The 906,868-nt window shown below is 63.2% G+C and carries 835 protein-coding genes, 14 tRNA genes, 3 rRNA genes, 1 other RNA gene, 11 pseudogenes and 1 riboswitch (2 of these 865 cut by a window edge); of the genes and pseudogenes, 428 read left to right on the top strand and 436 right to left on the bottom strand.

What is annotated here, in order from left to right:
* The 3 genes from N4T19_RS05825 to N4T19_RS05815 all read right to left on the bottom strand — a co-directional run.
* Positions 1-1,106 carry the 5' portion of an ATP-grasp domain-containing protein gene (locus N4T19_RS05825; protein ID WP_260719673.1) on the bottom strand. The gene continues 160 nt to the left of window position 1, outside the view, so 1,106 of the gene's 1,266 nt are visible here — the first part of the coding sequence; it begins with the start codon at positions 1,104-1,106; its stop codon lies beyond the left edge, outside the window.
* Positions 1,107-1,110: 4 nt separating this feature from the next.
* Positions 1,111-3,813 (bottom strand): PEP/pyruvate-binding domain-containing protein, encoded by a 2,703-nt coding sequence (locus N4T19_RS05820; protein ID WP_260719672.1) that lies wholly within the window; start codon positions 3,811-3,813, stop codon positions 1,111-1,113.
* A gap of 70 nt (positions 3,814-3,883) precedes the next feature.
* Positions 3,884-4,819, bottom strand: coding sequence for a class I SAM-dependent methyltransferase (locus N4T19_RS05815; RefSeq protein ID WP_260719671.1), 936 nt, complete (start codon positions 4,817-4,819; stop codon positions 3,884-3,886).
* A gap of 151 nt (positions 4,820-4,970) precedes the next feature.
* On the opposite strand from N4T19_RS05815, the gene N4T19_RS05810 reads away from it, so the two are divergent.
* The 6 genes and pseudogenes from N4T19_RS05810 (at position 4,971) to imm9 (ending at position 9,999) form a co-directional block, all read left to right on the top strand.
* On the top strand, positions 4,971-6,065 hold the full coding sequence (locus N4T19_RS05810; RefSeq protein WP_260719670.1) for an aminotransferase class I/II-fold pyridoxal phosphate-dependent enzyme: 1,095 nt from the start codon (positions 4,971-4,973) through the stop codon (positions 6,063-6,065).
* 7 nt (positions 6,066-6,072) lie between these two features.
* Positions 6,073-6,828 (top strand): TSUP family transporter, encoded by a 756-nt coding sequence (locus N4T19_RS05805; RefSeq protein WP_260719669.1) that lies wholly within the window; start codon positions 6,073-6,075, stop codon positions 6,826-6,828.
* A complete protein-coding gene (locus N4T19_RS23330; RefSeq protein WP_409935160.1) occupies positions 6,825-8,069 on the top strand; it encodes an aspartate aminotransferase family protein in 1,245 nt (414 codons plus the stop codon). The genes N4T19_RS05805 and N4T19_RS23330 overlap by 4 nt, the downstream gene beginning before the upstream one ends.
* Positions 8,070-8,236: 167 nt before the next feature.
* Positions 8,237-8,776 carry a L,D-transpeptidase gene (locus N4T19_RS05800; protein ID WP_260719668.1) on the top strand — a complete coding sequence of 180 codons (540 nt, stop codon included), beginning with the start codon at positions 8,237-8,239 and terminating at the stop codon, positions 8,774-8,776.
* 332 nt (positions 8,777-9,108) lie between these two features.
* A pseudogene (locus N4T19_RS05795) lies at positions 9,109-9,473 on the top strand (DDE-type integrase/transposase/recombinase); the annotation flags it as partial.
* A 262-nt stretch (positions 9,474-9,735) separates the two neighbouring features.
* Positions 9,736-9,999 (top strand): Imm9 family immunity protein, encoded by a 264-nt coding sequence (imm9, locus tag N4T19_RS23325; RefSeq protein WP_409935159.1) that lies wholly within the window; start codon positions 9,736-9,738, stop codon positions 9,997-9,999.
* 389 nt (positions 10,000-10,388) lie between these two features.
* Here imm9 and N4T19_RS05790 read toward each other — a convergent pair whose 3' ends face one another.
* Complete coding sequence (locus N4T19_RS05790; RefSeq protein ID WP_260719667.1) at positions 10,389-11,390, bottom strand: IS30 family transposase; 1,002 nt, start codon at positions 11,388-11,390, stop codon at positions 10,389-10,391.
* Between the two features lie 144 nt (positions 11,391-11,534).
* Between N4T19_RS05790 and N4T19_RS05785 the strand changes: the two genes are divergently transcribed.
* Positions 11,535-11,987 (top strand): hypothetical protein, encoded by a 453-nt coding sequence (locus tag N4T19_RS05785; protein WP_260719666.1) that lies wholly within the window; start codon positions 11,535-11,537, stop codon positions 11,985-11,987.
* A gap of 44 nt (positions 11,988-12,031) precedes the next feature.
* Here the strand turns inward: N4T19_RS05785 and N4T19_RS05780 are convergent, their stop codons facing one another.
* From N4T19_RS05780 to kdgT, 6 genes are all read right to left on the bottom strand, one after another.
* Positions 12,032-13,429 carry a TAXI family TRAP transporter solute-binding subunit gene (locus N4T19_RS05780; RefSeq protein WP_409935158.1) on the bottom strand — a complete coding sequence of 466 codons (1,398 nt, stop codon included), beginning with the start codon at positions 13,427-13,429 and terminating at the stop codon, positions 12,032-12,034.
* Between the two features lie 42 nt (positions 13,430-13,471).
* The gene (locus N4T19_RS05775) at positions 13,472-14,494 is read right to left on the bottom strand and encodes a P1 family peptidase (RefSeq protein ID WP_260719665.1); all 1,023 of its coding nucleotides are present in this window, start codon (positions 14,492-14,494) and stop codon (positions 13,472-13,474) included.
* A gap of 114 nt (positions 14,495-14,608) precedes the next feature.
* On the bottom strand, positions 14,609-14,920 hold the full coding sequence (locus N4T19_RS05770; RefSeq protein ID WP_182341756.1) for a hypothetical protein: 312 nt from the start codon (positions 14,918-14,920) through the stop codon (positions 14,609-14,611).
* A gap of 189 nt (positions 14,921-15,109) precedes the next feature.
* Positions 15,110-15,955 (bottom strand): ureidoglycolate lyase, encoded by an 846-nt coding sequence (locus N4T19_RS05765; RefSeq protein ID WP_182341753.1) that lies wholly within the window; start codon positions 15,953-15,955, stop codon positions 15,110-15,112.
* Between the two features lie 97 nt (positions 15,956-16,052).
* On the bottom strand, positions 16,053-16,814 hold the full coding sequence (locus tag N4T19_RS05760) for an SDR family oxidoreductase (protein ID WP_021025908.1): 762 nt from the start codon (positions 16,812-16,814) through the stop codon (positions 16,053-16,055).
* A gap of 75 nt (positions 16,815-16,889) precedes the next feature.
* On the bottom strand, positions 16,890-17,921 hold the full coding sequence (gene kdgT / locus N4T19_RS05755) for a 2-keto-3-deoxygluconate transporter (protein ID WP_116924035.1): 1,032 nt from the start codon (positions 17,919-17,921) through the stop codon (positions 16,890-16,892).
* A 256-nt stretch (positions 17,922-18,177) separates the two neighbouring features.
* Between kdgT and kduD the strand changes: the two genes are divergently transcribed.
* Together kduD and kdgR are read left to right on the top strand one after the other, a co-directional pair.
* Complete coding sequence (kduD, locus tag N4T19_RS05750) at positions 18,178-19,005, top strand: 2-dehydro-3-deoxy-D-gluconate 5-dehydrogenase KduD (protein ID WP_182341749.1); 828 nt, start codon at positions 18,178-18,180, stop codon at positions 19,003-19,005.
* A 40-nt stretch (positions 19,006-19,045) separates the two neighbouring features.
* Positions 19,046-19,897 carry a DNA-binding transcriptional regulator KdgR gene (kdgR, locus tag N4T19_RS05745; RefSeq protein ID WP_232539359.1) on the top strand — a complete coding sequence of 284 codons (852 nt, stop codon included), beginning with the start codon at positions 19,046-19,048 and terminating at the stop codon, positions 19,895-19,897.
* A 54-nt stretch (positions 19,898-19,951) separates the two neighbouring features.
* Here kdgR and N4T19_RS05740 read toward each other — a convergent pair whose 3' ends face one another.
* Both N4T19_RS05740 and N4T19_RS05735 read right to left on the bottom strand, forming a co-directional pair.
* The gene (locus N4T19_RS05740) at positions 19,952-20,626 is read right to left on the bottom strand and encodes a phytanoyl-CoA dioxygenase family protein (protein WP_182341746.1); all 675 of its coding nucleotides are present in this window, start codon (positions 20,624-20,626) and stop codon (positions 19,952-19,954) included.
* Positions 20,627-20,636: 10 nt separating this feature from the next.
* A complete protein-coding gene (locus N4T19_RS05735; protein ID WP_260720273.1) occupies positions 20,637-21,602 on the bottom strand; it encodes a LysR family transcriptional regulator in 966 nt (321 codons plus the stop codon).
* A 180-nt stretch (positions 21,603-21,782) separates the two neighbouring features.
* Here N4T19_RS05735 and N4T19_RS05730 point away from each other — a divergent pair, with 180 nt between their 5' ends.
* Positions 21,783-23,000: an MFS transporter gene (locus N4T19_RS05730; RefSeq protein ID WP_182341741.1), complete on the top strand. Its 1,218-nt coding sequence runs from the start codon at positions 21,783-21,785 to the stop codon at positions 22,998-23,000.
* A gap of 75 nt (positions 23,001-23,075) precedes the next feature.
* On the opposite strand, the gene N4T19_RS05725 is transcribed toward N4T19_RS05730, so the two are convergent.
* From N4T19_RS05725 to arfB, 5 genes are all read right to left on the bottom strand, one after another.
* A complete protein-coding gene (locus tag N4T19_RS05725; RefSeq protein WP_260719664.1) occupies positions 23,076-25,211 on the bottom strand; it encodes a TonB-dependent receptor domain-containing protein in 2,136 nt (711 codons plus the stop codon).
* A gap of 330 nt (positions 25,212-25,541) precedes the next feature.
* Complete coding sequence (locus N4T19_RS05720) at positions 25,542-26,810, bottom strand: DUF11 domain-containing protein (RefSeq protein ID WP_260719663.1); 1,269 nt, start codon at positions 26,808-26,810, stop codon at positions 25,542-25,544.
* 441 nt (positions 26,811-27,251) lie between these two features.
* On the bottom strand, positions 27,252-28,670 hold the full coding sequence (locus tag N4T19_RS05715) for an ATP-binding protein (protein ID WP_260719662.1): 1,419 nt from the start codon (positions 28,668-28,670) through the stop codon (positions 27,252-27,254).
* Positions 28,667-29,416, bottom strand: a complete 750-nt coding sequence (locus N4T19_RS05710) for a response regulator (RefSeq protein ID WP_116924025.1) — start codon at positions 29,414-29,416, stop codon at positions 28,667-28,669. Before N4T19_RS05710 ends, N4T19_RS05715 begins: the two co-directional genes overlap by 4 nt.
* Positions 29,417-29,489: 73 nt before the next feature.
* Positions 29,490-29,906 (bottom strand): alternative ribosome rescue aminoacyl-tRNA hydrolase ArfB, encoded by a 417-nt coding sequence (arfB, locus tag N4T19_RS05705; RefSeq protein WP_116924024.1) that lies wholly within the window; start codon positions 29,904-29,906, stop codon positions 29,490-29,492.
* Between the two features lie 350 nt (positions 29,907-30,256).
* Between arfB and N4T19_RS05700 the strand changes: the two genes are divergently transcribed.
* The 15 genes from N4T19_RS05700 (at position 30,257) to N4T19_RS05630 (ending at position 46,437) form a co-directional block, all read left to right on the top strand.
* The gene (locus N4T19_RS05700) at positions 30,257-32,491 is read left to right on the top strand and encodes an NADP-dependent isocitrate dehydrogenase (protein ID WP_116924459.1); all 2,235 of its coding nucleotides are present in this window, start codon (positions 30,257-30,259) and stop codon (positions 32,489-32,491) included.
* Between the two features lie 511 nt (positions 32,492-33,002).
* Positions 33,003-33,368: a hypothetical protein gene (locus N4T19_RS05695; protein ID WP_260719661.1), complete on the top strand. Its 366-nt coding sequence runs from the start codon at positions 33,003-33,005 to the stop codon at positions 33,366-33,368.
* A gap of 128 nt (positions 33,369-33,496) precedes the next feature.
* Complete coding sequence (locus tag N4T19_RS05690; RefSeq protein WP_198424322.1) at positions 33,497-33,826, top strand: hypothetical protein; 330 nt, start codon at positions 33,497-33,499, stop codon at positions 33,824-33,826.
* Complete coding sequence (locus N4T19_RS05685; RefSeq protein ID WP_243419198.1) at positions 33,823-34,773, top strand: CorA family divalent cation transporter; 951 nt, start codon at positions 33,823-33,825, stop codon at positions 34,771-34,773. The genes N4T19_RS05690 and N4T19_RS05685 overlap by 4 nt, the downstream gene beginning before the upstream one ends.
* Before the next feature lie 87 nt (positions 34,774-34,860).
* Complete coding sequence (locus tag N4T19_RS05680) at positions 34,861-35,187, top strand: hypothetical protein (RefSeq protein WP_182341726.1); 327 nt, start codon at positions 34,861-34,863, stop codon at positions 35,185-35,187.
* Positions 35,184-36,137, top strand: a complete 954-nt coding sequence (locus tag N4T19_RS05675; protein ID WP_260719660.1) for a CorA family divalent cation transporter — start codon at positions 35,184-35,186, stop codon at positions 36,135-36,137. The genes N4T19_RS05680 and N4T19_RS05675 overlap by 4 nt, the downstream gene beginning before the upstream one ends.
* Entirely contained in the window at positions 36,134-37,042 is a 909-nt protein-coding gene (locus tag N4T19_RS05670) for a CorA family divalent cation transporter (protein ID WP_260719659.1), read from the top strand. Before N4T19_RS05675 ends, N4T19_RS05670 begins: the two co-directional genes overlap by 4 nt.
* A gap of 152 nt (positions 37,043-37,194) precedes the next feature.
* Positions 37,195-38,388: a porin gene (locus tag N4T19_RS05665; RefSeq protein WP_260719658.1), complete on the top strand. Its 1,194-nt coding sequence runs from the start codon at positions 37,195-37,197 to the stop codon at positions 38,386-38,388.
* 89 nt (positions 38,389-38,477) lie between these two features.
* Complete coding sequence (locus tag N4T19_RS05660) at positions 38,478-39,551, top strand: sensor histidine kinase (RefSeq protein WP_182341718.1); 1,074 nt, start codon at positions 38,478-38,480, stop codon at positions 39,549-39,551.
* Entirely contained in the window at positions 39,548-40,222 is a 675-nt protein-coding gene (locus tag N4T19_RS05655) for a response regulator transcription factor (RefSeq protein WP_260719657.1), read from the top strand. Before N4T19_RS05660 ends, N4T19_RS05655 begins: the two co-directional genes overlap by 4 nt.
* Positions 40,223-40,531: 309 nt before the next feature.
* A complete protein-coding gene (gene efeU, locus N4T19_RS05650; RefSeq protein ID WP_260719656.1) occupies positions 40,532-42,640 on the top strand; it encodes an iron uptake transporter permease EfeU in 2,109 nt (702 codons plus the stop codon).
* Between the two features lie 45 nt (positions 42,641-42,685).
* Positions 42,686-44,029, top strand: a complete 1,344-nt coding sequence (efeB, locus tag N4T19_RS05645; protein ID WP_260719655.1) for an iron uptake transporter deferrochelatase/peroxidase subunit — start codon at positions 42,686-42,688, stop codon at positions 44,027-44,029.
* Positions 44,030-44,169: 140 nt separating this feature from the next.
* Positions 44,170-45,009: an iron uptake system protein EfeO gene (gene efeO, locus N4T19_RS05640; RefSeq protein ID WP_198424321.1), complete on the top strand. Its 840-nt coding sequence runs from the start codon at positions 44,170-44,172 to the stop codon at positions 45,007-45,009.
* Between the two features lie 123 nt (positions 45,010-45,132).
* Complete coding sequence (locus N4T19_RS05635) at positions 45,133-45,720, top strand: L,D-transpeptidase (protein WP_260719654.1); 588 nt, start codon at positions 45,133-45,135, stop codon at positions 45,718-45,720.
* A 210-nt stretch (positions 45,721-45,930) separates the two neighbouring features.
* Positions 45,931-46,437: a DUF6882 domain-containing protein gene (locus tag N4T19_RS05630; RefSeq protein ID WP_260719653.1), complete on the top strand. Its 507-nt coding sequence runs from the start codon at positions 45,931-45,933 to the stop codon at positions 46,435-46,437.
* A gap of 17 nt (positions 46,438-46,454) precedes the next feature.
* Here N4T19_RS05630 and N4T19_RS05625 read toward each other — a convergent pair whose 3' ends face one another.
* The 4 genes from N4T19_RS05625 to N4T19_RS05610 form a co-directional block, all read right to left on the bottom strand.
* Positions 46,455-46,811 (bottom strand): VOC family protein, encoded by a 357-nt coding sequence (locus tag N4T19_RS05625; protein WP_260719652.1) that lies wholly within the window; start codon positions 46,809-46,811, stop codon positions 46,455-46,457.
* A gap of 407 nt (positions 46,812-47,218) precedes the next feature.
* Entirely contained in the window at positions 47,219-48,214 is a 996-nt protein-coding gene (locus N4T19_RS05620) for a Bug family tripartite tricarboxylate transporter substrate binding protein (protein WP_260719651.1), read from the bottom strand.
* A 65-nt stretch (positions 48,215-48,279) separates the two neighbouring features.
* Positions 48,280-49,485 carry a CaiB/BaiF CoA transferase family protein gene (locus N4T19_RS05615; protein ID WP_260719650.1) on the bottom strand — a complete coding sequence of 402 codons (1,206 nt, stop codon included), beginning with the start codon at positions 49,483-49,485 and terminating at the stop codon, positions 48,280-48,282.
* Between the two features lie 58 nt (positions 49,486-49,543).
* On the bottom strand, positions 49,544-50,497 hold the full coding sequence (locus N4T19_RS05610) for a hydroxymethylglutaryl-CoA lyase (RefSeq protein WP_182341703.1): 954 nt from the start codon (positions 50,495-50,497) through the stop codon (positions 49,544-49,546).
* Between the two features lie 98 nt (positions 50,498-50,595).
* On the opposite strand from N4T19_RS05610, the gene N4T19_RS05605 reads away from it, so the two are divergent.
* From N4T19_RS05605 to N4T19_RS05590, 4 genes are all read left to right on the top strand, one after another.
* Positions 50,596-51,498 carry a LysR family transcriptional regulator gene (locus N4T19_RS05605; protein ID WP_021025885.1) on the top strand — a complete coding sequence of 301 codons (903 nt, stop codon included), beginning with the start codon at positions 50,596-50,598 and terminating at the stop codon, positions 51,496-51,498.
* Positions 51,499-51,612: 114 nt separating this feature from the next.
* Positions 51,613-51,786 (top strand): hypothetical protein, encoded by a 174-nt coding sequence (locus N4T19_RS05600; RefSeq protein WP_182341697.1) that lies wholly within the window; start codon positions 51,613-51,615, stop codon positions 51,784-51,786.
* Between the two features lie 513 nt (positions 51,787-52,299).
* The gene (locus tag N4T19_RS05595; RefSeq protein WP_260719649.1) at positions 52,300-52,785 is read left to right on the top strand and encodes an Rrf2 family transcriptional regulator; all 486 of its coding nucleotides are present in this window, start codon (positions 52,300-52,302) and stop codon (positions 52,783-52,785) included.
* A complete protein-coding gene (locus tag N4T19_RS05590; RefSeq protein WP_260720272.1) occupies positions 52,775-53,668 on the top strand; it encodes an NAD(P)/FAD-dependent oxidoreductase in 894 nt (297 codons plus the stop codon). The genes N4T19_RS05595 and N4T19_RS05590 overlap by 11 nt, the downstream gene beginning before the upstream one ends.
* Positions 53,669-53,738: 70 nt before the next feature.
* On the opposite strand, the gene N4T19_RS05585 is transcribed toward N4T19_RS05590, so the two are convergent.
* From N4T19_RS05585 to N4T19_RS05560, 6 genes are all read right to left on the bottom strand, one after another.
* On the bottom strand, positions 53,739-54,653 hold the full coding sequence (locus N4T19_RS05585) for an NAD(P)-dependent oxidoreductase (RefSeq protein WP_260719648.1): 915 nt from the start codon (positions 54,651-54,653) through the stop codon (positions 53,739-53,741).
* Positions 54,654-54,706: 53 nt separating this feature from the next.
* Entirely contained in the window at positions 54,707-56,131 is a 1,425-nt protein-coding gene (locus tag N4T19_RS05580) for an aldehyde dehydrogenase family protein (RefSeq protein WP_260719647.1), read from the bottom strand.
* Positions 56,132-56,211: 80 nt separating this feature from the next.
* Positions 56,212-57,423, bottom strand: coding sequence for an ABC transporter substrate-binding protein (locus tag N4T19_RS05575; protein WP_116924005.1), 1,212 nt, complete (start codon positions 57,421-57,423; stop codon positions 56,212-56,214).
* A 67-nt stretch (positions 57,424-57,490) separates the two neighbouring features.
* A complete protein-coding gene (locus N4T19_RS05570) occupies positions 57,491-58,969 on the bottom strand; it encodes an aldehyde dehydrogenase (protein ID WP_260719646.1) in 1,479 nt (492 codons plus the stop codon).
* A 106-nt stretch (positions 58,970-59,075) separates the two neighbouring features.
* A complete protein-coding gene (locus N4T19_RS05565) occupies positions 59,076-59,672 on the bottom strand; it encodes a thiamine pyrophosphate-dependent enzyme (protein WP_260719645.1) in 597 nt (198 codons plus the stop codon).
* A complete protein-coding gene (locus N4T19_RS05560; protein WP_116924003.1) occupies positions 59,672-60,205 on the bottom strand; it encodes a thiamine pyrophosphate-binding protein in 534 nt (177 codons plus the stop codon). The genes N4T19_RS05565 and N4T19_RS05560 overlap by 1 nt, the downstream gene beginning before the upstream one ends.
* A gap of 108 nt (positions 60,206-60,313) precedes the next feature.
* Here N4T19_RS05560 and N4T19_RS05555 point away from each other — a divergent pair, with 108 nt between their 5' ends.
* Positions 60,314-61,270, top strand: coding sequence for a LysR family transcriptional regulator (locus N4T19_RS05555; protein WP_116924002.1), 957 nt, complete (start codon positions 60,314-60,316; stop codon positions 61,268-61,270).
* Positions 61,271-61,326: 56 nt separating this feature from the next.
* Here the strand turns inward: N4T19_RS05555 and katG are convergent, their stop codons facing one another.
* The 3 genes from katG to N4T19_RS05540 all read right to left on the bottom strand — a co-directional run bounded on the left by katG (position 61,327) and on the right by N4T19_RS05540 (position 65,909).
* Positions 61,327-63,534 (bottom strand): catalase/peroxidase HPI, encoded by a 2,208-nt coding sequence (gene katG, locus N4T19_RS05550; protein ID WP_182341682.1) that lies wholly within the window; start codon positions 63,532-63,534, stop codon positions 61,327-61,329.
* Positions 63,535-63,859: 325 nt separating this feature from the next.
* Complete coding sequence (rocF, locus tag N4T19_RS05545) at positions 63,860-64,834, bottom strand: arginase (protein ID WP_116924000.1); 975 nt, start codon at positions 64,832-64,834, stop codon at positions 63,860-63,862.
* On the bottom strand, positions 64,818-65,909 hold the full coding sequence (locus N4T19_RS05540) for an ornithine cyclodeaminase (protein WP_260719644.1): 1,092 nt from the start codon (positions 65,907-65,909) through the stop codon (positions 64,818-64,820). Before N4T19_RS05540 ends, rocF begins: the two co-directional genes overlap by 17 nt.
* 164 nt (positions 65,910-66,073) lie before the next feature.
* Between N4T19_RS05540 and N4T19_RS05535 the strand changes: the two genes are divergently transcribed.
* Positions 66,074-66,499: an Lrp/AsnC family transcriptional regulator gene (locus N4T19_RS05535; RefSeq protein WP_116924455.1), complete on the top strand. Its 426-nt coding sequence runs from the start codon at positions 66,074-66,076 to the stop codon at positions 66,497-66,499.
* A 12-nt stretch (positions 66,500-66,511) separates the two neighbouring features.
* Here the strand turns inward: N4T19_RS05535 and N4T19_RS05530 are convergent, their stop codons facing one another.
* Together N4T19_RS05530 and N4T19_RS23320 are read right to left on the bottom strand one after the other, a co-directional pair.
* Positions 66,512-66,976, bottom strand: a complete 465-nt coding sequence (locus N4T19_RS05530; RefSeq protein ID WP_260719643.1) for a hypothetical protein — start codon at positions 66,974-66,976, stop codon at positions 66,512-66,514.
* Between the two features lie 26 nt (positions 66,977-67,002).
* Positions 67,003-67,122, bottom strand: a pseudogene (locus N4T19_RS23320) (DUF4336 domain-containing protein); the annotation flags it as partial.
* Between the two features lie 195 nt (positions 67,123-67,317).
* Here N4T19_RS23320 and N4T19_RS05525 point away from each other — a divergent pair.
* The gene (locus N4T19_RS05525; RefSeq protein ID WP_116923997.1) at positions 67,318-68,598 is read left to right on the top strand and encodes an NAD(P)/FAD-dependent oxidoreductase; all 1,281 of its coding nucleotides are present in this window, start codon (positions 67,318-67,320) and stop codon (positions 68,596-68,598) included.
* A gap of 43 nt (positions 68,599-68,641) precedes the next feature.
* Here N4T19_RS05525 and N4T19_RS05520 read toward each other — a convergent pair whose 3' ends face one another.
* On the bottom strand, positions 68,642-69,232 hold the full coding sequence (locus N4T19_RS05520; RefSeq protein ID WP_116923996.1) for a PAS and helix-turn-helix domain-containing protein: 591 nt from the start codon (positions 69,230-69,232) through the stop codon (positions 68,642-68,644).
* A gap of 91 nt (positions 69,233-69,323) precedes the next feature.
* Between N4T19_RS05520 and N4T19_RS05515 the strand changes: the two genes are divergently transcribed.
* From N4T19_RS05515 to mnmH, 6 genes are all read left to right on the top strand, one after another.
* A complete protein-coding gene (locus N4T19_RS05515) occupies positions 69,324-70,025 on the top strand; it encodes a CoA transferase subunit A (protein ID WP_021025867.1) in 702 nt (233 codons plus the stop codon).
* Between the two features lie 10 nt (positions 70,026-70,035).
* On the top strand, positions 70,036-70,674 hold the full coding sequence (locus N4T19_RS05510; RefSeq protein ID WP_116923995.1) for a 3-oxoacid CoA-transferase subunit B: 639 nt from the start codon (positions 70,036-70,038) through the stop codon (positions 70,672-70,674).
* A 228-nt stretch (positions 70,675-70,902) separates the two neighbouring features.
* Positions 70,903-71,583: an aldolase gene (locus N4T19_RS05505; RefSeq protein WP_232539680.1), complete on the top strand. Its 681-nt coding sequence runs from the start codon at positions 70,903-70,905 to the stop codon at positions 71,581-71,583.
* Positions 71,584-71,993: 410 nt separating this feature from the next.
* Entirely contained in the window at positions 71,994-72,608 is a 615-nt protein-coding gene (locus tag N4T19_RS05500; RefSeq protein ID WP_182341670.1) for a helix-turn-helix domain-containing protein, read from the top strand.
* Positions 72,601-73,131 carry a GNAT family N-acetyltransferase gene (locus N4T19_RS05495; protein ID WP_260719642.1) on the top strand — a complete coding sequence of 177 codons (531 nt, stop codon included), beginning with the start codon at positions 72,601-72,603 and terminating at the stop codon, positions 73,129-73,131. The genes N4T19_RS05500 and N4T19_RS05495 overlap by 8 nt, the downstream gene beginning before the upstream one ends.
* 272 nt (positions 73,132-73,403) lie before the next feature.
* Entirely contained in the window at positions 73,404-74,456 is a 1,053-nt protein-coding gene (gene mnmH, locus N4T19_RS05490) for a tRNA 2-selenouridine(34) synthase MnmH (RefSeq protein WP_260719641.1), read from the top strand.
* 13 nt (positions 74,457-74,469) lie between these two features.
* Here the strand turns inward: mnmH and N4T19_RS05485 are convergent, their stop codons facing one another.
* From N4T19_RS05485 to N4T19_RS05470, 4 genes are read right to left on the bottom strand one after another with little or no spacing between them, the layout of a single operon-like run.
* A complete protein-coding gene (locus N4T19_RS05485) occupies positions 74,470-75,153 on the bottom strand; it encodes a DUF1294 domain-containing protein (RefSeq protein WP_260719640.1) in 684 nt (227 codons plus the stop codon).
* Positions 75,143-75,649: a 2-thiouracil desulfurase family protein gene (locus N4T19_RS05480; protein WP_116923989.1), complete on the bottom strand. Its 507-nt coding sequence runs from the start codon at positions 75,647-75,649 to the stop codon at positions 75,143-75,145. The genes N4T19_RS05485 and N4T19_RS05480 overlap by 11 nt, the downstream gene beginning before the upstream one ends.
* Positions 75,643-76,032: a hypothetical protein gene (locus N4T19_RS05475; protein WP_260719639.1), complete on the bottom strand. Its 390-nt coding sequence runs from the start codon at positions 76,030-76,032 to the stop codon at positions 75,643-75,645. Before N4T19_RS05475 ends, N4T19_RS05480 begins: the two co-directional genes overlap by 7 nt.
* 50 nt (positions 76,033-76,082) lie before the next feature.
* Entirely contained in the window at positions 76,083-76,475 is a 393-nt protein-coding gene (locus N4T19_RS05470; RefSeq protein ID WP_260719638.1) for a GFA family protein, read from the bottom strand.
* Positions 76,476-76,894: 419 nt separating this feature from the next.
* Here N4T19_RS05470 and N4T19_RS05465 point away from each other — a divergent pair, with 419 nt between their 5' ends.
* The gene (locus N4T19_RS05465; RefSeq protein ID WP_116923986.1) at positions 76,895-77,533 is read left to right on the top strand and encodes a C40 family peptidase; all 639 of its coding nucleotides are present in this window, start codon (positions 76,895-76,897) and stop codon (positions 77,531-77,533) included.
* Between the two features lie 224 nt (positions 77,534-77,757).
* Here the strand turns inward: N4T19_RS05465 and N4T19_RS05460 are convergent, their stop codons facing one another.
* The 4 genes from N4T19_RS05460 to N4T19_RS05445 form a co-directional block, all read right to left on the bottom strand.
* Entirely contained in the window at positions 77,758-78,360 is a 603-nt protein-coding gene (locus tag N4T19_RS05460; RefSeq protein ID WP_116923985.1) for an isochorismatase family protein, read from the bottom strand.
* A 114-nt stretch (positions 78,361-78,474) separates the two neighbouring features.
* Positions 78,475-79,026 carry a hypothetical protein gene (locus N4T19_RS05455; RefSeq protein ID WP_116923984.1) on the bottom strand — a complete coding sequence of 184 codons (552 nt, stop codon included), beginning with the start codon at positions 79,024-79,026 and terminating at the stop codon, positions 78,475-78,477.
* Between the two features lie 79 nt (positions 79,027-79,105).
* Complete coding sequence (locus N4T19_RS05450) at positions 79,106-79,351, bottom strand: GlsB/YeaQ/YmgE family stress response membrane protein (RefSeq protein WP_116923983.1); 246 nt, start codon at positions 79,349-79,351, stop codon at positions 79,106-79,108.
* Positions 79,352-79,916: 565 nt separating this feature from the next.
* Positions 79,917-81,116, bottom strand: a complete 1,200-nt coding sequence (locus N4T19_RS05445) for an amino acid aminotransferase (RefSeq protein WP_021025853.1) — start codon at positions 81,114-81,116, stop codon at positions 79,917-79,919.
* A 144-nt stretch (positions 81,117-81,260) separates the two neighbouring features.
* On the opposite strand from N4T19_RS05445, the gene uvrB reads away from it, so the two are divergent.
* From uvrB to N4T19_RS05380, 13 genes are all read left to right on the top strand, one after another.
* Entirely contained in the window at positions 81,261-83,354 is a 2,094-nt protein-coding gene (gene uvrB / locus N4T19_RS05440; RefSeq protein ID WP_260719637.1) for an excinuclease ABC subunit UvrB, read from the top strand.
* A gap of 219 nt (positions 83,355-83,573) precedes the next feature.
* Positions 83,574-84,110, top strand: coding sequence for a Fe-S cluster assembly transcriptional regulator IscR (gene iscR / locus N4T19_RS05435; RefSeq protein ID WP_021025851.1), 537 nt, complete (start codon positions 83,574-83,576; stop codon positions 84,108-84,110).
* 152 nt (positions 84,111-84,262) lie between these two features.
* Positions 84,263-85,483 (top strand): IscS subfamily cysteine desulfurase, encoded by a 1,221-nt coding sequence (locus N4T19_RS05430; RefSeq protein WP_260719636.1) that lies wholly within the window; start codon positions 84,263-84,265, stop codon positions 85,481-85,483.
* A gap of 35 nt (positions 85,484-85,518) precedes the next feature.
* Positions 85,519-85,917, top strand: a complete 399-nt coding sequence (iscU, locus tag N4T19_RS05425) for a Fe-S cluster assembly scaffold IscU (protein WP_021025849.1) — start codon at positions 85,519-85,521, stop codon at positions 85,915-85,917.
* A gap of 6 nt (positions 85,918-85,923) precedes the next feature.
* Positions 85,924-86,247, top strand: a complete 324-nt coding sequence (gene iscA, locus N4T19_RS05420; protein WP_021025848.1) for an iron-sulfur cluster assembly protein IscA — start codon at positions 85,924-85,926, stop codon at positions 86,245-86,247.
* Positions 86,248-86,362: 115 nt separating this feature from the next.
* Positions 86,363-86,881 carry a Fe-S protein assembly co-chaperone HscB gene (hscB, locus tag N4T19_RS05415; RefSeq protein ID WP_116924454.1) on the top strand — a complete coding sequence of 173 codons (519 nt, stop codon included), beginning with the start codon at positions 86,363-86,365 and terminating at the stop codon, positions 86,879-86,881.
* 125 nt (positions 86,882-87,006) lie between these two features.
* Positions 87,007-88,872, top strand: coding sequence for a Fe-S protein assembly chaperone HscA (gene hscA / locus N4T19_RS05410; RefSeq protein ID WP_260719635.1), 1,866 nt, complete (start codon positions 87,007-87,009; stop codon positions 88,870-88,872).
* Between the two features lie 29 nt (positions 88,873-88,901).
* Positions 88,902-89,240, top strand: a complete 339-nt coding sequence (gene fdx / locus N4T19_RS05405; RefSeq protein WP_021025845.1) for an ISC system 2Fe-2S type ferredoxin — start codon at positions 88,902-88,904, stop codon at positions 89,238-89,240.
* A gap of 71 nt (positions 89,241-89,311) precedes the next feature.
* A complete protein-coding gene (gene dnaQ, locus N4T19_RS05400; RefSeq protein ID WP_021025844.1) occupies positions 89,312-90,028 on the top strand; it encodes a DNA polymerase III subunit epsilon in 717 nt (238 codons plus the stop codon).
* A 58-nt stretch (positions 90,029-90,086) separates the two neighbouring features.
* Positions 90,087-90,161 (top strand) — tRNA-Val (locus N4T19_RS05395).
* Positions 90,162-90,200: 39 nt separating this feature from the next.
* A tRNA-Val gene (locus N4T19_RS05390) sits at positions 90,201-90,275 on the top strand.
* Positions 90,276-90,312: 37 nt separating this feature from the next.
* A tRNA-Val gene (locus tag N4T19_RS05385) sits at positions 90,313-90,387 on the top strand.
* 205 nt (positions 90,388-90,592) lie between these two features.
* Positions 90,593-91,741 carry a hypothetical protein gene (locus N4T19_RS05380; protein WP_260719634.1) on the top strand — a complete coding sequence of 383 codons (1,149 nt, stop codon included), beginning with the start codon at positions 90,593-90,595 and terminating at the stop codon, positions 91,739-91,741.
* A 39-nt stretch (positions 91,742-91,780) separates the two neighbouring features.
* Here the strand turns inward: N4T19_RS05380 and N4T19_RS05375 are convergent, their stop codons facing one another.
* The 6 genes from N4T19_RS05375 to N4T19_RS05350 form a co-directional block, all read right to left on the bottom strand.
* A complete protein-coding gene (locus tag N4T19_RS05375) occupies positions 91,781-93,187 on the bottom strand; it encodes a TolC family outer membrane protein (protein WP_260719633.1) in 1,407 nt (468 codons plus the stop codon).
* Between the two features lie 82 nt (positions 93,188-93,269).
* Entirely contained in the window at positions 93,270-93,605 is a 336-nt protein-coding gene (locus tag N4T19_RS05370; RefSeq protein ID WP_260719632.1) for a rhodanese-like domain-containing protein, read from the bottom strand.
* A 53-nt stretch (positions 93,606-93,658) separates the two neighbouring features.
* Positions 93,659-94,372, bottom strand: coding sequence for a protein-L-isoaspartate O-methyltransferase family protein (locus tag N4T19_RS05365; protein ID WP_021025840.1), 714 nt, complete (start codon positions 94,370-94,372; stop codon positions 93,659-93,661).
* Positions 94,373-94,432: 60 nt separating this feature from the next.
* The gene (locus tag N4T19_RS05360; protein WP_260719631.1) at positions 94,433-97,597 is read right to left on the bottom strand and encodes an efflux RND transporter permease subunit; all 3,165 of its coding nucleotides are present in this window, start codon (positions 97,595-97,597) and stop codon (positions 94,433-94,435) included.
* A 3-nt stretch (positions 97,598-97,600) separates the two neighbouring features.
* On the bottom strand, positions 97,601-98,848 hold the full coding sequence (locus N4T19_RS05355; protein WP_260719630.1) for an efflux RND transporter periplasmic adaptor subunit: 1,248 nt from the start codon (positions 98,846-98,848) through the stop codon (positions 97,601-97,603).
* Entirely contained in the window at positions 98,845-99,519 is a 675-nt protein-coding gene (locus N4T19_RS05350) for a TetR/AcrR family transcriptional regulator (RefSeq protein ID WP_232539355.1), read from the bottom strand. Before N4T19_RS05350 ends, N4T19_RS05355 begins: the two co-directional genes overlap by 4 nt.
* A gap of 205 nt (positions 99,520-99,724) precedes the next feature.
* Here N4T19_RS05350 and msrA point away from each other — a divergent pair, with 205 nt between their 5' ends.
* Both msrA and N4T19_RS05340 read left to right on the top strand, forming a co-directional pair.
* Positions 99,725-100,276, top strand: a complete 552-nt coding sequence (msrA, locus tag N4T19_RS05345; RefSeq protein ID WP_116924453.1) for a peptide-methionine (S)-S-oxide reductase MsrA — start codon at positions 99,725-99,727, stop codon at positions 100,274-100,276.
* 76 nt (positions 100,277-100,352) lie between these two features.
* On the top strand, positions 100,353-100,850 hold the full coding sequence (locus N4T19_RS05340; protein WP_260719629.1) for a transcriptional repressor: 498 nt from the start codon (positions 100,353-100,355) through the stop codon (positions 100,848-100,850).
* A 7-nt stretch (positions 100,851-100,857) separates the two neighbouring features.
* Here N4T19_RS05340 and N4T19_RS05335 read toward each other — a convergent pair whose 3' ends face one another.
* On the bottom strand, positions 100,858-101,808 hold the full coding sequence (locus N4T19_RS05335) for a DMT family transporter (protein WP_182341632.1): 951 nt from the start codon (positions 101,806-101,808) through the stop codon (positions 100,858-100,860).
* A gap of 298 nt (positions 101,809-102,106) precedes the next feature.
* Here N4T19_RS05335 and N4T19_RS05330 point away from each other — a divergent pair, with 298 nt between their 5' ends.
* Together N4T19_RS05330 and N4T19_RS05325 are read left to right on the top strand one after the other, a co-directional pair.
* The gene (locus tag N4T19_RS05330) at positions 102,107-103,495 is read left to right on the top strand and encodes a phosphomannomutase/phosphoglucomutase (RefSeq protein WP_260719628.1); all 1,389 of its coding nucleotides are present in this window, start codon (positions 102,107-102,109) and stop codon (positions 103,493-103,495) included.
* 15 nt (positions 103,496-103,510) lie between these two features.
* Entirely contained in the window at positions 103,511-104,860 is a 1,350-nt protein-coding gene (locus N4T19_RS05325; protein ID WP_260719627.1) for a 3-deoxy-D-manno-octulosonic acid transferase, read from the top strand.
* Between the two features lie 19 nt (positions 104,861-104,879).
* On the opposite strand, the gene N4T19_RS05320 is transcribed toward N4T19_RS05325, so the two are convergent.
* Positions 104,880-106,148, bottom strand: coding sequence for a purine-cytosine permease family protein (locus N4T19_RS05320; protein ID WP_116923969.1), 1,269 nt, complete (start codon positions 106,146-106,148; stop codon positions 104,880-104,882).
* A gap of 102 nt (positions 106,149-106,250) precedes the next feature.
* Here N4T19_RS05320 and N4T19_RS05315 point away from each other — a divergent pair, with 102 nt between their 5' ends.
* On the top strand, positions 106,251-107,183 hold the full coding sequence (locus N4T19_RS05315; protein ID WP_243419196.1) for a pseudouridine synthase: 933 nt from the start codon (positions 106,251-106,253) through the stop codon (positions 107,181-107,183).
* A gap of 55 nt (positions 107,184-107,238) precedes the next feature.
* Here the strand turns inward: N4T19_RS05315 and asd are convergent, their stop codons facing one another.
* Positions 107,239-108,087, bottom strand: a complete 849-nt coding sequence (gene asd / locus N4T19_RS05310; protein WP_116923967.1) for an archaetidylserine decarboxylase — start codon at positions 108,085-108,087, stop codon at positions 107,239-107,241.
* A gap of 230 nt (positions 108,088-108,317) precedes the next feature.
* On the opposite strand from asd, the gene N4T19_RS05305 reads away from it, so the two are divergent.
* The gene (locus tag N4T19_RS05305; RefSeq protein WP_260719626.1) at positions 108,318-109,517 is read left to right on the top strand and encodes an HPP family protein; all 1,200 of its coding nucleotides are present in this window, start codon (positions 108,318-108,320) and stop codon (positions 109,515-109,517) included.
* 111 nt (positions 109,518-109,628) lie between these two features.
* Here the strand turns inward: N4T19_RS05305 and lptG are convergent, their stop codons facing one another.
* Together lptG and lptF are read right to left on the bottom strand one after the other, a co-directional pair.
* Positions 109,629-110,723, bottom strand: a complete 1,095-nt coding sequence (lptG, locus tag N4T19_RS05300) for an LPS export ABC transporter permease LptG (RefSeq protein ID WP_116924452.1) — start codon at positions 110,721-110,723, stop codon at positions 109,629-109,631.
* On the bottom strand, positions 110,720-111,820 hold the full coding sequence (gene lptF, locus N4T19_RS05295) for an LPS export ABC transporter permease LptF (RefSeq protein ID WP_116923965.1): 1,101 nt from the start codon (positions 111,818-111,820) through the stop codon (positions 110,720-110,722). Before lptF ends, lptG begins: the two co-directional genes overlap by 4 nt.
* A 23-nt stretch (positions 111,821-111,843) precedes the next feature.
* Here lptF and N4T19_RS05290 point away from each other — a divergent pair, with 23 nt between their 5' ends.
* The 7 genes from N4T19_RS05290 to N4T19_RS05260 all read left to right on the top strand — a co-directional run bounded on the left by N4T19_RS05290 (position 111,844) and on the right by N4T19_RS05260 (position 118,706).
* Positions 111,844-113,418 (top strand): leucyl aminopeptidase, encoded by a 1,575-nt coding sequence (locus N4T19_RS05290; RefSeq protein WP_116923964.1) that lies wholly within the window; start codon positions 111,844-111,846, stop codon positions 113,416-113,418.
* 14 nt (positions 113,419-113,432) lie between these two features.
* Complete coding sequence (locus tag N4T19_RS05285) at positions 113,433-113,885, top strand: DNA polymerase III subunit chi (protein ID WP_116923963.1); 453 nt, start codon at positions 113,433-113,435, stop codon at positions 113,883-113,885.
* Positions 113,886-113,888: 3 nt separating this feature from the next.
* Entirely contained in the window at positions 113,889-114,608 is a 720-nt protein-coding gene (locus N4T19_RS05280; protein ID WP_116923962.1) for a hypothetical protein, read from the top strand.
* A gap of 172 nt (positions 114,609-114,780) precedes the next feature.
* On the top strand, positions 114,781-115,833 hold the full coding sequence (locus N4T19_RS05275; protein WP_116923961.1) for a methionine ABC transporter ATP-binding protein: 1,053 nt from the start codon (positions 114,781-114,783) through the stop codon (positions 115,831-115,833).
* 20 nt (positions 115,834-115,853) lie between these two features.
* Positions 115,854-116,519, top strand: a complete 666-nt coding sequence (locus tag N4T19_RS05270) for a methionine ABC transporter permease (protein ID WP_021025822.1) — start codon at positions 115,854-115,856, stop codon at positions 116,517-116,519.
* Positions 116,520-116,667: 148 nt separating this feature from the next.
* Positions 116,668-117,798, top strand: coding sequence for a DUF6817 domain-containing protein (locus N4T19_RS05265; protein ID WP_260719625.1), 1,131 nt, complete (start codon positions 116,668-116,670; stop codon positions 117,796-117,798).
* A gap of 110 nt (positions 117,799-117,908) precedes the next feature.
* A complete protein-coding gene (locus N4T19_RS05260; RefSeq protein ID WP_027010639.1) occupies positions 117,909-118,706 on the top strand; it encodes a MetQ/NlpA family ABC transporter substrate-binding protein in 798 nt (265 codons plus the stop codon).
* Between the two features lie 78 nt (positions 118,707-118,784).
* On the opposite strand, the gene N4T19_RS05255 is transcribed toward N4T19_RS05260, so the two are convergent.
* Positions 118,785-119,609, bottom strand: a complete 825-nt coding sequence (locus N4T19_RS05255) for a PP2C family protein-serine/threonine phosphatase (RefSeq protein ID WP_260719624.1) — start codon at positions 119,607-119,609, stop codon at positions 118,785-118,787.
* 197 nt (positions 119,610-119,806) lie between these two features.
* On the opposite strand from N4T19_RS05255, the gene N4T19_RS05250 reads away from it, so the two are divergent.
* The gene (locus N4T19_RS05250; protein WP_260719623.1) at positions 119,807-121,855 is read left to right on the top strand and encodes an ATP-dependent DNA helicase; all 2,049 of its coding nucleotides are present in this window, start codon (positions 119,807-119,809) and stop codon (positions 121,853-121,855) included.
* Positions 121,856-121,928: 73 nt separating this feature from the next.
* Here N4T19_RS05250 and N4T19_RS05245 read toward each other — a convergent pair whose 3' ends face one another.
* Positions 121,929-122,738, bottom strand: coding sequence for an outer membrane protein assembly factor BamD (locus N4T19_RS05245; RefSeq protein WP_116924449.1), 810 nt, complete (start codon positions 122,736-122,738; stop codon positions 121,929-121,931).
* A 228-nt stretch (positions 122,739-122,966) separates the two neighbouring features.
* Here N4T19_RS05245 and dnaE point away from each other — a divergent pair, with 228 nt between their 5' ends.
* From dnaE to sbcB, 5 genes are all read left to right on the top strand, one after another.
* Positions 122,967-126,512: a DNA polymerase III subunit alpha gene (dnaE, locus tag N4T19_RS05240; protein ID WP_116923958.1), complete on the top strand. Its 3,546-nt coding sequence runs from the start codon at positions 122,967-122,969 to the stop codon at positions 126,510-126,512.
* A gap of 113 nt (positions 126,513-126,625) precedes the next feature.
* Positions 126,626-127,000, top strand: a complete 375-nt coding sequence (gene clpS, locus N4T19_RS05235) for an ATP-dependent Clp protease adapter ClpS (RefSeq protein ID WP_021025816.1) — start codon at positions 126,626-126,628, stop codon at positions 126,998-127,000.
* Positions 127,001-127,063: 63 nt separating this feature from the next.
* Complete coding sequence (gene clpA / locus N4T19_RS05230; protein WP_260719621.1) at positions 127,064-129,406, top strand: ATP-dependent Clp protease ATP-binding subunit ClpA; 2,343 nt, start codon at positions 127,064-127,066, stop codon at positions 129,404-129,406.
* A 112-nt stretch (positions 129,407-129,518) separates the two neighbouring features.
* Positions 129,519-130,973 (top strand): cardiolipin synthase, encoded by a 1,455-nt coding sequence (gene cls, locus N4T19_RS05225; RefSeq protein WP_260719620.1) that lies wholly within the window; start codon positions 129,519-129,521, stop codon positions 130,971-130,973.
* 53 nt (positions 130,974-131,026) lie between these two features.
* On the top strand, positions 131,027-132,484 hold the full coding sequence (gene sbcB, locus N4T19_RS05220) for an exodeoxyribonuclease I (protein WP_260719619.1): 1,458 nt from the start codon (positions 131,027-131,029) through the stop codon (positions 132,482-132,484).
* 11 nt (positions 132,485-132,495) lie between these two features.
* Here sbcB and N4T19_RS05215 read toward each other — a convergent pair whose 3' ends face one another.
* The 3 genes from N4T19_RS05215 to N4T19_RS05205 are packed head-to-tail and all read right to left on the bottom strand — an operon-like array spanning position 132,496 to position 134,404.
* Positions 132,496-132,978: an HD domain-containing protein gene (locus N4T19_RS05215; RefSeq protein WP_232539353.1), complete on the bottom strand. Its 483-nt coding sequence runs from the start codon at positions 132,976-132,978 to the stop codon at positions 132,496-132,498.
* Positions 132,951-133,145, bottom strand: coding sequence for a hypothetical protein (locus N4T19_RS05210; protein ID WP_232539352.1), 195 nt, complete (start codon positions 133,143-133,145; stop codon positions 132,951-132,953). The genes N4T19_RS05215 and N4T19_RS05210 overlap by 28 nt, the downstream gene beginning before the upstream one ends.
* A gap of 29 nt (positions 133,146-133,174) precedes the next feature.
* Positions 133,175-134,404 carry a nucleoside recognition domain-containing protein gene (locus tag N4T19_RS05205; protein ID WP_116923953.1) on the bottom strand — a complete coding sequence of 410 codons (1,230 nt, stop codon included), beginning with the start codon at positions 134,402-134,404 and terminating at the stop codon, positions 133,175-133,177.
* Positions 134,405-134,658: 254 nt separating this feature from the next.
* On the opposite strand from N4T19_RS05205, the gene N4T19_RS05200 reads away from it, so the two are divergent.
* Positions 134,659-136,563, top strand: coding sequence for a propionate--CoA ligase (locus N4T19_RS05200; protein WP_260719618.1), 1,905 nt, complete (start codon positions 134,659-134,661; stop codon positions 136,561-136,563).
* A 68-nt stretch (positions 136,564-136,631) separates the two neighbouring features.
* Entirely contained in the window at positions 136,632-137,300 is a 669-nt protein-coding gene (locus N4T19_RS05195) for a pyridoxamine 5'-phosphate oxidase family protein (RefSeq protein ID WP_313900083.1), read from the top strand.
* Positions 137,301-137,365: 65 nt separating this feature from the next.
* On the opposite strand, the gene N4T19_RS05190 is transcribed toward N4T19_RS05195, so the two are convergent.
* The 8 genes from N4T19_RS05190 to mnmC all read right to left on the bottom strand — a co-directional run bounded on the left by N4T19_RS05190 (position 137,366) and on the right by mnmC (position 145,833).
* On the bottom strand, positions 137,366-137,758 hold the full coding sequence (locus tag N4T19_RS05190) for an antibiotic biosynthesis monooxygenase family protein (protein WP_232539351.1): 393 nt from the start codon (positions 137,756-137,758) through the stop codon (positions 137,366-137,368).
* 63 nt (positions 137,759-137,821) lie between these two features.
* A complete protein-coding gene (gene fdxA, locus N4T19_RS05185) occupies positions 137,822-138,151 on the bottom strand; it encodes a ferredoxin FdxA (protein ID WP_021025807.1) in 330 nt (109 codons plus the stop codon).
* A 117-nt stretch (positions 138,152-138,268) separates the two neighbouring features.
* Positions 138,269-139,630, bottom strand: a complete 1,362-nt coding sequence (locus tag N4T19_RS05180) for a sulfate adenylyltransferase subunit 1 (protein WP_182341599.1) — start codon at positions 139,628-139,630, stop codon at positions 138,269-138,271.
* Positions 139,630-140,562 (bottom strand): sulfate adenylyltransferase subunit CysD, encoded by a 933-nt coding sequence (gene cysD / locus N4T19_RS05175; protein WP_116923949.1) that lies wholly within the window; start codon positions 140,560-140,562, stop codon positions 139,630-139,632. Before cysD ends, N4T19_RS05180 begins: the two co-directional genes overlap by 1 nt.
* Positions 140,563-140,612: 50 nt before the next feature.
* Positions 140,613-141,251, bottom strand: a complete 639-nt coding sequence (locus N4T19_RS05170; protein ID WP_260719617.1) for a phosphoadenosine phosphosulfate reductase domain-containing protein — start codon at positions 141,249-141,251, stop codon at positions 140,613-140,615.
* Positions 141,248-141,649, bottom strand: coding sequence for a DUF934 domain-containing protein (locus tag N4T19_RS05165; RefSeq protein ID WP_116923947.1), 402 nt, complete (start codon positions 141,647-141,649; stop codon positions 141,248-141,250). The genes N4T19_RS05170 and N4T19_RS05165 overlap by 4 nt, the downstream gene beginning before the upstream one ends.
* Positions 141,650-141,667: 18 nt before the next feature.
* The gene (locus N4T19_RS05160) at positions 141,668-143,467 is read right to left on the bottom strand and encodes a nitrite/sulfite reductase (protein WP_260719616.1); all 1,800 of its coding nucleotides are present in this window, start codon (positions 143,465-143,467) and stop codon (positions 141,668-141,670) included.
* Positions 143,468-143,802: 335 nt separating this feature from the next.
* Complete coding sequence (gene mnmC, locus N4T19_RS05155; protein WP_260719615.1) at positions 143,803-145,833, bottom strand: FAD-dependent 5-carboxymethylaminomethyl-2-thiouridine(34) oxidoreductase MnmC; 2,031 nt, start codon at positions 145,831-145,833, stop codon at positions 143,803-143,805.
* 125 nt (positions 145,834-145,958) lie between these two features.
* Here mnmC and N4T19_RS05150 point away from each other — a divergent pair, with 125 nt between their 5' ends.
* Positions 145,959-147,272, top strand: coding sequence for a glutamate carboxypeptidase (locus N4T19_RS05150; RefSeq protein WP_260719614.1), 1,314 nt, complete (start codon positions 145,959-145,961; stop codon positions 147,270-147,272).
* 27 nt (positions 147,273-147,299) lie between these two features.
* Here N4T19_RS05150 and mmsB read toward each other — a convergent pair whose 3' ends face one another.
* The 5 genes from mmsB to N4T19_RS05125 form a co-directional block, all read right to left on the bottom strand.
* Positions 147,300-148,229, bottom strand: coding sequence for a 3-hydroxyisobutyrate dehydrogenase (gene mmsB, locus N4T19_RS05145; RefSeq protein ID WP_260720271.1), 930 nt, complete (start codon positions 148,227-148,229; stop codon positions 147,300-147,302).
* A 41-nt stretch (positions 148,230-148,270) separates the two neighbouring features.
* The gene (locus tag N4T19_RS05140; RefSeq protein ID WP_182341592.1) at positions 148,271-148,771 is read right to left on the bottom strand and encodes a TfoX/Sxy family protein; all 501 of its coding nucleotides are present in this window, start codon (positions 148,769-148,771) and stop codon (positions 148,271-148,273) included.
* 42 nt (positions 148,772-148,813) lie between these two features.
* Positions 148,814-149,980, bottom strand: a complete 1,167-nt coding sequence (locus tag N4T19_RS05135; protein ID WP_182341590.1) for an acyl-CoA dehydrogenase family protein — start codon at positions 149,978-149,980, stop codon at positions 148,814-148,816.
* Positions 149,981-150,060: 80 nt separating this feature from the next.
* Positions 150,061-150,486 (bottom strand): lysozyme inhibitor LprI family protein, encoded by a 426-nt coding sequence (locus N4T19_RS05130; protein WP_182341588.1) that lies wholly within the window; start codon positions 150,484-150,486, stop codon positions 150,061-150,063.
* Between the two features lie 60 nt (positions 150,487-150,546).
* Positions 150,547-152,070: a CoA-acylating methylmalonate-semialdehyde dehydrogenase gene (locus N4T19_RS05125; protein ID WP_133856063.1), complete on the bottom strand. Its 1,524-nt coding sequence runs from the start codon at positions 152,068-152,070 to the stop codon at positions 150,547-150,549.
* 196 nt (positions 152,071-152,266) lie between these two features.
* Between N4T19_RS05125 and N4T19_RS05120 the strand changes: the two genes are divergently transcribed.
* From N4T19_RS05120 to N4T19_RS05110, 3 genes are all read left to right on the top strand, one after another.
* The gene (locus tag N4T19_RS05120) at positions 152,267-152,878 is read left to right on the top strand and encodes a DUF6630 family protein (protein WP_182341586.1); all 612 of its coding nucleotides are present in this window, start codon (positions 152,267-152,269) and stop codon (positions 152,876-152,878) included.
* Between the two features lie 132 nt (positions 152,879-153,010).
* A complete protein-coding gene (gene cycA / locus N4T19_RS05115) occupies positions 153,011-154,414 on the top strand; it encodes a D-serine/D-alanine/glycine transporter (protein WP_182341584.1) in 1,404 nt (467 codons plus the stop codon).
* An 82-nt stretch (positions 154,415-154,496) separates the two neighbouring features.
* Complete coding sequence (locus N4T19_RS05110; RefSeq protein ID WP_021025105.1) at positions 154,497-155,387, top strand: LysR family transcriptional regulator; 891 nt, start codon at positions 154,497-154,499, stop codon at positions 155,385-155,387.
* 63 nt (positions 155,388-155,450) lie between these two features.
* Here the strand turns inward: N4T19_RS05110 and N4T19_RS05105 are convergent, their stop codons facing one another.
* The 5 genes from N4T19_RS05105 to N4T19_RS05085 all read right to left on the bottom strand — a co-directional run bounded on the left by N4T19_RS05105 (position 155,451) and on the right by N4T19_RS05085 (position 161,073).
* Positions 155,451-156,746, bottom strand: coding sequence for a TRAP transporter large permease (locus tag N4T19_RS05105; RefSeq protein ID WP_182341582.1), 1,296 nt, complete (start codon positions 156,744-156,746; stop codon positions 155,451-155,453).
* Positions 156,739-157,245 carry a TRAP transporter small permease gene (locus N4T19_RS05100; RefSeq protein ID WP_182341580.1) on the bottom strand — a complete coding sequence of 169 codons (507 nt, stop codon included), beginning with the start codon at positions 157,243-157,245 and terminating at the stop codon, positions 156,739-156,741. The genes N4T19_RS05105 and N4T19_RS05100 overlap by 8 nt, the downstream gene beginning before the upstream one ends.
* 85 nt (positions 157,246-157,330) lie before the next feature.
* Positions 157,331-158,314: a TRAP transporter substrate-binding protein gene (locus tag N4T19_RS05095; RefSeq protein WP_116927684.1), complete on the bottom strand. Its 984-nt coding sequence runs from the start codon at positions 158,312-158,314 to the stop codon at positions 157,331-157,333.
* 444 nt (positions 158,315-158,758) lie between these two features.
* Positions 158,759-159,388, bottom strand: coding sequence for a DUF2889 domain-containing protein (locus tag N4T19_RS05090; protein WP_182341577.1), 630 nt, complete (start codon positions 159,386-159,388; stop codon positions 158,759-158,761).
* A 251-nt stretch (positions 159,389-159,639) separates the two neighbouring features.
* On the bottom strand, positions 159,640-161,073 hold the full coding sequence (locus tag N4T19_RS05085) for an aldehyde dehydrogenase family protein (protein WP_116927686.1): 1,434 nt from the start codon (positions 161,071-161,073) through the stop codon (positions 159,640-159,642).
* A gap of 262 nt (positions 161,074-161,335) precedes the next feature.
* Here N4T19_RS05085 and ppa point away from each other — a divergent pair, with 262 nt between their 5' ends.
* From ppa to N4T19_RS05035, 10 genes are all read left to right on the top strand, one after another.
* Positions 161,336-161,863, top strand: coding sequence for an inorganic diphosphatase (ppa, locus tag N4T19_RS05080; protein WP_116927687.1), 528 nt, complete (start codon positions 161,336-161,338; stop codon positions 161,861-161,863).
* 136 nt (positions 161,864-161,999) lie between these two features.
* On the top strand, positions 162,000-163,112 hold the full coding sequence (locus N4T19_RS05075) for an NAD(P)/FAD-dependent oxidoreductase (RefSeq protein ID WP_260719613.1): 1,113 nt from the start codon (positions 162,000-162,002) through the stop codon (positions 163,110-163,112).
* Positions 163,113-163,347: 235 nt separating this feature from the next.
* A complete protein-coding gene (locus N4T19_RS05070) occupies positions 163,348-163,665 on the top strand; it encodes a DUF883 family protein (protein ID WP_043338381.1) in 318 nt (105 codons plus the stop codon).
* 107 nt (positions 163,666-163,772) lie between these two features.
* On the top strand, positions 163,773-164,171 hold the full coding sequence (locus N4T19_RS05065) for a phage holin family protein (RefSeq protein WP_021025096.1): 399 nt from the start codon (positions 163,773-163,775) through the stop codon (positions 164,169-164,171).
* Positions 164,172-164,188: 17 nt separating this feature from the next.
* The gene (locus N4T19_RS05060) at positions 164,189-164,527 is read left to right on the top strand and encodes a hypothetical protein (RefSeq protein WP_133248230.1); all 339 of its coding nucleotides are present in this window, start codon (positions 164,189-164,191) and stop codon (positions 164,525-164,527) included.
* A gap of 424 nt (positions 164,528-164,951) precedes the next feature.
* On the top strand, positions 164,952-165,956 hold the full coding sequence (locus N4T19_RS05055) for a BMP family protein (RefSeq protein ID WP_260719612.1): 1,005 nt from the start codon (positions 164,952-164,954) through the stop codon (positions 165,954-165,956).
* Positions 165,957-166,094: 138 nt separating this feature from the next.
* Positions 166,095-167,669 carry an ABC transporter ATP-binding protein gene (locus N4T19_RS05050; RefSeq protein ID WP_260719611.1) on the top strand — a complete coding sequence of 525 codons (1,575 nt, stop codon included), beginning with the start codon at positions 166,095-166,097 and terminating at the stop codon, positions 167,667-167,669.
* Positions 167,670-167,678: 9 nt separating this feature from the next.
* Positions 167,679-168,740, top strand: coding sequence for an ABC transporter permease (locus tag N4T19_RS05045; protein WP_260719610.1), 1,062 nt, complete (start codon positions 167,679-167,681; stop codon positions 168,738-168,740).
* A gap of 49 nt (positions 168,741-168,789) precedes the next feature.
* Positions 168,790-169,713 (top strand): ABC transporter permease, encoded by a 924-nt coding sequence (locus N4T19_RS05040; protein WP_021025091.1) that lies wholly within the window; start codon positions 168,790-168,792, stop codon positions 169,711-169,713.
* A gap of 53 nt (positions 169,714-169,766) precedes the next feature.
* Positions 169,767-171,044 carry an amidohydrolase family protein gene (locus tag N4T19_RS05035; RefSeq protein ID WP_260719609.1) on the top strand — a complete coding sequence of 426 codons (1,278 nt, stop codon included), beginning with the start codon at positions 169,767-169,769 and terminating at the stop codon, positions 171,042-171,044.
* A gap of 10 nt (positions 171,045-171,054) precedes the next feature.
* On the opposite strand, the gene N4T19_RS05030 is transcribed toward N4T19_RS05035, so the two are convergent.
* Both N4T19_RS05030 and N4T19_RS05025 read right to left on the bottom strand, forming a co-directional pair.
* Positions 171,055-172,236 carry a glycoside hydrolase family 5 protein gene (locus N4T19_RS05030; RefSeq protein WP_260719608.1) on the bottom strand — a complete coding sequence of 394 codons (1,182 nt, stop codon included), beginning with the start codon at positions 172,234-172,236 and terminating at the stop codon, positions 171,055-171,057.
* A 408-nt stretch (positions 172,237-172,644) separates the two neighbouring features.
* A complete protein-coding gene (locus N4T19_RS05025; protein WP_027010457.1) occupies positions 172,645-172,920 on the bottom strand; it encodes an oxidative damage protection protein in 276 nt (91 codons plus the stop codon).
* Between the two features lie 308 nt (positions 172,921-173,228).
* On the opposite strand from N4T19_RS05025, the gene N4T19_RS05020 reads away from it, so the two are divergent.
* From N4T19_RS05020 to pepE, 4 genes are all read left to right on the top strand, one after another.
* Positions 173,229-174,275: a sulfate ABC transporter substrate-binding protein gene (locus tag N4T19_RS05020; RefSeq protein WP_116927695.1), complete on the top strand. Its 1,047-nt coding sequence runs from the start codon at positions 173,229-173,231 to the stop codon at positions 174,273-174,275.
* A 61-nt stretch (positions 174,276-174,336) separates the two neighbouring features.
* Positions 174,337-175,317 (top strand): CysB family HTH-type transcriptional regulator, encoded by a 981-nt coding sequence (locus N4T19_RS05015; RefSeq protein ID WP_260719607.1) that lies wholly within the window; start codon positions 174,337-174,339, stop codon positions 175,315-175,317.
* 84 nt (positions 175,318-175,401) lie between these two features.
* Positions 175,402-176,166 carry a M48 family metallopeptidase gene (locus tag N4T19_RS05010; RefSeq protein ID WP_232539349.1) on the top strand — a complete coding sequence of 255 codons (765 nt, stop codon included), beginning with the start codon at positions 175,402-175,404 and terminating at the stop codon, positions 176,164-176,166.
* A gap of 156 nt (positions 176,167-176,322) precedes the next feature.
* Positions 176,323-177,024, top strand: a complete 702-nt coding sequence (pepE, locus tag N4T19_RS05005; protein WP_182341558.1) for a dipeptidase PepE — start codon at positions 176,323-176,325, stop codon at positions 177,022-177,024.
* A 7-nt stretch (positions 177,025-177,031) separates the two neighbouring features.
* Here the strand turns inward: pepE and bktB are convergent, their stop codons facing one another.
* Both bktB and N4T19_RS04995 read right to left on the bottom strand, forming a co-directional pair.
* Positions 177,032-178,216 (bottom strand): beta-ketothiolase BktB, encoded by a 1,185-nt coding sequence (gene bktB, locus N4T19_RS05000; RefSeq protein WP_260719606.1) that lies wholly within the window; start codon positions 178,214-178,216, stop codon positions 177,032-177,034.
* Between the two features lie 153 nt (positions 178,217-178,369).
* Positions 178,370-179,128: an SDR family NAD(P)-dependent oxidoreductase gene (locus N4T19_RS04995; RefSeq protein ID WP_260719605.1), complete on the bottom strand. Its 759-nt coding sequence runs from the start codon at positions 179,126-179,128 to the stop codon at positions 178,370-178,372.
* Positions 179,129-179,251: 123 nt separating this feature from the next.
* On the opposite strand from N4T19_RS04995, the gene N4T19_RS04990 reads away from it, so the two are divergent.
* Positions 179,252-179,956, top strand: coding sequence for an SDR family oxidoreductase (locus N4T19_RS04990; protein WP_182341549.1), 705 nt, complete (start codon positions 179,252-179,254; stop codon positions 179,954-179,956).
* 27 nt (positions 179,957-179,983) lie between these two features.
* Here N4T19_RS04990 and N4T19_RS04985 read toward each other — a convergent pair whose 3' ends face one another.
* Positions 179,984-180,685, bottom strand: coding sequence for a pseudouridine synthase (locus N4T19_RS04985; protein ID WP_260719604.1), 702 nt, complete (start codon positions 180,683-180,685; stop codon positions 179,984-179,986).
* Between the two features lie 259 nt (positions 180,686-180,944).
* Here N4T19_RS04985 and N4T19_RS04980 point away from each other — a divergent pair, with 259 nt between their 5' ends.
* Together N4T19_RS04980 and N4T19_RS04975 are read left to right on the top strand one after the other, a co-directional pair.
* Positions 180,945-182,585, top strand: a complete 1,641-nt coding sequence (locus N4T19_RS04980) for a 3-(methylthio)propionyl-CoA ligase (protein WP_260719603.1) — start codon at positions 180,945-180,947, stop codon at positions 182,583-182,585.
* A 58-nt stretch (positions 182,586-182,643) separates the two neighbouring features.
* On the top strand, positions 182,644-183,435 hold the full coding sequence (locus N4T19_RS04975) for an SDR family oxidoreductase (protein WP_182341540.1): 792 nt from the start codon (positions 182,644-182,646) through the stop codon (positions 183,433-183,435).
* A gap of 72 nt (positions 183,436-183,507) precedes the next feature.
* On the opposite strand, the gene N4T19_RS04970 is transcribed toward N4T19_RS04975, so the two are convergent.
* Together N4T19_RS04970 and trmB are read right to left on the bottom strand one after the other, a co-directional pair.
* Entirely contained in the window at positions 183,508-184,482 is a 975-nt protein-coding gene (locus tag N4T19_RS04970) for a succinylglutamate desuccinylase/aspartoacylase family protein (protein WP_182341537.1), read from the bottom strand.
* A 325-nt stretch (positions 184,483-184,807) separates the two neighbouring features.
* A complete protein-coding gene (trmB, locus tag N4T19_RS04965) occupies positions 184,808-185,581 on the bottom strand; it encodes a tRNA (guanosine(46)-N7)-methyltransferase TrmB (protein ID WP_409935157.1) in 774 nt (257 codons plus the stop codon).
* A gap of 323 nt (positions 185,582-185,904) precedes the next feature.
* Here trmB and N4T19_RS04960 point away from each other — a divergent pair, with 323 nt between their 5' ends.
* The 3 genes from N4T19_RS04960 to N4T19_RS04950 all read left to right on the top strand — a co-directional run bounded on the left by N4T19_RS04960 (position 185,905) and on the right by N4T19_RS04950 (position 189,198).
* Positions 185,905-187,017, top strand: coding sequence for an acyl-CoA dehydrogenase family protein (locus N4T19_RS04960; RefSeq protein WP_182341531.1), 1,113 nt, complete (start codon positions 185,905-185,907; stop codon positions 187,015-187,017).
* Positions 187,018-187,054: 37 nt separating this feature from the next.
* The gene (locus tag N4T19_RS04955) at positions 187,055-187,921 is read left to right on the top strand and encodes a phosphate/phosphite/phosphonate ABC transporter substrate-binding protein (RefSeq protein ID WP_260719602.1); all 867 of its coding nucleotides are present in this window, start codon (positions 187,055-187,057) and stop codon (positions 187,919-187,921) included.
* Positions 187,922-187,995: 74 nt separating this feature from the next.
* Complete coding sequence (locus tag N4T19_RS04950) at positions 187,996-189,198, top strand: ferritin-like domain-containing protein (protein WP_260719601.1); 1,203 nt, start codon at positions 187,996-187,998, stop codon at positions 189,196-189,198.
* Here the strand turns inward: N4T19_RS04950 and gluQRS are convergent.
* From gluQRS to N4T19_RS04935, 3 genes are all read right to left on the bottom strand, one after another.
* Positions 189,191-190,165, bottom strand: a complete 975-nt coding sequence (gene gluQRS / locus N4T19_RS04945) for a tRNA glutamyl-Q(34) synthetase GluQRS (protein ID WP_260719600.1) — start codon at positions 190,163-190,165, stop codon at positions 189,191-189,193. The genes N4T19_RS04950 and gluQRS overlap by 8 nt on opposite strands.
* Positions 190,166-190,281: 116 nt before the next feature.
* Positions 190,282-191,397 (bottom strand): NAD(P)/FAD-dependent oxidoreductase, encoded by a 1,116-nt coding sequence (locus N4T19_RS04940; protein WP_116925746.1) that lies wholly within the window; start codon positions 191,395-191,397, stop codon positions 190,282-190,284.
* Positions 191,398-191,509: 112 nt separating this feature from the next.
* Complete coding sequence (locus N4T19_RS04935) at positions 191,510-192,442, bottom strand: LysR family transcriptional regulator (RefSeq protein ID WP_116925781.1); 933 nt, start codon at positions 192,440-192,442, stop codon at positions 191,510-191,512.
* Positions 192,443-192,710: 268 nt separating this feature from the next.
* Here N4T19_RS04935 and N4T19_RS04930 point away from each other — a divergent pair, with 268 nt between their 5' ends.
* Both N4T19_RS04930 and N4T19_RS04925 read left to right on the top strand, forming a co-directional pair.
* The gene (locus tag N4T19_RS04930) at positions 192,711-193,412 is read left to right on the top strand and encodes a pirin family protein (RefSeq protein WP_116925745.1); all 702 of its coding nucleotides are present in this window, start codon (positions 192,711-192,713) and stop codon (positions 193,410-193,412) included.
* 83 nt (positions 193,413-193,495) lie between these two features.
* Positions 193,496-193,906, top strand: a complete 411-nt coding sequence (locus tag N4T19_RS04925) for a DoxX family protein (RefSeq protein WP_116925744.1) — start codon at positions 193,496-193,498, stop codon at positions 193,904-193,906.
* 34 nt (positions 193,907-193,940) lie between these two features.
* Here the strand turns inward: N4T19_RS04925 and N4T19_RS04920 are convergent, their stop codons facing one another.
* Both N4T19_RS04920 and N4T19_RS04915 read right to left on the bottom strand, forming a co-directional pair.
* Complete coding sequence (locus N4T19_RS04920; protein WP_182341522.1) at positions 193,941-194,690, bottom strand: sulfurtransferase; 750 nt, start codon at positions 194,688-194,690, stop codon at positions 193,941-193,943.
* A 126-nt stretch (positions 194,691-194,816) separates the two neighbouring features.
* Positions 194,817-196,511, bottom strand: a complete 1,695-nt coding sequence (locus tag N4T19_RS04915; RefSeq protein ID WP_116925743.1) for a SulP family inorganic anion transporter — start codon at positions 196,509-196,511, stop codon at positions 194,817-194,819.
* Positions 196,512-196,768: 257 nt separating this feature from the next.
* Here N4T19_RS04915 and N4T19_RS04910 point away from each other — a divergent pair, with 257 nt between their 5' ends.
* The 3 genes from N4T19_RS04910 (at position 196,769) to N4T19_RS04900 (ending at position 199,547) form a co-directional block, all read left to right on the top strand.
* Positions 196,769-197,206 carry a BON domain-containing protein gene (locus N4T19_RS04910; protein WP_116925742.1) on the top strand — a complete coding sequence of 146 codons (438 nt, stop codon included), beginning with the start codon at positions 196,769-196,771 and terminating at the stop codon, positions 197,204-197,206.
* A 185-nt stretch (positions 197,207-197,391) separates the two neighbouring features.
* Entirely contained in the window at positions 197,392-198,405 is a 1,014-nt protein-coding gene (locus N4T19_RS04905; RefSeq protein WP_260719599.1) for an LD-carboxypeptidase, read from the top strand.
* Positions 198,406-198,641: 236 nt separating this feature from the next.
* Entirely contained in the window at positions 198,642-199,547 is a 906-nt protein-coding gene (locus tag N4T19_RS04900) for an adenylate/guanylate cyclase domain-containing protein (protein ID WP_021026052.1), read from the top strand.
* Positions 199,548-199,591: 44 nt separating this feature from the next.
* Here N4T19_RS04900 and N4T19_RS04895 read toward each other — a convergent pair whose 3' ends face one another.
* From N4T19_RS04895 to moaA, 3 genes are all read right to left on the bottom strand, one after another.
* Positions 199,592-199,921: a thioredoxin family protein gene (locus N4T19_RS04895; protein ID WP_116925741.1), complete on the bottom strand. Its 330-nt coding sequence runs from the start codon at positions 199,919-199,921 to the stop codon at positions 199,592-199,594.
* 73 nt (positions 199,922-199,994) lie between these two features.
* Positions 199,995-200,648 (bottom strand): molybdenum cofactor guanylyltransferase MobA, encoded by a 654-nt coding sequence (gene mobA / locus N4T19_RS04890; RefSeq protein WP_116925740.1) that lies wholly within the window; start codon positions 200,646-200,648, stop codon positions 199,995-199,997.
* Positions 200,649-200,714: 66 nt separating this feature from the next.
* On the bottom strand, positions 200,715-201,857 hold the full coding sequence (gene moaA, locus N4T19_RS04885) for a GTP 3',8-cyclase MoaA (RefSeq protein WP_182341510.1): 1,143 nt from the start codon (positions 201,855-201,857) through the stop codon (positions 200,715-200,717).
* Positions 201,858-202,005: 148 nt separating this feature from the next.
* Between moaA and N4T19_RS04880 the strand changes: the two genes are divergently transcribed.
* On the top strand, positions 202,006-203,298 hold the full coding sequence (locus N4T19_RS04880; protein WP_116925738.1) for a TIGR03862 family flavoprotein: 1,293 nt from the start codon (positions 202,006-202,008) through the stop codon (positions 203,296-203,298).
* A gap of 165 nt (positions 203,299-203,463) precedes the next feature.
* Here N4T19_RS04880 and N4T19_RS04875 read toward each other — a convergent pair whose 3' ends face one another.
* Positions 203,464-204,099, bottom strand: coding sequence for a GntR family transcriptional regulator (locus tag N4T19_RS04875; RefSeq protein WP_116925737.1), 636 nt, complete (start codon positions 204,097-204,099; stop codon positions 203,464-203,466).
* A 131-nt stretch (positions 204,100-204,230) separates the two neighbouring features.
* Here N4T19_RS04875 and scpA point away from each other — a divergent pair, with 131 nt between their 5' ends.
* The 8 genes from scpA (at position 204,231) to N4T19_RS04835 (ending at position 213,981) form a co-directional block, all read left to right on the top strand.
* Entirely contained in the window at positions 204,231-206,405 is a 2,175-nt protein-coding gene (gene scpA / locus N4T19_RS04870) for a methylmalonyl-CoA mutase (RefSeq protein WP_260719598.1), read from the top strand.
* A 6-nt stretch (positions 206,406-206,411) separates the two neighbouring features.
* Positions 206,412-206,636 (top strand): hypothetical protein, encoded by a 225-nt coding sequence (locus tag N4T19_RS04865; protein ID WP_116925735.1) that lies wholly within the window; start codon positions 206,412-206,414, stop codon positions 206,634-206,636.
* Positions 206,633-207,085, top strand: coding sequence for a GNAT family N-acetyltransferase (locus tag N4T19_RS04860; RefSeq protein ID WP_116925734.1), 453 nt, complete (start codon positions 206,633-206,635; stop codon positions 207,083-207,085). The genes N4T19_RS04865 and N4T19_RS04860 overlap by 4 nt, the downstream gene beginning before the upstream one ends.
* A gap of 91 nt (positions 207,086-207,176) precedes the next feature.
* Complete coding sequence (meaB, locus tag N4T19_RS04855) at positions 207,177-208,214, top strand: methylmalonyl Co-A mutase-associated GTPase MeaB (protein WP_116925733.1); 1,038 nt, start codon at positions 207,177-207,179, stop codon at positions 208,212-208,214.
* A 60-nt stretch (positions 208,215-208,274) separates the two neighbouring features.
* The gene (locus N4T19_RS04850; RefSeq protein WP_021026063.1) at positions 208,275-209,807 is read left to right on the top strand and encodes an acyl-CoA carboxylase subunit beta; all 1,533 of its coding nucleotides are present in this window, start codon (positions 208,275-208,277) and stop codon (positions 209,805-209,807) included.
* 42 nt (positions 209,808-209,849) lie between these two features.
* Entirely contained in the window at positions 209,850-211,028 is a 1,179-nt protein-coding gene (locus N4T19_RS04845) for a hypothetical protein (RefSeq protein ID WP_260719597.1), read from the top strand.
* 50 nt (positions 211,029-211,078) lie between these two features.
* Positions 211,079-213,127, top strand: coding sequence for an acetyl-CoA carboxylase biotin carboxylase subunit (accC, locus tag N4T19_RS04840; protein ID WP_260719596.1), 2,049 nt, complete (start codon positions 211,079-211,081; stop codon positions 213,125-213,127).
* Positions 213,128-213,210: 83 nt separating this feature from the next.
* Entirely contained in the window at positions 213,211-213,981 is a 771-nt protein-coding gene (locus tag N4T19_RS04835; protein WP_260719595.1) for a YdcF family protein, read from the top strand.
* Positions 213,982-213,999: 18 nt separating this feature from the next.
* Here the strand turns inward: N4T19_RS04835 and gntR are convergent, their stop codons facing one another.
* The gene (gene gntR, locus N4T19_RS04830; RefSeq protein WP_409935156.1) at positions 214,000-215,079 is read right to left on the bottom strand and encodes an HTH-type transcriptional regulator GntR; all 1,080 of its coding nucleotides are present in this window, start codon (positions 215,077-215,079) and stop codon (positions 214,000-214,002) included.
* 180 nt (positions 215,080-215,259) lie between these two features.
* Here gntR and N4T19_RS04825 point away from each other — a divergent pair, with 180 nt between their 5' ends.
* From N4T19_RS04825 to eda, 3 genes are all read left to right on the top strand, one after another.
* Complete coding sequence (locus N4T19_RS04825) at positions 215,260-215,799, top strand: gluconokinase (RefSeq protein ID WP_232539347.1); 540 nt, start codon at positions 215,260-215,262, stop codon at positions 215,797-215,799.
* 113 nt (positions 215,800-215,912) lie between these two features.
* Positions 215,913-217,760, top strand: coding sequence for a phosphogluconate dehydratase (edd, locus tag N4T19_RS04820; RefSeq protein WP_182345695.1), 1,848 nt, complete (start codon positions 215,913-215,915; stop codon positions 217,758-217,760).
* A complete protein-coding gene (eda, locus tag N4T19_RS04815; protein ID WP_182341486.1) occupies positions 217,745-218,386 on the top strand; it encodes a bifunctional 4-hydroxy-2-oxoglutarate aldolase/2-dehydro-3-deoxy-phosphogluconate aldolase in 642 nt (213 codons plus the stop codon). The genes edd and eda overlap by 16 nt, the downstream gene beginning before the upstream one ends.
* A 281-nt stretch (positions 218,387-218,667) precedes the next feature.
* On the opposite strand, the gene N4T19_RS04810 is transcribed toward eda, so the two are convergent.
* Positions 218,668-218,937, bottom strand: a complete 270-nt coding sequence (locus tag N4T19_RS04810; RefSeq protein WP_260719594.1) for a DNA-directed RNA polymerase subunit alpha C-terminal domain-containing protein — start codon at positions 218,935-218,937, stop codon at positions 218,668-218,670.
* Between the two features lie 572 nt (positions 218,938-219,509).
* On the opposite strand from N4T19_RS04810, the gene N4T19_RS04805 reads away from it, so the two are divergent.
* Positions 219,510-221,234, top strand: coding sequence for a diguanylate cyclase domain-containing protein (locus N4T19_RS04805; RefSeq protein WP_260719593.1), 1,725 nt, complete (start codon positions 219,510-219,512; stop codon positions 221,232-221,234).
* 101 nt (positions 221,235-221,335) lie between these two features.
* Here the strand turns inward: N4T19_RS04805 and gloA are convergent, their stop codons facing one another.
* From gloA to N4T19_RS04775, 6 genes are all read right to left on the bottom strand, one after another.
* Positions 221,336-221,749 (bottom strand): lactoylglutathione lyase, encoded by a 414-nt coding sequence (gloA, locus tag N4T19_RS04800; protein ID WP_116925725.1) that lies wholly within the window; start codon positions 221,747-221,749, stop codon positions 221,336-221,338.
* 177 nt (positions 221,750-221,926) lie between these two features.
* On the bottom strand, positions 221,927-222,712 hold the full coding sequence (locus N4T19_RS04795) for a peptidylprolyl isomerase (RefSeq protein ID WP_116925724.1): 786 nt from the start codon (positions 222,710-222,712) through the stop codon (positions 221,927-221,929).
* 47 nt (positions 222,713-222,759) lie between these two features.
* A complete protein-coding gene (locus tag N4T19_RS04790) occupies positions 222,760-223,044 on the bottom strand; it encodes a BolA family protein (protein WP_021028111.1) in 285 nt (94 codons plus the stop codon).
* Between the two features lie 75 nt (positions 223,045-223,119).
* Positions 223,120-223,665 carry a septation protein A gene (locus N4T19_RS04785; RefSeq protein WP_182341477.1) on the bottom strand — a complete coding sequence of 182 codons (546 nt, stop codon included), beginning with the start codon at positions 223,663-223,665 and terminating at the stop codon, positions 223,120-223,122.
* Positions 223,666-223,937: 272 nt separating this feature from the next.
* Entirely contained in the window at positions 223,938-224,348 is a 411-nt protein-coding gene (gene msrB / locus N4T19_RS04780; RefSeq protein WP_021028109.1) for a peptide-methionine (R)-S-oxide reductase MsrB, read from the bottom strand.
* Positions 224,345-225,886: a protein adenylyltransferase SelO gene (locus N4T19_RS04775; protein ID WP_260719592.1), complete on the bottom strand. Its 1,542-nt coding sequence runs from the start codon at positions 225,884-225,886 to the stop codon at positions 224,345-224,347. The genes msrB and N4T19_RS04775 overlap by 4 nt, the downstream gene beginning before the upstream one ends.
* A gap of 342 nt (positions 225,887-226,228) precedes the next feature.
* Here N4T19_RS04775 and smc point away from each other — a divergent pair, with 342 nt between their 5' ends.
* The 4 genes from smc (at position 226,229) to N4T19_RS04755 (ending at position 234,128) form a co-directional block, all read left to right on the top strand.
* A complete protein-coding gene (gene smc / locus N4T19_RS04770; RefSeq protein ID WP_182341471.1) occupies positions 226,229-229,756 on the top strand; it encodes a chromosome segregation protein SMC in 3,528 nt (1,175 codons plus the stop codon).
* Positions 229,757-229,779: 23 nt separating this feature from the next.
* Positions 229,780-230,913, top strand: coding sequence for a cell division protein ZipA C-terminal FtsZ-binding domain-containing protein (locus tag N4T19_RS04765; protein ID WP_116925720.1), 1,134 nt, complete (start codon positions 229,780-229,782; stop codon positions 230,911-230,913).
* A gap of 153 nt (positions 230,914-231,066) precedes the next feature.
* Positions 231,067-233,160, top strand: a complete 2,094-nt coding sequence (gene ligA, locus N4T19_RS04760; protein ID WP_260719591.1) for an NAD-dependent DNA ligase LigA — start codon at positions 231,067-231,069, stop codon at positions 233,158-233,160.
* Positions 233,161-233,321: 161 nt separating this feature from the next.
* A complete protein-coding gene (locus N4T19_RS04755; RefSeq protein ID WP_260719590.1) occupies positions 233,322-234,128 on the top strand; it encodes a hypothetical protein in 807 nt (268 codons plus the stop codon).
* Between the two features lie 107 nt (positions 234,129-234,235).
* On the opposite strand, the gene N4T19_RS04750 is transcribed toward N4T19_RS04755, so the two are convergent.
* The 3 genes from N4T19_RS04750 to N4T19_RS04740 all read right to left on the bottom strand — a co-directional run bounded on the left by N4T19_RS04750 (position 234,236) and on the right by N4T19_RS04740 (position 236,195).
* Positions 234,236-234,784 carry a hypothetical protein gene (locus N4T19_RS04750; RefSeq protein ID WP_182341458.1) on the bottom strand — a complete coding sequence of 183 codons (549 nt, stop codon included), beginning with the start codon at positions 234,782-234,784 and terminating at the stop codon, positions 234,236-234,238.
* 14 nt (positions 234,785-234,798) lie between these two features.
* Positions 234,799-235,410, bottom strand: a complete 612-nt coding sequence (locus tag N4T19_RS04745; RefSeq protein WP_182341455.1) for an NUDIX hydrolase — start codon at positions 235,408-235,410, stop codon at positions 234,799-234,801.
* Between the two features lie 86 nt (positions 235,411-235,496).
* Positions 235,497-236,195 (bottom strand): fumarylacetoacetate hydrolase family protein, encoded by a 699-nt coding sequence (locus N4T19_RS04740; RefSeq protein WP_116925715.1) that lies wholly within the window; start codon positions 236,193-236,195, stop codon positions 235,497-235,499.
* A gap of 191 nt (positions 236,196-236,386) precedes the next feature.
* Here N4T19_RS04740 and maiA point away from each other — a divergent pair, with 191 nt between their 5' ends.
* The 7 genes from maiA to N4T19_RS04705 all read left to right on the top strand — a co-directional run bounded on the left by maiA (position 236,387) and on the right by N4T19_RS04705 (position 242,320).
* Positions 236,387-237,058: a maleylacetoacetate isomerase gene (maiA, locus tag N4T19_RS04735; protein WP_116925714.1), complete on the top strand. Its 672-nt coding sequence runs from the start codon at positions 236,387-236,389 to the stop codon at positions 237,056-237,058.
* Positions 237,055-237,936 carry a polyphenol oxidase family protein gene (locus N4T19_RS04730; protein ID WP_260719589.1) on the top strand — a complete coding sequence of 294 codons (882 nt, stop codon included), beginning with the start codon at positions 237,055-237,057 and terminating at the stop codon, positions 237,934-237,936. Before maiA ends, N4T19_RS04730 begins: the two co-directional genes overlap by 4 nt.
* 133 nt (positions 237,937-238,069) lie before the next feature.
* Positions 238,070-238,381 (top strand): helix-turn-helix transcriptional regulator, encoded by a 312-nt coding sequence (locus tag N4T19_RS04725; RefSeq protein WP_182341446.1) that lies wholly within the window; start codon positions 238,070-238,072, stop codon positions 238,379-238,381.
* A 29-nt stretch (positions 238,382-238,410) separates the two neighbouring features.
* A complete protein-coding gene (locus N4T19_RS04720; RefSeq protein ID WP_260719588.1) occupies positions 238,411-239,724 on the top strand; it encodes a type II toxin-antitoxin system HipA family toxin in 1,314 nt (437 codons plus the stop codon).
* A 126-nt stretch (positions 239,725-239,850) separates the two neighbouring features.
* A complete protein-coding gene (locus N4T19_RS04715; protein ID WP_116925711.1) occupies positions 239,851-240,279 on the top strand; it encodes a PaaI family thioesterase in 429 nt (142 codons plus the stop codon).
* Between the two features lie 82 nt (positions 240,280-240,361).
* Entirely contained in the window at positions 240,362-240,865 is a 504-nt protein-coding gene (locus N4T19_RS04710) for a GNAT family N-acetyltransferase (RefSeq protein ID WP_260719587.1), read from the top strand.
* Between the two features lie 48 nt (positions 240,866-240,913).
* Complete coding sequence (locus tag N4T19_RS04705) at positions 240,914-242,320, top strand: MFS transporter (RefSeq protein ID WP_260720269.1); 1,407 nt, start codon at positions 240,914-240,916, stop codon at positions 242,318-242,320.
* Here N4T19_RS04705 and N4T19_RS04700 read toward each other — a convergent pair.
* The gene (locus N4T19_RS04700; protein ID WP_232539346.1) at positions 242,317-242,598 is read right to left on the bottom strand and encodes a hypothetical protein; all 282 of its coding nucleotides are present in this window, start codon (positions 242,596-242,598) and stop codon (positions 242,317-242,319) included. The two genes, N4T19_RS04705 and N4T19_RS04700, sit on opposite strands and share 4 nt — an antisense overlap.
* A 62-nt stretch (positions 242,599-242,660) precedes the next feature.
* Here N4T19_RS04700 and N4T19_RS04695 point away from each other — a divergent pair, with 62 nt between their 5' ends.
* From N4T19_RS04695 to phbB, 3 genes are all read left to right on the top strand, one after another.
* Positions 242,661-244,418, top strand: coding sequence for a PHA/PHB synthase family protein (locus N4T19_RS04695; RefSeq protein ID WP_182341433.1), 1,758 nt, complete (start codon positions 242,661-242,663; stop codon positions 244,416-244,418).
* 138 nt (positions 244,419-244,556) lie between these two features.
* Complete coding sequence (locus N4T19_RS04690) at positions 244,557-245,738, top strand: acetyl-CoA C-acetyltransferase (RefSeq protein ID WP_260719586.1); 1,182 nt, start codon at positions 244,557-244,559, stop codon at positions 245,736-245,738.
* Positions 245,739-246,109: 371 nt separating this feature from the next.
* Positions 246,110-246,847 carry an acetoacetyl-CoA reductase gene (gene phbB / locus N4T19_RS04685; RefSeq protein WP_182341426.1) on the top strand — a complete coding sequence of 246 codons (738 nt, stop codon included), beginning with the start codon at positions 246,110-246,112 and terminating at the stop codon, positions 246,845-246,847.
* Positions 246,848-246,902: 55 nt separating this feature from the next.
* Here the strand turns inward: phbB and N4T19_RS04680 are convergent.
* From N4T19_RS04680 to N4T19_RS04670, 3 genes are all read right to left on the bottom strand, one after another.
* A tRNA-Gly gene (locus tag N4T19_RS04680) sits at positions 246,903-246,976 on the bottom strand.
* Between the two features lie 76 nt (positions 246,977-247,052).
* Positions 247,053-247,619: a GAF domain-containing protein gene (locus N4T19_RS04675; protein WP_232539345.1), complete on the bottom strand. Its 567-nt coding sequence runs from the start codon at positions 247,617-247,619 to the stop codon at positions 247,053-247,055.
* A 198-nt stretch (positions 247,620-247,817) separates the two neighbouring features.
* Entirely contained in the window at positions 247,818-248,411 is a 594-nt protein-coding gene (locus N4T19_RS04670; protein ID WP_260719585.1) for an IMPACT family protein, read from the bottom strand.
* 216 nt (positions 248,412-248,627) lie between these two features.
* Here N4T19_RS04670 and N4T19_RS04665 point away from each other — a divergent pair, with 216 nt between their 5' ends.
* Together N4T19_RS04665 and N4T19_RS04660 are read left to right on the top strand one after the other, a co-directional pair.
* Positions 248,628-248,810, top strand: coding sequence for a hypothetical protein (locus N4T19_RS04665; protein ID WP_021028080.1), 183 nt, complete (start codon positions 248,628-248,630; stop codon positions 248,808-248,810).
* A 403-nt stretch (positions 248,811-249,213) separates the two neighbouring features.
* A complete protein-coding gene (locus N4T19_RS04660) occupies positions 249,214-251,727 on the top strand; it encodes a YgiQ family radical SAM protein (RefSeq protein WP_260719584.1) in 2,514 nt (837 codons plus the stop codon).
* 172 nt (positions 251,728-251,899) lie between these two features.
* Here the strand turns inward: N4T19_RS04660 and N4T19_RS04655 are convergent, their stop codons facing one another.
* Both N4T19_RS04655 and N4T19_RS04650 read right to left on the bottom strand, forming a co-directional pair.
* A complete protein-coding gene (locus N4T19_RS04655; RefSeq protein ID WP_260719583.1) occupies positions 251,900-253,054 on the bottom strand; it encodes a YncE family protein in 1,155 nt (384 codons plus the stop codon).
* 291 nt (positions 253,055-253,345) lie between these two features.
* A complete protein-coding gene (locus N4T19_RS04650) occupies positions 253,346-255,874 on the bottom strand; it encodes an EAL domain-containing protein (protein ID WP_260719582.1) in 2,529 nt (842 codons plus the stop codon).
* A 386-nt stretch (positions 255,875-256,260) separates the two neighbouring features.
* On the opposite strand from N4T19_RS04650, the gene N4T19_RS04645 reads away from it, so the two are divergent.
* The 3 genes from N4T19_RS04645 to bioB all read left to right on the top strand — a co-directional run bounded on the left by N4T19_RS04645 (position 256,261) and on the right by bioB (position 258,676).
* The gene (locus tag N4T19_RS04645) at positions 256,261-256,728 is read left to right on the top strand and encodes a VOC family protein (protein WP_260719581.1); all 468 of its coding nucleotides are present in this window, start codon (positions 256,261-256,263) and stop codon (positions 256,726-256,728) included.
* Positions 256,729-256,742: 14 nt separating this feature from the next.
* A complete protein-coding gene (locus N4T19_RS04640) occupies positions 256,743-257,162 on the top strand; it encodes a glyoxalase superfamily protein (protein ID WP_116925701.1) in 420 nt (139 codons plus the stop codon).
* A 479-nt stretch (positions 257,163-257,641) separates the two neighbouring features.
* Positions 257,642-258,676: a biotin synthase BioB gene (gene bioB, locus N4T19_RS04635; protein ID WP_260719580.1), complete on the top strand. Its 1,035-nt coding sequence runs from the start codon at positions 257,642-257,644 to the stop codon at positions 258,674-258,676.
* Between the two features lie 87 nt (positions 258,677-258,763).
* Here the strand turns inward: bioB and N4T19_RS04630 are convergent, their stop codons facing one another.
* Positions 258,764-259,819 carry a quinone-dependent dihydroorotate dehydrogenase gene (locus tag N4T19_RS04630; RefSeq protein ID WP_182341413.1) on the bottom strand — a complete coding sequence of 352 codons (1,056 nt, stop codon included), beginning with the start codon at positions 259,817-259,819 and terminating at the stop codon, positions 258,764-258,766.
* A 54-nt stretch (positions 259,820-259,873) separates the two neighbouring features.
* On the opposite strand from N4T19_RS04630, the gene rpiA reads away from it, so the two are divergent.
* Positions 259,874-260,545 (top strand): ribose-5-phosphate isomerase RpiA, encoded by a 672-nt coding sequence (gene rpiA / locus N4T19_RS04625; RefSeq protein ID WP_260719579.1) that lies wholly within the window; start codon positions 259,874-259,876, stop codon positions 260,543-260,545.
* An 89-nt stretch (positions 260,546-260,634) separates the two neighbouring features.
* Here the strand turns inward: rpiA and N4T19_RS04620 are convergent, their stop codons facing one another.
* From N4T19_RS04620 to N4T19_RS04600, 5 genes are all read right to left on the bottom strand, one after another.
* Entirely contained in the window at positions 260,635-261,294 is a 660-nt protein-coding gene (locus tag N4T19_RS04620; protein WP_260719578.1) for a glutaredoxin family protein, read from the bottom strand.
* A 104-nt stretch (positions 261,295-261,398) separates the two neighbouring features.
* Entirely contained in the window at positions 261,399-263,456 is a 2,058-nt protein-coding gene (locus N4T19_RS04615; protein ID WP_116925697.1) for a M3 family metallopeptidase, read from the bottom strand.
* A gap of 200 nt (positions 263,457-263,656) precedes the next feature.
* Positions 263,657-264,505, bottom strand: coding sequence for a bifunctional methylenetetrahydrofolate dehydrogenase/methenyltetrahydrofolate cyclohydrolase FolD (gene folD, locus N4T19_RS04610; protein WP_116925696.1), 849 nt, complete (start codon positions 264,503-264,505; stop codon positions 263,657-263,659).
* Positions 264,506-264,667: 162 nt separating this feature from the next.
* Positions 264,668-265,300, bottom strand: coding sequence for a response regulator transcription factor (locus tag N4T19_RS04605; RefSeq protein ID WP_021028067.1), 633 nt, complete (start codon positions 265,298-265,300; stop codon positions 264,668-264,670).
* A gap of 36 nt (positions 265,301-265,336) precedes the next feature.
* On the bottom strand, positions 265,337-267,856 hold the full coding sequence (locus N4T19_RS04600; protein ID WP_260719577.1) for a PAS domain S-box protein: 2,520 nt from the start codon (positions 267,854-267,856) through the stop codon (positions 265,337-265,339).
* 216 nt (positions 267,857-268,072) lie between these two features.
* Here N4T19_RS04600 and aceE point away from each other — a divergent pair, with 216 nt between their 5' ends.
* The 3 genes from aceE to lpdA (N4T19_RS04585) are packed head-to-tail and all read left to right on the top strand — an operon-like array spanning position 268,073 to position 274,360.
* Complete coding sequence (gene aceE, locus N4T19_RS04595) at positions 268,073-270,778, top strand: pyruvate dehydrogenase (acetyl-transferring), homodimeric type (protein WP_116925693.1); 2,706 nt, start codon at positions 268,073-268,075, stop codon at positions 270,776-270,778.
* A gap of 21 nt (positions 270,779-270,799) precedes the next feature.
* A complete protein-coding gene (aceF, locus tag N4T19_RS04590; protein WP_260719576.1) occupies positions 270,800-272,479 on the top strand; it encodes a dihydrolipoyllysine-residue acetyltransferase in 1,680 nt (559 codons plus the stop codon).
* A gap of 15 nt (positions 272,480-272,494) precedes the next feature.
* Positions 272,495-274,360 (top strand): dihydrolipoyl dehydrogenase, encoded by a 1,866-nt coding sequence (gene lpdA / locus N4T19_RS04585; protein ID WP_260719575.1) that lies wholly within the window; start codon positions 272,495-272,497, stop codon positions 274,358-274,360.
* Between the two features lie 100 nt (positions 274,361-274,460).
* Here lpdA (N4T19_RS04585) and N4T19_RS04580 read toward each other — a convergent pair whose 3' ends face one another.
* The gene (locus tag N4T19_RS04580) at positions 274,461-275,102 is read right to left on the bottom strand and encodes a VOC family protein (protein ID WP_182341396.1); all 642 of its coding nucleotides are present in this window, start codon (positions 275,100-275,102) and stop codon (positions 274,461-274,463) included.
* A gap of 295 nt (positions 275,103-275,397) precedes the next feature.
* On the opposite strand from N4T19_RS04580, the gene N4T19_RS04575 reads away from it, so the two are divergent.
* The 4 genes from N4T19_RS04575 to N4T19_RS04560 all read left to right on the top strand — a co-directional run bounded on the left by N4T19_RS04575 (position 275,398) and on the right by N4T19_RS04560 (position 279,898).
* Complete coding sequence (locus N4T19_RS04575; protein ID WP_243419313.1) at positions 275,398-276,318, top strand: tripartite tricarboxylate transporter substrate binding protein; 921 nt, start codon at positions 275,398-275,400, stop codon at positions 276,316-276,318.
* A 148-nt stretch (positions 276,319-276,466) separates the two neighbouring features.
* Positions 276,467-277,447 carry a tripartite tricarboxylate transporter substrate binding protein gene (locus N4T19_RS04570; RefSeq protein WP_313900082.1) on the top strand — a complete coding sequence of 327 codons (981 nt, stop codon included), beginning with the start codon at positions 276,467-276,469 and terminating at the stop codon, positions 277,445-277,447.
* A 190-nt stretch (positions 277,448-277,637) separates the two neighbouring features.
* On the top strand, positions 277,638-278,966 hold the full coding sequence (locus tag N4T19_RS04565; RefSeq protein ID WP_260719574.1) for a putative DNA modification/repair radical SAM protein: 1,329 nt from the start codon (positions 277,638-277,640) through the stop codon (positions 278,964-278,966).
* Positions 278,967-278,977: 11 nt separating this feature from the next.
* Positions 278,978-279,898, top strand: a complete 921-nt coding sequence (locus tag N4T19_RS04560; protein WP_260719573.1) for a TIGR03915 family putative DNA repair protein — start codon at positions 278,978-278,980, stop codon at positions 279,896-279,898.
* A 22-nt stretch (positions 279,899-279,920) separates the two neighbouring features.
* Here the strand turns inward: N4T19_RS04560 and panS are convergent, their stop codons facing one another.
* Positions 279,921-280,874, bottom strand: coding sequence for a ketopantoate/pantoate/pantothenate transporter PanS (panS, locus tag N4T19_RS04555; protein ID WP_116925686.1), 954 nt, complete (start codon positions 280,872-280,874; stop codon positions 279,921-279,923).
* A 794-nt stretch (positions 280,875-281,668) separates the two neighbouring features.
* Here panS and N4T19_RS04550 point away from each other — a divergent pair.
* The 3 genes from N4T19_RS04550 (at position 281,669) to N4T19_RS04540 (ending at position 284,931) form a co-directional block, all read left to right on the top strand.
* Complete coding sequence (locus tag N4T19_RS04550) at positions 281,669-282,952, top strand: cation:proton antiporter (RefSeq protein ID WP_116925685.1); 1,284 nt, start codon at positions 281,669-281,671, stop codon at positions 282,950-282,952.
* On the top strand, positions 282,942-284,054 hold the full coding sequence (locus N4T19_RS04545) for a YbdK family carboxylate-amine ligase (RefSeq protein WP_116925684.1): 1,113 nt from the start codon (positions 282,942-282,944) through the stop codon (positions 284,052-284,054). The genes N4T19_RS04550 and N4T19_RS04545 overlap by 11 nt, the downstream gene beginning before the upstream one ends.
* 94 nt (positions 284,055-284,148) lie before the next feature.
* Complete coding sequence (locus N4T19_RS04540; protein ID WP_243419307.1) at positions 284,149-284,931, top strand: glutamine amidotransferase; 783 nt, start codon at positions 284,149-284,151, stop codon at positions 284,929-284,931.
* Here the strand turns inward: N4T19_RS04540 and N4T19_RS04535 are convergent.
* Positions 284,904-285,218, bottom strand: a complete 315-nt coding sequence (locus N4T19_RS04535) for a DUF2322 family protein (RefSeq protein WP_116925682.1) — start codon at positions 285,216-285,218, stop codon at positions 284,904-284,906. The genes N4T19_RS04540 and N4T19_RS04535 overlap by 28 nt on opposite strands.
* Positions 285,219-285,348: 130 nt before the next feature.
* Positions 285,349-285,861: an EVE domain-containing protein gene (locus tag N4T19_RS04530; RefSeq protein ID WP_409935155.1), complete on the bottom strand. Its 513-nt coding sequence runs from the start codon at positions 285,859-285,861 to the stop codon at positions 285,349-285,351.
* Between the two features lie 424 nt (positions 285,862-286,285).
* Here N4T19_RS04530 and infA (N4T19_RS04525) point away from each other — a divergent pair, with 424 nt between their 5' ends.
* The 3 genes from infA (N4T19_RS04525) to N4T19_RS04515 all read left to right on the top strand — a co-directional run bounded on the left by infA (N4T19_RS04525) (position 286,286) and on the right by N4T19_RS04515 (position 287,045).
* A complete protein-coding gene (gene infA / locus N4T19_RS04525) occupies positions 286,286-286,537 on the top strand; it encodes a translation initiation factor IF-1 (protein WP_021028051.1) in 252 nt (83 codons plus the stop codon).
* An 81-nt stretch (positions 286,538-286,618) separates the two neighbouring features.
* Positions 286,619-286,695: transfer RNA gene (locus N4T19_RS04520), tRNA-Pro, on the top strand.
* A 273-nt stretch (positions 286,696-286,968) separates the two neighbouring features.
* Positions 286,969-287,045 (top strand) — tRNA-Pro (locus tag N4T19_RS04515).
* Between the two features lie 93 nt (positions 287,046-287,138).
* Here N4T19_RS04515 and N4T19_RS04510 read toward each other — a convergent pair.
* Entirely contained in the window at positions 287,139-287,333 is a 195-nt protein-coding gene (locus N4T19_RS04510) for a hypothetical protein (RefSeq protein WP_133248128.1), read from the bottom strand.
* Positions 287,334-287,542: 209 nt separating this feature from the next.
* On the opposite strand from N4T19_RS04510, the gene nrdA reads away from it, so the two are divergent.
* The 12 genes from nrdA to N4T19_RS04450 all read left to right on the top strand — a co-directional run bounded on the left by nrdA (position 287,543) and on the right by N4T19_RS04450 (position 304,488).
* Positions 287,543-289,804 (top strand): class 1a ribonucleoside-diphosphate reductase subunit alpha, encoded by a 2,262-nt coding sequence (nrdA, locus tag N4T19_RS04505; protein ID WP_409515714.1) that lies wholly within the window; start codon positions 287,543-287,545, stop codon positions 289,802-289,804.
* A gap of 14 nt (positions 289,805-289,818) precedes the next feature.
* Positions 289,819-290,952 carry a class Ia ribonucleoside-diphosphate reductase subunit beta gene (gene nrdB / locus N4T19_RS04500; RefSeq protein ID WP_260719571.1) on the top strand — a complete coding sequence of 378 codons (1,134 nt, stop codon included), beginning with the start codon at positions 289,819-289,821 and terminating at the stop codon, positions 290,950-290,952.
* A complete protein-coding gene (gene yfaE, locus N4T19_RS04495) occupies positions 290,949-291,251 on the top strand; it encodes a class I ribonucleotide reductase maintenance protein YfaE (RefSeq protein ID WP_116925678.1) in 303 nt (100 codons plus the stop codon). The genes nrdB and yfaE overlap by 4 nt, the downstream gene beginning before the upstream one ends.
* A 429-nt stretch (positions 291,252-291,680) precedes the next feature.
* On the top strand, positions 291,681-293,783 hold the full coding sequence (locus N4T19_RS04490; RefSeq protein ID WP_260719570.1) for a hydantoinase/oxoprolinase family protein: 2,103 nt from the start codon (positions 291,681-291,683) through the stop codon (positions 293,781-293,783).
* A gap of 2 nt (positions 293,784-293,785) precedes the next feature.
* Entirely contained in the window at positions 293,786-295,462 is a 1,677-nt protein-coding gene (locus N4T19_RS04485; RefSeq protein WP_182341369.1) for a hydantoinase B/oxoprolinase family protein, read from the top strand.
* 78 nt (positions 295,463-295,540) lie between these two features.
* Entirely contained in the window at positions 295,541-296,923 is a 1,383-nt protein-coding gene (locus N4T19_RS04480) for an MFS transporter (RefSeq protein ID WP_182341366.1), read from the top strand.
* A gap of 182 nt (positions 296,924-297,105) precedes the next feature.
* Positions 297,106-298,050: a LysR substrate-binding domain-containing protein gene (locus N4T19_RS04475; protein ID WP_182341363.1), complete on the top strand. Its 945-nt coding sequence runs from the start codon at positions 297,106-297,108 to the stop codon at positions 298,048-298,050.
* A gap of 96 nt (positions 298,051-298,146) precedes the next feature.
* Positions 298,147-298,417: riboswitch (cobalamin riboswitch) on the top strand.
* 240 nt (positions 298,418-298,657) lie between these two features.
* Entirely contained in the window at positions 298,658-300,694 is a 2,037-nt protein-coding gene (locus N4T19_RS04470; protein ID WP_260719569.1) for a TonB-dependent receptor, read from the top strand.
* 12 nt (positions 300,695-300,706) lie between these two features.
* A complete protein-coding gene (locus N4T19_RS04465; RefSeq protein WP_182341357.1) occupies positions 300,707-301,807 on the top strand; it encodes an ABC transporter substrate-binding protein in 1,101 nt (366 codons plus the stop codon).
* Positions 301,804-302,910, top strand: a complete 1,107-nt coding sequence (locus tag N4T19_RS04460; protein WP_232539341.1) for a FecCD family ABC transporter permease — start codon at positions 301,804-301,806, stop codon at positions 302,908-302,910. The genes N4T19_RS04465 and N4T19_RS04460 overlap by 4 nt, the downstream gene beginning before the upstream one ends.
* Positions 302,907-303,698 carry an ABC transporter ATP-binding protein gene (locus N4T19_RS04455; RefSeq protein ID WP_260719568.1) on the top strand — a complete coding sequence of 264 codons (792 nt, stop codon included), beginning with the start codon at positions 302,907-302,909 and terminating at the stop codon, positions 303,696-303,698. Before N4T19_RS04460 ends, N4T19_RS04455 begins: the two co-directional genes overlap by 4 nt.
* Entirely contained in the window at positions 303,691-304,488 is a 798-nt protein-coding gene (locus N4T19_RS04450; RefSeq protein ID WP_260719567.1) for a (2Fe-2S) ferredoxin domain-containing protein, read from the top strand. Before N4T19_RS04455 ends, N4T19_RS04450 begins: the two co-directional genes overlap by 8 nt.
* A gap of 10 nt (positions 304,489-304,498) precedes the next feature.
* Here the strand turns inward: N4T19_RS04450 and N4T19_RS04445 are convergent, their stop codons facing one another.
* Positions 304,499-305,413 (bottom strand): LysR family transcriptional regulator, encoded by a 915-nt coding sequence (locus N4T19_RS04445; RefSeq protein ID WP_260719566.1) that lies wholly within the window; start codon positions 305,411-305,413, stop codon positions 304,499-304,501.
* A 184-nt stretch (positions 305,414-305,597) separates the two neighbouring features.
* Between N4T19_RS04445 and N4T19_RS04440 the strand changes: the two genes are divergently transcribed.
* The 6 genes from N4T19_RS04440 (at position 305,598) to N4T19_RS04415 (ending at position 313,945) form a co-directional block, all read left to right on the top strand.
* The gene (locus N4T19_RS04440) at positions 305,598-306,449 is read left to right on the top strand and encodes an alpha/beta hydrolase (protein ID WP_021028037.1); all 852 of its coding nucleotides are present in this window, start codon (positions 305,598-305,600) and stop codon (positions 306,447-306,449) included.
* 221 nt (positions 306,450-306,670) lie between these two features.
* Positions 306,671-307,921, top strand: a complete 1,251-nt coding sequence (locus N4T19_RS04435) for an efflux RND transporter periplasmic adaptor subunit (protein ID WP_260719565.1) — start codon at positions 306,671-306,673, stop codon at positions 307,919-307,921.
* Between the two features lie 24 nt (positions 307,922-307,945).
* Entirely contained in the window at positions 307,946-311,191 is a 3,246-nt protein-coding gene (locus N4T19_RS04430; protein WP_182341347.1) for an efflux RND transporter permease subunit, read from the top strand.
* 12 nt (positions 311,192-311,203) lie between these two features.
* Positions 311,204-312,733, top strand: a complete 1,530-nt coding sequence (locus N4T19_RS04425) for an efflux transporter outer membrane subunit (RefSeq protein ID WP_409935154.1) — start codon at positions 311,204-311,206, stop codon at positions 312,731-312,733.
* A 164-nt stretch (positions 312,734-312,897) separates the two neighbouring features.
* Positions 312,898-312,974 (top strand) — tRNA-Pro (locus tag N4T19_RS04420).
* Positions 312,975-313,123: 149 nt separating this feature from the next.
* The gene (locus N4T19_RS04415; protein ID WP_260719564.1) at positions 313,124-313,945 is read left to right on the top strand and encodes a heparan-alpha-glucosaminide N-acetyltransferase; all 822 of its coding nucleotides are present in this window, start codon (positions 313,124-313,126) and stop codon (positions 313,943-313,945) included.
* Between the two features lie 22 nt (positions 313,946-313,967).
* On the opposite strand, the gene N4T19_RS04410 is transcribed toward N4T19_RS04415, so the two are convergent.
* Positions 313,968-315,089 carry a site-specific integrase gene (locus tag N4T19_RS04410; RefSeq protein ID WP_260719563.1) on the bottom strand — a complete coding sequence of 374 codons (1,122 nt, stop codon included), beginning with the start codon at positions 315,087-315,089 and terminating at the stop codon, positions 313,968-313,970.
* Positions 315,090-315,192: 103 nt separating this feature from the next.
* Here N4T19_RS04410 and N4T19_RS04405 point away from each other — a divergent pair, with 103 nt between their 5' ends.
* Positions 315,193-316,278: a DNA-binding protein gene (locus N4T19_RS04405; protein ID WP_260719562.1), complete on the top strand. Its 1,086-nt coding sequence runs from the start codon at positions 315,193-315,195 to the stop codon at positions 316,276-316,278.
* A 360-nt stretch (positions 316,279-316,638) separates the two neighbouring features.
* Here the strand turns inward: N4T19_RS04405 and N4T19_RS04400 are convergent, their stop codons facing one another.
* Positions 316,639-317,085 carry a ribonuclease HI family protein gene (locus tag N4T19_RS04400; RefSeq protein WP_182341332.1) on the bottom strand — a complete coding sequence of 149 codons (447 nt, stop codon included), beginning with the start codon at positions 317,083-317,085 and terminating at the stop codon, positions 316,639-316,641.
* 221 nt (positions 317,086-317,306) lie between these two features.
* On the opposite strand from N4T19_RS04400, the gene N4T19_RS04395 reads away from it, so the two are divergent.
* The 5 genes from N4T19_RS04395 (at position 317,307) to phnX (ending at position 323,492) form a co-directional block, all read left to right on the top strand.
* On the top strand, positions 317,307-318,341 hold the full coding sequence (locus tag N4T19_RS04395) for a putative 2-aminoethylphosphonate ABC transporter substrate-binding protein (RefSeq protein ID WP_116925662.1): 1,035 nt from the start codon (positions 317,307-317,309) through the stop codon (positions 318,339-318,341).
* Between the two features lie 101 nt (positions 318,342-318,442).
* The gene (locus N4T19_RS04390; RefSeq protein ID WP_116925769.1) at positions 318,443-319,573 is read left to right on the top strand and encodes a putative 2-aminoethylphosphonate ABC transporter ATP-binding protein; all 1,131 of its coding nucleotides are present in this window, start codon (positions 318,443-318,445) and stop codon (positions 319,571-319,573) included.
* Between the two features lie 81 nt (positions 319,574-319,654).
* The gene (locus N4T19_RS04385) at positions 319,655-321,376 is read left to right on the top strand and encodes a putative 2-aminoethylphosphonate ABC transporter permease subunit (protein WP_260719561.1); all 1,722 of its coding nucleotides are present in this window, start codon (positions 319,655-319,657) and stop codon (positions 321,374-321,376) included.
* 53 nt (positions 321,377-321,429) lie between these two features.
* Positions 321,430-322,563, top strand: coding sequence for a TIGR03364 family FAD-dependent oxidoreductase (locus N4T19_RS04380; protein WP_260719560.1), 1,134 nt, complete (start codon positions 321,430-321,432; stop codon positions 322,561-322,563).
* 92 nt (positions 322,564-322,655) lie between these two features.
* Positions 322,656-323,492 carry a phosphonoacetaldehyde hydrolase gene (gene phnX / locus N4T19_RS04375; RefSeq protein WP_260719559.1) on the top strand — a complete coding sequence of 279 codons (837 nt, stop codon included), beginning with the start codon at positions 322,656-322,658 and terminating at the stop codon, positions 323,490-323,492.
* A 102-nt stretch (positions 323,493-323,594) separates the two neighbouring features.
* Here phnX and ggt read toward each other — a convergent pair whose 3' ends face one another.
* From ggt to N4T19_RS04305, 14 genes and pseudogenes are all read right to left on the bottom strand, one after another.
* Entirely contained in the window at positions 323,595-325,595 is a 2,001-nt protein-coding gene (gene ggt / locus N4T19_RS04370) for a gamma-glutamyltransferase (protein ID WP_260719558.1), read from the bottom strand.
* A gap of 284 nt (positions 325,596-325,879) precedes the next feature.
* Complete coding sequence (locus N4T19_RS04365; RefSeq protein WP_182341298.1) at positions 325,880-326,140, bottom strand: hypothetical protein; 261 nt, start codon at positions 326,138-326,140, stop codon at positions 325,880-325,882.
* Between the two features lie 79 nt (positions 326,141-326,219).
* On the bottom strand, positions 326,220-326,744 hold the full coding sequence (locus N4T19_RS04360; protein ID WP_260719557.1) for a hypothetical protein: 525 nt from the start codon (positions 326,742-326,744) through the stop codon (positions 326,220-326,222).
* A 340-nt stretch (positions 326,745-327,084) separates the two neighbouring features.
* A pseudogene (locus tag N4T19_RS23315) lies at positions 327,085-327,171 on the bottom strand (tripartite tricarboxylate transporter substrate-binding protein); the annotation flags it as partial.
* A 49-nt stretch (positions 327,172-327,220) separates the two neighbouring features.
* Entirely contained in the window at positions 327,221-328,171 is a 951-nt protein-coding gene (locus N4T19_RS04350; RefSeq protein WP_260719556.1) for a 2-hydroxyacid dehydrogenase, read from the bottom strand.
* Positions 328,172-328,245: 74 nt separating this feature from the next.
* Complete coding sequence (locus tag N4T19_RS04345; RefSeq protein WP_116925643.1) at positions 328,246-328,926, bottom strand: amino acid ABC transporter permease; 681 nt, start codon at positions 328,924-328,926, stop codon at positions 328,246-328,248.
* A 10-nt stretch (positions 328,927-328,936) separates the two neighbouring features.
* Positions 328,937-329,620, bottom strand: coding sequence for an amino acid ABC transporter permease (locus N4T19_RS04340; RefSeq protein WP_116925642.1), 684 nt, complete (start codon positions 329,618-329,620; stop codon positions 328,937-328,939).
* Complete coding sequence (locus tag N4T19_RS04335; protein ID WP_116925641.1) at positions 329,617-330,414, bottom strand: amino acid ABC transporter ATP-binding protein; 798 nt, start codon at positions 330,412-330,414, stop codon at positions 329,617-329,619. The genes N4T19_RS04340 and N4T19_RS04335 overlap by 4 nt, the downstream gene beginning before the upstream one ends.
* 40 nt (positions 330,415-330,454) lie before the next feature.
* Positions 330,455-331,309 (bottom strand): transporter substrate-binding domain-containing protein, encoded by an 855-nt coding sequence (locus tag N4T19_RS04330; protein WP_116925640.1) that lies wholly within the window; start codon positions 331,307-331,309, stop codon positions 330,455-330,457.
* A 197-nt stretch (positions 331,310-331,506) separates the two neighbouring features.
* The gene (gene hydA / locus N4T19_RS04325) at positions 331,507-332,979 is read right to left on the bottom strand and encodes a dihydropyrimidinase (protein ID WP_260719555.1); all 1,473 of its coding nucleotides are present in this window, start codon (positions 332,977-332,979) and stop codon (positions 331,507-331,509) included.
* Positions 332,980-333,128: 149 nt separating this feature from the next.
* On the bottom strand, positions 333,129-333,548 hold the full coding sequence (locus tag N4T19_RS04320; RefSeq protein ID WP_239812032.1) for a VOC family protein: 420 nt from the start codon (positions 333,546-333,548) through the stop codon (positions 333,129-333,131).
* Positions 333,549-333,639: 91 nt separating this feature from the next.
* Entirely contained in the window at positions 333,640-334,674 is a 1,035-nt protein-coding gene (locus N4T19_RS04315; protein WP_243419303.1) for a threonine ammonia-lyase, read from the bottom strand.
* Complete coding sequence (locus N4T19_RS04310) at positions 334,674-335,687, bottom strand: N-carbamoyl-D-amino-acid hydrolase (RefSeq protein WP_260719554.1); 1,014 nt, start codon at positions 335,685-335,687, stop codon at positions 334,674-334,676. The genes N4T19_RS04315 and N4T19_RS04310 overlap by 1 nt, the downstream gene beginning before the upstream one ends.
* 148 nt (positions 335,688-335,835) lie before the next feature.
* Complete coding sequence (locus N4T19_RS04305) at positions 335,836-336,504, bottom strand: aspartate/glutamate racemase family protein (RefSeq protein WP_116925636.1); 669 nt, start codon at positions 336,502-336,504, stop codon at positions 335,836-335,838.
* Between the two features lie 178 nt (positions 336,505-336,682).
* On the opposite strand from N4T19_RS04305, the gene N4T19_RS04300 reads away from it, so the two are divergent.
* The gene (locus tag N4T19_RS04300) at positions 336,683-337,627 is read left to right on the top strand and encodes a LysR family transcriptional regulator (protein ID WP_116925635.1); all 945 of its coding nucleotides are present in this window, start codon (positions 336,683-336,685) and stop codon (positions 337,625-337,627) included.
* A 93-nt stretch (positions 337,628-337,720) separates the two neighbouring features.
* Here N4T19_RS04300 and dkgB read toward each other — a convergent pair whose 3' ends face one another.
* Positions 337,721-338,524: a 2,5-didehydrogluconate reductase DkgB gene (dkgB, locus tag N4T19_RS04295; RefSeq protein WP_116925634.1), complete on the bottom strand. Its 804-nt coding sequence runs from the start codon at positions 338,522-338,524 to the stop codon at positions 337,721-337,723.
* Here dkgB and N4T19_RS04290 point away from each other — a divergent pair.
* On the top strand, positions 338,523-338,726 hold the full coding sequence (locus N4T19_RS04290; RefSeq protein ID WP_260719553.1) for a hypothetical protein: 204 nt from the start codon (positions 338,523-338,525) through the stop codon (positions 338,724-338,726). The two genes, dkgB and N4T19_RS04290, sit on opposite strands and share 2 nt — an antisense overlap.
* Before the next feature lie 66 nt (positions 338,727-338,792).
* On the opposite strand, the gene N4T19_RS04285 is transcribed toward N4T19_RS04290, so the two are convergent.
* On the bottom strand, positions 338,793-339,974 hold the full coding sequence (locus N4T19_RS04285; RefSeq protein WP_260719552.1) for an MFS transporter: 1,182 nt from the start codon (positions 339,972-339,974) through the stop codon (positions 338,793-338,795).
* A gap of 75 nt (positions 339,975-340,049) precedes the next feature.
* Here N4T19_RS04285 and N4T19_RS04280 point away from each other — a divergent pair, with 75 nt between their 5' ends.
* Positions 340,050-340,952, top strand: coding sequence for a LysR family transcriptional regulator (locus N4T19_RS04280; RefSeq protein ID WP_260719551.1), 903 nt, complete (start codon positions 340,050-340,052; stop codon positions 340,950-340,952).
* A gap of 85 nt (positions 340,953-341,037) precedes the next feature.
* Here N4T19_RS04280 and N4T19_RS04275 read toward each other — a convergent pair whose 3' ends face one another.
* Both N4T19_RS04275 and N4T19_RS04270 read right to left on the bottom strand, forming a co-directional pair.
* Positions 341,038-343,005: an AI-2E family transporter gene (locus N4T19_RS04275; protein ID WP_260719550.1), complete on the bottom strand. Its 1,968-nt coding sequence runs from the start codon at positions 343,003-343,005 to the stop codon at positions 341,038-341,040.
* A 163-nt stretch (positions 343,006-343,168) separates the two neighbouring features.
* A complete protein-coding gene (locus tag N4T19_RS04270) occupies positions 343,169-345,559 on the bottom strand; it encodes a Tex family protein (protein ID WP_182341267.1) in 2,391 nt (796 codons plus the stop codon).
* A 223-nt stretch (positions 345,560-345,782) separates the two neighbouring features.
* Between N4T19_RS04270 and N4T19_RS04265 the strand changes: the two genes are divergently transcribed.
* Together N4T19_RS04265 and N4T19_RS04260 are read left to right on the top strand one after the other, a co-directional pair.
* Complete coding sequence (locus tag N4T19_RS04265) at positions 345,783-346,949, top strand: DUF72 domain-containing protein (RefSeq protein WP_260719549.1); 1,167 nt, start codon at positions 345,783-345,785, stop codon at positions 346,947-346,949.
* A 160-nt stretch (positions 346,950-347,109) separates the two neighbouring features.
* A complete protein-coding gene (locus N4T19_RS04260; RefSeq protein ID WP_260719548.1) occupies positions 347,110-347,592 on the top strand; it encodes a hypothetical protein in 483 nt (160 codons plus the stop codon).
* A gap of 53 nt (positions 347,593-347,645) precedes the next feature.
* Here N4T19_RS04260 and N4T19_RS04255 read toward each other — a convergent pair whose 3' ends face one another.
* A complete protein-coding gene (locus N4T19_RS04255) occupies positions 347,646-348,656 on the bottom strand; it encodes a bile acid:sodium symporter family protein (RefSeq protein WP_260719547.1) in 1,011 nt (336 codons plus the stop codon).
* Between the two features lie 88 nt (positions 348,657-348,744).
* Between N4T19_RS04255 and N4T19_RS04250 the strand changes: the two genes are divergently transcribed.
* From N4T19_RS04250 to N4T19_RS04235, 4 genes are all read left to right on the top strand, one after another.
* Positions 348,745-349,665 (top strand): LysR family transcriptional regulator, encoded by a 921-nt coding sequence (locus tag N4T19_RS04250; RefSeq protein WP_260719546.1) that lies wholly within the window; start codon positions 348,745-348,747, stop codon positions 349,663-349,665.
* 108 nt (positions 349,666-349,773) lie between these two features.
* A complete protein-coding gene (locus tag N4T19_RS04245) occupies positions 349,774-350,310 on the top strand; it encodes a superoxide dismutase family protein (RefSeq protein ID WP_116925626.1) in 537 nt (178 codons plus the stop codon).
* Between the two features lie 74 nt (positions 350,311-350,384).
* Entirely contained in the window at positions 350,385-351,056 is a 672-nt protein-coding gene (gene pdxH, locus N4T19_RS04240; RefSeq protein WP_182341255.1) for a pyridoxamine 5'-phosphate oxidase, read from the top strand.
* The gene (locus tag N4T19_RS04235) at positions 351,056-351,601 is read left to right on the top strand and encodes a GNAT family N-acetyltransferase (protein ID WP_232539338.1); all 546 of its coding nucleotides are present in this window, start codon (positions 351,056-351,058) and stop codon (positions 351,599-351,601) included. Before pdxH ends, N4T19_RS04235 begins: the two co-directional genes overlap by 1 nt.
* A 307-nt stretch (positions 351,602-351,908) precedes the next feature.
* Here the strand turns inward: N4T19_RS04235 and N4T19_RS04230 are convergent, their stop codons facing one another.
* The 6 genes from N4T19_RS04230 to N4T19_RS04205 form a co-directional block, all read right to left on the bottom strand.
* The gene (locus N4T19_RS04230; RefSeq protein ID WP_409935153.1) at positions 351,909-352,859 is read right to left on the bottom strand and encodes an AEC family transporter; all 951 of its coding nucleotides are present in this window, start codon (positions 352,857-352,859) and stop codon (positions 351,909-351,911) included.
* Positions 352,860-353,008: 149 nt separating this feature from the next.
* On the bottom strand, positions 353,009-353,479 hold the full coding sequence (locus tag N4T19_RS04225) for a GNAT family N-acetyltransferase (RefSeq protein WP_116925624.1): 471 nt from the start codon (positions 353,477-353,479) through the stop codon (positions 353,009-353,011).
* A gap of 29 nt (positions 353,480-353,508) precedes the next feature.
* Positions 353,509-354,645, bottom strand: coding sequence for an NAD(P)/FAD-dependent oxidoreductase (locus tag N4T19_RS04220; protein WP_260719544.1), 1,137 nt, complete (start codon positions 354,643-354,645; stop codon positions 353,509-353,511).
* 90 nt (positions 354,646-354,735) lie between these two features.
* The gene (locus N4T19_RS04215; RefSeq protein ID WP_260719543.1) at positions 354,736-356,256 is read right to left on the bottom strand and encodes an efflux transporter outer membrane subunit; all 1,521 of its coding nucleotides are present in this window, start codon (positions 356,254-356,256) and stop codon (positions 354,736-354,738) included.
* A 20-nt stretch (positions 356,257-356,276) separates the two neighbouring features.
* Positions 356,277-359,447 carry an efflux RND transporter permease subunit gene (locus tag N4T19_RS04210; protein WP_182341244.1) on the bottom strand — a complete coding sequence of 1,057 codons (3,171 nt, stop codon included), beginning with the start codon at positions 359,445-359,447 and terminating at the stop codon, positions 356,277-356,279.
* Positions 359,448-359,473: 26 nt separating this feature from the next.
* Positions 359,474-360,715 carry an efflux RND transporter periplasmic adaptor subunit gene (locus tag N4T19_RS04205; protein WP_260719542.1) on the bottom strand — a complete coding sequence of 414 codons (1,242 nt, stop codon included), beginning with the start codon at positions 360,713-360,715 and terminating at the stop codon, positions 359,474-359,476.
* Between the two features lie 292 nt (positions 360,716-361,007).
* On the opposite strand from N4T19_RS04205, the gene N4T19_RS04200 reads away from it, so the two are divergent.
* The 3 genes from N4T19_RS04200 to N4T19_RS04190 all read left to right on the top strand — a co-directional run bounded on the left by N4T19_RS04200 (position 361,008) and on the right by N4T19_RS04190 (position 363,781).
* Positions 361,008-361,412 (top strand): sirohydrochlorin chelatase, encoded by a 405-nt coding sequence (locus N4T19_RS04200; protein WP_116925621.1) that lies wholly within the window; start codon positions 361,008-361,010, stop codon positions 361,410-361,412.
* 170 nt (positions 361,413-361,582) lie between these two features.
* Positions 361,583-362,524 (top strand): CysB family HTH-type transcriptional regulator, encoded by a 942-nt coding sequence (locus tag N4T19_RS04195; RefSeq protein WP_116925620.1) that lies wholly within the window; start codon positions 361,583-361,585, stop codon positions 362,522-362,524.
* A gap of 93 nt (positions 362,525-362,617) precedes the next feature.
* Positions 362,618-363,781, top strand: coding sequence for a pyridoxal phosphate-dependent aminotransferase (locus N4T19_RS04190; protein WP_116925619.1), 1,164 nt, complete (start codon positions 362,618-362,620; stop codon positions 363,779-363,781).
* A gap of 78 nt (positions 363,782-363,859) precedes the next feature.
* Here the strand turns inward: N4T19_RS04190 and rng are convergent, their stop codons facing one another.
* The 7 genes from rng to N4T19_RS04155 all read right to left on the bottom strand — a co-directional run bounded on the left by rng (position 363,860) and on the right by N4T19_RS04155 (position 370,639).
* Positions 363,860-365,347 carry a ribonuclease G gene (gene rng, locus N4T19_RS04185; RefSeq protein ID WP_182341233.1) on the bottom strand — a complete coding sequence of 496 codons (1,488 nt, stop codon included), beginning with the start codon at positions 365,345-365,347 and terminating at the stop codon, positions 363,860-363,862.
* 21 nt (positions 365,348-365,368) lie between these two features.
* A complete protein-coding gene (locus N4T19_RS04180) occupies positions 365,369-365,983 on the bottom strand; it encodes a Maf family protein (RefSeq protein ID WP_116925762.1) in 615 nt (204 codons plus the stop codon).
* A gap of 153 nt (positions 365,984-366,136) precedes the next feature.
* Positions 366,137-366,604, bottom strand: coding sequence for a 23S rRNA (pseudouridine(1915)-N(3))-methyltransferase RlmH (gene rlmH / locus N4T19_RS04175; protein WP_116925617.1), 468 nt, complete (start codon positions 366,602-366,604; stop codon positions 366,137-366,139).
* Between the two features lie 73 nt (positions 366,605-366,677).
* A complete protein-coding gene (rsfS, locus tag N4T19_RS04170; RefSeq protein WP_116925616.1) occupies positions 366,678-367,397 on the bottom strand; it encodes a ribosome silencing factor in 720 nt (239 codons plus the stop codon).
* A 258-nt stretch (positions 367,398-367,655) separates the two neighbouring features.
* Complete coding sequence (gene hemF / locus N4T19_RS04165) at positions 367,656-368,591, bottom strand: oxygen-dependent coproporphyrinogen oxidase (protein WP_116925615.1); 936 nt, start codon at positions 368,589-368,591, stop codon at positions 367,656-367,658.
* Between the two features lie 54 nt (positions 368,592-368,645).
* Positions 368,646-369,923, bottom strand: coding sequence for a phosphoribosylamine--glycine ligase (gene purD / locus N4T19_RS04160; RefSeq protein ID WP_116925614.1), 1,278 nt, complete (start codon positions 369,921-369,923; stop codon positions 368,646-368,648).
* Positions 369,920-370,639 carry a YebC/PmpR family DNA-binding transcriptional regulator gene (locus N4T19_RS04155; RefSeq protein WP_116925613.1) on the bottom strand — a complete coding sequence of 240 codons (720 nt, stop codon included), beginning with the start codon at positions 370,637-370,639 and terminating at the stop codon, positions 369,920-369,922. Before N4T19_RS04155 ends, purD begins: the two co-directional genes overlap by 4 nt.
* Positions 370,640-370,717: 78 nt before the next feature.
* Between N4T19_RS04155 and N4T19_RS04150 the strand changes: the two genes are divergently transcribed.
* Positions 370,718-372,238, top strand: coding sequence for a helicase HerA-like C-terminal domain-containing protein (locus N4T19_RS04150; protein WP_260719541.1), 1,521 nt, complete (start codon positions 370,718-370,720; stop codon positions 372,236-372,238).
* Between the two features lie 104 nt (positions 372,239-372,342).
* Here N4T19_RS04150 and N4T19_RS04145 read toward each other — a convergent pair.
* From N4T19_RS04145 to N4T19_RS04135, 3 genes are all read right to left on the bottom strand, one after another.
* Positions 372,343-373,718 (bottom strand): IS3 family transposase gene (locus N4T19_RS04145; protein WP_260718296.1). Its coding sequence is split into 2 segments (ribosomal slippage): positions 372,343-373,229 and positions 373,229-373,718, totalling 1,377 coding nucleotides; the frame shifts between segments, so codons are not numbered across the junction.
* 86 nt (positions 373,719-373,804) lie between these two features.
* Entirely contained in the window at positions 373,805-374,581 is a 777-nt protein-coding gene (locus N4T19_RS04140) for an amino acid ABC transporter permease (RefSeq protein ID WP_116925610.1), read from the bottom strand.
* A 65-nt stretch (positions 374,582-374,646) separates the two neighbouring features.
* Complete coding sequence (locus N4T19_RS04135; RefSeq protein ID WP_021028432.1) at positions 374,647-375,411, bottom strand: basic amino acid ABC transporter substrate-binding protein; 765 nt, start codon at positions 375,409-375,411, stop codon at positions 374,647-374,649.
* Between the two features lie 260 nt (positions 375,412-375,671).
* Here N4T19_RS04135 and N4T19_RS04130 point away from each other — a divergent pair, with 260 nt between their 5' ends.
* The 3 genes from N4T19_RS04130 (at position 375,672) to N4T19_RS04120 (ending at position 378,000) form a co-directional block, all read left to right on the top strand.
* Entirely contained in the window at positions 375,672-376,649 is a 978-nt protein-coding gene (locus tag N4T19_RS04130) for a threo-3-hydroxy-L-aspartate ammonia-lyase (RefSeq protein WP_260719540.1), read from the top strand.
* A gap of 132 nt (positions 376,650-376,781) precedes the next feature.
* Positions 376,782-377,414, top strand: coding sequence for a uracil phosphoribosyltransferase (gene upp / locus N4T19_RS04125; protein WP_021028434.1), 633 nt, complete (start codon positions 376,782-376,784; stop codon positions 377,412-377,414).
* A gap of 154 nt (positions 377,415-377,568) precedes the next feature.
* Positions 377,569-378,000, top strand: coding sequence for a hypothetical protein (locus N4T19_RS04120; protein WP_116925608.1), 432 nt, complete (start codon positions 377,569-377,571; stop codon positions 377,998-378,000).
* A gap of 14 nt (positions 378,001-378,014) precedes the next feature.
* Here N4T19_RS04120 and N4T19_RS04115 read toward each other — a convergent pair whose 3' ends face one another.
* Positions 378,015-378,641 carry a retropepsin-like aspartic protease family protein gene (locus N4T19_RS04115; RefSeq protein ID WP_243419301.1) on the bottom strand — a complete coding sequence of 209 codons (627 nt, stop codon included), beginning with the start codon at positions 378,639-378,641 and terminating at the stop codon, positions 378,015-378,017.
* Positions 378,642-378,860: 219 nt separating this feature from the next.
* Here N4T19_RS04115 and N4T19_RS04110 point away from each other — a divergent pair, with 219 nt between their 5' ends.
* Positions 378,861-379,853, top strand: coding sequence for a Bug family tripartite tricarboxylate transporter substrate binding protein (locus tag N4T19_RS04110; protein ID WP_260719539.1), 993 nt, complete (start codon positions 378,861-378,863; stop codon positions 379,851-379,853).
* Positions 379,854-379,915: 62 nt separating this feature from the next.
* On the opposite strand, the gene N4T19_RS04105 is transcribed toward N4T19_RS04110, so the two are convergent.
* On the bottom strand, positions 379,916-380,923 hold the full coding sequence (locus N4T19_RS04105) for a D-2-hydroxyacid dehydrogenase family protein (protein WP_116925606.1): 1,008 nt from the start codon (positions 380,921-380,923) through the stop codon (positions 379,916-379,918).
* A 435-nt stretch (positions 380,924-381,358) separates the two neighbouring features.
* Between N4T19_RS04105 and N4T19_RS04100 the strand changes: the two genes are divergently transcribed.
* On the top strand, positions 381,359-382,024 hold the full coding sequence (locus N4T19_RS04100; protein WP_116925605.1) for a gamma-glutamylcyclotransferase: 666 nt from the start codon (positions 381,359-381,361) through the stop codon (positions 382,022-382,024).
* 746 nt (positions 382,025-382,770) lie between these two features.
* On the opposite strand, the gene thiD is transcribed toward N4T19_RS04100, so the two are convergent.
* Positions 382,771-383,625, bottom strand: a complete 855-nt coding sequence (thiD, locus tag N4T19_RS04095; RefSeq protein ID WP_182341214.1) for a bifunctional hydroxymethylpyrimidine kinase/phosphomethylpyrimidine kinase — start codon at positions 383,623-383,625, stop codon at positions 382,771-382,773.
* Between the two features lie 289 nt (positions 383,626-383,914).
* On the opposite strand from thiD, the gene N4T19_RS04090 reads away from it, so the two are divergent.
* The 4 genes from N4T19_RS04090 (at position 383,915) to N4T19_RS04075 (ending at position 387,068) form a co-directional block, all read left to right on the top strand.
* On the top strand, positions 383,915-385,027 hold the full coding sequence (locus N4T19_RS04090) for an FAD-dependent oxidoreductase (RefSeq protein ID WP_260719538.1): 1,113 nt from the start codon (positions 383,915-383,917) through the stop codon (positions 385,025-385,027).
* A gap of 38 nt (positions 385,028-385,065) precedes the next feature.
* A complete protein-coding gene (thiS, locus tag N4T19_RS04085) occupies positions 385,066-385,263 on the top strand; it encodes a sulfur carrier protein ThiS (RefSeq protein ID WP_260720267.1) in 198 nt (65 codons plus the stop codon).
* Positions 385,264-385,331: 68 nt separating this feature from the next.
* Positions 385,332-386,141 (top strand): thiazole synthase, encoded by an 810-nt coding sequence (locus N4T19_RS04080; RefSeq protein WP_182341208.1) that lies wholly within the window; start codon positions 385,332-385,334, stop codon positions 386,139-386,141.
* Positions 386,142-386,153: 12 nt separating this feature from the next.
* The gene (locus tag N4T19_RS04075) at positions 386,154-387,068 is read left to right on the top strand and encodes a thiamine phosphate synthase (protein ID WP_409935152.1); all 915 of its coding nucleotides are present in this window, start codon (positions 386,154-386,156) and stop codon (positions 387,066-387,068) included.
* Between the two features lie 12 nt (positions 387,069-387,080).
* Here the strand turns inward: N4T19_RS04075 and N4T19_RS04070 are convergent, their stop codons facing one another.
* From N4T19_RS04070 to dusA, 3 genes are all read right to left on the bottom strand, one after another.
* The gene (locus N4T19_RS04070) at positions 387,081-387,518 is read right to left on the bottom strand and encodes a YfbM family protein (RefSeq protein WP_260719536.1); all 438 of its coding nucleotides are present in this window, start codon (positions 387,516-387,518) and stop codon (positions 387,081-387,083) included.
* Entirely contained in the window at positions 387,515-389,152 is a 1,638-nt protein-coding gene (locus N4T19_RS04065) for a TM2 domain-containing protein (RefSeq protein WP_260720266.1), read from the bottom strand. The genes N4T19_RS04070 and N4T19_RS04065 overlap by 4 nt, the downstream gene beginning before the upstream one ends.
* A 242-nt stretch (positions 389,153-389,394) precedes the next feature.
* On the bottom strand, positions 389,395-390,453 hold the full coding sequence (gene dusA / locus N4T19_RS04060) for a tRNA dihydrouridine(20/20a) synthase DusA (RefSeq protein WP_260719535.1): 1,059 nt from the start codon (positions 390,451-390,453) through the stop codon (positions 389,395-389,397).
* A 116-nt stretch (positions 390,454-390,569) separates the two neighbouring features.
* Here dusA and N4T19_RS04055 point away from each other — a divergent pair, with 116 nt between their 5' ends.
* Positions 390,570-391,595, top strand: a complete 1,026-nt coding sequence (locus tag N4T19_RS04055; RefSeq protein WP_260719534.1) for a site-specific integrase — start codon at positions 390,570-390,572, stop codon at positions 391,593-391,595.
* A gap of 4 nt (positions 391,596-391,599) precedes the next feature.
* On the opposite strand, the gene N4T19_RS04050 is transcribed toward N4T19_RS04055, so the two are convergent.
* The gene (locus N4T19_RS04050; RefSeq protein ID WP_260719533.1) at positions 391,600-392,094 is read right to left on the bottom strand and encodes a hypothetical protein; all 495 of its coding nucleotides are present in this window, start codon (positions 392,092-392,094) and stop codon (positions 391,600-391,602) included.
* A 237-nt stretch (positions 392,095-392,331) separates the two neighbouring features.
* Here N4T19_RS04050 and N4T19_RS04045 point away from each other — a divergent pair, with 237 nt between their 5' ends.
* Complete coding sequence (locus tag N4T19_RS04045; RefSeq protein ID WP_260719532.1) at positions 392,332-392,553, top strand: hypothetical protein; 222 nt, start codon at positions 392,332-392,334, stop codon at positions 392,551-392,553.
* Here N4T19_RS04045 and N4T19_RS04040 read toward each other — a convergent pair.
* Positions 392,550-393,149 carry an SOS response-associated peptidase gene (locus N4T19_RS04040; protein ID WP_260719531.1) on the bottom strand — a complete coding sequence of 200 codons (600 nt, stop codon included), beginning with the start codon at positions 393,147-393,149 and terminating at the stop codon, positions 392,550-392,552. The two genes, N4T19_RS04045 and N4T19_RS04040, sit on opposite strands and share 4 nt — an antisense overlap.
* Before the next feature lie 464 nt (positions 393,150-393,613).
* Between N4T19_RS04040 and N4T19_RS04035 the strand changes: the two genes are divergently transcribed.
* Positions 393,614-394,153 (top strand): hypothetical protein, encoded by a 540-nt coding sequence (locus N4T19_RS04035; protein ID WP_260719530.1) that lies wholly within the window; start codon positions 393,614-393,616, stop codon positions 394,151-394,153.
* Positions 394,154-394,326: 173 nt separating this feature from the next.
* Here the strand turns inward: N4T19_RS04035 and N4T19_RS04030 are convergent, their stop codons facing one another.
* The 3 genes from N4T19_RS04030 to N4T19_RS04020 form a co-directional block, all read right to left on the bottom strand.
* The gene (locus N4T19_RS04030) at positions 394,327-395,598 is read right to left on the bottom strand and encodes a fibronectin type III domain-containing protein (RefSeq protein WP_260719529.1); all 1,272 of its coding nucleotides are present in this window, start codon (positions 395,596-395,598) and stop codon (positions 394,327-394,329) included.
* Between the two features lie 160 nt (positions 395,599-395,758).
* Positions 395,759-396,292: a hypothetical protein gene (locus N4T19_RS04025; protein ID WP_260719528.1), complete on the bottom strand. Its 534-nt coding sequence runs from the start codon at positions 396,290-396,292 to the stop codon at positions 395,759-395,761.
* 2 nt (positions 396,293-396,294) lie between these two features.
* Positions 396,295-396,576 carry a glycoside hydrolase family protein gene (locus tag N4T19_RS04020; RefSeq protein WP_182341193.1) on the bottom strand — a complete coding sequence of 94 codons (282 nt, stop codon included), beginning with the start codon at positions 396,574-396,576 and terminating at the stop codon, positions 396,295-396,297.
* A gap of 22 nt (positions 396,577-396,598) precedes the next feature.
* Between N4T19_RS04020 and N4T19_RS04015 the strand changes: the two are divergent.
* Together N4T19_RS04015 and N4T19_RS04010 are read left to right on the top strand one after the other, a co-directional pair.
* Positions 396,599-397,423, top strand: a pseudogene (locus tag N4T19_RS04015) (DNA cytosine methyltransferase); the annotation flags it as partial.
* Between the two features lie 61 nt (positions 397,424-397,484).
* Positions 397,485-397,946, top strand: coding sequence for a hypothetical protein (locus N4T19_RS04010; protein WP_260719527.1), 462 nt, complete (start codon positions 397,485-397,487; stop codon positions 397,944-397,946).
* A 13-nt stretch (positions 397,947-397,959) separates the two neighbouring features.
* Here the strand turns inward: N4T19_RS04010 and N4T19_RS04005 are convergent, their stop codons facing one another.
* Entirely contained in the window at positions 397,960-398,361 is a 402-nt protein-coding gene (locus N4T19_RS04005; RefSeq protein ID WP_116925760.1) for a BLUF domain-containing protein, read from the bottom strand.
* Between the two features lie 106 nt (positions 398,362-398,467).
* On the opposite strand from N4T19_RS04005, the gene N4T19_RS04000 reads away from it, so the two are divergent.
* Together N4T19_RS04000 and N4T19_RS03995 are read left to right on the top strand one after the other, a co-directional pair.
* Positions 398,468-398,749 carry an ASCH domain-containing protein gene (locus N4T19_RS04000; protein WP_260719526.1) on the top strand — a complete coding sequence of 94 codons (282 nt, stop codon included), beginning with the start codon at positions 398,468-398,470 and terminating at the stop codon, positions 398,747-398,749.
* A gap of 63 nt (positions 398,750-398,812) precedes the next feature.
* A complete protein-coding gene (locus N4T19_RS03995) occupies positions 398,813-399,592 on the top strand; it encodes a YoaK family protein (RefSeq protein WP_260719525.1) in 780 nt (259 codons plus the stop codon).
* Positions 399,593-399,665: 73 nt separating this feature from the next.
* Here the strand turns inward: N4T19_RS03995 and N4T19_RS03990 are convergent.
* A pseudogene (locus N4T19_RS03990) lies at positions 399,666-400,019 on the bottom strand (IS3 family transposase); the annotation flags it as partial.
* Between N4T19_RS03990 and N4T19_RS03985 the strand changes: the two are divergent.
* On the top strand, positions 399,962-400,297 hold the full coding sequence (locus tag N4T19_RS03985; protein WP_116925759.1) for a pyocin activator PrtN family protein: 336 nt from the start codon (positions 399,962-399,964) through the stop codon (positions 400,295-400,297). The pseudogene N4T19_RS03990 and the gene N4T19_RS03985 sit on opposite strands and share 58 nt — an antisense overlap.
* 296 nt (positions 400,298-400,593) lie before the next feature.
* Here the strand turns inward: N4T19_RS03985 and N4T19_RS03980 are convergent, their stop codons facing one another.
* The gene (locus N4T19_RS03980; RefSeq protein WP_116925758.1) at positions 400,594-401,409 is read right to left on the bottom strand and encodes an MlaE family ABC transporter permease; all 816 of its coding nucleotides are present in this window, start codon (positions 401,407-401,409) and stop codon (positions 400,594-400,596) included.
* Positions 401,410-401,502: 93 nt separating this feature from the next.
* Positions 401,503-402,060, bottom strand: a complete 558-nt coding sequence (locus N4T19_RS03975; protein ID WP_116925587.1) for a peroxiredoxin — start codon at positions 402,058-402,060, stop codon at positions 401,503-401,505.
* A 220-nt stretch (positions 402,061-402,280) separates the two neighbouring features.
* On the opposite strand from N4T19_RS03975, the gene N4T19_RS03970 reads away from it, so the two are divergent.
* Positions 402,281-403,267 carry a Bug family tripartite tricarboxylate transporter substrate binding protein gene (locus tag N4T19_RS03970; RefSeq protein WP_116925586.1) on the top strand — a complete coding sequence of 329 codons (987 nt, stop codon included), beginning with the start codon at positions 402,281-402,283 and terminating at the stop codon, positions 403,265-403,267.
* A 95-nt stretch (positions 403,268-403,362) separates the two neighbouring features.
* Here the strand turns inward: N4T19_RS03970 and N4T19_RS03965 are convergent, their stop codons facing one another.
* Both N4T19_RS03965 and N4T19_RS03960 read right to left on the bottom strand, forming a co-directional pair.
* On the bottom strand, positions 403,363-404,112 hold the full coding sequence (locus N4T19_RS03965; protein ID WP_182341177.1) for a 2OG-Fe dioxygenase family protein: 750 nt from the start codon (positions 404,110-404,112) through the stop codon (positions 403,363-403,365).
* Between the two features lie 138 nt (positions 404,113-404,250).
* Complete coding sequence (locus N4T19_RS03960; protein ID WP_021028467.1) at positions 404,251-404,688, bottom strand: universal stress protein; 438 nt, start codon at positions 404,686-404,688, stop codon at positions 404,251-404,253.
* A 195-nt stretch (positions 404,689-404,883) separates the two neighbouring features.
* Between N4T19_RS03960 and N4T19_RS03955 the strand changes: the two genes are divergently transcribed.
* Positions 404,884-405,846, top strand: coding sequence for an aldo/keto reductase (locus N4T19_RS03955; protein WP_260719524.1), 963 nt, complete (start codon positions 404,884-404,886; stop codon positions 405,844-405,846).
* A 19-nt stretch (positions 405,847-405,865) separates the two neighbouring features.
* Here N4T19_RS03955 and N4T19_RS03950 read toward each other — a convergent pair whose 3' ends face one another.
* Positions 405,866-406,639 (bottom strand): SIR2 family NAD-dependent protein deacylase, encoded by a 774-nt coding sequence (locus N4T19_RS03950; protein WP_260719523.1) that lies wholly within the window; start codon positions 406,637-406,639, stop codon positions 405,866-405,868.
* 185 nt (positions 406,640-406,824) lie between these two features.
* Here N4T19_RS03950 and N4T19_RS03945 point away from each other — a divergent pair, with 185 nt between their 5' ends.
* The 3 genes from N4T19_RS03945 (at position 406,825) to N4T19_RS03935 (ending at position 408,235) form a co-directional block, all read left to right on the top strand.
* Entirely contained in the window at positions 406,825-407,283 is a 459-nt protein-coding gene (locus N4T19_RS03945; protein WP_182341171.1) for a VOC family protein, read from the top strand.
* A 54-nt stretch (positions 407,284-407,337) separates the two neighbouring features.
* Entirely contained in the window at positions 407,338-407,805 is a 468-nt protein-coding gene (locus N4T19_RS03940; RefSeq protein ID WP_116925583.1) for an SRPBCC family protein, read from the top strand.
* Positions 407,806-407,872: 67 nt separating this feature from the next.
* On the top strand, positions 407,873-408,235 hold the full coding sequence (locus N4T19_RS03935; protein ID WP_116925582.1) for a DUF1428 domain-containing protein: 363 nt from the start codon (positions 407,873-407,875) through the stop codon (positions 408,233-408,235).
* 37 nt (positions 408,236-408,272) lie between these two features.
* Here N4T19_RS03935 and N4T19_RS03930 read toward each other — a convergent pair whose 3' ends face one another.
* The 3 genes from N4T19_RS03930 to N4T19_RS03920 are packed head-to-tail and all read right to left on the bottom strand — an operon-like array spanning position 408,273 to position 411,173.
* Positions 408,273-409,736 carry a sensor histidine kinase gene (locus N4T19_RS03930; protein WP_260719522.1) on the bottom strand — a complete coding sequence of 488 codons (1,464 nt, stop codon included), beginning with the start codon at positions 409,734-409,736 and terminating at the stop codon, positions 408,273-408,275.
* Between the two features lie 24 nt (positions 409,737-409,760).
* Positions 409,761-410,426, bottom strand: coding sequence for a response regulator transcription factor (locus N4T19_RS03925; RefSeq protein WP_182341163.1), 666 nt, complete (start codon positions 410,424-410,426; stop codon positions 409,761-409,763).
* A 6-nt stretch (positions 410,427-410,432) separates the two neighbouring features.
* A complete protein-coding gene (locus tag N4T19_RS03920) occupies positions 410,433-411,173 on the bottom strand; it encodes a PepSY domain-containing protein (RefSeq protein WP_260719521.1) in 741 nt (246 codons plus the stop codon).
* Positions 411,174-411,314: 141 nt separating this feature from the next.
* Here N4T19_RS03920 and N4T19_RS03915 point away from each other — a divergent pair, with 141 nt between their 5' ends.
* The gene (locus N4T19_RS03915; RefSeq protein ID WP_260719520.1) at positions 411,315-411,965 is read left to right on the top strand and encodes a PepSY domain-containing protein; all 651 of its coding nucleotides are present in this window, start codon (positions 411,315-411,317) and stop codon (positions 411,963-411,965) included.
* Positions 411,966-412,089: 124 nt separating this feature from the next.
* Here the strand turns inward: N4T19_RS03915 and rlmB are convergent, their stop codons facing one another.
* Positions 412,090-412,851 carry a 23S rRNA (guanosine(2251)-2'-O)-methyltransferase RlmB gene (gene rlmB / locus N4T19_RS03910; protein WP_260719519.1) on the bottom strand — a complete coding sequence of 254 codons (762 nt, stop codon included), beginning with the start codon at positions 412,849-412,851 and terminating at the stop codon, positions 412,090-412,092.
* A 132-nt stretch (positions 412,852-412,983) separates the two neighbouring features.
* On the opposite strand from rlmB, the gene N4T19_RS03905 reads away from it, so the two are divergent.
* Positions 412,984-414,402, top strand: a complete 1,419-nt coding sequence (locus N4T19_RS03905; RefSeq protein WP_116925576.1) for a glycerate kinase type-2 family protein — start codon at positions 412,984-412,986, stop codon at positions 414,400-414,402.
* Between the two features lie 30 nt (positions 414,403-414,432).
* Here N4T19_RS03905 and N4T19_RS03900 read toward each other — a convergent pair whose 3' ends face one another.
* The 9 genes from N4T19_RS03900 to N4T19_RS03860 all read right to left on the bottom strand — a co-directional run bounded on the left by N4T19_RS03900 (position 414,433) and on the right by N4T19_RS03860 (position 427,751).
* Positions 414,433-415,179 (bottom strand): DUF3011 domain-containing protein, encoded by a 747-nt coding sequence (locus tag N4T19_RS03900; protein ID WP_182341159.1) that lies wholly within the window; start codon positions 415,177-415,179, stop codon positions 414,433-414,435.
* 132 nt (positions 415,180-415,311) lie between these two features.
* The gene (locus tag N4T19_RS03895) at positions 415,312-416,730 is read right to left on the bottom strand and encodes a short-chain fatty acid transporter (RefSeq protein WP_116925575.1); all 1,419 of its coding nucleotides are present in this window, start codon (positions 416,728-416,730) and stop codon (positions 415,312-415,314) included.
* Between the two features lie 195 nt (positions 416,731-416,925).
* The gene (gene alaS, locus N4T19_RS03890; protein ID WP_260719518.1) at positions 416,926-419,550 is read right to left on the bottom strand and encodes an alanine--tRNA ligase; all 2,625 of its coding nucleotides are present in this window, start codon (positions 419,548-419,550) and stop codon (positions 416,926-416,928) included.
* 143 nt (positions 419,551-419,693) lie between these two features.
* Entirely contained in the window at positions 419,694-420,401 is a 708-nt protein-coding gene (locus tag N4T19_RS03885) for a hypothetical protein (RefSeq protein WP_260719517.1), read from the bottom strand.
* Between the two features lie 15 nt (positions 420,402-420,416).
* Positions 420,417-421,520: a cell division protein ZapE gene (gene zapE / locus N4T19_RS03880; protein ID WP_260719516.1), complete on the bottom strand. Its 1,104-nt coding sequence runs from the start codon at positions 421,518-421,520 to the stop codon at positions 420,417-420,419.
* Positions 421,521-421,611: 91 nt separating this feature from the next.
* Positions 421,612-423,039 (bottom strand): dihydrolipoyl dehydrogenase, encoded by a 1,428-nt coding sequence (gene lpdA / locus N4T19_RS03875; protein WP_116925571.1) that lies wholly within the window; start codon positions 423,037-423,039, stop codon positions 421,612-421,614.
* Between the two features lie 2 nt (positions 423,040-423,041).
* Positions 423,042-423,494, bottom strand: a complete 453-nt coding sequence (locus tag N4T19_RS03870) for a hypothetical protein (protein ID WP_260719515.1) — start codon at positions 423,492-423,494, stop codon at positions 423,042-423,044.
* A 75-nt stretch (positions 423,495-423,569) separates the two neighbouring features.
* Positions 423,570-424,832, bottom strand: coding sequence for a 2-oxoglutarate dehydrogenase complex dihydrolipoyllysine-residue succinyltransferase (gene odhB, locus N4T19_RS03865; protein ID WP_116925569.1), 1,263 nt, complete (start codon positions 424,830-424,832; stop codon positions 423,570-423,572).
* A 39-nt stretch (positions 424,833-424,871) separates the two neighbouring features.
* Positions 424,872-427,751, bottom strand: a complete 2,880-nt coding sequence (locus N4T19_RS03860) for a 2-oxoglutarate dehydrogenase E1 component (protein ID WP_116925568.1) — start codon at positions 427,749-427,751, stop codon at positions 424,872-424,874.
* A gap of 248 nt (positions 427,752-427,999) precedes the next feature.
* Between N4T19_RS03860 and N4T19_RS03855 the strand changes: the two genes are divergently transcribed.
* The 9 genes from N4T19_RS03855 (at position 428,000) to prmB (ending at position 438,542) form a co-directional block, all read left to right on the top strand.
* Positions 428,000-429,085 (top strand): AI-2E family transporter, encoded by a 1,086-nt coding sequence (locus N4T19_RS03855; RefSeq protein ID WP_116925754.1) that lies wholly within the window; start codon positions 428,000-428,002, stop codon positions 429,083-429,085.
* A gap of 53 nt (positions 429,086-429,138) precedes the next feature.
* Positions 429,139-430,209, top strand: coding sequence for a GTP pyrophosphokinase (locus N4T19_RS03850; protein ID WP_260719514.1), 1,071 nt, complete (start codon positions 429,139-429,141; stop codon positions 430,207-430,209).
* Between the two features lie 298 nt (positions 430,210-430,507).
* Positions 430,508-431,839 (top strand): polyhydroxyalkanoate depolymerase, encoded by a 1,332-nt coding sequence (locus N4T19_RS03845; RefSeq protein ID WP_116925567.1) that lies wholly within the window; start codon positions 430,508-430,510, stop codon positions 431,837-431,839.
* A gap of 5 nt (positions 431,840-431,844) precedes the next feature.
* Positions 431,845-432,609 carry an RnfABCDGE type electron transport complex subunit B gene (locus N4T19_RS03840; protein ID WP_409935196.1) on the top strand — a complete coding sequence of 255 codons (765 nt, stop codon included), beginning with the start codon at positions 431,845-431,847 and terminating at the stop codon, positions 432,607-432,609.
* Positions 432,610-432,712: 103 nt separating this feature from the next.
* Positions 432,713-433,921 (top strand): succinyldiaminopimelate transaminase, encoded by a 1,209-nt coding sequence (gene dapC, locus N4T19_RS03835; protein ID WP_260719513.1) that lies wholly within the window; start codon positions 432,713-432,715, stop codon positions 433,919-433,921.
* A gap of 3 nt (positions 433,922-433,924) precedes the next feature.
* On the top strand, positions 433,925-434,749 hold the full coding sequence (dapD, locus tag N4T19_RS03830) for a 2,3,4,5-tetrahydropyridine-2,6-dicarboxylate N-succinyltransferase (RefSeq protein ID WP_116925564.1): 825 nt from the start codon (positions 433,925-433,927) through the stop codon (positions 434,747-434,749).
* Between the two features lie 184 nt (positions 434,750-434,933).
* On the top strand, positions 434,934-436,094 hold the full coding sequence (locus N4T19_RS03825; protein ID WP_021028493.1) for a PilT/PilU family type 4a pilus ATPase: 1,161 nt from the start codon (positions 434,934-434,936) through the stop codon (positions 436,092-436,094).
* A gap of 276 nt (positions 436,095-436,370) precedes the next feature.
* Positions 436,371-437,519: a succinyl-diaminopimelate desuccinylase gene (gene dapE / locus N4T19_RS03820; RefSeq protein ID WP_116925563.1), complete on the top strand. Its 1,149-nt coding sequence runs from the start codon at positions 436,371-436,373 to the stop codon at positions 437,517-437,519.
* 111 nt (positions 437,520-437,630) lie between these two features.
* On the top strand, positions 437,631-438,542 hold the full coding sequence (prmB, locus tag N4T19_RS03815) for a 50S ribosomal protein L3 N(5)-glutamine methyltransferase (RefSeq protein ID WP_182341142.1): 912 nt from the start codon (positions 437,631-437,633) through the stop codon (positions 438,540-438,542).
* A 19-nt stretch (positions 438,543-438,561) separates the two neighbouring features.
* Here prmB and N4T19_RS03810 read toward each other — a convergent pair whose 3' ends face one another.
* The gene (locus N4T19_RS03810; RefSeq protein ID WP_243419299.1) at positions 438,562-439,449 is read right to left on the bottom strand and encodes a ferritin-like domain-containing protein; all 888 of its coding nucleotides are present in this window, start codon (positions 439,447-439,449) and stop codon (positions 438,562-438,564) included.
* Between the two features lie 264 nt (positions 439,450-439,713).
* On the opposite strand from N4T19_RS03810, the gene N4T19_RS03805 reads away from it, so the two are divergent.
* From N4T19_RS03805 to N4T19_RS03795, 3 genes are all read left to right on the top strand, one after another.
* Positions 439,714-441,762, top strand: a complete 2,049-nt coding sequence (locus N4T19_RS03805; protein WP_260719512.1) for an ABC-F family ATP-binding cassette domain-containing protein — start codon at positions 439,714-439,716, stop codon at positions 441,760-441,762.
* A 22-nt stretch (positions 441,763-441,784) separates the two neighbouring features.
* A complete protein-coding gene (locus N4T19_RS03800; RefSeq protein ID WP_116925560.1) occupies positions 441,785-442,099 on the top strand; it encodes a cupin domain-containing protein in 315 nt (104 codons plus the stop codon).
* Between the two features lie 78 nt (positions 442,100-442,177).
* On the top strand, positions 442,178-442,402 hold the full coding sequence (locus N4T19_RS03795; protein ID WP_116925559.1) for a hypothetical protein: 225 nt from the start codon (positions 442,178-442,180) through the stop codon (positions 442,400-442,402).
* Positions 442,403-442,447: 45 nt separating this feature from the next.
* Here the strand turns inward: N4T19_RS03795 and N4T19_RS03790 are convergent, their stop codons facing one another.
* On the bottom strand, positions 442,448-444,190 hold the full coding sequence (locus tag N4T19_RS03790) for a long-chain fatty acid--CoA ligase (RefSeq protein WP_260719511.1): 1,743 nt from the start codon (positions 444,188-444,190) through the stop codon (positions 442,448-442,450).
* 69 nt (positions 444,191-444,259) lie between these two features.
* Entirely contained in the window at positions 444,260-444,877 is a 618-nt protein-coding gene (locus N4T19_RS03785; RefSeq protein ID WP_260719510.1) for a hypothetical protein, read from the bottom strand.
* Positions 444,878-445,108: 231 nt separating this feature from the next.
* Between N4T19_RS03785 and N4T19_RS03780 the strand changes: the two genes are divergently transcribed.
* The 4 genes from N4T19_RS03780 to N4T19_RS03765 are packed head-to-tail and all read left to right on the top strand — an operon-like array spanning position 445,109 to position 448,460.
* Positions 445,109-446,116, top strand: a complete 1,008-nt coding sequence (locus N4T19_RS03780; protein WP_260719509.1) for an ABC transporter substrate-binding protein — start codon at positions 445,109-445,111, stop codon at positions 446,114-446,116.
* A gap of 9 nt (positions 446,117-446,125) precedes the next feature.
* Positions 446,126-446,914, top strand: a complete 789-nt coding sequence (locus tag N4T19_RS03775; protein ID WP_021024935.1) for an ABC transporter ATP-binding protein — start codon at positions 446,126-446,128, stop codon at positions 446,912-446,914.
* Between the two features lie 2 nt (positions 446,915-446,916).
* The gene (locus N4T19_RS03770) at positions 446,917-447,759 is read left to right on the top strand and encodes an ABC transporter permease (protein WP_243419297.1); all 843 of its coding nucleotides are present in this window, start codon (positions 446,917-446,919) and stop codon (positions 447,757-447,759) included.
* 35 nt (positions 447,760-447,794) lie between these two features.
* Entirely contained in the window at positions 447,795-448,460 is a 666-nt protein-coding gene (locus N4T19_RS03765; protein ID WP_260719508.1) for a cysteine hydrolase family protein, read from the top strand.
* Positions 448,461-448,515: 55 nt separating this feature from the next.
* Here N4T19_RS03765 and hrpA read toward each other — a convergent pair whose 3' ends face one another.
* The 4 genes from hrpA to N4T19_RS03745 all read right to left on the bottom strand — a co-directional run bounded on the left by hrpA (position 448,516) and on the right by N4T19_RS03745 (position 455,152).
* Entirely contained in the window at positions 448,516-452,589 is a 4,074-nt protein-coding gene (hrpA, locus tag N4T19_RS03760; RefSeq protein WP_260719507.1) for an ATP-dependent RNA helicase HrpA, read from the bottom strand.
* A gap of 81 nt (positions 452,590-452,670) precedes the next feature.
* Positions 452,671-453,423 (bottom strand): glycine-rich domain-containing protein, encoded by a 753-nt coding sequence (locus N4T19_RS03755; protein ID WP_260719506.1) that lies wholly within the window; start codon positions 453,421-453,423, stop codon positions 452,671-452,673.
* Between the two features lie 48 nt (positions 453,424-453,471).
* Positions 453,472-454,077: a flavin reductase family protein gene (locus tag N4T19_RS03750; protein ID WP_116925751.1), complete on the bottom strand. Its 606-nt coding sequence runs from the start codon at positions 454,075-454,077 to the stop codon at positions 453,472-453,474.
* Between the two features lie 79 nt (positions 454,078-454,156).
* Positions 454,157-455,152, bottom strand: coding sequence for a tripartite tricarboxylate transporter substrate binding protein (locus N4T19_RS03745; protein WP_116925552.1), 996 nt, complete (start codon positions 455,150-455,152; stop codon positions 454,157-454,159).
* A gap of 262 nt (positions 455,153-455,414) precedes the next feature.
* On the opposite strand from N4T19_RS03745, the gene argA reads away from it, so the two are divergent.
* The gene (argA, locus tag N4T19_RS03740) at positions 455,415-456,761 is read left to right on the top strand and encodes an amino-acid N-acetyltransferase (RefSeq protein WP_116925551.1); all 1,347 of its coding nucleotides are present in this window, start codon (positions 455,415-455,417) and stop codon (positions 456,759-456,761) included.
* Positions 456,762-456,894: 133 nt separating this feature from the next.
* Here the strand turns inward: argA and bla are convergent, their stop codons facing one another.
* Complete coding sequence (gene bla, locus N4T19_RS03735) at positions 456,895-457,785, bottom strand: class A beta-lactamase (protein WP_260719505.1); 891 nt, start codon at positions 457,783-457,785, stop codon at positions 456,895-456,897.
* Between the two features lie 116 nt (positions 457,786-457,901).
* Between bla and N4T19_RS03730 the strand changes: the two genes are divergently transcribed.
* The 7 genes and pseudogenes from N4T19_RS03730 to N4T19_RS03700 all read left to right on the top strand — a co-directional run bounded on the left by N4T19_RS03730 (position 457,902) and on the right by N4T19_RS03700 (position 464,331).
* A complete protein-coding gene (locus tag N4T19_RS03730; RefSeq protein ID WP_260719504.1) occupies positions 457,902-458,798 on the top strand; it encodes a LysR substrate-binding domain-containing protein in 897 nt (298 codons plus the stop codon).
* 147 nt (positions 458,799-458,945) lie between these two features.
* Positions 458,946-459,476 (top strand): DUF3617 domain-containing protein, encoded by a 531-nt coding sequence (locus tag N4T19_RS03725; protein WP_260719503.1) that lies wholly within the window; start codon positions 458,946-458,948, stop codon positions 459,474-459,476.
* Positions 459,477-459,569: 93 nt separating this feature from the next.
* Positions 459,570-460,439, top strand: a pseudogene (gene trhO / locus N4T19_RS03720) (oxygen-dependent tRNA uridine(34) hydroxylase TrhO); the annotation flags it as partial.
* A 321-nt stretch (positions 460,440-460,760) separates the two neighbouring features.
* Complete coding sequence (locus N4T19_RS03715) at positions 460,761-461,408, top strand: glutathione S-transferase (protein WP_255343168.1); 648 nt, start codon at positions 460,761-460,763, stop codon at positions 461,406-461,408.
* 112 nt (positions 461,409-461,520) lie between these two features.
* Positions 461,521-462,600, top strand: a complete 1,080-nt coding sequence (locus tag N4T19_RS03710) for an acyltransferase family protein (RefSeq protein ID WP_182341106.1) — start codon at positions 461,521-461,523, stop codon at positions 462,598-462,600.
* On the top strand, positions 462,597-463,112 hold the full coding sequence (locus tag N4T19_RS03705) for a dihydrofolate reductase (RefSeq protein WP_116925546.1): 516 nt from the start codon (positions 462,597-462,599) through the stop codon (positions 463,110-463,112). The genes N4T19_RS03710 and N4T19_RS03705 overlap by 4 nt, the downstream gene beginning before the upstream one ends.
* A 133-nt stretch (positions 463,113-463,245) precedes the next feature.
* Positions 463,246-464,331, top strand: coding sequence for a metallophosphoesterase (locus tag N4T19_RS03700; RefSeq protein WP_260719502.1), 1,086 nt, complete (start codon positions 463,246-463,248; stop codon positions 464,329-464,331).
* A 101-nt stretch (positions 464,332-464,432) separates the two neighbouring features.
* Here the strand turns inward: N4T19_RS03700 and N4T19_RS03695 are convergent, their stop codons facing one another.
* The 9 genes from N4T19_RS03695 to ettA form a co-directional block, all read right to left on the bottom strand.
* Positions 464,433-464,840: a GlcG/HbpS family heme-binding protein gene (locus tag N4T19_RS03695; RefSeq protein ID WP_116925544.1), complete on the bottom strand. Its 408-nt coding sequence runs from the start codon at positions 464,838-464,840 to the stop codon at positions 464,433-464,435.
* 129 nt (positions 464,841-464,969) lie between these two features.
* A complete protein-coding gene (rlmD, locus tag N4T19_RS03690; protein WP_260719501.1) occupies positions 464,970-466,544 on the bottom strand; it encodes a 23S rRNA (uracil(1939)-C(5))-methyltransferase RlmD in 1,575 nt (524 codons plus the stop codon).
* A 133-nt stretch (positions 466,545-466,677) separates the two neighbouring features.
* Positions 466,678-467,007, bottom strand: coding sequence for a hypothetical protein (locus N4T19_RS03685; RefSeq protein WP_182341100.1), 330 nt, complete (start codon positions 467,005-467,007; stop codon positions 466,678-466,680).
* A gap of 471 nt (positions 467,008-467,478) precedes the next feature.
* Positions 467,479-469,698 carry an exodeoxyribonuclease V subunit alpha gene (recD, locus tag N4T19_RS03680; RefSeq protein ID WP_260719500.1) on the bottom strand — a complete coding sequence of 740 codons (2,220 nt, stop codon included), beginning with the start codon at positions 469,696-469,698 and terminating at the stop codon, positions 467,479-467,481.
* A gap of 11 nt (positions 469,699-469,709) precedes the next feature.
* On the bottom strand, positions 469,710-473,555 hold the full coding sequence (recB, locus tag N4T19_RS03675) for an exodeoxyribonuclease V subunit beta (protein WP_260719499.1): 3,846 nt from the start codon (positions 473,553-473,555) through the stop codon (positions 469,710-469,712).
* Complete coding sequence (gene recC / locus N4T19_RS03670) at positions 473,552-477,169, bottom strand: exodeoxyribonuclease V subunit gamma (RefSeq protein WP_260719498.1); 3,618 nt, start codon at positions 477,167-477,169, stop codon at positions 473,552-473,554. The genes recB and recC overlap by 4 nt, the downstream gene beginning before the upstream one ends.
* Before the next feature lie 136 nt (positions 477,170-477,305).
* The gene (locus N4T19_RS03665; RefSeq protein ID WP_260719497.1) at positions 477,306-478,328 is read right to left on the bottom strand and encodes a tripartite tricarboxylate transporter substrate binding protein; all 1,023 of its coding nucleotides are present in this window, start codon (positions 478,326-478,328) and stop codon (positions 477,306-477,308) included.
* 208 nt (positions 478,329-478,536) lie between these two features.
* Positions 478,537-480,570, bottom strand: coding sequence for a DUF1631 domain-containing protein (locus N4T19_RS03660; protein WP_260719496.1), 2,034 nt, complete (start codon positions 480,568-480,570; stop codon positions 478,537-478,539).
* A 62-nt stretch (positions 480,571-480,632) separates the two neighbouring features.
* Positions 480,633-482,294: an energy-dependent translational throttle protein EttA gene (ettA, locus tag N4T19_RS03655; RefSeq protein WP_027010548.1), complete on the bottom strand. Its 1,662-nt coding sequence runs from the start codon at positions 482,292-482,294 to the stop codon at positions 480,633-480,635.
* Positions 482,295-482,548: 254 nt separating this feature from the next.
* On the opposite strand from ettA, the gene N4T19_RS03650 reads away from it, so the two are divergent.
* The 3 genes from N4T19_RS03650 to N4T19_RS03640 all read left to right on the top strand — a co-directional run bounded on the left by N4T19_RS03650 (position 482,549) and on the right by N4T19_RS03640 (position 487,595).
* Positions 482,549-484,330 carry a DEAD/DEAH box helicase gene (locus tag N4T19_RS03650; protein ID WP_182341092.1) on the top strand — a complete coding sequence of 594 codons (1,782 nt, stop codon included), beginning with the start codon at positions 482,549-482,551 and terminating at the stop codon, positions 484,328-484,330.
* 125 nt (positions 484,331-484,455) lie between these two features.
* Positions 484,456-485,568 (top strand): endonuclease/exonuclease/phosphatase family protein, encoded by a 1,113-nt coding sequence (locus tag N4T19_RS03645; RefSeq protein ID WP_260719495.1) that lies wholly within the window; start codon positions 484,456-484,458, stop codon positions 485,566-485,568.
* 212 nt (positions 485,569-485,780) lie between these two features.
* Positions 485,781-487,595, top strand: a complete 1,815-nt coding sequence (locus N4T19_RS03640) for a M14 family metallopeptidase (protein WP_260719494.1) — start codon at positions 485,781-485,783, stop codon at positions 487,593-487,595.
* A gap of 196 nt (positions 487,596-487,791) precedes the next feature.
* Here N4T19_RS03640 and N4T19_RS03635 read toward each other — a convergent pair.
* The 3 genes from N4T19_RS03635 to N4T19_RS03625 all read right to left on the bottom strand — a co-directional run bounded on the left by N4T19_RS03635 (position 487,792) and on the right by N4T19_RS03625 (position 488,744).
* A tRNA-Arg gene (locus N4T19_RS03635) sits at positions 487,792-487,868 on the bottom strand.
* A gap of 275 nt (positions 487,869-488,143) precedes the next feature.
* On the bottom strand, positions 488,144-488,530 hold the full coding sequence (locus tag N4T19_RS03630) for a PRC-barrel domain-containing protein (protein WP_409935195.1): 387 nt from the start codon (positions 488,528-488,530) through the stop codon (positions 488,144-488,146).
* 31 nt (positions 488,531-488,561) lie between these two features.
* Positions 488,562-488,744: a CsbD family protein gene (locus N4T19_RS03625; protein WP_021028228.1), complete on the bottom strand. Its 183-nt coding sequence runs from the start codon at positions 488,742-488,744 to the stop codon at positions 488,562-488,564.
* Between the two features lie 489 nt (positions 488,745-489,233).
* On the opposite strand from N4T19_RS03625, the gene N4T19_RS03620 reads away from it, so the two are divergent.
* Positions 489,234-489,554 (top strand): FHA domain-containing protein, encoded by a 321-nt coding sequence (locus N4T19_RS03620; protein WP_260719493.1) that lies wholly within the window; start codon positions 489,234-489,236, stop codon positions 489,552-489,554.
* 91 nt (positions 489,555-489,645) lie between these two features.
* On the opposite strand, the gene N4T19_RS03615 is transcribed toward N4T19_RS03620, so the two are convergent.
* The 9 genes from N4T19_RS03615 to icd form a co-directional block, all read right to left on the bottom strand.
* On the bottom strand, positions 489,646-490,719 hold the full coding sequence (locus tag N4T19_RS03615) for an alcohol dehydrogenase (protein ID WP_182341083.1): 1,074 nt from the start codon (positions 490,717-490,719) through the stop codon (positions 489,646-489,648).
* 219 nt (positions 490,720-490,938) lie between these two features.
* Positions 490,939-491,436 carry a disulfide bond formation protein B gene (locus N4T19_RS03610; protein WP_232539330.1) on the bottom strand — a complete coding sequence of 166 codons (498 nt, stop codon included), beginning with the start codon at positions 491,434-491,436 and terminating at the stop codon, positions 490,939-490,941.
* Between the two features lie 134 nt (positions 491,437-491,570).
* Positions 491,571-492,704 (bottom strand): sulfate/molybdate ABC transporter ATP-binding protein, encoded by a 1,134-nt coding sequence (locus tag N4T19_RS03605; protein ID WP_182341080.1) that lies wholly within the window; start codon positions 492,702-492,704, stop codon positions 491,571-491,573.
* A 23-nt stretch (positions 492,705-492,727) separates the two neighbouring features.
* Positions 492,728-493,693: a sulfate ABC transporter permease subunit CysW gene (gene cysW, locus N4T19_RS03600; protein ID WP_165841235.1), complete on the bottom strand. Its 966-nt coding sequence runs from the start codon at positions 493,691-493,693 to the stop codon at positions 492,728-492,730.
* Positions 493,694-493,705: 12 nt separating this feature from the next.
* Positions 493,706-494,578 (bottom strand): sulfate ABC transporter permease subunit CysT, encoded by an 873-nt coding sequence (gene cysT / locus N4T19_RS03595; protein WP_260719492.1) that lies wholly within the window; start codon positions 494,576-494,578, stop codon positions 493,706-493,708.
* Positions 494,579-494,650: 72 nt separating this feature from the next.
* Complete coding sequence (locus N4T19_RS03590) at positions 494,651-495,655, bottom strand: sulfate ABC transporter substrate-binding protein (protein ID WP_116927330.1); 1,005 nt, start codon at positions 495,653-495,655, stop codon at positions 494,651-494,653.
* A gap of 119 nt (positions 495,656-495,774) precedes the next feature.
* Positions 495,775-496,326, bottom strand: a complete 552-nt coding sequence (locus N4T19_RS03585; RefSeq protein WP_260719491.1) for a DUF1439 domain-containing protein — start codon at positions 496,324-496,326, stop codon at positions 495,775-495,777.
* A 31-nt stretch (positions 496,327-496,357) separates the two neighbouring features.
* Positions 496,358-497,002 carry a trimeric intracellular cation channel family protein gene (locus N4T19_RS03580; RefSeq protein WP_232539329.1) on the bottom strand — a complete coding sequence of 215 codons (645 nt, stop codon included), beginning with the start codon at positions 497,000-497,002 and terminating at the stop codon, positions 496,358-496,360.
* A gap of 56 nt (positions 497,003-497,058) precedes the next feature.
* Positions 497,059-498,324, bottom strand: a complete 1,266-nt coding sequence (gene icd / locus N4T19_RS03575; RefSeq protein WP_116927332.1) for an NADP-dependent isocitrate dehydrogenase — start codon at positions 498,322-498,324, stop codon at positions 497,059-497,061.
* 315 nt (positions 498,325-498,639) lie between these two features.
* On the opposite strand from icd, the gene N4T19_RS03570 reads away from it, so the two are divergent.
* The 3 genes from N4T19_RS03570 (at position 498,640) to N4T19_RS03560 (ending at position 500,795) form a co-directional block, all read left to right on the top strand.
* Positions 498,640-499,083, top strand: a complete 444-nt coding sequence (locus N4T19_RS03570) for a DUF192 domain-containing protein (protein WP_116927333.1) — start codon at positions 498,640-498,642, stop codon at positions 499,081-499,083.
* A gap of 89 nt (positions 499,084-499,172) precedes the next feature.
* Positions 499,173-499,757 (top strand): peroxidase-related enzyme, encoded by a 585-nt coding sequence (locus N4T19_RS03565; protein WP_116927334.1) that lies wholly within the window; start codon positions 499,173-499,175, stop codon positions 499,755-499,757.
* A gap of 12 nt (positions 499,758-499,769) precedes the next feature.
* Positions 499,770-500,795 carry an Ldh family oxidoreductase gene (locus N4T19_RS03560; RefSeq protein WP_116927335.1) on the top strand — a complete coding sequence of 342 codons (1,026 nt, stop codon included), beginning with the start codon at positions 499,770-499,772 and terminating at the stop codon, positions 500,793-500,795.
* A gap of 57 nt (positions 500,796-500,852) precedes the next feature.
* Here N4T19_RS03560 and coaBC read toward each other — a convergent pair whose 3' ends face one another.
* Positions 500,853-502,067, bottom strand: a complete 1,215-nt coding sequence (gene coaBC, locus N4T19_RS03555) for a bifunctional phosphopantothenoylcysteine decarboxylase/phosphopantothenate--cysteine ligase CoaBC (RefSeq protein WP_260719490.1) — start codon at positions 502,065-502,067, stop codon at positions 500,853-500,855.
* Positions 502,068-502,256: 189 nt separating this feature from the next.
* Between coaBC and N4T19_RS03550 the strand changes: the two genes are divergently transcribed.
* The 6 genes from N4T19_RS03550 to N4T19_RS03525 all read left to right on the top strand — a co-directional run bounded on the left by N4T19_RS03550 (position 502,257) and on the right by N4T19_RS03525 (position 507,543).
* Positions 502,257-503,912: a CTP synthase gene (locus N4T19_RS03550; protein WP_116927337.1), complete on the top strand. Its 1,656-nt coding sequence runs from the start codon at positions 502,257-502,259 to the stop codon at positions 503,910-503,912.
* 111 nt (positions 503,913-504,023) lie between these two features.
* Positions 504,024-504,881, top strand: a complete 858-nt coding sequence (kdsA, locus tag N4T19_RS03545) for a 3-deoxy-8-phosphooctulonate synthase (protein ID WP_021028243.1) — start codon at positions 504,024-504,026, stop codon at positions 504,879-504,881.
* Positions 504,882-505,172, top strand: coding sequence for a DUF1330 domain-containing protein (locus tag N4T19_RS03540; protein ID WP_021028244.1), 291 nt, complete (start codon positions 504,882-504,884; stop codon positions 505,170-505,172).
* A 97-nt stretch (positions 505,173-505,269) separates the two neighbouring features.
* Positions 505,270-506,556: a phosphopyruvate hydratase gene (gene eno / locus N4T19_RS03535; RefSeq protein WP_021028245.1), complete on the top strand. Its 1,287-nt coding sequence runs from the start codon at positions 505,270-505,272 to the stop codon at positions 506,554-506,556.
* Positions 506,557-506,616: 60 nt separating this feature from the next.
* Positions 506,617-506,895 carry an FtsB family cell division protein gene (locus N4T19_RS03530; protein ID WP_021028246.1) on the top strand — a complete coding sequence of 93 codons (279 nt, stop codon included), beginning with the start codon at positions 506,617-506,619 and terminating at the stop codon, positions 506,893-506,895.
* A 111-nt stretch (positions 506,896-507,006) separates the two neighbouring features.
* Entirely contained in the window at positions 507,007-507,543 is a 537-nt protein-coding gene (locus tag N4T19_RS03525) for a hypothetical protein (protein ID WP_133248207.1), read from the top strand.
* Between the two features lie 24 nt (positions 507,544-507,567).
* Here N4T19_RS03525 and hslO read toward each other — a convergent pair whose 3' ends face one another.
* A complete protein-coding gene (hslO, locus tag N4T19_RS03520) occupies positions 507,568-508,557 on the bottom strand; it encodes an Hsp33 family molecular chaperone HslO (protein ID WP_116927339.1) in 990 nt (329 codons plus the stop codon).
* Positions 508,558-508,625: 68 nt separating this feature from the next.
* Entirely contained in the window at positions 508,626-509,153 is a 528-nt protein-coding gene (locus N4T19_RS03515; protein WP_116927421.1) for a gamma carbonic anhydrase family protein, read from the bottom strand.
* Between the two features lie 112 nt (positions 509,154-509,265).
* Between N4T19_RS03515 and N4T19_RS03510 the strand changes: the two genes are divergently transcribed.
* A complete protein-coding gene (locus N4T19_RS03510; RefSeq protein ID WP_116927340.1) occupies positions 509,266-510,072 on the top strand; it encodes a ferritin-like domain-containing protein in 807 nt (268 codons plus the stop codon).
* 232 nt (positions 510,073-510,304) lie between these two features.
* Entirely contained in the window at positions 510,305-511,426 is a 1,122-nt protein-coding gene (locus N4T19_RS03505) for a YuxH family protein (RefSeq protein ID WP_182341064.1), read from the top strand.
* A 98-nt stretch (positions 511,427-511,524) separates the two neighbouring features.
* Here the strand turns inward: N4T19_RS03505 and N4T19_RS03500 are convergent, their stop codons facing one another.
* From N4T19_RS03500 to dnaX, 4 genes are all read right to left on the bottom strand, one after another.
* A complete protein-coding gene (locus N4T19_RS03500) occupies positions 511,525-512,838 on the bottom strand; it encodes an MFS transporter (RefSeq protein ID WP_182341061.1) in 1,314 nt (437 codons plus the stop codon).
* Positions 512,839-513,204: 366 nt separating this feature from the next.
* Entirely contained in the window at positions 513,205-513,795 is a 591-nt protein-coding gene (recR, locus tag N4T19_RS03495) for a recombination mediator RecR (protein WP_260719489.1), read from the bottom strand.
* A 105-nt stretch (positions 513,796-513,900) separates the two neighbouring features.
* Positions 513,901-514,233: a YbaB/EbfC family nucleoid-associated protein gene (locus N4T19_RS03490; RefSeq protein WP_021028254.1), complete on the bottom strand. Its 333-nt coding sequence runs from the start codon at positions 514,231-514,233 to the stop codon at positions 513,901-513,903.
* Positions 514,234-514,297: 64 nt separating this feature from the next.
* Positions 514,298-516,559, bottom strand: coding sequence for a DNA polymerase III subunit gamma/tau (dnaX, locus tag N4T19_RS03485; protein ID WP_182341058.1), 2,262 nt, complete (start codon positions 516,557-516,559; stop codon positions 514,298-514,300).
* A 156-nt stretch (positions 516,560-516,715) separates the two neighbouring features.
* On the opposite strand from dnaX, the gene ffs reads away from it, so the two are divergent.
* The 12 genes from ffs to N4T19_RS03425 all read left to right on the top strand — a co-directional run bounded on the left by ffs (position 516,716) and on the right by N4T19_RS03425 (position 528,482).
* Positions 516,716-516,811: signal recognition particle sRNA small type (ffs, locus tag N4T19_RS03480), an RNA gene on the top strand.
* 98 nt (positions 516,812-516,909) lie between these two features.
* Positions 516,910-517,221, top strand: a complete 312-nt coding sequence (locus tag N4T19_RS03475; protein ID WP_260719488.1) for a LapA family protein — start codon at positions 516,910-516,912, stop codon at positions 517,219-517,221.
* Positions 517,211-518,377, top strand: coding sequence for a lipopolysaccharide assembly protein LapB (gene lapB, locus N4T19_RS03470; protein ID WP_260719487.1), 1,167 nt, complete (start codon positions 517,211-517,213; stop codon positions 518,375-518,377). Before N4T19_RS03475 ends, lapB begins: the two co-directional genes overlap by 11 nt.
* Before the next feature lie 469 nt (positions 518,378-518,846).
* Positions 518,847-521,771 carry a monovalent cation/H+ antiporter subunit A gene (locus N4T19_RS03465; protein WP_116927347.1) on the top strand — a complete coding sequence of 975 codons (2,925 nt, stop codon included), beginning with the start codon at positions 518,847-518,849 and terminating at the stop codon, positions 521,769-521,771.
* A 12-nt stretch (positions 521,772-521,783) separates the two neighbouring features.
* Complete coding sequence (locus N4T19_RS03460) at positions 521,784-522,149, top strand: Na+/H+ antiporter subunit C (RefSeq protein ID WP_021028259.1); 366 nt, start codon at positions 521,784-521,786, stop codon at positions 522,147-522,149.
* On the top strand, positions 522,149-523,921 hold the full coding sequence (locus tag N4T19_RS03455; RefSeq protein ID WP_116927348.1) for a monovalent cation/H+ antiporter subunit D: 1,773 nt from the start codon (positions 522,149-522,151) through the stop codon (positions 523,919-523,921). The genes N4T19_RS03460 and N4T19_RS03455 overlap by 1 nt, the downstream gene beginning before the upstream one ends.
* Positions 523,918-524,406 (top strand): Na+/H+ antiporter subunit E, encoded by a 489-nt coding sequence (locus N4T19_RS03450; protein ID WP_260719486.1) that lies wholly within the window; start codon positions 523,918-523,920, stop codon positions 524,404-524,406. The genes N4T19_RS03455 and N4T19_RS03450 overlap by 4 nt, the downstream gene beginning before the upstream one ends.
* On the top strand, positions 524,403-524,681 hold the full coding sequence (locus tag N4T19_RS03445) for a K+/H+ antiporter subunit F (RefSeq protein ID WP_021028262.1): 279 nt from the start codon (positions 524,403-524,405) through the stop codon (positions 524,679-524,681). The genes N4T19_RS03450 and N4T19_RS03445 overlap by 4 nt, the downstream gene beginning before the upstream one ends.
* Complete coding sequence (gene mnhG / locus N4T19_RS03440) at positions 524,678-525,055, top strand: monovalent cation/H(+) antiporter subunit G (RefSeq protein ID WP_116927350.1); 378 nt, start codon at positions 524,678-524,680, stop codon at positions 525,053-525,055. The genes N4T19_RS03445 and mnhG overlap by 4 nt, the downstream gene beginning before the upstream one ends.
* Before the next feature lie 134 nt (positions 525,056-525,189).
* Entirely contained in the window at positions 525,190-527,010 is a 1,821-nt protein-coding gene (locus tag N4T19_RS03435) for a M14 family metallopeptidase (RefSeq protein WP_260719485.1), read from the top strand.
* 70 nt (positions 527,011-527,080) lie between these two features.
* Positions 527,081-527,464, top strand: a complete 384-nt coding sequence (gene crcB, locus N4T19_RS03430; protein ID WP_260719484.1) for a fluoride efflux transporter CrcB — start codon at positions 527,081-527,083, stop codon at positions 527,462-527,464.
* Positions 527,465-527,618: 154 nt separating this feature from the next.
* Positions 527,619-528,482, top strand: coding sequence for an LOG family protein (locus tag N4T19_RS03425; RefSeq protein ID WP_116927352.1), 864 nt, complete (start codon positions 527,619-527,621; stop codon positions 528,480-528,482).
* Between the two features lie 90 nt (positions 528,483-528,572).
* Here the strand turns inward: N4T19_RS03425 and N4T19_RS03420 are convergent, their stop codons facing one another.
* The 5 genes from N4T19_RS03420 to N4T19_RS03400 all read right to left on the bottom strand — a co-directional run bounded on the left by N4T19_RS03420 (position 528,573) and on the right by N4T19_RS03400 (position 533,454).
* Positions 528,573-529,274, bottom strand: a complete 702-nt coding sequence (locus N4T19_RS03420; RefSeq protein WP_116927423.1) for an ABC transporter ATP-binding protein — start codon at positions 529,272-529,274, stop codon at positions 528,573-528,575.
* An 8-nt stretch (positions 529,275-529,282) separates the two neighbouring features.
* The gene (livG, locus tag N4T19_RS03415; protein WP_260719483.1) at positions 529,283-530,050 is read right to left on the bottom strand and encodes a high-affinity branched-chain amino acid ABC transporter ATP-binding protein LivG; all 768 of its coding nucleotides are present in this window, start codon (positions 530,048-530,050) and stop codon (positions 529,283-529,285) included.
* 37 nt (positions 530,051-530,087) lie between these two features.
* A complete protein-coding gene (locus N4T19_RS03410; protein ID WP_409935194.1) occupies positions 530,088-531,320 on the bottom strand; it encodes a high-affinity branched-chain amino acid ABC transporter permease LivM in 1,233 nt (410 codons plus the stop codon).
* Positions 531,317-532,240: a high-affinity branched-chain amino acid ABC transporter permease LivH gene (gene livH, locus N4T19_RS03405; protein WP_116927424.1), complete on the bottom strand. Its 924-nt coding sequence runs from the start codon at positions 532,238-532,240 to the stop codon at positions 531,317-531,319. Before livH ends, N4T19_RS03410 begins: the two co-directional genes overlap by 4 nt.
* An 89-nt stretch (positions 532,241-532,329) precedes the next feature.
* A complete protein-coding gene (locus tag N4T19_RS03400; RefSeq protein ID WP_116927355.1) occupies positions 532,330-533,454 on the bottom strand; it encodes a branched-chain amino acid ABC transporter substrate-binding protein in 1,125 nt (374 codons plus the stop codon).
* Between the two features lie 705 nt (positions 533,455-534,159).
* Between N4T19_RS03400 and N4T19_RS03395 the strand changes: the two genes are divergently transcribed.
* Entirely contained in the window at positions 534,160-534,384 is a 225-nt protein-coding gene (locus N4T19_RS03395) for a hypothetical protein (protein WP_260719482.1), read from the top strand.
* A 163-nt stretch (positions 534,385-534,547) separates the two neighbouring features.
* Here the strand turns inward: N4T19_RS03395 and N4T19_RS03390 are convergent, their stop codons facing one another.
* Positions 534,548-534,757 (bottom strand): hypothetical protein, encoded by a 210-nt coding sequence (locus N4T19_RS03390; protein ID WP_260719481.1) that lies wholly within the window; start codon positions 534,755-534,757, stop codon positions 534,548-534,550.
* A 398-nt stretch (positions 534,758-535,155) separates the two neighbouring features.
* Between N4T19_RS03390 and N4T19_RS03385 the strand changes: the two genes are divergently transcribed.
* The gene (locus N4T19_RS03385; RefSeq protein ID WP_116927358.1) at positions 535,156-535,374 is read left to right on the top strand and encodes a hypothetical protein; all 219 of its coding nucleotides are present in this window, start codon (positions 535,156-535,158) and stop codon (positions 535,372-535,374) included.
* 500 nt (positions 535,375-535,874) lie between these two features.
* Here the strand turns inward: N4T19_RS03385 and N4T19_RS03380 are convergent, their stop codons facing one another.
* Positions 535,875-536,261 carry a hypothetical protein gene (locus N4T19_RS03380; RefSeq protein WP_260719480.1) on the bottom strand — a complete coding sequence of 129 codons (387 nt, stop codon included), beginning with the start codon at positions 536,259-536,261 and terminating at the stop codon, positions 535,875-535,877.
* Between N4T19_RS03380 and N4T19_RS03375 the strand changes: the two genes are divergently transcribed.
* From N4T19_RS03375 to N4T19_RS03365, 3 genes are all read left to right on the top strand, one after another.
* Positions 536,245-536,583, top strand: a complete 339-nt coding sequence (locus N4T19_RS03375; protein ID WP_133248210.1) for a hypothetical protein — start codon at positions 536,245-536,247, stop codon at positions 536,581-536,583. The genes N4T19_RS03380 and N4T19_RS03375 overlap by 17 nt on opposite strands.
* Positions 536,584-536,675: 92 nt before the next feature.
* Positions 536,676-537,221, top strand: a complete 546-nt coding sequence (locus N4T19_RS03370) for an endonuclease V (protein WP_116927362.1) — start codon at positions 536,676-536,678, stop codon at positions 537,219-537,221.
* 313 nt (positions 537,222-537,534) lie between these two features.
* A complete protein-coding gene (locus tag N4T19_RS03365; protein ID WP_133248211.1) occupies positions 537,535-537,858 on the top strand; it encodes a helix-hairpin-helix domain-containing protein in 324 nt (107 codons plus the stop codon).
* Between the two features lie 838 nt (positions 537,859-538,696).
* Here the strand turns inward: N4T19_RS03365 and N4T19_RS03360 are convergent.
* A complete protein-coding gene (locus tag N4T19_RS03360) occupies positions 538,697-539,536 on the bottom strand; it encodes an alpha/beta fold hydrolase (RefSeq protein WP_260719479.1) in 840 nt (279 codons plus the stop codon).
* A 907-nt stretch (positions 539,537-540,443) separates the two neighbouring features.
* Between N4T19_RS03360 and N4T19_RS03355 the strand changes: the two genes are divergently transcribed.
* The 3 genes from N4T19_RS03355 (at position 540,444) to N4T19_RS03345 (ending at position 542,569) form a co-directional block, all read left to right on the top strand.
* The gene (locus N4T19_RS03355; protein ID WP_182341036.1) at positions 540,444-540,881 is read left to right on the top strand and encodes a LexA family protein; all 438 of its coding nucleotides are present in this window, start codon (positions 540,444-540,446) and stop codon (positions 540,879-540,881) included.
* Between the two features lie 6 nt (positions 540,882-540,887).
* The gene (locus N4T19_RS03350) at positions 540,888-542,189 is read left to right on the top strand and encodes a Y-family DNA polymerase (protein ID WP_260719478.1); all 1,302 of its coding nucleotides are present in this window, start codon (positions 540,888-540,890) and stop codon (positions 542,187-542,189) included.
* A 155-nt stretch (positions 542,190-542,344) separates the two neighbouring features.
* Positions 542,345-542,569 carry a hypothetical protein gene (locus N4T19_RS03345; RefSeq protein ID WP_260719477.1) on the top strand — a complete coding sequence of 75 codons (225 nt, stop codon included), beginning with the start codon at positions 542,345-542,347 and terminating at the stop codon, positions 542,567-542,569.
* Positions 542,570-542,805: 236 nt separating this feature from the next.
* On the opposite strand, the gene N4T19_RS03340 is transcribed toward N4T19_RS03345, so the two are convergent.
* The 17 genes from N4T19_RS03340 to N4T19_RS03260 form a co-directional block, all read right to left on the bottom strand.
* Complete coding sequence (locus N4T19_RS03340) at positions 542,806-543,342, bottom strand: hypothetical protein (RefSeq protein ID WP_260719476.1); 537 nt, start codon at positions 543,340-543,342, stop codon at positions 542,806-542,808.
* Positions 543,339-543,977 carry a lysozyme gene (locus tag N4T19_RS03335; protein WP_260719475.1) on the bottom strand — a complete coding sequence of 213 codons (639 nt, stop codon included), beginning with the start codon at positions 543,975-543,977 and terminating at the stop codon, positions 543,339-543,341. Before N4T19_RS03335 ends, N4T19_RS03340 begins: the two co-directional genes overlap by 4 nt.
* Positions 543,974-544,270: a phage holin family protein gene (locus N4T19_RS03330; protein WP_260719474.1), complete on the bottom strand. Its 297-nt coding sequence runs from the start codon at positions 544,268-544,270 to the stop codon at positions 543,974-543,976. Before N4T19_RS03330 ends, N4T19_RS03335 begins: the two co-directional genes overlap by 4 nt.
* A 53-nt stretch (positions 544,271-544,323) precedes the next feature.
* Positions 544,324-544,644, bottom strand: a complete 321-nt coding sequence (locus N4T19_RS03325; RefSeq protein ID WP_260719473.1) for a hypothetical protein — start codon at positions 544,642-544,644, stop codon at positions 544,324-544,326.
* Entirely contained in the window at positions 544,637-544,945 is a 309-nt protein-coding gene (locus N4T19_RS03320) for a hypothetical protein (protein ID WP_260719472.1), read from the bottom strand. Before N4T19_RS03320 ends, N4T19_RS03325 begins: the two co-directional genes overlap by 8 nt.
* The gene (locus tag N4T19_RS03315; protein WP_260719471.1) at positions 544,945-545,502 is read right to left on the bottom strand and encodes a hypothetical protein; all 558 of its coding nucleotides are present in this window, start codon (positions 545,500-545,502) and stop codon (positions 544,945-544,947) included. Before N4T19_RS03315 ends, N4T19_RS03320 begins: the two co-directional genes overlap by 1 nt.
* Before the next feature lie 3 nt (positions 545,503-545,505).
* Entirely contained in the window at positions 545,506-546,135 is a 630-nt protein-coding gene (locus N4T19_RS03310; protein ID WP_260719470.1) for a hypothetical protein, read from the bottom strand.
* Positions 546,136-546,239: 104 nt separating this feature from the next.
* The gene (locus tag N4T19_RS03305; RefSeq protein WP_260719469.1) at positions 546,240-546,758 is read right to left on the bottom strand and encodes a hypothetical protein; all 519 of its coding nucleotides are present in this window, start codon (positions 546,756-546,758) and stop codon (positions 546,240-546,242) included.
* Between the two features lies 1 nt (position 546,759).
* Positions 546,760-547,266, bottom strand: coding sequence for a hypothetical protein (locus N4T19_RS03300; RefSeq protein WP_260719468.1), 507 nt, complete (start codon positions 547,264-547,266; stop codon positions 546,760-546,762).
* The gene (locus tag N4T19_RS03295) at positions 547,263-547,598 is read right to left on the bottom strand and encodes a hypothetical protein (RefSeq protein ID WP_260719467.1); all 336 of its coding nucleotides are present in this window, start codon (positions 547,596-547,598) and stop codon (positions 547,263-547,265) included. The genes N4T19_RS03300 and N4T19_RS03295 overlap by 4 nt, the downstream gene beginning before the upstream one ends.
* Positions 547,599-547,761: 163 nt before the next feature.
* The gene (locus N4T19_RS03290; protein ID WP_260719466.1) at positions 547,762-549,573 is read right to left on the bottom strand and encodes a hypothetical protein; all 1,812 of its coding nucleotides are present in this window, start codon (positions 549,571-549,573) and stop codon (positions 547,762-547,764) included.
* Position 549,574: 1 nt separating this feature from the next.
* Complete coding sequence (locus N4T19_RS03285; RefSeq protein ID WP_260719465.1) at positions 549,575-550,015, bottom strand: hypothetical protein; 441 nt, start codon at positions 550,013-550,015, stop codon at positions 549,575-549,577.
* Complete coding sequence (locus N4T19_RS03280; RefSeq protein WP_260719464.1) at positions 550,012-552,399, bottom strand: hypothetical protein; 2,388 nt, start codon at positions 552,397-552,399, stop codon at positions 550,012-550,014. Before N4T19_RS03280 ends, N4T19_RS03285 begins: the two co-directional genes overlap by 4 nt.
* Positions 552,396-553,562 carry a hypothetical protein gene (locus tag N4T19_RS03275; RefSeq protein WP_260719463.1) on the bottom strand — a complete coding sequence of 389 codons (1,167 nt, stop codon included), beginning with the start codon at positions 553,560-553,562 and terminating at the stop codon, positions 552,396-552,398. Before N4T19_RS03275 ends, N4T19_RS03280 begins: the two co-directional genes overlap by 4 nt.
* Entirely contained in the window at positions 553,556-554,242 is a 687-nt protein-coding gene (locus tag N4T19_RS03270; protein ID WP_260719462.1) for a hypothetical protein, read from the bottom strand. Before N4T19_RS03270 ends, N4T19_RS03275 begins: the two co-directional genes overlap by 7 nt.
* A gap of 7 nt (positions 554,243-554,249) precedes the next feature.
* The gene (locus tag N4T19_RS03265) at positions 554,250-555,341 is read right to left on the bottom strand and encodes a hypothetical protein (protein ID WP_260719461.1); all 1,092 of its coding nucleotides are present in this window, start codon (positions 555,339-555,341) and stop codon (positions 554,250-554,252) included.
* Between the two features lie 9 nt (positions 555,342-555,350).
* Positions 555,351-556,148 carry a hypothetical protein gene (locus N4T19_RS03260; protein ID WP_260719460.1) on the bottom strand — a complete coding sequence of 266 codons (798 nt, stop codon included), beginning with the start codon at positions 556,146-556,148 and terminating at the stop codon, positions 555,351-555,353.
* 752 nt (positions 556,149-556,900) lie between these two features.
* Here N4T19_RS03260 and N4T19_RS03255 point away from each other — a divergent pair.
* Positions 556,901-557,071 carry a hypothetical protein gene (locus tag N4T19_RS03255; protein ID WP_182340967.1) on the top strand — a complete coding sequence of 57 codons (171 nt, stop codon included), beginning with the start codon at positions 556,901-556,903 and terminating at the stop codon, positions 557,069-557,071.
* Here N4T19_RS03255 and N4T19_RS03250 read toward each other — a convergent pair.
* The 3 genes from N4T19_RS03250 to N4T19_RS03240 all read right to left on the bottom strand — a co-directional run bounded on the left by N4T19_RS03250 (position 557,066) and on the right by N4T19_RS03240 (position 564,535).
* On the bottom strand, positions 557,066-563,842 hold the full coding sequence (locus tag N4T19_RS03250; RefSeq protein ID WP_260719459.1) for an LPD38 domain-containing protein: 6,777 nt from the start codon (positions 563,840-563,842) through the stop codon (positions 557,066-557,068). The genes N4T19_RS03255 and N4T19_RS03250 overlap by 6 nt on opposite strands.
* Before the next feature lie 92 nt (positions 563,843-563,934).
* A complete protein-coding gene (locus tag N4T19_RS03245) occupies positions 563,935-564,339 on the bottom strand; it encodes a hypothetical protein (protein ID WP_182340961.1) in 405 nt (134 codons plus the stop codon).
* Positions 564,332-564,535 carry a hypothetical protein gene (locus tag N4T19_RS03240; RefSeq protein WP_182340958.1) on the bottom strand — a complete coding sequence of 68 codons (204 nt, stop codon included), beginning with the start codon at positions 564,533-564,535 and terminating at the stop codon, positions 564,332-564,334. Before N4T19_RS03240 ends, N4T19_RS03245 begins: the two co-directional genes overlap by 8 nt.
* Before the next feature lie 189 nt (positions 564,536-564,724).
* On the opposite strand from N4T19_RS03240, the gene N4T19_RS03235 reads away from it, so the two are divergent.
* A complete protein-coding gene (locus N4T19_RS03235; protein WP_260719458.1) occupies positions 564,725-565,111 on the top strand; it encodes a hypothetical protein in 387 nt (128 codons plus the stop codon).
* On the opposite strand, the gene N4T19_RS03230 is transcribed toward N4T19_RS03235, so the two are convergent.
* From N4T19_RS03230 to N4T19_RS03125, 22 genes are all read right to left on the bottom strand, one after another.
* A complete protein-coding gene (locus N4T19_RS03230) occupies positions 565,108-565,995 on the bottom strand; it encodes a hypothetical protein (RefSeq protein WP_260719457.1) in 888 nt (295 codons plus the stop codon). The genes N4T19_RS03235 and N4T19_RS03230 overlap by 4 nt on opposite strands.
* A gap of 510 nt (positions 565,996-566,505) precedes the next feature.
* Positions 566,506-567,177: a phage adaptor protein gene (locus tag N4T19_RS03225; protein ID WP_260719456.1), complete on the bottom strand. Its 672-nt coding sequence runs from the start codon at positions 567,175-567,177 to the stop codon at positions 566,506-566,508.
* A 9-nt stretch (positions 567,178-567,186) separates the two neighbouring features.
* The gene (locus tag N4T19_RS03220; RefSeq protein WP_260719455.1) at positions 567,187-567,573 is read right to left on the bottom strand and encodes a hypothetical protein; all 387 of its coding nucleotides are present in this window, start codon (positions 567,571-567,573) and stop codon (positions 567,187-567,189) included.
* Positions 567,574-567,653: 80 nt separating this feature from the next.
* Positions 567,654-568,055: a hypothetical protein gene (locus N4T19_RS03215; RefSeq protein ID WP_260719454.1), complete on the bottom strand. Its 402-nt coding sequence runs from the start codon at positions 568,053-568,055 to the stop codon at positions 567,654-567,656.
* A gap of 67 nt (positions 568,056-568,122) precedes the next feature.
* Complete coding sequence (locus N4T19_RS03210) at positions 568,123-569,223, bottom strand: N4-gp56 family major capsid protein (RefSeq protein ID WP_260719453.1); 1,101 nt, start codon at positions 569,221-569,223, stop codon at positions 568,123-568,125.
* Positions 569,224-569,386: 163 nt separating this feature from the next.
* Positions 569,387-570,442: a hypothetical protein gene (locus N4T19_RS03205; RefSeq protein ID WP_260719452.1), complete on the bottom strand. Its 1,056-nt coding sequence runs from the start codon at positions 570,440-570,442 to the stop codon at positions 569,387-569,389.
* 36 nt (positions 570,443-570,478) lie between these two features.
* Positions 570,479-570,670: a hypothetical protein gene (locus N4T19_RS03200; RefSeq protein WP_260719451.1), complete on the bottom strand. Its 192-nt coding sequence runs from the start codon at positions 570,668-570,670 to the stop codon at positions 570,479-570,481.
* Between the two features lie 10 nt (positions 570,671-570,680).
* Entirely contained in the window at positions 570,681-572,828 is a 2,148-nt protein-coding gene (locus tag N4T19_RS03195) for a portal protein (RefSeq protein WP_260719450.1), read from the bottom strand.
* 5 nt (positions 572,829-572,833) lie between these two features.
* Complete coding sequence (locus tag N4T19_RS03190; protein ID WP_260719449.1) at positions 572,834-574,402, bottom strand: terminase; 1,569 nt, start codon at positions 574,400-574,402, stop codon at positions 572,834-572,836.
* Complete coding sequence (locus N4T19_RS03185; RefSeq protein ID WP_260719448.1) at positions 574,399-575,142, bottom strand: hypothetical protein; 744 nt, start codon at positions 575,140-575,142, stop codon at positions 574,399-574,401. The genes N4T19_RS03190 and N4T19_RS03185 overlap by 4 nt, the downstream gene beginning before the upstream one ends.
* Positions 575,143-575,216: 74 nt before the next feature.
* Entirely contained in the window at positions 575,217-575,732 is a 516-nt protein-coding gene (locus N4T19_RS03180) for a hypothetical protein (RefSeq protein ID WP_260719447.1), read from the bottom strand.
* Between the two features lie 73 nt (positions 575,733-575,805).
* On the bottom strand, positions 575,806-576,066 hold the full coding sequence (locus N4T19_RS03175; RefSeq protein WP_260719446.1) for a hypothetical protein: 261 nt from the start codon (positions 576,064-576,066) through the stop codon (positions 575,806-575,808).
* Positions 576,060-576,434, bottom strand: a complete 375-nt coding sequence (locus tag N4T19_RS03170; RefSeq protein ID WP_260719445.1) for a hypothetical protein — start codon at positions 576,432-576,434, stop codon at positions 576,060-576,062. The genes N4T19_RS03175 and N4T19_RS03170 overlap by 7 nt, the downstream gene beginning before the upstream one ends.
* On the bottom strand, positions 576,431-576,904 hold the full coding sequence (locus tag N4T19_RS03165; RefSeq protein ID WP_260719444.1) for a DUF1367 family protein: 474 nt from the start codon (positions 576,902-576,904) through the stop codon (positions 576,431-576,433). The genes N4T19_RS03170 and N4T19_RS03165 overlap by 4 nt, the downstream gene beginning before the upstream one ends.
* The gene (locus N4T19_RS03160; protein ID WP_260719443.1) at positions 576,901-577,401 is read right to left on the bottom strand and encodes a RuvC family protein; all 501 of its coding nucleotides are present in this window, start codon (positions 577,399-577,401) and stop codon (positions 576,901-576,903) included. Before N4T19_RS03160 ends, N4T19_RS03165 begins: the two co-directional genes overlap by 4 nt.
* A gap of 18 nt (positions 577,402-577,419) precedes the next feature.
* Positions 577,420-578,799 carry a replicative DNA helicase gene (locus N4T19_RS03155; protein WP_260719442.1) on the bottom strand — a complete coding sequence of 460 codons (1,380 nt, stop codon included), beginning with the start codon at positions 578,797-578,799 and terminating at the stop codon, positions 577,420-577,422.
* A complete protein-coding gene (locus N4T19_RS03150) occupies positions 578,786-579,715 on the bottom strand; it encodes a hypothetical protein (RefSeq protein ID WP_260719441.1) in 930 nt (309 codons plus the stop codon). The genes N4T19_RS03155 and N4T19_RS03150 overlap by 14 nt, the downstream gene beginning before the upstream one ends.
* On the bottom strand, positions 579,708-580,013 hold the full coding sequence (locus tag N4T19_RS03145) for a hypothetical protein (protein ID WP_260719440.1): 306 nt from the start codon (positions 580,011-580,013) through the stop codon (positions 579,708-579,710). The genes N4T19_RS03150 and N4T19_RS03145 overlap by 8 nt, the downstream gene beginning before the upstream one ends.
* Positions 580,010-580,165: a hypothetical protein gene (locus tag N4T19_RS03140; RefSeq protein ID WP_260719439.1), complete on the bottom strand. Its 156-nt coding sequence runs from the start codon at positions 580,163-580,165 to the stop codon at positions 580,010-580,012. Before N4T19_RS03140 ends, N4T19_RS03145 begins: the two co-directional genes overlap by 4 nt.
* Positions 580,158-580,691, bottom strand: coding sequence for a hypothetical protein (locus tag N4T19_RS03135; protein WP_260719438.1), 534 nt, complete (start codon positions 580,689-580,691; stop codon positions 580,158-580,160). Before N4T19_RS03135 ends, N4T19_RS03140 begins: the two co-directional genes overlap by 8 nt.
* 159 nt (positions 580,692-580,850) lie before the next feature.
* Positions 580,851-581,138, bottom strand: a complete 288-nt coding sequence (locus tag N4T19_RS03130) for a hypothetical protein (RefSeq protein ID WP_260719437.1) — start codon at positions 581,136-581,138, stop codon at positions 580,851-580,853.
* Complete coding sequence (locus tag N4T19_RS03125) at positions 581,131-581,343, bottom strand: Cro/CI family transcriptional regulator (RefSeq protein ID WP_182340893.1); 213 nt, start codon at positions 581,341-581,343, stop codon at positions 581,131-581,133. The genes N4T19_RS03130 and N4T19_RS03125 overlap by 8 nt, the downstream gene beginning before the upstream one ends.
* Positions 581,344-581,369: 26 nt before the next feature.
* Here N4T19_RS03125 and N4T19_RS03120 point away from each other — a divergent pair, with 26 nt between their 5' ends.
* Together N4T19_RS03120 and N4T19_RS03115 are read left to right on the top strand one after the other, a co-directional pair.
* Positions 581,370-582,089, top strand: coding sequence for a LexA family transcriptional regulator (locus N4T19_RS03120; RefSeq protein ID WP_260719436.1), 720 nt, complete (start codon positions 581,370-581,372; stop codon positions 582,087-582,089).
* A 24-nt stretch (positions 582,090-582,113) separates the two neighbouring features.
* The gene (locus N4T19_RS03115; RefSeq protein WP_260719435.1) at positions 582,114-582,491 is read left to right on the top strand and encodes a hypothetical protein; all 378 of its coding nucleotides are present in this window, start codon (positions 582,114-582,116) and stop codon (positions 582,489-582,491) included.
* Between the two features lie 427 nt (positions 582,492-582,918).
* On the opposite strand, the gene N4T19_RS03110 is transcribed toward N4T19_RS03115, so the two are convergent.
* Positions 582,919-583,212 (bottom strand): hypothetical protein, encoded by a 294-nt coding sequence (locus tag N4T19_RS03110; RefSeq protein ID WP_260719434.1) that lies wholly within the window; start codon positions 583,210-583,212, stop codon positions 582,919-582,921.
* A gap of 532 nt (positions 583,213-583,744) precedes the next feature.
* Between N4T19_RS03110 and N4T19_RS03105 the strand changes: the two genes are divergently transcribed.
* The 7 genes from N4T19_RS03105 to N4T19_RS03075 all read left to right on the top strand — a co-directional run bounded on the left by N4T19_RS03105 (position 583,745) and on the right by N4T19_RS03075 (position 589,173).
* Positions 583,745-584,035, top strand: a complete 291-nt coding sequence (locus N4T19_RS03105; RefSeq protein WP_260719433.1) for a hypothetical protein — start codon at positions 583,745-583,747, stop codon at positions 584,033-584,035.
* A complete protein-coding gene (locus N4T19_RS03100) occupies positions 584,032-584,391 on the top strand; it encodes a hypothetical protein (protein ID WP_260719432.1) in 360 nt (119 codons plus the stop codon). Before N4T19_RS03105 ends, N4T19_RS03100 begins: the two co-directional genes overlap by 4 nt.
* A gap of 130 nt (positions 584,392-584,521) precedes the next feature.
* A complete protein-coding gene (locus N4T19_RS03095; RefSeq protein ID WP_260719431.1) occupies positions 584,522-585,511 on the top strand; it encodes a recombinase RecT in 990 nt (329 codons plus the stop codon).
* Positions 585,512-587,422 carry a YqaJ viral recombinase family protein gene (locus tag N4T19_RS03090; RefSeq protein ID WP_260719430.1) on the top strand — a complete coding sequence of 637 codons (1,911 nt, stop codon included), beginning with the start codon at positions 585,512-585,514 and terminating at the stop codon, positions 587,420-587,422. It abuts the gene before it with no gap.
* 48 nt (positions 587,423-587,470) lie between these two features.
* Complete coding sequence (locus tag N4T19_RS03085) at positions 587,471-587,776, top strand: HU family DNA-binding protein (protein WP_182345669.1); 306 nt, start codon at positions 587,471-587,473, stop codon at positions 587,774-587,776.
* A gap of 67 nt (positions 587,777-587,843) precedes the next feature.
* Positions 587,844-588,464 carry a 3'-5' exonuclease gene (locus N4T19_RS03080; protein ID WP_260719429.1) on the top strand — a complete coding sequence of 207 codons (621 nt, stop codon included), beginning with the start codon at positions 587,844-587,846 and terminating at the stop codon, positions 588,462-588,464.
* Positions 588,465-588,489: 25 nt separating this feature from the next.
* Positions 588,490-589,173, top strand: a complete 684-nt coding sequence (locus N4T19_RS03075) for a hypothetical protein (RefSeq protein WP_232539323.1) — start codon at positions 588,490-588,492, stop codon at positions 589,171-589,173.
* A 61-nt stretch (positions 589,174-589,234) separates the two neighbouring features.
* On the opposite strand, the gene N4T19_RS03070 is transcribed toward N4T19_RS03075, so the two are convergent.
* Complete coding sequence (locus tag N4T19_RS03070) at positions 589,235-589,537, bottom strand: hypothetical protein (RefSeq protein WP_182340866.1); 303 nt, start codon at positions 589,535-589,537, stop codon at positions 589,235-589,237.
* A gap of 166 nt (positions 589,538-589,703) precedes the next feature.
* Here N4T19_RS03070 and N4T19_RS03065 point away from each other — a divergent pair, with 166 nt between their 5' ends.
* The 10 genes from N4T19_RS03065 to N4T19_RS03025 all read left to right on the top strand — a co-directional run bounded on the left by N4T19_RS03065 (position 589,704) and on the right by N4T19_RS03025 (position 596,425).
* On the top strand, positions 589,704-590,774 hold the full coding sequence (locus N4T19_RS03065) for a DNA cytosine methyltransferase (protein ID WP_260719428.1): 1,071 nt from the start codon (positions 589,704-589,706) through the stop codon (positions 590,772-590,774).
* A gap of 46 nt (positions 590,775-590,820) precedes the next feature.
* The gene (locus N4T19_RS03060) at positions 590,821-591,933 is read left to right on the top strand and encodes a hypothetical protein (protein WP_260719427.1); all 1,113 of its coding nucleotides are present in this window, start codon (positions 590,821-590,823) and stop codon (positions 591,931-591,933) included.
* Complete coding sequence (locus N4T19_RS23310; RefSeq protein WP_409935151.1) at positions 591,933-592,409, top strand: XF1762 family protein; 477 nt, start codon at positions 591,933-591,935, stop codon at positions 592,407-592,409. The genes N4T19_RS03060 and N4T19_RS23310 overlap by 1 nt, the downstream gene beginning before the upstream one ends.
* Before the next feature lie 459 nt (positions 592,410-592,868).
* On the top strand, positions 592,869-593,516 hold the full coding sequence (locus N4T19_RS03055; RefSeq protein ID WP_182340860.1) for an ASCH domain-containing protein: 648 nt from the start codon (positions 592,869-592,871) through the stop codon (positions 593,514-593,516).
* Positions 593,513-593,740 (top strand): hypothetical protein, encoded by a 228-nt coding sequence (locus N4T19_RS03050; RefSeq protein ID WP_260719426.1) that lies wholly within the window; start codon positions 593,513-593,515, stop codon positions 593,738-593,740. Before N4T19_RS03055 ends, N4T19_RS03050 begins: the two co-directional genes overlap by 4 nt.
* 7 nt (positions 593,741-593,747) lie before the next feature.
* Complete coding sequence (locus N4T19_RS03045) at positions 593,748-593,966, top strand: hypothetical protein (protein WP_260719425.1); 219 nt, start codon at positions 593,748-593,750, stop codon at positions 593,964-593,966.
* Positions 593,963-594,478 carry a hypothetical protein gene (locus tag N4T19_RS03040; RefSeq protein WP_260719424.1) on the top strand — a complete coding sequence of 172 codons (516 nt, stop codon included), beginning with the start codon at positions 593,963-593,965 and terminating at the stop codon, positions 594,476-594,478. The genes N4T19_RS03045 and N4T19_RS03040 overlap by 4 nt, the downstream gene beginning before the upstream one ends.
* Positions 594,471-594,977 carry a hypothetical protein gene (locus N4T19_RS03035; RefSeq protein ID WP_260719423.1) on the top strand — a complete coding sequence of 169 codons (507 nt, stop codon included), beginning with the start codon at positions 594,471-594,473 and terminating at the stop codon, positions 594,975-594,977. The genes N4T19_RS03040 and N4T19_RS03035 overlap by 8 nt, the downstream gene beginning before the upstream one ends.
* Positions 594,978-595,098: 121 nt before the next feature.
* Positions 595,099-595,323, top strand: coding sequence for a DUF4224 domain-containing protein (locus N4T19_RS03030; protein ID WP_260719422.1), 225 nt, complete (start codon positions 595,099-595,101; stop codon positions 595,321-595,323).
* A gap of 70 nt (positions 595,324-595,393) precedes the next feature.
* Positions 595,394-596,425, top strand: coding sequence for a tyrosine-type recombinase/integrase (locus N4T19_RS03025; protein WP_260719421.1), 1,032 nt, complete (start codon positions 595,394-595,396; stop codon positions 596,423-596,425).
* A gap of 91 nt (positions 596,426-596,516) precedes the next feature.
* On the opposite strand, the gene N4T19_RS03020 is transcribed toward N4T19_RS03025, so the two are convergent.
* The 5 genes from N4T19_RS03020 to tolB all read right to left on the bottom strand — a co-directional run bounded on the left by N4T19_RS03020 (position 596,517) and on the right by tolB (position 600,152).
* Positions 596,517-596,592 (bottom strand) — tRNA-Lys (locus N4T19_RS03020).
* 74 nt (positions 596,593-596,666) lie between these two features.
* Positions 596,667-597,470, bottom strand: coding sequence for a tRNA threonylcarbamoyladenosine dehydratase (locus N4T19_RS03015; protein ID WP_260719420.1), 804 nt, complete (start codon positions 597,468-597,470; stop codon positions 596,667-596,669).
* 1 nt (position 597,471) lies between these two features.
* Entirely contained in the window at positions 597,472-598,233 is a 762-nt protein-coding gene (gene ybgF / locus N4T19_RS03010) for a tol-pal system protein YbgF (RefSeq protein WP_027011353.1), read from the bottom strand.
* Positions 598,234-598,242: 9 nt separating this feature from the next.
* On the bottom strand, positions 598,243-598,779 hold the full coding sequence (gene pal, locus N4T19_RS03005; protein ID WP_116927366.1) for a peptidoglycan-associated lipoprotein Pal: 537 nt from the start codon (positions 598,777-598,779) through the stop codon (positions 598,243-598,245).
* A gap of 59 nt (positions 598,780-598,838) precedes the next feature.
* Entirely contained in the window at positions 598,839-600,152 is a 1,314-nt protein-coding gene (gene tolB / locus N4T19_RS03000) for a Tol-Pal system beta propeller repeat protein TolB (RefSeq protein WP_116927367.1), read from the bottom strand.
* Positions 600,153-600,273: 121 nt separating this feature from the next.
* Here tolB and msbA point away from each other — a divergent pair, with 121 nt between their 5' ends.
* Complete coding sequence (gene msbA / locus N4T19_RS02995) at positions 600,274-602,094, top strand: lipid A export permease/ATP-binding protein MsbA (protein WP_409935150.1); 1,821 nt, start codon at positions 600,274-600,276, stop codon at positions 602,092-602,094.
* 131 nt (positions 602,095-602,225) lie between these two features.
* On the top strand, positions 602,226-603,122 hold the full coding sequence (locus N4T19_RS02990; RefSeq protein WP_243419428.1) for a DNA ligase: 897 nt from the start codon (positions 602,226-602,228) through the stop codon (positions 603,120-603,122).
* A 111-nt stretch (positions 603,123-603,233) separates the two neighbouring features.
* Here the strand turns inward: N4T19_RS02990 and N4T19_RS02985 are convergent, their stop codons facing one another.
* Positions 603,234-605,792, bottom strand: a complete 2,559-nt coding sequence (locus N4T19_RS02985; protein WP_260719419.1) for an arginine/lysine/ornithine decarboxylase — start codon at positions 605,790-605,792, stop codon at positions 603,234-603,236.
* 159 nt (positions 605,793-605,951) lie between these two features.
* Here N4T19_RS02985 and N4T19_RS02980 point away from each other — a divergent pair, with 159 nt between their 5' ends.
* From N4T19_RS02980 to N4T19_RS02965, 4 genes are all read left to right on the top strand, one after another.
* The gene (locus N4T19_RS02980; RefSeq protein WP_116927369.1) at positions 605,952-606,392 is read left to right on the top strand and encodes an NfeD family protein; all 441 of its coding nucleotides are present in this window, start codon (positions 605,952-605,954) and stop codon (positions 606,390-606,392) included.
* A 189-nt stretch (positions 606,393-606,581) separates the two neighbouring features.
* On the top strand, positions 606,582-607,496 hold the full coding sequence (locus N4T19_RS02975) for an SPFH domain-containing protein (protein WP_021028801.1): 915 nt from the start codon (positions 606,582-606,584) through the stop codon (positions 607,494-607,496).
* A 121-nt stretch (positions 607,497-607,617) separates the two neighbouring features.
* Positions 607,618-607,708 (top strand) — tRNA-Ser (locus N4T19_RS02970).
* Positions 607,709-607,795: 87 nt separating this feature from the next.
* Positions 607,796-607,886 (top strand) — tRNA-Ser (locus N4T19_RS02965).
* 123 nt (positions 607,887-608,009) lie between these two features.
* Here N4T19_RS02965 and N4T19_RS02960 read toward each other — a convergent pair.
* From N4T19_RS02960 to xseA, 10 genes are all read right to left on the bottom strand, one after another.
* Positions 608,010-609,494, bottom strand: coding sequence for a sensor histidine kinase (locus tag N4T19_RS02960; RefSeq protein ID WP_260719418.1), 1,485 nt, complete (start codon positions 609,492-609,494; stop codon positions 608,010-608,012).
* Positions 609,491-610,201, bottom strand: a complete 711-nt coding sequence (locus N4T19_RS02955) for a response regulator transcription factor (RefSeq protein ID WP_260719417.1) — start codon at positions 610,199-610,201, stop codon at positions 609,491-609,493. Before N4T19_RS02955 ends, N4T19_RS02960 begins: the two co-directional genes overlap by 4 nt.
* Positions 610,202-610,313: 112 nt before the next feature.
* Positions 610,314-610,952 (bottom strand): protein-methionine-sulfoxide reductase heme-binding subunit MsrQ, encoded by a 639-nt coding sequence (locus N4T19_RS02950; protein ID WP_182340837.1) that lies wholly within the window; start codon positions 610,950-610,952, stop codon positions 610,314-610,316.
* 15 nt (positions 610,953-610,967) lie between these two features.
* On the bottom strand, positions 610,968-611,948 hold the full coding sequence (msrP, locus tag N4T19_RS02945; RefSeq protein ID WP_182340834.1) for a protein-methionine-sulfoxide reductase catalytic subunit MsrP: 981 nt from the start codon (positions 611,946-611,948) through the stop codon (positions 610,968-610,970).
* 1,106 nt (positions 611,949-613,054) lie between these two features.
* A complete protein-coding gene (locus N4T19_RS02940) occupies positions 613,055-615,532 on the bottom strand; it encodes a TonB-dependent siderophore receptor (RefSeq protein ID WP_260719416.1) in 2,478 nt (825 codons plus the stop codon).
* A 153-nt stretch (positions 615,533-615,685) separates the two neighbouring features.
* Positions 615,686-616,675, bottom strand: a complete 990-nt coding sequence (locus N4T19_RS02935) for a FecR domain-containing protein (RefSeq protein ID WP_182340831.1) — start codon at positions 616,673-616,675, stop codon at positions 615,686-615,688.
* A 10-nt stretch (positions 616,676-616,685) separates the two neighbouring features.
* The gene (locus tag N4T19_RS02930) at positions 616,686-617,216 is read right to left on the bottom strand and encodes a sigma-70 family RNA polymerase sigma factor (RefSeq protein WP_260719415.1); all 531 of its coding nucleotides are present in this window, start codon (positions 617,214-617,216) and stop codon (positions 616,686-616,688) included.
* Between the two features lie 29 nt (positions 617,217-617,245).
* Positions 617,246-619,492, bottom strand: coding sequence for a TonB-dependent receptor (locus N4T19_RS02925; protein ID WP_260719414.1), 2,247 nt, complete (start codon positions 619,490-619,492; stop codon positions 617,246-617,248).
* Between the two features lie 239 nt (positions 619,493-619,731).
* Positions 619,732-620,313 carry a superoxide dismutase gene (locus N4T19_RS02920; protein ID WP_021026539.1) on the bottom strand — a complete coding sequence of 194 codons (582 nt, stop codon included), beginning with the start codon at positions 620,311-620,313 and terminating at the stop codon, positions 619,732-619,734.
* Positions 620,314-620,586: 273 nt separating this feature from the next.
* Positions 620,587-621,942: an exodeoxyribonuclease VII large subunit gene (gene xseA, locus N4T19_RS02915; protein WP_260719413.1), complete on the bottom strand. Its 1,356-nt coding sequence runs from the start codon at positions 621,940-621,942 to the stop codon at positions 620,587-620,589.
* Positions 621,943-622,557: 615 nt separating this feature from the next.
* Here xseA and N4T19_RS02910 point away from each other — a divergent pair.
* From N4T19_RS02910 to adk, 7 genes are all read left to right on the top strand, one after another.
* The gene (locus N4T19_RS02910) at positions 622,558-623,178 is read left to right on the top strand and encodes a MotA/TolQ/ExbB proton channel family protein (RefSeq protein WP_021026538.1); all 621 of its coding nucleotides are present in this window, start codon (positions 622,558-622,560) and stop codon (positions 623,176-623,178) included.
* Between the two features lie 19 nt (positions 623,179-623,197).
* Positions 623,198-623,614 carry an ExbD/TolR family protein gene (locus N4T19_RS02905; protein ID WP_021026537.1) on the top strand — a complete coding sequence of 139 codons (417 nt, stop codon included), beginning with the start codon at positions 623,198-623,200 and terminating at the stop codon, positions 623,612-623,614.
* A 42-nt stretch (positions 623,615-623,656) separates the two neighbouring features.
* Entirely contained in the window at positions 623,657-624,784 is a 1,128-nt protein-coding gene (gene lpxK, locus N4T19_RS02900) for a tetraacyldisaccharide 4'-kinase (RefSeq protein WP_182340822.1), read from the top strand.
* Between the two features lie 8 nt (positions 624,785-624,792).
* Positions 624,793-624,990 carry a Trm112 family protein gene (locus N4T19_RS02895; protein WP_027010813.1) on the top strand — a complete coding sequence of 66 codons (198 nt, stop codon included), beginning with the start codon at positions 624,793-624,795 and terminating at the stop codon, positions 624,988-624,990.
* A 161-nt stretch (positions 624,991-625,151) separates the two neighbouring features.
* Positions 625,152-625,748: a hypothetical protein gene (locus N4T19_RS02890; protein ID WP_133248185.1), complete on the top strand. Its 597-nt coding sequence runs from the start codon at positions 625,152-625,154 to the stop codon at positions 625,746-625,748.
* A 215-nt stretch (positions 625,749-625,963) separates the two neighbouring features.
* Entirely contained in the window at positions 625,964-626,758 is a 795-nt protein-coding gene (gene kdsB, locus N4T19_RS02885; RefSeq protein ID WP_116926870.1) for a 3-deoxy-manno-octulosonate cytidylyltransferase, read from the top strand.
* A 217-nt stretch (positions 626,759-626,975) separates the two neighbouring features.
* A complete protein-coding gene (gene adk, locus N4T19_RS02880) occupies positions 626,976-627,632 on the top strand; it encodes an adenylate kinase (RefSeq protein WP_116926871.1) in 657 nt (218 codons plus the stop codon).
* 97 nt (positions 627,633-627,729) lie between these two features.
* Here adk and N4T19_RS02875 read toward each other — a convergent pair whose 3' ends face one another.
* On the bottom strand, positions 627,730-628,755 hold the full coding sequence (locus N4T19_RS02875) for an asparaginase (RefSeq protein WP_260719412.1): 1,026 nt from the start codon (positions 628,753-628,755) through the stop codon (positions 627,730-627,732).
* 113 nt (positions 628,756-628,868) lie between these two features.
* Here N4T19_RS02875 and lexA point away from each other — a divergent pair, with 113 nt between their 5' ends.
* Entirely contained in the window at positions 628,869-629,585 is a 717-nt protein-coding gene (lexA, locus tag N4T19_RS02870; protein ID WP_021024923.1) for a transcriptional repressor LexA, read from the top strand.
* 135 nt (positions 629,586-629,720) lie between these two features.
* Positions 629,721-630,308: a hypothetical protein gene (locus N4T19_RS02865; protein ID WP_133248186.1), complete on the top strand. Its 588-nt coding sequence runs from the start codon at positions 629,721-629,723 to the stop codon at positions 630,306-630,308.
* Between the two features lie 435 nt (positions 630,309-630,743).
* Here N4T19_RS02865 and N4T19_RS02860 read toward each other — a convergent pair whose 3' ends face one another.
* Genes N4T19_RS02860 through N4T19_RS02850 form a run of 3 tightly spaced genes read right to left on the bottom strand, consistent with a single transcriptional unit; the run spans position 630,744 to position 632,634 of the window.
* Positions 630,744-631,379, bottom strand: coding sequence for an FMN-dependent NADH-azoreductase (locus N4T19_RS02860; RefSeq protein WP_116926873.1), 636 nt, complete (start codon positions 631,377-631,379; stop codon positions 630,744-630,746).
* A 58-nt stretch (positions 631,380-631,437) separates the two neighbouring features.
* Positions 631,438-632,163: an SDR family oxidoreductase gene (locus N4T19_RS02855; RefSeq protein WP_260719411.1), complete on the bottom strand. Its 726-nt coding sequence runs from the start codon at positions 632,161-632,163 to the stop codon at positions 631,438-631,440.
* A 33-nt stretch (positions 632,164-632,196) separates the two neighbouring features.
* Positions 632,197-632,634: a carboxymuconolactone decarboxylase family protein gene (locus N4T19_RS02850; RefSeq protein ID WP_182340814.1), complete on the bottom strand. Its 438-nt coding sequence runs from the start codon at positions 632,632-632,634 to the stop codon at positions 632,197-632,199.
* 107 nt (positions 632,635-632,741) lie between these two features.
* Here N4T19_RS02850 and pdxR point away from each other — a divergent pair, with 107 nt between their 5' ends.
* Entirely contained in the window at positions 632,742-634,187 is a 1,446-nt protein-coding gene (pdxR, locus tag N4T19_RS02845) for a MocR-like pyridoxine biosynthesis transcription factor PdxR (protein WP_260719410.1), read from the top strand.
* A gap of 28 nt (positions 634,188-634,215) precedes the next feature.
* Here pdxR and N4T19_RS02840 read toward each other — a convergent pair whose 3' ends face one another.
* The gene (locus N4T19_RS02840; RefSeq protein WP_260719409.1) at positions 634,216-635,010 is read right to left on the bottom strand and encodes a crotonase/enoyl-CoA hydratase family protein; all 795 of its coding nucleotides are present in this window, start codon (positions 635,008-635,010) and stop codon (positions 634,216-634,218) included.
* 212 nt (positions 635,011-635,222) lie between these two features.
* Between N4T19_RS02840 and N4T19_RS02835 the strand changes: the two genes are divergently transcribed.
* Both N4T19_RS02835 and N4T19_RS02830 read left to right on the top strand, forming a co-directional pair.
* The gene (locus N4T19_RS02835) at positions 635,223-636,212 is read left to right on the top strand and encodes a Bug family tripartite tricarboxylate transporter substrate binding protein (protein ID WP_116926878.1); all 990 of its coding nucleotides are present in this window, start codon (positions 635,223-635,225) and stop codon (positions 636,210-636,212) included.
* Positions 636,213-636,267: 55 nt separating this feature from the next.
* Positions 636,268-637,056, top strand: coding sequence for an enoyl-CoA hydratase/isomerase family protein (locus N4T19_RS02830; RefSeq protein ID WP_116926879.1), 789 nt, complete (start codon positions 636,268-636,270; stop codon positions 637,054-637,056).
* Positions 637,057-637,112: 56 nt separating this feature from the next.
* Here the strand turns inward: N4T19_RS02830 and N4T19_RS02825 are convergent, their stop codons facing one another.
* Positions 637,113-637,538 (bottom strand): PaaI family thioesterase, encoded by a 426-nt coding sequence (locus N4T19_RS02825; RefSeq protein ID WP_116926880.1) that lies wholly within the window; start codon positions 637,536-637,538, stop codon positions 637,113-637,115.
* A gap of 120 nt (positions 637,539-637,658) precedes the next feature.
* On the opposite strand from N4T19_RS02825, the gene N4T19_RS02820 reads away from it, so the two are divergent.
* Positions 637,659-638,156 (top strand): flavodoxin family protein, encoded by a 498-nt coding sequence (locus N4T19_RS02820; protein ID WP_116926985.1) that lies wholly within the window; start codon positions 637,659-637,661, stop codon positions 638,154-638,156.
* A gap of 203 nt (positions 638,157-638,359) precedes the next feature.
* On the top strand, positions 638,360-638,830 hold the full coding sequence (locus N4T19_RS02815) for a CopD family protein (protein WP_260719408.1): 471 nt from the start codon (positions 638,360-638,362) through the stop codon (positions 638,828-638,830).
* A gap of 70 nt (positions 638,831-638,900) precedes the next feature.
* On the opposite strand, the gene N4T19_RS02810 is transcribed toward N4T19_RS02815, so the two are convergent.
* From N4T19_RS02810 to N4T19_RS02800, 3 genes are all read right to left on the bottom strand, one after another.
* The gene (locus tag N4T19_RS02810) at positions 638,901-641,075 is read right to left on the bottom strand and encodes a TonB-dependent copper receptor (RefSeq protein WP_260719407.1); all 2,175 of its coding nucleotides are present in this window, start codon (positions 641,073-641,075) and stop codon (positions 638,901-638,903) included.
* A gap of 206 nt (positions 641,076-641,281) precedes the next feature.
* Positions 641,282-641,710, bottom strand: a complete 429-nt coding sequence (locus N4T19_RS02805) for a DUF2946 family protein (RefSeq protein ID WP_260719406.1) — start codon at positions 641,708-641,710, stop codon at positions 641,282-641,284.
* A gap of 49 nt (positions 641,711-641,759) precedes the next feature.
* On the bottom strand, positions 641,760-643,304 hold the full coding sequence (locus N4T19_RS02800) for an acetolactate synthase large subunit (RefSeq protein ID WP_260719405.1): 1,545 nt from the start codon (positions 643,302-643,304) through the stop codon (positions 641,760-641,762).
* A 415-nt stretch (positions 643,305-643,719) separates the two neighbouring features.
* Here N4T19_RS02800 and N4T19_RS02795 point away from each other — a divergent pair, with 415 nt between their 5' ends.
* The 6 genes from N4T19_RS02795 (at position 643,720) to N4T19_RS02770 (ending at position 649,036) form a co-directional block, all read left to right on the top strand.
* Positions 643,720-644,199 (top strand): hypothetical protein, encoded by a 480-nt coding sequence (locus N4T19_RS02795; protein WP_260719404.1) that lies wholly within the window; start codon positions 643,720-643,722, stop codon positions 644,197-644,199.
* A gap of 281 nt (positions 644,200-644,480) precedes the next feature.
* A complete protein-coding gene (locus N4T19_RS02790) occupies positions 644,481-645,242 on the top strand; it encodes a transporter substrate-binding domain-containing protein (protein WP_116926885.1) in 762 nt (253 codons plus the stop codon).
* A gap of 212 nt (positions 645,243-645,454) precedes the next feature.
* Positions 645,455-646,141, top strand: a complete 687-nt coding sequence (locus N4T19_RS02785) for an ABC transporter permease (protein WP_260719403.1) — start codon at positions 645,455-645,457, stop codon at positions 646,139-646,141.
* On the top strand, positions 646,138-646,851 hold the full coding sequence (locus N4T19_RS02780) for an ABC transporter permease (RefSeq protein ID WP_021026756.1): 714 nt from the start codon (positions 646,138-646,140) through the stop codon (positions 646,849-646,851). The genes N4T19_RS02785 and N4T19_RS02780 overlap by 4 nt, the downstream gene beginning before the upstream one ends.
* Before the next feature lie 19 nt (positions 646,852-646,870).
* Positions 646,871-647,647, top strand: coding sequence for an ABC transporter ATP-binding protein (locus N4T19_RS02775; protein ID WP_260719402.1), 777 nt, complete (start codon positions 646,871-646,873; stop codon positions 647,645-647,647).
* A gap of 159 nt (positions 647,648-647,806) precedes the next feature.
* A complete protein-coding gene (locus N4T19_RS02770; RefSeq protein WP_260719401.1) occupies positions 647,807-649,036 on the top strand; it encodes an MFS transporter in 1,230 nt (409 codons plus the stop codon).
* Positions 649,037-649,060: 24 nt separating this feature from the next.
* Here N4T19_RS02770 and murB read toward each other — a convergent pair whose 3' ends face one another.
* Positions 649,061-650,161, bottom strand: coding sequence for a UDP-N-acetylmuramate dehydrogenase (gene murB / locus N4T19_RS02765; protein ID WP_133857172.1), 1,101 nt, complete (start codon positions 650,159-650,161; stop codon positions 649,061-649,063).
* Between the two features lie 65 nt (positions 650,162-650,226).
* Between murB and N4T19_RS02760 the strand changes: the two genes are divergently transcribed.
* Positions 650,227-650,712 (top strand): YajQ family cyclic di-GMP-binding protein, encoded by a 486-nt coding sequence (locus N4T19_RS02760; protein WP_021026760.1) that lies wholly within the window; start codon positions 650,227-650,229, stop codon positions 650,710-650,712.
* Between the two features lie 225 nt (positions 650,713-650,937).
* Here N4T19_RS02760 and N4T19_RS02755 read toward each other — a convergent pair whose 3' ends face one another.
* Entirely contained in the window at positions 650,938-653,079 is a 2,142-nt protein-coding gene (locus N4T19_RS02755; protein ID WP_260719400.1) for a TonB-dependent receptor, read from the bottom strand.
* A gap of 274 nt (positions 653,080-653,353) precedes the next feature.
* On the opposite strand from N4T19_RS02755, the gene N4T19_RS02750 reads away from it, so the two are divergent.
* Entirely contained in the window at positions 653,354-654,064 is a 711-nt protein-coding gene (locus tag N4T19_RS02750) for a retropepsin-like aspartic protease family protein (protein WP_260719399.1), read from the top strand.
* Positions 654,065-654,162: 98 nt separating this feature from the next.
* Here the strand turns inward: N4T19_RS02750 and plsY are convergent, their stop codons facing one another.
* From plsY to N4T19_RS02735, 3 genes are all read right to left on the bottom strand, one after another.
* Positions 654,163-654,795 (bottom strand): glycerol-3-phosphate 1-O-acyltransferase PlsY, encoded by a 633-nt coding sequence (gene plsY / locus N4T19_RS02745; protein ID WP_182340780.1) that lies wholly within the window; start codon positions 654,793-654,795, stop codon positions 654,163-654,165.
* 67 nt (positions 654,796-654,862) lie between these two features.
* On the bottom strand, positions 654,863-655,354 hold the full coding sequence (locus tag N4T19_RS02740; protein ID WP_116926894.1) for an aminoacyl-tRNA deacylase: 492 nt from the start codon (positions 655,352-655,354) through the stop codon (positions 654,863-654,865).
* A gap of 330 nt (positions 655,355-655,684) precedes the next feature.
* Positions 655,685-656,746, bottom strand: coding sequence for an aldo/keto reductase (locus N4T19_RS02735; RefSeq protein ID WP_260719398.1), 1,062 nt, complete (start codon positions 656,744-656,746; stop codon positions 655,685-655,687).
* Positions 656,747-657,295: 549 nt separating this feature from the next.
* Between N4T19_RS02735 and N4T19_RS02730 the strand changes: the two genes are divergently transcribed.
* The 8 genes from N4T19_RS02730 to N4T19_RS02695 all read left to right on the top strand — a co-directional run bounded on the left by N4T19_RS02730 (position 657,296) and on the right by N4T19_RS02695 (position 665,365).
* The gene (locus N4T19_RS02730) at positions 657,296-657,574 is read left to right on the top strand and encodes a hypothetical protein (protein WP_260719397.1); all 279 of its coding nucleotides are present in this window, start codon (positions 657,296-657,298) and stop codon (positions 657,572-657,574) included.
* Between the two features lie 81 nt (positions 657,575-657,655).
* A complete protein-coding gene (locus N4T19_RS02725) occupies positions 657,656-658,327 on the top strand; it encodes an NUDIX hydrolase (RefSeq protein ID WP_260719396.1) in 672 nt (223 codons plus the stop codon).
* Positions 658,328-658,475: 148 nt separating this feature from the next.
* Positions 658,476-659,580, top strand: a protein-coding gene (gene prfB / locus N4T19_RS02720) for a peptide chain release factor 2 (RefSeq protein WP_133857164.1) whose coding sequence is annotated in 2 segments (ribosomal slippage) — positions 658,476-658,556 and positions 658,558-659,580 — 1,104 coding nt in all. Because the reading frame shifts where the segments join, the coding sequence is not laid out codon by codon here.
* Between the two features lie 101 nt (positions 659,581-659,681).
* Entirely contained in the window at positions 659,682-660,353 is a 672-nt protein-coding gene (locus N4T19_RS02715) for an HAD family hydrolase (protein ID WP_260719395.1), read from the top strand.
* Entirely contained in the window at positions 660,343-663,081 is a 2,739-nt protein-coding gene (gene pepN, locus N4T19_RS02710) for an aminopeptidase N (protein WP_260719394.1), read from the top strand. The genes N4T19_RS02715 and pepN overlap by 11 nt, the downstream gene beginning before the upstream one ends.
* Positions 663,081-664,190 (top strand): tetratricopeptide repeat protein, encoded by a 1,110-nt coding sequence (locus N4T19_RS02705; RefSeq protein ID WP_260719393.1) that lies wholly within the window; start codon positions 663,081-663,083, stop codon positions 664,188-664,190. The genes pepN and N4T19_RS02705 overlap by 1 nt, the downstream gene beginning before the upstream one ends.
* A gap of 38 nt (positions 664,191-664,228) precedes the next feature.
* Positions 664,229-665,236: a class 1 fructose-bisphosphatase gene (locus tag N4T19_RS02700; protein ID WP_260719392.1), complete on the top strand. Its 1,008-nt coding sequence runs from the start codon at positions 664,229-664,231 to the stop codon at positions 665,234-665,236.
* 53 nt (positions 665,237-665,289) lie between these two features.
* A tRNA-Thr gene (locus tag N4T19_RS02695) sits at positions 665,290-665,365 on the top strand.
* 279 nt (positions 665,366-665,644) lie between these two features.
* On the opposite strand, the gene N4T19_RS23305 is transcribed toward N4T19_RS02695, so the two are convergent.
* The 11 genes from N4T19_RS23305 to N4T19_RS02645 form a co-directional block, all read right to left on the bottom strand.
* Positions 665,645-665,752, bottom strand: a complete 108-nt coding sequence (locus tag N4T19_RS23305; protein ID WP_409935149.1) for a transposase — start codon at positions 665,750-665,752, stop codon at positions 665,645-665,647.
* Positions 665,753-665,991: 239 nt separating this feature from the next.
* Positions 665,992-666,954 carry a PD-(D/E)XK motif protein gene (locus N4T19_RS02690; protein ID WP_260719391.1) on the bottom strand — a complete coding sequence of 321 codons (963 nt, stop codon included), beginning with the start codon at positions 666,952-666,954 and terminating at the stop codon, positions 665,992-665,994.
* A gap of 1 nt (position 666,955) precedes the next feature.
* The gene (locus N4T19_RS02685; RefSeq protein ID WP_260719390.1) at positions 666,956-669,214 is read right to left on the bottom strand and encodes a Z1 domain-containing protein; all 2,259 of its coding nucleotides are present in this window, start codon (positions 669,212-669,214) and stop codon (positions 666,956-666,958) included.
* 3 nt (positions 669,215-669,217) lie between these two features.
* Positions 669,218-670,816 carry an ATP-binding protein gene (locus tag N4T19_RS02680; protein ID WP_260719389.1) on the bottom strand — a complete coding sequence of 533 codons (1,599 nt, stop codon included), beginning with the start codon at positions 670,814-670,816 and terminating at the stop codon, positions 669,218-669,220.
* Positions 670,813-672,174, bottom strand: a complete 1,362-nt coding sequence (locus tag N4T19_RS02675) for a DNA cytosine methyltransferase (protein ID WP_260719388.1) — start codon at positions 672,172-672,174, stop codon at positions 670,813-670,815. Before N4T19_RS02675 ends, N4T19_RS02680 begins: the two co-directional genes overlap by 4 nt.
* Positions 672,175-672,443: 269 nt before the next feature.
* Positions 672,444-672,860: a hypothetical protein gene (locus N4T19_RS02670; protein WP_260719387.1), complete on the bottom strand. Its 417-nt coding sequence runs from the start codon at positions 672,858-672,860 to the stop codon at positions 672,444-672,446.
* Positions 672,861-673,296: 436 nt separating this feature from the next.
* Positions 673,297-673,551 carry a hypothetical protein gene (locus N4T19_RS02665; protein WP_260719386.1) on the bottom strand — a complete coding sequence of 85 codons (255 nt, stop codon included), beginning with the start codon at positions 673,549-673,551 and terminating at the stop codon, positions 673,297-673,299.
* A 49-nt stretch (positions 673,552-673,600) separates the two neighbouring features.
* Positions 673,601-675,559 (bottom strand): ABC transporter permease, encoded by a 1,959-nt coding sequence (locus tag N4T19_RS02660; RefSeq protein ID WP_260720264.1) that lies wholly within the window; start codon positions 675,557-675,559, stop codon positions 673,601-673,603.
* 69 nt (positions 675,560-675,628) lie between these two features.
* Positions 675,629-678,037, bottom strand: a complete 2,409-nt coding sequence (locus N4T19_RS02655) for a TonB-dependent siderophore receptor (protein ID WP_260719385.1) — start codon at positions 678,035-678,037, stop codon at positions 675,629-675,631.
* Between the two features lie 166 nt (positions 678,038-678,203).
* Positions 678,204-679,415, bottom strand: coding sequence for a FecR family protein (locus N4T19_RS02650; protein WP_260719384.1), 1,212 nt, complete (start codon positions 679,413-679,415; stop codon positions 678,204-678,206).
* On the bottom strand, positions 679,412-679,963 hold the full coding sequence (locus N4T19_RS02645; protein ID WP_260719383.1) for a sigma-70 family RNA polymerase sigma factor: 552 nt from the start codon (positions 679,961-679,963) through the stop codon (positions 679,412-679,414). The genes N4T19_RS02650 and N4T19_RS02645 overlap by 4 nt, the downstream gene beginning before the upstream one ends.
* A 398-nt stretch (positions 679,964-680,361) precedes the next feature.
* Here N4T19_RS02645 and N4T19_RS02640 point away from each other — a divergent pair, with 398 nt between their 5' ends.
* The 7 genes from N4T19_RS02640 (at position 680,362) to N4T19_RS02610 (ending at position 687,442) form a co-directional block, all read left to right on the top strand.
* Complete coding sequence (locus N4T19_RS02640; RefSeq protein WP_260719382.1) at positions 680,362-680,781, top strand: Ohr family peroxiredoxin; 420 nt, start codon at positions 680,362-680,364, stop codon at positions 680,779-680,781.
* A 33-nt stretch (positions 680,782-680,814) separates the two neighbouring features.
* Positions 680,815-682,128, top strand: a complete 1,314-nt coding sequence (locus N4T19_RS02635) for an ATP-binding protein (protein ID WP_260719381.1) — start codon at positions 680,815-680,817, stop codon at positions 682,126-682,128.
* 49 nt (positions 682,129-682,177) lie between these two features.
* Positions 682,178-682,927 (top strand): response regulator, encoded by a 750-nt coding sequence (locus tag N4T19_RS02630; protein WP_260719380.1) that lies wholly within the window; start codon positions 682,178-682,180, stop codon positions 682,925-682,927.
* Between the two features lie 379 nt (positions 682,928-683,306).
* Positions 683,307-684,329, top strand: coding sequence for an alpha/beta fold hydrolase (locus N4T19_RS02625; RefSeq protein WP_260719379.1), 1,023 nt, complete (start codon positions 683,307-683,309; stop codon positions 684,327-684,329).
* 50 nt (positions 684,330-684,379) lie between these two features.
* Complete coding sequence (locus N4T19_RS02620) at positions 684,380-686,149, top strand: cytochrome c biogenesis protein DipZ (protein WP_260719378.1); 1,770 nt, start codon at positions 684,380-684,382, stop codon at positions 686,147-686,149.
* A gap of 125 nt (positions 686,150-686,274) precedes the next feature.
* Complete coding sequence (locus N4T19_RS02615; RefSeq protein WP_260719377.1) at positions 686,275-686,652, top strand: nuclear transport factor 2 family protein; 378 nt, start codon at positions 686,275-686,277, stop codon at positions 686,650-686,652.
* 163 nt (positions 686,653-686,815) lie between these two features.
* Complete coding sequence (locus N4T19_RS02610) at positions 686,816-687,442, top strand: LysE family translocator (RefSeq protein ID WP_260719376.1); 627 nt, start codon at positions 686,816-686,818, stop codon at positions 687,440-687,442.
* Between the two features lie 81 nt (positions 687,443-687,523).
* On the opposite strand, the gene N4T19_RS02605 is transcribed toward N4T19_RS02610, so the two are convergent.
* On the bottom strand, positions 687,524-688,432 hold the full coding sequence (locus tag N4T19_RS02605; RefSeq protein ID WP_116926917.1) for a LysR family transcriptional regulator: 909 nt from the start codon (positions 688,430-688,432) through the stop codon (positions 687,524-687,526).
* 128 nt (positions 688,433-688,560) lie between these two features.
* Here N4T19_RS02605 and N4T19_RS02600 point away from each other — a divergent pair, with 128 nt between their 5' ends.
* Positions 688,561-689,742, top strand: a complete 1,182-nt coding sequence (locus N4T19_RS02600; RefSeq protein ID WP_116926918.1) for a M20 aminoacylase family protein — start codon at positions 688,561-688,563, stop codon at positions 689,740-689,742.
* A 20-nt stretch (positions 689,743-689,762) separates the two neighbouring features.
* On the top strand, positions 689,763-690,770 hold the full coding sequence (locus N4T19_RS02595; protein ID WP_260719375.1) for a Bug family tripartite tricarboxylate transporter substrate binding protein: 1,008 nt from the start codon (positions 689,763-689,765) through the stop codon (positions 690,768-690,770).
* A 786-nt stretch (positions 690,771-691,556) separates the two neighbouring features.
* Here the strand turns inward: N4T19_RS02595 and N4T19_RS02590 are convergent.
* Entirely contained in the window at positions 691,557-692,420 is an 864-nt protein-coding gene (locus N4T19_RS02590) for a transglutaminase-like domain-containing protein (protein ID WP_260719374.1), read from the bottom strand.
* Between the two features lie 298 nt (positions 692,421-692,718).
* On the opposite strand from N4T19_RS02590, the gene N4T19_RS02585 reads away from it, so the two are divergent.
* A complete protein-coding gene (locus N4T19_RS02585; RefSeq protein ID WP_116926920.1) occupies positions 692,719-693,207 on the top strand; it encodes a hypothetical protein in 489 nt (162 codons plus the stop codon).
* A gap of 62 nt (positions 693,208-693,269) precedes the next feature.
* Here the strand turns inward: N4T19_RS02585 and N4T19_RS02580 are convergent, their stop codons facing one another.
* The 6 genes from N4T19_RS02580 to N4T19_RS02555 form a co-directional block, all read right to left on the bottom strand.
* Entirely contained in the window at positions 693,270-693,602 is a 333-nt protein-coding gene (locus tag N4T19_RS02580; protein WP_260719373.1) for a DUF3325 domain-containing protein, read from the bottom strand.
* Complete coding sequence (locus N4T19_RS02575; protein ID WP_260719372.1) at positions 693,599-695,338, bottom strand: PepSY-associated TM helix domain-containing protein; 1,740 nt, start codon at positions 695,336-695,338, stop codon at positions 693,599-693,601. Before N4T19_RS02575 ends, N4T19_RS02580 begins: the two co-directional genes overlap by 4 nt.
* A complete protein-coding gene (locus N4T19_RS02570; RefSeq protein WP_232539315.1) occupies positions 695,335-695,661 on the bottom strand; it encodes a DUF3649 domain-containing protein in 327 nt (108 codons plus the stop codon). Before N4T19_RS02570 ends, N4T19_RS02575 begins: the two co-directional genes overlap by 4 nt.
* 230 nt (positions 695,662-695,891) lie before the next feature.
* Positions 695,892-697,115 (bottom strand): MFS transporter, encoded by a 1,224-nt coding sequence (locus tag N4T19_RS02565; protein WP_260719371.1) that lies wholly within the window; start codon positions 697,113-697,115, stop codon positions 695,892-695,894.
* Positions 697,099-697,641, bottom strand: a complete 543-nt coding sequence (locus N4T19_RS02560) for a Chromate resistance protein ChrB (protein ID WP_116926924.1) — start codon at positions 697,639-697,641, stop codon at positions 697,099-697,101. Before N4T19_RS02560 ends, N4T19_RS02565 begins: the two co-directional genes overlap by 17 nt.
* A gap of 162 nt (positions 697,642-697,803) precedes the next feature.
* Positions 697,804-698,058: a hypothetical protein gene (locus tag N4T19_RS02555; RefSeq protein WP_133248188.1), complete on the bottom strand. Its 255-nt coding sequence runs from the start codon at positions 698,056-698,058 to the stop codon at positions 697,804-697,806.
* 366 nt (positions 698,059-698,424) lie between these two features.
* Between N4T19_RS02555 and N4T19_RS02550 the strand changes: the two genes are divergently transcribed.
* The 3 genes from N4T19_RS02550 to N4T19_RS02540 are packed head-to-tail and all read left to right on the top strand — an operon-like array spanning position 698,425 to position 700,744.
* On the top strand, positions 698,425-699,078 hold the full coding sequence (locus N4T19_RS02550) for a TetR/AcrR family transcriptional regulator (protein WP_260719370.1): 654 nt from the start codon (positions 698,425-698,427) through the stop codon (positions 699,076-699,078).
* A complete protein-coding gene (locus N4T19_RS02545; protein WP_116926927.1) occupies positions 699,075-699,755 on the top strand; it encodes a type 1 glutamine amidotransferase domain-containing protein in 681 nt (226 codons plus the stop codon). Before N4T19_RS02550 ends, N4T19_RS02545 begins: the two co-directional genes overlap by 4 nt.
* Positions 699,756-699,766: 11 nt before the next feature.
* Entirely contained in the window at positions 699,767-700,744 is a 978-nt protein-coding gene (locus N4T19_RS02540) for a zinc-binding dehydrogenase (protein WP_260719369.1), read from the top strand.
* Positions 700,745-700,759: 15 nt separating this feature from the next.
* Here the strand turns inward: N4T19_RS02540 and N4T19_RS02535 are convergent, their stop codons facing one another.
* The 6 genes from N4T19_RS02535 to N4T19_RS02510 form a co-directional block, all read right to left on the bottom strand.
* Positions 700,760-701,524, bottom strand: coding sequence for a DeoR/GlpR family DNA-binding transcription regulator (locus N4T19_RS02535; protein ID WP_260719368.1), 765 nt, complete (start codon positions 701,522-701,524; stop codon positions 700,760-700,762).
* 66 nt (positions 701,525-701,590) lie between these two features.
* Positions 701,591-702,487: a dihydrodipicolinate synthase family protein gene (locus N4T19_RS02530; protein WP_260719367.1), complete on the bottom strand. Its 897-nt coding sequence runs from the start codon at positions 702,485-702,487 to the stop codon at positions 701,591-701,593.
* A 9-nt stretch (positions 702,488-702,496) separates the two neighbouring features.
* The gene (locus N4T19_RS02525; RefSeq protein ID WP_260719366.1) at positions 702,497-703,633 is read right to left on the bottom strand and encodes an iron-containing alcohol dehydrogenase; all 1,137 of its coding nucleotides are present in this window, start codon (positions 703,631-703,633) and stop codon (positions 702,497-702,499) included.
* Positions 703,634-703,653: 20 nt separating this feature from the next.
* The gene (pdxA, locus tag N4T19_RS02520; RefSeq protein ID WP_260719365.1) at positions 703,654-704,652 is read right to left on the bottom strand and encodes a 4-hydroxythreonine-4-phosphate dehydrogenase PdxA; all 999 of its coding nucleotides are present in this window, start codon (positions 704,650-704,652) and stop codon (positions 703,654-703,656) included.
* Positions 704,649-706,031, bottom strand: a complete 1,383-nt coding sequence (locus tag N4T19_RS02515) for a four-carbon acid sugar kinase family protein (RefSeq protein WP_260719364.1) — start codon at positions 706,029-706,031, stop codon at positions 704,649-704,651. Before N4T19_RS02515 ends, pdxA begins: the two co-directional genes overlap by 4 nt.
* 75 nt (positions 706,032-706,106) lie before the next feature.
* Positions 706,107-706,391: a hypothetical protein gene (locus tag N4T19_RS02510; protein WP_260719363.1), complete on the bottom strand. Its 285-nt coding sequence runs from the start codon at positions 706,389-706,391 to the stop codon at positions 706,107-706,109.
* On the opposite strand from N4T19_RS02510, the gene N4T19_RS02505 reads away from it, so the two are divergent.
* Both N4T19_RS02505 and N4T19_RS02500 read left to right on the top strand, forming a co-directional pair.
* Entirely contained in the window at positions 706,390-707,394 is a 1,005-nt protein-coding gene (locus tag N4T19_RS02505; protein ID WP_260719362.1) for a Bug family tripartite tricarboxylate transporter substrate binding protein, read from the top strand. The genes N4T19_RS02510 and N4T19_RS02505 overlap by 2 nt on opposite strands.
* A 179-nt stretch (positions 707,395-707,573) precedes the next feature.
* Positions 707,574-708,098, top strand: a complete 525-nt coding sequence (locus tag N4T19_RS02500; RefSeq protein ID WP_260719361.1) for a GNAT family N-acetyltransferase — start codon at positions 707,574-707,576, stop codon at positions 708,096-708,098.
* A 59-nt stretch (positions 708,099-708,157) separates the two neighbouring features.
* Here the strand turns inward: N4T19_RS02500 and N4T19_RS02495 are convergent, their stop codons facing one another.
* The 3 genes from N4T19_RS02495 to N4T19_RS02485 form a co-directional block, all read right to left on the bottom strand.
* Complete coding sequence (locus tag N4T19_RS02495; protein WP_260719360.1) at positions 708,158-709,615, bottom strand: cryptochrome/photolyase family protein; 1,458 nt, start codon at positions 709,613-709,615, stop codon at positions 708,158-708,160.
* Positions 709,616-709,794: 179 nt separating this feature from the next.
* Positions 709,795-710,106, bottom strand: coding sequence for a hypothetical protein (locus tag N4T19_RS02490; RefSeq protein ID WP_116926937.1), 312 nt, complete (start codon positions 710,104-710,106; stop codon positions 709,795-709,797).
* A gap of 52 nt (positions 710,107-710,158) precedes the next feature.
* Positions 710,159-710,419 (bottom strand): hypothetical protein, encoded by a 261-nt coding sequence (locus tag N4T19_RS02485; RefSeq protein ID WP_182340668.1) that lies wholly within the window; start codon positions 710,417-710,419, stop codon positions 710,159-710,161.
* 95 nt (positions 710,420-710,514) lie between these two features.
* On the opposite strand from N4T19_RS02485, the gene N4T19_RS02480 reads away from it, so the two are divergent.
* Positions 710,515-710,823 carry a hypothetical protein gene (locus N4T19_RS02480; RefSeq protein WP_260719359.1) on the top strand — a complete coding sequence of 103 codons (309 nt, stop codon included), beginning with the start codon at positions 710,515-710,517 and terminating at the stop codon, positions 710,821-710,823.
* 24 nt (positions 710,824-710,847) lie between these two features.
* Here N4T19_RS02480 and N4T19_RS02475 read toward each other — a convergent pair whose 3' ends face one another.
* From N4T19_RS02475 to N4T19_RS02450, 6 genes are read right to left on the bottom strand one after another with little or no spacing between them, the layout of a single operon-like run.
* Positions 710,848-711,633: an SDR family oxidoreductase gene (locus tag N4T19_RS02475; RefSeq protein WP_260719358.1), complete on the bottom strand. Its 786-nt coding sequence runs from the start codon at positions 711,631-711,633 to the stop codon at positions 710,848-710,850.
* A 1-nt stretch (position 711,634) separates the two neighbouring features.
* The gene (locus N4T19_RS02470; protein WP_260719357.1) at positions 711,635-712,672 is read right to left on the bottom strand and encodes an ABC transporter substrate-binding protein; all 1,038 of its coding nucleotides are present in this window, start codon (positions 712,670-712,672) and stop codon (positions 711,635-711,637) included.
* Positions 712,673-712,712: 40 nt separating this feature from the next.
* A complete protein-coding gene (locus N4T19_RS02465; protein ID WP_116926941.1) occupies positions 712,713-713,498 on the bottom strand; it encodes an ABC transporter permease in 786 nt (261 codons plus the stop codon).
* Positions 713,495-714,241 carry an ABC transporter ATP-binding protein gene (locus tag N4T19_RS02460; RefSeq protein WP_116926942.1) on the bottom strand — a complete coding sequence of 249 codons (747 nt, stop codon included), beginning with the start codon at positions 714,239-714,241 and terminating at the stop codon, positions 713,495-713,497. The genes N4T19_RS02465 and N4T19_RS02460 overlap by 4 nt, the downstream gene beginning before the upstream one ends.
* Positions 714,242-714,252: 11 nt before the next feature.
* Entirely contained in the window at positions 714,253-715,755 is a 1,503-nt protein-coding gene (locus N4T19_RS02455) for an acyl-CoA reductase (protein ID WP_409935193.1), read from the bottom strand.
* On the bottom strand, positions 715,755-716,837 hold the full coding sequence (locus N4T19_RS02450) for a LuxE/PaaK family acyltransferase (RefSeq protein WP_116926943.1): 1,083 nt from the start codon (positions 716,835-716,837) through the stop codon (positions 715,755-715,757). Before N4T19_RS02450 ends, N4T19_RS02455 begins: the two co-directional genes overlap by 1 nt.
* A gap of 531 nt (positions 716,838-717,368) precedes the next feature.
* Here N4T19_RS02450 and N4T19_RS02445 point away from each other — a divergent pair.
* From N4T19_RS02445 to chrA, 12 genes are all read left to right on the top strand, one after another.
* Positions 717,369-718,181 (top strand): class II aldolase/adducin family protein, encoded by an 813-nt coding sequence (locus N4T19_RS02445; protein WP_260719356.1) that lies wholly within the window; start codon positions 717,369-717,371, stop codon positions 718,179-718,181.
* A gap of 99 nt (positions 718,182-718,280) precedes the next feature.
* Entirely contained in the window at positions 718,281-719,843 is a 1,563-nt protein-coding gene (locus tag N4T19_RS02440) for an ABC transporter substrate-binding protein (protein ID WP_409935192.1), read from the top strand.
* A 122-nt stretch (positions 719,844-719,965) separates the two neighbouring features.
* On the top strand, positions 719,966-720,940 hold the full coding sequence (locus tag N4T19_RS02435; protein WP_260719355.1) for an ABC transporter permease: 975 nt from the start codon (positions 719,966-719,968) through the stop codon (positions 720,938-720,940).
* Positions 720,941-720,954: 14 nt separating this feature from the next.
* Positions 720,955-721,854, top strand: a complete 900-nt coding sequence (locus N4T19_RS02430) for an ABC transporter permease (protein WP_116926946.1) — start codon at positions 720,955-720,957, stop codon at positions 721,852-721,854.
* Between the two features lie 38 nt (positions 721,855-721,892).
* The gene (locus N4T19_RS02425; RefSeq protein WP_409935191.1) at positions 721,893-723,557 is read left to right on the top strand and encodes an ABC transporter ATP-binding protein; all 1,665 of its coding nucleotides are present in this window, start codon (positions 721,893-721,895) and stop codon (positions 723,555-723,557) included.
* Positions 723,554-724,603 (top strand): 2-hydroxyacid dehydrogenase, encoded by a 1,050-nt coding sequence (locus N4T19_RS02420; RefSeq protein WP_313900081.1) that lies wholly within the window; start codon positions 723,554-723,556, stop codon positions 724,601-724,603. Before N4T19_RS02425 ends, N4T19_RS02420 begins: the two co-directional genes overlap by 4 nt.
* A gap of 54 nt (positions 724,604-724,657) precedes the next feature.
* Positions 724,658-726,040, top strand: coding sequence for an aspartate aminotransferase family protein (locus tag N4T19_RS02415; protein ID WP_260719354.1), 1,383 nt, complete (start codon positions 724,658-724,660; stop codon positions 726,038-726,040).
* An 8-nt stretch (positions 726,041-726,048) separates the two neighbouring features.
* The gene (locus N4T19_RS02410; RefSeq protein WP_260720261.1) at positions 726,049-727,101 is read left to right on the top strand and encodes a histone deacetylase family protein; all 1,053 of its coding nucleotides are present in this window, start codon (positions 726,049-726,051) and stop codon (positions 727,099-727,101) included.
* Entirely contained in the window at positions 727,094-728,053 is a 960-nt protein-coding gene (locus N4T19_RS02405; protein WP_116926948.1) for a DMT family transporter, read from the top strand. Before N4T19_RS02410 ends, N4T19_RS02405 begins: the two co-directional genes overlap by 8 nt.
* A complete protein-coding gene (locus N4T19_RS02400; protein ID WP_116926949.1) occupies positions 728,043-728,876 on the top strand; it encodes a GntR family transcriptional regulator in 834 nt (277 codons plus the stop codon). Before N4T19_RS02405 ends, N4T19_RS02400 begins: the two co-directional genes overlap by 11 nt.
* The gene (locus N4T19_RS02395) at positions 728,873-729,910 is read left to right on the top strand and encodes a histone deacetylase family protein (RefSeq protein WP_260719353.1); all 1,038 of its coding nucleotides are present in this window, start codon (positions 728,873-728,875) and stop codon (positions 729,908-729,910) included. Before N4T19_RS02400 ends, N4T19_RS02395 begins: the two co-directional genes overlap by 4 nt.
* Positions 729,911-730,001: 91 nt before the next feature.
* The gene (gene chrA / locus N4T19_RS02390) at positions 730,002-731,360 is read left to right on the top strand and encodes a chromate efflux transporter (RefSeq protein ID WP_260719352.1); all 1,359 of its coding nucleotides are present in this window, start codon (positions 730,002-730,004) and stop codon (positions 731,358-731,360) included.
* 91 nt (positions 731,361-731,451) lie between these two features.
* On the opposite strand, the gene N4T19_RS02385 is transcribed toward chrA, so the two are convergent.
* Entirely contained in the window at positions 731,452-732,795 is a 1,344-nt protein-coding gene (locus tag N4T19_RS02385) for an SGNH/GDSL hydrolase family protein (RefSeq protein ID WP_260719351.1), read from the bottom strand.
* Between the two features lie 111 nt (positions 732,796-732,906).
* On the opposite strand from N4T19_RS02385, the gene N4T19_RS02380 reads away from it, so the two are divergent.
* From N4T19_RS02380 to N4T19_RS23300, 7 genes are all read left to right on the top strand, one after another.
* Entirely contained in the window at positions 732,907-733,818 is a 912-nt protein-coding gene (locus N4T19_RS02380; protein WP_260719350.1) for a LysR substrate-binding domain-containing protein, read from the top strand.
* Positions 733,819-734,240: 422 nt separating this feature from the next.
* Entirely contained in the window at positions 734,241-735,212 is a 972-nt protein-coding gene (locus tag N4T19_RS02375) for a ferritin-like domain-containing protein (RefSeq protein WP_116926954.1), read from the top strand.
* 84 nt (positions 735,213-735,296) lie between these two features.
* Positions 735,297-735,512 (top strand): hypothetical protein, encoded by a 216-nt coding sequence (locus N4T19_RS02370; RefSeq protein ID WP_260719349.1) that lies wholly within the window; start codon positions 735,297-735,299, stop codon positions 735,510-735,512.
* 8 nt (positions 735,513-735,520) lie between these two features.
* Positions 735,521-736,933 (top strand): Nramp family divalent metal transporter, encoded by a 1,413-nt coding sequence (locus tag N4T19_RS02365; protein WP_260719348.1) that lies wholly within the window; start codon positions 735,521-735,523, stop codon positions 736,931-736,933.
* A gap of 223 nt (positions 736,934-737,156) precedes the next feature.
* Positions 737,157-737,453 (top strand): cupin domain-containing protein, encoded by a 297-nt coding sequence (locus N4T19_RS02360; protein WP_260719347.1) that lies wholly within the window; start codon positions 737,157-737,159, stop codon positions 737,451-737,453.
* A 106-nt stretch (positions 737,454-737,559) separates the two neighbouring features.
* A complete protein-coding gene (locus N4T19_RS02355; protein WP_260719346.1) occupies positions 737,560-737,967 on the top strand; it encodes a GFA family protein in 408 nt (135 codons plus the stop codon).
* Positions 737,968-738,259: 292 nt separating this feature from the next.
* A complete protein-coding gene (locus N4T19_RS23300; RefSeq protein ID WP_409935148.1) occupies positions 738,260-738,478 on the top strand; it encodes a GNAT family N-acetyltransferase in 219 nt (72 codons plus the stop codon).
* Between the two features lie 98 nt (positions 738,479-738,576).
* Here the strand turns inward: N4T19_RS23300 and N4T19_RS02350 are convergent, their stop codons facing one another.
* The gene (locus N4T19_RS02350) at positions 738,577-739,785 is read right to left on the bottom strand and encodes a serine hydrolase domain-containing protein (protein WP_260719345.1); all 1,209 of its coding nucleotides are present in this window, start codon (positions 739,783-739,785) and stop codon (positions 738,577-738,579) included.
* A 144-nt stretch (positions 739,786-739,929) separates the two neighbouring features.
* Between N4T19_RS02350 and N4T19_RS02345 the strand changes: the two genes are divergently transcribed.
* A complete protein-coding gene (locus tag N4T19_RS02345) occupies positions 739,930-740,862 on the top strand; it encodes a LysR family transcriptional regulator (RefSeq protein WP_116926961.1) in 933 nt (310 codons plus the stop codon).
* An 86-nt stretch (positions 740,863-740,948) separates the two neighbouring features.
* Here the strand turns inward: N4T19_RS02345 and N4T19_RS02340 are convergent, their stop codons facing one another.
* Positions 740,949-741,896, bottom strand: a complete 948-nt coding sequence (locus N4T19_RS02340) for a LysR family transcriptional regulator (RefSeq protein WP_260719344.1) — start codon at positions 741,894-741,896, stop codon at positions 740,949-740,951.
* 109 nt (positions 741,897-742,005) lie between these two features.
* Here N4T19_RS02340 and N4T19_RS02335 point away from each other — a divergent pair, with 109 nt between their 5' ends.
* Positions 742,006-742,968, top strand: a complete 963-nt coding sequence (locus N4T19_RS02335) for a DMT family transporter (protein WP_260719343.1) — start codon at positions 742,006-742,008, stop codon at positions 742,966-742,968.
* A 209-nt stretch (positions 742,969-743,177) separates the two neighbouring features.
* On the opposite strand, the gene N4T19_RS02330 is transcribed toward N4T19_RS02335, so the two are convergent.
* A complete protein-coding gene (locus N4T19_RS02330) occupies positions 743,178-743,378 on the bottom strand; it encodes a hypothetical protein (protein WP_133248190.1) in 201 nt (66 codons plus the stop codon).
* Positions 743,379-743,445: 67 nt separating this feature from the next.
* Positions 743,446-743,619, bottom strand: coding sequence for a hypothetical protein (locus tag N4T19_RS02325; RefSeq protein WP_165841217.1), 174 nt, complete (start codon positions 743,617-743,619; stop codon positions 743,446-743,448).
* Positions 743,620-744,294: 675 nt separating this feature from the next.
* On the opposite strand from N4T19_RS02325, the gene N4T19_RS02320 reads away from it, so the two are divergent.
* Positions 744,295-744,681, top strand: a complete 387-nt coding sequence (locus N4T19_RS02320; protein ID WP_260719342.1) for a hypothetical protein — start codon at positions 744,295-744,297, stop codon at positions 744,679-744,681.
* A gap of 173 nt (positions 744,682-744,854) precedes the next feature.
* Here N4T19_RS02320 and N4T19_RS02315 read toward each other — a convergent pair whose 3' ends face one another.
* Entirely contained in the window at positions 744,855-745,082 is a 228-nt protein-coding gene (locus N4T19_RS02315) for a hypothetical protein (RefSeq protein ID WP_116926964.1), read from the bottom strand.
* 313 nt (positions 745,083-745,395) lie between these two features.
* On the opposite strand from N4T19_RS02315, the gene N4T19_RS02310 reads away from it, so the two are divergent.
* Complete coding sequence (locus N4T19_RS02310) at positions 745,396-745,848, top strand: hypothetical protein (RefSeq protein WP_133248192.1); 453 nt, start codon at positions 745,396-745,398, stop codon at positions 745,846-745,848.
* An 11-nt stretch (positions 745,849-745,859) separates the two neighbouring features.
* Here N4T19_RS02310 and N4T19_RS02305 read toward each other — a convergent pair whose 3' ends face one another.
* On the bottom strand, positions 745,860-746,798 hold the full coding sequence (locus N4T19_RS02305) for a DMT family transporter (protein ID WP_260719341.1): 939 nt from the start codon (positions 746,796-746,798) through the stop codon (positions 745,860-745,862).
* 131 nt (positions 746,799-746,929) lie between these two features.
* Between N4T19_RS02305 and N4T19_RS02300 the strand changes: the two genes are divergently transcribed.
* Together N4T19_RS02300 and N4T19_RS02295 are read left to right on the top strand one after the other, a co-directional pair.
* Entirely contained in the window at positions 746,930-747,781 is an 852-nt protein-coding gene (locus N4T19_RS02300; protein ID WP_232539616.1) for a LysR family transcriptional regulator, read from the top strand.
* 74 nt (positions 747,782-747,855) lie between these two features.
* Complete coding sequence (locus N4T19_RS02295; RefSeq protein ID WP_260719340.1) at positions 747,856-749,223, top strand: HipA domain-containing protein; 1,368 nt, start codon at positions 747,856-747,858, stop codon at positions 749,221-749,223.
* Positions 749,224-749,269: 46 nt separating this feature from the next.
* Here N4T19_RS02295 and N4T19_RS02290 read toward each other — a convergent pair whose 3' ends face one another.
* Entirely contained in the window at positions 749,270-749,950 is a 681-nt protein-coding gene (locus N4T19_RS02290; protein ID WP_260719339.1) for a GntR family transcriptional regulator, read from the bottom strand.
* A gap of 331 nt (positions 749,951-750,281) precedes the next feature.
* On the opposite strand from N4T19_RS02290, the gene N4T19_RS02285 reads away from it, so the two are divergent.
* The 11 genes from N4T19_RS02285 (at position 750,282) to N4T19_RS02235 (ending at position 759,953) form a co-directional block, all read left to right on the top strand.
* Entirely contained in the window at positions 750,282-751,403 is a 1,122-nt protein-coding gene (locus N4T19_RS02285) for a phosphotransferase (protein ID WP_260719338.1), read from the top strand.
* Between the two features lie 21 nt (positions 751,404-751,424).
* The gene (locus tag N4T19_RS02280; RefSeq protein WP_260719337.1) at positions 751,425-752,675 is read left to right on the top strand and encodes an aspartate aminotransferase family protein; all 1,251 of its coding nucleotides are present in this window, start codon (positions 751,425-751,427) and stop codon (positions 752,673-752,675) included.
* Positions 752,676-752,686: 11 nt separating this feature from the next.
* Positions 752,687-753,409: an SDR family NAD(P)-dependent oxidoreductase gene (locus tag N4T19_RS02275; protein ID WP_260719336.1), complete on the top strand. Its 723-nt coding sequence runs from the start codon at positions 752,687-752,689 to the stop codon at positions 753,407-753,409.
* A gap of 80 nt (positions 753,410-753,489) precedes the next feature.
* Complete coding sequence (locus N4T19_RS02270) at positions 753,490-753,894, top strand: hypothetical protein (RefSeq protein WP_260719335.1); 405 nt, start codon at positions 753,490-753,492, stop codon at positions 753,892-753,894.
* Between the two features lie 75 nt (positions 753,895-753,969).
* Positions 753,970-754,335, top strand: coding sequence for a hypothetical protein (locus N4T19_RS02265; RefSeq protein WP_182345483.1), 366 nt, complete (start codon positions 753,970-753,972; stop codon positions 754,333-754,335).
* The gene (locus N4T19_RS02260) at positions 754,332-755,786 is read left to right on the top strand and encodes a TolC family protein (RefSeq protein ID WP_260719334.1); all 1,455 of its coding nucleotides are present in this window, start codon (positions 754,332-754,334) and stop codon (positions 755,784-755,786) included. Before N4T19_RS02265 ends, N4T19_RS02260 begins: the two co-directional genes overlap by 4 nt.
* A gap of 1 nt (position 755,787) precedes the next feature.
* Positions 755,788-757,173 (top strand): multicopper oxidase family protein, encoded by a 1,386-nt coding sequence (locus N4T19_RS02255; RefSeq protein WP_260719333.1) that lies wholly within the window; start codon positions 755,788-755,790, stop codon positions 757,171-757,173.
* A gap of 16 nt (positions 757,174-757,189) precedes the next feature.
* Positions 757,190-757,696 (top strand): cupredoxin domain-containing protein, encoded by a 507-nt coding sequence (locus tag N4T19_RS02250; protein ID WP_260719332.1) that lies wholly within the window; start codon positions 757,190-757,192, stop codon positions 757,694-757,696.
* Positions 757,697-757,722: 26 nt separating this feature from the next.
* Complete coding sequence (locus tag N4T19_RS02245) at positions 757,723-758,214, top strand: DUF411 domain-containing protein (RefSeq protein ID WP_182345481.1); 492 nt, start codon at positions 757,723-757,725, stop codon at positions 758,212-758,214.
* A 37-nt stretch (positions 758,215-758,251) separates the two neighbouring features.
* On the top strand, positions 758,252-758,620 hold the full coding sequence (locus tag N4T19_RS02240; protein ID WP_116926977.1) for a copper-binding protein: 369 nt from the start codon (positions 758,252-758,254) through the stop codon (positions 758,618-758,620).
* 109 nt (positions 758,621-758,729) lie between these two features.
* Positions 758,730-759,953: a leucine-rich repeat-containing protein kinase family protein gene (locus N4T19_RS02235; RefSeq protein ID WP_260719331.1), complete on the top strand. Its 1,224-nt coding sequence runs from the start codon at positions 758,730-758,732 to the stop codon at positions 759,951-759,953.
* A 28-nt stretch (positions 759,954-759,981) separates the two neighbouring features.
* On the opposite strand, the gene N4T19_RS02230 is transcribed toward N4T19_RS02235, so the two are convergent.
* Positions 759,982-760,818, bottom strand: a complete 837-nt coding sequence (locus tag N4T19_RS02230; protein WP_116926979.1) for a MetQ/NlpA family ABC transporter substrate-binding protein — start codon at positions 760,816-760,818, stop codon at positions 759,982-759,984.
* Between the two features lie 258 nt (positions 760,819-761,076).
* Entirely contained in the window at positions 761,077-761,244 is a 168-nt protein-coding gene (locus tag N4T19_RS02225; protein ID WP_165841219.1) for a hypothetical protein, read from the bottom strand.
* A gap of 684 nt (positions 761,245-761,928) precedes the next feature.
* On the opposite strand from N4T19_RS02225, the gene N4T19_RS02220 reads away from it, so the two are divergent.
* The 6 genes from N4T19_RS02220 to N4T19_RS02195 are packed head-to-tail and all read left to right on the top strand — an operon-like array spanning position 761,929 to position 767,825.
* Positions 761,929-762,699, top strand: a complete 771-nt coding sequence (locus N4T19_RS02220) for an energy-coupling factor ABC transporter ATP-binding protein (protein WP_116926980.1) — start codon at positions 761,929-761,931, stop codon at positions 762,697-762,699.
* Positions 762,699-763,292 (top strand): energy-coupling factor transporter transmembrane component T, encoded by a 594-nt coding sequence (locus N4T19_RS02215; protein ID WP_260719330.1) that lies wholly within the window; start codon positions 762,699-762,701, stop codon positions 763,290-763,292. The genes N4T19_RS02220 and N4T19_RS02215 overlap by 1 nt, the downstream gene beginning before the upstream one ends.
* 45 nt (positions 763,293-763,337) lie before the next feature.
* Complete coding sequence (locus N4T19_RS02210) at positions 763,338-763,934, top strand: biotin transporter BioY (RefSeq protein ID WP_260720260.1); 597 nt, start codon at positions 763,338-763,340, stop codon at positions 763,932-763,934.
* A complete protein-coding gene (locus tag N4T19_RS02205) occupies positions 763,931-765,415 on the top strand; it encodes an AMP-binding protein (RefSeq protein ID WP_260719329.1) in 1,485 nt (494 codons plus the stop codon). The genes N4T19_RS02210 and N4T19_RS02205 overlap by 4 nt, the downstream gene beginning before the upstream one ends.
* 15 nt (positions 765,416-765,430) lie before the next feature.
* The gene (locus tag N4T19_RS02200) at positions 765,431-766,627 is read left to right on the top strand and encodes a thiolase family protein (protein ID WP_260719328.1); all 1,197 of its coding nucleotides are present in this window, start codon (positions 765,431-765,433) and stop codon (positions 766,625-766,627) included.
* Between the two features lie 4 nt (positions 766,628-766,631).
* On the top strand, positions 766,632-767,825 hold the full coding sequence (locus N4T19_RS02195; protein ID WP_260719327.1) for an AAA family ATPase: 1,194 nt from the start codon (positions 766,632-766,634) through the stop codon (positions 767,823-767,825).
* Between the two features lie 14 nt (positions 767,826-767,839).
* Here N4T19_RS02195 and N4T19_RS02190 read toward each other — a convergent pair whose 3' ends face one another.
* Positions 767,840-768,544: a nitroreductase gene (locus tag N4T19_RS02190; RefSeq protein ID WP_116927842.1), complete on the bottom strand. Its 705-nt coding sequence runs from the start codon at positions 768,542-768,544 to the stop codon at positions 767,840-767,842.
* Positions 768,545-768,697: 153 nt separating this feature from the next.
* On the opposite strand from N4T19_RS02190, the gene N4T19_RS02185 reads away from it, so the two are divergent.
* On the top strand, positions 768,698-769,822 hold the full coding sequence (locus tag N4T19_RS02185; RefSeq protein WP_260719326.1) for an SLC13 family permease: 1,125 nt from the start codon (positions 768,698-768,700) through the stop codon (positions 769,820-769,822).
* 58 nt (positions 769,823-769,880) lie between these two features.
* Complete coding sequence (gene xth / locus N4T19_RS02180; protein ID WP_116927839.1) at positions 769,881-770,657, top strand: exodeoxyribonuclease III; 777 nt, start codon at positions 769,881-769,883, stop codon at positions 770,655-770,657.
* Positions 770,658-770,744: 87 nt separating this feature from the next.
* Here xth and N4T19_RS02175 read toward each other — a convergent pair whose 3' ends face one another.
* From N4T19_RS02175 to N4T19_RS01985, 39 genes are all read right to left on the bottom strand, one after another.
* Positions 770,745-772,076 (bottom strand): dicarboxylate/amino acid:cation symporter, encoded by a 1,332-nt coding sequence (locus N4T19_RS02175; protein ID WP_116927838.1) that lies wholly within the window; start codon positions 772,074-772,076, stop codon positions 770,745-770,747.
* 404 nt (positions 772,077-772,480) lie between these two features.
* Positions 772,481-773,407: a hypothetical protein gene (locus N4T19_RS02170; RefSeq protein WP_260719325.1), complete on the bottom strand. Its 927-nt coding sequence runs from the start codon at positions 773,405-773,407 to the stop codon at positions 772,481-772,483.
* A gap of 131 nt (positions 773,408-773,538) precedes the next feature.
* The gene (ntrC, locus tag N4T19_RS02165; RefSeq protein ID WP_313900080.1) at positions 773,539-775,095 is read right to left on the bottom strand and encodes a nitrogen regulation protein NR(I); all 1,557 of its coding nucleotides are present in this window, start codon (positions 775,093-775,095) and stop codon (positions 773,539-773,541) included.
* Positions 775,096-775,163: 68 nt separating this feature from the next.
* Positions 775,164-776,237 carry a nitrogen regulation protein NR(II) gene (gene glnL, locus N4T19_RS02160; protein WP_116927834.1) on the bottom strand — a complete coding sequence of 358 codons (1,074 nt, stop codon included), beginning with the start codon at positions 776,235-776,237 and terminating at the stop codon, positions 775,164-775,166.
* 30 nt (positions 776,238-776,267) lie between these two features.
* Positions 776,268-776,795, bottom strand: coding sequence for a hypothetical protein (locus tag N4T19_RS02155; protein ID WP_116927833.1), 528 nt, complete (start codon positions 776,793-776,795; stop codon positions 776,268-776,270).
* A 267-nt stretch (positions 776,796-777,062) separates the two neighbouring features.
* Entirely contained in the window at positions 777,063-778,478 is a 1,416-nt protein-coding gene (glnA, locus tag N4T19_RS02150; protein WP_116927832.1) for a type I glutamate--ammonia ligase, read from the bottom strand.
* A gap of 400 nt (positions 778,479-778,878) precedes the next feature.
* The gene (locus N4T19_RS02145; RefSeq protein WP_116927831.1) at positions 778,879-779,787 is read right to left on the bottom strand and encodes an EI24 domain-containing protein; all 909 of its coding nucleotides are present in this window, start codon (positions 779,785-779,787) and stop codon (positions 778,879-778,881) included.
* Positions 779,788-779,869: 82 nt separating this feature from the next.
* Positions 779,870-780,889, bottom strand: a complete 1,020-nt coding sequence (locus tag N4T19_RS02140; RefSeq protein ID WP_260719324.1) for a sterol desaturase family protein — start codon at positions 780,887-780,889, stop codon at positions 779,870-779,872.
* 67 nt (positions 780,890-780,956) lie between these two features.
* A complete protein-coding gene (locus N4T19_RS02135) occupies positions 780,957-781,793 on the bottom strand; it encodes a polysaccharide deacetylase family protein (protein WP_409935147.1) in 837 nt (278 codons plus the stop codon).
* 49 nt (positions 781,794-781,842) lie between these two features.
* Positions 781,843-782,778, bottom strand: a complete 936-nt coding sequence (locus tag N4T19_RS02130; RefSeq protein ID WP_116927828.1) for a YncE family protein — start codon at positions 782,776-782,778, stop codon at positions 781,843-781,845.
* A 164-nt stretch (positions 782,779-782,942) separates the two neighbouring features.
* A complete protein-coding gene (locus N4T19_RS02125; protein WP_116927827.1) occupies positions 782,943-783,683 on the bottom strand; it encodes a 16S rRNA pseudouridine(516) synthase in 741 nt (246 codons plus the stop codon).
* 97 nt (positions 783,684-783,780) lie between these two features.
* Positions 783,781-783,893 (bottom strand): 5S ribosomal RNA (gene rrf, locus N4T19_RS02120).
* A gap of 257 nt (positions 783,894-784,150) precedes the next feature.
* A 23S ribosomal RNA gene (locus N4T19_RS02115) occupies positions 784,151-787,029 on the bottom strand.
* 387 nt (positions 787,030-787,416) lie between these two features.
* A tRNA-Ala gene (locus N4T19_RS02110) sits at positions 787,417-787,492 on the bottom strand.
* A gap of 159 nt (positions 787,493-787,651) precedes the next feature.
* A tRNA-Ile gene (locus N4T19_RS02105) sits at positions 787,652-787,728 on the bottom strand.
* 167 nt (positions 787,729-787,895) lie between these two features.
* Positions 787,896-789,424: ribosomal RNA gene (locus tag N4T19_RS02100) — 16S ribosomal RNA — on the bottom strand.
* Together the 16S, 23S and 5S rRNA genes with 2 tRNA genes alongside form the textbook arrangement of a ribosomal RNA operon.
* A 428-nt stretch (positions 789,425-789,852) precedes the next feature.
* Positions 789,853-790,377, bottom strand: a complete 525-nt coding sequence (locus tag N4T19_RS02095; protein ID WP_021027527.1) for a phosphoribosyltransferase — start codon at positions 790,375-790,377, stop codon at positions 789,853-789,855.
* A gap of 32 nt (positions 790,378-790,409) precedes the next feature.
* Positions 790,410-791,783: an adenylosuccinate synthase gene (locus N4T19_RS02090; protein ID WP_260719323.1), complete on the bottom strand. Its 1,374-nt coding sequence runs from the start codon at positions 791,781-791,783 to the stop codon at positions 790,410-790,412.
* A 29-nt stretch (positions 791,784-791,812) separates the two neighbouring features.
* Complete coding sequence (locus N4T19_RS02085) at positions 791,813-792,961, bottom strand: ATP phosphoribosyltransferase regulatory subunit (protein ID WP_260719322.1); 1,149 nt, start codon at positions 792,959-792,961, stop codon at positions 791,813-791,815.
* Between the two features lie 189 nt (positions 792,962-793,150).
* Complete coding sequence (gene hflC / locus N4T19_RS02080; protein ID WP_021027524.1) at positions 793,151-794,035, bottom strand: protease modulator HflC; 885 nt, start codon at positions 794,033-794,035, stop codon at positions 793,151-793,153.
* A gap of 9 nt (positions 794,036-794,044) precedes the next feature.
* Positions 794,045-795,409, bottom strand: a complete 1,365-nt coding sequence (gene hflK, locus N4T19_RS02075) for an FtsH protease activity modulator HflK (RefSeq protein WP_116925230.1) — start codon at positions 795,407-795,409, stop codon at positions 794,045-794,047.
* 58 nt (positions 795,410-795,467) lie between these two features.
* The gene (gene hflX, locus N4T19_RS02070) at positions 795,468-796,625 is read right to left on the bottom strand and encodes a GTPase HflX (RefSeq protein ID WP_021027522.1); all 1,158 of its coding nucleotides are present in this window, start codon (positions 796,623-796,625) and stop codon (positions 795,468-795,470) included.
* A gap of 98 nt (positions 796,626-796,723) precedes the next feature.
* Positions 796,724-796,975: an RNA chaperone Hfq gene (gene hfq / locus N4T19_RS02065; protein WP_116925229.1), complete on the bottom strand. Its 252-nt coding sequence runs from the start codon at positions 796,973-796,975 to the stop codon at positions 796,724-796,726.
* Between the two features lie 129 nt (positions 796,976-797,104).
* Positions 797,105-798,445, bottom strand: coding sequence for a ribosome biogenesis GTPase Der (gene der, locus N4T19_RS02060; RefSeq protein WP_260719321.1), 1,341 nt, complete (start codon positions 798,443-798,445; stop codon positions 797,105-797,107).
* 21 nt (positions 798,446-798,466) lie between these two features.
* Complete coding sequence (bamB, locus tag N4T19_RS02055; RefSeq protein ID WP_260719320.1) at positions 798,467-799,618, bottom strand: outer membrane protein assembly factor BamB; 1,152 nt, start codon at positions 799,616-799,618, stop codon at positions 798,467-798,469.
* 22 nt (positions 799,619-799,640) lie between these two features.
* A complete protein-coding gene (locus tag N4T19_RS02050; protein WP_116925226.1) occupies positions 799,641-800,285 on the bottom strand; it encodes a YfgM family protein in 645 nt (214 codons plus the stop codon).
* A 68-nt stretch (positions 800,286-800,353) separates the two neighbouring features.
* Positions 800,354-801,658 (bottom strand): histidine--tRNA ligase, encoded by a 1,305-nt coding sequence (gene hisS / locus N4T19_RS02045; protein ID WP_260719319.1) that lies wholly within the window; start codon positions 801,656-801,658, stop codon positions 800,354-800,356.
* 61 nt (positions 801,659-801,719) lie between these two features.
* Positions 801,720-802,964, bottom strand: a complete 1,245-nt coding sequence (gene ispG / locus N4T19_RS02040) for a flavodoxin-dependent (E)-4-hydroxy-3-methylbut-2-enyl-diphosphate synthase (RefSeq protein ID WP_116925289.1) — start codon at positions 802,962-802,964, stop codon at positions 801,720-801,722.
* A gap of 33 nt (positions 802,965-802,997) precedes the next feature.
* Positions 802,998-803,906 carry a RodZ domain-containing protein gene (locus N4T19_RS02035; RefSeq protein ID WP_260719318.1) on the bottom strand — a complete coding sequence of 303 codons (909 nt, stop codon included), beginning with the start codon at positions 803,904-803,906 and terminating at the stop codon, positions 802,998-803,000.
* Positions 803,903-804,673 carry a type IV pilus biogenesis/stability protein PilW gene (gene pilW, locus N4T19_RS02030; protein WP_260719317.1) on the bottom strand — a complete coding sequence of 257 codons (771 nt, stop codon included), beginning with the start codon at positions 804,671-804,673 and terminating at the stop codon, positions 803,903-803,905. The genes N4T19_RS02035 and pilW overlap by 4 nt, the downstream gene beginning before the upstream one ends.
* An 88-nt stretch (positions 804,674-804,761) precedes the next feature.
* On the bottom strand, positions 804,762-805,883 hold the full coding sequence (gene rlmN, locus N4T19_RS02025; RefSeq protein ID WP_021027514.1) for a 23S rRNA (adenine(2503)-C(2))-methyltransferase RlmN: 1,122 nt from the start codon (positions 805,881-805,883) through the stop codon (positions 804,762-804,764).
* Positions 805,884-805,942: 59 nt separating this feature from the next.
* Positions 805,943-806,368, bottom strand: a complete 426-nt coding sequence (ndk, locus tag N4T19_RS02020; protein ID WP_021027513.1) for a nucleoside-diphosphate kinase — start codon at positions 806,366-806,368, stop codon at positions 805,943-805,945.
* 79 nt (positions 806,369-806,447) lie between these two features.
* Positions 806,448-807,908, bottom strand: a complete 1,461-nt coding sequence (locus N4T19_RS02015) for a pseudouridine synthase (protein ID WP_409935146.1) — start codon at positions 807,906-807,908, stop codon at positions 806,448-806,450.
* Positions 807,901-808,806: an SMC-Scp complex subunit ScpB gene (scpB, locus tag N4T19_RS02010; RefSeq protein ID WP_116925221.1), complete on the bottom strand. Its 906-nt coding sequence runs from the start codon at positions 808,804-808,806 to the stop codon at positions 807,901-807,903. Before scpB ends, N4T19_RS02015 begins: the two co-directional genes overlap by 8 nt.
* Before the next feature lie 198 nt (positions 808,807-809,004).
* Positions 809,005-810,072 (bottom strand): RluA family pseudouridine synthase, encoded by a 1,068-nt coding sequence (locus N4T19_RS02005; RefSeq protein WP_116925220.1) that lies wholly within the window; start codon positions 810,070-810,072, stop codon positions 809,005-809,007.
* Positions 810,072-810,917, bottom strand: a complete 846-nt coding sequence (locus tag N4T19_RS02000; RefSeq protein WP_260719315.1) for a peptidoglycan DD-metalloendopeptidase family protein — start codon at positions 810,915-810,917, stop codon at positions 810,072-810,074. Before N4T19_RS02000 ends, N4T19_RS02005 begins: the two co-directional genes overlap by 1 nt.
* 11 nt (positions 810,918-810,928) lie before the next feature.
* Complete coding sequence (locus N4T19_RS01995) at positions 810,929-811,729, bottom strand: protein-L-isoaspartate(D-aspartate) O-methyltransferase (protein WP_409935145.1); 801 nt, start codon at positions 811,727-811,729, stop codon at positions 810,929-810,931.
* Positions 811,726-812,505 (bottom strand): 5'/3'-nucleotidase SurE, encoded by a 780-nt coding sequence (gene surE, locus N4T19_RS01990; RefSeq protein ID WP_116925287.1) that lies wholly within the window; start codon positions 812,503-812,505, stop codon positions 811,726-811,728. The genes N4T19_RS01995 and surE overlap by 4 nt, the downstream gene beginning before the upstream one ends.
* Before the next feature lie 180 nt (positions 812,506-812,685).
* The gene (locus N4T19_RS01985) at positions 812,686-813,636 is read right to left on the bottom strand and encodes a LysR family transcriptional regulator (RefSeq protein WP_116925218.1); all 951 of its coding nucleotides are present in this window, start codon (positions 813,634-813,636) and stop codon (positions 812,686-812,688) included.
* A 431-nt stretch (positions 813,637-814,067) separates the two neighbouring features.
* On the opposite strand from N4T19_RS01985, the gene N4T19_RS01980 reads away from it, so the two are divergent.
* The 5 genes from N4T19_RS01980 (at position 814,068) to N4T19_RS01960 (ending at position 818,727) form a co-directional block, all read left to right on the top strand.
* Entirely contained in the window at positions 814,068-814,601 is a 534-nt protein-coding gene (locus N4T19_RS01980; protein ID WP_116925217.1) for a 2,4'-dihydroxyacetophenone dioxygenase family protein, read from the top strand.
* Positions 814,602-814,625: 24 nt separating this feature from the next.
* On the top strand, positions 814,626-815,876 hold the full coding sequence (locus tag N4T19_RS01975) for an MFS transporter (RefSeq protein WP_260719314.1): 1,251 nt from the start codon (positions 814,626-814,628) through the stop codon (positions 815,874-815,876).
* Positions 815,876-816,955 (top strand): 2,3-butanediol dehydrogenase, encoded by a 1,080-nt coding sequence (locus N4T19_RS01970; protein ID WP_260720257.1) that lies wholly within the window; start codon positions 815,876-815,878, stop codon positions 816,953-816,955. The genes N4T19_RS01975 and N4T19_RS01970 overlap by 1 nt, the downstream gene beginning before the upstream one ends.
* 12 nt (positions 816,956-816,967) lie before the next feature.
* Positions 816,968-817,681 carry an SDR family NAD(P)-dependent oxidoreductase gene (locus N4T19_RS01965; protein ID WP_260719313.1) on the top strand — a complete coding sequence of 238 codons (714 nt, stop codon included), beginning with the start codon at positions 816,968-816,970 and terminating at the stop codon, positions 817,679-817,681.
* A gap of 98 nt (positions 817,682-817,779) precedes the next feature.
* On the top strand, positions 817,780-818,727 hold the full coding sequence (locus N4T19_RS01960) for an IS481 family transposase (protein ID WP_260719312.1): 948 nt from the start codon (positions 817,780-817,782) through the stop codon (positions 818,725-818,727).
* Positions 818,728-818,831: 104 nt separating this feature from the next.
* On the opposite strand, the gene N4T19_RS01955 is transcribed toward N4T19_RS01960, so the two are convergent.
* From N4T19_RS01955 to N4T19_RS01920, 8 genes are all read right to left on the bottom strand, one after another.
* Entirely contained in the window at positions 818,832-819,848 is a 1,017-nt protein-coding gene (locus N4T19_RS01955) for an aldo/keto reductase (RefSeq protein WP_260719311.1), read from the bottom strand.
* A gap of 70 nt (positions 819,849-819,918) precedes the next feature.
* Complete coding sequence (locus tag N4T19_RS01950; protein WP_116925214.1) at positions 819,919-820,875, bottom strand: Gfo/Idh/MocA family oxidoreductase; 957 nt, start codon at positions 820,873-820,875, stop codon at positions 819,919-819,921.
* A 77-nt stretch (positions 820,876-820,952) separates the two neighbouring features.
* On the bottom strand, positions 820,953-821,822 hold the full coding sequence (locus N4T19_RS01945) for a class III extradiol dioxygenase subunit beta (protein WP_116925213.1): 870 nt from the start codon (positions 821,820-821,822) through the stop codon (positions 820,953-820,955).
* A gap of 1 nt (position 821,823) precedes the next feature.
* The gene (ligA, locus tag N4T19_RS01940) at positions 821,824-822,261 is read right to left on the bottom strand and encodes a protocatechuate 4,5-dioxygenase subunit alpha (RefSeq protein ID WP_260720256.1); all 438 of its coding nucleotides are present in this window, start codon (positions 822,259-822,261) and stop codon (positions 821,824-821,826) included.
* A 77-nt stretch (positions 822,262-822,338) separates the two neighbouring features.
* Entirely contained in the window at positions 822,339-823,256 is a 918-nt protein-coding gene (locus N4T19_RS01935) for an amidohydrolase family protein (RefSeq protein WP_116925211.1), read from the bottom strand.
* 12 nt (positions 823,257-823,268) lie between these two features.
* Complete coding sequence (gene ligK / locus N4T19_RS01930; protein WP_260719310.1) at positions 823,269-823,952, bottom strand: 4-carboxy-4-hydroxy-2-oxoadipate aldolase/oxaloacetate decarboxylase; 684 nt, start codon at positions 823,950-823,952, stop codon at positions 823,269-823,271.
* Between the two features lie 32 nt (positions 823,953-823,984).
* Entirely contained in the window at positions 823,985-825,013 is a 1,029-nt protein-coding gene (locus N4T19_RS01925) for an amidohydrolase family protein (RefSeq protein WP_260719309.1), read from the bottom strand.
* 69 nt (positions 825,014-825,082) lie between these two features.
* Positions 825,083-826,201: a 4-oxalomesaconate tautomerase gene (locus N4T19_RS01920; protein ID WP_116925209.1), complete on the bottom strand. Its 1,119-nt coding sequence runs from the start codon at positions 826,199-826,201 to the stop codon at positions 825,083-825,085.
* Positions 826,202-826,445: 244 nt separating this feature from the next.
* Between N4T19_RS01920 and N4T19_RS01915 the strand changes: the two genes are divergently transcribed.
* The gene (locus N4T19_RS01915; protein ID WP_260719308.1) at positions 826,446-826,904 is read left to right on the top strand and encodes a hypothetical protein; all 459 of its coding nucleotides are present in this window, start codon (positions 826,446-826,448) and stop codon (positions 826,902-826,904) included.
* A gap of 120 nt (positions 826,905-827,024) precedes the next feature.
* Here N4T19_RS01915 and N4T19_RS01910 read toward each other — a convergent pair whose 3' ends face one another.
* Positions 827,025-827,327 (bottom strand): DUF883 family protein, encoded by a 303-nt coding sequence (locus N4T19_RS01910; protein ID WP_116925207.1) that lies wholly within the window; start codon positions 827,325-827,327, stop codon positions 827,025-827,027.
* 233 nt (positions 827,328-827,560) lie between these two features.
* Between N4T19_RS01910 and N4T19_RS01905 the strand changes: the two genes are divergently transcribed.
* The gene (locus N4T19_RS01905) at positions 827,561-827,821 is read left to right on the top strand and encodes a hypothetical protein (RefSeq protein ID WP_232539609.1); all 261 of its coding nucleotides are present in this window, start codon (positions 827,561-827,563) and stop codon (positions 827,819-827,821) included.
* 176 nt (positions 827,822-827,997) lie between these two features.
* Positions 827,998-828,192 carry a hypothetical protein gene (locus N4T19_RS01900; RefSeq protein WP_133248088.1) on the top strand — a complete coding sequence of 65 codons (195 nt, stop codon included), beginning with the start codon at positions 827,998-828,000 and terminating at the stop codon, positions 828,190-828,192.
* A 212-nt stretch (positions 828,193-828,404) separates the two neighbouring features.
* Here the strand turns inward: N4T19_RS01900 and N4T19_RS01895 are convergent, their stop codons facing one another.
* The 12 genes from N4T19_RS01895 to N4T19_RS01840 form a co-directional block, all read right to left on the bottom strand.
* Complete coding sequence (locus N4T19_RS01895) at positions 828,405-831,488, bottom strand: efflux RND transporter permease subunit (RefSeq protein ID WP_260719307.1); 3,084 nt, start codon at positions 831,486-831,488, stop codon at positions 828,405-828,407.
* On the bottom strand, positions 831,485-832,663 hold the full coding sequence (locus tag N4T19_RS01890; RefSeq protein WP_260719306.1) for an efflux RND transporter periplasmic adaptor subunit: 1,179 nt from the start codon (positions 832,661-832,663) through the stop codon (positions 831,485-831,487). The genes N4T19_RS01895 and N4T19_RS01890 overlap by 4 nt, the downstream gene beginning before the upstream one ends.
* A 22-nt stretch (positions 832,664-832,685) precedes the next feature.
* Positions 832,686-834,128, bottom strand: coding sequence for an efflux transporter outer membrane subunit (locus N4T19_RS01885; protein ID WP_260719305.1), 1,443 nt, complete (start codon positions 834,126-834,128; stop codon positions 832,686-832,688).
* Positions 834,129-834,139: 11 nt separating this feature from the next.
* On the bottom strand, positions 834,140-834,793 hold the full coding sequence (locus tag N4T19_RS01880) for a GbsR/MarR family transcriptional regulator (RefSeq protein ID WP_116925201.1): 654 nt from the start codon (positions 834,791-834,793) through the stop codon (positions 834,140-834,142).
* Between the two features lie 138 nt (positions 834,794-834,931).
* Positions 834,932-835,996, bottom strand: a complete 1,065-nt coding sequence (locus N4T19_RS01875) for a sensor histidine kinase (RefSeq protein ID WP_116925200.1) — start codon at positions 835,994-835,996, stop codon at positions 834,932-834,934.
* Between the two features lie 7 nt (positions 835,997-836,003).
* Positions 836,004-836,855, bottom strand: coding sequence for a hypothetical protein (locus N4T19_RS01870; protein WP_260719304.1), 852 nt, complete (start codon positions 836,853-836,855; stop codon positions 836,004-836,006).
* Positions 836,856-836,925: 70 nt separating this feature from the next.
* On the bottom strand, positions 836,926-837,615 hold the full coding sequence (locus N4T19_RS01865) for a response regulator (protein WP_260719303.1): 690 nt from the start codon (positions 837,613-837,615) through the stop codon (positions 836,926-836,928).
* Positions 837,616-837,868: 253 nt separating this feature from the next.
* The gene (locus N4T19_RS01860; protein WP_116925198.1) at positions 837,869-838,729 is read right to left on the bottom strand and encodes an isocitrate lyase/PEP mutase family protein; all 861 of its coding nucleotides are present in this window, start codon (positions 838,727-838,729) and stop codon (positions 837,869-837,871) included.
* Between the two features lie 15 nt (positions 838,730-838,744).
* The gene (gene prpF, locus N4T19_RS01855; RefSeq protein ID WP_260719302.1) at positions 838,745-839,944 is read right to left on the bottom strand and encodes a 2-methylaconitate cis-trans isomerase PrpF; all 1,200 of its coding nucleotides are present in this window, start codon (positions 839,942-839,944) and stop codon (positions 838,745-838,747) included.
* A 25-nt stretch (positions 839,945-839,969) separates the two neighbouring features.
* Positions 839,970-842,609, bottom strand: coding sequence for a Fe/S-dependent 2-methylisocitrate dehydratase AcnD (gene acnD / locus N4T19_RS01850; RefSeq protein ID WP_260719301.1), 2,640 nt, complete (start codon positions 842,607-842,609; stop codon positions 839,970-839,972).
* Between the two features lie 85 nt (positions 842,610-842,694).
* Positions 842,695-843,873, bottom strand: a complete 1,179-nt coding sequence (gene prpC / locus N4T19_RS01845) for a bifunctional 2-methylcitrate synthase/citrate synthase (RefSeq protein ID WP_260719300.1) — start codon at positions 843,871-843,873, stop codon at positions 842,695-842,697.
* Entirely contained in the window at positions 843,870-844,268 is a 399-nt protein-coding gene (locus tag N4T19_RS01840; RefSeq protein ID WP_260719299.1) for an acyl-CoA thioesterase, read from the bottom strand. The genes prpC and N4T19_RS01840 overlap by 4 nt, the downstream gene beginning before the upstream one ends.
* Positions 844,269-844,427: 159 nt before the next feature.
* Here N4T19_RS01840 and N4T19_RS01835 point away from each other — a divergent pair, with 159 nt between their 5' ends.
* The gene (locus N4T19_RS01835) at positions 844,428-845,846 is read left to right on the top strand and encodes a short-chain fatty acyl-CoA regulator family protein (protein WP_260719298.1); all 1,419 of its coding nucleotides are present in this window, start codon (positions 844,428-844,430) and stop codon (positions 845,844-845,846) included.
* On the opposite strand, the gene N4T19_RS01830 is transcribed toward N4T19_RS01835, so the two are convergent.
* Positions 845,828-846,715, bottom strand: a complete 888-nt coding sequence (locus N4T19_RS01830; RefSeq protein WP_260719297.1) for a LysR family transcriptional regulator — start codon at positions 846,713-846,715, stop codon at positions 845,828-845,830. The two genes, N4T19_RS01835 and N4T19_RS01830, sit on opposite strands and share 19 nt — an antisense overlap.
* Positions 846,716-846,797: 82 nt before the next feature.
* Between N4T19_RS01830 and N4T19_RS01825 the strand changes: the two genes are divergently transcribed.
* Together N4T19_RS01825 and N4T19_RS01820 are read left to right on the top strand one after the other, a co-directional pair.
* A complete protein-coding gene (locus N4T19_RS01825; protein WP_260719296.1) occupies positions 846,798-847,334 on the top strand; it encodes a GNAT family N-acetyltransferase in 537 nt (178 codons plus the stop codon).
* A gap of 2 nt (positions 847,335-847,336) precedes the next feature.
* Positions 847,337-848,887, top strand: a complete 1,551-nt coding sequence (locus N4T19_RS01820; protein WP_313900079.1) for an MFS transporter — start codon at positions 847,337-847,339, stop codon at positions 848,885-848,887.
* Between the two features lie 14 nt (positions 848,888-848,901).
* Here N4T19_RS01820 and N4T19_RS01815 read toward each other — a convergent pair whose 3' ends face one another.
* Positions 848,902-850,113 (bottom strand): MFS transporter, encoded by a 1,212-nt coding sequence (locus N4T19_RS01815; RefSeq protein WP_260719295.1) that lies wholly within the window; start codon positions 850,111-850,113, stop codon positions 848,902-848,904.
* Positions 850,114-850,150: 37 nt separating this feature from the next.
* The gene (locus tag N4T19_RS01810; RefSeq protein WP_260719294.1) at positions 850,151-851,392 is read right to left on the bottom strand and encodes an MFS transporter; all 1,242 of its coding nucleotides are present in this window, start codon (positions 851,390-851,392) and stop codon (positions 850,151-850,153) included.
* Positions 851,393-851,525: 133 nt separating this feature from the next.
* On the opposite strand from N4T19_RS01810, the gene N4T19_RS01805 reads away from it, so the two are divergent.
* Both N4T19_RS01805 and N4T19_RS01800 read left to right on the top strand, forming a co-directional pair.
* Complete coding sequence (locus tag N4T19_RS01805) at positions 851,526-852,140, top strand: TetR/AcrR family transcriptional regulator (RefSeq protein WP_116925189.1); 615 nt, start codon at positions 851,526-851,528, stop codon at positions 852,138-852,140.
* A 150-nt stretch (positions 852,141-852,290) separates the two neighbouring features.
* The gene (locus N4T19_RS01800; RefSeq protein WP_165841144.1) at positions 852,291-852,443 is read left to right on the top strand and encodes a hypothetical protein; all 153 of its coding nucleotides are present in this window, start codon (positions 852,291-852,293) and stop codon (positions 852,441-852,443) included.
* Positions 852,444-852,516: 73 nt separating this feature from the next.
* On the opposite strand, the gene N4T19_RS01795 is transcribed toward N4T19_RS01800, so the two are convergent.
* The 4 genes and pseudogenes from N4T19_RS01795 to ku all read right to left on the bottom strand — a co-directional run bounded on the left by N4T19_RS01795 (position 852,517) and on the right by ku (position 856,750).
* Positions 852,517-852,687, bottom strand: coding sequence for a hypothetical protein (locus N4T19_RS01795; protein ID WP_021028205.1), 171 nt, complete (start codon positions 852,685-852,687; stop codon positions 852,517-852,519).
* 132 nt (positions 852,688-852,819) lie between these two features.
* The gene (locus N4T19_RS01790; protein ID WP_021028206.1) at positions 852,820-853,014 is read right to left on the bottom strand and encodes a hypothetical protein; all 195 of its coding nucleotides are present in this window, start codon (positions 853,012-853,014) and stop codon (positions 852,820-852,822) included.
* Positions 853,015-853,199: 185 nt separating this feature from the next.
* Positions 853,200-855,722: a DNA ligase D gene (gene ligD, locus N4T19_RS01785; protein ID WP_260719293.1), complete on the bottom strand. Its 2,523-nt coding sequence runs from the start codon at positions 855,720-855,722 to the stop codon at positions 853,200-853,202.
* A 25-nt stretch (positions 855,723-855,747) separates the two neighbouring features.
* A pseudogene (gene ku, locus N4T19_RS01780) lies at positions 855,748-856,750 on the bottom strand (non-homologous end joining protein Ku).
* A gap of 252 nt (positions 856,751-857,002) precedes the next feature.
* Here ku and N4T19_RS01775 point away from each other — a divergent pair.
* The 11 genes from N4T19_RS01775 (at position 857,003) to infA (N4T19_RS01725) (ending at position 864,817) form a co-directional block, all read left to right on the top strand.
* A complete protein-coding gene (locus N4T19_RS01775; protein ID WP_116925186.1) occupies positions 857,003-857,260 on the top strand; it encodes a hypothetical protein in 258 nt (85 codons plus the stop codon).
* Positions 857,260-858,039: a trehalose-phosphatase gene (gene otsB / locus N4T19_RS01770; RefSeq protein ID WP_260719292.1), complete on the top strand. Its 780-nt coding sequence runs from the start codon at positions 857,260-857,262 to the stop codon at positions 858,037-858,039. Before N4T19_RS01775 ends, otsB begins: the two co-directional genes overlap by 1 nt.
* A complete protein-coding gene (locus N4T19_RS01765; RefSeq protein ID WP_260719291.1) occupies positions 858,036-859,580 on the top strand; it encodes an alpha,alpha-trehalose-phosphate synthase (UDP-forming) in 1,545 nt (514 codons plus the stop codon). The genes otsB and N4T19_RS01765 overlap by 4 nt, the downstream gene beginning before the upstream one ends.
* 3 nt (positions 859,581-859,583) lie before the next feature.
* Positions 859,584-860,609 (top strand): acyl-CoA dehydrogenase, encoded by a 1,026-nt coding sequence (locus tag N4T19_RS01760; RefSeq protein WP_182345435.1) that lies wholly within the window; start codon positions 859,584-859,586, stop codon positions 860,607-860,609.
* Entirely contained in the window at positions 860,597-861,355 is a 759-nt protein-coding gene (locus N4T19_RS01755; RefSeq protein ID WP_116925182.1) for a PIG-L deacetylase family protein, read from the top strand. Before N4T19_RS01760 ends, N4T19_RS01755 begins: the two co-directional genes overlap by 13 nt.
* Positions 861,352-861,930: a class I SAM-dependent methyltransferase gene (locus tag N4T19_RS01750; RefSeq protein WP_182345433.1), complete on the top strand. Its 579-nt coding sequence runs from the start codon at positions 861,352-861,354 to the stop codon at positions 861,928-861,930. Before N4T19_RS01755 ends, N4T19_RS01750 begins: the two co-directional genes overlap by 4 nt.
* A 7-nt stretch (positions 861,931-861,937) precedes the next feature.
* The gene (locus N4T19_RS01745; RefSeq protein WP_260719290.1) at positions 861,938-862,594 is read left to right on the top strand and encodes a glycosyltransferase family 2 protein; all 657 of its coding nucleotides are present in this window, start codon (positions 861,938-861,940) and stop codon (positions 862,592-862,594) included.
* A gap of 229 nt (positions 862,595-862,823) precedes the next feature.
* Entirely contained in the window at positions 862,824-862,997 is a 174-nt protein-coding gene (locus tag N4T19_RS01740; protein WP_158400602.1) for a hypothetical protein, read from the top strand.
* Between the two features lie 561 nt (positions 862,998-863,558).
* On the top strand, positions 863,559-863,981 hold the full coding sequence (locus tag N4T19_RS01735; RefSeq protein WP_260719289.1) for a hypothetical protein: 423 nt from the start codon (positions 863,559-863,561) through the stop codon (positions 863,979-863,981).
* 316 nt (positions 863,982-864,297) lie between these two features.
* The gene (locus N4T19_RS01730) at positions 864,298-864,522 is read left to right on the top strand and encodes a hypothetical protein (protein WP_116925179.1); all 225 of its coding nucleotides are present in this window, start codon (positions 864,298-864,300) and stop codon (positions 864,520-864,522) included.
* A 28-nt stretch (positions 864,523-864,550) separates the two neighbouring features.
* Complete coding sequence (gene infA / locus N4T19_RS01725; protein WP_116925178.1) at positions 864,551-864,817, top strand: translation initiation factor IF-1; 267 nt, start codon at positions 864,551-864,553, stop codon at positions 864,815-864,817.
* A gap of 204 nt (positions 864,818-865,021) precedes the next feature.
* Here infA (N4T19_RS01725) and N4T19_RS01720 read toward each other — a convergent pair whose 3' ends face one another.
* Positions 865,022-865,531 (bottom strand): hypothetical protein, encoded by a 510-nt coding sequence (locus N4T19_RS01720; protein WP_182345430.1) that lies wholly within the window; start codon positions 865,529-865,531, stop codon positions 865,022-865,024.
* Between the two features lie 453 nt (positions 865,532-865,984).
* Between N4T19_RS01720 and N4T19_RS01715 the strand changes: the two genes are divergently transcribed.
* The 6 genes from N4T19_RS01715 to N4T19_RS01690 all read left to right on the top strand — a co-directional run bounded on the left by N4T19_RS01715 (position 865,985) and on the right by N4T19_RS01690 (position 874,245).
* The gene (locus N4T19_RS01715) at positions 865,985-866,551 is read left to right on the top strand and encodes a sigma-70 family RNA polymerase sigma factor (protein WP_260719288.1); all 567 of its coding nucleotides are present in this window, start codon (positions 865,985-865,987) and stop codon (positions 866,549-866,551) included.
* Entirely contained in the window at positions 866,548-867,540 is a 993-nt protein-coding gene (locus tag N4T19_RS01710; protein ID WP_260719287.1) for a FecR family protein, read from the top strand. Before N4T19_RS01715 ends, N4T19_RS01710 begins: the two co-directional genes overlap by 4 nt.
* 185 nt (positions 867,541-867,725) lie before the next feature.
* Positions 867,726-870,185: a TonB-dependent siderophore receptor gene (locus N4T19_RS01705; RefSeq protein ID WP_260719286.1), complete on the top strand. Its 2,460-nt coding sequence runs from the start codon at positions 867,726-867,728 to the stop codon at positions 870,183-870,185.
* 335 nt (positions 870,186-870,520) lie between these two features.
* A complete protein-coding gene (locus N4T19_RS01700) occupies positions 870,521-871,255 on the top strand; it encodes a sulfite exporter TauE/SafE family protein (protein WP_260719285.1) in 735 nt (244 codons plus the stop codon).
* Positions 871,256-871,708: 453 nt separating this feature from the next.
* Positions 871,709-872,401 carry a response regulator transcription factor gene (locus N4T19_RS01695; RefSeq protein ID WP_260719284.1) on the top strand — a complete coding sequence of 231 codons (693 nt, stop codon included), beginning with the start codon at positions 871,709-871,711 and terminating at the stop codon, positions 872,399-872,401.
* Between the two features lie 23 nt (positions 872,402-872,424).
* Entirely contained in the window at positions 872,425-874,245 is a 1,821-nt protein-coding gene (locus tag N4T19_RS01690) for a sensor histidine kinase (protein WP_260719283.1), read from the top strand.
* 105 nt (positions 874,246-874,350) lie between these two features.
* Here the strand turns inward: N4T19_RS01690 and N4T19_RS01685 are convergent, their stop codons facing one another.
* A complete protein-coding gene (locus N4T19_RS01685) occupies positions 874,351-874,920 on the bottom strand; it encodes a TetR/AcrR family transcriptional regulator (protein WP_116925278.1) in 570 nt (189 codons plus the stop codon).
* 87 nt (positions 874,921-875,007) lie between these two features.
* Between N4T19_RS01685 and N4T19_RS01680 the strand changes: the two genes are divergently transcribed.
* Positions 875,008-875,475, top strand: a complete 468-nt coding sequence (locus N4T19_RS01680) for a nuclear transport factor 2 family protein (RefSeq protein ID WP_116925171.1) — start codon at positions 875,008-875,010, stop codon at positions 875,473-875,475.
* A 199-nt stretch (positions 875,476-875,674) separates the two neighbouring features.
* On the opposite strand, the gene N4T19_RS01675 is transcribed toward N4T19_RS01680, so the two are convergent.
* The 5 genes from N4T19_RS01675 to N4T19_RS01655 all read right to left on the bottom strand — a co-directional run bounded on the left by N4T19_RS01675 (position 875,675) and on the right by N4T19_RS01655 (position 880,678).
* A complete protein-coding gene (locus N4T19_RS01675; RefSeq protein WP_260719282.1) occupies positions 875,675-876,952 on the bottom strand; it encodes a CitMHS family transporter in 1,278 nt (425 codons plus the stop codon).
* 114 nt (positions 876,953-877,066) lie between these two features.
* Positions 877,067-877,777 carry an RraA family protein gene (locus tag N4T19_RS01670; RefSeq protein ID WP_260719281.1) on the bottom strand — a complete coding sequence of 237 codons (711 nt, stop codon included), beginning with the start codon at positions 877,775-877,777 and terminating at the stop codon, positions 877,067-877,069.
* A 54-nt stretch (positions 877,778-877,831) separates the two neighbouring features.
* The gene (locus N4T19_RS01665) at positions 877,832-878,800 is read right to left on the bottom strand and encodes a hydroxyacid dehydrogenase (protein WP_182345420.1); all 969 of its coding nucleotides are present in this window, start codon (positions 878,798-878,800) and stop codon (positions 877,832-877,834) included.
* A gap of 17 nt (positions 878,801-878,817) precedes the next feature.
* On the bottom strand, positions 878,818-879,714 hold the full coding sequence (locus tag N4T19_RS01660) for an amidohydrolase family protein (protein ID WP_182345419.1): 897 nt from the start codon (positions 879,712-879,714) through the stop codon (positions 878,818-878,820).
* A complete protein-coding gene (locus N4T19_RS01655) occupies positions 879,707-880,678 on the bottom strand; it encodes a Bug family tripartite tricarboxylate transporter substrate binding protein (RefSeq protein WP_260719280.1) in 972 nt (323 codons plus the stop codon). Before N4T19_RS01655 ends, N4T19_RS01660 begins: the two co-directional genes overlap by 8 nt.
* A 92-nt stretch (positions 880,679-880,770) precedes the next feature.
* On the opposite strand from N4T19_RS01655, the gene N4T19_RS01650 reads away from it, so the two are divergent.
* Positions 880,771-881,688: a LysR family transcriptional regulator gene (locus N4T19_RS01650; protein WP_116925165.1), complete on the top strand. Its 918-nt coding sequence runs from the start codon at positions 880,771-880,773 to the stop codon at positions 881,686-881,688.
* Between the two features lie 213 nt (positions 881,689-881,901).
* The gene (locus tag N4T19_RS01645; RefSeq protein WP_116925164.1) at positions 881,902-882,222 is read left to right on the top strand and encodes a hypothetical protein; all 321 of its coding nucleotides are present in this window, start codon (positions 881,902-881,904) and stop codon (positions 882,220-882,222) included.
* Between the two features lie 266 nt (positions 882,223-882,488).
* On the opposite strand, the gene N4T19_RS01640 is transcribed toward N4T19_RS01645, so the two are convergent.
* Together N4T19_RS01640 and N4T19_RS01635 are read right to left on the bottom strand one after the other, a co-directional pair.
* Complete coding sequence (locus N4T19_RS01640; RefSeq protein WP_260719279.1) at positions 882,489-884,195, bottom strand: hypothetical protein; 1,707 nt, start codon at positions 884,193-884,195, stop codon at positions 882,489-882,491.
* 348 nt (positions 884,196-884,543) lie between these two features.
* Positions 884,544-888,488 (bottom strand): IPTL-CTERM sorting domain-containing protein, encoded by a 3,945-nt coding sequence (locus tag N4T19_RS01635; protein WP_260719278.1) that lies wholly within the window; start codon positions 888,486-888,488, stop codon positions 884,544-884,546.
* Between the two features lie 1,092 nt (positions 888,489-889,580).
* On the opposite strand from N4T19_RS01635, the gene N4T19_RS01630 reads away from it, so the two are divergent.
* On the top strand, positions 889,581-890,603 hold the full coding sequence (locus N4T19_RS01630) for a DNA topoisomerase IB (protein WP_260719277.1): 1,023 nt from the start codon (positions 889,581-889,583) through the stop codon (positions 890,601-890,603).
* A 143-nt stretch (positions 890,604-890,746) separates the two neighbouring features.
* On the opposite strand, the gene N4T19_RS01625 is transcribed toward N4T19_RS01630, so the two are convergent.
* Both N4T19_RS01625 and N4T19_RS23295 read right to left on the bottom strand, forming a co-directional pair.
* Positions 890,747-893,542 carry a DUF11 domain-containing protein gene (locus tag N4T19_RS01625; RefSeq protein WP_260719276.1) on the bottom strand — a complete coding sequence of 932 codons (2,796 nt, stop codon included), beginning with the start codon at positions 893,540-893,542 and terminating at the stop codon, positions 890,747-890,749.
* Positions 893,543-893,896, bottom strand: a pseudogene (locus tag N4T19_RS23295) (hypothetical protein); the annotation flags it as partial.
* 1,006 nt (positions 893,897-894,902) lie between these two features.
* Between N4T19_RS23295 and N4T19_RS01615 the strand changes: the two are divergent.
* On the top strand, positions 894,903-895,235 hold the full coding sequence (locus N4T19_RS01615) for an excalibur calcium-binding domain-containing protein (protein ID WP_165841148.1): 333 nt from the start codon (positions 894,903-894,905) through the stop codon (positions 895,233-895,235).
* Between the two features lie 232 nt (positions 895,236-895,467).
* On the opposite strand, the gene N4T19_RS01610 is transcribed toward N4T19_RS01615, so the two are convergent.
* Entirely contained in the window at positions 895,468-896,019 is a 552-nt protein-coding gene (locus N4T19_RS01610) for a TonB-dependent receptor domain-containing protein (RefSeq protein ID WP_409935190.1), read from the bottom strand.
* A gap of 98 nt (positions 896,020-896,117) precedes the next feature.
* The gene (locus N4T19_RS01605) at positions 896,118-897,749 is read right to left on the bottom strand and encodes a TonB-dependent siderophore receptor (RefSeq protein ID WP_260719274.1); all 1,632 of its coding nucleotides are present in this window, start codon (positions 897,747-897,749) and stop codon (positions 896,118-896,120) included.
* Positions 897,750-897,880: 131 nt separating this feature from the next.
* On the opposite strand from N4T19_RS01605, the pseudogene N4T19_RS01600 reads away from it, so the two are divergent.
* A pseudogene (locus N4T19_RS01600) lies at positions 897,881-898,159 on the top strand (leucine zipper domain-containing protein); the annotation flags it as partial.
* Between the two features lie 2 nt (positions 898,160-898,161).
* Here N4T19_RS01600 and N4T19_RS01595 read toward each other — a convergent pair.
* From N4T19_RS01595 to N4T19_RS01580, 4 genes and pseudogenes are all read right to left on the bottom strand, one after another.
* Positions 898,162-898,458: a DUF4880 domain-containing protein gene (locus N4T19_RS01595; protein WP_260719273.1), complete on the bottom strand. Its 297-nt coding sequence runs from the start codon at positions 898,456-898,458 to the stop codon at positions 898,162-898,164.
* Positions 898,451-898,969 carry a sigma-70 family RNA polymerase sigma factor gene (locus N4T19_RS01590; protein WP_260719272.1) on the bottom strand — a complete coding sequence of 173 codons (519 nt, stop codon included), beginning with the start codon at positions 898,967-898,969 and terminating at the stop codon, positions 898,451-898,453. The genes N4T19_RS01595 and N4T19_RS01590 overlap by 8 nt, the downstream gene beginning before the upstream one ends.
* Before the next feature lie 116 nt (positions 898,970-899,085).
* Positions 899,086-899,247: pseudogene (locus tag N4T19_RS01585) on the bottom strand (Lrp/AsnC ligand binding domain-containing protein); the annotation flags it as partial.
* A gap of 18 nt (positions 899,248-899,265) precedes the next feature.
* The gene (locus N4T19_RS01580) at positions 899,266-899,541 is read right to left on the bottom strand and encodes an Lrp/AsnC family transcriptional regulator (RefSeq protein WP_260719271.1); all 276 of its coding nucleotides are present in this window, start codon (positions 899,539-899,541) and stop codon (positions 899,266-899,268) included.
* 104 nt (positions 899,542-899,645) lie between these two features.
* Between N4T19_RS01580 and N4T19_RS01575 the strand changes: the two genes are divergently transcribed.
* Both N4T19_RS01575 and imm45 read left to right on the top strand, forming a co-directional pair.
* A complete protein-coding gene (locus N4T19_RS01575) occupies positions 899,646-900,266 on the top strand; it encodes a LysE family translocator (RefSeq protein ID WP_260719270.1) in 621 nt (206 codons plus the stop codon).
* A 121-nt stretch (positions 900,267-900,387) separates the two neighbouring features.
* Entirely contained in the window at positions 900,388-900,798 is a 411-nt protein-coding gene (gene imm45 / locus N4T19_RS01570; RefSeq protein WP_116925152.1) for an Imm45 family immunity protein, read from the top strand.
* A 669-nt stretch (positions 900,799-901,467) separates the two neighbouring features.
* Here imm45 and N4T19_RS01565 read toward each other — a convergent pair.
* A pseudogene (locus tag N4T19_RS01565) lies at positions 901,468-901,680 on the bottom strand (LysR family transcriptional regulator); the annotation flags it as partial.
* Between the two features lie 16 nt (positions 901,681-901,696).
* Here N4T19_RS01565 and N4T19_RS01560 point away from each other — a divergent pair.
* From N4T19_RS01560 to N4T19_RS01540, 5 genes are all read left to right on the top strand, one after another.
* Positions 901,697-902,524 (top strand): P-loop NTPase family protein, encoded by an 828-nt coding sequence (locus tag N4T19_RS01560; protein WP_260719269.1) that lies wholly within the window; start codon positions 901,697-901,699, stop codon positions 902,522-902,524.
* Complete coding sequence (locus tag N4T19_RS01555; protein WP_260719268.1) at positions 902,521-904,047, top strand: dynamin family protein; 1,527 nt, start codon at positions 902,521-902,523, stop codon at positions 904,045-904,047. Before N4T19_RS01560 ends, N4T19_RS01555 begins: the two co-directional genes overlap by 4 nt.
* A gap of 594 nt (positions 904,048-904,641) precedes the next feature.
* Complete coding sequence (locus N4T19_RS01550) at positions 904,642-906,279, top strand: methyl-accepting chemotaxis protein (RefSeq protein WP_182345412.1); 1,638 nt, start codon at positions 904,642-904,644, stop codon at positions 906,277-906,279.
* Positions 906,280-906,281: 2 nt separating this feature from the next.
* Positions 906,282-906,764: a chemotaxis protein CheW gene (locus N4T19_RS01545; protein WP_027010358.1), complete on the top strand. Its 483-nt coding sequence runs from the start codon at positions 906,282-906,284 to the stop codon at positions 906,762-906,764.
* Positions 906,761-906,868 carry the 5' portion of a CheR family methyltransferase gene (locus N4T19_RS01540; RefSeq protein WP_260719267.1) on the top strand. Its footprint extends 1,152 nt past the window's final position, so the window shows 108 of its 1,260 coding nt (coding positions 1-108); it begins with the start codon at positions 906,761-906,763; its stop codon lies beyond the right edge, outside the window. Before N4T19_RS01545 ends, N4T19_RS01540 begins: the two co-directional genes overlap by 4 nt.

Below are 906,868 nucleotides of genomic sequence, written 5' to 3'. Positions count from 1 at the left end.
ACTCCCAGTTGTATAGAGTGAAATGAGTGCAGGCGATGCACATCTTTCAGAAGCGGTAGTCGATCGAGCTGCCCACTTGTCCCGGAGACGAGCAACACGCGCAGTGCATGGTTGCGTAGCTTGTAGGGTTCGCTAGCACTGGCCTTGAAGACAGCCGGACTCACAATGGATTCGACCAACGCATCAATCTGGCTCCGGCCAATGGCGGCCTTACATAGCACCGGTACGAACCCGCCGCAGATGCGGGCACCTACCTCAATGAGGACTGGCGCTCCTTTCGCCATAATGATTTCGCAGTGAGCTGCGCCATGACGGATGCCAAGCGCGTCCAAAACATGCTTTGCATACTGCGTAAGTAGCGCTTGTGTTTCCCCTTCGGCGGGAAGTAGCCACGCGTGGTCGTACACGAACGAGGCGCCATTGAAGCTTAGGCGCTTGCCGTACTCCCAGATATCCGTAATCTGATGCACTCCGTCGCTGCTGACGGTGTCGACGATGTACTCCACACCCGATGTATAGGGCTGGACCACAAGCGCTTCGTTCACCAGCAAAAGGATGTTTTTCTTGCCAACAAGGGCGGAGAAAGCTTCATGGAGTGCGTCTGCGTTATCGCAAAGCGTTACTCCGTCGGTACCCCCGCTCTTTGGAGGTTTCACCACGACGGGGAAGCCGATGCCACCATGGATCCACGACAGTGCATGCGCGACATCCCTTGTGAGGAGGGTAGGGATCGAGCGCAAGCCAGCGCCACGAACGGCCATGGCCATTTGATACTTATCGCGGCGAGCACTTGCAAGAGCCGGGTGATTACAAGGCACGCCAATCGCTGCCGCCAACGCGTCGGCGAGTTCTACCCCGGACTCGACGCCGGGCACGACGGCTATTACTTCGAATGTGGACAGGAACGCGACAGTTTCTTGAAGATTTCCGTCGTGGACGACCGTGGCCATGTACTCATGCGCGTGGTATCCTCCAGCCCCAGTCATGATCCTTGGCGGATTCGCGGAACTCTGAACGTGTACACATCGAAATCCGCTCCTGTTGAACTCCTGGGCGATAAGCACTCCTGTAGAGCACCCGTCCACTATAGCTATAACCTTATTCAATTGTTTACTCCTCTCCTGCTGTGTGCTGAGGTGTCGCTATTGATCCAGGTGATGCCGCCTCGATAGCGATTTCGCCGGTGGTGCCATCGATCGACAGCATCTGCCCGTCGCGGATGATCTGAGTTGCATCTACGACGCCGATAACGCAGGGAATGCCAAGTTCTCGGCCGATGATTGCGGCGTGCGAAAGCAGGTTCCCTCGTTCCACGATGAGGCCCGCGGCCGTGGCCATGAGGAAGGCCCAAGCCGGATCCGTTGCGCGGGCGACCAGAATGTCGCTCTGATCCAAGGACGTCGAGAACGGATCGGCGACAACCCGAGCTCGGCCCGTCACCCTACCCGGAGAACAGCCTGTCCCTTTGAGCGCCGAGGACGAAACGGCAGCGGGTCCGTTCGAAGTGGCCTCAGTGCCGGTGACCAACTGAGGCAAGATGTTGGTGACGACGCGTAGCGGTTGGTGAAACTTCTCATTGGCGTCGAATTCCATCCGCCGCAGATCAATCAATCGTTCGATCGATGAAGTGACCCCCGTGCCCTGCACAAATGCCTCGATCTCCTCTAGGTTCAGATGCACGATGTCCGCTTTGTTACGGATGGCGCCCGCTTGGGCGAGCTTGTTCCCGATCGCCATGATGATCGCTCGCTCCATTCCGCAACGTTGGGACCGCACGAACCGGCCATATTCGCGATGCACCAAGCACTTGTGCGTAGCGGAGAGAAGAAAGCCCAACAACAGGCGCCTGATTGGTTGCCCTTTCAGTGCGCTGAGTGCTCTCTTCCGTGCACTGTCTGAACCCATTTTCTTTTCGCGGATCGCTGCTTCGTCAACGCGATCCCCGTCCGCCCGTAGAAAGTTGCGGAGCAGGCTCCACAAGATCTCTGGGCGCTCTGAAAGGGTTGGTGCTTCGAACTTTAGTTCGTCGGGTCGGCGGTCGCCGTATTGCAGCATGAAGGAAGCCAGTGCAGCGTTGAACGCCGCTGCCTCTGGTCGCGCGAGAACTTCGGCGACATCGGCCCCTCCTGCCGCGAGAGCGTCTGAGAGCGCAGGGATCTTGCCAGCCAGTACCGCCACCTCCCTCAGCGCACGAATAGGTGCGACACTTACTGGTTCCACTTCGCCGCGCATCAGTTCGCCGAGCATTTCACCGGTTGGATCAACACACCATCGCTTAATCGCTCGTTCGAGGAGCATGAAGCAGTTGAATGCGTAGTAGTCGTTGACGAGTGGAGTGCCCCAATTTTTCCCGAGACGCTGCTGAACTTCTTCGAAAAGTGCTAAAAGTTCGTCCTCGTCGAGTTCGTCCAATCTTACCTGTTCGAAGCGTTTCCGATACTGCTCATACATCGCCCTGTGAGTGGCGAACATGCGATTGAGAGAGACATATATCCACGCAATTCGCACGTACGTGGCGAGTGTTGTATTCCTCCTGCCTGCTTGCGCGCAAGTGGCCTTGAAGGCTTCTAGTTGGGGAGGCGTTCCACCCAAGCCGACCCCATGCTCGAACGAGGCGACAAAGTGCTTGAATCCTGGTACCGCATAGAACATCCGGTACCAGTTCATAAGGTTGTAGTAGATCCCGCCCTGCAGGTAGCTGACAAGGTTGGCGAAGACAGGGCGGTTACGACATTGTTCTGCGGGTGCCATGCCGAAGGTCCTCGCTGCGCTACTGAAGATCTCTTCGTAGTATCTCCGTACATAAGAGAAGGTCAGCGCAGTCGTAGCACCGTGGTAATTCTCCGAAATGTTGGAGCAATCGAAGAGCTTGAGTGTCCCGGCAGATGAAACCGTGGTGATGGGTCGGGCTTGGAGTAGATACAGCGTGCCAAATTTATCAAATGCCCATTCGACGTCCTGTGGTTTTCCCATCGCGTCTTCGAGCCGCCTGCCCACAGCGTGTAGCGCTCGCAGTTGTTTCTCGCTTAGCGTCGGCACATTCTGAAGAGTGCTGGGAACGTCGCGGAGTTCGGTCCCCTGCAAGGAGATATCTTTCGCCGCAACTTGATGTGTCTTCGTCTTGACCTTTTGTTCTATGACGTCTCCATGGACCCAATCAAGGACGAAGCTGTCGGTGTCGATCTGGTCCTGGACAACACCTTCGCCTAGACCATAACTAGCAGCGACAATCATCTGCGGCGCTCTAGAGGCGGTTGGGCTTCGAGTGAACAGCACTCCACTCGATGCCGCCGGCACCATCTCTTGGATGATCACCGCTGTACCGAACCGCAATCCAGCCGACTTAGCGCCGCGATACAGGAGACAGTGCGGAGAGAATACCGACGCGAAGCAGTCGAGTATGCGTTCGAGGATCGACGATCGCTGCACGTTCAGGTAGCTCTCGAACTGACCGGCAAACGAGTGCTCGTCCGAGTCCTCGGCGATTGATGAAGACCGAACCGCAACCCTAGTGCCCCTGGAGAAATGTACGTCGAAGGCATTTAGGATTTCGTTCTCTTCGCTGTCGGTAAATCCTGTTGATCGGATGTCAGCTTGAAGGCGAATGGCAATCGGTGCAACTTCGCTGGGGGTCGCTGTGAGTGTCTCCTGCAGCGAGTCAAGGTTGGTCTTGTCAACCCGCGACATGACTGCCTCAAAGGCCGCTGTGGTGACGCAGATCCATGGGGGCACCGCACCGTAGGCGTGAACACGGGCCAAGTTGGCGGCCTTCCCGCCCACCCGTCGTTTGCCCGCGTTTTCGGCTGACTCCATCGACACAACTAAGGTGCTAGCGGCGTTCGTGGCGTATGGACCGCCTGGGTCGGCAACAGCGCTCGCGTTGCTACGCATTGAAGTCGACCTCAAAGACGAGAACGGAGAGGAAGCCTGGTCCCTCGACCTCGAAGCTATCTTTCAGGAGCATCCCCACCCGGCTGCATAGCCGCGTGATCTCTTGGCGGCTGTAATTTTTTGCAGCCTGCGTGCGCATCGCAAGCCGCATTTCGTACAGTGTTCTCGAAAGGCGTTGGTGAGGTGTCGCGTCGGCGAAGTGGTCGATAACCACGAATTCCCCCCCCTTAACTAAAGCACTCTTCACCTTACGAACGTAGCTGTCGGCCGCAGGTTCTTTAAGGAAATGAAAGGACGATCCCATGACAATCCGATCGAAAGCAGATTTGGGGAAATGGACTTCGTGGAAATCACCTTCAAGAGCCTCAACCCTGTCCAGGCAGCCGAGCTGTTCGGCGCGCTTGAAGAAGTGGTTCGTGAGAACCTGGGGAAAGTCGACTGCGACGACCTTGGCCCGTGGAGCTCGACGAGCCATTGCCAAGCTCCACAGACCGGTGCCGGTGCCTACGTCCAGGATATGCCCCGGCTCACCGTCAAGACGTGCCGCTACTGCCTCAGCGGTTGCACTCATTTGGTTCGCGTAGCCGACGCTTTCGAAAAACTTCGTATAGAAGGCATCTAGGTTCTCAGGCGAACTATCGATCGTGATCCAGGGTTTTCCCGTCTGAAGAAATTCAGGGATTTGGTCCCAACAGAAGCTGTTGTCACGACGGAGCTCGTGGTGCTGTTGTGTGCTGGTGTACTGATCGCCTGAGCGGGTCAGGTATCCCATCCCGCGCAAGGTCTCCAGCACACTGGAGTAAGCGCGGTGGTCGCCCCCATTCCGCTCGGCTACTTGCAGAGCAGTAGCGGGGGCCCCGCGTAGTTCCTCTAACAGCCCACTTCGCGTGGCGAATGAAACGATGTTGGAAATCTGTTCGATCTCCATGAGAGCGAAATACTGATGCGACACATAGCCTCCTGTTTGAAAGATGATCAGTTGACCGCATGTTCCGCAGGGAACCAACTACCAGTTCTGGTAGGTGCTGTGCTGATGAGACGCGCTTAGGATTCAGCGTTCAACTCTTGGAGCGACAGCAATGTCCAACCTATTAGCGGGGAAATCCATCACCGGCCCGGAGACCGGCCGCCTGATCATCAACGGCGAGCAGTACGTCAACTTCGTTGGGTTTAACTACTTAGCTCTCCAAGCCGACCCAAGGCTACGTCATGCCGCGGCGCAGGCGCTCGAGCTCGGGCAGCCGTGGTCGCAAATGGGAAGCAGTGGCTACGGGGGTGGGGATATTGCACTCGACGACGTGGCCGCTGCAGGAGCGAGCTTCTTCGATACTGAGACCAGTGTGTACATGGCGACGGGCTATTTCTGTGGCCCCGTTGCGGTTGAGGCGGTTAGAGGCCGCTATGACGCCATCTTTATAGACGAACTCGCTCATTTCAATTTGCTGGACGCGGCCAAGATCTCAGGCCGACCATATTCGACATTCCGCCACAGAGACGCCGGATCGCTTGAGCATCTTGTGAAACGAACAAAAGGGGTCAGGCCATTGGTCCTAACAGACGGAGTGTTCGCGACAACCGGAGCCATTCCTCCGCTTCGGAACTACGTGCAGATTGCGACAGCGGCAGGCGGGCTGGTCATCGTTGACGAATCCCACGCCTACGGTGTAGTCGGAATACGCGGACGCGGTGCGGCCGAACATGAAGGTGCAGAGGTCGTACATGCAGGGACACTCAGCAAGGCATTCTGCGGACAGGGTGCACTGTTTCCTTGTTCGCGGGAAGTCGCCATTGCCGTTCGCCGCACGCCGCCGCTGCGGGGGGCAAGTTCAGGATCCCTGATTTCCGCCATGGTCTGTGCGAGAGCGCTTCGAATCGTGTCCTCTGAGCCAGAGCGACGAGTGCGGCTGCATGAGCTCTCTCAGAAGCTGAAGGGAGGTCTCCGGCAATTGGGGCTAGAGATTCTAGACACGCCTGCGCCGATCACCTCCTTCACGCTGTCTAGTAGAGCTGAGATGCTGCACCTGCAGCAGGCGTTGTTCCGCGAAGGCATCCACGTGCTTATATCCAACTACATCGGGGCAGGGCCCGACGGAACCGTCCGTTGCGCAACCTTTGCCGATCACACCGACGCCGATATCGATCGCTTGGTTGGCTCTATTAAACGAATCCTTTAAGTGATCCATGGCAAATCTTCAAACCGATCTCAATCTGACATACCTCCTGTTTGGAGCTTTCATCGCAGCACTAGCAATGGTGCAATCGATATTCGGCGTCGGCCTCCTAATCTTTGGCACTCCGGCACTACTTTTTGCAGGTGTACGGTTCGACGAGGTCTTGTCGGTCCTGCTCCCGGCTTCGCTTTCAGTCAGCGTACTTCAGATTGTGTGCGATGGTCGTCCAAAGACTAGCGAGATCGCGGGATACTTCGTATACATGCTTCCCGCACTCGGCATCGGATTGCTGGTGGCACTCTTTGCTCACGTGCCTGGTTTAGATCTCTTTATTTGCGGTCTGCTTGTGTTCGCAGCCGTGCTCCGTGTGTCACCAAACTATCGCGAGAAGCTGATGGCCTTCGCGAAGCGATTCAGTCGGACGACGCTTATTGCCATCGGTATGGTCCATGGAATGACGAACATGGGAGGTAGCCTTCTGGAGGCTTATGTGTCTAGCAGAGAGTCCGAGAAACTGAACATCCGCCAGAGCATAGCTTGCGGATATGCCCTCTTGGCGGGTTCGCAGCTCATCGTCCTGGCATCAGTGGGACGCTTTCAAGTGTCGGCCGCTACCGGCATCGCGATCATCGTTGCCAGCAGCGTATTTCTAACCTTCGGCCGACGCACTTTCGCTCTTATCCATCAGACTCGATACAGGGTATTTGTTAGCGTCTTGATGGTGCTTGCGGCCTCCGCACTGATTGCAAAGCGAGCGCTAGTATGAAATCGGATCAGCATGTTAATGACCCCCTGGAGGAGGCAAAGCGATTCCTTATGCAGGTGTCGCCCCGGCCATCGATGGTCGCGATCTCTGGAAAAGGCTCTTGGCTGACGGATCATGCAGGAACAGCTTATCTTGATTTTGTGCAAGGACGTGGCACAAATGCGCTGGGTCACTGCGCGCCCGAACTCAGTCGCGCAGTGACAATGCAGGCGTCGACAATGGTCAACCCTGGTTCCCATCTTTACAGCGACCAAGGCCTGCAACTGGCCAAGGTGCTCGCTCAAACATCCGGACTGGACCAGGTTTTTTTTGCTAACTCTGGGACCGAGGCGAACGAAGCTGCAATCAAGTTGGCTAGGAAGTGGGGGCGATTGAATGGGCGCGAGAACCCGGAGATTCTCGTGTTCCATGATGCGTTTCACGGTCGGTCTATGGGCTCGATGTCAGCGTCGGTACGCCCTGCCTGGGACCGTTGGTTCGGGCCTTTGGCTCCTGGATTTCGGGCCGTGCCGTTCAATGACCTAGCTGCCGTCGCCCAAGCCTTCTCACCTCAAGTTGCTGCTGTCCTCGTCGAGCCAGTCCAGGGTGAGGCCGGGGTCGTACTGGGCACTCAATATTTCTTGCAAGGTTTGAGAGAACTGTGCGACAGGAACGGTGCGCTACTGATACTTGATGAGGTCCAGACTGGAATCGGTCGTCTGGGGTCTCTCTTCGCCTTTCAGCACTACGGGGTTAGGCCCGATATCGTCACCGCAGGCAAAGGCTTGGGGAACGGCTTTCCAATCTCCGCAGTACTGGCGACAGAGGCGGTATGCGTTTTCGAGCACGGTGAGCACGGGGGAACATTCAATGGAGGTCCGCTCGCTTGTTCCGTAGCTCTTGCCACACTCGCGACGGTTGATAGCAAGCCATTTCTAAACGATGTGCGTACGAAGGGCACGCAGTTGGGTCTCAGGCTGCACTCCCTAGGCGAGGCGCTTCGATGCGGGGGAGCAGCTGGCATCGGGCTTATGTGGCGGATGGAGCTCAACCAGCCTATCGCGTCAGCAGTCGTACGCTACGCTATGGACGGTCTGAGAGCCGATCCTGGATGGGAGTGCCGCGGGCTGCTACTGAATGCCCCGAGACCGAACATCCTAAGATTCCTCCCAGCGCTGAACGTCTCAACAGACGAGATCGACCTGATGGTCGATGGACTGCGACGCTCAATCATTCGAGTGAGAGAGGCAGGCGTTGCATAACGCTCAAGCTTCGGCATTGAATCGTGGACTGCCCCTAGGCGTTTGAGCGCGCCAGGGCGTGAGGTTGGGATTTGTGTACCTGACTAGGGGCAGTCCAGTTCCCCCTATTCAAGATGGGTTCGCCGGACGCTTACGGAACAATTTCAGAGTTGACGATATGCTGCTCTATGTTCAACTTCCAACTGGGTCGCCGAACGATGCTTGTACAAATGCTTTCCTCAATCGAAATGCCCGCGCGTATACACGTTTCGGTCGAACGGCAGTCGCTTCATTTAGCGTTGGCCAATGGCGTTGAACGTCATTACGATGTATCGACGGCAGCAAACGGAACGGGTTGCGAAACTGGTAGCTATTGCACGCCTACCGGCGACCACCGCATTCGGTTAAAGATAGGAGAGGGATGTCCTAAGGGCGCAGTGTTTCGGCGGCGAAGACCCACCGGAGAGATATTTGATCAGGAACTTGCAGAGCGTTTTCCGGACCGAGATTGGATCTTGACACGCATCCTCTGGTTAGAAGGGTTGCAATACGGCATTAATCGCGCAAGCAGTTTGGACACCTTGAGAAGATTCATCTACATTCATGGCACAGCCGACGAGCATTTAATTGGAAGACCGGTTTCGCATGGATGCATACGCATGAGAAATGATGAGATAGTCGACCTCTTCTCGCTTGTTCCTACCGGCATTGCCGTGCGCATTGGCTGAGCCAAGCCCGTCTGAGGGTGGTGTGTCACCGATTGAATTGAAAGGAGGTAAATCGATGTTCTCTCACATCTTCATGGGCGTCAGCGATTTCGAACGAGCATTTGGCTTCTACCAGCGAGTCATGACTGCTCTGGGACTTGATCTCCGCTTTAAGGACGGCTAACACCACCTATCTACGAAGCGCGCACTGAACCGTCCCGGGTTTCGCAGAGGCTCCTTCGTTTGAGAAGATGGCGCCTATGATGAGGAAATTCCCGAAGTACCCTCAAAAGCTGATCGAGCGTGCAGCGCGCATGGTGCTCGAATCCCAGGATCAACACCCCTCGCAATGTATCGTGGGATGGAGAGTTAGCAGTTCAATGCGCACCAACTTTGTACTCGATGCGCTGGAACAGTCCCTGCACGCCCGTCAGCCAAGCAGCGCAGGCCCTCTGATTCATCACAGTGATAGGGGGCGTGCAATACGTCAGCATCCGCTCAAAGGTTGAGCGAGGCTGGTATAGAGCCCTCAGTGGGCAGCAAAGGGGACTCCTACGACAACGCCCTGGCAGAGACGATCAATGGGCTGTGCAAGGCTGAGTTGATTCATCGCCGGGTACCGTGGAGGAGTCGTAAGGCGGTGGAGATTGCGACCCTCGAGCGAGTAGCGTGGTTCAATAACCACCGCCTCATGGCATGCCTAGAGTGCGCGGACTAAGATCGACAGGGAATTATTTACCGCACAAAAAAGAAAATGATCGAAGATATCGTCCGGATTATGATAAAAATAATCCGAATGAAAAAAGGTGCTGCACCTTGAAAGGGTTTTTAGGTTTAATATGTCATTAAAGAGCAATGTGGATGCATCAATTTTCAACGAGATGCTTTGATCATCTGATAAAATTGATGCATTTGATATGTAGAATGGTATTCGTGGGTTGTCGAGTGATTTTTGAAAAATGTTAATTTGATAAATTTAAATGGATGGGATTTTGTTTTTTATATTGCTCTGCGCTCGACAAATGGCACCGGTTTTTATAAAAACAAGAAGATACCCATCTGATCATCGGTATGAATTCCCTATCTCAACACCCATACCAGGAAGTGAAGATGCTGATTATGGAGTGAGTGAGGTTGCGAACGCTTTTTTCTTGTCACTAAATGAAAATAATTTTTATATAAAAATCCTATGCATTAGAAATACAAAGCACTGCGTGATTATGTTTTTCTGCATCCATTGCTAGCCTGGATATGGCTTTGGTAAACGGTTTTTTTTGCGGTGGGAAAAAATAAAATAATTGATAAAGGTGATGTGTGATTTTTGGTTATGCCGCAGTAAGCTGCCGATGTGCTAAGTGAAAAAGTTCACCCAAGCCTCGAAGCAAACCGAAAATAACTATCGACACGTAGATTTGTTATCGATGGTTAAGGCTCGCTCACGAACATCGACCAGCGGTTTGCATGCTTTTGTTCAAAGCTGAACTTCAGGAAAAATCGCATTTATGGTCATAACGACAGCTTCATGTTTCAAATCAACCATCCCTCGTTGGTAGGCCTCTGAATTAATTTGACGTGTTATCTGGGGCGGTCTCAAACTTGAACTGCAACACCCCTGTTTGAGATTAGGTCAGTGTCAGTGAATGGTAGCGTCTTTGCGTTGTGCAATTGCCTGCATGAACTGCTGGAATGCTTGGTACGGAGATTTCCAGCCCAGCGTTTGGCGCGGCCTGTTGTTGAGCATATCGGCAATCGAGTCCAGCGCATCTTGGTCATGGACACTGAGGTCCTCTCCTTTGGGAAGGAACTGGCGCAGCAATCCGTTGGTGTTCTCGCAACTACCCCGCTGCCAGGGACTGTGCGGATCACAGAAGTAGACCCGAACTCCGGTTGCATGGGTGAGCTCCCGGTGGCGTGCCATCTCCTTACCCTGATCGTAGGTGAGCGTCTGGCGCATGGGTTGGGCTACTTGATTGAGCTTGGCCGTGAATGCAGCCAAAGCCGATTGAGCGGTGGCATCAGGCATGCGGCAAAGTAGCACCAGGCGCGTGCTGCGCTCGACCAGCACACCGACTGCAGACTGGTTGCCTGCGCCCTTGATAAGGTCCCCCTCCCAATGACCGGGCATCAGCCGGTCATCTCCCTGGGGGGAGCGCACATGAATGCTCACCATGTCGGGGATCTGACCGCGCCGGTCTTGCCCTGCCGTGCGCGGTATGCGGCCACTGCGCCCCCAGCGCAGCAACGCAATCAACTGCTTCTTGAGCTCGCCACGGGGATAGGCATAGATGGCGTTGTAGATCGTTTCATGGGACACATGCGCGCTAGGATCATCTGGATGCATGCTCTGTAGTGTGTGGGCAATTTGCTGGGGAGACCAACGCCAGAGCAAAAGATGACAGACGACGTGCCACAGAGCGCCATCGGGGTGCAGCTTGGGCAAAGGCCGAGAAGCAATGCGGCGTGCGTCACAGGATGCCTGTGCAGGCCTGCAGGCATAGCCATGGGCAGCCGAGCCATTGCGGGCGAGTTCACGGCAGATGGTGCTGGGGCTGCGCCCAAGCAGCCGGGCAATGGCTCGTTGGCTGACACCCTGCTGCACCAGCGATGCGAGGGTCAGGCGATCTCGTGAAGTCATCTGTGCAAGTTACCTGAGGTTCAGGTGTTGCACTCCGGATCTGAGACCGCCATCTATTAAGTATGTAGAGGATCCTGGTATCCGTTTTAATGCGGATAGCCTTGCTGCTTATATTATTGGCACTAACCCAAGAAAGGAGCGCTATTGATGCTAAATCCATGCCATTGGCCCAAAAGAGCTGCCGTTTCACTGCTGCTCCTGTTTGGAGTGTCATCAGTTTCTGCCTGCTCACTGATTGGGTTGCAGCATGAGGTGAAATTTCATGCGAATGATTCAAGCCTTGGTAAAAGTGAGGCAGTTGCGCTTGCTAGATGGTTTGTACATCAAAGAGATATAAGGCCCAATGATGAAGTTGACATTGTGTCCATGTATCCAGCGGGAGATAAAATGTTGGAGCAACTCTCTCAGGGAAGAATGCAAAATATTGCGAAAATCATAGCTACCTTGAATACCGATGAGATTAAGGTAGTTTTGAATTCAGGGGAGGGGCAGCAGGATGCAACAGGACCCTTAGGTTATGTGTATAACGAAGTACTTGTGGTAATGGCACCTTCCTGCTCAAGGACTGGCACCTGTTGCGGTATCACTGTGAAGTAACGGACGCATGCGGCAATCCAGATTCATCTAGTTGCCGCACCGCATCATTCAGCCTGAATCCCGGCGTCAGTTCCTGCCCCCTGCTGCTCCAGCTTCTGCAGCACCCAATGAATATGGCTACGCAGCGCATACAACTCATCCGCATACGACAGCGGCACGGTGATCTTCTCGACCTTGCGGCTCAGCGCCAGCAGCTCGGCCTGGATGCTGGCGCGGTCGGGCTCGGGTTGCTCCATCTCGTGCTCGATGGCGCGCAGCTGGCCGTACCACTTGAAGACACGTGAGCGCACGCGGAACTGGTAGAGGGGCGGTACGACACGGGATAGCGGCAGCATAAAGGCCAGCAGGACACCCAGCACCAGCCACATGCGCTCGACCAGGTTGGCGAGCCAGAAGGGCAGGTAGCGCTGCAGCAGGGGGGCGGGTTCGTTGATGGCGCGCACGCCTTCGGGGGCGACGGCCAGTTCGCTGCTGCGGGTGTTGGGAAAGTCGCGTGCCCGGTTGAACCAGCCCGCCTGGCTGTGGATGCCCTGCGAGGCCTGGGCGAAGAGCTGCTTGATGGCGGGGTGGGTGTCATCGCGGGCCAGCAGCGAGGTGGTGGAGGCCAGCAGGTGCACGTTTTGCGGCGGCACATTGGCGGCAAGGTCGACAATGCCGCGCGGTAGGGTGACGGGGCTGAGGAACCTGAACTTGCGGCCATAGGCCTCGTTTTGCGGAAAATCCATCAGCTGCACGCCGGGGGTCTTCAGCAGCATCTGCACCATGGGCGATTCGGGCGCGGAAACCAGCACCAGTGCATCGATCTTGCCATCCAGAAACGCGACGGTCGCAGGCGTCTCAGCCAGGTGCGACACACGCAGCTGGGCCAGATTCAGGCGGTTGGCCTCCAGCAATTGGTTGAACAGATTGGGCACGCCGCTGCCGGCGGTGCCGACATTGACACGCCAACCCGCCAGTTGCGTCAGATTGCTCAAGTGGGCGCGTTTGGTCAGGCGCTGCGCAGCATCGCTGCGGTAGAACAGCCAGACGGGCTCGACAAACAGCGCGCCCAGCGAGGTGAGGCTGTCGAGGTCGTCCTCGGTCAGGTCGGCGGTGCCGCCTTGCACAAAAGCCAGATCGACCTTGCCCTCGCGCAGCAGCTGCAGGTTGTCGAAGGAGCCTTCGCTGCCGACGAGGTCTACCCGGATCTTGTTCCTGGCCAGGGGCGTGCGGTACTGCTCGCCAAAGCTGGCGTAAGCGCTTTGGGCCGGGCCGGTGGCCAGCTTGACCTGCGAGGGCGGGTTGGGCTTGAGCCACCAGTAGGCCCCCACGATCAAGGCCACGGCCAGGATGACCAGCGGGCCGCCGGAGACCAGCGCATCGCGGATATTGAGCACCAGGGTGATCAGGGTTTGGCGCAGCCCGTAGGCTTTTTGGCGCATCGACGTGGAGCGGTCACCCATGGTGTGTGGCGGGCTGCCTGCGCAGCGCAGTTGGAATGGCGCCTACTGTAAATCAGCGGCGCAGGGCAGGTGCAAGGCCTTGTGGTTTTCTCCGGCATCGATTTGTAAACGATTGGCATGCAGCACCGCCTGCAAGGTGGCCTGGGCGACCGCTTCGGCGGCCATCGTGGCCAGCACCATCATCCCCAGGCTGCGCCCGGCGGCGCCAGTACCCAGGCAGAACAAGGTGTCGCCGTCGGACATGGTGTGCACCGGGTTGATGGCGCGCGCCAGGCCATCGTGGCCCACGGTGGCCAGGCGGCTGGCCTGCGCCTTGGTGATGACGGCATCGGTGGCGATCACGCCGATGGTGGTGTTGGTGCCCGCCAGCAGGGGCTGGGGCGGCTCGCCGCGCAGCAGCGCGCGGCGCGTGTCGATGAGGCCCAGACCATCGCGGGTGCGTGCGCCAGCCACCACCTGGGCGGTGTCCGGGTGCAGTACATCGCCCAGTGCATTGCAGGCAATGATGGCGCCCACGGTGACGCCATCGACGGTGACGGAGGCCGTGCCGATGCCGCCTTTCATCGCCCGCTGGATGCCAAAGATCTTGCCTACGGCTGCGCCGGCCCCCGCGCCCACATTGCCTTGCGCGGGCATGGCGCTGCTGGCGGCCTGGCAGGCGGCATAGCCGGCCTGGGCATCAGGGCGGATGCGCATATCGCCCACCAGCACGTCAAACAGCACGGCCGCAGGCACCAGCGGAATGCGGCCCACGGAGATATCGAGGCCTACGCCTTGCTCTTCCAGCCAGCGCATGGCGCCGCTGGCGGCATCCAGGCCCCAGGCGCTGCCGCCCGCCAGCATGATGGCGTGTACGCGCTCGACCAGGTTGGTGGGGTGGAGCAGGTCGGTTTCGCGCGTGCCGGGTGCGGCGCCGCGCACATCGACGCCGCCCACCGCCCCGGCCTTGGCCAGGATGGCCGTGCAGCCGGTGGGGCGTCGTGTGTCGGTGAAATGGCCCACTTCGATGCCTTGCACCATGGTGATGGAGCCGGCCGAAGCGATAGAGAGGGGGGAGGAAGACATGGCCCGATTGTGGGCCAACTGGGCTTGTGGCTGTGGAGGCAAAGACAGCGGGCTGTCAAACAGGTGTCTGACAGCCCGCAAAGAGGGATGGGCAGGAGTGCGAGCGCAAGCCGATCAGGGGCGGATGACGATCTGCGGGCTGATGACAATGGCCTCGGGCGGGCGGGGCGCCACCAGCACCGGGGCGGCATAGACGGGCTGCGGCGCGGGTGCGTAGTAGGCGGCTGGGCGGTCATGGCAGCGGCGCTTTTCCTTGTATTCGCCATTGCGCTTCCACTTGCGCTCCACCTTGCAGTTGCCGTCCCAGAACTGCTCCTTGTGTTCCTTGCGGTGGTGGTGGCGGTGGCCGCCACCGTGGGCCCAGCTGGCATCGGCCAGGCAGGACAGTGCCAGCGCAGTGAGCAAAGGGGTCAACAAACGGTTCATGGCAGGGGGGTGGAGTTGTGGTGGATGCTGGCAGCTTAGCGGAAAATTCTGTATCAAAAGATGAGCAATGGTTGCTTTGTACATCAGCTCTAGTGGCTGTTTTGATGGTGTAAATCTATGGCGATGGCAGCTACGATTTTTCCATCTGTAAGCACCCGTTGCCGCGCTGGCGCCGGGTGCTGCGCGTCATCAGGCGTTGACGGTGGTTTGCTGCTGCTCTCCCAAGCCTTCAATACCCAGGCGCATCGTCTGGCCAGCTTTCAGGTAGACAGGGTTTGGCTTGATGCCCAGGCCCACGCCGGGCGGCGTGCCGGTCGAGATGATGTCGCCCGGCTGCAGGCTCATGCACTGGCTGACGTAGGCGACGATCTGCGCGACGCTGAAGATCATCGTCTTGGTGTTGCCGTTCTGAAAACGCTTGCCATCCACATCCAACCACATCGACAGGTTTTGCGGGTCCGGCACTTCATCGCGCGTCACCAGCCAGGGGCCGATGGGGCCAAAGGTGTCAAAGCCCTTGCCCTTGTCCCAGGTGCCGCCGCGCTCGATCTGCCATTCGCGCTCGGACACATCGTTGACCACGCAGTAGCCGGCCACATGCTCCAGTGCCTGCGCTTCGGTGATGTACTTGGCGGCCTTGCCGATGACCACGCCCAGCTCGACTTCCCAGTCGGTCTTGCTGGATCCACGGGGGATTTCGACAGCATCGTTGGGGCCGCAGATGGCACTGGTCCATTTGTTGAAGATCACGGGTTCGGTCGGGATGGCGGCTCCCGATTCAGCGGCATGGTCGGCGTAGTTGAGGCCGATGCAGATGAACTTGCCCACCCTTGCCACGCAAGGGCCGACGCGCGGCTGGCCAGGCACTGCTGGCAGCGTGGCCGGGTCGATCGCGCGCAGGCGGGCCAGCGCGGCGTCGCCCAGGTGTGCACCTTCTATATCGCTGAGCACCCCCGAGAGGTCGCGCAAGGTGTTTCTGCTGTCGAGCAGGCCGGGCTTTTCCTGGCCCACCGGGCCGTAACGCAGTAATTTCATGTCATCTCCAATGGATCAAATTGCATGCAGGCGCCAGTCTAGGTGCCTGCAGCTAGGGCTGCTGTCGCGCAGCGGTAAAAGTGGGGGCTGGCGGGTTTTAGTTGGACCAGCCGCCATCAATCACATGGGCCTGGCCGGTGGTAAAGGCCGCCTCGTCCGAGGCCAGATAGGCCACCAGCGCGGCAATCTCCTCGGGCTTGCCGACGCGGCCCATGGGCTGGCGGGCCACAAAGGCGGCGCGCACCGCGTCAACCGACAGGCCATCGTGCGCTGCCTGGGTGGCGATGCGCTGGCCGAGCGATGGCGAATCGACGGTGCCCGGGCAGATGGCATTGCAGCGCACGCCCCGGGTGCAGTAATCGGCAGCGATGGACTTCGTCATGCCGATGACGGCTGCCTTCGACGCACTGTAGGCAAAGCGGTTGGGCACGCCCTTGATGCTGGAGGCGGCCGAGGACATATTGATGATGCTGCCCCGGCCGCGCTGCAGCATGCCCGGCAAAAAGGCGCGGATGCTGCGGTACATGGCTTTGACATTCAGGTCAAAGGCAAAGTCCCAGTCCTCTTCGCTGCATTCGAGCACGCTGCCGGCATGCACAAAGCCTGCGCAGTTAAAGAGGATGTCTATGGGGCCGAGCACTTCGGCCAGTGTCTGGATCTGGGCGCTGTCGCGCACATCGAGCTGGCGCGCATCGAGGCCCGAGCCTGCCAGCGGGCCGATATGCAAGTCGGTGGCAATTACGCGCGCACCTTCGGCTGCCAGGCGCTCGGCGCTGGCGCGGCCAATGCCTTGCGCCGCTGCGGTCACCAGGGCCACCTTGCCTGCCAGGCGGCCGGTGGAGACGGAAGAATGGGTCATGGAGTCAGTCCTGTGAAAGATGCCTGGGCGCGCTATGGACTAGCGCGCCAGGCGAGGGGGTAAAGCTGAGTACGCTTAGAAGTGCCCGTCCTGCGCCAGCTTGGGCGGGCTGCCAGCGGCGCTGGTTGGCGGGGTGGGTGCTGCCACCGATGCCTGCGGGCGGCGTCCATACTTGCGCGCCCACATGGCCGTGAGGATCGGCACCAGAATGGCGGTCAGCAGGCAGGCGGTGGCGGTGATGGCGGTGGCCGAATCGGCCATGGACTTGAGCTCGGGCACCATGGTGCCGATGATTTGCGGATTGGCAACAGCTGCACCAGCGGTGGACGAGGCGGCCAGCCCCGCAGTGCCATTGCCGCCGCCAATGTACTTATCCGCCAGGATCAGCGGGATGCCGGTGACGATGATGACGGCCACGCCGACAAACACACCGGTAAAGCCGCTCTTGGCGATGACACCCAGGTCAATCGAGCAGCCCAGCGCAAAGCCGAAGAACGGAATCAGCGGATGCACGCAGCGGCCAAAGAACTCGCGCAGGTTCGCATCCAGGTTGCCCAGCGCAAAGCCGATCAAAAACGGCAGCACCGCGCCGGCAAACAAGCGCGGCTCAAACACCGCCACGCCGGTGGCGCCCAGAATAAGCATGCTGACCAGCGGGCCGGACTCGATGGAGGTGAGCACAAACGCGCCAGCCTCCTCTTGCGTGCCGTATTGCTGCATCAGCGCGGCATACAGCCCCCCATTGGTCATGTCCATCGCGGTGACCAGCGCGAGCACCGAGAGGCCGGTGAACAGCCCCGTCTGGATGCCGCCGGCCGGTAAAAAGCGCGTGGCCACCATCGCCACCACCCAGGCGACCAGGATCTTGGTGAGCACCAAGGTGCCGGATTTTTTCAGCACCACGCCGGTGGCCTTGAGGTTGATCGTCGCCCCCATGCAAAAGAACCAGACCGCGAGGATCGGCACGGTGCCGGTCATCAGCCCGTTGGTGAACGAGCCAAAGTACTTGCCGGCATCTGCTGCAAAGGTGTGCACGCAGGCGCCCAGCAGCAGGGGAATCAGCATGAGCCCGCCGGGCACACGCTCAATGGTTTTCTGGATTTCCATGTCTCGCTCCTCACACTTTTTGTGGTGGTTTGTTATCGCTTGTAGAGGTGTTGTCCGATGACTATCGTGGCAACCGGGACAGTGTTCCATAAATTTAAATTCAAAAAATAGCTGGTAAACCCTTTGTTTTTTGCTATTCATAAAAATTTACGGAACAGTGTTCTGAAAAACAAAAAATGTGTTCCAATGGTTGCCATATCTCCCGGTCAGCCCGCGTTTTGGCGGGCCGCTTTTGTACCCATTGCATTCACCAGCCATGTCCGATTCATGCTTTGCCCCAGCGCCTGTCGCTGCCCCCGCCAGCCCCCGCCACCCTTTTGATCTGCAGGGGCGGGTAGCGCTGGTGACTGGCTGCAATACCGGCATCGGTGCGGGCATTGCGGTGGCGCTGGCGCAGGCGGGGGCCGATATCGTGGCGCTCAACCGCAGTGAGGCCAGCCAGACGGCAGCGCAGGTGCAGGCGCTGGGCCGGCGTTTTATCGCGGTGCAGGCCGATCTGTCTGACACGGCGGCCATAGGCGATGCGCTGGCCCAGGTGCTGGCGGCCTGCGGGCAGGTCGATATCCTGGTGAACAATGCTGGCATCATTCGCCGTGCGGATGCGCTGGACTTCACGGAAGAGGACTGGGATGCGGTGATGAACACCAACCTCAAAAGCCTGTTCTTTCTGTCGCAGGCTGTGGCGCGCCATATGCTGGACTGCGCCGCACGGCAAGGCGCGCAGTGGCAGGGCGGCAAGATCATCCATATCGCGTCGCTGCTGTCGTTCCAGGGCGGGGTGCGTGTGCCGTCATACACAGCAGCCAAGAGCGGTGTGCTGGGTTTGACCCGGCTGATGGCCAATGAATGGGCCGGCAAGGGCATCCATGTGAATGCGATCGCGCCAGGCTATATCGAGACCAACAACACCGAGGCACTGCGCCAGGATGCAGGCCGCGCCGGTGAGATCCTGCAGCGCATCCCCGCGGGCCGCTGGGGCCAGCCGGCGGACCTGGGTGGCGCGGCGGTATTTCTGGCCTCCAGCGCGGCCGACTATGTGCATGGCCATACCTTGGCCGTCGATGGCGGCTGGCTGGCCCGATAATCGAGGCCATCCACACAGCCCAACACAGAAGGACGGACCGATGAGCGAGAGCCCCGCAGCCATGGACAAGACCGACACCGTCGCCGCGGTGGAGAAAGCCTTTGCCATTCTGGAATGCCTGGGCAACCAGCGCGATGTCAGCGTGACCGCGCTGGCCCAGCAGCTGGCGCTGTCCAAGTCCTCCGTGCACCGGCTGCTGCAAACCTTGAAGGCGCTGGGCTATGTGGCGCAGGATGGCGAGTCCGAGCTGTACCGCGCCACCTTGCGGCTGTTTGAGCTAGGCGGCAAGGCGCTGGAGAACACCGACCTGGTGCGCGAGGCCGATGAGGAGATGCGCCGCCTGGGGGCGCTGACCCGCGAGACCATCCACCTGGGCGCGCTCGATGAGGACGCGATCATCTACATCCACAAGATCGAATCGGATTTTGGGCTGCGCATGCAGTCGCGCATTGGCCGGCGCAAGCCCTTGCACAGCACTGCCATTGGCAAGGTGCTGCTGGCCTTCATGCCGGCCGAGCAGGCGCGGGCGCTGCTGTCGTCGCAGCCGCTCAAGCTGTTCACGCCCCGCACCTTGAGCTCCGTCGATGCCGTGATGGACATCCTGCCCCGCGTGCGTGCGCAGGAGGTGGCCGAGGACGACGAGGAGGCCGAGCCCGGCCTGCGCTGCATTGCGGTGCCGGTGTTTGACCGCTTTGGCCATGTGATTGCTGCGCTGTCGGTGTCTTTCCCGGTCATGCGCTGCGGCGCAGATACGCCGCATTACTACCGCACACTGCTGAAAACCGCCAGTGCGGCGATCTCGCAAAAGATGGGCTGGCATGCGCCGCACATTGCCAAAGATGCGAAAGATGCAGAAGGCGAGCCGATCAGCACAGGCGACGCGCCGCTTTAACGCGGCTCGCGCTGCCTGGGTTCAGCCGGGCACCAAGCGGGTATCAAGCTGGCATCAGGCAGATGCCAGCACAAAATCGCCAGGCGCGTAGCGCGCGCTGGTATCCATGCGCACCTGGCGCAGCGCTGCGGTTTGCTGGTGCGCGTCGTACAGCCCTTCGGCGGCATAGTTGATCAGCAGGCTGCGGCGGTGCGCGCCGCTGGGGTTGAGGCTGGCGGCATGCAGCAAGTCGACATCAAACACCAGAATATCGCCGGCCTGGCCGGCGATCTGAATCGCCTGCGATTCGTCATGCTCGCTGCGCGCAGCTTCTTCTGCGTTGGGGCGGTGGCTGGCCGGGATCAAGCGGGTGGCGCCGTTGTCCGGCCCAAAGTCATCCAAAAAGGCCAGCGCGCCCACAGTGTCGCCCGGCCGTTGGTTGGACAAGTCACGGTGCAGGCGCTGGTAGCCGCCACCACCAATGGGCTCGCGCCCTTCGACCTGCGACAGAAAAAAGCGCTCGCCAATCAGCACACCCGCAGCGGCCAATAGCTGCGGCAGCTGGCACACGGCGAGTATCTGGGGGTTGTCATCGACCAGTGCATGGCGCCAATCCCAGCCCCGGGGCACGGGCCAGTGGCTGGTGATGCCCGCATCAAAGGCCTCGCGCAAACCCGGCAACCAGGCGACTGGGATGGCCTGGCGCAGCAGCACATAGCCGTCGTGCTGGAGCTGTTCGCATGCGTCCATGGTCTGCCTTTCAAGCTGCGCGGTCGGGTGGGGAAGGGGCAGCAGGCAGTATAGCCAGTGGAGCCGGGGTGTGGCCTGGGGTGCCGGGCGCGCGCAGTGGCAGGGATGCGGCCATGCAGTCGATAAACACCCGCAGCCTCGGTGCCAGCTGTTTGCTCGATGACCAGAGCAGCCGAAAGCTGCCTTCATGGACCACCTGTGCGTCCAGCACAGTCACCAGCTGGCCGCGTGCGATGGCAGCGCGCACCATAAAGTCCGGCAGGCAGGTAATGCCCAGGCCCGCAATGGCCGCTTCCATCAGCGCCGATGTGGTGGTGCAGACCATGGACGTGGGCAAGCTCCAGGCGGCAGCGCCGGCGTCGGCGCGCAGCGGCCAGGGCTCCAACTTGCCGCTGCTGGGAAAGCGGTGCTGCAGGCAGGCATGGGTGGCCAGGTTGGCCGGCTGCTGGGGCGTGCCACGCGCTGCGAGATAGCTGGGGGCGGCCACCAGCTGCAGCGCAAAGCTGCCCAGCACCCGCGACACCAGCCGCGAATCGGCGGCCTCTCCAGTGCGCATCACCACATCAAAACCTTCCTCGATCACATCGACCAGCCGGTCGCTGAAATCCAGGTCCAGGGTAATGGCCGGGTAGCGCTGCATAAAAGCCGTGAGCGCAGGCATGACCAGCGCATCGACCTGCGGCAGGCTCACCCGCAAGCGCCCGCGCGGGGACTGCCAGGTCTCGGACAGCTCCAGCTCTGCGGCCTCGACCTCGCACAGAATGCGGCGACAGCGCTCCAGGAACAGCGCGCCTTCGGCTGTCAACGTCATGCTGCGGGTGCTGCGGTGGAACAGCCGCACGCCCAGGCGCGTCTCCAGCCGGCAAATGCTTTTGCCCACGGCCGATGCAGAAACGCCCAGCACGCGCCCGGCTGCCGAATAGCTGCGTGCATCGGCCGCTTGCACAAAGACGGCGATACCACTCAATGCGTCGATGGTGGATGTTGCTCCTGTCGCTGGTTGATTGCGGACAATTTGTCCGATATGTTTTGAATCTCGGCATTATTGTCTTGCACAGGCAATCCTTGCACCATGGCGGCTCATTGTTTTTCATTCGCCCCAGGCCTGCCAGCCCGCTGGCCAGCGCGGGCTTGTACAGGACTTTCCGGTTGTGCCATGGCAGATTCTTCTTCGCTTTCCTCCCATCCATCCCCCCATCTTGAACCCAGCTGCCCACCCCAGCGCGGCGGCCTGCCGCTCGCATCGCTGCTGGCGCTCGCACTGGCGGGCTTTGTCACCATCCTGACGGAGGCCTTGCCCGCCGGTTTGCTGCCGCAGATCAGTGCCGGGCTTGGGGTGTCGCAGGCGATGGCCGGGCAGCTGGTCAGCCTGTATGCGATCGGCTCCTTGGTGGCGGCGATACCGCTGACGGCGGCCACTCAGCGCATGCGCCGCAAGCCTTTGCTGCTGGCGGCCTTGGCAGGATTTGTGCTGGCCAACAGCATCACCACGGTGTCGGGCAGCTACGCGCTCACCTTGCTGGCCCGCTTTGTTGCCGGGGTGGCGGCAGGTCTGCTCTGGGCCTTGCTGGCCGGTTATGCCACGCGCATGGTGCCGCCACACCATAGCGGGCGCGCCATTGCGATGGCGATGCTGGGCGCGCCGCTGGCGCTGTCGCTGGGACTGCCACTGGGCACCTGGATGGGGCAGCACCTGGGCTGGCGCCTGTGCTTTGGCAGCATGAGTGTGCTGGCGCTGCTGCTGATGGCCTGGGTGCAGCTGCGCCTGCCCGATTTTGCCGGCCAGCCCGCCGGCCAGTCCTTTGGGCTGGGCCAAGTGTTCCGCCTGCCTGGGGTGCGGCCGGTGCTGCTGGTGGTCTTGGCCTATGTGCTGGCGCACAACCTGCTCTACACCTATATCGCGCCTTTGCTGGCCCCTGCCAACCTGGGCGCACAGATCGACCGGGTGCTGCTGGTGTTTGGGCTGATGTCGGTGATGGGCATCTGGATCACCGGCCTGCTGATTGACCGCCATCTGCGTGCGCTGACGCTGGCGAGCACGGGGCTGTTTCTGCTCGGCGCCGTGTTGCTGGCGCTCGCGATGGAGCAGCCTGCGGCCGTTTATCTGGCCGTGGCCGTCTGGGGCCTGGGCTTTGGTGGGCTGCCGCCGCTGCTGCAAACGGCCTTGGCCAAGAGCGCCGGGCCAGCCGCCGATGTGGCGCAGTCGATGCTGGTGACGTCTTGGAACCTGGCGATTGCCGGGGGCGGCATGGCCGGTGGCGTATTGCTGGCCCAGTGGGGCGTGGCGGCCTTCTCGCCAGCGGTAGTCCTGCTGATGCTGCTGAGCCTGGCAGTGGTGCTGATGGCCAAGCGCCATGGCTTTGCAACGGCCTAGCCCTGACAGCGCTACGCATGGAAAAAGGCGCTGAGATGTGACCCTCAGCGCCTGGATTTTGGAACCTGAACCGGCTTAGAAGCTGGCCGTCAAGGTTGCAAAGAAACGGCGGCCGGGCAGGTAGAAATTGTTGCCCACATCGCGGTTGCCGCTGGCATGGCGGTCAAACAGGTTCTTCACGCCAGCGTTGATGCGCAGCGCCTGGTTGATGCGGTAGTTGGCAGCCAGGTCGTACAGCACATAGCTGTTCTGGATGCGCTGCTCGCCAAAGTTGGAATTGTCGGCCAGGCGCTGGGCCAGGCCCATTTGCTTGCCCACCAGCTCGGCGCCCAGGCTTAGGCCCAGGGCAGTATTGACCTGCCAGTCCAGCACCGAGGAGCCGCTCCATTTGGAGACGGTGGTCAGCGCCACGCCGGTGGTCTTGTTCTCGGCCTTGAGCATATGGGTCAGGCTGTTGTTCCAGGTGATGCTGCGGCTCAGCGGCACGCGCAGGTTGCCTTCGAGCCCGCGTGTGATGGCCGCGTCGATGTTCACATACTGGGCCCAGTAGTTGCTGCCGCCCGGCAAGTAGCCAATGCCTTGCGAATCGATCTTGTCCTTGAAATCGGTGTTGAAGAAGGTCAGGCCCGCTTGCCAGCCTTCATGCTCCCAGGCGGCGCCAAACTCCCAGTTCTGCGAGGTCTCGGGCTTGAGGTCGGAGTTGCCCCGGATGCTGCAACCGCCGCCGGTGTAGCCGGCAAAGCCGCAGCCCGCGCCTTGCGACTGGCTCACAAAGTTCTCGTTCGACTGGCGCAGGTTGGGCGCGCGGAAACCTTCGGAGTAGCCGCCACGCAAGGTCCAGGCAGCGCTGGGGTGGTAGACCAGGTAGGCGCGCGGGCTCACGTGAGAGCCATAGTCGTCATGGCGGTCACCGCGCAAGCCCAGTGTCAAGGTCAGGTTGTCGCGCAAAAAGATCTGGTCTTCGACAAACAGCGCCTGCGACTTGGCCTGCTTAAAGCTGAGGCCGACCACGCCCGCCTCATTGGCAACTGAGCCCACCGAGTTCGGGTTGTCCAGCTCCTGGCGCTGCCACTGCCCGCCCACGGTCAGCATCTGGTCAAAGCCCCATTTGAAGGGCATGGTCACCGAGCCGTCGAGGATCAGGTCTTCCGAGACCGAATGCGTGCTGTAGGTCTGGGTGGGAGTGCCGCCGGGCACGGGCACCAACTGGCCGTTTTCAATGCGCGGGGCGGTCGTCTCGTTGCTGTACTTGCTGTGGCTGAGCGAGAGCTTGGAGCTGCCAAAGCTGTACTTGCCCTGGTGGGTCAGGCTGGTGCTTTCGCGCTCCATGTTCGATGGACCACGGGTTGTGGCAGCCGCTGCAAAGCCGCCGGGGTTGCTGGTGGAGGGCGAGGGGCCGCCCAGGGTCTTCCACTCGGCGCGCTGCACATCCAGGCTCAGCTTGTGGCTGTCGTTGATGTCCCAATCGAGGCGCGCACCAAGCGACTGGCGCTTGGCGCCTTCACGCCCGCCGCCCCAGCGGAAGGCCGTGGTGCCGTCTTCCAGGCCACTGTCTGCCTGGCGGTAGGTTTGCTGGCCATTGAGCTGCAGCTTGAAGCCATGGCCCAGCGGGCCGCTGATGTTGAATCCACCGCTGTAGTCATTGCCACGGATGGATTCGGGATTGATCTCGGCACCGGCCGAGACCTGGCCGCCCCATGTGTCGCCGCCTTTTTTGGTGATGATGTTGATCACGCCACCCATTGCGTCCGAGCCGTAGAGCGAGGACATGGGGCCGCGCACCACTTCGATGCGCTCGATCGCCTCGGGCGCAATCCAGTTGAGTTCATTGCGGGAGTAGCGGTCAAAGGTCTCGCTGGAGCTGCCCACGCGCACGCCATCCACCAGGATCAGGGTGTACTGCTGGGGCAGGCCACGGATCTGGATGCTGGTGCCGCCATCGGGCGTGGTGGCTTGCGTGAGGCCCGGCACGCGGCGCAGCACCTCGTTCAAATCCGTGGCTGGCACGCGCGCTATGTCTTCTGCGGTCAGCACCGTGAGGCTGGCCGGCGCATCCTTGACGGCCGTGGCCGTCGCAGCCGCCGTCACGGTGATCGTGTCCAGCGTGGTGCCGGGCTCCGTGTTGCTTTGCGCCAATGCGGCCGATGACAGGCACAGGCCTGCGGCCAGCGCAATGGGAAGAAGGGGGAATGAAGCAGCGGGATGGGACATGACAACAAGCAGATGCGGTAAGACGGCCTGCAGGCGGCGCAGCCGCGGGCATTGCCGGGCGGGCCAAGGGTATGCAGAGCGGAGCTGGCTGGCGTGGACGCGGCGCAGAGCCGATCACGCTGGCTGGGTGAGCAAATGAATTCGCAATCAGAATCATTTGCGATGCATGTGGCTGGCGTTTGCCTGTTTGTGTCAGTTTGTGACTTTACGTGCTGTTAGATTGAGGACAGGCAGCGTGTGCTTCATCTGCGGGGCTGCTGCTCGCGAAAAAAACGGAAACGCCCCCACAGCGTTGGCTGAAGGGGCGTGACGGGCAAGAAGGTGCCGACGTTACACAGAACCCTGAGACCGCACTTTGCGCGCTCCCAAGGCCGCCAGCAATCCGCCCAAGGCCAACAAAGCCCACGGAGCATCTGCGGGCACAGGGGTAGGCGCTGCCGGCTCGGGCGTGACAGGCTTGACGACGGTGATGCTGGCCGATGCCGCGCATTGAGCGGCAGCCGCGCCCCCAGACGCTGCAGAGCACTGTGTGGTTGTGGCGTATGGCGTCGCTTGGACCGTGTTCGTCAGCGAGCCTGGCGTTGCATTGGCGTTAACGCTGGCTTGGAGGGTGAACGTCAGCTGTCCGCCAGCCCCTCCTGCTGTCGCGGCGGGTGGCAAAGCCAGATTGCTGAGGTTGAGAGGACCGGTGCCGCTGCTGGGGACAGGGCAGCTCGCCCCATTGACTGCCGTGCAGGCCCATGCGTTCAGGGTGATATCAGCGGGTGGGGTGTCTGTCAGTTGCGCAACAGTGGCATCTTGCGAGCCTTGGTTGGTCAGCACAATATCGTAGCTGAATGTGCCGCCTACGTTGACTTGGCTCGCACTGGCGGTTTTGGTGATGTCGACCGTCGTGGGATTGCACACAGCCGTGGGCTCAGCCTGCACCAGCAAACCGGTCACCCAGCCATAGTCCAGAACCTGAAAAACGATTTCGTTCAAGCCGGGTTTCCAGTCCTGCGTCAAGGTGCGCGAGACGGGTGGCGTGGAAAATGTCGAGCCCGGGCTGATGACCGGTGCGTAAGTGCTTTGGGCGACGCCGTTGACATAGATCTCTGTCGCGACATCATCCACCAGGTAGGACAACTGCACCGACAGATCCGCCGGATTGACCGCAGGGTCCAGGTTGAACTGGTACCGGTAATAGCCCCAGCGTTGGGAGGCCGCACCACTAAAGCCCATTGGCGAAACCCAATTGGCATTGGCGTAGGGCGACGTGCTCCAGGGCGATGTCCAATAGACCGTGAGGGGCCCCCAGCTGGCTTCAGGTATTGCGCTCAACGCGATCGAAGGGTTGGTGACCGGCCTGCCTGCAAACGCGAATTTCCACGATGGCTCTGCGGCGCCTTGGGCCAAAGCGCCACCGGTTGACGCGTCATGTCCAGTGCTAAAAGCGTCCGATGACGAACTGCATGACACCGTGGGCAGTGCCGCTTGTGCCTGCACGTTGAATGACGACAACAGCCCAGCAAACGCAATGAACAGTCCGGTTGCCGAGGGGAGCACAGCTGCATGGATACCCTTACCCCCGGGCATGTTTGAAGAAACGTGGAACTTCACAATATGACTTTCTGTTGGAATATCTACGCGATGCGCAACCGTATGACTAAGCGGCGCGCTTGGCGGTCGAGATTCTAGGCTTCTAGGTGCCCAGAGATCGTGTATTGAACTTTGTTGTCACTCGTCTGCTTATTGTAATGATGGTGACAAAATGTGTCCATTGTCTGTTTGGTTCCTTGATGGCTGTTGTGCTCTTAAATGAACAGCATTAAGGCCAAATACGTGGGGCGCATTCGGTGGACATAGAAGAGAAGACAGCAGACTGCCTGGGATAGTGTGTGCTCTACGTCAGACAGTTTTGCGAAAGGCCTTTAGCGACGCCGTGTTGAAATTCGATAGTTCTGTACGCGCTGTGTCGCCCTGTTGTCGCCCTGTTGTCGCCTGAGTGTCAAGCGATGTGCTGATCTCTTCGGCGCCTGGAGTGCTGGCTTTGACAGGGCCTCAAGCCGGCAACTCAATCACCGCCCTTAACCCACCCTCGCTGCGGTTATGCAGCTTCAACTCGCCCCCATGCGCCCGCACGCATGAGCGCGCAATCGCCAGCCCCAACCCAAAGCCACCCGTCTCCCCGTTGCGGGCGACCTCTAGCCGGCTAAAGGGCCGAAAGGCCCGCTCCATGTCCTGCGGCGCAATGCCGGGGCCTTCGTCTTCGATTTCCATGCGCACGGTGCCGGCAGTGCCCGGGTCAGCAGCATCCGGCACGGTCATCTGGACTTGCACACGGCCATAGCGCGCGGCATTGTCGATCAGGTTGGCGAGGGCGCGCTTGAGGTGGGCCGGGCGGCAGCGGTAGCTGATGCTGGGGGGCGGCGTCCAGTCCACCTGGCGGCCCAGGCTACGCTGCTGCTCGACGACTTCGCCGACGAGCGCATCCAGGTCTACCGGCTGGGTGGTTTCGCGCATCGCGTCGTCCTGGGCAAAGTGCAGGATTTCTTCGACCATGCTGTGCATCTCGTTGATGGTGCTCACCATCGCCTGGCGCAGCTCGTCATCGTCCACCAGCTCGGCGCGGATGCGCAGCGAGGTGAGGGGGGTGCGCAGGTCGTGGCCAATGGCGGCGACCATGCGGGTGCGGTCGTTGACGACGCCGAGCAAGCGGTCCTGCATCTCGTTGAAGGCTTCGATGATTTCGCGCACGCCTTCGGGCCCGGACAGCGGCAGGTGCGCGGAGCGCTCGCCCCGGCTGATGCGCTGGGCCGCCTCGGTGAGCATGCGCAGCGGCTGCATGATGCGCCGGCCAAACAGCACCGCAATGACGATGATGGGCAGCATGCCCACGGGGATGGAAAAACTCAGCACCCGGCTCCAGTGGCTGAGCAGCATGGTGGGCAGGTGCCAGCTGCTGAGCCACTGGCCATCGGGCAGGCGCACATCGACATGCAGCATCCAGCTGCCATCTTCTTCGAACGCCGGGCTCAGCAGCGCGAGGATGTCCTGGTCCACATCGCCGGCCTGGCTGGCGGCCAACGGCGAGCGCATGCGCAGATGGATGCGCACCGGCGGGTCTGCAGCGTTGGCGCCCGCATCCAGGCCCAGGCGCTCTTGCAGCCTGGCGGTGAGCTTGGCTTCCTGCTCGCTAACGGGTTGGCCGTCGTCAAAGGGGCGCGCTCGGATGCGGAACTGCGAATCGGGCAGGCTGATGCTTTGCACCAGGCGCTGGGCCGATTCAGGGCTGCTCTCCAGCGCGCGGTAGGCGGCGGTGACCCGGGTCTCGATGGTGTGGGCCGACAGCGGGTGGACCACGTCACTGTCCTGGCGCAGCCAGGTCAGCAGCAAGACGGCGACCAGGTGGGCGACGACCAGGGCCAGCAGCAACAGCGCGAGCAACTGGCCGGCCAAGGTGCGCGGCAGCAGCTTCATGGCGCCAGGCGGATGTTTCTGGCCGCCAGCAGGTAGCCGTCGCCGCGCACGGTCTTGAGCATGCGGGGCTGGCGCGGGTCCGATTCGAGCTTCTTGCGCAGGCGGCTGATCTGGGTGTCGATGCTGCGGTCAAAAAATGCGGCGCCTTCGCGCTGGGTGAGGTCCATCAATTGCTGGCGGCTGAGCACGCGGTTGGAGTTCTCCAGCAGCGCGCGCAGCAGATGGAACTCTGCGGTGGTCAGCGGCACGGGGCTGAGGCCGGGGTCCTGCAGCTCGCGCGTGGCGAGGTCAAAGGACCAGCCTTCAAAGGTGTAGCGCTTTTCTGTCAAGGCTTCTGGCGCAGCAGCCGTTTGCGCCGCATCGTCTGCCCGTCTGCGGGCACCGCGCCGCAGCACGCTGCGCACCCGGGCCACCAGCTCACGCGGGTCAAAGGGCTTGAGCACATAGTCATCAGCACCAATCTCCAGGCCCGCCACCCGGTCGGCCTGGTCGGTCATTGCGGTCAGCAAGATGACGGGGGTGCCGATGTGCTCGGCCACAAAGCCGCACAGCGACAGGCCGTCCTCGCCGGGCAGCATCACGTCCAGGATGATGAGGTCGTAGCGGTGCTCCTTGAGCAGCTGCCGCATGGCGAGGCCATCACCGGCGGTGTCGACATCGAAGTCATAGCGGCGCATGAAAGTGGCAAGAGGGTCGCGGATGCTTTGGTGGTCATCGACGATCAGGATGCTGCGTCGCACATTCATGAAAATACAGGCGTTGGCCAATGAGATTACTTCTTATTATCACCGGCCCTTCGCCAGTGGGCGCGGTGCATGGTCAATCCCGCACCCGGCCGCGCTGGGCTTTGACATTGGCACGCAGGCTTTTGCTTTGCAGGCGGCGCTGCTGCGAGCCCCAGGTGGGTTTGGTGGCGCGGCGCTTGCGCGGCTCCACCGCCACGCTGGCGACCAGCGCGTTGAGGCGCTCAAGCGCATCCCAGAGGTTTTGCTCCTGGGTGCGGTAGCTCTGCGCCTTGATGACGACCACCCCATCCTGGGTGATGCGCGAATCGGCCAGCGCGAGCAAACGGGTCTGCACGGGCTCGGGCAGGCGCGAGGCGCGCACATCAAAGCGCAGGTGGATGGCGCAGCTGACCTTGTTGACGTTCTGCCCACCGGGCCCCTGGGCGCGGATGGCCGTCCACTGCACATCGGCTTCGTGCAAGGTGAGGGCGGAGGACAGGGGCGTGGTCATGGCGGGGACAGCGGTAAAAAGGATCAAAAGCGCAAAGCAAAGAGCGGGCTGGGGTTTCACAGCGCTGTCGTGCGGCGCTGGCATAACGGGCATTGACACCGTATTTTGCGGCAGCTGCGTGCTATGGCTCAACAATTCGCTGGGCCAACTCTTGTATAAGACTTAAAAAGCAGCGACAATCCTTGGTGTTGAATTCCGTATTGTGATATTGCATTGCAACATTTGACGGACAGGCTTCCCAACGACTGGCGAGCGGTCCATCATGACGGAGTTTACGCGGGCGCGCCCTGGGCCGTGGAGACCGGCCAGGGCGCGACGCACATCAGAACTTTTGCCACTTGAAAGACCAGATGACTACCCAGCAACCCACCATCATCTACACCCTGACCGACGAAGCGCCTCGTCTGGCGACCGCAGCGTTCTTGCCAGTTGTTCGCAGCTTTGCGAGCGCCGCTGGCATCAATGTGGCCGAGAGTGATATTTCGCTGGCAGCCCGCATTCTGGGTGAATTCCCTGAGTTTCTGACCGAAGCACAGCGCGTGCCCAACAACCTGGCCGACCTGGGCAAGCTGACCTTGACGCCAGATGCCAACATCATCAAGCTGCCCAATATTTCCGCATCGGTGGGCCAGCTGCAAGAAGCGATCAAGGAACTGCAAGACCACGGCTACAAGCTGCCTGACTACCCAGACAGCCCTGCCAACGATGCAGAAAAAGACATCAAGGCCCGCTACAGCAAGTGCATCGGCTCGGCCGTGAACCCCGTGCTGCGCGAAGGCAACTCGGACCGCCGCGCACCGCTGGCCGTGAAGAACTACGCCAAGAAGCACCCCCATTCGATGGGCGAGTGGAAGCAGTGGTCGCAAACCCATGTCTCGCACATGGAAGAGGGCGACTTCTACCACGGTGAAAAGTCCATGACGCTGGACAAGGCCCGCGAAGTCAAGATGGTGCTGGAGACCAAGTCCGGCAAGACCGTGGTGCTCAAGGACAAGGTCAAGCTGCAGGACGCAGAAGTGGTCGACTCGATGTTCATGAGCAAAAAGGCCCTGCTGGCTTTCTACGAAAAGGAAATCGAAGACTGCAAGCAGTCGGGCATTTTGTTCTCGCTGCACGTCAAGGCCACGATGATGAAGGTGTCCCACCCCATCGTGTTCGGTCACTGCGTGCGCATTTTCTACAAGGAAGCGTTCGAGAAGCATGGCAAGCTGTTCGATCAGCTGGGCGTGAACGTCAACAACGGCATGGCCAATCTGTACGAAAAGATTGAAACCCTGCCTGCCTCGCAACGCGAAGAAATCATCCGCGACCTGCACAAGTGCCAGGAAGGCCGCCCCGCGCTGGCCATGGTGGACTCTGCCAAGGGCATCACCAACTTCCATTCGCCCAACGACGTGATCGTGGACGCATCGATGCCTGCGATGATCCGCGCCGGTGGCAAGATGTGGGGCGCCGATGGCAAGCCATACGACTGCAAGGCCGTGATGCCTGAGTCGACCTTTGCCCGCATCTACCAGGAAGTGATCAACTTCTGCAAGTGGCACGGCAACTTTGACCCCAAGACCATGGGCACCGTGCCCAACGTGGGCCTGATGGCGCAAAAGGCCGAGGAATACGGCTCGCACGACAAGACCTTCGAGATCAGCGAAGACGGCGTGGCCAACATCGTGGACATCGCCACCGGCGAAGTGCTGATGAGCCAGAACGTGGAGCAGGGCGACATCTGGCGCATGTGCCAGGTCAAGGATGCCCCAATCCGCGACTGGGTCAAGCTGGCTGTCACCCGCGCCCGCAACTCCGGCATGCCTGCCGTGTTCTGGCTGGATCCGTACCGCCCACACGAAGCCGAGCTGATCAAGAAGGTGCAAACCTACCTGAAGGACCACGACACGAACGGCCTGGACATCCACATCCTGTCGCAAGTGCGCGCGATGCGCTTCACGCTGGAGCGCGCAGCCCGTGGCCTGGACACCATCTCGGTGACCGGCAACATCCTGCGTGACTACCTGACCGACCTGTTCCCGATTCTGGAGCTGGGCACCTCGGCCAAGATGCTGTCGGTGGTGCCGCTGATGCAAGGCGGCGGTCTGTACGAAACCGGCGCTGGCGGCTCGGCCCCCAAGCATGTCGAGCAGCTGGTGGAAGAAAACCACCTGCGCTGGGATTCGCTGGGAGAGTTCCTGGCGCTGGCCGTGTCCTTCGAAGAGCTGGGCATCAAGAACAACAACGAGCGCGCCAAGCTGCTGGCCCAGACCCTGGACCAGGCCACCGGCAAGCTGCTCGACGAGAACAAGTCGCCATCGCGCCGCACCGGTGAGCTGGACAACCGTGGCTCGCAGTTCTACATCGCGCTGTACTGGGCCCAGGCCCTGGCCGCGCAAACGACCGATGCCGAACTGGCAGCCAAGTTTGCGCCCCTGGCCAAGAGCCTGGCCGAGAATGAAGCCAAGATCGTGGCCGAACTCAAGGACGTGCAAGGCAAGCCTGCTGACATCGGCGGCTACTACCAGCCTGACGCCGCCAAGCTGGACGCCGTGATGCGCCCCAGCAGCACCTTCAACGCAGCGGTGGCTGCACTGGGCTGATAAGGCCCAGGCCCGGGCTGGCTGATGCCGCCCAGGCTGTTTTTGCGCAACCGGCAGACCCGTGAGGGCTGCCGGTTTTTTTTATTTGCTGTCGGGTTGGAGGCCGGCATGTGTTGGCGCCATATACCTTCGTATATCGCCCCCATCCCAATGGCGGTGGCATCTACCCCAAAGACCAGTGGCGATTGGCGCGCCAGCCTGCGAGAATTCTTTTTGTCGTCGCGAAAGACCTGCACTGTCGCACAACGATGACGCTCCGCCCCGGTCCATGTAAGCGCCCGACGATTGCCGCCGATGCGCACCTCAGTTGTTGAAGCACGACATGGGCATCCGCAGAACTTTTGACCTGGAGAAAAGCCATGGACCCCGATCCTGAGCCTGACATGCGCTGCTGCAAGCGCCGCCTCCCTTTGCAGTGCACCACCACCCCCTCTCGGGCCATCGCCCCAAGTCCATCTCGCGCCTGAATGCATGAGAGGCCTTGGCGAGGCGCTGCCCCAAGGACCTTCTCATGCTGTTTTTTCACTCCCCATCCACCGCGCTTTTGCAGCGCGTCATCCGGGCCGCTGTGGCGTCTGGCGCCTCTTCGGTGCTGCCCGCCTTTCTGGCATCCCAGGGCGACAAGCCATTCGCCCAGGCGCTGTCGGGCCTCTCCGGCCCGGTGGCAGCCGATGCACTGGCAATGCTGCCCACCGCTGACCGGGCACGGGTGGTCGCCCTCTTGAGCCGGGTTGCCCGTCAGCGCCTGCAGGGCCTTGACCGCCCAGCCAGGTTGACGGCTTACCGGCCCTCGGGCCGCTCCCGCGCGCTGTGCTGGCTAGGGGGCCCACGGGCCGATTTGCCCGCAGACCGGTCCGCCGCGAGCGCCCGCCGTTAGCACCTGCGCTGCGCGTTGCCACACGCGGCGCCTGCAGCCCTTTTCTTGCCAACCCGCTATCCCGCCAGCCCCTGGCACGCGCTTTTGCGCGCCAGGGCCGGGCAGGGCTGCGCCAACCAGGATGCACCATGCCATCTTCCCAATACCCGTCGCCCGGTGGATTACCACTGCCGGTCAACACCGAGCGGGCCCTCCATGGCCTCGTCTGGAGCCGGCCTGCACGCCGCCCCTTTGCAGTGCCGCCGCAGCGGCCCCGGCACTGGTCACGCTATGAGCGCCTGTCCTTGTCGATGCTGGGTCTTACCTGGGGCATCTTGTTGCTTGCCGTGGCAGCTTTGCATTTTGGCAACTACCACCGGGATACCAAGACCTCGTCCACCTCGGGCTCGCACGCGGGCTTTTACGAAAGCGCGCGTTCTCTCACATCCGATGCATCCGTGCAGGAGCCGTCGCCATGAGTATGCAGCGTAGCTCCCACCTGTTCCAACCCGCTGCCGATGCCAACGGGGACGCTGTGCCCCAGTGGCTGCGGATCCGTGCCGATGAGCCTGGCAAGCTGGCAGACATCAAGCAAAGCCTGGGGCTGGACATAGCCTACGGCCTGCAACGCAACCTGAGCCAGGATGGCGAGTTCAGCTACTTTGCGATCACGTTTTTGGGCGTGGAGCAAGGCTGCAAGAGAGCCAGTCGCGTCATTTTTGTGCTTGGCCGGGACATGCTCCTTTCTCTGGAGCCCAGCGACGCACCCCAGGCGCTGGAGATGGCGCAAGCCAGGATGCAACGCCAAGGCCATGGAGCGCGGGCATTCGAGAGTTTTGTGCTGGTCCTGCAGGCCATCAATGATGCGACCGATGCGTTGCTGGACTCGCTCAACAGCGATCTGGGGCGCGTGCTGGTGCAGACCAACGCGGTGCTGGGCAGCCTGGAGGCGCGGGACCGCGATTTTGGCGTAAGCGATGTGGTGGCAGCGCAGCTGGACCTGGGCGAGGTCGAAGAGCTGCTGTCCGATTGCCTGGAGAGCCAGCTGCAGCTGGCGCTGGCGGCCCGCCATGCGCTGGCGCGGATGCCCCTAGCTGATGCGCCACTCCAGCCGCTGCTTAGCACCTTGATCGAAGACATCGAGGCCGTGGAGGAGCATGTGAGCTTTGTGCATGACCGGGTTCGCCTGCTCCAGACCACCAACAACATGGCGCTGAACGTCAAGCAAAACCAGATCGTCAAGGTGTTCTCCGTCGTGACGGCCGTGTTCCTGCCCGCGATGCTGATCTCTACCTACTACAGCATGAACGTTGCCCGCATGCCGATCCTTGAGTGGCAATACGGCGAGCCCTTCACCATCGCCCTGACGGCTGGGTTGGCGCTGCTGCCGCTGCTCTATGTCAAACACCGCGGCTGGCTGCGTTGAGCGCAGCGATGCCATTGCAAAGACCACATTTCTGCTTGCCGCAAGAAGCAGTGCGAAGTCTGTGACCCCCTACCTGGAGTATTTCTGATGCCGCCAACGACTGACAAAATTAGCTTTAGCTACACCACGCTCAACCGCCAACTCGAAGGCCTGGTGTGGAATGCCGACCTGAGCTTGCAAGATGCTAGCCAGGCCGCATCGCAGCGCCGCCAGGCGATCAACGAGGCACGTGCCAGCCGCCCGCGTACCGCGCAGATTGAGCGCGAAATCATGATCGCGGTGATCGTGCTGTATGCACTCATCCTGGGCAGCTTTGCCGCGCTGCATCTGTATGGGGGCTATGTGCTGGACCAGCAGGACAGGGCCAAGCAAGCCGCTGAACCCGCGCCGACCGCCAGTGAGGTGCAGCGATGAGCGAGGCACGTATCCACTGCCACGCGGCCGGTGGCCTCATAGACGCCCGCCTGGCCCAGGCCGGCTGGCTGCGCCTCAACGCCCAGCAGGGCGAGTCGCTGGCGGCTGCGCAGCGTCTGCATAGGCTCAACCTGTCCTGGGAGCGCGGCCGGGCGGCAACGCAGGAAGGCGACTTTATCGTCATCCCTGTGGAGCTGGTCCTGCTCCAGGACGAGGCGTTCCGGGAGACGGTCGTGCTTTTTGCGCTCGGCAAGGAGCGGCTCATCAGCGTGGAGCAGGGCCCGCGCCTGCATGCCCTGGACCAGGCTGGCGAGCAACTGCTCGCGTCCATGGGCGATGGCTGCGCCCTCGACCCCTGCACAGCGATGTTCTGCATGCTCGACGCACTCAACGACGCGGCCCATGCCAGCTTGCGCGATATCGCCGCGCGCCTGGACGAGCGCAGCGATGCCGTGGCCGCGGCCAGCGGCGGGTTTGACACCGCCAAGCGCCAGGCAGGGGTGGCGGATATCGCCAGCACCGCCATGGCACTGGGTGAGGCCGAGGAGCTGGTGGCCAAGGCGGTTGAGGGGCAGTTGATGCTGGCGCGTGCGGGCCGTTGGCTGCGGCGCGCGGCAGGCGATGCACACTGGGGGCCGCGCTTGCCGGTGCTGCTGTCGGACATCCACAGCCTGCGGCGCTATGCCCGGTTTCAGCATGACAAGATCCGCAACCTGCAGCAGTCACTGATGACGACCCTCGATATCAAGCAGAACCAGGTGATCAAGGTGTTCACCGTGGTCACCGCTGTTTTCACACCTCCCACCCTGGTCGCTGCGTTTTACGGGCAGAACTTTGCCTACATGCCCGAGCTGGCGCTGCCTTGGGGGGAGTGGATGGTCATGGGGCTGACAGGCCTGTTCGCGCTGGTGCCGCTGGCCTACATCAAACGCAAGGGGTGGATGCGATGACGTGGGATCAAACCTTGCCTCTATGGACGCGCCTGCATGCCGCCAGCCCCCAGGCGCTCGATGACCTGGGCAGGCGCCATGGCATCGACCTGCTGTCAACAACCGCGCAGCGCCAATGGGGTGCGGGTGCTGCGATGCGCATCCGATGCGCGCGCGTGCAAGACGGGAGGGTGCTGGTGGCCGATCTGCTGTGGCACCAGGCTGCGGATGCGCAGGCGCTCTACACGGTCGAGACAGGCTACCGCATGCTGCGCCCGGGTCAGGCGCTCGAGCGCTTCAAGGCGCAGGGCTTGCCTGCGGGCAGCGCGCATGCCGTCGCGCTGGTGCTGCTGCACCAGTTGCTGGGCCAGACCGGTCTGGTGCTGGACGGCATCGACAAGGGGCTGGCGACCTCGATGCGCTCGCTGCGGAGCTTCCAGTTGACGGTGGGCACGCCCGGCACCCGGGGTGCCCAAGACCTGACCGATGTAGACAGCCATCTGTCCATGCTCCACCGGCCGCTGTCGGTGGTTGTGCAGGCGCTCGATGACCTGGCCCAGGCAGCGATGCAGCTGCGCCGCGGTGCTTGGCAGGGATCACAGCTGCAGAGCATTCATGTGGATGCGCTGCTGGCCGAGATCGAGGGCGTACAGCGGCGGGCTCGCTGCATGCTCGATCGCCAGCGCTTCCACCGCCGTGCGGCCGAGGAAACGGTGGCAATGAGCGACCTGAATGTGACCAAGGTATTCAGTGTGCTCTGGGCGGCCTTTATTCCGGGTACGGCCCTGATCAACTGGTATGGCCAGAATTTTCGGGTGATGCCCGAGCTGTCCTGGCAGGGCTCGCTCTGGATGCAGTTGCTCGCCGTATTGGTGCTCACCGCCATCCCTGTCTGGATGGTCAAGCACTCGGGCACATTGCGATGACAGCACCAAGTCCATTGCATCGGTTGTTTTTGCGCCATTGCCTCACCCGCCGTTTGCCCTTTATCTTTCACCTGCCCCTTTTTCAGCAGCCAGGCCGCTGCGCCCGTCGCAGGATGCGACAGCGCCCTGGCCGCGCCATGACCGAGCCCGCTATGTCGCCATTGTTTTTTCCCAGGGTCGCCTTGCGCTCGGCCCCGTCCCGGCAGCCATCCGTCCGCCGGGCTTGGGCCCGTACGCTGTCCAGCGGTGCAGCCGCACTGGCCGCCGCAGCCGCAATGCCAGCCCTGGCGCAGACCAGCCTGCGCCTGTATGGCACGGTCGATGCCGCCATCGGCTGGACCCGGGTGAGCGGGGCGCCAACGCAAAAGAGCCTGCTGAGTGGCGGCCAGTCCGATTCGCTCTGGGGCCTGCAGGGCCGCGAGGCACTGGGTGGCAGCAGCTACGCCGCCTTTGCGCTGGAAGGCGGCCTGGATGCCGCCCACGGCGCGCCCGATGATCCGGCAAGGCCGTTCAACTACCAGTCCTGGGTGGGGGTGGGCAATGCGAGCCTGGGCGAGCTGCGCCTGGGGCGCCAGTACACCGTGGGCCAGGCCTTTGTCAGTGCGATCGAGGTCGGGTCCTGGAAGAGCTTTGGTGTGGGCGCCTTGTTGCGGGCCTCGGACAACTACCAGGTGTCCCAGCAGATCAGCTGGCGCAGCCCGCAGTGGGGCGGTGTACAGCTGGGCGCCAGTTACAGCTTTGATGCGGGTGACGCGCCAGCCGCAGGCACGACGGGCAGCGCCACCCACAAGCTCTACAGCTTGGCACTGCGCTATGAGGACGGCCCCTGGCTGCTGGCTGCGAGCTGGGAGCAGGCCAATGCCGTCCTTTTGCACGCTGGCTTGGCGGGCCGGCACCCCAGCGCCGCGCAACTGGGTGCCAGCTACAACTTTGGCGTGGCACGCCTGGCGGCGGGCTGGAGCCGCCAGCGCAATGGCTTTGTCGGGCGCAATGGCGGCGATGGTTCGGCGGATTTGCAGGCGGCCGGGCTCAAGGGGCTGGGGCCGATCGAGTTCATCGATGGCGGCCGCCTGGACGCGCTCTATCTGGGTGTGTCCATTCCTCTGAACCACGGCGAGCTCCAAGCACAGTGGTCCCAGGCGCGGCCCAACTGGGATTGGCAGGACAGCGGTGCGCGCGCGAAAACCAGCCAGGTGATGTCGTTGGGCTATATCCACCCGCTGTCGCTGCGCACCAGTGTCTATGCCTTTGTTGCCCATGGGCGTGCCTATGCACTGGATGCGGCCGTGGATGCCAGCCAGACCACCGTGAGCCGGGTGGCTTTTGGACTGAACACCCGTTTTTGATGTGGGGGGCCTTTGGTCCCACGTTGCCGTTGACGTGGTAGCCTTTTGCGATCCCTGCAACCCAGCGCCGCTTTGTGTGCGTGTTTCTGATGACGACCCCGTTCCTGCCACCCCAACTCTGGCGCCGCCCAGGCCTGCACGTCATGGCGATGGTGCTCGCGCTGGTGCTGCTGTTTCTGATCGACACGGCGACCCGTTACGAAGTGGCGGTGTCGGTGTTCTACACCGTGGTCATTGTGGCGATGGCCCATGTGCTGGCCTTGCGGGGGCTCATGGTGCTCACCGGCAGCTGCATTGCGCTGACTTGGCTGAGCTTTTTCATCACCCGCTATGGCGACCTGCGCGCAGGCCAGATCAATATGCTGATCAGCACGGTGGCCATTCTGATCACGGGCTACCTGGCCTGCAGGGCGGAATTGGCGCGCGCGGCCGCCCATGAGGCCCAGGCCAGGCTCTTGCGCATCTCGCGCATCCACAGCCTGGAGGGCTTGACCACCTCGATTGCGCATGAGCTCAACCAGCCGTTGGCAGCGATCGTGACCAGCGGCCATGCCTGCCAGCGCTGGATGGAGCAAGACCCGCCCAACCTGGACAAGGCCCGGCAGGCGCTCTTGCGTATTCTGGGCGATGCCGACCGGGCCAGCGCCATCATTGGCCGGGTGCGCAAGCTCAGCAAGGGCGAACCCGCCAGCCCCAGGCCCTTTGTCTTCAACGCCGCCGTGCGCGAAGTGCTGGCGCTGTCCCAGGCGGAGATACAGCGACTGGACATCGCGATGCGTGCCGATCTGGCCGCTGGCCTTCCCCTGGCGCTGGCCGATCCGGTGCAGGTCCAGCAGGTCATCGCCAATCTGGTGCTCAATGCGATGGAGGCCACGGCCTTGGTGGATATAGCGCGCCGCACCATCCTGGTGGAATCGCTGCAGCTGCAGGACAAGCTGGTGTTTCGGGTATCGGATGGCGGCCCGGGCCTGCCCGCTGGTGCGCAGGAGCAGGTGTTTGAACCTTTCTGGACCACCAAGCATGAGGGCATTGGCGTGGGGCTGAGCATCAGCCGCAGCATTGTCGAGAGCAATGGTGGCCATATCTGGGCGGAGCCCCATCTACAGGGTGGGGCGGTGTTTGCATTCAGCGTGCCGGTGGCGCCGCAGGAGGGCCTGGCATGACGGAAGCTGCGATGGTCTATGTGGTCGATGACGACCACTCGGTGCGCGCCGCGCTGGAGGATCTGCTCGCCTCTGTCGGCTTGCCTGTGCGCTCCTTCGCCTCTGCGGCCGAATTTCTGGCGCATCCGCCCGCTGATGCGCCCGCCTGCCTGGTGCTCGATGTGCGCATGCCCGGGCAAAGCGGCATGGAGTTCCAGCGCCAGATGCAGAGCCTGGGCCTGCTGCTGCCCGTGGTCTTCATCACCGGACACGGCGATATTGCGATGGGCGTCAAGGCCATCAAGCAGGGCGCCATCGACTTTCTGGCCAAACCTTTTCGGGACCAGGATCTGCTCGATGCCATCCACCACGGCATTGCGCAAGACCGCGCCCGGCGCCTGCAGGATGCGGACCGGGCCGAGAGCCATGGCCGCTGGCAGGCGCTCTCCGAGGGCGAGCGCGAGGTGGTGCGGCTGGTGGTGCAGGGCCTGCTCAACAAGCAGATTGCGCACCAGCTGCAGCTGAGTGAAGTGACAGTGAAAGTGCGGCGTAGCAATGCGATGCGCAAGCTGCAGCTGAGCTCAGTGGCCGATCTGGTGCGCCTGACTGAAAAGCTGGGCGTCTGGCTGCTGGCCAGGACCCCAGTGCGGTGCGGGAGAGGACCCGAGGCTGAAGCCAGCCTTACGCCATGATGGCGGCATGGGTGTTTCTTGGATGACCGATGCTATCTAATTGATAGCTTCAAAGCCATGTGCGCGATGATAAGATATGCGTTTTTGCTTGTAAATGCTGTGCCCGCATGTAGGCGGTCTTCGGTTGCGCTGACTGCGACGGCGGTTTGGTCTTAACATGCTGCACCTGCCTTTGCTGCATCGCCGCATTGTCTGCCTGCGGCTGGCCGTGGGCCGTTCGGCGCGGTTGGGCATTTATCGACAGAACTGAGAAAGATCAGCAGGCGGCGCGGCCCTTGGCATGCGCCCACGGCTTGAGCAACACATTACATGCTGGTTCCATTTTTGATTATGTTGCGCGAGGGCATCGAGGCCGCGCTGATCGTTGGCATCATTGCCAGTTTCCTGCGCCACACGGGCCGCGCCCGCCTGATGCCCGCCGTCTGGGCCGGGGTGTTTCTTGCGCTGGGCCTGTCGCTGTTTGTCGGCGCTGGGCTGCAGTGGATGGCGGCCGAGTTTCCGCAAAAGCAGCAGGAGCTGTTTGAAGGCCTGGTCGGTTTTATCGCCGTGGGCATGCTGACGGGCATGGTGTTCTGGATGCGCAAGGCCTCGCGCTCGATCAAGGGCGAGTTGCAGGCCTCGGTCGACAAGGCGCTCAGCACCTCGGGCAGTGCCAGCTGGGCGCTGATCGGCATGGTCTTTCTGGCCGTGGCACGCGAAGGGGTGGAATCGGTCTTCTTCTTGCTCGCCATCTTCCAGCAAAGCTCGGGCTGGAGTGCCGCTGCCGGCGCGTTCCTCGGCGTGGCGCTGTCGGTGCTGCTGGGCATTGGACTCTACAAAGGCGGTGTGCGCATCAATCTGCGCCAGTTCTTCCGCTACACCGGCGTCTTTATCTTGGTGGTCGCGGCTGGCCTTCTGGCTGGCGCGGTGCGCCGCCTGCATGAGGCCGGTGTCTGGAACCAGCTGCAGCAAGTCGTGTTCGACAGCAGTGGTGTTTTGCCCGAGGACAGTCCGCTGGGCGTGATTCTGGGCGGCCTGCTGGGCTATATGCATGCACCGGTCGTCGGCGAAGTGCTGGCCTGGGCGCTGTACCTGGCCGTGACCTTGGTGATGTTTTTCTGGCCGGTCAAGGCGGCGCCTGCTGTGGCCGCCGCGCCTGCCGCATCCACCCCCGCCGCTGCACCGACCCCCGTGCCCGCTGCCGAGCCTGCGCCCCGGCTGGGCCCGGTGGTGCTGGGCAGTGTGGTCGTGTTCCTGCTGGGTGCTGCTGCCTTCTGGCAGGCGTCGACCGCGCCGCTTGCCAGCGGCGCTGCTGCGGGTAGCGCCACCTCAGCCGATGGCGTGCCGGTGGTGACCATTGAAATCAACCAGGGCACCTGCACCCCCAATGCGGTGACGGTGCCGGCCGGCAAGGTGATCTTCCGCATCGTCAACCAATCACAGCGCGCGCTGGAGTGGGAGATTCTGGACGGCGTGATGGTGCTCGAAGAGCGCGAGAACATTCTGCCGGGAATGACGCAGCAGCTGAGCGCGCGCCTGGTGCCTGGCAACTACGAGATGACCTGCGGCCTGCTCAACGCCGCGCGTGGCAGCCTGACGGTGACGACCTCGGACGCCTTCAAGGCCGAGGCGGCCAAGCCGCCGGTGACCGCCTTCCTGGGCGCACTGGCCGAGTACCAGGTCTATATGCTGACCGAGACGGCCAGCCTGCAAGAGATGGTCGATGCGCTGCAGCAGCGGCTGGCCCACCCGCTGGACGCCGGTGCGATGCCGCAAGACGGCTACCCCGCCGATGCACAGCAGCTGGCTGCGCTGGCGCGTGGCCAGTACCAAAAGCTGGCACCGCTGGCCGTGCAGTACGGCGATTTGAATGCCCGCATCGATGCGCGTGCCGCTGACTTTGCGCTGCGCGACAAGGACCCGGCCTTTGTGGGCCTGCAGCGCATTGCTGCGGGCCTGCAAGCGGGTGAGGCAGCGGACCAGCTGCTGCCGCTGGCCACCAGCTTGCAGACGGATGTGCAGCAACTGGCCCAGCGCCTGGGTGACGTGGCCTTGCAGCCCCAGTCTATTGCTGCGGCAGCGGCCAAGGCGCTGGAGCGTGCCTCCACCTTGATTCCTGGCGAGGCGACCACGCCCGAGCAGGGCCTGGCTGTGCTGCAGTTTGTCTACGGCAGCTGGGCTGCGGCCAACAAGGCCCAGCAAGTGCTGGGCCCCGTGCTGGCCAATGCCAACCCGAGCCTGAACCAGCAGCTGCAAGACAGCCTGGCCAAGCTGCGCCAGCGCATGCAAGAGCTGGGCGTGCCCGCCGATGACAGCCAGGTGGCCGACACAGCCGGCACCGCGCTGAACCCGGTGCAGTGCCAGAACCTGGCCCAGGCGCTCTACCAGGCATCGCAAAGCATGGCCAAGGTCAATGCAGCGCTGGGCTTGCAGCCCTGAACTTTCCGCCTTCTATTTCTACAAATAACACTCAGAAAGCACCACATGTCTTTGTTCAAGAACAGGAACGCGTCTCAATCCGCAGCTCCGGGCAGCACCGACCCCGCCAGGCGGCGCTGGCTGGGGGAAGCCGCTGGCGTCATGGGCGCCGGCGTGCTGGCGGGCATGCCTGCACGCCAGGCGATGGCTGCGGAAGACGCCTCGCCCGGCAACACCCAGGTGGCCGATGCGCCGCACACCAGTGTGTCGCAGCAGCGCGTGCCGTTCTACGGCAAGCACCAGGCCGGTATCGTCACGCCCCGGCCGCTGGCCGGCATGTTGGTCAGCTTTGATGTGCTGGCCAGCAACCAGGCGGAGCTCGAGCGCCTGTTCAAAACCCTGACCGAGCGCATCCACTTTCTGACCCAGGGCGGCGCGCAACCAGTGCTCGATCCCAAGCTGCCGCCGGCCGGCTCGGGCATTTTGGGCCCGGTGGTGCAGCCCGATGCACTGACGGTGACCGTCGGCGTGGGCCACAGCCTGTTTGATGACCGCTTTGGTCTGAAGAACCATTGCCCCAAGCGCCTCACCCCCATGCAGCAGCACCCCAATGACGCGCTGCAGGCCGCGCTCTGCCATGGCGATCTGTCGATCCAGTTCTGCGCCAACACGCCCGACACCAATATCCATGCGCTGCGCGACATCATCAAGAACCTGCCCGATCTGCTGATGGTGCGCTGGAAGCAGGAGGGCTCGGTGCCGCCGATCCCCGCCGCCGTGGGCCAGCCCGCTGAGAGCGCGCGCAACTTTCTGGGCTTCCGTGATGGCTCGGCCAACCCCCAGTCCGATGACGACGCGATGATGCGCCGCATTGTCTGGGTGCAGCCCGAGTCGGACGAGCCCGCCTGGGCCGCTGGTGGCAGCTACCAGGCCGTGCGCATCATCCGCAACTTTGTCGAGCGCTGGGACCGCACGCCGCTGGGCGAGCAAGAGGCCATCATGGGCCGTGACAAGGACAGCGGTGCGCCGCTGGATGCGCGCAAGAAGACCGAGCACGACACGCCCGACTATGCGGCCGACCCCGAAGGCAGGAAGACGCCGATGGATGCGCATATCCGCCTGGCCAACCCACGCAACCACGGCAGCGAGGCCAACCTGATCCTGCGCCGCCCCTTCAACTACTCCAATGGCGTGACCAAGTCGGGCCAGCTGGAGATGGGCCTGCTGTTCATCTGCTACCAGGCCGATCTGGAAAAGGGCTTTGTCACGGTGCAAAAGCGGCTCGACGGCGAGCCGCTCGAAGAATACATCAAGCCCATTGGCGGCGGCTTTTTCTATGTGCTGCCGGGCGTGGCCGACGCCCATGACTGGCTGGGACGCGGCCTGCTGGCCGCTGCCGCCAAGGCCTGATCTCGTTTCCTAACCAGCCACTGGTGTCTGTACTGCAAGGCCTGGGCGCGTCCATCTTCATGAAGGACGCCAGCCTGGGTCTGGCATTGGGATGCTGGAAGCCAAAAATTATCAATCTAACAGTATCTAGGAGTTCTCGTATGTCCATGCGTCGCCAATTCTTGCAAGGCCTGCTGCTGGCCGGCAGTGCCAGCGTCATTCCCCTGTCCAGCTGGGCAGCAGACGGCGTGTCTGCGCTGGAGCTGGTCAAGCCGCTGGCCGAGTACAAGCTGTACGTCAACACCAACCTGCGCGAGCTGGTCAAGGGTGTGCAGGCCTTTACCGATGCGGTCAAGGCCGGCAAGGTCGAAGAAGCCAAGAAGATGTACGCCACCGTGCGTCGCCCTTATGAGCGCATCGAGCCTATCGCCGAGCTGTTTGCCGATCTGGACAAGAGCATGGACTCGCGCGCCGATGACCATGAAAAAGCCGAGAAGGACCCGGGCTTCACCGGCTTCCACCGCATCGAGTACGGCCTGTGGGTCGAGAAGAGCACCAAGGGCCTGACCCCCTTTGCCGACAAGCTGCTGGCCGACGCCAAGGAGCTGCAAAAGCGCGTGAGCGGCCTGACCTTCCCGCCTGAAAAGGTCGTGGGCGGCGCAGCCGTGCTGATGGAAGAGGTGGCTGCCACCAAGATCTCGGGTGAAGAAGAGCGCTACAGCCACACCGACCTGGACGACTTCCAGGCCAATTTTGAAGGTGCGGACAAGATTTTTGAACTGCTGCGCCCCCTGGTCGAGAAAAAGGACAAGGCCTTTGTCGAGAAGACCGCATCGAACTTCAAGACCGTGTTCGACATCTTGGCCAAGTACCGCAAGCCCGATGGCAGCTTTGAGCTGTACACCAAGCTGAATGAGGCCGACCGCAAGATCCTGGCCGGCCGCGTGAACACGCTGGCCGAAGACCTGTCCAAGCTGCGCGGCATGCTTGGCCTGAACTGATAGCGCCCTCAGCTTGCTGAACGATGGACCGCCCCTGTGCAAGGGGCGGTTTTTTTATTCCATGATGACTTCAGTGCCGCATGTCGCTGGACTACGTAGAAGCCAGATACAGCAGGTTTACCAATGACGGCGCTGGCTGGAACAATTTCAGAGTTGGCGATATGCTGCTCTCGGTTCAACTTCCAACTGGGTCGCCGAACGATGCTTGTACAAGTGCTTTCCTCCATCGAAATGCCCGCGCATATACACGTTTCGGTCGAACGGCAGTCGCTTCATTTAGCGTTGGCCAATGGCGTTGAACGTCATTACGATGTATCGACGGCAGCGAACGGAACGGGTTGCGAAACTGGTAGCTATTGCACGCCTACCGGCGACCAACGCATTCGGTTAAAGATAGGAGAGGGATGTCCTACGGGCGCAGTGTTTCGGCGGCGAAGACCCACCGGCGAGATATTTAATCCGGAACTCGCAGAACGCTTTCCGGACCGCGATTGGATCTTGACACGCATCCTCTGGTTAGAAGGGTTGCAATACGGCATCAATCGCGCAAGCAGTTTGGACACCTTGAGAAGATTCATCTACATCCATGGCACAGCCGACGAGCATTTAATTGGAAGACCGGTTTCGCATGGATGCATACGTATGAGAAATGACGAGATAGTCGACCTCTTCTCGCTTGTCCCTACCGGCATTGCCGTGCACATTGAATGAGCTAAGCCCGTCTGAGGGTGGCGCGTAAGCGATTGAATTGGAGTGAAATCGGGCGATTTCTGCGCGCTGGCCCTTGCTTGCACCCTGGTGCAAGCTGCGTTCCATCCCTTCGAACTCATCCCGATTGCACTCCAACGCGGCTGCGTAGAGACTTTGAACAGGTTCTTAGATTGGCCGACAATGGCGGCTGCATTTTGAACCGTTAGCGCTATGAACGACACCACCACCAGCCCCAAAGGGGGCGAGACCGACTGGGCCGCCTGGAGCCGCGAAGCCGTCGAGACCATGATGGCCCGCAATACCGAGTGGCCCCGCCAGTTTGGCCTGCAGAGCGCACCGCACTACCACTGGGATCTGCAAACCGCCAGCCTGGTGCTGCAGGCGCCCTTGCATGAGGTGCAGGGCACCGTCTGCCTGGTGGGTACCAGCAGCGAGAGCGAAGGCAGCTTTGTGTGGAGCTGGGCCAATGCCAATATCCCCGCCCAGCATGGCCAGGCCTTGGAGGTCGTCCACGACTTTGGCCGCGAGCACCAGCTGGCCTTGCTGACCACCGCAAGCATCCCCGGCGGCCGGCCCGAGGCAACCGAGTGCCTCTGCATTGCCGCCCGGCTGCAGCGCGCCATTGGCACCTTTATCGACCAGCAAGGCGATATCACGCTGTACTTCAGCATCCTGCATCTGCAGGTGGTGCAGAACCCGGACCAGGCGCTGCAGTAAAGGTTTGCCGCCCGCAGCTAGCTAACTGCTCGGCAGTGCAAGCCCAGGCTGCAACCAAAGGGGTCCAGCAGCATGGCCGCTGTGGCCCCCAGGCTGGTCGTCATCGGCCCCCGGTAGAGCCGCGCGCCATGGGCCTGCAGGCGCTCGATAGCAGCGCCCAGATCAGCCACCTCCCAGTACACCGTCGTGCCGCCCACCCCGCCCGGGCATTTGCCATCGGCGGGATGAAAGCCGATCAACAGCCCCGGGCCCTGCACAAAGGCATAGTGCGCGTTCTCGTGCTGCACCTCCGTGCCCAAGAGCTGGGCATACCAGGCGGCTGCGGCATCGATATCGGCGACAAACAGCACGACGGAGTCCAGTTTTTTGAACAAGGCTATTCTTTGCTTTGAGGGGGAGGTGGTGGGCTGCGCGATTGTGGCATGGCGCAGCGGGGCGTGAGCTTCGGTGCAGTACATCCGCGGTGTTTGCTTCATACAAACACTCATTCAGCCTAAGGCAGATATTGTGTTGCATTGACCGGTTGAATTCACAACCCGTTGCAGCGGGCCGCTTCACAAAGCTGAACTACAGCAGCGCAGCGATTGCCGTCCTCGCTTTCGTCATCCGAGCCCGAATGATTCAAAATGAATCCGATCCATCAAATGCCGGGGCCAAACACCTAGGGCAGCGGTGGCGATCCAAGGTTTCATAGTAGCAACTCCGTGCGAAAAGACAGTCTCAAAAGCGTAGAGCAGTCTGAATCTGCCTTTTGTTGGAGGAGTTCGATCCATCTGCGGTCTCAATCCATTTTGACTTGCGCGGCTTTCACCGCCGCCTGCATGCGCAGCTTTTCGCTCGCCATAAAACGGGTCGCCACATCCGGCGGGGTGAGCTGGATTTCGTAGCCCTGGGCGATTAGCGCTTCGCGGGCTTCTGGGGAGGCAATGCCTTGCACAAAGCCCTGGTAGAGGCGATCTATTTCTGTCTTGGGTACACCCGCTGGGGCAATGGCGGCGATCCAGCCGTCCAGCTCGTACTGCGGCAGGCCTTGTTCGGCAATGGTGGGCACATCGGGCAGGCTGGCGCTGCGTTTGGCGCTGGTGATGCCGATGGCGCGCAGGTTCCCGGCCTTGATGTGGGCCATGGCGGGTGCGACCGCCACCACCCCCAGCTGCACCTGGCCGCTGAGCAAGTCATTCATCAGCTGGCCCGTGCCCTTGTAGGGGATGTGGGGCACATCGATCTGTGCCTGCTCGACAAACATGGCAGCGCCCAAATGCAGGATGGTGCCATTGCCCGATGAGCCGTAGTTGAGCGTGCCGGGATGGGCCTTGGCATGGGCAATCAGCTCCTGCACAGTACGTGCAGGCACCTTGGGGTTGGCCACCAGCACAAAGGGCGTGGTGCCGATGATGGTGATGGGCGCGATGTCCTTGATCGAATCAAAGGGAATGTTTTTGTACAGGCTGGGGTTGACGACGTGGTTGTTGCTGACGATGCCAATAGTGTCCCCATCTTTGGACGCCCGCACAATCTGCGCCGTGCCGGTGATGCCGCCTGCGCCAGGCAGGTTCTCAATCACCAGGGTCTGGCCCAGGGCTTTGCTGATGGGCGTGCTGATGGCGCGAATGGCGCCGTCGGCCCCCGAGCCCGCCGATAGCGGCAAGATGACGCGCAGCGCTTTGTCGTGCCCTGCCGGCTTGGTTTGCGCCAGCGCGGGCAAGGCGCCACTAGTGAGGCTGGCCAGCGCCATGGCCAGTACGGTGCGGCGGGTGAATGGGCGGGTGGGGTGCATGTTTGTCTCCTGATTGCGGCTTTTCGCCTGTCTATAAAGGATTTTATGCTCTTATATTAGTAGCATTATGCAGCTGCCTGGGCGGCCTGCATGGCGCTGATCTGCGCGGCGTCGTAGCCCAGGCTGGCCAGCAACTCGGCGGTGTGCTCGCCCAGACGCGGCGGGTTTTGGCGTACGGTCAGGCGCTCGCCCGCCATGCGCAGCGGCAGCAAGGTGGTCTGTGCGGTTTGGCCGGCGCGTTCGCCGTCGGTCAGTGTTACCTCGGCCAAACCGCCGGTGGCCTGCAGGTGCGGGTCGTCCAGCAGTTGTTCTGGCTTACTGATGGGGGCGTAGGGCAGGCCGTTGTCTTCAAAGATTTTGGCGACCTGTGCGACATCCATGCGTGCCAGGCGCGCGCGCAGATCGGCGAGCAGGGCCGGGCGCTCACGTACGCGTTCGTTGTTGGTGGTGTAGCGCGGGTTGGCCAGCAGATCGGCCCAGCCAAAGGCCTGGCACAGGGTGCGCCACTGGGCATCGCTCACGGCCGCCAAAAAGATCTGCTCGCCGTCTTGGACGGTGAACACGTCGTACACCGACCAGGCCGAGATACGGTTGGGCATGGGCTCGGCCGCCTCGCCCGTCACGGCGAACTGCATCATGTGCTGGCCCACCAGGAACACATTGTTCTCGAACAGCGCCGAGTCGATCTCCTGGCCACGGCCCGTTTGCGCCCGCTGCATCAGCGCTGCCATGGCGCCGATCGCGCCAAACATGCCGCCCATGATGTCGTTCACGCTGGTGCCCGCGCGCAGCGGGTCGCCGGGACGGCCTGTCATGTAGGCCAGGCCCCCCATCATCTGCACGACCTCGTCCAGCGCTGTGCGGTGCTCGTACGGCCCGGGCAAAAAGCCGGTGTGGTTCACATAGATCAGGCGCTCGTTCAGCTTGGACAGCGCGGCATAATCCAGGCCGTACTTGGTCATCACGCCGGGCTTGAAGTTTTGCGCCACTACATCGGCCGTGCTGGCCAGGCGTATGGCAGCTTCCAGTCCCTGGGGCTGGCGCAGGTCCAGCGCAATGCTTTTTTTGTTGCGATTGAACATGGGGAAAAAGCCGGCGCCCGCACCCAGCAAGTAACGCGTGCGGTCACCCTCGACAGGTTCAACCTTGATGACTTCGGCCCCCAGGTCGGCTAGCACCATGCCGCAGGTGGGGCCCATGACCATGTGGGTGAATTCGACCACGCGGATACCGGCGAGTGGGAGCGATGGAGAGGGAGATGGAGTACTCATATTTTAATAGCTACTAGCGCGCATGGGGTGAGCGTCAGCGGTTGATTTGGTCTAAAACTTAAGGGCAAATGGCGGTAGAGGCCTGGGGTGCTGCAATCACCCCCGCTTGCCACAGGCTGCCGTGCAGCCGCTCGTTGGGCAGCCAGGCGTGCATGCGTTGGCGCAGCTGCAAAAGGGCGGGAACATCCAGACCCGAATCAATGCCCATGCGCTGCAGCATATAGGCCAGGTCTTCGGTGGTCACATTGCCACTGGCACCCGGTGCATGCGGGCAGCCGCCAATGCCGCCCAGGCAGGCGTCAAAGTGGGTGATGCCGGTTTGCCAGGCCGCATAGGCGTTGGCCAGACCCATGCCGCGGGTGTCGTGAAAATGGGCGGTGCGCAGCCGGTCGCCCACCAGTTTCCGGGCTTTTTCAAACAAACGGCGCACGCTGTCGGGGTCGGCATAGCCCACGGTATCGGCCAGGCTCACATGGTCGGCGCCTGCGTCCAGCAAGGCCTGCATCAGGCGCAGCACCTCGCTTTCGGCCACATCGCCTTGCAGCGTGCAGCCAAAGGCCGTACCCACGCCGCCTTCAATGTGGGCGCGGCTGCCCGCTGCGTCGCGCACTGCGCGGATGCGGGCGACTTCCGCCACGACATCGTCAGGTGTTTTGCGCAGATTGGCCAGGCTGTGCGCATGGCTGGCCGACAACGGCACGACCATGGACTGCGCACCCGCTGCCAAGGCGCGCTCGGCGCCTTTGAGGTTGGGTACCAGGACAGAGGCGAGCAAGCCGGGTTTGCTGCAGGCATGGGCGAGAACGGCTTCGGTATCGGCCAGCTGGGGCAGCAGGTGCGCGGGCACCATCGATCCCACCTCCATCTCCCGCATACCGGCGTCGTAGGCGGCGTCAATCCAGGCGCATTTGTCGGCGGTGCTGACGATGCTGGCCAGGCTTTGCAGGCCATCGCGCAGGCCAACTTCGCGAATGCTGGCGCGCCGTGTAGCAAGGGTTGAGGTGGCGGTCATCGTGTCTCCTGGCTTTTGTCGTTGGCTCTGATTTTAGATTTTCCAAAGCATCAGCAATAATCCAATGCGGAAGCGGTTTCGTTCCAAAAAGGAAAATCATGTATGACCTGAGTCTGCTGAACCTGCGGCTGTTTGTGCAGGTATGCGAGCAGCGCAGCATTGCCCGTGTGGCGCAGGCCGAGGCGCTGGTGGCATCTGCCATCAGCAAGCGCCTGGCGCAGCTTGAGCACCAGATGGGCGCGCCCTTGTTCATCCGCGAACGGCGCGGCCTGCGCCCCACGGCGGCGGGTGAGACTTTGCTAGAGCATGCGCGCACCATGCTGGCCGCCGCCAACCACATGCAGCAAGAAATGGCGGCCTATAGCAAGGGCGTACAGGGGCAGGTACGGGTATTGGTCACGGCGTCGGTGATGGCCGAATCCTTGGCCGACCATGTCGCAAGTTTTTTGCAGCAACCCGCGCACACCAGTATCCGTGTGACTTTGGAGGAGTGCGTGAGCCCGGATGTGGTGCGCGGCGTGCGCGAAGGGCGTGCGGCCATGGGGATTTGCTGGGACGCAGCCGATTTGAGCGGCCTGCAGACCCAGCCGTATAGCAGCGACCACCTGGCCATTGCGGCCCACAAAAGCCACCCCATCGCACGCATGGCGCAAAGCGCAGCGGTGCACTTCTCTGACGTACTGGACTACGAACATGTCAGCATGCCGGCGTTGAGCGCAGTGCAAATTTTGCTCACCCGCGCCGCCGCACAAGAAGGAAAGGCGCTGCGCCACCGCGTGCACGTCTCCAACTTTGATGCCGCGCTGCGCGTGGTCCAGGCCAATCTGGCGATCAGCGTGGTGCCGCGCGAAGTGGCACTGAGCTTTGCCGCCAACACGGATGTTCGGGTGATTCCGCTGGCGGACAGCTGGGCGAAGCGGCAGTTTGCGATCAGCTACCGGGACGCGGCCTTGCTGTCGTCGGCGGCCAAGGCTTTGTTGAACCATTTGGCGGCGCAGTAGCCGCAGGCCTTGCAGGGCAAGGCGACGGGCGAGACCTTCAATAGGGCGGGCAAGACCGATATTCTCCTGCGCGAGGGCGACCGCAACGTCTTCATCGCAGAGTGCAAGTTCTGAATGGGGCCGAAAGCCTTCGGTGAGGCCATTGACCAGCGGCTTGGCTACACCACGTGGCGCGATAGGAAAACCGCGATCCTCGTTTTCAATCGTGGCACTGAGACCTCAACCGTTCTCACCGGCATCGACACTGTTGCCAAGGCGCACGGCAACTTCAAACGCGCCGTGGCGTGACCGCACGAGAGCGGCTTCCGATACGTCTTTCATAGCAGCGGCGACAAGAACCGCGAGTTGGTCCTGACAGTGCTCGTGTTTCACGTGCCGACATTGCGAAAAACGGTGATGCCTTACGGAAAAGCGTATGGCAATGGCGATTGGCAGGTTTCGACGTCAGCGGCTGTTCGATGCCGCATTCTGACCGGCAGCAATCAGCCTGAAGTCGTCTATCGGAGCTGCCTTGCGGCTGTCCTCTACCGGCCGATAGCCGCCATCCTAGTTTCGAATGGACCAGGCGCATCAGCAGTCTCACGGGCCGGCGACAGGCTGGAAGCCGCCCCTGCACACCCTCGGGCTGAGCTCAAAACGCTCCGAGTTCAAACTTCAGTGAGAAAAATTCAAAACCCATGGAGAACCGACAAAAACTTGCAAGGTCGATAGAAATCACAACAAGCGCTTGACCTTAGCGGGGGTAATGGTTCTTTGCAGAGCTGATGGCACAGATTCATTTCATGTAACTACAATAGTTGCATGAAGCATAACAGCCAGTTTTCAGATGTTCTCCATGTGCTGCTGCACCTGGCCGAGGCGCAGACGCCGCTGACCTCCGAGGTCCTGGCGCAGACCATGGACACCAACCCAGTGGTGCTGCGGCGCTTGATGGCCGGCTTGCGCGATGCCGGCATGGTCTCGTCCGGCAAGGGCCATGGGGGCGGCTGGCTGATTGCGCCCGGCTGGGGCGAGACGACGCTGCGCGATATCCACCAGGCGCTGGGCGCACCGTCGCTGGTGTCGCTGGGCTTTCGCGAGGACCACCCCGAGTGCCTGGTCGCACAGGTCGTGAACAGCTCGCTGCGCAGCGCGATGCAGGAGGCCGAGGCCTCGCTCCTGGCCCAGCTGGGCGGCATCACCCTGGCGCAGCTGTCTGCCCAGATCGGCGCTTCGCTGCGTGCGCACCGGCTGGCCAAAACATCCACCCCCCACCGTATAGAGGACCACCATGGACATGCACACTGATTTCGCCATCGTCGGCGGCAGCTATGCCGGTATGTCGGCTGCGTTGCAGCTGGCACGGGCGCGCCGCCAGGTCACCGTCATCGATGCAGGCCTGCGCCGCAACCGCTTTGTGGACGAGGCGGGCAGCACTTCGCATGGCTTTTTGTCGCGCGACGGCATGGCGCCGGCCCAGCTGTGGCAAGAGGCACGCACGCAATTGCTGCAATACCCCAGCGTGCGCTGGATCGACGGCCAGGCCGAGCAGGCCCAGGTGCTGCCCAGCGGCGAGCTGGCGCTGCAGGTCGGCGGCCAGTTGCTGGTGGCGCGCCGCCTGGTGCTGGCCACTGGGGTGCGCGATGAACTGCCTGCCGTGCCCGGCTTGGCCGAGCGCTGGGGCAACAGCGTGTTCCATTGCCCGTATTGCCATGGCTACGAGGTGGGTGGCGGCGCGATTGGTGTGATTGCTGCCTCACCGCTGGCCCAGCACCATGCACTGATGCTGCCCGATTGGGGCCCGACCACCTTGTTCCTCAACGGCGTCTATGCGCCGACGCCGGCGGATCTGGCGGATTTCGCGCGGCGCGGCACCCAGATCGAGGCCACAGCGGTGCTGCGCATCGATGGCTTTGCGGATGTGGTGCTGGCCGATGGCCGGACCTTGGCCATGCAGGGCCTGTTCACGCAGCCCCGCACCACACCCGCGAGCCCCGTGGCACAGCAGCTCGGTTGCGTGCTGGCCGATGGCCCGATGGGCCCCTATGTGCAGGTCGATGCAATGCAGCAGACCAGCGTAGCCAATGTGTTTGCCTGCGGCGATGCTGCGCGTGCAGCGGGCAGCATTGCGCTGTCGGTGGCCGATGGGGCGATGGCCGGGGTGGCGGCGCACCGCGCATCGATGCTCTGAGCCAAGGGCCGGATGCAGAAAACGCCCCTGGCGGGCGTTTCTTCCTGGGCGGCTTGCAGCTGCTCGGCGATCAGCTGGGCTTCCAGCCCTTGGGCACGCGGGGCCGCTCGATCTTGGCCAGCTCGCAGACCACATCGGCCATGCCGGAAAAATCGATACCGCCAAACGCGCTGGCACGCGCCAGGCTAAAGGACTCATGCACGGCAGCGGCCACGGGCATAGGCACACGGGCCGCGTGCGCGGCGCTGATGACCAGTGACAAATCCTTGTGCGCCAGATCGATGGTAAAGCCCGGCGAAGTATCGCCAGCCAGCACCTTGTTGGGAAAGTTCATGCGCAGCTGGCCATTGTTGGCCGAGGTACCCAAGAGCACCTGCAGGGTTTTGCTGATGTCGAGCCCAAAGCGCTGCGACAGGGCCAGCGCCTCGGCATTGACCTGGCACAAGGTGATGGCCACATAGTTGTTGACCAGCTTGGTGCGCCCGCCTGTGCCCACCGGGCCGCAGTGGTAGGTAGTGGTGCCCATCGCATCGAGCAGCGGTTTGACCTTGGCGAAATCGGCCTCGCTCGCGCCCACCATGAACAGGCTCTCGCCCCGGTCGGCATGCTCGGCCAGGCGCCCCACTGGGGCGTCGACCACAGTCATCTGGCGGCCGGCGGCTGCTTTGCTGAGCCGGTCGGTGGCGAGCGGGTCAATGGTGCTCATGTCCAGCAAGATGGTGCCGGGCAGCGCGTTGGCAAAGATGCCATCAGCGCCCTGGGCGATCTGCTCGACCTCGACCGAGGAAGGCAGCATGGTGATGACCACCGAGCAGCGGCGTGCAATGTCGGGCACGCTCGCGGCTTCGGCGCCCAGCGCGACCAGTGCCTCCACGGCCTGGGGGTTGAGGTCGGCCACCAACAGGCTGAAGCCTTTTTTCTGCAGATTGGCGGCCATGGAGCGGCCCATGCGTCCCAGGCCGATAAAACCGATGCTGTCTGTCATGGTGAGGGTCTCCTGCGAAAAGTTCTAAGTGGTATGGGGAATGGAAAGAGGGCTCAGTACGCGATGTAGGCCGTCTTGGTGCTGGTGTAGAAATCGACTGCATAGCGCCCTTGCTCGCGCGGGCCGTAGCTGGAGGCGCGCGTGCCGCCAAAGGGCACGTGGTAGTCGAGCCCGGCGGTGGGCAGGTTGACCATGGCCAGCCCGCTGCGCACATGCAGGCGGAAGTGGTTGGCAGCGCGCAGCGAGGTGGTACAGATGCCGGCCGACAGGCCGTAGCGCGTGTCGTTGGCGGTGGCCAGTGCCTCGTCGTAGTCGGCGACCTTGATGACGCTGGCGACCGGGCCAAAAATCTCTTCCTGGTTGATGCGCATGGCGTTGTGGGTTGCGGTGAGCAGGGCAGGCCGCACAAAGTAGCCCGGGGTCGCCGCCTGCACTGGCGTGCCGCCTTCGACCAGCTCGGCGCCTTCGCGCCTGCCCAGGTCCAGGTAGTGCTGGATCTTGTCGAACTGCGACTGGTTGATGACCGGCCCGATCTGCGTGGTCTTGTCCAGGCTGTTGCCGACGACCATGGCACGCATGCGCGCCGTCAGCGCCTCGACAAAGCGGTCATGCGCCCGCTCGGTGACGATGAGGCGGCTCGACGCCGTGCAGCGCTGGCCGGCCGAGTAGAAGGCGCCGTTGAGTGCGCATTCCACGGCCACATCCAGGTCGGCGTCATCGAGCACCACCAGCGGGTTCTTGCCACCCATCTCCAGCTGCAGCCGGATCATCTCGCCGATGGCGGTCTGCGCAATGCTCTGGCCCACATGCACGCTGCCGGTAAACGACACCGCATCGACGCCGCTCAGCAGCCCCTGCGCCGCATGCTTGCCGCTGCCGTTGACCAGGTTGGCCACGCCCGGCAGCAGGCCTTGCTCATCGAGAATGCGAAAGAGCGCATGGGCCACGCCGGGCGTGTATTCCGAGGGCTTGAGCACCACGGTGTTGCCAAAGGCCAGCGCCGGGGCAATCTTCCAGGCGGGGATGGCGATCGGAAAGTTCCAGGGCGTGATCAGGCTCACGACGCCCAGCGCATGGCGGCTGATCTGCACGCCGATGCCCGGCCGCACCGAAGGCAGGCTCTCGCCGCCATAGCGCAGGCATTCGCCAGCAAAGAACTGGAAGATCTGCGCGGCGCGCACCACCTCGCCCAGGCCTTCGGCCAAGGTTTTGCCCGCTTCGCGCGAGACCAGCAGGCCCAGGCTTTCCTTTTGCGCCATCATCTGGTTGGACACGCGCTGCAAAAAGTCCGAGCGCATCTGCGTGGTGGTGTGCTGCCAGCGTCCAAAGGCGGCGCGCGCTGCGGCCACGGCCTGCTGCATCTGCTGGGCATCGGCCGCCGCATACTCGCCCACCATTTCGCGGGTGTCAGAGGGGTTCCAGCTTTGGATCGTGCTGGCGCCGGCCAGCCACTGGCCATTGATCAGGTTCTCGTTCATGTCTCACTCTCAAGGCAATAGGTGGCGCTGCGCGCATGGTGGGCGCGCAGCGCAGTCAGTCGGAAAGCGCGAGCCGGGCTTCAGGCCGCAGGCTTGAGTAGCGGGCAGGCACCTTCCTTGGACGGTGCATAGGCCTTGTCGCCCGGGATGGTGCTGACCACCTTGTAGTAGTCCCAGGGCTTGGTCGATTCGGCCGGCTTTTTCACCTGCATCAGGTACATGTCATGCACCATGGCGCCATCGGCTCGGATGTAGCCCTTGGCAAACATGTCATCGATGGGCAGCGACTTGAGCGCGGCCATCACCTGGTCGGGCTCGGTGCTGCCTGCCTTTTGCACTGCCTTCAGGTAAGTGGTGGTGGCCGAGTAGTCACCCGCCTGGAAGGTGGTGGGCATCTTCTTGTTCTTGTCGTAGAAGCGCTGGGAGAATGCGCGCGAGGCATCGCTCATGTCCCAGTACCAGCCCTCGGTCAGGTACATGCCGCCGGTGGTGCCTAGGCCCAGGCTGTGGATATCGGTGATGAAGGCCATCAGCGCGGCCACGTTCATCTTCTTGTCGATGCCAAACTCTTTGGCGGTTTTGATGGCGTTGATCGTGTCGCCCCCGCCATTGGCCAGGCCCATCACCTTGGCGCCCGAGCTTTGCGCCTTCATCACATAGGACGAGAAATCGGAGGTGCTGAGCGGATGGCGGATCGCGCCCACCACATTGCCGCCGGTTTGCTTGACCACATTGATCGCGGCCTGCTCCATCGAGTGGCCAAAGGCGTAGTCCGACGTGAGGAAGTACCAGTCCTTGTAGCCCTGGCCCACCAGCGCGGCGGCCGTGCCGCGTGCCTGCGCTGAGGTGGAGTAGGTGTAGCGCACCATATAGGGCTGGCAGGCCTCTTCGGTCAGCGAATCGGCACCGGCGCCGGCGCTGATGAACACCTTTTTCTTGTCCTTGGACAGGTTGCTGATTGCCAGCGACACGGCCGAGTTCGACCCTCCGATGATCAGGTCGACATTGTCGTTATCCCACCATTGGCGCGCCTTCGATGCGGCGATGTCGGCCTTGTTCTGGTGGTCGGCCGAGATGATCTCGATCTTGCGCCCCAGCACCTCGCCGCCAAAATCGGCCACGGCCATGCGGATCGCGTCCAGACCACCGGGCCCATCAAAGTCCGAGTACAGGCCCGACATGTCGGTGATGAAGGCGATCTTGACCTTGTCGGGCGCGGCCTGCGCGCCGGTGGCGAGCAGGGCGGCCGTAGCCAGTGCCGCGGCAGTCAGGGGGCCGTGTGCTTTTCTCATGGTTTGTCTCCTAGAGTTTTTAAACGAAAGGCCTGCGGTGCTCTGTGTCACCTGCTAGGCGCGGGAACTAACGCAGTACAAAGGGGTTGCTCGTGGTCGCTCCGCTATTGATCCAGACCGACTTGGTCTGCAGGTATTCGTAGATCGCGCTCTGGCCGTTTTCGCGGCCCAGGCCCGAGTCCTTGTAGCCGCCAAAGGGCGCCATAAAGCTGACGGCGCGGTAGGTGTTGATCCAGACGGTGCCCGCCTGCAGGCGCTCGGACATGCGCAGCGCGCGCCCGATATCGCTAGTCCAGACGGCAGCGGCCAGGCCAAAGCGCACATCGTTGGCAATGCGCAGCGCATCGGCCTCGTCGTCAAAGGGGATCACCGACAGCACCGGGCCAAACACCTCTTCCTGCGCAATGCGCATGCCGTTGTGCACGCCGGTGAGGATGGTAGGCTCAATGAACCAGCCCTTGCCGCATTCGGCGCGGCTGGCTTTCGCACCGCCCAGCACCACCCGGGCACCCTCGGCCTTGGCAATGGCGATATAGGACAGCACTTTCTCGTACTGGGGCAGGGTGGTGACCGGGCCGACCTGGGTCTCCAGGCTCATCGGGTCGCCCATGCGGGCGGTGGCGGCAAAAGCCACCAGGCGCTCGACAAAGGCATCGTGGATGCTGCGCTGTACCAAAAGCCGCGATCCGGCGATACAGGTTTGCCCCGTGGCGGCAAAGATGCCCGAGATAGCACCATACATGGCCTGCTCCAGATCGGCATCGGCAAACACGATGTTGGGCGATTTGCCGCCCAGCTCCATCGAGGCATGCTTGAGCTGGCCGGCGGCCGCCTGGTTGATCGCGCGGCCGGTCACATCGGAGCCGGTGAAGCTGACCTTGGCGACCAGCGGGTGCGCCACCAGCGCGCTGCCCACCTGCGCGCCATAGCCGGTGACCACGTTGAACACGCCGGGCGGAAAGCCAGCTTCATTGAACAGCTCGGCAAACTCCAGGGTCGAGGCCGAGGTGAACTCGGACGGCTTGACCACCACCGTGCAGCCGGCTGCCAGCGCCGGCGCAATCTTCCAGGCCAGCAGAAACAGCGGGGAGTTCCAGGGCGTGATGGCAGCCACTACGCCCAGCGGCTCATGGCGGGTAAAGGCGAAATAGCCTTTCTTGTCCAGCGGCAAGGTGGCCCCTTGCACCTTGTCGGCCAGGCCGGCGTAGTAGTGGAACCACTGCGGGATGTACTGAAGCTGGCCGCGCATCTCGGCGAACAGCTTGCCGTTGTCCATCACTTCGGTGCGGGCGAGCTTCTCGGCATCGCGCTCGATCAAGGTGGCGAGCTTGCGCAGCAATGCGCCGCGTTCGGTCGCGCTCAGCTGCGGCCAGGCGCCGCTGCTAAAGGCTTGGTGCGCCGCCTGCACGGCCGCATCGACATCGGCGGCGCTGCCATCGGGTATTTCAGCCCAGGCCTCACCCGTGTAGGGGTTGAGGCTGGCAATCCATTGGCCGCTGGCGGGGGGCTGGGCCAGGCCGGCAATCTGAAGGGAGTAGCGTTTCATGGCAAAGGGCATTCGATGGCTGAGGGCAGCTCTGGGTGGTGCTGGCTAGTGCTGGAGAGAGCTGGATAGAGCTGAGAAGGGATGCCGGGCGGCATCCCTGCTATGGCTAGAACGGCTGCAGGCCCAGCGCGCTGCGAAAGCGGTTCTTGATGAAGGGGCCATCGCGCGGCGGCAGCGCGCGGGGCGGCTCATCGGCATGGATCAACGCCTGCACAAAGGTGGTGGCCTTGCGGGCGTTGATATGCGCGGCCAGCGCATCGGCTTCGTCCAAGGTGCGCAGCTGCTGCACCTGGGCAATGCCAAAGCCGCGCGCCACGGCCACCAGGTCGGTGCCCAGGCTGCTATGGCTCTTTTGCATGCCAGTCTCGCCGTAGTGGCCGTTGTCCAGCACGACGATGCTGAGGTTGGCGGGCGACTTGGCGGCAATCGTGGCCAGGCTGCCAATGCCCATCATCTGCTCGCCGTCGCCGGTGATGACCACTACCGGGCGCGTGGGCTGGGCCAGCGCAATGCCCAGCGCCACCGACGAGGCGCCGCCCATCGCGCCCCACAAGTAGTAGTTGTGGTCACGGTCGCCGGCGGCAAACACATCGTAGGAGGCCGAGCCCAGGCCGGTGACGACCAGCGCCTCGGTGGTTTTGGCCAGCAGGCGCGCGACAAACAGGCGGCGGTCCATGGCGGCGGAATTCTCGCGGGTCTGCATTACTTTCTCTCCCATTTCTTGCGGCCGATCACGTCCTGGCCAATCAACACGGCGATGCGGGCGCCGGCCATGAAGGCGCCATCGAGCGCCGCGCTGACGACCTCCTGCGCATCTTCGGGGCGGCGCACGCGCATCACATGGATGCCCATCAGCTCCATAGCGGCCTGCGTGGCCCGGCCCATCGGCGCTTGCCAGGGGTTGAACTCGGCGTACTCACCGCGCATTGTGACGATGGTGACAAAGGGGATGTCGGCGGCGCTGAGCAGCGAGAACATGTTGATGCAGTTGCCGACACCGCTGCTTTGCATCAGCAGCACCGCGCGCTGGCCGCCCAGCCAGGCGCCAGCGGCCACGGCCACGCCTTCTTCTTCGGTGGTCAGCGCCACATCGGTGATCTCGGGGTCGGCAATCGCGCTCTTGATGACATAGGCGTGGCCGGCATCGGGCACATAGGCCACTTGCTGCACGCCGGCATCCTTGATGGCCTGAAAAATGTCTTTTTGCCAGGGAGGTGGGTTGGGATTGGCGTTCATCTGCTTTCCGTTTTGTGAACCAGTGAAGGCATCATAAAATGTGATGATGTGATTTGAATAATCACCATTTTTGATATCACTATCACGCAATCTGATCGAGGCTGCAGCATGGATTTCAAGCAACTCAAGGCCTTTTTGACCGTCGCCGACACCGGCAGCGTGACCCGCGCATCGGAGCTGCTGCATGTGGTGCAGCCGGCGGTGTCGCGCCAGCTGAAGCTGCTGGAGGAAGACCTGGGCTGCGCGCTGTTTGAGCGCGAGCGCCATGGCATGGTGCTGACCGAGCAGGGCCAGGAGCTGGCGAGCTACGCACGCCGCGCGTTTGGCGAGCTGGAAAAAGCGCGGCTGCAACTGGCGGGCACGCAAGACGAGGTGACGGGTCTCGTCACCATTGGCCTCTTGCCCAGCACCTGCGATGTGGTCTCCAGCGCGCTGGTCGCCGCGCTGGCCAGCCGCTACCCGGGCATCAAGCTGCGCCTGACGGTCGCCTACGCCGGCACGCTCAGGCCCTGGCTGGTGAGCGGCCAGGTCGATGTGGCCTTGCTGTATGCGGCTGAGAAACACCCCGATCTGGTGCTGGAGCCGCTCATCGAAGAGGAGTTGTGGGGCCTGGGCCCCAAGGGCTGCGGCATGGCTGGTGCCACGGCCGTGCGCATGGCCGATATGGCGGGCCGGGCGCTGGTGCTGCCCAGCAACCCGCATGGCATCCGGCTGCTGGTCGAGCATGCCTGCGCGCTGGAGAACCTGCAGCTCAACATCTGCGTGGAGACCGATGCGCTGCCGGTGCAGCGCAGCGTGGTGATCGATGGCCTGGGCTACACCATCTTGCCCCCGATTGCGGTGGTCAGCGACCTGGCAGCCGGCAGGTTGGAGGGCGCGCCGTTGACCGAGCCCGAGCTCAAGCGGGTGATTGCGCTGGCCTATGCCGCCAACCGCAGCATGACCAAGCCGGTACGCGCCACCTTGGCCGTGCTGCGCGAGATTCTGGCGGCGGCCGTTGCCTCGGGCGGCTGGCCCAGCGGCAAATGGCTGGCCGCAGCAGCAGCCAAGGCCAGCCCGCCATAAAAATGCCCGCCCATCCCTGCGGCAGGGATGGGCGGGCGGCTTTTTATGGCGGCGGCTTACTTCAGGTCAAAGCGGTCCAGCTCCATCACCTTGGTCCAGGCGGCGACAAAATCCTTGACCATTTTTTCCTTGGCACCGGTCTGGGCATAGACTTCGGCCACGGCGCGCAGGATCGCATTGGAGCCAAAGACCAGATCGACGCGGCTGGCCGTCCAGCGCTGGGCACCGCTCTTGCGGTCCACGCCGACAAAGCTGCCGTCGTCCTGGGCCTTCCATTGCGTGCCCATGTCCAGCAGGTGCACAAAGAAGTCATTGCTCAAGGTGCCGGGCTTGGCCGTCAGCACGCCTTGCGGGTTGCCAGCGGTGTTGATGTTGATGGCGCGCAGGCCGCCGACCAGTACGGTCAGCTCCGGCGCGGTCAAGGTCAGCAGCTGGGCCTTGTCGATCAGCAGTGCCTCGGCCGGCGCGGCAAAGCGGCCCTGCAGGTGGTTGCGAAAACCATCGGCCTTGGGCTCGAGGTACTGGAAGGATGCGGCATCGGTCTGCTCGGCCGTTGCATCGCTGCGGCCGGGGTGGAAGGGCACGGTGGTGGGCACACCGGCATCGGCAGCGGCCTTCTCCACACCGGCATTGCCGGCCAGCACGATCAGGTCGGCCAGCGAGATACGCTTGTCACCATCAGCGGCCTTGTTGAAGCTGCGCTGAATGCCTTCGAGCACGCCCAGTACCTTGGCCAGTTGCTCGGGTTGGTTCACTTCCCAGTCCTTTTGCGGAGCCAGGCGGATGCGGGCGCCATTGGCGCCGCCGCGCATGTCTGAGCCGCGGTAGGTCGAGGCCGAAGCCCACGCAGTGCCCACCAGCTCCTGCACGCTCAAGCCCGATGCCAGGACCTGCGCCTTGAGGCTGGCCACATCATCGGCATTGACCAGCGGATGGCTGACGGCCGGGATCGGGTCTTGCCAGACCAGCTCTTCGCGGGGCACTTCGGGGCCCAGGTAGCGGCTGCGCGGGCCCATGTCGCGGTGGGTGAGCTTGAACCAGGCGCGGGCAAAAGCTTCGGCAAAGGCCTGGGGATTTTCCAGAAAGCGGCGCGAGATCTTTTCGTAAGCCGGGTCCTGGCGCAGCGACAGATCGGTGGTCAGCATGGTGGGCTTTTTGTGGGGGCCGCCATGCGCGTCGGGGATGACGTCGGGGGCATCCTTGGCCACCCATTGGATCGCACCGGCGGGGCTTTTCTCTTGCACCCATTCGTACTTGAACAGGTTCTCGAAGAAGAAATTGCTCCACTGCGCGGGGGTCTGCGTCCAGGTCACTTCAAGGCCGGAGGTGATCGCATCGCGCCCCGAGCCCGAGCCAAAGCTGCTGGTCCAGCCCAGGCCCTGGGCTTCGATGCCATCGGCCTCGGGCTCGGCGCCCACATGGCTCGCCTCCGCAGCGCCATGGGTCTTGCCAAAGGTGTGGCCGCCAGCGATCAGCGCGACAGTCTCTTCGTCGTCCATGGCCATGCGGGCAAAGGTCTCGCGGATGTCGCGCGCCGCCGAGATCGGGTCGCCATTGCCATCGGGGCCTTCGGGGTTCACATAGATCAGGCCCATCTGCACGGCAGCGAGGGGGTTTTCCAGGTCACGCTCACCGCTGTAACGGCTGTTGGCCTTGTCGCTGGTGGCCAGCCATTCCTTCTCGGCGCCCCAGTACACATCCTGGTCAGGCATCCAGGTGTCGACGCGGCCACCTGCAAAACCAAAGGTGCGAAAGCCCATGGTCTCCAGCGCGACGTTGCCGCACAGGATCATCAGATCGCCCCAGGACAACTGGTTGCCGTATTTTTGCTTGATGGGCCACAGCAGGCGGCGCGACTTGTCGATATTGACGTTGTCCGGCCAGCTGTTGAGCGGCGCAAAGCGCTGCTGCGCACGGCCTGCGCCGCCCCGGCCATCCTGCACGCGGTAGGTGCCAGCGGCATGCCAGGCCATGCGGATGAACTGCGGGCCATAGTGGCCAAAGTCGGCCGGCCACCAGTCTTGCGAGTCGGTCATCAGCGCGCGCAGGTCGCGCTTGACGGCCTCGTAATCGAGCTTCTTGAATTCGTCGGCGTAGTTAAAGTCTGCGCCCAAAGGGTTGTTGGCCGGGTGGTGCTGGCTGAGCAGGTCCACACGCAGCTGGTTGGGCCACCAGCTTTGGCTGGTCGTCCCATTGCCTTGGGCTGCCGTTTCGCTGTTGCGTGCAGTGGCGCTGTGGAAGGGGCACTTGGATTCTGTGGTCATGGGGGGTTCTCCGGTTCAAGCTGACGGGACGCCAGATACCGCGGGGGTATCCGATGAAAGGAAATTCCGATGAATATACCGGATTCCATGTTTTTTGATTATGAACGCCTTGGTGCTGCCCCACACGCTTGCGCTGATTGAATATCCGCAACGCGGTGATTGAGAAAAATCACAGGCGCCGCGAGCGGGTGGACAGCACCTGCGCAAGACCAGTGCAGACATGCGCCATTACAGCACCGCTGCATGAATCGGTGCTGTCAGACAATGACTACAAGAATGCTTCTCTGAAGCGCAGTGTGCAGGAGCGCGCTGGCCCCTGCTGTGATCAGCTGCGCATATCCTTGACCAGGGTGCTTTTGCCAAACAGGCTTTGCACCAGGTCCACCACCAGCTCGGCGGTCTGGTTGCGCAGGTCGAGCGCCGGGTTGAGCTCGACGATGTCGATCGAGCCGAGCAGGCCCGTGTCGGCAATCATCTCCATGCACAGCTGCGCTTCGCGGTAGTTGGGGCCGCCGCGCACGGTGGTTCCTGTGCCCGGTGCAATCTCGGGGTCGAGAAAATCCACATCAAAGCTCAGGTGCAGATGGGTCTGGCTGGGATCGCAACCGGCCAGCGGTGCCAGTGCGCGTAGCATGGTCTCGCGCATACCCAGCTCATCGATGGCGCGCATGTCAAACACATCGATGTTGTGGGTCTTGATCAAGTGCTTTTCCTGCGCATCGACACTGCGCAGCCCGATCTGGCACAGCGACTGCGGGCCCAGCGCCGGTGCAAAACCGGCCAGGTGCGTCAGCTCGCGCGGGCCCAGGCCTGCGAGGCAGGCCACCGGAATGCCGTGGATATTGCCCGAGGGAGAAGTCTCGGGCGTGTTGAAGTCCGCATGGGCATCGAGCCAGAGCACAAACAGGCGCTTGCCGGTGTCGCGGCAGTGGCGGGCCACGGCGCTGATCGAGCCGACCGCCAGGCTGTGGTCGCCGCCCAGCATCAAGGGCATGCGGCCTGCTGCCAGCTGCCCGTGCACGGCGTCATGCACCGCCCGGTTCCAGGCGACGGCTTCGCCAAAGTTGCGCAGATTGCCATGCTCGGCATCGCGCGGCTTGCGCTGGTTGGCCGGGCCCGCCAGGTTGCCCAGGTCGCGCACCTCGCAGCCCAGCTCTGCCAAGGCGGGCCCCAGTTGCGCTACGCGCAAGGCATCCGGCCCCATCGCGGCGCCCAGGCGCCCGGCACCGATGTCGGTGGGCACGCCGATCAGACTGAGGGCGGTGGAGGGCGAGCGAAGGAGGTCAGGCTGGGATGGCATGGCAGTGGGCTTGTTCGTGGTCGTGATGGGGGACGTCGGGCGGCAGCAGCAGCGCGAACAGGTTTTTGGGATTGCGCAATTGTGGCAGCAGGGCCAGCGGTTGCAACAGCTGGTGCTCCCGGGCCAGCGCATGCATATAGCGCAAGGCGGTGTAGTCTTCCAGCGCGAAGCCGACCGAGTCGAATACTGTTATTTCGTCCTCGTGCTGGCGGCCCGCTTGCTCGCCGCGCAGCACCTGCCACAGCTCGGTGACGGCAAAGTCCTCGGGCATATGCTGGATCTCGCCTTCGATACGGCTTTGCGGCGCAAATTCGACGAAGACCTTGGCGTCCAGCAGAATCGCCGCGTCCAGCTCGGTTTTGCCCGGGCAGTCGCCGCCCACGGCGTTCAGGTGCATGCCCGGCTCGACCATCGCGCGGCTGACGATGGTGGCATTGGTCTTGTCGGCAGTAACCGTGGTGACGATATCGGCGCCTTGCACAGCCTCGGCCGCGTTCTTGCAGCGCTGCAGTTGCAGTCCGGGCAACTGGGTTTGCAGGTTGTGGATGAGCTTGTCGGTGGCGGCAGGGTCGATATCAAACAGGCGCAGCGACTGAATGCCCAGCAGGCGGACAAAGGCCAGGGCCTGGAATTCGCTCTGTGAGCCGTTCCCAATCAGCGCCATGCTGCGGCTGCTGCGCCGTGCCAGCAGCTTGGCGGCCATCACCGAAGTGGCCGCAGTGCGCAAGGCGGTGGTCAAGGTCAACTCGCTCAGCAAAATGGGCGCGCCGGTGTCGCTGCGCATCAAGGCACCAAAGGCCATGATGGACGCAATGCCCTGCTGTGGATTTTTGGGGTGGCCATTGACATATTTGAAAGCAAAGTGGCTGGCATCGCCCACTGGCATCAATTCCATCACGCCATCGGGCGTGTGGTGGGCCAGGCGCGCGGTCTTGTCAAAGTCTTGCCAGCGCGAGAAGTCCTGCTCCAGCGCGCTGACCAGGCCGCGCAGCAGCTCGGTCAGGCCGACACGTTGCACCAGCGTGGCGGCGGCATCGGTGCTGAGAAAGTCAACTTGGCCTGGATGGGTTGTCATGATGATGGCTCCTGGTTTTGCGTTATGGCATGCCCGCTGCGCGCACCAAAAGGCGCAGCTGCAGCGGCTGTAACCAGTGTCTGTCCAAGCGGCTATAAAGCAAAGTGCAAAAAATGGTAGAAAATGACAGGATCCAGAGCAATTAGTCAGGCCGTGTTGTGCATATCGATAATATTGACCAAGCCTTGATCAGCCTGCTGCGCCAGAATGCGCGCGAGAGCGTGGCCACCTTGGCGGGCAAGCTGGGCGTGTCGCGCGGCACCGTTACCAACCGCATGGACCGCCTGGAGCGCGAGGGCCTGATCGTGGGTTACAGCGTGCGCCTGCGCCCGGATGTGCAGCCCGATGTGCTGCGCGCCTGGATGAGCATCGAGATCACCGGCAATGACACGCGGCGCGTGATGGCATCCCTGCTGGGCGAGCCCGGGGTGGCGGCGCTGCACAGCACCAATGGCCGTTGGGATCTGCTCGCCGAGCTGCAGGTGGCCAGCCTGGAGGCGCTGTCGCAGGTGCTCGAGCGCATCCGGCTGATCAAGGGCATCAGCAACAGCGAGACCAGCATCCACCTGGAGAGTTTTCGGGTGTCCTGAGTGATCTTCTGTTCAGGGCTTGTCGCTCAGCAAAAACGCCAGCGCCTGATTCAGTTGCTGCTGAGCGTCTTCAGTGATGAGCGCATCATGGGCCAGCACCAGACGCTGCACCGGCCAGGCGCAGATGCGCGCTGCCGCCGCGCTGGCCGCTGTCCGGTCCCGAATCGCAAAGCGCAGTGCACGCGGCATGGCCAGGCGGCTGCGCGTGCCATTGAGGCTGTTGAACAGGCGCGCCGACAGCGAAAAATCCTGCGGGTAGTACTGCAGCACATCGGTCACGACCAGGCTGGCGCTGGGCTGGTGCAGCCAGACGCATTCATTCAGGATGGGCAGGCCTGCAAAGGGCTGCATCTGCAGGCTGTTTTGCCAGGCTGCCGGCAATGCCTGGTCCAGGCTGTGCAGCTGGGGCAGGTCCGGGCGCTTGGCCGCCAGGCCCGGTGCCCCCATAGCGCTGCCAGCGGGTAATGCGCCTGCCATGCACCGGCAAACAGGTGGTGCATGCGGTTGGGGGCGACGATCCAGCGCACGTCGCCCAGTGCATCCAAGGCTGCGCGCAGCGTGGGCGCGGGCGCAATGGGCGAATGCAGCCACAGTGCGCCGCCGGGCAGGCGCACCACGGTCATGCGGGTGCGCACGGGCAGGCCGTGCACGCTGATCTGTTGGGTGGCGCTCCAGAGGTTGTCAGCGATCTGTTCAAGCATGGTGGGCCTTGCTGCGATGGTGGGGAATGCCTTGGATTTTCATTGTGAATCCAGGCGCTCAGGTGCAGAAAATCTGGCAATGGTCAACAATGGCAGCCATCTTTTGAGGAATCGTACATGCACTATGACGTGGTGATTGTGGGCGGCGGTGCAGGTGGACTGGAACTGGCCGCACAACTGGGGCGCAAACTGGGTGCGCGCGAAGGGCGCGAGCGGGTCTTGCTGGTGGACAAAATGCCTTTCCACATCTGGAAGCCCACCTTGCACGAAGTGGCAGCGGGCACGCTCGATGCGCACCAGGAAGGCCTGTCCTACACCGTGCTGGCGCGCCGCAACCATTTCAGCTTTGCGATGGGCGAATGCATGGGGCTCGATGCCGCCAAGCAAAGCATTGTGCTGGCGCCGGTCATCAACGATGCGGGCAAGCAGGTGGTGCCCGAGCGCGTCATCAGCTACCAGCATTTGGTGCTGGCGATGGGCAGTGGCTCCAATTCTTTTGGCACCCCAGGTATCGAGCATGCCTATCTGCTCGAGAGCGTGCGCGATGCGCAGCGCTTCCATGCCGACTGGCTTGGCGCCTGTGCCCATGCCTCGTATGCCGAGCCGCGCTCGCTGGCGGTCGCCATTGTGGGCGCCGGTGCCACGGGTGTGGAGCTGTCGGCCGAGCTGATCGAGGCGCACCAGATGCTGCTCGAGAGCCTGTCGGACAGCCAGCGCTTCCGGCTCGATATCAGCCTGATCGAAGGCGGCGAGCGGATTCTGGGCGGGCTGCCGCCCCGTATCTCGGAGCAGGCCCGTGTGGCGCTGGAGCGCAAGGGCGTGCGGGTGATGACCGGCACGCGTGTGCAGTCGCTGGCGCAGGGCCAGGTGATCACGTCCAACGGCGAGGTGCCGGCCGATCTGATCGTCTGGGCCGCAGGCATCAAGGCCGCCGACAGCAATGCGCGCCTGGGGCTGGAAGTCAACCGTATCAACCAGTTTGTCGTCGATGACCACCTGCGCACCAGTGCCAGCCGCATCTATGCGATGGGTGACTGCGCCGCTGCCACCTGGACCGAAGGCAAGACTGTGCCGGCCCGCGCCCAAGCCGCGCACCAGCAGGGCAGCTATTTGTGCAAGCTGCTGTTTGCCGCGCTCAAGCAGCGCTCGTTCAACGAAGTGTTTGTCTACCAGGACTTTGGCTCGCTGGTCTCGCTGGGCGACAACAAGGGCGTGGGCAATCTGATGGGAGGGCTCTCGGGCAAGAACTTTTTTGTGCAGGGCCTCATTGCCAAGTGGATGTATATGTCCTTGCACCTGATGCACCACCGCGCCATTTTGGGCACCGGCAAGACGGCGGTGCTGGCGCTGGCCCGTTTGCTGCAGCAGCGCGTATCGGGCCGCATGAAGCTGCACTGAAAGAACCTTGCTCGGCAGCGCCGAGCAAGTTCTTGTGCCGGGTTCAGATATCGTCCGGTCCCAGCACGATGTCGAGCGAGCTGCCCCCGGCCAGCAGCTTTTGCACCAGCTCGGCCGATGAATCTGCGCCATATTTGCGCATCAGCCGGGTGCGGTAGATCTCGACCGTGCGGTGGCTGATGCCCAGGCCTCGGCCAATTTCCTTGCTGGTCATGCCTTCGAGCAGATGGGCGGCCACTTCGCGCTCGCGGGCCGTGAGCTCGGCGCGCACCGGGCGCAGCGCGCTCAGGTCCTCAAAGCTCCAGACGCCGCCTTCATGCGGGTCCTCGCGGTTGAAGGCGCGGCCCATCACGTGGCACCAGAACATCTCGCCATTGGCGCGCTTCATGATGCGGTTGTCCGAGTACAGGCCATGCGTGCCCATGATGGGGGCGATGCGGCGGCCCAGGCGCTCGAACTCGTCGGCGCTGGGGTAGAGGATCTGAAAGGACTGGCCCATCATCAGCTCGCGCGAGGTGCGGAACATGTCGCAGACCTGCTCATTGCAGTCGATCATGACCCGCCGGTGGGACACCACCAGGCCCACAGGCGCCATTTCGAAGGCTTGTCGGTAGTCGAGTGGTGTCACTGCCATGGCAAAAATTGTCCCCTTTACGAAATACTACGTATCCTAATACGTAGTATGCTTGATTGGCGATACAAGCCCTTCTTATCAGGAGACAAGTGTGAACAAGATCTACCCCAGTGCTGCGGACGCGCTCAAAGGCGTGGTGGCAGACAAGCAGTTAATGGCCGTGGGCGGCTTTGGCCTTTGCGGGATTCCCGAGGCCTTGATCGAAGCGCTGCGCGACAGCGGTGTCAAGGACCTGACGGTGGCATCGAACAATGCCGGTGTCGATGGTTTTGGCCTGGGCAAGCTGCTGGAGACGCGCCAGATCAAGAAGATGATTGCGTCCTATGTGGGCGAAAACAAGGAGTTCGAGCGCCAGTACCTGGCCGGCGAGCTGGAGCTGGAATTCACCCCGCAAGGCACCCTGGCCGAGAAGATGCGTGCTGGCGGCGCCGGCATCCCCGCCTTCTTCACCAAGACCGGTGTGGGCACGCAAGTGGCCGAAGGCAAGGAGCTGCGCGAGTTTGACGGCGAAACCTATGTGATGGAGCGCTCCATCGTCGCTGACGTGTCGCTGGTCAAGGCCTGGCGCGCGGACAAGAGCGGCAACCTGCAGTTCCGCCTGACGGCACGCAACTTCAACCCGGCAGCAGCCACCTGCGGCAAGGTTTGCATCGTCGAGGTCGAGGAGATTGTCGAAGTGGGCGCCTTGAAGCCCGACGAGATCCATCTGCCGGGCATCTATGTGCACCGCCTGGTGCTCAACGCCACCCCCGAGAAGCGCATCGAAAAGCGCACCATCACCGAAAAGCACTAAGGAGCCAGTCATGCCTTGGACCCAAGACCAAATGGCCGCACGTGCGGCGCAAGAGCTGGAAGACGGCTTCTATGTGAACCTCGGTATCGGCATTCCTACCTTGGTGGCCAACCACACCGGTGACAAGGAAGTGTGGCTGCAATCGGAAAACGGCATGCTGGGCATCGGCCCCTTCCCAACGGAAGAAGCCATCGACGCCGACCTGATCAATGCCGGCAAGCAGACGGTGACCACAATTGCCGGCTCGTCCATCTTCAGCTCGGACCAGTCCTTTGCGATGATCCGTGGCGGCAAGATCAACCTGTCCATCCTGGGCGCCATGCAGGTGTCCGAAAAGGGTGACCTGGCCAACTGGATGATTCCAGGCAAGATGGTCAAGGGCATGGGCGGCGCGATGGACCTGGTCGCCGGCGTCAAGCGCGTCATCGTGCTGATGGAACATGTGGCCAAGAAGAAGGACGGCACCACCGACCTGAAGATCTTGAAGGACTGCACCCTGCCATTGACTGGCGTGGGCGTGGTGGACCGCATCATTACCGACCTGGGTGTGTTTGATGTGGTGCCCGAAGGCCTGAAGGTGGTTGAGCTGGCCCCCGAAGTGAGCTTTGACGATGTGCAGTCCAAGACCGGCGTCAACCTGATCCAATAAGCGCAGCTACCCAGCCCTTGCGCGCTGGTGCTGCACAAGCGAGCCCGCCCATCGATCGATGGCGGGCTTTTTTGCGTGCGGGTGGTTGCTGTCGCTTTCCCCATTGCCGGGCCAGTGCTCAGACGACATACTGCGCAGATTCCATTCGATTCCCCCCGTCCCATGAACGCTCCCTTTGCGCCTGCCGATCTTTCCCACCCCCTGTTTATCCGCCCCGATGTGCTGCGCATGCGCGAGGACATGGCGCTGGCCTTGCGTGCTGCTGCACACTTTGGCCTGGGTGAGGGCGTGTGCAACCATTTCAGCATGGCGCTGCCCGATGGCCAGCATTTCTTGCTGAACCCGCGCGGCCTGATGTGGGGCGAGATCCAGGCGGACGATGTGGTGATGGTGGACGCGCAGGGGGCCGTGGTGGCGGGCGGCCATGTGGTCGAGCCCACGGCGATGTTCATCCATGCTGCCGTGCACCGCATTGCGCGCAAGACCTGCGTACTGCACACCCACATGCCTTATGCCACGGCCTTGACCTTGACGGCGCAGCGCGCGCTGGACACCACCTTGAGCCAGAACGCCATGCGCTTCCATGGCCGCCTGGCAGTTGACGCCCAGTACAACGGTTTTGCGCTCGACGACCGCGAAGGCGAGCGCATTGCGCAGGCCATGCAGGGCGCGGACATCAGCTTTTTGGGCAACCACGGCATCATCGTCTGCGGTGAGCGCATGGACTATGCGTTTGACGATCTGTACTACCTGGAGCGCGCCTGCCAGGCCCAGGTGCTGGCGCAATCGACCGGCGTGCCGCTGGCGCCCTGCGATCCGGCGCTGGCCGCGCGTGTGGCCGAGCAGGCCAATGGTGAGCGCCTGCAGTCCACCTTGTTCTTCGAGGCGTTGCGCCGCCAAATTCCTTAGAACCTGTTCAAAGTCTCTACGCAGCCGCGTTGGAGTGCAATCGGGATGAGTTCGAAGGGATGGAACGCAGCTTGCACCGAGGTGCAAGCAAGGGCCAGCGCGCAGAAATCGCCCGATTTCACTCCAACCCTTCGGGACAGTGGCTTTGCGCTGCCCGGGAAGGGGCGCCCGGCGAGGGCCGCCCGGGCAGGGGCGGTCTGCGTCGTTGCAAATCCTCGCAATAGCGCGGCTGGGCGCCCCCCTAGCATCCCATCCCGCAAAGACACTGTCGCGGCGCGAGGAGACATTGAACAGGTTCTTAAAGCGCCCGCAGCATGTCTCTCACCCAGTGCGCCACTTGCCAGGTGGCACTATCCGCGTACCGCTAAAAAATCCAATATATAGGAATTAATTTCTGATAAAGTGGATTCATGACGGTTGACGAGTTGCTCTCTGCCAAGGTGCGCACCCTGCGCAAACAGCGTGGCTACACCTTGGAGGTGCTGGCGCAGCGCAGCGGTGTCAGCCGCTCGATGATTTCACTGATTGAGCGTGGGCAGACCAGCGCCACCGCCGCCGTGCTGGGCAAGCTCGCCCAGGCCTTGCAGGTGCCGCTGGCAGCGCTGTTTGCCGATGAGCGCCAGGCGCAAGCGCCCCAGCCCCTGGCGCGCGCAGCTGTCCAGCCGCGCTGGCGTGATCCTGCCACCGGCTATGAACGCCGGCAGCTGAGCCCGGTGGGGTTTCCTGCGCCGTTCGAGATGGTGGAGGTGGTGTTTCCGCCCGGCCAGCGCGTGGCCTTTGACAACGGCCTGCGCAGCCAGCCGCTGCACCAGCAGCTGTGGCTGCTGCAAGGCGAGCTGCAGCTGAGCCTGGGCACGCAAAGCTGGCATTTGCAGGCGGGAGACTGCCTGGCGATGGTGCTCAACCAAACCCTGGTATTTAGCAACCCCGGCACCGAGTCCGCCCGCTATTTGCTGGCGCTAGCGGCGCTGGGCGCCTCCCTGCCGGCCTTGCCTGTAGTTTTTCCTGGAGAGATCGATGACTGAGAGACACTGGGTGCGCTGTACCCATGACCGGCATGCGCCAGCAATTTTGGCGATTCTGAACGACGCCATTGTCAACAGCACGGCGCTGTATGACTACCAGCCGCGCAATGCGGGCCATATGCGTACCTGGTTTGATACCAAGCTGCAAGGCGGCTACCCGGTGATCGGCATCGAGGATGCCGCCGGCGAGTTGCTGGGTTTTTCCAGCTATGGTGCCTTCCGCGCCTACCCGGCCTACAAGTACACGATGGAGCATTCGGTCTATGTGCGCGCCGATCAGCGCGGCCAGGGCCTGGGTCTGCAGCTGATGGAGGCCATCATTGACGAGGCGCGCAAGCACGATGTGCATGCGCTGGTCGGCGCCATCGATGCGGCAAATGCCGGCTCGATCGCCTTGCATGAACGGCTGGGTTTCAAGTCGGTCGGCCTGATGCCCCAGGTGGGCTTTAAATTTGGGAGATGGCTGGACCTGGCCTTGTACCAATTGCTTTTGCAAACGCCGGCGAATCCGGTAGACGGCTGAGGCCGCTGGCCGCGCGCCGCTGGCCGCGCGCCACTAGCCGTGCGCCACTCGCCGTGCACCACTAGCCGTGCACCACCCACAACAGCCCACGCTGCCATGGGATAATCACTTTTTTCGCGCAGCGCAGGCCCGGCGCTGGTCAACCGACCGCACCGGCTTGCGATGGCTGTATCGAGGCTCGATCACTCTGCGCAGTGGCCGCACAACCTCTGGGTTGTCTGCGGCACTTGCCCTGATCCTTGGACTGGCACTTCGCTGCCAGCATCTGCCTTATGTCCCATCGCCAGCCTGTTCGCATCAGCGACATCCACAAGTTTGACACCATCGTCGACGCCCGCTCCCCTGCCGAGTTCGCACTCGACCATATCCCCGGGGCGATCAACTGCCCGGTGCTCAGCAACGAAGAACGCGCCCAGATCGGCACCATCTACAAGCAAGTCAGCCCCTTTGAGGCCAAGCGCCTGGGCGCTGCCTATGTGAGCGCCAATCTGGCGCGCCACCTGCACGATACCTTCCATGACCGGCCCGCGAACTGGAAGCCGCTGGTCTATTGCTGGCGCGGTGGCCTGCGCAGCGGCTCGATGGTGACCTGGTTGCGCCTGGTGGGCTGGGATGCGCAGCAGCTGGCAGGCGGCTACAAGGGCTTTCGCGGCCATGTGATCGAGCGGCTGGAGTCACTGGTACCGCGCCTGCGCTTGCAGGTGCTGTGTGGCGCCACCGGCAGCGCCAAAACGCGGGTGCTGCATGCGCTGGCCGAGCAGGGCGCGCAGGTGATTGACCTGGAAGGCTATGCCAGCCACAAGGGCTCGCTGCTGGGCCAGCTGCCTGGTGTAGAGCAGCCGAGCCAGAAGCACTTCGAGACCTTGCTGGCCACGCAGATCGGCCAGTTCGATCTGGAGCGCCCGGTGTTTATCGAAGGCGAAAGCGCCAAGATCGGCCGCATCTCCGTGCCGATGGCGCTGGTCGAGCATATGCGCCAGGCACCCGTCATCGAAGTGCAGGCCTCAGCGCAGGCGCGCCTGGACTATCTGCTGCGCGACTATGCCTACCTGGGTGCCGATGCCGGTGTGCTGGCCACCAAGCTGGGCTATCTCAAGGATCTGCAGGGCAAGGAGGTGGTCGGCCGCTGGCAAGGCTGGGCAGCGCAAGGCGAGCTCGCGCCGCTGTTTGCCGAGTTGATGGACCTGCACTACGACCCGCATTACGAGCGCAGCCAGGCGCGCAACTTTGCCCACTGGGATTCGCGCCAAAGCCTGCAGACGGATGACCTGTCGGACGCGCGCATTGGCGAGTTGGCCGCGCAGATCAGGCAGCTGGCTGTTTAGGCCTGATTGGGCATCAGAACGTCGGCAGCCCGAATCGCTGGCCCAGCGGCGAAAACAGCAGGCACAGCGCCACCAGGTTGAGCAACACCGTCAGCCAGAACACCTGCAGAAAATCCCGCTTGCTGGATTTGTGGCGCAGCCAGCGCTGGGCCAGCAAGGCCCCCGGCCATCCGCCCAGCAAACCCAGCAGCCACAAATGCTTTTCAGGGGTGCGCCAATGCCCCTGCTGCGCGGCAGCCTTGTCCCAGGCATACCAGGCAAAGGTGACGAGCGAGGCCAACACATACCAGCCTGCAGCGCGCCAGGTGGAGCCAAAGCACAGGCCCAATCCCAGCAGCAGAATCGCCAATGTGGGGATCAGCAGCAGGGCTGCCCCGCCGGATGGGCCTGATCTGGCGGCACTGGTAGCCTGGCGCTGAGTGCGCGCAGCTGCGGCCCGTGGGCGTGCGGTATGCGAAGCGGGCGATGCCGCTGCGCCTGGTGCGCCCGCGCCCAGCACGCGGGCGCGGCTGGCCCGGGGTTTGTCGCCTGCGGGCTTGTCCAGCACATAGCTCAGCCGCTGGCGGGCTTGGGGCCGGGCGGCAGGGTTTTGGAAGGCGGAGATATGCACAAACACCTGGGGGCCGCCGCCATCGGGGGCGATAAAGCCAAAGCCGCGCTCGTCGTTCCAGGATTGTAAGGTGCCTTCAAGCAGCATAGGCCTCCAGGTGCGCTGCGGCTTCGTCCCATTGGTTCTCGCTGAAGACAGCGACGCCGGCCTGGCGCAGCAGGCTGCAGGCCAGGCCTTCGCCGGGCACGGTGCGGCCGGCAAACTGCCCGTCATAGACCTGGCTGGAGCCGCATGTAGGGCTGAACTCCTTGAGTACCGCGACGCGGATGCCATGGCGCTGCACCAGTTGCAGTGCCAATTGGGCGCCGTGCAAAAAGGCGGCAGTCACATCGTTGCCCGCGCTGTCGCGCACCTGGGCTGCATGGCGCAGCACCGCGATGCTGGTGCCACCAACGATTTCGGCTGGCAATCGGGGCGTTGGCAGGCCTGCGGCCATCTCGGGGCAGAGGCTGACCACCTGCTGCTGCGCGAGCCAGCGATCGAGCACTGTGTGTTGCGCCCTTTTGTGGCTGCCGTCATAGCGCACGGGCTGGCCCAGCAGGCAGCCACTGACCAAGACCTTGGGCGCTGCGGGCTTCAGCATGCCAGCAGCTCCACCTGCAGGGCCTGCGCGCTGGCTTCGCAGCGCAGGCTATTGCCGCCCAGCTGCAATTGCAGCCCATTGGCAAACTGCAGCTGCAGGCAGAGCGTCTCTGCCTGAAAATCGCTGGGCACTGGCAGCGTGCTGAGCCGTTGCTCGCCCAGCTGCAGCCAGCCGCTGGCCAGCAAGCCAAAGGCTTGCGCTTCATGCGCGAGCGCGGGCGGGCAGGGGTTCAGCACCAGGCGCAGACCATTGCTGTAGCGGCGCTGGGTCTCGATCCCCTGGCGCTCGCTGATCAGCGCGGCTGAGAATTCGATGTTGCAGCCTTCGGAAGTGCGGTGGATGCGGCTGATTTCGGAGTCGGCAAATTCAAACTGGCGAGGCATTCCGTGATTGTCGCAGACCCAGGGTGCGGCCTGCAGCAACTCTGCAGGGCTCATGCCGCCCCGGATGGCGCCACGCAGTCAGCCAGCCAGGGCATCGCTGATGCACTCCAGATCTGCCGCTGTGGCGGCAGCTGCGCGCGCTCTTCCACGCAGCCCAGGCGGATCACCACGAACTCCGGGTTCTGCGCGGCGCAGCCATACAGTGGCGTTGCGCAGACGGGGCAGAAGACCTGGTCGCGGCGCTGGCCGCTTTGCGCGGTCTTGGTATAGGTATGGATCATGCCTTGCAGCGAGAAATCGGCGATCGCGGCGCTGACAATCGCCCGCATCGGCGCGCCCGACAGCACTTGGCAGTCGCTGCAATGGCATACGCTGACCTGGGCAGGATCGATCAAGGCGGTAAAGCGAACCGCTTGGCAGTGGCATGCGCCGTGGATGAGCATTGCAGGACCTGAGGAAAGTGGGCAGGGATTGCTGCTTTGTACTGCATCGTGCCCACCCTTGCATAGGCCTACTCGCTACCCATGAGGCGATGCAGCTAGAGGCCTTGATGGCATGACTCTTGCATAACTGTCAACAAGCGAAAGCCGGAGCTGCGCCGCAGGCCTGTAGGAATATCTTTACAGTCTCTGGCGTAGTAACTATGGTTGCATATAGAAACAACCAAGGGTTCTGTGTGAAAGCTTGATGAATTGCAGAAAATCAATAAAAACAATTAGTTATGGAGTACTTGAGCCTGAGCTCATGCATAATTTCGCAAAATTCCACGGGAAAACCCCGGTAATTTGGGGAATAACTGGTTTGGATTTTGTTACATATTTATGAATTGTCTTCAAAATAAACCGTGCTAAAGTCGCCCGCTATGTCACCGAAATGGATTTGCACCCTCATCGTCGCCGCGTCTGTCAGCGCACATGCCGCCCCCGAGAGCGAACACAAGCCATCCGATCTGGATTTGCTGCTGGGCATTGGCCAAAGCAGTCTGTCCAAGCTCGATTCGGTGCATCACCAGGTCAAGGACCAGGCCAATGTGCTGATCAGCAATGCGCTGAGCCTCATTGGCGTGCCTTACCGCCGTGGCGGTAACAGCGCAGAGACGGGTTTTGATTGCAGTGGTCTGGTACGCGCCGTGTATGCGGAGAGCTGGGGCAAGATCCTGCCGCGCCGCGCAGAAGAGCAGGCGGCTGCGACCGACAAGATTGATAAAGCGGAGCTCAAGCCCGGTGATCTGGTGTTCTTCAACACCATGCGCCGGGCTTTCAGCCATGTGGGGATCTATATGGGCGATGGCAAGTTCATCCACTCGCCCCGCACTGGCAAGACCGTTCGGGTCGAGAGCATGGATATTGCCTACTGGGAAAAGCGCTTTGACGGCGCCCGCCGGGTAGAGCTGAGCGATGAGGCGCGTACCAAGCTGATGCAGCAGGTCAACCTCGATGGTGCGGAAGCGCAGGACCTGATCGGCCGCGTGATGTCCAAGGCCAATATGCGTGTGAACTGAGCGCCTTGCCCTGTGCGTCAGGCGCTGCAAGCGAACCAAGCTTCCTTCGGGAGGCTTTTTTGTTGCCTGCGCGGTGCTGGTTGTCTGGTTTGCGCCGTGGGGTAGGGTCTCAGTCATGCGCCCCCCGCTATATATATATAAAAGCGGCGCGGGGTACTGGCGTTAAAAAGGCTGCCTCCTGGCAGCCTGGGTGGGCGACTTGCTGGGCAGGCTCCAGCAAGGTCTTACTTGACCATCTGCAAGATATCGCGGAAGTCTTCGTGCTCGCAACTGCGCAGCCATTCGAAGATGACCATCTCGGTGGTGACCAACTCGGCGCCGGCGCCGGCCAGGCGGTCAAAGGCGGCATCGCGGTTGCGCTCGGTGCGGCTGCTGCAGGCGTCGGTGACCACGCAGACATCAAACTCGTCTTCGAGCAGCTCCAGCGCAGTTTGCAGCAGGCAGACATGGGCCTCGCAGCCGGCAATGATGATGCTGTTGCGCTCAGGCGCGGCTTGCTGGGGCTTTTGCAGGTGCTTGGGCAGGCTGCGGGCATTGCCGCCCTGGGGTTTGGCGGGAGGGCGCAGCCATTCGTTCAGGCCTTCCGGCACTGCACTGAAAAACATCTTGGCCAAGGTCTTGTTGCACAGGCCACGCAGCTGCGCCGCATTGGGGCCGAGCTTGCTGGGGTTTTGCTCGGTACCAAACACGGGCACCTGCAGCTGCTGGGCTACCTGGGCCAGGAGCGTGGCGTTTTTCAACACCTGCGCGCCATCAAAAATGGCGGGCATCAGTTTTTCCTGGTAGTCAACCAGCACCAGCTGGGATTCTTCAAAATCTATAAGCATGCGGCATTTTACCCGTGGCAGCGTGCAGCTGCTGGAGCGGCATGGCGCAGGCGTTGGAGGGGAGGGAGAAATGCACTGGCGCGCGGCGCAGCGCCGAGCCAGTCTGGCGCAGATTTAGTGCTTGTCCTGGTCCAGCGCAGGCGCATATACCACCGGCAGCACAATCCCCGCTTCATGCGCCACGCGCACGCAGTCGCGCAGGTGCTGCTCGCCCAGGTAGCGCAAGGTGGCGTAGCCCAGGGCAGCCGACACCGCCTGGCCGGCAATCGGCACATATTTGCTGGCCTGCTGCACCGTCAGGCGCATGCCCAGCGCCTTGGCGCCGCGCAGGATCACATCCTTGGTGATCAGCTTGCCCACCAGCACACCGCCGAGCATGTTGACGGTGTTTTGCACCTTGGCGCGTTTGGCAGGGGTCAGGCGCGCAATCTGCTCGTCGCTCAGACCAAAGTAATTGCTGATTTGCGGAATCAGCCGCGACAGCAGGGCTGCATCGACCGCCATGTCGAGCCCGGGCACCGGCGTGGCGCTGGCCAGGGCGGCCATCAAGGCTTTGCGGTGCAGCAGCTTCTGGGACTGCTCAACCGCCTCCAGCAGCGCAGGGTTGCCCGTCTGGGCGGCCAGTTGCAGTGCGGAGAGGGGGCGGGGCTTGCGTCCAAGTTTCATGGATGTTCGGGAGTGAGGTCAAAAGCGGAAAAAAACCTGCGGCAGCGGGTGGTCCCGGCTGGCGCAGGCTGCCGGGTGCTTAGCGCTTGCGCACCAGGCCGTAGATCACCAGCAAGATGATGGCGCCGACGACGGAGGCAATCCAGCCAGCGGCCTGGCCTTCCTGGTACCAGCCCATCGCCACGCCGGCGTAAGTGGCCAGCAGCGAGCCGGCAATGCCTAGGAGGATGGTCATGATCCAGCCCATCTTGTCGTCCCCAGGCTTGATGGCGCGTGCAATGAGGCCAACAATCAGGCCGATGAAAATGGTTCCAATGATGGACATGCGTAGTTCTCCGTTGAGCTGTGAACGCCAGCGCCTCGGGTTGAGGCGGCCCTGGCCAATACGCCCTGAAGCGTACCAAGGCACTTTAAGGCCGTTTGTAGGAGAAGGCTTCAAATCCCGCGGCTTTACGTCATAAACAACGGTGAACTGGCGCTGTCATGCGCATGAAAAAAGCAGCCGGCGCCGCTAAGAACTTGTTCAAAGTCTCTACGCAACCGCGTTGGAGTGCAATCGGGATGAGTTCGAAGGGCTGGTCCGCAGCTTGCACCGGGGTGCAAGCAAGGGCCAGCGCGAAGAAATCGCCCGATTTCACTCCAACCCTTAGGGACAGTGGCTTTGCGGGCGCCCGGCTAGGGCCGCCCGGGCAGGGGCGGTCTGCGTCGTTGCAAATCCTCGCAATAGCTGGGCTATTGCTGCGGTATTGCGCGGCTGGGCGCCCCCCTCGCATCCCATCCCGCAAACACACTGTCGCGGCGCGAGGAGACATTGAACAGGTTCTAAGGGCGCGGGCTGCTTTTCGCTGGCCTGGGCCTCAACGGGCTCAGGCTGCAGAGCGGCTATGCGCTCAGGCGACGACCTTGGCGATCGATGCGCAGACGTGCTCGATGTTCTTGCTGTTGAGCGCAGCCACGCACATGCGGCCCGTGTCCGTGCCGTAGACGCCGAACTCGGAGCGCAGGCGTACCATCTGGTCCTTGCTCAGGCCCGAGTACGAGAACATGCCGATCTGGGTGGTGATGAAGCCCATGTCCTGCTTCACGCCAGCGGCCTTGAGGCCGTCGACCAGCTTCTGGCGCATTTCCTTGATACGCACGCGCATCTCGCCCAGTTCCTTTTCCCACAGCGCGCGCAGCTCGGGGTTGTTCAGCACCGCAGCCACCACGGCGCCACCGTGGGTTGGTGGGTTGGAGTAGTTGGTGCGGATGACGACCTTGAGCTGGCTCAGCACGCGGCTGGCTTCTTCCTTGTCGGTAGCGACCACGGACAGCGCACCCACGCGCTCACCGTAGAGCGAGAAGCTCTTGGAGAACGAGGTCGACACAAAAATGTTCAGGCCTGCTGCGATGAACTTGCCGATCACGGCGCCGTCTTCGGCGATGCCGTGGCCAAAGCCCTGGTAGGCCATGTCCAGGAAGGCGACCAGGTTTTTGGCCTTGACGACTTCGATGACCTTGTCCCACTGGGCGGCGCTGATGTCGTAGCCGGTGGGGTTATGGCAGCAGGCGTGCAGCACCACCACGGTGCCAGCGGCGGCCGCGTTCAGGTCGGCGATCATGCCGTCGAAATCAATGGCGCGGTTGGCTGCGTCGTAGTAGCGGTAGCTGGCCACTTCAAAACCGGCGTTCTGAAAGATCGCGCGGTGGTTTTCCCAGCTCGGGTCGGAGATCAGCACCTTGGCTTGGGGGTTGAGGCGCTTCAGGAAGTCGGCGCCGATCTTCAGGCCGCCGGTGCCGCCCACGGCTTGCACCGTGGCCACGCGGCCGGAAGCGACAACCTCGGAGTCAGCGCCGAACACCAGGGCCTTGACGGCGTTGTCATAGGCAGCGATACCGTCGATAGGCAGGTAGCCACGGGGCGTGGGCTTGTCCATCATGGCTTTCTCTGCGGCCTGCACGCACTGCAGCAGCGGCAGCTTGCCGTTGTCGTCGAAATACACGCCCACGCCCAGGTTCACTTTTTGCGGGTTGGTGTCGGCGGCATACTGCTCATTGAGACCCAGGATCGGGTCGCGTGGGGCCATTTCGACGGAAGAGAAAAGAGACATGTGTAGTCCTTGGTAGGTAGAAATCTGGCTTTGTACCCCCAAATGCCAAACAAGAGGCCATCGCCTCCACCGCAATTTTGCAGTACGCTTTGGGGTTAACCCCGTATTCTAGCGACGCCCGCTCGCGCGTGGCATACCCGACCTATGCACGAAGTCACTCCAGAGGCACCCCGCGAGGGGGAATTCATCCAATATCCGGGCTCGCCCTTCACCTTGTTCCAGCCGTATCCGCCTGCGGGCGACCAGCCGGCGGCCATCGATGCGCTGGTGGAAGGCATTGATGACGGTGAGGCCTTTCAGACCTTGCTGGGCGTCACAGGCTCGGGCAAGACCTTCACGATGGCCAATGTGATTGCGCGCACCGGGCGACCGGCCATCGTGTTTGCGCCCAACAAGACGCTGGCCGCGCAGCTGTACAGCGAGTTTCGCGAGTTCTTTCCGAAGAACGCGGTGGAGTACTTCGTCAGCTACTACGACTACTACCAGCCCGAGGCCTATGTGCCCCAGCGCGACCTGTTCATCGAAAAGGACAGCGCCATCAACGAGCACATTGAGCAGATGCGCTTGTCGGCCACCAAGAGTGTGCTCGAGCGCCGCGACACCATCGTCGTGGCCACCGTCTCGGCCATCTACGGTATCGGCTCGCCAGAGTCCTATACCAAGATGCGTTTTATCCTGCGCGTGGGCGATGAGCTGAGCCAGCGCGATGCGATTGGCCAGCTGGTGCGCATGCAGTACAAGCGCAACGATGCCGATTTCTCGCGCGGTACCTTCCGGGTGCGGGGCGACACCATCGATGTGTTTCCGTCCGAGCACAGCGAGATGGCGGTGCGCATCGAGCTGTTTGACGACGAGGTCGAAAGCCTGCAGCTGTTTGACCCCCTGACGGGCCGCGTGCGCCAGAAGGTGCCGCGTTTCACGATTTACCCCAGCAGCCACTATGTGACCCCGCGCGACCAGGTGCTGGTGGCCGTGGAGACCATCAAGGAAGAGTTGGCGCTGCGCCTCAAGCAGTTGGTGGGCGAGGGCAAGCTGGTCGAAGCCCAGCGCCTGGAGCAGCGCACCCGGTTTGACCTGGAGATGCTGACCGAAGTGGGGCACTGCAAGGGCATTGAGAACTACAGCCGCCACCTCTCGGGCGCAGCGCCGGGCGATCCGCCGCCAACGATGACGGACTACATGCCCAAGGACGCGCTGATGTTTCTCGACGAGAGCCACCAGATGATCGGCCAGCTCAACGCCATGTACAACGGTGACAAGGCGCGCAAGACCACCTTGGTGGAGTATGGCTTTCGCCTGCCCAGCGCGCTGGACAACCGCCCGCTCAAGTTTGGTGAGTTCGAGCAGCGCATGCGCCAGGTGGTGTTTGTCTCGGCCACGCCGGCCGAGTACGAGAAGACCCATGCGGGCAAGATCGTCGAGCAGGTGGTGCGGCCCACCGGCCTGGTCGACCCCGAAGTGGAAGTGCGGCCCGCCACCCACCAAGTGGACGATGTGCTGCAGGAAATCCATGCACGGGTGAAGGTCCATGAGCGGGTGCTGATCACCACCCTGACCAAGCGCATGGCCGAGCAACTGACCGAGTACCTGACCGACAACGGCGTGAAGGTACGCTACCTGCACTCCGATGTGGAGACGGTGGAGCGCGTCGAGATCATCCGCGACCTGCGCCTGGGCACTTTTGATGTGCTGGTGGGGATCAACCTGCTGCGCGAAGGCCTGGATATCCCCGAGGTCTCGCTGGTGGCGATTCTGGATGCGGACAAGGAAGGCTTTCTGCGCGCCGAGCGCAGCCTGATCCAGACGATTGGCCGTGCGGCGCGCAACATGAACGGCAAGGCCATCCTCTATGCCGACCGCATTACCGACTCGATGCGCAAGGCGATGGACGAGACCAGCCGCCGCCGCGAGAAGCAGATGGCCTTCAATGCGGAGCATGGCATCGTGCCGCGCAGCATTGTCAAGCAAGTGCGTGATTTGATCGATGGCGTCTACAGCACCAAGGCCAGTGACGACATGGACCGCGCCCAGCAGGTGGCGATGAGCCGCGCCCAGGTCGAGGACATGTCCGAGAAAGAGATTGCCAAGGAAATCAAGCGCCTGGAAAAGCAGATGCTGGAGGCAGCGCGCAACCTCGAATTCGAGGCCGCAGCCCAGGCCCGGGACCAATTAACCATATTGAAACAAAGGGCTTTTGGCGGAGCCGCTCCAGAGGCAGGGAATACCCGCAGCCTCTAGCGATGTCAGTTTCTGTAAGTAATCTTTGCTTACCCGAGCGAATTCAGGGGGCATTGTGCTATACTGACACAAATTACTCAACAACAAGAAAAAAGCCTATCGATGAATGGGACCTACCCTGCATGCAGGGTGGAGCGACAGGCTACGACGATGTCATTGCGGGTGGCTTGCTTGCATTGGGCGTCTATGGTTATCAAGCCTGACCTCTAAGGAACGATTATGCGTCTCACCACCAAAGGCCGATTTGCAGTGACTGCAATGATTGATCTGGCTTTGCGCCAGAACAATGGCCCGGTAACTTTGGCTGCGATCAGCCAGCGTCAGCAGATCTCGCTGTCGTATCTGGAGCAGCTGTTTGGCAAGCTGCGCCGCCACGAACTGGTGGAGTCCACCCGTGGCCCTGGTGGCGGCTACACGTTGGCCCGCAAGGCCGCTGAGATCACAGTTGCCGACATCATTGTGTCGGTAGATGAACCTATTGACGCCACGCAGTGTGGTGGCAAGGAAAACTGCATGGGTGAGGCCGGTCGCTGCATGACGCACGAGCTGTGGGCATCGCTGAACCAGCGCATGGTGGAGTTTCTCGATTCGGTCACCTTGCAAAAGCTGGTCGATGACCAACTGGCCAAGGGCATCCAGATCGAAGACAAGCCCATCGTGCGCCGCGCTATCTCGACCACGCCGGTTGTCAAGCCCATCCGTGTCACCGCACCGAACTCGGTGTTTGCACTGGGCAATGTATTTGCCAAATCCTGATTCTTGATGCGGCGCTGGTCGCCGCATCCCCCGGTGTCTTCCAGGGCGCCGGGAGGTCTTGTTACGCCCTGAACGGGGTGCGGCAAGTTCATTCGATGATTGCGTTTTGAGTTTTTGCGGGTGCCCACCAGCACGCGCCAGTAGAGCCAGATATGGACACGACCCCACATTTCCCCATTTACCTTGATTACGGCGCCACCACGCCCGTGGACCCCCGCGTGGTTGAAGCGATGATTCCCTGGTTGTCCGAGAACTACGGCAACCCTGCGTCGCGCAGCCATGCTTGGGGCTGGACGGCGGAAGAGGCGGTTGAAAAGGCCCGTGCGCAGGTCGCCGCGCTGATCAATGCCGATCCGCGTGAAATCGTCTGGACCAGTGGCGCGACCGAGTCGGACAACTTGGCGCTCAAGGGTGCTGCGCAGTTCTACAAGGGCAAGGGCAAGCACCTGATCACCGTCAAGACCGAGCACAAGGCCGTGCTGGACACGATGCGTGCGCTCGAGCGTGAAGGCTTTGAGGTCACCTACCTGGATGTCAAGGAAGACGGTCTGCTGGATCTGGATGTGTTCAAGGCCGCGATTCGCCCCGACACCATCGTGGTCAGCGTCATGTTCGTGAACAACGAAACCGGCGTGATCCAGGACATCGACACCATCGGGAAAATCTGCCGCGAAAAGGGCATCATTTTCCACGTTGACGCTGCCCAGGCCACCGGCAAGGTCGAGATCGATGTGACCGCGCTGAAGGTCGACCTGATGAGCCTGGCCTCGCACAAGACCTACGGTCCCAAGGGCATTGGCGCGCTGTATGTGCGCCGCAAACCCCGTGTGCGCATCGAGGCGCAAATGCACGGCGGTGGCCATGAACGCGGCATGCGCTCGGGCACCTTGGCTACGCACCAGATCGTCGGTATGGGCGAGGCTTTCCGCATCGCCAAGGAAGACATGGCCAAGGACTACGCCCACGCTAAGGCGCTGCAGCAGCGCATGTTGGACGGCCTGATGGACATCGAGCAGGTGTTTATCAACGGTGATCTGAACCACCGCGTGCCGCACAACCTGAACATCAGCTTCAACTTCGTCGAAGGCGAATCGCTGATCATGGGCATCAAGGGTCTGGCCGTGTCCTCGGGTTCGGCCTGCACCTCGGCCAGTCTGGAGCCCAGCTATGTGCTGCGCGCGCTGGGCCGCAGCGATGAGCTGGCCCACAGCAGCCTGCGCATGACGTTTGGCCGCTTCACGACGAATGAAGACATTGACTACGCCGTGGCATCGATCCGTGAGAACGTGACCAAGCTGCGCGAGTTGAGCCCCCTGTGGGAAATGTACAAAGACGGTGTGGATCTGAGCACCATCCAGTGGGCTGCCCACTAATCCGGCGCAGCCGCTAACTGTAAAGAGGTACCAAGATGGCATATTCTGACAAAGTGATTGATCATTACGAGAACCCCCGCAACGTGGGCTCTTTTGACAAGGGTGATGAATCGGTGGGCACCGGCATGGTCGGCGCTCCTGCCTGCGGCGACGTGATGAAGCTGCAGATCAAGGTCAATGCGGACACCGGCGTGATCGAAGACGCACGCTTCAAGACCTATGGCTGCGGCTCGGCAATCGCCTCGTCGTCGCTGGTGACTGAATGGGTCAAGGGCAAGACGCTCGACGAAGCCGCTGCGCTCAAGAACGCGCAGATCGCCGAAGAGCTGGCCCTGCCACCGGTGAAGATCCACTGCTCGATCCTGGCTGAAGACGCGATCAAGGCGGCGGTCAACGACTACAAGGCCAAGCACACTGCCAAGGCGGAGGCTTAAAACGCCATGGCTGTCACGCTTTCTGAGTCGGCTGCGCGCCACATCAACCGCTACCTGTCGCGTCGCGGCCATGGGGTGGGTGTGCGTCTGGGCGTGAAGACCACCGGCTGCTCGGGTCTGGCCTACAAGCTGGAGTACGTGGACGAGGCAGCGCCCGAGGACGTGGTGTTCGAAGACCATGGCGTCAAGGTGCTGGTCGATCCCAAAAGCATGGCCTACATCGACGGCACCGAGCTGGACTTTGTGCGCGAGGGCCTCAACGAGGGCTTCAAGTTCCACAACCCCAACGAGCGTGATCGCTGCGGTTGTGGCGAGAGCTTCAGAATCTGAGGCCTCGGGTTCAGGCGCCCGGTTTGTCGTCACTGACAGGCCTGGCCTTGTTTGTCGGCATCGCTGATGCCAAAACTGCAAACCGCCTGTGCTTTTGCCAGGCGGTTTTTTCATGATGAATCTGCAATCCAACGATTTTGAACTGTTCGCCGTGCCGGTGCAGTTTGCGCAAGATGCCCAGCAATTGGCCGAGCGCTGGAAGGCCTTGCAAAAGCAAGCCCACCCGGACCGCTTTGCATCGCAAGGCGCTGCTGCTCAGCGCGTGGCCATGCAGTGGTCGGTGCGCATCAATGAGGCCTACCAGCGCTTGAAGGACCCGCTCAAGCGCGCCGCCTACCTGTGCGAGATGCATGACGCGCCCATCCGCGCCGAAGACAACACCGCCATGCCCACCGCTTTTCTGATGGAGCAGATGGAGTGGCGCGAGGCGTTGGAAGAGGCGCAGAGCCAGGCCGATGTCGATGCGCTCGATGACCAGGTCGCCAGCGCGCGCCGTGCAATGCTGCAGCGCTGCCAGCAGCTGTTGGATGTGGAGCGCGACTACGCGCAGGCGGCCCAGCAGGTGAGAGCCCTCATGTTTGTTGCGCGATTTAGTGGCGACATCGACCGCCGTCGCGAGCAACTGGGACAATAGGCTGGTGACCAAAGCAGGGCGGCCCATGAGGCCGCACAGCATGCTTTGGCGAACCCTCCGTTGAGACCGCTTCCCCCGCGCCCCGTGCGGGCCGCAGGCAAGAGAACACAAGATAGATCGCATCCATGGCATTGCTCCAAATTTCAGAACCTGGCCAATCTCCTGATCCGCACCAGCGCCGTATTGCGGTGGGCATTGATCTGGGCACCACGCACTCGCTGGTCGCTGCCGTGCGCAACGGCGTGGCCGAATGCCTGCCGGATGACGAAGGCCGGGTGCTGCTGCCATCGGTGGTGCATTACCGGGCCAATGGCAAGCGCGATATCGGCTATGCGGCGCTTGGCCATCCCGGCGTCGATGCCGCCAACACCATTGCCTCGGCCAAGCGCCTGATGGGCCGCAACCTGGCCGATATCCATGCGCCCGAGCAACTGGCCTATGCGCTTGTGCAGCCCGACGATAGCGGCATGGTGGCCATCGAGACGGTGGCCGGCCTCAAGACCCCGGTGGAGATCAGCGCCGAGATTCTGGCCACCTTGCGCTACCGCGCCGAAGACACCTTTGACAATGACCTGTACGGCGCCGTGATCACCGTGCCAGCCTACTTTGACGACGCGCAGCGCCAGGCCACCAAGGATGCGGCCCAGCTGGCCGGCATCAAGCTGCTGCGCCTGATCAACGAGCCCACGGCAGCGGCGATTGCCTATGGCCTGGACAATGCCTCCGAAGGCATCTATGCCGTCTATGACCTGGGCGGCGGCACCTTTGATATTTCCGTGCTGCGCCTGACGCGCGGCGTGTTCGAAGTCATCGCCACCGGCGGTGACTCGGCGCTGGGCGGTGACGACTATGACGCCGCACTGGGCCAGTGGGTGCTGGAGAAAACCGGCGGCGCGGTGCAGAGCGCGCAGGACAAGGCGGTATTGCGCCTGGCTGCCAAGACCGCCAAAGAGGCGCTGACCGATGCCGACCAGGTGACCTTCTCCGCGCAGCTGTCCAGCCAGAACATTGCGCTGCCGCTGAGCCGGGCCGATTTTGATGCGGCCACGCAAGCCTTGACGGCCCGCACCCTGACGGCCGTGCGCCGCGCGCTGGCCGATGCCCAGCTGGCCAAGGACGAGGTGCAAGGCGTGGTGATGGTGGGGGGCTCGACGCGCATGCCCCAGGTGCAGACGGCGGTCGGCAACTTCTTTGGCAAGCCACCGTTGACCAACCTGAACCCCGACGAGGTAGTGGCCCTGGGCGCCGCGATCCAGGCCAACCAGCTCGCCGGCAACGACAACAATGGCGACCTGCTGCTGCTCGATGTGATCCCGCTGTCGCTGGGCATCGAGACCATGGGCGGCCTGGTCGAGCGCATCGTCAGCCGCAACGAAACCATTCCGACCGCACGCGGCCAGGACTTCACGACCTACAAGGACGGCCAGACGGCCTTGGCCATCCATGTGGTGCAGGGCGAGCGCGATCTGGTCGCTGATTGCCGCAGCCTGGCGCGCTTTGAGCTGCGCGGCATCCCGCCAATGGCAGCGGGCGCTGCACGCATCCGTGTGTCCTTCACCATCGATGCCGATGGCCTGCTGAGCGTGGGCGCGCAAGAGCTGGTGAGCGGGGTGGAGGCGCATATCGATGTGAAGCCCTCGTACGGTCTCTCGGACGACCAGATTGCAAACATGCTGCGCGACAGCTTCAGCACCGCCCAGGCCGATATGCAGGCGCGTGCGCTGGTCGAAGCGCGCGTTGATGGCGACCGCCTGCTGATTGCTACCCAAAGTGCGCTCGATGCCGATGGCGACCTGCTGGCAGACGCCGAGCGCAGCCAGGTCGATGCGCTGATGGACCAGCTGCGCCGCGCCCTGTCCAGCAGCGAGAGCGCCGCTGAGATCGAGGCCAGCACCGATGCACTGGCCAAGGGCACCGAGGCCTTTGCCGCCGAGCGCATGAACCGTGGCATTCGCCAGGCCCTGGCCGGCAAGAACGTGCAATCCATTTAACCGACTACAGCAAGAAGAATCTCATTCCCATGCCTATCATCAAAATCCTGCCCCATGCCGAATACTGTCCCCAAGGCGCCGAGATCAAGGCGCCGACCGGAACGTCGATCTGCGAGGCGCTGCTGGACAATGGCATCAACATCGAACACGCCTGCGACATGAGCCGGGCCTGCACCACCTGCCACGTTATCGTGCGCCAGGGTTTCGACTCCATGGACCCTTCCGAAGAGGAAGAAGACGATCTGCTCGACCGCGCCTGGGGCCTGGAGCCGCAGTCGCGCCTGTCCTGCCAGGCCATTTTGGCGCGCGAGGATGTGACCGTGGAGATCCCCAAGTACTCGATCAACCACGCCAAGGAAAACCACTGAGCGTGGGCCGGGCCGGGCGCGCGGGTGCGAGCGGCTTTTACAATCGGTGTTTTGAGTCGAGGAAGCTGTAGATGTCGCGCCAAATTGTTCTGGATACGGAAACCACGGGTCTGTCAGTCGTCGATGGTGACCGTGTCATTGAGCTCGGCTGCGTCGAGCTGCTCAACCGCAAGCTCACCGGCAATAACCTGCATCTGTACTTCAATGCCGACCGGGAAAGCCATGAAGACGCGCTGCGCGTGCACGGCATCACCAGCGAGTTTCTGGCCGACAAGCCGCGTTTCCACGAGAAAGCCGAAGAGATCCGGGCTTACCTGGAAGGCGCCGAGCTGATCATCCACAATGCGCCATTCGACATGGGCTTCCTGAACAAGGAGTTCGAACGGGTGGGCATGCCGCCCCTGGTCAGCATGGTGAGCGGTGTGCTGGATTCGCTCCTGATGGCGCGCGACATGTTCCCGGGCAAGCGCAACTCGCTCGACGCGCTATGCGACCGCCTGGAAGTGGACAATTCCGGCCGCGACCTGCACGGCGCTTTGCTCGACGCTGAGCTGCTCGCTGACGTCTACATCAACATGACGCGCGGGCAGGAACAGTTGCTCTCGTCTGAGAGCATGGCATCGAACAACAAGTCCAACGCGGCCATGGTGGTCAAGAAGGTGGATTTTGCACAGTTCGATCTGCCCGTGATCCTGCCGTCGGAGGCGGAGCTGGCCGCCCACGACGAGGTGCTGACGCAGCTGGACAAATCCAGTGGCGGCAAAACTATTTGGAGAAAATTGGCCTAATTTTCACAGCCAGCAAATATTTGCTGTCATAATAGAGGGCTTGACGGCGAGAGATTTTGGGTGATTAGCTCAGCGGTAGAGCACTGCCTTCACACGGCAGGGGTCACATGTTCGATCCATGTATCACCCACCAATCCATCGTCGTTGCGGTATGTCCCTTGAGGCATGCTTGGGGTGATTAGCTCAGCGGTAGAGCACTGCCTTCACACGGCAGGGGTCACATGTTCGATCCATGTATCACCCACCACAATTTAGTTTCGGTAGGCCTCTTTGGGGCGTGCCTGGGGTGATTAGCTCAGCGGTAGAGCACTGCCTTCACACGGCAGGGGTCACATGTTCGATCCATGTATCACCCACCAACCAACAAACCTCTTGAATGTTCTGTTCAAGAGGTTTTTTGTTTTTGCGCGCTTGTGCACACGCTGCGCAGGCTACAGCGCACCGCCGTCCACCACGCCGTTCATGTATCGGGCCTGTCGCTGCCAGGTAAATCCCGCCCCGGTGCTGCACAACTCGGCCACCAAGGCCTAGGATGGCAGGTTTTGGGACTACCACCGTACCGATATGACCTCTCACACACTCGCTTTGGGTGCTGGCCTGGCCGCCTTGCTCGCTGGCAGTGGCTGGGCAGCTTCAAGCTCGCCATCCACCCCCACCCCACCATCGGCACCACAGACCTGTACCGAACAGGCTTCAGACGCCTGTTTCCAAGGCTTTGCGCTGCCGGGCCAGGCCGGGCGCATGCATTTCTATGCCTCGCAGGCGCCGCAGGCCGAAAAGGCCGACGGGTCGGCCGGGCCGCAAACGGTGCTCTTGATCATGCATGGCTTCCCGCGCGATGCCAACCGCAGCTTCAATGCCGCGCTGGACGCCGCGCGCAAGGCGGGGCGCCTGGATGAGACCCTGGTCATTGCGCCGCTCTACCAGGTGGCCAGCGACAAGGCCGAGCACTGCCGCACAAAGGGCACGCCTGCGCCGGAGCCAGGTGATGCCTTGTGGACCTGTGGCAGCTGGCTGGCCGGACAAAACTCCCAGGCCGGTGCTGGCAGGACCCTGATCAATGCCATTGCTGCGCTCGATGCCTTGGTCGCCCATATCCACCAGCGCTGGCCCAGCGTGCGCCACATCACCTTGGCGGGATTTTCTGCCGGTGGACAAATGCTCCAGCGCAGCATCGGCTTTGCCCAGCAGCCGCCTGCCGGTGTATCGCTGCGCTATGTCGTTGCGGACCCTGGCACCTGGCTGTACTTTGATCCGCTGCGCCCGCAGCCCCAGCGCGCGGGCCACGATGTGGACTGGGCGGCCTGCAGCGATGGTGGTTGCGACTACCGCATGCAACTGCCTCAAGAGGCATCCTGCCCGGGCTACCACGACTGGAAATACGGCACGCAGGCGCTGCCGTCCAGCCTGGGGCCCGCCGCTGCGCAGGCGCGCGAGCGCTACCGCCAGGCGGATATTCACTATCTGGAAGGTGCCCTCGACAACCATGCCGGCAAGGGCACGAGCTATGGCGCGCTCGATAAATCTTGCGCTGCCATGCTGCAAGGGCCGTTTCGCCGCCAGCGGGGGGAGGGCTATGCCGCCTATGTGGCCCAGGTGCTGCAGCCAGTGCGCCCGCAGCCGCTGTCCATCGTGCCGGGCTGCGCCCATGATGTCGCCTGCGTATTGCCCTCGGATGCAGCGCGGCCGGCCTTGTTTGGCATCCTGCCTTGATGGCGCGCTGTGCGGCTCTAACGAGGCGCGCGGAGCGCTTTAGCGTGCGGGCTGGGTTGCAGGCAGCGCAGCTGGGATTGCCGCAGCAGGTGCCGTGCTGGTCAGCATGCTGCGGTCCAGCACCTCGATATCGTTCAGCGCCAAGGTGCCGGCCGCCTGCTTGAGCTTGAGCTGGCCGAGCAAGGTGTTGTAGCGGGCAAGGGCCAGGTCGCGCTTGGTCTGGTAGAGCTGGCTTTGGGCGTTGAGCACATCGATATTGATGCGCACACCCACCTGGTAGCCGGTCAGGTTGGCATCGAGCGCGAGCTGGCTCGATGCCTCGGCGGCTTCCAGTGCCTTGACCTGGCTGGCGTTGGACTGCAGGCCAAAGAAGGCGCTGCGCACGTTCTGCGCCACGGTGCGGCGGGCATTGTCCAGGTCGGCCTCTGCCTTGCTCTCCAGCGCCAGGGTTTCCTTGACCCGGTTCTGCACGGAGAAACCGGCAAACAGCGGCACATTGAGCACCACGCCCACGGTGGCCTGGTTGGCGTTGTAGCCATGGGTGGGCATGGTGATGCTGCCCTTGGGGTAGAGCTGGCGGCCAACAGTGGCCTGCAGGTCGATGGTGGGCAGGTGGCCGGTTTCGGCCTTCTTGGTGTCCAGCCGGGCGTTGGTGGTGGCCAACTGGGCGATGCGGATCTGGTGCTGCTCGCTCTGGGCCTGGTCCACCCACATCAGCACATTGTCGGGCGTGGTCGCCGGCAGCAGCACCGGTTGCTTGAGCGGCCAGGGCTGGTTGCCAGGCGTGCCCACGGCATTGTCCAGCGCCAGGCGCTTGACGGTCAGGTCATTCTCGGCGGCGATCTCTTGCGCACGCACCAGGTCATAGCGGGCCTCGGCTTCGCGCGAATCGGTGATGGTGGCCGTGCCCACATCAAAGTTGCGTTTGGCAGCGGCCAGTTGCTCCTTGACGGCAGCCTTTTGGGCCTGCACAAACACCATGCTGTCCTGCGCGGCCAGCACATCAAAGTAGGCCTGGGCCACCCGCACCAGCAAATCCTGGCTCGCGGCATCGAGCTGCAGCCGGGCGATATCGCCGCCCAATTTGCCTTGTTCCAGCGCAATGCGGTTGGCCGGGCGGTAGAGCGGCTGGCTGGCCGTGATGCCAATCTGGTGGTCGGGGCCGTTCAGGCGCAGCTCGGGGTTGTTGATGGCCGTGTGGCTGTACTGCGACTGCGCCTGCAGGCCCACCTGCGGCAGCAGCCCGGCGCGTGCCTGCTCGCCCCGGGAGATGGCCGCGTCCAGGTTGGCGCGGGCTGATTGCCACTGCGCGTCATAGCCGCTGGCCTGCTCCACCATCTGCATCAGGCTCTGGGCCTGGGCCGGCAACTGGGCCAGGCCCAGCAGCAGCGCAGCAGCTGCGGCGCGGGTTGTTCTCAGACGAGGCAGGGCAGGGGCTTGGCGCATGGTGCAGAAGGGGGGTGGTACAAGGGGAGGCGCGGCCAGGCCAGAGGCCCGATGCCGCGCCGCAAACGGCGCGGGCCGCAGGTCAGTAGCGCGGCACCGAGGGGTCGCGCTCGGCCGTCCAGAGGTCGATGCCACCGGTCAGGTTGCTGACCTGGCTGTAGCCCTGGCGCTCCAGGAACACGGCGACCTGCATGCTGCGCATGCCGTGGTGGCAGAGGCAGGCGATGGGGCGGTCTTCATCGAGTAGGTTGAGCGACGCGGGAATCTGCTGCATCGGGATATTCAGCAGCTCAAAACCTTCGGGCTTGACCGACGCAGTCCGCAGCTCCCAGGGCTCGCGCACATCCAGCACCAGGGGGTTATGGTCCGCATGCTGGGCCAGCCATTCGTTGAGTTGCGCGGGACGGATTTGCTCCATACATCACTTTCTGCAGCGCAGCCGGCCCCCAGGCCGCCGCGCTGCGGGGGTCATCAGAACTTGAAGCGGGGTGCCTCGGCAAAGCCCTTGAGGCGGGCCACCACGGTGTCCCAAGGCTGGCTGATCGTCAGCTTGCCTTGCGTGCGGGTGTAGACGGTGGTGCGCATCATCGGCTCCGTGCCCACAAAAGCGATCAGACGGCCGCCTTCCTTGAGCTTGTCGAGCAGCGCCGCTGGCACTTCGTAGACCGAGCCGCTCAGCACGATCACGTCATAGCTGCCGCCGATGGCCTGGGCGTTGGAGCCGTCTTCCAGCACCACATCGACATTCTTGATCTGGGCGCGGTGCAGGTTGGCGCGGGCCAGCTCGACGAGCGCGGGCTCGATCTCCAGCGAGGTGACCTGCTTGGCCAGGCGTGACATGAGCGCAGCCATGTAGCCCGAGCCGGTGCCGATTTCGAGCACGTTTTCATGGGCTTGCAGCTTCAGGTCCTGCAGCACGCGTGCTTCGACGCGGGGAGGCAGCATGCAGTGGCCATTGGCTACGGCTTCTTCGCCGTCATCGCCCAGCAGTGGCAGCTGGATGTCCATGAACGCCATGTCCTGCAGGCCATCGGGAACAAATTCTTCACGGCGCAGCGTGCCGATCAGCGCCAGCACCTGTTCGTCGCCCAGGCTCCAGGGGCGAACCTGCTGCTCGACCATGTTGTAGCGTGCTGCGCGGTATTTATCATCCGTGCTGGGGGACATGTTCAGTGGCAAACTCATTGCAGACTCCGGTTGGCTTGTTGGGGGTGGGGCAAGAAAAAACCCCTTATTTTAGGCCGCTTAGGGTTCCATAGCGGGACGCCGCCACTTTTGGGCGGCCCATTTCGCAAAATCATCGAGGTAGCTGTACACCACGGGCACCACCACCAGGGTCAACAGCGACGAGGTGATCACCCCGCCAATCACCGCCTGGCCCAGTGGCGCGCGCTGCTCGGCCCCTTCGCTCATCGCAAAGGCCAGCGGCACCATGCCAAACACCATGGCCAGGGTGGTCATCAAGATGGGGCGCAGCCGCACCTGGGCCGCCAGCAGCAGTGCCTGCTCACGCGGCAGGCCCGGCACCATCTGGCCGTCTTCGCCAGGCTGGGGCTGGCGGGCGCGTATCGCAAAGTCCACCAGCAAGATCGCATTCTTGGTGACCAGGCCCATCAGCAAGATGACGCCGATGATCGAGAACATCGACAAGGTGGTGCCAAACATCATCAAGGTGAGCACGACGCCAATCAAGGTCAGTGGCAGCGAGGTCATCAGCGCCAGCGGCTGCAAAAAGCTGCGGAACTGGCTGGCCAGGATCATGTAGATAAAGATCACCGCCAAGGCCAGTGCCGAGAGCGCGTAGCCAAACGACTCCTGCATGTTCTTGGTGCTGCCGGCAAATTCATAGCGGTAGCCGGGCGGGAAGGTGGTCTGCGCCAGCACCGCGCGGATATCGGCTGCCACTTCGCCGGCGCTGCGCTGGTTGGCGTTGGCATTGAAGGCGACTTCGCGGTTCATCGCGCGGCGGTTGATGCGGTTGGGGCCGGTGGTCTCGGTCAAGGTGGCCAGCTGGCTCAGGCGCACCGTATGGGGCTGGCCATTGGCGCCGATCGCCGTCAGCGGCAGCTGGGCCAGCATCTGCGGGTTCTCGCGCGCCTCGGGCGCCAGGCGCACCCGCACGTCATAGGTCTGGTTGTCGCCCGCGCGCCAGTTGCCCACCGTGTCGCCTTCCACCAGGGTGCGCAATGCGGTGGCCACCTGGCCCATCGGCAGGCCCAGGTCGGACGCGGCATCGCGGTTGAACTGCAGCTGCACGATGGGCTCGCGCTCCAGCACGCTGCTGTCGAGGTCCACCAAGCCGGGGATGTGCTGCAGGCGCTCGCTCACCTGGCGCGCCAGGCGCTCGAGCTCTTGCAGATCCGGGCCTTGCAGTGAAAACTCCACCTGCTTTTGGCCGCCCACCGCTTCGAGCAGGCCCACGTGCGTCACCTGGATGCCGGCGATCTGGTTGAGCTCAGCGCGCAGGCTGGCCGATATCTGCTGCACATCCTGGCTGCGTTCGCTGCGGTCCACCAGGCGCACATACATGCTCGCGTAGTTCTTGCCGTTGGCATTGCCGGTGTTGATGGTGGTCAAGGTGTAGCGCACGGCCGGGTTGCGGCGCACCACGTCCTCGACCTGGCGCGCGCGCGCCTCGGTCGCCTCCACCGACGCGCCCACTGGCACATTGAAGCGGATCTGGGTTTCGGAAAAATCAGCGCGCGGCACAAACTCGGTGCCCAGCAGTGGCAGCAGCAGCAGGCTGAGGATAAAGATCGCCAGCGCCACCAGCAGGCTGGTCAAGCGGTGGCGCAGCGCCCAGGCCAGCATGCGCTGGTAGCCGGCGCTCAGCTGCTCGGTGGCGGCCTCAAAGCCGGCCAGCGCCCGGTCGAGCGCCCGTGCAAGCCCGTTGCGCGCGGGCTTGCCGCCCTTGTGCACGCTGGGGTCATGCCAGACGCTGGAGAGCATCGGGTCCAAGGTGAAGCTGACAAACATCGACAGCAGCACGGCGACCACAATGGTCAGGCCAAACTCATGGAAGAACTTGCCGATGATGCCGCCCATGAAGCCAATGGGCAGAAACACCGCGACGATCGACAAGGTGGTGGCCAGAACGGCCAGGCCAATCTCCTGCGTGCCTTCCAGCGCCGCGCGGTAGGCCGATTTGCCCATCTGCAGGTGGCGCACGATGTTCTCCCGCACGACGATGGCGTCATCGATCAGCAGGCCCACGCACAGCGACAAGGCCATCAGGGTCACCATATTGATCGTGAAACCAAAGGCATACATGAAAAAGAAGGTGCCGATGATGGAGATCGGCAAGGTCAGCCCGGTGATGACCGTCGAGCGCCAGGAGTGCAGGAACAGATACACGATCAGCACCGTGAGCACGGCCCCCTCGACCAGGGTCTGGCGCACATTGTCTACGGCAACCCGTATCGGGCGCGAGGCATCGGCAATCGGCTCCAGCCGCAGGCCCGGCGGCAGCTCGGGCGTGATCTCGGCCACCGCGCGGCGCAGGCCGTCGACCACCTCGATGGTGTTTTCCTCCTGCGATTTCTGGATCGACAGCAGCAGGGTGCGCGTGCCGTTGTACAAGGCCAGGTTCTTCAGCTCCTGCGCGCCATCCTGCACGCGCGCTACCTGGTGCAGGTAGATGGGCGCGCCATTGCGGCGGGCCACGATGATCTGGTTGAAGTCCTCGGGCCGCTTCATGCGGGAGTCAATCTGCACCAGCCGGTCCTGCTCGCGCGAGCGCACCGAGCCCAGCGGCAGATCCTGGTTTTCGCGGCGCACGGCATCGGCCACTTCGCTCGCCGAGATGGACAGCGCCTCCATCTGCTGCGGATTCAGGTAGACATTGATCTCGCGCGGTGTGCCGCCCACGAGGCTCACGGCCCCCACGCCGCGCACATTCTCGAGGCGCTTCTTGAGCACCTGGTCCGCCCAGGAGGTCATCGCAATCGCGCTCGGTGGCGTGCCCCGGCTCGGATCGGGCAGCAGGGCCAGCGACCAGACGGCGGCGTCCGCCGGGTCAAAGCGGATCACGCGCGGGTCTTTGACCTCGTCGCGCAGCAAGGGGCGCACGGCAGCGATCTTCTCGCGCACATCCTCAGCCGCGCGGCGCCCGTCCACATAGATCTGGAACTCCATGATGATGACGGCCGTGCCCTCGTAGCTGCGCGAGGTAAGGGCGCTGATGCCGGCGACCGCATTGACCGCTTCCTCGATTTTTTTGGTGACTTCGCTCTCGACAATCTCCGGCGCAGCGCCGGGGTAATCGACCGTGATGACGACCACCGGAAAATCGATATTGGGAAACTGGTCGACCTTGAGGCGCTGCAGCGAGAACAGGCCCAGCACCACCAGCGCGGCCATCATCATCGTGGCCAGCACCGGGTTGTTCAGGCTGAGGCGGGTGAACCACATGGATCAGGACGCGGGCAATGCGGATGGGGGCGGTGCTGCAGACTTAGGCGCATGCTTTGGGGCGGCATCTGGCGCAGGGGCCAGCCGCACCGGCGTCGCTGCGCGCAGCTGGCCCACCTGGCCACCCAGAATGCGTTGGCCGGCCTGCAGGCCCTGGGTCACCGCGACCCAGGTCTTGCCATCGCGCTGGCTGCGCGCGCCCAGCACCACGGGCTGGTGCTGTACCCGCAGCGTATCGCTGCGTTCGCCCGATCCGCCGTTTGGGCTCAGCAACTGCACATAAGGCTCGGGCTTGTCGGTGCGCACGGCAGCCAGCGGCACGGCAAGCGTCTGCAGCTCGCCGGTAGCCAACTGCCCCTGCAGGTACAGCCCTTGGCGCAGCGCCGGTGCGGCAGCGCCTGCGGGCGCCGCTGGCGGCGCAATGCGCAAATACACCGTTACGCTGCGGCTGCTGGCATCGGCTTGGGGGTTGATGCGCACCACCTGTGCGCTGACGGTCTGGCCGCTGCCATCGACCTGCAACTGCGCCGTCTGGCCCAGGCGCAGCTGCAGCGAATCGGCCGCCGGCATCTGGGCCTGCAGCTCCAGCTCACGCAGGTCGACAATCTCCAGCACATTGGCGTCCGGCCCGACCTTTTCACCGTTGCTGACCCATTTGCGGGCCACCTGGCCCTGGATGGGGCTGCGCAGCACCGTGTCACTGAGGTTTTTGCGCAGCACATCGGCGGCCGAGCGGGCCGCCAGGTAGTTGGCCTGCGCAGCCTGTAACTGCGACTGCGAAGATTCAAGGGCCGTCGCCGAGATAAAGCCCTGGTTGGCCAACGCGCGGTTGTTGTCGTACTGGCGCTGCTGGATATCTTGCTGCGCGCGAGCGGCGTCGGCCTGCTGCTGGGCCTGGGCCAGGCGGGCCTGGCTCTCGGTGCTGTCCACCCGGGCGACGACCTGGCCCGCTTGCACCGGGTCCCCCTCGCGCAGTTGCAGCTGCTGGAGCTCGCCGGCAATGCGGGCCTTGATGATGGCGGTATGCACCGCCTGCACCGTGCCGCTGATGGGCAGGCTCAGCACCAGGGTCTGCGGCGCCACGGTGATCGCGTCGCTGGCGGCCAGCTGGTAGACCGCCTGCGCCTTGGCCTGCTCGGCCTGGGCGAGGGCTTGCTGGCGCTGCTGTTGGGTTTTCAAACCACGCCACAGCCCGCTGGCGAGCAGGGCGACGACCACGGCAGCGGCCAGCCAGGGCAGTGCGCGCTTCATGGGACAGCACCCTGAGGTGGGCGGCCCAGCCCATGCATCAGCGCATCGGCTTGCATCTGCAAAAAGCGTGGCACATCAAAATCCGGGTTGGGCAGGCAAAAGCCGCCGGTGCTTTTGACGCTGGCGCAAAAGATCAGCGGGGCCAGCACCAGGGTCACGCCATAGTCAAGGTCCAGCGGGGCGAGCTCACCGCGCTCCATGCCCCGGCGCAGCACGCGCTCGATCAGGCGGTTGCCAGGCAGCACCACTTCCTGGCGGTAGAAGGCCGCAATCTCTGGAAAGTTATGCGCCTCGGCCATCACCAGGTGCGGCAGGCCGCAGGCCTTGGTCGAGCCAATGCGCTGCCACCAGACCTCGTAGCAGTAGTGGACCAAGGTGGCCGTGTCATGCTGGTAGCTGTCGAGCTCCAGATCCCACTCGGCAAAGCGGCTGCTGAGCACATGGCGCACCACGGCCTGGAACAGCTCTTGTTTGCTCGGAAAATACAAAAACAGCGTGCCCTTGGAGACCCCGGCCTGCCGGGCCACTTCTTCGACCTTGGTGGCCGAATAGCCTTTGCTGACAAACAGGTCCAGCGCCGCATCCAGCAGCTCGCCGGGCCGGGCCTCTTTGCGGCGGCTGCGGCGGGGCGCAGGCGTGGCCAAAGCAGGTGGGGGAGGCGGGGAGGACACGGTGGGCAGCGCAATCAAAACAGTTAATGACCAATGGGTTAGTAATGTAGGCGGCTGCCCGCGACAAGTCAAGCAAAACGACCTGAAAGAAATAGAGCACCCATTCGCATCAGGCTGTCTTTTTCTCTGTTAAAAATGGTTCCGGCCCCCGCCTTTTCTCAGCGAGCCGGAGTCCATTTTTGCCCTTTTTGTTGCCGGAGTCATGATGTCCAGTGAAACCCAGTCCCCCGTGGAAAAAATCTATCTCGCCGGTGGTTGCTTTTGGTGCACCGAGGCCGTGTTCGGGCGGGTGCGTGGCGTCGTCAAGGTCGTCAGCGGCTATGCCAATGGCCAGATCGCCAATCCTACGTACGAGCAGGTCTGCACGGGCACGACGGGCCATGCCGAATGCGTGGAGCTGACTTTCGAGCCGCAGGTGCTGCCGCTCGATAAGGTGCTGCACATCTTCTTTGCGACGCATGACCCCACCACCTTGAACCGCCAGGGCAACGATGTGGGCCCGCAGTACCGCAGCGGCATCTACACCACCACGCCCGAACAGCTGGCCCAGGCTCAGGCATTTGTCGACAAGCTCAATGCCTCGGGTCAGATGGGCGCGCCGGTGGTCACCGAGGTGGAGCCGCTGCAGCATTTCTGGAACGCCGAGGCCTACCACCAGGACTATTTCGACAACAACCCGCGCCAACCCTATTGCACCTACGTGGTGGCGCCCAAGGTCGACAAGCTGGAAACCCGCTTTGCAGACTGGTTGAAGTAGGGCCGCTTGCCTGCCGGGCCCGCACGATGGGCATAATGCAACACAATTGCATCAAAGCCATTGCTCCCAGCCACCGATGTCCGCCCGCACTCCATCCCCCGCCACTGCCGCTTTAAGCGTGCAGTCCCTGCCGCCCGGCATGCGTGCCACGCGCGCCACCAAGGCCTTGCTGGCTCTGGTCGGCAGCCAGCCGGGCATGCAGTGGTCCGTGGCCGAGGTGCAGGCCCGTCTGCAGAAGATGGGCGTCGATGTCAACCGGGTCACCAGCTACCGCCTGCTCGACCGCCTGGCCGCTGCCGGCAAGCTGGTCAAAAGTGTAGATGCCGAGCGCCTGACGCGCTATGCGCTGCGGGCTGACGCACAGGAGACGCTGCAGGTGCGCTATGAATGCACCGACTGCCATTCGGTGCAAAGCCTGAAGGAGCGTGCCGGTGACGCCGCCACGGCCCAGGTCAACCAGGCGATGGCGCAGTACCTGCAGGTGCTGCAGGAGCAGGGCCTGGCGCCGGAACAGACCGAGCTGCGTCTGCAGGGGCTATGCGCCGACTGCAAGCACGACCCCAAAAAATCCTGATCTCCACTCAGGCCCGCTTGCGGCCAATCAGCCCCGTCGACAGCATGGTGCCGCCAATCACGACGGCACCGCACCCCAGCATCCAGGCGGTGATGGGTTCTGCCAAAAACCAGTTGCCATAGACCAGCGCAAACACTGGCGCCAAAAAGGTGACCGCAATCGCGCGGCTGGGGCCGGCCGTCTGGATGATGTGGAAATACAGGATATAGGCCACGCTGGTGCACAGCAGCGCCAGGGCCGCGACGGCCAACCACGAGCCCCAGGACGGCGTCTGGCTGGGCCACATCGCAATCGTCGGGATCAGCAGGCAGAGGCTGGCGCCGACCATGCTGCCGGTGGCAGTGGCCAGGGGCGGCACGCCCACCAGGTAACGCTTGGCAAAACTGGCTGCCACGCCGTAGCTCAGTGACGCACACAGACAGGCGGCGATCGCGGCATAGGCGCTCCAGCTGGCCGCGCCAGCGGTGGCGGGCTTGTCATGCAGCGCGAGCAGGGCCACGCCGGTAAAGCCGATCAACAGGCCGGTGACGCGCAGGCCGGTGATGCGGTCGCCCAGCCAGAGCCAGGCCACCAAGGCGCCAAACAGCGGGGCGCAGGCATTGAGCACCGAGGCCATGCCGGTGGGCATATAAACCACGGCATAGGCGAACAGCGAAAAAGGAATGGCCGAATTGATGATGCCCGAGAACAGCACCGGCTTCCAGTGCTGGCGCAGCGCGGGCCATTCGCCGCGCAGCAGCATCAGCGGCAGCAAAAACAGCGCAGCCAGGATGACACGCAAGCCGGCCGTAGGCACGGCACCAAACTGCGAAGCGCCCAGGCGCATGAACAGAAAGGACGCGCCCCAGAGCACCGCCAGCAGCACAAAGGGGGGCAGCCAGCGGCTGGCGCTCGGCGCAGCCGCGGCAAGGGCGGGGCTAGGGACAGACGCAGCAGCAGAGGATGGGGTGGGGCGCATAGGATCTCGCAAGGGCAGACAGCATGCTAGCGGGCACCGTGCTTGCCATTGGTGACATTCTTGCGGTGCATTGATGCGCGCCGTGCAAGGAGCAGTAAAAGCGCAGCGGCGGCGCGGCAAACCCGCGTCTGGCTGGGTCCCATTGTGCGTTTGGCGCTGCGGCGCCCTGGTCACCATATGGACAACTGGCCGGCCATCGCCTCGAGCGTGCCTACAATAGCTGTCTCGCAGCAAAGGCGCGGCTTCTGACAGAGGCCGTTTTTCATGCCTGTTTTGCGCCAACAACAAGGTGAGTTCTGTGCCGATTTCTTCTGCAATCTTCAAAGCCTATGACATCCGCGGCGTTGTGCCGAGCACGCTCAACGAGAGCGTGGCACTGAAGCTGGGCCGGGCCTTTGGCCAGCAGGCGATTGCCGCTGGCGAGCTGGTGGTCGCCGTGGGGCGTGATGGCCGGCTGTCAGGCGATGCGCTCAGCCGCGCGCTGATGCAAGGCCTGATGGAAGCTGGTATCGAGGTCATCGATGTGGGCCGCGTGACCACGCCGATGCTGTACTTTGCCGCCAGCACCTTGTGCCACAGCGGCATCCAGGTGACCGGCAGCCACAACCCCAAGGACTACAACGGCTTCAAGATGGTGCTGGCCGGCCGCGCGATCTATGGTGAAGAGATCCAGAAGCTGCGCCAGATCATGGAGAAGGAATGCTGGCGCTTCCAGGGCGGCGGCAAGCTGCGCCAGGCCGATGTGACGGCCGCCTATGTCGAGCGCATCGTCTCGGACATCAAGCTGGCGCGGCCCATGAAGATCGTCGTGGACAGCGGCAACGGCATTGCTGGCGCCACCGCACCTGGCATCTTCCGCGCGCTGGGCTGCGAGGTGACTGAGCTCTTCTCCGAGGTCGATGGCAACTTCCCCAACCACCATCCCGACCCCAGCAAGCCCGAGAACCTGCGCGACCTGATCGAGGCACTGCAGACCGGTGATGCGGAACTGGGCCTGGCCTTTGATGGCGATGGCGACCGCCTGGGTATCGTGACCAAGGATGGGCAGAATATTTTCCCCGACCGCCAGATGATGCTGTTCGCCCAGGACGTGCTCTCGCGCGTGCCCGGTGGCGAGATCGTCTATGACGTCAAGTGCTCGCAGCGCCTGGCGCCGGCCATTGAGGCGGCTGGCGGCAAGCCGGTGATGTACAAGACCGGGCATTCGCTCATCAAGGCCCGCATGCGCGAGACCAATGCGCCGCTGGGCGGCGAGATGAGCGGCCATATCTTCTTCAAGGAGCGCTGGTACGGCTTTGACGACGGCACCTACGCCGGCTGCCGCCTGCTGGAGATCCTGAGCAAGGCCCAAAACCCTTGCGCGCTGCTGCATGCGCTGCCCAGCAGCTACAGCACGCCCGAGCTCAATGTGGAATGCCAGGAGGGCGAGCCGCACAAGCTGAGCGCCCAGCTCCAGGAGATGGCGGCCGATGTGTTCAGCGCGCCGGCCCAGATCAACACCATTGATGGCCTGCGCGTGGACTGGCCCGATGGTTTTGGCCTGATCCGAGCGAGCAACACTACGCCCGTGCTGGTGCTGCGCTTTGAAGGCCATACCCAGGCAGCCCTGCACCGCATCCAGAACGAGATGAAGGCGCTGCTGCTCAAGGTCAAGCCCGATGCCGTCATCGGCAGTGCGTCGCACTGAAGGACGACGCAGTCCATGGGTCTGAGCCTGACGCTCTACGGCTGGGGCGCACGGCTTGCCCGCCCGCTGGTGCGGCGCAAGCTGGCGCGCCGCGCGGTGCAGGAGCCTGGCTACGCCCAGGGGGTGGAGCAGCGCTTTGGCAATTATGGCGACCTGCCGCGCTACCAGGCCGTGCCCGAGATGCCGCTGCTCTGGATCCATGCGGTTTCGCTGGGCGAGACAAGGGCTGCTGCCATCTTGCTGCGCGAGCTGCGGCTGCAGATACCGGCCTTGCGCCTGCTGCTGACCAATGGCACGGCCACCGGCCGTGAAGAAGGGCAAAAGCTGCTGCTGCCCGGCGATATCCAGGTCTGGCAGCCCTGGGATGACCGCGCCAGTGTCAGCGCCTTTTTGCGCCATTTCCGCCCCACCATCGGCATCCTGATGGAGACGGAGATGTGGCCGGGGCTGGCCTCTGGCTGCCAGCGCGAGCGCGTGCCGCTAGTGCTGGCCAATGCCCGGCTCAATGAGAAATCGCTGCGCGGCGCCCAGCGCCTGGCTTGGCTCGCGCGCCCGGCCTACCGCAGCCTGCGCTCGGTGATCGCCCAGACCGAGGCTGATGCCAGCCGCCTGCGCTCCGCAGGCGCCGAGGTGACTGCGGTGCTGGGCAATCTGAAATTCGATGTCGAGCCCGATGCCGCGCAACTGGCCCAGGGCCAGGCCTGGCACCAGGCGGCGGGCAAACCGGTGGTGATGCTGGCCAGCAGCCGCGAGGGCGAGGAGGCCCTGTGGCTGCAGGCGCTGGCGCAGCTGCGCAGCAGCGACCCGCAAGCCGCCGCAAGCGTGCAATGGCTGCTGGTGCCGCGCCACCCGCAGCGTTTTGACGAGATTGTGCAACTGCTGCAGGGTGCCGGTTTGCAGGTATCGCGCCGCAGCCAGTGGCAGAGCGGGCCGCAGCCCGCCGATGTCTGGCTGGGCGACAGCATGGGCGAGATGCAGCTGTACTACGGTCTGGCCGATGTGGCCTTGCTGGGCGGCAGCTTTGCACCGCTGGGCGGGCAGAACCTGATCGAGGCGGCCGCTTGCGGCTGCCCGGTCGTCATGGGGCCGCATACCTTTAACTTTGCGCAGGCGGCAGACAGCAGCGTGCAAGCCGATGCCGCCCTGCGCGTGGCAGGCATGGACGAGGGCCTGCAGCAGGCTGTGGCCATTGCCAGCGATACGAGCCGCCACAGCCGCATGCGCCGCGCGGCACTGCAGTTTGCCCAGGCACACCGGGGCGCAGCCAAGACCACGGCGCAGCTGGTGGCCGCGGTGCTGGAGTCGACCGAGGGCTTTGTCAATTCCAGCTTTGAGGCCTCGCTGTTCGACGAGGATTCCGTCTAAACCGTTTTCGGGCTGGCATTCATGCCTTGGGGCGGGTGGCAAAGGCCAGCACAAAGGTCAGCGCCAGGGTCGGCAAGGCCGATCCCGCTTGCGGCGCCCAGGCGGCCAGGCTGTGGTAGAGCGCGATGCCGCCCAGCCACAGCGCCAGCGGCAGCAGCTGCACGCCGGCCTGCGGGTAAGAGAGCTGGTAGCCGCCCCATGACAGCCGGCCCAAAATCACGCCAAACAGCGGTACAAAGACAGAACTCAGGATCAGCAAGAACGGCTCGAGGCTGTGCATCGGCAGCACCATGGCGAGGCCGGTGCTGGCCACCGCCATCACAATGCCCCAGGTACGCACACGCCAGGCGGGCAGCAGGCTGTGGGCCGATACCGCGCCCGAGTAGGCATCGCCATAGGCGTTGTCCACTTCGTCGAGCAGCACCAGCGACAGCGCAACCAGACCGCCCTGGGCCAGCAGCAAGGCGGCCACCAGGTCGGTGCTGGGCAGCACCAAAGCCACCAGCACGCCCAGCGCATAGCACCAGATATTGGCAATGCCAAAACCGATCCAGGTGCCGGCCATCGCGCTGCGGCCATGGCGCCCGTAGCGGGCATAGTCGGCCACCAGCGGCAGCCAGGAAATGGGCATGGCCACCACCAGGTCGAGCGCGGGCATCACGCCCATGCCGCCAGCCCCTGGCCTGCTCCATAGCGCGGGCAGGCCTTGCTGCAGCGCCATGCCGACAAACTGCCAGCTCAGCCACAGCAGCGACAGCACCACCAGCGGCAGCGCGATGCGCGAGATCAGCTGGCGCACCAGCCGCACCATGGAGCCCGTCATCAATGCCACCAGCAGGCCGCCCCAGAGCAAGGTGGCCAGCCAGGGCCAGTACGCGGCCTGCATGCCGCCTGCCTGGCGGCCAATGGCCACCGTCGATTCGCGCATCACCACCAGCTCGAACGCACCCCAGCCAAGCAGCTGGACGATATTGAGCAGCACCGGCAGCTTGGCAAAGTGGCGGCCATAGACATGGTGGATCAGTCCGGCGCTGGACAGACCGGTGTCGCAGCCGATCTTGCCCACCCAGGCGAGCAGTCCCGCCCCCACCACCGAGCCGCCGACAATCGCCATCAGAGCCTCGGGCGTGGACAGCGCAGGCATCAGATAGGCCCCCACCTGCATCACCAGCAGGCCCACCCCTAAGCTGAACCACAGCGAGGCCAGATGCCAGCCATTGAAAACACGCTCCTCTTGAGCGACGGGATGGAGGGCGACGTTGGAGGCGGAAGAAGCGTTGGCGGTCATGGCCTGTTATTGTTTGAAGTGCTTGTAGTTAGGTTGCAGTGCAAGGCAGTCCGGACGCCTGCAAGTGCGGCTATTGTGCCCAGCCTTCATGCCCCTAAAGAGATGACTACAATCGCCAGCGAGATGACGATACAGACGGACCCTTCTACCTGGATGCGCGACGGCGTAAGCCCCAGCTGCGTGGTGCTGCCCTCGCGCGGAGAGGGGCTGCTGCTGGATTTTCTGGCCCAGCGCCTGCCGCTGGTCAGCGCTGCGCAGTGGCTCGAACGCCTGCAGGCGGGCGATGTGGTCGATGGCGCGCGCCAGAGTTTGGGCCCCACACAAGCCTTTGTGCCCGGCATGCGGGTGTACTACTGGCGCAAGGTCGAGCAGGAGCTGCCCATCCCTTTTGATGCCGAGGTGCTGTATGAGGACGAGCGCCTGCTGCTGGTGGACAAGCCCCATTTCCTGCCGGTGCTGCCGACGGGAAAATATGTGCAGAACTCCTTGCTGGTGCGGCTGAAGAACGCGACCGGCAATGCCCATCTGTCACCGCTGCACCGCATCGACCGCGATACCGCCGGCCTGCTGCTGCTGTCCAAGGATGCAGCCACGCGTGGCCAGTACCAGGCCCTGTTTCGTGACCGGGCGATGGACAAGAGCTATGAGGCAGTGGCGCCCTGGCGGACGGACCTGGTGTTTCCGCGTGAGCACCGCAGCCGCATGGAAGAGAGCCAGCGTTTTTTTCTGATGCATGAGGTGCCTGGCGAGCCCAACAGCCACAGCCATATGGCGCTGCTGGAGCAGCAGGGCGCCTGGGCGCGTTATGCCTTGAAGCCCGTCAGCGGCAAGCGCCACCAGCTGCGTGTGCACATGGCGGCGCTGGGGCTGCCGATCCGCAACGATGCCTTCTACCCGGAGGTCAATGACCCGCCCGAGGGTGACTTCTCGCGGCCCTTGCAGCTGCTGGCGCGTGAGCTGCGCTTTGTCGATCCGGTCACGGGGCAGGCGCATGTGTTTCGCAGCCGGCGCCAGTTGCTGCCCCTGGCTGACTAGAAGCAACAAAGCCGCCCAGCGGCGGCTTGTGGTGAGAGCAGGGTAGTTGGTGGCCTTAGCGGCTGAAAGACCCCATGGCCTCGCCCAGTTGCACTGGCTTGGCCGCGGCCCAGTCGGCGTTGAAGGCGCTTTTGCCTTCGGGCAGCAGCAGCACGATGGTCGAGCCCAGCAAAAAGCGGCCCATCTCATCGCCTTGTTCGAGCACAATCGGCTGGGTCTGGTAGTCCCAGCTGCGCACCTTGCGGGTGCGGGGGGGATTGACCTGGCCGTGCCAGGTGGTGGACATGCTGCCGACAATGGTCGCGCCCACCAGCACCATCACGACCGGGCCAATGCGCGATTCAAACACGCAGACCACGCGCTCGTTGCGGGCAAACAGCCCGGGCACGCCCCGCGCGGTCAGCGGGTTGACGGAGAACAGGTCCCCGGGCACATAGACCATCTTTTGCAGCTTGGCGCGCAGCGGCATGTGGATGCGGTGGTAGTCGCGCGGGCTGAGGTAGATGGTGGCGAACTGGCCGTTGTTGAACTGCGCGGCCAGCTGCGCATCGCCGCCGAGCAACGCGGTGGTGCTGTAGCTGTGGCCCTTGGCCTGGAAGATCTGGTCCTGCGCAATGGCGCCGCACTGGCTGATGGCGCCATCGACCGGGCAGACCAGGTCGGCCTGGGCCATCGGCCGCACGCCTGCGCGCAGCTCGCGGGTGAAGAAATCGTTGAAGCTCTTGTACTGCGCAATATCGGGCTGCGCCGCTTCATCCATGTTGACCTGGTACTTGCCGACAAACCAGCGGATGAAGCGGGTGGTTGCGCCGCCCAGCTCTGCCGACGCCAATGAGCCGGCCAGCGCGGTCATCCATTTCTTGGGCAGCAGGTATTGGGGCAAAACAGCAATTCGATCGCGCATGGTCAGGGCCGTCACAGTAAACCGCCGATTCTATCGACACTGTGTCGTACCGATGACAAATTGCGTTGTGAAATGCAGCTTTTGTCGGCCATATGCTGACAATTTGTCGCCAAATGCTGGGGTCGTGATGCCGATGCTGCCTGCAGGGGCGACAGCACCGGTTGTGCCTGTAGTCCAGCGTCTGATTATGATGACAGACCTCCAGCCTTGATCTCGCCTTCTGTCTCGCCATGTCTCCAGCACGCCCCCCTTCGCAACCCGCAACTGCTGCGCCAGGCACGGTCAGCCGCCGCGCGCGGCTGCAGCTGTGGTTGCGCAACTTTCTGCCATCAGCGGCGCATGTCAATGGGCTGGAGCTGGCGCGCATGGTCGTGGGCGCAATGGTGGTGCTGTGGCTCACAGGCATGGCCAGCCAGACCTGGGGTCAGCATGACCACAGCCCCTGGCTGTTTGCCGCGATGGGAGCGAGTGCCTTGCTGCTGATCGGCACGCCATCGAGCCCCATGGCGCAGCCCTGGCCGGTGATTGGCGGCTCGATGCTGTCGGCGCTGGCCGGTTGGGTGGCGGTGTTGGTGTTTCCCGATCCGCTGCTGGCAGCGGCTGTGGCGGTGGGCCTGGCCATCATGGTGATGGTGGTGCTGCGCTGCCTGCACCCGCCGGGCGCGGCGTTGGCGATGTGGATGGCGATTCAGGGCTGGCACGATGTATCGGTGCTGCTCAACCCGGTGGCGCTGAACCTGGTCGTTCTGGTGCTGCTGGCCACCGCCTACAACCGCATGACCGGCAAGCGCTACCCCGCACCCCAGCACAGCCAGAAGGCGCAGGCCGCACAACCCTCACGCGCCTCGAGCGCGCGCATCGAGGGCAGTGATCTGGACGAGGCGCTGGAGCGCTTCAATGGCGTGCTCGATGTCAGCCGCGCCGATCTGGAAGCGCTGCTGCAGGGCGCAAGCCAGGCCGCCTTCAAACGCACCTTGGGCAATATGCGCTGCGAAGATGTCATGTCCCACCCGGTGCATGCCACGCGGCCCGAGGGCAGCGTCCAGGACGCCTGGGCCCTCATGCAGCAGCATGGCGTCAAGGCCTTGCCGGTGGTCGATGCCGCGCAGCGGGTGGTGGGCATCATCACGGCCACCGATCTGCTCAACCACGCGCTGACGGCGACACCGACCGCGCTCAGCAGCAAGCTCAAGCACTGGGTGCTGCGCAAGAAAGACAGCGGCCAGCGGGTGGGCGACTTGATGACCGCCGAGGTCTCCAAGGTGGGCAGCTACGACCGCATGGTCGACCTGATTGCGATCTTCTCGCGCGCCCAGCTGCACCATGTGCCGGTAGTCAACCGGCAGGGCAAGCTGGTGGGCATCATCTCCCAGACCGATCTGGTGCGGGAGATGGCAGCTGCGCTGGCGCTGCCGCACGAAGACGCCTGAGGCGAACGCTGGGTGATGGGCATGGCCCAAAACAAAGCCCTGCGACAGCAGGGCTTTGTGCTTCAGGATGCGTAGAGCCGTCCTGGGTGTGGAGCGGGGCGCGTGGCCCCGCTACCTTCGCAGCACCAGCCAGCCAAAGGCCCCCAGCGACAGCAGTGAGTAGATCAGCCCGGGGGCCGCCGCGGTCAGCATCGGGTGCCAGTTCTGCAGATTGCCGGCAAAGCCGAACACATTGTTGAGCAGGAAGAAGCTGATGCCCGCCATCACGCCGCCAAACACATAGCCCGTGATGCCGCCCGAGCGGAAATGCAGGTAGGCAAAGGGGAGCGCCAGCACGACCATCACCAGGCAGCTGATGGGGTAGAACACCTTGCGCCACAGCTCGATCTCGTAGCGCTGCGCGCTTTGGCCATTGGCCTGCAAATGGCTCACGTAGAGGAAGAGGTCGTAGGTGCTCATCTGGTCGGGCTTGAGCACGGCCGCGGCCACCATGCTGCTGGTCACCGCAGTCGGCCAGTCCATGGTGTCCAGGTTCTTGACCTCGACCCGTGCCTGGCGCTGGTCGCCCAGGTAATAGCGTTGCTCCTGGATATGGTGCAGGTGCCAGACGCCATTGCCAAACTTGCCGCCGGCGGCCGTGAGCTGCATCTGGATGCGGCCCTGGTCGTCGAAGTTGTAGACCCGCACGCGCTGCAGATCGCCTTCGGGCGAGATGGCGCGCACATTGATCGCGGCCATGCCGTCCTCGCGCTTCTCGCGCAGCCAGGCGCCGGTGCGGCCCGTGCTCAACTGGCCAAAGCGCTGTGCGCGCACCAGCTGGCTGGCCTGCTCACCGGCAGGCGCCACATAGTCGCCAATCGCAAAAGTGAGCACCACAAAGGCCAGGCCAATGCTCAGCAGGCTGCCCAGCGCTTGCCAGGGGCCCAGGCCACTGGTGCGCAGAATGGTGAACTCGGAAGTCTGCGCCATGCGCGCCATCACAAAGATGGTGCCGATCAGCACGGTGATGGGCAGCAGCTCGTAGATGTGGTTGGGGATGTTGAGCGCCACGCTCAACAGCGCATCCTTGAGCTCATAGGTGCCGGTGCCGATCCAGCGGAACTCATCGACCAGGTCAAAGAAAAAGAACAGTGCCAGGAAGGCGAGGGTGACAAAGCCGACGGTCACGGCGATGTCCCGGTAGATCATTTTGCGAAAGGTCTTCATGCGCGGCTCCCCTTGCGGCGTACCCATTGCATCAGCGAGAACTGCTGGTTGCGGCTGAGCAGCAAGGTCCAGGCGAGCAGGGCCGTCAAGCCGTGGATCAGCACGAAGGAGAGCGGCAGCGAGGCTTTGCCCGAAGACACCCAGTTCTGGGCAAAGGTCATGAGGTTGTAATAGACGATGAAGGCAAACAGGGCGAACACCAGGCTGCTGCTGCGGCCCGCGCGCGGGTTGACGCTGGCCATGGCCAGGCCCAGCACGACAAAATTGATCGCGGCGATCGCCAGGCCCAGGCGGTAACCCAGCTCGCCCAGCAGGCGGGGCTGGTCACTGGCCATCAGCTCGCGCGTGGGGATGTTTTTCACGGCGCCCATGTCGTTGGGGTCAATCGTGGCGGCGCTGCCGATGCGGGTGCCGTATTCCTTGAAGTCGCTGACCTTCAGGCCCGGATTGTCCTTGGATTTCTCGATGCGCTGGCCGTCATTGAGCACGGCAACGCGGGCGTTTTCCTGCACTTCGAGGTGGGCGCTCTTGGCGCTGGTCACAGTGTCCTTCTTCTCTTCGTTGGTGACGATGAAGACATTGCTCGCCTCGAGGTCCGAGTTGCGGTCGCGGTCGATGAAGAACACGCGAGAGCCGTCGGACGACTCCTGGAATTCCCCAGGCGCGATGCGGTCGACATCTCCGCGCTGTTCATATTGCGCGCGAAGCTGCACAATCTGCTGGTTGGCCCAGGGCCATACCAGCAAGGCCAGCACCGCAATGACGACCATGATGGGCCAGGAAAAGCGCATCAGCGGGCGCAGAAAGCTGACCAGACTTTGACCACTGCTGAACCACACGGCCATTTCACTGTCGCGGTACATGCGCGACAAAGTCGCCACCACCGCAATGAACAGGCAGAGGCTCAAAATGGTGGGCAACTGGCCCAGCACGGTGTAGCCCATCACCAGCAACACATCGGAAGGGTTGACGCTGCCACGCGAGGCCTGGCCCAGCACTTTGATGAGCATCATCGTCATCACCACAGTCACCAGCACCACCAAGGTGGCACCAAAGCTGCGGGATAGCTCTTTACGGATCGAGGAATCGAATAACATTGGCGAGAAGGAAAGCACCGATTATGAACTTTGAACTCAAAACTCTGGATTTGGCTTCGGCCGCATTGCAGTCTGGCGACCTGCTGATCGTGTTGGTGGCTGACAAGCAGCCCAAAACCAGTGATGCATTGTCCACCCTGATTGCGCACGCGCAGAGAAATGGTGATTTTGAGGCAAAAACCGGCAAGTTGCTGGCCATGTATGCGGTGCCCGCCATCGAAGCCCGGCATTTGTTGTTGCTGGGCATTGGCGATGGCTCCCCCCAGGCCGTGCGCCAGGCGCTGGCGGCTGCTTCCGCTCCACTGACGCGTGAGGGCATCGAGCGCGCAGCTGTTGTGAGCGCCCAGCCGCTTGACGCTGCTTCGCTGCACGCATTGCTGCAATGCCTGGCAGACAGCGCCTACCTCTACCGCACCACCAAGCCATCGGCCAAGGCCGTGGCGCTCAAGTCCGTGGTGCTGGGCGCGCCCAATGCTCCTGAGCTGGAGCAGGCGTTTGAGGTGGCCAAGGCCACCGCCCAGGGCGTGGCCTTTGCCCGCGAATGGGCCAACCGCCCTGCGAACTACGCCACGCCCAAGCTGCTGGCCGATGCGGCCGAATCGCTGGCCGAAGAGCACAAGCGCATCAAGTGCAAGATCCACAAGCCCGAGGACGTGGCCAAGCTGGGCATGGGCGCCTTCATCGCCGTGGCTCAGGGCTCCAAGGAGCCGCTGCGCTTTATCGAGCTGCATTACCACGGCGCCGACAAGGACCGCCAACCGGTGGTGCTGGTGGGCAAGGGCATCACCTTTGATACCGGTGGCATCTCCATCAAGCCTGCGGGCGATATGGACGAGATGAAGTACGACATGGGGGGCGCTGCCAGCGTGCTGGGCACCTTCCGTGCGCTGGCTGAGTTGAAGCCCGAGATCAATGTGGTGGGCCTGATCCCGGCCTGCGAAAACATGCCCGATGGCGGCGCGGTCAAGCCCGGTGATGTGGTCACCAGCATGAGCGGCCAGACCATCGAAATCCTGAACACCGACGCCGAAGGCCGTCTGGTGCTCTGCGATGCGCTGACCTATGCCGAGCGCTTCTCGCCCAGCGCCGTGGTCGATATCGCCACCTTGACCGGTGCATGCGTGATTGCGCTGGGCGCCCAGCGCAGCGGCCTGTTCTCGAACAACGATGCGCTGGCCCAGGCCTTGCAAGCCGCTGGCGAGCAGGCGCAAGATACCTGCTGGCGCATGCCGCTCGATGACGAATACGCCGAAGGCCTGAAGACGAACTTTGCCGATGTGGCCAATGTCGGCGGCCGGCCGGCCGGCGCCATCACGGCCGCCAAGTTCCTGCAGCGCTTTGTCGGCAGCATGGCCTGGGCGCACCTGGATATCGCCGGCACCGCCTGGCGCAGCGGCGCCAAGAAGGGCGCCACCGGCCGCCCGGTGGGCTTGCTGCTGCAGTACCTGCTTGGCAGCGCCCAAGGCGCAGCACCTGCCGAACAAGCCAAGACGGTCAAGCCCGCCAAGGCCAGCAAGGCGGACAAGCCTGCCGCAGCGGCCAAGCCGGGCAAGGCGGCGGTCAATGTGGACGGCGCTGACAAGGCGGACGCCCAATAAGCACAGCCTGCCTTATGACGACCTCCACGACGGTAGCCTTTCACTTCAACGCGCCCAGCAAGCTGGCCTATGCCTGCAAGCTGGCGCGCAAGCTCCAGCGCATGGATATTCCGCTGGTGGTGCTCGGCGAGCCGGCCATGGTGGCCCAACTCGACGAGGCGCTGTGGTCCTTTGGTGGTGCCAGCCAGTTTCTGGCCCACTGCCGGGGGGATGCCGCGCCGCAGGTGCTTGAGCGCTCGCCCACGGTGCTGCTGAGTGAGCTGGCCGATAACCTGCCGCATACCCGTGTGCTGCTGAACCTGGGCTCGGAGATGCCCGCTGACGTTACCCGCTTTGAGCGGGTGATCGAGGTGGTCAGTGCCGACGATGAGCAGGACCGGCAGCAGGCGAGGGTGCGCTGGCGCGCCTACGCCGCCATGGGCTATGCCATCGAGCGCCGCGATCTGGTGATGAAGTCGGAGGACTGAGCCATGACCGAGTCCAGAATCCCTCCCAAGTTTGTGCCCACCTTGACCGAGGAAGCCGCACAGGACGCCGCGGACGCGCTGCCCCAGGTGGTGCCCGGCGGGGCTGCCGCGGGCGCGCCCGACAGCACACCGGCTGGCGTGGATGTGCTGCGCAGGCGCCGCGATGCGGATGTGCCGGCCTCGGGCGCCTGGGCGCAGCCCGCTGCCGATATTGCCGACCTGCCCACCTACAGCGGCTGGGCGCAGCAGGCAGATGCAGCATTGCCATTGGGCAGCAGCGCGCAAGCTGTTGCCGCCCCCAATCCGCCTGCAGCGGACAGCAACAGCCTTCCGAGCTTGGTGCAGGGCGTAGGCCCAGCGGCCGCCTTGCCGCCCGCAGGCGCAGGGGCGGTGGTGGATGACAGCGATGGCCAGGGCAACCCCGGCCTGGTGCAAAGCGCGCTGGGCGGCGAGGGCATGGCCGTGTCGGATGCGACCAGCCACCTGGTCGAGTCCGCGGCCGAGACGGCGCAGGCGCTCGAAGACGCGATCACCCGCCGCGTCACCCGGCGCGTACAGGAGACCTTGGACACGCGCCTGTCGGCTGCCGTGCTGAAGGTGGTGGAGCAGCAGACGGCCTTGCTGCAATCGTCGCTGCAACTGGAGATTGACAGCACCATCCGTGAGGCAGTGGCCGATGCGGTGGCCCGCATTTTGCGCGAGACCCAGAATCCGCAGCGCTAGGGATTCTTGCGTTATCTGCTTTTTGATGACAAAAAAGACCTAGTGAAATAACCGGCGGTTGTAAAGAACTAAAATTTCGTTCTTTGCGGCTGTCTGTCGCATCGCTTACAGTATGGCTATTCACGGTTTTTCGAGCGCCCGCCTCAAGCTGCAGGGCGCTTTCTTTATTCCAATGATTGAACTACGGGGTATCACCCAAACCTACCCGGGCAAAAACGGCCCGGTCCATGCGCTGCGCGGTGTCGATCTGAGCATTGCCGCTGGTGAAGTGTTTGGCATCATCGGACGCAGTGGTGCGGGCAAGAGCTCCCTGGTGCGCAATATCAACCTGCTCAACCGCCCCACCACTGGCCAGGTGGTGGTCAATGGCAAGGAGCTGACGGCGATGGACGATGCGCAGCTGCGTGCTGCGCGCCGTGAGATCGGCATGGTGTTCCAGCACTTCAACCTGCTGTCCTCGCGCACGGTGTTTGACAATGCCGCGCTGCCGCTGGAGCTGGCAGGCATGAGCAAGGCTGCCATCAAAAAGCGCGTGGACCCGCTCCTGGACCTGGTGGGCCTGGCAGCGCTGAGTGACCGCTACCCCTCGCAGCTGTCGGGCGGCCAAAAGCAGCGCGTGGGCATTGCCCGCGCGTTGACCAGCGAGCCCAAGGTGCTGCTGAGCGACGAGGCGACCTCGGCGCTGGACCCGGAAACCACGCGCTCGGTGCTGGCCCTGCTCAAGCAGATCAACAAGGACATGGGTTTGACGGTGGTGCTGATCACGCACCAGATGCAGGTGGTCAAGCAGATCGCCGACCGCGTGGCGGTGATGGAGGCCGGCAAGGTCGTCGAGATGGGCTCGGTCATCGAGGTCTTCACCCGTCCCCAGCAACCCATCACCAAGAGCCTGATCGACGAGATCGTGCCCCAGGAGCTGCCCGCCAGCGTCATCGACCGCGTGCGCAGCCTCAATGGTGCGCTCTCCAGCGGCCAGGGCAAGCTGCTGCGCTTGTCCTATGCTGGCAACCTCGCCTACCAGCCCATCCTCTCGCGCCTGATCCGTGACTTTGGCCTGGATGTGAGCATCCTCAACGGCCAGGTCGATGAGATCCAGGACCAGACCTTCGGCTTCCTGGCGGTCTACGCCAGCGGTGATCTGGCCCAGCTCCATGCCGCTGTGGAAGCGCTTCGCGCCTCGGGCGTGATGGTGCAGGAAGTCAATACCGAGGCCTCGGCCGCTTAACACCCGCAAAGAGGTCATCGATGTTTGAGAATTTTTCTGAAATGATGCTGCAGCTGTTTGCCACATCCTTGTGGGAGACGCTGATCATGGTGGGCATCTCCGGCGTGGCCGGTGCGCTGATCGGCATTCCGCTGGGTGTGTTTCTGCGCCTGACAGACCATGGCGGCATCTTGCAAAACGGCGCTGCCAACAAGATCGTCGGCTGGCTGGTGAATGCCGTGCGCTCGACACCCTTCATCATCTTGCTGGTCGCCATCATCCCGTTCACCCGCTTTATCACCGGCTCGTCCATCGGCACGGCCGCGGCCATTGTGCCGCTGACCCTGGCCGCTGCGCCTTTTATCGCCCGCCTGGTGGAGACCTCGCTGCGTGAAGTGGACCATGGCCTCGTCGAAGCGGCCCAGGCCATGGGTGCGACCTCCTGGCAAATCGTCTGGAAGGTGCTGCTGCCCGAGGCGCTGCCCGGCATCGTCGCGGGCCTGACCATCAGCTTTGTGTCGCTGACCGGCTACTCGGCCATGGCCGGCGCCATTGGCGGCGGCGGTCTGGGCGATCTGGGTATCCGCTATGGCTACCAGCGCTTTTTGCCGGACATCATGCTGGCGGTGGTGGTCATCCTGATCATCTTTGTGCAGCTGGTGCAAAGCCTGGGTGACTGGGCGGTGCGGCGCCTGAGCCACAAATAATCCGCTGGCGCAAACGCTTGCCCGTCCAAAGCCCATGTGCCCTGCCCATGGGCTTTTTGCTTGGGGCCAGCCGCGGCTGTCACCCAAGGGCATTGCGCGCTCTGGGCGCTGCCTACAATGGCGCATTGCCCACGCCTTGGAGACTGCCATGAATGCCGCCTTGCCCACCGCCACGGCCACTGCCACCGCACATGCCCTGCCACTGCAGGCGCTGGATCCCGCGCAATGGCTGCGGGCCAAGCCCTTGCTCGATGAGAACTGGATCCACGCCCACCCGGCACTGGCGCGGGCCTTGCCGGTGGTGCTGGCCCGCGATGTGGGTCAGGACTGGCACAAGGCCGGCACCTTTCGCCACCATTTGCTGGGGGTGACGCGGACCTTGCAGCTGTGGCAGCAACCGGAAGATGTCAAGCTGCTGGGCCTGCTGCACAGTGTCTACGGCAATGCCTTTGTCGACCTGGTCAAGTTCGATGCCAGCAGCGAGCGCAGCCAGCTCGCCGCGCTGGTGGGCGAGCCTGCCGAGCAGCTGGTCTACGAGTTCTGCATTCTCTCGCGCGCCCAGTTTGTGCAGAAGGTGCTCGCCGGTGCCATCGAGCCCGATGGCGCCGTGCTGCTGGACCACAAGGGCGCGCCGCGCCGGGTTGCGCCCTATACCGTAGCCGCCTTCATCATCGTCAGCATGGCCGACACCATCGAGCAGTGGTTCAGCTGGCAGGACGATATTTTCTCCAGCTTCCCGCAGGTGCCTCAGCGTCCGCAAAAGGCGCACTGGATGGCCTCGCTCTGGCCCGGCCCGATGCGCCCCAGCGGCCGCATGCTGTCGCAGATTGCCAGCCTGGGCCTGGCCTTGCAGCACCCGGCCTTGCAGGGCTTGCTGCCCACGCCGCCGGTGTTTGCCAGTTGCACCCAGGGTCTGAGTCCATCGGCCGATGCGGCGGCCGCGTCGCTCTATTGGTCGGTGATCCAGCAGGACCAGCCGCTCACGGACCTGGATGTGGCCACCGGTGTGCTGGAGCAGGCCGTGCAGCTCAACCCCTGGGTGGGTGAGCCGCAGATGGTGCTGGCCCAGCTCTACCTGAGCGCCGGGCGCGAGGCCGATGCGCTGGCCGCTGCCGACAGCGCGCTGCAGTGTTTCAGCCAATGGGGCAATGCCTGGGACAAGCGCGTGCAATGGGATGCCTGGGTCGCCTGGACCCGCATCCTGCAGCAGCACGCCAGGAACGGCAACTGGCCCGAGCGCCTCGACAAGCTCAACAACGTCGCACTGCGGCCGGAGTAAACGCGCCCCGACAGCGGCCGGCAGGTTGTAAGCAAATGGCAAAAAGTTCTTTGTTGCGTTGCAAAATCGGGCGTACAGTTCGGTATCGCATTTGAAAAGGTATCGCTCCCGTGCAAAAACGTACATTGCTGCAATCCGTGCTGGCCCTGGCTTTGGCCGCCGGTGTCTCTGGCGCCGCAGTCGCACAAGACAAGGAAATCAAGATCGGTGTGACCGCCGGCCCGCATGGCCAGATCATGGAGCAGGTCAAGAAGATCGCCGAAAAAGACGGCCTGAAGATCAAGGTCATCGAGTTCAGCGACTACATCCAGCCCAATGCCGCGCTGCAGTCCGGTGAGCTCGATGCCAACAGCTACCAGCACAAGCCCTATCTGGACGCCCAGATCAAGGACCGTGGCTACAAGTTTGTGGCCGCCGCCGACACCGTCAATTTCCCGATCGGCATCTACTCCAAGAAGATCAAGAAGATCGAGGAGTTGAAGGAAGGCGCGCGCTTTGGCCTGCCCAATGACCCGACCAATGGTGGCCGCGTATTGCTGCTGCTGCAGGCCAATGGCCTGATCAAGTTGAAAGACAGCGCCGGTCTCAAGGCCACGCCGCTGGATGTGGTCGAGAACCCCAAGAAGCTGCGCTTTGTCGAGCTGGACGCCGCCCAGCTGCCGCGCTCGCTCGATGACCTGGACGCCGCTGCGATCAACACCAATTTCGCGATCTCGGCGGGTCTGAACCCCAAGTCCGACGCCATCGTGGTTGAAAACGCCAAGAACCCCTATGTGAATATTCTGGTGATCCGCGAAGCGGACAAGAACCAGCCCTGGGTGGCCAAGCTGGTCAAGGCCTACCACAGCGAGGAGATTCGCAAGTTTGTCGACACCCAGTTCAAGGGTGCGGTGATGCCTGGCTTCTAAGCGACTCTAGACACAACAAAAAGCCTCGCGGTTTAGGACTGCGAGGCTTTTGCTTTTAAACGGATCGGCTTAACCGCTTTAACTGCGCACCGGTGGCTTGGCCTTGGCGCGTTTGCTGCCGGGCACCACGGCCTGGGTCGCCTCTGCCGGCAGCGGCTCGACCTTGACGATGGCCAGCGACATATTGTCGCCCGAGCCCGAAGCGCGCATGCGGGCGCGCTCGATGAGGAACTGGCTGGCCTCGCGCGGCGAGAGCAGGCGTGTGATCGATGACAGCTCATCGGGCGAGAAGTAATGCCAGATACCGTCACTGCAGGCCAAGAGCACATCGCCTTGCTTGAGCATGGGGATGCGGTGGTGGATCAAAGGCGGGTCATCGGCCGTGCCCAGGCAGTGCAGCAAGATATTCGATTGCGGGTGGTAGCGTGCTTCTTCCAGCGTGATCTGACCCTGGTCGACCAGGGTCTGCACATAGGAATGGTCACTGGTCTGGTAGAGCAGCTGCCCGTCACGGAAATGGAAGATGCGCGAATCGCCCGAATGCACCCAGGCGCAAGCGCTGTTGGGCAAAATCAGAAAAGCCGCAATAGTGCTGTGGGGCTCTTGCTCGGCCGCAATGGCCACCAGGCGGATCAGCAAATGGGCTTCGCGCACCAGGTTGCCGAGCATTTCTTCGGCATTGTCGGTCTCTGGCGAGTAGCGCTCGAACACTTGCTTGGCTGTCAGCATCACCTGGTCCGATGCTGCACGCCCGCCGCTGCGCCCGCCCATCCCATCGGCCACCACGGCCAGCACGCAGCCCTTGGCGCGCGGGTGGGCGAGCATGATGACCTGGTCCTGCTGGTAGGGCCGGTCGCCTTTGTGGAGGCCGGTAGCGGCAGAGAGTCGGTAGCTGGTGCTCATGCGCGAGGGGGTGGTGGGCAAGTGGGGTGACGAAGGAGGAATCATAGAGCAGATTGCCCGGCGGGGCGCCAAAGCATGCGGGGTGATGCTGCCAACCGATGTTTGTATACCAACGTCTGGGGCCGTTGGGCAAGCGCAAGCCGGGGCAGGGCGTCGAACGCGCTAGACTGCGATGCCCGCGAAACCGCTCTTCACCGATGCCCCGTCCTCCCGCCCTTGCCATTGATGCCCCGCTGCGCCTGCGTCCGCAGCAGGAGCAGATGATCGCGGCCATCGAGGCGGCCTGGGCCCAGGGCCAGCGGGTGGCGATTGAGGCGCCCACGGGCACTGGCAAGACCTATGCCTATCTGATAGCGGCCTTGGCCCGCCAGGAGCGCTTTGTGGTTAGCACCGCCACCCGGGCGCTGCAGGACCAGCTCGTAGACCGTGACATCCCGGCGCTGCTGGCCCACCAGGGCCTGCAGCGCAAGGTGGCCGTGCTCAAGGGGCGGGAGAACTATGTGTGCCTATTGGGCCTGGAGCAGGCGCGCAGCAAGCTGCAAGGCCAGCATGCGGGGGCGTTGGCCCAGGTAGAGCGCTGGGCGCAGAGCACGCAAGGGGGTGATCTGTCCGAGCTGGACGATATCAGCCATCTGACCAGCCTCGTGCCGCACATCACGGCCAGCCATGACGAATGCCTGGGCCAGCGCTGCAGCCACTTTGAGCGCTGCTTTTCCAACCAGGCCCGGGCCCGCGCCGCGCAGGCCGATATTCTGGTGATCAACCACCATCTGTTTTTCAGCGAGCTGCGCCACCGCCAGATGCTGGGGGTGGGACACGGCTTTGTGCCGCTGGCGCAAACCATGGTGATGGACGAGGCCCACCAGCTGCAGGCCATTGGCCTCAAAGTGCTGGCCAAGGGCCTGAATGTGGGCGATATGCGCGACTACCTCCAGACGGTGGAGCGCGAGACCAGCCTGCATGCACGCGGCTTTGCGCCCTGGCATGCCCTGCTGCAGCAGGTGCAGCAGGCCTTGGTGCAGTGGATGGAGGCCGAGCAGCGCTTGCTGGGCCCCGCCGATGCCCCCACCGATGCGGCAAGCCGCACCACAGGCCGCCAGGCGCTGGTCAACCTGCACAACCTGCTATCGGCCCTGGTCGCCGCCTTGCAAGGGGTGGCCGGCAGTGCGGCCGCAGTGGCCCAGCTGGCAGGCCAGGGCGATGTGATGCTGCAGGCCTTGCGCCAGTGGGCCCAGGGCGGCGGCCAGGACCGGGTGCGCTGGTGGGATTCCCCCGGTTATGTGCGCGCGGGCCAGGCGGGCGACCTGCAGGCCCATGGGCGCTATGCCTGGCGCCAGGGCTTTCGGGAGTCGCCCCTATGGCTGTGGCAGGCGCTGCAGGCGCTGGGCCCCCAGGTGCAGGCCAGCAGCTGGCTGGGGCAGGGCGTGCAGCGCTGGCTGTTTACCTCGGCCACCTTGGGCGATGATGCGGCGCTGACCTGGTTTGCCCAGGGCCTGGGCTTGCGCAGTGACAGCAGCGATAACAGTGAGACTGGTGATGCGCCCTTGCTCGCCAGCCTGCGCTTGCGCAGCCATTTCGACTGGGGCCAACAGGCCCGGCTCGTGGTGCCCCAGGGCCTGCCCGGCACGGATGCACCGGCGGCCGAGCGCGCGCAGGCACTGGCCCAGTGGCTGCTGCCTCATCTGAAGGCGCTGGGCGGGCGCTGCATGGTGCTGTGCACATCAACGGCTGCCATGCAGGCCTTGGCCCAGGCCTTGCGCCAGGGCCTGCAGGGCCAGGCCATCACCGTGCTGCAGCAGGGCGAGCAGCCCAAGCGCCGCCTGCTGCAGGCCATGCGCACGGCGCCCGGCGGCAATACCGGCCGCGTGCTGGTGGGCACCCTGGGCCTGTGGGAGGGGGTCGATCTGCCTGGCGAGGCGCTGCAGCTCCTGGTGATCGACAAACTGCCGTTTCCGCCGCGCCATGATGTTCTGCATGCAGCGCGCGTGCAGGCGCTGCGGGCTGCGGGCCGGGATGCTTTCGAGCGCTATGTCCTGCCGCAAACGGCGATGCAGCTGCGCCAGGGCGTTGGGCGGCTGATTCGGTCTGCCAGCGACCAGGGTGTGGTGGTGATCGCCGATGAACGCCTGCATAGCCGCAGCTATGGCGCGGCCTTGCTGGCGGCGCTGCCGCCGCTGCCCAGTCTGGATGACGCAGCCTTGCCGGCGTTTTTGCAATCCTTGGCAGAAAAAGAGATCCGGCCGTAAGAAAACGGCTGCTGCAAGTGGTGACCCGCAGCAGCCGCTTGGCTATCTAATCACGCGCCTCAGGCGCGTAGCATCACCACATCTTCCACCAGGGGCGCTCTTCCTTGCGGAAGCCATTGGCCAGCAGGCGGGTGTTGGGGTAGCTCGCTTCCAGCACACGCTTGGTGTCGGCGGCCATGTCGGCCATGTTCAGGCGCTCGTAGGACAGCATCAGGATGTAGAGCGCGTCCTCTTGTGCAGGCACTTCCTTGTAGTCGGCAATAGCGGCTTGCGCGCGGTTGACGGCGGCCACATAGGCGCCGCGCTCGTAGTAGTAGCGGGCGACGTGCACTTCGTACTGAGCCAGCGAGTTGACGATGTAGCGCATGCGCTTTTCAGCGTCGGGCGCGTACTTGGACTCGGGAAAGCGCGTGGTCAGCTCACGGAACGATTCGAACGAATCCTTGGCGGCCTTCTGGTCGCGCTCGGACAGGTCCTGCTTGGACACCCAGGAGAAAAGACCCAGGTTTTCGTTGAAGTTCACCAGGCCCTTGAGGTAGAGCGCATAGTCCACGCCTTCGCTGGCGGGGTGGAGCTTGACAAAGCGGTCCAACGTGGCAATGGCCTGGGCCTTTTCACCGCTCTTGTACTGGGAATAGGCCTTTTCCAGCTGGGCTTGCTGCGCCATCGCGGTGCCAGCGGCACGGCCTTCGAGCTTTTCATACAGCGGAATGGCCTTGTCGAACGAGCCGGACGACGCCTCGTCACGCGCTTCCGAATAAATCTTGTTCGGGCTCCAGCCGGCGGTGGGATCCACATCGGTCGATGAACAGCCTGCCAGCAACGCGGCAAGTGCTACAGAAGCGATAGCGGGAACCTTCGATTTGGGGTACGCAAACAGCATTTTTGGCTTGAAATCCATGGACGGAAAGCTGAAAAACTGCGTGGGGCGGCAAAGCCCGCCACGCAGCGGGGCAGCCCGTGCCGCGCCCTCTGATCTGGGCCATTGTAATCGGCGCGCAGCCCGCTGCCGCAGAGCCGGACTTGTCGCCTGTAGGGCTGTGTAACATTCCGCGCCGGATATGCCATGGTTTGCAGCGGCGGTGCTGCGGCTTTCCTACAATGCAGGGATATGTTCGTACACCTTCGCATCCATTCCGAGTTTTCCATCATCGACAGCACCAATCGCGTGGGCGATTTGATCAAGTTTGCTGCGGGTGATAGCCAGCCGGCGATGGCGCTCACCGATTTGAACAGCCTGTTTGGCGCCATCAAGTTTTACAAAGCCGGGCGCGGCGCAGGTGTCAAACCCCTTCTGGGCGCCGAGCTGACCTTGGAGCCTGAGGTGGCAGGCGGGCCGCTGTCGCGCATCATCGTGCTGATCCAGAGCCAGCAGGGCTACCTGAACCTGTCGGAACTGCTGGCGCGTATCTGGATGGCCGACACCATCAAAGCGCAGCCGCAGTGCACCTGGGCCTGGCTGGAGGAGCTGTCAGACGGCCTGATCCTGCTGTCGGGCGCCCAGGCCGGCCCCGTCGGCCAGGCGCTGATGCGTGGGGATGAAAAGACCGCCCGGGGCGTGGCACTGCGCCTGGCGGGGCTGTTCCCGCACCGTTTCTATATCGAGCTGCAGCGCGCTGGCCGCGCCGATGACGAAAGCCATGTGGCCGCTGCGGTCGCGCTGGCTGCCAATCTCAAACTGCCAGTCGTGGCCACGCACCCGGTGCAGTTCACCAAGCCTACCGATTTTGAATCGCACGAAGCCCGCGTCTGTATTGCCGAGGGCGAGACCCTGGGCAATAAAAAGCGCGTCAAGCGCTTTACCCGCGACCAGTACCTGAAATCTGCTGCCGAGATGGAGGCCCTGTTCGCCGATCTGCCCAGCGCGATTGCCAATACCGCCGAGATCGCCCGCCGCTGCAGCGTCACCCTGCAGCTGGGCAAGTACTTCCTGCCCGATTTCCCCACGCCCAATGGCATGCCGATTGACGCGTATTTCCGCAAGGCCTCGTTCGACGGGCTGGAGGAGCGCCTGCAGCTGCTGTTTCCCAACGCGGCCAAGCGCGAGGCCGAGCGGGCCAAGTATGTCGAGCGGCTGGAGTTCGAGCTGGGCATCATCTTGAAGATGGGTTTTCCCGGCTACTTCCTGATCGTGGCGGACTTTATCAACTGGGCCAAGAACAATGGCTGCCCGGTGGGGCCGGGCCGGGGATCGGGGGCGGGCTCGCTGGTGGCCTATGTGCTCAAGATCACCGATCTGGACCCGATCCACTACAACCTGCTGTTCGAGCGCTTTCTGAACCCAGAGCGCGTCTCGATGCCCGACTTTGACGTGGACTTTTGCCAGGCCAACCGGGACCGGGTGATCGACTATGTGAAGGACCTCTACGGCCGCAATGCGGTGAGCCAGATTGCGACTTTCGGCACGATGGCCGCGCGTGCGGCGATCCGCGACGTGGGCCGCGCGCTGGATATGAGCTATGGCTTTTGCGATGGCATCTCCAAGCTGATCCCAAACAAGCCGGGCCTGCATGTGACCTTGAAGTACCCGCCCAATCCTCCGAAGGACGGCGACAAGTACACCTATGCGATCAAGGAAGAGCCGATCCTGGCCGAGCGCATCGAGAAGGAAGAGGACGTCAAGACCCTGATCGAGATGGCCCAGAAGCTCGAAGGCATGACCCGCAACATCGGCATGCACGCAGGGGGCGTGGTGATTGCGCCGGGCAAGCTGACCGATTTTTGCCCGCTCTACCAGCAGCCGGGCAGCACCTCGGCGGTGGCCATGTATGACAAGGACGACGTCGAGGCCGTGGGCCTGGTCAAGTTCGACTTCTTGGGCCTGGCGACCTTGACGATTCTGGAGATCGCGCGCGAATTCATCATCAAGCGCCACAAGGGGCAGGAGAACTTCAAGTTCGAAGAGATTCCGCTCGACGACGCCCGCACCTACCAGCTCTTTTCGGCCGGCAAGACCGAAGCCGTGTTCCAGTTTGAATCGCGCGGCATGCAGCAGATGCTCAAGGAAGCCAAGCCCAGCCGCCTGGAAGACCTGATCGCGCTGAACGCGCTCTACCGGCCGGGCCCGATGGACCTGATCCCCAGCTTTGTGGCGCGCAAGCACGGCAAGGAAGTGGTGGAGTACCCGCATCCGCTGGTCGAGAAGGTGCTGTCCGAGACCTACGGCATCATGGTCTACCAGGAGCAGGTGATGCAGACCGCCCAGGTGCTGGGCGGCTACAGCCTGGGCGGCGCCGACTTGCTGCGCCGCGCGATGGGCAAGAAAAAGGTCGAGGAGATGGTGCAGCACCGCGCCACCTTCCGCGAAGGGGCCTCCAAGATCGGCATCGACGAGGCCAAGGCCGACGAAGTGTTCGATTTGATGGAGAAGTTTGCCGGCTACGGCTTCAACAAGTCGCACGCCGCGGCCTACTCGCTGCTGGCCTACCATACCGGCTGGCTCAAGGTGCACTACACGGCCGAGTTCTACTGCGGCAATATGACCGTGGAAATGGACAACACCGACAAGCTCAAGGTGCTGTACGAGGACGCGCTGAAAATGGGCGTGACCTTTGAGATGCCCGATGTGAACCGGGGCCACCACCGCTTCGAGCCGGTGACCGACAAGGTGATCCGCTATGGGCTGGGCGCCATCAAGGGCACTGGCCAGGCCGCCATCGAGGCCATTGTGGCTGCGCGCGAAGGTAAGGGCACAGGGCCGCAGGGCGATACCAAGGGCCCGTTCAAGAGCCTGTTCGACTTCTGCCTGCGCGTGGACCGCAGCAAGCTCAACAAGCGCACGGTCGAGGCGCTGATCAAGGGCGGTGCCTTTGACAGCATCCAGCTCAACCGCCGCGCGCTGATCGAATCGGTCGACGTAGCCTTTGAATTTGCCGCCACCACCCATGCCAACGCCAACCAGGGCGGCCTGTTTGACATGATGGGCGATGACGCCGTGGGCTCGAGCACGCAGGAGCCGCCACTGGCCGATGTGCTGCCCTGGGGCATCAAGGAGCGCCTGGTGCAGGAGAAGACCGCCATCGGTTTCTACCTCTCGGGCCATTTGTTTGACGAGGTGGAGCTGGAGGTGCGCCAGTTTGTGCGCACCCCCATCTCCCAGCTCAAGGACAGCCGCGAGCCCCAGACGGTGGCGGGCATCATCAGCGACATGCGCGTCATCAACGGCCAGCGCGGCAAGCTGGTGCTGTTCAAGATCGACGACAAGTCCGGTGTCATCGAGGGATCGCTGGATGAGGCCACCTGGAACCGCCACAAGGAGCAGCTCAAGGACGATGAATTCGTCATTCTGAGCGCCCGTATCGGGCAGGACCACTTCAGCGGCGGGCTGCGCGCCAAGGCGCAGCATGTCTGGGGCCTGGCCGATGCGCGTGCCCGTTTTGGCCGCTATCTGCTGGTCAACACCGACCGCCACCAGCCCGATGTTGCGCGGCTGATTCAGGAGTTTCCCGCTGTCGAGGAGCACACCGACGAGGGCGTGCTGCGCCACGGCCTCAAGATTCGCCTGGGCGTCGTCTGCGGCCAGGGCCAGGCGCGGGCCGGGGTGGAACTCAACCTGGGCGACGCCGCACGCTTTTTCCCCAGCGACCAGGCCATGGCGGCCTGGTCCCAGGAAGCGGGCCACGAAGCCATCAAAATCGTTTACGAAAGCATGGCCTAAGAGCAATTGTGCCCGGGCTGAAAAACGGCTGGACCAGCGGTTGCTGGTGCCGCCGTATTGAAGTTCATAAAAGCATCACCATCTTTGTCCATGTGGAAATTTAGCCTTATAGAATGATCTCAATGGCCACGAAACCTGTTGTTCCTCCCTCGCCGAATCTGCCTGCAACGCCCCAGCCCCCGGAGGACGGCGGCGGGGCGCTGGTGGTCGAGCGCATCGCCCAGCGGGTGGAGCCACCGAAGATGTACCAGGTGGTCATGCTCAACGATGATTTCACGCCGATGGAGTTTGTGATTGAGGTACTGCAGCATTTTTTTGGCAAGAGCCGGGAGGCGGCCACGCAGATCATGCTGAAGATCCACCTGGATGGGAAAGGTGTCTGCGGGGTGTACTCGCATGAAATCGCCGAAACCAAGGTGGCGCAGGTGATGGATGCCGCCAACGGAGCGGGTCACCCGCTTCAAGCCGTATCGGAGCCTGTTGAATAACGGAATCTGGTCCTCATCTAGAAGCAAGTTGAGTGTATTTGGCAAGCAATAAAGGAGTTTCAAATGATTGCTCAGGAACTGGAAGTCAGCTTGCACATGGCTTTTGTCGAAGCCAGGCAGCAGCGCCATGAATTCATCACCGTGGAGCATTTGCTGCTGGCCTTGCTGGACAACCCGAGTGCTTCCGAGGTGTTGCGCGCATGCTCTGCCAATATCGACGATCTGCGCGCGTCGCTGACCAATTTCATCAAGGACAATGCCCCGCAGGTGGCCGGTGAAGACGAAGTGGACACCCAGCCTACCTTGGGTTTCCAGCGCGTGATCCAGCGCGCCATCATGCATGTGCAAAGCACCGGCAATGGCAAGAAGGAAGTGACCGGCGCCAATGTGCTGGTGGCCATTTTTGGCGAAAAGGACTCGCATGCCGTGTACTACCTGCACCAGCAGGGCGTCACGCGCCTCGATGTGGTCAACTACATCGCCCATGGCATCAAGAAGAACGACACGCCCGAGCTGCCCAAGTCCGAGTCCAGCTCGGATGCGGAAGAGGTGGGCAGCAACAACGCCGAGCGCGCTGAAAAGGCCTCGCCGCTGGAGCAGTTCACCGTCAACCTGAACCAGCAGGCCAAGGATGGCAAGATCGATCCGCTGATCGGCCGCCAGTACGAGGTCGAGCGCACGATCCAGATCCTGTGCCGCCGCCGCAAGAACAACCCGCTGCTGGTGGGGGAGGCCGGCGTGGGCAAGACGGCGATTGCCGAGGGCCTGGCATGGCGCATCACGCAAGAAGATGTGCCCGAGGTGCTGGCCGAGGCCACCGTCTACTCGCTGGACATGGGCTCGCTGTTGGCGGGCACCAAGTACCGCGGTGATTTTGAGCAGCGTCTGAAAGGCGTGCTCAAGGCCTTGAAGGACAAGCCCCATGCGATCTTGTTCATTGACGAGATCCACACCCTGATCGGTGCCGGTGCGGCCTCGGGCGGCACGCTGGATGCGTCCAACCTGCTCAAGCCGGCGCTGTCGAGCGGCCAGCTCAAGTGCATTGGCGCAACCACGTTCACCGAGTACCGCGGCATCTTCGAAAAAGATGCAGCATTGTCGCGCCGCTTCCAGAAGGTCGATGTGGTCGAGCCGACCGTGCCCGAAACCATCGATATTCTGAAGGGCCTGAAGTCGCGCTTTGAAGAGCACCACAACGTCAAGTACGCGGTGGCCGCTTTGCAGGCAGCCGCTGAGCTGTCGGCCAAGTTCATCAATGACCGCCATCTGCCCGACAAGGCGATCGATGTGATCGATGAGGCTGGTGCCGCGCAGCGCATTCTGGCGCCCTCGAAGCGCAAGAAAACCATCGGCAAGACCGAGATCGAAGAGATCGTCGCCAAGATCGCCCGCATTCCGCCGGCCAACGTCAGCAATGACGACCGCGGCAAGCTGCAGACCCTGGAGCGTGACCTGCGGAGCGTGGTCTTTGGCCAGGACAAGGCGCTCGAAGTGTTGTCCTCGGCCGTCAAGATGGCGCGCTCTGGCCTGGGCAAGGTCGACAAACCGATTGGTTCGTTCCTGTTCTCGGGCCCCACCGGTGTGGGCAAGACCGAAGCGGCCAAGCAGCTGGCCTACATCCTGGGCATCGACCTGATCCGCTTTGACATGTCCGAGTACATGGAGCGCCATGCGGTTTCGCGCCTGATCGGTGCGCCTCCGGGCTATGTCGGTTTCGACCAGGGCGGCCTGCTGACCGAGGCCGTGACCAAGAAGCCCCATGCGGTGCTGCTGCTCGACGAAATCGAGAAGGCGCATCCGGATATCTTCAATGTGCTGCTGCAGGTGATGGACCACGGCACCTTGACCGATAACAACGGACGCAAGGCCGACTTCCGCAATGTGATCATCATCATGACCACCAATGCGGGTGCCGAGACGATGAACAAGGCCGTCATTGGCTTTACCAACCCGCGTGCGGCGGGCGACGAGATGGGCGACATCAAGCGCCTGTTCACGCCCGAGTTCCGCAACCGGCTGGATGCCATCGTCAGCTTCAAGCCGCTCGACGAACAGGTCATTCTGCGTGTGGTCGACAAGTTCCTGCTCCAGCTCGAGCAGCAACTGGCCGAGAAGAAGGTCGAGGTCACGTTCAGCGACAAGCTGCGCAAGCACCTGGCCAAGACCGGCTTCGATCCGCTGATGGGTGCGCGGCCGATGCAGCGCCTGATCCAGGACACGATCCGCCGGTCGCTGGCCGACGAGCTGCTGTTTGGCCGCCTGACCGATGGCGGGCGCCTGAGCGTCGACTGGGACGACAGCAACGCCGACAAGCCCGAGGTGATGCTCGACATCCAGCCGCTGCCCAAGAAGGAGCGCGCCAAGCAAGAGCCGGCCGAGCCTGAAGAGGAAGTCGCCGCCGATTGAGGCCCCTGCGCCTTGAGGACAAAAACAGCCGCTCCATGCGGCTGTTTTTTTGCGCCGGGCTGTCACGGTGGCAGGCTACACTGGGCAGTCCCCTCAACAGGAGCGCGCTGCTGTGGCGTCCCTCTCTCCGTATCTGACCAAGGAAAATATCTTCGCGGTGCTGTCCGTGATCTGGCCGATTTACCTCGGGGTGGTGGGTATCTGGATTCTGATGCAGCGCCGCGCGCCGGTGGCCACCTTGGGCTGGCTGCTGTCCATGGGCTCCTTGCCCGTGGTGGGGCTGATCGTCTACTACTTCATCGGCCCGCAGCGCATGAAGCGCCAGCGCATCAAACGCCTGCGCGCCCGCAACAAAAACCATGTGCGCGAGACCACGCGCCGCATCCGCGACGGCCAGCCCGAGGCCCCGGCCCAGCTGCGCGAGATGGTCAAGCTGGTCGAGGCCACCTGCGGCTTCCCGATCACCTCGGCCGAAAGTGTGGAGTTGCTCAGCGGCGGCGCGGCCACCTTTGACCGCATTCTGGAAGACGTCGCACAGGCCCGCCACCATGTGCATCTGGAATACTATATTTTCGAGCCCGACCAGACCGGCACGCGCCTGCGCGATGCGCTGGTCGAGCGGGCCAAAGCGGGGATCAAGGTGCGCATGCTGGTCGATGCGCTGGGCTCCAAGCGCGTCAACCGCAAGTTCATCGCGCCCTTGCTGGCAGCGGGCGGCGAGTTTGCGGTGTTCCACCCCACTCGCATCGGCAGGCGTCTGCGCCCGGTAATCAACTTCCGCAGCCACCGCAAGATCCTGGTGGTAGATGGCCAGATCGGCTTTACCGGCGGCGTCAATATCACCGACGAAGAAGACCGCCGCGTCAACACCAACGCCTACCACGATGTGCACCTGCGCATGGCGGGGCCCATCGTCACCTGGCTGCAGACCACCTTCTTGGAAGACTGGGCCTATGCGCTGGAAAAGTCGCCCCAGGACATGCCTGCCAACCTGGACTTGCTGCTGCCCGATATGCCCGATGGCCGCCACGCGATGCAGCTGGTGAGCTCAGGCCCGGACAACCCGACCGAGCCCATCCACCGCGCCCATGTGGCCGCCATCCAGTCAGCCACCGTGCGGGTCTGGCTGACCACGCCTTACTTTGTGCCAACCGAGCCGGCCATGTATGCGCTGACCAGCGCCGCGCTGCGCGGCGTCGATGTGCGGCTGCTGGTGCCGGAGAAATCGGACTCCATCTTTGTGACGGCCGCTGCCCGCTCGTACTACGAGGAGCTGATCAGCGCCGGCGCCAAGGTCTACGAATACAGCGCGCGCATGCTGCACTCCAAGACCTTGGTGGTCGATGACAACCTGACCATCATCGGCACGGCCAACTTTGACAACCGAAGTTTTCGCCTGAACTACGAGGTGTGTGCGATTGGCTACGGGCCGGAGCTGAACGCCCGGCTGCAGGACCAGTTCAACACCGATCTGATGCGTTCCAAGCAGGTGGCTTCGCGCCGCAAGCAGCGCTTTTTGCCCCGGCTGGGTGATTCGATCGCGCGCCTGTTCTCGCCGCTTCTGTAGTTGCGGGCCCACGTTGCTCTGCGGCAGTGACCGGAGCAGGCATACTAGCGGGCATGCAGAACTTCTCGTCCGCCTCCGCCAGCTTTTTCTGGCATGACTACGAAACCTTTGGTGCCGTGCCGCGCCGTGACCGGCCCGCACAGTTTGCCGGCATCCGCACGGACATGGACCTCAACGAGATCGGCGAGCCGGTCATGCTGTACTGCCAGCCTGCGCTTGACTACCTGCCCAGCCCGCAGGCGAGCCTGATCACCGGCCTCACGCCCCAGCACTGCCTGGAGCAGGGCGTACCCGAGTACCAGTTTGCCGCGGCTGTAGAGGGCGAGCTGGGCCGCCCGGGCACCATTGGCGTGGGCTACAACACTATCCGTTTTGATGACGAGGTGACGCGCTACATGCTGTGGCGCAACCTGCGCGACCCCTATGCCCGCGAATGGCAAAACGGCTGCGGCCGCTGGGATCTGCTCGATGTCGTGCGCATGGTCTATGCGCTGCGCCCCGAAGGCATCCAGTGGCCCCAAAAAGATGATGGCTCGGTCAGCTTCAAGCTCGAAGACCTGGCCCGCGCCAACGGCATCCTGCATGAATCGGCGCACGATGCACTGAGCGATGTGCGCGCCACCATCGGCCTGGCGCGCCTCATCAAGCGCCTGCAGCCGCGCCTGTTTGATTTTGCGCTGGGTCTGCACAAGAAGGACCGTGTGATGCAGGAGCTGGCCCTGCCAGCCACCTCCGCCAATGCCCGGCCTTTTTTGCATGTCTCGGGCATGTACGGGGTCGAGCGCGGCTGCATTGCCGTGGTCTGGCCGCTGGCCCAGCACCCGACCAACAAGAACGAGGTCATCGCCTGGGATCTGGCCCAGGACCCCAGCCACCTCGCTGAGCTGTCGGTCGACGAGATGCGCCTGCGCATGTTCAGCGCAGCTGCTGATCTGCCCGAAGGCGTGACGCGCCTGCCGATCAAGACGGTGCACCTGAACAAATCGCCGATGGTCGTCAGCAGCCTGCGTACGCTCAGCGCCGAGCAGGCCGCCCGCTGGCAGATCGACATGGACCAGGCCCTGCGCCATGCCGCGATTGCCCGCGATCTGCCCGATATGAGCGCCACCTGGGCTGCCGTGTTTGACCGCCCACCGCTCGAGGGTGTGGATGTGGACCAGGATTTGTACAGCGGCTTTATCGGCCAGGCCGACCGCCGGCGCCTGACCCAGCTGACGACCATGCACCCGCAGGAGCTGGCCGTTGCCAAGCCCGGTTTTGACGATGAACGACTGCATGAGCTGCTGTTCCGCTACCGGGCGCGCAACTTTCCCGATTCGCTCAACCCAGAGGAGCAGCAGCGCTGGCTGGAGCTGCGCGTGGCCTTTTTGCAAGAGGGCTTGGGCGGCGCGCGCACGGCCGAGCAGATGTTTGCCGAAATCGACCAGCTGTCGGAGACGGCCGATGAGCGCGCCGAAGAGCTTCTGGGCGCACTCTACGACTGGGCCGATGCGATCATGCCCGATGCCTGAGCGGCATTGAATCAGGCTATCGCCAGCGCCAGGGCCTGCTCCAGGTTCTGGCGCGCCTGCGCCTCCAGCCGGGCCCGCATGGTCGCCGTCTGGTAAATCGCCGGGCGCTGCAAAAAGCCGCGCAGCACCGACTGGCGGCGCAGCGCATAGTCGGCAGCGGGCACCCAGGCATATTCGGCCTGGATCTGCGCCTGGTACTGCGCAAAACGCGCGCCTGGCGCGCCCAGGATAGACAGATCTATATCGAGCATCCAGGCGCTGTCTGCCGGCAGCGGCGCTTGCGCGGGCTGGAAATGGCAGGTGGCCATGACCAGTGCATCCACCCGCTGCAAGGCATCGGGCGCGGCCCCGGCTGCCTGCATCACCGCTTGCGCCCAGTTGGCACTGCGCCGTTCATTGTCCTTGGCCTGCGGGTCATAAATCGCGTCGTGAAAGCACAGGGCCAGTGCCAGCTCTGCCGGCTGCGCTATCTGCGGGGCAGCTGCTCGAGCCATTGCAGACATTCGGCAATATGCTGCAGGCCGTGGTAATGGCGATCCGGCCCGGCATGCGCTGCCAGCAGCTGGGGCAAGGCGTTGGGCGCAGGGGTCAGGCCCAGATCCTGCCAGGCCCGTTCCCAAGCGGCGCTGAAGATCTGGGCTTCTGCGCTGCTGTTGGTCATGGCAACTCTTGAAGACGTCTCGTCTGTAATCAACCAAAGAACTGGTAGCAGACCACAATGGCGGCCACCACGCCCGAGAACTCAGCCAGCAGCGCGCAGGGCACCGCATGGCGCGCGCGCTGGATGCCGACCGCGCCAAAGTACACCGCCAGCACATAGAACGTGGTCTCGGTGCTGCCCTGGATGATGGCAGCGGCCAGCGCCGGGAAGCTGTCCACGCCATGGCTTTGCATGGTTTCGATCAGCATCGCGCGCGCGGCGCTGCCCGAGAAGGGCTTGACCAGGGCAGTAGGCAGCGCATCGACAAAGCGCGTGTCCATACCGCTCAGATCCACCAGCCAGCGGATGCCGTCGAGCGCATAGCCCAGCGCGCCCGAGGCGCGAAAGAGCCCCACGGCGCAGAGCATGGCCACCAGGTAGGGAAGCAGGCCCTTGGCGACATCAAAGCCTTCCTTGGCGCCTTCGATAAAGCTCTCGTACACGGGCACCTTGCGCAACGCGCCCACCACGACAAACAGTACCACCAGGCCAAACAAGGTGAGGTTGCCCAAGAGGGAAGACACCTGCGCCATGGCCGTGGACGTCAAGGTCGCCAAAAAGGCCATGAATCCGGCCAGCACCAGGCCGACCGGCAGCAGATAGGCCAGCACCACCGGGTGCCACAGCGGCAGGCGCTGCACGATGGCCACCGACACCAGGCCGACCAGCGTCGAGACCGAGGTGGCCAGCAAGATCGGCAGAAACACCAGAGTTGGGTCGGGCGCGCCTTGCTGCATGCGGTACATGAAGATGGTCACTGGCAGCAGGGTCAGCGACGAGGCATTGAGCACCAGAAACAGAATCTGCGCATTGCTGGCGGCCGTGGGCGAGGGGTTGATCTCTTGCAGCGCGCGCATGGCCTTAAGGCCAATGGGGGTGGCTGCGTTGTCCAGCCCCAGCGCGTTGGCAGCAAAGTTCAGCGTCATCAGGCCCAGCGCCGGGTGGCCGCGCGGCACATCGGGCATCAGCCGGGCAAACAACGGCGCAAGCCAGCGGGCCAGCATATCGACCAGGCCGGCCTTTTCCGCAATCTTCAAAAAGCCCAGCCACAGCGTGAGCGTGCCAAACAGCAGCACCATCACCTCGACCGAGAGCTTGGCCATGGCAAACAGCGCCTGCACCATGTCGCCAAAAATCTGCGCATTGCCGCCCACCAGCCACTGCGCGAACGCGGCCAAGGCCGCCACCACAAAAAAACCCAGCCACAAGCCATTGAGCATGGGACATCCTTCGTCATCCGGCGCGCCGCAGCACCGGGGCGGTGCGCCATGCCGCTGATTGTGCGCGATGCCGCAGCCTGCCCGGCGCTGGCCCATGCGGAAACTGGGCCAGGTGCTGCAAAAGCCTCTCTGGGCACCCCGCGCTTATGCGGGAAAACCACAGGCATGCGGGCTGCAGCCCGCACCCGTTTGTCAGCGCGATGCAAGGCAAAGGGAAATAATGGCTGCACAACAAAAGATGGAGACAGACTTCGATGAGCCGTTTTGCCGACTTTTACGCCCGCTCGATCCACGACCGCGATGCCTTCTGGGCCGAGCAGGCGCAGCGCATCGACTGGCATGTGCCGCCCCAGCAGATCTGTGACTACAGCAACCCGCCATTTGCGCGCTGGTTTGTCGGCGGCCAGACCAACCTCTGCCACAACGCCATCGACCGCCATGTGGCCGAGCGCGGCGACCAGGCCGCGCTGATCGCGGTATCGACCGAGACGAATACCGAGCGCAGCTACAGCTATGCCGAGTTGCACCGCGAAGTGCAGCGCATGGCCGCAGCGCTGCTGGCGCTGGGCGTCAAAAAGGGCGACCGGGTGCAGATCTACATGCCGATGATTGCCGAGGCCGCCATCGCGATGCTGGCCAGCGTGCGCATCGGTGCCATCCATTCGGTGGTGTTTGGCGGCTTTGCCTCGGGCTCGCTCGCCACCCGCATTGACGATGCCCAGCCCACGGTCATCATCAGCGCCGATGCCGGCTCGCGCGCCGGCAAAGTCGTGCCCTACAAGCCCTTGCTGGATGAGGCCATTGCGCTGGCCCGCCACAAGCCGCAAGCGGTGCTGATGGTGGACCGGGGCCTGGCTCCCATGCAGTGGGTCGCTGGCCGCGACCACCGCTGGGCCGATCTGCGTGCCCAGCACCTGGATGCCCAGGTGCCCTGCGAATGGGTGGAGGCCACCCACCCCAGCTACACGCTCTACACCAGCGGCACCACCGGCAAGCCCAAGGGCGTGCAGCGCGATACCGGAGGCTACACGGTGGCGCTGGCCGCCAGCCTGCCGGCGATCTTTGATGCAAAGCCCGGCCAGACCTTTTTTTGCACCAGCGATATCGGCTGGGTCGTGGGTCACAGCTACATCATCTATGCGCCGCTCATCGGCGGCATGGCCACCCTCATGTACGAAGGTGTGCCGCTGCGCCCGGACCCGGGCATCTGGTGGAGCCTGGTCGAGAAATACAAGGTCACGCACATGTTCTCGGCGCCCACCGCGATCCGTGTGCTCAAAAAGCAGGACCCGGAGTACCTCAGCAAGTACGACCTGAGCAGCCTGCAGGCGCTGTGGCTGGCCGGCGAGCCGCTCGATGAGCCCACAGCCAGCTGGATCAGCGGCGCCATTGGGCGCCCCATCATTGACAACTACTGGCAGACCGAGACTGGCTGGCCGATCCTCACGCTGTGCAACGGCGTCGAGCCCCAGCCATCGCGCTTTGGCAGCCCGGGCAAGGCCGTGTTTGGCTACCACATCAAGCTGATCGATGGCGAGACCGGCGCCGAGCTGGCCCTGCCGATGCAAAAGGGCGTGATTGCCATCGAAGGCCCCTTGCCCCCTGGCTGCCTGATGACGGTATGGCGCGATGACCAGCGCTTTGTCAACACCTACTGGAAGAGCATTCCAGGCCGCCTGGTCTACAGCACCTTTGATTGGGGTGTGCGTGACAAGGACGGTTACTACTTCATCCTGGGCCGCACCGATGATGTGATCAATGTCGCCGGGCACCGCCTGGGCACACGCGAGATCGAAGAGAGCATCTCCGGCCACCCCGATATTGCAGAAGTTGCCGTTGTCGGTGTGGCCGATGCCTTGAAAGGCCAGGTCGCGCTGGCCTTTGCCGTGCCGCGCAGCAATGCGGTGGCGGGCGACAGCGCCGCCTGCAGCGCGCTGGAAAAATCCGTCTGCAACCATGTCGATGCCCAGCTCGGTGCCGTCGCGCGGCCAGCGCGCGTCTACTTTGTCGCCACCTTGCCCAAGACGCGCAGCGGCAAACTGTTGCGCCGCGCGCTGCAGGCGGTGGCCGAGAAGCGCGACACGGGCGACCTATCAACGATGGAAGACCCGGCAGCGCTGCAGCAGGTGGTGGCGGCGATGGCGGCGGCTGAGCGCTAAGGCGAGTCTCCAGCAAGAGCGCCTTGCGCGCTCCTTGGAGGCTGTCTGGGCACGCATCCCATGGGGTTGTGGACGCATTGAATCAACGCTTACCCTCCAGCCCGGATTACAGCTGGCGCGCCAAGCCAGCACAGGCAGACCCTGCAAGCGCCGATCTGATGGAGGGTATTTGCCTTACATGGGATGCGCTGACCCGTCGATACAGTGAAATTTTCCAATTTGACAGGAGTTGCGCTATGGCCCAAGAAAATCCGCGTGAAAAATTGTGGGAACTGATCAAGGACATTCGCTTTGCGATGATCACGCACCAGCATGAACATGGCAGCTTGCATGCCGCGCCGATGACCACGGCCAACAAAGAGGGCATGAACGAGGATAAAAATCTGTATTTCTTGTTGGGTAGGGATTCCGATTTGTCCCGGTGCCTAAGCACCTCCAGCGCCATTAACGTGTCGTACGCCGATCCCAATAAGGACAGCTATGTTTCCGTATCGGCAACGGGGTCCATCAGTGACGATCTGGCGCTGAAAGAGCAGTTGTTCAGCCCGATGGCCAAAGCATGGTTTCCCGATGGCCCGTCCGACCCCAATTTGCAGATCCTGGTGGCGCGGGTTGATTTTGCCGAATACTGGGATGTGAAAGAAAACAAGCTAGTGCAGCTGTTCAAGATGGCCAAATCAGCGGTGACCGGTGAACGACCCGATGGCATGGGCGAGCACCGCGAGATCAAGCTGTAAATCTCGGGCCATCGGCTCCAACTGCATGCCCTGCACCATGGCCCATGGCGCAGGGCATGCCTCGTTCAGGCTGCGCTGGCGTGCTGCATGCCATAGGCCCGCTCCACCTTCGCCACCCGCACCTGGTAATGCGCACACCAGCGCTCGGCGCCCATGCGCTGGGCAACCAGGTGGTCGCTCTGGGCCTTCCAGCGGCGGATGTCGTCCTCGGTCTGCCAGTACGACACGGTAATGCCCAGGCCGTCGCTGCCCCGGGTGCTCTCAGCGCCCAAAAAGCCAGGTTGCTGCTCGGCAAGCGCCACCATTGCATCGGCCATGTGGGCATAGGGCTGGCCCTCGCTGTTGGTGCGCTGCGAGGTGAAGATGACAGCGTAGTACGGGGGCTGGGGAGTGTTGGCAAAGGTGGCGCTGTGCATGGCGGTGGTCTGGGGGGGCGCGAACAACAAAAAAGCCAGCATGGAGGCTGGCTTGGCGGGTTCAGGGTGCGGGCATCACAGCCTGGAATCCCTGCATTAGCTGGCTCAGCGGATCAAGTCCTTGAGCTTATCGGGCTGGCCGTTGGCCTCGTCGGCACCTTCCATCGGCGCCTTGCGCTTGGTGATGCTCTTCCAGCCATCGGCCAGTGCCAGCTCGGCATTGAGCTTGATGAAGGCCAGCTGGTCTGCGGGCACATCTTCCTCGGCGTAGATGGCGTTGGCAGGGCACTCGGGGATGCAGACGGCGCAGTCGATGCATTCGTCCGGATCGATGGTCAGGAAGTTCGGGCCTTCGCGGAAGCAGTCAACAGGGCAGACGTCCACACAATCGGTGTATTTGCACTTGATGCAGTTTTCGGTGACGACGTGGGTCATGGAATGGTTTTCGCCAGTGATTCAGACAAACAAACAGCGGAGGATTTTACGGTTTTTGTGCACAAGCACCTAGCCGACCTCCGAATAACGTGGTTTTTAACTGCGGGACTGCTGGCTTTACTCCACCAGTACCGCAGCGGCCGTGCTGTTGGAGGCCGTGTCCACGAGGATCAAGGAGCCCAGCTCACGCGAGCGCACAAAGGCCGCTGCCGGAATCGCTTCTTGCAGGCTGATCTCCACCCGGCCAATGGCATTGGGTTCGAGCTGCTCAGCAGCCTGGCGCTCCAAGTTGTTGATATCCAGGCGGTTGAGCACCTTGCGCACCTTGGCCTTGATCCAGCGGCGGCCATGCAGCGCCCAGTACACGCGGCCGGCCAGCAGGGGTTCGTTGTCCATCCAGGCGATGGTGGCCGTGATCTCGCGCGTTACGGGCCAGGCAGGCTGCTCGGCGGGGGTGTCAAAGTCATCGTCGGCGGCAATCGTCGCAGCCGGTGCCGGGGCCGCAATGATCCAGTCGCCGCGCGAGACATCGACCTCGCGGTCCAGCACGATGCCGGCGCTCTGGCCTGCGCCGCGTGCGATGGGCTTGCGGGTGTGGTCCAGCACTTGGGCCACGCTGGCGCGCTGGCCGCTGGGCAGAATCTGCACCGCAGTGCCGGGCGCGACATCGCCAGTGCCCACACGGCCCCAGAAAATGCGGCGGCCCTGGTGAGTGTCGGCCGAGGCGGAGAACTTCTCCACCCACTGCACCGAAAACGCCAGCGGTTGACCGGCATCAGCCGGCGTGGTCGGCAGCGTCTCGAGCAGCTCCAGCAGGCTCGGGCCCTGGTAGCCGGCCCAGTCGGGGTGCGCGGTCACCACGTTCCAGCCCTTCAGGGCCGAGACGGGAATAGTGGCTGCCACGGTGATGCCGGCCGCCTGGGCGAAGGCGGCCAGCGCATTGCGGATATTGGCAAAGGCCAGCGCCGGGTCGGCCACCGCGTCGAGCTTGTTGACCGCAAACACCAGCGAGTGCACGCGCAGCAGATGGGCCAGCAGGCTGTGGCGGCGGGTCTGGGGCAGCAGCGCGAGCTGCGGGTTTTGCCAGTCCAGCTTGGTGGCATCGACCAGCACCACGGCGGCGTCGGCGCTCGATGCCGCGGTCACCATGTTGCGGGTGTACTGCTCGTGGCCAGGCGCATCTCCAATGATGAACTTGCGCGTTTCGGTGGCGAAGTAGCGGTAGGCCACATCGATGGTGATGCCTTGCTCGCGCTCGGCGGACAGCCCATCGGTGAGCAGGGCCAGGTCGGTCTCGCCGCTGCGCTGCACGCCGGCGAGCTGGTCTTGCAGCACCGATTTGCTGTCGACCAGCAGGCGGCCGATCAAGGTGGATTTGCCATCATCGACGGAGCCGCAGGTGATGAAACGCAGCGCCGATGCGGTGTGCAGGTGGTCTTGGGCAGGGGTGCGCACGGCGGTCAGGGTATCGGTAGTCATCAGAAGTATCCGTCTTTCTTGCGCTTTTCCATCGAGGCATCGCTGGTCTTGTCGTCCATGCGGGTAGCACCTCGCTCGCTCACATCGGCGGCCAGCGTCTCCAGCACGATGTCGTCGGCCGAGGCGGCATCGCTGCTCACCGGGCAGGTGCAGGTGATGTCACCGACGGTGCGAAAGCGCACGGTGCGGCTCTCGACCGTTTCGCCGTCGCGGGCGGGGGTGAGCGGCGTGATGGGCACGAGCAGGCCCTTGCGCTCGACCACATCGCGCTGGTGGGCGTAGTAGAGGCTAGGCAGCGCTATGTTTTCGCGGGCAATGTACTGCCAGACATCGAGCTCGGTCCAGTTGCTGATCGGGAACACGCGGAAATGCTCGCCCGGAGCCAGGCGGGTGTTGAACAGGGTCCAAAGTTCGGGGCGCTGGGCCTTGGGCTGCCACTGGCCAAAGCTGTCGCGGTGGCTGAAGATGCGTTCCTTGGCGCGGGCCTTTTCTTCGTCACGGCGGGCGCCGCCAATGAGGGCGTCAAAGCGGAACTCCTCGATCGCTTCGAGCAAGGTCACCGACTGGTGCACATTGCGCGATTCGCCCGGGTGGGCCAGACGCACGGTGCCGCGCGCCATCGAGTCCTCGACGCTGCGCACGATCAGATCGGCACCCAGCTCCTTGGCGCGCAGATCGCGGAAATCGGTCACTTCAGGGAAGTTGTGGCCGGTGTCGATCATCAGCAAGGGGTAGGGGATGCGGCCGGCGCCAAAGGCTTTTTCGGCGCATTTGAGCATGACCAGCGAATCCTTGCCGCCGGAAAACAACAGCGCAGGGCGCTCAAAGGCGGCGGCGACTTCGCGCAGGATAAAGATGGTTTCTTCTTCCAGCGCATCGAGGTGCTGGTTGCTCAGGTGGTTGAGCACATCGGTTTCAACACGGGCGTTCATATCGGATGGACTTTCTTGTCGGGCGGGCTGCATGCGGTCAGTGGGCGATATCAGTGCGCAATGTGCAGGCCGCATTCGCGGTTGTCTTCGCCCTTGGTGGGATCCACATAGTCGAAGTTGTTGGGCAGACCGTGTTGTTCGCAGTAGTCGTACAGATCCTTGGACGACCAATGCAGCAGGGGTGCGACCTTGATGAGGCCATCGGGGTTCAGACTGACCGGATCCATCTGGGCACGCACGGCCGTGTCGGTGGCGCGCAGCGCGGTGAACCACACGCGCGGCTGGGTCTCGCGCAGCGCGCGGGCAAAGGGCTCGAGCTTGACCTCTTCGGTAAAGGCGGCGTGGCGCGGGTCATCCAGCGCGGGCGTGGCGCCTTCGACGGCTTCACGGTGGGCGCGCGAGCGGCGTGGCAGGTAGATCTGCAGGTTCAGCCCCAGCTGGCGCTTCACCTCGTCGGCAAAGCGGTAGGTGGCCTCGGTGTTGTAGCCGTTGTCCATCCAGACCACGGGCACATCGGGCTGGACCTGGCTCACCAGGTGCAGGATCACCGCTTCAAAGGGGCGGAAATTGGTGGTCACGATGCTGGTCTGGCCCAGCGACAGCGCCCAGCGCACCAGGGCTGCGGCGTCCTTGCCCAGCTCGGCATTCACGCGGGCCAGTTCTTGGGGGGTGAGGGTGGTCGTGCTCATGCGGCAGCCTGGTCAAAATGGGGCTTGGCTTCCACGTCGCCTTGGTAGAACCCGGCAAAACGCTCGAACTGGCGCGCAGCATCGGCCACGTCCACGCCTTCCTTGAGCACCGCGCTGCTGAAGCCGGTGCGGTGCATCTGCACCAGCTGGTCGATCAGCACATCGCCCAGCGCACGGATATCGCCCTTGAAGCCACGGCGGCGGCGCAGCAGGTAGGCCTGGCTGAACGCGCGGCCATCGGTGAACGCGGGAAACTCGAGGTCAATGCGCGCCACGCCGTCAAGTGCTACCTGCAGCGCATCGGCATCGTTGGCCAGCAGCAGCACGCTGCGGTCGCCTTCGCCAGCGGGCTGGTGGTCGCCGGCGGCCAGGATCTGGAAATCGTTCGGAATGCTCATCGTTGTTCTGCTCAATGCTCAGGCTTGGGTGGTTTCTGCGGCGGTGTCAGCGGCTTCGGGCAGGCGGGCGGACTTGCCCGCTTCCTTGAAGGGATCCAGCCCCACGCGGCGCACGGTGTCGATAAAGCGCTCGCCGTTGCCACGCAGATCGCGGTAGGTGGAGAGGACTGCCTCGATCACGCCAGGCACTTCGGCGGCGCTGAACGAGGGGCCAATCACCTTGCCAGCCTGGGGCGCGCCCGACAAGGTGGCGCCGTCAGAGCCGCCCACGGTGATCTGGTACCACTCCTTGCCGTCCTTGTCGACGCCCAGGATACCGATATGGCCGCTGTGGTGGTGGCCGCAGCTGTTGATGCAGCCGCTGATATGCAGGTCGATATCGCCGATGTCGTCGAGCTCGTCCAGGTCCTGGTAGCGCTCGGTGATGGCTGCTGCAATCGGCAGGCTGCGGGCATTGGCCAAGGCGCAGAGGTCACCGCCGGGGCAGGCGATCATGTCGGTCAGCAGGTCCACATTGGTGCTGGCCAGGCCCAGGGCCTTGGCCTGCAGCCACAGGTCATGCAACTGGCTCACATGCACCCAGGGCAGCACCACGTTCTGGTCGTGGGTCACTCGGGCTTCGCCGGCTGAGAACTGGTCCACCAGCTGGGCCAGCGCATCGAGCTGCTCGCCCGAGGCATCACCCGGTGCCTGGCCGACGCGCTTGAACGACAGCACCACCGCGCGCAGCTGCGGGTTTTGGTGGGTGCGCACATTGCGGCTCACCCAGCGGCCAAAGGCTGGCTCACGCACGCCTTGCTCGGTCAGCTCGTGCTTGGCCTCGGTGGCGTTGACCTGCGGATAGCCCGACAGGTCCGGTGCCACAAAGCAGGCCGCCACGCGGTCAAACTCGGCCTGGGGGATGGTGTGCGGGCCGCCATCGACCTCGACGATCTGGCGGAACTCTTCTTCCACCGAGTCGATATAGACCTGGCCTTCGGCCTTCACCAGGATCTTGATGCGGGCCTTGTACTTGTTGTCACGGCGGCCGCGCTCGTTGTAGACGCGCACAATCGCTTCGATGTAGTTGAGCACCTGGTTCCAGGGCAGAAACTCGCGGATCGGAGTGCCAATGACCGGCGTGCGGCCCATGCCGCCGCCGACAAACACCTTGAAGCCGATCTCACCGGCTTCGTTCTTCGTCAGATGCAGGCCCACATCGTGCCAGCCAGTGGCGGCGCGGTCTTCTTGCGAGCCGCTGATCGCAATCTTGAACTTTCGCGGCAGGAAGGCGAACTCGGGGTGCAAGGTGGTCCATTGGCGCAGCAACTCAGCATACGGGCGGGGGTCGACCAGCTCGTCCACGGCCACGCCAGCGAGCGCATCGGTGGTCGTGTTGCGGATGCAGTTGCCGCTGGTCTGGATGCCGTGCAGGTTGACGCTGGCGAGCAGGTCCATCACATCGGCGGACTTGGACAGCGGAATCCAGTTGAACTGCACATTGGTGCGGGTGGTGAAATGCGCGTAGTGGGTGGGCAGGTAGGTGGTGCCCATCGCGCCCTGGGTCTTGAGCGCATCCTGGTAGAGCTGGGCGTCGGGCGCGTCGTACTCTCGGGCAATGCGGGCCAGCACGCGGATCTGCGCGGAGTTGATCTCGCCATAAGGCACTGCCACCCGCAGCATCGGTGCGTAGCGTTGCACATACCAGCCGTTTTGCAGACGCAGCGGGCGGAATTCTTCTTCACTCAGCCGGCCCGTCTCCCAGCGTTGGAGCTGGTCACGGAACTGGTCGGCTCGGGCCTGGACAAACTGGCGATCAAATGGGGTGTATTGGTACATCGTGGTGCGGAAGTTGCAGCTACCGAGCCCTGGTGTGCCCGCTGCCCCAATGGCGGCGGAGCTGGGCTGTTGCGATGTACTGTAAAAAAAATTCATATAAACTCAAACTACATTTTTCTCAGTCCTGTATGACATTGAGTTATATGAAAATGGCGAATGCTAGTGAGCAAATCGCATATGGGACGCTGTAGGGCGCCCCAAAGACAGGGCGGAGTGGAGGTGGCGTCTGCTCCGCCCCTCACTCTAAAAAGGCATAGGGGGCACCGCAGGCCACCCCATGGACAGGGCGGAGCGAAGACGGCGTTCGCATTCGCCCCTCCCGCTAAAGCGCTCGCTTATTTGCAGTAGCGGTCGCTGGCCAGCGCCAGGGCCAGCGGATTGGGCAGTGGCAAGGGCTCGGCATGCAGACGGGCGGCCAGCAGCTCGGCGCAGAGCAGCGCCCAGGTGAGACCGCGCGACCCCATCGCCGTGGCGACCCAGGGGCTGGCCAGGCCTTCAGGCAGCGTGTGCAGCGCCTGCAGGGCCTGCGTGGGCAGCAGCGGGCCCACCAGCGGCAGCCGGTCGGTCGATGCGCAGCGCAGCTGGGCCCAGTGCTGGGCGCGCGCAAAGGCTTGGGCATCCGGCCGGTGGCCTTCCGGCAGCAGGGTTTGCAGCTTGGCCCCGTTACCGGCATGCGCTGCGGCGGCATCTTCGGCCGACGGCGGCAGTGCGGATTGGCCGCGCTCAAAGCTCGATCCCATGACCCAGGCCGCGTCTGCATCCTGCCCAATGCGGAAATAGGGCACCCAGCTGCCATGGCCGTTGACGGGTTGGTGGGCCGCGGGCGCCTGGCCTTCGGCATAGCGGCCCCAACTGACCTGCCCGCGAATGGTTTGCAGCGCCTGAGCAGCGGCCAGGCTTTGGCCGTTGATGCGGATGCTGGCCGATTGCGGCCCGGCGCAGAGGACGACCAGATCGGCCTGCGCCCATTGCTGGCCTTGGCCATCGCTCAGCGACCAGAGCGGCTGGCCCTCGGCGGTCTTCAGCGCGTCGAGCGCCTGTACCTGGGCATCGCCGACAAAATGGATGCCAGGGTGGTCCAGCAACGCCTGCACCAGCGCGGCCGGCCGCAGCCAGCCGCCGCGCGGGTGCCAAAGCGCGGGGGTGTCGGCCGGCAAGCCCAGTGCCTCTAGCGTGGCGGCGCTGGCCTCTTCACTCCAGTCGGCCGCCGGCGCGGCCAAGGCGTCCTTCCAGGCGGGGGGGCGCTCGTGGGCGCTGCGGCGGGTGGGCACGGCCGCAGGGCTGTCGCTGAGCGCAGCGGTTTCATCGGGCGGCGTGGCGAGCTGGCGGCGCTCCAGCACCCCGGTCATCTCCCAATCTTGCCCTGCTTGCAAGAGCTGCTGCGCCCATTGCAGGCTGCAGCGCTGGCCGGCGCGGGTGATGCGCGAGAGGGGGCTGTCGTCGCTGCTGGTATGGGGCGCAAAAATGCCAGCGGGCAGCGCAGAGGCACCGGCGGCCGGATGGCTGGCGGTATCGAGCACGGTGACCTGCCAGCCGCGCAGCGCCAGCTGGCGCGCGCAGGCAGCTCCCGCAATGCCGGCGCCGACAATGGCCGCGTGCCCACCGCCGCCCGCCAGCCGCGCCGGCAGGGCCTGCGCGCCCAGCGGCCACAGCGGCGCCTTGCGCGGCTCCCACTGGGGGGCAAAGGTCGCCTGCAGGTTGTCGCGCTTGGGCGGCACGCCCGGCACCTTGCGCACCGCAAAGCCGCACTGGGCCAGGTCGCGGCGCAGTTGGGCGGCAATGGTCCAGGTCGCCAGCTGGGTGCCGCGACGGGCGCAGCGTGCCACGGCCTTCAAGCTGTGCAGGCTCCACATATCGGGGTTGCGCGCGGGGCTGAAGCCGTCCAGGTAGATGCTGTCTGCGACCAGCTCCTGCTGGCGCAGCATGGCCTGGCTGTCGCCAATCAGCAGGCTGAGCAGCAGCCGGCCACCGGCCAGGCGCAGGCGGTGCACGCCCGGCAGCAGCCCCCACCACTGGGCGGCGAGTTCTTCGGCCAGCGGCAGCAGATGGGGAAACTTGCGCGCCTGCGCCAAGAGGTCGGCCGCTGCGATCGGAAAGGCCTCGGTCGAGACAAAATGCAGCAGGCCCGGGCGGGCCGGGTCTTGCTGCCAGGCATGCCAGGTGACCAGAAAATTGAGCCCAAAGCCAAAGCCGGTCTCCAGAATGCGCCATTGCGGATGGCCCGCCCAGGCCTGGGGCAGGCCGCAGCCGGCCAGAAACACCTGCTCGGCCTGGCTCAGTGCATGGGCGGCTTCGCTGTGGTAGCGGTCACCAAAGCGGGGGCTGTAGGGCGTGCCGTCGGCCATCCATTGCACGGTCTCAGTCATGGCTTGCAAAGATTATTTCTCAAAGAAGGGGGATTGTAGGGAGTTCAGTCCCAGCGCGCGGCGCAGCATTCCCTGGATGGCGGTTTTGTGACAATTTGTTGTTAAACCCGTACTATCATGGCTCCATGCCTGATCGACCGTCTGCCCGTTCTCTTGCCGCTCACTGCTTGTGGCTCGCGCTGGCCTGTGCTGCACCCGTCCACGCCCAAACGCAAGCCCACATGCCCGCCCAGGCCCAGCCTGCCGTCTATGTCGCTGCGCAGGCAGAGCAAACGCCGATGCTGGCGACCTTGAAAAACCTGGTGCATATCGAATCGGGCAGCCGCGATTATGGCGGCGTGAGCTATATCGCCCAGGTGGCGGCCGAGCGGCTGAAAGCACTGGGCGGCGAGGTGCAGATCATTCCGGCGACGGATGTGGTGCGGCTGGAAGATACGCCCGAGCAAGTCGGCCCTATGGTGCAGGCCATCTTCAAGGGCCGGGGGCAGTCGCGCATCATGATGATTGCGCATATGGACACCGTCTACCAGCGCGGCGATGTGGACAAGCAGCCGTTCCGCATTGAGGGCGATCGCGTCTACGGCCTGGGCGTGGAGGACGAAAAGCAGGGCGTGGCGCTGGTGCTGCACAGCATCGCGATGCTGCAAAAGGTGGGCTATGACAGCTTTGGCGAGATTACCGTGCTGTTCAACAGCGACGAGGAGATCAGCTCGCCGGGCTCGCGCCGGCTGATCAGCGCACTGGCGCGCGACCAGGATGCCATTTTCTCGTTCGAGAGTGGCGGCCTGCAGGGCAGCCTGCACCTGGCCACCAGCGGCATTGGTGCCATGTTTTTGGATGTGCAGGGCAAATCGTCCCACGCCGGTGCCAAGCCGGAGGCTGGGGTGAATGCGCTCTATGAGCTGTCGCACCAGCTGCTGCAGATGCGCGATCTGTCGCAACCCGACAATGGCCTGAAGCTGAACTGGACCATCGCGCAGGCGGGCACCAGCCGCAATGTGGTGCCGCCGCATGCGCAGGCGCAGGCCGATGTGCGGGCGCTGCGGGCGCAGGACTTTCAGGCGCTGCAGGATGCGGTGCAGGAAAAAATCAAGAACCGCCTGCTGGAGGGCAGCCAGGTGACGGCCCGCTTTGAGCTGCGCCGCCCGCCGATGCAGGCGAGCGACGCCGCACGCCGCATCGCCGCGCAGGCACAAACCATTTACCGCGAGGAGCTGGGCTTGCCGCTGCATGTGAACGACGTAGCACTGGGCGGCGGCACCGATGCCGCTTTTGCCGCCCTCAACACCCGGGGTGGCGTGGTCGAGGGCATGGGCGTGTGCGGCTATGGCGCGCATGACATGTATGGCGAATACATCCTGCTGGACTGCATTGCGCCGCGCCTGTACCTGGTGGCGCGCATGGTGATGGCGCTGTCGGAGCCGCCGACCGCACCCTGATCGCCGGGTTCCAAGCAGGGGTGGGGTTCAGCCCTTTTTCTGCAGCATCTTGATGACGCTGGAGAAGTCCTCCGCGCCATGGCCGGCAATGCTGTGCGCCGCATACAGCTGGCGCGCCATGCCGCCCAGCGGGGTGCTGGCCTTCACGGTCATCGCGCTTTCCTGGGCCAGGCCCAGGTCCTTGAGCATCAGGTCGGTGCCAAAGCCGCCGGTGTAGCCGCGCGTGGCGGCGCTGGCTTCCTGCACGCCGGGGAAGGGGTTGTAGACCTCCAGTGCCCAGTTGCCGCCCGAGCTGCGGCGCATGATCTCGCTGAGCACCTTGGGGTCCAGGCCATTGGCCACACCCAGCGCAATCGCCTCGCTGGTGCCCACCATCAAAATGCCCAGCAGCATGTTGTTGCAGATCTTGGCGGTCTGGCCCGCACCCACATCGCCGGCGTGGAAGATGTTCTTGCCCATTTTCTCGAGCAGCGGACGGGCGCGCTCCAGGTCGGCTGCGCTGCCGCCGACCATAAAGGTCAGCGTGCCGGCAATGGCGCCGCCGGTGCCGCCGGAGACCGGCGCATCGATAAAGCCAATGCCCAGCGCCTGTGCGGCCTTGGCCACTTTCTGGCTGGTCGCTGCTGCAATGGTGGAGCTGTCAATGATCAGCGCGCCCTTGGCAATGCCTTGCAGCAGGCCTGCCTGGCTGCCGTTGCCCAGAAACAGGCCTTCGACATGCTGGCTGGCGGGCAGCATGCTGACGATGACCTCGGCGCCTTCGACCGCCTCCTGGGCGCTGGTTGCCGCGCTGCCGCCTTCTGCCACGACCTTGGCCACCGCCTCGCGGCTCAGGTCAAAAGCGCGGACCTGGTGGCCGGCCTTGGCCAGGTTGATGGCCATGGGCGCGCCCATATTGCCCAGGCCGATAAATGCGATAGTTGCCATATTTGTCTCCTTGAAGGTGTTATTGCACAGGGTTGTGGGTTGGCATGGATAGGGAAAGACAGCGTCAGAGTTTAAAGATCGCTGTCAAACACGCTGTGGCGTTTGCGGGCGGCAGGCGCTGGGTTCGCATCGCCAGCCGCCTTGGCGGTTTTAGCTTTTTTGACCGAATGGGCCTGCTTGGCCGATGGGGCGGTGGGGGCTGCCTTGGGTTTTTTCTTCGGCGTCGCCTTGGCCCGTGGGTTAAATGCCAGCGCGGCATCGATCCAGTGCTGCCAGGCTTGCCGCGTCGCATAGGCCGCGGGCCCCACCAGAAAATAACCGTCCATCAAGCCCTTGGATGACAGCGGCCGCACTCCCGGCAGTTCTGCCACCTGGGTATGGGTTTCTGGCGCCAGGCGCACCAGCAGCTCGTCGTTCTCCACGCCCAGGCACATCTTGCCGTCGACCATGAACACATGGCAGCCGAACATGGTTTTCTCTTCGACCGATACGCCCACGGCTTGCTCGGCCAGCGCCAGGCGCACGGCGTCGATGAGGCGCAGGGTTTCTGGGTCCAAAGGGCGGCGTGGCATGGTGGGATGGTGTTTGGGCAGGAGGGGAGGGGCAGTGCCTGCTTAGCGGATGGCCTCAGGCGCATCCCCATCGAGCATGCGCCGGGCGATGATGACCCGCATGATCTCGTTGGTGCCTTCCAGAATCTGGTGCACCCGGGTGTCGCGCACCAGGCGCTCGAGCGGGTACTCACGAATATAGCCGTAGCCGCCGTGCAGTTGCAGCGCATCGTTGCAGACATTGAAGCCCGCGTCCGTTGCAAAGCGCTTGGCCATCGCGCAGTAGGTGGAGGCGTCGCGCGCGCCGGCATCGAGCTTGCTGGCGGCCAGGCGCACCATCTGGCGCGCGGCGACCAGCTCGGTGGCCATGTCGGCCAGCTTGAACTGCAGCGCCTGAAAGCTCGCAATTGCCTTGCCGAACTGCTTGCGCTCCTGCATATAGCGTTGCGCCTGGGTCAGGGCGCCCTGGGCCGCGCCCACGGAGCAGGTGGCGATATTGATGCGACCGCCGTCGAGCCCCTTCATCGCAATCTTGAAGCCTTCGCCCTCGCGGCCCAGCAGGTGGTGGGCGGGAATGCGCACATTGTCAAAGCTGATCGTGCGCGTGGGCTGGCTGTTCCAGCCCATTTTTTCTTCCTTCTTGCCGTAGCTGATGCCTTCCAGGTGCGCGGGCACCGCAAAGGAGCTGATACCCGAGGCACCCGATTGCGCATCGCCCGTGCGGGCCATCAGCACCAGCATGTCGGTGGCGCCGGCCCCGCTGATAAAGGCCTTGCTGCCATTGATGACGTAGTCATGGCCGACCAGATCGGCCCGGGTCTTGAGCGAGGCGGCATCCGACCCGGCGCCGGGCTCGGTCAGGCAGTAGCTGGCGAGCTTTTGGCCGCTGGCGAGCAGGGGCCCCCACTCGTCGCGAACCGCGTCGCTCGCCCAGGTGCCCAGCATCCAGGTGGCCATGTTGTGGATCGTGATGAAGGCGGTGGTGGACGGATCCACCGCGGCAAGCTCTTCGAACACCAAGGTGGCATCGAGCCGGGGCAGCGCCAGGCCGCCGGCGTTTTCGGGCGCATACAGGCCGCAAAAGCCCAGCTCACCTGCCTTGGCAATCGCCTCACGGGGAAAGACGGCTTCGGCATCCCAGTGCGCGGCATGCGGGGCGAGCTCCGCCTGGGCAAAGGCGCGCGCGGTGTCGGCAAAGGCGCGTTGGTCTTCTGATAGCTCGAAATCCATGGGCTGGTCTCCTGTCTCTTATCGTGCTGCGCCGGGCATGGGAAGCCTGGGCAGCACCGTTTTGTTGTGAACGCGGTTGGCTATGGTTTTTGCAGCGGCTCGGGCGGCGGGCCTTCGTGCAGCCAGACCATTAACTCCTTCTTGCGCTTGCCGATTTCGGCCACCAGGCATTCGTGGTAGCGGCGTGGCCAGTCGGGCTGGGCCTCGTGCGCGGCCTGCTGCTTTTTGCAGGTGGCTGCGCGCTGGCGTATCCACTCGTTCTGGTCGCGGCGCAAGGCAGGGCGCTCGTGCGCCGAGAGTATGCGCATCACATCGGCATACAGGATGTTGTTGTCGGTATCGGCTTGCTGAAAGGCCTGCACCGCGCAGGCATTGGTTTGCTCGGTGCTGCCGCCGCTCACGCAGGCCGCACCGGCCTGGGCCAGCACGGTCTGCGGGGCGAGTGCCGCCGAGGCTGCAAAAAACAGAGCCAGCAGCGCTGGGCGGGATGCGGGGGGAATAGGCATACCTGCAATCATCGCCGCAAAACAGCAGCGGCCCAGCAAAGGGCCGCAGCTGTGCTGGGCTTACTTCAGGCTGATGGTGGTGTTCACCCCATGGGCAATGGTGCTGTCGTCAAACCAGCGGGCGGTCACGGTCTTGGTCTGCGTGTAGAACATGACGACCTGCTTGCCGTAGGGGCCCAGGTCGCCGAGCTTGGAGGCGCGGCTGCCGGTGAACGAGAACAGCGGCACGGGCACAGGGATCGGCACATTGATGCCGATCTGGCCGACATCGATCTCTTCCTGGAACTTGCGCGCAGCGGCGCCACTTTGCGTGAAGATGGCGGTGCCGTTGCCATTGGGGTTGGCATTGATGAAGGCAATGGCTTCGTCGATATCGGCGGCCTCGGCAATGCAGAGCACGGGGCCAAAGATTTCCTGGTCATAGATGGCCATGCCGGGCTTGACGCCAGAGAAGACCGTTGGGCCGACAAAGTTGCCCTTTTCAAAGCCGGCGACGGCAGGCTTGCGGCCATCGAGCTCCAGCTTGGCGCCATCGGCAATGCCGCGCTCGATCAGGCTCTCCACCCGCGACAGCGCCTGGCAGGAGACGACCGGGCCCACATCGGTGCCCGCTTCGGTACCTGCAGACACCTTCAGGGTCTTGGCCTTTTCGACCAGCTCGGGGATCCACTTCTGCGCCTCGCCCACCAGCACCACCACCGACAAGGCCATGCAGCGCTGGCCAGCGGCGCCAAATGCGGCACCCGCCAGGGCGTTGAGCGACTGCTCCTTGTTGCAGTCAGGCAGCACGATGGCGTGGTTCTTCGCGCCCATCATGCATTGCACGCGCTTGCCGTTGAGCGATGCGCGGTTGTAGACATGGGTGCCGACCTTGGTCGAGCCAACAAAGCTGATCGCCTTGATATCGGGGTGGTCGCAGATGGCGTTGACCGCGTCTTCGCCGCCGTGGATGACGTTGAGCACGCCCGGGGGCACGCCGGCTTCCAGGGCCAGCTCGCACAGGCGCATGGTCACCATCGGGTCTTGCTCGGAGGGCTTGAGCACAAAGGTGTTGCCCGTGGCAATCGCCATCGGGAACATCCACAGTGGGATCATCGCCGGGAAGTTGAAGGGGGTGATGCCCGCGCACACGCCCAGCGGTTGGTTCAGGGTATAGGTGTCGACGCCATTGGCCACATTGTTGGCCAATTCCCCCAGCTGCAGCGAGCCGATGTTGGCGGCATGCTCGACCACCTCCAGGCCCCGGAAGACATCGCCTTCGGCATCGGGCAAGGTCTTGCCTTGCTCGGCCGTCAGGATGGCGGCGAGCTCCTTCATGTTCTCGCGGATCAGCTGCTGGAGCTTTAGGAAGATGCGGGCGCGCACGCCAATGGGCGTCTTCTTCCAGGTCTTGAACGCTTCCTTGGCATTGGCCACCGCGGCGTTGATTTCTTCGGGCGTGGCAAAAGGCACGCGGGCCAGCACCTGCTGGGTGGCGGGGTTGACCACATCACGCCATTGCGTGGTCTTGGATTCGACCAGCTGGCCGTTGATCAGCAGCTTGACGGTCGGCGCCAAGGTGCTGGTGGATTGCGGTGCGTTCATGGTTTGTCTCCTGGGAATCTGGGATAGAGAGAGGCGGCAGGCTGCCCGCAGGCGGCGCACCGTTGTGCACATGGTAGATGTGCGCATTCGCCCAAACAAGAGGTTGGGTGCACAGGGCTGTGCGGCGCTGCACAGTCTGCGGCTTGCAGGTGGCCTGGTGCATACTGCTTCGATCGCATGCAGCAGGGAGATTTCCATGGGTTGGTTGAACAAAATCGGTCAGCTGTTGGGCGCCAAGGCGCCTGTGCAGGGCGAACGCGCCGCGTCTGCTCTTGCGCCGGACCCCGCACCCGAGCCCACGATGGACGATTGGCAGGCCTTGTGCATGGCCCTCGGCCAAGCGCTGGCCTTGGACGATAGGGATGAACTGTGGGGCGAGGTGCGGCAGGCGATCGAGCAGCCCGCGCAGTACCTCGATCGCTTTGCCGATGAATTGGTCAACCGAGGCATGGACGAGCCCGCGCATGTGACGCCCTGGCTGGCGCTGGTCGAGGGCCTGCAACGCCGCAGCCAGAACGTCGAACTGGACTGGAAGCTGAACATGGATGACACCATCTGGGCGCTGCAGCAGCTCCGGACCGTGCAGCAGCGGGGGCTGGACCTGCAGGCGCTGGCGGGCAGCCGAGCGCTGAACCACGAGGCCTTGCAGGAGGCGGGCGACTACCTGCGTCGCCAGGGTTTGGCGCTGGTCAGTATCGACATCGATAGCGACAGCTATCCGCTGTCGGTGCTGGAGGCCAGCGCGGTTGCGCCTTTGCAGGCCTTGGCCGCGCAGGTGGGCGGTAAATTGCTGCCTTTGCACAATTAGTTGCGCAGCAGAATAACCTTTTGCCCCTGGCTGGCCTGACGCTGTTTTATCCTTGCGCACCTTCGCGGTGCGTCCGGGCCTAGGCTCGCAGGCCGCACCACCTTTCTCGCTAACGCACTGCGCTTTTTTCTCATGAGCAAACAGGCCCCAGCGGAGCAATCGGGGGCTTCGCCCGGCACCGATGACCTCCAACGCAACCTCAGCAACCGCCATATCCAGTTGATCGCCATCGGTGGCGCCATCGGCACCGGGCTTTTCATGGGCTCGGGCAAGACCATCAGCCTGGCGGGGCCCTCCATCGTGCTGGTCTACGCCATCATCGGCATCATGCTGTTCTTTGTGATGCGGGCCATGGGTGAGCTGCTGCTGTCCAACCTGCACTACAAGTCCTTCATCGATTTCTCGGACGACCTGCTGGGCCCTTGGGCCGGCTTCTTCACCGGTTGGACCTACTGGTTCTGCTGGATCATCACCGGTATTGCCGATGTGATTGCCATTTCGGCCTATGCGCAGTTCTGGTGGCCTGATTTGCCGCAGTGGGCACCGGCCATTGCCTGCGTGGCCGTGCTGCTGTCGCTCAACCTGCTGACCGTCAAGCTCTTTGGCGAGGTCGAGTTCTGGTTTGCGATGATCAAGATCGTGGCCATCGTCGCGCTGGTGGGCACGGGCCTGTACATGGTCAGCACCGGCTTTAGCTCGCCGGCCGGGCGCCAGGCGAACATTGCCAACCTCTGGAACGATGGCGGGCTCTTCCCCCATGGCGCCATGGGTTTTTTTGCCGGCTTTCAGATTGCGGTGTTTGCCTTTGTCGGTATCGAGCTGGTCGGCACCACGGCCGCCGAGGCCAAGGATCCGCACCGCACCCTGCCGCGCGCGATCAACTCGATCCCTGTGCGCATCATCATCTTCTACGTCTGCGCGCTGATCGCCATCATGGCAGTCACCCCCTGGCGCGATGTGGTGCCCAGCAAGAGCCCGTTTGTCGAGCTGTTTGTGCTCGCCGGCCTGCCGGCTGCGGCCAGCGTGATCAATTTTGTCGTGCTGACATCGGCCGCCTCGTCGGCCAACAGCGGCGTGTTCTCCACCAGCCGGATGCTTTACGGCCTGGCGCTCAAGGGCGATGCCCCGCGCTCCTTTGGCCAGCTCTCGGTCAGCAGCGTGCCCTCGCGCGGCCTGCTGTTCTCCTGCGTCTGCCTGCTGGGCGGTGCCTTTTTGATGTGGGTGGTACCCAACCTGGTGGAAGCCTTCACGCTGGTGACCACCGTCTCGGCCATCCTCTTCATGTTTGTCTGGTCGCTGATTCTGCTGTCCTACATCAGCTACCGCAAGCAGCGCCCCGCGCTGCACCAAGCCTCCCACTACCGCATGCCCGGTGGCGTGTTCATGTGCTGGGTCTGCCTTGCGTTTTTTGCCGCCGTGCTGGTGCTGCTCAGCCTGGAGCTGGACACGCGCCAGGCGCTGATCGCGACGCCGGCCTGGTTTGTGCTGCTGGGCCTGGCCTACGCCTGGCAGCGCAAGCGCGCCCAAGCCGCCTGATCGGAGCCAGGCACGGTCCCCATCTGCTGCCCCTGTTGCAAATTTGCACAATAATGCTGTGCAACATCGACAAGGGGCTGGCATGGATTGGGATCATTTGCGCTTTTTCTGGGCCTTGGTGCAGGCCGGCACCCTGGTGGGTGCGGCCAAGGCGCTGGGCGTGGAGCACACCACAGTCTCGCGCCGCATCCAGGCGTTGGAAAAGCAGCTGGGTGCGACCTTGTTCACCCGCGAGGGCAGTGGCTACAAGCTGACCGATGCCGGCCGCCAGCTGCAGCCGCGCGCCGAAGCCATGGACCAGATTGCGCGCGGCATCGCTCCCATTGCCGCGAGCCAAAGCGCCGAGACGCCCAGCGGCGTGGTGCGCATTGGCGTGACCGAAGGCTTTGGCACCCAGGTGCTGGCCAAGCACCTGGCCTTGCTGGCCCAGCGCTACCCCTTGCTGACGATCGACCTGCTGGCCGTGCCGCGCATGCTGCAGCTCTCGCGCCGCGAAGCCGATATCGTCATCTCGCTCGAGCGTCCAGTGCGCGATACCGTCGTCACCAGCCGCCTGACCGAGTACCGGCTGTACCTCTATGGCCAACGTGAATACCTGGCGCGCCACCCGCTGATCACCTCGACCGAGGGCCTGGCCAGCCACCGCTTTGTGCACTATGTCGATGACCAGCTGTTCACCAAGGAGCTGCAGTTCCTCGACAGCCTGAGCGCGCCTCAGCGCTTTAGCTTTCGCAGCACCAGCATCCTGGCGCAGTACACCGCCGTGCGCACGGGCGCGGGCTTGGGCGTGCTGCCGGGCTTTCTGGCCGACAAGGATCCCTTGCTGCAGCGCGTGCTGCCCGAGCAGGCGCAGTTCACCCGCACCTTCTGGATGTCGATGCCGCCCGAGCTGCGCTCGGTGCCGGGTATCCAGGTGGTGTGGCGCTTTTTGCAGGCCACGGTGCAGGAGCAGCAGGACCTGCTGCTGTGCTGATCGCTGGCGCATAAAAAAAACCGGCTGCCAAGGCAGCCGGTTCGTCGCGGACCAAGGAGAGGTTTACATGTTGTTGGGCAGCACGGTGACGATCTGGGGGAAGAACCAGAGAATCACCAGGGCCAGCACCATCAGCGCAAAGTAGGGTGCGCAGACGCGTGCCAGGTAGGTGATCTGCTTGCCTGTCATGCCTTGCAGCACAAAGAGGTTGAAGCCCACCGGCGGCGTGATCTGCGCGGTCTCCACGGTGATCACCAGGAAGATGCCGAACCACAGCGGATCGATGCCCGCGGCCTGGATGATCGGCAGCACCACACCCATGGTGAGCACGATGGTGGAGATGCCATCGAGGAAGCAGCCGATCAGGATGTAGAAGATGCCCAGCACGATGATCAGCATCGCAGGCGACAGGTTGAGGCTGCCGACATACTCGGCCAGCTGGCGCGGCAGGCCGATATAGCCCATCGACAAGGTCATGAAGGCGGCACCGGCCAGGATCAGCGCGATCATGCAATACAGGCGCGTGGCACCAAACAGCGAGTCCTTGAAGTTCTTCCAGGTGAGCGCCCCTTGCGCCGCAGACAGTACGAGCGAGCCCACCACGCCAATGGCAGCCGCTTCGGTCGCCGTCGCAATACCTGTGTAGATGCTGGCAATGACCGAGGCGATCAGCAGCACCACAGGAATCAGGTGGCGCGACTCGTGGAGCTTTTGCTTGAAGCTCATCGTGCTGTCGGCCTTGGGAATCTTGTTCGGGTTGAGCAGCGCCCATAACACGATCCAGCCGCTGAACATCAAAGCCAGCATGATGCCGGGCAACACGCCGGCCATGAAGAGCTTGGAGATCGACATCTCGGCAGCGACGCCGTAGACGATCAGGATGATCGAGGGCGGAATCAGCAGACCCAGCGTGGCAGGGCCGCCCAGCGAGCCGATGACCATGTTCTCGGGGTAGCCGCGCTTCATCAGCTCGGGCACATTCATCTTGCCCACAGTGGCGCAGGTCGCGGCCGACGAGCCCGACACCGCCGCAAAAATCGTGCAACCGATCACATTGGTGTGCAGCAGGCGGCCGGGCAGCAGGTTGACCCAGGGAGCCAGGCCCCGGAACATGCTCTCCGATAAATTCGTGCGGTAGAGAATCTCACCCATCCAGACAAACAGCGGCAGCGCCGTTAGGGTCCAACTGCTGGCCGAGCCCCAGATGGTGATCGCCATCGCATCCCCGGCGGCGCGGGCGGTAAAGAACTCCATGCCGAACCAGGCGACCCCGGCCAGGGTCAGGCCCACCCAGACGCCGCCGCCCAGCAGGATCAGCAGCACCACGATCAGCGCAATGCTGGCGGTAATTTCATTCATGGTGGGCGTCCTCCTTGGCCACAGGTTTGCGTTTGCCCATCAGCTCCAGCACCAGCTCGTCGCAAAAGGCGATAAAAAACACCAGGGTGCCCAGTGCCATGAAAATTTGGGGAATCCACAGCGGCGTCGCATCGATGCCCACGGAGATATCGTCGATCTCCCAGGATTGCCAGACCAGGCGTGCGGCGTAGAACGCCAAAAAGCCCGAGAGGATGGTCGCGATGCCCAGGGCAATCACTTCCATGGTTTTCAGGGCGCCACCTTTGAGCGCGCCCAGCAGCAGGGTCACGCGGATGTGTTCACCTTTTTTGAGGGTGCTGGCCAGGGCCATGAAGCCCGCTCCCGCCATGGCGTAACCGGCGTAGGAATCGGTGCCGGGGGCACTGAAGCCGATCAGGCGGCTGACCACGGTGAGCAGCACCATCACGAGGATGCCGATCATCGACAGCCCCGCCAGCCAGGCAGAGGCGTCATACAGTCCATTGAGTAGCTTGCGCATGCTTGTCATTCAAAGCAGTAAGGGTTGCTGACTGTGCAGCCCGCCAGGACCAGGCCGGTGGGCCGCAAAGACAAGGGGCCGTGGCTTACTTGGAGGCCTGGTAGGCGTCCAAAATGGCCTTGCCTTCGGCGCCGGCCTTGTCGGTCCATTCCTTGATCACGGTCTCACCGACCTTGGCCAGGTCTGCCTTGAGCTGGGCCGATGGCTGCTCGATGCTCATGCCGCCTTGCTTCAAGGTCGCCAGCGACTTGGCATCGACTTCCTTCGATTCCTTCCAGCCGCGCTCTTCAGCGGCAGCGGCAGCCTTGAGCACCGCGTCTTGCTCTGCCTTGCCCAGCGCGTTGAAGGCCTTCTTGCTCACGGTCACGGCGTTCTTGGGAATCCAGGCCTGCACGTTGTAGTAGTACTTGAGGTTTTCAAACAGCTTGTTGTCGGCGCCGGTGGCCGACGAGGTGATCAGGCCATCGACCACGCCAGTGGCCAGCGCCTGGGACAGCTCGGCCTCTTGCACGGTGGCCGGTTGCGCGCCAATCAGCTCGCCAATGCGGGCGGTGGTGGGCGAGTACACGCGCCACTTCATGCCCTTGAGGTCCGCTGCCGAGCTGATGGGCTTTTTGGTGTAGATGCCCTGCGGTGGCCAGGCCACCGAATACAGCAGCACCTGGCCTTGCTTGTCCAGCAGCTTTTGCAGCGCCGGCTTTTGGGCCTGGTAAAGCTTGAACGCTTCGTCGTAGTTGTTCACCAGGAAGGGCAGGCCGTCAACACCGAAGATCTGCGATTCGTTCTGGAAGCTCACCAGAAAGAATTCACCCATCTGGGCATTACCGGTTTGCACGGCGCGCTTGATTTCGGGCATTTTGAATAGCGATGCACCAAAATGGGGCGTGATCTTGAGTTTGCCGCTGGTCGCTGCGTCCACGTCCTTGACGAACTGCTCGTTGTTTTTGGAGTGGAAGTTAAATGGCGCATACGCGGTGGCGAAATCCCATTTGGTTTGGGCAGCGGCTGCGGTGGCAAATCCGATGCTGGCAACCAGGGTGGCGGTGGCACAAAAAACTCGACGCTTCATGACGGCTCCTTCTAGAGACAAATAGGGCGCAGCGGATGCTGCCCGGGATGAATACGATCAACAGCCACAGCAGAGCGTGCAGCAACTGCTATGCTGGTGAATTGTTTGCCAAAATTAACAGTTATTGCAAAGTCGCGCTATACGGGGTTTCAACAATAATTAAATTTTGTAGGTTTCAAATTTTCTTTTGTGGGATGTGTTATTAAAAATTGTTCAACGATTTTTGATTTTGAGCGAACACGCCCATGCATTTTGCTGTCATTGTTTCCTAGGGTTTATGCTAGGTTTGTCTGAAACTGGGGCCGATGCGCAGTTCCGGCAGCAGGGTATGCAACTGGTATCCAGAGCGGCAAAAGCCTGGCCGATACAGGTGAAAAAAAACCACCGTCGCGGCTTGCGCGCGGTGGTGGCTGGAGGGTATCAGTTAGGGCGCTCGCTGGGTCATCAGCCTTTGCTGGCGCTGTCCGTTGCGGGCTTGTCCGCAGCGCGATCGCTAGTGCTTGCCACCGCTGCAGCGCTGGTGCTGCCTGGCTTGGGCGCTTGCCAGCCGACGAATTGGGGGTAGATGGCGGCCACGCCCGCGCCATTGAAATCCCAGCCCTTGCACTGCCCCAGATGGCGCGGTGGCTGGTCCGATTGGGGGCGGGCAAAGGCCTGGTTCACGCTCTGGAAAGCGGCGGTCGCCATGTTGAACAACAGCTCGCGCATATGGGTGCAGCCCTCGATATGGCCGAGGTTGGCCTCGATGGCCTTGCGCCAACCCCGGGCCATGCAGCAGCCGACCATTTTCTGCATGGCAGGCAGGGCCAGCGGGCACTCGCCCAGTGGGTGCGCATCCATCGCGACTTCGATGGCAACCACTGTAAGTGTTGTATCAATGGTACAGCGAATCCACATATGGTGAATGGGCTCTCCGGCTTTGCGTTTGCGCTCGCCGGACAGCACCAGGTCATAGGCTTTCGTATCCACCAGCTCGCCTTCGACATCCCACAGGCCATCTTCGCGCGCAAAGCTGCGGTAGCGCACATCACGCAAATGTTTGGGGACTCGGTTGGGGACGGGAGACAAAGGCATGGAAAGAGGGTGTCGCGGTGGGATTGTTGTTGTGGATGACCCAGCTTGGTGCAGACCAGCGCTTGGTGGACGGCGCTGCGATGCCCACCGTGCTGATCACTATGGGGCTGTTGCTGCGGGCTGTCTGTGCAGCAGGTGACAGGCCGGCTGTGTGCTGCGCGCAGCCCTCCATTGTAAAAACAATCACGCCGCCGCTGCAGAGCAGGGGCGGCGCTGGGGGGGAGGGCGGGTGGATCGCCCCCAGGTCCGTATCAGCCGTGGCGGATGGCGACGGTCTTCAGCGTGGTGAATCCATACAGCGCCTCAAAGCCCTTCTCGCGGCCATGGCCGCTGGCCTTGGTGCCGCCAAAGGGCAGCTCCACGCCGCCGCCGGCGCCGTAGTTGTTGATGAAGACCTGGCCGCTGCGCAGGCGCTTGGCCACGCGGAACTGGCGGCCGCCATCGCGCGTCCAGACGCCGGCGACCAGGCCGAACTGGGTGGCGTTGGCCATCTTGATGGCTTCTTCTTCGCTGTCGAAGGCCATGGCGCTCAGCACAGGCCCAAAGATCTCTTCCTGGGCCAGGCGGTGGTCCACCGGCACATCGCGCAGCAAGGTGGGGGCCTGGTAGTAGCCGCCTTCGGGCGCCTCGTCGATGATCTGGCCTTGGGCGACGACGGAGATGCCGTCGTTGTGCGCATCGCTCAGAAAGTCCCAGACGCGTTGCTGCTGGGTCTGGCGGATCAGCGGGCCCAGGTCCAGGTCCAGGCTGGCGGGGCCAACGCGCAGCGCTTCGAAGGCGCTGCCCAGGCGAGCGAGCAGGGTTTCGTAGATGCTGCGCTCGACCAGCAGGCGCGAGCCGGCCGAGCAGGTCTGGCCGGAGTTCTGGATGATGGCGTTGATGATGGTGGGGATGGCGGCATCCAGATCGGCATCGGCGAACACGATCTGCGGGCTCTTGCCGCCCAGCTCCAAGGTGCAGGGGCAGTGGCGCTCCGCAGCCGCTTGCTCGATCAAGGTGCCGATGCGGGGGCTGCCGGTAAAGCTGATGTGGTCCACATCGGGGTTGCGCGCCAGCGCATCGCCCACCTCATGGCCAAAGCCGGTGACGATGTTGATCGCCCCGGCAGGAAAGCCCACGTCAGCGGCCAGCTGCGCCACGCGGATGAGGCTCAGGCACGCATCTTCGGAGGGCTTGACCACGCAGACATTGCCCGCTGCCAGCGCCGCGCCCACGCAGCGGCCAAAAATCTGCATCGGGTAGTTCCAGGGCACGATGTGGCCGGTCACGCCATGGGGCTCGCGCCAGGTCAGCACGCTGAAATCGTTGGGGTAGGGAATGGTCTCGCCATGCAGCTTGTCGGCCGCGCCCGCATAGAATTCGAAATAGCGGCCCAGGGCCAGCGCATCGGCCTTGGCCTGCTTGGTCGGCTTGCCGCAGTCGCGCTGCTCGATGGCGGCGAGTTCGTCGGCGTGCTCAAGCACCTTGGCCGACAGGCGCATCATCAGGCGGCTGCGCTCGGCCGGGCTGGTCTTGCGCCACACGTTGTCGTAGCACAGGCGCGCAGCTTGCACCGCGTGGTCCACGTCCTCCGCATTGCCGCGCTGGATTTCATCAAAAGGTTGGCCGTCCGAGGGGTCAATGACAGGGATGGTCTTGCCCGACAGCGAGGGCACAGAGGCGTTGGCGATGTAATGCAATTGCATGGCGTGGTTCCGTTATGGGTGCAATAGGCGGCAGAGTCTGCCAGGCGGCAGGCTCGAAACGGCCCCCACGATAGCGCAGGAATGGGGCTGCGCCTACGGGGATGAGCCCGCGGTTGTCACGGGTTTGACCTCCCCATTTGCCCAGGCGCTAGGCATTTTTTGGCCAATGGCTGGCCAATGCACCTAAAATCACGGGGTTTTGCCGCTGGCGGGCCGCTCGCGTGCTGTCGGCCCTCCATTCAATTGACCTCATAGGAATCGCATGTCCTTCGAAAAACTGACCCCTGGCTCCAAGGCCCCTGATGTCTTCAATGTTGTGATCGAAATCTCGGCCAACTCCGCTCCTGTGAAGTACGAAGTGGACAAGGATTCGGGCTGCGTGTTCGTGGACCGCTTCCTGGGTACCGCCATGCACTACCCGGTGAACTACGGCTATGTGCCCCAGACCCTGTCGGGTGACGGCGACCCCGTGGACGTGCTGGTGATGACGCCTTTCCCCCTGCCTACCGGCGTGGTCGTGCCTTGCCGCGCGATCGGCATCCTGCACATGGAAGACGAGTCCGGCGTGGACGGCAAGGTGCTGGCCGTGCCCACCCAAAAGCTGCTGCCTGCCTACGACAAGATCAACCACCTGAGCGACATCCATGACCTGGTGCTCCAGCAGATCTCGCACTTCTTCGAACACTACAAGGACCTGGAAAAGGGCAAGTGGGTGAAGGTGCTGGGCTGGAAGGGTGTGGACGAAGCCCACAAGGAAATCGTGGACGGCATCGCCAACTACAACAAGTAAGCAGACGCCGCCTGCTGGGGCCCTGCGGCCCTGGCCGGGCAACGCTGACGAAAGCCGGTTTTTAACCGGCTTTTTGTTTTGGGGCGACGCGCCAGGCGCTAAGCTGGCGGGCATATAAAAGCGAAGGAGCGAGCAAGTGGCCGATATTGTCGATTGCGTGGTGATTGGTGCGGGTGTGGTGGGGCTGGCTGTTGCCCGCGAGCTGGCCTTGGCCGGGCGTGAGGTGCTGGTGCTGGAGGCGCAGGACGCCATTGGCATGGGCACCAGTTCGCGCAACAGCGAGGTGATCCATGCGGGCATCTACTACGCCCAGGGCTCGCGCAAGGCGCGCTGGTGCGTGGAGGGCAAGGCCTTGCTGTATGCCTACTGCCAGGAGCGCGGTATTGACCACCAGCGCTGCGGCAAGCTGATCGTGGCCACGTCGGAAGCGCAACGCGCCAAGCTGCAGGACATTGCCCGCCATGCCGCTGCCAACGGGGTGGATGACCTGGTGCCGCTCAGCCGCGAGGAGGCCAGGGCCATGGAGCCCGCGCTGGAATGCGTGGCCGCGCTGCATTCGCCCAGCACCGGCATTGTCGACAGCCACGGGCTGATGCTGAGCCTGCAAGGCGATCTGGAAAACGCCGGTGGCATGGTGGTGTTCAACAGCCCGCTGGCCACTGCCCGTTGCGAGGAGGGCGGCATCGTTCTGCGCACCGAAGACGGCACCGAGCTGCAGGCCAGGACCGTGGTCAATGCCGCAGGTCTGTGGGCGCCTGACTTGGCGCGCAAGTTTGCAGGCGCTGATCTGTCGCAGCTGCCAGTCGCCCACTACGCCAAAGGCAATTACTTCACGTTGGGTGGCCGCGCGCCATTCAAGCAGCTGATCTACCCCGTCCCCGAGGTGGGCGGCCTGGGTGTGCACCTGACCCTTGACCTGGGCGGCCAGGCCAAGTTTGGCCCGGATGTGCAATGGGTGGACAGCGCCGATGACCTGGTGGTGGACCCGGCACGGGGTGAGGCCTTTTATGCTGCCGTGCGCCGCTACTGGCCTGGCCTGCAAGATGGCGCGCTGGTCGCAGGTTACGCCGGTATCCGGCCCAAGATCACTGGCCCGGGCGCGCCCGATGCCGATTTTGTGCTGCAAGGGCCCGAAGTGCATGGCGCGCCGGGCCTGTTCCACTTGCTGGGCATCGAATCGCCCGGGCTGACCAGCTGCCTGGCCATTGCCAAGGCGGTCAATGAGGCGGTGGCCCAGGAAGCGGCTTGACCGCCGTCAAGGGGCAGACGCGCAGGACCTTCGATGCGCACATAAATGCGACAAAAGCCACAGTTTGACGGCGATAGTCGGAATCTTCTGACAGGTAGGGGTGCATATCGGAACCCGGGGCCGCAGCTTTCTCCGTTAACATGTAACGGAGCGAATGCCATGCAGCAGCCAGCCTTGGCTGCGCAGGGCGGATGCGGAACTTTCCTGTAGCCTGACCAAGAAAAGGATGATGAACATGCGTAAATCCAATTTGCTGAGCGATACCGTTGAGAATGCCCAGGCTGATCTGGAAAAACTGGTGAGCGATCTGCGCGGCGTGCTGTCGAGCAAGGACCTGGACGGCGTGCCCGACATCAAGCAACTGCGCCAACGCCTGGAAGACAGCGCCGGTGATGCGCGTGAGGGCGCCGTGCGCGCGGCCCAAGAAGCCGCCCGCCAGGCCAAGGAAGCTGCGCTGGCTGCTGACCGCTACGCCCATGACGAGCCATGGCGTGTTGCCGGTGCAGCGCTGGCCGTCGGCGCGTTGATCGGTTTTATCTTCTCGCGCCGCTAAGCTGAGCCCGAAGCCAGCGTGGGCCCCATGGCCGCGCTGGCAAGGCCCGCCGGGCCGACACCAAGAACAAGGGGCACGCAGGTGCCCCATATGCACGAGGAGAGTCCATGAACTGGTTGTCTGTGCTGGGCGTCGATGACATGCTGGCGCGTTTTCGCGCCTTGCTGTCGGAAAGCGCCATAGCGGCTGAAGACCGAATGGATCTGCTGGCCATTGAATGGCAGGAGCAGAAAAAGAACCTGATCTGGCTGGTCCTGATGGGTTTGGTGGTCGCGGGTCTGACCATTGTGGCCCTGACGGTGCTCTCGGGCGCCATCATCATTTCGTTCTGGGATACGCCCAACCGCATGCTGGCCACCTGGTTGGTCGCCGGTGTCTGGCTGGTGCTGTGGCTGGGTGTGCTGGCCTTTTTGTACCTGACCACGAAGAAGGCGGCCAACCCCTTCCAACTGACCAAGACCGTGCTGCGCCAGGACTGGCAAGCGGTCAAGGGCCGTCTCAAGTAATGCAGGGGACCCAAGCGATGATCAACCCAAGCAAAGACGCGGAGCTGCAACTGCTGCAGGCCACAGACCCTGAGGCCCGGGAAGTGCTGCTGCGCATCCAGAACCAGCGCGAGCGCCTGGATGGCCGCCGCCTGGCGCGTGAACAAGCCTTGGCGCTGCGCCGCGATGCCACCGGCGGCCAGCACCACCCCATGGCCTATGGCACGCTGGCCGAGCGCCTGATCAGCTTTGGCCGCGAGCATCCGCTGGTCTGCGCTGGCCTGGTCGGCGCCGGCTTGCTGCTGGGGCCGCGCAAGCTCATTCGCATGGCCACCATTGCGATGCCGATTGTGATGAAGCTGCGCCGCAACCACTGAGTGGCGTCTTGCGCGGTGCCTCCGCGCTGCGATCGCGCTGCTCGGTATCTACCGACCCCCTGAGACCGCCATGCCGCGATGCATGGCGGTTTTTTTGTGCCACATCGGCCTACGCATATTCCCGAAGATAGGGACTGCCCGCTTGCTGCCGGCGATCGCGTGGCGAAAAATGGCTTTCAAGCGCCGCTGATGTGGGTAGAATGCGCGGCGCGCTGTGTATATACGCATTGCGTGTTGCGCTTGTTTTGTGTGTGTTCTGCTGCTGCAAGCGCTGTTGCTTGTCGGCCAGCTGCACTTTGCTGCTCTTAATGCAGTAGCGGCCACAAGCGAGTGCAGCACGTTGGCACAAGACATGGTACAGAACTTGCTTCTCTCGCCCGCCCACTTGGATGGCAAGTGGATCTCACCCCTAAGGAGTTTCTTGATGACTACACGGCGTCATATTGTTCAAACCTGCCTGGCTGCACTGCCCCTCGCGCTGGCTGGCCTGTCGGCTGCACCGGCCTGGGCGCAGACCAAGGTGAAGGTCGCGGCGGTTTACACCGTGCCGTACGAGCAGCAATGGGTCAGCCGCATCCATGAGGCACTGAAGGCCGCCGAGGCGCGGGGTGAGATCGAGTACAAGTCCAGCGAAAACGTGGCCAATGCCGACTACGAGCGCGTGATGCGCGAGTACGCCACCGGCGGCGCGCAGCTGATGTTTGGTGAGGTGTTTGGCGTGGAAGCGGCCGCGCGCAAGGTTGCCAAGGACTTTCCCAAGACCGCCTTTGTGATGGGCTCGTCGGGCAAGATCCAGGCGCCCAACTTCAGCGTGTTCGACAACTACATCCAGGAGCCTGCCTACCTGTCCGGCATGGTCGCTGGCGGCATGAGCAAGACCAACAAGATCGGCATGGTCGGCGGCTTCCCCATCCCCGAAGTCAACCGCCTGATGCACGCCTTCATGGCGGGCGCCAAGGAAACCAATCCCAAGGTGGAGTTCACCGTCAGCTTCATCAACAGCTGGTTTGATCCACCCAAGGCCAAGGAAGCGACCTTTGCGATGATCGACAAGGGCGCCGATGTGCTCTACGCCGAGCGTTTTGGCGTGAGCGATGCAGCCAAGGAAAAGGGCAAGCTGGCCATTGGCAATGTGATCAACACCCAGGCGCAGTACCCCGACACCGTGGTGGCCTCGGCCCTGTGGCACATGGAGCCGAGCGTCGAGCGCGCGATCAAGGCGGTCAGGGACGGCAGCTACAAGGCCGAGGACTACGGCCCGTACTCGATGATGAAGTACAAGGGCTCCTCGCTGGCACCGTTTGGCACCTTCGAGAAAAAGCTGCCGGCGGACCTGATCGCCAAGGTGCAGGCCAAGCAGGCCGACATCCTGTCGGGTAAGTTCGTCGTGAAGGTCGACGACTCGCAGCCCAAGTCCACGGCCAAGTAAGCCGGGCCTGGATTGCCTAGGCGCAGCGCTATAGCAGCTCGGCGCCACCAACTTCCAGCTCCGGCCCATGCCGGGGCTGTTTTTGTGCCAGCTGCCAGGCCCCGTCGCCTGCCCAGCGAACCCAGCGGCCTGTTGCCCATGTCTCCTCCAAGTTCCTCTCCTGTTGTGCTCCAGCTGCACGGCATCACCAAACGCTTTGGCCCGCTGGTAGCCAATGACGCCATTTCGCTGACCCTGCATCGGGGCGAGATCGTGGCCTTGCTGGGCGAGAACGGCGCGGGCAAATCCACCTTGATGTCGATCCTGTTTGGCCACTATGTGGCCGATGAGGGGCGCATTGATGTGATGGGCCAGCCGCTGCCGCCGGGCCAGCCGCGCGCCTCGCTGGCTGCGGGCATCGGCATGGTGCACCAGCACTTTGCGCTGGCCGACAACCTGAGTGTGCTGGACAACATCATGGTGGGCAGCGAATCGCTGCTGCGCCTCAAGTCAGCCAAGCGCCAGGCCCGCGCCAAACTGGTCGAGGTCGCACGCCAGTTTGGCCTGGTGGTGGACCCCGATGCACGGGTGGGCAACCTGTCGGTGGGCGAGCGCCAACGGGTGGAAATCCTCAAGGCGCTGTACCGGGGCGCCAGGATCTTGATTCTGGACGAGCCCACGGCCGTGCTGACCCCGCAGGAGAGCGAGGCGCTGTTTGCGACCTTGTCCCAGATGGTGGCCCAAGGCCTGTCGATCATCTTTATCAGCCACAAGCTGGGCGAAGTGCTGCGCGTGGCCGACCGCGTGGCCGTGCTGCGCCACGGCAAGTTGGTGGCCGAGGCGCCGACCGCAGGCACCACGCAGGCGCAGCTGGCGCAGTGGATGGTGGGCGAGGCGGTGAGCCTGCCCGAGCGCCAACCTGCCGCCAAGGTGGGCGACGAAGTCTGCAGCCTGCGCAATGTGCACACCACGGCCTCGGCCAAATCCACCGCGCGCGATCGCCTGGTCGATGTGTCGCTGGTGCTCAAGGCCGGGGAGATGGTGGCGATTGCCGGTGTTTCGGGTAACGGCCAGGTGGCCTTGGCCGATATGCTCTGCGGCATGCGCCGACCGGGCCAGGGCACGGTGCAGTACCTGGGCGCGCCGATGCCGGTATCGGCCGTGGCCCTGGTCGCCCAGGGCGTGGCGCGCATCCCGGAAGACCGCCATGGCACCGGCGTGGTCGGTGACTTGCCGGTGTGGGAAAACGCCGTGTCCGAGCGGCTGCGCAGCCCCTGGTTTTCGCGCTGGGGCTGGGTGCGCCGTGCACAGGCGCGCAGCCAGGCCCAGCATGTGTCGAAGCAGTTCGATGTGCGCGGCGGCGGTCTCGATGCACCGGCCCGTTCGCTGTCGGGCGGCAATATGCAAAAGCTGATTCTGGGCCGGGCACTGTTGGCACCCCAGGGCGCCGAGGGCATGGCGCCGCGCCTGATCGTGGCGCACCAGCCCACCTGGGGCCTCGATATTGGCGCGGTGCGCTTTGTGCACCAGCAACTGCTGGCCGCGCGCGATGCCGGCGCCGCGGTGCTGCTGATCTCGGACGACCTGGACGAGGTGCTGGCCCTCGGAGACCGCATCGGCGTGATGCACGAGGGGCATCTGTCACCCGTGCTGCCTTTTGCGGACTGGAGCCGCGAGACCATCGGTCTGGCCATGGCCGGATCTCCTATGACAGCGCCTGCGCGCCAGGGCTGAGAGACTGCAATGCGTATAGAAAAAAGAGCAACCCCCTCGACGCTGGCCATGGTGGCTGCGCCCCTGGGTGCGGTGGTATTTACCTTGGCCATCAGCGGCTTGCTGGTGCTGTGGGCGGGCGCGCCCGTTGGTGCTACCTATGTGGCGCTGTTCAAAGGAGCCTTCGGCTCACTGTTTGCGCTGTCTGAGACCTTGACGCGCGCCGTGCCGCTGATCCTGACCGGTCTGGCTGCAGCGGTGGCTTTCCGGGCGCGGCTGTTCAATATCGGTGCCGAAGGCCAGCTCTATGCCGGCGCAGTGGCTGCCGTGGCCGTAGGCGGCATGCATGGCGGCACGGGCTTTGAGCTGCCCATTTATCTGCTGTTTCCGCTGATGCTGCTGGCTGCCGCACTGGCTGGCGCGGCCTTGCTGCTGGGCCCGGCCTTGATGAAGACCAAGCTGGGTGTTGACGAGGTGGTGACCACCTTGCTGCTGAACTTTGTCATGCTGCTGGCCGTGTCCTACCTGCTCGATGGCCCGATGAAAGACCCGATGGCGATGGGCTGGCCGCAGAGCGTCGCGCTGCAGGGCGACCTGGAGCTGGGCAAGCTGATTGTGCAGACCCGTTTGCATAACGGCTTGCTGATGGCGGTGGGCCTGGCGGTCGCGCTGTGGCTGCTGCTGCAGCGGGCGGTGCCGGGTTTTGACATCCGCGCAGCCGGCGCCAACCCCCGCGCGGCAGCCTTTGCCGGCGTGCCGGTGACCCGCACGGTCGTACTGGTCGCGCTGCTGTCGGGCGGGCTCGCGGGCCTGGCTGGCGCCATCGAGGTGGCGGGCCGCACCAGCTACCTGACACTGGACATGTCACCCGGCTATGGCTACAGCGGCATCGTGATTGCGATGCTGGCCGGCCTGCACCCGCTGGGTGTGGTGGCCTCGGCCGTATTTGTCGCCGGCATGCTCGTGGGCGCCGACAGCATGAGCCGCGCCGTCGGCGTGCCCAATGCGATTGCCGATGTGATCGTGGCCGCCTCGCTCTTGTCGGTACTGGTGGCCAGCCTGATGACCCAATACCGCCTGCGCAGAAAGTGAGCGCTGTGATGTTGAAACCCCTAAAACAAACGCCAGTGCGAGGTGCATCATGAGCGATGTGATGGATATTTTGGCCAATGCGTCTTTTTGGGTGGCCGTGCTGCGCACCGCTACGCCGCTGCTGCTGGGCACGCTGGGGGTGCTGCTGTGCGAGCGCGCTGGCGTGCTGAACCTGGGCATCGAGGGCATCATGGTGGCCGGTGCCTTTACTGGTTGGCTGACCGTGTATGCCGGCCACGGCCTGTGGACGGGCGTGCTGGTCGCGGCACTCACCGGCGCGGTGCTGGGCAGCCTGCATGCCTGGCTGACGGTGGGCCTGGCGCTGTCGCAGCATGTCTCGGGCCTGGGCATCACGATGCTGGCGACGGCCTTGTCGTACTACGGCTACCGCGTGAGCTTTCCCAAGGTGAACACGCCACCCACGATCACGCCGTTTGAGGCGATGGACTGGCTGCCGATTCCGATTCTGGGCGACCAGACCGCCTTGACCTTGCTGGCTTTGCTGCTGGTGCCGCTCTTGGCCTGGGTGCTGTTTCGCACGCCTTTGGGTTTGGCGGTGCGCATGGTGGGCGAGAACCCGCAGGCCGCAGAAGGCCAGGGCGTGGCCGTGATGGCGGTGCGCAGCGGTGCGATCATTGCAGGCTCGGCGCTGATGGGCGTGGCGGGTGCGTTTTTGACGCTGTCGGCCTTCAACGCGTTTTTCTTCAACATGGTCAACGGCCGGGGCTGGATCTGCGTGGCGCTGGTGGTGTTTGCCTCCTGGCGGCCAGGCAAGGCTTTGCTCGGCGCGCTGCTGTTTGCGTTCTTCGACGCACTGCAGCTGCGGCTGCAGCAGTCGGGCGATGGCCTCGTGCCCTACCAGTTCTATCTGATGCTGCCATACCTGCTGTCGATCCTGGCGCTGGTGCTGGTGGCCCGCAAAGCCGCCTACCCACAGGCTTTGATGAAACCCTACCGCAAAGGTGAGCGCTGAGCCGCGCTTTGCGCTCCACGATGCAGACCCTGGTCTGCCTACAAGGATAAAAAATGCTTGATTTATTGATTCACAATGCCAGCTTGCCCGATGGCCGCAAGAACATGTCGGTGGCTGTGCAGGACGGCAAGATTGCCGAGGTGAGCGAGGGCCTGCAGGCGCCCGCTGCCGAGGTGGTGGACGCCCAGGGCCTGCTGCTGAGCCCACCCTTTGTGGACCCGCATTTCCACATGGATGCGACCCTGAGCTACGGCATGCCGCGTGTCAACGAAAGCGGCACCTTGCTCGAAGGCATTGCGCTGTGGGGCGAGCTCAAACCCCAGCTGACGCATGAGGCGCTGGTCGAGCGTGCCTTGGCCTACTGCGACTGGGCGGTGGCGCGCGGCCTCCTGGCCATCCGCAGCCATGTGGACACCAGCGATCCGAGCCTGCTGCCGGTCGAAGCGATGCTCGATGTGCAAAAGCGCGTGGCGCCCTATATCGACCTGCAGCTGGTGGCCTTTCCGCAAGACGGCGTGCTGCGCACACCGGGCGGGCTGGACAACCTCAAGCGCGCGCTGGACCTGGGCGTCGATGTCGTCGGCGGCATTCCGCACTTTGAGCGCACCATGGCCGATGGCGCCGAGAGCGTGCGCATTCTCTGCGAGCTGGCCGCCGAGCGCGGCAAGCGGGTGGACATGCACTGCGACGAGTCGGATGACCCGATGTCACGCCATGTGGAGACCCTGGCCTACCACACCCAGCGCCTGGGCCTGCAGGGCCGCGTGACCGGCTCGCACCTCACCTCCATGCACAGCATGGACAACTACTACGTCAGCAAGCTGATGGCACTGATGGCCGAGGCGCAGCTGGGCGTTGTCAGCAACCCCTTGATCAACATCACGATCCAGGGCCGCCATGACAGCTACCCCAAGCGCCGTGGCATGACGCGCGTGCCCGAGCTGATGGCCGCGGGCCTCACGGTGGCATTTGGCCATGACTGCGTGATGGACCCCTGGTACAGCCTGGGATCGGGTGATGCGCTAGAGGTGGCCAGCATGGGGCTGCATGTGGCGCAGATGACCAGCCGCGCCGGCATGCAGCAATGCTTTGATGCCATCACCCTGAACCCCGCACGCTTGCTGGGCCTCCAAGGCTATGGCATCGAGCAAGGTGCAAATGCCGACTTTGTGCTGCTGCATGCCAAGGACCCGTTCGAGGCGCTGCGCCTGAAGGCCACGCGCCTGGGCGTATGGCGCCGTGGCCAGCGCATTGCCAGCACACCGGCACCGGTGGCTAGCTTGAACCTGCCAGGGCGCCCTGGCAGCACCACGCTGTTGAGCGCGCGCTAATCGGCAGCTTTCAGCGCTGTTGCAAGCGCTTGCGGATGGGCTCGAACTCGGGGGTCGCGCTGCGCTTGACCGGATCGGGCAGGCCTTTTTCCATCGCCTCCCAGTAGCGCCAGTGCACCTTGGCCTGGCCCAGTTCGTAGTCCATCGCATCCCAGGCATCTTCCCGAAAGCTGTAAAAGGCCCAGTGGTAGCGCTTGTCCTCGGCATAGGACAGAACATCGTCCAGGTACTGGCTGCAGCTGTCGAGCATGCGCACACAGCCAAACTCGCCCATGACGATCTGTTCGGGCGCAATCGCCAAGGAGCGTGCCCAGCCGTTGACGGCATCCAGGTACTGGGCCACGCGCTGCTGGTTCCACAGCTGGGTCTTGCCGGCAAAGGGCACATCGCCCGGGTAGCGGTAGGGCTGCTTGCGCTTCAAGTTGGGGCCGCTGGTCGCCTGGTAGGGCTCGTACATGTGAAAGCTGTAGAGCACCCTTTTGTCCTGCAGCGCCTCGGGCCAATAGACGAAGGCGTCCGCCGCGCCATACCAACCGGCATCGACCATGACGGGTGTGTACGGGTCGACCGCGCGGATCTGGGCAATCAGGTACTGGTAGAAGGCGGGTAGGTCACGCGATCCGCCCTGGGCATTGGCATACCAGGCCTGCATGTCTGGTGCACTGGCATGCTCGGCCAGGCCGCCTTGTTTTTCGGGCGCGGGCTCGTTGATCAGGTTATAGGCCGCTATGCCGGGCGTGTCCTTCAAGGCGCGCGCCAGGTCCTGCCAAAACTGGCCGGCGGCCTTCCAGTGCGCCTTGTCCTGCCAGATGCGGTCATCAAACTTACCCTGATTGTTTTGCGACCAGCGTGACAGCGGCAGGGACAGCGGCGCAATCACCACTTTGAGCCCCGCCGCATGGGCCTTGGCCACCGACGCCTTGAGCGTGGCAAGGTCCGATGCCACCAGCTGCTGGTAGTCATCCGCATTGCCCATCAAAAAATCGCGCTGCTCGGGCTTCCATTTGTCGTAGGACAGCCGCACCCAGCTGGCGCCATAGCCGCGCAAGTCCTGGTAATAGCGGGTATCCGGCGGCAAGCGGTTAAAGCTGTTGCCCCCGCGTTGTGTGGTGGTCCAGAAGGCGGCCCGGTCGGCCGCTCGCACCGATGCGGACAGCGCCAGTGCAAGGCAGAGGGCAGAAATCTTGAACATGGAAGCAGGGCGGAGGGCAAGCCGGTAGCAAAGGGGTGTGCAGATGCTATCACTGCGATTGGGGTGATTGATTTCTATTTGCAACCAGTCGGGGCGCTTTCGAGGCTGCTTTTTGGGGGCTGTGTCGTGTATCCATGCCATTGGCCCGGTAGCACACCATGAAGCACCCTGTCGCTTGGTGTCGCAGCAAGGCAGGTCCCAACCAAGGCTGCGGGCGCCAAGTCCTGCCCATGCGGGCTGGGTAGATGCCGTGCAGGCCAGGGTTTCGAAACCACATGTCTGCAGGGCCGAGGGACCCTGGCTGTATCGCCCGTTAGTGGACCGTACACCCATAAAAAAATGGCAGCTGAGGCTGCCATTTTTCAGGCCGGGGAGTTGTCCCTGGCCTGCACTTGTACGAGTGCCGTATCAGTCTGCAGTGGGCGGCACGTAGCCGACGGCTGCATCAGCGCCTTCGCCAAAGAAATGGTTTTCCATTTGGCGAGCCAGGTACTGGCGAGCGCGCTGGTCGGCCAGGTTCAGGCGGTTTTCGTTGACCAGCATGGTCTGGTGCTTGAGCCAGCCAGCCCAGGCTTCCTTGCTGACGTTTTCCCACAGGCGCTTGCCCAGCTCACCAGGGTAGGGGGGAAAGTCGAGGCCCTCGGCTTCTTTGTGCAGTTTGACGCAGTTGACCATACGTGCCATGGGAGATGCTTCCTTCGTTGGGTTGACGCTGTTGCACTGGCAGGGTGCTTGCCCGATGCTGCCGCAGTCTGCGGGCGGTTGCCCAGCATGGCCTGCTTTGCCCACACTGCCAACCAGAGTTGGGGCATTGGCGAGCTTCCTGCCTTGCCAGTCCCGAAACCGGGCCTGGCAGATGCGTTTTCGCGTCTTGTTAATAATTTTCAGTCATAAAAAACTGAATTAATAGTAGTTTGAGTTTTTATGGCCGCGTTTCAGAATGTGTTCAAGCCTAACAAGCCCTACGACTTTTGCCATTCTGAAAGTGTTCCATGCAACAACGCCGCCACTTTATCAAGTTTCCGATAGCCGCAGCCGCAGTCGCGTCTCTGATGGCGCTGGCGCCCGCTGTTTTTAGCGGCGCAGCCCATGCCCAGGCACCAGCACCGGTGACCTTGCTCAACGTGTCCTACGACCCGACCCGTGAGCTGTACAACCAGTTCAACCAGGCCTTTGCCAAGCACTGGAAGGACACGACCGGCCAGACCGTGACGATCAAGCAGTCGCATGGCGGCTCGGGCAAGCAGGCGCGGGCCATCATCGATGGCATCGAGGCCGATGTGGCCACCTTGGCCTTGGCCGGTGACATTGATGCACTGAACAAATACGGCCAGCTGGTGCCGGCCGATTGGCAAAAGCGCCTGCCGCTCAACAGCGCGCCTTACACCTCGACCATTGTGTTCCTGGTCAAAAAGGGCAATCCCAAGGGCATCAAGGACTGGGGCGATCTGATCAAGCCCGATGTCAAGGTGATCACGCCCAACCCCAAGACCAGCGGCGGCGCGCGCTGGAACTACCTGGCCGCCTGGGAGTTTGGCAAACGCAACTATGGCGGTGAGGCCGGTGCCAAGGACTACATCACCAAGCTGTTCAAGAATGTGCCGATTCTCGACACCGGCGCGCGTGGCTCGACCGTGACCTTTGTGCAGCGCGGCCAGGGCGATGTGCTGCTGGCCTGGGAAAACGAGGCCTACCTGGCATTGAAGGAGTTTGGCCCCGAGAAGTTCGAGATCGTCACCCCCTCGCTGTCGATCCTGGCCGAGCCCACGGTGACCGTCGTCGACAAGGTGGTGGACAAGCGCGGCACGCGCAAGATTGCCGATGCCTACCTGCAGTACCTGTACTCGGACGAAGGCCAGGACATTGCCGGCCGCAACTTCTACCGCCCCACCGCCGAAGCGGCCAAGGCCAAATACGCCAGCCAGTTCGCGACGCTCAAGCTCTTCACCATCGATGAGGCCTTTGGCGGCTGGACCAAGGCCGACGCTGCGCACTTTGCCGATGGCGGCAGCTTTGACCAGATCTACACCAAGAAATAAGCAAGGACGCTGAACCAGCCGCCGGGGACCCCTGGCGGCTGGGTCCACAAAGGTGAATGTTATGAATTTTCAGCAACTGCGGGCCGTGCGCGAAGCCGCCCGCAATGGCTACAACCTGACCGAGGTGGCGCATGTGCTCTACACCTCGCAGCCAGGCGTGAGCCGCCAGATCCGCGAGTTGGAAGACGAGCTGGGTGTGGACATCTTTATCCGCGCCGGCAAGCGCCTGACCGGGCTGACCCCACCGGGTGAGGCCATTTTGCCGATCGTGGACCGCCTGCTGCTAGAGTCCGAAAACCTGCGCCGCGCTGGTGCCGATTTTCATGCCAGCCGCAGCGGCCAACTGAGCATTGCCGCCACCCACTCGCAGGCGCGCTACGCGCTGCCGCTGGTGGTGCGCGATTTTCGTGAGCAGTTTCCCGATGTGGCCCTGCACCTGCACCAGGGCTCGCCCCGGCAGGTCGCTGAGATGCTGCTGAGTGGCGCGGCCGATATCGGCGTGGCCACCGAAGCGCTCACCGGCTATGCGAGCTTGGCGACCCTGCCGGGTTACCGCTGGACCCACTCGGTGGTCGTGCCCCCGAGCCACCCCTTGCTGGCCCAGCAAGAGGCTGGAAGGCCGCTGACCTTGCAATCGCTGGTGCGCTTTCCGATCATCACCTATGAGCAGGGTTACACCGGCCGCTCGCACATTGATGAGTCGTTTGCCGCCGCCGAGGTCACGCCCAATGTGGTGCTGACCGCCATGGATGCTGACGTGATCAAGACCTATGTCGAGCTGGGCATGGGCATCGGCATCGTCGCCTCCATCGCCTTTGATGAGGAGCGCGACCGCAACCTGCGCGCCATCGACGCGGGCCATTTGTTCAAGGTCAACACCACCCGCATTGCACTGCGCAAGGGCGTGTGGCTGCGCGCCTATGCGCTGCAGTTCATCGAGAGCTTTGTGCCGACCTTGAAGCGCGAGGTGGTGCTGCAGGCCGTGTCGGCGACGGCACCGGATGACGCATCGGCGCAGGCCGCCACGCAAAAAGCTGCCTGAGCGATCTCTGGGGTATAAAAACTATCATTTCGATAATCGCACGCTATGATGCACGTTTTCAACGTGCAGATGAGGAGATAGCGGATGCGCAAAACGATGATGGTGACGGGCCTGGTGGCTGCTTTGGCCCTGGCCGGCTGCAAGACCATGGATACGGGCAACCTGGGCGGACTGATGGAGTCCGGCTCGACGGCGATGAAGGCCATGACATTGACCGACGGCGATGTCGTGGCCTTGTCCAATGAATCCTGCGCCGCGCTGGACCAGCAAAACAAGCTCGCGCCTGCGAACAACAAGTACAGCCAGCGCCTGGCCAAGGTCGTCGCCAACATGCCCCAAGAAGTGGAAGGCAAGAAGGCCGACTACAAGGTCTACCTGACCAGTGATGTGAACGCCTGGGCGATGGCCAATGGCTGCATCCGCGTCTACAGCGGCCTGATGGACCTGATGAACGACGACGAGCTGCGCGGCGTGATCGGCCATGAAATCGGCCACGTGGCGCTGGGCCACAGCAAGCGCCGCATGCAGACGGCCTATGCCACCTCGGCCGCACGCCAGATTGCCGCCAATAGCGGCAATGCCACCTTGGCATCGCTGTCGAGCTCGCAAGCGGGCGAGCTGGGTGAAAAGTTCATCCATGCGCAGTTCTCGCAGGCCAACGAGTCTGCGGCCGACAACTACTCCTTTGACCTGCTCACCAAGCAAAAGATGGAGCGCAAGGGCCTCGTCACCGCTTTCCAGAAGCTCGCCAAGCTGAGCGGCGGTGGCGGTAACTCGCTGATGGATTCGCACCCACCGTCGGACGCCCGCGCCAAGGCGATGCAGGCACGGCTGGACAGCGGCAAGTAAGCAGTCGATAGACAAGAAGGGACTGGCGCGGGGCATGCCGCCGCGCCAGTCCTTTTTTTGCGCTCGGCTCCTTTGTCGGCGCCGACCTTCTGTGCTTGGGTGACGCCGCCGCAGTGCAGGGGCTGCTATGCTGGCTGCCTCATTCAAAGAGGTGTTATGCAGTTACTGTTGTTGAGCAACTCCCGCGCGCCCGATGGCGGCTACCTGACTTTTTGCCGCGAGGCGCTGGCAGCCCAGCTGCAAGGCGTGCAAAAGGCGCTGTTTGTGCCCTTTGCCGGGGTCTCGCTCAGCTGGGACGACTACACAGCGCAGGTGCAAGCGGCCATCGCCCACACCGGCGTGCAGCTGGTGGGCGCGCACCAGACGGATGCGCTGGAGCCGTTTTTGGCCGGGGATATCCAGGCCATCATCGTCGGCGGCGGCAATACCTTCCAGCTGCTGGCCCAATGCCGCAAGCGAGGCTGGCTGGTGCGCATCGGCGACGCGGCACGTTCGGGCCGCATGTCCTACACCGGCTGGAGTGCCGGCGCCAATCTGGCGGGCCTGACGATCAACACCACCAATGACATGCCCATCGTCGACCCGCAGGGCTTTGGCGCGTTGGGCCTGGTGCCGTTTTGCATCAACCCCCACTACCACAACAGCCTGCCGCCTGGCCACCAGGGCGAGACGCGCGACCAGCGCCTGGCGGAGTTCCTGGTCGCCAACCCGGACAAGCAGGTGGTCGCTCTGCCCGAGGGCAGCTGGCTGCACGTGCGCGGTGGCCAGGCCCAGGTCGCAGGGCAGTTTGCGGCCAAGCGCTTTGCAGCGGGCAAGCCGGTGGAAGACTTGCCCGTGGGGACTGCGCTGGCGCTTTAAGGCTTGGTTAGACGCGTTCGAAGATGGCGGCAATGCCCTGGCCGCCGCCAATGCACATGGTGACGAGTGCATAGCGGCCGCCGGTGCGGTGCAGCTCATGGATCGCCTTGACGGTGATGATCGCGCCGGTGGCTCCAATCGGGTGGCCCAGCGAGATGCCCGAACCATTGGGGTTGACCTTGGCCGGGTCGGCGCCCAGGCCCTTGGTCACTGCGCAGGCTTGTGCGGCAAAGGCTTCGTTGGCTTCGATGACATCCATCTGGTCCAGCTTGAGGCCGGTCTTGGCCAGCACGGCCTTGGACGCGGGCACGGGGCCAATGCCCATGATCTTGGGATCGACCCCTGCATGGGCATAGCCCACCAAACGGGCCAGCGGCTTGGCGCCGCGCGCCTTGGCGGCGGCGGCTTCCATCAGCACCACGGCGGCTGCGGCGTCATTGATACCCGAGGCGTTGGCGGCGGTGACCGTGCCGTCTTCCTTGATGAAGACGGGCTTCATCTTCTGGAAGTCCTCGATCTTGGCGCCGGCGCGGAAGTGCTCGTCCTTGTCAAAGCTGATATCACCCTTCTTGCTTTTGAGCACCACGGGCACGATCTGGCCGGCAAAGCGGTTCTCGGCCCAGGCCTGCTCGGCGCGCTGGTGGCTGCTCAAGGCCAATTGGTCCTGGTCATCGCGGCTGATGCCAAATTCCTTGGCCACGTTCTCGGCGGTCACACCCATGTGGATGTTGTGGAACGGGTCATGCAGCGCGCCGGTCATCATGTCGATCATCTTGAAATCGCCCATGCGTGCGCCCCAGCGGCTGGTGGTGCTGGCGTAGGGCGCGCGGCTCATGTTCTCGGCTCCGGCGCCAATGGCCACGTCATAGTCACCGAGCAAAATGCCCTGGCTGGCCGTCACAATCGCCTGCAGGCCCGAGCCGCAGAGGCGGTTGACATTCATCGCCGGTGTCTCCTGCGGGCAGCCACCCTGGATGGCCGCCACGCGGCTCAGGTACATGTCCTTGGGTTCCGTGTTGACCACGTGGCCGAAGACCACATGGCCCACATCCTTGCCTTCAATGCCGGCGCGGGCCAGCGACTCCTTGACCACCAGTGCACCCAGCTCGGTCGGTGGAACATCCTTGAGGCTGCCGCCAAAGGTGCCGATGGCAGTGCGCACGGCGCTGCAGACAAGTACTTCACGGGACATGGAAAGGTCTCCTGTTTAGGTTGGAATGGGCATGCAAATGTTGCCTTGCAGCATTATTGCCAGCCAGGCGGCCCATGTGCAAACCGCAGGCGGCCAGCGCGCACCTTGGTGACAGTCCATGGCGGGCATGGACCCTGCGCTGCGCGCCGTGGTTCAAGGCTCGCGCACGTCGGCAATCACATGCTGGCCAAAGTCGGCGCGGTCCAGCCAGCCCAGCACCTTGGCACCGGCTTCTGCCGGGCTGCTGAGTTTGCCGCCCTCATGCAGGCCCTTGAAGTTGCCCACATCGGGGAAGGCGCCCGCATCGGCATTGCGCAGCTGCACCTGCATGTCGGTGTCGATCACGCCGGGCGCGAGTGAGACGATCTTGGCGCCATGGGGCTTGTGGGCTTCTTCCAGCGCCACGCAGCGGGCATAGGCATCCATGCCGGCCTTGGCCGTACAGTAGGCGGCCTGCGATGCCATGGGGCGGCGGCCCAGGCCGGACGAGACATTGAGCACTTTCTTGGGGACGGTCCAGCTGTCGGTCGCACCCAGAAACACCCCCGTCAGCGCCATCGGCGCCTCCAGCCCCACGCGCAGCGCATTGCGCAGGTCGGGCGTGGCCAGGTCGGACAGCGGCGCGATCTGCGGAATCACGCCGGCGTTGTTGATCAAGGTGATGCTGGCCCAGTCGCTGGCCTGGAGGCTGCGCAGCCAGTCGCCCAGGCGCTGGGCGGCGGCATCGGTATCGCCCAGGTCCTGCTCCCACTGGATGAGCTGATCCGGCGATGGAGCGGCAGCGGCCAGCGCGCTGGAGCTGCGGCGCGCAATGCTCAGCACGGTGTGGCCCTTGGCCAGAAGTTGCTGGCCCATGGCCAGGCCCATACCGCGCGAGCCGCCGGTCAGGATGGTGAGGTGTTTGGTGGTCATAACTGCTTATCGTAACGGCAGATGGCGCTGAGCGCGACGGCGTTTTTCCCGGTGGCCTGCACAAGTGCGGCGGCTTGGTTAGGATGGGCAGCTTTGGAATCACAAAGAAAAAGGAAGCACAGCATGGACCAATCCAAAGTAGCCATCGTGATCGCCGGTGGATCCGGCATGGGCGCAGCGGCGGCACGCCAGTTGCACCAGGCCGGTTATGCGCTGGGCATCTTGTCGTCCTCGGGCAAGGGCGAGGCGCTGGCCCAGGAGCTGGGCGGTGTGGGCGTGACGGGCTCCAACCAGTCTGTGGCCGATATGCAAAAGCTGGTGGATGCGGTGATGGCGCGCTATGACCGCATCGATGTGCTGGTCAATGGCGCCGGCCACGGCCCCAAGGGTGACCTGCTGTCGATCAGTGACGAGGACTGGATCAAGGGTCTGGAGGTCTACTTTCTGAACGTGGTGCGCGCCACGCGCCTGGTTGCGCCCATCATGCAAAAGCAGGGCGGCGGCGCCATCATCAATATCTCATCGGCCTGGGCGTTTGAGCCGGCAGCGCTGTTCCCCACCTCGGCGATGGCACGCTCCGGCCTGGCCGCCTTCACCAAGATTTTCTGCGACGAGTACGGCAAGCACAACATCCGCATGAACAATGTGCTGCCCGGCTGGATTGACAGCCTGCCCAAGAAGGACGAGCGCCAGGCAGCGGTGCCACTGCAGCGCTACGGCAAGGCCGACGAGATTGGCGCGACGGTGGCCTTTTTGGCCTCCGATGGTGCGGCCTATATCACCGGCCAGAACATCCGCGTGGATGGCGGCCTGATGCGCCACGTCTAATACGACCCGGCCGTTCTAGCACGGCCTTTAGAAATCGGCCGCCAGCCGGCAGTCCAGCCACTGGCCGGTCACCGGGTGGGCAAAGCCCAGCTGCTGCGCCTGCAGCAGCAGGCGTGGCGCCATCGCCTGCACTGCGGCGCTGGCATACAGGCCGTCGCCCAGCATCGCATGGCCGATGGCCTGCATATGCAGGCGCAGCTGGTGGGTGCGGCCGGTCAGCGGCTCCAGCCACAGGCGCGTGCTGCCGGCAGGGATGGCGGGCAGCGCGGCCGCTTCCTCCGCATTCATCGCCCGCCACCAGGTCTGGCTGGGCTTGCCCATCTCCCCATCCACCCGCTGCAAAGGTCGGCGCTCCCAGTCGGCGATCAGCGGCAGATCCACCAGGCTCCAGGTATGGCCATCCTGCGGCATCGCGGCATGCAGCACATGCTCAGGTGCCAGAGGCTGTGCAACTGGATTGCCGTAGACCACGGCGGTATAGCGCTTGCGCACGGCGCGGGCCGCAAAGGCGTCGCCCAGCGCGCGCTGCACCGCCAGGCTGCGCGCCATCACGACGAGGCCCGAGGTGGGCTGGTCCAGCCGGTGCACCACCAGCGCATCGGGCCATTGCTGGCGGGCCCGGGCGCTGAGGCAATCCTGCTTGTCTTCTCCCCGGCCGGGCACGCACAACAGGCCCGATGGCTTGTTCAGCACCAGCAGGTGTTCGTCGATGTAGTCGGGGATCAGCATGGGGCGGTGTGAGACGAAAGCAGCGCCTGATTCTAAGTGCTGCAGCCTAGGTGACAGCGCGCGCTGCGCACTGCGCGCGCCTGCCTGTACTGTATGCCTCGTCATAAGCTGCAGGCATTTGCTCATGCAACCCGCTGGCAGTGCGGGTTGCTACGATGCCCTTTGCCGCGCGCACGCGCTATAAAAACAGATGCATGCCGGTGGTGGTATGTGCAGCCTTGACTGTGCGCCGCCACTGGCCATACCACAAGGAGACCCAATGCTAGGCCTGATGCAAAAGCAGCAACTGCTGACCTCCAACCTGCTGGAGTTTGCGGAGCGTTACCACCGCGATACCGAAATCGTCTCGCGCCGCGTGGAAGGTGATATCCACCGCTACACCTATGGCGACTTTGCGCAGCGCGCCCGCCAGCTGGCGCAGGCCCTGGATGGCATGGGGCTGGCCGCGGGCGCGCGCGTGGCGAGTCTGGCCTGGAATGGCTACCGCCATATGGAGCTGTACTACGGCGTGGGCGGCTCGGGCCGGGTCATCCATACCTTGAACCCCCGGCTGCACCCCGACCAGGTGGTCTGGATCGTCAACCATGCCGAGGACGAGGTGCTGTGTTTTGACAGCTGCTTCCTGCCCATCGTGCAGGCCATCCACGCGCGCTGCCCGACGGTACGCCAATGGGTGGCGCTGTGTGATGCTGACCAACTGCCTGCCGATGCCGGCATCCCCGGCCTGGTGGCCTACGAGGCCTGGATTGCGGCTGCCGACGGCGCCTACCAGTGGCCCGAGTTTGACGAAAACACCGCCTGCGGCATGTGCTACACCAGCGGCACCACGGGCAATCCCAAGGCCGTGCTGTACTCGCACCGCAGCACCGTCTTGCATGCCTATGGCGCTTCGCTGCCCGATGTGATGGACATCTCCTCGCGCGATGTGGTGCTGCCGGTCGTGCCGATGTTCCATGTCAACGCCTGGGGCCTGCCGTTTTCCGGGCCGCTCAATGGCGCCAAGCTGGTGTTTCCCGGCCCGGCGCTCGATGGCCCCTCGGTCTACGCGCTGATGGAGGCCGAGAAGGTAACCTTTGCCGCTGGCGTGCCCACGGTCTGGCAGATGCTGCTGAGCCATGTGCAAAGCCAGGGCCTGCGCTTTGGCAGCCTGCAGCGCACCATCATTGGCGGCTCGGCCTGCCCGCCGGCGATGATCAAGACCTTCCAGGAGGACTATGGCGTCACCGTGCTGCATGCCTGGGGTATGACCGAACTCAGCCCGCTGGGCACCGTCTGCACCTTGAAGCACAAGCACCTGGACCTGCCGGCCGACACCCAGGCGCAGCTGCTGGCCAAACAGGGCCGGGTCATCTTTGGCGTGGACATGAAGATCGTCGGTGACGACGGCCAGGACCAGCCCTGGGATGGCAAGACCTATGGCGACCTGCTGGTGCGCGGCCCCTGGGTGGTGGCGGACTACTACCGCAGCGAGGGCGCCTCGCCGCTGGTCACTGATGCGCAGGGGCGCGATTGGTTTCCCACCGGCGATGTGGCCACCATCGATGCCGATGGCTTTATGCAGATCACTGACCGCAGCAAGGATGTGATCAAGTCCGGGGGCGAATGGATCAGCTCCATCGATATCGAGAACATTGCGATGGCCCACCCGGCCGTCACGATGGCTGCCTGCGTGGGCATGCCCCATCCCAAGTGGGACGAACGGCCGGTGGTTTTTGTAGCGCTCAAGAAGGGCGCTGCCGTGAGCGAGGAGGACTTGCTCGCCTTCTACCAGGGCAAGATGGCCAAGTGGCAGATCCCCGATGCCGTGATCTTTGTGGAGGCCATTCCGCTGGGTGCCACTGGCAAGATGCTCAAGACCCGGCTGCGTGAGCAGTTCAAGAACTACGTGCTGCCAGCCTGATGGCTGCATTTTGAATGACTCGCTGAACGACTTTTCAGCCCTACCAGGAGGCCTTTGCATGACGCGCAAGATTGGGCAATTATTGGATCTGACCGGCAAGACGGCGCTGGTGACGGGCGGCTCGCGCGGCCTGGGCCTGCAGCTGGCCCATGCGCTGGGCGAGGCTGGCGCCAAGGTGGTGGTGACCAGCCGCAAGGCCAGCGAACTGGAAGCGGCGGTGGCCGAGCTAGGAGGCGCAGGCATTGATGCGCGCTGGATTGCTGCCGACTGCGCGGTCGACAGCGAGATCGAGCGCCTGGCCATCGAGGTGCTGGGGCGCGTGGGCGATGTGGACATTCTGGTCAACAACGCCGGTGCCAGCTGGGGGGCGCCGGCCGAAGACCACCCGGCCGCCGCCTGGGACAAGGTGATGAACCTGAATGTGCGCGGCTATTTTCTGCTGTCGCAGCAGCTGGCCAAGCGCTGCATGATTGCGCGCCGGCAGGGCGCCATCATCAACCTGGCATCGATTGCCGGGCTGGGCGGCAACCCGGTGGGCATGAAGACCATCGCCTACAACACCAGCAAGGGCGCGGTCATCAACTTCACCCGCGCGCTCGCTGCCGAATGGGGGCACTACGGCATCCGCGTCAATGCCATCGCACCGGGTTTTTTCCGCACCAAGATGGCCAATGGCCTGATTGACCAGATCGGCGAGGATGCGATGACGGCCGGCGTGCCGCTGGGCCGCTTGGGCGGGGATGATGATTTGAAAGGTTCTGCGGTGCTGCTGGCCAGCGATGCGGGCAAACACATCACCGGCCAATGCCTGGCCGTTGATGGCGGCGTCAGCATTGTCACTGCGGGTTGATGCGGGGAGCCTTAACCGGTCAGGCTGGCCGGGTACTTCGATGGGCCTCCCGCAAAGGGCAGCCCCCCTGCATCAGCTGCGGTCCGTCTGCGCCAGGTAGAACCACTCGCGGTTCACGGCGGCATCGGGCTGGGGGAAGATCACGCAGCCATCGAAGGGCGCCAGAATCTGGCTGCCATCGGCGCGGGTGGCGAGCAGGTCACCCTGGCGGAACGGGTCAAAGTTCTGCCACTCCTTTTGCATGCGGTCATCGGCGCTTTGGCGCATGAACACCTGGCGCATATGGTGGGTGGTGTACTGGGCGACGGGCTCGACGGTCACATCGGCCATCTCCAGCAGGGCCAGTACGCCAGCGATACAGCGGTCGGCCACCTCGATGGCCTGGGGCTCTTCGTGCGAGCCCGACTCCACGGTGATCGCGTAGCCCCCGCGGCTGCGCATGAACTCATTGGTGCCGATGCCGTGCTCGGGGCGAAGGGCGCCGCCGCTGGCCTTCACTGCCTGTTCATACACCTCCAGCCAGCCTTGCACGATGATGGGCAGGCCCACGGCCTTGGCAAAGGCCTCTTCCTCTTGCTGGCGGGCAAAGGGCTCGAGCGTGCCGGTGTTGTTGAGCGGGCCGGTCATCGCAAAGGCCCGGCCTTCGCCGCTGTAGGAGTGCAGATCGAGCAGCGCATCATGGCTCTCGAGCAGCGGGGCCAGTGCATTGACCATATGGTCTTCAAAGTTCTGCGGCTGGGCCTGGGGCACAAAGTTGCGGTTGAGGTTGCGGTCGCCTTCGCGCTCGTTCTTGATAAAGGCCTTGGGGTTGGCCACGGGCACCATCGTCAGGCGGCCGCGCTTGAGGCGCACCTGGCCCGATTCAAAGCGCTCGATCCAGCGGCGGATCGCATGCGTGCCACTTTGCTCATTGCCATGCACGGCGCCAAAGATCAGCAGCGACGGGCCCGGCACGGCGGACGCCCAGCCGTAGCTGCGCAGCGCAGCAGGTTGCTCGGCAGAAGGGCTGTGGTCCTGTTGCGGGATATGGAAGCGAGAGACGGTCATTGCAGTTTTCCGGTGTGATGGCCTGCCAGCCCGGGCCGCTGCGTCACAAGCCTTGCATCCCGCCAGGGACTGTCGCACCAGAGCAGGGCGCAAGGTTTATACCCACAACCGTGGGGCAGGGGGCGGCATGTGCCATTGGCCCCAGCGTCTGGGTGCCAGCAGCCATCCTACCGCATCGGGCGCTGCAGGCGGCCGATTCTGCTATCAATTTTGATACGCAAAGCAACGGTTACCTGGCCCCTGGGGTGCGCCGCACTCTGCAAAAAGCAAAAAAGACTGCCCAAGCAGCCTTTTTCAGCAAAGCGGGCATCTAGGCCCAGCGCGCTTATGCAGCGCGCGTGAACACCAGGTCCCAGACACCATGGCCCAGACGCAGACCGCGGTTTTCGAACTTGGTCAGCGGGCGGTACTCGGGCTGCGGCGCGTAGCCGTCGGCCGTGTTCTTCAGGTCCGGGTTGGCCGAGAGCACCTCGAGCATCTGCTCGGCATAGGGCTGCCAGTCGGTGGCGCAGTGGATATAGCCACCGGGCCTCAAATGGGCGACGAGCTGGGCCACAAACGGCGCCTGGATCAGGCGGCGCTTGTTGTGCTTTTTCTTGTGCCAGGGATCGGGGAAGAACACATGGATGCCGTCGAGCGAGCCCGGCTGCAGCATGTTCTCCAGCACTTCCACGGCGTCGTGCTGGAAGATGCGGATATTGGTGATGTCCTGCTCGCCGATGCGCTTGAGCAGCGCGCCCACGCCCGGCTCATGCACTTCGCAGCACAGGAAATTGTCGTCCGGGCGAACGCGGGCGATGTGCGCCGTGGCCTCGCCCATGCCAAAGCCGATTTCCAAAATCACCTTGGCCTGGCGGCCAAAGGCGGCCTCGGCATTGAAGGCCTCGCCGGTGTAAGGCAGCACATAGCGCGCGCCCAGCGTTTCAAAGGCCTTGGCCTGGCCGGTGGTGGTGCGGCCGGCGCGGCGCACGTAGGAGCGGATGGTCTTGGGATGGGCCACATCCGCAGGCGCATGGCCGGGGGCACTGCTGGCATCGCGTGCGTTGGTGATGATGGGCTCGGGCACGGGGCCAGCAGCAGGCGTCGAAGAAGATTGCATGGTCATGGAGGTGCCGCTCAGCACAGGCGGCAAGGTGGCGCTTGCCCGGCAAGGGGCGCTGGGCCGCGTCAAAAAAGGGGCTATTGTAGATTTTTCCAGTCTGCAATGACGAAACGCTGGGCAATCGCCGTGTGCGCCCACTGCCATCTGGCTGCAAAGTCGCTGCCTATAATGCCTTTTTCAAAGTGACGTCTGTCGTGATTGCAGGTCTGTGTGCGACAGGAAACACGGGGTAGGGGCTCGGGAGCGCAGCATGCGCCTGGCCGCTTTCTGCCCCATGGGTTCCGGTATGGGCCTGCCTTTGCGCCAGCATCTGGAGCAGCATGGACATTCTTTCGTCGTTGGAGCCGATCGTGCGCGACCTCATTGCGCCGGCGGCCGCGCATACCGATAGCCAGGCGGTCTACCCGCGCCAGGCGCTGCAGGCCTTGGGCAGCCAGGGCCTGCTGGGCCTGATCAGCGCGCCCGAAGTAGGCGGCATGGGCGCGGGCCTGCCTGAAGCGGTACAAGTGGTCGAGCGCATTGCCCAGGACTGCCCCTGCACGGCCATGGTGCTGACCATGCACTACTGCGGCGTGGCACTGATCGAGCCTTTTGCGGCACAAGACACCCGGCGCGCCATTGCGCAGGGCCGCCATATCACCACCCTGGCGGTGTCCGAGACCGGCTCGCGCAGCCATATCTGGGCACCCACCGGTACCGCCGCTGCGCAGGGCCAGGACGCGGTGCTGCTCAATGCCCACAAAAGCATGATCACCTCGGCGGGCGAGGCCGACTCCTATGTCTGGATCTCGCGGGCTAGCACGGGGGAGGGCAATACGCTGTGGCTGGTCGACAGCCGCCTGCCCGGGCTGCAGATCCCATCGCGCTTTGATGGCATGGGACTGCGCGGCAATGCCTCATCGCCGATCATTGCGCGGGATGTAGCCGTGCCGCTGGCCTGCCGCTTGGGAGACGACGGCCAGGGCGAGGACGTCAAGGCCCGCTACCTGATGCCGTATTTCCCCACCTTGATTGCCACCACGTCGGTGGGCCTGATGCAAGGCGTGCTGCGCCGCGCTGTGCAGCATGTGGCCAACACCCGCTTTGCCGAAAATGGCAGCGGCCTGGCCGACCTGCCGACCATCCGGGCTTACCTCGCCAAGGCCCAGCTCAAGGCCGACCAGGCCCGCTTGCTGCGCGATGACGCCGTGCAGGCGGTGCTGGCGGGGCGCCCCGATGCCAAAACCCGGCTCTTGCAATGCAAGGCCGCTGCGGCCGAGGCGGCCCTGGAGGTGAGCGATACGGCGATGCGCGTCTGCGGCGGCGCAGCCTTCCGCAAGGACCTGGGCATTGAGCGGCTGTTCCGCGATGCCCGCGCGGCCTCCGTGATGGCCCCCACCACCGATGTGATCTATGACCTGCTGGGCAAGGCGCTGTGCGACGCCGCAGCCTGAGACCCCGTGACCCAACCAACCGGAGAGACATCTATCCATGACCGTTTCCTACACCACCCTCAAGATGGGCGCCGTGGCCTACGCGCCCAAGGTCATCACCATCTGGGAGGGCTTCAAGGCCCATTTCATCGAGCAAGGTCTGTACTTTGACTATGTGCTGTATTCCAACTATGAGTCGCTCACAGAGGCGCTGATGGATGGCACGGTGCAACTGGCCTGGAACTCGCCGCTCGCCTTTGTGCGCGCCGAGCTGATGGCGCGGGCCGCTGGCCAGCAGGTGCGATCGATCGCGATGCGTGACACCGACATGGATGTGCAGTCGCTGCTGGTGGTACGCGCAGACAGCCCCGCCCAGGCCCTGGCGGACCTGCGCGGCCAGACGCTGGGCTTTGGCGCCATTGATTCGCCCCAGGCCACCTTGATCCCGCTGGACCACCTGCGCCAGCACGGCCTGCTGGCGGGTCAGGATTTTCAGGTGCGCCGCTTTGATGTGCTGGGCGGCAAGCATGGCGACCATATTGGTGGCGAGCGCCTGGCGGCCAAGGCCATGGTGGCCGGTGAGATTGCGGCGTCCTGGATGGTTGCCAAGAACTACCTGGCCTTTGCCGCCGAAGGGACCCTGCCTGCAGGCACCACGCGCGTGCTCGACACCTCGCAGCCTTTTGACCACTGCAATATGACCGCCGGGCCCAGTCTCAGCGCTGCCGATGCGGCGCGCTTTACCGAGATCTTGCTGGCCATGTCCTGGGACGACCCGCTGATTCGCCCCTTGCTGGAGTTGGAAGGCCTCAAGGTCTGGCACCCCGGCCGCGCTTCGGGCTATGAACCCTTGTCCCGTGCAGTGCGCGATGAGCGCTTTTATGATGAGGCGGGCCGCATCCTGGCGGCGGACTACCGGTACTGAGGCCCATGGAAAAACCGCCAGCCCCCTCCAGCAGTACGGGTCCTGCAATCCCAGGCCAGGCCGACCTTGCCAGCATGCCACTGGTGGATTTGGGCCGGCTGGGCTTTGATGCCGGTGCGCACCTGCTGGTCAAGCACGGCCTGGCGGCCGTGGCCGTGGGCGAGTCGATCCGTGTCAGCGGCCAGGCGCCGGGCTGGCAAGCGCAGCTGGCGGCCTGGTGCCAGGCCCAGGGCCATGCGCTGCAAACGCCGACCGGTTGGCTGCGGCAGCCGGCCTTGCTGGTGCGGCGGGGCAGCGCGCAGGCGGGCCGCTGGCGCCATGCCGCCGTGGCCGGCCACAGCGATGCCAGCCAACCCGGCGCGGTGGCCGCACAGGCCGACCCGGCCTGGGGCCTGGCGGCGCGCGGTGCCGCGGTCGAGGCGGGCGCGCCGGCCTTTGCCTTTCGCCTGCAGGACAAGGCCGAGTTCTGGTCCGACCAGGCCGGGGACCTGTACGCGCAGGCGGTGGCTGCGCAATGGAATGCCGACACCGACATCGACTGGGACCAGGCACCTGAGCCACCTGCGGTGATCGAGGACGCCATCGTGCAGGTGATGACCTATATGGTCGAGAACGAGAATGCGGCGCTGATTGTGCCGGCGCGCTTTCTGGGTGAGCTGCACCCGCACTACCGCGAGCTGCAGGCGGCGCTGGCGATCCAGGTGGCCGATGAGGCGCGCCATATCGATGTGTTTACCCGCCGCATTCGCCGCCACGGGCGGGAGCCGGCACTATCCACCGCAGGCGGCCAGGCCTCGCTGCACAGCCTGCTTGCGGAAAAGGATTTTTCGGTCGCGGGCTTTTTGCTCTCGGTGCTGGGCGAGGGCAGCTTTGTCAACCTGCTGCAGTTCTTGCAGACCTATGCGCCCGATCCATTGACGCGCCAGATCTGCCGCCTGGCCGCCCGCGATGAGGCGCGCCATGTGGCGCTGGGCATGTCGCACCTGCTGCACCGTTTGAAGCAGGAGCCCGATTATCGCCACCGGCTGGCCCAGGCGGTGGAGGCGCGCCATGACGCGCTGGCTGGGACATCAGGCCTGAACGAAGAGGTGTTTGATGCGTTGATCCTCGTGGGCGCGGGCGCCTTGTCGGCCGATGCGCTGGCGCTGGGCAGCCAGCGCGTGCAGCAGCTGATGCAGGACATGGCCGATGGCCGCTACACCAAGCTGGTGCGGCTGGGCTTTGAGCGTGGCCATGCGCAGGAGCTGGCCTCCTTGCACACGCGCAACTTCATGTAGCGGCCAGGTGGCGGCGTGCCCATTGCGCCGTCCAGTCGGCCAGCGCATCGGGGATGGAGCTAGCCTCGCCCGCCTCCAGCCCCAGGTGCTGGGCGGACTGGCGCAGCACGGCGATGCGCTGCTCGGCACTGTCGACCACGACGGCTGGCGCGCCGTATTGCTTGGAGAGCTTTTCGCCATCGGCCTGCAGCACCAAGGGCGTGTGCATATAGCGGGGCGCTGGCAGGCCCAGCGCGCGCTGCAGCAGCAGCTGGCGCGGGGTGTTGTCGGCCAGGTCGGCGCCGCGCACCACATCGCTGATGCCTTGCGCGGCGTCATCGACCACCACAGCCAGTTGGTAGGCCCAGAGGCCATCGGCGCGCTGGACCAGAAAATCACCCACGCTGGCGGCCACGTCCTGCTGCAGGGGGCCCAGCCAGCGGTCTTGCCACAGCAGCTGCTGGTCGCTGTGCAGCACCGGGTGATCGGCTGTCGGCAACTGGCCGTCTTCGGCCGCCAGCGCGCTGGCATGCTGCTGGTAGTGCAGGGTATGGAAGCGCCAGCTGCGACCGGTCTTGCCATGCAGGCCATCGCGGCAGGTGCCCGGGTAGGGGCGCTCGCCATGGCGCTCGTGCACATGGCCTTGCGCGGCGAGCGCGGCGTCCATATCGCGGCGCGTGCAGGCGCAGGGGTAGGCCCAGCCAGCGGCCTGCAGCTGCGCCAGGGCCTGGGCATAGAGGCCACGGCGAGCTGACTGCCACTGCGGGGGCGCATCGGGGATCAGCTGCAGCGCATGGAGCTGGCGCAGGATTTCCTGGTCCATGCCTGGCGGGCAGCGCGGTGGGTCGATATCTTCGATACGCAGCAACCAGGTGCCGCCATGGGCGCGGGCATCGAGCCAGGATGCCAGGGCCGCCACCAGCGAGCCCGCATGCAGCGGGCCGGTGGGCGAGGGGGCAAAACGGCCGGTATAAACGCGAGAGCTCATGGGAGAGCAAGTGTAATGCCGCAGGCAAGCGGGCAAAAGCACGGCTGCCCGGCGCTCAATGGGCTCAAGAAGTTGAAAAGGAAAAGCGCCCGGCAGGCCTGCCGGGCGCGCCGCGCTTATTCGCCGAGCACGGCCAGCGCGAGTTCCAGGCCGGAGACAAAGGCATCTTCCACGCGGTAGCCCAGGCACCAGTCACCGCACAGGCCGATGGCACTCTTGGCATTCCACAGGTGGCTGCGGGCCTGGCCCTTGGCATCCTTGGGCAGCGGGTTGATGGTCTTGGCGTAGCCCCATTGCACCACGCGGATATCGCTGGGGGTGGCGCGGATGCGGGTCAGCTCAGAGAAGGCCTGCAGCATCTTGGCGGCGACGCGCTGGGGCTCGTCGTTCTCATGCTTGCGCGCCCAGTCGGGGCTGGCCTGCACGGTCCAGCGCTCGACCTTGCCGCGACCGGGCTTGGACGACTCGCGCGAGAGCCAGGTGATACGGGGGTGTTCGGTGCGGGCGGCATTCCACTGCGGGCCCATATTGGTGATGCTCGGGTCCACTGCGTGGGCAAAGGTCAGCAGCAAGGTCCAGCTCGGGGCGATATAGACATCGGACAGCTGCCAATCAGCGGGCACGTCGGTTTCGCTGTCGGCCAGCAGCTCCTGGGCTTCGGGCGAGGGGATGGCCAGCACCACGCCATCGAGGCCCGCATAGACATGCACGCCGCCGTCCACATCTTCGGTGCGCAGTTGCCACTGGCTGGGGTTGAGGGCATCGCGCTCAAAGGCCAGCGCGTATTCGTTGAGGCGCACATCGAGCGGCGCGGCCCAGGAGGCGAGCAGGCTGTCCATCGTGGGCACGCCCACCAGATGGGCTTCCATGCCGCGCTGCGTGGTCACAGCGACCTTGCCGGTGGCATCCAAGGTGCGGATGGCGTTGACGCTCCAGTGGCGGGTGACGCTGGGTGTGCTGTCCAGCGCCAACTGAAAGCGCGGGTCGCGCACCGTGAAGAACTGGGCGCCCACATCAAAGCTGCCATGCGCGCTGTGGCGGCTGGCCATGCGGCCGCCCACCTGGGGTTGTGCTTCGATCACGGTGACCTGGTGGCCCGCTTGCTGCAAGGTGCGCGCGCAGACCACGCCAGCCATGCCGGCGCCAATCACCGCATAGTGCTTGCGGCTGGCCAGAACAATGTTGGAAGAGGAGGCTGATCGTTTGGGTTTGGGGGGAATGCGAGAAGACATGAAAGACTTTCTGTACTGTTTCGGCAAACGATAAGGCGTCATGGATGGCTGCGGGTGCAGCGGCATCTGAAGAGCCACTCTACACGGTGTGCAGGCCCATTTTGCTCAGGATTTATCCCACATAGTGATTGCTCAGTAAAGAAGTGCGTGTGGCCTCGGACTGCAGCTGGTCCAGCCACCACTGCAAGGCCTTGCCCGGGTTGGTGCCGCGCCAGGCGTAGCGCAGCTTGATCTTGCGGGGCGGCCGCATCAATTCGCGCTCCACCAACTGGCCGCTGCGCAGATAGGGCATGGTCATGTTGTCGGGCAAAAAGCCGCCACCAATCCCGCGCAGCTGCGCCTGGAGCTTGGCCTGCATGGTGTCCACCGTGAGCACATCCTGACCGTTGATCACGCCAATGGTCTGGCCTTGGCCGCTGCGCGAGGAATCGGCCACGGCGATGATGCGGTGCTGGCGCAGCACCTCGTCGCTGATGGGTTGCATCTCGTCGGCCAGGCGGTGGTGGGGCGCGACGACATAGCGGAAGGTGATCTCGCCCAGGTCCAGCTGCTGCAGGCCTGCGACGTGGGAGGCATCGACGGCAATGCCAATGGCCAGGTCGGCGCGGCCCGAGCTGAGCGCTTCCAGCGTGCCGGCCAGGATGGAGTCGGTGATCTTGAGCCGCGTGGGCGGTGCAATGGTGTAGAAGGCCTCGACCAGCTCCAGCAAGGTGGTGCGCGAGACCACGCCATCGACGGCAATGCGCAGCTCAGGCTCCCAGCCGGTCGCCACGCGGCGCACCCGGTTGGCCACCGCATCGACTTCGGCCAGCAGGCGTGCGCCTTCGCGCAGCAGCTCCTGACCCGCTTCGGTGGGCCTCGCCTGGCGCGCACTGCGGTCAAACAGCAGCACATCCAGCGCATCTTCGACCTGGCGGATGCGGTAGGTCAGGGCGCTGGGCACCAGACCCAGCTGGCGCGCCGCAGCGGCAAAGCTGCCGGTGTCGGCCACCAGCTGCAGCAGGGCCAGGGTATCGGGGGTGAGGACATCGCGATCACGCAACAAGGCCATTTTGACGGTTCTTTCCTACATGCGGCATCGGGCAGATCGGTAAATCTTCGCTGCTGAGACCGGTTGGGTTCAGGCCTGAGAAGGTATTTGCGATCTCTACGCGGCGCGAGAAGATCGTTGATACGCTCTTGTATAAGACCATCAGATTTTTTGAATGATGCCATCAAAACCGCTGCCCCGCAGGCAGAAGCTACGGTTTTACAGTCATGGACATGGTGTTGAACAGCGCAATGTGCGCCGTTTGCCAGACAGGAGATCAAAAATGTTGATGGTTCGTAAATCTGCTGATCGTGGCCATGCCGACCATGGCTGGCTGCGCTCCAACCACAGTTTCTCGTTTGCCGGCTACTACGACCCCCGCTTCATGGGCTGGGGCAATCTGCGTGTGATCAATGAGGACCGCGTGGCCCCGGGCAAGGGCTTTGGTACCCATGGCCACCGCGACATGGAAATCATCAGCTACGTGCTGGAGGGCAATTTGGCGCACAAGGACAGCATGGGCCATATCGAAGGCCTGCCACCGGGCGATGTGCAGCGCATGAGCGCGGGCACCGGCGTGCAGCACAGCGAGTTCAACCATGCCAGCGGTCAGGAGACGCATTTTCTGCAGATCTGGATTGAGCCCGATCGCAAGGGCGTTGCGCCCAGCTATGCGCAAAAGACGTTTTCGGACGCGGACAAGCGCGGCCAGCTGCGCCTGGTGGTGTCGCCCGATGGGGCGCAAGGCTCACTGACGATGAATGCCGATGCGCGCATGTATGCCGGTTTGTTCGATGGCGATGAGGAGGCGAGCCTGCGCCTGTCGCCCGGACGCAAGTCCTATGTCTATGTGGTGCGGGGCGAGGTGTCGGTCAACGACCAGGCGCTGCACACCGGTGATGCGGCCTATCTGGACCAGGAGACATCGCTGCGATTGGCGCAAGCGCGCGATGCCGAAGTGCTGGTGTTTGACCTGGCGGCTTGATGTTCACGGGGCGACGCCCTTGAGGACAGCGCCCCGTGTGGGGTAGGTGTGAGTAGTGGTGGTGTTATTTCAAGGAGAAAAATATGAACGCATTGCAAAATCCTTTGGCTCTGTTGGGCCGCATTCTGATTGCCTGGTTCTTTGTCATTCCGGGCTGGGGCAAGTTGACCGGCTTTGCCGGGGCCGTGGGTTACGCCCAGTCGGCGGGCATGCCGATGCCCGAGGTGGGGGTGGCCGTGGGCCTGGCCATTGAGATCCTGGGCGGCCTGGCCCTTCTGCTGGGCCTGGGCACGCGCTATGCCGCCGCCATTTTGGCCATCTTTACCTTGGCCGCGACGGTGATTTTCCATGCCTACTGGTCGGTTCCCGCCGAGGCCGTGATGGTCACCAAGCTGCTGTTCAACAAGAACATCGCCATCGTGGGCGGGCTGCTGGCCTTCGCTGCCTTTGGGGCCGGTGCCTGGAGCCTGGACGCCAAGCGCCGCGCTGCCTGAGAGGTGGCGAGACGGGGCCTGAGCGCTTGGCCGCTCAGGACTCGGTCTTGAGCGCCGTCTTGCGCAGGCCATCATCGACGGCGCGGCGCTCGTCAAACACAAAGCAGCTGCCCTGGTAGCCGCTGCCATCGGTTTCTTCAAAGTACTTGAGGATCCCGCCTTCGAGCTGGTAGACATGCGTTAGGCCTTCTTCCTGCATCAGGATGGCGGCCTTTTCGCAGCGGATGCCGCCGGTGCAGTAGCTCACCACGGTCTTGCCTTCCAAGTCCTGGCGGTGCGCGCGCAACTGCGCGGGGAACTCGGTGAACTTGCGCAGGCGCCAGTCGATCGCGCCGACAAAAGCGCCTTCATCGACCTCATAGTCATTGCGCGTGTCCAGCGTCACCACCGGGCGGCCCTGGTCATCATGGCCTTGCTGCAGCCAGCGCTGCAGGTCGCGGGGGCTGACCGAAGGCGCCCGGCCGTTGGCAGGGCGTATCGCCGGGTGGTCCATGCGGATGATCTCGGGCTTGACCTTGACCAGCATCTTGCGAAACGGCACCGTCTGCGACCAGCTTTCCTTGGGCTGCACATCGGCAAAACGCGGGTCCCCGCGCAGCGCATCCACCCAGGCATGCACGGCCTCAGCGGGCCCGGCCAGAAAGAAATTGATGCCTTCCTCGGCCAGCAGCACGGTACCCTTGAGCGCCAGATCGGCCGCGCGCTGGGCCAGCAGCTCGCGCTGCGCCTCACAGTCGGTCAGGCTGACAAACTTGTAGCAGGAGATGTTGAGAATCGAAGGCACGGTGGTTATCTGGCAAAGCGTCGGGTGGGAGAGAGCGGCCTGCGGCGCAGCGCAGCGCATCGCGGGCGGCTATTGTAGCCAGGGCCGCGCTGGTCCCCGGACACCCGCAGTGCCGGACCGAGGTCGCTAGATGGAATACTCGATGCCGTCATCGCTGTGCGCACGGCGCATCGCCTGCAGAAACTCGGCATCGGTGCGGTACATGCGCAGATGCGGGTTGTCCTGCAAGAGGCCGGCGCGTTTGAGGCGGGCTTCAACGGGCAGCTTCATGCCAACGATGTGCAGCATGCCGCCGCGCTTGGCAGCCATGCGCTCGAGCCGCACAAAGGCTTCGACGCCGGTGATGTCGATCTGGTTCATCGGCTGGGCCAACAGGGCGAGCTGCCGGTAGTGCGTGTGCTGGGTCCAGACATTGGCGGCGCGCTCCTCCAGCGCGGCAGCCGATGCAAAGTCCAGCTCCGAATCCATGCGCAGGGCCAGCAGATCCGGGGCCAAGGGGGGCAGTTGCCACAGATGGCGGTCGCGCAGGCTGCCATCGGGGTGCAGGCCTACCTCAACAATGCGCGGGTGCAGGCGGTTGTAGAGAAAGTAGCAGGAGCTGAGCAAAATGCCCGACAGCACGCCCCAGTAGATGCGTGGCGCCGTCAGCAAGGTGACGCCAAAGGTGGCCACTGCAATGCTGCCTTCGATGCGTGAGATCTTGAACAGGTAGACCAGGACGCGGGGCTTGACGAGGTTGGCGACAGCCGTCATCACGATGGCAGCGAGCGCGGCCTGCGGCACATGGTAGAGCGCCGGGATGAACCACAGCACGACGGCCACGACCAGCAAGATGGAAAAGACATTGGCGTAGCCCGTCTTGGCGCCGGCCAGCAGATTGACGGCCGAGCGCGAGAACGAGGCACTGGTGGCAAAGCTGCCAAACAGGCCGGCACTCATCTTGGACAGGCCTTGCGCGACCAGCTCCTGGCTGCTGTCCCAGCGCGTGCCCGCCTGTTGGTGCTCGACCTGGGCGCTGGAGGCGGTCTCCAGCGCACTGACCAGCGAGATCACCAGCACCGGCATGACGAGCAGGCCAAACTGCGACCAGTCCAGCATGCCCGGCCAGACCAGCTGCGGCAGGCCCGTGGGCAAGTGGCCGACCACGGCGCCGCCCTTGTCGGCAAAGTCGGTGGCCCAACTGATAAGCCCGGTGCAGCCGATGACAAAAACAGCAGACGGAAAGGCGGGGCGCCACTTTTTGCCCACCACCAGGATGGCGATGCTCGCCAGGCCCAGCAGGATGGAGCGCCAGTCGAAAAGGCCCAGCGAGGGGTTGTCCCAGACCGTGGCCCAGTCGCTGCGCATGCCCAGCAAACTAGGCAGCTGCGAGGCCAGAATGAGCAGCGCAGCGGCCTGCGTGAAGCCGGCCAGCACGGGCGAGGTCACCAGGTTCAGCAGCCAGCCGGCGCGCACCAGGCCCAAGCTCAGCTGGACCAGGCCGGCCATGATGGCCATCCACGCTGCCAGAATGACCCACTGGGCCGAGCCGGGCTCGGCCATGCCGGTGAGCGAGGCGCCAATGAGCAAGGCGCTCAGCGCCGTGGGCCCGACGCCCAGCCGAGGCGAGGGGCTAAAGAGGATGGCCACGGCTGCGGGAATGATCGAGGCATAGATGCCGGTGATCAGCGGCATGCCAGCCAGATGCGCATAAGCCACGCCCTGGGGCACCAGCATCAGCCCTACCGTCATCCCCGCCATGAATTCACCGCGCAAGAGTTGTTTGGTCGGCTTGGGCCAGCGCAGGAAGGGGAAAATGCGGTAAATCAGGGAGGGCTGCATGGCAGCATTGTCGCCGCATCGACGCGCACTTGCAGCCAGGCGCTTGCGCAACGGTGACTGCAGCCGCAGCGCCCAGCCCCGCCCGTGAAGAACTGCCAAGGCCGCGTGTCTTTCCGGTATAGCTTGCTGCCGCTTGTCGCAAAGCCTTGGCAGGCGGCCTGGCTGCCGTCACAATGGATGGCACGGCCAGTGCCATGTTGGCCGGGTCTTGCCCTTTCCTGTGCCTGCCTTTGTGTCTGCTTTTGCGCCCGCTTCCCATGCACTTGATCCGTCGCTCCTCCACTGCCAAATCGATTGCTGTCTGGGCCTTGGTGCTCGCGGCCCTGGGCGCCGGCTCTGTCGTCCTCTGGCAAGGCGGGGCCTTGCAGCAGGCCTGGCGCTGGAGCCAGGGGCTGGGGCAGACACTCGATGCCTCGGGCCAGCGGGCCAGCGAGGCGGTGGAGCGCGCAGCGCAGGCCAACCGCCGACGCGCCGACGATGATGCGATCACCTCGCAGGTGAGCGATGCGCTGGCCGCCTCGCAAAGCGATGAGCTCGCTGCGCTGCAGGTGGAGACCTCGCACGCGATGGTCACCTTGCGCGGCACGGTGTCATCCAGGCCCTTGTTGGACCGGGCGGTGGCGCTGGCCAACGGTGCCATTGGCGTACAGGGCGTGTTCAGCCTGATCCAGGTGCGCCCGCAGGCGCTGGGTTGAGTGGCACGGTGGGTCCGCAGCCCCTCTCTGACCCATGGCCTTAGTCCCCTTGTGACCGGCCGCCAACCCGCTTGGCCGCATAATGCCGCCCAACACCGAAGGTGCCGGTTTTGCGCGCAGAACCGGGCACCGCTCCTCTTATTGGGCGGCCCCGTGCCTGCCTTTCTCTACCTTTGTTTGCCGCCATGCACCAGCACGACCACTCCCATGACCACGACCAGGGTCACTGCGACCACGCGCATTGCCAGCACCACCATGCCCACGGCCCCAAGCATATTTATGTGTATTCACCCTCGGGCGCTGTGCGCGATAAAAAGGCATTCCAACGTGCAGTGAAGCGCCTGGAGGCCATGGGCCACCAGGTCGAGGTGGACCAGGATGCGCTCGCATCCAGCACCCGCTTTGCCGGTGACGACGACACGCGCCTGGCGGCCATTGCCCGGGCCTGCGAGAGCGGCGCCGATGTGGCGATGATCAGCCGGGGCGGCTATGGGCTCTCGCGCCTGTTGCACCGCCTGGACTATGAACAGATCGCCAAGGCCGTGGCTTCGGGTACGCGCTTTGTTGGCCTGAGCGATTTCACGGCGTTCCAGCTGGCGCTGTATGCCAAGACCCGTGCCATGACCTGGGCCGGCCCGGCGCTGGTGGGTGATTTTGGTGCAAAAGATGGTGTCGACGACATCATGCAGGACTGCTTTGAAGACCTGCTGAGCGGCGCGGGCGAGGGCGCCGGCTGGCGGCTGACGGCTGAAAAAACCGGCACGGTGACCGGCGCCTCGGCCTCGGTCGATGTCTACATCCCCAAGGCCACGCTGTGGGGCGGCAACCTGGCGATGATCGCGTCGCTGGTAGGCTCGCCTTACCTGCCCAAGGTCAAAGGTGGCGTGCTGTTCATCGAGGATGTGGGCGAGACACCCTACAAGATCGAGCGCATGCTGACGACCCTGCTGCACGCCGGCGTGCTGGCCCAGCAAAAGGCCGTGGTGTTTGGCCAGTTCAGCGACTACCAGTTGAACGCGCATGACAAGGGCTTCAAGCTGGCCAGTGTCGTGCAGTGGCTGCGCACGCAGATCGAGGCCCCTGTCTTTACCAACCTGCCTTTTGGCCATGTGCCCACCAAGGTGCTGCTACCGGTGGGCGCCCAGGTATCGCTGAGCGTCGAAGGCCGTGACGCACTGATTTATTGGGGCCATCAATAACGCAAAGCGTGGGCTGGGCCTGGGTGCCCAGCCATCTACCATGCGCTTTGGACTGGGGCTTGTGACAAGCCAGGGTAGACCCCTGGCTGTTGGAATCTAAACAATTCGTAAGTTCGACGACGGGGCCAGACTGGCCGCGGGCGCCGGTTTGCAGTGTAATATGCATGGTCGCTATTGATACATAGGCTGGCGTTGCTCCTGGGGAGGAGGCAGCCCCTGCCGTAACAAGAAAATCCATGACAACTGTCGCCACCGTGGTATTCATCGATATCTCGGGCAGTACCGCATTGTTCGAAACCTTGGGCAATGAGCGTGCTGCGCGAGCAGTCGCGGGCATGACGGACGCTTTCAAGCAAGTCGTCGTGCAAGCGGGGGGGCGGGTGATCAAGACCCTGGGTGATGGTGTGCTGGCCATCTTCAACAGCAGTGCCTTGGCCGTGAGCGCCATGACCATGCTGATGCGCCGCCACTACGGGCAGTGGGACTCCCTGCCTGCATCGCAAAAATTCCATGTACGTGTGGGCATGAGCACCGGTGAAGTGGTGCTGATGGAGGGCGACTGCTATGGCGACTCGGTCAACATGGCCGCGCGCCTGTGTGAAAAGGCCGGTCACCGCGAGGTCTGGGCCGCCGCCTCGACGATGGAGTCCGGCGCCCGCGCCGATACTGTGTTTGTGCCGATGGGCTGGATGGATGTGCGCGGCAAGGCCGAGCAGCAAATGCTCTACCAGGTGCAGTGGATCGAGCCCGAAGCCCAGGAGGTCGTGACCGCGTACGACTCTGTCCTGCCGATGAAGCCCGAGGCAGTGGTGCAGATGCGGCTGCGGCTGGCATCGGGTGGGGTGGAGCGTTTTTTCAGCACCCAGGAGATGCCGATTTTTGTCGGCCGCTCATCGGATTCGGAATGGGTGGTGCTGGACCGGCGCGTCTCCCGCCAGCATGGCCGCATCGACTGGCGCAGCGGCAATGTGATCTACACCGATCTGAGCCGCTATGGCACCTGGGTGAGCTTTGGTGCCAACCCCGCCACTGCCGTGCGCCGCGAATCGGTGCAATTGCATGGCGTGGGTGTGATGTACTTTGGCGTGTCGCCCGAAGACCCCACGGCGCCCAGCACGGCGTTTTCGGTCACACCGGTCTAGGCACGCATGGCAGGCTCGGCATGTATGCGCCGAGCCCCTTCAATTTATGGCGTTTGCAGCGCTGCCAGTGCCGTGTTGATGCTGGCCGCATCGGTCGGGCGCACCACGCGGGCCACTTCCTGGCCATCGCGCAGCACCACCAAGGTGGGCCAGAGCTTGATGCGGTAGCTGCGGCCCAAGGGGCGGCCGGGGCCATCTTCCACTTTCAGATGCTTAATATCGGCGCGCGGGCCCAGCACCTGCTCGATCAGGCCTTGCGCGCCCAGGCAATGCGGGCACCAGGGCGTGCCAAATTCCAGGACGGTCAAGCCGGGCTGGGTGTCGATGTCGGAGCGCTGGGGCTCCTGGCTGAGGTGCTGTGCCGAGTAGGTCAAAAGGCGGCTCCAAATGTGCGGTGGTCGTGTGGACCGTTATAGCACCGGCCCGGCGTTGATTCGTCAGCACCAGTCACTTGTGCGGCGCTGGCATGTCCTGCAGCCGGGCCAATTCTTCAGGCGTATTGGCGTTGTAGAACGCCTGGGCATCGCCAAAAAGCACCAGGCAGTTTCCGTGTTGCGCCGCCCACTGCCGCAGCTTGCGCCCGCCGCCGGCGACAAATTGCCGAACACTGGCTGCCAGGCTGGCATGGATCAGGCAAAACGTGGGTTGCAGTACCGGGCGGTCGCTGCCAGTCTCTTCAGATGGTGTACAGGCCATCGCGATGGGGCAGCCCTGGGCGGCCGCAGCTTGCGCCAGTCGCTGCGCCAGGTCCAGCGGAAAATGCGGCGTGTCGCAGGCCACCGTCACCAGCCACGGCGTCTGGCAAGCTGCCAGGCCGGCGGCGAAGCCTGCCAATGGGCCCGGGAAAGCTTCGGTGTCTGGCAGGCTGAGGTCTGGCACCACTGGGTAGCCCAGCGCGCGGTAGGCCTCCAAGTGCCTGTTGGCATTGATCAGCAGTGGCCCCACCTGGGGCTGCAGCCGCTGGGCGCAGTGCCTGGCCAGCGCCTGGCCACCGAGCAGCTGCAGGCCTTTGTCAGCACCCCCCATGCGCGTGCCCTGGCCGCCTGCCAACACCAGGCCGGTGATGTGTTCGGGCGGGATGGTTGGTGCGCAAGAGGACATGGTGCAACGGAGCAGGGGGTTGAGGCCATCGGGCAGATGCGCCCATCACAGGAGGGCCGGGCCGAATCAGCCGCCGATATAACTCATCTCCACCCGCTGGCGTTGCAGGGCGATCTCGGGATGCAGGCTGCGCTGCTCGCTGTAGTTGTCGCTGCGCTGGCCCCAGACCTGGGCAAGGGCCTGGCGAATATCGCTATCGCTGGCGCCGTTGCGCAGCATGGCACGCAAGTCCCAGCCCTCGCTGGCAAACAGGCACAAGAACAGCTTGCCCTCGGTCGAGAGGCGCGCGCGGTTGCAGTCCTGGCAAAAGGCGTGGGTGACACTGCTGATCAGGCCGATTTCGCCGAGGCTGGGGTCATGCTGGCCGTTGGCGCCGACATAGCCCCAGCGCACGGCAGTCTCGCCAGGCGCAGTCGCTGACAGCGGGGTGAGTGCAAAGGCGGACTGCAGGCGCTCCAGCACGGCGTCCGAGGGCAGTACCTCTTCGAGCCGCCAGCCGTTGGTGGCGCCCACATCCATGAATTCGATAAAGCGCAGGGTCACGCCGCTGCCGCGAAAGTGGCGCGCCATCGCGACGACCTCATGGTCATTGACGCCGCGCTTGACGACCATGTTGACCTTGATGTTGCCAAAGCCCACCGCCTGCGCGGTCTCAATGCCTTGCAGCACCGTGGCGACCGGGAAGTCCATGTCGTTCATCTGGCGGAACAGCGGGTCGCTCAGGCTGTCGAGGCTGACCGTCAAGCGCTTGAGCCCGGCGTCTTTGAGGGCGCGCGCCTTGCGTGCCAGAATGGAGCCATTGGTCGTCAAGGTCAGGTCCATTGGCGTGCCGTTGAGCGTCTCGAGCTGGGCCAGTTGGGCGATCAGGGTTTCCAGGTTCTTGCGCAGCAGCGGCTCGCCACCGGTGATGCGCAGCTTGCCGACGCCCAGCTGCGCAAACAGGCGCGCTGTGCGGGTGATTTCCTCAAAGCTGAGCAAATCGCGGTGCGGCAGGTACTGGTGGTCCTTGTCGAACACGTCCTTGGGCATGCAGTAGCTGCAGCGGAAGTTGCAGCGGTCCGTCACGCTGATGCGCAGATCCCGCAGTGGCCGATGGCGCCGGTCATGTACAGCGCCGATGTGGGGCTGCGCAGTGCCGGCCGGTGCGGGCATGGCCAGGCCTGCATCGTGCAGACGCAGGTCCACCAGGGAAATGACAGGACGATCCATTACTCCATAGTACTAGAGAGCGCCCGACGATGCGGCCTTGCGGGTATGCGCTGCATCAGCCCTTCGTGAAAAGTACCAATCCTTGTCCACCAGGGGCCGGACTTGGTGTATGGTTCGCCCCCTTGTTCTCTTTTGCGTTGCTTTTGCCATGACCTTGCCCAGCCACTCCTCTTCTTCGCCCGCCCCTATAGATGTGGCGGTCATTGGCGGCGGCCCGGCGGGCCTGATGGCGGCGCACCGCCTGGCGCAGGCCGGTTTGCAGGTGACGGTCTATGACGCGATGCCTTCGGTAGGGCGCAAGTTTTTGCTCGCCGGGCGCGGCGGCCTCAACCTGACCCACTCCGAGCCCATGGCGCCGTTCGTCGGGCGTTACGGCCGCCAGCAGGCTGTCGTCGCCTCCTGGCTGCAGTATTTTGGTGCGGCGGAAGTGCAAGCCTGGGCCCAGGATCTGGGCATCGAGACCTTTGTTGGCACCTCGGGCCGGGTGTTTCCCAAGGACATGAAGGCCGCACCCTTGCTGCGCGCCTGGCTGGTGGCCATGCGGGCCGCTGGCGTGCGTTTTGCGATGCGCCACCGCTGGCTGGGCTGGGACGCGGCAGGCGCATTGCGCTTTGCTGCCCCCGATGGCGAGACTGCCGTGCAAGCGCGCGCCACGGTGTTGGCGCTGGGCGGCGGCAGCTGGGCGCGGCTGGGCTCGGACGGCGCCTGGGTGCCGCTGCTTGAGCAGGCAGGGGTGCAAACTGCCCCGCTTGCACCGGCCAACTGCGGCTTTGATGTGCGCATGCTGCCGGCCGCCAATGGCGAGAAGGCACCTGGCTGGTCGCCGTTTTTTGCCAGCAAGTTTGCCGGCCAGCCTTTCAAATCGGTGGCCATTCGCTTTGAGGACGGCAGCGAGGCGGGTTTTGCACGCCGTGGCGAGTTTGTCGCCACCGATGCTGGCGTTGAAGGCAGCCTGGTCTATGCCGTGTCTGCGCTGCTGCGCGACGCGATCCAGGCCCAGGGCAGCGCCACCTTCTTGGTTGATCTGCTGCCTGACCACAGCGCCGAGCGCGTGCTGGCCGAAGTGCGCCACCCGCGCGGCTCGCGCAGCCTGGCCAGCCACCTCAAGAGCCGGCTGGGCTTGGAGGGCATCAAGGCTGCCTTGCTGTTTGAAGTGCTGGGCAAGGCGGGGATGCAGGATGCCGAGCTGCTGGCCCGCACCATCAAGGCAGCGCCGATCACCGTGGCCGCTACGCGCCCCATCGATGAGGCGATCAGCACTGCCGGTGGCGTGGCCTTTACCGCGCTGTCGCATGACCTGATGTGTCATGCCCGGCCAGGGCTGTTTTGCGCGGGGGAAATGCTGGACTGGGAAGCGCCGACGGGCGGCTATTTGCTGACGGCGGCCTTGTCGAGCGGCGTGCGGGCAGCGCAGGGCGCTGCGCATTTTCTCAAGGGCTGAGGCAGCCAGAGCAGCGCTGCGTCAAGGCTAGGAGTCGCTAGGACGACCCCGCAAACCGAAGGTTTGCGGTTGAGACGAGGCATCAAGCCGCAGACAGTACAGACGTACGACAAGGCTTGAGGCGGCCAGCTAGGCAACGACGTATCAAGGGTTGTGTTAACGGCGCTAAGACGCCGCTGCCAGGCCGTTCTTGAAGTGCAGCATGACGCAGGCGCGTGCAGCGCTGCTGTCGTGTGCGGCCAGCGCCCGCATCAGCGCGCGGTGCTCCTGCAGCGATTCCTCGATGCGGCCGGATTTGAACAGGGAGTTGTGGCGGTTGAGCTTCATCACCTTGCGCAGGTCGGCCACCATCTGGCTGAGCCATTTGTTGTCCAGCATCTCCAGCACGCGCATGTGAAAGCGCTCATTGGCAATAAAAAAGGCATCGCGCTCATCGACAGCGGCTTCCAGCGCCTCATGCAGGCCTTGTAGCTCGGCAATCTGTTCGGCGCTGGCGCAGCGGGCCAGCTCGGCGGAGGCATCGCTCTCGAGCAAGGCCAGCAGGTGGTAGACCTGGAGCAGGTCTTTTTGCGACACCTCAGTCACATAGGCGCCACGGCGCAGCTTCATCGTGACCAGGCCCTCGGTGGCCAGCACCTTCAAGGCCTCGCGCAAAGGCGTGCGGCTGATGCCTATTTCTTCGGCAATCTTCAACTCATCGATCCAGCTGCCAGGCGGGAGTTGGTGCGCAAAAATGCGTTGCCGCAGTAGCTCGGCAACGTCCTGGTACAGCGCGCGCGGCGCAAAAGTGGGAAGGCTCATCGGTGGCGCCATTGTACAGAAGGCGACTGAAATTCAAAATTCTGCATTCATAATTATGAATAATGTACACTTGCCTGGCGGCCGTGGGTAGGCCAATATGCACTGTCTATAACGTATCCCGAGCTTGAGACATGACTGATTCCGCGAAGCACAACACTGCATCCGAGTTTCCCAAGGCCGACCGCGCCGCCTGGGACAAGGCCGCCAGCAAATCCGCCCCCGGTGGCGATGTCGGCAGCCTCGATTGGCTGACGCCCGATGGAATCACGGTCAAGCCGCTCTACACTGCTGCCGATACCGCCGACCTGCCTTTTGCTGATACCTTGCCGGGTTTTGCGCCGTACCTGCGCGGCCCGCAGGCCACGATGTACGCAGTGCGGCCCTGGACCATTCGCCAGTACGCCGGCTTTTCGACCGCCGAAGAATCCAATGCCTTCTACCGCAAGGCGCTGGCCGCGGGCGGCCAAGGTGTGTCGGTCGCATTTGACCTGGCCACGCACCGGGGCTATGACAGTGACCACCCGCGCGTGACCGGCGACGTCGGCAAGGCCGGGGTGGCGATCGACTCGGTCGAAGACATGAAGATCCTCTTCAACAGCATTCCGTTGGACAAGGTCTCGGTCTCGATGACGATGAATGGCGCGGTGCTGCCGGTGCTGGCCGGCTATGTGGTAGCTGCCGAAGAGCAGGGCGTGGCGCAGGACCAGCTCTCGGGCACGATCCAGAACGACATTCTCAAAGAGTTCATGGTGCGCAACACCTACATCTACCCGCCCAAGCCGAGCATGCGCATCATCGGCGACATCATCGAGTACACGAGCCAGAACATGCCCAAGTTCAACTCGATCTCGATCAGCGGCTACCACATGCAGGAAGCCGGCGCCAACCAGGCGCTGGAGCTGGCCTTCACCCTGGCCGACGGCAAGGAATATGTGAAAACCGCCATCGCCAAGGGCATGGATGTGGATGCGTTTGCCGGGCGCCTGTCCTTTTTCTGGGCGGTAGGTATGAACTTCTACCTGGAAATCGCCAAGATGCGCGCCGCCCGCCTGCTGTGGTGCCGCATCATGACCGGCTTTGAAGCCAAGAACCCCAAGAGCCTGATGCTGCGCACCCACAGCCAGACCAGCGGCTGGAGCCTGACCGAGCAGGACCCCTACAACAATGTGGTGCGCACCACCATCGAGGCGATGGCCGCCGTGTTTGGTGGCACGCAATCGCTGCACACCAATGCGCTTGACGAAGCGATCGCACTGCCCACCGAGTTCAGTGCCCGCATTGCGCGCAACACCCAGCTCATCATCCAGGAAGAGACCCACATCACCCATGTGATCGACCCCTGGGCCGGCAGCTACATGATGGAAAAGCTGACCCAGGACATGGCGGACGCGGCCTGGAAGATCATCGAAGAGGTCGACGCGATGGGCGGCATGACCCAGGCGGTGGACAGCGGCTGGGCCAAGCTCAAGATCGAGGCGGCGGCGGCCGAGAAGCAGGCCCGCATCGACTCGGGCAAGGAAGTGATTGTCGGGGTCAACAAGTACAAGCTGGCCAAGGAAGACCCGGTTGACATCCTTGAGGTGGACAACGTCAAGGTGCGCGACAGCCAGATTGCGCGCCTGAACCAGATCAAGGCTACGCGCGATGCCGCTGCCGTGGGCAAGGCCCTGCAGGCGCTCAGCGCCGCTGCCGAGTCGGGCGAGGGCAACCTGCTGGACCTGGCCATCCAGGCGGTGCGGCTGCGTGCCACCGTCGGTGAAGTCTCTGACGCGCTGGAGAAGTCCTTTGGCCGCCACCGCGCCGATACGCAAAAGGTGACCGGTGTCTACGCCGCCGCCTATGACTCGGCCGAAGGTTGGGACAAGCTCAAGGACGAGATCGCAGCCTTTGCCGAAGCCCAGGGCCGCCGCCCGCGCGTGATGATTGCCAAGCTCGGCCAGGACGGGCATGACCGGGGCGCCAAGGTGGTGGCGACCGCCTTTGCCGACCTGGGCTATGACGTGGACATGGGCCCACTCTTTCAGACGCCCGAGGAATGCGCCCGTCAGGCGATTGAGAACGATGTGCATGCCGTCGGTGTCTCGACCCTTGCCGCCGGCCACAAGACCCTCGTGCCCGCGATCATCGAAGAGCTCAAGAAGCAGGGCGCGGACGACATCATTGTGTTTGTGGGCGGCGTGATCCCGGCGCAGGATTACGACTACCTCTACAACGCAGGCGTCAAAGGCGTGTACGGCCCGGGCACCCCGATCCCGGCCAGCGCCAAGGATGTGCTCGAGCAGATCAAGAAAGCGGTTGCTGTCTAAATCGGTATGGGCAAGGGCAACCAAGCGCCTTTCTGGCAAGACTATGTGAAGGCTCTTGTCATGATGTTCATCGAGCCTGCCCTTGGCATTCTGTATCTATACATGTTGTACCGGGTGCTCACTTTGCCTGCTTGGGGCCAGGTTGTCGTCGGGCTGGGCGTGTGGGTTGCACTGGGTTATGGTGGCTACTGGCTACACCAAAAGACGAAGAAAGGCTTGGAGAAAGCATGAATCTCTCCTTCGCCCCGGTTGCCGAAAGTGATTTTGAAGCGCTGTTTGCGCTGCGCGTGGCCGCGATGCGCCCGAGCCTGGAGCGGCTGGGCATCTTTAACTTGGACCATGCGCGCAAGCGGTTTCAAGGCCAGTTTGCGCCGCAGTACATGCGGCATATCTGTGTGGACGAGGGCGCAGGCCCGCAGCACGCCGGGCTGCTGACGGTAGTGCCCCATGAAGATGGCCGGCTGAAATTGCAGCACCTCTATCTGCTGCCGGCCTGGCATAACCGCCGCATTGGCGACTGGGCCATGCAGCAGGTGCAAGCCCAAGCGCGGCAGGAGGGCCGGGCGGTGTGGCTGGAGGTGTTGAACCACAGCGACGCGATCCGGTTTTACGAGCGCCATGGCTTTGTGCACACGGGCGGCGATCCGATTGACCTGTTGTACCAGTGGACCCCGGCATAGAGGTAGTGGATATGGTGTTGGCGATACAAATGATGGCGGCAGGCGCCCCTGTGGCAGGGGCGCTGCGGCAGTGTTTTGACAGGGCGGCGGCATGAATACCGATGTTGCCGAGCGCGTTGCCGCCATTACGCAACGGAGCAACCCGGCGCTGCAGCGGCGCGCGATGGCCAAGGCCATCACCTTGCTGGAGTCGACCCGCGCCGACCACCGCGCGCTGGGCGATGCACTGCTGACGGCGCTGTTGCCGCATACTGGCAAGTCTTTTCGCCTGGGCATCAGCGGTGTGCCCGGCGTGGGCAAATCGACCTTTATTGAAACCCTGGGGCTGTATTTGATCGGCAAGGGCTTGCGCGTGGCCGTGCTGGCGATTGACCCGTCGTCGACGGTGTCAGGCGGCTCCATCCTGGGCGACAAGACGCGCATGGAGCAGCTGTCGATGCGCAGCGAAGCTTATATCCGGCCCAGCCCGTCGAGCGGCACGCTGGGCGGCGTGGCCGAGAAAACGCGCGAGGCGGTGCTGGTCTGCGAGGCAGCGGGCTACGACGTGGTGATGGTCGAGACCGTCGGTGTCGGCCAAAGCGAGATAGCGGTGCATGGCATGACCGACATGTTCTGCGTGCTGCAGCTGCCCAATGCCGGCGATGACCTGCAGGCCATCAAAAAAGGCGTGATGGAGCTCGCCGACCTGGTGGTCATCAACAAGGCCGACATCGACCCGAATGCCGCCACCCGTGCGCAGGCACAGATCACCTCCAGCCTGCGCCTGCTGGGCATGCATGGCGGCCATGACCATGCGGCGCGCGGCGCGCTCTGGCAGCCCCGGGTGATACAGATCAGCGCGCTGCTGGGCGATGGCGTTGAGGCGTTCTGGGACGCGGTCAGCAGCTACCGCCAGATGCAGACCCGCAATGGCTGCCTGGCACAGCGGCGCGAGAAGCAGTCGCTCGCCTGGATGTGGGAGCGCATTGACCATGGGCTCAAGCTGGCGTTTCGCAGCCACCCTACCGTGCGCGATATGCTGCCTGCTGTGCAGCAGCAAGTGGCGTCAGGCCAGTTGGCGGCGTCGACAGCGGCCAGAAACCTGCTGCAGGCGCAAAGCAGTGCAGCGATGATTCACAAAGCGGATTGAGCCGGGCAGCAAGCCCCGATCAAGACAGAGAGACAACCTAGCAAGCTTCAAGGATGGAACATGCAAGATATCTTGGAACAACTGGAGAAAAAGCGTGAACTCGCCCGCCTGGGCGGCGGGCAAAAGCGCATCGATGCGCAGCACAAAAAGGGCAAGCTCACGGCGCGTGAGCGCATCGAGCTGCTGCTTGACGACGGCACCTTCGAAGAGTGGGACATGTTTGTCGAGCACCGCTGCACCGACTTTGGCATGGAAGAGACCAAGATCCCGGGCGACGGCGTGGTCACCGGCTACGGCATGATCAATGGCCGCCTGGTCTTTGTCTTCAGCCAGGATTTCACCGTGTTCGGTGGCGCGCTGTCCGAGACCCATGCCGAGAAGATCTGCAAGGTGATGGACCAGGCGATGAAGGTGGGCGCGCCGGTCATCGGCCTCAACGATTCGGGCGGCGCCCGGATCCAGGAAGGCGTGGCGTCGCTGGGCGGCTACGCCGATGTGTTCCAGAAGAATGTGCTGGCCTCGGGCGTGGTGCCGCAGATCTCGATGATCATGGGCCCTTGCGCCGGTGGCGCGGTCTACTCGCCGGCGATGACCGACTTCATCTTCATGGTCAAGGATTCGAGCTACATGTTCGTCACCGGCCCCGAAGTGGTCAAAACGGTGACCCATGAGCAGGTCACCGCAGAAGAGCTGGGCGGCGCCGTCACCCACACCAGCAAGAGCGGTGTGGCCGACATGGCCTTTGACAACGATGTCGAGGCGCTGATGATGCTGCGCCGCCTCTACAACTACCTGCCGCTCAACAACCGCGAAAAGGCGCCGGTGCGTGCCACCACCGACCCGGTCAGCCGCGCCGATATGTCGCTCGACACCCTGGTGCCCGAGAACCCGAACAAGCCCTATGACATGAAGGAGCTGATCATCAAGACCGTGGATGACGGCGATTTCTTTGAGCTGCAGCCCGAGTACGCGAAGAACATCCTGATCGGCTTTGCGCGCATGGCCGGCCAGACCGTCGGTATCGTGGCCAACCAGCCACTGGTGCTGGCCGGTTGCCTGGATATCAAGAGCTCCATCAAGGCCGCGCGCTTTGTGCGCTTTTGCGATGCTTTCAACATCCCCGTGGTCACCTTTGTCGATGTGCCCGGCTTTATGCCCGGCACCAGCCAGGAGTACGGCGGCATCATCAAGCACGGCGCCAAGCTGCTCTACGCGTACGCGGAGTGCACGGTGCCCAAAATCACCGTCATCACGCGCAAGGCCTATGGCGGTGCCTATGACGTGATGGCTTCCAAGCACCTGCGCGGCGATGTGAACCTGGCCTGGCCGCAGGCGGAAATCGCGGTGATGGGCGCCAAGGGCGCCGTCGAGATCATCTTCCGCGAAGACAAGAACGACCCGGATAAGCTCTCCAAGCGCGAGGCCGAATACAAGACCCGTTTTGCCAACCCCTTTGTCGCTGGCGCGCGGGGCTTTATCGACGATGTGATCCTGCCGCACGAGACGCGCAAGCGCATCTGCCGCAGCCTGGAGATGCTCAAGAACAAGCAGCTTGAGAACCCCTGGCGCAAGCACGGCAATATTCCGCTCTAAGCACTGCAGGCCTGGATGCGCTCCACTTTTGTCCCACTTCGCATGATCGCAAGACGGCGGGTGCAGCACCTGCTGGCGCAGCGTGTGCTGGCGCAGCGCCTGCTGTGCGCAGCCGTGCTCGGCGCGGGTGTGGCTGCGGGCGCGCAAACCCAGCCGGGCATGCCGGCAGCGCCGGGCAGCAGCTGCGTGGCCCGCAGCGGCGCGCCACTGGCCCAGTCCTGGCAGTATGTGTTCTCGTACCAGGGCGGCTGTGAAAATGGCCTGGCCCAGGGTGAGGGCCGGGCACAGTGGCTGCCGCGCAGCGATACGGGCGCGTCGCCGATTGTCTGGCAGGGCCGCTTTGACCGGGGCATTTTCCTCAGCCGACCGGCCGTGCGCGCTGCCAGGCCCTTGGCCGACAGCCAGGTGCTGCTCGATCTGGGCCCTTTGGCCGACAGCGAAGGCAAGGGCGGGCGCCTGTGGGTGCAGGCGGCATTGGACGGCAACACGCCAGCCGATGCCTGCGCGCCGATGGCGCTGCATGTGCTGGTCGATATCCATTCACCGCTGGGCTCCGAGCAGGTGGCGCGGCAATGGCTGCAGGCGGCCTTGCAGCATTGGCAGCGTGCCTGCCCTGCTGCGGCGCAGAGCCTGGTGCGGCTGATGCTCTACCAGGGCTTTGAGCTGGCGGCAGACGCCGATGGCCATTTGCCCGCGCCGGTGGTGCGGGCCACGGCCTCGCTGCAGGGGCGCGAGCTGCTGTTTCAGCAGTACAGCAACAATGCAGCGGCCCAGCAGCAGCACAATGCCGGCCAGCCCGAGCAGCGCCGCGAGTACAGCGCCAATGCCCAGCGTCTGCAGGCGATGGTGCGCCAGTACCAGGCCCGGCGTGTGGTGGACCTGCCGACCTTGGACAAAAACCTGGCGGGCTTGCGCGGACAGGTGGTGCTGGTGGGCGTGCGGCCCGAGCGCATCCTCTCGCGCCGGCTGGCAACGGTGCGCACCGCCCACCGCGAAGGCTGGGACAGCACGGCAGCCGTGGTCGAAGGCCATGAGATCGCCCGCTGGGGCAAGGACAGCCGCCTGCTGGCGGTGAAAGTGCAGGGGCGCTCGACCGATGTGCGCACCCAGGACCAGGTGATGCTGCAATTGCTCGGCAGTGTGCGCTGCAGCGAGATCGATTGCGAAGACTATTTGCTCATGCCCGGCGGGCAATGGGCGCATGACAAGGCGCTGCCGTAAACACGGCAGCATGGTGGCCAACCGAGAGATTCAACCAAGAGACGACAACCATGTTCAGCAAAATCCTGATTGCCAATCGCGGCGAGATTGCATGCCGCGTGATCGCTACGGCCCGAACCATGGGCATCCAGACCGTTGCGGTCTACTCCGATGCGGACAAGGAAGCGCGCCATGTGAAGCTGGCCGATGAGGCCGTGCATATCGGTGCGGCCCCCAGCCGCGAGTCCTACCTGCTGGCCGACCGCATCATCGATGCAGCGCGCAAGACCGGCGCGCAGGCCATCCATCCGGGCTACGGCTTCTTGTCCGAGAACGAAGCCTTTGCCAAGCGCTGCGAGGACGAAGGCATTGCCTTTATCGGCCCCAAGGCGCATTCGATTGCTGCGATGGGCGACAAGATCGCCTCCAAGAAGCTCGCGAACGAGGCCAAGGTCAACACCATCCCCGGCTACAACGATGCCATCGAGAACGCGGAAAAAGCCGTTGGCATTGCGCAGGGCATTGGCTACCCGGTGATGATCAAGGCATCGGCGGGCGGCGGCGGCAAGGGCCTGCGCGTGGCCTACAACGACAAGGAGGCGCTGGAGGGCTTTACCGCCTGCCAGAACGAGGCGCGCAACAGCTTTGGCGATGACCGGATCTTTATCGAAAAGTTCGTGCAGGAGCCGCGCCATATCGAGATCCAGATTCTGGGGGACAGCCACGGCAATGTGGTCTACCTCAACGAGCGCGAATGCTCGATCCAGCGCCGCCACCAGAAGGTGATCGAAGAGGCGCCATCGCCCTTCATCAACGATGCCACCCGCAAGGCGATGGGCGAGCAGGCCGTGGCCCTCGCCAAGGCCGTCAATTACCAGAGCGCCGGCACGGTGGAGTTTGTCGTCGGCAAGGACCAGGACTTCTACTTTCTGGAAATGAACACCCGCCTGCAGGTCGAGCACCCGGTGACCGAGTGCATCACCGGCCTCGATCTGGTCGAGCAGATGATCCGTGTGGCCGCGGGCGAGCAGCTCTCATTCAGCCAGGCCGATGTCAAGCGCGATGGCTGGGCGATCGAATGCCGCATCAATGCCGAAGACCCGTTCCGCAACTTCCTGCCATCGACCGGCCGTCTGGTGCGCTTTGAGCCGCCCAAGCAGACCATGTGGCAGGCCGACACCGCCCATTTGCAAGGCGTGCGTGTGGACACCGGCGTGTACGAGGGCGGCGAGATCCCCATGTACTATGACTCGATGATTGCCAAGCTGATCGTGCATGGCAAGGACCGCAACGAGGCGATTGCCAAGATGCGCGAGGCGCTCAACGGCTTTGCGATCCGGGGCATCAGCTCGAACATTCCTTTCCAGGCGGCGCTGCTGGCCCATCCCCAATTTGTCTCGGGCCAGTTCAACACCGGCTTTATTGCCGAGCACTATGGCCAGGGCTTCCATGCCGAAGATGTGCCGCACGAGGACACCGATTTTCTGGTGGCGCTGGCGATGTTCCGCAACCGCCGCTACCGCGCGCGGGCCTCCACCATCAGCGGCCAGATGCTGGGCCACCAGGTGCGCGTGGGCCACAGCTATACGGCGGTGGTGCTGGGTGCCGAAGGCGAGCACAGCTTTGTCTCGGCAGAGGTGACCGATTTTGACGACGAGGCCCGCGTCTGCAAGGTCAGCATTGGCGACAAGACCTACCAGTTCAGCAGTGAAGCGGTGCTGCGCGATGTCGTCACCCACGGCACTTGCAACGGCCAGCCCTTCACCGCACAGATCGAGCGCGGCACGGCCAAGAACCCGCTGGCGTTGCGGGTGATCCACAATGGCACGCAGCGTGACATCCTGGTGCTGTCGCAGCGCGGCGCCGAGCTCTACCAGCTGATGCCCTACAAGGCACCACCGGATCTGTCCAAGTTCCTGCTTTCGCCGATGCCCGGCCTGCTGGTCGATGTGGCGGTGCAGCCCGGTCAGAAAGTGCAGGCGGGCGAGAAGCTGGCGGTCATCGAAGCGATGAAGATGGAAAACATCCTGTTTGCCACGCAAGACGGTGTGGTGAGCAAGGTGAGCGCCGCGAAGGGTAATTCGCTTGCGGTGGACGATATCATTCTGGAATTTGAATGATCTGAGTGCTTGGCCACGACGCAGACCCGCTGCCCCGCAGCGGGTTTTTTTGTGATGGCTTGGGTGCGACTAGAGGAATGGGAATGCAACGAGGTTTATTGGTGGCGGCCGCCCTGGTGCTGCTGGGACTGGGCATCGTGCCCTTGGCGGCTGGGCACTTGCACCTGGGGGTGCTGGTGCCTGTGGGGCTGGGCCTGGCGGGTGGCTATGTGGCCTGGCGCTGGTCGGCGGTGCGCGCCTGGCGTGCTGCTGCGCCCTGGCGCCGCGCGCTGTGGCATGCGGCCTGGTGGGGCTTGGCCTTGTGGGTGGTCAGCGTGGGCTGGCTCTGGCATGGGATTGCGGGGCTGGGGCAGACGCCAGCGACAACGCCACCGGTGGCCGCCATTGTGGTGCTGGGCAGCGGCACGCAGGACGGCAAGCCGCGCCCGGCGCTGGCCATGCGGCTCGATACCGCTGCGCAGCTTGCCAAATTGCAGCCGCAGGCGGTGCTGGCGGTCAGCGGTGGGGTGGACTTTGGGCAGGACGACAGCGAGGGCGCCATCATGGCGCGTTACCTGGCGCAAGTCCATGGGCTCGATCCTGCCACGATGGTGGTGGAAGAGCGCAGCACCAGCACCGTGCTGAACCTGGAATGGACCGGACCCATGCTGCAGCAGCGCGGTGTGGACCTGGCCCAGCCCATTGCCATTGTCAGCAGTGATTTTCACCTCTGGCGTGCGCTGCATATCGCCCGCAGCCAGGGCTTTGGGCAGCCCATTGGCGTGGCAGCCCCCACACCGCTGCTGACCCGTTTCAACGTCTGGCTGCGCGAGTATTTTGCTGTCGCCAGCAGCTGGGCCTTGGGCGAGTGGTAGCGGGTTTGAACGCCCCGGTCAGGTGCTGGCGCGCCGCACCAGGTGGTAGCCCAGATCCAGCCGGTTCTGCGCCACCGGCTGGCCTTGCACCAGCTGCAGCAGCATCGTGGCCGCCTGGGCACCGATGGCGCTGCGGGGCGTGTGGATGGTGGTGAGCGGCGGCACCATTTGCGCGCTGCCTGGCAGGTCGTTGAAGCCGGCAATGGCGATTTGCGTTGGCACGGCCAGCCCCAGGCGGTTGGCGGCCAGCAGTGCGCCCTGGGCCAGGTCATCGTTGCAGAAAAATACCGCATCCACGCCACCACCGAGCTGGAGCACCTGATCGAGCAACTGCGCGCCCAGGGCCAGCGATGAGCGCTCGGGGCTCAGAATCTCCAGGCCCGGCTCTGCCAGGCCCGCCCGCTGCAAGGCCTGGCGGTAGCCGTGCAGGCGCTGCATGACGCGGGCATCGAGCTGGGCGCCGCAAAAGGCGACGCGGCGGTAGCCCTGGGCCAGCAGGTGTTCCGTCATCGCCGCCCCGGCATCGACCTGCGAAAACCCCACGCTGTGCAGCGCAGTGGTAGCGCTGGCAGGGGGGAGCTCCATCAAATGCACGCAGGCCGTGGCACTGGCGGCCAGCAGCTGGGCGCTGCCGGCGCTGCGCTCATAACCGGTCAGCATCAGGCCCGCTGGCCGCATCGGCAGGTAGGCGCGCAGCAGCTGCTCTTCTTCGGCCGCGCTGTAGTGCGACACGCCAATGAGCAGGTGGTAGCCGGCGGCAAACAGCACCTTGTGGGCCGCTTCGATCAGATCGACAAACAAGGTGTTGGTCAGCAGCGGCACGATGACCAGCACCTGGTTGCTTTTTTGCGAGGCCAGCGCGCGCGCGGCCGGGTCGGGCACGTAGCCCAGGCGCATCGCCGTCTCGCGCACCTTGTCGGCCAGTGCTGGCGCCACCCGGCGCTCACCGCGCAGCGCGCGGGATACCGTCATGGGGCTGACGCCTGCGGCATCGGCCACATCCTGCAAGGTGACACGCCCGCTGGCACGCGAGCGGCGGCTGTTGGGCTCGGCAGTCGGCGCGGGCAAAAGCGGGGAAGGGGGCAGGGGCAAGCGCATCTCCGGTCGGCTTAGCAAGCAATATCCAGTATGATAGCGCTATCCCACATTAAATGGGGAAGGAAGGCAATGCCCGCAGACGTCGCAAGATCAAGACCGATGGTTTGAAACGGTTTGCGCAAACGACGTGGTCCAAAGGCAGTGCTTGTTTTTTTACCTGTATTGGATAGCGCTAACCCAATGACCAAGTCCTCTGTTGAATCTCCGCATCGGCGTCCCGTAGCTCTGGTGGTGATGGGGGTGTCGGGGTGTGGCAAATCCAGCGCCGGTGAAGCCATTGCGCTGCACCTGGGTTGGCACCTGGTTGAAGGCGACAGCTACCATGCCGCTGAAAGCGTGGCCAAGATGCAGGCGGGCATTGCGCTGACCGATGCCGACCGCGCCGGTTGGCTGCAGCGCCTGGCGCAGTTGCTGGCTGAGGCGGACGATGGCCAAGGGGTGGTGCTGACCTGCTCGGCGCTCAAGCGCCAGTACCGTGAGCTCCTGCGTGCCTCCCAAAGCCGGCTCGGCTTTGTGTTTCTGGATCTCAGCTACGACACAGCCTTGGCGCGGGTGCAGCAGCGCGCGGGGCATTTTTTCTCGCCCGAGCTGGTGGCCAACCAGTTTGCCACCTTGGAAGACCCGCGCGATGAGGCGCAGGTGCTGACCGTGGATGCCGATACCCCGCTGGACCGCATTGCCCGTCAAGTGCAGCAGTGGCTGGATGCTCAGCAGCCTTAAGAGCCTACAAAGCCTAGTGCCAGCGCTGTATGCGGCTGCTGTGCTATAAAAATTACATAAATAAAGGGGGCAGCCTTGTCTGCGTGCCCCTGTGATGCAAAGGATTCCCCATGATGCAGATCCACCCGGTTCTTCAAGCTGTCACTGACCGCATCCGTGCCAAGAGCGCTGCCACGCGCAGCGACTATCTGGCCCAGGTTGACGCCATGGCCCAGCGCCCGCCGCAGATGCGCTCGATGGGCTGCGCCAATGTCGCGCATGCCGTGGCCGGTGTACCGGTCAACGACAAGCTGCGCATTGTCGAGGTCAAGGGCCCGAACGTGGGCATTGTCACGGCCTACAACGATGTGCTCTCGGCCCATGCGCCGCTGCAGCGCTACCCCGATATCCTGAAGGACGAGGCGCGCAAGCATGGCGCCACCGCGCAGGTGGCAGGTGGTGTGCCCGCCATGTGCGATGGCGTGACCCAGGGCATGCCGGGCATGGAACTGAGCCTGTTCAGCCGCGATGCGATTGCGATGGGCACCGCCGTGGCGCTGACCCATGACACCTTTGATGCGGCGCTGATGCTGGGCGTCTGCGACAAGATCGTGCCGGGCCTCTTGATTGGCGCGCTGCATTTTGGCCATCTGCCGATGGTGTTTGTGCCTGCAGGGCCCATGACCTCGGGCCTGTCCAACAACGACAAGGCCAAGGTGCGCGAGCTGGCCGCGCAAGGCCTGGTGGGACGCGAGAAGCTGCTCGAAGCCGAGATGGCCGCCTACCATGACGCGGGCACCTGCACCTTCTACGGCACCGCCAACAGCAACCAGATGCTGCTCGAAGCGATGGGCCTGCATGTGCCGGGCAATGCCTTTATCAACCCGGGTGATGGCGCGCGTGAGCTGCTCACCCGCGAGGCCATGCGTACCGTGCTGGGCATCACCGCTGGCAAGCGCTTTGCGCCCATTGGCCGCGTGGTTGACGAGCGCTGCATTGTCAATGCCATGGTGGCACTGCTGGCAACGGGCGGCTCGACCAACCATTTGATCCACTGGGTGGCGGTGGCGCGTGCTGCCGGCATCGTCATCGACTGGAATGATTTTGAGCAGCTGTCCTCGGTCGTGCCCTTGCTGGCACGCGTCTACCCCAATGGGGCGGCAGACGTGAACCAGTTCCAGGCAGCGGGCGGCCCGGGCTATGTGATTGGCCAGTTGCTGGCGGCCGGCCTGATGCACGGCGACGTGCTCACGGTGCGCCCCGAGGGCCTGGCGGCTTACGCGACTGTCCCGCGCGTCGAAGCGGGCCAACTGGTCTGGCAGGCGGCCACCGAATCCGGTGACGACAGCGTGCTGCGCCCGGTGAGCGCCCCTTTCAGTGCTACCGGTGGCCTCAAGCTGCTGACCGGCAACCTGGGCCGCAGCGTGATCAAGGTCAGCGCCGTGCCGCTCGACCGCCATGTGCTGCGCGCGCCGGCCTGGGTGTTTGACTCGCAGGATGCGCTGCAGGAGGCCTTCAAATCGGGCGCGCTGGAGCAGGCCTGCCAGACCAATGGGCACAACGGCGTCGTCTGCGTGGTGCGCTGGCAGGGCCCGCAGGCCAACGGCATGCCCGAGCTGCACAAGCTCACGCCGCCCTTGGCCGTGCTGCAAGGCAAGGGCTACCAGGTGGCGCTGGTGACCGACGGCCGCATGAGCGGTGCCTCGGGCAAGGTGCCCGCTGCCATCCATGTGTCACCTGAAGCACTGGCAGGCGGCCCCTTGGCCAAAATTGAGAGCGGCGATATGGTGCTGCTGGATGCTGAAACCGGTATCATGCAGGCCGAAGTGGATGCCGCCATCTGGGAGGCACGCCCACTGGCCACGATACCGGCCGAGCAGCTGCGCGCCAATGGCCGCGGACTGGGCCGAGAACTGTTTGCCGGATTCCGGCGCAATGCGCTGAGCGCAGAAGAAGGAGCCTGCACATGGCTGAGCAACTGACCGCTTTATCGATCATGCAAGACGCACCGGTGATCCCGGTGATCGTGCTGCGCGACGTCAACCACGCTGTGTCCATGGCCAAGGCCCTGGTTGCTGGCGGCATCCGGGTGCTCGAGGTGACCTTGCGCACGCCACAAGGCCTGGCCGCGATCGAGGCGATTGCCAAGTCTGTGCCTGAGGCGATTGTGGGCGCGGGCACCGTGCGCAATGCTGCCGATGCGCGTGCTGCAGCTGCGGCGGGGGCCCGCTTTGCGGTCAGCCCCGGCTACACCACGAGTGTGGGTGACGCCTGCCGCGACGCGCGCCTGGCGCTGCTGCCCGGCGTGGCCACCAGCAGCGAAATCATGCAGGCCCAGCAAGACGGCTTCAATGAGCTGAAGTTCTTCCCCGCGCTGCAGGCGGGCGGCATCAACATGCTCAAGGCCTGGCAAGGCCCCTTTGCCGAAGTGCGCTTTTGCCCCACCGGGGGTATCACGACGGCGAATGCGGCGGAGTTTCTGGCGCTGAAGAATGTCGTCTGCGTGGGCGGATCCTGGCTGGTGCCCACCGACACCTTGGAGCGCGGTGACTGGGAGCACATCACCTTGCTGGCCCGTGAGGCTGCCGCCTTGCCACGCAAGGCCTGATACCACAGCCATCAGAGCAATTCCGGGCGGCCATCCAAGCCGCCAAGTGGCTGCGTTCCATACCCCATCCCCACAAGCGGGATGAACATTGATCCATAGGCCATGCCGCTGCGCTGCACCCGGGCGCTAGCGCACAGCGCCCGGCATGGCGTTTCTGCCCCGTGGCCGGGCAACAGACCTTGCGTGTACATGCCAGCAGGCGTGCAGTGCAGGCCTGCATGGTGTCCGCTAAAAGCAGGGAATTGAGCAGAGGAGCAGGGCGGTGCCCCGGGGGCGCACCTTTAGTCCTTGGACTGCGCCTGCTCAGCATGCGGCTGGTTGGCTGCGTCTTCCGTCCAGGCCTTGTAGCGGCCTGAGTGCGGCTGGAACTGCTGTCCGGGAAACAGCGTCCGCTCGATGTCGCGCAGCACCGTCATCCCCACGCCATTGAGCTTGAGCAAGCGCTCGGGATATGCTTCGACGACCTGATCCACCGCGGTGATCGCATGTCGCCCCAAGCTGTTGAGGGTTCTGCGAGAGAGCCTTTTGTTCAGAAGCAGTTCAGTAGCCATGGGATCATCAATCTATAAACAAAGCGGCAACGTCCATCGTTGGACTGAAGACTGAGGCCAAGCACCACCAATTCAGCGGGAGTTGCTATGCCCGAGCCCTCGGCAATGAGGACAGGAGTGGATACAAATCATGCTAAATCGCATTTTGTTATTCATTGATTCTATCAGCTTATAGCTAATTTGTAACTCAATGATGGGTGATTTCCGCTGATCCGAGATTGATTTATGCCGAATTAATGTAATTAAATGTATTTGATTGGTTATACTGAGGCCGCCCGGCAAGGGAATCAGCGGCATTTCTTCCGGCCTCTATTCTCCACCCAAAAAAAGAATCTCCAGAGCAACTATCTTTTTACCAGGCTGAGGGTAATCGATGGATCTGTCGCTTGCGCGCCAGAAAAATTCCAGCGATGGCCTGGGGTTGCCGTGGCAACATGGGGCTGCCAAGTTGAGTTATTACGCAGGTCTATCGTGCGATGTAATTCATAAAAACGGTTAAAGTAAGAATTAACTGACAGTATCTATACCAATACCTGCCCACCGCGCCATCCAAGCCTTCCCCATCTCTGGTTATGCCCGTCCGTAAAACTTCGTCGTTGACGATCACCCTGATTTTGCCCTTTGTGATGCTGATTGCATTGCTGACCGGGGTGCTCGGCGTGCTGTGGTACTGGACGGGCAGCAAGACGGTATCGATGCTGTCGCAGCAGCTGATGGTGGAGATGGCCGAGCGCATCAGCCAGGCGGTGGACCGGCACATCTTCAGCTCGGGCTCCATCATCGAGGCAAGCTTTCCAGCGGGCCTGCAGGCCCCCGACAGGATTGAGAACGACATGCCGGCGCTGCGCACCCGCCTGTGGGCCGCCACGTCACTCACTCAGCACCAGGGCGACTATGTCTATTACGGCAATCGCCATGGGCAGGGCATAGGCCTGCTGCGCAGCAATGACACCCAGGCAGAGCTGCGCATCAAGTTGCATGCGCAGGAGGTGCGCAGCCGCTACCTGTTGCCAGGGATCCAGGCCGAGCCCATCTTCTTGTCAAAAGAATCCAATTTGTTCGATCCGCGCACGCGTCCCTGGTACCGGCTCGCGCAGGGCGTCGTCGGCCATATCTGGACGCCGGTCTATATCGATTTCAATGCCAAGGACCTGGTGATGACGCGGGCGCGCAGGGTGTTCGGCCCTGACGGCCAGCCCAGCGGTGTGGTTGCCACCGATGTCTCTTTGAGCGAGCTGCGGCTTTTCGTCGACGGCCTGCATTTGTCCGAGGGCGCGCAGGCTTTCATCATGGAGCCCAATGGGGACCTGATTGCCGGCACGCGCATGGACAATATCCGCGAGAACGGCGAGCAGCCGCCCAGCCGGGTCAACGCCGCCAGCGCCGGCAATCCCTTGCTCAAAGTGGTGTACCGGCAGCTGGTGCATGAGTTCTCGCAGTCCAATGAGGTGGCGCGCACGGCGCTGATCTTTGATGCCAAGGACCATGCGATCGAGGTAGCCTACCGCCGCGTGACCGATGAGGCGGGCCTCAACTGGCTCGCTGTGGTCGCTGTGCCGCACCAGCAGATGCTGGCAGGCATCCGCGCCCATGTGGTGCTGGTGGTGGCCTTGGGCCTGCTGGCCCTGGGTATTGCATTGGCGCTGGGTTTGCGCATTTTTGGCGGCTTGGCCAAGGACATGCGCTCACTCACCTATGCGGTGCGCCGCGTCGGGCAGGGCGAGATCGATGTGCCCATTGGTGTGGAGCGCAATGATGAGATTGGTGAACTGGCCAGCAATGTCCACCATATGCGGCATCGCTTGTTCACCGATGCGCTGACCGGCGCTGCCAATCGCAGCGCGCTGAACCATATTCTGGAGACCCTGACCCGGCCGAACGCGCCCAAGCAGGCGGTGTTTGCCATTCTCTTTATCGACCTCAACCAGTTCAAGCCGCTCAATGACCGTTGGGGGCATGAAAACGGCGATTTGGCCCTGATCGAGGTAGTGCAACGCCTCAAGGAAGTGCTGCGCAGCAACGACGTACTGATTCGCCTGGGAGGGGATGAGTTTGTGGCTGTGCTGCAGGGCATCCACAGCGACGAGCAGATCCAGGTGGTGAAAACCAAGATCCTGGAGGTTCTCGCCCCTGCGCTGCAGACGCTCAAGGGCTTGCCTGAGGGCGAGGTGGTTCATCTGGGTGCTTCCATCGGGCAGGCCATCTATCCGATCGATGGTGCCGACCCACAAAGCCTGCTCAAGCACGCCGATCTGGACATGTACAAAAACAAGCAGCACAACGGCCATAGCCGCTGACCAGCGCCGATGGCCCTTGGTGGCTGGAATGCAAAAAGCCAGGTATGGGCCTGGCTTTGGCTGAGGTGGGGCGTGATTGAAAGACGCGCCCCGGGCTGGCCTTAGCGTAGACCGCCGCCAGAGCCGCTTTCATCGCGTTGGATGAGCTCAATTTTATAGCCATCAGGATCGGTCACAAAAGCGATCACCGTGGTGCCGCCCTTCACAGGGCCGGCTTCGCGGGTGACGTTGCCGCCATTGGCCTTGATCTTCTCGCAAGCGGCATAGGCATCGGGCACGCCTAGCGCAATATGGCCATAGGCCGTGCCCAGGTCATAGCTCTCGGTGCCCCAGTTGTAGGTCAGCTCGATCTCGGCCTGGCCAGGGTTGCCGCCTTCGTAGCCGACAAAGGCGAGCGAATACTTGTACTCGGGGTTTTCCGAGGTGCGCAGCAGGCGCATGCCCAGCACCTGGGTGTAGAAATCGATGGAGCGCTGGAGATTGCCAACGCGCAGCATGGTGTGCAAAAGACGCATGGGGTTTTCTTTCTTGTAAAGGCAGCAGCAGCACAGGGCTGCCGCAAGGAAGAAGGCTGACCTTCAGGGGCCAGCCAGAGCCATCCGAGTGTAGCGCCGCACAGTGGCAGGCTGCAGCCCACAAAGCACAACCCCTGCACGGGGCAGGGGTTGCAAGTAGAAGCGAAGTGGCGAGAATTACTCGACCTTGGCCTTTTCACGCAGCTCTTGCTGGTACTTCTGGATTTGTTGCTGGCGCAGTTGCTGCTCGATCTGGGGCTTGACTTCCTCGAACTTGGGCAGTTGCGCTTCGCGCACATCGTCCACACGGATGATGTGGTAGCCGAACTGGGTCTTGACCGGGGTATCGGTCATCTGGCCCTTCTTCAGCTTGGTCATCGCTTCGGAGAACTCAGGGACGTAGTTGGCGGCATTGCCCCAGTCCAGATCACCACCGCGCTGGCCCGATCCAGGATCCTTGGACTCCTTCTTGGCCAGGTCTTCGAACTTGGCACCCTTCTTGATTTGGGCGATCAGGGCCTTGGCCTTGTCTTCGCTGTCCACCAGGATGTGGAAGGCGTGGTATTCCTTGCCTTGGTTGGTCGCAACAAACTTGTCGTACTCGGCCTTGGCAGCGGCGTCAGAGATAGGATGCGCCTTTTCGTAGGCAGCAAACAGCTCCTGGGTCAGGATGCCTTGGCGCGCCAGCTCGACCTGGCCCTTGAAGGACTCGGTCGCGTCCAGGCCTTGGGCCTTGGCAGCCTGGGCATAGATTTCGCGCTCAATGATGGCTTCCTTGATCTGGCCTTCTTGCTCGGCGCTCACCGGGCGACCGCTGCGCTCCATTTGTTCCTTGAAGGTCTGCAGCAGGGATGAGGGCACTGGCTTGCCATTGACGATGCCAATGTTTTGGGCCACTGCAGGCAGCGCGGCTGAACCAAGCAGGGCAGCTGCAACCAGACCGGACAAGAGCTGTTTTTTCATGCGAAATCCAAATTGTTTATCTATGAAGGAAATATACACCAGTGATTTCATTGTTTTGGTGTATGCAGGACTTCAATGGCAAGGGCATGTAAACCCGCGTCAATGAATGCTTGGAGCGCATCATACACAAGCCGATGCTGGGCTATGCGTGATGTGCCAGTAAATAAGGGTGAAGCGATGCGCAGCCGGAAATGGGTGCCAAATCCGCTGCCATTGGCACCCACATGGCCGGCATGCAGACCGCTTTCATCGATCACTTCCAACTGGGTGGGCGAGAGTTTGTCGCGCAGCACCGCTTCAATGGCGGTGGCAGTAATGTCCTGGGCTTGCATAAAAAAGGAGTGAATGCGGGCGGGCTGGGAGCCTTGGCGAAGCGCTGCTAGCGGCACCTCAGGCTCAGCGCCTGCTCAGGGTTGGTCTTCCGGGTTGTGCTGGATGTGGCGGCTGAGGTACATGGCCTGGCCCAGCACAAAGACCAGCATCAGGCCCAGGCCGCCGAACATCTTGAAGGTGACCCAGGTATCGAGGTCAAACTGGTAGGCGACCCAGATGTTGACAATGCCCATAAGGGTAAAAAAGATGGCCCAGCTGTAATTGACCGTGTTCCAGACGGGCTGGGGCAGCTGCACCTGCGCCGACATCAGCTTTTGCATCAGGTTCTTGTTGAAGAACCACTGGCCTCCCAGCAGCACGGCCGCCATCACCCAGTACAGCACGGTGGGCTTCCACTTGATGAAAGACTCGTCGTGAAAAAGCAGGGTGGCGCCGCCAAACACCACGATCACGCCCAGGCTGATCCACTGCATGGGTTCTACCTTGCCGACCTTGAAGCGCAGGTAGGCGATTTGCGCAATGGTCGCCACGATGGCCACCCCGGTGGCCACAAACACCCCCCAGACCTTGAACGCTGCGAAAAACAGCAGGATGGGGAAAAAATCAATCAAAAATTTCATATCAGGCGATGCGGGCTGTGCACGGCATGGCTCAAAAGCCGGAGCGCAGTGCGGACAAGAGAGCAGGGCTTTGGGTGCTTGTGTTTGGTTGAAGGGCGCGTCTGCAGGCAAGCGTCCAATGATACGCGAGCTATTTTGCTGCCAGCTTAAGCCGGGCTGAAGTGCTCGCCTCGGCTTGCCGGGGTGTCAGAGCGCTGGCGGCAGCCAAAGTTCCGTGCCGCGCCTGCCACCGGCCTGTCATGGCAGGGGCAAGCCAGGCTTAGAACAGGTTCTTAGTCCTGCTTTTCAAAGTCCAGCGCAGCCGAGTTCATGCAGTAGCGCAGGCCGGTGGGCTGGGGGCCGTCCGGGAACACATGGCCCAGGTGGGCGCCGCACTGGGCGCAGACCGTCTCCACCCGCACCATACCATGGCTGCGGTCCACGTTCTCCTGGATCGCTCCGGGGATGGCTTCGGAGAAGCTGGGCCAGCCGCAGCCCGCGTCAAACTTGGTGTCGCTGTCAAACAGCTTGGCGCCGCAGCAGATGCAGTGGTAGCTGCCATCGGCCCAGTGGGCCTCGTACTTGCCGGTAAAAGGGCGTTCGGTGGCGGCGTGGCGGGTGACCTGGTAGGCCACCGATTCGGCTTGCTTGGATGCGAGTTCGGCCTGCCATTGGGCATCCGATTTTTGGACGGGAAAGCTCATGATGAACAGCTGATTTCAATATGTTGCGCCCAGTCGGGCGGGAGGGCGGCCAGGTCTTCGCAGCCGGGATGGTCTGCATATGGTGTCGCCAGCACGGTTTGCAAGCGGGTAAACGGGGTCCAGTCGCCCCGCTGGGCAGCAGTGATGGCTTGCTGGCCCAGGTGGTTGCGCAGCACATAGCGCGGGTTGGCGGCGAACATGCGCGCAGCGGTGGCTGCTGCATCGCCGGGCTGCAGCAGCGCCTGGTACTGCTCGCGCCAGGTCTCAAAGGCTGCATCGCCATTGAACCATGGGGCCAGCGCCGGCAGGCTGTCATCGGCCACTGCTTGCGACAGCGCGCGCCAGAACAGGCTGTAATCGGTGCGGTGCTGCTGCATCAGGGCGAGCAAGGGGTTGACCACAGCGGCCACCGCTTCGGGCGCGGTGCTGCGGGCGGGATCGAGGCCCAGCTTGGCGCCCAGTGCGCGCTGCATCGCAGGCTCCAGCGCGGTCTTGTAGCGCTCCAGCGCCGCCAGCGTGGTCGCTTCGTCCTCAATCAAGGGCAGCAGCGCCTGGCCCAGGCAAAACAGGTTCCAGTAGGCCACCTGCGGCTGGCGGGCAAAGGCGTAGCGGCCACCGGTATCGCTGTGGTTGCAGATATGGTTGGCGTCGTAGTGGTCGAGAAACTGGAAGGGGCCGTAGTCGATGGTCAGGCCCAGAATGCTCATGTTGTCGGTGTTCATCACGCCATGGCAAAAGCCATGGGCCTGCCACAGCGCCATCATGCGCGCAGTGCGCTCGGCCACCTCGGCCAGCAGCGCGGCATAACGCTCGGTGCTGCCGCTGGCGTGCTGGGCAACACCTGGCATGTAGCGCTCGGCGACATAGTCCGCGAGCTTGCGCAGGCTGTCCTGGTCATCGCGGGCCGCGAAATGCTCAAAATGGCCAAAGCGCACAAAGCTGGGCGCCACGCGGGCGACGACGGCAGCGGTCTCCACCGTCTCGCGGTAGATGGGCTGGGGCGAGGTGACGAGCGACAGCGCACGCGTGGTGGGCACGCCCAGGCCGTGCATGGCCTCGCTGCACAGGTATTCGCGGATGGACGAGCGCAGCACTGCGCGCCCATCGCCCATGCGGGAATAGGGCGTCTTGCCCGCGCCTTTGAGCTGCAGCTCCAGGCCCTCGGGGGCGCTCGCCGAGCGGATCTCGCCGAGCAAAATGGCCCGGCCGTCGCCCAACTGGCCAGCCCAGTGGCCAAACTGGTGGCCGCTGTAGACGCTGGCCAGGGCGTCCATGCCCGGCAGCAGCGCATTGCCGCCCAGCACCTGGGTGGCCTCGCTGCTGGCCAGCCATTCGGGGCGCAGCCCCATGTCCTGGGCCAGCGCGTCATTGCGCGCCGGCATCGCCAGCTGCGGCATGGGGGTGGGTTGCAGGCGGGTGTAGAAGACCGGCGGCAGGCTGGCAAAACCGTTGTGCCACTGGGCACCGGGCTGCAGTGCAGACACTGCTGTGCTCGGGGTGGATGCGGTGACCGCGGCAGCCGCCGGGCGCGTAGACATGCTTGAATCCATGCAGCCATTGTCTGCCTTGCGGCTTTCCCTGCGTGGCCCTGTGTCTATATAGCAAGCCTGGCCCCTGCAGGGCGCAGCGCTGCGGCGGCGCAACATTATTTGACCCTGCCCAGGGCGCAAAACCGCAGCAGCAGGCGCTTTTGTCCCTGGTGGGCCAGGAGGGCCGGTTATTATGTCGGCCTGAGTTCTACCGCTTGCTTCATCAGAAGAGATCCCTGGGACCTCAGGCACCTGCCGGCCATGCCGGGCCAGCTCCACCTTGCGTGGCCCGGCCCGCTTGCGACAACGCCAGGCAGGTGATCGCCGCCCATCCAAGAGAAAACGAGCACTGTGCGCCTCAATTCCATCAAGCTTGCTGGCTTCAAATCGTTTGCGGAGCCCACCAATTTCATGCTGCCAGGGCAACTGGTGGGCGTGGTCGGCCCCAATGGCTGCGGCAAGTCCAACATCATGGATGCGGTGCGCTGGGTGCTGGGCGAGTCCAAGGCGAGCGAGCTGCGCGGCGAGTCCATGCAGGATGTGATCTTCAATGGCACCACGCACCGCAAGCCGGCCAGCCGCTCCAGCGTGGAGCTGGTGTTTGACAACAGCGACCACCGCGCCGGCGGCCAGTGGAGCCAGTACACCGAAATTGCGGTCAAACGCGTGCTCACGCGCGACGGCAGCAGCAGCTACTTCATCAACAACATGCCGGTGCGCCGGCGCGATGTGCAGGACGTGTTTCTGGGCACGGGCCTGGGCCCGCGCGCCTACGCCATCATCGGCCAGGGCACCATCAGCCGCATCATCGAGTCGCGCCCCGAAGAGCTGCGCCTGTTTCTGGAAGAGGCCGCTGGCGTCTCCAAGTACAAGGAGCGCCGCCGCGAGACCGAGAACCGCCTCAACGACACACGCGAGAACCTGACCCGGGTCGAGGACATCCTGCGCGAGCTCAACGCCAACCTCGACAAGCTGGAGAAGCAGGCCGAGGTGGCGGCCAAGTACAACGCGCTCAATGCCAGCGCCACCTTGAAGCAGCACCAGCTGTGGTTCCTGAAACGCAGTGATGCCGAGCAGGAGCAGGAGAAGGTGCGCATCGATGGCCTCAAGGCCGTTAATGACCTGGAGTCGCGCCTGGCCGATCTGCGCCATGTCGAGGCGGACCTCGAGACCATTCGCCAGTCGCACTATGCCGCGGGCGACATCGTCAACCAGGCGCAGGGCAAGCTCTACGAGGCCACTGCCGAAGTGGGCCGGCTCGAAGCGGAGATCCGCTATGTGGTCGAAGGCCGCCAGCGCGTGGAAAACCGACTGGTGCAACTGGCCGAGCAGATTGCGCAGTGGACCGTTCGCAAGGACGAATCCGAGGCCGAGCTGGAGAACCTGGCCGGCCAGGGCATGGATGCCGAAGAGCGCGCCGAGATGCTGGCCGCCCAGCTCGAAGAGCAAAACCTGCAGCTGCCCGATATGGAAGAGGCGCTGCGCCTGGCCCAGCAGCGCGCCAATGAGCAGCGCAGCTCCGTCACCCAGGTGCAGCAGCAGATCCAGGTGCTGGCCGCCGAGCAGCGCAGCCTGAACGAACAAAGCCGAGGCCTGGAAGTGCGCAGCGAGCGATTGCGCAGCGACCGCAATGCGATGGCCGCGCCCGACGAGACCCGCCTGGCCAACCTGCAGCAGCAAAACGAGGAAGCAGCCGAGGCCGCCGAGATTGCCGAAGGGCGCCTGCTGGAGCTGCAAGACAGCGTCCCCCAGCTCGATGAGGCGCGGCGTAGCAAGCAGCAACAGGTCAACCAGGAAGGCGCCAAGCAGGCCGATCTGTCGGCACGGCTCGAGGCCCTCAAGGCCTTGCAGGAAAAGGTCAAGACCGATGGCAAGCTGCAGCCCTGGCTGGCCAAGCATGGGCTCGATGGCCTCCAAGGCCTGTGGAGCCGCATCCAGGTCGAGCCCGGCTGGGAAAACGCCCTCGAAGCGGCATTGCGCGAGCGCCTGGCTGCACTGGAAGTCAGCCGCCTCGATATGGTGCGCGGCTTTTTGGGCGCAGGTGCCCAGGATGCACCCCCCGCCCGCCTGGCTTTCTACAGCGTGCCCCAAGCACCGGCCGCAGCTCCTGCTGGCAAACTCGCGCAGCTGTCTGATTTGCTGCGCGTGCACGATGCCGGCCTGCGCGCCGTGCTGGTCGATTGGCTGAGCGGCTGCTACACCTGCCCGAGCCTGGACGAGGCGCTGGCACAGCGCAGCCGCCTGCAGGCGGGCGAAACCATTTTTGTGCCGACCGGCCATTCGGTGAGCCTGCACAGCGTGAGCTTTTATGCGCAGGACTCCGAGCAGTCGGGCATGCTGGCCCGGGCCCAGGAAATCGAACACCTGGAAAAGGAGCTGCGCGCCCAATCGCTGATTGGCGAAGAGGCGCGCAATGCGCTGGTGCGTGCCGAGAGCGCCTACGCTGATGCCTCGCAGCGCCTGGTGGCCGTGCGCGCCGAGGCTGCGCAAACCCGCAACCGCGCCCATGAGCTGCAGGTCGAGACCTTGCGCCTGACCCAGTTGGCCGAGCAGGCCCGGGCCCGCACCGCGCAGATCGACACCGACCTGGGCGAAGTGGTGCAGCAGCTCGAAGAGATCCAGGAGCGCCGGATTGCGGCCGAGGCCCGCTTTGAAGAGCTGGACATGCAGCTGGCCGACAGCCAGGAGCGCCATGCCCAGCTCGATGAGACCGTGTATGAGTCCGAGCGCAAGCTGGCCAGCGCCCGCGAGCAGTTGCGTGCACTGGAGCGCCAGTCGCAGGAAGCGGTGTTTGGCCAGCGCAGCATGGAAGCGCGCCGCGCCGAGCTCAACCGCACGATGGAGACGGCGTTGCAGCAGGCCAAGGCCCTGGGCGATGAACAGCTGCGCGCGCAGGAGGAGCAAAAGCGCCTCAACGACGCGGCCGCGCAAGGCGGCCTGCAAGATGCGCTGAACCTGAAGATGGAGCGCGAGAAGGACCTGGCCGCGCGCCGCAGCGAGTACGACGACCTGACCGCCCGGCTGCGCAGCAGCGATGAGCGCCGCCAGCAGTTTGAGCGCGAGCTGCAGCCGCTGCGCGACCGCATCACCGAGTTCAAGCTCAAGGAGCAGGCCGCGCAACTGGGCCTGGAGCAGTACACAACCTTGCTGCAGGAAGCCCAGGCCGATCTGGAGGTCATTGCCGCCTCGGTCAAGGACGGCCAGGTGCGCCTGACCGGTCTGCAAGGCGAGATCGACCGCCTGCACCGCGAGATTGAAGCGCTGGGCGCCGTCAATCTGGCCGCGCTCGATGAGCTCAACCACGCCCGCGAGCGCAAGACCTTCCTCGACTCGCAGATGGACGACCTGACCCAGGCCATGACAACCTTGGAAGACGCGATCAAGAAGATCGATGCCGAAACCCGGCAGCTGCTCTCGGGCACGTTTGACACCGTCAACAGCCATTTTGGCCGCATGTTCCCCGAGCTCTTTGGCGGCGGCCAGGCCAAGCTGATCATCACCGGCGACGAGATTCTGGACTCGGGCGTGCAGGTGATGGCCCAGCCGCCGGGCAAGAAGAACCAGACCATCCATCTGCTGTCGGGCGGCGAGAAAGCGCTGACCGCGATTGCGCTGGTGTTTGCGATCTTCCAGCTGAACCCGGCGCCGTTCTGTCTGCTCGATGAGGTGGACGCGCCGCTCGACGATGCCAATACCGAGCGCTATGCCAAGCTGGTGGCCTCGATGAGCCGCAGCACGCAGTTCCTCTTCATCAGCCACAACAAGATCGCGATGGAGATCGCCCAGCAGCTGATTGGTGTGACAATGCAGGAGCAGGGCGTCTCGCGCATTGTGGCCGTGGATATGGAATCTGCCTTGTCGATGGCCGATTCGGCGTGAAAGATTTTTAAAAACGAAGTCGTATGAGTAATTTTCAACTGGCGTTGGTGATCACCTTTGGTGTCATTCTGGTTTTGTACATCGCCTACAACACCTGGTCGGCACGCCGCAACGAGCCCAAAAAGCCCCGGCCCGAGGAGCCAGGCCAGAGCAGCGACTCCGAGCTGCGCTACGAGCCCGGCTTTGATGGCCGCGCGGCATCGTCAGCCACCGGTGACCCGGTGCTCGATGCCCAACTGGGCGGCCAGGGCCCCCGCCTGAGCGGCCACAGTGCCGATGCCTTTGGTGCAGGCGCGGTGGCACGCAGCGGCAACCCCGGCACCTACTTGGGTGACCGCCAGCAGATTCTCGACCCGCTCACCGATGCGATTGCCACCATCCACACCGACGGCATCGTCTCCGGCAATGCGGCCATCGCAGCCATGCCCAGCAGCTTTCGCGCCGGCAACAAGGCCTTCAACATCGAAGGCATGAACGAGACCAGCCAGACCTGGGAGCTGCCACGCGCCGGCGCCCGCTACACCGGATTTCAGGCCGGCGTGCAGCTGGCCAACCGCCATGGCCCGATGAACGAGATCGAGTTTTCCGAGTTCGTCACCAAGGTCCAGCAGTTTGCCGATAGCATCGGCGCGGCGCACGACACGCCTGACATGCTGCAGGAAGTGGCCCGTGCTCGCGAACTTGACGCCTTTGCCAGCGAGCATGATGCGCAGCTGGCCTTTATGCTGCGTGCCAAGCGCGCCTCCTGGAGCCCCGGCTATGTGGCCCAGGTTGCGGCCAAGCATGGTTTTGTGCCGGCTGGCCCTGGCCGCATGGTGATGCCTTCGGGCATCGAGCAAATGCCTGCCATATTGGCGCTGACCTATGACGCGCAGGCTGCACTGGCCGACGATCCGGAAGCCAGCGCCTTGCGCGATGTGCTGCTGAGCCTGGATGTGCCCCATGTGGCACGCAGCGAAAAGCCCTTCGACAAGATGCGCACTGCCGCCGAGGCGCTGTGCGCCGAGATGGACGGCGTCATCTGCGACCAAAATGGCACGCCCCTGCCGATCATGGTGGTGGACCCCATCGCCCAGGATCTGGAAAACTTGTACGACCAGCTCGAGCAGCGCGACCTGGCAGCGGGCTCGCTGGCTGCACGGCGTTTGTTCAGCTAAGCCGCACCCGTTTTGCCAAAGGCTGCCTGTGCAGCCTTTTTTGCGTTCTGGGCGCCGCTGTTTACGCAATGAATGCGCGGCTTTGGCCGTATAGTCGCAGGCATCAGACCACGCAGAGCCCCGCGCTTTGCCAGATTTTCGGAGTCAAGCCGCATGGCTGAGAATATTGATCTTTTCGCGTCGCCCGCTGGTGACGCCCCACAGGATGCTGCCGCCCAGGTGCAGGCCTTGCGTGCGCAGCTGGTGCAGTGGGCGCATGAGTACTATGTGCAGGACGCGCCCACGGTGCCCGATGGTGAGTACGACCGCGTCTACCAGCAGCTCGAAGCGCTGGAAAAAGCCCACCCCGAGCTGCTGAGCCCGGACTCGCCGACCCAGCGCGTAATCGGCGCGATTCTGGAAGGCCTGACCCCCGTGCGCCATGCCGTGCCGATGCTCAGCATCCGCACCGAGACCGACAACGAAGCCAGCGGCGCGCAGGCCTTTGATGCGCGCATCCGCAAGGAGCTGGGCCTTGATCCCAGTGACCCGCCGGTCGAGTATGTGGCTGAGCCCAAATTCGACGGCCTGGCGATGAACCTGCGCTACGAGGGCGGGCGCCTGGTGCAGGCCACGACGCGCGGCGACGGCGAAGTGGGAGAGGATGTTACCCACAATATCCGCACCATCCGCCAGATACCGCTGCAGCTGCGCCAGGATGCCGCCGTGCCACCGGTGCTGGAGGTGCGCGGCGAAGTCTATATGCGCCGCGATGATTTTGACGCGCTCAACCGCAAGCAAGAAGCTGCGGGCGGCAAGACCTTTGTCAACCCGCGCAATGCGGCAGCCGGCGCAGTGCGCCAGCTTGACTCCAACATCACCGCCCGGCGCCCGCTGTCGTTTTTCGCCTATGGCCTGGGTGAGGTGACGCCGGTGCCCCAAGGCGGCATGCAGTGGGACAGCCACTACGCAATGCTGATGCAGCTGCGCGCCTGGGGCTTTCCAGTGGCGCCGCAGGTCTGCGTGGCCCAGGGTGCCCATGCGCTGGTGGCCTTTCACCAGCGCATGGGCGCTGAGCGCGCCAACCTGGGTTACGAGATCGATGGCGTGGTCTACAAGGTCAACAGCCGCGCGCTGCAGCTGGAGCTGGGCTTTGTCAGCCGCGAGCCGCGCTGGGCCGTGGCCCACAAGTACCCGGCCCAGGAGATGGTGACGCGGCTTGAAGGCATCGAGGTGCAGGTGGGCCGCACCGGCAAGCTGACGCCGGTAGCGCGTCTGGCACCGGTGTTTGTCGGTGGCGTCACTGTCACCAATGCCACCCTGTCCAATGTGTTCGACATCCGCAAAAAGGGGGTACGGGTGGGGGACGATGTCATCGTGCGCCGCGCGGGCGACGTGATCCCCGAGGTGGCGGGCCGGGTGCCTGGCCTGCGCTCGCAGTATGTGCCCAACTTCTCGATGCCTAGCCAATGCCCGGTCTGCGGCAGCGATGTGGTGCGTGAAAAAGGCGAGGCCAACCACCGCTGCACCGGCGGCCTGTTCTGCGTGGCCCAGCGCAAGGAGGCCATCCTGCACTATGCGCACCGCCGCGCGATGGACATCGAAGGTCTGGGTGACAAGCTGGTCGACCAGCTGGTCGACAGCGGCGTGATCCGCAGCCTGCCCGACCTCTACAAACTGGGCATTGCGACCTTGTCGGGCCTCGAGCGCATGGCAGAGAAATCCGCACAGAATGTGCTCGCGGCGCTGGAGTCCTCGAAGAAAACCACGCTGGCTCGCTTTGTGTTTGGCCTGGGCATTCGCCATGTGGGCGAATCCACCGCCAAGGACCTGGCCAAGCACTTTGGAGTGCTCGACGCAATCATGGATGCCTCGGTCGACGAGCTGCTGCAGGTGAACGACGTGGGGCCGGTGGTGGCCCATAGCCTGCACACCTTTTTTGCGCAGCCGCACAACCGCGAGGTGGTCGAGCAACTGCGTGCAGCCGGCGTGCACTGGGACGAAGCGGTGCCTGCCGAAAAGCCCGCGCAGATTCTGGCCGGCATGACCGTGGTGCTGACCGGCACCTTGCCCACCATGGGCCGCGATGAAGCCAAGGACCTGCTGGAAGCGGCAGGCGCCAAGGTCTCCGGCTCGGTGAGCAAGAAGACCCATTACCTGGTGGCCGGCGCGGACGCCGGCAGCAAACTGACCAAGGCCCAGGAGCTGGGCGTGACGGTGCTGGACGAGGCGGCGATGCTGCGGCTGCTGCAAAACGGCGCGCCTTGATCTGACCCAAAAGGCTGGTCCTTCAGCACTGCATGGCAGCGGATGGGGCCATAGGGATAAGGGGGCTTTCTCTGACATCGCCACGCACCAGATGTCAATACGATGAAAAACGCCAGTGGCCGCTATCCGGCGGCCCTGCTTTTTTATGCAGAGGAGATGCCGTGAGCTATACCCTGAGACAAGTTCAGACCTTGCTGACCAAGCCTGAATTGGAATTGTTCCAAGCCAGCCGTGCCAATGCGATCAAGGATCTGACCGAGCGTCAGCTCAGCAGCAAGATCACCCGCAGCCGTACCTTGCGCGCCAAGTACCGCGATCTCTACCAACGCCAGTCGGTGAAAACCCAAAAGGGCCCGGCCGCCGCCCGCAGGCCCACTGGCAATGAGAACAGCCGCACCGAACTCAAAGCCGATGTGATGCAGGACGTGCTCGGCCGCTTTGAAGAGCGGCTGGCCAAGCTCCACGCTACTGCTGCCAAGAGTACGGCAGGCGCAGCGACCCAACGTGCAGCTGCCCCTGCGAAGGCGGTAAAAAAGACTGCAACCAAAACTGCTACAAAAACAGCAAGCAAGACCGCGACCAAGTCTGCAGCCAAGAGCGCGGTGAAAAAGCCTGCGACCAAGACGGCGTCCGCAACGCCTGCTGCCGCGCCGCGCAAAGCAGCTAAGACGGCTGTGAAGGTGCCCGCAGCCAAGAAGGCCGCTGCGGTCAAAAAACCAGCAGCCAAGTCCACCAAGGCCCCTGCGAAGAAAGCGGCAGCGGCACCGGCCAAAGCACGCAAAACCACCGCTGCCAATGCCGAGGTCGGCGGTAACGCAGCCGCTGCTGCGCGCGGCGCGGTGCCTACCCGCCAGCCGGCCGCGGCCATCCGGGGCAACCCCATCAAGGCCCAGCCGGTGAACAAGAAAATCAAGGCCAGCGGCCAGTCCAAAACCCGGGCGGCACAGGCCAAGCGCGACAGCCGCTAAATAAGCAGCCCATCAAAATGCCGTAGCCACTTGGCAGTGGGTACGGCATTGTCGTGTCAGCGCGCGTTGCAGAATCACGCGCAAAGCAGGTGTGGTTCCCCTGCGACTCAGGGCTTAGGCTTTTTGGCCGCAGGGCTGGGTGCTGGGGACGGTTGCTGCGCCTTGGTATAGGCCTTGGCCATCATCTCGCGCAGCAGGCCCGAGCTCGACTGCTGCATCATGCGGTTGATATCGGCCTGCTTGCTTTGCATCAGCTGCGCATGCGGCGATTGCGGGCCCTGGTCGAGCAAGGACTGCAGCTGGGCCTCGTTGAAATTCTGTGCGTAGGCGGCAGCCAGCTGCGTGTTCCAGCGCTTTTGGTAGTCGGCTGCGACCGAGCGTGTCGCTGCAATCATCGCCTGGCCCGCTTGCTGCTGGCCCATCTTGTCGATCAAGGCCTGGTACTCGGGCGATTTGGCCGCAATCTGCAAACCCACCTGGGGCAGGCTGTGGCCAAGCTTGTATTTCTCGACCAGGGCCAGCGCCATGTCCTGCAGCTTGGCGGCATGGGCGAGGCCTGGCAGCCAGGCGCTGCTGGCCGCCACGGCGGGCAGTACCAAGCTGCCCAGCAGGCGGCGGCGGATGGAGGAGGTGGTCGGGGTGAAGGTAGAAGTCATGGCTTGCACACTGGTCAGGAAGCGGCCGAGGTGGTGGACGCTTCGGTAGCCTTGGGGGGAACCAAGGGGCCGGCGGGTGTCTCCAGATCGATCACATGGATGCCGAATGCGCCGCGCTTGCGGTCTTCAAAATAGCGCTGCAACGTGACCTTGACGGTGCGAAAGGCGATCTGGTCCCAAGGAATCTCGGCCTCGCTGAAGAGCCGCGCTTCGATGGTCTCCCAGCCGGGCTTGAATTCGGTGCTTTGCAGCTGGGCCAGGTAGAACAGGTGTACCTGGCCGACATGCGGCACATTGACCAGCGAAAACAGCGGGCCCATCGCGATGTCGGCGCCCGCTTCCTCATCGGTCTCGCGCTCGGCGCCCTGGCCGGTGGTCTCATCGAGCTCCATGAAGCCGGCCGGCAAGGTCCAGTAACCTTTGCGTGGCTCGATATTGCGCAGGCACAGCAGCACCTTGTCGCCCATATAGGGGACGGTGCCCACCACGTTCAGCGGGTTCTCGTAGTGCACGGTATGGCAGGCCGGGCAGATCGCGCGGATCTTGGTGTCGCCGTCATCGGGCAGTCGGTGCTCAACGTGGGTGCCGCAGCGGCGGCAAAAATCAACGGGGGCGCGTGAGGTCATGCGGTCTATTGTGCGTCAAGGTCGCGCTGCTCGCGGCCAGGGACGAAAAAAAGCGCCACCGCAGCGGGTGGCGCGTTGTCCTGGCCTTACACCAGCTCGATTTTCAATGGGGGCAGGCCCGTCACGCCGCCTTCGAGCACATCGCCCTTGACGACTGCGGCCACGCCTTCGGGCGTGCCGGTGAAGATCAGGTCACCGGCTTGCAGCTCCCAGGCTTGCGAGATCACTTCAATGGTCTCGGCAATGTTCCAGATCAGCTTTTGCACATTGCTGTGCTGGCGTTCGGCACCGTTGACCTTGAGCCAGATCTCGGCGTTGTTGACATCACCGGCCTGGGCGGCGGGCACCAGGGCTGCGATGGGTGCGCTGCCTTCAAAGGCCTTGCCGATCTCCCAGGGGCGGCCTTGCTTTTTCATGTCGTTTTGCAGGTCGCGGCGCGTCATGTCCAGCCCCACGCCATAGCCCCAGATGTGCGCGGCGGCGTCCGCTGCAGCAATGTTCTTGCCGCCCTTGCCAATGGCCACCACCAGCTCGATCTCGTGGTGCAGGTTGCTGGTGAGCGTTGGGTAGGCGATCTGGCCGCTGCTACCTGTGGCCACGGGCACCACCGCATCAGCGGGCTTCATGAAGAAGAAGGGCGCCTCGCGGCCGGTAAAGCCCATTTCCTTGGCATGATCTTCGTAGTTGCGGCCCACGCAGTAGACGCGGCGCACGGGGAACAGCTGGTCGCTGCCTTGAACAGGTACGCCGGTGGGCGAGGCTGGAGGGATGACGTATTGGCTCATGCTGGACTTTGGTTGGAGGCGGGAGGAAACCGCCCGGTTGAAGCGGTGCCAAAAATTATGCGGCAAAACAAACCGCTTTGCAGGATCGCGGTCTGCGCCCATGCTGGCCCTGGCATGCCAGGCAACGCCAGCTGTCATGCGGGTGACTGGATGACCGGCTGCTGCAGCGCCCTGCGTTATGCTCGGTTGCCATGAAGCTGCACAACTATTTCCGCTCGTCCGCGTCCTACCGGGTGCGCATTGCGATGCAGGCCAAGGGCCTGGCCTATGACTATCTGCCGGTGCACCTGGTCAAGGCCGAGCACCGCGAACCCGCCTTTGCCAGCCATGTGGGCGACGCGCTGGTGCCCGCGCTGGAGACCGATGACGGCCTGTGGCTGAACCAGTCGCTGGCCGTGATCGAGTGGCTGGACGAGGCCTACCCGCAGACGCCTTCGATGCTGCCGGGCAATGCGCTGGCCCGTGCCCGCATCCGCGCGCTGGCCCTGCAGGTTGCCTGCGAGATCCACCCGATCAACAACCTGCGGGTGCTGGCCTACCTGACCGGCGAGCTGGGCCACAGCGATGCTGAAAAAACCCAGTGGTACCAGCACTGGTGCCGTACCGGGCTGGAGGCCTTTGAGCGCCAATTGGTGCTGCTGGCGGCCGAGCGCCAGGCGCAAGGCTTGGCGCCATCGCGTTTTTGCTGGGGCGATAGCCTGACGATGGCCGACTGCGCGCTGGTGCCGCAAATCTTCAATGCCCAGCGCTTCAAGGTCAGCCTTGACGGTCTGCCGCTGACCATGGCCGCCTATGAGGCCGCCATGGCGACGGATGCGGTGCAAAAGGCCCAGCCTGCCGCCTGCCCGGATGCCCAGCCATGAGTAGCGCTGCGTCCAACCACTTTCCCGCCGACTGGCTGCTGCCCGAGTGGCCCACGCCACCGGGTGTGTTTGCGCTCTGCACCACGCGCGCTGGCGGCGCCAGCGAAGGCCTGTTTGGCACCACCAACCTGAGCTTTAACGTGGGCGATGTTCCCGGCCATGTGCAAAGCAACCGTCAGCTGCTCGCCCAGGCCATGCAGGCGCTGGAGCAGCAGGCCGGCTACGGTGCCGACCAGGCCCGCCCCCGTCAGCCGGTATTTGTGCGCCAGGTGCATGGCAGGCATGTGCAGGTGCTGGGTGAAGGCGGCGGCGAGGAGCAGCCGGCCGATGCCAGCGTCAGTGATGTGCCAGGGCTGGGCTGCACCGTCATGGCAGCCGACTGTCTGCCGGTCTTGTTCTGTCACCAGCAGCTGCCGGTGGTAGGCGCCGCCCACGCCGGTTGGCGGGGTTTGCTGGGACAGGACGGGTTAGGGGTGCTGGAGAACTGCTTTGCGGCCTATGCCGATCGGGTGCGCCGGCAGGCGGGCCAGGCTGGCCTGAGCGATAACCAGATTGCCGCGCAGACCATGGCCTGGCTGGGTCCATGCATCAGCCAGCCCGCGTTTGAAGTGGGTGCCGAGGTGCAGGCCGCCTTTGTCGGGCCGGATCCGGATTGCGCGCCGCTGTTCGAACCCGGCGCGCCGGGCAAGTATTTTGCCAACCTGAGCGGGCTGGCCCGCTACCGCTTGCAGCGCTTGGGCCTTGCGCAGTTGTTTGGCAATGACGGCAGCCAGGACTGGTGCACCGTGGCCAACAAAGAGCGGTTTTTCTCGCACCGGCGAGATGGCTCACCCGGTGGGGGCACCGGGCGCTTTGCCGCTTGCATCTGGGTGGCCTAGGGGCTTCGTCATCGCTCAAGCTTTGCTCTCAAAGTACTCATTTATCTCAAAATGAGTACTTTGTAAATCTTTTGTAATGCTAAGTGTGCCATTTAATCTACTCATTTAATCAATAAAGAGTAGAATGTGCAGCATGACTACCCCCTTGATGGCCACCTTGGTGGCAGCCCGCAAAGCCCAGCAACTGACCCAGGCCCAATTGGCCGAGCAGGCGGGGCTCTCGCGCATGGCGGTGCAGCGCACTGAAACCGGCGATGTCGACCCGCGCTACTCGACCGTGGCCGAAATGGCCCGGGTGCTGGGCATGCAGCTTGTGGCAGTGCCGGCAGATCTTTTGCCCGCGCTGCAGGCCTTTATCCAGTCGGGCGGCAAGTTTTTAGGCCAGCCAACCGGTGCGGAGGCGCCACCTTCGGTCGTGGACAGCCTGGCCGGTCGCCAGCCCTGAAGGATGGCTTTGGGCAAGCCATGCACTGAATGAGCACCTCCATCCGCTACCTGCGTCTTTATATGCACTTGCCTGGCAGCATGGGCGGGGGGCGGCGCGCCATCGGCTACCTGTCGCAGTACGGCGATATCCTGCGCGTCTCGTTCGAGGACAGCTATATCGCGGATCCGGAGCGGCCTGTGCTCTCGCTCAGCTACCAGGGCGCGACGGAGGCCGACACCCAGCGCATCTTGCATGCCGCGCGCGATGCCCGGCTGGTGCGCACCGATGGGCGCTGGCCGGTCTATTTCCAGAATCTGCTGCCCGAAGGCCACAACCGCCAGCGCCTGGCCGCTGAGCGGGGCTGCTCCCCCGATGACGAGTTTGAGCTGCTGGCCGCTGCCGGACACGACCTGATGGGCGCGCTGGAGGTGGAGCCGGTGCCCCGCGACGAAGCCATTCCCGACGTGGTGCGCCATTGGCATACCTCGCAAGGCCTCGATGTGCTCGAGCCCGGTTTTGTCGAGTTTCCGGTGGCCGATGCCGCGTCGCTGCCGGGCATCGTCACCAAGTTCAGCGCGGTGCAGGATGGCCGGCGCTACACCGTGCGCCGCCGGGGCGCGGCGGGCAGCGTGATCCTGAAGCTGCCCAGCACCCTGCACCCGGACTTGGTGGCCAACGAGTTCAGCTGCTACCAGCTGTGCCAGTCCTTGGGGCTGACGACGGCCGATGCGCAGATCATCAGCCGCGCCCAGGCCGATCTGCCCGAGCAGCTGCCGTTTGACGAGATATTGGCCGTGCAACGCTTTGACCACCTGCCCGATGGCACACGCGTGCACATGGAAGAGTTCAACCAGGCGCTGGGCTATGCGCCGCGCCACAAGTACGGCAAGGGCCTGCAGCAGGACTGGCCGACGATGCTGCGCGTGCTCGACCGCTTGAGCCCGCAGCCCGTGGCCGATACCCGGGAGTTTCTGGCACGTACCGTGGCCGCGATCCTGATGGGCAATACCGATGCGCACCTGAAGAACTGGGCGCTGGTCTACCCCGATGGGCGCCAGCCGCGCCTGGCCCCCGTCTACGACTGTGTCTGCGTCGCGGCCTTCTTCGACGGTTCGGCCCCGCAGCAGTATGCCGTCAACAAGGCCATTGACAGTAGTATGCGGGCGCTTAGCTGGGACGATGTGGCGGCCCTTCTGAAGGCCGCCGGTCTGCTGCGCGTGCCGCGCCATATCAGCCTGCTCAAGGACATGGTGCGGCAGGCGCAGAGCGCCTGGCCCGCCTTGCTGGCCCAGGCGCCTGCCGGCATGGCGACCGTGGTGCAGCAGCGTTTGAGCGGGGGCGTGGCCATCGCCACGCTGTAAGAATCGGTTCAGATGGCGCTCGCCAGCGTATTGCCCGACTGGCTGTCGCTTGTATGTCAGGGTTTGCCCCAGGGAAGCGCCCAAAGGCGGTATGCTCCACGCTTGCCTGTTGCTGGAGCCTGTGCTGTGCTGCCCTTTGAAGTTGAAATCCCCTTTGTCAGCCACCTGGGCTTTCGCTTGCACCGCTGGGAAAACGGCGAGGCGGAGCTGCATTACCGGGCCCGGCCCGAACACCTCAATAGCTACGAAGTCACCCATGGCGGTGCATCGATGACCTTGCTTGATGTGACGATGGCCCATGCGGCGCGCAGTGCCATCCCCGGCAGTGGCGCGGTGACGATTGAGATGAAAACCAGCTTCATGGCGCCGGCCAAAGGCGCCTTGGTGGCCAAGGGCAAGCTGCTCTCGCGCAGCAGCCGCATGGCGTTTTGCGAGGCCTGGCTCTATGACGAGCAGGGTGCGTTGTGCAGCCATGCAACGGGCACGTTCAAGTACGTGATGCCCGAGGTCGTGCAGTCTTTGCAGGCCGCCAAAAAGCAGATCAAGACCGACTGATTTCCACGCTCGCGCAATGGTGCGCGAGCGCGCAGGTGGGCCTGTGGCCACTGTCCCCAGGCCCTCGATAGATGGACAGAACATGCCAAAGCCTTCTTCAACAGTGGACCAGCTGAGCTGGTCCTTCCAGCCCTTCTCGGCACTCAATCTGCAGCAACTCTATGACCTGCTGCATGTGCGCTGCCAGGTCTTTATTGCCGAGCAGGTCGCCTTCCAGGACCTGGACTACAAAGACCAGGACGCCTGGCACCTGCTGGGGCGTGATACGCAAGGCGTGCTGCAAGCCTATGTGCGGGTGCTGCCGCCGGGACTGGCCTATGCAGAGCCGTCGATTGGCCGCGTGGCCGTCATGCAGGCGATGCGCGGCACGGGGGCTGGCTGGGAGCTGATGCGCCACGCAATGGCCGAAACCGACCGCCTGTGGCCAGGCACCGCCATTCGCATTGGCGCGCAGGCCTATTTGCAAAAATTCTACGAAGGCTGCGGATTCGACGTTGTCTCCGAGCCCTATCTGGAAGATGGCATTCCCCACCTGACCATGCTCTACCCGGGCAAGCCCCAGGTGGTGGAAAGCGTCGCCATATGAAAACTGCCCATCCACAGATGCCGGTGATCTGCCGTGGCTGAGGCACGCATGCAACCGGCCTCGCTGAGCGAGGGTCTGCCCATGCCCGAGCGGCGCCTGGCGATGCTGGTCATTGTGCTGGGCCTGATCGTGGCCGTGCTCGATGGCAGCATCATGAACCTGGCCTTGCCCACGGTGGCCAAGGAACTGCAGGCATCGCCTGCCGAGGCGATCTGGGTCATCAATGCCTACCAGCTGGGCACCTTGGGCCTGCTGCTGCCCTTGGCCGCACTGGGCGAGCGCATTGGCTACCGCAAGGTCTACCTGGTGGGTCTCGTGTGTTTTACGCTGGCATCGGCCGTGGCCATGCTGGCCCAGTCGCTGTGGCTGCTGATTGCAGCGCGCGGCCTGCAGGGCATGGGCGCGGCCGGGGTGATGGCCGTCAATGCCGCACTGGTGCGCCTGACCTACCCGGCGGCCAAGCTGGGCAAGGGCATGGCGCTTAACTCGCTGGTGGTGGCCATCTCGTCGGTGGCCGGCCCTGGTGTGGCGGCATTGATTTTGTCGGTGGCCAGCTGGCCCTGGCTATTTGCCATCAATGTGCCGCTGGGCATTCTGACCTTGTGGCTGGGCCGCAAGGCCTTGCCGCGCAACCCGCAGCAGCTGCTGGATGCACCGCATGCCAAGCTGACCCCCATCGATGTGGCGCTGAACTTTGCGATGTTCTCGCTGGTGTTTCTGGGTGCCGAGCGCATCGGCGCGCGCCATGGCATGGAGTCGGGCGGCGCGTCCGCCTCAGGCTGGCTGATGCTGGGCCTGGGCCTGCTGCTGGGCGCCTGGTATGTGCTGCGCCAACGCAAACTGAGCCTGCCTTTGCTGCCGCTGGACTTGCTGCGTATTCCCGTTTTTGCGCTGTCCATGGGGGCGTCGATTGGGGCCTTTGCAGCGCAGATGCTGTCCTTTATTGCGCTGCCTTTCTTGCTGCTCGATGCGCTGCAGCGCAGCCATTTTGCCGCCGGCATGCTAATGACGGCCTGGTCGGTGGCCATCGTGATGGTGGCCCCGCTGGCGGGCCGGCTGATTGGCCGGGTGGAAGACGGCCTGCTGGGCGGCATCGGCATGGCGATTTTGGCGCTGGGCCTCTTGAGCCTGGCGCTGCTGCCGGTGGACCCGAGCGACCTCAACATCGGCTGGCGCATGGCCTTGTGCGGCCTGGGATTTGGGCTGTTCCAGTCGCCCAACAACCACACCATCGTGACCTCGGCGCCGCTGGCCCGCGCAGGCGCTGCCAGCGGCATGCTGGGCACGGCGCGGCTGACTGGGCAATCGCTGGGCGCTGTGCTGGTGGCCATCATCTTCACCTTGTGGCCAGTGGCCAGCGGCCATGGCACGACGGTGGCGCTGTATCTGGCAGCCGGCTTTGCCGCGATGTCGGGTGTGTTCAGCAGCCTGCGACTGCGGCATTCAGCGCATTAATGGCTATCGGGCGGCGGTGGGGCAGGGGCCTGTTGCGCCTCGGCTTCGGCCCGGTGGCGCATCCGGCGCCGCGCTGGCGTGCCGGCAATGAACAGCAGCAGACCCAGCGGCAGCGCGCCGTAGAGCATCAGGGTGAAAAAGGCGCCCAGCAGGCTGCCCTGGGGGCTGGCGGCCTCGACCACCGCCATCAACACCACCACATAAAGCCAGGCTATCGCTATCAGGTACATGCCCTGGAATTTACCCGAACTTGCAGCACGCCAGCACACGGCTGCCATTTTTTGCGCCTAAGATGCACACAAGCCCATGCCCGGCATGGAGCCTGTTCAGGGAGACGACGATGACGCAGCAACCGTATTGGGGACTGGGCAGCGACCAGTTCCAGCAACTCAGCCAGATGACCCAGCAATGGATGGAGCGCATGCAGTCCATGCAGACCATGGCATCTCCTTTCAATGCGGTAGGCGCACCTCAGGGCTTCACCGCCGGTCTGGGGGCCCTGCCAGCGGGCGCGCCCCCCGTCAGCTTTGATATGGAAAAGCTGCAGGCCATTCAGGCGCAGTACGCGCAAGCGGCCTTGGCGCTGTGGACCGAAGGTGCCAAGGGCGAGGTGTCCCTGCCCAAGGACCGGCGCTTTGCCGGCGACGCCTGGCAGCACAACCCTGTGTCGACCTTCACCGCCGCCAGCTACGCGCTGCATGCCAAAACCATGATGGACATGGCGGACGCCGTGCAAGGCGACGAGAAAACCCGCGCCCGCGTCCGCTTCGGCGTGGAGCAGTGGCTGGCAGCCACGGCGCCCAGCAATTTCCTGGCCTTCAATGCCGAGGCGCAGAAAAAGGCGCTTGACACCCAGGGCCAGAGCATTGCGCAGGGCTTGCAGAACATGCTGGCCGACATGCGCCAGGGCCATGTCTCGATGACCGATGAGTCGCTGTTTGAAGTAGGGCGCAATGTGGCCACCAGCGAAGGGGCCGTGGTCTTCCAAAATGAGCTGTTCCAGCTCATCGAATACAAGCCGCTGACCACCCAGGTCTATGAGCGCCCCATGCTGTTTGTGCCCCCGTGCATCAACAAGTACTACATCCTGGACTTGCAGCCCGACAACTCGCTGATCCGCTATAGCGTGGCCCAGGGCCACCGCACCTTTGTCGTCAGTTGGCGCAACCCGGATGCCAGTCTGGGGGGCAAGGGCTGGGACGACTATATCGGCGGCGCGGTGCTCGAGGCGATCGAGGTGGTCAAGGCCATCTCCGGCAAACCCCAGATCAATGCCTTGGGCTTTTGCGTGGGCGGCACGATGCTGGTCAATGCGCTGGCGGTGCTGGCCGCGCGCGGCGATGACTCGGTGGCCAGCGCGACCTTGCTCACCACCCTGGTGGACTTCCAGGACACCGGCATTCTCGATGTCTTCATTGACGAGAACTTCGTCAAGTTCCGCGAGCTGACCATGGGCCAGAACGGCCTGATGCCTGGCCAGGAACTGGCCTCCACGTTCAGCTTTCTGCGCCCGGTCGATCTGGTGTGGAACTATGTGGTGGGCAACTACCTCAAGGGCGAGACACCGCCGCCTTTTGATCTGCTGTACTGGAACAGCGATTGCACCAACCTCCCCGGGCCTTATTACGCCTGGTACCTGCGCAACTTCTACCTGGAAAACAAGCTGGTGCAGCCTGGCGCGCTCAGCGTCTGCGGGGAAAAGCTCGATGTCGGCAAGATCGATATGCCCCTGTACATCTATGGCTCGCGCGAAGACCATATTGTGCCCATTGGCGCGGCCTACGCGTCCACCCAGGTGCTGGGAGGCGACAAGCGCTTTGTCATGGGTGCCTCGGGCCATATTGCCGGCGTCATCAACCCACCCGCCAAAAATAAGCGCAGCCACTGGCTGCGCGAGGATGGCCAATTGCCTGCCGACATCGACGCCTGGATCGACGGCGCCGACGAACTGCCGGGCAGTTGGTGGACAGACTGGAGCCAGTGGCTGGCCCAGCATGCCGGCAAAAAGGTGGCAGCGCCCAAAAGCTATGGCCGTGCGCGCACCGACTACCGGGAGCTCGAGCCTGCGCCTGGCAGCTATGTGCAAGCCAAAGCATGATTGGTAAGCCCCTAGAACAGGTTCTAGCAGTCTGGTTGCAATTTCTGCATCGCAATTCAAATGCTGCGGTGCAATAATTAGCATCGCATGGCCGTCAGAGACAACGGCATCCGTGCCCATTTTTTAAAAGGAAGAATCATGGAAGACATCGTCATCATCTCCGCCGTGCGCACGGCAGTTGGTAAGTTTGGCGGCTCGCTGGCCAAAGTGCCCGCGACGGACCTGGGTGCCACCGTCATCGAGGAGGCGCTGGCCCGTGCCAACGTGGGCGCCGACCAGGTCGATGAGGTCATCATGGGGCAGGTGCTGACCGCGGGTGTGGGCCAAAACCCCGCACGCCAGGCGATGATCAAGGCCGGTGTGGACAAGAAGACGCCGGCGCTGACCATCAACGCCGTCTGCGGCTCGGGCCTCAAGGCAGTCATGCTGGCAGCGCAGGCTGTTGGCCAGGGCGATGCCGAGATCGTGGTGGCCGGCGGCCAGGAAAACATGAGCCTCTCGCCCCATGTGCTCAACGGCTCGCGGGACGGCCAGCGTATGGGCGACTGGAAGATGACCGACACGATGATCGTCGACGGCCTCTGGGATGTGTACAACCAGTACCACATGGGTATCACGGCAGAGAACGTCGCCAAGGAATTTCAGATTGATCGCGACAAGCAGGACGCCTTTGCGCTGGCCAGCCAGCAAAAGGCAGCCGCTGCGCAGGATGCCGGCAAGTTTGACGAAGAAATCGTCACCGTGCAGATCCCGCAGCGCAAGGGTGACCCGGTCGCCTTCAAGGCAGATGAATACATCAACCGCAAGACCAATGGCGAAGCACTGGCCAGCTTGAAGCCCGCTTTTGACAAGGCTGGCTCGGTGACTGCCGGCAATGCCTCGGGCCTCAATGACGGTGCCGCCGCCCTGGTGATTGCCAGCGCCAAAAAGGCCAAGGAGCTGGGTGCTGAGCCGCTGGCACGCATTGTCGGCTTCGCCACCGTGGGCCTGGACCCCAAGATCATGGGCATGGGCCCCATGCATGCCGTGCGCAAGGTGCTGGCCAAGACCGGTTGGAAGGCCGAAGAGGTCGATTTGTTCGAGCTCAATGAAGCCTTTGCGGCCCAGGCCTGCGCCGTGAACCAGGAGCTGGGTCTGGACACCAGCAAGGTCAATGTCAACGGTGGCGCGATTGCGATTGGCCACCCCATTGGTGCATCCGGTGCGCGCATCCTCGTGACACTGCTGCACGAGATGAAACGCCGTGGCTCCAAGCGCGGTATTGCCGGCCTGTGTATCGGCGGCGGCATGGGCGTGGCACTGGCGGTGGAACGCGCCTGAGCGTTCACCGCCCCGCGTGCGCACAAACCGCCTCCCGAGGCGGTTTTTTGATGCGTTCCCGTAGCCGCTCAAAAGCGTTGCATGGCGCAGGCAGACGCATTCCTTTGCTGGAATCGATCGCCGTTGGTCTGTCATAAAAATACCTGACTATGGCTGTCTGCTTCGTGATAGGGTTTGCGCTGATGCGGCGCGAAAACGATCAAAACCGCGCGTTAATCTGGCGCGTTTCTGTTGCAATACCCGGTCAAAATCGCCGAAATTGAGAGGTACTGCAAGAATTTGTACGCTTGGCGTAAACGAGCGTTTGCACACCTCGTTTCTTGGTTACAGTGGTAGTGCACAAGCATTTCAAGCAAAACCAAGGAGATGTGATGAGTCAAAAAGTGGCCTACGTAACCGGCGGTATGGGAGGCATTGGGACGGCCATTTGCCAACGTTTGCACAAAGATGGATTCAAGGTGATTGCGGGCTGTGGGCCCACGCGCGATTTCCAAAAATGGTTGGGCGAGCAAAAGGCGCTTGGCTATGAGTTCCACGCTTCGGTCGGCAATGTCGGCAACTGGGAATCCACCGTGGAAGCCTTCGCCAAGACCAAGGCGGAGCACGGCAGCATCGATGTGTTGGTGAACAATGCCGGTATCACCCGGGACCGCATGTTCATCAAGATGACACCCGATGACTGGCAAGCGGTGATCGAAACGAACCTCAACTCCATGTTCAATGTGACCAAGCAGGTCGTCGCCGATATGGTGGAAAAAGGCTGGGGCCGCATCGTCAACATCAGCTCCGTCAACGGCGCCAAGGGCCAGGCGGGCCAGACCAACTACTCTGCCGCCAAGGCAGGCATGCATGGCTTCTCGATGGCCCTGGCCCAGGAGATGGCCGGCAAGGGCGTGACCGTGAACACCGTGAGCCCTGGCTATATCGGCACCGACATGGTCAAGGCCATCCGTCCCGATGTGCTGGAGAAAATCGTTGGCACCATCCCGATGAAGCGCCTGGGTGAGCCCACCGAGATCGCGGCGATCATCGCCTGGCTGGCATCGGAAGATGGCGGCTATGCGACTGGCGCGGAGTTCTCGGTCAATGGTGGTTTGCACACGCATTGATCATCCGGCCGCAGCCCATGAAAAACGCGCCTAGCAAGGCGCGTTTTGTTTTATCTGGAGCGGGTGATGGGAATCGAACCCACGTTATTTGCTTGGGAAGCAAGAGTCCTACCATTGAACGACACCCGCGAACCGGCCCATTGTAGCGCTAGAAGCCCCCGTTCTTGTCTCGGTGCTGCTCCATTGCTACAGCAGCTTTTGCAACTCAGTTTCCCTTCTTGCCAGGGAACGCCCAAGCCTGCTTTTTCTCATCGATTGGCTGCAGCTTCCATTTCTCGAGCTCGGCGTCGCGCGCGGTCTCGCGGCGCACATCGATGCGGCGTGCCGTGTGCTTGGCAACGACGGCGAGTTTTTGCAGATCGGTATCGCGCAGACTCGGGTCGGGCTCGGTGCTGAAGCAGCACAGGGTGCCGTAGATCTCACCATTGGCCAGCACAATGGGGGTGCTCAGGTGGGCGCCAACGCGGAAAGGGGTGGCAGGAAGTTTGGCCGACTCGATGTGCTCTGCCGCGTCATGCACCAGCGGCGGCAGGCGGCCGTCGAGCACGCATTGGCAAAAGGATTGCTCCAGCGAGGAGCCGCCTCCGGTTTCAATCAAGGCCTTGCCGGCGCTATGGTCCACATGCTTGAAGGTGCGCTGGCCATTGCGGATCTCCGAGACAAAGATCACATCCATTTTTAGATGCTCGCGCAGGCCGTGCAACACCTCTTTGACGTTCTGGTCAATCAGGTCGTCGGAGCCTTCGGCGGTGGCCACCAACAGCTCGCTCATCGATACTTCCAGTGCGTCAGGTGCGTAATCCCATAAATGAATCGCCATAGTTACTCTCGCTATTTCCATGCGCTACCCGCTAGCGCATACCCGTGCGCGTTTGATGATAACGGCACTGAAAAGCACGCGCATGTCTCGCCGCAGGACTGAATTACTCTTTTACATGGACGCGAGCGCACACGCGGCAGCCGGCCAGATTCAAGCCGGATCATCAAGCCAGAGGATGCGGCCCTGGCCAAGTTCATTCATCCGGGTGACAAAGTCAGGGGCGTGCGACGCGACCAACTCGATCTCGGCGAGCACATCATCGCCGTGGCTCACGTGCAGCAACTGTGCGTTGGCGCTGGCAACCTCGCGCCGCATGCCCCCTTCGAGCGCGTAGGGCAGGCGGCATTGCAGGCGGGTCATCGCCTGGCGCTCGATTTTTTCTGCTTTCAGCATCGCCTGGGCAATGGCGTCGGTGTAGGCCCGCACCAGACCGCCGGCGCCCAGCTTGACACCGCCAAAATAGCGCACCACCGTTGCCAGGGCGCCTTCGATCTGCTGGTGGCGCAGCACATCGAGCATCGGGCGCCCCGCTGTGCCGCTGGGCTCGCCATCATCGACGGCGGCAGACTGCCCGCCCGCCATCAGCGCCCAGCACACATGGTTGGCGCCGGGGTGTTGCTCGCGCAGGCTTTGAACAATGACCAAGGCCTGTGCACGGTCCTGCACCGGCTGAACACAGCCGATGAAACGGCTTTTCTTGATGATCAGTTCGCTGTGAACGGGCTGGGCCAGGGTGTAGGGCATGCGTTGCGGGGAGAAGACGTTTGCTTACACTGTCATGCGTCAACGTCGCCTAGATGTCATGCGTTAGACACATATCATTGTTTCAATGACGGGAGCGCTCCAGTGATGGAGTGGCTTGCCGCAGCGGAGACCTCAGGCGCAGCCAGGCGCGAGTCTACCCCGATTTTTCCAAGAAGCATTCCATACCACCGACTGACACATTACCCGGGAGCGACCATGCAACACCAACTGCAAACCAATTTGGATTCCTTGAACAACCATGGGTTCGGACGTGCAGGTTTGGAGACGCCCGCCTATGTGACTGAAGTACTGGCAGCCCTGCCAACGACTCCCAGTGCCAATGACGATGGCAGCTATGTGGACCTGGCCCAACGCGTGCGCGAAGGCGGTGAGTGGTAAGGCGCTGAGCAAGAGCGCCAGGATTGGGTACCGGTTAAGAAACATCACCCGTATCGCGTGACCGCCATAGGCAGCTTGGGCTGCCTTTTTTATTTGCGGTGCAGCGCTTAGCCATGCGACAATGGCAAGCTATTTGATGCAGCGCAAAAAATGCGGTTTTAATACCCCATGCTGGTGGCCATAGCCCCCGCCAGCCAGGGGCCGGTGATTATCCCAGCCTGGCGCCGCGCTGCAATGCCTTGACCGCCCTGGTCTGAACTGGGGCCTTGCCCCCGCAGATGCTTCCAAATACATAGCATCAATACCCGTACAAGTGCGCGCTACGGGCTATTTTTTTAGAATATCGGACCCCGCCACCCTGGCGCCGAGCCCCGCGTGCATTACTCCACGACTGTTGTTGCCCATGTCTGCCCCGATTGATGTTTCTTTTTTTGAACGTGCTGCCAAGCCGCTGACCAGCTACAAGCCGTACTGGGCCAAGCGCTTTGGTGCTGCGCCATTTCTGCCGATGAGCCGAGCCGAGATGGACCAGCTGGGCTGGGACAGCTGCGACATCATCCTGGTCACCGGTGACGCCTATGTGGACCATCCCAGCTTTGGCATGGCCGTGATTGGCCGCGTGCTGGAGGCCCAGGGCTTTCGCGTGGGCATCATTGCGCAGCCGGACTGGCAAAGTGCCGAGGCCTTCAAGGCGCTGGGCAAGCCCAACCTGTTCTGGGGCGTGACGGCGGGCAATATGGATTCGATGATCAACCGCTACACGGCTGACCGCAAGATCCGCTCGGACGACGCCTATACGCCGGGCGATGTGGGCGGCAAGCGCCCGGACCGCGCGGCCATCGTCTACAGCCAGCGCTGCCGTGAAGCCTACAAGGATGTGCCCATTGTGCTGGGCGGCATCGAAGGCTCGCTGCGCCGCATTGCCCACTACGACTACTGGAGCGACAAGGTACGTCGCTCGATCGTGGTGGACAGCAAGTGCGACATCCTGCTCTACGGCAATGCCGAGCGTGCGCTGGTCGAAGTGGCCCACCGCATTGCCGCGCGCGAGCCGGTGGAGAACATCACCGATGTGCGCGGCACCTCGTTTTTCCGCCGTGCATCGGAGGAGGGCTGGTTCGAGGTGGACTCCACGACGGTCGATGAGCCCGGTGAGGTCGAGCCCCACATCAACCCTTACATGACGACCAGCGAGCAGGCAGAAGCCCAGGGCCAAAGCTGCGCCAAGGAAGATGCAGAAAAGCAGGGCGCCAATGCGTCCGCTGCGGCTCCCGCCGCCGCCTGTGGCTCGGCTGCTGCCAGCGCAAGCGCGCCCACGCTGTCGAATGTGCAGCCGCTGCAGTTTGTGCCCAATCTGTCGCTGCGCCACAAATCCAAGATGCCGGCGCGCGACCGCACCGTGCTGCGCCTGCCCAGCTTTGAAGAGGTCAAGAGCGACCCAATTTTGTACGCCCATGCCAACCGCGTGCTGCACCTGGAAACCAACCCCGGCAATGCCCGTGCGCTGGTACAGGCCCATGGCGAAGGAGCCACGGCCCGCGATGTGTGGATGAACCCGCCGCCCATTCCGCTCACCACCGCCGAAATGGACTGGGTGTTCGGTCTGCCGTATGCCCGCAGCCCGCACCCGGCCTATGCCGACGAGAACGGCAGCCACGAAGGCGCGACCAAGATCCCCGCCTGGGAGATGATCCGCACCTCGGTCAACATCATGCGCGGCTGCTTTGGCGGCTGCACCTTCTGCTCGATCACCGAGCACGAAGGCCGCATCATCCAGAGCCGCTCGGAAGACTCCATCATCCAGGAGCTCGAAGACATCCGCGACAAGGTCAAGGGTTTCACCGGCACCATCTCGGATCTGGGCGGTCCCACGGCCAACATGTACCGCCTGGGCTGCAAGAGCCCGCAGATCGAGGCGGCCTGCCGCAAGCCCAGCTGCGTGTTCCCTGGCATCTGCCCGAACCTGCACACCGACCACGGTCCACTGATCAAGATCTACCGCCGCGCGCGCAAGCTCCCTGGCATCAAGAAGATCCTGATCGGCTCGGGCCTGCGCTATGACCTGGCGGTCAAGTCGCCCGAGTACATCAAGGAGCTGGTGCAGCACCATGTGGGCGGCTACCTGAAGATCGCCCCCGAGCACACCGAGGCAGGACCGCTGGGCAAGATGATGAAGCCCGGCATTGGCAGCTATGACCGCTTCAAGCAGCTGTTTGAAAAGTTCAGCGAAGAGGCGGGCAAGAAGCAGTTTCTGATTCCCTACTTCATTGCGGCCCACCCGGGCACTAGCGATGAGGACATGATGAACCTGGCGATCTGGCTCAAGAAGAATGGCTTCCGCGCCGACCAGGTGCAGACCTTCTACCCCAGCCCGATGGCTACCGCCACCGCGATGTACCATAGCGGCCGCAATACGCTCACCAAGGTGCGCCGCCAGATGCGGGACGAGGCCGAAGAGCGCGTCGATATCGTGCGCGGTGAAAAGCGCCGCCGTCTGCACAAGGCGTTCTTGCGCTACCACGATCCCAACAACTGGCCGCTGCTGCGCGAAGCACTCAAGACCATGGGGCGCTCGGACCTGATCGGCAATGGCAAGCAGCACCTGATCCCGACCTTCCAGCCGCTCGTCGATGGCAGCTACCAGAGCGCGCGCAAAAAGAACAGCACTGCCTCCAAGGGTGGCACCGGCCTGGGCTACACCACCAACAAAGACGGCAAGGCCGTAGCGATGGCGCCGCGCCGCCCGCAAGAGCAGCAGGAGCCCAAGGGCGATGTGCGCTTTCGCACTGCGCAGCCCAAGTCCGGCCAACTGTTGACCCAGCACAGCGGCTTGCCGCCAAGGGCTGGCGTGCGCGCCGGCGCAGGCAAGCCTGGGCAGGCCAAGAAGTCAGGCCCCGCGCGCAAGGGCAGCCGCTAAGACTGCGGCGTTGTTGCACTCAGATCGCCGCAAAGGCGCCAAGCGAAGGCTTGGCGCCTTTGTTTTTGGCCGGCTGGGGGCGGAGGCCGCCACCAGCCAGCCTGCTGGAGCGATGGTCTGCACAACCCTTGCTCCATGGGACAGCCAAAGCAGGGGTTTTTGCAGCGGGTGCTTAGCCCATCAGCTTCTGCCCATGGCGGTGCAGTGCCGTCATGCTCACGACCAGCAGCAACAAGCCGGCCCAGACGCCGCTGATTGGAATGGGTTTGCCCGCCACGACGCTGCCCGCTTCCAGGCCATTGGTACCCTGTGGGGTGGCGGTCTCGAGCCCATTGCTGGCCAACGCAACCCCCCAAGGGGCACTGCCCACCGTCACGGCGCCATGCACTTCCTGGGTAGCGGTATCAATAATAGACAGGCTATTGCGCTGCGGATTGCTCACATAGGCATGCGTTCCTGCAGGATGGAAGACGACATGCTGCGGTGTCTGGTCCACCTCGATCACACCGACCACCGCGTGGCTGGCGGTGTCGATGACTGAGACCGTGCCGTCGCCGCTGTTGGTGACATATGCCTGGTTGCCTGCGGGGTGAAAGGCGACGCGACTGGGGTGCTTGCCGACAGCGACCGTGGCGGCGACGGTGTGGGTTCGCGTATTGATCACGGTGACAGTGCCATGGGCCTGGCGAGACTCGCGGTTGACCACATAGGCCAGGGTGCCAGCCGGGTGAACCTGGATATCGCTGGCATCCGTGCCAACGCCGATGCGTTCGAGCACCGTGCCACTGCTGGGGTCGATCACCGCGACTTGCCCGACATCGGGGTCGCGGTGTTGTTCGAGCGCATACAGGCGTGAACCATCGGGGTGGATGGCCATGCCACGGGTGTTGTGGGGGCTGACGGGAAAGGTGCGCACGAGTTGGTGGGTGGCCGTGTCAATGACAGCAATCGCGCCGCCGCGAGGGGTGTTGGTATCGATATAGGCCAGCGCTCCGGAAGGGCTGAAAACAACACCGTTGCTGACCTGGTTCAAAGGGATGCCAGCGAGCAGCTGGTGCTTGCCCAGATCGAGGACCGCAATGGTGGCGGACCAGACGCTGGAGAGATAGGCAAGGCATCCGTCCGGGCTGATGGCAATCTCTTGGGGCATGGCCATACCGGCAGGAATGGTGGTGACGGTGCGCTTGTTGACCACATCGACCACGGACACGTTGCTGTCATCCCGGTTGACCACATACGTCAGCGGTGTAGCCTGGGCCGCGCACCAAGCGCAGCACAGCGCAAGGGCACTGGCCCAGCGCAGACATCCTTTCACATTGACTAACACGATTGAAATTATGAAATTAATTAATTATATTAATGTAAATCATAAGTTCGAGAAAAATGCTTGCTGATTCAGGGGATTAAGATTGTTGGCAATTAGACACTGCTGGCCCAACGCAGCGGGGGAGACGGCAAGTCTCTTGCCCACAAACGCGCAGGTCCAAGCCCGTGCCAGAGCGATAGCTGCAATGGTCTGATTTCCTGACTGCCTCAAACACGGTGACAAGCAAGCCGCCCGAGGCCAGGCGATGCGGTGCCAGCAGTTGAAGCTAGGAGGCAGCCAGGACTGCAGCGGCTAATGCACGCAGTTGGAAGATGGTGCCGCGATCGTGTTGGAGAAAGGCTGAGGGCGGCCCACCGCATAGCCCTGCGCATAGTCGATACCCATGCCGCGCAAGGACTCCACAATCTCAGGCGTAGATGCGAACTCGGCAATGGTCTTCATGTCCAGCGCGTGGCCCAGGTGATTGATGGCATCCACCATGGCGCGGTGGGCAGGCTCATTGAGCATATCGGCGACGATGGCGCCATCGATCTTGAGAAAGTCCACGGGCAGGTTTTTGAGCGAGCCAAAGGACGAGACGCCCGCGCCAAAGTCGTCCATTGAGAAGCGACACCCCAGTGCCTTCAAGGCCTTGACCAGGCGGATGGCGTTGGGCAGATGCGTGATGGCAGCGGTCTCGGTGATCTCGAAACACAGCGTGCGCGGGTCCACGCCATGGCGTGCGATCTGATCTTGCAAAAAATCCAGCAGACGCTCGTCACCCAGAGAGGTGCCTGACAGGTTGATGGCGCAGCAGGAGATGGCAGGGCTTTGCGCGGTTTTTTGCAGGTGGGCCAGGGTCTGCAAGGTTTGCTTGACCACCCAGCGGTCGACCATCGGCATCAGCCCGTAGCGCTCAGCTGCAGGAATGAACAGCACGGGGCTGATGATGTTGCCATCGGGCAGGCGCATGCGTATTTGCACCTCAATGTGCAGGCCGCCCCCGGCGATCTCGTCGGCGTCTGTGCTGAGTGCTTCAATGGCTTGGGCATACAGGCAGAAATGCCCACCTTCCAGCGCTGCCTTGATGCGCTCGACCCATTCCATCTCTCCCACATAACGGGCGATCTCCTGGTCCACACCCGGGTCGTAGGCATACACATTGTTGCGGCCGCGCTGCTTGGCGCCGTAGCTGGCCATGTCGGCGACGCGCAGCACTTCTTCCACCGAGGTGAGGGGCGCGGCGAGCTTGACCAGGCCGATGCTGATGCCTGCACTCAGACTGCGCTCACCCCATTGAATGCGCACATTCTGTGCGGCATCGCGGATCTGCTCGGCAATGCGCTTGGCATCTTCAAAGGAGCAGTGCTTGAGCAAAATGGCAAATTCGTCGCCGCCGACACGGGCCAGCGTGTCCCCGGCCCGCAGGCAGCGCTGCAGCATGGCGCTCATCGCGCGCAGCATGGCGTCCCCTGCAATGTGGCCTGCCGTGTCGTTGATGACCTTGAACTGGTCCAGGTCCAGGTACATGATGGCATGGTCGCCGGGCGCTGTGTCCTCGTGCTTGGTCTGCTCCAGGAGCACACCGAGCAGGCGCTCAAACTCATAGCGGTTGACCAGGCCGGTCAATTGGTCATGGGTGGCCTGCCAGGCCAGCTCGCGGATATAGCGTTGCTCTTGGCTCACATCGTGCAACACAAACACCGCTTCGGTCGTGCCGATGTCGTCCCCGATCGGGGTAAAAGCGAGTTTGACCTCGCGCACATGGTGCTGCGCATCGCAAAGGCGGAAAATCGTCTCACGCGGGTGCTCGCGCCCTTGCAGGGCATCGGCGATGGCCGTTTGTACCCATGCAGAGGCACCGTCTTTGTCGCTGCCGGCAGAGGAGGGCGACGCATGCATGTGCTGCACCAGTTCACTGGTCACCAACTGCTCCAGACTCACGCCCAGCAGCTCCTCGGCCGCGCGGTTCATGTACATCACATGTCCGGCAGCATCGGTGGTGATGACCGCCTCGCCAATGGCAGCCAGCGTGGTGGAGGCGCGCTCGCTGACCAGATCCAGTGCATCCTCGGCGCGGGCCGTCTTGCGCTGCAGTCGCCAGGTATGGCCCATCAGCAGGCTCAGCATGGCCAGCGCGATGCCGATGTTGATCGACCACAGCCATTTGTTCATCGCCCGTGATGTATCGCCCAGCACCTTGTTGAAGGCGCGCTCGGCCTCGGACAGCTGTATCTGCAGCGCATTGATCTGGGCCAGCCAGCTTTGCTTTTGTACCGGGGTCGGGGGAGCCAGCTGCATGCTGGCATAGATATCGCCCGCCAGCGTCTGGAGTTCCTGCAAGGGCTCATCGGCGTCTTGCCAGCGGGCCAGCAACTGACCAATCGAGTCGGTGTTTTTGAAATAGACTGTCAACCAGATCAGCGCATTGATCTCTTCGGGCTCGTTGTGGCCTTGCAGCAGCAGCAGGGCTGCCTGGGGCCTGGCAGCATAGCCCTGGTCTTCCAGCATCAGGCGCGCCCGCATGTCGCTCATGGGGATATGCAGGCCTTGGTGGAACTGATCATAGGCGGCAGGGTCGCCGCTCACCGCATAGCGTGCCAACGCATAGGTCGCGTCTTTCTGGCCCTTGCTCCACTGGCTCTCGCCGGAGCTGAAAGCCCGCATGGCCCCCAGTATGTGCAAACTGGAGATGGCCAAGACCGTCTGTACGATCGCCAAAGCCACAAAGGGCCAGATGCTCAACAGCAAGCTGCGCTTGCGCTTGGGCAGGGCATAGCGTTGCACAGGCGTTGCGTCGCTATGCGTCGCTGTGGGTATCGGCGGGCTTAGACGGGGCATGGTTGTCCCGGTAGGGATCTGAGGTATGCCAACCCCACTTCAGGCTGAAGAGGCGATCTGGGTAGGGGGCAGGACAGGTCAGCAAACATGGTGGACGCAATGCGGGGACGGCGAGACAAATGGATCTCTAAAAAATCATTCAAGCATAGTAATATGCTATTTGGTGATTGAGTTCTTTAAATTGTAGTTATTTGGGGTAAATACGGGGAGTTTTTCTCCGATGGTGTTGGCGGCAATATGTAAGCAATGTTGACCATTTCGCAAAGATGCGCAAGAGCGATCATGGCATTGTTTGCGTCGCACGCACTACCGCCATTGCTGCCAAGCCTTGGCACAATGGCAGCTGCGGCACAAGCGCCACACATCTACACAAGGAGCCATACAGCATGTCAGCACAGCGTCCGTTCAAGGTTTTGGGAATCCAGCAAGTAGCGATAGGCGGCACCGATAAAGAGCGCATGAAAAAACTCTGGGTGGACATGCTGGGCCTGTCGCAAACGGGCAGCTTCCGCAGCGAGCGTGAGAATGTCGACGAGGATATCCTGGCGATAGGCAAAGGGGCCTTTGCAGTCGAGGTCGACATCATGCAGCCGCTGGACATCGACAAGAAGCCTGCCGTACACGCCACGCCGCTCAACCACATCGGTCTGTGGATTGACGACCTGCCCAAGGCCGTGGCATGGCTGACTGCCCAGGGCGTGCGTTTCGCGCCTGGCGGCATCCGCCCTGGCGCTGCGGGCCATGACATCTGTTTTCTGCACCCCAAGAGCAATGACGAATTCCCCATCGCTGGCGAGGGCGTGTTGATCGAGCTGGTGCAGGCGCCCGCCGATGTCATTGCGGCGCTGGGTTGAGGAGGCTGGCTGCCATGACCGACACCCCGCGTTTTCAACCCTGCGTGATTCCCGTGCTGCGCAGCTTCGATGCCCAAAGGGCGGCGCAGTTCTACCAGGAGTTTCTGGGCTTTGTGCAGGACTGGACACACCGCTTTGGCGACGACTTTCCGCTCTACCAGCAGCTGAGCCTGCACAGCGCTGCGGGCCTGGCCTGCCTGCTGCATCTGAGTGAACACCATGGCGATGCCTGCCCCGGCAGTACGGTACGCATTGCCTGGCCGCAACTCGAGGCCTTCCAGCAAAGCCTGCTAGCCAAAAATTACCGCCATGCCAAACCGGGGCTGGAGCGCATGCCCTGGGGCATGCTCGAGATGCGCATTGCAGATCCGTTTGGCAATCACCTGGTGTTCTTTGAGGAGCTGCCAGCGGCGCCAGAAGGCACCGCTGCCTGAGAGACCTAGCTGACTCCCACAACTGCCGCACTGCGTTGCGGCTTTTTTTATGCGCGATTTTTGCAAAGACCCTCAAAGGCGCTGGGATGCAAACACGGCTCCCGCGTCAATAAGCTCCCAAATTCTGCCAGTGGTATTTGGCGAATGGGGCCAAGGGAGGACGGCTATGGCCCAGAGGAGCATCTGCCAGCCTTCCTGGCACCTTATCTGCAGCTATCTGCATGCCTTGTTGCGGCGGCGTAGCATTCTGGTCAACGTACAATACGAGCAGTTGACTGCATATTGGCAGACATTGCGGTAATCTGTCTGCTTCATGCTGGCAATGCACCTGCAACAGCGCCTTAAGTTAACGGCGCAGCAAATCTGCCACGCAGGGCCGGAACAGGCGGTTATGCATGGGGCCGATGCGGCCTGGCATTGGACACAATAAGTGCCATACCCAGGCATACCGCACCGGGTAGTGATTGAGGAGCTTTCCCATGTCCGGACCCTACACACCCTACACATCCGATACCACGTCGGCTTTGCATTGGCACCCCCAGGCGGCTGCGATCCCACAAGCGACAGCAGCAGATCCCTGGCCCGTAGCGCAGGTACAGGCGCTGTTTGAGATGCCGTTTATGGCGCTGATGCTTCATGCACAAACGGTGCACCACGCGCACTGGCCGGCCGGCGATATCGAACTGGCCACCTTGCTCTCGGTCAAGACGGGCGGTTGTCCCGAAAACTGCGGCTACTGCCCACAATCTGCGGCATACGACACTGGCGTCCAGGCGGGCAAGCTGATGGACCTTGCCGAGGTCACCCGCGCGGCGCAAGCAGCCAAGGAGGCAGGTGCCAGCCGCTTTTGCATGGGCGCGGCCTGGCGTGCGCCCAAGGACCGGGATATTGCCCTGGTCAGCGCGATGATTGCGGCGGTGAAGGCGCTGGGCCTGGAGAGCTGCGCCACCTTGGGCATGTTGGCACCCCACCAGGCGCAGGCGCTGAGCGATGCCGGACTGGACTACTACAACCACAACCTGGACACAGGACCGGACTACTACCGCGATGTCGTCAGTACCCGCCAATACGAGGAGCGGCTCGATACGCTGAGCCATGTCCGTGCCGCAGGCATACGCGTGTGCTGCGGCGGTATTGTCGGCATGGGCGAGACGCCGGTGGACCGTGCCGCGCTGCTGGCCCAACTGGCCAATATGCAGCCTTACCCCGAGTCCGTGCCCATCAACAGCTTGGTGCGCGTGCCCGGCACGCCACTGGCTGACAGCGAGCCGTTGGACCCGCTGGATTTTGTACGCGTGATTGCCGTGGCGCGCATTGTGATGCCCCAGGCCCGCATCCGCCTGTCCGCCGGCCGCCAGCAACTGGGCGAGGCGGTGCAGACGCTGTGCTTTATGGCGGGCGCCAATTCGATTTTCTATGGTGACAAGCTGCTGGTCACTGGCAACCCGGAGGCGGACAGCGACGCCAAGCTGCTGGCCAAGCTGGGCTTGGCGAGCTTGAAAACTGCGGCCTGAGCGAGGCGCTTGGACGCATCGGCGCAGCAGGTGAGCGCAAAAAAGGCCAGCGCATGCGCTGGCCTGTTGCGGGTTCCGATGGCTGAATCAGCGCCGGCCGCCTTGCGCTTTCAGCGCCTGCGCAATCTCGGTGACCAGGCCTGGGCCGCGGTAGATCAGGCCCGTGTAGATCTGTACCACATCGGCGCCGGCCTTGATCTTCTCGACCGCGTCGGCTCCGCTCAAGATGCCGCCCACGCCAATGATCGGGAACTGCGGGCCCAGCGCTGCGCGCAACTGGCGCACCACGGCATTGCTGGCCTCGAACACCGGGCGGCCCGAGAGGCCACCGGTTTCTTCTGCATGCTGCAGGCCTTGCACTGCATCGCGGCTGATGGTGGTGTTGGTGGCAATCACGCCATCCATACCATGGGCCTTGAGGCTGTTGGCAATCACGATGACCTGCTCTTCGCTCAGATCGGGGGCAATCTTCAAGAACACCGGCTTGTGCTTGCCATGCTCGCGTGCCAGCTGCTCGCGGCGCTGCACGAGCGCGCTCAGCAGTGCATCGAGCGCCTCATCGCTTTGCAGTGCGCGCAGGTTCTTGGTGTTGGGCGAGCTGATGTTGACCGTGATGTAGTCGGCATGGGGGTAGACTCCATCGAGGCACTGCAGGTAGTCGCTGGTGGCGTTTTCGATCGGCGTGGCCGCATTCTTGCCAATGTTGAGGCCCAGCAACAGCGGTGATGCCTGCTTGCGGAACTGGGCCTTCTTCACATTCGCGACAAAAGCGGCCAGGCCTTCATTGTTGAAGCCCAGGCGGTTGATCAGCGCGTCGCGCTCGGGGATGCGGAACATGCGCGGCTTGGGGTTGCCCGGCTGCGCCAGCGGCGTGACCGTGCCCACCTCGACAAAGCCAAAGCCCATGGCGCCCAGGCCATCGATGGCGCGGGCGTTCTTGTCCAGGCCCGCTGCCATGCCCACCCGGTTGGGAAACTGCATCCCCGCCAACGTGATGGGGTCGCTCACCCGGCTTTGGCGCCAGGCGCAGGCCAGCGGCGTGTTCTGGCCCTTGGCCAGCATGTCCATCGTGAAGTCGTGGGCAGCTTCGGGCTGCATGCCAAACAGAACGGCGCGGGAGAGGGAATAGGGGATCAGGGACATGGGATGGGATAATCAAGGCGTTATCTGTATTTTCGCTGATCTGATCGCACTACCATGACACAAGACGAATTAAAGGCCGAGGTTGGCCGCGCAGCACTGCAATATGTGGTTGCCGGAGAAATCGTAGGCGTGGGCACGGGCTCCACCGTGAACAAGTTCATTGATGCGCTGGCATCCATCAAGGACCAGATCCCGGGCGCTGTCTCGAGCTCCGTGGCCAGCACCGAGCGTCTGCGCGCGCTGGGCATCCCGGTGCTGGATGCCAACGAGGTCGAGCGCCTCGCGGTCTATATCGATGGCGCCGATGAAATCGACCACCAGGGTTTCATGGTCAAGGGCGGCGGCGCGGCCTTGACGCGCGAGAAGATTGTGGCGGCGCTTGCCGACCGCTTTATCTGCATTGCGGACGCCTCCAAGCAGGTGCAGACCTTGGGCGCTTTCCCGCTGCCGGTGGAAGTCATCCCCATGGCTGCGGCCCAGATCGCCCGCCGCTTTGCTGCCAAGGGTGGCCATGCGACCGTCCGCCTCAAGGATGGCCAGCCGCTGGTCACCGACAACGGCCAGCACATCCTCGATGTCACCGGTTTGGCGATTGCCGACCCTGCCGCTTTTGAATCCGAAGTGAACCAGTGGCCAGGCGTGATCACCGTCGGCGTGTTTGCGCACCAAAAAGCGGCTGTCTGCCTGCTGGGCACCGAGCAAGGCGTGGAAACGCTGGAGTTCTAAAACCGCCAAGCCCTCCACGCCTTAAAGCAATGGCCCGATCCAGCTAATACCGGGTCGGGCCATTTTTTTTGTAAACGGATGGCGTTTGCTTAGAACACAATCCCGGTGGGATTGCTGGGCGTAACGCGATCGGGCTCGACGCTCTGGTTACCCGGCGCTGGCTCGGCACTGCCGTCTGCCGGCTGTGCGGCAGCAGAAGCGGCCGGGGCAATCACCTTGGGAATCAAAGGCTGTGCAGGTGCGGGGCGGTAGCTGGAGGGCAACTTGGACTGGGCTGGGTAGCCGGCTGCGTCCAGGTATGCGCTCCAGTCGTTTTCATTAAAGCCACTCAAATGCTGGCTTCCCAGCGTGGCAAAGGGGATGGTGCCATCGGGGTTGAGCTTGCGCAGCGCCTGGATTTCGGCGTTGGAGGTTACCGTCTTTTCTGCAAAAGGCACACCCCGGGTCAGCAGATAGCGGCGAGCCACATCACAGGCACCGCAGTCCTTGCTGGTGTAGAAGGTCAGCGGGTACTTGGTGGCTGCTTGCTTGACTTCCAGCGGCAGGTCACTGGTGCGGGTGCCGGCAGGCTCGGTGACGGCGCCGGTGGTGACCGATTGACTCGGGGTGTCGGACGTGGGTGCACGGTCCGAGAAAGTGACCCGGCCATCGGGGCCCACAATGCGGTACACCGTTTGCGCGCCTGCCAAGCCTGCAGCGCATGCGATGGCGGTGCCAACGAGCAAGCTGCCCAAAGCCTTTTTCTTCATGCCTATCCCTCTCTATAGCTGTTGTAGCACCATTATGCCTGCGCAGCACTGCAGCTGGCTGTGGGCTGCCGGGCACTGAAGGAGTGACCGGCAGCCGGAGCCGGTCAGGCCGCCAGCGGCTCGGCCATGCCCTGGTGGCGCAGCAGTGCGTCGAGCTGCGGCTCACGGCCCCGGAAGGCCTTGAACGATTCCATGGCCGGGCGGCTGCCACCGGCTTCCAAAATCGCATGCAGGTAGCGCTGGCCCACCTCGCGGTCCACCACATCGCTGCTGCCGCGCTTTTGCGCTGCTTCTTCAAAGCTGGCAAAGGCGTCGGCCGACAGCACCTCAGCCCACTTGTAGCTGTAGTAACCAGCGGCATAACCACCGGCAAAGATGTGGGTGAAGGTGTTGGGCATGCGGTTGAAGTCTGGCTGATCGAGCACCGCCACCTGGCGGCGCACATCGCGCATCACGCCATAGATGGCGTCCGCATTGATGCCTTCACCCGACAGCTCGGTGTGGATGCGCATGTCAAACAGCGAGAACTCGATCTGGCGCAAGGTCTGCATGCCCGATTGGAAGTTCTTGGCCGCAATCATCTTGTCGTAGAGCGCGCGGGGCAGCGGCTCGCCGGTGTCGACATGGGCCGTCATATGGCGCAGCACTTCCCACTCCCAGCAGAAGTTTTCCATGAACTGGCTGGGCAGCTCGACTGCATCCCATTCCACACCACCGATGCCGGAGACATCGCGCTCGTTGACCTGCGTGAGCATATGGTGCAGGCCGTGGCCGGTTTCGTGGAAGAGGGTGATCACGTCGTCATGGGTCAGCAGCGGCGGCTTGCCATCGACGCCGGCGGCAAAGTTGCAGACCAGGTGTGCGATCGGGGTTTGCAGCTCGCCGTTGTCCGGGCGCAGCCAGCGGGTGCGCACATCGTCCATCCAGGCGCCGCCGCGCTTGCCATTGCGCGCTGGGGGGTCCAGGTAGAACTGGCCGACCAGCACGCCATCGCGCTCGATGCGGTAGAAGGCCACGTCCTGGTTCCACACGGGAGCCAGGTCGCCCTTGATCTGCACGCCGAACAAGGTCTCGACAATGCGAAAGAGCCCGGCCAGCACCTTGGGCGCCGGAAAGTACTGCTTGAGCTCCTGCTCGCTGAACGCGTAGCGCGCTTCTTTGAGGTGCTCGCCAATGTAGCCCCAGTCCCAGGCCTGCGGGTTGTCCAGGCCCAGCTCGGTGCGGGCATAGTCGCGCAGGTCTTGCACATCCTTTTGGCCATAGGGCTTGGCCTTGCTGGCTAGCTCCTGCAAAAATTCCAGCACCTGGGCGGAGGACTGGGCCATCTTGGGCGCGACCGACAACTCGCCAAAGCTGGGGTAGCCCAGCAGATGCGCTTCTTGCTCGCGCATCTTCAAAATCTCGACCATCAACGGCGTGTTGTCGAGCTTGGTATCGCCAAACTCGCTGGCCCGCGTGGTGTAGGCGCGGTAGAGCTTCTCGCGCAAGGCGCTGCTCTTGGCAAACTGCATCACCGGCAGGTAGCTGGGGATCTTCAGGGTCAGCTTGTAGCCGGGCTTGCCTTCGGCTTCGGCTGCAGCGCGGGCAGCCTGGATCACGTCTTGCGGCACGCCAGCCAGCTCGTCCAGCTCCGCATAGTAGGCAAACTGGTCGGTCGCATCCATCGCGTTCTCGCTGTACTTCTGGCAGGCGATGGCGCTTTTTTCTTGCAGCTGCGCATAGGTCTCGCGCGCCTGGCCCTGCAGCTCGGCACCACCGAGCACAAAGTTGCGCATCGCGTTGTCCCAGGCCTGCTTTTGCTCGCTGTTCAGCGTAGCCGGGTCAATGGCCTTGTATTTGGCATACAGCGCCTCGTCCGCGCCCAGTTGCGTCCAAAAGGCGGTGACCTTGGGCATCTCGGCGTTGTAGGCTGCGCGTAGCGCAGGCGTATCGGCCACGGAGTTGAGGTGACCGACCATGCCCCAGGCGCGGCCCAGCTTTTCGGTGCTGACATCGAGCACCTTGGCGATCTCGTTCCATTGCGCCGGGAACTCGGGCGCTGTGACCGTCTTGAGGGCCGCTTCACTCTCGGCCAGAAGCTGGTCGATGGCGGGGGCGATGTGTTCAGGTTGGACCTGGTCAAAGCGGGGCAGGCCGCTGAAATCGAGCAATGGATTGGTCATGGTGCTGTATATGGGGCCTGGCGCCCTGCAATCAATGCCATGTTGGCACTTGGAACGTAATCGCGATCCGGAGATCATTGCCTGTCATTTAAGCACAAAAAAAAGCTGCTGGCACCGGCAAGGCGGATGCCAACAGCTATCGTTTTCATAGTTTTACCGCCGCGATAAATCGCGGCGGAATCGAGGCGGTTTTGGGCAGATCAGGCGCGCTCGGCCGACTCCAGCGTGTTGACCATCAGCATCGTGATGGTCATCGGGCCTACGCCGCCGGGCACGGGGGTGATGTAGCCGGCCACTTCCTTGACGCCGTCAAAATCCACATCGCCGCAGAGCTTGCCTTCGGCATTGCGGTTCATGCCCACATCGATCACCACGGCGCCGGGCTTGACCATGTCGGCGGTCAGCACATTGACCTTACCCACGGCCGCCACAATGATGTCGGCCTGGCGGGTCATCGCAGCCAGGTCGGCTGTGCCGCTGTGGGTGATGGTGACGGTGGCGTTGGCCGCCAGCAGCATCATCGCCATGGGCTTGCCCACGATGTTGGAGCGGCCGATCACCACCGCATGCTTGCCGCGCAGGTCCTTCATGCCGATCGATTCGAGCATCTTCATGCAGCCGTAGGGCGTGCAGGCCTTGAAGCCCACTTCTCCCACCATCAGCGCGCCGGCGCTGGCCACATGGAAGCCGTCCACGTCCTTCTTGGGCGAGATGGCTTCGATGACCTTGTGGTCGTCGATGTGCTTGGGCAGCGGCAGCTGCACCAGGATGCCGTGGATGCTCGGGTCGTTGTTGAGCGCCTCGACCCGGGCCAGCAACTCCGCCTCGGTCATGCTCGCGTCGTACTTCTCCAGCACCGAATGGAAGCCGCACTCCTCGCAGGACTTGACCTTGTTGCGCACATAGACCTGGCTGGCCTGGTTGTCACCGACCAGGATGACGGCCAGACCCGGAACGATGCCCTTGGCCTTGAGCTGGTCGGCACGCGCCTTGACATCGGAGCGCAGTTGCTGGGAGAGGGCCTTGCCATCGATCAATTGAGCAGTCATGTGGTCATCCAAAAAGGGTTGCGCGTGGTCCAGCAGCCGGGCGAGCCCCCAGCATGGCGCGCGGAATTGAAAAATGCGCCGTACCGAAGCCGGTACCGGCGCATTGCGCTTTGAGAAGCGTTGTTGGAACGTTGTCCCTAGGGCGCGAAGGCCGCTAATTTATCACGTTGCCTTGGCCGCTGCATTGGAGCCCAGCGCAATCTTGAGCAGATCAGCGACGGTATTGGCGCCGAGCTTTTCCATGATGTTGGCGCGGTGCGCTTCGACGGTCTTGATGCTGATGCCCAGGTCATCGGCGATCTGCTTGTTCAGGCGACCGGCCACAATGCGTTCGAGCACCTGCGACTCGCGGCCCGTCAGCTTGGCCAGCAGCGCATCGCGGCTGGCCGCTTGCTGGTGGCCAGCGAAGGCATCGCGTGCCTGGTCCAGCATGCGCTCGACCAAGGCATCGAGCTGGGCTTCGTCAAAAGGCTTCTGGATGAAATCCATGGCGCCTTTTTTCATCGTGTCCACCGCCATGGGCACGTCGCCGTGGCCGGTGATGAAGACGATGGGCAGCGGCGACTTGTTCTCGATCAGGCGGTCCTGCAGTTCCAGGCCGCTCATGCCACCCATGCGGATATCGACAATCAGACAGGCGACCTCGCGGGCATCGTAGCGTGCCAAGAAGGACTCGGCTGAGTCAAAGCAGCGCACCCGGTAATCCTTGCCCTCCAGCAACCATTGAAGCGAGTCACGCACCGCCTCATCGTCATCGACTACGTAGACCGTGCCCTTTTTGGGGATCAAGCTCATGCACAATTCCTTCTATCAGTATTGGTATAGCGCTGGCTATTCAGCCGACTCCGCGGGGCTGGCCACCGGAATCCAAAAGCTGAAATTACAACCTGTCACCTCCGGCCCATTGTAGAGGTTCTCTGCCTGCATCCGGCCATGGTGAGATTCGACAATGCTGCGGCAGAGATTGAGCCCGATTCCCATGCCTTCACTCTTGGTAGAGAAGAAGGCCTGGAACAGGCGCTCCAAAGCCTCGGGTGACAGACCGCGCCCCGTATCTTGAACGGAAAACTCTATCACATCCGTGGCGTCGATCTTGCGAGGCACGACGCGCAGTTCCACCATGCGCTGGTGGGCCGGGCGCTGGGCATTGGCAATGGATTCGGCGCCGTTCTTCATCAGGTTGATGAGCACCTGCTCGATCAGGATGCTGTCGACCTTGACCTTGGGCAGACGTGCGGCAACGTGGTGCGAAAGCCGCACATTGTGGCGCTTGAGCTCGATCGAGCCCAGCTCCACCGCTTCGCTGACGATGTCGCTGACATCGGCCAGTGCCCGGTTGGGCTCGCTGCGTTTGACAAAGGAGCGGATGCGGTGGATCACCTGGCCGGCGCGCTGGGCCTGGTGGGCGGTTTTCTCCAAGGCCCCTAGCAGCGCTTCTTCGCTCAGGCTCCCGTTCTTGACGCGGGTGATCATGCCCGAGCAGTAGTTGCTGATCGCCGACAGTGGCTGGTTCAGCTCATGGGCCACGCTCGACGCCATCTCGCCCATGGTCACCAGGCGGCTCACGGTGGCGGCCTTCTCGGCCTGGCGCGCGGACTGCTCCTCGGCCTGGCGTCGTGGCGTGATGTCAGTGGCGATCACCATCTGCGCCAGGCGCCCGTCCACCCAGTTGAGGTAGCGCGAGCGCACTTCCAGCCATTTGCCCAGCTCGGCGATATAGATCTCGGCATTGCCGCTGACAGCAGTGGTGATCTCGTCACTGGGCAGGCCCATGAGCCCATCTTCATCGTCCATGCTGGTGTTGGCATTGCTGTTGCTGGGCAACACGCCGGCCTGGGCCACCAATTGCAAATGGCCCACGGTTTGCGAGCCAAACCACTGCCGGTAGAGCTTGTTGGCGAACAGCAACTCGGCACTGCCCAGCGGCGCGACCGACACCGAGGCGTCCAGTGCCTCGAGCACGATGGTGAAGCGCTCATACGACGCCGAGAGCTGCTCGCGGATGCGGTTGGGCTCGGTGATATCGGTCATCGAGGTCATCCAGCCGGTCTGGCGGCCGTGGCCGTCAATCAGCGGCGAGACATAGAGCCGGGCCTCGAACATCGTGCCGTTCTTGCGCTTGACCCGCATCTGGAAACCACCGGGAAACACCTTGCCGCTCATCTCGTCGATCAGCATGTCGTGGTAGGTGCTCTGGTCGCCCTCGGGCCAGTACGGGTAGGGCGGCAGCTTGCCCACCAGCTCTTCCTCGCTCCAGCCGGTCATCTGGCAAAAGGCGGCATTCACATAAGAGATGCGGCCTTGCAGATCCAATGCGCGCATGCCCGTGAGCACGCTGTTTTCCATCGCTCGGCGGAAATTGGTCTCACCCTGCAGGGCTTCTTGCGCGCGTATGCGCTTGCGGGTGTGGCGCCAGGTCGCCACCAGCAGCCAGGCGGTCATAAAGCTCAGCACACAGACCAGCCAGAACAGGCCGTTGCTGACCAGGCCGAGCGAGGTGTGGTAGCCCTGGGCGCGCAGCTTCAAACTGTTACCCACGGGAGCGACTGGCATCTCGAATTCATTGGGCGCCGCGCGCCAGGGCAGCAGCCGCTGGGCGGCGACACGTGGGGTGAGCGGAGTGCCGGCCAGCGTGGTTCCCTTGCCGTCCTGCAGGGTCACCGCGTAGCGGGCCAGGATCTCGGTGGGCGTGCCGTAACGCAGCAGGTTGTCGATAGAGAACTCGGCCAGCAGCACGCCGCCAAAGCGGCCCTTCTGGCTGATGGGGACCTCCAGCAGCAGCATGGGCGCTGTCTCGCTGGTGGCCAGTGGCTGCGAGAACACAGGCTGCTGCAGATCGCGCGCCATCTCAAAGAGCTCGAGCAGCTCCTTTTTCTGGATCACCTCGTCCACGGTGAGCAGGTTCTCTGCGGCCACGCTGGGGCCAAACTGGGTGGCGCGCACCTGGCGGCCGGTATCAATCCAGGTCAGGGCCTGCAGCTCGGCGTACTGGCTGATCAGCGTGTCAGCCCGGTCGTTGAAGCCATTCTTGTCCACGTCCTGGTTGCCCACGTCGCGGGCCAGGCGCATCAGTTGCTCCTGGCGCTCGGACAGGCGCAGCCGAATGCGCTGCTGGGCATATTCCACATCGCGGCGCATGGCCTCACGCTCACGCTCGAGCTCTTCGCTGCGCAGGTACCAAAAAGCGGCCACGATGGCGATGAAAAACATCACCACGGCCACCAAGGGCGCAATGGCCGCATAGCGATCTTGTCTCGAAGGTGACAATCCTCGCCACCAGGTCTGCCACATCTGCACCAAACGAGGACGGCTGTTTGGGGATGGGGTGGCGGGGCGCTCGGTCGAATTCATGGAGGGTGAGTGTAGTCCAGGGCAGGGCGGCCATGCCCTGATGCCGGGCAAATCGTTGATCTGGTCCCCGATGCATCCTGCTGCAGCGCCCATGGATTGTGCGTTTGCAGCAATTTCCCATAATATGAAAATGAAGACCGCTATTTGAAATCTTCAAAAAATGTGAGAAACTCTGGCACAGTCATTCATAGCAGATCACTTGAAGGAGACGCGAGCATGTCCGAACCATCCGAACAAAAAGCCGTCAACGGCCCCACCCGCACCGACGACCAAGAAACCCGAGAATGGATGGACGCGCTGTCCGCTGTGATCGACCGTGAGGGCGCAGATTACGCCCACTCGCTGATCGAGCAATTGCTCGAGCACGCGCGCCAGAACAGCGTCGATCTGCCTTTCTCCGCCAAGACCGGCTACGTCAACACCATCGAGACCGAGCAGGAAGCGCGCAGCCCCGGCAACCTCGAGATCGAACAACGCCTGCGCGCCTACATGCGCTGGAACGCCATGGCCATGGTGGTCAAGGCCAACCGCCTGCACCCACCAGAAGGCGGTGACCTGGGCGGCCACATCGGCTCCTTTGCCTCGCTGGCCAGCATGTTTGGCGCCGGCTTCAACCATTTCTGGCATGCCGAGAGCGACAACCACGGCGGCGACTGCCTCTACATCCAAGGCCACGTATCGCCCGGCATCTATGCCCGCGCCTATCTCGAAGGCCGCATCAGCGAAGAGCAGCTGCTCAACTTCCGCCAGGAAGTGGACGGCAAAGGTCTGTCGAGCTACCCGCACCCCAAGCTGATGCCCGATTTCTGGCAGTTCCCCACCGTCTCGATGGGCCTTGGCCCCATCATGGCGATCTACCAGGCGCGCTTTTTGAAGTACCTGCACGCCCGCGGCATTGCCAACACCGAAAACCGCAAGGTCTGGGTGTTCTGTGGCGACGGTGAAATGGACGAGGTCGAATCCTTGGGCGCGATCGGCCTGGCCGCGCGTGAAAACCTCGACAACCTGATCTTCGTGATCAACTGCAACCTCCAGCGCCTCGATGGCCCGGTGCGTGGCAACGGCAAGATCATCCAGGAGCTCGAAGGCGAGTTCCGCGGTTCCGGCTGGAACGTGATCAAGCTGATTTGGGGCAAGGGCTGGGATGCCTTGCTGGCCAAGGACCATGACGGCGCGCTGCGCAAGATCATGATGGAGTGCAACGACGGCGACTACCAAGCGTTCAAGGCCAATGACGGCGCCTATGTGCGCAAGAACTTCTTTGGCCGCGATCCACGCACCCTGAAGATGGTCGAGCACCTGAGCGACGACGAGATCTGGAACCTGCAGCGCGGCGGCCACGACTCGCAAAAGGTCTACGCTGCCTTCCACGCAGCGCAAAACCACCAGGGCCAGCCCACCGTCTTGCTGGTCAAGACCGTCAAGGGCTTTGGCATGGGCAAGGTCGGTGAGGGCAAGAACAATGTCCACCAGACCAAGAAGCTGGCCGATGAGGACATCAAGGCCTTCCGCGACCGTTTCAACATCCCGATCCCGGACAGCCAGATTGCCGAGCTGCCTTTCTACAAGCCAGCCGACGACACCCCGGAGATGAAGTACCTGCACGAGCGCCGCAAGGCCTTGGGCGGTTACCTGCCCAAGCGCCGCGAAAAGGCCGACGAGCAGTTCACCGTGCCTCCGCTGGACACCTTCAAGGCCGTGCTCGAAGCCACGCCCGAAGGCCGTGAGATCTCGACCACGCAAGCCTATGTGCGTTTCTTGACCCAGCTGCTGCGCGACAAGGAAATCGGCCCCCGCGTGGTGCCCATCCTGGTGGACGAGGCCCGTACCTTCGGTATGGAAGGCCTGTTCCGCCAGATCGGTATCTACAACCCGCATGGCCAGCAGTACACCCCGGTCGACAAAGACCAGGTGATGTACTACAAGGAAGACACCAAGGGCCAGATCCTGCAGGAAGGCATCAACGAAGCGGGCGGCATGTCCAGCTGGATTGCTGCGGCAACCAGCTACAGCCACAGCAACCGCATCATGATTCCGTTCTACATCTACTACTCGATGTTCGGATTCCAGCGCATTGGCGATCTGGCCTGGGCCGCTGGCGACCTGCAGGCACGCGGCTTCTTGCTGGGCGGCACCTCGGGCCGTACCACCTTGAATGGCGAAGGTCTGCAGCACGAAGACGGCCACAGCCACATCCTGGCCGGCACCATCCCCAACTGCATCAGCTACGACCCGACCTTCTCGCACGAAGTGGCCGTGATCATGCACGAAGGCCTGCGCCGCATGGTGCAGAACCAGGAAAACATCTTCTACTACCTGACGCTGCTCAACGAAAACTATGCGATGCCAGGCCTCACGCCCGGCACCGAGGAGAAGATCCTCAAGGGCATGTACCTGTGCAAGGCCGGTGGCGCCGGCGACCTGCGCGTGCAACTGCTGGGCTCGGGCACCATCCTGCGCGAATCCTTCTTTGCGCAAGAGCTGCTGGCTGCCGACTGGGGCGTGACTGCCGACGTCTGGAGCTGTCCATCGTTCAACGAACTGACCCGCGACGGCCAGGATGCAGACCGCTGGAACCTGCTGCACCCGCTGGAAACCGCCAAGGTGCCGTTTGTGACCGCCGAGCTGGGCAACAGCACCGGCCCGGTGATCGCCTCGACCGATTACATGAAGTCCTACGCCGAGCAGATTCGCCCCTTCATCCCCGCGGGCCGCACCTACAAGGTGCTGGGCACGGACGGCTTTGGCCGCTCGGACTTCCGCCGCAAGCTGCGCGAGCACTTCGAGATCGACCGCCACTACATCGTGGTAGCCGCCTTGAAGGCGCTGGCCGAAGACGGCAAGCTGCCCGCGCAAAAGGTCGCCGATGCGATTGCCAAGTACGGCATCAACGCCGACAAGATCAACCCGCTGTACGCCTAAATTGCACCAGGAGACACCACAATGGCATTGATTGACATTCAAGTCCCCGATATTGGCGACTTCGCAGAAGTGGGCGTGATCGAGTTGCTCGTCAAGCCCGGTGACACCGTCGCCAAGGACCAGTCGCTGATCACTGTCGAGTCCGACAAGGCCTCGATGGAGATCCCGTCCAGCCACGCTGGCGTGGTCAAGGAAATCGTCGTCAAGATTGGCGACAAGGTGGCCGAAGGCTCGGTCATCATCAAGCTCGAAGCGGCCGATGCGGCCGATGCCGCTGCTGCCGCACCCGCTGCGCCGGCACCAGCCCCCGCCGCTGCGGCAACCGCTCCTGCAGCTGCACCTACGCCAGCACCCCAGGCTGCTGCTGCGCCTGCGGCCTCGGGCCCGGTCGAAGTGAAGGTCCCCGATATCGGTGACTTCAAGGATGTGGCCGTGATCGAGCTGCTGGTCAAGGTGGGCGATACCGTCACCGAAGAGCAGTCGCTGTTCACCGTCGAGTCCGACAAGGCCTCGATGGAGATCCCATCGCCCGCCGCTGGTGTGGTCAAGGAGCTCAAGGTCAAGCTTGGCGACACCATCAATGTTGGTGATCTGGTCGCCATTCTGGAAGGCAGCGCCGCTGCTGCTCCAGCGTCCGCACCGGCTACGCAAGCACCGGCGGCAGCTGCGCCGGCTCCCGCTGCCAGCGCACCTGTCCCTGCTGCAGCACCTGTCGCCGCACCGGCTGCAGCTGTTCCCGCCCACAACCCCACCGTGCCGCCCTCGGGCGCGATGCCCTATGCATCGCCATCGGTGCGCAAGTTTGCGCGTGAGCTGGGTGTGCCGCTGGACGAGGTCAAGGGCTCGGGCAACAAGGGCCGTATCACCGCCGATGACGTGCAAGCCTTCACCAAGCAGGTGATGGCTGGTGCCGTGCAGACGAAGGCACAGGCTGCCAAGGCGCCTGCCGGTGGCGGCTCTGGCGCAGGTCTGGATCTGCTGCCATGGCCCAAGGTCGATTTCAGCAAGTTCGGCGCTGTCGAGCGCAAGGACCTGTCGCGCATCAAGAAGATCTCGGGCGCCAACCTGCACCGCAATTGGGTGATGATCCCCCACGTCACCAACAATGACGAAGCCGACATCACCGAGCTCGAAGCCTTCCGCGTCTCCACGAACAAGGAAAACGAGAAGAGCGGCGTCAAGGTCACCATGCTGGCCTTTGTGATCAAGGCCCTGGTCTCTGCACTCAAGAAGTTCCCTGAGTTCAACACCAGCCTCGATGGCGACACCCTGGTCTACAAGCAGTATTTCAACATCGGCTTTGCCGCTGACACGCCCAATGGCCTGGTGGTGCCGGTGCTCAAGGATGCCGACAAGAAGGGCATCATCCAGATCAGCGCAGAAATGGGTGAGCTGGCCAAGAAGGCACGCGATGGCAAGCTGGGCGCGGCCGACATGCAAGGCGGCTGCATCTCCATCTCGTCGCTGGGCGGCATTGGTGGCACGCACTTCACGCCTATCGTGAATGCCCCTGAAGTTGCCATCCTGGGCCTGTCCAAGTCGGCGATCAAGCCGGTGTGGGACGGCAAGCAGTTTGTGCCACGCCTGATGCTGCCACTGAGCCTGTCGTACGACCACCGCGTCATCGATGGCGCCTCGGCCGCACGCTTCAATGCCTACCTGGGCCAGGTGCTGGCGGACTACCGCCGCATCATCCTGTAATCGGAGACGCACACTATGGCAATCGTAGATATCAAAGTCCCCGACATTGGTGATTTCGCTGAAGTGGGCGTGATCGAGCTGCTGGTGCAGCCTGGCGACACCGTCGCCAAGGACCAGTCGCTGATCACCGTCGAGTCGGACAAGGCCTCGATGGAGATCCCGTCGAGCCATGCCGGCGTGGTCAAGGAGCTCAAGATCAAGATCGGTGACAAGGTCGCTGAAGGCTCAGTGATCCTATCGCTGGAAGCCGCAGAAGGCGCAGCTGCTGCCCCCGCACCTGCTGCTGCACCTGCAGCCTCGTCGCCCGCTCCGGCCCCTGCAGCAGCGGCGCCTGCTCCCGCAGCGCAGTCCGCACCAGCTGCAGCGCTGTCCCCGGTGGCCAGCAACTACAGCGGCCAGGTCGATGAAGACTGTGACGTGGTCGTGCTCGGTGGCGGGCCAGGCGGCTACTCGGCCGCCTTCCGCGCCGCTGACCTGGGCCTCAAGGTGGTGCTGGTCGAGCGCTACAAGACGCTGGGCGGTGTCTGCCTGAACGTGGGTTGCATCCCCTCAAAGGCTTTGCTGCATGTGGCTGCCGTGATGGACGAGGTCAAGCACCTGGACGTGGCCGGTATCAAGTTCGCCGCGCCCGAGGTCAATATCGACCAGCTGCGCGCCCACAAGGATAAGGTCATCGGCAAGCTGACCGGCGGTCTGGGCCAAATGGCCAAGATGCGCAAGGTCACGATCGTGCGCGGCTATGGCAATTTCGTCAGCGCCAACCACATCGAAGTGCAGGAAACCTCGGGCGATGGCCAGGAGCAGACCGGCGCCAAGAAGGTCGTGCAGTTCAAGAAGGCCATCATTGCTGCAGGCTCGCAAGCCGTGCATCTGCCCTTCATGCCCAAGGACGAGCGCGTGGTCGATTCCACGGGTGCGCTGGACCTGAAGGCCGTGCCCAAGCGCATGCTGATCCTGGGCGGCGGCATCATCGGCCTGGAAATGGGCACCGTCTACAGCACGCTGGGCGCACGCCTGGATGTGGTCGAGATGATGGATGGCCTGATGCAAGGCGCTGACCGCGATCTGGTCAAGGTCTGGCAGAAGATGAACGCGCCGCGCTTTGACAACATCATGGTCAACACCAAGACCGTGGCCGCCGAAGCAACGCCCGAAGGCATCAAGGTCTCGTTCGAGCCAGCCAAGGAGGGCGTCACCGTGCCCGAACCCCAGGTGTACGACCTGGTGCTGCAAGCCGTGGGCCGCACGCCCAATGGCAAGAAGATCGGCGCAGAGGCTGCAGGCGTGTCCGTGACGGACCGTGGCTTTATCAATGTCGACATCCAGATGCGCACCAATGTGCCCAACATCTTCGCGATCGGCGACATCGTGGGCCAGCCAATGCTGGCACACAAGGCTGTGCACGAAGCGCATGTGGCCGCCGAAGTCATCGCCGGTGAGCTGCAAGGCAACAAGGAGCTGGCCGCTGCCGCTTTCAATGCCCGCGTGATTCCATCGGTGGCCTATACCGATCCTGAAGTGGCATGGGTGGGTCTGACCGAAGACCAGGCCAAGGCCCAAGGCATCAAGGTCAAGAAGGGCCTGTTCCCCTGGGCTGCCTCGGGCCGCGCCATTGCCAATGGCCGCGACGAAGGCTTTACCAAGCTGCTGTTCGACGACTCGCCCGAAGCCCATGGTCACGGCAAGATCCTGGGCGGCGGCATGGTTGGCACGCACGCCGGCGACATGATCGGCGAGATAGCACTGGCCATCGAGATGGGTGCAGACACTGTGGACATCGGCAAGACCATCCACCCGCACCCGACCTTGGGCGAGAGCATTGGGATGGCGGCCGAAGTGGCCCATGGCACCTGCACCGATGTGCCGCCAGCGCGCAAGTAAGACCAGCCGGTCTTGATCTAATCCGCAAAAGACAGCCTACGGGCTGTCTTTTTTTGCCTGTGCGCCCAGTGTTCAATGCCGTGCAGACCACGGCATGGGTTTACTCATAGTCAAACTCCGCCCGGTACTCATCCGGGTTGATGCCTTCGGCGCGCAGCGGCTCCACCAGGCGAAAGCGCGTGACCTTGGCCGATGCGGTGATATAGCCTTTGATGACCCACTCGCGGGTGACAGGGCTGCGCGCCTCCTGGGCCAGCTGTTCGATGATGCGCGTGGTCTTGCGCCGGGCCAGCATGCGAAAGAACGCCGGTACATGGGCGAGCAGGCGCTGGAGCAGGTCCTCGGCATCGGCGGTCCATTCGCCTTGCTTGGGCAGCTCGGGCACAAAGCCCCATTCGTCTTCTGTCAAGGCGCGCCACAGCACGATGGCATGGCCATCGGCATCGCTCACGCAGGCCATTTCTTCGAGTTCAGGGGTGCGCATCGGCGCATAGCGTGAGGTGCTGCCTGCCGCCAGCAGGCTTTGGTAGGCCTGGGCCACATCGGCCACCTGCAGGCGCAGGCTCGTCTGCGACTCCACCTTGGGCACCTGCAGCAGCCGCAGCAGAGCGCTGCCGGTGTCGATATCGACATAGCCCTCGCCGCTGCGCGCAGCGGCAAAGCCGATCACATCGCGCCAGAGATGCGTGGCCTTTTCCAGATCGCTGCAGGGAAGGACAAGGTGGCTGATTCCAAAAAACATGGCATACGCTGTGAACAATAAGAGCGCCGATGATAGCGGCCTGCGTGCCGTATCGATCAGAACTGATCGATGCGTACATGCGAGGCGCCACCCACTCGCAGTTGTCTTGGTGACAGGCGAGGCGGCCAAGGCGAGTCAGGATGGGCGAAGATTCCCGGCTAGAAAAAGCCTGCGCAGCGCATCGGCACTTTCTGCCACAGCGCCTGCTGCTCTTGAGGAGACCCACCCCATGACCCCCCATGCGTTTGCCACTACCGCCGCATTGGCCATTGCCGCCAGCTTGGCCGCCGCTGCCATGCCAGCAGCCGCTGCCTACCCGGACAAGCCCATCAAACTGATCGTTCCGTTCCCACCGGGTCAGGCCACCGATATCTTTGCCCGCGCGCTCGCCGAGAAACTGGGCCAAAAGCTGGGCCAGCCGCTGGTGGTAGAGAACAAGGCCGGCGCGGGCAGCAATATTGGCTCCGAGCAGGTCGTCCGCAGCGCCGCCGACGGCTATACCTTGTTGGTCGCGGGCAGTGCAATGGCAGTCAACCAGACGCTCTACAAAAAGGTGAACTTTGACCCCCGAGTGGACCTGGTCGGCATCAGCTTGATCGCCAAGGTGCCGCTTGTCTTTCTGGCCAACCCGGCCAGCGGCATCAAGAGCATGAACGACCTGGTGGCCAGGGCGCGGGCCGAGCCGGGCAAGCTGAGCTATGCCAGCGCCGGTATTGGCGGCACCCAGCACTTGAGCGCGGAGATGGTCAAGGCTCGTGCTTCGCTGCAGATCGAACATATTCCCTACAAGGGCAGCGGCCCGGCCCAGGCGGATTTTCTGGGCAACCAGGTGCCGTTGATGGTCGACTCAGTCACAGCCGCGCTGGCCAATATCCAGGCTGGCAAGGCCGTGCCGCTGGGGGTGACGTCAGCCACACGCTCCAGCCAGTTGCCCCAGGTACCAACGATTGCTGAATCCGGCCTGCCGGAGTTCAAGGGCTTTGAGGCGGTCGGTTGGCTGGGCCTGATGGCCCCCAAGGACACGCCCAAAGCCATCGTCGACAAGCTGAACCAAGAGACGGTGGCCATCCTCAACAGCCCCGAGATGCAGAAGTTCATTCGCGACCGGGGCTCCGAGCCCGCGCCGACCAGTGGCCCGGAGATGGACCGCTTTGTCGCCAGCGAAATTGCCGAATGGGGCAAAGCGGTCAAGCAGTCGGGCGCGACCGTAGAGTAGGGCGTCGCCATCGGCCTCGCCGGCCAGTGCAGGCCGGTTCGCAGTCAGAATCCTTACGGGCTGCCGACCATGTCACCCATGCGTCCCCGTGCCTGGGAGCGCTTTTCTACACTCTTTGTCGCCTATAGACTGAAATGGAGACAAAGAGATGGTGTTGACGCGCAGAAGCATGCTGCAAGCGGGGGCTGCCACGGCAGCTGGTGCATGGATGGGGGCGGGCGCATCGCTGGCCCATGCCAGCAAGACCTTTCCCACCCGGGCGATCAAGCTGGTGGTGGCTTTTCCGGCCGGCGGCCCCACGGATCTGACGATGCGCCAGCTCGCTGAGAACGCCGCCAAGGTGCTGGGCCAGCCGATTGTCGTGGAAAACCGCCCGGGTGCGGCAGGATCTCTGCCCGCTACCCAGTTGCAGAACACCGCAGCGGACGGCTACACCATCGCCCAGTTGCCGATGAGCGTGATGCGCCTGCCCTTTACCACCGGCCTCAAATGGAACCCGGTGGAGGACCTGAGCTACATCATCAATGTCACCGGCTATGCGTTCTGCATGGTGGCCAGCACCCAGTCCGGGCTCAAGAGCTGGCAGGACGTGGTGGCCTGGGCCAAGGCCAATCCTGGCAAGCTCACGCTGGGCAATACCGGCACCTACACCTCGCCCCATGTCACCTCGGCCATCATTGCGCAGCAGCTGGGCCTGGATGTCGTGCATGTACCGTACAAGGGCTCGTCGGAGCTGATGCGTGCCACGATGGCGGGTGAGGTGATGGTCGCGGCCGACACCAGCGCCGTGATCCCCTATGTGGACCAGGGCCGCATGGTCGCCTTGAACGTCTGGACCGAAAAGCGCCTGCCGACCTTGCCCAACACCCCCACCTTGATCGAGCTGGGCCTGCCGACCACGCAGTACTCGCCCTTTGGCCTGGTGGGCCCCAAGGGCATGCCCGCCGATGTGCAAGCGGCCTTGCACAAGGCCTTCAAGGAAGCGATGGAGATGGAAAGCTACCAGGCCATGCTGCAGCGCTTTGAGATGCTGCCCATCTACATGAACAGCGCCGACTACAAAAAGTTTGCCGCCGAGTCCACCGTCAAGGAAAAGGCCGTTCTGGCCAAGCTGGGGCCGCAGGCTTGATGGGGCTGTGATGGCTGTCTGGGGGCAGTTTTCCTGAAAGCTGTATTTATATACAGTATTTGCAGAAAACTACTCCGGTCTGAATAGCGCCGCCATGCGTCCCGGAGGGGCGCGCTCCCAAGGAGGATCACTCCCATCTTGGTGAACGCGAGGAGATTTTGCTAGAATACTGTACATATACACAGTATTTATGCAAACCCTCACCAAACTCCAGATCCTGGCCGATGCCGCCAAATACGATGCCAGCTGCGCGTCGAGCGGCAGCAAGCCCCGCAACTCCCTGGGCGGCAAGGGGATGGGCTCGACCGAGGGCATGGGCATCTGCCACAGCTATACGCCCGATGGCCGCTGCGTGTCACTGCTCAAGATTCTGCTGACCAATTTCTGCATCTACGACTGCCGCTACTGCATCAACCGCAAAAGCTCCAATGTGCAGCGTGCCCGCTTTAGCGCGGCAGAGGTGGTGGGCCTGACCTTGGACTTTTACCGCCGTAACTGCATAGAGGGCCTGTTTTTGTCCAGCGGCATCATCCAGTCGTCGGACTACACGATGGAGCAATTGGTGGAGGTGGCGCGCAGCCTGCGCGAGGACCATGATTTTCGCGGCTATATCCACCTGAAGACGATTCCGGATGCTGCCCCTGAGTTGCTCGCCATGGCAGGCCGCTATGCCGACCGGCTCAGCATCAATATCGAGCTGCCCACCCAGCAGGGCCTGCAGCAGTTGGCGCCCGAGAAGGATGCCGTAGGTATTGCCGCGGCCATGCACCAGGTGGCCGAACATATCGAGCTGGCCCGGCAGCAGACGCAAGACCAGCAGGGCAGCAAGCTGGTATCGCTGCCCCGCCAGCGCCAGGCAGCCCGGGCCGCAGCGCCCAGCTATGCGCCCGCTGGCCAAAGCACACAGATGATAGTGGGCGCCGACAGTGCCAATGACGCCACCATCTTGCGCACCAGCAGCGCGCTCTACACCGGCCAGCGCCTGCGCCGCGTCTACTACTCGGCCTTCAGCCCCATCCCCGATGCATCGTCCGATCTGCCGCTGCAGGCGCCGCCGCTGATCCGCGAGCACCGGCTCTACCAGGCCGATTGGCTGATGCGCTTCTACGGTTTCAGCCCTGCCGAGATCACTGCGCCAGCCGCCGGCGGCATGCTCGATCTGGAGCTGGACCCCAAGCTCGCCTGGGCGCTGTCGCAGCGCCAGCATTTCCCGGTGGACCTGAACCGTGCGGCCAAGGCATGGCTGCTGCGGGTGCCGGGCTTGGGCGTAGGCAGTGTCGAGCGCCTGCTCGCTGCCCGCCGGGTGCGCCGGCTGCGGCTGGCCGATCTGCAGCAGCTGCGCGTTGCCACCAGCAAGGTGCTGCCTTTTGTCGAGTTGGATGACTACCACCCGCCGCTGGCCATGCTCGACAGTCCCAGCTTGCGCCAACAGCTGCTGGCCCAGATGGGGCAGGGCGCGGTGCAGCGCCGGCACAGCGGTATGCAGTTGGCGGCTGCCGCGCAGATGGCGCTGTTTTGAGGAGGCCCGGCATGCAGGCAGAGAACGACAGCTTGACCGTAATGTTGGAAGCACCGGACGACTTTGCCGGCTTTCGCCAAGCGGCGCGGGTATTGCTGGCCCTGGGCGCAGCGCCCGAGGTGGTGCATTGGCGCTGGACGGATGAACTGTCCACCCAGGCCGAGGATGGTGATTTGTTTGCGGATGCTGGGGCAGCCGACGCTGGGGCAGCCCATGCTGCGGCTGCCGGTGCTTGGGTTGCCGATGCGCCGGCCCGCGTTATTACCCCCGATGCGTTGGACCGTTTGACCATTGCACCCGGCCAGCCGGTGCATATCCGCAAACCCCAGCTGGCTGTGCTGCGCCATGCCTGCTGCCACCGCAACCCGGGCCGCTTTATGCTGTGCTACCGCTGGTTGTGGCGGCTGCAGTGCATGCCCAGCCTGGCAGGCGATGCGCTCGATGCCGATTGGCGCGAGATCGAACGCCTGGCCCGTGCGGTGGGGCGAGAGATCCACAAGATGCATGCCTTTGTGCGCTTTCGGCCCGCGCAGGACGAGAAGGGCGCACCGTTGCATGTGGCCTGGTTCGAGCCCGAGCACCACATCGTGCGCGCGGCCTCGGGCTTTTTTAGGGAGCGCTTTAGCAATATGCGCTGGGCGATTCTGACGCCAGGCTGCAGCGTGCTCTGGGACCAGGAATGCCTGCAATGGGGGCCTGGCGCCACGCAAGCCCAGGCACCGGGCCCCGATGCGGGCGAGGCGCTGTGGTTGGCCTATTACCAATCGACCTTCAACCCGGCGCGGCTCAAGGAGCAGGCCATGCTGCGCGAAATGCCGCGCCGCTACTGGAAGAACCTGCCCGAGACGCAGCTGATCAGCGGCCTGGTCGCAGGCGCACGCAGCCGCACCGGGCTGATGCTGGCGGCGCAACCAGCAGCGCAGCGCGCCTGATCAGCCCTGCGGATCTGCAAGATCAGTGCAGCGAAACGTCTTCGCGGCGCACATGGTCATTGGCCGTGCCCGTGGGGCGGCTGGACCAGTAACCGGCCAGCAGCGAGCCAGAGATGTTGTGCCAGACCGAGAAAATGGCGCCCGGCAGCGCGGCCATGGGGCTGAAGAACTTGGCGCCCAGGCTGGCTGCCAGGCCCGAGTTCTGCATGCCCACCTCAATGGCCAGGGTACGGCAGACCGATTTGTCAAAGCCCAGCAGGCGACCGCCCCAGTAGCCACCCAGGTAGCCGATCAGGTTGTGCGCAATGACGCCCGCCAGCACGACGCCGCCGACGGTAGCAATGCGGTCACGGCTCAAGGCCACCACGGTGGAGAGCACCAACAAGATCGCCACCATCGATACGAGCGGCAGCAGGCGCTCTACGCGCTTGATCTGCGCATGCCAGAAATGGTTCAGCAGCAGGCCCAGGCCAATGGGCAGCAGCACGATCTGCGCAATTTCCATCAAAAGCGCGCTGACCGGCACGTCGATCGAGGCCGAGATATACAGGCGCGCGAGCAGCGGCGTGGCCACAATCCCCACCAGGGTCGACAGCGCACTGATCGTCACTGACAGCGCCACATCGCCTTTGGATAGAAAAATCATCACATTCGAAGAGGTGCCACTGGCCACGCTGCCCACCAGCACCATGCCTGCGGTCAGCTCGGGCGGCATGTTCAGCGCCTTGGCAATCAGCCAGGCCGCTAGCGGCATGATGAGGTAGTGCAGGAACAGACCCGCCGCAATCGGGGCCGGGCGCTGCAGCACGCGGCTGAAATCGGCCACGCGCAGGGTCACGCCCATCGCAAACATGATCAGCATCAGCAGCTGGGCAATATGGGGCTTGAAGCCCAGGAAGGCCGAGGGCGCGCTGTAGGCGATCAGCGCCATCACAGCCGCCCAGACGGGGAAAAGACGGGTCAACAAGGCAAGCACGGATATATCCAGACCAAAAACGGGCCCCAGGTTGTGCGGAGGGACAAATCCGGATGCACAGGGGCCAAAAAGCAGGGAGTGGCTGATGCGTGGTCGCGGCTGCGCTGTCACGCTCGTCCGCCGGGCAAGGTGCCCGACCAGGGATAGCGGACCGGGGCAGCAAAAGGGCGGTGAACGCGGCGCTACCGGTGGGTAGCGGGCAGGCGCTGGGAGCTTGTGGCTGGCCGCATCAGAGCCGCGATCATACGGTTACGGCTGCAACTGGTTGGGGCGGGCGGCGGGGTGGCATCACTGCGCAGTCGGATATTGGCGCGCACTGCCTGGCGGTGCTGGGGCAGGTGCGGGCACCGGGCTTGCCAGTGCAGCTTACCGATGGGATGCTGGCATCTTTTGTACCCACCGCATGCTACGTTCCAAATAGCACGCTTGGGCGCCAATGCAGGGCTGGGTGCTCGGCACACCTGCCTGGTAAAAAGAGCGGCTCATGCGGCCTGCATTGTAGGACTGAAGGCTTTTTGTGCCCAGCGCCGGCATGCTGTGGTGGCAATCGGCAGATCATCCAGTAAAGTTGTTGAGATTGGTTAACGATCTGATGCATAAGTGCAACAAGGTGCCTGGGCACCACGCTGGTGCATCCCCTGCCTCGCAGTGCCTGCCACGGTCTGGCTTTTGAAGCTGGCCACGTCAGACAGCGGCACTGCCAGGCGATCTACAGCTCTGTGCCCTGCGGCCATGCATGCAGGACACACTTTTTGGAGGAGGGTGCAGATATGCCACCCCAAGCAGCATCTTCCATGCCGCTGCCGCAGATCGGCGGCTGGCTTGAACACAGTGTGGGCCCCTTGATGAGTTGGTGCGTGCTGGTTGCAGCTGCGGCACTTGCCGGGCACGCGGTTTTCCGACTCACCGGTTTTCCGCGCATGCTGGGCTATACAGTGGTGGGCCTGCTCGCTGGCTGGCTGGGCTTTGGCGATCTGCCCTGGCCGCTGCAGGGCAACACCCAGGTGCTGCTGCACACGGCAGTGGGCACCAGCATGCTGATTGCGGCCTCGCAAATCTCCCTGAAATGGCTGATGCGACAGCCATTTTTGCTGTTGCAAAGCCTGGTCGAATCGATGGCCGCTCTGGTGCTGGTCACGGCCACTTTGCAATTGCTGGGCATGGGTTGGGCGGTGTCGCTAGGGGTAGGGGTGGTGGCCATGGTGGCCTCGCCCTCGGTGCTGCTGCGCATCTCGGCCGACCTGCGCTCCAGTGGCGCCGTGACCGACCGCAGCTTGCTGATGGCCACCTTGGGCTGCATATATGCGCTGGTGCTGGGCCTGGTGGTCACCGTGGCCTGGTCGCCCGTCGCGGGCACGGATGCGCAATCGGGCCTCGTGCTGACGGCAGCTGGCATGGGCCACTTGCTGTGGAGCCTGGGTTTGACCCTGCTGTGGGCGCTGCTGACCACCGCCGCGCTATGGCCGGTGCTGCGCTGGCGATCGTCGCGCAGTGATTCCACGGCGCTCTACATGCTCGCGGTGCTGGTCGCTGCCAGTTTGCTCGCGGAGCGTCTTGGCGGCTCGGCGGCGCTGGGCTTTGTGCTGGCCGGTGTCATGCTGCGCAACCTGAGCCCCAAGCCCATGGTCTGGCCCTCGGCCTTTATGGCCGGCAACACCATGCTCAATTTGCTGATGTTTGTGCTGGTGGCCAGCATGGCCGGCCAGATTGCACCCAGCGCGGCGCTGATCAGCCTGGTCGCTGCCGTCAGCCTGGCGCGGCTGCTGGGCAAGATGGGCGGCGTGCTGCTCTTGGGCGCGGGCACCGGCATTGGCTGGTTGCGCCAGTGGCCGGTGGCCTGCGCACAGTCGCCCAGCTCGGGCCTGGCCTTGCTGCTGGCTTCCGGCCAGGTGGCGCAATGGGCTGCGATCAACCCGGAAGTGGCAGTGAGCGTGTCGTCCATCGCGCTGCCGATGATTGTGCTGTGCGAGGTGATTGGCGTGCTGCTGGCCTCGCTCGCTTTGTGGCGCAGTGGCGAGGCGCACCGCGGCATCGGCCTGTCTGCCCTCACCAGCAAGGAGAAACGCCATGACGCTTGAAGCCTTCCACCAGTCCGAGGCCTTGACGCTCGGCGTCGAGCTGGAGCTGCAGCTGGTCAACACCAACCACTATGACCTGACACCTTATGCGCCCGATATGCTGGCCTTGCTGAAAAACGCGCAGGTGCCCGGCTCCATCGTGCCCGAGGTGACCACGAGCATGATCGAGATATCGACCGGCATCTGCACCGACGCCCAGGACGCCTACCAGCAGCTGAGCGTCACGCGCGATGCGCTGGTCAAGGCGGCAGACAAACTCAATATTGCGCTGGCCGGCGGCGGCACGCACCCGTTCCAGCAGTGGCACCAGCAGCGCATCTACAACAAGCCGCGCTTCAAGGAGATCACCGCGCTCTACGGCTACCTCACCAAGCAGTTCACCATCTTTGGCCAGCATGTGCATGTGGGCTGCCCGGGCGCCGATGCGGCGCTGATGATGCTGCACCGCCTCTCGCGCTATATCCCGCACTTTATTGCGCTGTCGGCCTCCAGCCCCTTTGTGCAGGGGCAGGATACGGCCTTTGATTCGGCGCGGCTCAACTCGGTGTTTGCGTTTCCGCTCTCGGGCCGGGCGCCGTTTGCGCTGCACTGGGAGGACTTTGAGCGCTACTACGACAAGATGACCGCCACCGGTGTGATCCACAGCATGAAGGACTTCTATTGGGATATTCGGCCCAAGCCGGAGTTCGGCACGGTGGAGGTGCGGGTGTTTGACACGCCGCTGTCCATCGAGCGCGCCGTGGCGCTTGCTGCCTATGTGCAGGCGCTGGGCGCCTGGTTCCTGGCCGAGGAGCCGTTCGAGCCTAGCGAGGATGACTACCTGGTCTACACCTACAACCGCTTCCAGGCCTGCCGTTTTGGCCTTGAAGGCGCCTATGTGGACCCGGCAACCAGCGAGTCCTTTGGGCTGCGCGAGCATATCTTGCTGACATTGCAGCGCATCCAGTCCTATGTGCCGGAGAACAGCAAGGAGGCCTTGCAGCAGTTGCGCAAGACCGTCAACGAAGGCGTCAACGACGCGAGCCGCCTGCGCGAAGCCTATGCCCATGCCCAGCAGCTGCCTGAGGTGGTGCGCCAGTCGACCTTGCGCTTCCGGTACTGAGGCAAAACCGGCAATTAAATCCACCGGGTTGAAGGCCATCCGGGGCTGGCCTGCATTACAGTGCATGGGCCAGCCCTTCTTTTTGCCTTCACCCGTGTCTGAAAAAACTCTGCTGCTTATCCAGGTCGGCACACCGCCCGACGACATCCGTGCCCAGGTCGGCGATCTGCCGCTGTGGTTCTCCGCCGTCCTCGCCGCTGGGCCTGCCTTCCAGGTGGTGCGGGTGTTCGAGGGCGAACCCTTGCCGCCGCATGATGCACACAGCGCTGCGATCATCACCGGCTCCTGGGCCATGGTGACGGACCTGCTGCCCTGGAGCGAGGCGACCGCCCAATGGATACGGGAGGCGATGGCGCGGGACATGCCGCTCTTTGGCATTTGCTACGGCCACCAGCTGATGGCCCATGCGCTGGGCGGCCGGGTGGACTACCACCCCCAGGGGCGCGAGATGGGGTGCCTGGATATTGCGCTGCTGCCAGGCGCAGAGCACGAGGCCTTGCTCGCTGGCTCAGGCCGGCACTTCAAAGCCAACCTGACCCATATGCAGACGGTGCTGGAGCTGCCGCCCGGCGCCCGGGTGCTGGCCCGCTCGGCCCATGATCCGCACCAGGTCGTGCGCTATGGGCCCCATGCGGTGTCCACCCAGTTCCATCCGGAGTTCAGCCCGGCTGTGGCTGCCGCCTGCATCGAGCTGCGCGCGCAGGTGCTGCAAGCTGAAGGTTTTGACCCGGCGGCGATGCTCGCGCAGCTGAGCGACACGCCCGTGCCCCAGCAGATGCTGCAGCGCTTTGTGGCCGCCTATGCCGGCCAGCCAGCAGCTGCGCCGGCGCTGCAAGCGGCCCAGGTGCCTCAGGCCGAGACGATCTTGACGGTATAGCCCTTGCCGGAGGCGATCACCTCCATCAGGCGATCAATATTGGGATGCGCGCCGGGGCGGGCCTTGGCGTCATCCGTGTGCTCGGCAAAGATCGTGAGGCCTTCTTCGGCCGCTGCCACATTGATGCCGCCATGCTTGGCCGCCAGCGCGTTGTAGACCTTGACCGAACCGGCTTTGCCCGGTGCATTGGGAATGGTGGCCGCCACCTGGCCATCGGCAGCGATCAGTTGCAGCTCGGCGATATGGTCGATGGAGGGCAGGGACTGGAGGTTGTCAGCAAAAGCCATGGGGATTCCTGGGCGCAAAGGTAGTATCAAAAAAATAGCTGCCGGTGCTTATTGCATGGGCAGCTCACGGGTTTTGTATTATGCAGCAGCGCTTGCCGCCAACGGGGGCTGGCAGCGCGCCTCGCGCGCATTAGCCCTGGGCCTTGACCAGGTCCATGATAAAGCGCCAATGCGCCTCGTCCACCGGCGTGATCGACAGGCGATTGCCTTTTTGCAGCACGCGCATCTCTTGCAGCTCTGGGTACTGGCGCAGTGCAGCTACCGTGATCGGCCTGATCTTGCGCAGCGCCTGCACATCGAGCATCAACCAGCGCGGGGCCTCCGGCTTGGACTTGGGGTCATAGTATTTGGACTGCGGGTCAAACTGGCTGGTATCGGGCCGCAGCTGGCCTGCAATGCGGGCAATGCCGTAAATACCGGGCTCGGCGCAGCTCGAATGCCAGTACAGCACACCGTCACCCACCTGCATGTCATCGCGCATGAAGTTGCGCGCCTGGTAATTGCGCACCCCATCCCAGGCAATGGTGGCATCGGGGGCGCTGAGCGCATGGTCGATCGCATAGTCGTCCGGCTCGTTTTTCATCAGCCAGTAGCGGGGGGATGCAGCATTCATGGTGTTCGTTGGTGAAGGGGCGGGAGCCATCGGGTTGCACGGCCTGGAGCCAGCCGCGCATGCATGCGCCATGCTAGCCGATGCGCCGGCGCTGCTGCTGCCAGCACAGCCATGCGGGCCTGCGGATCACCGGCGGCGTTTATACGAGACAAGCCACAGCGGAATTGGCAGCAACATAGTACAATAGAGAGCTTTGCAAGCTTTTATAGCTTGGAGGCGTTGGCTGCCCTGGCAGCTGCGCCGTCAATATTGTGTGGGATGCTGGCTGTTGCGCCCCGTTGTCGGGCTGGCAGATTTCCACTTGGTTGCCTTGAAGGCCCTTGCCCCTTGGGTGGCGAGAGTTGGCAAGGCCCTCCCGAACCATGGAGAGAGCCACCGCTTGTTGGTGGCACTGAGAACAGCATGGCGAACCGGTTTCGCACATGCACCACTAGACAAGGATTCGTCGACTTATATGGCTAAAGAAGAACTGATTGAGATGCAAGGCTCCGTGACCGAAGTGCTGCCCGATTCGCGCTTTCGCGTGAAGCTGGACAACGGCCACGAGCTGATCGCTTACACAGGCGGCAAAATGCGCAAGCACCACATTCGCATTCTGGCCGGTGACAAGGTGTCGCTGGAGATGTCGCCCTACGATCTGAGCAAGGGCCGCATCACTTTCCGTCACCTGCCTGGCCGTGGCCCGGCACCGACCCAACAACGTTAACCGCATCGGTGGTGGCCGCTGTAAAAAAATCGTCAAATACGAAATGCAGCTGCCAAACCCTGGTTACAATAACGGCTTAGTCGGAGCGTAGCGCAGCCTGGTAGCGCATCTGCTTTGGGAGCAGAGGGTCGCGAGTTCGAATCCCGCCGCTCCGACCATTCCATTTAAAAACCTGTTGCATGCAAATGCAGCAGGTTTTTTGTTTTGGCAATTCTTGGCAATTCGCGATATGGCGCGGTTTATCCTGATGGCGCGCCGGCAAGCATCTTTCACATGCTGCTTCATGCACGGCGGGTGGCGCGGCCCTCTCGGTTTTGCTGCGCAGCGGGCAGGGCGGCTGTCTCGCCAACCGCCCCAGCAGATGAAAAGTTGTCAAAGTAATCATTTTTTGCCGGAAGTGGCTCCAGCTCGATATACAATAGCGGCTTAGTCGGAGCGTAGCGCAGCCTGGTAGCGCATCTGCTTTGGGAGCAGAGGGTCGTGAGTTCGAATCCCACCGCTCCGACCATCCTTATCGAAACCTGTTGCACGCAAGTGCAGCAGGTTTTTCGTTTGGGCGGTGCTGCAAAAGGGCAAGGTACCGCCTGCCATTCAGCTTGGTCTATGGCTTGATGGCCCAGGCGATCAACCAGATGGTGATCGCCATCAACATCGGGGGATGATGCCCCTCTTCATCACCGGGAATGTGCCCGCCCGGATACATATATTTACCGGCGCTCTGCGCGTTGATTTTGCAGCATTCTTCGCCCAGTCCGCCAGTGCCTAGCAGAAATCGAGCCTGATTTTCTGCTGCCAAGAACGCTACAGGTAGCGTACACTCAAGCCCATAGACACCATATGTAGTGTCCACCGCTTCCCCCACAGGTTGTTTGATGCTGGTCTCGCTCCAGCCAAAACGCGCCAGCCATGCCTGGCGCGTTTTGGCGCGGGACTGCCGCGTCTTGCGCCCGTGGTCCTGCGTTTTTTATCCCATTAGAAACATCGCAAATGAACCAGACAAGCACTATGAGAGTCACCAAGCGTGACGGTCGCGTTGAGCCTATCGACCTCGACAAAATCCACCGGGTGATTGACTGGGCGGCCAAAGGCCTGAGCAATGTGTCGGTCTCCCAGATCGAGCTGCAGTCGCATATCCAGTTTTATGACGGCATCCGCACCGATGCGATCCATGAGACCATCATCAAGTCTGCGGCCGACCTGATCTCCGAAGACGCACCCGACTACCAGTACGTGGCAGCGCGCCTGGCCATCTTCCACCTGCGCAAGATCGCCTTTGGCCAGTTCGAGCCGCCCCATTTGTACGATCATGTGCAAAAGCTCACCGAGCTCAAGAAGTACGACCCGCACCTGCTGGCCGATTACAGCCGCGAAGAGTACGACGAGATCAATGGTTTCATCGACCACTGGCGCGATATGGACTTCTCCTACGCAGCCGTCAAGCAGCTCGAAGGCAAGTACCTGGTGCAAAACCGGGTGACCAAGCGCATCTACGAGAGCCCGCAGATTCTGTATGTGCTGGTGGCGATGAGCCTGTTTGCCAAGTACCCGGCCGACCGCCGTCTGCAGTACATCAAGCGCTTCTATGACGCCGTCTCGCGCTTCAAGATTTCGCTGCCCACGCCCATCATGTCGGGCGTGCGCACCCCGCTGCGCCAGTTCAGCTCCTGCGTGCTGATCGAGTGCGATGACAGCCTCGACAGCATCAATGCCACCACCAGCGCCATCGTCAAGTACGTCTCGCAGCGCGCCGGTATCGGCATCAACGGCGGCCGTATCCGTGCGCTGGGCAGCGAGATCCGGGGCGGCGAGGCACAGCACACCGGCTGCCTGCCTTTCTTCAAGATGTTCCAGTCGGCCGTCAAGTCCTGCTCGCAAGGCGGCGTGCGCGGCGGTGCAGCCACCTTGTTCTACCCACTATGGCACCTGGAAGCCGAGTCGCTGCTGGTGCTCAAGAACAACCGCGGCGTCGAGGAAAACCGCATCCGCCATCTGGACTACGGTATCCAGATCAACCGCATGCTCTACCAGCGCCTGATCAAGGGCCAGAGCATCAGCCTGTTCTCGCCCCATGATGTGCCCGGTCTGTACGAGGCCTTCTTTGCCGACCAGAACAAGTTCGAAGAGCTGTACGTCAAGTACGAGGCCGACGAGTCCATCCGCAAGCGCACCCTGCCAGCGGTGGAGCTGTTCTCGCTGATGATGCAAGAGCGTGCCAGCACCGGCCGCATCTACATCCAGAATGTGGACCATTGCAACACCCACAGCCCGTTCAACCCGGCCGTGGCTCCCGTGCGCCAGTCGAACCTGTGCATGGAAATCCTGCTGCCCACCAGCCCGCTCGAAGACATCAAGGACGAAAACGGCGAAATTGCGCTGTGCACCCTGTCCGCCTTCAACCTGGGCGCGCTCGAATCCACCGATGAGCTCGAAGAGCTGGCCGACCTGATCGTGCGTGCGCTCGATGCACTGCTGGACTACCAGGACTACCCGGTAGCCGCTGCCCGCATTGCGACCGAAAAGCGCCGCTCGCTGGGCGTGGGCGTGATCAACTACGCCTACTACCTGGCCAAGAACGGCGTGCGCTACTCCGACGGTTCGGCCAATGGCCTGACCCACCGCACCTTCGAAGCCATTCAGTACTACCTGCTCAAAGCCTCGGTGCAGCTGTCGCGCGAGTTCGGCCCTTGCACCGCCTTTGCCGAGACCAACTACGCAGCTGGCATCCTGCCGATCGACACCTACAAGAAGGACATCGACGCGCTGACCGATGAGCCCCTGCACCTGGACTGGGAAACCCTGCGCGCCGAGATCAAGACCCACGGCCTGCGCAACTCGACCTTGACGGCACTGATGCCGTCCGAGACCTCCAGCCAGATCGCCAACGCGACCAATGGCATCGAGCCTCCACGCGGCTTTGTCTCGGTCAAGCAGTCCAAGGACGGCATCCTGCGCCAGGTGGTGCCGGAGATCGATCGCCTGAAGGGCCAGTACGAGCTACTCTGGCAAATGCCCAACAACGATGGCTACTTGAAGCTCGTGGGCCTGATGCAGAAGTTTGTCGACCAATCCATCTCGGCCAACACCAACTACGACCCCCAGCGCTTTGCCGATGGCAAGGTGCCGATGCAGCAGCTGCTCAAGGACCTGCTGCAGGCCTACAAGTTTGGTGTGAAGACGCTCTACTACCACAACACCCGTGACGGTGCCGAAGACATGCAGGGCGCAGCGGCAGAAGACGATTGCGCCAGCGGCGCCTGCAAGATCTAAGCGGAGAGAAGGCGATGGCATACAGCACCTTCTCCAAGGTCGACAATGACCAGCTCAAGGAACCGATGTTCTTTGGCAATTCGGTCAATGTCGCCCGCTACGACCAGCAGAAGTACCCGATCTTCGAGAAGTTGATCGAAAAGCAGCTCTCGTTTTTCTGGCGCCCTGAGGAAGTGGACATCACGCAGGACCGGATCGACTACCAGAACCTGCCCGACCACGAAAAGCACATCTTCATCAGCAACCTGAAATACCAGACGCTGCTCGACTCCATCCAGGGCCGCAGCCCCAACATGGCCTTCCTGCCATTGGTGTCGCTGCCCGAGCTCGAGACCTGGATCGAGACCTGGGCGTTCTCCGAGACCATCCACTCGCGCTCGTACACCCACATCCTGCGCAACATCGTCAACGATCCATCGGTGATCTTTGACGACATCATGCGCAACGAGAGCATCAAGCTGCGCGCGGGCGATATCTCGTCGTACTACGACGACCTGATCCGCGATGCGATGCTGCACGCCCAGCTGGGTGCAGGCAGCCACACGATCAATGGCGTGGTACACCAGATCGATGTGTACCAGCTCAAGAAGAAGATGTACCTGTGCCTGATGAATGTGAACATTCTGGAGGCCATCCGCTTTTATGTGAGCTTTGCCTGCTCCTTCGCGTTTGCCGAGCGCAAGCTGATGGAGGGCAATGCCAAGATCATCCGCCTGATCGCCCGTGATGAGGCGCTGCACCTGACCGGCACCCAGCACTTGCTCAACATCATGCGCTCGGGCCAGGACGATCCGGACTTTGCCAAGATCGCCAAGGAGACCGAGCAGGAATGCTTTGAGATGTTCAAGACGGCGGCGATGCAGGAAAAGCAGTGGGCCGAGTACCTGTTCCGCGACGGCTCGATGATTGGCCTCAACAAGGACATCCTGAGCCAGTATGTGGAGTACATCACCAATATCCGCATGACCGCGATCGGGCTCAAACCGGCGTTTGACAGCGCCAAGAGCAACCCGATCCCCTGGATCAACACCTGGCTGTCGTCCGACACCGTGCAGGTGGCCCCGCAAGAGGTGGAGCTGAGCTCCTACCTGGTGGGCCAGATCAACGCCGAAGTCTCGCTCGATGACCTGAGCGGAATCGAGTTGTGACCACCGTCAGCACCACGGACACCCTTATACGCGTGCTGCCAGGGGAGAGCCTGCTCGAAGCGCTGGAGCGCACGGGCCACGATGTGGAGTACCAGTGCCGTGGTGGTTATTGCGGCAGCTGCCGCCTCACCTTGGTGGAGGGCGAAGTCGTCTACACCCAGGAGCCGCTGGCCTTTGTCGGGCCCAATGAGGTGGTTCCCTGCTGCTGTGTGGTCAAGACCCCCATCAAGGTGGAGTGCAGCCTGCGGCAAGTGGAAACCAGCGCCGACGATAAGAACCAGCTGGCCCTGGACTTGTAATTCTTCTGCCGTTCTGCGCACAGGCCCCAAGCTTTGCTTGGGGCTTTTTTTGTGGCGTGGTGGCAAGCGCAAAGGCAGCCGATCTTGGGTTCCGTCTGGCGCTCAGGCGCCTGGTTTTTCCTCCCTCGTCAAAGCTTTACACAAGCAAGTCCTGATGGTTTTACAGCACCTGTCCGCCCTGATTGGTGCAAGCATGCCGCCGCATGCTGCAGCACTGTGCAGCGCTGGTGCATGGCCGACCAAAAATATGGTCTTTTTGCACTGTCGACGTGCATGGCCACCGGGTAAGCGCGTAATGGTTTTTACCCGCGAAGCACAGCTTGTGCCCGCCCTCGAATTTCTTGTTTGCGCCGACTGGGCGATCACTTGATCATCGCTGCCAGGTCAGAGCTTCTGATCCACACAGCTTGCATGATTCGGAGATACCAGATGGCAACAAGCCAAGTCATACGCGCCGGGGCAGACATCGGCGGCACTTTCACAGATATCGCGCTCGAGGTCGATGGCGTCCTGTTCAGCGAGAAGGTCCTGACGGACTATGAAAAACCTGAGCGCGCCATCGTCACAGGCCTCAAACAGGCGGCAGCCCAGGCAGGCATTGCGCCAGCGCAGATCGGCACGGTGATCCACGGCACGACCCTGGCCACCAACTCGCTGATCGAGCGGCGCGGCGCCAGAACCGCCTTCATCACCAGCGAAGGTTTTCGCGATGTGATCGAGATGCGCAACGAGGGCCGTTTTGAGCAGTACGACCTGGCCATCCAGCTGCCCGCGCCGCTGATTGCCCGCAACCACCGCTATACCGTGCAGGGCCGGCTCGATGCCAAGGGCCAGGAGCTGCAGCCGCTCGATGAGGCAGAGGTGCAGGACGTGATTGCCCAGCTGCGCGAGGGTGCATACGACAGCGTGGCCGTGGGCCTGATGCACAGCTACAAGAACCCGGCCCATGAAAAGCGGGTGCGCGCGCTGATTGTAGAGGCGCTGCCCCAGCTGTCGGTGTCCATCTCCAGCGAGGTCTCGCCGCAGATCCGTGAGTTCGAGCGCTTCAACACCGTCTGCGCCAATGCCTATGTGAAGCCGCTGATGTCCTCCTACCTGCAGCGCCTGGCCCAGGCCTTGGTGGCAGAGGGCATGCATTGCCCGCTCTACCTGATCCACTCGGGCGGCGGGCTGATGTCGCTGGCCAATGCGGCCGAGTTTCCGGTGCGCCTGCTCGAATCCGGCCCGGCCGGTGGCGCCATCTACGCCAGCGATTTTGCGGCCAAGTACGGCCAGGACAAGGTGGTGTCCTTTGACATGGGCGGCACCACCGCCAAGATCTGCCTCATCGACCAGCATGTACCCAAGACAGCGCGCGTGTTTGAAGTGGCGCGCAGCTACCGCTTCAAAAAGGGCAGCGGCATGCCGATCTCAATCCCCGTCATCGAGATGATCGAGATCGGCGCGGGCGGCGGCTCCATCGCCCATGTGGATGACATGCGCCAGGTGCGCGTGGGGCCGGAGAGCGCGGGCTCGGAGCCGGGCCCTGCCAGCTACGGCCGGGGCGGCGCCCGCCCGACGGTGACCGATGCCGACTTGCTGCTGCATAAGCTCGACCCGGCACGCTTTGCCGGCGGCAGCATGCGGCTGAACATGCCTGCCGCGCAAGACGCGATGGCCACCCATGTCGGCCAGGCGCAAGGCCTGGACGCGGTGCGTGCGGCCTATGCCGTGGCCGAAGTGGTGGACGAGAACATGGCCAATGCCGCGCGCATGCATGCCGTGGAGTCCGGCCAGGACCTGGAGGCCTACACGATGATCGCCTACGGCGGCGCTGCGCCGCTGCATGCCGTGCGGCTGTGCGAAAAGCTGGGCATCCATCGCCTGCTGATCCCGACGGGCGCCGGCGTGGGCTCGGCCATCGGCTTTTTGCGCGCGCCCTTTGCCTATGAGTCGCTGCGCAGCTCGGTGATACGCATGAGCCAGTTCGATGGCGAGGCCGTCAATGCCATGCTGCGCGAGATGGAGGTGGAGGTGAGCGCCTTTTTGCACGACACCGGCTACGACGGCGAGACCGTCAAGGAGCTGCGTGCCTTTATGCGCTACTGCGGCCAGGGCTGGGAGATCCCTGTGTCGGTGCCGGTGCAGCACTTTGGAGCGGACAGCGTGCCCGCCCTGAACGCGGCCTTTGTGCAGAACTATGTGGCCTTGTTTGGCCACGCGATCGACGGGCTCGACATCGAGGTGGTGAGTTGGGCACTGTCCTTGCGTTCCAAGACCTTGCCGCCGGCCAAGGCCGCGCTGCAGCGGGGCGGCACGCCCCAAAAGGGTGCCGGTACGGTGCTGGACCGCCGCGAGGTGTTTGACGGCAAACAGGGACAGTTCTATGTCTGCGATATCTATGAGCGCCTGGGCCTGCCCCGGGGCCAGGCCGTGCCCGGCCCGGTGGTGATTGTGGAGAAGGAAACCTCGACCTATGTGAGCCCCGGATTCAAGGTGGTGCTGCAGGCAGATGACTGCATGCTGGTCGAGCGCATGGACAGCGGAGTGTGATCATGGCAAACAATACAGACGTTCATTACCAAATCATGTGGAACCGCCTTATCTCGGTGGTCGAAGAGCAGGCGGTCACCTTGATTCGCACCGCCTTTTGCACCAGCGTGCGGGAGGCGGGGGACTTGTCGGCCGGCGTGTTCGACAAGCAGGGCCGCATGATGGCCCAGGCCGTGACCGGCACCCCAGGTCACGTGAACTCGATGGCCGAGTCGGTCGCGCATTTCGCCAAACGCTTTGAGCGCAACACGCTGCAAGATGGCGATGTGCTGGTCACCAACGACCCCTGGCTGGGCACCGGCCACCTGCACGACATCACCGTCGTCACCCCAGTCTTCTATGGCCGCGATGGCCACAGCGCCCATATCGGTTACTTTGCCGCCACCGCCCATGTGGTGGACATCGGCGGGCGCGGCTTTGGCCCGGACGGCAGCGATGTCTACGAGGAGGGCCTGTGCATTCCGCCGATGAAGTTCTTCCGCGCCGGCGCACTCAATGAGGACCTGATCGAGATCCTGCGCAACAACGTGCGCGAGCGCGACCAGGTGATTGGCGACTTCCATTCGCTGGCCGTCTGCAATGCCACGGGCATGCGCCGCTTGAAGGGCATGCTCGACGAGTTCGGGCTCCATGACCTGGAAGACCTGGCCGGCTTTATCTTTGCCAACAGCCAGCGCGCCACCCGCGAGCGCATCGCCGCCTTGCCCGACGGCACGCAGCGCTACGCGATGACCGTGGACGGATACGAGAAGCCCATCGAGCTGGTCGTGGCCGTGGAGATTGCGGCCGACCAGCTGCGAGCCGACTTCACCGGCACCTCGGATCCCAGCCGCTACGGCATCAATGTGCCGCTGACCTACACCAAGGCCTATGCCTCCTATGCGCTCAAATGCGCGATTGCGCCGGAGATCCCCAACAACTGGGGCTCGCTGGAGCCCTTTGAGATCAGCGCGCCCGAGGACTGCATCCTCAATGCCCACCGCCCGCGCCCGGTCTCGGTGCGCCATGTCATCGGCCATCTGATCCCCGATGTGGTGCTGGGTGCGCTGCAGCCCATTTGCCAGGGTGAGATTCCGGCCGAAGGGGCCAGCTCGCTGTGGAACCTGCAGATGCGCTTCAAGGGCATCAGCCCGGCCACGCGCAACCAGCAGCACGAGATCCTGATGTTCAACACCGGCGGCACCGGCGCGCGCCCCTCGAGCGATGGCCTCAGCGCCACCGCCTTCCCCAGTGGCGTGCAGGCCATGTCGGTCGAGGTGACCGAGAGCATCGGCCCCATCATCATCTGGCGCAAGGAGCTGCGGCCCAACTCGGGCGGCGCCGGCCGCTGGCGGGGCGGCCTGGGCCAGCGCATCGAGGTGGGCTCGGCAGAAGGCTTTGAGTTTGACCTGAACGCCATGTTTGACCGCGTGCATTTTGCAGCGCGCGGCCACAACGGCGGCCAAAGCGGCGCACTGGGCAAGGTGTCGCTGGACGACGGCACCGCCTTGCGCGGCAAGGGCAAGCAGCAGATCCCGGCTGGGCGCCGATTGATTTTGGACTTGCCCGGCGGTGGCGGCAACGGCGATGCGGCGCTGCGCCCCACCGCGCTGGTGCAGCGCGATGTGGCTTATGGCTATATCAGCGCCGAACAAGCCAAAACCGATTACGCCCAGGCCACGCCGCTGCCCCCGGCCTGATCGCGTGCCCAAGTCCAGCGGCATAGCCGCTGGTCCTTTCCCATTTTTCTCCCCCTGCAGGACACCAAGGACTTCCCGATGCGCACCCACAATCCCATGGCAGATGGCTTTGCCCCCCCAAGTGCAAGCCTTTCGGACTGGTCATCCCCCCATGCGGCGGCGGCGCCGCGCGCGGTGCAGTCCAAGGAGCTCAACCGCGTAGTGCTGGCCTCGGTGGTGGGCAGCTTTGTCGAGTGGTTCGAGTTCTCGGTCTACGGCTACCTGGCAGCGGTGCTGGGCAAGGTGTTCTTTGCCACCAGCTCGCCCACCATGCAGATCACCGCATCTTGGGCGGCCTTTGCGATTGCGTTTTTTGCCCGGCCCATTGGCGGCATCTTCTTTGGCTCGCTGGGCGACAAGTACGGCAGAAAGCGGGTGCTGACCATCACCATCATCATGATGGCGATCTCCACCTTTTTGATTGGCGTGCTGCCCGGCTATGCGAGCATCGGCATTGCCGCGCCGCTGCTCCTGATCGTGCTGCGCCTGATGCAGGGGCTGTCGGCCGGTGGCGAGGCCAGTGGCGCGGCCATCTTTGTGGCCGAGTACTGCCGCGACCGCAACCGCACCTTGCTCACCAGCTGGGTTGAGGTGGGCTGCATGGCGGGCTTTTTCTTCGGTGCCTCGGTCTCGGCCATTCTGACGATGTTCTTCAGCGCCGAGCAGATCCTGGACTGGGCCTGGCGCATTCCGTTTCTGATTGCGCTGCCGCTGGGCGCCATTGGCCTCTATATCCGCAAGTACCTGGAAGAGACCCCCACCTTCATGGCCATGAAGCAGCAGCATGACGCACTGGCCCAGGCGAGCTGGAAGGTGCTGTTCGCCACGCACAAGAAAGAGCTGTTCCAGTCCGCTGGCATCATCATCGTGACCAATGTCACCTTGTTCACCGTCGTCACCTATATCCCGACCTACTTTGTCAGCGCGCTGCATGTCGATGTGGCCACCGGCCTCAAGCTCTCGCTGGGCCCGCAGCTTTTTTTGGTGGTGATGATCCCGATCATGGGCCTGCTGGCCGACAAGCTCAGTCGCAAGACGATGATGATCGCTGCGAGCCTGGCGATTGCGGTACTGGCCGTGCCTTGCTTTCACCTGCTGCTCGAAGGCAGCACCGCCGCCAAGATCTTGTCCTTGATGGTGCTCAACTTCTGTCTGGCCATGCTGCTGGGCAGCATCTACTCGATCATCCCTTCGATGTTCCACACCAGCGTGCGCTTCAAGGGCATGGCGCTGAGCTACAACGTGGCTGTGGCGATGTTTGCCGGCACCGCGCCGATGATCAACTCCTGGTTGATTGCCCGCACCGGCAACCCGGTCGTGCCTGCCTACTACCTCATTGGCGCGGCAATCATTGGCCTCATCGCCCTGGTCAGCAGCCGGGACCGCACCGGTTTGCCGATGCATGGTGATCCGGTCCAGTAAGGCCATGCGCTGCTGAGCGCTGCGCCAGCCCGAACGCATCCTTTCTGGATGCGTTTTTTTATGCATCAGCGGGGCAGGGCGCAGCAGGCAAGAGCGGTGGCATGCCGGCCCGCTGGGCGCCGGGCTGCGACCTATAATCATCGCCAGCCCGGGCTCTGCCTCTCCTGGCCTGGCGCTCCTCCATGAAATACAAGCTCCCGCCCCTGCAGCCACTGCGCGTGTTCGAGTCCGTCTACCGCCATGGCTCGATCCGCAAGGCGGCCGACGAGCTGTGCCTGACGCCACAGGCCGCCAGCCAGCAACTCAAGCAATTGGAAAGTGCGCTGGATGTGCAACTTTTCGAGCGCGGCGCGCGGGGCCTGGCGGCCAGCGCCGAGGCGCAGACCTTGTACCACTATGTGGAGCAGGGGCTCGATGCACTGAGCCAGGGGCTGGAAGCCGTGCGCTCCCACTACAAGGCTGCGCAGTTCCATATCCAGGTCAGCCCATACTTTGCAACCCAGTACCTGATCCGCTCGCTGCCCTCGTTCACCAAGGATTACCCGGAGCTCGATCTGCGCATCTCCATCGGTGTGGAGCTGCCTTCGTTCGATAGCGGCGATCTGGATGCAGCCATTGTCTGGGGCTACGGCGGTGTGGACCACCTCGATGAAACGCCGCTGCTCGAAGACCTCAAGGTGATCGTGGCTGCGCCGCAGCTGCTGGCCGAGCACCCGGTGGAGACAGCGCAGGATTTGCCGCACCACCGGCTGATATCGCCGCTGACGCACAACAGTCTGTGGCAGGACATTTATGCGATGCTGGGCCTGGAGCCCGGCGGCAAGCATGTCAGCCCCATGCTGCTGCACACGCACGATGCGATGCTGCAAGCCGTTCTCAGCGGGCAGGGCGTGGGCCTGCTGTCCTATGTCGATGCGCTCAGCTATATCCACAGCGGCAAGCTGCTCGCACCCTTTGGGGCCGAGCTGCTGCGCCAACTGCCGATGGACAGAACGCCCAAGTTCCACCTCTACACCCGCCGGGGCGGGGGAGAGCGCCCAATCCAGGCCAGCTTTCGGCAGTGGCTGCTGGGCCAGCTGCGCAGCACTGACTTCATCGGCTATGCGACGCGGCTGCCGCAGGGCTGATACAGCCACTGGGGCATGCGCTGTATCGCCCAGCTGACACAGGCCATGGCCAAAAGGCACTGCCCGGGCTTGCGGCTGGTACACTGGCTGCGCTTTGAAAAAAGCCTATCTACAGGTGCTCGCATGCGAGTGAAACGGGAACAAGGTCGGGAGTGCGCTCCCCCAAGCCTTGGCTGCCCCCGCAACGGTAGACAGGAAACGTAGCCGATGCGGCCCGCTCCCACGCGGGCCCAGTCACTGGGGTTGAGAGAGTGTCCACGCCTGCCAGGCAATAAGACACCCGCACCCTGGGAAGACCGGCTACCGGGTCAGCGCCTGCGCTGCACCGCCTGTAAGCCCGGAGACCGGCCTGTTCCTAGTCGCAGTGCGCGCTGTGCCTCTGGCCAGCACGTGCTCTCTCAACTGTCTGCGGGGTGTGGACGGCGGTTCTTCGCGCGACCCCGTCTTGGGGGGTGACCGCGTGCAGTGCAGCCCCCGCATCAGGCAGTTAGCGCCTTTTGTTCAAATGACTGCAGTTCCTTTTCCGAAAAACCGGCTCCTGGCCGCCCAGCGGCTCTCTTCCTCCTTGCGCCTGGTTGGCAGCTCCTGTGTTCTGTGTTTGCCCGCCTTGGGCATCACAGTAGCCCATGCCCAAGAAGCCTCACTGCCTGAAGTGGTGGTGAGCGACCAGCGCAGCGAGCCCAATGCGCTCCAGCTGCCGTCGACCTCGGCGAGCAAGCTGGCCGTGCCGCTGCAGGACCTGCCCGCCAGTGTCAGCTCGGTCTCGGCCGTGCAGGTGCAAGAGCGTGCCGACTACGAGGTGGTCGATGCCGTGGGCCGCAGCGTGGGCCTGAGTGCCAATGGCACGCCTGGCAATGGCGGGCTGTCGTTCTCCAGCCGGGGCTTTACCGGTGTGAACTCGGTCGGCGTGGCCGAAGACGGGCTGAGCCTGGGGGTTGCAGCCGGCACCGTGGCCTATCCCAATTCCAGCTGGGGCTATGAGCGCATTGATGTGCTGCGCGGCCCCGCATCGCTGATGTACGGCAGCGGCACCATGGGCGCCACGGTGAACGCGGTGCGCAAGGAACCCAGCCGCAGTACATCGACCGAATTGCTGCTGGGCGCTGGCTCCCACGGCACCGCCCGCGCGGGCCTGGGCAGCACCGGCGCGCTGAGCGACAGCCTGAGCTACCGCCTGGATGTTTACGGCGATCGCACCGATGGCGAGCGCCAACTGGGCAACAGCGACAGCAAGAAGATCATGAGCGCCATCCGCTGGCAGGCGAGCAGCGATCTGCGCCTGGACCTGACGGCCGATGTCAGCGACCAAAGGCCCGAGCGCTACTTTGGCACCCCGGTGGTCGATGGCAAGCCGGTGGCGGCGCTGGGCGACCGCAATTTCAACTTTCTCGACAGCGACATCCACTACAAGGACCAGCGCTACAAATTGAGGGCCGAGTGGAATGTGAGCGAGGCGCTGGTGCTGCGCAACGAGACCTACCATATGAAGGCCGACCGCCACTGGAAGAACATCGAAGGCTATGACTACGATGCCAGCACGCGCACGGTTCACCGCTACGACTACCTGGAGATCGGCCACGACCTGGAGCAAAGCGGCAACCGCTTAGGCGCCGTTTTCAAGCCCGGCCAGCATGAGATAGCGATGGGCTGGGATGTGTCGCAGGCCAAGTTCACCGCGCTCAACAGCTCGCCCTATACCGGTGAATCCGATGTGCCGCTGACCGGTGGCACCAGTGGCTACTGGGACAGCCCAGACCCTTACAAGCCGCGCATGACCTCGCGCATCCGCCAAAACGCCTTCTACCTGGAAGACGCCTGGAAGCTGGGCGAGCAGTGGCTGCTGATGGCCGGCCTGCGCCGCGACCTCTATGATTTTGACCGCATGGATTTGCTGAGCCAAGCCCGCTTTGACAAGACCTTGGGCGGCACCTCCTGGCGCCTGGGCCTCACGCACAAGCTGGGCCAGCACACCAGCATGTATGCGCAAGTCAGCACAGGCCATGACCCGGTCAACAGCCTGCTGTCGCTGACCCAGTCGCAAACCGGCTTTAGCTTGAGCAAAGGCCGCCAGGTGGAAGTGGGCATCAAGCAGCAGCTGCCCAATGGCCAGGGCGAATGGACTCTGGCGGTCTTCGATATCCGCAAGAAAGACATCATCACCCGCGATCCGGACCGCCCCGCGCTGTCGATCCAGGGCGGCAAGCAGTCGTCCAAGGGGATCGAGCTGGCAGGCAGCTGGCGGGCGACCAAGGCCTGGCGCTTCGAGGGCAACCTGGGCTATGCGGATGCCCAGTTCGACGAGCTGCTCGAAGGCGCCACAGCCATTGACCGCGCTGGCAACCAGCCGGCCAATGTACCGCGCTACACGGCCAATGCCTGGGCCCATTACCAGACGGGCGATTGGCGCGCATCGCTGGGCCTGCGCCATGTTGCCAGCCGCTACACCAGCAATGCCAATACCGCGCAGCTGCCCGCCTACACGGTGGCCGATGCGGTGCTGGGCTGGAACCTGAACCGCACAACCACCTTGAACCTGGTGGGCCGCAATCTGGCCAACAAACGCTATGCTGCATCGTCCTACGGCTCGCAATGGCTGATGGGCAATGGCCGCAGCTTTGAGCTAATGGCCCATCTGCGTTTCTGAGCAAGGTAGAGCATGACCACAAGCGCTTCCCGGCAAACCCTGCGTGCCCTGGCGGCAGCTGCTGCCCTGGTGCTGACCGGCTGCGACCGGCCAGGGGGCCAGCAGCCGCCCAGCCGCCCCAGCCAGGCGGCGGCCATCCCCATGGCCGAAGCGGCAGCAGTGCCCGCAGGCCTGCGGGCTGCGCCGTTGGAGATCGATGTCTGCGGCCAGCCCCAGCGCTATGACCGGGTGCCGCAGCGTGCCATCACGCACGATGTGAACATCACCGAGATGTTCCTGTTTCTGGGCCTGGGGCCCAGGCTGGTCGGCTACTCGGGCATACCGTCGCGCAAGGAAATCAGCCCCGAGCTGATGACCCAGCTCGCCCAGGTGCCCAAGCTGTCATCGCAGGACATGAACCTGGAAAACATGCTCGAGGCCCGCGCCGACTTTGTGTTTGGCGGCTGGAGCTATGGCTTTCGCCCCGGCGGGGTGACGCCCGAGCTGCTGGCCCAGCATGGCGTGGCAAGCTATGTGCTGTCCGAGTCCTGCATCCATGTGCAAAAGCGCGAGCGTGTGGCGCTGGGCGACACCTTGGCAGACCTGCGCAATGTGGCGCGTATCTTTGCTATCGAAGCCCAAGCGCAAGGGCAGATTGACAAATTGCAGGCCTCGATCGACCAGCTGGCCGCGCAGATGCAGGGCAATACGCACAGGCCGCGCGTCTTTGTGTTTGACAGCGGCGAGAAGATACCCACGACCGTGGGCGGTTTTGGCATGCCCCAGGCCATGCTCGATGCCGCAGGCGGCAGCAATATCTTTGCCGACATCGCCAGCAACTGGCCCAAGGGCAACTGGGAGGATGTGATCACCCGCGATCCGGAATGGATCATCATCATCGACTATGGCCGGCCCAGCGCCCAGGGCAAGATCGATTTTCTGCGCGCCAAGCCTGAGCTGGCTGGGGTGTCTGCGATCCGCGAGCAGCGCTTTTTTGTCATCAGCTATGCCGAAGCCACCCCAGGCCCGCGCAATGTGCATGTGGCCCAGCGCCTGGCTGCCGCCCTGCACCCGGATCGCCGTATCACCGTGGACTCCGTTCCCTGGCTGCCTGCAGCGGAGCCCAAGCCGTGAGCCATGCGCCGGGCTGCGACGGCCTGCATGAACGCCAGCGGCGCGCGCCCTGGTCCTTGGCGCTGTGCCTGCTGCTGCTCTTGGCCCTGCTGCTGGCCAGCGGCCTGGCCGCCATCACCTGGGGCTCGGCATCGCTGCACGCGTCAACGGTGTGGTCGGTCATCTGGCAGCAGCTGCTGGGCGGCGGGTGGCAGCCCGATGCTGGGCAGGGCGGCATCAGCCAGCAGCACTACCAGATTGTCTGGATGGTGCGCATGCCCCGGGTGCTGCTCGCGGCGCTCGTCGGCACCGGCCTGGCCGTCGTGGGCGTGGTGATGCAGGCGATGGTGCGCAACCCGCTGGCCGACCCCTACATGCTGGGCGTGTCCTCGGGGGCATCGGTGGGGGCCGTCTCGGTGCTGGCCTATGGCAGCCTGGCGGCGGCTGGCCTTTATGCGATCACCGCAGGCGCCTTTATCGGTGCACTGCTGGCTACCGCCCTGGTCTATGCGCTGGCCCAGCAGCAGGGGCGCCTGCACGCGACCCGGCTGATCCTGAGCGGCGTGGCCATCGGCTACATGCTGATGGGGGTCACGAGCCTCATCACGTTGACGGCCGGACAGCGCGAGCTGGCCAATGCCTTGCTGACCTGGACCTTGGGCAGCCTGGCCGCAACGCAGTGGAGCGCCCTGGGCCTGCCCGCAGCCGTGCTGGGCCTGGGCCTGCTGTGGCTGCTGCTCTGCGCCCGCCAGCTCAATGCCTTGCTGATCGGCGATGAGGGCGCGGCCACCTTGGGGCTGAACACTGCCAGCCTGCGCCTGCAATTGTTTGTGGTGGTGTCGCTGCTGACGGGCACCATGGTGGCGGTGAGTGGCGCCATCGGCTTTGTCGGTCTGGTCATCCCCCATATCACGCGCATGCTGGTGGGCAGCGACCACCGCCGCGTGCTACCGGTCAGCGCCTTGATGGGGGCGAGCTTTCTGGTGCTGGTCGATCTGGCCGCGCGCACCTGGTTTTCGCCCAGCGAGCTACCCGTGGGCGTCATCACCTCGCTCATTGGCGGGCCCTTCTTTATCTGGATGCTGTGGCGCCGCACCAGTGCGATGCCGGGAGACAGCGCATGATGCTGACGGCCAGCAACCTGTCCTGGACCGCCGGCCACGGCGCCCAGGCCACGCAAATCGTGCGCCAAGCCAGCCTGCAAGTGGCAAAGGGCGAATGTGTCGGTCTGGTCGGCCCCAATGGCTGCGGTAAATCGACGTTGATGCGCATGCTCTACCGCGTGCTGCAGCCCCAGGCCGGTGGCCGCATACAGCTGCAGGGCCGCGATATCTGGCAGATGAGCGCCCGCCAGTTTGCACAGCAGGCGGCCGTGCTGGGCCAGGAGTCTGGCCTGGGCTTTGACTGCACGGTGCAGGAGCTGGTGATGATGGGCCGCTACCCGCACCAGTCGCGCTGGGCGAGGGACAGTGCCCGGGACAAGGCCATCGTCAGCGACTGCCTGGCCCAGGTGCGGGCCAGCAATTTGGCAGGCCATCCGCTGTCCTCGCTCTCGGGCGGCGAGCGCCAACGTGTGCTGCTGGCCCGCGCACTGGCCCAGCAGCCCCAGCTTTTGTTTCTGGACGAGCCCACCAACCACCTGGATATCCAGTTCCAGCTGGAGCTGCTCAGCCTGGTGCGTGCCTCGGGCTGCACGGTGCTGATCGTGGTGCATGACCTGAACCTGGCCGCGCAGTTCTGCGACCGCCTCTATGTGATGCAGGACGGCGCGATCGAGGCCGAAGGCTGGCCAGAGCAGGTGCTGACGCCGCAGACCATTGCACGGGTGTTCCAGGTCGAGTCCCTGGTGGACCGCCATCCGCGCCTGGACAAGGCCCGTGTTAGCTACTGGATGGACAAACCCCATGGCTAAACCACCCGATGCCTTGTTGCTGCTGGGCCGGGGCGGCCTGGGGTCCGCCGCCAAGAACGAATTGCAGGCCTTGCTGCAGGCCTGCCAGCAGGGAGCTCCGGGCCTGCCTATGCAGCTGGCCTTTGTGGACCGCAACCAGCCGGCCTTGCCCGAGGCGCTGGACAGCCTTTGCGCTGCACTTGCGCCGGCCGATCTGGCGCGGCAGACCATCGTCATCCAGCCGGTCATGGTGCCCGATGAGCCCGCCCTGCGGCGCTGGCTGCAAAAGGTCGCCATGCGCTGGCTCGCCAGCCAGGCCAAAGATGCCCGGCCCCAGCTGGTATTTGCGCAGCCGCTGCTGCAGTCGGATGGCTTGGTGCCCGCCTTGCTGAACAACCTGGCGCTCGCGACATCCCAGCCCGATGTGGTGGCCGAGGAGGGCGACGAGGGCTGGCAAACCGACCCCGTGGCGTGGAGCACGGTGCCCGCGCACCAGCGCCATGTGCTGTGGTGCATGGGGCCGCGCTGCGTAGCCAAAGGGGCTGCAGCGTTATGGCCCCGGCTCAGCCAGGCGGTGCAGGCCAGTGCGCCCCTCAAGCAGCAGCTGCAGCTGCTGCAGACCAGTTGCCAGTACCCCTGCAACCAGGGGCCGCTGATGATCGTCTATCCCGATGGCGTCTGGTACGGCAACCTCGATGAAGACAGCCTGGTGCCGGTGCTCAAAAGCCACATCGAAGGCAGCGAGGCCTGTGCGGCGCACCGGGTGCATTCGCCCCGCGTGCCTCCGCCCTGCAGCGATCCAGATCCATGAGCGCAGTGCGCTATTTGCACTGCAGCAGCGGATCGGCCGCAAAAATCTCCACCACCCAGTCGACAAAGGCACGGACCTTGGCGCTCAGGTGCGAGTTGGGCGGGTAGACCACATAGACTGGCAGCAGAGGCTGGGTCCACTCCGGCAGGATCTGCACCAGCTGACCGCTTTTCAGGTATTCGCGCGCCTGGTAGCTGGTGATCTGTCCTACGCCCTGGCCGCTGAGCAGGCTGGTGGTATAGGCATTGGCTTCGTTCACGGCCAAGGTCGAGGGGTTGGTCATCTCGATGACCTCGCCGTTGTGCTGAAACTCCAGCGGATAGCGGCGCTGGGTCACTGGCGAGAAATAAATCACACTGTTGTGGCCGTTTTCCAGATCGCGCGGATGCTGGGGCGTACCGTGCTGCTGCAGATAGCCGGGCGAGGCCACCGTCGAAAACTCCACATTGCCCACGCGGCGCGCCACCAGCGACTGGTCACGCAACTCGCCGCCCCGGATCACGCAGTCCACATTGTCGGCAATCAGGTCCACCGTACGGTCCGTCACACCCAGGTCGATCTGGATATCGGGGTAGCGCGCCTGGAAGGATGCCAGCTGCGGAATGATCAAAAGCCGGGCGATCGAGGTGCCCACGTCCACACGCAGGCGCCCGCGCGGCGTGGCCCGCACCTGGCTCATGCTGGCTTCGAGCTCATCAAAATCGCTCAGCAGCCGCACGGCGCGGTCGTAGTAGGCAGCGCCGTCGGTGGTGACGGTCACGCGGCGCGTGGTGCGGTTGAGCAGTTTGACCCGCAGCCGGTCTTCCAGCGCCTGCACATGCTTGGTCACACTGGCCTTGGGCAGCTGCAGCGACGAGGCCGCAAGCGTGAAGGTGCCCGACTCCACGACCCGCGCGAACACCCGCATTGCCTGTATCTGATCCATCTGCCTCTCCTTGCACTGTGCTTGCACTGTCGCGCACGCGCGCGCCAAAGTAGGTGGATTCTCACACGCCAAAGATCATGCCATTGTTCCTGATTTGGAAATAGTGCGGCCATAATTTGCGGATTGATCGGTTGCAGCAACGCAACTACATTTACCCCATGCCTACTTTCCACCGGGCTAGCTTATGTCTGACACCACCGTAAAAACCCGTTCACCGGCTCCTGACTTCATCGACACCGTCGCTCCGACGGCGTCGGGCGAGTCGGTGGCCGTGCGCCTGTACGGTAGCAAAGGCAAGTCGGGCGAGCCTTCGCCCTTGGTGCTGCATTTTCATGGCGGCGCTTTTGTTGAAGGCGATCTCGACAGTGGCTGCACCGTAGCGGGTCTGCTGGCCTCAGCAGGTGCCCGTGTGGTGTCGGTGGCGTACCCGCTCTCGCCTGAGCATCCATTTCCGCGTCCATTGGAGATCGGATATGAAATGCTCCAGTGGAGCTACAAACATCGCACACGCCTTGCCGGCAAAGGTGCGCCGATGTATGTGGCTGGTGAGGAGGCGGGCGCCAACCTGGCGGCCGGCGTGTGCTTGATGGCGCGTGATCAACGCCATCCGCCGCTGGCAGGGCAGATCCTGCTCTCACCCATGCTCAATCCCTGCGCCGGCACGGCATCGCTTCGCGCTGCCAATGGCGATGCGACGGAATGCAAATGGGCCGAGGGCTGGAGCAAGTTCCTGGGCTGCACCTATGACGGTATCCATCCCTACGCCGTGCCCGCGATGGCACAGCGCCTGGCTGGGCTGCCGGCAACGCTCATCATGGTGGGCGATGAAGACCCGATGCACGACGAGGCACTGGCCTATGCCAGCCGCCTGCAGGCAGCCGGTCATCTGGTGCAGCAGCATGTGTTCAAGGTCGCGCAACAGTGGCCCGATGCATTGCTCGAGCCCCGAGCTCCCGAGCCCTGTCCCTGTGCCGGGGCGGTGCTGGAACAACTGGCACTTTTCTTCGAGACATCCCGATGTCGGGCGCAAGCCTGATCCCCTGAACGAAGCGCAAGGCATGAGCGGCGCCTCTTCCCGGTAAAGCCCGGGGAGTGGCGGCGGCCGGCTGCGCCTTCACCACCCTTTAAAACGCTTTCTCGCGACGCGCGCATTGCTTCAATGGGCAAGGATTTTCTGTCGGCTTTTGCAGGCCGCAGGGGCATGCCGTTGCCGCAAGAAACCTCAAAAACGATTCACGCACACATCAGGACTTGGCCATGAGCAACAACAAAACTTCTTCTTCCCCTCAACGCCGCTGGTGGACGGCCATCGGCCTGGCAGCCGCCGTGGTGGCTGCCGGCGGCACGGCTATGGGCCTGCAAAGCTCGCACGCGAGTGCCCCGGCCGAGGCCGCAGCGCCGCCCGCGATGCCGGTCTCCGTCGCCCAGGTGCTGCAGCAGGACGTGCAGCTCTGGGACGAATTCTCCGGCCGGCTCGAAGCCGTGCAGCGCGTCGATGTGCGCCCCCGTGTGGCCGGCGCGCTGCAGGCGGTGCACTTCAAGGAAGGCGCCCTGGTCAAGGCCGGTGACCTGCTCTTCACGGTGGACCCTGCGCCATATGCCGCCGAAGTAGACCGTGCCGAAGCCCAGGTAGTGGCCGCGAAGGCGCGCATGGGCTATTCGCAAAGCGAAGCCGAGCGTGCTGCACGCCTGTGGGAAGAGCGCGCGATTGCGCAAAAGGAGCTGGACGAGCGCAGCAACGCCCGCCGCGAAGCAGACGCCAACCTGCGCGCCGCCCAGGCCGCGCTGCAGACGGCCAAGTTGAACCTGGGCTACACCCAGGTGCGCGCGCCGGTGGCCGGCCGCATGGGCCGCATCGATGTGACCGTGGGCAACCTGGTCAGCGCCGGTGCCGGCGCGCCAGTGCTGACGACCCTGGTGTCCGTCAACCCCATGTACGCCAGCTTTGATGCCGACGAGCAAATCGTGACCAACGCGCTGCAAGGCCTGCGCCAGGGCAAGAGCGCGCGGGCGCTGATCGAGAGCATTCCCGTGCAGATGGGGGTGGGCACGAGCGGCGCCACCCCTTACAACGGCCACCTGCAGCTGATTGACAACCAGGTCGATGCGCGCAGCGGCACGGTGCGGGTGCGTGCGGTGTTTGACAACGCCGATGGCGCGCTGATGGCCGGCCAGTTTGCCCGCGTGCGCATGGGCCAGCCCCACAGCCAGCAAGCGCTGCTGATCAATGAGCGTGCGGTGGGCACGGACCAGAGCAAGAAGTTTGTACTGGTGGTGGGCGAGGGCAACAAGGCCGAATACCGCGAAGTGCAGCTGGGCGCGCCGTTTGAAGGCCTGCGCCTGGTGACCTCGGGCCTCAAAGCCGGCGAGCGCATTGTGGTCAACGGCCTGCAGCGCGTGCGGCCCGGCGCCGTGGTGGCGCCGCAGGATGTGCCCATGTCCAGCAAGTCCGAGCTCAAGAACGATGCGCAGCAGGCAGCCAACGATGGCTCCAAGCCAGCCGCCTAAACCGATAACAAAAAAGCCAAGCGTATGAATTTATCCCGATTTTTCATCGACCGCCCGATCTTTGCGGGCGTGCTGTCGCTGCTGATCTTTCTGGCAGGGCTGATCGCCATGCGGGCCTTGCCCATCTCGGAGTACCCCGAGGTGGTACCACCCTCGGTGGTGGTGCGCGCCCAGTACCCCGGCGCCAACCCCAAGGTGATCGCCGAAACCGTGGCCACGCCGCTCGAAGAATCCATCAACGGTGTCGAAGGCATGCTCTACATGGGCAGCCAGGCCACCACCGATGGCGTGATGACCCTGACCGTGACCTTCAAGCTGGGCACCGACCCGGACAAGGCCCAGCAGCTGGTGCAAAACCGCGTCTCGCAAGCCGAGCCGCGCCTGCCCGAAGAAGTGCGCCGCCTGGGCGTGACGACAGTCAAGAGTTCGCCCGACATCACCATGGTTGTCCATATGGTCTCGCCCAATGGCCGCTATGACATCGATTACCTGCGCAACTACGCCGTGCTCAATGTCAAGGACCGCCTCGCGCGTATCCAGGGCGTCGGCCAGGTGCAGATCTTTGGCGGTGGCGATTACTCGATGCGTGCCTGGCTCGACCCGCAAAAGGTGGCGCAACGCGGCCTGTCGGCCAGCGATGTGGTCGCTGCCATCCGCGGCCAGAATGTGCAAGCCGCTGCCGGCGTCGTCGGTGCATCGCCCGGTCTGCCCGGCGTGGACACCCAGCTGTCGATCAATGCCCAGGGGCGCCTGTCCAGCACTGAAGAGTTTGGCGACATCATCGTCAAGACCGGCTCGGACGGTGCGGTGACGCGCCTGCGCGACATTGCCCGCCTGGAGTTGGGCGCGGCAGATTACTCGCTGCGTTCGCTGCTGAACAACGAACCGGCCGTGGGTATGGGCGTGTTCCAGGCCCCGGGCTCCAATGCCCTCGAGATCTCGGAAAACGTGCGCAACACCATGGCCGAGCTGCAAAAGAACATGCCCGAAGGCGTGGAGTTCCGCATCGCCTATGACCCGACCCAGTTTGTGCGCGCCTCCATCGACTCGGTGATCCACACCTTGCTCGAAGCCATCGCGCTGGTCGTGGTCGTCGTGATTGTGTTCCTGCAGACCTGGCGCGCCTCCATCATTCCGCTGCTGGCCGTACCGGTGTCGGTCGTGGGAACGTTCGCCGTTTTGCACCTGCTGGGCTTCTCGATCAATGCGCTCAGCCTGTTTGGCTTGGTGCTGGCCATCGGTATCGTGGTCGATGATGCCATCGTCGTGGTCGAGAACGTCGAGCGCAACATTGAAGCGGGGCTGAGCCCGCGTGAAGCCACCTACCAGGCGATGCGCGAAGTCTCGGGCCCGATCATTGCGATTGCGCTGGTGCTGGTCGCGGTGTTTGTGCCGCTGGCTTTTATCAGCGGTCTGACCGGCCAGTTCTACAAGCAGTTTGCGGTGACGATCGCCATCTCCACAGTGATCTCGGCCATCAACTCGCTGACCCTGTCGCCGGCGCTGGCAGCGCTGCTGCTCAAGGGCCATGACGAGCCCAAGGATGCGCTCACCCGTGGCATGGACCGTGTGCTGGGTGGCTTCTTCCGCCGCTTCAATGCCGTCTTCCACCGTGGCTCGGAAGCCTACAGTGGCGGCGTGCGCCGCGTGATTGGCCACAAGGCCGGCATGTTTGTGGTCTACCTGGCGCTTGTCGGTGCCACCTGGGGCCTGTTCCATATGGTGCCCGGCGGCTTTGTGCCGGCGCAGGACAAGCAGTACCTGGTCGGTTTTGCCCAGCTGCCCGATGGCGCAACCCTGGACCGCACCGAAGACGTGATCAAGCGCATGGGCGATATCGTCAAAGACAACCCCAATGTGCAGGACGCCATCGCCTTCCCCGGTCTGTCGATCAATGGTTTCACCAACAGCTCGAACTCCGGCATCGTGTTTGTCTCGCTCAAGCCCTTTGCCGAGCGCACCCGCGCCGACCAAAGCGGTGGCGCCGTGGCCGGCCAGCTGAACCAGGCCTTTGGCCAGATCCAGGACGCCTTTATCGCCATGTTCCCGCCGCCCCCCGTGTCGGGCCTGGGCACCACGGGCGGCTTCAAGCTGCAGATCGAGGACCGGGCGTCGCTCGGCTACGAAGCGATGGACGGCGCGGTCAAGGCCTTCATGGCCAAGGCCTACCAGACGCCTGAGCTGACCGGCATCTTCTCGAGCTGGCAGGTCAATGTGCCCCAGCTCTTTGCCGATATCGACCGCACCAAGGCGCGCCAGCTCGGTGTGCCGGTGACCGACATCTTCGAGACCCTGCAGATCTACCTGGGCAGCCTGTATGCCAATGACTTCAACCAGTTTGGCCGCACCTACAGCGTGCGGGTTCAGGCGGATGCGGGATTCCGCGCCCGTGCCGAAGATGTGGGCGCGTTGAAGGTGCGCTCGACCACCGGCGAAATGGTGCCGCTGTCGGCGCTGATGAAGCTCGAGCCCAGCTTTGGCCCTGAGCGTGCGATGCGCTACAACGGCTTCCTGTCTGCCGACGTCAATGGCGGCCCCGCCCCCGGTTTCTCGTCGGGCCAAGCGCGCGAAGCGGTCGAGCGCATTGCCGCCGAGACCTTGCCGCAGGGCATCAGCTTTGAATGGACGGAGCTGACCTACCAGGAAATCCTGGCGGGCAATTCGGCAGCGCTCGTCTTTCCGCTGGCTATCTTGCTGGTGTTCCTGGTGCTCGCTGCGCAGTATGAAAGCCTGACCTTGCCGCTGGCGATTGTGCTGATCGTGCCGATGGGGCTGCTCGCCGCCATGACCGGTGTCTGGCTCTCGCATGGCGACAACAATGTGTTCACCCAGATCGGCCTGGTGGTGCTGGTGGGGCTGTCAGCCAAGAACGCCATCTTGATTGTGGAGTTTGCCCGTGAGCTGGAGTTTGCCGGACGCACCCCCGTGCAAGCCGCGATTGAGGCGAGCCGCCTGCGTCTGCGCCCCATCCTGATGACCTCGATGGCCTTCATCATGGGCGTGCTGCCGCTGGTGCTGTCCAAGGGCGCCGGTGCCGAGATGCGCAGCGCCATGGGTGTGGCGGTGTTTGCCGGGATGATTGGTGTGACCGCGTTTGGTCTTTTCCTGACCCCCGTGTTCTATGTACTGCTGCGCAAGCTCGCAGGCAACCGCCCGCTCAAGCAGCATGGCGCCCATGTGGCTCCGATCACGACGCCGGTGCCAGCCCCCGTGCATGGCGCAGGCTCGGGCCAACCCATCTTGGCCGCGGCGCGCGGACATGACGAATAAGAGAAGAACAACATGCAAAAAATGACCCTATTTACCCATGCCAACGCCGGGCGGGGCCCGGTGGGCCAAAGCCTGCGCCGCGCACTGGCCCCCCTGCGCTTGAAACTGCTCACGCCGCTGGCAGCGGCCCTGCTGCTGGCCGGTTGCGCAACCGCGCTGCCGCCTGCTGTACAAAACGCTGGCGTGCCGGTGCCCGCCGCTTTCAGCACAGCGCAGGACCAGGCCTCCTGGACCACGGCGGCCCCGGCCGAAGCCCAGCCCCGGGGCGCCTGGTGGCTGGCCTTTGGCGATGCCGAACTCACCCAGCTGGTCGAGCGCGCAGCGGACGCCAACACCGATGTGCAAACGGCCGCAGCGCGCCTGGCAGAGGCCCGGGCGCTGCTGCGCTCGGCCGATGCCCAGCGCCTGCCGCAAGTGGGCGTCTCCGGCGGCGCGGCGCGCCAGGCCGGTGCCAACACCAGCAATGGTTTGCAGCCGGCCACCTTGGTAACGGCCGGGCTCAACCTGTCCTACGAGGTCGACCTGTTTGGCCGTCTCTCGCAAGCCAGCCAAGCTGCCCAGCTTGACGCCGATGCCCGTGCCGCCTTGCTGCAAAGCACGCGGCTGATGGTGCAGTCCGATGTGGCGCAGACCTATCTGCAGCTGCGCGCGCTGCAAACCGAGCAGCAGCTGGTGCAGCAAAGCCTGTCCGCCTACCGCGACACCTTGCGCTTGATCCAGCGCCGCTTTGACGCGGGCGATGCCGCCGAGCTGGACGTGGTGCGCATGCAAAGCGAGGTGTCGGCGACCGAGTCCGAGGCCTTGGCCTTGGAACGCCAGCAGGCAACACTCAGCAATGCGCTGGCAGTGCTGGTGGGCGAGGTGGCGACCGGCTTTGTGCTGCCCGCAGCCCAGGGCGAGGTGCGCTTGCCGGTGATCCCGGCGGGCGTGCCCGGCACCGTGCTGGCCCGCCGGCCCGATGTATCGGCCGCGCAAGCCAGTGTGCTGGCCGCACAGGCCCGCGTGGGCGTGGCGCAAGCGGCCTGGTTTCCGGCGATCACCTTGACGGGCAATGGCGGCTTTGCCTCGCCCGACCTGGGCGACCTGTTCAAATGGTCGGCCCGCTCCTGGGGCCTGGGCGCGCTGCTGTCGCTGCCGCTGTTTGACGGCGGCCAGCGCGAAGCGCAGGAAGAGGGCGCCAAGGCCAGACTGGAAGCGGCAGTGGCGGCCCAGCGCGGCCAGGTGCTGGGGGCCTTTCGCGAGGTGGAAGACCAGCTGAGCAGCCTGCGCCTGCTGCAAGGCCAGGCCAGCGTGCTGGGCCAGGCCGTGCAGTCGGCCGAGCGCGCCACGCACCTCTCCGATGTGCGCTACCGCAACGGCCTGGTCAGCCAGCTCGAACTGCTCGACGCCCGCCGCAACGAGCTGCGCAACCGCCGCCAGGCGCTGCAGGTGCGCACCGCACAGTACACGGCCACCATTGCGCTCATTCGCGCGCTGGGCGGCAGCTGGGACAGCGCGCCGCTGGCAGAGAACGGCGCGGCCAGCGCCAAAGCAGCAGGTTAAGTGGCGGTCGCCACAGGCTACCATCCGGGCTGCGTGGCCGCAGCAAGGCGGGGGCCTGTGGCGCAAATCGCACGGCCTGACATCCGGCTCGTGCAGCGCAACGAGAAGATCAGTTCTGATTTCTCCAAACACGCTCCAAAATCGGGTTACAATAGATGCTTAGTCGGAGCGTAGCGCAGCCTGGTAGCGCATCTGCTTTGGGAGCAGAGGGTCGTGAGTTCGAATCCCACCGCTCCGACCATTATTTAAAAGCCTGTTGCATGCAAATGCGACAGGCTTTTTCATATTGGAATCTTTGAAAACGGTGGCTGGGTTTGCTGCTTGCCAGCAACGCCAGGCAGCAGCTGCGGTGCAGATGTGGCACGATAGCGCAGCCTCCGTCATTGACCTATGCCCACCCAGTTCCATCCTGTCACCTACGCCGATTCAAAGCCCCGCGCGCCGCGCGATCGCTGGGACCACCTGGATGTGCTGCGAGGCCTGGCGATGGTCTGGATGACGGTCTTCCACCTCTGCTTTGATCTGAGCCATCTGCAGCTGTGGCGCCAGGATTTCTACCACAACCCCGTCTGGACCTGGCAGCGCAGCGCCATCGTCAGCCTGTTCCTGCTGTGCGCAGGCCTGGCCCAAGCCGCAGCCCAGAGCAAGCAGACCAGCGCCACCCGGTTTTACCAGCGCTGGGCGCAGGTAGCGGGCTGCGCGCTGCTGGTCAGCGTCGGCTCCTACCTGGTGTTTCCCAACAGCTTTATCTACTTTGGCGTGCTCCATGGCATGGCCGTGATGCTGCTGCTACTGCGCCTGCTGCAAGGCTGCAGTGACCGTATGCTGTTGTGCCTGGCGATGCTTTGCATGCTCGCGCCAGGCCTCTACCACTATGCCGCCAGCAGCTTGCCTGCCGCGCTTGTCGAGTGGCTCAACACTAAGCCGCTCAGCCCCTTGGGTTTGGTGACGCGCAAGCCCGCGACCGAGGATTTTGTTCCGATCCTGCCTTGGTTGGGCGTGATGCTGCTGGGCTTGAGCGTTGGCCGCCAACAGATGGCCAAGCCCGGTGCCTGGCTGCAGGCCTACCTGGCGCGGCCTGCGCAAAGCTGGGCCAGCCGCAGCCTCGCCTGGCTGGGGCGCCACAGCCTGCCTTACTACATGCTGCACCAGCTGGTGCTGCTGGGTGGTTTGATGCTGCTGGTGCTGCTGCTGCCTACCGCACTGGATTGACCCAAGGCACTGCGCTGCAGGCTCAGTCGGCCAACGGGTCATCAAGCAGGCGCGCTGCCTTGTTGGCCAGAGGCGCCTCGGCTCGGAAATAGCCCAGCACCGTCGCCGCACTTAGGTGGCCGGTCATCGCCATCGTGTCGGCCAGCGCCATGTTCTGCCGGCCCGCTTCGGTCACAAAGCCCGAACGCAGCGAGTGCGCAGAAAAATCCCCCTCAACCCCCGCGAGCGCGCAGCGCTCCTTGACGATGTTGTTGACCGACAGCGCGCTCAGTGCCGAGTCGCCCACCAGGCCATTCTTGAACACGCGTCTAAATATCGCGCCCTCACGGATGCCCGAGCCCTCCAGCCACTGGGCGAGCGCCGCACCGGCCACGCCAACGACGGGCTTGAAGTTCTCCGGCCGGGCGGATCCGCTCTGGTTGGTTTTGGACAGGCGCAGGTCATAGAGGTACTGGCCCGGGCCCATGCTCTGCAGCCATTCCATGCGCGCGTCCGCCACCTCTGATCTCCGGCGCCCACCGCTAGCCCAGGCAAACAGTAGCAAGGCGCGGTCACGCCGGCCTTTGAGACTTTCATCGCAGGTGGCCAGCAGCTGCTCCAGCAAGGGGCGGGTGAGGGCGGCCTTTTTCTGCTCCAGCATGCCCCGGCGCGCATAGGCCTTGCGCAGGTGCTGCAGTGCCTCGCGCACTTCCGTGCTGTGGCAGGGATTGGGCAGGGCCTGGTGGCTGTGCGCCTTGGATAGCACCGCAATCCGGTGCACCAGGGTGGAATGCGCCAATGATCCCCGTTTTCCCTTGAAGCCAAGTTGCACCAGCTGCGCGTCCAGCGCCGGCGGCAGGCCCGACTGCGCGCCTTGCGCGCCCAGGTGCTCGCCGTGGTCAGCCACAAACTGCAGCACCACATTGGCCGGCAGCGGCAGGGCAATGGCCTGGCCATAGCGCAACCAGTACCAGGCGGCCCAGTAGCGCAGCGCCCCTTGGTAGCTGTTGGTGGTGTTTTCAGAGGCAGCCTCCAGCCGCAGCGCATGTAATGCGTCTTGCGCCGATGCGGACAGCAGCTCAGGCTGCAATGGCGCGGCGCCGGGCGGCGCTGCGGGCAGCAAATCCGTATCTACCGGTATAGGAAGTGGTATGTAAGACTTCATATTAATTAAATATTACATGCTATGTATGATATATTACATACAACAGACGAATTACTTGCGATAACAATCTCTTATCGATAGTAATCGGAAAAGGGGTCAAAAAATGGAAATGTCGCGTGCCACGCGCAGCGTGCAAAAAGAAGATGTCTGGCAGGCGGCCGATGCGCTGCTGCTAGAGGGCAAACGGCCGACGATTGAGCGGGTGCGCCAGAAGATCGGCCGGGGCTCGCCCAATACGGTAAGCCCCATGCTGGAGGCCTGGTTTGCGACCTTGGGGCCGCGCCTGGGAGCGGGAGGCGGGGGCAGCGCCCTCAATGGCGAGCCTGATAGCGCTCTCGGCAACGGCTTGCCGCCCGTGCTGGTGCAGGCGCTGCAACAGGTCTGGGAGCAGGTGCAAGCGCAGGCATCGCAAGCGGCCGATGCGCTGTTGGAGCCCGTGCGCGAGAATCTGCAGGCGCAGCAGCAAGCGTTGGACGACGCTCAGCAAGCCCTGGCGCAAGAGCGCAGCCTGATGGCCCAGCAACGCGCCGCCACCGAGCAGGCGCTCGCCGTAGCCCATGCCCAGATCAAGATGCAAAGCGGGCGCCTGGCTGATCTGGAGCAGGCCGGCCGGCAAAAAGACCAGTTTGCCGCCACCCAGCAGCAGCGCCTGCAGGCGCTGGAGCAGGAGCTGTTTGCCAACCGCAAAGCCCGCGATGAGGCCGACCTGGCCCATGCCGAGCAGCTGCGGGAGCTGCAGCACAGCACCCAGCTGCAGCAGCACAGGGCATTGCAAGAGCTCGACCGCGCACGCCAGGAGACCAAGCAGGCAATGGCGGCCCAGCGCGCCGAGCAAGAAAAGCTGGCCAAGCTCGAAGCCCAATGGCAGCAAGACCGCCAGACCCTGCAGGGCCAGCGTGAGCAGCAAGCCGCGCAGCTGCAGCAGGCGCAGGCCCAGGTGCAGCAGTTGCAGCACCAGCTGCAGAGCGCGCAAGCAGCACATGCGCAGGCCATGGCGCTCCAAAGCCACCAGCATGAGACTGCGCTCGCCCAGCTGCGGCTGGAGCAGGCCCAGGCGGGCAGGGCGGGGGATACAGTCGCCGCAGCAGACACTGGAGCAGGCAACGGCCGCCGCCCCATGCGCAGCGTGCCGCCAGCGGCCCGGCCCCTGCGCAGGCTGCCAGGCTCGCGCCTGCGCGGCAAAAACTAGCCCGTCTGCGCTGCGGGTCTCGCCTCAGAACCTTTTCAAAGTGTCTACGCAACCGCGTTGGAGTGCAATCGGGATGAGTTTGAAGGGTCAGCGCGAAGAAATCGCCCGATTTCACTCCAACCCACAGGGACAGTGGCTTTGCGCTGCCCGGGAAGGGGCGCCCGGCTAGGGAGCGGTATGCGTTGTTGCAAATCCTCGCAATAGCTGGGCTATTGCTGCGGTATTGCGCGGCTGGGCGCCCCCCTCGCATCCCATCTCGCAAAGACACTGTCGCGGCGCGAGGAGACTTTGAACAGGTTCTTAGGCCAGCCTCAACCAGATCAATCCAGCTAAGGCCAGATAAAACACCATCAGACCGGATCAGGCCATGCTGGTCATCGCTGCTGCATCTACCGCATCGTCTGCCGGTGCCGCTTCACCGCGCGCCAAGGCATCGGCTACGGTGTTCTTGTGGCGCGGCACCCAGCGCACCTCCAGCTGTGCAAAGCCAGCACGCAGAGAACGGGCCTGTTCATACAGTGCAGCCAGGCGGGCAATCGGCTTGGCGGCGGGCTCTGCCATTTGCGCGGCCAGAATGCTGCTGTCGGTGTGCAGTAGCACCTCGCGTGCGCCCATGCCTTGCAGCCATTGAAGGGCATGGATGGCGGCCAGTGCTTCGGCCTCGTTGTTGCAGCCGGTATGGCCTACTGCCTGGCTAAAGCGGTGGCTCGCCCCATCGGGCGCATAGGCAATGCCGCCAATGCGCATGCGCCCCGGGTTGGGCAGGGCGCTGCCGTCGATATAGGCGATCCAGGTGGCTGATGTCATGCGAACAGCATAAAGTGGCGCCCAATCCAGCGCAGGGCCACCGGGAATGGCGGCCTTCAGGCGCAGGATGGCAGGCCACTGTAGCGCCTGCGATACAGCCCAAATGCCTCGTCAATATGACGAGCGCCTGTGTCATCCAAGATTCGCCAATCCGCCATGCCATTGTCACAAAGGCTTCCGATACTCCATCGATCCTATTAACCCAGGCGAGAGAGTACGCAATGAAGAACTGGAAAAAGCTGGTGGCTGCAGCTGCCGCCATGGCAGCAACGGGCCTGGTGTATGCCCAAAAGACGGAACTGACGGTCTACACGGCGCTCGAGATGGACCAGCTCAAGGCTTACGAGACGGCCTTCAACAAGAACCATCCCAACATCGCGCTGAAATGGGTGCGTGACTCGACCGGCGTTATCACCGCCAAGCTGCTGGCCGAAAAAGCCAACCCCAAGGCCGATGTGATCATGGGCGTGGCGGCATCGAGCCTGGCGATTTTCGACAAGAACGACATGCTCCAGGGCTATGCCCCCAAGGGCCTCGACGCCATCACGGCCAAGTACCGCGACAGCAAGAACCCACCCAGCTGGGTCGGTATGGATGTGTTTGGCGCCACCATCTGCTTCAACACCGTCGAAGCCAAGAAGCGCAACATCCCCATGCCCACCAGCTGGCAAGACCTGACCAAGCCCGAGTTCAAGGGCCAGGTGGTGATGCCCAACCCCGCCTCGAGCGGCACCGGCTACTTTGACGTCGCTGCCTGGCTGCAGCTGTTTGGCGACGACAACGGCAACGGCGGCGGCTGGAAGTACATGGATGCGCTGCACGAGAACATTGCGCAGTACACCCACTCGGGCTCCAAGCCCTGCAACATGGCCGCCCAGGGCGAGTATGTCGCCGGTATCTCGTTTGAATACCGCGCGCACGCCAACAAGGCCAAGGGCGCCCCCATCGAGTTGGTGTTCCCCAAGGAAGGCCTGGGCTGGGATCTGGAAGGCATCAGCATCTACAAGGGCACCAAGCAAGCCGATGCCGCCCAGAAGCTGGTGGACTGGGCCGTGAGCAAGGAGGCGATGGAGCTGTACGGCAAGAACTTTGCCGTCACCGCCATGCCCGGCGTCGCCCCCAAGCTGGCCAATATTCCTGCCGACTATGAGTCGCGCCTGATTCCGCTGGACTTCTCCAAGATGGCCGACAGCCGCGAGCGCGTGCTGGCCGAGTGGACCAAGCGTTACGACGCCAAGAGCGAGGCCAAGAAGTGAGTGACAGGGAGACAGCACGTTTGCCAGTAGCGCAGGGCCAGGCGGCGCAGACCACGCCCGTGCGCGATACCTCGTATGCATTCGAGTCCGCCGAGCAGGGCTTGCGCCGTGGCCGCGAAGAAGGCGGCCCGCCCTTTTTGGAGATTCGCCATCTGCACAAGTCCTACGGCAGCTTTACTGCCCTGCAGTCGATCAACCTGCAGATTCGCCGTGGCGAGCTGGTGTGTTTTCTGGGCCCCTCGGGCTGCGGCAAGACCACCTTGCTGCGCGCGATTGCCGGGCTCGAAGCCCAGACCAGCGGCGAGATCTGGCAGGACGGCAAGAACATCTCCCAACTGCCTGCTTCCCAGCGGGACTACGGGATCGTCTTCCAGTCCTATGCGCTGTTTCCCAATCTGACGGTCGCCGACAACGTGGCCTATGGCCTCGTCAGCCAGCGCCAACCCAAGGCCCTGGTGGCCCAGAAGGTGCAAAGCCTGCTGGATACCGTGGGCCTGTCGGTCAGTGGCGGCAAGTACCCGGCCCAGCTGTCGGGTGGCCAACAGCAGCGCGTGGCCCTGGCCCGTGCGCTGGCCATGTCGCCCGGCCTGCTGCTGCTCGATGAGCCTCTGTCCGCCCTGGACGCCACCGTGCGCGTGCACCTGCGCAACGAGATCCGTGCGCTGCAGCAGCGCCTGTATGTCACCACCATCATGGTCACGCATGACCAGGAAGAGGCGATGGCCATGGCCGATCGCGTTGTGGTAATGAACCATGGCGTGGTCGAGCAGGTGGGCACGCCCCGCGACATCTACCAACGCCCGGCCACCCCGTTTGTGGCCGAGTTCATCGGCAAGGCCAACAAGCTGCAGGCCCTGGCCGCCGGCAATGGCGGCATCACCTTGGCAGGCCACAAGCTGTACTGCCCGCAGGCGCCGCGCATGAGCCCCGGCGAAAGCCTGCATGTCTACCTGCGGCCAGAAGACTGCAGCGTGCATGACTGCACGGCCATGCCACCCATCGGCAGCGCGCCTGCGCCCAATGGCGCGCCGGTGCTGACCGGTGTCGTCGAGCAGCTGGAGTTTCTCGGAGCGCTGTGCATCGTCCATGTCGATGTGCAGCGCCTGCCCGAGCGCCATATGCAGCTTCAGCTGAGCCCTGCGCAGTGCCTGCAGCTCGATATCCAGGCGGGCCGCTGGTTGCAGTTTTCCATCCATGCGCAGCAGTTGAAGATTTTTGCCCAGGCCGCCTGAGCCCGGCCGTTGCCCTGGCAAGCGCCGGGGCAGGGGCCGCTCGCGGCCATGCCCCGGGCCACGGGGCCTTACCGACACACTATGACCTCATCCGTTTCAGCGCCCGCAGCGCTCCCCCGCCATACCGGCCTGCATGCAGCGCCCAGTGACCGCATCGCACAACTGGCGCTAGTCGCCATCACCGCGCTGCTGCTGCTTGGCCTGTTGGCACCGCTGGCCGCCTTGCTGGGCCAGGCCTTTGCGCCGACCTCGGCTGACGACGGCTCGGCCTTCATGCGCTTTGTGCGCTATTTCCAGTCGCCCGCGCTGCTGGGCAGCCTCTGGAACAGCCTGTGGGTATCGCTGGTGGTCACTGCCGTGGTGATCCCGCTCGCCTTTGGCTTTGCCTATGCCATCACGCGCTCGGGCATCCGCGCCAAGGGTCTGCTGCGCAGCATCAGCCTGCTGCCGTTGCTGGCTCCGTCGCTGCTGTCTGCCATCTCGCTGATCTACTGGTTTGGCAACCAGGGCGTGCTCAAGTCCGTTCTCAATGCGCTGGGCTTTGAGAGCATCTACGGCGCGCCCGGTATTGTGCTGGCCCAGTGCTTTGCCACCTTTCCGCATGCGCTGATGATCCTGATCACCGCACTGGCCCTGGGCGACCAGCGCCTCTACGAGGCCGCCACTGCGCTGGGAGCCAGCCGCACGCGCCAGTTCTTGACTGTGACCTTGCCGGCGGCACGCTACGGCGTGGTCTCAGCCGCGCTGGTGGTGTTTACCTTGGTGATCACCGATTTCGGTATCCCCAAGGTAATCGGCGGCAATTTCAACATGCTCGCCACCGATGTGTTCAAGCTGGTGATCGGCCAGCAGGATTTCCAGCGTGGCGCCGTCGTGGCGTTGCTGCTGCTGCTGCCGGCCGTCATCACCTATGCGATTGACCGCCAGGTGCAGAAAAAGCAGACCGCGGTGCTGACCGCGCGCGCCGTGGTGCTGCAGCCCAGCCGCCATGCCGCCACCGACCGCTTTTGCAGCCTGCTGTGCTGGACGCTGGCCGCGCTGATGCTGGCCATGTTCGGCATGGCCATCTTTGCGTCGCTGGTGCAGTTCTGGCCGTACCAGCTGGGCCTGACCCTGAGCCACTACACCAGCGGCCTGGTCGATGCCGGCGTGGATACCGCCGTCTTCAACAGCCTGACCATGGCCGCGAGCGCTGCGGTGGCCGGGCCCATCGTGGTCTTCATGGGCGCCTATCTGCTGGAAAAAACCAAGGGCATGCCCGCGCTGCGCCCGGTGCTGCGCATGCTGGCCATGCTTCCCATGGCCGTGCCCGGCCTGGTGCTCGGCCTGGGCTATATCTTCTTTTTCAATGCCCCCGGCAACCCGCTGAACTTTCTGTACCAGACCATGCCCTTGATGGTGCTGTGCACGGTGATGCACTACTACACCACCGGCCACATGACCCTGGTGACGGCGCTCAAGTCGATTGATGGCGAGTTTGAATCGGTCAGTGCCTCGCTCAAGGTGCCGTTCTACCGCACCTTGTGGAAGGTGACCTTGCCGATGTGCCTGCCGGCCTTGCTGGAGGTCTCGCGCTACTTCTTCGTAGCAGCGATGACCACGATCTCGGCCGTCGTCTTCCTCTACTCGCCAGAAACGCGCCTGGGCGCGGTTGCGATCCTGAACCTGGATGAGGCCGGCGACATGGCCGCTGCCGCTGCGATGGCGGTGATGATTGCCGCGATCAGCTGCGTGGTGACCATGCTCTACCAGGCGCTGGGCTGGTGGTTGAACAAGCGCACGCAGGCTTGGCGCAAGCGCTGATCGCGTGGATGGACAAGATGATTCGAGAACCAGGAAAGACAGGAAAGACAGGAATGACGGTGGGAAGCACAAGTTTTGATGTGATGGTGGTGGGTGCAGGCATTGTGGGCCTCGCCCATGCCTATGAGGCGGCACGCCGGGGCCTCAAGGTCTGCGTGGTCGACCGGGATGCCGCCTGCGTGAGCGCGTCGATCCGCAATTTTGGCTTTGTGACGGTGACCGGCCAGGGGGCAGGGGACACCTGGCGTCGCGCCCTCCATGCGCGCGACGTCTGGGCCGAGCTTGCGCCCAAGGCCGGTATAACGGTGCAGCACCAGGGCCTGAACCTGGTGGCGACACGCGACAAGGCGCTGGATGTGTTGCAGGCCTTTATGCACACCGAGATGGCCCAGAGCGTGAACTGCGCACTGTGGAGCCCCGAAGAGGCCGCGCGCCACGCGCCCGAGTTGCGGCTGGACCAGGCCAAGGCCGTGATGCACAGCCCCATTGACCTGCGGGTGGAATCGCGCGACGCGATTGCCCAGCTGACCCGCTGGCTGGCCGAGCAGATGCAAGTCACCTTCCGCTTTGGCGAAGCGGTGCTGGAAGTGGCCACGCCCAAGGTGGTGACAGCCAAGGGCCAGCTGCATGCCGAGCGCGTGGTGGTCTGCACCAATGCCGACATCCACGGCCTTTACAGCGCGCTATTTGCCAAGCACCAGGTGCAGCTGTGCCAGCTGCAGATGCTGCGCGTGCAGCCCGCTGGCGATCTGCGCCTGAACGCATCGGTGATGGGTGACCTGAGCCTGGTGCGCTACCACGGCTACAGCAAATTGCCCGAGGCCCGCGCCTTGCTGGAACAGCTGCAGCAGGAAGAGGGCGAAAGCCTTGCCCATGGCATCCACCTGATCGCGGTGCAGAGCGCCGACGGCAGCCTGGTGGTCGGCGATTCGCACCACTACGGCCCCTCCGTCCAGCCCTTTGCGCAGGACGAGGTCGATGCCCTGATGCTGCGCCATATGCGCGAAGCATTGAACATCGATGGCTACCGCGTCACCGAGCGCTGGGTGGGTATCTACCCCTCGGCCCCACAAACGGACTGCTTTATCGAGGCGCCGGACGCTGCCACCCGCGTAGCGATCGTCACCAGCGGCACGGGCGCGAGCACCGGCTTTGGCGTGGCACACGACACCTTTGCCCATTGGTAAGGATTGCCGGGCACGCAGAACGACACATCTCTTGTATAGACAGCCCCAACGCGGACCTTGGCCAGTGGCCGGGCCAAGGGGCAGAGGACACCATGACGAATTTTCACAACCCCCAACGCGTACAAGCCGTTGTTTTTGACTGGGCCGGCACGATTGTCGACTTTGGCTCACGCGCGCCTATGGGCGCCTTTGTGCAGCTGTTCCAGGATTTCGGCATCGAGATCAGCATCGCCCAGGCCCGGGGCCCAATGGGTTCAGCCAAATGGGACCATATTGCGGCGCTGTGCCACCTGCCCGAGGTGGCAGCGCAGTGGGAGCGCCGCTACGGCAAGCCGGTGTCCAGCAGCGATATCGACCATCTCTACGAGGTGTTCACGCCGATGAACGCGCGCGTGGTCGGAGACTTTGCCGAATTTATCCCTGGCGCGCTCGAAGTCGTCAACCGCCTGCGGCTCGATGGCATCAAGATCGGCAGCACCACCGGCTACAACCGCCCAATCATGGATGTGCTCGAGCCCATCGCAGCCCGCGCCGGCTACGCGCCAGACAACATCGTCTGCGCCGGCGACCTGGCCGCTGGCCGCCCCAGCCCCTTGATGATGTACCGCTGCTTTGCCGATCTGGGCATCTGGCCGGCCTCGACCGTGGTCAAGGTGGACGACACCAGTGTGGGCATTGCCGAAGGGCTGAATGCCGGTTGCTGGACGGTCGGTGTGGCCGTCAGCGGCAATGCCAATGGCCTGTCCCTGCCCGAATGGCAGGCACTGAGCTCGGATGAGCAAGCCGACATCCGCAGCACCGCCAGCGAACAGCTGCGCAGCGCCGGCGCCCATTTTGTGATCGACAGCGTGGCCGACCTGCTGCCGGTGATTGAGCAGATCAACCAGCACCTGCAGCGCCAGGAGCTGCCCGCACACACTGCCGCTTGATGCGCTAATCAGATAAGCGCCAAGAGCAGGGCGCCAACCAGCAAAAAAGCCGCTGCGGGCACCAACCCACAGCGGCTTTTTGACGATGGTGAAACCCGAGGCTTACTTGGCCTTGTAGGTATCGCCCAGCACCACACCTTCACGGCGTGGATCTGCGCCACCGCTCAGGCGGGCTTCGCCTGCTGCATTGGCGGTACGGATAACGGTGCCCACACCGCTGGATTGCGCATTGACCGACACGGTGTGGCCCATGGCGCGCAGTGCCAGCACCAGCGGATCGTTGTCACCGCTGTTGGAGGCATTGATGTTGGGGTGCTCGCCGCCCAGGTTGGTGGTGCGGCTGTTGGAGGCGCCAAAGTTCACCAGGTTGGTGGCTTGCTGCGCATCGAGGCCCCAGTCCAGTGCGCCCACCAGGGTCTTGGTCACGAACTGGATGATGGTGGCACCGCCAGGCGAGCCAGTAGCCATTTTGAAGGCGCCAGGTTGGCCGTCAGCGGTGGCTTCAAACACCAGCGTGGGCGCCATCGAGCTGCGTGGGCGCTTGCCCGCTTCCACCTTGTTGGCGATCGGCAGACCATCGGCCGAGGTGGGCGCGGCGGAGAAGTCGGTCAGCTGGTTGTTCAGGATAAAGCCCTGGGTCATATGGTAGGAGCCCATGCCCGCTTCCACCGTCGTGGTCATGCTCACCACGTTGCCCTTGCCGTCGACGATGGTCATGTGCGTGGTACCCGCTTCGGTCACCTTGCCCACGCCCAGACGGGTGTTGCCAAACTGGCCGGCAGTCGCGGTGCCCATGCTCTGGGTGGGCGAGATCAGCGCGGCGCGCGACTTCAGGTAGCTCTTGTCCAGCAAGGTGCTGTAGAGCGGGCCGGGCAGGGGGGTGAAGTCGGTGTCGGCCACATACATGTCGCGGTCGGCATAGGCCATGCGCTCGGCTTCGCTCACCAGGTGCACGCCCATGGCGGTGGGCTTGCCGCCTTCGACATCCAGCGCGGTGGGCTTGTGGGGGGCCAGGTCAAAATTCTCCAGCACACCCATGGCCTGGGCCACGGCAATACCGCCGGACGAGGGAGGCGGCATGCCGCAGATCACGTACTTGGCGCGGTAGGTGGTGCAGACGGCATCGCGCTTCTTGGCCTGGTAGCCGGCCAGATCGGCCAGCGTGGTCACGCCAGGGGTGATGGGCGCGCCAGTCGTGACGTTCTGGGTCACGGCAATCTTGTCGACAATGCCTTGTGCCACCGATCCGGTGTAGAACGCATCGGCACCGCCGGTCGCCATCTTCGTCAACGTAGCAGCGTAAGCGGGGTTCTTGAAGGTTTCACCCAGGCCCTTGGTCGAGCCATCGGCGTTGAAATACAGAGCCAGCGCATCGGCATCGGCCTGCAGCGCGGTCTTGGCACCGGCCAGCGCATCGGACATGCGGCCGCTAATCTTGAAGCCATTGGTGGCCAGGTCAATGCCGGGCTGGATCAGGTCCTTCCAGGGTTTGGCACCGTGGTCCTTGTGGGCCAGGTCCAGCATGCGCACAGCGCCAGGCGTGCCGATGGAGCGGCCGCTGGCACGGGCGCTGGGCAGCGGCGTGGTCTGCGTGCCGCTGTCGATATAGCGCAGGTAATCGGGTGTCGCGGCCGCAGGGGCGGTTTCGCGGCCGTCGTAGGCCGTTACCTTCTTGGTCGCTGCATCGTAGTAAAGCATGAAGGCGCCACCACCAATACCGCTGGACTGGGGCTCGACCAGACCCAGCACCATCTGCACGGCCACCGCTGCATCCACCGCCGAGCCGCCGGACTTCAGCACCTCGCAACCGGCCTTGGAGGCCAGTGGGTTGGCCGTCACCACCATGTACTTATGGCCTTCAACGACCTTTTTGCCAGTGCGGTAGCCCGAAGCCAGCTCAGGGAACGAAGGATCGCCCGGCAGACCGGAGCCCACGACCACCGAACCGTCCGAGGTGCCTGCCTCGCAAGCGGTACTCACCAGATCGTCCTGGTCGTTGTGGCTGGAGCCGCCACAGGCGGTCATCGTCAGCGCAACAATGGCAGCCAATGCGGCCATGCTGTAGCGCGCAGGCACGGCGCCCAGCGATTTTTCGTTTTTCATATAACTTTTCCTTGGATCAATTGACAGGAAATTGTCTTAGCAAAACGAATCATCGAAAGGCTGTATAAGCCGTGGTTAACCCTCGGTTTGGCAACAAATTGACCGCCTTGCCCAGGCGGGGCGGGTAGATGGTTCCTGGTTCGGTGCTGGTCTGTTGGCTAGGCAGAAATATGACTTAACATAATATACATCGTATCAATTAACTAAGGAGCTGTCTGCAGTGCTCAGCAGTACTTGCAGCTGCCATTCCTTCAGCGCCGCCTAGAACCTGCAATTTCTTGCTCTTAGCGCTCAGGCCGAATATCTGCGTCAGACTTGTCATCCTTGACCAGCACCCAACGGTAGCCCGCTGGTGCAACTGGTGGCTGCGCCGCCTGCGTCGACCTCCGGCGGTCACCCAGACTGGAGGCATTGATGCCGTTTTTGATGGCGGCCTTCAGAATCTCGTAACCGACCCACAACGAGATGATGCTGCCAACCAGCCACCACAACAGCATCCAAGCGAACTGTCGATCCATCTCCATCTGCCATCTTGCCCAGTCCATTGCGACTCCTCCTGCCGCGCAGTGTAGCTGCGTGCGGGTCTGAAACCCGCCAGCGCATGCAAGCGCTGTAACAGGAACCTCAGCACCCCGCCCGAAACTGCTGGTCTCGCGCGCTTTGCCGTTCCTCGCGGATCCATTCCATCTTGCGTGCGGTACCGCCAACTCTAGCGGCGGCATCCAGATATTCCACCCTTTGCTTGAATTCCTCGCAACGCGCTTCGTTGGATCGTACGCTGCCAGGCGCCGCCGAATGGTAGTGATGACGGGCCCGGCTAGCGCGCCGAGCATCGTCCGCCCGTTTTCGTTGGGCGATGGCCATTTGGGTCTTCCAGTCCACATTGCTCGGCACTCGGACGCTCTCGACCAGGCCCCAACGCTCCTGCGAGCAAGGCCGATCGATCCACCACAGCTCGGTTTTGTCAGGCCTTTTGCACAGGTAGATCAGCCGGGTAAGCGGCCCATCGGGATTGCTGACTGCGGGCGTCACATCAATGGTTTTGGCGTTTTTGCAGGGCTCGGCGCTATAGCTATTGCCGCAGCGGTAGACCTCTTGGGCACCGGCTGAGCCTGCGAGCAGCAGGCCCAGGGCCATCAGAAAGCGCATACATTTCCTTACGTATTCTCTGCGCGAATCCTAGCGGCTGGTTCTGCTTCCAGCATTGAAAAAGGCCTGCATACGGGCAGGCCTTTGGTGGTGGGTGAGGTCGTCACCGTATCAGCGCCCTCCTCAGCTGGCATTGATACCAAAGCGCTTGATGATGTCGCCATAGACCTGGGTCTCACGGCGCATCTTCTCGGCAAACTGGGCCGATGGCATGGCGACCAAGTCGGTGCCTTGGGCGGCAAGCCGTTGGCGGGTATCGCAGCGTCTTGCCACCCAACGCGTGGCCTGGCCACCAGGATATTGGGCGACTGTGAAATGAGCACCACCGGTACAAAGCTATCAACACTGTATAGCCATCCGCCTGCGCCCTGGTCACGACCTCGGCACCGAGCAGGCCGCCCGCCCCTCCCCTGTTCTCGACGACCATGAACAGGTGATGTCAGCCGCCCCGACTTGACATTGAGTGGATTGAGTTTTTAGCGGATTAGAGAGGAGCTCTTAGCGTACAAACCGGCTAAACGCTGCAAAGTCAGTGCAATGATTTCCTCGTGGGCATCGACCGTAAAGCCGCCACGGTGCGGCTGCAGCAAGGTGTTGGGGCTTTGAACCAGGCTATCGGGCACCTGCGGTTCGTGCTCAAACACGTCGAGGGATGCCCCGGCAATCTGGCCTGCGGCCAGCGCTTGGGCCAGCGCTTGTTCATCGACCACGCTGCCACGGCCCACATTGATCACATAACCCTGAGGGCCCAAGGCGCTCAGGATGTCGGCATTGACCAGATGCAGTGTCGCGCTGCCTCCGGGCAAGGCTAAAAACAGAAAATCCACCGCAGTGGCCAGGCTTTGCAGATCGGCATGGTGGGTATAAGGCAGCGCTTCTACTGGGCGGCGTGAGAAATAGCTGATCGGCATGTCGAAGGCGAGCAAGCGCTTGGCAATCGCCTGGCCAATCGCGCCCATGCCGGCAATGCCCACGCGCTGGCCAGCCAGGCGGCGCACCGGCTTTCGGTCAGCGCCCCATTGCAGCGCGCGCACTTCGCGGTCGGCAAAATGGATGCGCCGGGCCATCGAAATCATCATGCCAATCGCAAGCTCAGCCACGTCCACCGCATTGACGCCTGCGCCTGTCAGCACCTGAATGCCACGTGCCTGTGCGGCGGCCAAATCCACGCACTCCGTGCCCGCACCCAGGTTCAAAATGAGTTCGAGCTGGGGCAGTTGCTCCATCAAGGTCGCATCAATTGCCTGGCCGCCGCTGGTACACACCAGGGCGCGAATGCGCGGCACGTACGGTGCGAGCTGGGCCATAAAGTCCGGTGCACTGTGCAAGACCAAAGGCAGGAAGCTGTCAGGCAAGCTGGCACTGAGGTCCTGGGCCAGCCAGGGGCCGAGAATGGGCAATGGGATGGGTGTAGCGTGCAGGGTCATGGGGCGTGCGCAATTAAATGGATCAATGAACCTGCGATTGAAACCATTCAATGGCAGGCCTGCTAGTGCGTCTATCAGTGGCTGAACATGGCGAGCTTGCGGTGCTCCAGGCGCGCCAGCCAGCGCGTCAGCGGCCACAATAAGGCCAGGTAGAGCAGTGCGGCCAGCACCACGGGCGAGGGGTTGTAGACCAGCGACTGCACATCGCGGGCGTTGCGCAGCAATTCCGGAATCCCGACCACGCTGGCAATCGCGGTGAGCTTGACCACCTCAATACAGTTGCCCAGCAAGTCGGCCTGCACATGGCGCGTGGCCTGCGGCAAGATCACCCAGCGCAGTGCTTGCAAACGGCTCAGACCGGTGGAGCGGGCCGCTTCCATCTGACCTTTGGGAATGGCCTCGATGCCGGCGCGAAACACCTCGGCAAAGTAGCTGGAGTTGTTCAGCGTAAAGGCCAGCATCACGGCAATCAGCTTGGGCACATCGCCGATGACAAAAGGCAGGCCAAAGTAGAGAAAAATCAGCAAGACCAGCGGCGGAAAGGCGCGAAAGAAATCAATATAGGCAATGATGCTCCAGCGCAGGCTGCGGCGGCTCGATTGCGTCTGGCCCAGGGCCAGCAGCAAGCCTGCAGCTGCACCCAGCGGAATCACCAGCACCGAGAGCCAGATCGTGGTCCAAAAACCTTGCAGCAAATACGGCAGCGCTTGCTGGAAGACCTCGAGGTTGAAGAAGTTTTGTAAGAAAATTTCCATGGCTTGGCACTTACGCGGTGGTTTTGGTTTTGTGCTCCAGCCACCGCGAGAAAATCACGATCGGCAAGAACACCAACAGGTAGAGAAATGCCCCAATCGTCAGCGGCGTGGGGTTGCCCGCCACCGCCGATGCGGCCTGCGCATTGCTCAGAATTTCCCCCAGGGCAACGATCGAGCCCAGTGCGGTGTTCTTGGTCGTCGAGATCACACGGTTGGTCAGCGGCGGTACCGCGCGGCGCAGCGCCTGGGGCAAGACCACCCAGCGCATCGCCTGCCACCACGACAGGCCGGTGGAGCGCGCCGCCTCGGTCTGCCCTTTGGCCAGCGAGGCCATCGCCGACCAGATGCTTTCTTGCGCATAAGCGGCCAGCACCATCGACAGGCTCACCCAGGTCGCGGCAAAGGCCGATAACTCCAGCCCCAGGGTCGGCAGGCCAAAATACAGCAGGATGAGCACCACCAGCGGTGGCAGCGAGCGCATCACGTCCGAGAAGATCACAGTGGCTGCCGTCAGCCAGCGCAGCTGCAATGCGCGGCCAATTGCCATGGCCAGACCCAGCGCCAGACCGGTGATGACGACCGCTATGCCGACCCCGATGGTGACCAGCATGCCACGCGCGATGTCGGCCCAGTATTCCTGCGCGATGGCAAGGTTGAAAAAGGTAAATAAAAAACCGCCGCTGGACTCGCTCATAGGCTGCCACCTGCGCCAATGAATGCCTGCAATGCAGCGCCTTTGACTCCATTCGTGCCATGCATGTAGCGGCCCACAAAGCTGCGGGTGCGCTCTTGCTGGGGGTTCTCAAAAATCTCAGCCGGGGTACCCGCTTCGGCGACCACGCCGCCATCCATGAAGATCACGCGGTCAGCCGCTGCGTGGGCAAACGCCATTTCATGGGTCACGACCAGCATGGTCATGCCTTCATCGCGCAGCGCGCGCATCACCTGCAGCACCTCGTCAACCAGCTCCGGATCCAGCGCGCTGGTGGGCTCGTCAAACAGCATCACCTGGGGCTTGAGCGCAATGCCGCGCGCAATGCCCACGCGCTGCTGCTGCCCGCCCGATAGCTGGCTGGGAAACGCGCTCGCCTTGTGGGCCAGACCCACTTTGGCCAGCGCCTCCTGGGCAATGGTCTCGGCCTCGGCTTTGCTTTTTTTCTGCACCTGGCGCAGTGCCAGGGTGATGTTTCCCAGCACGTTCAGGTGGGGATACAGGTTGAAGTGCTGGAACACCATGCCGACGTTTTGGCGCACCTGGTTGACATCGACATCGGACCGCATGATGTCCTGGCCGTTGATGACCACCTGGCCGTCGCTGGGCTCTTCCAGCCGGTTGCAGCAGCGCAGCATCGTGCTTTTGCCAGAGCCAGAAGGTCCGATGACGCACACCAGCTCTGCCGGGTACACACGCAAGTTCACACCACGCAAGACGTCCAGCGAGCCGTAGGATTTGCGCAGTTCAACAAGTTCAAGAATGGGGGCACTCATAGGTTCTCAGCACTTCAGGGTTATCACAGCCATCGCGTGCTTACGAGCACTTCGGCTTAACGGGGGTGGCGTCGTAGTTCTCGGTGCCTGGCACGCCGTGGCCTGGGCTGACGGTGCGCTCCACGCTGTTGGTCTCGGGCGAGTAGCCATACCATTTTTCTGCGAGCTTGGCGATCGTGCCATCGGCCTTCATGCACTTGAGCACGTTGCTGACCTGGTCACGGCCGGCCTTGTCGTCGAGGCGGAAGGGAATCGCCCAGACCAGCCCGGTCTTGATGGTGTAGCCCGCCTGCAGCGCAGGCGATTGTTTGACGGCCCAGCCCGCCACCGTGCTGCCGGTCAGGTTGTAGTCGGCACGCTTGGTCAAGACGGCCTGAATCGCATCGGCGTTGGAGCCGTAGACGAAGTACTTGAAGCCGTACTTGTCGGCGTTCTCTTTGGCCCAGGCGTCGTAGTTCGAGCCCTTGTTGACCGCAACAACCTTGCCTTTCAGCGCCTCCAGCGACTCCAGCGCGGCTGCGTTTTTTCGGCCCATGAAGGTGTAGTTCGTCTCGGTGTAGCCCTCGGTAAACAGCATGGCTTTGGCGCGCTCAGGCGTGACCGTCACAGGCGCGAGCAGAAACTCGTATTTGCCGCTGTTAAGACCCGGCACCAGGCCCGAGAATTCGGTTGCATCAATGCTGAGCTTGCGGCCCAGGCGCTTTGCGATTTCTTCGCCCATGTCGACGTTAAAGCCTTGCAGGCCGCCGCCGATCTTGACCATGGCCTGCGGGGCAAAGGTGGGATCCAAGGCGGTTTTCAAAGGCGCAGCAGTTTGTGCGTGGGCTGCGCTGGTCAAAGCCAGTGCCAGTGTCAGCCAGGAGACGCGAGTGAGGGTATGGGCAAGGTTGTTCATGGGCGGAGTTGGTTCATTCATGGATGAAAAGCCATCACTGGCTGGGCCTGAAAGCTTGGGAGCTTGAGAAAATTATTGGGCGCATTGGCCAAGCTGTCGCCTGCCGTTTTATCGGTATGCCTTAACCTGTTGTTAAGGGCCCGCCAAAGCCAGGCTGGGCCTGGCTTTGGCACGCAAAAGGCGACGTCATCTGGCACTCAATACTGCTGCCAGGCCTTGCCTTTGAGCCCCAGCCATTGCGAGGCATCAGAGGGCTTGGGCTGCTGGGCTGCTTGCAAAATCGGCTCGGGGCATTCGCAAGGCAAGAATTGGCCACGGCCACGCTCGGCCTGCAGCTGGGCGTTCTCGACCACGACCTCGCCACGGCTGATCACGGTGATGGGCCAGCCATTGACCACACGGCCCTCGTAAGGCGTGTAGCCGACCTGGTCGTGCAGGTCGCTCCAGCGCACGCTGCGCTGGGCTTGGGGGTCCCAAATCGCAATGTCGGCATCCAGGCCGACGGCAATATCGCCCTTGCGTTTTTGCAGGCCATACATGTATGCATGGTTGGTGGCAGTGAGACGCACAAATTCTTCGGGCGTGAGGCGGCCAGTCAGCAGGCCCTCGGAGAACAGCAGCGGCAAGCGCAGCTCCAGGCCGGGCACGCCATTGGCCATTTCCTTGAAGGTGGTGGCATCGCCCTTGGGCAGCTTGCCGCTTTCATCGAACTTGTAGGGCGCGTGGTCAGAACTGTAGATGCCCAGGGTGCCATCCAGCAGGCCTTGCCAGACCTTGTCTTGCGCGGCCTTGTCGCGCACGGGTGGACTGCAGCAGAATTTTGCGCCTTCCAGGCCCTCCTGGTCCATGTCTTCTGCGGTCAGGAACAGGTATTGCGGGCAGGTCTCGGCATGCACTTTGCTGCCCAGTTGCCGGGCACTGCGAATCACTTCAATCGCCTCGGGGCCTGAGATATGCACCAGCAAAATCGGCACATCGAGCAGATTGGCCAGGTGGATGGCGCGCGAGCTCGCTTCGATTTCTGCAATCGCATCGTGGGCCACGCCGTGAAATTTGGGTGCCGTGAGGCCCTTGTCCAGCAGACGGCGGGCGATCCAGCGGATCACGTCGTGGTTCTCGGCATGCACCATGACCATCGCGCCTTCGCGGCCTGCGACTTCCAGCACATCCAGCATCTGGAAGTCGTCGATCTTGAGCTTGTCGTAGGTCATGTAGACCTTCAGCGAGGTGATGCCCTCTGCAATCGCGCGTGGCAAATCCTGCTCCAGCATTTGCGGGGTGATCTCGGACAGGATCAGGTGAAAGCCGTAGTCGATCACCGCTTTCTCGGCCGCCAGCTTGGCGTAGGCGGCGACCACCTCGGGCACTTGCTGGCCTTTGTGCTGCGCAGCAAACGGGATCACGCAGGTCGTGCCACCAAACGCGGCCGAGACCGTGGCGCTGTAGAAATCATCAGCGCACATCACGCCCGCGCTGGACGCTTGTTCAATATGGGCGTGGCTGTCGATGCCGCCAGGCATGACCCACAGGCCTTGTGCGTCAATGTCACGCCGCCCTGCTGGCAGGTTCTCCCCAATGGCAGCAATGGTGCCGCCCTGAATGCCGATATCGGCCACAAAGGTGTTTTGGGAGGTGCTGATACGGCCGTTGCGGATGGTCAAATCAAACATGGCATCGTTTCTTTCTCAAGCTAGGTTCAGACAGATGCCCGGGTGGTAAGCAGGCTTCATGCCAACTTGCACCGGATTGGTGCTCATTGCATCGGCTTTGGTGCATGGAGCGGCCTTGGGGCAGTGTTTTTGGGAACCTGAATACATTCTTAGTGCGCGTAGATTTGCGCTTCTGAGCGGAAGCCTTTGACCTCGATCGGATTGCCAAAGGGATCGCGAAAGAACATGGTCCATTGCTCACCGGGCTCGCCCTCAAAGCGCACTTGGGGCGCGAGCACAAACTCCACGCCGGCGGCTTGCAGGCGGTCGGCCATCGCGCGCCAGTCGGGGTAGAGCAAGATGATGCCGAAGTGCGGCATTGGCACCATGTGCTGGCCGACCTTGCCGGTGTTGGCTGTGGCAAAGGGCTCGCCCAGGTGCAAGGAGATTTGGTGGCCGAAGAAATCAAAATCGACCCAGGTGTCGGTACTGCGGCCTTCGACGCAGCCGAGCACGCCGCCGTAAAAGGCTCTGGCCTTGTCCAGGTCGCGGATGTTGAAGGCAAAGTGGAAAGCGGAAGGTAAATTCATGGTGTATGGACTCTGGAAATAGCTGGACGGTGCGGGCGCTGGCGAATGCATGGAACGCAGAGCAGGCCCGCTCGGGACGTGGCAGATGGCATCAAGCCAGGGCCTGGCTGAGCAAAGGCAAGTCGACATTGGCCCCTGACAGCACAACCACTGCACTTTGGCCCTCTAGCGGCAACTTGCCTGCGAGCAAGGCTGCCAAAGCCACTGCGCCGCCGGGCTCGACCACCAAGCGCAGGTCTTCGATGGCAAAACGCATGGCAGCCAGTACCTCGGCGTCGCTGACGCTGACGGCCTGGCTCAGGCGCAGGCCATTGATCGCATAAGGCAGCTCGGCCGGTGTGACGGCCTGCAAGGCATCGCAAATCGAATCGGCCGATTGGGGATTGCTCTGGCGCGTGCCACTGGCCAGTGAGCGCACGGTGTCATCAAACGCAGCCGGTTCCACGGCGACGCAGCGGGTCTGCGGGCTCAAGGCGGCCAGGCTCAGATTGCAGCCCGCCATCATGCCGCCACCGCCACAGGGGGCGGCAAACAGACCGAGTTGCGCCAGGTCATCGGCAGGCAAGTCCTGCAAGGCTTCGAGCGCGACCGTGCCTTGGGCGGCCAGCACTTCGGGAAAGTCGCCCGGTGGGATCAGGGTTGCGTCGGTCTCGGCCAGCAACTGCATGCCGATCTCCTCACGGCTTTGCGTCATGCGGTCGTAGTGCACCACTTTGGCGCCCTGCTCCAGCGCCTTTTTGACCTTGTTCTTGGGCGCATCAGCGGGCATCACAATCGTCGCCTGCACGCCCAGCGTGGCAGCGGCCCAGGCAATCGCCTGGCCGTGGTTGCCCGTGGAGTACGCGATCACGCCGTTCTGGCGCTGCGCTTGGCTGAGCGACAAGATCGCATTAAAGGCACCGCGCAGCTTGAAGGAACCGGTGATTTGCAGGCATTCGGGCTTGAGCCAGATGCGTGCACCCGTGCGTTCGCTCAGGCTGCGCGAAAACAGCAGTGGCGTGCGGCGTATATAGGGCGCAATGCGCTCGGCGGCCAACTCAACATCGGCAAACGTGGGCACGCGCATTACGCCAAACAGCTCATGCTGGATGCTGCTGGGCAGCTCGGCCAGGCTGGGCGCATTCATTAGTTCTGCTCCTGGGCGACGGCAGCGCCTTGGGGCTGCCAAACCGCAGGCGCTGTGCTGCCAGTTTGGTTGGTGAGCCGCTGGTAGGCTTCGAGGCGGCGGTGCTGCGCAAAGTTGAAGATGGTCGTGCGGCCCAACTCGCACATCGCGAGGTTGCAGTCGGCCACGACCAGCTCGTCGTCCCAGCTGGTAGCCATCGCCATGATCTCGCCTTGCGGGTTGACGATGATCGAGTGGCCCATCAGCTCAAAGCCGTCTTCATTGCCCGCCTTGGCCACGCCCACGCCAAACGTGGCGTTTTGGTAGCAACCGGCCTGGATCGATAATTGCGAGTGGAAGTTGCGCAGGTGGTGGGCTTCAAAGCCACGGTTTTCCTGGTTCACGGCCGGGGTGTTGTAGCCCAGCATGACCAGTTCCACCTGCTGCAGACCCAGCTCACGCCAGGATTCTGGCCAGCGGCGGTCGTTGCAGATCAGCATGCCCATGTTGACGCCTTCGACTTCACCTACAGGCGCGCGGGTGACCGGAAAGCCCAGGTTGCCCACTTCAAAATAGCGCTTCTCCAGGTGCTGCACCTTGCGGATGGTGGAGAACTCCTTGTGACCGGGCAGGTGGATTTTGCGGTACTTCAAAATGACCTCACCCGACGGTGCAATCACCACCGAGGTGTTGAAGCGGCGCTTGCGCAGCACGCCGGTTTCATCGGCTTCGTGGGCGATCTCGGCGTAGCCCAGGTAGCAGGTGATACCGTAGCGGTTGATTGCATCGAACAGCGGCTGGGTGGCGGGCGATGGCAGGGTTTCTTCATACCAGTTGTCAGCCTGGTCGAGGTCCTCGACATACCAGCGTGGGAAGAAGGTCGTGAAGGCCAGCTCGGGGAACACCACCACATTGGCGCCGCGCTGGTAGGCGCGCTCTACGAGGCGCACCATGCGTGCGACGACCGAGTCACGGCCTTCGGCTTTTTGAATAGGGCCCAGCTGGGCGGCAGCCACGGTAATAAGACGCTTCATAGTTGTAGAACTCAAGTGCTAGGAAAACAAACAGGCCTGGTGTGACACGGCAGCGCAGCGCACGCCCAGGTCAAGCCATCAAAGTCAATCCAAGGGGAAAAAGGGTGCAAGGGCTTGTGCCCATGCCGCTAGGGTGGCGAGCAGTGGCCTACCAGCCCAGCCGCGCACGGCCCAAGGCCATCGCAGCAGCTGCTTGGGTGGGCTCGACCACCGGCACGCCAGAGGCTTCAGCCAGTGCATCGCGGTAAGAGGCCATGCCTGCACAGCCCATCACCAGCACGTTCGCGCCCTGCTCGCGCACCAGGCGCTGCCCCACCTCCACCATGCGCGAGAGCGTGCGTTCCTGGTCGGCCAATTCAGTTACGCCCAGGCCGATTGCAGCTTCGCCAGCAATACGGCTGCTGATGCCCATCGCACCGTAGTTGCGCATATGGCGGGCTATCGAGGTTTCCAAAATCGCAATCACGCCCACCCGCTGGCCCATCGACAGGGCCGTCAGCATCGCGCACTCGCTGATGCCCAGCACCGGCACGCCACGCGGCTGCATGGCCTCGCGCACGGCGTACAGGCCGGGGTCGCTAAAGCAGGCAATCACCACTGCTGCGCAGTCATCCGGCAAGGCCAGGCAATGCTGCACCAGGAGCATGGCCACGCCATCGACATCCTGTTGGCTTTGCACACCGGGCGGGCCGCTTGGCAGCCAGTCACTGACGAAGCGCGGCCCTCCAGGCATGCGCAGCGGCGAGAGCGCGAGATCAATTCCTTGGGTGACCCTTAAGCTGCTGTTGGGGTTGACGACGTAAATGGCCGATGACATGAGCGCGCCTCGTACAAATTGGAATGACTGCAATTTACGAGTATTCGCGTGGCATAGAAATTGCTGAAATGTCGGTCTTGATTAACATGAGGTTAAGGCTTGCTGGTGGCGCCCTGCTCTGTGCAGTCTCCCAGCACCTTGGCCGCTTTTGTAGTCACCTTGACTAGTAAGGACCACAATGGCCGCACTGAACTTGCGCCAGATTGAGGTATTCCGCGCCGTGATGAGCACCGGCAGCATTGCGGGCGCTTCGCAAATCCTGTTTGTCTCCCAGCCGGCCGTCAGCCGTCTGCTGGCCTACACCGAGCAGCGCATTGGTTTTGTTTTGTTTGAGCGCATCAAAGGGCGCTTGTTTGCCACGCCGGAGGCGCGCCGCCTGATTGGCGAGGTCGAGCAGGTCTACCAGTCGGTGCAGCGCGTCAACGACCTGGCAGGCGACCTGGCCAGGCACCGCACCGGCATTCTGAACCTGGTCTCGGGCCCCTCGATTGGACAAAGCTTTATTCCGCAGGCTGTCGCCAGTTTTCGCCAGCAGTTTCCCGATTGCAAGATGACTTTTGCCTGCCACGGCCACGAGCAGATTCGCGAGCGCTTGCTGAACCACCAGGCCGATCTTGGCGTGATCAGCTCAGCGATTGAGCACCCGAATCTCGACATCACGCCGCTGTGCACCAACCGCCTGGTGTGCATCATGCCGGCCAACCACGCACTGTGCGAGAAAGAAGAAGTCACCCCCGAGGACTTGATGCAATGGCCCATGGTTGGCTACGGACACGACACGCCGATGGGTCGGCGCGTGACGGCGTACTGCCAGGATATGGAGCTGGAGCCCAACGAAGTGGTGGAGGTGGGCTCGCCGCAAAATGCGGGATCGATGGTCGAGATGGGTGTGGGCATTGCGCTGGTCGATGAATTCTCGGTGCGCAGCTGGCATGCCTCGCGACCCGTCATGGTGCGCCCCTTGAGGAATGCACCGGTATTGCAAACCAATTTGGTGCATCACAAATTCGAGCCCATGTCCCAGCTGGCGCAGCGCTTTATCGCCGAGTTGCGCCAGTTGGTTGAGCAATACGGCTTTGTGCTTGCGCGAGAGAGGGATATGGAACCGGCGGTGACCCCATAGCATGGGCCAGATTGCAGAACCATCCCGCCTTTGGACGCAGCGCGTTTGCTGCAAAGCGGCCAAGCGCCCATGCAGGCAAATGCGGCTACCGCCTCAATCCCAGATCGGAGCCAGCCCCTCAGGATTGACTTCGCGGCCATTGCGCTCCAGCTGCGCAATGCGGGCCATGTCCTCGGCATCGAGCACCAGCTGCTGGGCCAGCAGGTTGCTGGCCAGGTTCTCGCGCTTGGTGGAAGACGGGATGACGGCGTAACCCAGCTGCAGCGCCCATGCCAGGGCGACCTGGGCGACGGTGGCCTGGTGCTTGCTGGCGATCTCGGCCAGTACCGGGTCCTTCAGCACCTTGCCGTAGGCCAGGGTCATGTACGAGGTCACAGCAATTCCCTGCTCCTGGAGAAAGGCCGTCAATTGGTGGCTTTGCAGGTAGGGGCTGAGCTCGATCTGGTTGGTGGCGATCTCCCCTGCTCCGACAGCAGCGATAGCCTGGCGGGTCAGCTCGATATTGAAGTTGGAAATACCGATCTGGCGCGTGAGGCCCTGGGCCTTGGCTTCTGCCAGTGCCGTCATGAACTCTTGCAATTCCACGCCATTGCCGGGGGCGGGCCAGTGGATCAGGGTCAGGTCCACATAGTCGCTGCGCAGCTTTTTGAGGCTGTGCTTGAGGCTGGGAACCAGCTTGGCCTGGCTGTAGTTGTCGGTCCAGATCTTGGTGGTGACAAACAGCTCTTCGCGCGCCACGCCGCTGTCGGCCATAGCCTGGCCCACTTCGGCTTCGTTGCCGTAGATCTGCGCGGTATCGACCGCCCGGTAGCCCAGCTCCAGTGCATTGCGCACGGAATCGACGACCACCTGCCCTTGCAGACGGAAAGTACCAACGCCAAATCGAGGAATAGACATGAAAAACTCCTTGGAAAAAATACAGATAGAGACAGGTGCGGCAGACCTGCAGCGCTTGGATCTCCAACCAAGTCTTCATCGCATTGGCAACCAGTTTGCGCTTTTCATCCTTGCAGATAAAGCCCTGGATCAACAATATTCTTTTGAAGAAATATCAACTATCAAGCCCTACCCACTCCGTGCGCGGCTTCACCAGGCCTAGAAAGCAAAAAAGCCCCTCGCGCAGCCTGTGGTCTGCACGAGGAGCCTTTGGCCCAAATAGCAATGTTTAGATATTGCTAGCCGCCGCTGCAGCACCAGCCTGACCACGGCGCATGCGGCCCTGAATCAATACCAGGCCCAGCCCGCCGGCGGCAAGCGCCGCACCTGCCCAAGCTACGGCCCCGTAGCCCAGGCCCTGTCCGATCACGGCACCCCCCAAGGCCGCGCCCACGGCATTGCCCAGATTGAAGGCGCCCACATTGACGGATGAGGCCAGGCCGGGCGCCTCAGCAGCGGCCTGCATCACCCGCATCTGCACCGGGGGCACCATGCCAAAGGCAGCCGCACCCCACACCACCAGACCGATGCCGGCGCCTACATGGGTGGTCAGCGCCCAAGGCAATACCACCATGATGAGCGCCAGGGCCAGCAGGATGAGGCGCGTGGCGCCATCGAGCGACCAGTCGGCCAGGCGCCCTCCCAGGCTGTTGCCGATGGTGAAACCCAGGCCAATGAGTACCAGCGCAAAGGCGATAAAGCCGGGGCTGGCATGGGTGATCTCGGTCAGCACCGGGGCCACATAGGTGTAGAGCGTGAACATGGAGCCGGCGCCCAGCACCGTGGTGCCCATGGCCAGCAGCACCTCAGGTCGCGTCAGCACCTTGAGCTCGCGGCGCACATCAGGGCGTGTGCCGGCCTCGCCCTTTGGTAGCACCATCCACAGCGCGGCAATGGTGACCAGGCCCAGCGCGGCCGTGCCGGCAAAGGCCAGCCGCCAGCCCACTTGCTGGCCGATCCAGGTGGCAGCGGGCACACCGCCAATATTGGCCACCGTGAGCCCCATGAACATCGCAGCAATGGCGCTGGCCTGTTTGTCCTTGGGCACCACGCTGGCTGCCACCACCGCGCCAATGCCAAAGAAAGCGCCATGGTTGAGGCTGGTCACCAGGCGCGACAGCATCAAGGTCGTGTAGCCGGGGGCCAGTGCCGAGAGCAGATTGCCCACGGTGAAGATCAGCATCAAGGTGACCAGCGCGGCGCGCCGACCAAAGCGGCTGAACAGCAAGGTCATCACCGGCGCGCCCAGCATCACGCCCACGGCATAGGCCGACACCAGCATACCGGCGGTCGGAATGCTGACATCAACGCCCTGGGCGATAACAGGCAAAAGCCCCATCGGGGCAAACTCGGTCGTGCCAATGGCGAAAGCACCAATGGCCAAGGCGAACAAAACAGCGGAAGACTTCATAGCCTCTAGTGTGCCCTGCTACTATTTGCAGATTAAGTACCATTGCCACCAAAATCTTTTGACGCCAGGGCAACAATGAAGACCACGCTCGATGAATTGCAGGCCTTTGTGGCCGTGGTCGATACCGGCTCGATCACCGCAGCGTCCGAATTGCTGGACCAGACGGTGTCCGCCACCAGCCGCACCTTGGGCCGGCTGGAAGAAAAGCTACAAACCACCCTGCTGCGCCGCACGACCCGCCGCCTGGAGCTGACCGAAGAAGGCAGCGCCTTCCTGCAACGAGCACGCGCGATTTTGGTGTCCGTCGATGAGGCCGAGGAGCTGATGGCCGCCCGGCGTGTGCGGCCCGCCGGGCGCCTGCGGGTGGATGCTGCCACGCCCTTTATGCTGCATGTGCTGGTGCCGCTGGTTGACAGCTTTCGCGCGAAATACCCGGAGGTGGAGCTGGAGCTGCACTCGCACGAAGGCATTGTGGATCTGATCGAAAAGCGCAGCGATGTCGCCTTTCGCATTGGTGCGCTCAAGAATTCGAGCATGCATGCGCGGCCGGTGGGCATCAGCCGCATCCGGTTGCTGGCCAGCCCGGCCTATCTGGCGCGCCATGGCACCCCGAGCAGCCCCCAGCAGTTGGCGCAGCATGTACTGCTGGGCTTTACCCAGCCCGATTCGCTCAATGAATGGCCGCTGCGTGATGCAAGCGGCGAGCTGCTGCGCATCCAGCCCGCGATTGCGTCCTCCAGCGGCGAGACGCTGCGCCATATGGCCTTGGCGGGTTTTGGCATCGTCTGTCTGTCGGATTTCATGACCCGGGCGGACCGCGACAGCGGCCAGCTGGTGACCTTGTTCGGCGACCAGCTGCTCGATGTGCGCCAGTCCATCCATGCGGTGTACTACCGCAATACGGCGCTGGCCTCGCGCATCACCTGCTTTGTCGACCATGTGATCGGTGCGCTGGGGGCGCAGCCCTTCAGCGACTGATCGCTGCCACCCAGACCATGGACAACCGCCCTGCTCTGCCGGGCTTGGGGGCGCCTATTACTGCCTGCCTGCCAAAGCGCGCTCGTCAGGCAGCATCCTTGTCCGATGGCTCTTCATCCACCACCAGCGCCGTCAGGTCACTGATCCGGTAAGCGGCGCTATCGGCCTGCATGCTGCCCAGCGTTGCAGGCCGCAAGGGTCCGCGCCCCGGGGCGCCCAACAGCATCACGGTGATGTGCAGCTGCGGGCAGCGCAAGCGCAGGCTCTCGCACATCTGGCTAAGCTTGCCCAGCGGGTTGGAGTGAAAGCTGCAGATGCACAGATGGCGCACGCCGTCATAGAGGGACAGATCGCCCTGGCGCAGTACCGTCTCGATCGACACCGCGCGGGTGCTGCTGTCCACGCCGTGCAGCCGCAGCGCATGGGCGGCCATCGTGGCGGCATGCCGGTCAATATCCCACTGCATGCCCACGCAGACCACGGTCTGTGCCGGTGGCTGGCCTTCGGCAACTGGGGTCAGCGCCGCGGGCCGGTAGTGGCGCTGCAGGCCACTGAGCAGCATGGCCACGGCCTCTGAAAGGCGCTGGCGTTGCGGCGGGCTGGCGGAATGGCGGTACTGCTGCGCGGCAATCAGCAGCGCCGGCACGGCCACCTGGTCATAGAACTGGGTGACAGCCAACGCCTGTTCATGCTGGCTGGGCTTGGGAGACAGCGCCTGGTCAATATTTTCCGAGGCCACGTCAATGGCCTGGTCCACATCGCCACGCCACAGCCGTTGCAGCAGTTTCTCGGGCGGGTCAAACACGGCCTGGCTGCCCAGCAAGATCTCCAAAAAGCCCATGCCCGGAATATAGCGGCCCAGCACCAGCAGGCAGACCGTCAGCGGCGTCGACAAGATCAGGCCGATGGGCCCCCAGAGCGCGGTCCAGAAGGTCGCTGCCAAAATAATGGACAAGGTCGACAAGCCCGTGCTGGCCCCATACAGCCAGGGCTCGATCACGTTGTTGCTGAGCAACTCCAAAAGCAGGATCAAGGCCAAGGTCCACAGCAGCAGGCTCCAGCCCGGGTCCACCGCAAAGGCCAGCGTGAGCGGGAACACGGCCGACGCCATCGGGCCGATATAGGGCACAAAGCGCAGCACCGCTGCCAAGATGCCCCAGAGAATTGCGCCAGGCACACCAATCCACCACAGCCCCAAAGCCATCGGCACGCCATAGCTCAGATTCACAAAAAGCTGCATGCGCAGATACTGGCCAATGCGGGTGGCGGCATCGTCGAGCGCGTCCGACGCCATATGGGTGTTGGGGCCCATCAGGCGCAGCAGCCGGTCCTGCAGGCCGCTGCGGTCCAGCAAGATCAAGACGACAAACAAGAACACGATGCCGGTGGTGGCCAGCGGCTCAGCCACCTTGCTCAGCAGCTCCAGCGCCTTTTGAATGGGTTTGACGGTGGGCTCTTGCACTTCCACCTTCTGCACCCGGCGCGTGCGCGCATCGCCCTGCCCGATCTCCGTCTCCACGGTATTGAGCACCTTGACGGCGCCGTCCCAGACGCCCGGGCCATTGAAATAAGGTTTGACATGGCGCAGCTTCTGGCGAATGGTGTTTTGGTACGTGGGCAGCTCGGCGCTGAGGCTGGTGACCTGGCCGCCCACATAGATGGCGCCCGCACCCAGCGCGCCCAAGGCCAGCACCATCACCAGCGCCACCGAAAGCACCCGGGGCATGCCCCAACGCTTGAGCCGGCTGACCGCCGGGTCCAGCAAAAAGCCCAGCAGCGCTGCCAGGGCCACCGGCAGCAGCACATCCCGGCCTACATACAGGCCCAGAATCACCACCGCCGCAATGACCATGCCCACCATCAGCCGCAAACCGGGCACGATCGCCAACAGCGGCGCCAGTGTGTCTTGGGTAGACGGCCCGGCGCGGCGGCGCCCCGCTGAGCGCCCGCTGCTGCGTCCCGTTTCGCGCAGCTCTGCACGCTGTGAGCGTTTGGGCCCGGGAACAGGCTGGGCTACAGGCTCATCATCGGGCGCGGGGTGGTCGGGTGGCATGGGGTGCAGAGCTCAGAGGGGTGGGATACGCAAGCTGCTATTAGATCCAATTTCCGGGATGGAAGATGTCATCTTTGGCCGCTTTTTGGAGCGCTGACCGCAGTCAACAAAAAACCGCAAGGCCGGATGGCACTTGCGGTTCGCGCAGGCCATAGGCCTGGGCTTATTTTTTGAGGCCTTGCAGCTTGGCAAAAGCCGAGGCCATGGCGTTTTGCTGCGCAGGTTGGTTGGCGCGTGCGGGCTGCGTGTAGCCGCCCCGGCCGCCACCGCCCTGGCCACGGCCAGCCGCTTCAAAGCGGTTGTCGCGTGGGCCATCGCGGCGTGGGGGCGCAGCGTCCAGCTTCATCGTCAGGCTGATGCGCTTGCGCTCCACATCCACTTCCAGTACCTTGACCTTGACGATCTGGCCGGTCTTGACGGCTTCGCGGGCATCTTCGATGAACTTGTAGCTCATCTGGCTGACGTGGACCAGGCCATCTTGGTGCACGCCCAGGTCCACAAAGGCGCCAAACTGGGCGACGTTGCTCACGGTGCCTTCCAAGGTCATGCCTTCGCGCAGGTCCTTGATGTCTTCCACGCCTTCGTTGAAGCGGGCCACGACAAAGTCGGGGCGCGGGTCACGGCCGGGCTTTTCCAGCTCACCCAGAATGTCCGAGATCGTGAGCGCGCCAAACTTCTCGCTGACAAAGCGCTCGGCCTTGAGGCTCTTGAGCACCTCGCCACGGCCCATCAGCTGGTCCACCGGCTTGCCCGTCGTCGCAATGATCTGCTCAACCACCGCATAGGTTTCCGGGTGCACGCCGGTCATGTCCAGCGGGTTGTCACCACCCCGGATGCGCAAAAAGCCTGCTGCCTGCTCAAAGGTCTTGGCGCCCAGCCCCGCCACATCCATCAGCTGCTTGCGGTTCTTGAACGAGCCATTGGCATCGCGCCAACGCACCACCGACTTGGCCACCGTGCCCGACAGGCCGGAGACGCGGCTGAGCAGTGGGGCAGAGGCCGTATTCAGGTCCACGCCCACCGAGTTCACGCAGTCTTCCACCACCGCGTCAAGCTGGCGGGCCAGCTCGCTTTGGTTCACATCGTGCTGGTACTGCCCCACGCCAATGCTCTTGGGGTCGATCTTGACCAGCTCGGCGAGCGGGTCCTGCAGGCGGCGGGCAATCGAGGCCGCGCCGCGCAGGCTGACATCGACATCGGGCATCTCGAGCGCAGCAAACTCGCTGGCCGAGTAGACCGACGCGCCCGCCTCGCTCACCACCACTTTTTCAATCTTCTTGTCCGCTTTCTCGGCAATGCGGATCAGGTCGGCGGCCAGTTTGTCGGTCTCGCGGCTGGCCGTGCCGTTGCCAATCGCAATCAGGTTGATCTGGTGCTTTTCCACCAGGCGTGCCAGCACGGCCAGGGAACCGTCCCAGTCGCGGCGCGGCTCGTGCGGGTAGACGGTGGTGGTGTCCACCAGCTTGCCGGTAGGGTCGACCACCGCGACTTTCACGCCGGTGCGGATGCCCGGGTCCAGGCCCAGCACGGCGCGCTGGCCGGCAGGCGCTGCCAGCAGCAGGTCGCGCAGGTTGTCGCCAAACACCTTGATCGCTACTTTTTCGGCGTCTTCACGCAGGCGGGAGAACAGATCGCGCTCGGTCGACAGGCTGAGCTTGACGCGCCAGGTCCAGGCCACGCACTTGCGGATCAAATCATCGCTGGCTCGCTTGGCATGGCTCCAGCCCAGGTGCAGCGCAATCTTGCCCTCGGCGAGGCTCGGCTGGCCCGGCTCGGGCGCCACGCCAGGCTGCAGCTCGGGCTGGACCAGCTTGGCCTCGAGCACTTCGAGCGCGCGGCCCCGGAACACGGCCAGCGCGCGGTGCGACGGCACGCGGCCAATGGGCTCATCGTAGTCAAAGTAATCGCGGAACTTGGCGACCTCGGGGTCGTTTTCGTTCTTGGACTCGACCTTCTTGGATCGCAGCAGGCCTTCGGCCCAAAGCCATTCACGCAGCTTTTGCACCAGTGCCGGGTCTTCAGCCCAGCGCTCGGACAGGATGTCGCGCACGCCATCGAGCACCGCCAGCGGGGTCGAGAAATCCGGACCGGGCTTGCCATCGTCGAGCACGGTGGCGGGCTTGCAAAAGGCCCGGGCTTCCTGCTGCGGGTCCAGGCTCGGGTCCGCAAACAGCTTGTCGGCCAGCGGCTCAATGCCAAACTCCTTGGCGATCTGGCCCTTGGTGCGGCGCTTTTGCTTGAAAGGCAGGTAAATGTCTTCGAGCTCCTGCTTGGTGGGCGCGCGGGCAATGGCCAGGCGCAGCGCATCGGTCAGCTTGCCCTGCTCGTCAATGGCCTTGAGCACCGTCTCGCGCCGCTCCTGCAGCTCCCGCAGATACGTCAGGCGCTCGGCCAAATCCCGCAGCTGGGTGTCATCCAGACCACCGGTGGCTTCCTTGCGGTAGCGGGCAATAAAGGGCACCGTCGCCCCGCTGTCCAGCAATTCCACGGCCGACGTCACCTGCGATTCGGCAACCTTCAGCTCAGCTGCAATCTGCGCAATGATCTTTTGCATGCTCTACGCTCGCTCCAATGCTTCTCTGGCAAAAGAGTCAGTGTGCCATAGCTGCTGGCAGCCACTGGGGATTTGAACAGTTGCCGGATTTGAAAAATGTAATTTTTATAGCGATCGGCAGGACAGCTGCACTGGGGTGGCGCCTCAAGGCGGGCTTTGCGCGCCAATCGTCAAACAATGCCAATCGGGCGGGCAGCTGCCGCCAATGGCATACTGGGACGCGATGTCCTCTGACCATGACCTGAATTTGGATTTGTTTGGCGCCGAGCCCGCGCCGGCTGCTGCTGCAGCCACCCCAGCGGCGCCGCCCGCCAACGCGCAAGACAGCGAAGCCGCCCCTCCTCCAGCCGCCACTCCACCCGCTCCTGCCGTCAAAACGCGCAGCCGTGCGCAGGCCGTCGGTGCCGCATACCCCTTGTTGGGGGAGGACCTGGCCCCCGCCCTGCCTGCGCTGCTGCGCATGGGCGGCTCATCCTGGTCCTACCCTGGCTGGCAGGGCCTGGTCTGGGACAAGGCCTACAGCGAGCGCATTCTTGCGCAGCGCGGCCTGAACGCCTATGCCGAGCACCCGTTGCTGCGCACCGTCAGCATTGACCGCAGCTTTTACCGGCCGCTGGCAGCGTCCGAGTACGCGGTTTATGCCGCCCAGGTGCCAGAAGATTTTCGCTTTGTCGTCAAGGCGCCGGCGCTCGTCTGCGATGCCCAGGTGCGCAGTGAAGAAGGCCACGGGAAAGAGCCCAACCCAGCCTTTTTGAATGTGGAGCTGGCCCTTGCCAGCTATGTGCGGCCCGCCTGCGAAGGGCTGCTGGACAAGCTCGGCGTGCTGCTGTTCCAGCTCAGCCCCCTGCCGCTGGGGCGGCTGCTGAACCTGCAGCCCACCTTGGCGGAACTGGAGCAACTGGCGCTGGCCCTGCAGGCGGAGCTGGCCGGATTGCCGGCAGAGCGCCGGCCCATTGTGGCCTTTGAAGTGCGCGATGCCGATTGGCTGCGCCCCGACATCGCCCCGCAGCTGGCCCAGATTCTGCGCCAGACCGGCGCGACCTACTGCCTGGGCCTGCATGCCAAGATGCCGCGCCTGCCCGAGCAACTGCCGCTGCTGCGCGCGCTGTGGCCCGGCCCGCTGGTATGCCGCTGGAATGTGAACCCCGTCTTTGGCCCCTATGGCTATGCCGATGCCGAAAAGCAATTGGCGCCGTTTGACCGCATCCAGCAGCCTGACCCCGCGACGCTGGCCCTGCTGGCGAGCACCTTGGCCGGCGTCTGCGGCAAGGGGCAAGCGGCCTATGTCACCGTCAGCAACGAAGCCGAGGGCTGCGGCCCGCTCAGCATTGTACGGCTGGCAGAGGCGATGGCCGCGCTGAAAAAATCTGAAAACCCAAGCCCGGCTTGATTGCAATCGCTTGCGATGTTTTGCGCAAATTTGCCGCTGCCGCCCCGTTATCTGCGCTGGAGCAGTCTGGTGCAGGCCTATGATGGTTGCCCTGTGGGTGCGCAGCGCAGTGCCATTCCGGGCGAACGCCGCACCCACTCCCCCTTTAGCGACGGATCCCATGCGTTACCGCACTTTGTGCCAATTTGCCAGCCTGGCGGCCTTTTGCACTGCCCTGGCCTCTTCTTTCAGCGCCCAGGCGGCAGAAGTCCGTGCCAACCGGTTCACTGTGAGCGACAGCGTCACCAGCGTACAGCTGTGCGGCAACCGCAACCAGGGCAGCAACAAGGCGGAGCAGCCCTACCGCGTGGTGCAGGGCGAGCAAAACGGCCAGGCCTATTTGTTTGTGCAGTGGATGAACCAGCCCGAAGAAACGCCCCACTGGCGCGGGGTGGCCGCCCATACCCAGGGCTTTGCCGAGATCAACGACGACAACGCCGATCTGGGCTTGCAGGAGCTGCGCTGCAAGGCCCATGGCAAAGGCATCGTGATTACGGCCCAGGTGACCGGTGGCAAGCCCGCGGCCAAGCGCCGCACGATGCAACTGGAAGTGGGCCCTGCGCTGGAGAAATACAGCATCCGCTTCAGCCCGGCGCTGAAGTGATGCGGGCCGGGGCTTGATGCGCCCGGCCCGTTTTTGATGGCTTTCGCTGTGACTTACTTGCCCGCAGCCGCTGTGCCCATGGCCTTGTCACCCTCGAGCTGCTGCGCACGCTTGGCATACTTGGCGGCCAATACCCCGCAGACCATCAGCTGCATCTGGTGGAACAGCATCAGCGGCAGCACCATCATGCCCACGGTGCTGCTGGCAAACAGCACCTTGGCCATGGGCACGCCACTGACCAGGCTCTTCTTGCTGCCGCAAAATACGGCGGTGATTTCATCCTCTTTGCTAAAGCCCAGGCGGCGCGAGAGGAAGGTCGTCAGCAGCAAGGCCAGTGCCAGGATGATGGCGCTGATCACCAAGAGGCCCACCAAGGTGGTCACCGACACCTGGCGCCAGATGCCTTGCACCACGGCGGCACTGAAGGCGGTGTAGACCACCAGCAAGATGGAGCCCTGGTCCACCACCTTGGTGAGCTTGCCGTGCTTTTTGATGAACGGGCCCACCCAGCGCTGCAGCAGATGGCCTAGGGCAAAAGGCAGCATCAGCTGCAGCAGGATCTTGACCACCGCATCGACCAAGGAGCCGCTGGCACCATGGGCGGTGACAAACACGCTCACCAGCAGCGGCGTGATGAACACCCCCAGCAAGGTCGAGGCCGAAGCGCTGCAAATGGCCGCCGGGATATTGCCGCGCGCCATCGACACAAACGCAATCGAGGACTGCACGGTGGACGGCAGAACGCACAGGAACATCACGCCCACATACAGCTCGGGCGAGACCAATGGCGTCAAGAGCGGCTTGAGCGCCCAGCCCAGAAGCGGAAACACGACAAAGGTGCTGCCGACGATAAACAGGTGCAGTCGCCAGTGCATGATGCCCGCGAGAATCGCCTGGCGCGAGAGCTTGGCGCCGTGCAGAAAGAACAGCAAGGCCACGGCGGCGGTCGTCAAGGTCTCAAAGCTGCTCGCCACCTGGCCGGTGGCAGGCAAAAAACTGGCCAGCAGCACGGTAGCCACCAGCATCAGGGTGAAGTTGTCGGGACGGAATTTCATGAGCGCCATTGGACGCCGTTCTCTAGCGAAAGTAAAATTAATTTATAAGATTGATTAATGATTTAAAGTCATATATATCCCCATCACCCTTCCAGCCATGCATGTCAGCCTCCGCCAGCTCCAGGTGTTTCTCTGCGTTGCCCAGTGCCGCAGCTTCAGCCAGACCGGCCAGACCCTGGGCCTGACCCAGTCGGCCGTGAGCCGCGCGATGGTCGAGCTGGAGGGCCAGCTCCATGTGCGGCTGCTGGACCGCACCACGCGCGAGGTGCTGCTGACCGATGCCGGCCAGCTGCTGGCCCAAAAAGCCGCACCCTTGCTGCAGGAGCTGGCCGATACCCTGGCCGAAGTGGCCGATGTGGGCCACGCCGCGCGCGGCCAGGTGCGCATGGCCAGCAGCCCGACCTTGTCTGCCGCGCTGATGCCCGCCTGCATTGCCGCCTGCAACCGCGAGCTGCCGCAGGTCCAGCTGCAGCTGGTGGACCGCCTGCAGCAAGAAGTGCTGGCCCAGGTGCGCAGCGGCGATGTGCATTTTGGGCTGGTGGTGGAGCCGCCCGAGCTGGGTGACCTGGACTGCATCAATCTGCTGCATGACCCGTTTGTCGCAGTGCTGCCGCCCGGGCACGCGCTGGTGCAGCAGGCGCAGGATGCGACGAGTTTGCGCTGGGACCAGCTGCGCGGCGAAGCGCTGGTGCTGCTCGACCATGCATCGGGCAGCCGCCGCCTGATGGACGCCGCGCTGCTGGCCAGCGGTTGCGGGCCCGAGCACAGCCCCGTCGTGCAAGAGGTCGGCCATGTGACCACCGCCTTTCGCATGGTCGAGGCGGGCATCGGCATCAGCATCATGCCGGGCCTGGCGATCCCGGCCCAGGGTTTGAGCAGCCTGCAGGTGCGCGATCTGCGGCCCCAGGTGCAAAGGGCCATCATGCTGGTGCGGCGCCGCCAGCGCAGCCTGCCCGCTGCTGCGCAAGCGGTTTGGGATTTGGTCGCCAGGCGGCTGACAACGCTGCCCCCGCAGTAAGCATGCCGCCTCGATTGCTAGCCATCAGACTACAAAACAGGCCCAGCACGCATGCTAAAAACGGTGGCTTGTGACAACCCTTTAATACAAGGCACCAGGAGAGTTCGCATGATTCAACGCATCCCATCTATCGCCAAACTCGCAGCCGCTGCTGCCGTGGCCGCCGTTTTGAGCGCCTGCGCCACCACCGACCGCGCCACCCCGATTGCCGAGGCCACGATCAACCCTACCGAAGGCAACAACATCAGCGGCTACTTCCGCGTCTACGAGGTCAACCGCGACACCGTGCGCGTGATGGCCCAGGTCAAGGGCCTGCAGCCCGGCAGCGAGCATGGCTTCCATGTGCATGAGAACGGCAACTGCTCCTCGCCCGATGCGATGAGCGCCGGCGGCCACTACAACCCGAACGGCCACCAGCATGGCAAGGCCGGACCGCAAGCCCATGTGGGCGATCTGCCCAGCCTGATGGCCGATGCCGCGGGCACCGCGTTCCTGGTCTGGGAGACCAAGGACCTGTCGATCGGCACCGGCAAGCCCAGCGACATCAAGGGCCGCGCCGTGGTCGTGCACAAGGACAAGGACGACTACACCACCCAGCCTACCGGCAACTCCGGCGCGCGTCTGGGCTGCGGCGTGATCCAGTAAGCCCCTCCTGCGCTCCCCAGCCTGTGGCGCCCAGCGGCCCACAGGCTTTTTTGTCGCTGCGCCGCGCCAAAGCGATGCACAATCGGGCCATGAGCGAACTCTCCCACTCCATTGCCGATTTGCGCAAAAGCTATGAACGCGCAGAGCTGAACGAATCGGCGTCTTGCGCCGCGCCCATCGACCAGTTTGACCGCTGGATGAACGAGGCGGTCGCCTCGCAACTGCCCGAGCCCAATGCGATGACGGTGGCCACTGTGGGAGCCGATGCCCGCCCCAGCACCCGCATCGTGCTCATCAAGGGCTACGACGCGCGCGGCATCGTCTGGTACACCAATTACGACAGCCGCAAGGGCCGCGAGATTGCCGGCAACCCATTTGCCGCGCTGATGTTCCACTGGGTCGAGCTCGAGCGCGTGGTGCGCATCGAGGGGCGCGTGGAGAAAGTCTCGGACGAAGAAAGCGATGCTTACTTCAACAGCCGCCCGCTCGACTCGCGCATTGGTGCCTGGGCCAGCCCGCAAAGCCAGGTCATCGACAGCCGCACCGTGCTGGTGACCAATGCCGCCAAGTATGGCGCGCAGTTCCTGCTCAAGCCCCCCCGCCCGCCGCACTGGGGTGGCTTTCGCCTAGTGCCCGACACCTGGGAGTTCTGGCAGGGCCGCAAGAGCCGGCTGCATGACCGTCTGCGCTACCGTCAGGCAGCGCCAAACAGCGCCGACTGGATTCGCGAGCGCCTGGCGCCCTGATGCTGATGGCTGCCGCTGCCTATGAGATCCGTTGGCTGAACCCGTCCGATGCCAGTGCGTTCCAAACGCTGCGCCTGGCGGGCCTGCGCGCATCGCCTAGCGCCTTTGGCTCCAGCTACGAAGAGGAAAAAGACCGTGCATTGGCGCTGATTGAGGCGCGCCTGGCGCCCAGCCCCGACCAGGGCGTGCTGGGGGCCTTTGCCGGGGGCCAACTGGTGGGCATGCTGGGTATCCGCCGCCAGGACGGCCTCAAGACCCGGCACCGCATGGCTTTGTGGGGCGTGTATGTGGCGCCCGCCTTCCGCGGCCAGGGTATCGCGCAGGCCTTGTTGGCGCGGGCCGTCGCCTTTGCCCGCCAGGTGCCTGGCGCGGTGCAGATCCACCTGAGCGTCAACGCCGCCAATGCCAGCGCCATTCGCCTCTACGAGCAAGCGGGCTTCCATGCCTATGGCACCGAGCCGGCGGCCTTGCTGGTCGATGGCGCGCTGCACGACGAGCTGCTGATGCAGCACCGCTTGCATCCTGCCGCAGGGCCTGTGGCCTAAGAACCTGTTCAAAGTCTCTACGCAGCCGCGTTGGAGTGCAATCGGGATGAGTTCGAAGGGATGGAACGCTGCTTGCACCGGGGTGCAAGCAAGGGCCAGCGCGCAGAAATCGCCCGATTTCACTCCAACCCGCAGGGACAGTGGCTTTGCGCTGCCCGGGAAGGGGCGCCCGGCTAGGGAGCGGTCTGCGTCGTTGCAAATCCTCGCAATAGCATGGCTATTGCTGCGGTATTGCGCGGCTGGGCGCCCCCCTCGCATCCCATCCCGCAAAGACACTGTCGCGGCGCGAGGAGACTTTGAACAGGTTCTAAGCCGTCTGCAGCAGCTGGGCCAGGCCCAGCAAGATCAGCGGTATCGTCACCAGGGCCAGGCTGGTCGATACCGCGATGCTGGCCGTGACCTCCTCGCGCCCCACTTCATAGCGCTGCGTGAACAAAAACACATTGGCCCCCACCGGCAGCGATGCGGCCGTGGCCAGCACCACCAGCGGCAGGCCGCGCAGCCCCCACATCCATCCGATGGCCAGCAGCAGCACCGGGTGCAGCAGCAGTTTGACCACTGCGATACGGCTGGCAGGCAGCCAGTAGCGGCCCACTGCGCTGAAAAACAAGGTGATGCCCACGAGCATCAGCGCGATCGGGCCCAGCGCCTGGGCCAGCATCTGCAGTGAGGTATCGATCACCTCGGGCATCTTGAGCCCGGTCTGCGCGAACAGCAGCCCGCAGATGATGGGCAAGGGAATCGGGTGGATGATGCCGTTTTTCAGCGCCCGGACCACGGTGATCGCCATTCCGCGGTAGCTGCGCGCGCCGCCTTGCGCCCCCTGCTGCTGGTGCATGACGGCCAGCTCGAACACGATGGTGGCCGAGGTCATCAGGATCAGCGCATGGACCGAGACGATGGTGAACAAGGTGACCAGGCCTTCTTGCCCAAACACCATTCCCACCAGCGGCACGCCGATCATGATGTTGTTGCTGAAACAGTTGGCCAGAGCCCGCGCAGCGCCCAGCGTGGTAAAGCCCTGCAGCAGCAAGGTCGTGACAAACAGCAGGCCCGCAGCGCTGAAGTAGACCGCAATGGTCTGCAGGTTGAGCTCTTGCACACGCACCGTGCTCATCGTGTGAAACAGCAAGGCCGGCGTGAGAATCAGAAAAACGATATTGGACAGATCGCGCACCGATGCCGCCTTGACCCAGCCCATGCGCCCTGCACCATACCCCAGTGCAATGAACAGCACCACGGGAATCAAAGACACCATCACCGCCATCGCTGCATCGCCCTTTGTTGATCAAACCCGGCGGCGATTATCGCCGCTGCACCGCGCCGGCCTCGTCGCCCAGGGGCGCGTTAGCCAAACCGCCGCGAATCCAAAGGACGCATGCAGCCTGCCGGCAGCGCAATGCCGCGCTACAGCACGCGCGCCAGAAAGGCCGTGCCCGGCACCGGGTTGACGCTCACCGGCGGCGCATCGACAAAGCCCAGATCCCGGTAAAGCGCTTGGGCGGCGACAAATTCCGGCAGCACATCGAGCGCCATGCGCTGGTAACCGGCGGCGCGGGCCTCCTGCAGCATCTGCTCGACCAGGCGCCGGCCCAGCCTGAGGCCGCGCGCCGCTGGCCGCACATAGACGCGTTTGAGCTCGCAGCACTGGCCATCGACATCGCGCAACGCCGCGCAGCCCACCACCGCATCGCCTTGCCAGGCCAGCAGCAAACGCCCCTGGGGCGCTGCATATTTGCCGGGGAGTGCCGCCAGCTCGGGCTCATAGTTCTGAAAACCCAGGTCGGCCTGGGGGCTGGCAATGTACTCGCGAAAGATCGCCAGCACCGCCTGCAGATCTTCAGGAAAACGGGCGTGGCGAATGGATAGATCAGGCATCGGCGGGGTTCGTATCAACAAGGCGGGGCTCAGTCCGGGTGCGACACACCCAGGCGTTCATGCAGGCGTTTGCTGGTGGTCGTGTACTCCAGCAGCAGTTTTTCGCCGCGCAGGTATTCTATGGCGGCCATCGCGGCCATCGTCGCTTCGTAAAAGCCGCTCAGAATCAGCTTGCGCTTGCCAGGATAGCTGACGATATCCCCTGCGGCATAGATACCGACGGCGTTGGTCTGGAAGGTATCGGTCGCCACTTGCAGCTGCTTTTTCGCAAGCGCCAGGTTCCAGTCGAGCAAGGGCCCGAGCTTGGGCGAGAGGCCCTGGAACACCCAGAGCTGGTCACAGGCCAGGCGCTGGTCCGCGCCATCGGCATCGACATAGTCGATAGCCTGCAGATGTTCCCCCGCATCGATAGCCTGGGGCATGCCAATGACGACCTCCACCCTGCCACTGGCACGCAGCTGCGCCAGGCGCTGCAGCAGCGCATCAGGCGCATTGAACTGGTCGCGCCGGTGCATCAGCACCAGCTGCGCGGCTTGCAAAGCGGCATGCCCTGCCGCTGTCAGCACGGCCTCGACGGCGGCCTCGTCGCCGCCATGGATCACAATGCGCGGCGCGGGGTGGCGCGCCAGTACCGGCTCCAGCCAGGCATCATCGAACGCGGGATGGTAGAAGACCTGGCTGCCCAACCAGGCGTCGAGCCCGGGCAGGCGCAGCTGCTTGGGCACAAAGGCCCCAACACCGGCGGTCACCACCACGGTACGGGCCAGCAGCCAGCGGGTCTGCAGCCCATCGATGGCCTGCAGCTGCACACGCCAACGGCCATCGCCATGGGGCAGCAGTTGCGCGACCTGGGTGTGGCCATGAAAAACGGGGTGGAAGGGCTGGATCTGTTGCTGCAGCTGCGCGGCCAGCTCGCGGCCGGTGCACAGCGCTATGCCGGGGATGTCGTAGATGGGCTTGTCGGCATAGAGCGCAATGCACTGGCCGCCCATCTGCGGCAGGCTGTCGCATAGATGGGCCTGCACGCCCTGCAAACCCAGCTGGAAGGCGGCAAACATGCCTACGGGCCCGGCGCCGACAATCAGCGCATCCACTGCCTGCGCCTGGGATTCGTCAAACTCGGAAGAGGTAATGCGGTCAGCAGGCGTGTGCAAGGTGTCAGTCATGCCGCCATGGTAGTGCAGCGCGCATTGCCCTCGCAGCATTGCGCGTTTGCGTTTGCACCTGAGCTTGCGAGGGTCCTAGCGCCTGCGACCTCACGACACCTTGTCGATACCCCCGCCCAGCGCCTTGTACAGGCTGATGCGGTTGACCTGCTCGGCCTGCATCAAGGTGATCTGGGTTTGCTGGGCCGCATAGAGGCTGCGCTGCGCATCGAGCACGGTGAGAAAGTCGTCGGCCCCGGCCTTGAAGCGCGCCTGCGACAGCTGCAGCACGCGGCTGGCCGCCTGCACCAAAGCCACTTGCGAGTTCAGGCGCCGCTGCATCGTGGCGCGATCGGCCAGCGCGTCGCTCACCTCGCGGAAAGCGACCTGGATGGCCTTGTCGTACTGGGCCAGCGCGGCATCGCGGTTCGCTTGCGCAATATCGAGGTTGGCCTGGTTGCGGCCACCGTCAAAAATCGGCAGACGGATCTGCGGCACAAAGCTCCAGGCGCGGTTGCCGCCATCGAACAGGCCCGAGAGCGCATCACTGGCAGTGCCGGCATTGGCCGTCAGGCTGATGGTAGGGAAGAAAGCCGCACGCGCCGCGCCAATGCTGGCGTACTGGGCCTGCAGGCTGTGCTCGGCAGCGGCCACATCGGGCCGGGCCAGCAGCACCTGCGATGACAGGCCGGTTGGCACCACGGTCATCGCGGTGGCGACGCCAGGCGCTTTGACCTGTGGCGTTGCGCCGTCGAGCAGCTGGCCCGAGCCCGCTCTCTTGACCTCATTGCTGCTGAGCGATGCACTGGGCGCCGGGGGCAGCATATCGCCCGACACCGGCCCGCCCACCAGCAGCTGCAGCGCATTGCGATCACGCGCCACCTGCGACTCGTAGGCAGCCACATCGTTGCGGGCGGTCTCGACCGCCGTCTGGTTCTGGGCCAGCACCAGACCGTTGGTGGCGCCCAGCTGGTGCATGCGCTGCACCAGTCCATAGCCCTGCTCGCGCGTGGCCAGCGTATCGCGCGCCAGTTGCAGGCGCTGCTGGTCGCTGGCCAGGGCCACCCAGGCATTGGCGATATCGGTGATCAGGCCCAGCTGCACACTGCGGCGGTTTTCTTCGACCAGCAGGTACTGCTGCAAGGCCGCCTCGCTCAGGTTGCGCACCCGGCCCCAAAAATCGAGCTCATAGCTGGCCAGACCCAGCTGCACGCTCACCTGGTTGGCCACGGACGACGGCGCCGTCGACGAGCGCAGATCATCTGCGGTGCGGGTGCGGCTGCCTTGGGCATTGGCGTTCAGGCTGGGCAGTTGGTCGGCGCGTTGCACACCGTATTGCGCGCGCGCCTTTTCGATATTGGCGATCGCCACGCGCAGATCGCGGTTGTTCTGCAGTCCCTGCTCAATCAACTGGCGCAGGCCTGCGCTCTCCACCCACTGCTGCCAGGGCAGCAGCTCCAAGGTATCGGCCGCAGCGGGCTCCACGACAAAGTCGGCAGGCAAGGTCTGCGCCACGCCGTCGAGCGTAGCGGGCACCGCCGTTGGAGGGCGCTGGTACTGCGGTGCCAGGTTGCAGGCGGACAGCAGGCCCGCTGCCAAAAGCGACAGCGGCAAACGATAAGCACGTGTCATGGAAAAAGTGTCAAAACGGCTCATGGCGCGGTCTCCTGCGCGGGGCTGGGGTGCGCGGGCGCCTCGTCATGGCGGCTGCGGGAGCGGAACCAGCTGCGGATCAGCAGGAAAAAGACCGGCACCATGAAAATGCCGAGCACGGTCGAGGCCACCATACCGCCCAGCACCGCCGTGCCGATGGCATTGCGCCCGCCCGCCCCGGCGCCGGTGCCAATGGCCAGCGGAATCACGCCAAAGCCAAAAGCCAGCGAGGTCATCAGGATGGGGCGCAGGCGCAGGCGCACGGCTTCGACCGTCGCGTCGAACAGCTGCTTGCCCTGCTCCTGCAATTGCACCGCAAACTCCACAATCAAGATGGCATTCTTGGCCGCCAAGCCCACCGTGGTGAGCAGGCCCACCTGGAAATACACGTCGTTGGTCAGGCCCCGGGTATAGGTCGCCGCCAGTGCACCAATCACGCCCAGCGGCACGGCCAGCATCACCGACAGCGGCACGGTCCAGCTCTCGTAGAGCGCGGCCAGGCACAGGAACACGAACAGGATCGAGATCGCATAGAGCATCGGCGCCTGCGCTCCGGACTGGCGCTCTTGCAGCGAGGCGCCGGTCCATTCATAGCCCAGGCCGGCGGGCAGCTTGGCCAGGATGGCTTCGACCTCCTGCATCGCCGCGCCCGAGCTGATACCGGGTGCCGCGCGGCCTTCAAACTCATAGGCCGGGCTGCCGTTGTAGCGCAGCAGCTGGGGCGAGCCATAGGCCCAGTGGCTGTCCGAGAACGCGCCAAAGGGCACCATCTCGCCGTTCTTGTTGCGCACGGTCCATTTGGCGATGTCCTGGGGCAGCATGCGGTGCGGCGCATCACCCATGATGTAGACGCGCTTGACCCGGCCATTGTTCAAGAAGTCATTCACATAGGTGCCGCCCATCGCACTGGACAGCACGCTGTTGATGTCGGCATACGACAGCCCCAGCGCTGCGGCCTTGCGGTCGTCCACATCGACGCGCAGCTCGGCCGCATCGTCCAGATTGGTGGTGCGCACGGCAGTCAGATTGGGGTTGGCACGCATCGCGGCGAGCACCTGGTTGCTGGCGGCCAGCAGGCCATCGTGGCCGATGCTGTTCATGTCCTTGACCATGAAGTTGAAGCCCGAGCTGGCACCCAGGCCGCGCACGGCCGGCGGCAGAATCACCAAGACGCGTGCATCGCGGATGCGCGACAGGTCCTTGGTGGCCTTGTTGGCGATGGCTGCCGACGACTGCGATGGAAGCTTGCGCTCATCCCAGGGCTTGAGCCGGATGAAGCCACGCGCCGAGCTCTGGTCGCCGTTGAGGCCCGAGACCTGGTTGAAGCTGATGATGTCGGGTTGCTGGAGCAGGTACTCGCGCACCTCGTCGAGCACATCCTGCAGGCGCGCATCTGCCGCGCCCGAGGGCAGGTTGACGTTCACGTACAGAAAGCCCTGGTCCTCATCGGGCAGGAAGGACGTGGGCAGCTTGTGCATCAGCAGCCACACACCCAGCAGCACCGCGATAAAGATCAGCATCATGCGCTTGGCGCGGCGCAGGCTGCGGGCGACGATGCCCTGGTAGCGGCTGGCAGTGCGGTCAAAATTGCGGTTGAACCAGCGGAAGAACCGGTCGCTGATGCCAAACAGGCCCTTGCGAATGGCCCGCTCATGGCCGCCCGCATGCGCGGGCGCCTTCAGGATGGTGGCGCACAGCGCAGGGGTCAAGGTCAGCGCGACAAACACCGACAGCGCCATGGCCGCGACGATGGTGATCGAGAACTGGCGGTATATCACCCCGGTGGAGCCGCCAAAAAAGGCCATCGGCACAAACACCGCCGACAAGGTCACGCCAATGCCGACCAGCGCCGGCGTGATCTCGCGCATCGAGACCTTGGTCGCCTCCTTGGCGGACATGCCCGTCTCGTGCATCACCCGCTCGACGTTTTCCACCACGACAATGGCATCGTCCACCAATAAGCCGATGGCCAGCACCATCGCAAACATCGTCAAGGTATTGATCGAGTAACCGGCAATCGACAGCACGCCGAACGTGCCCAGCAGCACCACTGGCACGGCAATGGCCGGAATCAAGGTCGCGCGCAGGTTCTGCAAAAACACGAACATCACGATCACCACCAGCACCATGGCCTCGCCCAGCGCTGCGACCACCTCATGGATGGAGGCACGCACAAAGGGGGTGGAGTCCGAGCTGACGAAGTAGTCGATCTGGTTGGGGAAGTACGGCTTCATCTCGGCCAGCTTGGCCGCGACGGCATCGGACACCGCCATCGCATTGGCGCCATCGGCCAAGATGATGCCCATGCCAGCGCCGCGCATGCCATTGAGCTTGGCCTGCACGTTCAGGTTTTCCGCGCCCAGCTCCACCCGCGCCACATCCTTGATGGTGACCACCGAGCCATCGGTCGCAGCCTTGAGCACGATGTCCTCGAACTGGTCCACGGTCTTGAGCTTGGTGCGCGCGGTGATCGTGGCATTGAGCTGCTGGTTGTTCACCGCTGGCAGCGCGCCCAGCTGGCCGGCTGAGACCTGGGCGTTTTGCGCATTGAGCGCATTGGCCAGGTCCGACGGCATCAGGCCGAATTTCTCCATCTTGGCCGGGTCCATCCAGATGCGCATGGCATAGGACGTACCAAACACATTGATGTCGCCCACGCCTTCGAGGCGCCCGATCACATCGACCAGGCTGGCATTGATGTAGTCACCAATGTCGACCTCGGTCATCGTCGGGTCTTGCGAGTAGAAGCTGTAGGTGACCAGAAAATCCTGGCCGCCCTTGTTGATGAACACGCCCCGGCTCTTGACCGATTCGGGCAGGCGGTTGAGTGCCCCCTGGATCTTGTTTTGCACCTGCACCTGGGCGACGTCCACATTGGTGCCGGGCGCAAAGGTCAAGGTGATGCGGGCCTGGCCAGAGGCATTGCTGGTCGCGCTCATGTAGAGCATGTTGTCAATGCCCTTGAGCTGCTGCTCGATGATCTGGGTGACGGAGTTCTCCACCGTCTCGGCCGATGCACCGGTGTACTGGGTGCCGATGGTGACGCGTGGCGGCGCAATCTCGGGGTACTGCTCCAGCGGCAGCTTGGAGATGGACAGGGCCCCGCCCAGCATGATGATGATGGCGATCACCCACGCAAAAATGGGGCGCTGGATAAAAAACTGTGCCATGGATGCAGCCTCGGGTTCTGGGTGTCTTACTGGGCTGCTGCCGGCGCTGCGGCCTGGCCGGGAACGCGTCCCGGGCTGCGCACGCGCTCGGTCTGTGCCTTGAGGTCCACCTCGGCCACCCGCACCTTGTCACCGTCCTTGACGCGCTGGAAGCCATCGACCACCACGCGCTCACCGGACTTGAGCCCACTGCCCACCAGCCACTGGCTGCCCACAGCGCGGTCCAGTTGCAAGGTGCGCTTTTGCACCTTGTCCTCGGCGGTGACCACCAAGACGGTCGGCTTGCCGGTCAAATCGCGCACCACCGATTGCTGGGGCACGAGCAGCGCATCGGGCGCCACGGCCGTGGGCAGCAAGGCCTGCACATACATATTGGGCATCAGCACGCCATCGGGGTTGGGCACCTGCGCCCGCAAGGTGACCGTGCCCGTGGTGGCGCTGACAATCACGCCGGAGAACTTGAGCTTGGCCTCATGGCTGTATTCGGTGCCGTCATCGAGGCGGATGCGCACCGGAATCTGGTCGCCTTCGAGGCGTTGAAAGCGCCCCGCCTTCAGGTCGCGCTGCAGCTGCAGCATCTCGGTGCTCGATTGGGTGAAGTCCACATACATCGGATCGAGCTGCACCACGGTGGTGAGTGCCGTCGCCTGGTTGGCCGTGACCAGCGCACCGGGCGTGACGGCCGAGGTGCTGACCTTACCGCTGATGGGCGAGCTGATGCGGGTGTACTGCAGATTGATGCGCGCATTGTCCAGCGCGGCCTCGGCGACGGCCACATCGGAGGCGGTCTGCGCGACCAGCGCCTGGCTGTCATCAAACACCTGGCGGCTGATGGCATCGATCTTGACCAGCTCGCTGTTGCGCGCTGCGTTGCTACGCGCCGTCTGCGCCGTGGCCTTGGCTTTGGCCAGTGCCGCCTCGGCGCTGTTGACCGCGGCCCGCGCGGGCCGGTCATCGAGCTGGTAGAGCGCCTGACCGGCCTTGACCGAGGCACCTTCGGTGAACAGGCGCTTTTCGACAATGCCGTTGGCCTGGGGGCGAATCTCGGCAATCATGAAGGCATTGGTGCGGCCCGGCAGCTCGGCAGTCAGCTGCTGCGATGCGGATTGCACGGTGATGATGCCCACCTCCGGGGCCTGCGGCGCTGCAGCGGTGGGCGCAGGTTTGTCCGTGCAGGCAGTCAGCAGGCCCAGGGCTGCGACCACCGCGCCAACCCGGGCGAGCTGGCCAAACGTACAGGGGGAGGAAAGCTTTCCGACAGTTGCCAAAGATTGAAACGGTGCCAGAGACTGGCGCGAAAAATTGGAAACATCCGGCATCATCGGTTTTGGCTTCAGGTAGAGCAAACTACTATTTTTACAGCTAAATATGTAGGCAGTGTAAAGCGTTGCGCAGGATGGGCAGGTTTTTCGGACCTGGCCGCGCAAGCTGTACATTTTGCTACATGCGGTATCAGCGCGGGCGCCAATCGCGCCCATCCATGGGAAAGCGATAATGATCAAAGGTTCCAAGCTTTACAGCCGCAAACACCTTTCCACCTTAGACCACCACCATCGCCCCATGCCATCGCCCTCCTCTGCCACTGGCCTCATCCTGCTGTCTCACGGCTCCAAGGACCCCGTCTGGCGCCGCAATGCCGAACACCTGCTCGCCCAGGTGCAGCAAGCGCAACCGGCTGCTGCTGTGGCTTGCGCCTACCTGGACTGGTGCGAGCCGCCGCTCGGCCCCGCCGTGGCCCAGCTGCTGCAGTCGCATCCGCAGCTGACCCACATCACCATCTGGCCCCTGCTTTTTGGCGTGGGCAAGCATGCCAGCGAAGACATTCCCGCGCTGGTCGAGGAACTCGCCCCGCGCTACCCCCAGCTGCAGCTGCGCATCGCCCCGGCGATGGGCGAGGATGCTCGGGTCATCCAGCTGTTGGCGGACATGGCTGGCGGCTATCTGCAAGGCAAGCTGCAGGGCTAGTGGCCCGAGTCGCATCGCCGAACTATATGGGCCTAGACGCCACGCCTATGGCGATGCGCGGCAAGCGCGGCGTGCCAAAATTCCGCCCCGCCGCTTGGGTTTCTGTCTAAGGGCTGCTTTTAATATTCCAATCAAGCATAATGATGCACATTCATATTCCGCATCATTGTATGAACCTGCATCAGTTCCGCTTTGTGCAAGAGGCCGCGCGCCGCAACCTCAACCTGACCGAGGCGGCCAAGGCATTGCACACCTCGCAACCCGGCGTCTCCAAGGCCATCATCGAGCTGGAAGAGGAACTGGGCATCGACATCTTTGCACGCCACGGCAAGCGCCTCAAACGCATCACCGAACCGGGCCAGCAGGTGCTGCGCAGCATCGAGATCATCATGCGCGAGGTCGGCAACCTCAAGCGCATTGGCGACCAGTACAGCGCGCAGGACAGCGGCACCCTCTCCATCGCCACCACCCACACCCAGGCACGCTATGTGCTGCCCACCCCGGTGGCGCGTTTGCGTGAGCACTACCCCAAGGTGACGGTCAGCCTGCACCAGGCCACGCCCGCCGAAGTCGCGCGCATGGTGATCGATGAGCAGGCCGACCTGGGCATGGCCACCGAGTCGCTGGCCGACTACCCCGAGCTGGTGACCCTGCCCTGCTACGAATGGCAGCACGTGCTAGTCATGCCGCACCAGCACCCGCTGGCGCAAAAGGAACGCATCAACCTCGAAGACATTGCGGCCGAGCCCTTGATCACCTACCACCCCTCCTTCACCGGCCGGGGCAAGATCGATTCGGCGATGGCAGCCCGCCAGCTCACGCCCAAGATCGTGCTCGAAGCGATTGACTCCGACGTCATCAAGACCTATGTCCGCCTGGGCCTGGGCATTGGCATCGTGGCCGAGATGGCCATGCGCGATGACCCGATCAAGGACCTGGCCGTGCGGCCCATGGGTCACCTCTTTGGCGAGAGTGTGGCGCGCGTGGCCTTCAAGCGCGGCGCCTATATGCGCAATTTCGTCTACAAATTTGCCGAGCTGATCAGCGACCGTTTGAACCGTGATCTGATCGGCCGAGCGATGGTCGGCCATGTGGCTGACTACGAGCTCTGATCCGCAACCCTTTTCACCCCCATTTTTGATCGATGGATGCATGGTTCGCGGCCCCGCTGGCCGGCCGTGGTCTTGTGTCCCGCCCCGTCCACCATGTCCGCTTCTGCCCTGACCCCATCCTTCCCCAGCCGCCTGCCCAACGTGGGCACCACCATTTTCACCGTCATGTCGGCGCTCGCGACCGAGCACAAGGCCGTCAATCTGGGCCAGGGTTTCCCGGACTTTGGCTGTGATCCGGCTTTGATCGACAGCGTCAGCCGCGCCATGCAGGCCGGCCACAACCAGTACCCGCCAATGACCGGTGTGCCAGCCTTGCGCGAGGTGGTGGCCCAGAAAATCGAAGCGCTCTATGGCAAGCGCTATGACGCCAACAGCGAAATCACTGTCACCGCCGGTGCCACCCAGGCTATCCTCACCGTCATCCTCAGCTGCGTGAGCCCCGGCGATGAAGTCATCGTGCTGGACCCCTGCTATGACAGCTATGTGCCCAATATCGAGCTGGCTGGCGGCGTGCCGGTGCGCGTGCCGCTGACCCCCAAGACCTTCCGCCCTGATTTCGGCAAGATCGCAGCAGCCATCACGCCCAAGACGCGCCTGCTGCTGATCAACACGCCGCACAACCCCAGCGGCACCACCTGGACCGCGCAGGAGATGCAGCAGCTGCAAGATCTGCTGGCCCCGACCAACATCCTGCTCTTGGCCGATGAGGTTTACGAGCACATGGTGTTCGACGGCGAGCGCCATGAAAGCGCATCACGCTACCCGGGCCTGGCCGCGCGCGCCTATGTGGTCAGCAGCTTTGGCAAGACCTTCCATGTGACCGGTTGGAAGGTGGCCACCGTGGCCGCACCGGCGCCGCTGACGGCGGAATTTCGCAAGGTGCACCAGTTCAATGTCTTCACGGTCAACACCCCCATGCAGGTGGGGCTGGCCGAGTATTTGAAGGACCCCGCGCCCTACCTGAACCTGCCGGCCTTCTACCAAAAGAAGCGCGACCTGTTCCGCGCCGGCCTCGAAGGCTCGCGCCTCAAGCTCCTGCCCAGCTCAGGCACCTATTTCCAATGCGTGGATATCTCGGCCGTGACCGATGCCAGCGAAGCGGAGTTCTGCCAGCAACTGGTCAAGGACCTGGGCGTTGCAGCCATTCCTCTCTCCGCCTTTTATGGCGACGGCTTTGACCAGCAGGTGGTGCGCTTTTGCTACGCCAAAAAGGATGAAACGTTGCTGGCGGCGCTGGAGCGCCTGCGCAAGCTTTAAGCAGCCGTCCCATAGCAAAAGCCCGGCGAGAACCGATCTTGCCGGGCTTTTTGCTGGGTGGATGCAGCCGACTTGGAGCTACAGCAGCACGATGTCGTACTGGTCCGAACCATCCCGCCCTTCGGCCTGCAGCGAGATCGGCTTGCCGATGAAATCGGACAGGCCGGCCAGGTGCTGGCTCTCTTCGTCCAGCAGCATCTCGATCACCGGAGGGGCTGCGAGCACGCGGAACTCCTTGGGGTTGAACTGGCGTGCCTCGCGCAAAATCTCGCGCAGGATGTCGTAGCAGACGGTGCGCACGGTCTTGACTTCACCGACGCCATGGCAGACCGGGCACGAGGTGCAAAGCATATGCGCGAGGGACTCGCGCGTGCGCTTGCGCGTCATCTCTACCAGGCCCAGCTGGGAGAACTCGCCGCACATGGTCTTGACGCGATCGCGCTGCAGCTGCTTGCGCAGCTCATGCAGCACCTGCGCCTGGTGGTCCTCGTGCACCATGTCGATGAAGTCGACGATGATGATGCCGCCCAGGTTGCGCAACCGCAGCTGCCGGGCAATGGCATGGGCCGCTTCCAGGTTGGTCTTGAAGATAGTGTCGTCAAAATTGCGCGCACCCACATAGCCGCCGGTGTTCACGTCGACCGTGGTCAGGGCCTCGGTCTGGTCCACGATCAGGTAGCCGCCCGACTTGAGATCCACACGCCGGCCCAGCGCGCGGGCAATCTCCTCGTCAACCGAGTACAGGTCGAAGATCGGGCGCTCGCCCTTGTAGAGCTGCAGCTTGGGGAGCGCGGCGGGCATGAACTCCTGGCCAAACTGCTGCAGCAGCACAAACTGCTCGCGCGAATCGATGCGGATCGACTGGGTGTTTTCCGTGACCATGTCGCGCAGCACGCGCTGCATGAGGCTCAGGTCCTGGTGCAACAAGCTCTTGGCGGCTTGCTTGGCAGCGCTGTCCTTGATGCGCTTCCAGACCTTGCGCAGGTAGCTGATGTCCTCGGCCAGTTCCTCATCGCTGGAGTCCTCGCCATTGGTGCGCAGGATAAAACCGCCGCCCCCGCCGGTTTGCGCCGTGCCCACCAATGCCTGCAGGCGGGCGCGCAACGCATCACGTTCGTTCTGGGGGATTTTTTGCGAGACGCCGATATGGTCGTCCTGGGGCAGAAACACCAGCAGGCGCCCGGCCACGCTGATCTGGGTGGACAGCCGCGCGCCCTTGGTGCCGATCGGGTCCTTGATGACCTGCACCATGATCGACTGGCCTTCGAAGATCTGCTTTTCAATCGGTACCTGGGGCTCGCCCTTGCGCGCAAACATCGGCGCCAGGCCACCCTCCTGGCGCTGCCAGACATCGGCCACATGCAAGAACGCGGCGCGCTCCAGACCAATGTCGATAAAGGCCGATTGCATGCCGGGCAGCACGCGCGATATCTTGCCCAGGTAAACATTGCCTACGAGGCCTCGCTCCAGGGTGCGCTCGTGGTGCAGCTCCTGCACGGCGCCACCCTCAATGATGGCCACGCGCGTCTCCTGCGGCGCCCAATTGATCAAAATATCATTTTGCATAGAAGTCATTCTTAGAGGGCCTTAAATGGCAAACCCTGCAGCCCGCAGCACCTGGGCCGTCTCGAACACGGGCAGCCCCATGATGCCGGAATAACTGCCGCTGATCTTGGCAATATACGCTGCCGCCCGCCCCTGCACGCCATAGGCGCCCGCCTTGCCCATGGGCTCACCACTGGCAACATACGCCTCGATCTGCGCGGCATCGATAGGCGCAAACTGCACGCTGGAGACGGACAAGGCCGTCAAGCGCTTGCGCCCGCTTTGCAGGGCCACAGCGGTCAATACCCGGTGCGTCTTGCCGCTGAGTGCCTGCAGCATCTCGCTCGCTTGCTGCGGCGTCTCGGGCTTGCCCAGAATATGCCGGCCCAGCGACACCGTGGTGTCAGAGCACAGAATCGGTGCTGGGTCCAAGCCGCGCCGCTGCAGCCGGGCCAACGCGGCATCGAGCTTCAGCCCGGTCACGCGCTGCACATAGTCGGTGGCCGATTCGCGCGGCAGCACCTGCTCCAGCGCTTCGGGGTCCTGGGGTTCGGGATCGCCGTCCTGGGCCACCAGCAAGCGGTGGGCGATACCAATCTGTTCGAGCAGTTGACTGCGCCGCGGGGACTGTGACGCCAGGTAGACGAAGGGATGCATGGTGGGAAGCGAGGCCTTGATTTGAAAAAAGCGCCTGCGCCCATCAATCCAGCGCAAGCAGCTATTATTTTTGCAGCATAACGCATCCGGCAGCCCGCTGGCAAGCGGGGATATTGCCCTGCCCTCGCCCACCCGAGCGCAGGCGCTCTGGGCCTACTCGCGGTGGTAGGGGTGGCCGGCATTGACCGACCAGGCGCGGTAGAGCTGCTCGATCAGCAGCACCCGCACCATCGCATGGGGCAAGGTCATGTCCGAGAGGCGAATGCGCTCATGCGCAGCAGCCTTGAACTCGGGGTCCAGCCCATCGGGGCCACCAATGATCAGCGCCACATCGTCACCCTCGAGCTGCCAGCCCTTGACCCGCTGGGCCAGCGCCTTGGTGGTCAGGTTGGTGCCGCGCTCATCGAGCACCACAATGCGTGTGCCGCGCGGGATCGCCGCCTCGATGCGCTTGCGCTCGGCGGCGTACAGGGTCTCCACCGTCTTGGAGCCGCGCGGCTCGGTCTTGACCGCCTTGAGCTCCACCTTCAGCTCGGGCGGGAAGCGCTTGGCATAGTCGTCATAAGCGGTCTGCGCCCAATCGGGTACATGCTGGCCCACCGCAACAATGAAAATCTTCATGCGAAATCTCCAATGAAAAAGAGCTGTCCTGCTTGGCAGTACAGCTCTTTGCAACCCGCAGGTTGAGGGGGTGTTACTTGGCCTTGCTGGTCGCGCGCTTGGCCGCTGGCTTCTTGGCTGCAGGCTTGGCGACGGCCGACTTGGCTGCGGGCTTGCTGGCCTTGGGCTTGTTGACCACGACGGTCTTGACGGTGGCAGCAGCGCTGGTCTTCTTGGCCGCAGGCTTTTTGGCCACGGTGCCCGAGATCTTCTTGACCGCTGGCTTCTTCGCAGCGGTCTTCTTCACTGGTGCATCGGCAGCGCTGGCAGCAGCGGCAGGCTTGCGTGCAGCGGGCTTCTTCTTGCTGTCAGCAGCGGTGTCGGCAACGGCTTCTGGTTTGGCCTTGGCCGGCTTGGCGGTCTTGGGCTTGGCAGCGCCCAGCTTGACGCGCACGGGCGTGTCGCCCCACATCTCTTCGAGGCGGTAGTACTGGCGGATCATCGGCTGCATGATGTGGGCCACAACCGGGCCGCAGTCGACAATGATCCATTCGCCGTTGTCTTCGCCTTCGGTGCGTGGCTTGGGAAAGCCCGCTTCCTTGACGGCGTCCTTGACGCTGGCAGCCAAGGCCTTGGTCTGGCGGTTCGAGGTACCGGCAGCGACGATCACGCGCTCAAACAGCGGCGAGAGGTGCTCGGTATTGAAAACCTGGATATCTTGTGCTTTCACATCTTCCAGCCCGTCAACGATGGCACGCTGCAGCAATTGCACAGATTTCTTGGCAGTGGATTCGGATTTTTTGGCGGTGGTCATCAGTCGGTGATGGATGAAAGTGTTTGTACTATAGCGCGTGTTGCAGTTATTGTTGATCGCGTCAACACGCCGTGGCAAAAGGGCAAGGCCTTCAAGAGATACTGCCGCACAGCCTGCGATGGGGCATGAATACGGTCAGCGGAACGTCAATTATACGCAAGCTGCGCCAAATGGCGCCCTGGTAAGGCCTTGCAGTGCAGACGGCAGGCCCCGCCAGCCCTGCCACAAGTGGTGCCGGCGGACTGAGGCGGCCGGTGTTTACAGCCAATCACGCGGCTGCAAAAAGTCCGCAAGCAAACGCGCTTCGGGCGAGCCCTCTGGGTCCTGGCGCTGGTAGCTCCAGCTCGCCAGCGGCGGCATCGACAGCAGGATCGATTCCGTGCGCCCGCCCGACTGCAGGCCAAAGTGGGTGCCCCGGTCCCAGACCAGGTTGAACTCCACATAGCGCCCGCGCCGGTAGAGCTGGAACTCGCGCTCGCGCTCGCCATAGACCTCGTCCTTGCGGCGCTGCACGATGGGCACATAGGCCTTCAAAAAGGCATCGCCCACCGACTGCAGCATTGCAAAGCCGCCCTCAAAGCCCAGCTCGGAGAAGTCATCAAAAAAGATGCCGCCGATGCCGCGCGCTTCGTTGCGGTGCTTGAGGAAAAAATAGCTGTCACACCACTGCTTGAAGCGCGGGTACAGCTCGGCACCGAAGGGCGCTACCGCATCGTGGCAGACCTGGTGGAAATGCTGCGCATCCTGCGCAAACGGGTAGAACGGCGTCAGATCCATGCCGCCACCAAACCAGCAGGTGGCCGGCTGGCCGGGGTGGCCTGCGGCAATCATGCGCACATTCATGTGCACCGTGGGCACATAGGGGTTGCGCGGATGGAAGACCAGGGACACGCCCATGGCCGTGAAAGGAGCACCTGCCAGTTCCGGCCGGTGCTGGGTGGCCGAAGGCGGCAGCTGCGGGCCCCGCACTTGCGAGAAACCCACGCCTGCGCGCTCAAACACCGTGCCGCCTTCGAGGATCTTGGTCAGACCCTGGCCTTGCAGCTTTTCGCCAGGTGCCTTTTGCCAGGCGTCGGCCAGAAAGCGCACGGCGCTGCCCGCCTCCTGCTCCAGCGCCTCAACGGCCTCGGTGATCGAGGCCTGCAGCGACTGGAGATAGGCGGCCACCGCCAGGGCCTGGGTTCCAGCGTTCACTTGGTCAACGGACGAGGACAGCACGGGCCTGGCTCACTGTGGGCTTGTTGGCAGTCACTTGACCGCGCGGTAGCCGATGTCATGGCGGTATTGCGCGCCATCGAAATGCACCTGGGCGGCAGCGGCATACACGCGCTGCTGCGCCTGCTTGACGTTGTCGGCCAAGGCGGTCACGCACAGCACGCGGCCACCGCTGGTGACGGGCTTGCCATCCTGCACCGTGGTGCCGGCGTGAAAGACCATCACCTCTTCTTCATCCTCGGGCAGGCCGGTGATCACATCGCCCTTGCGGGGAGCGTCCGGGTAGCCATGGGCGGCCATCACCACACCCAGGGCCGTGCGGCGGTCCCACTGCAGCTCGATCTGGTCGAGCTTGCCATCGGTCGCAGCCTGCATCACATCGACCAGATCGCTCTTGAGGCGCATCATGATCGGCTGGGTCTCAGGGTCACCCATGCGGCAGTTGAACTCCAAGGTCTTGGGGTGCCCCGCCTTGTCGATCATCAGGCCCGCGTACAAGAAGCCGGTGTAGGGAATGCCGTCTTTTTCCATGCCACGGATGGTGGGCAGAATGATCTCGCGCATCGCGCGGGCATGCACATCGGCCGTCACCACCGGGGCGGGCGAGTAGGCACCCATGCCGCCGGTATTGGGGCCCTGGTCACCGTCTTTGAGGCGCTTGTGGTCCTGGCTGGTCGCCATGGCCGCCACGCTCTTGCCGTCGCACAGCACGATGAAGCTGGCCTCTTCGCCGTCGAGGAACTCCTCGATCACCACACGGGCGCCGCCGTCGTTATGGGCAACGCCGTACTTGTTGTCCACCAGCATGAAGTCCACGGCATCGTGCGCTTCCTGGGCCGTGGTAGCCACCACCACACCCTTGCCGGCGGCCAGGCCGTCGGCCTTGACGACGATGGGCGCGCCCAGCTTGTCGATGTAGGCATGGGCCGCCACCGGATCGCTGAAGGTCTCGTACTGCGCCGTCGGGATGCCATGGCGCGCCATGAAATCCTTGGAAAAAGCCTTGGAGCTCTCCAGCTGTGCAGCGGCCTTGGTCGGGCCAAAGATCTTCATGCCGTGCGCGCGGAACTCGTCGACCACGCCGGCGGCCAAAGGCGCCTCGGGGCCCACCACGGACAGCTGCACACCGTTGTCCTGCGCCCATTCGCGCAGTTGGACCACATCGGTGATCGGCAGGTTTTCTAGACGCTTGTCGCGTGCGGTGCCTGCGTTACCCGGGGCTACATAGACCTTGGAGACCTTGGGCGATTGCGCCAACTTCCAGGCCATTGCGTGTTCACGGCCGCCGCCACCAATCACAAGTACCTTCATAGCGCCGCGTTATGGTAAACATCTTGAACATCATCCAGATCTTCCAATGCGTCCAGCAATTTTTGCATCTTGGCCGCACCTTCCTCATCCAGATCTACGGTATTTTCGGGGCGCATCGTCACCTCGGCCACTTCGGGCTTGAAGCCCGCTGCCTCCAGCGCATTGCGCACCGCTTCGAATTCTGACGGGGGCGTCAGCACTTCGACGGCGCCCTCCTCGTCGGTGATCACATCCTCGGCGCCCGCATCGAGCGCCACTTCCATGATCTTGTCCTCGTCGGCACCGGGGGCGAACACCAGCTGCCCCAGGTTGCGGAACTGGAAGGACACCGAGCCTTCGGTGCCCATGTTGCCGCCGTGCTTGCTGAACGCATGGCGCACATCGGCCACCGTGCGCACGCGGTTGTCCGTCATGGTGTCAACAATGATGGCCGCGCCACCGATGCCATAGCCTTCGTAGCGGATTTCCTCGTAGGTCACCCCCTCGAGGTTGCCGGTGGCCTTGTCGATGTTGCGCTTGATGTTGTCGGCCGGCATGTTGGCCGCCTTGGCCTTGTCGATCGCCAGACGCAGGCGCGGGTTGGCGCTCAAATCCGCACCGCCCTGCCGCGCAGCGACCATAATTTCACGAATGATACGGGTCCATACCTTGCCGCGTTTTTCGTCCTGACGACCCTTGCGGTGTTGAATATTGGCCCATTTGCTGTGTCCTGCCACAGAATTTCCTTTGCTATTGTTTTATCTAGCTAGACTGCGATTTTACTTTTGACTTTGATGCTGGAGAGGAAACCTACGATGGCTGAACCCCTACTGGTTGCCAAAAATGGCACAACGGAGTGTTTTTTACTTCCCGGCCTCGCCAACCGCCACGGGCTGATCACCGGCGCGACCGGCACGGGCAAGACTGTAACCCTTCAGACATTGGCCGAGGGATTCTCGGGCATTGGCGTGCCGGTGTTCATGGCCGATATCAAGGGCGATTTGACCGGCATCAGCCAGGTAGGCCAGATTGGCGGCAAGCTCGCTGCCACCTTGCAAGACCGTGGTATTGACCTGCCCACGCCCAAGGCCTGCCCCACCACCTTGTGGGATGTGTTTGGCGAGCAAGGCCACCCGGTGCGCGCCACCATCTCGGACATGGGCCCGCTGCTGCTGGGCCGCATGCTGGACCTGAACGACACGCAGATGGGCGTGCTCAACCTGGTCTTCAAGATCGCCGATGACAACGGCATGCTGCTGCTGGACCTGAAGGACCTGCGCGCCATGCTCTCCTATGTGGGTGAGAACGCCAAGCAGTTCACCACCGACTACGGCAACATCAGCTCGGCCAGCGTGGGCGCCATCCAGCGCGGCCTGTTGCAGGTCGAGCAGCAAGGCGGCAGCAACTTCTTTGGCGAGCCCATGCTCAACATCGACGACATGATGCAGACCGTGGGCACGCAAGGGGTGATCAACATCCTGGCGGCCGGCAAGCTGATGAATTCGCCACGCCTGTATTCCACCTTTTTGCTGTGGATGCTGTCCGATCTGTACGAGAAACTGCCGGAAATTGGTGACCCCGACAAGCCCAAGCTGGTGTTTTTCTTTGACGAAGCCCACCTCTTGTTCAATGACGCACCCAAGGTGCTGCAAGAGCGCATTGAGCTGGTGGTGCGCCTGGTGCGCTCCAAAGGCGTGGGCGTGTATTTCGTCACGCAAAACCCGCTGGATATTCCCGACAGCGTGCTCGCCCAGCTGGGCAACCGCGTGCAGCATGCGCTGCGCGCCTTCACGCCGCGCGACCAGAAAGCCGTCAAGGCCACCGCAACCACGATGCGCGCCAACCCGGGCTTGAACATCGAAGCGGCCATCACCGAACTGGCAGTGGGCGAGGCGCTTGTGAGCTTTCTCGACGAAAAAGGCCGCCCCAGCGTGACCGAGCGCGTCTATGTGCTGCCGCCCGGCAGCCAGATCGGCCCCATCAGCACCGAGCAGCGCCAGGCCTTGCTGAAAAATTCGCTGGTCGCTGGCGTCTATGACGCGCCGGTGGACCGTGAGTCGGCCTACGAGATCCTGAAGGCACGAGCCGGACAGGCCACGGCAGAGCAAGGCGGCAAGGCCGGTGCAGGCACAGCAGGTGGTGCCGCAGCCCCAGAGGAAGGCGGCCTGATGGGCAGCATCAACGACATCCTGTTTGGCACCACCGGTCCGCGCGGCGGCAAGAAGGACGGCATCGTGCAGTCCATGGCCAAATCCACCGCCCGCTCCTTTGGCACCAAGCTGGGCAACCAGATTCTGCGCGGCGTGCTGGGCAGCATCATGGGTGGCAAAAAATAAAACTGCCCGCCTGTGTGACCTGGCAAACCTGGCAGGCCTTACAGGGCGCAGGCAAAGAAAAAGCCGGCAATTGAACTGACCCCAAGAAGTTGGACAGTTGGAAGCTAGGGACTGAAGGCCTGAATCCGGTATTGCACCGGACTCAGGCCTTTTAGTTTTAGCTTGATGCGTTGGTGATTGTAGTAATGGATGTAGTGGTGAAGACCTTCTTGAAGCTGCGCCACACTGCTGAACTTGTTGAGGTGGAAGAACTCGGACTTCAAGGTTCCGAAGAAGCTCTCCATCGCTGCGTTATCCAAGCAATTGCCCCGACGTGACATGCTTTGCACCAGGCCATGATCGGCCAGCAAGCGGCGATAGGCACGACTTTGGTACTGCCAGCCCTGGTCGGAATGCAGCAATGGTTTTTCCTCCCTGCCCAGCTTGCCTAGCGCCTTGCGCAACATGTCACCCACCATCTTCAAGCGCGGTTGCGTATTCATCTGATAGCTCACCACCTCGCCGTTGAATAGATCCATGACAGGCGACAGGTATAGCTTTTTACCCAAGACGTTGAACTCTGTCACGTCCGTCACCCATTTCTGGTTAGGCTGCTCGGCCATGAACTGGCGCTGCAACACATTGGCCACGCCCGCGTGCTGCCCGGCGCGATAGGAGCGATATTTCTTGGGCCGAACCAGGGACTTCATCCCCATTACCTGCATCAGGCGCTGCACGCTCTTGTGGTTCACATGACAGCCATTGCGCTTGAGTTCAAGCGCAATGCGCCGATAGCCATAGCGTCCTTTGTGAAGCTCGTAGACAGATCGGATCTGAGCCTTGAGCTCAGCGTATTTGTCGCCTCTCCTGTGCACTTGAGCCTGGTAATAGAAGGTGCTGCGCGCCAGCTTACCTGCCCGCAGCAAGTCCTTGAGGTCGTGATCTGGCCTTAGCTCAAGCACTATCCGCGCTTTTTCTGCGCAGCTTGTTTTTTCGCCTGAACCAAGGCCTCCAATTTTTTTAGGTACGCCACCTCCGCGCGCAGGTACTTCACCTCTTTGAGCAAATCTGCGTGCGAACGCGTGTCGTCCGCAGACATAACTGCTTGTGCCTGTGCGGGCTTGGCTGTGGGTGGGTTTGGCATCTTCTTGGAGCGTCCTCTTGGCCGGGGTGCAAGTGCTTGCGGCCCACCGTCATGATATTGCAGCTCCCAGGCGCTGATGACACCCGTGCCACCCCGGATATCAAACAAGGTAATCGTCTCTCGTGCAGACAGATCATCTCGCCACATCCGCTGCAACACTGCCAGTTTGAAGTCAGCGCTGTAGCGACTGAACTTCTTGCGCAACCCTGATAGGCCATGCTGCTGGTAGCTCTTTACCCAACGTCGCACTGTCGCTTGGTCGAGACCGTGAGCATGGGCCAGTGCTCTGAACCCATGCTGCCCCTGCACGTAGCCCTGGACAACTTCCAGCTTGTAACTCTCGTCGTACTTCGCCATGAAAAACACCCCAAAGGTTGGATGGATGTCCAACTTTTGGGGTGCAGTTCAAATGCCGGCTTTTTTTTCGCTTATGCGCTGCGCAGTCAAGTGCGATCGGTGCGTGCCAGGTGGTTTTCCAGTGCCCGCAGGCCCAGGGTCAGCATAAAGGTCATCAGCCAATAGGCGAGCGCCACAGCGAGGTAGGGCTCCCAGTAGCGGCCATAGGCGCCGGCCACGGTGCGCGCGGCATAGGCCATCTCGGCCAGGCCGATGGCCGAGACCAACGAGGTGTCCTTGAGCAACGAGATCATGTTGTTGCCCAGCGGCGGCAGCATGCGGCGAAAGGCCTGCGGAATCACCACATAGCGCATCATCTGGCCATGCGTCATGCCCAGCGACATGCCCGCCTGCTTCTGGCCCATCGCAATCGACTGGATGCCGGCGCGGAACACTTCGGAGATATAGGCCGCCGAGTTCAGCGTCAAGGCCACGACCCCCGACATCAGCGCGCCATGGTCCTGCTTGAGCGTGCGCGCCAGGTCACCGCTGATGAACAGCCCGTTGACCGGGTGCACGAACAAGGGCATCACGGCAAAATGCATCAGCAAGATCTGCACAAAGAGCGGCGTGCCCCGGAAAAAGCTGACATAGGCCGTCGATGGCCAGCGCAGCAGGTATTTGCACACGCCCTTCCAGGGCTGGTGGCGCGTGTCGGCCAGGCGTGCCAGGGCCAGCATCAGGCCCAGCGCGCAACCCATGATCACGCAGGCCACCGTCATGCCGATGGTGACCATGGCACCCTGCCAAAACATCTGCTTGTATTCCACCAGGATATCGGGGCGGAACCAGCCGAACCACTCTACGGGGGTGTTGTTGTCCATCAATCCATTCCTTCAAACAAAATGACGGCCACAGGGCCGTCATTGCAACTGCGCCAAGCCTTGCCTTATTGGGGCTTGTAGTCCTGGTTGAACCACTTCTTGTAGATCACGTTGTAGCTGCCATCGGCGCGGATGGCGGCCAGGCCGGCGTTGATCTTGTCTTGCAGGGCCTTGTCGCCCTTGCGCACGACGATGCCGAAATGCTCCTTGGGGAAGCTCGCATCATCGACAGTCTTGAGCGCCGGGTACTGCGAGACGCGGTAGGCGATGACGCCGTTGTCGCCAATCGCCGCATCGACGCCGCCGGCGGCCAGCTCGGAGATGATCAGCGGTGTGCTCTCGAAGCGGCGGATATTGGCGCTGGTCTTGCCCACTTCGCGGCTCATCACATCGTCACCGGTCGAGCCGCTGACCACCGACACCTTCTTGTCCTTGAGGTCCTTGAGCGAGGCCACCGTGCTGTCCTTGGGTACGGCAATCAGCTGGCGGGCATCAAAGTAAGGCTGGGAGAAATCAAAGCTCTGCTTGCGCTTGTCGTTGATGGTCACGCCGGAGATGACAAAGTCCACATCGCCATTGTTGAGCGAGGCAAAGATGCTGCTGAACGGTGTGTTGACGATGCGCAGCTTCATGCCCTGCTGCTTGGCGATGGCATTGACGATGTCGATATCAAAACCCACGATTTGCTTGTCTTTGTTCTCGAACGCAAAAGGTGCGTAGGTCGCGCTCGAGGCCACCACGAGATCACGGCCCTGCGCTTGCGCCGCGCCCGCTGCCAACACCGAGACCGCTGCGGCACCGATGGCCAGCGCAAATTTTTTGTTCCACATACCCCAACCTTTAGCAACATAAGCCGATACAAGCGGCCGATTATACGTAAACGCCTATAGGCAACGGTGGTTACAGCCTGCCCGCCAGCGTTGCGCACAAGCTTGTCTGCCAGCCTCGCGAGCCAGGTGTCGGGCGCCGCAGCGACCCGCAGCGCTGCATGCAGCCTGCAGCACCCCCAAGGCGGACCACCAGAGCGACACCAAACCGCCAAAAAGCCACTACCATGAATCCCTCGATGCCTCTGCCACCCTGATCGACCATGAACGCCACCGCCACCCCGCTCCCCACTTTTGACGATGTGCAGGCCGCTGCCCAGCGCCTGCAGGGCGTTGCCCACCGCACGCCGGTCCTGCGCTCGTCCACCCTCGACAAATTGACGGGGGCAGCGTTCTTCTTCAAGTGCGAGAACTACCAGCGCATGGGCGCCTTCAAGTTTCGGGGCGGCTACAACGCGCTGGCCCAGTTCTCGCCGCAGCAGGCGCAGCGCGGCGCGCTGGCCTTTTCGTCGGGCAACCATGCGCAGGCGATTGCGCTGTCGGCCCGCATCCTGGGCATGCCCGCGGCCATCGTGATGCCCGAAGACGCCCCGGCGGCCAAGCTCGATGCCACGCGCGGCTATGGCGCCGAGGTCATCACCTATGACCGTTTTAGCGAAGACCGCGAGGCGATCAGCCAGCGCATTGCCCAGGAGCGTGGCATGACCCTGGTGCCGCCCTACAACCATGCCGATGTGATTGCCGGCCAAGGCACCAGCGCGATGGAACTGTTCCAGGACGTGCCCCAGCTCGACTACCTGTTTGTCTGCCTGGGCGGCGGCGGACTGCTGTCGGGCTGCCTGCTGTCGGCCAAGGCCATGGCACCCCAGTGCAAGGTCTATGGCGTGGAGCCGGAGGCCGGCAATGATGCCCAGCAATCGCTGCGCAAGAGTGAGATCGTCAAGATCGCCACGCCCCGCACGATTGCCGATGGCGCGCAGACCCAGGCACTGGGCGACCTGACCTATGCGATCATCCGCCGCGATGTGACCGACATCGTCACCGCCAGTGACCCGCAGCTGGTGGACTGCATGCGTTTTTATGCCGAGCGCATGAAGATGGTGGTCGAGCCCACCGGCGCGCTGAGCCTGGCCGGGGCCCGCTTTGGCGGCGTCGATCTGCAGGGCGCCCGCGTGGGCGTGCTGATCAGCGGCGGCAATGTGGACCTGGGCCGCTACGCGCAATTGCTGGGCAGCGCCTGAGCGGCGAATAGCGGCGATTGGCGACGATGGGCCCTGCAAAAGCCTACCATTCGGTAAATATATTCACCGGCAGCGCACGGCCACAGAGCGGCACTGCTACCATTGCGGCCAAAAATGACATTGGCAACTACCATGAGCACCGTTCACCTCATCGACCACCCGCTGGTCCAGCACAAACTCACCCTGATGCGCCGCAAGGAAGCATCGACCAACAGCTTTCGCCGCATGCTCGGCGAGCTGTCCACCCTGATGGCCTATGAGATTACGCGCGACTTCCCGCTGCAGGATCTTGAGATCGAAACCCCGATGGAAAAGATGGTCGGCAAGGTCATCGATGGCAAGAAGCTGGCCCTGGTCTCCATCCTGCGCGCGGGCAATGGCTTTCTCGACGGCATGCTCAACGTGGTGCCCGGCGCCCGTATCGGCCACATCGGCCTCTACCGTGACCCCGAAACGCTGCAACCCGTCGAGTACTACTTCAAGATGCCCGACAACATGGGCGAGCGCGATGTGATCGTTGTCGACCCGATGCTGGCCACCGGCAACTCGGCCGCCGCCGCCGTGCAGCAGCTCAAGGACAAGTGCCAGCCCAAGTCGATCAAGTTCATGTGCCTGCTCGCAGCCCCTGAAGGCATCAAGACCATGCAGGCCGCCCACCCCGATGTGGACATCTACACGGCCGCCGTGGACCGCCAGCTCAACGACCACGGCTACATCCTGCCGGGCCTGGGCGACGCGGGCGACCGCATCTTCGGCACCAAGTAAGCCCAGCCACACCGCCTGCCCACCGCGCGCTGGGCATGCGAGGTCCGACGACGCCGCAGCTTGCCCATGGCAGGGCGTAGGACAAATCGCACACCCAACACGCAGCAGCTTTGGTTAAATGGGCTTCGGGGCATCATTGCCGGGAGACCACACCATGAGCTACCATCTGCTGGTTTTTGCGCCCACTGCCGCGCCCAAGGAGGCGTCGGCCTTTGGTCTCTGGTTCCAGGCGCAGACCGAATGGCCTGAGCACCATGACTATGAGGACCCGGCCGTCGCCACCTTGTCGCTCAAAGCCTGGTGCCTAGATATGATGCAGCGCTTTCCCCCCCGGTCAGGCCCTTACCGGGAAGAACTCCCACCCGAAGACAAAAGTCTGCTCGCCGACTACAGCATTGGCCGCAATATAGTTTTTGTGGCCGTGCAGCCGTCGCAGGCCAAGGCCGCACTGCAATTGGCGCGTGCGCTGGCAGCGCAGCACTGCGTGGGCCTGTACGAGGCCAGCGCATCGCCAGCCGCCGTGCGCCTGCCCGATGGCAACAATGGCTTGCAGGCGGCGTTTGACTGCAAGCCGGACATGGGCTGAGCAGGCCTCCAGAGTCAGCGCGCCGACTCGCTATCGCGGGCCTTGAGCACCATGCTATTGCCCGAGATGCTCACATCAAAGTAGCGCAGGAAGTTCTGCCCCAGCAGCGCATCGCGTGCGCTCTCACCGGTGTAACCGGTGCCCACGCGCAAGTCGTTGACGGCCAGCGGCCCCACTTCGATACGCTCGGCCCGGCTCATCATGCCCTGGCGCACGCCATTGGCCGTCTGAAAGCTGATCGGCACGCCTTCGCCCAAGTTCGCACGCTCGGCCACCGTATCGGTGATGCTGATCAGGCTGGCGCCAGTATCGACCATGAACTGCACCGGCACGCCGTTGACCGAGCCTGCGACGCGAAAGTGCCCGTCGCGGTCGCGGGGAATCTCCAGCACGCCATGGGCCATGACCTTGCCTTCGCTGGGCTTGCGGTAGACCTCGGTCACCAGGTAGATCGCCAACATCACGCCAATCCAGATGGCCAGCAGCAGCCAGGTCGTGCGCCGGCTGGCATCGGGTGGCGTGCGCACAGACCCTGGGCCGCCAGCGGGCTGCGGGCTGCCCGGCCATGGCGATGGATGCGCCGCGCCTGCGGGCTGTGCTGAAGAGGAGGAATTGGGGCGTCGGGTGCGTAAACGGCTCATGGATCAGGATTTTTTGCCTACGCAAGCAAACTGTGCGACGGCCGGTGACAAAGCATAAATCATACTGGCATGGCCCGGGCCACGCCGCTGCACTGTGCGCGCGGGCTTGTCGCGCTTCATTGGCGCCCGGCCGCAGCCGCCTGGCGGACAAGGTGAGCAGCAGGGACCGGGCTGGACTGGGGTAGGATTGCCGCCAGTTATCACCCTGCCCTGTTATTCATGACCATCGACCGTCGCCATTTGCTGCAATCCCTGGCGGGCTTTGCCGCCGCCGCTGCCCTGCCTGCGGGCTGGACCAACGCCCATGCAGCCCAGGCCCATTGGCCCAGCAAACCCCTGCGCTTTATCGTTGGCTACCCGGCGGGCTCCTCGCCCGACATGCAGGCGCGCATGATCGCCCAGCCGCTGGCGCAGATCCTGGGCCAGCCCGTGGTGGTCGACAACCGGCCCGGTGCCAGCGGCAATATCGGCGCTGACCAGGTGGCCCGCGCGAGCGATGACCACAGCTTTGGCATTGTGGGCAATGGCCCGCTGACCTCGTCGCAGGCGCTGTACGCCAAGCTGCCCTACGACCCGGTCAAGGACTTTGCGCCGCTCGCCCTGGTGGGCGTATCGCCGCTGGCCTGGGTGGTGCCCGCCAGAGCGGGTGCGCAGACCGACAAGGCGCTCGCCAGCCTGCGCCAAAAAGGCAATGCCGCCAGCTATGGCTCCACCGGCCTGGGCTCGGGCGGCCATCTGGGTATGGAGCTGCTCAAAGATGCGCTGCATTTCGAGGCCGTGCACATCCCCTTCACCGGTGCGCCCGGTGTTGTTGGCGCGCTGATGGGCGGCCAGCTCGACTGCGCGCTGCTGCCCATATCTTCGGTGCTGCCGCTGGTGCAAAGCGGCAAGCTGGCGGCGCTGGCCGTCACCTCGGCCCAGCGCACGCAGCTGATGCCGCAGACGCCCTCGATGCGCGAAATCGGCGCCCAGGATGTGAATATCGAAGTCTGGAATGCGCTGATGGCCCCCGCCAGCATGCCGGCCGCCATCCGCAGCCAGTTGAGCGAGGCCTTGCTCAAGGTGCTCAACACCGCCGATATCCGCGATCAGCTGCTGCGCCAGGCCTGGACCTTGGAGGACGCGTCGCCAGCTGCGCTGCAAACGCGCATCAGCAGCGACCGCAAGATGTACAACGCCTTGATTGCGAAAAAGAAACTGCAGCTGGAGTGATACCCGCGCTGCTGCAACACCAAGGGCCCTCGCAGGGCCCTTTTTTTGTGCGCTAAGCCGACTTAGCGGCGCACCTGCAACGCACCCGGGTTGACGATATTCGACGGCCGGCCCCTGATGAAGTTGACCACGTTGTCGAAAGCCACGCCAAAGTATTGCTCGTAGCTGTCCTGCTCGACATAGCCAATATGGGGCGTGCAGATGCAGTTCTCCAGCCGCAGCAAGGCATGGCCCTGCAGGATAGGTTCGCTCTCGAACACATCGACGGCCGCAATGCCGGGGCGTCCCCGGTTGAGCGCGGCAATCAGCGCATCGGGCTGCACCAGCTCGGCCCGCGAGGTGTTGACGAAGGTGGCCGAGGGCTTCATCTGCGCCAGGTCCTCAAAGCTGATGCAGCCCTTGGTCTGCTCGCTCAGGCGCAGATGCACCGTCAGCACATCGCTATTGGCAAAAAAGAACTGCTTGCTCGGCGCCACCTTGTGGCCGTCGGACAGCGCCTTGGCGCGCGAGCCATCGCTGCCCCAGACCAGCACCTCCATGCCAAAGGCCTTGCCATAACTTGCAATCAGCTGGCCAATGCGGCCATAACCCCAGATGCCCAGCGTGCGCCCACGCAGCACTGTGCCGAGGCCAAAATTGGGCGGCATATTGGCCGCCTTGAATCCCGACTGCTGCCAGGCGCCATGCTTCAAGTTGGCAATGTACTGCGGCAGGCGGCGTGCTGCGGCCATGATCAGCGCCCAGGTGAGCTCGGCAGGCGCAACGGGAGAACCCACGCCTTCGGCCACCGCCACGCCGCGCTCGGTGCAGGCCGTCAAATCCACATGGGAGCCGATGCGCCCGGTCTGGGCAATCAGTTTGAGACGGGGGAGCTTGTCGAGCAGCAGGCGGTTGATATGCGTACGCTCGCGGATCAGCACGATGATGTCGGCATCCTTGAGGCGCACCGACAACTGTCCTAAACCCTTGACGGTATTGGTATAGACCTTGGCCGAATAGGCGTCGAGAACGGATGCACACTGCAGTTTGCGCACTGCATCCTGATAATCGTCCAAGATCACTATATTCATAGGAAGACCATTCTCGTCGAACGCCAACCAGGCTGCTTTGCCCCACGCAAGCCACCTGTACACGGCAGCGCGCTGGCAACATTCACCGAAAAACCGGTTTCTGAGCACCGCTGAGTACCGCATCAGCTATGAACATCATAGCATTGAATAATCTCGGCCCTTTGCCATGCCCACCAGCTGGCGACATGCCTGCAACAACAGGCGGCTGCGCCACCCGTCCGTGCTGCCGCGTGCTATGCAAATCTTTGCACAAGCCGGTGCAGGGGCGCTGTCATCGCCCTGGCCGCCTGCTGCGTTGTGCACAGTGCGTCCAGCGCCCGCCAGACTGTTGCTTTCAACGCAAATTTAGAAGCTCGGGCGCGGCAACGCTAGCGCTGGCTCACGCCGAGCGCTATAACAATTGCTTGTTACTTTGCTTTGTTGGTTGATAGCACTATGACGAATTTGGTCGCTCCATCCCGCAGTCGTTGCCCACAACAGATGTTGGCGCAAACCATGCAGGAATGGGGAGGAACAGACGACCTCTGGGTATTTGCCTACGGGTCGCTGATCTGGCGCCCGGAGTTCGAATTTTTGGAATGCCGCCACGCGCGGGTTTTTGGCTGGCACCGCGCGCTCAAGATGTGGAGCCACATCAACCGGGGCACGCCCGAATGTCCGGGTCTGGTGTTCGGCATGTTTTCGGGTGGCAGCTGCCGGGGCATGGCGTTTCGCATCGCCCGCCAGCATGTGCCCGAGATGATGCCCCGCCTGTGGCAGCGCGAAATGGCCACCGATTCCTACGATCCCAAGTGGCTCGATTGCCAGACCGAAGACGGCCCCGTCAAGGCACTGGCCTTTACTCTGTCCAAATCCAGCCCGCGCTGCACGGGCACCTTGAGCGAAGAAGACTACCGCCGCATCTTCGCCCAGTCCTGCGGCATTTATGGCACTACCTTGGACTACGCCGAGTCCACCTACACGGCCCTCAAGAGCCGGGGCATCCAGGACCGCGCCTTGGAGCGCCTGCTGCGCCTGTCCGCCTCACGTGCCCATGCGGGCCAGCAAGCGCGCAGCCTGCTGGGCCAACCAAGCCTCAGCACAGCCAGCTCTGCCACTTAAACCCCATTGCAACTGCTGAACCAGCGCGCCTGGTGCGCTGGCCTGAAGGCTGATCTCCCTACAACTGCGCCAGAAAAACAAACACCCCGCCTTTCTGGGGCCAGATGGCCACGGAAGCGAGGTGCATGTTGAGAGCGGATGGACTGTCTTTGGTCCATCCCGGGCGGGAATGTGCAGCTTCCGCGCCCTATTCGCAAGTAACGGCTCCATGGAGGAGCCGTCTACTGGGGTGGGTTGCCGGATTCAGTATCGGCAAGCAGGAAAAAAGAGCTACTGGCGCCAGTGCTTAGCGCTTGCGATCACGTTCGTCTTCTGGCCAGATGCTGAAAACATTTGCGGTGGTCATGTGAACAATCTCCTAAAGATGGGTGTTCAACGCCGGGGCTGACGAGGCGGTTGACAGCAGGCCTTAGAAATTTAAATGTTTACACACTGTTTACCTAGGTTGATTTAACCCATGAAAAACAACGATGAGAAATGTATCAAAAACTTGATTTCGGCTACATTTTCGGCATATTATTGATATATATCAATGGCTTAAATCGTAAACGTAGAGAGTAACTTAAATTAACAGCAACACCATTTGATGTTCAGTAAATATTGCATTCCGTCGTAATCTTGACAACTTTCAGGTCATTTCGATTTTAAATCGTCAATTATTTAGCCATTTAGACGTAAGTATGGACGAAAAATCAACTGCGCAGCCACCTTGACTGCTGCTTACAGAACCCGCCAAGCGCAGGTGTTCAACGCACAATGACCTGCTTTTGCGGGTTCCAACCATGGTTGAGCGGGCCATGGCCCTGGCCGGTATGCACATCGGCACCCGATTCAATGGCGCCCAGAATGTACTGCCGCGCCAGGCTGACGGCGGCCGGCAGTGGCTGCCCCAAGGCCAGCTGGCAGGCAATGGCCGATGACAGGGTGCAGCCGGTGCCATGGCCGTTGTGCGTGTGGATACGGGTGGAAGCCAGGCGCAGGCGCGCGCCGTCGGCAGTGGCCAGCAAGTCCACCACCTCGTCGCCCGGCAAATGGCCGCCCTTGATCAGCACGGCCTGGGCGCCCAGGGCCAGCAAGTCCTGCGCCGCCTGCTCGAGCTGGTCGGCATGCACCAAGCTGCGGCCCAGCAGCAAACCCGCTTCGTCCAGGTTAGGGGTGATGAGTGCAGCGCGGGGAAACAGCTCGCGCACCAGCTCAGCCACTGTGGCCTCGGCAATCAGGCGGTCGCCGCTGGTGGCGACCATCACCGGGTCCAGCACCACATGGGGCAAGGCATAGCGGTCAATCGCCGCAGCCACCACGGCGACAATCTCGGGCGCGTGGAGCATGCCGATCTTGACGGCATCGCAGCCAATGTCCTCCAGGACGGCATCGAGCTGCTCTTGCAGAAAGACTGGTGGCACGCCATGGATGGAGCGCACGCCTTGCGTGTTTTGCGCCGTCAGCGCCGTAATCGCGGTCATGCCAAAGCAGCCCAGCGCCGACATGGTCTTGAGATCAGCCTGGATACCGGCCCCCCCGCCGCTGTCGGAGCCTGCAATCGACAGCACCCGGGCATAACGGGGCAAGGAGACAGGAGAAGATGGGGTCAGTGAGGCCATGGCTGCAGTCCAAAAACAATGCCGGGCAACACTGGCCCGGCCTGGGCAAAATTATCCACGATTGTGACGACGGCTTGACACTGCACGGTGGTTGCAGCGCAGCGCTGTGCTTTAATGCAGCTTGAGACGAAACAGGGGTGTCCCTGCAGCGCTTTGGCTGCAGCGCGACTGAGATCAGACCCTGGAGCGCGCCGCCACGGTAGCGCTCCGCAACCCGATCCAGGTCATGCTGGCGTGGGGAGTTTTCGGCAGCTGCGCGCACTGTTTTGTCTATTGCCAAGCACAAAACATGTCCTCTCCGCCCTTCATTTCTCCCCAATCCCGTATCACCATTCTGGGCGCTGGCCTGCTGGGCCGGCTGATGGCGCTGGAGCTGTCGGGGCTCGGCTTTTCCATCGATCTGTACGACCGGGGCGGGCCAGACGCTGAGCATGCTGCAGCGCGCGTGGCCGCCGCCATGCTGGCGCCCCTGGCCGAGTCGGCCGTGACCGAGCACGGCGTGGTGCGCATGGGCCAGTACGGGCTGCAGCGCTGGCCCGCGTTGCTTGCGCAGCTGGAGGCGCCAGTGTTTTTGCAGCAGGCGGGCACCCTGGTGGTCTGGCACCGGCAAGACGCACCCGAAGCCCAGCGCTTTCATGGCATCTTGCAGCGCACGCAGGCTGCCATTCCGGAGCTGCCGCCTTTGCAAATGCTGGACCGTGCGCAGATCGCCGAGCTGGAGCCAGCGCTGGCGGGCCATTTTCAGGCGGCCTACTACCTGCCAGGTGAAGGGCAGTTGGACAATCGCCAACTGCTGGCCGCACTGGTGCCGGCGCTGCAGGCCCGGGGCGTGCGCCTGCACTGGCACCAGGCGCGCGAGCTGGATGACTTCTCGCCCGGTGCGCAGGGCCAGCCCGATCTGCTGATCGACACCCGCGGCCTGGGCGCCAAACCCCAGTGGAGCCAGCTGCGCGGCGTGCGCGGCGAGGTGCTGCGTGTGCATGCCCCAGAGGTGCAGCTGCGCCGCCCCACGCGCCTGATGCACCCGCGCTATCCGATCTACATCGCGCCCAAGCAGGACCACCATTTTGTCATCGGCGCCACCGAGATCGAGTCCGATGACATGTCGCCGGCCAGCGTGCGCTCGGCGATGGAGCTACTGAGTGCCGCCTACACCGTGCACAGCGGCTTTGCCGAGGCACGCATCCTGGAGATCAACACCCAGTGCCGCCCGACTTTGCCCGATAATCTGCCAGCCATCCGCCAGGTGCGGCCAAGGGTGCTGGAGGTCAATGGCCTCTACCGCCACGGCTTCATGATCTCGCCAGCGGTGCTGGACTGCGCGGTCGAGCTACTGCTGACCGGCCAATCACCCCTGGCAACGCGCTTCGATCTGGATGTGCGCCTGCTCGCGGGCGCCTGATGGCCCGCAGCCCCCCTGATGAGCCTAGACAAATGACGATACAGATTCTCTTTAACAACCAGGCCACCGCCTTGCCCGAAGGCGCCACCATCGCCGTGGCCCTGGCGCAGCTGCAGCCGCGCCCGCCGTTTGCCGTGGCCGTCAACACCGAATTTGTGCCCAAGGGCCAGTACGACAGCCGCCAGCTGCAAGCCGGTGACAAGCTCGAAGTCATCTCGCCCGTCACTGGCGGCTAAGCGCCGGCGCCATCTGCCCGGGCCACCCCCGCCCGGCCCCTGACCCGTATTTACCCAAGGCCTTTGCCATGAACGCCACTCCCTCCTCCGACGACGCCCTGGTGCTGTATGGCCAGCGTTTTCAAAGCCGCTTGCTGCTGGGCACCTCGCGCTACCCATCGCCCGCCGTGCTGGAAGCGGCCGTCGCCCGCGCCCAGCCTGCCATGGTCACCGCATCGCTGCGCCGCCAGGGCAGCAACGCTGCCGAGACCGGCAGCGATTTTTGGGCATTGCTCAAACGCCTGAATGTGCCGGTCCTGCCCAACACCGCCGGGTGCATGCGCCTGCAAGAGGCCATCACCACCGCGCAAATGGCGCGCGAGGTGTTCGAGACGCCCTGGATCAAGCTGGAGCTGATTGGCGACGACTACACCTTGCAGCCCGATACCTTGAACCTGGTGGAGGCCGCCTCCATCCTGATCAAGGACGGTTTTCAGGTGCTGCCCTACTGCACCGAGGACCTGGTGCTCTGCCAGCGCCTGGTCGATGTGGGCTGCCAGGCCGTCATGCCCTGGGCTGCCCCCATTGGCACGGGCCGTGGCCCCGTCAACCCGTATGCGATGCAGACCTTGCGCGAGCGCCTGGATGTGCCGCTGATCTGCGACGCGGGCCTGGGCCTGCCCAGCCATGCCTGCCAGGTGATGGAATGGGGCTTTGACGGCGTGCTGCTGAACACCGCCGTTGCGCTGTCGCAAGACCCGGTCGCCATGGCCGGCGCCTTTGCCGATGCCACCACCGCTGGCCACGCCGCCTTCCGCGCCGGCGCGATGCAGGCGCAGGACATGGCCCAACCCAGCACCCCGGTGCTGGGCACGCCGTTCTGGCACCAAAGCAACTAAAAGGCCATGCCCATGCACGCCTCCGCCACCCCAGCCCAGATCGCACAGGCCATCACCGCCGCCCACCAGGCCGCCTTTGCCAGCTTTCCGCCGCAACCCACGCCCGCGCTGCCCGCAGACCGCCAGCACGATGCCGTCTATGCCGGCGCCTTGGCCGCTTGCAGCGCACTGGGCTTTATCGCCATCGATGCCGAATGTCTGGCCAGCGCCTGGAGCGCGCAGACCGCCCGCACCGGCCAGTTCGATCCCCAGGCCTGGCCCACGCAAGCCGCCGATTTTGGCCTGCTGACCAGCGGCGGGCCTGAGGCCTTTGCGCCCTGCCCCCAGCGGCTGGGCCTCTATGCCGTGCTGCCAACGGCCGAATGGGTGGGCCGCATGGCCCGCACGGGCGTGCCTACGGTGCAGCTGCGCTTCAAATCCGACGATGCCCAGGCGATCAGTGCCGAGATTGCGGCTGCCGTTGCCGCAGTGGTTGGCACCGGCGCGCTGCTCTTTATCAACGACCACTGGCGCCAGGCGATTGCGGCGGGCAGCTATGGCGTGCACCTGGGTCAGGAAGACCTCGATGCGCTCAGCCCCGAAGAGTTAGCCGAGCTGCGCGCCAGCGGCGTGCGCCTGGGCGTCAGCACCCATGGCTATGCCGAGATGGTGCGTGCCAGCCAGGCCCAGCCCAGCTATATCGCGATGGGGGCGGTCTTTCCGACCACCTTGAAGAAAATGGCCACCGTCCCGCAAGGCTTGGCGCGCTTGGAGCGCTATGCCGCATTGACGCGCAGCTATCCCCAGGTGGCTATTGGTGGCATCTCGGCAGCAGAGTTTGCGCAGGTGCGCAAGAGCGGTGTCGGATCGATCGCCGTGGTGCGCGCCATCGTCAACGCAGGCAACCCCGAGGCCGCTGCCGCCGAGTTGATGGCGCTGATGGGCTAAGCGCGGCCCGCGCTACACCACATAAAGCAGCACGGCATCACGCCGCTGGGCCGCTGCCTGCCAAAAGCCGCGCAACGCGGCCTGCCGGCGCACCCACAGGCGCAGGGCTTCCAGGTCGGGCGCGCTGCCATCCTGCGTCTTTTGCCAGGCATGCATACGCTGCACCAGCTGGGCTGCGCTGATGGCGGCCAGCCGTTGCGCACTGTCCGTCACCAGGTCGGCCGGCCAGGCCCAGCACTGCTGGGCCAAGGTGCCCTCCACCGCCACACCGGGCTCGATCTCGGGCAGGTGCTGCATGTCCTGCTGCCACAGGCTGCCCTGGTCCAGCATGGCGAGCGGCCCGCCTTGCGCAGCACTGCGCTGCAGGTAGTCATCCATCGCCGATGGCTCGACCAGCAAGCCCCGCAGGCCATGGCGCGGCAGCGCATAAAAAAGTCCTTGCACGCTCATGCCGCCTCCCTGATCGCTGTTTTGAGCTGTTGCAGATGCGCGCTGTTGTCCGGGTCACAGATCTGCACCAGCAGCAGCGCTTTTTTCAGGTAGCTGCGGCGGGCATCGGTCTGCCCGTGCGCCGCCAGAAAATCCGCAAACACCTCATAGGCACGCGCTGCTGCCAGCGAGTAACCCCGGCAACTGCGCTGCTGTATGCGCAAGGCCTGCTGCACCAGGGGCTTGACCTGTGTCGGTTGGTGATGGGTGGCGAAAGCTGCGTAGTCCGCCAACATGCCAGAGACGGCCTCCGGATCGGGCATGCGCTGGCCTTGCTGGTCCAGCCGGTCAAAGCTGTCCACGTACAGCGCCAGCCGCTGCCAGCATTGCAGCGCCTGCGCCGTCTCGCCCAGCGCTGCATGGCTGGCGGCCATGCGCTGCAACAGCGCGCACAGTGCCAAGGCCTGGGCTGCGGCGTTGCCCCCGCTGCGCACATCGACCAGCGCCAGCGCTTGCGCATAGTGCTGCGTAGCGTGGCGGTGCTTCCCCTCCGCTTGGTACCCATTCCCCAGGCGTTCCAGCGCCTGGCGCCGCAGCGTGGCGGGCACAGCAGCCCCCTCGCGCACGGCCAGCGCCAGCAAGGCCTGGCCATGCCCACGTTGCCGCGCCGTATCGCCCAGATGCTGGGCTATCTCCATCGCATGCAGATGGTGCTGCGCCAGATCGGGCAGATCCCCGTTCTGGGCGGTCTGCAAGCCAATGGTCTGCTCACACAGCGTCAATGCCTGCGCCCAGTCCTGCGCTTGCATCAGCAGCGGGTACTGCCCTGGCTGCAGTGCAGGGGTGGCAGTGGTGCCCGGCGCCATCTTGGGCGCGCGCAGGCGCTGCAAACAGGATTGCGCCTGCTGCACCGGTTGCGCCAGCTCGGCAAAAGCCGCGCCCAGATGCACCCCCATCTGCAGTTTTTTGCGCGCGGCATCGAGGTGTTCGGTTTGGTAGAAGGTCATCCCCTGCAGCAGATAGGCCATCGCCAAATGGGGATCGTTTTGCGGTTTACGGCTGCGCTGCGCCAGGTACCTGACCAAGGTGTCCGCCTCGGCATGCGCGGTCTGGATATCCCGGTGTGCCAGCGCATCGCCAATATGCTTTTGCGCCATCTGGATGGCCAGCGACTTTTTGTCGGCCTGTAGATCGGCTGCAGGATCGGACTTGGGGTGAGGCAAGGGTGCTGCAGCCACCAGGGACTGGGCCACAGGGGCAAGCGCCGGGGCTGCCGCAGCCTGCACGCTCGCCGCTGGCTGCGATGCCTGCGCATCGAGCTGCGACTGGGCAAAGGCGGACAGGCGCGAATCCATGTCTTCCTCGACCCGAAAGTAGTCGAACAGCCAAAAACCATCCCGCAGCAGCCAAAAGACCACCGGCCCGAGCAGGTAAGGCGCGTAGCGTGCAAGGGGACCTCCCCATAGCCACAGCGCCGCGCACAGCACGCTGATGCCCAGTTGCGCCACGGCGCTTGCATAGCGCCCCAGATAAAAGCGGTGAGCGCCGAGCCACCCCACCGCCAACAACAGGCCCAGAGCCCATCGCGGATTTTTTCCCCCATCCCTCTTCCCTTGTGCTTTGTTTGGTCTGCACTTTGCCGCCCAGGCATGCACCGTATTGGCGCTGCCCAAGGCGGCATATATCGCGGGAAGTATAGCAACCGCTACCGGCTGCGCCAGGGCTGCCAGCGGGCGCGGAGCTTCAGTTGGCAGGCGCTGCCGCTTTGGCACCAGAGGGATTTAGCAAGAAAATCAGGCCTGCGCGAGGGCGCTATAGGGGCATGCCGCCGCTCTGCTGCCGCGCAATACCGATCGGCAGCGACCAGCAACGACCAGCTGCCGCCGGCATTGCCGTATCAAACATTTACCAAAACGGGCGCGTCGGTTTGGCGTTCGGGTTTGGTGCGGGCCGCTTGCATGACCTCGTGCGGTGGCAGATGCTTCATGCGGTGGTCGCTCCAGACCTGGCGCCAGCGGCGCGCACCGGGCATGCCCTGGCGCAGGCCCAGCATATGGCGGGCAATGGCGTACCAGTGCGTGCCGTACTCGGCAGCCTCGCGCTCCATGTAGCGCACCATCGCCTCTTCGACCGATTCACGGCTGATGTCGTTGTTGGGCTCGGCGCCATAGAACAGCGCATCCCAACGGGCCAGCCACCAGGGGTTGTGGTAGGCCTCGCGCCCCACCATCACGCCATCGACCTGGTCCAGCTGTGCCAGCACCGTGGCGTCATCGGCAATGCCGCCATTGATCGCGATGGTCAGCTGCGGAAAGTCCTTTTTCAGCTGCGCCACCACCTCATAGCGCAGCGGCGGAATCTCGCGGTTCTCCTTGGGCGACAAGCCCTTGAGCCAGGCTTTGCGGGCATGCACGACAAATACCTCGCAACCGGCCTCGGCCACCGTACCGATGAAGTCACGCACAAAGGCATAGCTCTCATTTTTGTCAATGCCAATGCGGTGTTTGACCGTTACCGGGATGTCCACCCCATCGCGCATGGCCTTGACGCCATCGGCCACCAATTCCTTCTCGTTCATCAGGCAGGCACCAAAGGCGCCGCGCTGCACACGCTCGCTGGGGCAGCCGCAGTTGAGGTTGACCTCGTCATAGCCCCAGTCCTGCGCCAGCTTGGCGCATTGGGCTAAGTCTGCGGGCTCACTGCCGCCCAACTGCAAGGCGACCGGGTGTTCCTCTGCAGAAAAGCGCAAATGCCGCGCCACATCCCCATGGATCAGCGCACCGGTCGTCACCATCTCGGTGTAGAGCAAGGTCTGGCGCGTGAGCAGACGGTGAAAATAGCGGCAATGGCGGTCGGTCCAGTCCATCATCGGCGCAACGGACATGCGTCCTGGCCAATGAAGAGGCGTTTTCCCTATGGAAACCAACGATTTTTCAACTGTCTGATTCGATGCCATTTGATCTAATTTCATGCCATTTTTAGCACTTTGGTGCTACATTCAGTGCAACAATTTTTCAATGTTGCACCGAGACTATGGGAACCATAATCCGCCGTGAGCGCAAAGACGGAAGCGTGGGCTACACCGCCCAAGTCCGCGTCAAAAAGGGTGGCAAGGTCGTTCACGCTGAAACCCAGACCTTTGACCGCGAAGCAGCCGCCAAAACCTGGATCAAGAAGCGCGAGACAGAGCTTGCGGAACCTGGCGCCCTTGATAAACCTGAAGACCCAATCCTATCTGTCGTCATCCAGAAGTACCTGGGGGATAAGCTCAAGCCACACGGGAAGACCAAGGATCAGGTTCTGCGCACAATTGCCAGCTCTTGGCTTGGTGAGACACATTGCTCTCAGATCGACAGTGCGACGGTCATCAAGTACCTAGAAGGCCTTACCAGTCAGCCCCAAACCCGAGGCAACTACCTTTCCCACCTTTCCGCGATTTTCACTGTGGCCCGTCCTGCTTCGGGCTACCCCCTAGACAAGCAAGCTTGTGAAGACGCACGCGTGGTGGCTGAAAAGCTTGGGCTCATTTCCAGGTCAAAGCAGCGCACACGCCGCCCAACTCTTGAGGAGTTGAACAAGCTCATGACCTACTACTCGGTCTATGAGCGAAAGCGGGAGGATTCTATCCCGATGACCTACATCATACTGTTCAGCCTATTCTCCACGCGCCGACAGGAGGAAACCTGCCGCATCTTGGGCGAGGATGTGGATGCGGAAAACTCTGAGGTCATCGTTCGCGACATGAAAAACCCGGGTGAAAAGATAGGCAACGATGTCACCACCCTCCTCCTGCCAGAAGCTCTCAAGCTCATTCAGAATCGCAAGGTGGCAAAGGGTCGCATCTGGCCCTACAACGCTGAGTCTGTCAGCACGAGCTTTACTCGAGCATGCAAGCTACTCGGAATTGAAGATCTACATTTCCATGACCTTCGACATGAAGGGATCAGCCGGTTGTTTGAGATGGGCTGGAACATTCCTCATGTTGCGCAAGTTTCAGGGCATCGCTCTTGGCAGAGCTTGCAGCGCTACACCCAGTTCAAGAAGGTCGGAGACAGATACGAAAATTGGGAATGGAAGACCAAGCTTCTGGCTGGGTAGAGTTTTAGCCTGGTCGAACATGAGGGTGCGGCCCTCGCTTGACCTCCTTGTATTTCGCGGAGAGCCAGTGCGACATCTTCCCCAAGATCTCATGCATCTCCCGGAGATTGGTGCCGCACATCCAAATTTGCGGCCAGCGCTGAAGCTCTCCCTCGTCAAACTCGAAACCTCGTAACAGGAGAGTCCCCGATTGGCGTTGCCGCCATACCTCGACACGCTCCAGCCCATGAATGATGAGCCGCATAGGCTCATTGCGATCTACCAGCCAAGTTTGGAAGCTGCCATCTGTCATTGCGGTACTGAGCAGCATTCCCATGGACTTAGCACGCCTGGCCAGTATTTCAGCCGGCAGGTACACACCATTGAAGCACAGCCGAAGCACATAGGCATCACACCCAACCCGGCGCTTGCCCTCCAAATCTAGCTCAGTGCCAGGTGTCGCCATACCCAGGTATAGCCCTGGCAAATCTTGACCCGCAAATTTCCTGACTGCTTCCATTGCTCGCTCCATTTACTGTATACATATACAGTCTTTTGGAGGTGTCTATGGATCAATCAAGATACTGGCGCTGGCACATCAAGAACGGCCAGGGGTGGCTGCAGACCACCGAGCACGAGCGATGGGATGGCATCAAGCCAGACTTCCCAGAGGCTATGCCGGTCTTGGGCACTATGATCTTGCACAGCACGCCACTGTCTTCTGATGCAGTGGCCCTTTATGAAAGCTTGGAGCCAGATGTCCCTTTCTGAACGCCGCGGTGTAGTCATTGGTCTTTGGCGGGCCTGGCGCCAGAACATGCGCGACCTTAGCGACGGCTGGTTCCCGTATTACGACTCGGGAAAGCAGATCCATCTGTTCTCTGAGTACCTGCAGGCCAGTCACCCTCACCTACTCGACATGCCAGGGCAGGCATATCAAACTATCCACCAGTGGATTGTGGAGGATGTCGAGGGTTAGGCCGGCCCTGCCGCGAACACTTCCACCGGTGCTAACTTGAGCAGCGCTTGTGCGTCTTTTATTGATCCTTCAAGCCACTGATCCACATCAGCCAGCTCGATGGGGATCACACTCCGCTTGTCTTGCTGGTCCAAGGGAAGTGGCTTTTTGGTATCGGGATTGAGCTCATTTTTGTTTATCTTCCCCATGATCTCGTGACCGTCAGCATTGAGTGTGAGCATCGTATAGCTCTCATGCACTTCGCCTGTGGCCCTATCTGTCCAGATATTCCACAGCCCGGCTAGCCCCCAGGGATCGCCATCCGCGCGCTTGAAGCGCCACCATTCGCACTTCTTAAACTGCGCCTCATATGGCCCCCAGTACGGCTCGTCAAAGGTGGTCGCCGGGATGATGCAGCGCTGGCCGCGTTTCCACGGGTCTTTGAAGCTGGCCTTGTCCGCCACCTCCTCGGCACGGGCGTTGTTGGTGCTGTACTTGATGTCAGGCGTCTTGCCGAACCAAGGGATCAGGCCCCATCTCCCCACGGCAAGCTCTTTGCTGTAGCCAGGGTCGTCTGCGGCGCGCCGGATGAATCCACCGGGTGATCGTGGGAACACATCGCGGGCACCCAGGCCCAGCTACCGGGGTTCAGCCACCAGTACTGCTGGATGTAGCCTTCATCTGGGGAGTGGTAGCGATTGCACATTGGAGCCTCTTGGCGCCAAGGTACAGGGGCCGGGATCTGACCGATGTCATCCGAAATCGATTTTCGCGCACCGGGCCTCGTTCTCGCTTTTATTGACGCATGATTGCATGCGATGTACGCTGGCTGCTTCGATACAAATTATTGGAGAGAGAAGAATGAATTTTAAAAAGTCATTTTTGAAGTTGGCAGTGCCATTTAGCATGGCTTTTGCATTCATAATGCGTAAACGCTCAAGTCAAACCAGAATACCCGACGAAAGTCACATTTTCCAGAGCTATTGTCAATGGCACCCCTGTAGATCGAGTTCGGGAAACCTATTCTTGGGGCATACAAACTTTACCAGCTCATCGAATTTCCAGGGCAAATTCTGGATTTTTGCATCACACTTTTGCAACTGAAAAGCCAGCTGGAGCTTCAACGCAAGAATTGAAGTTCCGTTTCAGAACTGTCGGCACATTTACATCAAATCCTGGAGCGCACTTTTTTGCAATGGCAAGAGCTGAAAGCACGGGATGGTACAACCGAGGCAAGGGCTTGATCGTAGGTGGTCTAAGTGCAACAGCTAATCCCTGCCCTAGTGGCGTTACAAGCCAGCCTGAGACCTGGTTCATAGATCCAGCGAGCGGTAATGCGACCAACTACGTCTGGGGTGGCGCCAACTGCGGTAGTCCGCTACTAGATAATGTTTGGTACGATGTATTCATTCATGTGGCCGACAACAACTGGTTTGCCTATCAAATCAAAAACCCAAGTGGGCAGTTGGTGGCAAATATTGCAATCCAAGACACAATTAACCAAGAGAATTCACTTATTAACAACAGGCTTAGCGGCTTCAGCTTCGGCCTCGTCTTTGCTAATAACATGTCCCAAGCCTGGACATTGGAATACGATAATATTCAAATTACTTGGTTTTAACGTCACATGGGGCCATGTTTATGTTTGGCATCTACTGACTTGAAAACACGTTAGAAAAAATAGCCTCCCCAGTGCCGTAGTGGCGCCGGGGAGGCTCTCGCCGTGTGCTTTCAACCATTCGTCACGCGACAGTTATTCAAATGTCAAAAAACCCTCCGAAGAGGGTTCACGGATCAGCTGGATTTCCGTCGGCGCATGAAGCCTATGGATCCGGCTACGACCCCGGAGAGCAGCAGCATGCCAACGCCGCCCAGGGCGGGTACTGGTGTCGGGGTAGCTTGAACCACTGGTGCAGCAGTGATCACGATGGTGAAGGTTTGTTCTGCGACATGAACTGCCTTGGCCGCGAGTGTTGGTTGCACCGTGCTATCCATGGCCATGACCGAGAAACTGTAAGTGCCAGTGGTCGTGGGCGTCCCGGAAATGATGCCGGTTGCCGTGTCGAGAGCCAGCCCAGGTGGCAGCTCGCCCGTCACGGAGAAGGTGTATGGAGGCAGGCCGCCTGTTAGCTGCAGAGGTTGAGAATATGCCGCTGCAACAACACCGCCTGCGAGCGTGATGTTTGGACCTGCACCCACAAACATCACGTCTGCGAGTGGAATAGCTTCTGCACTTTCGGGTGACGGAGCGCTGTCACCAATTGCGTTGGTTGCCACGACCGTGAACTTGTAGGGCGTACCATTGGTCAAGCCGGTGATCGTGCAAGAAGTTGCTGGCTCGGTGGCAGGGGCCACGGTCTCGGTTGTGCATGAGCCGCCAGGAACGCCTGTCACGGTGTACTTAGTGATGGGGGAGCCGTTATCACTCGCAGCAGTCCAAGTGACAGTCAGCGATCGATCCGCAACATTTGAAACACTCACGGACGGAACAGGGTCCGGGCTTGTGACGTTGGCGGTATAAAAAACGCGCTCAAAAGCTGAACTTTCATTCAGCCCAGTAGCCCCGCCGCATCTCCAGCCCCCGCTCAAATTGCCTTGATTGGTATGAACACACATGCGAGTAGCACTTCCTTCACCCGAAGAATTTTGTGTGTCACAACTTGATCTGCTTACAGCCTGCCCTTCCGCAGCAAAACCCCAAGAATAGCTCGAATTGAAATACCATGCGACTCCATTGGCTTGGTGGGTGATAGCAAAGGCTGTTCCCGTATCCGTCATCACGTCGATTTTGGGAGCTTGGGCCAACACCTGCAGGCTGTTGGTCCCGGTGGCGCGACAGGCCATCATCAATTGCTTGCCACCGCAAGCCGTGGATATTTCTTCTATAGATTTCCCGTTTTTGTCAAATGTTTCTTTGTAACACTCCGACCACCCGCCATCTGTCACCGTTTGCACGGCAACGTTTTGCTGCACACCTACAGGGTTGTAAGTAGGAGTGGCAGCATTTGCTGCGGCCATGCATAACATCGACAAGCCCAGAAATGTCCCGCGTTGATAGAGATACATACGAACGCCTCAGTTAAAAATTGGAATAAGTTATCAGTTTAGTATTTTTAACATTTACAAACAACTGTTTCTCTATTTTTTTTTTGTTAGAGGTGTCCCGAGCATAGAGCTGCGCTATCCACAACTCATTGGAATTGGATTGTCGCAATGTGGACCGTGTTTACCGGCTGCAAGCTTGGCCGCTGTCGTCACCGCTCAGCCGGCGCTCGATGTTCACCTGGTCACGCAGCGCGGCTACTTCGGAGTCTCTTCGTCTAAGGTCGCTCCCGAGGATTGCGACCACACCGAGGCCTTCTGCAAGCTGGCGGTCGAGGGCTGCCGCTTTATCTGCGAGATCGCTGCGGGCAGCTGCGTCGGCTTGGGCTTGCGCGCGATAAGTGGCGGCTCGGCTGTCGGTGTCGCGGTGCAGGCGCTCAGCACGGGCAAGCTCAGCGCGCACATCAACATCAATGCCGGTCTTGAGATTCGCCAGACGGTCGGCGTTGTAGATTGTGTCTTGGGCATGCTTGCTTTCCTTGATCGAAGTTTTCGTGTTTTCCACCAGCGCCGCATTTGACCTGGTGGATTCTTCTTTTGCTTGCTCGGAGCGGATTGATTCAATCTGCGCGCCCACACGCCAGGCCTGCACATTCCAAGTGCCAATGGCGGCCAGGGCCATCCCAAGCAAGAGAGCAGCAGCATGTGTGTAGACCATGTTTACCCCTGTTCTGCTAAGCATTTGGCTTGCCTTTCTAGCTGCCGGGTCCACACGCCCTTGCAGCCTTTCGGGCCCCAGTTCTGCGGCAGCGAACAATCCCGGCCCGCTTGCTTCCGCCAGGCGGGCAGCGCGTTGCAGGCCTGCAGGTATTCACCGTTCAGCAGGTTGCGCCGCATCGAGCTCGTGCGCCAGTTTGTGATGCCGAACTGGTAGGTGAAGTCCATGTAGAGGTCATATTCGCCCTGGGTGAGCTTCACCCCTGGCAGGCTGGCCCGGAACATGGCTTCGTCCTTGCTCTTGTGGCGCTTTGAGCAGTCTTCGCTGTGGAAGGATGGCCAGGCCTACGGCGTGCGCCGCTGGAATGGCAGCACCGGCACAGTAGCTGGCCAGCAAGGGCCTGGCCAGGGCGCATACAGCGTTGCCGATCCCCGACACTATGGCCCTGCAAAGCACAGCAACGAATTTCGCATCGTCCGCTGGGACAAAGCTGCTATGGCAGTAACCAGTGCCCACGGCAGCGGCCAGGCGGTGGCGGACCCGCGCGGCGGTAGCGATCCCACCCTGTTGCATGGGAAGCGCCATGTGACTGAATGGACAGGGCCGACCCGGACAGTGATTGCAGGCAGCACCTCGGGCGAAGGCGCATACGCAGTGGCAGATCCACGCTCAGGCATGGATGCCGACCGTGCAGCATATCTCACTGGTGGGCACTATGGCGTAGTGCCCTGGGCCACGTCCGCCGGCGCAGTCAGCGGATCAGCTTGTCACGACAACGGCCGCTGGTCGGTCGCGGATCCACGGCCCATGCCAGCGCCTGCTGAAAAGCTGGTTTGCAGAATCGTGGCCGAAGACGGCACCTGGCACCGCCCATTCACCACTCTGGAGCTTGCAGCGCTGCAGAGTCTGGTAGACCCTGAAGAGCAGCTGGAACTGGATGGTCTGAGCGACCAGGCCTGGCGAGAGCGCATCGGCAACGCGGTGCCCAGCGCAGCCGGCGAAGCCATAGCGCACGTCATGGGCGAAACGCTCTTGCTCGCTTGGTCTGGAGAAACCTTCCTGCTGTCGGCCCAGCCAGTTTGGGTCAAACCCATGGCCGTCGTACTTTCTCTGCCAGTAGCTGCTTGGTAGCTGCCTGCTTCACCCGTACCATTGCCCGCCTTGAGCGGGCATTTCCACTTTTGGAGCCCCAATGTCTGAAACCACCCCTTCCGTTCCCCTCAAGACTGCACCCTGCTCTGCAACTTGGGATTTAATCGAGCAGCTGGAGAGCAGCAAAAACCGACTGCACCTCGAATACATGGGTAAGGCCATGCCGGCCGATGTGTACCTGCGCTTCCAGAAACTGCGCGACGAGCGTATCCCGGCACTGCTGGACCAGCTGCGCGCTGGCCTAGCCGAAGCCCCTGATCAACCGCCTGCCCATTTTGCTCACGCCTATGCGGACCAGCTCCTGTTGCGCTGCTTGGTGCCGAGTGAGTCGGCACCCCAAGCTCAACCCGCTGATGCACTGGATTTTGAAGCCGCAGCAAAGGTAATGGCCCAGCGGATGGATTACCCCTGGGAGCACATGCCAGAGGAAGGCAGATCGCACATGCGCGAGAGCGCAAGAAAAATTGTCAACGCCGCCATGGCTGCCGGCCAGGCCAAGTAGGAAGGTTGAAAGGCTACAGACGGTCTATCTCAGCAACAGCCTTAGTGAACAAGTTCAAGGCAGCATCGCTATCAATTGTGGCCATTAGATCGATGTCCAGCTCGTCAAGGCTAACGTCGCTGTACCCCATGGACCATGTCGCGTAGCGGCGCTCTTCAAGGTCGTCGCCTGCATTCAGTTGCAGGAAGTCTGTATGCCTGCTGTCCTTGGGGAGCTTAGCCACCAACGCATCGACCTCGCTCGCAGGCCCTTCAATATATTGCGTAAAGCGCTCACCATCGAAAACCAGAATGCCAGTGATGCCGTGCGAGGCGTTGAACTCACGCGCCACCTTCACGATGTTTCCCACCTCAGTGGGGTCGCAGTCAGGTGCCAGCCGACTTGAATAGAGGAAAAAACTCAGTGGAGTGGACATAGCAGCACCTTTCATGAACTGATCCACTGTACACCCTCCCGAATTACATCTTTGCTTTTATGCAAATTCATTTGGAAAACACACGAAACCTAACCAAGGTTGCACCATGACCACCCTGCACTTACCACTCAAGCGCCAATACTTCGAGGCCATACGCGACGGCACCAAGCTCGAGGAATTCCGCTTGTGCACACCATACTGGGCCAAGCGCCTGGAGGACCGCGCGTATGACCGGATCATCCTGACCTCGGGCTACCCCGCCCGCGACGATCTTGCTCGGCGCCTGATAACTCCTTGGCGCGGCTTCATGGTGAAGACGATCATCCACCCGCACTTCGGCCCTAACCCTGTGCGGGTCTATGCTATCGATGTGAAGCAACCTTCGTGACCAAGTCACTTTTCCGAGTCGGTCACTGGCATATATGGCATCTTGGTTCGTGGAGTATTTTTGATGAGAAGAATTCGACACCTGACAAACCGACATCGAGCAAATTCCACCAACTTGGCTCTTGGATGGCTACTGGCTTTCAACGCTGGTGCAGTTAATGCGGGTGGCTTTCTAGTCCTGCACATGTACACCTCGCACATGACAGGATTCGCGTCACAGATAGCTGATGGCCTGGTCCTGGAAAACATGAAGATGCTTCTGAATGCGCTGGGCGCCATCTTGTCCTTCATGACCGGCGCAGCCGTCTGTGCTGTTTTGGTGAACTGGGGTCGAGAAAAGCATCTCTACAGCGTTTACGCGCTGCCGCTAATGCTGGAGGCATTGATGCTCTTGCCCTTCGGTCTGATGGGCGCTGTCACCCTCTCCTGGAACACGCCATTCGCTGTTCCCATCACAGTTCTGCTGCTCTCATTCATGATGGGACTTCAAAACGCTGTGGGCTCAAAGACCTCTGGTGGAAGCATTCGCACAACCCATATGACTGGGAACTTCACGGACCTGGGAATGGAATTGGGCAAGCTATTCTTTTGGAAGCGAAGTGGCACTGCTTGTACGGTTCCAACAAGCCGTGTGCGGCATAACTGGGTGCGCATGCGTGCCTCTGCTGGTCTGATTGGCATGTTCGTGCTGGGAAGCATTACGGGCGCAGTTGGCTTCAGCTACATCGGGTTTTTCTGTGTGGTGCCGCTGGCCGCGCTACTGCTCGCGGTGTCAGTGCCGCCATTTATTCATGATGCCAAGCACTCCAACGAGATGCGCGCATTTTTCCAAAAAAGGTGGTGATCACTGAATCACCACCGTCTTAAACAGCAAACCCGCCTAGTGAACTGACCCCAAGAAGTTGGACAGTTGGAAGCTAGGGACTGAAGGCCTGAATCCGGTATTGCACTGGACTCAGGCCTTTTAGTTTTAGCTTGATGCGTTGGTGATTGTAGTAATGGATGTAGTGGTGAAGACCTTCTTGAAGCTGCGCCACACTGCTGAACTTGTTGAGGTGGAAGAACTCGGACTTCAAGGTTCCGAAGAAGCTCTCCATCGCTGCGTTATCCAAGCAATTGCCCCGACGTGACATGCTTTGCACCAGGCCATGATCGGCCAGCAAGCGGCGATAGGCACGACTTTGGTACTGCCAGCCCTGGTCGGAATGCAGCAATGGTTTTTCCTCCCTGCCCAGCTTGCCTAGCGCCTTGCGCAACATGTCACCCACCATCTAATACGGCATTTCTGCTCATGGCTCAGTACAACGCCATGGCGGTGATTCCGCTTGATCAAGTAGTCAAGGACTACTTCCCGCACCTGGGAACGCAAAAGTTCCTGCGCAAGATCGCAGCGGGCGAAATCAAGCTCCCTTTGACCCGCATCGAGCCCAATTCACAGAAGGGGGCAAAGGGCATCCATCTCACTGATCTGGCCACCTACATCGATGCTCAACGAGCAGCCGGTGTAAAGGAATCGAAGCAGCTAAATGGCGAACGGGTGCAACAATAAAGCAACATCGAAAAAGAGAATCCCCATAAGTCTTTGTACTTATGGGGATTTTTTTCGTTTGCCTGTCCGATCCATCATCGGCGCAACGGACATGCGCCAGGGGCTGTGGGTAGAGAATCAGTCATGGTGGTTGCGCGGCCAAGGCGTGGCCCTCGAATGTGGTGGCCCACACAGGCAGAGGCAGCGCCTGCGGGCAATCGGCTATTTTAAATCCTGCGCAGCCAGGGCGCCGAGCAGCACCCCAAAAGCCTGTCATGGCGGGCCGACCTGTTCGCTCCACTGCCAAGCTTGACGCCCTAGTAATAATTGCCCAGCAACGACGCCACCTCGATGAGCAGCAAGATGGCAAACATGCGCGCAAGGCCACTGAGGTCCGAATCGGGGCCCAGAACCTCATCCTGGCGCGTGCCGTAGGGCCGGTACATGGCCGATGCGGTGGGTATGAGTGCAACGGCCAGACCAAACAGCAGGGTTTTGAGGCCAAACAACCAGGTCACCATGGGCGTGAACACGCTGGCAAACATGCGCGTGTACAGGTCAAAACCGACCCAGCTCAGCCCGTAGACGCTGAGGTAGACCATGACCAGCGAAACCACACAGGACAGCGCAGCCAGCGTAATCGAGGCATACATGCTGGCGACCACCAGGGGCAGCATCTCCGTGCGCACAGGGTCATAGCCGTGCTCGCGCAGGCGCTCAAAATGCCCCGCCTCGCGCAACTTGGTCAGTTGCGCACCTGCCGGAATCGAGCAGCGCATCGCGACAAACAAGGCCGCCGTCAGCGGGATGAGCTCGAGCACCAGCACGCGGATGACCATCTCGACAGCGACGCGCGAGAGGCCATAGCTCGTGGCGGTTACAAAGACGATCCGCGCCACCACCAGGCACAGCAAGGCGGCCAACGCGGTAAAGCCCAGCAGGATGGGCGCGGTGTCGACATACATGCGGCGCATCAGCCGCGCGCGGGTCTGCGGGCCGTAGCTGGTGGGCGACATCAGCATCACCAGCACGACCGCACCCAGGTAAAAAATACGCCACCAGGCCACCGCCCAGCGGCGCGCCGTGCGCCAGGTCCGGTGGGGCCATTGGGGTTGAAGCAGACTTGCCAGCATCAGGCGATCATAGGCGATCGGCGCCATCGTGGGCACCTGCCAGCAACATGGCTGGCAAGCCCAGACACTGCCACCGCGCCATGAAAAAGTGGCTCAAGACTTCTGGCGCGCCTTCCAGGCCTGCACCGCCTTCAAGGTCTGCTGCACATGCTCGAGCGGATCGCTGCCCTCATGCGCATAGATCACCTTGCCGTCAGGTGCAATCACGTAGGAGATGCGTGAAGCGGTGCCCGGCCGTGCGGCGGAGCCTGCGTCATAGGCCTGGATGGCCTTGGCATCGGGGTCGGAGGCGACGCTGAACTGGTCACGGCAGGCCTCGCTGGAGAAGCGCTGCATCGTGGCAATGTCGTCATGCGAGATACCGACGACCTGCGCGCCGGAGGCCGCAAAGCTCGGCGTGGCCTCGGCAAAGGCATGGGCCTCGATCGTGCAGCCCTGGCTGAAGGCCTTGGGGAAGAAGTACAGGACGACGGGGCCGCGCTTCAAGGCCTCGGCCATGTCAAAGCGCTGCACCTTGCCGGCCAGTGCCGACTGTGTGCTGAACATCGGTGCCTGGGCACCAACAGCCAGCGCCGCCTGGCTGGGCAGGCTGACCAGCGCCGCGCAGCCCATCACCACCGAGGCCAACGCACCCACGAATTTTGCTTTCATAGTCGATCCTTCTGTTGTCATCTAGATACGCCCCAAGCCTGGGCCATTGGCGGCAGACTCTGTTTTTCGCCTGCGCTCCATCGCTCCACACCACAGCCCCTAGAATATGCCACCTGGCGTGATGGCATACATCATCACCCCTTTGACTGTTTATGCAACTACCTCCTTGGCCGACTGTGCGAAAGCCATGCGAAGGTGTGACCCTCAAGGAGACAACAAGATGATGAAACACATTCTGCAATGCGCCGCCGTGGCGCTGACGGTGGGGGCCGCTTCGGGTGCCATGGCCCAGGGCTCGGCGACGGACTACCCCGGCAGCAAGCCGGTGCGCATGGTCGTGCCCTTCCCACCAGGCGGTGGCACCGATATTCTCTCGCGCATCATCGCGCAAAAGCTCAGCGAACAGAACCACTGGACGGTGGTCGCTGACAACCGGGCCGGCGCGGGCGGCACCATCGGTATCAGCGAAGTCGCCAAGGCCCAGCCAACGGGCTATGACATCGTCATGGGCCAGAAGGACAACGTGGTGCTGGGCTACTACCTGTACAAGGGCCTGCCCTGGAACCCCGCCAAGGACCTGACGCCCATTGCCCATGTGGCCTACTCGCCGGTCATCATTGCCACCTCGGAAAACAGCAAGTTCAAGACCTTGAACGATGTGATCGCCGCCGCCAAGGCCGACCCCGGCAAGATCACCTACGGCTCGCCCGGCAATGGCACCAGCATCCATATCGCTGGCGTGCTGTTTGAGAAGGCGGCCGGCGTCAAGCTGACCCACGTGCCGTACAAGGGCTCCAACCCCGCGCTGCTCGACACCCTGTCGGGCAACGTCGACCTGCTGGTGTCTTCCGTGCCCTCGGCCATTGGCCAGATCAAGGCCGGCAAGCTTCGCCCGCTGGCCGTGACCTCGGCCAAACGCAGCAGCTCGCTGCCCGATGTGCCTACCGTTGCGGAACTGGGCATGAAGGGCTTTGATGTGAGCACCTGGTATGGCCTGTTTGGCCCCAAGAACCTGCCCGCCCCCATCGTCAGCAAGCTCAACACCGAGGTCAACAAGCTACTGGGCCAAAAGGAAGTGCAGGATTCCATCCTGGCCCAAGGCGCCGAGCCCCAGGCCATGTCCGTATCGGACTTTGACAAGTTCTTCCACAAGGACTTCCAGGACGCTAAGGCCATTGTTGAGGCCTCGGGCGCGACCATCCAGTAAGCCCCAGGGCTGGGATACGGCAAGGGCACCTCGCAGGTGCCCTTTTTTTATGACCAGGCCAATGGGCCGATGGTGATCAATGGCAATGCCAGCGCTCAGGCACCGTCGCCCTGGAAGGCCTGGCGGCGCAAGGTCACCACCAAGGTATCGCGGTGGCCGGGGGCATCGCCCAGCGGCTGGATCGGCGTGCTCTCATGGATCATCCGGGCGTCGTCGAGCAGCATCAGCGACCAGGGCTCGGTGAGCGTAAAGCGCAGGCCTTGCGGGCCCTGGGCGTCGAACACCCGCGTCTCCCCGCCTTTGATGCCCTCGCGTGCCACCAAAAACACCGCCACCAGATCCACGCCATCGCGGTGCGCACCTTCGGGGGTGGGCCGGCCAATGCCCTCGGCGGTGTCGATGCGGAACTGGTGGGCCTCGGTATACCAGGGCGCGTGCTCCGCACTGGGAAACAGTGCCTGCGCCGTGTGACCCAGCGCACGCATGATCTGGCGCCAGGCGGGCAGCGCCTGGGTGCTGGCTGCGACGGGCTCAAACCAGCGCTGCATGCCGCCATGCAAGGCGTTGTACTCCACCGGCTGCCAATGGGCACGGTGGGCTACGGACTCAACCTGGTCATCCTGCACCACATAGCAGGAATGGCGGCGCTTGCGGTAGCGCCCGCCGTCTTTGAGGTAGGCATCATGGGGCATGGCCTCCCAGTGGCTGCCGAGCGCTGCCAGGTCATCGGGCGGGCAGGCTGCCCACTGCGCCACGGCGGCGGGGCTGAGCACCGCATAGCCATAGGCGCGCAAAGTGCCGTCCACCTGGTCGGCATCACAATAAGGAGGAGGAAAGGACTGCATGTAAAACTCCGTCAAGCGGGCGAGCTTACGGCGGTCACAAAAGCATTGCGTGCTGCACAACTTTGGGCAGCGCCGCAGCGCTGCCCGGTAGCCATCCACTCAACGAAAACGGCACCAAGCCGGGTGCCGTCGCTGACATTACTGGCGAACGACCAGCACGGGGATCAGGCTGTCGCTCAGCACGCGCTGGGTCACGCTGCCCAGCACCAGCTTTTCCAGGCCCTTGCGGCCGTGCGAGCCCATCACAATGAGGTCGGCGCCGGTGGTTTTGACCGCTTCCATCACCCCGTCGTGTACGGAGTGGCCTTCGCCCATGACGGTGTCCACAGGAATACCGGCCTGCTCCATCGCAGTTTTGACCGCGTCCAACGCGGTGTGCGCATCGGCAGTGGCAGCAGACAGGTACTGCGCCTGGCCATAGGCAAAATCGGCGCCCACGCCGGTGAAGGGATAGGGATCGATCACATACACCGCAGTGACCTGGCTGCCAAAGGCCTTGGCAAGACCGGCGGCCTTGTTGACCGCGAGCATGGAGGTGGCAGACCCATCGACCGGCACCAGAATATGTTTGAACATAGCGTCACTCCTTTTTGTTGTTGCATGCATAACTTACTCTAAAACGCAGGGCCCGGCAAACCTGGCAGGCCCTGCAGCACTGCCACCTATGCGGCAGTTGCAAGCGGTTTGCGCTGCATCAACGGGTGGCGCCGCGCCAGCCCGCGCCGCATAATGTTTGCGCCGCCCTGCTGGGCCCTAACCCCTCTTCAAACGATGACAACATCCCTGCGCTCCCTGGGTCGATCCGCCCTGCAAGTCTCGCCGCTGTGCCTGGGCGGCAATGTATTTGGCTGGACGGCTGACGAGGCCACCAGCTTTCGCCTACTCGATGCCTGGCTGGATGCCGGCATGAACTTTGTCGATACCGCTGACGTGTACTCGCGCTGGGCGCCTGGCCACAGCGGCGGTGAATCGGAGCGCGTGCTCGGCAAATGGCTGCGCAGCTCGGGCAAGCGCGCGCAGGTGGTGTTGGCCACCAAGGTCGGCAAGGATATGGGCGAAGGCAAGGTCGGCCTGCGCCCGGAGTACATCCGCCAGGCGGTCGACGCCTCTCTGCAGCGCCTGCAGACCGATTACATCGACCTCTACCAATCGCATGACGACGACGCGCAGGTACCGCTGGCCGATGTGATGGGCACCTTTGGCGAGCTGATCGCCGAGGGCAAGGTGCGTGCCGTGGGCGCCAGCAACTACAGCGCAGCGCGCCTGGCAGAGGCGCTGCAGACCAGCGAGCAGCATGGCCTGGCGCGTTATGAGAGCCTACAGCCGCTTTTCAACCTCTATGACCGTGCCGTGTTCGAGCAAGAGTTGCAGCCGCTGTGCGTTGCGCAGGGCGTGGGCGTCATCAACTTCTACAGCCTGGCTGCCGGCTTTTTGACCGGCAAATACCGCAAGGCCGAGGACGCGAGCAAAAGCCCGCGCGGCGCCAAGACCACCCAGCTGTACCTCAACGACCGGGGCTTGCGTATTCTGGCCGCGCTCGAAAAGGTGAGCATCCGCGTAGGCGCCACCATGGGCGAGGTGGCCGTGGCCTGGGTCATGCGCCAGCCGGCCATTGCCTCGCCGATTGCCAGCGCCAGCAACCTCGAGCAGCTGCAGTCGCTGATCCGCGCCAGCCAATTGCAGCTCGATGCCGATGCGATGGCCACGCTCAACGCCGCCAGCGCCGAAGCTTGAGCGAAGGCTGGCGACAAGCCTAGGCCAGCAGAGCCGGCAAAATCTGCGCCGAGGGCAAGCGCCAGCAGCGGTCGGCCACGCTGTCGAGCGCGGTCGGCTCGGGATTGATGACCACCACATGGGCGCCGCCCCGGGCGGCGATATGGGCCAGGCCAGCCGCCGGGTAGACATGGCCGGAGGTGCCAATCACCAGCATCAGGTCGCAGGCCTTGGCGGCATCTTGCGCCTGCTGCAGCTCGGCATGGGGCAAGGCCTCGCCAAACCAGACCACCGCCGGGCGCAGGTAGTTGCCGCAGCCAGGGCATTGCGGCGGTGCATCGCCTTCGGTAAAGCGGACGTCGCAACAGGGCTTGGGCGGCAGCAGCCAGCGGTTGTCCATCAGATTGCCATGCAGGCACAGCACTGGCGTACTACCAGCACGCTGGTGCAGGCCATCGACGTTCTGCGTAACCAGGGTCATCCGGCCGGAGTGGCGCGCCTGCCATTGGGCCAGCGCCACATGGCCGGCATTGGGCATCACCTGGCGGACCAGATCGCGGCGGTACTGGTACCAGTCCCAGACCCGCTGCGGATGGGCCAGAAAACCCGCCTCGCTGGCCATCTCCTCGGGGCTGAACTGCGCCCAGTAGCCCGTCTGCGCATCACGAAACGTCGGCACGCCCGACTCCGCACTGGCCCCCGCCCCCGTCAGCACCAGCAGATGCCGCGCATTGTGCAAGCGCTGTCGCAGGCTGGCAATTTCTGTATCGGCAAGCGGCAGCGATGCGGAGGTATCCAAAGGAGCAAAAGACATAGAGGCGGCAGTGAAGAACAGGCGCCCAGCATACGGCAAGGCTTGCGTTCCAGCGCCACAGTCCAGCATCACTGCGCAGGGCGCCGATTGAGCGACTTACATTCAGAAACGGTCATCACGATTTGGAGATGGACACGATGGACGGGCCGAGCCCAGAATGGCTGACCCACGACGAGGAGACAAGAATGCAATTCATCCCCTATCTGAACTTTGATGGCGATTGCGCCGAAGCCATGGCCTTTTACGCCCAGCTGTTTGGCGGCCAGATCATGCACCAGATGCGCTTTAGCGACATGCCGCCTGGCGAAGGCATGCCACCGCTCCCGCCTGAGGCGCAGTCGCGCCTGATGCATGCCCACCTGCAAGTGGGCAGCCAGGCGATCATGGCCTCGGACACGATGCCTGCGATGCCTGGCGCCAGCGCCGAGACCTGTGGTGGCGGCTATCTCAAACCCCAAGGCATGTGGGTGTCCATCGGTGTCGATTCCGCAGCAGATGGCGAGCGCATCTTCAACGGTCTGGCTGACGGTGGCCAGGTGGCCATGCCCTTTTCAGCCACCTTCTGGTCGCCCGGTTTTGGCATGGTGACCGACCGTTTTGGCACCCCGTGGATGGTGAACGTCCAGACGCAGCCCGCTGCATAAGGCCCTCGTCTCCTCACCGCACAACCGCACACCACCTGCACCGAACCACACCCTATGTCTCTACAACCCCATCCCCAGGATCTGGTGCTCAGCCGCCTGATCCATGCCCCCGCCGCCACGCTCTACCGCTGCTGGACCGAGCCCGCCCTGCTCACCGAGTGGTTTGTACCCAAGCCCTGGACCATTGCCAGCGCCCAAGTGGATGTGCGTGTGGGCGGCGGCAGCCAGATTGTCATGCGCGACCCGCAAGGCAACGAGTACCCCAATGCCGGCGTGTACCTGGAGGTAGTACCCAACCGCAGGCTGGTCTTTACCGATGCCTACACCGCTGGCTGGGTGCCCAGCGCCAAACCGTTCATGACGGCCATCATCGAGTTTGAGCCCGAAGCGGGCCTGACCCGCTACACCGCCACCGTGCGCCATTGGAGCGAAGAGACCCGCAAGCAGCACGAGGCGATGGGATTCCACACCGGTTGGGGCGTGGCCACCGACCAGCTCGTGGCGCTGGCTGCCAGCTTGTAGTTGCGTCCTCGCGCTGCGATGTAGCGCCCACCCATAACAGCGCCGCTCGAGCGCCCAGGAGACTACCATGCCTTATGTCGATGGATTTGTGCTGCCCGTGCCCCGCGCCAAGCTCGACGCCTACCGAGCCATGGCCGAGGCGGCCGGCAAGGTCTGGATGGAGCACGGCGCACTGCAGTACTGGGAATGTGTGGGCGACGATGTGCCTGACGGCGAAGTCACCTCGTTTCCGATGGCGGTCAAGCTTCAGGCGGACGAGGTCGCTTGCTTTTCCTGGATCGTCTACACCTCGCGCGCTGAGCGCGACCGCATCAATGCTGCGGTGATGGCCGACCCGCGCCTGGCAGACATGCAACCGGCCAACATGCCGTTTGATGCCAAGCGCATGATCTTTGGCGGATTTACGCCGGTCGTGCAGCTGGGGACTTGATAAGGCCACCAAGCCCACCTAGAGCCGCTGCGCCGTATCAGGCCACTACGCCGGCCATCTCCACGCGCACCAGCAGCCCCTTCAAGGCCTCGCTCTTGCGCCATTGCAACCGGCCTTCGTAGCCTTGCACGATTTGCTGGGTAATCGACAGGCCCAGGCCCGTGCCATCAACCGTCTCATCAAAGCGCTGGCCCCGCGCGCCGGCTGCCTGCATTTGTGCGGCCGTCATGCCAGGGCCGTCGTCCTCCACCTGCAGCACCAGGCCTTGGGTGGCGCGGCCATACACCGTCAGGCGCACCTGGGAGGCTGCCCATTTGCCCGCGTTGTCCAGCAGATTGCCCAGCAGCTCTTCCAGATCGGCGCGCTCGCCCCGCCACCACAGCGCGACACCCTCCTCCACCAGTTGCCAGTCCAGGTCGCTGGCCTGGTGCAGTTGGCGCAGCATCGCCAGCATCTGCCGCGCGCAGGCCAGCACATCCACAGGCAAGCCGGCGCTTGGCCCATGCACCAGGGTGGCATCGCTGAAGGTACGGGCCTGGTAGCGGTCAATCAGCCGCGCCATCGCCGTGGTCTGCTGCAGCACCAGGTCCGCCGGCAGGGCTGCACCGCTGCCGGCATGGGCCATCAGCAGCGACAAGGGTTTTTTCAGCGCATGGTTGAGGTCGGCTGCATGCGAGCGTGATCGCTCCACCACCTGGGTATTGCGCGCGAGCAAGGCGGCCAGCTCCTGCTGCAAGGGCTGCAGATCGGCACCCAGCGGCAGCTGCGCAATCTGCTCGGTGGCGGGCGCAGCGCCTGGCAGCGGCTTGTCCAGGCCGGCAATCACACCGACCAGACGCTTGAGCGGCGCCAGGCCCACGCGCAGCTGCAGCCAGACCAGCGCGCCAATCAGCAGGATCAGCATGGCGCTAGTGATTCCCAAAATCTGGTCAATGCGGCGCAGGCTGGCCATCAGCGGCTGAGCCGGGCCAAAGACCTGCAAGTGCATCGGCGCGGCGCCCGCTGCCAGCTGCACCGAAAAATGCTGTACCAAAAGCGGCTCCTGCTGCGGGCCCCGGGCCTGCTGCAAGCGTTCGCTGCCCCACAGCCGGGCTGGGCTCACCACCAGGTCGGGCTGGTCCCACAGCGAGCGGGAGCGCGCCAGCACCACCGGCTCTGCGGCTGTTCGCAGGGGCGCGCGCGCCTGGCCCTGCAACTGCCAGTACCAGCCCGAGAAAATGGCGCTGAACTCGTCGCTGCCGCCCGCCGCCTCTTGCACCCGGCCATCGGGCAGCAGCGCCAGGCGCGCGTGGATGCGCTCGGATTTTTCCTCCAGGCTGCGCGACATGCTGCCCAGCAAGCTGGCATGCACCTCATAACGCAGCCACCAGCCGCCCAGCCCCATCACCAGCAAACTGGGCACGATGACCAGGGCGGCCATGCGCGCAGCCAGCGACCAGCGCCGCGCAGGTGAGCGCCGCGCGGGCGGCCGCTCGTGGACAGAACTGGGAGGGAAGGCCATGGTGCGGCGGGGCTACAGCAGCAGCTAGCTGGGCGCGTTCAGCCGAAAACCCTGGCCGCGCTCGGTCACCAGCAGATCGGACTGGCGCAGCTTGCGCCGTATGCGGCCGATCAGCACATCAAGCGTGTTGGAGTCCGGGTCCAGATCTCGGGCATAGACATGCTCGCTGATCTCGGTGCGCGTGAGCACCCGGTTGGGGTGGTGCATCAAATAGGCCAGAATCTTGTGCTCCTGCGCCGTCAGCTGCAAACCCTGGCCGTCCTGCAAAAAGCGGCCGGCCGTTACGTCGTATTCCAGGCAGCCCGCGCGCAGCACGGTGGCCGCACTGCCAGTGCTGCGGCGCAGCATGGCACGCAGGCGCAGCACCACCTCGTCGAGCATGAAGGGCTTGGTCAGGTAGTCGTCAGCTCCGGCGCCAAAGCCGGCCACCTTGTCGCTCCAGCGGTTGCGCGCCGTCAGGATCAGCACCGGCCAGTGGCAACCCGCCTCGCGCCAGTCGCGCAACACCGTCAGCCCATCGCGCTGGGGCAGGCCCAGGTCCAGCACGGCTGCGTCGTAGGGCTCGGTGCTGCCGGCAAACGATGCGGCATCGCCATCGGCTTCCACATCCACTGAGAAACCGGCACGCGCCAGTGCCTGCTGCATTTGCGCGGCCAGTTCCGCATCGTCTTCGACCACCAGAATTCGCATCAGCGCTCAATCCTCCATCTTTTGTTGGAGCACCTGCAGGCTGCGTGCATCCACCTTGAGCTTCAAGGTACTGCCATTGCCCTGCAGCAGTTCGATCTCGTAATAAGAGCCCTGGCCCTCGTCATGCTCCAGCTCCACTTCGAGCACCTGGCCCGTGAAGCGCGGTGCCAGCGCCTGCAATACCTCGTCAGCCCGCTTGAGCGGCGCCGGGTTGCGTGCCTTGGCCTGGGCGGGGGGCAGCACTTGGCCGGTCGCGGCCTCCATCACCAGCTTGCGGTAGCCTTGCTGGTCGGCGCTGAGCTTGATTTCATAGACGCCCCGGCCCTGGCTGTCGCGCTCAAACTCCACATCGGTGATGCGGCTGGCGTGCTGCTGCGCCAGCTTGGCCAGGTACTGGGCCAGCTCCCGCATCCCCAGCGCCTGCGAGCGGTCCTTGGCCACGCGCTGCACGGTCTGGCCACTGGCCGCGTCGATCAGCAGCTCCTGCTTGAGGCCCTGGCTGTCCACCAGCTTGATCTCGTAGCGCAGCTCGCCCTGGGGGCCGCGCTTGGTCTCGACATCCACCACGCGGCCGGCCTGGCTCGCAGCAATGTCGCTCAGGATCGCGGACAAGGGCTTGTACTGGCCAGTGGCCACCGCCGCACGCACCGCGTCATGCTCGGCCGCTTGGCTGGCGCCCCCCAGCAGCAAGCTGCAGGCCAGGGGCCAGGCAGCGATGCGAGAAAAGCGGGGGGGAATTTGCGCCATGGCAGGCATTATGACAAGCACGATTAAACAGACCATGAACGGTCGCTTCACACTGCGTTTAGGCAAGGTTTTCAATACTTCAGTCCATGACGAATCAGCCAGCTGCTGGTTTGCATGTCACCACATTGAAGGGATTGAACCATGAAGAAGACCACCATCGCCTGCATCCTGGGTGCCGCCAGTATCGCTGCCAGCCTGCCGTTTGCCGCCCAGGCCTACAACGCCCAGGAAGTGCTCAACAGCATCAGCGCCAGCGGCCTGGTCGCAGCGCAAGACCTGGAAAAGCAATACGGTTACTGGACTGCCAAGGCTACCCAGCAAGACGGCAGCCGCGCCTATGTGCTGGTGAGCGATGCCGACGGCAGCCTGGTGGCCCTGCGCAAGGCCGAGCTGGGCAGCACCTACCCCGGCGCCAGCCAGGTCGCTGCCAAGCTGCAGTCGCTGGGCTACGGCCAGATCAAGGAAGTAGAGTTTGACGACGGCTTCTGGGAAGCCAAGGTGCGCGGCGCCAACGGCGTTAAGCAAAAGCTGGTGCTGCACCCGGTAAGCCTGGATGTGCTGTCCCAACCCGGCCAGCCTGCTCCCACGCCGGGCGCGGGGGCCGGCAGCGCGGTCTTGAGCGCGGCGCAAATCCACCAGTTGCTGACCCAGGCGGGCTACACCCACATCCACGACCTGGAGCTCGATGACGGCATCTGGGAAGCCGATGCGATCAATGCCCAAGGTTTCCGCGTGGATCTGAAGATCCACCCTGAAACCGGTGCGGTGCTGCGCGAGAAGCTGGACGACTAAGTCGCCCTCGCCCTTGCGCGCACGCGCTGCGGTCTGCACAAAACAAAAAGGCTGAGCCCGCTAGGGTCCAGCCTTTTTTTCGATGCCCCCGCGCCTCACGCGGTGAGCCAGCGGAAACAGCGTTTTAACCGGCCTTTGCAGGCGTGCGCTGGCGCAGCGCTTCATACAGACACACGCCGCTGGCCACCGACACGTTGAGGCTGGAGACAGCGCCCATCATCGGGATGCCGATCAGCTCATCACAGGTCTTGCGGGTGAGCTGGCGCATGCCATCGCCTTCGGCACCCAGCACCATGGCCACGGGGCCCTTGAGGTCCACCTGGTACAGCGTGTTGGGGGCGTCGTCGCTGGTGCCGATGATCCAGACATTGCGCTCCTTGAGCTCTTTCAAGGTACGCGCCAGGTTGGTCACCATGAAGTACGGTACCGTCTCGGCAGCGCCACTGGCGACCTTGGCCACGGTGGCATTGATGCCGACTGCATGGTCCTTGGGCGCAATCACCGCATGGGCACCGGCACCATCAGCCACGCGCAGGCAGGCACCCAAGTTGTGCGGGTCGGTCACACCGTCGAGCACCAGCAAGAGCGGCGAGGTGACACCGGCTTCTTCCAGGTCGTCGAGCAGCTCATCAAGGGTGCGGGTATCCTTGATCTCTTCGACGCGCGCGGCCACACCCTGGTGGCCATGCGAGCCCGCCAGCTTGGCGATGCGTGGTGCATCCGCCTCGATCAGCCGCACCCCCGCCTCTTTGGCGCGCTCCAGAAATTGGCGCATGCGCGCGTCGCGGCGCGTGGACTCGAAATAGACTTCGATGATCGATTTGGGCGCAGTCTTCATGCGCACACCAACGGCATGGAAGCCGAACAACACTTTGGGGGATGACATAGGGCAGCATTATCGCTGCTTGCCCATACCCCGGGGGGCGCAGCGACCATCCCATGCAGGGGCGACAAGCTGCGCCTTGGCAAACCCGGCCATATCTGCGACGCTTGCAGCGACTTTGAACAGGCTCCCCCCATGACCTCTACCGCCTCCGCGGCCTTTGCGGCCCACCTGATCGATGTGCATGGCAGCGATGCTGCCCAGCCCGTGCCTGAGCCCCATCTGCAGCCCTTGCAGTTTTTGCAGCACCTGTACCGGGTTGCCGTGCGCGATGCGCTGCCGCTCGAAGGCCTGCGCAAGCATTTGCCAGCCGTACCCAAGGGCCGCACCTTGGTGGTTGGCGCGGGCAAGGCCGGCGCGGCGATGGCGCAGGCGCTCGAGCAGCTCTGGCCCGCGCAGGCACCGCTGTCGGGCCTGGTCGTCACCCGCTATGGGCATGTTCCGCCGCGCCCGCCGGGCCTGGTCCAGCGCATCGAGGTGGTGGAAGCGGCCCACCCGGTGCCCGATGCTGCCGGCCTGCAAGCGGCCCAGCGCATGCTGGCCTTGACCGAAGGGCTCAGCGCCGATGACCTGGTGATTTGCCTGATCTCGGGCGGCGGCTCGGCATTGCTGACCCTGCCGGCCGAGGGCCTGACCCTTGCCGACAAGCAGCGCATCAACCGCGAGCTGCTCGACAGCGGCGCCCACATTGGCGAGATGAACTGCGTGCGCAAGCACCTCTCGCGCATCAAGGGCGGGCGCCTGGGCGCAGCCTGCCATCCGGCGCAGGTGGTCAGCCTGCTGATCAGCGATGTGCCGGGTGATTCGCCGGCCATCATCGCCAGCGGCCCGACAGTGCCAGACCCCAGCACCTGCGCCGATGCGCTGGCAATCCTGGAGCGCTATGCGATTGCGGTACCTGAGCCGGTGCGCGAGGCGCTGCACAGCGGCTTGCTGGAAACCCCCAAGCCCGGCGACCCGCGCTTTGCCGGCCACCAGGTGCAGCTGATTGCCACCCCGCAGCAGTCCTTGCAAGCAGCAGCCGCTGCCGCGCGTGACGCGGGCATTGCCTGCCATGTGCTGAGCGACGAGATCGAAGGCGAATCCCGCGAGGTGGCCAAAGTGCATGCTGCGCTGGCGCGGGCTGTGGCGCTGCATGGCCAGCCCTTTGCCCGGCCCTGCGTGATTCTGTCAGGCGGTGAGACCACGGTGACGGTGCGCCAACCAGCCGAAGGTGCTGCGCGTGGCCGGGGCGGCCGTGCCGGCGAGTTCTGCCTGGGCCTGGCCCAGGCACTGCAGGCCGTGCCTGGCGTATGGGCGCTGGCCGCTGATACCGATGGCATTGATGGCGTGGAAGACAATGCAGGCGCCGTGGTGACCCCCGACACCCTGGCCCGCGCCGCCGCCTTGCAGCAAAAGCCCTCTGCCTACCAGGACCGCAATGACAGCTATGGCTTTTTTGGCCCACTGGGCGATCTGGTGGTGACCGGCCCCACGCACACCAATGTGAACGATTTTCGCGCACTGCTGATTCTGCAGCCGCTGGAAACCGCCATGAAAAAAGCGGCCAGCTAACGCCGACCGCTTGGTCGTGGTTTACCTGGCTCAGCGGCTGCCAAAACGCCCACGGCAACCGCGCGTGACCCAGATGCGGCGCGCGCGGTCGTCATAACCCCAGGTATAGCCTTCGCGGCAGCTGTCGCTGGACAACTGCTCCAGCAGAACCGGACGGCCCCAGCGCGCATTCCAGTCGCAGCTGTTGTCGCGGCGGTCGTCGCTGCTGCAGGTCAGCTCCCGGCCCTGGCCATATCCAGGATTGGGCCGGCCGCCGCCGTAGCCGCCACCGTAACCGCTGCTGATGGCAAAATCGGCGCGGCAGCCGCGGCTGACCCAGACCATATCGCTGCGTTGGCCCCAGCTGCGGCCCTCGTCGCAGCGAGCGTCGGAGAGCTGGCGGGCAACCTCGACCCTGGCGCCACGCGGAATGGCGCATTCGCGCATGCGCCCGTCGTTGCTCTCGCAGCGCACCAGCTGGTTACTGCCACCGCCACCACCCCAGCCACCGCCGCCGCCTCGGCTATCGGCAAAACGGGCCCGGCAACCATCGGTCACCCAGACCACGCCGCCACCGCGGTGGCCCCAGCTGCGGCCTTCGACGCAAGAGGCGCTCGACAAGGTCTCGCTCACCACCGGATCGCGAAACGGCGTGCGGCATTCGCGCGTGCGCCCGTCCTGGCTCTCGCAGGTCACCTCGCCGTCGCGCCCATACTGCGCCTGTGCGGTGGGGGCGATGGCCGCCAAAGCCAGTGCCAGTGCGCCCAGTGCAGCGCCGCTCCATGTGGTGTTTTGCATTGCTCTGTCCTCATTGTTGTCTTCGATGGGGGCCAAGGTTAACCCGAAATGGCTGCCGGTCATGTAAGCGAAGTCAGCAAAAAGGCGAGCCGCAGCTCGCCCGGGTCATGGCCGGTTGCCACCTAACGATGCTCAGGGCATCACGGGCGGAATATAGGCCAGGGTCTGCCCCAGGAACCACAGCAGGAACAGCACCACCGGGATGTGCACCAGCAGCTGCACAAAGGTAAAGCCGATCAGGTCGCGCGCCTTGAGGCCCAGCACGCCCAACAGCGGCAGCATGTAGAAGGGGTTGATCAGATTGGGCAGTGCCTCGGCGGCGTTGTAGATCTGCACGGCCCAGCCCAGGTGGTACTGCAGGTCGTTGGCCACCTGCATCACATACGGCGCCTCGATGATCCACTTGCCGCCGCCCGACGGAATGAAAAAGCCCAGAATGGCCGAGTACACGCCCATCAGCAGCGCATAGGTGTCATGCGTGGCGATCTGGGTGAAGAAGGTCGAGATGTAGTGCGCAATGGTGTGGCCATCGACGCCCTTGACCTCGGTCATGATCGCAGCAATCGAGCCATACAGCGGGAACTGGATCAGCACACCGGTGGTGGTGGGCACGGCGCGCGCGACCGCATCCAAAAAGCTGCGCGGGCGCCAGTGCAGCAGCGCGCCCACCATCAGAAAAATCAGGTTGTAGGTGTTGAGGCCCGAGATCGCCTGGATCGCCGGCTTGCTGGAGAACTCTTCGACCATCCAGCCGACTGCCAGCAGCACCAGAAAAATGATCAGCAGCGGGCTGTGCTCCAGCCATTCACCGGGCCGCGTGGGCTTGGTCACCGGCTGCGCCTCGGCGCTGATGTCCACCTGGCAGGCGGCAGCATCCTTGGCGTTGGCAGCGCCCGGGGCCGTCACATAGGCAATCACCAGCGAGATCAGCACCAGGGCCAGCAGCATCACGCCCGATTGCCACAGGAAAATCGTCTCGGTAAACGGGATCACACCAGTAATCGCCAGGATCGACGGCGGCAGGCTGGCCGGGTTGGCCTGCAGCTGCGCGGCCGACGAGGAAATGCCCAGCGCCCAGACGGCACCCAGGCCCAGGTAGGCCGCAGCGCCGGCGGCCCGGTAGTCCATTTTCAGGTCGGTGCGGCGGGCCAGCGCCTTGACCAGCAGGCCGCCAAACACCAGGCTCAAGCCCCAGTTGAGGAGCGAGGCCACCATCGAGATCAGCGCCACCCAGGCCACCGCACTGCGGCCATTGCCAGGCACCTTGGCCAGCGCTTCAATCAGGCGCGACGCGGGCTTGGAGCTGGCCACCACATAGCCGCCAATCACCACAAAGGCCATTTGCATCGTGAACGGGATCAGGCTCCAAAAGCCCTTGCCAAAAGCCTTGCTCGTCTCTTGCACCGGCACACCAATGGCCAGGGCCGCTGCCACCACAATCGCAATCCCCACGACCGCAAACACCCAGGAATCGGGAAACCACTTCTCGGCCCAGGCCGCACACCGCATCGCAAACCGCGCCGAGCGGCTCTCTTCCAATTGCACCGACATAGTCACCTTTCTGTCTCGCGTTAATTTCAAAGCGCGGCGATCTTCTCATGCGGACAGGTCAATTTCGTTAAGTGCGACTACGTACCGCCATGCGAAATGGTGAGAGTGGCGAAGTGCTGGCTGCTGTGCGTACGCAAAAAAGCCCCCTGCATTGCAGGAGGCTCGTTGGGGGATGCGAAGCGGCTTAAGGGGCTATCAGACCCGCTCGGCCACCCAGGCCTGAACGCCCGCCAGGGCTTGCGCCAGGCCCGCTGGGTTGGTGCCGCCAGCCATCGCCATGTCGGGCTTGCCGCCGCCCTTGCCGCCCACTTGCTGGGCGACAAAGTTCACCAGTTCACCGGCCTTGACCTTGCCAATACTGTCCTTGGTCACGCCTGCGGCCAGCTGTACCTTGTCGCCGTCGATAGCCGCCAACACGATGGCAGCGGTGCCCAGCTTGTCCTTGAGCTTGTCCATGGTGTCGCGCAGCGCTTTCGCATCGGCGCCATCCAGGGTGGCAGCCAGCACCTTGATGCCCTTGACGTCCACGGCCTGGCCGACCAGCTCATCGCCCTGGCTCGACGCCAGCTTGCCCTTGAGCTGGGCCAGTTCCTTCTCCAGCGCCTTGATCTGGTCGAGCGCACCACCGATGCGGTGGTTCAGCTCAGCCACTGGGGCCTTCAAGGTGGCAGCGGCTTCGTCCACGGTCGATTCGAGCGACTGCAGGTAGGCCAGCGCGTTCTCGCCGGTCACCGCTTCGATACGGCGCACGCCAGCGGCCACGCCGCCTTCGGCGACGACCTTGAACAGGCCAATGTCACCGGTGCGCTGCACATGGGTGCCGCCGCAGAGTTCCCGGCTCGATCCAATGTCCAGCACGCGCACGGTCTCGCCGTACTTTTCACCAAACAGCATCATCGCGCCGGTCTTTTGTGCGCTCTCGATGTCCATCACGCGCGCGCCGGTTTCGGTGTTCGCCAGGATCTCGGCATTCACGCGCTTTTCGATCTCGCGCTTTTGCGCATCGGTCACCGGGCTGTTGTGGGCAAAGTCAAAGCGGGTGCGTTCCGCATTGACCAGGCTGCCCTTTTGCTGCACATGGTCGCCCAGCACTTCACGCAGCGCCTTGTGCATGATGTGGGTGACCGAGTGGTTACGCATGGTGGCGGCGCGCAAGGCGGTATCGACCTCGGCTTGCACTGCATCGCCCACCTTGAGGCTGCCCGCAGCGAGCTGGCCGTGGTGGCCAAACACATCGGCCTTGATCTTCAAGGTGTCTTCCACGACAAAGCGGTTGGCACCGGCCGAAATCACGCCCTGGTCGCCCACCTGGCCACCCGACTCGGCGTAGAACGGGGTGGTGTCCAGCACGACCACGGCCGTCTGGCCAGCGTTGATCGCGTTGACGCTGCTGCCATCGACATACAACGCCACGACCTTGGCGGCCTCGCTCAGCTGCGTGTAACCGGTGAAGGCATTGGCCGCGCCGGTGTATTCCAGTGCGCGGTCCATCTTGAACTTGCCGGCCGCGCGGGCCTGGCTCTTTTGCTGCTCCATCGCGGCATGGAAGCCCGCCTCATCCACGCTCAGGCCGCGTTCGCGCGCCACGTCGTTGGACAGGTCCAGCGGAAAGCCGTAGGTGTCGTGCAGCTTGAAGGCCACATCACCGGGCAGCACCTTGGCGCCACCGGCCAGCGCACTGTCCAGGATGTCCATGCCATGGGCCAGGGTCTCGAAGAAGCGCTCTTCCTCGACCTTGAGCACCTCGGTGATGCGCGCATCCTGCTCGCGAATCTTGGGGTAGGCATCGCCCATCACGGCGACCAGGTCCTTGACCAGCTTGTGGAAGAAGGGGGTCTTCTGGCCCAGCTTGTAGCCGTGGCGGATGGCGCGGCGGATGATGCGGCGCTGCACATAGCCGCGGCCTTCGTTCGACGGGATCACGCCATCGGCCACCAGGAAGGCGGTCGCGCGGATGTGGTCGGCGATGACCTTGAGCGATGGGGTTTCCAGATCGTCGATATGGGTCTCGCGTGCAGCGGCCTTGATCAGCGCCTGGAACAGGTCGATCTCGTAGTTGCTGTGCACATGCTGCAAGATGGCAGCCAGGCGTTCCAGGCCCATGCCGGTATCGACGCAGGGGGCTGGCAGCGGCTTGACCGAGCCGTCTTCGGCCATGTCGAACTGCATGAACACGTTGTTCCAGATCTCGATGAAACGGTCACCGTCTTCATCGGGCGAGCCTGGAGGGCCGCCGGCAATGTGCGGGCCGTGGTCGTAGAAGATTTCAGAGCAAGGGCCGCAAGGGCCGGTGTCGGCCATCATCCAGAAGTTGTCGCTCTTGTAGCGGCCGCCCTTGTTGTCGCCAATGCGGATCACGCGCTCTGGGGGCAGGCCGATCTCCTTGGTCCAGATGTCGTAGGCCTCGTCGTCTTCTTCATAGACGGTGGCCAGCAGCTTCTCGGCCGGCAGCTTGTAGACCTCGGTCAGCAGCTCCCAGGCCCACTTGAGCGATTCGCGCTTGAAGTAGTCGCCAAAGGACCAGTTGCCCAGCATCTCGAAGAAGGTGTGGTGGCGCGCGGTATAGCCCACGTTTTCCAGGTCGTTGTGCTTGCCACCGGCACGCAGGCAGGTCTGCACGCTCGTTGCCCGGGTGTAGGGGCGCTTGTCCGTGCCCAGAAACACATCCTTGAACTGCACCATGCCGGAGTTGGTGAACATCAGCGTCGGATCGTTGCCCGGCACCAGCGGGCTGGACGGAACAATGGTGTGCCCCTTGGACGCGAAAAAGTCCAAGAAGGTCTTGCGGATCTCAGCGACGGAAAAAGTGGGTGTACTCATGGTGTGATGCAGTGGTGGCGCCTGCCCGCTTCCCCTGAAGCGGTGCGGGCGCGAATCTTCCATTATAGGGTTTGGTCGCAACCGCAGCACCAGGGCAGCCTGTGCAAGGGCCCCTGGCGCGTGATGCGTAGTCTTCCAGCGGTTTACTGGGGCACGGGCAGTGGCGCCGCCTTGCGCTTGCCCTCCTGCTCCTTCATGCGCTTTTCATGGGCTTCGAGCTTGCGCTGCGCAGCCTCTTGCTTGGCATCGTATTCCTCTTGGGCCTCGCTGATGCTGTCCGCCCGGTCTTCGTTGTGGCGCTGCAGCGTGCGCTGCTTGCTGTCCACCTTGCCAGCCTGGCTGGTGGCACGGCGGGCGGCATCCTGCTCGCGGCGCTGCTGCTGCTCGGCAATGCTCTCGGCATTGCGCTTGGGCGCATGGCTGCTGCGCTGGGCCGCCTGCTCGTCGTGCTCTTTCTGGCGCTGCTCCAGATCGGACTGGTTCAGGGCACCTCCATCCAGTGTGGGGTGCTTGCGCTCAAAATCGCTTTGCTTGTTGGCGCGGGCATCGCGCTGGTTGGCGGTTTTCTCGTCACGCTCTTGCGCATTGATGGCCAGCTCGCGCTGGCGCAGCGCGCGCTCTTCGGTGTTGTACTGGCGGCGCACCTTCTGCAGGCAGTCGGTCACCGCAAAGTGCTGGTAGCAGATCTTTTCGTTGTTGGCCAGGCGCGCTTCGCTGTCCTTGCGCTCCAGCGTGATCTGGGCACGCGCCTGCGTGCGCTCCTGCGCATTCGAGGTTTTGCCGGAGGCCGCATGGGCCAGGCCGGTGGCAGCCAGCAGCACCAGCACGGTGACAGTGTTCAAACGAGGCATAGGGGCCCTCTCTTCTCAGGTCAGCGCGGTATCGACCACGCGTCGCTCCAGCGACAAATACTCCTGCGACTGCATCTCGTTGAGGCGCGAGACGGTGCGCGGAAACTCATGGGACAGCGGCCCTTCGGTGTAGAGCTGCTCGGGCGGCACGGCGGCCGACATGATGAGCTTGACCCGGCGGTCATAGAGCACATCGACCAGCCAGGTAAAGCGGCGTGCGGGCGAGGCCATGTTGACGAACATCTGCGGCACATTGGACAGCAGCACGGTGTGGAACTGGGTGGCCAGCTCCAGGTAGTCATTTTGCGAGCGCGGGTTGACGCACAGTTCATGGAAATCGAACCAGATCACGCCCCCTGCGCGGCGGCGCGGCTTGAGCTCGCGCGACTCAATCCTGAAGACTGGTTTTTCGTCAGGCACCTCGGCCAACTGGCCAAAGGTCTGCTCCATCGCTGCATCGGCCTCCGGGCCCAGCGGGCAATGGTAGAGCTGGGCCAGCTCCAGCGCGCGGCGGCGGTAGTCGGTGCCGTTGTCGACATTGATCACATCCATGCGCGCGTTGAGCAGGTCGATGGCTGGCAGAATGCGGTCGCGGTGCAGGCCATCGGGGTAGAGGCCATCGGGCGTGAAGTTGGAGGTGGTGACAAAGCCCACGCCGTTGTTGAACAAGGCCAGCAGCAAGCGGTAGAGGATCATCGCATCGGTGATGTCCGCCACATGGAACTCGTCAAAGCAGATCAGCTTGTACTTCTTGGCGATCTTGGCGCCCAGCACATCGAGCGGGTCCTGCGTGCCCTTGAGCAGGGTCAGCTCGCGCTGCACCTCGCGCATGAACTCATGGAAATGCAAACGCACCTTGCGGCGCAGCGGCACGGCGTTGAAGAAGCAATCCATGATGAAGCTCTTGCCGCGCCCCACCCCGCCATACATGTACACCCCGCGCGGAATGTCGGGGTGGTTGATCAGCTTCTTGATCGGGTTGGAGCGCTTGTTCTTGTACTGCTCCCACTCATCGGCACAGCGCTGCAAGGCGTCCACCGCACGCATCTGTGCAGGATCACTTTGAAAACCCTTGGCCTTGAGTTCGGCCTCGTATGCATCTCTTACCGCTGTACCCATGGGTGTTTCAATCTCTTGTTGCTATAAATGACATAGCCTCTGGCGCAGAACCAATCTGCACCAGAGGCCATTTTCGCCTAAAACTTCAGGATCAGAAGTTCAGGGTGCGCTTGTCCACGGCCAGGGCCGCTTCCTTGGTCGCTTCCGACAGCGATGGGTGGGCATGGCAGATACGGGCGATGTCTTCGCTCGATGCCTTGAACTCCATCGCCACCACGGCTTCGGAGATCAGCTCCGAAACCATCGGGCCGACCATGTGCACGCCCAGGATTTCGTCGGTCGTGGCATCGGCCAGGAACTTGACCATACCGGTAGTATCGCCCAGCGCACGTGCGCGGCCATTGGCCAGGAACGGGAAGGTGCCTGCCTTGTAAGCAACGCCGTCGGCCTTGAGCTGCTGCTCGGTGCGGCCCACCCATGCGATTTCGGGGCTGGTGTAGATCACCCAAGGGATGGTCGCAAAGTTCACATGGCCGTGCTGGCCCGCAATGCGCTCGGCCACGGCAACGCCCTCTTCCTCGGCCTTGTGGGCCAGCATCGGGCCACGCACGACGTCGCCCACTGCCCAGACGCCAGGCAGGTTGGTCTTGCAGTTCTCGTCCACGACGATGGCACCACGCTCGTCCAGGGCCAGGCCCACGGCTTCGGGGTTCAGACCGATGGTGTTGGCCACGCGGCCGATGGACACGATCAGGCGGTCCACGTCCAGCTGCTGGGCTTCACCCTTGGCATTGGTGTAGCTGATCTGCACGCCCTTTTTGTCGGCCTTGATATCGCCAACCTTCACGCCCAGCTCGATCTTCAGACCTTGCTTGTCAAAGGACTTCTTGGCTTCCTTGGCGATTTGCTCGTCGATGGCGGGCAGGAACTTGTCCATGCCTTCGAGCACCGTCACTTCGGTGCCCAGACGGCGCCAGACCGAGCCCATTTCCAGGCCGATCACGCCAGCACCGATCAGCGCCAGCTTCTTGGGCGCAGCGCCCAGGCGCAGTGCGCCGTCGTTCGACAGAATCTTGTCTTCGTCGAAAGGCACGCCAGGCAGAGCGCGGGCATTGGAGCCAGTGGCCACAATGATCTGCTTGCCGGTGATGGATTCTTCGTCCTTGCCCGCGACCTTGATTTCGTAGCCGCCATCAGCGGCCTTCACGAAGGAGCCACGGCCGTGGAAGAAGGTGACCTTGTTCTTTTTGAACAGGTACTGGATGCCGTCGTTGTTTTGCTTGACGACGGTGTCCTTGCGGGCAATCATCTTGGCCACATCCATCGTGACCTTGCCAGTCGAGATGCCGTGGTCTGCAAAGTGCAGGTTGGCATGCTCGAAATGCTCGGACGACTGCAGCAGGGCCTTCGAGGGAATGCAGCCCACGTTGGTGCAGGTGCCGCCCAGGGCTGGACCGCCAGCGGCGTTCTTCCACTCGTCGATACAGGCCACTTGCATGCCCAACTGGGCTGCACGGATGGCCGCTACGTAGCCGCCGGGGCCGCCGCCGATCACGACGACATCAAATTGCTTGCTCATGATTAATCCAATGGTGTTAGTTCAAAACTGCCCTGGTGCAATGCCACACCGAAGAGGCCCGTTTTGGTGGTCAGTTGCTCGTCGTTTTGACGACCAAACGACAAGGTGGTGCCGGGATGGGTGCGGCAGACGAACATGAAGGAGCCGGACTCCAGGCATGCAATCTTGCCGCCGGCGCGCATCACCGCCCAGCCCATCTCTTCATAGCCCTGGGTCTTGAAGGGGATGAGCGGCAGCGGCGCGCCGGGCTCGCCGACAAACGAAATGGCCCATTGCGGGCCATTGCCGTCCGCCTTCGCGCCGGGCACCTCCTTGGCGGAGGTGACCGGGCGGATGCGAACCTGTGATGGGGCAGGCAGACCCCGGCGCGCAGCCTGGGTGCCTGCTGCCCACTGGAAGCGATAGTCACCGCTCCAGCTTTGCGTGGCGACATCCTGCGCTGCAGGACGGGACAACGTCCCGCAGGCGCCCAGCACAAGTGCGGACGCTGCAGCCACCAGAACGCGTAGCATCACTGCCCGGCGACCCGATTACAGGTCGAACAGCAGACGCGATGGATCTTCCAGCGCATCCTTCATCGCCACCAGACCCAGCACGGCTTCGCGGCCGTCGATGATGCGGTGGTCGTAGGACATCGCGAAGTAGTTCATCGGACGCACCACCACTTGGCCGTTTTCGACCACAGCGCGGTCCTTGGTCGCGTGCACGCCCAGGATGGCCGATTGGGGCGGGTTGATGATCGGGGTCGACATCATCGAGCCGAAGGTGCCACCGTTGGAGATGGAGAACGTGCCGCCGGTCATGTCTTCGATGCCCAGCTTGCCGTCAGCAGCCTTCTTGCCGAATTCGGCGATCTTCTTTTCGATGTCGGCAAAGCTCATCTGGTCTGCATTGCGCAGGATGGGCACCACCAGACCGCGTGGCGAGCCCACGGCGATACCGATGTCGAAGTAGCCGTGGTAGATGATGTCGGTGCCATCGACCGACGCGTTCAGCACGGGGTACTTCTTGAGTGCATGCACGGCCGCCTTCACGAAGAAGGACATGAAGCCGAGCTTGACGCCGTGTTCCTTGGTGAAGTCGTCCTGGAACTTCTTGCGCAGCGCCATCACGGGCGCCATGTTCACTTCGTTGAACGTGGTCAGGATCGCGTTGGTCGACTGCGACTGCAGCAGACGCTCGGCGATACGGGCACGCAGACGGCTCATCGGCACGCGCTGCTCTGGACGCTCGCCCAGGTCTTGGGCAGCGGCGGGCGACGCCACCTGGGGCAGCGACTTGGTCGGTGCGCCGGTGGGTATCACGGCGGCGGTGGACTTGACGCCACCGGCCACAGCGGCCAGCACATCACCCTTGGTGACGCGGCCGTCCTTGCCCGAGCCGGCCACAGCGCCGACTGCCAGGTTGTTGTCCGCCAGCAGCTTGGCTGCAGCTGGCATCGCCACATCGCCCTTGTTGCCACCGGCAGCTGCAGGCGCAGAAGCGGGGGCGGGAGCGGCAGCAGCTGGCGCAGGCGCTGCGGCAGCGGGGGCTGCAGCGGCGCCGGCCACGGCTTCGGTATCGATCTTGGCGATCAGCTGGTCAGCGATAACGGTCGCGCCGTCGCCTTGCACGATCTCGGTCAGCACACCAGCGGCAGGCGCTGGCACTTCGAGCACGACCTTGTCGGTTTCGATCTCGATCAGGATTTCGTCGACAGCAACAGCTTCACCGGCCTTCTTCTTCCAGGTGAGCATGGTGGCTTCAGCGACCGACTCGGACAGCTGGGGGACTTTGACTTCTACGATTGCCATAACAATTCTTTCTGTATTCGTTAAATGCTGAGGTCGTGCTTACTTGGTCAGCACAAAGCCCTTGAGCTTGCCGAATGCGCCTTCGACCAGCGCCTTTTGCTGCTCTTGGTGCAGGTGCGAATAGCCCACGGCAGGCGATGCCGAGGCGGCACGGCCGGAGTAGCCAAGCTTTTGGCCGTCGAGCATGTTCTCGTGGATGTAGTGCTGCACGAAGAACCATGCACCCTGGTTTTGCGGCTCGTCCTGGCACCACACCACTTCCTTGGCGGCGCTGTACTTCTTGAGTTCAGCGGCAAAAGCCTTGTGGGGGAACGGATAGAGCTGCTCGATACGGATGATGGCCACATCGGTGCTGCCTTCTTCGGTGCGCTTCTTGACCAGGTCGTAGTAGACCTTGCCCGAGCAGGCGATCACGCGCTTGACCTTGTCGGCCTTGGCAACGATGGCCTCATCGCGCTCACCGATCACGGTCTGGAAGCCACCGGAGGTGAATTCCGACACGGGCGAGGTTGCGTCCTTGTTACGCAGCAGCGACTTGGGCGTCATGATGATCAGCGGCTTGCGCAGCGGACGCACCATCTGGCGACGCAGCAAGTGGAAGATCTGCGCAGCCGTGGTCGGCTGGGTCACTTGCATGTTCTGGTCCGCCGACAGCTGCATGAAGCGCTCCAGGCGTGCCGAGCTGTGCTCGGGGCCCTGGCCTTCGTAGCCGTGTGGCAGCATCAAGGTCAGACCGTTGATACGGCCCCACTTGACTTCACCGGAGGCGATGAACTGGTCGATCACCACTTGCGCGCCGTTGGCGAAGTCGCCGAACTGCGCTTCCCAGATCACCAGGGTGTTGGGATCGTTGGAGGCGTAGCCATATTCGAAGCCCAGCACGGCCTCTTCGGACAGGATGGAGTCGATCACGGTGAACGGCGCCTGGTTGTCAGCGACGTTCTGCAGAGGGATGTAGGTGCCCTCATCCCACTTCTCACGCTTTTGGTCGTGCACGACCGAGTGGCGGTGGGTAAAGGTGCCGCGGCCGCTGTCTTCGCCCGACAGGCGGATGGGGTAGCCCGAGGCCACCAGCGAGGCGTAGGCCATGGTCTCACCCATGCCCCAGTCCACGTTGATGTCGCCACGGCCCATCGCTGCGCGGTCGTCATAGACCTTCTTGACCAGCTGGTGCGGGTTCACCGACTCCGGCAGGGTCGTGACGCGCTCGGCCAGACGCTTCCACTCGGCCACGGGAATGGCGGTGTCGGCGCTGTCGGTCCACTTCTGCTTGAGGAAGGGGCTCCAATCCACCGCGTACTGGCTCTTGAAGTTGGTCAGCACCGGGTCGACCGTGTGCTTGCCCGCATCCATGGCCGCGCGGTAGGCCTTGACCATGTCGTCGCCCAGCGTCTCGCCCAGCCCTTGCGTGGCCAGCTTGTCGGCGTACAGCTTGCGCGTGCCGGGGTGCTGGGCAATCTTCTTGTACATCAGCGGCTGGGTCAGTGCAGGCGTGTCCTGCTCGTTGTGACCGAGCTTGCGGTAGCAGATGATGTCCACCACGATGTCCTTGGAGAATTCCATACGGAAGTCCAAAGCCATCTGCATGGCCAGTGCCACCGCTTCGGGATCGTCACCGTTGACGTGCAGCACGGGCGAATCGATCATCTTGACGATGTCCGTGCAATACGTGGTCGAGCGCAGATCGCGAGGATCGGAGGTCGTGAAACCAATCTGGTTGTTGATGATGATGTGCACCGTGCCGCCCGTGGTGTAGCCACGGGTTTCGGACAGCGCCAGCGTTTCCTGGTTCACGCCCTGGCCGGCAAAGGCCGCGTCACCGTGCACCAGCACCGGCAGCACTTGCTTGCCCTGCGGGTCGTTGCGGCGGTCCATGCGCGAGCGCACCGAGCCTTCAACCACGGGGTTGACGATTTCCAGGTGCGAGGGATTGAAGGCCAGCGACAGGTGCACCGGGCCGCCAGTGGTCGACACATCGGAGCTAAAGCCCTGGTGGTACTTCACGTCACCGGCGGTCAGCTCTTCAGGGGCGGTGTGGTCGAACTCGGCAAACAGGTCCTTGGGCATCTTGCCGAGGGTGTTGACCAGCACGTTCAGACGGCCACGGTGGGCCATGCCGATCACGATTTCCTGCACGCCGGTCACGCCAGCGGCATTGATCAGCTGGTCCATCGCGACGATAAAGGACTCGCCGCCTTCGAGCGAGAAGCGCTTCTGACCCACATACTTGGTGTGCAGGAAACGCTCCAGGCCTTCGGCCGCGGTCAGGCGGTCAAGAATGCGCTTTTTCTGGTCGGCGTTGAAGGCGGGCTTGCTGCGAATGCTCTCGAGCTTTTGCTGCCACCAACGCTTCTGGTTTTGCTCGGCGGTGTACATGTACTCCGCGCCCAACGTGCCGCAATAGGTCTCGCGCAGTGCATTGAGCAGCTCGCGCAAGGTCATCGATTCCTTGCCGAAGAACGTGTTGCTGATGTTGAACACGGTTTCCTGGTCCGCATCGGTAAAGCCGTAGAAGGCTGGATCGAGCTCAGGAATTTCGGGGCGTTCTTGGCGCTTCAGCGGGTCCAGATCGGCCCAGCGTGCGCCCACATTGCGGTAAGCGGCAATCAGCTGCTGCACGGCAGTGCGCTTGCGGCCCAGTTCCGAATCAGCACCAGACGCTACCACCACCTTGGTCACGCCTTGTTTGGCGCGCTCGGCAAAGGCGTTGACGACGGGAAGATGAGGGACGTCCTTGGCGTTGCTGCCGTCCAATGCGGGGACGTTTTGCAGTGCATCAAAGTAAGCGCGCCAGGTGTCTGGTACGCTGCCTGGGTTATCCAGATAGTTCTCATACATCTCTTCGACATACGGGGCATTGCCGCCGAAGAGATAGGTGTTGCCTTGGTAGGCTTGATACACAGAATTCGTATCGCTCATTTTCTCCGCTGACCTCCGCTTTCCTCTGGAAAGCATTAGCTGGTGCATATAAACAACCTTCCGCGACACGGCTGAACCGATTGGCGGATGCGACTGTGGCTGGGAAGGGCCGAACAACGGGTATTGTGCCACTTCCGCCTGGGCTTGTCCTTCGATGGCCTTGGCCCCAGCAGATGGGTGCCCGAAATAGCGTAGGTTTATGCCGGAAGCAGATACATTTGCGCTATCCATTCACACCGATGCGCTTGATGTTCAACAACCACTCTCTTCACGACAAAGCATTCATCTTGCTGCTAATAGGCGTCACCATTGCCTTTTTTGCTGTGCTTTTCCCCTTTCAGGGGGCCGTTTTCTGGGCCGTGATCCTCGCTGTTGTGTTTACGCCTCTACACAAAAAAATCCTGGTCCGCCTCCCCAAATACCCGACTATTGCGGCCCTGATTACGCTGGTGCTGTGCCTGGTGCTGGTGATCCTACCGCTGATCCTGCTGTCGATCTCGCTGGCCAAGGAGGCGGCCACCATCTACGAGAGCGTGCACTCTGGCGAGATGAATTTCGGCCAGTACTTCCAGCAGATCTACAACGCCATGCCCCAGTGGGTGCTGGACCTGCTGACCCGCTTCAACCTGAACGACCCCAAGGTGATCCAAGAGAAGATCTCCGGCATCTCGGTGCAGGCGAGCCAGTATGTGGCGACCAAGGTGCTGACCATCGGCCAGAACACCATGGGCTTTTTGGTGAGCTTTTGCATCATGCTCTACCTGCTGTTCTTCTTCCTGCGCGATGGCAAGACCTTGATCCGCAAGATCCTGGCCGCCACGCCGCTCGATGACGCGCACAAGAAAAAGCTGGGCGCCAAGTTCATCACCGTGGTGCGCGCCACGGTCAAGGGCAACCTGGCCGTGGCTGCCACCCAGGGCGCGCTGGGCGGCATCATCTTCTGGATTCTGGGCATCGAGGCCTCGCTGCTGTGGGGCGTGGTGATGGCCTTTTTGTCGCTGTTGCCGGCCGTGGGTGCAGCCATCGTCTGGGCGCCAGTTGCTATTTATTACATTGCCACCGGCTCCACCACCGAAGGCATTGTGCTGGCCGCCTATGGCGCCGCCATCATGGGCATGGTCGACAACGTGCTGCGTCCGCTCTTGGTGGGCAAGGACACCAAGATGCCCGACTACCTGATCCTCATCTCCACCCTGGGCGGGCTGTCGCTGTTCGGGCTTACCGGCTTTGTCATCGGGCCACTGATTGCCGCGCTGTTCATCGCGGTCTGGGATCTTTTTGCACCCCAGGCCCACATCAGCGACACCACAGAGGTAGACAATAGCGCCAAGTAACTTCTTCTTTTGGCGGGCGCGTGGCGCCTGCCCCTTCTTTGCTGCCCTGCCCCATGCCCGCTCGCGATTTTGAATCCCGCAAACAGGAATTCCTGGATTTCTACGCCGCCCAGTTGCCCACCCTCAAGGCAGCGGCGGCCTCGTTCAATGCGCTGATCCACGCCATCTTGAGCAACCTCGAGGGCGTCAACATCGCCAAGTTCGAGTGCCGGGTGAAGACCGCTGACGAATGCGTGCGCAAGTTCAAGCGCAAGTACCGCAACTTTGTCGAGGACCAGTCCGAGGACTATGCCATCGAGGACTACATCACCGACCTGATCGGCGTGCGCGTGGTCTGCCTCTATGAGGACGAGCCACCGGCCATCATGTCCCGGGTGCGCGAATATTTCGATGTGATCGAGATCACCGACAAGACCTCACCGATGGAAGACTCGGAGTCCGAGTTTGGCTACAAGGGCATCCATATGGACCTGCGGCTCAACCAGCAGCAGGCACAGCTGACCGAGCACCAGGCCTATGCCGACCAGGCCTTCGAGCTGCAGATCCGCACCATCATCCAGGACTCCTGGAGCGAGCTGGACCACAAGATCAAGTACAAGAAGTCCATCCCGACCAACCTCAAGCGCCGCATCAACATTCTGTCGGCGCTGTTTGAACTGGCCGACCGCGAGTTCTTGCAGATCCGCAATGAGACCAGCCAGGCGCTGGCGCTCTCGCGTGCCGAGGACGAGGTCGACGGCCCCCTGGGCGATGGCCTGGGCGACCACAACGAGCCGCTCGATGCCTTCAGCTTTGTCGCCTTTGGCCACAAGCACTTCCCCGGCTATGAGTTTGACCCGCAGAAGGTGGAGTTCTTCCTGGACGAGTTGCTGCATGACTTTGCCGTGCGCCACGCCGGCTGGCTGTTTGCCGTGGTGCAAAAGCATGTCACCACCGTGCGCCACTACAAAGCCGATTTCCAGCACCGCTACCCGTCCAGCAGCTTCAACCCCTTCACGGTGATGCGCCACTGCCTCTACCTGGAGGACAAGCAGCGCTTTCGCAAAACGCTGCGCAACTCCGCGCGTGAGGCCTTTGAGGAATGGTTGCAGCGCCAGCCCGCCAACAGCACCAGCGAAGACTGAGCGGCCAGAGCGTCCTGCCCTGATCTACAGGCCCTGTCTACCCAGGGCAAGCCCGGGCATGGGGCCAGAGCAATAGCCTAGCAAGACCCTCAGTCATTAGTTAAAATCAATCTTTGTAACTACGCCCATCCGAGTGGCTGCATTGCAGCGGCCATGCGGGTGGCAGGCCGGTGTAGCACACAGTGGGCAGCGGCGCAGAACCCAGCGCCAGCACCCTCCCCGTGTTTACGAGCATGGCTGGCCATGCTTTCTGACGCGCGCTGCTGCTATATTGCGATGCAACAATCACGGAGTTTTGATGCTGTACCAACTGTATGAAACCCAGCGGGCCCTGATGGAGCCCTTTGCAGAATACGCCCACGCCACCTCGAAGATGCTGAGCAATCCGCTGTGGCCGATCAGCCAGACGAACACCGCCCAGCGCGCCTCGGCGGGCTTTGATCTGTTCTACCGGCTGGGCAAGGACTATGAAAAGCCCGCCTTTGGCATCACCACCATCGAGGCCAACGGCCATGAGATCGCGATCCACGAGCGCGTGGAGCTGACCAAGCCTTTTTGCGAGCTGCGCCGCTTCAAGCGCTTCTCGGACGACCAGACCAGCCTGGCGGCGATGAAGCAGCAGCCCGTGGTGCTGGTGGTGGCGCCGCTCTCGGGCCACTACGCCACCCTGCTGCGCGAGACGGTGCGCACGATGCTGGCCGACCACAAGGTCTACATCACCGACTGGACCAATGCGCGCCTGGTGCCGCAGACCGAGGGCATCTTCCACCTCGATGACTATGTCAACTATGTGCAGGAGTTCATCCGCCATATCCAGGGCATCTACGGCAACTGCCATGTGGTGAGTGTCTGCCAGCCCACGGTGCCGGTGCTCGCCGCCGTCTCGCTGATGGCCAGCCGCGGCGAGAAGACCCCGCTGTCGATGACCATGATGGGTGGCCCCATCGATGCGCGCAAATCGCCCACCACGGTGAACAACCTGGCCACCACGCACGATCTGCAGTGGTTCGAGTCGAACGTGATCCATCCGGTGCCCGGCAACTTTCCCGGTGCCGGCCGCCTGGTCTACCCCGGCTTTTTGCAGCACATGGGCTTTGTCAGCATGAACCCTGACCGCCATGCGATGAGCCATTACGACTACTTCAAGGACCTGCTCAAGGGCAACGAAGACAGCGCCGAACACCACCGCAAGTTCTACGACGAGTACAACGCCGTGCTCGACATGGATGCGGCCTACTACCTGGAAACCATCAAGACCGTGTTCCAGGACTTTGCGCTGGTCAAGGGCACCTGGGAGGTGCGCTCGCCCGAAGGCAATCTGGAGCTGGTCAAGCCCCAGGACATCCGCCACAGCGCGCTGCTGACGGTCGAGGGCGAGCTTGATGACATCTCTGGCTCGGGCCAGACCCAGGCCGCGCATGACCTGTGCACCGGCCTCAAGGCGGTCGACACCCGGCACTTTGAAGTCAAGGGCGCGGGGCACTACGGCATCTTCAGCGGCAAGCGCTGGCGCACCATGGTCTACCCGATGCTCAAGGACTTCATCCTCGCCAACAACCGCATCGAGGATCGCCCTGCAGGCAGCGTAAAATCGGCCACTTCCAAGCAGAATACTTTGCACACGGTGTGATCGATATCCCCAAAACCAGCGACCAGCCAGCCTCAGCGCTGGCTGTTTTCATTGGCGCCATTGATGCGGCCCTGCCGCAGACCCAATGCACGCGCTGCGGCTACCCCGACTGCCGCCACTATGCCCAGGCCATTGCCCAGGGCGAGGCCGCGATCAACCAATGCCCGCCCGGCGGCCAGGAAGGCGTGGCGCGGCTGGCGGCCATCACCGGCCAGCCTGCGCTGCCGCTGAACCCGGACAACGGCCTCGAAGCCGTGCGCGTTGTCGCCCGCATCGATGAGAACTGGTGCATCGGCTGCACCTTGTGCATCAAGGCCTGCCCGACCGATGCCATCCTGGGCGCGAACAAGCGCATGCACACCGTCATTGCCGAGGCCTGCACCGGCTGCGAGCTGTGCCTGCCGGTCTGCCCGGTCGATTGCATTGAACTGGACAACGCCAGCGGCGAGGCCACCGGCTGGGCCGCCTGGAGCCCGGCGCAAGCCGATGAGGCCCGGCTGCGCTACCACAGGCACCAGCAGCGCCTGCACGGCGCCAACCGCACGCAGGTGCCCAGTCCAACTGCCAGCCCAGCGGGCACGCCGCACGCTGCCCCCGCAGCCCTCAGCGCTCAGGCGGCCCAGGCTGCTGCCGTCAGCGCAGCAGCATCGCAAAATACCGCGGCCAGCAAGGCCAACCTGGCCGCGCCGGCCGCTGCCGACAAAAAGGCAATCCTGGCCGCCATTTTGACCAAAGCCAAGCAGCAACAAGGCGGCAACCACTCGTCTTAATGGCTGCGCGGCGCTGGGTAGCCGACAAAGGCCGCCAAGCCCCTACCGGGCATGACAGAACGGCGCAAAAAAACAAGCGCCGCTGCACCATAATGGCTGGCTTATGAACCCCTTGCTCCAGAAACTGCAGCCCTACCCGTTTGAGCGCCTGCGCCAGTTGTTTGCCGGTGTCACGCCGCCCGCAGACCAGTCGCCCATCAGCCTGGGTATCGGTGAGCCCCGCCACCCCACCCCCGCCTTCATCGAGCAGGCGCTCTCGGACAACCTGGCCGGCCTGTCGGTCTATCCGGCCACCGCTGGCACGCCGGCACTGCGCGAAGCCTTTGCTGCATGGCTGTCCACGCGCTACGGCCTGCAGGTGGATGGACACAAGCACACCTTGCCCGTCAATGGCAGCCGCGAGGCACTGTTTGCGTTCACGCAGACGGTGGTCAACAGCAGCAAGCCAGGCCCGGTCGTGCTCTGCCCCAACCCCTTCTACCAAATCTACGAAGGCGCGGCCCTGCTCGCGGGCGCCACGCCCTACTACGTGCCCAGCATCGCCAGCAAGAACTTTGCCGTCGACTGGGCCAGCGTGCCCGAGGACATCTGGCAGCGCACCCAGCTGATCTTTGTCTGCTCGCCGGGCAACCCCACCGGCGCCGTGATGCCGCTTGACGAGTGGAAAAAGCTGTTTGAGCTGTCCGACCGCTATGGCTTTGTCATTGCGTCTGACGAGTGTTACAGCGAAATCTACTTCCGCGACGAGCCACCACTGGGCGGCATGCAGGCAGCAGCGCAACTGGGCCGCAGCGATTTCCGCCGCCTGGTCTCGTTCACCAGCCTGTCCAAGCGCAGCAATGTGCCGGGCCTGCGCAGCGGTTTTGTCGCGGGCGACGCCGAGCTGATCAAGGCCTTCACGCTCTACCGCACCTACCAGGGCGGCGCGATGAGCCCGCCGGTGCAGGCGGCCAGCATTGCGGCCTGGGGTGATGAGCGCCATGTCGAAGACAACCGCGAGCAATACCGCCGCAAGTTTGCCGAAGTCACGCCCGTGCTGTCGGCCGTGATGGACGTGCAGTTGCCCGATGCCAGCTTCTACCTCTGGGCCGGCGTGCCCCCAGAGATGGGCTTGTCCGACACCGAGTTCGCACGCGAACTCTATGCCCAATACAATGTCACGGTTCTGCCAGGCAGCTATCTGGCCCGTGACTTCAACGGCAGCAACCCAGGCGCCGGCCGCATCCGCATGGCCCTGGTGGCCCAGACGGCCGAATGCCTGGAAGCCGCTCAGCGCATTGCCCAATTCATTCAATCCTGGAAAAAAGCCTAAACCATGACGCAACAACTGCAAACCATCATCGAATCCGCCTGGGAAGCCCGCACGACGCTCTCGCCTGCCTCGGCTCCCAAAGAAATCGTCGATGCGGTCGACCATGTGATCAACGCCCTGGACCAGGGCGAGCTGCGCGTGGCCACCCGTGAAGGCGTGGGCCAGTGGACCGTGCACCAGTGGATCAAGAAGGCCGTGTTGCTGTCGTTCCGCTTGAAGGACAACGCGCTGGTGCAAGCCGGCGACCTGAACTTCTACGACAAAGTGCCCACCAAGTACGCGGGCATGTCCGAAGCCGATATCGCCGCCACCGGCGTGCGCGTGGTGCCGCCCGCTGTGGCCCGCCGCGGCAGCTATGTGGCCAAGGGCGCCATCCTGATGCCTTCCTACGTGAACATTGGCGCCTATGTGGGCGAAGGCACCATGGTTGACACCTGGGCCACCGTGGGCTCCTGCGCACAAGTGGGCAAGAACGTCCACCTCTCGGGCGGCGTGGGCCTGGGCGGCGTGCTCGAACCGCTGCAAGCCAACCCCACCATCATTGAAGACAACTGCTTCATCGGCGCCCGCTCCGAAATCGTCGAAGGCGTGATCGTCGAAGAAAACTCGGTCATCTCGATGGGCGTGTACATCAGCCAGTCCACGAAGATCTATAACCGCATGACCGGCGAAGTCACTTATGGCCGCGTGCCTTCGGGTTCGGTGGTGGTCAGCGGCTCCATGCCTGCCAAGGACGGCAGCCACAGCCTGTACTGCGCGGTGATCGTCAAGCAAGTGACGCCCGAGACCCGCGCCAAGACCAGCATCAACGACCTGCTGCGCGACTGATCTGCCGCCCAGGGATTCTCTGTATAACCCTCGCCAGGCAACCCATCAGCCCTGCAAGCTTTGCGCTGCAGGGCTTTTTTGTGGCCGTTTGGCTTGCGGTTGGGTTGCAGCGCGGGCGCAACATCGTTTATTGACTGCGTAGCTAAGCCTACAATCTCTGCACAAATTACTGGAGGGAACGGACATGGGAACCATGGAGCGAATCTTGCGCCTGATGGCAGACAACAAGGCCTCGGATGTCTATCTGTCAGCCAATGCGCCTGCGCTGGTCAAGATCCAGGGCGAATGCATCCCCCTCAACAACCAGACCTTGACACCGGATGCGCCGCGTACCCTGCTCGCCGAGATCGTGCCGCCCGAGCGCATCGAAGAGCTGGACGAAACCGGGGAGCTCAACATTGGCGTGCCGCTCGAAGGCGTGGGCCGTTTCCGCGTCAGCGCCATGCACCAGCGCGGCAGCTGCGCCGTGGTCATCCGCTATGTGCCCCAGGACATCCCCAGCCTGGAGCAGCTGGAGCTGCCCGAGATCTTCCAGGACCTCATCATGGCCCGGCGCGGCCTGGTGCTGTTTGTCGGCGCCACCGGCTCGGGCAAGAGCACGTCGCTCGCCGCAATGATCGACCACCGCAACGGCCAGCAAAGCGGCCATATCCTGACGGTGGAAGACCCGATCGAGTACCAGTTTTCCAACCGGCGCTCGATCATCAACCAGCGCGAGGTGGGCAGCGACACCGCCTCACTGCAGACCGCGCTGAAGAACGCGCTGCGCCAGGCGCCCGATGTGATCATGATTGGCGAAATCCGCGACCGCGAGACCATGTCGGCGGCCATTGCCTACGCGCAGTCCGGCCACCTGTGCCTGGCCACCTTGCACGGCAACAACAGCTACCACGCGCTCAACCGGATCCTGAGCTTCTACCCGGTCGAGGTGCGCCCCACGATGCTGGGTGACCTGTCATCGGCGCTGCGCGCCGTGGTCTCGCAGCGCCTGGTCAAGACGGTCTCGGGCAAACGCACCGCTGCCATCGAGGTGATGCTCAACACCAAGCTGGTGGGCGAGATGATCGAGCAAGGCAACTTCTCGGCCGTGCGCGAAGCGATGGAAAAGTCGATGGCCGAAGGCTCGGTGACCTTTGAAGGCGCACTGGCCGCACTCATCCACAGCGGCAAGATCAGCCGCGAAGAAGGCCTGGCCAACTCCGACTCGCCAACCAACCTGATGTGGCGGCTGCAGAACGACTTCCAGATGGCGGCCAATGCCGCCAAGGCCCAGGTCGCTGCCAAGCCCGAGCTCGACGACGCGGCCTCGTTCACCGAAATCGTGCTCGACGTGAACCAAGAGTAAGATAGCGGCCGTTGCCCCTAGGGATGCTCTGCAAAACCCTCGCCAAGCGGGATGGACGTGGATCGGGATGAGCCGCAAGGCGTCTTTTGCAGTCAATAGCCGTAGCTATTGACAAGGAAGACAACGCAGCGGATCGCCCGAGCCCGCGTTCAGACCACGGCAGGGAGTTTTGCAGAGGTCCCTAGGGCAGCGCGCCACGACGCCGTGGCCATATGCCCTGAATGCGGCCTGCGGGCCGCATTGTTGTTGACCTCCCCGCCCACTTTCTTTGACGCCATGTCCCGCACCCTGCAACTGACCGAGCAACTGATCGCCCGTCCCTCCGTGACGCCCAACGACGAAGGCTGTCTGGAAATGATTTCCGACCTGCTCCAGCCGCTGGGTTTTGCCTGCGAGCGCATGGACAGCGGCCCCGACAGCTTTCGGGTGAGCAACCTCTGGGCGCTGCGCCGCAGCGGCGTGGCGGGCGCCAAGACCGTGGTCTTTGTCGGCCACACCGATGTGGTGCCCACCGGCCCGCTGGAGCAGTGGAACTCGCACCCCTTCACCCCCTCGCACCGCGATGGCAAGCTGTATGGCCGTGGCGCCAGTGACATGAAGACCTCGATCGCCGCCTTTGTCGTGGCCGCCGAGGAGTTTGTCGCCCAGAACGCTGCAGCGCCGCTGGATATCGCGCTCTTGCTGACCAGTGACGAAGAAGGCCCGAGCGTGGACGGCACCGCGGTCGTCGTCGAGCAGCTGCGCCAGCGCGGCCAGGTGCTGGACTACTGCCTGGTGGGCGAACCCACCGCCGTGCAAAAGCTCGGCGACATGGTCAAGAACGGCCGGCGCGGCAGCCTGACGGGCAAGCTCACCATCCATGGTGTGCAAGGCCATATCGCCTACCCACAGCTGGCCCGCAACCCCATCCACCAGGGCCTGGGCGCGCTGGGCGAACTGGCCAGCACCGTGTGGGACGAAGGCAATGCCTTCTTCCCGCCCACCAGCTTCCAGATGAGCAATATCCATGCGGGCACGGGCGCGGGCAATGTGATCCCGGGCCAGATGGTGGTGGACTTCAACTTCCGCTTCAGCACCGAATCGACGGCCGAAAACCTCAAGGCCCGCGTCAAATCCACCCTGGAGCGCCATGCGCTCGAGTACGACCTGAAGTGGACCCTGGGCGGCAAGCCCTTCCTGACCACACCCGGCGTGCTGGTGACGGCCGTGCAGCAGGCGATCCGCGATGAAGTGGGGCTGGAGACCACCTTGTCGACCACTGGCGGCACCAGCGACGGCCGTTTTGTCGCCGATATCTGCCCGGAAGTCATCGAGATCGGGCCATCGAACGCCACCATCCACAAGATCGACGAGTGCGTGGCCGTGGCCGATATCGAGCCGCTGAAAAACATCTACCGCCGCATTCTGGAAAACCTGGCGCGCTAAGAACCTGTTCAAAGCCAGTACCCAGATAGCCCTGGCGCCAGCCTTGCCTGGTGCCGTGCAGCTGTCATCAAGCCTACAATGGCGGTCTTTGATTTTTGCCTGAGTTGAGCCATGACCACCATCCGCACCCTGATTGATGACAGCGCAGCAGCGCTCAGCGCTGCCGGTGTGCATTTTGGCCATGGAACGACCAATGCGCAGGACGAAGCGAGCTGGCTGGTGCTGTGGTCACTGGGCCTGCCGGTGGACAGCGACACCAGCCCGGATGGCGCAGACTCAGTCGCAAGCCAATCGGTGAGTGACGTGCAGCGCAGCAAACTCGAGCAACTGATCGCCGAGCGCATCCGCAGCCGCAAGCCAGCCGCTTATCTGACCCAGCAGGCCTGGCTGCAAGGTGTCCCCTTCTACATCGACGAGCGCTCCATCGTGCCGCGCAGCCTGATTGCCGAGCTGCTGGCCGATGGCAGCATTGACGACTGGCTGAGCGACAAGACGCGCCAGGTGCTGGACCTGTGTACCGGCAACGGCAGCCTCGCATGCCTGGCCGCCATGGCCTACCCCGATGTGCAGGTCACCGGCGCCGATCTGTCTGCCGATGCGCTGGCCGTGGCCCGCATCAATGTGGACCAACATGGCCTGCAAGAGCGCGTGCAGCTGGTTCAATCAGACGGCATGGCCAACGCCCGCGGCCCCTGGGACCTGATTCTCTGCAATCCACCCTATGTCAACGCCCAGAGCATGGCCAGCCTGCCGCTGGAATACCAGGCCGAGCCGGTGCTGGCGCTGGCTGGTGGCCAGGACGGCATGGACTTTGTGCGCGGCCTGATTCTGGAGCTGCCCCAGCGCCTGAGCGAAGACGGTGTGCTGGTGCTGGAGATTGGCAACGAGCGCGCCTACTTTGAAGCCGCCTTCCCTGGCCTGCCGGTGTTCTGGATGGACACCAGCGCCGGCGACGACCAGGTGCTGCTGCTGACCCGCGAAGCGCTGATGCACTGGACGCAGGAACAGCCTACGCAGCTCTGAAGGCCCAGCTCGGCTTGCATCAGTAGGCCAGCATTTTGCAGGCCAGCCGGCTGATCGGCCGGTGCAGACAGGACTCCAGCCTGGGCGGCAGCAGCATGGGCTTGAGCAGCATCTGCACTGCCAGTTGGGCCGGCAATCCGGTGCTGATCAGGTGGTAGATGCGCTGGGCGACATCGTCAAAGCTGCGCTGCCGGTCGGCAAACAGATCGCCCTTGTTGGCGAACACATGGCGCAGCGCCACATCGGAATCACTCTCGCGCAATTCTTTCAAGCGGCTGTACAGCGCCTTCGCAATGCGCAGCCGGCCAACGGGCTCCTGGGCCTGCAGGCTTTTGAAGTAGCTCAAGAAATGCTTGAAGTGGCCGACCTCGTCATTGCGGATATGGCCCAGCAGCTCGGTCAGCACCGGCTCCTGGCTGAGCGCGCGCAAGGTGTGGTAGTAGGCCGTGGTGCCCGTCTCCACCACGCAGCGCGCCACCATCTCCAGGCGCGGGTCTTCCAGTAAAGCCTCTTGCGTGCACAGCAGCGAATACTCGGCAAAAAAGCTGTCATAGGCCTTTTGCCAGTCAAAACTGGGCCAGACCGCCTCCACATAGCGCCGCAGCGATTCGCCGTGCTGCAGCTCCTCATGCTCCCAGCGCTCTTGCAGCCAATGCTGGATGTCCGGGTAGCGGGCATAGTGCGCGCCCAGGTTGGCGGCATAGGTGTCCGAGCCGGTCTCGACAAAGGAGGCGCTCATCAGCAGGTAGAACATGTCCTCGTCGTGGGCCACCGCGCCATGGTCGATCTGCGCATACGGAATGTCGGCCAGCTGCCAGTGGGACCGCGCCGCTGCAGCCGCGCCCAGGCTGTGTGCTGGCTGGCGGTCACCGGCAGTCCGTCCATGCATTTCAGAGGCTGTTGTCATAGCAATGTCCTTGTGATTGCCATCACTGAAATATGGCGTTTGCACACTGCAGTATGGCCCTGTGGCCGGGGCTTGGGTAGGCCCAGGCCGGTGTCAGCGCCCAACACCTGCCGCCTCCTACAAGGGCATGCGGCATTGGCCTACCTGGGCTTGCAGCAGGCGCCTGGGCGAACGCCAATGGCGCAAGCCGTGCGGCCAACCCCTGCCCGCTATGCCCCGCATAGCGCTGGGCCAAGCCCAGGGCGGCGATAATCGAGGCCATTCATGATTACGCTGAAAAATATCACCCTGCGCCGCGGCACCAAAGTGCTGCTTGACGGCGTCACCACCACCATCAACCCAGGCGAATCGGTGGGCCTGGTTGGCCGCAATGGCGCTGGCAAGTCCACGCTGTTTGCGCTGCTCAACGGCTCGCTGACGGAAGACGGTGGCGATTTCCACATCCCCGCCCAGTGGCGCATGGGCCAGGTGGCCCAGCACATGCCCGAAACCGAGGAATCGGCCACCCAGTTCGTGCTGGAGGGCGACACCCGCCTGGTTGAAGTACAGGCCCAGCTCGAGGCGGCCGAGGCGTCTGGCGACGGCATGGCCCTCGCCCAGGCCTATGCCGACCTGGCCGATGCCGGCGCCCACGATGCCGTGCCGCGCGCGCAGGCGCTGATCCTGGGCCTGGGCTTCAAGGTCCAGGAGCTGGAGCACCCGGTCAACAGCTTCTCGGGCGGCTGGCGCATGCGCCTGCAGCTGGCCCGCGCGCTGATGTGCCCCAGCGATCTGCTGCTGCTCGACGAACCGACCAACCACTTGGATCTGGACGCCCTCGTCTGGCTCGAAGCCTGGCTCAAGCGCTACCCCGGCACCCTGATCACCATCAGCCATGACCGCGAATTTCTCGACGCGATCACCAATGTGACCCTGCAGATCCAGGGCGGGCAACTGACACGCTACGGCGGCAACTACAGCCGCTTCGAAGAGCTGCGTGCCCAGCAGCTGGAGCTGCAGCAGGCCAGCTTTGCCAAGCAGCAAGAGAAGATGGCGCATCTGCAAAAGTTCATTGACCGCTTCAAGGCCAAGGCCAGCAAGGCCAAGCAGGCGCAAAGCCGGGTCAAGCAGCTCGACCGCATGGAGAAAATTGCGCCCGTGCTGGCCGAGGCCGAGTTCACCTTCGAGTTCAAGGAGCCAGCCAACCTGCCCAATCCAATGCTGGCGATCACCGATGCCGCCTTTGGCTATGAGGACGAAGACGGCAAGCAGACCACGATCTTGCAAGGCGTCAACCGCTCGGTGCTGGCAGGCCAGCGCATCGGCATTCTGGGCGCCAATGGCCAGGGTAAATCGACCCTGGTCAAGACCATTGCCCGTGAGATGAAGGCCCTGGCCGGCACCGTGACCGAAGGCAAGGGCCTCAATATCGGCTACTTTGCCCAGCAGGAGCTGGACGTTTTGCGCCCGAGCGAAAACCCGCTCGAGCACATGATCCGCCTGGCCAAGGAAATAGGCAGCGAAGGCAACAGCGCGCGTGAGCAGGACCTGCGCAACTTCCTGGGCACCTTCAACTTCAGCGGCGACATGGTCAAGCAGTCCGTGGGCAGCATGAGCGGTGGCGAAAAAGCCCGCCTGGTGCTGGCGATGATCGTCTGGCAGCGCCCCAACCTGCTGCTGCTCGATGAGCCAACCAACCACCTGGACCTGGCAACCCGCGAAGCGCTGGCGATGGCACTGAACGACTTTGACGGCACTGTGATGCTGGTCAGCCATGACCGCCATCTGCTGCGCGCCGTCTGCGAGGACTTCTGGATGGTCGGCCGTGGCCAGGTCGGCCCCTTCGATGGCGATCTGGACGACTACCAGCGCTACCTGCTGGACGAATCCAAGCGCCTGCGCGAAGAAGCACGCCAGGCCGATATGCAATCGCGCAACAAGGATGCATCGCCCGCGCCAGCATCTGTTGCCGCGCCAGTCGCGGCACCGGTGGCTGCGCCCGTGCCTGCACCAGCCCCTGCCAAGGCCGAGCCCCTGGGCGACCCCAAGGAAGCCCGCCGCCTGGCCGCCGCCGCCCGCCAGCAACTGGCCGACAAGACCAAGCCCTTCAAAAAAGAGCTCGAACAGATCGACAAGAAGCTGCCCCAGCTCAACGCGCAGCGCGATACGCTGGAGACCAAGCTCGCGACCCCGGGTCTGTCGGGTGCCGATATCGTCGAGGCCGGCAAGCAGCTGAGCGCCGTCAATGGCGAGATTGAGCAGCTCGAAGAGCGCTGGCTGGAGCTGTCCGAGCAGATCGAGGCCATCAGCCAGGAGTTGAACGCGACCGCTTAAACGGCCGACGTACAGACACACCATGCAACGCATCATCCGCAGCCAGGACTTCACCGCCGAGCGCCCCTGGGGCGCCCAGGACATTGCCCAGATGAACGGCACCAGCGTCCGTTTGCACTGGACGGACCAGCCCTATATCTGGCATGTCAACGACGGCGAGGAAGTCTTTGCGGTGATGCAGGGCCTGGTGGTGATGCACTGGCGCGAGGCGGGCGAAGAAAAGCAAACCCTGCTGCAGGCCGGCGATATCTTCCACGCCGGCGTAGGCTGCGAGCATGTGGCCCACCCGCAGGGTGAAGCGCGGATTTTGGTGATTGAAAAGGCTGGAAGCGTGTAGCCTGCACCCTACATCAGGCCGGGCAGAGACCGCAGCGCCCACCTACACTGGCTGGCTCACCACGAGCCTCAGAACGCCATGCATGAAGACCCACCCCGCGACAGCGGCGAGCGCAATGTTCGCCTCTTTTTTGGAATCTTGCTAGGGCTGTTTGTCGCGGGCGTAATCGGCTTTAAAACCTACCCAAGCTGGACGACTTGGGCCATCCTCTGCGTTGTCTGCCCGGTGGTTTGTGGCTGGTTAGCGGTGCAGTATGGCGACGGGTTTTGGTTCAAGATGCTGCGCCTCATGCGCTGGTGGTAGTGCATCCCTCCCCGCCTATGCGCCTGCAGGCATCCCACGGCACCTTTACTCCTTTTCCTGCAGCAAGCGCCACATCACCTTGCCGCTGCCACTCTTGGGCAGCTGATCTACCAACTGCACCAGGCGCGGCGCCTTGTACACCGCCATATGTCCACGGCACCAGTCGATGATGTCCTGCGCGCTGACAAGGCCCTGCTGGCCTTGGCGCAACACCACCACAGCCTTGACGGTCTCGCCCCGGTATTCATCGCGGGCCGCGATCACGCAGGCCTCCAGGATGGCAGGGTGGCGGTACATGAGGCTCTCGACCTCGGCCGGCCAGACCTTGTAGCCGCTGGCATTGATCATGCGTTTCAAGCGATCGGTCAGAAAGAAATACCCGTCGGCATCGCGGTAACCCAAGTCCCCGGTGCGGAAAAAGCGCTGCCCGCCCACCTCAACGAAGCTGGCGGCGGTGGCAGCGGGCTGCTTCCAGTAGCCCTGCAGCACCTGCGGGCCTCGCACCACAATCTCGCCCACCTCACCATCGGCCATGGGCTGCAAGGTTTCGGGGTCGATCACCAGCGACTGCATGCCGATGTGCGGCAGCCCCAGGCACTGCTGCTTGGGATGCTCGTAGGGATTGGCGTGCGAGGCGCCGCAGGTCTCGGTCATGCCATAGCCCTCGATATAGTCCAGGCCCCAGACCTCCTTGACCCTTTGCGCCACCGACTGCGGCATCGCCGCGCCCCCGCCGCCCATGTAGACCAGGCTGCGGGTGTCCATCTGCGCCAGGTGCGGGCTGGCCAGCAGATCGACCACCATCGTCGGGATATTGGCCCAGTGCGTCACCCGGTAGCGCGCCATCAGCGCGGCCGCCAGCTGCCGGTCCCAGCGCGGCATGATCACCAAGGTGGCCCCGGCGCAAATCAGCACATGCATGATCGACACCATGCCGGTGATATGGAACATCGGCGCCACGACGAGGTTCACGCTCTCGGTGCTTTGCCGGCCCCAAAGCACACCCGCCATGGCCGCATGCTGCACATGGCTGTGCGCATGGATACAGCCCTTGGGCAGGCCGGTGGTGCCGCTGGTGTAGGGCAGGATCGCCATATCGCTGGCCGCTACCTCCACGGCGGGGGGCTCGGCACGGCACTGGACGGCATCGAGCCACCGGCTGACCGTGGTGGCACCCAGCAGATCGGCACCCGGCAAAGGCTGGTTGCCCAGCAGCCAAGGCTGCCAGGCAGGTGGAAAATCCGGCTGCGCCGCCGCATCGGCGGGCATGGTGTCCGACAAATGGCTGATGACCAGGTGCGCCAGCTGCTGCTCGGGCGGCAGGCTGCTACTGGCCTGGCACAGCGCAGGGGCCAGATCGGCGGTGGTGATCGCTACGCGCGCATCGGCATCGCTGATGTAGTGGGCCAGCTCGGCAGCGGTATTCATCGGGTTGACGGGCACCACCACCGCATTGGCGCGCAGGATCGCGTAATGGGCCAGCACCAGCTGCGGGCAGTTTTGCATCAGCAAGATGACCCGGTCGCCCTTGCGCACGCCTTGCTGGTACAGATGGGCGGCCAGCCGCTCGGTCTGTTCGCACATCTGGCCATAGCTGATGGCCTGGTCAAAAAACACCAGTGCGGCATGGTCCGGATAGCGCCGGGCATTGACGGCCAGGTTGTCCCAGACCGAGGTGGCCGGCATGGTCAGCTGCCGGGGCACACGCCCGGGCCAATAGGCGGATATCGGGGCAGATACCGGGGCAGAGGTTGAAGTGGAGGCAGGCAGGTCTGCAGCAGCGGTCATGGCGGGTCCCGAACATTCAAAGCGAGTTGCGGTCCAGTATGCCCAGCGGCCCAGGCACAAGGCCGTCGCTTAGGGGACCGGCAAGCCCCGGTGTGACGCACCCTGTTGTTGCACCCAGTGCAGTACCGCATGCCAGCGCTGGGCAGCGGCTGCCAGCCGCTCCCGTTCCGCACCGGGCCCGGCCTGGCGCCAGGCGATATCGGCCATCACCGCGTCTTGCCACATCTGCGCCTGCTGCTCGACCTGGGCCTGCTGGAACTGGGCGAGCAGCTCCACCGGCGATGCACTGGGCGTATAGGCATAGGGGTTGATTCCATGGCGCCAAAAGCGCCACTGCAGGCCCAATGCCTGCCAGGTTACCGCCCTGCCCTGCAGCCGCTGCCAGTGGTGAAAGGCCTCGTGTGCGAGCCACCCTGCGACCAATGGATCGCCAAGGCGCAGGCACTGGCGCGGGTCTGATGCTGCAAAACAGAGGGCTGGCATCGACACAAAGCCGCCGTTGAACGACAGCGCACGCCGCGTATCGCCCAACCGGCGCAGGTACAGGCGCATGCGCGACCAGCCCGGGTGCTGCGGCTGGCCAAAATAACGCGCCAGTAGCGCCCATTCGTCGCCCGTGAGTGGCCGAGACCAGAACAGCGCGCGCCGCAGACTGTGGATCCATGGGTTCGCGATTCGCCGCGGCATCAACGCGGGCCCCTGAAACGGCTGTCTCGGGCGACCCTAAAACTTCGCCCTACACCCAATAGGGGTGCCCAGTCCTGATGGTTAACACCGATCCTCGGCGCGCACGATAAATTGGATACTGAATACATAACAAGACATTGCCTTGGCAAATTCAGCATTTATTTCGGCATTGTTCTTGCATGAAGCTGTTTTTAGTCATCCGTCACTATTTTCTGTATACAAGGAGTGGGTATGAAGAAAATGTTTCGCCGCCGTGCGGCTGTTATTGCTTCCATGCTGGCGGCGCTGCTGCCGCTGTCGGCAGCCCAGGCGCAGACAGCGCACAAGATACGGTACGAGGAGGTGGTGCGCTCGGTGCTCTATGTTCCCATGTATGTGGGCATCCAAAAGGGGATGTTCAAGGACGCGGGCATCGAGATGAGCATGAAAACCTCGCAGGGCACCGACAAGGGCATGGCCGCCCTGCTCTCGGGCAGCGCCGATATTGTGCTGATTGGCCCCGAAGCATCGATCTATGTCGCCAACAGCGAGTCGCCGGTCAAACCCATTGTGTTTGCCGGACTGACTGCCACTGACGGCTTTTTGCTGATGGGCCGCAAACCCGATGCGAATTTTGACTGGAGCAAGCTCAAGGGCAGCAAGATCATGTCCTTCCGCCCGGGCTCCAACCCCGATATCTTTCTGGAGGCGGCCCTGCGCAAAAAGGGGCTTGATCCGAAGAAAGACGTTACGCTGGTCAGCAATATCGGCCCGGCCGCGCGCACTGGCGCCTGGCTGGCGGGGCAAAACGACTACGCGACCTTTCTGGAGCCCGAGGCCAGCAGCTTGGAAAAACAAGGCAAGGCCTTCCCGCTGGGCGCAGTGGGCAAAGAGGTGGGCATGGTCGACTACACCGTGTTCACCACCACCGACGCCTACCTGAAGAAAAACCGCGCCGCCGTGCAGGCCTGGACCCAAGCGGTGGCGAAAGCCCAGCAGTACACCGCAGCTGCGCCCGCAGGCGAGCTGGCCGATCTGGTGGGCAGCTATTTCACGGGCCTGAGCAAGGCCGAGCTGGTCAGCGCCATTGAGCGCTACCAGCAGCTGCAGCTGTGGAAGAAGACGCCGATGGTCGAGAAGCAGGCCATGGACCAGCTGCAGGACATGCTGGTGCAAGGCGGCGTGCTGGAGGCCGGCAAAAAGGTCGACTACGCCCGCTTTGTCGACATGGGCCTGGTGCAGAGCCTGGCGCAAAAATAAGGAGTTGCGATGACCCACCCCTACCGCGTCCATGTCGACAACGTCTCCTTGCGCTATTTCACACCCCAGGGCGAAACCCAGGCGCTGCAGAACATCAACCTCTCGGTCAAGGCAGGCGAATTCATCAGCCTGATTGGCCAGTCGGGCTGCGGCAAGAGCACCTTGCTGTCGATCCTGGCGGGCATTTTGCCGCCGTCCAGCGGCACCGTGCTGGTCGATGGCCAGACCATCGTCGGCCCCAACCCGCGCATAGGCTACATGCTGCAGCAGGACTACCTCTTCGAGTGGCGCACCATTTTGGAGAACACCTTGCTGGGCGCCCAGATCCAGAACAAGGACCTGGCCGCTGCCGAAAAGCGCGCCACGCAGCTGCTGCACAAATGCGGCATGGGCGACTACCTGCACCACTACCCACGCCAGCTCTCGGGGGGCATGCGCCAGCGCGTGGCCCTGGCCCGCACCCTGGTCACCAACCCGGACGTGGTACTGCTCGACGAGCCGTTCTCGGCGCTCGACTCGCAAACCCGCTTGTCGATTGCCGATGAGGTGGTCGATGTGCTGCGCGACGAAGGCAAGTCGGTGATCCTGGTCACGCACGACATCGGCGAGGCCATTGCGATGACCGACCGCGTCATCGTGCTCTCTCGCCGGCCTGGCCGCATCAAATCGGTGCACCACATGGACTTTCCCTCGCAGGGGGGCAAACGGCCCACGCCTTTTGAGGCCCGAGGCTGCCCGGAATTCAACGATTACTTCAATGTGCTGTGGGACGAGATCGACGCCCACGTGGAAGGCTAAGCATGAGCACCGTCATGAACACCACCAACACGGCGGCCCCGGCCCAGGCCGATACCCGCAGCCCCGAATACCGCCAGTGGCTGGCCCAGATCCAGCGCCGCAAGCGCCTGGTGGCACTGAGCCGCGCAGGGCTCTTGCTGGCCTTTTTGCTGATTTGGGAACTGCTCGCGCGCAGCCACATCCTCAACCCCATGCTCACCAGCTACCCGTCTGCCGTGCTGCCTACCCTGGTCGATCTGGCCCGCAACGGCGACCTGCTGGGCCACACCTGGATCACCTTCAAGGCCACAGTGATCGGCTTTGTCGTCAGCATGCTGCTGGGCATCGGCATGGCCGCCATGCTGTGGTGGAGCAGCTTTTTGAAAAAGGTGCTCGATCCTTTCCTCGTGATCGCCAATGCCATGCCCAAGATTGCCTTTGTGCCGATCTTCTACATCTGGCTGGGCTCGGAATACTCGGTTTACGGCATGGCCGTCGCCATCTCGCTGTTCATCACGATCATGGTCGTCTATGAAGGCTTTCTGGCCATCGACCCCAACAAGATCAAGCTGGCCACCACCTTGGGCGCCAGCAAGGCCCAGGTGATGAAGTATGTGGTCTTCCCCGGCAGCGTGCCCGCGGTGATTGCTGCGATCAAGATGAACATTGGTCTGTCCTTGATCGGCGTGATCGTCGGCGAGTTCCAGTCCTCCAGCGCCGGCCTGGGCTTTTTGATCGTCAATGGCAGCCAGGTGTTCAAGCTCAATGTGGTGATGGCCTCGATCGTCGTGCTGGCGCTGCTGTCGGCCGTGATGTACATGGCCGTCACCCGCCTGGAAAAAAGCGTGCAGCACCGCTACGCCTGAGCTGTTTCCCATCTACACCAGAAAAGATATTCCCCATGCAGTTTGAGCCCTGGATTGAAGAGCGCGTGCTGGCCCGCCAGGGGGTGCTCCACCCCTATGACCAGCTGGACGCCGCGACCACCGCCTTTGTCGTCGTGGACTTGCAGAACTACTACACCCAGCCTGGCTACCAGGGCGAATGCGCGCCGGCGCGTGCGATCTTTGCCAAGGTCAACCAGCTGGCGGCCGCCCTGCGCGCCAAGGGCGGCACCGTCGTGTGGATCAAGACCAGCGCCGATGGCGCCGACCAGTTCTGGTCGCACCACCACCGCCATATGCTCACGCCCGAGCGCAGCGCGCGCCGGCTGCTGGAGCTGGGCAGCGGCCACGCCGGTTTTGCGATGCCGCCTGCGCTCGATGTACAGCCAGGCGACCTCACGGTCGTCAAGCGCTGCTACAGCGCGCTGGCCCCCGGCGCCTCCGAGCTCGACGCCGTCCTCAAGGCGCAGGGCGTGCGCACCGTCTTGATCGGCGGCACCGTCACCAATGTCTGCTGCGAATCCACCGCGCGCGACGCGATGATGCTGGACTACGCCACCATCATGGTCGACGACGCGCTGGCCGCCGTGACGCCCTATGAGCATGTCCACAGCCTCAACAACTGGATGCTGTTCTTTGGCGATGTACTGACGGTGGACGAGGTGGTGGAACGCCTGGCGTGACAAAGAAAAACCGGCCATGTTGCGCAAGGCAGCATAGCCGGGTATCCCTAAGTCCTTACTGCTGCAACTGCTGCCAGACCTTGTCCAGCCGCTTGCTGCTGACCGGGTACGGCGTGCGCAGCTCCTGGGCAAAAAAGCTCACCCGCAGCTCTTCGAGCATCCAGCGGTACTCCTGCATGCGCGCATCGACCTGGCCCTTGCGCTCTGCCACCAGGCGCCAGTAGCGCTGCTCCAATGGCTGCAGCTCCTTCAACTTGGCGCTATCGCGCGCGGGGTCAGCCCGGTACTTATCGAGGCGTGCGGTGATCGCCTTCAGGTAACGGGCATAGTGGCCCAGCTGGGCCCAGGGCGCAATCGCGATAAAGTTCTTGGGCACCAACTTTTGCAGCTGCTGCTGGGCGTCGGCCGTGGCCTCAGGCGCGTTCTTGGTGTCCTTGATCTTGCGCACCGCCGCCATGTACTCCTGCAGCACCGCGCCTGCCATGCGCGCCACCTCGTTGGCGATCAGGGTCAGGCGCCCGCGCCCCTCCTGCACCCGCTGCTTGAACTGCTCGGCGTCCGCCGGTAGCGGCTCTTGCAAAAAGGCGCGGTCAATCGCCACATTGATGATCTGCTCGCGCAGCTCTTCCTGCGTGCCCAGCGGCATATAGCCCACCGCCATCTTCTGCAGATCGGGAATGTTCTTTTCCAGGTACTTGAGCGCATCGCGGATCTGCAGCGCAAACAGGCGCCGCAGGCCCAGCGCATGGCGGCTGGCCGCCACCTCGGGCTCGTCAAACACCTCGATGCCGACACCGTTGCCGTGGTCGATCAGTGCCGGGAAACCAATCAGCGTCTGGTTGCCCTTTTTGATCTCCATGAGCTCGGGCAAGGCGCCAAAGCTCCAATCGGTCCAGAGCTTGTCGGCGGCAAGCACGGGCCCCTGGGCCTTGCTGTGCGCCGCAGCGCTGGCTGCAGGTGCCTCCAACTTGCCACCTTGCTTGGCAGCGGCGGCAGGCGCTTGCGCCGGCGCCGGGGCTGCCGCGCCATCGGCCTTCGGCGCGATCTTGAGCTCGGCCAGCGCCTGGAAGGCACCGCGCGCCTTGGCGCCCCACTGGGCCTTCAAGGCGCCCAGGTTGCGGCCCTGGCCCAGCTGGCGGCCATGCTCGTCGCTGATGCGGAAGTTCATGAACAGATGCGGGCTGAGCATGTCGAGCTTGAAGTCGGCCCGCTTGATGTCCAGCGAGGTCTCGTCGCGTGCCTGCTTGAGCAGCACCTCGACCAGGCTGCCGGCACCAAAGCGCTCGGCGCTGCCCAGCAGCTCGGCCAGGCGCTGGGCGTTTTCAGCCAGCGGCACAAAGCGGCTGCGCGGGCGCTGGGGCAGGCTTTTGAGCAAGGCCTGGATCTTGTCCTTGAGCATGCCCGGCACCAGCCATTCGGCGCGCTCCTCGCTCACCTGGTTGAGCACAAAGAGCGGCACCGTCACCGTGACGCCATCGCGCGCATCCCCGGGCTGGTGCAGGTAGCTGGCCGTGCAATCGACCCCACCCATCTTGATGGTCTTGGGGAAGGCGGCCGTGGTGATGCCGGCGGCCTCATGGCGCATCAGCTCATCGCGCGAGAGGCGCAGCAGATCGGGGTTGCGCGCGCTCTCGTCCTTGACCCAGCGCTCGAGCGCCCGGCCAGTGCAGATATCCTGCGGAATCTGCTGGTCGTAGAACGCATAGATGAGGGCATCGTCCACCAGCACGTCCTGGCGGCGGCTCTTGTGCTCCAGCTCCTCGACCTTGGCAATCAGCTTCTGGTTGGCCTGCAAAAACGGCAGGCGCGTCTCCCAGTCGCCCTCAACCAGCGCCTGGCGGATAAAGATATCGCGCGCGCCTTGCGGGTCGATCTTGCCGTAGCTGATGCGGCGCTGGCTGTAGACCACGAGGCCATACAGCGTGGCGCGCTCATAGGCAGCCACCTCGCCCTGCTTTTTCTCCCAATGCGGGTCCAGCAACTGCTTGCGCAGCAGATGCGCGCCCACCTGCTCGAGCCACTGGGGCTCGATGGCGGCAATGCCGCGCCCGTAGAGGCGCGAGGTCTCGACCAGCTCGGCCGCCACAATCCAGCGGCCCGGCTTTTTGGACAGGTGCGCGCCGGGGTGCGGGTGGAAGCGGATGCCGCGTGCGCCCAGGTAGCCATCGCCCTCCTCGGTCTTGAAACCGATATTGCCCAAGAGGCCCGAGAGCATCGACAGGTGCACGGCCTCGTAGCCAGCGGCCTCCTCGTTCATCGGCCAGCGCTGCTCCTTGACCACCGTCAGCAGCTGCGAATGGATGTCGCGCCACTCGCGCACGCGGCGGATATTGATGAAGTTCTGGCGCAGCAGCTGCTCCCACTGGCGGTTGCTGAGCTTGTGGCTGGCCTCGTCGGCCACCACGCTGTCCTGCGGCGTGAAAGCGGCCAGCGGCGCGGCGGACTCCACCGATGCAGTCGCACCGGTGCTGCGCTGGGCCACCGGCAAAAAGGCGGCATTGCGCCCTATCGCCTGGCCCTTGGCGGGGGCTGCTTGCTGGGCCATGTCCTTGCGGCTCTTGGCCACCACCTTGCCGCCACGCGCATCCTGCAGCCATTTCCACAGCCGCAGGTAGCCGCTGAACTCGCTTTTTTCATCGTCAAACTTGGCATGCTGCTGGTCGGCTTGCTGCTGGGCTTCGAGCGGGCGGTCGCGCACATCCTGCACGCTCAGCGCCGAGGCAATCACCAGCACCTCTGCCAGTGCGCCGCGCTCGCGCGCCTCCACAATCATGCGCGCCACGCGCGGGTCCAGCGGCAGGCGCGACAAAGCCTGGCCCATCGGCAGCAGCTCGCCTTGCTCATCGACCGCGCCCAGCTCGGCGAGCAGCTGGTAGCCGTCGGCAATCGCGCGGCCCGACGGTGCTTCGAGAAACGGAAAATTCACCACATCGCCCAGGCGCAAGGCCTTCATGCGCAGGATGACGCCGGCCAAGGACGAACGCAGAATTTCCGGATCGGTAAAGGGGCTGCGCGACTGGAAATCGGCCTCGTCATAGAGACGTATGCAGATGCCGTTGGCCACGCGGCCGCAGCGGCCAGCACGCTGGTTGGCCGCCGCCTGGCTGACGGGCTCGATCAGCAGCTGCTCGACCTTGCTGCGGAAGGAATAGCGCTTGACCCGGGCCGTGCCGGCATCGATCACATAGCGGATGCCGGGCACCGTGAGCGAGGTCTCGGCCACATTGGTGGCCAGCACAATGCGCCGGCCGGTATGGCCTTCAAAGATGCGGTCCTGCTCGGCCTGCGACAGGCGCGAGAAGAGCGGCAGCACCTCGGCATTGCGCAGCACCGGTGAGTGCTGCAGGTGCTTGCGCAGATGGTCGGCGGCCTCGCGGATCTCGCGCTCACCGGGCAGAAAAATCAGGATATCGCCGCCGGCCCCGCCGGTCCACAGCTCATCGACGCCATCAGCAATCGCATCGTTGAGGTCGTAGTCCTTGGCATCTTCAAAGGGGCGGTAGCGCATCTCCACCGGAAAGGTGCGGCCCGAGACCATGATCACCGGCGCCGGGCCCTGCGGGCCGGCGAAATGCTTGGCAAAGCGGTCGGCATCGATGGTGGCCGAGGTCACCACCACTTTCAGATCGGGGCGCTTGGGCAGGAGCTGGCGCAGGTAGCCGAGCAAAAAGTCGATATTGAGGCTGCGCTCATGGGCCTCGTCGATGATGAGCGTGTCGTATTGCTTGAGGAGCGGGTCGGTCTGCGTCTCGGCCAGCAAGATACCGTCGGTCATCAGCTTGACCGAGGCGTCCTTGGACAAGCGGTCCTGGAAACGCACCTTGTAGCCCACCACATCGCCCAGCGGCGTCTGCAGCTCTTCGGCAATGCGCTTGGCCACGCTGCTGGCCGCAATGCGGCGGGGCTGCGTGTGGCCGATCAAATGGCCGCGCACCTCCCCCTTGTCATTGGGGGCGGCATTGACCTTGCCGCGGCCCAGGGCCAGCGCAATCTTGGGCAACTGGGTGGTTTTGCCCGATCCGGTCTCCCCGCAGACGATGATGACCTGGTGGCGGTCCATGGCCTCCATGATTTCATCACGGCGGGCGGAGACTGGCAGGGATTCGGGAAACGTAATCTTGAGCGACATAGGGGCAGCATTATCCCCGCAGCAAGGCTCCACCGGTTGCGAAGCCGCAACATCGCCTTGGGCCCACGCAGGCTTTGCCGATCAATCGCTGCTGCCGCCCCCGCAACTGCTGCCGCCGCAACTGCTGCCACTGCAGCTGGATGCGCCGCCATCGCTGTCCGCGCCGCTGCTGGTGCTCGCCACATCGGCGCTATCGCCAGCGCTGCCGCTGTCGTCACGGTGGTCGCTGCCCGAGACCCCGCTGGATGTGTTGTCGGTGCTGTTGCTCGCCGCCGCTGCTGCCTGCGCAAATGCCGCAGCCCATTGGCCCAGCAAATCCGGCGGGTACAGCCAGCCGTCGTCTATCGCGGCAGCGGCATCTAGCGCAAACAACAGCGGTATGCCACCCAGCAGCGCACCCACCATATAACGCCGAGTCTGCATGGCCGCATTCCAGCTTGGCTGCATAGCTGCTGCCTGGTTCTGCGAAGCCCCAGCGCTGGCTGGCTGCGCCGGCAGATGGTGGAACATATGGCTAAAGGCCTGCTGGCAAAACTGCTGATAGCGCCGGGTGTCCAGGATAAAGGCATGCCACAGCGCATCGGCCAGGCGCGAGGGCATCTGCAGCTGCGGGCGGGGCGCCAGCCAGTGCATGATGAAAAACTGGCGCAGCGCCTCTTCGGCTTGCGCCAGGCTCGCGTCATTCAGATGCGGGTAGTCACGCCAGAGCGCCTTGCGGTAGGCAGCATCAAAGCGGTATTGCTGCAAAAAGCGCAGTTGCCGACGTTTGCGCAGGCTGCGCCAACCCAGCACGGCCAACAGCGCGGCAACGAGGGCGGCAAAGATCAGAAACATCAGGCCCACCCAGCGCCAAAGCTGGCGCGGATGCAGCCAGGCGCGCGATCACGCCTTGGGCACGGGCACATCAATCGCCTCCCCAATCGCATAGAAATGGCCACCCGCGACATAGTGCAAAGTGCGCAGGTCTTGCGGCGCTGTCTCGAAATGCCAGTGGCCCTCCCGGAACACCCGGTCATCGGCCCAGGCCCCGGTCACCTCGCCAATGAACAGGTCATAGCTGTGCTGGTTGTGGGGCTCGGGCACCAGGCGGCACTCCAGCCAGGCGGCGCAACCCGCCACCAAGGGCGTTTGCTGGCCGGGCGCCTCAAACAGCTGCACACCCGACTGGGCGAGTTTGTCCGGCTGCTGCAGCGCGCTGATGGTGCCCAACTCCACGGTCAAGGCGGCGATAGGCACGGTGGGCAGTTGCAGCGCAAAACGGCCGCTGGCCTCGACCAGCGCGCGGGTGCGCGTGGCCTTGTCCAGCACCACGGTCACCTTGGGCGGTGTGAAGTCCAGCGCGCAGGCCCAGGCGGCGGCCATCACATTGCGCTCTCCGGCATGGGCGGCGGACACCAGCACCGTGGGGCCGTGGTTGAGCAGGCGGTAGGCTTTTTCCAGCGCCACCGGTTGGAAATGGGGGTCGGCGCTGCCAGAGATCAGGTCCATAAAGGCGGTCTGCAAGTACAAGATGCCTCCATTGTGCATGCCTGCACCATGCAGTGCATCAACCCGCGCAGCCTCCCGGTCAATCGATACGGATCTGCGCGGCCTTGACCACCCGCGCCCATTTGTCGATCTCGGACTGCAGGCGCTGCGCCATCTCCTCGGGCGTGCCGGGGTCGGCTTCGGCGCCCGCCACATAGAGGCGCTGGCGCACTTCCTGGGCGCGCATCACCTGGTTGAAATCGGCATTGATCTTGGCAACGATCTCCTTGGGCGTGCCTGCCGGCGCAAACAGCGCCGCCCAGGAATAGGCCTCGTAACCGGGCAGGCCCTGCTCGGCAATGGTGGGCACCTCGGGCATCAGCGCCGAGCGCTTGGGGCTGGCAACGCCCAGCACGCGCACCTTGCCGCTCTTGATATGGCCGATGGCGGTGGGCGCATCGCTGAACATCATCGCCACCTGCCCGCCCAGCACATCGGTCATCGCCGGGGCGCTGCCCTTGTAGGGGATGTGCAAGAGCTTGGTGCCCGCATGCATGTTGAACAGCTCCCCGGCCAGGTGCGTGCCGCCACCATTGCCCGATGAGGCAAAGGCCAGGTTGCTGCCCGGCTTTTTCGCCAGCGCGATCAGCTCCTGCACGTTCTTGGCTGGCACGCTGGGGTTGACCACCAGGAACACCGGGAACATCGCCGCAAAGCTCACCGGCACAAAGTCCTTCTGGATGTCATAGCTCAGCTTGGGATGCAGTGAGGGGTTGACCGAATGGTGGATTGCGCCGACAAACAGGCTGTAGCCGTCGGCCGGTTGGCGGGCCGCCGTCTCCGCGCCAATGATGCCGCCGCCGCCAGCGCGGTTGTCGATAAAGGTGCCCTGGCCCCACAGCTGGCCCAGCGGCGGCACAAAGGCACGCGCGGTCGTATCGACCGGGCCGCCCGGCGGGAAGGGAACGATGAACTTCACCTGCTTGCTCGGGTAGTCGGCCGCATGCGCAGCCCCCGCATGCAGCAAAGGCAGGCCGGCGGCCAGAGGCGCTGCGCCCAGCGCCAGCAGCTGGCGGCGGTTCATGGTGGTGGTCATGCTTGTCTCCTGACTATTTTTTGCAAAACCGCCATCATCGGCCCGGCGCGCCGGTTTGCCCACACCTGCGCCGTTTGTGATTGCGAAACCTCCACTTTGCGCCAGCCAAAATGGACAGGGCGGCGCCGATGGATTTTTCCCATGACCGCAGGCCCGATTCCGTAGCGAACTGCATGCAGACGCGCGATGTTTGTATAACAATAGCGGCAGCCGCAAACCACCGATCTGGCGTGCTTCTAGGAAATACCCCCACCCCACCCCCATGTCCGCTGTATTCAATTTCACCTTTGTGCCCTGGTTCCGCTCGGTGGCGCCTTATATCCATAAGTTTCGCAACCAGACTTTTGTAGTGGGCGTGACAGGTGAGGCGATTGCAGCGGGCAAGCTGCAATCGATTGCCCAGGATCTGGCCCTGATCCAGGCGCTGGGTGTCAAGATCGTGCTGGTCCATGGTTTTAGGCCCCAGGTCAATGAGCAGCTGGCGGCCAAGGGCCATGCGCCGCGCTACTCGCATGGCATCCGGGTGACCGATTCGGTGGCGCTCGACTGCGCCCAGGAGGCCGCAGGCCAGCTGCGCTTCGAGATTGAAGCGGCCTTCAGCCAGGGCCTGCCCAATACACCGATGGCCGGCGCCACCGTGCGCGTGATCTCGGGCAACTTTGTCACCGCGCGCCCGGTCGGCATTGTCGATGGCGTCGATTTCATGCATTCGGGCCTGGTGCGCAAGGTTGATGTCGGCGGCATCCACCGCACCCTGGACATGGGCGCGATGGTGCTGGTCTCGCCGTTTGGTTTCTCGCCCACGGGCGAGGCTTTCAACCTCAGCATGGAAGAAGTGGCCACGCGCGTGGCCATTGAGCTCAAAGCCGACAAGCTGATGTTCCTGACCGAAGTGGCCGGCATTCGCCTGAACCCGCTGGAGCCCGAAGGAGAAGACAACCCGGTCGACACCGAGCTGCCGCTGGATGTGGCACAAAAGCTGCTTGCCCAGTTGCCACCCGCCACCTTGCCCACCGATGTGGGCTTTTACCTGCAGCATTGTGTGAAGGCCTGCAAGGAAGGCGTGGAGCGCAGCCACATCCTGCCCTTTGCGACCGATGGCGCGCTGCTGCTGGAAATCTATGTGCACGATGGCATTGGCACCATGGTGATCGATGAGCGCCTCGAAGAGCTGCGTGAGGCCAAGCCCGATGATGTCGGCGGCATTTTGCAGCTGATCGAGCCTTTCGAGAAGGACGGCACGCTGGTCAAACGCAGCCGCACCGAGATCGAGCGCGATATCTCCGCCTACACCATCATCGAGCACGATGGCGTGATCTTCGGCTGCGCGGCACTCTACCCCTACCCGGAAGCGGGCACCGCCGAAATGGCCGCTGTCACCGTCTCGCCCCAGAGCCAGGGCACGGGCGATGGCGAAAAGCTGCTCAAGCGCATCGAGCAGCGCGCCCGCGCCACCGGCCTCAAGAGCATTTTTGTGCTCACCACCCGCACGATGCACTGGTTCCTCAAGCGCGGCTTCCAGCCGGTGGACCCGGACTGGCTGCCCGAGCAGCGCAAGGCCAAGTACAACTGGAGCCGCAAGAGCCAGGTGCTGGTGAAGTACCTGTGATCGCCTGGCGTTAATGCGCCAAGGGGCCCTGCCTGCACCGGCAGCGCCCCTCACCAAAACTGCCCCTGGCAAGGGGCAGTTTGGTTTGAATCGAGACGATCAGCGCCCGATCCATCCCCCATTCAATCCCCAATCAGCCCCAGAGCTTGACCAGCTCGGCGGCCACCCGCGCCAGTGCCGCGTCGCGCGCTTTGGGCTCGGCCTTGCATTCGGTCAAGTAGCTGGTCACCAGAATCGGCGTCGCAGCGCCGGGCGCCCACAGCAGGCCAATGTCATTGCGGGTGTTAGGTCCGGACCCGGTCTTGTCCGCCACCTTCCAGCCCGGGGCGCCTGCGCGCAGGCAGTGGTCGCCCGTCGTATTGGCTTCCATCCAACCCACCAGCCGTTCGCGGCTGGCGGGGCTCAAGGCCGTACCCAGGGTCAGCGCGCGCATGCTGCTCAGCATCGCCTGTGGGCTGGTCGTATCGCGCACATCGCCGGGTTTGGATTCACTCATCGCAGGCTCGATGCGGTCCAGCCGGGTGACCGGGTCAGTCAAGCTGCGCATGTAGGCGGTAAAGCTCGCCGGGCCACCCACGCGCTCCAGCAGCAGGTTCGCAGCGCCATTGTCGCTGACCGTCATGATGGCGTCGCACAGCGCCTCAACCGTCATCGGAGCCTTGCCAGCAAATTTTTCGGTCACCGGCGAATGCTCCACCAGCACCGACCGGTCAAACGTCAGCGCAGCGTCCAGCCGGTCCTGGCCCGCATCGACGCGCGAGAGCACCTGGGCGGCCAGCAGCATCTTGAAGGTGCTGCACATCGCAAAGCGCTCATTCTGGCGCCAGCCCAGCGCCGCACCCGTCACGGTGTTGAGCGCAGACACGCCCAGGCGCCCGCCCACCGAGCGCTCCAGATCCTGCATGGCCTGGGCAAACTGGCGCGCTGCCGCCTTGTCTGCCGATGACGCAGCAGCCCAGGCGCGCGCGGAGGTGGCGATCAAGCTGGCCGCACCCATAGTCAAGAAAAACTTTCTTCTATACATGGTTTTCAATCCTTAAAATTCGTTGTTATCCAGCGGACAGGCGTAAATTTACCGATATCCCGCGCGCTTGACCAACGATGAAAACCAAGAAAACCCACAAGAAAAACTTATAGCTTATGCACCTGCCTTTGAATGCCCTGCGCGCTTTCGATGCCGCCGCGCGCCACCTCAATCTGACGCGTGCGGCGCTGGAGCTGCATGTGACCCAGGCCGCCATCAGTCAGCACATTCGCCAGCTAGAAGACCAATTGGGCAAGCCGCTGTTTCGCCGCCTGCCGCGCGGCCTGGCACTGACCGATGAAGGCATGGCCCTGGTGCCGGCGGTGGCCCAGGCCTTTGGCAGCCTGTCGCGTGCCTTGGCGCAGGTGCAGGACCGGCGGCCGCATGAGGTGCTCTCGGTCGGCGTGGTGGGCACTTTTGCGGTGGGCTGGCTGCTGCCCAGGCTGCGTGCTTTTCAGGAGGCCCATGCCTTTGTCGACCTGCGCCTGTTCACCCACAACAACCGGGTGGACCTGGCCGGCGAAGGCTGGGACTGTGCGATCCGCTTTGGCGACGGCGCCTGGCATGGCACGTCGGCCCGGCAGCTGCTGCAGGCGCCCCTGACCCCCATGTGCGCGCCCGCGATCGCCGCACGCCTGCAGCAGCCGGCCGACCTGGCGCGCGAGACCTTGCTGCGCACCTACCGCGCAGGCGAGTGGGAGCAGTGGTTCGCCCAGAACAAGCTCGCCTGCCCCAGCCTGCGCGGCACGGTGTTCGATTCATCCCTCACGCTGGCCGAGGCGGCAGCGCAGGGCCTGGGCGTCGCGCTGCTGCCCTTGCGCCTGTTTTCGCGTGATCTGCAGGCGGGGCGCCTGGTCGCGCCGCTTGCGCAGACCTTGGATACCGGCAGCTACTGGCTCACCCAGCTGAAATCGCGCAGCCCTTCGTTGGCGATGCAGACCTTCGAGCGCTGGCTATTGGAGCAATGTAGCCAAGATCAGCACCCCGAAGAGCGTACAAAACCGCTGCCGTAAGCACGCGCCGGGTGCTCTCCTACACGCGGCCCGGCCCTTGTCAGACAATGTGCGGGCAGCGCCCCGCCTAGGATATAAAGTAACAACGCGTTCCCGTACAAAAACACGCTGCAGCGATGCTGCATGACAACCACCGAGAGGACATCCATGCTTTCTACCCGTTACCTCGCCTCCCTGTCCGCCGTTGCCGCCGCCTTGCTGGCAGCCGCTTGCGCCTCCACCGGCGACATCGAAGACCTGCCCCGCCCCAAGTCAGGCCACTGGCAGATCAGTTCCACCGACCAGGATGGCCAGACCGTCCAGTTCCAAGACTGCATGGACAAGGACACCTTCTACAAGACCCGTGAGCTGCAAAAGGCCAAGTACGATGTGCAGCAATGCAAGACGGCGAGTTTGAAAGACAGCAATGGCTGGCAATTCACGTCCAACTGCAAGGTGGGCCAGACCGAGCAGCGCATCGAGAGCAGCCGCAAGATCACCGGCGACTTCCAGCACAACTTCCATGTGCTGTCGGTCACCAAGCAGCAGATGCCCGATGGCAGCACCGTGGAGACCACCCGCAATATCAAGGGCGAGTACCTGGGAGCCTGCCCTGCCGGCATCAACCCTGGCGACCGCGTCTTTGACGGTGGCGGCAAGATCAACTTCTACGACATCACAGGCCTGAGCCCCAAGTAATCAGCAAGCGCGCAACTGCTGCAAAACCCGCCCGGCCCTGCCGGGCTTTTTTACGCCTGCACGCTGGGCCATTTTGCTGATCCAGGTCTAGAAATGGGCGATTCAGATACAGTACGATGTTCAGCCGTTGGACTGCGGCCCGCCCGCCATGGGGATGCCTGCGCAGGCCACCCTGCCGGCGCCAGCCCCCTGCAGCCACCCCAAGTTGGTGGATCGAAGGGCCCTCCTCCAGTCCACCTGGCTTTTCCTATGCAATACCCCGAAAAATACGGCCACAGGGGCGCGTATTTTTCGCAGATTTTCTCCATGTCCCAGCAATACCTCACCGCCGCGCTTTACCAGTTCATCGACCTGCCCGAGTTTGCCCAGTGGCAGCAGCCCTTGCAGGCGCTGTGTGACCAGCACCAGGTCAAGGGCCTGCTGCTGCTGGCCCATGAAGGTATCAACGGCACGATTGCCGGGCTGCCTGCCGATGTGCAAGCGGTGCTGGACTGGCTCAAGCGTGACCCGCGCCTGGCCCACCTGGTACACAAGGAGGCCTATGCCGACAGCAATCCCTTCTACCGCATGCGCGTGCGCCTCAAGCAGGAGATTGTGACCTTGGGCGTGCCCGAGTTGAACCCCGCGCGCAATGCCGGCCAGTATGTCAAGCCCGAGGACTGGAATGCGCTGATCAGCCAGCCCGATGTGGTGCTGGTCGATACGCGCAATGACTACGAGGTGGGCATTGGCAGTTTTGAGGGCGCGATCAACCCGCACACCAAGAGCTTTACCGAGTTTCCGCAATGGGTGGCCGAGCAGTCCCAGCCCGGCGGCGCGCTGCATGGCAAGCAAAAGGTGGCAATGTTTTGCACCGGGGGTATCCGCTGCGAAAAATCCACCGCCTACATGAAGACCCAGGGTTTTGAGGAGGTGTACCACCTCGAAGGCGGCATCCTCAAGTACCTGGAAACGGTGGCCGAGGACGAATCGATGTGGTGGGGCGACTGCTTTGTGTTTGACGAGCGCGTCTCCGTCGGCCACGGCCTGGTGCGCGGCACCCACCAGCTGTGCCGCAGCTGCCGCATGCCGCTGGGCGCGGCCGAGCTGGCCCATGCCCACTATGTGCGCGGCGTCAGCTGCCCCTACTGCCACGGCAGCCGCACGCCTGAGCAACTGCAGTCGCTGGCCGAGCGCCAGCGGCAGATGGACCTGGCGCAGGAGCGCGGTGACACCCATCTGGGCCACACCCAGGCCAGCTCGCAGCAATCGCGCCAGCAAAAGATCGCCGCGCAGCAGCAGGCCTTGCAAGGCCTGCCGGTGCTGTACTCGTTCCGCCGCTGCCCCTATGCGATGCGGGCCCGCCTGGCGCTGGCCTATGCCGGCATTGCCTGCCAGCTGCGCGAGGTCGTCCTCAAGGACAAGCCCCAGGCGCTGCTGGATGCATCGCCCAAGGCCACCGTGCCAGTGCTGGTGCTCGCCGACGGCACGGTGCTCGAAGAGAGCCTGGAGATCATGCTCTGGGCGCTGCGCCAGAATGACCCCGACCAGTGGCTCAGCCCCACTGCCGGTAGCCTGGGCGAGATGCAGGCGCTGATCGCCCGCCATGACAGCGAATTCAAACCCGCACTGGACCGCTGCAAATACCCCAGCCGCTACCCGCAAGCAGACGCCGCTGCCGCAGCGGCCACCGCCCAGGCCTTTTTGGGTGCGCTCAACCAGCAGCTGGCGGCGACCGGCTACCTGTTTGGCCGCGACCCGAGCCTGGCCGACATGGCCATCCGCCCCTTTGTGCGCCAGTTTGCCGGCATCGATGAGGCGGCATGGCAGAATCACCCCTGGCCCCATCTGCAAGCCTGGCTGCTGCGTCTGACCGACTCGGCGCTGTTCGAGCAGGTGATGGAAAAATACCCTGCCTGGCACCCGGACGAAGCGGGCGTGCTGTTCCGCTGAGCGGACACCGCCCCTGACGGCACGCAAGTGACAAGCACTGCCAGCGGATGCGCATCCCAGCGCCCGCTGCAGCGCTTGCCCGGCATTGACCGCCTGCGCCCACCCCCGTGCCATGATCCAGTCCATCCAGATTCTGCGTTTTGCTGCCGCCCTGTGGGTGGCGCTCTACCATGCGCGGACCTACAGCTTCTTCCCCGAGCTTCCTGGCTGGCTGCGCGCCATTGCCGAGGGCGGCTTTGTCGGTGTCGACATCTTCTTTGTCATCAGCGGCGTCATCATGGCGCTGGCCACCAGCAACACGCCCACCGGCCTGCGTCCTTCCGCCCAGTTTGTCGCCACCCGCTTTGCCCGCATCTACACCGGCTGGTGGCCGGCGATGCTGCTCTATGTGGTGGGCTTGCAAGCGCTGGGCGCCATGCCGCCGGATGTGAACCTGCTGTCGTCGGCGCTGCTCTATCCGGCCAATTTCAGCCTGCATATCAATGCGGTGATCTGGACCCTGGTCTACGAGCTATATTTCTATCTCGTCATCGGCGCCAGTTTGCTGCTGCCCAAGCTCTGGCGTGACCGCGCGCTGGCGGGATGGGCCATGGTCATCGTTGCGCTGGTGCTGTATTACGCCGCTACGGGTCGCTACCGCCCGGATATGTTTTCGCAAGCCACGCCACTCGTCTGGTTCTATGCGGCGCCGCTGGTGCTGGAGTTCTTTGCCGGCTACTTCATGTACCGCTTTCTGCAGCGCCACCCGCAGCAGCGCTGGTACGCCTGGCTGCTGGCCAGCGCGCTGCTGGGCGCCACAGCGGTGTACTACAGCCACAGCGCCACCTTGTACGCACCTGGCATCGTCGGTTTTTTCCACTGGGCGGACCGCGCGCTGCTGGTGGGGGCTGCCGCCACCGCACTGGTAGGGGCAGCTTTGCTGCTGCCAACGCCCCAGCACCGGGCATGGCAGCTGCTCGCCAGGCTCGGGGACTATTCCTTTGCGATCTATTTGCTGCACCTGCTGCTCTTCCAGGTCGTGCAACGCGCCACCACGTCGTTGGCGCTCGACATTCCCCACCGCTCGCTCAGCTTGCTGCTGGTGCTGGCAGTCCTGGTCGCGCTGTCGGCCCTGTATTACCACGCGATCGAACACCCCCTCTACCAGGCCTGCCGGCGCGCCATTGCGCGTTGGGTGGCCCGCACGCCATGACCCCAGCCCGCATCCATCTGATCTTTGCCCGCGCCCGCAATGGCGTGATTGGCCGCGACAACCAGCTGCCCTGGCACCTGCCCGAGGACATGGCCTTTTTCAAGCAAAAGACCGCTGGGGGGACCGTCGTCATGGGCCGCAAGACCTGGGATTCCCTGCCGCCGCGCTTTCGCCCGCTGCCGGGCCGTGACAATGTGGTCGTCACGCGTCAGAGCGGCTGGCAGCCCAGCCCGGCCAGTGAACGTGTCCACGTCGCCGCCGATCTGGAGCAGGCACTGGCCACGGCCCAGGCGCTGGGCCAGCCCGTCTGGGTGATTGGCGGGGCGCAGATCTATGCCCAGTCGCTGGCCCTGGCCGACGAAGTCTGGGTGACCGAGATCGACCAGGATTTTGACGGCGATGCCCATGCGCCGGTGCTCGGCAGCCAGTGGCAGGAGGTCTCGCGGGAGCGCCACACCAGCAGCAATGGCCTGCCCTTTGCGTTTGTCTGCTACCAGCGCCAGCCCGCCTGAGAGACGCGCTCACCGATGGCACCACGCTGGTGCGGCGCAGCAAATTCATGCAAAATGGATTTCATCGAATAGCAATCTGCGGCGCGCCGGGCCCCAAGCACCGGGCGCTGCAACAAGACGGAACACTGTGACGATGAGCCTGGTACAAGCGTTGCCCGCCGGCCCGTTGGATGTGATCGGCGATGTGCACGGCGAGCGCCAGGCACTGGAGTCGCTGGTTCGGCATCTGGGCTATGACGAAGATGGTGGCCACCCGGCAGGCCGCACGCTGGTCTTTGTCGGCGATTTCTGCGACCGGGGCCCGGACAGCCCCGGCGTACTGGCGCTGGTGCGCCGCTGGGTAGACAACGGCCATGCCTGCGCGGTGCTCGGCAACCATGAAATCAACCTGCTGCGCGAAGATGCCAAGGACGGCTCGGGCTGGTACTTTGACGAGCGCATCGAGGCTGACAATCGCAAGTACGCGCCCTATGTGCGCGCGGACCAGGCTTTTGATGAAGAAATGCTGCCGTTTTTGCGCCAGCTGCCGCTGGCTCTGGAGCGCGCGGACCTGCGCATCGTTCATGCCGCCTGGATCGACGACAAGATCAACCAGGCCCGCGCACTGCGGCCCGGCCATGTCGCCCAGGACTATGACCGCCTGGAGCAAGAAGCCTACCTGCACGCCAAGACCTTGGGCATTCCAGCCCGGCTGAAGGCCGAAAACCAGGCCTGGCCCTACCACCTGGAAGATGGCGCCCATTGCCCCCCGTTCATGCCCGCGCATGCCGACAGCGAGCTGAACAAATCCCAGTACAACCCCTTGAAGGTGCTCAGCTGCGGTGTGGAGCGCCGCGGCAGCGAGCCCTTCTATGCCGGCGGCAAATGGCGCTTTGTCGAGCGTGTTGCCTGGTGGGATACCTATACCGACAACACACCGGTCATCGTCGGCCACTACTGGCGCCGCATCCATGAGCTCGACCGCTCGGTGCTGGGCAAGGGCGACCAGGATTTGTTCGCCGACATCAACCCGCATGCCTGGCATGGCCTGCGCGGCAATGTCTTTTGCGTGGACTTCTCCGTGGGCGCGCGCTGGACGGCCCGGCTCGCGGGCCAGCCACCCGAGCAGGACTTCAAGCTCGCCGCCCTGCGCTGGCCCGAGCGGGTGCTGATGCTCGACGATGGCAGTGCGGAGCCCACCACGCACTTTCTGCAGGCGCCCGCACCTGCGCTGGTTTGACGCCCCAGCTACACATTCAGACGCGAAAAAGCGGCCAGTGGCCGCTTCGTCGTTGATGGGCCGGAGCCCTTCGCACCTTGGCAAGGCGCAAGGGCTATGCCTTACAGCCCCAGGGCTGCAATACCCGCCTTGGCGATCTGTGCATCTTCAGGTGCCTTGACACCGCTGACGCCCACGGCGCCCAGGCATTCACCATCCTTGATGATCGGCACGCCGCCTTCGAGCATGCCGTCGATCAGCGGAGCGCTCAGGAAAGCGGTGCGGCCACCATTGATCATGTCCTCAAAACCCTTGCTCTCGCGGCGGCCCAGCGCCGAGGTGCGGGCCTTGGCCACGCAGATGTGGGCGGACACGGGAGCTGCGCCATCGCGGCGGATCATGCCCAGCAGGTTGCCGCCGTCGTCCACCACCGCAATGCTGACGATCCATTGGTTCTTGACCGCTTCGGCCTCGGCCGCATTCAACACCGCCTTGACATCGGCCAACTCCAGCACTGCTTTGGTTTTCATGGTAACTCCTTGGAAAATATTCGGGAAACCCGGTTGTTCAGCCTGCCAGCTTAACGGTATTTCACCGCCCTAATCAAGCACAGGCATCACAGCATTTGTGCCTAAAACGGGGGTAATACCCTGTCGTCATCAGGCTGCTGCGTTTTCTGGCGCAGCGCTCGGCTCGCCAGCATCGGCCGTATCCACGGCGCCCGTATCCACGTCGGTCGCATCTGCCTCGGTCTTGACCGACGGCGCATGGCCATCCCATTCGAACACGGCCATGCTCTCGACGTGGGCGGTATGCGGGAACATGTTGACCACGCCTGCGGCCACACAGCGGTAGCCGGCCTGGTGCACCAGCAGCCCGGCATCGCGCGCCAGCGTCGCGGGGTTGCAGCTCACATAGACGATGCGCTGGGGCGGTGTCCAGCCCTTGGCGCTGTCAGGCAGCGGCGCGGTATCAGGCACTTGGTGGCGCGCCTTGTGGATGTCGGCCAGCGCCTTGGACAGCGCAAACGCGCCTTCACGCGGAGGGTCGACCAGCCACTTGTCGGCCTGGCCGTCGGCAATCAGCATCTCGGGCGTCATCTCGAACAGATTGCGCGCCACAAAGCGCGTGGGCGCCAGCGCGCTGCCTTCGGGGCGCGTCGCATTGTTGGCGGCATAGTTCTCGTGCGAGCGCTGCACCAGGGTCTCGGAGCCCTCGATGCCCAGCACCTCGCCGGCCATCGTGCCGATCGGCAACGTGAAGTTGCCCAGGCCGCAGAACCAGTCGATCACGCGCTCGGTCTTCTTGGCATCCAGCAGGCGCAGCGAGCGCGTCACCAGCACCTGGTTGATGTGGGGGTTGACCTGGGTGAAGTCGGTGGGCTTGAACGGCATCGTGATGCCGAAATCGGGCAGCGCATAGGACAGCTGCTCGCCGATGCCATCCATCAGGTGCACGGTGTCCGGCCCCTTGGGCTGCAGCCACCATTGCACATTGTGGGCTGCAGCGAAATCGCGCAGGCGCTGCAGATCGGCCTCGCTCAAAGGCTCCAGGTGGCGCAGCACCAAGGCGGTGACCTGGTCGCCACAGGCCACCTCGATCTGCGGGCAGGTCTCGCGGGCATCGAGGCTGCCGATCAGCGCGCGCATCGGCATCAGCAAGGCGTCAACATGGGGCGGCAAGATCTTGCAGGTTTCCATGTCGGCGATGTAGCGGCTCTTGCGCTCATGGAAGCCGACCAGCACCTTGCCCTTCTTGGCGACATAGCGCACCGACAGGCGCGAGCGAAAGCGGTAACCCCAGCTGGGGCCCTCGATGGGGCGCATCACCGTCTCGGCCACCACCTTGCCCAGGTGCCAGAGGTTGTCTTCGAGCACGCGCTGCTTGGTGGCAATTTGCGCGCCCACATGCAGATGCTGCATCTTGCAGCCGCCGCAGGCGCCGGCATGCAGGCCAAAGTTGGGACAGCCGGGCCGCACGCGCTGCGACGACTCGCGGTGGATCTGCAGCAGATCGGCCTGCTCCCAGTTGTTTTTCTTGCGCCGGGTCTTGGCACTCACCCATTCGGTAGGCAGCGCGCCATCGACAAAGACGACCTTGCCATCGGCACGGCGCGCCACGCCCTGGGCGTCCATGTCCATGGACACGATCTTCAACGCATCTGCGGGGAACTGCGCCGCTTCGGCGGCATCGGGGGATTCGGGAATATTCTGTGGGGTCTGCGCTTGGCTCATCCCGGTATTTTCGCAGGCTGGGCAATGGCCTGCGGCCAACCTCTGGCAATTTGGCGCAGGCAGACGCAAAAAAGGCAGCCTGCGAGCTGCCTGCCATGCATGGACGCCACGGTGTGCCGCCACCGCTGCCTATTTACTGCGCCGTGATCATGCTGCCCAGGCTCAGCTGGTCAGTGACCATGTTGGCGCTGCTCGAGGTGAGCTTCTTGCCGCCTGGCAGTGCATGCACCTCGGTGACGCATACGGCATGGTTGGGCGTAAAGACAACACGGCTGCCGCTGGGCAGCTCGCTTGCCGTCTGGTGCAGCGGCTTGGACATGTCCACTGGGGGCTCAGCACTGCGATACACCACCTCGTTCTTGCTGTCATAGACCGTGTAGCAGGCAGCCTGCGCCCAGGCCGAGGCCGTGAGCGCCAGCATCGCAAGCGCTGTGGATTTGAAGCTGTAACTGGAACCGGACATGGTTGGAACTCCCGCAATATTTTTTATCGATATTGCGAAGTTACCAAATTTTCCTAAACGCTGCATCCCCATTTCCAGGGGAAAGGTCAAGAAAAATCAACCAAAAACAAAAACTTACACAAATCCAGCAAACCAGAAGCATATATCAATACCAGTATTGATAATTATTCTCATTCAATGTTATTATTCGCCCATCGCCGCTGTCAGGGGCCTTGTGCATGCACACATGCCCAGCGCCCTCGCAACGGTGATTGTTTCATCGTGGGGCGACTCTTGGGGCCCGTTCAGCTCCAGGGTCGTTTTGGCCAGCCAACGATCTTTTCGCACAGCCACGCATTTTTTCGATGAAACCCGCGCAGCCGATGGGCACTCCCCACCGCAACCGCTGCGACGGTCCTTGCTCAAAACGGCCCTGCCCTGCTGCACCGGCCTGCGACCTCGACAACGCCCCCCAAGCTCTGGCACCGACGGCTACAACTCGCCTTGTCGCAATCCGCTCGAGCGCCTGACCTGGCGCTCTGTCGCCTCTTCCAACACCGAGAAATTGCTGCTGCCGCCAGCCACGACCGTCAGCCAGCGCTTGGCCCGGGTTATGCCGGTGTAGACCAGCTCGCGGGTCATGATCGGCGACAGGCTGGGCGGCAATACGACGGCCGCATGGTTGAACTCCGAGCCCTGTGATTTGTGGATGGTCATCGCATACACCGTCTCAACCGCCTGCAGCCGGCTGGGCAGCACCCAGCGCAGGCCCTCGCTGGTCGCAAACACCACGCGCAGCGCGCCCTGCGCTACCGCGGCGCCACTGGCCCCGCCAGCGTCAAGCGCCTGGCCCGCCGGCATCTGCACCGTGATGCCGATATCGCCATTCATCAGCTTGAGGCTGTAGTCATTGCGGGTCACCAGCACCGGGCGGCCCGCATACCAGCCGCTGCTTTGCGCAATCAGCTCGCGGTGGGCCAGCAGCTGGGCAATGCGCTCATTGAGCCCTTCGACGCCCCAGGGGCCGCTGCGCAGCGCGCACAGCACCTGGAACTCGCCATGCGCTTTCAACAGGCGCAGCGCCCATTGGTTCAAGGCCTCCGGGCTGGGGTTAGCCGGCATCTCGCGCAGCACCTGCAGGTAGTGGCCGTAGCCCACCGGCCCCGCGTCGCGCTTGGCGGCACTGTCGACAAAGCGTTTGCCACCGCCATCCAGCACCAGCTGGGCCAGCGACGAATGCGTCAGATCCGGCACCGCATAGGCGGCCAGATCGGGGTAGCCTGCCTTCAGCAGCGGCTTGATCGCCTTGCGCCGCCCGGTATTGACGACGCCGGCTAGCCGGCCGATGCCGCTGTCGGCATGAAAGCGGTGGCTGACCCGCAGCATGGCCACCGCCTGGTCCAGCGGCTTGCCCGCCATATCCTGCAGCTCCGCGGGCACCTGCTGGCCGGTGACCTGCTGCAGCCACTGCGCCGTTTCGTGCCAATACAGGCCCCGCTCGGACTGGGCACACAGCTCTCCCAGCACCGCGCCGGCTTCCACCGATGCGAGCTGGTCCTTGTCGCCCAGCAGCACCAGCCTGGCCTGCGCAGGCAAGGCCGACAGCAAGGCTGCCATCATCTCCAGATCGACCATCGAGGCCTCATCGACCACCAGCACATCGAGCGCCAGCGGGTGCTGGGCATCATGGCGAAAATGCCGGCTGTCGGGCCGGCTACCCAGCAACCGGTGCAGGGTTTGGGCGTCGGACGGGATCAGCGGTTTCAAGCTACGCACCTCGCCACTACCCGGCGCCGGCGGCACTGCTGGCAGCTGCGCATCCCCCAGGCGCTGCAAGGCCTGCACGATTGATTCGGACAGGCGCGCTGCCGCCTTGCCGGTGGGCGCAGCCAGGCAGATGCGCAGCGGCCGGCCGTTCTGCTGCAGCGCCATGCTCTGCAGCAGCGCCAGCAGCTTGACCACGGTGGTAGTCTTGCCGGTGCCGGGGCCGCCGGTGATGATGGAAAAAGCGCTGGAGGCCGCCAAGGCGCAGGCCATTTTTTGCCAGTCGGGCGCATCGGTAGCCTGGTTGCCCGCCGGTGGAAACAGCTGGTCCAGCGCCTGGCGCAGGATTGCATCTTGCGCGGCGCTGCGGCCCTGGCGCAGATGCTGGCTGGCGGTGATGCGCTGCCCAATCGCCTGCGCCACATCCTGCTCGTACTGCCAGTAGCGGCGCAGATAGAGGCGATCGCCTTGCAGCACCAGCGGCGTGCCGCCCTGGCTGGGTTTGCCAGGTGCGGCCACCAGTGCGCTCGCCTGCAAGGCCGATTGCCACTGCAGCAGGTTGACCTGGGCCAGCAGCTCGCTGGGCAGCGGCAAGGGCGTGGGCTCGGTGGCGCCGCTGCCCTGCGCCACGGTATCGGGCGGCAGCGACAGCGCAAAACGGCTGTTGTCCAACGTGGCCTGCAGATCCAGACAGACATGGCCCCGGCCGAGCTGGTGGCTGGCCAGGGCGGCTGCCAGCAGCACCAGTGGCGATGCCAAGGGATCGAGTTCGTGCAGAAACAGCACCAGCGCCTGGTCGAGGCTGCGCAGCCAGCCATGTGCCGTCCAGCGCTCTACCGTGTGCAGCAGGCTGGCGGTGGCGCCGTCGGGCACGCTCAGCGTGCGGGCAGTCGATTGCTGGGTGGGCTGGCCCTCCTGGGCCAAGCCGTCCTGGGATTGTCTCGTCATTGCATTCATCATCATTGCGCAAATAGCGCATCGAGCGCATCCATCAGTGCACGCGGGGGCTTGTCATGGTAGAGGCCCTGGTGGTCCGCACCGACGCCCCGCAAAAACCAATACTGCACGCCGCCCACATCGCGCTCGTAGTCATAGCCGGGCAGGCGCTGCTGCAGCAGGCGGTGCAGCGCGTAGGTGTACAGAACATACTGCAGGTCATAGCGGTGCTGCAGCACGGCAGCGGCCATGGCTTCTGCCGTGTAGGCCGCACTGTCCGCACCGAGCCAGTTGGATTTGTAGTCCATCACATAGTAGCGGCCGCCCTGCTCGAACACCAGGTCCATATAGCCCTTGAGCATGCCGTGCAGCTGGTTGGCCAGCAGCGCGGGCCGGGGATGGCCGGGCAGCACATGCTGCTGCACCAGCGCATCGAGCTGGCCGGTCGAGGCCCGGTGGATCGACAGCCAGAACTCCATCTCGACCTGGTAGTCGCCCAGCGATTGCAGTGCGACCGGGCTGTCGACCGGCGTGTCGACCTGCCTGTCGGTGGGCGCGCCCTGCAGCCGCAGCGGCGTTTGTAGCCATTGCCGCACAAAGCCTTGCAGCGGCTCGGCCCAATCGGCCCAGCCGCGTACCTGGCAGCGGTAGGCGATGATGCCATCCAATGCTGCAGGCCTGCTGAGCACCGTGGCAAAACCCTCTTGCGCGCACCATTCCAGCAGGCCGTGCAGAAAGTTGCCGGCATCCGGCCCCTTGGGAAACGCATGCAGGCTACCGGGCTGCGGCTGGCCGGGCGTGGCCGCATCGGGTGCCGGCTCTTGCGGCTCCAGGTACTGGTCCTGCTGCGCCGTTTCGGGTTCAGCGGCTGTCAGCGCGTCTTCGATCCAGAGGCTCGGCGAAGGGGCGGCATAGCCCAGCCGCTCGGTCAGCGCCGAGAAGCTGGCGATCCACCAGTGCTCATCGGCCTGCCGGCGCGTTTGGCGCGCCGCAAAGGCGGCGGGCGGGCGCTCAGGTTGGTAGCGCTGCAGGCTGACCTCGGGCACCGGCTGCACGGCCATCTGCGGACAGCCGCTGGCAAAGTCCTGCAGATAGGCATGCAGTTCTAGGTCAGGCAATTTTTGCCCGCCGGCCAGCAGGTAGCCGACGGCGCTTTTCTCCAGGCTGCCCGCGCGGCTCATGCCCTTGGCCAGCGGCGCCACGCCCAGCCACAGTGCGTACTGGGCGCGGGTCAGCGCCACATAGAGCAGGCGCATGTCTTCGCTCAGGCGCTCGTCGTTATTGGCGCTGACGGCGTCCTGGTGCTTGTTGTTCAGCTCCACCACCAGGCCGCCCGATGCGGCATCGTGGTACTGCGCATAGCCCCGGCTCTTGCCATCAAAATCGCGCCAGCTGCTGATGAAGGGCAGCAGCACCAGCGGGTACTCCAGCCCCTTGGACTTGTGGATGGTGACCACCTTGATCAGATCGGCATCGCTTTCCAGGCGCAGGATTTCTTCCTCGCCCTCGGGGCTGTCCATCTGCTCGGCCAGGCGGCGGATCAGCGCCTGCGCGCCCTCCACCTCGGTCGATGCGCGCTGCAGCCATTCGGCCAAGTGCAGCACATTGGTCAGGCGCCGCTCGCCGCCCGGCTGGGCCAGCCAGCGCGCGGGCAGGTCAAAATCGAGCAGCCACTGGCGCAGCATCGGCAACACACCCTTTTTCTGCCACAGCTGCTGCAACACGCGGGTGCGCAGCGCCAGTTGCTCCCAATGCTGCTCATCGTGGTTGAGCCGCTCCAGGTCCTGCCAGGACCAGTCCATCGACGCGGTGGCCAGCGCCACGCGCAGCAGGCCGTCATGGCCCGGCGCATTGACGGCGCGCAGCCAGCGCAGCATGTCGGCGGCCTCAGCGGTCTGGAACACCGAGTCGCGGTCCGACAGGTAGATACTGGCCAGCCCCCGGTCCTTGAGCGCATTGCGCACCAGCTCTGCCTCGGCGCGGCCCCGCACCAGGATGGCGATATCGGCTGGGCGCAGCGGCCGGGCCAGCGCATCCGCAGATGGGCCAAAACCGGCTTGGCCCGCCCGGGCGGCATTGAGCCAGGTGGTGATCTGGCTGGCTGCCGACTGCGCCATGCGCTGGCGGTAGGCCGATTCGGCCACGCCGGTGCGCGCGCTCTTGCCAGTGGCTGCGGCATCGCCCTGCTCGTCGGCGGCATCGGCCAGCGCTGGCGTGCCGGCATCCAGGGTCCACAAGGTCATCGCCGGCGTAGCCTCGCCCTGCAAAAAGAGTGCGTCACGCCGGCCGTTTGCATCGACGGCCACAAAGGGCAGGGGATTGTGCTGCGCGTCCTGCCGGAAGCGAAAGGCCGCGCGGGGATGGCCCTCGGCATGCACAAAGCAGTGGTTGATGGCCTGCACCACCGCCTGGGTGGAGCGGTAGTTGGTGCCCAGCGAGTAATGGCGCCCTTGGGTGGCAGCGCGGGCGCGCAGGTAGGTGTAGATATCGGCACCGCGAAACGCGTAAATGGCCTGCTTGGGGTCGCCAATCATGAACAGGCCCTGCGCGGGGTCGTTGTCAGCGATGCGGTAGATGCACTCAAAAATGCGGTACTGCAGCGGGTCCGTATCCTGGAACTCGTCGATCATCGCCACCGGAAACTGGCTGCGGATGCGCTGCGCCAGCGCCTCACCGCCAGGCGCATGCAAGGCGCTATCGAGGCGCTGCAGCAGGTCGTCAAAGCCCAGCTCGGCGCGGCGCTGCTTTTCCGCCTCCAGCGCGCGCTGCACATGGGCAATCGCATGGCGCAGCAGCAGCGGTTTGAGTGGCGTGGCGGACTCTGCGTCTTGCACTACGGCCTCCAGCCAGGCATCGATGGCGGCAAAGGCCGCATGCGCGGGCACGGTCACGCCTTTTTTGGCCTTGATACCCGATTGGCTGAAGGCTCGAATCTTGGCGGGGGCCGGCTCGCCATCGCTCCAGGCCGCCATGGCGGCGAGCCAGGCCTCGAACACGCCCGGCTCGTCCTTTTTGGGATAGGTCGTGCCGTTGAGACCCGGCAGCAGCGCGATGAGCAGCTGCTCCAGCTCGGCCCGGTGCTGCTGCCACAGCAGGCGTGCGCTGTTCTCCAGCGCGGTGTGGCGTGCGGCTGCCTCGCTGGCCTGGGCCAGCAATGCGGCCAGATCGACCTGGTCGGCAGGCGCCAGTGCCGCGCCGTCGTAGCGCCAGTCGGCATCCTGGCGGCTGAGCATGGGCTGGATGGCCTCTTGCAAGGCCTGCGGCGTGGCCACCACCTGGAGCAAGCTGCGCAGTGAGCTGGCGGGCAGATCATAGAACTGGCGGCGCCAGTAGTCCTGCACCACCTGGGTCAGGAGCTCGCTCTGGTCGGTGATGAGGCTCTGCTGGAACAGGCTGCCGCTGTCAAACGCATGCTCACGCAGCATGCGGTAGCACCAGCTGTGGATGGTGGAGACCGCCGCCTCGTCCATCCAGTTCGCGGCCTCGTGCAGCAAACGGGCGCAGGCGGGCCAGCGGCTGGCGGGGTAGTCGGCGCGCAGCGCCAGCAGCAAGGGGTCCACTGCCGCTTCGCTATCCGGCTCTTGCGGGTTCTGCGCAAACAGCTGGGCGGCTTCTGACAGGCGCTGGCGAATGCGGTCGCGCAGCTCTTGCGTCGCCGCATCGGTGAAGGTCACCACCAGAATATCGGGCGGCGCCAGCGGCCGGCCAAAGGCCTGCTCGCCGCCATGCTGCAGCACCAGACGCAGGTAGAGCGCGGCGATCGTATAGGTTTTTCCGGTGCCGGCACTGGCCTCGATCAAGCGACTGCCCCACAGCGGAAAGCGCAGCGGCTCGAGTGGCAGAGTGGTATCGCTTGGCATCGCGCTCATTGCGGCCCCTCCCCATCACCCGCGTCGCCCGCATCACCCTCCGCAAAGCGCGCCAGCGCCTGCGGATGCTGGCCATTGACCAATTGCACGTGGTTCAGCATGTCGCCATAGAGCTGCTGGGCCACATCCAGCAAACCAGCGGCCAGCAGCGCATCAAAATCCGGAAACACCCGGGCCAGCTCGGCCGAGCGCTGCAGCTCACCGGTGCCCCGGTAGCTGTCGTCATAGAGCGCCGCGAGCTGGCCGGCAGATGCCGTGGGCGCCAGGCTGGCGATGGAGGTACGCACAGCGGCCGGCAAGGGCGCGCGCATGCCTTGCTGCCACAGCGCCAGCAACTGGCGCCAGGCCGCTTGCGCAGCGCCAGCGGCCAGCGAGGGAAACACCGCAATGCCCGATTCGGTACAAACCACCGTCGTCAGCGCCTGGCCCGCGTTGTGCCAGGCCAGGTGCTCGACCCAGGCGCGCACCAGGCGGTCATAGCGCAGCTGCTCGCCGGCATGCAAGCGGCCGGCAGACAGGCTGATCTTGGCGGCTTGCTGCTGGCCGGCTGCATCGGCCCAGCGCAGGCCGCGCAACCAGTCGGCCACGGCCGGGCCCTCTGCGCCATCGCTGTAGCGCAGCTCCAGTGCTGCGCTGCTCGCCTGCGGCCAGTAGCGCAGTGCCGCCGCATAGACCTGCAGCGCACGCTGGGCGGCATCGCAAGCGGGCTCCAGCGCGCAATCGGCAAAGGCGCGCAGCGGCAGGCGCCCCTCCAGCCGCAAACGCTGGGCAGCGGCATCGAGCTGCGCGCGCAGGCGGGGCGCATCGGCCGCCGCCTGGGGGTTGTCGCGCACCCAGGGCTCCAAGGCGCTCAGCAAGCTCGCTTGCAAGGCCCAGGCCTGCAGGCCATCGGGGGCAAACATTTCCTCGTCCTGGCCGGTTAGGTCCTCGTCCTCAAAATACACACGCAGGCGCTGGCGAAAGAAAGCAGCCACCGGCTTTTGTGCAAAGTCCTGCAGTTGGCGCAGGTTCAGCGCGGCCTCCAGCCCCATCTCGGGCAAGGCCTCCAGCGCGTCTTCGGCCGCCTCGGTCTGCAGGCCATCGCCGTGCACACCATGCCATTCCTGTGCATAGGTGTAGAGGCCATCGCTGCCCGCATGCGAGGGCGGCTGCGCGAAGTAACGTGGGCTGAAAGGCTGCAGCGGGTGCTCTTGCGTGAGCGCGCTCAGCAGCGCCTCGCCAGCGGCAGGGCCAGACAGTGCTGCGGGGGTGCCCGCCAGTTGCCAGCCCTGGGCCAGATGGTCACGCAGCTGACCGATCAGCACCGAAGGCGGCCGGGCAGTGCTGTCGCGGATGCTGCGCCCCACCCAGCTGATATAGAGCTGCTCGCGGGCGGACAGCACCGCCTCCAGCAGCAAGTAGCGGTCATCATCGCGGCGCGAGCGGTCGCCGGGCCGGTACTGCTGGCGCATCAGGTCAAAATCCAGCACCGATACCGGGCGCGGGTAGGCGCCGTCATTCATGCCCAAGAGGCAGACCATCCGAAACGGAATGGCGCGCATGGGCATCAGGCTGCAAAAGCTCACTGATCCCGCCATAAAGCGCTGGTTCAGGCTGCTGGCATCCATGCCGGCCAGCCAGGCCTCGCGCGCCACCGACAGCGGCAAGGCCTCGTCAAACGCTGCCGCTTCGCACTGGCCCAGCCAGCGCTCCAGGCCTTGGATGAGTTGCATCTGCAGCAGTTTTTCATGTTCTTGCTGGGGGTCAAACAGCAAGACCAGCACCTCGCGGGCGCGCTCCACCCAGGTGCTGGGCGGCAGGTCCTCGGCCAGCAGATCGCAGGCCTGCTCCAATGCGCGCAGCAAAGCGGCCAGGCCGCCCAGCGCGGCAGCATCGAGGCCACCAATCTCGTCGTAGGGCTGGATGTCTCCGAGCGCCTCGCCACGGCCTACCGCAAAGCCCAGCATCATGCGGCGCAGGCCAAAGCGCCAGCTGTTGGTCTCTCCCGCCTGCGCCAGACCAATGCGGGCGCGCTGGGCGGCATCCAGACCCCAGCGCACACCGGCGCCCTCGATCCAGCGGTGCAGCAACGCGAGGTCATCCGGGTCAATGCCAAAGCGCTGGCGCAGGGCATCGACAGCGAGCAGATCGAGCACTTCGCTCACCGCAAAGCGGCTCTCGGGCATCGCGAGCACATGCTCCAACGCCACCAGCATGGGCTCGCGCCCGCGCTGGCTCTGGTCGGCCAGCGAATAGGGGATGTAACGCGCATCGCTGCGGGCGATGCGGCCAAACACCGCATCGATATGCGGCGCATAGACCTGGATATCGGGCACCATGACGATGATGTCGCGCGGCCGCAGGCTAGGATCGGCGCCCAGGCGGGCGAGCAGCTGGTCGTGCAGCACCTCCACCTCGCGCTGCGGGCTGTGCGCGGTCTGAAAGCGGATGGAGGCGTCCTGCGCCGGGTCCACCGCCGGCCACAGCGCGCGGCTTTCGGCCAGCGGCCGCAGGTCCAGGATGTCGTCCTGCAACTGGGCCAGCATATGGCTGGGCTCGGCCTCACCAAACAGGTCAATGCGCCCGCCATTGACGGGCCCCAGCAGCGACGCGTACTGGTCCGGCTGGTCGAACTCGTCAATCAGGTGGATGTAGTCGCGCCCCTGCTTGCCCCAGGCGGCCAGCAGCGGATGGGCATGCTGGTGCAGGTCGTCGTCGTGGATAAGCCCGTGCATGCTGCCCTTGCGCTGTTGGCGCCGGTACTGGTGGCGCAGCAAATCCTTGTCGGCGACGATGTCCGACCAGTGGTGGCGGCAGGGGTTGTGCACGCACAGCAGCACCTGGCAGCTGCGCGAGATGGCAGCGAGCGCCTGCAAGGTCTGCGCCGGCATCGACGAGATGCCAAACACCACCACGCGGCGCGGCAGGCGGGGGACATGCGCCTGCGGCGATTGCAGCGCTTGCGGCGACTGCAGGTACTGCACAAAGCGCTGGTGCACGGCGGCGCGGCTGGTCTCCATTCCGGCGGCGCCCACATCGTCCAGCAGCGCGCGCCATAGCTGCGCCTGCCAACGCTGCTCTTCATCGAGCGGCTGGATATCGCCGCGTGCGCTGCGCAGCTGGTCCCGGCCCTCGGCCCAGTCGCGCAGCCAGTCGGCGCGGTAGACCTGGTACTGGTCAAACAGATCGGCAATGCGCTCGGCCAGTTGGTAGCGCCGGCGCTGGTCATGGTCCTCGGCCAAAAAGCGCTGCAGCGCGGCAAACGCGGGCTGGGCCAGCAGATCGGGCAAGAGGCGCATCAGCCGCCAGGTGAGCGGCTGCTTGTCCAAAGGCGATATCTCGGGCACCTCGTGCTTGCCCAGCACCGCCCGGTAGGCCTGCCACAGAAACTGCGCAGGCAGCTGCACATCGACAGCCGCGGTAATACCGCAGCCGCCCTCTGCCACCGGCTGGGCCATCGACAGCTTGAGCCACTGCGCAATGCCATTGCTTTGCACCAGAATCGTCTCGCTCTCCAGGGGGCGGAGTGGGTAGCGCTGCATCCAGGCCACGACCAGGTCCCGCAAAGCCTCCGGATGGTTGCTGTGTATCACCATCAGGCCGGGGGTCATCGCATGGACGGGGGAGGATTGCATCAGAGGAGGAAGATCAGTCAGGATGTGCCAGTTGGGAACTTTAACGCAGGCCACCGCCTGCTGGCGTCGCCCAGGCCAGCGCAGGCCAGAAAAAAGGCAGCCGAAGCTGCCTGTGCGGATGGGAAAGGGGCGCGCCTCAGTCCACCGTCGCGCCCGAGGACTTGACCACCGGTGCCCAAGCCGCCACTTCGGACTTGATGAAGGCGCCAAACTGCTCGGGCGTGTTCTTCTCGGCCACAGCGCCGAGCTTTTCATAGGCTTCCTTGACCTGGGGCTTGTCAAAGGCGCGGTTCATCGCGGCATTGAGCTTTGCCACCACTTCAGGCGGGGTGCCTGCCGGCGCAATCAGACCAAACCAGGACGAGACATCAAAAGGCTTGATACCGCTCTCTTCCATCGTCGGCAGATCGGGCGCGGTGGGCGAGCGCTTGGTGGTGGTCACGGCCAGCGCCTTGAGCTTGCCCGCCTTCACATGCGGCCAGGCCGACGGCATGTTGTCGAACATGAACTGCACCTGGCCGGCCATCAGGTCGGTGAGCGCAGGCGAGCTGCCCTTGTAGGGAATATGCTGGGTCTTGAGGCCCGTGCGCAGCTTGAACAGCTCCCCTGCCATGTGGATCGAGGTGCCACTGCCCGAGGACGCGTAGGAGACCTTGTCGGGGTTGGCCTTAGCAAAGGCGATCAGCTCTTGGACGTTATTGGCGGGCACACTGGGGTTCACCACCAGCACATTGGGCACCTTGGCGCCCAGCGCGACGGGTGCAAAGTCCTTTTCCAGGTCAAAGCGCACCTTGGGGTAGAGCGTCTGGTTGATCGCGCTGGTGACCGCAACAAACAGCAAGGTGTAGCCATCGTTCTCGGCGCGGGCCACCTGCTCGGTGGCGATATTGCTGCCAGCGCCTGGCTTGTTGTCCACGACAAACGACTGGCCCAGCTCGGCCGTCAGCTCCTTGGCCATGATGCGCGCGACCACATCGGTGGTGCCGCCAGCAGAAAAGCCCACCACGACACGCACGGCGCGCTCGGGGTACTTCTTGGGATCGGCGGCCTGCGAGGCCAGGGGCAGCAGGGCTGCGGCGCCCAGCAAGGTGGCAGCCAGCAGGTTGCGGCGCGAGGGCAGGCATGCGGCCGCAATGCGGCTGCGCGAGAATGGGCTCATGGTGTCTCCTTGGCACCTGGACGCTGAGCACATCCAGGCGATTGGCTTATTGGCTGATGGTGGCTGCAGCCTGGTGTGGCTGCATGCCACTGGGGCTTGGTGCCCCGAAAGCGGAGATTGTGCCACGGCCAAAAGGCCTGAAACCCAGATGCCCTTTAGGCGATGAGCGGTTGGCGACTAGGCAGTTGCGACCTCTGCCCGCCAGCACTCAAACCGGCCGTACCGCCCGCTCCTGCGCCAGCTTCTCGAGCATGCGGCGCGTGATCGATTGGCTCGCGCCGCCGCTGGCGACAAACAGGAACATGGTCGAGCGCGCATTGGTCCAGCTCAGCTGCTTGGGCACCCAGCCACCACCTTGGCCCAGGAACTCCAGCCAGACCCCGGCCTCCAGGCGCTTGCCGCCAATCCACAGCCCCACGCTGTCGGGCTTGGGGGCATCGAGCATCGAGCCCGTCACGATGATGGCGGGCTCATCCTCACCCATGGCGTCCACGGCCTCGGGCAGCTGAGCCCAGGCCGATGGGGTTGGCGCAGGCGACAACGCAATGGCCCCCGCAGAAGCGGGCAATGGCGCGGCCACGGCCGGCACCGCATGGCGCCCCTCTTCCTGCACCATTTGCAGCTCCACCAGCGCGCTGGGCGCCATCTGCGCGACGGCGGTGAGCACCGGTGCAATGCGCTCGGGCATCCAGCCGATGCTGGTCAGGCCGGCCTTCAGGCGCGTGAGAAGCGAGGGGATCAGCATGTCTGCATCGCTGTGCATGCTGGCACTGGCATGGGCCCCTGCCAGGGCCAACACGTCGTCCACCGCCTCTTGGTAGGCGCGGTAATGCGATGAATCCTGGCCTGAGCGCTCGGCCGCCTGCAGCAGCACCTTGGGCCAGGCGCCCGTCAAGGCTGCCAGCAGCGCCGGGTCCACATCAAAGCTGTGCAAGCTGGTGGCCAGGCGCAGCATCACCTCGGCCTCGATCTGCTCCAGGTTGGCAGACGCTCCAGGGCCTGGCGTGGCGGCGCTGGCCGCCAGCGGCGCTGGGGCTGGCTGTAGCGCAGGCTCGGGCTGATGTCCGGCTTTGGGTGCGGGCTGCGCCAGCACCTCGCGCTCTGCCTGCATCTGGGCCAGTTGCGCCCAGTCGGATTCAGGGCTGATGCTGATGAGGCCCGACGCGCCCCACTGGCTCTCCAGCAGCATGCCGCTGGAGTAGCCCGAATCATTGACATCCTGCAGCGCCGACGACAGCCGGGGCTTGAGCCGCACGCCAAAGCGGCTGAGCGCCTGGGCGAAATCTGCCGCACTGGGCTGGGCCAGGGCCGACAGCGTCTCGACCGTCTCGGTCACCAGCTGCGGGAACTGCGGATCGGACAGCGCGCGGCCCTCTTCCTTGAGCACCGTGGCCTTGTCGACAATGGTTTGCACCAGCACGCGGGCGGGGTGGTCGGCATCGGTCCAGAACGAGCTGTCCTGGGCGGCCATGCGCTCCATCACCGGGATCAAGGTTTTATAGGCCCGGACGGCGCCCACGGGGCAATGCGCCGGGATGTCGAACAGGCTCTTGGTCCGCTGCACAAAGCTGCGGGTATTGTCTTTGGCGGCGCGGCGCTTGAGCTCGGCCTTGGCCAGCAGCTCGGCATAGCTGTTCATCGCCAAGGTCATGATGCGCTGGTAGCTGGTCTGCAGGTGGTCGGCCATGACGCCCACCATGTCGGGCAGAAACAGCGCGGTTGCGTCGGCAGAAATTTCCACATCGCTCAACGTGGCCTGCAGGCTGTCGAGGTATACGGTGTGGTGCAAAGGGTTACCGTTGCGCCAGTAGCGGGTGATCTTGCGCAATGGGCGGTAGACGCGCTCCAGGCCCGTCAGGCTTTGCTCGGTCTGCTGCAGCAGGTTGATCTGCATGCGGCCCCATTCGATCTGGGCGCGCAGCGCGTTGCGGTCTTCCTGCAAGCCATCGGCCTGGCCCTGGCCGCTCATCTGCGCGTGGTAGTCCTCGCGCTTGCCCTCCGCAATCGCAAAGACGGCCTGGCGCAGACGCAGCGCATACGCGAGCGGCAGTTGCGCCTTCTTGCTGGCCAGCTGGGATTGCGCGTACAGCAACAATTGTTGATCTTGTGCGTTGCTGTAAGACGACAACTGCGCAGCCAAAGACGCCAAAGCCGCATTGCCCATGGCAGCCATCAAAGGCTCGGCCTCATGCAATGCCTGCTCCAGACAGGTGTCAAATACCGATACGGCCCGTTGCTCCACGCTTCACCTCTCCCAGTTGAAACGCCCGGCGCTTGGCAAAAGCGACGGGCGTACGGTGTGGGTTACTTCAGGGCTTTGTAGCGCATCCGCTTGGGCGCTGCCCCTTCTTCTCCCAACCGCTTCTTCTTATCTGCCTCGTATTCTTGATAGTTTCCATCAAAAAATACCCATTGGCTATCCCCTTCCGCCGCCAGAATGTGGGTCGCAATGCGATCGAGGAACCAGCGGTCGTGGGAAATGACCAATACTGTACCCGCATATTCCAGCAAGGCGTCTTCGAGTGCACGCAGGGTTTCCACGTCCAGGTCGTTCGAGGGCTCGTCCAGCAGCAGCACGTTGCCGCCCTGGATCAGTGTCTTGGCCAGGTGCAGGCGACCGCGCTCACCACCGGAGAGGTTGCCCACCTTCTTTTGCTGGTCCTGGCCGTTGAAGTTGAAGCGACCCGCATAGGCGCGCGAGGCCATCTGGAACTTGCCCACGTTGATGATGTCCAGGCCGCCGGAGATGTCCTCCCACACGGTCTTTTCATTGGCCAACGCATCGCGGTGCTGGTCCACAAAGGCCATCTTCACCGTCTGGCCGATTTCGACCTCGCCCGAATCGGGTTGCTCCTTGCCGGCGATCAGCTTGAACAGCGTGGATTTACCCGCGCCGTTGGGGCCGATGATGCCGACGATGGCGCCCGCCGGAATGTTCATGCTCAGGTTGTCGATCAGCAGACGGTCACCAAACGCCTTGGAGACATTCTTGAACTCGATCACGCGGCTGCCCAGACGCTCGGCCACAGGAATGAAGATTTCCTGGGTTTCGTTACGTTGCTGGTATTCGTAATCGCTCAGCTCTTCAAAGCGGGCAATACGGGCCTTGGACTTGGCCTGGCGGCCCTTGGCGTTCTGGCGCACCCATTCGAGCTCCTTCTTCAGGGCCTTGGCACGGGCTTCCTCGCCCTTTTGCTCCTGCTCCAGGCGGTTGCCCTTTTGCAGCAGCCAGTCGGAGTAGTTGCCCTTGTAGGGGATGCCATGGCCTCGGTCCAGTTCCAGAATCCATTCGGCCGCGTTGTCCAGGAAGTAGCGATCGTGGGTGATGGCCACCACGGTGCCGGTAAAGCGGTGCAGGAACTGCTCGAGCCAGTCCACCGATTCGGCGTCCAAGTGGTTGGTCGGCTCGTCAAGCAGCAGCATGTCGGGCTTGGACAACAGCAGCTTGCACAGCGCCACACGGCGCTTCTCACCACCGGAGAGTTGGCCGACGATGGCATCCCAGGCGGGCAGGCGCAGCGCGTCGGCCGCGATTTCGAGCTGGTGCTCGGAGTCGGTGCCCGCAGCGGCGATCACCGCCTCCAGCTGGCCTTGCTCGGCAGCGAGCGCATCGAAGTCGGCGTCTTCTTCCGCATAGGCGGCATAGACCTCTTCGAGGCGTGCCTTGGCATTGTTGACTTCGGCCATCGCCTCTTCAACCGCCTGGCGCACGGTGTGCTCGGGGTTGAGCTGAGGCTCTTGCGGCAGGTAGCCAATCGACAGTCCCGCCATCGGGATGGCTTCGCCTTCGAACTCCTTGTCGACGCCCGCCATGATCTTGAGCAAGCTGGACTTTCCCGAACCGTTCAGACCCAGCACACCGATCTTGGCGCCCGGGAAAAAGCTCAGAGAAATACCCTTCAGAATCTGTCGCTTCGGAGGAACCGTCTTGGTGACGTTGTTCATCGAAAAAACGTATTGAGCCATGTGTTCTTTTGGTAAATCAGTAAAAAAATATGCGATTTTTGATCGCGGCCACCCTGGGATTATCGGTGCATGCGACAATACCCGCAGTCAAAGGCTCCAGTTGCCTAGGACTTCAGCGCTAATGCTGGGGACGATGGACACAGTTCCGGGCTCCCTCTTTGAACCCATCTGCCTACCTGACTGGCTGCAATTATTCCAAAAAATTGCTTAGACGAGGCCGATACCCAGCGTCCAGGTTGGACGCATCTGATCCAATGAACTTTGAAGAACTGAATCTGGCACCTGCCATTGTGCAGGCTGTGCGCGAACAAGGCTACGACACGCCTACCCCTATCCAAGCCCAGGCTATCCCGCTCGTGCTACAAGGCTGCGATTTGCTGGCCGGCGCACAGACGGGCACCGGCAAGACGGCCGCTTTCACGCTGCCCATGCTCCAGCGCCTGACCCAATCTGAAGGCAGCCGCAACAAATGGGGCAACAAGGCCATCCGCGCACTGATTCTGGCCCCCACCCGCGAGCTGGCCGCCCAGGTCGAAGAAAACGTGCGCCTCTACGCCACGCACCTGGACATCAAGTCCACCGTCATCTTTGGTGGCGTGGGCATGAACCCACAAATCGACCGCATCAAAAAGGGCGTCGATGTGCTGGTGGCCACTCCCGGCCGTCTGCTCGATCTGCAGCAGCAAGGCTTTCTGGACCTGTCTACGGTCGAGATCCTGGTGCTCGACGAAGCTGACCGCATGCTGGACATGGGTTTCATCCACGACGTGAAAAAAGTGCTGGCGATGGTGCCCAAGGACAAGCAAAGCCTGCTGTTCTCGGCCACGTTCAGCGATGAAATCCGCGAGCTGGCCAGTGGCCTGCTGAAGAACCCGCAGTCCATCCAGGTGACGCCGCGCAACACCACGGTGCAGCGCATCAAGCAAGTGATCCACCCTGTGGGCCGCGGCAAGAAAAAGCAGGTGCTGCTGCACATCGTGCAGGAAAACAACTGGAGCCAGGTGCTGGTCTTCACCCGCACCAAGTTTGGCGCCAACAATGTGGCCGAATACCTCAGCAAGAATGGCGTCTCGGCCATGGCGCTGCACGGCAACAAGAGCCAAAGCGCCCGCACCCAGGCCCTCGAAGGCTTCAAGTCCGGCGATCTGCGCGCGCTGGTCGCCACCGATATTGCAGCACGCGGTATCGACATTGATGAATTGCCCAACGTGGTCAACTACGAGATCCCCAATGTCTCGGAAGACTACGTGCACCGCATCGGCCGCACCGGCCGCGCTGGCCGCGAAGGCAATGCCGTGAGCCTGGTGTGCATGGATGAAGAAGGCTTCATGATGGACATCGAGCGCTTCACCAAGCAGGACATTCCTGTGCAGGTGCTCGAAGGCTTTGGTCCGGAAGAAGGTGAAAAGGCCGAACCCATCGCCATGGGCCGCCAGACCATCTGGGGCGGCGCAGGCAAGGCCCCCGGCCGTGATGTGATGCAGGCAGCGGCCAAGGCTGCCCGCCAGGAAATGATGGAACGCGTGCGCACCAACAAGGTCGCTCGCGGCCCTGGTGGCAATGCAGGCGGCGGCCAGCGCGGCGGCAATGCCAAGCGCAGCCCCGGCCCACGCGCTGAACGCGCCGAAGGCGGTGCAGAGTTTGGCGGCGAAGGCCTGGACCAGGCACGCCGCGAGCAGCGCCCACCACGCCGCGACGGCCGCCAAGGCCCACGCCACCCCTCGGGTGAGGCGCGTGGCCCACAGCGCGCGTCGCAAGGTCCACGCCAGGCGGGCCCCGGTGCAAGTCGCGGCCCGCGCCAGGACAGCGAACGCCAGCCACGCGCTGATGCCCACCTGGGCACGCAGTTTGGCGGCACGGTCGATGGCCGTGACCATCGCCGCAGCGGCGCGGCCCAGCCCGATCCGATGCGCACCAGCGTGGACAGCATGGCCGAGCGCGGCCGCCGCGGCGGCTTTGGCGGTGGCAACCGCAATGGCGGCGGCGGCGGTGGTGGTGCAGGCCGGGGCGGCCGCAACCACTCCTTCTCGCGATAGATCGCGATAAACAGCGTTCTGGGCCGTCGCATTTCTACCGCCATCGCCGATGGCAGTTGATTTGGACGCCCAATTCCGCTAGGGTTAGGCCGCATTCGAAAGCGAGTTTCATGCGGCCTTTTTCTATGCCCTCTTCCGCTGCCAACCCTGCAGCGCTTCCCTTGCCTCCCGACACCTTGACGGTCGCCACCTGCAATGTGCTCAACCTGGCGCTGCCCGAGCGGGAGTTCTACGCCAACCAGGCGCCCTACACGCGGGCGCAGTACGAGCGCAAGACGCAATGGCTGGGCGGCCGCTTTCAGACCCTGAATGCAGACATTCTGGCCGTGCAGGAAGTATGGGACGAAGCCGCCTTCACCGAAGCACTGGCCGCCAGCGGCCTGCACTACCACTATGCGGTGGTGCCCGGCGCAGAAAACACCGAAGGCCGGGCTGGTGCCAGCGGCACCCCCCGCGTGGGGCTGGCTACGCGGCTGAAGGTGCTGGCCACGCGCTCGTTCATCGATTTTCCTGCTGGGCTGGGCCAGCCCATTCCGGGCCTGGGCGTCCACACCCGCTTTGAGCGCCCGCCACTTGTCGCCACCTTGCAGATGAAACGCGGCCAGATCCTCACGGTGCTCACCTGCCACCTCAAATCCAAGCGCCCCAAGTTTCTACTCGATGCCAGTGGCAATCCGCTCGAAGACCGCGACAACCCCAAGATCGCCGCCCTTGCCTCCTTGCGCTCGCTGGTCATGCGCGGCGTGGAAGCCACAGCGCTGCGCTGCCTGGTGATCGACCTGCTGCGCCACACGCGCATGCCCTTGGTAGTGCTGGGCGACTTCAACGACACGCCCGACAGCGTCACCACGCAGATGATCTCCGCCAGCTCCGAGGTCGCTTACGACCGCAAGGCCCGCGACCGCGCGCTGTTCAATGCCTTCGATCTGCTGGGTGATGCAGCGCTGAAAAAAGATGTAGCCTATTCCCACATCCACCAAGGCGCACCCGCAGTGCTCGACCAGATTCTGGTCAGCGAGGAATTCGACCCGCGCAGCCGCCATGCCGTGGGCGATGTGCGCCGCGTCGATTACTTCAACGACCACCTGCATGAAGGGCGCGACCGCAGCCGCTCGGACCACGGTTTTGTGCGTGCGCTGCTGCGCATGCGGGCCCTGACACCCGGGGCTGGTTCCGGGGATTGGTCGCCCGACCTGGATGCGGCTGGTACATTCGAGCAGTCGCATGATGGCGCCTAGCGCCCTGCGACGCTGAGGCGCTTCCTCCGGGCCTGCGATGAACCCGCCTGCCAGGCGGCACCGCAGCGGCGCAAACCGCCGCCGACAGCGTGTGTTTCAGATACGCACGGAAACTTATTGTTTCGCACCCATCCTACGTAAAAGCTGCACGCGGCTTTGCATAATGGCAACGTATTTTTCAGGAGGGGCGTGATTCGTCACGCACAACAACGATGATGAAACCCGACGCAGTATCCCCATCCACCCAGCGCGCAGTGCCAGGCTGGACCAGCCTGACTGTCATCGCCGCAGCGCTTGCGCTGTCCGCATGCTCGAGCACGCCACTGCCTGCCTGGAACAGCACGCCGATCGCGGGCGGCCAGCCAGCGCCCGGGACAGTCACCACCAAACCTGCCAGCGGCCCCAGCCCCGTACAGATCCCTGGCATCGGCAGCCCAGGCGTGGTCGCCACGCCGGTCGAGACGGTTCCGCTGCAAGGCAGCCCTCTTGGCGGATGGAAGGAGAGCGACGAAGTCGCTGCCCGATTTCCCGATCCCGAGCGCAGCTACGCCACGCCAGGACTGAGCGCGGGCCGCACCACCTACACCAGCAATGCCGAGCTGGGCCAGTGGCTGCGCCAACTGGCCACGCCAGGCCAGTCCGGCACCAAGGCCGAGCTGGTCACCGCTGGTACCTCGCAGGAAGGCCAGCCCATTTTGGCGCTGTTGCTGACCCGCGCTGCCAGCACCAGCTTGCATGACCTGGACCAAAGCCAGCGCCCTACCGTGCTGCTGATCGGCCAGCAGCATGGCGATGAGCCCGCCGGCAGCGAAGCGCTGCTGGCCCTGGCCCAGGACCTCAAGCAAGGCCCGCTGGCCTCAGTGCTCGACAAGATCAACGTGCTGCTCGTGCCCCGCGCCAACCCCGATGGCGCAGCCGCTGGCCGGCGCAGCACCGCCAACGGCCTGGACATGAACCGCGACCACCTGCTGCTGCAGACGCCCGAAGCCCAGGCGCTGGCCAAGCTCAGCCGCATCTACCGCCCCATTGCGGTATTTGATGCCCATGAATTCACCGTGGCCGGCCGCTATCTGGAGAAGTTCAAGGGCGTGCAGCGCTATGACGCGCTGCTGCAAACGCCGACCACCGCCAATGTGCATGAGTTCATCGCCAAGGCGTCGACCGAATGGTATTTGCTGCCCATGCAAAAGGCGCTGACCGAGCAAGGACAGAGCACCAACTGGTACTACACCACCACCCGCGACCCGCAGGACCTGTCGCTGTCCATGGGCGGCGTGCGCCCCGATACGGGCCGCAATGTGAACGCGCTCAAGAACGCCGCCACGATGCTGGTCGAGACCCGGGGTGTCGGCATTGGCCGCGCGCATATCCAGCGCCGCGTACACAGCCAGTATGTGGCGCTCGCCTCGGCACTGCAGACCACCGCCCAGCGCACCAAGGAGCTCGAGCAGGTGCGCAACTACGCGAACCGCGACATCGCCTCCCAGGCCTGCCGGGGCGAGTTCACGCTGGAGTCGCAACAAACCACGGAAAAGCGCCGCGTGGTCTTCCTCGACCCGCAAACGGGTGAGGAGATGCAGCAGGAAGTGGACTGGCACTCTTCGGTCAAGCTCAACCCCGGCCCCAAGCGTGCACGCCCTTGCGGCTACTGGCTGGCGGGCTATGCCACCGACGCTGTCGACAAACTGCGCGCGCTGGGCCTGCAGGTGCTGCGCGTGGCCGAGCCCGGCAACCTGCTGGCCGACACCTACCAGGAGCAAGAACGCAGCAGCAGCGCCAAGAGCGATGTCTTGGGCCCTGGGCAGCAGAGCGTGGAGCGCGTCAAGGTCGGCCTGGAGCGTGTCGCCATCGACGTGCCCGAAGGCAGCTACTACGTTCCGCTGAACCAGTCGCTGGCCAATGTGGCGATTGCGGCGCTGGAGCCCGACACGCAAAGCAGCTTTTTTGCCAACCACATCATCTCCAGCCTCAACGATGTGGCCCGGTCGATGAACAATCCCTCGCTGGTTTACGAAGAGACCGAGTAAGCGCTACCCTGCCCTTCGTAGCCATGCATTGATCGATGCATGGCTGGCTCTGATTAGAAAATGCCCGCAGTACTTTTGAACTGCGGGCATTGCTTTTGGGTAGTTGAACAGTCATACGATGCTACACACGGCGTGTGATCAGTATGGGGAATGCGATTGTGTGCGGCAGCAGCAGCTAGCCTGCTGCATAGGAGTTTGGCCTGCCCGACAGGGATCGAACCTGTGACCCACAGCTTAGAAGGCTGTTGCTCTATCCAACTGAGCTACGGGCAGATGTTTGGTTGATGGAGGTATTTTGCCGGTATGGGCGCAACCTGAGACCCAAGATATGCGGAGCGCTCCACATGGGTCGTTTTGTTTTTTATGACTGGGCGTCATTATGCACTGAATCACCCGGCCCAACCTCGCGACAGGCCTGGCCAAGCCAAAGATGGATGGGTAGAGGCAGTGGCGGTCCAGCAAGCGGATCCAAGTGCAAAATGACAAACGCTATCCAACGCAACAAAGCCCCTTTCGGGGCTTTTCAAGTCTGATCATCGACGCAGCAATTATTTCTTGGCGTACTCAAACTTAGGCAATGCCTTGAGCGCATCCTTGGTCGCACCCGGCAATGTGATCTTGTCATTTTGCACGCGGAACTGGCCCACAGGGATCGCGACATCATGCTTGCCAACGCCCAGAAAACCGCCAGCACCGATGATGGCATAAGAGACGGCCTTGTCGGGCGCAACGATCACGTCGTCGATCTTGCCCACGGACTTGCCTTCTTCGTTGTAAACGCTCTTGCCGAGAACAGACTTCTTGAGGCTCCAACCCGTGGCAACGGCCTGGATTTCCGTCTGCTCGACACCCAGCTTTACGCCACCTGCAACGGGCACTTGTGTCTGCGCAAAGGCGGAGCCCGCAGCCATCGTGATCGCAAAAGCGCCCAGCATCAATATCGATTTGGATTTCATCGTCAACTCCTTATTTCTTCGCAGCGTCTTTGGCGGCTTCTTGCACATTGCCTGCTGCCTTCTGTGTCTTGCCTTCCACCTGCTTGGCAATGCCCTTGGCCTGCTGCTCGGGGCTGTTCACTGCTTCACCGACCTTCTGCTGGACCTTGCCAGCCGCATCTTTGACGGCACCTGCGACTTGATTCTTGTTCATGCTTTTTCCTTCAGTGGTGTTGCAAAGCAACGTTGGGATGGCTCAACGATAGCGCGCAACAACAGGCAAAACGCTAGGTGCAGTACCTGTCCGGTAGTGGGGATAGGCTTACAGCGGCTCACCATGGATGGTTCAACGATCGCCTTTGCGCTGGAGGGAGGTAGTGATGCCCGGCCCTGTTTGTGCTTGGATGCGCGTGAAATTTGTTGGTGCATCCTCAGTGCTGAGCTGCGGACCATCTGAAAACCGCGCTCAAAGCCTTTGAGTAAAACGGTAGGGATTGACACAAAGCCGGCACCCAGGATGGGTACTAACCCCTACAATCGCGCACCCTTTTTTAGATTATTTGTTTTTATTTGGTTTTTTTCATAGTTTTTGCGCATTGAGCGCTGCTATGACAATGATTGGCAATGTGTATCAATTGTGAGCGAATAATAGATGCATAATCCGCCCAGACCTTTCAATAGCCAGTTCCTCCAGGAGCTCACCATGTTGCCGGAAATCCTTGTTCGTTCTGATCTGCAATCTCCCCCCCGCGCCATCCAGCTGGAGCGCGGTTGCACGGCCATTGGCCGAGGTCCGAGCAGCGGTCTGTTCCTGAGCGACCCGAGCATCAGCCGCGACCATGGGGCCTTCAACTACTACATCGGCCTGTTGATGGTCGAGGACCATGACAGCACCAATGGCATCTTTGTCAACGGCCGCCGCGTCAAGCGCCAGGTTTTGTATGCGGGTGACCAGGTCAGCGTCGGCCCTTTCCAGATCGTCGTGAAGTCCGGCTCCGTGCCGACCTTGGAGACGCAGGACTAAGCGCTGCCGCCCCACGAAAAAAGTCCGCATTCGCGGACTTTTTGCATGGCCACTGCATGGTCAGTGGCGGTCTGGTTCAGCGGCGGGAGATTCAGGCCACCGCTTCTTCGTTGGGGGTCAGCATCAGGCGCCCCACGGCCTTGCCCTGCTCCAGCGCCACCAGCGCCGAGAACGCCTTGCTGAAATGCATGCAGGTGGTCGGCACCGGGCTCAGCTTTTTGTCGCGCACCAGTGCGATCAGCTCGCGCAGATCGCCCAGGTTGCCCACATAGGTGCCTTGGTAGGTAATGGCGCGGATCGCATGCGTGGGCGTGGGCAGGTCCACATGGCCGCCAAACAGGCCAATCTGTACCAGGTGGCCGCCCTTGGTCAGCATGTCAATGCCCTGCTGCACGGTCTGGCTCGAGCCCACGCAGTCAATGATGGCCCAGACGGCGCCACCGGCAGCCTCCTTGACCTCCGCGATGAAGTCCGCCGACTTGGGATCGATGACGACATCGGCGCCCGCATTCAATGCCGCTGCATGCTTGCTGGCATCAGGCTCGACCACCACGACGCCAGCGCCACCCATGGCCTTCATCAGCAAGATGGCCATCAGGCCCAGGCCGCCTGCGCCAAACAACACAACCTTCTCGTCCTTGAACACCTGGGGGGAGATCTTCTTGATCGCGCTGTAGGTGGTGAGACCCGAGCAGGCATAGGGTGCGGCGCGCTCGGCGGGCATGTCGCCGATGTCCACCAGGTAGTAGGCATGGTTGACCAGCACATGGTCGGCGTAGCCGCCATTTTGGTACACACCCATCGATTTGCCAGCCAGGCAAAGGTTTTCGTCACCGCGCTTGCAGACCTTGCATTCGCCGCAGCCATGCCAGGGGAAAACCACATAGCGCTTGCCGATCTCGACACCCTTGGCGTCCGGGCCCATCGCCACCACCTCGCCGGCGATCTCATGGCCCAGGGTCAAGGGCAGCTTCATGCCGCGGTCGGCCATCGACAGCTTTTTGCCATTGCCCAGGTCGTACTCGCCATGCCAGATGTGCAGGTCCGAGTGGCACACACCCGCGGCCTCAATGCGCACCAGCACCTGGTCTCCGGTCGGTACGGGGGTTGGGCGCTCGCTGCGCACCAGGGGTTCACCAAAGCCGGTGACGTCATAGCTGATCATGCGATCTCCTTGTTGCTTGTTCGTTGTAATGAGCCGGGCCAACGGGCCTGTCTCGATGCCTGTCAGATGAGCATGTTAGTGCGGCAGTGTTTCTGCACAAGCTCGCTATCACGCACACCAGTCGCATTGGCGATAAAGCGTGGGCGGGCATCTGCCAGCGCAGGTCGGGCATAAAAAACGCCCCTCAAAAGGGGCGTTGGCATGCAGCACCGAAGGTGCTTAGCGCTTGGCTTTGAACAAGGCCAGCAGCAGCACAATGGTGAAGCCAGCGAAAGCGATGAAGGACCAGTTGGCAATCGACAGACCCAGAAAGGTCCAGTCGATGGCCGTGCAATCGCCCGAGCCACGGAAAATCATCGGCAGCGAGCGGCTGATCGGGTAGTTCTCGATCATGCCGTAGAAGTCGCGCCCGCAGGTAGCGAACTCCGGTGGATTCCATTGCAGCCAGCTTTGGCGCGCTGCGGTAAAGGCACCAAAGGCCGAGAACAGCAGCGCCAGGCCGCCAAAGCTCTTCCACCAACCGGCCGACGAGGGCCGCAGGCTGCCCAGCAGTGCCAGCACACCGACTGCAATCAGGCAGTAGCGCTGCACGATGCACATCGGGCAGGGCTCCAGCCCCACCACGTGCTGCAAATACATGCCAAAGGCCATCATGGCCGCGCAGGCCACAAAAATCAGCGCCAAGGTGCGGCGCGGTGCGTTCCAGATCCAGTTCAAGTCATGTCCTTATGCTGCCAACCCCGCCATCTTACGCGTACAGACCTGCAGGGGCCTGAAACCAGAAAACCGGCCCCACCTCATGGGCAGAACCGGGTCTCACAGCATCAGGCGCAGGCGCGAGCGCCAGGGCATTAGATATTGGCTGCTTGATCGAGAAAAACTCGGGCTTGGCGCGGTGTCACCACCAGCGTCTCGCCTTCCTTGAGGCCCATGGCTTTGAACTGCTGCGCAGAAATCTGCGCCTCAATGAGCTTATCGCTGTTCGAAGCCTCGGCACCCTGGGCTTGGTGCCCGCCAATGGCAATAAGTTCCAGACGGGCGATGGGGCCGACCACAATCGCGCGGTCGAGCTGGGCGACGATGCCGCGCTGGCGGCCATCGGCGTCTTTTTCCTGGCCGGGCGAGTAGCGCTCCACATCCAGCTCATGGGGCCGCACATAGGCCAGCGCCTGGGCATTGTTGGCCGAGGCAAATTCAGGCGAATCGATCTGCACGCCCCCCTCCACCACCGTATGCCCGCCGGTGGCGCGGCCATGGAACAGGTTGACATCACCCAGAAAGCCGTAGACGAAGGGGCTGGCCGGGCTGTCCCAGACTTCCTGGGGCGTGCCGGCCTGCTCGATCTGGCCCTTGTTGATCACGACCACGCGGTCGGCCACTTCCAGCGCTTCTTCCTGGTCATGGGTCACGAAGATGCTGGTCACATGCAGCTCGTCGTGCAGGCGGCGCAGCCAGCGGCGCAGCTCCTTGCGCACCTTGGCATCGAGCGCGCCAAAGGGCTCGTCGAGCAGCAGCACCTTGGGCTCTACCGCCAGCGCGCGGGCCAGCGCAATACGCTGGCGCTGGCCGCCCGACAGCTGCGAGGGGTAGCGGTCTGCGATCCAGTCGAGCTGCACCAGCTTGAGCAGGCTCATCACCTTCTCGCGGATCTGGCCTTCACTGGGGCGCTCCTTGCGGGGCTTGATGCGCAGGCCAAAGGCCACGTTCTCGAACACCGTCATGTGGCGAAACAGCGCGTAGTGCTGGAAAACAAAGCCTACGTTGCGGTTGCGCACATGCACATCGGTGGTGTCTTCTCCGCTGAACTGGATGGTGCCCTGGTCCGCAGACTCCAGGCCCGCGATGATGCGCAGCAAGGTGGTCTTGCCGCAGCCCGAGGGGCCCAGCAGCGCGATGAGTTCACCGGATTTGATGTCCAGGTTGACGTTATGGAGCGCTTTAAAGCTGCCAAACGACTTGGAGATGTTTTGGATTTCAATGCTCATATCCGACCTCGAAAATACCGTGTTTATGCCGTGACTGCGCTGTCATCGCGCGGCCGCTCGGGCGGCAGGCTGGCTGCCTCTTTGTGCTCTTTCTCGGCACGCCACTCGGCGATCGATTTGAGCACCAGGGTCACCAGCGCCAGCAAGGCCAGCAGCGACGCCACCGCAAAGGCTGCAGAAGACTGAAAGTCGGCATACAAAATCTCGACATGCAGCGGAATGGTGTTGGTCTGGCCGCGAATGCTGCCCGAGACGACTGAGACCGCGCCAAACTCGCCCATGGCTCGTGCGTTGCACAGGATGACGCCATAGAGCAAGCCCCATTTGATATTGGGCAGGGTTACGCGCCAGAACGTCTGCCAGCCCGATGCTCCGAGCACAATGGCGGCCTGCTCCTCATCATTGCCCTGGGCCTGCATCAGCGGAATCAGCTCACGGGCGATGAAGGGGAAGGTCACGAACACGGTAGCCAGCACAATGCCCGGCACGGCAAAGATCACCTTCAGGTTATGGGCCTCCAGCCAGCTGCCAAACCAGCCATTGGCACCGAACAGCAGCACATAGGTCAGGCCCGCCACCACCGGCGACACCGAAAACGGCAGGTCCACCAGCGATGTCAGCAAGGCCTTGCCCTTGAATTCGAACTTGGCAATCGCCCAGGCGGCAGCCACACCAAACACCAGGTTCAGCGGCACGGCAATCAGCGCCGTGATCAAGGTCAGCTTGATGGCCGACCAGGCATCGGGCTCGGTAAGCGCTGCCACATAGGTGTCCCAGCCCTTGCGCAGCGCCTCGACAAACACGGCCACCAGCGGCAGCAGCAAAAACAGCACCATGAAGGTCAGCGCAATACCGGTCAGGGTCCAGCGCACCCAGCGCGGCTCGGTCACGGTGCTCTGCACTTCGGGCGCATGGCGGGCCACATACTGGTAGCGCGCCAGCACCGTACCCAGCACCACCACCACGATGGCAATCAATACGAGATACATGGTTGGCATGGCTTAAATCCCCGCACGCTTGCGCTGCCAGCTTTGCAGGCCGTTGATGAGAAGCAGCAGCACGAAGGAGATCACCAGCATCACCATCGCAATGGCGGTGGCACCGGCATAGTCATGCAGCTCCAGCTTGGCCATGATGACGAAAGGCGTGATCTGCGACTCCATCGGGATGTTGTTGGACACGAAGATGACCGAGCCATACTCGCCCACCGCGCGGGCAAAGGCCATCGCAAAGCCGGTCAGCAGCGCCGGCCCGATCGCGGGCAGGATCACCTTGTAAAAGGTTTGCCAGCGCGATGCGCCCAGGCTGCCGGCAGCCTCTTCCAGCTCTTTTTCAAAATCTTCGAGCACCGGCTGCACCGTGCGCACCACAAACGGCAGGCCGATAAAGATCAGCGCAAACACGATACCCACGCGGTTGAACACCAGCTGGATGCCCAGCGGCGCAAAGTACTGGCCAATCCAGCCGTTGTCGGCCAGCAAGGCGGTCAGCGAAATGCCGGCCACGGCCGTGGGCAGCGCAAAAGGCAGATCGACCAGCGCATCGACGATCTTCTTGCCTGGGAACTTGTAACGCACCAGCACCCAGGCGATCAGCATGCCAAACACCAGGTTCACCAGTGCGGCGATCAGTGAGGCACCGAAGGTGACCTTGTAGGCGGCCACGGCAATGGGTGCGGAAATCGTGGTCCAGAACTGGTCCCAGGTCAGCTCAAAGGTCTTGAACAGCAAGGTCGCCAGCGGGATCAGCACAATGATGCTGAGGTAGAAAATGGTGTAGCCCAGGGTGAGCCCAAAGCCTGGCAGTACCCGTTTGGCACTCCGGCGTTTGGCACTGGGCACGGCGTTGGCCGGGGCAGTGATGGCAGCTAACATGGATTCCGATCGGCAAAAATCTACAGAAAATACGCAGTCAGCGCCCGGCTGGCAGGCGCTGCTGCTGGCTCATCACTTCTTGGGGTCGGTAAACAGCTTGTCGAAATAGCCGCCGTCGCTGAAATGGGTCTTTTGCGCCTCGCCCAGGCTGCCGAAGTACTTGGCCACGGTGAACTGCTTGATCGGCTTGAACACGTCGGCGTGCTTTTTCAGCACCGCTTCGCTGCGGGGACGGATCGCATGGTTGGCAGCGATTTCCTGGCCTTCATCCGAGTAGAGGAAATCGAGGTAGGCCTTGGCCAGCTCGGCCGTGCCCTTTTTCTCGACTGTGCGCTCGACCACGGCGACCGGGTTTTCAGCGGTGATGCTCACCGATGGGTAGACGGGGTCCACCTTGCCTTTGCCAAATTCACGGTCGATGGAGACCACTTCCGATTCAAAGGTGATCAGCACATCGCCCACATTGCGCTGCAAGAAGGCGGCGGTCGCATCGCGACCGCCCTTGGCCAGCACCGGCACGTTCTTGTAGAGCTTGCTGATGTAGGCCTGCGCATCGGCGTCCGAGCCACCCTTTTCACGGGCTTGGCCCCAGGCAGCCAGATAGGCGTAGCGGCCATTGCCACCCAGCTTGGGGTTCACGACCACCACCTGCACACCGGGCTTGATCAAGTCATCCCAGTCCTTGATGCCCTTGGGGTTGCCGTTGCGCACCAAAAACAGCATGGTCGAGGTGGTGGGTGATGCGTCGTTGGGAAACTTCTTGGCCCAGTCCTTGGCGACCACACCCTTGTCGGCGAGGAACTCCACATCGGTCGTGGTGTTGAAGGTCACCACATCGGCGGCCAGGCCTTCAGACACGGCACGCGCCTGGGCGCTGGAGCCGCCATGGGACTGGTCGACCTTGATGTCAACGCCCTTGGTCTTCTTGTAATGGGCGATAAAGGCTGTGTTGTAGTCCTTGTAGAACTCGCGTGCGACGTCATACGAGACATTGAGCAGCTGGTTTTGTGCCAGCACCGAACCACTGGCCACCACCGCTGCGGCAACCACCAAAGATTTCAATCCACCCAGTTTCATGTTCTGCTACCCGTTCGTATGAAGTGATGTAGCAAATTGTGGACTTTTGTACTTAAAACTCAAACGAATATATTCTTGTTAATTTATGGTGTTTTGAGAATAAAGAAAAAAGCGCAGCATCACAGGCCCAAAATGACGACGAGCACACCCTTGTCCACCTTGATGTCGCGCACCGCCATGCGCGCAACGCGCTGGCGCGCGTCCGATGCATTGAGCGTGTAGATCGGTTGCTGGGCCAAGTACGAGGTCATCGCGGCCTCCAAAGCGACCTGCGCCATCGCCGTGCGCCGGTCATCGAGGCCCTGCACCACCATCTTGTCCATCACCGGCTGGTCCAGAAAGATCGCGCCGCGCTCGGCGTCATAGCGCAGTGAGGAAGACACATCGATCTGCGCGCCCAGCAGCTGACTGCCGCTGGTGTTGGTCGTGACCGTCATGTTCAGCCCAAAGTCGACGCGCTCGCTGTCCTCACTCAAATGCACCCGCGGCTGCGCCATGGTGACCGACACCAACGGGTAGCGCTGGGTCAGCGGTAGGCGTTCGGCGAGCTTTTGCTCGAGCTGCGCCTGGCTGATGCGGATCTCATAGGTCTTGCCCGCCAGGTACCAGATGGCAGCGGCGCCCACCAAGGCCAGCAGCGCCAGCAGTGACCATACAAATTTTTTTCCCATGCCTGCACAACTCCTCTAGCTACAACCTTGTTTATTCCACCCGCCAGCTCGGCAGCCGCCAATGCCGCCACAGCGCAATCGCCCGCAGCCCGGCGGTGACGAACACACAGCCGAGCATTGGTGCCATCTCGGGCACGGGCGAGCTGCGCAGCAGCAGATCCACCCAGCCACCGACAAAAGCGCAGACTGCATAGGGCTGGTGGTCACGGAAAGCCTGCGGGATCTCGCCGCACATCACATCGCGCAACACCCCGCCAAACACCCCGGTGATTACGCCCATCATCACGCAAATGAGCGCGGGCAGCCCTTGCTCGGCAGCCATGTCCACGCCCACCGCGGCAAACAGGCCCAAACCCAGCATATCGGGCCAGAGCATGGCGCGCTCGGTCAGCGCAAAATGGCGCTGCCGCAAAAACACGATGGCCAGCAGGCTGATGCCCAGGATCACCCAGACAAAGGTCTCCTGCCGCACCCAGAAGAAGGGCCGCTGGTCCAGCAGCAGATCGCGCAAGGTGCCGCCGCCAAACGCGGCCACAAACGCCACCACGCAGACGCCGACGACATCGAGCCTCTTGTGCGCCGCCTTGATCACCCCGGACAGCGCAAACGCGATCGTCGCCGCGATCTCCAGCACCTGGCGCGCAGTGTCGATGATGTGCGGTGTGTCCATGGCCATGGGCAACAAGGTAAGGGGCGGTGTGCGGCTTGGTGCGCACCCCCGCCGGTGGAAGGTCAGGCAGCTTGCATATTGCTGATCATCTCGTCGCCAAAGCGCGAGGTGCTGACCTGCGTGGCGCCATCCATCAGCCGCGCAAAGTCATAGGTCACGCGCTTGGAGGCAATGGTGGCCTCCATCGCGGCAATGATCAGGTCCGCCGCTTCGCTCCAGCCGATGTGGCGCAGCATCATCTCGGCCGACAAGATCAGCGATCCTGGATTGACATAGTCCTTGCCCGCATACTTGGGCGCTGTGCCATGCGTGGCCTCGAATACCGCCACTTTGTCTGACAGATTGGCACCCGGCGCAATGCCGATGCCGCCCACCTGGGCGGCGACCGCGTCCGAGATGTAGTCGCCATTCAAATTGAGGGTGGCGATCACCGAGTAATCGGCCGGGCGCAGCAGCACCTGCTGCAAGAAGGCATCGGCAATCACATCCTTGATGATGATCTCGGAGCCATCCTTGGGGCTTTTGAGGCGCATCCAGGGCCCCCCATCGATGACCTCGGCGCCGAACTCCTTCTTGGCCAGCGCATAGCCCCAGTCGCGGAACGCGCCTTCGGTGAACTTCATGATGTTGCCCTTGTGCACCAAGGTCACGCTGGGCTTGTCATGGTCGATCGCATACTGGATGGCCTGGCGCACCAGGCGCTCGGTGCCTTCGCGCGAGACAGGCTTGATGCCGATGCCCGAGCTTTGCGGAAAACGGATCTTCTGCGAGCCGATCTCCTGCTGCAAAAAGGCGATCAGCTTGACGGCTATATCGGAGCCGGCCGCAAACTCGATACCGGCATAGATGTCTTCGGAGTTCTCGCGGAAGATCACCATATGCGTCTTGTGCGGCTCGCGCACCGGCGAGGGCACGCCTTCAAAGTAGCGCACCGGCCGCAGGCAGACATACAGGTCCAGCGTTTGGCGCAGGGTGACGTTCAGCGAGCGGATGCCGCCGCCCACCGGCGTATTCAACGGCCCCTTGATGGCAACCAGGTACTGGCCGATGGCATCCATGGTTTCCTGGGGCAGGCTTTGGCCCTCGCCATACAGGCCAACTGCCTTGTCACCGGCAAACACTTCCATCCAGGCGATGCGGCGGGCCTCGCCATAGGCCTGGGCCACCGCTGCATCCACCACCTTGCGCATCACCGGCGTGATGTCGCGGCCCACGCCATCGCCTTCGATAAAGGGGATGATGGGCTGGTCGGGCACGCACAGGCTGTGGTCTGCATTGGCCGTGATGGCCTGTCCGCCCTCGGGCTGCTGGATATGTTGAGCACGCATCGTCACAAATCTCCCAATCTGATTCTTCGCCCAGCCCCACACCAGGCACCAGGCGCATGTGTTACCGCCAACGATTCTATCGACAAATACCGGCCCGCCCTGACTGCGCAGATGCGACAGCCAGACACCGCACCGCGCATGGCACAGCGGGCCCGCAGCAAAGCGGGCATGGTGTATAAAACCGGCTATGGCGCGCTGCGCCGCCACGGCACATCTCGTGCACCCTGCTTTGTGAGAGTCTTGACCACCATGTTCCCCACCCCCTTGGCCATCCGTTCTTCCCGCCTCGCTCAGCGCTGCCTTGCCGCATCGGCCATGGCCTGCGCATTGGCCGCGGCCTTGCCGGCTGCGGCGCAGCAGGCCGCACCCACCGGAGAGCCCCAGATGCAGCTGGCCCGCACCGAGCTGACGGCCGGCATGCACCGCATCCATGCGCAGGTGGCGCAAACGGCGCGCGAGAAGGAAATCGGCCTGATGTTCCGCAAGGAGATGCCGGCCAACGAAGGCATGCTTTTTGTGTTTGACCGCCCCGGCACTCAGTGCTTCTGGATGAAGAACACCCTGTTGCCGCTGACCGCCGCCTTTGTCAGCGATGACGGCACCATCGTCAACCTGGCCGATATGCAGCCGATGACCGAGGACTCGCACTGCTCGAGCAAGCCGGTGCGCTATGTGCTGGAGATGAACCAGGGCTGGTTCAAGCAAAAAGGCATTGCCGCTGGTACCAAGCTGCGCGGCCGCCCTTTTAGCGCAAACTGACCCTCCCCTGCAGTAGTCACCAACAGGCAGGCCCGGCGCAGGGCTTGCCTCTATGATGGTCCGCAGAACAACCCTGTGGAGACAAGACCATGGCTGCAACTGCGCGCTACCCCCTGCCTGACCTCAAGAGCCTGCCCCAAGACATCCAGGCCCGCATTGCCCAGGTGCAGGAAAAGGCCGGCTTCATCCCCAATGTATTTTTGGCCTTTGCACGCCGCCCGGCGGAATGGCGCGCCTTCTTTGCCTACCACGATGCGCTGATGGAGCGCGAGGAAAGCAGCCTGAGCAAGGCCGAGCGCGAGATGATCGTCACCGTCACCAGCGCCCACAATGAATGCCTGTACTGCGTGGTCGCGCATGGCGCGCTGGTACGCATCTACGACAAGGCCCCGATGCTGGCCGACCAGTTGGCCGTGAACTACCGCAAGGCCAACATCTCGGCGCGCCAGCGCGCGATGCTGGATTTCGCGATGAAGGTCTGCACCCGCTCTCAGGAGATTGACGAGGCCGACTTCAGCGCCCTGCATGCCCATGGCTTTGATGACGAAGACATCTGGGACATCGCTGCGATCACCGCCTTTTTTGGCCTGAGCAACCGCATGGCCAGCTTTGCCGGTATGCAGCCCAATGAGGAGTTCTATCTGATGGGGCGCATTCCCCGCAGCAAGTCATAAGAAAGGCGAGGCATGGATCAATCACAAGAAGACATCCTGCTGATCAGCGAGAGCGACCTGCGCCGCTTGGCGCTGCAGGTGCTGCAGCACCTGGGCCTGAGCGCCCCCCATGCCCAGGCCATTGCCCGCATTGTCGTGGCCGGCCAGCGCGATGCCTGCCAAAGCCATGGCGCCTACCGCATCCTGAGCGCGGCCCAGACCATCCGCACCGGCCTGGTGGACCTGCAGGTCCCTCCTCTGCTGCAGCCTACGCAAGGCGCGATCACCCGGGTCGATGCCCAGCGCGGCTTCTCGCCCTGGGCGCTGGAAGTGGGCCTGCCGCCCTTGGTGGCAGCCACCCGCAAGCTGGGCATGGGCGCCTTGGTGATCAACCACTGCTTTCACTTTACGGCGCTGTGGCCCGAGGTGGAGATGCTCACCGACGAGGGCCTGGCCGCGCTGGTGATGACACCCAGCCATGCCTGGGTGGCGCCGGCAGGCGGCAGCAAAGGGGTGTTTGGCACCAACCCGATTGCCTTTGGCTGGCCCCGGCCCGGCCCCTACCCCTATGTGTTTGACTTTGCCACCAGCGCCATTGCGCGCGGCGATCTGGACCTGCACCGCCGCGCCGGCACCCCGCTGCCCGAAGGCGTGGGCATTGACGCACAGGGCCAACCGTCCACCGACCCGGCAGCCGTTGCCCAAGGGGCGATGCGCACTTTTGGCGGCCACAAGGGCTCGGCCCTGGCCACCATGGTCGAGTTGATGGCGGGCATGCTGATTGGCGACCTGGGCAGCCAGGAATCGATGGCGCTGGACGCTGGTGCCGGCGGCATGCCCTGCCATGGCCACCTGGTGCTGGCTTTTGACCCAAAGCGCTTTGCCGGCGAAGACTGGCCCGGCCACCAGGCGCGCGCCGAGGCTCTGTTTGCCGCCATCCAGGGCCAGGGCGCACGCCTGCCATCCGAGCGGCGCTATGCCGCGCGGGCTTTGAGTGCGCAGCAAGGCATCCGCCTGCCGCGCCAACTGCACGACGAGATCCTGGCCTTGTTGAACTGATGCACAGCAAACAGCCGCCCATCTTGGCGGCTGCAATGTGCGAAGCTCTTGGTCCGACTAACGCGCGATGCGCTTGGCGATTTCGGCCACCAGTTGCTCGCCCAGTACCGCCTTGCTGGCATGGGGCAGCTCCTTGTGGCCTTGCGCATCCACCAGCAGCAAGGCGTTGTCATCCTTGCCAAAGGTAGCGGGGCCAATATTGCCGACCAAGAGCGGGATCTGCTTGCGCAGGCGCTTGGCCTGGGCATTAGCCAGCAGGTTTTCGCTTTCTGCAGCAAAGCCCACGCAGTACAGATCGCCGCTTTGGGCGCGCGGCAGCTGGGCAACGGTGGCCAGAATGTCCGGGTTCTCGACAAAGGCCAGCTGCGGCACCTCGCCACTGCCGTCTTTTTTGATCTTCTGGTCGGCCGCCTGGGCTGGGCGCCAGTCGGCCACCGCAGCGGTGGCGACAAATACATCGGCGCCGTCAATGTGGGCCAGCACCGCTTGGAGCATGTCTTGCGCCGATTGCACATCGATGCGGCGCACACCGCGCGGCGTGGGCACATGCACGGGGCCGGCTACCAGCGTGACCTCGGCGCCAGCGGCCTGGGAGGCGCGGGCAATCGCAAAGCCCATCTTGCCGCTCGAGAGGTTGGTGATGCCCCGCACCGGGTCAATCGCCTCAAACGTGGGGCCGGCGGTGATCAGCAGCTTTTTGCCTGCCAGCGCCTTGGCGCTGAAAAAATACTGCAGCTCTTCCTCGATCTCGGCGGCCTCCAGCATGCGGCCGTCACCGGTCTCGCCGCAGGCCTGGTCGCCATTGCCCACGCCCAGTACCACCGCACCATCTGCCTGCACCTGGCGCAGGTTGCGCTGTGTCGCAGGGTGGGCCCACATCTCGCGGTTCATCGCCGGGGCCAGGATCAAGGGCACGGTATCGATCGGCCGCGCTAGGCACAACAGGCTCAGCAGCTCATCGGCGCGGCCTTGCACCAGGCGGGCGATAAAGTCGGCGCTGCAAGGGGCCACCACAATGGCATCGGCCTCGCGGCTGAGGTTGATGTGCGGCATGTTGTTGTGCTCGCGCGCATCCCACTGCGAGGTATAGACCGGGCGGTTGGAGAGCGCCTGCATCGTCACCGGCGTCATGAACTGGGTGGCCGACTCGGTCATGACCACCTGCACGGTCGCGCCCGCCTTGATCAACCGGCGGCACAGCTCGGCAGACTTGAAGGCGGCAACGCCGCCCGACATGCCGAGGACAATATGTTTTCCATGGAGCTGGTTCATGCCCGCCAATGTAGCAGAGGCGCAGCGCTGCCGCTGCACTGCAGCAGACAAGAGAGCAGTAGCAGGGCGGCTATCTTGGCAGCGATGCATCCGGTGCAAACCCGTGACCTTGGAAGCCCATTTACTGCAGCTGCCCGCACAGGCTGGCATACGCCTTTATAATCAGAATTTCCCACCTCCCTAAAAGACATGACCAAATTTGTCTTCGTTACTGGCGGTGTGGTGTCTTCCCTGGGCAAGGGAATCGCCTCAGCCTCCCTTGCAGCGATTTTGGAATCGCGCGGACTCAAAGTCACCCTGATCAAGTTGGATCCCTACATCAACGTGGATCCAGGCACCATGTCTCCCTTCCAGCACGGCGAAGTGTTTGTGACGGACGATGGCGCCGAGACCGACTTGGACCTGGGCCACTATGAGCGTTTCATCGAAACGCGCATGCGCCAGACGAACAACTTCACGACCGGCCGCATCTACCAAAGCGTTCTAGAAAAGGAGCGCCGTGGTGATTACCTGGGCAAGACCGTGCAGGTCATCCCGCACATCACCAACGAGATCCAGGAATACGTCAAGCGCGGCGCCGGCATCGGTACCGACCACGCTGTCGATGTCGCCATCTGCGAGATCGGCGGCACGGTCGGCGATATCGAGTCGCTGCCCTTCCTCGAAGCGGTGCGCCAGCTGTCGCTCAAGCTCGGCCCCAACAACTCGGCCTTTGTGCACCTGACCTACCTGCCCTACATTGCAGCGGCCGGCGAGCTCAAGACCAAGCCTACCCAGCACACGGTGCAAAAGCTGCGCGAAATCGGTATTCAGCCCGATGCGCTGCTGTGCCGCGCCCAGCATGCGGTGCCTGAGGAAGAGCGTGACAAGATCTCCTTGTTCACCAACGTCCAGTCCTGGGGCGTCATCAGCATGTGGGATGTGGACACCATCTACAAGGTGCCCCGCATGCTGCACGAGCAGGGCCTCGATGGCCTCATCTGCGACAAGCTGCGCCTGAACACGCCGCCGGCCAACCTCAAGCGCTGGGATGACCTGGTCTATGAGACCGAGCACCCCAAGGGTGAAGTGGCCATCGCGATGGTCGGCAAGTATGTCGAGCTGTCGGATGCCTACAAGTCCGTCAACGAAGCGCTCAAGCACGCCGGCATGCAAAACCATGTGCGCGTCAAGATCACGCACGTGGATTCGGAAACCATCCATGACAGCGATGCAGCCGAGCTGCTCAAGAGCTATGACGGCATTTTGGTGCCCGGCGGCTTTGGCTCGCGCGGTGTCGAAGGCAAGATCTCCACGGCCAAGTTTGCCCGTGAAGGCAAGGTGCCCTACCTGGGCATCTGCCTGGGCATGCAGGTGGCCACCATCGAATACGCCCGCCATGTGGCGGGCCTGGACAACGCCAACTCCACCGAGTTTGACCGCCAGACGCCCCACCCCGTGATCGCGCTGATCACCGAGTGGAAGGATGCCGACGGCACCATCAAGACCCGCGACGAGAACTCGGACCTGGGCGGCACGATGCGCCTGGGCGCGCAATCGTCCGATGTGCAAAAGGACTCGCTGGCCCACAGCATCTATGGCGATGTGGTGACCGAGCGCCACCGCCACCGCTACGAGGCCAACACCCAGTACCTGGACCAGCTGCGCAGCGCCGGCCTGGTGATCTCGGCGCTGACCCAGCGTGAGCATCTGACCGAGATTGTCGAGCTGCCCAAGGCGGTGCACCCCTGGTTCATCGGTGTGCAGTTCCACCCCGAGTTCAAGTCCACCCCCTGGGCCGGCCATCCGCTGTTCAATGCCTTCATCAAGGCGGCAGTCGATCGCAAGAAGCAGGCAGCCAAGTAAAATTGCGGCCACGCTGCGGCACACACAGAAGCCATGACAAACAAAGCATCCACCAACGCTGCGTTTTTCATGGCGTCTTTGCTCTCACCCCATCCTTAAGGAACACCGTCCATGCAATTGTGCGGATTTGATATCGGGCTTGATAAACCGTTTTTCCTGATCGCCGGCCCCTGCGTGGTCGAGTCCGAGCAGCTGCAGATGGATGTGGCCGGACAGCTCAAGGAAATGACGTCCAGCCTGGGCATCCCCTTTATCTTCAAGAGCAGCTTTGACAAGGCCAACCGCAGCTCGGGCACGAGCTTTCGCGGCCCCGGCATGGAAAAGGGCCTGGAGATTCTGGCCAAGGTGAAAAAAGAGCTGAATGTGCCCATCCTCACCGATGTGCACACCGAAGCCGAAGTGCCCTATGTGGCCAGCATCGTCGATGTGCTGCAGACCCCGGCCTTCCTGTGCCGCCAGACTGACTTCATCCGTGCGGTCGCCCAATCGGGCAAGCCGGTCAATATCAAGAAGGGCCAGTTTCTGGCGCCCCATGACATGAAGAATGTCATCGACAAGGCCCGCGCTGCCGCCAAGGAAGTGGGCCTGCCCGAAGACAGCTTCATGGCCTGCGAACGCGGCGCCAGCTTTGGCTACAACAACCTGGTGAGCGACATGCGCTCGCTGGCCATCATGCGCGAAACCAACGCGCCCGTGGTGTTCGACGCCACGCACAGCGTGCAGTTGCCCGGCGGCAATGGCACGTCGAGTGGCGGCATGCGCGAAATGGTGCCCGTGCTGGCCCGTGCAGCGATTGCCGTGGGCGTCGCTGGCGTGTTCATGGAAACCCATCCCGACCCCTGCAACGCCCTGAGCGACGGCCCCAACGCCGTGCCGCTCAAGCACATGAAGGCCTTGCTCGAAACCATGGTGGCGCTGGACAGCATCACCAAGAAGAACGGTTTTCTGGAAAACAATTTTGGAGCTTAAATGCCAAGCGCATACATCATTGCATCGGTCACCGTCACCAACCCCGAGCAGTACGAGGAGTACCGCAAGTACAGCACCATCGCCATGCAAACCTATGGCGCCGAGGTCTGCGTGCGCGGCGGCAAGGTCGAGGTGATCGAGGGCGACTGGAACCCCGGCCGCACCGTGATCCTGAAGTTCAAGGACAGCGAGCAAGCCCGCCGTTTCTATGATTCGCCCGAATACAGCAAGGCGCGCGAAGCGCGTGCCGGCGCCGCCATCATGCGCATGGTGCTGGTCGAAGGCGTTTGAACGTCCATCCCGCATCCCCTCCCCTTGATTCCGTGCAGTTGCAGTCCACCCGTTTGCAGCGCACCAACCCTTTTCTCAATCTCTGAAAGGCTCTAAAGTGAGTGCAATTGTTGATATTGTTGGCCGCGAAATTCTGGATTCGCGTGGCAACCCCACCGTGGAATGTGATGTACTGCTGGAATCGGGTGTGATGGGCCGCGCGGCCGTCCCATCGGGCGCCTCCACCGGTTCGCGTGAAGCCATCGAGCTGCGCGACGGCGACAAGAGCCGCTACCTGGGCAAGGGCGTGCTCAAGGCCGTCGAGCACATCAATACCGAAATCTCCGAAGCCATCCTGGGCCTGGACGCCGCCGAACAGGCCTTCCTGGACAAGACCCTGATCGATCTTGACAACACCGACAACAAGAGCCGCCTGGGCGCCAATGCCATGCTGGCCGTGTCGATGGCCGTGGCCCGCGCTGCTGCCGAAGAAGCCGGTCTGCCGCTGTACCGCTACTTTGGCGGCATGGGTGGTGTGCAGTTGCCCGTGCCGATGATGAACGTGATCAACGGTGGCGCGCACGCCAACAACTCGCTGGACCTGCAAGAGTTCATGATCGTGCCCGTGGGCGCGCCGAGCTTTCGCGAAGCGCTGCGCTGGGGTGCTGAAGTGTTCCACGCGCTGAAGAAGATCATCGACAGCCGTGGCATGCCCACCGCCGTGGGTGACGAAGGTGGTTTTGCGCCATCGGTCGAGAACCATGAAGCCGCCATCCAGCTGATCCTCGAAGCCATCGACCAGGCCGGCTACACCGCTGGCGAGCAGATCGCTCTGGCGCTGGACTGCGCTGCCTCCGAGTTCTACAAAGACGGCAAGTACGTGCTCGAAGGCGAAGGCGGCATCAGCCTGACGGCCGAGCAATGGACCGACATGCTAGCCGCCTGGTGCGACAAGTACCCCATCATCTCCATCGAAGACGGCATGCACGAAGGCGACTGGGATGGCTGGAAGGTGCTGACCGAGCGCCTGGGCAAGAAGGTGCAACTGGTGGGTGACGACCTGTTCGTGACCAACACCAAGATCCTCAAGGAAGGCATCGACAAGGGCATCGCCAACTCGATCCTGATCAAGATCAACCAGATCGGTACCTTGAGCGAAACCTTTGCCGCTATCGAGATGGCCAAGCGCGCCGGCTACACCGCCGTGATCTCGCACCGCTCGGGCGAGACCGAAGACAGCACCATCGCCGATATCGCCGTGGGCTTGAACGCGGGCCAGATCAAGACCGGGTCGCTCAGCCGCTCGGACCGCATGGCCAAGTACAACCAGTTGCTGCGCATTGAAGAAGACCTGGGCGAAGTGGCCGTGTACCCCGGCCGCGCCGCCTTCTACAATCTGCGCTAAGCCTGCTGCGGGGCATGGCCTCAGGCCCTGCCCCGCCAGCCCTTTCGAGCCCTGTTTGCCATGATCTCTCGCATTGTTCCCTTTGTGCTGCTGGCCATTTTGGTCAGCATCCATGCCCAGCTCTGGAGTGGGCGCGGCAGCGTGCCCTATGTCAAGGACATGAAGCAGCAAATCGCCACGCAGAAAACAGAGAACGAAGCGGCCACGCGTGAGAACGTGCGCCTGGAGACCGAGGTCAACGACCTCAAGCAGGGCATGGACATGGTCGAAGGCAAGGCCCGCAATGAGCTGGGCATGGTCAAGCCCAATGAGGTATTTGTGCAGTACACGCGCAAATAAAGCAGCGCCGCCCCCAGCCCCGACAAGCGCCTCTTTGCAGGCGCTTTTTTGTCGCTGCGCGCTGGCTTTGGCCGTATCATCGCGGCCATGCCTGCGACGCCCAACCCAGCCATGACGCCCAGTACCCAGCGCTCGCCACCGGCGGTCTATCTGGCCTCTGCTGCCTGTGAAGATGCCAAGCGGCTTGCACAGCAGCTGGAGCACTACCTGGCACAGAGCGCTACCGCATCCACGCCCGCCTTGGTGCTCAAGGCATGCAGCTTTACCCAATTGGCAGGTCTGCCAGCGCAGGATGCGCCAGCCATTTTGCTAGACAGGCACGACGCCGTACTGCTGATTGCGCCACCACTGCCGGCCAGCTCAGGCCAGTCCGATCCAGCGCAGACTCTGCTGATGCAGGCACGCCTGCACCTGGTGGGCCAGGGGCAGGCGTTTCAATTGTTATTCAGCCAGGGCCACCGGCTGGAGCAGGAAGCACTTGCAGCGCTGTGCAACTGGTTCCCGCAGGCGCCGGGCCTGCAGGCCTTGCGCATGGCACTGGGCCAGGCCAACCCAGGCGCGCGTGCGCGCTGGAACTGCGAAAAATGCAGCGACCCCGATTGCGAGCTGCGCCTGTTCCAGGGCCTGATCACACCGCAAACCAGCTAAGCGCGACCAGCGGGGCGCCCGGCATCACTGCACCAGGTTGGAGGCCGGCGGGTCATTGCCGCGCTCGGTAAACAGATGCGCCACATCGACAGCGTCAAAGCGGTACTGCTGGCCACAGAATTCGCAGCCCACCTCGATCATGCCCTGCTCTTCCAGAATGCTGTCGGACTCTTCCTGGCCAAGGCTGCGCAGCATATTGCCCACACGCTCGCGGCTGCAGGTGCAGGCAAAGTGCGGGCCGCCTTCGCCGTCTTCAGGCACAAAGCGCAGCAGCTTTTCTTCCCAGAACAGGCGGTGCAGGATGGTCTCGACATCGAGGCTCAGCAGCTCATCGCGGGTCAGGCTGGCAGCCAAGTGGGCAATGCGGTTGTACTCTTCATTGAGGCCGATCTGGTCGACCTCTTCGGTGTTCTGCGCGCCTGCGGCCAGATTGGCCTCGCCCTTGATCGGCATGCGCTGCACGATCAGGCCAGCGGCCACCTTGTCGTTGGCTGCCAGCACCAGCACGGTGTCGAGCTGCTCGGACTGGCGCATGTACTGCTGCAAGATGGCAGCCATGCTCTGGAGCGGCTGGCCATCCACATCGACCAGCGGCACCACGCCCTGGTAGGGCTGCTGACCAGGTTGCCTGTCTTTGGGGTCCAAGGTGATCGCGCAGCGGCCCTTGCCATGCACATTGACCAGGTCGGTCAAGGTCGCATCGGCGGGCAAGTCGCCCACCATCGTGACGGTGGAGCGCACGCTCAGGTTGGTCAGCACCTCGGTGACGGCCAGCTTCACCGGGCCATCACCCGAGATCTGGAACACCAGCGCGCCATTGAATTTGATGTTGGACTGCATCAGCACGCCAGCGGCGGTCATCTCGCCGAGCATCTCCTGCACGGGCAGCGGGTACGGGCCGGTACTGGTATTGACGGCGCGGCGCTGCAAGATCTCTTGCCAGGCATCGGTCAGTCGAACAATGGCTCCCCGCACGGGCAGCCCATCAAACAAAAATTTATGCAGTTCAGACACTGTAATTCTTCCAATTCAATACATGCAGGCCTGCTGCGCCCGGGCTTCGCACCCGGGGCCGCAGCGCCTCAATCCGGCAATTTTCGCAGACCCGATTTGAAACGCCGCGCATTGGCCATATAGCCCTCAGCGCTGCGCCGCAGCCCCTCGATCTGCTCCTGGCTCAACTGGCGCACCACCTTGGCGGGGCTGCCCACAATCAAGCTGCCTTCAGGAAACTCCTTGTTCTCGGTCACCACCGCGCCAGCACCCACGAGGCAATGGCGGCCGATTTTGGCGCCGTTGAGCACAATGGCGCCCATGCCGATCAGCGACGCATCGCCAATCGTGCAGCCATGCAAGATGACGTTATGGCCGATGGTGACGTGCTTGCCGATGTCCAAGGGCTTGCCCTTGTCGGTGTGCAGCACGCTGCCGTCCTGAATATTGCTGCCCTCGCCAATGCGGATCGGGTCATTGTCCCCGCGCAGAATGGCACCAAACCACACACTGCTGTCTGCGGCCATCTCCACGCGGCCGACCACCTGCGCGCTGTCTGCAATCCATGCCGAGGCGGCAACCTGCGGTTGCACACCATCGAGTTCATACTTCGCCATCATGTCTCCATCGGGTTATGGTTACAGGTCAATCCCCTGTGAGTGCTCGCAGGAGCGCGGGCCATGCCTGCCTTGCACGCCTCCATGGGGCGCCAGCCTCATAATTGTAGGGATGGAATTACGTCAATGTGCCTTGCAAGCCCTGTGTGTGGCCGATGCCGAGGAAAAATCCGCGCTCACCCTTGCCATGTATGCGCAAAGAGCCACTATTTCAATAGCACCTGGGGCGCAGCTGCAAGTGCCCGAGGGCATCAGCCTGCCCGGCCACCCGGCCAGACCCGAGCTCAAGGTCCATACCGCCATGGGCCGGCGCTCCCCGGCAACGGCTGAGGGGCGCGCCATCTTGCTGCACGCCATCGCCCACATCGAGTTCAACGCCATCAACCTGGCGCTCGATGCCATCTGGCGCTATGAAGGCATGCCCGAGGCCTTTTACCAGGACTGGCTGCAGGTGGCGGGCGAGGAAGCCAAGCATTTCCGGCTGCTGCGTGCCCACTTGCGCAAATGGGGCCATGACTATGGCGACTACCCCGCGCACCAGGGTCTGTGGACCATGTGCGAGAAAACGGCCGATGACATCGTGGCGCGCATGGCCTTGGTACCCCGCACCCTGGAGGCCCGTGGTTTGGATGCAACTCCCCAGATCCAGGCAAAATTGCAACAAACAGCTGCGCCAGACGCACTGGAGGCGGTCGCCATCCTGGACATCATCCTGCGCGAAGAGGTGGGACATGTGGCGATCGGCAACCACTGGTACCGGTTTCTTTGTGCGCAGCGCGATCTGGACCCAGAGCAGCACTACAGCTGGCTTGTCAGCCACTACGAGGCACCCCGCCCCCGCCCGCCAATCAACCTGCCTGCCCGCCGCCAGGCCGGGTTCAGCCAGAGCGAGTTGGACTGGCTGCAGGGGCAACTGTAACAAACAGACGCTTTTTATACGCCAAAAGCGTGTGCAGTTTGCTACAAAACCAGCAGGTTCACTCTCTCCATAGACGCGTGAAATGCCCGATATGAAGGACAATGCACGTCGATCCCGAGATAACGAAATGCAGACATTGCTTACACCAGTTGCTGGTGAGGCACCACTGATGCATGCAATGGTTCAGCCGTACATGCAACACACGAGCGCGCCTCCTTCAACACCCCCCTCCATGGCAGCTGCCATGGTGTTCACATCACCCGCACCCCCTATTGCCTGGCAGCCGATCAAAGATGCCAGCGGCGCCGTCACCGGCCACGAGATATTCAACCGCTCCCGCACCGCGTCGTCCCATACGCTGGAATCAGACCTGGCACTGACGCATGCCGTGCTCTCGCACATCGAGCCCGCCCCCTTATTGGGCGATGGCCTGCTGTTTCTGAACACCACGTTCGAGAGCCTGCGCGGCAGCCATCTGAATCTGCTGCCTGCAAGCCAGGTGGTGCTGGAGATCCCGTCACTGGGCCATGCCGCATCGTCTGAAGCGCTGGCACGCCGCCCCGCGCTGGAGGCCTTGCGTGCCAAAGGTTTTGCGCTCGCGTTCAACCACTCGGTGCTCGATTCGGCCTACGCGCCCTGGCACGACCTGGTCAACTACCTGAAGATCGATTTCTCGGTGCTTTCGGCCGAGCGCGCGGTACTGATGCTGCAGTGGGCGCGCCGCATCTCTGGCGCCACCTTGATCGCCGACAAGATCGAGTCCACTGCGCAGCTGCAACTGGCGCAGGAGAACAAGGCTCATCTGCTGCAAGGCTATGCGGTCAGCCGCCCAGAACCCATACCCGCCCGGGTCGTGCTGCCCAGCACCGCCGATGTCGCGGCACTGGCTCAGGCGCTGAACAACAAGGCCGATACCGCGACCCTGGTCGAGTTGCTGCAGCACCGCCCCGCACTGCTGTTCAATCTGCTGCGCATGGCACAGTCGCAAAACCTGGAGGCGCGCGCGCCTTACCTGTCCTTGCCCGAGCTGGTCCAGGCCTACCCGGCCGAAGACCTCAAGGCCTGGGAGACCCTGCTGCAGGCCGTGGCGGCCAAGATTCCGCAGCTGCCCCAGATCCAGCACTGCGAAAAGCTCTACCCGCGCCTGAGCGCAGAATTGGCAGCCAAGGCCCAGGCGCAGTGGCCGCAGGTGCCCGCCGGCAACCTGCAGCTGGTGGCCGGCGCCTTGCTGCTTGGCCACATCCTGGGCATGGGCGTCGAGCACACCGCCAGCCAGCTGCTGCCCGGCGCGCTGGCCTCATCAGCGCGCCTGCTGGCCCAGGAGTGGCAGGCCTTGCTGCCCGTGCTGGCCTAAGCCCTATACACCCCACAGAAAAAGCCCGGTGCTGCATCAGCACCAGGCTTTTTTGTCAGCTCGCTGACCAGCAGCGTCATGCCTGCTGGCCGGGGTGATCACACCATCTCGCCATCCAGGTCGTCGTCATGCGCGCGCTCACGGATAAAGAACGCCGCAATCAGTCCCAAAGTCACGCCAAACATCACATAGAAGGCCGGCGACATCGTCGAGCCCGTGGTCTTGATCAGCCAGGTCACGATGAACTGGGCAAAGCCGCCAAACACCATCACGGCGATGTTGTAGGCCATGGACATGCCCACAGAGCGCACATTCGCAGGGAAGAGCTCAGCCATCACCGTGCTGAAGACGCCAAAGAACACCGACACAAAGAGGCACACAACGACCTGCACGGTCATCAGCTTGGCAATGCTCGGGCCATCGGTCAGCCAGGCGTACAGCGGGTACAGCACCACCAGATAGCCCAGCAGCGAACCAATCATCAAGGGACGGCGGCCCACCCGGTCGGACCAGGCGCCCATGAAGGGCATCAGCACAACCATCAGCGCCGCACCGGCCATCTGCACCATGAAGGTATCGTGCAGCGGCAGCTTCAAGGTGACGGTCGAATAGGTCACCAGGTAGGTGAAGGTGATGTAGATGGACACCGTGGCCGTTACCACCAGGCCCATGCCCACCAGGGTTTCACGCGCATGGGTGCGCAGCATCTCCAGCACGCCCACTTGCTTGACCGTGCCCGCCTTTTGCGCGGCCTGCATCTTTACAAAGGTTTCTGGCTCTTCGACATGGCGGCGGATATAGATGGCCACCGGCACAATCAACAGGCCCACCGCGAAGGGAATGCGCCAGGCCCAGGACATCAGCTGCTCCTGGGTGAAGAAGTCGGTGATCAAGGTGCCCACGGCCGCGCCAATCAGCAGTGCCGCCATCTGGCCCGTCATCTGCCAGGAGCCATAAAAGCCCCGTTTGCCCTTGGGCGCCAGCTCGATCAGCAAGGCCGTCGACGTGCCGAATTCGCCCCCTGCGGCAAAACCTTGCAGCAAGCGTGCCAGCACGATGAAGATAGGCGCCCAGATACCCACACCCTGGTAGGTCGGCGCAAAGGTGATCAGTGCAATGGCCACGGCCATGATCCCGGTGACCATCACCATCGCCGCCTTGCGGCCCTTGCGGTCGCCGTACAGGCCCAGCAAGATGCCGCCCACCGGACGCATAAAGAAGCCCACGCCAAACACCGCCGTGGTCATCAGGATGCGGTTGAGGTCATCGCTCGGATCGTTGGGGTTGGAGGGGAAGAACAGCTTGGCCACAATGGGCGTCATGAAGGCAAAGACCAGGAAGTCATACCATTCGAGCGCGTTGCCAATGACAGCGGCCAGAATATTTCGCTTGGATACAGCAGTAGATTGCACGCAAAAATCCTAAAAAACACGAGGCACAGCCGGCAGCAACACGGCTAGATGCAATAAGGAGAACGGAGAATGATCTTTGGAGCGGTGCAGACAGACAGGCGTGCAAGACTGAAAAACGGGCAAATCCAGGAAAACACAGACCGCACCGGGCTTGATTTATGCACGCAATGCATAAATAACCATAAAGATCAGCATTGAATTGTAATCGGTCGCAAGCAGCGCGCCGGGCGCCTCAGCCGGATTTAGCCCAAATGGCGGCGCAGGAAAACCGGTTTTCCCAAGCTGCGAGAGGCCCTGCGCCAAAGACGGTGCAAACCGCTGAATTGCTGGGAAAAGGCGCTGCCACCCCTCCCAATGACCAAGGCTTTAGCGGCGATCCGCCAATGCGTGGGCAATCGTGCCCAGGTCCACATATTCGAGCTCGCTGCCAATGGGTACCCCACGCGCCAGGCGCGTCAAGCCAATACCCCTGCGCTGCAAAGCCTCGCTGATCACATGGGCAGTGGCCTCCCCTTCGGCGGTGAAATTGGTGGCCAGGATCACCTCCTGCACCACGCCGTCGCTCGCCCGTTGCAGCAATTGCTGCACACCGATATCGCGCGGTCCAATGCCATCGAGCGGTGACAGGCGCCCCATCAGCACGTAGTAATAGCCTTTGTAGGCACCGGTGCGCTCAAGGGCTGCCTGGTCAGCGGGGGTTTCCACCACGCACAGGCGAGCGGCATCGCGCCCCTCATCCAGGCAGGTGTCGCAGATCGTGTTTTCGGTAAAGGTGTGGCAGCGCTCGCAGTGCTGCACCCGGCTGCTGGCCTCGTGCAAGGCGCGCGAGAGCAGCTCGGCCCCCTCCCGGTCGTTTTGCAGCAGGTGAAACGCCATGCGCGATGCCGACTTCACCCCCACGCCCGGCAGTCGGCGCAGTGCCTGCACCAGGGCCTCCAGCGTGCCGGTATCAGACATGGCGATGCCTCACCAAGCAGTGCACAGCGCAGACAAGCCTTGGGTTGCGCGTGGCAGCCAAAGGCACAGGGGCGGCAAAAGCGTGCGGCAAAACGAGGCGCGCGCTTAGAACGGGAACTTCATGCCGCCGGGCAGGCCTGGCATGCCAGCGGTGATCTTGCCCATTTTCTCGTTGCTGGTCTCTTCGGCCTTGCGCACCGCGGCGTTGAAGGCGGCAGCCACCAGGTCTTCGAGCATGTCCTTGTCTTCGGACAGCAGGCTGGGGTCAATGGTCACGCGCTTGACGTCGTGCTTGCAGGTCATCAGCACCTTGACGAGACCGGCACCAGACTCACCTTCGACCTCGATGTTGGCCAGGTCGTCCTGGGCCTTCTTGAGGTTGTCCTGCATGGCCTGGGCTTGCTTCATCAAACCTGCGAGTTGTCCTTTGTTGAACATGGAAAATCCTTTTGTATAAAAACCTGCAGCAGACGGGAGGGCCCATCTGCCAGCGAACGCCGCATCATAGAGGCTGAATGCTGCCGGGCACTATTTTCGCGCCAAATTGCTGTATCAAAGACTGGACATAGGGATCCTGGCGCACGGTTTCCTCGGCCGCGCGCTGGCGGGCCTGCACGGCATGGGCCTTGCGCCGCGCCGGGCAGTCGCTCACGGCGCCCACCGACACCTGGATCTTGCCCACCAGACCGGCGGCCACCAGTGCGGTGCGCAGGCGCTCGATCGTGCCGGATTGGGCCAGCGACTCGAGGTCCACCCGCAGCCACCACTCGTCGGCCTCGCGCTTGATGAGCTGCGAGCGCAGCGCCAACTGGCGCGCCACCGCCGTAATGGCTTCGGCCTGCACCAGGGCTGTGACGGTGTCGTTCCAGAAACGCCCCTCTTCGGTGTCCTCGAATTCGGGCGGCACCCGGCCCAGGTTCTCGCCAAAGTTGGCCGCTGGCCGGTCCAGCTCACTGGCTTGCGGCGTTTGCACCGGCAAGGCAATCAGGCTGGCACGGTCAGGTGCCGCTGCAGCGGGCGGCTGCGCAGCAGGCGCCGCATCGGGCAGATCGGCCAGCGCTGCTGGCTCGTCATCCGCATACGCCTCCATCGGTACCTCATCAAAGTACGGCGCTGCGGTCTCGTCCTCGGCATCGCTGTCCGGCTCGGACGGGGCATCGTCGTCATGGGACTGCGGCTGCTCCTCTTCCACCAGCTCCTTCTCGGTCTGGGCGGGGGTCGGCGGGTCGACTGGGACAGGCGCCACAGTGGCAGTGGCGCGTGCGGGAATCAAATCTTCTGCGCTGCGCACAGGCAGCTTGACGGCCTCGACCGTGGGCGTGGCGACGATAGGCTCCGAAGCCGGAGGTGCTGGCTGGGCCACTGGAGCCGCCACAGGTGCCGGTGTGGGCACGGGCGCGGGCACTGAAACAGGTGTAGAAACGGGCGCAGAAATGGCTGCGGATGGCGGAGCAGCAACAACAGGCGCTGCAAGGGCTACGGACGCATCCACCGCAGTGGCGACCTGCGGCGCTGGAGACGCAGCAAGCGGCGGCACCACGCGCGGAGCAACAGCCACGGCAGGCGCGGCAAGGGGGGCAGCAGCCTGCTTGGGCCCAGCAGCCACCGGCGCCGCAGCCCCAGCACTATTCAGAGTTTTTTTTTCAGCCGTGCCCGCAGGCTTGAAGGCCAGCAGTCGCAGCAGCGCCATCGTCAAGGCCGCATATTCATCCGGTGCCAGGCCCAGCTCGCCCCGGCCATGCAGCGCAATGCTGTACAGCAGCTGGGTTTCGTCCGCCGGCATGAACTGGGCCAGGCGCAGCAGCTCCTGCTGCTCGGCGTCGTCCTCAGCGGCAGCGGCCTGGGCCTTGCCCGGCACGGCCTGAAACACGGCCATGCGCTGCAGCTGCACGGCCATGTCTTCCAGGGTAGACGCAGCAGACAAGCCCTGGTGGCGCAGCTGGTTGACGGTATCGACCACCTCGGCGCCATCGCCGCGCGCCAGTGCCTCAATCAGGCGAAACACATGGCTGGAATCGACGGCGCCCAGCATCTGGCGCACGCTGGCCTCTTGCAGCTGGCCGCCACCAAAGGCAATGGCCTGGTCGGTCAGCGACAGCGCATCGCGCATGGAACCCCGGGCTGAGCGCGACAACAGCCGCAAGGCCTGCGGCTCGGCCGCAATCTGCTCTTGCACCAGCACGCGGCCCAGGTGCTCCTGGATCGTCTCTGGCGCCATCGGGCGCAGGTTGAACTGCAGGCAGCGCGACAGCACCGTGACCGGCACTTTTTGCGGGTCGGTCGTCGCCAGCACAAACTTCAGGTACTCGGGCGGCTCTTCCAGGGTCTTCAACATGGCGTTGAAGGCGGTATTGGTGAGCATGTGCACTTCGTCGATCATAAAGACCTTGAAGCGCCCCTGCACCGGCTTGTACACCGCCTGCTCCAGGAGGCCCTGCACTTCATCGACACCACGGTTGGAGGCGGCATCGAGCTCGGTGTAATCGGGGAAACGTCCGCTGTCAATCTCGGTACAAGCTGGGCACACACCGCAAGGCGCAGCGGTGATGCCGCCATGGCCGTCCGCGCCCGTGCAGTTGAGCGACTTGGCCAGAATGCGCGAGACCGTCGTCTTGCCCACACCCCGGGTTCCCGTGAACAGGTAGGCATGGTGCAAGCGCTGCTGCACCAGCGCATTGGACAGCGCCTGCACCACATGCTCCTGGCCTACCATTTCAGAGAAATTTCGCGGACGGTATTTGCGAGCGAGAACAAGATAAGACATAGCATCGCATTCTACGGTCAGTCACGGCCATGGGCGGCACTGGCTGCGCGCAGCTTGCAATACTTTTGGCCGCTGCGCCCTGGCCGCACAGGCGAACAAGGACTTTTTGGCCAGCTTGGCCAAGGGGGCCCCATTCTTTAGGTACAATCGACAGCTGACGGGCCTCCTCGCATGGGGAAGCGGCCAACCGGGTCAGGTGGGGAACCAAGCAGCCCTAACTGTGGATCCAGTGCCGGGGTCAGGCTCGTCACCTTCTTTCGACCAATGCCAGCCTCGTGCTGGCATTTGCTTTTCCAGGCCAGGCGTGGGAATCCACGTAGAATGGCGCCCAAGCCATTCCTGTCACTGCCATGAAATACCTGCTGTGGCTGCTCAAAGCTGTCATCTTCTTCACCCTGTTTGCATTTGCGCTCAATAACCAGCGGGATGTGGTGGTGCACCTGTTCTTTGGCACCCAATGGCAGGCCCCGCTCGTTCTGGTGGTGCTGCTCGCCTTCAGCGCGGGCGTGATTGTCGGCATCATCGGCATGGTGCCGCGCTGGTGGAAGCACCGCAAAGCCGCGCAGCGTGCAGCGGCGGCGCAAGCCATTGCGGGCGAACCCACCCCCTCCACCAACGCCCCTGCGGACGAGACCACCCCGCTGCCACCTCATGGAATTTGACATCTCCTGGATCCTGCTGGGTTTCCCCGCTGCGTTTGTGCTGGGCTGGCTGGCCTCGCGCTTTGACTTGCGCCAGATTCGCCGCGAGAACCGCAGCGCCCCCAAGGCCTACTTCAAGGGGCTGAACTTTCTCCTGAACGAGCAGCAGGACAAGGCCATCGATGCCTTTATCGAGGCCGTGCAGAACGACCCCGATACCGCCGAGCTGCACTTTGCGCTGGGCAATCTGTTCCGCCGCCGGGGCGAATACAGCCGTGCGGTACGCGTGCATGAGCACCTGCTCTCGCGCGCCGACATCAGCAAGCCCGAGCGCGAACGCGCCCAGCATGCGCTGGCCCTGGATTTCATGAAGGCCGGGCTGCTGGACCGCGCCGAAGATGCGCTGGCCCGGCTGGAGAACACCCCTTACGAGAACGAGGCCCGTCTCTCGCGCCTGGCGATCTACGAGCGCGCCCACGACTGGCCGCAAGCCGTGCAGATTGCGAGCCTGATGCACAGCCATAACCAGGGCGACTACAGCGTGCGCATTGCCCACTACCTGTGTGAGCAGGCGCTGGGCCAACTCGCCCATGGCCAGCTCGACGCCGCGCAGGACTTGCTGCAGCAAGCCCAGTCCGAGGCGCCGCATGCACCGCGCCCCCGGATCGAGCTGGCCCATCTGCAGCACAAGAGCGGCCATCCCGCGCTGGCACTGGGATCGCTGATGGAGCTGGCCGCGGTGTCGCCCTCCTCGGTGCCCCTGGTCGCGCCGCTGATGCTGGAGCTGGTCAAGGCCGACGAGCGCAAGCCCCAGGTACGTGCGCTGCTGGAGGCCAACTACCACAGCGCGCCATCGCTGGATGTGATGCAAAGCCTGGTGCAGCTGGACGAATTTGCCGGCGTGGAACAAGCCGAGGGACCGGTCGGGCGCGACTGGTACATCGAGCACCTGCGCCACGAGCCCTCACTGGTTGCGGCCGGCCGCTGGCTCGCCCAGGAATCGCTCAGCCACGAAGAGCACCACCCCGCCATTCAGCGCGCGCTGGACAATGCCGCAAAACCGCTGACCCGCTACCGCTGCGCCGCCTGCGGCTTTGAGGCGCGCCAGCATTTCTGGCAATGCCCCGGCTGCCAGTCCTGGGACAGCTACCCGCCGCGCCGGGTGGAAGAGCAATAAGAACCTCGCTCTCCCAGGAGAGGTAGGACTTCCCAGTCGCTTCTGCTAGGATGCGCAAACGCCCTGCTCTGGGCGCAGGAGCCCTGATATGCCACGGCACCGGACCCTACGCACCCCAGCCTCGCCCGCACAGCCCTGCTGCCATGCGCCAGCAGCGGTACCGCGCGCGCCCCCGCCCCGCGCACTACAACTCCTGGACTCAGCGGACCTGCGGCGCAACCATCTCCTCCCCCTGTCCCAGCCCCCTGCCGCAACGCTGCAGTGTTGCCCTATGGGCAAGTGGCCGGCTATTCATGCAAAGCATGCATGGGCGCATGTTCAAAACAGGCATCAAGAAACCACCTTTGCTCGCGCATTTGCAGTCACTAACATAGGGTATTGACTATCGATAAGCCATGACCAATATCCTGAACTTGCTCGGGTTTTAGTAGCAGCTGGGATCGGGCCAGCTTGTAGAATTTACAAAGAAATGGCACTTTCCTACCTGATCCTCCTCCCCTTCATCGGCAGCGCAATTGCAGCGCTGCTGCCTGCCAACGCGCGTAACACCGAGTCCACGCTGGCAGGGGCCATTGCGGTGTTCTGCGTGGTTCAAGTTGCCATGCTTTTCCCGGAAACGCAGAACAACGGCGTGGTGCACCACAATGTGGCCTGGCTGGGCCAGCTCGGGCTGGATCTGCACTTCCGCATGGATGGATTTGCCTGGTTGTTCTCCATCCTGGTGCTGGGCATCGGCAGCTTGGTGGTGCTGTATGCGCGCTACTACATGTCGCAAGCCGATCCGGTGCCACGCTTTTTCTCGTTCTTCCTGGCCTTCATGGGCTCGATGATGGGCGTGGTGCTCTCGGGCAACCTGATCCAGCTGGTGTTCTTCTGGGAACTGACCAGCCTCTTCTCCTTTTTGCTGATCGGCTACTGGCACCACCGCAAGGACGCACGCATGGGCGCGCGCATGGCGCTCACCGTGACCGGCACCGGGGGCCTGTGCCTCTTGGGCGGTGTGCTGCTGCTGGGCCACATCGTGGGCAGCTATGAGCTCGACAATGTGCTGGCCGCCGGTGACCAGATCCGCAACCATGAGCTCTACCGCGTCACCCTGGTGCTGATCTTGCTCGGCGCGCTCACCAAGAGCGCGCAGTTCCCCTTCCATTTCTGGCTGCCGCGCGCAATGGCGGCGCCCACCCCGGTCTCGGCCTATCTGCACTCGGCCACCATGGTCAAGGCCGGTGTCTTTTTGCTCGCCCGCCTCTGGCCTGCGCTGAGCGGCACCGAGGAATGGTTCTGGCTCGTTGGTGGCGCCGGCGCCATCACCTTGCTGCTGGGCGGCTATATCGCCATGTTCCAGCATGACATGAAGGCGCTGCTGGCGTATTCCACCCTGTCGCACCTGGGCTTGATCACCTTGCTGCTGGGCCTCAACAGCCCGCTGGCCGCCGTTGCTGCCGTCTTCCACATCATGAACCACGCGACCTTCAAGGCCTCGCTGTTCATGGCCGCCGGCATTGTCGACCACGAGTCAGGCACACGCGATATCCGCCGCCTCTCCGGCCTGCAAAAGATGATGCCGATCACCGGCACCTTGGCGATGGTGGCCAGTGCGGCCATGGCCGGCGTGCCGCTGCTCAACGGCTTTTTGTCCAAGGAAATGTTTTTTGCCGAGACGGTGTACATCAACACCACACCGTTTCTGACCACCGCCTTGCCGGTGGCCGCTACCTTGGCGGGCATTTTCAGCGTCGCCTATTCGCTGCGCTTCACGGTCGATGTGTTTTTTGGCCCACCGGCCACCGACCTGCCGCACGAGCCCCATGAGCCACCGCACTGGATGCGCGTGCCGGTCGAGCTGCTGGTACTGATCTGCCTGCTGGTGGGGATCTTCCCGGCCTGGGCGGTGGGCAGCTACCTGGATGCAGCTGCTTCGCCCGTGGTGGGCGGCAACTTGCCAGAGTTCAGCCTGGCGCTGTGGCACGGCATCAATGCACCGCTGGTGATGAGCATCATCGCGATGCTGGCGGGCATCTTGCTGTATTTGCTGCTGCGCCTCTTGCGTGCCAAGCAATACCTCGATGATGCGCCGCTGGTTGGCCGCGTCAATGGCCAATGGGTGTTCCAGGCGGTGATGGCGATCATCACCAATGGCGCGCGCCATATGCGCCGCTGGCTGGGCACGCGCCGCTGGCAGTGGCAGGCACTGTGGCTGGTGCTGGCGGCCTTGTTGACCGCCACCTTGCCGCTGCTGATCCACGGCCTCCAGCTGGGCAACCGGGGCCTGCAGCCGCTGTCGCCCGCCTTTGGCATTCTCTGGCTCATCGGTATCAGCTGCTCGCTGGCAGCGGCCTTCCTGGTCAAGTACCACCGCCTGGCGGCCCTGGTCACCTTGGGCGGCGCGGGCCTGGCCACCTGCATTACCTTCCTGTGGTTCTCCGCACCCGATCTGGCCTTGACCCAGCTGGTCGTCGAAGTGGTCACCACGGTGCTGCTGCTGCTGGGTCTGCGCTGGCTGCCCAAGCGCGACAAGAAGCTCAAGAAAGTCTCCCAGCATGGTGCACTGGTCACGTTGCGCCGCTGGCGTGACCTGGCCATTGCGCTGCTCGCCGGCGGCGGCATGGCCTGGCTGTCGTTTGCGATGATGAGCCGGCCTTTCCCGGAGAGCACTTCTACCTTCTTCCTGGAGCGCGCCCTGCCCGAGGGCGGCGGCACCAACGTGGTCAACGTCATGCTGGTCGACTTTCGTGGCTTTGATACCTTTGGCGAGATCGTCGTGCTGGGCATTGTGGCGCTCACCGTCTATGCCCTGCTGCGGCGCTTCCGCCCCGCACCAGAGGCCATGGATGTGCCCGAGCAGCAGCGCTTCTTGCCGGCTGACTTGCAGACCGACCTGCTCAACCCGCGCAGTGCCACCGATACCGCCGTGGGCTACCTGATGGTGCCCGCCGTGCTGGTGCGCCTCTTGCTGCCGTTTGCCGCGATTGTGGCGATGTACCTGTTCATGCGTGGTCACAACGAGCCCGGTGGCGGCTTTGTGGCCGGCCTGACCCTGGCCATCGGCCTGCTGCTGCAGTACATCATCTCCGGCACGCACTGGGTGGAGTCGCATCTGCCGATCTACCCGCGCCGCTGGATTGCCGCCGGCCTGCTGTTTGCGCTGGGCACCGGTGTGGGCAGCTGGTACTTTGGCTACCCGTTCCTGACCAGCCACACTGCGCATCTGACCTTGCCCGTGGTGGGCGAGATCCATATCGCCAGCGCGCTGTTCTTCGATATTGGGGTGTTCTCGCTGGTCGTGGGCTCGACCATGCTGATGCTCACCAGCATTGCCCACCAATCCGTCCGGGGATTCCGCTTCCACGAGCGCCAGCAAGGCGAGCGCAGCGACTCCGCTTCTCAACCCTAAGGACAATACCAAATGGAAATCGTACTGGCCATTGCCATTGGCGTATTGACCGGCTCCGGCGTCTGGCTGTTGCTGCGCCCACGGACGTTTCAGATCATCATGGGTCTGCTCTTGCTGTCGTATGCGGTCAATTTGTTTATCTTCAGCATGGGCCGCGTGGGCCTGGCGATCGACCGCGAGCCGATACTGCAGCCCGGTGTGCCCACCGACCTGATGCATTACGCCGACCCCATGCCGCAGGCCCTGGTGCTGACGGCCATCGTCATCGGCTTTGCGATGACCGCCCTCTTTTTGGTGGTGCTGCTCGCCTCGCGCGGCATGACGGGCACTGACCACGTGGACGGCTCCCTCTCCAACGATGTGCAGGAGGCGCCTTGATGTCGCTGATGACGCTGACTGAGCGCCTGATGCCGCACCTGCTGCTGGCACCGATTTTGCTGCCCATGCTGACGGCAGCGCTGATGCTGACGCTGGGCGAGAAGTACCAACGCACCAAACTGCTGATGAACATCAGCTCCTGCCTGATCGGCCTGGTCATCGCCATGGCCCTGGTCAAGTGGAGCAACCAGGATGGCATGGCCACCTCGATGAGCGTTTACCTGTCGGGCAACTGGGCCGCGCCATTTGGCATTGTGCTGGTGCTCGACCGGCTCTCGGCCCTGATGCTGCTGACCACCAGCGTGGTCGCGCTGTGTGCCGTGGTGTATTCCGGCGCGCGCTGGCACCGGGTGGGTGTGCATTTTCACCCGCTGTTCCAGTTCCAGATGATGGGCCTGGCCGGTGCCTTCCTGACCGGTGATCTGTTCAACCTCTTCGTGTTCTTCGAGATCATGCTGGCCGCCTCCTACGGTTTGCTGCTGCACGGCTCGGGCAAATCCCGGGTGCAGCATGGCCTGCACTACATCGCCATCAACCTGGCAGCGTCCTCGCTCTTTTTGATCGGCGTGTCGATGCTCTACGGCATCACCGGCACCTTGAACATGGCCGATCTGGCGCGCATCATCCCCAGCGTCAGCAGCGCTGACCGGGGCTTGCTGCACACCGCAGCCGGTATCTTGGCCACGGCCTTTCTGATCAAGGCGGCAGTCTGGCCGCTGAACTTCTGGCTGGTGCCCGCCTATGGCTCGGCCACCGCGCCGGTGGGCGCCATTTTTGCGCTGATGACCAAGGTGGGCATCTATACGATTGTGCGGCTGTGGACCTTGATGTTCAGCAGCGAGGCCGGGCCTTCGGCTCATTTTGGCAGCGCTTGGCTGATCTTGGGCGGGCTGGCCACGATGCTGTACGCGGCGATCTCGATCCTGGGTACGCAGCGCCTGGGCTATGTGGCGGGCTATGCAGCCATATTATCAGCAGGCACCTTGCTCGCCGCTGCCGGCTTTGGCCAGAACCTGATGACCAGCGCCTTGCTCTACTACATGCCCAGCTCCACCTTGGCCGTAGCGGCCCTGTTCCTGGTCACTGACCTGATCGAGCGATGGCGCACCACCGATGGCGCCAGTGTGCGCTTTGAGGATGAGGAGGCGCCGTTTTTGACCGCAGAGCTGCTGCCACGCGAGGGCCTCAACCTCGACGAGGACGAGGAAGTGCTGATTGGCCGGGCCATTCCGGCGGCGATGGCCTTCCTGGGCCTGTCGTTCATGGTCTGCACCCTGGTGATTTCCGGCCTTCCCCCGCTGTCGGGCTTTATCGGCAAATTCGCGATGCTCTCGGCGCTGCTCAATCCGCTGGGCCTGGGCTCGTCGGCGGGCACGCAGATCGGCTGGCTGGGCTGGCTGTTCATGGCCATTTTGATCGCCACGGGCCTGATGGCCTTGACGGCCCTGGTGCGCATCGGCATTCGCGAGTTCTGGTCCAGCATCAGCCGCAGCACGCCCGAGCTCAAGGTGATTGAAGGCCTGCCGCTCGCCATCTTGCTGGGCTGCTGCATTCTGATGGTGACCCATGGCGCCAGCGTGATGCGCTTTACCCAGCGCGCGGCCGACAACCTCCATTCGCCTGGCAACTACATCCGCGCTGTGCTGGAGACCAACCCCAAGCCCTCCCCCACGGCCAAGCCCGTGGTCACGCCCGAGATCCCGACCGTGCTGCCTGAAACTGGCTTTACCGCTGCGCCCGATGCAGCCATCGCCGGAGGTACCGAGCCATGAAGCGCCTTTTCCCTGCGCCCCTGCTGTCCGTGCTGCTGTGCCTGGTGTGGCTGCTGCTCAACCGCGGCATCAGCCCGGGCCAGATCATCCTGGGCGTGCTGTTCGGCTTGCTGATTCCTGTGCTGACCCAAGGCCTGCGTCCCCGCTCGGTCAGCATCAAAAAGCCCTGGACCATCATCCGCCTGGGCTTTCGTGTCGCCGCCGATTCGCTGCAATCCAATCGCGCCGTGCTGCGCCTGCTGCTGATGCCCGGCACCCGCAAAAAGCCGGCTGGCTTTGTGCACGTGCCCCTGCAACTGCGCGATCCCAACGGTCTGGCGGTGCTGGCAATGATCGTCTGCATCACGCCGGGCACCGCCTGGGCCGAGATATCGCGTGACCGTTCCATCCTGCTGTTGCACGTGCTGGAGGCGGATGACCCACAGGGCGTTATCGACCACATCAAGGCCTTCTATGAACGGCCCCTCATGGAGATTTTCGAATGAACAACATTCTTGCCTGGACGATGCCGGCGGCCCTGTTCATCCTGCTGCTGGCCATGCTGTTTGCGATGATCCGGCTGCTCAAGGGCCCGCAGGCCCAGGACCGTGTGCTGGCCCTGGACTGCATGTACCTGATCGGCATGCTCGCGATGCTGGTGCTGGGCATCCACTATGCGTCGGTCAATTACTTTGAGGCCGCCTTGCTCATCGCGCTGTTTGGCTTTGTCAGCTCGACGGCCATGGCCAAGTTCCTCCTGCGCGGGGAGGTGATCGAATGACGGAAATCGACCTGCCCATCTGGGTGCAGATTGTGGTGTCGGTGCTGGTGCTCGCGGGCTGCTTGATCACCTTGATCGGCGCGCTCAGCCTGTTTCGCCTGCCCAGCTACTACGAACGCGTCCACACGCCGTCCATCATCGCCTGCGCCGGCTGCTGGCTGATTGTCTGGAGCTCGGTCCTCTTCTTCAGCCTGCAGTCGCACAAACCCAGCTTTCACACCTTGCTGATCGCTGTGCTGCTGTCCGTGGCCGTACCCATCACCAATATCTTTTTGATGCGTGCGGCGCTGTTCCGCGACCGGCGCATGGGCAAGGATGTGCCGCCTAGCCTGAGCCGCATCGTGTCGGCCAACCCGGAAGGCAACGACGCCTGAAACCGTGATGGCGGTAGGCGGCCAAGGCACCGCCAGGGACGAGGTTCAGGCGGGAATAAGCGCCCGGGGACAGCAGGAACAGCGCGCTTGTTCTATGCTGGTGGATCACCAGCATCCACACCCCAGGCCCTGCCATGACGCTTCTGCTCTCCCACACCCTCAACCGCACGCTCAGCCAATGGATGGCTGAGCGCTTGGCCCATCCGCAGCCCGAGCTGGCATGGCAGCTCTGGTGTTTTGAAGGCGTTGATGCACGCCGGGCGGCTGAGCAGCAACTGGCCAAGCACGGCATCCGCGCCCGCATTCGCAGTGCCTACAAGCCGATGGTACATGCGGTGCTGGAAGACCTAGACACCACCGGGCTGCAAAGCCTGCAGCTGCACTATCCGCTGCATGCGGATGCGGCGCCCAACCGTTTTATGCTGGAGGCCTACCCGCTGGCCGCCATGCTGCCACACGGTGTCGATCTGCAGATGGCCGCCGGCCAGCACAACAGCAACTACACCCTGGCGCTGCGCTACCAGGATGGGCGCACACAAAGCCTGCAGGTGTTCGCGCCCAACCGGGCTTTCCAATCAGCGCACGGCAGCAGCGGCATCACCCCCTGCGGCTGGCAGCAGGCGCATGACGCCCAAGGCCGCACCGTGCACGATGCCGCCCTGCTCACGGACTACGAGGCAGCCTATAGCCAGGCCATGCAGGCCATTGAGCACCATGCCTGGCCCAAGACCGAGCCCTTCTTTGGCCGTCTGCATATCGCCATGCAACTGCCCGGATTTGAACAAGCGATTGCCGGCACCGGCGAGACCATGAGCACGCCCGAAGCCATGCACGAGGACCTGTATTTCTCGCTGCTGGAACATTTTCAAAAGCTGTCCGGGCGCGCAGCCGGTGACCGCCGCCTGCAACCGGGCCAGATCGTGCCGGACATCCAGATCGCCGCACAGTCCCATCCGCTGGAGCTGACAACGGTCGGCTTGCAGATCCGCGCACTCGCGCTGAGCGAGCCCCTGCCCGAGGTGGAAGAAGGCCTGCCAACCGCTACCTATAGCCCCCACAGCTTTGCCCAGGCCGATGCGGCCGCAGCGCAGCTGCAGCGCGCGCCGAGCCTGGCCCAGATGGATGCGCTGGTCCAGCCGCTGTTTGATGCCTATGGCAGCGCCTGCCAGGGCCAGAGCGTGCAGGGCCGCCGCATAGCCGCCACCTACAAAAAGGGCAGCGAGCATCCGGTGGTGCTGAGTGGCGGCCAGCATGCCAATGAGATATCAGGTGTGACAGGCGCCTTGCGCGGCGCGCTGGCACTGGCGCAGCAGGCGGACAGCCACTTTGCCTACATCCCCGTCGAGAACCCCGACGGCTATGACCTGCACCAGTGGTACTGCCGTTACGCCCCCGAGCAGATGCACCATGCAGCACGCTATACCGCGCTGGGCGATGACCTGGCCTACCGCGACCATGCCCCCTGGTACGAAGGCGCACTGCGCCGTGATGCGATTGCCGCCAGCGGCGCGCAGCTGCACCTGAGCCTGCATGGCTACCCAGCCCATGAATGGACGCGGCCCCTGTCTGGCTATGTACCGCAGGGCTTTGACCTCTGGACCATTCCGAAGGGCTTTTTCCTGATTCTGCGCTACCAGGAAGAGTGGCAGCCGCAGGCCGAAGCGCTGGCCGAGCGGGTGGCGCAGGCCCTGCTGCAGGTGGCGGGCTTGCCGGAGTACAACCGCCGCCAATTGGCGCTGTACCAAAGCCATTCCGGCCGCCAGCCGTTTGAGCTGCGGCATGGCACACCCTGCACCATGCAGGTCGACAGCCACGGCCTGACCCCCGTGAGCTTGATCACGGAGTTCCCGGACCAGACGGTGGTGGGCGATGCGCTGGTCTTTGCGCATACCGTGCAACGCGCTGCGGTGCTGGCCGCCTATGCCGCCTGGCAGGACATTGTGCAAACGCGCTGAGCTGGGAAGCATCACTGGCGTGGCACCGATTTTTCACGCAGTGCAGCTGCGCCCTGCTAAGCTGCCTGCCATGTGGAATGTTCTTGGTATATCGATTGGCGCCTGCCTGGGCGCGCTGGCACGCTGGCAACTGGGCCGCTGGCTCAACCAGCCCCATGCCTTGCTGCCCTGGGGCACCTTGGCGGCCAACCTGGTGGGCGGCTACGCCATTGGCCTGCTAGTGGCGCTGTTCCAAAACGCACCGGGCATCGACCCGGTCTGGCGCCTGGTGCTGATCACCGGTTTTCTGGGCGCCCTCACCACCTTTTCCAGCTTCTCTGCCGAGACGGTATCGATGCTGCAGGCCCAGCGCTACGGCCTGGCGCTGTTGCAATGCAGCCTGCACCTGCTGGGCTCGCTGGCGTTGACGGCCCTGGGCCTGGCGACCGGCCAGGCGCTGTGGGGTGGGCGCTAAGAATCCTTAAGGCGTATTTTTTAAGGCATTGCCGCGAGTGCATGCCCAAATCGCTCTATATTCAGTAGCAGCGCAGGCCCCGCTTGCGCTGTTTGTGTTTTTTGTGAACGCTGGTGCCTGCCGGGCACTGGCATTGTGAAAGCTGGAGAAGACCATGGACGCCAACACCCAACTCGACGAACAAGTCATGGCGCATGACTGGAACCTGTTCGGTGCCGACATACCTGCAGAGCAGGCGGCCAAGCGCGACTCTTACCGCCTGGCTTTTGCAGACCCCGAGTTTCTGAGCCGCCGCGAGACCCGCTCGATCCGCTTTCAACTCGAGATGCTCAAGCCCGACCTGGAGCTGACCGCCCAAGGCATCAACAACACCGTCGTGGTGTTTGGCAGCGCGCGCTTTGTGGCGCCTGAAGAGGCTGAGCTGCTGCTGGCGGCCGCCCAGGCCCAGGGCGATGCGCAAGCGATTGCCGTGGCGCAGCGCGCCATGGCCACCAGCCGCTACTACGACGCCGCACGCCGCTTTGCACGCCTGGTGGCCAAGTTCAGCGAAACCCAGAAGCTCGAAGACCGCCTCTACATCTGCACTGGCGGCGGCCCCGGCATCATGGAAGCGGCCAACCGGGGCGCCTCCGAGGAGCACGCACCCAATGTCGGCATGAACATCACCTTGCCCCATGAGCAGTCGGGCAACCGCTACATCACGCCGGCGCTGTGCTTCAAGTTCCACTACTTTGCGCTGCGCAAGATGCACCTGATGATGCGCGCGCGGGCCCTGGTGGTGTTTCCCGGCGGCTTTGGCACGATGGATGAGCTGTTCGAAGTGCTCACCCTGGTGCAGACCCACAAGGCCAAGGGTGTGCCCATTGTGCTGTTTGGCGTGGACTACTGGTCGCGCATGCTGAACTTCGATGTGATGATCGAGTACGGCACCATCTCGCCCGAGAACGTCAAGCTCTTCCACATCACCGACGATGTGCATGAGGCCTGCCGCATCATCCAGGCCTACTACCAGCGCTAACGCAGCGCCCAGGCATAAAAAAACCGCTCCTGACCATGCAGCCAGGAGCGGTTTTGCTTTGGGTAGTGGCAGCGTCTGCCGCTGCGCCGATCAGCCGCCCAGGTAGGCCTTGCGGATGTCCTGGTTGCGCAGCAGGTTGACCCCGCTGTCTTCCAGCGTGACCTTGCCGGTCTCCAGCACATAGCCCCGGTCGGCGATCTGCAGCGCCTGGTTGGCGTTTTGCTCGACCAGGAACACGGTCACGCCCTGCTCACGCACGGCCTTGATGATCTCGAAGATCTGCGCAATGATCAGCGGCGCCAGGCCCAAGGTGGGTTCATCGAGCAGCAGCAGGCGCGGCTTGCTCATCAGCGCCCGTCCAATGGCCAGCATCTGCTGCTCGCCGCCCGACATGGTGCCAGCGCGCTGCTCGGCACGCTCCTTGAGGCGGGGAAAGAGCCCGTAGACATAGTCAATGCCGTGCGCAATCTCCTGCTTGTTCAAGAAGAACGCGCCCATCTGCAGGTTCTCCATGACCGTGAGGTCCTTGAAGACGCGCCGGCCTTCGGGCGAGATCGCAATGCCCTTGCGCATGATCAGGTGCGAGGACTGCCCCACCAGCTCTTCACCCTCGAACTTGATCGAGCCCGTGGTGGCGCAGGGATTACCGCAGACGCTCATCAGCAACGTGGTCTTGCCAGCGCCATTGCTGCCGATCAGCGAGACGATCTCCCCCTCATTGACATGCAGGCTCACATCGTTGACTGCACAAATCGCACCGTAATGCGTGCTGATATTCTTGATTTCCAACATCGGCTGCATCAGGACTCTCCCAGGTATGCCTTGATCACGCGTTCGTCATTGCGAATGACCTCCGGCACACCCAGTGCAATCGGCTTGCCATACTCCATCACCAGGATGCGCTCGGACACCCCCATCACCAGGCTCATGTCATGCTCGATCAGCAGCACCGTCACGCCGTACTCGCGGCGCAAGCGGTCGATGAGGTGCTGCAGCTCCACCTTCTCTTGCGGATTGAGGCCGGCTGCAGGCTCGTCGAGCATCAGCAGCTTGGGCTTGGTGATCATGCAGCGCGCAATCTCCAGCCGGCGCTGGTGGCCATAGGCCAGGTTGCCCGCCTCGCGGTTGGTGAAGGCGCGCAGGCCCATCACATCCAGCCAGTGGGCCGCTTGCTCCTTGGCGTGCTCTTCGGCCGCGCGGTAGGCCTTGGTCTTGAACAGGCCCGAGAGCAGGTTGCGCTTGATCTGCTGATGCTGGGCCACCAGCAGGTTCTCCAGCACCGTCATGCCCTTGAACAGGCGCACGTTCTGGAAGGTACGCACCACGCCGTGGTTGGCCACCTCATGGCTGGCAAGGCCGGCAATCGACTGCCCGCCCAGCGACACGGTACCAGCCGTGGGCTTGTAGAAACCGCTGATGCAGTTGAACACGGTGGTCTTGCCCGCACCATTAGGGCCAATGATGGCGAACACCTCCTGCGGCTTGACATCGAGCGCGACCTGGTCGACCGCGAGCAAGCCGCCAAAGCGCATGCACAGGCCTTCGACCTTCAGTATGCTTTGACTCATAAACACTTCTCCCTGTTTGCGTTTTCCGTGTTTACGGTCATTGCTTCAACTCTTCATGGTGGCGCTTCATCGGGAACAAGCCCTGCGGACGCCAGACCATCATCAAGATCATCACCAGGCCGAAAATCAGCATGCGGTATTCCGAGAACTCGCGTGCCAGCTCAGGCAGCACCGTGATCAGGATCGCGGCCACGACAACGCCGATTTGCGAGCCCATGCCGCCCAGCACCACGATGGCCAGGATCAGGGCCGACTCGATAAAGCTGAACGACTCGGGGCTGACAATGCCCTGGCGCGCGGCAAAGAATGCGCCGCCAAAACCGGCAAACATGGCGCCCAACGTGAAGGCCGAGAGCTTGATCTTCGTGGGGTTCATGCCCAGTGAGCGGCAGGCGACTTCGTCTTCACGCAGCGCTTCCCAGGCACGGCCAATGGGCATGCGGATCAAACGGTTGCTGATCCACAAGGTGACCAAGGCCAGGCCCAGCGCCAACAGGTAGAGGAACACCACCATGTGCATGGTGTTGAACTCGATGCCCAGGAACTGCTGCAGGGTCTGCGCACCCTCTTGCGAGGCCGAACGGGTCAGCTCAAAGCCCAGGAAGGTGGGCTTGGGAATGCTCGAGATGCCGTCCGGCCCGCCGGTGAAGTCCACCAGGTTGACCAGCAGCAGGCGGATGATTTCGCCAAAGCCCAGGGTCACGATCGCCAGGTAATCGCCGCGCAGGCGCAGCACCGGAAATCCCAGCAAGAAGCCGAACAGGGCAGCGGCTGCGCCGGACAGCGGCAGCGCTTCCCAGAACGACCAGCCGGCCCAGTGGAACAGCAAGGCATAGGTATAGGCGCCCACCGCATAAAAGCCGACAAAGCCCAGATCGAGCAGACCGGCAAAGCCCACGACGATGTTCAGGCCCAGGCCCAGCATCACATAGATCAAGGCCAAGGTGGCGATATCGACCGCGTTGCGGCCGCTGAAAAACGGCCAGGCAATGGCCGCCACAATCACCAGCCACATGAGCGTCATGCGCATGCGGGCACTGACCTCGGGCAGGCGCGGCGCCTGCACCCGGGCCATATGCTTGCCCAGCATCGGCTTGACCAGCTGCAGCACCAGCACGATGACAAAGCCCCAGATCACCAGGTTCCAGTGCGGCTCGATGTAGTTCTGGCCGCCCTTGCGCTCCAGGTGCAGGCCAAAGATGGGGACCACCACCAAAGCGGCCAGCACGGCCGAGATGATGGCGTTCTTGATGTTCGCTTTCACCATCAGACTTTCTCCACTTCAGGCTTGCCCAACAGGCCCGTGGGGCGGAAGAGCAGGATCAGCACCAGCAGACCAAAGGCGACGATGTCCTTGTATTCGGACGAGATATAGGCGGCAGCCATGGTCTCGGCCACGCCCAGCAGCACGCCGCCCAGCATCGCACCCGGAATGCTGCCGATACCGCCCAGCACCGCCGCTGTGAAGGCCTTGATGCCCGCAACAAAACCGATATAGGGGTTGAGCTTGCCGATCGCCAGCGCAATCAGCACGCCGCCCACCGCAGCCAGCACCGCGCCCAGAATGAAGGTGAACGACACCACCTTGTTGGTGTCAATGCCCAACAGATTGGCCATCTGCATATCTTGCGAGCAGGCGCGCGAGGCGCGGCCCATGCGCGAGTGGCGGATGTAGAAGGTCAGCGCGGCCATCAGCACCACGGCAACCACGATGATCAAGATGCGGGTGTAGGGCACAAAGACCTCGAAATCACCCATGTGAAAGTTGAAGGCACCAGGCAACAGCGAAGGCACCGCCATATCACGTGCGCCCTGGCCCAGGGCCACCCAGTTTTGCAAAAAGATCGACATTCCAATGGCCGAGATCAGGGCCACCAGACGGGGGCTGCTGCGCAAGGGCTTATAGGCCACCTGCTCGACCACATAGCCATAGACACCGGTGAGCACCACCGCTACGAGCAGCATGGCACCGATCACCACAAAGACCGGCAGCCCGCTTTGCGTGCCGATGGCCGACAAGGTCACCAGGCCGATATAGGCCGCAATCATATAAATCTCGCCATGGGCGAAATTAATCATTCCGATAATTCCATACACCATCGTGTAGCCAATGGCCACCAGCGCGTAGATCGCGCCCAGTGACAGACCATTGAACAACTGTTGTATGAATTGGGGCAAAAAATCGTTCATACCGTACCAACCCAATTCCATTGGCGCTTGTGGCCGCCAAAATAAAAAAGCATGGCTCTATGTTTTAGAGCCATGCTTTTGCCAAACACTTACTTGGTTGCAGGCGACTTGCTGCCGTCCTTGTGCCAGCTGAACACCTGGAAGTCGTAGGACTTCAGGTCACCCTTGGCATCCCAGGCGAGCTTGCCCAGTGGGGTTTCAAAAGTTGCGGTATGCAGGTGCTTGGCCACCTTGGCGCCATCATTGCCCACGGCCTTGATCGAATCAGCAATGACTTGCACAGCGGTGTACGAGCCCATCTGGAACGAGCCGGAAGGATCGCGCTTCTTGTCCTTGAATGCCTTGACGATGGCGGCGTTCTTGGGGTTGGAAGCGAAGTCCGCAGGCAAGGTCACCAGCATGCCTTCAACAGCCGGGCCGGCGATGGCGTTGATTTCAGGGTTGCCCACGCCTTCTGGGCCCATGATGCGGACCTTCAGGCCTTGCTCAGCCGATTGGCGCAGCAGCAGGCCCATCTCTGGGTGGTAGCCGCCGTAGTAGACAAAGTCCACACCAGCGCTTTTCAGCTTGGTGATCACGGCAGAGTAGTCGCTGTCACCGGCGTTGATACCTTCGAACAGCGCGACGTTCACGCCGTCGGCCTTGAGCGTGTCACGCACGGCCGTGGCAATGCCCTGGCCGTAGGATTGCTTGTCGTGCAGCACGGCAACCTTCTTGGGCTTGACGTTCTGGGCAATGAACTTGGCAGCGAAAGGACCTTGCTGGTCGTCACGGCCAATGGTGCGGAAGATCGAGCTGAAGTTCTTGCCTTCGGTGAGCGCTGGCGACGTGGCCGACGGAGTCACCACCACCACACCTTCGTTGTTGTAGATGGGCGCCGCAGCAATGGCAGCGCCCGAGCACACGGGGCCGACCACGTAATGGATCTTGGCGTTGACCACGCGGTTGGCGGCCACTGGGCCTTGCTTGGGCTCGCAGGCATCGTCAACGATCACCGCTTCGAGCTTGTTGCCATTGACACCACCGGCTGCATTGATCTGCTCGAGCGCCGTATCCACACCCTCCTTGACCATGTCGCCGTACTGGGTCAGCGGACCCGTCGCAGGAATGACCACACCAATCTTGATATTTTGAGCCTGGGCGGCGCCAGCGAGCATGCTGCCGGCCAAACCAAATGCAACCACCATCGAGTTGAGGCGAAACGGTACCTTCATATCGGAATCCTTTTTTTAATCAAGCTATGGATCGCAATCATTGCCAATAGAGCAACTATCAAGTGCGATGCGGAGACAGCATATAGGTCTAACCAACTCTCACAAGAGGGATGCCAAGGATTGCCAAATATGTCACGTATGTGCTAGCAGACAGTGACCTTTGCACCTATGCGAGGCATCCATCGGCATCTTTGCACCAAATGTGTGCAAATACCGCTAAAGCCACCGCAAGCGGTGGTTGAGACCTTCTACATTTAAATGCATTTAGTGCACCTATAAGAAGGACCCGCGCCCTCCCCGGCATCTGCAGCGTGCTCAACCCTCCCCTGGCCAACCGCCCAACGGCTATCATCAAGCCCAGAGTACAAGCACGCCATTGCGAGAGGCAGCATTGTGCGCGAAAAATCCTGCCGCGCGCGCATTCTGACCAGTCCAAACCCATCCACAGCCCGCCAAGATCGGCAACGCGCACCGAGTTCACAGGTTTTTTTTGTTACATCCGCAATCAAAAATCGCCACCCTTACGGTCGCCTAGAGCGTGGCCAACCACCCAGAAATCGGTAAACACGCTTGATGCACATGGGCTTATATTGCTGCCCGAACCTAACGGTATGTGAATGTTTTTATTGGGTGATTCTTTAACCATTGCTAACTCAAGCAAAAACTGCTTGCACAATGTCAATCACGTATGGAGAATTGTTCAACATGAAAGAGATTAGGTTGATCAATTCCAAAGGCAGCGGCGCGGACAACGCCGTGGCTGCCTCTGCCTGGCTGCCCGATGACGTCCACCATCGCCAGCAATTCCTGGAACTGCTGGAGCAGGCCATTGCTGACGGCGGGCCAGGCACCTACCTGCTGCAGACCCGTGGCCACCATGTGCTTACGGATATTCTCTACCCCAACCGGGCGTTTTGCACGCCAGCCTAAGCGCTGCGGGCTTTGCGCGCTGGCCGCTTATACCGGTTGGCGGCGCCGGGGTCATGTCTCCCTGCAGCATCGCTGCGCAAAGGCAAGCGCCCATGCGGTTGCCCCAGCACCGCTTTCACTGCCGAGACTGCCAGATTTTTTGGCTGCACGCTCCGGTTTGGCGTCAGTCACCCACTACCACCCCAGCCGCCGCCAGCTTGGCGGCCAGCACATCGCGCCGGCGCTCAGCCTTTGCAGCAGTCGCCATCGCAGCACGCATGGCCTGAGGCCCTTTGAGCGATGCGATGCGCACCAGGGCCGTTTTCTGGTTGACCTCGGCCACCAGCTTTTGGTAACTGGCCATCAACGCAGCATGTTCTTGGGAAGGGACCACCGCTTTTCCTTGTCTTTCGAGAGCCGCTATTGTCGGGCGAAATGCCTTGTCCCCGCGCCCAGCGGCTACTCCCCCGCCCTGCGGCATGACCTGTATGACAGCCGCCTACTCCCTCCCGGCCGCAACGCAACCTCGGATTGTGTTGCATGGCAACCAATGCGCCTGCGTGCGCTCCGGAACCGGTTACAGTGGGGCATAGCATCAGGAGGATTCCATGGCCACCCAAGCGCAACGCAACTGCAGCCCGGACACGCACGCACATGGATACGCGCTTCAAGTACCAGCCGCTCCTTGACGCACGCAGCAGACTTGCCCGTCCCCTCTCCGCCCCGATTTCCTTTTGATTGCCGATGGCGCATGACTGCGGTCATCTCGCCCGTGCACACCGCTTGAGCTTTATGAAAACCATCGACGAAATGCTGAGCCTGGAGCTGCTCACCCATGCCCAACATGGCGAGATCAGCGCCTGGATTGACCAGTCCAACTCCCCCGAAGAAATTCTGCAGATGCCTTCGAACCTCTGGCAGGCCATTGAGCGCGCAAGCCTGGCCATGGGGGTCAATGACGATCTTTTGCGACCTCCTGCTCTGGATGCGGGAAGCTTGTTGCTGGGTTGAAATTTTTTGCCGAGCGCAGCGTTTGGTGCAGGCACGAGCTGCCGAGGGATCGGTGCCAGCCTTCAGGCTTGCTAGGCCCCATGAAGGACCACCATTGGCATGGATTCGACAAATGGTGAAGTGGTTCAGGTGGGCCAAGTGGGCCAAGTCGATCCAGTGGGCCCACTGGGCGAGATGGCATTGGGATGGCCAGGCCGGCCGGGCAATTCCGTCCAAGGGGTGTGAGCCCGATGATGTTGCATCGCAAGCTCACATGCTGACACGCTTGCCCTGACAGTTGTTGATGGTACCAAGACCGTCCTGCAATTGGTCTAGCTTATGATTTTATGAATATAGGGAGGTGCTAGAACGAAGTATGAGCTAGTCATCGCTTGAGAGCCGGCTGAACGCAGGCTCTTTTTTTGCGAACCAAGGGAATACCCTTGCAAAATCGTTTTATATCAATCTATAGAATATATCTAACGATTTTGCCGGATTCATGCACCATCCTCCCTCCCTCTCTATATTTGCATGAACATGCCTGAGCGATCAGGAACGGCTTTTTTCAGCGCCTCGGGCCACCTTCGGGTGGCCTTTTTTTGGGACTTGGTGGCGAGCTGCAGCGGTGATCGTCCTTGATATACGTCCATCGTGGCCGTCTCTTGCCCGCGGGCAGCTTGCGGATGCCTTTCGCACCAGTTGCGCACCAAGACAAAGAGAATTTCCGCTGCAGCGCTCAGCCCGGATGGCCGTAAACTACCTGCGTCTTCAGAACACCAGGTGTCCACCATGTTGTCCCGGCTTACTTTGTCACTCTCATGTGTATTATTCACATATGCAGGTCTGTCCCACGCCAGTCCCGCCTCACAAGAAGCCTTTGCCTGGAAGACCTTGAAGATCAAAGCCATGATCTGCAAGGAAGAATATACGATAGGTCGCCTCCAGGCGAACCAGGGTGAGACAACACCACAACAGGCTTACAGCGATTTCCTGGACTGCCGAACTGCAGTCTTGCAGGCATCCAAGAACGTCTACCAAAAAGTGCTCGGCAAAGCCAAGGGGAGCGACGCCAAGAAGGCCGTGAAAGACTACCAGGTGGCATTCATGACCTTTCTGGACGGCATCGATCCCCAAGCGGAAGAAACAAAATACGCGTACGCGCTGCGCCTCTCCGCCTTGGAAAGCAAGCTCAGCACGGCTAAGCAGCGCCTGGATCTGGAATTGGAATAAGCGATGGGCTCGCTCCTCACTGCAGCCCCCACGAAGACTCGAGTCATGCAAGCCATCAGCAGAAGTGGCGGCTCAGCCAGGGAATCCGCACCATGATTGCGATTCTGGATGTCCACTACCAGGGCCAAAAGGCGCAAGCCGCTTGCGTCACTGCGAGCGATTGGTCATCACCAGCCGCCCTGCACCACTACCTGGCCCATATCGAAGCCATACAAGACTATGAACCCGGGGCGTTTTACAAGCGTGAGCTGCCTTGTCTGCTGAGTGTTCTGCAAACGCTACCCGCACTGCCCCAAGCCATCGTCATCGACGGCTATGTGTGGCTGGGCGACGAAAAGCGTGCGGGGCTGGGCGCCCACCTCTACGAGGCACTGGATGGCGCTGCGCCAGTCATCGGCGTTGCAAAGACCGCGTTTCATGGTGTGGCGTCTTGCCCGGACGTGGTTCAGGTGCGCCGCGGGCAATCGCAGCGCCCCCTGTTTGTGACAGCCGTAGGCGTCAGCCCTCAATTAGCCAGTGCCCGGGTCTCGCGCATGGCGGGCGCGCACAGAATCCCATCACTGCTGGCCCTGACCGATCAGCTCTCCAGGTCTGGCAGCATGGATGGTCAACTGCAGGCGAACCACAGGCCTGCTTAGGAAGCGCTCTGGCCTGTGCCGCACGTGTGGCAGAGGTGCTTGGCCATTGGTGGGCCGAGGCCCTATAGTTGGCAATCCTGCTTGGCCGGCACCCCAGGACCCGGCACGGAGTCGTAGCGAGCGATACGACGCTAGATATCCTCCAGTGCAGACCTCGGCACACCCCTTATTTTTGCGTTGACATTGACAGAATCACTATTTTCAGTGATACCAATTGTTACGCGCTCACTCTATGCTTCAAACTCCGCAGCCCTTCACTTCCCAACGCACCCGGGCTGCGGCGTTTCAGTTCTACATTGTTGGATGGCTAGAGATGAATACCAGCACTGCACACCCATCGCTCCATGCGGCTACGACCTTGCAAGGCTTGCTACCGCCTCATTTGTGGCGAGTGCTTGCAAGAAATGGCATTACCACCATTGAACAGGTAGCCCAGAGCTACCCGGAAAAGCTTTTGCAAATGCCCAGCGTGGGCCCCAGAACCTTCAGAAAAATAGAGGAAAGCCTGTTTCCAGGCGAGCGCTATGCGCCTGCCCAGCAGCCGAACATTGCGCAGGCCGATCTGGACCAGGCACCCAGAGCCCTGCCTTTTTTCAGACGCACCCAGAATGCACTGAGGCGGCACGATCTCAAGTAGCCAAGGCTGGGCCGGGCTAAGGGCCATGGGAGACCTTGCGACGATCTTTGCGTTCGCGCCTCATTCGCCTCCAAAGGGTGGTGCCTGCATGTCACCATCCCATCCGCAGCCTCGAATGCTGCCGCAGCAATAAGGCTCCGCTACCCCGGCATGACAGATCCCTGCCTGCTATGGCACGGAGGGTACGCCCATCCACCGTCTGGTGTCGCTTTTGGAAAACGGCCAATATCCGTTGCACGGCGACCGCGCCCAAGCGCCCAAACAGATCGCTTTTCCACCATGCACACGGCACCCAGCCTGGCTACAGGCCAGCTGCTGGCTGGGTGAGTCCTATCCACTGAGTTTCAAAGAGTTACATTGCGCTTCACACCAGAGACAAACTCCCGGCCAATCGCTTGCATAGGATCATCTCAAGTCATGGGGCTGGTTGACCTACCAGCCCTTTGCACAGCTCCCTCCCGCCCGTGACCCTGCGGGCATTCAAGCCACCCAGCCGGTGGCTTTTTTTTACGCGCCCGATCTTCAGTTATTCACTGCATACGCATTGCGGAGCACGCCCGAAAATTGCGGAACGGAACGCAAGAAAAGCCCTCGCGCGATGCACGCAAGGGCTTGATTTTTAAAATTTTATTCGGCGAGCTCCGCGATTTTTCAATCCGCGAGCTACGGTTTACCCCCGCACCTTCAACCCATCCAAGCCACTGCCAGTTCGGGCAAATAGATCACGGTTTTGGCTGGAGACTGGCATTTGCCAATCCCTCTTTGGCAGCCATTTAACGGCCTTAGATTAACTCGCCATCTGCCTCTGACCTCCGCCAATCCCAGCGATTGACGTTAGTTAGCCTCGCTTCATAAAGCTGATCAGGGCCTGATTGAACTCAGCTGCATGCGATACATTGCAACCGTGCGGGCCTCCCTTGATGAGGTGCAACTCGCAACCTTTCACCAGTTGGTGCGTATGATGGCCGCTCACTTCAAACGGTACGATGGCATCACTGTCACCGTGCAACACTAAGGTAGGGATAGTGATCTTTCTCAGGTCTCCCCGAAAATCAGTGCGCGAGAATGCATGCCTGCAATCGAGCGTGGCTTTAGGTGATGCCAACGTAGCGATGGCATACGCGTAAGCACGTTGGGCTTCGCTGACTGCCAGCTTTCCGCCTTTGGGGGTGAAAAAATCATGGGTAAATTTTTCCAAGAAAGCCAGGCGGTCAGCGCGGATGGCTGCGTCCTTCTCCGCAATGGCCTCTTCTGTCACCGGGCCTTCTGGGTGGTCGTCTGTCTTGAGCAGGTACGGGGTGACAGCCGCCGCGAACACGGCCTTGGCAATACGCTTGCTGCCATATAAACCCAGGTAGCGGGCCACTTCTCCACCCCCCATAGAAAAGCCGACCAAGGTGACATCTTGGAGCGTCAGGGCGTCGAGCAAAGCCTCAAGATCTTTGGCAAAAGTGTCGTAGTCATAGCCAGACCAGGGCTGCGAGGACTCTCCGAATCCTCTGCGGTCATACGTAATGACGCGGAATCCAGCCTCAACCAGCGGCAGGATCTGCGCTTCCCAACTACGGCCACTGAGCGGCCAGCCATGAATAAGCACAACCGGTTTGCCTTGGCCATAGTCCTGGTAGTGGAGGCGAACCTCTTGATTGTCAGCGGATGGAAGTGTGATGTGCGGCACGTATAACTCCTGTCAGACCGTGAATCGACAGTTTCACTGTCCCAAATTCTGATGACGAGGCCTGTCAGGGATAGCTGATACGCCTGTGGGTGGATACCGAAAACGGAGGCGTAAATGCAGAAGGACTACCGCCACACACCCACTGGCTTTCTGATTAACGCGGGTCCGTACTTGCCGCCAATGCCTGACGCGCCGCCGCCGACTTTGAGCAACGCTTGATGGGCTGAGCAAATCATCCGGGACACTGGGGCAAGCCCTGCTGGCTGACTCCTTCTAGGCCGCCGCGCCCCACTTGGGCGACCGCATTGCCGATAACGCGCAGCAGCAATTCCCGCGTCTCCACGGCCAGGTGGCGAAAGCCCTTCGGGTCATCCTGCGTTTGCATCAGGCTGAAAGATCTTGGAGTCGATGAACCTTCAGGCAAGACCAGTGCCGAGCGCTCCACCGAGCATGGCTCGTGGCGACACCAAGCCACCACCGAACGACACACCGATGGCATCATTTGCCCGGAACCGCATAGGAGACATGTCTTGTTTCGCGCCAGACAAACGAAAAACCCTGCTACCTATGAGATAGCAGGGTTTCCTTGTTTTATATGGTGGGTCCTGCGAGATTCGAACTCGCGACCAACGGATTAAAAGGCCATTGCTTTATCATTTAAAAACAATGGCTTGGCAAAAATTTAGTTCCGCAAAAGAGAGCGCGAACCACTGCGCAACCTCTTGTTTTACAACATGCTGAAAAGCGTTTGCGGAACACTTTTGGCTGCATTCAGCTCCTACAGTGAGCCGGGCCCTGCCACCGCTGCAGGCCTCTCCGGCCCCCTGTCTCCTACGACAAATCGCTCCTGCATTGAATCAATCGAAAGTGTTGAAGTCGTTATCTTCCTTTCAGATATACTGTATGCATGCACAGTACTTTTCAGCCCAACACACCGATCTTGGTGTCCGCTGCCCCGCTCTCAATCCTGCGGGCCGAAGGGTCTGTGCGCGCTGGCTTCCCTTCGCCAGCCGAGGATTTTGCGGTCACCCGGCTGGACATAGGCGCCCTGCTCGTGAAGCACCCGCAGGCCACCTACCTGCTGCGCGTGGCCGGGCCGTCCATGCGCGAGTTCGGCATTGATGATGGCGACCTGGTCGCGGTCGACCGGGCGCTGCAGGCCCGCCACGGGTGCATAGTCGTGGCCGTCATCGAAGGGGAGTTCACGGTCAAGAAGCTGTTCAAGGCCGCCGGCATGGTCAAGCTGAAGGCCGGCAACCCCACCTACCCCGACATCACGCCCAAGGAAGGCCAGAGCCTGGAGATCTGGGGCGTGGTCACCAGCTGCATCAAGATCTTCGCGTGAGCAGCCATGTATGCACTCATCGACGGCAACAACTTTTATGTGAGCTGTGAGCGGGTATTCCGGCCGAGCCTGCAGGGCCTGCCTGTGGTGGTGCTCAGCAACAACGATGGCTGCGCCATCGCCCGATCGGATGAGGCCAAAGCCTTGGGCGTCAAAATGGGCCAACCCTTCTTCCAACTGCAGCACCTGGTCGAGCTCAAGGGTTTAGTGTGCCTGTCGGCCAACTTCGAGCTGTACGGCGACATGAGCGACCGCATGATGACGCTGGCCGCCGGGCTGGGGCCCCGGCAGGAAATCTACTCCATTGACGAATCCTTCATTGGCGACCTGGCCGGCGTGCGCGATCTGAACCGCCGTGCATGGGCCGTGCGCGCGCGCATCCTGCAATGGGTCGGTATACCCTGCTGCATAGGCCTGGCCCCCACCAAGACCCTGGCCAAGCTCTGCAACCATGTGGCTAAAGACTCAGAGCGCAAGCCCGGCAGCTACCCACCCGAGCTGGCCCGGGTCTGCAACTGGCAGGAGATGCCGCGCGCCTTGCGCGAGGATGTGCTGCGCCGGACCATGGCCGGCGATGTCTGGGGTATCGGCCGGCGGATCGCTGTGCAGCTGGCTGAGCGCGGCGTCGTCACTGCGCTGGATGTCTCCCGCATGCCCGGCCCCATGGTGCGCAGCAACTGGGGTGTCGTGCTCGAGCGCACCGTCCGCGAGCTGCAGGGCATCAGCTGCATTCCGATGGAGCTGGCACCGCCGCCCAAGAAGCAGATTGCGTGCACGCGCAGCTTTGGCCATGGCATCAATGAGCTCGAGCCCCTGCTCGAAGCCGTCAGCGAGTTCGCCACACGGGCCGCCGAGAAGCTGCGCAAGCAGGATCTGCGCGCCGGCGCCCTGCATGTCTTCGCCCACACCTCGCCTTTCCGACCCGGGCCCAGGTTCTACGGGCAGACCACCACCCAACTCGTTCCCCCAACCTCCGACACAAAAGCCCTGGTGCGCGCCGCGCTGGGCGGCATGCACTCCATCTACCAGCCGGGCTTTCGCCTGGCTAAGGCCGGCGTGATGCTGATGGATCTTGCCGAAAGCCGCCATGAGCAGCACGACCTGCTCGCCGCCGCAGACGTTGGCCGGGATCAAAGCCGCCTCATGGAGGCCATGGATCGGGTGAATGGCCGGTTCGGCAAAGGCACGGTGCACGTTGCAAGCACGGGTTTTGCCTCCCAGGATGAAGCCGGATGGCGCATGCGTCAGGAGCGGCGCACGCCCCGCTACACCACCAACATCGACGAAATTCCCATTGCGAGGTGCTGATATGCAGAACCAGCAGTTTGATTTTTGGACATGCCCACCTGATAAGCTCCCCTCTCAGGACCAGCAGGTGGAGCACATAAAGCTGCGGCAGGTCACGCCACCGCCTCCCATGACCCCTGCTGAACTCCAGCGCCTCTATAGGAGCCTCGAGCCAGATGTCCCTTACTGACCGCGAAAAGACCGTTGTCGCGCTGTGGCGCCAGTGGCGCAAGAACATGCGCGATCTCAATGACGGATGGTTTCCCTACTACGACTCGGGCAAGCAGATCCACCTGTTTTTCGAGTACCTGCAGGCTGACCAGCCGCACCTCCTGGACATGCCCCGGATGGATCCATACCAGCAGGTGAAGGCCTGGGTTCTGCAGGATCTCGAAATCTAGGTTGGCTGGGCCTGGCCATTTAAGTTCAGCTTTCTGGATCTGTCGCTGGCGTGCAGCAACTACCGATGTTGATTTTTTCCACCCACAATGTAGGCCCTAAAAATCAACATCAGGGGTGTCGAGTAGGACTCGACAGCGCCAGTTTGCGATTGTGTGCACGCTGATGGTTTTGGCCAACCCTGCAAAACACGAGATTTGTCAACCAACAAACCCTGCAAATTCGGCGTTTTGTCAACCTAGCGGCTGCAGGCCAGGTCGCTGTCGTCACCGCTCAGCCGGCGCTCGATGTTCACCTGGTCGCACAGAGCGGCTACTTCGGCGTCTCGCCGCTTAAGGTCGCCTCCGAGGCTTGCGACCACGCTGAGGCCTTCTGCAAGCTGGCGGTCGAGGGCTGCCGCTTTATCTGCAAGATCGCGGCGGGCAGCGGCGTCGGCTTGGGCTTGCGCACGATAAGTGGCACTTCGGCTGTCGGTGTCGCGGTGCAGGCGCTCAGCGCGGGCAAGCTCAGCACGCACATCAACATCGATGCCAGTCTTGAGGTTAGCCAGGCGGTCGGCGTTGTAGATCGTGTCTTGGGCATGTTTACTCTCCAGTTGTGCAGTGTTGGCTTCGTCGGCGCGGGCGGCTTCGGCGCGGGTGGCGGTGCCCTGGGCCTGCTCGGCGCGCAGCTCGGCGATGGTTTTGCTGGCCTGCCAGCCTTTGACCACCCAGCCAGCAGAGAAGGCCAGCGCGGCAATGACGGCCGCCAGGATGAGTTTGATCTGCAGGGTCATAAGCCTGCCTCGCAGATCTCGCCGTTGGCATCACCCCGGGCCTGCAGGCCGGGCAACACCACGGACACCCCATTGACGGTTCCCCGGTTCCAGCGGGGGTTCTCACGGCATGCGCCCACCACATCACCCGCATTGGCCTTGCGCAACAGGGTCGAGGTGTACAGCGCACCCTTGCCCTTGTTGTGGATGAAGTCGATGAAAACGGCCTGCTGCAGTGGCGTGTAGGTGGTCCAGAGCCGGAACATGCCCTTTGCCGTTCGCTCAGCAACCAGGTAGCGGCTGCGCTCGAGCGCGTAGCAGTCCGCCGGAGTGTAGTACCGGCCAGCCACCACGGCGCGACCGGTGATGCCGTTGCAAACGGTAAGCGGCTGACCCTTGCCCAGCTTGTCCACGTATGGTGTGCCAATGTGGCGGTAGCTGCTCTCGTAGTAGTTGCCCATCACCATGGCGATCTTGACTGCCTGGGATGTGCCGGCATCAGCGGCCACAGCCTGGATGTACTGATTCTGGTCGGCCATGGCCATGGCCAGGGCGGCGGCCTTGTCGCGCTCTGCTACCACGTAGCCGCCGGCGCTTGCCGTCAGAATTGCCAGTGCCATGAGGCCATTGCGCAAGGCATCAGGAACGCGGCTCACAAATCACCCCGCACTGTTTCCTCAGCCAGCTTGCCCAGGGCGCGGCGCGCAAGGTCACGACGGTAGTCGCGGCGCCACTTCCATACCAAGTAGCCCGCCTGCAACGCAATGAACAAAAGTGAGGCCACCACGAGCCATTCGCTCAGCGGCAGACCCCAGACTTTAAATACGCCCGTTGCAGCTGCCCCTGGCGTTGCGTGATAGGCAGCGTTGGCAATGTCCTGGCGCTGCTCAGCACTCAGATGCCGGTTGACACCGATGGCGGCGAGGAGGACGACGAGTGCTTTTTTCATGGGCCCATGATCTCTGGCCCAGCCTATGGCGTCGAACCCTACGCGGGGGAGGATCAGATAACGATCTGCGCGGCAGCGATGAACATATCGTCCAGGGCCTCGTCACTCAGACCAAGCGCAGCAGCGGCCTTGGTCAGAAACGGGGAGTCAAAGCGGCGCCAAGTTGTGGTGTGGTTCCAAGCCAAGTCAGCCCACATAGCCTCTTGCTCGTCTGTGATGCCGGCCATGTAGTCGAGCACTCCCTGCGTGAGGCCCTGCAGGCCCAGGATCGCCCTGCCCTGCGCCCGGCTGATCTCAGCGGGCACGCGCGCGCGGCGCTCGTCGTCGGCGATCTGCTCGGCCGTCTTGAGCTGGCCCCAGTCGATATTAGGCATTGGGCACCTCGTCGGTAGGCAGGGGCACGCGGCCATCTGCTGGGTTGAGGATGGGCTCAGGGAAGGCGCAGTTCTCGGGCGCGTCCCATGCGATGGGCATTAGCAGGGTCAGCTGCAACTCGCCACCTTCGCGGCGCACGTCGCCGATGATGAATTCGCAGTCCACTGCGGCCGCCGGCAAAACGCCACCTTCGGGAAGCTGGGTGAAGTCGAACGCCTCGCCGTTGATAGTGAGCTTGTCACCAGCCTTGAGCACTTCAATGGCATCAGGGCGGACCTGGGGTGAGAGATTGATTTTCATTAGAACCACCTTCCAATTGCAGTCATATTGAAAGTAGACCCAACCTTGATGGTCGTTGACGCAGAGGCGTGATAAACAAAAACAGAACCTCTAGTTGGAAGAAGGTCAGATGAAACCAGAATCAATGAAGGAGGCCAAGGGTCTGATGGTGTTCCTTCACAAGCTGAACATAAGGTTGGATAATCAACAAATGCAGCGGGGAATGTCCACTCTCTTAATGAAACATATAGACCACTGGCTACAGAATTGATAGCGAGAGCGCTGACTTGACCAAAGCGTAATCTACAAATCTGCGCTCCATCCGCATAACGAACAAATTCGCCATTTGCATTGCTTCCGCGTTGGATAATCGCGCCAGTTGGAACACCGCCAGACTGCGACACTGTGCCCACAATCGCAGCCACTGCAGCTGAGCCGAGCCCCAAGTTGGATCGCGCTGCGGCCGCCGTCGTGCCGCCGGTGCCACCCAGCGCCACTGGCAGAAAATCCCCAGCAACCCACTCGCGCAGCTCTGCGCTATTACCGCCGGCTGCTATCGCTTTAAGGGGTGTAGTCATAGATCATCCCTTGTAGAAAATATGGAACCGCGCTGGGCGCCCAGAGACTGCTGCGCTGGCGGAGGCTGTTACTGCGGCTCGAAGATTCGTCGCGCTTACGCTGAATGCCCATTGAGAATCGGCATAGATGCTATTCACGCCGATCCAATGCCCAGCAGTGGAAAAAACCATGCCTTGAACGCTCAGAATGTCTGCCTGCACCAAGCCATGGACAACAAGGTCAACACCAACAGTGCTGCTGGTCATCGTGGTATCTATCGTCTTGGACTTGATGACCAGTGACTGCTCACCCAGCACTGCACCTGCAGAGAAGGTCTGCACGCCCAGCCAGTTCCGGGCCGAGCCTAGCAGCCAGGTCAGCAGCGCCTGCACCGACAGCTTGAAGGTAGACGAGCCCCGGCGCACCGGCCAGAGGTCCGTCACCTGTGGAGTGACGCCATCCGCGAACCCGCTGAAATCCACATCCAGCTTGCCGGATAGGTCCACCGGATCGGGCGGGGCTGGATCCTGCGTCAGCAGCCAAACGGCTGCATTTGCCGCCACCACCTCCGCACTGGAGCCATCGGCGAGCACCACTATCGCCGGCCCGGCACTTCCCACCGTCACCTGCCGCACCGTCACGCCATCGGCCATGCGCACCGGCACCAAGCGCGTAGGCGCCACGACGGCGTCCCCGGCAGGCAGCTGCTGCGGAATACCGCTTTTGAGGACCAGTGGCTTACGGAGGGCCATGAGCTTTACAGGATCTGGAAGCTGTAGTCGTCCGTGCGCAACTCGGTCGCGCTCGTGGCCGTGCCCAGCATCTGGTTGACCTTGTTCACGTTGGCAACGTCAGTGGCGTCCAGCGGGGTCAGCGTCACATCGCCCGCCGTTCCCAGCCAGTAGTCGGCGCCCAGGGTCAAACCCGTCAGCGCCGTGTTGGCCACATCCAGCGGATAGATGGTCGCGTTGGCGGCCGAGGCCACTGCAGCCAAGACAAAACCGTGGGCCGGCCGGTTGTTGGAGTTGTCGGCCAGGCGTGCCTTGAGGGTGCCCGCGTCAGAGAACAGGTTCACAAACTTGCCCGCGCCCAAGGCCTCGAACGCCGGGGCGATCTTGGTATTGGCGCCGATGCCCGCTGGCATCATGCTCATGTCGATCTTGCCCGCGCTGTCCAGCGCCGGGATCTTGCCCGCGTCTGTGGCCCCCGCCGAAGTGGCGATGCCCATAATCTGCTTTACCTTGCCGCCCACCAGGGCCAAAAAACCTTGTGGCATATCACACCTCGATTGGATCGTTAATTGAAAGATTGATGCTGGTCGCCGTAGCTGCAAAGCCGATCAGCACAGAGAAGCCGCTGGTTGGCGGTGTTTGGGTGAGCTGCCCGTTGGAGCCCAGGTACACACGGCCATATGCCCAGGACCAGGCTGAATCGGTCACCGTGCCACTGCGCTGCACTGAAATCTGGGCGCCGGCCTGGCCCGCAGACACGGCCAGCCCCAGGATGGCAAAAATGTTCTCAGCGTCGGCCTGGTCCAATGGATACACAAGGCCTGCCCGGTCATAGAGCAGCCGGTTGGCGCTGATGGTCTGGCCAGCGGTGCGCGTCACGTATTGATCGCCGCCACCCCCGGGCGGTCCCGCAGGACCAGGTGGCCCCTGCTCACCAGGCGCGATCACCACATGGGTGACTTCTTCCTCGGCCACCACCACCTGGCTTTGCTCGGGCGTCACCAGAATGTCGCCGGGCAGCAGGTCGAACAGAACGGGGCTCTCGCAGTTCATCGCGTGCCCTCAGGGTTCAGGCTCCAGGAGATCTCGGCCGCGCGCGTCACATCACCATTGGGGTGCACCACCTCCAGCTGGCCCATCGCTTTGGACCAGCGGGCTGGCGGGCTGTCGCCATAAGGCAAGCCCGCAGTCGTCGCCGCGTCCAGGTGAAAGGCGACGAGGCCATCGCCCAGCGAGAGATCGATCCGCCCGTTTTCAGTGGTGAGCTCCAGCAACACGTCAGGCGCAAGCACGTCCGAGCGCAGCTGCGTGCGGGCTGTGCAGCCCATCAAGTCCACGGGCGCTAAGTCCGTCTCGGGGACTGGCAAGCAGGTTTTGGCGTTCACCAGCTTGCCGTTAAGGATCTTGGTGGGGTAAGGCGCAGTGCACCACCGGAAGCGGCGCCGGAACGTCGCTCCCTGGTAGATCGTGTAGCAAAGGTGTGCCGGGGCTGTCATGTGAACAGTGTCCGGCCCTTGGCTCGTAGAGGCGAACCCTACGCGGGGTACGTTAATTCACCTGGTGGTTGTAGTTATCCGACGAGCCCGCAGAGATGGCAGCCGATGCAGACACCATGCTCCATGCAGACGCCACCTGTTGCGATCCTGTGCCCAGCATCACCTTGGCAGCATCCATCCGCGCATCGTTGGCGTGGATGATGGCGTCGTTGTTCGATTTCTGCACGCGGAAGGTGAGCTCGCGCCCGGCCTCGTACTGCTTGATGTCGGACTGCCAGCGGTACATCAGCGAGTTGGCTTGCGCTTCGGCAGCATAGGCACCGGCCCGGTAGCCGTCCATCAGCACCGACGACGAGCGCGCTGCTGCCTCCACCTGGGCCGATGCGGCGGACAGCCGGGCTTTCCAGCCATCCCACTCAAGGCCCTTGGCCGAGATGAGCGCCTGGAAGCGCGCCACCTCCACCCGCGCTCGTTCGGCCTGGGCACCCACACGCGCGCTATAAGCCTGGACCATGCGGCCATAGGCATCCACCTTGGTGGCCTCGGCGGTGATCTGAGCCTTGTACAACTCGGCCTTGGCCTGCTCGGCGTTGACCGTGGCCACAAAGGCCTTGATCTGCTCGCCGCCAGCTTGGATGCGCGTGCGCTCCAGCTCCACCAGGGTCTGCGCCGCGCCTACGCGGGCCTTGTAGATCTCGACGGCTGCCATGGTGCCCTCGATCTCCGCTTTGTAGCGGTCGACCAAGCTCTTGTTGATGTCGGCCTTGATCTGCTCGGCCGACAGCAGCGCTTTGAACACTTCCACCTTGGACAGCTCGGCGCGGATGACCGTGTCATAGGCAGAGGCATAGGCTTGGTAGCCGGCCAGCAGCGCCTTGTAGTGTTCGACCGCGGCGTTGTGGATGGCGATGGCATTGTCTGCCGCTGCTTTGGTGGACTCGAACACCAGCATTTCCCACTTGTAGTGTTGGTCCATCAGCGCCGATTCCAGCTGCAGCGCAGACTGGATACTGTCGCGCACGTTCTGCTGCTCGAGCTCGGCCTGCTTGATCGACACATCGCGGCTGAGCCCAGAGAGCTTGTCGTGGTATTCGCGCCGCGCATCGGCGAGCTGGCCAGCCATGACACCAACAGGCAGAGGAAAGCCCAGCGCCTCGGCGCCGCGCTGCACCTCCTGCTCCCGGGCCAGCGCCAGGTAGGTTTCCCGGTCGCGCGCGCGGTCCCAAATCAGCTGCTCCACCGCCGGCGACAAGCCTGACCCGCCGTTGATGCGCGCGGCCAGCGTGGCCTTGAGGCCGTCCAGTAGCTGCGAGGCGTATTTCTGGCCGGGCGTGTACTTCAAAGGCGCAGGCTGCAACACCGACAGCGCGGGGATGTCATCGAGCTTGTCCAGCCAGTCTTCGTGCAGGTTCACGCCGCCAAAGGTGTGCGTGCTGAGGGTCAGCAACTGCGGGAGCACTGGCAGTACCACCTCGGGCGCATCCGGCAGCGCCACCTCGCGCATCTGCGGCAGGCTGGGTGCCTGGCCGATGGTGAGCGTTGGCGCAACGCCAAAGTTCAGCGTCGGGGCCGAAACCGCGAAATCGCTGAACGTGACATCGCGCATGGTGCCGTTAAAAGCTGCTGGCATGTCCGAGGGCAGCTGCAGCTCCAGGGCCGGCAGGTCAGGGGTATCAGGAATAGCCGGCAGGTTGGGCGCTGCCAGGGATGACCACTGCACGCTGATCTGCGGGGGCTGGTAGATGCTTTTGTTGAGCGCGTCTTGGAACGTGCTTACCTCTTTGGCGGCCTTGTCGGCCAGCTCAACAGAGCGCTCGTATTTGTCCTTGACGATTTCGGCTGGGCCGTTGACATCGGTTGCCATATCAAACTCTCCGTGTTTTGGATTCGAGGGTCAGGATCTCGATGCGATCGAGGGTGAAAGCCTGGCCGGCGGGGTTGCTGAGCGCAAAGCCCAGGTAGTTCTCGCGGATGCCCTTGCCCACCTGGCACCGGGTCTGCCCGCTGCTGCGCAGGGGAAACTGATAGTCCCAGGGGAAGTCGTCTGGGCCCAGCACGCTGAACTGCGCGCAGCCCTCCCCGCGCATGGACAGGTAGGCCATGTCGATCCGCTTTTTGAGGGTGGACTCGCGCAAGGTAGCCGGCAGCCGGATGGTCGCCACGATGGGCAGATCCACATCGAGGTCACCGCCGAAGGCATACAGGCCTGTGGCCGCCCCCGCGTGCGTGGGCGTGATGCTTTGGAACTCGTGGCGGGTGTACTCGCTCACGGCCCCTGTCAGGGTGTTGAGGACAATGGCGTTCATTCTGGGTTGATGTTCGTGGTTTGGTTGACCAGCACGCTGGCATCGATGGCAGATAGCCGCTTGACTCCCTGGCGATCAATGGCAAAGGCCATGGGCTCGTCTACCGTGAGAATCACAGGAATGCCCCCGACTATCTGGTAGGGTTTGATGAGCAGCAGCGCGGCACCCGTCCACGGGTCCTTGGCGTAATACACCTCTATGGTGGGCATGGAGCATCCCAAGGGCACGCAGCGGGGGATGGTCTCGAAAAAGGCGTAGGTCGAATTGACCACGCGCCCTTCGTTCACCCCCCATTGCTGGCCGTTCTCCCGAAAACCAGGGGGCGTGCCAAAGGTCCGGCCACTGTTGATAGTGATCAACCCTTTTGCAGGTAGCTGCCACTCCGGCTCCACGCCGCAGGTCACGCCCCATGACAGGCGTGCACGCTTCCGAGCAATGGCGTCATCGGTCCGCAGCTGGATGGGAAAAGTGAGCTTCGTATTGCCAAAGCGGATAACCAAGCTGAATTTTGGATTGGGCAAGGGGCAGTTGTTGGACAGGGAGGAATCCGTCCCGTTGTCACGCAGTGCGCCTTTGTTGTGTGTCCATGTATGAGCGTCATAAGCAAACCCGCCAGAATGCTCAGCCGTGCCCTCCGTGTAGACCAGTAGATAGAGCGATGGGTCATACACGTAGATGCCTCTGGACAGCAGCTTTGCTGAATAGGACACATCCGAGGTTGTCCAGTTGTCCACCCACAATTCCGCCTGGTTGGTGTGCTCTGCATTCACCTGGCGCGAGGTAAAAGACCCGCTCTCAGAGACCACCTGCTCTATGAGCTGGAATTTTTCCCCGCTGTTGAGCGTCACGTACGAGGTGCGAGAGCGAGAGATAGTCCCGCCATCGTTGTGCTCCTTGCTGGCATTGTTCCTGGACGAATCCGTCCAGATGTCAGCCGTCTCGTCGTAGTTTCCGCTGGCGGTCAATGAATAGCGCCCCTCCGACTCGGCCACCAGGACCACCCGCTCGTTACCTGCGAAGTAGTTCAGCAGAACATTCTTACCCTTCCAACTGGATTCCTCAGTTGCAGACACGGGCCCTGCGCCTTTCCAGGTAGTGCGGTACATGGGATTGCCGTTGGCGTCATCCCCGAGGTACTCACGGTTTGTGATTACCACCATTGGGGCAGAGCGGGTGGACCAGACTGGCTGATTGCGCGAGAGCGTGTTCCCCCAGAGATTTGGCCCTATGTTGTATTCAGTGCTTGGTGCCGAGCCGAAGAAGTTGATGCGCCAGTCCGCAATAGGCTCGACATCGACAAATGCGCCGGTTTGATTAAACACAAGTTCCGTGCGGGAGAGGCTCCCGCCCTGCATGCGGTATTCAGCAACTCGGTAATTGGCTTCGCGAGCCTGCACCCAACGATCCCTGGGCCGGTCATTGAAGCCCCCATCGGTGTAGCCATACACGGCCCTGCCGTCGGAATTGACCTCTGCCCCGAGCTGCGGCGCATTCGGCGCGGCCCATCGAACAATCTGTCCGTTCTCTGGCACCCCAGGCACGATCACCGTGCCCTCGCCCTGGTACACCGCCAGCACGCGGCTGCCGTCCTTGCTGATGCAAAAGTCTTCGGCGAAAGGGACGCTTTCCGCCATGTCGCCAATGACTAGGTTCTGGTGGAGCTTGATGTCGAATGTCAGCTCTACAGGATCCAATGCATATGGGTTCTCGCTGGGCGGGAACAGTTCGCCGGGTTTGAGCATCGTCAGGCGGTGCAGTTCCAGTCCACCGCGCGAGCGCACCAGCGTCAGTAGCGTGCGGCTGTCTAGCAGTGCCACCGGCGCGCCGTCGAGCTGAGGGTAGGCTTGGATAAAGCGGCGATTGCCATAACCACCGTAGCTAGTGATGTAACTGAGCTTGGTGGGCGTCGCGAAGGTTCGGTTCTGGGCCCATGCGGGAAACTTGCCGCCGAAGCTCGACGTGGCGTAAACGCCATCGCGGTTGCCTGCCTGCAGGTCGGTCACCTCCCAGGTCCCGTCTGGCTTGTCGAATTCGCCACCTGGGGTAAACAGCTTGCTGATGTAGCTGTCGTTCACCTTGGTGGTGAGCATGATGCCCATCTTGCCTGGCGGCTTGCTCTGGGCATTCACTGGCCAGATCGTCATCACCGTGCTGTTGCCCACCACCATGAACTTGTAGCGCGAACCGTCCGGCAGCGTACCCTGCTCATTGGGGTTCTGCCAAAAAGAGACGCGGCTGCGGCCGCAGAACTTCGCAAAAGCGGCCTGTGCCATCCCCATCTGCTCACCCGATGCCCGGCCGCCGATGACACGCAGCGCAGGCGGCGCCGACACCGAGGCGCGCGCTCCCGTTGGGGTGAAGGCGTAGGGGTTCCACAGACTCATTGCGGAATCGCCAGGTACTGCGGGATGCCGTCCACCTCCCGGAAGGTGGCGCAGACCTCCTGCACATCGGTTTTGTAGCGGTTGGCCGTGAGGCTGGTGGTCTGGCCCTGGTTGAAGCCGGCCACCATCTCTCCGCCGGCAATGCACAGCATGGCCATGCCAGAGCCCGCCCCATCTCCGAACTTGACCTTATCGCCGCGCACTGACACGCCCGAGCCCAGCACCACGGGCCCGCGCTTGGTTGGCTGGTACACCAGCCCATCCCAGGTGGTGCCGCCCAGGTACAGCAGGTCCTGGTCTGTGCCTACGTAGACGCCGTCATCGACGGGCTGGATGGCGGTGATCTTGCCGGCCAGCTGCTTGAAGTCGCGCCAGTCGCTCAGGTGCGGGGCGTTGGGCCGGCTCGCCCACAGCACATTGCCCTGGGCCACCAGCACGCGGCCGCGCCAGAAGGCCGTGATCGTGCCCAACGGAAAGCTCTGCGCGCCCAGTGTGCGGCAGGGCAGCACCAGGGCCGCGTTGGTGCCGCCGTACTGGAAGCTGGCATCGGTGGTCGTGCCAGCCAAGTAGGCGCCCTCCCCGTCCTTGCCGCTCAGGTAGACGTTGATCCCGTAGCCATCCAGCACCGGCAGTGCGTCGAGGTGCAGGCCGCCCTGGGCGATGGTGATGGGCTCCGAGCTGATGGCAGGTCCCTCCAGATGATCGTCCAAGCGCACGTAGCTCAGGTGGTAGCGGTAGTTGCCTGGGTGCAGTTGGCCAAAGCCCAGATCCGGGGCGCCAAGGCCCTGTGGTGCAGGCACGCTGCGCTCGCGCCCGGTCAGGCCGTCCGTCACGCCCTGGATCAGGCCGTTGCTGTAGGCCACGCGGCCGTCGGGCAAGTCGCAGTACCAGACACGGTCCGAGCCCATTGCGGGATGGATCACATGCCGCGCGCCATCGGGGTGGATGGCAGTCAGCACCGGGCCCACGGTGGCCAGCATGAAGCCAGCGGCCTGGTGCAGGTTCTTGTGGCAGCGCTCGTCCACCAAGGTCAGACCGCCGCGGCGGGTGATTTCTCCAGTTAGGCCAATGTCCACGTTCTTGGCCGCCAGCAGGTCGCTGCCCGAGAGCCGGTGCGCAGGCTGCACATTGTTGATACCAGTGAACGATTCAAATGTCAGCATTCGCTATCCCTTTCGACCCGCATTGCCCCGATGCCCAGCGCCAAAGACTGGCCCACGCGGAAGGCATAGGACACCGTCAGCCCCCCAAACCCAAGCACCTGCGAGCCCTCAACCTGCCCATCCATGCCGGCGAGTGTCGCGGCGACGGGCCCGGCCCGGCATAGCGACACGCCGGGGATGACCACAGAGCTGACCACTGACACGCTGCCCATGCCGAGCACGCGCGCTGACTGCACCGTGCCGATGCGCGAAGCGGAAACTTCACCCAGCCCCAAGACCTTGGCGCCGGCCGCAAATCCCACAGGCTCGGCCGTCAGCGCGCCACACCCCAGGACCACGGCGCCTTGCGCCTGGCCTTCCAAGCTGCCGGGCACAGCACGCATGGCGCCGATGGCCAGCGCGCGAGAGCCCGACACAGAGAATGCCGTGCTGGCCGGTGGCTGGCTGGCTTCCGCGCTGTGCCAGGCGCTCTGCACCAGGCTGATGCCCGGCAAGTAGAGTTCAACGTCTTCGCCGATCTTTGCCGTCAGCGCGCCAAAGCCCCAAACCATGGAGCCTGCGACATCGAACTCGAACACCGCCAGGGGTACACCGGCCGCGCACAGCGACAGCCCCGGGATGGTGTTCTCTGCTGCGCTGTCTGCGTTGATCGCGGCGCCGTTGATAAGGGGGTAGCTCATGGCTCAATCACTGGTCAAAGACCATCCCGCGCCAGTAGAAGCGGCCATAGAACCGCCCGGTGGCGGGCGTGTCCACCTTGAACATGATCTTGCCGGCCAATGCCCCGCTATGCGTGACGGCAAAGCGCTGGATTTGCTTCTCGCCAGAGATGCCAGAGAGCGCCTGCGCGCTCACGAGGTCGCCATCCGCCTCAAGACCAATCGAGATCACTGGCGCCGTGGTAGCGTCGTATTCGTAGCAGATAAAGCCCACCTCGGTCAGCGCTACGCCGGCCGCAACACTGGGCAGGTTCAGCTCTACGGCCAGGGGAATCGTGAGCGGCAGCCATTGGCCCGTCAGAACTGGCTCACCCTCCCCGCTGCTGTCCGGGTTGTACGCCTCGATGGCATAGCCCGAGTCATCAAATCCAGGGTCTTCGGCGCTGCGGGTGTACTGAAACTGCGGATCCAGAGGTTCAAAGAGGTAGTTGAAACCCGTCGCGGTGGGGGGTGCCACAATGACCCGACCTGAGTAGGTCTGCCCGGCCTGCCAGGTTTCGATGTTGTCACCCAGCTCCACAAAGCAGGAGCCGCCCACGGACTCCACCGACATGTTCATATCTTGGAAATAGCGGCCAGCAGAGAAGGTAGTGGTCAGCGCGGCGCCGGGCCGGTGCAGCATTTGCACACCGGCCAGTTGCACCACACGCGAGTCCCGCTCCACCTTGGTGTTCACGAGGAAGCTGGTCCCGCCAGCGCCACCCTCGCCGCCAGTGGTCTTGAAGATGCCTTTGTCGTCAGCACGCAGAAAGCGCCGCAGCATGCCGGCAGTAATCCGCGCCTCCAGCGTGGTGCCTGCGGGCCAATCAACGGCTGCAAAGGTGTCCTCCTGATTGCGCTTCACCGTGAAGTTGGAGCCATCCTTGGCGGTGATGTAGACGATCTCGATTTGGCCAGGAACAGCTGGATTGGACAGGGTTGCGCGCTGCATGAGTCCCTGCGAGAGATCAGCGAAACGGTCTGCGCTGCCGTCGTCTGGCAACGTGATGACCGTGTCCTCGCTCCCCAGCGCCACAGTGATGGCGCCAGATGCGTTGTTGGAGAAGGCGTCAAGCGACATGGCGCCTCCTTACGGAATCAAGCTGAAAATCTTGAGCGCGCCATCAGACCATCGCAGCGTGAAAGCACCACCGTTGGCAGCGAAGGGGAAGCCGGCCACCTGGGTGATGCGCTGGAGCACGGGCGAGGTCTCGGGCACTCCCGTGTCCTTGTAGAGCAGCACCGATCCGGGCGAGCCGCTCGCCACAGCCCCGAATTCCACGTCGTCGGCGTTGAACACGCCACCGGTGATGGTGCGGCCGGTCATGGCTTGGGCAGTGCCCAGCGTGGTGCCCACGTCCGCCAGGAAGCGATAGGTGCCACTGGAATCAAACGAGGCCGGCAGGAGCGTGACCTTCAGATCGTCGGTGAGGAAGTTCACCCCGGCGCCCAGTACCAGCTCGCCGCCAGCGGGGAAGAACGGGGCCAACATTGCAGCGATACGGAGCGGCCCGTTGTCCCATGGCAGCTTGACCGCGCCGCCGTTGGTCGCCAGGGGGAAGCCTGTCACGTTGTCGCGGTACAGCAGCAGAGGTGAGGTGCTTGGGTTGCCCGTGTCCTTGTAGATGACGATGGCCTTGATGGTGCTGCCCGGCACCAGCGGCGCAGTCTCTGCGTCATCTGCGTCGAAAGCCCCGCCCGTGATCGACTTGTTGACCAGGGTGATGTCGTCGCCCACCCGCGCGCCAAGCTGCGAGACGAACTCATGCGCAGCGCTGTAGGTATAAGCGTCAGTTACAAGCGCAACCTTTATTGTGTCGGTTGCGAAGTTGATGGAGCCCTGGAGCAAGCGCTCCATGCCCTTGGGATAGCTGGTGGTGATGGCCATGTGAACTCCTAGGGTGAGTTCGTGGCCGCTCTGTTGCCGCCACGTTATTCATGGCACCAGTGTTGATTCAAAAGGAGAAAAGGTCGAACCCCATGCGGGTGTTACCTAAGTCGCCAGATACATGCCCGCGCTGTTCATTTCCCTGGATAAGGATGGGAAATCAAAGCGACTGGAAACATAAAATTGTTCAGGCAATGCATATTGATTTTCTTGCATTTCCCCTCTGAACACTGCATTCCCTAGCAGCAATTGTCGCCGCGTTTTTGCTCCCAAGAGCGCTACAGGTAGAGTACAGTTAATCCCTGAGACCCCACATGTGGTGTCCACGAGTGCAATCTGGCGATAGCTGGAGGCACAAAAAGTTTGACCCGGCAGGATTCGTACTCCTCCGGGTCAGATCCGTAACGGCAACTTGGTAGTAACGCGGTTTGGATAGTGTCAGTATAGCTTCACCGATATAAAACTCTAGCCCTTTTTAAGGATTCAGAGTCGGTTCTTACATTCGCTATCCAGTCCGCATACCTTTCTTCATGGGAATGAGTATGTTGAAAATATTGATAGTGCTTAGTGGTATCAAGGACTTGGCTGATGCTTTGACAGGGCTTGTTGAGGCTGTTGTGCACATTCTGATCCTCACAACAATCAAACATGTGCCTATCTTTGAGGCCTTTACTGCACTCAACCTTTAAGGGCATTTTTCCGTCCGACTCCATTGGATTGGCGCTGCCATGCATCAGCTATATGCTGCGCGCATGGCAGCACTCGTCTTTTGGGGCGCGATCATCCTGATCGTCATCTTCGTCAACCTCACCACCCGCGAGCAGCGCCGAGAGATGTGGTCCACCTTCTGGGTGATCATCGTCTTGCTCGGCGCGTGCGGTTTCGTGTGGCAGTTCCTACGCCAGGGCACCCTCAGCTCATAGCGTGGCCAGGCGCTTGGCGATTGCATCCTTTTGGGCAGCGATCTCATCGAGCCGGCGGCGCTTAGCCTCCGCGCTCATGAGGCGGTCCCCCTCCACTTTCTTGGCCTGCTGCGACAGCTCGGCCACCCTAGTCTTGGCCGCCTCCACGGGAATGCGCTTGGCCAAGGCCTCTGGGTTTGCTGCCCGGATCTTGGCCGCGCCGTCCACATCGCCGCTCTTGACCGCTGCCTGGTAGGACGCCCACACCTGGCTGATCTCCCGGGCCTGGTCGTACATGGTGCTGACGTAGCGGCTGGAGTTGGTCGGCAGGTTCTCCACGAAGTTGCCTGCCAGGAACACATCGCGCATCTGCATCTCTGGGCGATCTCCCCGGCCCATCATGGGCCGCAACACGGTGTCGGTCGCTGTGGTGAACACAGTGGAAAGCCAGCCTGTGTACCCACGCATTAGGAAGTCGATCTGCTTGGGGCTGAGGGCCGAGTAGTCGCCCTTGGCCAGCTTCACCGGATCGGGTAGCCCCCACGAGCCAAGCAAGCGCGCAACCTCGGAAGTGCGGTCGCTGTATCGGTCCTGCGGGCGCAGGCGCTCGTCGGCGAACCCTTCGATGGCCTTTCCGGAGAAGCTGTCCTTGTTGGCGTAAACGTCCAGCAGCGGCTTGACCGCCTGGGGCGTTGGGTCCATGGCGAAGGTGTTGAAGATCATGTCGCTCAGCCGCTCGCCAAAGCGCTTGCCCGTCATCTCCTTGCTCAGCATCAGCTCTGCCGTGCGCTCGGCCAGCGTGCCGATGGAGCCCACCTCGAACGGCTTGGGAATGCGGAAGGCCTGGTTGCCGATCTTGAACCACCAGTAACTGTCGCGGTCCCAGTCGTCGCGCTTCTTCCAGTCTTCGTCATCCTGGTAGGCGGCCAGCAGGCCCAGGCTGGCCAGGGACACTGCACCCGCGATGGCGCCAAAGCGCTTGGGATCTTCGGCGGCCGCCCGGCCCAGCTTGTACAGGCCCTGCATGCGTGCATTGAGGAACGGCACCGTCTGGGTCAGGAATCGCACCATCTCCCACTTGCCGCTCATGGAAAAGTCCATCAGGTCGCGCGCCATGAATGAGGCCTCTGCATGGCTGTGGCCCTTGGCGATCAGGCGCTCGTATAGCGCTGCGCGGTTGGCGTTTTCCGTCCGGTCGCCGAATTCCTCGTAGGCTTCCCACAGGCTTGCCATCTGACTCTTGAGCTTGCCAAACCCATCCTTGTCCAGCATGGTGCCGCCCAGCTTGTCGATCTTGCGGCGCAGCGCCCCGGTGTCCTCTTGCGTGCCGAACTTGATGATGCCGCCCGATGCCAGCATCGAGGCCTGCGTCTGGCTGTTCTTGTCCATGGCCTTCCAGCCCTGGGCCACATTGGCAAACGGGTTGTAGCCCAGGTCCGACTGCGCCATGGCAGACAGCGAGTCGCGGATCAGGTTGCGGATCTTGAAGGTGGGATTGATCGTCACGCCCATCGTCAGCAGCCGCTTGAACGGCGCCATGCCCTGGGCCAGCTTGCTCGGGGTGTAGTGCAGCGCGGACACAGCGTCCAGCAGGTAGGGATCCTCGATCATCCAGTGCTCGGTCACACCGTCGCGCATCACCTTTACAGCGCCCGTGGTCTCAGTAGCCACTTGGTAGGCAATGCCCATCCCCTCAGCATCTTTCAGCGTGGCGAGAGCAGCGCGATTCCGCGCGGACGCTGCGTACAGGTGACTCCAATTCAACAGGGTGTTCTGCAGCAAGTCGGCATTGACTTGTTCCACGCCACCGTTGAGCTTTTTGAATGCCACTTGGTTGGTCAAGCCCGAGCTGAATTTCGGGCCCTTCATTTGCTGTTCATCCTCCATCAATCTGTAGAACGGGACGTAAGGTTGATCCCGCATCAGCTCAAGAGCGGTGTCATCCAAGAGGCCTGACTCTGTCGCGACCTTGAGCGCGGCCTCGTTAAATGCGTTCAGCTCTCGTAGCGCTGCTGCGTAAGCTGGCATGCGAGGAGTTCCATCTTCAAAGCGGCCCGCATTCAATGTCTTGAGGGCCTGAATATGAGCTGGCGTAAGCCGATTCTCTTTGCCTTCGCGCATCAGGCGCTCTGAACGCAGTGCGGCAACCCACTGGAAGAAGCGGTCGTGCTCGCCCTTGAGGCTGGCCAGCACTTTGGCAAAGCCGCCATCCTGGATGTTGACATCGGCCACGCCGTCTTTCAGGTATGGCTTGCCGTACAGCAAGGCGGCCTCTACCGCGCCGTCGCTGCCCTTGGACAGGCGGGCCAGCATATAGGCGTGCATGCTGACCTCCTTGATGGGAGCAAACTGGTCGACCAGGCCCTGGCGCAGCTTGATTCCAAGGTTGGAGCGCATTTCCTTTGCACGCTCGGCCAGCGTCTTCTCAGCCACTGATCCGAAGGCATGCTCAGCCGCTTCTTTTTGTGCTGGGGTGTACCCAGCATCAACTGTTGTTGCGCGGCTGAACTGCACTCCCTCGCCTCCCGTTACTTTGGAGGGCTCCGCCTTATCCGGCGCCGGTGAGGGGGCAGAATTGCGACGCTCCACCTCTTGCGCTAAACTACGCACGTCCTCTGCAGAGTCGCCCGGGGTAAAACCGTGGGGTGGCGTGAGGGTTGCTCGGGATCCAGCTTGCTGGTCATCCTGCCGACCTACTCCCCGCTGCAGGGGACTTTTTTCGTCCAAGCTCACCCCATCCTCGCGGGCAGCAGCCTCCAGCCACGCATCCCCCGGCATCTTTTCATTCAGCTCCACCGCTTCGATTGTGTACAGCGGGTTCTGGCGGTCCTCGCTCATGCTCTCCTTGACGGTCAGCTTTACGAGCTTTGCGCGGCCGTTCACATCCAGCGGAGCAAAGAACCGGTGAATGGCCCGAATGTTCGGGTCGCCAGCGCGGTCCTCCTTGCTCCATCCCAGAATTGCTCGCTCGAACAGGCTGTCAGCATTCGCAACCGCCATGGCATGCGTGGCCGGCGTCTCGGATTTGGCAACAGCTTTGCCGCTCAGCATCTTGTCCAAGCTGTTGCGTGCAAGCACTGCAGTCATGCCTGTGGACGCGTTTATCAGCTCGCTGCCCTGGAATTCCTTCACTGCTTGGCGCGCCTGCAGGAAGTTGGTCGCTGTGCGCAACGGAGCAATCGAGCCATCCAGCTCGCCGGCATGCTCTGGGTTCTCCCGCTGGGCGATGCCGAATGCCAGGTTCACCATGTCCTGCGCCTCGAACTGGCCGGGCTTACCGGTGATCTTGGCCCACACCTGACGCAGTGCGGCACGCACCTGGCCCAGCCAGCGAGCGACGGTGCCGGGCTTCGCCAAAAGATTGGGGCGCACCCCCATCTCCAGCGCCACCTGCACTGCATAGGGGAAAAGCTCCTGCGATGAATACTGCTGCTGTTGCGCACCTTCTGGCATGGACGACTGCACGCGGGCCTGCGCCTCGCTGTAGACACGCTGCTCCATGCGGCCCTCTGGCGCGCTGGCCCAGCCTTCGATCATCCCATGCAGCTGCTGCCAGCCCTCGGCGCCGAGCACTGCCTCGCCGTGCTTGTGCATGAGCTCGTGCGCAACGACGCCAGCCTCCTGGCCACGCTGGATGTGGTCGGCGATCAGGAATACGGTCTTGGTCTTTGGGTCGTAGAAGCCCTGGGCGCGGCCTGTGTCGCCGGCGGCCTCCATGGCCACGGGCCCAATCAGGGGCTCCCAGGTCTGGCGGATCTCCGCCGAAGTAGCGACAACCACGCGACCCAGCCGGTTGGGGAGGGTGCCCAGGCCACCGACCAGGTCGCGCACTGCGGCGCGCACGGTATCCACGGTGGCCGGCATCTTGATGCGCATGATTGCGGCGGCCAGCTCTGGCGTCATGCCTGGCGTGCCCCGGCTGAACTGCGCCGCCTCATTACGTGTGCTGACTGCAGACTCGCGACCTTCTTCTCGCGCCCCTGTCGCGCCGTCTGATGCCTGCGTGCTTGGGAACTCAGCCACCTGGGCAAGGACTTCGCGGATAGGTGCCTGCAGGCGGACCACCTTTACCGGCTCGCCGTTGGCGCGCTTGGCCAGCCATTGATGGTGACCGTCCACCACGTACCCATCAGACGAGACGAGGATGGATCGGTCGCCACCGGTGAAGCCGCGCGCGGCATCCACCTTGCGCTGCGAGAACTCTGCCTGAGTGGGCTTCAAGTCATTCGCCGGCATCTCTGCAGCCTTGCTGTCGATGCCGCGCGCCTTCAAGAAGTTGACCAGGGCGCCACGGTGGGATGCCTTGATCTGCGGCATCTGTGCGCGCGGAATGCCCAGGGTGCCCGTCTCTGGAGCAAAGGCACTCCACTCACCATCAATCTGGCCAGCTGCGAGATCTGCTCCCGTCTGCTCCACGCCGGCGCGCTGAGCATCCGCGGCATCCACCTCGGAGACGACTTGCGCCAGGCGCTTGCCGCGCGTCTCGATGCCCATGGCGCGCGCCACCGGTGCAGCGCGCAGCATGCTGGAGCGCCAGTTCTCTGGCCGGGCCGGTGCAGGTGCAGCTACTTCCTGCGCTGCAGGCGCCGCTTGGCTTTGCGCGCTTGGCGCTGGCGTTGTTTGCGTTCCAGAGTTCTGAGGCGTGGTGCTGCCATCGGTCAGCCCTGCCCGCTCTGGCTGGGCTTCTTGCGCTCCTGCTGTTTGCGGGCGTTGCGCTGGGACTTGCTGGGCTTGATCGGTTTGCGGGACAAAGGCTGCTCCTACGGGTTGAGAAACTGCTGCAGGCCCAGTGGCTTCCACGGGAAGGGCTCGGGCTGTGGGAAGGGATTGGGCGGCTCGGGCCAGCGATCCTTGGGTAGCTTGGGCATTTGCGGCTCCATCAACTGCGGTCACTGCGGCGCGGGAAAGTGGGCCGGCGGCCGGGTTCAAGCCCATGCGCTCGGACATTGGCCGCTCAGGGATCAAAGACTCCATGGCCGCGTTGTCGGCGTTCATGTCGGCCGCGCGGCGCGGCGCCGTCGGCAATGGCGCGGCCTCCCGCGCTCCCTTGAATCCCATGTAGGCGTCGGTCATGCGGCGCACGCGGGCCACCTCGCCCGGCTGCAGCGGGTCTTCACCGATCCGCACCAGGGAATCATTCAAGCGGGACAGCACCTGCAGGGAATTGTCGGCACCGGTGTCCAGCACGTTCTGCAAGCCGGTCAGCACGCGGCCGGTGCGCACCCGCGCATCCACCGCTGCGACGGCTGCATCCTGGCCGGCCTGGTCAAACTCTGCCTGCAGATGCTGGCCAATGGCATCGGCGGCCTGCGCCGGCGCGGCAGCGGTCTCTGGCGTGGCCTCGGCCTGCACATGCTGCTGCAGCCACGCATCCTCCATCGCGCTGCGCACTGTGTCGACGGTTTCCTGCGTGCTGAATGGGGTGCCGCTGCGCACCGCCTGCTGCACCTCGGCCAGGTAGTCGGGGCGCTGCGCCGGGGCGCCGTCCTCGCCATAGTTTTCCCACCAGCGGCGCGCCTGTTGCGCTTGCGGATCGTTGACTTCGGTGAACTGCTGGCCCGCCAGGCGCAGCCGCTCCTGCTCGCGCTGGTCCTCCGGCAGGTTGGCCAGGTAGCTCTCCACCTCGCCGCGCCGGCCCACGCTGCCATCGGGAAAGGACACCAACTGGTCAGGTGGCGCATTGCCCAGCATCAGGGGTGCTGGCTGGTTCTGCGCTTCCTCGGCAAGGCCGTTGGCGCTGGCGGCCGCATCGCGCGCCAGATCGTTGGCATGCTCGCCTTCGGTGCGGCGGCCACGAATGTTGGCACCGGCGCCCATGACGCCACCGGCAATGGCGCCTTCCACGCCAGCGCGCGCCACGCCATCCCAGATGTCTTTGCCCTCAGCATAGTTCTGCCACATCTGCTCTTGGGTGGACTGGGGCAGCTCCTGCAGCACGGACTCAGACACCATGCCGCCAGCCACGCGACCGGCCAAAGACTTGGCACCGCCTTCTGCCAGCCGGCCCTTGCCTGCGTTGACGATGGCAGTTTCTGCCGTTTCCAGGCCCAGCTTGTTGGCCACCCGGCCGCCGACGGCGCCCAGCGCACCGGTGCCGACACCAGCGCCCAGGGACGCCAGCGCGTTCTTTTGTTGATCCTCGCCCTGGTACTGAGCCATTTGCTGCCCGGCGGTGATGGCACCTTCACCGGCACCAGCGGCAATGGGCACGGCCAGCTTCTGGCCAACGGCGCGCTCCAAATACCCTGGAACAGCGGCGCGCGCGGCGGTAGCGGCGCCGCTGGCGGCATTGGCGGCGCCTCCAGCGGCATTGCCGGCCGCCGCCGCCGCCGCGCCGGCGCCCATCAGCGCGCGCCCGACCAGGCCGCCCGCGACCATGCCCGGCAGGGATTCAGCTACTTGGCCAGCGGTGTAACCGGGGTTCTGCAGGTAGGCCTTGGCAATGGAGCCTACATCGCCCTGCTCCCAGGCTTCGTCTACAGCCTTGCGGCCCTGCTCATGCCCGGCGGAAAACTTGGTTTCGTCGGCCCACTTCCCAGGCTGGAAGCCCGTGGCTTTGCCGATGGCGTCAGCTGCCGCCGTCACAGGCCGCGCGCCGCTCACAGCAGCTATGGGGAGGTCCGCCAGGCCAGCGACCATGCCCGGCAGGCGCTGCACGCCTACCTTGACGGACTTGGCCAGGTCGGAGACGACGCCTCCTTTGTCCTGAGGCCCAAGGAAAGCATCGATCTGGCTGCCCGACGCAGGAGGCGACTGCTGGTCACCATTCAGGAAGTTGTCTATCTGGCTCATGCCCCCAGTGTTCCGGGAGCGGCTGCCTCAGTCGAACCCTACGCGGGGGCATGAAAAAACCCGCCGGAGCGGGTTTTGTTTATGGTGCGCCGTTATTCATCGTCGTCTTTATCGCGGCTTCTTGTTTTATAAGTAGCAAAACCAAGACCGCCGACAAAGCCAACAACTACTTTTAGGACATCCATCAAAATATCAGTTCGTCCTAAATGAAGTGCATAAGCAGAAAAGGCGAAAATTAAAACAACAATTGCCAATCCGAAATAATACTTGTGCGACTGTCGTTTTGTATTCTCTTCTCGCTCATGCTTTCGATCCCTCTCTTGGGCATCGATGGAGCTTTGAGCAATCTTCTTATTGAATTCAATCTCTGCACTGTCTCGTTCAAGTTCTTTAAGCTTGATTGTCAGAGTTTGCTTCTGTACCGCGATCATCTCTTTGACAGTTTCTTCAGAGATGTTCGGCGCTCCATTTCTTTGGGCAGGCGAATTACTAGCCATTTACTAAGCGACGATGTCGCGAGCGAGTGTAATTAACGAAGAATTCTCCGAAGCCTTTTCGGCCGGGAGCCGGAGGTCTGAATTCAACTTTCTCAATTAGTGTTGGTTCTTCATCTGCAAGTTTTAAAAACTCTTTTGCAGATAAAAGCTCGCTGCGCACAGGGCGCACATCAATAATGAAGTCTTTGTTCTTCATGTCTGTGTCCTTCTGTTGGTTGCAGGGTTCTGTGTCGGGTTAGAGAACGCGGAGCATCATTGGTTCCCATGTCCCAGGCGTTGCTACACATAGGATCTACGGCCTATTGTTCGTTCTAGCAATTACGGAATCGTAGCACAAGCGCTTAGTTAACCCTAAACTCTGTTGGCGAAGGTGTACACGCCGATCATGGCTTACCAGTCCTTGCCAATCAACACTTTTATGCACTCTGTACATGCACTGCTGGCCTTGCTCATGGCCTCCCCTGCCATGGCCGCGAACTACGCCACCTGCATCCTGGACAAGGCCCCAGCAGCGCAGAACGACGTTGCGGCCCACGCCATCATGCAGTCGTGCCTGGCTGAGCACCCTGGCGGCATTGAGGCCATACCTCAAGGCTCGGGCCGTGGCGCTCTTGGCTTCAAGTCAGGGGCCGAGTGCACCGCCAAGAAGGCTGTGGACACTCGGAGCAATCAGGCTGCCACGCTGGTGGCTATTGCTTGCAGAAGGCTGTATGACGAAGGGCAGATTGATCGCTTCCTCAATTCAGCCCCCTCCAAATATTCAGGCGATTAGGAATATCCCAACTTGCGGAGGGCCTCCACCTTCTGCTCCCGGCTCATAGATGAATCATTTCGAATTGCAATCGCCTGCGGATTTTGATCCAGTGCTTGCTGCGCGCCCTGCCCCGGCTGCTGCACCCACTGCCCCGTCTGCCGATTGAACACCGCGGATGGTGTGTTGTAGGCCCGGCCGCTTACTGCATCCACCTGCTGGCCACCCGGCACCACAAGGTAAGGATCTGCATCTTGCCGTCCACTCAAGGTCATCAAGGCCTGCCGTGCAGTCTGTCGCTGCTCGCTCGTGGATTTGGGATCGATAAGCTGCCCACGCAGCTGCTCCTGTTGGGCGGCAGCACGGTTTGCATACCCTTGTGCCTCTGCATCGAGATTTAGTCGACCCATTTGCACAGCCCCACTCATAGCACTTCGTGCATTGGCGCCTTGCTGCTGCATGCCTTCGCGCTGCAAGTTGGCTTGCTGAACCATTGCACTGTTGTCCAGCCCTGCCTGCTGCTGCTGCAGAGCTGTGTCGTTTGCGAGCGCGGCTTGGTATGCCATGACCGCTGGCGTGACTTCGCCTCGACGCACGTTTCCCCACCGCTGTGTGTTGGTGATGCTGCTGGCAGAAGTGGCCAGGTTTTCCAATTGCTTGCGAGCCGAATAGTCGTTGGTGCTGTTGGCTGTTTGCGGAGTTGCAACTGCAGGCACGGAGGGGCTTGCAGGGCTCAAGCTTGCCATTTGCTGCCGTGAGCCGGCCTGTCCTTCCATGAAGCCGCCCCCCGGTGCTTGGCCATTCACGGTGATACTGCCCGAGATATTTGATCCGCTGTAGCTGTTGCCCACACGGGTCACGTTGCCAGAGGGCGCTGCCGACGGCGTGCCGGGAGGAGTGGCCATAGCCTGCGATGGGGGCTGCGCGCCAGCCGCTGTTGAGGTTGAGGAACTCGCTTGCGGTGCCGCCGGCGCTGGCGATGGTGCAGCGGCCGTTGGTTGCGCAGCTGGTGAAGCAGCCACACCCAAGAGCGCGCCGCCACCAACTACAGGCGTATACGAGCCCAACGCCTGAGCAGCACGACCTGTGGCGGTCACGGCTGGTGCAGCCGCGCCCAGCGCTCTTGCTGCTGTATTCGCACCCAGCCCCACTGCGCCGGGAACTGCCGCTGCCCCTGGCAAAGCGCTCAGGGTGTTCATCACGTTGCGACCCACCTCGGTATTTAAGGGACTGTTCTGGGAACCGTCGGCCGCTGGTGCCTTTATGTCGGTGTCCATCGGAATCTGGCTGAGCCAGTCCTGCGCGCGCGAGCGGCGCTGTGTGGGGTCAACGGTTGCCATTGAGAGGGCCTTTCACTTGAGACTGGTGCAAGTCTCCCAGTGCAAAGGCCTCCAGCCAATCCCTAGCGGGTGGCCTTACCAGTGGCTGCGCACTATCGGCGGCCGACGATCGCGCTGCTTACGCTGCACGTTGGCATCGGGCCGCCTGCCAAATGCCTGTTCAAAGAGCGCCAGATGCTCACCAGCCTTGACGGCATCAAACGTGTCGGCGTCCTGCTTGAGGTGCGCACGGTACATCAGCCAATGCATCAGGCGCGTGTGGTAGCGGCTGGGCAGCTCAGGCGTCTCCCCACACGCACCAGGCCGCAGAGGATTCAGGGCCCCACGGTAAACGGTCAAGTGGATTGTGCCCGGCACCGTGGGGCGGGGCAGGATGCGCAGCTGCGGCGGACGCGCCCCGCTGGCCTGTTCAAAAATAAAGTCTCGGGGATGACCAGAGCGCTGCTCCCAGTTGCAATTCAGCGCATCCTCTGCTTCCACGCTCGTTTCGCAGATGGCACGGCCATTGAAGGCTGCCCGCTTGATCTCCAAGACGCAGTGGTGCAGCGGGTAGGTGTCTTGGCCAGGCACAACCGCCAGTGTGCACACCTGTGCGGTGGCGCGGTCCTCGATCAGCTTGGCGCGCTCACACGCCTCTTGCACTGCCTCGTTGAGAAAGCCGACGATCTCCTCCGATGTCCAGAACGGTGGATCGGCCTGGTCCAGGACGTCTGCCCGGAAGGTCGAGATGAAATCGCCGACATTCATGGTGCAGCCTTAGTCGCCAGCGGAGACGACCAGCCACTCAGCTTCGACTTCTTCGCGGGTGACTGCGAAGCCCAGGCGAGCTTTGAGCTTGGTCAGGTTCGGCTTGCCTTCGGCAGTGAAGTCGCCTTCTTCGCCACCATCGAGCATGGCCTGCAGCGCCTGCTTGATCAGCAGGGAGCGGTTGGCCGTGTCAACTGGGGTGGTGCCGCCGGCGGTGGTTTGGACCACTGCACCTGCACCGTCAGCTTGTCCGGTGACGATGATCGCGCCGCGGGCAATGGCTTCGCGATGGAAGATCGCAGGGATTTCGTTGCCTTCGGTCGAGATGACCGTGGTGTGGCCACTGGTCAGCCCGATGTGCATCGGCTCAGCGGTGGGAGAGCGAAATTTGAGCATGGTGATTCATCTTTCAAAAGACCCGGCAGGTTTGACGCTGCCGGGTGAAAGGCCTTAACGGCCCGACCACTGAGACAAACTCAGCCTTGAGTGAAAGCCGACCGGCCTTCCACGTAGTAGTGCACAGTCACCCGCGCCAGGCCAGCGGTGGCAGCCGCTCCCGTCTGGGCGAGCAGCGCATTGATGGCTTGTGCAGCAGGCGTCTTGAAACCTGTGATGGTCAGCGCAGTGCGGCCAGCAGTCTTCAAGTCGATGGGTGTTGCGGTGTAGCGGTCATCGTCGGCCGCATCGCCCAGCTTCAGAGTCGCCGTGGTGGCGCTGTTCCAGGGCGTGATGACAGTCACATCACCGCCCACGGGCACGGCATTGCCGGGCAGGTCAATGGCAGCTTCTGCGGTGCCGTAAGCTTTGGGATCGCCAAAGGCGATCAGCATGGTGGCCACAATCAGTTCCTGGCGGCCGGCGTTCTTCTTGATCGACATGATCAGCTCCTATCAACAACAAGGGAAAAAGGATGGCAGGGCACCCTGGCCCTGCCCTGGAGGCTGCTTACTGCAGGTAGTGGTCGACCGCCACAATGCCGAAGTCTTCGACACTGTCGTCGTAGATCGAGTGGAACTGTGGCTTGAGGAAGCCGATCATCTTGTCCACGTTGATGCCCTGCTGGCTGTCGTACTGGAAGAGCTTTTCAACCCAGTCCGGCGCGCCCAGGTCGCACATGGCCATGGCTTGTGCACCGCACAGCAGCGTGCGGGTGCCGTTGACGTTGCCGTCGGCGCCCCACTTGGAGCCAGCTGCTGCACCCTTGGTGTTGTAGACCTTGTTGTGCTCGTGGATCACGGCGCCGTCCACAGTCACAGTCGCGCCGCTGAACCAAGGCGAATCCGTGCCCGCCTTCGTGGCCACCGCCACCACTGCGCGCTGGTAATCGGGGTCCTTCTTCAGCGCCGCCAGCGTGCCGGGGGCCACCAGCAGCACAAAGTACTGCTTGCCGCCATCGGTCAGTGGGCGCACATAGTGCTCCTTGGCGTAGGCGATCAGGTCCACGATCATCTTGTACGAAGGCAGGAACGCTGGCGTGATGGCCGCAGTGTTGGACGCCTGCAGGCTGGTGCCGTCGTACATCAGGGAGCGCTTGGCGCTCGGTGCACGCACATCGGCGGCGAAGGACAGCGACGGGAATGGCGAGCCCACGCGCAGTGCGCCGTTTGGCTTGTAGGCGTAGCTGATGCCCGACATGGTCAGGAATGCCAGCTGGTCGCAGCGATCAGCCAGCCAGTAGGCCAGGTTGTCGCGGCCGGTCTCGCGAAAATTGATGACCGTCTTCTGGTCAGACAGCTTGCCCTTGTTGCGCACACCATGGGTCATCAGGTCCAGGCTGATGATCTGGCTGTGCGACTGCATGGCTTCTTCGTTGCCTTCGCGTTCGTTGTCGCCGATCACACCGTCTTCGACCAGGTCGGCAACCAGTTGGAAGATGGCCTGTTCGCCCTTCTCCGTCTTGGTCAGCTCCTTGATCACCTGCACCATCGAGCCCTGGGTGGTGCCCATGAAGCGCTTGAGGAACATCTGGTCGCGGGCGGCGCGCCAAACGTCGCGCGACCAGACCAGCTTTTGAACGGGCGTCAGCCCTGCGAAATTCGTCTGCATTGCATGCTCCAAATAAGTGGTTACTTGTTCGGGACATGCGCCGCCCTATTGCGAAGTGCATGGCATGGGCTGCCAAGGGGCCAGGCCTTTTACGTCGGCCAGCAGACGAGGTGCACCCTGTTTGAACCAGCAGGCCGGGTGAGTGCCTGCTGGGGTTTGGCTATCAGTCGCCGCGCAGCTTCTTGATCTCAGCGGGTGACAGGTTTTCGAACTGCTCGTCCGTCATCTGCGCCACGTTGATCCTGCCTGCATTGGCTCGATCACCCACACCGCCGTTCAGTGCTGGAGGCTGAGCCACTGAGGCTGCAGCGCCGCGAGCAATTGCAGCTGATGTACGAGAGTCTGCCGGAGCTGCTGCAGAAGCAGAATCCTTACCCGGGGTAGGCGCTGCAGCGGCGACAGGAGCGAACCGGGGTGCGATGGCGGCCACAGCCACGCGCAGAGCTTCGTGAGCAGGCATGCCCTTGGCGATCTTGGCGTCACGCGCTGCCACGATCAGCTCCACTGCCTCGGCGCCCTCTGCCGTGTCCAGGTACGGGTATTTCTCGATCGTCAGCGCCGTCTCAGCTGCAAGCGCCCGGCTCACGGCTTGCTGGTGTTCAGCCTGGCGCTGCTCATCGGCGCGCTGGATTGCCGCCTTGGTGGCTTCATCACGCAGGTGCGCGTTGATGCCCTTGCGAATTTCGGCAGCTCGCTTGTGGTCGCCATCGATCAAGGCGCTCACATATGCCTGTTCCTGGGCATCTTCGTCGAAGGGTGCTGCCGGCGCAGCTGCTGGTGCTGCTGGTGCTCCTGCAGCAGGTGCAGGGGCTGGGCTGGGCGCTTGGCTGCCGCCTTGGCGCAAGCGCTCGATCTCGGCCTGAGCTTCGGCCAGATCCTTCTCAGCCTGCTTGCGACGCTCATTTACTTCATTGAAGCGAGCGGGGGGGATGCCAGCGGATCGGCCGCCTTGGCCGCCCTCGCCAGCACCTTCTGCTTCCTGGCCTTCGCCAGCGCCCTCGCCGCCTTCGCCACCCGCTTCACCAGCCTCTGCACCCTCGCCGCCGGCATCTTGGCCGACCAGGCTGGCCAGGGTGCTGGCGTTCAGTTCAGGGTCGACAACGTCGCCACGGTCTTCAGCAGGTGCAGGTGCAGGAGCGGCGCCAGTGCCGCCTGCGTCAGAGCCGCTCTCGCCAGCTTCGTTCAGGCGCTTCATCAGTTTCAACAGCAACATGTTCATGGTTCGGTCCTCTCAGTGGTCTATGTAAATGGGTGCTCAGTTCTTGCTGCCGCTCTGGAGCGCCTGCAGGGCGCCCAGCTCAGCCATCTTTTCCTTGGCCTTTCCGAGCGCAGCCTTCAGTCGGGCCGGGTCCTTGCGGATCTCCTCGGCGCGCGCCAGGGTGCGCATGTCGTCTTCTGCTTGCCAGTCGCGTTCAGAACTCGCCACGGCAATGTCTTTCTTGGCCATATCGGCTCCTTCAAAGTTGCAGGCCGTCTGGCCCAGGGGTTTTGATGCCGGCCATCAAGCCGACGCCGGGATTGGCTGGAAGCACAGGGTTCGTGTTCTGCGCAGCACCTGGTGGCAGCACCGGCTCAGCCATGGCGGCCGCGCCGCCAGTTGCAGGGACTGCAGTGGCCGGCATGCCAGATGCAGCAGGCACAATCGGCGCCGCGTCATGGTCCACATAGCCAGCGGATCCCAGCAGGCCATCGGCCGTCGTGGCGGTGCCCGGCGTCATCTCAATGATCTGAGCCGTCTGAACTGCGCTGTATTGCGTCTCGACATTCGTGCCGATAGCTCTGTTGTCGGACAGACGGGCATCTGCCTTGGCCTTGATCGCCTGCGCAGCCATGAGGTCGGCCTTGGCCTGCAGCGTCGGATCGACGGGCGCCTGGCTTGACTGCATGGCTTTGAGGATCTCGGGCTTGTCGGCCAGGTTGGAGTAGCGGATCACGGTGGCATCAGGCAGGCGCACGCCAGCATTGCGCATTTCCATCACCTGCTGGAACTGGCTGTTTTCGAAGGTCACCTGCATTGGCTGCTCCGAAATCACCACGTCATAGGTGCCCACGGTCACATCGTTGATATAGTCACCTGTCGCGGGGTCAAACTTGTTGATCTCCAACACTTCGTCTGTTGGCTTGCCGCTCAGTGGATCCATCTCCGTGATGCGGAAGATGCGGTAGCTGTCGTAGTAGCGCTGGATCAGCTTGGTGATCCGCGTGGCCAAGAGGTGCCGGGTGTAGGCCAGGTTGTCGAGTGGCACCGCCAGTTGCTGCTGGCTGGCGAACTGCTTTGACTGGATGGCGATGCCAGAGATCTCAGGCCCTTGGCTGCCGCGCATCGCGTCGGGCACCGTCACATCCTTGAGCGCCTTGTCTGCGCGGTCGATGATGCGGTCGATGCCGGTGGGCACCTGGTTGGGCCCGATCTTCGTGGGCGGCTTGCTTTCCTTCTTGTACTCAATGACCAGGCCCGTCTGCGCGCCGACACTCTCCAGCTCCTCGGTCTCCATGTTGGAGAGCGACCCCTCCTCCACCATCCAGCCGCCGTTGGCCGAGCTGTTGAGGATGTGAATGAACTGGCTCACCGCTTTGTTCAAGACTTCTTGCGGGCCAATGGCGCTATCAACCATGCCGCGCGTTTTGCCGCGTCGGAAGTAGGCGAAGTACGGGACAGTCGTGAAGTGGTCGTAGGGGCTGTAGTCATCGTGCAGCGTGCGGCACCAAGTACTCACGACCCAGCGAATGCGCTTGCGCATACGCTTTGCACGCACCGCGCCTTTAGCCAGTGCGTCGGTTTTCGAATCCTCCGCCATGGTGGCCTCCACCAGCACATCCCCGGTGCTGGGGTGCACCAGGCACGGCGTGAGCTCGTAGACAAACTGCTGCCGCTCAATCACGCGGTAGCGCTTGAAGCCTTGTTCGTCAGTGCGGTAGGCGTCATACAGACTGGCCTGGCTGAACATGCCGAACTTGCTGCGCTCTGCCTCGTCATCGAAGTCGCCGAAGTCCGGCCCGTCATCGTTGCTCGATTCAGCCTCGGTGCGCGCGGCCTTACCGTAGCGCTGCTCGATCTCATCCAGCGTCAGCCAGCGGGTCACCAGCACATCACCCCAATCATCAGGGTCGTAGCTCTTGGCGTCCGGATCCGGGATCACATCCAAGGGATCCAGTGTGTCGATGGCCACCTCGCCCAGGATGTTGCTCTCGAAGTCCATACGCAGGTCAAAGTAGCCACGCTGCGCGATCAGACCATCGCTGAACACCTGCGTCTCCATCCAATGCAGGTTGGTCGAATCCGTCACCTGCTTGACAAGCTTGGTCAGGATCGTGGCCTTATCGAGGTCGGCCTGGCCGCCGCGCGGCTTGTAGACGATGTCCATGCGGTTGTGGATCTGGTAGCCCACGGCTGAATTGATCGAGGGCTGCACCTCGTTGAACTCGTAGCACGGCCGGCCCTGATCCTGCAGCACTGCACGATCCACCGCGCTCCACTGCTCACCGCCGCCCAGGTACATGCCCTCGCACCGGTTGGCATGCTCCATGAATTGGGTATGGCCACGGTCCTTGCCGTAGAGGTAGCGGGCCCAGTTCTCTCGCGCCTTGTCGTTGTCTTGTGCCATGGTGTTCATGCGGCCTGAGCCGATCCTCGTTTGCGCTGGCTGATGCCCAGGCGATCACGCCAGGAACGTTCCTTCTTCGCCTGCTTGGGGGTGGGGATGTTGGAGACAAAGGTCATGGCCACGCAGTCGCCCTTGTCCGGGCTGCGGCCCAGCGCCTCGCGGATCTCGTCCTTGCTGCGCACCTGAATGGCGGCCTTCTGGCCCATGGTCACCACCTTGTAGCGAACGGCGCACAGGTCGGCGGCCAGCTCTGGATCAGGCGGCAGCGCCACGGGGTCTGGGTTCAGAGGGTCCAAGGCTTCACGCATGCGCCAGTACATCTCGGCGCGCTTGTTGCGAAAGCGCAGCTGGCCGGCCTTGTCCATGAGCTCGCTCGAGTTGGAGCCAACAACGGACAGCACCAGCAGGTTGAGCCCCACCAGGAAGTCCAGCGCGCTCGAGCCAATACCAATACCGTCCACGCATATGCACGCGCCGTTGCGCACGAGGGGCACCACAAAGCCGGCGGCCTTGGGGCCGTCATTGGTCACGATGCCAGGCACGGTCACAAGGTGATCGAACCAGTTTCCATAGCGCGGGGCAGCGCTGGATTTGTCGATGCCGCCGCGCGCGGGGTCGAAGCCGAGAGCGGTCATTTGGCCCTTGGCATCCCTGGGCTTCCAGCGGGCCTGCGCTGCCTTCACCCATTCGGTCGGGATCAGCTGCCAGGCAGGGTCAGCCGCGCCGGCGTTGAAATCCCCACGCAGCATCTGGGAGCGCAGGGGCTCGGGCAGCGCCTGCAGCTTGGCCTTGTAGCCAGTGGCTGCCAGGAACAGGTTGTCATCCACGCTCGACGGGATGAATGTGCGGCTCTGGGGCTTGACCAGTTCGCCCCCCATCATCACAGGCTCAGGCCCGTCGGTCTCCTGGTCCTCGCCCTTTTCGTTGGTGAAGTACCAGCGCAGCTCACCCGGCTTGGCAGGGTTGCCGTGGTTGGGGTCCAGCCATGGCGCCCAGAAGCGCTTCACCCACTCGCCTTCCGGCTCAGTTGGGGGGTTGCCAGCGCACACCACGCGCTGGCGCACCTTGGGGTTGTCAGTGCGCAGCCAGCCGATGAGCGTGCGAAACTGCATCTCCGTAAAGTGGCAGATCTCGTCGAACAGCTTGGCATCATGCGGCCGGCCCTGGTACTTGATCCAGTCGCCTGCGTCCTTCACGCTGCCCAGCTCCAGGATCCGCTTGCCAGGCAGGCGCCAGACACCGTCTTGGCTGTTGTAGCCCTTGCGGGTGCCGATGATCTTGGCCATGCGCTCTTCGATACCCACCAGCTGCACAGCTTCGCGCCGGAAGATGATGCTGTGCTCTTGAGAGGTAAGCGACAGGCCCAGCAGCAGATCGGTCTTGCCGCCGCCGGCCGAACCGCCATAGAAGACGATGTCCGCTGGCGAGTTGTAGGCGCTCAGCTGCGGGCCATCCTGCGGCACCCAGATCGGCGCACCATCGGCCAGTAGCAGTTTGTCCAGCTCCCGCTTGAGATCGGCAGGCATGGCCTTCACCATCTCCAGCATTTCTGCGGTGGATGGAGCCTTGCTCATGAGGCTGTGCCTCCTGAGATTGCAGCCAGGGCGCTGGGGTTGGCCGCCAGCATTCTGGCCATGCGCACGGCCCGCTCTGCATCCGTCAGCTCGCGACCACCCAACTGGCCCGGCATGTCGCCGCCCTCGGCATCATCCTTGATACCCCAGGCCTGGCGTTCCAGCCCTATCAGCAGGCGCAGGGATTCAGCCAGAGAGCGCATGGTGTTGGAGCGGCCAGCCAGGCTCATGGCCCGGTTCATACCGTCCTGAAGCTTGGCGCGCGCCGCGCTGCTCAGCTGTTCGCCGGCCGGGCGCTCGGCCAGCGCCTGCTCGATTTGTTCGAAGAGTTCTGGCCGCGTGGTCTGGAGCTCAAGCTCTTCCAGCAGGGACAGGCACAGGTTGCGGGCCCGCTGAATGTCGCGGCGCTGGCCTATGCGCACATTGGCCACAACCTGCGCGTTGCCATCGATCACCTGCTTCTCAGCCACCCGGGCCTCTTTGGATACCTCGCTGGATACCGCCGCTTTGGATACCAGCGCTTCCGCCTTCGCGTGGATCTTCTGGGTGAGGTCGCGCTCCCATCCATCACGCTTCGCACGCTTGTTGATGGCCCCATGGGTGATGCCGTGCTCATCGGCGATCTGGCGCAGCGTCTTGATGGCTGCCCGGTAGTCCAGCTCGATGCGCTCCCAGTCCACAGCCTGGCGTGCAGGCGCGAGGTTTTGTTTGCTGTCGGTCGATGTCTTGGGCGTGGTCATTGGACGAATGATCCATGCCGGACTCCCCCAGGTCGAACCCTATCGGGGGTAGGTGTTGCCACCTGTGGGAGACGCTACCCGATCAAGGCCATCTGGTTGCTTTTCTGAGCCTCTTTCAGTTGCCGCGCCAGAGCCGCCTGGGCGCGCTCCATGTCGCTGATGCGATCGGCCAGCGCCCGGTTGCGCACCGTGGCCTCAACCAGCAGTGCCGCCACATCGTTCTGCGTCTGCAGCTGCGCATACTGCAGGGCAAAGCCCCCCAGCTGGCGGGCCAGGGCCCGCGCCTCTGGGGTGAAGAGGCGCAGTTCCTGGTCCCCGATCTCGATCAGCACCATGTTGTTGTGCAGGTCGGTCACGGAGATGGCCCGGGGCTCGGGCAACGGGTCCACCACTTCATAGACGCCATCGACCAGGCGCCGCATGCGCCCTTCTTCGATCCAGCGGCTGACGTGGTCGTCGACCTTGGTGTAGGGGAAGTCTGTGAGCTCCATCAACCGCTGACGACTGATCGCCTGACCAGCTTCGCGCAGCGAGACAATGCAGTCCCAGATAATCTGTCCTGTGGAGTTGGTGCTAACGGTAGTATTCATCATCATTTCCCGGTAAACTGAGTTTGCTCAGGTCTCAGACCGGGAAACGCCACCTTCGGGTGGCTTTCCTTTTTCAGCCGTCCATCAGCCGGCGCACGGTCACGTTGAGGGCATCAACCTCGTCCATCTTCTTGATCCGCCACATGGCGCGCTGGCCGTGCCACCCGTTACGGCTTCCCTGGTGGCACTCCTTGCACAGGGCCACTGTCGTGTACTGGCTCCCCTGCTTTACGTGGTGGGCATCGCTGGGTCCCGGCTCGTCGCAGACGCTGCAGGGCAGTTCCTTGACCCTGGCCAGGTGGTCGCGCTCTTTGGCGTTGAGGCGGTTCAGCATGCTCCGCACCCTCCCCTTGCCAGTGCAAACACGCTGTTGGGCTGCGTGCGCAGGGCCAGCGCCACCGTTTCTGCCGCGCTCAAGGGTGCCGGCGGCTCCGCTTTGACGGGTTGGTGGGGGCTGGCCATAGCCTCCAACATGGTCTGGCTGCCGTCGGCCAGCTGGTACTTGACGGGCCTTCGGCTGCGATCGACGCTCATAAGGCCCAAGCTCACGGCCCGGGTGCAGTAGGTCCAGGTGTGGCGCGGCTCAATCTCTCCCTTCATGCGCGCGGTGATCTCCGAGCAGGTGCAGGAACCGAGCTTGCCAACGATATCCAGCACTTCGCGGAAGCGCTGCCCCAGTGGGCGGCCAGTGGTGTGGGTCATTGGCGGAACTCCCCAAAAAACGATTCCATGCTGGCCCAGCGCTGCTGTGCGTTCTGTGTGGGCCACAGGACCAGTTGTGCATGCTCAGTCCACAGGAACTGGTCAATGTCGCGATGCAGCTCACAGAAGGCTGCTTCGTCCATGCTCTCGAAATCCATGCTCTTGGGCACAGCGATGGGCTTGCCGTCCAAGCCGGGCACGAAGTCGCAGTGGCCGGCGCCCATAAGGAGCCAGGCGCGCAGCTTGCTGGCATCGTCGAAGGCCTCGGTGCGGTCCAGCAGCCGGTTGATCCTCAGGAAGAAGAAACGGTGATGCTCAGGCGAACGCGGCAGCCAGAACTGGAAGCCCAACGTTTCGCCAGGCTTGAGGCTGTTCACCGCGTTCTTGAACCTGGCATAGGCCCGGTGTCCAGCAGCATCGGAGCCGCAGAGCTTCCCGTCCTGGCCTTTGGTGATGACGAGGCGGGTCATGCCAGCTCCTGGCGGCCCCAGTGGGCCAGCAGCACGCTCTCGGCGCGGTTGTGGTCTTTGGCGCGGGACAGCGAGGCGGCGGCCTCTGGGTGCTTGGAGCGGGCCAGCGCCAGCGACTCGCCCTTTTCCTTGCCCACGCCCAAATCCTTCTTCCACTGGCGCGGCGCCACGTACCGCACCTTGTATTTCAAGCATTCCAGCACCGATTCAATAGCGCCCAGCGAGCGCAGCAGGCTGCCTTGCGTCTGCACGGCATTGTTGGCGCCGCCCATGGTGCCCACTTGCTCGAGCACGACGGTGGGCAGGCCATCTTCTGCCGGGCAGTGCTTGAGCAGCAGCTGGCACAGCGCGCGGCCGTCGATCTTGCGCTTGACCAGCGCCTTGGGGCCGGCACCAGGTGCAGCCATGGTGGGCAAGTCGAACACCACACGCACGCCGTTGTGGTCGGTGACAGCGATCGCGCCGGTCAAACCTGGGTCAATTCCAATAATGATCATTGGTGGTCGCTCCTATTTTTAGATGTCGTCGGTGTAGTGGCTGGCCTTGCGGCGGCCGAGATCTGGGGTGCTTAGCGGCTCTGCGCTGTCGGTCCAGTGCTGGTAAGCTCCGTCGAAGGCCAGCGGCACGCTGCCAACGCGGCCCTGGCGGTTCTTGGCGAAATCGACTTCGACGACTTTGCCGCCGTGGGACGAGATGTGGTTCAGGCTGAGCAGCATCACAACGTCCGCGTCTTCCTCAATCGCGCCCGATTCCTTGAGGTCGGACAGCTGAGGCTTGCCGCCTACGCGGCTCTCCAGGCCACGGTTGAGCTGGCTGAGCGCGATGATCGTGATGCCCAGCTGCTTGGCCAGGGCCTTGAGCCCGCGGCTGATCTCCTCGATCTGGTGGTGCCGCTTGTCGTTGGTCTTGCGCGAGCCGCACAGCTGGATGTAGTCGAGCACCAGCAGCTTGATACCGTGCTGGCGGACCAGCGCCCGGGCCTTGGCCTGGATGTCGGCCAGCGTCAGGGCCGGTTGGTCATCCAGGAAAAGCGGAAGCTTGACCATGCGGTCGATAGCGGCCGTCAGCCGGGCCCAGTCCTGGTCACGCATCTGCCCGGTGATGATGTTGTCCAGGAAGATGCGGCCGGTATTGGCGCCAATGCGGTCCATCAGGTCAGCCTTGGGCATTTCCTGCGACAGAAAGCCCGCGCCCACGCCGTCGGCTGCCAGGTTCAGGGCAATTTGCATCGCCAGCGAGGACTTGCCCACTGCAGGCCGGGCAGCCAGGATGATCAGCTTACCGGGGCGCAGGCCACCGTTTAGCCGCTTGTCCAGGCCTGGGATGCCGGTGCGAATGCCTGGCTCGATCTCGCCTCGGGAGAGCTGCTCCACACGCTCGCACAGTGCAGCGGCCATGTCGCCCACCGCCACCGGCGCCTGCCGGCCGCGATTGACCGCCAGCGCCTGAAGCTTGGCCTGGGCCTGGTCCAGGCGCTCGGCCGAATCCAAGCCCGGCGTCACTGCCAGCTCGCGCACCTCCCACGCTGCGTCCATCAGCCCGCGACTCATCGAGCGCTCGAGCACCACCTCGGCGTAGCGCTTGACGCTGCTGAGGCTGAACGACACCTGCGAAATGCCGTTGAGGTAGCCCAGATCGATATCGGCGTGGCCCGCCTCCTGCAGGGCCACCAGCACGCTCACCACGTCCGCCGGCCTGCCTGAGATCACCTGCGCGGCGATGGTCGTGAAGATCTTGGAGTTTCGCGGGTCGTGAAAGTGGCGCGCCTCGAGCGTGTCCCCCACTTCGTCGAACAGGTCGTTGTTGAGCATCAGCGCGCCCAGCACGCTGGTTTCAGCCTCTGGCGACCAAGGGGCCACGGTGCCGTCGGCGGCCAAAGCGTCATGCGGTTGCATGGGCGGCCTCCTGCTCCTTGCGCTTGGCGGCCCGGGCGTCCAGCACCTGCTTGTGCTGCAAGCCTGTCGAGGACCAGCTCACCACCCCGCCCTCACCGGTGAACCACAGCGAGAACCAGCGGTCCTTCACCGAGTTGGTGAATGTGCCCACCCAGTCTTTGTAGCGCTTGGCTTTGTACTGCGAATCCTCGGTGTAGCGCTCACGGAACACCACCCAGGCCACCTGCAGCATTTCGTCGCTGATGCCGGCGTCTTGGGCCCAGGTCCGGACCGAGTGATCGTCCGGCACGGGCTTGACGCCCTTCTCGCGGCAGTCGGCCAGGTACTTGGCCAAGGTGGTCTCTTCACGTTTTTGTCGACCAGAGGGGGAAGGTGCTGGCGATTTCGCCACGCGCCCCTTCTCTGAACGTAGTGAAGAGGAGGTATCTTGTTCTTGCTCCTGTTCTTGTTCTTGGCTTCGTAGGGCCTTTGAAGGGGCTTTCGAAGAGTCGCCATTTCCACGCTTTCGTTCAAGGTGGAAAGCCTGTTGATAGCGGTCGAAGAAGACGCCCAAGAAAGGGTTGTCCGGGAGCGCGTCGTAGTCCTTCTGGATGCCCTTGCAACGCAAGTCAGACGCTTTGAGTTCGCTAGCAATTTGGTAGCTTGCCATCTCGTGAACCCACACGAATTCCGAGTCTTCGTCGTAGGAGCAATAACCTACTTCGACACACTTCTGAAGGCCCTTCATAGCCCCTTCTTGACCTAGGCCAGTTTCGTGAGCCATGTACAAAACAGGCTGAGCGAACAAACCGAGCATGTTGGAGCTGGGCGAGGACATCAGGTACAAGGCCACCACAAGCCCTTCGGGGGACCTTCGAAGGGCCTTGATGGTCTTGCCGTGCCACATCTTTGGCACAACTTTGGCGTAGTCACGCATGAGGCAGACCCCTCTCAGCAGCCATCTGCGCTTTGCGCTCTGGCGATCGGCTATTGATCAGCGCATACATGGTCTTGCGATTGCGCTCGGCGCTCTCGTGGAACAGCGGGTCCTTGGTGAGCTCGTAGTCCACCAGGTCGGCGTGCATCAGCAGGCCCTGAGCCTTGATGCGCAGTTCCATTGCCTGGTCAGCAGGCGCCATGGCGTTTGGCAACTCATCGAAGCTCACGATCATTGCAGGCAGGTCCTGCTCACCCTCCGGCCCGATGATCCGGATCATTGACATTTGGGCGTTCATGACTGCTCCACAGCCTGCTCGTAGGCGTCGGCAAAGGCTTCTGCAGCTGCTGTGCCCAGAGGCCAGGGGCATGCTTGTTCGATGGGGGTGCCGGCCGCGCGCGCACGCTGGGCCAGGCTCTGGATGTATTCGAGGCTGACGACTTCAGGCATGGGTGCCTCCTGCGGAATCCGAATCGAGTGGATTGCCCTCGCAGAGCTTGAGCGTCAAAGTAGCGCCATGCCACTTCTGGTTCGCCCACTCGTTCATCACCTCGTTGACAACCGTGCCCCGGTCCGCGTTCACGCCTTGGAAAGCCTTGCGGTGCTCGGCCGCGGCACTGATCACCTGGAGGGTGGTCTTTGGCACGCTCGCGCGCACGCACTCGAACTTGTCTTCCGACTGAGGCTCAACGAACTCCAGCGCCTTTGCAGCGATCGCCGCGAAAGGGTTGTCGCCCGCTTTATCGCACTGGATCTGGGCGGCCTCCCATTGGCGCTGAGCCCAGTTGGCCAGCACTTCGTTGATCACGCGGCTGCGGCTGCAGTCGGCATCGCTGTAGCGCAGGCGGAAGTGCACTTCGGCGTCGATCATGTTCAGGGTGAACTTGTGCATGTTCACGCGCAGCTCCGAGCGGTCGAGGTTCGGATTTGCTTCTCGGGCGAAGCTGGGCGCTTCGTTGTCTTTGCTCAGTGTCATTTTTGGGTCCTTGTTGTGGTCAAGGTTGCTCAGGGGGTGGGTGATGGCCAGGTGGATCAGCGGGCTGAGGACTGGCGCGAATGGCTGGCAGCAAAACGGGACCTTGCGAACCGATCGGCGCGGGCAAAATCGCGTCAGGTCAGTCCTGCTGCGCCGCTCTCAATCCGGTGCAGCAATGCCTGCGCTCGCTGCTAAATCAAGTTCTGGGAACCGAGTCTCAGGAACACCGCAGATGGCGCAATGCCGAATGCCATTGATGGCAAAACCAATGGAGGCCGGGACATAGACGTGGCCGAGCGCCGCGCATTGAGTCACCAGCGCCTCCCGTTTGGCTTCGATCTCCTTGGATGCGGCGGCGATGATCGCTACGCGTTCGTTCGTAAGGGCTTGAAGGGCGTCAACGATCGCTTGACGCTGTTGGGTTTCGGTGCCTGCAGGTTCAAACATGAGGGACCTCCACAGACGCCCTGGCGCCCAGCACCCCGTCAGGCACAGCAATGCCACTACGGACGCATGCGGCAATCACGCGATCAACCAGCCGTGCTGGAAGCACGTCTGGCCACTGCGAAATGGCTTGCGGGTTGATACCAATGGCTTTGGCGGCTACAGCCACCGAGCCACCCAACAATTCAATGGCGTCTGCTTTTTTCATTCCCGAATGTTAGCACGCTTACAATCATGGAAGCAAGCACACTAACCATCAATACAAGTAAGCTCACTTTCGTGAGCACACTTCAAGAACGAATCGCAGAAATCATGGCAGCGGCCAATCTGACAGTCGGCCAAATCGCCGAGCTGACAGGGGTGTCGTCGTCTGCTGTTACGCAATGGAAAGATGGTCCGACCAAGACCATCAAGGCATCTCCCGCGACAAAGCTTGCCGCCAAGACGGGCTACAGCGCGATCTGGATATCCACCGGTGAAGGCGCCAAGCGTTTGGCACCGCAGCATTCGTCAATCTCGTCTGAAGTAGGTGATCGGATCGAACTTCGAGAAATGAGGAAGATACCGGTGGTGGGCGAAGTAAAAGGCGGGGACGACGGATACCTGGAAGAGCTCGAATATCCGGTGGGACATGGCGAGGGCTTTGTGCTCTACCCGACGAACGACCCGAACGCTTATGCAGTTCGGGTGCGTGGTGATTCGATGCATCCAAGATACCGGGCCGGCGAGTTCGTGATTGTCGAACCGAACATTGAACCGCAGGAAGGCGATGACGTGGTGGTGGCGTGCACCAACGGCAAGAAAATGCTCAAGCAGTTGAATTGGCGTCGGGATGGCGAAATCCAGTTGCTTTCCATCAACAATGGCTACGGCCCGCTCACTGTATATGAGCACGAAATTCAAACGATCCAGCTGGTGGCTGGCAGAGCGCGTCGCAATGCTCTGCAGTTTTAGCTCGAACGTTTACCGAGGTGCCACATGAATGAAAAGGATGTGTGCCTTGCTTCTCTCCAGCGCCATGTGCCACACACATTTGAAGCGATGCAGCACCTAGTCATGGCCATGGACGACTATGTCAAAAGCATAGGTAAGAAGACCATCTTCGGTAAGGACAAGGCTCCAGCGGCTTATGAGAAGTATCTTCAACACCTGCAGCGAACATGCCTTGCGCTACAGCGAGACGGGCAAGTCTCCCCCAGTGCAAGCTCAGAAGAAATCATACTGAAGCTGCAATCAGTCATAGCTCTGTTCAAAAGAGCGTTTCCGAATTGGCCCAATGCCTACATGTACTTTGAGTGGTCAACAACGGAAGACAAGAGCAATACTGCTGGGCTGATCACCCTTCTTGTGGGTTGAGCATCAGCGCTGTTGTGTGACTGACCTATACCGGCTACCTACGCACTGACTGCGTCCCCTACACCCAAATGCGCCGCCGCAAAGGCGGTTTTTTTTCGCCTACGCCCAGAAATGTTAGCTTACTTAAAAATATTTCGTAAGTATGCTTGACTTTGAATGTAAGCACGCTAACAATACTACTTAACGACACCATACAGCACAACAGTTCTGCAGGTGGCGCCACCGGCCAGATGGTCAACCGGCGTCGAAAGATGGGAAGGGGTAGCTGAGGCGCTACATGCGCAGTAAGTGACGACCCCGAGGAGCCATGAAGGTGCTGCCCTTGCACCGCGGAGGATGGGGCATTGTTAGGTCTGGAGCCGGGCGACCGGGAAGAGCTAGACCGAAAACCAACGCGCTTTTCCATAGAGCGCGTTGATTTTCAAGATCAACGCTTCAATCCAGTGGCGCCGCCTTGAACGAGCTTCACGCTACCGGTGGTAGACGACAAAAAGCTATCTTGGGCTTTTGTCCAGTTTGTCGGGTTCGCTTTGCGAGTCGGCTTCTTGCGTTTCTTGGTCTTGCCCGAGCGGATCCGGTCAAGGGTCGTTTTGAATCGCTCAAAGCGTTCGACCAGTTCAGGATGCTTTGCGTGCAATGCCTCCAATTCGGTTTCAGCCCCAGGCAATCCAGCCAGGGCGCGAACCCAAATCCTGTGCAGTTCTTGGTGTGGGATGTCCATGTTGCCTCCGTGCACAAGCATATACCGCCCCGTCATTTCCAGCACTTTCAGTAAACAGCAGTTTGGCTTAGGGAGCGCGTCATGTAGGAAAGATGGCCCGCACGAGCCTATCGTGCCCCGGCCTGCAGGGTTAGCAGGACCATCATTTGAGCGGCGGCGTGGAAAGCAGACACGCAGCTGTGATTCCTGGGGATTGTGTTCTGGCGAGGATGCACCCTTCGGGCACGGCTTACGCACAGCAGGAGTAGCGCCCTGCCCGCTCAAATGATGGTGTCCGCATGACCGTAGCCGGCTGGCTAGAACCCGGCCCGGAAGAAGTGACAACACCCCGGCCATGCCGGTATCGAGATTGCGCTCAATCACGAGAAGCGAAAGTAGCCCGGCCACCATCAGCCCACCCTCCCCGCCCGATACCCCTCGGGCGTTTGAGCCACCCTCACCGGTGGCTCTTTTTTATTCCCCTGAGCGCTGCCCTCCAGTCGGCGCCTTCGCCCGCCCCCACAGCGGGCTTTTTTATTTCGAGGAGAAGCCCATGAACGACTTGTCCATTCAACGCGCGCTGGCTCGCGGGCAGCGCCGCTGGGACGACATGGAGCCAGACGACGACGATCCGCCCGTTTCCATGGCCGTGCACATGGAGTTGGTTGACAAGTTCTTCAAGCTAGAGGAGCAGAAGGCTCGCCTGCTTGAAGAGGCCCGCGACCTGGCTCAAACAGCCAACCGCACCCGCTGCTGTATGGGCGACAGGATGCTGCGGCTCTGCGACGAGATAGAGGGCATTACCCCGGACCCTGAGTTATCACAAGAGGAGCCAGATGCATGAAGCGCATCCCCTTCCCCGCTGATGTCAGCGACACCACCCGCCGCTACCCGCGCACTCTGGAACAGGCCTTTGGACCGTACCAGCGCCAATCTGTGATTGTTCCCATGGGCCCGGCTGTAAGCGGCCAGGCATCAATGCCTCTCTCCGCGCTGATCATCTGCATTGCGGCAGCAGCGCTGGCCCTGCTGAGCGGCTGCACTGGCGCAGATGCTGGTGAGAAGCCCCAGCCCAAGCACCTGGTCGCCCAGCAGGAGCAGCGCCGGGCCGTCGCAGCGGCGCACCTGTGCGGCCCTGGCAAGACAGCCGTGTGGCACGACAGCTTCGAAATGCAATGCATGCGAGAGGTGAACCCTTGAGAACCATTCTTCACGCCTTCCTCTGGAGCGCCATCACGGCGCTTTCTTTTTGCGCGGCTGCCTGGCTTGCGACATCGGCCCGCGTTTTCTGATTTCCGCTCACCACCAATGACCACCACTTGAGAACACCATGACACAAACATCTAACGAGCTCGCAATCAGCGGCACCAGCAGCACTGGCCTTGTGCTCAGCAACGACACCATGGACAAGGCTTTCCGCATGGCGGAAATGATGGCCTCTGGCCGGGCCACCGTGCCAAAGCACCTGCAAGGCAGCGCCGCTGACTGCATGGCCGTAACCCTCCAGGCGCTGCAGTGGAATATGTCCCCGTTCGCAGTGGCTCAGAAGACCCATTTGGTCAACGGCACACTGGGCTATGAAGCGCAGTTGATCATTGCGGTCCTGCAGTCCACAGGCGCGATCGTTGGAGAGTTCGAGTACGAGTACCAAGGTGACGGAGACAACTTGCAGTGCCGTGCCGGAGCCACTCCTCGGGGCAAAACCCAGATCAAATGGGGCGAGTGGCTGGCTCTCAAGTCAATCACCACAAAGAACTCACCACTTTGGAAAACCAATCCACGCCAGCAAATTGCGTATTTGCAAGCGAAGAATTGGTCCCGCCTGTACACGCCCGGTGCAATTTTGGGCGTTTACACCCCAGATGAACTGGCCCACCCACAGCCAGTCGAGAAACACATGGGCCCAGTCGATGAGGTCAAGGATCCCTACCCGCAAGACCAGTTCGAGGCGAACTTCTTGAAGTGGAAAGAGGTGATCACCGGCGGCCGCAAGACCGCAGACCAGCTGATCGCCTTCACCTACTCCCGTAACCCCAACCTGGAATTCACGGAAGAGCAGGTCAAAAAGCTTCGTGCCCTGGACCTCAAGCCTGCAGCGGCTGCCCAGCAGGAAGTGACGGATGTTCAGCCCAAGAGCACGCCGGCCGCCGACGCGCCTACTCTCAGCCCCGAAAAGCTACAAGCCGACATGGCAGCCGCCACCGACTTGGAAAAGCTCTACGAGCTGGGCAGCCTGTTGGATGCCATCCCCGACGAAGCGCAGCGCCTGCGCCTGAACGAAGTTTTCGACGCTCGCGTGGCCGAGCTGGAAGGTCAATAAATGGAAGTAGTGAATCTCACACAAGGCACGCCAGGCTGGCATGCGCACCGGGCCGCCCACTTCAACGCCAGCGACGCGCCTGCGATGATGGGCTGCAGCAGCTACACCTCGCGCTCGGAGCTGATCCAGCGACTGGCCACCGGCATCGTGCCGGAAGTGGATGCGGCCACACAGCGCCGCTTTGACGCCGGGCACCAGTTTGAAGAATTGGCCCGGCCAATCGCCGAGAAGATCGTGGGTGAAGAGCTGGCACCCCTGGTGGGCACCAATGGTAAGTACAGTGCGAGCTTTGACGGCCTGACCCTGATGGGCGAGACGGCCTGGGAGCACAAGAGCCTGAACGACCGGCTGCGCGATGCAATGACGCCCAGCGCCACGGGCGCCGACCTGCCGCTGGAGTACCAGGTGCAGATGGAGCACCAAGCCATGGTCGCTGAAACTGTGGAGCGCACGCTGTTCCTGGCTAGCAAATGGGTGCTGAACCAAAGCACAGGCGAATGGATGTGCGAAGAGCAGCGCAGCTGCTGGTACACGCCGAACCCGGATCTGCGCGCCAAGATTGTGGCCGGGTGGGCACAGCTGCAGCAGGAGGTGGCAGCCTACCAGCCGGAGGCCGAAGCACCCAAGCCCGCGCCTGAGGCCAAGCTGCGCGAAGCCTTGCCGGCGCTGCGCCTGGATGCGAAGGGTGAGATCACCACCAGCAATCTGGATGAATTCAAGGCCGGTGCGCTGGCACGCATCAACAGCATCAACACGGTGCTGGAGACCGACCAGCAGTTTGCTGAGGCCGACGACGATGCCAAGTGGTTGCGCGGTGTTGCTGACGCCATGAAGCAAGCTGGCAAGCGAGTGCGCGCCAACATGCAAAGCGTGGATGAAGCGCTGACGGTACTCGAGCAGCTGGACAAGATCGCCACAACCAAGGCCCTCGATCTGGAAAAGCGTGTGAAGTCAGAAAAGGATGCACGCAAGCAGACGCTGGTGCTGCAGGCCCAGCAGGATCTGGACAGCCATACCGCCTCGCTCAACCAGCGGTTGGGCACCAACTGGCTGCCGCGCTTGGCCGGCGGATTCGCCGAGGTGATCAAAGGCCTGAAGTCGCTCGACAGCATTCGCGACAAGGTAGCGGTGGCGCTGACCAATGCCAAGGTGGACGCGAACGCGCTGGCCGACCAACTGGAGGTCAACCGCAAGCACCTGGTGCAGGACAACGGCGACTGGATAACCCTCTTTCCAGACTTCGCCACTGTGGGCGCCAAGGCCTCCGAGGACTTCCAGGCGCTGGCCGCCATGCGCATTGGCCAGCATCAGGCGGCAGAAGCCAAGAAGCTGGAGGCTGAGCGCGAGCGCATTCGCGCTGAGGAAGAAGCAAAGGCCAAACGCGAAGCAGACGCCCGAGCAGCTCAAGAAGCGGCCGAGCGGGACCGGCAGCTCGAAGTCGAGCGTGTCCGCATCCGCGCCGAAGAGCAGGCAAAGGCTCAAGCCGATGCAGCAGAAGAGCGCAAGCGCATTCAGGAGCAAGCCCAGAGCGCCAAGGCTGAGATCACTCAGGCAGCACAAACCGGGGCGCTGGGCGAGCCTGTGGCCAATGATCTTGCCCGCCTGGCCACCAGCAACGCTGCAGAGGCAGTGGCCGGGATCGACGCCAAGCAGGTGATCAATGCAGCCCAAACCAGCGCGGCAGCCCAGGCGGATGAAAGCGTGATCAGCATCGGCAAGATCAACACCACCTTGAAGGCCGGCGGCATCGATGTGCTGGTGAATGCCGGCACGCTCGACAGCCTGGGCATCAGCTACCGCAAGGAGCGCAACTCCGTCCAGATGCCTGAATCCAGCTTCCCACGCCTGTGCCTGGCCTTGGCCATGCGCCTGCAGAAGATGGCCAACGAATACACGCATCAAACCGTGTGACCACGCCGGTACCAGTGCCGGCCCCTCCCCGCGCAGCCCCTCAACAGGCTGCGCTTTTTTCATCCCGACAAGGAAACCACCGTGAACAAGTCCGAACTGATCGAACACATCGCCACCAACGCCCAGCTCACCAAAGCAGAAGCCGGCCGCGCCCTCCACGCCGTGACAGCGGCCATTACCGACACGCTGCGCAGTGGCAAATCGCTGCAGATCATGGGCTTTGGCACCTTCGAAGTGAAGCGCCGCGCAAGCCGCCAGGGCCGCAATCCTCGCACAGGCGATTCGGTGCGCATCGAAGAATCCAAGGCCCCCAAGTTCCGCCCTGGCAAGGAGTTGAAGGCGGCGGTGAACTGACCGCCACGAACTGAGCACCAGCCGCCCGCCTCGCGCGGGCATTTTTACGACCACTGAGACCCCAAAAATGACACTTGCACTCGCCTATGACACGGAGACGACTGGTCTTCCGCTGTTCAAAGAACCCAGCGAACACCCCGATCAGCCCCACATCGTGCAGCTGGGCGCCATTCTGGTTGACCTGAACACCCGGACCACCATCGCCAGCATGGACGTGATCATTCGCCCAGATGGCTGGACCATTCCTGACGAGGTGGCCCAAGTGCACGGCATCACCACCGAACGTGCGCTCGCCGTAGGCATTCCTGAGCGCACAGCGCTCGAGATGTTCATGACCTTGTGGGATGGCCGCCTGCTGCTGGGCCACAACGAGAGCTTTGATCGCCGCATCTTGCGCATCGCCCAGCATCGCTTCCCAGCCAGCGTCTGCGATGACCAGCGCGACAACTGGAAGGCCGCCAAAAGCCACTGCACGCAACTGCTGTCCACGCCTATCCTGCAGCTGCCGCCCACGGAAAAGATGAAGGCAGCGCGGCGCTTCCACCACAAGAGCGCCAACCTCCGCGAGGCCTACGAGCACTTCATGGGCAAGCCGCTGGTGGACGCGCACAGCGCGATGGCCGACTGCCGGGCAGCGCTCGATGTGTTCTTCGCCATCCAGGATCTGAAGGCGGCTCAGGCTGCTTGAAGCTTCACAACTCCAAAGGAGCACCATGCCCTTCCAACTTACTGAGCCCACCAAGGTCACGATCGTCAATGCCAACCCCCGTCGCGAGCTGCACGGCGAAGAAAAGGTCCGCGCGATCGACATTGCATTCGTGATCACCGGGTCGAACGACTTGCTGGACCTGCTCGAGCCAGGCCTGCGTGAGCACCACTTCTGCAACAAGGCGGCGCAGGCCGGCCAAGTGGAGCTGCCAGATATCGCGATACCGCTGCCCAACATCCGCCACCCACAGCTGCCGCTGGCCTACCACTATGCGAAGGGCCAAAAGTGGCGTGGCTATCGCTTCATCTGGGACTGGGGCACCGAGGGCGAACACGTTGACTTCTTGGACGCAGTGCTGTGCGGCCTGCAATATGAACTGGTGGAAGGCGGCAGCGTCACCATCAAGGGCACCATCCAGTACAACGGCGAAGAGCTGCAGGACAACGACCGCTACGGCGAACTGTCCGGACTGGCCTCCGAAGGCGAGATCTACATCAAGCTGCTGGCACCCGGCGAAGTCATGTTGGCCAAGAAGGGCTACCGCGCTGGCAAGCCTGACACACCGTCTACGGGCGGTGATAGCGACGGCGATGGCCAGCAAGACCTGGACGGCCTTGATTCCGATAGCGGCGGATTGACACCTGAGCAAGCTTTGGCAAATTCCTTTGAGGAAGACTCGCCAATCTGATCACTACCCAGTTGGGAGCATGAGCACAGGGCCTGATGGGGCCTTGTCCTTATTTTCCTTGTTAGATATCCGCGGCGACAACTGTCGGTTGCGCGATTCCTGCCATCACCTTTTCGCCTGCTATCCGGTGAATGCGCTCCCAAAAGGCGGTGTAGACAGCAAAAAGCTGTTCCTCGCTGTTGAGAACTTCGCCCCCACCAAGCTTTTCAAGTGCCAGCTCGCTAACGGAACCGTGCACCAAGACTTCATCACATAGGAAGTTGAATCCCACTCCGCGGGGATTGATGTTGTAACTGGGATCGGTATCGCACTTGTCCATAGATGCCTCTTTTCTGCTTGCCTGAAAGCCAGAGAGTTTATCCATCTTGCCCGCACCAACCGGTGCCTACTGCCAAGCGATGGAACGCGAGATCAGCATGCCATCGCTCTTTGACACGCTCGAAGCTGTCTAGCCCTCCACCACCGCCCCCAGTGGGCCCCTATTCACAGCCCGCCCTGAGCAATCGAGGCGGGCTCTTCCATTTCACCTCATGGCTGCCTACTACAACGAGATTGACAAGTTTGCTGCGCAGACGCTGCGCAATCTCATCGCTGCGGGCCACATCGCCCCGGGTGATGTTGACGAAAGGAGCATTGAAGATGTTCACCCCAACGACCTCAAGCCATACACCCAGTGCCACTTCTTCGCAGGCGTTGGTGTTTGGTCCTACGCCCTGCGCGCCGCAGGCTGGCCAGATGACCGACCTGTTTGGACCGGTTCCTGTCCTTGCCAACCTTTCAGCCAGGCAGGCCAAGGCACTGCGTTTGATGACGAGCGGCACTTGTGGCCAGCCTTCCACCACCTCATCAGCCAGTGCCGCCCTGCAGCAATCTATGGCGAGCAGGTTGCGAGCAAGGATGCAGACCCTTGGCTCGACCTTGTACACACTGACATGGAAGCCCTGGGTTATGCCTTCGGGGCGGTTGCGTTCCCGTCTGCGGGCGTCGGTGCGCCGCACATCCGCGACCGAACCTACTGGCTCGCAGTGCGTGGAACTGGGCGGCGTGTGGGTGCCGGTGGAGCTTCTGAAATCGTGGCCGACGCCAGCGGCGCGAGACTTCCGAACGTCCAACTTAAAGCCGTTTTCAGAGAGGGGCGGCGGCAAGAAGGGCGAGCAGCTGAACAACGCGGTAGTTCACCTGTTGTCGGGCTGGCCAACACGGCAGACCAGCGACAGCACGGGCGGCGGCCAGGCCAAGCGAGCGATGGGGGAAACGCGGCACGGCTCCAACCTGAACGACTTCGCAATGCTGGCGGGATGGACAACGCCGAGCGCCTCGGACTCGACCAGATCGGGAACGGGGATCACCGAGGGAATGACGGGCAGCTCCCTGGCCCAGCAATGCAAGGAAGCGCAGGGCCCGGCCCGGTTAACGGCCTCTGGCGAGCTGCTGATTGGCTCCTCTGCCGGGATGGTAAATGGAGGCCAGTTGAACCCGGCACACAGCCGCTGGTTGATGGCGCTTCCGCCCGAGTGGGACGCCTGCGCGCCTACGGAAATGCCATCAACGCGAAAGCCGCGCAAACCTTCGTCGAAGCAGCAATGAGCTGCATCCCATAGATTCCAAGCCCGTCCTTAGCGGGCATTTCCATTTCTGGAGCCCAACATGGCTGAAAACAACTCTTCCGCTCCCCTCAAGACTGCCGAGGGGGCTTATCCAGCACTGCCAAAGCCAGACTACCCGGCCCAGTTCGATGGCCACGGTGGCGAGCAATCAAGCGATGAGAGCTACAGCGCCGAGCAGATGCGCGCCTACGCGGCCCAGGCAGTGGCAGCACAGACGCCCGCAGATCCCATGAACTGGCCGCTACCCTGCGATGTGACGGTCGGCCACGGAACTATGCGCAAAGGGGTGAAGCTGAGCACCCTGGTGCTCCGCATGAAAGCCCTCTACAAGATGGCGACGGGCGAAGATGCAGACGAGGTGGCAGCTCGCTCACCAGAGGTGCGGGCACGCATGCTGGCAGCGTTCCAGGCGCAGGTTGGCGCCAAGCCCGTAGTTTGCGATTCTGTGCACATTGCCGATTCCGGCAAGACGGCCACCCCAACCCTTCCAGCTACCGAGGATTCCTCGGCAGGTGACCTGGCCCACCACGGTATGACGCCGCGCGACAAGGCTACGCAGGACCAGATTGCCGCCGTCATGCTGCAGCACGGCACACCGGAGCAGCAGCTACAGGCGCTGGCAACCTGCTGCAACGTTTCGCCCGACAGCATCAAGGACATGGTTGCCGCCGCCCAGGCAGAGGTGCAGGCCGAGCCGGTGACCCGCGTGTATCTAGTAAACACAGGTGAAGTGCGCAATGGCCTTGAACTATACGAACGCCACGACGGTCCCGTGCCGCTGGCTGAGTATGAGACGCTCTACACAGCACCCCAGGCCCAGCCCGCTGATGCGCTGACCCAGGCTGCACTTGATGTCCTGGCCGAACGCCGGCGTCAGGTCGAAGCCGAAGGATGGACGCCGGAGCGCGATGACCAGTATGTGCATGGCGATATGGCTTCTGCCGCTGGCTGCTACGCGATGTTCACCCAGGCCTATCCCAAAGGCGACCCACACCATTCTTGGCCTTGGGACAAGGCTTGGTGGAAGCCCAGTAAAGACGCGCGCCGCAACCGCGTCAAAGCCTGCGCACTGCTCTTGGCCGAGATCGAGCGACTTGACCGCGCCGCCATGGCTGCAGCCCAGGAAGGCGGCAATGCCGCAAAGGAGGCGTGATGGAACTGCGACCCATAACGCGAGCAGACGCAGACGCCTTCATCAAAAAGCACCATCGCCACCACGGGGCACCAGTAGGAGCTCTCTGGCGGCAAGGCTTACACGACTCTGATGGCGTGCTGATTGGCGTGGCGGTTGTTGGCCGCCCAGTTGCGAGGGCTCTGGATGATGGCTTGACTTGCGAGGTGACTCGCATGTGCACCGATGGCTCTGCAAACGCCTGCAGCATGCTCTACGCCGCAACACGAAGGGCTGCAGAGGCCAAAGGTTTCCGGCGCGGCTTGACCTATATCCTGGCCAGCGAACCCGGAGCCAGTCTGCGGGCAAGCGGCTGGCAACTCCTTTGGGATGTGCGTGGGCGTAGCTGGAATTGTGAAAGCAGACCGCGCACAGACAAGCACCCCACAGAAGATAAGTGCGCATACGGATGGGGAGCATGGCCTGCTCAGACCAAACCACAGAAGGTGAGCACATGAGCATTCAAGGTTTCAAATTCCGACCCGTGAGTTGGAACGACATTAGCAAACCCGGGGCACCGCTTGTCGGCTGGGGGATATCTCGCAAAGCACCAGGTGAGCGCCGGTACAAGCCATGCGGCTACCAGGGAAAAGTCCATCCATTCGAGACAGAGAAAGAGGCCAAGGCCGTGTGCGCCCGGCTGAATCTTCAGGCAGCCCAGCGCGCCCAACAGAGGGAGGGTCAGTGATGCGAGCCCTACTCCTCATCGCTATCGCAGGCGCGGCATACAGCCAGCCAATCACCATGCAGCAGTTTTACCACTTCACTGGCCACGTCGTACCTGGCGCAGTCGCTGCGAGGTGCGAACAGGCTGGCGGCTGCTATGTGCTCACACACAAGGAACTGATGGACGGCCTTCAATCTGCGCATCGCGCGGGGCAAAGATCGGCCCAGGCCCAACCACAGAAGGACAGCAAATGAAAGAAACCGGCTTGATGTTCAAGGCGCCGCTGGTGCGTGCCATTCTGAGCGGCCAAAAAACACAGACCCGCCGCATCGCCAAAGACGTGCGCCACCCTGACCTCGGTAACTGGTACACGCCTGGCGCCCTGGCGCTTGAGGGTGAGCCGCCGCATGTGATTCATCGGGCATGCCCATTAGGCCAGCCCGGCGACCGCATCTATGTGCGCGAGACATTCTTGCAAGGCTACGACTACGACCCAGTTGCCGACCGACTGAAGCAATATGACGAAGACGGGAACGAGCTCCCCAAAAAGACCTGGTTTCGAGCTACCGACAACCATATTTCATGGACCGATGAGGACGGCTGGGAAACCAACACCCCGTGGAAGCCTGCCATCCACATGCCCAAAGCGCTCGCTCGCATCTGGCTGGAGATAACCGGCGTGCGCGTGGAGCGGCTGCAGGCCATCAGCGAGGAAGACGCCGAGGCCGAGGGAGTTGGCTTTTTGCGCTCAGTGCCCGACGCTGATGAAACGCTTACCGCGAAGCAACTGTTTGAGTGCCTATGGGACTCGACCGGCGGCGATTGGGCCGCGAACCCGTGGGTGTGGGTCATCGACTTCAAACGCATCGACCAGCCCGCCCCCAAGGAAGCACCATGACCAGACGAATAGCAATTATCGGAAGCGGCCACATGGCTGCGATTGTGGCCCTCGTGCTGGCTGATACACGGATGACGGTCGTGGATGCTCAAGAACACTTTCCAGCAATCAAAAATCGAAACATGCGCAGCCCTGATTTGAACCGAACGCAAAACGCATGGTCTGGCAAACGCCGGCGCGCGCAGTGGAAGGATGAACAACAGCGCCGTGGACGGCAACGATAGGAACACGATGACCGAAAAGCAAATGACAGAAAGCCTTGGCGACGCACTGCCACAGGAAATCCAGCGAGTGCAAGAGCTGATACCAATGTATGAATCAGTGCAAATGGGGTTCATAGCTGCAGGGCTTATGCGTGAGTCAATCCGAGCCGCACATGAGGCGATGATCGCTGGCGATGTTGTCGCAATGCTCCAGGCATACGGAGATCTGAAAGGCTACAAGGCATGACCGACAAGACAGAAGCACAGCCCGAAGCGCTGCGAGTAGCTGCATGGCTCATCAATGCACCCTTCAAGACCACGCACGGCGATATGTTAGTTGGAGGCAGAGAGCTACGCCGCCTTCACGCCGAAACCGAGGCCCAAGCTGCCCGCATCGCAGAGCTAGAGGCCCATCTATCAGCGCGGCAGGCTGCGCCGGATGGGTGGCGCCTGGTGCCGGTGGCGAGCACAGCAGCAATGGAATGGGCGTTCCGAAGCGCCGAGGTGCGTTACAGCAATGGTGCAGGCCGCATGCTTCCAATGGACCCGCACAGCGCGTTCAAGGCCCAATACCGGGACATGCTCTCAGCCGCCCCTCCCCCACCTGAGCGGGAGCCGCTGACGGATCAGCAGGTTGAAAAACTACGGCAAAACACTTTCAGCACAGACAATCCATTCTGTCCTTGCGACAGAAAAACAATGCAGAAAGCTGTCAGGGCAGCAGAGCGCGCGCACGGAATAGGAGCCGCCAATGGCTAAAGCCACCACCAAGAGCGGTCAACGACAGCCAACCCACAGCCGCGCCATGAAAAACGGCATCTACCGCAAAGCTTCGCCCATTGAGGCCTTGATGGTGCGCCAGAGTATGCAGGCAGATGTAGTCAACCTCGGCCTGCACTGCATGATGACCGACCACGGTAGCGAGCAGCCCGAGATGCTGGCCAGCCTTGCCTATCTGATCGGGATCGGCGCGGAGATTGCGCGAGCCATACCTGTGGCCGGCAACAACCGACCCGGCCTGCACCAGGCGCTGGCCGCCGTGGTAGACATGGCAGTGGATGGCCACCGCTGGGACTCAAGCTGGGGAGCGCAGCTCTCGCATGCCGTTGAGATCAGCATCGACCTATTCTGCAGCTATCGAAACCTGGGCCGCCGCTTTGAGCCGGGCGCCCGCCTGCTCTCGCACGAGGTCAAGGCCGGCACCGTGGGCACAGATGCGATCAGGCCTGTGGAGCTTCCAAGCGAGGCCCTTCAATGAGCCGATCAATAGCAATGAGCAGACGGGCGCGCCAGCGCGGCGATAAACGCGACCGCTGGAAAGAGCCCACCGATCAACCCGAGCCCGCACACAGCGGGCTTTTTTAATGGAGAGTACGGCCATGTCTACCCTCTTTCTGAACGAAGCCGAGCTGGCTGTGTTGACCGGCCGGAAATACAAGACGCGCCAGATTGAATGGCTGCGCACCTCTGGGATTCCATTTCGCGTGAACGCGCGCGGCCATGCCATCGTCACCCGGGGCGCTGTTGAAGGCCGGAAGCCAGAACCCGAGCCGACCGCAATAGAACCATTGCGGTGGACGCCGCGCGTGGTGGGGGCTAGGTGAGATGGGACGCAAACCAAGCCGCTGGACAAATCTTCCGCCAGGCATGCGCGCCAGAGAGCGAGGCAAGAAAGTGCACTACTACCTGGACACCGGCCAAAAACCACGGCGGGAGATCCCCTTGGGATCCGACTACGTGTTGGCCGTCCAAAAATGGAGTGAGCTGACAGCCGCCAAAAAGCCGCGCGCTGCCCAGCGCACCTTCCTGGATATCGTGCCTGTATATCGAGCCAAAGCATTGCCACTTAAGGCTCCGCGCACAAGAGTGGATAACGAAAAGGAGCTTATTTGGCTTCTGAAATTTTTCGGAGATCCACCGGCCCCGCTGGACGACATCGAGCCCGTGCACATCCGCCAGTACATGGATTGGCGGATTCAAGAAGCGCGCAAGGTGGCTCAGGAAGAAAACAGGGAGCGCTCAGCAAAGGGGCTGAAGGCTTTGGCGATCCCGCCAAACTTCGGCCATGTGCGCGCGAACCGCGAGAAGTCGCTGTTCTCTCATATGTGGAATTTCGCCCGCAGAGAGGGCATCACCAAGCAGCCAAATCCATGCGCTGGCATCGAGAAGTTCAAGGAAAAGGGTCGAGATACTGTCATTGGCGACGCCCTGCTGGACAGAATCATGCCCTTCGCAGCTCCGCCATTGCGGTTCGCGATACGCCTGGCCAAGCTCACCGGTCAGCGGCCGGCCGATGTGCTACGCATGAGCGAAAACAATGTGGTCGGCAGCATTCTCCATGTCAAGCAAGGGAAGACATACACCAAGCTACGCATCGAGATTATCGAAGGACTGGCGGTGCTCATGGATGAGATCCGGGCTTACAAGCAGTCCGTTATGTCCCGATCCCATCATTTGCTCGTGAACGAAAAGGGGGAAACATTGACCACGTACATGCTGCGAGTCCGCTTCGATGATGCCCGTGAAGCCGCAAAGATTCCCAAAGCAGAATTTCAGTTCCGTGACCTGCGCGCTACGGCCGCCACGACTCTGGATGACAGCTCTGGCATCAGGGACGCGCAGGCATTGCTGGGCCACACGACCGAGTCCATGACTGCGAAATACATCCGCCACAAGGTCGGCAAGAAAGTGAAGCCCGCCGGATAATTGCGGAACAGCACCAGTAATTGCGGAACAACTGCAAAGAAAAAAGCCCTTGCACGATTTGCGCAAGGGCTTGATTCATATGAATAATGTTTGGTGGGTCCTGCGAGATTCGAACTCGCGACCAACGGATTAAAAGTCCGCTGCTCTACCGACTGAGCTAAAGACCCGCCGTGTTTGCTTGACAAATTCCTAAGAACTGGTCTTGCTCACAACAGACTTAAATTATAGCGTAGGTTTTTTGTCATTTTGGGGAAAGTGCCAACTTTTCCAGAATCCAGCTGGCCGCGCACATTCCGAAGGTCGCGGTCACCGCCACCGATGAGCCATAACCGTGGCAGTTCAGCGAGCCATCACCATCCACGGCGCAGGAAGGGTCGGGGCCGGCCACGGCCTCCTGGCTGTAGATGCAGGCCACATTCATTTTCTTGCCATCCTTGGGGGCGCCATATTCTTTGCGCAAGCGGTAGCGCACCTGGGCCAGCAAGGGGTCGTGCGTGGTCTGTGACAGGTCGGCCTGCTCCACCTTCCAGGCCAGGCGTTTGCCGCCTGCCGCACCGATGCATACAAAAGGACGCTGGTGGCGCCGCCCCCAGTTGGCCATTGCCGCCTTGGCACGCACCTGGTCACAGGCGTCGACAAAGCCGTCAACGCCATCGAGCAATGCGGCGCAGTTATCGGCAGTGAGGAAGTCCTCTACCACCTCAACTTCACAATGGGGGTTGATCTGGCGGATGCGCTCGCGCATCGCGTCGACCTTGGCCATGCCAATGGTGTCTGTCAGCGCGTGGATCTGGCGATTGATGTTGGACTCGGCCACATTGTCCAAGTCGATCAGGCGAAGCCTGGCAACGCCACTGCGGGCCAGGGCCTCGGCCGTCCAGGAGCCCACGCCCCCGATGCCGATAACGGCGATAGCGCTTGCGCGCATTTGCGCGGCAGGCGCAACGCCAAACAGGCGGTCCAGCCCGCCAAAGCGCCTTTGTGGGTCAACGTCCGCCTCGGCGTCCTGCCGATCATCGGGCGCCGATGGAGACGGTGCACTCATATCACTTCAGCTTGGAGAGGCGCTCTTTGGCAGCTGCTGCCGCATCGCTTTGCGGGTAGGCAGCAATCAGGTCTTCCAAGGTCTTGCGGGCGGCCTTGGTGTCCTTGAGCTCGATCTGGCAGTTGGCAATGGACAGTGCCGAATCAGGCGCACGCATATGCTCGGGCGCTTGGGCCAGGATCAGCTTGAAATTGTCGATGGCGGGCTTGTAGTCGCGGGTGGCATAGTAGGCGTTGCCCAGCCAAAAGCGTGCCGATGGCACATAGCCACTCTTGGGGTAGCGCTGGATGAAGCTGCTGAACACGCCAGCGGCATCGGCAAACTTGCCGGTGCGAAACACGCCCAGCGCGGCTTCGAAATCACGCTTTTCGGCAGGATCGGCCTTGAACTCCTGCCCATCTACGGTGACCGAAACGGGTTCAAACTGCTGGAGCCGGGCTTCGACGCCCTTGGCCAAATCAGTCTGACCGCGCTTCAGATCGGCAACCTCACGTCGCAGCGTCTCGTTTTCACCGCGCAACTTGTTCATCTCGCCACGCATGGATTCAATCTGCGATTGAAAGTCCAGCAGGCTGCGACGCACTTGCGAGGTGTCCTCACCATTTTGGTTGTTGCCTTGCGTCAGCTGATCGACACGCTGGCGCAGTTCAATGATGGCGCGACGTGCGTCGCCATCTTCAAACAAAGCGGCTTGGGAGGTGCTTGCACAGGCCATCAACGCGGCCAGTGCAATCCAACGGGGAGTACTGCGAGTGAGGTTCATGGAGCCTTATTAACGGTAGTTCAGTTCAACGCGGCGGTTTTGTGCGTGCGCATCTTCCGAGCTACCTTCAGCAGCCAGCTTTTCCTTGCCGAAAGACACGGCTTCGAGTTGGCTGTCGCTCACGCCCAGCACGTTCAGCGAACGACGCACGGCTTCAGCACGCTTTTGGCCCAGGGCCAGGTTGTACTCACGGCCACCGCGGTTGTCGGTGTTGCCTTCGAGCATGACCTTGCGCGAAGGGTTGGCCTTCAGGAAACGTGCATGTGCGTCCAGCATCGATTGCGCATCGGGCTTGACCGAGTAGCTGTCGAAGTCAAAGTACACAATGCGTGCAACGCCGACAGGGCCTTGGCCGTTGGCTGCGCTGTTGTTCAGGTCCACACCACCAACGGTACTTTGGCCAGCACCACCGGCGCCAGCGCCTTGACCGGCGGTAGCAGCACCCTTGTCTTCCACAGGTGCGTTATCCAGCGGAGGCGCAGAGCTGCAACCAGCCAACACGGCAGCGGCCACCAGGGCCAGCGAAGCTTTCTTCAATGACAACATGTAAAACTCTCCGAAACGAATTTCTCGTATAAAAATAATTGACTCGCCAAAAACCAATCTTAGGGCTGGTATGGGCCCCAATCGGGCTCCCGTATGTCTCCGCTCTGCCCTGCCAGTCGTGCTTTGATCTTGCCGTCCAGCGTCGTGGTCATGAGGGCTTCACGACCGCCTTCGCGGGTTGCATAGACGATGAGTCGGCTGTTCGGAGCAAAACTGGGGCTTTCATCGCTCGTGGTGTCGGTGACCGACGCCACAGTGCTGGAAGCCAGATCCATGACCTGCAATTTATATCCACCACCGGCGCGGGTGATGTAAGCAAGTGTCTTGCCATCAGGACTGATGGAAGGAGAAATGTTGTAGGACCCGCTGAACGTCACGCGCTCTGCACCGCCGCCTTGCGCGCCCACGCGGTAGATCTGCGGCGCACCGCCACGATCGCTGACGAAGTAGATATAGCGGCCATCCTTGGAGTACGTTGGCTCGGTGTCGATGCCGCTGCTTTGCATCAGACGGCGAGGCTCACCCCCGCTCGAAGGGATGGTGTAGAGCTGCGAGCCGCCATCGCGGCTCAAGGTCACCGCCAAGGTGCTGCCATCGGGCGACCAGGCTGGCGCGCTGTTGGAGCCACGGAAATTGGCGATCAGGCGGCGGCGGCCGGACGAGACCTCGTGCACATAGACCACGGGCTTGCGCGACTCGAAAGACACATAGGCTAGTTGCGTGCCGGCAGGCGACCAGGTGGGCGAGATGATGGGCTCGGGGCTGGCCAGTGCCGACTGTGCATTCTCGCCATCCGAATCGGCTACCCAGAGGGTGTAGCGCGGACCGGCCTTGGTCACATAGGCAATGCGGGTCGAGAACACGCCCTTTTCGCCGGTGATTTTTTCGTAGATGTAGTCCGAGATCTTGTGCGCAACCAAGCGCAGATCCGCCTGCGGCACGCTGTAGCTCTGACCGCCCATGTCCGCGCCCTTGACGGCATCCCACAAGCGAAAGCGCACGTCAAAGCCATTGGCGCCACGGCTCACACTGCCGACCGACAGGTACTCGGCGCCGGCGGATGACCACCTGGCCACATCGGGGCGAGAGCTCTCGTCCAGCTGTTCGCCCGATGCGTCAACGGGCTTGAAGAGACCGCTGCGGATCAGATCGGCCTGCACGATCGCAGAGATCTTTTGCGGCGACGCATCTTCGCCCCGAAACTTGGGCAAGGCGATGGGGATTTGCTTGATGCCAACGCCACTGATCTCAACCCGGAACTGCGCCAGGGCGGGGACTGCAGGGGCTGCGAGCGCAGCACCCAGTACGTGACGACGATGGAAGAGCGGCTTGGCCGCCTCCGAGATGAGAGATGGGAAGCGTGTTTTAGTCATTACCGACCATCATAAATGCGCTATGCATGACAAGCCCTGAAGGCTGCAGGATGTTACACACCCCACAAATTCTTTATTATCGTCCAACGTCGACAGCCGTGCATTTTAGAATCACCTCTACATGTCCACAACCGAAAAACCATCTTCTGCACGTGCGTCTGAGGCATCTTCCAGCACCGAAGGCCACAAACCGGCTGGCAGCGTTGCGCAGATGCCACTGCGCGCACGCCTGTCGCGCCTGGCGCCCTACTTTGGCTACCAACGCTGGACCTGGGTGCTTGCCATTCTCGCGACCATCGTTGTAGCGGGCACCGAGCCGGCCATCCCGGCCCTGCTTAAGCCTTTGCTCGACCAGGGCTTTACCGGTGGCACCTTGCCGCTGTGGGCTGTGCCTGTGACCATCGTCGGCGTCTTTTTCATCCGAGGCCTGGCGCAGTTCATCAACCAATATGCGCTGGCGCGCATTGCCAATGACGGCATGATGCGCCTGCGCGAGAACCTCTTTGGCCGGGTGCTTGATGCGCACCTGGGGCTCTTTACCAAGCAGTCTGCCAGTGCGCTGTCCAACACCGTGGTGTATGAGGTGCAAAACGGCTCCACCCTGATCGTGCAGGCCTTGCTGATGCTCTCGCGCGATGGCTTCACCGTCATTGCGCTGTTGATGTACCTGCTCTACCTCAACTGGCAGCTGACCCTGATCGTGGCTGTACTGCTACCCAGCGTGTCGTGGATCATGAAAAAGCTCTCCAAGCGCCTCTACCACATCACCAAGGCCAGCCAGCAAGCCACCGATGAGCTGGCCTATGTGGTCGAGGAGAACGTGCTCGCGCACCGCATGGTGCGCATCCACGCCGCCCAGTCCAGCCAGTCCGGTCGCTTCCAGATTCTGAGCCGCAAGCTGCGCCAGCTCGCCATCAAGGCCACCATCGCCTCGGCGGCGATGACGCCGCTCACCCAGCTACTGGCCGCTGTTGCGCTGTCTGCGGTGATCTGCATTGCGCTGTGGCAAAGCCGCACCACCGGCATCAATGCCAAGGATGTGACCGTTGGCGGCTTTGTGGCCTTTATCTCGGCCATGCTGATGCTGATTGCGCCTATCCGTCGCCTGGCCGATGTGGCCAATCCGCTCACGCGAGGCGTTGCCGCCTTGGAGCGCGGCCTCGGTCTGCTCGAGGAAATCCCGCCAGAGCAAGGCGGTGGCTACAAGACCGAACAAGCGCGTGGCGCCATCGCGCTGCAGGATGTCAGCGTGGCCTTTGGCGAAGACAAAGCCCCGGCGCTGCGCCACCTGAGCCTGACCATCCACCCCGGTGAAGTCGTGGCGCTGGTGGGCCCCTCGGGCGCTGGCAAGACCACGCTCGTCAACCTGCTGCCGCGTTTTGTGGAGCCCAGCGACGGCCAGATCAGCATTGATGGCGTGGCCCTGGCCGAGTGGGACCTGCCCAACCTGCGCAACCAGTTTGCGATGGTCAGCCAGGATGTGGTGATGTTCAATGACACCATCGCTGCCAACGTGGCGCTGGGCCAGGACATCGATGAAAAACGCCTGCTCGAATGTCTGGCTGCCGCCAACCTGCAGGACTTTGTCGAGCGCCAGCCCCAGGGCATCCACAGCATCGTTGGGCACAATGCCAACCAGCTGTCTGGCGGCCAGCGCCAGCGCCTGGCCATTGCCCGGGCGCTGTACAAAAATGCGCCGATCCTGATCCTCGATGAAGCGACCTCGGCGCTAGACACCGAATCCGAGCGCCTGGTGCAAGAAGCCCTCTCACGCCTGATGCAGGGCCGCACCACCTTGGTCATCGCCCACCGCCTGTCCACCATCGAACACGCAGACCGCGTGGTGGTGATGGAGCGCGGCCAGGTGGTCGAGCAAGGCACGCACCAGCAACTGCTTGACCTGGGCGGCCTGTACGCGCGGCTGCAGTCTCGTCCGCACTGAACCACCTAGGCATCCCCGCGCAACCCAACATCTGCTTACCGCGCCAAACCACAGCGGCGGTTGGCAGGTGTTGGCTATCGCCGCTAGCATGCGGATAGGCGGCCACCCCGGCCGCTGTCCGAGGAGGCTGCATGCGTGTCCCTGTCCATCCCTGGTGGCGCCAGCTGTGGCTGGCCACCCTGCTGTGCTGCTGGTCTGTGCTGGCACAGGCCAACAGCCCACCCGCGCTGTGGCTTGCGCAAAAGTACCCCGGCGGACTGGACCTGCAGCAGTACTGGGTGAGCGAGAAATACGACGGCGTGCGCGGCTACTGGGATGGCCAAGCGCTGTGGACGCGCCAGGGCACTGCCATCCACGCGCCCACTTGGTACACCGCCGGCTGGCCTGCCACGCCGATGGAAGGTGAGCTATGGGCCGGGCGCGGCCAGTTTGCCCGTGCCCAATCCATCACCAGCAAAGCCAAGCCTGAGGATGCCGACTGGCAGGACCTGCACTTTATGGTGTTTGACGCACCCGCCGCGCCAGGCAGTTTCAGCGATCGCCTGCCAGCCATTGCGCAGTTCGTCGCTGCCGTGCAGCAGCCCTGGGTTCAGGCGGCACCGCAATGGCAGGAGACCGACGAAGCCCGCCTAATGACACAGATGCGGCGCATCGTGCGCGACGGGGGTGAAGGGCTGATGCTGCACAAGGCCAGCGCCGTCTACCGCAGCGGCCGCAGTGGCGATGTGCTCAAACTCAAGCCGCATGAGGATGCCGAGGCCCAGGTGATGGGCTATGCACCCGGGCGCGGCAAATACGAAGGCATGACGGGCGCCTTGCTGGTACGCACCATTGATGGCATCGACTTCAAGCTGGGCAGTGGCTTGAGCGATGCCCAGCGTCTCGATCCACCCGCCATCGGCAGCTGGGTGACCTACCGCTACCGTGGCGTGCACGACAGCGGCAAGCCGCGCTTTGCCACCTTCTGGCGCGTGAGGGAAGAAGGCATGCCACCCTCCCCTGCGGGCGAAGTGGCAAGCACACCATGAGCCATGAGTCATGTGCGGGCATAAAAAAAGCAGCGCCTCTGCGCTGCTTTTGAACTGAGGAAAGCGTGACGCAGGGGACTCAACATCCCCCGCCACTACTCACCTGCCCGGTCAGACCTTGGGCGAGCGCGGCTTGGCCACGCGGCGTGGCTTGGGCGCTGCCTGCGGGGTCTTGGCCACCGGCGAGACAACACCTTCGCTGGCATCACCCATCGGCTTTTCCGCCTTGAGCGATTTCTTCATCGCAGCGGTGGTGCGCTTCTTGGCCGACGACGCGGGCGCCTTGCCTTCCAGCATGGGGCTGCGCTTCTTGGACAAAGCCACCGGTGCAGAAACCACCTGGGTTTGCACGGCCTGGTCACTGGCGTCCAGCGCCACGCAATCGGCGTAGTAACGCACCTCACCACTCTCTTCGTCCACCAGCTCCACCAGGCCGTGGATATCGGTCTCAAAACCTGGGCAGAGCTTGGAGAACTCACGCGCGAACATGAGGTAGTCCACGATCTTCTTGTTGAAGACTTCGCCAGGAATCAGCAACGGAATACCGGGTGGGTATGGCGTGACCAAACCCACGGTGACGCGGCCTTCCAGATGGTCGATCTCGACACGCTCGGTCTTGCGGCGGGCGATGTGGGCAAAGGCGTCCGATGGCTTCATCGCCGGCGTCAGGTCCGACAGGTACATCTCCGTGGTCAGGCGGGCGATGTCGTACTTGGCGTAGAGCTGGTGCACGTGCTGGCACAGGTCCTTGAGGCCCATGCGCTCATAGCGCTTATGCTGTTGGCAGAATTCGGGAAGGATGCGCCACATCGGCTGGTTCTTCTCGTAGTCGTCCTTGAACTGCTGCAGCGCGGTCAACATGGTGTTCCAGCGGCCCTTGGTGATGCCGATGGTGAACATGATGAAGAACGAGTACAGGCCCGTCTTCTCCACCACCACGCCGTGCTCGGCCAGGTACTTGGTGACGATGGATGCGGGGATACCGGTCTCGTCAAAGTCACCGTCCAGGTCCAGACCCGGCGTCACGATGGTGGACTTGATCGGGTCCAGCATGTTGAAGCCATCGGCCAGATCGCCAAAGCCGTGCCAGTTGTCGAACTCCTTGCCGTTCTTGCCCTTGGTCTTGCGCGATGCGTCCGGGCCACGAATGATCCAGTCCTGGGCAGAGCCCACGCCTTCGTCAGCCAGGGCTTCTGGGCCCCAGACCTGGAACCACCAGTCGTCCTCACCAAACTCATCGTCGACCTTGCGCATGGCGCGGCGGAAGTCGAGCGCCTCGAGGATCGACTCCTCCACCAGCGCGGTGCCACCGGGCGGCTCCATCATCGCAGCGGCCACGTCGCAGCTGGCGATGATGCTGTACTGCGGGCTGGTCGAGGTGTGCATCAGGTACGCCTCGTTGAACAGGTTGAAGTCCAGCTTTTGCGTCTGGCTGTCCTGCACCAGCACGTGCGATGCCTGGCTGATACCGGCCAGCAGTTTGTGGATGGACTGGGTGGCATAGACCACCGAGTGTTTCGGGCGCGCGCGCTTCTTGCCCATGGCATGGTAGCTGCCATAGAAGGGGTGGAATGCAGCATGCGGCAACCAGGCCTCGTCAAAGTGCAGGTTGTCGACATAGCCATCGAGCTTTTGCTTGATGGTCTCGGTGTTGTAGAGCACGCCGTCGTAGGTCGATTGCGTCAGCGTCAGCACGCGAGGCTTGACGGCCTTTGGATCAACACCCTTGAGCAGCGGGTTGGCAGCGATCTTGGCTTCGATGGTCTTGGGCGAGAACTCGCTCTCATGGATCGGGCCGATGATGCCGAAGTGGTTGCGCGTGGGCTTCAAGAACACCGGAATCGCACCCGTCATGATGATCGAGTGCAGGATGGACTTGTGGCAGTTGCGGTCCACCACCACCACATCGCCCGGTGCCACCGTGTGGTGCCAAACCATCTTGTTGGAGGTCGAGGTACCGTTGGTCACAAAAAAGCAGTGGTCGGCATTGAAGATGCGCGCCGCATTGCGCTCGCTCTCGCCAATCGCGCCGTTGTGGTCCAGCAGCTGGCCCAGCTCTTCGACGGCGTTGCAGACGTCCGAGCGCAGCATATTCTCACCATAGAACTGGTGGTACATCTGGCCAATCGGGCTCTTCAAAAACGCCACACCGCCACCGTGACCGGGGCAGTGCCAGCTGTAGGAGCCGTCTTCGGCGTAGTCCAGCAGCGCCTTGAAAAACGGCGGCTGGATGCCTTCGAGATAGTTCTTCGCTTCGCGCAGGATGTGCTTGGCCACGAACTCGGGCGTGTCCTCGAACATGTGGATGAAGCCGTGCAGCTCACGCAGGATGTCGTTGGGCAGGTGGCGGCTGGTCTTGGTCTCGCCATAGATGTAGATCGGCACATCCGGGTTCTTGCGGCGCACTTCGGTGATGAAGTCACGCAGGTTGTGCACGATCAGGTCATCACCGCCGCCGAGCTGGAACTCCTCGTCGTCGATCGACAGGATGAAGGCACTGGCGCGGCTTTGCTGCTGCGCAAACTGGCTCAAGTCACCATAGCTGGTCACGCCCAGCACCTCAAAGCCCTCCTCCTCGATGGCATGCGCCAGATCGCGGATGCTCAGGCCGGAAGTGTTTTCCGAGCGAAAGTCCTCGTCAATGATGACGATGGGAAAGCGAAACTTCATGGGCGTTCCCGCAGGGGCGGGCCTCACTAAAACAATCGAAACAGCCGCGAAGTGTACGGAATTTGCACGCCCTTTTTATGTATCCTGCATCAATTGCCGCAAAATTGGTCGGCATATCGCACAATCGGACAACAAACCTAATCGAACAAGGAGGGAGCTATGGAGATGTCAACCGTGTGGTGGCTGCTGACCGGCCTGGCCGTCGTCGCCGAGCTGCTCACCGGCACGCTGTATTTGCTGATGGTCGCCATTGGCATGGCTGCCGCTGCCATCGCTGCGCACCTGGGTGCCAATGAAGTCACGCAGATCCTGGTCGCCGCCATCGTGGGCGCAGCCACCGTGCTGGCCTGCTACCTGCGGCAAAAACGCCGCGGCTCGCTGCTCTCGGGTGAGCGCGATCAGGACATGCACCTGGACATTGGCGAGCTGGTCCACATCGAACACTGGGATGCCGACCGCTGCGCCCAGGTGCGCTACCGCGGCGCGCCCTGGACGGCTGCACTGCTGGGCCAACACCCTGCGCTGCCCGGCGCCTACCGCGTGGTGCGGCTCGACGGTAACCGCCTGCTGGTGGAACCTGCCGAGCCCGCCGCGCACTAAGCGCGTATTCCCATCACCGGGGCAACAAAACATAACAGGCGCAGCCCAACCCATGCCCCACCACCGCCACTTGGCCCATCACACCCGCGTGGTGTAATGGCCAAGACCGTTGAGCCAGGGAGCCATCCCCAGCCAATCACCGAAAAAACGGGCGCGTTGCACTTAGCAGTGCGTCCATGAGGAGAGTCCATGGAAGTCGCCATCATCATATTTGTCATCGCCATCATCTTCATTGCGATGTCCGTCAAGATCGTGCCCCAGCAGCACGCCTGGGTCAAAGAGCGCCTGGGCCGTTACGCCGGCACCCTGGCCCCCGGCCCGCGCTTCATCATTCCCTTTGTCGACAAAGTCGCCTACAAGCACAGCTTGAAGGAAATTCCGCTGGATGTCCCCAGCCAGGTCTGCATTACGCGCGACAACACCCAGCTGCAGGTAGACGGCATCCTGTACTTCCAGGTGACCGACCCGATGCGCGCCAGCTACGGCTCGTCCAACTACATCATGGCCGTCACCCAGCTGGCCCAGACCTCGCTGCGCAGCGTGATCGGCAAGCTGGAGCTGGACAAGACCTTTGAAGAGCGCGACATGATCAATGCCCAGATCGTCTCGGCGATCGACGAGGCCGCGCTCAACTGGGGCGTGAAGGTGTTGCGCTACGAGATCAAGGATTTGACGCCACCGGCAGAAATCCTGCGCTCCATGCAAGCCCAGATCACTGCCGAGCGTGAAAAGCGCGCGCTGATTGCCGCCTCTGAAGGCCGCCGCCAGGAACAGATCAATATCGCCACCGGTGAGCGCGAGGCCTTCATCGCCCGCTCCGAAGGTGAGAAGCAAGCCGCCATCAACAAGGCGCAAGGCGAGGCCGCATCGATCACTGCGGTGGCTGATGCCACTGCCCAGGCGCTCGAGCGCATTGCGACCGCCATCCGCCAGCCCGGCGGCGAGCAAGCCGTGCAGCTGAAGGTGGCCGAGCAGGCCGTGCACGCCTACGGCAAGCTGGCGAGCGACGCGACCACCACCTTGGTCGTCCCGAGCAACATGACCGAGGTCTCCAGCCTGATCACCTCGGCCATGCGCATGATCCAGACCGGCAAGGGCCAGTAACCACCCCGCCAACGCAGATGCAGCGCGCGCCCTTCTGGGGCCGCGCTGCATTTTTGCCAAACAAGGCCCCGCTTTGCTGGAAGGCGCCAAATTTCAGGCTAGAATACACGCTTCACCGACTGGAGAGGTGGATGAGTGGTTTAAGTCGCACGCCTGGAAAGCGTGTGTGGGTTAATAGCCCACCGCGGGTTCGAATCCCGCCCTCTCCGCCAGTCAACAGGTGAAATTGTCAGCCAAGCTGTCCACGCTTGGCTTTTTATTTCCTGGCCACCACAGGACGTAAAACGTACAAAACATGCGGAGAGGTGGATGAGTGGTTTAAGTCGCACGCCTGGAAAGCGTGTGTGGGTTAATAGCCCACCGCGGGTTCGAATCCCGCCTTCTCCGCCACAGATAATGGATTCAGCAGCTTGCAAAGGCTTTTGAATCTGGCGCTGCCAGAGGCGCACAAAACAGAGGCTGCAAATTTCGGTTTGCAGCCTTTTGTTTTCAACGTGATGCGCTCAGGTAGCCCTAGCGCAAATAAAACCGAAACCGCGCCCCCGCCTCCCCTGCCCCACTGAGCAGCTCAATCGAGCTGTCGTGCAGCTGCAATATGCGGTGCACGATCATGAGCCCCAGCCCTCCAGACCGCCCATCGCTGCGGCTGTGCATGCGGCTCAAGGTGGGGCGCTCGAACAGGCTGTCGCGCAGCACGGGCGGTATGCCTGGCCCGGTGTCCTGCACCGTCACGCTGATGCGGCCCTGCTCTGCGGCACGCAGCTCCACATGGATATCGCCGCCTGGCGGCGTGGCGCGGATGGCGTTGTCGATCAGGTTGACCAGCACGCGCTCAAGCATGCCCAGATCAGCAGTGACGGGGGGCAGATCCGGGTCAATCACCGCGTGCAGGCGCTGCGCCTTGGCTTCGGCGGCCAGCTCAAACTTCTGGAATACGTCCTGCAGCAGATCAGGCAGAAAGAAGCGCTCGGGCTCGGGCTTGACCACGCCGTATTCCAGCCGCGCCAGCTCAAACAGTTTTTGCGCCAGGTCACCGACCTTGCGGCTTTGGTCCAGCGCGATGCCCAGGTAGCGGCGGCGCTCGTCTGCCGATAGCACATCGGCCTTGATCTGCAGGGTCTCCAGATAGCCATGCAATGACGTTAAAGGCGTGCGCAGGTCGTGGGAGATATTGGCGAAGAGCTCGCGGCGCTGCTGGTCTTGGGTGCGCAGCTTTTGCCACTGCTCCCAGGTGCGTTGCGCCAGCTGCGCAAAGGCCTGGCTAAGCACAGCGATATCGGCTCCGCCATGCGCGGCTTTTTGCAGCTTGGCCTGGGCCTGGGGCAGATCGGCCAGGCCATCGGTTTGCAGCTCTTGTACGGCCGCCGTCAGGCGCCGCAGCGGCCGGGTAATCATGCCAAAGGCCACAGCCGCTGCGACCGCGCCCAGCACCACCACGACCAGCAGCGACCAGAGCAGTGTGCGCAGCGCGCCATCGCTGCTCACGCGGGCTGCCAGGCTGTCACGCCCCTGGCCTTGCAGGATCACATAGACATAGCCAGAACGCTGGCCGCCCTGCATCAATGGCGCTGCGCTGAACACCTTGCGCTCGGTCATGCTGCGGGGATCATCCCCCAACACCGGCAGGGCCGCGCCACTGAACAGGCGCTGCAAGGGCTCCAGATCCACCTTTTGGCGCAGTATCCTTTCTTGCGGCGCATCGTAAGCCTGGATGGCACCTGTGTCATCGAGCAGGTAGACCTCGACGCTCGGGTTGACCTGCATCAGCTTGCCAAACAGCTCGCGGCTGGCCCCGGCGTTGAGGCCATCGGCACGCATCAGCTCCGGGTAGCGGGCAATGCGCGCGGCCAGATCCTGCGACAGGCGCTGCACCACCTCTTGCTCACGCTGGTCGGACACCCGCATCTGCAGCCAGACCGTGGCCGCGCTGCAAGCCAACAGCAGCAGCACAAAGACCAGGGTCAGGCGCTGCGCCAAGGTCGTGGATGCGAGCTTCATGGCACTTCCTCCGCCCATTTGTAGCCATGGCCCCATACGGTCAGAATGCGCTTGGGGCTGCCAGGATCGGCTTCGATCTTGGCTCTCAAGCGGTTGATATGGGTGTTGACTGTGTGCTCGTAGCCATCATGGCGGTAGCCCCAGACTTGGTTGAGCAGGTCAAACCGGGAGAACACCTTGCCCGGATGGCGCACAAAAAAATGCAGCAGGTCAAATTCTCGCGGTGTCAGCTCCACCTGGGATCCACCCACCTTCACCTCGCGCGATATCGGGTCGATCTCTAGATTGCCGAGCACCAGCACACCGGCATCCAACCGGGCGTTTTGGGCCAAGGCGTGGCTGCGGCGCAACAGCGCGCGCACCCTGGCCACCAGCTCCAGCACCGAGAATGGCTTGGCCAGGTAGTCGTCCGCTCCCAGCTCCAGCCCCAGGATGCGGTGCATCTCGCTGGAGCGGGCACTGGTGATGATGATGGGCACGTAATAGGCCATCGCGCGGGCGCGGCGGCATATCTCCAGGCCATCCACGCCCGGCAGCATCAAATCCAGCACCAATGCATCCCAACCGCCCCGCTCCAAGGCCTGCATGCCCGCGTCGCCATCGGCCATGTGCACCACCTCATAGCCCTCGTCGCGCAGGTGCAATTGCAGCAGCTCCGCAATGGGAGCATCGTCTTCCACGATCAAGATACGTTTGCTGGGGTTCATGCTGTCATTGTGCGGTACATCGTGCGGTCTGCTGGCATCGGCACTTGGCTGCAAACCCAGGCGCCGCGCCCGCAAACGCCGGAGGCAGGCGCGCTTGAAATGGCCAATCCAGTCAGACCCCGGCAGCCTTGGCCGCCGCTTGCATCTGCTTGCGCTTTTGAAAAACCCAGCGCGCCGCCAGCAGCCCGGCAAGGATCAGCCCGTAGAGCCACACCTCGGCAAAGTTGTTCTTGCCCGAGCGCATCCACCAAAAGTGCAGCACGGCCAGCGCAGCCGCCCCATACACCGCGCGGTGCAGCATCTGCCAGCGTTTGCCGCCCATGCGCCGGATGATCCTGGGCACCGAGGTAATGGCCAGCGCCAGCAGGATCAGCCAGGCCAAGGTGCCCACGAGGATAAAGGGGCGCTTGATCAGGTCGTCGACGATGGCGGGCCAATCCACCCCCATGTCAAACACCACATAGGCCAGCCAGTGCAAGCTGGCGTAGAAGAAGGCATAAAGGCCCAGCATGCGGCGGTAGGCTGCCAACCCGTTCCAGCGCAGCCACTGGCGCAATGGCGTGACTGCCAGCGCAAAGCAGATAAAGCGGATGGCCCAGTCACCCAGCGAACGCAGCAGCGCTTCAGCCGGATTGGCCCCCAGGCCATCGGTGGCGGCCAGATAAAACAGCCAGGCCGCTGGCACCAGGCACAATACATGCAGCAGCAGCCGCTGCACAGCTTTGGCAGAAAAGCGCGAAGGTTTTGCCATGGGCAGGGACACCGATCAGTAGTCTTTGCGCAGGTCCATGCCGGCGTAGAGTTGGCCCACCTGGGCTTCGTAGCCGTTGAACAGCAAGGTCTTGTGGCGCTTGGCAAACAGGCCGCCTTCACCAATGCGGCGCTCGGTCGCCTGGCTCCAGCGCGGGTGCGGCACATCCGGGTTCACATTCGAGTAAAAGCCGTACTCATTGCGCGCCGCCTTGTTCCAGGCGGTGCCCGGCTGCTTCTCGACCACGCGGATGGTCACGATGCTCTTGGCGCTTTTGAAGCCATATTTCCAGGGCAGCACCAGGCGCACCGGTGCGCCGTTTTGCGGGGTCAAGGTTTTGCCGTACATGCCAAAGGCCAGCAGGCTGAGCGGGTGCATGGCTTCGTCCATGCGCAGGCCCTCGGTGTAGGGCCAGTCGAGCACACTGCTGTTCAGGCCAGGCATCATCTTGCGATCGGCCAAGGTCACGAACTCTATATACTTCGCGCTGCCCTGGGGCTCCACCTGCGCCAGCAATTTGGACAGCGAGTAGCCCACCCAGGGGATCACCATCGACCAGCCCTCGACACAGCGCAGCCGGTAAATGCGCTCTTCCTGGGCGCTGAGCTTGAGCAGCTCTTCGATGTCAAAGGTTTTGGGTTTGTTGACCAGGCCTTCGACCCGCACGGTCCAGGGCCGTGTCTGCAAGGTGTGGGCGTAGCGCGCCGGGTCGCTTTTGTCCAGGCCGAACTCGTAGTAGTTGTTGTAGCTGCTGGCATCCTGAAAGGACGTCGGTGTCTCCATCGACATGGCGCCGGGCACCGTCGAGCGCACGGTGCTGATCGGCTGCGTGCCGTCGGACCTGGCCGCTTGTGCCCAAGCCCCGCCTGCGGCCAGCGCCGAGCCGCCAGCGGCCCCCAGTTTGAGCAAGTCGCGCCGGCTCAAATACAGGTGCTGCGGGGTGATGTCGCTGCTGCTGCCGTGGTCAAAACCCGCGTTGTTGGTACGTATCAGCATGGGTATCGCTCCTGAAGTCGGTAGATGCGGATGAGGCAGGCCAGTGGGCCTGCCTCGGTTACCTCTAATAGACACCATCTGCAGCGCAAAAATTTCAAGCGCTGCTCAGTATTTGTTAAACAAAAAGTTATAAATAACCTGTTTGGAATGCCTGCCAGCGTCCGCTTTGGTGCCGGATCTCTAGCGCACAGAAAACAAGACCACCCTCGAAAGCGTGGCACCGACCATTCAGATCCGCCTATCGCCGCCCAGCGCAGATGAGCTTGCACACAAATCCCGTCCCATTCTGAGATGGCCCTTACATACAGTGCTATCAGACAAACACTGAAAGATGCCATGCAGATCTATGTCCGTGTAAATCCTGGCCAAACAAGACCGGTTACATGCTGAGTGGACAAAGCATACCGCTGATGGCTATGCATAACTAGGCATGATTATTCCCCTGAAACGGAATGCCGTAGACGCTGCCGCTGATGGCTTTATACCTTGCCAGCATGGCCTGCAGCGGAATTGCACCATGGAGCAGAAAGCCCGCCAGGCCGCGATGGCTGTATGGCCTTGCTTCCTTAGAGTGGACTCCCGGGGACATTGTGCGACGAAGCATCCGATGGTTCGTTGTAATAAGCCCCCAGCCAGAAATCCCTGCCATGTGGCTCTCCTACCGTGACGTCATCGATATCTGCGGAGCTACCTTAGGTCGCGTTGATTATCACGAGAGGAGCCTCCAAAATGCTTGAAGCAATGAACCTGCCAGTACGGTGCATGAATGGGCCCTCAGCGTCGAATTCAAGGCTGCCAACTAGTAGGATCAGCTTGGATGAAAGGGGCCGCTGCTGCAGCAAGTCAGATGCAGTAAAGTGAGCGCCGCCGCCGCTGCTGAAGATCAAAGCATGCTCAGATTGCATCACTTGACTCACTGGCTCCGTTCGTGCCGGTAACGGCGCTTGCGCATACCGGTGGCCCAGCGGTAGAGGGGTGCACTACTGGGCCCAGGGCCCTCACAACCCCAGGCTTGCGGCGAAGGAATGATGATCCTCAGGCTAGGCGCACACCACTACGTGTGCAGTGTTTTGCCACTCGTCATCAAGCGCCGTTAAGTGTGACCCTCAGAACTTATAGCGCGCCGACAGGTAATAGCTGCGCGGATCCCCATATACGCCAGTACCATACGAGCCCATGCCTGGCATATAGGTCTTGTTCAGCACATTGCTCAGGTTCAGCGCTACCGACAGGTGCGAGTCCACCTCCCAGCGCGCCATCAGGCCCAGCAAGGTGTAGGCCGGCTGGGTGGCGCGCCACTGGGTGTCGCCCACTTGCTGGTAGTAGGTCTCGCTCTGCCAGCTGAGCGACCCGCCCACCGTCACGGGGTTCCACTGGCCGGGCAGGCGGTAGCTGGTGCTGAGCTTGACCAGGTGCTTGGGCTGGTTGGTGTTGACCGCGCTCAGGATCACATCGGGCTGGTAGCCCAAGGTGGACTCGCGGTAGGTGTAGCCCGCGTACACATTCCAGGCGGGGGTGACCTGGCCGGAGACCTCCATCTCCACGCCCCGGCTCTTGACGCCCTTGGCCGCGATATAGATCTCTTCACCGGTCGCGGGGTTGGAATCCACATACTGCGCAGCGTTGTTTTGCTGGGTGTGGAACAGCGCGATAGAGGTGTTGAGCTTGCCATCCAGCAGCGCGCCCTTGATGCCGATCTCCTGGCTCTTGCCCGTCAGCGGTGGCAAGGCTGCACCGCCCGCATCCTTGTAGTAGGTCTGCGGGTTGAAGATATCGGTGTAGCTCGCATAGGCCGACCACTGCTTGCTGAAGTCATAGACCACGCCAGCATAAGGAATGACTTTGTGGTTCACCTTCAGCCTGTCGTTGAGCGTGTAGGCGCTGGTTGCCAGGTCGGTCTCGCCATCGACCAGGCGGTACCAGCTCAGCCGCGCGCCCAGGATGACGGACAGCGCATCGGTGGGCCGCAGGCGCACGGCGGCAAATGCGCCTTTTTCGGTGACGCGCGTGTCGCGGTCGCTGACCAGGTCCAGTTGAGGCTCGGGCGCATTGCCATGCCAGTCAAAATAATTGTCTACCGCGTCATAGCTGGTGGTGTAGCCGGGGGCGCCACGGCGCTCGCGCGACCACCCCGCGCCCAAGGTCAGCTCATGGCTGCGGCCCAGCAGCTCGAACGGGCCCGACAGCACGGCATTGAGCGAATCGGTGGTCGAGGTCGTGGGAATCTTGGCCGACAGCATATTGAGGCCCAGCCCTGTCTCTTTGTCCAGCGAACCATAGGCGGCCACGCCCACCTTCACATCGCGGCTTTGGCGCAGGTGGCTGCCTGCCAGCTCCAGCTTCCAGCCGTTGTCAAACACATGCTTCAGATCGGCAAACAGGTTGGTGCTGTCGTTGTTCCAGTACGACCAGCGCGCAGCAGGGTTGAGCGAGGTCGGAAAATGCGTCTGCCTGCCATCCGAGAAAAACAGCGGCAGATGGCCATAGCTTGCGCCGTCAGCACGGGTCTGCATGTAGTCAATGCCCAGCGCTGCCGTGGTGCGGGGCGCCAGATCGGCCTCGACGATGCCATAGAAGTTGCGCGTATCGCGGCTGTAGTAGTCGACATGTGAATCGGCATTTTGCGCGGCGGCCACCACGCGGGCACGCAGGCTGCCATCGGCATTCAAGGGGCCCGATACATCGGCCACACCGCGCTGCTTGCTCCAGGATCCCACACCGCCTTCCAGCGATGCCTGGAACTCCTTGGTCGGCCGCTTGCGCACCAGGTTGACAACTGCGCCCGGGTTGCCCGCGCCAATCAGCAAGCCGGTGGCGCCCTTGACCACTTCCACCCGGTCGTAGATGGCGCTGTCCGCCAATGAGGTGGTGTATTGGTTGGCCGAGTTCATCGTATTGGGCATGCCGTCGAACTGGAAGTTCTCGACCGCAAAGCCGCGCGAGTAGAAGGTCGCGCGCTCGCTGTCATTGCGGCCTACCGTGATGCCGGTCACCTTGTCCAGAATCTCGGGCAGGCTGCTCAGGCCCTGGTCGTCCATCTGCTGGCGGGTGATCACCGTCACCGACTGCGGCGTCTCGCGCAAGGACAAGCCCATGCGCGTTGCGGTGCTGGATTCCGCTGCCGTGTAAGAGCCCGTATGCTCCGAGGCGGCCACCCGGTCGGCCTGGGCCTGCACCACCACCGGCGCCAGCACCATCTCGCCCGCCGCCGGGCCCTGGCTGGCCGCCGCGCGCTTGCGCAGCACATAGGAGCGGTCGCCCGCAGGCACGGCCTCCAGCCCGGTTCCCGCCAGTAGCAGCTGCAGCGCCTGGGCCACGGGCAGCTGCCCGCGCACGCCGGGCGATTGCGCGGCGCTCACCAGCTCGGGCGGGCCGCTGACGCTGACACCGGTTTGCGATGCAAAGGCCACCAGCGCCGCTGGCAGTGGCCCGGCCGGCACCTGCAGCGGTTGCGCCGCGCCCGCCGCTGCAGGGGCCTGCTCGGCGGCGGTTTGGGCATGGGCCGGCACGGCCAGCCCCATCATGGCGCTGACACCCATGGTGATGACGGCGGCTTGCACCGCGCGGGCCACCGTAGATGGCATGGGCAGCGCTCCCGCGGGGGTGGTTTGGGGACGATGAAAAACGGTTGGCATAAGGCTTCCTGCTTGGGGTCGGTACAGATCAATTCGCTATCTCTATGCAGGACAGCCGACCGCGCCCAAAGGGGCCAACTTGGCAGAAAATTCTTTAAAAGCTCAGTGCCGCAAGGGCAGCACCGTGACCCAGTAAGGGGTTCGGGCGCTGATCTGCACCGGCAGCAGATGGGCCAGGTTGGCCAGCACCGCGTCGGTATCGGCTAGCTGGAACGCGCCCGAGATGCGCAGCGCCGCCACCTGCGGGTCGCAACGCAGCCAACCTTTGCGGTAGCGGCCCAGCTCGGCCAAAAAGGCATCCAGGCGCATGTTGTCGGCCGCCAGCACATCTTGCGTCCACTGGCTGGCCCCGGCCTGGGCAAGCTGTGGCTGCCCTGCCTCGCTGTCGCTAAAGCGCAGTTGCTGGCCGGCCTGCAAGCGCAGTGCTGCTGCGCCGCCGCGTGGGCGTACCTCCACGGCATCCTGCTGCACGGCCACATCGCTGTAGCCATCACCGCAGCGCACACTAAAGCGTGTGCCCAGTGCGCGTATCTCGCCCTGCTCGGTGGTCACCAAAAAAGCCCTTGCGCTGGCCTGCGGATCGGGCGCTGTCTCCACATAAAGCGCGCCAGCGCGCAGATGGATGCGGCGCTGCAGCGCGTCGAACTGCACATCGGCCGCGCTGGCAGTGTCCAGCACCATGCGGCTGCCATCGGACAGCGTCCAGCTGCGCCATTCGCCAGTGGTCGTGGCATGGCTGGACGTCCACTGCTGCACCGGCGCCATGCGCCAGGCCAGCCAGCCCGCTGGCACTGCCGTGATCAGCACCGCCAGCGCGCGCACGGTATCGCGGCGCGTGGCACGGCGCTGGGGCCGAGACAGCGCGGGCGCGCCCGGCGATGCCGGAATGGAGCCCGCCTGCAGACTGACGGCCATCGCCCGTTGCCAGGCACGCTCATGCGCAGGCGATTGCGACCGCCAGCGCGCCAGCTCCGCCTGGGCACCGGCGCTGCCGGCCTCCTCTTGCAGGCGCACAAACCATTCGGCCGCCTGCATCGCCACCTCGCGGGTGATGAGGGGCGCGGCCACGGGCGGCGGATTCCAGGCACTCATGGCGGGCACCTCAGTCCGCCAGCAAAATGCATTCGGCCATGGCCTGGGCCATATAGCGCTTGACCGAGCGCAGGCCCACGCCCAGTACCTGGGCAATCTCGGCATAGGTCAGGCCGTCGATCTGCGAGAGGATGAACACCGCCCTTACCTTGGCCGGCAGTGCATCGAGCATCGCATCGACCTCCTGCAAGGCTTGCAGAATGGCCAGTTGCCGCTCGGGCGAGATAGCCTCGGGCTCGGGCAACACAGCCAGCGCCTGCAGATAGGCCTGCTCCAGCGACTGGCGGCGCAGGTGGTTGACCAGCACATGCTTGGCCACCGTGGCCAGGTAGGCACGCGGGGCGCGCAGCGCAGCGGCCGGCGGCGCGGCCGCGCTGGCATCGCCATGGCTGGCAGCCGGGCTCAGCAGCCGCACCTGGTGTGCATCACCGAGCCTGCGGCGCAGCCACCCTTGCAGCCAGCCATGGTGCTCCACATAGAGCGCGGCAATATCGGGCAGCATGGGGACGGGCTGCAGGGGCAAGGGGCTGGCCGCAGTCATGGGGCAAACCGCAGTCCGGCTGTCAGCGCTTAGAAGTCCACACTGGCGCTGACCGTGAAGGTGCGCGGGTTGGACAGCACCAAGTAGCCGGTCGAACCCACCGAGGCCCAGTAGTTGCGGTTGGCCGCGTTCTCCACGCGGGCGCGCAGGGTCACCAGGCGGCCATCGATTTCGGTCAGGTAGCGCGCACCCAGGTCAAACCGAGTCCAGCCTGCCACCTGCAAGGTATTGGTCGCATTGGCATAGCTGCTGCCGGTGGCCACGGCGCGGCCATCCAGGCTCAGGCCCCGCACGCCGGGCACATCCCACTCCAGCCCCAGATTGCCCTGCTGGCGGGGCACGCCAATCACGCGCTTGCCGGCATTGGGGTTGTTGCCATCGGCCAGTTGCTTGGCATCGAGCCAGGTGACGCCACCCAGCACGCGCAGGCCGCGTGTGACCTGGCCAAACACATTGAGCTCCAGGCCACGGTGGCGGTCCATGCCTTCAGGGCCGTAGACGCCCGAGATGGAATTGCGGAACACACGCGGCTTGTCGGTGGTGAACCAGGCCAGGCCCGCGCCAATATCGCCACCATCCCACTTCAAGCCCACTTCCTTTTGCTTGGAGACATAGGGTGCCAGCGCCGCGCCGGCATTGGACACCGGCAAGCCCGACGACAGCGCCGGTGCAATCTCGCCCGGGGTCAGGCCTTCGATGTAGTTGGCGTAGAGCGATACCCGCTCGGCCGGCTTGAAGACGACGGCCGCCATCGGGCTGGTGCGGCTCTTGTCCACCTTGGGCGCTGCAATGCCGGTGTTATAGGCAAAGGTCTGCGTCTCGATGGTCTGGTGGCGCACGCCCAGGGTGAGCAGCAGGCGCTCGTCGAACATCGACAGGGTGTCCGACAAGGCCAGGCTCAACAGCTTGATGCGGGCCTGCACGGCCGGGTCATCCAGGTCGTTCGAGCTGGTGCCCAAGGGCGGTGCCGCGCCATAGACGGGGTTGTACAGATTGGTGGCCAGCGCGCTGGCGGCCGGCTGCGAGTAGAAGGCGTTCTTGCGCTTGTCCGAGAAAGCCGAGGCCGCCAGCACGATGCTGTGGCCAATGCTGCCGGTGGTGAGCTTGCCGCGCAGGCCCACTTCGCCGGTAAAGATGTCATCGGCGCGGGTATTGTCAAAGCGCCCTTGGGTGCCGCTGCCGGTGCTGCCATTGTTCAGGGTCAGGCTGGCGAGCGAGTTGCGCTCGCGGCCAAAGCGTGCACCGCCTGCCGCCCAGGCGGTGAGCCGGCTGTTGATGTCGTACTCGGCGCGCACCGAGCCAAAGCTGTCGCGCTCGTTCGAATAGGTCCAGGGCTGGGCAAAGTTTTTGCTGTTGTCCGGGGCGCTGGGCACCTGGGTCACTGCGGCACCCAAGGTCACATTGGGGCGTGGCGTGGTCAGTTTGTGGCTTTGGTAGCCCACATCGGCCGACAGGCGCAGATTGCTGGAGCGCCAATCCAGCCCCAAGGACACCACACTCAGATCGACACCTTCGTCGTCGATCGTGGTATCGCCCTTGCGTTTGGCCACGTTCAGGCGCAGGCCGGTGGCCTGGTCGGGGCCAAAGCGGCGGCTGATGTCGGCCGCGGCATAGCCTTGCGCGCCGCTCGATCCACCCACGCTGACCCGCGTCAGCGGCTCGTTCGAGGCGCGCTTGGGCAGCAGGTTCAGGGCGCCACCAATGCTGTCACCGGCGGGCGATGCCCCATTCAAAAAGCCGCTGGCGCCGCGCAGCAGCTCTACGCGCTCAAACAGCTCGGCCGACACATACTGGCGCGGCAGCAGACCGTAGAGGCCGTTGTAGGCAATGCTGTCCGAGCCCAGCACAAAGCCGCGCACAAAATACGATTCCTGGAAGTTGCCAAAACCGCGCGAGATCCGCACCGAGGCATCGTTTTGCAGCACATCGCCCACGCTGCGCGCCTGCTGGTCGCGGATCAGATCCTGGGTATAGGCCGTCGTGGAGAACGGCGTGTTCATGATGTCTTCGGTGCCCAGAATACCCACACGCCCGCCGCGCGCCACCTGGCCGCCGGCATAGGCCTTGGACAGACCTTGCGCCGATGCATCGGCACTGGCGTTGACGGTCACGGTCGGCAAGACGCTGTCTTCGCCGGCAGCTGGCGCCGCTGCGGCGGTGGCTGTGTCAGCAGCGCCCTCCTGGATTTGAGCCAAAGCGGGGACAGCGGTAAAAGAAACCAGCAGAGCAACTGCGCCCGCCACCGGGTGGAGCGCAAAACGGGAAGAGAACAACATACAAAAACCAGCCAAGAAGCAAATGAGACTGATTATCAATCATGCATTTGCACGGCTCGGAAAACTGGCGCAAATCAGGGGCTTTGCCAGAGGGAAGTGTTGCCTGTAGCTGACAGACTGGGCACTGGCGCCAATGCACCGCCCTGCCCCCAAAAAGCAAAAGGCCGGATACGGTGCAGCGCACCATCCGGCCTTTTTTCTGATCAGGTGTACCCGGCGATCACGCAGGGCAGCCGCTATCAGGCGAAATTGCTTTCCGCAAACTTCCAGTTCACCAGCTTGTCGAAGAAGGTTTCAACAAACTTCGGACGGGCATTGCGGTAGTCGATGTAGTAAGCATGTTCCCACACGTCGACGGTCAGCAGTGCCTTGTCGTCAGTGGTCAGCGGGGTGCCAGCAGCGCCGGTATTGACGATGTCCACCGAGCCATCGGGCTTCTTGACCAGCCAGGTCCAGCCCGAGCCGAAGTTGCCCACGGCCGAGGCCTGGAACGCCTTCTTGAACTCGGCGTAGCTGCCCCACTTCTTGTTGATGGCATCGGCCAGCGCGCCGCTTGGCTCAGCGCCGCCGCCGGGGGTCATGCAGTTCCAGAAGAAGGTGTGGTTCCAGATTTGAGCGGCCTGGTTGTAGATACCACCGGTCGCCTTCTTGATCACGGCTTCCAGCTCCAGGTTCTCGAACTCGGTGCCCTTTTGCAGCTCGTTGAGCTTGTCCACGTAGGCCTTGTGGTGCTTGCCGTGGTGGTATTCCAGCGTTTCCTGGCTGTAGGCAGGGGCCAGGGCATCAATCGCATAGGGCAGTGGTGGCAGAGTGCGTTCCATCGTGGTTTCCTCGTGGTTGGTATGGTTTCAAAGCCGGGCCAGGCGGTGTTGGCAAACACCGGCCAGCCCGCAGCCTCAGTCGTCGATTGTAAAAAGGAAAATCGACCCGTTGATGAATACGGGTTCAGCCCATTTACTATGACGACGATAGCATGCAAGCCAGGCAGCACGGCGTCAGAAAGCGCCGCCAATTGCCATCACGCGGCCTGGCAGCCGCAGTGGCGCAAGCGCGCGTCCGCCCCCAGGCCTGCGCAGTGGCACCTTGGCGCAGCGCTAGACCAGCAAGCGCTGGGTCGCCACCACATCGACACTGCCATCGGCCAGCTCGGCATGCAGGGCCTTGCCCGGTGTCGCCTGCGTTACCGAACTCACTACCTGGCCTTGCATGTCGGTCAGCAAGGCATAGCCCCGCGACAGCACCTGGCGCGGGTTGAGCAGCTCCAGCCGCGCATGCAATTGCGCCAGGCGCTGCTCACTGCGCTCCAGATGGCGCGCCGCGCCAGAGGGGAATACGCTGGCCAGGTGCTGCACGCGCTTGTCCTGGCCATGCAACTGGCTTTGTGCAGCGCTTTGCAGGCGGCGGCCAAGCCGGTCCAGCATCTGCTGCTGGCCGTGCACCAAGGATGACGGCCTGCCAATCTGGCGCGCTGCCATGTCCAGGCGCTGCTGCTGGCGGTCCAGATGGCGCTCGACGCCATCGACCAGGCGCTGCTCCGCCAGTTGCAGCGCGCCCAGCCAGACATCGCGCGGCTGGCAGACCAGCTCGGCAGCGGCCGTGGGCGTGGGCGCGCGCAGATCGGCGCAGAAATCGGCGATCGTGAAGTCGGTCTCATGCCCCACGCCACTCACCAGCGGCACCGGGCTTTGCACTACGGTGCGGGCCAGTTGCTCGTCGTTGAAGGCCCAGAGGTCCTCCAGCGAGCCACCGCCGCGCACCAGCAAGATGGTGTCGATGGGCACCGCCGGCGCGTCAATACTCAGGCGGGCGTCATAGGCGATCTGGGCCTCGGCCAGGCGGTAGAGCTTTTGCAGCGCCGCCACCATCGATGGCGCCGCCTGCGCGCCCTGCACCAGCGCTGGCACCAGCACCACCGGCAGCTGCGGCACGCGGCGGCGCAAAGCGGTCACCACATCGTGCAGCGCCGCCGCGCCCAGCGAGGTGACGATGCCGATGCCGCGCGGCATCAGCGGCAGTTGCCGCTTGCGCTCGCTGTCAAACAGGCCCTCGGACTCCAGTTGCGCCTTGAGGCGCAGGAACTGCTCGAACAACGCCCCCTGCCCGGCACGGCGCATGCCTTCCACAATCAGCTGGAGATCGCCGCGCTGCTCATACACCCCCAGCTTGCCCACCACCTCGACCAGCTCGCCGTCGCGCGGGTTGAAGTCCAGCGCCTGCGCGGAGCGGCGAAACATCGCGCAGCGCACCTGGCCGTTGGCATCCTTGAGGTTGAAGTAGCAGTGGCCGCTGGCCGCGCGCGAAAAACCGCTGAGCTCCCCGCGCACCTCCACCGGGTTGAAGCGTGCCGCCAGCGCATCGGCCACCGCCCGGCACAGCGCGCCCACCTCCCAGATGCGGGGGCTGGGGGTGGCGTTGGCAGCGGCAGTGGGCGGGTAGTGTGTGGTGTCCATAAAAATGGCCGGCTTGGCGGCAGGCTCGGCGCGGCAGAAATCAGGAGAGGTGAGTGTTGGTTGCGCCGCAACGCGGCATGCAGCAGACATGGTAGCGGCTGGGACTTGCGCCAGGGATCCAGCGGGCTGGCCATCCTTCGCCAGATGCAGCGGTTCCGTTATCGGAAGGGGCTGCCAATTAGCTGCCAACGCAACCACTGGCAGCGGCATTTTTTCCCGTCACAGCAACGACATAGAGGCCAGGGAAGGCTCAAAAGCCGCCTTTTCCCACACCTCCAACGCGCAGTAGTCCACAAGAGAGCGGCTCTGTGACAGCGTCATGCATACGTCATACTCTGTAGCACAAAATATTGAACCTACGTACAAGCTTTTGATTTTTCAATATTTTTATCAGCTTATTTTTTAAGCAATCTAAGAAAAACCCCGTAAATTGGGCAATTTTTCCGGCTGATGACACATTACCCACAAAGTTATCCACATTTTTTGTGGATGACTGGGCCTTTCCGGCATTCTGGGACTGTGGGTTGGACGCAGCGCCAGCGCCGATTTTAGGCGGACCGGCAGTGGCCTTGGGCCATAATGGCCGCTGAAAAAAGAAAGAGCGGAGAGAGAATCTTGTTTTCCATCATCCAAGCAGCAGGCTGGCCCATCTGGCCCTTGATTGCCTGCTCCATCCTGGCCCTGGCATTGATCGTTGAGCGCTTTGTGGCTTTGAAAGCGGACAAAGTCGCCCCAGCCAACCTGCTGCAGGAAGCCATGTCCGTCTCAGCCAATGGGGTGCCCAGCGCCGAAGTGGTGAACCAGCTCGGCCAGAACTCGTCGCTGGGCGAGGTGCTGGCCAGCGGACTGCGCACCATCACCTTGGAGCCCCGCATCTCGGAGGCCGACCTGCGCGCCACGCTGGAGAGCACCGGCCGCCGCGAAGCCCAAAAGCTCGAAAAGTACCTCACCGCCCTCGCCACCATCGCATCGGCCGCGCCATTGCTGGGCCTCTTGGGCACGGTGATCGGCATGATCGAGATCTTCGGCTCGCAAAGCGGTGGCGGCAACAACCCCAGCATGCTGGCCCACGGTATCTCGATTGCGCTGTACAACACCGCTTTTGGCCTGATGGTGGCCATCCCGGCCCTCATTTTCTGGCGCTACTTCCGCAGCCGGGTCGATGGCTATCTGCTCACCCTGGAGCTGTCGGCCGAGCAGTTTCTGCGCCACCTGAACAAGCTGCGCCGCAGCTGATCGCCGGGCAGGAGCCAGCATGAACTTTCGCCCCCGCACCACGACAGAGCCCGAGATCAACTTGATCCCGTTCATTGATGTGCTGCTGGTCGTGCTCATCTTCCTGATGCTCTCGACCACCTACAGCAAATTCACCGAGCTGCAGCTGACCTTGCCGACCGCCAATGCCGAGCAACTGCGCGACCGGCCCAAAGAGATCATCGTCTCCGTCGCTGCCGATGGGCGCTATGCCGTGGGCAAGGTCGCGCTGGAAGGCAAGACCGTGGCCGATATGGCCGAAGCACTGCGCAATGCCGCCACCGCTGGCAAGGACAGCGTGATCATCATCAGCGCCGATGCGCTGGCGCCGCACCAGTCGGTGGTCTCGGTGATGGAAGCCGCCCGCCGCGTTGGCCTGCAGCAGATCACCTTTGCCACCCAGACGGCGGCACGCTAAACCCCAGGCACTGCGCCTGGGCAGTGCTAGCATGCAGCCTGCATGACCGTCCCGCCTCCCCCTCCATCCACGCCTGCCGCGCCCCCCAGTGCCACGCGCCCCCGCTCGGCACGCATCACCGATGCCTGGCAGCGCAAAGGCCTGCTGGCCATCGCGCTGCTGCCGCTGTCCTGGTGCTATGCAGCGCTGGGCGCGCTGCGCCGCGCCCTCTACCGCACCGGTCTGTGCAAGGCCTACCGCGCGCCGGTGCCCGTGGTGGTGGTGGGCAATGTGATCGCCGGGGGCGCGGGCAAGACGCCTGTGACCCTGCACCTGGTGCAGGCCTTGCAGGCCCAGGGCTGGCGGCCAGCGGTTATCTCGCGCGGCTATGGGCGCGACAACAGCAAAAATCCCAACGCGATAGCCGTCACCCCCGGCAGCGACCCGCGCCTGGTGGGCGATGAGCCCTTGCTGATCGCCCAGCGCAGTGGCGTGCCGGTGTATGTGGCTGCGCTGCGGGCCACGGCCGCCCAGGCGGCCCTGCAGGCGCACCCCGATGTCGATGTGCTGGTCTGCGACGATGGCCTGCAGCACCTGGCACTGGCCCGCGATGTGGAGATTGCCGTCTTCAACGCCCAAGGCATTGGCAATGGCTGGCAACTGCCGGCCGGGCCACTGCGCGAGCCCTGGCCCAGGCGGCTGGACATTGCGCTCTACGCCGGCCCAGCGCCCCAGCAGCTGGCAGCCACTGGTGCAGCGGCCTGGCCGCTGCAGCGCAGCCTGGCCTGCTATGCCGTTGGCCAGGATGGCCGCCACCATGCGCTTGCCGATCTGCGCGGCCGGCCAGTGCATGCGCTGGCCGCCATTGCCTATCCGCAGGAGTTTTTTGCGATGCTGCAAGCCCAGGGCCTGCAGCTGGCCCGCAGCGATGCACTGCCCGACCATGCCCCGCTGGACGACCCGGCCTGGCTGGCAAGCCTCGGAATCGCCGCGACCAGCGCACCTACAATAGGTGCACCCGATGCACCCGTGCTGCTGTGCACCGAAAAGGATGCGCACAAGCTCTGGCGCATTGCCCCCCATGCACTGGCTGTGCCGCTGGAGGTCGCCATCGACCCGGCCTTTGGCCAGCATGCCGATGCACTGCTGCGCCAGCACCAGCCCGCATCGCCCCCTGTTAAGAAAGACTGATTGCTGCTATGGACCCGAAACTGCTCGAACTGCTGGTTTGCCCCGTCACCAAAGGCCCCCTGCGCTATGACCGCGAGCGCCAGGAACTGGTCTCGCGCAGCGCGCGCCTGGCCTACCCGGTGCGCGATGGCATGCCCATCATGCTCGAAGGCGAAGCGCGCCCGCTCAGCGACGAAGAAATCGACGCTTTAGCTGCGGCAGATTAAGGTTTGATGAAGTTGCGGCCCCACCGGGGCCGGCATGGCCGTCCGCACAGGCAAACCCCAATAGCGGTTTTGTAAAAAAAAGACACAATTTGCTGAAATTTTAGGCACAGCGCCTCCGGGCAGGTCTTGTGGATTGCATCCATTTTTTTCAGCACATTGCCATGCATACCCTGATTCTCAAGAAAACCGACAAAGGCATGGAGGCGCTGCGCGCCCGGGATCCCTCGTTGCCGCACCGCATGCGACCGGCCTTCATCATGTTTGATGGGCAAAAAAGCATTGAACAGGTGATGGCGCTGGCGCCCTCGGCAGGTGGACAGCTGCAGGTGCTCGAAGACATCAAGCAGCTGCTGCAGCAAGGCCTGCTGGAGCTTTTGCGCCCCAGCGACGCAGGCCAATTGCCCGCGAGCGCCAGTGCCATCATTGACAACCTGACCGACCCTGCGACCACGCCGCCACCCGCTGCTGCAGCCGCCCCAGTTGCCGCGCAGACCGCAGCCAGCAATGCAACTGCTGCCATCAGCAACCCCAGCGAGCGCTATATCAAGGCCTATGCCGCTGCCAGCCAATTGGTCAGCGGCCTGGGGCTCAAAGGCTTTCGGCTGCAGCTGCAACTGGAAAAAGCCCAGGGCTACGACGGCCTGGTCGCCGTCCTGCCCAAGCTGCGCGAGGTGATCGACGCCAAGAAACTGCGCCCCATCGAGGCCATTCTGTTTGGCAGCAACGAGACCAATACGCCTGTCAAGCCTGCACCCTGAGCGCGGGCGCCGCAGCAGCGGCGACTGCCTGGGTAGGTGGCTTGTGGCTGTCGGGCCTGGCCGGCGGCGACTAGCTGGGCGCACCTGGCCGGCCGCACCTAGTCGGCTACACCTCGCTGGCAGCGCCTGGCCGGCCGCACCTCGCCGGCCGCACCTCGCCGGCCACCCTCCTCGCTACAATTTAAGTTGGCTTCACTCTCCTCTCCTTTAGCACCATGGCATCCGCACCCGCGCCGTTTACTGTCTTGATTCCTTCGCGCATGGCCTCCTCGCGCCTGCCCAACAAGCCCCTGGTCGATATCGCCGGCCTGCCCATGGTGGTGCGCGTGGCCAAACGCGCGCAGGAGAGCGCCGCCCAGCGCGTGGTGGTGGCTGCAGATGACGAGCGCATCATCGACGCCTGCAAAAAGCATGGTGTGCAAGCGGTGATGACCTCGCCCAAGCACCCCAGTGGCAGCGACCGCCTGGCCGAGGCCTGCAATGTGCTGCAATTGGGCGGCGATGACATCGTGGTCAATGTGCAAGGCGACGAGCCCTTGATCGCGCCGGCGCTGATCGATGCGGTCGCGGCGCTGCTCAGCGACCGGCCCGAGGCCAGCATGGGCACGGTCGCGCACCCGATTGCTGATCTGGAGTCGCTGCTCAGCCCCAATGTCGTCAAGGTGGTGCTCGATGCACAGGGCCTGGCCAGCTATTTCAGCCGTGCGCCCATCCCCTGGGGCCGTGATTTTGTGAATATGGCCTGGTGGAAGAACCCCGGCACCACCGGCACGCCCGGTTTTGCGCCGCTGCACCATATGGGCATCTACAGCTACCGCGCCCAGTTTTTGCATACTTTCCCTACGCTCAGCCAGGCCCCGACCGAGCAAATCGAGATGCTCGAGCAGCTGCGCGCGATCTGGCATGGCCACCGCATCGCCGTGCATGTGACGCGGCAGATCCCTGGCTCGGGCGTCGATACGCCCGAAGACCTGGTGCGCGTGCGCCAGCTGCTGGGCGCGGTGATGTAACCCGCGTGCCTGCCCTGCACCGCGACGGCCTCCGATGCAAGCGCACCGTAAGCTAAAAGGCGCAGCATGCCTGTCTCGCGCAGCCGAGACACGGTATTGGTGCCAGTTCGCTGACAATCCCCTGATGCGTGATATGCTCAAGCCCAGTTTTTTTGTGTAAAAGCGGGCTTTAGTGCCCGCTTTTGCCGTGCAAGTTTTTTATTCTCCAAGGACCGTCATGAAATTAATTCTTTTGGGAGCACCCGGCGCCGGCAAAGGTACGCAAGCTGCCTTCATCTGCCAAAAATACGGTATTCCCCAGATTTCCACCGGCGACATGCTGCGTGCTGCCGTCAAGGCTGGCACGCCGCTGGGCTTGCAAGCCAAGGCCGTGATGGACGCCGGCCAGCTGGTCAGTGACGATCTGATCATCAATCTGGTCAAGGAACGTATCGCCCAGGCCGACTGCGCCAATGGCTTCCTGTTTGACGGCTTCCCCCGAACCATCCCCCAGGCCGACGCGATGAAGGCCGCCGGTGTCAAGCTCGACTATGTGCTGGAGATCGATGTGCCGTTTGAGGCCATCATCGAGCGCATGAGCGGCCGCCGCAGCCACCCCGCTTCCGGCCGTACCTACCACGTCAAGTTCAACCCGCCCAAGACCGAAGGCCTGGACGATGTGACCGGCGAGCCCCTGGTGCAGCGCGAAGACGACAAGGAAGAAACCGTCAAGAAGCGCCTGGATGTGTACAGCAACCAGACCCGCCCCTTGGTGGACTACTACAGCAGCTGGGCCGCCCAAGACCCGGCCGCCGCCCCCAAGTACCGCGCCATCAGTGGCATGGGCTCGGTCGAAGAGATCACGCAGCGCGCCATTGCCGCGCTGCAGGCCTGATAAGTCGCACAGACTTATCCGCACAGCCACTGTCTTGCGACAGTGGCTTTTTTAATGCCTGCTCATGCCATCAGCAGACCGGCATGCGGCGGCTGCTTTAGGCCTTGGCTTGGACCTGCGCCAGCGCCAGCGCCAGTTGCAAGCTGACCCGGCATTTGTAGGGCGTCAAGGCCACCGCCAAGTCCTTTTCCAAATCGGCCACCCCAGGCAATACCGCATCGCTGATCACACCATCGCTGCAGCGGCTGCTGCGCCATACCGGCAGACCTTGCTGGCGTGCGCGCGCCATGGCCTCCAGAAGCAGCTCATGCACGGTGCCATTGCCGGTGGTCGCCACCACCAGGCCGTCGATGCCCTGGGCCTGCAGGGCATCCACCAGCCCCGGGCGCAGGCCCGCGTGGCTGGTCACGATCTCCACCCAGGGCCAGGGCTGGCTGGCGGGGGCAGGCAAGGCGGCCAGCCACTGGCTGCCGCTGTAGCCATCCGCTGCGCCTGGTGCCGGCGAGGCATAGCCCTGGCGCAGGCGCACGGTCACGCCATCCACCCAGCCCAGGGGCCCCTGCTCGCCCGATGAAAAGGCCAGCAAACGGTGCGGATGCACCTTTTGCAGCCAGCGCGCGCTGTGCAGCTCGCCGCCGCCCGTCACGGCCACGACCTCGCGCAGCAGCGGCTGGCCATCCGCAGCCAACGCCGCAGCGGCGGCCACGGCGTCCTTCAGGTTCTGCGGGCCATCGGGCATCAAGGCATTGGCCGGGCGCATGGCACAGGTCAGCACCACGGGCTTGGCCAGGCGCCCTAAAACGCAATGCAGGAACCAGGCAGTCTCTTCGAGCGTATCCGTTCCGTGGGTGATAACAACAGCACGCACCGCCTCATCGTGCATGGCCGCATCGCAGCGCTTGAGCAGCGCATGCCAGACCTCGTCATTCATGTCCTTGCTATCAATTTGCGCTATCTGCACCGCATCCAGCGGGCCTGCCGCCGCAGTCTCAATACCGCTCACGCCCGCCAGCAAGGCCGCGATGGACAGCTGGGCCGCGCGGTATTGGCCGGGTTTCTCGGCGTCATCAGCCATGCCGGCGATAGTGCCGCCGGTGCCGATGATCAAAATTTTTGGCTGCAAGGCTTGCCTCCTGCAAAAAACTGGTTAAAAATACAGGTACTGGATTGATATACAGGTGTTGGATGCACAGTGGCTTTGCTTCTGCCCGGCACCGCAGATCACACGGAGATCTTATGCGAGACCATCCCAAACTGACCGCGCGCCAACAAGAAATTCTGGACCTGATCCAGACCGCCATTTCGCGCACCGGCGCCCCGCCAACGCGCGCCGAGATTGCCAGCAAACTGGGCTTCAAATCGGCCAATTCGGCAGAAGACCATCTCAAGGCGCTGGCCCGCAAGGGCGTGATCGAGCTGGTCAGCGGCACCTCCCGGGGGATTCGCCTGCAAAGCGATACTGTGCGCTCCATCAATGCCGCACGTGGCACGCGCTTTTCGTCGCCGCTGGCAGGCGTGTCCAATGCCACGGCCGGCCTGGGCCGCGTGGTGCAAGAGCTCGCCCAGCTGGCCCTGCCGCTGATCGGCCGCGTCTCGGCCGGCTCGCCCATCCTGGCGCAAGAGCATGTCGACCAAACCTATACCGTGGAGGGCGGCCTGTTCCAGCAGCAGCCCGATTACCTGCTCAAGGTGCGCGGTATGTCGATGCGCGATGTCGGCATCATCGATGGCGATCTGCTGGCCGTCAAAGCCACGCGCGAGGCCCGCAACGGCCAGATCATCGTGGCGCGCCTGGGCGATGACGTCACCGTCAAGCGCCTCCAGCGCACCAAGGACGGCATTGAACTGCTGGCCGAAAACCCGGATTACCTGCCCATCATCGTGCAGCCCGGCGAGCCCTTTGAGATCGAAGGCATTGCCGTGGGCCTGATCCGCAACACGATGCTGAACTAGGCCTAGCGGCCCCCTCGGCCCTCCCTTTTCTGCGCAACCCCAGGTAGCGGGCGTTGTGGGCTCTTGGCCCACAGCCCTGGGGGATGCGCTCGCCCTGCGCAATCCTGCTGTTACCCGTATACCAAGGAGTCTCCTATGCTTGTAGCAGATGCATTGCGCGCGCTTGCGCCTTTTTCCCTCGTCGCTGGCCTGCCCTGGTTCCAGTCCATCCAGCGTGCCATTGTGCGCAGCAACCGCCGCCGCCCCGGCCATGGCGCCGCCAATGACGGCCAACTGGCCGCCCAGGTGCACTGCTTTGCCACCGCGTCCTCTGCCGCTGTACAGCGCGGTGCCGCCCAGCAGCTGAGCTTGCTCGATGGCCCGGTAGCTCAGTCCAGCGTGGATACGTCAGGCGCGGATACCTCCTGCATGGACACGCCCCGCGTTGACTCGCCTGCCGATGGTGCACCAGTGCAGCGCCCCATCGACCGCATCCGCCTGCCGCGCAAACCCGCTGCGCGCCGTCGCCTCTCAGCAGCTGCGCAGTCCCACACCCGCCCCTTCCTGTCGGTGCAGCGCTGCAGCGCCCAGGCCGCCAATGATGCGCCCATCAAGATGTACTGGGCCCAACCGGCCAGCCTGCACCGCCAAAAGGGTATGCGCTGGGCCATGTCGGGCAGCATGGCCGATATCTGTGCCGAGCTCGAGCGCCTGGAGCGGCTGGAACATCTGCACGCGGTCTAAGCTGCTGTTCGGGCGGGCATCAAGTCTGGCCGCCAGCATGCGTTGAACGCTGCGAATAGGGCCAGACTAGCCGAAGGTTTGCGCATGGGGCTCAGCGTCCCCGGCGCGGCATCTTGCCGCAGGCAGACCCGATTGCCGCTAGGTGCGGCCGGCTAGGTGCGGCCGGCTAGGTGCGGCCGGCTAGGTGCGGCCGGCTAGGTGCGGCCGGCTAAGGGTGAGCAGCCAGGCAACAGCCTACCGGAGGGTTTCCAGAACAACGCTGAGATAGTCTGGGCAACATGCAAGACAGGTGCAACGACGGTACAGCACGGCCCCAGCCAGCAGCAGCCCCCTGCCGCACAAGCCAGGCCTTGGTGGTGCAAGGCCCATGCGCTGGGCACCCCGCGCTGTCAGCCATCGCTCCCTGCTGCCCACTTGCACCAGCTACGCGTGCTGTCAGCGCGCAGCAGCGACCACCTCCAGCGCCTGCTGCTTGAAGGGCGCCAGCTGCTCCCGCAAGGTATCTCTTGCGCTATCCACCGCAGCGGCGACGGCATCGGGGCCAAATACCAGGCCTTGCAGCAATACAAAATGCACATTGCGGATGCCGATGGAGGCCAGCGCATAGCGCAAGTAAGGCGTCAGAAAATCTTCCTGCCGGGCCCGGGGGCCCGTGTGGAAGCCGCCCGAGCTCACCAACACCAAGGTGGGCCGGTCTTTCATCAGGCCGATCTTCCCTTCAGGCGTGGATGCAAAGCTGCGGTGGATGCGGATCACATGGTCCAGCCAGAGCTTGAGCGTGGCCGGCACCGCAAAGTTGTGCATGGGGGTCAGAATCATCAGCAGATCGCTGTCTTCCAACTCCTTGATCAGCGTTTCGGACCAGGCCAGCGCCGGTGCATCCGCGCTCGCATTGGCGGTGATCGCCAGCGCATAGTCGCGGCTGATCGGCGGTATCGGGGTGGCCACCAAGTCGCGCTCGCGCAGCGGCTGCTGCGCCAGGCCCAACTCGGCGAGCATATCGGCCGCCAGTTGGTAGCCATGGCTGGCCTGGCCATGGGGGCCACAGTTCAAGAGCAAGGTACGGGTCATCAGTCGTCCAATCGTTTGAAAATAATCACACCCCGGTGTCCAGCCAATGCCTGGGGCATCAAGCCGCACTGCATTTGCAGACCCAGGCCGCCAGCGTGGTCCGCCCCAGGCGAGCGGGTCCCGTGGGCAGCAAGCTGTCACCGTCCAGCAACGCCCCCCGATACAGAGCGTGGGCATCGCCCAGCACTTCCCGCGGGTCGCCGCGCAAGCGCAGGTACTGCTGCATCCAGTCGGCCATCGCCATCTTCTGGGGCCCGGCCACCTCCATGCAGCCATCCAACGGCTGCGCCAGCGCGGCATCGGCCACCAACATCGCCAGGTCCTCTGCGGCCATCGCCTGCATACGCGCTACGGGCATGGTCAGCGCCGTACCGGCAGGGCTGCCCTGTGCCAGCCGTGCCAGACTTTCGTACAGGGGTGCGGCACGCAGCACCGTATAAGGCGTGCTGCCTGCCTGGATCAGCTGCTCTCGCAGCGCCAGCGCCTGGTAGTAGCCGCTGTGCTGCAAGCGCTGCAACCCCAAGGCCGACAGCGCAATATGGTGCGCCACTGCTGCAGCGGCGATGGCGGCATTTAGCTGGCGGCATATGCTCGCCCAGCTCGCCAGCGCATCGGCCGTCTCCATCACAGGTGGCTCGCGCACATCAATCAGCACCTGGGCGCCATGCAGCGCAGCTGGCAGCCTGGGGTCCACATCCGCAACCACCGGGTAGCCCAGCTGCCGCAGATTGCTGACCACCTTCGCGCCCAGCAGCTTGCAGCCGCCCAGAACCAGGACTTTCATAGGCCGTCTTGCGCCACGCCGGGAGCTAGCTTCTTAAACCGGCATCTTGCGAAAGGCAATCGCAAAGCGGTTCCAGCTGTTGATCGAGGTGATCACGGCCGTCAGCTCCATCAGCTCGGCATCCGTGAAGTGGGGGCGCACGGCCTCCCAGACGGCATCGGGCACATGGTTGTGCGACACCAGGGTCAGCGCCTCGGTCCATTCCAGCGCAGCGCGTTCGCGGTCGCTGAAGAACGGCGTCTCACGCCAGGCGGCCACGGTGGCCAGGCGGCGGCTGGATTCGCCGGCCTTGACCGCATCGGTCACATGCATGTCCAGACAAAAGGCGCAGCCATTGATCTGCGAGGCGCGCAGGCGCACCAGTTCCTTGAGCAGAATGTCCAGGCTGCCCTTGGCAATCTGGTTTTCCACGCCCATCAGGGCCTTCATGATGGCGGGGTCGGCGGTGTAGAAGTCGAGTCGGGTTTGCATAGCTATCTCCATGGCTGGGTTGCGTCGGTGAATTCCGTTGCTGATAGGCAGTATGCAGTTGTCTTGGCCAAGCCAAAAGAGCCAAGAAATGCAAAAATGACTAGGCCATGATTTCTGACCCTCCCAATTCCCACCCTGTGCCAGCGCTGCAGCTGCACATCGACCGCAGCCTGCAGCTGCCCATGTACCTGCAGATCTGCCAGCGCTTCAAGACCGCCATTGCGCAAGGCCATCTGCGCGCCGGCGACCGGGTGCCTGCGTCGCGGGCGCTGTCCACCGAGCTGAACCTGGCGCGCGGCACCGTCGATCTGGCCTACCGCATCCTTGCCGACGAAGGCTACTTCCAGGGGCGCGGCGCGGCGGGCACCGTCATATCACCGAGCCTGCCCCCGGCTGCCACGGCCCCGGCGCCGCAAGCCATCGCCCAGCCACCGGCCGCCGATATCGTGGACCACGACGGCCTGCAGCCCCGCCCCTTGCAGCTGGGCCTGCCCGCGATCGATGCCTTTCCGCGCAAGGTCTGGAACCGGCTGGTCACCCACCGCCTGCGCAGCAGCGAGCCCTACCGCCTGGCCTACCCCAACCCGCAAGGCGATGAGGAGCTGCGCCAGCGCATTGCGGCCTACCTGGCGGTCTCGCGCGGCGTGACCTGCGTGCCCGAGCAGGTCTTTGTCACCACCGGCCTGCGCAACACCCTGGAGCTGAGCCTGCGCAGCCTGGCCAGCCCTGGCGATGCCTTCTGGTTTGAGGACCCGGGCTATATCCTGGCGCGGCCGTTTTTGCAAAACGCCGCCGTACAGATCGTGCCCGTGCCCGTCGATGCCCAGGGCCTGCAGGTGGATGCGGGCCGGCAGCTGAGCCCCTATGCGCGGTTTGCGATGGTGACGCCTTCGCACCAAAGCCCGCTGGGCGTGACTCTGTCGCTGGAGCGGCGCATGGCGCTGCTCGAATGGGCGAGCGAGGCGGGCAGCTGGATCATCGAAGACGACTACGACAGCGAGTTCCGCTACCAGGGCCGGCCCCTGCCCGCCCTCAAAAGCCTGGACCGGCAGGACCGCGTGATCTACGCCGGCACCTTCAGCAAGGTGATGTTTCCCGGCCTGCGCCTGGCCTACGCGGTGGTGCCGCTCGAGGTCGTGCCCCGCTTTCAGGCCGTCAGCTCCAACCTCAATGCCGGCTGCCCCTATCTGCTGCAGGCCAGCGTGGCCGACTTCATGGCCCAGGGCCACTTTGCCCGCCACCTCAAGAAGATGCGGCTCTTGTATGCCGAGCGCCGCGCAGTCGCACAGCGCAGTTTTCAGCAAGTGCTGGGCGATCGCCTGCGCATTGACTTGCAGCCCGGCGGTCTGCACTTGCTCGGCCAGATCCAGGACGGCGACAACGACAGCCTGGTGGCCCAGCGCGCCCGCGTACAGGGCCTGGCCACGCACCCGCTGTCGCGCTGGTATATCGACGCAGCCCCTCGCCAAGGCCTGCTGATGGGCTTTGCCAATATCACCAGCGAGGCGCAGGCCTTACAGCTGGCGGGCCAGATCCAACAAGCCTTCGGCTAGCGGAACGCGGACCAGGAAGACGGACTGCTTAGCCCTTAAACGCAGGCGTGCGCTTTTCCAAGAAGGCAGTCACCGCTTCGCGGTGGTCAGCCGTCTGGTGGGCCAGCGCCTGGTAGGCGGCTGACAGCTCCAGCAACGAAGCCAGGCTCTGGTGCATGCCTTCGCGCATCAGCTTCTTGGTCATGCGGGTGACCTGGGGCGGGTTGGCCGCAATCTCGCTGGCCAGGGCGTTGGCGGCGTTCAGCAATTCCTCGGGCGGCACCACCTGCGAGACCAGGCCCCACTGCAAGGCGGTGGCGGCATCAATCATGCGGCCGGTCAGCGACAGCTCGGCCGCGCGCGCCATGCCGATCACGCGGGGCAGCAGCCAGGCACCGCCGTCGCCGGGGATGATGCCCATCTTCACAAAGCTCTCGGCAAACTTGGCCTTGTCCGAGGCCACGCGCAGATCGCACATGCAGGCCAGGTCCAGGCCCGCGCCCACCGCCGCTCCATTGATCGCCGCGATGGTGGGCACCTCCAGGTTGAACAGCGCCAGCGGCAGGCGCTGGATGCCACGGCGGTAGTCATCGCGGATGCGCATGCCATCGACATCGCCAAAGGACTGCTGCTGCATGGTCTTGATGTCGCCACCCGACGAGAACGCGGGGCCCTCGCCCGTCAGGACGACGGCCCGCACGCTGCTGTCGGCCGCAATGGTCTCGCAGGCGGCCAGGATCTCCGCCACCGCCGTGTTGCCGGTCAGCGGATTGCGGCGCTCGGGCTGGTTCATCGTCAGGGTAACGACATGGCCTTGCTGTTCGTACTTCAAAAATGCAGTCATGGAAAGGGCTCCTGGTTCCGGGTAGGTCTCGATGTGGTCAGCGCTGTGCGCCGAATGAGCCAGAGCATACGGTTAAAGCCCGCATGCGCCTGCATATCAGCTGAGTGCAATTTGGTATTGGACGCTGCCCAAAAACGGCCCTAGCCTGCATGGATGCTGGGGCAGGCAGCGCCCCACATGCCGATAACTACATGCTGCCTAGGAGACAGTTGATGCCCGTATCCCGACGCCAGTTCCACCACCGTCTTGTGCAATGGGGCGCAGCCGCCAGCCTGGCCAGCCCCTGGCTGGCACGCGCGGCCGATGCCCCCTTGCGCTGGGTCGTGCCCTACCCCGCAGGCGGCGCCGCCGACCAGATCACCCGCATCGTGGCCCAGGATGTGGGCCAAAGCACAGGGCAGCCCATCGTCATCGAGAACAAGGCCGGCGCCGCCGGCATGATTGCGGCCGAGACCGCGCTGCGCGCCCCCGCCGATGGGCTCACCTTCTTTGTCGGCTCCAATGCGCCGCTGGTCATCAACAGCGCCATCTACGCCAAGATGAGCTATGACCCGGTCAAGGATTTTGTGCCTGTCGCGGGCCTGGGCAAGGCGCCTTTGCTACTGGTCACCCGCAAGGACCTGGGCGCCAGCGATCTGCGCGCGCTGATCACGCTCGCCCAGCAGGCGCAGCGCCAGGGCAAGACGCTCAGCATGGGGTCGGCCGGCAGCGGCAACATCACCCACCTGGCGGGCGAATATGCCGCCGAGCGCATGGGTTTTCAGGTGACGCATGTGCCGTTTTCCGGCAGTGCACCGGCCATCACCAGCATGATGGGCGGCAATGTGGACATCATGTTCGACGCGCTGCCCTCCTGCATGCAGCAGGCCATTGGCGGGCGCATTGTGCCACTGGCGATTCTGGACAAGCAGCGTTTTGCAGCACTGCCCCAGGTGCCTACCCTGGCCGAGCTGGGCTTTGGCGATACCGAGGCGAGCGCCTGGTTTGGCGTGGTGGCCCGCAGCGGCACGCCCGCTGACGCGGTGGCGCGCATGGCCCGCGCCATCAACCAGTCCCTGGCCAAGCCTGAGGTGCAAGAGCGCCTGCGTCGCATAGGTGCGCAGCCGATTGCGGGCAGCACCGCAGAATGGGGGCAGTTTGTGGCCTCCGAGCGCGAACGCTGGATACCGGTGGCCCAAAAGCTGGGTATCCGCGCCGAATAGCCCCCGCTCCCGCCGCTGGCTTGCCTTACCGTTTTATTGTTGAAAACCGACTGATATGACCGCCCTGACCCTGAGCATGCATGGCACCACCGCCGTGCTGACGATGAACCGCCCCCAGGCCCGCAATGCGCTCGACGAGCAGATGCGCGAGGATTTCACCCGCCTGATCCCACAGGTGCGCGATGACCGCGCGATCAAGGCCGTGGTGCTGACGGGGGCCGGCGGCCATTTCTGCGCCGGCGGCGATATCAAGAGCATGCAAGCGGCCGTTGCCGGCAAGCAGGATGTGTTTGACAGCCGCAACCGCATGCTGGGCCTGCACCGCTGGTTTGACGAGCTGCTGGACATGGAAAAGCCCGTCATCACCGCCGTGCAGGGCAGCGCCTTTGGCGCCGGCCTGTCGCTGGCCCTGGCAGGCGATTTTGTGCTGGCCGCACCGTCTGCCAAGTTCTGCTGCGTGTTTGCCAAGATCGGCTTTGTGCCCGATCTGGCCGGCATGTATTTGCTGCCGCGCCTGGTGGGCCTGCAAGCGGCCAAGGAGCTGGCCTTCACGGCCCGCGTCGTCGCCGCCCCCGAGGCGCAGCAGATGGGCATGGTCTACAAGATCACCAGCGAAGACGTGCTGGCCGACGCCCTGGCCTTTGCCGAGCGCTTTGCCAGCGCACCGACCGAGGCCATGGGCTACACCAAACGCGTGATGAACCGCGCCTTTGAGACCCAGCGCGACGAGATCTACCAGCAAGAAGCGCTGGCCCAGACGCTGTGCCGCGAAAGCGCCTTCCACCAGGAGGCCATTGCCCGCTTTGTAGCCAAGCAGCCGCCGCTGTTCCAGTGGCAGGACTGAGCACGTGATCGGAAGGCGCAGCTGCAGCAGCCCTGGTGGGCTGCTGGTGCGTCAGATCAGTACTTCACATTGACAATCGTCGCCTGCAGCAGCGCCACTACCTTGGGTGGCACTGCCGCATCTGCGCCATAGGCCAGCACCTCGCCGCTGCACACCGTCAGCAGCTTGCCGGCGTTCACCACCTTGCCAATGGCGACAAAGCGCTCGCCAATCGCCGGGCGCATCAGGTTGATCTTGAACTCGGCCGTGACCACCTCATAGCCCTGGGCCGCCACCGTCAGCGCCGCATAGCCTGCCGCGCTGTCCACCACGCTGCTGACGGCGCCGGCATGCAAAAAACCATGCTGCTGCGACAGCGCCTTTTGGTAGGGCAGCGCAATCTGCACCTCCCCCGGCTGCACGGACAGCAGGCTCGCGCCCAGGGTCTGCATCAGCCCTTGGGCATGGAAGCTGGTGGAGATGCGTTCAAACACTGCGTTCATGGTGGTATGCCTTTGTGGCCAAGCCTCGATAGCGATCAGCCAATCTAGCATGCAGCGCAACTGATGGTGCAGCCCTGCGTCCTGCACATGACAGCTGCCTTTGCCACTATGCTTGCAGCCATGGACAGTCCCCAACTCCTGATCGTCTATCACAGCCACACGGATGGCAGCCGCCAGATGGCCGAGGCCGCGCACGCCGGTGCGGCCAGCCAGCCTGGTGTGCAAGTGCGCCTGCTGTGCGCGCCCGATGCCGGGCCTGCCAATGTGCTGGCCGCCAGCGGCTACCTGTTTGTCTGCCCCGAGAATTTGGCTGCGATGAGCGGGCTGATGAAGGACTTTTTTGACCGCTGCTACTACGCGGCGCTGGGCCGCATTGAGGGCCGGCCTTATGCCGCCCTCATCTGCGCTGGCAGCGATGGCAGCAACGCGGCAAGGCAGATTGCCCGCATCGCAACCGGCTGGCGGCTCAAGCCCATTGCCGAGCCGCTGATTGTCTGCACCCATGCCCAAACGCCCGAGACCATTGCGGCGACCAAGCAGATTGGCGCAGACGATCTGCAGCGCTGCCGCGAGCTGGGCGAAGCCTTGGCAGCAGGTTTAAGCATGGGTATTTTTTAGAGTCACTGACATAACCCTTGATACTTCGTTCTCAAGCCTTGCCGTACGTCTGTACTGTCTGCGGCTTGAAGCCTCGTCTCAACCGCAAACCTTCGGTTTGCTGGGCTATGTTAGCGCCTCTCAAAGCAGGCCCGCATCCCCAGCCGGGGCGGCTTGGCGCGTACCATAGCGCATCCCCACACCACAAAACGGCGCCCCCCCCGATGCTCTACATCATTCTCAAAACCGTGCACCTGCTGTCCATCATCGTCTGGCTGGGCGGCATGGCCTTTGCACATTTCTTTCTGCGCCCCGCGCTGCAGCAGCTCGAACCGCCCCAGCGCCTGACGCTGATGCGCGATGTGCTGGGGCGCTTTTTTGCCGTGGTGCTGGTCATCATCGCCGCCGTGCTGCTGTCTGGCATCGGCATGATGGGCCTGGTCCATTCCATGGCTGCGCAAGCCGGTGCCAAGTTCAGCATGCCTGTCTCCTGGATGGTGATGGCCGTGCTGGGCCTGGCGATGATGGCCGTGTTTGGCCATATCCGCTTTGCGCTGTTCAAGCGCCTGGACCAGGCCGTCAACACCCAGGACTGGCCGGCAGGCGGCAAGGCCCTGGGCCAGATTCGCCAGCTGGTGGCGCTGAAGCTGGCGCTGGGCGTGGTGATTGTGCTTTTTCTGCGCGTACCGCTGTAAGAACCTGTTCAAAGAGTGCCAAGCCGCAGCGCCGCCACCAGCACCTGGCTGGCAGCGGCGCAGGCCTGCGTCAGAACTTCAAGTCGCCCCGCAGCCACAAGGTGCGACCCGGCTCATGGATGCGCACGCCGCCGGGGAAACCAAAGCCCGCATTGCCAGCCAGGTTCAGGTGCTCGGCATAGGTCTTGCCAAAGACATTGTCGATACCGGCAGTCAGGCGCAACTGCTCGCTGATCTTGTAGCCGGCATTGAGCGACAGCACGCCAAAGCCGGCACTGGGCCCCAGATCCTGGCCCACGACATTGCCCTGGCCGCTGGCATAGCGGTGCTGCGCGGCAACCAGGCGCCACAGCGCGCCAGCGCTCCAGGGGCCTTGCCGGTAGTCCAGGCCCAGCTTGGCTTCGAGCGGCGGCACCTGCGGCAGCGGTTTGCCATCGCTGCGGTTGCGGGCCCAGCTGTAGGCCAGGGTGGCCTGGGCGGTCAGGCCGGGAGTCAGCCGGTAGCTGCCACCCAGCTCGGCACCGGCAGTGCGCGCCTGTACATTGCGTACGTTGGCGGCCATGCCGGCATAGTCAAACAGCAGATAGTCCTGCACCTGGCCGACATAGGCCGAGGTCCAGAGCTGCCAGTCTGCGCCCTTCCAGCTTGCACCCACATCGATCTGTGTGGTTTTCTCCGGCTGCAGGCGGTTGAAGGCATCGCCCTTGTCGGCTGCGCTGTTGCTGGGCGATATCAGCTCCCAGTAATCCGGAAAGCGCTGCACATGGCCAATACCGGCATAAAGCGTGCTGCCATCGGCGCGGGCGCGCTCCCAGCGCAGAAAGCCACTGGGCATGGCGCTGCGTTCGCGGTGGTTGCTGGCCGTGGCGACCATGCTGCCATCCATGCCCGCCATGGCCTGCATGCCACCCATCGAACCCATATCGCCCATGCCATCCATGCCGCCCATGCCGCCTTTGCTGGGGTAGCGCCAGGCCTGGGCCCGGTCCAGCCGCAGGCCGGCCACCAGTTTGTCTTCACTACCCAGGTGCTGCGTGGCCTGCGCAAACAGGCCCTGGTTGCTGAACTTGGCATCCCGCGCCCAGGGCTTGCTACGGTAGGACTGCATCTCCGTGCCCGATCGGCTGTCGTGCGGGCTACCCATCGCATCCACGCCCAGCACCGCTTCGGTGTGCGGGCCCAGTTGCCAGGTGGTGGCCACCCGCATGCCGGTGGTGGTGCGACTCACATTGGCCGCCATCGGCATGGACATGCCCCCTTCCGGCACAAAGGGCCGCAGGCTGAAGTTGTCCATCACATGGTCGGCGCGGTTGTAATAGAGCTGCGCTTCCAGCTTGGTCAGACGCTCGCTCAGGTTCTTTTTCTCCAGCCGCAGGCCATAGCTTTCGCGCTTGAACTGGGTGCCATCCATGCCCCGGCCGCCATAGCGTGCCTCGCCATCACCTTGGCCCGCACTCAGCTCCAGCCAGGTGTTGGCATCGGGCGTCCAGCCAATCGCGACATCGGTGTTCCATTTGTCCCAGTGCGAGGGCACGCGCTGGCCATCGCCGTCGCGGTAGTCCTTGCTTTGCGAATGGTTGGCGGTGAGGCGCAGGTAGTACGCGGCATTGCCGGCCAGCAGGTCGATGTTCTGGTCGCTGCGCGCCGCGGTGCCGCCTTGCAGGCTGGCAGACAGGCGCACCTGGCCGCTGTCCAGTTCGGGCCGTTCGCGGTCAAAGCGCACCACCCCGGCCGATGCGCCCGGCCCCCAGATCACCGTCTGCGGGCCCTTGACCACCGTCAGCACATCGTAGGTCTCGGGCGAGATATAGGAGCTGGGCGAATCCATGCGCGCCGGGCAGGCGCCCAACAAGGTCTGCCCATTGGTCAATATCGGCAGGCGCGAGCCAAACTGGCCCCGGAACACCGGGTCGCTGTTGGAGCCCCCACTGCGGATCGCCGAGAAGCCCGGAATGCTTTTGAGGTAGTCGGCCGCGTCGCTCGCCGGCACCGGTTGGCGCGGCTGCTTGGGATCGGCCACCACCTGCAGTGGGGAGTGCTCATGCACCGCTGTCACCACGGTCTCCTGCAGGCTGATCTCCGGCACGCTGGCCGCAGGTAGCGACGGTGCAGCAGGGCTTTGCCCCCAGGCAGAGCTGGTGGCCAAGACCAGTGCGGATAGCGCCATGTGTGGACGCTGCAAACGGGCGCGCGGCGGGGCAGGCAGGCGTAGGCCCGGCGCTGCCTCCAAAAAATAGGAAGTCATCAATGTCTCTCGCAGCAAGCGCTGCTGGGCGCAGCGGCTTGCATCAATGGGTGGTGGGCGCTCGCAGCCAAGCCCAGCCGGCCGCAGTGAAGGCGGCTAAAGCAGACATGACGAAGCGGCCCATGGGTCGCAGAGGCTGCGCGGCTGCCCTCCCCGCGCGCGATGGGCGCGGAGAGCAGCGGCAGCATCACTGCGGCATAAGTGCGTTAGACAAGGACGGGAGGCGGGCCGCGCGCGGGCAGTGGCGCGCCCGGGGCTTCGGGGTAGTGAGCCGACTGGGCCTGCCACTGCGGGTGGAAGGCAGGGGCCGCTGGCCGGTGCACATCGGCGGCAAAGGCCAGTGGCAACGCCATGGCGATACACAGCACGCAATCGGCACCATGGGCGCTGTGCGCGCTGTGGCTGTCGCTGCCATCCGGCAGAAGATCATCCGCTGCCAGGTGCTCGCCATGGGCCAGCGCCACATCCAGCGCCGGTGCATTGACGCTGCAGACATCGGCCGCCAGCACGGCGGCAATGGGCTGCGCCAGCACGCGCATCTGCACACCTGCCAGCGATGCCACGAGCAGCAGCAACGCAAAAACCGCCGTGATGACGGCGGAGAAGCGGGGGCGGCTGCGCAGGCGTTGGAGCATGGTCAGGCAGCAGTGTAGGTGACTTCCAAACCTGTATGTTCAGAATTTATTAAATTATCAGTTCAATCAAGAAGGGGCCGGATTTAGCAAAACTGGCCTGCATCAGCCGGGCGCACTCCTCCATGCTGGTGGCGCGCGCCGCTTCCACACCCATGCCTTCGGCCAGCTTCACCCAGCCAATCGACGGGTTGCCCAGGTCCAGCATCTGCATGGCGGTGGCGCCCGGCGTGGCGCCCACGCCCTTGTATTCGCCAATCAGAATGTTGTAGCGGCTGTTGTTCAGCACGATGGTGGTGACAGGCAGCTGCTCGCGCGCCTGCGTCCACAGCGATTGCAGCGAATACATGGCAGAGCCATCGGCCTGCAGATTGATCACCCGGCGCTGCTTGCCAGCACCAATGGCCGCGCCGGTCGCCACCGGCATGCCATCGCCAATCGCGCCGCCGGCCAGGTGCAGCCAGTCATGCGCCGGCGCGGCATGGGTGTGCGGGTAAAAGCCCCGGCCGTAAGAGATGCTCTCGTCCGAGACGATGGCGCCCTCGGGCATCAGCGCGGCCACGGTGCGGGCCAGGCCCTCGGGCGTGGGCGCGCCAGTCGCTGCCTCGGGCCGGGGGCCCGCATCGGGGATGGCGGCCTGCCGCGCCTGCAGTGCATCGACCAGGGCCTGCAATGCCGTCAGCGGCTCCTGCTCGGGGCGCGTCAGCACATGCAGCTGGGCGCTCGCCGGGTACTGGGTAGATGGCAGGCCGGGGTAGGCAAAAAAGCCCACCGGCGGCTTGGCGCCCACCAGAATAATGTGCTCAAACCGGGCCAGGGTTTGGATCGCGGCCTCCATGCCATAGGGCACGCGCTCCAGCGCCATGCGGCCTTGGCCGCGCTGCAGGTGCGATGCGCCGTACTCGGCCAGCACGGCAGCGCCGCTCGCCTGCGCCAGCCGCCACACCAGCGCCTGGGCCGGCGCAAACACCGCCGCGCCCGACAGCAGAATCAAGGCCTTGCCGCCCGCCTGGCGCAGCACCCTAGCCACTTCATCGATCGCATGGCCATCCACTGCGGGCGGCGCAGGCAGGGGCAGCGGCTGCGCCACTACACCGCCCTCAGCCCATGAGACATTGGCCGGCAGGATCAGGCTGGCGATCTGACCGGGAAAGGTCGAGGCCGCACGCACCGCCATCGCCGCATCCTGGCCCAGGTCCGCACTGTGCGTGCTGGTATGCACCCAGCCCGATACGGCGCGCGCCAGGCCATCAGTATCAGCCGTCAGCGGCGCATCAAAAGGCCGGTGGTAGGTGGCCTGGTCGCCCACGATATTGACAATGCCGCTGCGCGCGCGCCGCGCATTGTGCAAATTGGCCAGGCCATTGGCCAGGCCCGGGCCGCAGTGCAGCAAGGTGCAGGCGGGCTTGCGGGCGATGCGGTAGTAGCCATCGGCCATGCCGGTGACCACGTTCTCCTGCAGGCCCAGCACGCAGTGCATGCCGGGGATCTGGTCCAAAGCTGCTACAAAGTGCATCTCGCTGGTACCAGGGTTTGCAAAGCAGGTATCCACCCCTGCAGCCAGCAAAGTCTTGACCAGACTGTGTGCGCCATTCATCTCTATATCCTTAAAGGGTTGCCTATCACTGCGCGACACCTTAGCTGCAACCGCGCCAAAACCGGGTCGCCAAGATGAAAGCGGGCCCGCCCCGGCCACCACCGCGCGCCGCACAAGCGCATGGATACAGGCCTTGCCCGGCTTTGCATCGACCCACCATGTAGGCCAATTCTCAAGCGCTATTACGGCCTTGGATGGCATGCGGGTCGGGGTGCGCAGGTGCACAGTGGAATACCCGAGCAAGGTGGCAAGTGCAGCAACTGCGCTGCTCACCCTTGATGGCTTGCATGGCAGGCCTCCCAAAAGACCATCTGCAGCCCCTTTCATCCCCCAGCATCTGAACACCAAGTGTTACCACCAGAGCGCCCACTGCGCCTAGGATGGCCCGATGCAAAACCACACCAAGGAAACCCGCATGCACCGTATGTCCCGCCACGCCCTGTTGTCCACCGCGCTGGCCTGCGCCGCTTTGGCGGCCCAGGCCCAAAGCAGCCAGGGAGCGGCCAACCCAGCAGCGGTAGCCACGCCGCCCGCAGCCGAGGCAGCGCCCCAGGCCCCTGCGCCCAACCCGGCTGCTGAAAAGGCGCTGGCCCAGCGCTTCCAGGCGCTGCTCGCCGCCTTTGAAGGCAAGGCCGCCGTGCCCGATGCCAAGACTTTTACCGAAGACTTCAACAAGCAGGTCACGGCCGACCAGATGAAGCAGGTGTTCAACGATGTGCACCAAAGCGTGGGCAGCTGCAAGGTCGGCGCGCAGATGACCAGTCCAACCCCTTACATCACCAGCTACCTGCTGCAGTGCGACAAGGCCTATGTGCCGATGGACATCGGCATCGAGGAAAAAGCGCCCTACCGCGTCCACAGCCTGCTGATTCGCCCAGGCTACTGGAAGAAGTAAGCGCGGACGTTTCGACAAAATAGACGATCGAATCGACCGTCACAACCCATACTTATTAGTGTTTCCCTGGATAGGGCGTAAAAATTGACGCTTCAACGTCGATTTTTGCGCTCAATGGCCGTTTAGGCTGGTGATAATGCGCACAAGCTCGCCGCTTTGCCACAAAGCACAGCGCAGAGCTGTCGCCGGGTCGCCACAAGCCGATTTGAGACCCCGACGGCGGGCAGCAAAAGCACTAGCATGCTAGCCACCTTATCAACATTCGGATCCGAGGATTCACTATGCGTAAAACCTTGATCGCACTGGCAGTGGCCGCTATCGCCGCCCCTGCGTTTGCTGCAGACCTGAAAGTAGCTGTCGACCCGACCTACGAACCGTTCACCTACAAGACGCCCCAAGGCGAAGTCACCGGTTTTGACGTGGACATCGCCAAGGCGGTGTGCGAGCAGATCAAGCGCAAGTGCGTGTTTGTCGAGCAAGTCTGGGACAGCATGATCCCCGGCCTGCAAGCCAAGAAATACGACGTCATCGTCAGCTCCATGTCGATGACCGACGAGCGCCGCCGCGTGGTCGATTTCAGCGACCGCTACTACAAGACGCCCAGCGCCGTGGTGCTGAAGAAAAGCGTGGAATACAAGGGCCCGGCTTCGGCCAAGGGCCTGAAGATCGGCGTGCTCAAGGGCTCGACCCAAGAGAAGTGGGCCAATGGCGAGCTCAAGCCCGCAGGCGCGACCATCGTGCCTTATGAAGCCCAGGACCAGGTCTACCTGGACATCAAGTCCGGCCGCCTTGACGGCACCGTGGCTGACAAGGTCGAAGTCAACGGCGGCTTCCTGCGCAAGCCCGAAGGCGCCGACTACGGCTACAAGGGCCCGGACCAGTACGAGACCAAGTACTACGGTGATGGCATCGGCATTGCGCTGCGCAAGAACCAGGGCGACCTGAAAAAGCAGATCAACGAAGCGATCAAGACCATCCGCAGCAATGGCACCTATGCCACCATTGCCAAGAAGTACTTCGATTTCGACCCCTACGGCAACTGATCTTTGCAAAACGCGGTCGCGCCCCTGGCGCCACCGCGTCCTCGATCAGGGCTAACACCAAGCGGCGCGCTGCTCCAGAGTCTTCATACTGGATGAATCGCGCCGCAATTCCATGGTGCCAAGCCTTTTTTGCAGCGCCCACCCAAGGCAAACACCAGGCCATCCATGGGCCCGATTGCGCACCGCAATCACGGCGCCTAAGGCCAAAAACTATGAGTGATTACTTTCAATCGATCCTGATGGGCTCGCTGCTCACCGTGGCGGTCTCGCTGGCATCGGCTGCCATCGCCACCGTGCTGGGGCTGCTGGGCGCCAGTGCCAAGCTCTCAGGCCGCCGACCGCTGGTGGTATTGGCCACCTTCTACACCTCCATCGTGCGCGGCATCCCCGAGCTGGTGATGATGCTGCTGGTCTTCTACGGCGGCGCCATCGGCCTCAATACCTTGCTCGAGAAGATGGGCAGCGAAAGCTCGGTCGACCTCAACCCCTTTGTGGCCGGCTCGTTCACGATCGGCTTTATTTACGGCGCCTACATGACCGAAACCTTCCGGGGCGCGATCCTGGCCATCCCCAAGGGCCAGATGGAAGCGGCCTGGGCCTTCGGCATGAGCCCGGCCAAGACCTTCTTTCGCATCACCTTGCCGCAGATGGTGCGCTATGCGCTGCCCGGCTTTACCAATAACTGGCTGGTGCTGATCAAGGCCACCGCGCTGGTCAGCCTGATCGGCCTGCAAGACATGACCTACCTGGCCAAGCAGGCCAGCGCCGCTGCGCGCGAGCCCTTTATCTTCTTCCTCTTCACCGCTGCGCTGTACCTGGTCTACACATCGGTATCGCTGTGGGCGCTGGGCCGTCTCAATGCCCGCTACAGCCTGGGAACCGAAAAGGTGCAGCTATGAACTGGGAAGTCATTTTTCAGCCCGACACCCTTGCGCTGTACGGTGAGGGCCTGGTCACCACCCTCAAGCTGCTGCTGTCCAGCCTGGCCATTGGCGCTGTGCTGGCGCTGCTGGGCGCGCTCGCGCTGGTCAGCCGCTCCTGGCTGCTGCGCAAAAGCGTGGGCGCCTTTACCTATTTCATGCGCGGCACGCCGCTGCTGATCCAGGTCTACCTGATCTACTACGGCTTCTCGCAGCTCGAATGGGTGCAGGCGCGCTGGGATGCGGTCTGGCCCTGGACCTACTTCAAGGAGCCGTTCTTCTGCGCGTTCCTCGCCTTCACCTTGAACAACGCGGCCTACACGGCCGAGATGCTCGCCGGCTCGATCCGCGAGACCTACAAGGGCGAAGTAGAAGCGGCCCGCGCGATGGGCATGAGCCGCTGGCAGCTGATGCGCCGCATCGTGATGCCCAGCGCCATCCGCCGCACCCTGCCCGCCTACAGCAACGAGGTGGTGATGATGCTGCATTCGACCAGCCTGGCTTCGACCGTGCCGTCCCTGGTGGACCTGACCGGCGCTGCCAGCCGGGTGTACTCGGACTACTACCTGCCGTTTGAAGCCTATATCGCGGCAGCTGCCATCTACCTGAGCATCACCTTTATCCTGATTGGCATCTTCCGCCTCGCCGAGCGCCGTTTCCTGGGCTATCTGGCTCCGCGCAAGGCCTAAGACATTCGAGCATCGAGATATGAACGCATCCAACTACAAACTGCAGGCGCTGGACATCCACAAGAGCTACGGCAGCAACCAGGTGCTCAAGGGCGTCTCGCTCAACGCCTGCGCTGGCGACGTGATCAGCATCATCGGCAGCTCCGGCTCGGGCAAGAGCACCTTTCTGCGCTGCATCAACCTGCTGGAGCAGCCCCAGCAAGGACAAATCATCGTGGCTGGCGAAAGCCTGCAGCTGCGCACCGGCCGCAATGGCGCGCTGGACGCGGTCGACCCCAAGCAGCTCCAGCGCTTGCGCAGCAAGCTGGCGATGGTGTTCCAGCACTTCAACCTCTGGGCGCACATGACGGTGATGCAGAACATCATCGAAGTGCCGGTGCATGTGCTGGGCATCAGCAAGGACGAGGCCATCGCCCGCGCCCGCAAGTACCTCAAGCTGGTGGGCCTGGAGAACAAGGAAGACAGCTACCCCAACCACATGAGTGGCGGCCAGCAGCAGCGCGTGGCCATTGCGCGCGCGCTGGCGGTCGAGCCCGAGGTGATGCTGTTTGACGAGCCCACCTCGGCGCTGGACCCCGAGCTGGTCGGTGAGGTGCTGCGCGTGATGCAGGTCCTCGCCCAGGAAGGCCGCACCATGCTGGTCGTGACGCATGAAATGGGCTTTGCCCGCGAGGTCTCCAACCATGTGATCTTCCTGCACCAGGGCCTGATCGAAGAGCAAGGCCCGCCGCGCGAGGTGCTGGCCAACCCCAAGAGTGAACGCCTGGCACGCTTCCTCTCGGGCAGCCTCAAATAAGCCGCGCAGGCCGAGTTCTGCCCGCGACAGCATCAGCGCCACCCAAGCGGCGGGCAGGCGCACAATAGGACCGGTCGCGGCTGACCTGGAGAGGATTCTTCAGGCCGCCAAGTGCCAGCCGGCCCCTCGGCGCAGACTCGATACCCCTTCACCCCCACCATGGGCACGCCCAGCTCCCCTCCTCCCGCATCCGATCCGGCCCTAGGCAGTGACGCAGCATTCTCGCTGCGCCGCATTGCCGTGGCGGCCTTTGGCCCCTCGCTGCTGTTTGGCATTGGCGAGGGTGCGGTGCTGCCGGTGATCGTGCTGATGGCGCGCGATCTGGGCGCCTCAGTGCCCATCGCAGCGCTGGTGGTGGGGCTGGTCAGCATTGGCTCCTTGCTGAGCAATATCCCGGCATCGCTGATAACAGCGCGCTGGGGCGAGCGCTGGGCGATTGTGGCCGCAGGCCTGTGGAGCGCCATCGGCATGGGCATCTGCCTGGCCACCCAGCAGCTGTTGCTGTTTGCGCTGGGCTGCCTGATGGTGGGCATGTCGCAGGCGGTCTACAACCTGGCGCGGCAAAGCTATCTGACCGAGGCCGTGCCGGTGTCCTACCGCGCGCGGGCGCTGTCCACCCTGGGTGGGGTGATGCGCATCGGCATGTTCATCGGGCCCTTTATTGGCGCCTGGGCCATGCATAGCTGGGGCCTGCATGCGGCGTTCGCGGTGGGCATTGTGGGCGTTCTCTGCGCGGCAGCCATTGGCCTGCGCGTGCCCGATCTGGCGGCGCCCGCCGCGCTGCCGGGCCAGCCGCTGCCCACCGAGGCACCGTCCATCGCCGGCATTCTGCGCGATCACCACCGGCTGTTTCTCACGCTGGGCCTGGGCGTACTGCTGGTCAGCGCCGTACGTGCCTCGCGCCAGGTGGTCATTCCGCTGTGGGCCGACCATCTTGCGCTGGCACCCGCTGCCGCCTCGCTGGTCTACGGGCTGGCAGGCGCCATCGATATGCTGGTCTTCTACCCCGCCGGCAAGCTGATGGATCTCAAAGGCCGGCGCTGGGTGGCCGTGCCATCGATGCTGGTGATGGGCGCAGCCATGCTGCTGATGCCTCTGACGGCCAGCGTGACGACCTTGCTGCTGGCGGCCATGGCGCTGGGCTTTGGCAACGGCATTGGCTCGGGCCTGATCATGACCTTGGGGGCCGACCACGCACCGCGCCATGCGCGGGCGCATTTTCTCGGGCTATGGCGTCTGGCGGCCGATCTGGGCTCATCGCTGGGGCCAGCGCTGCTGTCGTTTCTGGCCGGCAGCCTGTCGCTGGCCAGCGGCATTGCCTGCATTGGTTTGCTGGCCTGGGGCGCGGCGGCTGCGCTGGCGCGCTGGATACCGCCGGCCAAGCGCTGAGCCCTTTAGCCCGCGCTAACGCAGCTACCAAACGACGGGTTCGGGCTCCAGCTGGATGCCAAAGCGCTCATAGACACTGGTCTGGATCGCGCGCGCCAAGGTCACCACCTCGCCGCCGGTCACGCTGCCCTCACCCGCGCCCAGGTTGACCAGCACCAGGGCCTGGCGGTCATAAACGCCGGCCTTGCCAATGCTTTTGCCGCGCCAGCCGCAGGCATCGATCATCCAGCCCGCAGCCAGCTTGATGCTGCCGTCCAGCATCGGGTAGTGCACAATTTTGGGCTCGCGCGCAATGATGTCCTCGCACTGGTCGGCAGTGACCTGGGGGTTCTTGAAAAAGCTGCCGGCATTGCCGATCTGCGCTGGATCGGGCAGCTTGGCGCGGCGGATCTCCACCACCCAGTCAAAAATATCCTGGGCCGTGGGCTGCGCAATGCCTTTTTCGGCCTGCTTGCGGGCCAGGTCCAGATAGCCCAGCTCGGGCTTCCAATCCTTGGCCAGGCGCAGCCGCACATGGGTGATAACGGCGCGGCCCGCCAGCCCCATGCCCCGGGGCTCGGCCACGCCGGTGGCGCGGGCAATCATGGTGAGCGGCATGGTCTCGGCCGGCGCATGCTTGAACACCGAATCCCGGTAGCCAAACGCGCACTGCGCCGCCTGCAGGCTGAAGTGTTCGCCATTGCTCAGGTCGATCGCATCGAGCGAGTCAAAGCGGTCTTGCAGCTCCACGCCATAGGCGCCAATGTTCTGCACCGGCGCCGCACCTGCGGTGCCGGGGATCAGCGCCAGGTTCTCCAGCCCGGGGTAGCCCTGGGCTAGGCTCCAGGCCACGACCTCGTGCCAGACTTCACCGGCGCCCACTTCAATGATGTAGTGCTTGTCGGTCTCTTCGACCAGGCGCTTGCCCATGATCTCCATCTTGAAGACGGTGGGCTCGACATCGCCAGTGATGACGATATTGCTGCCGCCCCCCAGCACCACCACCTGGCGGCTGGCGCCCAACGGGGGCTGGGCCAAAAAATCACGGATATCCTGCGGGGCCTGCACGCGCACCAGGTTCATGGCCCGCGCCATGATGCCAAAGGTGTTGTATTGCTGCAGCGGGGCATTTTTCTCGACTAACATCGCTAGATTGTCGCACTTGTCGCGACCCACTCAGGCGCTCAGCCTGGCCTGCAAGGAGAGTATTTATGCCATCGTTTGACACGGTTTGCGAAGCCGACTTCGTCGAGGTGAAAAACGCTGTTGAGAATTCCGCCAAGGAAATTGGCACCCGTTTTGACTTCAAGGGAACGTCGGCCGGGATCGAGCTCAAGGACAAAGAGATCATCATGTACGGCGATGCCGACTTCCAGCTGGTGCAGGTCGAAGACATCCTGCGCAACAAGCTGACCAAGCGCAATGTCGATGTGCGCTTTCTGGACAAGGGCGATGTGCAAAAGGTCGGCGGCGACAAGGTCAAGCAAGTGATCAAGGTGCGCAATGGCATCGAGCAGGAGCTGGCCAAGAAGATCCAGAAGCTCATCAAGGACAGCAAGATGAAGGTGCAGGCCGCCATCCAGGGCGATGCTGTGCGCATCACCGGCGCCAAGCGCGACGACCTGCAAGCGGCAATGGCGCTGCTGAAAAAAGACGTGACCGACGTGCCGCTGTCGTTCAACAACTTCCGCGACTGATCCGCACTCGATCAAACACAAACAGGCCGCGCTGCAGGGATTGCAGCGCGGCCTGTTTTTATGGCGCCTGACTTATAAGTCGTTAACACGGCCCAGCAAACCGCAGGTTTGCGGTTGAGGCTGGGCGCCCCCGACGAGGCGCCCTGACGCAGGCAGTACTTTAGTACGACAAGGAAGGGCGCGGCCGGCGAGGCAACGACGTATCAAGGGCTGTGTTAGCGACGCTTAGAACTGGTAGTTCGCGCTCAGCAGCGCACCACGCGGCGTGCCGGGCATGCTGCTGGAACGCCAGTATTCCTTGTTGGTCAGGTTGGACACTGCCAAGGTAACGGTCCAGGGCGCGGCGCGCCAGCCCACCAGGCCATCCCAGCGGGTGTAGCCGGGCACGCGGCTGGTGTTGGCGTCATTGGTGTAGCGGGCGCTGGTGTGGGTCACACCCAGCTCGGCATACCAGTTGCCTGCAGGCGCATAGCGCAGAAAGACATTGCCGTTGCGGCGCGCGGTGTTGGCCAGGTAGTTGCCTTCCAGCGCGGGGTTGGCCTTGTTCTCGGTGACCTTGGCGGCCATGATGCCGACGCCGCCACGCACATACCAAAACGGTGCCACACGGCCGGCCGCGCTGAACTCGATGCCGCGCGAACGCTCCTTGCCACGCACCGCCCAGGTGAAGGGATCGTTGTCCGGATCAGGACGGTAGCGGATGTTGTAGTGCTCCAGCTGGTAGACGGCCAGCTGTGTGGACAGCGCGCCATCGAGCCAATCGCTTTTCACACCCATCTCGAACTGCTGCGAATGCTGGGGTTCGTCGTCCAGCACCGCGCCAGCGCCGGTATCAACCATCAACATGCCCCGGCCGCCATAGGGCGAGAAGCTGCGGCTCCAGGACGCATACAGGCTGTGTTCGCGCACCGGCTGCCAGACCAGGCCGGCGCGGGGGCTGACCGAGTTGCCATCGGTGCTGCGGCTGGCGTTGTTCAGCTGATTGGTGCTGTTGAAGTCAAAGTTGTCATAGCGCGCGCCCAGCAGCAGCTTCCACTGGTCGCTCAGGCTGATCAAGTCCTGCACATACAGCGCGCGGGCCGTACCCTTGTGCAGGTTGTGCTGCGATGGCGTGCCTTGGGGCGGACGCACGGCATCGAACACCGGGTTGTTCGGATCGATATAGCCATTGCTGTTGGCGGTGCTGAAAAGGCGCGGCGCGCGCTCTTCCTCGCTGTGCTCCACGCCCAGCAGCAGCTCATGGCGCATGCCGGCCAGGTCCAGCTTGCCGGTCAAGTCTACGGTGTGGGTGGTGGTGCGGTTCTCGGTTTGCTGCCAGGCATAGCTTTGGCGCAGCAGGCCGGGGTTGGCGCACTTGGCGCCCGCCGGCGTCAGGCCCTGGGGGTTGCAGTAAGTACCGGCAAAGTAGTGGTCAAAGTCCTGGCTGGCCTCGCGCTTGCTGGCCACCCAGCGCACACTCCAGGCCTTGTTGAACTCGTACGACAGGTCCGAGCGCAGCACGCGCAGGCGGTCTTCGACAAAGTCGCCCGGCTGGGCAAAGCCCTGGCGCAGCGACATGCCCGGCGGCATCTGGTCGTAGGAAGGTCCCCGGTCCGGCACGCGCCAGACATTGTCATAGGTGTACTGGCCGGTCCAGCGCAGGCCCGTGCGCGTATCCACCAGGATACTGGGCGAGACCATCTCGTTGCGGTTGCGGATGCCGCTGCGAAAGCTGTGCGCCTGCTCGCGGTCGGCCGTGAGGCGCATGACCACATTGGGGCTGATCACCCGGTTGATGTCGATGGTGCCGCCCACGTTTTCCCAGGAGCCACCACGCAGGGTCACGCTGCTCACGCCATCAAAACGCGCCTGCTTGCTGACCATGTTGACCACACCGCCGCCCGCGCCACGGCCATACAGCACCGAAGCCGGGCCTTTGAGGATCTCGATGCGCTCGACATTGGCCGTGCTGCGGCGGACCTGGCCGGATTCGCGCACGCCATCGCGGTAGATGTCCCCGCTGTCGGCATTGAAGCCACGGATCATCACGCCCTCGCCGCGCATGTCATAGCTGGTGTTGACGCCCGGCACACCATCGAGCATGACCGACAGGTCATTGATGCCATAGCTCTTGTACTTGTTGACTTCCAAGGTGTCGATGGTCTGCGGAATGTCCTTGGGCGCCATATAGGTCTTGGTCGCCGTGGTCACGCCTTCGGGGCGCACATCATCGGGATCGAACTGGTCGGCAGACACCTGGACCGTTGGCAAGGTGTGCTCTTGTGCAATGGCTGGCACGGCGGCCATCATCAACAGCGCGGCGACCGACAGGCCGGCGCGCTCGCCTCTTGTACGCGCGAGCGTCTCGCTGCGAAGGGCTTGGATCATTGAAAACTCCTGAAACAATAATTCCGCTTGGTAAACGGCTTGTAAATTTGAGTCAGGGATGCTAATGATAACGATTATCAATAGCAATATATTAACCTTAAGCGGGCGTTTACTTTTCAAAAAAACAACGGGCTAGACTTTTCGTCAAAAAAATAAATCGCAGCTTTTGCTGCCGCTCGCATGCTTTAGGATGTAAAGCAGTCGACCTGCCTGTGACCCGCGCTAGACGCGGCCCCGCCCTGCCCGTACGCACCACCATGCTGCCCCGCGACCTATGAAGCTTTCAGTCCCCAAGCCCTGCCCCGCCCCTACCCGCCTGCACCGCTGGGCATTGGCACTGGCCCTGTGCGGCAGCGCCAGTTGGGCGGCCCATGCACAAGAGGCCGCCGAAGGCCCCCGCTCGGTGGCGCTGGCCGGCATTCTGGGGGACAAGGCCTTGCTGGTCATCGATGGCCGGGCGCCCAAGGCCGTGGCAGCGGGCAGCAGCTACCAGCAGGTGCAGGTGGTCAGCGTCAAGGATGGGCAGGCCCAGGTCAGCATCGCGGGCGCCCTGCACAGCCTGCGCATGGGCGAGTCGCCGGTCAGCGTGGCCGATGCGGCGCTGCCCGTCAGCAACACGGGCCGCATTGTGCTGGCGGCCGATGCCAGCGGCCACTTCATGACGGCCGGCATGATCAATGGCAAGGCGACGCGTTTTCTGGTCGATACCGGTGCCACCACGGTGAGCCTGGGGATGAGCGAGGCGCTCAAGCTGGGGATTGACTACAAACAGGGCCGTGCAGTGCGCATGGGCACGGCCAATGGCGTCAGCAACGGCTGGCATCTGAAGCTGAGCAGCGTGCGCATCTCCGATGTGGAGCTGCGCAACGTGGATGCCGTGGTCACCTCGGCCAACATGCCTTATGTGCTGCTGGGCAACAGCTTTCTCAATGCCTTTGAGATGAAGCGCGCCGGCCCGCAGATGACCTTGGACCGGATCAAATAGCGGCCCGCATCCGCACTGAACGCTGCCAAAACAAAAGGGCTGAACCCGCTACCGGTATTCAGCCCTTTTCGCCGTCTGCCCGTGGGCAGCGCGTTGCATCACTTGCTTTTCTTCTGGCCCAGCTTGGATTCCTTGCCTTCCACCAGGCGCTGGATATTGAGCTTGTGGCGGTAGACCAGCAAGGCCGACATCACCAGGATCGCGACAAAGATCTCGGCGTGGAAATCCCAAAGCTCGCCACCGATAAGGATGTAGAACACCGGTGCCAGCACCGCCGCCACCAGCGACGACAGCGACGAATAGCGCCAGATGGCCGCCACCGCCACCCAGGCCAGCAAGACCAAGAGACCCAGCCAACCGCTAAAGCCCAGCAGCACGCCCAGCGCGGTGGCCACGCCCTTGCCGCCTTCAAACTTGAAGAATACCGGCCACAAATGGCCCAAAAATGCCGCAATCCCCACCAAGGCGACAGTGCCCTCTTCGAGGCCATAGGGCTTGCCCAACCAGACCACCAGCGCCACCGGCAGCCAGCCCTTGGCGGCATCGAGCAGCAAGGTCACCACGGCCGCTGCCTTGCTGCCCGAGCGCAGCACATTGGTGGCACCCGGGTTTTTGCTGCCATAGGTGCGCGGGTCACTCAGGCCCATGGTGCGGCTGACGATCACCGCAAACGACAGCGAACCGATGAGGTAGGCCAGGATGGTGGCCAGGATGGAATAAACGGTACTCAAATTGCTCCCCTTGTCTGCGCGCCTGGGCAGCCGGCGCGCACTGGTATATCTAGGTCAAAAACAGGCATCATTCTGCCAGCGCGCATTGCACCGGCTGGGCGCCCAGCACCTCCACGCATGCTTTGGGGTCGATCTGCACCAAAAAACCACGCCGCCCGCCGTTGATGGCGATACGCGGCAGCGCCAGAATCGTCTCCTGGATATAGACCGGCATGGCCTTGCGCAGGCCAAACGGTGAGGTGCCCCCCACCAGGTAGCCGCTGTGGCGGCTGGCCACTTCGGGCGTGCAGGGCTCCACGCTCTTGGCGCCAATCTGGCGCGCCAGGCTCTTGGTCGACACCTTGCAGTCGCCATGCATCAGCACAATGAGCGGCTTGGCATCCTGGTTCTGCATCACCAGGGTCTTGACGACGACATGCTCATCGAGCCCCAGCTGGCGGGCCGATTCGGACGTGCCGCCATGCTCCACATAGTCGTAGGGATGCTCGGTAAACGCCACCTTGTGCGCCTTCAGAAACTGGGTGGCAGGCGTTTCGCTGATATGGTTTTTTTTGCTCATGGCTGGAGGGGTGGCGGCAGGCGCCACACAAAATCTGCCCCCTATTGTCTCGAAAAATTAGCGGAGGGCGCCGCCAAGCATAGCGGCCTTGGCAACGCCAAAGGCCCTGGTTTGCACCAGGGCCTGCAGGTCAGCGCCTTCATCAGCCCCTTCAGGGACCTCAGAACCTGTTGAAGACTTAGAGCCGGTAACACGCCCCAGCAAACCGAAGGTTTGCGATTGAGACTAGGCGTCCCCGACTAGGCGTCCCCGACTAGGCGTCGAGCCGCAGGCAGTACAGTAGTACGACAAGGTTCGGCAACGACGTATCAAGGGTTGTGTTAACGGCTCTTATTGCGCCGGATCGCCCAGCGCCCAGCGCAGTGCGTCAATCTCCTGCAGCAAGGCATCGGACAGCTGCGTGCCCCAGACGTTGAGGTCTTCGTCCAGTTGCTCCATCGTGCGCACACCGATGATGGTGCTGCCCACCTGCCATTTGTTGTAGCAAAAGGCCAGTGCCAAAGCAGCCGGGGTCAGGCCATGGTCGCGTGCCAGCTGGTTGTAACGCTTGGCGGCATCCAGCGCCTCGGGGCGGCCCCAGCGCTGCTTGCGCACCGACTCATAGCTGGCAATGCGCGCGCCCTGGGGTGCCTGGGGGCCGGTAATGCCGCTGTCGTCATACTTGCCGGTCAGCAGGCCAAAGGCGAGAGGCGAGTACGCCAGCAGCGACACGCCCAGGCGGTCGCAGGTTTCATCCAGGCCGTTTTCCCAGCTGCGGTTGATGAGGCAGTACGGGTTTTGCACGCTGGCCACGCGCGGCAGGCCATGCTGCTCGGCCAGGCGCACAAACTCATGCACGCCATACGGCGTCTCGTTGGACAGGCCAATGTGGCGGATCTTGCCGGCCTTGACCAGGCCGGCCAAGGCCTGCAGCTGCTCGCCAATCGTCGTCTCGCTGGTTTCCTTTTTCGGGTCGTAGTACAGATTGCCAAAGGCGGGCACATGGCGCTCGGGCCAGTGGATCTGGTAGAGGTCGATCACATCGGTCTGCAGGCGGCGCAGGCTCGCCTCGCACGATGCCACGATGTCGGCCGCCGTCATGCCCTTGCCTTCGCGCACCCAGGGCATGCCGCGCGATGGGCCCGCCACCTTGCTGGCCAGCACCACCTTGTCACGCTGGCCCGGGTTGGCCTTGAACCAGTTGCCGATGATGGTCTCCGTCGCACCATAGGTTTCGGCGCGGGCGGGCACCGAGTACATCTCGGCCGTGTCCCAGAAGTACACGCCACGCGCCAGCGAATGGCTGAGCATGGCATGCGCATCCGCTTCGCTCACTTGCTCGCCAAACGTCATCGTGCCCAGGCAAATGGGCGATACCTTCAAATCACTGCGGCCAAGTTGGATGTCTTGCATAAGAAAAATTCAGCGGTGTCGGTCAAAAAAACCAAGTGTAAAAGCATTTTTTGACACCTCGCTGGCCATGGCCGCCATGCGCGCCAGGCAGAGATGCCCATCGACACCGGCATCACCGCCACCCAGGCAGCACAGCGCAGCAGATCGAGGCGCTGTCAAGCCTTATTCATCGCTCTTTTGATCCGCATCAGCCGCCAATCTCCCGTAAGTTCTGCCGAAGCTTCATCTTTTATTATTTATAAAAAACTATCGAGTTCATTAATCCGTTCAATACAGTTATAGCGACAGCCCACGATGTTCCAGCCGCCCAACCCCCACAGCCACCCTCCCCCCGCACCCCGGCCAGACAAGCCGCGCGATTCCAGGCCCGAGGGCGGCAAAAGCCTGCCCACGCCTTGCACCGAGACCCATTGCCCCCCGTGCGCGCCCCATGGCAGGCAGGCAAGAGCCTCCAGCGGCAGGGCGCCATATGCGCAGCCGCCCAAGGATCCCTTCATCGGCTATGTTCCCTGCTGGTCCCAGGGCAGCCCGCCAGGCATCGTGCAGTGCATGCTGTGCGACGCCAGCGGGCATGCACATGGCACCGTGCGGCTGATCTTTGAACCCCGAGCCCCCCTGCACTGCCACCAGGGCCAGATCCTGCGGGTGTTGCTGCCCGGTGGCTGCGGGCCCGAGATTGTGGTGACCTCCCACCCCAGCGACACCGGCGTGATGCATGGCCGCCTGCTGCCGGCCCAGGGCGAGCCCCTGCCCGCCCAGTTCGGCCCCGATGCTGCCTTTGGATTGATGTTCCAGGTCTGCCTGCGCCACAAGAGCCGCTCCAGCTGAATCCTTAAAGTCCCAAACACCGCCCGCTGTCTCTCTGGCGCGTGGTAGCCGGCCGGGCCGCTTCTACAATGCAGCAGCCCTATGACCCACGCCCTAGCTCTGAGCGACGCCCTGCGATCGCGCATCCACCACAGCCTGCAGCATTTTGAGGTGCAGCGCATGGGCGGCGCCGGCCAGTCCCAGGCCGCCGTCGCGCTGGTGCTGCTGGACGAAGGCCCGGGCGCCGGGCTCGAAGGCCTGCCCCCACCCGCGCAGTGGAGCAACGAGGCCGCACTGCTGCTGACGCGCCGCGCCCTGCACTTGCGCAACCACCCCGGCCAATGGGCGCTGCCCGGCGGCCGCATTGAGGCGGGCGAGACCGCCGAGCAAGCCGCCTTGCGCGAACTGCATGAAGAGGCGGGCCTGTTGCTAGCGCCCAGCCAGGTGCTGGGTTGCCTCGATGACTACGCCACGCGTTCGGGCTTTGTCATCACCCCGGTGGTGGTCTGGGCCGGTGCCACGGCCCAGCTGCAGCCCAACCCCGATGAAGTAGCCAGCGTGCACCGCATCCCGCTGGCCGAGCTGCTGCGCAGCGATGCGCCGATGCTCGAGCACACCGACGCCTCGCCCCACCCGGTGCTGCGCATGCCGATGGGCAAGAGCTGGGTGGCCGCACCCACGGCCGCATTTTTGTACCAGTTTCGTGAGGTTGGCCTGCTCGGGCACCCCACCCGCGTCGCGCATTTTGACCAGCCCCGGTTTGCCTGGAAGTGAGCCTCGCCTCGCCCAGCGCCGCAAACGCTGCGCAGCGGGAGCAAAAACATTATTAAATCAAGCATATGCCCTAAAGCACCACTGGCCGGCCAAGCGCTGCCAGCATGCGACAATAACGGGCTAGACCGCAATAATAGGACACAGTGACATGGAAGCAGAACGCATCAACCAAATCGGCAACACCCTCGAAGACCTGTCCAGCCGGACAGAAGAGCTTCGGAGGTATCTTTGACTACGATGCAAAGTACGAACGACTGCGCACGGTAAACGCCTCGCTGGAAGACCCCAGCGTCTGGAACGATCCCAAGAAGGCCCAGGAGCTGGGCAAGGAAAAGAAGGCCCTCGACTCCGTCGTGCTGACCTTGCAAAAGCTGAGCAGTGAGCTGGCCGACAACACCGAGCTCTTCGAGATGAGCAAGGAAGAAGGCGATGATGCCGGGCTGGAGACCATCGAAGCCGAGGCTGCCAAGTTGCGCCCGCTGATCGAGGAGCTCGAGTTCCGCCGCATGTTCCGCAACGAGGCCGACCCGCTCAACTGCTTTGTCGACATCCAGGCTGGTGCCGGTGGCACCGAAGCCTGCGACTGGGCCAGCATGCTGCTGCGCCAGTACCTCAAGTACGCCGAGCGCAAGGGCTTCAAGGCCACTGTTGAAGAAGAAACCCCGGGCGATGTCGCCGGCATCAAGAGCGCCACGATCAAGATCGAGGGCGAGTACGCCTTTGGCCTGCTGCGCACCGAAACCGGTGTGCACCGCCTTGTGCGCAAGAGCCCGTTTGATTCGTCGGGTGGCCGCCACACCAGCTTCTCGTCACTGTTTGTCTACCCCGAGATTGATGACTCCATCGAGATCAACATCAACCCCTCGGATGTGCGTACCGACACCTACCGTGCCTCCGGCGCGGGTGGTCAGCACATCAACAAGACCGACTCGGCCGTGCGCCTGACCCACATCCCGACCGGTATCGTCGTGCAGTGCCAGGATGGCCGTAGCCAGCACAGCAACCGCGATGTGGCCTGGCAGCGCCTGCGCTCCAAGCTCTATGACTTTGAAATGCGCAAGCGCATGGAAGAGCAGCAAAAGCTCGAAGACACCAAGACCGATGTGGGCTGGGGCCACCAGATCCGCAGCTACGTGCTGGACAACAGCCGTATCAAGGACCTGCGCACCAACGTCGAAGTCTCCGCCACCCAAAAGGTGCTGGACGGCGACCTGGACGTGTTCATCGAAGCCTCGCTCAAGCAAGGCGTTTAAAAACCTGTGGCACTCCCCATGCAGCGGTGCATGCGGCGTGCCTCAGCCCCTCTATCGATTGGCTGGGCCTCCCAGCCGATACGGACCTGAAGACAAGCCCAATGCCTGCGATCGAAGCGCTGATTTTTGACATGGACGGCACCATGGTTCACTCCATGCCCTGGCATGCCCAGGCCTGGGTGGAATACGCACGCCGCCACGCCATGGATCTGGATGTGCCCGCCTTCATGGCGCAGACCACCGGCAAGAACGCCTTTGAATGCGCCTGCGCGCTGATGGGCCGCACGGTAAGCGCCGAAGAGAGCGAGCGCATCACCGCAGAAAAAGAAGGCATTTACCGCGAGCTGTTTGCCGCCCATTTCTGCGCGGTCGATGGCTTTGACCGCTTTCATACCCAGGCGCGAGACATGGGCCTCAAAGTGGCCATTGGCACTGCAGGCGACCAGGACAATGTACGCTTTGTGCTGGACAACCTGCAGATGCAGCCCCCGGCCCAGGCGATTGCGCGTGGCGACGAGGGCCTGCCCGGCAAGCCCCACCCCGATATTTTTCTGAAGGCGGCCGAGCGCCTGGCGATAGACCCGGCCGCCTGCATCGTGTTTGAAGATGCGCCGCACGGCATTGAAGCGGCGCGGCGCGCCGGCATGCGTGCGGTGGGCATTGGCACCACGCACGATGCCCAGCAACTCAGCGGCCCCCATGTTCTGGCATGGGCGCCCGATTTTTCGACCCTGCTCAACAACCAATTTTTGGAGAAGCTCCATGATGCGTGAAGGACAAGCACACACCGTGTACCGCGCCGACTACCAGGCCCCGGCATGGTGGATTGATACGGTCGACCTGACATTCGATCTGGACCCGGCCAAGACGCGCGTGCTCAACAAGATGCGCGTGCGCCGCAACCCCGATGTGCCGGCCCAGCCGCTGCACCTCAATGGCGACGAGCTGAACCTGGCCCGCGTGATGGTCAATGGCGCAGCGTCCTCGTTCAAGATGGACGGCTCGGACCTGGTGCTGGAGAACCTGCCAGAAGGCAGCGACCCGGTCGACCTGGAGATCTTCACCACCTGCATGCCCGAGAAGAACACCAAGCTGATGGGCTTGTACACCAGCAATGGCTCGTTCTTCACGCAGTGCGAGGCCGAAGGCTTTCGCCGCATCACCTATTTCCTGGACCGTCCCGATGTGATGGCCATGTACACCGTCACCCTGCGCGCCAACAAGGCCCAGTTCCCGGTGCTGCTGTCCAACGGCAACCTGGTCGAGCAAGGCGACCTGCAAGGGCCTGGCAACGAAGGCCGCCACTTTGCCAAGTGGGTCGATCCGCACAAAAAGCCCTGCTACCTGTTTGCGCTGGTGGCGGGCAACCTCGTCGCCCGCGAGCAGAAGATCAAGAGCCGCGCCGGCAACGAGCACCTGCTGCAGGTCTTTGTGCGCCCCGGCGACCTGGAGAAGACCGAGCACGCGATGAACTCGCTGATGGCCTCGATCGCCTGGGACGAAGCCCGCTTTGGCCTGAGCCTGGACCTCGACCGCTTCATGATCGTCGCCACCAGCGACTTCAACATGGGCGCGATGGAGAACAAGGGCCTGAACATCTTCAACACCAAGTACGTGCTGGCCAGCCAGGCCACCGCGACCGATGCCGACTACGCCAATATCGAGTCGGTGGTGGGCCACGAGTACTTCCACAACTGGACGGGTGACCGCGTCACCTGCCGCGACTGGTTCCAGCTCTCGCTCAAGGAGGGCCTGACCGTCTTCCGCGACCAGGAGTTCAGCATGGACATGGCCGGCAGCGCCTCGGCCCGCGCCGTCAAGCGCATCGACGATGTGCGCGTGCTGCGCACCGTGCAGTTCCCCGAGGACGCCGGCCCCATGGCCCACCCCGTGCGCCCGGACAGCTACCTCGAAATCAACAACTTCTACACCGTCACAATTTACGAAAAAGGCTCGGAAGTGGTGCGCATGCAGTCCACCCTGGTGGGCCGCGACGGCTTTGCCAAGGGCATGAAGCTCTACTTTGAGCGCCATGACGGCCAGGCCGTGACCTGCGACGACTTTGCCCAGGCCATTGCCGATGCCAACCCCGGCTCGCCGCTGGCCCAGCACCTGCCGCAGTTCAAGCGCTGGTACAGCCAGTCGGGCACGCCCCGCGTGGCCGCGCAAGGTGTGTACGACGCAGAAGCGCAGACCTACACCCTGACCCTGACCCAGTCCTGCCCGCCCACCCCAGGCCAGCCTGGCAAGGAGCCCTTTGTGATCCCCGTTACGCTGGGCCTGCTGGCAGCCGACGGCCGCAGCCTGCCGCTGAACATTCGCCCCAGCCAGGCGCTCAGCAGCATTGCCCACAGCGCTACCAACCACACCGTGGTGCTGACCGAGGAATCGCACACCATCGTCTTCGACGGTGTCGAGCAAGCCCCTGCCCCATCGCTGCTGCGTAACTTCAGCGCGCCCGTGGTACTGCAGATCGAAGAGAGCGACGACGCCCTCCTGCACCTGCTGGCCCACGACGAAGACGCCTTCAACCGCTGGGAAGCGGGCCAACGCCTGGGCCTGCGCTTTGCGCTGCAAGCCATTGCCGCACGCAGCGCCGCCGGTGCCGATGCCGCTGCACCACAAGCCAATCTGCTGCCCGCCTCGTTTGTGCAAGCGATGCGCGAGGTGCTGCGCGATCCGCAGCTCGATGCCGCCTTCAAGGACCTGGCGCTGACCTTGCCGTCCGAAGGCTATATCAGCGAACAGCTCGACCAGGTGGACCCACAAACCGTGCACGCCGTGCGCGAGGCCATGCGCCAGCAACTGGCCACTGAGCTGGCCGCCGACTGGGCCTGGGCTTACGACGAATGCAGCCACACCGGCGCCTATGTGCCCGATGCGGTGAGCGCTGGCAAGCGCGCCCTGGCCGGCCATGCGCTCTTGATGCTCTGCGTGGCCGCCCGTGAATCGGGCGACAAGGTCTGGCCTGGCAAGACCTTGCAGCGCTACAAGGACGCGGGCAATATGACCGACCGCTACAACGCCTTGAGCGCGCTGGTGGTGAGCGGCAGCCCGCTGGCCGACGCGGCGATCCAGAGCTTCCACCAGATGTTCAAGAACGACGAGCTGGTGCTGGACAAGTGGTTTGCGCTGCAAGCGAGCGCACCCGATATCAACGGCAGTGCCCTGCCCGCCGTGCGCGCGCTGATGAAGCAGCCCGACTTCAACATCAAGAACCCCAACCGCGCCCGCAGCGTGATCTTCAGCTACTGCAACGGCAACCCCGGTGGCTTCCACCGTGCTGACGGCGCCGGCTACGCCTTCTGGGCCGAACAGGTGGTGGCGCTCGATGCCTTCAACCCGCAAGTCGCTGCCCGCCTGGCCCGCGCGCTGGACCGCTGGAAGAAGCTGCCCGAGCCCTACCGCAGCGCGGCGGGCGATGCGATTGCCAAGGTCGCCGCCAAGCCCAAGCTCAGCAACGATGTGCGCGAGGTGATCACGCACGCCATGGCGGACTGATGCGCCAAGGCATGCGCCAACAGCTGCTGGCCCAGGGCATTGCCGCCCTGGCCAGCCTGGCTGCCGCCATGCCCCTGCTGGCCAGCGCGCAAACCGGCCGCAACGCCGGGGCGGTGGCCACCACCGCGCCCGAAGGCCTGGCGGTCACGCCCAGCAACAATTTTGAAAAGCGCTTTGCGCCGCTCTATGCCGCCGTGTTCAGCGAAGGCGGCCGTTTCAGCGGCAGCGCGATGAGCGCCGATTTGCAGGCGCTTGAGCCGATCCTCAAGCGAACCAAGGCGCCGGCGCTGGATTTTTTCCGCCTCTACTACACGCAGGCCACCATCTTCAACCGCCGCGCCATGCCTGCCGAGGCGGGCCAGGTGGCACAAAAGGCCTTGGTGGCCATGCCCAAGCCCAGCGATCCGCAATGGGCCTACCAGCATCTGGAGCTGAGCATTGCCAGCATCCGCTGGCTGGCCGAAGGCGGGCGTTATGAGGCAGCGCTCAAACAGGCGCAAACGCTTATCACCCGCTACCCGCTGCAAGAGATTGCCAGGCTGCCCTTGCAGATGCGCTGGGACAACAGCACCCCCATCCCGCAGGCGGCCGACTACCCCACCCAGCTGCAGATACTGGGCGTGTATGAAGACCTGGGCTATGTGCTGCACGAGCAAGGCCAGTACCGCCAGGCCCTGCAGGCCAACCAGCAGCTGCTGCCCGTGGTGCGCGAGCGCCTGCTAGCGCTGGGCGAGACGCCGCGCCTGCGCGGCCTGCTGGCCAACCTGGCGCAGAACAGCTACATGCTCGGCCAGATGGACGCCGCCCGCAACTACCTGCAAGAGCGCCTGCAGATTGCGATCAGCGCAGGCGACCACGCCACCGTGTACGACAGCTACTTTCAGCTGATGGTGCTGGCCCATGAACAAAATGACCCGCAGCAAGCGCGGCAGTGGCTCAGCGCCTATGCGCAATATGCCCGCGCCCAGGGCCACAGCGACCAACTGGCCCGCGCCGAGCAGCTGCGCGAGGAGCTGAATGGCCGCGAAGCGGCGCCCCCGTCGCAACAGCCGGCCCAACCGCCAGCCCAACCGCCAGCCCAACAGCCACCGCGCCAGCCCAAGCGCTGAGCCCACCCAGATTGACCCAGTTTGAAGGAGTTCCACCCATGAAGAAAAACATCACCCTCAGCCGCTACCTTGTCGAGCAGCAACGCGTAGACGGCCTCATCCCCGCCCAGCTGCGCCTGCTGATCGAAGTGGTGGCCCGCGCCTGCAAGCGCATCAGCCACAGCGTCAACAAAGGCGCGCTGGGCGATGTGCTGGGCACCGCTGGTAGCGAAAACGTGCAAGGCGAAGTGCAGAAAAAGCTCGACATCATCGCCAACGAGGTGCTGATCGAAGCCAATGAATGGGGTGGCCACCTGGCTGCGATGGCCTCCGAAGAGATGGACAGCATCTACCTGGTGCCCAACCGCTACCCACAGGGCGAATACCTGCTGATGTTCGACCCGCTCGACGGCTCGTCCAACATCGATGTGAACGTGTCCATCGGCACCATCTTCAGCGTGCTCAAAAAGCCCGAAGGCCACCCTGGCGTGACCGAAGACGACTTTCTGCAGGCAGGCGCCCAGCAAGTAGCCGCCGGCTACTGTGTCTACGGCCCACAAACCACCCTGGTGCTGACCTTTGGTGACGGCGTCGCGATGTTCACCCTGGACCGTGAGCAAGGCAGCTTTGTGCTGACCCAAGAGAACGTGCGCATCCCCGAAGACACCAAGGAATTCGCCATCAACATGAGCAACATGCGCCACTGGGATGCCCCCGTCAAGCGCTATGTGGACGAATGCCTGGCTGGCGTGGAAGGCCCCCGCAACAAGGACTTCAACATGCGCTGGATCGCCTCGATGGTGGCCGACGTGCACCGCATCCTTACCCGTGGCGGCGTCTTCATGTACCCCTGGGACAAGCGCGAACCCAACAAGCCCGGCAAGCTGCGCCTGATGTACGAAGCCAACCCCATGAGCTGGCTGGTAGAGCAAGCCGGCGGCGCCGCCACCAACGGCCGCGAACGCATCCTCGACATCCAACCCACCAAGCTGCACGAGCGCGTCAGCGTGGTCCTGGGCTCGAAGAACGAGGTCGAGCGCATCACCCGCTACCACACAGAAGCATAAATTCCGCAATTTGGTCTGAGAGCCAAAATTTCACGCTATAATTTCTCTCTAACGCCGGTGTAGCTCAGTCGGTAGAGCAGCTCATTCGTAATGAGAAGGTCGGGTGTTCGATTCATCTCTCCGGCACCAAGTCAGTAAAAAGCCCGCTATCTTTTGGATAGCGGGCTTTTTACCCATATGTAGCCATAAGCAGTCAGTGAAATTTTTCGAAGTAACGCCGATAGCCGATATCTGCAGAGTTCGGCCATCATGGCCATGATGCTTACACAGTTGTCGGCAACGCTATAGTCAGCGCATTTTTGCACTTCCATCGCCCTTGGTTAGGAAGTTGAGGCTCGTGGCGTCGACCCGTAGGCGTAAGTCGGTTTCACTAGAGCGGTAAATCAAGTGAGCGTCCAGATTGCTTGGCTACAGCAGCCATGAAGCCAGCAGTGATTCAAAAAAGCCTTTGATCTGGCGAAATGGCAATTTAAACAGGTTTTTGATACACGGGCAGAACTGAATCGGCGCATGCAAGAACTTCGGACAGTGAGCGCATCATCTACTGGCATCGCCAGACCAAGATCTGCCTTAGTACAGCCCGATGGTCAGTAAGCCCCACCCTTTGCGCGCTGCGTTGTTGTGCCGCCAGTTGATGATGGTATAGCGAGGTTTGGACTGCGGAAATTATCCGGTCAGACGACGCTAACAGACTCCAGCCGGCGATTTGTTCAACAGGCTTTGACTGGATAGATTTATGTCCATTCAATCCACCCTCAAAACATACTATGCAGGGCGGACAAGGATGTTTTCTTGAGTGAAGACATAACCGTTGTCAGATCGGCAACGAAGCGAATCGCAATCACTCGCGAATCATCAGGTTTCGCCGGTTTAGGGACGTCATTCATGGCATACAAAATGGCGTAACGCCCGGCATAGGAAACATCAAACCGCTTGTCTAGCTTTTCGGAAAAGTCTCCCCCTAAAGCCTTGGTCAAATTGCTCCAAAGCTTCTGCTTCAGCAGAGGCGAATCGCATACTTCCGCTTCAATCGAGTTCGCAAGATCTATCAACCCGAGTCCGCCGGATAAAGGCTGGAGCAGTAACGATGCAACAAAGCCAACTCCATTCGTCGGATTCATCAATTGCTCGAGAGCAAAGTGATGAAGTCGAACCGCTTGCGTGGATGCCTTCACCTCCAGACATCCCCGTTCCCAGGAAAAGTCAAAGCGATCGAATGGGTCGTCATGCCAAGCCGCAAGCGCACCTCTAATATTGCCGCTATTCGCGATTACATAGAGTTCGCCCCAAAGACCCAACACATCCTTTCCACTTGGCTGGGAAAGAGCCCTGAAAAGATCTACGAGCTTTTGAATACAGGCGTCCAATTCCCGCGTTCCAGAAGAGACTGGCAAATCCTCAATCGCGACACTAAAACAGCGCACAAAAAGTTCATGCAAGTCCGTCGCGGCACCATCACACGAGACAAGTGCGAACTGCTCTTGTATTGTAGTGTCGTCGGTAAGCACTCGGCATGTGGCGTGAAACTGAGCAGTCAAATGCCTGAACTGAACACCCGGGTTGTACTTCGCCTCACTGGCATCATGCAACAAGAAAATGGGAGTTCCATCAGACCCTTTTGCGAGGAAGTCCTTGCGGCGCTTGGACAAAGGTATCGCTGTGAAACTCGTGTCCGACGTTGCGTGAGGCAGAGTTGAAAATTGATCAAAGAGACCCATGCTACGTGCGTGCCTCAATGAGCAAATCCTTCCTCAATTTGCTTGGTACGTGCAATGCAAACCAGGTGATATCCTTAATATCGGCACTACCCGAATCTCGTTGCATCGTACCTAGATTGAATCGACGCAACTGAAGGGAGACACGCTCACCAGAGCAAAAACTTCTGTCATTGACAGCAGCCTCACTTTGACTGAAATACTGATTGATAGGTGCAAAACGGTGCTTAGCATCGACGCCACGCCCTTCATCTCGCGTCCGGTAACCTGCCACTAGATTGTTCATAAGAAAAACATCGGCCTTTAGATCGGGATTTTTTCTAAGGAGCGATGTTATTGCGATCAGCATCGCGCTATGCTCTTCAGCATCCAAGGGGTCTTTCACTTTCACTTCTAGCAGAAAGTCTTCAAGCACTGCCTTTAAAGGAATGGACTCCAACACGAAGTGCGGTGACGAATCTCTAGCACCTTTGAACTGAGGAAATTCAGCCGCATTGATAGGAGAGCCATATTGGGCAGTCCATTTTTCTTTCACGGACAGAAGCAACATTCGATTTGCCTTGGCAGCATCGTCGTCTCTTTGCAGCACATCTGGAACCATCCACCCATTAGCGGGGATACGACGAGTGCCGAGTCCTACTACATTCGCCCGTGTTGCCTTGAGCATCGAAGTGAGTATGAAATCGCGACGCCAATCCGTAAGAGGCTTCCCTCGTGAACTCTCCAGGGCCTCTCGTACGAACTCCTCGTGCTCGACATATTCAGTAAAAGCCTCACTCACATTCTTTTGAACAAACACGCGGCAGAGCCCCAAATACGCACGCTTGTAACCAAAGAACCGAGCTCGCTGCTGCAAAGTATCAGCTGCCGGTGACGTCCCTAAGGGACGCGGCATGTAGGTCACACAAAGGCCTTCTACAGTGTAGCCTCGATCCAGCTTGGCACCGCCCACCAGAATCCAATATGGCGTAGCTTTCCAGTCAATTTTCTTCTCTGCATCCTTGGTTCCATTGACAACAACATGATTAAGCTCGCCAAATACTTCATCAACCATCGCAGCGATTAATTCGCTCAATGGCTTGATTTTGGGATATGTCTTCTTCAAGGAATCATATTCCTTTTGGAATCGCCGCGCCACATCATTAGGTCGGGTTTTATATTGTTTCTCAACAAATGACTTGAGTGTTTTCAACGACTTATCAAGCCACCCCATATAATGCGTGTGAGATGTAGTTGCCATCGCAGGATGAATCATCATCGAGCGATTTCTGTCCTTCTTTCTCTCACGTGTCAATGCATGCTGAGCACACGCCAATAAAAAGTACCGCAAGGCACTCAATAAACTCTTAGGTGATGCCGTCAGCGTGTTGCTAGGTCCGGGAACTTCTTCAGCGGGAATTTCCTTAACCAGCGCTGTATTCTTCCCAAAAAAGGATTTACCACCGGTGTAAGCGTCTCCAGGCGTTACCAATTCTGCGAATGATGCATTCAGCAGGTCAGTTTGTGCTAGCAGCAAATTAGCTTGTGGTGTTGCCGTGTACTGCAGGTATGAATGATGCGGAAGCACATCACGGAGCGCACAAATTTTCTCGTACGTCGTGCTCATTTCCGATGGTGCGGCTTTCCCACTGCGGATCTTTGCCGCCATAGTATTCAGACTTGCTTGATCACTCTCATCATCAATGATCAAAGCAGGAACATCTGACACAGACAGCTTTTTGACGAGAGTCGCTAAGGTGTCAAGATGGCTACCGTGCTTGAGCACAGTGATCAAAATGGCTTTTTTGGTGGGCTTTTTCTTCCATGCAACGATCTTGTCCTCAATCTGCGTTTTAGAGTTCGCAGTTGGATTGGAATAGTGGTACCAGTTGTCGCCCTCATCGATGCCGAGATCCTTCTTTAAGCGATCTTCAGATTGATCACGAAGATTGTTCTTCGTTCCTGCCAACACAATGACGAGTCCATAACCGTTGTCACGTGCCAACGAGATCACGGTCTCAAACGACATTGTTTTACCGCTCTGCACATACCCTACCACAAGCCCTGTTTCTCTTCCCACTGGGTCTTGAGGTGGTAGACAGCGCCCGAGAATACGCTGAGCTTCTTGAAGAACAGAGTTCACACCATCTGTCAAATCTTCGTAACTTGGACCATTTGGATCCTTAGACTTGCTTCGTAGAAAATCCTCAGTAATTTCTTTTTTTTCCGGCACCCAACGCAGAGGAGGCTTGAGAGTATTCAAGATTTTGATTGATGTTACCATGGATTATTTTGTCGGCGAAGTTCTCGCCAGAGCACCTCTCATCAAGTAGTTGAAATGATATAGGAAACTCTCGGGTGGTTCTGCGGAAACATCCTCCGACAGGACCAAAGCAATGCATATTGCTGTTGAGATGCGCAGCAGTAATTCAACATTCTCATTGTTCGCTCCCAAAAATTCATTGGAGAATGGATGAGCTAGCGAGAGATCGATAGTTAAGCGACGGATATTTTCACCTGAATCCGTAGGCTGCTCAGTTTTTGCAACTGATACCCAATCTTCTGCAGCCGGATCCACAGAAGTTCTCAACGTGATTATCCATTTATGGTTACCGTCGTGAACTTCGACAATCCGCTCAGATGATTGGAGTTCACGGGCAATCAACTCGAAAGGAAGTTCATTCGCCGCTACCGGGTACTGCGTTGCTTCGATCAACAGCGGTGCCACTTCTTTTTCGACGTAATTTGCAACTGCGGCAGTGGCTGCCGCAGCTTGAACCTCAATGCTCTTTCTTGAAGGAAGTGCCCGATAGTTCTCAGCTTGGGCGAGAAGATCGAGTGGCGCTTCTTCGATTTTTTCCTTCAAGTGTTCAAGAAAAATGTCCTCAAATTCTTCCCAACGAAATCCATCTTTGGTATGGCTAACTTCAAATCCTTCGACATGAAGTTCACCAAACAATCGCTGATACGGGTAACTGTTAGTTTGCTTAAAAACATAGCTGGGCCGATAGCTCTCATCGAAGCTACCCTCTATTAATCTATCTCGTCGGAATAATGCGAAGCCAGCCAAAGGCGTCGAGCCGATTGCTCGAAGTGCTGCAAATCCCTTGACGCGTTGATCGCCACCAAAGTCCAGATCAATCTCTTTCTTCCACTCAACCGGTACTATGCCATCGCCCTGTGCCTGAATTCCCGGCGATGAATAAAGAACTGCATTGAGAATGTCTGGCGACTGATAGTTTAGCGGCACTCCATTCAATTGCAATGATAGCCTCCCGTCCCTCAAAAAAACTCGATAAATACTGGCTAAGTGATCTCGAATTTTTCCAACAGTTCGACCCTGCGGCATGTGATGCAACCCTCGGAGGGTCACTACTGTGTAATGCGTTGACGGATCGACCTCCCGAATCTCCGTGTTCAAACTCTCAATCTTATTCTCAACAATGTTCCGAACATCAAAAAAAATTGTGCGCTCTACCGATTCACCAATAGCTTTAGTTCGGACGCTCCATTTTTCAGCAAACCAACATGCTGCGCTTTTCATACCCATGCCAAATTCTGAAAGCCCGCTGCGATCTGTTGGGACTTGAGCGGCTCGAAATGCACGAGGAAAGTCGATTTTCGATATTCCGGCAGCATTGTCAGCAATCACAATCTGACCAGACCCGGAGGTATCAATCTTAATATCAACCTTTAGTTGAAAGTGCCCATCATTCAGAACTCGCAACTCATTACTATTAGCAATTGAACTTTGGAGTGCGTTATCGATGAATTCAGCCATTGCAAACCAGGCTTTGTAATTCAGGTGCCTAAGCACCGAAAGCATGGTCACTTCAGGACGAATTTCAATTGGAGCCAATTGATTCGGCTTATTTTCTCCTGTCATGCATTGGCCTTTTCATGGTCAACTTTGTAACCTGCATTCATCGAATCACCTTCACTCATACCCATCAATAATGCACGAGCAACGAGTTCAACAACAGTCGAATTTACTGCATTACCAAGAGCATGAAATGCCTTTGTCGGCGTAGACGGCAATGCCTTCAATTCATCTAAGCTCTGCAATCGAGCGCATTCCTCTGGAGTCATATAACGCTTCTGCCATGCGATAATGGGTACTTGAGTATCGGTCATGGCAATCAAGCTTGGAGCCGTGGTGCGGCGTTTAACACGCACGCCTGATGCACGAAATTGCAGCACATACTTCCAAAGATCTCGCTCTCCACCCTTCACATTCCACTCTAACTTTTGAAGGCTTGAAGGGAACTTGAAAATACTGTTCATCCAAGGATCAATCCATGCTTTATTTTCAGCGTAGAATTGACGGTTCTGCCTAATGAAATCCACCTTCCACTTGGGGAATTTCCGCTGAGGGGTTCGAGCATGACTAGGCAAAGCCATCCATCGCTCTTCTATCGTACGCAGGAAGCCTATCTTGCGACCGTGACTCCCGCTAAATCCTTTGAGGCCATCAATGCCATAGTCTTCCTTCAATGCGTATGGCGTATCTTCTTCGTATGGATAGGTTGCACCCCATTCCATAGACCACAGTGGGTAAGAAGGCAGTTCAACATCTTCAGGACAACGCTTTAAAAAATCTGCCCACACATTCAAGCACTCTACAACCTGTGTCGAGAGTTTTTTTGCATTGAGGGGGTTTTTATCAAGAATGCTGTCAATTGACGTCTCTGCTAGGCTTGTCTCTGGCCATGTGAAATTCTCTAGTGGCTTGATTGATCCAACAATATATACTCGCTCCCGAATTTGAGGAATACCAAAATTGTGTGGAGAAAAGCGCTCTGCGGCTATGTGATAACCGAGCCCCTCTGGCCCCATCCCTAGAATATCTTGAATCGCTTTCCAAGTTCGCCCTTCATTATGCTTGAGTAAATTCGGAACGTTTTCAAGAATAAAAAAGCTTGGTTTCTTTTGTTTGAGGATCGCTGCCACATTGAAGAAAAGATCTCCTTGCTTCGTACACTCGAAGCCAAGTTGCTCTCCAGCCTTAGAGAATGGCTGGCAAGGAAATCCAGCCGTAAGGACATCATGGTCGGGTATATCATTAGGCGATATTTTTGTTATATCACCTTGTGGGCGAAGGCCAAAATTCGCCTGATAGAGTTCTTGAAGGTGCTCTTGCCATTCTGCTGCAAAGACACACTCTCCTCCAAGCCTATTTAGGGCAAGGTGAAATCCACCAAGACCGGCAAATAAATCGATGAATTTGAACGATGCTGGCTTCATTGTTATCGCCTAAAATGTAGTTACTGAAAACAGCCATCGAATTATATTGTTACACTGAAGGCTGGTCAAGAATACTGTATTTTTACACAGCATGCATTGTCCTTGCATGTAGTCGCTGAATACTCGTTTCAATCAAGCGACACACGTCAATGAAGTCAACGGCTGAACCTCCAGCTGCATCCCCATCTTCCTCAGCATCCTTGACAGATTTCGGAGCGCGGGAATGCCCATAAAAAAAGGGCGAAAGGGTTGGGTCGGATTCAGGTGCTTCATCCAGCGCCACCCTTCTCCCCCTCGGCAGCCTTCTCATTAGCCCGCTGCAGCACCCCCTGCGCATCCTCCGTCAGCGCATACAAAGCACTGTGCAGACCGCCTTGCAGCCACTTGCTCAGCTTGAACGACCCATCATCATCCGCACCCATCAGCAGAGCCGATATAGCACTCAAGCCATACAAGCGCGTGTTGATCGCTTGAGCTTCGCACTCCGTCAGCGCCAGGTCGTCCGTAAAGCCGCAGGCCCTGCGGTGGCTGCAGATGTCGTGAATGTCCAAAGGCTGGTCGCCATAGCCCGCGATGGCCTGGATGGCATCGGCATAGACGCTATCCAGGCTGGAGGTATGTGAGCTGGCATCCACGCCTGCGGCGGCTTTCGCTGCGACGCGGGCAGCTTGGGCCTTGCTGTTCATGATGACGCCTCCTGACTCCGGGACAGGTTGCGGAGTAGAGGCAGTGCCTGTACGGCCATGTTCAGCGCGTTATGCGCGTCGGGATGCAGTTGGATAAGGGCGCTTTCGCCCATGCGGGAAGTGGGCGCAGAGATGCGCACGAGGGAAGACTGAGCCATGGTGGACTCCAGGTGGTGCAGTTTGCTAAAACCACCACCTCCCACGCCAATAGAAGGCGGTGGCTCGAACAGGTTGGCGTACCGGGCACCTCCTGCGAGAACCGGCGGAGCTTTCGCTCCCCTATCCGAGCCACCATAAAAGGGGCACAGACAAGAGAGCCGCAGACTCTGCGAAATTGAGACCACGGCTTACGTCGTGGAGATGCTCCGGGACGCCAATCCCGGCTGCGCTTTACGGGCGCAGCGGCGTAACTGTAGCACGGCAGGAATGGGAGAGTTTAGGTGTGGCGCATTACTGAACCCCTTCCCTTCCCTTCCCTTCCCTTCCCTTCCCTTCCCTTCCCTTCCCTTCCCTTCCCTTCCCTTCCCTTCCCTTCCCTTCCCTTCCCTTCCCTTCCCTTCCCTTCCCTTCCCTTCCCTTCCCTTCCCTTCCCTTCCCTTCCCTTCCCTTCCCTTCCTTCTTCTCCCTGCCCGATCCCCTCTACCCTCCTCACTGAAGCGGTAACGGCCCGGCTGGGCCGGGAAGCCGTCACGGTCAGTGACAGCGCTAGCTGCCGTTAGAAGACCGCCCTCTTCCCCTCCCTAACCACCCAAAGCCACCACCGGTTCCAACCGCGCCGCCTGCCGCGCCGGCATCCAGCCAAACACCAAGCCGGTCACCACCGCGCAGCCAAAAGCCAGCAGCATCGCACTAACAGAAAGCACCACAGCGCCCCCCAAAAAAACCAACACCGCGCCAATCAACACCCCAAGAAACACACCCACCGTCCCGCCCACCATGGTCACCAGCACCGCCTCGGTCATGAACTGGCGCTGAATATCCCACTGGCGTGCGCCAGTCGCCATGCGGATACCGATCTCGCGGGTGCGCTCCTTCACGGCCATCAGCATCACATTCATCCCACCGATGCCGCCGACCAGCAGCGAGACGGCGGCGATCAGGCTGAGCATGGTGGTCATCGAATCTTTGGCCTGGGCTGCGGCCTGCAGGCGGGCGGCGGCGTTGGCGACGTAGAAGTCTTCGCGGCCGTGGCGCAGGCGCAGCAGGTTTTCGATGGCCGCTTGCGCGGGCAGCACGCTTTGGGAATCGCGGGCCCGGATAACGGTGTAGTGGGGGTCAAAACTTTTGCCGTTGGGGAAGATGCGCAGGATGCCCGAGCGGTAGGGAACGACGACCAGATCATCCTGGCTCTGGCCGCCATCGCCGGCGCCTTTTTCTGACATAACACCCACCACCTGAAAAGGCGTGGTGCCAATCAGCAGCAGCTCGCCCAGCGCTTTGCGGCCTTCAAAAAAGCGCTCATGCACCTTTTTGCCAATCACCACGACGGGGGCCAGCTCCGCATCCTCGGCGTCGGTAAAAAAGCGCCCTTGCGCCACGGGCCAGTTGTGGATGGCCGGCCAGGCACTGGTGGCGGCAATGGTGTCGCCCTGCCAGGCCACATTGCCGTAGCGCACGGTGGCCGGGTCGCGCGCTACCGGCATGGCGTGGGCCACCTCGGGCAGCTGTTCTACTGCCTCCAGGTCCGCCAAGGTAGTCACGCCAGTCGGCCCGCCTTGGGGCGGTTTGCGGTTGTTGATGTACATCACCGTCGCCCCCATCGCGCCCATGCGTGCCACCACCTCCTGGCGGGCGCCCATGCCGACGGCCAGCATCACGATGACCGAGGCCACGCCGATGACGATACCCAGCAGGGTCAAGGCCGTGCGTGCGCGGTGGATGCGCATCGAGCGCCAAGCCGAGCGCAGCGCTTCGCGCAGGTCGGCCAAGGGTTGGCTGCCTGACTTCTGCATTGCCTCGTCCATATCCGGCGGCGGCAAGGCGGCCTGCGTTGGCGCTGTGCAAGGGCTCGGCTCGCTGTCGCTGACGATGCAGCCGTCCCGGATCTCGATCACGCGGCGGGCCTGCGCCGCTATCTTGCGGTCATGGGTGATCAAGACGATGGCGTGGCCGGCATCGGCCAGCTCGTGCAGCAGGGCCATCACCTCGGCGCCGCTTTGGCTGTCGAGCGCGCCCGTGGGTTCATCGGCCAGGATGATGCGGCCGCCGTTCATCAAGGCCCGCGCAATCGATACCCGCTGCTGCTGCCCGCCGGACAGTTGGTTGGGCCGCAGATGCCGTTTGTCTGCCAGCCCCAGCCGGCCGAGCAAGGCCTGCGCCCGTGCTGCGCGTGCAGGCCTTGCGCTGCCGGCATAGATGGCGGGCATCTCCACATTCTCTTGGGCCGAATCCGTCGCAATCAGGTGGTAGCCCTGGAAGACAAAGCCAAAGGCCTCGCGCCGCAGCCAGGCCAGCGCGTCGGCATCCAGCGCCGCCACATCCCGGCCGTTGAAGTGGTAGCTGCCGTCACTCGCCCGGTCCAGGCAACCGAGCAGGTTCATCAGCGTGGATTTGCCCGAGCCCGATTGGCCAACGATGGCGACAAACTCGCCCGCCTGGATGCTTAGGTCAATGCCATGCAGCACCTCCACCTCGGGCCGGCCCGTGCTGCCACCGCCATAGCGTTTGCGGATGCCGCGCAGTTCGATCAGCGGTGTCAGCAACCGTGCCTCCGGGTGCTGGTGCCGGGGTCCGCCTCAGCCGCCTGGATCGCAGTCTCTGGCAGTCGCTCAATAGTCATAGCGCAAGGTCATCGCAAAACTGCGCGGCGTGCCCACAAACACGCCGCCGTAGTTGTTGTTGGTGGGGATGGACTGGTAGTAGTGCTTGTCCAGCGCGTTGCGCACGTTCAGCTGCAGGCGCAGATGGTTGTTGAACTGGTAGGCCGCATGCAGGTTGAGCAGCGCATAGCCGCCTTGCTGGATGCGATAGCCGCTGCCGCTGTACGACATGGCGCTTTGCGCCTGCACATTGCCGCCCAGGCGCCACTTCCCGCCGGGCAGGCGGTAGTCGGTCGAGACCTTGAAGATCCTGCGTGGCAAGGTGGTGTTGTAGGGCAGGCCGTTATTGGGGCCAGCCACGTATTTCGGGTCGCTGTAGGTAAAGCCGGCGGCCAGGTTCCAGCCGGGGGTGGGCGAGCCCGACACCTCCAGATCAATGCCCCGGTTGCGCACCTTGGCGCCTTCGGTGTAGCAACGGGTGGCACCGGTCAGACCGCAGGTCGAGGCCATGTTCAGGGCGACTGGCAGATTCAGCTGGTCGGTCTGGAACAGGGCCACGGCCGTCTGCAGGCGGCCGTCGAAGAACTGGCTCTTCATCCCGACTTCGTAGTTCTTGCCCTTGACCGGCGCCAGCAGGCCGTTGGGGCTGTAGTACTGCTGGATCGAGTAGATGTCGGTGTAGCTGGCGTAGAGCGCATGCGCAGCGCTCAGGTCATAGACCGCGCCGGCATACGGAATCACCTGCCGGCCCGAGTCGAAGGACGCGTTGGTGTAGGGGCTGCGCGATGCATAGTCCGACCAGCTGAGGCGGCTGCCGATGATAAAGCTCAGCGCATCCGTCGCGCGCAGGCGGGTGGCCACGGCAGCGCCCTTCTCGTTGCGCTCCAGCGCATAGGTGGTGGGCGTGCTGCTGAAGCCCGGCACCCGGATCGACGAGAAGTCAAAGCTGCTGATATCAATCGTCTGCGAGCCCTGGGCCGCAAAGATGTCGTAGTCAAAATTGTCCCGGCGGCGGCTCAGGCTCAGCATCAGCTGGTGCTCGCGGCCAAACAGTGTGTAGGGGCCGGTGGCATGCAGGTCAAAGGCGACTTGCTTGTCCTGGTACTCCGCATCCACCCAGGACAGGGTCTGGCCGGTATCCGAGACGCGCGCCGGGTAGTTGGCGACAAAGCTGGCGTCGGAGCGCACCGTGTTGAACGCGGCCGTCAGGTTCCAGCCATTGCCCAGGCGGTGCTTGATGTCGCCAAAGACGCTGTAGTTGTCGCGGTTGAGGTGCGCGCCCGCGCCAGACAGCGAAGCCGAGCGGTCCAGATCGTAAAAGGAGCCATCTGCCCGCGTGTTGAAGCCGCCCCAGTCATAGCCCTGGTGGTTGTCGCGCTGGGCGCTAAAGCCCAGGCTGGCCGTGGTCGCGCTGCCCAGGTCGGCCTCTACGATGGCGTAGAGCATGCGGTTGTCGGCTTCGGCCCCCTGCTTGAAGCTGTTGGCCTGGTTGTCGAACACCACCGCGCGGCCACGCACGCTGCCTGCGGCGTTGAGCGGGCCGGACACATCGAGTTGCGCTCGGTAGTCCGCCCAGGAGCCCGCGCCCAGCTCGGCGCTCATCTGGAACTCACGCGTAGGCCGCTTGCGCACCAGGTTGATGACGGCCGACGGATTGCCCGAGCCCTGCAGCAGACCATTGGCGCCGCGCACCACCTCGACCCGGTCATAGATCGCCATATTGTTGAGCGACATGGCATCCGCGGAAAAGCTCTCGGCCATGCTGGTGGACATGCCGTCAATCTGCAGGTCGGTGATCTGGAAGCCGCGCGAATAAAAGTACGAGCGCTCGGTGCCCAGCTTGCTGTAGGTCACCCCGGGCAGCGCGTCGGTCACATCATCGAGCGACTGCATATTGGCGTCGCGCATCTGCTGCTGCGTCACCACGCTGACCGACTGCGGCGTCTCGCGGATGGACAGGTCCATCTTGGTGGCCGTGCGGACCTTGTGGGTGGTGTAGGCGCCCGTGCCCTCAGTCACGCCACTGGCATCGGACTGGGCCGTGACCGTCACCGTCGACAAGGTGGCCGCATCGCGGGGATCGGCGGTCGGTGCTTTTTTGACTATCACCTCGGCGCCCTGCAGCTCCGCAACCAAACCGCTGCCCTGCAGCACCCGGTCCAGCGCTTGCCGGGGCGTGAGATTACCCGCCACGGCCGGAGCCTGCTTGCCCGCCACCAGGTCAGGATGCACCATCAGCTGCAAGCGGGCCTGGCGCGCCAGCTCGTTCAAGGCCGTGCCCAGCGGCTGCGCTGGCACGGAGATGGGCATGGCGGCCCCGGCCTGGGCATGGGCGGGCAAGGCACTGATTGCCAGCAACGGCAGGGCAAGCACGGTGGCCAGGGCGAGGGACGCGAGTTGGAAGCGCGGTTGCGGCATGAATGCGATCTCCACAGTAGAAAGTTAGGTTCCTAGCTGTGCTGACGCATGACTCGGCAAGGTGTTGAGGTCGCAGAGGACAAATTTTTTAAAATTTTTTTGTCCCCTTCCATCCACCCTTGCATGCCCTGCATTTGCGCCGCCCTCCGCTGCTTCCACCATGGCCTCAACCACCACGTGCAGCGGTAATTTCCGTCTTGCCTTCCTTGGGCACCAGCCGCACCGGCAGCACCCGGGGCAAGGCCCGGGCAAAGGCCCCCAGCTGCCGCAGCTCAAAACTGCCATGCACCTTGAGTGCGCCGACGGCCGGATCGCGGATGACCAGACCGGTATCGCCATAGCGTTCAAACTCGGCCACCGCCTGGGCCAGCGTGCTGCCGTTAAAGCTGACGCGGCCTTCGCGCCAGTTGGCAGCAGGTGCGGCCTCGTGCTGCACCGGCCCGGGCAGACCGCTGGCATCGGTGCTGACGGACTGGCCTGCGACCAGCTCCACTGCGGCGCCGGCACCCGCCAGCTCCTGCGCGCTCTGGCGGCTGGCCACGCGCACGCGGCCCTGCTCCACCGCCACGCTGACGCGCCCCTCCTCCCCCAGCCCACTGCGCGTGTTGCGCACCGAAAAGCGTGTGCCCACGACCGTGACGCGCGTCGCGCCGGCCAGCACATCAAAAGGCTGGGCGCTGTTGGTCTGCACGGTAAAGAAGGCCTGCCCCTCCAACAGCCGCACCTCGCGGCGCTGGCGGTACAGGCTCACCTCCACCTGCGTAGCGGTGTCCAGCCACAGGGTGCTGCCATCGGGCAGCGCCAGCTGCCGCTGCTCGCCACGGGCGGTCGCCAAACTTTGTGTAAAGGTCGGCTGCTGCTGCCAGAGATTCCAGCCATACCAGCCGCTGCCCACCATGCCCAGCGCGACAGCGGCCACGCCAGCCTGGGGCAGCAGCCAGCCCAGGTTGGCCAACCAGGCGCGGCGGCCGGGCGAGCTTGGCGCACCCGATGGACGGCGTCTCTCGTCCGCAGCGGCGCGGTCCGCTATCGGTGGCAACGCCAAGGCTGCCGGGCCTTCAGCGCTGGGTGGCAAGCCCGCCTTCAGCGCATCCACGCCGGCTTCTGGCAGCTCATCCATGCGGCCCCAAACGCCTTCGGCCTGCTCCAAGGCCTTGGCGTGCTCGGGGTCGCGCTCCAGCCATTCCTGCAATTCCGCCTCTTCTGCGGCAGTCAGCCCGTCCTGGCGGCGCACCATCCAGCCGATGGCCTCCACCTCCAGCGGATCCTGGCCGGCAATGAACTCGGCATAGTCGCGCGCATCCGCCGCCTCCTGGTGGGAAGGTGGCAGGGATCGGCTGGGCGCGCTGTGGCGGTGGTGGAAGTCTTGCTGGCTCATGGGCGCTGAACCTTTGTATCGGCGCCATGGCCAGCGGGTGCTGATGCGGCGGCACGGCCATGGAAACGATCATCACAGGCCTTACAGACCAGGACTGCACGGATCACATGCTGGGCCACCATATTGCGGGAGATGCCCATGTGCGCGGCCACTTGCTGGTGCGACAGGCCATCAAAACGGTTCAGTACAAAGGCCTCGCGGCAGCGCGGTGGCAGGCTTTCAATCGCCAGGTAAACGGCCCTCGCATACTGGCTGAAGGCCAGCACCTCCTCGGGTTGCAGGTGCCTGGGTGCCAGCGGCTGCTGCGCTTCGTCCAGCGCTTCGAGGCTTTGGTGGCTGCGCACCTGCTCACGCCGGTACTCGTCCGTCAGCAGGTTGCGCGCCGTGCGGAACAGCAGCGCTCGCTGGTCTGCCACCTGGGTGCCCGACTGCTGCACGCCAAAGAGGCGCACATAGGCCTCCTGCACCAGATCAGCCGCCGAGTCGCGGTCCTTCAAAGTGCGGGCGCAGAAGTTCAGCAGTTCTTTGTAATAAGCATGCGCAGCCACAGCGAATCGAGCCCCATCCCTTGCATTGGTATTGCCCGTCAGGTGGCAAGCAAGATGTGGCGGCCGCTGGATCTGTAGCGCGTAGCGAGACGGTAAGCCGAATATTATAAATGCAAATGAGAACTTATCTTATTTACATTGCGGCTGAATACGGTACCTGATGCACGGCTCGGCAGCGCCAGATCTAGTGCCCGCGCACCAGGCGCTTCAGGCATTTCTGGCAAGCTCGCCGCTCAGGGCTCACCGTGCAACGCTCTCAGACCAACACTTTTGTATAGTTTTGTACACTGCCTCTCCCAGCGCTACATTCGGTCAGAAAACCCCTTTGCCAAAGCGCCGCTGGCTTGAACAATCGCTCCGTCAGTTTGACAAAACAACACCTCCACAAGGATTTGACCATGAGCGCAGCACACGACAAGGTTCTCTACACCGGCCGCACGACGACCACCGGCGGCCGCTCCGGCGCATCGCGCAGCGATGACGGGCATCTGGATATTCGCCTGACCCAGTTTGGCACGGCAGGCACGGGCACCAATCCGGAGCAGCTGTTTGCGTCGGGCTGGTCGGCCTGCTTTATGGGCGCGATGGCGCGGGCGGCACAGAGGCTGGGCGTCAAGCTGCCAGCAGACCTGGCGGTCGAAGCCGAGGTGGACCTGGTGCAAAACGCCGAGGGCTTTGCGCTGGCCGCGCGGCTGAACGTCAGGGTGCCGGGCGTGGCGCATGACCTGGCGCTGGCCGTGGTGCAGGCGGCGCACCAGATCTGCCCATATTCCAAGGCGACACGCGGCAATATCCAGGTCGATCTTTCCGTGGCCTGATCGCCCCTTGGCTCCCCACCCGGCTTGACCTCCATGCGCAGCATTCTTCAACAGCTTGTCCCTTCCACCCTGCTGGCGCGCGTCGCCTTGCTGGTGGTGCTGGGCATGGGGGTGGCGCAGCTGCTCACCTATATGGCCATTCGCCATGAACGTGAGCAGGCGCTGATGCGGCTGATGATCAGCGGGGTCGAGCGCGATATTGCCAGCTCGGTCGCGCTGATCGACCGGCTGCCGGCGGGCGAGCGCCAGGACTGGTTCCCCAAGCTGGAGCGCCCCAACTACAGCTTTTCTCTGGAAGGTGCGGTCAGCAACGCCGCGCCCACCGACCCGGCGCTGGCCCGCTTTGCGCAGGTGGTGGCAGATGCCTTGCAGCCTTTTCCGGTGCTGGCGATGGGCCAGTTGGGCGACCGGCCCGATGCCGTGCGCATGCAGCTGCGGCTGAGCGATGGCTCCCCGCTCTACATCGTGGCGCGCCGTGTGCCTATGCCCGTGTCGGGCTGGGTCACCTGGCTGCTCGGGGGCCAGCTGCTGGTGCTCGCAGGCCTGGCCTGGCTGGCGGTGCGCCTGGTCACGCGGCCTTTGGAGAGGCTGGCCACAGCGGCCGACCAACTCGGCCCCGACCTGCAGCCCACTGTGGTGGCTGAGGCCGGCCCCGCCGAGGTGGTGCGCGCAGCGCGTGCCTTTAACGCCATGCAGCAGCGCATTGCCGGCTACCTGAACGAGCGCATGCAGATCCTCGCGGCCATCTCGCACGACCTGCAGACCCCCATCACCCGCATGCGCCTGCGGGTGGACCTGACGGACGACATGCCCGATGCCGACAAGTTTCGCCAGGACCTGGAGGCCATGCGCAGCCTGGTGCAGGAAGGCGTCAACTACGCCAAGACCCTGCAAGGCTCCGACGAGAAAGTGCGGCGCCTGGACCTGGATGCGCTGCTGCGCAGCATCGTCAATGACTATGCCGACACCGGCAGCCCCGTCACGCTCGACGGCGCTGCGGGCCAGCCCATCCACACCCGCCCCCATGCGCTGCGCCGCATTCTGGGCAACCTGATCGACAACGCCCTCAAGTACGGCCAGCGCGCCGATGTGCATCTGCGCCTGGAAGCTGGCCATCTATGCATCGACGTCTGCGATGCCGGGCCCGGCATCCCCGAGGAGCAGCTCGCAGCCGTGCTGCAGCCCTTTTACCGGGTGGAGGCCTCGCGCAACCGCGACACCGGCGGCTCGGGCCTGGGCCTGGCCATTGCCCACCAGCTGGCCCTGTCGCTGGGCGGCACGCTGCGCCTGCACAACCGCCCCGAAGGCGGCCTGCGCGCCAGCCTGCAGCTGCCGGCCACCCGCTGATACCACCCATATCACCTGACATCCACTGACACCACCGCCACCTTCTGCCATGACAAGCACCTCCCCTGCCAGCGACCACGTTCTTTTGGTGGATGACGACCGGGATATCCGCGACCTGGTCAGCGCCTACCTGCAAAAAAATGGCCTGCGCGTGACCACCGCACCCACCGGCCGGCATATGCGGCAGCTGCTGGAGACGGCAGGCCCGTTTGACCTGGTCATCCTGGACCTGATGCTGCCCGGCGAAGACGGGCTGACCTTGTGCCGCGACCTGCGCGCCGGCAAGTTCAAGACCACGCCGATCATCATGCTGACGGCACGCGGCGATGAGACCGACCGGGTGCTGGGCCTGGAAATGGGCGCCGATGACTATATGCCCAAGCCCTTTGCCGCGCGCGAGCTGCTCGCGCGCATCAAATCGGTGCTGCGGCGCACCCGTATGCTGCCACCCAATATGCGCAGCAGCGAGGAGGCGCGGTTTCTGGCCTTTGGCGAATGGCGGCTCGATACGGTGGAGCGCGTGCTGCTGGACCAGGATGGCGTGATGGTGTCGCTGAGCGGCGCCGAATACCGGCTGCTGCGCGTGCTGGTGGACCACCCGCAAAAGGTGCTCAGCCGCGACCAGATCCTGTCCATCACCCAGGGGCGCGAGGCCGAGCTGTTTGAGCGCTCCATCGACCTGATGATCAGCCGCCTGCGCAAATGCCTGAACGACGACGCCCGCGAGCCGCGCTATATCAAGACCGTCCGCAGCGAGGGCTATGTGTTTGCCGCTCAGGTGGAGGCCCAGGATGTTTAGGGTTCGCAAATGGCTGTACACATGGATGTTCTTGCTGGGATGTGCGGCTGCTGAAATCGCCTCGCCCGCAGGCCGGCCCTGCCCCTTGGCCAGCAGCAGCACCCCGCTGCGCAAGCGCGGGCCCCGCGCTTAAAACGCCCGAGCACCCCCCACCACCCCCAACACCGCCACCTTTGAGGTGGCGGTGGCGTTTCCGGGGTCGGCCATCACGGCTTTGTATAGCTGTGTATCTGCCCGCGCCGCATGCTACACGGCCATGCATTTGGGGGGTGCGCATGACACATGCCACATACATGGCGGCGGTCTACTAGCTGACAGCCAAGACACACAAGTTTCGGCGCCCAGCTATCCAACCACCTTCATCATGCAAAGGCCCTCCATGAACCCGATCACCACCTCCTCCCGCCGCAGCTTCTTGGGCCATGCCGCCCTGGGCCTGGCCCTGGCACCGATGGGCAGCTTGCTGGCCAGCAGCGCGCGCGCCGCCAGCCCGGCAGGCGCCACCAGCTTTGGCCCGCTCAAGCAGATCGATGCCGGCGACCTGCGGGTGGAATATGCCGAAGCGGGCCCCGCCAACGGCCCCGTAGCGATCCTGCTGCACGGCTGGCCTTATGACATCCATGCCTTTGTCGATGTGGCACCACGCCTGGCGGCAGCGGGCTACCGCGTCATCGTGCCCTACTTGCGCGGCTACGGCGGCACGCGTTTTCTGTCGGCTAGCACCGCACGCAATGGCCAGCAGGGCGCAGTTGCGCAGGACATCATTGCGCTGATGGACGCGCTGGGCGTGCGCCAGGCGGTGCTGGGCGCCTTTGACTGGGGTGCGCGCACCGCCTGCATCATGGCGGCGATCTGGCCCGAGCGGGTGCGCGGCCTGGTGTCGGTGAGCGGCTACCTGATCGGCAACCCGCAGGCCAATGCCAAGCCCCAGGCACCCGCTGCCGAATACGCCTGGTGGTACCAGTCTTACCTGGCCACCGACCGGGGCCGCGACGGCTATGCCGCCAACCCCGCCGCCTTCAACCGCTTTATCTGGCAGCAGGCCTCACCCCAATGGCAGTTTGACGATGCCACCTACCAGCGCAGCGCCCAGGCCTTTGACAACCCCGACCATGTCGCCATCGTGGTGCACAACTACCGCTGGCGCATTGCACTGGCAGAGGGCGAATCGCGCTTTGATGCGCTGGAGGCCCGGCTGGCCAGCGCGCCCCGCATTGCCGTGCCCAGCATCACGATGGAGGGCGATGCCAACGGCGCGCCACACCCCGCGCCTGCTGCCTATGCCGCCAAGTTCAGCGGCCCCTACGAGCACCGCAACCTGGACGGCGGCATTGGCCACAACCTGCCCCAGGAAGCGCCAGCGGCCTTTGCCCAGGCCGTGATTGACGTCACCCGCTTGTAAGCCCCTATCGCCCCCAAAACACCCCTCAACCAGCCACCAATGGAGCTGCCATGGCCTTGTACCTTGTTGCCTTTGCCGCCGGGGTGCTCAGCGTGCTGAGCCCCTGCATCCTGCCCGTTCTGCCCTTTGTCTTTGCACGCCAGGGCCAACCCAGCCGCCACGGCAGCCTGCCGCTCTTGATCGGCATGGCGCTGGCCTTTGCCGCTACCGCATCGCTGGCCGCCGCAGCCGGTAGTTGGGCGGTGCAGCTGAGCCAATTTGGCCGGGGCCTGGCGCTGCTCGCATTGGGCGTTTTTGCAGCGTCGCTGATGTTGCCTGGCCTGGCTGCCTGGTGGAGCCGGCCGCTGGTGCAGATCGGAGAAAAGCTGGCTGCCCAACAGATCCAGCGCCGCTGGCTGCATTCGGCACTGCTGGGCGTGGCCACGGGTCTGATCTGGTCGCCCTGCGCCGGCCCGGTGCTGGGCCTGCTGCTGTCCGGTGCCGCACTGGCGGGGCCGGACACTGCCACCAGCGCGCTGCTGCTGAGCTATGCGGCCGGTGCCGGCCTGGCATTGTGGGCGGCCCTGCGCATCAGCGCTGGCACCCTGGCACGCCTGCGGGCCCATTGGCTGCCGGGCGAGCGCGGTCGGCGTTTTGCAGGCGCCGCGATGCTGGCCGCCGTGTTGGCCGTGTCCACCGGGCTGGACAGCCGCCTGCTCGCCCAATCGGGTGGATGGGCCGGCTTGGGCAGCAACGGGCTGGAAAGCAGTCTGCTGCAAGCGGCCATGCCCTCGGCCCAGGCGGCCGAGCGGGCGGGCAATACCCCAGCGCCGGTCGGCGACAGCGCCCCTTACACCAGCCCGCTGCCAGTGGAATCGACCCGCCCCAGCCTGGAGGGTGGCACGCAATGGCTGAATGCCGAGCCGCAGTCCATCCCCGCGCTGCGCGGCAAGGTGGTGCTGGTCAATTTCTGGACCTACTCCTGCGTCAACTGCCTGCGCACCCTACCGTATGTCAAGGCCTGGGCGCAAAAGTATGCCGATAGCGGCCTGGTCGTGGTGGGGGTGCATGCGCCCGAGTTCGCGTTCGAGAAGGACCGCCGCCATGTCGAAAAGGCCTTGCAGCAGCTCAACATCAGCTACCCCGTCGTGCAGGACAACGGGTTCCGCATCTGGCGCGCCTTTAACAACCAGTACTGGCCTGCCCTCTACCTGGTCGACGCCCAAGGGCGCGTGCGCCACCACCAGTTTGGCGAAGGCGGCTATGCGGCCACCGAGCGTGCGCTCAACGAGCTGCTGCGCGAAGCCCAGGCACCATCGACTGCAACGGCGCCTGCGCCTAACGCCAACACAGTCCCCGACACCCAAGGCCTGGGCATGGCCGCCGACACCGCCAGCCTGCGCAGCCCGGAGCTCTACCTGGGCTACGACAAAGGCGGCAGCCTGCGCCTGGCAGGCCGCCCCGCCCCCGACAAGGCCGCCAACTACCAGCCAGCGTCCCTGCGCCTCAACACCTGGACCTTGCAGGGCAACTGGACCTTGATGCCCGAGTGGGTGCAAGCCAATGAGGCGGGCGGACGCCTGGCGCTGCGCTTTGAGGCCCGCGATGCCAACCTGGTGTTGGGCGCTGCCGGTGCTGGTCCCTTGCGCTTTCGCCTCACCATCGATGGCCAGCCCCCGGGCATCCACCACGGCAGCGATGTCGATGCCCAGGGCTACGGCCAGGTCGATGCCACACGGCTCTACCAGCTGGTGCGCCAGCAAGGTGCAGTGAAGCAGCGCACGCTGGAGATCGAGTTTCTGGATGCGGGTGCGCAGGGCTATGCGTTTACGTTTGGCTAGCGCTGGTCCTCGTACCAGTGCTCGTGCTGGTGCATGTGGGTGGGCATGGAGCGCCTGCTAGGATGCCTGCTGCCCCCTCGCGGGCAATCCACACCAGCACCAGAAACACCCACAGGCACGCGCGCATGGACCCCACCCTGACACAGCAGCTTTCACAACAGGAGGCCCTGCTCCACCGCCCGGAGATCCGCAACCAGCCCGGGCGCGTGTCGCAACTGTTGCACCCGGCCTTTGAAGAGACAGGCCACTCCGGCCAGCGCTATACCCGAGAGCAGGTGCTGGAGGCGCTGCGCAACGAAGCAGACACTGCCGAGATCGAGGCGGACGGCTATGCCGCGACCGAGCTGGCCCCCGGTGTGGCGCTGCTGACCTACCGCAGCACGCAGCGCGACGCGCAGGGCCTGCGCAGCAAGCACACGCTGCGCTCGTCGATCTGGTTGCTGACAGATGGCCATTGGCAGCTGCGCTACCACCAGGGCACACCAGCCCAGGACATTTGGTAGCCGGTGGCAGGTTAGCCAGGCAGCGACGCTCTACAGACAGCGCCCGGGGGCAATTCGCCGTACCATGGCACAGCGCCAGTGCCCGCTCACCAACATAGTCGCCAGTACCCTGCGCGTGACTCCCGCCCCATCCCCCTTTGCCCCGCCGCCACCAGGAGCCTCCATGCCGATCGAACTGTGGTTTGCCTTTGTCGCAGCATCTGCCGTGCTGCTCATCATTCCGGGACCGACGATTCTCACGGTCATCAGCTATTCGATGGCCCAGGGGCGCCGCGCCAATGTACCGCTCGTCGCAGCAGTGGCGCTGGGCGATTCGACGGCGCTGGTGGTGTCGCTGCTGGGGCTGGGGGCGCTCTTGGCGGCGTCGGCCTGGTGGTTCACCGTCGTCAAATGGGCAGGCGGGCTCTACCTGCTCTACCTGGGCATCAAGCTCTTGCGCGCTGGCATCTCGCCGTCCGAGCTGGCTGCCGCGCCTGTCTCCAGCTCGCGCTGGAAGCTGTTTGCCAACACCTACCTGGTCACGGCGCTCAACCCCAAAGGCATTGTGTTCTTCGTGGCATTTTTGCCGCAGTTCATCAGCGCTGAGGCACCGCTTGCGCGCCAGCTCTGGATTCTGGCCATCACCTTTGTCGTGATGGCCACCCTCAACGCCACGCTCTATGCCGCCTTTGCATCGTCTGCCAGAAAGCTGCTGTCTTCACCCAGGTCGCTGCGCTTGTTCAACATGGCAGGGGGTGGCCTGCTGTCGGCCGCCGGGGTCTGGGCGCTCTTGGCACGGCGGCCAGGCTAAGGCTCAGAGCCGAGGCTTGCGGCCGGTAGGCCGCCCGCTTGCGCTGCCCCGTTGCACCGCCCGTCCCGTCGCGGCGCCACATCAAGCCGCAGAAAACGCCGCCAGCATATGGCGCAGCAATTGCGACGCCACCGGCGACAGCGGCCGGCCGCTGCGGGTGACCACATGCAGCTGGCTGTGGTTGAGCACCGGGCTGGCCAGCGGCAGCGATACCAAGGTATCGAGCGCCACGCCTTGGAGCGGAATGGAGCGCGGCGTCATGATGTAGCCCAGGCCCATCACCGCAAAATCCCAGAGCACCTTGAACGAGTTGGTGGTCAGCATCGGCTGCAGGCGGATGTTCTCCTCCAGCTCGGCGGCCTGGATGTGCTTGCGCACGCCAAAGGATTCCTCCAGCGCCGCGCCCGGGTAAGGCGCCAGATCGGCCAGGCTCAACGGGCCCTGGTGGCTGGCCAGCGGGTGGCCCTTGCGCACATGCACCCGCACGGGGGCCAGCCGGGCATGGTGGGAGCGCAGGCGCGCATCGGCCGGCGGCTGGAACACGATGCCGATATGCGCGCGGTCCTCCAGAATGCACTGCACGGCCTCTTCGGTGCCGGCCACCTTGATGTGGTAGCGCACCTCGCCATGGGCCCGCACAAAATCCTGCAGCACCGGGCCCATCACCATGTCCAAGGTGCCCTCGCCCAGCACCAGGTCCAGGTGGCCGGATTGGGCGTTCTTGAGGCTGTTGACCTCGGCGACAAAGGTGTCGTGCAGGTCCTGCTGGCGGCGGGCAAACAGTGCCAGCATGCGGCCGGCATCGGTCACCACCACGCCCCGGCCGCGCCGCTCCAGCAGCACCAGGCCGGTGTCCTGCTCCAGCCGGGCGACCGTGCGGCTGACCATCGACGGGTCCACGGCCAGCACCTCAGCGGCGCCGCGCACCGAGCCGGTTTCCATGATCTGCAGCAGGCACAACGCCCGCTTGCGGTCCAGCACATCGTCCATCCCCAAGTTCAACATCGCTTGCCTCCGCCAATTGTTGCGATTCTTGCAACGTTTGATTGCCGGCGTTGTCATGGACGCGACGGATGGCAGTTTCGATAATGGTTTGACTTTTTTGTGACGGCCCCACCATGAACGCACCTATCAAACCCTCCATGCTATCTGCCGTACAGGCCCTTGCGCCTGAGTTTGTCGGCATCCGCCACCAGATCCATGCTTTCCCCGAGCTGGCGTTTGAAGAGCTGCGCACCAGTGACCTGGTGGCCGAGCGCCTGCAGTCCTGGGGCTATGAAGTACACCGGGGCCTGGGCAGCACCGGCGTCGTGGGCCGCCTCAAAAAAGGCCAGGGCAGCCGCAGCATCGGCATTCGTGCCGACATGGATGCGCTGCCGATCCAGGAAAAAACCGGCCTGCCCTATGCCAGCACCCTGAGCGGCAAGATGCATGCCTGCGGCCACGACGGCCACACGGCCATCTTGCTGTGCGCGGCGCGCTACCTGGCCGAATCGGTGGACTACAGCGGCACCCTGAACCTGATTTTTCAGCCAGCAGAAGAGAACGAAGGCGGCGCGCTGCGCATGGTCGATGACGGCCTGTTCGAGCAGTTCCCCTGCGATGAAATCTATGCGCTGCACAACACGCCGGGCCTGCCGGTGGGCCAGATCGGCATGATCACCGGCCCGGCGATGGCCTCGTTTGACCGTGCCACCGTCACCCTGACCGGGCGCTCGGCGCACGGCGCCATGCCCCACCATGGCATCGATGTGATGCAGGCCGCTGCCAGCATCGTGCTGGGCCTGCAGTCGCTGGTCAGCCGCGAGGTCGATGCCCTCAAATCGGCCGTCATCACCGTGGGCTCCATCCAGGCGGGCGCCACCTACAACATCGTGCCCGAGAGCGCGACGATCAAGATCGGCATCCGCGCGCTCAACCCCGAGGTGCGCAACCAGATCGAAACCCGGCTGCGCGACTTTGTCAGCGCCCAGGCGCAGAGCTACCAGCTCCAGGCCGATCTGCTGTATGAGCGCAAGTACCCGGTGCTGGTCAACCATGCCGCGCAGACCGAGCGTGCCCGCGAAGTGGCCGCAAAACTGCTGGGCGCCGACAACGTGGTCACGCGCGGCCCGGTCATGGGCAGCGAGGACTTTGCCTACATGCTGGAGCACCGCCCCGGCGCCTATGTGCGGCTGGGCAATGGCCTGGGGCAGGACGGCGGCTGCATGGTGCACAACCCGCTGTATGACTTCAATGACAAGGCCCTGCCCATCGGCGCGGCCTTCTGGGCCAGCCTGGCACACAGCTATCTGCAATAAACCCACCTAGCGAGAGCACCATGACCGCAACCCATCGCCGCCAGTTCCTTCAATACGCCAGCGTGCTGGCAGGCGCCCCGTGGCTGGCCACCCAACCGGCCTGGGCCGCCGATGGCTACCCCAGCAAGCCTCTGTCGCTGGTCGTCCCTTACCCCGCTGGCGGCGCCAGCGATACCGCCGCCCGTATCTTTGGTGAATCCATTGGCAAGACGCTCAAGCAGCAGGTGGTGGTCGAGAACTACGGCGGCGGCACCGGCCTCATTGGCGCCAACAAGGTCCTGAGCGCGCAGGCCGACGCCTATACGTTCTTCCATGGCTCGATCAACGAGGTGTTTTTGGCCCCGATGCTCAACCCCTCGGCCCGCTATACGCCTAAGGATTTCAGCCTGGTGGCGCCGATCAGCGAAGCGCATATCGTGCTGCTGGCCCGCAATGGGCTGCAGGCCGACTCCCTGGACAAGGTGGTTGCGCTGGCCAAGCAAAGCAGCGCCAAACCGCTCACCTATGCCACCGTGGGCATTGATTCCATCTACCACCTGATGGGTGAGGCCTTGGCCACGCGCGTGGGGGCGCCCTTGCTGCATGTGCCCTACAAGGGCGGCGCCCCCGCCTTGCAAGGCGTGGCCGGTGGCGAGGTGGACCTGGCGATCCTGCCTTACCAGACCAGCTTTGATGCGATGCAGGCCCAGGGCCGGCTCAAGGTGGTCACCAGCTTTTCCAAGGAACTGCCCACCCCCCTGGCCCATATCCCGCTCATCGGCCAAAGCCAGCAGCTGCCTGACTTTGCCTACACCATCAGCGGCGGCTACTTTGTCAAGCAAGGCTGCCCGGCAGAGCGGGTCAGCCTGCTGCGCAATGCCATTGGCGCGGCGCTGCAAAACCCCGAGATCCGCGCCCGCCTGGAGGCCGAAGGCCGCACCGTTGCCCAGCCCACCGGCAGCCAGGCTGCTGCCAACCAGGCCTTTGACCAGTACCTGCTGCGCGTGGGTGAGCTGATCCGCACGGTGGGCCGCAAGCCCGTGGCCTGAGTCTGCCTTTCACGCCAGCCCTTGCATCGCAGGCTGGCCTGCTTCTTATGAACCCCTCCCCCATGGCGCCATCTAGTCCGCACTGTGGCGCACAAGGGCTGCGGCATGCTGTCACCCGCTGGGCAGCATGCCGCTTTTCGCTGTCGAAATTAGTACATAATATTGCACCACCAACAATCTGTTGCGCCAACTGCGTGCTAACAGGCAATGCATTCAGTAACGATTGGCACAAACCAGCGGGGCGTCCAATCCCTTGATTTGACGCGGATGTTGTGGGAAACCCTGCGAGCTCGCAGGCAAGCATTGAACTATTTATTGATTCGACCACTTGATAGCATTTAGCATGACCCGGGTGGATGTCTGCTTGGAATCCGCTAAGCTTTCGAAAAGCTGACATTTGTTGAATTTATGATTATTCAACAGTCATAGTTTTGGCATATGATCTCGATTCCTCTGGAGGGAGGTAGAAGTAGAAGAAAAGGAAAACGACCTTGGAGCCCGCAGTCATGCGGGCTCTTTTTTTGTCAATTGCTGACGATTGCTCCAGGCATTCCCCTATTGGGCGCCAATAGCCGTCCTAGAATTTGACCATCGCTTTCGCCGAGTTCATGCGTACCCTCCCTCCCTCTCTTGATTTGCATGGACACCCTGTTTGACAGGATCGGCTTTCTTCTTGAATGCACTGCCGCCCCATTGGGGCGGCATTTTTTTTGGGCCACACGGTTGCCAGGCGCACTGTCAGGTCCTTGCGCCGTATCAAGGCAGTTGCGCGGGTGGCGCTCCAGCTCAGACCAGCGCCGTTGACAGGCCCTGCCTGGTGTGCACCGGCAGCTGCCACTGCCCGCCATCGTGCTCAGCCACCACCCCGATGCGCGGCGCATCACTGGTGACGCCGCCAAAGATGGTCGCGAACGCCGCATCGGCGGCATCACGGCCGGTAGCCAGCCGCATCATTCCCATCGGAATGGCGGTACCTGAAGGGTCAAACATGTACCAGCGCCCGCCCAGGTAGACCTCGACATAGGCATGGAAATCGGGCGGACCCAAGGCCGGGTCGGCGCCGTAATCGGTGCCTGTCACAAAGCGGGCAGGCAGGTTGATGGCGCGGCACATGGCAATCATCAGGTGCGCAAAATCGCGGCAAACGCCGACGCACTCGACCAAGGTATCGACGGCCGAGGTGGTACCGCTGCTGCTGTTGGAGCGGAACTTCACATGCTGCTGCACCCAGTTGCACACGGCCTGGGCACGCGCATAACCCGGGGCCTGTTGGCCGAACAGATCGTAGGCATAGGCGGCGAGCCGGTCGGACTGGCAGTAGCGGCTGGGGTAGATATAGCGCAGTGCCTCCAGCGGCAATTGGTAGAGCGGCACCTCGGCAATGCTCTCGGGGTCGTCGCTGTAGTGGCGCATCTCGACGGTGGCCTGGTAGTTGAGCTGGAGCGGGCCGCTTTGCGCCTGCAGCCGCAGGCTGCGCTGGCCATCAGCATCTTGCTGCAGCTGCCAGGTGGCACCGGCCTGGTTGACGCTCAAGTGCTCTTGCACCACCGACTGCTGCGGGGTGAAGGCGGGGTGGAAGTTGAAGAAAAAGTCGGCGCTGGGGGTCAGCACCGTATAGGCAAGCTCCAAAGAATACTGCAATCGGATCATGGCGTGGGCTTCTGGGCCATCGTTGAGGAAGATTCCTGGCTGGGGGCAGATCCAGCCCGCATCCAAGTGGCAAACGGCTGCGCTGCAACCAGTGTGCAGCCAGATGCAGACGCCGTCTGTCAGGCAAACGCCCTGCTGCCTTGTGGTCCGCCGCTACCTGGCTGCAAGGCGGTGGTGACAGCCCCGCGCAGGTCCGTCGTACCAGCGCTGCTGCGCTTGTCCTACGGCCCGGGCGCGGTCAGCGCCGCACCATGGAGACACCAGGACCCAAGTCCTCCACCAAACCCAGGAGCACAGCATGACCCATCCTCAAGATCCCAAACTCAACCCCGATCCCATCACCGATGAGCCCGGAGCCCATCCCATTGGCACTGGCATTGGTGCCGCCGGTGGCGCGTTGACCGGCGCGGCCGCAGGCTCGGTCGCAGGGCCTGTCGGCACCGCCGTGGGCGGTGTCGTGGGCGCCGTGATTGGCGGCCTGGCCGGCAAGGGCGCTGCCGAGGCCGTCAACCCTACTGCCGAGGATGCCTACTGGGCCGACGCCTACCAGCGCGAGCCCTACTTTGCCGAAGGCTATACCTATGACGACTATGCGCCAGCCTACCGCGCCGGCTACCAGTCGGTGCGTGATGGCCTGGTCGATTGGGACGATGCGCGCAGCGACTGGGAGCGCCGCTGGCAGCAAGAGCGTGCCCAAAGCCGCCTGGGCTGGCCAGAGGCTGAGCCTGCTGTAAAGGCTGCGTGGGAACGCGCCAACCGCGCCTACAAGCAGACTAACCAGGGCTAAAACAGACTGCCCTTGAGACAACAACGCCGCGCCAGGCCATTGCCTGGCGCGGCGTTGTGCGTTCAGTAGGCGATGGCCGCTGCCAGCAGCCCCGAGGCTGCGGCAGCCAAGGCCAAGCGAGTGGCGCGCTCGGGCGCATAGGTCAGCACCAGGCCCCAGGCCATCGCGGCCAAGGTCAGCAGGCCCAGCCAAGCGGCGATGCCGACCGAGGCGTTCCAGCGCTGCAAGCAGGCCATCAGCGATAGCAATAGCAAGGCGCTGCCGCCCGCCTGCCAGCCATGGCGCTGCGTGGCGGCGAGCGCGGCGGTACCCAGTGGTTCCTCATGGCGGTCCATGGCGGCCGCCAGCGCCGCAAAACCGGCAAAGGCCCACAGCAGACTTGCGATGGGGATCATCGTTGCTGCTCCATCGCGCTGGCCACGGCGGCATGCGGCGCCAGCAAACCGGTATCCGTGGCGGCTGGCTTGGCAGCGGCTGCGGGTTTGCGCGCTGCAGGGGTCGCAGTCTGCCCACTGCGCGCCAGCCACCACACGACCCAACCATGCAAGGCGGCCAGCGCCAGCATCATCAAGTCAAAACCGGCAATGCTCCACTGCGCATGCGCAATGCTTTGGGGCAGCCATGCACCGCCACTGAGGCCATTGAGCAGCGGCAACAAGGCCAGCAGCACGGCGGCCAGCAGCATCTGCTCGCGCCAGGCCTGGCGGTGCGGGCGCAGCAGGGGGTGCAGCAGGCATAGCGCCCACACCGTAAAGAAGCCGCGAATCTCCCAATCGCTGCGGCCAACCAGATCGGCAGGCAATAAGCGGTTGAACCAGAAGAACGAGGCCGTGGCGACCGACAGACCGGCGATCGCGCCCACATTGAGCACCTCCACCAGGCGGTGGCCATGGGGCGTGCGGCCCAGCTTGCGCCGCTCGGGCAGGCGCTTGACCACCCAGAGCACCATGCCGGTGGCTGCCATCGTGGTGCCGACCACGCCGCTCAAGAACAGCAGCCAGCGCACCAGCGGCTCGGCAAAGCGGCCCAGGTGCAGGCTCGATACGACATTGCTGGTCGCACGCGGCCAGGAGATGGCAGCGGCCTCTGGCGCCTGGCGCGGCTCGCCGCTCACGCCATCAAACAGCAAGCTCGATGTCGCGCCCCGGTTGACCAGGCTGGAGCCCCCACCCTCGCGCAGCTCCACGGTCGCGCGGGCAGTGCCGGGTTCATTGACGGTGATGCTGCCCACGCCATGCACCGGCCACTGCTGCAACGCTGCCTCCACCATCGGGCCCACGGGTGCCATTGCGACGGTTGCGACGGGCGTATTGGCATCGGCATCGGCATTGGCCTCGCGGCTGGCACGGCCGCCCTCACGCGGGCCATTACCGCTATTGGCATTGCCCGCGCCCGGCTGTGCCTGGCGGTTGCCCCGCAGCTCGGAGAAATAGGCACTGCTGTCGCCGCTGTAGGCGGTCTGCACGCCCCAGGGCATCACCATGTTCATCAGCAGCACCAGGCCGCTGAACGTGATCACCAGGTGAAAAGGCAGCGCCAGCACGGCCGTGGCATTGTGCGCATCGAGCCAGGATCGCTGGCCCTTGCGTGGGCGGAAGGTGAAGAAGTCGCTGAAGATCTTCTTGTGCGTGATGACGCCGCTGATGATGGCCACCAGCATCAGCATCGTCGCAAAGCCCACAATCCAGCGACCCCAGATGCGCGGCATCGCATAGAGCTCGAAATGGAAGCGGTACAAGAAGCTGCCGCCCCGCGTCTCGCGCGGCTGCAGCTGCTCGCCGGTGCCGGCATCCAAGGTGGCGCGCTGGGTCCCTGCCCGGCCAGCCGCAGCACCGGGCTCGCGCCAGGAGGCCTCGATCGCCGTCTGGCGTTCATTGGGCAGCGACAAGGTCCAGGTCGTGGCCTTGGGCGCCATGGCCTGCATGGCATCCAGCCCGCGCTGGGCGGTATCCGCATCGGGCACGGACTGGTGCAGCTCGGGCCGCATCCAGTCGGTGATCTCATTGCGAAAAAAACTCAAGGTGCCGGTAAAGAACACCGCATACAGCAGCCAGCCCAGCAGCAGCCCGCTCCAGGTATGCAACCAGGCCATCGACTGCCGCAGGCCCTCGGGTTTGCCGTCGACCCTCATGCCGCTGCTCCCGGCGCCAGCACCCAGGCGATCAGCGCAAGGGCCGCCGCTGGCAGCGCAATGCCCAGCCAGGCGCGCACGGCCGTTGCACAGGCAAAGGCCCACATCGCCGCGATCGCGTAGACCACAAAGGCCAGCATCGTGGCCGCCATCGTCGCATCCACCCGGGCCATGCCCAGCGTTTGAAAGCCCACGGCCCCCGCTGCGGCAGAAGCCGCTGCCAAGGCATAACCGCCGCCAATGGCGGCGATGGCCCGCGACGCGACACGCGTGCGGTAGCCCAGCAGGCCGGCTGCAGGTGGGGGGGTGGGGGCTGTTTGCATCTTGACCATCCTGTGAACAGGGCCCGCCACAGCGGCATGGCCCGGGGCGCCTGAGCATGCCTGTGATACCGCAGGCCTGGCAGTGCCGCGCGGTATTTTAAATGAGAATGAGTCTTGATAAATGTTTGGACATCGATAAAGCTGCGGCTGAGCACCACCCGCAGGCATTTACGTCAAAAACGGCCCCGAAGGGCCGTCTCAAACCACCAGCGCTGAATTTGACCGGCTGCTCAACCCCGCCCGCGCTGCAGCAGCAGCCCCAGCGCCGCCAGCAGCGCAAAGGCCGCGCCGCAGACAAAGGTGGCCTGGTAGCCAATGGCATCCCAGAGCAGCCCGGCCATCACGCTGGCCAGCAGCAAGGCCACACCGGTGAGCAAATGGAAAATGCCAAAGGCCGTGCCGCGCAGCTCGGCCGGCGCGCTGTCGGCAATCATCGCGTTGAACAGGCCCTGGCTAAAACCCATATGCAGGCCCCACAGCGCCACGCCCAGCCCCAGGCCCAGCACACCGGGTACCAAGGCCAGCACCAGATCGGCGGCCACCAGCAAGAACAAGCCGGCGAGCAGCACATCCTGCCGGGGGCGGCGGTCCGACAGCGCCCCGGCCGGATAGGCCGACAGCGCGTAGGCCAGCCCCATGACCACCAGCACCGCAGGCGCCCACATGGGCGGCAGGCCGGCCGACTGCGCGCGCAAAATCAAAAACGCCTCGCTGAACCGCGCCAACGTGAACACCAGGCCCAGGCCCACCACCACCCAGTAAGCCCGGGGCAAACGCTGCAGCTCGCGCCTGCGCAAGGGCAGCTGGCGCGGCCGTTGGGCGACCGGCGTTGCGGGCTCTTTCACAAAAAACACCAGCACCGCCACCGCCGCAAACGCGGGCAGCACCGCCAGCCAGAACACCAGTTGGTAGTTGTCCGCCGTCCACCACATCAGGCCGATGGCCAGCAAGGGGCCGGTAAAGGCACCGATGGTGTCCAGGGTCTGGCGCAGACCGTATGCGGTGCCGCGCAAATGCGGCGGCGTCACATCGGCCACCAGCGCATCACGGGGCGCGCCGCGAATGCCTTTGCCCACCCGGTCCACAAAGCGCGCGCCCACCAGCCATTCCAGGCCGCCTGCCAGCGGAAACACCGGCTTGGTCAGCGCCCCCAGGCCATAGCCCAGCACGGCCAGCAGCTTGCGCTTGCCAAAGCGGTCGCTGATCGCGCCGGAAAACACCTTGACGATGGAGGCCGTGGCCTCGGCGATGCCCTCGATCAGGCCCACCGCCAGTACCGAGGTGCCCAGCACCGCCACCATGTAGATCGGCAAGAGCGCATGCACCATCTCGGACGAGATATCCATCAGCATCGAGACAAAGCCCAGCGCCCAGACGCTGCGCGGCACTGCGCGTGCGCCGCGCTGCAACGCGCTGTCCGCTGCGGGCTCGGGGGTTTCAACGGTTTTCGTCATGCGCGTCATACACCCGTTGGGCATAGGCCTCCAGCAAGGATTCGCAGTGCTGCAGGCGCTCGGCCGCCGTCACTGCCAGCGGCGCGTCGTAAAAGTCCAGCTTGCGGATCTTCTCGTACCAGGCCTGCAGTTTTTTCAGGTCGGTCTCTTCTTCATCCAGCTCGGCATAAGTGAACTTCTCGATCGCGATCTCCTTGGCGATCTCGGCCTCGAAATCCTGGCAGCGGCCCAACAGTTCGCGGTACTGGTCGTCGCGGTCGGCCTTGAAGCGGGTGATGACCTTGTCCTCCTGCCGCCGGTCGAGCGCAATGGTCTCCAGCAGCACGCAGTCCCCGTCCATCGCGGCAATGTCGTTCTCCAGCACCTTGAGCCGGCGCACATGGTCATCGGTCTTGGGCAGCAGGCACACACCGTTTTGCAGGTACACGGCCCCCAGGGCCTTGAGGCGCCGCCACAGCGCCATGCGTTTGGCTGTGGGCTCGGCCGGGACTTTATAGGTCAGCAGCAACCATGTGATGGAATCCATCGATCATCCTAATTTGTGACGACCGTTTCATTTTAAGATTGACGAACAACTCCTAACAGCTGTGTCAGATGAATTTTCTATGACCCCTGCGCAAAGTCCTGCGCGGCATGCAGGCGTCAAAAAGCCCCGCGAGCGGGGCTGGCTGGGGGGCTGTGCGCGGCACTAGGTATCGGACTCTGGCGCCAGATCGCAAGGCCCGACCGAGAGGAAATCGTCTTCGAAAGAGGCCACGGCCTCGTCCAAGGCCCGCGTGATACGCTTGGCCACCTCGTCGCTGGCGACCAGCGCACTGTCGGCATCAAAAATGGCGGCCGCATCGGTGACCCCTGCGAGATAAGCCATCTTGAACAGCTTGATCTGGTCCGGGGTAACCACGGTGATTTGCAGCTCCGACAAAGACTTTGCACGGGATCTCATACGGCCTCCTCTGCGGGCGCATCGCAATGAAAAATCAGGTTTGCAACACACCAGCCTCCGACCGGTCAGATGTTGTCATCCTGCAGCTGTCACAAACATAGCATAGCAGTACCTGCTTGTTTCATATACAGCCCCCAATGACAGTCACTTGCGGCAATGGCTGACAGCAGGCGCGCCACCGGTGCGACAGCATGGACCACCATCTGGGAAGATGAAGATGCTTCTCCGAGACAGACGCCCGGGGGGTCGCGTGTGGAGTGCCTTGTCGGCAACCGCTCCCACCTCTGCAACGGTCAACCCACACCGCGTTTGGGGTATTTTCAGATTTACTAGACGACCGGTCTATTTTTTACTAACATCGAGCCCATGACCTTGACCCAGAAAGCGCAAGCCACCCGCCAGCACATCCTCGACACCGGGAACCAGCTCGTGCTGCGCAAAGGTTTTGCAGCGGTGGGCCTGCAGGAAATCCTCAAGACCTGCGGCGTGCCCAAGGGCTCGTTCTACCACTACTTCCCGTCGAAAGAGGCCTTTGGCTGCGCGTTGCTGCTGCAGTATGTCGAAGGCTATGGCCGCAAGGTGGATAGCCTGCTGGCAGCCGATGGCACGGGCTATGAACGCCTGATGCGCTACTGGGACGCCTGGATCGCAGCGCCCGGCGATGCGCACTGCGGCTGGGCCGAAGAATGCCTGGTGGTCAAGCTCGCGGCCGAGGTTGCTGACCTGTCCGAAGAAATGCGCCAGGTGCTCGATGGCGGCGTGCAGCGGCTGCTGGCCAGGATCGCTGCCGTCATTGACGAGGCGCGCAGCGATGGCTCGCTGCCTGCGGGCCCGCCGTCGCTGGTGGTCGCGCGTGTGCTCTACCAGATGTGGCTGGGCGCGGCGCTGCTGGCCAAGCTGAGCCAGGACCGATCGTCTCTGGTTCAAGCGCGGGCCGCCACCGTGCATTTGCTGACCTGCAACGCATCCACCCTCTCCTCTCCCCAACCCCTCCCTTCATCCCCCAAGGAGTCCCCATGAAAGTTCTATTGGTACTGACCTCGCACGACCGTCTTGGCGACACAGGCCGCAAGACCGGTTTCTGGCTGGAAGAATTTGCCGCGCCCTACTACGTATTCCAGGACGCAGGCGCCGAAATCACACTCGCATCCCCGCTGGGCGGCCAGCCGCCACTGGACCCCAAGAGCGACGAGCCCGATGCCCAGACTGCCGCCACCGAGCGCTTCCGTAAGGACCCGCAGGCACAGGCCGCGTTGGCAGCGACCACGCCACTGGCCCAGATCCAAGCCGATGACTTTGATGCCGTCTTCTACCCCGGTGGCCATGGCCCGCTGTGGGATCTCGCCAATGACGCCAAATCGATTGCACTGCTGGAGGCCTTTGAGCGCGCAGGCAAGCCGCTGGGTCTGGTCTGCCATGCGCCGGGCGCCCTCATCAAAGTTAAGGCCGCCGATGGCCAGCCCCTGGTGGCAGGCCGCCGCGTGACGGGGTTTACGAACAGCGAAGAAAACGCAGTTGGCCTCACTGCCGTGGTGCCCTTTTTGATTGAAGATGAATTCATCCGTCAGGGCGCCGACTACCACAAGGGCCCGGATTGGCAGGTGCATGTCGAGGTCGACGGGCGCCTGGTCACCGGCCAGAACCCCGCCAGCAGCGAAGCCGTGGCCCAGGCCCTGCTGTCGATGCTGGCCCAATAAGGACAGTCCCCATGCGCAGTGCGATTCACTCCACCTTTGGCGAGCCCGCCGAAGTCCTGACCCTGGGCGAGCAACCCATACCCCAGCCGGCGGCCGGCGAGGTTCGCATCAAGACCTTGCTCGCCCCCATCCACAACCATGATCTTTGGACCATCCGTGGCCGCTATGGTTACAAGCCCGAGCTCCCGGCCATTGGCGGCAGCGAGGCCGTAGGCGTGGTCGATGCGCTCGGCGCTGGCGTCGAAGGCGTCACGCTGGGGCAGCGCGTTGCGGTAGCCGGCGTCCACGGCACCTGGGCCGAGTACTTTCTGGCGCCCGCGCGCCTGCTGGTGCCCGTGCCCGAGGCCATTCCCGATGAGGTAGCCGCCCAGCTCATCGCCATGCCGCTCAGTGCCTTGATGCTGCTGGAGTTTTTGAACGTGCAACCCGGTCAATGGATTGCGCAGAACACGGCCAATGGCGCCGTCGGCAAGACCCTGGCCATGCTGGCCAGCGCACGCGGCGTGCAGGTGCTCAACCTGGTGCGCCGCGATGCAGGTGTGCAGGAGCTCAGTGACTTGGGCATTGCCAATGTCCTGTCCACCGCGCAAGCGGACTGGAAGCACAGCGCCAGCGCGCTGCTCGGCCCCCAAGGTGCTTACGCCGCCGTCGATTCCATTGGCGGTGCATCCAGCGCAGCGCTATTGGCCTTGCTCGGCGAAGGCGGCACGCTGGTGTCGTTTGGCACCATGGCCGGCGAGCCGATGCAGATTGATTCGGGCGCGATGATCTTCAAACAGGCCACCGTCAAAGGCTTTTGGGGCAGCAAGGTGAGCGAGGCGCTGTCCGCCCAGGACAAACGCCGCCTGATCACTGAGCTGATCCAACGCATTGTGGGTGGTGAGCTGAAGCTGCCGGCCGAGGCCATCTATGACCTGGGCGATGCCGCCCAAGCGGCCACAGCCAGCCTGCAACCAGGCCGCAAGGGTAAGGTACTGCTCAAACCTTGACGGTGGCCCATGCCCTCAGGCGACCGGCACCACCGTCACAAAGGGGTGGTTGCCAAAAGCCTGCACGGCATGGCTTTCGGGCGCGGCATCGGTGATCAGGGTCCACTGGCGGTGAATGGGCGACCAGTTCATCTGCGACTTGCGGCCCAGCTTTTCAGCAGTGGCCAGCAGATAGACCTCGCGCGTGCGGCGGAACAGCTTTTCCTTGAACCAGGCCTGCTCGATCGAGCCTTCGCAAACGCCAAACTCGGCATCGATGCCATCGGCGCTGCAAAACACCTTGTCAAAGGTCAGGCGCTCGAGCGCCATGTCGGCGAGCGACCCGTAGACGCTCATGCTGCCCCGGCGCAGGTCGCCGCCGATCAAGGTGACGGGGATATCCCGGCTGCTCAGCGTGTTCAGCGCCAGCAGGTTGTTGGTGATGATGCGCAGCGAATCGTCCTTGGGCAGTAGGCGCGCGAGCGCATCGGTGGTGGTGCCGCCATCGATAAAGATCGTGTCGCCCGGCTCGATCAGGCTGATGGCCTTGCGCGCGATCGCGGCCTTGGCCTCGCCGTCATGCACCTTGCGCAACTCCAGCGATTCTTCGGGCTCATGGCGGATGGGCGCCGCCACGGCGCCACCGTAGACGCGCAGCAGGCGGCCGTCCTGCTGCAGCGCCTGCAGGTCACGGCGCACGGTGGCCTCGGAGATGGCAAACCTCGCGCACAGCGCGGCGACATCGGTCATGCCCGAATGCACGGCATGCAAAATGGACTCTCGTCGGTTGGCGACCTTCATGGGATGCGTGGCTGGCTACAGCGCAATAGCGATAACGGATAAGAGCTTAACCGAGTCCGCAACGCCTCAACCCGATATGCCATGGGCCTGCAGGATTTCGCGCATCTGCGCCTCCTGCTCGGCGCTGATGCGCACGGGGTACTTGCTGTTGCCCACGTGGTAGCCCAGCAGTTGCACCGCGCGCTTGACGGCGGCCGGCGCAAAGCAGACCTTGTAGAGCGCCTCGCGCAGGCTAGTGACCCTCTCTTGCTGCTGGCGCGAGCCGGCAATGTCACCCGCGGCAAAGCGCGTCCAGATCGCATTGATCTCACGCGGCGCCGCATTGGCCAGGCCCGATACAGCGCCGGCGCAGCCTTCGACAAAGCCTTGGTGGATCAGGCTGTCAGGCCCGTTGAACACGACAAAATCCGGCACTTCCTTGGCGACTTTCAGAAAACCGCTCAGGCTTTCATGGCTGCCGGCGCTGTCCTTGATGCCGGAGATATTGGGGTGCGCGGCCAGGCGCTTGGCGGTCTCTGGCGCAATGGTGTTGCCGGTGCGCGCGGGGATGTTGTAGAGGTAAACGGGCACCTCCAGCGCATCGGCAATCGCGCTGAAATGCCCATGCAGCTCATCCTGCGACATCGGCACAAACCAGGGCGTGATGGCGGCGACCGCATCCACACCCAGGCGGGCGATCTCACGGCCTGCGCGGATGCATTCGGCCGTCGATACCTCGCCCACATGGCCGACCACGCTGGCGCGCCCAGCGACTTGCTCCATCGCCACCTCGGCGACGCGGCGCTTCTCCCCCTCGGTCAGCGCAAAGAATTCGCCATTCGTGCCGCCGCAGAAAATGCCGTTGCCCGCCTTGATCTGGCGGTCGATCTGCTCGCGGAACGGCGCCTCGGCAAAGCGGTCCTCCGCGTCCATGGGGGTGATGATGGCCGTCAGAATGCCTTGGAGTTTTTGCTTGTTTGCCATGGTGTTGTCTCAGTTAAACAGCTTCAGGTAGACCTTTTCGATATCGGCGCCCGTGACGGCCCCGGGCACATTCTTGATGAGGCGCTGCACATCGAGCGCGGCCTTCACCAGATCGGGCAGGTGATCGCGGCCAATGCCCAGCTCTTGCAGGCTGGCCGGCAGGCGCAGGCGCTGGACCAGATCGGCAAAGTAGGCCACCAGCGCATGCGATTTGCCTTCGTCGTCCAGCGCCAGATTGGCACCGGGCACCAGCTCGTAAGCGCGTGCCAGCTTGGCAACGCACAGCGGGCGCAGCCATTCAAAGCAAGGCGCGAGCAAGATCGCATTGGCAACGCCATGCGGGATGTGGTACTTGCCGCCCAGCGGGTAGGACATGGCATGGACCAGGTGCGTGCCCGCATGGGCAATGCAGGCGCCGCCGTAGTACGAGGCCCAGAGCATATTGAGCTTGGCTTCGAGGTTGTCGGGTTCGGCTACCGAGAGCTCGATGTTCTCGAACAGCTTTTTCATGCCGATCATCGCGTAGTTGTCGGCGACCGGGTTGGCAATGCTGGCGGTAAAACACTCGATCAGGTGGCAAAGCGCATCGACCCCGGTCGAAGCCGCAATTTTGTGCGGCATGGTCACCGTCAGCTCCGGCGCCAGAGCCACATAGTCGGGCAGCAGCACCGGGGAGATGATGCCCTGCTTGGTCTCGCGCGCCGGGATCGCCAGGATGGCATTGGGCGTGGCTTCCGAGCCCGTGCCCGCCGTCGTCGGCACCATCAGCGCCTTGACCCGCTGCGTGACCTTGGTGCCCGCCAGCAGCTCGGCCAAGCTGGGCGATTCGGCATGCGCCAGTGCCGACAGCAGCTTGGCCACATCCAGCACACTGCCGCCGCCCACGCCGACGACAAAGTCCACCCCGCGCAGATCGCGCTCTTGCAGAATCCGCTCCACATCCGCATCCGATGGCTCGGGCGGCACATCGTCAATCACCAGCACCTCGGCCGCCGCGCGCCGCAGCTGGGCCAGCAGCGCCTGCACGCCTGCGATGCCGGAGATGTTCTGGTCGCTGACAAACAGCAGCTTGTGCTTGCCGCTTACCAGGTAGGCGATGTCATCGAGGACCTTGTGGCCGCTCAGGACGGTGCTGTGGATATGCATGTGTTTGTCTCCTGGATTTTTTAGCTGCGTGTTGCGAGTTCTGCGCCCTGGCGCAAAGCCTCCAAAAGGCTGCGCTCATCGGCAATGCCCTTGCCGGCAATGTCAAACGCCGTGCCGTGGTCCACCGAGGTGCGGATTACATCCAGCCCCACGGTGATGTTCACGCCCGCCTCCAGGCCCAGCACCTTGACGGGGCCATGGCCCTGGTCGTGGTACATGGCAACCACCAGGTCGAAATCACCGCGCCCGGCGCGGAAGAACAGCGTGTCGGCCGGCAGTGGGCCTTCAATGTCCATACCCTTGTCGCGCAGCTTCTGCACGGCGGGGATGATCTTTTCTTCTTCCTCACCATAGCCAAACAGGCCGTTCTCACCGGCATGCGGGTTGATGCCACACACTGCAATCCGTGGGTTGGCGATGCTCGCCTTGCGCAAGGTGTCGTAGCCGCGCTGGATGGTGCGCTCGACCAGGCCCGGCTCGATCTTGCGGATGGCATCGAGCAAGCCGATATGTGTGGTCACATGGATCACGCGCAGATTGGGCGCAACCAGCATCATCGAGACCTCTTCCACGCCCGTCAGGTGCGCCAGCATCTCCGTGTGGCCGGGAAACTTGTGGCCGCCGGCATGCAGTGCTTCCTTGTTCAGCGGCGCGGTGCAGATAGCGTCGATCTTTTGGGCCTTGGCCAGCTCCACCGCGCGCTCGATAAAGCGGAAGGCGGCATCACCCGCAATGGGCGAGAGCTTGCCAAAGGCCAGGTCATCCGGGATCAGCTGCAGATCAATGCAGTCGATGACGCCCCGCTCAAAGGCTGCATCGGCAATGTCCTCGATCGCCCGCACACGCACCTGAGTGCCCAGCAGCGCATTGGCCTTCTCCAGCCGCCTGGCGTCGCCAATGACCACGGCTTTGGCCAGGCTGTACAGGCTGTCGTTCGCAAAGCTCTTGACAATGATTTCAGGGCCCACGCCGGCAGCGTCTCCCATGGTGATTCCGATGACGGGCAGGGAATGGCTCATCTTTGCTTGCTTTCTGTAGGGAGTGGGTCGGTGTGGCCGCCATGGGTGCTGGCAGCCAGCAATGAATGGATGGCGCGGCTTGCGCGGTGCAGCGATGCGGGATGGCCAAAGGCTCCGGCCTTGGTGGCAATCCACTGGCGCGGGGTGTCTTGTTCGATGTCCTGGTTCTCGGTGATGCACAGCACCACGCCGGGCTCGCTCTCGGAATGCACGCGCAGGCGGCGCAGTTGCAGTTCTTCCAGTACCGCCCGGGCCGTTTCACCGCCGGTGATGACGAGACCTGCGGCGGCGGCCATGGGCGCGTGCAGCAAGCGGGCCAGCTGCCGTGCCAGGATCGGGCCTTCGGCCGGGTCGGTCTGCGCATCTGCTCCCAGGCTGACCACGACATCCAGGCCCTGGGCCACTTCGTCGCTGATGGTCTGCACCAGGGTCTGTACCAGCGTCTGCACCAGTTTCTGGCCTTGGGTCGTCTGCGCGTCGCTGCGCAACCAGCCAGGATGCACCACATGCAGCCGCGTGCCTGGCTGCTCGGCCAAATACGTGAGCTGCTGCTGCGCAATCGCCGACATGCTGCCAACGACGGTAACCACGCTGGGCAAACGCCCGGCGGCATGCGGTACATCCAAGGAACCGACCGATGCCGGCAAAGCCGGTACCTGCTGCGCCAGCGCATGCGACAGGCCGGCAGAGCACACGCAAAAAGCCTGCTCTACCTGGAGGCTAGCCTGGGCCAAGGTCTGCAGATGCTGGTCATGGAGCACATCCAATACCAGCGCCTGCACGCCCTGCTCACGTGCATGGGCAATTGCTTGTGCGGTCGCTTCTGGGCCTGCATCGAGCACGCTGGCGGGCAGGTTGTCGCAGCGCAGGCCGGCGGCATGCAGCTGCTGCGCCGCGCGGTCCTCGCGGTCTGCATGCTCCAGCTGCCAGGTAGCGGTATCGGCCAGGCGCACGCCGTGCACATACACCACGCCGCCCTGCATCGTGCGGCCCATCTGCGGGAAGGCAGGGGCCACCAGCGCAATGACATGGAGCGCGCTTTGCAGCACCGCCACCTCCTGCGCCCAACCACCCCGCAAGGTGGAGTCGATTTTCTTGAGCACCCGGCGGCCCTGGGATGCTGGCGCGGCCAGCACTGCCTGCAGCTTGGCAGCAGCCTCAGCCGCCGTATCGCGCCGGCTGTTGGTGTCTACCGTCAGCACATCCACATCGCTCTGGGCACCAGCGCTGGCTTGCGCATCCAGCAGCACGCTGGTGGAGAGACCAGCGCTCGCAAACCCCGCAGCGCAGTCGGCTGCACCGGAGAGGTCATCGGCGAGAACGAGGTAACGCGGGAGGGAACGCGGGCTCATGCAGGTGCTTTCGGTCGACTCAGTCATCACACCAAGCCTTAAGATTGATTGATTCAATCATAATTCAATCAAAGCGGGATAAAACAAGGGTTAACCCTTGATTCAACGCACCAAAAATGATCGATTTGATCGTGGAAGCAGTGAGTTTAGGTCGAACCCCATTACATCTGGCCCCATACGCACCGCCAATGTGCAGCGATTCCGCACCATGGTGCATGCACCAACTCGGGGAAAGTCCTGATTGGAGACTTTGGCAAAAAGAGTTCTGATCGAAGCGTTCAAAAAATTATCAATTTTGATTGCTTTGATCAAATAACCACCAAGAACCATTGCGTCTTCAGCCCTGAAGTCATATTTGAACCACCAGCCCTTGAGGTGTCCCACCATGTTCGCTTCCAACCCCGCTTCTGCCGCCACGCGCCGCCGCTTTCTCCTTGCCAGCAGCCTGCTGCTGGGCCTCGCCCCGCTGGCCAGCCAGGCGGCAGACGCCGCCTATCCCGCCAAGCCCATCACCTTGATCGTGCCCTACCCGGCAGGCGGCGCCAACGATGCGGTGGGCCGTATCGTGGGCCAGAAGATGGGGGAGATCCTCAAGCAGTCCGTGATCGTTGACAACCGTGGCGGCGCGGGCACCACCATCGGCACCGCGCTGGCGGCCAAGGCGCCCGGTGACGGCTACACGCTGGTGCTGGGCTCCCTCTCCAGCCACGCGATCAGCCCGCACCTGTACCGCCAGCCCGGCTATGACGCGATCAAGGATTTCGCCCCGGTCGGCATGATCGGCGAAGCCCCCATCGTGCTGGAAGTCGCCACCAACTCGCCGTTCAAGGATGTCAAGCAAGTCGTGGAACAGGCGAAAAAAACGCCGGCCACCCTCACCTACGGCTCGGCCGGCAATGGCTCGCCGCTGCATTTGAGTGCCGAGCTGTTCAAGCGCGCCGCCAGCGTGGACATGACCCATGTGCCCTACAAGGGCGGCAATGCCCACACCATGGACCTGATGGGCGGCCGCATCGACATGATCTTTGACACCTTGACCAGCGCCACGCCACTGATCACCTCGGGCAAGGTGCGGCCCCTGGCCGTTGCCAGCACCGAGCGCCTGCCCGAGCTGCCCAATGTGCCCACCTTCGCCGAAAGCGGCTACCCCAACTTTGTCGTGAACGCCTGGTACGCCCTCTACGCCCCCGCCAAAACCAGCCCCGAGGTGCTGGCCAAACTCCACCAGGCACTCAACGAAGCCCTGGCCGATGCCGACGCCAAGGATCGCCTGACCAAGCTGGGCGTGCGCAGCAAGGCCAGCACCCAGGACGAGCTGGCCAAGTTCACCAAGGCCGAGCTGGACCGCTATGGTTCGGTGATCAGCGCGATTGGCTTGAAGATTGATTGATTTTTGAGGGGGCGTGTGCGGAGCCGATCGACCAGATCGGCTCCGTCAGTGCCAGCCAGCTGGATATTTGCTGCCCAGCAGCGCGGCGTTCAGAGCCCCCGATGCCTCTGGCCAGAACTACAATGCCAGACCGTTCGACCCCATCCCCAGCGAACACGGTATGGATCTGGAGCCCCCGCATGTTGATTCGCCCTGCCCGTCTCACCGACGCCGCAGATTTACCAGCCATTGAAAAGTCTGCCGCCCAGCTGTATAGCGGTGCCGCCGGCCTGGCCTGGCTGGCAGACGGCCCGCTGATAGCGCAGGCTGCGCATGAAAGCCGCATCCTCCAACAATCGGTATGGGTGGCCGAGACGGATGAAGGTGTGCTGACCGGTTTCATCAGCACGGAGATTGTCGACACCGAGCTTCACATCTGGGAGTTATCCGTCCACATGGACTGGCAGCGCAGGGGCATCGGCGGCCTGCTCATGGCCAGTGCGTACCAGCACGCCCTGGCACAGGGGCTGAGCGCGCTGACCTTGACGACGTTTTCCGATGTGGCATGGTGTGCCCCTGCTTATGCCAGGCTGGGTTTTCAGCAGCTGCTGCAACCCGGGCAACGCCTCCAGGAAACCCTGGACGCCGAAGCCCTGCACGGATTGCCCCCAGGCAGGCGCATCGCAATGCGGCTGCCCATGGGCATGTTCACGCAGCGGCACTGATCAAGCTATGGCGCTTGCGGCGAGCCCTGCCCTGCCTCACCGCCGAGCGTCTCATCCGGTCAATCCGGATTCTTCATAAAGTGAAACCGCATCAAGGTCCGCTCACGCGCCCGGCCGTGGTCCACCACCGGGTGCGCGTAGTCGCGCCCCAGCTGCAGACCGCAGGCTTGTTGCTCCAGCGGCTTCATCGCAGCGGGAAAGTGGATATACCGGTCAGGCACCTTGGCGAGTTCTGGCAGATAGCGGCGGATGAACTTGCCATCCGGGTCAAAACGCTCGGACTGGGTGATGGGGTTGAAGATGCGGAACCAGGGCTGGGCGTCGCAGCCCGTCGACGCCGCCCACTGCCAGCCGCCGTTGTTCGATGACAGGTCATAGTCATTGAGGTGCTGGGCAAAAAAGCGCTCGCCCGCGCGCCAGTCAATGCCCAGGTCCTTGGTCAAAAAGCTGGCCACCACCATGCGCAGGCGGTTGTGCATATAGCCGGTCTGCAGCAACTGGCGCATGGCGGCGTCCACCAACGGGTAGCCGGTGCGTGCCTCGCACCAGGCCTGCCACAGCTCAGGGGCATCGTCCCACTGCACCTTGTCGTAGATGGGGCGGAACGACTGGGTCACCACCTGCGGGTGGTGCCAGAGAATCATCGCGTAGAAGTCGCGCCAGGCCAGCTCCGACAGCCAGGTCTGCGCGCCCTCGCAGCCCGTGCGCGCCTGCGCCACGGCCAGGGTGGCCAGCTGGCGGATCGACACGGTGCCAAAGCGCAGATGCACCGACAGGTAGGAGACGCCCTTGACCGCCGGAAAATCCCGCGCGTCCTGGTAGGCCGCCATGCGCGGCAAAAAATCCTGCAGCAGCAGCTGCGCGCCCCGGCTGCCGGTGGGAATCTTGAGCGACGCCAGATTGCTGGGCTGAAAACCCAGATCGGCCAGCGACGGAATCGCCTCGCCCTTGGGCAATGCCGCCAGATGCCCGGCATAGCGCGCCACCGGGTAGGCCTTGCACTGGAAGGCATCAAGCTTTTGCAGCCAGGCGCGCTTGTAGGGCGTGAACACGCTGTAGGGATGGCCTTGCTGGGTCAGCACCTCATCGCGGTCCAGCAGCACCTGGTCCTTGTAATCGCTAAAGGCGATGCCGGCGGCTTGCAAATCACCGGCCACGCGCGCATCGCGGGCAATGGCTTCGGGTTCGTAGTCGCGGTTGGTCAGCACCTCTTGCACGCCCAGCGCCTGCGCCAGCTGCACCACCTCTTGCGCAGCCGGCCCATGGCGCACCAGCAGGCCCGCGCCATGCGTACCGCAGCCCGCCGCCAACTGGCGCAGGTCCTCGTCCAGCGCCAGCACACTGGCATGGATAAAGTCCACCCGCCTGTCCTCGCGCGTGGGCAGCAGATCGAGGATGTCGGTGTCAAAAACGAAGACGCAATACACCTGCTCAAAGCGGCGCAAGGCATGGTAGAGAGCGGCATGGTCGTCGCAGCGCAAATCGCGACGCATCCACACCAGGGCGCGGCTGGCCATGGTTGATGGGTTTCCTGTTCTGGTTTTTGATGCAGCGGATGGCAAGGCGGCAGCATGTAGTCCCAAGCTGGCCCCGCCATCCCAAGGGCGCTATTGTGCCGTGGCAGCGCGCCGCTGCATGTCAGCCAACAGGCTGGATGCCGCTTCCTTCTTGGGCTCGCGCGATGCTTTGCCTGGTCTTAGCGAAGCCGCGATCCGTCCGGGTTCTGGGCTTCTTCGTCGCGCCGGCTGGGATAGAAGGGTTTTTTCTCGTCAAGTCCATAAAACAGCTGGCCATGGATGCCCATCGCCTGCGCCTTGGCAAGCCGCCGGGTCCATAGGCTATCAAAGGCTTTGTCCAAGGCCGCCGCATCGGGTGCAGCTGCATAGACGTCGTCGATGAAGGCGATGTCCTGGCCGCTGGGGAAGATCAGCGCGAACTCCTGCTCCGTCGCAGCAAAGATGTCGTAGACGCAGTTCAGCGCGCCATCGATGACCTGGATGTTTTTCATGGATGTCGTGGTGCGGCAGCTGGGCCGCTGGCCAGCAACCGCGCTGCCCGGCTCAGTCGTCCGCAGCGGGGGCTGTTTCCAACCAGACGATGCTAGCCGGGTGGTGTTGCGCTATGGTGTCGAGCGCGCCAGCCAAAGTATCTGTGTCTTTCGGGTCCAAGGCGTAGTCAAAGCGCGAAAGGCCGCTCCCTGCCATAGCGCTAAACGCCTCTTGGGAAATCGCATTCGAGCCGCACCACACCGGCTGGCCCGTTTTTTCTGCTGCGATCAAGGCCTGCTGAAGGCCTTCGGGGGTGATTGCCAGGAAGACCATGGTTGTCCGTTTCTGCTGATCAGTCTTTGCGAGGACCCGAGGGGCCATAGGTGCCATAGCATACTGTGCGTCCGTAATCAGCTCCAAGCACCAATATGAGTACCTGGGAACCCGTCACCGTCGATGCGTTGGAAGCGATTGTTGAAAAGCAACTCTCCAACTGCAGCACAGCGCAACAGACGCTTTTCACTGGATGTCGGCAGCCTTTTTACCCGGTCCCCATCCATCGCCTGGGCCAGCTAGAGCAGGTATTGGTCGTCGCCCACCTCCCCCACGGCCTGCTGTATTTCGAAGATGTCGAAGACGGTTTTGAGGTGGGGGAGCTGCAGCAGGACGGTGCACTCCATCCCCACAGCTGCGACCAGTTGGAGCTCAGGCATGTACTGCCACGGGAGAACGACTGAGGTTTGCGCCGCCTGATCGCCCCATCAGCGCATCACCAAGCCCCCATCCACCAACAACACCTGCCCCGTCATAAACCGGCTCAGGTCCGATGCCAGAAACAGCACCGGCCCGGCCACATCCTCGGGGCTGGCCAGGCGGCGCAGCGGGGTGGCAGCCATCAGCGATTCGCGGAAGGACTCGCGGGTTTGCGCGCTGCCCTGGGTGGGGTAGACGAGGCCCGGGGCGACGCAGTTGACGCGTATGCCAAAGGGCCCCAGCTCGCTGGCGAGGTTGCGGCTAAAGCCCACCAGCGAGGCCTTGGCCGTGCTGTAGTCGTGGTAGGCGACGACAGGGTGTTCCACCAAGTTGCTGCTGATATTGACAATGCTGCCCCGGGCGCGCTGGCGCATCTGCGGCAGCACCGCGCGGCAGACATGGAAGGCGCCGCCCACGGCGGCATCGAACTGCGCCTGGTAGTCGCTCCAGGCCAGTGCATCGAGCGGCTGCCGGCGCTCGGGGTCAAAGGCATAGGGGCGCAAGGCGTTGTTCACGACGACGTCGATGGGCCCGGCCTCTTGCGCAATGGCCTGGGCCATCGCGTCTACCGAGGCCGTATTGCCCACATCGGCCTGCACCGCCCAGGCGTTGCCGCCAGCGGCCTGGCAGGCGGCCACGGTCTGGGCGGCGGCGGCCTCATTGGCCAGGTAGTTCACCGCCACGGTGGCGCCTTCGCGCGCAAAGGCCTGGGCGATGGCCGCTCCAATGCCCCGGCTGGCGCCGGTGACCAGCACCACCTTGCCGCGCAGATTCAAAGCAATGCTCTCCAGCATCTCAGGCCCCTGGCAGCCAACGGCTGTCGACCACATCGGCCACCTTGATGGGCTGCTGCACCATGCCCAGCGCATGGTAGGCGTCAGCCCCCTTTTGCAGCGCAGCCAGGTCAAAACTGCCCAGCGGCGCAGCCTTGCCCTGCGGCCGCAGGGTCGGCTGGGCCGAGGCATTGCGCAGCACAATCACATCGAGGTTGATATCGCGCTGGGTGCCATCGATCGCGCGCTTGGTGGCCAGAGTGGCGGCCTCTTCGGGGTTGGCGATCATCCAGGCCGCGCTGTCGCGGTAGCCGCGCAAAAAGGCCTGCAGCAATGCCGGCTGCTGCTCCAGCGTCTGCCGGCGCACCACAAACATGTCGCTGGACATATTGAGGTAGTCGCGCACCGGCATCACATGCACCTCGCCCATGCCCTTGCGCAGGCCCACGGCCAGGCCGGTGTCAGTGGCGGCAGTCGCATCGACCTGGCCTTGCATCAGCGGTGCAAAGTTCAAAAGGCCGGTGACGACAATGCGCACGTCCGATTCCTTGAGCCCCGCCTGGTGCAGCATCACCAGCAGGTTCTGGCGCGTGCCGCTGGCCAGGCTGTAGACGCCAATGGTCTTACCCTTCAGATCCGCCGGGCTGCGGATGCCGCTCGAGCGCAGCGAGACGACATTGAAAACGTTTTGCGGGTAGATGTCGTAGATGGCGACCAGCTTCTCGCCCTTGTCCAGCGCCATAAAAAATGAGCCCGGGTCGGTAAAGGCGACATCGCCCTGGCCGCTCAGGATATTGCGGATCGCGTCGCCACCGCCCGCACCGGGCAGGTAAGTCAGATCCACCCCTTGGGCTTTGAAAAAGCCCTTGTCCGGCTCGGCCAGGATATTGGTGATTTCGCTGATCGGCTTGCTCCAGCCGGCCAGGCGAATCTTGCCGCTGACCGGCGCTGCAGCGCCCGCTGTGATGCCCGTACCCGCCAGGCCCAGGCCCAACAGGCCGGCAGAGGCGCCCAGCCAGCGGCGGCGCGAGAGGGAGGAGGTCAGAAAAGGTGCAGACATAAGCGGTCCATCCAGAAGCAATCGAGCAAAAATCTAAAAATCAACGGCGCGGGCCTGCCGGGGCGCCAGCGACTGCATGGCCACGCAGCAATCTGCGCTCCAGCAGCAGGCAGGCCTGGTACAGCAGCAAGCCCAGCGCCGCAATCAGCAAGAGCGCGGCAAACATCAGGCTGGTGTCCATCATTCCCTGGGCGGCAATCACCACCGCGCCCAGCCCTTGGCTGGCGCCCATGAACTCTGCCACTACCGCGCCCACCAGCGCCAGCACCACGGCCACGCGCAGGCCCGCCAGAATGGCGGGCAACCCCATGGGCAGCTTGAGCCGCAATAAGGTCTGCAGACGGCTGGCCCCCAGCATGCGAAACAGCTGCAGGCGCTGTGCATCGACCTGGCGCAGGCCCGTCAAGGTGTTTTCCATCAGCGGAAAAAAGCAGACCAGCGCCGTGATCAGCACCGTGGGCAGCATGCCAAAACCAAACCACAGCACAAACAGCGGCGCCAGCGCCAGCTTGGGGACCACCTGGCTGACGACCACATAGGGCTTGAGCACGCGCTCCAGCAACACCGACTCGGCCAAGGCCATACCCGCCAGCAAGCCAAAGCAGGCACCGGCCGCCAGGCCGAGCAGCACCGCTTGCACGGTGGCCGCCACATGCGGCCAAAAGTAGCCGGACGCGAGCCCCGTCCACAAGGCCTGCAGCACCGCCGACGGCACGGGCAGCACCAGGGCCGAGATGCCGCCCAGGCGCCCAGCGCCCTCCCACACGGCCAGCAGCAGCACCAGCAACGCAGTGGCCCAGAGCCGGGCTATCAAGAGAGGGTTCATGCGCTGGCCCCATCCATCGCGGCACGCACCTGGGCCGCATAGGCGTTAAAGGCCGCGCCATGGCGCATGGCCTGGGTGCGGGGCGTCGGCAGGTCAATGGCGATATCGGCCACCAGGCGCCCGCCATGCATCAGCGCCACCCGGTCCCCCAGGTACACGGCTTCGTTGATGTCATGGGTGACAAAGAGCACGGTGGTGCCGCGCGCGCGGCAGCTGCGCAGCAGCTCGTCTTGCAGCTCCGCGCGGGTGATGGCGTCCAGCGCGGCAAAGGGCTCGTCGAGCAGCAGCAAGGCGGGCTCACGAATCAAGGCCCGCGCCAGCGCCACCCGGCTTTGCTGCCCGCCGGATAGCTGCCCGGGTTGCTGCCGGGTCAGCGACGCCAGGCCAAGTTGGGCCAGCAGCTGCTCGGCGGCGTCACGGTCCTGCGCCGTAGGCTTGCGCTGCAGCGACAGCGGCAGCAGCACATTGTCCAGCACCGTCAGCCAGTCCAGCAAGGTGGGCGACTGGAACATCACGCCCAGCTGCGGGCCGGGTGCGGCCAGGCTACCACCAGCCCGCACAATGCGCCCGGCCTGGGGCTGCAGCAGGCCGGCGACCAGCTGCAGCAAGCTGGTCTTGCCGCAGCCGCTGCGGCCCAGCAGGCAGTGGAAGGCGCCTTGCGCCATCTGCCAGCGCACGCCATCCACGACAGGCGGCTGGCCCGGGTAGGCAAAGCTAAGGTCCTCGATATCAATCCATGCCATCGCGCCGCCCTTCAGTCTGCGTAGCGCGCCAGCGGCTGGGCGGCGGCCTCGGCAGCGGCATCGATCTCGGTCATCCGCACCAGGTCGAGCAGGCTAAAGCGCCCGTCATGGTGCCAACCGGCTTCGGGCATGCCCATGGCGCCCAGCGCGCTGATGCGGGTGACGCCGGCGGCCCCCAGCAGGCCGGCGAGGCGGTACAAATCCTCGGGGCCCACGGCCAGGCCTGCGCTCTGCAGGTAGTCACGCTGGGCTGCTATCAACGGCACCACCTGCTCCAGACTGTCCACCCCCACGACGACAATGCTGCGGTAGAGCGCCGTGGGCGCCAGCGGCTCCAGGCTGTCGCTATAGGCCACGCTCCAGGGCGCATCGGCCGGGCCAATCAGCTGCGGGGCGGCGCCATCATCGGCGGGCGCACGCCACTCCAGCGACTGCTGCCAGCGCGCCATGCCGGCGCCCTCTTCCAGATCCAGCGGGCGGCGCGCAAAGCGCTGCTGCAGGTTGGCGAGCTCGGCGGCCAGGTAATCGGCAAAGGCGCGGGGTGAGACCGTGGCGCCCCGCTCTACATAAAACACATGGGGCGAGTAGCAGCCTTGCTGGTCATAGCGCATGACATCCCAGGCTGCCAGCCGCGCATGGGCCGGCGCTTTGACGGCATCCAGTGCCGCCCTACCCACCATGCCAAAACCCAGCTTGTGGCCATGGGGCAAAAAACGCGTGGTCACCGGCAACTGCTGGCGCAGCGCGGCCAGGGTCTGGTTGCTGCCATAGGCCATCACGGTATCGGCCTCGGCGTAAAGCACCTGCGCGCCTTCGGCGCTGTCGCCCGTCTGGGCGCCGCCGGGCCACCAGACCACGGCCAGGCAGTCGGCCAAGGGCGGATGGACTTCGACCAGCAAACGCGCAAACCAGCCGGCAAACAGCGGCTCGGCACTGGCCAGCTTGCCGACGCTAGGCGCTTTGACGAGCAGGCCGCAAACCAGGCTCCACAGCGACAGCGCCGGCACATTGCCGGCCCAGCTGTGCAGCAGCAGGCCGGGGCCATAGGCACGCACCGCTCCGCCCTTGGCGGCGGGCACAAAGCCGTCCAGCACACGGGGGTTGGCAAAATCCTCGCCCACAAAGCGCCACAGCTGGGGCGCGCGAAAGGTCTTGAACAGGCCGTTGAGCCCTAGCCGCACCATCGCCGCGTCATAGCCGCACACCAGCGGGAGGCAGGCATCGATCTGGCGGCGATAGGGGTCGGCCGGGTCCAGCAGGCGGGCGATGGCGCGGTCAATCGCCGCCACAATCTCGGCCAGCGGCATCGGCTGCAGCTGGCGCTGCGCGGCGGCGCGCACCCGCTCGGTGAGGGCCTGCATCTGCGCGCCGGTCAGCACCGGCACCTCGACCTCCAGGCGCTGGCCCGCGCGCTCAAACACCAGCACCTGCCAGCGTACCTGACTTTCCTCCAGGCCTGGCAGGTAGCCGGCCCGCATGCGCCCGGCCATGCGCTCAGCGGCTTGCGGCTGCATCATGCGCGCGCCGCTTGCACAAACTCATCGACGGCCAGCGAGCAGCCTTTGGCGGCGGCCCCTTCGGCCCGGCCCAGCAGCAAAAAGCCGCCATCGGCCCACAGGCCCACGTCTTCGGTCAGGATGGTGCTGACCGCGTTGTAGTTGGCCAGGTCGCAGTGCACCAGAATGCCGCGCTCGCCAGGCGCTACGCTGCGGCCGCTGACGGGCTCGACCAGGCGCGAGCGAATCCAGTGCGGGCCGGACTTGACCGAGGGCAACGTGGCATTGCCGTTGTCGTAGAACTGGGTGCTCAGCTCGGTCATGCCATACATGTTGATGCACAGCTCGGGCGGCACGCCCAACAGTTCGGAAAGGCCGGCATAGAAGTCGGCCAACGGCAGCTCACGCGACTGGCCCTTGTAGCCGCCGGTATCCAGGATGCGGCTGCCCGCTGGAAGATGAAAGCGGCGGCCCTGGGCACGCAGCGCATCCATCACATGCACGAGGCTGAAGCTGGCGCCCAGCAGTGCATAGGGCTGGCCGCTGCGCTCAGCCGCTTCCAGCGCGGCGCAGAGCCCGGCCATATCCAGGCCCTCCGGCCCGAGAAAATAGCGGCTCTCCGGTGTGCCAAAGCTCGACTTGGCCAGTGCTAGGTAATGCGCCAGCGACGAGTTAGGCATGGCCGCCTCATCAGGGAACAGGATGCCCATTGGCATGCGCGCTGTGCCCTGCATAAAGCGGGTGGCGAAATGCTGCTGCATCGACAGGTCATACACCTGCAGTGCAGGATGAAAATGCCGGCCCCGTGCCGCGCGGCCCGTGGTGCCACTGGTCATGAAGACACGCTCGGTGGACGACGGCGGCTCGCTGCGCAGCTCCAGTGCCTTGAAGGCGTCGATGGGCACAGCCGGGATATCGCTCCAGGTCTTGACCGTGCGGGGGCTTGCGCCACGGCGCTGGCAAAAGCTGCGGAACGGCGTATTGGATGCGTATTGGTAGGCAAAAAGACGCAGCGCGAGCTGGTCAAACTGGTCATCGGTGCAGCCATCCATTGCGATGAATGCAAGCAGGTCTGCGACCAGCGTATCGGCCTTGTCCATGGAATTCCTTCGAGAGCGGTGAGGTCATGCTCCGAAGGCTCCCCCCATGCGCGCAAGGCGCCCCTGGCAGGGACTTGGCTCTTCTTCCGCCGGAATGACCCGGTTCAAGTTCTCGGGTGTAGATCTCAGCACTGGCGTGCACCCCGGAGCAGGCGCCATCTTACCCCAGGGCTGCTGGGTCACCGCCATCCACACTGTCAAGCCAAGGCCTGCACCACGGCCAATCCAGCCACCGGGGCCAAGCCCAAACCAGGGAAAACACCAGGGCCACCGCGATGGTGCAAGGCGCCGAGGGCGCAGTCGCACACGCACCAAGCCAAGGCATTTTTTGCGCATTCCTGCACCATATCCAGGCAAGGACATCACCACCTAACCCATTGTGGTGCTTTGCAAATTTTCTGCACCAGGTCAAAGCGCGCCTGCTGGAAATCACCTAGTCCGCAACCCTTTCCATCCGCGATTCAGTCTGTTAACTTATGTCCTGTCGACAGACGACTGTCGCTAGACGACATAAATTTAATGAGGACAACAATGCTTGCAATGGCTGATGCCGACGTCCAATCCGGCTACGACAAACCGCATACCGACAGCGAACAGCGCGTTCGCGAAGACCTGGCCGCCGCCTACCGCCTGATGGCCCATTTCGGGATGGACGACAGCATCTACACGCACATCTCGGCGCGGGTGCCAGGCCGCACTGACCAGTTCCTCATCAACCCCTTTGGCACCCTGTTCAAGGACATCACGGCCAGCTCGCTGGTCAAGATCGATGCCGAGGGCCGTATCGTCGAGGACACGCCCCACGAGGTGAACCCGGCCGGCTTTGTGATCCACAGCGCTGTGCATGCGGCCCGCCATGACGCCGCCTGCGTCGTGCACTCGCATACCGAAGCGGGCGTGGCGGTGTCCTCACTGCAATGCGGCCTGCAGCCGAGCAACCAGTGGGCGCTGCAGTTCTACAACCGCGTGGCCTACCACACGTTCGAAGGCATCGCGCTGGATCTGCATGAGCGCGAGCGCCTGGTCGCCGACCTGGGCAGCACGGCCAAGGCCATGGTGCTGCGCAACCACGGTCTGCTCACCTTGGGCCACAGCGTGGCCGAGGCCTTCATCCTGATGCTCAACCTGGACCGCGCCTGCCGCGTGCAGCTGGCCATCCAGTCCAGCGGCCAGGCCATCAACCCCGTGCCGCCCGAGGTCTGCGAGCTGACCGCCCGCCAGTACGAGAGCGGCGACACAGATGTGATGCCCGGCCAGCCCAAGCGCGCCGACCCGCATGAGCGCGAATGGCAGGGCCTGCTGGGCTTTTTGCAGCCCCCGGGCCGCAGCCACTACCGCGACTGAGGACCTCTCGACCCTTGCATGCCGCCGCCTTTGCGGCCCCACCGCCGCAAGCCCAGCCGGGCCAGGCACCCCTTGATACCAAGACAGGAAGCAACCATGATCAATCGGCGTGAACTTATCTCCTACAGCCTGGCCGGTGCCGGCCTCAGCATCGCGGGCGTGCCCATGGCAGCGTTGGCGCAGCAAACCAAGGGAACGATCAATGTGATGGTGCAGCCCGAGCCCTCGGGCCTGATGCTGGGCATTGTGCAAAACGGCCCCACCCAGCTGGTCTCCGGCTATATCTACGAAGGCCTGCTGCGCTACGACGACAAGCTCGAACCCCATGGCCTGCTGGCCACGGCCTGGAGCCGCTCCGACGACGGCCTGACCTACACCTTCAAGCTCAAGTCCGGCGTCAAGTGGCACGACGGCAAGCCCTTCTCTGCCGATGATGTGGTGTTCTCGGTCGACAAGTTTCTGCGCAAGACCCATGCCCGCCTTCGCGCCTCGCTCGAGCCGCTGGAGAGCGTGCGCGCCATCGATGCCAACACGGTGGAGTTCAAGCTCAAGTACCCGTTTGGGCCCTTCATCAGCCTGTTCGATACCGGCTCGATGCCGATGATCCCCAAGCACATCTACGAAAACACCGACTACGCCACCAACCCGGCCAATGCCAAGCCGATTGGCACGGGCCCCTTCAAGTACAAGGAATGGGTGCGGGGCTCCTACATCCAGCTGGTGGCCAATGAGCTCTACCACACCAAGGGCGAGCCCATGGTGGAGAACCTGTACTTCCACATCATCCCGGATGCGGCCTCGCGCGCAGCAGCGTTTGAGTCCGGCAAGGTCGATGTGGTGCCCGGCGGCGCGGTCGAGTTCTTTGATGTGGCCCGCCTGGCCAAGCTGCCTGGAGCAGCGGTCACCACCAAGGGCTGGGAGTTCTACTCGCCCCATTCCTGGCTGGTGCTCAACAACCGCAAGGCGCCCTTTGACAACCCCAAGTTCCGCCAGGCCGTCATGTATGCGATGGACCGCGAGGCCATGGTCAAGGTCGCCTGGCAGGGTTTTGCCAAGACGGCTGCCGGCCCCTTCAACCAGCATGTGAAGTTCGCCTCCGATGATGTCACCAAGTACCCGCGCGATCTGAACAAGGCCAAGGCCTTACTCAAGGAAGCCGGCTACAAGGGCGAGACCGTCAAGCTGCTGCCGCTGCCTTATGGCGAATCCTGGCAGCGCCTGGCCGAGATGATCCGCCAGAACCTGATCCAGGCCGGCATCAAGGTGGAGACCACCGGCACCGATGTGGCCGGCTGGAACCAGCGCACCGCCGAGTGGGACTTTGACATGGCCATCATCTATGTCTACCAATACCCCGATCCTGCGCTGGGCGTGGCGCGTACCTACACCAGCCACACGATTGCCAAGGGCTCGCCGTTCAACAACATCGAAGGCTATGTCAACCCCAAGGTGGATGCACTGTTTGACGCCGGCGCCAAGGCCCTGACCGATGCCGACCGCGCCAAGGCCTATGCCGAGGTGCAGAAGATCCTGACCGAAGAGGTGCCGGTGGCCTGGTTGCATGAGATCAACTTCCCCACGCTCTACCGCACCAAGATCAAGAACCCGATCAGCTCCGGCGTGGGCTTGAATGACAGCCTGAGCCGTGCGTCCATAGCTTAAGGCCCCGCCGGTTGCGGCCTAGGCCGCAGCGCCTCTCTTCTTGCTGAACTCTGCACGCTGCCAGCCCCCGCTGGCGCGTGCGGGATGGCAGCGCTTTTGTCTCGCTCCAAGGTCTCCCCGCTATGAACCGCCTCCGCTACATGTCCGTCCGGGTGCTCCAGGGTCTGCTGGTGCTCATGTGCATAGCCACCGTCAACTTCATGCTGATCCGGGCAGCGCCCGGCGACCCGGTTGCCGTCATTGCCGGTGAAGCCGGTGCCTCGGACCCGCAGTTTGTCGCCCAGCTGCACGAGCAGTTCGGTCTGGACAAGCCCGTCACCACCCAGCTGGCCAACTACCTGGGCCACATCACGCAGCTGGACCTGGGCTTTTCCTACCGGCAGCAGCGCCCGGTGCTGGATCTGATTGCCGAGCGCCTGCCCGCTACCTTGCTGCTCACCGGCAGCGCGTTTGTGATGTCGCTGATCTTTGGCGTGGCCTTGGGCGCCACGGCCAGCCGCCATGTCGGCAAATGGGTGGACAGCGCCATCACCTTTGTGGCGCTGGTGTTCTATGCCACGCCGCTGTATTGGCTGGCCATGATGGCGGTGCTGGTGTTCTCGGTGCAGCTGACCTGGCTGCCCGGTTTTGGCTACTTCACCGTCGGGAGCGACGCCACCGGCTTTGCCCGCGCCTGGGACATTGCCCAGCATCTGGTGCTGCCGTCCCTCACGCTGGCGCTCTTTTATATGGCGGTCTATGCCCGCATGACCCGGGCCTCGATGCTCGAAGTCGCGCAGATGGACTTTGTCAAAACCGCCCGCGCCAAGGGCGTGCGCATGGGCCGCATCCAGCGCCAGCACATTCTGCGCAATGCCTTGCTGCCCATCGTTACCTTGGCGGGCATCCAGGCCGGCGGCCTCATTGGCGGCGCGGTGCTGACCGAGACGGTGTTTGCCTGGCCCGGCATTGGCCGCCTGATGTTCGATGCCCTGCTGCAGCGCGACTACAACCTGCTGCTGGGCTGCTTCCTGGTTGCAGCCGCCGTGGCGGTGCTGTTCAACCTGATCACTGATTTTGTCTACACCCTGGTCGATCCCCGGATCGAGCTGGGCTGAAACGGAGCCTTGCGATGACTGCTATTTCCGAGCCGGCCCTGGTGGCCGCTACGCCTCCCGCCAAGAACAAGCACCGCTCGACCTTCTGGAGCCGCTTTTGCCGCAACCGGGGCGCCCTTTTGGGCCTGGCCATCTTGCTGGTCGTGGCGCTCTTGGTCTGCTTTGGCCCGCTGCTGGCCGCGCACAACCCCTGGGACATGGTCGAGCAACCCTTTTTGCCGCCGATGGAGCGCGCAGGCTTTGCGATGGGCACCGACACCATGGGCCGCGACATTCTCTCGGGCCTGGTGCTGGGCGCGCGCATTTCGCTGCTGATCGCCGTGATCTCGACCCTGGTGTCGCTGCTGATTGGCGTGGGCATTGGCGCGGTATCGGGCTACTTTGGCGGCTGGGTCGATGCCAGCCTGATGCGCTTTACCGAAATGTTCCAGTCTGTACCCAGCTTTGCACTGGCCCTGGTACTGGTGGCGATTTTTGAGCCCTCGGTCAACTCCATCATTGTGGCCATTGCGCTCGTCTCCTGGCCGCCGGTGGCGCGCCTGGTGCGCGGCGAATTCCTGACCCTGCGCCAGCGTGATTTTGTCGCCGCCGCCCAGCTGGCTGGCCAAAGCACGCCGCGCATCATCCTGGCGCAGATCCTGCCCAATGCCGCCTCGTCCATCGTGGTGATGGCGTCCCTGATGGTGGCCACCGCCATCCTGCTGGAATCGAGCCTGAGCTTTATGGGCCTGGGCGACCCCAACCTGATGAGCTGGGGCTACATGATCGGCTCGGCCCGCACCGTGCTGCGCCAGGCCTGGTGGATGGCGGTGTTCCCCGGCGTCGCCATCCTGCTCACCGTGCTGGCCTTCAACCTGGTGGGCGAGGGGCTGAACGACGGACTCAATGCGCGCCAGGACGGGAAGACACGATGAACGCCTACTCACACGAAGCCCTGCATATGCTTGCACAAATGCCTGACCAGCCTGCCACCCCAGAGCCGGTGCTGACCGTGCGCGGCCTGGACATCCGCCTGCCGCTGGGCGCCGACCGCGCCTTGGCCGTCACCCAGGCCAACCTGCAGATCCTGCCCGGCCAGACCCTGTGCGTGGTCGGTGAATCGGGCTCGGGCAAGTCCATGATCGCCAATGCCATCATGGGCCTGCTGCCCCGCCCCAAGGTGGAGCCCGTCGCTGGCGAGATCCTGTTTGACGGCAAAGACCTGCTGAGCCTGAGCGAAGACCAGCTGCGCGAGCTGCGTGGCAGCCGCATGGCCATGGTCTTCCAGGAGCCGATGACGGCGCTGAACCCGGTGATGCGCATTGGCGACCAGATGGCCGAGGCGCTGGATGCCCACCTGCAGCTGCCCGCTGCCGACAAGCGCCGCCGCATCATCGCGGCCCTCACCGATGTGGGCCTGCCCGAGCCCGAGCGCCTGATCGACGCCTATCCGTTTCGTCTCTCGGGCGGCCAGCGCCAGCGCGTGATGATCGCCATCGCGATGCTGCTCGAGCCCAGCCTGTTGATCGCCGACGAGCCCACCACCGCGCTGGATGTGACCACGCAGGCCCAGATCCTGCAGCTGATGCGTGCGCTGCAAAAAAAGCGTGGCATGGCCATGCTCTTTATCACCCATGACTTTGGCGTGGTGGCCGAGATTGCCGACCATGTGGTGGTGATGCAGACCGGTGTGGTGGTCGAAGCCGGCCCAGCCGGCCAGGTGCTGCGCAACCCCCAGCACGCCTATACCAAGAAGCTGCTGGCCGCCATTCCGCATGGCAATGTGCGCGAGACCCAGGCCAGCACGGCGCAGCCGGTGCTGCAGGTCAAGGACCTGTGCAAGGTCTACCGCACTGGCGGCGGCTTTTTGCGGACCGCGCGCGAGGTGGTGGCCGCCGAGCGCATCAGCTTTGAGCTGGGCCGCGCCCAGACCCTGGGCGTGGTCGGAGAGTCGGGCTCGGGCAAGTCGTCGCTGGGCCGCTGCATCGTGGGCCTGGCACCGTTTGACAGCGGCGAGATCCTCTTCAACGGCCAGCGCCTGAGCTCGGGCGCCGCGCTGCGCCGCCAGGCCAAGGGCAAGATCCAGATGGTCTTCCAGGACCCCTATGCATCGCTCAACCCGCGCCACAAGATTGGCGCGGCCATTGCCAGCGGCCCCATTGCCCAGGGTGTCCCCAAGGCCGAGGCCCTGCGCCGCACGATGGAGCTGCTGGAGCTGGTCGGCCTGGGCCCCGAGGCAGCCGAGCGCTACCCGCATGAGTTCTCTGGCGGCCAGCGCCAACGCATTGGCATTGCCCGCGCGCTGGCGATGGAGCCTTCGTTGCTGGTGGCGGACGAGCCGGTCTCCGCGCTCGATGTGTCCGTGCAAGCTCAGGTGCTCAAGCTGTTTGCCGAGGTGCGCGAGCGCTTTCAGCTCAGCATGGTCTTCATCACCCATGACCTGCGCGTGGCCGGCCAGATGTGCGACCACCTGGCCGTCATGCAGCGGGGCCGCATTGTGGAATACGGCCCGACCGCCCAGGTGCTGGGCAACCCCCAGCACCCCTATACCCAGACCTTGATCGACGCCATTCCCTCGCTGGAGCACCGCCGCGACGAGGTGGACGCGGGCAACGCACAAACGCGGAGCCGCGCATGAGCATGACCACCATGCCCACCACCGATGCCCAGGCCGCTGTGCCGGGCCGCACTGCCAGCCACGCCAGTGACATGCCCCGCAGCATTGCCTTTTTGAGCAAGAGCATTGCGATGGACTTTTTGCTGCCCGCCTACCAGGCCCAGTTCCCCGGCAGCCGGCTGCTGCTGGGCGCCGAGCTGCAGGCGCTGCTCGATGCCGGCCAGCACGGCGATATCGAGGTGGCAGTGTGCTGGCACCCGCCCGCCGCCCAACTCGCGCAGCTGACCCAGGCCGCTGGCCTGCAGCTGGTGCAATCGATTGCCGCCGGCATTGACCATATCGACACCCAGGCCCTGCCCACCAGCACCCCCGTGTGCCGCATTGTGGACAGCACCATGGGTTATGGCATGACGGCCTTTGTCAGCTGGGCCGTCATCCACCGCCAGCGCCATATGGACCGCTATGTGGCCCATGCGGCGCAGCGCCAGTGGCGCGAGGAGCCCATCGTTGCGCCCAGCCGCCACCGCGTTGGGATTGCAGGCTTGGGCACCCTGGGCCAGGGCTGTGCCCGCGCGCTGCTGGCCATGGGCTACCAGGTGCGCGGCTGGAGCCGATCGGCCAAGCAGGATCTGCCCGCCGGTCTGGAGGGTTTGCAGACCTTCCACGGCCAGGGGCAGAAGGCAGAGTTTTTGAGCGGCTGCGACACCCTCGTCTGCCTGCTGCCGCTGACGGGCGAAACCCAGGGCTTTCTCGATCTGGCCTTAATGCGCCAGCTGCCGCGCGGCGCGCACCTGATCAATGTGGGCCGAGGGGCGCACCTGGTCGAGGCCGATTTGCTGACCGCGCTGGCCGAGGGCCAGATTGGCGCGGCCACGCTGGACACCTTCAGCGCCGAGCCGCTGCCAGCCGACCACCCGTTCTGGCAGGACGAGCGCATTCTGGTGACCCCACATATCGCCACCCGCACCGATCCACGCGTGATCGCCCAGCAGACCGCCCACAACTTCAGCCGCATCCGCGCAGGCCAGGCCGCCGAGGTGGCCGTGGACCTGGGGCGCGGCTACTGACACCCCGCCATACCTAGCAACAGCAAGCACCACCAGCCCCCAGGAGATTTGGACATGAACGCAGCAGACAACACCCCCAAACGCAGCGCGCTGGACGCCCAGGACATTGGCGCCCACCTGCACCCCTACACCAACCTGGCCGCCCATGAGGACGTGGGCCCGCTGATGATCACGCGGGGCGATGGCATCCATGTGATCGACGAACAAGGCCGCAAGTACATCGAGGGCATGTCCGCGCTGTGGTGCAGCTCGCTGGGCTTCAGCCACCCGCGCCTGGTGCAGGCCGGCATCGATGCGCTCAAGACCTTGCCCTACTACCACACCTTCAACCACCGCTCCAACCCAGCGATTGCCCAGCTGGCGGACCGGCTGATCCAGCTGGCCCCGGCACCGATGGCCAAGGTCTTCTTTGCCAACTCGGGCTCGGAAGCCAATGACACGGCCATCAAGATCATCTGGTACTACCACAACGCCATTGGCAAACCCGCCAAGAAAAAGATCCTGTCGCGCCAGCGCGGCTACCACGGCGTGACGGTGGCGGCCGCCAGCCTGACCGGCCTGCCCGCCAACCACCAGGATTTTGACCTGCCGATTGCGCGCATCGGCCATGTGGAATGCCCGCACCACTACCGCTATGCCAACCCCGGCGAGAGCGAGGCCGACTTTGCCACCCGCCTGGCCGATGCGCTGGAGCAGCGCATTCTGCAGGAGGGCCCGGACACCGTGGCCGCCTTCATTGCCGAGCCGGTGATGGGCGCTGGCGGCGTCATCGTGCCGCCCGAGACCTATTTTGAAAAAATCCAGGCCGTGCTGCGCAAGTACGAAGTGCTGATGGTGGCCGATGAGGTGATCTGCGGCTTTGGCCGCACCGGCCAGATGTTTGGCTCGCACACCTTCGGCATCCAGCCCGACATCCTCACCTGCGCCAAGGCACTGTCCTCAGGCTATGTACCGATCTCGGCGGTGATGGTCGCGCCCAAGATCTACGAGGCCATGGCCGCCAACAGCGGCAAGATCGGCACCTTTGGGCACGGATATACCTATTCCGGCCACCCGGTGGCGGCCGCCGTGGCGCTGGAGACGCTCAAGGTCTACGAGGACGAGCAGATCCTGGCCCATGTCAACCAGCTGAGCCCCCTCTTCCAAGGCCGCTTGCGCGGTTACCTGGACCGTGCCTATGTGGGCGAGGTCCGGGGCGTGGGCATGATTGGCGCCATCGAGCTGGTCGCCGACGAGGCCACGCGCCAGCCCTTTGACCCGGCGCTGAAGCTGGGCTACCGCCTGGCCCAGTACGCACAGGAAGCAGGCCTGATCGTGCGCGCCATGGGCGACGCCGTGGCACTGTGCCCGCCGCTGATCATTACCGAGGCCGAGATGGCCGAGATGTTTGCCCGCCTGGACCGCGCGCTGGACAAGCTGCAGGCCACCCTGCCATGAGCGCCGCCATGCAAGCCTTCTACAGCCCCGATCAGGCGCTGCACCACCCCAGCCAGTTCATGCGCCTGGGCAAGCTGGTGCCAGCGCCCGATCTGCCCAGCCGCGCCGAAACCCTGGCCGATGCCTTGCAGCAGGCGGGCCTGGCCGTCAGCACCCCGCCCGACCTGGGCCGCGCGCCACTCGAGGCCGTGCACGCCCCGCACTACCTGGACTACCTGCAAAGCGCCTGGCCGCGCTGGCAAGCGATGCTGGCGAGCGGCGCCAATGCCGGCCCCGAGGTGATGGCCAACCTCTCACCCTACGCCGGCGTGCCCGCCGGCCAGCGCCGCCCGCCCTGCCCATCGCCGGCGCTGATACCGCAAACCGGCTACTACCTGGGCGATCTGTCCTGCCCGCTCGGGCCGGACAGCTGGCAGTCCATCCTGCGTTCGGCCCACAGTGCCGTGGCTGCGGCCGATGCGGTGATTGCCGGCGAGCGCATGGCCTATGCGCTGTGCCGTCCCTCGGGCCACCATGCGCACTGGGACCGGGCCAGCGGCTTTTGCTATGTCAACAACAACGCCTGCGCTGCTGCGCGCCTGGCCGCGCATTTTGGGCGGGTGGCTGTGCTCGATGTCGATGCCCACCATGGCGATGGCACGCAGAGCATCTTCTACGCCCGGGACGACGTGCTGACGGTCTCTACCCATGCGGAGACCAGCAGCTACTTTCCGTTCTACACCGGCTATGCCGATGAGCGCGGCGCCGGCGCGGGCGAGGGCTACAACCTGAACCTGCCCCTCGCCCATGGCAGCGGCAACGCGGAGTTTTTGGCTGCGGTGGACACCGGCCTGGAGGCTGTGCGTGCCTTTGCCCCGCAGGCCGTCGTGCTGGCCCTGGGCTTTGACACCTTCAAGGACGACCCGATCAGTGTGCTCAAGGTCGACTTTGAGGCCTACCGCGCCGTCGGCCAAAAGCTGCGTGCGCTTGGCCTGCCCTTGGTGGTGGTGCAAGAAGGCGGCTACCTGGTCGAAGCGATTGGCCCGGGCCTGCAGGCTTTCTTGGAGGGCCTCCATGGCTGAGCAGGCCGTGCAGTCCAGCAACCCGGCAGTAGCACTGCGCGAGGCCGATGCCACGCGCCGGCTGCGCCAGGGGCTGGGCCTGTTTTTGGCAGCGCTGCTGTGCTTTGCCTGCTACGACGCCTTTGCCAAGCACATGCTGGCCCGCTATCCGGCCACCGTGATGAACCTCTCGCGCTACACGGCCATCGGCGTGCTGGCCTTGTGGGTCATGCACCGGCATGGCGACTGGTCGGCGCTGCGCTGGGGGCGCCTGCGCAGCGGCAAATTGCTGCTGCTGCGCAGCCTGATGCTGGCCATTGTGGCCACCTGCTTTATGACGGCGCTGGCCACGATGCCGCTGGCCGAGGCCACCGCCATCTACTTCACAGCGCCCCTCATCATGGTGGCGCTCTCGCCCTGGCTGCTGGGCGAGCGCGTCGGCCGCGTGCAATGGGTGGCGGTGCTGCTGGGCTTTGCCGGCATGCTGCTGATCGTGCGTCCGGGCAATGCGCTGCCGCTGGCCGGCACGGTGCTGATGGCCATCTCGGCCGTCTGCTATGCACTGTTCCAGGTGCTCACCCGCAAGCTCTCGGGCCTGGTGCCCACGGCCGTGCAGTTTGCCTATATGGCGCTGTTTTGCCTGGTCATCACCAACCTGCCCGCCCTCTTCCACCCGATCACCGAATGGCCCGATGCGCCGCAGCTGGCCTTGCTGCTGGCCGGTGGCTTTGTCAGCGGTGGCGCGCAGCTGCTGCTGCTCCAGGCCTTCCAGCGCGCCTCGGCCTCGACCCTGGCGCCGATGAATTATGTACAACTGTTGCTGGCGGTGTTGATCAGCACGTTCTGGTTCCAACGGCCGCCAGACAGCCTGGCCCTTTATGGCATGCTGATGATCAGCGCTGCCGGTGTGTACCTTGCATGGCCCCGGCGGCAAAAGTACCCCGCTCACCAGGCATCCCGACATGACATCTGAGACCCTTACTAAAACCATCGCCCTGCAGGACGAGGAGACAGACAACCCCGGCTTTTCGTCGATCCGGGTGCCCGATCTGGTGGAGCTGGTCGAGCGCCAGCTGCTGCAGGCCATTTTTGAAGGCCGGCTGCCACCGGGCTCGCGCATCGTGGAGGCCGAGCTTTCGCGCCAGATGGGCGTGAGCCGCGCCCCGCTGCGCGAAGCAGCGCGCCGGCTGGAAAGCCAGGGCGTCATCGTCTCGACGCCGCGCAAGGGCTTTACCGTGCGCACCTTCAGCCCCAAGGAGATCCAGGACCTGTTCCAGGTGCGCCTAGGCCTCGAAGTGATGGCCGCGCGCCTGGCCTGCGAGGTGGCGACCGATGCGCAGCTCGCAGCGCTCAAGGCCTATGCCGATGACATGCTCGAGCGCGCACCGACCCTGAGCAATATCGAGCGCGTCACGATGGACCTGGGCATGCACACCGCCATCTCGCGGCTGTCGGGCAACGAGTACCTGCAGCGCATCTTTGCCAACATGCAGGCCGAGATCCGCATCTGCCAGGGCTTTATCGAGCGCCAGTACCGCGACCCGGTGTTTATTGCGCAGTCGCATTTCCCGGTGGTCGATGCCATCTTGCGCCGCGATGCCGATGCCGCAGAAAAAGCGCTGCGCGTGCACCTGGTGGACGCCCAGGACAAGGCCCATGCCCAGGTGCTGCACGGCGACCAGGCGCCGGACGCTGGTGCCGGCGCTGCGCCAACACCGGCCACCCCAGCCAAGGCCAAGCCCGGCGCCACCGCCTCCCCCGTTTCTTCCTCCCGACGAAAACCGCCAAGACCATGAAATTCATCTACAGCCACGAGCACCGCAGCCACGACCCGCAGCAATTCATGGTGCGCGGCCAACTCAAGCGCAGCAACGAGCAACCCGAACGCGCCGAGATCCTGCTGCGCTCCGCCCAAAAGGCCGGCCACCAGCCCATGCTGGCCGAAGACTTTGGACCCAGCCCGCGCGCCGCCGTCCACACCCCCGAGTACCTGCACTTTCTGCAAACCGCCTGGCAACGCTGGCAGGCGCTGCCCGATGCCTCGCTCGAAGTGCTGCCCAATGTCTTCCCCTTCCCCGGCCAGCCCTTTACCTACCCCGACCATCTGGTCGGCCAGGCCGGCTACCACATGGGTGACTGCGCCTGCAGCATTGGCGAGCACACCTGGCACGCGGCGATCAACTCCGCCCACTGCGCGACGCATGCCGCCGAGCTGGTGCTGCAGGGCGAACAGGCCGCCTACGCGCTGTGCCGCCCACCCGGCCACCACGCCTATGTGGACCGCGCCAACGGCTTTTGCTACCTGAACAACGCCGCCATCGCCGCCCAGCACCTGCGCAGCAAACATGCCCGCGTCGCCGTGCTCGACATCGACGTGCACCACGGCAACGGCACCCAGGGCATCTTCTGGCGCCGCAACGATGTGCTGACCGTATCGATCCATGCCGATCCGCATTTCTGCACCCCGTTCTTTACCGGCCATGCGCATGAGCGCGGCGAAGGCGAAGGCCTGGGCTACAACCTGAACCTGCCCCAGCCCAAGGGCACCACCACCGACCAGTACCTGCGCGCACTGGAAACCGCCCTCACCACCATCCGCCACTACGCCCCCGGCGCCCTGGTGCTGGCCCTGGGCCTGGACGCCCACGAACACGACCCCTACCAGGCCCTGGCGATCGACACCCCCGGCTTCGCCCGCATCACTGAAAAAATCGCGCAGCTGGGGCTTCCGACGGTGATCGTGCAGGAAGGCGGGTATCTGAGTGAGGACCTGGGCTTGAATCTGGAGAGTGCGTTGCGGGGGTTCGAAACGGGAGCAGGCGACAGGTAGGCTAGAATTTGCCAACCGGGATAGCAGCCTCCCGGCCCGCAAGGTTAGACGGTGTCCCGTCCAAGTGCTGGGTATTCTCTATGGAGTTTTTATGGACACCGGTTTGCCCAGATCAACGGACCCCGTTGCACCTACGTCTCTGTCGCTGTCTGAAGCTTTACGCTTCTGGCTGAAGCTGGGGTTCATCAGCTTTGGTGGCCCTGCCGGTCAAATCGCCCTCATGCATGAGGAGTTGGTTGACCGCCTCCGGTGGATCTCCGAAAAGCGCTTTCTGCACGCCCTCAACTATTGCATGCTGCTGCCCGGACCGGAAGCGCAGCAGCTGGCCACCTATCTGGGTTGGTTGCTGCACCGGACCTGGGGTGGTGTCCTGGCCGGCATTCTTTTTGTTCTGCCGTCACTCTTTCTCATCATTGCGCTGGCGTGGCTGTATATGGCCCATGGTGACATGCCCGTCATTGCAGGTTTCTTCTATGGCATAAAGCCGGCAGTGACGGCGCTGGTGGCCCAGGCCGCCTACCGCGTGGGGTCCCGTTCACTCAAGAACCGCTGGCATTGGGGCATTGCGGCCGCTGCGTTCATGGCCATCTTCGCGCTGAATGTTCCGTTTCCGCTCATTGTGGTGGTGGCAGCTGCCGTCGGCTACCTTGGCGGCAAGGTCCAGCCGGAGGCCTTTGGTGGCGCCAGCCATAGCCCAGGCGCCGCAGTTCGGCATGGAGGACATGCACTGATAGACGACAACACCCCCACGCCGCCGCATGCCCGATTTTCCTGGCGGAGATTCTGGTCCGTGGCGCTGGTGTGCCTGGCACTGTGGGCTGGCGCCATGGCCCTGTTTGCGGCGCTGTTTGGGCGGGATTCCGTGTTGGTGCAAATGGGCTGGTTCTTCACCAAGGCAGCGCTGATGACCTTTGGAGGCGCCTATGCGGTGCTGCCTTACGTCTACCAAGGAGCCGTGGATAACTTCCACTGGTTGACCGCGCCCCAAATGATGGACGGGTTGGCCTTGGGTGAGACCACCCCTGGCCCGCTCATCATGGTGGTGTCCTTCGTGGCTTTCGTCGGGGGTTGGACCAAGGCCATCTTCGGTGCGGATTCGCTGCTGCTGGCGGGCATGGTGTCGGCCGTGGTGGTCACGTTCTTCACATTTCTGCCCTCGTTCCTTTTCATATTGCTGGGCGGCCCGTTCATCGAGTCCACCCACGGCAACCTGAAGTTCACCGCGCCATTGGTAGGCATCACCGCAGCCGTTGTCGGTGTCATCGTGAATCTGGCTGTCTTCTTTGCCTACCATGTGATGTGGCCCCAGGGCTTCGCAGGAAACCTGGATGGGGCATCCATTGCCATAGGGCTGGCAGCGGCCATTGCCTTGCTTCGCTACCGGGTCAATGTGGTGTATGTGATTGTGGCTGCGGGCTTTGCCGGTTTATTGGTGCGGCTGTTGCTCTGACTGTCCCCACCGCATGCAGGCCTGGGTCGGCATGGCCATCGCCAGGCGCAGCAGCGGGGCCTGAGCAACGGACGACAACGCATAGCGATGGCTAGCGCGCCTGTGGCAACGCACCAGCGGCCTTTGACTCCAGGCCCGGTAGGAGGGCATCGAGCGCAACGGCCTCCGCCATGGCTCTATGGCCTGCATCGCCGGGGTGCAAATGGTCTCCCGAGTCGAATCGCGAGGCGATGCGTGCCGGCTTCGCTGGATCGCGCAGCGCCGCATCAAAATCGATGACGGCATCAAAGGCTCCGCTGTGGCGGATCCAGTCGTTCACCTGTGCGCGCAGCGCGTCCTTGCCGGGTTGGTAGTAATCGGCGAGCGGCGTGCCGGGCAATGCGCCCTCGAATGGCGTCAGTGTGGCGCCTAGAACGCGAATGCCCCGGCTGTGCGCTTGCGCAATCAATTGGCGGTAGCCCGCCGTCAGGGAAGCCAGGGTGGGCGGCTCTGCATGCTTTGCAAATGCGGTACCGGGCCAGGCTATGTCGTTGATACCCAGCAGCACAATGACGCTTCGCACCCCCAGTTGCGCCAGTACATCACGCTCGAGCCGCGCCAGCGCATTGGCGCCCATGCCATCGGACAACAACCTGGCCCCTGAGATACCCGCATTGACCACAGCCACGCCATGCGGCGCCAGCCGGGCAGCCAGAAAGTCCGGCCAGCGGCTGTCCTTGTTCAAGGTGGCTGCTGCGCCATCGGTGATGGAATCACCAATCACTGCCACAGCGCGCGCGGCGGGCCCGGTCTCCACCGCGATCCCCGTCAGCAACGGTCGGGCCGTGGTGCTTTGCCTGTCGGGATCGGCGATCTGTAGGCTGGTCGCCTGAGTTTGATCGCCAGACACGATCCAGCCCGTCTGGCGGCCATCCCAGTGGAACGTGCTGATCGGCGTGGCCTGGGGCAGGTACAGGCTCACCGCCACCTGAGACAGCGCGGGCACCGGGAGTGCCACCGGATCACTGACCCAAGATGCCCCTGGCGGGATCGTCACGCCCTCCTGGCCGCCAAAACTGACGGCCCGCAGGCTGCCATCGGTGACCGCGCCAGCTGCGCTGGCTTCCCGAAAACGGGCCACCGTCGCCTTGCCCACAAAGAGCGGCTGCTTGCCGTAGGCGTTGGACAGCACGATGCGCAAGCGCTCGCCCCCCAGGCTGATGCGTGCCACCTGGCGCACGGTTTGCGCATGCAACGCGGCCGGAAGGTGGGTCGGAAACAGAAAATCCGTGCCCCACACGGGCTGGGGGCTGGCCTGCCAGGTGGCCACCCAGCCGTTGCCGGTAGCAGCATCCGCGGCCCGCGCAGGCGTGATAGGCACGGCGCCTAGCGTGAGGGTCAACGCCAGCATCGCAGCGGCTCCAGCGCTTGCAAGCGGCACAGTCAGTCTTTTCATATCAGTGAATTCAAAGTCCTTGGAAGAACAGATGATGAATTCAAAGATCAGATTGGAATAGACTGGCCGCAAGAACATCATTTGTGAATTGATCTCAACAAGGAGGACCGCATGGCGCGTCTGGAAGTCAATCGGTCCGGCGAACTGGAGGTGTTCGTGCGCGTGATTGAATCAGGGGGCTTCTCCGCCGCTGCGCGCGCCGTTGGCATGACGCCGTCTGCGGTCAGCAAGTTGGTAGCTCGCCTGGAACAGCGTCTGGGCACTAGACTGGTGAACCGGTCTACCAGGCAGCTCCAACTCACGCCCGAAGGCTGCGTCTTCTACGAGCGCGGGGTACGTATCCTGGCCGATCTGGAAGAAGCAGAGCACTGCGCCAGTACGCACACTGCGCCGCGCGGTCGGCTGCGCGTCAATGCCAACGTACCCTTCGGCCACCATTTTCTGCTGCCGCTTGCGCCTGCATTTCTGGCGTCCCATCCCGACGTGACGCTGGATATCGTATTGACTGATGAGGTGATCGACATCCTGGAGCAGCGTACCGATATAGCCGTGCGTGCCGGGCCGATGAAGGATTCCAACCTGGTGGCGCGGAAGTTGGGCGGCACACGCATGCTGATTGTGGGAGCGCCCAGCTATCTGGCCCGCCATGACATGCCAACCACGCCGCAGGAACTGGAGCACCACAACCGCCTGGGAGCAAACTATGCACGGGCGCAACCCGGCTGGCCGCTGCGGCATGCCGGTGAAGATGCCGTCCTTCCCATCAATGGCAATGCGCAGGCCAGTGACGGCGAAGCCTTGCGCCAGTTGGCGCTGGCGGGGCTGGGTTTGGCGCGCCTGGCCGCCTTCCAGGTACGCGAGGACTTGGCCGCTGGACGCCTGCTGCCGGTTCTCGAACACTGCAATCCGGGCGATATCGAAGAGGTACACGCCGTCTATGTCGGACAAGGCGGCTATCTGCCGCTGCGCGTGCGCGCTTTTCTTGACTTTCTGGTCCAGACGGTTGATCTCGACAAGCATTGAGGCAGACCCGGGGCCAAAAAGGAGTTAGGAAATTCCTAACAGCGGTCAACGATCGGCTCGCGGTGTAGCCCGTCCAGAGCTGCAACAGTGCGCTATTGTCGTTCAGGCAAGCATTCGTCAGTACCAGCACCGGCAAGCGCAGCCGATGTTTGTGCCTCATCCATCTGAACCCAGCAGTGCGCAAATGGTGATCCTCAATTCGTCTCGGCGAATTAGAAAGAAGCGCCGAATTGTAAAGACCCAAAATTTGTGAATCCACCTCGCCTACTGCTGCGTACAGCGCAAGTAGCAAGAGCCGACGTCATCAGTCTCCACTGACCAGGCTTTTGTGCTGAGCTGCTTCTTGCTGCACCGTGTGCTGTCTAACGACGGCGCATTCCTGTGTAGGTAGGCGCGTTAAGCGCAACTCGAAAGGAAATCACATGTCTGACGAATCAGTGTTGATAGGTGTATTGCAACAGCGGGCCAGGAAATTGGAAGACCGGCGTCAATTCTTCAGAAAGACGGGAGGCGTGGCAGCAGGTATGGCGGGTGGGGCCATTTTGACGGCTTGCGGGGGTGGCGGCAGTGATGCCAATGCCCAGAACAACGGCCCGACCGATGTGGAGATCCTGAACTTTGCGCTGAACCTGGAATATCTGGAATCGCAGTTCTACCACTACGCAGTGTTTGGCACGGGGCTGCCCGCCAATATGCAGTCGGGCACCGGCACGCAGGGGGGCATCACCGGCGGGCGGGCGGTGGCGTTCAAGGATCCGCTGGTAGCGCAGTACGCCAAGGAGATCGCCCAGGACGAGGTGGCCCACGTGGCCTTTTTGCGCAAGGCCCTGGGCTCGGCCGCAGTGGCGCAGCCGCAGATCGACATTGGCGGCACGGACCCGAATGGGGCCTTCTCGGTGGCAGCGCGCGCTGCCGGTCTGGTGGGTGCGGGCGTGGCTTTCGATCCCTATGCCAGTGACGAGAACTTTTTGCTGGGCGCCTTTATCTTCGAGGACGTGGGCGTAACGGCCTACAAGGGCGCATCGCCGCTGATCACCAACAAGACCTACCTGGAAGCTGCTGCCGGCATTCTGTCTGCCGAGGCCTACCATGCAGGTCTGGTGCGCACGGTGCTCTATGCCAAGGGCCTCGCCACCCCCGCGCTGCGCTCGGCAGCCGGCGCCATCTCCGATGCGCGCGATAGCCTCGATGGCTCCTCCGATGTGGACCAGGGCATTACGGGGGATGACAGCACCTCCAATATCGTGCCCCTGGATGCTGACGGCATTGCCTACAGCCGCTCGCCAGGTGATGTGCTGAACATCGTCTACCTGACCAAGGACTCTGCCACCAAGGGCGGCTTCTTCCCAGCCGGTGTGAATGGTGCGTTAGTGATGAGCTCAGCCTTTGCTTAACTCGTAGCAACATCCTGCCCCGCTCTGGGGCAGGATTTCTACCAGGCGGGCCCGAGACCGTGGTATCTCTGCGAAGGAGTTGCGATGAAGTCCTTTTTTCCTCAATCCTTTGAAGCAGGCGCCCCCAGCAAGACGCGGCGGCTCAAACCCGGCATGTTGGCGCGCCGTTGTGTGGGGAGCTTGATCGTCTTGGCCGGTGCCGCCATCGTCACCGGTGATCTGCTGGCAGCTCTCAGCAATGGGGACACGGCGGCAACACCCCCCTCCACCACGCCGCACCAGGCACCAACGGCCAGATAAGAGCGTCCATGCCGCCGCCCACCTTCACCACACAAAACCCCTTGCGCAATCCAGCGCCCGAGCCAAGGCCAGAGCGCTGTGGCGCCATTGACCCAGACAATGGGAAGCTAGGCGATCCCAGCCTGCCGCAGGTTCACCGCAGCATTGCGGTGCCGCGCGGCACTGGCCGTTCGGCCAATGCACGGCGCATGCTGGCATTTGCCGGGCCCGGTTATTTGGTGGCGGTCGGGTATATGGACCCTGGCAACTGGGCCACCTCGATTGCGGGCGGTTCGCAGTTCGGCTACTCCTTGCTCGCGGTCATCTTTGCCTCCAATTTGATGGCGATGCTGTTCCAGGCGGCTGCTGTGCGCCTGGGCCTGGCCAGCGGCCGCGACCTGGCGCAGGCCTGCCGCGAACAATTTGCGCCACGCATCAACCTGATGCTGTGGTTCTTTTGCGAGATCGCCATCGTGGCCTGCAACCTGGCAGAGGTGTTGGGCATGGCCATCGGCCTGAACCTGTTGTTTGGCCTGCCACTGATCGCGGGCGTGTGCATCACCGTGGTCGATGTGATGCTGATTCTTGCGCTGCAAAGCCGGGGGTTTCGCGCGCTGGAATCGGTCGTCATCGGGCTGGTGGCCTTGATCGGCATTTGCTTCGGTGCCCAGCTGGTGTGGCTGCATCCACCGCTGGCCACGGTGCTGTCCGGGTTCATTCCGCGCTCCGAGATCGTCACCAATCCGGAGATGCTCTACCTGGCCGTCGGCATCGTCGGCGCAACTGTGATGCCGCACAACCTGTACCTGCACTCGGCCATCGTGCAGACGCGTGAACACAGCAAGACTCTGGAAGGCACACGCCAGGCGATCCGCTTTGCCACCATCGACTCGACCGTCGCATTGGGTTTGGCGCTGTTTGTCAACGCCGCCATCCTGGTCGTGGCGGCAGGCGCATTTAATCGCCCGGGCACACCACCCGTGACCGAGCTGTCAGACGCCTACCATTTGCTGTCGCCTGTCTTGGGCGTCGGCATTGCCAGCGCAGTGTTTGGCACCGCCCTGCTCGCCTCGGGCCTGAGCTCTTCAGTGACGGGCACCCTGGCGGGCCAGATCGTGATGGAAGGCTTTTTGCAGATTCGCCTGTCGCCCTCGATGCGGGCGCTGCTGACCCGGCTTATCGCCATCGTGCCCGCCGTCATCGCCACTGCCTGGTATGGCAGCGAAGGCGCCACGGCGTTGCTGGTGTTCAGCCAGGTGGTCCTCAGCATGCAGCTGCCCTTTGCCATTGTGCCGCTGTTAATGTTCACCACCCGCCGTCACGCACTGGGAGCGCTGACTTTTGGCAGGCCTATGGCCATCCTGTTGTGGAGTTGCGCCGCCGTCGTGGTGTCGCTGAACCTGTGGATGCTGCAAAGGCTGTTTTTCGCGACGGCGATATGAACCGTATCGAGCCTGGTGCCCAGGCTGTGAGGGGGAAGGCAGGAGACAGCGCAGCCTGCATCGGCGGCTGCTGTCAGCCCCATATAGGCTGCTAACGACATGATAGCTAGTACGGCACGATGCAGGCATTCAGCTACAGTTCATGCCTGTGGATCGCCCGTCGCGCTTGCAATTGTGCTGAGGTGCGCACCGCAGTGCGATCCAAACTGTGAAGTAGAAAAGCATGTCCTTATTTGACCTCGATGCCATCGCCAATGGTCTGCCTGCTGCGTGGAACTCCACCGTGCTTGGCACCGTGGGATCGACCAACATCAAACTCGTGCGGATGGACCAGATGCCTTATGGCGAGGAAGTGCATGACTACGACGAGGGATTGCTGGTCGTGAGCGGCCAGATGATGCTGGAGGTAGCAGGCCAGGCCCTGTGCGTGGAAGCCGGTCAGATGTACATTGCCGAGGCAGGCATTCCTCATGCGGTTTTAGCCGGCAGCCAGGGCAGCCTGGTGATTGTGGACCTCTGAACTACGGGACCTGAGGTAATGAGCAGCGCTGCAAAAGCTGGGTCATCCCCATCCCCAACCGACCTATCGACGCCGCTCTGGCGGCGCTTCCCCAAAAAGGATCAGCATGAAAGTAGAAGGCCGGTGCCTATGCGGCGCCATTGAATTTGAGGCAGAAGTGCAGCCAGGCAGCATGACCATCTGCCATTGCCTCGATTGCCAAACGCACTCAGGCTCTGCCTTCAGAGCCAATATCTCCGCCCCTGCGGCCAGCTTCAGACTGACCAAGGGCATGCCGCGCACCTTCGTCAAGACAACGGCCAGCGGAAACAAGCGCAATCTTGCATTCTGTGAAAACTGTGGCAGCCCGCTGTATGCCTGCACCGTGGAAAATCCGCAGGCCTACTCTCTGCGTACCGGCGTGCTTCAACAACGCGAGGCGCTGGAAAGCCCACAGCGGGAGATATGGACGAAGCGACGGAGAGCCTGGGTGGCACTCGCAGGGGTGAGTGAAACGCACGACGGTCAACCCTGATGCAATGGTTTTTGTGGCAGAGTGGCGACGAGGAGCATGTGTGCCGACCGGATCAGCGGCATATGCGGCAGACAGCCAGCACATGGGTCCACTGAACGTCAGTCCCTGCGAGAGTCCGCGTCCGTTGAGAGCCCTACGCATCCATGCATTTCGCCATTCGTCAAGCAACAGCATCAGATGCAGATTCGGTCAGCCACCTTGTCACCGGCTTGGCGCATCACTTCCTCTCTGATCCGGCTTCTGGGGAGACCCGGCCTTTTATGGCCGGACTCACTTCTTCCGCCAGCGCTGAGTGGATCCGCTCCTCGCAATCCAAGCATTAGGTTGCAGAGAACACTGCGGATTATGTGGCGTTGCGGCGTTACGCGACCGGATACATGTCTACCATCTTTTTGTGAGGGCGGATGCACAAGTCCAGGGTATAGGTCGCGCACTTTGGCAGCATGCCCGGCTTCGGTCAAACCATTCCACCTTCACCGTCAACGCATCTCTTAACGCAGTCCCGGTGTAGCTGTCTGCGTCTGACATTTCTTTGATGGACCTTGGCCCAAAGCTGGTACATCCCTGACAAATGGTTCCGCATCTCGTCCCGAGCGAAGTACTTGGCAGTCACCGCGCGATGCCCCGATACACCGCATCCCGCAATTCCGTCACAAACCGCCCCGACATCCCCTCGTACAAGGTATTCGTCAGCCCCACCACCGTCAGCCCTAGGGGCCGGTCCACCCACCAAGCATGGCCGTAAGCGCCACCCCAGCGCCAGGTGCCAAGCGATTCCGGCGACTGCGCCAGCTCAGGATCGCGCAGCACCGAGAAACCCAAACCAAACCCCAATCCCGGGCCGGCCGCCAGATCTCGCCCCTGGGTTTGGTCGCGTGCCATCTCGGCGATCAGGTGCTCCGGCAGCCAGCCATCTTGGCCAGTGCGCAATGCTTCCAGTAGGCACAGCACATCATCCGCTGTGCCAACCATGCCGGCGCCCCCCCCGGAGGGAAAGGCGCCCGCATCCAAAGCGCGGGATGGGCTGTAGCGGATGCCCACCGTACCGTCGAAGGGGGCAACCACCTCGCCTTCCTGCAAGCGGTGTGGCACGGGGCCGCCGTTGACATAGGGCGTTGCCAGGCGCGCGGCATCGCGGCAGACAAAGCCGGCATCGGCCATGCCCAAGGGCTGCGTGACCAGTGCTTCCACTGCCAGCGGCAAGCGGGTGTTGCACACCGCTTCGACCAGGGCGCCCAGCACATCCACCGCCAAGGAGTAGCCCCAGCCGGTGCCGGGCTCGTAGAGCAGCGGCACGCTGGCGATGCGGCGCAGGTTCTCCTGCAGATCGATGCCGCTGGCATCCATGCCATCGGACACACCAGCTTGGGCATAGGGCCCTTGGTCGTCTGCCTCAAAAAAGCGGTAGCCCAGGCCAGCGGTGTGGCTCAGCAGCTGGCGCAGGCTGATGCACGTCTCGCGCCCATCGGGCAAGCGGGGACGGAAGGCCGGCAGCCAGGTGGTGATGGGCTCGTCCAAGCCCAGGCGCCCATCTGCTACCAACCGCATCACGGCGGCACTGAGGACGGGCTTGCTGACGGAGGCCCAGCGAAACACGGTGTTCTCGGCCATCGCGGTGCGCGCCTCCCGGTCTGCCCAGCCTGCTGCGATGCGGCACAGCGCCTGACCATGCTGGTAGACCAGCACCACGGCGCCCACTAGGCGCTGCTCGGCCAGGGCCCTATGCAACACCTCGGCAACCGGCGCCCACGGCCCAGCCAAGCCAACAACTACCTGCGGCACACCACTGCCGGGTGCGCCAGAAACTGAAAAATCCATAGCATCGCTACCTTGGTTGGAACACAGCCATTAGCTTAGGCAGCCTGCGATCTCAGAAAAACCAGGATAGAGTTCCATACTTTCATGACATTTATGTCCGCAATGAACCCAGGCTATACGGGCCAGAAACGCAGGTGAGAACACATGGATAGCCTCAACGCATTTACGGTGTTTGTGCAGGTGGCAGAGACGCGCAGCTTTACGGCAGCGGGCCGCCTGCTGGGTATTTCTGCCTCGGCCGTGGGCAAGAGTGTGGCGCGGCTGGAAGACAAGCTGGGCGTGCGCCTTTTCCACCGCAGCACGCGCAGCATTACGCCAACGGCCGAAGGCCTGCTGCTGCTCGAGCGCAGCAGGCGCATCCTGGCGGAGATCGAGGCGGCGCAAACGGAGCTGTCGCAGGCCTCATCGGCGCCCCGGGGGCGGCTGCGCGTGAGCCTGCCCTTGGTGAGCACCTTGGTGCTGCCGGTGTTGGCCGATTTCATGCGCGACTACCCCGATATCCAGCTGGACCTGGATTTTTCTGACCGCTTGGTGGATGTGGTGGAAGAAGGCTTTGATGCCGTGGTGCGCACGGGCGAGCCTGCCGATTCGCGCCTGGTGGCCCGCAAGCTGGGCCATTTCAAGATGCTGCTGGTGGCGTCGCCAGGCTACCTGGCCGCCCACGGCACCCCCCAGAAGGTGCAAGACCTGGCCTCTCACCGCTGCATGCATTTCCGCTGGCCGTACAGCGGCAAGCTGGAGGCCTGGCCGCTTCCCGCCGCGGACGATGGCGAGCCCGTCAACCTGCCGGTGTCCATGGTCTGCAACAATATCGAAACCCGCGCCTGCTTTGCGTTGCAGGGGCGCGGCATCGCCTGCCTTCCGGACTTTGCCATCGGCGACGCGCTGGCCGATGGCAGGCTGGTGCAGGTCATGCCCGGGCTGGCCGAGCGCACGGGGGTGTTCCACATTCTGTGGCCTGCGGGCCGGCATGCATCGCCCAAGGTCAGGGCGCTGGTGGACTATCTTTGCGAGCGGATGTTTGCGGCTGCGGACACGAAAACGCAGCCCGGCGGGGCAGGCAAACGGCGCGCTTGATCGCTGATGCGCTGCGCGACCTTGCCCCGATCGCCCTCGCCTGCCCATGCCCATGCCCATGCCCATGCCGATGCGCTGTGCTTTGCTTATGCGGATACGTAGGCGGACGCAGCCCTGCGCTGCAAATAGTCCAGCATCGCACGCAGTTTGGGCGGTATGTGCGGCCCGGGGGCATGCAAGGCGTAGGCCATGCGCGGGGCGTAGCTGCCCGCCAGCTGCCAGCCGGGCAGCACCTGCACCAGGCTGCCGTTGGCAAGATGGCTGCGCGCGACAAAGTCGGCCATCAGCGCGATGCCAGAGGCAGCGCCATGCTGCAGCGCATTGAGCAAGCCCTGGCTGCTGGCAATGGTGATGGGGGTGTTCAGCCGCAGCTTGGTGGCAACAGTATTGGGCGCATCGGCTGGCACCAGCTCCACCAGGTTTTGGAAGGGGCCGTAGCCCAGGCTCATGCAGGGGTGGGCGAGCAGATCCTGTGGTTGGTTGATCGCCTGCCGGGATTGCAGATAAGCGGGATGCGCCACCAGGACATAGCCCACGCGCTGCAGCGGCCGGGCCACCATGGCGGGCGGTAGCGCATCGGCTGCAGTGATGCGGATCGCCAGATCCAGCCCTTCGGCGGTCAGGTCGGCCATGGTGTCGCTCATGCTCAGTTGCACCTGCACCTCGGGAAAGCGCGCGCAAAAGCCGGGCAGCAGCGGTGCCAGCCACCAATCGCCAAACACCAAGGGGGCGTTGATGCGCAAGATGCCCTGCGGCTGCTGGCGGTGGGCCGTCGCACGCGATACCGCCTGCTCGGCGCTGTGCAGCATCAGCAGGCAATCGGCATGCACGGCCGCCCCCACCTCGGTCAGCGACAGGGACCGCGTCGTGCGGTGCAGCAGCTTGACGCCCAGTGCCGATTCCAGCCGGCCGACGCTGCGGCTGACAGCGCCGGTGGTGAGGTGCAACTGCCGCGCCGCGCCCGCAAAGCTGTGCTGGGCGACAACCTGGACAAAGACCTGCATATCGGCAAGCGGGAGGGTATCGGGGGTCATGGCATCTCAGTGTTGATTTGAAGACAATAATAAATTGAATCAAAGCCATATTGTTTAATGATTGCGTTTGCATGACCATCGGAGCCATTGAATCCAGCGAGATACCGCCATGAACGCCTCCAGCGCAGCAGCCATGCCCCAAGCGGCAGCGAACCCCACCAACAGCCACAGCACCGGCGGCACCTGGCGCATGGCCGCCGCGATGGTCTTGTCGGGGACGATTGGCCTGGCCGTCATCGAGAGCGGTTTGCCGGTGGAGCGCGTGGTGCTGCTGCGCTGTTTGCTCGGTGCACTGGGCCTGGGCCTGTGGCTATGGTGGCAGCGGGCCTGGGTGCGACCGGACCGGCGGGCCTGGACGGCGATGCTGATCGGCGGCCTGGCTTTGGTGGCCAACTGGGTGATGCTGTTCCACGCCTATGCCTATGTGGGCATCGCCATTGCCACGGTGGTCTACCATGTGCAGCCTTTTATGCTGGTGCTGGCCGCCGCCTTAGGGGGCGAGGCCATGGGCGGGCGCAAGCTGCTGTGGATGCTGCTGGCACTGGCGGGCGTGGTGCTGAGCAGTGGGCTGGGCAGCGAGGCCGCTGCCACCATCGCCGCGCAGGCGAGCGCGCCGGTCTGGGGCATTGTGCTGGCGCTGCTGGCCGCCGCCCTCTACACCGTGACGGTGGTCAGCACGCGGCGCGTCCAGGGCATTGCACCGGCGCAAATTGCGATGGTGCAGATGCTGGTGGGGGGCGCTGCGCTGGCGGTGTGGTCTGCACCGCAGCTGGTGCAGATGCTGGGGCCCAGCGCCCACCTGCCATCGGTCAAGACGCTTGTCTGCGTGCTGGTCTTGGGCCTGCTGCACACCGCGCTGATGTACGGACTGATGTATGGCGCCTTTCAGCGCCTGGGCCCAGCCGCCATTGCGATGCTGAGCTTTATCTACCCGGCAGTGGCCCTGGCCGTGGACTTGCTTTGGTTTGGTGCCCACCCCAGCACGCTCCAATGGTGGGGCATGGGCTTGATTGTGGCGGCGGTACTGGGCTTTCGCTGGCAGGATCTGCGGGGCGGAGAACGATCCACATAGATGCCTGCTTGGGGTTGAATCCAGATTCGTCCGATCCGCCGCACTGTCTTCGCTGGCAATAATTCAGGCTCGCTCTCAAACGACGCCTTTGGCCCCATCCCCATCCGCTGCCAGCTTACGGAGCAAGAGTTTTGCAGAGACTGGTGGGTACCGCCGGGTCCATATAGTTGGCCGTTCACTCCACCAGCCCCATCGGCAGCGCAGCCGATTCATCCATGGCTTTTGAGGGTAATCAAGGTCTTTTTGACCTGGCCACGGTAGGACAGCTCGTCGCCGTCATAGGCCGCCCGCTCCTTCCAGGTCTGGCGGGCAGGAGGCGCATCTTCCGAGTAGGAAATGCGCTCCGTCTCCAGCCGTGATTTCTGGATATCCGTCATCTTGGAGGGCTTGGCCTTTAGGTTGAGTTTCATGACCCGTTGATCCTGTTCAGTGCGGGGGTAGAGAGTACGCCTCGCGGGCATCTCATCGCCCCTGTCTTCATGCTGAGATGAAATAGATTTCGTGCAAGCGCTCTGCCACACGCCGCTCGGCCTGCAGGCGATAGCCTTTGGATTTCCAGATATCAACCTGTGCCGTGGTCTGATTCTTGGCCACCCGCCGCGTGTTTCTGGCGCCCAGTCGGCCCAGATAGATGTCGTAAAACGTCTCCATCCCTACTCCTGTAAAAAGGCAAGCGCCGATGCTGGCAGGCGGGCTGAGCATGGGAACATGCGGCCCCCCGGTCTCGTGCGGGTACATCAGGAAGGATTGCCTCACCCCACGGTACTCCTTTTAATGACCTTAAACCGCGCAACCCCAAAATCTCTGCCGGACGCAGGCAGCCCAACAGTCCGAGCCCGCCATGGTCTGGACGGAGGAGATTTCTTTTCGGCTTGTCTCACTTGGATTTCTCGCCGCTCCATGCCCAACAAAAGACGGCTGACTGGAAGGCGGTAATCACCGTTGAAAATGCCCAGTTTGGCGTTGGACCCAAGAGCGCTAACTGCATAAAACGCTGCTATGTGATCTCACGAAATCGTCCATGGACTCGCATCTGCGCCCAGCTCTCACATAACCAGGCATTCGATGCACCTTGCCATGGTCTGAACGCGGGCTTGTGCAATCCGCTCGCCATCCTTGAGAAAAATACAGCTGCACCCGCTGCAATGCCACCCCGCTGACTTTATAGCCATCGCTGCATTATTGGCAATTATTCACCCGCATCAAATACCACATCAACCGCATCTACCACGACACAGGAGATTCATCATAAAAAATCACTTACGCGCTGGAAACCGTTTTATCCCCGATGCGCTTCATTTGATTAAATTCAGGATAGCCATTTGAGTGGAATTATCCAAACTGAGATGCTGGTTACAGCAGCAATGCAAAAAATATGCATTTTATGCTTTTATTCTCTTTGCTTTGCAATATAAGTGGCGTTTCCGCATTTATTTTTTGAGAAAGTGTGTGAGCTTGCTATCCAAAAATATGGCCTACGCCACTTGTCTGCTGGTGGGAGGGCTTGTAGCAACGCCCGCTTGGTCGGCTGATTGCGTCAGCGGCGTCAATACGGCCAATTGCAGCGTACCGGCTGGTTCAAGCTCGGTCGTAATCGAAGTCTGGGGCGGCGGGGGTGGATCGGGAGGCGGCGATATCGGCATCGATGGCGGCGGCGGGGGCGGTAGCGCCTACTGCAAGGGCAGCTTCAGTTTGGCCGCTGCACAGAGCTGACGATCAGCACTGGAACGGGTGGCACTGGTGGCGGCCTCGATGGCACAGCGGGTACCGCATCGACGGTGAGCTGGACGGGCGGCTCCATCACCGTCGCAGGGGGCGATGGCGCTACAGGCTCAACCGGTGGCGTAGGCGGAGCAGCTTGTAGTGGTTCTGGATTGACCGGTTTCTCAGGCGGCGCAGGCGCGGCTGGCGCGCCCACACCCACGGTGGAAGGCGGGGGCGGCGGCGGCTCTGCAGGCTCGGCGGCCAATGGTCTGCCCGGTGTCGGCTTGGTCGGCGGCATCGCCGTGGCAGATGGTGGCAAGGGCGGGAATGAAGAAGCGGCCGGCGGCGCGCCAGGCGGTGGCGGCGGCGGCAGCCGGGTGGGCATCGGCTTTGATGGTGGTGCCGGTCAAGTCAAGCTGAGCTTTGTCTCGCCTCCGGTAGCCAGCCCTACTGCGGTACCCACCCTTGGCCAGTGGAGTGTTCTGGCACTGAGCGGGACGCTGGCCATCGCCCGGCTTGGCAGGTCTGGGCCGCCGCAAACGCCAGTAAGGTCAGGACAGGAGGCAGTGGGCAGAGCGGCGGCTGCCCCTCCTCACAAGGGGACAGGCTTCGGCTGCCTTGCATCCTCGATGTGGCGCTCGCCACGCTCTTGACAAGAAATTTATCGCACACCGTAGTGGGCAAGCAACTCAGCGCTCCAGACAAGCCCGAGGAGACGCCAGAATGCTGTCGATGCGCTTCAAGTCTCAGCCCTCGATGGCATGGAACAAAGGCAAGGCCCACCTAAAACACCACTACGGTAGCGAGATGCTCTTCAATATTGACCTGAAAGCGATTCTGATTGCATTCGCCGTGAGTTATGGCGCAGTCACGCTGCTGCTGCAAAACATCACATTTGCGCTACTGGCCGCGTTGTTGCCCGATACCGCCCTCTATGGATTCGCCCCGCTTTTTCTCCTCGCGCTGTTCCTGTTGTTCACGCCCGTGCTCTCGGGCTATGTCGTGGCCAAATTGGCACGCAACCGGCCGCAACTCCATGTGTTGCTGAGCGCGCTGCTGGGTGCAGCGTTGTATGCGATTTTCAGCAAGTCGCATCCCCTGGTCTGGGCTTCTATCCCTTTGGTCTTGACCTGGCTGGGCCTCGCCCTCCTGGCCTGGAAGAACAAACGCCACTAGTGATCCACGGCTCAAGATGGGCTTGTTTTGCCAGAGGCCCGGCGCTCGGCATACCCAATGGCCAGCCCCATCACCACCACGCCCACCATCTGCAACGCCCCTAGCCTGTGGCCAAAATACTGCCAGTCCACCACGATCGCGATCGCCGGGTAGACAAACTGCAGCACTGCAATGCGCCCCGTCGGTAGCCGGGCCATGCCGATGTAGATCAAGGCATAGGCGGCGGCGGTATGCACCAGCCCCAGGGCAGCCAACCAGCCCCAAGCGGCACCCCAGGCCGGCCAGCCTTGCGTGGCGGGCGCCAGCCACAGCACGGCGCTGCCAACAGCGCATTGCCACCAGGCCAGCACACCGGCCGGCATGGCACGCAGGCGCCGCGCGATGACGGTGACCGCAGCAGTCAACAATGCGCCCAGCAAGCACATGCCCACGCCCCACCAGTACTGCGGCTGGGCGCCCTGCTGCGATGCGGCCTGCTGCAAAACGCCGGTGGCCAGCACCAGCCCGAGCATAGCCAGCGCGACTGCGGCCACCCTGTGCCTGCCCGGCCGCTCGCCCAGGCACAGCGCGCCAAGCACCAACACCCACATCGGCTGCATATGGAACAGCACCACCGCTACCCCGGCGGAGATGCGCTCCATCGCCGCGAAGAACAGCACCCAGCCCAGCACCATCAAGGCGCTGGCCAGCAGCACCCAGCCCGCCGTGCTGGGTGCCAGCCGCAGAACATGCAGCTGCCGGCGCCACAGCAACCAGGCCGTCAGCCCCAGAAGCCCGAAGGCACAGCGGAACCAGGTCGCCGTCAGAGCCCCGGCCTCGGCCATGTGTACAAAAATGCCGATGCTGCCCAAGAGCGCACTGCCCAGCACAAAGGGCAGCACGCCGCCCAGGGCCTTGCCCTGCGTAACAGATACAGTGGGTGCGGATCGGTCCATGCTTGCAGCGGTCATGCGCGCAGGGTGGGGATGTGGGCTCATGGCCGCCAGTGTGCTGCGCAGACTACTTATCGAAAAGCGCATAATTCATGCATCAGCTATTCGTTTATCGAAACCCCATGCCAGCAAGCTCGCAAGACCTACAGATGGATTGGCTCAAGTGCTTTGTCGCCGTGGTCGATACCGGATCCCTCTCGGGCGCAGCCGGCGAGGTGCACCGCTCCCAGTCTGCGGTCAGCATGCAGCTCAAAAAACTGGAGGCCGCTGTCGGCCACTGCCTGCTCGAACGCGACAGCCGCAGCCAGCAACTCACCGCAGAAGGCCAGAGGCTGCTGGGCTATGCGCGGCGCATTCTGGATCTGCACAGCGAGGCACAGTTTGCGCTGCAGGGCGAGGCGCTCAAAGGCAGCGTGCGCCTGGGGGTGCCCGATGACTATGCAGCCAGGTACCTCACGCCCGTGCTCAGGCGCTTTGCCCCCCGACACAGCGGCGTGGAGATCGTGCTCAGCTGCGAGCAATCGACCGCGCTGATTCCCCGTGTGGCGGCCGGCGATCTGGATCTGGCCTTGGTCTCGCGTGACCACGCCCGTAGGGGTACCCTGCTCTTTCATGAGCCCATGGTCTGGGTTGGCTCCGAGCACTTTGCACTGTGGCGGCGGGACCCGCTGCCCATCGCGGTGTATGAAGAAGCCAGCCTGGCCAGGCGCGGTGCCCTGCATTCGCTGGCCCTGCAAGGGCGCCAGCACCGCGTGGTCTACAACAGCTCCAGCCTGGCCGGGCAGATTGCCGCGGTGGAGAGTGGCCTGGCCGTCGCGGCACTGACCCAGTGCAGCGCGCCGCCCCATCTGCAGGTGCTGGGCAGCAAGCATGGGCTGGGCCCCTTGGCACCGATGGAGGTCGCCGTCTACCGCAGCAAGGAATCACGGCGCTCCAAGGCGGTAGACAGCTTGTACCGCCTGCTGGTGCATACGCTGAGGCAGGCGCAAGCGCCGGGGTAGTCCCAGGCAAGTGCCGTGGCGAGCAATGAATTCGTAATTCATATAGAATTCTTGAATTATTCAGACCTCCTGCCATGCCCAGCCCTTCACCCCAGCCTTCCAACGATCTGCACCAGGCTATCGAGCGCGCACTGGCCAGCGGCCCGCGCTCTGGCCAGCAGCTGGTAGAGGCGCTGGGCATCAGCCAGCCAACGCTGTCCCGAGCTATTCGCGAACTATCGACCCGCGTCACCATGTTCCGTGAGCCGGGCCAGCGCACACCGCAGTACGCGTTGCTGCGCAAGCTGCCACTGGGGCTCAAGCCGCGCCAGCGCGTATACCGCTTTCTCTCCAGCGGCCACATCGTTCCCTATGCGGATCTTGAATTTCTCGTGGGTGGCGGCACGCTCGAGCGCGGGGATGCGAGCGCCATTCGCCTCTACGAAGGCCTGCCCCCCTATATGCTGTTCGCTGCGCCATCGGGGTTTCTGGGCCGGCAGCTCGCGCAAACGGCAGCCCTGCACCAGCCCTTCCCCGCCAGCTTGCGCGACTGGAGCGACGACCACCGCATTGCGTTTCTGTTCACCCAAGGCATGAATCTGCCGGGCAACCTGATCTTTGGCGATATCCCCTTGCAGCGGGAAATGGATTTGCTGCGCCAGCCCCGTCCACAAGCGCAAGACAAGCTCGACGTGTATGTCGCGCTGGCGCAGCAGCTCAAGAACGAATCCTATGGCTCAAGCGCCGGTGGCGAACAGCCCAAGTTTCTTTGGGTGGCCGAAGACACGGGATCGGTGATCGTCAAGTTCGCGCGCAGCGGCAGCCGCATGGCAGAGCTTCTGCCGCTTGAGCACCTGGCGCTGGCATCACTCGCCAACGTGGGTGTGCCCACCGCCAAGACCCAGCTGCTGGCGCGCGGCGAGTTTGTGTTTTTGGAAGTGCAGCGCTTTGACCGCGTTGGCAAGCAAGGGCGCCTGGGCATGCTCTCGGCCGGCGCCGTCGATGACGAGTTCTTTGGTGCGCGCGATACCTGGCCCGAGTTCGCCGCACGCTGCGTGAACGCAGACTACTTCAGCCCCCAGCATGCCGAGCATGTGGCCGTGATGGCCGCGTTCAGCGAGCTCATTGGCAATACCGACCGGCATTTCGAGAACATTTCGCTGCTGATTGGCGACGATGGCGAGTACCTGGGCATTGCCCCGGCCTACGACATCCTGCCGATGCGCTACGCCTCCATCGGCGGCGGGCTGGACCCCGAGCTGGTACCGATCGAGCCCAAGGTCAGCACCATTGGCGCCATCCCCAAGGTGTGGAGCCTGGCCGCACGTGCGGCCGATGCCTTCTGGGAAGCGGCCAGCGATGCCCAGCTGGCAGCACCGACCTCTGCGGCCATGCGGGCGCTGGCGCTGCGCAACCGCGAGGTCGCGCGGGCGTTTGCAGCGCCGCTGTTGCCGTCGCCATAAGCAAGTTCAGAGGCACCGGGGCCATCAACACTTGCCCAGCTCAGCGTTACTGCGTGTCTATCTCCTCGGCCACCCGCCCAAACCGCTCATAAATCGACTGCCCCCCCGACAGCAAATCGGTCTGGATCGCCACGCGCGCGGCATGCGGGTCGTTGCGGCGCAGGGCTTCGACAACGGGGTAGTGGTGGTCGATCATGCTGCGGCCCCCTTCGCTGTAGCTCTGGGCGATCAGCGGGCCCATCTTCAGCCACAGGCCGTACAAGATATCGGACAGCAGCGGCATGCGGGCCAGCTGGCACAGCGCAAAGTGAAAATCCTGGTTCAGCGCAATCGCCTGGGCAATGTCGCCGCGCCGCACCGCGTCCTCGTTGAGCTGCACCTGCTCGGCCAGGCGCTGCACTTCGTCAGGCGTGGCGCGCACGGCGGCCTGGCTGGCGGCCATGCCTTCCAGCTCCACACGGATGTTGCGGATCTCCAGGTACTCGTCCAAGGTCAGGCGCCGCACGCGTATATCGCGGGGGCTGAGCATCACCAGCACGCCGTGCTGCACCAGGCGCAGGATGGCATCGCGCACGGGCGTCACGCTGGTGCCCATTTGCGCGGCCAGCTCGCGGATCTTGAGACGCTCGCCTGGCAGCAACTGCCCTTTGACCAGCGCCTGCGCCAGCTGGGCATAGATCTGGTCGCCCTTGCTCTCGGTGTTGACGCTCTCGAACCTGTCTGCCATCTGCCATTGCTCCTCGCGATGCTTGTTGTGATTTCGGTCTGCCAAGGCGGTGCTGACCACCCACCGTTTATGCAGCAAGATGCATCATAAGCCTTCATTGGCGCATGCAGGTTTATCCCGATGCCATTGAGCGAAGTTGCTGTTTAAATCTTCTTATCCAATTTATGATGCATCAAACATCAAATAGAGGTATGCACTGCTTTGACTGGACTGATCGCCCTTTGCGCCGGTCTGACCAAGCAGCGCGCCCTTGCACCACTGGCCGCCGCATCCCATGAACAGCTCCCCTTTAGCCTCTATAGCCCTTGCCGAAACGAACGAGCCGGATGCCTTGGCCCAAGCCAGCCAGGCCTTTTTGACGGCCGTGCCCCAGGTCACCACAGAACAAGCGCAGGCACTGGCCTGGGAGGCCTATGGCATCCAAGGCAATGCGCAACCCCTGTCCGGAGAGCGGGACCGCAACTTTCTGGTTCGCACAGCCGACGGCAGCGCCGTGACCCTCAAGTTCATCAGCGCGGCCGAATCCTTGGCAGAAACAGAGATGCAGATAGCGGTGCTCAAGCACCTGGCAGGCCGCTGCGCCGTGCCGGTGCCACTGCACCATCCGCTGCGACTGCCCACCGCTACCCAAGCCAGCGCCCGCGTCCACACCAGCCCCCTCACCAGACCCGTTACCAGCCACGTTACCAGCCCCGATTGGCTGGACTGGCGCAGCCCGGCGGGCGAGCATTTGCGGGTGCGCTGCTACAGCTTTCTCGATGGCAAGGCGGGCAGTGATCTGCAGCGCAGTGGCGCCGCCTGGCAGGCCTGGGGCCTGGCGATTGCCCAGTTGCATGGTGCCTTGGCAGACTTTGCCCACCCGGCCACCGAGCGCCCCTTTTTATGGGATGCACGCCGCGCACCAATGCTGCGACCCTGGCTGGAAGTGGTGGACGATGCGCAACTGCGCGCGCAGATTGCAGCATTCTGGGCCGTGTTTGAACAGCGGCTGGCACAGCTGGGTCCGCAGCTGCCCACGCAGACCATCCACAACGACCTCTCGCCCAGCAACCTGCTGGCGAGCGACAACGGCCTGGGCATTGCCGGCGTGCTGGATTTTGGCGACATGCTGCTGGCCCCGCGCGTGGCCGATCTGGCCATTTCCGCCTCTTACCAAATGCCGCTGACCGACGCGCCCGATGCCGCGCTGGCCGCGATGCTGGCGGGCTACGAAAGCCTGCTGCCGCTGACGGCTGCCGAGCATGCCTTGCTGCCTGATCTGATCCTCGCACGGCTCACGCAGCGCATGGTGATTACCGCCTGGCGCGCCCGCCTCTACCCCGACAACCGCGTCTATATCCTGCGCAGCCAGGCCACGGCCACGGCCTTGTTCCGCCGCATGATTGGCGACTGGCTGCAAACCCATGGCGCGCAGGCCGACCACCGTGCCGACACCCATCCCACCGCCGCCTGACCTCACCCGGAGCACCACCTGATGCCAACCCTCTCTGCCGACGACCAGCGCCTGCTTGCGCGCCGCCAAAGTGCGCTGGGCCCCTCTTACCGCCTGTTCTACGATGAGCCCCTGCACCCGGTGCGCGGCGAAGGCGTCTGGCTGTTCGATGCCGATGGCCGCCGCTACCTCGATGCCTACAACAACGTGCCGGTGGTGGGGCATGCCAACGCGGCGGTGAACGCGGCGCTCATCGCGCAAAGCCAGTTGCTCAACACGCACACCCGCTACCTGCATGACAACGTGGTGCAGCTGGCCGAGCGGCTGCGCGCGCTTTTTCCCGTAGAGCTGGACACCAGCGTGTTCACCTGCACCGGCAGCGAGGCCAATGACCTGGCCTTGCGCGTGGCGCAAGAATTTACCGGCCGCCGGGGCCTGATCATCACCCGCCATGCCTACCATGGTGTGACCATGGCGTTGGCCCAATGCTCGCCCTCGCTGTGCCCGCCAGCAGACCATGTCGAAGTCATTGATCCGCCCGCCTTCCAGGGCGTGGATGCCCAGGCCGCCGCAGCCGCCTTTGACCAGCGGGTCGATGAGGCCGCCTCCGCGCTGGAGGCGCGTGGCACGCCGGTCAGCGCCCTGCTGCTCGATACCGTATTTGCCAGCGACGGCGTGCATATCAATGCCGCGCCTATTTTGCAAGCCGCAGCCCAGGCGGTGCGCAGGCGCGGGGGCCTGTTCATTGCCGACGAGGTACAAGGCGGCTTTTGCCGTACCGGCCGCTGGTGGGCCTTTGGCCGCGAATCGGTGGTGCCCGATATGGTCACCATGGGCAAACCCATGGGCAATGGCCACCCGATTGCGGCCCTGGTGCTCAAGACGCCGCTGATGGAGGTATTTGGCAAGCGCTGCCGCTACTTCAACACCTTTGGCGGCAACACGGTATCAGCCGCAGTAGCCATGGCGGTGCTCGATGAGTTGGAGCGCATCGATGCCCCCGCCCATGTGCGCCGCGTCGGCTGCCATCTGCAGCAGGCGCTGCAGTCGCTGGCGGCGCAGCACAGTGCCATCACCCAGATCCGGGGCGAAGGCCTGTACTGGGGCGTGCAGTTGGAGAGCGGCAGCCTGGCCAGCGCCGTTGTCAACCACCTGCGCCAGGCCGGCGTGCTGATCAGCACCAGTGGCCCGCTGGGCGATACGCTCAAGATCCGCCCGCCGCTGCCCTTTGAGACCGAACACGCCGATCTGCTGGCCGGCGCGCTCGATGAGGCCTTGCGGGCCCGGGCCTGAGGGTGTGGCCCATGCCCAGTGCAAGCACATCTGCCTCATCGCAGCCCGTGGCCCTGGTCAGCGGCGCCGGGCGCGGCCTGGGCCTGGCCATTGCGCAAGAGCTGCTGGCCCATGGCTGGCGCGTCAGCATAGGCACGCGCCAAGCGGTACCGCAACTGGCACGCCATGGCGCTGCACAGCTGCAGCGCAGCCACTTTGATGCGCTCGATGCGGGCAGCGAAACCCGCTGGATCGCCGAGGCCGCCGCACATTTTGGGCGCATCGATGCCATCGTCCACAATGCCGGCGTGCTCAGCACCGACAGTGTCTTGACCGCCAGCGATGGCGACTTTGACCGGCTGATGGCCATCAATGTGAAGTCACCGATGCGGCTGACGCGCCAAGTCTGGCCTTATTTGCAGCAGTCACCCAATGGCAAGGTGGTGGTCATGGCGTCGCTGGCCGGCAAGCGGATGCGGGCGCCCGAAGGTTCGCTCTACGCCATCAGCAAGCATGCGGCCCTCGCGCTGGCCCATGGCATACGCCACTGCGGCGGGGCCGACCGCATCCGCTGCACCGCCATCTGCCCGGGTTTTGTCGACACCGACATGGCCGATGGCGTGCAGCCTGCGCTGCGCGCCCAGATCAGCCAACCGGCCGATATCGCCACCCTGGTGCGCACCGTGCTGGAGCTGCCTGCCAGCGCCAGCGTGGCCGAGATCGCGGTGAACTGGCAGGTGGAATCGCAGTACTAGCTTTGCCTCAGCGGGCCGTCCAGCTGCGCTACACTCAGCCGCTGCGGAACTTTCTGCCCCCTGCCCTGTCTCAACCCTCCATGCGTGCCTGTCTGTCCCTGTTGCTGATGCTGATGCTGGCCCTGCGCGGCCTCATGGGCGACGCCATGGCGATGGGCATGGTGGCACCGGTGATGCCTGCCGCCATGGCCGCACACCACGCCAGCAGCATGGCGGACCATGTGATGGAAGCCAGCAGCCACGGCGGCAGCGGCAGCCCAGTCGCCCCCCACAGCGACCCAAGCAACCCAAGCGACCACAGCCAGCACGACCCGGCCCAGCATGGCGCCAGCTGCTCGGCCTGCGGCATCTGCCACTCCGCTGTGGATCTGTTCAACGGCGCGGGTTTTGCAGCCCTCGCCGCCCCTTCGCTGGCCCGCGCCAGCGGCAGCGCGCTGTTTGCCAGCGCCCTGCTCGCCCAAGCCTCCAAACCACCCATTTCCTGATCGCTGACACCCGAGGTGCGTCCGCATGGCAGCTGCCGTGCAGGCGTCTTTTGACCACGCTTTCAGGAGAGTCCTATGCGCACTGCGCATGTCTTGCGCTGGCTTGCCGGCGCCGGCGGCCTGGCTGTTACCAGCTGGCTATCTGCCCAAACGGCGGCCCCGCTCGCCACCGACCCCCACGCGCCCACATCGGCGCTCCAGCACCGGCCCCTGGCCAAGAGCGGCCGCATTGTCGACGAGCCCGGCGATTGGCGCCAGGCCAATGCAGCGGTGGCTGCTTTTGGCCGTGGCCATGCCGACGTCATCGCCTGGGAAAAGGCCCAGGCGGGCCCCGGCGGCGCCCAGGCCATGCCGGCCAGCCGGGTGGATGCCCGCCGCCATGAAGCGCATGGCGACCACAGCGCGCACGGCCAGCCCCGCGCGCAGGGGGGCCAGCGATGAAGCGCCTGAGCCTTCGCCTCTCGTCCCTCGCCACTGCATTGCTGCTGGCCGGCTGCGCCAGCGTCTCGCCAGATGGCCTTCGCAGCGATGTGGCAAAACAAATGGAGGGCCGTCTGCCCGCCCAGGCCCAGCTGCCCGCAGCCGATGCACAGAGCCAGCAGTCGGCACAGACGCACATTGATGCCTGGCTGCAGCAGCCGCTGGATGCCGATACGGCCGTGCGCATTGCACTGTTGAACAACCCGGGCCTGCAGCTCCAGCTGGCGCAGTTGGGCATTGCCGATGCCCAGCGGGTGCAGGCCATCACCCTGCCCAACCCGAGCCTGACCTTGGGCTGGTTTCGCAACGGCCGTGAGCGCGAGATCGAGCGCAAGCTGGGCTTTGGCCTGGTCGATCTGCTCACCCTGCCCTGGCGCAGCCGCTGGCAAGGCTGGCAGTTGGAGCAGGCCACGTTGGAGGCTGCGCAGCAAACCTTGCTGCTGGCCGCAGACACACGCCGCGCCTGGTTGAATGCCGTGGCCGCCGAGCAAGCGCTGGCCGCCCACACCCGCATGCATGATGCTGCAGCGCTGGGCGGTGAGCTGGCCCGGCGCATGGCGGCCGTGGGCAACTTCAGCAAACTCGACCAGGCGCGTGAGCTGGCCCAGCAGCAGCAAGCGGCCGCGCAGCTGGTGCGGGCCGAGCTGGCAGCGCAACAGGCGCGCGCGCAATTGGCCCAGCGCATGGGCCTGTGGGGCCCGCAGCTCGATTTTGTGCTGCCCCAGGCCCTGCCGCCGCTGCCCAAAAGCGCCAGCGATTTGCGCAGCGGCGACGATGCCGAGGCCACCGCGCTGCGCGAACGCCTGGACCTGGGCGCACTGCGCCGCAACCTGGAAGTGAGCACCGATCGCCAAGGCTGGGCCGCCTTGGGAGCCGTATTTGGCGACATCGGCGCCAGCTACAGCCGCAACACCAGCACCGAGCGCGATAGCGGCCACCAGGACCGCACCCGGGGCTGGGAGCTGGATGTGCCCTTGCCGCTGTTCGACTGGGGGTCGGCCGCCAGCGCCATGGCGCGCCACCAGGTGCACGCCAATGCGGCGCAGCTGCGCGAGAGCGCCATCCGGGCGCGCAGCGAGGCCCGCAGCAGCTGGCGCGCTTACCGCACCGCCTGGGACCTGGCCCACCAGCAGCAGACCGAAGTGCTGCCACTCGCGCAACTGGTGCAGCAAGAGACTATCTACCGCTACAACGGCATGTTGCTCAGCATCTGGCAGCTGCTGGCCCAGGCCCGCAGCACCACCCAGGCGGTGCTCACGGCGACCGAGGCGCAGCGCGACTTCTGGCTCGCCGAGACCGATCTGCAACTGGCGCTGAGCGGCACATCGCCGCAACCTGCAGCCGCCAGCGCGCGCGCAGCCAGCAACAGCGCCGTGCCTGCCGCCCCCGCAACCCAACCACAGGGCCACTGATATGCAACGCCGTCAATTTTTCTCCGGCGCCGCCTCGGCCTTGGCCGCTGCCGCCGTCAGCCCAGTGGCCATGGCCGCCCTGCCCGAGCCCGTCATCCAGACCAGCGCCGATACTGCCCCGCCACTGGCGCCGCCCAATGGCCGGCCCTACCAGCCGGTGGTCACCCTCAATGGCTGGACCCTGCCCTGGCGCATGAACGCTGGCGTCAAGGAGTTCCACCTGGTGGCCGAGGCCGTAGTGCGCGAGGTGGCACCGGGCTTTTTGGTCAATATGTGGGGTTACAACGGCCAGTCGCCCGGTCCCACCATCGAAGTGGTCGAAGGCGACCGGGTGCGCATCTTTGTCACCAACCGCCTGCCCGAAGCCTCAACGGTGCACTGGCATGGCCAGCGCCTGCCCAATGGCATGGATGGCGTGGGCGGACTCAACCAGCCCCACATCCCACCGGGCAAGACCTTTGTCTACGAGTTCGAGGCGCGCCGGCCTGGCACCTTCATGTACCACCCGCATTCGGACGAGATGGTGCAGATGGCGATGGGCATGATGGGCCTGTGGATCACCCACCCCAAGGGCCGCCACCCGCAGATTGCCGAGGTGGCGCGTGACTACGCCTTTCTGCTGAGCGCCTATGCGGTGGAGCCCGGCGCGATGACGCCCAAGGTGGCCGAGATGACGGACTTCAACATCTGGACCTTCAACAGCCGGGCCTTCCCTGCGATCACGCCGCTGGTCGCAGGCCTGGGCGAGCGGGTGCGCATCCGCGTGGGCAACCTCACGATGACCAACCACCCCATCCATATCCATGGCCATGAGTTTGAGGTGACCGGCACCGACGGCGGCCCGGTGCCGCGCAGCGCGCGCTGGCCCGAGGTGACCACCGATGTGGCCGTGGGCCAGATGCGCCAGATCGAGCTGATCGCCGACGAACCGGGCGACTGGGCCTTTCACTGCCACAAAAGCCACCACACCATGGGCGCCATGGGCCACGATGTGCCAACGATGATTGGCGTGGACCACAAAGGCCTGGTCGGCCAGATCCAGAAGATCGTGCCCGACTACATGCTGATGGGCGAGCGCGGCATGGGCGACATGGGCGCGATGCAAATGCCGCTGCCCGACAACACCTTCCCGATGATGACCGGCAAGGGCCCCTTCGGCAATATCGAGATGGGTGGCATGTTCACCACCTTCAAGGTGCGCCGGGGCCTGGCCGCGCAGGACTACCGCGACCCCGGCTGGTATGCCCAGCCCCAGGGCACCGTGGCCTACGAGTGGCCGGGGGCGCCGCTGGATGCGCAAGCGCCGCGCCAGAGCCTGCCCGGCACGGCGCCCGGCGCGCCCAGCGTGCACAAGCCCGCCGCAGGCAGCGGCCATGCCAACCATTGAACCCCGGAGTCATCCCATGAACACCATCCCAAAAATACTGGCCTGTGCGCTGCTGGCCAGCGCCAGCAGCGCCTTTGCCCATGGCAGCGAAAGCCATGCAGCCACCCCAGCAACCGCCCATGCCACCCTGGCGGCCACCAAGGAACAAAAGGACTGGGGCATCGCCGGCGATCCCCGGCAGGCCACACGCAGCATCGCGCTGAACATGGGCGATGACATGCGCTTCTCGCCCGCGCACTTCACGGTGAAAAAGGGCGAAACCCTGCGCCTGCGTGTCGTCAACAAGGGCCAGGTCATGCACGAGGTGGTGCTGGGCACCAAGGCCTCGCTTGCGCAACACGCGCAGATGATGCTCAAGTACCCCGGCATGGAGCATGCCGAGCCCTACATGGCGCATGTCGCTCCGCAAAAAAGCGAGGACCTGGTCTGGCACTTCAACCGCGCCGGCAGTTTTGACTTTGCCTGCCTGATCCCCGGCCACTACCAGGCCGGGATGGCCGGCACCTTCACGGTCACCGAATGATGACGCGCCACAGCCCAAGACCAGCGATGCCCAAGCCCCACACCTACCAACGCCGCCAGACCCTGCAGATGATGGCCGCCGGCCTGGCGACAGCCATCGCCGCCCAGCCGGCGCTGGCAGCCACGCCCATGGAAGTCTGGAAAGACCCGAACTGCGGCTGCTGCAAGGACTGGATTGCGCGGATGGAAAAGGCCGGTTTTAGCGCCACCGTGCACGACAGCGGCAACCAGGCAGTGCGCGCCAGGCTGGGGCTACCGCTGCGCCTGGGCTCCTGCCACACCGCCGTGGTGGGCGGCTATCTGGTGGAAGGCCATGTGCCGCCCGCCGATGTGCGCAAGCTGCTGCAGCACAAGCCCAAGGCCCTGGGCATTGTCGTGGTCGGCATGCCAGTGGGCAGCCCCGGCATGGACGGACCCGCCTACGGCGGCCGCAAGGACCCGTTTGATGTGCTGCTTGTCAGCAAAACCGGAGCAGGCAGCGAGGTGACAACCCGCGTTTTCAGCAGCTACCGCGACTGAGCACACCACGATTTTTTATAGACATTTGGAGCACTGAATGAACACCACCACTTCTACCCTCGCCGCCTTCACCCTGGCTTGCAGCCTGCTGACCCCAGCGCTGGCCCAGAACCATGCCGACCACGCCAGCCATGGCAGCGCAGCACCGGCCACCGCGCCAGCAGCGGCCGCCACGGCCGAGGCGGTGATGACTGCCGGCGAGATCACCCGCGTGGACAAGCGCGCGAGCAAGCTGACCATTCGCCATGAGGACATCAAGAACCTGGACATGCCGGCCATGACCATGGTGTTTGGCCTCAAGGACAGCACGCAGGTGGCGCAATTCAACCCGGGCGACAAGGTACGCTTTCATGTGCAGGACGAAGGCGGCAGCCTGACCATCACCCGCATTGAGCGGGCCGAGTAACCGCTGCTGGCGCTATCCGGCCCCGTCTGGCCCTAGCTGACCCTATGGCACCCCAGATCCAGCCAGATCTGGGGCGGGCCTGCGCTGCCAGCACCTACACTGTGCAGCCATGCAAAGCCTCCAAGCCTTCCAAGCGCAGCTGCACAGCGGCGCGCTGCGCGGCGCCCGCCAAATCAAGCTGTCGGCGGGCCTGCGCGAGTTTCCACGCGAACTTTTTGCGCTCGCAGACACCCTCGAAGTGCTCGACCTCTCGGGCAACCAGCTCGCCAGCCTGCCCGATGACCTGAGACGCTTTGGCCAGTTGCGGGTGCTGTTCGCATCGAACAACCCGTTCACCGAGCTGCCCCGCGTGCTGGGCCGCATGCCCCGGCTGGAGATGGTGGGCTTCAAGGCCTGCCAGATCCGCACCGTGGCGGCCGATAGCCTGCCCGCGCAGCTGCGCTGGCTGATCCTGACCGACAACCAGATTACCGAGCTGCCTGAGACCCTGGGCGAGCGCCCGCGCCTGCAAAAGCTGATGCTGGCCTGCAACCAGTTGCAGGCTTTGCCGCGCGGCCTCGCCCGCAGCCCCCGGCTGGAGCTGCTGCGCCTGGCCGGCAACCGCTTTACCACCCTGCCGCCCGAGGTGCTGGCCATGCCGGCGCTGGCCTGGCTGGCGATGGCCGGCAACCCGATGACCCAGCACAGCGAGCAGCAGGCGCTGCAAGCGCAGGCCCTACGCGCCTGGCGCAGCCAGGATCTGCAGCGGCATGAACTGCTGGGGCAAGGGGCCAGCGGCCATATCTACCGCGCCAGCCCTGTGGATGGTGCTGCCGATGTGGCGCTGAAAGTGTTCAAGGCGGGCCAGACGAGCGATGGCACGCCCCAGTCGGAAATGGCCGCAGGCCTGGCAGCTGGCGAGCACCCGCATTTGCTGACACCGCTGGCGGTGCTGCAGCCGGATGCAGCGGCTGAAATCGACCCATCCATGTTGGCGATGGTCCTGCCGCTGCTGCCCCCCGGCCTGCAGCCCTTGGCCGGCCCGCCCAGCCTGGCGAGCTGCACGCGCGATGTCTATGCCGACGGCGCCCGCTTTGCACGCCCTGCCGCGCAGCGCCTGCTCGCGCAGGTGCGCAGCGCCGTCGCACATCTGCATGGCCGGGGCATGTTGCATGGGGATCTGTATGCCCACAATATCTTGTGGAACCCGGACACTGGCGACGCGGTGCTGAGCGATTTGGGCGCCGCATCAATGCTGGGCGAGTTGCCAGCGGCGCAGCGCCTGCAGCTGCAGCAGATGGAGCTGCGCGCGCTGCAGCATCTGGAAGCCGAGGTGCAGGCGCGCACGCGGTAAATGCGCCGGGCCTGCCCGGCGCAACGCCTTACTTCAGGAAAGCAGGCTTGGCGTAGCCGGGGAACTGGCTGTCCACCACGGCCTTGAACTCGGGCGAGCGGTAGGCGGCAGCCAGGTCCTGGGCCCAAGCGCTTTTCTCGTTGCCGGTCTTGACGGCGACCACGTTCAGGTACTGGTCGGGCGTGTTCTCCAGTACCACGGCTTCACTCAGCTTCAGGCCCGAGGAGACGGCAAAGTTGCCGTTGACGACCACGTAATCGGCGTCTTCGAGCACGCGCGGCAGCTGGGCTGCTTCGAGCGCCACAAATTTGAGCTTGTGCGGGTTGGCCGCCAGGTCCAGCTCGGAGATGCGGGCCGGGTTCACACCCTCTTTCACCTTGACGAGGCCAGCTTGCTGCAGCACCAGCAGGGCGCGCGCCAGGTTGCTCGGGTCATTGGGCAAGGCCACCTTGGCACCGCTTTGGATATCGGCCAGAGTCTTGTGCTTTTTGCTGTACACGCCCATGGGCGCCACCGGGCCTTGCACGATGGCCGTCAACGCCAGCTTGCGGTCGGTGGTGAACTGGTCAAAGTAGGCGCGGTGCTGGAAGAAGTTCGCGTCCAGCGAGCCATCGGACAGCGCCAGGTTGGGCTGCACATAGTCGTTGAACTCGATCAGCTTGATCTGGTAGCCCTTTTTCTCCAGCTGCGGCAGGATGCCTTTTTGCAGCAGGTCGTAGTTGGAGCCGGCAGTGGCGCCAATCTTGAGGCTCTTCTTGGCCGCATCCTGGGCCATGGCAGGCAGGGACACAGCAGCAATCAAGGCCAGGGCAGCGCCAGCCACCACGGCACGGCGCCCAGCGGCGAAGGAAAAGCGAGCAGACATCAAAAACTCCGAGCAATCTGAAAAACAGCTGCTGACCCGACAAAACGTTTCTAAGTTTTTCTCAGCAGTGCAGCAAAGCAGCGAGTATGAACCTGCCAACTGCCTCTCACTCAGAAATTATCGAAATCAGCTCATTACAAACGCATATATAGAGCTAGTGTCTCGGGCGCATGCAGCAAAAAGCCGCCTGTCGCGAGAACAGGCGGCTCGTCATAAAACGGCCGGTGCCATCTGGCATCGACCGGGAAGCTGAAAGACTCAGGGGCGGTTCCAGACCTGGATCACGCCTTGCATCATATGTGCCAGCGAGTCTGCTGCAGCTGCGCTGGTGCCTGGCCAGATCGTTAATGTGAAGGCCAGCAGCACGGCCAGCACCAAGGCAATAAAAGAGGCTGCATCTAACCAATGGCTGTGGTGGTGAAACATGGTGAACCTCCTTTCCACCGAGACGGGAACTGCTGAACAGAGGCCTCTGCCACCCCAACGCGGGATGGGTACTGTGGAATGCCTCTATTGCACCATGGGGATTTCCCCCTGTCTGTCAGAAAACGTCTGTGCTTATACGGTTGTTTGTTGAACAAATAGCCCAGGAATCGGCCGGATAACCCCACAGCCAGCTTGGCACTTTTTGGGAATCGATCTGCATACCAGAAGGCGATCGTCCACAAGCCCTTTATCCACCGCATTTATTGCTATTCTTTTTGATATCAGTTCAGCACTTATCGGCAGGCCCGGTGGCCGCGAGAGCCTGCATGTTGCCGCGGTGTTAAGCGAACTTGTAGACATCTTTACTTCAACGTCAGGCAACTTCCCGCAAAGCAGTGCCCAAAAACAAGAGGCCCATCGCTGGCTAGCGCCCTGGTCCAGCCCTGCCCCTGGCAAGCGCTTGGTGCGACAATACGACCCAGCCCTGCAAGCTGGCCGCAAGCCGCGTCTGTATGGGCTTTGCCAGCCATGAGCGGTTGGCCAGCCCGCTAGTCGCCCAGCCATCACCGCCACCGGATGCGGGGTACCAAACCTGCCACTCCGCTGGAGCCATGGTCGCGACATGCAACTTGTATTTTTTGAAACCAGGCGGCACCGCATGCGTCGGTACCTCCAGCAGCTGACATGACCCTCCCTTTGGCCCAGCCCCTCTCCACTGCAGACATCCGCCTGAGCGATGTGCACCTTAACCGAGGTGCGCAGACGGTGTTTCAGGGTCTGAGCCTGCATCTGACGCAGCAGCGCATTGGGCTCATCGGCGACAACGGCGCGGGCAAGACCAGCCTGTTTCGGCTGCTGTGCGGGCTGGAACATGCCCACCAGGGCAGCGTGCAGGTCGCAGGCTGCGATGTGCAGCGCCAGCGCGAGCAATTGCCCGGCGTGGTGGGCCTGATGTTCCAGAATCCCGATGACCAGATCATCTTCCCCACCGTGGAAGAAGAGCTGGGCCTGAGCCTGCAATACCGTGGCGTGGCTCGCAAGGCGGCCATCGTGCAGGCGCGGGGGTTTTTGGCCGCACGGGGCCTGGCCGACTGGGCGCCGCGCGCCGTCAGTGGCCTGAGCCAAGGCCAGCGCCAGCAGGTCTGCTTTTTGGCAATGCTGATGGCCGCCCCGCAGGTGATGCTGCTCGACGAGCCTTTTGCCAGCCTGGATCTGCCCGGCCAGGCACGCCTGGCGCGTGAGCTCGATGCCGCTCCAGCCCAGGTCATCATCTCCACCCATGTGCTGGACCATGTGCGCCACTTCGAGCGCGTGCTGTGGCTGGACCAGGGCCAGCTGCGCGGCGACGGCCCCGGTGCTGCCGTCTGCGCGGCCTATGAGGCCGATGTCCAAGCGCGTATTTCCCATCAGCGGGATGCGGCAGCCGCCGCCCCCAACACGCCAGGGGCGCCGTGATGGGCACGCTCTACAGCGAAATCCCCAGCTGGATGCACCGGCTGCCTGCCGGGCTCAAGCTCTTGCTGCTGGCCCTGAGCAGCATGGCCTTGCTGGCGCTCAGCGATCTGCGTATACAGGCGCTGGCGTTTGCTGCGATTGCCTTCTTGTACGCCAGCCTGGGCGCGGCCTCGCGCCCCACGCGCCGGCTGGTGGTGGTGGCCGTGATTGCGTCGGCGCTGGTGGGCGGCCTGCATGCAGCCACCGGCCAGCCCTGGCTGGGCCTGGCCAGCGGCCTGCGCCTGGTCAGCACGACGATGCTGGGCGCGATGCTGACGGCAACCACCCGTTTTGGCGATCTGCTGGGCGTGGCCGAATGGCTGCTGTCGCCGCTCGCCCGCCTGGGCCTGCCAGTCGAGCGCCTGGCGCTGCAGCTGGGGCTGATGCTGCGCTTTGCCGAACAGTTCTTTGTGCAATGGCAGCGTCTGGCCGATGCCCACCGGGTGCGCACCGGCCGCCCGGGCGGCTGGCGCTTGCTGGCACCCCTGACCATCCATATGCTCATCACCGCCCGCAAGGTGGCCGATGCGCTGGCCATTCGCCTCAAGCTCTAGCTGCGCTGCGCCCTCATCCACTCTTAGAAAGACACAGACATGCCTATGACCGCCGAGCACCGCTCCGAAACCCGCGCCCAGCGCATAGCCCTGGTGGCCCTGTTTGCGGCGCTGATGGCCGCTTTCGGCCTGATCCCCAAAATCGATCTGCCGTTGGGCGTGCCGATTACCGCGCAGACGATGGGCGTGATGCTGGCCGGCTGCATGCTGGGAGCCGCGATGGGCTTCCAGGCCCTTTTGCTGTTTCTCGCGGCAGTCGCGCTGGGCCTGCCGTTGCTGTCCGGCGGCCGGGGCGGCATGGGCGTATTTTTCTTGCCCTCCGCAGGCTATCTCCTCTCGTACCCTTTGGCGGCAGCTGTTGCTGGGCTGGTGATGCGCAACTTGGCTGGCAAGGGCCCCTCATCGCCCATGCGCCTGGCCGCGTGCGCCTTTGTCGCATCAGTGCTGGGCGGTATTGTGGTCGTCCATGTCTTTGGTGTCGTGGGCCTGATGCTGCTGGCCAAGCTGAGCTTGGTGCAGGCCGCCGTTGGCACCCTGGTGTTTGTGCCCGGTGACCTGGTCAAGTGCGTGCTGGTGGCGCTGATTGTGCACACGGTGGCACGCGGCCTGCCCGACTGGCGCTTTGGCGGGCGCCGCCTGTGAGCGGTTTGGCAACGCCCCTGCCGCCCTGGCAGCGCCTGGTGCATGGCCCGCTGGCCCACTGGGCGCAGCAGCGGCCCGATGCTGTTGCCATTGATGACGGCGTGCAACGCATTGGCTTTGCCGATCTGCATGCCGCCGTAGCGCAGCGGGCCCAGGCCCTGGAGGCCCGGAATGCACCGCACACACGCCTGCTGGATGCCAGCCAGCCCCCAGCAGCGCTGATCACCGATTTTTTGGCCACCAATGCCAGCGGCCGCTGCGCCGCGCTGGGCGACAGGGCCTGGTCGCCCGCGCAGCAAGCGCAGGCGCAGCAATGGATTGATGCGCTGGCCGCCACACCCCGCGACCACTACGCCGATGCTGCGCTGCAACCCTTCTACATTGGCTTTACCTCGGGCAGCACCGGGCTGCCCAAGGGCTTTCGGCGCCACCACCAGTCCTGGAGCGAGAGCTTTCGCGTGTGCGTCGATAGCTTTGGCCAGGCCGCCAACGGCTGCGTGATGGCCCCTGGCAGCCTGTCGCATTCGCTGTTTTTGTTTGGCGCGCTGCAGGGTATCTGGACGGGCGGCGGTATGCAGCTGCAGCCGCGCTTTTCTGCCAGCCAGTGCCTGGCAACCCTGCGCCAGCGGGCCACGCCTTGCCTGGTGGCCGTGCCCAGCCAGCTGCTGGTGATCCTGCAACTGGCCGAGCGCCGTGCGATCGCGCCGGTAGAGTCGCTCCAGCTGCTGATGATCAGCGGCGCACGCTGGATGCGCCAGCACACGCCGGCGCTGCAGGCGCTGTTCCCCCGTGCGCGGATTGTCGAGTTCTATGGCGCCTCGGAATCGAGCTTTATCGCCTGGATGGATGCCGATGCCGAGGCCTCGCCGCAGGCGGTGGGGCGGGCCTTCAGCAATGTGCAGCTGCAGATCCGCGATGCCGACCTGCAGCCACTGCCCAGCGGCAACGTGGGCACCATCTGGCTCAAGAGCCCCATGCTGTTTATCGACTATGTGGGTGCGCAGGCCGATGCGACTGCTGCCCTGCGCGATGGCGACTGGCTCAGCGTGCGCGATATGGGCAGCCTCGATGCGCAAGGCCTGCTGACCCTGGTGGGACGCGAGAAGCGCATGATCGTCACCCAGGGCAAAAACCTGTTCCCCGAAGAGGTGGAAGCGGTGCTCTGCGAGCACCCGCGCGTGGCCGCTGCATCGGTGCATGGCGTCGATGATGCGCTGCGCGGCAAGCAGGTTTGGGTCGCGCTGCAATTGCGTGACGATGCCAGCCCCTCGCCTGCGCAGCCGCCACTGCAGCCGCTGGCCGATGCCGCGCTGGCCCGTGAGCTGGCCGACTGGTGCCGCAGCCAGCTCGAAGCGCACAAATGCCCACGCCGCTGGTTCAGCGCCACGCCCTGGCCGCAAACGGCCAGCGGCAAGACGGACCACCCCAGGCTTGCACAATGGCTGGCAGCCGCACTGCCCAGCACCGACAAAACAGCTTGATCGCGCAACACCACCATGCCCACTTCCTCCGTCTTTATCGCCAGCCAGGCCCGCAGTGCCGTGGTGCCGGTGGGCGGCGCCTTCAAGCAGCTGCAGCCGCATGAGTTGGCCGCGCCCGTGCTGCAGGCCTTGCTACACCGCGCAGGGCTGCCCGCCGATGCCGTCGATGCCGTGGTGCTGGGCAATGCCCTGGGCGCCGGCGGCAACCCGGCACGCATGCTTGCGCTAGCGGGCCAGCTGCCGCTGCACTGCGCCGCCTACACGGTCGACACGCAGTGCTGCGCGGGGCTCGACGCTATCGCGCTGGGCGCCAGCCTGGTTGCCAGCGGCCAGGCCGAGGTGGTGGTGGCCGGTGGCGCCGAGGCCTGGAGCCGCGCCCCCATCCGCGCGACCCGCCCCTTGCATGCGGGCGACAGTGCCCAGCCCTATGAGCGCCCGCCCTTCGCCCCGCCGCCGCATGAGGACCCGGATCTGCTACTGGCCGCCGCCCGCTATGCCGCCAGCGCCGGCCACAGCCGCGCCGCGCAAGACAGCTATGCGGCCGCCAGCCATGCACGCGCGCTGGCAAGCGCCGCCGTGCTGGCGCGCGAGATCATCCCCGTGGCCGGTGTCGTGCACGATGCCTTTCCGCGCGCCTTGCGCCAGCGCCAGCTGGACCGCATGCCGGTGGTCGCGCAGACCGATGCCGACCTGGCCGACGAGGCGCGCCGCGACCATGCCGTGAGCACCGTCGCCATCTCACCCAAGGCCGATGCCGCCGCGCTGGTGCTGCTGGTCAGCGAAGCCGTCTGCCGGCGCTGGGGCCTGCAGCCCGGCGCGCAATGGCTGGGCCACCAGTCGCTGGGCGGCTCGCCTGCGATGCCCTTGGTGCTGGCCTTTGAGGCTGCCCAGGCCTTGCTGCAGCGAGAGGATGTGGGCTGGTCGCAGCTGGCCGCCATCGAATTGCACGACGCCTTTGCGGTGCAGGGCCTGCAATGGCAGGCGCTGCTGCAAGACCAGGGTGCGGATGCCAGCCTGCTCAACCGCCATGGCGGCGGCATCGCACGCGGCCACCCGATTGGTGCATCGGCGGCAGTGGCCTTGGTCCGCGTGCTGGCGGATCTGCAGCAGGTATCGCCTGCAACGCCCGGCGCACTGGGCCTGGCGGCTGTGGCCGGTGCCGGCGGCCTGGGCAGCGCGGCGCTGGTGCGTCAAACGGCGCTGCTATATTGACTGCATGCTCAGCACCCTAGCCATTGCCAACTACCGCTCCTTGCGCCAGCTGCTGGTGCCGCTGGGGCAGCTCACCGTCATCACCGGACCCAATGGCAGCGGCAAAAGCAGTGTCTACAAGGCCCTGCGGCTGCTGGCCGATATCGCCCATGGTGGCGTGGTGCGCTCCTTGGTGCGCGAGGGTGGGCTGGCATCTACCCTCTGGGCGGGGCCCGAAGAAATCACGGAGCGCATGCGCCGTGGCGACGTGCCGGTGCAAGGCACGGTGCGGCGCAAACCGGTGCAACTGCAGCTGGGTTTTGCGTCCGACGATGAGGGCTTTGGCTACGCAATCGATATCGGTATGCCCACACCTTCGGTCGCGCTGCAGGTCTTTGCGCATGATCCGGAAATCAAACACGAAGCGCTGTGGGCCGGCCCCCACTGGCGCCCCAGCGCCACCCTGGTGGAGCGCCAGGCTGCCCAACTGCGCCTACGCGGCAGCGGACGCTCGGCGCAAGGCTGGCAGCCCGTCGAGCGCCCTATCCCGCGCTGGGCCAGCATGCTGACCGAGTTTGTCGACCCCGTTGCCGCGCCCGAGATGCTGACGGTGCGCGAGCAGCTGCGCTCCTGGCGCTTTTACGACCATTTCCGCAGCGATGTGGATGCCCCCGCGCGCCAGCCGCAGCTGGGCTCTTATACGCCGGTGCTCAGCAACGATGGCGCCGATCTGGCAGCGGCCTGGGAAACCATCCACGCCATTGGCGACCACGAGGCGCTGATGGCAGCGGTCGACGATGCGTTTGCCGGCGCCACCATCTCCGTACACCAGGATGGCAGCCGCCTAGCGCTGCTGATGCACCAGCCCGGCCTGCTGCGCCCGTTGCACACCAATGAGCTGTCCGACGGCACCCTGCGCTACTTGCTATGGATTGCCGCGCTGCTGACACCGCGCCCGCCGCAGATGCTGGTGCTCAATGAGCCCGAAACCAGCCTGCATCCCGACCTGCTGCCTGCCTTGGGCCGCCTGGTGGCGGTGGCTGCGCGCCAGACGCAGGTGATCGTCGTCACCCATGCCAACCGGCTGCTGGCTGCGCTGGAAGACGCCGCAGCCGAGCTGGACTACCAGGCCATCCATTTGGAAAAGAATCTGGGCGAGACCCATATTGCTAATATCCCGGCGAGCGAGCTGCCGCGCTGGCAATGGCATGAGCGCTAGCTGTTGAAGGCGCCTCAGTCCAGGCGCTTGAAGTACGCGTCGATCTCGGCGCGGGCCGTCAAGGTCTGGTTCACCGCTGCTCCGGTATCTTCGTAGCCCAGCGCCATGCCGCAGACCACGGTTTGCGTGGCGGGCAGCGCCAGCGCATCGCGGATCAGACCCGGGTACGAGGCCATGGCGCCAATGGCACAGGTGGCCAAACCGCGTGACTGCGCCGCCAGCATCAGGCCGTAGATGGCCATGCCCAGGTCCATATAGCCGCCCGGCCCAAAGCCGCTGTCGATGGTGATGATGAGGGCCACGGGCGCATCAAAAAAGCGAAAGTTGCGCCCAAACTGCGCGCCCCGCCCCGCTGCATCGCCCCGCTCCACGCCCAAGGCGCCATACAAGGCCTGGGCAGCGGCCACCTGGCGCTTGCGCAGCGACAGCGGCAGAGGGTTGGGGAAATAGCCATAGTCCTCGGCCTCTTGCTCGCCCGCCGCATAGGCCTGCTGCAGGCGGCTGGAGAGCTGCTCACGCCGCGCGCCGCACACCTGCCAGAAGTAGCCGGGCTGCAAATTGGCGCCACTGGGCGCACGCCGCGCCTCCTGCAGGCAATCGTGCAGCAGTGCATCGGCCACCGGCTGCGGGGTAAATCCACGCACCGAGCGGCGCAGTAGCGCGCTGCTGGCAGCTGGCGAGTCGGTGGTGATAAGAGAGGCAGACAGGGGCTTGTTCATGGCAGTGGCCGCCATTGTAGTGAATGGGCGCTTTGCTGTGCCATCCAGCCCGCTTGCGCCACGCGGGAAGCGCTGCGCGGGAAGCGCCGCGCAGGCAGCGCCGACTTGCAGCACAATCCATGCACTTCTGTCCGTTCTGCCTCGCCCTTCGCCATGTCGACCTCTTCTCCCTCTTCTGACCAAACACAAGCGGCCCCCAGTGGCAATATGCTGCTCTGGATCCTGTTGGCGCTGGCCCTTGGATTCGCCGTCTGGCAGCCGCGCAGCCCGCAGGCGACCATGGCGCTGGTCGATTGGCAGACCATCGGCGCGCTGGCGGGCCTGCTGGCGATCACCCAGGCGGTCGAGCGCAGTGGCATGCTGCAGGCCACGGCGCAGCGGCTGCTGACTCGGGTATCGACCTTGCGCGGCCTGGCACTGCTGCTGACGGCAACAGCAGCGCTGCTGTCGGCCCTGGTGACCAACGATGTCAGCCTGTTTCTGCTGGTGCCGCTGACGGCCGTGCTGGCAGCGCAGGCCCATTTGCCGTTGGCGCGCCTCGTGGTGCTGCAGGCCTTGGCGGTGAATGCCGGCTCTGCCTTGACCCCCATCGGCAACCCGCAAAACCTCTACCTCTGGCACCGCTCTGGCGAGAGCTTTCTGGGCTTTATGGCGATGATGGGCCCGACCGTCGCCATCATGCTGGCCTGGCTCCTGGTGGCAGTGTGGTGGCTGGTGCCGCGCACCGCCATCACGCTCAAGCCGGCTACTGCACCCGTTGCCGTACAGCCGCGTCTGCTGAGCATCGCGGTGCTGCTGTTTGTGGCCTTTGTCATCGCGCTGGAGCGCCACTGGACCTTGGCCGGCCTGGGCCTGGTATTTGGCGTGTTTGCGCTGGCAGCGCCCAAGGTACTGCGCGGTGTGGACTGGGCCTTGCTGGCCACCATTGCGCTGATGTTTGTGGTGCTGCGCCAGGTGGCGGAGCTGCCTGCGATGCAGGCGCTGCTGCTGCAGTGGCCGATTGCCGAGGGCTGGCGCGCCTACCTGGCCGCCATTGTGGCCTCGCAAGTGATTAGCAACGTGCCCGCCACCATCTTGCTCGACGGCACCGTGCGCGACCTGCCCGCCCTGGCCGCCGGGGTCAGCGTGGGCGGCTTTGGCTGCGTGCTGGGCTCGCTCGCCAACCTGATCGCGCTGCGCCTGGCGCGCCTGCCCAACGGCCTGTGGGAGTTTCATCGCATCAGCATTCCGTTCTTGCTGGTGTGCGCGGCCTCGGCGGCGTTGCTGCGTTTGGGCTAATACGGCGCCCAAGCTGTGTATACAATACAAACCATTGATTTTATGTGGCAGCTCTGCGATGAAAATAGCGACTTGGAACGTCAACTCCCTCTCCGTCCGCCTGCCACAGGTGCTGGAATGGCTGGCGGCCAACCCGGTCGATGTGCTGGGCCTGCAGGAGCTCAAGCTGACCGATGACAAGTTTCCGCATGAGGCTTTGGCGGAGGCCGGCTACCAGGCAGTGGCCTTTGGCCAGAAGACCTACAACGGCGTGGCCCTGCTCAGCCGGGGCGAGCTCAAGGATGTGGTGCGCGCCAACCCGCAGTTTGCCGATGAGCAGTCGCGCATCATCGCCGGCACGGTGGCCAGCCCGGCTGGCGATATCCGGGTGATCAACTGCTACTTCGTCAACGGCCAGGAGCCCGGCTCGGACAAGTTTGCCTACAAGCTGCGCTGGCTCAGCGGGCTGGAAGCCTATGTGAAGGCCGAGATGGCCTTGCACCCGCGCCTGGTGCTGGTGGGCGACTTCAATGTGGCGCCGGAAGACCGCGACAGCTACGACCCCGATGGCCTGCGCGACACCATCCACCACACCAAGGAGGAGCGCGATGCCTTCCAGGGCCTGCTTGCCTTGGGCCTGACCGATGCCTACCGCCTGTTTGAGCAGCCCGAAAAAAGCTACAGCTGGTGGGACTACCGCATGCTGGGCTTCCAGAAAAACCGGGGCCTGCGCATTGACCATATCCTGGTGAGCGACGCACTCAAGGGTGCGGTGAGCGCCTGCACGATTGACCGCGCACCGCGCAAGAACAAGCAGCCCAGCGACCATGCGCCGGTGGTGGTGACCCTGGGCTGAGCGACGCAAAAGCGTAGCCGCACCATGCAAAAACGGGCCGCAGCCCGTTTTTTTGTTATCTGCGCTGCGCCCAGCGCAGCACCCTCATCAAGACTTGGGATCGGTCTCCGGCAGCGGGTGCATGGCCAGCGCGGCCTCGGCATCGAGCTTGCGGCTCAGGGCCTCGGCGTCTTCTTCGGACAGCAGCTCGCCCTCCCACTTGGCGACCACGGCAGAGGCCAGCGAGTTGCCCACCGCATTGGTCGCGGAGCGCCCCATGTCCAGGAAGGTGTCGATGCCCAGGATCAGCAGCAGACCTGCTTCAGGGATATTGAAGTGGCTCAAGGTGGCGGCAATCACCACCAGTGAAGCGCGCGGCACGCCGGCAATGCCCTTGGAGGTGAGCATCAGCACCAGCAGCATGGTGATCTGCGTGGCCAAGGACAGCTCGATGCCATAGGCCTGTGCGATGAACAAGGTCGCAAAGGTGCAGTACATCATCGAGCCATCGAGGTTGAAGGAGTAACCCATCGGCATCACAAAGCTCGAGATCTTGCGCTTGACGCCAAAGCGGTCCAGCGCGTCGAGGATCTTGGGGTAGGCCGCTTCCGAGCTGGCCGTGGCAAAGGACACCATAAAGGCCTCCTTGATGAGGGTCAGCAGCTTGAACACGCGCTTGCCCAGGAATGCCATACCGGCCAGCACCAGCAGCGACCACAGGATGAACAGGCCCAGGTAGAACTCGCCCATGAACACGGCGAACTTGAGCAGAATGCCCAGGCCATTGATCGCCACGGTCGAGGCCATGGCCGAGAGCACCGCCAGCGGCGCGAGCTTCATCACATAGCCGGTGATCTTGAGCATCACGTGTGATAGCTCATCAATGGCGGCCAGAAGCGTCTTGGCCTTGTCGCCCAGCGCGGCCATGGCCACACCAAAGAACATCGAGAACACGACGATCTGCAGGATCTCGTTGTTCGCCATCGCTTCGGCAAACGACTTGGGCACCGTGTGGTTGATGAACTCGCGCAAGGTGAACTTGCCGGTGGCCAGGTTGGTGGCCGCGCTCACATCGGGCAGCGGCAGACCGAGGTTGGCGCCTGGCTGCAGCACGTTGGCCAGCACCATGCCCAAGAGCAGCGACACGAGCGATGCGGTCAGGAACCACATCATCGCCTTGAAGAACACCCGCCCCACCGAAGCAGCATCGCCCATGTGCGCAATGCCCACCACCAGGGTCGAGAACACCAGCGGCCCGATCAGCATCTTGATCAGGCGCAGAAACACATCCGAGACGATAGCGATATAGCCAGCAATATCCTTGGCAGCGGCTGCATCCGCAGCGCCTGCGTTGACTGCGTAGCCCAGTGCAATACCGGCCAGCATCGCCGCCAAAATCCACAGCGCCGACGAAGAGCCCTTTTTGCCCGTGAGAGCCATAACCAATACCTTTGATGTCTGTGATTTATGGTGCTGTCCAGGGCGATCTGGGCCTCGTATGCGGCACATCAGCAAGGCGTTCATGCTGGGCTGTGTGCGCTTTTTCCAGCCCGGGCAGGCTTTGCTGCCGGGAGCAAGCGGCGGTTCGGCCGCAAAAGGGAAGAGCGATGAGGCTGCCTTGGACGGCAGGATTGCAGGTTCTGCGGGCCCGATTGTAGCCGCAAGTTTTTACGGGTAAACGCGTACGCCTTGAGAAAGTGGGCACCTACATGGTAATTTTTTCCCAATTCACGGGAAATATTACAAAGCTGCCAGGCAACTTACGGCGCAGTGCGGGCGGCCCCACAGGCAGTCTGCCCGCTTTCGCATAGACGTCTTGTAACAGCTTATTCAGAACGCGCGCGCTAGCGCGCGCGGGCGTCCTGCATATGCTGCAGCTCATCGGTATAGCGGCGCAGTTGCTGCGCCTGGCCTTGCAGCAGGGGCCGCACATCCAGCGGCAGGGCCGATTCCAGCACGCGCTGGTAGCGCTCGGCCACCAGCACCAGGCAGAGATTGCACTCGGCAATCAGGTCGCGGTCGCTGTGGAGGTTGGCGCGCTGCTTGAACTCGGTCCAGCCGCGATGCATGCGGCCAGCAGCACTGAGCCCGGGCCGCTCGACCAGCGGACTGGGTTCAGCCAGTTGCAGCTGCACATCCTGCAGCTGCCAGTCCATGGCGCGAAACTGCTCGGCCAGTGCATACAAATGGCTGCGCAGCGCAATCGCCCGGGCTTGCTCGCTGCCCGCGACCAGGCATTCCTCGCAATCGGCCAGGCCTTGCTGGAGCACGCGCACCGCATGCTGCACCTGGACGGCAGACAGCTGTTCGCCTTGCAGGCCGCTGATCGCGTGGTCATAGGCGGCACGCGCAATGGTCTTGGCTTCGGTCCAATCCATGGGATTGCTGCCGCGCACATGCTGCCACTGCACCTCCAGCTGGGTGGCCAGCGCATCAAAGCCCGAGGGATTGCGCTGCGCCGCATACCAGCCCAGCGCGAGCGCCGGGCGGTAGGCCTCAAAGGGCTGACCCGCCACATAAAAATCCATGCTTTGGTAGTGGCTGCGCCAGTAGCTGTCTTCACGCGCAGGGTTGCCCCACAGGGCCTTGGCCTTGGGCGGCAGACCGCCGGCCATCGCGCCGTGCAATGCATCGCCCGCCAACTGGGCCATGCCATTGGCGGTCGACGCTGCCAGCCGCAAGGTATTGAGCAGCGCCGAGCGCTGGCGGCCAATGCGTTCGGGCGAGTTGCGGTACGCCTGGGCCGAAAACACCGAAGTCATCTTTTGCATGGATTGCACCACCGGGCAGACAGTAATGGCCCATTGTGGCACGGTTCAAACCGCATCAATGGCTGGCCTCTGTCAGCGAAACCGCCGCCTTGGAGGCGGCGGTTGGTCTACCCTTCAAATGCGCTTACGCATCAATCATCGCTGGCCGACAGCCCCAGCTCCTGGATCTTGCGGGTGATGGTGTTGCGGCCAATGCCCAGGCGTTGGGCCGCTTCCATGCGCCGGCCATGGGTGGCGGCCAGTGCACTCTTGATCAGCTGCGATTCAAAGCGTCGGCTGAGCACATCCCAGACCTCGGTGCTGCCCGATTGCAGCAGCACATCGGCCTCGCGGGCCAGGTCGCCCTCCCAATCACCGCCCTGGGCTGCACCGCTGGCCAAGCCATGGACGGGCATGGACACGACGGGCTGGCTGGCAGGCACCTCAGCGGCAGCGGGCCGGTAGCTGTGGTCTTGCGGCGCGGCCTGCACGGCTTGCGCTGCGCTGGGCTGGCTGGGGGTGAGCGGCGGCGCAGCCGGCGTGGCCTGCAGCACTTCGGGCGGCAGATCCTGCACGGACACCCACTGCGCCGGCGCCATCACGGTGATCCAGTGGCAGATGTTCTCCAGCTGCCGCACATTGCCCGGGAACGCAAACTGGGCCAGTTGGGCCAGTGCCGCTTCAGACAACTGCTTGGGCTCCACCCCCAATTGCTTGGCGCTGGCTGCCAGAAAGTGGCGCGCCAGCATCGGAATGTCTTCCTTGCGCTCGCGCAGCGGTGGCAGGCGCAGGCGGATCACATTGAGGCGGTGGAACAAATCCTCGCGGAACACGCCCTTGTGCACCCGGTCTTCCAGGTTCTGGTGGGTAGCCGCTATCACGCGCACATGCGACTTGACCGGCACATGGCCGCCAACGCGGTAGAAATGCCCGTCAGACAGCACGCGCAGCAGCCGGGTTTGCAGGTCAAACGGCATGTCGCCGATTTCGTCCAGAAACAAGGTGCCGCCCTCAGCCTGCTCAAAGCGGCCCCGGCGCTGGGTTTGCGCGCCGGTGAAGGCACCTCGCTCATGGCCAAACAGCTCGCTCTCGAGCAAGTCCTTGGGGATGGCGGCGGTGTTGATGGCCACAAACGGGCCGCCTGCCACCGGCGAATGCTTGTGCAGCGCGCGCGCGACCAGCTCCTTGCCCGAGCCAGACTCGCCCGTCACCATCACCGTGACATTGCTTTGCGACAGCCGGCCGATGGCGCGGAACACATCCTGCATCGCAGGGGCCTGGCCCAGCATCTCGCCATTGCCGCCCGACTGGGACAGCTCGGGCGCCTGGCTTTCGCTTTGCTGCACGGCTCGCTTGATCAGCTCCACGGCCTTGGGCAGGTCAAACGGTTTGGGCAGGTATTCAAAGGCCCCGCGCTGGAAGGCCGAGACGGCGCTGTCCAGGTCCGAGTAGGCGGTCATGATGATGACCGGCAGCTGCGGATGGTCCTCATGCACCTGTTCGAGCAACTTCAGGCCATTGCCGCCCGGCATGCGGATGTCGCTGACCAGCACCGACGGCGCCAGCGCCTGGTCGCTCACATTGTCAAAGGCTTCGAGTACTTCCTTGGGATGCACAAAGCTGCGCGTGGGCAGCTGCTCGCGGGCGAGTGCCTTCTCCAGTACAAATCGGATCGACGGGTCATCATCCACTATCCAGATTGGTTTCATTGTCGCTATCACCCTACCCTTACAGTTCTACATACCGTGGTCCTGCAGCAAGGGAAGCCAACTGCCCCCTAGTCTGTCAACGGCAGCATGATGCGGAAATCCGTGCGCCCGGGCTCACTCTCGCATTCAATCAGGCCTTCATGCCGCTGCACAAAGGTCTGCGCCAGCGGCAAACCCAGGCCCGTGCCACCATCACGTCCGGTCACCAAGGGGTAGAAGATCCGCTCCTTGATGTCCGGCTCGATGCCAGGACCGTTGTCGATGACATGCAATTCCAGTGCCAACTTGTGCCGCTTGCGGCCCAAGGTCAGCTGCCGGGCAATGCGCGTGCGCAAAGTAATGCGCGCCTGGTCCTGGGCCATTTGCGGCACCAGCACCTGCGCAGCATTTTGCACAATGTTCAGCAAGGCTTGAATGAGCTGCTCGCGATCGCCGCGGATCTCGGGCAGCGAGGTGTCGTAATCGCGCTCGATGCGCAGGCCCTGCGGGTACTCGAGCAGCACCAGCTGACAGACGCGCTCGCAGACCTCGTGGATATTCACATCCCCCACCGTGTGCGGGTGGCGGTGCGGCGCGAGCAGGCGGTCGACCAGCGCCTGCAAGCGGTCGGCCTCGTGGATGATGACGTCGGTGTATTCCTTGAGCTGGGCATCGGGCAGCTCCAGCTCCAGCAGCTGGGCCGCGCCCCGAATGCCACCCAGCGGGTTCTTGATCTCGTGGGCGAGGTTGCGGATCAGCTCCTTGTTGGCCAGCGCCTGCTCGCGCACACGCTCCTCGCGGTCCTGCCGCACCTGTTGCTCCAGCGGCCACAGCTCCACCAGAATGCTCTCCTCCTCTTCCCACCAGGAGAGGTTGGCATGCACGGGAAAGGCGTCTTGCAGGCTGCGCCGCAATTGCGCCTCAAAGCGCAGCGACGAAAAGCGCTGCGCACGCGCATCGACCAGGGCCTTGTGGATCAGCTCATCGTCCTGGAAAAATCCGCCAAAGTAGTGGCCCAGAATGCTTTTGCGCGAGACGCCCAGCGCATTCTCCAGCGCCGCATTGACCCGCACGGCGGCGCCATCGAGCCGTATCACGGCGACCAAGGTGGCGATGTGTTCCAGCGCCTGCCATTCGCGATCCATGGCACGGAGGTCAGACATGGGATATGCCCCAAAAGGTTGAAGCTTTGATTATGGGGCCGGCAGGCGTTGGAGCTCACGCTGGATGCCAGCGATATCGCTGTCGTTGCGCGTGATTTCTTGCTTCAGATCGGCCACGCGCTTGGTGTAGAAGGCGGGGTTGCGCATCTCCAGCGCGTTTTTCTCGGGCTCGCCGTTGTTGTACTCACGCGCCAAAGCGAGCTTTTTGTCCTGGGCTTTTTTCAGCTCGGTCTCCAGGATGAGGCGCGCGTCGGAATCGCGGGCGCGGCCTTCGGCGGTGGTGGAGCGTGGCGCGGGTGTCGCAGCGGCGGGCGCACGCGCGGGGCGCGGGGCAGCTGCGGGGGCATTGGGTGCGGGTGCCGGGCTGGCAGCGGGTGTGTGCGGGCGCGTGCCTTGCACGATGGTGACATTGGCGCCTTCGACCACGGCGCAGCCCTTTTGCCGCGCCTTGGCCACATCGTTGGTGTATTCATTGCCACAGCGATAAATGCGATCCTGCGCCACCGCGCCTTGCGCACATGCCACTGCCACCATCAAAAACAACAACTTTGTATGCATAACCCCGTTTCGCCCGTTCACTCCACTTTGCCCGTATGTCCGTGACAGCCCGTTAGCGGCTTTGCACGATGGCCCCTCTCTGCAACCCGCAGTGTAGCTACAAAGGAGGCCGATCATGCCGAACAGTTCCTGCTGTTACAGATTCGCCGCTGTCCGGCCATGCCCCCTGCCCCAAGAACTCCCATAAAAAAACGGCCTGCCACCTTCGCAGGTCGGCAGGCCGTTTTGCCCAAAGGGCCAGGTCACGAGGACCTGGCCAGCAGGGGCTTACAGCGAGTAGTACATGTCGTATTCGACAGGGTGCACGGCTTGGCGGAAGCGGGTCACTTCGCCCATCTTCAGCTCGATGTAGGCGTCCAGCATGCTGTCGCTGAACACACCGCCCTTGGTCAGGAACGCGCGGTCGGCATCCAGTGCCTCCAGAGCCTGGTCCAGGCTGTGGCACACGGTAGGCACCAGCTTGTCTTCCTCGGGTGGCAGATGGTACAGATCCTTGGTGGCGGCTTCACCCGGATGGATCTTGTTTTCCACGCCGTCCAAACCGGCCATCAGCAGCGCTGCGAAGCCCAGGTAGGGGTTCATCAGGGGATCGGGGAAACGTGCTTCCACGCGGCGGCCCTTGGGGTTGCTCACGTAAGGAATACGGATCGATGCCGAGCGGTTCTTGGCCGAGTAAGCCAGCTTCACAGGCGCTTCGAAACCAGGAACCAGGCGCTTGTAGCTGTTGGTGCCAGGGTTGGTGATGGCGTTCAGCGCGCGAGCGTGCTTGATGATGCCGCCGATGTAGTACAGCGCGAAATCGGACAGACCGGCATAGCCGTCACCGGCGAACAGGTTCTTGCCGTCTTTCCACACGGACTGGTGCACGTGCATGCCCGAGCCGTTGTCGCCCGAGTAAGGCTTGGGCATGAAGGTCGCCGTCTTGCCGTAGGTGTCTGCCACGTTCCAGATCACGTACTTTTGCACCTGGGTCCAGTCGGCACGCTCGACCAGGGTCGAGAAACGAGTGCCCAGTTCATTCTGGCCAGCGCCCGCCACTTCGTGGTGGAACACTTCAACCGGGATGCCCAGCGATTCGAGCAGCAGCGACATTTCAGCGCGCATGTCCTGGGTGCTGTCAACAGGAGGCACAGGGAAGTAGCCGCCCTTGACGCGTGGACGGTGGCCACGGTTGCCGTTATCGAACTTGGCGCCGCTGTTCCAGGGTGCTTCGTACTCTTCGATGTCGAAGAACGGGTTGTTGGGCTCGGTGCTCCAACGCACGCCATCGAAGATGAAGAATTCTGGCTCTGGACCGAAGTAGGCGGTATCGCCCAGGCCCGATGCCTTCAGGTAGGCTTCTGCGCGCTTGGCAACCGAGCGTGGATCGCGGTCATAGGCCTTGCCGTCACCGGGCTCGATCACGTCGCACTGCAGGAACATCGTGGTTTCGTCAAAGAACGGATCGATGTTGGCGGTGTTGGGATCGGGCATCAGCAGCATATCGGATGCTTCGATACCCTTCCAGCCAGCGATGGAGGAGCCATCAAACGCGTGGCCCGAAGTGAACTTGTCTTCGTCAAAGTGCGAGATAGGCACCGTGACGTGCTGTTCCTTGCCACGGGTGTCGGTGAAACGCAGATCAACGAACTTGACCTCGTTCTCGTCCAACATGCTCATCACATCTGCAACGCTCTTGGCCATCTAATGCTCCAAAGAAAATCGTGAATAAAAAGGGCTGTGCCAAGACTAAAGCAGTTTACGTGCCAGTTTTATGACATGCCCATGCCAACCAGAAGATGCGGGCCTGCCAGAACGCGAACGCACCCGGACTTTGCCCAAAGCCAGACTGTAACGCGCTTTTGGCCTGGGGCCCCGGGAGGCGCTGAGGATTTTGCAGCCAACGGCCCAGATCTGTGCAGGCCATGGCCTGCATTGCCTTGAAAGCACCAAGATGGTGCAAAACTACCAGCGCTTTATACAGATCGCGCAACTGCACCAAAATAGCTATTTACGCACCTTATTGGTGCATTAGCGGCTGAGGCACTGGCCGAGCCCATTGGCACATGCCCTGCTCCGCGCTCTTATCTGTTTGAACAGGTTCTTACTTGGGCTCCGTGCCATCGGCCAGCAAGCCGGCATCGGTTTTATCGGCCACGAGCGGCTCCGCCACAGGCGGCTGCGCGCCCAGGTCGCCATTCTCGATCCGCAGCTGCTGCAGTGCGGCCAGGCAAAAGTGGATGAACCACAGCGAGGAGAACGCAAACGTGATCGCATAGATCCATACCGCAATGGGTACGAGCACCACAAAGCCAATGGTGAACACCATGCCCGAGGCCCAGACGACGCTGGGCGCAATGCCGATGTAGCCCGAGATGATGCCCATCAGCAAGAGCGGCCAGCGGTAACGCTGCAGCAGCGTGTCGCGCTCAGCCTTGCTGGCATGTTCTGCCAGTGCATCGACACTCATCACGCGGTAGGTCAGCCAGCCCCAGATGACAGGCGGCACGATCAGCACCAAAGGCGGGATCAGCCACAGCGGCATGGTGACGACAAAGGCCACCATGGCTACCGCCGAGGTGCTCAAAGCCCAGAGCACGCTGGTGACCAGGCCCATGCCCTGCTTCTTCTCCAGCCGGGCAAAGCGCTGCTCGGTCACCATGTTGACCAGGGCTGGTGTCATCAAAAGCGCAATCACCAGCAGCGCGACCACCGCCGCTATGGGCGTGATCAAGATCAGCACCACAAAGGGCGCAATGCCGGCTGCAAAGCCTTCCGTACCAGTGCTGCCAAACCAGCTGAACACTGTGCGCAGCCAGCCTATTGTCTCCACCCAGTGCTGCATCGTCGCCACGGCGCCTGACCAGTAGAAATAGCTCCAGCCACCCAAGGCCACGAGCATCACCACCAGTGGCAGCACCGACAGCAGCATGACCCGGGGACGGAAACAATAGGCAGCGGCACGCCAGAAGGCATCAAACATCAGGCGGGAGCCCGCAGACGCGAGGGGCATGGGGTGAACTCCTTATGTATCTGGGCGGGTGGCCAGGCTGGCGGACCGCTCAGTGGTTCGGCATCAGCCGGTTGCGCAGCACTCAGGCGCGGCCCAAAAGGCGCAGCAGCCCGCGCCATTGCTGGCTCCAAAAGCCGCGTCCGTAATCGCGCAACTGCCCTTGCCGGTTGGGCTGCACCTGGTCACGGATACCGGTAGGGTCATAGCGTAGCTCAAAGTTGGCGGTGCCAAAAAGCATATCCCACCATGGCAGCAGCACACCGAAATTGCAGCCCCCCAAGCGGGTGCGTGGGGCAGCCTCGCCAACCTTTACCGCCGTGTTGGGCGCTGCGCTGGCAGCGGGCGATTCATGGCCGATGCCAATCGCATGGTGGCGGCGGTGAAAACGCGGGCTGATCCACAGGCGCTCGCCCAGGCGGCCAAACCACAGGCGCAGATTCGCGTGCTGCAGGCTTTCACTCAGCTGAGTGATCGCGACAATCGCCACAAACTGGCTGGGCGCGACACCGATCAATACGGCCACGAACACCAGAATGCTGTCATGTACCAGGTCATCGAGCAGGTGGTTGCGGTTGTCGCTCCACATCGTCATCTGCTGCTGCGAATGGTGCAAGGCATGCAGCCGCCACCACCAGACAAACTGGTGCTGGCCGCGGTGGATCCAGTAGGCCACAAAGTCGAACACCACCAGGTAGATCAGCAGGCTGACCCAACCCAGGTCGGTCACGCCGGGCCAGAGCGCATCGAGGTGCCAGGTCTCAAAGCCGCGCACGCGCAGCGCGCCCACCACCATGTCCCACAGCGGATCGATGGAAAAGAACAAGGCCAGGCGAAACAGGCCCAGGCGATGGATAAAGGTGTAGAGCATGTCCACCCGGATCGCATGCCGGTCGGTCACAGCCTCGACCGGCCGCCAGCGCTGCAAGGGCGCAATCACCAGCACCATGATGAGAATCTGCAGGCAACCCACGAGGAACCAGCCCGCTGCCGTGTAGCCATCTTCCAGATAGCTGGCCAGGCCCAGGTTGAACAGCAGAGGCTGCAGCAACTGCTCAAAGAGCCACTGCTGTGCGTTGTCAAAAAGCGTGCTGAGAAATTCCATGGCAAACCATCAATTCAAACCAGACCACAAGCCTTGCAGCGGCCAATGTGCGCTACGGAAAGCGCTCTCAGCCACCATGCTGACGAATCCATTCTTGGTACTGGGGATGTTCGCGCAGGGTGGCAAAGCAAAATCCCTTGGCCTGCAGGCCTTCAATCAAGGGCTGCAGCACGGCAGGCGCCCAGGGGTCCTTGCGGTCCCAGATGCCCAGGTGGGCCAGCAAGATATCGCCGGGGCGGATGTCGCGCAGCGCCTTGTCCAGCAACTGCTGGTTGGGGTACTTGTCGCTGGGCAGTTCATCGCCGAGAAAGCCCGCTGGCGACCAGCCCACATGGGCATAGCCGCAGCGCCTGGCCGCCGCAATCAGGCTGGGCGAGGTCTTGCCACCGGGAGCCCGGAACAGTGGCAAAGGCTTGACACCAGTGATCTGGGCCAGGCGGTCTTCGGATTGCTGGATCTGCGCGCAATACTGCGCAGCGCTCCACTCAAAACGCTGCCCCGCCTGCGGCCCTTGCGAGGGCTGCACCTTGAAGCGGGGTGCAGCGCCTGCAGGCCCTTTGATATCGCCACGCCAGTAGGTGTGGTCCCAGGTGTGCGAGGCAAAGGCATGGCCTTCTGCGGCGCGCGCACGCCACCAAGGCGCCCAGTGGTCGCCCAGGCTGCCGTCACCCTCCTTGGTGCGTTCATTGGCGGCAAAGAAGGTGACCTTCACCTGCGTCTTGCGCAAGACGTCGGCAATCTGGTTGGCCACGCCCATGTGGCCGGTGTCCAAGGTCAGATACACAGGCTTGCTGCAGCTGCCTGCCGCAGTGGCTGCAGCGGCAGGCGCTGGAGCAGCAGGCTGGGCAAAGGCAGCAGCGCTGCCCCAACTTGCGGCCAAAAGCCAGAAAAATGTGCTGCGCATGGCGTGGAGCTCCCCTCTGCTACTGAATCAACTATGCACGGGCCATGCACTAGCGCGGTGCGTGGTCCAGCACCCAGATGCCATGCGGCGACTTGCCCACCTTCACCTGGTTGACCACCTTGCGCTCGACCGTATCGATCACACTCATCTTGCCCGCCCAGCGCGAACTGAGGTAGATATAGCGGCCATCCGGGCTCACATCCATGCAGTCAGGGCCGCTGGGGCCGGGGTAGCGGTCCACGACGGTCTGACTGACCATGTCGAGCTTGCTGATGGTATTGGCCACCCGGTTGCTGACAAAAAGATGGCGGCCATCGCCCGTTGCGCGGAACGCGTGCGCGCCCTTATCAGTCTTGATGGTCTTGACCAACTGGGGCTCTGCGCCGCTCACATCAAACACCTGCACGCCGTCGCTGCCGGTCAGCGCGACAAAAACGAATTTGTCGTCCGGGCTGCCATACAGATCGGCAGGCATCTGCCCTGTCTTGGTGCGCCATTTCAGGCTCTGGGTGGCGATGTCGATGGCCACCAGCTCGTCGCTGTCCTGCATGGAAGAGTAGATCGTCCGGCTCTTGCTGTCGATCCACAGGTGGCTGGGCGTCTTGCCGGTGGCAATGCGCTTGACCAGCTTGGGCTCTTGCCCATCCCAGCGGTAGATATCGATGTGGTTGAGGCGGTTGGCTGCGGTCACAAACCACTTCATGTCGGGCGAAAAACGCAGATGGTAGGGATCGGAGATGCCCTGGATCACGCGCTGCACCTCGGCCGTCTTGGGATCGACAAAGGTCAGCGAGTCGCCGGTTGCATTGGCCACGATCACCGACTTGCTGTCCGGCGTCAGGTACAGGTGGTGGGGCTCCTTGCCCGTAGGAATGCGCTTGACCTCTTTCCAGGTGGTGGGATCGATCACGCTGATGTTGGCGTCCAGCGAATTGAGCACCAAAATGGGGTTGGCTGCATGCGCCGCAGTGGCCGCAAAGGCCATCACCGCGACCAGAGAACGGGCAAAAACGAAAGGCTTCACGAGCTATTCCTACTAGTAACGCAGCGAGTGTAGCTGCCCGCCATAAATTGCAGCACCACCAAGAGGCGATTGGCGATGTAAATAGTTGTGCAACTTGCGCCAAAGCCACACATGGTCAAATACCGTCAGGGCTTGAGCAGTGCCATCTCGTCAGCGGTGAGCCAGCGCCACTCGCCTGGCTTGAGCTCGTCGGTCAGCACCAAACCGCCTATCTGTGCCCGGTGCAGACCTTCCACGCGGTTGCCCACAGCCGCCAGCATGCGCTTGACCTGGTGGTATTTGCCTTCGGTCAGCGTCAGATCCAAGGTGTTGTCACCCGTCTTCACGCAGGCCGCAGCCTTCACTGGCTTGGGGTCGTCATCCAGAACCACACCCGCCAACAAACGCTCGATCTGCTGCTCGGTCACCGCATGCTTGGCCGTCACCTGGTAGCGTTTGGGCACATGCTTCTTGGGTGAGCTCATACGGTGGATGAACTGACCGTCGTCGCTCAGCAGAAGCATGCCAGTCGTGTCCTGGTCCAAGCGGCCCACGGCCTGCAACCCCTGGATGGCGTTCTTGTTGGGGCGTGTGCGCAGCGGCACTGGCAGCAGGCTGTAAATACTCGGATGGGCAGAAGGCTTCTGCGAGCACTCAGTGCCTGCTGGCTTGTTTAGCAGCACATAGCCCAGCGCATGGTATTCCCACTCCACGCCCTGAACCTTGAAGCGCAGGCCTTCAGGATCTACGTCGGCGGTCGAGTCCGTCTCCGCAACCCATTCGTTCGCCTGTGCATCCCACAACTGCACCCAGCCTTGTTGCACCAGGCCCGAGCACACGCGGCGCACACCAAAACCCTGCGAATACAACATATCCTGCAACTGCATCCCAACCCCTTCACGCCAGCCACAGACCGCTGCTGCAGCGAGATAAAAAGAAAAACCCCTCTACTCGGGTAGAGCAGAGGGGTTGATCAGTATAAAAGCCTGACGATGACCTACTTTCACACGGGAATCCGCACTATCATCGGCGCGAAGTCGTTTCACTGTCCTGTTCGGGATGGGAAGGAGTGGTACCAACTTGCTATGGTCATCAGGCATAACTTTTTGCTCCTTGGCGGCTTTGCGCTGATCGGTCGATCAGGGCATTGCTGCTTTCGAAGCGAATTCATAGAGTCGGCATCAAGCTTTGAGGGCTTGGTGCTATCAGCGTTTTATTTGATTGCGCCGACCTGAGCCAGTGATTGTAACACGCTGTGGTGTTCATCATTGTCTGATCTCAAGTCTTTGGCATAACTGCAGTTGCAGTGTTCTTTGCATTGGGCCCCATCTAAGGCGGGGCCAATCAAAGTTATAGGGTCAAGCCGCACGAGCAATTAGTATTGGTTAGCTTAACGCATTGCTGCGCTTCCACACCCAACCTATCAACGTCCTGGTCTAGAACGACTCTTCAGGGGGGTCAAGCCCCCGGCAGATCTCATCTTGGAACGAGTTTCCCGCTTAGATGCTTTCAGCGGTTATCTCTTCCACACATAGCTACTCGGCAATGCCACTGGCGTGACAACCGATACACCAGAGGTGTGTCCACTCCGGTCCTCTCGTACTAGGAGCAGGCTTCCTCAAATCTGCAGCGCCCACGGAAGATAGGGACCAAACTGTCTCACGACGTTTTAAACCCAGCTCACGTACCTCTTTAAATGGCGAACAGCCATACCCTTGGGACCGACTACAGCCCCAGGATGAGATGAGCCGACATCGAGGTGCCAAACACCGCCGTCGATATGAACTCTTGGGCGGTATCAGCCTGTTATCCCCAGAGTACCTTTTATCCGTTGAGCGATGGCCCTTCCATACAGAACCACCGGATCACTATGTCCTGCTTTCGCATCTGCTCGACTTGTCAGTCTCGCAGTTAAGCACGCTTATGCCATTGCACTATCGTCACGATGTCCGACCGTAACTAGCGTACCTTCGAACTCCTCCGTTACGCTTTGGGAGGAGACCGCCCCAGTCAAACTGCCTACCATGCACTGTCCCCGATCCAGATAATGGACCAAGGTTAGAACCTCAAACACACCAGGGTGGTATTTCAACGTTGGCTCCATGAGAACTAGCATCCTCACTTCAAAGCCTCCCACCTATCCTACACAGATCTGTTCAAAGTCCAATACAAAGCTACAGTAAAGGTTCATGGGGTCTTTCCGTCTTTCCGCGGGGAGATTGCATCATCACAAACATTTCAACTTCGCTGAGTCTCAGGAGGAGACAGTGTGGCCATCGTTACGCCATTCGTGCAGGTCGGAACTTACCCGACAAGGAATTTCGCTACCTTAGGACCGTTATAGTTACGGCCGCCGTTTACTGGGACTTCAATCAAGAGCTTGCACCCCATCATTTAATCTTCCAGCACCGGGCAGGCGTCACACCCTATACGTCCACTTTCGTGTTTGCAGAGTGCTGTGTTTTTATTAAACAGTCGCAGCCACCTATTCTTTGCAACCCCGTTTAGCTCCGTTTGTACAACTTCACTTACTGAGGGCACACCTTCTCCCGAAGTTACGGTGTCAATTTGCCGAGTTCCTTCTCCTGAGTTCTCTCAAGCGCCTTAGAATACTCATCTCGCGCACCAGTGTCGGTTTGCGGTACGGTCGTGTGTAGCTGAAGCTTAGTGGCTTTTCCTGGAAGCTGGGTATCACTCACTTCGTCTGCAAGCAGACCCGTTATCACCCCTCATCTTAGCCCGGCGGATTTGCCTACCGAGCACGACTACAGGCTTGAACCAACATATCCAACAGTTGGCTGAGCTAACCTTCTTCGTCCCCACATCGCACTACACATCGGTACGGGAATATTGACCCGTTTCCCATCAGTTACGCATCTCTGCCTCACCTTAGGGGCCGACTTACTCTACGCCGATGAACGTTGCGTAGAAAACCTTGCGCTTACGGCGAGCGGGCTTTTCACCCGCTTTAACGCTACTCATGTCAGCATTCGCACTTCTGATACCTCCAGCATCCGTTACCAGACACCTTCACAGGCTTACAGAACGCTCTCCTACCACGCACAGTAAAACTGTGCATCCGCAGCTTCGGTAACTGGCTTAGCCCCGTTACATCTTCCGCGCAGGACGACTCGATCAGTGAGCTATTACGCTTTCTTTAAATGATGGCTGCTTCTAAGCCAACATCCTGACTGTTTTAGCCTTCCCACTTCGTTTCCCACTTAGCCCGTTTTAGGGACCTTAGCTGGCGGTCTGGGTTGTTTCCCTCTTGAGTCCGGACGTTAGCACCCGGTGCTCTGTCTCCCAAGCTGTACTCTGCGGTATTCGGAGTTTGCATAGGTTTGGTAAGTCGCCATGACCCCCTAGCCTAAACAGTGCTCTACCCCCGCAGGTAATACTTGAGGCACTACCTAAATAGTTTTCGGAGAGAACCAGCTATTTCCAAGTTTGTTTAGCCTTTCACCCCTATCCACAGCTCATCCCCTAGTTTTGCAACACTAGTGGGTTCGGACCTCCAGTACCTGTTACGGCACCTTCATCCTGGCCATGGATAGATCACTTGGTTTCGGGTCTACACCCAGCGACTTGTCGCCCTATTCGGACTCGATTTCTCTACGCCTTCCCTATTCGGTTAAGCTTGCCACTGAATGTAAGTCGCTGACCCATTATACAAAAGGTACGCCGTCACCCCTAAGGGCTCCGACTTTTTGTAAGCATGCGGTTTCAGGATCTATTTCACTCCCCTCCCGGGGTTCTTTTCGCCTTTCCCTCACGGTACTTGTTCACTATCGGTCGATGATGAGTATTTAGCCTTGGAGGATGGTCCCCCCATATTCAGACAGGGTTTCTCGTGCCCCGCCCTACTTGTCTGCAGCCTAGTACCACCAATGCGTTTTCACATACGGGGCTATCACCCACTATGGCCGGACTTTCCATTCCGTTTTGTTAACACACTGACTATCACTGCAAGGCTCTTCCGAATTCGCTCGCCACTACTATCGGAATCTCGGTTGATGTCTTTTCCTCTGGGTACTTAGATGTTTCAGTTCTCCAGGTTCGCTTCGACAACCTATGTATTCAGTTGCCGATACCTATTGCTAGGTGGGTTCCCCCATTCAGAAATCTCCGGATCAAAGTTTATTTGCCAACTCCCCGAAGCTTATCGCAGGCTATCACGTCTTTCGTCGCCTATCATCGCCAAGGCATCCACCACATGCTCTTAGTCACTTGACCCTATAACTTTGACATCTATCTCTAGATCTCAAGCTCAAGAACCCAAGCAACTGCTTTGCGAGGTCTCTCACCTCGCGCGTTATGCCGTAATGTGAATATCTTTGCTGTAGACCCGGTCGCCCAGATCCACATTCTTGAAGAATATTCGTCATTACTGAATAAAATTGCTCTCGCAAAGTTTCATTCGTTTTGACGCAATCAAATTGTTGCTGGTGGCACGGTCTGCACTAAACCTTTACGAATGTGCAGTTTCCACCAGCAACGCTGATTTTCGACTCTATGAATTTTTAAAGAACAGCCGTTTGATCCGGGAATCCGGAATCAACAACAAAACAGTCTCTTGCGAAACCGCTTTGGTGTTGAGTGATAAGTTATCAGTAAAAGTATTGGTGGAGGATGACGGGATCGAACCGACGACCCCCTGCTTGCAAAGCAGGTGCTCTCCCAGCTGAGCTAATCCCCCTGATTGCCTATAGCCGGCGCATTGCTTCGTTGCCCGCTGCTCACACACATCAGTGTGCTTCGCATCAGACGCCTCGCACTGCTTGGCTCTAGTCAATCAGAATCTACTCCGATTAACCAAAGCGGCATAAGCTCAACCTCTAAATCCGTTGGAATCTAATGGTGGGTCTAGTTGGGCTCGAACCAACGACCCCTGCGTTATCAACACAGTGCTCTAACCAGCTGAGCTACAGACCCATTCCACGCAGCTAACTCTTGTGAGCTAGCCACCTGGCTTGTGTTCCAACAACCGATAAGTGTGGGCGTTCAATCTTGATTGCTTTTTTGGCTCCTGCCGTGCCGATGGCACTTAACTTTGTTTGCACAAAGTTAGCATCCACCGAAACAGCGAAGCTGTTTTCCAGAAAGGAGGTGATCCAGCCGCACCTTCCGATACGGCTACCTTGTTACGACTTCACCCCAGTCACGAACCCCGCCGTGGTAAGCGCCCTCCTTACGGTTAGGCTACCTACTTCTGGCGAGACCCGCTCCCATGGTGTGACGGGCGGTGTGTACAAGACCCGGGAACGTATTCACCGTGACATTCTGATCCACGATTACTAGCGATTCCGACTTCACGCAGTCGAGTTGCAGACTGCGATCCGGACTACGACTGGCTTTATGGGATTAGCTCCCCCTCGCGGGTTGGCAACCCTTTGTACCAGCCATTGTATGACGTGTGTAGCCCCACCTATAAGGGCCATGAGGACTTGACGTCATCCCCACCTTCCTCCGGTTTGTCACCGGCAGTCCCATTAGAGTGCCCTTTCGTAGCAACTAATGGCAAGGGTTGCGCTCGTTGCGGGACTTAACCCAACATCTCACGACACGAGCTGACGACAGCCATGCAGCACCTGTGTTACGGTTCTCTTTCGAGCACATGTCCATCTCTGGTCACTTCCGTACATGTCAAAGGTGGGTAAGGTTTTTCGCGTTGCATCGAATTAAACCACATCATCCACCGCTTGTGCGGGTCCCCGTCAATTCCTTTGAGTTTCAACCTTGCGGCCGTACTCCCCAGGCGGTCAACTTCACGCGTTAGCTTCGTTACTGAGAAAGTTAATTCCCAACAACCAGTTGACATCGTTTAGGGCGTGGACTACCAGGGTATCTAATCCTGTTTGCTCCCCACGCTTTCGTGCATGAGCGTCAGTACAGGTCCAGGGGATTGCCTTCGCCATCGGTGTTCCTCCGCATATCTACGCATTTCACTGCTACACGCGGAATTCCATCCCCCTCTACCGTACTCTAGCTATGCAGTCACAAAGGCCGTTCCCAGGTTGAGCCCGGGGATTTCACCTCTGTCTTACATAACCGCCTGCGCACGCTTTACGCCCAGTAATTCCGATTAACGCTCGCACCCTACGTATTACCGCGGCTGCTGGCACGTAGTTAGCCGGTGCTTATTCTTACGGTACCGTCATCACTCTCCTTTATTAGAAGAGAGCTTTTCGTTCCGTACAAAAGTAGTTTACAACCCGAGGGCCTTCATCCTACACGCGGCATTGCTGGATCAGGCTTTCGCCCATTGTCCAAAATTCCCCACTGCTGCCTCCCGTAGGAGTCTGGGCCGTGTCTCAGTCCCAGTGTGGCTGGTCGTCCTCTCAGACCAGCTACAGATCGTCGGCTTGGTAAGCTTTTATCCCACCAACTACCTAATCTGCCATCAGCCGCTCTAGTAGCGCAAGGCCCGAAGGTCCCCTGCTTTCATCCTTAGATCTCATGCGGTATTAGCTACTCTTTCGAGTAGTTATCCCCCACTACTAGGCACGTTCCGATGTGTTACTCACCCGTTCGCCACTCGTCAGCATCCGAAGACCTGTTACCGTTCGACTTGCATGTGTAAAGCATGCCGCCAGCGTTCAATCTGAGCCAGGATCAAACTCTATAGTTCGATCTTGAATTTAAAGTCTCTCGACTACTCACTCACTTGACGGAATCAAGAAGATTAAAATCTTCCTCATTACTGTTTAAAGTGAGCGCTTGTTTTGCTCCGAAGAACATATGGCAATCGCCACCAAACGCCCACGCTTATCGGCTGTTAATTTTTAAAGACCTGACCCAAGAGCCTCAACCCTCAGATCCCCTTCGCCGCGATCAGCGAAGCCTTGTATTGTAGCACAGCTTTTTGAACTGTTTGACAAAGTTTTCAGCGTCTCCGCCAAACCCCTTGTCAGCATCTCAAAAAAACAAACCTTGCGAACCGCCCTCTTTCGAGTCTGGCAGCTTTGCAAGGCATCGTGCTGTCGATAGACGCTATTGTATAGGCGTTTTCCGACAGCTTTTCAGGAAATTGCAATTTTTTTCAACTGCAGCGGCCGGTCAGACCTTCCACTTCTCCAGCAGCTTTTCTGGACGCAAGCTGTCGTAGCCTTCGAACGGCTGGTGGATCCAGGGGTTGGTCGCCAGGAACTCCACCGAGTAATCGGGTGTGAAGGTGGAAACACCCTTGGTCCAGATCACCGCACTGCGCAGCTCCGTGATGGGCGCGTAGTTGTTCTTGAGCATGTTGATCACGGCATTGAGCGTGTGACCCGAGTCCGCGAGGTCATCGACCAGCAGCACGCGGCCAGCGATCTCACCCTTGGGGGTGGTGATGAAGCGCGCGATATCCAGGTGACCCTGCTGCGTACCGGCCTCGGCGCGGTACGAACTGGTCGACATGATGGCCAGGGGCTTGTCAAAAATACGGCTCAGGATGTCGCCAGGACGCATACCACCGCGAGCCAGACACAAGATGGTGTCGAACTCCCAGCCCGATTGGTGAATCTTGATGGCCAGTTTTTCAATCAGGCCATGGTACTCGTCGTAGCTGACATACAAGTGCTTGCCGTCTTCAGTAAGCATGGGTTTCCTCAATCAAAAGTAGCAACCAGGGCTTAGGCCTGGTAAGGGTTGTGCATCAGGATCGTATGGTCGCGATCCGGGCTGGTCGAGACAACGGCAATGGGCACACCGGTGACTTCGGCAATACGGTCCAGGTATCGGCGCGCATTGACGGGCAGCTTGTCGTATTCGGTCACACCCACGGTGGTGTCGGTCCAGCCGGGAATGGCTTCGTAGATGGGCTTGCAGCGCTCGATGTCGTCTGCACCCAGGGGCAGCAGGTCGATGCGCTCGCCATCGAGCTCATAGCCCACGCACAGCTGCAGCTCTTCGATGCCGTCGAGCACATCCAGCTTGGTGATGCACAGACCGGACAGGCCGTTGATCTGGGCCGAGCGCTTGAGCAAGGCCGCATCAAACCAGCCGCAGCGGCGATAGCGGCCGGTGGTGACGCCCTTTTCCGCGCCCACGGTGCTCATCACCCAACCGGGGGTGCCTTCCTTTTGCCATTCCAGCTCGGTCGGGAAGGGACCACCACCAACACGGGTGCAGTATGCCTTGGTGATACCCAGCACATAGTGCAGCAGGCCCGGGCCCACGCCCGCACCGGCAGACGCATTGCCAGCCACGCAGTTGGACGAGGTCACATAGGGGTAGGTGCCGTGGTCCACATCCAGCAGCGAGCCTTGCGCGCCTTCAAACAGCAGGTTGCCGCCTTCGGCATGCACCTGGTTCAGCTCGGACGAGACATCGGCAATCATCGGCTTGATCAGCTCGGCGTGTTGCATGGCTTCGTTGTAGACGGCGTCGAACTGGATCTCGCCATTCTTCATGTACGGAGCGAGTTGCGGGCCGAAGTCGAACTTCTGCGAACCGAGCACGCTCACCAGGATGTGGTTGTGCAGGCTCAGCAGCTCGCGCAGCTTGGTGGCAAAACGCTCGGGGTGCTTGAGGTCTTGCACGCGCAGTGCACGGCGGGCAATCTTGTCCTCATAGGCCGGGCCGATGCCCTTGCCGGTGGTGCCGATCTTTTGCACGCCGCCTTGTTCACGGGCCGCTTCACGGGCCAGGTCTAGCGCTTGGTGGAAAGGCAGGATCAGCGGGCAGGCTTCAGACACGCGAAGGCGATCACGCACCTGAACGCCGGCCTTCTCCAGGCCTTCGATTTCTTCGAACAGCTTGCCCACGGACAGCACCACACCATTGCCAATGTAGCACTTGACACCAGGACGCATGATGCCGCTGGGGATCAGATGCAGTGCCGTCTTCACGCCATTGATGACCAAGGTGTGGCCGGCATTGTGGCCACCCTGGAAGCGCACCACACCTTGTGCGCTCTCCGTCAGCCAATCGACCAACTTACCCTTGCCTTCGTCACCCCATTGAGTGCCAACCACAACAACGTTGCGACCTTTGGAGATAGCCATGTCTTTTCCCATCCAAGAACAAAATACGGTTAAATGCTGCGCACGATCCACTGGCCATCGACTTCGGCCAGTTCGCGGTCACAATTGAATTCGTCGACTTCATCGTCATGCCCGGGCAAGGCGCAGACCACGGTTTCACCGGCCTGGCGCAGGCGGGCGATGACCTCGCGCATATCGTGGCGGTCCACCCAGGGCGCGCGAATGGCAGCCTTGAGGGGCCGCGGCTCGACCACCGGCACCAGCTGCTTGATATCCAGACTGAAACCAACGGCAGGACGGCTGCGGCCAAAAGCGGCGCCCACCTCGTCATAGCGGCCGCCACGCACCAGCGCATCGGTCACGCCTTGCGCATAGATCGCAAAGCGCATGCCGCTGTAGTAGGAGTAGCCGCGCAGATCGGCCAGGTCAAACGTCACAGCCGGGCTGTCGATGCGGCTGGCCAGTTGGCGCAGGTCCGCCAGAATCGGTGCAACACCCGGGATGGCTGCCAGGGCCTTTTCCGCCTCGGCCAGCACCTCCACATCGCCATACAGGTTGAGCAAGGCACGCAGTCCATCGCGCTGGGCCGGCGGAAAATCGCGGGTCAGCGACGCGAGCTCGGAGGCATCCTTGACCGCCAGCGCCGCATGCACGCGGCGCAGGGTCGGCAGATCCACCAGCAAGCCCGCCAACAGGCGCTGAACAATGCGCACATCGGCCAGGTCCACCGAGAAATCATGCAGCTGGGCTACGCGCAGCGACGCGGTCGCCAGCGCGATCACCTCCACATCCGCCTCTACCCCGGCATGGCCGTAGATTTCAGCGCCAAACTGCAAGGGCTCGCGGGTCGCATGGGGGCGATCGGGCTTGGCATGCAGCACCGGCCCGCAGTAGCACAGACGCGTCACACCCTTGCGGTTGAGCAAATGGGCATCGATGCGAGCGACTTGTTGGGTGGTGTCAGGGCGGATGCCCAGGGTGCGACCGGAGAGCTGGTCCACCAGCTTGAAGGTCAGCAGGTCCAGCGCTTCACCGGAGCCGGAGAGCAGCGAGTCCAGATGCTCCAGCAGTGGGGGCATCACCAGTTCGTAGCCGTAAGCACAAGCCGTGTCGAGCAGGCCACGCCGAAGCTCTTCGATGTGTCGCGCTTCAGAAGGCAGCACATCGGCAATGTGATCCGGAAGGATCCAAGCAGACATGGGGAATTGGGAGGGCTGTTAAAAACGTGATTCTACAGGGATGACGGCGGGCGATCCGCATTTCCTGCTCTCGGCACTGCGCCTTTGCGGCCATTACAGAGCCCAGCGCCTAGCGATGCTATAAGAAACCCCAATGAAAAAAGCCACTTTGCGAATGCAAAGTGGCTGGCAGGGAGCGCTGACCCAGGCTTACTTGGTGCCTGACGAGCGATAGCCCTTGAAGAAATCCGAGGACGATGGATCGACCACGATCACGTCCGACTTCTTGTTGAAGCTGGATTTGTAGGCCTCCAGGCTGCGGTAGAACTGCGCGAACTGCGGGTCTTTGCCAAAGGCATCAGCATAGACCTTGGCCGCTTCGGCGTCACCCTCACCCTTGAGCGCCTGGGCGTCACGGTAGGCATTGGCCACCGTCACTTCACGCTGGCGATCGGCATCGGCGCGGATCTTTTCACCCACGGCACCACCGGTCGAGCGCAGCTCATTGGCCACGCGTTTGCGCTCGGCTTCCATACGGCTGTAGACCGATTCGGTAATGGCCTCCACATAATCAACGCGCGTGATGCGCACGTCCACAATGTCGATACCCCAGGGCTTGCTGCCCTTGACCGCTTCGAGCACTTCGCGCTTGACGTCGGCCATGGTCTGCTCGCGCTTGCCAGAGATCATGTCCTGCACGGTACGGCGGTTGACCTCCTCCTGGAAGGCATTGCGCACCACACGGTTGAGCTGGATCGCGCCCTGGCCTTCGGTCGTACCCACGTTGCGGATATAGGCCGAAGGGTCGGTGATGCGCCAGCGCACATACCAGTCGATCACCACGCGCTGCTTCTCGGCAGTCAGCATCGATTCGGTATCGGTGCTGTCCAAGGTCAGCAGGCGCTTGTCCAGGTAGGTCACGTTCTGCAGCGGTGGCGGCAGCTTGAAGTTCAAGCCTGGCTCCGTGATGACTTCCTTGATCTGGCCGAGCGCATACTTGATGCCGAACTGCCGCTGATCGACGACAAACACGGTGGAGCTGAGCAAGGCCAGCACCACCAGGACGGTTGAAGCTAAAAATCCCATTCGATTCACAAATCACTCCTAGCGCGACTCGCGGTCACGGGTACGGCTGGTATCACGGGCACGGGCATCGGGCACCGACGGTGCGGGCGCAGGTGCGGTGGTCGTGGACGCGTTCGAGCTGGCAGCAGCATCGCCTGCCGCAGCCCCGCCCTGGGTCTGCTGCATGATCTTGTCCAGCGGCAGGTACAGCAGGTTGGAGCCTTGCTTGGAATCGACCACGACCTTGGTCACATTGCTGTAGACCTGTTGCATGGTTTCCAGGTACAGACGGTCACGCGTGACCACCGGCGCCTTTTGGTACTCGGTATAGATTGACGAGAAGCGCTGGGCATCACCCTGGGCCTGCGCCACGATCCGGGCCTTGTAAGCGGCAGCTTCTTCCATCAGGCGCGACGCCGTACCGGTGGCGCGTGGCACCACATCGTTGGCATAGGCCTCAGCCTGGTTCTTGGTGCGCTCACGCTCCTGCCCGGCCTTGAGCACGTCGTCAAATGCCGCCTGCACCTGCTCTGGCGGGCGCACGCCGCCTTGCTGCAGATTGACGCCCACGACCTCGACACCGATCTTGTAGCGATCCAGGATGACCTGCATCAGCTCACGCACGCGGGGCGCAATCTGGTCGCGCTCTTCGGCCAGTGCCGCATCCATCTTCATCTTGCCCACCACCTCACGCACGGCGGTTTCGGCCACCTGGATGACGGTGTCAGCTGGCGCCTTGCTCTCGAACAGCCAGGCACGCGCATCGCTCAGGCGGTACTGCACGGCGAACTTGATCTCGACGATGTTCTCGTCTTCGGTCAGCATCGCCGATTCGCGCAGACCAGTGGTCTTGATGATGCTGTCGCGGCCCACATCGGCAGAGCGGATCTGCGAGACATAGACCAGCTCATGGCGCTGGATCGGATACGGCAGGCGCCAGTTGATACCGGCATTGACGGTCTTGTGGTACTTGCCGAACTGCGTGATGACCGCTTGCTGGCCTTCTTGCACGATGAAAAAGCCGGTACCCAGCCAGATCAGTGCGGCAACGCCGACGATCAGGCCCAGGCCAACGCCTGCGCCCTTGAACTCGGGCGGCTGCCCTGCACTGCCGCGGCCCGTGCCACCGCCTTTGCCGCCACCGAACAAACCACCGAGCTTTTTGTTCAGGTCCTGCCACAGCTCGTCCAGATCCGGGGCACCGTTGGTGCCAGGGCGCTGCGGGTTGGGCCGGTTGTTCTGCTCGGGCGGGTTGTAAGGCGGGCGAGATGGCTCTTGACCTGCATTGCTGCTGTCGTCCTTGCCATCGTCACCCCGCCCCCAGCGAGGATCGTTCAGGTTAAACATTCCGCGCAGGCCCTGCGGCAGCAAGGCCAGGCGCGGAAAACGTGAATGAAGTTTCATTAGCGATGTCTCTATGAATCAGCGTTACAAGCGCATGCAAGCAGCCATTGTGGCAGCCCTAGGAGGCATTTCCCAGCAATTCGTCATCAGCGTCTGGGGCTATCTCCCAAGCATCGCCCGCATCGAGCGCTGCCTGGCGAGCGACCAGGGCCTGGGCCAGGTGCTCGCGCACGGCCTCGAGCCCCTGCCCCTTGGCTGCGCTGACAAAGAATCGTGGAACCTGCACCCCATCGAGCTCATAGCTGTCTGCAAGCGCTGGTGGCCGCCGGTCTGGCTCAATGGCATCCAGTTTATTGAATACCAGAACCTGCGGCACGTTTTCTGCCCCAATTTCCCGAAGAACCTTTTGGACTTGTTGTATTTGTTCCGGGTGGGCAGGGTTGGAGGCATCGACCACATGCAGCAGCAGATCTGCATCGACCGCTTCTTGTAGTGTTGCCTCAAAAGCATTGACCAGCCCGTGGGGCAGGTCACGAATAAAACCGACCGTATCGGAGATGGAGATGGAGCGCTGTGCCGACTCCAAATACATCTGCCGCGTCGTCGTGTCCAAGGTCGCAAACAGCTGGTCAGCAGCGTAGGCGCGGGCCTTGACCACGGCGTTGAAGAAGGTCGATTTGCCGGCATTGGTGTAACCCACCAACGAGACATTGAAAGTGTCGTTGCGCTGGCGCTGGCGGCGCTGCGTGGCGCGCTGCTTCTTGACCTTGAGCAGCCGGTCCTTGGTGCGCTTGATCGCATCGTTGATCATGCGCTTGTCCAGCTCGATCTGCGTCTCACCCGGGCCGCCACGCGTGCCGATACCGCCGCGCTGGCGCTCCAAGTGCGACCAGCGGCGCACCAGGCGCGTGCTGAGGTACTGCAGCTTGGCCAGTTCGACCTGGAGCTTGCCTTCATGGCTGCGTGCGCGCTGCGCGAAGATCTCGAGGATCAGCAAGGTCCGGTCATTGACCGGCATCTGCAAATGGCGCTCCAGATTGCGCTGCTGGGCCGGGCTGAGCGCCTGGTCAAACAGGATCTCGGTGGCACCATGGGTCTGCGCCACCAGGCGGATCTCATCGGCCTTGCCGCTGCCCACAAACAGCGCCGCGTCGGGCACCTTGCGCTTGCACACCAGGCGCGCGACCGGGTTCAGGCCAGCCGTTTGGGCCAGCAGTCCCAGCTCTTCGAGCTCGGAATCGAAGTGCGGAAAACCAAAATCCACCCCGACCAGCATGACCGGGGTGGATTTTTTGTCGTTGGAATTTTGTTGATTACTCAATGATGTAGAGCTGCTCACCCGCGAGTTGCGCGAGTGTTGTGCTATCAAAAGCGTTAGGCTGAAGCTTCGTTGTCTTGCGAGTCAGGTGCCGAGAAGTTCACGGCACGACCGGGGACAATGGTCGAGATCGCATGCTTGTACACCATCTGGGTGACGGTGTTGCGCAGCAGCACAACGTACTGGTCAAAAGATTCGATCTGGCCTTGGAGCTTGATGCCGTTGACCAAATAGATGGACACTGGCACATGCTCGCGGCGCAGAGCGTTGAGGAAGGGATCTTGCAGAAGTTGGCCTTTGTTGCTCACGATATTCTCCGTGTTCGGACAGTGTTGTTGTAAAACGCCACCTTACCACAGTGGCATCCTAACTGAACGATAAATGGTTTTTTCCATGTGATGGGTCTGTGGATCAGACCTCATCTCACTTGTACGCTATCAATCTTTGTCAGCGTAAGGGTTATGTGAGGTCTTGAATTCAATCCGCAAGGGGGTGCCGATCAAATTAAATTCCTTGCGGAAACGCCCTTCCAGGAATCGCTTGTACGCATCGGTGATGTGTTCGAGCGAATTGCCGTGGATCACGATCACCGGCGGGTTCATGCCACCTTGGTGCGCATAGCGCAGCTTGGGGCGGTAAGGCCCGATCTTCTTGGGGGTCTGGTACTGCACCGACTCCAGCAGCACGCGCGTTAGCACGGGCGTCGGCATCTTGCACAGGGCCGACTTGTGCGCCTGGGTCATCGAGGTCCACAGCGGGCCCAGGCCCTGGCGCTTCTTGGCCGAGATGAAGTGCAGCGGTGCAAACTTCAGGAAGGACAGGCGCAGCTCGATTGAGCGCTCCAGCATCTGGCGGCCGTAATCATCGAGCGCATCCCACTTGTTGACGGCCAGCACCACGGCGCGACCGCTCTCCAGAATGTAGCCGGCGATGTGGGCGTCCTGGTCGGTCACGCCTTGCGTGGCATCGAGCAGCAGCAGCACCACGTTGGCGCCTTCAATGGCCTGCAAGGTCTTGACCACCGAGAACTTCTCGATCGCCTCGAACACGCGGCCCTTGCGGCGCAGACCCGCGGTGTCGATCAGCTGGAACTTTTGGCCACTCTTCTCGAACGGCACCGCAATCGCATCGCGCGTGGTACCGGCCATGTCAAAGGCCACCAGGCGCTCTTCACCCAGCCAGGTATTGATCAAGGTGGACTTGCCCACATTCGGGCGCCCTGCCACGGCCAGCTTGATGACGCTCTCATCTTCTTCGGGCTCTGCATCCTCGTCCTGGTTGAGCCAAGGCAATTTCTCCAGCGCCATGTCGATCATGGTGCGGATGCCCTGGCCGTGCGCGGCCGAGACCGGGAACACCTCACCCAGACCGAGCTCATAGAACTCGGCCAACTGGCCGCCGTCCTTCATGCCTTCGGCCTTGTTGCCCACCAGCATGGCAGGCTTGCCCAGGCGGCGCAGGTAGCCGGCAATCTCATGGTCCTGGGCCGACAGGCCCAGGCGCACATCGACCACGAACAGCACCACATCCGCCTCGGCCACGGCCTGGCGGGTCTGCTTGGCCATTTCCTTGAAAATGCCACTGGTCGCATCGGGCTCGAAACCACCGGTATCGATCACGATGTATTCGTGCTTGCCCTGACGGCCTTGGCCGTAATGGCGATCACGCGTCAACCCGGCAAAGTCGGCAACGATGGCGTCGCGCGACTTTGTCATGCGGTTGAACAAGGTGGATTTGCCCACATTGGGGCGCCCCACCAAAGCAATAACTGGCTTCATTCCTGACTACTTTTTCTTTTCTTACTCGGGCCGAAAGCCATACACCGCGCCGTCATTCGTCTGCACCACCATGGTGTTGCCCGCCACTACCGGCGCCACGGAGATACCGGAGCTGTTGGTAGAGAAGCGGTTGAGCGGCGAGCCGTCTTTCTTGGACAGCATATGCACCGTGCCCGAACTATCACCAAAAATCACAGAGCGGCCCAGCACCAGCGGCTGGCTCAGCTTGCGGTAGCGCAGGCGATTGCTCGTCCACACCACGCTGCCGCCCTCATGCGCCCAGGCTGTGATCACGCCATTGCCATCGGCACCGGCCACCACCTCGGCATCACCCGAGATGCCATTGATACCGTCGGCACGCACGGTCCAGCTCAGCTGCGCGGTAGCGGCATCAATACAGCCCACGGCCATCTGGTAGGCACGCGTGCACAGCACCGAGCCTTGGCGCGAGACGCCACCCACCAGCTCCACCAGACGCTCAACGTCATTGGTGCCACGGGGGCTGGCAATCGGCACTTCCCAGCGCAGTGCGCCAGTGTTGGGGTCGATACCGACAAAGCGGCCCGAGACGCCAGCGACCAGGGTGTCCTGATAGGCGGTCAGCACACCGCTTTGGCGCAGCACCAGCGCTTCGCTGGTCTTGGCCTGGCTCCAAAGTGCCTGGCCTGAGGCCGCATCAAAGGCCTGCACCGAACGGTCCGCGCTTTGCACGAAGATGCGCTCGCCCGCCACCAGCGGCGTGGTATAGACACGCGCTGGCAGGCGCTTGCGCCACATTTCCTTGCCCTGGGTCAGCGCCACCAGGTTGCCGTCTTCGGTCACCACAGCGGCCCATTTGCCATCACTGCCCACGCCCGCCGAGAGCTTCTGGCCCACGTTGACGCGCCAGAGATCGGCACCCGTGTCGGCATTGATCGCAGCCACCTGGCCGTCGGCCGAAGCCAGGGTCACCACCTTGCCGCTGACATTCATCACCAAGGTGGGATTGCTCTTGCCAATGCGCTGCGTCCAGACCTGCTGCACGGACAGCAGTGCGACATTGGGCTCCAGCTCAGTGGGCTTGCGCTTGTCCGACGAGAACAAAGAGCAGCCCGCAATGGCCAGCGCCACTGCCGATACCGTCAAAACCTTGGCTGCAGCAGCTGCTGCAGCATATGCCTGTTGTTGTTTCATGCGCACTGCCTTCTGCCATCCATCACTTCAGATCTTCGCCCAGCGCATTGAGCTTGACGGAGATCACGTTGCGGTATTCCACGCCCGGTTCGGTCTTTTGCAAGGCCGCCTTGTAGGACTCGATGGCTTGCGCCTTGTCGCCTTTGGCCAGGTAGACATCGCCCTTGTGGTCTGCCACCACGGCATCGAACTCGGTCGGCATCTTGGTGCCCAGCACCTTGAGCGCCTCGTCATAGGCCTGGCTGTTGAGCAGCACCGCTGCCAAACGCACGCGGGCGGTGGCCTTGAGGCCTTCGTCCGATGCATTGTCTGCCACCCAGGTGAGCGCTGCCTTGGCATCGTCCATCTGGCCCTTGTCACCCGCCGCCTTGGCCACCAGCAGACCGGCATGCGCCGCCTGCACAGTGCTGCCGTAGTTGCTGCGCAGATCGCCAAAGGCCTGGTCGATACGGGTCTTGTCACCCGAGTTGACGGCCGATTCGACCGCCGACGACAGTGCGCTCGCTTGCGATGCCTGGCGGTTTTGCCAGTACTGGTAGCCATTCCAGGCGGCAAAGCCACCCAGCACAATCACCAGTACCGTGGTGATCAAGGTGCCCCACTTGTTCCAGAAGTGCTTGAGCTGGTCTATCTGTTCCTGTTCTTCCAGATCTAAATGCGTTGCCATATTGTTCTAATGGAGTTGAATCAAAAAAAAGCTTGCCGCTGCGATTGCGCTTATGCGCGCAATTGCGCTTATGCGCGCAATTGCGCTGCCCAATCGGCCACGGCGTCGATGGCGCGTTCAGCCTGGGCGCCCTCGCCATCGCGCAGCTGCTTGACGGTCACCATGCCGCGCTGCATCTCGTCGCTGCCAAAGATCAGCGCGCAAGCGGCGCCGCTGGCATCGGCCTTCTTGAACTGCGACTTCATGCTGCCCAGGCTCCCTGCCACCGCTGAGCCATGCATCTGCACCCGCACACCGGCTTGTCGCAGGGTCTGGATCACGCGCATGGCCTGCGGCAGCAGGGCTGCGTCCGGCAGGATAGCGTAGGCGTCAATAGACGGGCGATCCCACTGGATATTCAGCTCCTTGATCAGCTCGAGCACGCGCTCGATGCCCATACCCCAGCCCACGGCCGGCGCGGGCTTGCCGCCAATCTGCTCGATCAGGTAGTCATAGCGGCCGCCGCCGCAGATCGTGCCTTGCGAGCCGAGCTTGTCGGTGATGAACTCGAACACCGTCAGGTTGTAGTAGTCCATGCCGCGCACCAGGCGCGGGTTGACCGACCAGGCCACGCCGTTGGCGTCCAGGATGTCCTGCACGGCCTTGAGGTGGGCCTTGGAGTCTTCGCCCAGAAAATCGAGCAGCTGGGGCGCGGCATTGACCATCGCCTGCATCGCTGGGTTCTTGGTGTCGAGCACGCGCAGTGGGTTGCTGTACATGCGGCGCTTGCCCTCGTCGTCCATCACTTCGGTGTGCTGCTCGAAATAGGCCACCAGCGCCTCACGGTGGGCGCGGCGCTCCTCGGGCTGGCCCAGGCTGTTGAGCTCCAGGCGCACGCCTTCAATGCCCAGGTCCTTCCACAGCTGCGCGGCCAGCAGGATCACCTCGGCATCGAGCTCGGCGCCGCCAAAGCCCATGGCTTCGACACCCACCTGGTGGAACTGGCGGTAGCGGCCGCGCTGGGGCTTTTCGCGGCGGAACATCGCACCGATGTAGAACAGGCGCTTGCCGCCGTCATAGAGCAGGTTGTTCTCGACCACGGCACGCACCACACCAGCCGTGCCTTCGGGGCGCAAGGTCAGATGCTCGGCCTGGCCGTGCTTGTCGGCCCGGTCTTCGAAGGAATACATTTCCTTCTCGACGATATCGGTCACCTCACCCAGGCCACGCACAAACAGCGCCGTATGCTCGGCCAGCGGCGTGCGGATATTGCGGTAGGCAAAACGCCCCATCACATCGCGCACCTTGCCTTCAAACCATTCCCACAAGGCCGAATCGGGCGGCAGGATATCGTTCATGCCTTTGATGGCGGCCAGCTTTTCATTCATGCCCATGGGCTTCAATCTCTCTGTTCAGTCTGCTTGCAAACACTTGCCAGGCCAGCAAGTGCAACTCTCAATTATCTACCTTGGCGGCACCGTAGCGGCGCTCCACGTAGGCCTGCACGATCTCGTGGAACTCCTGCGCAATGCGGTCACCGCGCAGGGTCAGGGCCTTTTCGCCATCGATAAAGACGGGGGCAGCAGGCGACTCGCCATTGCCCGGCAGGCTGATGCCGATATCGGCATGCTTGCTCTCGCCGGGGCCATTGACGATGCAGCCCATCACGGCCACCTTCATCTTCTCGACACCGGGGTACTTCACACGCCAGACCGGCATTTGCGAGCGCAGGTGCTGGTCGATGTCGCGCGCCAGCTCCTGGAAGGTGGTGCTGGTGGTGCGGCCACACCCCGGGCAGGCGGTGACACTAGGCACAAAGCTGCGCATGCCCATGGCTTGCAGAATCTCGCTGGCCACCACCACCTCTTGCGTGCGCGCTTCACCCGGCTGCGGGGTCAGCGACACGCGGATGGTGTCGCCAATGCCGTCCTGCAGCAGGATCGACAGCGCAGCGGCCGAGGCCACCGTGCCCTTGGTGCCCATGCCCGCCTCGGTCAGCCCCAGGTGCAGTGCATAGTCGCAGCGCGCAGACAGGCCGCGGTAGACCGCCACCAGATCCTGCACGCCACTGACCTTGCAGGACAGAATGATCTGGTCGCCATTCAGGCCCATCTCCTGGGCACGCTGCGCAGAGGAGATGGCCGAGGTGATCAGCGCCTCGTACATCACCTGGCGCCCATCCCAGGGAACCGCGCGGCGGCTGTTCTCGTCCATCAGCTCGGCGAGCAACTCCTGGTCCAGGCTGCCCCAGTTCACGCCAATGCGCACGGCCTTGTCATACTGCATGGCCGCCTCGATCATCTGGCCAAACTGCTTGTCCTTCTTGTCGCCCTTGCCCACGTTGCCCGGGTTGATGCGGTACTTGGACAGCGCCTTGGCGCAGTCAGGGAACTCGGTCAGCAGGCGGTGGCCGTTGTAGTGGAAGTCGCCCACCAGCGGCACGTTCTCGCCCATGCGGTCGAGCTGCTCGCGCACATAGGGCACCGCTGCTGCGGCCTCGGGTGTGTTGACGGTGATGCGCACCATCTCCGAGCCCGCCTGCGCCAGCTCCTTGACCTGGATGGCCGTCTCGATCACATCCACGGTATCGGTATTCGTCATCGACTGTATGCGCACCGGCGCATCGCCCCCGACCGTCACCACACGGTCACCCCAGACCACACGGGCCTGGCGGCTTTTGCGCGCGGCCGGTGCCACCATGGGCACGGGCAACAGGATGTTCTCTTCTTGCACTTAATTCACCTCAAAACGGGCGGTGCTGCCCTTGGTCACTTTTTTCAGATCAAAAACCGACCCGCGCAGCTGCATCTCCACCCCCACCGCATTGCCCACGATGAGCTTGAGCGGCGGCGTGGCCGCGATATCTTCACTCGTGCCAGCGCGGATGGTCTTTTCAAACACCACCTTGCCGCTGGCTTCCTTGACCTGCACCCAGCTGTCCTGGCTGGCCTTGAAATGCAACAACGGCGCGCCCTCTGTAGGAGCAGCAGCCGCAGGGGCAGGGCTGGACTGGCCAGCCAGCGCAGCGCTGCCACCGGCGTCAGTTGCGCCATTGGCCGGTGCCTCGGGCACGGGGTCGGTCGAGCTGCCACCCAGTGCCACCGGCTCGGGCTGGTCAGCCACACCGGCGACATTGTTCGAGCGTGCCGGCGCCGGCGCAGACGCGGCGGCTTGGCTCTTCCAGTGATCTGCCAGCTGCGGATAAAACAGCACGCCAATGGTCGCTACGATCAGCAGCACGACCACGCCCATCCAGGGAAAAGGCTTGCTGCTGGGAAAATCGTTTTTCTTGCTCTGCGCCGGGCCCACGGCCACGCGGGTCTTGACGCTTTCCACGCCAGAGCTCAGGTCCTTGCCAGGCGGCTTGGGCAACTGTGCCAGCACGGGCGCCGGATCGATCTTGAGGACACGGCACACGGCGGAGGCCAGCGCGCGCACAAAGACCACGTCCGGGAAGGCGCTCCAATTGCCCGCTTCCAGCGCTTCGAGCTTGTGCACCGACACCTTCAGGTGCGCGGCCACGGCCGGCAGGTGGTAGCCCAGCTCCTCGCGCGCCTGGCGCAGCATCTCGCCAGCGCTCATCACGCCGCCTGGGGACGCATCGCTGGCGTTCGTTGCTTGTTGGATATCAGACTCGATCACAGCACGCCTCCACCAGCAATACGTGCCGCCTCTTTGGAGTCGGGGAAACGCTTTTGCAATTGGGCAGCGAGCGCACGCGCGCTCGCTCCATCGCCCAGGGCTTTTTCAATTTGGATACCGAGGAACAGGGAGCCGGCATTGGCCAGCTCGCCGTTGTTCAGGCGCCGGATATAGAACTGCGCGCGGCGTGCATCGCCGCGCTGGTTCAGCAGCTTGGCGAGGTTGAAGCTGACGATGGGGTTGCCCGCGTCGTAGTCATAGGCCTTGAGCAAGCTGGCCTCGGCCTCGGCAGGCTTGCCGGCCGCTTCATGGCACAGGCCCTGCGCCATCAAGGTCTTGGCTTGCTGAAAATACTGGCGCTGCGCCAGTGCCTGGTTGAAATAGCGGTCAGCCGCCTCGTATTTTTTCTCCTGGCAGAGCAACCAGCCGTGGTTGTGCATGATGTCGCCATCGGTAGGCTTGAGCGACTGGGCCTTGCTGAAGCTCTCAGCAGCAATATCGGGCTCGCCCAGCTGCATGTAGATGAGGCCACGCATGTTGTAGGCATCACCGCTGTTGGGGTCGAGCGCCAGCACTTGCTTGATCTCGTCGAGCGCGATGGTGGTCTTGCCAGACTGGAAATAGTTGGCGGCCAGCTCAAGGCGGATGCGCGCGCGCCGATGGATTTCGGTCTCATCGGATTGGGTGACATAGGCGGCATCCTCACGGGCCGTACTGCTGCTGGTACCACAGCCCGACAAACCGCCTACCAGGGCCAAACCCAGCAAGGCGGCAGCCGTGAGGCGATGTACCCTCGGTAGCCCTTTTGTCACAGCCTCTTGCATGCACACCCTCCTCAAACTGTTTGGACTATTTCTAGACTTGCGCCAGCGGTATGACCCGGTTCTTGGCCATGCGTTCTGCCGCTTTGGTGCGGTCCTTCACATCGCCAGCGAGCTGGCCGCAAGCCGCATCGATGTCGTCACCCCGGGTCTTGCGCACGGTGGTCACAACGCCCGCATCCGAGAGCATCTTGGCAAATTCCGTCACCCGACTGGCAGGTGATCGTAACAGACCCGAGGCTGGAAAAGGGTTGAATGGAATCAAATTGAATTTGCACCATGCCCCGCCGTTGCCCGCATACTCTCGCACCAGTGCTATCAATTGCTGGGCATGCTCGGGTTGGTCGTTGACGCCGTCGAGCATGCAGTACTCAAAGGTGATGAAGTCACGCGGCGCAAACTCCAGGTAGCGGCGGCAGGACTGCATCAGCTCGTCAAGCGGGTATTTCTTGTTCAGCGGCACCAGACCATTGCGCAGCGGATCGTTGGGAGCGTGCAGCGACACGGCCAGCGCCACCGCGCAATCCTGCGCCAGGCGGTCCATCATCGGCACGACGCCCGAGGTGGAGACGGTGACGCGGCGGCGCGACAGACCATAGCCATGGTCATCGAGCATGGTGCGCAGCGCGGGCACCAGGGCCGTGTAATTTTGCAGGGGTTCGCCCATGCCCATCATCACCACGTTGGAGATGATGCGCTCATCGCGCCCCAGGCGCTTGCGCAGCGCGTGTTCGGCAAACCACAGCTGCGCCATGATTTCGCCGGTGGTCAGGTTGCGGCTGAAGCCCTGGTGCCCTGTCGAGCAAAAGCGGCATCCCACCGCGCAACCGGCCTGCGAAGAGACGCACAAGGTGCCACGGTCATCTTCGGGAATGAATACGGATTCGACAGCATTGCCATCACCCACGTCGAACAGCCACTTGACCGTTCCGTCGGCGGACACATGCTCGGTGATCACGGGCAGCGCCGTGACATGGGCCGTGCCCTTGAGTTTTTCGCGCAGGGACTTGGCCAGATCGGTCATCTGGTCGAAATCGGCTGCACCGCGCTGGTGGATCCAGCGAAAAAGCTGCGTGGCCCGGAAGCGCTTCTCTCCCAGCCCTTCGCAAAAGGCGGTCAAACCAGCCAAATCAAAATCAAGCAAATTGGTGGTCATGGATATACGCTCGGGCCACTTACCTATGCCACGCGGCCTTGCGGCCGCGTACATGTCAATTAACGGGAATAGACGTTCATGCCGGGGAAGAAGAACGCCACTTCCACAGCGGCGGTCTCAGCGGCGTCAGAGCCGTGCACGGCGTTGGCGTCGATGCTGTCAGCGAAGTCAGCGCGGATCGTGCCCTTGTCAGCCTTCTTGGGATCGGTAGCGCCCATCAGCTCACGGTTCTTCAGGATGGCGTTTTCGCCTTCCAGAGCCTGGATCATCACAGGGCCGGAGATCATGAAGTCCACCAGATCCTTGAAGAAAGGACGGGCAGCGTGCACAGCGTAGAACTGCTCAGCGTCTTGACGCGACAGTTGCACCAGCTTGGCGGCCACGATCTTCAGGCCAGCAGCTTCAAAGCGGGCGTAGATTTGACCGATAACATTCTTAGCCACTGCATCGGGCTTGATGATCGAGAGGGTACGTTCGATTGCCATAATAAATTTCCTGTTGATGGATTTTTTGCTCTAAAAGCAAACCTTTGATTGTACGGTGTCCGGGAAGTCAGTGGCGTGACTACGACCTTCCACCGCGCTTGAATCCGCCACCGCTCTTGCGCTGGCCCTGGCGCTGACGCGTCAGGCTGTCATGACCGATGTAGCCCAGCGAGGTCTTCATCGGATCGGGTTGGGTACTGCGCTTCTCGGGCGCCTTGCGCAAGCCGCCGCCCCGGGTGTTCTTGGCAGGGCCCACCGATGGGCGCGGGCCGTTGTGCTGGGGACGGTTGTCGCTGCGCCCGCCCCGGCCCGCGGCATTTTGCTCGCGGGGTTTGCGCTCCACCACGCCACCGGCCGCCACGGTCAGCGCCTGGATGTCACGCTGGTCGAGCTCGACCCAGGAGCCCCGGCGCAGGCCGCGCGGCAGCACCATCGCGCCGTAGCGGATACGGATCAGGCGGCTGACCGCGTGACCCACCGACTCGAACATGCGGCGCACTTCACGGTTACGGCCTTCGGAGATGGTGACGCGGTACCAGCAGTTGGCGCCTTCGCCTCCGCCGTCGTCGATGGAGCCAAAGCTCGCCACGCCGTCTTCCAGGTTCACGCCAGCGAGCAGCAAGGCCTTTTCTTCATTGGTCAGGGCGCCCAGCACGCGCACCGCGTACTCACGCTCGAGGCCAAAGCGCGGGTGCATCAGGTTGTTGGCCAGTTCACCGGAATTGGTGAACAGCAGCAGGCCTTCGGTGTTCAGATCGAGACGGCCAATGGACTGCCACTTGCCGTGCGAGACGCGCGGCAGCTTGCGGAACACCGTGGGGCGGTTTTGCGGGTCGTCATGCGTCACCACCTCACCCACCGGCTTGTGGTAGGCGAGCACGCGCGCTGGCGGCTGCTCGATGCGGAAGGTGATCAGCTTGCCATTCACACGGATCTTGTCGCTGTGCAAAATGCGCTGACCGACGTGGGCCGGCTCGTTGTTGACGGAGATGCGGCCTTCCAGAATCAGGCGCTCCATCTCCAGGCGCGAACCCATGCCCGCCTGGGCCAGCAGCTTGTGCAGCTTGGGCGCTTCCACATGGGGCTGGAGCACGCGCTTGACCGGTGCGGGGGTATCCGAGTCTTCCGCCGCTTCCAGCGCGCCGGCCACCACATCTTCGAAGGCATAGCCTTCCGACTCGGCATCGCGCTGCGGGCGGCCCGCAGGACCACGGCCCCGGACGGGCGGCGCATCGCCTTGCGCGCCCTGCGCATCACGCGGCTGTCCATCACGCTCGCGGAAACGGCGGGCACGGGCCGGGTAACGGCTCACGCGCGGCTCGCCATCACGGCGCGCACGCGGCTCACCGGCGGGCTGGGCAGCAGCGTCGCCATCAGCCTCGCCGGCGTCAGCGCGCGCCGCCTGGAATTCGTCAGCCGCTGCAGCTTGCGCAGGCACGGCACGCTTGCGCGGGGCGCGGCGCTTGCCGGACGGGGCAGCGCCTTCTTGCAAGGCCTTATCTCCGTCCTGGGGCGCATTCATATCGCTGGTATCACTCATCATTTTTTTGCTTTTCTACCCCGCCTGGTGCGGAATTATGTGCATCGTCATCACGGTCCAAAGGATCCGCATCTATTTCTGCGGCCGCTGCGGCGGGGGCATCTGCCTCGCCACTTGCCGCCTGGGCCTCAGCCGCCTGATGGGCGGCAGTATCTTCATCACCGGCAGCCTCACCTAAGGGTGAGGTCTGCACATCCTGCGCGTCTTGTAAATCCTGCGCGTCCTGCAACTCTTCCAAAGCATCCACCTCGTCCGCGGGCGCTACCATCGGCATCGACTCGCCCACCAACTCAAAAGCCTCGGCGTCCGGCAGCCCGGCATCCTGCGGCACAGCTTCGTCCGGCGCAGCCTCCAGCGGCAGGCTGTCAAACATCGTCTGCGGCTGGTTGCTGCTGTCCAACTCGGGCAACTGGTCCAGCGACTGCAGACCCAGGTCGTCCAAAAACTGCCGGGTGGTCGCCAGCAGCGCAGGCCGCCCGATGGTCTCCCGGTAGCCAATCACCTCCACCCAGCCCCGGTCCTCCAACTGCTTGATGATCAAGCTGTTGACGGTCACCCCCCGGATATCTTCGATATCGCCACGGGTGACCGGCTGCCGGTAGGCAATGATGGCCAAGGTCTCCAAGGTTGCACGCGAGTACTTGGGCGGCTTCTCGGGGTGCAAACGGTCCAGGTACTCGCGCATCTCCGGCCGGCTCTGAAAGCGCCAGCCCGATGCCACCTGCACCAACTCCACACCGCGATGGGACCAATCGAGCTGCAGCTCCTGCAGCAGCACCTTGAGCGTATCCGTTCCCAAATCATCGGCAAACAATCCCCGCAGCTCACGCACGGTGATGGGCTGGGGCGCGCAGATCAGCGCAGTCTCCAGCACCCGTTTTGCTTCCAAAGTATGCATGCGATAAATCCCTGTTGGCACGCCAGCGCGCGGGCTGCGTGTTGAGACAAAGGAATGCGTATCAAGAGGGCCGCGTTTGCATGGCCAAGATCACGGCGCAGGCATAAACGCCCATAGCCGTCGGCACTGGGCGCCACCGTTGCAGTGCGCAAACCAGATGTTTGCGCTGGTCAAAAACCAGAACTGCATGGGTGGCGCTTAGGCCAATTGGGCCAAATTATACCGAAGATCCCAATTTTCCATCGCCGAGGTGATATCGGCAGGCGGCAGCGCGAACCAGGACATGCTCTGTCCCGTGACCGGATGCACAAAAGCCAGCCGCAGCGCATGCAAGGCCTGGCGCTCCATGCCGGCAGCCGGTGTGCCGCCGTAGAGCGTGTCGGCCAGCAGCGGGTGCTGGAGCGAGGCCATGTGCACGCGGATCTGGTGCGTGCGCCCGGTATGCAGGCTGCAGAACACTGCGCAGCCCTGCTCGCCATTGACCAGCAGGCGGATATCGGTGCGCGCCGGTTTACCCGGGTGCTGGGCCAGATCGACCGCCGCCATGCGCAGCCGGTTGCGCGGATCACGGCCAATGGGCAGGCTGACCGAGGTCTGCGCTGCGCCCTGCCAGGGCTTGTGGCCCAGCGCCAGGTAATTGCGGCGCACATCGCGCGCGGCAATCAGCTTGACCAGCGCATCCATGGTCTGGCGCTCACGCGCCACGACCATCAGGCCGCTGGTGTCCTTGTCCAGCCGGTGCACAATGCCCGCGCGCGGCAGCTGGGCCGCCTTGGCGTCATAGGCCAGCAACGCATTGAGCAAGGTGCCGCTCCAATTGCCTGGCGCGGGGTGCACCACCATGCCGGCGGGCTTGTTGATGATGAGCAGGTGCTCGTCCTGGTAGACCACATCGAGCGCAATATCCTGCGGCAAAAAGGCCTGGCTTTGCTGCGTAGGACGCAGCTCGACCACCGCCTGGTCACCGGCCTTGACCTTGGCGCTGGGCTTGAGGCCGGACTTGCCATTGACCAGCACCGCGCCTTGCAGCAGCAAGGCCTGCAGGTAGCTGCGCGAGAACTCCGGCACCCACTGCGCCAGCGCCTTGTCCAGGCGCATGCCATGCTCAGCCACCCCGGCCACGACCGTGCGGCTTTCCCAGGCCTGCGACTCGACCTCCGCCGACTCCTCATCGCCTTCAGGCGAGGACAAAGGGGCATCGTCCAAATGGGAAAAGCCGACATCGTCGGCGGGCGGCGATGTCGGCTTCGAAGAAGTGCCCGGCATCAGCGGGAAGGCAGGTAGCGCGATGGATCGACCGGCTTGCCCTGGCGGCGCACCTCAAAGTGTAGCTTGACGCGGTCGGCGTCGGAGCTGCCCATCTCGGCAATCTTCTGACCCTTCTTGACCACCTGGTCGTCCTTGACCAGCAAGGTCTGGTTGTGGGCGTAAGCGGTCAGGTAGGTGTTGTTGTGCTTGACCAGAATCAGGTTGCCGTAGCCGCGCAGGCCTGCACCCGAGTAGATCACCCGGCCGTCGGCGGCTGCTACGACCGGATCGCCGGCTTTGCCACCAATATCCACACCCTTGTTACGCGCATCGTCAAAGCCTTGAATGACAGCACCCGACGCCGGCCAGATAAAGCCCAGATTGCCATCAGAGGCAGCCGGTGCAGAAGCTGCGGCAGCAGGCGCTGGGGCGGGTGCGGGCGTCGCCGCTGGCGTGTTCGCACCGGTCACAGCCGGCGCAGTCGCTGCCGGGGCAGCACTGGCAGTGGCCGTCACCGGTGGCACCACACGCAGCACCTGGCCGACTTCAATGACGTTGGGATTGTCCAGATTGCTCCAGCGGGCAATGTCGCGCCAGTTCTGGCCGTTGTCAGCCGCAATGCGCATCAAGGTCTCACCGGGCTTGACGGTGTAGTAGCCGGGCTTGCCGGCGTTTTCTGCGCCAGGCAAGGTGGCCGGATCAATGCGTGCGGGCGCAGAGGCGGTCGACGAAGGCGTGCGACCTGCCGATGAACCCCGATCTTCCACGGGCGCCTGGTTGAGCGATGTGCTACCACAACCCGCCAGCACCATGGCCGCTACCACACTGGCACCCCAGGTCAAAACACCACGTGAATCCAACATACCTATCCTTCTTAACCAAGCCCCGATTTTAGGGGTACGAAATGAACATGCTCCAGAACCGTGCGCTGAAATCCATCAGCACTGCGGTCCACCACGAGCAAAACCTGTTGTTGGCCCGGCCCCATCACCGGTGCCACGAGCCGGCCGCCTTCTGCCAGCTGGTCACACCATGCCTGAGGAACCGAATCCCCGCCGGCTGCGGCGATGATCCCGGCGTAAGGCGCGCCCTTTTCAAAGCCCAGCATGCCATCGCCCAGGATCAGGTGCACATTGGCCAGCCGCAAGGGACGCAGGTTGACCCGCGCCTTTTCATGCAACGCACGCAGCCGCTCAATGGTATACACCTCTTTAGCCATCAGGCTCAGAACCGCGGCCTGGTAGCCGCAGCCCGTGCCAATCTCCAATATACGGCCCAGGCCCATTTTCCCCGCAGGCGATTGCAGCAGCAGCTCGCACATCCGCGCCACCACGCTGGGTTTGGAGATGGTCTGCCCCAATCCTATAGGCAAACTGGTGTCCTCATAGGCCTGAACCGCCAGTGCACTGTCAACAAATTGGTGGCGCAGCACGGAATTCATCACTTTGAGCACCCGGGTGTGCTCCACGCCCGAGGCAGCCAGGCGCTGGACCATGCGCCAGCGCGCCGAGGTGAAATCTACGCTCTCAGGGCCCAGCGACTCGCGCACCGCCATGGGCACGGGCGACAGCTCCGCAGGCAGCCGGGCCCATTGCCGATGCACGCTGCTGGCCTGTGGTTTGGTGCTCACAGGCATGGCACCGCGGGCAGGAAAGCCGGGCTTGCGCAAGGTCACCCTGGCACCTCCAGGTCCTTGCTGCGCAGGCTCGCCGCCGTCTGCGCCCAGTAAGCGAGGCTGTCATGGTCGGTCAAATCCACCTTGAGCGGGGTGATCGCCATATGGCCGGACGCCGCCGCATGGAAGTCGGTGCCCTCGGCGTCATCGAGCGCCAGGCCGGCATTGCCGATCCAGTACATGGTCTCGCCCCGGGGACTGGTCTGGGTGATCACCTTCTCGGCCGAATGCCTGCGCCCCAGACGGCACAGCTTGAGCGGCTTGATCTCGTCAAACGGCAGGTTGGGAATATTGATATTGAGCAGCCAGGGCTTGAGGGTCACCAGCTTGGCCGCTTCGAACTGCTGCACCAACTCACAGGCCTTTTTGGCGGCCGATTCCAGCTCGCCCCAGCCCTTGTCGATCTGCGAGAAGGCCATCGCTGGGATACCGAACAGATAGCCCTCCATCGCCGCGCCGACGGTACCGGAATAGATGGTGTCATCGCCCATATTGGCGCCGTTATTGATGCCGGAGATAACCAAATCGGGCCGATAACCCAATAGACCCGTCAGCGCGATATGCACGCAGTCAGCCGGTGTGCCATTGACATAGCGAAAGCCATTGGCAGCGCGCTGCACGTACAGCGGGGAATGCAAGGTCAGCGCATTCGATTTGGCACTGTTGTTGTGTTCTGGTGCCACCACCTCGACATCGGCTACCGCCTGCAATGCGTCATGCAACGCCACGATGCCGGGCGCCTGATAACCATCATCGTTACAAAGCAGTATCTTCATGTCATTGAACCAGTTGCACTGCATTGTAGAGGTGCCAACACAGAACCCGAGCGGAGTGTGGCAGCAAAGCGACCGGCAGGCCGCCCCGGCCCACGGAAATGCGGCCTATGCACAGGGCTCAGGCATTGTAAGGAGCGCTGCCGCCCCGCCCCCACGCGACCAGCCCATTGCTACACAAAATTACGATGACATGCCGCTGTCGCTGCCGGAGCCCTCGCTTGGCGCCATGGATGGGGCCTGTGCGCAGACCTCGGTGGTCAACGCCTGCAAGACGGCTGCGGTGCAGCGCAGCAAAGGCGTGGCTTTGCGTTTGGCTGACTGCGCCAGGCACAGGTTGATCATCACCGCAGGCGACTCGATGGGCGCGACCACCAGACGCTCACCCACCACATGCCCGTCGAGCGCACTGCGCGTCAAGGCCGCATAGCCGTAACCGCCGCGCACCAAATCCAAGATGGCCGGCACGCTCGATACCTCCCAGACCACATTGAGCTTGACCTGCGACAGCCTGGCCTGGGCTTCCATCAGCTTGCGAAAGATCTGGCCGTACTGCGGCATGATCAGCGGAAAATCCGACAGATCCTGGAACGCGAGGCTGGTGCGGCCGCCCAGCGCGCAGGCAGGTCCTACCAGACACAGGCGCTCCTGCAAGACCGGGCTGATCTCGATATGCGGATGCGGTTCGGGCGAATAGACCAGACCCAGGTCCATGCGGCCCGAGGCCAGCCACTCGGCCATCTGAACGGAAAAGCCCTCGACGATCGCCACGCGGGCCTTGGGCATTTTGCTGCCGAAAGCATGGATCAGCGGCAGCGTCAGCCGCCTGGCCAGGCTGGGCGGCAGCCCCACCACGATGCGGCCCACCGGCTCATCGCGCTCACAACCCAGGTCCTCCTTGGCCTGGGCCACGTGCTGCAGGATGGCATGGCTGTGCTCCAGCAAGCGCCTTCCGGCCTCCGTCAATGTCACACCGCGCCCGGTGCGGATCAGCAAGGTCTCACGCAATTCGACCTCCAGCGCCCGCACCTGCCGGCTCAGCGCCGGCTGCGCCGTGTCCGACAACATGGCCGCCTTGCTGAAGCTGCCGGTTTCCGCTACCGCCACAAAGGTTTCGATTTGCTGCAAATTCATAGGAATCCCCTTCAATTTGTTAAATTTTAATAATTTTTAGCTATTAGTATGCCATTTTGCTATAGCTGCTAGCTTCGCTGCCACCTAGGACTCTGGGGTCATCTTCCACAGAATGGGTTTCGTCATACAACACAGAAAGCCAGGAGTCCTCAGGATGCAGCACAACCGGATCCATGCCAGCGCAGACCCTGCGTCCACCGGGCGCCCTCCCACCGCTCCCAGCCACACGCCCTGCTTGCACTGACAGGCACACAGCCACCCTCATGCAGCCCTCACAACCAGCGGTTGCGCCCGCTTCACCGGCGCGCGATACCGCCAGCAGCCGCGCTGACACGGCCACCGGATGCACCAGGCTTCTTCCCGGTCCCTGCCCCTGTTCGCGATGCAATGCACCGACTTCAACCCTTCCCTCAATCCCAAGGAGATCCACCATGGTCGACAAAGCCAACACCGAGTTCTGGCAACACCTCAGCCCCATCGCCAACCCCTTCATGCCCGATGCGCTCCCGGAGGTCTACACGCCCAATGCCGTGCCGGAAGACGAGCGCCTGTATGTGCCGTTCACGGACACCGTGTTCTCCCGCCCCCTGTGGATTTCGCCATCACAAAACAAGTGGTGCGACATCCTGATGGCCAAGAAAGCGGGCCTGGTCAACCGCCACTACCACCCCCATGAAGTCTTTGCCTACACCATCTCGGGCAAATGGGGCTACCTGGAGCATGACTGGACGGCGACCAAGGGCGACTTTGTCTACGAGACCCCCGGCGAAGGCCACACGCTGGTCGCCTTCGACCATCCCGAACCCATGCGGGCCTTCTTCATCGTCAAGGGGCCGCTGATCTGGCTGGACGAACAGGGCAAGCCCGATGGCTACTTTGATGTGCACTCCTACATCGCCATGTGCAAGGCCCACTACGAAAAGGTGGGCCTGGGCGCCGAGGCCGTGGAAAAGCTCTTCCGCTAACGGCTGCAGAGCCTGGAGAACGCCATGAAACCATCCGCCATCCGCGCCTTGTGGACCTATGAGAACCGGCTGCTGCTGATCCTCTTTCTGACCTTCGGCTTTGTCTTTTTTGACCGCCTGGCGCTGTCCTTTCTGTTCCCCTTCATGCAAGATGAGCTCGATCTAAGCCAGACCCAGCTGGGCATGATCTCCTCGGCCCTGGCACTGACCTGGGCCCTCTCCGGGGCGATTGCGGGCGCCTGGTCCGATTCGCGCGCCAAGCGCAAGGCCTTGCTGGTGGTGTCCGTGCTGGGCTTTTCCATCTGCTCGGCCTTGTCCGGGCTCGTTGGGGGTTTCATCAGCCTGCTGGTGTTCCGCGCGCTGATGGGCCTGGCAGAAGGGCCGGTGCTGCCCATCGCGCAGTCCCTGATGATCCAAAGCTCCACGCCTTCGCGGCGCGGCCTCAACATGGGCTTGCTGCAGGGCTCGTCGGCCGGTCTGATTGGCGCAATGATCGGGCCACCGGTGGTCATTGGCCTGGCCACACATTTTGGCTGGCGCGTGGCCTTTTATGTCACCGTCATCCCCGGCATGCTGATCGCCCTGTGCATCTGGCGCTGGGTGCATGAACACCCGGGTGGCGCTCCTGCCGCAGACGCCAAGCCAGCGCCGATCAACCGCTGGGCCCTGCTGCGTGAGCGCAATGTGCTGCTGTGCATGCTCCTCAGCTGCTTTTTCCTCACCTGGTTCATCATCATCATCTCGTTTGCGCCCACCTTTCTCGTCAAATACCGCGCGTTTTCGCCGGGCGACATGGGCTTGGTGATGACCTGCCTGGGCGCCGCCTGGGTGTTCTGGGGCTTTGCGGTACCCGCCATCTCCGACCGGATCGGACGCAAAACAGCGCTGGCCATCTTTGCACCGATTGCGGCGATGTGCCCTATCGCGCTGATCTATGGGGATTCGGCCGTCGCCTTGGGTGCGGTGGTGTTCTTCACCTATAACGGCCTGGGGTGTTTTACCCTCTTCATGGCAACGGTCCCGGCTGAAACCGTGCCGCCCCAGGTATTGACCGGCGCGCTGGGCCTCATCATGGGCGCGGGCGAGTTGGTGGGCGGCTTTGTGGCCCCCACTGCTGCGGGCCTAGCGGCCGACCATTACGGCCTGCCGGTGACGATGTGGATAGCGGCTGCTGGGGCACTGGTGGCAGGGCTGCTCGCGCTGGGTCTGAAGGAAACCGCCCCGCTGGTGCTGCAGCGCCGTGCCGCTGCGGGAGTTGCAGGAGCTGCGCCATGATGCGCGCGTTGCGCTGGCATGGCGCCCAGGATCTGCGCCTGGAGCAGATCCCCATCCCCCGCCCCGGCTCCCAGCAAGTACGGATTGCGGTGCAGTACTGCGGCATCTGCGGCAGTGATTTGCACGAATACGAATCAGGCCCCCATGCCATCCCGGTCGGCACCGCCCACGCGGTCTCGGGGCGCAGCGCGCCTTTGACGCTGGGCCACGAGTTCTGTGGCACGGTGGTCGAGCTGGGCAGCGAGGTCACCGGCCTACAGGTGGGTGACCGGGTGGCGGTGGAGCCCGAGTACCGCTGCAGCCACTGCGCTTACTGCGGCAGCGGCGCCTACAACCTCTGCGCCGACATGGGTTTTGCCGGGCTGATGGGTGACGGCGGCATGGCCGAGTTTGCCGTAGTGCCCAGCTACATGCTCCATCGCCTGCCCGATGTGGTGACGCTGGAACAGGCCGCTGTGCTGGAGCCCGCTGCCGTCGCGCTGCATGCGCTGCACCGCAGCCAGTTGGCTGAAGGCGCCAGTTGCGCCATCTTCGGGCTGGGCCCCATCGGGCTGCTGCTGGTCACGCTCGCCAAACTGCAAGGAGCGGGCACCATCATTGCGGTGGATGTATCGCCCCAGCGCCTGCACATGGCAAAGCAGGCAGGCGCCAGCCACCTCGTCGATGCCAAGGGCCTCACGCCGCGCGAGTTGCGGCACACCATCGCCTCGGCCACTGCCGGCCTGGGCGTAGACACCAGCTTTGAAGCCGCCGGCCTGCAAGCCACGTTCGAAGGCGCATTGCGCGCACTGCGCAAAGGCGGAAACATGGTGATGGTGGGGCTCATGTCCGAGGCGCGGCTCGACGCCTTTGACGCCGTCAACCGTGAGCTGAGCCTGGTGGCCAGCGTCGGCTACCGCGATGTGTACCCGGAATTGATCGGGCGCATCGCGGCCGGCGCCTTCGGCCCCAGCGCCATCATCACCCGAACAGTCCCGCTCGAACAGGCGGTCAGTAACGGCTTTGCAGCACTGGTGCAGGACCGGTCCCAGATCAAGATTCTCGTGAGCCCGAGCGCGGGCTGCAACAACCAGCATTAGGAAACACCCAGGATGTCCACCATCGAAGAAAACGTCATTCTCATTACCGGCGGCACCTCCGGCATTGGCGCGAGCACCGCGCTGCACTTTGCCCACGCCGGCGCCTCCGTGCTGGCCCTGGGGCTGGACGCGCAGGGCCTGCATGCGCCGCGCCATCCCCGCATCCAGTGCCTGGAGCTCGATGTCTGTGACAGCGCCAAGCTGAGCCAGACGATCGCCGAGCTGCCCCAGCTCGATGCGCTGGTCAACGCGGCGGGCATCAGCCGCCATGCACAGGAATACCAGCCAGAGGCCTTCTTGCAAGTCATCCACACCAATTTGACGGCCGTGATGCAGGCCTCGATGGCCGCTGCGCCACATCTGCTGCAACGCCAGGGCTGCATCGTCAATGTGGCATCGATGTACAGCTACTTTGGCAGCAAGGACCGCCCCGCCTACAGTGCCAGCAAGGGCGGCATCGTGCAGTTGACGCGCTCGCTGGCCCAAACCTGGGCGCATGAGGGCGTGCGTGTCAATGCGGTCGCTCCCGGCTGGATTGCCACCCCCTTGAGCGAAGGCCTGATGGCCGACCCCAAGGCCTCGGCAGGCATTCTGTCTCGCACCCCCATGCAGCGCTGGGGCCATGCGTCCGAGGTGGCGGCGGTGATCGGTTTTCTGTGCTCACCCGCCGCATCCTTTGTCAACGGCGCCGTCATTCCCGTCGATGGCGGCTACCTGACGGTCTAGTTGTGAAGGTTCAATAGGTTGTATCCGGTGTTCATCCGGGTTGGATTTGAGAGACTGGAAGTCGCCAAACACCCAACCCACTCAGGACAGCCAACCGGATGAACACTCATAAGCATGCCCGACTTACCTTTGCCCGGAGACTGGAGATGGTCAAACAGATGACCTTGCAAGGCCTGGATGCCTCTCAGGCCGGAGCCCTTCAAGGCGTCACCGCACAGACCGCTCGCAAGTGGCTGGGCCGCTACCTCTGGGGCGGCGAAGCGGCCCTGGCCGATGCTTCCTCCAGGCCCATTTGCTCTCCAAAAGCCATCTGCGAGTCCAAGGCCTTACTCATTGTTGAGCTACGCAAACGCCGCATGCTGCAGTCGCGCATTGCCAGCTACGCAGGCGTCTCGGCGTCCACCGTGAGCCGGGTATTGGCCCGTGCGGGCCTGTCTCGACTCAGCGATCTGCAGCCGTCCGAGCCCGTGGTTCGCTATGAGCACGATGCGCCTGGAGACATGCTGCACATCGATACCAAGAAGCTCGGGCGCATCGTTCGGCCCAGCCACCGCGTCACAGGCAATCGGCGCGATTCGGTCGATGGTGCGGGATGGGAGACACTGTTCGTGGCCATTGACGACCACGCACGCATTGCCTTTACCGCTATGCATCCGGACGAGAAAACGCCGCAAGCCGTCGCCTTTCTGCGCAACGCCGTGGCGTACTACGCGGGGCTTGGAGTGAGCATCAAACGCCTGCTGACGGACAACGGTGCGGCATTTCGCTCAAGGGAGTTCGCTGCGGCCTGCAACGCCTTGGGCGTGCAGCACAAGTTCACCAGGCCGTACCGGCCACAGACCAACGGCAAGGCCGAGCGATTCATCCAATCGGCGCTGCGCGAGTGGGCCTATGGTTGGACATACCAGAATTCAGCTGAGCGAACACAAGCCTTACATCGCTGGCAGCATTACTACAACTGGCACAGGCCTCACAGCGGCATTGGTCGAATTACCCCGATGGCCAGGCTCAAATCTGCAAAAAACCTCTTGACAGTTCACATCTAGTCCCAGCGCGCGGGATGGCAGGTAGCACAGGACAGCGGAACGGGGAGTCGGGTAGATCCGCTCCCCGTTCTGCACAGCGCCCCAAGCGCCCTGTCAGCCTGGCATCAGCACTGCTCGAACGCAAACTTTTCGGTATCCACCTCGCGCTGCGAGGCTGGTGCATAACGCTCGCCTTCGATGGCCTCCGGGGCAAACAAGGCGTCGAGCTCGGCCAGCAAGCCGGCATCCAGCCGCACACTGCCGCCACGCAGATTTTCATGCAAATGGTCTATATCGGTGGTACCTGGCAGCGCAACCACATGCTCGCCCTGGTGCAGCACCCAGGCAATGGCCAGTTCGGCCAGGCTGCAGTCCGCGCGCTCGGCAATCGCCTGCATGGGCGCCAGCAGCCGCAGGTTCTTGGCATAGGCCTCGGGCTGGAAACGGGGCATGCCCGCACGGATATCGCCCGGCACCCATTGGGTGCCGGCAGGCAATTTGCCTGACAGAAAAGCCCGGCCCATCGGGCTGAAGGCTACATAGGCAATGCCCAGCTCGCGGCAAGCCTGCAAGCTTCCCAACTCGGCATTGCGTGACCACAGCGAATACTCGCTTTGCAAGGCCGCAATCGGGTGGGTGGCATGGGCGCGCCGCAGCGTCTCCGCCCCGACCTCGGACAGGCCTAGCGCCCGGACCTTGCCCTCTTCCACCAGGCGCGACATCGCGCCCACCGATTCTTCGATCGGCACCCGCCGGTCCCAGCGGTGCAGGTAGTACAGGTCAATGACATCGGTGCCCAGACGCTGCAAGCTGTCTTCGCAATGGCGGCGCAAGGTCTTGGGATGGCCATCAATCACACGGCGCATCACGCCATCATCGCCACGCACGCCCGCCATACCGCACTTGCTCGCCAGCGTAATGCGGTGGCGGTGCGGCTTGAGCACCGGCCCGACCAGCGCTTCATTGGCGCCAAAGCCGTAGAGCGCTGCTGTATCAAACAAGGTGACCCCGGCATCGAGCGCTGCATGCAGCAGCGCCTGGGCCTGCGCCTGCGTGGCCGGGTGGCCATAGGCATGGCTCAGGTTCATGCAACCCAGGGCAACAGGGCCGACCTGGAAGGGGCCAATAAGGCGATCGCTCATCATCTCTCCTGAAAAACCAAAACCGCCTGCGATAAGGTGTGCAGGCGGTTCACGACTGGTCGGGCCGATATTACTGCAGCTGCTGCTCCAAAGCATGCAAAACCTGGTAGCAGGGCAACACCTGGGCGATGCTGGCGCGGGGCTGGCGGCCCTCGCGGATGGCGGCGAAAAACTCGCGGTCCTGCAGCTCGATGCCATTCATCGACACGTCCACCTGCGAGACATCGATGGCCTGACCCTGGCCATCGAGCAACTCGTCATAACGCGCCACATAGGTGCCCGTGTCGCCGATATAGCGAAAGAAAGTACCCAATGGGCCATCGTTGTTGAAAGACAGGCTCAGGGTGCACAGGGCGCCATTGGCCGCCTTGAGCACGATGCCCATGTCCATCGCAATGCCCAGCTCGGGGTGCAGCGGCCCTTGCACGGCATGGGATTGCACGATGGGACTGCCCGCCTGGTGGGCGAACAAATCGACCGTGTGCGCCGCATGGTGCCAGAGCAGATGGTCGGTCCAGCTGCGCGGCTGACCCAAGGCGTTCGTATTGCTGCGGCGGAAAAAGTGGGTCTGCACATCCATTTGCTGGAGCCGGAAGCTGCCCGCCTGCACCTTTTGCTGGATCCATTGGTGGCTGGGATTGAAGCGGCGGGTATGGCCACACATCGCCACCAGGCCACTGGATTTTTGCAGCTCGGCCACCGCCAGCGCGTCTTCCAGCCGGTCGGCGAGCGGAATCTCCACCTGCACATGCTTGCCTGCCAGCAAGCACTGGCGCGCCTGGCTGGCATGCAACTGCGTGGGCGTGCACAGAATCACCGCATCCACCTGCGGCCGCGCCAGGCTGTCCTGCAAGCTGGTGGCCACATGCGCAATGGCATATTGCTCGGCCACCTGCCGCGCCTTGGACAAATCGGGATCGACCAGGGACACAACCTGCACCCCGGGGATATGCGCAATGCCTTCCAGGTGTTTGAGGCCAAAGGCGCCCGCTCCTGCAAGCGCTACGTTGATGGGTCGACGTGTCATGGTGTCCTCCAGGGTGTCTGGGTGCCCAAATCAGCAACTGGGCGATGCGTACCAAAAATCAGAAACATCAGCGTCTCTCAAGCGTTTTCTAGAATCAGGTGACCCACGGCGGTGTTGGAGGCCGGCACATGGTAGAAGCGGTGCTTGACCGTGGGCCGCTTAGCAGGATCGGCCACATCGGCCATCGCGCCACGGGCAATCAGCCACATGACCAGCTCAATCCCCTCGGAGCCCGCCTCTCGCACATAGTCGATATGGGGCACCTTGGCCAAACTGGCGGGGCGGTGGATCAGCTGGTCCAGGAAGCAGTTGTCCCACTCCTGGTTGATCAGACCCGCACGCGTGCCTTGCAGCTGGTGGCTCATGCCACCGGTGCCCCAGATCTGCACATTGAGGTCCGCGTCAAAGCTCTCCACCGCCTTGCGGATCGCATTGCCCAGGCTGAAGCAGCGCTGGCCCGAGGGGACGGGGTACTGCACCACATTGACGGCAAACGGAATGACCGGGCAAGGCCAGGCACCGCCATCGGCGGGCTGCTCTCCGCACATCAGGGACAGCGGCACGGTGAGCCCATGGTCTACATCCATCTTGTTGACGATGGTCAGGTCAAAATCCTGCTGTATCACCGACTGCGCGATATGCGAGGCCAGCTCAGGATGGCCGATCACGTTCGGCACCGGTCGCGGCCCCCAGCCTTCATCGGCTGGCGAGTAGGCCGCACCCGTGCCGATGGCAAAGGTGGGAATCAGGTCCAGGCTGAAGGCTGTTGCATGGTCGTTGTAGACCAGAAATATGACGTCGGGCGGGTTCTCGCGCATCCACTGGCGCGAATATTCATAGCCTTGGAAGAGCGGCTGCCAGTAGGCTTGCTGGGTGAGGCCCTGGTCGATGGCCACCCCAATGGCGGGCACATGTGAGGTGAACACCGATGCGCTGATGCGTGCCATATCAGACTCCCTCATGGATGGCGATGCCGCCTGTCGGCTGCGCCGGCGTGCCTGCCGCCTCATGCATGAAGCGGCACCCCTCCACCGAGCGACCACCGGCGATCATCATTGCGCGGTAAGCCTCCTCGCTCATGCCCGTCATCGAGCCGGCCATCTGCTGAAAGCTCTTGCCATCGGTGGCCCCGATCTTGGCCAGAAAATAGATATTTCCGCCTGTGCGTATGCACCAATTCAGGTCGCGGGCCATCACGGCCTGCTTCTGCTCCTCGGTCATATCCCAGCCGTCCAGATAGGCCCGCTCATCGGCCTTGAAACGCGCCCGGTTGTCCGCTTGCATCAACGACATGCAAAACTGGTTGAGCCAATAGCCCTTGCGTGACTGGTCAGCATCAAATACCACGGTGCCCGGCACATCAAGATAGGGTTTTTCTAAAGCCATATTTTTCTTTCCAAGTTGGTCATGGGGTCCTGGCCCGCAGCCCGATGGGCGGATCCGCGTGGAAACATCCTGTGGGCTCATGCCTCCTCTGGCCAATACAGACGCATGGGGTTGTCCACCAGCAACTGGTGGCGCAGCGCAGGCGTGGGGGCGATCTGGGCGATGAAATCCACCAGCAAGCCGTCATCGGGCATGTGGCCCTTCAGATTGGGATGGGGCCAATCGGTGCCCCAGAGCACACGGCTGGGAAAGGCCTCGACCACCCGGCGCGCAAAAGGCACCACATCCTGGTAGGCGCGGCGCTCGCCATGCAGCGCCTGCGGGCCCGTCAGCGACAAGCGCTCCGGGCAGCTGACCTTGCACCAGAGGTTGTCGCTCTCGTGCATCAGCTGCAAAAACATGCCGAACTCCGGCCCATCGGCGGCTTGGCCGACATCGGGGCGCCCCATGTGGTCTACCACGACGGGGGTGGGCAAGCGGCGCAAGAATGGCCACAGCTCAGGCAGGTCCTGCGCTTCAAAATAAACCACCACATGCCAGCCCCAAGCGGCGATGCGCTCGGCAATCTCCTGGAGTTCATCCTGCGGGGTCACATCCACCAGCCGCTTGACAAAGTTAAAGCGCACGCCCCGCACGCCGGCCAGGTGCAGCTCTTGCAGCTCCTGGTCGGTGATGCTGCGCCGCACGGTGGCGACCCCCCGCGCTTTGCCGCCGGATGTCTTGCAGGCATCGACCATGGCCCGGTTGTCCGCACCGTGGCAGGTGGCTTGCACAATCACATTGCGCGAGAAGCCCAGGTGATCACGCAATGCAAACAGCTGCTGCTTGCTGGCATCACAGGGGGTGTATTTGCGCTCAGCGGCAAAGGGGAACTCCGCAGCCGGCCCAAACACATGGCAGTGCGCATCTACGGCGCCCTCGGGTAACTGCAGCACAGGCTTTGCCGGCCAGGGATGCCAATCCAGCCAGCCGGGGGTTTTGACAGACAAGGACACGATGCAACCCCTTTAGTCGATATAGCGCAGGCCGGATTTGGCCAGCGGCACACGCATCTGGTAGAGATCCAGCCCCAACACGCCAGCGGCCAGCTGGGCACGTTTGGCCGTCTCAAAACGCTCTCGGTCCAGCGCGGTCTCCCAGGTGGCAGGCGCGATGGCGGCAGGCACGCAGACCACACCATCGTCATCGGCCACGATCACATCGCCCGGGGTGACCCACATGCCGGCGCAGACGACCGGGATGTTGACCGAGCCCAGCGTTGCCTTGATCGTGCCCTTGGAGGACACCGTCCGGCTCCAGACGGGGAACCCCATCTCCTGCAAGGCCTTGGTATCGCGCACGCCCGCATCGATGACCAGCGCCCGTGCGCCACGCGCCTGAAAGCTGGTGGCCAGCAGGTCGCCAAAATAGCCATCGCTGCATGGTGAGGTCACGGCCGCCACGACGATGTCGCCAGGCTGGATCTGCTCTGCCGCCACATGCAACATCCAGTTGTCGCCAGGCTGGAGCAGCACCGTCACCGCTGTGCCGGAGACACACTGGCCCGCGGCGATGGGACGCAGCGCTGGCTGGAGCAGGCCGACACGGCCCATGGCCTCATGCACCGTGGCCGAACCCAGAGGGGCCAGGCCATCGGCTGCGGCACGGTCAGCACGCTGGATATGGCGGTAAACAACACCGAGTTCATACATGGAAATGTCCTTGTTGGTGGGTGGCGGGCGCTTCACAGCCCCCGGTGGCGAAGCACGGCATCCAGGCGCGGAAACACGCGGCGCGCATTGCCCTCGTAGACCTGATGTCGCTCTTCGTCGTTGAGATGAGGTGTTGCCTCGATATAGCGCCGGGTGTCGTCGTAGTGGTGGCCGGTTTGCGGATCGATGCCGCGCACCGCCCCCACCATTTCGCTGGCAAACAGAATGTTTTTGGCTGGCAGCACCCGGGTGAGCAAGTCAATGCCGGCCTGGTGGTAGACACAGGTGTCAAAAAACAGGTTGTTGAGCAGGTGCTCCTCGAGCAAGGGCTTGCCCAGCGCCTGCGCCAGCCCCCGAAACCGCCCCCAGTGGTAAGGCGCGGCCCCTCCTCCGTGGGGGATCAGCAGGCGCAGCGTGGGAAAGTCCTGGAACAGCGCACTGTCGAGGCACTGCATAAAGGCCGTTGTGTCGGCATTGAGGTAGTGCGCGCCAGTGGTGTGAAAGCAGGCATTGCAACTGGTGGAGACATGCACCATCGCGGGGATGTCGTACTCCACCATCTTTTCGTAAATCGGGTACCAGGAGCGGTCAGACAGCGGCGGCGCAGTCCAGTGCCCACCGGAGGGATCAGGGTTGAGGTTGATCGCCACATTGCCGTATTGCTCGACACAGCGCACCAGCTCGGTGATGCAGGTGCGGGGATCGACACCCGGGGACTGGGGCAGCATCGCGGCCGGCACAAAGTGGTCGGGGAACAGCTCGCTCACGCGAAAGCACAGCTCATTGCAGACCTCGGCCCAGGCGCTCGATGTCTCGAAATCGCCGATATGGTGGGCCATGAAGCTGGCGCGCGGGCTGAAGACGGTCAGGTCCAGCCCCCGCTGGCGCATCAGCTGGAGTTGGTTGCACTCGATGGTCTCGCGAATCTCGTCATCGCTGATGCGCAAATCTGCGGCCCGAGGCGTCAGGCGTGGGTCCTTGAGGCCAGCCATCTGCAGGTCGCGCCACTGGCCCAAGCCCGCAGGTGCGGTTGTGTAATGCCCATGTACATCAATAATCATGCGGTGCTCCTCCCTGTTTGTTCTCTTTGGTAGCGCTTGCAGCCAAACGTGGCTTTGTATGGCCCAGCGTTACACGGGCCCTGCCCAGATGGCGCTGGGCACCATCACCTCGCCGCGCATCAGCACCCGCGCTGTGCGCAGCAAGGCCACCTGGGGCGGCGCATCGGCCTGCGCCACGCCCTGCTTGAGCTTGACGCTCAACACGCCGGAGGGATGCTCGATGGCGACCGTATCGGCATCGGCACCGCTGGCCCGCCGGGCCCATCCGTCACAGACGGAGCCTGGCAGCTCAACGGCCGTGCCCACCGTGACCGCGGCCAGCACGCCAATGCTTTCGTGGCACACATGGGGGATAAAGCTGCGCGTGCTGATCGCACCGCCATGCCGGGGCGGCGCCACCAGGGTCATCTTGGGGTAGTTTTTGGCAGAGACGTCACCCAGACCCATGGCCTTCGCGGCCTGCAGGCGCAGCGCCTCCAGCCGGCGCCGAAGATGGTGGTGGGCATCGAGCTGGGCAACGGTCTCATAGCCGCTGGCACCCATATCCTTTGCTTTGACCATCACCAACGGCATGCCGTTGTCGATGCAGGTCACCTCCACGCTGAATGGCGCAAAGCCCTCTCCTGCCACGTCCATGCGCTCGCGCGCCTTGCCGGTGGGCAGCAGGCTCTTGCAGACCGACCCCGCTGTTTCCTGAAAACAGATCTCGATCGGCGCAGCGCTGCCCGGCACGCCATCGATGCGGGCGTCTCCGCCATCGGCCAGCTGGCCGCCAGATAGCGGCAGCGTGATATCGGCCAGCATGCCGGTGTTGCGGGCCAACACGCGAAAGCTGGCACGCTCACCTTGGGCCTGCACCATGCCCGAGGCCAGCGCAAAGGGCACCGCCGCGGCCAGCATATTGCCGCAGTTGGGGCGGGTATCGACCGTGCCCATGTCCGGCTGCACCTGGGCGAACAGAAACTCCAGATCCACCCCCGCTTGCGCCGAGCGGCTGACAATGCCGATCTTGCTGGTCAGCGCATGCCCGCCGCCAATGCCGTCGATCTGCCGGCCGTCGGGTGAGCCCATTGCGGCCAACAGCACCCGGTCCCGCGTGGCCGTATCCTGGGGCAAATGGGCGGCATTGAAGAATGGCCCTTTGGACGTGCCGCCCCGCATCAGCAGGCAAGGAATCGCTGTTGGCATGGAATGCTCCCCGTGTTCTGTTGGTATCCATTCTGGGGACAGACACCACAAAGAGCCACGGGCACAGCGGCCTAGCAGCTATACCCTGCTGGCATATCTGCGCCGCACAGGCAACGCACAGGCGCGCCTCGTCCTACGGCAGATGGCATCGGCTGCTGTCAGGCCTTCACCCGCCTCTGTCCTAGCATGGGGCATGCTGATTAAGAGAGCTACCCCCAAAGTTTCTAGGAAAGCGGCCGCCGCGATGGCGAGCCTGTGTATCGCTGCCACGGCCTCTGCGATGAGCGATGAGGAGGTCCGCGCTGAAACCGACCGCATTGCGGCCCAGTACCGCACGGCCATCGCCCATTGCCAGACGCTGCAGGGCAACGACAAGCACATCTGCATAGAGGATGCCAAAGGCAGCCAGCGCGTGGCCCAGGCCGAGCGCGATGCCAAAGTGCTGGGCGACGCCGGCCACAGTTACCAGGTGCGTGTGGCCAGAGCCGAAGCAGACTACCGCGTTGCCAACGAGCGCTGCAATGAGATGCGCGGTGATGCCGTCGGCATCTGCAAAAAAGACGCCGAGGCGGCCTATCGCAAAGCCCAGCAAGATGCCCAGGTCAAACGCGTGGAGGCGCCCCCTGCCATGTCCACTGACCGTCCCTTGACTCCGCTGGCGCCTGCCCGCAGCGACTTGCCCCTCGCAAACCCGCCGCGTTGATGCCGCATGGCGCGGCGCCGGTGGACATGGCGCAAAAAAACCTGCGCTGACCCGATGCGGTCAGCGCAGGTTTTCTCGCATGCACAAAGGGCCGGCGCCGCCAGCCCCAAAATTTGGCGATCAGCGACGGCAGGCTGCGTAGCCCAGCACCACACCAATGGCCAATGCTGCGCCTGCAATGTGCCAGGGCTCGTCATGCGCATATTTGTCAGTGCAGGCGGCGGTGTGCTTGGTTTGCGCAATGGCGCGGGCTGCGGAATCGCGGGCCATGCCCATGCCCTCGTCCATGCGCTCGCGAATGCGCTTGATCTCGGGGATCGCATCGAGCTCCTTGACCGACAGCAGTGCACGCACATCGCCCACCAACTGGTCGACATCCCCCTTCACATCGGAGAGGCTGACTTGTCGCTTCTTGAAAAACATGTTCTTTCCTTTCTTGTACCAAGCCCAAAATGTGCTCTAGCTCATACCTTATCCAAAGACAAACTAGCGCCATGTAGGAAAGCCGCCCGCATCGGCGTGCAAGGGTTCTGCTATCAGCGGTGGCAGAACAAAACCATGCTTTGGCGCACAAGCGCTGCCCCCGCTTTTCCTACACACAAGCCTTGCCTTGCAGGCCACCATGGGCGCTGAGCCCCATGAACCCTGGAGGATGTATGCCAGACCAAGCCCCCGAGAAAACCAACCCGCCCGCGAGCGACGAGACCAAGATCAACACCACCCGCAAGCAGCAGCCCCATGACACCGGCTCGCAGGCCAAGATGCCCCATGAAAAAGACCAGTCCGTGGGGGAGACCAGCCCAGAGCCCTCGCCCGAGATGGAGCAAGCCCATACAGATCTCAAGCGCGGTCTGATCGATACCGATGCGCGTGCCCCCGACGGCCGGCCCAAAGCAAGCAAACCATCGGCCACTTGAGGCATTTCATCGCCGCAGACATCAGCGGTACAGCATTCGAAAACCCTATTTGGGGGCAAATGATTTATTTTGTAACATCATCAAATATACAAATGCATCTATAGGATAAATCTTGCTTTCGTACTAAGCTGTCCGCGTTGGAGCCCGTCCATGTGGCACCGACAGGAAGGTTTGCCGTGTCGCAACGAAAGCAGGAGGATGCTGCCACAGGCGATTACCTGGAACAGCTCAAAGCCGAAGGTGCCAGTCTTTTGATGCAGAACCCACAGGAAGGTACGCCCGAGCACGCCAAGATGATGCTGATTGACGCCAAGATTGACCAACTCACCAGCCCCATTACCGTCCCGAACTGGAAGGAAACAGGTTTGTGAACCGCAGCCCGCTGATCCAGCGGGTTTTTTGTTGCCCGGCGCAACCGCTGCGCCGGGGGCCGCACGGCAGCGAACTTGGAGCCGCTAACACGACCCAGCAAACCGAGGTTTGCGGTTGAGACGAGGTGTCAAACCGCAGACAGTACAAACGTACGGCAAGGCTTGAGGCGGCCGGCTAGGCAACGACGTATCAAGGGTTTTGTTTGCGGCTCTCATTGGTGGGCCTGTAGCGTCTCCCGCTGATCCTGAGCATTGGGCAAGGTCACCCAGCGCGCCAGTTTGGGCCGCAGCCAGTTCTCCAGATCATCCATCACCGCATAGACCACCGGCACCAGCACCAGCGACAAGGCGGTGGACGACACCAGCCCGCCGATGACGGCAACGGCGAGCGGCTGGCGGAACTCCGAGCCGCTGCTCACGCCCAAAGCGGTAGGCAGCATGCCCATGGCCATCGCAATCGTGGTCATGATGATCGGCCGGGTGCGCTCATGGGCGGCTTCCAGCAGGGCCTCGGTCTGGCTCTTGCCCATGCGCTCGGCCTCCACCGCATGCTCGACCAGCAAGATCGAGTTCTTCGCCGCCAGGCCCATCAGCATCAGCAAGCCAATCAGCACCGGCAGGTTCAGCTCTCCGCCTGTTGCCAGCAAGGCCAAAAAGGCGCCGGCCAGCGACAGCGGCAGTGCCGCCAGAATCACCACCGGTTTGACAAAGCTGCGGAACAGCAAGATCAGCACGCCAAAGATCAGCCCCACCCCCGCCATGATGGCCAGGCCAAAGCTGGCAAACAGCTCCTGCATGCCCTCGGCATCGCCATAGAGCGGGCGCGATACGCCCTCGGGCAGGTTCTTCAGGAACGGCAGCGCATCCACGGCCGCATTGGCCTGGCCCAGCGACACGCCATGGACCTCCGCCTCCAAGGTGATGCGGCGCTCGCGGTCAAAGCGATCGATGTGGGATTCGCCCACCTGGAAATGCATGTCCGCCACCGCCGACAAGGGCACCGTGCCACCCTGCCCCGTGGGCACGCGCAGCGCGCCAATACTGTCCAGATCACGCAAGGTACCCTGGGGCAGCCGCACGCGCACCGCCAGCCGCTGGCGCCCGGTGTTGAACTTGGAGGCGGTCGCATCCAGGTCACCCAGGCTGGCCATGCGCGCCACCTCGGCCACCACATCGGGGGTCACGCCCAGGCGCGCGGCCGCATCGGGCTTGAGCCGTATCACCAGCTCGGGGCCCGGGTTGGGCGCCACCTGGTGCACATTGGCCAGCATGGGCAGGCCGCGCAGCTCGCGCTCGGCGTCTGCGGCCGTGCGCCGCAGCAGCTCGCCATCGTGGCCACCCAGGATTACCTGCAGGTTCTGCGTGCCGCCGCCTTCGCTCTCGCTATAGCTCAGCCGCACATCGGGCACCTGCAGCAGCAGAGGCCGCAGATGGTCCTGGAAGGCCTTGGTCGTCATCGAGCGCGGTGATTTGAGCTGCACAATCACGCTGCCCTTGCGCGGGTCGCCATCGCGCTGGCTGCTGCCCACGCTGACAAACACATCCTGCACATCCCCTTGCTGGCGCAGCAAACGGGTCAGGCTGGCGGCCGAGGCGCGCATGTCTTCGGTGGTCGCGCCGGGCGCGCCTTGCAGGTTGATCTGCACCGTGCCGCCATCGCCCTTGGGCGCAAAGCCGGTGGGCAGCAGCGAGGCGAGCACCAGCGAGCCGACAAAAATCAGCACCCCGGCCGCCAGCGACCACCAGCGGTGCGCCAGCGCCCACTCCAGCAACCGGCGGTAGCGGCCAGTAAAGGGCTTGTGCGGATGGGGCTGTGCCGAGGGCTTGAGCAAATAGGCGCACATCAGCGGTGACAGCAGGCGCGCCACCAAGAGCGAAAACATCACCGACACGGCCACCGTCACCCCGAACTCGCGGAAGTACGGCCCGGCATAGCCACCCATAAAGGCAACGGGCAAAAACACCACGGCAATGGCCAAGGTGGTGGCCACCACCGCCAGGCCAATCGCGTCGGCCCCTTCCATCGAGGCGCGCCAGGGCGAGGCGCCGGCCTGCACCCTTTTTTGGATGTTCTCCACCTCGACAATGGCGTCATCGACCAGCACGCCGATCACCAAGGTCAAGGCCAGCAGGGACAGCATATTGAGCGAATAGCCGAGCCAATGGATCACCGCAAACGTGGGGACCAGCGAGATCGGCATGGCCACCGCCGCAATGAGCGTCGCGCGCCAGTCGCGCAAGAACATGAACACGACGACCGCCGCCAGCAGCATGCCTTCGAGCAAGGTCGCCACCGTGGCATCAAAGCTCTCGCGGGTGTTCTTGGCGCCCGATGACACCAGCTGGTACGAGACCCCGGGCTGCTCCTTGGCCAGCGCCGCCACCGCCTTGGCCACCGCCGTCTCCACATCCACGTCGGACGCGGCCTTGGTCTTCATCACCTGAAAACCGACCACCGCCTCGCCATTCAAGGCCGCAAAGCCGCGCCGGTCGCTGGCGCCACTGGCCACGGTGGCCACATCACCCAGGCGCAGATGGCGGCCGTCACGGGTGGCAATCACCAGCTGCTCAAGCTCCTGCACCGATGGGGCGGCCGCGAGGATACGCACCTGCTGCTCCTGCGCACCAATCTGCGTGCGGCCGCCCGATGCATCGAGGTTGTGCGCGCGCAGCGCATCGTTCACCGCCACGGCCGTCAGTCCCAGCGCCTGCAGCTTGGCGGGGTCCAGCGTCACGGTGATGTCGCGCGCCACACCGCCGACCTGGGTCACCTGCCCCACCCCTGGCAGCGCCACCAGCTTGCGCGCCACCACATCCTCAATGAACCAGTTCAGTTCCACATCGTCCATGCCCGGGGCGGAGACCGCATAGGTCAGCAAGGGCATGGCATCAAAATCGAGGCGCTCGACAATCGGCGGCTCGATGCTGGCTGGCAGGTTGGCGCGCACACGGTCAATGGCCGCCCGCACCTCATCGACAGCCCGCTGCGGCTCCAGCCCGATCTCGAACTCGACCAAGGTCAGCGACATGCCCTGGGTGACGGTCGAGATCACATGCTTGACGCGGGCCACATTGGCCACCCCGTCTTCCACCACGCGGGTGACCTGGGTTTCCACCTCGGTGGCCGCCGCGCTGGGCAAGGCCACTGCCACCTGCACGATGGGAAAGGACACATCCGGGTAGAGCTTGATCGGCATGACACGGTAGGCCATCAGCCCGGCCACCAGGATGGCGATGAACAGCACCACCACGGGGATCGGGTTCTGGATGGACCAGGCGGAGATACGCAGCTTCATCGCTGGCCTCCAGCCGCAGCCGCAGCAGCAGGTGCAGGTGCAGGTGCCGCCTCCGGCGTGGCAGGCACGGCGGCCGGCTGGGCAGCGCCATTGATCTGCACCCGGTCCCCCTCCAGCACAAAGGCGCCGCCGCCCAAGGCCAGGCGCGTGCCCAGCGGCGGGCCATCGCGCAAGGCCACCCAGCCCTGGGCACGGGCGCCCAGGCTCACCGGCAGCTTGCGGATACGGCTGTCGGCATCGATCGTGGCCAGCTGCGGGCCACCGGCTTCAAAGTGGATGGCTTTTTCTGGCACTGCCGCCACCGGTGCGGCCGCCTGCGCAAAACGCGCCTGCGCAAAGCCGCCGGGGCGCAGATCGGCCCGCACCGGCAGCGCCACGCGCACCTGGGCCAGCTTGGTCTTGTCGTCCACCCGGCGCGACAAAAGCCGCACCTGGCCCTCCAGCTCAACACCCGAAGCCAGGGTCACCGCCACCTGGTTGCCCGGCTGGATACGGTCCACCTGGTCCTCGGGCACCTCGGCAGCCAGCTCCACCATGCCGTCCCGCGCCAGGCGGAACATCGCCTCGCCCCCAGGGCTGGCCACATCGCCCCGGCGCACATTGCGCTGCAGCACCACACCGGCCACCGGCGCGCGCAGCACCATGCGCTCGGCCTCTACGCGCAGCCCCGCCAGGTTGGCCGCTGCCACATCGGCATTGGCCTGGGCGCTGGCCGCTGCCGTGCGGCGCTGCTGGATCTGCTCGTCCGACAGCACGCCCTGGCCGTCCAGGCCTTCGACCCGTGCCGATTCGGCCCGGGCCTGCGTGGCCTGCGCCTTGGCCTGCACCAGGCTGGCCTGGGCCTGGGCAATCTTGGCCTGCAGCAAGCCGTCATCGAGCCGCGCCAACGGCTGGCCGGCACGTACCTGGTCGCCCTCATCGGCCAGCAGCGCGGCCACCCGGTAGCCGCTCAGCTCCGGGCCAATCGCAATTTCTTCGCGCGCCACCAGCAGGCCCGATGCCTGCTGCACCCCACCCATGGGACGCAGCTCCACCTGCGCCACGCTCACCGTTCGCACCACCTCGGCCACCGGCTTCGCAGTCTTGTCCGCACTGCCTTCGGAGCAGGCCACCAGGCCCAGCAGGGCCAGCGACCCCAGGCCTAGCCCCAAGCCCACGCGCCATCCGCTTGTCATTGATTGCAGCATTGCATCCCTCTCAATTCGTCTTCTGTGTATCGGTGCCCAGCGCATCCCGGGGCCAACCGCCGCCCAGCGCCTGGAACACCTGCACCGCATGCGCCAAGGCTTCAGCGCGCGCCTGGGTCAGGCCACCGCGCGAGTCGCGGTAGACCTGCTCGGCATCGAGCACCACCACCAGGTCAAAAAAGCCGGCCTCATAGCCCTTGCGCGCCGCCTCATAGGCCGTCTGCGCCCGCGCCTCGGCCTGCGCCAGCACTTTCAGCCGCTGTGTATCGGGCGCCATGCGGAGCAGCGCCTGGTCCGTCTCGGAAAACGCGCGCTGCACCACCTGCTCATAGGCGATCACCGCCTGCTCGGCGCGGGCGCCCTGAGCGCGGGCGTTGGCCAACAAGCGCGGGCGGTCCAGTACCGGCATGGCCACATTGCCTGCCAGCGACCACAGCCCGGTGCTGAGCGACGCGCCCTGCTTTTGCCAGTTCAGCCCCAGCCCGGGCGTCAAGGTGATGCTGGGCAGCAGCGCCAGGCGCGACAGCTCCAGGCCGCCCGCGGCCGCATCCATCTGCGCCTGGGCCTGCAGCACATCGGGGCGCCGCGCCAGCAAATCCGCAGGCAAGGCACGCGGCAGCGCCGGCGCCTGGGTTTGGCTGTCATCGAGCACCAGGGCCGACAAGGGCTGGTCGCCCTGCCCCACCAGCACCAGCAAGGCGCGCCGTGCGGCATCGAGCTGCGACTGCAGCACCAGCGCATTGGCCTGGGCTGCCAGCAAGCTGGCATCGACCCGCGCCACATCGGCCAGCGCCACCAGGCCGCGCTCGAGCTTGCGCGCCAGCACCTGCTGCAGGCGGGTCTGGATGGAGATCGTCGCCTGGGCATCGGCCAGCGCAGCGGTCAGGCGCTGGGCCTCAAACAGGCTGCGCGCCACTTCGGCCACCAAGGCCGCGCGCTCGCCATAGGCGCCATAGAGCGCCGCGCCAAAGTCGCCATCGGCCTGCCGCGCCAGCGCATCACCCCGGCCCAGCACATCGAGCTCCCAGGAGACTTGCAGGTCCAGCCCGGCGCTACTTTGCCGGCCCAGGCCAACCCCACCCGCCGATGCACCGCCCAGCCGCTGCACGCTTCTGCGCTCGCCGCTGGCGCGCAGGCCGCCCTGGGGCTGGTACTGGGTCAGCGCCGCCTCGCGCACCGCCCTGGCCTCGCGCACCCGCGCCAGCGCCATCCGCGCCTCGGTGCTGGCCGCCAAGGCCTGGTCCACCAGGCGGTTGAGCTGGGGCTGCTCGAACAGGGTCCACCAGGTATCGAGCTGGGGCGCCGCCTGCGCTGGCTGCAGGTCCGGCAACGAAGAGGCCACCGAAAACTGCGACGCCACCACCGGCGCTGGCGCGGGCGCATCCGGCACCGACGAGCACCCCGACAAAGCCGCCAGGCACAGCGGCGCGGCCGCCCATAGAACGTATTTCATGGCTCGGGTACTCAGTCTGGTGCTTTGCGGCTGGATGACGGCGCGCGAGCTTGGCGCACTTTAGGTGCTTTAGGCATTTTGGGCGTGGTTGCAGCAGCGGCTGCCGCCCTCTCGGCACGTGCCGATCGCCGGGCAGGCACCGGTGGCGCCGCCGCCTGCTTTTGCCGCTCGGCCAGCTTGGCCAGCAGCTCCTGCAAGGTCTGGGCCGTCACCGCATGAAAATCCTGCGCCTGCTTGAGGCGCGCGGTGGCATCAGCGGACAGCGGGCTGGCCGCCAGCAGCTCATCCACATAGGTCGTAAAGCGCTGGCAATCGGCAATGCTCTGCTCCAGCACGATCAAGAAGGGGTTGGCGCGCAGGCTGAAAAAGTCCTGGCGCTCGCCGCGCATCGCCACCCGCTCGATGATCCCCAGGCGTTCGAGCAAACGGGTATTGGTGCTCACGCTGGCGCGGCTGGCCTGCATGCGCTCGGCCAGCTCGGCAAAGCTGATGGGCCCGCCATCGAGCAAAAAGATGCCGATCAGGCGCCCTGCAATCCGGGGCAGGCCACTGGTTTCCGCCTGGATCGCATTGCGCTCGATAAACAGCTCGCGCGCTTCCAGCGCTTCATGCGCCTTCTTGGCCGCCGAGGCCGCCTTCGCCTTGTCCTGCTGGGTCACAGCCACCGTCCTTTATCCATATTGTTCAGTCACCGCTGAACAATATAAACGAATTCGGGTTGACCCTAGTTATTAGAAGTAACGCTCGCCTAAAAAAGAAAAAGGGCCGTGGTGGTCGGCCCTGCGGTGCTGTGCTACTGGTGGTCAGGACTGGCGCAAGGCCAGCCGCGCCGTCAGCAGGGTGCGCCCCGGCTCGGAATCGATCTCGAGCACGCCGCCCACGCGGCCGATACGCACGGCCATCGAGCGCATGCCGATGCCCAGGCCCGAAGCCTCCACGGCTGCGGCATCAAAGCCCACGCCATCGTCTTCGATCTCCAGCACCAGCGCATCGGCCTCAGGCTGCAGAAAGGACAGGCGCACCTGGCGCGCCTGGCTGTGCTTGATGACATTGGTGAGGCCCTCCTCGACCAGGCGCGTCATCGCCAGGTACTGCAGCGCATCGGGCGGTGTGCGCCAGGCGGGCGCAAACTGCCAGTCGCAGCGGATGTCGAGCGCATCGAACAGGTTGGCAAAGCGGTGGCGCAACGGGGCCAGCCACTCCTGCGGCGACGCGGGCACGCGCACCTGGGCCGAGGAGTTGCTGTCAATGGTCTGGCGCAGGTCATCACGAATGTGCTTGAGCATGGACAGCACCTGGGGCCGCGTCAGGCTGCCACCGCCGCCCTGCTCCACGGCAGCAATCATGTGCACCAGCGAACCACCGAGCCCGTCATGAAGGTCATGGGTCAGGGCCAGGCGCTCTTGCAGGCGCGCGTTCGACAGCTTTTGTGCATCGAGCTCGGCCTTGACCTGCTCGGCCTTCTTCTGCTCGGTGATGTCGAAGGTAAAGCCGATCAGCCCGGTGGTCTCGCCCTGTGCATCGCACAGCACATGCACCACCTCGCGCACCCAGACAAAGCTGCCTTCACTGGTCAGCGCGCGGTACTCAGCCTCGTGGTCCACGCCGGCCAGGCACAGCCCAACGCAGCGATTGACCGTCGTGTCGCGCTCGTCCGGGTGGATACGCTCGGCCCAATCGTTCACCGTCTGCCAGCTGTCCTGGGGCCAGCCCAGCAGCGCCTCGATCTGTGGGCCCACATAGGTGTACTTTTTGCTCGCCCAATCGATGCGGAACGGAATCGCCAACGTGGACTCCAGCAACGTTTGGTAGAGGCCGTTGTCGGTATCGGGCTCCAGGGTGCGTAGACGAGGCTGCGTATCGAGCATAGGGGTGTCAGGGTTGCGTCAACAAGGGGTGAACCGTCGGCAACGCATTCCAGAACCAGTAGAAATACCCGCTGTCTTTGGGCAGCAAGGTCAGGGTCTGCACACTTCTTTGTGTGCCACCCCGCCAACAGGCCAGGGCTGAATTGCGGTTGCCGTGCAGATCGATATAGGCCGCATCCGGGATTTTGGGCCTGGGCGGCATGTACAAGGCCATGCCCCGGGGCACCCAAAGATCGGCGAGAAAGATTCTATCCCGGTGGGGCCAGTAGCGCCCTACCGAAATCACCAGCGGCAGCTGGGGATCTACCGAGGAGAACACATGCGGGAAATCATGGTGCTCCAGGTCGGTACAGACCGTGGGCTGCAGCTGGTTGCGCTGCGCATCGTCCAGGTACGGACACTGCTGGCCGGCAAACATGCCGTACTCAAACGGGGTGTTCTCCAGATGGCGGATCGGGCTTTGCATGCGCAGGCCCTGGCCCGGCTCGATCAAGGTGATGCCAAAGGCAGCAGCGGCCTCGCGCGTGGCCCACAGCGGCTCGTACACCACCTCGGTGGCGACGAACGCCAACTTGGTCTCCTCACCAAATGTTGTCGGCGGCAAGCGATGCGTGCCACTGACCTGGTAGCCGCGGCCCCAAGAGGGCTCGGGGGAACCGGCCACCGGGCTGCCGGCCACCGGAGTGCCGGCCACCGGAGTGCCGGCCACAGGCTGCAGCTCCTTCACCGCTGCAGGAAGCTTGTCCTTGAATGTGGGCATGCCATCGATATTGCAGACATAGGGCTTCTCCTGCGTATCGACCCATGTGCCGATACCGTCTCGAATCAGCAAAGGCGCATCAAAAAAAGTGTGGGGCACGGTCAATCACTCCAGATCGGATGGGCGGGCGGTTACGGGGAAAGCGAGAAAGGGCTGAGCGTTGGGCGGCTCAATCCACCAGGCGGCGCCGCCGCGCTTCCTGCGCGGCCTGGGTGCGCGAGGACACCGACAGCTTGCGGTAGACATTCTTGATATGCGACTCGACCGTGTAGCGCGACAGAAACAGGCGCTCGGCAATCTCGCGGTTGCTCAGGCCCTCGACCACGAGGTGCAAGATGGTGTGTTCGCGCGCACTCAAGCCCGGGTCGTCCGCCGCCTGCACGGCCGGCGGGGCTTGCAGCGGCAGCTCCTCGATGATGCGCCGCGCAATAAAGGGGTCGATGGGCGCGCCGCCGCGCAGCACGCTGCGCAAGGCCATGGCCATTTCCATGTCGTCGCGCTCCTTGAGCACATAGCCCACGGCGCCTGCGCGCAAGGCCGCCCAGATCATCTCTTGCGTGCTCCAGGCCGACACCACCAGCATCGGCAGGTTGGGGGCCTGGGCATGGAGCTCCTCGATCAGCTCAATACCACTGCCATCGGGCAGGCCCAGGTCCACCAGCACCAGCGATACCGTGTGGGCCTCGCCCGCCAGGTAAGCGCGTGCCTCGGCCAGCGACCCGGCCATCACCAGCGCATCGCTGCTGTAGCCCAGCTGCTGCAGCAAGCCCTGCAGCCGGTTGCGCACCAGCGGGTTGTCCTCCACCACCAGTACGGGTGCGGGCAGTGCGAGATCGGCGGTGAGCATCTGGGTGGGCATGGGATCCGTTCATATTCCAAGTGCTGCAATTATTCCGCAAGCCCAGGCCCTTGCCCCTCACTGAAACTGGTGAATTTCAGCGCCGTGACGGTTTGCTGAACACCGCGTGGCAGCGGCCAATGATCGCCCTTAAGAGTCGCTAACACAACCCTTGATACGTCGTTGCCGAACCTTGTCGTACTACTGTACTGCCTGCGGCTCGACGCCTAGTCTCAATCGCAAACCTTCGGTTTGCTGGGTCGTGTTAGCGACTCTAAGTAAACCGCTTCTCCAGCGCATCCCAGGCGGGCTTGCCCACCAGGCGCTGGCGCTCGGCAAAGGTGGCCACCAGGCCGCTCGCCTCCTGCACCGACTTCTTATCGCGCAGCACGGTCAAGGTCTTTTGCATGCCGGCCACTGCCCCCTGCAGCGCCGCATTGGCATAGAGGACGATGCCGTAGCCCAGCGCGCCCAGTTGCTCGGCATCAAAAATGGGGGTCTTGCCGCCAATCACCATGTTCATCAGCTGCGGGGTGGCGAGCCGCTTGGGCAGCGCGCGGATCTCTTCAGCGCTGGTGACCGCCTCGACAAACAAAATATCGGCCCCGGCTTCGGCAAAGCGCTGGGCCCGCTCCACCGCCGCCTCAAAGCCATGGGTGGCCGCCGCATCGGTGCGCGCCATGATCAGCAGGTTCGGGTCGCGCCGGGCATCGACGGCGGCCTTGATCTTGCTCACCGCCTCTTCGGTGGAGACCACCTCCTTGCCGTTGAAATGCCCGCAGCGCTTGGGCGCCACCTGGTCTTCGAGCTGGATGCAGTCGGCACCGGCACGCTCCAGGGTGCGCACCGTGTGGTAGACATTGAGCGCATTGCCAAAACCGGTATCGGCATCGACCAGCAAGGGCACACTGACCGTATCGCGGATGCGCGCCGTGTGGTCGGCGATCTCAGCGAGGCCCATAAAGCCCTGGTCCGGCAGGCCCAACCACATATTGGTCACGCCCGCGCCGGTCACGTAAATCGCCTCAAAGCCCAGGTCCTCGATCACCTTGGCCGACAGCGCATTGAAGGCGCCCGGCACCAGCACGCCCCGGCGCGCCGCCACCATGTCTTTCAGCAGTTGCTTGGTATCCATCCCACAGTCCCCCGTTCAAAAACAATCGCCCGGCACCCGCACGGCGCCTTCCATCAGAATGCGTGCGCTGCGGCTCATCAGCGCCTTGGTCACCACCCACTGGCCATCCTGCAGGCGCGCCTCCGCTCCCACCCGCAGGGTTCCCGAGGGGTGGCCAAAGCGCACCGCGCTGCGCTCGCCGCCACCGGCGGCCAGGTTGACCAGGGTACCCGGCACGGCTGCAGCCGTGCCAATGGCCACCGCTGCCGTGCCCATCATCGCGTGGTGCAGCTGGCCCATCGACAGCGCCCGCACCAGCAAGTCCACGTCCTGCGCCTCCACCGCCTTGCCGCTCGATGCCGTATAGCTGGCCGGCGGCGCCACAAAAGCAATCTTGGGTGTGTGCTGGCGGCTCGCGGCCTCGGCCAGCTCCTGGATCAGGCCCATCTTGAGGGCGCCAAACGCGCGAATCGCTTCCAGGCGCGCCAAGGCCTGCGCATCGCCATTGATATCGCCCTGCAGCTCGCAGCCGGTGTAGCCCAGGTCTTGCGCATTGAGAAAGATCGTCGGGATGCCCGCATTGATCAAGGTTGCGGCAAAGCGGCCTACCCCTGGCACATCGAGCTGGTCCACCAGCTGGCCGGTGGGGAACATGGCGCCACCATCCTCGCCCTCATCAGCCGGGTCCATGAAGGCCAGCTGCACCTCGGCAGCGGGAAAGCTCACGCCATCGAGCGCAAAGTCGCCGCTCTCCTGCACCTGTCCGTTGCAGATGGGCACCTGGGCCATGATGGTCTTGCCGATATTGGCCTGCCATATGCGCACCGTGCACAGCCCGTTGTGCGGGATGCGGGCCGGGTCGATCAGGCCCATCGCGATCGCGCAGGGGCCGACGGCGGCAGAGAGGTTGCCGCAGTTGCCGCTCCAGTCCACCAAGGGCTTGTCGATGGCCACCTGGCCAAACAGATAGTCCACATCATGGTCAGGCTGCGTGCTCCTGGCCAGCAGCACCGCCTTGCTGGTGCTCGACGACGCATTGCCCAGGCCATCGATCTGCTTGCCATAGGGGTCGGGGCTGCCCAGGGTGCGCAGCAAGATCGCATCGCGCGCCGGCCCAGGCTGCTGCGCCGGCAGCGGCAAATCCGGCACATGGAAGAACACCCCCTTGCTGGTGCCGCCCCGCATATAAATGGCGGGGATCTTGATCTGGGGAGGATGGGCGGTCAGGTTCGTCATGGTCGTTCAGAAAAAAACTAGGCATTCACACCGAGGCCGGTTGCACCGCGCGCGATGCCAGAAAATCCTGCGCAAAGCGCTGCAGCACGCCGCCTGCCTCGTAGACAGACAGCTCCTCGCCGGTATCGAGGCGGCAGATCAGCGGCACGCGGTCCACCAGGCCGCTGCGGCGCCAGATCACCAGGCTCAGCGTAGCGCGCGCTGTGCGCTCACCTTCCACATCATAGGTCTCCGTACCATCGAGCTGCAGCGTCTTGCGTGTCGTGCCCGGCTGGAACTCCAAAGGCAGCACGCCCATGCCGATCAGGTTGGTGCGGTGGATGCGCTCAAAACCCTCGGCCACCACCGCCTCCACCCCCGCCAGGCGCACGCCCTTGGCCGCCCAGTCGCGGCTGGAGCCTTGGCCATAGTCGGCACCGGCAATGATGATCAGCGGCTGGCGGCGCTGCAGATAGGTCTCCATCGCCTCCCACATGCGCACCACACGCCCCTCGGGCTCGATGCGGGCCAGTGAGCCTTTTTGCACCTGGCCACCCACCACGGCCATCTCGTTGACGAGCTGGGGGTTGGCAAAGGTCGCGCGCATGGCCGTTAGGTGGTCGCCCCGGTGGGTGGCGTAGGAGTTGAAGTCCTCCTCGGGCAGGCCCATCTTGGCCAGGTACTCGCCAGCGGCCGAGCTGGGCAGAATGGCGTTGGATGGCGAGAGGTGGTCGGTAGTGATGTTGTCGGGCAGCAGTGCCAGCGGCCGCAGCCCCTTGAGCGTGCGCGGATGCGCTGCCAGCGCGCCCACACCTTCGGTGTCCCAATACGGCGGGCGGCGGATATAGGTGGACTGGGGGCGCCAAGCGTACTGCGGAGCCGCCCGCTCGCCGTTGTCTGCCTGGACTGCAAACATGGGCTCGTACACCGCGCGGTACTGCGCAGGCTTGACCGCTTGCGCCACCACGGCATCGATCTCCGCGTCGCTCGGCCACAGGTCCTGCAGCCGGATCTCCTGCCCGTTCACGACGGCCAGCACGTCCTTTTCGATGTCAAAGCGGATGGTGCCCGCCATCGCATAGGCCACCACCAGCGGTGGCGAGGCCAGAAACGCCTGCTTGGCATAGGGGTGGATGCGTCCGTCAAAATTGCGGTTGCCCGACAGCACTGCGGTGGTGTAGAGGTCGCGTTCAATGATCTGCTGCTGGATCTGCGTATCGAGCGCGCCGCTCATGCCATTGCAGGTGGTGCAGGCAAAGGCGACGATGCCAAAGCCCAGCGCCTCCAGGTCCTCCAGCAGACCCGCCTCTTGCAGGTACAGCTGCACCGCCTTGGATCCGGGCGCGAGCGAGGTCTTGACCCAGGGCTTGCGCACCAGGCCCAGGCGCCGCGCATTGCGCGCCAGCAGCGCCGCAGCGATCACATTGCGCGGATTGCTGGTGTTGGTGCAACTGGTAATCGCCGCAATGATCACTGCACCATCGGGCAGCAGGCCCTGGGCTTCCTGGGCGCGCGCCAGCGCCAGGGGCTCGGCGCCGGCAATGCCGCGCGCGGCCAGCTGCGAGGTCGGCAGGCGTCGGTGCGGGTTGGAGGGGCCCGCCATATTGCGCACCACCGTCGACAGGTCAAACTGCAGCACCCGCTCGTACTGCACCTCCTGCAGGCTGTCCGCCCAAAAGCCGGCGGTCCTGGCATAGGTCTCGACCAGCTGCACCTGCTTTTCATCCCGGCCCGTCAGCCGCAGGTAGGCCAAGGTCTGCGCGTCCACCGCAAACAGCGCGGCAGTCGCGCCATACTCCGGGCACATATTGGCAATGGTGGCCCGGTCACCCACCGAGAGGCTGCGCGCGCCCTCGCCATAAAACTCCAGATAGGCGCCCACCACCTTTTGCTGGCGCAGGAACTCGGTGAGCGCCAGCACGATATCGGTCGCGGTAATGCCCGGCTGAGGATGGCCGCTCAAGGCCACGCCGACAATATCGGGCAGGCGCATCCACGAGGCCCGGCCCAGCATCACGTTCTCGGCCTCCAGCCCGCCCACCCCCACCGCAATCACACCCAGCGCATCGACATGGGGCGTATGGCTGTCCGTGCCCACGCAGGTATCGGGAAAGGCGACCCCATCCTGCACATAGACCACCGGCGACATCTTCTCCAGATTGATCTGGTGCATGATTCCGTTGCCCGCGGGAATCACATCCACGTTCGCAAAGGCCCGCTTGCTCCATTCGATGAAATGGAAGCGGTCCTCATTGCGGCGGTCCTCGATCGCCCGGTTTTTCTCAAAGGCCTGCGGGTCAAATCCGCCGCATTCGACAGCCAGCGAATGGTCGACGATCAGCTGCACCGGCACCACCGGATTGACAGCGGACGGATCGCCGCCCGCCTGCGCAATCGCATCGCGCAGGCCGGCCAGGTCCACCAAGGCCGTCTGGCCCAGGATGTCATGGCAGACCACGCGCACGGGGAACCAGGGAAAGTCGATATCGCGCCTGCGCTCGATCAGCTGGCGCAGGTAGTCCGGCAGCTGCGCCGGGTCGGCGCGGCGCACCAGGTTTTCGGCATGGACGCGCGCGGTATACGGCAGCTGCGCCCAGGCGCCGGGCGCCAGCGCATCGACTGCCGCCTGCGCATCAAAATAATCCAGGCCGGTGCCGGCCAGTGCTTGTCGGTAATTGCTGTTCATGGGGCAGTGCAAACCGGCGGGCTGGGCGGCCCGCAGGGTGTCGCTTTTCTATATAGATCTGTAGAAGGTCGTGTCGGCCGCCAGCTCAGCTGCGCTGGTCGATGGGCTGGAACACCTGGTCTTCCGGACCCGTGTAATGCGCGCTGGGGCGGATGATCTTGTTGTCCACCCGCTGCTCGATCACATGCGCAGCCCAGCCGCTGGTGCGCGCAATCACAAAGAGCGGCGTGAACATGGCAGTGGGCACGCCCATCATGTGGTAGCTCACGGCGCTGAACCAGTCGAGGTTGGGGAACATCTTCTTGGCCTCCCACATCACGGCCTCCAGGCGCTCGGCAATGTCGTACATTTTCGTGGAGCCGGCCTCCAGCGACAGCTCCCTGGCAACGCCCTTGATGACGACATTGCGCGGGTCGCTGACGGTGTAGACCGGGTGGCCAAAGCCAATCACCACCTCCTTGTTCTCCACCCGGCGGCGGATATCGGCCTCGGCGGCATCGGCGCTGTCGTAGCGCTTCTGGATCTCGAAGGCCACCTCGTTGGCGCCGCCATGCTTGGGGCCGCGCAGCGCGCCAATCGCGCCGGTGATCGACGAATACATGTCGCTGCCGGTACCGGCCACGACGCGGGCGGTAAAGGTCGAGGCATTGAACTCATGCTCGGCATACAGGTTCAGCGACGTATGCATGGCCCGCTCCCACAGCGCACTGGGCTTTTTGCCATGCAGCAGGTGCAGAAAATGCGCGCCGATGGAGTCGTCATCCGTCTCCACATCGATGCATTTGCCCGAGGTGCTGAAGTGGTACCAGTACAGCAGCATGGAGCCGAGCGATGCCATCAGGCGGTCGGCAATATCGCGCGCGCCGGGCAGGTTGTGGTCGTCCTTCTCGGGCAGGGTGCAGCCCAGCACCGATACCCCCGTGCGCATCACATCCATCGGGTGGCTGGCGGCGGGCAGCTGCTCCAGCGCCTGCTTGACGCTCGCGGGCAGGCCGCGCAGCGCCTTGAGCTTGTCCTTGTAGGCGCGCAGCTCGGCGCGGTTGGGCAGCTTGCCATGCACCAGCAGGTGGGCGATCTCTTCAAACTCGCAGACCTGGGCCATGTCCAAAATGTCATAGCCCCGGTAGTGCAGGTCATTGCCGCTGCGCCCTACGGTGCACAAGGCGGTGTTGCCCGCCGTCACGCCCGAGAGCGCAACCGATTTCTTGGGCTTGAAGGTCGAAGGCGTGGTGGGCGCGGTGGCCTCGGCGGTCGTGGTGGTCATAGCAGGGGTTCCTGGTTCAAATATGCGCAATCGAGGGGGATGGGCCGGCCTTTGGCATCGACGGCCACCATGTCAAACAAACCTTGGAGCACCAGCTCGGGCGGCGTCCCCGGCAGCCCGGCCGAGCCGGTCACGCAGACGGTCATCGAGCTGCGGCCTACGCGGCTGACCCAGGCGCGCAAGGTCAGGGCATGGCCCACCGGTGCCGGTGCCACAAAGTCCACCCGGCTGACGGCGGCCATCACGACTTCGCGTTGCACCAGGCTCCGCGCCGCCAAAAACGCGGCCTTGGCCATCAGCTGCAAACCCTGGCCCGCAAACAGCGTGCCGTGGTGGTTGGCCAGCGCCGGCAGTACCAGCTCTTGCAACTCGGCGAATCCGGTAGGTGTTGTCATGCTTCGCAATTTACGCAAAATACAAAGGGATGAACAGCACTGAAATGGCGAATTTCTGCGAATGAAAACTGGTATTTTGCGAATTTTGCGAAATGTAGAATCTGGGTACTCCACCGCCTCTTCGATGCGAGCGCCCCTGTTGACGCGAAAGACTCTGCGATGAAAAAAACCTTTATGGGCGTCAAGCTGCGCAAGCTGCGCGCCGAACGCAATCTGTCCCAGATTGCGCTGGCCCATGCGCTGGGGCTCTCGCCCAGCTACCTCAACCAGATCGAACAAAACCAGCGGCCGCTGACGGTGTCGGTGCTGCTCAAACTGCACCGCAGCCTGGGCGTGGATATCCAGCAGTTCTCCGAAGACGAAGAGGCGCGCCTGGTGGCGGGGCTGCGCGAAGCCCTCGCCGATGCGCCCGAGGCCATTGCGCTGCCAGAGCTGCAAGAGGTGGCCACGCAAATGCCGGCGCTGGGCGCAGCGGTGGTGGCGCTGTACCGCCGCCATCTGGAGACCAAGGAGCGGCTCGAAGCGCTGTCGCTGCAGCTGGGCGATGACCGCGCCGGCAGCAGCCAGCCCGCCGCCATGCCGTTTGAGGTGGTGCGCGATTTCTTCTTCTCGCACCAGAACTACTTTGATGCGGTGGACCGCGCCGCTGAAAGCCTGGCTGCCCAGGCCCAGGCAGAGCGCCCGGGCAGGCCGCTGGCCGACTGGCTGCGTGAGCGCCTGGCGCTGGCGCACCAGGTGCGGGTGGAGTTGGTGGACAGCGCAGGCGCGAGCAAACGCCAGTTCGACCCCGCCTCGCGCCTGCTGCAGCTGTCCTCTGCGCTGGGCACCGCGCAGCAGGCGTTCCAGCTTGCCACCCAGCTGGCGCTGCTCGAGATCGGCGACACACTCGACAGCCTCAGCCAGGTGCCAACACTCATCAGCGACCCCGCTGCCCGCCGGCTGGCGCGGCTGGGCCTGGCCAACTATTTTGCCGGCGCCCTGCTGCTGCCCTACGGGCCCTTTCTACAAGCCGCCGAGGCGCTGGGCTATGACATTGACCTGCTCGGCCAGCGCTTTGCCGTGGGCTTTGAGACCGTCTGCCACCGGCTGAGCACCCTGCAGCGGCCAGGCAGCCCGGGCGTGCCGTTTTTCTTTGTACGGGTGGACCGGGCCGGCAATATCTCCAAGCGCCAGTCGGCCACGCATTTCCATTTCAGCCGCACCGGCGGCACCTGTCCGCTGTGGAATGTCTACGAAGCCTTTGGCCAGGCCGGCCAGGTGCTGGCCCAGGTGGCCGCCATGCCCGATGGCCGGCGCTATCTGTGGATTGCGCGCTCAGTCTCAGGAGGGCAGCGCGGCTATGGCGCGCCGCGCAAGACGTTTTCCATCGGCCTGGGCTGCGACCTGCGCCATGCAGCGCGCCTCGTCTATGCCAAGGGTATCGACCTGCAGGACCCGGAGCTGGCCACGCCGATCGGCATGGGCTGCAAGGTCTGCGAGCGCGACCACTGCCCGCAGCGCGCCTTTCCCTATCTGGGCAAAAGCCTGGCCGTCGATGAGAACGCCAGCCGCCTCACCCCCTACGGCTCTGGCGTCTGAATCTCCGCCAGCAGCTGGCCAAAACGCCGCTCGACATACTGGGCCGTCGGGCTGCGCTGCGCGCCCTGGCGCCAGAGCATGCGCACCGACAGCGGGGGCAGCGCCAGCGCCGGGCAAGGCACCTCGCGCAGCGCCTGGCGGTTGCCTTCGTAGTGCGCGATATTGACCGGCAGCACCGCCCAGCCCAGCTTGTCGGCCACCATGTCGGCGATGTTGTAGAAGCTGTCCGAGCGCCATACGCGCGGGCTGTAGGCGCGCTCGTGCACATCCTCGGTATGCATCAGCAATTGCCGGTGCTGGGCCAGCTGCTGCAGGCCCACCACCCGGCCATCGGCGAGCGGGTGATCGGTCGCCACAAACACCCCCTGGGGCACGGTGCCCAGGTGGCGCTGCTCAAAATGCTGCAGCACCGGGCCCCGGTCGATATGCAGGGCCATGCCCGCCCTGCCCTCGCCCACATAGTCGGCCACCTCGCTGGCGGTGCCATTGAGCAGCAGCAGCTCCAGGCCCGGGTATTGCTGCGCCATCTCGCGCAGCAGGCTGGCCACCGCCGTATAGGGCAGTGCCTCGTCAATCGCCAGCGACAGCTCGGCATCGGCCCCGCCGCTGAGCGCCTGCGCGCGCTGGTCCAGCTGCTCGGCCTGGCGCAGCAGCTCGCGCGCCTCGAGCAGCAGCACCCGGCCCGCATCGGTGAGCTGGGCATTGCGGTGCGAGCGGTCAAACAGCACCACGCCCAGGTCCACTTCCAGCATGCCGACCGCCGTGCTCACGGCCGACTGGGCCTTGCCCAGCTGGCGCGCGGCCGCCGAAAAAGAGCCACTGTCGGCGGTGGCGACAAACTGCCGCAGTTGTTCAACGGTCCATTCCATATCCGGGTACTGTAGCCTATCCATCTCTTTTATTGATGGATTCCAACTTTATCAATCGGTTTTTATGGCGCAATATCGGACCATGCAATCGATCAATACCCAAGCACCAGCTTTGACGATGGCCTGGTGCCATGACCCCGCACAGTCGCCAGCGATCCTGGCGCTGTTCATGGGTCAGCTCAGTCCCCATTACATCTCCCATGGCGAGCTGCAGTCCCCGCGCGCCATCGCACCGGGTCAATGGAGTCCTCACCTGGCCGACAACATGGCGCTGCAGATTGAGGCCACGTTGGCCGCGCCCGAAGCAAACGCGATGCAGCGCATCGCAACCGCCCACCAGGGCGATACGCTGGTCGGCGTTGCCTTTGTCGCGCTCGACGAGGCCCAGCTCGCGCCCACCCCGTTTGCCACCTTGGACGACCTGGTGGTCAGCCCCGCCGTGCGCGGCCAGGGCTTGGGCGAGGCCCTGTTCGGCTGGGTCTGCGCCCAGCTCCAGGCCGAGGGCGTACAGCGCCTGTTTCTGGAAAGCGGTATCGGCAACCAAGGGGCACACCGGCTGTTTGAGCGCCTGGGCTGCCAGCCCGTGTCCGTCACGATGCTGAAAGAGTTGGGAATTTGACCATGGCAATGCATTCCAAAAGATGGCTGGTGCTGGCCATTGTGTCGATGGCGCTGCTGCTGATCGTCGTCGACATGACGGTGCTCTACACCGCCCTGCCCACCCTCACCCATGACCTGGCCGCCTCCACCTCGATGAAGCTGTGGATCGTCAACGCCTATGCGCTGGTGGTCGCGGGCCTGCTGCTGAGCACCGGCGCTTTAGGCGACCGCCTGGGCTACCGGCGCATGTTCATGCTCGGCCTGGTGATCTTTGGCGCCGCCTCGCTGGCAGCCGCCTATGCGCCCAATGCCGGGCTGCTGATTGCCGCGCGCGCCGTGCTGGGCTTGGGGGCGGCCATCATGATGCCCGCTACCCTGGCCATCATCCGCATGAGCTTTCCCGACCAACGCGAGCGCTCGGTCGCCATCGGCATCTGGGCCTCGGTCGCCTCGGGGGGCGCGGCGCTTGGCCCGGTGGTGGGCGGCGTGCTGCTGCAGTATTTCTGGTGGGGCTCGGTGTTTCTGGTCAATGTGCCCATCGTGGCGCTGGCGCTGGTGCTGACCGCCTGGCTGATTCCTGCAGACCGCCTGAGCACCAAGGCCAGCCTGGCCGGTTGGGACTACACCAGCTCGCTGCAGGCCATGGTCGCCATGGTCAGTCTGGTGCTGGGCATCAAGGAGCTGGCCAAGCCCGCACCATCGCTGGTGTTTGCCGTGCTGATGGGGCTGCTCAGTGCCGCCGTGCTGTGGATCTTTATCCGCCGCCAGCTCAGCCGGCCCCAGCCGCTGATCGAGCTGCGTCTGTTCCGCATTCCGACGTTCTCGGGCGGTGTGGTGGCAGCCGTGGTGGCGGCCGTGGCCCTGGTCGGGGTGGAGCTGGTGTTCAGCCAGCGCCTGCAGCTGGTGCTGGGCCTCAGCCCCCTGCAAGCGGGGCTGGCCATCTTGCCGATTCCGGTGGCGGCCTTTGTCGCCGGCCCGATTGCCGGCTGGGCGCTGTCGCGCCTGGGCACCCACCAGCTGATAGTGGGCGGCCTCCTCGTCACTGCCGTGGCGCTGTGCGCGCTGGCCATGAGCCTCAACAGCGATGCCCATGGCCTGCAGAAAATAGCGGTACTGGCCGTCCTGGGCCTGGGCGTGGGTGCCACCATCACCGCCGCATCGAACGCGGTGATGAACAGCGCGCCGCCCGAGCATGCCGGCATGGCCGCCTCGGTCGAAGAGGTGTCCTACGAGTTTGGCGGCGTGCTGGGCGTGGCCTTGCTGGGCAGCGTGCTGTCCTGGCGCTATACCAGCAGCCTGGTACTGCCAGACATCCTGCATGGCGCCGCTGGCGGGGCCAGTGACGGCATCGATGCGGCTTTGTTGGCTGCAGAAAAACTGCCGCCGCAGGCTGCCACGCAGCTGCTGGGCCTAGCCCATGCCGCGTTTGACCAGGGCTTTATCGCGGTGATGGCCACGGCCGTGGTGCTGGTGCTAACCGCTGCGTTGGCGGTGGCCCTGCTGCGCAGCCGAGGTCAGCAACAGGCCACCCTGGGACATCGCAGCGGCGCGGTGGCCAGCAAAGGGCACTGATCGTGAGTCACTACTCAGCGGCGGGGCGCCATCTCCTTTAGCGCGTCCCCATGCGCCGCTGCCGCAGTGCGTGCCCGGTCGCCAACATCAAGGCCGCCGACGCCAAGGCGGCGGCCGGCCACAGCACGGCAGACAAACCCCATGCATCGACCAACGCCCCAAGCACCCAGCGCAATGCCGGTGTTGAAAACCCCGACATACAGCGCTGCCACGACCTCCATCGCCTGGGGGGCCGCCTTCATCATCCAGGTCATCAAGGCGACGGACACCCCGCCATAGGCCAGGCCCCAGACTAGCAGCAGCGCAAGTCCACCCGTGGGGGAGCCGCCAAACACCAGCCACAGCAACGGCACCAGCAGCAGCCCCAGTGCAATGGTGGCCACCGTCAGCGTTGTTTTGTGCGCCGCCGCCAGGCCTGCGATGAAATTGCCCGCAATGCCGGCTAGCCCATAGGCCAGCAGCAAGGCTGCAATCCACTGCGCATCAAAGCTCGAGACCGCCAGCAGCAGCGGTCGCACAAAGGTAAAGGCCATAAAGTGCCCTGCGACCAGCAGCAAGGTCAACACCAGACCCGCTTGCAGCGCGCGGTTGCTGCGCAGTGCCAGAAACTGGCGCAGCCCCACCGCGCTGCGGACCGGCAAGGCCGGCATCACCCATAGCTGCAGGGCCAGCACCAGCACACTGAACAAGGCCATCACACCAAAAGCCCAGCGCCAGCCTGCCCCTTCCCCGATCAGCGCGCCCATTGGCACGCCCAACACCGATGCGGCGGCCACCCCGCCAAAGATGATGGAGGCGGCGAGCCCGACGGCAGCCGCTGGCACCAGGCGCGCCGCCAATCCCCCCGCCACCGCCCAGATCCCGCCAATGCACAGACCCAGCAACACGCGGGCGGCCAGCATCCAGCCCCAGCTCGGCGCGAGGGCCGATGCGGTATTGGCCAGCGCTAACAGCGCCAGCAGCGCTGCCAGCATGCGGCGCCGGTCCATGCGGCCGGCTATCACCACCACCAGCGGTGCAAACACCGCTGCCAGCAAGGCAGGCAGCGACACCATCAGCCCAGCTTGGCCAGTGGTCATGCCCAGCGAAGGCGCAATCGCTGTCAAGAGGCCCACGGGCAGCATCTCGGTGGTAACGACAGAAAAGGTTGCCAGGCCGGCGGCGATCACGGCCGGCCAAGGGTTGCGGGCATGATGTGGAGCAGGCGCTGATAAAGACAGGGACATGTCATGGGTTCCAGTCATGGCAAAAGGCAGCGCGCTATCAAGCGGCTGGGGAGGCGGTGTTGTTGTTGGTGGTGGTGCCATCTGCCACAGCAGACATCGGCACACGCAGTTGCCGCGCAGCCCATAGCGCCAGCAGCAGCACAAGCGCCCCAGCCACCCAGGCCACCGCAAAGGCCGAGCGAGCACCCAAGCCATCGACCAGCTGGCCCGATGCCGCTGCGCCCAGCGCTACGCCCACATTCAGGCCGGCCAGCAGCCAGGTCATGCCCTCGGTCAGGCGCTGCGCGGGCACCAGGCGCTCGACCAGCGCCATCGCCACGAGCATCGTGGGCGCAAAACACAGACCGGCCAGCAGCACGGCACCAGCGAGCGCCGGGATGCTGCCTACCAGCAGCAGTGGCAAGGTCGTCAGCGCCGTGGCGAGCCCGCCCAGCGCCAGCTGCTGCGGCAAAGGCATGCGCAGCTGGAGCGCACCAAACAGCAGGCCTGCCACGCAAGAGCCCAGCGCATAAGCGGCCAGCACGCCGCTGGCCCAGGCTGGCTGGCCAAGCGTGCGCGCCAAGGCCACGCTCACGATATCGACCGTGCCCACGATGACCCCCATCGCCGCCATCAAGAGCGCCAGTAGGCCCACATGGGGCAGGCGAATCACCGAGACCGCTGCTCTGCCCTGCATGCAAAGCGGCTGAAGCGCTGGCTCGGTCGCGCCCTGGGCGAGCAAAGCGAATACGCCCAGCACCAGCAGACCACCGGCAGCCAGCGGCCCTGCCTGCGCAAAGGCCGCCACGCACAGCCCCACCGACAACGGTGGCCCGGCAATAAAGCTCAGCTCATCGAGCACGGCCTCCAGCGCATAAGCGGTCTGCAACTGCGGCGATCCCCGGTACAGCGCCGTCCAGCGGGCACGCAGCATCGCCGGCATGCTGGGCATCGCCCCGGCCAGCACCGCGCCGGCAAACAAGGTCCAATCGGGCAGCGGCCACCGGGTGGCCGCCAGCAGCAGCACCAGGCCGGCCACACTGACGCCGGTGGCCTGCGGCAGCACGCGGCGCTGGCCATGGCTGTCCACCAGGCGCGATGTCTGCGGCGACAGCAGCGCATAACTGAGCACAAAGGCGGCAGAGACTGCGCCAGCGAGCGCATAGCTGCCGCGCAACTGGGCCAGCATGGTGATGATGCCGATGCCCATCATCGGCAGCGCCAGGCGGGCAAGCAGCCCAGCCAGGCAAAAGCCCGTGCTGCCGGGCGCGGCAAAAATTGTTCGGTAGGTCTGGAGCATGGCTTCTTTCTGCGCCCGGCTTGCCAACACGGGCCGGGCTAGCGACAATACATACAAGGCGTATGAATAAAATCTTATATACATACGCCATGTTTGTAAATAATCATACGCACTGTATGTAAGGAGATTGCGCATGGTTCGACGCACCCGCGCCGAGATGGAAGCCACCCGTGCCAGCCTGCTGGCCACCGCCCGCCAAGTGCTGGCCGAGCATGGCTATGCCGATACGTCGATGGACGATTTGACCGCCCGGGCCGGCCTGACCCGGGGCGCGCTCTACCACCACTTTGGTGACAAGAAAGGCCTGCTCGCCGCCGTGGTGGCGCAGATCGATGACGAGATGGATGCCCGGCTGCAGGCGATCTCGGACAGCGCCGAGGACCCCTGGCAAGGCTTTCGCCAGCGCTGCCGCGCCTACCTGGAAATGGCCTTGGAGCCAGAGATACAGCGCATCGTGCTGCGCGATGCCCGGGCCGTGCTAGGCGGCGCGTCCCCCGATGCACAACGCCATTGCCTCACCGCCATGCAGGGCTTGATCAGCACGCTGATCGCGCAAGGCGTGGTGGCCCCAGCCGATGCGCGGGCGCTCGCAGCACTGATCTATGGCAGCCTGGCCGAGGCGGCGTTCTGGATTGCCGATGGGGCTGAAGGTGCCGATGGGGCCGATGGCGCAGCGCGCCTGGAGCAAGCCGCCGTGGGCCTGGATTTACTGCTGCGGGGCTTGCTGGTGCAGCCGCTGCGTGGCTAGCTCTGGCGTGTCTGTGAGATGGGCGGTGACGACATGCCTCCACGGCATATTACGCCCATGCAAGCACAGTGACTACAGATTCAGCAAGGCTGCGCCTTTAATCTGAAAGGGCAGCAAATATCCCGCTGCGCCCTTTAATCGGAGACAGAGATGACCAACCAGCAGCAACCCAACCAAAGTCCCAATGGCCAACAACCTGCCCAAAAGCAGCAGGACCAACAAAACCAGCAGCGCCCTGCCCAGCAGCAGCAGCAAGGCCGGGGCCAGAACCAGCAGCAGCAAGCGCAGTCCCAGCAGCAGTAAAAGCGGTGAAGCAGGCAGGCCGCAAGACCCGCCCAGGAAAAAACCCGCCACTGCGGGTTTTGTGTCGTATCGCTTAGGGGCGAAATTGCGTTTGGTAATGTTTCAGTGCCAATTCCACATCCTGCAGGCGATCATATTGCGGAGAGCCCATGAAGGGCTCCAGATCCCGTAAACCAATCACTTCCAGTTCCAGACGCTCGTATTGCGCTTGCGTCACCACAAGCAGGTCTTCCGCTTCTCGCATAAGACCTCCTTTCCACCTGATACCCAAACCGTAGATTCGGCTGACGATCCAGGTTCCACGACGATAGCGCCATCCACGCGTTTTGCAAAGTTCTTTTACAAGAACCAACGTTTGGTACACCCCCGGGCGTATTCAGTATTCCGGCGTTTTCCAGCTGTCTGCGGTGATGGGTCGCGTCAACTGCTCGATCTTGGCGTCGATCAGCGACAGGCGCGCGTGCTCAATGGTGCCTTCTGCCGGGTGGTCTGCCAGCAATTCGGCGCCCTGGGCTTTCAACGCATCCAAATAGGCGTCTTTCTCCTTGTCATTTCCGGTCTGCGTAGACATTCCTAGCCTCCAATGCTTTGGTGGTTAAACTGTAACAAAACTACTCCAAAACGCCAGCCAGCGATCTTAAAATTACGAAATAAGCAGAAAACGTCCTACAGCCACCCCCAGGCGTGGCGCAGACTTGTTATTTGCTTTCCGTAAGACTAACCCAGCTGATATGCACTGGGTTGATATAGAGGCTTTCAAGCCCATCCATCACCCGATGATGAGCCTGCGTCAGCGAGCCGCTTCATTGCCGCGGTAATTGACACCGCCGCTTGGGCATAGCCATCCCAGGGTGCATTTCCCTTGCGAAAGCGCGCTTCAATGGACTCAATGCCCCAGTGTGCGCCGCTGCTGACCTGGTCCAGCTCCGACCAGCCGATGGGTACCGACACACCCATACCCGGCCGCGCCCGCAGCGACCAGGCACTGACCGTCGTGGCGCCCCAGCCATTACGCAGGTAGTCGACAAAGATCTTGCCCTTGCGGTTTTGCGGGCCGCTCTTGGCCACAAAGCGCTGGGGCACGGTGGCTGCGAGGTGCTGCACGATCGCCTTGGAAAAGCCCTTGACGGTATCCCAGTCATGGCGGCGCTGGATCGGTACCACCAAGTGCAGGCCCTTGCCGCCGCTGGTTTTGAGAAAGGGCTCCAAGCCAAGCTCCTGCAGCAGCACCCGCACCAGCTCGGCCGCCTCCTGCACCGCCGGCCAGGCCACGCCCTCTCCCGGGTCCAGGTCAAAGGTCATGCGGTCGGGCCGCAGAATCTTGTCGCGCCTGGCGTTCCAGGTGTGGAACTCGACCACATTGAACTGCGCCGCCTGGACCAGGCCCTCCGCTCGGGCAATGGCCAGCAGCGGCGGGTGTTCCGGATCGAGCGACTGGGGCAGTTGCACGATGCCGGCCATGGCACGGGCCTGCAGGTGCTTCTGAAAGAAATGTTCGCCCCCCACCCCATCGGGGGTGCGCACCAGCGAGGTAGGCCGGTCTTGCAGGTGCTCCATCATCAGCGGCGCCACCTGCTCGTAGTAGCGCACCACGTCCAGCTTGGTCACGCCCGTGCTGGCGTCCATGATGCGCTCTCCATGGCTGACCTCAATGCCGCCGGTAGCGCTGGGGGTTATCTTGCAAACAGGCATGGTGGTGGTTCTCTCCCGAGTGATCTGGTTGGCGGGCTTGTCCCCGCGCAAGCCATGGAAGACCGCATGGCGCACCCGGCCCTGGCCGGTCCAGCCGGCAAAGGCGATTTCTGCGACCAGCTCGGGACGAACCCAGATGGCCGCATAGTCAATGCGCTTGGGGTCCACAAAAGGGCATGTCCTAGTCTTGATATTTTGCAGTTGCGCCGTCAGCGCGCGCAGGCTGGCCTCGGTAAAACCGGTGCCCACATTGCCGGCATAGACCAGTTGGCCGCCGCTGTCGTGCATCCACAGCAGCAATGAGCCCAGACCGGTTCGCGTGCCTTGGGGGCGCGTGTAGCCGCCGATGACAAACTCCTGGCGCTGGCCGCATTTGAGCTTGATCCAGTCCGCCGTGCGGCCCTCGCGGTAGGCGGCATCCTTGCGCTTGCCGACAATGCCCTCCATGCCCAGCGCGCAGGCCGAGGCCAACAGTTGTGCCGGGTCGCCGGCAAAAGCCTCACTGATTCGCACGCTGTTGCCCAAGCCCGGGCTGGCATCCAGCGCCGCCCGCAGCGCCGCCCGCAGCGCCTGGCGCCGCGCCTGCCAGGGCTGGGCACGCAAATCCTGACCATTGGCAAACATCAGGTCAAACAGGTAATAGACAAGGTCGGTCGTACCCTCCCCATCAAACGCGTTTTGCAGCCGCTGAAAATCGGGCAGCCCTTTGTCATTGAGCGCTACCACCTCGCCATCCAGCCAGGCGTCGTTGAGCTGCACATGCTGCAGGGCCGCTGCCAACGCCGGCATCTTGGCCGTCCAGTCCTTACCATTGCGGGTCCACAGCGCCAGCTTGCGGCCCTGTTTGCGCGCTGCCATGCGGTAGCCATCGAGCTTGAGCTCCCAGGCCCAGTCCTGGGGGTTCGGAGGCGGCGCATCAGCGAGCACGGCCAGCTGCGGCGCCATCGTGGTGGGCAAGGCAGAGGCTCGGGTTTTCGCTTTGCGGGTGGTGCCGCGCTGGGCCGCAGGCGCTGCAGCGAGTTGGGCGACCGCCGCCCGCTGCACACTGGCCACGCTGTCGGGCCGGGCGCTGACAATGTCCAACTCGCCAGCCGGGCGGGCAAAGTCGTCCGCTTCCTTGATCCAAAGCCAAGGCGGTTGGCGCTCGCCCTCCTTGCCCTTCATTCGCACCAGGGTCCAGCGCCCGCCCAGCTTGTGGCCCTGCAACTCAAAATGGAGTTTGCCCTTGCGGTAGCCCTCGTGCGGGTCAGCCAGCGGCAGCCACAGGCCTTTGTCCCAGACGATCACCTTGCCCGCGCCATAGTGGCCGGCGGGGATCTGGCCCTCAAAGCGGTTGTAGGAAATCGGGTGGTCTTCCACCTGCACGGCCATGCGCTTGTGGCTGGGGTCCAGGCTGGGCCCTTTGGGCACCGCCCAGCTTTTCATCACGCCATCGAGCTCGAGCCGCAGGTCGTAGTGCAAATGGCTGGCCCAGTGTTTCTGGATGACAAACTGCAGCTGGCCCGCGACCGATTCGCCGCCGTCGGCCGGCTCAGGGGTCTTGGCAAAGTTGCGCTTGGCTTGGTATTTGTCCAATGAACTGGGCATGCAGAGCCTCCAGGGCGCCAGGCCACTAAGCCGCACGCCGCTTGGCAGGCGTGGGCTTGCGGGCGCTGGCGGATTTGGTGGCTGGCGTGGACTTGGCCTTGGGTTTAGCCGCTGCGGCTGCCACTTTGGCTGGGGCACTGGCCTTGGTCTTGGCCGGCGCGGCCTTGGTTTTGCGTGCAGCGCGCTTGGCCTCCGCAGTCTTGGCGGCGCCAGCCAGGCTGCGCTTGAGCAAGGCCGTCAAATCCAGGATCTCGGCGCCGCCCGATACCGGCGACTCCTTGGGCGCCTGCACCACCTCTTCGACCTCGCCCGATTTGACCTTTGCAACGATGAGCTTCTGGATCTGTTCGGAGAAGGAATTGCGAAAATCATCGGCATTCCAGGCCTGGGCCTTGTCTTCGATCAACGCAACGGCCATGTCCATCTCGGCGCTGCTGATGCCTGCGGCCTTGGGCGATTGGGGCGGCAGGTTGAGCTGCTCGAACGAGCGGATATCACCGCCCCAGCGCAGAAGGTTCAGCACCAGCGCCCGCCCGCACGGCACCAGCACGGCCAGGTGCTGCTTGGTCTGGATGACGACCTTGGCCACGCCGACCTTGTTGGTCTTGCGCAGCGCCTCGCGCAGCAGTGCATACACCTTTTCCCCGCGCTTGAGCGGCGCCGTGTAGTAGGGCCGCTCCAGGTAGATCAGCGGAATGTCATCGGCATCGACAAAGACCTCGATCTCGATGGTCTGCGTGGTTTTGGGAAAGGCCGCGCTGATCTCCTCCTGGCTCAGGATCACAGTGCCCGTCTTCGTACTCCACGCCTTTGACGATATCGCTGCTGGCGATCTCCTTGCCAGTGCGCTTGTTGATGCGCTTGTAGCCCACTGGCTCCATCGAGCGTTTGTCCAGCCAGTCAAAATCAATGCCCGAATCGCGCGTGGCCGTGTACAGCCCTATGGGCACATGCACCAGCCCAAAGCTGATCGCGCCTTTCCAGATGGTTCGTGTCGATGTCGGGGCGTTGCCTTGCTGCGCTTTCATGCCGGCCTCCTAGGTATGCGGCCAGTGTGCGCGCGTCACGGCCGGACCGCTGAGAGCAAATGGCAACGCGCGTAGGGAACTTCCGACCATCTGCATGCCAGCGCGGTCTGACAAAAAGACCGCACCACCCCAATCCTGCACCAGCCTCAGCTGCCAACTCGCTTGGATGACTCCATGCGCGGGCGCACAAATCCTACAGACCTGGGGCGCGGCAGCAGCGAACCTAGTAGGCATACGACCGAGGAGCACGACATGAGCAGCACCAAGCCAGACACCCAGCCGGAAACCGGTACCGACAGCCGCACCGACACCCGGCCCGCAACCCAACCCAGTTACCCCGAAGACGAAACCATGGATCCCGTGGGCAAGCCCTATCCCGAGCAGGAGCCTTTGGCACCCGAGCCGGGCGAGGACCCGCCCCACCCTCCGTTCTCACCCAGCACCGAGCCCGACATTCCGCAGGATCCCGAATCCGAGCGCGTCATCAGCCCAGAACCGCTGGATCCCTGATGGCCAGCCTCTTGCCAGTGCCGCCGCATCTGCCCGCCAATGCGGCGCTGTTCCTGGACTTCGATGGCAGCCTGGTGCCCATTGCCCCAACGCCAGACAGCATTGCCGTGCCTGCCGGGCTGGTGCCGTTGTTGCGCGATCTGCAGGCACTGCTGGGCGGCGCGCTGGCCATCATCTCCGGGCGGGAGATTGCAGTCATCGACGCCTTCCTGCAGCCCTTGCAATTGCCCTGTGCCGGCGCGCATGGCGCGCAGCGCCGCGATGCCGCAGGCCACCAATGCGACGACGCGCCAGGTGATATTTCTGCAGTGATCGACGCCTGCGAGCAATTGGCCCAGGCGCACCCAGCGCTGTATGTCGAGCCCAAACAAAGCGGTGTTGCCCTGCACTACCGCCGCGATCCATCGCTGGAGGACCTGTGCCTGCGCAGCCTGCAAGCGATGCTGGCCCACAGGCCGCAGTGGACGCTGCTGCGCGGCAAGCAGGTGCTGGAGATGCTGCCGGTGGGCGCGAGCAAGGGCCGCGCCATCCAGGCCTTTATGCAGGAGCCGCCGTTTTCCGGCCGCACGCCATTTTTCTTGGGTGATGACATCAGCGATGAAAGCGGCTTTGCCGCTGTGCTGGCCGAGCGCGGCGTCGCCATCAAGGTGGGCGCGGACGTAAGCTGCGCCAGCCACCGCCTCGATGGCGTGGAGGCCGTCTACCACTGGCTTCAAGCCGCGTGCACGCAGCAACGCATGCTGAGCGCGCTGCGCCGGCCGGCGGAGGTGCAACCATGAGCCGTCTGGTCATTGTCTCCAACCGCGTGGCCGATCCGCAGGATGCGGCGCCCGGTGGCCTGGCCATCGCGCTGGAAGAGGCGCTGCAGCGCCACGGCGGTCTGTGGTTTGGCTGGGGCGGCGCGGTCACGGAGCAGTCCCCAGCGCAACCCTCCATCCGCCCATGGGGCGCCGTGACCGTCGCCACGACCACGCTGGAGCGCTGCGACCATGACAGCTACTACAGCGGCTTTTGCAACAACGTGCTCTGGCCGGTGTTCCACAATCGCCTGGATCTGGCTGCATTCAACCCCAGCTTTTACGAAGGCTACCAGCGTGTCAACCGACAGTTTGCGCAGCAGCTGCTGCCGTTGCTGCAGCCCGATGACGTGATCTGGGTGCATGATTACCACCTGATGGCGCTGGCGTCTGAATTGCGCGCGCTGGGCTGCCAGCAGCGCATCGGCTTCTTTCTGCACATCCCATTCCCGCCGCTGGTCGCCCTCGGGGCAGTGCCCCAGCACAAGGCATTGATGCAGGCCTTGATGGCATTTGATCTGGTGGGCCTGCAAAGCCGGCAGGACCTGCAGCATTTTGAGAGCTATGTGCTGGCACAGGCAGATGGCCGCATCAGCCACCGCCACCACTACCGCGCCCACGGCCAGCAAACGCGCTGCGAGGTATTTCCGATCGGCATCGATGCCCGCGCCTTTGCAGCGCTGACGGACACCCCCCCCGCCCAGCAGGTGCAGGCGACACTGGAGCAGGAATACCGCCAGCGCCGCCTTGTGGTGGGTATTGACCGGCTCGATTACTCCAAGGGCCTGCCCGAGCGCATCCACGCCTTTCGCGATCTGCTCGAGCGTCACCCGGCCCACCGGCGCAGCGCCACCCTGGTGCAGATCGGCTCGCCCACCCGCGAGCACCTGCTGGCCTATGCAGCGATCCGCCGCCAGTTCGAATCGCTGTGCGGCGCCATCAATGGCGATTTTGGTGAGCTCGATTGGATGCCCGTGCGCTACATGCACCAGGTGCTCACGCGTGCCCAGCTGGCGGGCCTGTGCCGCTCGGCAGCGGTGGGCCTGGTCACGCCGCTGCGCGACGGCATGAACCTGGTCGCCAAGGAATTCATTGCTGCCCAGGACCCGGCTGACCCCGGGGTGCTGGTGCTGTCGCGCTTTGCCGGTGCGGCCGAGCAGCTGCAAGAAGCCCTGCTGGTCAATCCCTATGACGCCCACAGCACTGCCAACAGCCTGGACCAGGCCCTCCAGATGCCGCTGGCCGAGCGCATCGAGCGGCACCAAAAGCTGCTGGCCCGCATCGAGGCCGAGGATGTGCACTGGTGGTGCCAGCGCTTTTTGCAGGCGCTGGACCAGTGCCAGCCTGCGATGCCGCGTAAACCGCGCTTGTCTGTGCCAGCACACCGCCTCGTTGCCGCCGCGGATGGCGAGCTGCCGATGACCCGCCCCACGCGGGATGGCAGCTTTCCCTATCTGCGTGTGGTGAGCGGCAGCGCCCCCGCACCACGCCCGGACGCTGCAGCAATACGCATGGGCCGTTGAACGATGAATGCCTCTACCGAACTTGAAGATTTTCTGACCGCCTCCGAGCCGCAGGAGCCCGCAGAGATGCTGCGCACCTTGGTGGCGCAGCGCCTTGACCGGTTGCCTCTGCCCGGACAGGGCCAGACCCTGGCGCGCTGGCGGGCGCTGGCGGCTGTGGCAGCCAGCAACCTGAGCCTGGTCAAGTTGTTTGAGGGCCATACCGATGCGCTGGCCACTCTGGCTGAACTGGGCGCGCAGGCGCCGGCAGCGGCGCGGACCTGGGCCGTCTGGGGCGCGGAGCCGCCGGGCAACCGGGTGCAGGCCGTAGCGCTCAGCGCCAGCGATGGCCTAGCCCCCGGCAGCAAGGTGCTGCTGACCGGCACCAAGGCCTGGTGCTCGGGCGCGCAATCCGTGGACCATGCGCTGGTGACCGCCTGGCTCTCCGATACCGAGCGCTGTCTGGTCGCCGTCAACCTGCTCCAGCCCGCAGTGCAGGTCAGCAGCGATGGCTGGCAGGCCGTGGGCATGGCCGACAGCGCGAGTGTGGATGTGCAGCTGCGCAACGCCACTGGCACCCTGGTGGGCCAGCCCGGTGCCTACCTCAGCCGCCCGGGCTTTCAGCATGGGGGCGCCGGCATTGCAGCGTGCTGGTATGGCGCCAGCGCCCGCATCGCGGGCCAGTTGCTGCGCACCTGCCGCAGCCATGCAGAGCCCCATGCCTTGGCCCACCTGGGCGCGGTGGATGTGGCGCTCTCGGCCACAGCCGCGCTGCTGCGCGCCACGGCAGCCCATATCGATGCCCAGCCTGACCAGCCCTGGACCCGGGAAGTGAACCGCACCCGCCTGGCCGCCGAGGCCACAGCCCAGCAAGTGCTGCAGCATGTGCCGCGCGCGCTGGGCCCGGGCCCTTTTTGCAAAGACAGGTCGCTCGCCTTGCTGCTGGCGGATCTGCCAATTTTTATCCGCCAAAGCCATGCGGAGCGCGATCTCGCCGCTCTCGGGCAGGCCATCACACAACAGGAGAATAACGCACCATGGAAGCTCTGATGTCCCGCCATATCGAGGGAGAAGGCACCCCCGAATTGCAATGGCAGTCCTGGCTGGCCCAGGCCCCCTTGAACACCACGCCTGCCGATGCGCTGCTGCAGGGCTGCCAGCGGGTGGTGATTGTCTCACCCCATCCCGACGATGAGATTCTTGCCACTGCCGCCATCATGCAGTACTGCGAGGCCAACGCGCTGCCCTGCACGGTGATCGCCGTCACCTCGGGCGAAGCCAGCCACCCGGGCTCGCGCCTGTGGACGCCGGACCAACTGGCCCAAGCCCGCGAGCGCGAAAGCGCCCAGGCGCTGGCCCTGCTCTGCCCGGGCAGCCAGATCATCCACCTGCGCATCCCTGATGGGCAGGTACAGGACCACCAGCCCCAGCTCGAGTCGCGCCTGCAGCAACTGCTGCGCGCAACGGACGCCGTCTTCTGCCCGTGGCGCTATGACGGCCACCCGGACCACGAGGCCACCGGCGAGGCCTGCGCAGCAGCCACAGCCGATGTGGGCAGCCGCTTGTTTGAGGTGCCAATCTGGACCTGGCATTGGGCCAGCCCCGGAGACCAGCGCGTGCCTTGGCAGCAGGCCGTGCGCATGCCGCTGAGCGCCGAGCAGCTGGACCGCAAATGCCTGGCGCTGTCCTGCTTTCGCAGCCAGTTGCTGCCTGACCCGTCCACGGGCAGACCCCCAATCCTGCCCCGTTGGGCCACGGCGCGCCTCTTGCGCAACTTCGAGGTGATCTTGCGATGAACCAGCGCCAACACTTTGAACAGCTCTACCAACGCTCCCCGGACCCCTGGGCCGTCAAGACCGCCTGGTACGAGCGGCGCAAACGCCAGCTGCTGCTGGCATCGTTGCCGCGCGAGCACTACCGCTATGCGTTTGAGCCCGGCTGCGGCAATGGCGAAACCACGATGGCGCTGCTCGAGCGCTGTGACCAACTGATCGCCGCCGACTGTGCCGAATCGGCGGTGCTGCTGTGCAACGCCCGCATCCAGCGCGAGGACCGGCACCAGCTGCACCTGCAAAAGCTGCAACTGCCGCAGCAATGGCCTCAGGTGCCACCCGGCGGCTTTGATCTCTTGGTGGTTTCCGAGCTCGCCTACTACCTGTGTGATGCCGATCTGGCGTTGTTCATCGAGCGCTGCCTGTCGTGCCTCGCGCCGGGTGGTCATTGGCTGATGTGCCACTGGCGCCACCAGGCGCCCGACCTGCTGCAAGCCGCCGATACCATCCATGCGCAGGTGGGGGCCAGCGCAGCGCTCAAGACTGTGGTGGAGCACCGCGAGACTGATTTCTTGCTAGAGGTTTGGGAAAGACTGTGAGCACCCGATGATTGGTATCTGCATACCCGCCCATGACGAAGAGGAGCTTATCGCGGCCTGCCTCGAGAGCGTCGCCCGCGCCAGCCTGCACCCCGACCTGGGTGGCGAAGACGTCAAGGTTGTCGTCGTGCTCGACAGCTGCAGCGATGGCAGCGCTGCCATCGCACAGCAATGGCCTTTTGTGACCCTGCACGTCAGTGCCCGCAATGTGGGCCGCGCGCGGGCCGCAGGTGCGCGCCATCTGCTGCATCACCAGGCGCGCTGGTTGGCATTTACCGATGCCGATACCCGCGTGGCACCCGATTGGCTGGCGGTGCAGCTGTCGCTGGGGGCCGATGTGGTCTGCGGCACGGTGGGGGTCGACAGCTGGGAGGCGCACGGCCTGGATGCACCGGCCGCGCGTCTGCGCTTTGAATCGAGCTACCAGGATCGCGACGGCCACCGCCATGTGCATGGCGCCAACCTGGGCCTGTCTGCCCATTGCTACCAACAGGCGGGCGGGTTTGACGCGATGGAGTGCGGCGAAGACCAGGCGTTGGTGGACCGCCTTGCCGCCCTGGGCGCGCAGATCGCCTGGAGCGCCTTGCCACGGGTGCTCACCAGCGGCCGGCCTTTTTCGCGCGTCGAGCATGGATTTGCGGGGGCCATTCGGCTGGCAACCTAGCACGTGCTGCGCTAAGGCAGCCCTGCACACAGCACCAAAACTGCCCTCAAGGCCTGATGTGCCGCCAGGCGCTGCAGCAATCTGCCCAAAGCCATCGCTGCGGCAGCAGGCCACGGGCAAAAACACTACAGCCAGTCAGCTCAAATCTGTTGACATTCCTCAGACAGCGCCTACACCGCGAAGCAGCCCTTCGCGGCGATCATGGAGCTATCCAAGAAAGGAGTTCGTCATGCAACACCAGCCATCATTTCCGATGCTGACCATGCCAACCCGACCCTTAGTCGCGCAGCGTGGTGAGAAGCAAAACCGCTATGTTCCAGCGGTGTCCACTGATATCAGCAAGACCTTCGAAAAGTACCGCCGCCTCGCTGCATTGCAAAACGCCAAGCAGCTCGCCACCTAGTCTCTGTTCCACGCCGAGTTCGTGCATCTCCTCCATCCGGTTCAAGCTTGCATGAACGGCTTTTAGCGAGCATCGGCTTTCTTGCACCTGCCTGCGGTATCACCCAGGCCTGGCTACCGGCACCACAGCCCGCCCACTGGCGGGCTGTTTGCCTGGGATTGCGTCTGGGTTCCGGCTCCTTTGGTCGCAAAAGCGCCCGGTACCCGCATGGCAATGCGACATCCCAGCATGCTCTGCGCCCAGCGATGGCGTCTCTGGCATGTGCCAACGGCGCGGCAAGCGGCGCAGGCAGTGCCTACCCAAAGTGCCAACGTAATACATTGTGTGGGCCGGTTTAAGGTCATTAAAAGGAGTACTGTGGGTCGAGGCAATCCATCTTGATCTGCCGCAATAGACCGGAGGTCTACATGTTCAAATTCTCAGCCTATCCCCCTGCGTCGTTTTGGGATACGTCCAAACTGATGCTGCACAGCGCGGGGGTGCCAGCGCCGCAGGAGCAAGACAAGAAACCCCCTGCAGACAAAGATCGCCCCGGCCAGGACCAGCAGATCGCGGCGGTACATGCCTTCAAATTTCTATAACCGGGGGACGCTGCAGTCCAAAGACCTGACCGCCGTTGCGCGGTTTTTTTCTTGGTGGATTGCGCTGTCGTCACCGTTGGCAGCACTGGCCCTGCTGTGGCCCCTACCGATACGGGCGGGCAACTACGCAACCTGCATCCTCGACCATGCGGAACAAGTGGGAAGCGACGCTGCTGCCAAGGCGGTATCGCAAGGCTGCTTGGCAAGCTACCCCGCAGGGATGGAGGCGGTAGGACAAGGGTCAAGAAACGGCGGCACAGACTTCCGCTCCGGAGCCCAGTGTTCAGCCCGAAAAGCGCAAGACACGCGCAGCGAAATGGCCGCCTACCAGATCAAGCGGGCTTGCCAACGGCTGTACGACCATCCTGATTTCGCATTACCCGCAGCCATCGCTGTGCCGTAGCGCTCTGGGGTGTACCGTCGCTGCCACAGGATGGGTTGCCTTTTTGGGAGCCGGTGCCCACCCTGGGCCCTGACCTGGATTCTTCCTGCAATTGGACTTCTCGCGCACGGAAGTCAGCTTTGTGCTATCCTGAAATATCCGATCAGGGCATGCTTGCCCCTTGATTCGTCAAAGTGCAAAGTGCTCAAGGCGCTGTGCACACCATCCTAGGCAAGCCCTCCAAGCCACAATAAATTCCTAGGGTCGGCTTTTCCCTCTTTCGCATTTATTTCTGGCGCTTCATGCTCCACCGTGTCAACGTGTGGAGCGCGCACCCATGTTTCATTTTTTTAAAGACACTAACAAAATTTCCCGTTACTTCATCTCGCCAGGCGTGTGCGAGCAGCCAGACGGAAAGTTCCAATCCGCAGTCTCATTGAAGTCCGGCCAGGGCTCAGTAGCGCAAGACACCGTGTACACCTTCTCCAAGCTGTTCGAGACAGCGCAGGAGGCGGTCGATCACGCCAAGCAAGAGGGCATGCAGCTTGCCCTCATGAAATAAGGCCGCAGGCCATCACCAAGGACATCCGTTGAGCAAAGAAGACCTTATCGAAATGCAGGGGAAGATCGAAGAAATTCTTCCAGATGCCAGGTATCGCGTGAACCTGGACAATGGACACTCCCTCATTGCATATACCGGTGGCAAGATGAGAAAGCACCGTATCAAGATCATTGCAGGGGACAATGTGACTATCGAAATGTCCCCTTACGATCTGTCGAAGGGTCGAATTACGTTCCGGCATCTTGCGCCTCGCACAGGAGCCGCCACCGGCTCCAAGCAGTTCCGCAAGCGATAGACAGACAAGCAACCTTTAAGGAGCTTGGCTCTGCCGATCTATAACCGCCTCCGGGCGGTTTTTTTCGTCCACTGCAGGCCCCGGGCTGCAATCTCGCCGCTGTGAGCCATGACATGCACCACCGAGCAAGCCAGCGCCATGGCGCGCTTCAGTCATCAGGCTCGGTGACAGGCCCGCGAACCCCGGTGGCCCGCCTTCAAGGCGCTAGGCTTCGAACCAATCCACATCCAGGCAAATCGCGTAGTGCCGCTTTTTCCCGTCCGCCGCCGTTCCGCCACCGCCGATATATGCATCGCAGGATGTGACTTGGGCATGCAATCCCGCGCCATGCAACATGACTTTAAAGGGCATCAGGTCTCTCGCGGACAGCTGACCGATGCGCAGCCCATCCACCACCACTGACACGGCCTTGTCGGAACTCGCCTTGCCGTCTTCTGGAACAAGAAACGCGATGCACTCCCGGTTGGCGTTTTCACCAAAGGTATTGCCTGCGACTCGTGAGATGTTTGCCGTATAGCTGCCATCGTCGGCAATTTTGACCGTCTCCCCTCTGGCCCAGTGCTTTTTTGATATCAGGTCTTCCAATCGGACCGAGCCCTCAACAGGGCGGCTGAGACGCCCAGGCGCATTCGGCGGCCCCCTCGACAAAAGCCAGTACGCAAAGTACGACAGCCAACACATGAAGAAAAACAACAGTATTTGCCCATAGCTCATCTTGTTCCTTTACCTGAAGCTGTGAGTCAGGCTACCCCATCGCCAGGGCGATGGAGCGAGAGCAAGTAGATGTCCTTCAAGTAGGCGCTTCCCGCGTTTACCAATTGGCTAGGCACCTCATCCATGGCGCCGACTGCCATCGATAGCCATGCGAACCGTGCTCGGCGAAGCAGCGCGGCCCGCATCTGGCCCGCGGCACAACACAAACCCCAACGCCAGAGCGAAGGGCCCTCGGCCAACGCCTCTGATTTGCCTGCATGCGGGCTCGGGCGATTCGCTGCGTCGTCGTCGTTGCCACGAGCTCGCAGCTGACCGCAAACGACGCCTTGCGCCGCATGCCCATCGGCATCCATCCCACGGCACGAGGGTATTGCCGACAGGCCCAGGAAACCGACTTAAAATGCGAATAATTCTCAAATGCATCCGCTTGCCGCCTGTTTGGCACCGCCTCCCATGTCTGCCATTCTCGACATCCAGCTTCTCTACACCGGCCACCACCAATGGCTGCAGCAGCGCCTGCAGCACCGGCTCGGCAATGCCGCCGATGCGCAGGACATGGCGGCCGACACCTTTGTCTGCGTGCTCACCAGTGCCACGCCGCCCGAGGCCATCCGTGAGCCCCGGGCGTTTTTGACGACCATTGCCAAGCGGCTGCTGATCAACCACTGGCGCCGCCGCGACTTGGAGCGCAGCTACCTCGAAGCGCTGGGCGCCCAGCCCGAGCCGCTGATGCCCTCGCCCGAAGAGCTGGCGGTGCTGCAAGAGACGCTGGCCCATGTGGCCCATGCGCTCGACGGCCTGCCGCTGCCGGCCCAGCAGGCCTTTTTGCTCAGCCAGCTCGATGGTCTGGGCTATGAGGCCATCGCAACGCGGCTGGGCATCTCGCACAGCACCGTGCGCCGCCATATGGCAGAGGGCTTTCGCCGCATTGCGCTGGCCCTGGCCAGGCAGGATGCCGGCATTACCGCACCAGTGCGCAATGCAGCACCTGCGATGGCGACCCGCCTGAGCGCTGGATGACGGCAGGCCCCGAATCCGCGCTGGACCCGGTCAGCGAAGCGGCCGTGGAATGGCTCGTGCAGTTCCACTCGGGCGAGATGACCGAGGCCGACCATGCCCGCCACCGTGCCTGGCTCGCCGCCCACCCCCAGCACCAGGTGGTCTGGCAGCGGCTGAGCGGCAGCCTGCATGCGCAGTTTGGCGCGGCCCGTGCAGTGGCCGCCACCCCGATCGGCGATGTGATGGGCCAGGCCCTCGTGCATGCCCAGCGCCGGGGCAGCAGCCGGCGGCGTTTGCTCAGCGGTGCGTTGGCCGTTGCCGGCGTGTCCACCGGGGCACTGCTGTTGGCCGACCGCCATATGCCGCTGCGCCAGATCACCGCCGACCTGCGCACCGGCACGGGCGAGCGCCATGCCTTCACCCTGCCCGATGGCAGCGAGCTGCTGCTGGATGCCCGCTCAGCCGTGGACCTGGACTTTGGCGCGGACCGCCGCCGGGTCAAGCTGCGCCAGGGCGCGCTGCTGGTGCAGGCCCAGCCCGCCAGCAACGGCCTGGCGCCGTTGGAGGTGCTGAGCCCGCACGGCCGCATCCAGGCGCTGGGTACCCGCTTTGCCGTACGGCTGGATGAGGCCGCTACCCGCGTCAGCATGCTCGAGCACGCCACGCGCCTGACGACTGCAGCCGGTGCCAGCCAGGTGCTGGAAGAAGGCCGAAGCGCGCGCTTTGATACGCTGTCGATCGCTGGCGACGACACCAGCCCGCAGGCAGCGGCTGCCTGGCAGCGCGGCATGCTCGAAGTGCACCACCAGCCGCTGGGCGAGGTGGTGCAGGCGCTGCGGGCCTACCGCCGGGGTTTTGTCCGCATCAGCGCCCAGGCTGCGGCGCTGCGGGTCTATGGCAACTATGCGCTCGATGACAGCGACCGCGCCTTGGATGCGCTGGCGGCGACCCTGCCCATCACGGTGCGCGTCTACCAGCGCGGCTGGCTGGTCGTGATCGAGGCGGCCTGAGGCGCACAGCCCTGTCCGGACAGGTCTGTTCGGGATGGGGCTGCAGCGCATCGGCCTCGCCCCCCAAAAATAAATGAACACTTTTTTGTGCTCGCTCTACATACCTTGGAAGCCTCGATTTTTCCCTCTGCATCTCCAAGGAATCTATGCCACTTTGCCGCTCGCCCGCCCTGCCCACTGCGCATATGGGCGCACTCGCACTGGCCGCCGCACTCGCCTCCGCCATCGCCTGCAGCTTGCCTGCCCAGGCCCAAACCAGCCACCCGGCCGCCGTCCAAAGCTATGACCTGCCTGCCCAGCCGCTGGGCAGCACGCTGGCCCGCATTGCCTCGCAAAGCGGCCAGCAAATCAGCATGGATGCCAGCCTGGTGCAAGGCCGCACGGCGCCGGCCCTGCGCGGCAGCTATGCCCCTGAGGACGCAGCGCGCGACGCGCTGGCCGGCAGCGGGCTGGAGCTGGTCAAGATCGACGGCGGCACCTGGGCATTGCGCGCCGCGCCCCATACGGGAGCCGGAGCCGGCGCCACGACCGTCAGCAGCGATGCCGCCGCCGCTGGCCTGACGCTCAACGAGATCCGCGTGACCGCGCCGGCCATCCGCAGTGCGACCACCGAGCAGACCGGCGCCTACACGCCGCGTGCCGTCACCATCGGCAAGGGTGAGCAGGCGCTCAAGGACATCCCCCAGTCGATCAGCGTGGTCACCCGCCAGCTGATGGATGAGCAAAACGCGACCTCGGTCTACGATGCGCTGGGCAGCACCACTGGCATCACCTTGCTGCAAAGCCCGCAAGGCGGCAAGTACATCTACTCGCGCGGCTTCAGCATCGCCACCATCCAGTATGACGGGGTCAATGTGCAGCGCCTCTATGGCCGCGCCAGCAACTACCAGGGTGGCACGGCCATCTATGACCGGGCCGAAGTGCTGCGCGGCTCGGCCGGCCTGCTGCAAGGCGGCGGCGACCCGAGCGGCGCCGTCAACCTGGCGCGCAAGCGCCCGCTCAAGGAAGGCGGCGTCACCGTCACCGCCAAGGCCGGCTCCTGGGACCGCTATGGCGCGCAAATCGATGGCAGCGGCGCGTTGAACGCCGAAGGCAGCCTGCGCGGCCGCGCCGTCATCGATGTGGACGACCAGCACTCCTTCATCGACTATGCCAACCAGCGCAATGGCACCCTGTACGGCACCCTGGAGTACGACATCTCGCCCCAGACCCAGGTCAGCGTGGGCGCAAGCTACGAGTCCTTCAAGGGCCGGCCCTTTATCTCGGGCCTGCCGCACTACAGCGATGGCCGCGACATCGCGCTGCCCCGCTCCACCTACCTGGGCGCCATCTGGAACCGCCAGAACAACCATACCCAGACGCTGTACGCCGACCTCTCCCATACCTTCAACAGCCGCTGGCGCGCCAAGGTCTCGGCCCTGCATGTCAAGGAAGCGCTGGACATGAAGTACGCCTCTTCCCAGCGCGCCGTGGCCGCCGCCACCGGCCTGGGCGCCACCGTCAGCAACCTGACGCAAGCCGACCAGAGCGCCTCGGGCCTGGATGCGAGCCTGGTGGGCGACTTCAGCGCCTTGGGGCGCGAGCACCAGCTGGTTCTGGGCACGAGCTACAGCCAGGGCAAGGTCACCAGCGACTACAGCTCGATGAGCCCGGCGGTGCCGATCAATGTGTTTGACCCGGACCCGTTCCGCACCGAGCCCAGCGACGAGGCCATTCGCTATGCCAACACCGAGCGCACCTTGGGCAAGACGCGCCAGGCCGGCGCCTATGGCGCGCTGCGCCTGCAGCTGAGCGATCCGCTCAAGCTGGTGTTGGGTGGGCGCCTGGGCAGCTACAAGACCGACTTCGACACGATCACGACGACGACCGGCACCGTCGTCGCCTCATCCACGCACCAGGACAACACCCGCTTCATGCCCTTTGCCGGGCTGATCTATGCCCTCAACCCGCAATGGTCGGCCTACGCCAGCTATGCCGATATCTTCAACCCGCAGTGGTCGCTCAACGCGGCGGGCCAGAACTTGAAACCCATCCAGGGTGCAACCTATGAGCTCGGCCTCAAGGGTGAAATCCTGGGCGGCCGCGCCAACACATCGTTTGCGCTCTACCGCGTCGACCAGAAGAACCGCGCCACCGAAGACGTCGCCTCCGGCCCGGACTGCCGCGATGGCTACTACTGCTACACCGACGACGGGCGCGTGCGCAGCCAGGGCTTTGATGCCGAGATCAGCGGCGAGCTGAGCCGGGGCTGGAACCTGTTTGCCGGCTATACCTTCAACCGTAACACCTACAAGCGCGATATCAACAACGAAGGCCTGGACTTCAACAGCTACACGCCCAAGCACCTGCTGCGCCTGTGGACCACCTACCGCCTGCCCGGCGACTGGAACGCCCTCACCATCGGTGGCGGCGTCAACACCCAAACGGCCTCTTACCGCAAGATCGGTGCGATCAACCTCCATGCCCCGGGCCGCGCCGTCTGGAGCAGCTATGTGCGCTACCAGATCGACCCACATTGGCAACTGAGCCTGAACCTCAACAACATCTTCAACAAGCGCTACTACTCGTCCATCGGCAGCCTGGTCAACAGCAGCCACTATGGCGAGCCGCGCAACGCGATGTTGACCTTGCGCGGCTCGTTCTAAAACCCGCCTGCGCAGATGGCAGGCGAGTTTCGCCAACGCATGGCCTGGCTGCACACCTGGAGCGGCCGGGTCGGCATGGTCTGCACAGTAAAACAAACTGGACGCTGCCACGTCCAGCGGGCCGCGGGGGCCCAACGGCCAACGCCAGCCCGGCTACCGCCTGCCAGACAGCAGCCATAGGCATATACGGCATTTCCAACTGTTCCGGCCATTTTCAAGTCCCTCTCCATAGATCCTTAGGAGTAACCGAAGCATCAGCCATAAATTCCGAATTGTGCTTGGACCGCCAAACCCGTTCAATGGGGGCCATCTGGAGGTTTCCCATGCATGATTCAATGTTCTTTTATGGCTTGCTGACAGCCACCTTTCTTTTTGCCGGCTTGGTGAAGGGGGTGACCGGGATGGGGCTGCCGACGGTGGCGATGGGGCTGCTGGGCATGGTGATGCCGCCGGCCATGGCGGCATCCCTGTTGGTGGTGCCGTCCTTAGTCACCAATGTTTGGCAGCTGTTCTCTGGCAGCGCGGTGGCAGCGCTGGTGCAGCGCCTGTGGCCCATGCTGGCGGCCATGGTGATCGGGACGGTGGGCGGGTCCGCGCTCCTGGTGCAAGTTGACCCCCGCTGGTCCGGCTTCGCCCTGGGATCGGCCTTGATCGCGTATGCGGTCTATGCCTTGTTGGCGCCCGCGCTCACCATCCAGCGTGCGCTGGAGACATGGCTTTCACCATTGGTGGGGCTGGTTACCGGCATGGTCACGGGCGCCACCGGCGTCTTTGTCATGCCGGCCGTTCCCTACCTTGGCGCTCTTGGCTTGCACAAGGATGAGCTGGTGCAGGCGCTGGGGCTGTCCTTCAGCATCTCGACCCTGGCCCTTGCCGCAGGTTTGCTGGCCAACGACGCGTTACGCCTGAACCAGCTGGGTCTGTCGTCGCTCAGCGTCATCCCTGCATTGCTGGGCATGGGGCTTGGCGCTTCGCTCCGGGCGCGCATCAGCCCCCAGCGCTTTCGGCTGTGCTTTCTGCTGTTGCTGCTTGTCTTGGGACTCGAGCTTGCCTCTCGGCCCTTTATTTAAAGACGCGCAGACCACGCAAAACACCGATCCCCCACGCCCGCCCCACCACAGCAGCCGATCACCTGGATGGCAAAAATGCCTTGCTACCGTCCGCAACCTGTGGCCATGGCGCTGATCGGCGCGGTCACCAGCGACACGCTGGTGCTGTGCGCAGGCGTCGCGCAGCTGGCGCTCATCAGTCCGCTGCTGGGCGCGCAGCGGGCGCGTTCCAGCGCAGCATCTCTTGGCCGCCACGCCGCTGTGCGGCAAGGTGGTGGTGCCTGGGCACCGCTCCGTGGCTGGCTTTATGCTGCTGGCCTCTGCCGTACTGTGGCGGCTCACCTAGCGCAGTGCCCAGCAGGTGCCATCCACGCTCAACGCCTTGTCCGGCCATTAGCGCTCCAGGGGCCATAACAGCCGCATTTACCGTAAATGCGTGATGGAAGATCTCCGTCTTTGCGTCAAAATGTAGCGATGGCTATTGCGCAACTTCCCGTACTGCTGGTTGATGACGACCCCGACATGCTCGCCCGGCTGGGCGCCGTGCTGGGCTCGGTAGGCGTCGCAGCCGATCAGCTGTGCGAGGCCGGCTCGCTGGCCGAGTGCCAGCAATTGGTGACCGCGCCCGAGGGCGGCCTGCAGCCCATAGTGATGGCGCTGATCGATCTAGGCCTGCCCGATGGCAATGGCATTGACCTGATTGACTGGCTGCGCGCGCGCAACCCGGTGCTGCCGATTCTGGTGGTGTCGGCCTGGAGCACCGAGGAGATGATTCTGGGCGCGCTGCGCGCCGGCGCCAATGGCTATGTGCTCAAGGAGCGCGACGACCTGGAGATTGCGCTGTCGGTGCGCAATGTGCTCAAGGGCGGCGCGCCCATCGACCCCTTCATCGCCCGGCGTATTCTGGACCTGGTGGGGCGCCCGGGCGGGCGCCCTCCCACCCCGTCGCAGCCGCCGGACCCGGCGCTGCGCGAAGCGCTCACCGAGCGCGAGCGCGAGATCCTCGACCATGTCGCCGCCGGCATGAGCAACCGCGAAATCGCCGAATGCCTGCACCTATCCCGATGGACCATCGACACCCATATCCGGCATATCTACGACAAATTGGCCGTGAGCTCGCGCACGCAGGCCTTGCGGCGTGCACGCGAGCATGGCTTGTTGCGCTGATCTGCCTGGCGGCCCTGTGCCAGGTGCCGCCCGCGCAGGCGCAAGGCCAGCCCTGGCCTGGCACGGCCGAGGCGGCGCGCTCGGACTGGGATGCCCAGCAGCCACCCGACAACGGCTGGGTGCCGGTGAAGGTGCCCAACGACTGGAACCAGCAGTGGCCCGGCTATAGCGGCGTTGTCTGGTACCGGCTGCGCTGGGACATCAGCGGCGAGCCGCAGACCCAGGGCCTCTACATCCACTACCTGATGCAAGCCGGTGTCATCTCGGTCAACGGCGTGGAGCTGCAGCGCGACCCGTATCTGACCGAGCCGATGACACGCGCCTGGAATACGCCGCGCTACCTGGTGCTGCCCGCGCCGCTGCTGCACAGCGGCAGCAACGAGCTGCTGATCCGCGTGAGCGGCTACTACGCCTACCAGCCTGCGCTAGGCCCGGTTGAGATTGGTGCACCCGAGCCGCTGCGCATGGCACAGCAGCACAGCTACCTGGTGCGGCACAACCTCAACTGGCTGCACCTGGGCGTGGGGGCGACCCTGGGCTGCTTCTTCCTGGTGCTGTGGCTGATGCGCCGCCAAGAGGCCGCCTACGGCTGGTACGCCGCACGCCAGGCCGCCTGGGTGGGCTTTACCGTCAACTTTGTCAGCACCACGCCCTGGCCGTTCAACCATATCAATACCTATGCAGCCGTGGTGTCGGTTGCCTATGTGCTCTACCACGGCTGCAATGCCATGTTTGTGCTGCGCTTCATGGGCCGCCGCTGGCCCAGGCGCGAGGCCGCCATGTGGCTTATCATTGCCGCGCTGGCGGCCATTACCTTGCTGGTGCCTGATGCGCAGCTCAGAGACATGCGCAATGTGATGGCCTGGGCCTCGTCGGCCCTGCTGTTCACCACCGCTGGCGTGTTTGTCGGCCTGGCCTGGCGCAACGGCAACCAGGCCCAGCGCCTGCTGTCGCTCACGGCACTGGCCAGCGCCCTGGCGATGGCGCATGACCTGCTGGTCTTCACCCGCATCGTGGACGACAACTTCTACCTGGCCACCTACACCGAGCCACTGGCCACCGTAGGCATTGCGCTGACCTTGGCCTGGACCTTTGTGCAGAACACGCGGCGCATCGAGAGCTTCAACGACGAGATGCAGCACCATGTGGCCGAAGCCCGCGCCGAGCTGACCGAATCGCTGGCCGGCCGCCATGAGCTGGAGCTGCTGCAGGCCCGCCTGGGCGAGCGGGTCAACATTGCGCATGACCTGCACGACGGCCTGGGCGGCATGCTGATCGGCAATATCACCACCTTGGAGCGCACACGCGGCTCGCTGCCACCCGACCAGGTGCTGGGCATGCTGCGCGGCATGCGCGATGACCTGCGGCTGATCATCGACCTGGCCTCTGCCCAGCACTATGGCGAGCTGTCGCTCGCAGAGCTGCTCGCCCCCATGCGCTACCGCATGAGCCAGCTGTTCGAAGTGCATGACATGGAGGTGCACTGGCAGCTGAGCCATATCGACCAGCTGCACCTGCCCACCAGCGCCAGCCTGGATGTCCTGCGCATTTTGCAAGAAGCCTTAACCAATGCCTTCAAGCACAGCCACGCCAAGCGCGTGGACGTGGTGCTGGCGCGCGAGGCCGGCCAGCTGCTGCTGCAGGTGCAAGACAATGGCGTGGGTCTGCCTGCGGCCAAAGCAGCCAACACCCCCACGCACGGCACCGGCCTGCGCAGCATGCAAGCCCGGGCACAGCGGCTGGGGGCGCAGTTGTCCGTAGGGTCGCAAGGCGGGCTCACAACGGTGCTGCTGCGGGTAACGCTGCCCACGGACGCAGAGGGTGCTGAAACACCTGAGGCCTGATGTCCGCCAAGCACCTTTGTTGAGAGTACGCTTCATTCGAGGCAACCATCCCCATTCCTCCTGCAAGATTGCACGAGCTGCATGCGCGAGCTGCGTGCTCGCAGCTTAGCGCTGAAGCATCGCCGCAGCCGTTACGTTGAAGGCGTCCATTACGTCATCCAAGACTTGGCCCATTTGGGCATGGACGATCGCGCCATCAATCACCAACGACAGCGCATGGCCCACAGGCCTGCCATCGCTGGCCAACAGGCTGTCGAGCACCGCTGCCATTTCCTGCTTGTGTTGGCGCACCACTTTCAAAATTTCCGGGTTAGAAGAGCCTAACTCAGCCGCTGCGTTGAGAAATGCACAGCCCCGAAAATCAGCACGGCTGAACCAAGTCCGCAACGTGGTGCTGAGCGCTAGCGTGGCAGCCGCTCCTGCATGGAGGGCTTGCGTCAAACTCATCTCGAACCAGGACATCCAGATGCCATGTCGATAGTCAAGATAGGCCCGGATCAACTCGTCTTTGCTCGGGTATTGGCGGTAGAACGTGACTTTGCTGACGCTGGCCTGGTCAATGATTTTGTCTACGCCGGTGGCTCGGATGCCATCCTGGTAGAAAAGCGCGTGCGCGGCCACAAGAATGCGCTCCCTAGGAGCGAGGGTGTCTGAGGAGGATTTTGCAGAAGGCATGTGGGCATTGTAGACAGATCGTTCCACATGCGCTAGCATGACACATGTAGACAGATCGTCCTACATACGTTTTGAAAGAGGTAACCCATGGAAATGCGCCCACCCCTGCCCCCCTTTACCCGCGAAGCCGCCATCCAAAAGGTGCGTATGGCTGAAGACGGCTGGAACACCCGAGATGCCGCTACAGTGGCTATGGCTTATACGCTGGATACACAGTGGCGCAACCGCGCCGAATTCGCGCACAGCAGAGCGGAGGCTCAGGCCTTCCTGGAGAGAAAGTGGAACAAGGAGCTGGACTACCGGCTCATCAAAGAGCTGTGGTTGCATGAAGGCAACCGGATCGCGGTTCGGTATGCGTATGAGTGGCATGACGACGCAGGCCATTGGTTCCGCTCGTACGGTAACGAGAACTGGGAGTTCGAAGCCGACGGCCTGATGCGACGCCGCTACGCCTGCATCAACGACATGCCGATCAAAGAGTCCGAGCGCAAGTTCCACTGGCCCCTTGGCCGCCGGCCGGATGACCATCCTGGACTGTCAGAGTTGGGGCTTTAATAAACAGGCTAGCGAGCGGTTCTACCATCTCAATGGCAAATTTTCCCGCTCCCCCGCGGACCAGTCTGAGGCAGCTCGGCACCTGGGCATCTCCCGCTTGGTCCTGCTCAAAAATCTGGTGCGACTGGGTTGAAAGCAGCGACCGTGATCCACCGCTGGGGCGCCCATCACCGCCGCTGCGGTGATGGGCATCAGGCGCTTACTTCACTAAAGGCACCACACCCAGCGCCAGCGATGCCAGCAGCATCACCATGCTTGACCCCACGGCCCACTTGATCGCTTGCTTTTGCACGGCGCCGTAGTTGAGATCCAGCATGCTGACCAGCAAATAGGTGGAGGCGACCAGCGGGCTCAGAATGTGCACGGGCTGGCCGATGAGCGAAGCGCGGGCCATCTCGGCGCCCGTCACGCCGTAATGGGCGGCGGCCTCCGCCAGGATGGGCAGCATGCCGAAATAGAACACATCGTTGGAGACGACCCAGGTCATCGGGATGCTGACCAAGGCGGTGACCACGGCCATATAAGGGCCCAGCGCCTCGGGAACCATCGCGACGATGGTCTTGGCCAGTGCCGAGGCCATGCCGGTTTCGTTCAGGATGCCGATAAAGACGCTGGCAGCAAACAGCATCATCGCTACGGACAGGATGGCGGGCGCATGTTCGGCCATGCGCTTTTGCTGGTCCTGGTGCTTGGGGAAGTTCACGACAAAGGCAATAGCGGTGGCCAGCATGAATAAATAGGCCAGAGGCAGCACTTCCATCACCAGGCCAACCAACAGGCCAATGGTCAGCACCCAGTTGAAGTACAGCTTCCAGCCAGCAGGCGGGTGCTGCTCGAGCATCTGCGCCGTGTCGAGCTGGACGATGCCCAGGCGGCTGCGCTCACGCTTGCCAAACAGCCAGGCCATAAAGAAGGCCCAGACCACGCAGGCCAGCAGTGGCGCGATCAGCGGCGTGAACACCTCCGACATCTCGACCTTCATCGAAGCGGCGGCCCGAGCCGTTGGGCCGCCCCAGGGCAGCAGGTTGCCAATGCCAGTGCACTGCAGCAGCAGCACCGCCACCAGCGGCAAGGACAGGCCCAGGCGTTTGTAGATCGGCAAGAAGGCCGACAGCACAATCATGTAGACCGTGGCGCCATCGCCATCGAGCGCGACCAGGTAGCCCAGCGCCACGGTGCCGATAAGGATCTTGACGGGATCACCGCCGACCGCGCCGACGATGCGGCGGATGATCGGATCGAACAGACCGGTGTCGGTCATCAGCATGAAATAGGCCATCGCGAAGATCAGCAAAACGCCGGTCGGTGCAATGGTGCGAACGCCCTTGATGACCATGGCGCCCATCTCTGGTCCAAAGCCTCCAATCAGCGCAAAAATAGTCGGGACCAGAATCAGGGTGGCCACGGCCGACATCCGCCCGCTGATCAGCAGGTAGATGAAACAGGCAAACATGGCAAAGCTCAATGCGACGAGCATGGACGTGTTCCTCCACCCCCACGGGCGCTGGCCCGAAGGGAGATGTGTCTTGGTAAAGGGGTCAGCGAGGGGTCCTGCTGACCTTCTTGGTATGGCCGCTGAGGCGGCTGGCGATCAGACCGGCAGACCCTTGGCGTGCAAGGTGGCGTCAAAGCGCTCGGGGTCCGAACGACCGGCCTCATTGTCGGCGCGGATCTTGGCTTCCTTGACCAGGTGCGCACGGCCCAGCTCCAGCACCCGCGCTGCCTCGGCGGCCGGGATCGCGATCACGCCATCGGCATCCCCAACGATCAGGTCACCCGGCAGCACGGCCATGCCGGCGCAGGAGATGGGGATGTTGATCTCGCCCGGGCCGTCCTTGCTCGGGCCCCGGTGCGTATGGCCCTTGGCAAACAGCGGCATGCCCTCCTCGGCCCATTCGCAGAGGTCCCGCACAGCGCCGTCGATGACCAGGCCGCCCAGTTTTTTAGCTACGCAGGTGGTACGGATCAGGCCGCCGACCAGGGCTTGGGCCACATCGCCGCCGCCATCGATCACCAGCACATCGCCGGGCTGCACCATCATCAGCGCCTTGTGGATCATCAGGTTGTCGCCCGGGCGCACGCGCACCGTCACCGCAGGGCCGCACAGGACGGTGTCCAGCCGCGCATGGTACTGGCGCAGGCCGATGGTGCCGATATTGCGGCTCATCGCATCGCCAATCGCGGCCACCGGAATCTCGCGAAACGCGGCTACAACGTCAGCGGCTGGCCCGTCCACACGGGGGTTGATGCGGTAGCCCGCAGGCCATTGGAGCGATGCGGTAGTAGTGGTGTCAGAACTCATGCGGCGCTTTCTCGGATAAAGAGGGAAAAGGTATCGAAGGTCGTTGGGCGGGCATCAAGCCAGTACTTGCCCGTTCACGCAGGCGGCCGCATCGGCCGGCTGCCCCTGCAGCCAGCCCAGCACATTGCGCGCGGCGCCCGAGGCCATGCCGGCCAAGGCGGCGGGCGTGGAGCCGCCCACATGCGGGGTCAGCACCACATTGGGCAGGCGGGTCAGCGGGTGGCCGGCAGGCAGTGGCTCCTCGTGCATGGTGTCCAGGCCGGCGGCATAGAGCTGCCCGGTCTTCAAGGCATCGATCAGCGCAGCCTCGTCGATCACCTCGCCGCGCGCGGTGTTCACCACGATCGCGCCGCGTGGCAGTTTGGCGATCTGTTCGGCACCCAGCATGCCGCGGGTGTGCTTGTTCAGGGGTACATGCAGGCTCAGCACATCGGCATGGCCCAGCAGCTCCTCGAAAGAGCCCAGCAGACGAACGGCGGGGTTGGAGCTCTGCGCCAGAGCCGGGTCAAACGCAACCACCTGCATGCCGATGGCCAGCGCAGCCGCTGCCACCCGCTGCCCGATCTGCCCGAACCCGACCAACGCCAAGGTGCGGCCCTGCAGCTCGATGCCATCCTGCACGCGCGACCAGCGGCCGGCATGCAGTTCGCTGTCCATCCAGGCAATACGGCGGGCTGCGGCAAACATCAGGCCCAAGGTCATCTCGGCCACGGACTGGGCATTGGCGCCTGGCGTCACATACACAGGAATGCCGCGCGCCGTGGCCGCCTCGACATCGATATTGCTGACGCCCACGCCATGCTTGGAGATGACCTTGAGCGTGGGGCAGGAGGCAATGGCCTTGGCCGACAGCGCGACGGTGCGCGAGATGACGGCATCGACCGGTTCGGTCGCCATGATGTGCTCCACCTCCTCGGCGCTGTTGCCATCCTGCAGATAGATGACACGGGCATTGGCCTGGGCCAGCAGGTCAACCCCGCTTGGGGCCAGACGGGGTGCGGTAACAAAGATGCAGAAAGTCATAGGTGAGAGTCAAAAAATCAAACGCTGAAGCCGTACAAGTTGCAGGCGTTGTCCAGCAGGATCTGCCGTTGCACAGCGCTATCGGGTACACAGGCAGACAGCCAACGCAGCAGCGCTGCGTCATCGGGGGCCGCATCTCCGGTCTTGTGGATAGCGGGGTGCGGCCAGTTGCTGCCCCAGACCAGGCGGTCAGGAGACAGCGCAATAAAGCGCTGGGCGACACGGGCAGCGGAGGCGTAGCCCGGCGCCTCGGCCGCGCCATCCAGCTCTGCGCCGGACAGCTTGAGCCAGGCGCGCTGCTGCTGCAGCAGCTGGGCCACCACGTCAAATGCGGGATGCGTGCTGCCGCCATGGCCCGGCAAACGGGCGAGGTGGTCAAACACCACCGGCACTGGCAAATCACGTATCGCGGGCGCCAGCGCAGCAATCTGATCAGCACTGGCATGTAGCTGCAGATGCCAGCCCCAGGGTGCAATCAGCCGGGCCACCGCATGCATCTGGCCAGCAGCCACAGGCGACGGCCGCAGCAGGTTGAAGCGCACGCCACGGGCGCCGCGCTGGTGCATCGCGGCCACATCGTCCGCGCTCGTGCTGGCATCCACCACGACGACGGCGCGGGCAACGTCCAAGCCCAGCTCGGCCACCGCATCCAAGGTGCAGCGGTTGTCCGTTCCGTAGCTGGAGGGCTGCACTACCACCACCCTGCGGGTGCCCAGCCGCGCCTGCAGCTGCCGGTAATCGGCCACAGTGGCTGCGGGCGGATGGAGGTCGGCCCCAGCCGCATAGGGGTAGCGGGGATCGTTGATATGAATATGGCAGTCGCAGGCGCCCGCCCATTGCTGGCCTGACAGAACCGGCAGCGGCGAAGGCAGCGCAGGCGACGCATGCTTGCCGGTGGCTACCGCATCAGTCATCGATCGACACCTTGCTGGTCTGGGCCGCATTGGCCCAACGCTTGGCTTCCGCTGCCACATAGGCTTCAAACTCCACACGCGTCAGCGCCGTGGGCTCGGCACCCATCTCCCGGTAGCGCTGCTGAACCTTGGGGTCCTTCAGGGCAGCGGTCAGCGCGCTGGAGAGTTTGTCGAGGATGGCAGGAGGCAGACCGGCAGGCGCAAACAAGCCGGTGTAGAGCGTGGCATCCACCGCCGGGAACCCCTGCTCCGCCAAGGTGGGCACATCGGGCATCAACGGCGAGCGCACAGGGCCCAGCTGGGCGATGGCCTTGACTCGGCCATCCCGGATCAGCGGCGCGGCCGTGGTGATCTGGTCCACCATCGCATCCAGGGTATGGCCCATCAGGTCGGCCGCCGCAGGGCCTGTGCCTTTGTAGGGAATGACGGTAATGGGCGTGGCCGTGGCGGCCCGCACCAGCTCGATCGCCAGATGGGTGAAGGAGCCGTTGCCAGCGGTACCCACGCTGGCGCCGCCCGCGCGGCCCCTGGCATAGGCATTGAACTGCGCAAAGTTGCTGGCGGGGATATGGGTGGAGATCGTCAGCACCGCCGGATTGGTGGTGATGCCACCAATGACCGTGAAGCTCTTGACGCCGTCGTAAGGCACCTTTTTGCTGACCGCATTGGCCACCGCGTTGGGGCCGGAGTTGCCCAGCAGCAAGGTATAGCCATCGGGCTTGGCGCGGGCCACATAGGCCGCGCCGATCACGCCGCCAGCGCCGGGCCGGTTCTCGACGATGACCGGCTGGCCCAGCGACTTGCCAATCAGGTCCGAAATGGCCCGTGCCGTGAAATCGATGTTGCCGCCCGGGGCAAAGGGCACCACCAGGGTGATGGCGCGGGTTGGCCAGGCGCTTGCAAAGGCCGCCGAGCAGGCGAAGGCCAGCGCTGCCACTGCAACCTTTTTCGTCATATTGCGCATGTCTTGTCTCCTGTTATGGGATGGCATTCTCCAGTCGACAAATCATTCCGTCCATTGGATAATTTTCATAAAATAATTCCTAAAAGTTATCGATGGACATCAATTTCCGGGACCTCAAATACTTCGAAGCGGTGGCAGATGCCGGCCATGTCGGCCTGGCTGCCGACAAGCTGGGCCGCACGCAGCCGGCCCTGAGCAAGGCCATCCAGCGGCTGGAGGAAGCTTTTGCGTGCGAGCTGTTTGAGCGCAAGGGCCGGGGCATCCAGCTCACCGCCGTGGGCGAGGTGCTGCTGGCCCGGGCCCGGCTGCTGCGGGGCACGACCGAGGAAGTGCTGCGCGAGGTCAACGACTTCTCGCGGGGGCAAGCCGGCCATGTGCGCATTGGCAGCGGCCCCATCGCCGCCGACTATGTCCTGCCCGAAATCTGCAACCTGCTGCTGGCCGAGGCGCCCGAGACCACGATCGACATCACCACCGGGCCCAGCCTAATGCTCCGAGAGCGCTTGAAGGAAGGCTCGCTCGATCTGCTGATCGGCCTGATGCCGGACGACGATGAGGAGCTGGTATCGCATGCCATCGTCGACGACGTCGTCGTGGTCGCCACCAGCCGCCGGCACCCCGTGTTTTCGCTGCCGCAGATCACTGTCGAGTCGCTGCTACGCTGGAAATGGGTGCTTCCGCTCGAGAGTATCCCCAGCCGGCAATGGCTGGATGCCGCCTTCCGCGCCCGGGGCCTCTCTACCCCGCAGGTGCAGATCAACGCCAACTCCATCCCCCTGCTGCCCCGCCTGATTGCCCACAACGAGCTGCTGAGCTTTCTGTCTCGCCACACCTTGGCAGAAGCGCGTGGCCACCAGGCGCTGCGCGAAGTACCGCTCAAGGAATTGCAGCTGCACCGCAAGCTTGGCGTGACCTACCGCCGCTCCGGCTACCTATCGCCTGCGGCCCGCCGCTTGCTGAATCTGCTGCGGGAGCGGGGAAGGAGTTTGTTTGTGGGAGCTGGGGATTGAAAGCCACAGCAGAGCGCACCCCGCACTTGTGCAAGAACGCCACCCGGCCTCGGGCGCAGACACCAACATGCATCCGTAGTCCAAAAACTCGAATGCGGCATTGACGCTGAGGGCTGGCGCATGCAATCTATCAGCCAACAACGCCTATTCATCCCTTACAGGCAGAATTTTCCCCCCTATAGCCCCCCATCATTTCCCCAGAAAAGATAGAAAATGGACTGGAAAAGAGCGCTTGTCATCGCCGCACTGGTGAAGCAAAAGGTCGCAGAGGTGGATGCCCTCGGCTTATGGCAGCACATCCTTCCCGAAGTCGCCGCCAGCGAGCAAGCATTGGATGCACTTGAAATGTGCCTTGGCGAAAGCCTGGACTCGGGGTACAGAAGCTTTTTGCTGCATGCCGAGCGTTTCATTACCAGATTGACCTATTCGGTATCGACGATCTCTTGGCGGGGCCACGCGCTGATCGTGCGAAGGAACTTAGCGATTCGCTGGAGCGGCTGCCCGACTTGTGCGGATGCGACCGGTCAGAATTGATGGCAGTGGCGGTTTCCTCCGACGACATCGATATCATGCTCATGACACGGCCCCATGCAGGCGAACCAGGCCAGGTTTTCTGGTTCGGTGGCGGACTGATCGATACCTTCCCCACATTTGAAGATTTTTTCTGGCAATGGTCGACTACAGCCGGCTTGACTACCAGGGACTTCTTCACAACCAAACCTCGTAGACAGACACCGACGCGGGACCATCGCGAGGTTCGGCAGAGCTATGGCCTGGATGGCTCTGCACAGACTGCAGCGTTAATCTTTCGCCCAGTCCAACTGCCCCAAGCCCACGCCGTTGCCGTGGCGGTCACGTAAGCGGATCATGGCGCCACCTCGGTTCATCAATGGCTTGGGAGAGTCCCGGTTCCAGGAAGCACCATCACCAAGCCGAACTATGCAACTGACTTGGTTATCGGCGCTTCCCGTCACGGGTGGGCGGCAACTGGCTAGCCCGTCTTCCGAAACGGCTGCATTGCCTTCTATCTTGCTGAGGGTGAAGCTTGTCTGGAGCGCTGGCAGGAACCATTGCCCCAAGAATTCTTCGGGCCAGGTTTCTGCCCGTTCCAACTGCAGGCGCCTGATGCGAACAGGCTGCTCACCGGGCAGTTGTACAAGGCCCGAAGTCCAGTACTGCCATTCTTCTTGAGGCTGGGCGTTGAACTTTTGGTATGCAAATTCCAAAAGCGCATCGCCTGCATGGCTACGCCATTGTGCAGGCTGCTGTACGCCCCCGATGCTGCGACCATTTGCATACTCATCCATCGGGATGGTCGCTACCGTAGCCAAGGTATCGACCCCTTTGCTCACATAATCGGCACTGCCCATATGAAAGCTGGGCTGTCCGTCGGGACGGTAGTTGAAAATCTGCAAGATCGCAGTGCTGCCTTGAATATCCAGGGCTAAACCCCTGCCTGGCTTTCCAGTTAATTCGTCCTCTACCACCCAGGTTCCATTGATAGGCATCAAGGTATTGAAATTTTCACGAGCCGAGCACTGCAAGGAACAAGCGCCTGGCCCAAATTCATTTCCGTCTGGATAATAGTTTTGCTGTGTATAGGGTGTTATCAATTTGCCATCGACTACCCGAGTGGAGCCCTTGATGCTGGAGAACTGGTCGAAGCCCGTCAGCTGCAGCGTAGTGACCGGCTGGCTTTCGCCAGCACCTGCCAAATCCACGAAGCCTGACAAATCATAGCCAGCCAATTCAAAGTTCAATCTGGCGATGTTGGGGCCTTCTGCGGGTTTCCCATCAAATCCCAGAACAGGTTCAGAGCCTGAGGGAAGGCATGTAAAGCGGCTTCTCAATCCATCTGGTTCACAGACCAGCTTTTGAAAAATAGTTCCGCCATACCCTCTGGGGTTGTACCCGTGCTGATGCATGGTGAGCTCGGTTCTGTTGTCGCGAGACCGCGAAAGTTCCGCCATCCATTGAAAGGCCACTTCTCGCTGTGCATTCAACACCAGCATGGTCATGAGACGCGTGCCGTTTTGCATGACGGGATTCGTCACGCCTTCCATCGCGCTGTCGACCAGGAATCGCCTTATCTCGGCTGCAGGCTCGCCAGGAAACTGCACCGTTCCTTTCAAGCCGCTGGTAAAGCTCACCGTCACATTACCCAGATTGGCGTCCTCTTTCGCATCCCGTGCCTCGCTGCCAAAGCTACGGCCACCTTGATAGCGCATCAGCGGGGCGGTGACAGCCGTGCCATCCATATGACCGGTGGCAGTGTAGAAGGTGGCATCCCCATTCTTCTCATAGCCAAATACCTGCATAAAAAACGTATTTCCCTGTACATCAATCGCCAGGCCACGTCCAGGCTTGCCGTCCACTTCTTGATTGATGACCCAGGTGCCAGCTTGTGGCGTGAAATCGCGCGCTGCCCAACTCGCGGCTCCTGATAAAGCAGCCAAAGAAACCAACATAGCCGAACGAATCACTTTTATGCATTGGGTGCTTTTCACTTTATCTCCTATGGTGCGCAGCAAGTATAGGGGATGCGTCGTTAATCGCTGGCTATCTACCGCCATCCTTTATTTATCCGCAACCCGCAGCCAATGCTCGCTGCGGAATACCTCTGTACACAAGCACGCTGTGAAGAGCGGTGTCACTCTCAGGCGTCAACAAACGAGCCCATGTCGTGGGTGCAAAAATATTAGTTCCCAAACCAGCTGCGGCGGATCTGGCAAAAAACTGCCAGACCAGCCGCGCAACGAGGGACCGTTAGCCTGCCCCTCAGCCCTCTCGCCTCTGTTTGATCAAAAAATATGACTCCAATGCTATGCCATGCAAGCTGATCACAGCCAAGGCCTTCAGTCCTGCTTGCGCGCCACCACACGGCGCCCCACCAGGCCCATCCCGCCCACTAGCGCCGCCAGCAAGGCCAGCGCCCAACCCGACAGCGCAGGAACCGCAATGGGATTGGCGCCGCCGTTGCCTGGGGGCGCGGTCACCACCACCTGCGACGGGGTCAACACGACGGCCCCCGCATTGTTCGCATCGCCGCTGTAGGTCACAGTGATAGCGCGCTCGCCCTGCGCCAACGCGGAGGTGGTGCAGCGGGCAGTGGCGGTATCGCCCACAGTGGCAAGGGCCACGGGGCCGCCGCAGAGCACGGTGGGGCCATCGCTGAAGGTGACGGTGCCGCCAGGGGCGCTGCCGATCACCGTCGCGGTCAAGGTCACCGCCTGGCCCTGCTGCACTTGCTGCGGGCTGGCCTCCAGGCTGACCTGCGCGGCGGACTGGCCGACGGCGAAGCTGGCGCTGCTGGTTTGCAGCAGGGCCGGCTCGGCCAGGCTGGGGTTGAGCGCCAGGCTGGCGACGAGGCTCTGGCTACCGGCTTGGGCAAACTCCAGATCGTCAAACACGGCAATGCCGGTGGCAGTTGCCAGGTCTACCGATACCGGCGTGGTGGCCAACACCCGCTTGGCCAGGCGGCCCGTGCCTGGGCCTTGGGCCAGCTGCACGCTGCCCAGCGAGGCGAGTGCGCCAAGGGCTGGGTAGCTGGTACTGTTAAAGGCCTGGCCGTTTTCTTCCAATGTGACTTGTGGCGCTGGCAGCATGGGCGTGTTCAGCGCCACCGCTGATGGCTGCACGCTGAACTGCATCGCGTAATGGCTTTGCACGGCACCGGCGTCCACGCAGGATGCGGGCACCAGGCCGTCGGCCGCATAGGGGCGTGCGGCGCCGCGCTGGTCCAGCGGCGGCACGGTCACCCCAGCCGCGCTGACCACGCCCGCACAAATGCTGCGCGAACCGGGCAGCGCCAGCAGGGTTTGCGTGTTGCCGCCGTAGTGGCCCAGCGGTGCCAGCCCAGGGTCGATGGTCGTAGATGTGTCCCGGGTAAAGACATTGCCACCGCCATCAACGAAGGTCAGCCCTGTGCTGCGGATATCAGCCGCTGGCCCAGCGCCGCCGCTGTTGCCGGCCACAATGCTGTTCACCAGCGTCAGGCTGGGGGTGTTGCCACCGTCGGCTGCGCCACTGATACCACCGGCAACGCCGCTGCTATTGCCTGCCAGCGTGCTGTTCACCAGCACCAAACGGCTCTGGCCCTGGCTGAACAGGGTGCCGCCTTGGCCGGCCGCATCCGGGCTGGCATTGGCGCTGAAGGTGCTGTTCTCGATTTGCGCCACACTGCCCAGGTTGGCAAGCGCACTGCCACCCAAGTCGCCTTGGTTGGACACCCAGGTGCTGCCGCGCAAGCTTGCGGTGTGGCCCGATGCCACCAACAGGCCGCCGCCCAGCTGCGCAGCACTGTTGCTGTCGAAGGTGGAACCTTCAATCTCCAACGCACCCGTTCCATGCGAGTACACCGCCCCACCCGATCCCGCCTGGGCCAGCGTGTCATTGCCGCCGCTGTAGCCCCCGGCTGCGGCCACATTCTGCGCCAGCACCAGGTTTTGCAGCTGCACCATGCCGGTGGAATGGTTGAGCACCGCGCTGCCGCCGTTGGAGCGGCCTTGCGCCAAGCGCAGGCCCGCCAGGCGCACCGGCTGCGCGGTGGCCTCGATCTGCAGCACACGGCTGGCACCATTGCCGCTGACCGTCAGCACATCGGCGCCCGGGCCCTCGATGGCCACGCTTTTAGCCAGGCTGATCTGGCCATGGGCCAAGCTGATGGTCTGCGGCGCAGCGGGGTTGAACACGCTGGCATCAAACTCGATGACGGGCGCGCCGCCCAGCATATTGGCCTGCAGCACCGCATCGCGCAAGGTGCAGGTGTTGGCATTGCCCTGGGCACAGGCTTGTGGGTTGCTGCCATCGCTGTCGCCAGCGTTGTTGACCACATAGCTGGCCGCAAAGAAACGCAACACGCTGGCGGGCGTGATGGGGCTCATGCAATGGGTGTTGGGCGGGGCCACATAGCAGCCTTGGGTAAACACCTGTACCGCTGCATCACTGCCGCCCGCGCCGGCTGGCGCCACAAAGCTGAGCGACGTGGCTGTCACATCGAAAGGCTGGATATAGGTAAAGCCCGCAAATTGCACTTGGGCCGTGGCATCAAAGTGGCTGCCGTTCACCGTCACCACCGTGCCGCCTGCGGCATCGGCCACGGCGGGCGCCAGATTGGTGACGGTGGGCGGCAGCAAGAGCACCTGCGTGCTGGCCGAGCCTTGGGCCACTGGGTTGGACAGCGCATCTGCCACCGTGATCTGCTGGCTGCCCGTGGCGGCCAAGGTGGCGCTGAAACTGCCCGCGCCGCCGGAGAGCGCGGCGCCTGCGGGCAACTGTGCCCCGGCATCACTGCTGCTGAAATGCACGGTGCCGCTGTAGCTGGGCATCGCATGGCCATCGGTATCGAGCGCGTTGACGGTGATGTTGAACGCCTGGCCCGCAGCCACTTGCGCTGGCAGGCTGATACCGAAGCCGCCCAGCTGCTGGGCCGCAACGGTAAAGGCCGCGCTGCTGACCGAGGCCGCGCCCAGGTAGGCACTGAGGCTGACGCCCGCGACCGGCACGCCACCGGGCAATGTGAAGCCGACCGTGCAAGCAGCCTGGCCGCTGGCATTGCTTGGCGCGCAGCTGGCGCTGGAAGTCAGGCCCGCATGTGCGCTGGCAAGCAAGGCCGGCGTAACCCCCACCAGAGGCTGCCCGCCGCTTTGCACATCCACCGTCACCGGCAACGCCGCGCCCGGCGCCACCTGGCTGGGGAAAGGCGAAGGGCTGGCAAGCGTCAGGGTATAGGCCTGGCCTTGCACAGCACCTGCATCAATCACCGCACCCACGGTGGCTGGGCGCGGTGCGCCGATCTGGTCGAGCGCCTGCTCGCCTGCCGCGTAGCGGCCCAGGCCCAGTGCCGGCGAGCCCGCCAGGGGCGGCATCGTAGGCATGGTGCCGCCATAGGCGCCCAAAGTTGCCATGCTCACTTGCACCGCATCCTCCAGCCGAACGGTATTGACCAGGCTGTTCTGGACTAGGAAAGAGGCCCCTCCGACGACATCCGGATAGCTGTTGGAGGGTGCTGTATTGCCACGGATGATGGAGTTGACCACCAACGGCGCGCTGCTGCCCTCCTTATAGAAGCCCCCACCAAAACCGGTCGTGGCCAGGTTGGCGCTGATGGTACTGTTATGGATGACCACGCTGCCGCCAGAGCTGCTGTTGATGCCGCCCCCCCGGATGGCGCGGTTATTGGCAATGGTGCTGTTGTGAATCAGCAGCGCCGTGGCAGTCGGATCATTCTGGATGCCGCCGCCGTAGCCAAACGACGCGTTGCTGGCCGTGTTGTTGGCCACCGTGCTGTTGAGCAAGCTGAGGCTGCCGCGGTTGAGGATACCGCCACCATTGCTCGTGCTGGTGTTGGTGTTGCCATCGATCCAGCAGCTGTCGACCGTGAGCTTGGCAGCGCTGTTGATGCCTTGGCGCGCGCCACTGATGCGCAGCCCAGCGAGACGAACCTCCAAGGTACTTCCGGTACCGCTGGCGCCTTGGCCGGCATTCATCACAAACATGGTCTGCGAGCTGCTGCCCCTCAAGGTCAGCAGATGCGCACCCGGGCCCGCAATGTCCACGCTGTAACGAGGAGCCAATTGGCTCACCGCAATCGTCTGCGGAGACGAAAACAGGCCCGCGTCAAACTCGATGCGCGCCGCAACGCTGCTGTCTGCATCTGCATTGAGCGCCAAAATCGCATTGCCGAGGGTGCAAGTGCCACTATTGCCTGCACCGCAGCCGGACGCATTCACCGTAGCGCTGGTTACGGCATTGACCACATAGGTTTTGGCCTGGGCCGCCAGTGGCAGTGCAGATGCCAATGCCAAACTGCCCAGCAAGATCAGCTGCCGCAAGCGGCTCCCGGCGGCCCTTGCCTGCGCTGTGCGCTCAAGGGTCGTTGCCAGCCCAACTCTCCCGCATTGCGCCCGCCTGTCGACGTTACCGGCGTTGCCAAAACTAACCATAGTTACCCCCAGTCTTGTCTTGAGCGCAGACTAAAGGGGTAAGCCGGTTTTGCCATCCCGTAAATTAGTGATTCGGCTGCGGGTGGCGGGCTTTCAGGGCCTGCCCAGGGGAGATGTGGGGACTATCGAGGCCCATGCGCGGCACTGGGGCGATGGTCAGCGCTCGGGTGAAAGCCAATGCAGTCCGCTTGCTTATCAGCGTCCAGCCGCCAGGCTTCCCAGACCTACTCTGCGTCACCGATCGTGTGGCTTGGCCCAAGCGGAAGAATACAGAACAGATGCCTGGCATGCTGCCATCCGCTTCTGCTCATGCAAGGGCAAATAGCGGTTGGCCTCCGCGCGATGGCGCTTGCCGAAGGCCCCATAAGAGCCGGTACCTTGGTGCAGCCTGCACAACATGCCGCGCGTGAGTCCAAGGCTCAAGGTTGACCCGCCCCCTGCTGCAGCTGCCGGCTCAACGCCTCTATCTGGGCATCGATTGAAGACAAACGCGCATGGTCGCTGGTGCCCGGCGCCGGCCTGCGGGCCAGCAACTCCGCCCCTTCTTCCCTCAAGGCTGCCAATCTTTCAGCCAAATCCTGCAGGTTGCTAGAACGTTCTGATATTTGGTTTTCTTCAATTTTCTTTGAAAAATTAACTCTACCTATTTATTTGATGAAATCTATCCGGCGTTACAAAAACTACATAACGAAGCGATTTCCGCTTACAGAGTGCCCGTGCCAGCGCATTGAACTTTTCCGCCGAGCACGGTCCCGGCTGCCCCGGCTTTGCCAAGACCACAGCCATGCGGCATCTACCCCGCATCTGCGCAGCAGCCCCGTCTGAGGCACAGATGCGCCAAAACAGGAGGCCTGCGCAAGCCCCGCGCTGACAGCGGGCTGCCGTGGTCCCCACTACGCTTTTGCGACGCGCTCAGCGCATTTCTCAAAACCACAAGAGCAGCACCACATGGTCAAACCCCAAAAGCCTTTGGCTTATGTCACCGATGCCTCGCCCGGCTGGCAGCGCATCCAGCGCGGCGACGGGTTTGTCTACCAAAACCAGCGCGGGCAGACCATCCGCAACCCGCGCCAGCTCGAGCGCATACGCCTCTTGGTCATTCCCCCCGCCTACACCGATGTGTGGATCTGCCCCGATCCGCAGGGCCACCTGCAGGCGACGGGCCGCGATGCCCGGGGGCGCAAGCAGTACCGCTACCACCCGCTGTGGCAGGAGCAGCGCAAGCAGACCAAGTTCGAGCGCATGGCGGCCTTTGCGGCCAAGCTGGGTCTGATTCGAAGGCGCATCCAGCGCGACCTGAAAGCGGGGGATACCACGCAGACCTCGGTGGCGGCAGCGGTAGTCCGCCTTCTGGACACCACGGCGCTGCGCATTGGCAACGACAGCTATGCGCGCGAGAACGGCTCGTTTGGGCTGACGACCCTGCGCAACCGCCATGTGACGATGCGCGCATCGCGCATCCGGCTGGCGTTCAAAGGCAAGAGCGGCGTGGAGCAGCAGGTGGAGCTGGAGGACCCGCGCGTCGCGCGCATCGTGCGGCGCTGCCAGGACCTGCCGGGCCAGCGGTTGTTCCAGTATGTGGATGACGCGGGCGAGCGCAAGCAGCTGCGCTCCGAGCATGTGAATGCCTATCTGCACGAGATCGCCGGTGAGGACTTCAGCGCCAAGGACTTTCGCACCTGGCATGCCAGCGTGCTGGCCCTGTCGCTGGCGCTGCAGTCGCGCAGCAGCGATGCGCCGCTGACGGCACCCGATATCGTCCGCCAGGTCGCCCAGCACCTGGGCAATACCGTAGCGGTCTGCCGCAAGTACTACATTCACCCCCTGGTGATGGAGGTCTGCGAAGGGCCCGAGGGCAGCGCGCGCTGCGATGCCTATGCGGGCAAGCTGCGCGGCAGCGCGGGATTGCGCGAGGCCGAGCGCACGCTGATGGCGTTTTTGGCGACTGGCAAGCGGCGGCGCAAACCATAAAACGGCTTTGGGCCTTCTCCTTTAGCGCATTGGGCAGCGGCTGCAGCGTGCATGCGCATGCCTGGCGCCAACCCTGGCGCAAATAAAAAACGCCGATATCTCCACGATATCGGCGTTGCGGTCCAATGCCTGGCGCAATCGGATCAGCGTCGTTGTGCGCGGCGCAGGCCCGCCATGCCCATGGCTGCAACTGCCAGCATCATCAGCACCAGCTTGGATGGATCCAGGGTCGTCACTTTCTTGAGCTGAGGAGTACCCGGGCCATTGGGATCAGTGGGGCCACCATCGGACGTATCTGTTTGGCGGTTGGTAAAGGTGCAAACCAGCTCCTCGGCCGATACCAGGGCAACGCTCAGTTGCCGCGTGGCTACATCGGTGGTGATCGTGCTCTTCGGCGGGGCGCCATTTTGGTCGGTGCATTGGATGCTGGCGAGCTTCCAACCGGAGAGAACACCTTCCGTCCAGGTGTAGCTTTGGCCGGCTGCCAGGTTGTCGATGGTCTGGCTACCGGAGCCAGCCTGGGTCGCCACCGCCATGGTGGCGGGCACACCCGTGCCGGTGCCGGCAAAGCTGAAGCTAGCGGTTCCCGTGGCAGGGGTACCCGTTGCGGTTTGCGCCAGCTTGGCGATCGTTACCTTGCCAGGCGGCAGTGCAGCCAGGGTATTGGTCACCACCACCGTCAGGGGCGTCGCCGGCCCCAACACATTGGTAGGGTTCGGGGCAATGGTCGCCGTCCCCACCCAGGTGTAGCCATTGGGCGCTGCGGGCGGCGTATCTTCGGTCACCGTACAGCTGTCCTTGTCATAGAAAGTCAGTGCCGCGCTGTCCGCGCTCAAGGCGCCAGCGGCAACGGTGGCCGACCATGTCTGCGGTGCCTGCGCGCCGCAGGTGATGGTGCCGGTAAAGGTCATCGCTGCGGGCATGCCTGCAGCAGGCAAGCCTTGCACCTTCTTCGTGACGGTGATGGGCGAGCTGGTATTGAAGATCTGGAAGTTCACCGTGCTGCTGTTCGACGAGGGCACGGGGTCCAGCCACCCTGGCGCCACAGCGGCAGAGGCCGTATTCGCATAGGTACCCGCGGTGTTGCCGGCCGCTCCAGTGATGACAAAGCGCACGATGCCGCCTTCGGGAAGCGCAGGGATGGTGCTGGTCACCGTGTGGCTCGCCGCGTCGTAGTTCACCGCACCACAAATGGCATTTGGCGTCTGGGCAGCGCACATCGCATTGCCGTAGACAAAGCCGCTGGGCAGAGGGTCCGAGAAAGCCACGTTGTTCGCCGCAGCAGAGCCCGTGGCATTGGCCACATCAATGGTGTACACCACGGTGGAGCCGCTCACGCTGGTCGTTACCGGGTCCACCTTCTTGTTCACGGAAATATCCGCACAGCTGACAGGCAGCGATACGCTCGCCGAATTGCTGGCCGGACCCAGATCGATATAGCCTGCAGGAACGGAGGCAGAAAACGTGTTCTGGATAAAGCTCGACGCGCTGTTGCCACAAGACGGAACCGGGAGCGCCGTTGGCGTCATCGTGTAAACCACGGTCACCGCACCTCCCACCGGCAGCTTGGGAACGGCGGTGCTGAACAGCATCACATCAATACCCGCTTGGGACTGGTTGCCAAAATTCGATGCATCGGGGCACACCGCACCTCCCGCCGCAGTACAGCTGACAAAGGCCGTGCTGGTATTGATGTACTGGTAAGGCGCGCCGTAGGTGTAATTCGCAAAATTGGTGATCGAATCGGTGATCTGCACCTGGTCCACCGCATTGGGGCCGTGGTTGAGCAAGGTCATCGTATAGGTAATGGGCTGCCCTGCCACAAACACGTCGCTGCTTTGGGTCTTGGTGACTTCCAGATCGGTTTGCGGGCAATCGGGCGCGCGCGGCGTTTGAATGCTCACCTGCGATGCATTGTTGTCGTAATTGCTATCGGTCATGCCGCTGGGCAAGGTGGCACGGAATTCATTCTGGATGAATCCTGCGCCCGAGCTGCAGCGCTGCGTGCCCACAATGGTGGGCGTCATCGTATAGACAATGGTGAGCGCACCTCCGGCAGGCAGACTGGGCACCGTCGTGTTGAACAGGTTGTAATCAATACCCGTCGCCGAGATATTGTTGAAATTCGGGCCATCCGGGCAAACCGCGCCGCCAGAAGCCGAGCAGTCGACAAAGCTGGCTTCGATATTCATGTAATCGTAGGGAGCGCCCGCGTTGTAGTTGGCAAAACTGGTAATGGAATCACGGATATAGGTGCCATCGGCGGCATTGGGGCCGTTGTTCACCAGGGTCATCGTGTAGGTCACGGGGGCACCCGAGGTAAAGGTATCCGTGCTCTGCGTCTTGGTCACGGCCAGATCCGACTGCGGGCAGTTGGGCGATTGCGGTGTGGAGATGCTGACTTGCGCAGCATTGTTGTTGTAATCAGAGTCGGTCATGCCCGCTGGCACCGATGCCCGGAACTCGTTTTGCAAAAATCCCGCGCCCGTGCCGCAACGCTGCGCACCGGTAATGGTCGGCGTCATGGTGTAGACGATGGTGATCGAACCTCCCGAGGGCAAGCTGGGCACGGAGGTATTGAACAACACGTAGTCAATGCCAGTAGCAGACTGGCTATTGAAATTGGAGCTGGCCGGGCACACCGCTCCGCCCGAGGCGGTACAGCTGACAAAGGTATTGGCAATCGTCAGGTAGTCATAGGGTGGGCCTGAGTTGTAATTGGCGAAATTGGTCAGACTGTCTTGAATATGGGCGCCATCAGCGCTGGCCGGTCCATTGTTTTGCAACGTCATCGTGTAGGTGATGGGAACACCCGGTGCAAACACATTGCTGCTTTGCGTCTTGGTCACGGCCAGATCCGTTTTATAGGACATGGCGGTACTCACCACGCTGGTATTGGTGGCCAGATCGGGATCCGTCACCCCCACAGGGGTATCCACGCGGGCAGAGTTCGTGATACTCGAAGGGCCACTGCTGGGGAAATTCCCGGTGATGTTGATGATCACCCGCCCCAAAGCCGGAAAGCTGGGAATGGTGGCCGTCACACCCGAGGCGTCGATCGCCATGGAGCTTGGGCATGCCGCACCGTTGATGGCAGACACGCATACAGCGGCAACATTGCTCAAATTGGGCGGCAAGCTATCGACCACACTGGCCCCACCCGCTGCACCTGGACCGTTGTTATCAATGGTCAGCACATACAAAAACCCATCCCCACCATTGGCAGATACCGGCCCTGTCTTGGTAATCTGCAGATCTGCTGTTTGCGCCTGCGCAAACGCCGGCAAAAGCATAAAAGAGAATAACAAGAAGCAGAAATTGGATATTCTCTTCTTTATAGAATTAAATGACATATAAAATCTTTAAAAGAATTTATCAAAGGACGTCAACCCATCATTAACTGCAAGAAATGAGTTAATGCGTTTACCCAAAACCACCCACAAAATCGCATGAAGCCGCTCTCTGCGGCTTCTTCTGCCATGGCCTTTACCCACAGCCAAGGGCCATGAGGAAGTCAATCTCCAACCAACCTGCGATTGCAAACAATTGAAAAATTCTAATAAATATATGAATTAATCAAAGAAATCTATTTTATTTCAAACACGACATTGAGACTGTGAACAATCTCTGATCACATCTAGATTGCTGATAAGTTGATTGGCACTGACTTGGCGCAGCGCCGGAACCTGTGGCTGCCCGGCAGCGACCATCCACCCTCCGCGCTGGCCATCCAGCGTCGAAGAGTCAGCCCAAGCACCAGGAAGCCCTTTGTGGGCCGAGCGTCAGCGCTGCGATGGTGGGCAGAGGCCGCTAATATCCCGGTCGTGTAACTAAATGTCAATGACTGAAAACAGTGCCAGGGAAAACCCTTGCGCCAGCCATAGCCACTTGGCAGTGGAGCCCCTGCGCTCAAGTCCACCGGCTTGATAGGGCCCAGGCGGCATACCGCGCCAAAGGTGAAAGCCGGGGCGCCCAGCGCTGCCACGGGTACATTCGCAGCATGGGCAACCTGGTGGCGCCCTGCCCCAAGCTCTACCACCAACTCCAGTTAGATAGGTTGGCAGTCAGCGCCTTTGACCTGGCGCTGGGCTCGGCCTGCCGGGTTCGCCAGCGCCTGTACGATCTGGACGCTGTGCGCGGCACTGCGTGCCGCATGGTTGAGCGGCACCTGCTCAGAGCCCGAACTGGCAGCGGGAAGGAACCGCATGCTGTTGCCGGGACAAGCAGCTAAGTGCTTTCCCGCGCCCCTGGCTTGACTCGGCTTTGGATGGAGTTGTTACACTCATTAACATCCAAAAAATGGAGGAGACCGTGTTCAGGCCTGTCATCTATCTGCTGATCGCATTAGCCGCGTGGACGGTCTACAGCCGCTATGAGCAGCAGCAGGCCGCATCGATGCGGGATTCCGAGCCGGTTCTCTCCGAGCCCGAGCCACCCGAGGCACCTGAAGCAGCAGCGCCCAGTGCGCCGAACCCACTGTTCAAATGCGATGGCCGCACCCACTGCTCGCAGATGACATCGTGCAAAGAGGCCAAGTTTTTTCTGAAGAACTGCCCCGACACCAAGATGGATGGCGACAACGATGGCATTCCCTGCGAGCGGCAGCTCTGCAACGTCAACAAAAGACCATAAACCAAGAGCCTGCGCTGCAGGCTCTTTTTTCCATCGCTGATGGCTTAGGGACCCTCTACATAACTTCCTGCCGTAGTCTGAACGCGGTCTCGGGTGATCTACGTCCATCCCGCTTGGCGAGCGTTTTGCATAGCATCCCTAGAACTTGCCGTTCAGGGTCAGCATCGCATTGCGTGGCAGCGCCTGCATATTGCCGTTGTAGACCGAGCTGACGGTCTGGTAGTAGGTCTTGTCAAAGACATTGTTCAGGTTCAGGACTCAAAGTCCAGGTCGGGTCAAAGCGGTACTGCAGCATCAGATCCCAGGTCGCATAGCCGTCCTGCGTGAACTTGTAGGGCTGGCTCTCGCCGCTGCTGTTGGTGACAGAGCCGCTCACATACTGCGTGCTCTGGATACGGCCACTGCCGCCCACGCGCCATTTCGACAAAGCACCCGGCAAGGTATAGACGGTGGACAGCTTGAACAAATGCTTGGGCGTGATGCTGCTGAAGACCGTGCCTTCGGTCTTGTCCCGCGTCTGGTTGAAGGTATAGCCCGCCGCCAGCTGCCAGCCGCTGGAGACCTCGCCCCCCACTTCCACATCAAAGCCCCGGCTGCTGACCTTGCCCTGTGGCAGGTAGCAGCAGCTCGCGCCCCACAAGCTGTAGTTCTCCGCATAGCGTTCATCGAGCACCGCAGTGCCGGTGCGCTCCACGTTGAAGACGCTGAAGGTCGCGTTCATGCGCCCATCCATCAGCTCGCCTTTGAGCCCCGCCTCATAGCTCTTGCCCTTGATGGGGTTCAGCGGCGTGCCCGGCTGCGGGCCCGCCAGGTTGAGCGCCTGGGGTTTGAAGATCGACGATTAGCTGACGTAGGCCGATCAATGCGGGTTCAGGTCATAGATCACACCGCCATAGGGCGTGAGCTTGGCGCTTTCCTTGAACGATTTGGCGGACCAGGGGCTGTGTTGCCAGCGGTGTCGATGATGTCGGACATGGTCTGCGTGAACTCATAGAGCGCCATGCGGGCGCCAGCAATCACATGCAGCTTGTTGCTCGGGTGCAGCCGCACAACGCCATAGGCGCCCAGCTGCTCCTGGCCCCAGGGGCCGTAGCGCTCGCTGAGGTTCAGGTTGAACTGGTCAAATGCCGGGTTCCAGGGCTGAATATCAAACACAATGCCGCCCACCGTGCCGCTGTCGGTATAGCTCATGTTCTGCCAGCGGCTGCGCACCCGCTGCCAATCAGCCCCGATGAGCAGCTCATGGCTGCGGCCCAGCAGCGAGAACGGGCCGCTCAGGTTCAGATCCACCATGTCCTGGGTGTTGGACGAGTCCAGCACACCGCCGCGCCACACCGGCCCGGCCAGGGTTTGCGGGTCTACTGCGCCGGACAGCGTGCTCCAGCGGCGTTGCTGCTCGGTGCGCGCATGGGTGGCGTTGAGCTTGAGCTTCCAGTGGTTGTCAAAACGGTGCTCCAGCTGGGCAAACATCTCGTCGTTCTCGTAGTGGAAGTAGGCCCAGGGGTTGGAGAAGGCCGTGCTGCGCGGCAGGCCCAGGCTGCGGCCATCGGCAAAGCGTGGCAGGCCGGCATAGTCGCCCTTCTGCCGCACCTTGCCGTAGGAGCGGCCCACGGTCAGCAAGGTGTCGGCCGTCAGGTCGGCCTCCAGCACACCGTAGAGCGAAGGCTTTTCCTGGCTGATGTAGTCAAAGTAGGAGTAGCCCTTTTGGTAGCTTAGCACCGTACGGCCCCGGATGCGGCCATCCTGCGTCAATGGGCCGGTAGCATCGATCTCGGTGCGCTGGTTGCCCCAGCTGCCCAGCGATTGCGACACCTCCACCTGCCGCTGCGCCAACGGCTTTTTGCGCACCAGGTTGATGATGGCGCCCGGATCGCCCACCCCGCCCAGCAGGCCGGATGCACCGCGCATCACCTCCACCCGGTCGTAGGAGCCCATGTCCTGCTGGGGCTGGTAGGTGTAGGCGCCCAAGGCCATCGGCGCGCCGCCATCGATCTGCATGCTGGTGATCTGAAAGCCGCGCGAGAAATAGCGGCCGGAGTTGTCAGCCACGATGACGCCAGGCGTCAAAGTCAGGGCCTGCTCCACATCCACCACCCGCTTGTCATCCATCAGCTGCCGCGTCACCACCGACACCGACTGCGGAATCTCGCGGAAGGACTGGTCAGTCTTGGAGGCAATGCTGGTCACCTGGTTGGTGTACGAGCCCGTGCCTTCGGTCGTGCCATTGGCCGAGCGCCGCGCCGTCACGCGGATCTCTGCCAACGAGCGCTCGGGCGCCAGCGCCGCAGCCGCAACGACCGGTGCGGCCGGCGCGGGCGCGTTGCTGGCCGGCTTTTTGACCACCAGGTAACTGCCGCTGGCCTGCTGCACCGCCTGCAGCCCCGTGCCTGCCACCAAGGCAGCCAGGCCCTCTGGCACCGTGTGCCTGCCCTGCAGGCCGGGGCTGCGTAGACCCTCGGTGGTATCCGGGGTGAAGGACAGCAGCACGCCGCTCTCCTTGGCAAAGCGCGTCAAGGCTGCATCTAGCGGGCGGCGGGGATGGCCTAGGTGTGAAGGTTCAATAGGTTGTATCCGGTGTTCATCCGGGTTGGATTTGAGAGACTGGAAGTCGCCAAACACCCAACCCACTCAGGACAGCCAACCGGATGAACACTCATAAGCATGCCCGACTTACCTTTGCCCGGAGACTGGAGATGGTCAAACAGATGACCTTGCAAGGCCTGGATGCCTCTCAGGCCGGAGCCCTTCAAGGCGTCACCGCACAGACCGCTCGCAAGTGGCTGGGCCGCTACCTCTGGGGCGGCGAAGCAGCCCTGGCCGATGCTTCCTCCAGGCCCATTTGCTCTCCCAAAGCCATCTGCGAGTCCAAGGCCTTACTCATTGTTGAGCTACGCAAACGCCGCATGCTGCAGTCGCGCATTGCCAGCTACGCACCGCCGGCAACGACCAGCACCACCAGCGACTTGACCATCTGCCTGCGCCGCGCCGAGCGCTGCGGCGCCAAGGCGGCTTTGGCAAAGTTCAAGGTATCGGGCCCCGCCATCGCACCCAGCCGGCCGTTAACGGCCTCGATGCGCTGCCAGGCCTGTTCATGCACCGGGTCTGCCGCCCGCCATTGCTGCCATTGGTTTTTCAGATCGGGGGTGGCATCTGGCGATTGCAGCTCCACCATCCATTCCACCGCCTGCTGGGCAACGGCCCGAGGAATCGCCGCCTCAGCCATGGACGGCGAAATAGCACTGCATGCCCGCTTGCACGATGTAGCGCTTCACGGTCGAGAGCGAAATGCCCAGCGCGGCCGCAATCTCCAGCTGGGGCATGCCCTCTAGTTGCGCCATCAAAAACGCCTGGCGCACGGGAGCCGGCAATTGGTCCAGCATTCGATCGATCTCATCGAGCGCCTCCAGCAAGAGCGCCCGCTCCTCGGGCGACATCGCCATCAAGGCGGGCGCCTGCGCCAATGCCTCCAGGTAGGCCTGCTCCAGGCGTTGGCGGCGGTAGCGGTTCAGCAGCGCATGCTGGGCAGCGGTGGTCAGAAAAGCGCGCGGCTCCTTCGCCGCCACCGGCTCATCGCGCAACAGCAGGCGCAGAAAAATGTCGTGCGCGAGGGCGGCCGCATGGTGCGCATCGCCGAGTTTGCGGCGCAGCCAGGTGCGCAGCCACGTGTGGTGGTCGCGGTAGAGCGCGCTGACTTCCTGTCGCACGCCGTGGTGCGCACTGGCATCTTGGGACATAAAAATGGGAGCTCCGCGCAGGCGCCCCCTAATTTATTGCAAATGATTCTTATTCTATTTTAATTTTTACCCTCAAGTTTGATCAGGATTTGGGTGTCGGTGCTTGACGGTACCGATCAGCCCAACGCTGAGGTCAACGGGCGATTGAACACCACATCCTTCATGACCAAGGTCGAGGTCATGCGCTGCATCCCAGGCAAGGCCGTCAGCTTCTCGTCGTAGAGCTTCTGAAAAGCGGGCAAGTCCTTGACAACGATCTGCAGCAGATAGTCTGGGTCGCCAAAGAGCCGCTGGGCCTAGATCACGTTGTCCAGTTCCGCGACCGCCTTTTCAAACTCGCGCACAACCTTGCTGCTATTGAGCGTGACGAAGACGATGGCGGCGAAGTCCAAACCCAGTGCCGCCGGTGCCAGATCGGCACGGTAGCCGCGGATGGCGCCCGCCTCCTCCAGCGTGCGCACACGCCGATGGCAGGAGGACAAACTTACCCCCACTTGCGCAGCCAGGTCTGTCAGGCTCAAGCACCCATCCAGTTCCAGCGCTGCAAGAATTTTCCCATCCAGTGCATTCATTTTTCAATAGCTTCCATTTTTCTCTTGTTTATTGGAATTTATGGGAAGCACATTCTGCTACATGTTGCCTATCCTTCTGTCCTTTGTTTGAAGAGAGAAGTACTGTGCCTTTGACCGCTGTAGCCGCCTTCTGGGCAGTGTCGTTTGCGTTGGTAATCACCCCGGGCGCCGATTGGGCCCATGTCATTTCTGCAGGCCTGCGCGGACGCCGCTTGGCCTGCTCGGCGGTTGTGGGCCTAGCCTGTGGCGCCTTGTTGGCCACGGCGGCCGTGGCCGCAGGCGTTGGCGCACTGGTCGCCAGCCATCCCATCGTCTTGACGGTTCTGACGGTGGCCGACTCCGCCTACCTGCTCTGGATGGGCGTGGCGATGTTGCGCCGCCCTGCCGCCACCGTCAGCGCCCAATCCGAGCTGGTGGGTGGTGGATGGAAATGGGCGTGCAAGGCCGCAGGTATCAGCAGCTTTAATCCCAAGCTGATTCTCTTGCTTCTGGCGTTGCTGCCGCAGTTTGTGCACGCCGAAAGTGCCTGGCCCGTCACACTGCAGATCATGATGCTGGGTGCCGTGCATGCGCTGAGCTGCTGCGGCGTGTATCTCGCCGTGGGCTTGGCCGCACAGCGCGTGCTGGGCTCGCGCCCAGGCGCGGCACTGGTCGTATCTCGTGTGTCTGGTGCGCTGATGCTCGGCATCGCGTTGCTGCTGCTGGCTGAACGGGCGATGCATTGATGGAGGCGGTGGCTGCCGATCAGCAGCAATGGCACATTCGGTTTGCAGCTTCACTGGATTTTGCTGGTGCTGATGAGCCGTTCAGCATTGGGCAGCGACAGACGGTGTAGAGTAAAGCGGTATGAGCACAAAAGAACCAGCGATCGGTGGCGTAAAGGCAAGTTGGAGCCCACTTTCGAGTTGGCCGTCCACGCTCATTTATCGAGGTACGGTGTTTCGCTGCCTCAAAGCCGTTTGGCCTTATGAGAATGTCGTTGACTTTATGGTGGTGGTCGATCACGAATCACCTTGCGGCTTTGCATTCATCGTCACCACAGGGTACAAGGCCGGCCACATTCTTGTGAAGCTGCCCGTAGATGCCAGGGCGCCGAATGCACAGGCTCTTTCTACCGATTGGATCATCGCCAACTGGGCGTATTGGATTTATCCGGAGTGCCCAGTTGAATGCGTTCGGGTGATAGAGAACTACCCTTCCGAGGTTCAGATTGAAGACGCTGCGCTGTCAGCTCCCCGCGGTCTTCAAATGAAGTAAGCGACCAGAATCAGCCGGCCGCATCACCGGCCCAGACCCGCCCCTCTTAGACATGCCGCTTGATTTGAGTAGAAATAAAATCTGCAGTCTGTTGTTTGCACTCTTCGTTGGCTTGTGGGTGCGGCAAAACTTTTTGGAATACCGCTATCCAATGATTAACTTTTGAGCGTTCTGTCTCGCCGTTCGCACGCCGGTAAGCCATCCAGGTGTTGAGTTCCGTGGGCCTGCGACTGATCGATTCCTCAAGGGCAGGAACATAATCATCCTGCTCCTCGATAAAAAGCCGAGATGGCTCATCGTCGATCAGTCAGGGATGATTTTCTTCAGCCCAACGAAAGATGATCGGTATCACTTGGCGAGGCTGCTCTAGCAGTTGTATTTTCTCTACGACTTCATAAATGTTAGTCACAACTTCGTCGCCATCCGCAGACCGAATTTCTTCAGCGATGAGCTGTTGGAGGTGCGTCGTAGTTTCTATGTTCATCGCCGCATGATAAAGCTACGCCGCCCATCGACGGGTTCGCTTAAGCGCCCTGTAGTCGCGAAGAATCCGTAAATTCTTGGCAACCAGCCTGTTCTACTTGGGCCATAACTCCACTGCATATTTGATCTCCCATTTTTGCTGCAGCGGGCTTCAACAGCGGAGATTCAACAGTCCAGCAAGCCCCCTCACCGCTTCCCAGCACCCCCATACATCTCCCCCGCCGGAAACGCATTCGTCTCAAAATCCAGCCAGGGCGGGTTCTGTGCATACATCTCGGCCGTCAGTTCCTTGATCGCCGAGATGTACCAGGAGTCATCATTGACCCGGTGGCTCAGGATGATCGGCGAGGTGGCGCGCTCGTCGTCGATCAGGCGGTAGACCAGGTCCGAGCGCACCCGGCGCCAGACGCTGTGTGTGCTCACCCAGATCGACCAACTGGCCGACGACGCCGCCCAGCAGCAAGTGAGCGGCGCCATCGCAGAGCAAGCCGCCGGCCCGATGTGGTTGGCCGTCTCGTCCACCCGCTACCGCCTGGGCGTGGATGGCGCCAAACAACTGCTGCTGGAGAGAAGCGGCATCCCGGCGCTGCAGCAGTCCCTCCAACATGCGCTCGCCCAGGTGCCCCAGGCGCGCAGCCATGAGAAAGCGCTGCTGCTGCAGGAGATTCGCAGCCAGCTCCAGGCCCTGCATGCCGAGCGCCAGCAGCGCTTGGCCCAGCTGCGCCAGCTGCAGGCAGAGCAAGGCCAGCGCTTTGCGAGCGACCTGGCCGCCGTGCAAGACAAGACCGGCCGCGACATCCATGCCGTGCTCGATGTGCCGGGGCCCGACCATTCGCGCACGCCCGATAGCTTTGCCGACCAGTTCAAGATGACGCCCGGCAAGCTCGAGCGCAACCGCCTGCAGGTCGCCTACTCCAAGGCCTGCATCAGCATCAGCGCCATCTTGACCAAGCATGGCGTGGTGGAGCTGCCGCTGGAGCAGCAGACCCAGGTCAAGAGCCTGGACAGCGTGATGGTCGCCGTCATGGGCGTCTCGGTGAAATACCGCCAAGACATGCGCCGCCTGTTTTGCGAGGCCGCCGGGCGCAACGCCCTGGCCCAGGCCTTTACCCGCTACTTTGAGCGCTCGGCCGACCGCCAGGCGCTGGTGCAGCGCATGGCCAACCAAGAAGCCCGGGTACAGGCCAGCGCCCAGGCTTTAACGGCCTTGAGCGCACTCGAAGCACTGGAGACCCGCGCATGAATGCGATGGCCGGCGAGCAGCAGTTTCTGGCCCATGTGGTTGGCAGCGCCGCCGGGCCCGCCGCTGCCAACGACCAGGCCAGGCGGGCACATCTGCATTCCCAGCTGCTACAGTTGCAAGCTTGGCAAACCACACTGCAGCAAGTCCTGAGCAGCGCATTTTCACCAGAACCCGGGATACAGCCCAGCCACCCGCTGGCCCAGCAGGCCCAGGCCCTCCACCAGCAATGCCAGGATCTGCAGGCGCGCTGGGCGCAGCAATGGTCTGCGCTGCAGCCCGCGCGCAGCCTGGCCCAGGACTTTGAGCAGCGCGAGATCCTACTGGTGTTTGGCAAGTTCAATGCCGGCAAAAGCTCGCTGTGCAACTTTCTGGCCGAGCGCTTTGCCGCGCAGGGCCAGCCCGTGCGCTTCTTTCATCTAGCAGATGGGGCCGTGGTGGAAAGCGATGAGCCCCTGCGCGAAGGCGCCACCGAAACGACAGCCCGGCTGCAAGGCCTGTGCCTGGGCACCGGCCTGGTGCTGCTGGACACCCCCGGCCTGCATTCCGTCACGCCCGAGAACGCCGCCCTCACCCAGCGCTTTACCGAAAGCGCCGACGGCCTGCTCTGGCTCAGCAGCTCCACCTCGCCCGGCCAGGTGCAGGAGCTGGACGAACTCGCCCGCGAACTGCGCCGCAACAAACCGCTGCTGCCGGTCATCACCCGCAGCGATCTGATCGAAGAAGACGAGGTCGATGGCGAGATCCAGAAATGCCTGCGCAACAAAACCGAAGCCAACCGCGCGCTGCAAGAGGCCGACGTACAGGCACGCGCCCAGGGCAAGCTGCGCCAGCTGGGCATTGATCTGTCGGTGCTGAGGAGCCCCGTCTCCGTCTCGGTCCACATGGCACGCAGCCAACCGGGGCCCTACCCCCTGGCCAACGCCGGCCTGCTGCGCCTCTACACCGCCATCGCCAAGGTACTGGCCCCCGCCCAGGCCTACCAACAGCGCAAGCCAGCCGAGGTGCTGCTGCACCACCTGGAAGAGAACGTGCAATGCGCCATCGATACGGAACTGCTGCCCCAGCTGCAGCGCTTGCAGGTGGCTTTGGACCAAGAGCAGGAGCGCCTGCAACACAGCAAGGCAGCGATGCTGCGCGCCGCATGGCGCCAGACCATCCCGGCACTGCCGGGGTTGCTGGATCTGTATGCGGACCGGTTGCACGTGCTGTCTGCCGAGGTTGCCGCGCTGGTGCGAGGTGAGATTAGGGAACAGCTGCGCAGCCATCTCGGTGGCTATGCACTGCCTGCGCTGCAAGCAGAACCAGCGACCCTGGGGTTGCCACCGGCTACTGTGGGCCCTGATGCCCTTTACGCGACTTTGCAAAATGCTGTGCGCGAGCAGCTAGAGGTGGCTTTGGCTGCGGCGGTCGATACCTGCAGCCATGCACTGGAGCCGATGGTGCTGCCAGTCGCGCAGATGCAGGCGCATTTGCGGCAGTGCAGCCAGGATTTGCATAGCGTGGGCACTGCGTTGCGGGCTTGAATGCGAACGCACGCCCATGTCCCCCATGTCACCTACCGAGCCACCTAGAGTCATGGTTTGCCATCCGATCCGGGCTTCGGGCAAAAACATGCCCATGTTTTTCAAGGTGGATGGACGAGGCTCAAGAGCAGCAAAACGGCATGGTCGAACGCGTGACCCCAACGCTGAAGGAACAATGCGTACACACACCGCTTGGAGCGTCTGCACAACGCCAGCAGGGTCCTTGGGGACTCAATGGGCTTCTGCTGGACGGCCCCTGGTCAGGCCAGAACTGCTGGTGCCAGCCAATCACCAGATCCGCGCGATAGATACCATCATCGACCTACCATCTATCCCATAGCTTGCCGCATATCCGTTGCGCCTGTTTTATAGATTTGAGGCGAACAAAGAACAATTAAGCAGAGGGATTTTTGGCTTGCACTCTCGCGAGATTACGAAGGATCTACAGAGAGGAGAACGGCCTGCGCAGCGCAACGACCTAGCTGGATTTCAGCCTCAAACAGCGCTCGGCAGCACCAGCATGCCCAGTAATTAAATGTGATTTGGAGTTCACAAGGCAATACAATTTGAGTACGTTCTATAGAAAGACATACGATGATGGGCCTAACGGTCAGCCAGCGGATATCCGCCAGCTTTGCACTAATTATTGCGGTGATGTTCGGGATGTCCGCCATCTTTTATATGCGTGCGGATTCGAACCATGAGCGGGCTGCCGACGTTCTCTCCTCCGACCTCGCGGGCATGGGATTCGCTGGCCAGATGCGCCAGGATTTGACCCTCCATTTTTACCAGACGCTCAACCTACTTCGGGATGCGGAGGCGAATGCCGGTCGCAGCAGCGACGTGCTCGCCGAAAACAAGGCGCAGTTGAGCGCGATCGAAGCCAGTTTGGACAAGGTTTACGCCAAATACCTCAACACCATCACCCGCCAGGAAGATCGCGATGCGACCGCGGAGTTCGCGCGTACACGTGAGGCGTATCAGAAAAATACGCATCTGCTGGTTGAAATATTGGAGCGTGGTCAGGTCGCTGAAGCTGCGCAGTTGCGCAGCGGGCAAATGCTGCCGCAATGGCGCAAGGCGCAGGAGCAGGTCAGCCGCATCGTTGACTTGAACCAACATGCCGTGGAGGAGGACATGCAGACGATTCAAGAAATCGCAAGCTCCAACAAGCGCTTGGCAGTCAGTGCGCTGGTGCTGGCTCTGGTGCTGGCCATCATTTGCGGCCTGCTCTTGCACCGCTCGATACTACGTCCTATTCAAGCAACCTTGGCGGCCATGAAAACGCTGGGTACGGGCGACCTTTCGAGCAAGCTCAGTCTGAACCGTAGCGATGAATTCGCTGCCATTGAGGCAGGCTTCAACGGCATGGTCACCTCGCTTCGCGAACTGGTGGTACAAGCGCAGCGTTCATCGGTTCAGCTGACAACGTCCATCACTGAGATCGCTGCAACCACCAAGCAACAACAAGCTACCGTCACGGAAACGGCTGCGACCACCAGCGAAATTGGCGCAACTTCGCGCCAGATTGCCGCGACCTCTCGGGAGCTGGTGCGCACCATGGGTGATGTCTCGGCCCACTCCGAGCAAACTGCAGCGCTGGCCGGGTCGGGCCACCGAGGCGTAGTACGCATGGCCGAGGTGATGCAGGAGTTGACCAGTGCCTCCGAAATGGTCAACGCCAAACTCGCCTTGCTTAACGAAAAGGCTGGCGGCATCAATCAAGTCGTTACCACCATCGTCAAAGTCGCTGACCAAACCAATCTGCTGTCTCTCAATGCTGCGATCGAAGCCGAGAAAGCGGGCGAATATGGCCGCGGATTTGGCGTAGTAGCCACTGAAGTACGCCGTCTGGCGGACCAGACTGCGGTTGCCACCTACGATATTGAACAGATGGTGCGCGAAATTCAGTCTGCCGTGTCCGCAGGCGTAATGGGGATGGAAAAATTCTCCGAAGAGATGCGCCGCGGCAATACTGAAATGTCCCAAGTTGGCGACCAGCTGTCACAGATCATCCACGAAATTCAGGTTTTGGCCCCGCAGATGCAACAGGTCAGTGAAGGCATGCAAACTCAGTCCAGCGGGGCCGAGCAAATTGAGCAGGCCTTGAGCCAACTCACCGAAGCCAGTGGCCAAACCGTAGAGTCACTGCACCAGGCCGGCATGGCAGTTGAGAACATGAGCGATGTAGCCAACAATCTGCGCAGCGGGGTGAGCCGCTTCAAGGTTTAATCGTGGCATTGACCCCAGCAACGGAGCCCGCACCGCTGCACCTGCTGTTCAACCTGGGCGCCGATCGTTACGCCTTGCCTGCCAGCGTGGTTCGCAAAATCATGCCCCTGCAAAGGCTCAAGCATGTGCCGGAGGCCCCCGCCTGGGTGGCTGGTTTGCTGTCCTACCACGGGGAGATCATTCCAGTACTGGATCTTTGCCAGCGTGTATTTGGGCAAAAGGCTCGGCATAGCATCAACACCCGCATGGTGCTGCTGCACTATTCGTCGACCCAATCCCTTGGCTTGATCCTTGAGAAGGCCAATCAGGTGATGCGCCTGCCTAGCCCCGCACAACAGCCGACGGGGCTGGATGCAGGAGGCGCCTACCTGGGCGCCGTTCAGGCGCAAGGCTTGGGCGACATGATTCAGCACATCTCCATTGAAGGGCTGTTGCCACCGGATATGGTCCAGTTGCTGTTCCCGCCCCAGGGCAAGCTAGCATGATTGAACGACTGGAACAACTCTTGCGATCGCTTATCGGACTCGACGCGAGTACGCTGGGCCGAGGGGCAGTCGAGCGTTCACTGCGGCAACGGTTGAAGGCCAAC

Origin of the sequence: Comamonas squillarum, assembly GCF_025309455.1 — a bacterium.
In the GTDB taxonomy this organism is placed as follows: domain Bacteria; phylum Pseudomonadota; class Gammaproteobacteria; order Burkholderiales; family Burkholderiaceae_C; genus Comamonas; species Comamonas squillarum.
This window is presented reverse-complemented; position numbering and strand designations above follow the sequence as displayed.

Excerpts from the sequence above, each read along its gene's own strand:
- N4T19_RS05820 (WP_260719672.1), bottom strand. The coding sequence starts at position 3,813 with ATGGAGTCAGCCGAAAACGCGGGCAAACGACGGGTGGGCGGGAAGGCC.
- N4T19_RS05815 (WP_260719671.1), bottom strand. The coding sequence starts at position 4,819 with ATGGAGATCGAACAGATTTCCAACATCGTTTCATTCGCCACGCGAAGT.
- N4T19_RS05810 (WP_260719670.1), top strand. The coding sequence starts at position 4,971 with ATGTCCAACCTATTAGCGGGGAAATCCATCACCGGCCCGGAGACCGGC.
- N4T19_RS05805 (WP_260719669.1), top strand. The coding sequence starts at position 6,073 with ATGGCAAATCTTCAAACCGATCTCAATCTGACATACCTCCTGTTTGGA.
- N4T19_RS23330 (WP_409935160.1), top strand. The coding sequence starts at position 6,825 with ATGAAATCGGATCAGCATGTTAATGACCCCCTGGAGGAGGCAAAGCGA.
- N4T19_RS05800 (WP_260719668.1), top strand. The coding sequence starts at position 8,237 with ATGTTCAACTTCCAACTGGGTCGCCGAACGATGCTTGTACAAATGCTT.
- imm9 (WP_409935159.1), top strand. The coding sequence starts at position 9,736 with ATGGATGGGATTTTGTTTTTTATATTGCTCTGCGCTCGACAAATGGCA.
- N4T19_RS05790 (WP_260719667.1), bottom strand. The coding sequence starts at position 11,390 with ATGACTTCACGAGATCGCCTGACCCTCGCATCGCTGGTGCAGCAGGGT.
- N4T19_RS05780 (WP_409935158.1), bottom strand. The coding sequence starts at position 13,429 with ATGGGTGACCGCTCCACGTCGATGCGCCAAAAAGCCTACGGGCTGCGC.
- N4T19_RS05775 (WP_260719665.1), bottom strand. The coding sequence starts at position 14,494 with ATGTCTTCCTCCCCCCTCTCTATCGCTTCGGCCGGCTCCATCACCATG.
- N4T19_RS05770 (WP_182341756.1), bottom strand. The coding sequence starts at position 14,920 with ATGAACCGTTTGTTGACCCCTTTGCTCACTGCGCTGGCACTGTCCTGC.
- N4T19_RS05765 (WP_182341753.1), bottom strand. The coding sequence starts at position 15,955 with ATGAAATTACTGCGTTACGGCCCGGTGGGCCAGGAAAAGCCCGGCCTG.
- N4T19_RS05760 (WP_021025908.1), bottom strand. The coding sequence starts at position 16,814 with ATGACCCATTCTTCCGTCTCCACCGGCCGCCTGGCAGGCAAGGTGGCC.
- kdgT (WP_116924035.1), bottom strand. The coding sequence starts at position 17,921 with ATGGAAATCCAGAAAACCATTGAGCGTGTGCCCGGCGGGCTCATGCTG.
- kduD (WP_182341749.1), top strand. The coding sequence starts at position 18,178 with ATGTCCGATTCATGCTTTGCCCCAGCGCCTGTCGCTGCCCCCGCCAGC.
- kdgR (WP_232539359.1), top strand. The coding sequence starts at position 19,046 with ATGAGCGAGAGCCCCGCAGCCATGGACAAGACCGACACCGTCGCCGCG.
- N4T19_RS05740 (WP_182341746.1), bottom strand. The coding sequence starts at position 20,626 with ATGGACGCATGCGAACAGCTCCAGCACGACGGCTATGTGCTGCTGCGC.
- N4T19_RS05730 (WP_182341741.1), top strand. The coding sequence starts at position 21,783 with ATGGCAGATTCTTCTTCGCTTTCCTCCCATCCATCCCCCCATCTTGAA.
- N4T19_RS05725 (WP_260719664.1), bottom strand. The coding sequence starts at position 25,211 with ATGTCCCATCCCGCTGCTTCATTCCCCCTTCTTCCCATTGCGCTGGCC.
- N4T19_RS05715 (WP_260719662.1), bottom strand. The coding sequence starts at position 28,670 with ATGAAGCTGCTGCCGCGCACCTTGGCCGGCCAGTTGCTCGCGCTGTTG.
- N4T19_RS05710 (WP_116924025.1), bottom strand. The coding sequence starts at position 29,416 with ATGAATGTGCGACGCAGCATCCTGATCGTCGATGACCACCAAAGCATC.
- arfB (WP_116924024.1), bottom strand. The coding sequence starts at position 29,906 with ATGACCACGCCCCTGTCCTCCGCCCTCACCTTGCACGAAGCCGATGTG.
- N4T19_RS05700 (WP_116924459.1), top strand. The coding sequence starts at position 30,257 with ATGACTACCCAGCAACCCACCATCATCTACACCCTGACCGACGAAGCG.
- N4T19_RS05695 (WP_260719661.1), top strand. The coding sequence starts at position 33,003 with ATGCTGTTTTTTCACTCCCCATCCACCGCGCTTTTGCAGCGCGTCATC.
- N4T19_RS05690 (WP_198424322.1), top strand. The coding sequence starts at position 33,497 with ATGCCATCTTCCCAATACCCGTCGCCCGGTGGATTACCACTGCCGGTC.
- N4T19_RS05685 (WP_243419198.1), top strand. The coding sequence starts at position 33,823 with ATGAGTATGCAGCGTAGCTCCCACCTGTTCCAACCCGCTGCCGATGCC.
- N4T19_RS05680 (WP_182341726.1), top strand. The coding sequence starts at position 34,861 with ATGCCGCCAACGACTGACAAAATTAGCTTTAGCTACACCACGCTCAAC.
- N4T19_RS05675 (WP_260719660.1), top strand. The coding sequence starts at position 35,184 with ATGAGCGAGGCACGTATCCACTGCCACGCGGCCGGTGGCCTCATAGAC.
- N4T19_RS05670 (WP_260719659.1), top strand. The coding sequence starts at position 36,134 with ATGACGTGGGATCAAACCTTGCCTCTATGGACGCGCCTGCATGCCGCC.
- N4T19_RS05665 (WP_260719658.1), top strand. The coding sequence starts at position 37,195 with ATGTCGCCATTGTTTTTTCCCAGGGTCGCCTTGCGCTCGGCCCCGTCC.
- N4T19_RS05660 (WP_182341718.1), top strand. The coding sequence starts at position 38,478 with ATGACGACCCCGTTCCTGCCACCCCAACTCTGGCGCCGCCCAGGCCTG.
- N4T19_RS05655 (WP_260719657.1), top strand. The coding sequence starts at position 39,548 with ATGACGGAAGCTGCGATGGTCTATGTGGTCGATGACGACCACTCGGTG.
- efeU (WP_260719656.1), top strand. The coding sequence starts at position 40,532 with ATGCTGGTTCCATTTTTGATTATGTTGCGCGAGGGCATCGAGGCCGCG.
- efeB (WP_260719655.1), top strand. The coding sequence starts at position 42,686 with ATGTCTTTGTTCAAGAACAGGAACGCGTCTCAATCCGCAGCTCCGGGC.
- efeO (WP_198424321.1), top strand. The coding sequence starts at position 44,170 with ATGTCCATGCGTCGCCAATTCTTGCAAGGCCTGCTGCTGGCCGGCAGT.
- N4T19_RS05635 (WP_260719654.1), top strand. The coding sequence starts at position 45,133 with ATGACGGCGCTGGCTGGAACAATTTCAGAGTTGGCGATATGCTGCTCT.
- N4T19_RS05630 (WP_260719653.1), top strand. The coding sequence starts at position 45,931 with ATGAACGACACCACCACCAGCCCCAAAGGGGGCGAGACCGACTGGGCC.
- N4T19_RS05620 (WP_260719651.1), bottom strand. The coding sequence starts at position 48,214 with ATGCACCCCACCCGCCCATTCACCCGCCGCACCGTACTGGCCATGGCG.
- N4T19_RS05615 (WP_260719650.1), bottom strand. The coding sequence starts at position 49,485 with ATGAGTACTCCATCTCCCTCTCCATCGCTCCCACTCGCCGGTATCCGC.
- N4T19_RS05610 (WP_182341703.1), bottom strand. The coding sequence starts at position 50,497 with ATGACCGCCACCTCAACCCTTGCTACACGGCGCGCCAGCATTCGCGAA.
- N4T19_RS05605 (WP_021025885.1), top strand. The coding sequence starts at position 50,596 with ATGTATGACCTGAGTCTGCTGAACCTGCGGCTGTTTGTGCAGGTATGC.
- N4T19_RS05600 (WP_182341697.1), top strand. The coding sequence starts at position 51,613 with ATGGGGCCGAAAGCCTTCGGTGAGGCCATTGACCAGCGGCTTGGCTAC.
- N4T19_RS05595 (WP_260719649.1), top strand. The coding sequence starts at position 52,300 with ATGAAGCATAACAGCCAGTTTTCAGATGTTCTCCATGTGCTGCTGCAC.
- N4T19_RS05590 (WP_260720272.1), top strand. The coding sequence starts at position 52,775 with ATGCACACTGATTTCGCCATCGTCGGCGGCAGCTATGCCGGTATGTCG.
- N4T19_RS05585 (WP_260719648.1), bottom strand. The coding sequence starts at position 54,653 with ATGACAGACAGCATCGGTTTTATCGGCCTGGGACGCATGGGCCGCTCC.
- N4T19_RS05580 (WP_260719647.1), bottom strand. The coding sequence starts at position 56,131 with ATGAACGAGAACCTGATCAATGGCCAGTGGCTGGCCGGCGCCAGCACG.
- N4T19_RS05575 (WP_116924005.1), bottom strand. The coding sequence starts at position 57,423 with ATGAGAAAAGCACACGGCCCCCTGACTGCCGCGGCACTGGCTACGGCC.
- N4T19_RS05570 (WP_260719646.1), bottom strand. The coding sequence starts at position 58,969 with ATGAAACGCTACTCCCTTCAGATTGCCGGCCTGGCCCAGCCCCCCGCC.
- N4T19_RS05565 (WP_260719645.1), bottom strand. The coding sequence starts at position 59,672 with ATGCAGACCCGCGAGAATTCCGCCGCCATGGACCGCCGCCTGTTTGTC.
- N4T19_RS05560 (WP_116924003.1), bottom strand. The coding sequence starts at position 60,205 with ATGAACGCCAATCCCAACCCACCTCCCTGGCAAAAAGACATTTTTCAG.
- N4T19_RS05555 (WP_116924002.1), top strand. The coding sequence starts at position 60,314 with ATGGATTTCAAGCAACTCAAGGCCTTTTTGACCGTCGCCGACACCGGC.
- katG (WP_182341682.1), bottom strand. The coding sequence starts at position 63,534 with ATGACCACAGAATCCAAGTGCCCCTTCCACAGCGCCACTGCACGCAAC.
- rocF (WP_116924000.1), bottom strand. The coding sequence starts at position 64,834 with ATGCCATCCCAGCCTGACCTCCTTCGCTCGCCCTCCACCGCCCTCAGT.
- N4T19_RS05540 (WP_260719644.1), bottom strand. The coding sequence starts at position 65,909 with ATGACAACCCATCCAGGCCAAGTTGACTTTCTCAGCACCGATGCCGCC.
- N4T19_RS05530 (WP_260719643.1), bottom strand. The coding sequence starts at position 66,976 with ATGGCAGGCGCATTACCCGCTGGCAGCGCTATGGGGGCACCGGGCCTG.
- N4T19_RS05525 (WP_116923997.1), top strand. The coding sequence starts at position 67,318 with ATGCACTATGACGTGGTGATTGTGGGCGGCGGTGCAGGTGGACTGGAA.
- N4T19_RS05520 (WP_116923996.1), bottom strand. The coding sequence starts at position 69,232 with ATGGCAGTGACACCACTCGACTACCGACAAGCCTTCGAAATGGCGCCT.
- N4T19_RS05510 (WP_116923995.1), top strand. The coding sequence starts at position 70,036 with ATGCCTTGGACCCAAGACCAAATGGCCGCACGTGCGGCGCAAGAGCTG.
- N4T19_RS05505 (WP_232539680.1), top strand. The coding sequence starts at position 70,903 with ATGCGCGAGGACATGGCGCTGGCCTTGCGTGCTGCTGCACACTTTGGC.
- N4T19_RS05500 (WP_182341670.1), top strand. The coding sequence starts at position 71,994 with ATGACGGTTGACGAGTTGCTCTCTGCCAAGGTGCGCACCCTGCGCAAA.
- N4T19_RS05495 (WP_260719642.1), top strand. The coding sequence starts at position 72,601 with ATGACTGAGAGACACTGGGTGCGCTGTACCCATGACCGGCATGCGCCA.
- mnmH (WP_260719641.1), top strand. The coding sequence starts at position 73,404 with ATGTCCCATCGCCAGCCTGTTCGCATCAGCGACATCCACAAGTTTGAC.
- N4T19_RS05485 (WP_260719640.1), bottom strand. The coding sequence starts at position 75,153 with ATGCTGCTTGAAGGCACCTTACAATCCTGGAACGACGAGCGCGGCTTT.
- N4T19_RS05480 (WP_116923989.1), bottom strand. The coding sequence starts at position 75,649 with ATGCTGAAGCCCGCAGCGCCCAAGGTCTTGGTCAGTGGCTGCCTGCTG.
- N4T19_RS05475 (WP_260719639.1), bottom strand. The coding sequence starts at position 76,032 with ATGCCTCGCCAGTTTGAATTTGCCGACTCCGAAATCAGCCGCATCCAC.
- N4T19_RS05470 (WP_260719638.1), bottom strand. The coding sequence starts at position 76,475 with ATGCTCATCCACGGCGCATGCCACTGCCAAGCGGTTCGCTTTACCGCC.
- N4T19_RS05465 (WP_116923986.1), top strand. The coding sequence starts at position 76,895 with ATGTCACCGAAATGGATTTGCACCCTCATCGTCGCCGCGTCTGTCAGC.
- N4T19_RS05460 (WP_116923985.1), bottom strand. The coding sequence starts at position 78,360 with ATGCTTATAGATTTTGAAGAATCCCAGCTGGTGCTGGTTGACTACCAG.
- N4T19_RS05455 (WP_116923984.1), bottom strand. The coding sequence starts at position 79,026 with ATGAAACTTGGACGCAAGCCCCGCCCCCTCTCCGCACTGCAACTGGCC.
- N4T19_RS05450 (WP_116923983.1), bottom strand. The coding sequence starts at position 79,351 with ATGTCCATCATTGGAACCATTTTCATCGGCCTGATTGTTGGCCTCATT.
- N4T19_RS05445 (WP_021025853.1), bottom strand. The coding sequence starts at position 81,116 with ATGTCTCTTTTCTCTTCCGTCGAAATGGCCCCACGCGACCCGATCCTG.
- uvrB (WP_260719637.1), top strand. The coding sequence starts at position 81,261 with ATGCACGAAGTCACTCCAGAGGCACCCCGCGAGGGGGAATTCATCCAA.
- iscR (WP_021025851.1), top strand. The coding sequence starts at position 83,574 with ATGCGTCTCACCACCAAAGGCCGATTTGCAGTGACTGCAATGATTGAT.
- N4T19_RS05430 (WP_260719636.1), top strand. The coding sequence starts at position 84,263 with ATGGACACGACCCCACATTTCCCCATTTACCTTGATTACGGCGCCACC.
- iscU (WP_021025849.1), top strand. The coding sequence starts at position 85,519 with ATGGCATATTCTGACAAAGTGATTGATCATTACGAGAACCCCCGCAAC.
- iscA (WP_021025848.1), top strand. The coding sequence starts at position 85,924 with ATGGCTGTCACGCTTTCTGAGTCGGCTGCGCGCCACATCAACCGCTAC.
- hscB (WP_116924454.1), top strand. The coding sequence starts at position 86,363 with ATGAATCTGCAATCCAACGATTTTGAACTGTTCGCCGTGCCGGTGCAG.
- hscA (WP_260719635.1), top strand. The coding sequence starts at position 87,007 with ATGGCATTGCTCCAAATTTCAGAACCTGGCCAATCTCCTGATCCGCAC.
- fdx (WP_021025845.1), top strand. The coding sequence starts at position 88,902 with ATGCCTATCATCAAAATCCTGCCCCATGCCGAATACTGTCCCCAAGGC.
- dnaQ (WP_021025844.1), top strand. The coding sequence starts at position 89,312 with ATGTCGCGCCAAATTGTTCTGGATACGGAAACCACGGGTCTGTCAGTC.
- N4T19_RS05380 (WP_260719634.1), top strand. The coding sequence starts at position 90,593 with ATGACCTCTCACACACTCGCTTTGGGTGCTGGCCTGGCCGCCTTGCTC.
- N4T19_RS05375 (WP_260719633.1), bottom strand. The coding sequence starts at position 93,187 with ATGCGCCAAGCCCCTGCCCTGCCTCGTCTGAGAACAACCCGCGCCGCA.
- N4T19_RS05370 (WP_260719632.1), bottom strand. The coding sequence starts at position 93,605 with ATGGAGCAAATCCGTCCCGCGCAACTCAACGAATGGCTGGCCCAGCAT.
- N4T19_RS05365 (WP_021025840.1), bottom strand. The coding sequence starts at position 94,372 with ATGAGTTTGCCACTGAACATGTCCCCCAGCACGGATGATAAATACCGC.
- N4T19_RS05360 (WP_260719631.1), bottom strand. The coding sequence starts at position 97,597 with ATGTGGTTCACCCGCCTCAGCCTGAACAACCCGGTGCTGGCCACGATG.
- N4T19_RS05355 (WP_260719630.1), bottom strand. The coding sequence starts at position 98,848 with ATGAAGCGCGCACTGCCCTGGCTGGCCGCTGCCGTGGTCGTCGCCCTG.
- msrA (WP_116924453.1), top strand. The coding sequence starts at position 99,725 with ATGTCCAGTGAAACCCAGTCCCCCGTGGAAAAAATCTATCTCGCCGGT.
- N4T19_RS05340 (WP_260719629.1), top strand. The coding sequence starts at position 100,353 with ATGTCCGCCCGCACTCCATCCCCCGCCACTGCCGCTTTAAGCGTGCAG.
- N4T19_RS05335 (WP_182341632.1), bottom strand. The coding sequence starts at position 101,808 with ATGCGCCCCACCCCATCCTCTGCTGCTGCGTCTGTCCCTAGCCCCGCC.
- N4T19_RS05325 (WP_260719627.1), top strand. The coding sequence starts at position 103,511 with ATGGGTCTGAGCCTGACGCTCTACGGCTGGGGCGCACGGCTTGCCCGC.
- N4T19_RS05320 (WP_116923969.1), bottom strand. The coding sequence starts at position 106,148 with ATGACCGCCAACGCTTCTTCCGCCTCCAACGTCGCCCTCCATCCCGTC.
- N4T19_RS05315 (WP_243419196.1), top strand. The coding sequence starts at position 106,251 with ATGACTACAATCGCCAGCGAGATGACGATACAGACGGACCCTTCTACC.
- asd (WP_116923967.1), bottom strand. The coding sequence starts at position 108,087 with ATGCGCGATCGAATTGCTGTTTTGCCCCAATACCTGCTGCCCAAGAAA.
- N4T19_RS05305 (WP_260719626.1), top strand. The coding sequence starts at position 108,318 with ATGTCTCCAGCACGCCCCCCTTCGCAACCCGCAACTGCTGCGCCAGGC.
- lptG (WP_116924452.1), bottom strand. The coding sequence starts at position 110,723 with ATGAAGACCTTTCGCAAAATGATCTACCGGGACATCGCCGTGACCGTC.
- lptF (WP_116923965.1), bottom strand. The coding sequence starts at position 111,820 with ATGTTATTCGATTCCTCGATCCGTAAAGAGCTATCCCGCAGCTTTGGT.
- N4T19_RS05290 (WP_116923964.1), top strand. The coding sequence starts at position 111,844 with ATGAACTTTGAACTCAAAACTCTGGATTTGGCTTCGGCCGCATTGCAG.
- N4T19_RS05285 (WP_116923963.1), top strand. The coding sequence starts at position 113,433 with ATGACGACCTCCACGACGGTAGCCTTTCACTTCAACGCGCCCAGCAAG.
- N4T19_RS05280 (WP_116923962.1), top strand. The coding sequence starts at position 113,889 with ATGACCGAGTCCAGAATCCCTCCCAAGTTTGTGCCCACCTTGACCGAG.
- N4T19_RS05275 (WP_116923961.1), top strand. The coding sequence starts at position 114,781 with ATGATTGAACTACGGGGTATCACCCAAACCTACCCGGGCAAAAACGGC.
- N4T19_RS05270 (WP_021025822.1), top strand. The coding sequence starts at position 115,854 with ATGTTTGAGAATTTTTCTGAAATGATGCTGCAGCTGTTTGCCACATCC.
- N4T19_RS05265 (WP_260719625.1), top strand. The coding sequence starts at position 116,668 with ATGAATGCCGCCTTGCCCACCGCCACGGCCACTGCCACCGCACATGCC.
- N4T19_RS05255 (WP_260719624.1), bottom strand. The coding sequence starts at position 119,609 with ATGAGCACCAGCTACCGACTCTCTGCCGCTACCGGCCTCCACAAAGGC.
- N4T19_RS05250 (WP_260719623.1), top strand. The coding sequence starts at position 119,807 with ATGCCCCGTCCTCCCGCCCTTGCCATTGATGCCCCGCTGCGCCTGCGT.
- N4T19_RS05245 (WP_116924449.1), bottom strand. The coding sequence starts at position 122,738 with ATGCTGTTTGCGTACCCCAAATCGAAGGTTCCCGCTATCGCTTCTGTA.
- dnaE (WP_116923958.1), top strand. The coding sequence starts at position 122,967 with ATGTTCGTACACCTTCGCATCCATTCCGAGTTTTCCATCATCGACAGC.
- clpS (WP_021025816.1), top strand. The coding sequence starts at position 126,626 with ATGATCTCAATGGCCACGAAACCTGTTGTTCCTCCCTCGCCGAATCTG.
- clpA (WP_260719621.1), top strand. The coding sequence starts at position 127,064 with ATGATTGCTCAGGAACTGGAAGTCAGCTTGCACATGGCTTTTGTCGAA.
- sbcB (WP_260719619.1), top strand. The coding sequence starts at position 131,027 with ATGCAGAACTTCTCGTCCGCCTCCGCCAGCTTTTTCTGGCATGACTAC.
- N4T19_RS05215 (WP_232539353.1), bottom strand. The coding sequence starts at position 132,978 with ATGGCTCGAGCAGCTGCCCCGCAGATAGCGCAGCCGGCAGAGCTGGCA.
- N4T19_RS05210 (WP_232539352.1), bottom strand. The coding sequence starts at position 133,145 with ATGACCAACAGCAGCGCAGAAGCCCAGATCTTCAGCGCCGCTTGGGAA.
- N4T19_RS05205 (WP_116923953.1), bottom strand. The coding sequence starts at position 134,404 with ATGCTCAATGGCTTGTGGCTGGGTTTTTTTGTGGTGGCGGCCTTGGCC.
- N4T19_RS05200 (WP_260719618.1), top strand. The coding sequence starts at position 134,659 with ATGAGCCGTTTTGCCGACTTTTACGCCCGCTCGATCCACGACCGCGAT.
- N4T19_RS05190 (WP_232539351.1), bottom strand. The coding sequence starts at position 137,758 with ATGCTGGCTTTTTTGTTGTTCGCGCCCCCCCAGACCACCGCCATGCAC.
- fdxA (WP_021025807.1), bottom strand. The coding sequence starts at position 138,151 with ATGACCCACGTCGTCACCGAAAACTGCATCAAGTGCAAATACACCGAT.
- N4T19_RS05180 (WP_182341599.1), bottom strand. The coding sequence starts at position 139,630 with ATGACTACCGATACCCTGACCGCCGTGCGCACCCCTGCCCAAGACCAC.
- cysD (WP_116923949.1), bottom strand. The coding sequence starts at position 140,562 with ATGAACGCCCGTGTTGAAACCGATGTGCTCAACCACCTGAGCAACCAG.
- N4T19_RS05170 (WP_260719617.1), bottom strand. The coding sequence starts at position 141,251 with ATGAGCACGACCACCCTCACCCCCCAAGAACTGGCCCGCGTGAATGCC.
- N4T19_RS05165 (WP_116923947.1), bottom strand. The coding sequence starts at position 141,649 with ATGAGCATTCCGAACGATTTCCAGATCCTGGCCGCCGGCGACCACCAG.
- N4T19_RS05160 (WP_260719616.1), bottom strand. The coding sequence starts at position 143,467 with ATGTACCAATACACCCCATTTGATCGCCAGTTTGTCCAGGCCCGAGCC.
- mnmC (WP_260719615.1), bottom strand. The coding sequence starts at position 145,833 with ATGACTGAGACCGTGCAATGGATGGCCGACGGCACGCCCTACAGCCCC.
- N4T19_RS05150 (WP_260719614.1), top strand. The coding sequence starts at position 145,959 with ATGCCTGATCGACCGTCTGCCCGTTCTCTTGCCGCTCACTGCTTGTGG.
- N4T19_RS05140 (WP_182341592.1), bottom strand. The coding sequence starts at position 148,771 with ATGCCACGCCGCCCTTTGGACCCAGAAACCCTGCGCCTCATCGACGCC.
- N4T19_RS05135 (WP_182341590.1), bottom strand. The coding sequence starts at position 149,980 with ATGGATTTCGAGCTATCAGAAGACCAACGCGCCTTTGCCGACACCGCG.
- N4T19_RS05130 (WP_182341588.1), bottom strand. The coding sequence starts at position 150,486 with ATGCCTATTCCCCCCGCATCCCGCCCAGCGCTGCTGGCTCTGTTTTTT.
- N4T19_RS05125 (WP_133856063.1), bottom strand. The coding sequence starts at position 152,070 with ATGAACGCACCGCAATCCACCAGCACCTTGGCGCCGACCGTCAAGCTG.
- N4T19_RS05120 (WP_182341586.1), top strand. The coding sequence starts at position 152,267 with ATGGGTTGGTTGAACAAAATCGGTCAGCTGTTGGGCGCCAAGGCGCCT.
- cycA (WP_182341584.1), top strand. The coding sequence starts at position 153,011 with ATGAGCAAACAGGCCCCAGCGGAGCAATCGGGGGCTTCGCCCGGCACC.
- N4T19_RS05110 (WP_021025105.1), top strand. The coding sequence starts at position 154,497 with ATGGATTGGGATCATTTGCGCTTTTTCTGGGCCTTGGTGCAGGCCGGC.
- N4T19_RS05105 (WP_182341582.1), bottom strand. The coding sequence starts at position 156,746 with ATGAATGAAATTACCGCCAGCATTGCGCTGATCGTGGTGCTGCTGATC.
- N4T19_RS05100 (WP_182341580.1), bottom strand. The coding sequence starts at position 157,245 with ATGCGCAAGCTACTCAATGGACTGTATGACGCCTCTGCCTGGCTGGCG.
- N4T19_RS05095 (WP_116927684.1), bottom strand. The coding sequence starts at position 158,314 with ATGAAGCGTCGAGTTTTTTGTGCCACCGCCACCCTGGTTGCCAGCATC.
- N4T19_RS05090 (WP_182341577.1), bottom strand. The coding sequence starts at position 159,388 with ATGCCTTTGTCTCCCGTCCCCAACCGAGTCCCCAAACATTTGCGTGAT.
- N4T19_RS05085 (WP_116927686.1), bottom strand. The coding sequence starts at position 161,073 with ATGCAATTGCATTACATCGCCAACGCCTCTGTGCCCTCGCTGTCGGGC.
- ppa (WP_116927687.1), top strand. The coding sequence starts at position 161,336 with ATGTCCTTCGAAAAACTGACCCCTGGCTCCAAGGCCCCTGATGTCTTC.
- N4T19_RS05070 (WP_043338381.1), top strand. The coding sequence starts at position 163,348 with ATGCGTAAATCCAATTTGCTGAGCGATACCGTTGAGAATGCCCAGGCT.
- N4T19_RS05065 (WP_021025096.1), top strand. The coding sequence starts at position 163,773 with ATGAACTGGTTGTCTGTGCTGGGCGTCGATGACATGCTGGCGCGTTTT.
- N4T19_RS05060 (WP_133248230.1), top strand. The coding sequence starts at position 164,189 with ATGATCAACCCAAGCAAAGACGCGGAGCTGCAACTGCTGCAGGCCACA.
- N4T19_RS05055 (WP_260719612.1), top strand. The coding sequence starts at position 164,952 with ATGACTACACGGCGTCATATTGTTCAAACCTGCCTGGCTGCACTGCCC.
- N4T19_RS05050 (WP_260719611.1), top strand. The coding sequence starts at position 166,095 with ATGTCTCCTCCAAGTTCCTCTCCTGTTGTGCTCCAGCTGCACGGCATC.
- N4T19_RS05045 (WP_260719610.1), top strand. The coding sequence starts at position 167,679 with ATGCGTATAGAAAAAAGAGCAACCCCCTCGACGCTGGCCATGGTGGCT.
- N4T19_RS05040 (WP_021025091.1), top strand. The coding sequence starts at position 168,790 with ATGAGCGATGTGATGGATATTTTGGCCAATGCGTCTTTTTGGGTGGCC.
- N4T19_RS05035 (WP_260719609.1), top strand. The coding sequence starts at position 169,767 with ATGCTTGATTTATTGATTCACAATGCCAGCTTGCCCGATGGCCGCAAG.
- N4T19_RS05030 (WP_260719608.1), bottom strand. The coding sequence starts at position 172,236 with ATGTTCAAGATTTCTGCCCTCTGCCTTGCACTGGCGCTGTCCGCATCG.
- N4T19_RS05025 (WP_027010457.1), bottom strand. The coding sequence starts at position 172,920 with ATGGCACGTATGGTCAACTGCGTCAAACTGCACAAAGAAGCCGAGGGC.
- N4T19_RS05020 (WP_116927695.1), top strand. The coding sequence starts at position 173,229 with ATGCAACAACGCCGCCACTTTATCAAGTTTCCGATAGCCGCAGCCGCA.
- N4T19_RS05015 (WP_260719607.1), top strand. The coding sequence starts at position 174,337 with ATGAATTTTCAGCAACTGCGGGCCGTGCGCGAAGCCGCCCGCAATGGC.
- N4T19_RS05010 (WP_232539349.1), top strand. The coding sequence starts at position 175,402 with ATGCGCAAAACGATGATGGTGACGGGCCTGGTGGCTGCTTTGGCCCTG.
- pepE (WP_182341558.1), top strand. The coding sequence starts at position 176,323 with ATGCAGTTACTGTTGTTGAGCAACTCCCGCGCGCCCGATGGCGGCTAC.
- bktB (WP_260719606.1), bottom strand. The coding sequence starts at position 178,216 with ATGTCCCGTGAAGTACTTGTCTGCAGCGCCGTGCGCACTGCCATCGGC.
- N4T19_RS04995 (WP_260719605.1), bottom strand. The coding sequence starts at position 179,128 with ATGACCACCAAACACCTCACCATCCTGACCGGCGGCTCGCGCGGTATG.
- N4T19_RS04990 (WP_182341549.1), top strand. The coding sequence starts at position 179,252 with ATGGACCAATCCAAAGTAGCCATCGTGATCGCCGGTGGATCCGGCATG.
- N4T19_RS04985 (WP_260719604.1), bottom strand. The coding sequence starts at position 180,685 with ATGCTGATCCCCGACTACATCGACGAACACCTGCTGGTGCTGAACAAG.
- N4T19_RS04980 (WP_260719603.1), top strand. The coding sequence starts at position 180,945 with ATGCTAGGCCTGATGCAAAAGCAGCAACTGCTGACCTCCAACCTGCTG.
- N4T19_RS04975 (WP_182341540.1), top strand. The coding sequence starts at position 182,644 with ATGACGCGCAAGATTGGGCAATTATTGGATCTGACCGGCAAGACGGCG.
- N4T19_RS04970 (WP_182341537.1), bottom strand. The coding sequence starts at position 184,482 with ATGACCGTCTCTCGCTTCCATATCCCGCAACAGGACCACAGCCCTTCT.
- trmB (WP_409935157.1), bottom strand. The coding sequence starts at position 185,581 with ATGCAATCTTCTTCGACGCCTGCTGCTGGCCCCGTGCCCGAGCCCATC.
- N4T19_RS04960 (WP_182341531.1), top strand. The coding sequence starts at position 185,905 with ATGGACATTCTTTCGTCGTTGGAGCCGATCGTGCGCGACCTCATTGCG.
- N4T19_RS04955 (WP_260719602.1), top strand. The coding sequence starts at position 187,055 with ATGACCGTTTCCTACACCACCCTCAAGATGGGCGCCGTGGCCTACGCG.
- N4T19_RS04950 (WP_260719601.1), top strand. The coding sequence starts at position 187,996 with ATGCCACTGGTGGATTTGGGCCGGCTGGGCTTTGATGCCGGTGCGCAC.
- gluQRS (WP_260719600.1), bottom strand. The coding sequence starts at position 190,165 with ATGAGCTCTCGCGTTTATACCGGCCGTTTTGCCCCCTCGCCCACCGGC.
- N4T19_RS04940 (WP_116925746.1), bottom strand. The coding sequence starts at position 191,397 with ATGTCTTCTCGCATTCCCCCCAAACCCAAACGATCAGCCTCCTCTTCC.
- N4T19_RS04930 (WP_116925745.1), top strand. The coding sequence starts at position 192,711 with ATGTTGATGGTTCGTAAATCTGCTGATCGTGGCCATGCCGACCATGGC.
- N4T19_RS04925 (WP_116925744.1), top strand. The coding sequence starts at position 193,496 with ATGAACGCATTGCAAAATCCTTTGGCTCTGTTGGGCCGCATTCTGATT.
- N4T19_RS04915 (WP_116925743.1), bottom strand. The coding sequence starts at position 196,511 with ATGCAGCCCTCCCTGATTTACCGCATTTTCCCCTTCCTGCGCTGGCCC.
- N4T19_RS04910 (WP_116925742.1), top strand. The coding sequence starts at position 196,769 with ATGCACTTGATCCGTCGCTCCTCCACTGCCAAATCGATTGCTGTCTGG.
- N4T19_RS04905 (WP_260719599.1), top strand. The coding sequence starts at position 197,392 with ATGCACCAGCACGACCACTCCCATGACCACGACCAGGGTCACTGCGAC.
- N4T19_RS04900 (WP_021026052.1), top strand. The coding sequence starts at position 198,642 with ATGACAACTGTCGCCACCGTGGTATTCATCGATATCTCGGGCAGTACC.
- mobA (WP_116925740.1), bottom strand. The coding sequence starts at position 200,648 with ATGTCCTCTTGCGCACCAACCATCCCGCCCGAACACATCACCGGCCTG.
- moaA (WP_182341510.1), bottom strand. The coding sequence starts at position 201,857 with ATGGATCGTCCTGTCATTTCCCTGGTGGACCTGCGTCTGCACGATGCA.
- N4T19_RS04880 (WP_116925738.1), top strand. The coding sequence starts at position 202,006 with ATGACCTTGCCCAGCCACTCCTCTTCTTCGCCCGCCCCTATAGATGTG.
- N4T19_RS04875 (WP_116925737.1), bottom strand. The coding sequence starts at position 204,099 with ATGAGCCTTCCCACTTTTGCGCCGCGCGCGCTGTACCAGGACGTTGCC.
- scpA (WP_260719598.1), top strand. The coding sequence starts at position 204,231 with ATGACTGATTCCGCGAAGCACAACACTGCATCCGAGTTTCCCAAGGCC.
- N4T19_RS04865 (WP_116925735.1), top strand. The coding sequence starts at position 206,412 with ATGGGCAAGGGCAACCAAGCGCCTTTCTGGCAAGACTATGTGAAGGCT.
- N4T19_RS04860 (WP_116925734.1), top strand. The coding sequence starts at position 206,633 with ATGAATCTCTCCTTCGCCCCGGTTGCCGAAAGTGATTTTGAAGCGCTG.
- meaB (WP_116925733.1), top strand. The coding sequence starts at position 207,177 with ATGAATACCGATGTTGCCGAGCGCGTTGCCGCCATTACGCAACGGAGC.
- N4T19_RS04850 (WP_021026063.1), top strand. The coding sequence starts at position 208,275 with ATGCAAGATATCTTGGAACAACTGGAGAAAAAGCGTGAACTCGCCCGC.
- N4T19_RS04845 (WP_260719597.1), top strand. The coding sequence starts at position 209,850 with ATGATCGCAAGACGGCGGGTGCAGCACCTGCTGGCGCAGCGTGTGCTG.
- accC (WP_260719596.1), top strand. The coding sequence starts at position 211,079 with ATGTTCAGCAAAATCCTGATTGCCAATCGCGGCGAGATTGCATGCCGC.
- N4T19_RS04835 (WP_260719595.1), top strand. The coding sequence starts at position 213,211 with ATGCAACGAGGTTTATTGGTGGCGGCCGCCCTGGTGCTGCTGGGACTG.
- gntR (WP_409935156.1), bottom strand. The coding sequence starts at position 215,079 with ATGCGCTTGCCCCTGCCCCCTTCCCCGCTTTTGCCCGCGCCGACTGCC.
- N4T19_RS04825 (WP_232539347.1), top strand. The coding sequence starts at position 215,260 with ATGACCAAGTCCTCTGTTGAATCTCCGCATCGGCGTCCCGTAGCTCTG.
- edd (WP_182345695.1), top strand. The coding sequence starts at position 215,913 with ATGCAGATCCACCCGGTTCTTCAAGCTGTCACTGACCGCATCCGTGCC.
- eda (WP_182341486.1), top strand. The coding sequence starts at position 217,745 with ATGGCTGAGCAACTGACCGCTTTATCGATCATGCAAGACGCACCGGTG.
- N4T19_RS04810 (WP_260719594.1), bottom strand. The coding sequence starts at position 218,937 with ATGGCTACTGAACTGCTTCTGAACAAAAGGCTCTCTCGCAGAACCCTC.
- N4T19_RS04805 (WP_260719593.1), top strand. The coding sequence starts at position 219,510 with ATGCCCGTCCGTAAAACTTCGTCGTTGACGATCACCCTGATTTTGCCC.
- gloA (WP_116925725.1), bottom strand. The coding sequence starts at position 221,749 with ATGCGTCTTTTGCACACCATGCTGCGCGTTGGCAATCTCCAGCGCTCC.
- N4T19_RS04795 (WP_116925724.1), bottom strand. The coding sequence starts at position 222,712 with ATGAAAAAACAGCTCTTGTCCGGTCTGGTTGCAGCTGCCCTGCTTGGT.
- N4T19_RS04790 (WP_021028111.1), bottom strand. The coding sequence starts at position 223,044 with ATGCAAGCCCAGGACATTACTGCCACCGCCATTGAAGCGGTGCTGCGC.
- N4T19_RS04785 (WP_182341477.1), bottom strand. The coding sequence starts at position 223,665 with ATGAAATTTTTGATTGATTTTTTCCCCATCCTGCTGTTTTTCGCAGCG.
- msrB (WP_021028109.1), bottom strand. The coding sequence starts at position 224,348 with ATGAGCTTTCCCGTCCAAAAATCGGATGCCCAATGGCAGGCCGAACTC.
- N4T19_RS04775 (WP_260719592.1), bottom strand. The coding sequence starts at position 225,886 with ATGTCTACGCGCCCGGCGGCTGCCGCGGTCACCGCATCCACCCCGAGC.
- N4T19_RS04765 (WP_116925720.1), top strand. The coding sequence starts at position 229,780 with ATGAGTAATTTTCAACTGGCGTTGGTGATCACCTTTGGTGTCATTCTG.
- ligA (WP_260719591.1), top strand. The coding sequence starts at position 231,067 with ATGGCTGAGAATATTGATCTTTTCGCGTCGCCCGCTGGTGACGCCCCA.
- N4T19_RS04750 (WP_182341458.1), bottom strand. The coding sequence starts at position 234,784 with ATGACTTCTACCTTCACCCCGACCACCTCCTCCATCCGCCGCCGCCTG.
- N4T19_RS04745 (WP_182341455.1), bottom strand. The coding sequence starts at position 235,410 with ATGACCTCACGCGCCCCCGTTGATTTTTGCCGCCGCTGCGGCACCCAC.
- N4T19_RS04740 (WP_116925715.1), bottom strand. The coding sequence starts at position 236,195 with ATGAGCCAATACGTCATCCCTCCAGCCTCGCCCACCGGCGTACCTGTT.
- maiA (WP_116925714.1), top strand. The coding sequence starts at position 236,387 with ATGAAGCTGCACAACTATTTCCGCTCGTCCGCGTCCTACCGGGTGCGC.
- N4T19_RS04730 (WP_260719589.1), top strand. The coding sequence starts at position 237,055 with ATGAGTAGCGCTGCGTCCAACCACTTTCCCGCCGACTGGCTGCTGCCC.
- N4T19_RS04725 (WP_182341446.1), top strand. The coding sequence starts at position 238,070 with ATGACTACCCCCTTGATGGCCACCTTGGTGGCAGCCCGCAAAGCCCAG.
- N4T19_RS04720 (WP_260719588.1), top strand. The coding sequence starts at position 238,411 with ATGAGCACCTCCATCCGCTACCTGCGTCTTTATATGCACTTGCCTGGC.
- N4T19_RS04710 (WP_260719587.1), top strand. The coding sequence starts at position 240,362 with ATGCCAAAGCCTTCTTCAACAGTGGACCAGCTGAGCTGGTCCTTCCAG.
- N4T19_RS04705 (WP_260720269.1), top strand. The coding sequence starts at position 240,914 with ATGCAACCGGCCTCGCTGAGCGAGGGTCTGCCCATGCCCGAGCGGCGC.
- N4T19_RS04700 (WP_232539346.1), bottom strand. The coding sequence starts at position 242,598 with ATGGCAGCCGTGTGCTGGCGTGCTGCAAGTTCGGGTAAATTCCAGGGC.
- N4T19_RS04695 (WP_182341433.1), top strand. The coding sequence starts at position 242,661 with ATGACGCAGCAACCGTATTGGGGACTGGGCAGCGACCAGTTCCAGCAA.
- N4T19_RS04690 (WP_260719586.1), top strand. The coding sequence starts at position 244,557 with ATGGAAGACATCGTCATCATCTCCGCCGTGCGCACGGCAGTTGGTAAG.
- phbB (WP_182341426.1), top strand. The coding sequence starts at position 246,110 with ATGAGTCAAAAAGTGGCCTACGTAACCGGCGGTATGGGAGGCATTGGG.
- N4T19_RS04675 (WP_232539345.1), bottom strand. The coding sequence starts at position 247,619 with ATGAGCGAGCTGTTGGTGGCCACCGCCGAAGGCTCCGACGACCTGATT.
- N4T19_RS04670 (WP_260719585.1), bottom strand. The coding sequence starts at position 248,411 with ATGCCCTACACCCTGGCCCAGCCCGTTCACAGCGAACTGATCATCAAG.
- N4T19_RS04665 (WP_021028080.1), top strand. The coding sequence starts at position 248,628 with ATGCAACACCAACTGCAAACCAATTTGGATTCCTTGAACAACCATGGG.
- N4T19_RS04660 (WP_260719584.1), top strand. The coding sequence starts at position 249,214 with ATGTCTGCCCCGATTGATGTTTCTTTTTTTGAACGTGCTGCCAAGCCG.
- N4T19_RS04650 (WP_260719582.1), bottom strand. The coding sequence starts at position 255,874 with ATGCCCCGTCTAAGCCCGCCGATACCCACAGCGACGCATAGCGACGCA.
- N4T19_RS04645 (WP_260719581.1), top strand. The coding sequence starts at position 256,261 with ATGTCAGCACAGCGTCCGTTCAAGGTTTTGGGAATCCAGCAAGTAGCG.
- N4T19_RS04640 (WP_116925701.1), top strand. The coding sequence starts at position 256,743 with ATGACCGACACCCCGCGTTTTCAACCCTGCGTGATTCCCGTGCTGCGC.
- bioB (WP_260719580.1), top strand. The coding sequence starts at position 257,642 with ATGTCCGGACCCTACACACCCTACACATCCGATACCACGTCGGCTTTG.
- N4T19_RS04630 (WP_182341413.1), bottom strand. The coding sequence starts at position 259,819 with ATGTCCCTGATCCCCTATTCCCTCTCCCGCGCCGTTCTGTTTGGCATG.
- rpiA (WP_260719579.1), top strand. The coding sequence starts at position 259,874 with ATGACACAAGACGAATTAAAGGCCGAGGTTGGCCGCGCAGCACTGCAA.
- N4T19_RS04620 (WP_260719578.1), bottom strand. The coding sequence starts at position 261,294 with ATGAAGAAAAAGGCTTTGGGCAGCTTGCTCGTTGGCACCGCCATCGCA.
- N4T19_RS04615 (WP_116925697.1), bottom strand. The coding sequence starts at position 263,456 with ATGACCAATCCATTGCTCGATTTCAGCGGCCTGCCCCGCTTTGACCAG.
- folD (WP_116925696.1), bottom strand. The coding sequence starts at position 264,505 with ATGACTGCTCAATTGATCGATGGCAAGGCCCTCTCCCAGCAACTGCGC.
- N4T19_RS04605 (WP_021028067.1), bottom strand. The coding sequence starts at position 265,300 with ATGAGCTTGATCCCCAAAAAGGGCACGGTCTACGTAGTCGATGACGAT.
- N4T19_RS04600 (WP_260719577.1), bottom strand. The coding sequence starts at position 267,856 with ATGAATTCGACCGAGCGCCCCGCCACCCCATCCCCAAACAGCCGTCCT.
- aceE (WP_116925693.1), top strand. The coding sequence starts at position 268,073 with ATGTCCGAACCATCCGAACAAAAAGCCGTCAACGGCCCCACCCGCACC.
- aceF (WP_260719576.1), top strand. The coding sequence starts at position 270,800 with ATGGCATTGATTGACATTCAAGTCCCCGATATTGGCGACTTCGCAGAA.
- lpdA (WP_260719575.1), top strand. The coding sequence starts at position 272,495 with ATGGCAATCGTAGATATCAAAGTCCCCGACATTGGTGATTTCGCTGAA.
- N4T19_RS04580 (WP_182341396.1), bottom strand. The coding sequence starts at position 275,102 with ATGTTTTTTGGAATCAGCCACCTTGTCCTTCCCTGCAGCGATCTGGAA.
- N4T19_RS04575 (WP_243419313.1), top strand. The coding sequence starts at position 275,398 with ATGCCAGCAGCCGCTGCCTACCCGGACAAGCCCATCAAACTGATCGTT.
- N4T19_RS04570 (WP_313900082.1), top strand. The coding sequence starts at position 276,467 with ATGGTGTTGACGCGCAGAAGCATGCTGCAAGCGGGGGCTGCCACGGCA.
- N4T19_RS04565 (WP_260719574.1), top strand. The coding sequence starts at position 277,638 with ATGCAAACCCTCACCAAACTCCAGATCCTGGCCGATGCCGCCAAATAC.
- N4T19_RS04560 (WP_260719573.1), top strand. The coding sequence starts at position 278,978 with ATGCAGGCAGAGAACGACAGCTTGACCGTAATGTTGGAAGCACCGGAC.
- N4T19_RS04550 (WP_116925685.1), top strand. The coding sequence starts at position 281,669 with ATGCCGCTGCCGCAGATCGGCGGCTGGCTTGAACACAGTGTGGGCCCC.
- N4T19_RS04545 (WP_116925684.1), top strand. The coding sequence starts at position 282,942 with ATGACGCTTGAAGCCTTCCACCAGTCCGAGGCCTTGACGCTCGGCGTC.
- N4T19_RS04535 (WP_116925682.1), bottom strand. The coding sequence starts at position 285,218 with ATGGCTTTTGCTGACAACCTCCAGTCCCTGCCCTCCATCGACCATATC.
- N4T19_RS04530 (WP_409935155.1), bottom strand. The coding sequence starts at position 285,861 with ATGGCTCCCGCCCCTTCACCAACGAACACCATGAATGCTGCATCCCCC.
- infA (WP_021028051.1), top strand. The coding sequence starts at position 286,286 with ATGGCTAAAGAAGAACTGATTGAGATGCAAGGCTCCGTGACCGAAGTG.
- nrdA (WP_409515714.1), top strand. The coding sequence starts at position 287,543 with ATGAGAGTCACCAAGCGTGACGGTCGCGTTGAGCCTATCGACCTCGAC.
- nrdB (WP_260719571.1), top strand. The coding sequence starts at position 289,819 with ATGGCATACAGCACCTTCTCCAAGGTCGACAATGACCAGCTCAAGGAA.
- N4T19_RS04490 (WP_260719570.1), top strand. The coding sequence starts at position 291,681 with ATGGCAACAAGCCAAGTCATACGCGCCGGGGCAGACATCGGCGGCACT.
- N4T19_RS04485 (WP_182341369.1), top strand. The coding sequence starts at position 293,786 with ATGGCAAACAATACAGACGTTCATTACCAAATCATGTGGAACCGCCTT.
- N4T19_RS04480 (WP_182341366.1), top strand. The coding sequence starts at position 295,541 with ATGCGCACCCACAATCCCATGGCAGATGGCTTTGCCCCCCCAAGTGCA.
- N4T19_RS04475 (WP_182341363.1), top strand. The coding sequence starts at position 297,106 with ATGAAATACAAGCTCCCGCCCCTGCAGCCACTGCGCGTGTTCGAGTCC.
- N4T19_RS04465 (WP_182341357.1), top strand. The coding sequence starts at position 300,707 with ATGACCACAAGCGCTTCCCGGCAAACCCTGCGTGCCCTGGCGGCAGCT.
- N4T19_RS04455 (WP_260719568.1), top strand. The coding sequence starts at position 302,907 with ATGATGCTGACGGCCAGCAACCTGTCCTGGACCGCCGGCCACGGCGCC.
- N4T19_RS04450 (WP_260719567.1), top strand. The coding sequence starts at position 303,691 with ATGGCTAAACCACCCGATGCCTTGTTGCTGCTGGGCCGGGGCGGCCTG.
- N4T19_RS04445 (WP_260719566.1), bottom strand. The coding sequence starts at position 305,413 with ATGGATCAGATACAGGCAATGCGGGTGTTCGCGCGGGTCGTGGAGTCG.
- N4T19_RS04440 (WP_021028037.1), top strand. The coding sequence starts at position 305,598 with ATGTCTGACACCACCGTAAAAACCCGTTCACCGGCTCCTGACTTCATC.
- N4T19_RS04435 (WP_260719565.1), top strand. The coding sequence starts at position 306,671 with ATGAGCAACAACAAAACTTCTTCTTCCCCTCAACGCCGCTGGTGGACG.
- N4T19_RS04430 (WP_182341347.1), top strand. The coding sequence starts at position 307,946 with ATGAATTTATCCCGATTTTTCATCGACCGCCCGATCTTTGCGGGCGTG.
- N4T19_RS04425 (WP_409935154.1), top strand. The coding sequence starts at position 311,204 with ATGCAAAAAATGACCCTATTTACCCATGCCAACGCCGGGCGGGGCCCG.
- N4T19_RS04415 (WP_260719564.1), top strand. The coding sequence starts at position 313,124 with ATGCCCACCCAGTTCCATCCTGTCACCTACGCCGATTCAAAGCCCCGC.
- N4T19_RS04410 (WP_260719563.1), bottom strand. The coding sequence starts at position 315,089 with ATGAAGTCTTACATACCACTTCCTATACCGGTAGATACGGATTTGCTG.
- N4T19_RS04405 (WP_260719562.1), top strand. The coding sequence starts at position 315,193 with ATGGAAATGTCGCGTGCCACGCGCAGCGTGCAAAAAGAAGATGTCTGG.
- N4T19_RS04400 (WP_182341332.1), bottom strand. The coding sequence starts at position 317,085 with ATGACATCAGCCACCTGGATCGCCTATATCGACGGCAGCGCCCTGCCC.
- N4T19_RS04395 (WP_116925662.1), top strand. The coding sequence starts at position 317,307 with ATGAAGAACTGGAAAAAGCTGGTGGCTGCAGCTGCCGCCATGGCAGCA.
- N4T19_RS04385 (WP_260719561.1), top strand. The coding sequence starts at position 319,655 with ATGACCTCATCCGTTTCAGCGCCCGCAGCGCTCCCCCGCCATACCGGC.
- N4T19_RS04380 (WP_260719560.1), top strand. The coding sequence starts at position 321,430 with ATGACGGTGGGAAGCACAAGTTTTGATGTGATGGTGGTGGGTGCAGGC.
- phnX (WP_260719559.1), top strand. The coding sequence starts at position 322,656 with ATGACGAATTTTCACAACCCCCAACGCGTACAAGCCGTTGTTTTTGAC.
- ggt (WP_260719558.1), bottom strand. The coding sequence starts at position 325,595 with ATGAAAAACGAAAAATCGCTGGGCGCCGTGCCTGCGCGCTACAGCATG.
- N4T19_RS04365 (WP_182341298.1), bottom strand. The coding sequence starts at position 326,140 with ATGGACTGGGCAAGATGGCAGATGGAGATGGATCGACAGTTCGCTTGG.
- N4T19_RS04360 (WP_260719557.1), bottom strand. The coding sequence starts at position 326,744 with ATGCGCTTTCTGATGGCCCTGGGCCTGCTGCTCGCAGGCTCAGCCGGT.
- N4T19_RS04350 (WP_260719556.1), bottom strand. The coding sequence starts at position 328,171 with ATGACCCTGCACGCTACACCCATCCCATTGCCCATTCTCGGCCCCTGG.
- N4T19_RS04345 (WP_116925643.1), bottom strand. The coding sequence starts at position 328,926 with ATGGAAATTTTCTTACAAAACTTCTTCAACCTCGAGGTCTTCCAGCAA.
- N4T19_RS04340 (WP_116925642.1), bottom strand. The coding sequence starts at position 329,620 with ATGAGCGAGTCCAGCGGCGGTTTTTTATTTACCTTTTTCAACCTTGCC.
- N4T19_RS04335 (WP_116925641.1), bottom strand. The coding sequence starts at position 330,414 with ATGAGTGCCCCCATTCTTGAACTTGTTGAACTGCGCAAATCCTACGGC.
- N4T19_RS04330 (WP_116925640.1), bottom strand. The coding sequence starts at position 331,309 with ATGAACAACCTTGCCCATACCCTCACTCGCGTCTCCTGGCTGACACTG.
- hydA (WP_260719555.1), bottom strand. The coding sequence starts at position 332,979 with ATGTTTGATTTGACCATCCGCAACGGCCGTATCAGCACCTCCCAAAAC.
- N4T19_RS04320 (WP_239812032.1), bottom strand. The coding sequence starts at position 333,548 with ATGAATTTACCTTCCGCTTTCCACTTTGCCTTCAACATCCGCGACCTG.
- N4T19_RS04315 (WP_243419303.1), bottom strand. The coding sequence starts at position 334,674 with ATGAATGCGCCCAGCCTGGCCGAGCTGCCCAGCAGCATCCAGCATGAG.
- N4T19_RS04310 (WP_260719554.1), bottom strand. The coding sequence starts at position 335,687 with ATGAAGCGTCTTATTACCGTGGCTGCCGCCCAGCTGGGCCCTATTCAA.
- N4T19_RS04305 (WP_116925636.1), bottom strand. The coding sequence starts at position 336,504 with ATGTCATCGGCCATTTACGTCGTCAACCCCAACAGCAGCTTAAGGGTC.
- N4T19_RS04300 (WP_116925635.1), top strand. The coding sequence starts at position 336,683 with ATGGCCGCACTGAACTTGCGCCAGATTGAGGTATTCCGCGCCGTGATG.
- N4T19_RS04290 (WP_260719553.1), top strand. The coding sequence starts at position 338,523 with ATGAAAAACTCCTTGGAAAAAATACAGATAGAGACAGGTGCGGCAGAC.
- dkgB (WP_116925634.1), bottom strand. The coding sequence starts at position 338,524 with ATGTCTATTCCTCGATTTGGCGTTGGTACTTTCCGTCTGCAAGGGCAG.
- N4T19_RS04285 (WP_260719552.1), bottom strand. The coding sequence starts at position 339,974 with ATGAAGTCTTCCGCTGTTTTGTTCGCCTTGGCCATTGGTGCTTTCGCC.
- N4T19_RS04280 (WP_260719551.1), top strand. The coding sequence starts at position 340,050 with ATGAAGACCACGCTCGATGAATTGCAGGCCTTTGTGGCCGTGGTCGAT.
- N4T19_RS04275 (WP_260719550.1), bottom strand. The coding sequence starts at position 343,005 with ATGCCACCCGACCACCCCGCGCCCGATGATGAGCCTGTAGCCCAGCCT.
- N4T19_RS04270 (WP_182341267.1), bottom strand. The coding sequence starts at position 345,559 with ATGCAAAAGATCATTGCGCAGATTGCAGCTGAGCTGAAGGTTGCCGAA.
- N4T19_RS04265 (WP_260719549.1), top strand. The coding sequence starts at position 345,783 with ATGTCCTCTGACCATGACCTGAATTTGGATTTGTTTGGCGCCGAGCCC.
- N4T19_RS04260 (WP_260719548.1), top strand. The coding sequence starts at position 347,110 with ATGCGTTACCGCACTTTGTGCCAATTTGCCAGCCTGGCGGCCTTTTGC.
- N4T19_RS04255 (WP_260719547.1), bottom strand. The coding sequence starts at position 348,656 with ATGGCGCTCATGAAATTCCGTCCCGACAACTTCACCCTGATGCTGGTG.
- N4T19_RS04250 (WP_260719546.1), top strand. The coding sequence starts at position 348,745 with ATGCATGTCAGCCTCCGCCAGCTCCAGGTGTTTCTCTGCGTTGCCCAG.
- N4T19_RS04245 (WP_116925626.1), top strand. The coding sequence starts at position 349,774 with ATGATTCAACGCATCCCATCTATCGCCAAACTCGCAGCCGCTGCTGCC.
- pdxH (WP_182341255.1), top strand. The coding sequence starts at position 350,385 with ATGCACAATCGGGCCATGAGCGAACTCTCCCACTCCATTGCCGATTTG.
- N4T19_RS04235 (WP_232539338.1), top strand. The coding sequence starts at position 351,056 with ATGCTGATGGCTGCCGCTGCCTATGAGATCCGTTGGCTGAACCCGTCC.
- N4T19_RS04230 (WP_409935153.1), bottom strand. The coding sequence starts at position 352,859 with ATGGTGTCTTTGATTCCCGTGGTGCTGTTCATTGCACTGGGGTATGGT.
- N4T19_RS04225 (WP_116925624.1), bottom strand. The coding sequence starts at position 353,479 with ATGCCTGATCTATCCATTCGCCACGCCCGTTTTCCTGAAGATCTGCAG.
- N4T19_RS04220 (WP_260719544.1), bottom strand. The coding sequence starts at position 354,645 with ATGACTGACACCTTGCACACGCCTGCTGACCGCATTACCTCTTCCGAG.
- N4T19_RS04215 (WP_260719543.1), bottom strand. The coding sequence starts at position 356,256 with ATGACACGTGCTTATCGTTTGCCGCTGTCGCTTTTGGCAGCGGGCCTG.
- N4T19_RS04210 (WP_182341244.1), bottom strand. The coding sequence starts at position 359,447 with ATGGCACAGTTTTTTATCCAGCGCCCCATTTTTGCGTGGGTGATCGCC.
- N4T19_RS04200 (WP_116925621.1), top strand. The coding sequence starts at position 361,008 with ATGCCATCGCCCTCCTCTGCCACTGGCCTCATCCTGCTGTCTCACGGC.
- N4T19_RS04195 (WP_116925620.1), top strand. The coding sequence starts at position 361,583 with ATGAACCTGCATCAGTTCCGCTTTGTGCAAGAGGCCGCGCGCCGCAAC.
- N4T19_RS04190 (WP_116925619.1), top strand. The coding sequence starts at position 362,618 with ATGTCCGCTTCTGCCCTGACCCCATCCTTCCCCAGCCGCCTGCCCAAC.
- rng (WP_182341233.1), bottom strand. The coding sequence starts at position 365,347 with ATGCAAAATGATATTTTGATCAATTGGGCGCCGCAGGAGACGCGCGTG.
- N4T19_RS04180 (WP_116925762.1), bottom strand. The coding sequence starts at position 365,983 with ATGCATCCCTTCGTCTACCTGGCGTCACAGTCCCCGCGGCGCAGTCAA.
- rlmH (WP_116925617.1), bottom strand. The coding sequence starts at position 366,604 with ATGAAGATTTTCATTGTTGCGGTGGGCCAGCATGTACCCGATTGGGCG.
- rsfS (WP_116925616.1), bottom strand. The coding sequence starts at position 367,397 with ATGACCACCGCCAAAAAATCCGAATCCACTGCCAAGAAATCTGTGCAA.
- purD (WP_116925614.1), bottom strand. The coding sequence starts at position 369,923 with ATGAAGGTACTTGTGATTGGTGGCGGCGGCCGTGAACACGCAATGGCC.
- N4T19_RS04150 (WP_260719541.1), top strand. The coding sequence starts at position 370,718 with ATGGCTGAACCCCTACTGGTTGCCAAAAATGGCACAACGGAGTGTTTT.
- N4T19_RS04140 (WP_116925610.1), bottom strand. The coding sequence starts at position 374,581 with ATGGACAACAACACCCCCGTAGAGTGGTTCGGCTGGTTCCGCCCCGAT.
- N4T19_RS04135 (WP_021028432.1), bottom strand. The coding sequence starts at position 375,411 with ATGTGGAACAAAAAATTTGCGCTGGCCATCGGTGCCGCAGCGGTCTCG.
- N4T19_RS04130 (WP_260719540.1), top strand. The coding sequence starts at position 375,672 with ATGAACGCCACCGCCACCCCGCTCCCCACTTTTGACGATGTGCAGGCC.
- upp (WP_021028434.1), top strand. The coding sequence starts at position 376,782 with ATGAGCACCGTTCACCTCATCGACCACCCGCTGGTCCAGCACAAACTC.
- N4T19_RS04120 (WP_116925608.1), top strand. The coding sequence starts at position 377,569 with ATGAGCTACCATCTGCTGGTTTTTGCGCCCACTGCCGCGCCCAAGGAG.
- N4T19_RS04115 (WP_243419301.1), bottom strand. The coding sequence starts at position 378,641 with ATGAGCCGTTTACGCACCCGACGCCCCAATTCCTCCTCTTCAGCACAG.
- N4T19_RS04110 (WP_260719539.1), top strand. The coding sequence starts at position 378,861 with ATGACCATCGACCGTCGCCATTTGCTGCAATCCCTGGCGGGCTTTGCC.
- N4T19_RS04105 (WP_116925606.1), bottom strand. The coding sequence starts at position 380,923 with ATGAATATAGTGATCTTGGACGATTATCAGGATGCAGTGCGCAAACTG.
- N4T19_RS04100 (WP_116925605.1), top strand. The coding sequence starts at position 381,359 with ATGACGAATTTGGTCGCTCCATCCCGCAGTCGTTGCCCACAACAGATG.
- thiD (WP_182341214.1), bottom strand. The coding sequence starts at position 383,625 with ATGGCCTCACTGACCCCATCTTCTCCTGTCTCCTTGCCCCGTTATGCC.
- N4T19_RS04090 (WP_260719538.1), top strand. The coding sequence starts at position 383,915 with ATGTCCTCTCCGCCCTTCATTTCTCCCCAATCCCGTATCACCATTCTG.
- N4T19_RS04080 (WP_182341208.1), top strand. The coding sequence starts at position 385,332 with ATGAACGCCACTCCCTCCTCCGACGACGCCCTGGTGCTGTATGGCCAG.
- N4T19_RS04075 (WP_409935152.1), top strand. The coding sequence starts at position 386,154 with ATGCACGCCTCCGCCACCCCAGCCCAGATCGCACAGGCCATCACCGCC.
- N4T19_RS04070 (WP_260719536.1), bottom strand. The coding sequence starts at position 387,518 with ATGAGCGTGCAAGGACTTTTTTATGCGCTGCCGCGCCATGGCCTGCGG.
- dusA (WP_260719535.1), bottom strand. The coding sequence starts at position 390,453 with ATGGCATCGAATCAGACAGTTGAAAAATCGTTGGTTTCCATAGGGAAA.
- N4T19_RS04050 (WP_260719533.1), bottom strand. The coding sequence starts at position 392,094 with ATGGAAGCAGTCAGGAAATTTGCGGGTCAAGATTTGCCAGGGCTATAC.
- N4T19_RS04045 (WP_260719532.1), top strand. The coding sequence starts at position 392,332 with ATGTCCCTTTCTGAACGCCGCGGTGTAGTCATTGGTCTTTGGCGGGCC.
- N4T19_RS04030 (WP_260719529.1), bottom strand. The coding sequence starts at position 395,598 with ATGTATCTCTATCAACGCGGGACATTTCTGGGCTTGTCGATGTTATGC.
- N4T19_RS04025 (WP_260719528.1), bottom strand. The coding sequence starts at position 396,292 with ATGGTCTACACACATGCTGCTGCTCTCTTGCTTGGGATGGCCCTGGCC.
- N4T19_RS04020 (WP_182341193.1), bottom strand. The coding sequence starts at position 396,576 with ATGTTCCGGGCCAGCCTGCCAGGGGTGAAGCTCACCCAGGGCGAATAT.
- N4T19_RS04010 (WP_260719527.1), top strand. The coding sequence starts at position 397,485 with ATGTCTGAAACCACCCCTTCCGTTCCCCTCAAGACTGCACCCTGCTCT.
- N4T19_RS04005 (WP_116925760.1), bottom strand. The coding sequence starts at position 398,361 with ATGTCCACTCCACTGAGTTTTTTCCTCTATTCAAGTCGGCTGGCACCT.
- N4T19_RS04000 (WP_260719526.1), top strand. The coding sequence starts at position 398,468 with ATGACCACCCTGCACTTACCACTCAAGCGCCAATACTTCGAGGCCATA.
- N4T19_RS03995 (WP_260719525.1), top strand. The coding sequence starts at position 398,813 with ATGAGAAGAATTCGACACCTGACAAACCGACATCGAGCAAATTCCACC.
- N4T19_RS03985 (WP_116925759.1), top strand. The coding sequence starts at position 399,962 with ATGGTTTTTCCTCCCTGCCCAGCTTGCCTAGCGCCTTGCGCAACATGT.
- N4T19_RS03980 (WP_116925758.1), bottom strand. The coding sequence starts at position 401,409 with ATGCTGGCAAGTCTGCTTCAACCCCAATGGCCCCACCGGACCTGGCGC.
- N4T19_RS03975 (WP_116925587.1), bottom strand. The coding sequence starts at position 402,060 with ATGAAAGCAAAATTCGTGGGTGCGTTGGCCTCGGTGGTGATGGGCTGC.
- N4T19_RS03970 (WP_116925586.1), top strand. The coding sequence starts at position 402,281 with ATGATGAAACACATTCTGCAATGCGCCGCCGTGGCGCTGACGGTGGGG.
- N4T19_RS03965 (WP_182341177.1), bottom strand. The coding sequence starts at position 404,112 with ATGCAGTCCTTTCCTCCTCCTTATTGTGATGCCGACCAGGTGGACGGC.
- N4T19_RS03960 (WP_021028467.1), bottom strand. The coding sequence starts at position 404,688 with ATGTTCAAACATATTCTGGTGCCGGTCGATGGGTCTGCCACCTCCATG.
- N4T19_RS03955 (WP_260719524.1), top strand. The coding sequence starts at position 404,884 with ATGACAACATCCCTGCGCTCCCTGGGTCGATCCGCCCTGCAAGTCTCG.
- N4T19_RS03950 (WP_260719523.1), bottom strand. The coding sequence starts at position 406,639 with ATGTCTTTTGCTCCTTTGGATACCTCCGCATCGCTGCCGCTTGCCGAT.
- N4T19_RS03945 (WP_182341171.1), top strand. The coding sequence starts at position 406,825 with ATGCAATTCATCCCCTATCTGAACTTTGATGGCGATTGCGCCGAAGCC.
- N4T19_RS03940 (WP_116925583.1), top strand. The coding sequence starts at position 407,338 with ATGTCTCTACAACCCCATCCCCAGGATCTGGTGCTCAGCCGCCTGATC.
- N4T19_RS03935 (WP_116925582.1), top strand. The coding sequence starts at position 407,873 with ATGCCTTATGTCGATGGATTTGTGCTGCCCGTGCCCCGCGCCAAGCTC.
- N4T19_RS03930 (WP_260719522.1), bottom strand. The coding sequence starts at position 409,736 with ATGGCCTTCCCTCCCAGTTCTGTCCACGAGCGGCCGCCCGCGCGGCGC.
- N4T19_RS03925 (WP_182341163.1), bottom strand. The coding sequence starts at position 410,426 with ATGCGAATTCTGGTGGTCGAAGACGATGCGGAACTGGCCGCGCAAATG.
- N4T19_RS03920 (WP_260719521.1), bottom strand. The coding sequence starts at position 411,173 with ATGGCGCAAATTCCCCCCCGCTTTTCTCGCATCGCTGCCTGGCCCCTG.
- N4T19_RS03915 (WP_260719520.1), top strand. The coding sequence starts at position 411,315 with ATGAAGAAGACCACCATCGCCTGCATCCTGGGTGCCGCCAGTATCGCT.
- rlmB (WP_260719519.1), bottom strand. The coding sequence starts at position 412,851 with ATGTCATCCCCCAAAGTGTTGTTCGGCTTCCATGCCGTTGGTGTGCGC.
- N4T19_RS03905 (WP_116925576.1), top strand. The coding sequence starts at position 412,984 with ATGACCTCTACCGCCTCCGCGGCCTTTGCGGCCCACCTGATCGATGTG.
- N4T19_RS03900 (WP_182341159.1), bottom strand. The coding sequence starts at position 415,179 with ATGCAAAACACCACATGGAGCGGCGCTGCACTGGGCGCACTGGCACTG.
- N4T19_RS03895 (WP_116925575.1), bottom strand. The coding sequence starts at position 416,730 with ATGTCGGTGCAATTGGAAGAGAGCCGCTCGGCGCGGTTTGCGATGCGG.
- alaS (WP_260719518.1), bottom strand. The coding sequence starts at position 419,550 with ATGAGTACACCCACTTTTTCCGTCGCTGAGATCCGCAAGACCTTCTTG.
- N4T19_RS03885 (WP_260719517.1), bottom strand. The coding sequence starts at position 420,401 with ATGCCTCGTTTGAACACTGTCACCGTGCTGGTGCTGCTGGCTGCCACC.
- zapE (WP_260719516.1), bottom strand. The coding sequence starts at position 421,520 with ATGGGTACAGCGGTAAGAGATGCATACGAGGCCGAACTCAAGGCCAAG.
- lpdA (WP_116925571.1), bottom strand. The coding sequence starts at position 423,039 with ATGAGCAAGCAATTTGATGTCGTCGTGATCGGCGGCGGCCCCGGCGGC.
- odhB (WP_116925569.1), bottom strand. The coding sequence starts at position 424,832 with ATGGCAATCGTAGAAGTCAAAGTCCCCCAGCTGTCCGAGTCGGTCGCT.
- N4T19_RS03860 (WP_116925568.1), bottom strand. The coding sequence starts at position 427,751 with ATGAGCGATACGAATTCTGTGTATCAAGCCTACCAAGGCAACACCTAT.
- N4T19_RS03855 (WP_116925754.1), top strand. The coding sequence starts at position 428,000 with ATGTTCAACAACCACTCTCTTCACGACAAAGCATTCATCTTGCTGCTA.
- N4T19_RS03850 (WP_260719514.1), top strand. The coding sequence starts at position 429,139 with ATGCCCGCTCGCGATTTTGAATCCCGCAAACAGGAATTCCTGGATTTC.
- N4T19_RS03845 (WP_116925567.1), top strand. The coding sequence starts at position 430,508 with ATGCTGTACCAACTGTATGAAACCCAGCGGGCCCTGATGGAGCCCTTT.
- dapC (WP_260719513.1), top strand. The coding sequence starts at position 432,713 with ATGAACCCCTTGCTCCAGAAACTGCAGCCCTACCCGTTTGAGCGCCTG.
- dapD (WP_116925564.1), top strand. The coding sequence starts at position 433,925 with ATGACGCAACAACTGCAAACCATCATCGAATCCGCCTGGGAAGCCCGC.
- N4T19_RS03825 (WP_021028493.1), top strand. The coding sequence starts at position 434,934 with ATGGGAACCATGGAGCGAATCTTGCGCCTGATGGCAGACAACAAGGCC.
- dapE (WP_116925563.1), top strand. The coding sequence starts at position 436,371 with ATGTCCCGCACCCTGCAACTGACCGAGCAACTGATCGCCCGTCCCTCC.
- prmB (WP_182341142.1), top strand. The coding sequence starts at position 437,631 with ATGACCACCATCCGCACCCTGATTGATGACAGCGCAGCAGCGCTCAGC.
- N4T19_RS03810 (WP_243419299.1), bottom strand. The coding sequence starts at position 439,449 with ATGACAACAGCCTCTGAAATGCATGGACGGACTGCCGGTGACCGCCAG.
- N4T19_RS03805 (WP_260719512.1), top strand. The coding sequence starts at position 439,714 with ATGATTACGCTGAAAAATATCACCCTGCGCCGCGGCACCAAAGTGCTG.
- N4T19_RS03800 (WP_116925560.1), top strand. The coding sequence starts at position 441,785 with ATGCAACGCATCATCCGCAGCCAGGACTTCACCGCCGAGCGCCCCTGG.
- N4T19_RS03795 (WP_116925559.1), top strand. The coding sequence starts at position 442,178 with ATGCATGAAGACCCACCCCGCGACAGCGGCGAGCGCAATGTTCGCCTC.
- N4T19_RS03790 (WP_260719511.1), bottom strand. The coding sequence starts at position 444,190 with ATGACCGCTGCTGCAGACCTGCCTGCCTCCACTTCAACCTCTGCCCCG.
- N4T19_RS03785 (WP_260719510.1), bottom strand. The coding sequence starts at position 444,877 with ATGCCGCGGCGAATCGCGAACCCATGGATCCACAGTCTGCGGCGCGCG.
- N4T19_RS03780 (WP_260719509.1), top strand. The coding sequence starts at position 445,109 with ATGAAGAAAATGTTTCGCCGCCGTGCGGCTGTTATTGCTTCCATGCTG.
- N4T19_RS03775 (WP_021024935.1), top strand. The coding sequence starts at position 446,126 with ATGACCCACCCCTACCGCGTCCATGTCGACAACGTCTCCTTGCGCTAT.
- N4T19_RS03770 (WP_243419297.1), top strand. The coding sequence starts at position 446,917 with ATGAGCACCGTCATGAACACCACCAACACGGCGGCCCCGGCCCAGGCC.
- N4T19_RS03765 (WP_260719508.1), top strand. The coding sequence starts at position 447,795 with ATGCAGTTTGAGCCCTGGATTGAAGAGCGCGTGCTGGCCCGCCAGGGG.
- hrpA (WP_260719507.1), bottom strand. The coding sequence starts at position 452,589 with ATGTCGCTCAAGATTACGTTTCCCGAATCCCTGCCAGTCTCCGCCCGC.
- N4T19_RS03755 (WP_260719506.1), bottom strand. The coding sequence starts at position 453,423 with ATGTTTCTGATCTTTGCCGCCCTCGTTGCCGCGCTGTTGGCCGTGCTG.
- N4T19_RS03750 (WP_116925751.1), bottom strand. The coding sequence starts at position 454,077 with ATGGACCTGATCTCTGGCAGCGCCGACCCCCATTTCCAACCGGTGGCG.
- N4T19_RS03745 (WP_116925552.1), bottom strand. The coding sequence starts at position 455,152 with ATGACCACCACCATGAACCGCCGCCAGCTGCTGGCGCTGGGCGCAGCG.
- argA (WP_116925551.1), top strand. The coding sequence starts at position 455,415 with ATGTCCGCTGTATTCAATTTCACCTTTGTGCCCTGGTTCCGCTCGGTG.
- bla (WP_260719505.1), bottom strand. The coding sequence starts at position 457,785 with ATGTATAGAAGAAAGTTTTTCTTGACTATGGGTGCGGCCAGCTTGATC.
- N4T19_RS03730 (WP_260719504.1), top strand. The coding sequence starts at position 457,902 with ATGCACCTGCCTTTGAATGCCCTGCGCGCTTTCGATGCCGCCGCGCGC.
- N4T19_RS03725 (WP_260719503.1), top strand. The coding sequence starts at position 458,946 with ATGCTTTCTACCCGTTACCTCGCCTCCCTGTCCGCCGTTGCCGCCGCC.
- N4T19_RS03710 (WP_182341106.1), top strand. The coding sequence starts at position 461,521 with ATGATCCAGTCCATCCAGATTCTGCGTTTTGCTGCCGCCCTGTGGGTG.
- N4T19_RS03705 (WP_116925546.1), top strand. The coding sequence starts at position 462,597 with ATGACCCCAGCCCGCATCCATCTGATCTTTGCCCGCGCCCGCAATGGC.
- N4T19_RS03700 (WP_260719502.1), top strand. The coding sequence starts at position 463,246 with ATGAGCCTGGTACAAGCGTTGCCCGCCGGCCCGTTGGATGTGATCGGC.
- N4T19_RS03695 (WP_116925544.1), bottom strand. The coding sequence starts at position 464,840 with ATGAAAACCAAAGCAGTGCTGGAGTTGGCCGATGTCAAGGCGGTGTTG.
- rlmD (WP_260719501.1), bottom strand. The coding sequence starts at position 466,544 with ATGAGCCAAGCGCAGACCCCACAGAATATTCCCGAATCCCCCGATGCC.
- N4T19_RS03685 (WP_182341100.1), bottom strand. The coding sequence starts at position 467,007 with ATGTCCGGTTCCAGTTACAGCTTCAAATCCACAGCGCTTGCGATGCTG.
- recD (WP_260719500.1), bottom strand. The coding sequence starts at position 469,698 with ATGACGAGACAATCCCAGGACGGCTTGGCCCAGGAGGGCCAGCCCACC.
- recB (WP_260719499.1), bottom strand. The coding sequence starts at position 473,555 with ATGAGCGCGATGCCAAGCGATACCACTCTGCCACTCGAGCCGCTGCGC.
- recC (WP_260719498.1), bottom strand. The coding sequence starts at position 477,169 with ATGCAATCCTCCCCCGTCCATGCGATGACCCCCGGCCTGATGGTGATA.
- N4T19_RS03665 (WP_260719497.1), bottom strand. The coding sequence starts at position 478,328 with ATGAGCCCATTCTCGCGCAGCCGCATTGCGGCCGCATGCCTGCCCTCG.
- ettA (WP_027010548.1), bottom strand. The coding sequence starts at position 482,294 with ATGGCTCAATACGTTTTTTCGATGAACAACGTCACCAAGACGGTTCCT.
- N4T19_RS03650 (WP_182341092.1), top strand. The coding sequence starts at position 482,549 with ATGAACTTTGAAGAACTGAATCTGGCACCTGCCATTGTGCAGGCTGTG.
- N4T19_RS03645 (WP_260719495.1), top strand. The coding sequence starts at position 484,456 with ATGCCCTCTTCCGCTGCCAACCCTGCAGCGCTTCCCTTGCCTCCCGAC.
- N4T19_RS03640 (WP_260719494.1), top strand. The coding sequence starts at position 485,781 with ATGATGAAACCCGACGCAGTATCCCCATCCACCCAGCGCGCAGTGCCA.
- N4T19_RS03630 (WP_409935195.1), bottom strand. The coding sequence starts at position 488,530 with ATGCTGGGCGCTTTTGCGATCACGATGGCTGCGGGCTCCGCCTTTGCG.
- N4T19_RS03625 (WP_021028228.1), bottom strand. The coding sequence starts at position 488,744 with ATGAACAAGAATCAAGTCGCAGGTGCCGTCAAAGATGCGGCTGGCAAG.
- N4T19_RS03620 (WP_260719493.1), top strand. The coding sequence starts at position 489,234 with ATGTTGCCGGAAATCCTTGTTCGTTCTGATCTGCAATCTCCCCCCCGC.
- N4T19_RS03615 (WP_182341083.1), bottom strand. The coding sequence starts at position 490,719 with ATGATCAGCTATGACGTCACCGGCTTTGGTGAACCCCTGGTGCGCAGC.
- N4T19_RS03605 (WP_182341080.1), bottom strand. The coding sequence starts at position 492,704 with ATGAGCATTGAAATCCAAAACATCTCCAAGTCGTTTGGCAGCTTTAAA.
- cysW (WP_165841235.1), bottom strand. The coding sequence starts at position 493,693 with ATGTATCTCGTATTGATTGCCATCGTGGTGGTGGTGCTGGGTACGGTG.
- cysT (WP_260719492.1), bottom strand. The coding sequence starts at position 494,578 with ATGTTAGCTGCCATCACTGCCCCGGCCAACGCCGTGCCCAGTGCCAAA.
- N4T19_RS03590 (WP_116927330.1), bottom strand. The coding sequence starts at position 495,655 with ATGAAACTGGGTGGATTGAAATCTTTGGTGGTTGCCGCAGCGGTGGTG.
- N4T19_RS03585 (WP_260719491.1), bottom strand. The coding sequence starts at position 496,326 with ATGGGAAAAAAATTTGTATGGTCACTGCTGGCGCTGCTGGCCTTGGTG.
- N4T19_RS03580 (WP_232539329.1), bottom strand. The coding sequence starts at position 497,002 with ATGGCCATGGACACACCGCACATCATCGACACTGCGCGCCAGGTGCTG.
- icd (WP_116927332.1), bottom strand. The coding sequence starts at position 498,324 with ATGCGTGCTCAACATATCCAGCAGCCCGAGGGCGGACAGGCCATCACG.
- N4T19_RS03570 (WP_116927333.1), top strand. The coding sequence starts at position 498,640 with ATGGCCTGCGCATTGGCCGCGGCCTTGCCGGCTGCGGCGCAGCAGGCC.
- N4T19_RS03565 (WP_116927334.1), top strand. The coding sequence starts at position 499,173 with ATGGCTGCAACTGCGCGCTACCCCCTGCCTGACCTCAAGAGCCTGCCC.
- N4T19_RS03560 (WP_116927335.1), top strand. The coding sequence starts at position 499,770 with ATGGATCAATCACAAGAAGACATCCTGCTGATCAGCGAGAGCGACCTG.
- coaBC (WP_260719490.1), bottom strand. The coding sequence starts at position 502,067 with ATGAACCAGCTCCATGGAAAACATATTGTCCTCGGCATGTCGGGCGGC.
- N4T19_RS03550 (WP_116927337.1), top strand. The coding sequence starts at position 502,257 with ATGACCAAATTTGTCTTCGTTACTGGCGGTGTGGTGTCTTCCCTGGGC.
- kdsA (WP_021028243.1), top strand. The coding sequence starts at position 504,024 with ATGCAATTGTGCGGATTTGATATCGGGCTTGATAAACCGTTTTTCCTG.
- N4T19_RS03540 (WP_021028244.1), top strand. The coding sequence starts at position 504,882 with ATGCCAAGCGCATACATCATTGCATCGGTCACCGTCACCAACCCCGAG.
- N4T19_RS03530 (WP_021028246.1), top strand. The coding sequence starts at position 506,617 with ATGATCTCTCGCATTGTTCCCTTTGTGCTGCTGGCCATTTTGGTCAGC.
- N4T19_RS03525 (WP_133248207.1), top strand. The coding sequence starts at position 507,007 with ATGACGCCCAGTACCCAGCGCTCGCCACCGGCGGTCTATCTGGCCTCT.
- N4T19_RS03515 (WP_116927421.1), bottom strand. The coding sequence starts at position 509,153 with ATGGCGAAGTATGAACTCGATGGTGTGCAACCGCAGGTTGCCGCCTCG.
- N4T19_RS03510 (WP_116927340.1), top strand. The coding sequence starts at position 509,266 with ATGGAATTACGTCAATGTGCCTTGCAAGCCCTGTGTGTGGCCGATGCC.
- N4T19_RS03505 (WP_182341064.1), top strand. The coding sequence starts at position 510,305 with ATGGCAGCTGCCATGGTGTTCACATCACCCGCACCCCCTATTGCCTGG.
- recR (WP_260719489.1), bottom strand. The coding sequence starts at position 513,795 with ATGTCTGATACCGGCACGCTGGAGGCCCTGGTGCAGGCACTGCGCCGA.
- N4T19_RS03490 (WP_021028254.1), bottom strand. The coding sequence starts at position 514,233 with ATGTTCAACAAAGGACAACTCGCAGGTTTGATGAAGCAAGCCCAGGCC.
- dnaX (WP_182341058.1), bottom strand. The coding sequence starts at position 516,559 with ATGTCTTATCTTGTTCTCGCTCGCAAATACCGTCCGCGAAATTTCTCT.
- N4T19_RS03475 (WP_260719488.1), top strand. The coding sequence starts at position 516,910 with ATGAAATACCTGCTGTGGCTGCTCAAAGCTGTCATCTTCTTCACCCTG.
- lapB (WP_260719487.1), top strand. The coding sequence starts at position 517,211 with ATGGAATTTGACATCTCCTGGATCCTGCTGGGTTTCCCCGCTGCGTTT.
- N4T19_RS03465 (WP_116927347.1), top strand. The coding sequence starts at position 518,847 with ATGGCACTTTCCTACCTGATCCTCCTCCCCTTCATCGGCAGCGCAATT.
- N4T19_RS03460 (WP_021028259.1), top strand. The coding sequence starts at position 521,784 with ATGGAAATCGTACTGGCCATTGCCATTGGCGTATTGACCGGCTCCGGC.
- N4T19_RS03455 (WP_116927348.1), top strand. The coding sequence starts at position 522,149 with ATGTCGCTGATGACGCTGACTGAGCGCCTGATGCCGCACCTGCTGCTG.
- N4T19_RS03450 (WP_260719486.1), top strand. The coding sequence starts at position 523,918 with ATGAAGCGCCTTTTCCCTGCGCCCCTGCTGTCCGTGCTGCTGTGCCTG.
- N4T19_RS03445 (WP_021028262.1), top strand. The coding sequence starts at position 524,403 with ATGAACAACATTCTTGCCTGGACGATGCCGGCGGCCCTGTTCATCCTG.
- mnhG (WP_116927350.1), top strand. The coding sequence starts at position 524,678 with ATGACGGAAATCGACCTGCCCATCTGGGTGCAGATTGTGGTGTCGGTG.
- N4T19_RS03435 (WP_260719485.1), top strand. The coding sequence starts at position 525,190 with ATGACGCTTCTGCTCTCCCACACCCTCAACCGCACGCTCAGCCAATGG.
- crcB (WP_260719484.1), top strand. The coding sequence starts at position 527,081 with ATGTGGAATGTTCTTGGTATATCGATTGGCGCCTGCCTGGGCGCGCTG.
- N4T19_RS03425 (WP_116927352.1), top strand. The coding sequence starts at position 527,619 with ATGGACGCCAACACCCAACTCGACGAACAAGTCATGGCGCATGACTGG.
- N4T19_RS03420 (WP_116927423.1), bottom strand. The coding sequence starts at position 529,274 with ATGTTGGAAATCAAGAATATCAGCACGCATTACGGTGCGATTTGTGCA.
- livG (WP_260719483.1), bottom strand. The coding sequence starts at position 530,050 with ATGAGTCAAAGCATACTGAAGGTCGAAGGCCTGTGCATGCGCTTTGGC.
- livH (WP_116927424.1), bottom strand. The coding sequence starts at position 532,240 with ATGAACGATTTTTTGCCCCAATTCATACAACAGTTGTTCAATGGTCTG.
- N4T19_RS03400 (WP_116927355.1), bottom strand. The coding sequence starts at position 533,454 with ATGAAGGTACCGTTTCGCCTCAACTCGATGGTGGTTGCATTTGGTTTG.
- N4T19_RS03395 (WP_260719482.1), top strand. The coding sequence starts at position 534,160 with ATGAAAGAGATTAGGTTGATCAATTCCAAAGGCAGCGGCGCGGACAAC.
- N4T19_RS03385 (WP_116927358.1), top strand. The coding sequence starts at position 535,156 with ATGAAAACCATCGACGAAATGCTGAGCCTGGAGCTGCTCACCCATGCC.
- N4T19_RS03380 (WP_260719480.1), bottom strand. The coding sequence starts at position 536,261 with ATGGCTTTGATCTTCAAGGTCTTCCAGGCAAAGGCTTCTTGTGAGGCG.
- N4T19_RS03370 (WP_116927362.1), top strand. The coding sequence starts at position 536,676 with ATGATTGCGATTCTGGATGTCCACTACCAGGGCCAAAAGGCGCAAGCC.
- N4T19_RS03365 (WP_133248211.1), top strand. The coding sequence starts at position 537,535 with ATGAATACCAGCACTGCACACCCATCGCTCCATGCGGCTACGACCTTG.
- N4T19_RS03355 (WP_182341036.1), top strand. The coding sequence starts at position 540,444 with ATGCACAGTACTTTTCAGCCCAACACACCGATCTTGGTGTCCGCTGCC.
- N4T19_RS03350 (WP_260719478.1), top strand. The coding sequence starts at position 540,888 with ATGTATGCACTCATCGACGGCAACAACTTTTATGTGAGCTGTGAGCGG.
- N4T19_RS03345 (WP_260719477.1), top strand. The coding sequence starts at position 542,345 with ATGTCCCTTACTGACCGCGAAAAGACCGTTGTCGCGCTGTGGCGCCAG.
- N4T19_RS03340 (WP_260719476.1), bottom strand. The coding sequence starts at position 543,342 with ATGACCCTGCAGATCAAACTCATCCTGGCGGCCGTCATTGCCGCGCTG.
- N4T19_RS03330 (WP_260719474.1), bottom strand. The coding sequence starts at position 544,270 with ATGAAAAAAGCACTCGTCGTCCTCCTCGCCGCCATCGGTGTCAACCGG.
- N4T19_RS03325 (WP_260719473.1), bottom strand. The coding sequence starts at position 544,644 with ATGCCTAATATCGACTGGGGCCAGCTCAAGACGGCCGAGCAGATCGCC.
- N4T19_RS03320 (WP_260719472.1), bottom strand. The coding sequence starts at position 544,945 with ATGAAAATCAATCTCTCACCCCAGGTCCGCCCTGATGCCATTGAAGTG.
- N4T19_RS03315 (WP_260719471.1), bottom strand. The coding sequence starts at position 545,502 with ATGACTACACCCCTTAAAGCGATAGCAGCCGGCGGTAATAGCGCAGAG.
- N4T19_RS03310 (WP_260719470.1), bottom strand. The coding sequence starts at position 546,135 with ATGGCCGATGGCGTGACGGTGCGGCAGGTGACGGTGGGAAGTGCCGGG.
- N4T19_RS03305 (WP_260719469.1), bottom strand. The coding sequence starts at position 546,758 with ATGCCACAAGGTTTTTTGGCCCTGGTGGGCGGCAAGGTAAAGCAGATT.
- N4T19_RS03300 (WP_260719468.1), bottom strand. The coding sequence starts at position 547,266 with ATGAACTGCGAGAGCCCCGTTCTGTTCGACCTGCTGCCCGGCGACATT.
- N4T19_RS03290 (WP_260719466.1), bottom strand. The coding sequence starts at position 549,573 with ATGGCAACCGATGTCAACGGCCCAGCCGAAATCGTCAAGGACAAATAC.
- N4T19_RS03285 (WP_260719465.1), bottom strand. The coding sequence starts at position 550,015 with ATGAACGCCATTGTCCTCAACACCCTGACAGGGGCCGTGAGCGAGTAC.
- N4T19_RS03280 (WP_260719464.1), bottom strand. The coding sequence starts at position 552,399 with ATGAGTCTGTGGAACCCCTACGCCTTCACCCCAACGGGAGCGCGCGCC.
- N4T19_RS03275 (WP_260719463.1), bottom strand. The coding sequence starts at position 553,562 with ATGCTGACATTTGAATCGTTCACTGGTATCAACAATGTGCAGCCTGCG.
- N4T19_RS03270 (WP_260719462.1), bottom strand. The coding sequence starts at position 554,242 with ATGAGCTACCCCCTTATCAACGGCGCCGCGATCAACGCAGACAGCGCA.
- N4T19_RS03265 (WP_260719461.1), bottom strand. The coding sequence starts at position 555,341 with ATGTCGCTTGACGCCTTCTCCAACAACGCATCTGGCGCCATCACTGTG.
- N4T19_RS03260 (WP_260719460.1), bottom strand. The coding sequence starts at position 556,148 with ATGGCCATCACCACCAGCTATCCCAAGGGCATGGAGCGCTTGCTCCAG.
- N4T19_RS03255 (WP_182340967.1), top strand. The coding sequence starts at position 556,901 with ATGGCAGCACTCGTCTTTTGGGGCGCGATCATCCTGATCGTCATCTTC.
- N4T19_RS03250 (WP_260719459.1), bottom strand. The coding sequence starts at position 563,842 with ATGAGCCAGATAGACAACTTCCTGAATGGTGACCAGCAGTCGCCTCCT.
- N4T19_RS03245 (WP_182340961.1), bottom strand. The coding sequence starts at position 564,339 with ATGGCTAGTAATTCGCCTGCCCAAAGAAATGGAGCGCCGAACATCTCT.
- N4T19_RS03240 (WP_182340958.1), bottom strand. The coding sequence starts at position 564,535 with ATGAAGAACAAAGACTTCATTATTGATGTGCGCCCTGTGCGCAGCGAG.
- N4T19_RS03235 (WP_260719458.1), top strand. The coding sequence starts at position 564,725 with ATGGCTTACCAGTCCTTGCCAATCAACACTTTTATGCACTCTGTACAT.
- N4T19_RS03230 (WP_260719457.1), bottom strand. The coding sequence starts at position 565,995 with ATGGCCACTCCTCCCGGCACGCCGTCGGCAGCGCCCTCTGGCAACGTG.
- N4T19_RS03225 (WP_260719456.1), bottom strand. The coding sequence starts at position 567,177 with ATGAATGTCGGCGATTTCATCTCGACCTTCCGGGCAGACGTCCTGGAC.
- N4T19_RS03220 (WP_260719455.1), bottom strand. The coding sequence starts at position 567,573 with ATGCTCAAATTTCGCTCTCCCACCGCTGAGCCGATGCACATCGGGCTG.
- N4T19_RS03215 (WP_260719454.1), bottom strand. The coding sequence starts at position 568,055 with ATGTCGATCAAGAAGAACGCCGGCCGCCAGGAACTGATTGTGGCCACC.
- N4T19_RS03210 (WP_260719453.1), bottom strand. The coding sequence starts at position 569,223 with ATGCAGACGAATTTCGCAGGGCTGACGCCCGTTCAAAAGCTGGTCTGG.
- N4T19_RS03205 (WP_260719452.1), bottom strand. The coding sequence starts at position 570,442 with ATGAACATGTTGCTGTTGAAACTGATGAAGCGCCTGAACGAAGCTGGC.
- N4T19_RS03200 (WP_260719451.1), bottom strand. The coding sequence starts at position 570,670 with ATGGCCAAGAAAGACATTGCCGTGGCGAGTTCTGAACGCGACTGGCAA.
- N4T19_RS03195 (WP_260719450.1), bottom strand. The coding sequence starts at position 572,828 with ATGGCACAAGACAACGACAAGGCGCGAGAGAACTGGGCCCGCTACCTC.
- N4T19_RS03190 (WP_260719449.1), bottom strand. The coding sequence starts at position 574,402 with ATGAGCAAGGCTCCATCCACCGCAGAAATGCTGGAGATGGTGAAGGCC.
- N4T19_RS03185 (WP_260719448.1), bottom strand. The coding sequence starts at position 575,142 with ATGACCACGCCCAAGACATCGACCGACAGCAAACAAAACCTCGCGCCT.
- N4T19_RS03180 (WP_260719447.1), bottom strand. The coding sequence starts at position 575,732 with ATGAATACTACCGTTAGCACCAACTCCACAGGACAGATTATCTGGGAC.
- N4T19_RS03175 (WP_260719446.1), bottom strand. The coding sequence starts at position 576,066 with ATGCTGAACCGCCTCAACGCCAAAGAGCGCGACCACCTGGCCAGGGTC.
- N4T19_RS03170 (WP_260719445.1), bottom strand. The coding sequence starts at position 576,434 with ATGACCCACACCACTGGCCGCCCACTGGGGCAGCGCTTCCGCGAAGTG.
- N4T19_RS03165 (WP_260719444.1), bottom strand. The coding sequence starts at position 576,904 with ATGACCCGCCTCGTCATCACCAAAGGCCAGGACGGGAAGCTCTGCGGC.
- N4T19_RS03160 (WP_260719443.1), bottom strand. The coding sequence starts at position 577,401 with ATGATCATTATTGGAATTGACCCAGGTTTGACCGGCGCGATCGCTGTC.
- N4T19_RS03155 (WP_260719442.1), bottom strand. The coding sequence starts at position 578,799 with ATGCAACCGCATGACGCTTTGGCCGCCGACGGCACCGTGGCCCCTTGG.
- N4T19_RS03150 (WP_260719441.1), bottom strand. The coding sequence starts at position 579,715 with ATGCGTGACTACGCCAAAGTTGTGCCAAAGATGTGGCACGGCAAGACC.
- N4T19_RS03145 (WP_260719440.1), bottom strand. The coding sequence starts at position 580,013 with ATGAACGCCCAAATGTCAATGATCCGGATCATCGGGCCGGAGGGTGAG.
- N4T19_RS03140 (WP_260719439.1), bottom strand. The coding sequence starts at position 580,165 with ATGCCTGAAGTCGTCAGCCTCGAATACATCCAGAGCCTGGCCCAGCGT.
- N4T19_RS03135 (WP_260719438.1), bottom strand. The coding sequence starts at position 580,691 with ATGACACTGAGCAAAGACAACGAAGCGCCCAGCTTCGCCCGAGAAGCA.
- N4T19_RS03130 (WP_260719437.1), bottom strand. The coding sequence starts at position 581,138 with ATGTTTGAACCTGCAGGCACCGAAACCCAACAGCGTCAAGCGATCGTT.
- N4T19_RS03125 (WP_182340893.1), bottom strand. The coding sequence starts at position 581,343 with ATGAAAAAAGCAGACGCCATTGAATTGTTGGGTGGCTCGGTGGCTGTA.
- N4T19_RS03120 (WP_260719436.1), top strand. The coding sequence starts at position 581,370 with ATGGAAGCAAGCACACTAACCATCAATACAAGTAAGCTCACTTTCGTG.
- N4T19_RS03115 (WP_260719435.1), top strand. The coding sequence starts at position 582,114 with ATGAATGAAAAGGATGTGTGCCTTGCTTCTCTCCAGCGCCATGTGCCA.
- N4T19_RS03110 (WP_260719434.1), bottom strand. The coding sequence starts at position 583,212 with ATGGACATCCCACACCAAGAACTGCACAGGATTTGGGTTCGCGCCCTG.
- N4T19_RS03105 (WP_260719433.1), top strand. The coding sequence starts at position 583,745 with ATGAACGACTTGTCCATTCAACGCGCGCTGGCTCGCGGGCAGCGCCGC.
- N4T19_RS03100 (WP_260719432.1), top strand. The coding sequence starts at position 584,032 with ATGAAGCGCATCCCCTTCCCCGCTGATGTCAGCGACACCACCCGCCGC.
- N4T19_RS03095 (WP_260719431.1), top strand. The coding sequence starts at position 584,522 with ATGACACAAACATCTAACGAGCTCGCAATCAGCGGCACCAGCAGCACT.
- N4T19_RS03090 (WP_260719430.1), top strand. The coding sequence starts at position 585,512 with ATGGAAGTAGTGAATCTCACACAAGGCACGCCAGGCTGGCATGCGCAC.
- N4T19_RS03080 (WP_260719429.1), top strand. The coding sequence starts at position 587,844 with ATGACACTTGCACTCGCCTATGACACGGAGACGACTGGTCTTCCGCTG.
- N4T19_RS03075 (WP_232539323.1), top strand. The coding sequence starts at position 588,490 with ATGCCCTTCCAACTTACTGAGCCCACCAAGGTCACGATCGTCAATGCC.
- N4T19_RS03070 (WP_182340866.1), bottom strand. The coding sequence starts at position 589,537 with ATGGATAAACTCTCTGGCTTTCAGGCAAGCAGAAAAGAGGCATCTATG.
- N4T19_RS03065 (WP_260719428.1), top strand. The coding sequence starts at position 589,704 with ATGGCTGCCTACTACAACGAGATTGACAAGTTTGCTGCGCAGACGCTG.
- N4T19_RS03060 (WP_260719427.1), top strand. The coding sequence starts at position 590,821 with ATGGCTGAAAACAACTCTTCCGCTCCCCTCAAGACTGCCGAGGGGGCT.
- N4T19_RS23310 (WP_409935151.1), top strand. The coding sequence starts at position 591,933 with ATGGAACTGCGACCCATAACGCGAGCAGACGCAGACGCCTTCATCAAA.
- N4T19_RS03055 (WP_182340860.1), top strand. The coding sequence starts at position 592,869 with ATGAAAGAAACCGGCTTGATGTTCAAGGCGCCGCTGGTGCGTGCCATT.
- N4T19_RS03050 (WP_260719426.1), top strand. The coding sequence starts at position 593,513 with ATGACCAGACGAATAGCAATTATCGGAAGCGGCCACATGGCTGCGATT.
- N4T19_RS03045 (WP_260719425.1), top strand. The coding sequence starts at position 593,748 with ATGACCGAAAAGCAAATGACAGAAAGCCTTGGCGACGCACTGCCACAG.
- N4T19_RS03040 (WP_260719424.1), top strand. The coding sequence starts at position 593,963 with ATGACCGACAAGACAGAAGCACAGCCCGAAGCGCTGCGAGTAGCTGCA.
- N4T19_RS03035 (WP_260719423.1), top strand. The coding sequence starts at position 594,471 with ATGGCTAAAGCCACCACCAAGAGCGGTCAACGACAGCCAACCCACAGC.
- N4T19_RS03030 (WP_260719422.1), top strand. The coding sequence starts at position 595,099 with ATGTCTACCCTCTTTCTGAACGAAGCCGAGCTGGCTGTGTTGACCGGC.
- N4T19_RS03015 (WP_260719420.1), bottom strand. The coding sequence starts at position 597,470 with ATGAGTGCACCGTCTCCATCGGCGCCCGATGATCGGCAGGACGCCGAG.
- ybgF (WP_027011353.1), bottom strand. The coding sequence starts at position 598,233 with ATGAACCTCACTCGCAGTACTCCCCGTTGGATTGCACTGGCCGCGTTG.
- pal (WP_116927366.1), bottom strand. The coding sequence starts at position 598,779 with ATGTTGTCATTGAAGAAAGCTTCGCTGGCCCTGGTGGCCGCTGCCGTG.
- tolB (WP_116927367.1), bottom strand. The coding sequence starts at position 600,152 with ATGACTAAAACACGCTTCCCATCTCTCATCTCGGAGGCGGCCAAGCCG.
- msbA (WP_409935150.1), top strand. The coding sequence starts at position 600,274 with ATGTCCACAACCGAAAAACCATCTTCTGCACGTGCGTCTGAGGCATCT.
- N4T19_RS02990 (WP_243419428.1), top strand. The coding sequence starts at position 602,226 with ATGCGTGTCCCTGTCCATCCCTGGTGGCGCCAGCTGTGGCTGGCCACC.
- N4T19_RS02985 (WP_260719419.1), bottom strand. The coding sequence starts at position 605,792 with ATGAAGTTTCGCTTTCCCATCGTCATCATTGACGAGGACTTTCGCTCG.
- N4T19_RS02980 (WP_116927369.1), top strand. The coding sequence starts at position 605,952 with ATGGAGATGTCAACCGTGTGGTGGCTGCTGACCGGCCTGGCCGTCGTC.
- N4T19_RS02975 (WP_021028801.1), top strand. The coding sequence starts at position 606,582 with ATGGAAGTCGCCATCATCATATTTGTCATCGCCATCATCTTCATTGCG.
- N4T19_RS02960 (WP_260719418.1), bottom strand. The coding sequence starts at position 609,494 with ATGAAGCTCGCATCCACGACCTTGGCGCAGCGCCTGACCCTGGTCTTT.
- N4T19_RS02955 (WP_260719417.1), bottom strand. The coding sequence starts at position 610,201 with ATGAACCCCAGCAAACGTATCTTGATCGTGGAAGACGATGCTCCCATT.
- N4T19_RS02950 (WP_182340837.1), bottom strand. The coding sequence starts at position 610,952 with ATGGCAAAACCTTCGCGCTTTTCTGCCAAAGCTGTGCAGCGGCTGCTG.
- msrP (WP_182340834.1), bottom strand. The coding sequence starts at position 611,948 with ATGCTGATACGTACCAACAACGCGGGTTTTGACCACGGCAGCAGCAGC.
- N4T19_RS02940 (WP_260719416.1), bottom strand. The coding sequence starts at position 615,532 with ATGCCATCTACGGTGGCCCGCGCGGTGCAAGCCGCCGTCATCACCATG.
- N4T19_RS02935 (WP_182340831.1), bottom strand. The coding sequence starts at position 616,675 with ATGAGTGCCTGGAATCCGCCGCCCGTGGCCGCGCCCCTCATCACCCGC.
- N4T19_RS02930 (WP_260719415.1), bottom strand. The coding sequence starts at position 617,216 with ATGACTGCGGCCAGCCCCTTGCCCCTGCAGCCCGTCCCCATGCTGCCC.
- N4T19_RS02925 (WP_260719414.1), bottom strand. The coding sequence starts at position 619,492 with ATGTTGTTCTCTTCCCGTTTTGCGCTCCACCCGGTGGCGGGCGCAGTT.
- N4T19_RS02920 (WP_021026539.1), bottom strand. The coding sequence starts at position 620,313 with ATGGAACGCACTCTGCCACCACTGCCCTATGCGATTGATGCCCTGGCC.
- xseA (WP_260719413.1), bottom strand. The coding sequence starts at position 621,942 with ATGGACACCACACACTACCCGCCCACTGCCGCTGCCAACGCCACCCCC.
- N4T19_RS02905 (WP_021026537.1), top strand. The coding sequence starts at position 623,198 with ATGAACTTTCGCCCCCGCACCACGACAGAGCCCGAGATCAACTTGATC.
- lpxK (WP_182340822.1), top strand. The coding sequence starts at position 623,657 with ATGACCGTCCCGCCTCCCCCTCCATCCACGCCTGCCGCGCCCCCCAGT.
- N4T19_RS02895 (WP_027010813.1), top strand. The coding sequence starts at position 624,793 with ATGGACCCGAAACTGCTCGAACTGCTGGTTTGCCCCGTCACCAAAGGC.
- N4T19_RS02890 (WP_133248185.1), top strand. The coding sequence starts at position 625,152 with ATGCATACCCTGATTCTCAAGAAAACCGACAAAGGCATGGAGGCGCTG.
- kdsB (WP_116926870.1), top strand. The coding sequence starts at position 625,964 with ATGGCATCCGCACCCGCGCCGTTTACTGTCTTGATTCCTTCGCGCATG.
- adk (WP_116926871.1), top strand. The coding sequence starts at position 626,976 with ATGAAATTAATTCTTTTGGGAGCACCCGGCGCCGGCAAAGGTACGCAA.
- lexA (WP_021024923.1), top strand. The coding sequence starts at position 628,869 with ATGCGAGACCATCCCAAACTGACCGCGCGCCAACAAGAAATTCTGGAC.
- N4T19_RS02865 (WP_133248186.1), top strand. The coding sequence starts at position 629,721 with ATGCTTGTAGCAGATGCATTGCGCGCGCTTGCGCCTTTTTCCCTCGTC.
- N4T19_RS02860 (WP_116926873.1), bottom strand. The coding sequence starts at position 631,379 with ATGACCCGTACCTTGCTCTTGAACTGTGGCCCCCATGGCCAGGCCAGC.
- N4T19_RS02855 (WP_260719411.1), bottom strand. The coding sequence starts at position 632,163 with ATGAAAGTCCTGGTTCTGGGCGGCTGCAAGCTGCTGGGCGCGAAGGTG.
- N4T19_RS02850 (WP_182340814.1), bottom strand. The coding sequence starts at position 632,634 with ATGCAAACCCGACTCGACTTCTACACCGCCGACCCCGCCATCATGAAG.
- pdxR (WP_260719410.1), top strand. The coding sequence starts at position 632,742 with ATGATTTCTGACCCTCCCAATTCCCACCCTGTGCCAGCGCTGCAGCTG.
- N4T19_RS02840 (WP_260719409.1), bottom strand. The coding sequence starts at position 635,010 with ATGACTGCATTTTTGAAGTACGAACAGCAAGGCCATGTCGTTACCCTG.
- N4T19_RS02835 (WP_116926878.1), top strand. The coding sequence starts at position 635,223 with ATGCCCGTATCCCGACGCCAGTTCCACCACCGTCTTGTGCAATGGGGC.
- N4T19_RS02830 (WP_116926879.1), top strand. The coding sequence starts at position 636,268 with ATGACCGCCCTGACCCTGAGCATGCATGGCACCACCGCCGTGCTGACG.
- N4T19_RS02825 (WP_116926880.1), bottom strand. The coding sequence starts at position 637,538 with ATGAACGCAGTGTTTGAACGCATCTCCACCAGCTTCCATGCCCAAGGG.
- N4T19_RS02820 (WP_116926985.1), top strand. The coding sequence starts at position 637,659 with ATGGACAGTCCCCAACTCCTGATCGTCTATCACAGCCACACGGATGGC.
- N4T19_RS02815 (WP_260719408.1), top strand. The coding sequence starts at position 638,360 with ATGCTCTACATCATTCTCAAAACCGTGCACCTGCTGTCCATCATCGTC.
- N4T19_RS02810 (WP_260719407.1), bottom strand. The coding sequence starts at position 641,075 with ATGACTTCCTATTTTTTGGAGGCAGCGCCGGGCCTACGCCTGCCTGCC.
- N4T19_RS02805 (WP_260719406.1), bottom strand. The coding sequence starts at position 641,710 with ATGCTCCAACGCCTGCGCAGCCGCCCCCGCTTCTCCGCCGTCATCACG.
- N4T19_RS02800 (WP_260719405.1), bottom strand. The coding sequence starts at position 643,304 with ATGAATGGCGCACACAGTCTGGTCAAGACTTTGCTGGCTGCAGGGGTG.
- N4T19_RS02795 (WP_260719404.1), top strand. The coding sequence starts at position 643,720 with ATGCACCGTATGTCCCGCCACGCCCTGTTGTCCACCGCGCTGGCCTGC.
- N4T19_RS02790 (WP_116926885.1), top strand. The coding sequence starts at position 644,481 with ATGCGTAAAACCTTGATCGCACTGGCAGTGGCCGCTATCGCCGCCCCT.
- N4T19_RS02785 (WP_260719403.1), top strand. The coding sequence starts at position 645,455 with ATGAGTGATTACTTTCAATCGATCCTGATGGGCTCGCTGCTCACCGTG.
- N4T19_RS02780 (WP_021026756.1), top strand. The coding sequence starts at position 646,138 with ATGAACTGGGAAGTCATTTTTCAGCCCGACACCCTTGCGCTGTACGGT.
- N4T19_RS02775 (WP_260719402.1), top strand. The coding sequence starts at position 646,871 with ATGAACGCATCCAACTACAAACTGCAGGCGCTGGACATCCACAAGAGC.
- N4T19_RS02770 (WP_260719401.1), top strand. The coding sequence starts at position 647,807 with ATGGGCACGCCCAGCTCCCCTCCTCCCGCATCCGATCCGGCCCTAGGC.
- murB (WP_133857172.1), bottom strand. The coding sequence starts at position 650,161 with ATGTTAGTCGAGAAAAATGCCCCGCTGCAGCAATACAACACCTTTGGC.
- N4T19_RS02760 (WP_021026760.1), top strand. The coding sequence starts at position 650,227 with ATGCCATCGTTTGACACGGTTTGCGAAGCCGACTTCGTCGAGGTGAAA.
- N4T19_RS02755 (WP_260719400.1), bottom strand. The coding sequence starts at position 653,079 with ATGATCCAAGCCCTTCGCAGCGAGACGCTCGCGCGTACAAGAGGCGAG.
- N4T19_RS02750 (WP_260719399.1), top strand. The coding sequence starts at position 653,354 with ATGAAGCTTTCAGTCCCCAAGCCCTGCCCCGCCCCTACCCGCCTGCAC.
- N4T19_RS02740 (WP_116926894.1), bottom strand. The coding sequence starts at position 655,354 with ATGAGCAAAAAAAACCATATCAGCGAAACGCCTGCCACCCAGTTTCTG.
- N4T19_RS02735 (WP_260719398.1), bottom strand. The coding sequence starts at position 656,746 with ATGCAAGACATCCAACTTGGCCGCAGTGATTTGAAGGTATCGCCCATT.
- N4T19_RS02730 (WP_260719397.1), top strand. The coding sequence starts at position 657,296 with ATGCTGTGCGACGCCAGCGGGCATGCACATGGCACCGTGCGGCTGATC.
- N4T19_RS02725 (WP_260719396.1), top strand. The coding sequence starts at position 657,656 with ATGACCCACGCCCTAGCTCTGAGCGACGCCCTGCGATCGCGCATCCAC.
- N4T19_RS02715 (WP_260719395.1), top strand. The coding sequence starts at position 659,682 with ATGCCTGCGATCGAAGCGCTGATTTTTGACATGGACGGCACCATGGTT.
- pepN (WP_260719394.1), top strand. The coding sequence starts at position 660,343 with ATGATGCGTGAAGGACAAGCACACACCGTGTACCGCGCCGACTACCAG.
- N4T19_RS02705 (WP_260719393.1), top strand. The coding sequence starts at position 663,081 with ATGCGCCAAGGCATGCGCCAACAGCTGCTGGCCCAGGGCATTGCCGCC.
- N4T19_RS02700 (WP_260719392.1), top strand. The coding sequence starts at position 664,229 with ATGAAGAAAAACATCACCCTCAGCCGCTACCTTGTCGAGCAGCAACGC.
- N4T19_RS02690 (WP_260719391.1), bottom strand. The coding sequence starts at position 666,954 with ATGGGTCTCTTTGATCAATTTTCAACTCTGCCTCACGCAACGTCGGAC.
- N4T19_RS02685 (WP_260719390.1), bottom strand. The coding sequence starts at position 669,214 with ATGGTAACATCAATCAAAATCTTGAATACTCTCAAGCCTCCTCTGCGT.
- N4T19_RS02680 (WP_260719389.1), bottom strand. The coding sequence starts at position 670,816 with ATGACAGGAGAAAATAAGCCGAATCAATTGGCTCCAATTGAAATTCGT.
- N4T19_RS02675 (WP_260719388.1), bottom strand. The coding sequence starts at position 672,174 with ATGAAGCCAGCATCGTTCAAATTCATCGATTTATTTGCCGGTCTTGGT.
- N4T19_RS02670 (WP_260719387.1), bottom strand. The coding sequence starts at position 672,860 with ATGAACAGCAAGGCCCAAGCTGCCCGCGTCGCAGCGAAAGCCGCCGCA.
- N4T19_RS02655 (WP_260719385.1), bottom strand. The coding sequence starts at position 678,037 with ATGCCGCAACCGCGCTTCCAACTCGCGTCCCTCGCCCTGGCCACCGTG.
- N4T19_RS02650 (WP_260719384.1), bottom strand. The coding sequence starts at position 679,415 with ATGAGCCAGCAAGACTTCCACCACCGCCACAGCGCGCCCAGCCGATCC.
- N4T19_RS02640 (WP_260719382.1), top strand. The coding sequence starts at position 680,362 with ATGAGCGCAGCACACGACAAGGTTCTCTACACCGGCCGCACGACGACC.
- N4T19_RS02635 (WP_260719381.1), top strand. The coding sequence starts at position 680,815 with ATGCGCAGCATTCTTCAACAGCTTGTCCCTTCCACCCTGCTGGCGCGC.
- N4T19_RS02630 (WP_260719380.1), top strand. The coding sequence starts at position 682,178 with ATGACAAGCACCTCCCCTGCCAGCGACCACGTTCTTTTGGTGGATGAC.
- N4T19_RS02625 (WP_260719379.1), top strand. The coding sequence starts at position 683,307 with ATGAACCCGATCACCACCTCCTCCCGCCGCAGCTTCTTGGGCCATGCC.
- N4T19_RS02620 (WP_260719378.1), top strand. The coding sequence starts at position 684,380 with ATGGCCTTGTACCTTGTTGCCTTTGCCGCCGGGGTGCTCAGCGTGCTG.
- N4T19_RS02615 (WP_260719377.1), top strand. The coding sequence starts at position 686,275 with ATGGACCCCACCCTGACACAGCAGCTTTCACAACAGGAGGCCCTGCTC.
- N4T19_RS02610 (WP_260719376.1), top strand. The coding sequence starts at position 686,816 with ATGCCGATCGAACTGTGGTTTGCCTTTGTCGCAGCATCTGCCGTGCTG.
- N4T19_RS02605 (WP_116926917.1), bottom strand. The coding sequence starts at position 688,432 with ATGGACGATGTGCTGGACCGCAAGCGGGCGTTGTGCCTGCTGCAGATC.
- N4T19_RS02600 (WP_116926918.1), top strand. The coding sequence starts at position 688,561 with ATGAACGCACCTATCAAACCCTCCATGCTATCTGCCGTACAGGCCCTT.
- N4T19_RS02595 (WP_260719375.1), top strand. The coding sequence starts at position 689,763 with ATGACCGCAACCCATCGCCGCCAGTTCCTTCAATACGCCAGCGTGCTG.
- N4T19_RS02590 (WP_260719374.1), bottom strand. The coding sequence starts at position 692,420 with ATGATCCGATTGCAGTATTCTTTGGAGCTTGCCTATACGGTGCTGACC.
- N4T19_RS02585 (WP_116926920.1), top strand. The coding sequence starts at position 692,719 with ATGACCCATCCTCAAGATCCCAAACTCAACCCCGATCCCATCACCGAT.
- N4T19_RS02580 (WP_260719373.1), bottom strand. The coding sequence starts at position 693,602 with ATGATCCCCATCGCAAGTCTGCTGTGGGCCTTTGCCGGTTTTGCGGCG.
- N4T19_RS02575 (WP_260719372.1), bottom strand. The coding sequence starts at position 695,338 with ATGAGGGTCGACGGCAAACCCGAGGGCCTGCGGCAGTCGATGGCCTGG.
- N4T19_RS02570 (WP_232539315.1), bottom strand. The coding sequence starts at position 695,661 with ATGCAAACAGCCCCCACCCCCCCACCTGCAGCCGGCCTGCTGGGCTAC.
- N4T19_RS02565 (WP_260719371.1), bottom strand. The coding sequence starts at position 697,115 with ATGACGAAAACCGTTGAAACCCCCGAGCCCGCAGCGGACAGCGCGTTG.
- N4T19_RS02560 (WP_116926924.1), bottom strand. The coding sequence starts at position 697,641 with ATGGATTCCATCACATGGTTGCTGCTGACCTATAAAGTCCCGGCCGAG.
- N4T19_RS02555 (WP_133248188.1), bottom strand. The coding sequence starts at position 698,058 with ATGAGATCCCGTGCAAAGTCTTTGTCGGAGCTGCAAATCACCGTGGTT.
- N4T19_RS02550 (WP_260719370.1), top strand. The coding sequence starts at position 698,425 with ATGACCTTGACCCAGAAAGCGCAAGCCACCCGCCAGCACATCCTCGAC.
- N4T19_RS02545 (WP_116926927.1), top strand. The coding sequence starts at position 699,075 with ATGAAAGTTCTATTGGTACTGACCTCGCACGACCGTCTTGGCGACACA.
- N4T19_RS02540 (WP_260719369.1), top strand. The coding sequence starts at position 699,767 with ATGCGCAGTGCGATTCACTCCACCTTTGGCGAGCCCGCCGAAGTCCTG.
- N4T19_RS02535 (WP_260719368.1), bottom strand. The coding sequence starts at position 701,524 with ATGAAGGTCGCCAACCGACGAGAGTCCATTTTGCATGCCGTGCATTCG.
- N4T19_RS02530 (WP_260719367.1), bottom strand. The coding sequence starts at position 702,487 with ATGGCAAACAAGCAAAAACTCCAAGGCATTCTGACGGCCATCATCACC.
- N4T19_RS02525 (WP_260719366.1), bottom strand. The coding sequence starts at position 703,633 with ATGCATATCCACAGCACCGTCCTGAGCGGCCACAAGGTCCTCGATGAC.
- pdxA (WP_260719365.1), bottom strand. The coding sequence starts at position 704,652 with ATGAGCCATTCCCTGCCCGTCATCGGAATCACCATGGGAGACGCTGCC.
- N4T19_RS02515 (WP_260719364.1), bottom strand. The coding sequence starts at position 706,031 with ATGACTGAGTCGACCGAAAGCACCTGCATGAGCCCGCGTTCCCTCCCG.
- N4T19_RS02505 (WP_260719362.1), top strand. The coding sequence starts at position 706,390 with ATGTTCGCTTCCAACCCCGCTTCTGCCGCCACGCGCCGCCGCTTTCTC.
- N4T19_RS02510 (WP_260719363.1), bottom strand. The coding sequence starts at position 706,391 with ATGGTGGGACACCTCAAGGGCTGGTGGTTCAAATATGACTTCAGGGCT.
- N4T19_RS02500 (WP_260719361.1), top strand. The coding sequence starts at position 707,574 with ATGTTGATTCGCCCTGCCCGTCTCACCGACGCCGCAGATTTACCAGCC.
- N4T19_RS02495 (WP_260719360.1), bottom strand. The coding sequence starts at position 709,615 with ATGGCCAGCCGCGCCCTGGTGTGGATGCGTCGCGATTTGCGCTGCGAC.
- N4T19_RS02490 (WP_116926937.1), bottom strand. The coding sequence starts at position 710,106 with ATGAAAAACATCCAGGTCATCGATGGCGCGCTGAACTGCGTCTACGAC.
- N4T19_RS02485 (WP_182340668.1), bottom strand. The coding sequence starts at position 710,419 with ATGGTCTTCCTGGCAATCACCCCCGAAGGCCTTCAGCAGGCCTTGATC.
- N4T19_RS02480 (WP_260719359.1), top strand. The coding sequence starts at position 710,515 with ATGAGTACCTGGGAACCCGTCACCGTCGATGCGTTGGAAGCGATTGTT.
- N4T19_RS02475 (WP_260719358.1), bottom strand. The coding sequence starts at position 711,633 with ATGCTGGAGAGCATTGCTTTGAATCTGCGCGGCAAGGTGGTGCTGGTC.
- N4T19_RS02470 (WP_260719357.1), bottom strand. The coding sequence starts at position 712,672 with ATGTCTGCACCTTTTCTGACCTCCTCCCTCTCGCGCCGCCGCTGGCTG.
- N4T19_RS02465 (WP_116926941.1), bottom strand. The coding sequence starts at position 713,498 with ATGAACCCTCTCTTGATAGCCCGGCTCTGGGCCACTGCGTTGCTGGTG.
- N4T19_RS02460 (WP_116926942.1), bottom strand. The coding sequence starts at position 714,241 with ATGGCATGGATTGATATCGAGGACCTTAGCTTTGCCTACCCGGGCCAG.
- N4T19_RS02455 (WP_409935193.1), bottom strand. The coding sequence starts at position 715,755 with ATGCAGCCGCAAGCCGCTGAGCGCATGGCCGGGCGCATGCGGGCCGGC.
- N4T19_RS02450 (WP_116926943.1), bottom strand. The coding sequence starts at position 716,837 with ATGGACAAGGCCGATACGCTGGTCGCAGACCTGCTTGCATTCATCGCA.
- N4T19_RS02445 (WP_260719356.1), top strand. The coding sequence starts at position 717,369 with ATGCTTGCAATGGCTGATGCCGACGTCCAATCCGGCTACGACAAACCG.
- N4T19_RS02435 (WP_260719355.1), top strand. The coding sequence starts at position 719,966 with ATGAACCGCCTCCGCTACATGTCCGTCCGGGTGCTCCAGGGTCTGCTG.
- N4T19_RS02430 (WP_116926946.1), top strand. The coding sequence starts at position 720,955 with ATGACTGCTATTTCCGAGCCGGCCCTGGTGGCCGCTACGCCTCCCGCC.
- N4T19_RS02425 (WP_409935191.1), top strand. The coding sequence starts at position 721,893 with ATGCCTGACCAGCCTGCCACCCCAGAGCCGGTGCTGACCGTGCGCGGC.
- N4T19_RS02420 (WP_313900081.1), top strand. The coding sequence starts at position 723,554 with ATGAGCATGACCACCATGCCCACCACCGATGCCCAGGCCGCTGTGCCG.
- N4T19_RS02415 (WP_260719354.1), top strand. The coding sequence starts at position 724,658 with ATGAACGCAGCAGACAACACCCCCAAACGCAGCGCGCTGGACGCCCAG.
- N4T19_RS02410 (WP_260720261.1), top strand. The coding sequence starts at position 726,049 with ATGCAAGCCTTCTACAGCCCCGATCAGGCGCTGCACCACCCCAGCCAG.
- N4T19_RS02405 (WP_116926948.1), top strand. The coding sequence starts at position 727,094 with ATGGCTGAGCAGGCCGTGCAGTCCAGCAACCCGGCAGTAGCACTGCGC.
- N4T19_RS02400 (WP_116926949.1), top strand. The coding sequence starts at position 728,043 with ATGACATCTGAGACCCTTACTAAAACCATCGCCCTGCAGGACGAGGAG.
- N4T19_RS02395 (WP_260719353.1), top strand. The coding sequence starts at position 728,873 with ATGAAATTCATCTACAGCCACGAGCACCGCAGCCACGACCCGCAGCAA.
- chrA (WP_260719352.1), top strand. The coding sequence starts at position 730,002 with ATGGACACCGGTTTGCCCAGATCAACGGACCCCGTTGCACCTACGTCT.
- N4T19_RS02385 (WP_260719351.1), bottom strand. The coding sequence starts at position 732,795 with ATGAAAAGACTGACTGTGCCGCTTGCAAGCGCTGGAGCCGCTGCGATG.
- N4T19_RS02380 (WP_260719350.1), top strand. The coding sequence starts at position 732,907 with ATGGCGCGTCTGGAAGTCAATCGGTCCGGCGAACTGGAGGTGTTCGTG.
- N4T19_RS02375 (WP_116926954.1), top strand. The coding sequence starts at position 734,241 with ATGTCTGACGAATCAGTGTTGATAGGTGTATTGCAACAGCGGGCCAGG.
- N4T19_RS02370 (WP_260719349.1), top strand. The coding sequence starts at position 735,297 with ATGAAGTCCTTTTTTCCTCAATCCTTTGAAGCAGGCGCCCCCAGCAAG.
- N4T19_RS02365 (WP_260719348.1), top strand. The coding sequence starts at position 735,521 with ATGCCGCCGCCCACCTTCACCACACAAAACCCCTTGCGCAATCCAGCG.
- N4T19_RS02360 (WP_260719347.1), top strand. The coding sequence starts at position 737,157 with ATGTCCTTATTTGACCTCGATGCCATCGCCAATGGTCTGCCTGCTGCG.
- N4T19_RS02355 (WP_260719346.1), top strand. The coding sequence starts at position 737,560 with ATGAAAGTAGAAGGCCGGTGCCTATGCGGCGCCATTGAATTTGAGGCA.
- N4T19_RS02350 (WP_260719345.1), bottom strand. The coding sequence starts at position 739,785 with ATGGATTTTTCAGTTTCTGGCGCACCCGGCAGTGGTGTGCCGCAGGTA.
- N4T19_RS02345 (WP_116926961.1), top strand. The coding sequence starts at position 739,930 with ATGGATAGCCTCAACGCATTTACGGTGTTTGTGCAGGTGGCAGAGACG.
- N4T19_RS02340 (WP_260719344.1), bottom strand. The coding sequence starts at position 741,896 with ATGACCCCCGATACCCTCCCGCTTGCCGATATGCAGGTCTTTGTCCAG.
- N4T19_RS02335 (WP_260719343.1), top strand. The coding sequence starts at position 742,006 with ATGAACGCCTCCAGCGCAGCAGCCATGCCCCAAGCGGCAGCGAACCCC.
- N4T19_RS02330 (WP_133248190.1), bottom strand. The coding sequence starts at position 743,378 with ATGAAACTCAACCTAAAGGCCAAGCCCTCCAAGATGACGGATATCCAG.
- N4T19_RS02325 (WP_165841217.1), bottom strand. The coding sequence starts at position 743,619 with ATGGAGACGTTTTACGACATCTATCTGGGCCGACTGGGCGCCAGAAAC.
- N4T19_RS02310 (WP_133248192.1), top strand. The coding sequence starts at position 745,396 with ATGCTGTCGATGCGCTTCAAGTCTCAGCCCTCGATGGCATGGAACAAA.
- N4T19_RS02305 (WP_260719341.1), bottom strand. The coding sequence starts at position 746,798 with ATGACCGCTGCAAGCATGGACCGATCCGCACCCACTGTATCTGTTACG.
- N4T19_RS02300 (WP_232539616.1), top strand. The coding sequence starts at position 746,930 with ATGGATTGGCTCAAGTGCTTTGTCGCCGTGGTCGATACCGGATCCCTC.
- N4T19_RS02295 (WP_260719340.1), top strand. The coding sequence starts at position 747,856 with ATGCCCAGCCCTTCACCCCAGCCTTCCAACGATCTGCACCAGGCTATC.
- N4T19_RS02290 (WP_260719339.1), bottom strand. The coding sequence starts at position 749,950 with ATGGCAGACAGGTTCGAGAGCGTCAACACCGAGAGCAAGGGCGACCAG.
- N4T19_RS02280 (WP_260719337.1), top strand. The coding sequence starts at position 751,425 with ATGCCAACCCTCTCTGCCGACGACCAGCGCCTGCTTGCGCGCCGCCAA.
- N4T19_RS02275 (WP_260719336.1), top strand. The coding sequence starts at position 752,687 with ATGCCCAGTGCAAGCACATCTGCCTCATCGCAGCCCGTGGCCCTGGTC.
- N4T19_RS02270 (WP_260719335.1), top strand. The coding sequence starts at position 753,490 with ATGCGTGCCTGTCTGTCCCTGTTGCTGATGCTGATGCTGGCCCTGCGC.
- N4T19_RS02265 (WP_182345483.1), top strand. The coding sequence starts at position 753,970 with ATGCGCACTGCGCATGTCTTGCGCTGGCTTGCCGGCGCCGGCGGCCTG.
- N4T19_RS02260 (WP_260719334.1), top strand. The coding sequence starts at position 754,332 with ATGAAGCGCCTGAGCCTTCGCCTCTCGTCCCTCGCCACTGCATTGCTG.
- N4T19_RS02255 (WP_260719333.1), top strand. The coding sequence starts at position 755,788 with ATGCAACGCCGTCAATTTTTCTCCGGCGCCGCCTCGGCCTTGGCCGCT.
- N4T19_RS02250 (WP_260719332.1), top strand. The coding sequence starts at position 757,190 with ATGAACACCATCCCAAAAATACTGGCCTGTGCGCTGCTGGCCAGCGCC.
- N4T19_RS02245 (WP_182345481.1), top strand. The coding sequence starts at position 757,723 with ATGCCCAAGCCCCACACCTACCAACGCCGCCAGACCCTGCAGATGATG.
- N4T19_RS02240 (WP_116926977.1), top strand. The coding sequence starts at position 758,252 with ATGAACACCACCACTTCTACCCTCGCCGCCTTCACCCTGGCTTGCAGC.
- N4T19_RS02235 (WP_260719331.1), top strand. The coding sequence starts at position 758,730 with ATGCAAAGCCTCCAAGCCTTCCAAGCGCAGCTGCACAGCGGCGCGCTG.
- N4T19_RS02230 (WP_116926979.1), bottom strand. The coding sequence starts at position 760,818 with ATGTCTGCTCGCTTTTCCTTCGCCGCTGGGCGCCGTGCCGTGGTGGCT.
- N4T19_RS02225 (WP_165841219.1), bottom strand. The coding sequence starts at position 761,244 with ATGTTTCACCACCACAGCCATTGGTTAGATGCAGCCTCTTTTATTGCC.
- N4T19_RS02220 (WP_116926980.1), top strand. The coding sequence starts at position 761,929 with ATGACCCTCCCTTTGGCCCAGCCCCTCTCCACTGCAGACATCCGCCTG.
- N4T19_RS02215 (WP_260719330.1), top strand. The coding sequence starts at position 762,699 with ATGGGCACGCTCTACAGCGAAATCCCCAGCTGGATGCACCGGCTGCCT.
- N4T19_RS02210 (WP_260720260.1), top strand. The coding sequence starts at position 763,338 with ATGACCGCCGAGCACCGCTCCGAAACCCGCGCCCAGCGCATAGCCCTG.
- N4T19_RS02200 (WP_260719328.1), top strand. The coding sequence starts at position 765,431 with ATGCCCACTTCCTCCGTCTTTATCGCCAGCCAGGCCCGCAGTGCCGTG.
- N4T19_RS02195 (WP_260719327.1), top strand. The coding sequence starts at position 766,632 with ATGCTCAGCACCCTAGCCATTGCCAACTACCGCTCCTTGCGCCAGCTG.
- N4T19_RS02190 (WP_116927842.1), bottom strand. The coding sequence starts at position 768,544 with ATGAACAAGCCCCTGTCTGCCTCTCTTATCACCACCGACTCGCCAGCT.
- N4T19_RS02185 (WP_260719326.1), top strand. The coding sequence starts at position 768,698 with ATGTCGACCTCTTCTCCCTCTTCTGACCAAACACAAGCGGCCCCCAGT.
- xth (WP_116927839.1), top strand. The coding sequence starts at position 769,881 with ATGAAAATAGCGACTTGGAACGTCAACTCCCTCTCCGTCCGCCTGCCA.
- N4T19_RS02175 (WP_116927838.1), bottom strand. The coding sequence starts at position 772,076 with ATGGCTCTCACGGGCAAAAAGGGCTCTTCGTCGGCGCTGTGGATTTTG.
- N4T19_RS02170 (WP_260719325.1), bottom strand. The coding sequence starts at position 773,407 with ATGCAAAAGATGACTTCGGTGTTTTCGGCCCAGGCGTACCGCAACTCG.
- ntrC (WP_313900080.1), bottom strand. The coding sequence starts at position 775,095 with ATGAAACCAATCTGGATAGTGGATGATGACCCGTCGATCCGATTTGTA.
- glnL (WP_116927834.1), bottom strand. The coding sequence starts at position 776,237 with ATGTCTGACCTCCGTGCCATGGATCGCGAATGGCAGGCGCTGGAACAC.
- N4T19_RS02155 (WP_116927833.1), bottom strand. The coding sequence starts at position 776,795 with ATGCATACAAAGTTGTTGTTTTTGATGGTGGCAGTGGCATGTGCGCAA.
- glnA (WP_116927832.1), bottom strand. The coding sequence starts at position 778,478 with ATGGCCAAGAGCGTTGCAGATGTGATGAGCATGTTGGACGAGAACGAG.
- N4T19_RS02145 (WP_116927831.1), bottom strand. The coding sequence starts at position 779,787 with ATGCCCCTCGCGTCTGCGGGCTCCCGCCTGATGTTTGATGCCTTCTGG.
- N4T19_RS02140 (WP_260719324.1), bottom strand. The coding sequence starts at position 780,889 with ATGGAATTTCTCAGCACGCTTTTTGACAACGCACAGCAGTGGCTCTTT.
- N4T19_RS02135 (WP_409935147.1), bottom strand. The coding sequence starts at position 781,793 with ATGCGCAGCACATTTTTCTGGCTTTTGGCCGCAAGTTGGGGCAGCGCT.
- N4T19_RS02130 (WP_116927828.1), bottom strand. The coding sequence starts at position 782,778 with ATGGCCTTTGCGGCCACTGCGGCGCATGCAGCCAACCCCATTTTGGTG.
- N4T19_RS02125 (WP_116927827.1), bottom strand. The coding sequence starts at position 783,683 with ATGCAGTTGCAGGATATGTTGTATTCGCAGGGTTTTGGTGTGCGCCGC.
- N4T19_RS02095 (WP_021027527.1), bottom strand. The coding sequence starts at position 790,377 with ATGCTTACTGAAGACGGCAAGCACTTGTATGTCAGCTACGACGAGTAC.
- N4T19_RS02090 (WP_260719323.1), bottom strand. The coding sequence starts at position 791,783 with ATGGCTATCTCCAAAGGTCGCAACGTTGTTGTGGTTGGCACTCAATGG.
- N4T19_RS02085 (WP_260719322.1), bottom strand. The coding sequence starts at position 792,961 with ATGTCTGCTTGGATCCTTCCGGATCACATTGCCGATGTGCTGCCTTCT.
- hflK (WP_116925230.1), bottom strand. The coding sequence starts at position 795,409 with ATGAAACTTCATTCACGTTTTCCGCGCCTGGCCTTGCTGCCGCAGGGC.
- hflX (WP_021027522.1), bottom strand. The coding sequence starts at position 796,625 with ATGCTGGTCGGGGTGGATTTTGGTTTTCCGCACTTCGATTCCGAGCTC.
- der (WP_260719321.1), bottom strand. The coding sequence starts at position 798,445 with ATGAAGCCAGTTATTGCTTTGGTGGGGCGCCCCAATGTGGGCAAATCC.
- bamB (WP_260719320.1), bottom strand. The coding sequence starts at position 799,618 with ATGAAACAACAACAGGCATATGCTGCAGCAGCTGCTGCAGCCAAGGTT.
- N4T19_RS02050 (WP_116925226.1), bottom strand. The coding sequence starts at position 800,285 with ATGGCAACGCATTTAGATCTGGAAGAACAGGAACAGATAGACCAGCTC.
- hisS (WP_260719319.1), bottom strand. The coding sequence starts at position 801,658 with ATGGGCATGAATGAAAAGCTGGCCGCCATCAAAGGCATGAACGATATC.
- ispG (WP_116925289.1), bottom strand. The coding sequence starts at position 802,964 with ATGGTGGCACCGGCCGCGCGCAAAAGCCGCCAGGCCCGTGTGGTCTGG.
- rlmN (WP_021027514.1), bottom strand. The coding sequence starts at position 805,883 with ATGACCACCAATTTGCTTGATTTTGATTTGGCTGGTTTGACCGCCTTT.
- ndk (WP_021027513.1), bottom strand. The coding sequence starts at position 806,368 with ATGGCAATCGAACGTACCCTCTCGATCATCAAGCCCGATGCAGTGGCT.
- N4T19_RS02015 (WP_409935146.1), bottom strand. The coding sequence starts at position 807,908 with ATGAGTGATACCAGCGATATGAATGCGCCCCAGGACGGAGATAAGGCC.
- scpB (WP_116925221.1), bottom strand. The coding sequence starts at position 808,806 with ATGCATACTTTGGAAGCAAAACGGGTGCTGGAGACTGCGCTGATCTGC.
- N4T19_RS02005 (WP_116925220.1), bottom strand. The coding sequence starts at position 810,072 with ATGCCGGGCACTTCTTCGAAGCCGACATCGCCGCCCGCCGACGATGTC.
- N4T19_RS02000 (WP_260719315.1), bottom strand. The coding sequence starts at position 810,917 with ATGTTGGATTCACGTGGTGTTTTGACCTGGGGTGCCAGTGTGGTAGCG.
- surE (WP_116925287.1), bottom strand. The coding sequence starts at position 812,505 with ATGAAGATACTGCTTTGTAACGATGATGGTTATCAGGCGCCCGGCATC.
- N4T19_RS01985 (WP_116925218.1), bottom strand. The coding sequence starts at position 813,636 with ATGAATTTGCAGCAAATCGAAACCTTTGTGGCGGTAGCGGAAACCGGC.
- N4T19_RS01980 (WP_116925217.1), top strand. The coding sequence starts at position 814,068 with ATGGTCGACAAAGCCAACACCGAGTTCTGGCAACACCTCAGCCCCATC.
- N4T19_RS01975 (WP_260719314.1), top strand. The coding sequence starts at position 814,626 with ATGAAACCATCCGCCATCCGCGCCTTGTGGACCTATGAGAACCGGCTG.
- N4T19_RS01970 (WP_260720257.1), top strand. The coding sequence starts at position 815,876 with ATGCGCGCGTTGCGCTGGCATGGCGCCCAGGATCTGCGCCTGGAGCAG.
- N4T19_RS01965 (WP_260719313.1), top strand. The coding sequence starts at position 816,968 with ATGTCCACCATCGAAGAAAACGTCATTCTCATTACCGGCGGCACCTCC.
- N4T19_RS01960 (WP_260719312.1), top strand. The coding sequence starts at position 817,780 with ATGAACACTCATAAGCATGCCCGACTTACCTTTGCCCGGAGACTGGAG.
- N4T19_RS01955 (WP_260719311.1), bottom strand. The coding sequence starts at position 819,848 with ATGAGCGATCGCCTTATTGGCCCCTTCCAGGTCGGCCCTGTTGCCCTG.
- N4T19_RS01950 (WP_116925214.1), bottom strand. The coding sequence starts at position 820,875 with ATGACACGTCGACCCATCAACGTAGCGCTTGCAGGAGCGGGCGCCTTT.
- N4T19_RS01945 (WP_116925213.1), bottom strand. The coding sequence starts at position 821,822 with ATGGCACGCATCAGCGCATCGGTGTTCACCTCACATGTGCCCGCCATT.
- ligA (WP_260720256.1), bottom strand. The coding sequence starts at position 822,261 with ATGGCTTTAGAAAAACCCTATCTTGATGTGCCGGGCACCGTGGTATTT.
- ligK (WP_260719310.1), bottom strand. The coding sequence starts at position 823,952 with ATGTATGAACTCGGTGTTGTTTACCGCCATATCCAGCGTGCTGACCGT.
- N4T19_RS01925 (WP_260719309.1), bottom strand. The coding sequence starts at position 825,013 with ATGATTATTGATGTACATGGGCATTACACAACCGCACCTGCGGGCTTG.
- N4T19_RS01920 (WP_116925209.1), bottom strand. The coding sequence starts at position 826,201 with ATGCCAACAGCGATTCCTTGCCTGCTGATGCGGGGCGGCACGTCCAAA.
- N4T19_RS01915 (WP_260719308.1), top strand. The coding sequence starts at position 826,446 with ATGGCGAGCCTGTGTATCGCTGCCACGGCCTCTGCGATGAGCGATGAG.
- N4T19_RS01910 (WP_116925207.1), bottom strand. The coding sequence starts at position 827,327 with ATGTTTTTCAAGAAGCGACAAGTCAGCCTCTCCGATGTGAAGGGGGAT.
- N4T19_RS01905 (WP_232539609.1), top strand. The coding sequence starts at position 827,561 with ATGCCAGACCAAGCCCCCGAGAAAACCAACCCGCCCGCGAGCGACGAG.
- N4T19_RS01895 (WP_260719307.1), bottom strand. The coding sequence starts at position 831,488 with ATGAAGCTGCGTATCTCCGCCTGGTCCATCCAGAACCCGATCCCCGTG.
- N4T19_RS01890 (WP_260719306.1), bottom strand. The coding sequence starts at position 832,663 with ATGACAAGCGGATGGCGCGTGGGCTTGGGGCTAGGCCTGGGGTCGCTG.
- N4T19_RS01885 (WP_260719305.1), bottom strand. The coding sequence starts at position 834,128 with ATGAAATACGTTCTATGGGCGGCCGCGCCGCTGTGCCTGGCGGCTTTG.
- N4T19_RS01875 (WP_116925200.1), bottom strand. The coding sequence starts at position 835,996 with ATGCTCGATACGCAGCCTCGTCTACGCACCCTGGAGCCCGATACCGAC.
- N4T19_RS01865 (WP_260719303.1), bottom strand. The coding sequence starts at position 837,615 with ATGCCCACCCAGATGCTCACCGCCGATCTCGCACTGCCCGCACCCGTA.
- N4T19_RS01860 (WP_116925198.1), bottom strand. The coding sequence starts at position 838,729 with ATGGATACCAAGCAACTGCTGAAAGACATGGTGGCGGCGCGCCGGGGC.
- prpF (WP_260719302.1), bottom strand. The coding sequence starts at position 839,944 with ATGACGAACCTGACCGCCCATCCTCCCCAGATCAAGATCCCCGCCATT.
- acnD (WP_260719301.1), bottom strand. The coding sequence starts at position 842,609 with ATGAACAGCAATTACCGACAAGCACTGGCCGGCACCGGCCTGGATTAT.
- prpC (WP_260719300.1), bottom strand. The coding sequence starts at position 843,873 with ATGACCACCACGACCGCCGAGGCCACCGCGCCCACCACGCCTTCGACC.
- N4T19_RS01840 (WP_260719299.1), bottom strand. The coding sequence starts at position 844,268 with ATGACAACACCTACCGGATTCGCCGAGTTGCAAGAGCTGGTACTGCCG.
- N4T19_RS01835 (WP_260719298.1), top strand. The coding sequence starts at position 844,428 with ATGAAAAAAACCTTTATGGGCGTCAAGCTGCGCAAGCTGCGCGCCGAA.
- N4T19_RS01830 (WP_260719297.1), bottom strand. The coding sequence starts at position 846,715 with ATGGAATGGACCGTTGAACAACTGCGGCAGTTTGTCGCCACCGCCGAC.
- N4T19_RS01825 (WP_260719296.1), top strand. The coding sequence starts at position 846,798 with ATGCAATCGATCAATACCCAAGCACCAGCTTTGACGATGGCCTGGTGC.
- N4T19_RS01820 (WP_313900079.1), top strand. The coding sequence starts at position 847,337 with ATGGCAATGCATTCCAAAAGATGGCTGGTGCTGGCCATTGTGTCGATG.
- N4T19_RS01815 (WP_260719295.1), bottom strand. The coding sequence starts at position 850,113 with ATGTCCCTGTCTTTATCAGCGCCTGCTCCACATCATGCCCGCAACCCT.
- N4T19_RS01810 (WP_260719294.1), bottom strand. The coding sequence starts at position 851,392 with ATGCTCCAGACCTACCGAACAATTTTTGCCGCGCCCGGCAGCACGGGC.
- N4T19_RS01805 (WP_116925189.1), top strand. The coding sequence starts at position 851,526 with ATGGTTCGACGCACCCGCGCCGAGATGGAAGCCACCCGTGCCAGCCTG.
- N4T19_RS01800 (WP_165841144.1), top strand. The coding sequence starts at position 852,291 with ATGACCAACCAGCAGCAACCCAACCAAAGTCCCAATGGCCAACAACCT.
- N4T19_RS01795 (WP_021028205.1), bottom strand. The coding sequence starts at position 852,687 with ATGCGAGAAGCGGAAGACCTGCTTGTGGTGACGCAAGCGCAATACGAG.
- N4T19_RS01790 (WP_021028206.1), bottom strand. The coding sequence starts at position 853,014 with ATGTCTACGCAGACCGGAAATGACAAGGAGAAAGACGCCTATTTGGAT.
- ligD (WP_260719293.1), bottom strand. The coding sequence starts at position 855,722 with ATGCCCAGTTCATTGGACAAATACCAAGCCAAGCGCAACTTTGCCAAG.
- N4T19_RS01775 (WP_116925186.1), top strand. The coding sequence starts at position 857,003 with ATGAGCAGCACCAAGCCAGACACCCAGCCGGAAACCGGTACCGACAGC.
- otsB (WP_260719292.1), top strand. The coding sequence starts at position 857,260 with ATGGCCAGCCTCTTGCCAGTGCCGCCGCATCTGCCCGCCAATGCGGCG.
- N4T19_RS01765 (WP_260719291.1), top strand. The coding sequence starts at position 858,036 with ATGAGCCGTCTGGTCATTGTCTCCAACCGCGTGGCCGATCCGCAGGAT.
- N4T19_RS01760 (WP_182345435.1), top strand. The coding sequence starts at position 859,584 with ATGAATGCCTCTACCGAACTTGAAGATTTTCTGACCGCCTCCGAGCCG.
- N4T19_RS01755 (WP_116925182.1), top strand. The coding sequence starts at position 860,597 with ATGGAAGCTCTGATGTCCCGCCATATCGAGGGAGAAGGCACCCCCGAA.
- N4T19_RS01750 (WP_182345433.1), top strand. The coding sequence starts at position 861,352 with ATGAACCAGCGCCAACACTTTGAACAGCTCTACCAACGCTCCCCGGAC.
- N4T19_RS01745 (WP_260719290.1), top strand. The coding sequence starts at position 861,938 with ATGATTGGTATCTGCATACCCGCCCATGACGAAGAGGAGCTTATCGCG.
- N4T19_RS01740 (WP_158400602.1), top strand. The coding sequence starts at position 862,824 with ATGCAACACCAGCCATCATTTCCGATGCTGACCATGCCAACCCGACCC.
- N4T19_RS01735 (WP_260719289.1), top strand. The coding sequence starts at position 863,559 with ATGCCTTCAAATTTCTATAACCGGGGGACGCTGCAGTCCAAAGACCTG.
- N4T19_RS01730 (WP_116925179.1), top strand. The coding sequence starts at position 864,298 with ATGTTTCATTTTTTTAAAGACACTAACAAAATTTCCCGTTACTTCATC.
- N4T19_RS01720 (WP_182345430.1), bottom strand. The coding sequence starts at position 865,531 with ATGAGCTATGGGCAAATACTGTTGTTTTTCTTCATGTGTTGGCTGTCG.
- N4T19_RS01715 (WP_260719288.1), top strand. The coding sequence starts at position 865,985 with ATGTCTGCCATTCTCGACATCCAGCTTCTCTACACCGGCCACCACCAA.
- N4T19_RS01710 (WP_260719287.1), top strand. The coding sequence starts at position 866,548 with ATGACGGCAGGCCCCGAATCCGCGCTGGACCCGGTCAGCGAAGCGGCC.
- N4T19_RS01705 (WP_260719286.1), top strand. The coding sequence starts at position 867,726 with ATGGGCGCACTCGCACTGGCCGCCGCACTCGCCTCCGCCATCGCCTGC.
- N4T19_RS01700 (WP_260719285.1), top strand. The coding sequence starts at position 870,521 with ATGTTCTTTTATGGCTTGCTGACAGCCACCTTTCTTTTTGCCGGCTTG.
- N4T19_RS01695 (WP_260719284.1), top strand. The coding sequence starts at position 871,709 with ATGGCTATTGCGCAACTTCCCGTACTGCTGGTTGATGACGACCCCGAC.
- N4T19_RS01685 (WP_116925278.1), bottom strand. The coding sequence starts at position 874,920 with ATGCCTTCTGCAAAATCCTCCTCAGACACCCTCGCTCCTAGGGAGCGC.
- N4T19_RS01680 (WP_116925171.1), top strand. The coding sequence starts at position 875,008 with ATGGAAATGCGCCCACCCCTGCCCCCCTTTACCCGCGAAGCCGCCATC.
- N4T19_RS01675 (WP_260719282.1), bottom strand. The coding sequence starts at position 876,952 with ATGCTCGTCGCATTGAGCTTTGCCATGTTTGCCTGTTTCATCTACCTG.
- N4T19_RS01670 (WP_260719281.1), bottom strand. The coding sequence starts at position 877,777 with ATGAGTTCTGACACCACTACTACCGCATCGCTCCAATGGCCTGCGGGC.
- N4T19_RS01665 (WP_182345420.1), bottom strand. The coding sequence starts at position 878,800 with ATGACTTTCTGCATCTTTGTTACCGCACCCCGTCTGGCCCCAAGCGGG.
- N4T19_RS01660 (WP_182345419.1), bottom strand. The coding sequence starts at position 879,714 with ATGACTGATGCGGTAGCCACCGGCAAGCATGCGTCGCCTGCGCTGCCT.
- N4T19_RS01655 (WP_260719280.1), bottom strand. The coding sequence starts at position 880,678 with ATGCGCAATATGACGAAAAAGGTTGCAGTGGCAGCGCTGGCCTTCGCC.
- N4T19_RS01650 (WP_116925165.1), top strand. The coding sequence starts at position 880,771 with ATGGACATCAATTTCCGGGACCTCAAATACTTCGAAGCGGTGGCAGAT.
- N4T19_RS01645 (WP_116925164.1), top strand. The coding sequence starts at position 881,902 with ATGGACTGGAAAAGAGCGCTTGTCATCGCCGCACTGGTGAAGCAAAAG.
- N4T19_RS01630 (WP_260719277.1), top strand. The coding sequence starts at position 889,581 with ATGGTCAAACCCCAAAAGCCTTTGGCTTATGTCACCGATGCCTCGCCC.
- N4T19_RS01615 (WP_165841148.1), top strand. The coding sequence starts at position 894,903 with ATGGAGGAGACCGTGTTCAGGCCTGTCATCTATCTGCTGATCGCATTA.
- N4T19_RS01595 (WP_260719273.1), bottom strand. The coding sequence starts at position 898,458 with ATGGCTGAGGCGGCGATTCCTCGGGCCGTTGCCCAGCAGGCGGTGGAA.
- N4T19_RS01590 (WP_260719272.1), bottom strand. The coding sequence starts at position 898,969 with ATGTCCCAAGATGCCAGTGCGCACCACGGCGTGCGACAGGAAGTCAGC.
- N4T19_RS01580 (WP_260719271.1), bottom strand. The coding sequence starts at position 899,541 with ATGAATGCACTGGATGGGAAAATTCTTGCAGCGCTGGAACTGGATGGG.
- imm45 (WP_116925152.1), top strand. The coding sequence starts at position 900,388 with ATGAGCACAAAAGAACCAGCGATCGGTGGCGTAAAGGCAAGTTGGAGC.
- N4T19_RS01555 (WP_260719268.1), top strand. The coding sequence starts at position 902,521 with ATGAATGCGATGGCCGGCGAGCAGCAGTTTCTGGCCCATGTGGTTGGC.
- N4T19_RS01550 (WP_182345412.1), top strand. The coding sequence starts at position 904,642 with ATGATGGGCCTAACGGTCAGCCAGCGGATATCCGCCAGCTTTGCACTA.